The organism is Gilvimarinus agarilyticus (genome assembly GCF_000832015.1).
GTDB classification, from domain to species: domain Bacteria; phylum Pseudomonadota; class Gammaproteobacteria; order Pseudomonadales; family Cellvibrionaceae; genus Gilvimarinus; species Gilvimarinus agarilyticus.
Map to the genome: position 1 here is coordinate 2,311,045 of NZ_JXCJ01000001.1, position 832,990 is coordinate 3,144,034.

The window sequence follows — 832,990 nt, forward strand, 5'->3', positions numbered from 1 at the left end:
GGCATTCGTGGGTTCTGCACATCACTCGAAGAGCGTTCGACCATTTGCCGGGAGCAATTGGGGCGTCACAAGGTGAATTGTGACGCAATAGAGGGCGGCCTGGGCCGGGGACGCAAAGATCTACCTTGGCCAGCCTCTCTCTTTGCCATACACGCCGGACGCCGCTAGCCCAATAAGTTAGATGCCTTTTATAGTGGTAGGGCTATGCCGTTATCCGATGGCTGTCGCGGGCTGTCTCGCATTTGGCTATTCGCAAATTATAGTGTCGATAACCTCTGAGGGGCTGTCGCTGTTCGATTTACGGTGATGCTTTCCAGTATTGGTCGTCAAACTGGTAATTTTTTGCTTCATTGTTTACGCGAATGCGCTGGATTCTTCGTCGTATGATTATCTTCGCGCCACCTTCCAAATTTAATCTCCTTTTCTAGTAATGCATCACAAATATCGGTATACATATCGGTATACATATTGGTGTTCATTGAGCTATCGTTTGTGCGCAGTGTGGCAGGTACCCCTACGTTATAGGTGGGCCTGTGCAGGCGCCTAAGTGTCGGGAGTGGTTGAGCAGGCATGGGCGCATTATTTAGCTGACTTGAAAAAACCAATAAATCAAGCTCACGCCGTTCAAAAAGCCCAGATTTTGCCGTTTTGATGTTTCTTGCAGTGATTTCTTAACGTTGTGCACCCTCAAGTTGCCTATGGGTAACTCGCAGTGGCCGCAGCGATACTTATAAAAATCCTAGGAGATATGTCCATGAACAAAAGAACCCCGATGCCCGGAAAGCTTACCCTATTAGCGGCTGTGTTGGCCGTCTCGCATTCTGCGGGCAGCTATGCCGCTGACCCAGTAGCCGTGAGTGCCTCGGCAGACGACGGAAATGTCCCACAGAATACACTTGATAACGATCTGTCGAGCCGCTGGTCCGCGAACGGTGATGGTCAGTGGATTCAGTTTGATTTGGCGGAAGCGGTCGTGGTTGAGTCGGTCGATATTGCTTTTTACAAAGGTGATCAGCGTACCTCGACGGTTGATATCCAAACGTCTACTGATGGCAACAGCTGGGTTAGCGTTTTCTATGGTGATCAACCGGCGAGTACGGCGGCGCAGCAGACGATTGATGTTGAAGACTCTGAAGCAAGCTTCGTTAGAGTGGTGGGTTATGGCAACACCGCAAATACGTGGAATAGTATTACCGAAGTCGATATCAATAGCTCCGCCATCACTAGCAGCTCTTCGAGCTCTTCATCTGTGGCGTCGTCCAGCTCTTCCGCTAGTGCTAATGAAATAGTGATTCAGGCTGAGGATTACGAAACAGAGAGCGGTACCGGGGGTGACTACACCGTCGATGTTGGCGGTGGAGAGTATGTGGGCTATATCCAAAACGGTGATTACACCGAGTACCTGGTGGATGTGCCAGAGTCGGGTGTGTATAACTTTCATGCGCGTGTTTCTAGCGCCAGAAATGGCGGCACGATTAACGTTACGCAAAACGGGGCGGCTGTGGGCTCGCTAGAGGCTCCTGCCACCGGGAGTTGGACGTCTTGGACAACGGTAAGCTCTACCGTTAATTTACAAGCTGGAGAGCAGCCACTACGCCTTACCTATAACGGCGGTAGCGGATACTTGTTCAACATAAATTGGTTTAGCTTAGGTGGTAACGGCGAGGGGCAAGGATCCTCTTCCAGCGATGCCTCGAGTTCATCCAGCGTAGCCAGCAGTTCATCGAGTGAGGCCAGCGGTTCGTTAAGTGCCTCGGCCAGTACGGATGACGGGAATGTCGCCAGTAACGTAGTAGATAATGACTTAAGCACTCGCTGGTCTGCGCTCGGCAGTGGTGAGTGGTTGCAGTTAGATTTAGGCAGTGTGCAGCAAGTCGGTAGCGTTAATATTGCGTTTTACAATGGCGCTCAACGTAGCTCAACGTTTGATATTCAAACCAGTACCGATGGTAACAACTGGGATACCGTGCTTTATAGCGGTAATAGTTCTGGTTCGAGTGTATCTCTGGAAAGCTTTGGTGTTGTTGAGACAGATGCTCGCTATGTTCGTTACGTCGGTTATGGCAATAGCTCGAATGATTGGAACTCTATCACCGAAATGAGTGTTAGTTCGCAGGGCGGCGAGCAAAGCAGTTCCTCCTCGTCAAGCTCCAGTACCGGCAACTCCTCAAGTAGTAGCTCGTCTGAAGACAACGGCTCTTCTTCAAGTTCCTCGACCCCTTGGGAGGGCGGCGGCAATACTTATACGGCCTCGCCTGACGATGTAGCCGATGTGTTGGCGGGGGCCTCCGGGGGTGATGAAATCATCGTTACTGGCTCTGGTGAAATATCTCTTAAAAACCTGACTTTCAATTCTCCGGTGTTGATACGCGCGGCCTCGGTTGGCGGCACAACCTTAACCAATGCCACCATCGACAACAGCAATAATATTATCTTACAAGGCTTTGTATTTGGTCCTAATGACGAAAGCACTTATCTAAAAATTGTTAACTCCACCAACATTCAGGTTTTGCGTAATGTGTTTGATCACACTGATGTGATGAACAGTCAGACGTCGATTGTTACAACTCAGGCAAGTCAATACATTTCGATTGGCTACAACGAGTTCCGCGGTAAAAATCAAATGTTCACCTCCGAGGGCTACAAGCTGACCGGAAGTTACATTAAAACTCAGTTTGATGATCCGCTAATGACGAAAAATCTACACGTATTTCGCAATCACTTTAAAGATATATACCCTTATGTACCGGATGGCACGACGCCCACTGGCGACTCAGATCGTGAAGTAATGGCGATGGGCATTGCGGATTCGCAAGATGTGGTGACCAACAACGTCGTGGAATATAACTTGTTTGAGAACTGCGATGGCGAAAACGAAATCATCACCGTTAAAACATCAAACAATAAGTTTCGGTATAACACCTTTAAAAACTCTATGGGGTCGTTATCGTTCCGTTTAGGCTCTAATAACGAAGCTTATGGCAATTACTTTTACGGCGAGGGCGCTAGTGCCAACTGGGATGACGATAACTATCAAACTGGTGGTATTCGCGTGTATGGTTCGGGCCATTTAATTTATGACAACTATATGGAAGGCCTCACCGGTATTAGCTGGCGTCGTCCAATCCTGATTGACTCTGGAGACACATCAGACAGTACCGGCGCCGATAGTCACGAAACCCCGAGCAATCTGGCGGTGTACGATAATACGATCGTGGACAGTGTAGGCGGTGGTATTCATATTGGCAGTGATAACTACGGCAACATGCCTTACAACATTAGCGTGGACAATAATGTGGTGGTGGGGAGTGAAGGCATTTTATTTAACAATTATGCCAATGACTCATCCAATACCTGGTCTGGCAACCAGGCCTACGCTACCGGTTCTGCATCGGCCGTGGGTGGTGGCGCGCTTGGCTCTTCTGAAGTCGCGGTACTGTCTGGCTCGCCAGCCATTAATGAGCCGACTCGTTTAAGCGCGAGTGATGTGGGGCCTGACGCACCTTAAGTTAGCTTGTTCCTCGCCGCTTTAGCCGCCCAATCGGGCGGCTTTTTTGATTGGATGATCAAGTAAACTCTTAACGGCGAGGCGATTTAAACCCATAAAAAAAGCCCCGGTTTTCGGGGCTTTTTTTATGGGTGTTTTAAACTCAACGCTTAGCTGTTTAACTGTTTAAATTCCCGAATGGTTTTGTTGAACTGTTCGGCAAAGTCTTTTAGCTCGTTCTCGGCGCTGCGCAGCTGGTTAGAGCTAAGCTTGGCGCAGCTTAAGTAATCTTCTGTGGCGCGAACATACGCTTTTACTTCGTTGTTGCTTTTAACCATCTGTGCGGTTACGGCCGTGGTTGGATCTGGGATTGCAGGGCGGTTCTGTGGTTTCTCGCAGGCCTGTGCGCCTACACTTGCAAATGCGGTAAACAAAGCAGCGGCAATAAGAGTCTTTTTCATAACAGTATCCATCATAGTAAGGTCGATAACGCGGCGTGCGGGCCGCCTTTTACATGGGTGGGCTGTTGTTCTAACTGCAACAGTGTGACCCGGTTCACATTTTCTTCGGCTATTTTGCCACCGCTTGCTGCCTTGGGGAATAACTTCTACTAATCAATTTGGAATGAAGTTGGCGCAAAACTTACCATTTCGTTATTTCCGGAAGGAATTAGCGTGCATCTTTGTTATTCCGTAACAGTATTGTGGCGCTTGACAAAAAACGGGTCGCCAGCAGAGGTGAGAAGCCAAGTTTTTGACGCCCATGAAGCGGGGTATGAAGGGGGGCTAGGTGCCAGACCCCAGTAAGGTCTGGCACTATAGAGTGGTTTACAGCTGCGCCAGGGTCTCCAGTTGTTCGCGCAACGTGGTGAGAGAGGTACTAATGCCGTCGAGCTTTTGCTGCTCTTTGGCAACCACCTCAGCCGGTGCTTTATCGACAAAGTTAGGGTTTTGCAGTTTGCCTGCGGTGCGTTCTTGATCTTTTACCAGCCGGTCGATTTCTTTGTTAAGGCGTGCTCGCTCGGCGTCTACATCGATTAAGCCTGCCATGGGTACTAAGATCTCCAGCTTACCTACCAGCGCCGTCGCCGACGCTGGTGCTTGGGCGTCGGCATCGAGCCATTCGATGGACTCGAGGTTGGCTAGTTTTTGCAGGTACTGTCGGTTTTGCTCAAGCAGGCGCTGGTCATCGCCGCCGCCTTGTTGCATAAACAGGGGTATGTGTTTGCCGGGTGCGATGTTCATTTCACCGCGGATATTGCGCACGCCCACAATCACGCCCTTTAACCATTCGATGTCGGCGCTGGCTTGTGCGTCGATTTTGCTGGTATCGGCTTTGGGGTAGGGGGCCAGCATAATAGTCTCACCCGTAGCGCCCGCCAGGGTTTTAATGCGCTGCCAAATCTCTTCGGTAATAAAAGGAATCAATGGGTGGGCCAAGCGCAGGGTCGCCTCGAGCACGCGAATGAGCGTGCGACGTGTACCTTTCTTTTGCGCGGCGCTGGCATTGTCATCCCACAATACGGGTTTGGATAGCTCCAGGTACCAGTCGCAGTACTCGTTCCAAAAGAACTCATAAAATGCCTGGGTTGCTAAGTCCAGGCGGTAGGTCTCGAGCGCGTCGGTAACCGCTTGCTCGGCTTGCTGTAGGCGGCTGATGATCCAGCGATCGGCCAGAGACAGCTCGACGTCACCAGTGTTGTCTTGATCGCAATCCTCACCCTCGGTGTTCATTAATACGTAGCGGGTGGCGTTCCACATTTTATTGCAAAAGTTGCGGTAACCTTCGACGCGTCCCATATCAAACTTGATGTCGCGGCCGGTCGAGGCGAGCGAGCAAAACGTCATGCGCAGCGCATCTGTGCCGAACGATTCAATACCGTCGGGAAACTCTTTGCGGGTTTGTTTTTCAATTTTAGCGGCGTCTTTGGGGCGCATTAACCCGGTGGTACGCTTTTGTACCAGCGTTTCTAGGTCAATKCCGTCGATAATGTCCAGGGGGTCTAGCACGTTGCCCTTAGACTTACTCATTTTTTGACCTTGGGAGTCGCGCACCAAGCCGTGCACGTAAACGGTTTTAAACGGAATCTGGCCTTGGCCGTCTTCGTCTTTAACCAGGTGCAGAGTCATCATAATCATCCGGGCAACCCAGAAGAAAATAATGTCGAAGCCCGTCACTAACAAATCGGTGGGGTGGAATTTTTTTAAAAATTCCGTTTGCTCAGGCCAACCAAGGGTTGAAAATGTCCAAAGCCCGGAGCTAAACCAAGTGTCTAGTACGTCGTTGTCTTGCTTTAGTACAACTGATTCATTCAGCTGATGCTTGGCACGTACTTCGGCTTCATCGCGGCCGACGTAGACTTTACCGGTCTCGTCGTACCAGGCGGGAATGCGGTGCCCCCACCACAGCTGACGCGAGATACACCAGTCCTGAATGTCGCGCATCCAGGAGAAGTACATGTTTTCATACTGCTTCGGCACAAACTGGATGTCGCCGTCTTCGACAGCTTTAATGGCCGGTTCGGCGAGCGGCTTAGTGCTTACGTACCACTGGTCGGTCAGCCAGGGCTCAATAACAACCCCGGAGCGATCTCCGCGAGGTACTTTAAGAGCGTGATCGTCGATTTTATCCAGTAGCCCGGCGGCTTCTAAGTCGGCGACGATTTGCTTGCGCGCCACATAGCGGTCCATGCCCGCGTAGGCCTGGGGTAGGGTGGTGTCGACCTTGTCATTGCTACTACCGTCCATGTTAAAAACTTGGGCGGCGCCAAGCACAGCAGCGCTTTCATCCAAAATATTGATCAGCGCCATGCCGTGACGTTTGCCCACTTCGTAATCGTTAAAATCGTGGGCGGGGGTGATTTTTACGCAACCGGTGCCAAACTCACGCTCGACATAATCATCGGCGACAATGGGGATACGGCGGCCGACCAGAGGCAGCTCGATCTTTTTACCGATCAGTGATGCGTAGCGCTCGTCTTCTGGGTGTACGGCAACGGCGGTATCGCCCAGCATGGTTTCCGGGCGGGTAGTGGCAACCACCAGATAGCCTTTGCCTTCTGCCGTTGTGGCACCATCGGCCAGCGGGTAGCGCAAGTGCCATAGGTGGCCCTTTTCGTCGTGGTTCTCGACTTCTACGTCAGAGATGGCGGTGTGCAGTTTTGGGTCCCAGTTGACTAGGCGCTTGCCGCGGTATATAAGGCCGTCATCGTAGAGCCGGACAAAGGCTTCTTTAACGGCATCGGATAAGCCGTCGTCCATGGTGAAGCGCTCGCGTGACCAGTCCAGCGACGAGCCCAGGCGGCGCAATTGACGGGTGATGTTGCCGCCGGATTGCTCTTTCCACTGCCAAACTTTATCCAAGAACTTTTCACGGCCCAGATCGTGGCGGCTTATGCCGTCAGCGGCCAGTTGGCGCTCGACCACCATTTGCGTGGCGATACCGGCGTGGTCGGTACCCATTTGCCACAGCGTGTCGTCACCGCTCATGCGGTGGTAGCGAATCATGGCGTCCATCACCGCATTGTTGAAGCCGTGACCCATGTGCAGGTTACCAGTGACGTTAGGCGGCGGGATCATAATACTGTAGGCGTTTTCGCCGCCCTGAGGTTTAAAGTAGCCGCGCTCTTCCCACGTTTTGTACCAACTTTGTTCGATGGCCTGGGGCTGATAGGTTTTATCCATGAATGTCACTGCCTTTGATCATTGCTGGGCGCCGTTGTCGGTGGGCGCGCTTTCAGTCGAAAGGGCGCAATTATAACGGGTTTGGCGACACAAGTAGAGCACCGGGGTGATGGGGATTTTGCCCTAGCCGCAGCCGTTGACTGTGGCGCTTGATTTCACGCAATCGATAGAGGAAAGTAAGCATAAATCAAAGCAGTAGAGAGGATCTCATGATAAAGCTGGTGTTTGCGGGGGATTTAATTACCGGGTTTGACCGTCCACAGGTCATACGCCAATTGGCAAAATTGCTCAAGCGCGATGAAGCGCAAATTCAGCGCATGCTGTTTAGTGGTAAGCCTGTGGTGGTCAAAAAGGTTGCCACTGACGAAGAGGCCTACAAGTGGCGTAAAGCGTTTGCTAATGCCGGCGCGGTTTTGATGATCTCGGCCAACGCCGAAGAGCCTGCTGATGGTGGTGTCTCACCCGCGACCAGTGCCGATGATGAGGCCGGTCGAGATAGCGAGCAGGCTGAGGCCGAAGCGGATATCGCGGTGGCAGAATCACTGGAAGAAAATACCGCCGATAATAACGACAGTGCGGTAACCGGGGCCTACGCCGAAGAGCCGACGCTTGCCTCGGAGGCAAGCCGGAGCCCGGGCATTCGCCGGCGCAATAAGGTGTATGTGCTTTTAGGGGCGTTGGTCTTGGTCGCCATCGCCTTGTTGGTGTTTGTGTTGTGGATAACGCGTCCTCTGTGGCAGGGCGCTCAGCTGGATGCGCAGCAAGAGCGCTGGGCTGTGGCTTTGGCGTCTCCGGATACCTACGCCTTGGCGCATATTGATGTTGCGCGGGCCGTTAGTCTGGAGGCATTGGCCGGAGACGAGGCCGATCTACCCGCTGTGGGCGAGCGGAACGATGGCGTGTGGCAGTCTCTGGAGCGGGCGGGTATTGACCTGCGTGAGCAGGTATCCCATGTCTGGCTAGCGGGTACTCGCAGTGCAAAGCACAGTGGAGGCGCTTTGGTGTTAACCGGCGCTTTTACTCCAGCCAGCATAAAAAACTGGATGGCCGAGCGTTATCAGGTGGTTCGCGAACAAGATGATGGGTTGCTATTTCAGCGTGTGAGCGAAAACACCTGTGAGCCGGGGCAGACTTTGCGTGCGGTGATTGCGGATGATCGCGTGCTGGTTGGTGACCCGGCGAGTATCGAACAGCTGCTAATGCGCTTTGAGAAAAAGTCACCCGCGAGCCAAAAGCTCGATCGCTGGCGTCAGGTAAGCGCCAACCAACTGGCCTCACTGGCGGTATTTGCTCCGGAGAATATTGGCGAGGCGGCCAGCGGAATGACGGGAATGATGTTAAGGGGCGTTGGCGCGGCGGCGCAGCCGGCCGAAGGGGTGTTTATCGATCTCGAGCCTGTAGCGGTGCCGCCGGGTGTTGAATTGCGCACTCAGGTGTTTAGCCAGGATAAAGAGTTTATTAACACGAGTTACAAGGCGTTTGATGAGAGAGTAAAAGAGTGGCGCGAAGACGCCGAGAAAAACTGGCCTGAAGTGGTTAGTTTGTACGATCGATTGGAGGTGACCCAGTCGGGCGACAGTGTCGGTGCTACCATGTTTTTTGATCGCCACCTGCAGCGCGACATGAGCAATTGGGTGAGCTCGGTTTTTTCAGGGATGTTTTCCACCTCCGGTGAGCCGCCAGCAGAAGAGCGCTTAGACGATAACCCGCCGGTGTTTGCCACTATTGCCAGCGCCGGTCAGCTTAAGCCGTATGGCGATTACTCCGAGTTTAATAGCAGTTTCACCCCAGCCACCGAGGTGGGGCCTTTTGGTGTCGGGGTCGAGTCGTTGTCGCTTACCGATGAACAGCAGCTGGCATTGGCGTTAAAGGTGCAGAGTTATAACTTGCCTAATGTGCCGACGCGGGGCTCGGCCGCAAGCATTCACCTATCACGTGTTAGTGACGCTGAGGGCGGCTCTTTGTTGCCCGCTGTCGAATGTGGTACCGATAAAAATCTTGAACCCGCTGACATTGGCAACACCATATCGGGCACCACGTATATTGATGGCGAGCCGGTGCCTTATACTTCGTCAAGTGGCAGTAAAGAGGTGGTGTTAAAAGCTGGCAGTAAAGTCTCTGATATCAGCTCGTTAGAGGGCTACATTGATTATCGTCAGGCAACCGCGGTGGAGACGGCGATATTGCAACAACCGCTGGGCGGTAAAGTGCTGGAGCGCGATGGTGTGCGAATTCGTTTTATGGATGCCGGTAAGCACTCGCTGCAATATCGCGTCAGTGGTGACGTCGATAAACTCTTGCATGTTTATGCCCTCAATAAGGACAACAAACCTTTATCCTCTGGCAGCGCAATGTGGGGCGGGAGCTTTTTTGGGGAGGGCCAAAGTGCTTCGGTGGATTACCATGGTGAAATCGCCAGTATCAAAGTGGTGCTGGCTACGGCCAGCGAGCAAAAACGTTATCCGTTTCGTGTAAGTTCGGTGTGGCCGGTGAGTAACGGGACTTTGTTTGGCGCTAAGACATTTCCCGAGACGAGCGTGGCTGAGGTTAAAGAGGCATTAAGCGCGGCCGAGGCCCCGAGTGTTAGTTACGTTTGGAGCAAACCACAACTAGAGACAACCGCTGGGCCGGCTACCTTAGCATTTCAGCGGCTCGATTTTGATGGCAGTTTTGGTCTGGGTGTCGACGTAAGTGTTTATTTGTCTAACCAGGTGCCGTTGGTCGGGCCGTTGGGCGCGGGTGGTGTACGCTTGATAGATGTACAGGGCGCCGATAGTACACCACAGCGGTTGGATAAAACGACGTTCTTTTCCTTTGCTCACGATGGCGGCTACTGGATGAACGGCGAGTATCAACCAGACGAAGAAAAGCCCTGGATCAAAGGCGATGTCACGATTCGCGACCGCGAACTAAAGCTTAATGCTGTCAGTGCGCTGCGCGGTGAGCTGCTGCTGAATGTTGCCGAGACAATCCAGATCGAGTCGTTGGACTTTGATGTGGGTGCAGTGTGGGAGGATGAAACCCTGCAGATTCAGGTAACCAAAATGACGGCAGGKGAGCTTGTGTTGAGTTATCAGGGTGACGTAAATCGTTTGGTGGCAGTACGGGCGTTACGGGGCGGTGAGTTGGTGAGTGATCCGGCAAAAATGCGCAACTGGTTTGGCGACGAGGCGATTGCGTTATCCATTAAAGGGCAGCCGGATACACTGGAGCTGCAGGTGGCGGATTCGGTTGTCAGTGAACGATACCCTTTTGCGCTTGACCTTACTGAGCTTGCTCAGCGTTAATGTTTGTTGCCGTTATTTGGCGTAATTAAAAAAGCCGGGCTCAGGGCCCGGCTTTTTTACGCTTAACGCAATCGATTGGTTAGGCGTTAACGTGCAGCTCTTCGTTCAATTGTACGCTCGACTTATTGGTCAGGCATTCTATGCGCCCAGTCAAAGAGTTGCGGCGAAACAGCAGGTCGGATTTTCCGGCTAAATCCCGGGCTTTGGCGGTATTTACTTCGTTGCCGTTGTCATCCAATACGGCCACTTTAGTACCTGCGGTGATGTACAGACCAGACTCTACTGTACAACGATCGCCCAGCGGAATACCGGTGCCGGCATTGGCGCCCAGCAAACACTCTTTACCCAGACTAATGACGATATTGCCGCCGCCCGATAGGGTGCCCATGGTAGAGCTGCCGCCGCCGAGGTCTGAGCCAGAACCTACAAAAACGCCTGCAGAAATACGTCCTTCAATCATACCGGGGCCGTCTGTGCCGGCATTAAAGTTCACAAAGCCTTCGTGCATGATGGTGGTGCCTTCGCCCAGGTAGGCGCCTAAGCGCACCCGCGCCGTATGGGCAATCCGCACACCTGCCGGTACCACGTAATTGGTCATTTTGGGGAATTTATCCACACAGGCTACATCCAATAACTCGCCTTTTAGGCGCGCCTCTAACTGCTTGGCTGGTAACTCCGCTAAATCAATGGCGCCCGCGTTTGTCCAGGCAACGTTGGGCAGCACACCAAATAAACCGGTCAGGTTGGTGCCGTGGGGCTTCACTAATCGGTGAGATAACAGGTGCAGCTTTAAATAGCCTTCGGGCACGCTGGTTGGGGCTTCGTCTGCCGCGAGCAGGGTAGCTACCAAGGGGCGCTCACTGTTCGCTAACGTCTCGGCGATAGCGGCCTGCTCGGCGTCGCCGGCGTCTGCCAGTGCTCTGCTGAGCTCGCGAGCTTGCGCGGCCGTGAAGGGCAATGCCTGATTGCCGCCTTCGTAACCCAGGGTGTCAGCAATAGCTGTTGCGGTGGTGTCGCTCGGGGCAAGCAATGGCGAGGGGTAAAATACCTCCAGCCATTCGCCTTTTTGGTTGTGGGTGCCGACGCCAAGGCCGAGGCTGTAGAGTTTGCTCATGAGTAATCCTGTTTGCGCGTTGTTAAAAAATAAAAAATGATTTAGCTAAAGATGGCCGAGTACTGCTCTGCGTTAAAGCCAACGTGGGTTGTTCCGCTGGCTTCCAGMACCGGACGCTTAATAATCGTGGGGTTTGCGATAATCAGCGCCGGTGCGCTAGATACATCAAAAAGGTTGAGTTTGTCTTGCTCACTTAAGGTTTTCCAGGTGGCAGAGCGTTTATTGATAATGGCTTCAAGCCCGGGTTCGGCGATCCATTCGTTAACTTTGGCTGCGGATAAACCGTCACCGCGAAAGTCGTGAAACTGGTAGCTGATGCCGTTGTTGTCCAGCCACTTTCGCGCTTTTTTAACCGTATCGCAGTTTTTGATGCCGTATAAGGTGGGCTGTGTCATGACTCGCTCCGCGCAAAAGGCGCCATAATAACAAATCTGCGGCGCCCGTGCTGTTAGGGTTTGTGCACTTGCTTGGGGTGTTTACGGGCCGGATAACAACTGCGGCAAATACCGCAAACCAGCCCATTGCAACCGCGGGCGCTGCAGTGCTCGCGGCCGTAGTAAATAATTTGTAAGTGCAGTTTATTCCAGCTCTCTTTGGGGAATAGGCGCTTTAAATCTTTCTCGGTTTGCACAACATTTTTGCCGCTGGTTAAGCCCCAGCGCTGAGCTAGGCGATGAATGTGGGTGTCGACCGGAAACGCCGGCACGCCAAAAGCCTGGCTCATCACCACGCTGGCGGTTTTATGGCCTACGCCGGGCAGTGTTTCTAAGGCTGCCATGTCAGCGGGTACCTGGCCGTCAAATTCATCCACCAATCGCTGCGACAGTACCGAGATGGCTTTGGACTTTTGCGGCGATAACCCGCACGGGCGAATGACGGCTTTAATGTCCTCGACCGGAACCTTGGCCATGTCGAAGGGGTTATCCGCAAGTTGCCATAGCGCCGGGGTGATCTGGTTGACCCGGGCGTCGGTGCACTGCGCCGAGAGGAGCACTGCAACCAACAAGCTGTAGGCGTCAAAGTGATCCAGCGGGATGGGCGTCTCGGGGTAGAGCTCATCCAGTGTTTGCTGAATCAGAGCTACCCGCTCGGCTTTTTTTAAATTGCGAGGTGCTACCAGTTCGCCCATGGCTTATAAACTCGCAACGAACTGACGGATCCGGTGCGCGGCCTCGATGCACTCGGCTTCAGTGGCGACTAGCGCCATGCGCACATAATTATTTGCCGGGTTGCCAGTGGCCGTTTCACGGGCCAGATAAGCGCCAGGAAGGACGGTAATGTTTTGCTCGGCGAACAGTCGCTGGGCAAATTCTTCGCCGGATATGGGCAGTTTAGGCCACAAATAAAAGCCGGCCTCAGGTCGTGTTACTTCCAGGCAGCCATCGAGGATATCGAGTACCGCGGTGAACTTCTTGCGGTAAGCGTCGCGATTGGCGAGTACATGATCTTCATCTTGCCAGGCGGCGGTGCTGGCAATTTGATTGGGTACCGCCATAGCGCAACCATGGTAGGTGCGATACTTAAGAAACGCCCCCAGAATACCGGCGTCCCCGGCGACAAATCCAGAGCGCAGCCCCGGCAGGTTAGAGCGCTTAGATAAGCTGTGAAATACAACGCAGCGGCGGTAATCGTTCCGGCCCATATCGCTACATGCCTGAAGTAAGCCCGCCGGCGCTTGGTGCTCGTGTTGATACAGCTCGCTGTAGCATTCATCGGAGGCAATTACAAAGTCGTAACGGTCTGCGAGCTCAATCAGTTGCTGAAACTGTGCTGAGCTCATTACCGCCCCGGTCGGGTTGCCGGGGGAGCAAAGGTACAAAAGTTGGCAGCGCTCCCATATGTCGGCCGGTACACAGGCGTAGTCCGGGATAAAATTGTTCTCGGCGGTGCAGTTTAAAAATTGCGGCTCAGCACCGGCGAGCAACGCCGCGCCTTCGTAAATTTGGTAAAAAGGGTTAGGGCATACCACTAAAGGTTTATCAGCCGTGCGGTTAATCACCGCCTGGGCAAATGCAAACAGGGCTTCGCGCGTACCATTCACCGGCAGTACTTGCGTTTCCGGGTCGAGCTTCTGGCATAGATCAAAGCGCTGGTCGGCCCAGTGAGCGATGGCGGAGCGTAGTTCTAATAAACCTTTAGTGGCCGGGTAGTTGGCTAGGCGGTCGAGGTTATTGCTCAATTCGCGCAATACAAACGCTGGCGGTAGGTGCTTTGGCTCGCCAATGGATAATGCGATATGGGCCAGCTCGGCGGGTGGTGTAATGCCTGCCTTCAGGGCGGCGAGCTTTTCAAAGGGGTAAGGGTGTAGCTGCTGTAAGTCGTTATTCATCAGAAGTCGTCAGTGCGGTTACTCGGCAGCGCCCCACGGGGCGCTGGCAAAATTGTATAAGTGCGTAGGTTAAAACCCTGCAGCCTGATCTACGCGGTCGTCCAGCTGGCGGCATATTTCATCTTGTAGGCGTTGACACAGCGCCGGGTCGGATAACGGTTGGCCCTCGTTATCGGTGATGTAAAAAATATCCTCTACCCGTTCGCCCAAAGTGGCAATTTTGGCGTTTTGTAGGTGTAGCTCAAAATCAATAAAGATGCGCCCGATACAGGCCAGTAACCCGGGGCGGTCTGGGCTTATCACTTCTAGCAAAGTGTACCCGCTGAGCATGTCGTTGCGAATGCTGGTGCGGGTTGGTCGCGAGAAGTGTTTCAAGCGTCGCGGCGTGCGGCGCGTGCTCAAGCTTCGGCTATTATCGGTAGCGGTTAACTCTTCGTGTAGCGAGTCGTAGATGCGTTGCAGTACTTTGCTGTCGGTGCCCAGTGGTTCGCCGTCTTGGTTGAGCACAAAAAAAGTATCAAGGGTGTAGCCGGACTTTGAGTTGTAAATTCGTGCGTCTTGCACACTTAAGTTGATAGCATCTAACACGGTGACCACACCGGCAAACACATTGTCGCGGCCTTTGCTGCGTACAAAAATTTGCGTTGCTCCCTCGAGCTCCCGGCTTGAGGTTTCCTGAATTAAAATCAGAGGGCCGTCGCTATCATCGTGCTGTAAAATTGCCTCGGTGTGCCAAGCGATATCCTGGTGCGATTCACGTAAAAAATACTCATCGTCAACGTCTTCCCACACTTGCAGGCATTGCTCGGTACTAATGTGGTGACGATTAAGGCGGCTGATGGCTGCCTGCTGGGTTTCTTCAATCCAGTCTTGCTTGTCGACGTTGTTCTCTAGGCCGCGACGCAGGGCGCGCTTAGTTTCAAGGTAAAGGGTGCGCATCAAGCTCGCGCGCCAGGTGTTCCATAGGTCTGGGTTGGTGGCATTAATATCGGCGACCGTTAAGGCGTAAAGGTGATCCAGGTGAATCTGATCGCCCACAATCAAGGCAAAGCTATGAATGACCTCTGGATCAGAAATGTCTTGCTTTTGCGATACCGACGACATAAGCAGATGTTTTTCTACCAGCCAGCTCATCAACCGGGTTTCCCGCGGGGATAAGTTATGGCTTAGAGCGAAGGCTTCGGCATCGACTGCACCTAAGGTGGAGTGGTCGCCGCCCCGGCCTTTGGCGATGTCGTGGTAGAGGCCGGCGAGCAAAATAATCTCCACTTTAGGCAGGCGGCGCATGACGTGCCAGGCAACGGGGAAGTCCTCTTTCGCCTGGGGCTGCAAAAAGTTGCAGAGGTTTTGAATGAGCAACAGGGTGTGGGCATCCACGGTATAGATGTGGAATAGGTCGTGCTGCATTTGCCCGGTGACGCGGCCAAATTCGGGTAAATACAGCCCGAGAATACCGTAGCGCGACATGCGTTTTAATTCGTCTACCAGTTGTGCCGGGTAGGTAAACAGCTGCAAAAAGAGCTGGTTGTTAACCGGGTCTTGGCGAAAGCTGTCGTCAATTAAGTGTCGGCTTTCGCGCATCAGTCGAATCGTGGAGGCGCGCACACCCTTGATGTCCGGGTTTTGCGCCATAAGCACAAAGATTTCGAGTAGCGCTGAGGGAGATTCCTCAAACACATAAATGTGCGCGACTTCGATGTAGTCGTCACGCCGCTGAAACCGCTCGTTGATAGGGGTAACGGTTTTTTTAACCCCGCGCTGTAAAATCGCCTCGTACAAAAACTGCAGCAGCACGTCATTAAGTTCGCGTAGCGACATTACCAGGCGGTAATATTTGTGCATGAATTGCTCGACACCGAGACGTTCGTCGGTGTCTTTGTAGCCAAATAATTTGGCGAGCTCACGCTGGTGATCAAACAATAGGCGCTCTTCCGGGCGCTTGGCGACCATATGCAGGCCGTAGCGTACCCGCCATAAAAACTCTTCGCCGTTTTGCAACAAAGAGAACTCTTCTTCCGTAAAAAAGCCCTTGCCTTCGAGTTGTTTCAGTGTGCGCACTTCAAAGAAGCGTTTGGCGACCCAAGAGATCATTTGAATATCTCGCAGGCCACCGGGTGCATTTTTAAGGTTGGGCTCGAGGTTGTATTCGCTGTTTTTGTATTTTTCGTGACGAAGGTTTTGCTCTTCGTACTTGGCTTTAAAAAAGTCATCGGCCGGCCACATTTTATCCGGCGCCGTTAGCTCCAATAAGTGTGCACGAAGGGTAGGGTCGCCTACCAATGTGCGTGACTCCATCAAGTTGGTGGCCACGGTAATGTCGTCGCCGGCGATGGCCACACATTGTTTTACGGTGCGCACACTGTGGCCGATCTCCAGGCCAATATCCCAGAGCAGGGTTAAAAACCGTTCGAGGTTATCCTGGCAGTTATCGATAAGCCCTTCTTCGAGCAGAATCAGCAAATCGATGTCAGAGTGTGGGTGCAGCTCGCAGCGCCCGTAGCCGCCAACAGCTTCAAGGCTGATGCCTTCGGGCCAGTCAAATTGATACCACGCGTAATGCAGTAAACAGTCGACAAACAGCGCTCGCTCATGGACCAGTGCACGAATGTCTTCACCCTCGCAAAAGCGCACGTCAAACTGTGCATTAGCCGCGGTAATGGCGTCTTTAAACACCGTAATGGGCGGCTGCTCGCTCAGCGCTTTGCGAAACCGGCTCTGATCGAAAAAGAACAGCGGGCGGGTAAAGTAGGGCGTTTGTGCACTGATCATGGCTTAAAAAGGTTCCTCGGTGCGCTTGGTCAGGACTTCTACACCGTCGGCGGTCACTGCCAGGGTGTGTTCCCATTGTGCGGATAAACGGCCGTCTTTGGTCTCTACCGTCCAGCCATCGCGTTTTAGTTTGGTTTGAGCTTTGCCGGCGTTGATCATGGGCTCGATGGTAAAGGTCATGCCTTCTTTTAACTCCATGCCGGTGCCGGGGCGGCCGTAATGCAGCACTTGCGGCTCTTCATGAAACACTGTGCCGATACCGTGGCCACAGTATTCGCGCACTACAGAATAGTAGTTGGACTCGGCGTGTTTTTGGATAACCGCGCCAATGTCGCCCAGTCTGCAGCCGGGTTTTACCAACTCGATGCCTTTATAGAGGCACTCTTGAGTGATCTCCACCAGACGCTTGGCGTGAGGGGCAACCTCACCCACAAAATACATTTTGCTGGTGTCGCCATGATAGCCATCGTAGATCACGGTAACGTCGATATTGATGATGTCGCCGTTTTTCAGCACCTTTTTCTCGGAGGGGATGCCGTGGCAAATAACGTGGTTTACCGAGGTGCACACTGATTTGGGGAAGCCGCGATAGTCAAGGCAGGCCGGAATGGCTTTTTGTACGTCGACGATGTGGTCGTGGCAGAGCTTGTCTAGCTCGGCGGTTGTGACGCCGGGAACGACATATTGCTCAATCATTTCGAGTACTTCAGCTGCCATGCGGCCGGCGACGCGCATTTTCTCGATGTCTTCGGGAGTTTTAATAGATACGCTCATGATTTCTCACTTAGGACTGCTCGCGCTTTGTAGAGCGCGCTTTTACGGTAGTGGCTAGTTTACCCGATCAGCGCCACAGACTACAGTGCACGGGCTGTGCTGTTGTCAGGGTGCGTGGCATAGCCGGCCCCACCGGGTTCTGGCGAGACGGTGTCGGAGGTTAGGTTTGTCGGTTAAAAGGGGCAAAAACTTCCCTTTGGTTTGCTCTTATGGTATAAAGCGCGCCGTTCGTGAGAACTCTGGCAGTGCGTCAGGCGGTTACGAGCGAATAAACCTTAACGTCACACATATACCGACACGTGCAGCCTGGGTGCCCTATGGGTTGGCTGGCGGGGTATATGGAGGCCTAACCCGATACAACAGGAATACGATTATGCCTACAGTTAGCATGCGAGAAATGCTGCAAGCGGGTGTCCATTTCGGTCACCAAACCCGTTACTGGAACCCCAAAATGGGCCGCTACATCTTCGGCGCCCGCAACAAAATTCATATCATTAACCTGGAGCACACTGTTCCTGCGTTTAATGAGACGCTTGACCTGGTTAAGCAATTAACCTCGCAAAAGAAGCAAATCATGTTTGTTGGCACCAAGCGCGCCGCTCAAAAGATCGTTAAAGAGCAGGCTGAGCGTGTTGGTATGCCTTTTGTTAGCCACCGCTGGTTGGGCGGTATGCTGACTAACTACAAAACGATTCGCGCCTCTATCCGCCGTTACCGCGAGCTTGAAGCTCAGTCTCAGGACGGTACCTTCGAGAAGTTGACCAAAAAAGAAGCGCTGATGCGCACCCGCGATATGGAGAAGCTTGAGCGCTCTATCGGCGGTATTAAAGATATGGGCGGCTTGCCTGATGCGCTGTTTGTGGTTGATGTTGATCACGAGCGTATCGCTGTTGCCGAAGCCAACAAGCTGGGCATTCCGGTTATTGGCGTGGTAGATACTAACTCAAACCCAGATGGCATCGATTACGTCATTCCGGGTAACGACGACGCCATTCGCGCCGTTCGTCTGTACGTGACTGCTATTGCGGATGCCTGCGCCGAGGGCGCTGCCTCTGCGCAAGAAGTACCGAACAAAGACGAGTATGTTGCTGCTGAGGGCGAGGCCGCTGCGGAGTAATTCTGCCGCCTAGTTGTCATCTGTAACAGATACAGTAAGACGTAAAAGGGGTGGGCCGCTAAGGCTGCGCCCCTTTTTTCCAACGGATTTAAAGAGAGGATAGATACATGGCAGCTGTCTCTGCTTCAATGGTTAAAGAACTGCGTGATCGTACCGGTCTTGGCATGATGGAGTGTAAGCGCGCTCTGGCCGAGGTTGATGGTGATATCGATCTGGCAATTGAGAATCTGCGTAAGGCCAGTGGCCTTAAGGCATCGAAAAAAGCCGGCCGTACCGCCGCTGATGGTGTTGTGCTGGCCAAAGTGGCCGACGACAACAGCTACGCGGTAGTGGTTGAAGTGAACAGTGAAACTGACTTTGCGGCGCGCGATGACGGCTTCCTGGGCTTTGCCCGCACTGTGCTGGACAAGGCTTTTGCCGATAAGCAGGGCGATGTTGCTGCGTTGATGGCAGGCGATCTGGAAGAGGCTCGTGAAGCGCTGGTTCAGAAAATCGGTGAAAACATCGGCGTGCGTCGTGTGACTGTTGTTGAAGGTGGTTTGGTGGACATCTACATTCACTCTAACAACCGTATTGCGACTATCGTTAAGCTCGACGGCGGCAATGCCGAGTTGGCACGTGATGTAGCCATGCACGTGGCTGCAGTTAACCCACAAGTGGTTAAGCCAGAAGATATGCCAGCTGATATTGTCGAGAAAGAAAAGGATATCATCAAGGCGCAGCCCGATATGGAAGGCAAGCCTGCTGAGATCGTTGAGAAAATGACCATGGGTCGTATCAACAAGTTCTTGAAAGAAGGCAGCCTGAACGAGCAGCCTTTTGTTAAGAACCCTGAGCTGACGGTTGGTAAGCTGGCAAAAGAAGCCGGTGCCACCATTGATAGCTTTGTTCGCTTTGAAGTGGGTGAGGGTATCGAGAAAGAAGAAGCGGACTTTGCCGCTGAAGTTGCCGCTCAGGTTGCTGCATCTAAGTCGTAAGTCCCCCATCTTGCGCATAAAAAAGGAGGTCGGATGTCCATCCGGCCTCCTTTTGTTGTAAACTGCCCCCCGTTTTTGACCTTCTTCAGCCTTGCGGAGACCCACCCATGCCAAATCCTCGGGATAAAAAGTACAAGCGTATATTGCTTAAGTTGAGCGGTGAAGAGCTAATGGGCGAGGTCGGCTTTGGTATCGACCCTAAAGTGCTTGATAAAATGGCCCTGGAGATCGGCCAGCTTGTGGGTATTGGTGTGCAGGTAGGCTTGGTGATAGGCGGCGGTAACCTGTTTCGCGGCGCAGCGCTCAGTGCGGCGGGCCTTGACCGGGTGACGGGCGATCACATGGGGATGCTGGCTACCGTGATGAACGCGCTGGCGATGCGCGATGCCTTAGAGCGCTCCAATATTTCCTCGCGGGTGATGTCTGCCATCCCCATGAGCGGTATTGTCGAGCATTACGACCGCCGTCATGCTATTCGCTGCCTAAATGCAGGTGAGGTGGTAATCTTCTCGGCCGGTACCGGCAACCCTTTCTTTACCACCGATTCGGCGGCTTGTTTGCGCGGTATCGAGGTGGAAGCGGATATTGTACTTAAGGCCACTAAGGTGGACGGTGTTTATACGGCCGACCCGATGAAAGACGCCAACGCCACTAAATACGACCGTCTTACCTACGATTTAGTATTAGAAAACAAGCTTGGTGTGATGGATTTAACCGCGATTTGCCTGTGTCGGGATCACGACATGCCGGTACGGGTGTTTCGCATGAATAAAAGCGGTGCGTTGCTGAACATTGTGGTGGGCAGCAATGAAGGCACCCTGATCGAAGAGGATACCTCGGATGTTGGATGAGCTAAAAAAAGACGCTGACACGCGTATGCAAAAGGCGCTGGTCGCCATGGGTAATAACTTCAACAAAATTCGTACAGGCCGGGCACACCCGAGCTTGCTCGACGGCATTATGGTGTCTTATTACGGCGTAGAAACACCTTTGGCTCAGGTAGCCAATGTGAACGTGGAAGACGCGCGCACGCTGTCGATCAAGCCTTGGGAGAAGCCCATGGTACCCGAGATCGAGAAAGCCATCATGAAGTCGAACCTGGGGCTTAACCCCTCGACCTCCGGGGACAATATCCGCATCCCGTTGCCGGCGCTGACGGAAGAGACCCGCAAGGGCTACATCAAGCAGGCACGCGCCGAGGCTGAGAATGGCCGGGTATCGATTCGCAACGTTCGTCGCGATGTATTGTCTGACGTAAAAGCGCTGTTAAAAGACAAAGAAATCAGTGAAGACGAAGATCGTCGCACACAGGACGACGTGCAAAAAATCACTGATAAATATATCGCTGAAGTCGATAAAGTTCTGGCTCAGAAAGAAGAAGAATTGATGACCGTATAAGGTCATCGACCGTGCCCGCCCGGCGCAGGCGGGCATTTGAAACAGTAATGTCGGGCTATGCCCATTGGCCCAGGAGAGTTGTGTGACCGGCAGTTGTTTACGTCATATCGCCATTATCATGGATGGCAATAATCGCTGGGCCAAACAGCGAAACCTCGCTGGAATCTCAGGACACAAAGAAGGTGTAGAGCGCATCCGCGATGTAATGTCGGCTTGCCAGTCGCTTGGCGTAGAGGTGCTCACGCTGTTTGCCTTTAGCAGCGAAAACTGGAAACGTCCGGCCCGCGAGGTCGAGGCGTTGATGTCCCTGTTTCAGCTGTACCTAAAAAAAGAGGCTCGCGCACTAAAGAAAAAAGGGGTGCGCTTAAAGGTTGTAGGTAATCGCAACAACTTTAGTGCTTCACTCAATCGCGCTATCGATAGCGCCGAATCCCTTACCGCCGATGCTGGGGCCAAAACCACACTGGTGATTGCCGCCGATTATGGTGGCCAGTGGGATATTGCTGATACCGCAGCGCGCTTGGCTGGCAAAGTGGCATCTGGTGAAATGTCGGTTGCCGATATCGACGAAGATAGCTTTGGCTACGCCACCTCGCTGGGCGATTTACCTCCGCTGGACTTGCTGATCCGAACCGGGGGGGAGCACCGCATCAGTAACTTTATTCTCTGGCAGGCCGCCTACGCCGAACTGTATTTTACCCCCGTCCTCTGGCCCGACTTTAACGCCGATGCGCTTACCGGGGCCGCCAATGACTTTTTTTCGCGCCAGCGCCGGTTTGGTAAAACGGCCGAGCAGTGTGAATCGCCATCGAGCCTAACGACAGGGAGTGGTTCTCATGCTTAAGCAGCGTATTCTTACCGCCTGTGTGCTGGCCGCGACGTTTCTCGCGGTTTTGTTTTTCTTACCGGCCAAGCTGTTTCCGGCTTTTGTCGCTTTGATTGTCCTATTGGGCGCCTGGGAGTGGTCCAACTTAAGTGGTATTACCGGTGTCGCTGGCCGTATTGGCTATTTACTGGCGCAGGCGGCGGCTTTGCTGCTGGCGGCTATGTATGTGGGTATTGCCCCGCTCGGCACGGCGCTGGAGCCGGCCTTGGCCGCTTCGGTAGACGATCGCTTTTCACATTTACTGCTAGCGGGTTGTACCTGGTGGGCCGTAGCCCTGTTGTGGGTGCAGGGTTACCCCAGCAGTAGCCTGCTATGGGGGCGGCGATCTCTGCGCGCCCTGATGGGCTTTTTCGTCTTAGTGCCTGCGTGGATCGGGTTTAGCTATGTGCGCTTGCAAGATAATGGCGCCTGGCTGGTACTGATGATAGTCGCGGTAGTGGCGGCGGCCGATATCGGGGGCTATTTTGTCGGCAAGCGTTTTGGAAAGCGCAAACTGGCCCCCGCTGTTAGCCCGGGCAAAACCTGGGAAGGTTTTTTGGGGGGCATTGGCGCCAATATATTGTTTGCTCTGGTGCTGTGGTTGACCACTGAGAATGCGCTACTGGCGGTATTAGCACTGGTGGTGCCAACCTCGTTGGTATCCGTTTTGGGCGATTTGCTCGAGAGCATGGTTAAGCGCGAGCGCGGTATTAAAGACAGTGGCACCTTGTTGCCCGGCCACGGTGGTGTGTTGGACCGCGTTGATAGCTTGACTGCCGCGGCACCCGTATTTGCGCTAGTGCTGGCGGTGTCGCAAAGTTCTTTTGGGTAGGGTTATGGAGCAAATTACAGTACTGGGCGCGACCGGCTCTATCGGTGTCAGTACATTGGATGTGCTTGCCCGCCATCGTGATCGCTATCAGGTGTATGCGTTAACCGCCAGTAGTCGTTGGCAGTTGCTCGCTGAGCAAGTGTTGGAGCACCGGCCTCGTTACGCAGTGATGAGTGATGCCGCCGCCGCTGAGGCGCTGCGCGAGTCGCTGAGCACAACAGATTGCACAACCGAGGTGCTTGCCGGGGAACAGGCTTTGGTTGAGGTGGCCAGTGCCTCCTGTGTCGATACCGTTATGGCGGCTATAGTCGGTGCCGCAGGGTTGTTGCCGAGCTTTGCGGCCGTGGAGTCCGGGAAAAAGGTTTTGCTGGCCAATAAAGAGGTGCTGGTGATGGCCGGTGGCTTATTTATGGCCGAAGCGCGTCGCTCTGGTGCGGAAATTTTACCCATCGACAGCGAACACAATGCGATTTTTCAGTGCCTACCACTGCAAAAAGCGCTGGCCGCTGGTTGCGAGCTCGACAGCCTCGGGGTGCGTAAAATTTTACTGACCGCCTCCGGTGGTCCGTTTCGCGACACACCGCTGGTCGACCTGGCTCAGGTCACACCAGAGCAGGCCTGTGCCCACCCCAACTGGGATATGGGGCAAAAGATTTCAGTGGATTCGGCCACCATGATGAATAAGGGTCTGGAGTTGATTGAGGCCTGCTGGTTATTTAATTGCTCGGCGGACGATATTGAGGTACTGATTCACCCACAGAGTGTCATTCACTCGATGGTAGAGTATGTGGATGGCTCGGTGTTGGCGCAGCTTGGCAATCCGGATATGCGTACGCCTATTGCGCACGCTTTGGGGTGGCCTGAGCGGGTGGCCTCTGGGGTGGCGTCGCTGGATATGGTCGCCGCAGCTCGGTTAGACTTTGGCGCCCCGGATTACGAGCGGTTTCCGTGTTTACAGCTGGCGCAGCAAGCCGCCAGTATGGGGCGGACCGCGCCGGCCGTGCTCAATGCGGCTAATGAGGTGGCGGTTGCGGCCTTTTTACGGGGCGAACTCGCCTTTACCGATATAGCAGAAGTTAATAAGCGAGTCTTGTTGGCCGCGCATTTAACTGAACCGGTCGATTTGGACGTTGTCCAACTCGCCGATACAGAAGCTCGCCAGCACGCTCAGCGTTTAATCGTTGCAGGGCTTTCGTGAGTCATAAGAGGTAGTAGTGGGAATATTACAGATCGTATTCTGGTTTTTTGTCGCCATTATCGTGCTGGTGACGATCCATGAGTTTGGCCACTTTTATGTGGCCAGGCGCTGTGGTGTTAAGGTGCTGCGTTTTTCGGTGGGCTTTGGCAAGGTGTTGCTGCGCCGTTACGATAAATCCGGCACCGAGTATGCGCTCTCGGCAATCCCGCTGGGCGGCTACGTTAAAATGCTCGACGAGCGCGAGGGCAAAGTCGACCCCGCTGAGCTCGATCGGGCGTTTAACCGTCAAAGCGTTGCTAAGCGTATCGCCATCGTGGTGGCGGGGCCGGCCGCTAACTTTATTCTCGCTATTTTAATTTTTTCGGCGCTGCTGGTCTCCAGTGGCGAGCGCGGTATTGCGCCGGTAATAGGGTCGGTGGCCCCAGACTCAGTGGCCGCGGCGGCTAACCTGGAGCCGGGGCAAGAGATTCTGGCGGTTGATGGCGTGCCTACGGCCTCTTGGCAGCAGGTACAGCAACAGTTGTTACGTCGCCTGGGCGAGAGTGGCCCGCTAACTTTCACCACACGTTATTTAGATTCCAGCCTGCGCTATCAATCCGAGGTTGAGCTCGACGGTTGGCTGCGTGGTGTGGCCGAGCCTGAGCCTTTGTCCGGGTTAGGGGTCAAGCCCTTTTTGCCGAGTATCGATGCCGTAGCGGCCGATATAACCCCAGGCAGCCCGGCGGAGCAGGCGGGCTTAATGTCGGGCGACAAGATTGTCGCGGCTAATGATCAGGCAATTGCGGGTGCTCGTGAGTGGATCGAGTTCGTTAAGGCGCGCCCCGGCCAGAGCATTGAGGTGTTGGTGGAGCGTGGCGGTGAGTCTGTGGCATTAACCATGACGCCTGCTACCGTCACTGAGGCTGGCGAGAGTTTTGGTCGCGTCGGTATGGCGATCGCGCCGGGGGAGTGGCCCAAAGATATGATCCGTACCCGGGATTACTCTCTGGTCAGTGGTTTTGTCGCCGGAGTGGACAAAACTTGGGAAACTTCTGCCTTTGTCTTGTTGTCCGTTAAGAAGCTGATTTTTGGGGAAATTTCCACAAAAAACTTGAGTGGAGCAATCACCATTGCTAAGGTTGCGGGTTCTGAGGCTGAAAATGGCTGGCGTAGCTTTCTCGGGTTTTTGGCGCTGCTTAGCGTGTCCCTCGGGGTCTTCAATTTATTGCCGATACCGGTGCTCGATGGCGGTCATTTAATGTACTACATGGTGGAGCTCGTTAAGGGCAGCCCGGTGTCAGAAAAAGTGCAGGCAGTGGGCTATCAGCTGGGGCTCGTCATGGTCATAGGCCTGACAATACTCGCGCTCTATAATGACATCATGAGGCTCTAATCCAGTAAGGATAACGGTGGCCCTCGGGTTTAACCTGAAGGCTGACAGGCGTTGTGTTTGTACAAACTCATAATCCAAAAATAGAACGAATTATATGATGCAAGTTTCCATTCGATTATTCGGCCTGCTGTTGGCGGTGTGCTTATCAGTTGCGGTACACGCCCAGACCTTCCGGGTCAATGATATACGTGTCGAGGGCTTGCAGCGGGTCTCCGCCGGTACTGTCTTTAGTGCTTTACCGATTCGGGTTGGCGACACTCTCACCTCGGTCGATTTGCAAAACGCTACCCGCGAGTTGTTTAAAGTGGGCTTGTTTACCGATGTGTCGATAGGTCGTGATGGCGATGTGCTGGTATTGATGGTAAGTGAGCGGCCCGCCATTAATGAAATCACCTTGGAAGGTAACAAGGTTATTAAAACCGAGCAGTTGATGGAGAGCTTGACCGACAACGGTTTGTCGGAAGGGCAAATTTATCAAAGTGCCACGCTTAACGGCATTAGCCAGGCGTTGGAGCGCGAGTACATTGGGCAGGGCCGTTACGGTGCCTCTGTGGACATCGAAGTCGAAGACTTGCCGCGCAACCAGGTTAAGGTGCTTATCACCATTGATGAAGGTGAGACCGCCCGCATTAAGAAAATCAATGTGGTTGGCAACGAAGCGTTTGATAACGACACCTTGCTCGATTTGTTTGAATTGCAAACGACTGGCTGGTTCTCGTGGATTACCGGTGACGATAAATACAACCGCGAAAAACTCACCGGCGATATCGAGCGGGTTGAATCTTATTACCTTGATCGTGGTTATTTGGGTTTTAACCTCGACTCCACACAAGTTTCTTTGAGCCCGGATAAATCTCAGGTGTTTATCACCCTGAATGTTATTGAGGGTGATGTGTACAAGGTGAGCGAAATTGATTTGGCGGGTGATCCAGCCATTGCCGAGCAGTATATTCGCCGCTTAATCTTGCTGCGTGAGGGCCAGACCTTCTCGCAAACGTTAATGACCACCACCTCCGAGTATATTACTAACCGCTTGGGCAACGAGGGGTACACCTTTGCCGAAGTTGAAGGCATCCCAGAGCGCAATGAAGAAGATAAAACCGTAAAAGTTACCTTTTTTATTGACCCTAAAAAGCGCGCCTATGTACGACGCATTAACTTCCGCGGTAACACCAGTACTAAAGACAATGTGCTGCGCCGTGAGATGCGCCAAATGGAAGGCGGCTCGGCCTCAACCGCCCAGATTGAACACTCCAAGGTACGTCTGGAGCGCCTTGGGTATTTTAAAGAAGTCAATGTCGATACCGTTGAGGTGCCAGGCGTTGCCGACCAGGTGGACGTCGACTTTGCGGTAGAAGAGCAGCCCTCTGGCAGCATGGGCCTGCAGGTGGGTTATGCCCAATACTCTGGCCTGTTGCTCTCGGGTAATATTCAGCAAAACAACTGGTTTGGTACGGGTAAGCAGGTCGGTATTTCTGCCAGCCACTCGCAATATCAAACTGCTTATAGCTTTAACTACAACGATCCTTACTTCACTCCGGATGGCGTTAGCCGCGGTTTTGATGTGTTTTATCAAAGCAGTGATTATGGCCAAATCAACGTGGCGGGCTATAGCACCGACGTGTTTGGCGGCAATGTCAGCTTTGGTTATCCCATCTCGGATGTCGAGCGCTTAAACTTTAGTGTTGGTTTTCGTAATCTAACGGTTAAGCCCAGCCAGTACTCGGTGCGCGAGATTTTGCGGACACCGCTGTACGGTGAAAACGCCGAATACATCACCCAAACAGACTACCTGGAGCTGCGCGAGCAAATGGCGCTGGGTGCTTTAGGCTTGGGTAATGACTTCCCCGTCAGCGACTACGAAACCTATCCGGTGCCCTCCGACGAAGACGACGTTAACCGGATTAAAGGTGAACCAGGGTTTTTGGATGTACACGGCACTGAGTTTCACGACTTTGTGACGAATATTGCCTGGGCTAAATCAACACTTAACCGTGGTATCTTGGCCACTCGGGGCGCGTCTCAGCGCCTTGGGGTCGAGATGGCGCTGCCGGGTGGTGATTTGGAATACTACAAAATCACTTACGATGCGCAGATGTTCCAGCCTCTTACGCGCAGCCTAACTCTGCGTTTGCGCACCAGCTTGGGCTATGCGGATTCGTACGGCAAAACAGAAGAGCTACCCTTCTTTGAGCATTATTATGCCGGCGGGTTTGGCTCCGTACGTGGTTTTGAGCGAAACAGCTTGGGGCCGCGGGCTACACCGCCCGAAGCACAGTTCACGCAGGCCACTATCTGGGATGATATCAATGGTGACGGGATTATTGGCGACGGCGAGACTGGCCAGCGGGTGAATGTTCTGTGTGAAGACCCGAGTCTCGGAGGCTTCTCGTCTGCCACGACGTGCCGTCAAGGTGAGCTTATGACAGGGCTGCAGAGTGTGGTGACAGACCAATCCAACTCGTTCGGTGGCAACTTTTTGGTGGAAACCAGTATTGAATTGTTGTTTCCGCTGCCATTTATCGAAGATCAGCGCTCGTTCCAGACGGCCTTTTTTATCGATGCCGGTAATGTTTTCGATACAAACTGTAGTTCTACCCAATATAACTGTTATGATTTCGCACTTGATCGCATTAGTTCAGCCGCCGGTGTTGGCTTAACCTGGATCTCGAGTTTTGGGCCTTTGACATTCAGCTTGTCTAAGCCATTGCATAAAAACGAGTTTGATCGCGAAGAGAGCTTCCAGTTCTCTATGGGGCGCACCTTTTAAACGGTATGCCTTGTGCGGGTAGTGCGCGGCTTGCAGCCGGCTCACTATGGGATGAACGGATCATTTAAGAGATAAATACGACTACAACTATAGAGGAAAGCGTTGTGAACATTGTGAAGAATTTGCTACTTGCTATTACCTTAACAGCCACAGCCGCGACGGCCACTACGGCACTGGCTGCTGATAAAGTGGTTGTGCTGGATATGCAGGCAGCTATCTTGGGTACTGACCTTGCCAAAAAGAGCATGGAAACCCTGCAAAAAAACGCAGAGTTCACCGCCATGCGCGCTAAATTAGAGAGTCTGGTGGCCGACATTCAAGCGCTGCAAGAGAGCGCTGAAAAAGATGGCATGACGTGGTCAGAAGATAAATTAGCCGAGCACCGCAAGAAAATTGAATATCTGCGTGCCGATTACGAGCTGGCGCAAAAGAAGTTGCAAGCCGAGCAGCAGCAAGTGCTCCAGCGCGTGCAGCAAGAGATAGCGCCTAAGGTTCGCCCGGTACTTGAGAAGCTTATCGAAGACGAGAAAATCGGCATGATCGTTAATGCTCAGTCGGTATTTCATGCCGATGCCGATCACGATATCACGGCCCAGTTGGTAGAGCGCCTGAATAAATCTCAGTAATTTGTGTGGAAAGAGTGAGTGATTAACTACACCCTCCGTCAGCTGGCGGATTACCTCAGTGCTGAGATCGACGATAGCAATGCCGGTTTAGTTATAACCGGCATTGCTGGTTTGGCTTCGGCGAAAAGCGATCAAATCAGTTTTTTAGCCGGGGCGGCTTATGTAAAGTATTTGCCCCAGTGCCAAGCGGCTGCGGTTATACTGCGCCCGGGCGATACTCAGCATTATGACGGCGTATCCTTAATCGTCGATAACCCCTACCTAGCTTACGCGCGCCTCAGCAAGCTGTTCGACCTCAGTGCCGACTCTATCGTGCGCGCGATACACAGCTCTGCCGTGGTGGCTGACAATGTAACGCTCGGCGAAGGTGTCAGTATCGGGGCCAACGCGGTCATCGAAAGCGGCGCTGTGCTGGGCGACGAGGCGGTAATTGGCCCTGGTTGTTATATCGGAGCCGATGTTCAGGTTGGTGCGCGCACCCGCATTGCGGCAAATGCCTCAATTTACCATGGCGTGGTGATTGGCACGGATTCGCTGCTGCACAGTAATTGTGTGATTGGTGCCGACGGCTTTGGTTTTGCCCCCGACGGTGACGGCGGTTGGTGTAAAATCCACCAGCTAGGCAGTGTTGTGATTGGCGACCGCGTCGAGATCGGCGCCTCTACCACCATTGATCGCGGCGCTCTGGACGACACCGTCATTTGCGACGGTGTAAAGATCGATGATCAGGTACATATCGCGCACAATTGCCGTATTGGTGAAAATACCGCCATTGCCGCCAATTGCGGCTTGGCGGGTAGCACCATTATTGGCCGTAATTGTACCTTGGCGGGTGCCGTGGGTATCGTCGGTCACTTGGAGGTGACGGACAATGTCCATATCACTGGCATGACTATGGTGACTAAATCGATCACGACACCGGGCAGTTACAGCTCGGGCAGTAGTGCTATTGATACCCGCGAGTGGCGTAAAAACGCTGTGCGGTTCAATCAGCTCAATGATATCGCCTCCAGGTTAAAGGCCCTGGAAAACGACCGTAATAAGTAAACTTACCCGAGTGGGCGCAAATAATTTTGTTGCCGTTAGGTGAGTTCAACCTGCGTATTAGTGCTAATAAGGCCACATAAAAATGATGGACGTAAATGAAATTCGACAATACCTTCCGCACCGTTACCCGATGCTTTTGGTGGATCGGGTCGTGGAGTTGGTAGAGGGTGAATCTATTGTCGCCTACAAAAATATCTCCATCAATGAAGATGTTTTTAACGGACATTTCCCAGAGTTTCCGGTTTTTCCGGGGGTGTTGATTCTGGAAGCTTTGGCTCAGGCGTCCGGTGTGCTTGGTTTTAAAACCATGGACAAGAAGCCAGAAGATGGCTCTATCTACTTGTTTGCCGGTGTGGATGACGTGCGCTTTAAGCGTCAGGTCATCCCGGGTGACCGGCTGCAGCTTGAGTCGCAAATTATTTCATCCAAGCGTGGCGTTTGGAAGTTTGCCTGTAAGGCAACCGTTGATGGAGAGCTGGCCGCCTCCGCAACGATCCTTTGCGCTGATCGCAAAGTCTAACTAAGAGGCTTGAATCAGTTGACCTTGATAGCTCCTCAGGCAATTATTCACCCGGATGCGAAACTTGCGGATGACGTGAGAGTAGGCCCGTGGACCATAATCGGCCCAGATGTTGAAATTGGTGCAGGCAGCGTCATTGCCTCTCATGTAGTGATCAAAGGGCCCACCCGGATCGGCCAGAACAATCAGATCTTTCAGTTTTCAACCGTCGGTGAAGACACGCCAGACCTTAAGTACAAGGGTGAGCCCACACGACTGGTGATTGGCGATCACAACATCATTCGTGAAGGTGTGACCATTCACCGCGGCACTGTGCAGGATCGCTCCGAAACGACTATTGGCAGCCATAATTTAATTATGGCGTATGTGCATATCGGCCACGATAGTGTGTTGGGAGATCACTGTATCCTCGTTAATAATACGTCACTGGCCGGGCATGTGGTGGTGGGTGATTGGGCCATTCTCAGCGGTTTCACCCTCGTGCATCAGTTTTGCAATATTGGCGCTCATAGTTTTAGTGGCATGGGCAGCGCCATCGGTAAGGATGTTCCGGCCTATGTGTTGGTGAATGGCGCCCCGGCAGCGGCTAAAAGTATCAATGCCGAGGGGTTGCGCCGCCGCGGTTTTAGTAAAGATGAAGTCGCTGCTGTGAATCGTGCCTTTAAGGTGATTTACCGTCGCGGTCTGACCGTAGATGAAGCCCTGCAGCAGTTAGAACCGATTGCTTTGGAATACCCGGCTGTGCGCCCTATGATTGACTCGTTGAACACTTCTAAGCGCGGCATTGTCCGCTGAGCGGAGTTATGACTCAGACGTTAAAAGTCGGTATTGTGGCCGGAGAGGCCTCCGGCGATATTCTGGGTGCGGGTTTGATTCGTGCGTTAAAGAAACACTACCCGCATATTGAGTTTGCCGGCATCGGCGGGCCACGAATGTTGGCCGAAGGGTTTCATTCGTTTTTCCCGCAAGACCGGCTCGCGGTCATGGGGCTCTCGGAACCTCTTAAGCGCTTGCCAGAACTATTGCGTATTCGGCGCTTTTTAATCGATCATTTTAGCGAGCAACAGCCCGCGGTTTTTATCGGTATTGACTCGCCCGACTTTAATCTCACTCTAGAGCAAAAACTCCATGATAGCGGTGTAAAAACCGTTCATTACGTTAGCCCTTCTGTGTGGGCATGGCGCCAGGGTCGTATAAAAAAGATTCGTCGTGCGGTTGATCTGATGCTGACACTTTTACCCTTTGAAGCTCAGTTTTACCGCGACCATAATGTCCCGGTGCAATTTGTCGGTCATACGTTGGCCGATGATATTCCGCTGCAAACCGATACCGCCTTAGCGCGCAGTAAATTGAAGCTAGATCTACCTGCCGAAACGCCTGTTGTGGCCCTTTTGCCTGGTAGCCGACAGGGAGAGGTCGAGCGTTTGGGGCCGGTGTTTTATCAGGCGGCTCGCTTATGCTTAGAACAGCGCCCCGGGCTTAGGTTTGTTTTGCCGGCCTCCAGCGGCCATCGCTATCGACAAATTCATCAGCAGCTTAGCGAATACAGTGATTTACCGGTTACCTTGGTGCAGGGTAAGTCGCACGAAGTGATGGCGGCCGCCGACGTGGTTGTGTTGGCATCTGGCACCACCGCACTCGAAGCAATGCTGCTGAAAAAGCCCATGGTGGTGAGTTACAAGATGGGTTGGCTGTCCTATAAAATTATTTCCGCGATGTTGCGGGTACCCTATGTTTCGCTACCTAATTTACTCGCATCCGAGGCGCTGGTGCCTGAGCTAATTCAACACGACGCCACCGCCCAGGGCATTGCAACTCAGGTACTCGCGTTTTTTGATAACCCGGATCAGGTTGAAACTTTGAAAGAGCGTTTTCTACAGCTGCATGAATCCTTGCGCTGCAACGCGAGTGCGACTGCCGCGAATGCCGTGGTGAACCTGATAGACGGTGTGGCGCCAAATACCGTCGCGCAAGATTAAAGTACATATTTAAAGAACTCCATTCTTGAGGGTTGCACATGGATCCATTTGTCTCTTGCTATAGCGGCTCTTTAGGTGCCGGAGTAGATGAGGTAGGGCGTGGCCCGTTAGCCGGTGATGTGGTTGCGGCCGCGGTTATTCTCGACCCGACGAGTCCCATCGAAGGCTTAAATGATTCAAAAAAACTAACCGAAAAACATCGGCTTTTTCTCTTTGATCGCATCAAGGAGCAAGCGTTAAGCTATTGCATCGCCCGGGCCAGCGTGGCCGAAATCGACTCTATTAATATCTTACAGGCCAGTTTGCTGGCCATGCGGCGTGCCGTTGATGGTTTATCGGTCTCGCCTGAGCATGTGTGGGTGGATGGCAATAAAATCCCTCAGTGGCGCTACAGTGCCGAGGCGGTGGTAAAAGGCGATAGTCGGGTAGCCGCCATTAGTGCCGCGTCCATCCTGGCAAAAGTCACTCGCGATGCTGAGATGGTTGCGTTTGATAAGATTTACCCCGGTTACGGCTTTGCAGGCCATAAAGGGTATCCCACCAAAGTGCATATGGCCGCGCTGGCCAAGCTTGGGGTCAGTGATATTCACCGTCGCTCGTTTGCCCCGGTGAAACAACAACTTGAACAATTAACGATTTTTTAACGGTATCTATGACAGCCCAATTTGTACATCTACGCCTGCATACCGAGTACTCGCTATCGGATAGCTTGATTCGTATTAAGCCCTTAGCCGCGCGACTGCAAGAACTTGAGATGCCTGCCTGTGGCGTGTCCGATCAAACCAACTTTTATGGTTTGATTAAGTTTTACAAAACCATGCAGGGGCAGGGTATTAAGCCTATTGTTGGCTGCGACTTTTTAATTAATGGTGCCGACTCGGAAGCCAAGGCCACCTTAATTACTCTGTTGGCCATGAACGATACTGGCTATAAAAATATTATTGCGTTGATCTCGCGCGCCTACCAAAAAGGTCAGCAGCAGGGCGTTGCTTATGTGGAGCGCGCTTGGGTCAGTGAATTCAGCGGCGGCGTTATTGCGCTCTCCGGTGGGCGTTTAGGGGATGTAGGTTTATCTCTGTTGTCCGGCCGCAACGCTCAGGCACGCACTGAGTTAGCACACTGGATGCAAGAGTTTCCCGGGCGGTTTTATTTAGAGTTGCAGCGCACCGGGCGTGAGTACGAAGAGTCTTATTTACACGCTGCCGTGGCACTTGCCGATGAAGTGCAGTGCCCGGTTGTGGCCACAAACGATGTGCGCTTTTTACGTGAAGATGACTTCGAGGTGCATGAGGCGCGCGTGTGTATCGCCGAAGGCCGAACCCTGGACGACCCGCGCCGCGAGCGGCGCTATTCCGAGCAACAGTATTTGCGCTCTGCCGATGAGATGGCCGAACTGTTTAGCGATATTCCTGAGGCCTTGGCAAACTCAGTAGAAATCGCTAAGCGCTGTACGGTTAATATTCAGCTGGGCGATTACTTTTTGCCGCAGTACCCAATCCCCGATGGCATGACCGAAAACGAGTTTTTTGAAAAGGTCTGCCTCGATGGTATGGATCAGCGGCTGGAAAAAATTCTGGATAAAGCGGCGCCGGACTATCAAGAGCGTTATCAGGTCTACCGGGACCGAATGCAGTTTGAGCTGGATATTATTCTGCAGATGGGGTTCCCCGGTTACTTTCTGATCGTAATGGACTTTATCCGCTGGGCCAAAGAAAACGGTATTCCGGTGGGGCCAGGCCGGGGTTCGGGCGCGGGCTCGCTGGTGGCCTACTCGCTGGAAATTACCGACCTCGACCCACTGCAGTACGACTTGCTGTTTGAGCGTTTCTTGAATCCAGAGCGGGTATCGATGCCCGACTTTGACGTCGATTTCTGTATGGAAAACCGCGACCGGGTGATCAGCTATGTGGCTGAGGCGTACGGCCGCGAAGCGGTAAGCCAAATCATCACCTTTGGTACCATGGCCGCTAAGGCCGTGGTGCGCGATGTAGCTCGGGTGCTGGGTAAATCCTACGGTTTGGCCGACAAGCTCTCTAAAATGATCCCGCCCACGCCGGGCATGACACTCAAACAAGCACTCGAAGAAGTTGAGATGCTGCGCGAGCTACTGGAGACAGACGGCGACGCACAAGAAATTTGGGATATGGCGGTTAAGCTTGAAGGCTTAACCCGTAACGTGGGTAAGCACGCCGGTGGTGTGGTGATTGCCCCCAACCAGCTAATCGACTTTTCGCCGCTGTACTGCGATGAATCCGGTAAAGGGTTGGTTACTCAATACGATAAAAACGATGTCGAAGATGCCGGCCTGGTAAAGTTTGACTTCCTTGGGTTACGCACACTGACCATCATCGATTGGGCCATGGAGATGATCAACGCCCAGCGCGCTAAAACCGATCAACCGGCGCTGGATATCACCACCATCGATCTGGAAGATAAGCCCACCTTTGATCTGCTTAAGCGCGCCGAAACGACCGCGGTGTTCCAGCTAGAGTCGCGCGGGATGAAAGATCTGATTAAGCGACTTAAGCCCGACAACTTAGAAGATATGATCGCGCTGGTGGCGCTGTTTCGTCCGGGGCCGCTGGACTCAGGGATGGTGACCGACTTTGTTAACCGTAAGCACGGTAAAGCGCAGGTTGCCTACCCCGATGCAAAGTATCAGCACGAGTGCCTCGAGCCTATTCTAAAGCCCACTTACGGGGTTATTGTTTACCAGGAACAGGTAATGCAGATTGCCCAGGAGCTGGCAGGCTACAGCCTGGGTGGCGCCGATTTGTTGCGGCGGGCGATGGGTAAGAAAAAACCCGAAGAAATGGCCAAACAGCGGGAGATTTTTGCCGAAGGCGCGAAGGGCAAAGGCATTGACCCGACGCTGGCCATGAAAATCTTTGACCTGGTAGAGAAGTTTGCCGGCTACGGTTTTAACAAATCCCACTCGGCAGCGTATGCTCTCGTGTCTTACCAGACGGCCTGGTTAAAAGCGCACTATCCGGCGCACTTTATGGCGGCGACCATGAGCTCGGATATGGACAAAACCGATAAAGTGGTTACCTTTATCGAAGAGTGCCGCACCATGGGGCTGACGCTGCTGCCCCCGGACGTTAATCGCGGTGAGCTTAAATTTACCGTCGATGACGACAATAATGTGATTTACGGCCTGGGTGCGATTAAAGGCTTGGGCGAAGGCCCAGTGGACAGTATTATTCAGGCTCGTGAAGCCGGTGGCCCCTTTAAAGATCTGTTTGATTTTTGTGCCCGGATTGACCCGCGTAAAGTGAACAAGAGGGCGCTGGAAGCCTTGATTCGCTCTGGCGCTGCAGACAATCTTGGACCGAGCCGCAGCCTCGATCACGACCGGGCGGTTATGTTTGCGGCTATTACCGAGGCGGTGAAAGCCGCCGAGCAGAGCGCCGCTAATGCCAGTGCGGGTATGGTTGATTTGTTTGGCGATGTGGTGCCAGCCGCCGCCAGCGCTGAAGATGCTTACCGGGAGTTCTCCCGCGTGCGCCCCTGGTCTATGAAAGAGCGTTTAACCGCCGAAAACGAAACCCTGGGCTTGTATCTAACCGGCCATCCCATTGATGAGTATGATCAGGAAATTAACTTCCTGGTGTCTTCGCGCATTGCCAATATCACGCCTGACAAAAATACTCAGCGTATCGGCGGCTTGGTGGTGGCGACTCGTACTATGAAGACCAAGCGCGGCGATACCATGGCGTTTATCACGCTGGACGATCGCACCGGGCGAATTGAGATTGCGGTTTTCTCTGACACTTTCAATGAATGTCGCGAGCTGTTAGTTAAAGACGCGCTGCTACTGGTAGAGGGGCAGGTGAGCCACGATGAATACAGCAACAGCCTTAAAATGCGCGCCGACGCCGTGCGAAATTTGGCTGAAGTACGGCAAGAAAAGGCTAGGGCGCTGTGTATATCGCTGAACGCCGGTGAGCTGGGGGCCAATACCTCGGCGCGTCTGCGCGATTGCCTGGAGCCATATCGCGATGGTAAGTGCCCGATTGTCATCGCCTATCAACGGTCGGATGCCCGCTGTCAGTTACGCCTGGGGGCGCAGTGGAGTGTGCGCCCGGAGGATGACTTGCTGCAGCAGTTGCGCGATGATTTTGGTGCCGGGAGTGTTCGGCTCGATTATCGCTAATGACATGTAAGCTACTGGTATCGCCGGGCGATGTGCCCGGTTGCCCTCAACGAGTATTGCGTCCCTCAACGTATGGGGTAACTGTTTAGGGGGCTAACTAAATCCCTGCGATAGTTATTCCGTGCGCTATATAAGCGTTAAGCCTACCAGTGCTTCGAGGTCTAAGTAGTTGTTTTATGGTCTCTACGGCTTATTGCCGTATCGACGAACTTAGCTGCGCTCGATCTCACCACGATCCAAGGCCCCTACATCCAAAAACGGCGAGGCATCCAATGTCTCGGCGTTCATCATTTCGGCCACACGCTGCAGCGAGGCGATGATCATGCCTTGCTCCCAGTCATTCAGGTTTTTAAAGCGCCGGACGAAGTCGTCTTGCAGCGCCGTAGGGGCGCTTTCCAGAATCTTGCTGCCTTTATGCGTAAGCTGCGGGTACACCTTACGCTTGTCCTGCTGCGAGCGGACCCGGGTAATAAGTTCGCGCTTTTCAAGGCGGTCGAGCACAGTGGTTACAGTGGCTTGCGACAAGCTCATGTCACGGGCGAGCTCGCTGATGGTCATATCGCCTTTGTTTTGCAGTATCTGCATTAACAGCAGTTGCGGCCCGGTAACAGAGGCGGTTTTAACCAGTTTTTTAGAGTGTAGGTCAGTGGCGCGGATTACCCGGCGCAGTGATACCAGCACTTCTTCTATTTTATCCATTGCCGTTCTCTGATTGGAAAGCGCGAAATTATAAGCAGCTTTTGCTTCGAGTCCTAATATTTCGGCGTCTATTTGATAGTTCGATGCATTTGCCATAGTGGTGCCTCGACTGATTCGTGTGTCTCTGGACTTACCAAAGTACTTAGTGTACTATACATTAAAACTTAGACCACTAAATAAATATTTTTGGCGCAATTGATAGAAATATCGATAAATAAGTCAAAAAGCCGAGGCGGGGCACTGCGGTGCGACGTTTCGTCATATTTAGGGGGTTATTGTTTACTTTTAATCCTTAGGGAAAAAGCATTAGTTATGAATGATTCAGATACGGTTGTTTTGCGTCACCCCACGGCATCTGACGGCTATGCCGTTAATCAGCTGGTGGAAGCCAACCCACCGCTGGACCCTAACTCAATCTACTGCAACCTGTTGCAGTGCTCGCACTTTGCCGATACCGCTATCGCCGCCTTCAAAGGCGATCAGATGGTGGGCTTTGCCTCGGGCTACGTGCTGCCAAACGAGCCCGATGTGCTGTTTGTGTGGCAAATCGTGGTCGATAAGGCCGCACGCGGCTTGGGTCTGGCTAAAAAGCTGGTAAAAGCGCAGCTTGCCAGCGATGCCTGCAAGCAGGTCACACACCTACATACGACCATTACGCCGGACAACGACGCCTCTTGGGGGGTGTTTAAGTCCTTGGCGCGAGATCTGGGCGCCGAGCTAAACAGTGGCGTGTACTTTGAAAAGCAAGAGCATTTTGGCGGGGTTCACGACGATGAGCACCGCTTAGTGATTGGCCCATTTAAGCGCTAATAATCGCGCCGGCGCCCACAGGTGGCGCCCCGTAGCCAAATCCTAATTAATCGCATACTTATTTGAGGAAACAGCATGAATATTTTTAACGAAATGGAATCAGAAGTTCAGTCGTACGCTCGGTCTTTTCCGGTGGTATTCAACAAAGCAAAAGATTGCTATTTGTATACCGACTCGGGTGAGCGTTATATCGATTTTCTGTCCGGCGCTGGTTCGTTAAATTATGGTCATAACAATGACAATATTAAGCAGGCGCTGCTGGACTATATTGCGGCCGACGGCATCACTCACGGCTTAGATATGCACAGCGATGCCAAACGCAACTTCCTGGAAGTGTTCCGCGATAAGATCCTGGTGCCTCGCGATATGGAATATGTTGTGCAGTTTACTGGTCCAACCGGTACTAACGCGGTAGAGGCGGCGTTAAAAATCGCCCGTAAAATTACCGGGCGCAGCAATATTATTTCGTTTACCAATGGCTTTCATGGTTGTTCACTGGGGGCGGTAGCGGTTACCGGTAATCAGCATCACCGTGGTGGCGCTAACGTTTCTTTATGTGATGTTGATCGCATGCCATTCTGCGGCTACTACGGTCGCGATGTCGATACCGTTAAAATGATGGACAAGCTCTTGTCTGACCCGTCGAGCGGTATCGATAAGCCGGCCGCTATGATCCTGGAGGCTGTACAAGGTGAGGGCGGTCTTAACGTTGCAAGCTACGAGTGGTTGCAAGCGGTCGATAAGCTTTGTAAAAAACACGGCATTTTGTTGATTTTGGATGATATCCAGGCAGGCTGTGGTCGTACAGGTACCTTCTTTAGTTTTGAGAAGGCTGGCATTAAGCCTGATGTAATTACCCTGTCCAAATCACTCAGCGCTTACGGTTTACCGTTTGCGGTTGTTTTGATTAAGCCTGAGCTGGATCAGTGGGAGCCAGGCGAGCACAACGGTACCTTCCGTGGTAACAACCACGCGTTTGTCACTGCCGCGGCGGCTATTGAGCACTACTGGAGCGATAACAAACTAGAGTTGGCCGTACAGGAGAAGGCCGGGCTGGTAACTAAGCGTTTCAAAAAGATTATTGATACGCACGGTGAAATGACCCTTAGCCTTAAGGGCCGTGGTTTAATGCAGGGCATCGATTGTCGCACTGGCGAGCTGGCCAGCAAAGTGTGTGCTCAAGCGTTTAAAAATGGTGTGGTAATCGAAACCTCTGGCAACCACAGTCAAATTGTTAAGTGTTTTTGTCCGTTGACCATCTCCACAGACGCTCTTAACGAAGGGCTCGACAAACTTGAGCAAAGCTTTGCTGAAGTGTTTGAAGATGAGAAATTAAAAAAAGCCTCTTAAGCGTTAAGCTGTAAGAGCAATTGGCGGCTTTTTAGCCGCCATTTTTAATAGTATTTAACCTTGGAGGTAACGATGATTGTACGAAACCTAAAAGACGCCGAAAAAACCGACCGTAAAATTGTTTCAGAAGGGTGGGACAGCACTCGCCTACTGCTTAAGAACGACGGTATGGGCTACTCTTTTCATATCACCACAATTTATCGTAATGCAGAGCTGCATCTGCACTATCAAAACCATTTAGAAACTGTTTATTGTATTAGCGGCTACGGCTCGGTAGAGACGGTTGATGATGGCAAGGTATATCCCATCGAGCCGGGCACGGTTTATAACCTGAACCTTAACGATAAGCATATTTTACGTGCCGACGAAGAAATGAAAATGGCCTGTGTGTTTAACCCGCCGCTGCACGGTAAAGAGGTACACAACGCCGACGGTGCTTATGAGCTGGATGCTGAAGAGGTGAAAGACTAAAACCTAGACAGGGCTAAGTTAGCCTTAATCGTTCCAAGTTTAGTCTTTCTCAGTAACAGGCATAGCAAAGGTAAAGGTATGAATCACACAGTAGAGAAAATCGGTGGCACCTCCATGAGCGAGTACGCGGCGGTGCGCGATAACGTCATTCTTAAAGGGAACAACAGTAACGACATATACAATCGGGTGTTCGTTGTCTCTGCCTACGGCGGCATGACCGACTTACTGTTAGAAAACAAAAGCAACGGAAAGCCAGGTGTGTATGGCTTGTTTGCCAACACCAGCAACGATGACGAGTGGCATGAGGCCTTTGAAACTCTGCGCGAAAAAATGTTTGCTATTAACCTCTCGCTGTTTGGTGAGACTGAGCTTGGGCGTCAGGCGGATGAGTTTATCTCTCAGCGTTTGAGCGATGCCGAACGGGTGCTTACGGATCTACAGCGCTTGTGTCAGCATGGGCACTTTGAGCTGCAGGCGCACCTGTTTACAGTACGCGAGATGTTGGCCAGTATTGGTGAGGCGCACAGCGCCTGGAATATGGCGCACTTGTTGAAACGCGATGGTATTAACGCCCGCTTTGTCGATTTGTCCGGCTGGCAAGCCGAGGGCGCTGAGACACTCGATAACATGATCAGCCAGGCATTCGCCGGGGTCGATTATGCCACCGAGCTGCCTATCGCAACGGGTTATACCCACTGTGATAACGGCCTTATGGCGAGCTTTGATCGCGGCTACAGTGAAATGACCTTTAGCCGTATCGCCGTGATCACCGGCGCCCGTGAAGCTATTATCCACAAAGAGTATCACCTGAGCAGTGCGGACCCTCGTTTAGTGGGTGCCGACAAGGTGGTGCCTATTGGCCGAACCAATTACGATGTGGCTGATCAGTTGGCCAATTTGGGGATGGAGGCTATTCACCCTCGTGCGGCGAAAGGGCTGCGGCAGGCAGACATTCCGCTGCGGGTGATGAACACCTTTGAGCCGGAGCACTCGGGCACCCTGATTACTGGCGATTATGTCAGCGATACCCCCCGAGTAGAGATTATCGCCGGTCGTCGTCGGGTATACTCTATCGAGCTGTTCGATCAAGACATGATGGGTAATATCGATACCTATGATTCGGCTATACTAAAAACCATTGCGCGCTATAAGGCGCATGTGGTGAGCAAAGATATTAACGCCAACACCATTACTCACTACGTTGGCGCGAACCTTAAAACCGTTAACCGTATCCGTCGGGTGCTGGAAGAGACCTACCCGGATGCCGAAATCAACACGCGCAAGGTCGCGGTGGTATCGGCTATCGGTAGTGATATGAAGGTTCCGGGTATGCTTGCAAAAACCGTTTCAGCGCTGAGCGAGGTGAATATCAGTATTCTCGCCATGCACCAATCGATCCGGCAGGTGGATATGCAGTTTATTCTGGATGAAGACGACTATGATTTGGCTGTACAAAGCCTGCATCGTTGCTTGATTGAAGTACACAATCACGGGGACGCTATATGCGCAGCCTAGCAAGCGGTGTTTTAGCACTGCTGTTGATGACCGCTATTGGAGTTTGGGCTGATGAGCCTGCCAATAGCGCTAGCGATGGGGCCCAAGTGGCCCCATCGTCGGTTACAGACCCCGAGGTAGAGCGACAGTTGCGCGATACCGTCGAGAACCTTGATGAGGCTTTGTATAGCCCGTTTATTGAGCGCTATATGCTCGATGAGCTCAAAGCGTTACGTACCGAAATGGCTGCCCAGCGCATTGAGCTTACCGAAAAATTAGTGGATCGCCACGTCGAGTCTATCGATCGCGGCGTTAGCTACGCGACCAACACCATTACCTACTTCTTTTATCTGATTGCCGGGGTCAGCTCAATTCTGGTGTTGGTAGGGTGGACCTCTGTGCGCGATATTAAAGAGCGTATGAACAAAATTGCGGACGAGGAAGTCGGCAAGCTGGTGACAACCTACGAAAAGCGCTTGCGGGTAATTGAGCATCAGTTAACGCAAAAAACCCAGCACATTGACGCTAACCGCGAAGAAATTGAGCGCACCCAAGAGCTTCATTCTCTTTGGCTTAAAGCCGCGCAAGAGACGCTATCCGCCAATAAGATCGCCATTTACGATCAAATTCTGGAGATGCGGCCGGATGATTGCGAGGCCCTGACGTACAAAGCCGACGAGGTGCTCGAGTTGGGTGAGGTGCAGTGGGCTATTAACTTGTGTCAACACGCTCTTACCATCGATCCCGACAATGCCCACGCGTTTTATCAGCTTGCCTGTGCCAAGACCATGCTGGGTAACTACGATCAGGCGATTCACTACCTGCGGGAAACCTTAGAACGTGCGGACAGCTATCGACAAACGGTCATGGAAGACCCGGCGTTAGAGCCGCTGTATCAGCTGGACGATTTTAAAGCGCTCATATCCAGTTAAGTTTGCCACTCCGTCGGCCAATAATAATTATTAAGTCCGGCGGCGTGATGTCACCCGCCTCAGAGCGCGCTGGTTTGCTAACGTTTGGATTTAACGTGTTGCCTCTTATATAACGCCTATGCACGGTCCGGTTGGTTGAGGGCGTCGGTTGTGCTGCCGCGATCTTCTCAACATTGCCATTTATTGTACGAGTTATCTCTACCGTGTAAGACCTACAATGGTGAATGGGTGCGGTAAATTACTATTCACTTAAACCTTGGTCTTTTTAGCGGGTTTTGCTGCATTTTATGGCAGATATTTCAGTGTTGCCCAAAATTGACGCGTAAGTTCGTACTGGCAAGCAAATTGCTCTTGTCAGGTTTCTGGTTGTTATTCGATTTACCTTTTACCCAGGAATGAACTATGAGTGAAGCGTCGCATTCTATTGGCGAGCACCGAGCGCTGCCTAATTTGCCGTTGGTAAAACGGATTTTTTACGGTACCTTGTTTTTTACTTGTTTGGCGCTTACGGGGGTGTCGCTACCAAGCGATGCACAACCTGCTCCAGCACCCGCCAGCACCGCCGATGTTGTGTTTGCCACTGTTAAAGAGCGCGCCAGGTCGCTCGCGGCGAAAGCGTATCAAGCCCCGGATCATGACGTGCCCGAGGCTCTGGCAAACATGAACTACGAGCAGTACCGCTCGATTCATTTTCGTCGCGAGGCGGGCCTTTGGCAGCACGACTCGTTATTCGAAGTGCAATTCTTTCACCCGGGCTTTTTCTACAACGAGCCGGTTACCATCACAACTGTTGATAAATCCGGTAGCAACGCCAGAGTACCGTTTAAATCCGACTATTTTCGCTACGGCGACCAAGCTAAGCCCGTTGCCGAGCACGTAACGGAGGATCTGGGCTTTGCAGGCTTTCGCGTACACTACCCACTGAACGAGGCTGACCGTAAAAGTGAGTTTGTGGTGTTTCAGGGCGCGACCTATTTTAGGCTGGTCGGGCCGGGTCAGGTGTATGGTTTATCCGCTCGAGGTTTGGCGGTTGATACCGCTGAAGGCAGTGGTGAAGAGTTTCCCGTGTTCCGCGACTTTTGGTTATTACAGCCCGATCAGGAGCAAACCCACATGACGGTTATCGCGTTGATGGACAGCCCCTCTATCAGTGGTGCGTATCGGTTTACACTAGCCCCAGGTGCGCCTACTGTGGTTGATGTCGATGCCGCGCTTTACCCGCGCACAGACATTAATAAAGTCGGTGTGGCGCCACTGACCAGTATGTTTCACCACGGCGAAAACAGCCCGAACTACGTGGATGATATACGCCCAGAAATTCACGACTCGGACGGTTTGTTGTTGCATAGCTCGCAGGATCAGTGGATTTGGCGGCCGCTTAACAACCCTAAATCACTGCGGGTTTCCTCGCTGCAAGACAATAACCCTAAAGGCTTTGGGTTGTTGCAGCGCGACCGAGAATTTACCAGTTATCTTGATGCCGAGGCGCACTACTCAGAGCGCCCTAGTTTGTGGGTAGCGCCGAAAGGCGAGTGGGGCGAGGGTAGAGTGGAGTTAGTCGAGATACCGACTAACTCGGAGACCAATGACAACATCGTTGCCTATTGGGTGCCTAAAACACCTTTACAGCCGAAACAGGAACATTTGTTCTCGTATCGCTTGCGCACCTTTGAAGCGCGTCTACCGAGTCAAAGCCTGGCGCAAGTCGAGCGAACCCGCACTGGCTGGGCCGCGATACCAGGCCAAGACGATGGCCCGCCACGTTCGCATCGCAAATTTGCCATCGATTTTAGCGGCGGCGAGCTTACCAATATTTCCACTGAAGCCGAGCTGCAAGCCAAAGTGAATGCTACCGGCGGCGAGATTACCCATGTGGTCGTAGAGCCATTGCCCGAAGCCGGGACATGGCGCATTGCATTTACGTTAATACCCGAGGGCGAAGGACCTGCCGATATGCAGGTGTCGCTCACCATGCGTGATCAACAATTGAGTGAGGTGTGGAGCTATGTCTGGTACCCCGACACTATGCAGTAAAGCGATCAACAACTCAGAGGAGGCCTTTGTGCCAGATAACCGGGCAGAGATTAAACTATCGGGTATTTTAGCGCGCCGGGTACTATTTTTTACGTTGGTATTTCTATTAGGTGCGTTGGGCATCGGCATGATGTTTGAAATCCTGCGCTCTAACGGGGTGACCGTCCTGGAAATTAGCTTGCTGTTGTTATTTGGCATTACCTTTTTATGGATTGTGTTTGCTTTTACCAGTGGGGCCATAGGTTTTGTGTTGCAGCTGCTGCGCCTCGACCCTCTGACTTTGCAGCGCCAAACATCGGTGCCCAGCCCGGAGCCTGCGGTAAGCACACGCACGGCAGTAATTATGCCGGTGTACAACGAAGATACCGCCAGGGTTATCGCCGGTTTTGAAGTCAGCTTGCGATCTCTTGAGGCGACAGGGCAATTAGAGGCGTTCGACTTTTATTTGTTAAGTGACACTCAGGACCCCGAAATAGCCCGAGCCGAAGCTGGCGCCTGGCAGCAACTGTGCCAGCGGTTAGGGCCATTGGCTAGCCATGTTCACTACCGCCGACGGACGGATAATAGTGGCCGTAAAGTGGGTAATGTAAGTGACTTTTGCTGCCGCTGGGGTGACGCTTACGAGTCGATGATTGTGCTAGATGCCGATAGTGTAATGACCGGCGAGTGTATGCTCTCGTTGGTGCATGCCATAGAGCAAAACCCCACGGCGGCTCTGGTACAAACAGTGCCAATTCCTGTTCGCCAGGAAACCATGTTTGGCCGTTTTTTGCAGTTTGCGGCCGATTTGTACAGCCCCATGCTGGCAACCGGGTTGGCCTTTTGGCAAACCGATACCGCCAACTACTGGGGGCATAACGCCATTATCCGTATCGAACCATTCTTACAGCACTGTGGCTTGCCCGAGCTTAAAGGGCCTGGCCCCTTTGGTGGTGAAATACTCAGCCACGACTTTGTCGAGGCGGCCATGTTGCGTCGCGCGGGATGGAACGTCATTTTACTGGCCGATGCCCGAGGCAGTTTTGAAGAGGTGCCAAGCAACTTGCTGGACTATGCCACGCGAGATCGTCGATGGGTACAGGGTAATATGCAGCATTTAGCCTTGTTAACAGGCTCGCGTCTGCACGGAGTGAATCGCCTGCACTTTTTGCTCGGTGCGGTCGCTTACGCATCTTCTTTGCTCTGGTTGCTAATGCTTGCTCTGAGTACCATAGATGCCGTCGTACGTGCGCTGTCGAGCAATGTGTTTTTTACCTCTGGGTTTCAAATGTTCCCCAACTGGCCTATTGCTAAAACGGGTTTAATTTTTTCGCTGCTCAGTTTTACCGTCGCGCTCCTGATTTTGCCTAAAGTGTTTGGTGTGGTTATTGCGTTGTTGCAGCGGCGCGCTCAGTTTGGCGGCGCCTGGCGGCTAACCGTTGGGGCCATTATCGAGACGCTGTTTGCGATATTGATTGCGCCTTTAATGATGGTATTCCACGCCTATTTTGTGGTGTCAGTGCTGATCGGACATAAAGTAAGTTGGAATGCTCAGGGCCGGGAGGGGCGAATGGTGCCCTGGGGCGAGGCGTTCTCGCATACGTTTCCTGCCACGTTTGTGGCAATTTTGTGGGGCGCGCTGACCTACGTTCTTACACCGGTGTTTTTCTGGTGGATGACACCGGTGCTGGCAGGCCTTGTGCTGGCGGCCCCGATAGTCCGCTACAGCAGTAGTTTAGCTTTGGGTTTATGGTTGCGTGACCTGGGTATTTTTATTGCCCCCTCAGAGGCAGAAGAGCCACCCGTTTTGGCCGCGCTGTCCGTGAGTCTACAAGCTAACGGTACGGACTACCCCAGCGTACCAGAACCTGCTACTCCACCTTCACGCTGGCGCGATATGCCGATCCAAAGCTTTGCAAAATAGCGTTGTAAGGGACACGAAAAAAAGAGGCCACCGTTAGGTGGCCTCTTTTTAATTGCCTGCACTAAACCGTTAGCTGGGGTATAAGGGCGCGAGGTTTGTGCCCTGTGCATCGCGCTTTCTAACCCTTTGTTTTTGAATAAGTGGCAATAGCTTGCCTGGGTCAAACTCAGGGCCGTCCGGGCGGTAAATGGCCTGATCTAACTGCCGCAATTGTTGCAAAAGCTCGGCACGCTCTTCGTTATTGGCTAACTGGGCAATTTGTTCCAGTCGCGCGATAGGCCGCTGATAGTGGTGTTCCGCCCAGTGTAACAGTGCCAATCTTAGTGCGGGTAAATTGTGCTTAGCGGCTTCTTTTTTTACTGAGCGCCAGTCTCCATGGTCCGCTTTGTTGGTGGGTTTTGGTTGGGCGGTGTGACGCCTTTTACGGGCGCCTAAGTACAGAGCGGTCATCAGTATAAGTAATACCAGGGTGATGCCTTGAGTAACCAGTAGCCAGCGTGGAGCGCCGCCGAGGGTATTGCCACTAGAGGAGGCCGCTAAACCGTTTGTAGTGGGCAACTCAGGGGCTGTAGCGGGCGCTGGAGAACTCCCGCCCACGGGCATGGTGGTGTTCGTCTGCACAGCGGGCAGGCGCGCTGTTTCAAACTCTCCGGTTGTGGTGTTAAACCATTTTAATTCCACAGGCGGCAGCGTTTTTCGGCCCGCAGTGCTTGGCACCATGGCAATGGTGTCGGTGCGTTCGCTGGTGATCCCCGAGTTAGTGCGACGCTCTTGTGTTTGCGGTTTGTCGGCGTACGTACTAAAGCCTTCGACGTCAGCGGGCGTAACAGGTGGCAGTTGGCTTGGGTGAAGCCCTTCGGCCGTCAAGGTGATACTGCGGGTAATCGGCTCACCGGCCGTAAGAGACTCTGAGTCGTGGCTAAAGTGTTGAGCCAATTTAATGTCACTGGCCGGTAGCCAGGGTCCGCTGCCATTGGCTGCCGGTATTGGCTTTACCTCTAGCGTTACGGGAGAGCTGCGCCCACGTCGGACGTCACCACCGCCAAAACTGAGCATTGAGCGGCGATTAGCACGTAAGCGCACGGCGTAATCGACTGCCGGGATACTAAGCGTACCGCTTTTTTGCGGGTAGAGTGCAAATGTTAGCTCGTAAACCGCATAGGGTGTGCCGGACACCTCGGTAACATATTTGTCTTCGGTGATGGCTTCCACTAAGGCGTCATCGAGAGTGAAATCGGATATTTCCTGGGCGTCAAAATTATTGCGCGAATAGATTCTGGCCTTGAGTAGCACTTGCTCCTGGACATAGACGCTGGACTTATCTGGTTCGATTGTCATAAACAATTCAGAGCCGGCAGCGGCGGGGTTGTCGGGCGCTTCATTCACTGAGATGGAAATGGACTCGGATTGTGCTCCCGCCACCCGGATGCTGGGCACCACGAGTTGCCCCAGCCGCTTTGGTGCTAGCGTTAGGGTCCACTCGTAAAAGGCGTCGTGCTTGCCATTAATATTAGTGGATTTCTGGGTGCGGTAACTGGATAGGATTTCAAAATCATTTTGCACCGGTGAGAAGTCTGGTTCGGAGTTGTGGTTACCGCCGCGCAAGCGAAACGTGACACTCAGCTGGTCATTGATACTGATTTCGGTGCGATTGGATTGTGCGCTGAAAGTTGCACTTAATGCCTGGCTCGATACGCCGAGGCAGCTCAGAGATACCGCCAATACGGCCAGCCATCGCCAAATTCTAGCGCTTGAGATAAATACCAGTGGGTGTGTGTGGGTACTTCTAATCATTGCGTATCACCAGCGTTGTTCTGAATTGCCAAAAGTGTTGAGTTTTTTCTCTTGTCGCTCTTGGCGCTGTTGGTTGTACTCGTAGCGAAACTTATTGCGCAGTAAGCCCGACGGGTCGTCGGGTATTTGCCGCAGCCATTGCTCCGTCGCCTGTCTGGCCTCTTGCTCTTCTGGCGTTAAGGGTTCGGGTTGCGCCTCTAGCGCCTGCATTTCAGATTCCTGATCGTTTTCTCCCTTACCGGACGAGCTGGACGAGGCTTGGCCTTCCTCTGTTTGCTCTTGGGCGGCCGCACTGGAGGATGACTGACCTTGCGCTTGGTCGTCTTGCTCCGGCGAACCGCTGTCGCTAGAGGCCACCGCTGAGTTCTGTTGCTCTGACTGCCCATTTTGATTTTGTGGGTTCTGCGACTCGTTGCCCGCCGAAGAACTCGCGCTTGAGGTTTGCTCCGACTGATTGCTGTCGCCTTCCGAGTTTTCCTGATTTTCTGGGTTTTCTTGCTGGTCTTGTTGGCTTTGATCTCCCTCAGAGGAGTTCTCACCCGACTGATTTTGCTCCTGCTGGTTTTGTTGCTCTTGCTGCTGTTCTTTTAGCGCCTCAACGAGTGCTTTATTGTCTTTGGCATCCTGCAGGGTCGGGTCAACACCAAGAGCGCTATCATAGGCTTTTATGGCGTCATCCAAATTCCCCGCACGGGCTAAGGCATTGCCACGGTTATAGTGGGCGAGGGCACTGTCGCTTTGGGCAAAGCTGTTTGCGGCGGCCTCAAAGTTACCCGCTTTATACTGCGCAGTACCTTTCCAAAGCGGGTTGTCGAATTCTGACGCGGCACTCTCGGCGTCACCGGCCTCAAGAGCTTTGGCGCCGCGCTGATCGGGCGTTAAAAACGCCTTATCGAGCGCGGATGCTTGTAATTCGTTCGAGTGCAAGCTAAGTATTGGCAGCAACAACACAGCCACGATTAAGCCTCTCCTAAAACACAATAGCAAAACCGGTAGCAGTAAAAGCACCAGTAGGGGGCCACGGTCGAGCCATTGGTCCATTGTTTGATTAACGTTGTCTCTTTCTTTAATACCGTCAAATCGCGTGTTATCAGGGTTAAGGTATTCGATATCTTGTTGGTCCAGGGTGTTAGTGATGTAGCGACCATCGTTTTGCTGCGCTAATTTTTGTAGCCGAGCACTGCCCAAACGCGCAATCACCACATCATTGTTGGCGTCGCGCACAAAACCACCGCGGCCAGACGGGATTGGCGCTCCGGCATCAGTGCCCACACCCAATATCAATAACTGAATACCGCTATTGTGTAATGTTTGATTGATGTTGTCGGCTGCCAACTCGGTGACTTCATCGGTTACCAGTAAAATGTTCCCGCTTGCATAACCGGCGTCGTTAAACATTTGTAGTGCGCGTTCAACAGCAGCTTCAGGCCGGCTGCCAGGCACAGGCATAATGGCAGGTGTCAGGGTTGGAAGTAGGCTGGTAATGGTGCGGGTGTCATCGGTTAACGGCGTTACCAAGTGTGCGTCATCACCATACACAATTAGCGCTGTTTCTCCTTCGTCACGCACCTTGAGCAGTTCGGCGACTTTAAGCCGCGCGCGCACCAAACGGCTGGGTTTAACATCCTCGGCCACCATTGATGGCGATAAATCGAGCGCGATGATTAGCGCGTTGGCTTGACGATGTACCGGCGAACTCTGACGCTCCCAAGCGGGCCCGGCAAGGGCCAGGCACGCAATCGACATGGCCACCGAAATGGCAACAAGCCCCATGCGCGAGCGGCGCTTACTGGCACCGTCTATCAAATGTACCAGTAGCTCGGGAGCAATGAGTTGTTGCCAGCGCGAATGATTGGCACGGGTGTACCACAGGGCAACCACGAAGATGACCACCGGAATTAACAGTAGCAGCGCCCATGGGCGTAGAAAGTGAAAGTCGGCTAACCAGCTCATCCGTTTACCCCCTGTGCTTGTGTTTGAACACGCTCAGTGCGGCGGGTTATCGGTATAAATGTTAAGGCAAGTAAAAGAGCCAGAGCCAACGCAAAGCCTAGAGGCCAATAAAACAGTCGTTTGCTGGGGCGTACTTTTAGTTCATCCAGCTCGATTGGTTCGAGGGTGTCTAAACGCTTGTGAATCAATTCTAACTCTTCGGTGGTGCGGGCACGAAAGTATTGCCCACCACTGAGCTCGGCGATTTCCTGGAGTGCTTTTTCGTCTAGGTCCCGGGAAGGGTTGTAACGCCTCGGGCCGAAAGCGGTTTGTACAATTTGCTCGTCGGCACCAAAGCCGATTGTGTAAATCTTAACGCCCATGTCTCGGGCCTTTTGTGCGGCCTCTAGTGGTTCGGTTTGGCCAGCGGTATTGGCGCCATCGCTCAGCAAGATAATACGACGGCTGCCTTCAGGGCGATCTTTTAAGCGTTTTATCGCCAGTCCAAGCGCGTCACCAATCGCCGTTGCCGAGCCGGCGAAACCAATTTGTGATTCTTGCAACAGCTGGTTTACGGTGGCTGTATCATAGGTTAGAGGCGCTTGTAGGTAAGCTTGGTCGGCAAACAAAATTAAGCCTAAGCGATCCCCCTGACGTTGCTCCGCAAAGTCACCAATGACCGCTTTAACCGCGTCCAGCCGGTTATAGCTGCGGTTTTGAAACTGCATGCTGGTAACGCCGGGCGGCAACATGTCTTTTTCATCCATACTTTTGGATATATCTACCGCCAGCATTAAATCCCGCCCGGTGTAGGGCAGGGATTTTGCTTCACCCAACCATTTGGGGTCGGCAGCGGCAATGACACAGAGTGTCCAAATTAACCACAGCAGTAAAAAATGAAAGCGGTTGCTGCCGCGTGCCTGATGGGCAAGGTTGAGCTCGCTTACCTGATCAAAAAACGGCACTTGCAGGGCGGCCTCTTGTTGCTGGCGCGCCGGCAACAACCGTATCAATAACGGGGCGGGTAGTAGGGCTAATAACCAGAGCCAGCCAAACTCAAACATTGCCGCGCTCCTGTGGTGTTGAATCCTTAACGCTGTTGCGGCTTGAGTTGGCCGCCGACTTTTGCTGTTTAACCCAGCGCAGCGCAAGGCTTAACAGTGCTGGTTGTTCAAGCTCTGGGTTAGCTTGATAGGCTGCTTCTCCCAGCGCCTGGCCTGCTCCCTCGCGAAATTCATCAGCGTTTTTGCTAAACGTTTGATCGAGGTATTCGAGCCACGCACGCCCGGTTAAGTGGCCGGGGTTACGCCTTTTATCACTCTGAATGGCTACGCGTTTGAGAATCGCGTTTATTTGCTCAACAAACTGGCTGTTGTTTAGCTGAGCGCTACTTAATGTTTTTAACTCGGTGGCGGCTTGTACTCGATAGCGACGTGCGTTTTGGCGTTTTCTTAGCCAGTAGGCCAATAGCCCTAACAGAATAATGCTCACGGCGATAACTGCCCACCAGCCAGGGGCAAGCGGCCACCACGAGACCGGCGCCGGTACGTGTATATCTTTTAACTGTGTTAGTGGATCGTTCGGATTCATAGTTATTGCTTGCGCTGGCGGGTTGTTTGTCGCCGCTGGCGGCCAAAGCGTTGGCGAAGTTGTTCGACGGGATCATCCTGTGTGCTTATGTCTAGCACTTCCAGGCCAAGGCGTTGTGTGATTTGATCGAGTCGCTGTTGGCGCCGTTCACTAAGGGCGCGATACTGCCGTTGAAATTGTCGGTCGCCCACAGGCAGCTGTTGGCGCTCGTGGCCGTTGGTGACGGTTAAGCGGCCCGCACCACTAATGGCGCTCTCGAGTGGGTCGGTGGTGCGGATTAAGGTGATATCCAGGTGCCGGTGTAAATGAAACAGCTGTTTCTCGGCTTCAGCATCCAAATCGTGTAAGTCACTTACAATAAACAGGGCCGATCCAGGTTTCGCAATGCGCCGTGTGTCTTTTAGCATTTGCGCCAAGCTCAGAGGGCCGTCTCCGATAGGGCTGTTGAGTTTATGGTTAAAACTTTGCAACAGTTGTAGCGCGGCCAGCACGTTGTGCTTGCTACGCTTGGGGCGCAAATCGCGAAACTCATTGCGGTTAAAGACCAAGGCGCCTAAACGGTCGCCGCCTTCGAGAGCAGCCCAACTTAACAGTGCGCTGATATGGCAGGCGAGCACCGATTTAAAACAGTTAACGCTGCCAAAGAACATGCCCGGGCGCTGATCGCACAGGATGTAAACAGGCCGTTCACGCTCTTCACTGTAAAGTTTGGTGTGCGGCACCTGCGTGCGCGCGGTTACGCGCCAGTCGATTGCGCGGATATCGTCACCGGCCTGATATAGGCGCACTTCCTCAAAGTCGACACCACGGCCGCGAAACCGGGTGCGCAAGCGGCCGCTTTGCATGCTTTTGGCCGTTCGGCGGGCAAATAGGTTTAGCTCGCGGGCGCTAAAGCGATCGCGCAGTAAGCTCGCCATATCGCAATAGGCACCGCCGGTGTGTTGCTCTTTTGGCGCAGTCATTATCACACCTTATGCCACCGGCACGCAGGCAAGTAATTGGTCGATGACATCGTTGGCGGTAGTGCCGGCGGCCTCAGCTTCAAAGCTTAAAATTAAGCGGTGGCGCAAACAGTCGTGAATCACGGCGGCGACGTCGTCGGGGCTGACATAATCTTTGCCGGCGAGCCAAGCATGGGCACGGGCGCAGCGCTCCAGCGCGATGGTGCCGCGGGGGCTGGCGCCATACTCGAGTTGATCGGCCAGCGCCTCGCTGTAATCGGCGGGGCGGCGGGTGGCATTAATAAGCTGGACGATGTATTCCTCTACCGAATCGGCCATATGCAGACCTAAAATGTCCCGGCGCGCCTGTAGCAATGTTTCTTGCGTAATGGGCGTTGGCGGTGTGGCGGCACTGGCGGTTGCTTCGGCGCGGATAATCGCCAAAATTTTTCGCTCGGCAGCGATATCCGGGTAATCGACATTCACATGGAGTAAAAAGCGGTCGAGCTGGGCCTCTGGTAGCGGGTAGGTGCCTTCTTGCTCGATGGGGTTTTGCGTCGCCATTACCATAAACAGCGGGGGTAGCGGGTAGGTTTTGTTGCCTACACTGACCTGGCGCTCGGCCATAGCCTCCAGCAGTGCCGACTGCACTTTGGCCGGCGCGCGGTTGATTTCATCGGCCAGTACCAGATTATGAAAAATAGGTCCCGCCTGAAACTCAAAGCTGCCGTGCTCGGGGCGGTAGATGTCGGTACCCGTGACATCGGCAGGCAGCAGGTCGGGGGTAAACTGGATGCGATTAAAGTCGCCTTCTATGGCATCGGCCAAGGTTTTAATCGCCTTGGTTTTTGCCAGACCAGGTGCGCCCTCTACCAGCAGATGCCCATCGGCAAGCAGCGCGATTAGAAGGCGTTGTACCAGGTGGGGCTGACCCACAATTTGATCGTTAAGCCAGTGCGTTAGCGCTTCGATGTGTTCTTGTGGCTGCATGAGACGAAACCTTCATTTAAAAATACCACTGTGCGTAACCCTTTAGCTCGTTATCGCTCGCTGGTATTGGTTATTGCGTTTATTGAACGTTTGGGCCGGCGCCTAGCATAGCGGCATCCGCTCGTTACACAAAGCCTTGCTTGCCGCTCTGGCAAGAGCTGCCGTTAATTGTAACGCTGGGGGCGGTTGCTATGGCGCTCAAATCAAATATCAGGCCGTAGACTGACAAATGTGGCGTCAGTTCCTTAAAAATCAAGGTGTTCGACGGTTTATTGTTGCCGGTGTTGCACCTTGAAAGGCATTAGTCATAATTCTTATCGGTTCGTTAGCTATTTTATACATCTTAGCCTCGGCTTTGCTAAGGTAAGAGCACGAGTAGCCCAAACACAGGAGTATCAGCGCGATGAGTAACGTGGACGTTTTTTCCAGTGCCGATGAGAGAGCCGCGCAAGAGGTTGTTAAGCAGGTCGCCGCTAAGGCTGAAGCGGGGCAAAAGCAGGCGTGTGAAAACTGGTGTTGGTTGTTTTTTAGGCACTTTGCCAGCGCAGACTTTGATGGTCGTGCTTTGGAGGATGTGGTTGCGTTACTGATTTGCATGTGGGATCAAATTAAAGAGGTTCACAGCTTCCCTGGCATACACTTGTTTAACCCCGAGCGTGCCAGTCACGGCTTTACCAGCACTCATACGATACTATTGGTGCATCAGCGCGACATGCCATTTTTAGTCGACTCGGTGCGCTTAGAGCTAACGGCCCGCAACATCCCCATTTACAGCGTTAAGAGTACGCCTTTTGCTGCCTTAAGAGACCGCGAGACGCTGCAAAATGCAGAGCCGTTAAGCAATCAGGACGCGCCCGCCGAGGCCTTGTTGTATTTTGAGATTGGCACGATTACCGATACCGCGTTGTTGCGCGAATTAGAGGGCGCGCTGACGGAGGTGCTGGGCCAAGTGGTACAGGTTGTTGGAGACTTCCAGAAGTTAAAAGCCTGCGCACAGCAAGTAGCGGATGAGCTCGAGCCGGTGCGCGACACTAAACAATTACACGGCGTGGACGGCGCGCAAGAGTTTTTACGCTGGTTGATGGCTGATCATTTTACGTTTTTGGGATATGCCGAGTTCGACAAAGTAGAGCGCAATGGTGTTGAGGTGCTGCAGGAAAACACCGCACGGCGATTGGGCCTGTTTGATGATGGCCGCCCGCGTAAGATCAAAACGTTTGATGGCTCAAGCCCCGGCATTGAGCGATTTTATCTTTCACCGGCGGTTATGGCGTTTAGTAAGTCGCCCGAGCTTAGCCGGGTGCACCGTCATGTATACCCAGATTACGTTGTGGTTAAACGGTTTTCTGCCGATGGCCAGGTGTGTGGTGAAGCTAGGTTTTTAGGTTTGTACACCTCCTCGGTGTACTACGATTCGCCGGAAAAAATCCCCTTGGTGAGAGACAAAATTGCCGAGTTACGTGAGCGCATCGGCTTGAACCCCTGGACCCACGAAGGCAAAGCTCTGGCGCAGGTTATTGCTACCTATCCGCGGGATGAGCTGTTTCAAGCCAGCACCGCGGAGCTGTACGATACCATTACCGGTATACTTGCCATCGGCGAGCGCTATCAGGTGCGTGTATTTGCAAGAGCCGACCGGTTTGGCAAATTTCTAAGTTGTTTGATCTACATACCCCGGGATTTATTTTCCAGTGGCGTGCGCGAGCGCATTCAAAACTATATCGCGCAAAAAATAAACGCCTGTGACCAGCAGTTTAATACCTATTTTTCTGAGTCGGTGCTGGCGCGGGTACATCTGGTGTTCCGCTTACCTAACGACAGCGACGTAAGTTTTAATTTGTCCGAGTTGGAGCAAGGCGTGGCCGCCGAAGTCAGATCCTGGGAGGACGACCTGTACCTCGCGCTTAACGAAGCTTACGGCGAGGAGCGCGGTTGGCAGTTACATCAAAAGTATCAGCACAGTTTTGGCCGTGGTTATCAGGAATACTACCGTGGGCGTGACGCGGTTAGCGATATTGCGGTTATCGAACAGCTCGTAAGCAAAGAGGAAGATTTAGCGGTACAGCTGTTTTCTGATGGCGATGCTGGCAGGCTGCGTTTTAAACTAATGCATCGCGGCAGCGCCGTGGCGCTCTCGGATATTATCCCGCTGATTGAAAACATGGGGCTGCGGGTTATCGCCGAGCACCCCTTTATGATTGAGCACACCTCGGGCACCCAGGTGTGGCTACATGACTTTACTATGCAAAGCCAAACTCAGGAAATCAGCTTTAGCCCCGCATTGGCGCAACGCTTTGAAGCGACAATTACCGCACTCTGGCACGGGCGTGCCGAAAATGACAGCTTTAACCGGTTGGTGGTGGATGCCGGCCTCGATTGGCAGCATGCTGACATGCTGCGCGCGTATGCAGCCTATTTACGCCAAACGTTGGTGAGCTATACCTTAGACTACACCGTCGATGCACTCGCGACGCACACCGATATTACCGCGCTGTTGTGCGAGTATTTTGCCATCAAGTTTAACCCAGACTGGAGCGCCGGTGAGGATTCTGCTCGCACTGGCCGCGAGGAGGCGTTGGCAGACATTGAAGCGTCTATCCTGACGGCGCTGGACGCGGTTGATAATCTCAACCAAGATCGGATTGTTCGTCACTATTTAAGTTTGCTGAAGGCGAGTGTTCGCTGCAATTTTTATCAATCAAGCCAGCGTGACTTTTTTGCCGTAAAAATTGCCTCGCGCGAGCTGGCCGATATCCCCGAGCCGAAACCGTTATTCGAGATATTTGTGTATGCCAAACGTTTTGAGGGGGTGCATTTACGCGGCGGTAAAATATCGCGCGGCGGTTTGCGTTGGTCCGATCGGCAACAGGATTACCGTACCGAGGTGCTGGGGCTGGTAAAAGCGCAACAGGTTAAAAATGCAGTTATTGTCCCCAGTGGAGCCAAAGGCGGCTTTGTTTGTAAACAGGCGAGCAAGCTTAACCGTGAAGAGTTTTTGGCAGAGGGTGTGGCCTGTTATCAGCAGTTTATTAACGCGTTGCTCGATTTGACCGACAACCTTAAAGACGACGCCGTTGTTACACCAGAGCAACTTGTTAAATACGATGAAGACGACCCTTATCTGGTGGTTGCTGCCGATAAAGGCACGGCCAGCTTCTCAGATAAAGCCAACGCCATTGCCGCCGAGCATAACTTTTGGTTGGGCGATGCCTTCGCCTCGGGCGGTAGTCACGGCTACGATCACAAAGCAATGGGCATTACCGCCAAGGGCGCCTGGGTTGCAGTGCAGCGGCATTTTAAAGAGCTGGGTATCGATGTGCAGACTACGCCTTTTAGTGCCATCGGCATTGGTGATATGGGTGGCGATGTATTTGGCAACGGCATGCTGTGCTCTAACCAAACAAAGTTATTGGCGGCGTTTAATCACCTGCATATTTTTATCGACCCCAATCCAGACCCACAAAAAAGCTTTGCCGAACGTGAACGGTTGTTTAATTTGCCGCGCAGCAGCTGGCAAGATTACCGCGAAGACTTAATCAGTAATGGTGGCGGTGTCTTTTCCCGTAGCGCTAAATCCATTGCGATTAGCGATGAAATGAAAGCCTGCTTTTCACTCAGCGCCGATAGCCTCACGCCCGATGAATTGATTCATCAATTACTGCAGGCGCCGGTTGATTTAATTTGGAACGGGGGTATTGGTACCTACGTCAAGGCTCAGCAGGAGTCTCACGCCGAAGTCGGTGACAAATCTTCTGATAACTTACGGGTGAACGGTAAACAGTTGCGTTGTAAGGTCTTTGCAGAAGGGGGCAATCTGGGGATGACGCAGCGTGGCCGGATTGAGTTTTGTGCCAACGGCGGCGCCTGTAATACCGACTTTATTGATAATTCGGCCGGGGTGGATTGCTCCGATCACGAAGTTAACATCAAAATATTGTTAGCCGATGTACTAAAGCGCGGCGAGCTTGAGCAAGAGCGCCGAGACCAGCTGTTGGAGTCCATGACCGATGCGGTGGCCGATAGTGTACTCACTCACAACTACCATCAAACACAGGCCATTAGCTTGGCCGAAGATGATGTGTTGTCGCGCGGCGCCGAATACCGGCGATTCATTAGTTTTTTAGAAAGCGAAGGCAAGCTCGATCGCAGCCTTGAATTTTTGCCCAGCGACGAAGAACTTATAGAGCGTCAGGGTAAAGAGCAGGGGTTAACCCGCCCAGAGCTTTCAGTGCTTATTTCTTACGCCAAAGTCGATCTGAAAGAGCAGCTCGCGAGCTCGGTGATTGTTGACGAGCCGGCGGTAAAGGTTTTGTGCGCTGAGGCTTTCCCCCAACAGTTACGCAGCTCGTACCCCGAGGCGATTGAGCGGCACCAATTGCGCCGCGAAATTATCGCCACCCAGCTGGCCAATGAGTTGGTCAATCGGCAGGGCTTTACCTTTGTTCAGCGTTTACGCGATGCTACCGGTGCTGACTCGGCACTGGTGGCCAGCGCTTACCGGGTGGCTCGGGAAATCGAGCAGGCCCCCGAGCGCTGGGCTGCACTTGAGGCGCTCGACTTTACCGTATCGGCGGATATTCAAACCGCGTTAATGCAGGAGCTAATGCGCCGGGTAAGACGCACTACTCGATGGTTTTTACGTAACCGCTCGGGCGAGCTGGAAATAAGCGCCGAGATAGACCGCTTTGCCAAGTCGGTCAGCACAGTTAGGGTGTCCGTGCTCAGCCTTTTACCTGAGGCGGCCGAAACCGCTTGGCGCGAGCGTATCGAACACTTTGCCGCTCAAGGGGTAGAGCTGTCGTTAGCTGAAGACGTCGTATCGCCTGGCTATCTGTATTCAGGGCTAGCGGTGGTGGAGGTGGCGCACCACTGCGAACGACCATTGGATGTAGTTACCGAGGTCTATATGGGATTGATCAGTGCGTTGCAGCTGGATGGCTTTGCCCGCCAACTCATCGGTATCCGCGTCGAAAATTATTGGCAGGCTTTGGCTCGCGAGGCCTATATGGATGATTTGGAGTCCGAATTGCGTCGTATTAGTGCCAGTGTCGTTTGTCATGTAGAGCAAGGGCAAGACGCGGCGAGTGAGGCGGTTAGTCGGTGGTGCGATTCTCATCGCACTGACATTGACCGATGGTTACAAATAGCCGGTCACGTGCGTGCTTCACAAGCGGCCGATTACGCCATGTTTGCGGTTGCGCTGCGCGAGCTAACGGGGTTAGCTCGATAGAAGGTTGGGCGGACGTTTGTTGTAAATCAGTGCTGGGCAAAGCCGGAAAGGATTTTGCTTAGTACTGTATAAGCCGAAGCACGTTTGCGCGTACGGCCCAACGGTAGGCTAGAGCCCAGCAAACAGCTAGCAGGTTTTTGTAGGTTTGGCTTCGCTGTTTGCAATTGTTGCGCTAGCGCCACTGATTTAACCGTTTAGCCGCAAGTGTTTAACCGTCTAACAGAGTAACGTGAGGTCAGCCATGAATACGTCAGCACAAACCCCCGCCATTGAGTTTAAAACGCCCGCTCTATGGCGCGAACAATGTTTTTACGCCGGGCAATGGCAAGCGGGAGACTCAGGTGAGCGTATAGAGGTGGTTAACCCTGCCACCGATAAAGTCATTGCACGGGTGCCATCGTTAGCTAAACACGAGCTTGAAAAAGCTCTGACTGAGGCGCAGCAAGGTTTTGAATATTGGCGGGCATTAACCGCGCTGGAGCGCTCCGCCAGACTGCGGCGCTGGTTTGAATTAATGCAAGCGCACAAAGAAGATTTAGCGCGCATTATGACGGCAGAGCAAGGCAAGCCGATTAATGAGTCTCGCGGCGAGATCGATTACGCCGCCTCTTACATTGAGTGGTTCGCCGAAGAGGCGAAACGCGGCTACGGCGAGATGATTCCTGCATCCAAGGCCGGTCAGCATTTGTTGGTTCGCCCCGAGCCCATTGGGGTGAGCGTGGCCATTACCCCGTGGAATTTTCCCGCCGCCATGATTACCCGCAAAGCGGCCGCTGCTTTAGCGGCCGGCTGCTCGATGGTGGTTAAGCCGGCCTCTATGACCCCACTTAGTGCTTTGGCGCTTGCCTATCTGGCCGATAAGGCCGGAATCGATAACGGCGCATTTAGCGTCGTGACCGGTGATTCCGCAACCGTCGGCCAAGTGTTTACTGAGTCGCGGTTGGTTAAAAAGCTCAGCTTTACCGGCTCGACTCAAGTGGGCCGCAAGCTCATGGAGCAATGCGCGCCAAACCTGCAAAAGCTTTCGCTGGAGCTGGGCGGCAACGCCCCCTTTATCGTGTTTGACGACGCCGATGTAGAAATGGCGGTAAAAGGCGCGATTGGCTCTAAATTTCGCAATACGGGGCAAACCTGTGTCTGCCCCAATCGATTTTTGGTGCAGGCAGGCATTCACGACAAGTTCGTAACCGCCCTTAAAAAAGCCATGAGTGAACTTAAGCTGGGCGATGGCTTTGACGAAGAGGTAAAACAAACCTCGCTTATTAACGCCGGAGCGGTAGACAAGGTTAAGCGCCACTACCTGGACGCCTTAGAAAAGGGCGCTGAATGTGTACTGGGCGATGAGCCTGGCACCCTGGAACACAACCGGGTGGCGCCGATTCTGCTAACGGGCGTTACCCCAAAAATGCAGTTGTGGCAGGAGGAAACCTTTGGCCCGGTGGCGCCGGTGTTACAATTTACCACCGAGGCCGAGGGTATAGAATTAGCTAATGCCACCCCCTTTGGTTTGGCTGCGTACTTTTACACCCAAAATCTGGATCGATCCTGGCGTGTTGGCCAGGCGCTAGAGTCTGGTATGGTGGGCGTGAACGAGGGCGGTATCTCCAATGCCATGGCGCCTTTTGGCGGTATCGATCAATCCGGGTTTGGCCGTGAGGGTGGACGCCAGGGCATGCAAGAGTATCAACAGTTAAAATACCTGTGCTACGGGCCTGCCGGTAGTGATAGTGACTAAGCGATGAGATTATGACCCAAGGGCCACTTAGCCAGCTTGAATTTAACCTCAATATAAGTGCTGAGCAGCTAGAGCTATACTATCGCGGCAGTGTCCGTGAGGTGCTGGCCCATACCAACGATGGCCGCCGCTTGCGGTTTCCTTTGTCGTTATTGCGGCCGTATGTCACCTACGGTGGTGTGCAAGGGCGGTTTCGAATTCTTTTTGATCAATCCCGGCGCTGCGAGCGGTTGGAAAAAATCGACGCAGGGCGCTAAATTCAGTATCCTTGCGCCGTTTTTGACGAATTAAGCGAGTAATTGCCATGTACCACGCCGTACGCAACCTGTTGTTCCGTCTTAACCCCGAAACCTCTCATGAGCTAAGCCTGGAGTGCCTAGGGGCGGGGGAGCGCTTAGGGGTAACCCGCTTGATGGGCAGCGTGCCCGACGACCCGGTAGAGGTGATGGGGCTGCGCTTTCCCAACCCGGTCGGCTTGGCGGCGGGGCTGGATAAAAATGGCGACTACTTTAATGCGCTGGGCGCCTTGGGTTTTGGCTTTGTCGAGATCGGCACCATAACGCCTTTGCCTCAGCCGGGTAACCCCAAGCCGCGTCTGTTTCGGTTAACCGGTCATCACGCCATCATTAACCGTATGGGGTTTAACAACAAAGGCGTCGAGCACTTGGTGGCACAGGTTAAAAATCGCCGATACGACGGTATTCTGGGGATTAACATCGGCAAAAATGCCAAAACGCCGGTAGAGAACGCCCTAAGTGATTATCGTGCCTGCCTGCGTAAGGTGTACGCTCTGGCCGATTACGTCACGGTTAACGTCTCGTCGCCCAATACCCCCGGCTTACGCAATTTGCAGTTTGGCGAGAGCCTCACCGAGCTATTGGCCGGTATTAAACGAGAACAGCGCAAGCTAACCGAAGAGCAAGAGCGCTACGTACCCATTGCCGTAAAAATAGCGCCGGATATGGACGAAGCCGAAATAGCCTCGGTAGCTGAGACCTTGCTTAAGCTCGACATAGACGCCGTTATCGCCACCAACACCACCATTGGCCGCGAGGGCGTAGAGACCGACCCGCAACACACAGAGGCGGGCGGTTTGAGCGGCGCTCCGGTACGGGATAAAAGCACGGCGGTGATCGCAGCACTGGCCAAAATGCTCAACGGCCGGATTCCCATTATCGGTGTCGGTGGTATCGACAGCGCGGCGGCGGCAGTAGAAAAAATGGCTGCCGGGGCGAGCTTGGTGCAAGTTTATTCGGGCTTTATATATCAGGGGCCTGGGCTGGTTAAAGAGTGCGCCGAGGCGGTGGCAAAATACCGCCGCGAACAAGCGCGGTCTTAAGTACTTGGGGCCTAAGCCCTTGTGAGCTCGGGATGGCCGTGGTTGCGTGGTGAAAAGGCGGCGGGCCAAAACGTAAAAGGCCCGCACTGGGCGGGCCTGATCTGCGGGTGGCAGATCCTGAGTCTTTTACAATGAGTCTTTCTGTAATGCCATTTTTACTAAAGCAGTGTTACGTAAAGTCGTCGTTGTCTTATGGCCTCAGTTGTTAGTGGAGGTTGCTCAGCTTTTGCACCTGTGCCGCGCGATTAAACCCGTCCCATTGATCGGTGCGCGATTCGCGCCAGCCGCTCATCCATTGCTGCCGTGTAAGGCCGGTTTCATGAGGGCAGATGCTTCTGGATCGCCCGTCAATTCCGGCCTGATAGCCTTTACCGAATGCTCGTTCAAGTTGATCACGTTTTTGGCGTTTCATGCTTTGCAATACCTCTTCGGTTGTCATATGAGCGCGCCGTTTGAGCGTTAGCTTAATGGATGCTCATCTGTGTCAGAACCTGGTGTCAGACTCCAGAGCTGGCGCCGCTCCCGTAGTGTGGTTGAGAAAATTGCGAAAACTACCATCTCCTGTGTCTGCGACTAGCCGTAAGGTTAGTCTTGGTGAACGTGAGCCACTGCCAGGCGGCGATTGCCGGCCTGATGATTCAGCCCGGGGGCTGGTGCCGTGGCGGCCGGTAGAGCAGCTGTGAGCCAGACGCCAAGTTGTTGGCGTTGCGGCGGGCAAAGCCCATGTACCGGACGTTTGCTGTTACCGTGAGCCGAGCCGGGTACTGCTCGATCGTGGTAAGCCGCTAACTTGGGCGGCGCGACCTGTGGGCCGGTGTGGCTCCGATCCCCCGTGGGGAGTGTTAGTAGCAGGGCGCAAATCCCCATGACGCTCACTCACTGAGTCGGGCGTCAAGCTTGGTTTTAGGCGTACATAGCTGATCTGGTTGTCCGCCGTTGCCGGTAGGAATTTACCGACATGCGCTGTATGATTTTCAGCGGCGGACAGCCAGTACACCAAAATCTAGCGGCGCTGTGAACGAATTAATTTTTATAGCGGTAGACGTTAATAGATCGCAAGGGTCTTAACAAAACCGTCATTTTACGGAACCGCCCAAGGCATTTACGGTCTCGGCGGCGAAGATAACCAGGTATTTGCCTGATTTTACCAGTGTTGAGAAAGCCTAACCCATGATTGCCGATCATCAATTTTTTGCCACTTGCCCCAAAGGGCTCGAATCACTCCTGCTGGATGAGCTTAAGGCGCTCGGCGCCGAAGACGTCCGCGAGACCATTGCGGGTGTGTACTTCTCCGGCGACATTAAAAAAGCGTACGAGGTGTGCCTGTGGTCGCGTCTGGCAAACAAAATCTTGATGCCGCTGGTGCAAGAGCGTGTCGATACCGCCGACGATTTATACCGTGTCGCGCGCGCCATCGACTGGACACAATACCTTAAGCCAAACGGCTCGCTGTTGGTCGATTTTAGCGGCGAGAGCCGCTCGATTCGCAACACGCAGTTTGGCGCGGTAAAAGTGAAAGACGCCATCGTCGATTGTTTTCGCGACGAAACCGGCGAGCGGCCCGACGTGGCAAAGCGCGATCCGGATTTGCGTGTCAATGCGCGCCTGGCCCGGGGCAAAGTGACCATCGGCCTGGATTTATGTGGCGAGAGTTTGCACCGCCGCGGGTATCGTAAATCACAGGGTGAGGCCCCGCTCAAAGAAAACCTCGCCGCCGCCATTTTAATGCGCGCCGGCTGGGGCACCAATGGTGCCCAAGAGGCGCTGCTGGACCCCATGTGTGGCTCGGGTACGTTTTTGATTGAGGCGGCTATGATCAGCGCCGATATCGCGCCGGGTTTAATGCGCACGGGCTTTGCCTTTGAGCGCTTGCTGAATCACGATGCCAACCTCTGGGCCGAGCTGCGCGAGCAAGCCCAGTCGCGCAAGCGCAAAGGGCTGGAGCGCGAGCTGCCGGAAATTCGCGGTTACGATGCCAACTTAGCCGTAATACGCGCCGCCGAAGAAAACATCACCCGCGCCGGTTTTGACGATTGGCTGCGGGTTACCCGCAAAGAGCTGCGCGAATTTGTTAAGCCCACCCACAAAACATTAGAGCACGGCATTATCGTTACCAACCCACCTTACGGTGAGCGCCTGGGTGAGATCGAAGCCATGAAGAGTTTGTATCGCCATTTGGGCGAGCGACTGCGCGAAGAGTTTACCGGCTGGCGCGCGGCAATTTTTACCGGCAACCCAGAGCTTGGCAAGCAAATGGGTGTGAGGGCGCAAAAAAAATACAAATTGTTTAATGGCACCATCGCCAGCGAGCTACTGTTGTTTTCCATCGAGCCGCAATACACCGTGCAAAACCGGGCGGCCGATGTGGATGCGCCCGATGCCGACTCTTCGGCGCCGGTCGCGTTAAGCAACGGCGCGCAGATGCTGGTTAACCGCTTGCAAAAAAACAGCAAAAAACTTAAATCCTGGCGCAAGCGCAGCGGCGCTAGCTGTTACCGCTTGTACGACGCTGATATGCCCGAGTACGCCTGCGCCATCGATGTGTACGAAGGTGTCGTAGACGGTACCAACACCATTCGCCGCCAGGTGCATGTGCAAGAGTATCAACCGCCGCGCTCGATTGACGAAAAAGCCGCTGCTGAGCGCTTCCAGGAAATTCAGGCCGCTGTACCGATCGCGCTAGACGTTTCGCCGGAGTCGGTCAGCTTTAAACAGCGCCGACGCAATCGCGGTGTTATGCAGTATGAAAAGCTCCACGAAAAACCCATGGGTGAATTGCTGCAAGTGCAAGAGGGCAATGCCAAACTGCTGATTAATTTATGGCAGTATCTGGACTCTGGTTTGTTTTTGGATCATAGGCCACTGCGCCTGCGCATTGCGAGCGAGACCAAAGGCAAACGCTTTTTAAACCTGTTTTGCTATACCGCCGCCGCCAGCGTGCAGGCCGCCCTTGGCGGGGCGCGCTTTACCCTAAGCGTGGATATGTCGCAAACTTACCTCAACTGGGCGAGCCGCAATTTGGCCATGAACGGTTTAAGTGAGTCGCGCAACCGGCTGGAAAAAGCCGACTGCGTCAAATGGTTAAAAGAAGCCGACCAGAAATTTGATTTGATTATGCTCGATCCGCCGAGCTTTTCTAACTCTAAAAAAATGATCGATGTATTAGACGTGCAGCGCGATCATGTAAGCTTAATCGATCAATCCATGGTGCTGCTAGACGAGGGCGGGGTGCTGTATTTTTCCAACAACCTGCGCAGCTTTAAACTCGACAGCGATGCCCTCAGCCGGTATCAGGTAGAGGATATCTCGGCCGCGACTATCGATGATGATTTTTCCCGCAATCAAAAAATCCATCAGTGCTGGCGCATCACCCGCGGCTAGTGGTTGGCGGCCCGAGGCAACATGAGCTTTAAGCGAGCAGCCAATTACCTGTGGCAACGTAACCCCATCACCCGCGTGCTGTACGCGCGGGCCGACCGGGGGTTAAAAATCATCGCTTTAAGCTTAATCGTGGTGCTGCTCACGGCGTTACCCTACGGCATAACCAGCAGTTTTGGTTGGGCCGTTTCAGCCCGTACCGAGTTGGCCTGGTTGTTTGCGGTAGGGGCGGCGGTGGCCCATGTGGGGTTTGTGGTGGGGTTGTCGTTGCTGATTTATGATCGGTTGTGGCGGAGGTAGGGTGCCGCTAACGCGGTTTTTTATGTGCCCGAGTCGCCGGGCGTGGCGAAGTACTTTTCGTTTCGCGACCAAAAGTACTCAAAAGGCGCGCCCCCACATATCCAGCCCTTCGGGTCCCCTCACTCCGGCTGATTTTAACGGCACGGATTGACAGTGCGTCCATGCCCTGACAATCCTCTCGCACACGTCCTGTGTGCTCAACCGATAAAATAAGCCTCCATTCGGCTGTATCTACGGGGGAGTTCAAAACATCACTTCGTAGCTGGCAGGATCGATAAAAATACCAACTTTATCGCCTCACACGTCATGCCGGCCTTGAGCCGGTATCCAGTGGCTTTTTTTGCTACGAAGTGCATTGATGCCACATATTCACATTGGTGAACGCTTCCTCGAATGCCCTAAATCGTTGAGCTGAGGTCCGACTTGACGGCCAGTATGGCTAATAGCGCAGCTCAAATATCAACCGCTGGTACAGTGCAGGGCTGCACTGCTTATGGCGGCATTCCCGGCTTGGCATAAAAATCATTATCGGTTAGTATCATTGAATAATAAGCGCTTGCGAAGTATCGGCACGTATTTAGATGGAGAGTATGGTTTAAACGGATGTTTAGTTTTAAGTCCCCTTTATCCTTTTCCTCTTGGCCCCTTTACGACCAAAGCGCGTAACCGCGAGTTTATTGTGAGCCGGCTTACTTTTAAATGGCAAAAATAGCTCGATTCGGCTTTAAAATTATTTAAAAACAATGGTTTACGTGGCGAATGTTGTGCTCCTGTTAAATGAAATAGGTTGCCAGCGTTAAATCACGCAGGCGTACTTCGACTTTTTAAGATAATCGGCTTGTCGGGCTTTTTTCATCTTAAAATCAATGGGGTGGATCGTGTTGCTAAAGTGCATTCTACAAAAGATAGGTTGCCAGGCGCATTTTTCTACTCGCACACTAATAAGCTGTTAGCGCCAGGGAACTATCGATGAGCTTTGCCAGTGAGTTTAAGACTGTCGATTTGATTATTGCGTCTGAAGCGGAAACGCGCGGCGTCGACGCATTTGCACTATCGCTTATCAAAGCTGAGCGGCAACTGCGCAAGTGCTTTACTCACTTGGTATACCAGTTCATTTGCTTTGGGCCGGCGGACGTAGGAGCATTACGTAATACCCTAGCGAGCAACAAGCGCGTGTATTTCGAAGGCATTGAGAAAGGCTTCAACGCACTGTACCCAGTAACAATAGAGGCGCTCGTCGGTGCGAATTACGATAGGTTACGTGAAAGGCTTAATCAAGCAATTTCGCACAGGAACAAGATATTTCATGGACAGCTTACAGATCATTTCCTCAGTCGCGAAGAGTTGGTCGAGTTTGTGTCGGATATTCGAGCTTGGTGCGAGACCTTAGCGAGCCAAGCCAACGAGAGCTTTGGATATGATGGTTTGTCCAGAAACTCATTCCAAAAGTCAGCCCTTCCAAGGCTCGCACAAAGCCTAAAAGTGAATATGCACTCGGTAGCAGACTATGAAACTTTTATTCGAGACAACATGCAGCGCTAACAAGTCGTGTCAGTCGGACAGTTTGTTCCGTGGCTTCTTTGGTGCTGGGCGCTACGCTGGCACAAAAAGCCAATCCACAAACTGCCGCTGCACTCGGCGTTAGTTTTTTATCAAGGATAGAATCATGGCCGAAGATTGGGCTTTAAGACAAAGAAGATCAAATAGGTTGGCTAGGAAGCTGGCTGGCTATCTATTTGAACTAGATGATGTTACTCCTATCCAAATATACGGATTGTCGAAGCTTTCATGGATTACCACTAGTTTTGAGGGTGAAAATGCTAGCTATATAAGCAGTACAAAAATTCCAGCCTTAGAGAATATATTCAATTGTAGTTTTCAGAATCTATCTCATGGCGAAGTCTATAAAAAAATAGGTACGATTATTGACGATGATACTGTTGCGGAATTAGCTGAGGGACATACTGGCTTCACAAATTTCTATAAAGCTTATAGAAATAGTGTGCTTGATTGGGTGGGCGGTAATTTCAATGACCTACTTCCACTTTACAAGGCCGCTTACAGGGCAGAAAACTCCGCAGATAGAAAAGATATTGTTAAATCCATTTCAGCTTTACCTGGTGTTCCTAAGGCAAACCATCCGGAATCTTTGATGAGACCAGAATTCTTTCTGACTCCTGCCTTCTTCATGCTAGATGCCGATATCAAGTTTCCCCTTATTAACGGAAATGACGGCGTAAAATCTTTACTAAAAAGGCTTGAGGTCGAAAATAGCGACCTGATCACGCAATATACGTCGATGACGAGCCTCTATGGTGTTGGAGGGATAGTTGATGCTGCAGATCTTGATCAAGTGGGTCATGATCTCCCTGATTTTATCGATACAGATAAAAGAAAGGCAAAAAAGTCATTGCTTCTAGAAAAGGAAACAAATGGCGAAAGCGAATTACCGTTGAAAGATGAAGGTGACGTTGAAGCTATTAGAAGGTCAGCTAAAATAAAACAAAGAAGAATTCACAATCACCTAACCAATAAGTTGAAAAGTTTTTTGTCGAGCTACACATTACTGGAGGGTTGCGATCAATCCTGTATGTTTGATGCGTTAGTTCGTAACTATAGTGAAGATGAAGACCTTCTAATTGAGGTTAAGAGCTCTACTGAAACTCCGCATGTTCGTATGGCTGTTGGTCAGCTTTTCAATTACTGGTATGAATTGAAAGGAAATGCTGAACCAAATATTGCTATACTCCTTCCTGAGAAGCCAGATCAGAGTAATATTTCATTTTTAGGTTGGATGGAGGTGGGGTTGATGTGGTTTGAAAATGATCAGCTTTGTACCGTTAATGATTGGCTCAAGCATCTAACAAATAAAAACTAACAACGGCTGCTGTCGGACTGGAAAAAGTTCCGGCTTCGCCTCCACTTTCGCCAGCCGAAGAACCGGGCGTTAGCGCGGTCTGGGAGAAAACGAAAATTGATAAGCGAGTTGCTCAACAAGACTAGGAATACGCACGATGCGTGTAGTGACATCAAGTCAGGGGTCGCTTTAGGGCTTATTAGTGTTGCTTGGTTTGGTTTGGTCGCGGTTACGATAGAGCGCATTGAAAGCTACGACCCGGAACTCGTTGTGAAGGTTCTTACTCTCGTTGGCGCCACTCTTGGTGTCTACGTCGCGGTCTGGAAGCTCGTTTCTGACCTTCAATGGAAGAGATCTGAAGTTTATCTTGAGCAAGCTAAAGAATTCTTTGAAAAATCTTATGCCATCCTCGAAGTCGATGAAAGCACCGGGTATCCCAAAAATTCGAGGCAACTATGGCTTTCTTCCTCGAGATTACTTCTCGCAGCGTTAGGCTTAGGGAAGAAAATTACAGACTCGAGCCATCGGGAAACTTTCGTTGAGTATACTGAATATTGGCGCATTAAATTTAGAGAGCTATTGGATTTCGACGGTGATTCAACACCGGACGAATCTTATTACTATGAAGACGGAGCGCTCAACACCTGGTCAAGAGGTCTACGGGCACCCTTGGCTGAAAGATCTATCGCTGTGCTTTACCGTTTTACAGACTGGCCAGACGGGCGTGAAGATTGGTTATCCTTCGAATCAGATTTCACGGATGCTGAAATTAAACGGATCGATAAATTTGGCAATAGTGGTCTGGCTGGATATTGTCGAAAACGGAGAGGCGGGCGCTAACAAGGCAGGCCGACGCCATAAAGTGGCGCGGCTGCTTGCGGCGTTAGAATCCCACGTTACCCATAAAAAGTAGACATCTTCTATAGTTATCTGGGAGCACGTGTAGTAGAAGAACCCTCTTCTCATAAAAATATTGAGCTTAGCTGACAGGCACAGTAAAGTCGGTATTTATTACGTGTTTCTTTTCAGTTCGATCATTTATTTTCTGCATTACCCACGAATAGAGGTACATGATTTTGATCAAATTCTACAGCGAAGAGTCGGCGGGTTTCGTTATGCTTGATAATGTCGCCGGGCAAGTGCTTACTATGATGGGCCATGGTGGCAGCAAGGAAGGGGCGGTCGATGGTGATGCGCTGTCTTCAGCGCTAGATAAGCTGACTTCGGCCGTTGCGCGTGAGCAGAAGGCAGACAGTGGTAACCTTGAAGAACAGGGCGGCGGCGATGATTGGGATGAGGCTGACGATGGCGATGAGCCGAAGTCGGTGAGCCTTTCGGCCCGGGCCGCGCCGCTTATTGAGATGCTGCGCCGCGCTAAGGATGCTGACGGCTACGTGATGTGGCGTCCGGAGTGACGTGACGGGGCGAGCCTTACCGTTGCCCCTTTAAAACATAACCGTTGGCGTGTGGTATAGGCGCGCGCTAGCGTCAGGTGCGCTATTTTATGCCGACACCCGATCCAGGAAAAATCGTATCCTTCAGTAAGCCGGAAGACCTTGGTCACTGGCTTGAGCTAAATCACGCCACCGAAACTGAGTTGTGGGTGAAAATGTATAAGAAAAGCTCTGGCATCCCGAGTGTAGCGTGGGACGATGTCGTGGTTGAGGCACTGCGCTGGGGCTGGATTGATGGTCTTAGAAAGTCACTTGATGAACAGGCCTTTATCCAACGTATCTCACCCAGAAACGCGCGAAGCAGCTGGTCGAAAAGAAACCGCGAGCATGTGGAGCGTTTGATAAGCGAGGGCCGGATAACGGCGGCGGGGCTCGCGCACGTAACGGCCGCTAAGGCAGACGGCCGGTGGGATAACGCTTATGCGGTAAGTGAAATGACAGTACCGGAAGATTTTTTGGCGGTACTCGAAGGCAAGCCGGAGGCAAAGCAGTTTTTTGAAACACTCACCAAGTCGAGCCGTTATATCATAGCCCATGGATTGATAAGTGCTAAGAAGCCCGAAACCAGAGCGAAACGATTTATCAAATACATGGACATGCTAGGCCGTAAAGAAAAGCCCACCTAGCCCTTAAGGAAGCGCCCGAGCGGACTTTACTTTGATTTGGCCAAACAGAAAAGCCACTCGCCTGCCCGGCGACAGAGGTCAACCTGCTAAACAACGCATTATTGTAAGTCGCATGGCGCTATCCTGATCGAGGCGGATTAAACGTCGCGCGTTAGCGATCAATCCTCCCCCAAAAAGCCTCCAGACTGATGCGCCCACAGCTGCGCATAAACTCCTTGTTGCGCAATTAACTCCTGATGGGTGCCTTGCTCGACGATGCGGCCCTGGTCTAACACAATCAGCCGGTCTAGCGCGGCAATGGTGGATAACCGGTGGGCGATGGCGATAACGGTTTTATCGCCCATTAGGTGGGTGAGGTTGCTTTGGATAACCGACTCTACCTCGGAGTCGAGCGCGGAGGTGGCTTCATCCAAAATTAGAATGGGTGCGTCTTTTAACAGTACCCGGGCGATGGCAATGCGCTGCCTTTGGCCGCCCGAGAGTTTTACGCCGCGCTCACCCACGTGAGCGTCGTAGCCGGTGCGTCCCTTTGAGTCTTTTAGGTTAACAATAAACTCGTGGGCCTGGGCTTGTTTGGCGGCGGCAATCATTTGCGCCTCGGTGGCGTTGGGGCGGCCGTACAGCAGGTTGTCACGAATGGAGCGGTGCAGCAGTGAGGTATCTTGGGTCACCATACCAATATGCTGGCGCAAGCTCTCTTGGGTTACCTGATCGATGTCTTGCCCATCGATGGTAAGGCGGCCGCTGGAGATATCGTAAAAGCGCAACAATAAGTTTACCAAGGTGGACTTGCCGGCGCCGGAGCGGCCGACTAAACCAATTTTTTCGCCGCTGTTGATGGCGAGGTTAAATTTCTGAATAACGTTTTTGTCTTCGCCATAATCAAAGTCGACATCATTAAAGTGAATTTCGCCGCGGTTAACCTGTAGCTCGCGCGCGCCGGGTTTATCGGTAATGGTGAACGGACGGGTTAGAGTGTTAGCGCCATCTTGCACGGTGCCGATATTTTCAAACAGCGAGGAGATCTCCCACATTATCCACTGGGACATACCGTTGATGCGCAGCACCATTGCCAGGGCGGTGGCGATGGCTCCGGTAGTAATGGCGGCGTCCGCCCACAGGCTGATGGCCAGCGCAGCCAATGAGAATATCAATAGGGCATTTAAGCTCCAGACACATACGTTTAGCACGGTAACCAAGCGCATTTGCGGGTGCACAGTTTGTAAAAACTGGTTCATGCCGTCGCGGGCGTAACTTGCCTCACGGCCGGCGTGAGAGAAAAGTTTTACCGTATGAATGTTGGTGTAAGTATCGACAATACGACCAGTCATTTCAGCGCGTGCATCGGCCTGAGTGGTCGAGATTTTGCGTAGCTTGGGTAAAAAATACGCGAGGGTACCAATATAGCCGACCACCCACACTAACATGGGTATCGCCATGCGCCAGTCGAGCGCGCCCATTAGCAGTATCATGCTGCCAAAATACACACCGATGTAAACGGCAACGTCCAGTAGCTTCATGACCGTTTCTCGCACCGCCAGTGCGGTTTGCATTACGCGAGTCGCCAGACGGCCGGAAAATTCGTCCTGAAAAAAGCCAACACTTTGCCCCAGCAGGTATTGGTGCGCCTTCCAGCGAATGGCCATGGGAAAATTACCCAGCATCGTTTGGTGAATAAACAATGCGTGTAGGGCAATAACCAGAGGAATACCAAGCAATAAGGTGAAGGCAATAACGCTTAGCCGGCCGCCGTAATCTTGCCAAAGAGTGTCGGGCGAGGTGTTATTGAGCCAATCTACCAAACTGCCCAGCGCACCAAACAGCGATACCTCGATAATAGCGATTGTGGCGGACAGCAGCGCCATCATTAACAGGTAGCGCTTTGCCCCTTGGGTAAAAAACAAACAAAAGGCTAATAGGCCTTTGGGCGGGCGTAGCTCACCACCTTGAGGAAAGGGTTTGAGCAGCTGTTCGAAAAATGCAAACATGGCTTCAATTCGCGTTATGGGCCCGTTAAGCTTAGGCGTTTGAAAGGGGAGTGGTGTCTCGTGGCAAGCGCTGATTGTAGCAAAAAATCAGGGGGCACCGTCAGTTATTACTGTTGTCACAAGAGTGTTATTGCAGCATGAGAAAGTGGATGTTGGTATTTGCGGCCGGCGCGCTGGGCGCGTTGGTGAGTTCGTTGGCCATGTGGTTGGCTGGGCGTTATGGATTAACCCAGGCGATGGGCGTTAGGCTGGCGCCGGCACTGTCGGCGCATTGGCTGTACCCGCGTATCGTATGGGGCGGGTTGTGGGGCTTTTTGTTTTTGTTGCCGTTGTTTGGCGGGCGCTGGATACTTAAGTCGGCGGTATTGGCGTTAATTGTGACGTTAGTTCAGCTATTTGTGATTTACCCCTATACCACCCGCTACGGTGTGGCCGGTTTAGAGCTGGGTATGCTGATGCCGCTGGCGGTGTATATTTTTGCGTTTATCTGGGCACTTACGGCAGCCATTAGCCTGCGCTTGGCATAGTGTGGCCTGCTGCCTACTCAAAGTGCTAGCCGGCGCACGCATTATGCGCCGCTGTTGTCGTACCCTGTTGGTCTGAGTAATGGTTAACCGATTTTTATTGTAGCTCCGGTCAATGCCGGTTATGGAGAGGTAAGTTATGAAGGTAGTAAATAAAATGCAACTGCTAAAGCAGGCCGTTCTGAGTGTGTGCCTGGTATTGCTAACGGTGCAGGTGCACGCCAAAGAAACACTCGACTCTGAAGTAGTGGACCAATGGCTGGCGACAACAAAAGCTGTGATTCCGATGCGGGATGTGTTTGAGCGGATAGCAGAGGAATCTGAAATTGCGCAAAAATATTCGCAGGATGAATTTAAAGCGATGGATCAGGATGAGCAAGATAAGCTGCTCGATCAGTTACTAAAAGACGAGGGTGTGTACGACGAGGTATACAAGGTGCTGGATGCAAATGACTGGGATAACGCCGGCAGCTATGTACGCGTGAGTGAGCGTATGGCCCAGGGCATCCAAGTGCATATGCAAAACATGATGCTTAAAAACCTACCGGCCGAGCAGGCGCAAATGGTAAAAGAAATGATGGGTGGCGATGTTGAGGCGGACCCAAAAGATGTGGAAGTAATCAGTAAAAACTGGGGTAAAATTTCGCGCTTTATTGGCGAGAATATTGACACCTCTGAGTTGCCCTCTATGGGGCAATAAACACTAGCAAACTGGTAAAAAGCGCACAGTGTGCGCTTTTTTTGTGCCTAACTTTATATTGCTACGCGGTTAACCTACCCGCGCGGTAATCGTTTATGGCTTGTTCTATCTCTTCGTGCGTGTTCATCACAAATGGGCCGTACTGGGCGATGGGCTCGCCAATGGGTTTGCCGCCAATCAGCAGTAGCCGCAGTGGCTCTGTGCCCGCAGCGGTAATGGCAATGCTGTCGCCATCACTGAGTAAGCCTGCCGTGCTGGTATTAACCAGGCGTTTATCTTCACCCACCAGCGCTTGGCCTTCGTACGGGTACAAAAACAAATGGTGCCCCTCGGGCACGTTAAATTGCTCAGTAATGCCGGCCGGTAGCGCGATATCCCAGTACACAGGCTCGGTGCTTAGGCCCGAGATTGTACCCGTGGTTGTCTTGCCGCTGTGGCTTAACGCCCCCGCGATAATTTTTACCGAGGCGCCGGAGTTAAGTGCCACAACGGGTATCGTGTCGGCGGCAATATCGCGATACGCCGCCGGCTTCATTTTCTCCTTGGCGGGTAGGTTTAGCCAAAGCTGAAACCCACGCATTTTGCCCTCGAGTTGTTGCGGCATTTCTGAGTGAATAATACCCCGGGCGGCGGTCATCCACTGCACGTCACCGGCTTTTAAGTCACCGCGATTGCCCATGTGGTCTTTGTGCAGCATATGGCCGTCGAGCATGTAGGTGACGGTTTCAAAGCCGCGGTGCGGATGCGACGGAAAACCCGCCATATAGTCGGCGGCGTTTTCGGAGTTAAACTCATCCAGCATCAACACCGGGTCGTGACGCACTCTGGGGCCTTGGCCCAGGCTGCGTTTAATTTTTACCCCCGCGCCCTCGCTGGCGGCTAATGCGGGGATCAACTGCTGTATTTCGCGGCTCATGTTAGTACCCCTCCAATGCATTGCGTTAAAAGTGCTAAGGCCTATCAAGCGGCCAAGGTGCGGTTAATTTCTTGCTCGGCGCCGGCAAGCGCTTTGTCTTTGCCCTCCGGGCCCATGGCGATACCTTCGGCGTAGATAAAGTGGGTATCGGTGAGGCCCAAAAACCCAAGAAACGCCCGCATATAGCCGGTTTGTGAGTCGGCCTGAGTGCCGGCGTACAAACCGCCGCGTGCGGCCAACACGTAAACCGGAATGGCCGGTAACAAGCCTTCAGGGCCGTTGCTGGTGTACTGGAAGGTCACTCCAGAGCGGGCAATGTGGTCAAAATAGGCTTTCAGGGTAGATGGTATGCCGAAGTTGTACATGGGCAGCCCAATGGTTACCACATCGGCCGATTTTAGCTCGGCGATCAACTCGTCCGAGTAGTCGACAATACTTTGTTCGGTGGGTGTGCGTTTTTCGGCGGGCGTTAAAAAGGCGTTAAAACGCTCACCGTCTAAGTGGGGCACCGGGCTTGCGGCAACATCGCGCACTAGCACCCGGCCATCGGGGTTTTGCTGCTGCCAGCGCTGCACAAACTGGTTGCTTAAGTAGCTTGATTGACCGTCATCACCGTTAAGGCTGCTTTTGATCTGTAACAGAGTTTTCATGGTTAGGCTTCCTGGTTAATGTCTATGGGTCTATTAAAGTATTTGCTGTCCCGATGATAAATAGCTAAATTCACCCTAATATGATCGAAAATATCGAAGTGTTGCTGTTGCGCAATTTAACCACCAGGATGAGACATGCCAAAAGACATTAAAGTAACGCTGGATCAGTGGCGGGCCCTGATTGCGGTGATCGAGTGCGGCGGTTACGCCCATGCCGCCGAGAAACTGGGTAAAAGCCAATCGACGGTGTCATACGCTATCAACCAGCTAGAGCAAGCGCTGCAAGTCGCGGTGTTTAAAATTGAAGGTCGTCGCGCCATTGCCACGCCCGCAGGCGAAAGCCTGTACCGGCGGGCGCGGCACTTGTTGGATGAGGCCGGGTCGCTGGAGGATGCCGCGGCGCGGATGGGGCAAAAGATCGAGCCCGAGGTACGACTGGCGGCCGACTTGCTGGCCCCGGCGAGCGAGATACTGCATTGCTTGCAGGAGTTTACCCAGCAGTATCCGACCACACGGGCCGATGTTTTAGAGTCCGTGTTAAGTGGTACAGAGGATGCGCTGGTCCAGCGGCAAGTCGATTTAGCCATTATCGGCCGTGTGCCCGCCGGGTTTATTGGCGATTACCTGCGCACTATATCCTTGATTGGCGTGGCCGCACCGTCGCATCCGCTACATCAGCTCGGGCGCGAGGTCACTCAGGAGGATCTGCGTCATCACCGCCAGCTCATTGTCCGTGACTCGGGTATCCACCGACGCTACAGCGCCGGCTGGCAAGAGGCCGAGCAGCGCTGGACCTTTACCCATATCAGCACCTCTCTTGCCGCTGTGCGTAGCGGCCTGGGCTACGCCTGGCTGCCTGAGGGCTACCTTGAGCAAGACCTTGCCTCCGGCGCCATTAAGCGCCTGCCCCTGGAGCAAGGCGGGGAACGGGTGGTGACCTTGTATTTGGTGTTGGCCGATCGCGATATCGCCGGCCCGGCCACGCGGGCACTGGCGCAAATCATTAAAGCGCGCTTTAGCKCTGTGTCAGCTCGTTAAGTCAATATATTGGCATCGTAAGCGTTAAGAGGTGTGACTACCTACCCAAACCATAACTCGGTCATCCCCGCGAAGGCGGGGATCCAGTGGCGTTGAGTACGCAGGCATTTGCGCTCCCACCTTCGCGAGGGCGACAAACCCAGTCTCAGAGCTAAGTAAGGGCCGCCCGGTGCTAGGGGTGCGTTAATCGCTGGGGGTCGAGCAATTCGCTCAACTTTTCGCGGGATAACTCGGTTTCTTCCTCGGCCACATCAAGAATATCTCGCTGCTCGCGATAGGCTTTTTTGGCGATTTCGGCGGCTTTGCTGTAGCCGATGGTGGCGTTAAGGGCGGTGACAAGAATGGGGTTTTTGGCCAGCGGGCGCTGGATTTTGTCGTGATTGACGCTAAACCCCGCGATGGCCTGATCCGCTAGGCTGGTGGCGCTGTTGGCCATGAGCTGGATGGACTGCAACAAGTTGCTGCCAATAAGCGGTAGCATTACGTTAAGCTCAAAGTTACCCGCACCGCAGGCACTGGTGGTCGCGGCGTCTAGCCCCATCACTTGGGTGGCGGCCATGGCCGTAGCTTCGGGAATCACCGGGTTCACTTTACCGGGCATTATCGACGAGCCAGGTTGCAGCGCGGGCAAGCTGATTTCTCCGATGCCGGCCAGCGGGCCGGAATTCATCCAGCGTAAATCATTACTGATTTTTAACACGGTGACGGCTAAGGTTTTGAGGGCGCCAGACAGGGCTGCTAAATCGTCCTGTGCGCCAATTTTGCTAAAAGCTGAGTCGCAAGGCGTAAAGGCAATACCGGTATCCTCGCTCAGGCAGCGAGCAAAGCTTTGGCTAAACCCTTCAGGGGTGTTAATGCCTGTGCCTACGGCCGTGCCGCCTTGGGGCAGGGCGCTGATCTCGTTAAGGGCCAGCTCCAGCCGTTGGCTGTTAGCGTGTATTTGCATGCTCCAGCCCGACAGCACTTGGCCAAACGTCACTGGCATGGCATCCATTAAATGGGTGCGGCCGGTTTTTACCACCTGATCCAGCTCTTGAGCACGCTGGGTGATGATGCTTTGCAAGTATTCAAGCGCCGGTAGCAGCTGCTGGGTAATTTGCGTGGCGCAGGCGATGCGAATACTGCTGGGGAAAACATCGTTACTGCTTTGGCTGCAATTAACGTGATCGTTGGGGTGAACTTCAATGTTGGCCTCAGCGCACAGGTGGCTGATCACCTCGTTGACGTTCATATTGCTGCTGGTTCCTGAGCCGGTTTGATAGATGTCCACCGGGAACTGCGCCCGATGCTGGCCTTCTAACAAGGTTTTGCAGGCTGTTTGAATGGCGCCGGCACGGGCAAAATCTAACGCCTCGCATTCAATATTGGCCCTGGCGGCGGCGTGCTTTACCTGCACAATGGCGTCAATCAGCGGCGCCGGCAGGGGGCCGCCACCTAACGTAAAGTTATCCACTGCCCGTTGCGTTTGCGCGCCGTACAGGGCATCTTGGGGCACCTTGACGTCGCCCAGGCTGTCACTTTCAATACGAACCGCGTTGTTGCCGTTGTCACTTGCGTCAAAAGAATCCATAGGGGCCTCGTATCTGCAGTAAAATGAGTGATTGAGTTACTGTAGCATAGCCGCCAATGGGTGTTGTGAGAGCGCGTTAAAGAGTCTGTAGTTTATGAGCACAAAGTTTAAAGTTCACAGTAGTTACCAGCCAGCGGGCGATCAGCCCACCGCGATTGCCGGCTTAGTTGACGGTATTGAATCGGGCCTGGCCCACCAGACACTGTTGGGGGTTACGGGCTCGGGTAAAACCTTCTCGATTGCCCATGTGATTGGTCAGGTACAGCGGCCCACCTTGGTAATGGCCCACAATAAAACACTGGCGGCGCAGTTATACGGTGAGTTTAAAGAGTTCTTCCCGGATAACGCGGTGGAATATTTTGTCTCTTACTACGATTACTACCAGCCCGAAGCCTACGTTCCATCCTCTGATACCTTTATCGAAAAAGACGCCTCGGTGAACGATCATATCGAGCAGATGCGCCTGTCGGCGACCAAGGCCTTGATGGAGCGCAAAGACGCCATTGTGGTGGCTACGGTATCGGCCATTTATGGCCTGGGTGACCCGGAATCGTATTTAAAAATGGTGTTGCACCTGGTGCGCGGTGACCGTATCGATCAGCGTAAAATATTGCGCCGTTTGGCCGAGCTGCAGTACACCCGCAACGATATGGACTTTCAGCGCGCCACGTACCGAGTGCGCGGAGACGTAATTGATATTTTCCCGGCCGACTCGGATATGGAGGCGGTGCGGGTTGAGTTGTTTGACGATGAAATAGAGCGCATCTCGATTTTTGACCCGTTAACCGGCGAGGTGCTGCACAAAGTGCCGCGCATGACGATTTACCCAAAGTCGCACTATGTTACGCCGCGCGAGAAAATACTAGCCGCGGTTGAAGATATTAAAGAAGAGTTGGCCGAGCGGTTAAAGCAGTTGCGCGAGAACGATAAACTCGTCGAGGCGCAGCGCTTAGAACAACGCACTCGCTATGATTTAGAAATGATGCAAGAGCTGGGTTACTGCAACGGCATCGAAAACTATTCCCGTTATTTATCGGGGCGCGATCCGGGCGAGGCGCCGCCCACCTTATTTGATTATTTACCCCGCGAAGCATTACTGGTAATTGATGAATCGCACGTGACGATTCCGCAAATTGGCGCTATGTACAAAGGCGATCGATCGCGTAAAGAAACCTTGGTTGAATACGGCTTTCGCTTGCCCTCGGCGCTGGATAATCGCCCCATGCGTTTTGACGAGTGGGAATCGCGCGCGCCGCAAATGATTTTTGTCTCGGCAACGCCCGCCGCCTACGAGGCGGAGCATGCAGGCCAAATTGTCGAGCAAGTGGTGCGGCCCACGGGGCTGGTTGACCCGCAAATTGAAGTGCGCCCGGCAACTACTCAGGTTGATGATGTGTTGTCTGAGCTGCGTGCGCGGGTCGAGCTTGAAGAGCGAATCCTGATTACCGTATTAACCAAGCGCATGGCCGAAGACTTAACCGAGTATTTATCTGAGCACGGCGTGCGGGTGCGTTACTTACACTCGGATATCGACACGGTCGAGCGGGTCGAAATTATTCGCGATTTACGCTTGGGCGAGTTTGATGTTTTAGTCGGTATTAACTTGCTGCGTGAAGGCCTAGATATGCCAGAGGTTTCACTAGTGGCGATCTTAGATGCCGATAAAGAGGGTTTTTTGCGCTCAGATCGCGCTCTGATTCAAACCATTGGGCGGGCGGCACGTAATTTAAACGGTAAGGCGATTTTGTACGCCGACCGTATTACCGGCTCGATGCAGCGCGCTATGGATGAAACCGAGCGCCGCCGCGAAAAGCAAATTGCCCATAACCTCGAGCATAATATTACGCCGCAAGGTATTAAAAAGAATATTGCCGATATTATGGAGGGCACTCAAGTGCCTGGCGCTAAAGGTAAGCGCAAGGGCGCGGGTAGGGGCAAATCAACCGAGACCGTCGAGTTGCCGGCCGATGGCGATATTTGGAAGCAGGTCGAAAAACTTGAGGCGCAAATGTTGGCCGCGGCAAAAGACTTAGAGTTTGAGCGCGCGGCGCAGCTACGCGATCAGATAAACCAACTGAAAGAGGCGGGCTTATAAGCCCGCTAGTTGTTTAGCTCGACCACCAGGCGAAAGCCGACATCCTCGTGGTACGTATGCTGTGGTTGAAATTGGCGGCTGTAGGTATTGGTGTCGCCAGCGTCGGATTTTAACGATCCGCCGCGTACCACCCGAGCCGGGCAGTTTGCTTGCTGATAGGCTTCAGCGCTCGGCGAGTTGCCTTGATAACCCTCGCGGTAGCAATCAGCCACCCATTCGGCGACATTGCCTGCCATATCAAACACGCCAAAATCGTTGGCTTTATAGCTGCCCACAGGGGCGGTTTTACCGCTAAAGAATCCGGTAAACTCGCTGTCGCAATAGCGCCGGCAGTTGGCGTAACCCGCCGCATCTTTAGCGTTGTTGCCCCACACATACTCTTGTGCTTTACCGCCTTTGGCCAGGTATTCCCACTCCGCTTCGGTAGGCAGACGGTAACGCATACCGGTTTGCTCGCTGAGCCATTTTGCGTACATATCGGCTTCCTCCCAGCTGACGTTTATCACCGGGCGGTCGCCGCGTCCCCAGCGGTTGTCTCCCGGTAGCGGCATGCCTTTGCGTTTGGCAAATAGCTCGTACTGGTCAAACGTGATCTCGTGCTGACTAACGGCAAAACGGTTATTGATGTTTACTTTGTGCACCGGTTGGCTGTTGTTGTCCGGCCCACCCATCGGGAATTGCCCCGCGGGTACGACAATCATAGAGGGGCCCCGGGTATTGCCCGAAAGCGTGCTGGAAAACACACTGCCCACCTCGCGTTGCTCGCGCAGGCTAACAGTTTTGGTTAACGGTTGTTGGTCGAGCGTTACCCACTGCAGGTATTTACGGTAGCCAGGCGCGGTTACCTCGACCTGATAGCGGCCGGGCTTTAGCTCGATGCCGGGGGTGTATTTGGCGCGTATGTTCATAATGCGGATGCGCGCATTGCTGGGCTCCGGGTTGACGGTAAAACTAAATTTGGCCGCCGACGCTGAGTTAGATTCAGTCTCGGGGTCAGAGCTGTCGGCCAATGCAAGCGTCAAATCGTCGGCTTCATTTAGCTCGTTGCCTTGCTCGGCTTCGGTCGAGCGCGCGGCATTACTGGATTCCAGTGTTAATTCTGAGCTTACAGCCAAGGTATCGCTCGTTTCCTCAGGCAGGTTGGGAGCGTCGGCATCGGCGCTCTGGCGTATTCTCCCCCCGTTATCGGTTATCGCATCAGTACTTGCTTGGCTAGAAAACTGGGTTGCTGTGTCGGTGATGCTGGCTGCGTTTTCGCCAGCGGTATCAGCCGAGGCTTCACTGGCCGCAGCGTGTAACTCTTGGTTGCCGGTTAATTCGTCGTTGTTAGTTTGATCGGCTTGCCAGGCAATGGTGGCGGAGCCTTGCGGTTTGGCATCTTCGGCCAGTGTAGGCGCTTCGGGTGGGGGGCTCGAGGGGTTAAACAACCAAATGATAACAAACAGCCCCAGCAGTAACACTACGCCTGTGGCCAGCCAGCGCTGTTGTTTGGGGCGGTTGAGTAGCCAGCTAAAGCGTAGAGTAGCTTGTGCTGATTTTTGAAACTGAGTGGCGACCAATGTGTTTTGCCGGGTAGGGTAATCGCCTAAGGCAACCTGTTCGGGCTCGACCTGATGAAAACCCTGTTCGCGAGAAAAGCGCAGGCCACGGAGGTTGCTCCACAGTTGGTGGCTGATGGATTTGGTACTATTGGCCAAGCGCCAACCGATGGTGTGTGTTAAAGCTTGAAACTGGTGGCTAAGGTTCTGACCGTCGCCATCGCCGTCACCCAGTTCTCGCATTTTTAACTGCAGTAGCTCGATATCAACCACCAATTCCCGGCCAGTTTGGTAGCGTTTGTCGGGCTCTTTATCGAGCAGCTTGTTGAGGATGTCCTGATAGCGACGATACTGTGCTGGCAGCTTGGGCAGGGGTGAGGCGAGGTGTTTTAAGGCAATGGCCACTGCCTCGTCACCCTGATAGGGCACGGCGCCCGTGAGCATCTCATAAAACACGATGCCCAAGCTGTATAAGTCTGAACGGCCGTCGGCATTTTTACCGCGGGTTTGCTCGGGGCTCATGTAGTGGGGGGTGCCCACCACGGTGCCGGCATGGGTGGCCCGCGGCCCACTGTTGCGCGCGAGCGCCACACCAAAGTCGGTGAGTACTGCCGAGCCGCCATCGCGAAATAAAATGTTTTCGGGTTTGATGTCGCGGTGGATGTAGCCTTTCTCGTGGGCATGACCGAGTGCCGAGGCCATTTCGCGCAAAATCTCGAGCGCGGCGTCGGGCTCGATACCAGTGAGCATTTTGTCGTGTATCGAGCCGCCCGGCAGGTAATCCATGGCGATGTAATTTAAGCTTTCGTGCCGGCCAATATCGTAAATCGACACAATATTGGGATGCGACAGTTGGCCCACGATATTGGCTTCGCGCTGAAACCGCTCACTGAAGCTCGGGTCGCCATTTAGCGCCGGCGACATAACTTTTAACGCGACGACCCGGCCGACGCTCTCCTGAATAGCCAAGTACACAGTGGACATGCCACCGTGGTTAATTTTGCGAATGATTCGATAGCCGGGAATATACATGGGTGTATCAGTACAAAGTCCAGTAGAGCAGGGCCACCAACACGCTAATGGCGGCCAGATAAATAAAAGTATCGAGGCGGCGGCTGTGACTAAATACCGGCACCCAATGGGATAGCTTTTCCAGTAGCGATGGCGTGTGTTTGGGGGCCGCGATGATTTGCAATGTGATGTTATCCCGCCCACCGGCATTGAGCGCGGCTTGCATCAGAGCACGGGTGGCATCGCGCGGCGTTTTACAGCGCTGTAGGATTTGCGCAATGTCGGCGTCACTCAGCTCGTCGGTTAACCCGTCGCTGCACAGCAACACCCACTGCTGCTCTTGCCACTGGCGTTCGATATGGTCAACGGTCACAGTGTCCAGCTCTTGTGAGCCCAAACACTGGGTAATGATGTTGCGATCCGGGTGCGTGTGCGCCTCGTTAGCGGCAATGGCGCCGGACTCCAATAGCATTTGCACGTAGGAGTGATCACGCGTTAATAGCTCTAATTCACCCGTGTTGCGGCTGAACAGGTACGAGCGGCTGTCGCCAACCCAGGCAACTTGAAATTGCTCGGGGTTGCTACGCAGCGCCACGACTGTAGAGCCCATACCCTCGGCGCCCACGCCACTGGCTACCGCATTCAGTACAGCGCGGTGCGCCGCTTGAATAGTATCAGGCAGTGGCTGATTGGGTTTTTGCTCGAGGGTTTTACGAACTATTTCACTGGCGACTTCGCCCGCTTCATGACCACCCATGCCGTCGGCCACCATCCACAAAGAGTGCGCAGGAAGACTTAAAAAGCAATCTTCATTGTTGCTGCGCTTACGTCCCGGGTTGGTGACGGAGCTTGATTCCAAATCCTGTATGGGTGAGTGCTTCATCCTGATTTCGGGCCTTAGACCTCGTTCGGGCGGTACGTGGTTGTTATTGCGCGATCAATCCAGAGTAATACCGCCATCCTTTATTCATGGAATAGTACCCTAAAACCCTAAGCAGTTGCTTATATTTCCACGTAAGCGCCAATGTTTATGGCGTACGAGTATGACACGGACAACCACGGCACTGAATAGGACGCAGCTCGCAACAAGCTGAACAACTGCGCCGCAAACGCCAATAGTAGAACAGCTGGTCGCTAAAAACCACGACCAGTGCTCACTGACAATTACAGGGTTTTGATACTGAAGCCGGCATCGGCCAATGCCTCTTTATTGCCAGCGCTGGAGATAACGGCGGTGCTGGCTTTGTCCGGCTGCAAATAGGCTTGGGCAACACGCTTAATGTCGTCACCGGTTACCTGCAAAATGCGTTGACGAAACTGCTCGCGCAGCTCGCGGGTGCGACCAAACAACTCGGCCTGAAACGTTTGTTTAGCTTCGCCGGCCGGTGAGGCGGGTTTATCGATGCTGCTTACCACCCCCAAAATAGACTGTTCGATCTCGCTTGGGTCGATAGGCTGCTCTTCCAGCCAGCTGAGGGCGCTGTCAAAGTCGTCGAGTGTCTCGCTCAGGCGTGGATCGCGGTAGGAGTAAAAGCGAAATACGCCGTTGTTGTTGTCCTGACTGGCACCGCCGCCGTAGGCGCCGCCGCGCTCGCGAATCGCGCGGTGTAAATAGGCATTACGCAGTACGCCGGCCAATACGGTTAGGGCCGGGGCATCCGCGTGATCGGCGCCTACGGTGGGGTAGGCTTTGGCACAAAAGTTAACCTGCGTATTGGTTAGCCATGCCTCTTTTACTTGCTGTGGCTTATGCGGCACCTGCAGTGGGGCAAAGCTGGTTTGGCTGGCCAGCGGCCAGTAGTTTTCCAGCAGTTGGCGGTAGTGGGGCAGCTGCTCGTCTTCGCCCACTAGCAAAAATTGGCGCGGAGCGGGTTTAATTTTTTCGTGCATGGCTTGTAGCGCGCTGGACAATGCCTCGCGGCCAGCCGAGTCGGCCAGTGAGTCATCCAGTACTTTTAATTCTGTGAGCCCGCCAAGGCCGCCAAGGTCATGGCTGATTTTAGCGCCTGGCGTCATGCCCGCTGAGGCAGCGGTCATTGCCAGCACGTGGCCACTTCCGGGCACGCCTTGCTCGCGACGCGCGCGCGATTGCGCCACCAGCTCGCGTAACCGGTCAAGCTCGTCAAAGCGTGCTTGGTGCAAGGTGCGGTGAATAAGCTCGGTGGTAAGCTCGGCATTTTTTGCCAGCGCCTTAGCCGATAACACCAAGTAACCGTCAAGCTCGTGGGGGTTGTTGCCAGTGCTGCGAATTGCCGCTTTGGCGGTTAATGAGCCAACTCGCTGCGCCTGCAGGGTTTGCACTGCCAGGTAGTCTAAATCGCCCAGCCCAACCTCAGTGAGCGCCAAGGCGTAAATCGGCAGTAACTGCAGCTCTTGCTCGCTAAGCTGCGGCAATTTGATCACGACTTGCTGATACAGCAAACCGTTGGTGCCGGCGCCGTAGCTACGCAGTGGGTAGCCGGCGATGTTTTCGTGGCTGCCTGGGGTGTAGTGCATCTCGGCTGGAATATCGGCGAGCGTTACCTGTGGCAAGATGCTGTCGTCTTCCTGCAGGGTTTGGCGCGCTTCCAGGGCGCTGGCCTGCTTGACGATGGCTTCGCTTTCGGCGTCGCTTAGCGTTGCCTTCATCGCGGCCAGTTTGGCTTGCTCGGCCGCTTTAGCGCGGGCCGACATCTGGGCGTCGGGGCGCAGCGTTAAGGTGACCCGGTGGGTGTTATCCAGCAGCCACTCGCGCACCCGGCGCTGAATAAAATCTGGCTCGGCTACGGTTTTACGAACCCTCGCCAGGGCGGACTCTAAATCCAGTTGGGCAACGGTGTCGCCACGATGGGTGGCGGCGGTTAAGGCCGTCATAATCAGTTGCAGGCCGTAGGGGAAGCCGTCGCCGCCAACTTCGCGCTGGGCCAGCTCTAACTGATGCAGCGACGATTCGATTTGCTCGGTGGGCACGCCATCGTTGGCCACTGCCGTCAGGGTGTCTAAAATCATTTGTTCTACGGCTTGCGTGCTATCACTGGCGCAACCTTCCAGGCCGCAGACAAAGCTCATCTCAAATTGACTGTCGTCCAGGCCGCATAAAGGCGACGGCGCCTGGCCCAAATCGGTTTGCTCCAGCGCCATGGTTAGCGGGGAGGCGCTGTTATCAAATAGCACGCTGGCCAGTAAGTGGGCTTCTAGTGCGGCCTCCAGATCGGTTACCTGGCCCAACAGCCAGCCCATTACTACGTGTGTTTTGTTGTCTTTAGAGGCGCTGTCGGATTCATCGAGATCCAGTGGGTAGGCGTCTTCGACCCGAATGGGCGCGTGCAGGCGTTTTTCGGGTTTGACGGCAATGGTGTTGTCGAGTGCTTCAAACTGGGCCAGCGCCTGCTCGTGAAACTTGGCCTGATGTTCAGCCGCGGAGATATCGCCGTAGGTCATAAATACGGCGTTGCTGGGGTGATAGTGATGCTTATAAAACGCCTGCAGGTCGGCATAGCTCAGATCGGGGATATGCTCGGGCTCGCCGCCGCTGTTGTAATGGTAAGTACTGGAGGGGAATAAGTGGCTCGCGAGCTTTTGCCACAGCTGCGATGGCACCGAGCTCATGGCGCCTTTCATTTCGTTAAATACCACGCCTTTATAGGTCAGCTCTGAGTCGGGGTTGTTCGCCTCGGCAAACTCCAGGCGGTGGCCTTCCTGAGCAAAATCAAGAGGGTCTAAGTTGGCAAAAAAGACCGCGTCCAGATACACGTCTAACAGATTGTTAAAGTCTTTGCGGTTTTGGCTGGCAAAAGGGTAAGCGGTCCAGTCCGAGCTGGTAAAAGCATTCATAAAGGTGTTGAGCGAGCGCCGGGTCATCATAAAAAACGGGTCTCGCACCGGGTAGCGCTTACTGCCGCACAGTGCTGTGTGCTCTAAAATATGCGCGACCCCGGTAGAGTCGGTAGGCACCGTGCGTAACGCCACTAAAAATACATTCTCGTTATTGCTTGAAGCGAGGTGAATATGCTGTGCGCCGGTTTTGCGGTGGCGGTACTCTTCGACCGTCAGGTTTAACGACTCTAATGATTTACTGCGTAAATGCTCAAATTCGGGGTGCTGATGTGTACTCATAGATTACTCATGGTTGGTGGCCCGCTTGCGCTTAGCTCCGGTTGGGGTCAAAGCTTGCCAAGTGGTTCATATAATCGGTAAAGGCGGCTAACGCCGGTTGGCACAGGGTGGCGTTGCCCTCTAATTGTTGCAGAGCGTAACAACTTGCTTCGAATGTGGAAAGCTGATTGAGCTTGGCGGCGCTGCGGATACTGTACAGGCTATCGGGTGTTTCAGTAAGGCTGACCCGTGGCAAAGCGGCCAGCGCCGGATTGAGAAACAACATTTTACGGCTCTTGCGCCAGGTCGCATCAAGCACGACTAACCGCTCTACGCGCTCAGGCACCGCCTGTTTGGTCTCCGCAGTGGCTGTATCGGGCAGGCTTGGGTAAAGCAGCGCGGTATTGGGCGTTAACAGGGTTTGTGCGGTTGCCGGGTCGAGCGTTTCGGCTATATGCAAGCGGCACAAGCGTAAATTGCGCGCCAGTAGCTCGCCGGTATTTTTAGGGTGTTGATGTTCATCCGGGTGCTGCACCAGTAAAACCTCTATCTGGTTAGCAATAGGGCAAATGTAGTCACACAAGCAGCGCGTCTGGGGCCGCTGGCAGCTTGGGCACAGGCGGCGGCTCATTCGGCGGGCACTAATACAGGTAGTGGCACGGGAGAGCTAGTCGCAATCAGGGCCTCTTTGGCCGGGCGGGCAAGCTTTTTAATGGCCGCCTCGCGGGCGCTGGCATCGGCCCGATTGGCAAACGACTCTAAGCGGCACAGCTTTACCGGCTTACAGGTACGAAAGAATCGCGCGCCTCGCACACCGCTGGCGTGTTCTTGCCAGCGGCGGTTTATGTCCGTGGTAATGCCGGTATACAACTTGTTGTTGTCGCTAAGGATAATGTAGGTGTACCACATGGATTAAGGGCGGCTTGCATAAGGTATAATCCTGCCATTATGCCCGATCGGGGCGCCTTTCGGTACCGCACTATTATGCCCATTGAGTCCAGCCACCAGGATCGTAACTTTGATGATTTAGCCGGTCGTTTTAGCCGCAATATTTACGGTGGTTTAAAAGGTCAAATTCGTCTGGCCGTATTGGCGCGAGATTTTGCTGAGTTTTTACCCATCGCCCCTTATGTACCGCTAACACCCGATAAAACCCTTAATATTCTCGATGCCGGTGGTGGCCAGGGGCAGTTCTCACTGCCGTTGGCGGCGGCTGGGCATTCGCTCACCTTGTGCGATATCTCGGCCAACATGCTCAAAATAGCTGAGCAACAGGCCGCGGTATTAGGGGCTAGCGAGCACGTGCAGTTGCTGCAGTGCCCCGCGCAAGCCGTGGCAGAGTACTTGCCAGACGCTACCGCGCCGTTCGATTTGGTTATATGTCATGCCGTGATTGAGTGGGTGGTAGAGCCTTTTGCTTTGCTCGATCACCTGTTGACACTGCTGCGCCCCGGTGGGCACTTATCGCTGATTTTTTACAACAAGCACGGGTTGATTTATAAAAACCTGCTGCGTACCAATTACAAAAAAATCAAAAGCGACGATTACCGTCCCCACCGTGGCAGCTTGACGCCGATCAACCCCGCAACCCCAGAGGCATTGCTGCAATACGCGGCGAGCCGTGAGCTGGAAGTATTGTGTCACAGCGGTATAAGGGTGTTCTACGATTATATTCTGGACCCGGAGCAGCGCCGGCGGGAGGAGGTTACCGTGCTGGAGCTAGAGCAGAAGCTCTCTCGCCAGCAGCCTTATCGCGATCTAGGGCGCTACGTACATTTATTGTTACAAAAGCCGTTTAGCTCAGCGCCTTAAGCACACAGGTTTTGGCCGCGTTGATCCGGGCCGCTAAGTAATCGTTGCCGCCGCGATCCGGGTGCAGCTTTTGAATCAGCCGCTTGTGAGCGAGCTCCACATCATTTTGAGTAAGCGTGCCTGCTTGATAACCGTCTTTTAGGCCAAGTGTGAGCAGCGCCTCTTCTAAACTGATATTGCTGTTTTGGCTATCGGGCGGCGGACTTTGCGCCGCTTTGTGACGCTGTAAAAAAGGTAAAAACTGTGCGGCTAATCCCAGTAACGTCTTGCCAAGTGGTATTAAAGCCCCAAGTACCGCGCCCAGCCAGTGAATCCGCCCGGTAATGGCTAAAAATACCAAAGTAACGACCAGTGCGCCGATCAATAACCGCGTGACGGCCTGGCGCTTTTTACCCGGCGGTAGCTTGCGCAGCCAGGAAACGCCAAAAAACAGCAGTGCCAATAGTGCGATAATGGGGATCAGACGAAACACCGTGGACTCCGTTGGGATTTTTGGCTAAAAGGTTGGGTAACTTTACCACTGTTTATCGGGTATCGCTAAGGCCCGGTTACGGTAAACAATCTCTGCTCAGTTACGGCTAGTACATAGCGGCGAGCTGTGTGGTCGCACATGTAGTAAAACTTCGTTAAGCTTGGAGCTTAACTTTTGATCCCTCGCAGGCTTTTATTAAAGCACTGGGAGCCTCGGTAATGCCTGGTGCTAACATGATTTTTACAAACCTTGCCGTTAAACCTGAGGGGGCGTATTGGCTACCTTGTTGGCTGTCGCTCGTAAAAACCTGGTTGTTTGTTATCAGTGCGCTGCTGCTGAGTGCCTGCGGTGGTGGAGGGGGCGGCGATTCCGGCGGCGCTATTATCTCGTCGTCTTCTGTAGCCACTTCCGTATCGTCCAGCAGCACATCAAGCTTTTCGAGCTCGTCATCCAATTCGGTTTACATCAGTGGTTCGGTAAGTTACGACTTTGTTCCGGTTCGTAAAGCTCAGGGGCTCGACTATAACGCCACGGCGCATAAGCCCGTGCGCGCGGCGAAGGTCAATTTGATCGATGAGGCGGGCGCAGTGGTGGCTACTGCGCAAACCGATCAGCAAGGGCACTACACGTTGACGTCACCGCGTGACCGTCAGGTTAAAGTTCAAGTCGAGGCTTATAGCTATGCCGATGCCGCCCAGCGCTGGGAAATTCGTGTTGAAGATAATACAGCGAATAATGCGCTTTATGTGCTTGAGGGAGAGTTGCTAAATAGCGGCCAGTCAGACTCAATGCGTGATTTACACGCAGGCTCGGGTTGGGACGGTAACCAGTACAGTCAACCGCGCGCGGCAGCGCCTTTTGCGATACTCGATACGGCGTACCGCTCGATGCAATCACTGCTTGAGGTCGATCCGAACCTGACGTTACCTACCAGTATTTTTCGGTGGTCTGAAAATAATACCGTAGCCATTGGCGATTATGGCGACGGTGATATTGGTACCAGCTTTTACAATGGTGCTGCAGTTTATGTGTTGGGGCAGGCTGGGGTGGATAGCGATGAATACGACGCCCATGTTATTGCCCACGAGTGGGGGCACTTTGTCGAGGTGCAGTTGGGTGGCCGCTCAGATTCTATCGGTGGCGACCACTCTATTACCGATAGGCTCGATATGCGGGTGGCCTATTCTGAGGGCTTTGCCAATGGCTTTTCAGCTTACGTATTGGCTGACCCCGAGTACCGCGATACATTTGGCTTGAGGCAGGCACGTTCATCAGGTTTTGATGTGAGTTTAAAAAATCCGGCCGTACGGGGGTGGTACAGTGAGTCATCGATTCAATCAATATTTTATCACCTTGCGGAGTTTGGTGCCTTCGATGCTATTTACTCGGTGTTTAGTGACCTCCGCTATGAAACTATCCCCGCGTTTACCAGTATCTTTAGTTTTGCTGAGCTCCTGGCGGAGCTAGACCCGCAAGCGTTTGCTGAACTAGACAGGCTGATGAATCAGCAACTTATTGTGAGTCGCGACGCTTATGGTGAGGCAGAGACCAATAACGGAAGCACACAAGGCGCTTTACCTGTGTACGTTAACTTGGTGGCAGGTGGCCGCGCTGTAGTGTGTAGCTCGCAGCAAAATGGTCAGCAAAATAAATTAGGTGTGCACGCGTTTTTAGCAACCACGATATTCGCATCTGGCCAGTATCGATTACTGGTGGAAAATAACGGCGAGCGCGCTGCCGAGACCGACCCTGACATCGTGGTAAACGGAGCAGGAGAGCGCTGGGTAGGTTTGAGTGCGCAAGTGGATGCCGAATCGCTGGATTTGAATATGCAAGCGGGCGAGCGCTATGCCATCGCGGTTACCGATTACCAGAATCACGCTGATGCACTAACGCCAAATTACCAGCCGGCGTGTTTTAATGTCTCGCTTACGTCAATTTAGAGGTTGTTGTCATGATTAAGCTTGTGCCGTTATTGTGCTTTGCCTGGCTGTTGGCCGCTTGTAATGGTTCTGTGGATAGCGCCGGTGCTGACAGCTCGGTCGTCTCGGCAGAGGTGCTCAATACGGCGCAAGTGGGTTCAGTCATTGGTAAGCCGGCGCTACCGGTAAGGTTATTGCACCCTCGGCAACGAGTGGATGTAGGGGTTGTGACAGAGGTTGATTTATCGCTGGTCACGGATTTGCCGGAGACAAGCTTTCGGGTAAGTATTTCGCCAGACTCGGGTTTGTCAGTGGTTACAGGCTCTTTAGAGCAAACTTTAAACAGCGCCGACACTCTTGATGCGATGCTCATGAGTCTTGAGGTGCGGGCCGATTACCCCGGCAAGTACTATATTAACCTCGAGGTCGTTAACAGTGGCGGCGCCACCGGCCTGGACCGGCGGGCGTTAGCGCTTGTGGTGCTGGCGGGCCCTACGGAGGCCAAAGCGTTATCGGCAGAGCCTAAAACCATACCTGAAAAGCGCGTATTACCGGCCCAGGAGCGCGTTTATTAGGGTACCTTTACGTGCCGTCGGCGTAGGCTTTAGCGGTTGCCCGAGGGGGTAATTACTTTTACTATTCGCAGCTGTATTGCCAGCCCCGCTCCGAGCGGCTGGCGCCTACCCGTCATCGCGCCCAGGCGCATCACGTAAGAGAGCAGAATGAGTCAATATCGTCTAATGGCCGAATGGGAGCCCCAAGCGGCGGTCATGCTGAGTTGGCCCCACGAGGCAACCGACTGGCAGCCTCTGCTGCATTCTGTTTATCAGGTTTATGCCGAGCTTGCCTGGCACATCTGCCGCTATAGCCGCTTATTGATAGCGGCTCCGGCCTCCAGTCATAACACGATTGCCGAACTGCTTGCTAAACGCGGTGTCCCGCACGATGTTGTGCGTTTATACGATGTCGATAGCGATGACACCTGGGCCCGGGATCACGGCCCTATCACCGTTGCGAGCGATGCCGGTTTTAAGTTGCTGGATTTTCAGTTTAACGGCTGGGGTGGGAAATTCGATGCCTCTCTCGATAACGCCATCTCTGGTGCCTTAGCTCGCGCCGGTGCTTTTATGGCACCTCTTGAGACGATAGATTTTGTTTTAGAGGGCGGGGCGATTGAGTCTGACGGCGAGGGTACTTTAATGGCTACTCGCGAGTGTTTGCTGAACTCAAATCGCAATGGCGCTGTCAACCAGACAGACGTTGAGCAAGTACTGCAACGATATTTTGGTGTAAGCACCATTAACTGGCTGAGCTCGGGCTTTTTACAGGGCGATGATACCGATAGCCATATAGACACATTGGCGCGGTTATGTCCCAGCAACCGTATTCTTTATGTAGGCTGCCCCGACCCTGAGGATGTTCATCATCAGGCATTGGCTAAAATGAAAGCCGAGCTGCATGAATTTCGCAGTGCGAGTGGTGCAGCCTACGAGCTTTATGAGTTGCCGTGGCCCGAGCCGGTTTACTCGGCAGACGGTGAACGTTTACCGGCTACCTACGCCAATTTTTTAATTTTAAACGGTGCGGTTTTAGTCCCAACCTACCAGGATCCGTCAGACGCGCTTGCATTGCGCACTGTAGCTGAGGCGTTTCCGGGCTATGACGTGGTAGGTATTGATTGCCGGGTGCTGATTGAGCAACACGGCAGCTTGCACTGTATTACCATGCAGTTACCTGAGGGGGTTGTAGTATGACAGTACTTAACGTCGGCGTGGCGCAGCACGCCTGTAGTGACGATCTTGCGGCAAACCTTGCAACGAGTATCTCAGCGATTCGTGAGGCCGCTGCACAAGGTGCGCAACTGGTGGTGTTGCAGGAGCTGCACCGCGGTTTGTATTTTTGTCAGCGTGAAGACGTCGACGAGTTTGAGTTAGCGGAAACGATTCCCGGGCCGAGTACCGACTCATTAGGAGCCCTGGCTAAAGAGTTGGGCATTGTTATCGTAGCGTCTTTGTTTGAAAAGCGTGCGACAGGTTTATATCACAACACCGCTGTGGTACTCGAAACCGACGGTACAATTGCCGGGGTTTATCGCAAGATGCACATTCCTGACGATCCGGGTTTTTACGAGAAGTTTTATTTTACCCCGGGTGATTTAGGTTTTACGCCTATTAACACCTCGGTTGGGCGATTGGGGGTATTGGTTTGCTGGGATCAGTGGTTTCCCGAGGCCGCGCGTCTCATGGCCATGGCTGGTGCCGAGCTCCTTATTTACCCTACCGCCATCGGTTGGGATCCTACCGATGACAAAGCCGAGCAGCTTCGCCAGCGCGATGCCTGGGTAACCGTGCAGAGGGCCCATGCGGTTGCCAATGGCGTACCGGTTATTAGCGTAAACCGCGTTGGACACGAGGCCGACCCGGAAGGTGGTGCCGGCATTCAGTTTTGGGGCAATACCTTTGTCGCTGGCCCCCAGGGCGAGCTGCTGCTTGAACTTGGCGCAGAGGCAAAAACCAGAGTGGTAGCAGTCGATATGCAGCGCTCTGAACACGTGCGCCGTATCTGGCCATTTTTACGGGATCGACGTATTGATGCCTATACCGATCTTACGAAACTCTACCGTGACTAACGGGCAGCGGGAGTTGTTTTTTGTCTGATGTAAATCGGCCTGTTGAGCAATGTGTTGCCAGTGAGTCTAGGTGCGCTTACCGCGATGAGTTGGTGCAGTTGCGCGAGGATGTTGCGCGATTAAAGCGCGATTCGTTAACTGATGCCTTGACCGGCTTGTTTAATTACCGCCATTTTGAGGCGGTGTTAAATCAAGAGGCAGAGCGAGTTCACCGTAGCGGCTTACCGATGGCACTGATGTTGTGTGACCTCGATCATTTTAAATCCATGAATGACCGCTATGGCCACGAAGCGGGTAATCGTATCTTACAAAAAGTCGCCGGTATTATAGATTCACAATTGCGCAAGCTTGATATCGCTTGTCGCTATGGTGGCGAGGAGTTTGCCGTAGTGTTACCCGGCACGAGCCTGGCTCAGGCCGTTGCTGTTGCTGAGCGCGTGCGGGCAGCTATCGCCGAGTCCGTGTTTGAGTTGCCCTCGGGTGAACAAGTTGGCGCTACGTTAAGCTTGGGCGTTGCAAGTCTCAACGATAAGCAAAATATACTCCCCGCTGAGCTGGTTGCTCGTGCCGACGAGCAGTTGTATTTGGCCAAAGCGCGAGGGAGAAATTGTGTGGTGGCTCCCGCAGTTGCGGATGTGCCGGATCAGTATGCACCGCTGGTAACCACCGATGAGAAGGCGGCTTTATTTTCTACGAATACGACATGCGATGTGACAGTCGATACCTCGGCTAAAGCCGATGACGATATGTCATCTTCTTCGTAGCTATTCACACTAAAGGAGTGTTTTATGAGCTTCCCAAAACTGGGTAATCTTGCCCCCGCATTTACCTTGCAGGATCAAAATGGCAATAAGGTTAGCCTAAAAGATTTTCGTGGTAGTAAGAATGTGGTGCTGTACTTTTACCCTAAGGCGATGACCCCTGGTTGTACCACTCAAGCTTGTGGGTTGCGTGACGCGCAGGCTGACTTAGACAAGCTTGATGCCGTGGTTTTGGCGGTTAGCCCCGACCCGGTGGCACGCCTGGCAAAGTTTGTCGATAAGCACGAGCTTAACTTTACGCTGTTGTCCGATGAGGACCACGCCATTGCCGATAAATACGGCGCATGGGGTTTAAAGAAGTTTATGGGGCGCGAGTATATGGGCATTTTGCGCACGACGTTTTTTATTAACAAAGAGGGGCGGCTGACTCATATCTTTGACAAGGTCAAAACCAAGACACACGATCAGGATGTGCTGGCTTATTTGGCAGAGCTCGAGAGCGCCTGATTTTTGGTGAGATCGACTAGCAATGTGTGACTCGGCGCAAGAATTCACTCGTTAGTCGCAATTGTGTTAATAAAAATACGCCAGATAGCCTATAATCTTGGCTCGTAGGCAGACGCCAGCGTTAGAGCGTGTCCCCTTATAGCAGATCTTTCTATTGGCGCCTGTTTCAGCGCCATAGGGGTCTTAAAGTAACGGGTAAACACATTGCCAGCATTGCTGCCACCCTTTATATTAATGTCTGCCAATTAACAGTGTCGTTAAAGGCAGGCGCTAACCAAGGCCCGGCACAAGGAGAGCCCAATGATTCAGCTACAGCGACTTAACCCACAGGTTACCGATGAGGACGGATTTGCCCGATCCGGAATCCGCTCGTACCATGAATATGTCGTACTGGCCAAGCTGCCAGAGGTTGAAGGTGTGTCAGATCGAGTGCTGGAAGCACTGCAAAAGCGGGTAGGCCACGCACCTATGGCCATCGAGCATATTGCAGACGATTTAAATCTCTCCAAACGCACCCTGCAACGGCGCCTGCAGCAGCAGGGCGCCAGCTTTGCTCAGCTGCGCGATAGCTTGCGTTTTCATTACGCGATTAAATATTTGATTGATGACCACATGAGTGTCGATTCGGTTTCATCGTCACTGGACTTCTCTGATCGCACCAGCTTTACCAACGCCTTTAAGCGCTGGACTAATTTGTCGCCCAGCGTGTTTCGTAAGCTGTTTCGCGATTACGCTTAATCCTTTCTGTCAGGGGTCGCCCAGCCGGTGGCCCTTACCCTTTGATTTAACCCCCTAGGCGCGTCATCGGCGTTGGCAAAATCCGCCAAACACGGTAGAGTTACGCCTCTTTTAAGCTAATGAGGTTTTACCTATGGGTTTCTTTGTACAGTCCGCTTGGGCACAAGGTCAGGCAGCTCCACAGGGCGCGCCAATGTACGTCAACTTGTTGATGTTTGGCGGTCTGTTTTTGTTCATGTATCTGCTTATTATTCGTCCACAGCGCAAGCGTCAAAAAGAACACCAAAACTTGGTTTCAAGCTTAAAAAAGGGCGATGAGGTTCTACTAACCAGTGGCATGCTGGGTAAAATTCTTAAAGTAGACGAGAATTACGTTGTTTTAGAGACCGGCGCTAACATTGAGCTGAAGTTTCAAAAATCCGCGGTTCACGCAGTACTGCCAAAAGGCACTGTTAAGTCCATTTAAAGGATTACCGCTTTGTAGTACAGTGGCCAGTAGTGTCGTTTAGCAACGGAGAGCACCATGCCTAAAGGCTTAGCGTACCCCGATCGACTCTCACTGGCCCAGCTTCCCACCCCGTTACAACCTCTCTCTCTTCCTGGCATTGGCGAGCACCGCTTGTGGTGCAAACGCGATGACCTTACTGGCTGTTTGTTAAGCGGTAATAAAATACGCAAATTAGAATTTGTGATTGCCGAGGCACAGGCGCAAGGTGCCGATACCCTGATTACCTGTGGCGGTTTGCAGTCTAACCACTGCCGCGCAACGGCCCTGTTAGCGGCTCAGTTGGGTTTTGGTTGCGAATTAGTACTGCGCGGTGACGAGCCGCAAGTGGCTGACGGCAACCTGCTTTTGAGCCAGCTGGCGGGCGCAGCCATCAGCTATCACCCGGTACGGCGGTTTCAGCATCATTTACCACAGTTGCTGCAAGAGGCCGCCGATCGCCAGCGTGCGGCGGGGCGTACGCCTTATGTGATACCCACCGGAGCGAGCGATGGTGTGGGCGTTTGGGGGTATATTGCGGCGGCGGAAGAGCTTGCCGGGCAATTCGCCGAGCGTGGTATTACCGAGCCATTGGTCGTTTGTGCGACGGGCTCCGGGGGCACTTTGGCGGGCTTAGCGGCTGGTCTGAACTTGTTTTGTCCGGGTGCTCAGGTGTTGGGTGTCGCGGTGTGTGACGATGCCGATTACTTCTACCGCCGTGTGCGCGAGGATCTAAATGCGTGTCGCAAACGGTACTCTCAGGTGAATATCCCCGAGCCGGAAAACTATCGGGTGGTTGAAGATTATATCGGCCCAGGCTATGCGCAAGGTTACCCAGAGGTGTTTGAGACGATCGCGACTGTAGCGTGCGGCTCTGGTGTTGTACTGGACCCGGTCTATACCGCTAAAGCTTTTTATGGAATGCTTAAAGAGCTACGGTTAGGCCATGTCACGGCACGTGATTTGGTGTTTGTGCATACCGGCGGTATCTTTGGCGTATACCCAGAACGAGCCGCGCTAGCGAGTGCAGCGCAATAAGCGTGCGCCCTGAATCATAAACGGTTTCTCTAAGAGGCAAGTACCATGGAAGAGTTACACAGCGTATTAAATGGCATTAGCGGTGTGGTATGGGGCCCGCTGATGCTGCTGTTGCTTGTGGGTACCGGGGTGTTTTTAATGCTGCGGCTAAGAGGCTTCCCGCTGCGGCGCCTCGGTACGGGCTTTGCGTTGTTGTGGCAAGGACGGCGTAAACAGGGGGCGGGCGACGTCAGCCCCTTTAACGCGTTGATGACAGCGCTGGCTGCAACCATCGGTACCGGCAATATTGTCGGGGTAGCCACAGCCATAGGGCTGGGCGGCCCAGGAGCGTTATTTTGGATGTGGTGCAGTGCTTTAGTGGGCATGGCAACAAAATACGCTGAGGCTGTGTGCGCGGTGCACTATCGCGAAAAAGATACGGATGGCCACAGCGTTGGCGGCCCAATGTATTACATCAAAAATGGCCTGGGTTCACGCTGGGCATGGCTTGGAACTTTGTTTGCCATATTTGGTTGCGCGGCGGGGTTTGGTATTGGTAACACCGTGCAAGCTCACTCGGTAGCTGACGCGCTGCATGGTGATTTAGCCGTGCCCAAAATGGTGACTGGATTGGTGCTAATGGGGCTGGTTGCCGTGGTACTGTTGGGAGGTGTAAAGCGCATTGCCCAGGTAGCGGGGCGGTTGGTTCCTTTTATGGGTATCGCCTATATCGTTTGCGGGGTGGTGGTGATCGTGATGCACGCCGATGCAGTTCCACAAGCTCTCGGGTTAATCTTTGACAGTGCATTCAATGGCCAGGCGGCGGCCGGTGGGTTTGCCGGCGCCGGTGTCGCTATGGCAATTCAGTTTGGTGTGGCCCGTGGCGTTTTCTCCAACGAGGCAGGGCTTGGCAGCGCGCCTATCGCTCATGCGGCGGCCGCAACCAATAACCCAGTGCGTCAGGGAATGATTGCCATGCTGGGCACCTTTATCGATACGCTAGTCGTTTGCTCTATTACCGGTATTGCTATTGTGGCTAGCGGTGCGTGGCAGGGGGAGGCCAAAGGGGCTCTAATGTCGCAAGCCGCGTTTGCCAGTGCACTGCCGTTTGGTGAGTTGTTTATTAGCTTGGCGATCGCGTTGTTTGCGTTTACAACCATGCTGGGCTGGAGTTATTACGGAGAGCGATGCGCGCAATATTTATGGGGCATAAAAGCCATTACGCCTTTTCGTGTGGTCTGGGTGCTGGCAATAGGCGTGGGCGCCATGGCAAATTTATCGCTGGTTTGGATTGTGGCTGATATTTTAAATGCGCTGATGGCGATCCCTAACTTAATCGCGCTGTTTATGTTGTCGGGTGTCGTGGTCACTTTGACACGCCAGTACGCTAAGGCAAAACCTGCGTCCGATAACGAGCCGTAACGTTACGTTAAAAACAGTTGGCTGGGCGTGGCAGCCCGGCAATTTTATTAATCATTAGCGCGGGGTGCGGCGGGAATAAGCCCATCAAGTAAATGCTGCGGCCTTTCTCTTTGCCTAGCCGTTGTTGGGTGTAGCGCACTAACGCGCGGCTTGCCGGTGATAGCTCAAACTCACGATAAAACGCCTGTACTAACTCGATAATCTCCCAGTGCGCATCGCCTAGGTTGATGTGCTCTGCGGCGGCTAGTGCTTGCGCGACCTCAGGAGTCCAGTCCTCCCGATTAATCAGGTAGCCGTCTTTATCGAGTGCAGGCAGGTTGGGGGTTACAGTGGTACTCATTCTTAATACCAGCTTTGAACCGTCGTGTGTTGGCAGCTTAACTCTACAAAGGCAGGGTAATTGGCTATTGCGATGCCTTGTGCTATTTGCGATTGCAGCCCTCGCGCCATTAGATCGCTCTCTAGTGCGTATACTTTAATATCGCGCTCGATAGCCCTTTGCAGTAACTTGAACGTAGGGGCAGAACCTAACGCGCCGTAGGTGCCATCTTCAATAAGCAACACGGAATCGCCACTCGAGCAAATATTGAGGCATGAGTGCAAAGACTGGTCGCTAAAAGGCGACTTATTGACGGTGTGTAATGTACTCATTAAAAACTTAGCAGGTGATCCTGCTGCGCGATTAATTGCTGGACTTGTTCGTCATTTAACCACTGAACCGTATCGATGCAAAGTGCCTCGGTGTTTAATCCTCGTTCAACAGCCGACCTATGATGAGCGTAAACCCTCTCAACTCCAAACATTTCCAGCGCACTCAGGTTGCGAGCCAGACTTTTTTGTTTGTTGGCTTCGGGCTGTTGCGCCGGGGTGAGCTGCCAAATACCTTCATCCATTAAGAGTAAATTTACCGGCTGATCGAACGCCGCGGCGGCTAAAACCGTTTCGAGCGCTTCACGGGCTAATGCACTGCTATAGGGGGGGTGGCGACTAATACACAAAATAGATTTCATAGCGCTAGGCACCAAACGTCAGCACTCGATCGGAGGCCGCGCTAGCCTCAATCAGCTGTCCCAGGCCGCTCAACTCAAAACCTTGGGCAATGTTGTCGCCGCTTTTTTGGTAGCGTTCTGCCTCTGTGGTGTCTAGTAGGCCCCGACGCAACGCGGCGGCAATGCATACCACCGCATCGAGTTGGTGTTCTGTTATAAATTGTTGCCAGCTGGCGGGTAAGTCGTGCTCGTCCTGCGGTGGGGCGGCTAAACGTGTGGCATTGTGTACGCCATCGGCGTAGAAAAAAAGCCGGTAGATGGTGTGGCCGTTGGCGAGTGCGGCATGTGCAAAGGCCAGAGCAGTTTGGCTGGCGCTGTCGCTGTAGGGGGCGCCGAGAATAACGAGGGTGAATTTCATGGTTAAAAAGAAAGCCCCTTGCGGGGCTTTGCTAGTGTTTGTGATTTGGGCTTAGTCGTCTGCCGCGCCCAACAAGTGCAGTAGGCTGGTGAAGATATTAATGATCGCCAGATAAAGCGACGTGGTAGCCAGCAGGTAATTGCGCTCACCGCCGTGAATAATGGCGCTGGTTTGATACAAAATAATCGCCGACATTAACAGTACGATACCTGCTGAGAACACCAAGCTAAATATCGGCATGTGGTAACCAAACAGTGATGCACCCAACAGCAGTAGCATGCAGCCGATCATGATCATCATGCCCATGGCGATAAAGCCGCCCATAAAGCTGAAGTCCTTGCGGGTTACCAAGGCGTAAGCAGACAAGCCTAAAAAGGTAAAGGCGGTGCCGCCCAGTGCCTGCATAACGATTGTAGAGCCGTTGCTGGCGGCTAGGTAGTGGTTAATGATTGGCCCTAAGCCGGCGCCAATTAAACCGGTAAAGGCAAACACCACACCGAGGCCGGCGGCGGAGTTGGCTGTGCGCGGCAACGCAAACCAAATAAGCCCCATGGCAACCAGAGACATTATTAGGCCGGCACCGTGGCTTAAGTTAACGGCCATAGCAATACCGGCAGTAACTGCCGAGAAAGCGAGGGTAATGCTCAGCAGCAAATAGGTGTTGCGCAAAACACGGCTTACTTCTGTGGCATCAGCCTGTGTGGCCGAGCCCATGTGCGTATTAGCGGCAGTGCGTACGTGTTGCATTTAATCTCTCCAAGCTAAAGTGATAGTACCCAATGATACAAGCTTACTTGTTTAAAACAAAGGCCCAATGCAGCGTAATGGAATCGCTTTGAGGCGATCGTTAGACGCCTCGAGCGAAACATTGGTTCCTTCGATAATATGGGGGCTAATTGCGTTTTTTAAAGTATAAGGTGTAGGCGGGTGTCGCTAAAAAAGGGGCATAAAAAAAGCGCCAACAAGGCGCTTTTTTTACAGCTGCAAGCAGCTCGATATGGCGGAAGGGCAGGGATTTGAACCCTGGGTAGGCTATTAACCTACGCCGGTTTTCAAGACCGGTGCATTCAACCACTCTGCCACCCTTCCGAAGTGGGGCAGATTATACATAGGTTTTTAGCTTGAGCAAGAGCTCAGAGAGAAAAAGTTGAGGTTTTTCGGTTACTTGGGTGAATGCTGTGCAATCTGAGGGAAAATTACCCGAACCAGCAGGACGCTGGTTCGGGTAGTCAGAGTTTAAGACTCTGTAGAGGCGCCTTTGGCGACCCGGGGGTCGTTACTTGGGCGTTCGAGCTTGCGCGGGTTGTGACCCACTCGCGAGGGCTGGCTGGTGTCCAGCGCCCGGGGTAGTGGGCGAGTGCGGGTTTCGGTAAGAATCCGCACAGCCGCTACCGGCTTGGGTGAGATTCGTGGATCGTTGCCCGCTCGGCTAAAAGTGCGAGCCGCTGGCTGCTCGCCGTTTTTTCGGCTAATGGCAACCTTTGATCTGGCGGCGTCCGGTGCAGCTGACGCTTTCGGAGCGTCTGCAGTGGCGCCCTTATTGCTTTCTGGTGCATCGGGCGCTTGCGCGACACTTTTGACGCTTTGTGCGTCAGTAGTGGCTGTCGCGGTATTTACCTCAACCTGACTGGCTTCCGGCTCGCGGGTTTTCTCGCTAGTGCTTTCTTCGCTAACGGTGGTATCGCCTGCGTTGGTCTCACTGCCAGCTTCTGGCTCGGTTTGCTCGGCAGTAGGTGTCACAACTGCTGCGGGCTCAGTAGATTCCGCTTTGCTCTGCTCTGCGGTCTTTTCTGAGTCAGCTTTGGCCGCGGCTGCCGGCTGCTCTGCCTTTTGCGGCTCGGCCGCTTGGCTTGGGCTTGGGACGGCTTCAGGCTCCGCTGGTTTAACGGTGGTGGGCTCAACGAGGCGGCTTACTTGCTCCGCGCTGTCTTCTGCCTGCTCCGTTTTGCGCGTTGCCGGCTTTTTGTCAGTGACTTCTTGCTGCGGCTTACGCGGCTCTTGCGCGGCTTTAGGCTGCTCCGCTTGAGTGCTGGCATCCGCTTCTGGTGCAGCAGGGCGTTGCTCCGCTGCCGGGCTTTTGGTTTTAGCCTGACGAGTGTTTTGCTCACCGTTTGGCGCTTTGTCTTCGCGCTGCTGGCGCTCGGCTGCCGGCTTTTTGTCCGCCTCAGTCAAATTGCTCGCTGCAGTGTTGGCCTCATTCGTGGGCTCCGGTGTTGAGCCGGCATTAGCTTGCACATCGCTCGCTTGCGGGTTGCTTTGCTCGCCATCTTCACGGCGACGGCGACGTTGATTGCCACGACGACGACCCGAAGGGCGCTTGGGTGGACGCTGCTCGCTCGACTGATCGGCGTTTTCCGGGCCGTTATCGCTATTTTCCGCCGCAACGTTTTGCTTGGTGGCGGCGTCATCCTGTTGCTGATTGCGCGGCGCATCATCGTTGTTGCGGTTGCGATTACGGTTGCGATTACGGCCGCGGCGACCGCGACCACTGCGTGATTCACCGCGCTCGTTGCCGCCGTTGTTGTCAGCGTTACCGTTGGCATCTTTGGTGCGTGCATCGGCACCGCGAGGCTCAGAGTTTTCGTCTTTTGTCTCGCTGCTTTTACGCTTGTTGTCGGCGCCTTTTTGCGGCTTTTTACCTTGTGGGTCGCGTTCGTCATCGCGCGGGCCGTTACGGCGTTTGCCGCCGCGGCGTTTGCGGTTTTGTGACGAGCGGTTGCGATCGTTGCGTTGTTCGCCGCCTTTGCCTTTTTGGTTTTTGCCCTTACCTTGATTTTTGCTCTTGTCGTCTTGCTCGTCGGACTCGAACAACTCCTGCAGCCAGCTAATCAGGCGGCTGACTAAGCCCGGCTCTGGTTTGGCGACAGGGGTCGGGGCTTGCTGCAAGGGTGCGGTTGGTTTTACCAACGGCTGGGGCAGTTTAACCGGCGCTTCTTCGGTGATGGTCTCGTGCTCAATGTGCTCTTCTGAGGCGACGATCTTGTAGCTGGTTTCCAGTGTGCCTTCGTCGTCATCGCGCAAGCGTTGCACTTCGAAGTGTGGGGTGGTCATTTCGGCGTTGGGTACCACAACCACGCGAGTGCTGTTGCGCTGCTCAATGTTGAAAATCGTTTTACGTTTTTCGTTGAGCAGGTAAGTCGCGACTGAGGTGGGCGCAATAGCGCGAATCTCGGCGCTGCGCTCTTTTTGCGCTTCGTCTTCTACTAAACGCAAAATAGACAGGGCCAGAGAGCGAGTGCCACGAATGGTGCCTTGGCCATTACAGCGAGGGCACACTTTTGAGTGAACTTCACCGAGCGATGGCCGCAGGCGCTGACGAGACATTTCCAGTAGCCCAAAGCGCGAGATGCGGCCAATCTGTACTCGTGCGCGATCCATTGCCAGCGCATCGCGAATGCGGTTTTCGACTTCGCGTTGGTTGCGGCTCGACTGCATATCGATAAAATCGATAACCACCAAACCGCCCATGTCACGTAGGCGCAATTGGCGTGCAATTTCGTCGGCCGCTTCAAGGTTGGTTTGGGTGGCGGTTTCTTCGATGTCGCCGCCCTTAGTGGCGCGTGACGAGTTGATGTCGATAGACACCAGTGCTTCGGTGACGTCGATGACAATAGAACCGCCCGACGGAAGTTTTACTTCGCGCTGGAAAGCCGTTTCGATTTGGCTTTCGATCTGATAGCGGTTAAACAGCGGGATGTCGTCTTCGTAAAGTTTTACCCGGCTGCCAAAGTTGGGCATAACCTGCTGAATAAATCCAGAGGCAAGCTCAAAAGACTCTTTGTTGTCGACAATAACTTCGCCCACGTCCTGACGCAGGTAATCGCGAATGGCGCGGATAATAACGTTACTTTCCTGAAACAAAAACGCCGGGGCTTTGGCTTCCTTGGCGCCCTTGTCGATCGACTCCCACAGTTGCAGTAGATAGTTTAAATCCCACTGCAGTTCTTCGGCGCTGCGGCCAACACCGGCGGTGCGAATAATAATGCCCATGCCGTTGGGGATTTCGACCTGGCTCAGAGCGTCGCGCAACTCGGCGCGATCTTCACCTTCAATACGGCGCGAAATGCCACCGGCACGCGGGTTGTTGGGCATAAGCACCAAGTAACGTCCGGCAAGGCTGATAAAGGTGGTGAGGGCGGCGCCTTTATTGCCACGCTCTTCTTTATCTACCTGAATAATAACTTCAGTGCCTTCTTTGACGACGTCTTTAATTTTGACGCGGCCTTCACTGTCGTTAGGGGATTTGCTGAAGTACTCGCGGGAGATTTCTTTGAGGGGCAAAAAGCCATGACGCTCAGCGCCATAGTCGACGAATGCAGCCTCCAGGCTGGGTTCCACTCGGGTGATGCGGCCTTTGTAGATGTTGGCCTTTTTTTGCTCGCGATTACGGTTTTCGATGTCCAGGTCGTACAGCCATTGGCCGTCAACCAGCGCAACACGCAACTCTTCAGGTTGGGTTGCATTAATAAGCATTCTTTTCATGCGTTTCCTAGTCTTTTCGTTGGGCGCAGCGTGCCCACGCGACTGTCAACGCTCCTGTGTTTTGCACAACCATATAGACTGCCGTGCTACATCCTGCTCACGTCAGCGGTTGTTGGATCCTTATTGAACTTCGTCGTCGACCCGAGCCAAAGGGCTGTTTTGGGGCCGAAATGTCAATATTAATCGTTAACCGTATGTACCAGTTTTTGCCCGGGTTTACCCGGTAACGCCTAATTTAGGCTGTTAAGCACAGCCTGCCTGTTGCAGTTAGTTGTTGCAGTTAGGGCAGATACTGCCGTTGTTACCATCAACACTCAGAATCGGTCTTTGAGTCTTTCGTCGGGGCCTCGAGCTAGTGCTCGTAGGGCCGGTTCATGGTTTAACTTCTGCCAGCAATAGTTTGGTATTCAAGTTACAAAACACATTCAGCGGATCAGTCGCATTGCGCTTGCTGCGCAATGGTTCCGGTGCTCGCGCGGGACCGAGACATTGTGTCGTCGATAGCAGCGTGCGTCACACCCTTCATCATTTCGCCGGATCTGTACACAATTTGTGTTTAAAAACAGAGCCTTAGCTGGCAGCGGTATTTCCTCGCGACACGCCTAAAACGCTATGTCCGGAAACCTGCCTGTCCCAGCTGGCTCGAATATAACAGCTAAAGCAATACCCAGCAAATCAATTCGTGGCCTGTAAGTAACTGTTTTGTATCGATTGCTGCTATTATGCCGGGCATGAGTAATCAGCCAACTGTAGCGTTCGACATCGACGAGCGCTTTTCGCAAGTTCAGTATTTAGATGTCGACGCTGACCAAGCCGGCCAGCGTATCGACAATTATTTGGTGGCGCGCCTGAAGGGCGTGCCGCGCACCCACGTCTATAAATTGCTGCGCAAAGGCGAGGTGCGGGTTAATAAAGGGCGTATTCGTGCCGATTATCGGCTAAAGGCCGGAGATCTTGTTCGCTTGCCCCCGCTCAAAGTCGCGCGTAAAGCGCCACCCAAGCAGCTGAGCCAGGGGCTGGGGCGTGTACTTGAAAAGGCCATCCTGTTTGAGAATGACGGGGTGCTGGTGGTTAATAAGCCGCCGGGCCTGGCTGTGCATGGTGGCAGCGGGGTGGACTTGGGGTTGATCGAGGCTTTGCGTCAGCTGCGTCCGGAGGCGCGTTACCTGGAGCTGGTTCACCGGCTAGATCGCGATACATCCGGTTGCATTATGGTGGCCAAAAAGCGCAGCTTCTTACGCCATTTACAGCAGTCATTGCGGGATAAGTCGGCCGGCCGGGGTGGGATCGTTAAGGTGTATCAGGCGTTGGCGCTGGGTAGTTGGCCCAAGCGTTTGGCAAGGGTTAACGCACCATTATTAAAGCTTGAGCAAAATGGCGGCTTAGAGCGCATTGTTAAGGTGCACCCAGAGGGCAAGGCGAGCGTTACGGAGTTTGCGGTGTTGCAGCGCTACCGTGACTACACCTTGATAGAGGCCCGGCCAATTACGGGGCGAACTCATCAGATTCGTGTTCATGCCCAGTTTAAGCAATGCCCCTTGGCTGGAGATGATAAGTACGGGGATGACAGTGCTAATCGTGCACTGCAAAAACTTGGCCTAAAACGGCATTTTTTGCACGCCAGCGCGCTGGAGTTTGTATTGCCGGGGGATTCATCCGCGACTCGGGTTGACGCCCCCCTGTCGGACGATCTTGCGGCGTTGTTGCAGTTGATCGAGGCGCAAAAGCTTCCTGGTTAGGGAGGCTGACTGGAGGTTGAATTTGCTTTATATCTTTGACTGGGACGGCACCTTAAGTGATTCCACGGGCACTATCGTAACTGCCATGCAGCGCGCAGCGGAGGACTTAGGGTGGCAGCGGCCCGAGCGAGATGCGGTGCGCAATATTATAGGCCTGGGTTTACCCGAGGCTCTACAGGTGCTTTATCCCGGAATCGAAGCGCCGACGGCAGAGCGGTTGCGAGCCCTTTACAGTGAGCATTTTCTGGCTATTGATCAGGCTGAGCCTGCCCAGTTTTACCCACAGGTTATGGAGTCGCTGGAATCGCTGCGCGGTGATGGCCATCAGCTGGCGGTGGCGACGGGTAAAAGCCGCCGGGGGCTTGATCGGGTGTTTCAGCGATTGGGGCTCGAGGGTTATTTCCACGCCAGTCGCTGCGCAGATGAAACCGCCTCAAAGCCCGACCCACGAATGTTGCACGAGCTGCTGGAGCACTTTTCTGTGCCCGCCAATCAGGCCGTCATGGTTGGGGATACAGAGTATGATATGGAGATGGCGCGCCGGGCCAATATGCCGCGTATCGCGGTAAGTTATGGCGCCCATGAGGCAGTGAGGCTGCACCCATACGAGCCGGCCCTCTGCATGGATTGTTTCTCGGAGATTTTGCAGTGGCAGCTTACGCCGCAAAGCGTTTAGCGCGTTTGCGGCCAGTTGCTAACGGTTGGCGCTAAGCGGGTCTAGCCCTGCCAGGCTCAGCATTTCGGTCAACTTTATAAGCGGTAGCCCGATAAGGGTATTCGGGTCGTCGCCCGCGAGCGATTCAAACAAGGTGATTCCCAGTCCCTCGCTTTTAAAGCTGCCAGCACAGTCGAAGGGCTGTTCTCGCTCCAGATAGTTGCGCAGCTGGTCGTCGCTTAGCTCGCGAAAACTGGCCTGATAGGTCTCGACGCTTAGCTGCTCGCTATCGTCACGGCTATTATAAAGGCATAGGCCGGTATAAAAAGTGACGGTTTTGCCTCTTGAGCGCTGGAGCTGCCCGAGGGCATTGGCAAAGTTTCCCGGTTTGGTAAGTTGTGACCCCTCAAGCCAGGCCACTTGGTCTGAGCCGATAATAAGAGCGTTGGGATGCTGTTGTTTTAATGCGCGGGCCTTGCTGCGCGCCAGTCGCTTGGCTAGTGCAACCGGTGCTTCGTCGGCTGTAGCGGATTCATCGATGTCAGGCGAGTGTGCGGTGAACTCGAGCCCGAGCTTGCCCAGTAGCGCTTGGCGATAAGGTGAGCCGGAGGCGAGAATAAGAGGTTGCATGGCTGGGTGGCTTCCTTTTATGCGGGTGTGTTTAACCGATGCTGACTTGCGTGTGTTTGTGGGTCTATTTTAACGCAAGGTGGGTGCGTATTTTAGTGCAGAGTAGGCGGTGTGGTGAGGCCGGCCAGCCGCAAGGCCAAAAAAATGAGCCAAAAGCCCGAAATAGTGGGCCTGGGAGCTATTTTTCTTTGACAGATGCGCTTTCGATCCCTATTATTGCGCGCTTATGTCTCAGCCATCCTTTAGTCAGCCTCTGCCACGGCAGGGAGATCCGCGAAAATATGCCCAGCAGGGCATTGAAATTACGGGTTTTGTTGATTTAAAGCAGCTGCCCAGAGTGGCAACGGCAGTGGCTGATGAGAATGCAAGGTTTGCGGTTGTTCTGTCGTTTAGGATTGATGAAGAGCGCAAGCGAGTGGTGCAGGGCAGTATTGAAGGCGAGGTGGGGCTAACCTGTCAGCGCTGTTTGGATACGGTCAGAGTGCCCTTGGTGTGTGCGGTTAATCTCGGCATTGTCTGGGATGAAGAGCAGGCAAAAACCTTACCGCGAGATCGCGATCCGTGGATTGCAGCAGAGGGCCCGGCGGACTTCTACGATATGGTCGAAGAAGAGCTGCTGTTAAGTCTGCCGCCGGTCGCTTATCACGATCACGCATGTGTACCCTCCGAGCACTTTGAAAGTAAAGCGCCCGAGATAGGGGCTCAAGAGCAACCGAAACAAAACCCGTTTCAAGTTCTGGAGCAACTTAAAGGAACGCCGAAAAAATAGAGGGTGTTATGCACTTTCTTTGAGGCGCCCCAGCTTCAGTTTTTTGTTATATAGGAGTTAAATCATGGCCGTACAGAAAAGTAAAAAGACTCGTTCCAAGCGCGGTATGCGTCGTTCACACGATGCGTTGACTGGGCCGACCTTGTCTGTTGATCCAACCAGTGGTGAAAAGCACCTGCGTCATCACGTGAGTGCCGACGGTTTTTACCGTGGCCGTAAAGTGATCGACATCGCATCTGACGAGTAAGTATTGCACAACAAGACGATTTTCCATTGTCTGAGCCAATACGACTAGCTGTAGATGCTATGAGCGGGGACTTCGGTCCCCGCATTGCTATCCCCGCGGCAATTCAATTTGCCCGCACCTTCCCCGATGTTCAGTTGCTGCTGTTTGGTCAGCGCTCTGCGATGGCGCACGAGTGTTCAGCCCCTATTCCTGTCAATATTAAGTTTGTCGAAACTCCCGATGTGGTTGCGATGGATGCCGATCCTCGTCAGGCTTTGCGGCAGGGGGATGGTTCGTCCATGTGGCAAGCGCTACAGGCGGTTGCCCAAGGTGACGCCCATGCGTGCGTGAGTGCCGGCAATACGGGTGCGCTGATGTTAGTGAGTCGTAGAGTGGTGGGGATGATTGGTGGCGTCGAGGTGCCTGCTATTTGCAAGGCGATGCCGGTACGCTCGGGATTAACCCTGATGCTTGACTTGGGTGCCAATATTCACTGCAGCAGCTCGCAGCTTTTACAGTTTGCCACCATGGGCAGTGTGCTGGCGCGAGCGAGCGGTGTTGCCGAGCCGCAGGTGGCGCTGTTAAATATTGGCACTGAGGCAGGTAAAGGGACTACCACGATCCGTGATGCCGCCACCTTGCTGGCTCAATCCGATGATTTTACCTACGCCGGTTTTGTGGAGGCTGATGCCATCTACAGTGGTGCGGTGCAGGTGATTGTCTGTGATGGCTTTAGTGGCAATATCGCGCTTAAGGCGAGCGAAGGGGTGGCGCGGTTAATTGCTGGGCGGATTGAGGAAAGTTTTAAGTCAGGCTTTGGTCGTTTAATCGCGCCGCTTGCCTGGCCGCTTATTCGGCGCTGGCGCGCAGAGTTAAACCCTGACGCCTACAATGGTGCAATCTTGGCGGGTTTGGCGGGTACAGTTATCAAAAGTCATGGTGGCGCCTCGGTGGCGGCTACGGTGAATGCTTTACGCCTTGCGTACGAGCAGGCAGAGTTTGATTCAATTGCAAAAGTGGCGCATGTACTTGGTGGCGCCAAATAAATATTTATCAGTTTGGAAGAGTTAATGATTATGGCCGCAGATAATTTGGCATTTGTGTTTCCGGGGCAGGGGTCTCAGCAAGTTGGTATGTTGGCGCCTTTGGCGGAGCAATACCCCGTAGTGCAGCAAACGTTCTCCGAGGCGTCGGATGTGCTGGGATACGACCTTTGGGATCGGGTGCAAAATGGCACGCAGGACGAAATTAATTTAACCGAGTGTACACAGCCTTTGCTGTTGACCGCCAGTGTCGCACTTTGGCGTGTGTGGAGTGAGCGAGGCGGTGCCCAGCCGGCTATGCTTGCCGGGCACAGTTTGGGTGAGTGGTCGGCATTGGTGTGCGCTGAGGTGGTGTCTTTTGCCGATGCAGTCGCTTTGGTGCGTGAGCGCGGCAAGTTAATGCAGGCTGCGGTGCCGGCAGGCCAAGGCGCGATGGCCGCCATCATTGGCTTGGCTGACGATGCCGTACTTGATGCCTGCGCCAGTGCGGCCGAGGGCGAGGTGGTGAGCGCCGTTAATTTTAACTCTCCGGGGCAAGTCGTGATTGCCGGCCACAGTGCGGCCGTCGAACGCGCTATGGTCGCTTGTAAAGAGGCCGGCGCCAAGCGAGCGTTGCCTTTGCCTGTAAGCGCACCATTTCATACTGAGTTGATGCGCCCGGCGGCTGACGGTTTGGCAACCTGGGTCGAAGAAGTTGAGTTTAGGGCGCCTAAGATTGCCGTTGTCCACAATGTGCACGGCCAAACCGAGGCAGACCCGGCAAAGATTAAAGCCTTAATGATTGAGCAAATCTACAGCCCGGTACTGTGGGTAGATTGTGTTAACGCTTTGGCGCAATCTGGTGTTGATAATCTGGTAGAGTGCGGCCCGGGCAAAGTGTTGGCCGGTTTGGCAAAGCGTATTAATAAAGCTTTGAGCGCAACATCGATTGAGCAGCCCGCGGATTTGGATGCGGCTTTGGCGCAACATCAATAAACCTTTAATAAGTGAGAAGGATATGACGACAGATAACAAGGTTGCACTGGTTACCGGTGCGAGTCGCGGTATTGGTGCTGCCATCGCTGAGCAGTTGGCACAGGCGGGCTGCACCGTTATTGGTACTGCAACCAGCGAGAAAGGCGCAGCGGCAATTACCGAGCGCTTTGCGGCTAACGGATTAACCGGCGTGGGTAAGGTTTTGAATGTAACAGACGCCGATTCGGTAGCAGGGCTTTTGAAGGAGGTGCAACAAGAGTATGGTGTACCCCTGATCTTGGTGAATAACGCCGGCATCACCAAAGACAACCTGCTTATGCGGATGTCTGATGAGGAGTGGTTTGATGTTATTAATACCAACCTCAGTGCTGTTTATCGCCTGAGTAAGGCGGTGCTGCGCGGTATGATGAAAAGCCGCTGGGGCCGTATTATTAACGTGGGTTCAGTGGTGGGTGCGATGGGTAATGCCGGGCAGTCTAACTACGCGGCAACCAAGGCGGGCGCAGCAGGTTTTGCCCGTTCACTGGCGGCCGAGGTCGGCTCGCGCGGTATCACGGTTAATACCGTGGCGCCTGGTTTTATCGATACGGATATGACCCGGGTGTTGCCCGACGAGCAGAAAGCTCAGTTGCTGAATAAGATACCGCTGGGGCGTTTGGGTAAGCCTGAAGAAATTGCTGCAGTAGTTGGATTTTTGGCCTCTGACGCCGGAGGTTATGTTTCTGGTGAAACAATACACGTCAATGGCGGTATGTACATGAATTAAAGTGGGTTGTAACTACCTGTTTTAATTGGAAAAAGGGCAAAAATTTAAAGATTTTTTGTCTTATGCGTTACAACGCGGTAAAAATAGATGTAAAATGCGCATCGATTTCGCCGTAGAAAATCTGGAACCGTCAAATGGTTCTAAACATGACGGTTTCGTCGATACTACCTATTAGGAGTTGAATTAGATCATGAGCAGCATTGAAGAACGCGTAAAAAAAATCGTTGCTGAGCAACTGGGCGTTAAAGAAGACGAAGTGAAGAACGAAGCTTCTTTCGTTGAAGATTTAGGCGCGGATTCTCTGGACACCGTAGAACTGGTAATGGCTCTGGAAGAAGAGTTTGAAACCGAAATTCCAGATGAAGAAGCCGAGAAAATCACCACAGTTCAGTTGGCCATCGATTACATCAATGCCAATTTGGCCTAATCTGCGACATATTTGGTAGCAGGTTTCGCGAAAGCCGTATTATTGAGAAATAGTACGGCTTTTTCTTTGGGGTTTTGGGTACGCTGAGACGTTTTGTCGATGGCGTATAGGTCCGTTGTGGGGGAGAACAAATCACGTGTCGCGTAAGAGAGTAGTAGTAACAGGCTTGGGTATGGTCAGTCCGCTGGGCAACACCGTGGCGGATACCTGGGATGGAATCCTTGCCGGGCGCAGTGGTGTTGCGCCTATCACCCAGTTTGACGCCTCTGCTTTCAGTACGCGCTTTTCGGCGTCCGTCAAAGACTTTTCGGTCGAAGGTTACTTTCCCGCTAAAGATGCTCGCAAAATGGACCCTTTCATCCAGTTTGGGATGGTGGCGGGGATTCAGGCGATGCGTGATTCTGGTCTCGAGGTTACCGAGGCTAACGGTGCGCGTATCGGTGTGTCCATCGGCTCTGGTATCGGCGGCATCGGTACAATCGAAGATGGCACTTTGATTGTGGAGCACAAGGGGCCGCGTCGTATGTCGCCGTTTTTCGTGCCCGGTGCGATTATCAATATGATTGCCGGTAATTTGTCTATCCACTACGGGCTGCGTGGCCCTAATTTGGCGGTGACCACTGCTTGTACTACGGGCACTCACTGTATTGGCCTGGCGGCTCGCTCGATCATGTATGGCGATGCCGACGTTATGTTGGCCGGTGGCGCCGAAATGGCCACCACCCCGGTAGGCTTAGGTGGTTTTGCGGCGGCTCGTGCGCTGTCGACCCGCAATGATGATCCATTGGCGGCAAGCCGCCCGTGGGATAAAGACCGCGACGGGTTTGTGCTGGGCGACGGCGCCGGCGTTATGGTGCTCGAAGAGTATGAGCATGCACGTGCCCGTGGCGCCAATATTTATGCCGAGCTGATTGGCTTTGGTATGAGTGGTGATGCCTATCATATGACGTCGCCGCCCGAGGATGGTGCTGGTGCGGCACTGTCGATGCAAAACGCCATCAATGATGCTGGCATTGCGCTGGAATCTATCAATTACATCAACGCCCATGGCACCTCTACCTTGGCTGGTGATAAAGCCGAGTGCCGCGCGGTTAAATCCGTAATGAAATCGGCGGTTGATCAGGTGGCAGTAAGCTCAACTAAGTCAATGGTAGGGCACTTGCTGGGAGCGGCTGGTGCGGTCGAAGCCATTTTCAGTACTTTGGCTATCCGGGATCAAGTGGCTCCGCCAACCATTAACCTCGACAACCCAGATGATGAATGTGATATCAATTTGGTGCCCCACACAGCGCAAGAGCGGCCTATTGAGGCCGTCCTGAGCAACTCTTTCGGCTTTGGTGGTACCAACGGGTCGTTATTGTTTTCTAAGTTGCGAGACTAGTTTAGCCCTGTGCCTGCCTTGCCCAACCCTGAGCTCCGCTAGCCGTGTCGACACCTGAGCGGCCATTAACCTGGGTTGACGGAGAACCTGGTGATCAGCTTTGTGTACTTGACCGAGGCTTGGCTTATGGTGACGGATTATTTGAAACCTGTCGCATTGTCGATGGGCGAGTGCCTTTATGGCCCTGGCACATAAAGCGTTTGCAAGCCAGTGCTCAGGCTTTGTCTATTGCGCTTGATGTCACGCAACTACACGTTTGGCTGCGTGACGTTTTTAGCGAGTTGACGGGGCGCAACATAGGGCAGGGAACGCTAAAAATTTTGCTGACTCGCGGCGTGGGTGGTCGCGGTTATCAATACTCCAGGCACTTGGTGCCAACCGTGGTATTGCAGGTGTACCCTGATAGCCTCTCGCCATTCTCGGATCCGTTAACCCCGTTGCGGGTTAGGGTTTGTGAGATGCGTTTGGCCGCAAATAAAGTTCTTGCTGGGCACAAGCACCTCAACCGGTTAGAAAATGTGCTGGCGCGCTCCGAATGGCAAAATTCCAATATCCACGAAGGGTTAATGCTGGATAATCACGGCTGCGTTATCGAAGCAACTGCTCATAACGTGTTTATTTGGCAATCTGGCCAGTGGTATACACCAGCGTTGAGTGAGTGCGGTGTGGCCGGTGTTATGCGGCAGTTGTTGATGAATGAGCTGCTTCCAGGCATTGGCTACAAGGTTAAGGTTGTACCCATTACACTCGCTGAGATGTATCAGGCAGATGAAGTGATTTTGTGTAACAGCAATCGGGGGATTCGACCCGTCGGTGAAATCATCGATACATCGGGTGAGCCCCGTAGGTTTTTGAAGCATGATAATGCACAGGCTTTACGTGCATTGCTTGGCGAATTTGTGCAAGGCAAGGGTAGTGTTAAATGATTCAGTTGGCAGTCGGGTTGGTAAAACGTTTAATGCTGCTGGCGCTTTTGGCCCTTCTGGTCTCTTTGCTGGGTGCGCTGCAATATTTTAAAAAGTGGTATGCCGAGCCTATGGCACTACCCGATGACGGCTTGCATTACGAGCTTAAACCCGGGAGTACATTGAGTGGCGCTGCCACGGATATGGCTAACCGCGGCATACTTGAACACCCGCGCATTTTAACGCTTTATGCGCGCTTTAGTGGTCAGAGTGAAGTGCGTGCCGGTGACTACATGCTCGAGCCGGGCATGACTCCCAGGCAATTTATGAAAATGCTCAACACCGGTAACGTTGTGAGCTACACCGTTACGTTAATTGAGGGTTGGACCTTTGCGCAGGCAGTGCAGGCGCTAGCGGATGCCGAGCGAGTCGAGGCACAACTGGCAGGGCAGTCGCTAAAAGCCCAGTTGGCACTGCTCGACTTGCCCATTGAGCATCCCGAGGGTTGGTTTTTCCCTGATACTTACCACTATACGGGCGGTACTACCGATGTTGCGATTTTGCAGCGGGCGTACCGTAAGATGCGCCAAACACTGGATGAATTGTGGCCTGGGCGCGACCCGAACTTGCCTTATCAGACACCCTATGAAGCGTTGACTATGGCGTCTATTGTCGAGCGCGAGACCGGGGCGTCGTGGGAGCGCCGGAAGATAGCCGGCGTATTTGTCCGCCGCCTGGAAAACAATATGCGTCTGCAGACGGATCCGACCGTAATTTACGGTATGGGTGATCGTTACCAGGGAAAAATCGGCCGCGCCGATCTGCAGCGCCCAACTCCTTACAACACCTACACGATTCACGGGTTACCGCCTACCCCTATCGCACTGCCTGGGGGCGAGGCTGTTTATGCTAGCCTACACCCGGACCCGGGTAGTGAATTGTATTTCGTTGCCAAGGGGGATGGCACTCATGTGTTTTCCGACACGCTGGAGGCCCATAATGAGGCTGTGCGTCAATATCAAATCCAGCGCCGCGCAGGCTATCGCTCAACAGTCTCGCCGGGCGTGGCGCAGTAGTAGGAAATCACGCGACCAAGCATTACAATACCCTATCTGACTCGCCGGTGCGTCCGGCACTCTCGCTTGCTAACTGGATTGTTAATCAGCATGACTGAAATCACCGAAAACGGCTCTACCAAAGTCGAAAAACCCTCGCACTTTATTCAAAACATTCTCCGTAAAGATTTGGATGAAGGTAAAGTCGAGACTATCGTGACGCGCTTTCCACCCGAACCAAATGGGTATTTACACATTGGTCACGCGAAGTCCATTTGTCTTAATTTTGGCGTGGCGAAGCAGTTTGGCGGAGTCTGTAACCTTCGTTTTGACGACACCAACCCGGAAAAGGAAAGTGACGAATACGTCGAGTCCATTAAGCGTGACGTTTCGTGGTTAGGGTTCGAGTGGCACGAAGAGATTCGTTTTACCTCTGATTATTTTGATCAATTACACGACTGGGCGCTCGAGCTTATCAAAGCGGGTAAAGCCTATGTGTGCGATCTGAGCCCAGATCAAGCTCGCGAATATCGCGGTACGCTTACCGAGCCTGGTAAAAATAGCCCCAACCGAGACCGCAGTGTCGCCGAGAACACGGAGTTGTTTGCCAAAATGCGCGCCGGCGAATTGGCAGAGGGTAGCTGTTCGTTACGCGCTAAAATTGATATGGCGGCCCCCAATATTAACCTGCGTGACCCGGTTATCTACCGAATTAAAAAAGTGCGTCATCATCACACAGGCGATAAATGGTGTATTTATCCCTCGTACGATTTCGCCCATGGTCAGAGTGATGCCATCGAGGGGGTTACCCACTCGATTTGCACGCTAGAGTTTGAAGATCATCGCCCGCTGTACGAATGGTTTATTGCAAACCTATCGGTGCCGGCGACGCCAAAGCAATATGAGTTTGCCCGATTAAATCTGAACTACACCGTCACCAGTAAGCGAAAATTGCGTCAATTGGTTGATGAGCAGCATGTAGATGGTTGGGACGATCCGCGTATGCCGACTATCTCGGGTATGCGACGTCGTGGTTATACCGCCCAATCGCTGCGCAATTTTTGCGATCGCATCGGCGTTACTCGCTCGGACAGTGTCGTTGATGTCGGCATGCTGGAATATTGTGTGCGCGATGATCTCGACAAAAACGCGCCGCGGGCAATGTGTGTGCTGCGCCCATTGAAGGTGACACTAACCAATTATCCCGAGGATAAAATTGAGCGCTTGCGTGCCCCGGGCCACCCGAATCGTGATGATTTGGCCGAGCGTGAGCTGCCGTTTAGTCAGACATTGTTTATCGATGTGGAAGATTTTCGTGAAGAGGCCAACAAAAAGTACAAACGTTTAGTGCTGGGTAAACGGGTACGTTTGCGCAACGCTTACGTTATCGAGGCCGATGAAGCCGTTAAAAACGACGCCGGTGAAGTGGTGGAAGTGAAAGCTCGTATCATTGAAAACACCATTGGTGAAGATCCGGAAGATGGCGTAAAACCCAAGGGGGTTATCCACTGGGTGTCGGCGGCAGAAAACATCGAGTGCGATGTGAGACTGTATGATCGTCTCTTTAATGAAGAATCCCCTGGTGCGGGTGGCTCGGATTTCTTGCAGGCGATTAACCCGGATAGCCTGCAGGTGTTAAGCGGTGCCAAGGCCGAGGTGTCACTTGGTGAGGCTAAGCCCGAGTCGGCGTACCAGTTTGAGCGCGAGGGCTACTTTTGTCTCGATAGTCACTACAGCCGCGATGGCGCATTAGTGTTTAACCGTACTATTGGTTTGCGTGACAGCTGGGCGAAGATTTCTCAGCAAAACTAATTGAATTTACGGTTGTTGTTGGGCAGCGTGCAGGTTGCGCTACATAAGCACTGCAAGATAGACGTTTAGAGAAACTGAGTTATGAGTTTAACGATATACAGTACATTGTCAGGCAAGAAGGAAGTTTTTTCGCCACGAGAGCCGGGTAAAATCGGTCTCTACGTCTGTGGTATTACCGTCTACGATTATTGTCATATCGGTCATGCACGAGTGTTGGTGGCTTTCGATGTCATAAGCCGTTTTTTACGCTCGCAGCAATGGCAAGTTCATTACGTGCGCAATATTACCGATATCGATGACAAAATCATCAATCGGGCACAGGAAAACAGCGAGCCCTACACTGATTTAACCTCGCGCTATATCGAGTATATGCATGAGGATGAAAAGGCTTTGGGTATACTGCCTCCGGATGCTGAGCCGCGTGCAACCGCGCACATTGCGGATATCATAGCGATGATAGAAACCTTAATTGCCAAAGATTTTGCCTACCAGGCAAGTAATGGCGATGTGTACTATCGCGTAAGCCGTTTTGCCGAATACGGTAAGCTCACCAATAAAGACCCCGAGCAATTGTTAGCCGGCGCCCGGGTAGAGGTCGACTCGGCGAAAGAAGACCCGCGTGACTTTGCCCTTTGGAAGTTTGCCAGTGAGCAAGATGTTGGTTGGGATGCGCCTTTTGGGCGCGGGCGCCCGGGCTGGCATATCGAGTGCTCGGCCATGAGTAAGGCGTGTTTGGGAGCGCACTTTGATATTCATGGCGGCGGGCCGGATTTACCGTTTCCTCACCATGAGAACGAAATCGCGCAAAGTGAAGCGGCCAATGGTTGTCAATACGCCAACTACTGGATGCACGCGGGTGCGGTACGCTTGGATGGCGAAAAGATGTCGAAATCCTTGGGCAACTTTTTCACCATTCGTGACGTGTTAAAGCAATACCATCCTGAGGTGGTGCGCTACCTGCTAATCAGTAGTCACTATCGTAGTCCCATCAATTACTCGGAAGAAAACCTTGTTGAGGCTAAAGCTGGCTTGGATCGTTTGTACAGTGCTCTGCGCGGCTACGAAGCAGTGCCGGCTGCACCGTTAAGCGAATTATCTGATAACGAATTTTATCAGAAATTCGTGGCGGCCATGAACGATGACTTTAATACTCGCGTGGCGCTTGCGGTGATGTTTGATTTGGTGCGGGCATTAAACTCCGCAAAGGGTGGGGCTGATGCCGAACCGCTGGTGAGTGCGCTTAAAGCTATGGGTGAATTGTTTGGTTTGTTTGGCTGTGCGCCCGATAGCTTTTTGCAGTCGGCGAGTGCTGATGATATCGCGGCGGATGACGTTGAGGCATTAATCGCCGAGCGCACCCAGGCGAAGCGTGATAAAAACTTTGCCCGTGCCGACGAAGTGCGCGATCAACTCTTGGCTGCCGGTATCGTTTTGGAGGATTCTCCCGAAGGTACAAAGTGGCGGCGCGAGGGATAGACGAGTGCGAGGAGAGCTATATGAGTACTGTGCCAATACCCAGGGCAGCTCGGCTGTTGATGTTGCTGCTGTTACTGGGGTTGCACATTAACGTGAGTGCCGCCGATACCTTGTGGATTGATGTGCGCACCAGCGAAGAGTTTGCCGCCTCCCGTTTAGCAGCGGCGGTGAATATTCCCTACGGCGAGATCGCTGATCGAATCGCGCAGCACGCCACCGATAAAGACTCAGAGATCGTGCTTTATTGTCGCAGTGGCCGGCGCGCCGATATAGCAAAGCAAACGCTGGAGCAGCTTGGCTATAAAAATGTTGTCAACGCCGAAGATCTTGCCGGTGCTGAAGCGCTTTACCAGCGGCAAGGTAATACGGCGTATTAATATATCGCTAGCGTGTCGCACCCGGGGGAAATAGGTATTTTATGTTCAGACGTCTTGGTCGTTACCGCCGTTTAGGAGCTGCCAGCTTCTTATCTTGTGCGTGTTTTATTGGTTTGGCTGTTTATGGGTGGGGAGTAAGCTGGGAGCAACTGCTTGGCTATGTGACAGTAGTAGTGGTTTTGCTGTCGTTGTTGCTGGCGATGGCGGCGTTGGTTGGTTGGCTGTTGCACAAATTAAACCGGCGCGACGATTGACGTTGCGCCGTTAGCGTGAGCTCGCTTCTCGGGCAGCTTACTGAATCTTTTCATCCATCTTTACTTTAAACCACGCCACCATCTTGTCGGTTATCTCCACGGTTTCAATTAGATAATGATCTAGGGTAAAGCTAATGTTGCCATCAGGGATGCCTTCGAGGTGTTCCATGGCAAGGCCGTTCAATGTTTTCGGGCCGTCAATTGGCAGTGACCACTCTAGGGTGCGATTGATGTCGCGAATAAACGTACCGCCATCGATTTTGTACCAGCCGTTTTCTGCAGGAATAATATCCTGATCTTCATCTTCGGCAACATTGGTGGTGAAGTCGCCGACAATCTCTTCCAGCAAGTCTTCCAGGGTGACGATGCCTTGTACTTCACCGTACTCGTTAACGACCAGCGCGATACGACACTTTTGTTGCTGAAAATTCATCAGCTGTGTGTGCAGCGGTGTGGACTCGGGGACAAAGTAGGGCTCATCGGCGTGGGTCTGAAAATCGGCCTTGGTAATCTCGCTGTCATTACCGTTTAAAAATCGAGCTGAGTTACGTAAGTGTAAAATTCCCGCGACTTCGTTTAAGTCGCCACGGTAAATAGGCAGTCGGGTGTATTCAGAGGTGCGAATTTTTGTCAGCAGGGTGCTCACGTCGTCTTCCAGGTCGAGGCCCTCGACCTCATTACGTGGAATCATGATGTCCTCGACCGTGGACTTTTCCAGGTCGAGAATATTAAGCAGCATACCCTGGTGCTGATCTGGGATTAACGCCCCCGCTTCGTCGACCACGGTGCGCAGCTCTTCGGGCGCCAGGTGCTCAATATGGGTGTGGGCCTTATCAATGCCAAACAGTTTGGTGACGCCGTTGGCGATACCATTTACCAGCATTACCGCTGGCGCTAACACCACCGCGAGCGGGCGCAAGATAAGGCTGGAAAAAAAGGATATGCGCTCCGGGTAGAGGGTAGCGAGGGTTTTGGGGGTTACTTCGGCAAACACCAGCATAACCAGAGTCAGCAGTAGACCGCCGATGGCGGGGCCGGAAGAGTCTCCCAGTAAGCGAATACCGATAAAGCCGGCGACAATTGCCGCGAAATTATTGACCAGGTTGTTGCCAATCAGAATCAAGCCAATCAATCGGTCGGGGCGGCGCAGCAACAGCTCAACCCGCTGGGCACGGCGGTCGCCTTTTTTACTAAGGTGCTTGAGGCGGTAACGGTTGATCGCCATCATGGCGGTTTCTGAACTGGAGAAAAAGCCTGAGAGCACGAGTAGCCCTAGGAGAATCCCAAACAGTAGTTCTAAGGGTATGTCGTTCAAGGAAATGTCTTGCCTATATTGCTGCTCGGCAGGCTATCTTGCAGCAGTTTGCGCGAATGCGCAACCGGCCTTGCCAAGATCGCCTGTCGGCTAAATGTTCAGAATAAACTCGAGTACAATTTTACTGCCAAAGTACGCCAACATTAGCATGGCAAACCCCACCAGGGTCCAGCGTATTGCGGTGTATCCGCGCCAGCCTAAGCTGTGGCGTCCCCACAGCAGGATGCTGTAAATCAGCCAGGCAAATAGGGTAAATACTGTTTTATGCACCACGTGCTGCGCGAAAATGTCATCGAGAAAGATGATCCCAGAGATAATGGCGCCGGTTAGTAATAGCTGTCCCGCCCAGAGGAGCTCAAACAGCAGTGACTCCATCGTTTGCAATGGCGGCAGCAGGCCACTTGGGCCGAGCGAGCGCTTGTGCTTTAGCCGATGGTTTTGATAGGCCAAAAAAAGCGCCTGTAAGGTCGCGATAGTCAGTAGGCTATAGGCCAGAATCGACAGTAATACATGAGAAGCCAGGCCCAGTGTTAACGGCAAAAGCACGTTGCTACTGATGGGTAATAGGCTGGCTATGATGGCAAGTATCGTCAGGGGGAATAGTAAAATAAATAAGTTGTGCAGCGGTTTACGTGCGGCACTTAACAGCACAACGGTGTTGACAGTACAAAATATCAGCGACAGCATTGGAAACAGGTTTAACGCCAGCCCTTGGGGCTGAATAATCAATTTGGCGCAGCCCGTGCCATGGGCGATCAGTGCCACGGCCGTCAGGAGGTACAGGCGCTGGCGGTGAATCGGCTGTCGACGCCAGAGCGACAGAAAAAGATAGCCTGCGGCCAGCAGATACAAAGCTGCGGCGATTAAGTTGATGTCGAGTGCAGACATGCGTGGGCAGAGTCCTTTATGGGTAGTGTTGCTGGTGCGCTGGTCGTGGCATCTCACCGGATACGCGTCGCTGGGCACTTTGGGGAGAAAGTGTGTCACATGCGACGCGATATGAGAAGCCTATAAATGAGAATCAATCTCCCTCGTGGTTATTCTCCTTCAGGGCGCGAGACGGGGCCCGATAATACGCGTTATAATGCGGCCCTTTCGCAGGTGTAGCTTTGGCCGCCGGCAACAGTGATTAAGTATGCGCAGAGGGCCAACAGGGCCTCTCGCGATAAAGTCTTATGCGGCGCAGTATAAGTGGGCCGCCAGATAATGGGCACTAGTGTCATTATGTTTGAAAATCTGCAGGATCGACTTTCAGGTACATTTAAGAAAATAACAGGTAAGGCGCGCCTTACTGATGACAACATCCAGGCCACCTTACGCGAAGTGCGTAAGGCTTTACTGGAGGCCGATGTTGCCTTGCCTGTGGTGAAAGATTTTGTTGGGCGGGTGCGCTCGCGCGCTTTGGGGACTCAGGTAGGTAAGGCTCTTAATCCGGGCCAACAGTTCCTCAAGATCGTCGAGTCTGAGCTGGTCGATATGATGGGCGAGGCTAACGAGTCGCTTAACCTCGCGGTTCAGCCGCCCGCCGTCATCTTGATGGCGGGCCTGCAAGGGGCGGGTAAAACCACCTCGGTCGCAAAATTGGCCAAATTCCTCACCGAACGCGAGAAAAAGAAAGTGCTGGTGGTGAGTGCGGACGTCTATCGTCCAGCCGCTATAGCTCAGCTGCAAACACTGGCGGGCGAAGTTGGGGTGGAGTGCTTTCCGTCTACCGGCGAGCAAAAGCCGGCCGACATTGCCCGTGGCGCCATTGATCACGCTAAGCGCCAGTTCTACGACGTACTGCTTATCGATACCGCTGGACGGCTGCATATCGATGAAGCCTTGATGGCCGAGATTCAAGAGTTACACGAGGTCGCCAACCCCGTCGAGACCCTGTTTGTTATTGACGCCATGATTGGTCAGGATGCGGTGAACACCGCCAAGGCATTTAATGAGGCGTTGCCCCTGACCGGTGTTATTTTGACCAAGGCGGATGGCGATGCCCGCGGTGGTGCCGCTCTGTCGGTACGTCAAGTGACGGGTAAGCCCATCAAGTTCTTGGGGATGGGTGAAAAAGTGGACGCGCTGGAGCCATTTCATCCGGATCGTATTGCCTCACGGATTTTGGGTATGGGCGACATTATGTCGCTTATCGAAGATGCCGAGCGCAAGATCGACCGGGATAAAGCCGAGCGCCTGGTACAAAAGGTCAGTAAAGGTAAGCGCTTTGATCTGAACGACCTGCGTGACCAGCTGCAACAAATGCAGGATATGGGCGGTTTAACCGGGCTGATGGATAAATTGCCCGGCATGGGCAATATGGCGCAAATGGCCCAACAAGCCGATATGGGTAAGCAGTTTAAAGTGATGGAGGCCCTGATTAACTCCATGACGCCTTGGGAACGACGTCATCCCGACGACCTGTCCAGCTCTCGCAAGCGACGCATCACTCAGGGCTCGGGTACGCAGATACAAGACCTAAACCGCTTGCTCAAACAGCATAAGCAAATGGCCAAAATGATGAAGAAGATGAAAGGCGGCGGGATGAGCAAGATGATGCGCGGCCTGGGCGGCATGATGCCGGGCGGTGGTGGCGGTTTGCCACCGGGCATGGGCCGCTAGCTATTAAAAAAACGCCAGGCAATGCCTGGCGTTTTTTTATCCGGGCAGTAATCTTTGGCTATGAAAGCACGCGATTTACCTCAGCTCTGGGGAATTGTTGCGCCAGTTGTGGGTCTAGATCGAATAATGAGGATGAGTCGCGGGATACGGTTGGCTCATTGCTAATGCCTTTAAAAAGAGCGACATGCCATGTTAATTCGACTATCTTTACTCATTCTGATTGTGGCGACTACCTTGGGGGCTGGCTGTACCTTGTCTTCTACACCTACATCTACATCTACAGAGACAGCTAACATCAATGGTCTGAATCTTCTTGGCGAGTGGCGGGTTGAGTACATCGCGGGGCGTGGCGTTATCGATTATAGCCCGGCGCGTGTGCGCTTTAATGAAGACGGCAAACTAAATGGCAATGCCAGCTGTAATCGTTTTTTTGGTGATTATCAGCAGGACGGACAGCGCCTGATCATCAAGGAGCCGCTCGGGGCTACCCGCATGCTTTGTGTGCCAGCGCTCAATGAGCAGGAGGAGCGCTTGTTGGCGGCGCTGCCCGGAACTCACAATATTGCCATTCGTCATGGTATTCTGACGCTTACAGACGACGGCGGTAACGAGGTGTTACGAGCGGCTAAGCTTGATCCCACCGATACCTAGCGCTGTTGCGATTCATTCAGGGCCACAGGCCCCGGCATAAAACGGACAAACGGCGGGTAACTCTGTGAATACCAGACCAATCTATATCCCCTTTGCGGGGCCGGCGTTACTAGAAGCGCCATTGTTAAATAAAGGCAGTGCTTTTAGTCGGCAAGAGCGCGAACAGTTTAATCTTGAAGGGCTGCTACCTTTTCGCATCGAAACCATCGAAGAGCAAAAAGCTCGCGCATACGAACAACTTAGCTCATTTAAATCCGATATTGATAAGCACATTTATTTGCGCAATATTCAGGATACCAACGAAACATTGTACTACCGTCTGGTAACCGAACACCTCGAAGAGGTGATGCCTCTGATTTATACGCCTACGGTAGGGCAGGCGTGCGAGCAATTCTCTAAGATATACCGGCGTAAGCGAGGCTTGTTTGTCTCGTACGCGGATCGCGACCGGTTGGACGATATTTTACAAAATGCTACTAAGCATAATGTAAAAGTTATTGTTGTCACCGATGGCGAGCGTATTCTGGGCTTAGGCGATCAGGGTATTGGCGGCATGGGCATCCCCATCGGTAAGCTTGCGCTTTATACCGCTTGTGGCGGCATTAGCCCAGCCTATACATTACCCGTAGTGTTGGATGTGGGTTGCAATAATAAGCAGCTGATGAACGATCCTATGTATATGGGGTGGCGGCATGAGCGAATTGCCGACGAGGAGTATTATGAATTTGTCGATCAATTTATTCAGGCGGTGAAAGTACGTTGGCCTAATGCATTGTTGCAGTTTGAAGATTTTGCTCAGACCCACGCTACACCGCTGTTGCATAAGTATCGCGACGAATTATGTTGTTTTAACGATGACGTTCAGGGCACCGCATCGGTTACGGTCGGCACGCTGTTAGCCGCTTGTAATACCAAACAAGAGAAACTCTCGGAGCAAACCATTGTATTTGCTGGGGCCGGCTCCGCCGGCTGTGGTATTGCCGATCAAATTGCGGTGCAGATGCAGGCGGAGGGACTAACCCGTGAGCAGGCATTGGCGCGGATATTTTTAGTTAATCGCGATGGCCTGCTTACCGACACTTCCCGTGGCTTGCTTCCCTTTCAGGAAGAGTTTTGCAAGCAAGGCAGTGACTTAGGTGAATGGCTAAACGACAAAACCGGGCAAGTCTCACTTTTGGACGTCGTGCGTAATTCTCAGCCAACGGTTCTGGTGGGTGTGTCCGGCCAGCCGGGGCTGTTTAACAAATTGCTTATCGATACGATGCAAGCGCATTGCGATCGCCCAATTGTTTTGCCTTTGTCTAATCCGACCTCAAAAGTCGAGGGGCAACCGGTTGATATTTTGCGTTGGACAGGGGGGAGAGCTATTGTTGCAACTGGCAGCCCGTTTGCGCCAGTGGATATTGCCGGGGTGCGCTACGACATCGCTCAGTGTAACAATAGCTATATTTTCCCGGGTGTGGGCTTGGGCGTGATTGCGGCTAAAGCGTCACGCATTACCGACACCATGATGTTAGCAGCTTCCAGGGCGCTGGCCGATTTGTCACCGCTTGCCCGCGACGGTGTGGGCTCGCTGTTGCCGGCACTGGCTGATATTCGCCAGGTGAGTGTGACAATTGCGCAGGCCGTGTTCCGCCAAGCGATTGAAGACGGGGTGGCGGTGCCGGTGCCTGAGGCGTTAATTGCCGAGAAGGTAGAGGCAAATTTTTGGTACCCGCGTTATCGCACTTATCGGCGCACCTCCTTCTAGGTCGGGTAAACACACAGTGCAGGAGGCGCTATGAGTCAGACATCGCAGACGTATACGCTGGGGAAACGGCTAAAAGAAATCCGTGAGGCTAACGGACTGTCGCAGCGCGAGCTGGCTAAGCGTGCGGGGGTTACCAACAGTAGTATTTCAATGATTGAGCAGGGGCAGGTAAGTCCCAGCGTGCAATCGTTAGAGAAAGTTCTCGCGGGCATCCCCATGTCGCTGTCACACTTTTTTTCATCAATGAACGGTGGCTCTGGAGACGTTTTTTTTGATCAGCACAATATGGTAAAGCACGATAAGCTGTATGGTTTTATGCAGATGATTGGCGAAGACATTACCAATCGCAACGTTACCTTAAAGCACTTTTATTTTGACCCGCAAACCGATACCGGCGAGACGCCTATGATGAGTCATTTTGATCAGGCTGGTTGGGTTTGCCAGGGGGATATTCAGATGACCATAGGTGCAAAAATAAAAGAGCTCTCACCCGGTGAAGGGTTTTACTTAGCCGCCTATACCCCTTGCAGGGTGAGAAACTTATCAGAGCTCAACTCGGCTCAAATTGTCGTTGCCACCGAGGTGTTAGCGGCTCCGTAATCGTAGCGCAAAGTCTTAGGAAACGTTAGTCAACCTGGGCTGATAAACAATAGGGCAGATTATGTATCACGGTGAAATTCTTACGTTAACCCGCGAGGCCGGCTTGGCCCGGCTTGAGTTTAATACCCCTGACGCATCCGTTAATGTGTTTAGCCGAAAAGCCATCGCTGAGCTCACTGGTGCACTTGATGTGCTGGAGACGTCGGATGTGACGGGCTTGATGATTGTCAGTGCAAAAGACTCATTTTTGGCCGGTGCTGACATCAATGAGTTTAGTGATGTCTTTACCGCTGGCGCCGAAGCCATTGCCGAGCACTTGTTGCCTAATATCGATAATTTTCGCCGCCTTGAGGCGCTGCCGTTTGCCACGGTGGCGGTGATTAATAAGTTGGCATTGGGCGGTGGGCTGGAGATGGCTCTCGCCTGTGATTACCGCATCGCCGACAGTAGCGCGAAAGTTGGTTTGCCTGAGACTCGTTTAGGGATTATTCCCGGTTGGGGTGGAACCGTTCGGCTACCGCGCGTGGCGGGGCTGGATACGGCGCTTGAATGGATCGCGACCGGGCAGGAGGTTGCCGCTAATGTGGCGTTAAAAGCGCAGGTATTAGATGCCGTGGTGGATGTCGCTCAGCTGCAAGATTGTGCGATTGATTTACTGCAGCGCTGCGCCCGTGGCGAGTTGCCCTATCTCACTCGACGAAACCAAAAAACACAGCCACTGGCGCTTAATAAAATAGAGGCAGGCCTCGCGTTTGAGTCCGCTAAAGCAATGATCACGCAACGCGCTGGGCGACATTATCCGGCTCCACTGGCCGCCTTAGCCGCCATCCGTGAAGGGGCCGCAAGCTCGGCCGCTGAGGCGGCACAGTTCGAGCTTGCCCACTTTGTGACGGTGGCGCAAACCGATACCGCTAAGGCCCTTAGTGGTTTGTTTATTGCCGATCAGTTTATTGCGAAAACGGCGCGCCAGTGGAAGGCGAAATCGTCAACGCCTACGCACCAGCTCGCGGTCGTGGGGGCGGGAATTATGGGCGGCGGAATTGCTTGTCAGGCTGCCTTAAGGGGCTTGCCGGTTATTCTCAAAGACATAGATCAAAAAGGTATTGACCTCGGTCTCAAAGAGGCGGCAAAAGTATTGGGCCGCCGTGTTGATAAGGGCAAAATGTCAGTGCCGGAGTTGGCTCAGGCACTTACCCGCATTCAGCCAACGCTTCACTATCAACCACTCGCCAGTGCCGATATGGCCGTCGAGGCGGTGGTAGAAAATGTCTCGGTAAAAAAATCCGTTTTGGCGGAGGTTGAAGCAGAGCTTGCGGCGGGAGCCGTGCTTGCCAGTAATACCTCAACTATTTCAATAACGGAGCTCGCCACAGCGCTGCAGCGCCCAGAGCAATTTTGCGGTTTGCATTTTTTTAACCCGGTGCATGCCATGCCTTTGGTCGAGGTGATCCGCGGCGCCAAGACATCAGACGACACCGTCGCCAGGGCGGTCGCGTGCGCGACTGCCTTAGGCAAAAAAGCCATTGTTGTTAACGATTGCGCGGGCTTTTTGGTGAATAGGGTGTTATTTGCCTACTTTGCCGGGTTTGCCGGCCTGGTCGATGATGGGGTGGATTATACGCATATCGACCAGGTAATGACTCATTGGGGATGGCCTATGGGGCCGGGGCACTTGTTGGATGTGGTAGGCCTGGATACGGCGGAGCACGCCGAGCAAACCATGGCGCAGGCGTTTGTGCAGCGAATGGGGCGGACAACCCCATCGCCAACGGCAAAGCTTTATCAAGCCGGCTTGCTGGGGCAAAAAGGAGGCAAAGGTTTTTACTGTTACGAGCAAGACAAGCGCGGACGCCCACAAAAAACACCCAATCCAGAGGTTCTGGCACTACTGGGTACAGATGCAAAGGCAAAAATAGACGATGACACAATTGTTTTGCGCATGATGGCCCCTTTGGTCAATGAGTTATGCCGTACCCTGCACGAAGGCGTCGTTGGCTCGGTAGCCGAGGCTGATATGGCCATGGTATATGGCTTGGGCTTCCCGCCACACCGTGGCGGGGTACTGCGTTGGGTCGATAGCATTGGAGCTAGAGCGTTTTGCACGCAGCTCGAGATGTTAAAGACCGAAGGGCCTTTGTACCAAGCAGAGCCTGTGTTGCAAGCACTGGCCGCGAAAGGCGATAGTTTTTATGGCTGCTCAGCATTGCCTAACGTATCAAGCACACAATAAACAGGAGGCTCACGGTGTCGTCACAATCACAGTTTGCAACTCACTTACAGCCGCGAGACCCGGTTATCGTCGACTTTGCCCGTACCGCTATGGGGCGTTCGAAGGGGGGATGTTTTCGGCACTCCCGCGCCGATGATATCTCGGCGGCGCTGGTGCGTGGATTACTCGATCGCAACCCTGGCTTGGACGCAAGGCAAATCGATGACTTGATTTGGGGCTGTGTTCTACAGCGCGAAGAGCAGGCGTTTAATATTGCGCGATATATCGTATTGTTGGCCGGGCTTGATCATTCAATACCCGCGCAGACAGTCAATCGCTTGTGCGGCTCATCAATGGCCGCGCTGCACAGTGCCAGTGCCAATATTCGTGCCGGGCTGGGCGATGTTTACCTCGTCGGAGGGGTAGAGCACCTAGGGCACTTACCCATGTACGACGCGATGGACCCCAACCCGTTGCTTGGTTTAAGTGTTGCTAAGGCAGCGGGTAATATGGGGCTAACGGCTGAATATCTGGCCAGTTTACACGGTATCAGTCGCGAGGCGATGGACGAGTTTTCACTGCGCTCACATCAATTGGCGGGTCAGGCGCGTGCTAATGGCGCTTTTAGTCGGGAAATTATTCCGGTTGCTGGGCACACACCTGAGGGAGGGCCGGCGATGATCGCCGAAGACGAAACCATACGCGCTGAGACAACGCTCGAAGGCCTCGCCTCTCTCAGGCCCGTGTTTGATCCGGTTAACGGCAAAGTCACAGCTGGCAGCTCCTCGCAGCTGTCCGATGGCGCCTCGGCAATGTTAGTCATGTCTGCCGAGCGTGCCGCCAGGCTTGGCCTTAAGCCTCGCGCGCGTATCCTGGCTCAGTCGCTGGCCGGCGTTGACCCCTCGATAATGGGCTATGGGCCGGTGCCCGCCAGTCAAAAGGCCCTAAAAGCGGCGGGCTTAAGTATGGCCGATGTCGATTATGTGGAGCTAAACGAAGCTTTTGCTGCCCAGGCTTTGCCAGTGCTTAAAGATTTGGATTTACTGTCCCGCATGGGTGAGTGCGTGAATGTGCACGGCGGGGCAATCGCCCTGGGTCATCCCTTTGGCTGCTCTGGTACTCGTATTACCGGCTCATTGCTTAGTGTGCTTGAGGCGCGCGATGCCCGTATTGGTTTGGCCACCATGTGCATTGGCTTAGGGCAGGGTATTGCCACCATTATCGAGCGTGTGTGATTTTGCCTGCCTGGTGTCGGGTTCTGTCTGTTAGAATGCGCCGCTTGCACGAATACGCCGCCCGGGAGAGTGTCGCGCCTTGAATATCTACTCCGCTGTAAACCTCGATACGTTTTTGACCGGCAGCTCCACGCGGCCTGCCGCCGATGAGCTGTGGGCGCTGCAGTTTGATCATCACGCTTACTATTTGCCCGAGCCAACAACGCTGCCGCTGCTGGCTGTGATGCGCGGCGCGGTGAATGATCTTCAGTGTATTATTTGCGAGGCCACTCAAGAGTCTTTACGGGTTGTTAAGGGGTGCGCAGAGAGCGCTAACCTTGCGCACCTTGCCCAAACATTTAGTGCGCCTGTGCTGAACTTGTCTCGCGGAGTCTCTCTGCTGCCTGTTGCCATTCCCAAGCCCTGGGGGCGGGAGCTTTGGTATACCGGTATTGAGGTGCGTGGCCAGGCAGGGGTGGGGAATGCCGAGCTAAGCACGCCGCTGCCGTGGTTGTTGTCATTACTGCCACAGCGCTTTAGTGCGGGGCAGCCCGAGACGCTTACGTTGCTCAAAATTCTCGACCCGCTACCGGATGAAGTGTTTGGCGATTTGTATTTTGAAATGCACGAGCGCAAACAAGAGGTGTATGTGGTAACCCATGTGGATGCCACGGCCTGGCCAGACGGGGTCGGAGGCATTAGGTTTGGTTTTTGCCCGGCAAAGCGCGCCAAATACGCCGACGACGATAGCTTTAAACGGGCGTACCGTGAGGCGGTAACTCAGTACGAGCAGGTTCGGCGCCAAATCGACGAGCGACTCGATGTTATCAAGCAGGCCGAGGGCTTGGATGTCAGTGCGCCGGCGAGTCCGTCTCAGGTACGTTACTGGTTGCGGCACGTTGATGCTGACTTGCAATGTCAGGAGCAGGAGCGCCGGCAGTACATGGACAGTTTTGCCCAGGTGTTGCCGTTGCGGGTGGGCGACGTGGTCAAGGTGCCATGCTATACCCCCCATTCACTGTTGCACGGCGTTCGTACGGTAGAATTCCAGACGCCAGTTTATGAGCGCAAAATTTTAGCATTTGCTCAAAAAGTGCTCACTCAGGCCCAGTGGGACACGGATGCCGCCCTGGCAAAAATCGAGCTGGATTGCCCGCCTCAGCCAGACATTGTCGTGCACAACGAAGCCGGTGGTGCCATTGTGCGCGAGCAGATTGTCGATTTTGATGACTTCGAAGTCTGGCGTTTGCGGGCGCTGCGCCCGGGCGACTATCCGCTGTCTGGCTGCGACAGTTATCAGTTGCTTATGGCGGTTACCGGCGAGCAAGCGATCGATCAGCGTTTGTTGGGGGCCGAGCAGGCCATTTTAATCCCGGCAAATGCGGCTAAAGACGCCGTTATTCGCCTCGAATCCGGGGCGGTAACGCTGCTGGCAAAGCCAAAACCTTGTAATTGATTGAATTCGCTTGTTGAACCTCGCTGAGGACTGTGGCAAAATCAGCACCCTTCTCGCAACTGACCGATTACTTATTTAGTTTTTTGGTGAGAAATCAAAGGCTTACGATAGCTTTTGAGAAAATGCGATATGCGCCATTGGGCGACGCGGTCGTGGTGAAATTGGTAGACACGCCAGATTTAGGTTCTGGTGCCGCAAGGTGTGAGAGTTCGAGTCTCTCCGACCGCACCAAACAATGAAAGAGAATTGCATCGGCCACTAACGGCGGTGTTATTTAACCGATGTGAGAGACATCGACGTTATTTCACGAGGAAAATATGCAGGTTTCAATCGAAACGACTTCTGGCTTAGAGCGTCGCCTGACGATCGGCGTACCCGCTGACACCGTAGAGGGCGAAATTGAAAAGCGTCTGAAAGACGCCGCTAAAAACATTCGCATCAACGGTTTCCGCAAGGGCAAAGTCCCTATGAAGATCGTTAAGCAGCGCTACGGTGCCGGTGTTCGCCAAGAAGTTGTAGGCGAGGTCATCAGCCGCTCTTTCTATGAGGCAGCGCAAAAAGAAGACGTGAAACCTGCCGGTCAGCCTAGCATTCAGCCTAAAGAAATGGGCGAAGGCAAAGACTTGGAGTTTGTTGCTACCTTCGAAGTATACCCAGAGGTAGCTTTGGGTGACATTTCTGGCTTTAAAGTGACGCGTGAGTCGGCCGAGATTACCGACGAAGACATCGATAATATGATCGAAACCCTGCGCAAGCATCAGGCAACGTACGAAGTTGTCGAGCGTGCCAGTGCCGATGGTGACCAGGTAAACATCGATTTTACCGGCACCAAAGACGGTGAAGAGTTTGAAGGCGGCAAAGCTGAAGGCCACAACTTAGTGCTGGGTTCTAACTCGATGATTCCAGGCTTTGAAGATGGCATCGTGGGCATGAAAGCTGGCGACGAAAAAACCATCAAGGTCACCTTCCCGGAAGATTACCAGTCTGAAGAGCTAAAAGGTGCTGACGTAGAGTTTGCCATTAAGGTAAATAGCGTTTCTGAGCAAACTTTGCCAGAGCTGAAAAAAGCGTTCTTCCAAAACTTCGGTTTAGAGAAGGGCGGTATTAAGGCTTTCCAGAAAGAAGTAAAAGCCAATATGCAGCGCGAGCTGAAAAACGCGCTAAAAGCCAAAGTGAAGTCTCAGGTGATGGATCAGTTGATCGAGAGCCATGAAGTTGAGCTGCCGAAGGCACTGGTGGGCAGCGAGATTGATGTGCTGCGCAATCAAATGATGCAGCGTTTTGGCCAGCAGCCTAAAGGTTTTGACGCTAAATCCATGTTGCCGGACAGCATGTTTGAAGAAGAGGCTAAGCGCCGCGTAGCTCTGGGCCTGATTGTTGGTGAAGTTGTTAAATCAGCCGACATTAAGCCTGACGCTAAAGCTGTTCGCACTATGGTGGAAGAGATTGCCAGTACTTACGAAGATCCACAGGAAGTGATCGACTACTACTACAGTCAGCGTCAAATGCTGGCTGGTGTTGAGTCAGCCGTGCTTGAGGACCAGGTTGTTGAGCACATTCTTGAGCAGGCGGAAGTGACAGAAACCACTTCGACCTACGACGAGATCATGCAGCCAAAAGCTGAAAAATAACGCTTTTTGGACAAAAATGCCGCGAAACGTTCGTTTCGCGGCCACACTCCCTTCCTTTTCTCTTACGGCGCTGGCAAACAGCTCCGTCACAGGTTAAGCTCCCACTATCTCGGTTTAATGGCGGCTTAGCGCCGCGTTTGTGACATTTTCAGAAGAAGGTATGAAGCGCAATGTCCTACCCGCAATCAGATCGTAATTCGCAAGAGATCACCGCCAGCGGCTTGGTGCCAATGGTTGTCGAGCAAACCGCCCGGGGAGAGCGTTCTTACGATATTTATTCGCGCCTATTGAAAGAGCGCGTCATCTTTCTTACCGGTCAGGTAGAAGATTACATGGCCAATCTGGTCTGTGCTCAGCTGCTGTTTCTTGAGGCTGAAAACCCCGATAAAGATATTCACCTTTACATTAACTCGCCCGGTGGCTCTGTTACGGCGGGTATGTCCATCTACGATACCATGCAGTTTATTAAACCCGATGTCAGCACCATGTGCATGGGGCAAGCCTGCTCGATGGGGGCCTTCTTATTGGCTTCTGGTGCCGAGGGTAAACGTCACTGTCTGCCCAACTCGCGGGTTATGATTCACCAGCCAAGTGGCGGGGCCCAGGGTCAGGCGTCCGATATCCATATTCACGCCCAGGAGATCCTCAAGATCCGCAAGCGCCTGAATGAGATTTTGGCCAATCACACCGGCCAAACATTGGATCAAATTGAGCTGGATACCGAGCGCGACAAGTTTATGTCGGCCGATGAGGCTAAAGAGTACGGCATTGTTGACTCAGTGGTGTCGTCGCGGGTTGAGGCGTAGTTCGCCCCGTTAGAATACTGGAGCTCCCAGGGTCGATTTGACCCCGAGGGCTTGAAAATTTAGGGTAAAGACTGCATCTTTACTCCATAGGTTAAGAATGGGAGTGGTTTAATGACCGATCACACCGGTGATAGCGGCGACAAAAACGGCAAACTTTTGTATTGCTCGTTTTGCGGTAAAAGCCAGCACGAGGTTCGCAAGTTGATTGCGGGCCCGTCTGTGTTTATATGTGACGAGTGTGTCGATCTTTGTAATGACATCATTCGCGAAGAAATCCAAGAAACCGCGACTGAAGGGCAATCAGAGAAGCTGCCCAAGCCTGCTGAGATATCCGGCATTTTGGATCAGTATGTTATTGGTCAGCAGCGCGCTAAAAAAGTACTGGCAGTCGCTGTATACAACCACTACAAGCGCTTGCGCGTAGGTGGGGCTAAAGGGAAGGACAAAGATTCTGTCGAACTGGGCAAAAGTAACATTTTGCTGGTTGGCCCAACCGGTAGCGGTAAAACCCTGCTCGCCGAGACGCTGGCTCGCCTGCTGAATGTACCCTTTACCATCGCGGATGCAACAACGCTCACCGAGGCGGGCTATGTTGGTGAAGATGTTGAAAATATCATTCAGAAGCTGCTGCAAAAGTGCGATTACGACGTAGAAAAGGCCCAACAAGGCATCGTCTATATCGATGAAATCGACAAAATCTCGCGCAAATCGGACAACCCGTCTATTACTCGTGATGTTTCCGGTGAGGGCGTGCAGCAAGCACTTCTTAAGCTCATCGAAGGCACGGTGGCGTCTGTACCTCCTCAGGGGGGGCGTAAGCACCCGCAGCAGGAGTTTCTGCAAGTTGATACCGGCAATATCCTGTTTATTTGTGGCGGTGCGTTTGCCGGGCTCGATAAGGTTATTCGGGATCGCTCGGAGCGTGGCGGTATCGGTTTTGGCGCTGAAGTCAAAAGTAAGAACGATGACAAGAGCTTTGGCGACACTCTGCACGAGTTAGAGCCAGAAGATTTGGTTCGTTACGGGCTTATCCCCGAGTTTGTCGGCCGCTTGCCGGTTATTGCAACTCTCGATGAGCTGGACAGTGAAGCGCTGGTTGAGATTTTGGCGGCCCCTAAAAACGCCTTAACCAAACAGTATCAACGTCTGTTTGAGATGGAAGATGTCGAGCTGGACTTCCGTCGCGATGCGCTTGAGGCAGTAGCCCAAAAGGCGATGGATCGTAAAACCGGTGCCCGTGGTCTGCGCTCTATTATGGAGTCGGTGCTGCTGGATACTATGTATCGCATTCCATCAGAGGAAAACGTTAAGAAAGTGGTTGTTGACGAAAGCGTCATTAAAGGAGAGTCAGAGCCTTTATTGGTGTATGAGAATCAGGAACCAGCGCCCAGCAAGGTCGCAAAAGAAGACTAAATATTGGCAAAACTGCTGTAAAACTACGCAAACAGGGTACTTTTAGTACCCTGTTTGCGTTTTTATCCCTCTTCATCTTGCAATTCGACCATCCCGACCCCAATCTTAAGGTGTAAGGCTTATTAAGCCAGTTGTATTCAGACCATTAGGGGGTCTTTATGGACCAGAATGAGCAAGTATCCAAGCACTCCGATTTACCCTTGTTGCCACTGCGCGATGTCGTGGTTTATCCGCATATGGTGATCCCTTTATTTGTAGGGAGGCAAAAGTCAATCGAAGCACTCGAGAGTGCCATGCGAGCTGACAAGCAAATCGTGTTGGTTGCGCAAAAAAGCCCTGATAATGATGACCCTACGCCCTCTGACTTATATGAAGTGGGTACCCTTGCCACGATCCTGCAATTGCTAAAATTGCCTGACGGCACCGTCAAGGTGCTGGTAGAAGGTGGCGAGCGCGTATCTATCGATAACGCTGAAGAAGAGGATGGTCACTACCGGGTGGCGGTTAGTCTTTTTGATGAGCAGCCGCTTAGTACTGAAGATTCTGAGGCGCTTATAAAGGCAGCGCGAGATCATTTTGAGCAGTATGTGAGTTTGTCGCGAAAGGTGTCCTCTGAGGTGATGAGCTCTCTCAGCGGAATCGATAATCCGAGTCGTTTTGCCGATACGGTGGCGGCCCATATGGCACTAGAGCTTGAGCAAAAACAGGCGGTGCTTGAGTTGGCGGGTGTGCGCGAGCGGATCGAACGCTTAATACAGCTGATGGATGGCCAGATAGATTTGTTGCAGGTCGAGAAGAAAATTCGCGGCCGTGTCAAAAAACAAATGGAAAAAAGCCAGCGTGAGTATTACCTGAACGAGCAGATGAAAGCGATTCAGAAAGAGCTGGGTGATATGGGCGAGGAGGTCAACGAAGTTGACGAGCTCGAACAAAAAATTGCCGATAGCGGTATGTCAGAGGAGGCACAAGAGAAAACCCGTGCTGAGCTTGGCAAGCTTAAAATGATGTCGCCTATGTCTGCCGAAGCCTCGGTATTGCGCGCTTACATCGACTGGATGATTAAAGTGCCCTGGAAAAAGCGCAGCAAAGTGCGTCACGACCTGGCACGCGCCGAGGCCGTGCTCGAAAAAGATCATCACGGTCTGGAAGAAGTTAAAGAGCGTATTCTGGAATACCTCGCGGTGCAAAAGCGGGTCAAAAAAATCAAAGGGCCAATTTTATGTTTGGTAGGCCCACCGGGCGTGGGTAAAACCTCGTTGGGTGAGTCCATCGCCCGGGCGACCAACCGAAAATTTGTCCGCATGGCGCTAGGCGGCGTGCGTGATGAGGCTGAAATTCGCGGCCACCGCCGTACTTATATAGGCTCGTTGCCCGGCAAGTTGGTGCAAAAAATGGCGAAAGCTGGCGTAAAAAACCCGCTGTTTTTACTCGATGAAATCGACAAAATGGGTATGGATAATCGTGGCGATCCTGCTTCGGCGCTACTAGAGGTGCTGGATCCGGAACAAAACAACCATTTTAACGACCATTATCTCGAGGTCGATTACGACCTGTCGGATGTTATGTTTGTTTGTACTTCCAACTCGATGAACATACCGGGGCCGCTGCTGGACCGGATGGAGGTCATTCGTATACCGGGTTATACCGAAGACGAAAAGCTGAATATCGCTAAAAAATACCTGATTCCAAAGCAAATTAAAGCTAACGGCTTAAAAGATGGGGAAATGTCCGTCGACGATGACGTGATTCGTGACATTATCCGCTACTACACTCGTGAGGCGGGGGTACGTGGGTTGGATCGGGAGATCGCTAAGTTGGCCCGTAAGGTAGTCACCCGTCATGTGCGTGCCGCCAGCAAGCAAGCCGATACGATCTCGGTGGATGGCCTGGAGGATTTACTGGGTGTGCGTAAGTTCGACTTTGGCCGCGCCGAAAATGACGACCAAATAGGTCAGGTGACTGGCTTAGCCTGGACGCAGGTCGGGGGCGAGCTGTTGACCATCGAATCCACGGCGGTCAAAGGTAAAGGTCGGGTGGTTAAAACAGGCTCTTTGGGTGATGTGATGCAGGAGTCGATCCAGGCGGCGTTAACCGTAGTTCGGTCTCGGGCGCAAGTGCTTGGTGTGGCGCCTGATTACCATGAGAAAATGGATATTCATATTCATGTCCCCGAAGGTGCAACGCCCAAAGACGGTCCGAGTGCTGGGGTCGGGATGTGTACAGCGCTTGTTTCCGTGTTGACCTCGATCCCGGTTAAGGCTGACGTGGCCATGACCGGTGAGATTACGTTGCGCGGTGAAGTACTGCGCATCGGCGGGCTTAAAGAAAAGCTGCTGGCGGCTCACCGCGGAGGTATTAAAACGGTGGTTATTCCGGCCGATAACGAACGCGACCTGAAAGAGATACCGGATAATATTAAGGCTGACCTAACTATTTTGCCTGTCAAATGGATCGACGAAGTGTTGGAGGTTGCCTTGCAGCATACACCGACTCCTCTGACTGACGAAGAATATAGGGCGTTGGAGCAAAAGGCTGAACAGTCTGAAAATGGCAGTCGGATTAACACCCACTAAGCCGTTCGGGGCCGTGATCTGTCTGTTACTTTGAGTAACCTGCAGTGTTCCGTCTGGGCGTCAGCATACGGTTGTGGTGGCGCTTTTGTTCAAATAGCAGGCAAATCTGCGATAGTTACAACGATTGTCGCAGACCAGCCTTGACCCAACCGAAGCCACTTGGTATAAATCGCAATTCAACGCAGATGGTGGTGCAAGACTGAGTGCCGAGAGTCATTGGTGCCATTATCAAAAAGCACCGCACAACTATAAACGCTAGTTCTGGAAATTTATTAAAGGGGTTTAACGTGAATAAAACTGAGCTGATCGAATCCATTGCCGCATCTGCGGATATCTCTAAAGCTGCAGCAGGACGTGCATTGGATGCCGTCGTTGATGGCGTTACCGATTCACTGAAAAAAGGTGACCAAGTTGTGCTGGTAGGATTCGGTACTTTTTCTGTAAAAGATCGTGCCGCTCGTACTGGTCGTAACCCACAGACTGGTGCTGAAATTCAGATTGCCGCTGCTAAAGTGCCTAGCTTTAAAGCCGGTAAAGCTCTGAAAGACGCTGTTAATTAAGCTCAGTTGTTGGTTTAATCGAAGCCAAGTTAGTGTTTTAAAATAAGCATTAATGCTTAAAAGGCGCATCCCAGATGCGCCTTTTTTGTGTATAGATATTTAAACTGCCCCCTGTTCAGGAGCTGGACATGTTACAAACAATGCGTGATAACTCGAAGGGAGTTGTCGCCGGAATTTTAGTTGGCCTGCTGGTCATTATCTTTGCCCTGTCTGGGGCCGAGGCGCTATTTTCGTCTAATAATACGGCGCAAACGGTGTTGACCATTAACGGTCAGGATATTACTGAGACTGAAGTTTCCCGCGCTATCGAACAGCAAAAGCAGCAGCTCCGCAGTCGCTTTGGCGACTCGGTGCCAGAGGACTTTCTCAGCAATGAAAACCTGCGGGAGCCGGCGATTGAAAACCTGATTCGCCGTACCTTGCTTACCCAAGCAGCTGCAGATGCAGGCATGACGGTTTCTGACGCCCGCCTTAACGGTGTCATTACGTCAATTCCTGCCTTTCAGAATCTTGAAGGTCAGTTTGATCCGGCGCGTTATCAGCAATCGCTGCGTATGCTGGCTTACACCCCGGCGTCTTACAAGCGCGAATTAACTCGCGACCTTACCGTTAATCAGTTGGCGAGTGGCGTGTCGGACAGCAACTTTGTCACCGACGCCGAGCTAGAGCACCTTGTTAATCTCAATTTTCAGACGCGAGACTTTAGTTTTGCTACGTTAAGCGCTGAAAAACTGATGGAGGCTGTCGAGGTTAGCGATGAGGAAATCGAACAGTTTTATCAACAAAACAGCGAGCGCTTTACCGTGCCAGAAATGGTTACGGTCGAGTATATCGATCTCAGTGTTGATCAGCTGGCTGACGAGCAGCAAATTGATGAGGCGCGGTTGCGTCAGCAGTACGAGGAGAACATCGAAGATTTTGCTCCTTCAGTTGAGCGACACGCCGCTCACATCCTGCTAGAGGAGCCAAGCGACGAGCTGATTGCACAAGTGCAAGGCAAAATTGACAGTGGTGTTGATTTTTCTGAGTTAGCTGCCGAGTACTCTGACGACTTGGGTTCAAAAGACAGTGGTGGTGATTTGGGCATCTCGTCGGGCGATGCGTTTCCCGAAGAGTTTGAAGATGCTCTGGCCAGCTTGAGTGTTGGGGAGGTCTCGGCGCCGGTTGAAACCGACTCGGGCACGCACTTCATCAAATTGCTGGATGAGACCGGCGGCGAGCCTACCAGTTTTGCCGAGCAGCGCGATCAGTTAGCTCAGCAGGCTAGGCGTGCAGGGGCCGAGGCACGCTTTATTGAGCTGCTGAGTGAGCTTGAAGACTTATCTTACAATGCGGAGAGCCTCGCCAACGTTGCCCAGCAGCTGAACCTTGCGGTGGCTCAGAGCGAGCCTTTTGCACGCAGTGGTGGAAGCGGTATCAGCGCGTTTCCCGCAGTGGCAAAAGCGTCATTTGGCGAAGAGGTATTAACCCATGGTAATGCCAGTGAGGTTATTGAACTCGCCCCCGATCGTGTAGTGGTTGTTAAAAAGATTGCCCACGAGCCAAGCTTTGTTCGCCCAATGGCTGACGTAAGCGATGAAATTGCCATGACTTTGCGCGAACAGAAAGCCGCAGCACAGCTCGCTGAAAAAGGCGAAGCTCTGCAGCAGCGCCTAGAGGCCGGAGCTAGCTTTACCGAGTTAGCGGAGTCCGAAGGTCTGGAGGTTACCTCGTTAGAGGCCGTCGAGCGCAGCAATATGGAGCAGCCGCGTGCCGTTGTTGAGTTTGCCTTTGGTATGGCTCGACCATCAAGTGGTAGCACTACCGTTGATGGATTTGGCGCCAGCGGTGAGTACACCGTGCTTGAGCTCAGTGCCGTAAACTTGCCGGAGCAAAGCCTTCCTGAGGTAGAGAAGCCGGCGTTGGTCGAAAGTCTGGCTAATTTGTTGGGTAGCGCAGATTTTGCCTCCTATCAGCAATACCTGGAAGATACAGCTGATATTGAGCGCTAGGGCGCTCGCCAAGGCAATAAAAAAGCCGACCTCAGGGTCGGCTTTTTTGTGGGAGGCTCTTTATTAATGGAGGGGGCGAGAGCGCTTAAATTGGATATAGGGGGTTAGTGGTTGATGTGAGAGCGATTTCGGCCGTGCTCTTTACAGTAATATAAAGCTTTGTCAGCCCCCTCTATCCAGTGCTGTGTCGAACTGATGGCCTCGTTAAGCTGCTGAATACCAAGGCTTATGGTGATTTTAACGTCAGTGGTGGAAGTTGTGATCACTTGATTGGCCACTGATTGTCGCAATCGCTCGGCAAACTCCAGTGCACCCTCATCGTCGGTATTGGTTAAAATCACGCCAAACTCCTCGCCGCCATAGCGCCCGGCGATATCGGTTTCACGTAGCTGCTCCCGTAAGCACTCGCTGACACGCCGAATGACCTCGTCGCCCACGGTGTGGCCGTAGGTGTCGTTAACCACCTTAAAGTGGTCAATATCAAACAGCACTAAGCTGCAGGGGATGTGGTAGCGATCGTAGCGTTTGTATTCTTGAGTCAGGCAGTGCTCCCAGTGACCGCGGTTGTACAGCGACGTTAAGTGATCGATGCGGCTTAGCCCCTGCAGGCGGCGGTTGGCGTCGATTTGTGCCAGCTTATTCATGGCCGTGTCGGTAACGTCGTAAACGATCAGACAGATATGCTCTACCTCGCCGTGAGTGTCCAGCAAGGGGATGATGGTTGTATTTTGGTACATATAGCCGGCGCTACCGGTAATAGGGCGGTAGTGAGGAAAGCGAAACAGGTGCGGGCGTTGCTCCCAGGTGGTAAACGTAGCGCTTTGCAGCACAAATACGGGCTCTGCTTTGCGACGAAACCAGTCTTCGGATAACTCAGGGAATATCGAGAACAGGCTAGAGCCTAAAACATGCTCTGGAGCTTTGCCGCTGTGGTTTTGCATAAACTGGTTCCAGAGCGCAACGTGAAATTTGGCGTCGAGCACCACCAGCCCCACATCAATATTCTGCAATATATCGAGAAGCCAATGAACATCCTTGAGAAAATGACTCAAATCGTCAGTTGTGTCCGCCATAATTTGCCTGTTTTGGGTCTAGTCAATCAGGTAGTTGAGCTTTTCCAGTAATCCGTCGATGCAGTTCTCGCTGATGACCAGTAATAAATCGCAGTTTACCTTGTGATCTTCAATGGTGTAGTTGATTTCGATAACCAGAGCATTTTGCCAATTGATCTCGCGATTTTGCAGGGTCTCTGTGATATCAAAGTGCTCGCCCAGCAAGGTTGGTGGTCCCAGGCTAAAGTGCGTATCCAGTTGCCGTGCGATGCCGTGAAGGCAAGCGCCCCCTAGGACGTTAGTGGTGTCCATTAGGAGCTCGCTGCGGGCGTTGGCCCCAGCGCTAGCGTCATAACGCAGTAATGTGGCAAGGTCTCGGTAGTCGGTGCCGTTAAAGATTAGTAATGCCTCGCCGGCAATGCCGCCGCCAATAAAGCCTTGGCAGACACCAGTCAGATCCTGGTCGTCGCCATCGTCATGCTGCAACGATTGCAGTGTCATGGCAATGTCGTTGGGAGTTAGCAAGCTGACGGTTGGAATTGAAAGGACGACAAACACACCCAGTAAGCGCGCCAGGTGGTCAGCTGATTGCCCCATAGCGACATTGGCTATTTCCTGTAGGCAGTCACGTTGGTCTTCGGTTAGGAGGTTGGCCGTCATGTCTTGTCTTTTTATGGTGCGCTGCGTAGGGCTTTCACGTTAAATGGCGCGATAGCCTAGGTTTTACAGCTGGTCTCAGGGATACCATTGAGTTAATAGTAGCATTTACCTTGCTTACTGTCTGTGTTTTACGGTTGATTTAACGCCGTCTGCAAAGCGTGCTTACTATTGTCAGCCAGCCACCACATCGCTACACTCAACCGTTATATGCCCTCGGTTAGCCGCCAATGCGGTCTCTAACAAAGTACACAATCTGTTGTCTGAGCTTGCGCCAGTTACCTATAAAATATCGACATCGCTGTTTATCAGGTGGTGATATTGTGGTCAGGTTGAATTTTAATCAAAGCGGAGATGCGAGAATGAAATCCCCTGTCAGCGTGCTTGTCTCGCTTACTTTTAGTTTATTGGCGAGCACTGTATTTGCCGCCGAATCGCCGGACGCTGTAAAAGTGATTACGTCCCACGCGTTTGCCGAGCATGGTGAGCCTAAATACAGCGCTGATTTTACGCACTTCGAGTATGTAAACCCCGATGCACCCAAAGGGGGAGAGCTGGTGTTGTCGACCATCGGCACATACGATAGCTTTAACCGCTATGCGCCCCGGGGCGATGCCGATGTTAACAGTGAAGCTTTTTACGACACCTTGATGGTTGCCAGCGATGATGAGCTGGGTGTTGTATACCCACTGATAGCCGAGTCGATTGAGTACCCGGAAGATTATACTTGGGTGTCTTTTAATGTGAATCCAGATGCGCGTTTTCAAGACGGGAGTGCAATCACGGCTGAAGATGTCGTGTTTAGCTTTAACAAGTTTAAAGAGCAGGGAGTTTCTCAGTTTAAAAGCTATTACAAAGATGTTGAAAGTGTAACAGCGGTATCCCCGTTAAAAGTAACCTTTACCTTTAATCAAAGTAACCGAGACTACGTATCGAGCTTAGCCAGTTTGACTATATTGCCACAGCAGTACTGGGCTGAGCGAGATCTTTCGGAACCTCTGGCAGAGCCCCCTCTTGGCAGTGGTGCCTATAAAGTCGTCGATTATAAGATGGGGCAGTTTACAGCTTATGAAGTCATTGAAGACTATTGGGCTCGTAATTTGCCTTCGCGAAAGGGCTTGTTAAATTTCAAGCGCATACGATATGACTATTATCGAGATGATACCGTCGCGCTGGAAGCGTTGAAGGCGGGTGAATATGACTTTAGACGAGAAAATATTGCCAAACAATGGGCTGAAAGCTACGACGTGCCAGCGGTTAAAAGTGGCGATCTTGTAAAGGAGGAGTTGCAGCACGAAATACCACAGCCCATGCAAGCATTTGTCTTCAATACAAATAAAGAGTTGTTTAAAGATCGCCGGGTGCGTCAGGCATTAAACTACTTGCTGGATTTTGAATGGCTGAACAAAAACTTGTTTTACTCGTCCTATTCCCGCAATACTAGCTACTTTGAAAACACTCCATACAAAGCCCAAGGCAAGCCCGAAGGGTTAGAACTCGAAATTTTATCGCCTTTTAAAGATCAATTACCGGCTGAGGTGTTCGGCGAGGTATGGCGCCCTAATACAACCAATGGCGATGGCAATATCCGCAGTGAGATGCGCCAAGCCTTACGGCTATTAAAGGAAGCTGGTTGGAAGCTTAAAAATAAAAAATTAGTTAATAGCCGCTCTGGCGAACCTTTTACCTTTGAAATGCTGCTGTACTCACCAACGATGGAACGAGTGGTTTTACCGTTTAAACGCAATCTAGAGCGCGTGGGCATTGACGTAACTATCCGCATGGTGGACTCTACGCAGTACCTTAATCGGTTGCGCTCACGGGATTTTGATATGACCCCTCAGGGCTATCGTGCAGTACCATATCCGTCGGCCAATATGAAGTTTGCCTGGCACTCAGACTTTATTGATTCAACCTACAATCAGGCGGGTGTTAGCAACCCCGTGATCGATGAATTACTTGAGCAAATTGTTCAGGCTCAGGGTGATGACGAACGTCTATTGGCGTTAGGGCACGCCTTCGACCGAGTGGCTTTGTGGAATTTTTACGTCATTCCGCAGTGGCACTCCAAAAGCTTCCGAATTGCCTACTGGAATAAGTTTTCGCGGCCGGATGTTAGGCCTAAGTACGCCGTTGGCCTGGATAGCTGGTGGTACGACGCCGATAAGGCAAAGTCGTTAGGCAAGAAGCCTAATTAACGCGTTCACTAGAGGTCGTTAGATTTGGGTGCCTATGTTGTACGCCGGTTGTTTTTGGTTATACCAACACTGCTGGCGATTATCACGCTTAATTTTTTCATAATTCAAGCCGCCCCCGGTGGCCCCGTAGATCAGGCTATCGCTAACATGCTGGGCATGGGCGGAGCGAGCCTTGAGCGTATTACGGGCAGTCAGGGCGATTCGGACTCCGGCGGGTTGGCTCAGCAGAGTGAAGGGTCGCGCAGTTCTCGCGGGCTTGACCCCGAAGTTGTGGCTGAAATTGAAAAGCAGTTTGGCTTTGATAAACCATTGCTCGAGCGTTATTTTACCATGCTGGGTGATTACCTCACTTTCGACTTCGGGGATAGTTTATTTAAAGCCAATACTGTATTGGGTTTGATCGTCGAGCGGCTGCCCGTGTCCATCTCTTTGGGGCTGTGGAGTACGTTAATTATCTACTTTGTGTCGATACCATTGGGTATCCGCAAGGCGATTAAGCATCATCAGCCCTTTGATGTGTGGACCAGCTGGGTGGTGGTTATTGGTAACGCTATTCCTGGCTTTTTGTTTGCCATTTTGTTGATCATTATTTTTGCCGGCGGCTCCTATCTGGATTGGTTTCCGTTGCGCGGATTAGTATCAAGTGATTTCTCAGAGTTGTCGTGGTACGAAAAGATAGCCGATTATTTTTGGCATTTAACCTTGCCAATATTGGCGCTGGTGGTGGGTGGCTTTGCCACCCTAACGATGTTGACTAAAAACTCCTTTCTGGATGAAATCAATAAGCAGTATGTGATTACCGCTCGGGCCAAAGGCGCTGGTGAGCAGCGCATCTTGTACAAGCACGTGTTTCGTAATGCCATGCTGATTATTATTGCCGGGTTCCCGGCGACCTTTATCAGTATGTTTTTTACCGGCTCACTTTTGATTGAAGTGATTTTTTCACTTGAGGGGCTTGGTTTGCTCGGGTTTGAATCGACCCTGCAACGCGATTATCCCGTGATGTTTGGCACTTTGTATATTTTTAGTTTGTTGGGGTTGCTCATTGGTATTGTCAGTGATTTGGCGTATACCTGGGTAGACCCGCGCATCGATTTCGAGTCGCGTTAGGTGAGTCTTGTATGAGCTTAAGCCCCATTAACCAAGAACGCTGGCAGCGATTTAAAAATAACCGACGCGGTTTTTACAGCTTGTGGATCTTTTTGGCGCTGTTTGGATTGAGCTTGTTTGCCGAGCTCGTGGCAAACAGTGTCCCGATTGTTGTGGTAAAAAATGGCGAGTGGTATTTTCCCATTGTTAAAGAGTACTCTGAGCTCGATTTTGGTGGTGATTTTGATGTGGCCGCCGATTATCGCGATGAGTATATTGCCGATTTGATTAACGCGGACGGTTGGATGTTGTGGCCGCCCATTCGTTTTGATTATCGCGCGATCAATTACAATTTACCCACGCCAGCACCCAGTCCGCCAAGTTCCGAAAACTGGTTGGGTACGGATGATCTTGGGCGTGACATATTGGCCCGCTTGATTTATGGCTTTCGAATCTCTGTTCTGTTTGGTTTGGTTTTAACGTTGGCGACCTCTGTGGTCGGTATCGCTGTGGGGGCTGCCCAAGGCTTTTATGGCGGTAAAGTGGATTTAATTGGACAGCGTTTTCTCGAGGTTTGGTCGAGTGTTCCGACGCTGTTTGTGCTAATCATTATTGCCAGTATGGTGCCGCCAAGTTTTTGGATATTGCTCGGTATTCTATTGATTTTTGGCTGGATGTCGTTAGTGGGCGTGGTGCGCGCCGAGTTTTTGCGAGCGCGAAACTTTGAGTATGTATTGGCCGCACGCTCCATGGGCGTATCCAATGCTGCGATTATGTGGCGCCACCTTTTACCGAACGCAATGGTTGCCACCATTACCTTTATCCCCTTTTTGCTGGTGGGCGGCGTTACCAGCTTAACCGCATTAGACTTTTTAGGGTTCGGCCTGCCGCCGGGCTCTGCATCTTTGGGGGAGATGGTCAGTCAGGGTAAGAACAATTTACATGCGCCCTGGATTGGGTTGTCGGTCTTTATCGTGCTGTCATTGTTATTAACCCTGCTGGTGTTTGTCGGAGAGGCGGTGCGAGATGCCGTCGACCCCAATCGAACGCGCTAGAGAATCTATGAGCCAAACATTGCCTACTAATTTGATACGGGTCGAGAACCTTACGTTAACGTTTCGCTCGGCCGCTGAGCCTGCGGTGCGAAACGTAAGTTTTGAGCTGCGCGATGGTGAAATATTAGCGCTGGTCGGTGAGAGCGGCTCGGGAAAGTCTGTGACCGCACAGTCAATTCTACGCTTGTTGAACCCCAGCGCTGTCGACTACAACTCGGGCAGCATATCGTTTGCGGGTGAAGATCTGCTTCGCGCCGACGAGCGGCATTTATCGCGAGTGCGTGGTGGGGCTATTGGGATGATCTTCCAGGAGCCGATGACGAGCCTCAACCCGTTACAAAGTATAGAGAAGCAGCTGGCCGAATCCCTGTATCTACACAAAGGCATGAGCCGCGATGCCGCCCGGCCGATAGTGCTGGAGTGGTTGCAGCGCGTTGAAATTCGCAACGCCGAGAGCCGTATGAATGCGTTGCCCCACGAGCTCAGTGGTGGCGAGCGACAGCGTGTCATGATTGCGATGGCGCTTATTAACGAGCCTGCCGTACTTATTGCCGATGAGCCAACCACCGCGTTGGATGTGACTGTTCAGTCGCAAATCTTAAAGCTGTTAAAACGTTTGCAGCGTGAGCTGGGCATGTCGGTGCTGTTTATCACTCACGACCTCGGCATTGTACGCAAACTTGCCGATCGGGTGATGATTATGCGCCGTGGCGAGATTTTAGAGCAGGGGGGTACTGCGGATGTATTTGACCACCCCAAAACCGATTATGCCCGAGCGCTTTTGGCGGCCGAGCCGGGTGAACCGCCACCACCTTTGCTACAAGCTAAACCCTTGCTCAGTGTTAATAATTTGCGCACGTGGTTTGGCATAAGCTCTGGTTTTTTTCGGCGAGTTAAAACTCATGTGAAAGCCGTCGATGATATAAGCTTTAGTCTAGCCGAAGGAGAAACGTTAGGGATTGTCGGCGAGAGTGGCTCGGGTAAAACCACATTGGGGCGCTCTATACTTCAGTTGATTCCGAGCAGTGGAGAGGTTCGATTTACTCTCGCCAATGAGTTTACACCGCACAACTTGCTGCAGCTAAGCGCGAAACAGATGAAGCCGCTGCGCCGTCATGTACAGATGATTTTTCAGGATCCGTTTGCCAGTTTGAGCCCCCGAATGTCGGTGATGCAAATTATTTCCGAGGGGCTGCTGGTTCATGAAAACCTGGATAAGCAGACGGTGGAGCGGCGGGTAATTGAAGCAATGAATGAAGTGCAGCTCGACCCGGCATTGCGCCACCGTTACCCAAATGAGTTCTCGGGCGGTCAGCGCCAGAGGATTGCGATAGCCCGGGCACTTATTCTTAAGCCGCGTTTGTTGGTGCTTGATGAGCCCACCTCGGCGCTTGATCGTTCAGTGCAAAAAGACATTGTCGATTTGCTGCAAAGATTGCAGCGCGATTACGGCTTATCTTACTTGTTTATCAGTCATGACTTAAGCGTGGTGCGGTCTATGAGCCACCGCATTATGATCATGAAAGATGGCGAAGTGGTGGAGCAGGGGCATGCTGAAGCACTATTCCAGCGGCCTCAACATGCCTACTCCAAGGCGTTGTTAGCGGCGGCTAACGAGCCTTTGTGACATCCACAAACAACGTGAGTTGTTGGCCTGGGTGAATGTAGCTGCGGCTGGATACTTTGTTCCAGCGGGCGATATCACTGATGCTGACGTTAAAGCGGCTGGCGATTCTGGCCAGCGAGTCACCTGACCTAACCTTGTAGGACAGTTTGCGTACAACGGCATCGCTATCGCCGGTGTTGTCTTGTACGTTTTTACTCCACACCACGAGTTTTTGCCCGGGTTTAATAGTGTCCCGAGGTGACATGCCATTCCAGCGCGCCAGCGAGCTGACACTCACCTGGTGATTGTTGGCGATACGCCAAAAGCTGTCCCCTTTGCGCACCGTGTAGCTGATCTTGCTATCTTCACTGCGCCCTCTAGAGCGGCCCTGTGTGCTCAAGCGCCGTTGGTTGGCGCTCAGCTTATAGTGTTCGGCACCAGCACTGGCGCTAGGGATTAGGAGTACATCGCCGGCACGAATACGCGAAGACGTTAATTGGTTGGCACTTTTTAGTGCGTCGACACTGGTGTTATGGTTTTTGGCGATACGGCTCAAGCTGTCACCCGAGCGAATTTTATAGCGATCCCAGCTGATGCGCTGGGAGGGATCGATGCCTGACAGTGTTGTACTGAATGTCTCGGCGTGCCCGGCTGGTATCAGCAAGCGGTGAGGTCCGTCGGGGTCTGTCGCCCAGCGATTAAAACCGGGGTTAAGCAGATAGAGCTCTTCCATGGTGATGTCGGCCAGCTCGGCGGCCTGAGCCAGATCGATTTGTGATCCTATATCGATGGCGACAAAGTAGGGGGCGTTGGGGATTTCCGGCAGCGTCACTTTATATTTGTCCGGTTCGGCGACTACATGAGAAAGCGCCAGCAGCTGCGGCACATAGGCCTGAGTCTCGCGGGGTAGTTTAAGTGACCAAAAGTCGGTGGGCTTGCCGGCCCTCTCATTGGCTTTGATAGAGCGCATTAAGCGGCCCTGGCCCGTGTTGTAGGCCGCAAGTGCAAGCAGCCAGTCGCCGTCGAACAGCGTGTGTAGCCGTTTTAGATAGTTAATAGCGCCATTGGTCGAGGCGATGACATCGCGCCGGCCGTCGTACCACCAGTTTTCTTTAATACCGTAATCACCTGCGGTGCCAGACATAAACTGCCACATGCCGGCGGCGGTCGCGTGGGAGTAGGCAAAAGGATCAAAAGCGCTCTCGACAACGGGCATAAGGGCGATCTCCAGCGGCAGACCCTCTTCTTCCAGGCGCTGGACGATGTAAAACAAATAGCGCTGGCCGCGCTCGAACACCCGGTCGATGTACTCAGGGTGTTTGGCGTACCACTGTTCGTACTGCTCAACCCTTTTGTGATCCAGATCGGATATAGCGAAGCCCGCGCGCATTCGCTCGATTAACGTCACCTCAGCTGGGGCGGGCTTGGGCGAGGCGATGGGGGGCGCACTCACCGCAACAGGCTGGGTATCGGTGGGGGTATTTTCAGCGGCGCCAATAGGTTCCTGAAAATCTTCTTTTTCGGCGAAAATGCCACTACATCCGTTTAATATGACTGAAAATATACAAATTAAGGTCGTACGAGATACTGCGGTCATTGCGTCACTTTGGTGGTTGCGCACTACACCTAAGGTGGTTGCGCGTTAACGGGTCACGCTTGGCTTTAGCCTATTATTCACGCGAAATTCAGCCGATTCTAGGGGTTTGCGCTGCACCGGTCAATTACTGGGAAAGTCATTTTTCCACTGCCTTAAAACGGCAAATACGTCTTCGGCTGAGCTTAACGAGCGTCCGCTATAGGCTGCGGCACTCGATATTACCTGCGGTTCCGAGCAACGTAAAAATGGGTTGGTGCTAAGCTCTAGCGCCATATTGCTAGGTATTGTGGGCAGTTGTTGTTCGCGTTTTGTGCGTTCAGTCGCTATTCGCTCGATTAGTGCCTGGTTGTCGGGCTCTACCGCAAGGGCAAAGTTTAGATTGGCAAGCGTGTACTCGTGAGAGCAGTATACGGTCGTCTGCGCTGGTAGCCGTGCGAGCGCGGTAAGTGAGTTAATGAACACATCTGGCGTGCCTTCAAACATCCGGCCACAGCCCCCGGCAAACAGTGTGTCGCCGGCGATTAACACACCGTGGGGCTCGGCGTCTGCCCGGTAATAAACCACGTGGTCCAGGGTGTGGCCCGGTGTCGCCAGTACCTGCCAACGGGTCTCTCCCAGTTGCACTTCGTCTCCATCGGCTAACGGGTGGGTTACCTGAGGGATTCGGTCGCTGCGAGGGCCGTAAACGGGAACCTGGCTGTGTTCGAGTAGCGCATCGATACCGTCGGTATGATCCCAATGGTGATGCGTTAGCACGATGCCCTTGAGGCTAAGCCTGTGTTGTTTCAGGGCCCGTCGCACGGGCTGGGCGTCACCTGGGTCAAAAATATAGGCATCTGGCTGGCTTGAGTCTGGTTGCAACAGCCAAAAATAATTCGTCTCGAGTGCTGGTAAGCCGTAAATCTGCATGGTCTAACTCCGGTTGGCTTCTTTGCGCTGGCGAATACTGGTATTTTATCAGGATAGGCGGGCAGAGTTATACCGTGGAGGTGTGTGTGCTCGAGCAACTAAAAGCCAAGATTAAGCGCCGCCGCGACGTGCGCCCGGCGGCGGAAGCCGTGCCAGCACTGACCGACTGGTTTAACACGCCGGCCGGGCAAGGGCTGCTGGCCTGTGAAAAAGCCGATATCGATCAAGCACTTGCTTGCTTGTTCGGGTATCATTTGTGCCAGTTGAGTGTCGCCCGCGGGCTTAAGTTGACTGACAATAGCCGCATTGCTCATGCGTTTGCACTCAACCCTTGCGCGACCTCCGGCGGGCTAGAGGCGGGTTGCTGTGATTTTGGTCGGTTGCCCTTGGCCCCCGAGTCCGTCGATGTATTTGTGTTACACCATGCGCTGGACTTTAGCCAGACCCCCCACCAATTGTTGGCGGAGGTCGCTAAGGCCACTATCGCCCGCGGCTATATTGTTATTGTGGGATTTAACCCCTGGAGCCTTGGCGGCTTGCTGCGCCTTTTGCGCGGCTGGTTTGGCCACGCTCCCGAGGGCGGGCACCAGGCGTTACGCTGGGGCCGGTTGCAGGACTGGTGTAAATTGCTCGATTTAGTGCCTGTGAATATTACTCGCGGCCAGTTTTGGCCCCGATCGCGAGACAATCAGCGGCCCCTGGAGTCCTGGCTGCGGCGCGTTGGTGCGCCTTGGGGCAACTATTATGCTGTCACGGTACGCAAAGACGTACCCGCCGTGTTGCCGTTGAAACCCCGTTGGAACAATGTCGAGCTAAGAGGCTTTAGCGCGGCCTCGGTTCCGAGTAAAGTTGGGCGCGGGTCCAGTCGTACAAAAAACATTAACAAGTAGTGGTATATTTTTGAAAAATATAGAGATTTTTACCGATGGAGCCTGTCGTGGTAATCCCGGCCCGGGTGGCTGGGGCGCATTATTACGGTTTCAGGGGCAAGAGAAAGAGCTGTTCGGTGGCGAGCGTGATACCACTAATAACCGCATGGAGCTGACCGCTGCCATCGAGGGTTTAAAAGCGTTAACGGAGCCCTGTGAGGTGGTTTTAACCACGGACTCGCAATACGTCAGAAAAGGTATTACCGAGTGGATGGCCGGTTGGAAACGCAAGGGCTGGCGCACGGCATCTAAACAGCCCGTTAAAAATGTCGATTTATGGCAGGCGTTAGACGCCGAAAATAACCGCCACAAAATCGATTGGCGCTGGGTTAAAGGCCACAGTGGCCACGCCGAGAACGAGCGCGCTGATCAGTTAGCGAATCGCGGCATTGATGAGTTGAGCTAAGCTCGTTTAACCAAATATTTTACAGAGTAACTATGACCACACCGGACAATACAGTAACACGCCAGATTGTGCTTGATACCGAGACCACCGGTCTTGAAACCAGCCAGGGCCACCGGATTATCGAGATCGGTTGCGTTGAGGTGATCAACCGCAAGCTCACCGGCAAGCACTACCATCAATACATCAACCCCGAGCGTGAAGTCGATGCCGGGGCGATGGAGGTGCACGGCATAACCAATGAGATGCTCGCCGATAAGCCGGTTTTTGCTCAAATTCGCGATGATTTTATGAGCTTTATCGCCGGCGCGGAGCTTGTCATTCACAACGCTCCGTTTGATGTGGGCTTTATCGATGCCGAGCTGCGCCGCATGGATTCGCGCCACAATACGGTTGCCCTGACGAACAGTATTGTCGATACCCTTATTTTGGCTCGCGGCAAACACCCAGGGCAGAAAAATAACCTGGATGCACTGTGTAAGCGCTACGGCGTCGATAACTCCCAGCGCGAACTGCACGGCGCTTTGCTCGATGCCGAGATTCTTGCGGATGTCTACCTGTTAATGACGGGTGGGCAAACCGCGCTGATGCTTGGCGGTGGTGATGGCGGTGACGGTGGCGATGAGGCCTCGGGGGCCGAAATTAAACGTCTTGACGCCAGTCGTCGCCCTTTGCCAGTGGTCTCGGCACAGGGCGATGAACTGGTGCGGCACCAAGAAAAGCTTGAAGCTATTAATAGCGCCAGTGGTGGCCAGTGCCTCTGGTTGGCTGAGAACAGTGGCAGCTAGCCAACTCGCGCGGATTATTAATGCGACACCTTTGGCATCTGAGGGCAAATCTTAGCGGCTTAATTGGATTGCCTTAGAGTTTTATAATAAGTTAATGTAGATTCTACATATCGACATTAATGCATTGGTTGCACACAAAAAGAGCTTGCTACACTGGAGTGTGTAGTTTGGCCCGATACCGGCAGGAAAATAACAGTGACTACAGACACCGCGGAACGTTTTAACCCATCCTCTTTAAAACTGGTACAGAATGAACTGGTGAGTACCATAGAGTCGGCCGCCAACCGATTGGAGCGCTTCGCGGCGGATCCTAACGACGGTGAATTGCTGCAAAATTGTATCGACGATATAAAGCAAATCCGTGGCACTTTAAGTTTGTTGCAGCTGCGCGGCGTCGATACTCTCGCCAGTGAGTTGGTTGAACACATCACCGATATCCCCCTGGGGGACGGTGCAGCCACCCGTGAGAAGCTCGAGCGCATTACCTCGGTGTTTTTCATCTTGCCGCGTTATTTAGAGTATTGCACCCAAACCGGTCGCAGCATGGCGGTATTGCTGATCCCGCATATCAACGATTTACGCGCCGCCCGCAAAGAGCCTCTGCTACCTATGAGCTACTACTTTGCGTTAGATCTGGAGCAGTGCCAGCGTCCCGAGCAGCAAACCGCCGTTATCCCCGAGGATTTTCGTCAGTTTGTGCGCCGTATCCGACACATGTATCAAGTCGCTATGCTCAGCGTATTGCAGGGCAAACAGGTTAAGCCATCATTGGGTATGATGGTCCGCTCGCTAGAGCGGCTCGACAGTGTCACCGCTGATAGGCCGATGGCGCAGCTGTGGTGGGTGGGGGCAGAGATGATTGGTGCCATCGCCGAAGGCAATTTACAGCTTACTAAATCGCGCAAAATGCTACTGGGAGCGATCGATCGAGAATTTAAACGGGTTCAGTTTGAGGGCGATGTGTCGCTGGATCGCTCGGCGTCTCCTGCGTTATTAAAAGAGTTGGTGTATTTGGTGGCGCTGGCCCATCGTGACAGCTCCCGTGCCGAGGCAATTTTGGCAGCCTTTAACGTAGCCCGGCTACCTTACAATGAAGTCGAGTTATTGCGTGAGCAGGAGTACCTCAAGGGCCCCAGCGCAACTACGGTAACCTCCATGACGGCGGTACTGCAAGAGGAGCTGCGCTCGAGCAAAAACATCTTAGAGCGCGCCGCTCAGGGCGGTATTGAGATGCTCAAAGAAACGCCGGAGTTACCCGAAACCCTGAAAAAGATTGCCGAAATTCTCTCGGTCGTTGGCTTGGTCGCGCCGAGCAGCTCGCTGCGCGCCGAGATTCAGAAAATTGCCGGTTGGCAGGACGGCTCTATTGAGGCGAGCCCGGATGACTTGTTGAGTGTGGCCGACACCCTGTTGTACATCGAGAGTACCGTTAGTGGTTTGGCCCGCATGAATTTATCGGAAGAAAAGCTGGCCGCGCTTAACGCGCTGTCGCGGGAGGAGGTGCTCTCTAACAGCCAGATCTTTGAAGCAGAGACACTGGTGATCGAAGAGGCCGAGTCGGGGCTCGCTATGATCAAGCGGGCGTTAAATAGCTACTCTGAATCCAATTACGATATTGGCCATATTAAAAACGTTGCCTCAACCCTCTCTACTGTACGCGGCGGGATGCAAGTTTTGTCGCTAGGGCGCGCGGCTAAAGTTGTAGCCGCCTGTGAGCAATTTGTTAATGAGGCACTACTGGGTAATGAGCAGCTGCCAGCGGTGCAGCACTTACTGGAAACGTTTGCCGATGCTGTGATTAGCCTCGAGTACTACCTGGACGCAATTAAATCGGAAAAAAGCGCCGACACCAGCGTTCTGCAAATAGCCGAAGAAAGTTTACAGGCGCTTGGGTACCCTGTTGCCTCGTAATGGGGTGAGGGTGTCTTGTGAGAAACGCTGATAAAACGAATTATTATTGGCCCGTGGTCGATGGGCAGCTATGGTTGCCAGACGGGCAGCCTGCAACTGAGGCCCCTCAAGGCAGCCATGCGTGCTTTCGAATGGACCTACCCGAAACCGATAATGATTACCGCCACTGGATTTGCCTCTCGGAAAAGCCTTTACCTTTAGCGCCCGAGCACTGGCTCAATTTACGTGATCTTATGGGCAGCAGCACCCCGGATGTGTGGTATTGGGCGGGTAGGGCGCTGCAAATAGAGCACTGGTGGCGGCGTCATCGGTTTTGTTCCGCCTGTGGCAGCACACTGCCCGAGCCTGCGCCAGAACGCTTAACCCATGGTGAGATGGTGCGGGTTTGTTCCAGTTGCCAAATCCACTATTATCCGGTGCAAACCCCCTGCATTATCGTTCTGGTGACCCGGGGTGATTATTGCTTGCTGGCATTGCACCAGAGATCACGTACCGGCACTTATACGACGTTGGCCGGGTTTGTGGAGGCCGGCGAGCGCATCGAGCAAACCGTTGTCCGTGAAGTGGACGAAGAAGTCGGCGTTAAGATTAAAAACCTTAGATATGCTGACAGTCAGAGCTGGCCGTTTCCGTCGCAATTAATGTTGGGGTTTTATGCCGAATATGAGGCGGGCAGTATTGAGCCGCAGCTTGAAGAGATTACTGAGGCGCACTGGTACCATTACCGTCAGCTGCCTAAAATACCGCCTCGCGGCACCATCGCGCGACAATTGATAGACGGTTTTATCAGTGAGCGAGAGGCCGCCTCCCACAAGTCAGGTGAGCGTGAATAATAGGCTAGCCATAGAGCAGGGGATTTAACGTTATGGTTTATAGTGCAATTGCGGTGGTGGCCGGCTTGTGTTGCTTGCTGGTTGCTTACTCGGCTGCCAAATTACTGTTTAAAGACTCTTGGGTGTTGGGGTGGTTACGGGGCATGTTTGGCCTGGCATTGCTCGGTTTGGCTGTGGTGTTTGCGTTTGTTGCCTGGGATATTTTTAGTTATCGCCAAATACAGCAAGAACAGCGAGTCGCAACCCTGGGGTTCGAGAAAGTAAAAGAGGCGCTTTACAACGTGGTAGTGGCTGACGAACATGGCCGTGAACAACGTTATCAAATTGCCGGAGATCAATGGCAGCTCGACGCGCGAATTATTAAGTGGAAAGGCATTGTTGCTAACTGGGGCGTTAAGCCAGGCTATCGGCTCGATCGTCTTAGTGGGCGCTATTACTCGCTGGAGCAAGAGCGCTCCGCCGAGCGCACCGTCTATTCGTTTCACGAAAGTGAGTATGGTATCGATGTGTGGCGCTGGTTGCGCGAAGCTCGGGAATCTTTGCCGTTGGTGGACGCGGTGTACGGTAGTGCGACTTATTTGCCAATGGCCGATGGTGCACTTTTTGAGGTGAGTTTATCGGGCACGGGCTTAGTAACCCGGCCTCTCAATGATTCTGCGCGAGACGCCGTGGGCGCCTGGCGCTAACAAAGAAAAGCAAACGCGGTTGGTAACGACCGGGAATAGTCACTGGGGAGTAAATTTTTGGAATTTTTAGCCGATTACGGAATGTTTCTCGCGAAAGCCGCCACCATTGTGGTGGCTTTTGCCATTATTTTAGCGCTCATTGTGAGCAGCAAGCAGCAGCGAGGCTCTGACAAAGGGCATATCGAGGTTACTAAGCTGAACGATACCTATGATGAATACAGCGATATCATCAAAGCCGAGGTGCTCGATTCAGCCGCGATTAAGCTCGAGCAAAAACTCAAAAAGAAAAAAGAAAAGCTATTAAAAAAGCAAAAGAAACAAGAGAGCAAAAGCGCCACAGATAAATCTGCAACGGAACAAGACGTACCTAGCGTACGCAAACGCTTGTTTGTTTTGGATTTTGATGGCGATATAAAAGCCTCAGCGAACGGAAGCTTGCGCGAAGAGATTACCGCCATATTGGGTGTGGCGACTGAGCAAGACGAGGTGGTGGTGAAGCTAGAAAGTGGTGGCGGAATGGTCCACAGCTACGGCTTAGCGGCGAGCCAGTTAACTCGTATCACCGAGCGCAACATTCCGCTGACCGTGTGTGTCGATAAAGTCGCCGCCAGTGGCGGTTATATGATGGCCTGCGTGGCGGATAAGATCGTCGCGGCTCCCTTTGCGGTATTAGGCTCTATCGGGGTTGTAGCGCAGCTGCCAAACTTTCATCGGCTGCTTAAAAAGAACGATATAGACTACGAGATGTTTACCGCCGGCGAGTATAAGCGCACGGTTACCATGTTTGGCGAAAACACCGAAAAAGGCCGTGAGAAGTTTACCGATGACCTGGAGCAAACTCACGTTCTGTTTAAAGCGTTTGTCAGTGAACATCGCCCCGGTGTTGATGTCGATAAAGTGGCCACCGGTGAAATCTGGTACGGCACCAAAGCGGTCGAGATGCAGCTTATCGATCATATTCAAACCAGTGACGGCTATTTGTGGGATCAACATGAGAGCAGTGATATTTTTGCCGTTGAGTTCACCCACAAAAAATCCTTGGCCGAACGCCTTGGCTTTGCGGCTGAGGCCTCAGTAGACCGATTATTTAATCGGGTGCTTGCTCGCGTGCAACCCAAGCGATGGTTTTAGCCTAAGCGCTTCAGTTGCCCTGGCACGGTACGAGGTGCTAGCTTGAATGTTTTAGATGGCTACATGCAATGGGTTAGGGGACTGAGTTATGCAAGAATATCGCGCACTTCGTATTCATCGTGACGGCGATGATCAATTTCGTGTGGCCGTCGAGAGTGTGTCGGCCGCTACTCTGCCGCAAGGCGATATTCTGGTTCGTATCCGCTACAGCGACCTAAATTATAAAGATGCCTTGGCTGCAGTGGGAAACCCCGGCGTTAGCCGAAACTTTCCCCATACTCCGGGCATTGATGCCGCCGGCGAGGTTGTCTCTGACTCGACAGGGCAGTATCGGCCGTGTGATCGTGTGCTGATTAGTGGCTACGATTTTGGTATGAACACGCACGGTGGCCTCGCTCAATATTGCCGAGTGCCGCTACAGTGGGTGTGCCCGTGCCCACCTCAGTTAGAGCTTGACGAGGCTATGATTTTTGGTACGGCGGGGCTCACAGCGGCTATGTGCCTCGATAAACTTGCCCGTGTTCAACACCGCGCTATTAGTGACACTCGCTTGCTCGTCAGTGGCGCCTCTGGTGGCGTCGGCTCTCTGGCGGTGGCGATGGCGGCCAAGCTTGGTTATCAGGTTGTGGCCATGAGCGGTAAAACAGAGGCTGCGGATGGATTACGCGAGCTAGGCGCACAAGAAATCATTAGCTCTGCCGAGTGGCTTGAGGCGAATAAAAAAGCGCTTCTTACGCCTCAGTGGCATTGCGCTATCGACACCCTGGGTGGGGATGCGCTGTTTAACATTATCAAAGCGACCGAGCGCGAAGGTGCTGTGGCTGCGTGCGGTTTAGCCGCAGGGCCCAGCTTTGCCGCTACGGTGTACCCGTTTATTTTACGTGGCGTGGCGTTACTGGGGGTAGATTCAGCTGAGCAGGCCAACGACTATAAACGCAAGCTCTGGTTGCATCTGGCCACTGATCTTAAACCTAACTCACTGTGTAACTTAAGCCAAAAGATATCTCTTGAGCAAGTCCCTGAAGTGCTCACACAAATGCGTGAGGGAAAATCGAGAGGCCGCTATCTGGTGTGTGTCGAGTAGATGATCGTCGCCTGCCCATGGGTTAAATATTCTACCGGAGGCTTTCATGCTTTTTAGTCAAAGAAAATCTCAAATGCCACTGCCTGAGCAGGCTTTGCCGGGGCGCGATGCGCCTATGCAAGTGGCCCCTGATCACGCTGTTAATGGTCATCCAATCGTACCGCCTTTTCCTGAGGGTTGTGAATGGTTTTTGGCGGGTCTCGGTTGTTTTTGGGGGGCGGAACGCCTGTTTTGGCAAATTCCTGAGGTGTATACAACAGCCGTTGGCTACGCCGGGGGTTATACGCCCAACCCAACTTATGACGAAGTTTGCAGTGGGCTTACCGGCCACAATGAGGTGGTGTTGGTGGTTTTTGATCCGGCTCAGATAGAGCTGGATGAGCTACTAAAAATATTTTGGGAGGCGCACGACCCCACCCAGGGGATGCGCCAGGGCAATGATGTGGGCACGCAATATCGCTCAGGTTTATACCTTAGCAGCGACAGCCAGTTAGCAATAGCCGAGGCCAGTAAGCAGCGTTACCAAGCCGCCATGATTGATGCCGGGAAAGGCGAGATAACCACCGAGATTCGCCAAGGGGTTGAGTTCTATTACGCCGAAACCTATCACCAGCAGTATTTGGCAAAAAATCCTGGCGGCTACTGTGGTTTGGCAGGTACCGGAGTCGTGTGTCCAGGCTAGTGCCTAGGGCTCCATCTCCTCTCGTACAAATTGATAGTAAACCGTATAAACCCGGCTGGGTTGCCCGGCCTCTTGTACGATAAAAAATGGCGCGCGATCAACGTTGTGCTCGCGCGCTAATTTCATCCCCGGGCTATCTGGATCTTTCTCATCGGCGCTGACGATCTCATCGATACGCTCAATGTAGCCACTTTGCTCGAGCTTACCCATCACATCGATACACTTTCGGCATGACGAGCCGTCGGCTAAGACTTTTTTAACCAAGGTGATCTTCACGACTTAATTGCCTTGCGGTAAAGGGCTGACGTTCTCATCGTTAGCGTCTGAGAGGTTGCCAGCGTGCAGGCCGCATTCTTTTTTGGTGGCTTCTTCCCACCACCAACGGCCCTCGCGTTCATGTTGGCCGGGGCCGACCGGGCGAGTGCAGGGCTCGCAACCAATGGAGATATAGCCTCGGTCATGCAGGGGGTTGTAGGGCGCTTCATACATGCGAATGTAATTCCATACCTCCTCCGAGCTCCAGTTGGCCAGCGGGTTAAATTTGGTGAGCGTTTCGCCGGGGCGCGCAAAAGCGAGGTCGTCTTGTATGACCGGGATGTCGGCACGGGTGCCGGGGCTTTGATCTTTGCGCTGGCCGGTAATCCAGGCGTCAACTTCCAGTAGTTTTTTACGCAGCGGGGCAATTTTACGAATGCCACAACACTCTTTGTGGGTGTCTTCGTAAAAGCTAAACAGGCCTTTCTCTTTAACCAAGGCGCGCACGGCTTCGCCGTCGGGTGAGACGACGTCGATATCAATACCGTAATGCTTGCGTACCGTTTCGATAAACTGGTAGGTCTCGGCGTGCAGGCGCCCGGTGTCCAGGCAAAATACCTGTACGTCGGGGCGAATACGGCTGGCCATATCGATAAGGGCCACGTCTTCCGCTCCGCTAAAAGAGATGGCGATATTGTCAAATTGCTCTAATGCGTAGCGCATGATGCGGTAGGGGCTTTGCCCCTGCAGTTCATTTTCGATATCGACGGTATTAATCTTCTCACTCATGGTTGCGCCTATATAACATCTCGGTTGCCACAGGCCTGTTAGGGGCTGCGACTGGTTGTAAGTTTTTAATTTGCGCGAAGCATACCAGAGCCTTAAACAGCTGCCCAATATCGCGCCGGCATTTGCTTATAACCTACTGCTATCAGGCTGTGGAACATTGACTGAAAGGTGTCCAGTATGTATGTCTTTTAGCCACATGTAGGGCATCGATATCTGCCTTGCTACTAGATGTAGGCGTTTTGGCTACAGAACGGCTGCTCTAAGTTGATTTCACTTAATGATGACCCGTAATGCGATGTTATATCAAATCCTGTTTTTGGGGTATATGGTTATATGTTCCACGTGAAAACCTGCGCAGTTAAATTGCTTTTATCACGCCGACGGGGTAGATTCGCGTTTTTTCTTTGACTGTATGCTGGAGGCGGCTAGTGGAAATCGCGTGCTTGGATTTAGAGGGCGTTTTAGTCCCTGAGATTTGGATTAAATTTGCAGAAAAAACCGGAATCGAGGAGCTTAAAGCGACGACTCGCGATATCCCGGATTACGACGTGCTTATGCGTCAGCGTCTGCGTATTCTGGAGGAGAATAATCTCGGCCTCAATGAGATTCAGGAGGTCATCGCCACACTCGAGCCTTTAGAGGGGGCGGTAGAGTTTGTGGATTGGCTGCGTGAGCGTTTTCAGGTGATTATTTTGTCGGACACTTTTTACGAGTTCTCACAGCCTTTAATGCGCCAGCTAGGATTCCCAACACTGCTGTGTCACCGTTTAGAAACTGACGATAATGGCCGGGTAATTAATTATCATTTGCGCCAGAAGGACCCTAAGCGTCAATCGGTGCTGGCGTTAAAAACCTTGTACTATCGTATCATCGCTGCCGGCGATTCTTACAATGACACCACAATGCTGGGCGAAGCTGATGCAGGTATTTTGTTTCATGCACCACAAAATGTCATCGATGAGTTTCCGCAGTTTCCCGCTGCGCACACTTATGAGGCGCTAAAACAAGAGTTTCTTAAAGCGAGCAATCGTGATTTAACTTTGTAATTTATTTCCTCTGTTCGCGACACAAAAAAAACCGGCGTTTACGCCGGTTTTTTTGTGTCTGTTTTTTTGCTGTGCAGTTTGTAATTCCTTGCTGTTCTCGGCTAAAGAACTCCTGGCACTGTCAGTAGCCGATGTTTGCTGCTATGGTAAAAAAGCAAAAGTGAGAGATCGCTTCTACAAATTGCCCAGTTTATGGGTTTTTTAATGACGTACTTCTTAAACTATCTTGCTAATAAAAAATAAAAAGAGGGACCAGGGGGGGAGGCGTTGACACGCAAAGAAGAGGGAGTAATTGTATGAAAGCTACCAAGAGGTTAAATAAAAACAGTCGCAGCCGACAGCGCCATTTATCAAAAAATATATTGTTGTCTTCACTAATTGTTGGCGCAGGTGTTACTGCGTCGCCCTTATACGCCGCGCAATCAGTTATTGAAGAGGTGCTGGTTACGGCGCAAAAACGCGAGCAGGATTTACAAGATGTGTCTGTGGCGGTTAGTGCGTTTTCCGGTGACGCTATCGAAAAAATGGGTTTTGAAGAAGGGTTAGACATCACCCAGCAAGTGCCTAATATGAATTTCTTTGCCATTTTTGGCGAAGCCTCCAGTCCCTCCGTAAGCCTTCGTGGTATCAGCTTGGTTAACTTCTCCGATTCCTGGGAGTCGCCGGTCTCCATATATGTGGACGATGTGTATCGCGGCAACCCCGCGGGTTCCGCAATACAGCTTTTTGATTTGCAGCGGGTAGAAGTTCTGCGTGGCCCTCAAGGCACCCTATACGGCCGTAATACTACAGGCGGTTTGGTTCACTATGTTTCGCGCAAGCCCACTGAAGAACTCGATGCGGCGGCAAGTGTCAGCTATGGCAGTTACGATGAAACGGTGGTCGAGGGTATGATCAGTGGCCCGTTAACCGATGGTATTCGCGGCCGGGTGGCACTAAAAAAGACTGATAACGAAGGCTGGCAAACCAATACCGTTACCGGCGAGAAACTAAACGACACTGACAGTTTTGGCTATCGGGCACAGTTGGATTTTGATCTCACGGATGACGCTGGGTTGTTGCTGAATGTACACGGCAGCGAAGCCGATCAACAGTCCGTAGGTTTTGCCCATATGGGCTATCTCGAGAGTGTTGGTGATAACGCGGCGACATGCTCTGTTAGCCGGATACACGATGGTTTGTGTACCAGTAACACATTCCAGATGACCGGGGCTGAGGCGGTAAACGGCCAGTTTGACCCTGAACATGTAGCCAGCGGTGCTGCCGATGGCTTGCAAACGAAGATCGATACCTTTGGCGTGTCTGCGACACTCGATTGGGTTTTGGAGCCTTTTACCGTTACCTCTATTACCGCCTATGAAGAGTTGGATAAGTTTCTTCAGGACGATGGCGACGGCACCGAAGTGGTATTTTTTGATGAGCAGTATAGTGTAGATGCTGAGCAGTACACCCAAGAGCTCCGCTTAAACGGCAGTACAAACGCGAGTAGGTGGGTCGGCGGTGTTTATTACTACAAAGATGACCGGGGGTTGATTACGCAGGCACCGACAACCGCCGATGGTTTATGGCACCAAGAGGTTGTTTCGTTGGACTCTGAATCTTGGGCCCTATTTGGTCAGTACGAATACGACATCTTTGATGAATGGACATTAATATTAGGGGCGCGATACACCGAAGAGGAGCGCGATTTTGTGCAAGATGCCGGCCCCTCGTTTTACCCCGAGATTGATGCCACCCGTGACTTTAGCGATGACGCCTTAACTGGTCGTATCGGATTGGATTGGCGCCCCACAGATTATTCGCTAGCGTATGTGAGTCTATCGACCGGCTTTAAAAGCGGTGGCTTTTCGGGCAGTTACAATGCATCGGAAGAGGCTACTTTGCCGGTTAACTCTGAAGACGTTGTCAACCTTGAGGTGGGCTATAAAACCAGCTTCGCTGATGGCCGAATCAAATTAAATACAGCGGCGTTTACTTATGAAGTGGAAGGCTATCAGGCGCAGGTATTTTTAACGGTGGCGGACGGCAGCGTTATTACTAACGCCGGCGACGTCACTGGTACTGGCGCCGAGGTGGAGTTGACTGCCCAGGTGACCGATAACTTTGAGTTGATCGGGGGCCTGGGGCTGCTAAAAACCGAGTTTGATTCGGATCAGGTGTTTTTAGTGGCGGGCGATGAATATACCTTAGACGGCAATGAGTTACCCTCGGCGCCGGCGCTGACCTACAATCTGGTCGGGCGTTACTACATTCCCTTGGGGAGTGCTGGTGAGCTTGCTTTGCAGGCTGATTACGCCTGGCAAGATGATCATTACTTGCAGATCGAGAACGACCCCTACTCAAAACACGACGCCTATGGCATCGCCAATGCCAAAGTGAGCTGGTTATCAGCGTCAGAGCGGCTCACCGTCGAGGCGTTTGTTAAAAATGCCACCGATGAGGAGTATTTCACCTACCAGAACACCTTGGGCTCTGACTGGGGCTATGGTGTGTGGGGCTTGCCGCGCACGGCAGGGGTAAAAGTCAGCTGGAAGATGTAGCGATATTAAGCACGGAGCTTACCTCAGGGTAAGCTCCGTGTCGTGAGTGCCGATCCCTCTGTGGCGCTTCGCGGTTTACAGCGCAGTCGCCTAATATAAAAAACTTGGCTCGCTGGTTCCCCGCTGACGTTAAAAGCCGCTATTATTAGACAAAATGCTGCACGGCCAATAAGGAACGCTGCCGTCATGAAGGTTAATGAATCACCTCGGTTTACCCTATCTATCAGGCTAATTGTCGTGGCGTTAGTCGCTTTGGCAATTTTTGTAACCGCCGCTGTCGCCATATCCTTGCAGTATTATTTTAGTCGGCAGATGGCGATGGAGCAGGGTATCGAGCGTTACCGGCAAACCGCTGTGACCACGGGCGACTTTATTGAGTCGATTGAGCGCAGCGCGGAAGAGGTAAGTACGCTGCTGGCACGTTACCCGTCGTTGCAGCATGTTGAGACCCCTGAACAAATCCAACATGTACGCGATTTATTTGCCGAGGTGCTGGGCAATCACGACTTTTTTTACAGTATTTATCTAGGTTTCCCCAGTGGCGATTTTTTTGAATTGGTGAACCTTCATGCCAATGAGTCAATGCTCGATGCCGTCAAGGCCCAGGCGGGAGACCGCTGGGTTATCAATCGGGTGCAAGACTCGAGTGAGGGGCGCGTCCGTGAGCTTTTTTACTTTGATAACGAATTTAATCTTCGGGCCCAGCGCACAGAGCCAGCTCAGTACGATGTGCGTCAACGGCGCTGGTTTAACGAGTCGAAGCGCGCGCAGGTGCGAAAGTCTGACCCTTATATGTTTCAGTATATTCAGGCGCCGGGTCAAACATACTCTATCAAGTTGCCCGAGAGTGAAGTGGTGCTTGGAATCGATATCACCTTGCAGTCATTCTCGAGCTATCTGCAAAGTAAAAAAATGGGAGCACAGGCGGAGCTCTATGTGTACAAAGGCGACGGAGCGATGTTGGGCTCTAATTTGTTGCGCGATAATGACGCTGTTCGAACGAGTGTAAAGCCGTTGTCACTGAGTAAACGTGAGCGTGCGTATCTCGATTCGCTTGGCGCTATTCGTGTTTCCAATGAGTTAAATTGGGCGCCTATTGATTTTGCTGAAGCGGGTCGCCCTAAAGGCTTTAGTATAGATTTGTTGCGGCTTTTGGGGGATAAGCTGCAGTTGAACGTGCAGTTTATCAACGGCTATAGCTGGAATGAGCTAAAAGAGAAGTTCTCGGCCGGTGAGCTGGACGTTTTACAGCCGCTGCTTTTATCGGATGCTAACAGAAGCCTGGGGCTTTTTAGTGAGCCTATGGCACAGCTGCCATTCGCCATTGCCAATCGCACCGGGCAACCCGTTATTAGCAATATTGCAGGGCTTGAGGGACTTAAAGTTGCCGCACCCACGGGTTGGACGATTACTGATGTCGTGAGTGATGTGATTGGTGCGAATAACATCCTTGCCGTTGAGGACACCAAACAAGCCCTACAGGCCATGCAAGCCGGACGAGCGGATGCGGCCATTGATAATGACGTGGTGCTGCGACATATCTCTGGTGCACTTTTTATCGAGAATATACAGTTTGGCCCGCCCTTGCTGAACGAGGGCTTGTCGGACTCAATTTACTTTGTTGTACATCCGGACAATGAGCAGCTTTTGGGGCTGCTAAATTTAGCGCTATTTTCAGTAACCGATGAAGAGTGGTTACAGCTTGAAGATAAATGGCTAAACCCACAGGGCGATACAGAGGACGATCTGGCCCGGGTACCCTATCCATTTTTATTGTCTATGGGGCAAGATGCAAACTCGCTTGATACCTTAACGCAGCTAGAGATTGATGGTGTCGAACACTTTGTGCTGGTTAGCGAGGTGGCGCCAGGGCAGGGGGCGCCCAGCTATTTTGCCGTCGTGACACCAGTTGCCCAAGTGCTGGCTAAGCCGTTGGATCGCGTGCGCAAATCTATTTGGGTTACCGCTGTCTGTTTATTGCTGGTGCTGCCGTTGGTTTGGTTGTTGTCGCGCCCGATAGTCCGGCCGATTTTGACTCTGGCGCAAAAGAGTGATTTGGTAAAAAAACGCCAATTTGAGCAAGTTAAGTATACCCCTACACGCGTTAGAGAGCTAAATGACCTGGCTATTTCAATGACGGAGATGGMTGACTCGATTTGTGCTCATCACGAGAGTCAGCGCTTGTTGATGGACTCGTTTATCCAGCTTATTGCCGAGGCGATCGACGCAAAGTCGCCTTACACCGGCGGGCATTGTGCTCGTGTACCGGAACTGGGGCTTATGCTTGCCAATGTTGCCCATGAGTCATCGGAGCCCGCTTTTGCACACTTTAAGTTTGAGAATGAAGATCAGTGGCGTGAGTTTAAAATTGCCGCCTGGCTACACGATTGCGGCAAAATTACCGTGCCCGAGCATGTCGTTGATAAATCCGTTAAGTTGGAGACGATTTACAACCGAATCCACGAAATAAGGACCCGCTTTGAGGTGTTACTGCGTGATGCCCAGCTAAGCTACTGGCGCGGAATCGCGCAAGGAGATAAAAACGAAGCGGAGCTTGCCGCTCAGCTACAAGCTCGGACTGTCCAGTTACACGACGACTTTGCTTTTATTGCCAAAGCCAATATCGGTGGTGAATACATGGATGACGAAGACGGGGCTCGAATTGGGCGTATAGGGGAGCAAACTTGGCAGCGCCATTTTGATCGGCGCCTGGGGCTGAGCGCCGATGAGTTGACTCGTACCAACAACATGTCGGAGTCGTTGCCGGCCACAGAGCGGTTGCTGGACGACCGACCGGAGCATGTACAAAAACGTACCTGCGATATCAGTTTTGAGCCTCACCTAGAGATTGACATGGATGTGCCTGAGTACATCTTTAATCAGGGCGAGCTGTATAATCTGTCGATTGCTCGCGGCACTTTGACGCCGGAAGAGCGGTATCGAATCAACGAGCACATGGTGAGCACCATTAAAATGCTCGATAGGCTTCCGTTTCCGTCCGAGTTAGCACAGGTGCCGCGTTATGCCTCTACTCACCATGAAAAGGTCGATGGAACGGGCTACCCGCGCAAGCTTACCGGTGATCAACTTTCTGTGCCCGAAAAAGTGTTGGTGGTGGCGGATATTTTTGAGGCGTTAACCGCCGCTGATCGGCCTTATAAGGAGGCCAAATCCATTGGCGCCGCTATCGAAATTATGGCCGGCATGGTGGAGCGTGAGCATATCGACCGGGACGTCTTTGAGCTGTTTTTAACCAGCGGTGTTTACTTGCAATACGCACGGGAGTATTTAAGGCCGGAGCAAATTGACGAGGTCGATATCGAGCGCTATCTGTCGGTTTAATGGTTGCTGGGCTTCGGCTACGATGCTTCTGCAGTGTTAATACCTATTGGTTTTTACGCTGCGTGCTGTAATCTTACCAATTTAAGCTGTGGTCGCTCTTATGTCCCCCTCTGTTATGCGTATTACTTTGCTGGCAATGTTGGCGTTTGCCGGCAATTCGGTGCTTTGCCGTCTGGCTTTATCGCCGTCCAGCTCGTCAATTATTGACCCCGCGAGTTTTAGCGCGATTCGTTTGCTAAGTGGCGCCTTAACGCTTCTGTTTATTGTGCTCTGGCGTGAACGTCGGCTACCCCTTAAAGCTGGCTCCTGGTTGGAGGCAGGCGCGCTGTTCGTGTATTTGGTCGGCTTTTCGTACGCTTACATCAGTTTAGATACCGGTGTAGGCGCGCTTATATTGTTTGGCGTCGTGCAGCTCATTATGTTGGTAGCCGCGTTGCGCTCGGGGCAGGGGGTTAGCCTGGGGGAAGCCTGTGGCCTGTCGTTGGCGCTATTGGGGCTGTTAATATTGCTGTTACCGGGTGCCACTAGCCCGAGTATCGCAGGGGCCTTGTTGATGGGGATGGCCGGTGTTGGCTGGGCGCTATACACCTTAGCGGGGCGGCGCGCGGTTGCGCCCTTACTAACGACGTGCGGTAACTTCTTGCGTGCTCTGGCGTTTTTGCCATTGTTACTGCTGGTGCCTTGGGTTGTGCCCGTCCAGTCCTTTACAGTCGATGGCTTGGGCGCGTTGCTGGCCGTTGCTTCCGGTAGTGTTGCCTCGGCCTTGGGGTATGCCATTTGGTATCGCGCCCTTGCGGGGTTGGGCGTTACACAGGCGGGTGTGGTGCAATTGTCGGTGCCAGTGTTGGCCGCGCTCGGGGGTGTTTGGTTTGTGTCTGAGCCACTCTCGCTGCGCTTGGTACTCAGCAGCGCCTTGGTGCTTGGCGGAATTTACCTCGTATTAAAGGCCCGCACGTTAACAAAAGCGTAACCCTTTTGTGAGTTAAACCCGTTATTTATCAATAGCTAGCCTCGGCTTGCATCTGTGTTGGAATAGGTTGGTATTTATAGTTGACAAGGCTATGCAGGGGTATATACTCGATATTGCTTGAAAGTAAGTCCTATATTTATGCCACACCAAAGTATCGGTACGCCTTTAGTTTCGGTCCGTTTAGTCATAAGTAATAGCAACACTTTTAGCGCACAACCGCCTCACAAGAGGCTTACTCTTTGATTGAACAGGATTGACACTATGTCTACTACAACAGGTACCGTTAAGTGGTTTAACGAAGCAAAAGGTTTTGGCTTTATCGAGCAAGAATCTGGTCCAGACGTTTTTGCCCACTTTAGCGCTATTGTTGGTTCAGGCTTCAAAACCCTGACCGAAGGCCAAAAAGTTGAGTTCACCGTAACTCAAGGCCAAAAAGGTCCACAGGCTGAGAACATCGTAGGTCTGTAATGTAAAGTCTTTAACAAGACTTGCTGCTGCGGCAGCGGCTTGCCTTTAAGGTAAGCTAAAAAAAGGGTAGGGCATTTGTCCTGCCCTTTTTTATTGGCGGTCTGTTTTACCGGGCCGCGTTCGACTTAGTGGGTACAAGCATTGCAAGATTTAAAATTTTCTACCTTAGCGCTCCGTCCGGAGCTTCTAAAGACTGTGGCATCCCTTGGCTATACCAGTATGACCGCCATTCAGGCCGAGAGCTTACCGGCGGTACTGGCCGGTAAGGATGTGATCGCTCAGGGCAAAACCGGCTCAGGTAAAACCGTGGCCTTTGCGCTGGGGCTTTTGGCGCGATTAGACGTAAAGCAGTTTGCGGTGCAATCACTGGTATTGTGCCCCACCCGGGAGCTGGCCGACCAGGTGGCCAAAGAGATTCGTAAACTGGCCCGCGGTATTCACAACATTAAAGTGCTGACGCTGTGCGGCGGCATGCCGTTTGGCCCCCAGGTTGGATCTTTGGCCCACGGCGCCCATATTGTTGTGGGTACCCCGGGGCGTGTGTCTGACCACGTGCGCAAAGGTAACTTGGTGTTATCTAGCGTCCACTCTCTGGTGTTAGATGAGGCCGACCGGATGTTGGATATGGGGTTTGCCGAAACACTCGACGAAATCGTGGCCGAAATCCCTGCCAAGCGTCAAACATTACTGTTTAGCGCTACTTACCCCGATAGTATTGCCAAAGTGGCGTCGCGAGTGTTGTGCGACCCGGTTAGCATTAAAGTCGAGAGTACTCACGATACTCAGAGTATTGTGCAGCACTTTTACACGATCGCCGATGGCGAGCGCGACCTCGCCGTAACCCAGTTGCTTCGCGACTATCGGCCTGATTCGGCGGTGGTATTTTGCAATACCAAACGCGAAACGGCGGCGCTGGCTGAGTATCTACGCGACGAGGGCTTTAGTGCGGCGGCGCTGCACGGCGACCTTGAGCAGCGCGACCGTGACCGCACGCTGGTGATGTTTGCCAACAAGAGCTTAACGGTGCTGGTGGCGACGGATGTTGCCGCCCGAGGGCTGGACATCGAAGCGCTGGATGCGGTGATCAACTACCAGCCAGCGCGCGATAGCGAGGTGCATGTACACCGAATCGGCCGCACCGGTCGCGCTGGCAACAGTGGCTTAGCAGTGACTTTAGTGGGCGATAAAGAACGCTTTAAAGTGGAGCGGATCGCTCAGTATGCCGGGCAAACTTACCACTGCGAGCCGCTGCCGAAGCCCGGCGGTGATAGTTCAAGCTACCTGCCACCGATGATCACTTTGCAGATCGATGGCGGCAAGAAGCAAAAAGTGCGGCCGGGCGATATTCTCGGCGCGCTGACTGGCGATGATGGTGTTGCCGGCCATGAGGTGGGCAAAATTCAAATCTTTGATCAGAGTGCTTTCGTCGCGGTTAAGCGTAAAGCCTGTGAGCAGGCGTTACGCAAACTGAGCAGTGGCAAGCTGAAAGGGCGCAGCTTTAGGGCGCGACGCGTGACTAAGTAGCTTTTGCTGCCGCCCCGGGCGCCGCTGTCGTTAGGCGCCCCTGCATTTTGGTGTCGCAGCCTCGAGTAACACCCCGGATCGCTTGTTAGCGGTTGCCGCTGGGGCGACGGGGACGGTTATTGGCTGGTTTTTTCTTGGCAAACGGCCCGCTTTTCGCCTCTACACCTTTGCCGCCGCCACCCGATTTACCACCGCCGCTATTGCGGCGCTGGCGCCCGCCACCTGGGCGTTTAGGTGCTGCGCCTGTGGGCTTGTTTTTAGGCTTGGGGGCGCGGCGCGTTAAGCTCGACTCGGGAACGTCGTGGATTGGCTCAAAGCCATCGATGATTTCGCGGGTGAGCAACGTCTTAATCAGGTGCTCAATATCACTCAGCTGCTTAAACTCGTCGGCACTGACCAGTGAAATCGCCTGGCCGGTGGCCCCGGCGCGCCCGGTACGGCCGATACGGTGTACGTAATCCTCTGGTACATTGGGTAAATCAAAGTTCACCACTTGAGGCAGTTGGTCAATGTCCAGCCCCCTGGCGGCAATATCGGTAGCAACAAGCACTCGTACAGCGCCGCTTTTAAAGTCGGCAAGGGCTTTGGTGCGCGCGCCCTGACTTTTGTTGCCGTGAATGGCCGCAGCACGGATATGAGCGGCCTCTAGCTGTTTGGTAAGCTTATTGGCGCCGTGCTTGGTGCGGCTAAACACCAATACCTGCTGCCATTGGTTATCCATAATCAGACGGATTAACAGCTCCGGCTTTTGTTTTTTGTCCACCGGGCATATCCACTGCTTTACGGTGGTGGCGGTGCTGTTGCGAGGGGTGACCGAAATCTCCACCGGCTCGTGTACCAGGCCTTTTGCCAACGCCCGGATATCTTCAGAGAACGTCGCTGAGAACAGTAAATTTTGACGCTTTTTAGGCAGTACTGCGAGAATTTTTTTAATGTCGTGGATAAAGCCCATGTCGAGCATGCGGTCGGCTTCGTCCAGCACCAGCACTTCCAGATGGTCAAATTTAACCGCGCGCTGATTGTACAAATCGAGTAAGCGCCCCGGTGTTGCTACCAGTACATCTACGCCGCCACGTAATTTCATCATTTGCGGGTTGATTTTTACGCCGCCAAATACCACCGCAGAGCGCAGTTGTAAGTGTTTGCCGTAGGTGGCCACGCTTTCGCCTACTTGGGCGGCGAGCTCCCGGGTAGGGGTGAGTACCAGTACCCGAGCCTGATTGGCTCCGGCGCGTGTACCTTTGCTGAGCTGCTCTAAAATTGGCAGGGTAAAGCCTGCGGTTTTACCGGTACCTGTCTGTGCGGCGGCCATCACATCGCGGCCCGATAAAACGGCGGGAATCGCTTGCGCCTGAATCGGTGAGGGCTCGGTGTAGCCTTTTTCATCAATAGCTTTAAGGATTGGGGCAGACAGGCCCAATTGGGTAAAACTCATAGGGGTAAATCCTGTGGTGTGACCGGTACGCAGGCGCAAATTAACTTACACGCAGAAGCGTTATGGAGTGGCCGCGCATATTACAGTATCTGCGGGCGCTGCGCTATGATTAACGCGCGGGCTGTCACTGGCCCTGCCGCCTAATTTATGCCGGGAGTGCACATGAAAATCGATCGTCTAAAAGCCAGTATTACAACGGTTTCGGGTTATCCGAAGCCCGGCATAGAGTTTCGCGATATCACCAGCTTGTTGCTAGAGGCCGAGGCGCTGCGGGAATGTGTATTACGCATGGCGGCGCCTTTGCGCGGGCAACCGATTGATAAAATCGTCGCTATTGAGGCGCGAGGCTTTATTTTTGGCGCCGCGTTAGCGATGGAGCTTGGGTGTGGGCTGGTGTTGGCCCGCAAGCCCGGTAAGTTGCCTCGGGCCACCCGCAAGGCCAGCTACGTGCTTGAGTATGGTGAGGACAGCCTGCATATCCATACCGATGCCATCCGTGAAGGTGAGAGGGTATTGTTGGTGGATGATCTGATTGCCACAGGGGGAACGGCAGATGCTGTTGTATCCTTGGTGGATGCTTTTGCAGCTACCCTGTGCGGCGCCGTGTTTGCGGTAGCGCTAGAGGATCTACCCGGGATGGCAAGGCTGCGCGAGCGGGGTATCGCCGTCCACTATGTAATGAGTTTTAAAGGAGGCTAGCCATGCGATCGATGATGATAGTGGTGCTGCTAATGTTAGTGGCGTGTAGCAAGCAGTCGGTTTACGACAGTATGCGCAATGACGCCCGCTGGGATTGCGATACCGTACCGTTAAGCCAGCAAAAAGAATGTCGCGAGCAAAGCTCGGTTTCCTATGACGACTACGAGCGAGAGCGGCAAGAATTGCTTAATAGCGACGCTTCATCGGACGTGGAAGATTAGCCCGATGTTGGTTGCGGCGGCGGTTTTGAGTATTATACGCACCCCCAGCCGCTGATGGTGTGTCGCTGGCGGTCAACTAAGAGGTCAGTATGGCGGTAATCATTGGGTTAGTCATTGTCTATATTTTGTGCATTGCGTTTGTGCGCACACGTAACCGCGAGACTTTTCCGCTTAGCCGGCAGTTGTCCGACTTCTCGACATTTATGGTGCCTTTTAATTTGCCTGCTTACGGGTTATCCAAGGTGCCCACCACACCGCGGGTGAGTATTGAGCATTTTCCTGAGCTGGCGATTATTCAGGATAACTGGGAGGTTATCCGCGACGAGGCGCTAGCTCTGTATGAGGGCGGCAACATTACCGCTAAAGACGATTTACCGGCCAGCAGCTTCTACAAAGATAACCGCTGGACCAGTTTTTATCTGAAGATGTACGATCACCGAATTCCCTCTGCCCACGAGCTGGCGCCTAAAACCATGGCGTTATTGGAGCAGGTGCCCTATCTAAATTTAGCCCTGTTTGCGGTATTAAACCCCGGTAAAAAGCTCAATAAGCATCACGATCCGTTTGCCTACACTCTGCGGTACTCGCTGGGTTTGAGCACCCCCAATAGCGAAAAATGCGGGTTAAAGGTGGACGATGCCCACTATGTTTGGCGCGATGGCGACAGCATTATTTTTGATGAAACCTACCTGCACTCGGCCTATAACGACACAGACACGCCGCGTATTATTTTGATGACTGATATTGATCGCCCGCTTAAGCTCGGCTTTGTGCAAAAAGCCTACTGGCACTTTGGGCGCTTTTTTAATCGCTTATTTATGATCGATAACGTCGATGCCAGCAATACGGGTATCGGCAACAAGTTGGGGCAAGGCTTGCTGAGCTATCAAAAGCTGTTGAAGTCGATCAAGCGTAAAAATAAATCACTTTATTACGCGGGTAAGTGGCTGGTGATCGGCGCGTTGCTGCTGTTAATCGCCAGTGCCATTTGGTAGATTGGCCGCCTTCGCGTTAAACGATTCCTCCAGGGTGCGCAGTAACAGGGCCACCTTGGTAATACTCTCTTGATACTCACTTTCAGCCTCAGAATCCGCCACAATTCCGCCTCCGCCGTAGCAGTGCAGTTGCCCGGCATTGCCTATCACTGTACGAATCGCGATGTTTGTGTCGCTACTGCCGCAGGCGCTGATGTAACCTAAGCTGCCGCAATAGGGGCCTCGCCGATAGGGCTCCAGCTCGTCAATAATGCTCATCGCCCGCACCTTGGGGGCGCCCGTAATTGAACCGCCCGGAAACGCTGCGCGCAATACATCCAGCGCATTTTTGTCTGGTCGTATACGGCCGGTAATGGTGCTGACTAAGTGGTGAACATTGGCAAAGCTTTGCAGTTCAAACAAGCGAGGGGTTTTGACCTCACGGCAGGTTTTACTTAAATCGTTGCGCAATAGGTCGGCGATCATCAAATTCTCGGCGCGGTCTTTGGTGCTCGCCGATAGAGTGGCCTGGTTTTGCTGATCTTGCTCAGGGGTAGCGCCTCGGGCGATGGTGCCCTTGATAGGGCTGGTTGTGGCTTTGCCATCACGGCAGGCGATAAACCGCTCGGGCGACAGGCACAGAATGGCCCCCTCGTCCAATGGCATAAAGCCGGCGAACGGGGAGGGCAATTTGGCGCGCAAGGCCAAATAACCTGCCAGCGGATCGCCTTCGTACTGACTGCTAAAGCGCTGTGCGAAGTTGATTTGGTAGCAATCACCCTCGAGTATGTGCTTTTGGATCGTATCGAATTTTTCAAAGTAATGCTTTTTATTAGAAGATTCTCTGAACCTTTTGATAATAAAGCTTTTATTTGTTTTTTCTAGGAATGACTTTAAGTTTGTGGGCGAGGTTAACAGCGCCAAAATGGGCCCGATATCGATCTTGGGCTGCGCTACTAATACCGTTTTTTGGTGCAGGTGATCAGTAATAATCGCCCAGGCGTAAATGCCAAAATGCATATCCGGTAGAGAAATATCGGCTTTGGCGTGAGCGGGTATCGACTCCAGCCGGCGGCCTAAATCATAGCCAAAATACCCCAGCGCCCCGCCGCAAAACGGCAATGCTTCACCGTCGAATTCCGCCGGGGGGCAGTGGCTCGGGAGTAGCTCTTGCAATAGCACAAATGGATCGGCGTGGCTGTGCCGGCGAGTGTCGCCGCTTACAATATGGCTGGTGTCGCCCACGGTAGTGATTCGGCTGAGCGGGTCGGCGGCTAAAATATCGTAGCGTCCATGCTGGCTCATGGGCTGACAGCTATCAAGCCAAACCGGATAAGGCAACGTTGTGAGCATGGCGAAATACGCCACGCTGTCTTGTTGGTAAGGAAGTTCTACTACCTGTGGGCGGTGGGGCATGTCAGCGAGCGTTACCTGAAGCGAGCATTAGCCGGGCATTGTAGCGGCGTGCTCGCGTCGAGCCAACCTGTCATCGGTGTTATTCAGGGGTAACCGGTTCACGCGCAGCTGCACGGGAATTGCTGTCGGCCTCGTTAGCCAAGGCTTTCATCATGTAATCCTGGAGTACCCGGGGTGATTGCTGCAGCAGCAAATCGATATTGCGGTTATTGCCGCATAAACCCTCCGTGGCTTCGGACCAGAGTCTTGCGGCCTCTTCAAGTAAGCGGCTAAAAACCACCGGGTGCTCGAAATAGGCGTTGGGGTTGTTTTGGCAAAACAGCGTAAAGCAGTGCAGGGCTTCGACGACCGCGCTTTTATAATAACTGGGATGGAGCGACTGCGTTAAGTGGTCAATTAGCTGGGCAAAGCTCTCTTCGCCGGAGGTCATGGAACTGCGGATAAGCTCACAGTCGAGCGAGTACTCGTCGCTGTCGCTGTCGCCAAATACCAACGTGTTAGCGCTGGCTAAGCTTTGCCAAATAGCTTGCAGAAACTCATCGTCAAAACGGGTGATAAAACCGCGGGCCAGGCGCCACTCAAACCAGTCGGCGCCCACGGCGTTGGCGGTAATGGCATCACTGCCCTGTAGTAATGACGATTGCTCGTGGCCCAAATGAAAGCTGTGGTTGACGCCCTGGGAGAATACCTTGCGCTGCGAGTCGAGCACTTTGCGCAGCTTGTTGTACAAATAAGAGGGTGATTGCGTAGCGAGCCACTCTATAGGTGAAAGGGCTTCGTTGTCGTAATGCGAGCAGAGCAAAATAAAGTTGTGCAGCGCGATCGAGCGCAGGCCTTCAAACAAATAGGGACGGGTGCGAAGCAGGCCGCCAATGGCGATGATGGCCTCTTGCGCCAAAGCGCGCTCTAACGGATGCGATAAAACTTTGTGTAATCCGTCGATAATTTCATGGTTGGTGAGCTGGGAGTTTATGGTCAGCTCGCTGTCGTTCTCTTCCCCGATGGTGATTTTTAAGTGACGCGCTGCCAGTAGAGTCAGGCTGTTGGCTAAATCGTTGTGGCCATGCTGTAGGTGCGCAAAACAAATGCGAGCCAGTGCCCAGCGATTGGTTTGTTGCGCGTAATGTGACAGTGATGTAAGTAGCGCGCGTAACGTTAATGTACCATCGTCGGTGGCACTGTCGCTAAGGTTACGTCCCATCATGGCGCGCTCAAATGCCTGGGTGAGCACACTGGGATTATCGCTGTTAACGCTGTCGAGCAATTGGCGGGCGCTTGTGGTTAGCGGCGTATCGCTAAAGGGAAGCTGCGTTAAAACCTGGGTGCGTTGCGTTCTTACGGGCGTTAAGCAAAGATCAGGCAGTAGCAGCTTGGTCGCCCGCGATGCGCGCAACGCAAGGCTCGCCGATGCGTTGCCAACATGCTCGTGTGTGGTGCGCAGCTGTAGGTCTTTAAGTGCCTTAAACAAGGTCTCGGCATTGGGCACCGCACAGAAGTCGGCACTGATTTTTAGGGTAAAAACCGCCACCTCGGGGTCGATCCAGTGTTTGCGTATGTGGTTGATTTCTGAAATCAGACAGTCGGCAAAAAATTCGGCATCAAACAGCCGGTAATCGTTTTCTTCACTTTGTAACCACGACAGGCACAAGCAGGATTTGTTGTTGATTCTAAAGGTGTGTGAGGTTGCTAAGCTTTGCAAGCGCCGGCGCGGCCGGCCGCTCAAGCCAAGCGATTCGTTTGCCCCGACGCGGGTGTATACCTCTACCAAATGCGGTGCGGTAAGCACGGTTATTGGTTTTATGTCTTCCAGCGACTCGGCAATTACCCCATTTTTGGCAAGAGTGGTCTTCACCTCATCGCTCTCGGCTAAAACGACCAGTGCAATTTGCGCCTGTGAAAAACGCGTCGAACGGCGCCGAATGTAAAGTGGGTCGAGGTCCTCAGGCTTGAGGTAGTTTTCGTCTAGAAGCAGCCCGGTGTAATACAGGCTTTGTGCCCACACCAATGGAATATTCTCATTGGGTTGACGCGGCTGAGTGCGAGGTTGTTTTTTCTCGGCGGCAATGTGCTCTTTGTCCAGATAATACAACTCGGGAATTAGACCAATCCCGTCTTTGGTTACCATGAGTGATTCGATTTTTTTGCGGTAGTGCGCCGCGGTTGTGTGCAAATCGTCAAACAGCGCATTGATGTATAGATAGGTGTAAAACAAAGGCCATTCGGACTCGATATGCTCAAACTCAGCCAGCTCGGAGTGCTCGTAATAAAGCCGCGAGTTCTCTTCGATAGCGGTTTGATGGCCATCCCATAAAAAGCGCTTGCAGCCGTAATTGCCACCGAGCTTAGACAAAATGGTATCGCGGGTTTTGGTCAGTAGCTCCACCCGACCCACGGCAAAGGCGGGAAACCCAATAATCGATAACAGCGCGCTGTCTACCTCTTTAGATAACGACTCGCGCGGTAGCAGGGCGCCTAGGGTATTACGTGCTAACGATACCGCGTCGGGCACGACATGAATGACCGCCCGCTGGGTGGCGTATGGGCCAAATAAATTCAGTCCGTCCAGCGCTTGCAGGGCCGCCTTGGCCATACCTACGGAGCTGGCATTGATCTCTGTGAGGCCGTTGTTGATTTTGTTGCCGCGCTCCCAGATACCAAAATCGGGGGTGCGGTAGGCGCTGGAAATGTAGTACACCAAGTTTTGGACAAAATCGACTTCGCTGCCGGTGCAAACAATGCGTAAGCCTGAGGCTGACATTTGCGCCAGCATTAACAAAAATATGGAGGTGGCATCTATTTGTAAGTGACCCCAAGCGTCGTCCGCTACCACGGGAAGGCCGGTAGCGGTATCGTATTTGGCGTGCAGGGCGTCATAAGGGTCTAAGGTGTGCTTAAACTTTTCGACCTTGTCAGCCTGACGCATCATCGATTGCAGCAGGCCGCGCATCAGCTTGATGGTTGATTGCTGCAGCAAATCACAGCGATTTTTTTGCCCGGCGCGCTCCATAGCGATGCTCAGCGCCCATACGCTCATAATAGAGTAAACGTTATCGCGCACCCAGGCATCGGTGTAATCACCGTGATGAGTGGAGGCGGTGCTGGCGGGCAGCAACCCGGTTACCGGGTGTTGGCGCGAGAGAATGACAGTTTTCACTTCGCGGTAAATGCGCTCTAAGGTATCGTTTTGCCGTTTCATTGCGTCTTTCCGTGTTGGTGCTTCTTAGGCGATGCGGGTCGTCGATAGCTTGGTGCGCTTTGGGGCGCTGTGCTTTTCAAGCAATCCGTAAGCCAACCAAGACATCTGCTTGCAGTGTAGTCTTTGTATCTGTCGCGAATATGACGAAGTGCTCTGAATTTGCAATGTCTTTCGTATTTACGGTAGTGAGGCAGGCGGGTAAGAGGGTGTGACAGGGGGCGTGAGAGCGGCCGCTCCGGCGGCTTGTTACGCCTTCTCTTGGGGCGCCGGGGCGCATTTCGGCGCACGCCGCACGCGAGTAGAGCTCCAAGCACTAGCACCAAGACGCCGCTAGGCTGGAGCTTGTTGTAGCGCTTTAAGGCGGTTTTTGAGTGCGGTGTTTTCCTGGCGCAGACGTTTTAGCTCGCGCTGTAATTCATCCATTGCTGCAACGCTTTGGGCCATAAATTCCCGCCGCCAACGGTAAATGTTAGATTCGCGAACGCCCGTTTGTTTGGCTACTTGGGCGGGGGTTAGGCCGTCTTCGAGTAACGCGAGCGTGTGTTGCTTAAGCTCACAGGTATAGTGATTGCGTTTTTTTGGTTTTGTCGGTAATCCCACAGGTATGGCGTCCATGTTGTAACTATCTTTTAGGCTCCCGAGCCTATGGTAACGATTAATAGAACTGATAACCACTCTCATTGTTCCTTTCGTGTCACATTTTAAGGCCGCACTCTTGCCTGATAAGGCAGCAAGGTCGCTTATACTGATAACTCGATAGGCTGCGAGGTAAAACGAATGACACCGCGATTACTGCGCTTGTTGCTTGGGATTGTCGTTTTGTACTCTTTTACGGCACACGCCATGCACCCCAGCTGGGACGCCGACCATGACGGCATCAATGACTGTGAGAACGACGGTAGCTGTGACCACACTGTCAACTACAATGAGCCGCGCCCATTTTTAGTCGAGGGTGCCGTAACGAGCCCCACTTTTGATTGTGGTACCGCCAATTTGAGTGGCGCCGAACAGGTTATCTGCGAGCAACCTAAACTCTCGTGGCTCGATCAGGCGCTTGCCCAAACTTACGGCGCGGCCCTGGAAAAAACACAGGATGAGGAAAAACGGGCGCAACTTAAGGCGGAGCAGCGCGGCTGGATTAAAGGTCGTGATGAATGTTGGAAATCGCCGCCGCTCGCCGCTTGTATCGAGCAGAGCTACACTCGTCGTATTGCCGAGTTAACAGCCCGCTTTGCACTGATAGACCCGGCTGTCATCTTAACCCTTACTTGCCACGACGCGAGCCAAAAGCCACTGTTGGCCCGGTACTATTCGACTCAGCCTGCAACGCTGGTACTGCAGCGCGACGATCAGGCGAAGCTTTTGTACCGCCAGGAGGGCGGCGGGGATGCCACTTATGCGGGGCAAAATGTGGGCTTTACGCAAGTCGATAAGTACTACCAGCTACGCTGGGGCGTTGCTGGTGCCGCTGTTAAGTGCCGAGCGCTCGACTGACTGGCACTGTGTTATCGGCTTTGAATGATCAGCTTGCGTAGGTGTTGGGTAAGCGTTGGCAATGAATCTCGCTCGCACACGTGCACGTCAAATAGTACAGCCCGCTCACAGTGTTTCGCTGAAATGGCGTGAAAGCTGACAATAATGCCCGTGGTGTCGGGGCCGCCCAGATGCTTGATCATGGCGCCGAGCTTGTATACTGGCCGCTTTGCATCGGCGCTGCTAAAGCGACTTGTTTTACATTCGATCACGATCAGGCGGTTATCGTACAGCACTACCGCGTCAAGCTCGTTACGTACAGGCCGCTGTTGGTAGCTTTCCTGCCAATCGATGACAACGCTGTGGGCGATGTCCTGCAGTTTTGGCATTTCGCGCTTTAGGTGTAACAACTCACTGTATACCAACTGCTCCATCCAGCCGCCGCAGGCAAAAAATCGGGTGGCCTCTGATGTGAATACCAGTTGATTGCCCGAGAGGGAGGCAAGGTTGCGGGACTTGATGCCATCCAGCAGCGCGGTAAAGGCCGTGTCACCTTTCAGGTGAGACTCGTTTATCGTTGCCGTTAAATCATCTTCGGCTTCGGCCGCGTAATAGTTCAGTATCCCCATGGCTTTGCTGTAAGTCTCGGCATGCGTTAGCCAGTGCTCGGCCAGTGTTTTCAGTTCGGGCGCCATACCGTGGCGTTCACAGCTTTTTACCGACAGGCCGTGAGCCTTTAAAAAGGCCGGAATTTTGACGTTATCCTCTAAATTAAAGCTTGGCTCGCCGGTGGGGTTGCTCAGCCAGCGGGCCTGGTCGTGCTGGACATAAAAGGCTGGCAGGTTGCGGTAAAAAAATACTTCATGGCTAATAATGCTGATGGGTTTGTAGCTCGAGGTGTTGTTTAGAACCAGAGTGTCGCCTCGCGTTAAGCGCTCGTCCACATACGCTTCTAGCTCCGCTCTTACCCGATCCAAATCCCAGATGTCAGAGAGTGTTAGTTCGCTACAGTGGATGCCCATCGGTTGACAGGCTTGTTTTAACCATAGCGCAAAGTGTTGGTAGTGCGTCTCCGGTGGAGTGATCAGCACGATCTCGCGTGGCCTTAATCGCGCGTCAAGAATGGGGCATAAAGTAGTGGCTGGCTGATCGGTGACAATGACCAATTGAGCGTCGTGGGTAGGCTGCATAGCGAACATCCGTTTAGTAGCACGTTTGTGCCCAGTGCGGGGGCAGGTTGGTTAATTTAGCATGGCGCGCCCGGCTGGTGTCAGTTTCTGCTGGCTGTTGAGCTTATCGCGTGATCTACGCTAAAGGGGTGGGTACAAAGCCCTTCTTATGGCCAACATATTGGCTGTCCTATTTGCAGGAATTAACGAATATTAACGTAAGTGGCCCTAAAACGAGCAGTTTCGATCAAATATGCGCCACAATTCAAACTTAGTGTCGATTTTTGGCTTCAGTTCACAATAATTGGTTATAACTTCGGTGTACATATTGGTGTTCAATGGGCTATTGTTTCTACCCGATTTGGTCAGTGCGATCGTCAGCGATTGCAAGCCAATGATGACGCTATATGGCCTGGTGCGGTAAACAGGTTTTTGGCGGTTAAATTTGCACTGAAGAATAAACGAATAAACTGGGCTCTTTAGGGGCCGCACGTCGGTTTTGGTCGTTTTGATGTTTCTGTCAGTACTTCTTACGTCGCGCCTTAAGCGAATCTTGTGGATTCAATGAGTAATCTCGCGGCGATACCTATAAAAATGTAGGAGATTATGCCCATGAACAAACCGATACAGTTCCCATCCAAGTTAAAACTACTGACGGCGGTGTTGGCGCTCTCGCACACGGCAACAGGTTATTCTGCTGAGCCGGTTTCAGTGACCGCGTCCGGACACGACGGCAACGTCCCCGAAAACACGCTGGACAACAACCTCTCTACTCGCTGGTCCGCGCAAGGCGCCGGCGAGTGGATCGAGTACGATTTGGGCTCACTGTTCTCAGTCGAGTCGCTGGATATCGCTTTATACAAAGGCGACCAAAGAACCACTAGTCTCGATATCTTAACGTCGGCGACAGGCAGCAATTGGCAGACGGTATTTTCCGGTGATCAGCCGGTAAGTACTGCCGCTTTACAGTCGTTCGACGTAACCGATAGCAATGCCCGCTATGTGCGAATCGAAGGCTACGGTAACACCTCAAATGATTGGAACAGCATTAGTGAGGTTGACATTAATACCTCCGGGGCTAGCTCGTCGGCATCTTCCTCGTCGTCGTCCAACTCATCGTCTGAATGCAGCGCTTGTGAGATCAACCTAAGCGCCAGCGCAAGTACTGACGACGGCAATGTTGCCGACAATGTATTGGATGGTGACTTTGACACTCGGTGGTCAGGTAATGGCAGCGGCGCCTGGCTGCAGTTGGATTTAGGCGAAGTGCAGCAGGTTGGCAGTGTCGATATTGCGTTCTATCAGGGCGCACAACGCACGTCTATGTTTGATATACAAACCAGTATCGATGGCGCCAATTGGGACACGGTACTTTATGGCGCTGTAAGCAGTGGTGATACCACTTCATTAGAAACCTTCTCTTTGTATGAGAGCGACGCGCGCTATGTTCGCTATGTGGGTTACGGCAATAGCGAGAGCTCCTGGAACTCTCTTACCGAGATGGGTGTTAGCGCAAGCGGCGGTAATTCATCTGAGCCGAGCTCTTCATCGTCCTCTAGCAGCTCTTCGAGTGAGCCTTCGTCTGATTGCGATGCACCTGACAGCTCCAGCAGTGTGGTAGTGGGCTGTCTGGAGTATGGCACAGGTGGCACCGTGCCCATGGCTAATCTCGACCCGTCGGCGGCCCCCGGTGAAAACTTCGATATGAGCATCTGGAAAATTACGTACCCAGACTCCAGTGAAGAGTTTCCGCCTCAAGTGAGCGAAGACGAATTTTATACCGACAGCAGTACGGGCGCCATGGTGTTTCAGTGCCCCAACAACGGTGGCTCAACCTCGAACTCGTCTTACTCGCGCAGCGAGTTGCGCCAAATGCTGAATGAAAGCGCTGGCACAACCAKCCTTGGTAACAACTGGGTTATCGATACAGCGTCGAGCTCCGATCAGGCCGCCGCAGCTGCTGTAAACGGCAACATGAAGGCCACCGTCTCGGTTGACCGTGTGTCTAATACCCACGATGACGGCTCGGCCTGGCGGGTAGGGCGCGTCATTGTCGGTCAGATTCACGCCTCAGACGACGAGCCGTTAAAAATCTACTATCGCAAACTACCCGGCCACACCAAAGGCTGGATTTACATGGCCTATGAGGATTCCGACACCGAAATTTTCATTCCGCTGTTTGGCGATTCGGAAACTGATGAGTACGGCTTAACCTCAACGGTGGAGCCCGTCGAAGACGGCGTCGAATTGGGCGAGAAGTTTAGCTACGAAATTAACGTAGTCGGCCGGGAAATGACCGTGACGGTAACCAAAGCCGACGGTACCTTTGCACGACAAACGATTCATTGGGCCGAGGAGTACAGCAGTGACTGGTTCTACTTCAAAGCCGGCGCCTACAACCAAAACAATGGTGGTGACAGCAACGACTACGCCCAGGTTTCCTTTTATAACCTCGAAGTAAGCCATGGCGATGATGTTGGATCGGGCGGTACCGGTGACTCTGACGATGATGGGTCTTCCGATGGTGGCACGGGCTCGGGCGATGACACGGGCTCCGGTGATGATTCGGATTCAGGCGATTCGGGTAACACCGGTGGTTCAGTAAGCGTGAAGGCAACGGCTAGTTCAGATGATGGCAACGTTGCCGCTAATGCCACGGATGGTGATCCGAATACCCGGTGGTCCGCCAATGGTGACGGTCAATGGTTAGAGCTTGATCTCGGCAGTGTCCAAACCGTCGGCAGTGTTAATGTGGCTTTCTATCAAGGTGATCAACGTCGCTCTTGGTTTGATATCGACACCAGCACCGACGGATCCGATTGGAGCAATGTTTTATCAATGGCGGCCAGCTCTGGTGAGAGCACCTCGCCCGAGAGCTTTTCGGTGACCGAAACCGAGGCACGCTATGTGCGCTACATCGGTTATGGTAACAGCGCTAACAGCTGGAACTCAGTGACTGAAATTAATGTAAGCTCCGAAGGCGGCTCCACGGGCGGCGACAACTCAGGTGGTTCAGGTGACGGCGGTGATACCGGTGGCGGTACGCCAGGCAATGCCGAGATTCCATCGGATTTAATGAGTAACTGTAACCAATGGAAAATTACCTACCCTGACGGCGTCGAAGACAAAACACTGTGTGGTGAGCCGAACAACGAGTATTTCTACGTTAATGATGCCGGTAATGGTTTGGTGTTTTACGCACCGGTACGTGACGGTAACGGTACGACACCTAACTCGAGCTACATTCGCTCAGAGCTGCGTGAGCGTGAAGCTGATGGCAGTAAAGACATTTACTGGACTACATCTGGCCAGCACACGGTATATGTGAAGCAGGCGATTACTCACTTGCCGATCGTAAAAAGCCATCTGGTGGCGACCCAAATCCACGGCAACAAAGATGACGGTATTGACGATGCGTTGGTGCTGCGCTTAGAGGACAACCACCTGTTCCTTAGCTTTAACGGTGGCAAGCTTCGCAGTGACGTAACCGTGTCAAACAATTACAGCCTTGGTACCACACACGAGGTGATGTTTGAGGTCATCGACGGTAAGCATTACGTTTACTACAGTGAAGATGGCAATTTGGCTGATGCATATGCGTCGGGCAACGCGAGCCAATACTTAGTGCGCGATGGCTCTAACGACTATGTCATGGATCGCAGTTATGGTGAGGCCTACTTCAAAATCGGCAACTATACGCAAAGTAACGCCGACCGAGAAGAAGACCAAACTGGCGACCCTGACAACTATGGTGAGGTCGTTGTATACGATTACTGGGTCGATCATCAGTAACGCGTATTGACACTTAGGTACGCCTCATCGTCTTCGGCGATGGGGCGTATTTTTTATCCGGCGACAGCACTTGGCCGCCGCTCACGATTTAGACCTCAGAAATACCGATGTAACGTTCTTTTCTCTTTTCTCTTTTCTCTTTTCTCTTTTCTTTCTTTTCCTGTTAATACGACTGAGCGCCGGATGGCCATCTAGCCTTTAGCCCGGTGGTACATGAGTAATAAATGACGACAATTGCCGCGAGGTTTTAAAGGGGAGGGGGGGGCAGGATCCGCTGAGGGGACCCCGCCCGGGAGCTTGAGCTAGTCGGTGCCGTAAACCTTTTGTTTTAGCGGCTGTAATCTGGCCAATGCCGACGCCGCACTGTCGTCCGTTAACACCAAGTGACCTAATTTTCGGCCTGGACGCACAGACTTGTTGTACCAGTCGAGCGCTACGTTGTCCTCTAGTTGGCGAGTTTGATCCAGCTCGACACCCAGCAAATTTAACATGGCGGCGGCGCCTTGTAAGTGAGTCGAGCCCAAAGGCCAGCCGGCAATCGCGCGCATATGGTTTTCAAACTGGCTGGCAACGCCGCAGTGCATCGTCCAGTGGCCACTGTTGTGCACGCGAGGTGCTAGTTCGTTAACCCACAGTTGGTCTGGGGTGACAAAACATTCCATTGCCATAACGCCCACGTAATCCAGGTGCTCTAAAATGGCTTTAAGGCCAGCTTGACCTGCGGCAATCAACTCACTTGATAATTGTGGGGCAGGGGCCACCGAGTGCAGTAGCACGCCGCTTTTATGAACGTTTTCGGTGGCAGGATAAAAACGCACTTCACCGCTTGCCGAGCGCACACCAATAAAAGACACCTCGCGCTCAAAATCCATAAAAGGTTCAGCCACATAGGGTGCGGCCTGGTCGGATTGCAGTTCAAAATTCGCCTTGGCGACGAAGCTTTCAACGTCTTCATCGTTGTATAAACGCCACTGTGCTTTACCGTCGTAGCCTTGCTCGGTGTGCTTAACAACTAATGGAAACCCGAGCTCAACAACAGCCTTGTGTAGGTCGGCCGCTGAAGCAACGCGAACAAAAGGCGTGTGCGGAACCTCGCAAGCAATCAGCAACTGCTTTTCTCGCTCACGGTTTTGGCAACGGTAAATAGCGTGCGGGTTAGGGTGCACGGCACAGTGCTCGGCCAAACGTGTTAAGGGTACTAAGGAGCATTGTTCGCGCTCCACGGTCACCACATCTGGTTTTCCCAGCGTGTCATACAACTCGCGGCTCGATAAGCTGTCGTCCATCGCCGTTATCGGCCCCAGGCCAGTAACTGGAGCCGTGTCTTCGTTGTTTTCGGACAAAAAGCTGAAGGTCATGCCCATTGGCAAACCCGCGAGCGCCATCATCCGGGCCAGCTGGCCGCAGCCGAGAACCGCTACATGCATTATTCGACCTCCACGGGCACCGAGTCAGTTTGACGCTGGCGCCACGCAATAAAGCGCTGGCTCAGCTCTGGATCGCTTAACGCCAAGATTTGCGCGGCCATCACGCCAGCGTTAGCGGCGCCCGCTTCTCCGATCGCCTGGGTGGCAACAGCAACGCCTTTAGGCATTTGCACAATAGACAACAAGCTGTCGAGGCCTTTTAGTTGGCGGCTGGAGACAGGCACCGCGACTACAGGAATATGGGTCATGGCAGCGGCCATGCCTGGCAGGTGGGCGGCTCCACCGGCGCCCGCAATGATCACCCGAATGCCGCGCCCAGGGGCCTGCTCGGCAAACTCACACAGACGTTGAGGCGTGCGGTGTGCAGACACCACTTGAGTCTCGTAAGCCACGCCCAACTCGTCCAGTATATCGGCCGCTAAGCGCATGGTGGGCCAGTCGGACCGGGAACCCATAATGATGCTGACAACGGGATCTTGCATAAAAACCTCGAAAGAGAGATAAGTCTAAATTTGTGAGCGCGGCATTTTACCGGATAATGACGTGTTAAGCCTAATTATTGGCCGATATTGTACAACGTGGTGGCGAGTGAAGGTGTCAGGGTGGCATCGATGCTTGGGTATCTTAATATTCTATTTAACATAATATACATTATGCGCATTTAAAGGTTTGTGGAGGTGATACGCCGCACTTAGGTATTTGCGCCTCTCGCAGGCTCCGTGCTGGCGTTTTCAGTTGGTCTGATTCTTTGGGTTAAATAGTCTAAAGCAAATTGCGCTCTGGCAGACAATGGCCACTCGGCGCGGTGAATCAGCCACAGCACGTCCATAACCTTGTGTTCCAGCGGTACGACTTTAATCGCGCGCGAATTGGCAAAGGCTTTGCGGGCGTATCTGGGAATCACGGTGAAACCCAGTCCGCGTGCCACGGGCTCTAAAATTAAACCTACCTGGTTTATAAAACCGCGTACAGGTAGTTCGTTTATTGTTCCCGCGCCGGGATAAGCCCGGCTTAATAAGCGTGTTGCCATATTCAGGCCGTCAGGATGATCGATAAACCCCAGTGTTCGTAGATCCTTCACGCCAGAGATGTCGGCACTGGCTGGTATGACCAGCTCCAGCGGCTCTTCGGTAAACTGAGTGGCTGTTAGCCGTGAATCATCGGGTTTGATGCTGACTAAGCCCATTTCAAAGCGATTATCCAGTACTTGCTGAATGATGTCGGGGTTGGGCGCGAAACGGTGTTTTATGGCGAGTTCAGGGTGTTTTTGTTGTAAATCGAGTAATAAAGGATATAGAAACAGGCCGCTGCTACCGGGGGTGATCAGGCTAATGTCGCCTTTGTGTCGCTCACCTCGGGAGAGCCGCTGTTGTAGCCGGTGATCGGCTTGCTCAAACTCCGCGCAGTACACCAATAATGCGTGCCCTGCTGGTGTCAGCTCCATATTTCTGGGTCTGCGAATCAAAACCGGCCCAAGTTGTTGCTCTAACTGGGCGACATGTTGGCTTACCGCGGCCTGAGTTAACCCTAAGCGCTCGGCGCTGCGGGTAAAGTTGCCGGTATCGGCCACTACTGCGAAGGTTCGGAGCCATTGGGGGTTTAGCATAAGAATCTCTTATCAAAGCCATAAGCGTTGCATGGTTTTTATTATAGCGGCTTAGGGCTAATCTAGGGAAACATTAACCAACGGAGCGTTTGCTATGACCTACCCCCGCAGCTTTTCTCATATCGGTTTATCGGTCACTGACCTGGAAGCCGCCGTAAAATTTTATACCGACGTATTAGGTTGGTACCTGATTATGCCCCCAACCACTATTGGAGAAGACGATAGCGCCGTAGGGGTTATGTGTACCGATGTGTTTGGTGCGGGCTGGGGCTCGCTTAAAATTGCACACTTGTCTACCGGGGATCGTATCGGCGTTGAGATATTTCAGTTTAACAACGCCGAAAAGCCGGACAATAATTTTGAATATTGGAAAACAGGGGTGTTTCACTTTTGTGTGCAAGACCCAGACGTAGAAGGTTTAGCCGAGAAAATTGTCGCCGCCGGCGGTAAGCAAAGAATGCCAGTGCGTGAATACTTCCCCGGCGAGAAGCCCTACCGCATGGTTTATATGGAAGACCCTTTTGGCAATATTTTAGAAATTTACAGCCATAGCTATGAGCTAACCTACTCGGCCGGTGCTTACGGTTAAAGGCGCCGCCCAAAATCAGGTTTTAAGGCGGCGCTTTCGGTGTCACTATGTGTTATTGCGTGATCGCATTAAAGCATTGCCTAGTTGCGCGGGGGTATCTATGTCATGGCATACACCCGCGTCATTAACTGCGATTTCGTGATAACAATGTAAGTGCTGCCGGATAAGCTCGGCAGCTCCTCCTGTAACGCTTAGCTCGGCAAGTTTAGGCCAAAAGGTTCGACCAAAAATAACGGGGTGACCCACCTGCCCTGACCACGTTGGCCGAACGATGTTGTTGGCGTTCGCTCGGCAAGCCAGTTGAGCGAGCGTTGCGGCGGCAATATAGGGTATATCACCTAGCCAAATGGCAGCCGCATTAACGTCGTTAAGTGAGGAGTCGTGCAGTATTGCGGTAAAACCATCTGCGATAGTGCTCCCCTGCCCTTGGGGCGCGTGAGGTGCTCGGTAAATGGGCGTGTCTACCGGTAAACCCAGCGTGTTTAGATCATCGTGTTCGCGGATAATCACACGGCAGAATTTAAAAAACGCTGAAGCGTTGGTGTAGCTGGTGGCTAATAGGGATTGATTTGACGTGACGTGAGCGGCGCGTTTATCTCGTTTACCAAAGCGCCTGGAATAGCCCGCCGCAAGGATGAGAGCAACCAAGGGTGATTGTATCGGCTGGCCCGTGCAGGCTGTGGTTTGATCAGAGTTCATGTCGGCTTTTACCACGCTGCACCCGAAGTATGTCGCTCATAATAGCCAGCGCGATTTCAGCGGGAGTTTTGCTGCCAAGGGCTAATCCTATTGGCATATGGATTCGGGCTATTTGTTCAGAGCTAAGGCCGCCTGTACGTTGTAATCGGTTTGCACGCGCCTTTGATGTTTTGTGAGATCCCATCACGCCGATGTAAAACGATGGTGTCTCGATCGCTTCCATAATTGCTAAGTCGTCGATACGGGGATCGTGAGTCAAGCCGACAACGGCACTTGCGCGATGACACATTCCGGGAGTTGCAATAAAAAGTGCGGGGTGTACACGCTCAGAGCGAATCCCGGGAACATTAAAATCGTTCCAGGCTTTGTCACGCGGGTCGCAAACGATCACCTCGTAACCCATTGCCAACGCAAACTCCGCGCAGTAAGTGGCTACCGGCGATATCCCTGCGATAATCAATCGCGTAACCGGGCCTACTCTTATATCAACAAAACGATTGTCCGGGTCGAATTGAATGCGAGCACCAAGCGCTTGAGCGTCAAGCAAATGTGCAGCGCCCGTCTCTTTTATAGCCTTGAGTGCAACGCGTCGCAGCTTGACGGTGTGACCCTCAAGGGTTTTCTGTAACTTTTGTAAATGTTCAATGTTGTAGTCTGAGGGCGTTAACTGCTCTACTAGTATTTCTAAGCTTCCGCCGCAGGGCAAGCTGACCCGACTGGCGTCCACATCGCCGCCGGATCCGTAACGGATCCGCTCAACAGTTTTTGCAAAGCGGCCTTCACTTAGTCGCAGCAAAAAGTCCTCTTCTACGCAGCCGCCCGATAGTGAGCCCACGCTCCTTCCATCTTGCTTGGCCGCCATTAATGAGCCTGGCTCGCGAGGAGAAGATCCAAACGTTCCGAGTACGGTACACAGCCAGACTGTTTCTCCGGCATTTAGCCATCGCAAAGTCTGGGTGACGACATGTTTGTCTAGGTTTTGCATAATGTATCTTGGTGCGTCCCGATTGTATTGACTGATTTGTCGTCAGTAGTGGTGGGAGGGAACCCAACCTCCGCCGTTCGTTTGCAGGATTAACCCATCACCATTTCTGGCGTCATGGGTAGTTGTCGCAAACGTTTGCCGGTGGCGTTGTAGATTGCGTTGCTTACTGCGGCGGCCACCCCGGTGATGCCTATTTCGCCGACACCTTTGGCACCGATGGGCGATGCGTTAAAATCCGGGGTGTCGATCCACATTACATCGATATCGGGCACATCGGCGTTCACGGGTATGTGGTATTCGGCTAAGTTATCGTTGGTGATTCGGCCATAGCGATGATCCCAATGGGTGGCCTCTTGCAGTGCGTGGCCAAGCCCCATAACCATCCCGCCAATAAACTGGCTGCGCCCGGTGCGGGCATTAAGAATAGTACCGCAGGCGTAACAACCCAGCATACGGCGTACTCTGACTAACCCCAGTGCCTCATCCACCGCAACTTCAACAAACGTTGCACCGTATGAGTGAGCTGAATACTTTTGTTCCTCTGGGCCTTTAAAGCTGCCGCGAGCCGTAAGGTTCGGTTTGCCGGCTTGCTCTAGTAAATCTTCCATGGGCAAACGTGTTTGGCCGTCCGTCGCGGCTCCTTGGACAAAATGGATATCATCGAGGGATGCGTTTTTAAATTCACCTTGCCGCTGTGCAAGGGTCAATAGCTGTTCTTTTAGTTTTTCGACGGCATTGCGAATCGCGCCGCCGACACTTGCCGTCGTCGCGCTGCCGCCAGAGATTCCGCCCGGCGGTAATGCGGTATCGCCTAAGCGCATGTTCACTTTTTTAATCGGTAAGCCAAGCATGTCGGCCGCCAGTTGGCTTTGTGCGGTGCGAGTGCCAGTACCTAACTCTTGCGTGCAACAGGCGATGTCTGCCGTACCATTTTCATTTAGGGTTACGTCTACCTGGGTGGGAAACACATTGTGCGGATACGTGGCTGACGCGACGCCCATGCCAATTAACCAGTGGCCATCTTTTTGGCTGCGCGGCTTGGCGGAGCGATTGCGCCAACCAAAGCGCTCTGCCCCTTGACGCAGGCAGTCGACTAATAAGCGGCTGCTAAACGGTTTGCCGGTGTGCTGGTCTACCTCTGGCTCGTTTTTAATGCGTAGCTCGATTGGGTCCATTGCCAATTCTGTTGCCAGCTCATCCACTGTGGCTTCCAGCGCGTACAAGCCGGGTGTTTCTGGCGGCGCGCGCATAAAGGTGGGCAACTGAGTGTCTAGCCTGCAGCGGCTCTGCTCTAAGTGCAGTGACTCTGTGCGATACATCATCCGGGTCGCCATGGTAAAGGCTTCGTTGTAAACGTCTTTGCGCGATGTACTGGCGATACCGCTGTGGATGATGGACTGAATGTTTCCGTCTTTATCGGCGCCAAGGGCCACACGCTGACGAAAAGGAGAGCGGTGCCCTGTCCCGCCATACATTTGTTGCCGGGTTGCCACTAGTTTGACCGGCGCATCAACCAGCTTTGCACATAAACAGGCTAATACCGACTGTGGCCACATGGCGCCTTTGGAGCCAAACGCTCCGCCCACATAGGGGCATATGACTTGTACCTGCTCGGGGGCAAGATCAAATAGTGCTGCATAAGTAGCCTGCCCCGGGGCTAAGCTTTGCGTGGTATCGTAAACGGTTAAAAAAGGTTTACCGTTCTTTTTGCCAAAGTGCGCAATGGTGGCATGTGGTTCAATAGGGTTGTGATGGTTGCCATACAGCCGATAATCCGCGTCGACTTTCACGGCACTTGCTTGCCATGCCTGTTGCGCGTCCTCGCCTTTGGTAATAACGGCCGGTGCACCCATGAGGCTTTCCGGGCGCTCGTTTGCCGGTGCGTTATCGATGTTGGTGACATGTGATTGGGTGTCATACGTAACCTTCACCAGCAGTGCGGCATCACGCGCAGTCTCAAAGGTATCGGCGATCACGGCAGCCACGTATTGGCCGGCGTAAAATATGTCTGTCTCGGCCGCCGGGAAAACGTTACTGGCCAATGAATGCTTCATGCCAGAGTCATTAAAGGTTTTAATACGGTTAAAGGGCGGGACGTTGTCGGGCAGCAATATTGCCTGAACTCCCGGCAGGTTTTTTGCCGCGCGGGTGTCGATAGACTTGATTTTACCGCGTGCGATATTGCTGGTAACGGCTACCGCGTGCAGCATCTTGTCTGGTTGGTGCTCGGCGGTAAAAGTTGCAGCGCCGGTGACTTTCTCCCGGCCGCTTTTACGTACCAGCGATTTGCCGACAGGGCCGCTGTAGTCGATGGATTTAAACGTCATGTCTATGCTCCCCGTTGCGTTGGTTGCGTGTCTGAGCGGCCGTGTTGCATGGCCCAGAGTGCGTCATCATCCAATGGCCCGTCATCACGTAGGGTTTGCAACGCGCGTTCTAGCGTGCGCTGGGCGAGTGTCACCTTGTACTCTAGCCCTGCAGGCGGTTGCGCACTGGCAAGAGCCGCTTGCGCTGCCGCGCGAAACACATCATCAGTGGGGGCTTGGCCCGCTAAGGCTTGCTCTGCCGCGGCGCTGTGCCAGGGGATGGAGCCCAGCCCGCCGATACCGACGTTGGCGCGGCGGATTATTCCGTTTTGTATGTCCAACCCGACCGCCGCGCTGGCGAGTGCAAAGGCGTAGCTGCTTCGCTCTCGAATTTTAAAGTAGTAACTGTTTTTTAAGCTGGCCGATACTGGAAAAATAACGCCGGTTATCACTTCATTGGGTTTTAGTTTGGTTGAGTACTGAAACTCTTTTTTCTGCGGCACTTGATAAAACTCACGCGCATTGACGCGGCGATTTGTCTCGCCGTTGCTTAGCTCCAGCTGCGCATCAAAAGCGACGGCACTGATGGCAAAGTCGCCGGGATACATTCCTACCAGCCGGCCACTATTCCCAAGCACGGCGAGCATTGCGGTGTCGACGCCCTCGCCATGGTTTGTTATGGCATGACCGTCAATGGGCATATCGGGGTGACGGTAGTAAGGCGACCGTGTGCGCTGAAGGAGGTTGCCGCCAATGGTGGCCATGTTGCGTATTTGCGGCGACGCGGCCAGGATAAGTGATTGGCGGATAACGGGAAACGCTCTTCCACCTTTATCGGCGTCGGCAAGCTCAGCCATCGTCGTTGCGGCGCCAATGTGTAACACTTGATCGTCAGATGACACACCCGAGGGTAGCGCGTCGCGTACATGCACTAAGGAGGCCGGTGTTAATACATTGAGCTTCATGAGATCGATCAGGGTGGTGCCCCCGGCGATGGCTTGCACTGAGCGGTGATCGATAAGTGCGGCCGCCTCTTTTACGGTTTGCGCATTGTGATAATCAAAGGGAATCATGAGGGTTGCTCCGCAGGGTCGCTGGCAGGCTCGGCGCCGGAGGTTTGTCTAACGGCGGCTAAAATATTCGGGTAGGCGCTGCAGCGGCACAAGTTGCCGCTCATCCATTCGCGAGTTTCTTCGGCCGATCCGTTCGCGTGCCCTTCCTCAATACAGGCTATGCCCGACATAATTTGCCCAGGGGTACAGTAACCGCACTGATAGCCATCGCAGCGTAAAAAAGCCTCTTGCATTGGGTGCAGCTCGTCACCGTCGGCGAGCCCCTCAATGGTAGTAACGTCAGCGCCATCGATGGTGGCCGCCAGTGTTAAACAAGACAACACCCGTTGACCATTGACATGCACGGTACAAGCCCCACAAGTGCCGTGGTCACAGCCTTTTTTGGTGCCGGTCATGGCCAGGTGCTCGCGTAACAGATCGACCAGTGTGGTGCGGTTATCGATAGCCTGAGTTATTTTTTGTTTGTTAATGGTGAGCGTGATTTCACGCTGAGTGGGTGTGGCTGATGAGTGCTCGGTCTGTTGAGATACTGTGGCCGCCGAGGCCGACGTGGTAGCTGCAGCGCCCGCGGCAAGGCCGACACCTTTGAGAAAATCGCGTCTCGGCCAGACGCCAACGGCGCCTGAAGAGTCACTGGCCTTTTTGTCGTCGCGGTTCATAAGTACTCCCAAAAATGATTGGTAATTGATACGCCTTAATGATTAACCATCGCGTCGCATTTGGTTTGTATAATTTTCAAACGCTCTATGCTGGTTTGTAATCTGCGCAACGTTTTATGCAGAGAAAAACGCTTGCGGTACAACGCGACAAACCATCCTTAACGGGTTCGATCGCTCAGGCGCCATTACAACGGCGCCAATTGGGGCGTTTCAGGCTGTGGTGGCGGTGTCGGTATAGGCTAGCGTGATGATCGCGCGCGCCAGCTCACCCTTAACAAACGTCACAGTGATTGGAGGAGAGCAAAGAGCGTTCCAGCACCGGTAATGGGTGTTCATGCTGTGCAGATCGATGGTAATTAGATTAGAGCGCGCCTTTTCCTTTCTTTTCTATCGCGCTCGGTAATGGCCTGTATAATTCCGCTTCTTATTTAGCGTGTTGCTTACATCGATACGCTGACACTCTCTCTCGGAAGCTCGCGTATGACATCCCCCGCCGCCACGCCTGCCAGGCACATTTTTTTAACATTGCTCGGCTTAATGCTGGTTGCGTTAAATTTGCGCCCAGCACTGACGAGTGTGTCGCCGGTGTTGCGCACAATCGGCAATGATTTGTCGTTAACGCCTTCAGGGTTGGGGGGTTTGACCACCCTACCGGTGTTGTTTTTAGGCCTGGCGGCACCCTTGGCGCCGATCGTGGCTCGCCGGCTGGGTATGGAGCGCACGGTGCTGTTGGCGGTAGCGTTGCTGGCGCTAGCCTTGTTGGCCCGCCCCTATCTGGGTGTGGCGGGGTTGTTTATTGGTTCGTCCGCGGCGGGGGCTTGTATTGGTGTTATGGGGGTATTGCTGCCAGGGATCGTCAAGCGCGACTTCCCCAACTCCGTTAGCTTACTAACGGGGCTGTATACCGCGCTGTTATGTTTTGGCGCCTCCATCGCCGCGGGCGCGACTGAGCCATTGCGGTTACTGTTTAACAGTGATTGGCGACCCGCGCTTGGGATTTGGATGCTGCCGGCGGCTATTGCTGCGGTTGTGTGGTGGCTGCAGTTAGGGGCTAAGCACTTTCCTAAAAACGTTCGCGCCCCCAAAAAGTCTTTGTATCGCGATTCGCTTGCATGGCAGGTAACCCTATATATGGGGTTGCAGTCGGCATTGGCGTATACGGTGTTTGGCTGGTTACCCTCGATTTTACAAGATCGCGGCGTCGATGCCGTGGCAGCCGGGCTGGCGTTGTCAGTGTCGATTATGATGCAGGTGATTACCGCTGTTGCTGCTCCGTGGATATCGAGCTATATGCGCGATCAGCGCTTTATGATCGTGTTGGTGGTCGTGTTCACTCTACTCGGGCTGGCCGGTTGCATCTACGCGCCGCTTAGTTTGATGTGGGTTTCGGCGGTGGTGTTGGGCCTGGGGCAAGGCGGGACCTTTAGTATGGCGTTAACGCTACTGGCGGTGCGGGCCCGCGATGCCGATACGGCGGCTCGGCTATCGGGTATGGCTCAGGGCGTTGGCTATACGCTCGCCTCATCAGGCCCGCTATTAACCGGTTTGCTGCACGATGTATTTCACGGCTGGGAGCTGACCGGCTTGTTTCTTGGTTTAATCGGCTGTATTGCGATTGCGGCGGGCTTAGGTGCCGGCCGTAAGCGGTATGTGCTTGATCATTAGTCTTTTTTAACCCAGGGCCTGCCGTCCCGACAGGCCCTGCCAAACAATCCTTCTGGCTGATCCTCCGCGTATAATAACAATCCTCGCCTGATAACGAGAATTGTTATTGTAAGTGCTTGCGGTTATTATTGAGCGCCCGTTTTTTTAAGAGGATCGTCCCATGGCCCGCTCCAGCGCTCTTTTTAGCGCCCCCAAAACACGCCTGCTGGCGTGTATCTTGGGCGTGCTTATCACGGCCACGCTTGTCACTGCGGGTAGTGCCACCTACCTCCCGTTTAACGAGATTGACCGAATCGGTGTGCCTATTTTGTTGTTTCCGGTCACCTGGAGTGTGCTGTTTTTATACGCCGTTATTGCCAACAGCATGTGGCGTATTTGGGCGGTGTTGGCTGTTCTCTCATTGGTCCATGTGGGCCTGATCTATCAGCATCTGGCCGGGTAAGTTTATGCAACGCGATACCACCAAAAAGTATTACATCACCCACAGCTGGCTGGGCGCTATTACCGGCATACTATTGTTTATTGTTGCTTACACCGGGGCGTTTTCGGTGTTTGGTCACAACGAGCTTAAAATTTGGTCCAATGAAGGCATTCGTGGTGAAGTAAGTCAGGATTATCCGGCCATCGAATCGTTAGTGCGCCAGCACGCCAAGGAAGTTGGCCCCGATTATCACGATCACATCAGAATTATGTTGCCCGGCCAAAGCAGCTTTACCCGCTTACTGATTGCGTTTGAGAAAGAAACAGTACTCGAGGACGGCTCTCACGAGCATCAGCTGATTGTCTATAACCATCACCCTAAAACACTAGCATTAGAGGACACTTTTAAAGGCTCGCTTAACGAGTGGTTTGCCAGTGGCAAGGGCGATATGGCTGATTTTATGGTGACCTTTCATGCCGACTTACATTTGGGTAATCCGTGGGGGCTGGTGCTCACCGGCTTACTCGGTTTAACTCTGTTTGCCTCGGTAATTACGGGCGTTGTTATTCACCGTAAAATTTTACGCGAGCTGTTTAGCTTTAGGCCGCTGCGCAGCTTGCGTTTACTGTTTACCGATACACACAAGGTATTGGGTGTGTGGGGGTTGTTGTTTCATGGCACGATCGGTTTCACCGGTGCCTTTTTAGGCTTGGTGTTGGTGTTGCTGGTGCCGGCGGCGGCCTTCGTAAGTTTTTCCGGCGATCAGGAAAAACTGGTAGAAACCTTTTTACCCGAGATCGAGCCGGCTATTACCGGCGTGGCGGCAGAGCCAAACCCGGGTAATATTCTCAGTGAGTTTCGTCGCAACAACCCTGATGTTTTGTTAATTGACGCCAATATTCATGGCTGGGGCGATGAATCGGCGATTATGGCGATTACTACGTTGGGCGGCGATACGTTAGCGGCAAGCGAAACCTTTGAGGTCAGTGCGGTGACCGGCGAGCCGCTGCAAAGTTACAGTACGTTTGGTAAACACGACAGCGTCACGGGTGTGATTTTGGATGCGATGTACCCGCTCCACTTTGGTAATTTTGGTGGAGTGTTTGTCAAGGTTATTTGGAGTTTGCTTGGCGTTGGCACTGCCCTACTGGCGGTAACCGGGATGATGATCTGGATCGAGCGGCGCGCCTATGGCCCCGAGGGCAATCTATCCAAGGCGACTTATCTACGTATCAGCCGTTTTACGGTGGGCAGTTGTATGGGGCTTGTCGTGGCCAGTTTAAGTTTGTTTTATGCCCAGCTATTGCTGCGGGTCGAGGCAGCAGAATTTTCTTACTGGCTCGGGGTGGTGTTTTTCTCGAGTTGGGTGGTAGTGCTTGCCTATGGGTTAGCAGCAAACAACAGTTACCTGACAATCAAACGCCTGTTTTTACTGTGTGGGCTATTGGCTGTGGGTGTGCCCGTGGTTAATGCGCTGGTAACGGGTGATGCGTTACCGGTTACCCTTTTTAACGGCAAAAGTATAACCGCGGCCGTGGATCTGACGTTGCTGCTGTGTGGCGTGTTTTGTGTATGGGCCTCGCTCAAACTCCCGGGTGCCCGTCCCGCCGGAGACTCGTTGGCCGGCGAGTCGGTTAAACCAAACGCGGAGACAATATGATGGACACACTTTTGGTTGTTGTGGCGCTTGTCAGTAACGTAGCGACTATTTTGTTATGGCGCTTACAGCGCGAGTCGCAAGGCATAATACGCACCCTTATTGTTGTTGCTGCATTGCTGTCATTTATCGTTAGTTGTGTTGCACTCTCGGTGCCGTACGCCTGGACACGCGCGCCTTTTATCGCCCTTGGATTGCTCGGTCTTAGCGGTTGGCTGGTGGTGTTTGCTTATCCCTTAATTGTAAAACCCACCGAATCCCGTTAATTCTTTTACTATTTAATGTTAATAAAAAAAGGGCAGCCATTTTGGCTGCCCCTTTTTTTATAGCGCGTTGGGTGAGTTAAAAGTGATAGTCCAGGCTGACGCCTAACTGGCGTGGTGCGCCTAGTGTTACCGACGGTGGCGTGCCCGTGTTTGCCAGCTCAACGTACTCTTCGTCCAGTAAGTTAGTCGCGGTGACGTACAGCGCCAGCTGGCTCCACTCATAGCCCACTTTTAAATTCACCAAGGTGCGGGCGTCATTTTGTGGGTCGAAGCCTTCATCACCTTCCGACAGGCCGCCGCTGTAAGGGTTGACGGCAACGCTTGAGCTGTCGGCGTAGTTGGCATTGAGGTTGGCAAATAATCCGGTGTGGCTACGATAGGTTGCACCGACGCTGGCGGTTAACTCAGGCGCGCGGGGAAAGGCACGGCCTGACAAATCAAACGTCTGGGTGGGCTGTACTATCAAAAACTCATCGAATTCAGTTTTTGAATAACCGACACCACCGTATACCTCCAAAGCTTCACTGGCGGCGTAATTTAATTCTACTTCAAACCCTTGTACCGTCGAGCTGCCAGCATTTTGAGTTTCGGTATCGTAGGAGCTACCCGATAATTGCACCGCAATTTGTTGATCTTGCCAGTCGATAAAAAATAGGTTGGCATTGGCAGTTAAGGCGCCCTCTAGCCAGCTGGTACGCAGTGCAAGCTCGTAGTTATCCGTAAACTCCGGCTCGTAGGTATAAATGGTGCCCTTGGCCACATTGGTACCTACCCCACCCGAGCGATAACCCTGCTGATAGGTAAAGCTTAGATTAATATCATCACTAAAGTGGTAAGTGGTACCCAGTTTGGGTAACACTTCATCAAAGCTGGCATCGGCGGCCGGCTCGGTGCCCGAGGCATCATCGACCAACTGATAGAGTTGGGCGTTAATTCCGGTGATTAACCCGGCCAGTTGTGGGTTGGCGCTGTAATCGGCGGGGTTGGGTAACAATTGCGCGTTATCAATTGTGTATAAGGTATCACTGGCGTTGGTTTGCTCTTCTTCGTCCCAGCGTAAGCCCCCAAAAATGTCCCATTGGTCGGTTAACTTAAACGTCAGGTCGGCAAAAATCGCCTGTGTTGTTACCGCCTGAGTGACTTTAGAGTATGTACCCAGCTGCACTGGGTCGATGGGAGCATAAAGCCCGAGCACCATGTCAGCGCTCGCCTGATCGAGCCCTATGCCACCGTATTCCGGTGGCGTGACCAACAAGGTAGGCAAGCCGGTCTCGGCCAGAGTAAGGCCGCGCTGGCCACTGGCTTCGTCAACTACATCTAGGTCTGAATAGTAAGCTCCGATAACCCCGCTTAAGCGATCGTACTCGAGAACGAACCGAAACTCCTGACTAACGGTTTCATCGACACGGTCATCCACTAAAATGGACAATGGCTCGGCGGTAGCGTCGCCGTCCCACTCGTAGGCGTAATTGGAATCCGAGTAACTGCTGATCGAGCTAAACTGCCAATTCTCGTTAATGGTGTAATCGAGCTTCAAGGTGGTGATGTCCGCTGTATTACTTTCAAACGTCGGATCGTTAAAGCGGGTAATGCGGTGATCAAAATCGTTGCCGTCGGGCGAAGGCTCGGTCCAGCGCACGCCAATTTCAGTGTCGGTATGGGTATAGCTTAGCAGTGCCGAAAAGTTGTCGGTGGGCTCGAACAACAGCTTACCGCGGTAGGTTTCGTTGTTGTCAAAATCCGAATGATCACCGCGGGTAATATTGTCATTAAATCCATCAAAGTCATTTTTTTCGGCGCTTACGCGAAATGCCAGAGTGTCATCAATAAGACCGCCACCACCGGCAAACGCGAGCTGCTGCTTGCCGTACTCGCCGGCCCCAACGCGAACTTTAACGCCCCAGTCATAGGTTGGGTCCTGGGTGTTGACGATAACGGCACCGGCGAGTGCGTTACGCCCCTGCAAGGTTGATTGTGGGCCACGTAAGATCTCCACCTGAGAGACATCCCAGGTAAAAAAGCCACCTTTTTGGATGGCGCGATACGGCATGGGCGCCCCGTCGACGTAAACACTGGCCAGATAACTGTTGCCACCACCCGATACGTTAAAAGCATCGATACCGCGAATACTAAACCCCGTGTTTAAGGTGCCGTGAACGTTGGGTACTTGTGCGACTAAGTCGTAAAAGCTCTCGATTTGCTGATCGGTCATGGCCTTTTCAGTGAGTACGGCCACACTGGCGGCGGTGTCCTGTAATGATCGGTCAATTTTTTGCCCGGTGACGACCAGCTCTTCGACTTTACCCTGATCGGTTTGAGCCACGGCTGTACTGGCCAGTATTGCTGCGCCAAGTAAAGCGCTGGCTTGAATCATAAATGTCTGCGTTTTCACTCTATCCCCCAAGGATTCTACTTTGCTAATGATAAGTATTATCACTACAGTTCTTGTAAAGCGCAAGACCTACGGTGGCTTTACAGCGGGTGAAATATATAGATACGCTATTGCTAATAACAACCATTATCATTACTATTGCCGGCCTATTACTATCACGACTTGGGGGTCGCTATGTCTTTTACCTGTTCTTTGCGTCGCAACGCTGTATCCGGTTACGCCCTACTGGCGCTAAGCGCTGCCATCAGTGCTGTATCGCACGCCGAAACAAATGATGCACGCGCATCCGATAAAGATATTGAAGAAGTCCTGATCACCAGCCGCTTCACTACTAACGATCAGCTCGACACGGCCACCGGCCTTGGCTTAACCCTCTACGAGACGCCGCAATCGGTCAGCGTGATGACCTCGGAGCGTATCTCGGATCAAAACTTGCGTTCACTGACGGATATCGTGAATAACGCGGCGGGTATCTCGTCGGTGTCCTCTGATAGTTCACGAGACCGCTTCTCGGCCCGCGGTTTTGCCATTGATAACTACCAGATTGACGGTATCCCCATGACCTGGAGCTCGGGTGGCGATGCAGGCGAAACTCAGTCGAATACCGCCCTGTACGAACGTGTTGAAGTCGTGCGCGGTGCAACCGGTTTGTTAACTGGTGCCGGTAACCCTTCGGCCTCGATTAACCTGGTGCGCAAGCACGCCGACAGTAAAACCTTAACCGGTTATGTCAATGCCTCGGCGGGCCGCTGGAACACCTATACTGCCACGGCCGATGTGGCCACCGGTTTAAATCGCAGTGGTTCGGTGCGTGGTCGCGCGGTGGTGAGTTATGAAGATGGCGATTCGTTTCGCGATTTGGCCGGTGACGAAACCACTGTATTTTATGGCGTGGTCGATGCCGACGTAACCGACAATCTATTAGTGCGCGTGGGGGCGAGTTACCAAGACAACCAGCCTACCGCCTCGACCTGGGGTGGCCTACCCACCTGGTATAGCGATGGCAGCCGCACGGATTGGGAGCGCTCTAAAACCATTGGCGCGGATTGGACCGCCTGGGCCTCGACTGTACAAAACCAGTTTGCCGATGTCATTTACAACTTTGGCAGTGATTGGCAGTTAAAGTTAAACGTCAACCGGAATGTCAACGAAGCGGACTTGATGCTTATTTACCTGTCGGGCACGGTGGATCGCGACACGGGCGAAGGTCTTAACCCCTCGCCTTACAACGCCGAGACAGAGCGCGATCAAATGAGCTATAGCGCCCAGTTAAGTGGTAGCTACTCATTGTTTGGCAATCAGCACGACCTAACCCTAGGTGCTATTAGTAGCGAGCAGGATTTTATCTCGCAAACCCGCGCCCGCACCGACGTGGCTCCGGTAGGCAACTTTTTTGAGTGGGATGGCAGCTATCCGCAGCCGACCTGGGGGGAGCAATCCGTTGCGGCCGATCAGAACATTAAGCAAGAAGGCGTGTACGCCGCTACGCGCTTAGCGGTGACGGATGCGTTTAAAGTCATCCTGGGTGGGCGTATTTCAAATTGGCAGCAAACCGGTGTTAGTTACGGCTCGCCAGTGGATTATGGCAATGATGATATTGTTACGCCTTACGCTGGTTTGGTGTACGAGCTTAACGACCACCACTCGCTCTATACCAGCTACACCGAGATCTTTTCGCCGCAAAACAGACAGGATCGCAATGGTGATTTTCTGGATCCCATTACCGGGACTAATTACGAGATCGGTTTAAAAAGCCGCTTCTTTGACGATGCGTTGCACACTACGGTAACACTATTTAACGTGGTGCAGGATAACCTAGCGCAAGCCGATGGCGACGAAGTGGTGCCCGGCTCTGTGCCGCCAGCACAGGCCTACCGCCCGGCCGAAGGCGCTGAATCGACCGGCGTAGAATTGGAAGTGGTGGGTGAAATTACCGACGGCTGGGATGTGAGCTTTAGTTACACCAAGTTTGATGTCGAAGACGCCGATGGCACAGCGGTAAACACCAATCAACCGGACGAGTTATTAAAACTCTATACCACGTACCGTTTTGATGGCGCGCTCGATAAGCTGACCGTGGCCGGTGGTGTTAACTGGCAAGGCAGTAACTATACCAACGCCACCAACCCGGTAAGCGGCAACGCCGAACGTTTGCAGCAAGATGCTTACTCGCTGGTAAGCTTAATGGCGCGCTACGATATTTCATCTCAGTTATCAGTACAGTTAAACGTGGACAACGTGTTGGATGAAACCTACTACAGTCAAATCGGGTTTTACAGCCAGCTAGAGTATGGCGAGCCGCGCAATATTACCGCATCGGTAAACTATCAGTTCTAACGCTCAGTTAAGTGTTGCGTGTTAGCGTGACGGCTTGACTCTATAGCCCTGCAGGTAGGCGCGATTGGCACCTGCCGGCGGGCTTTTTACGTTTTATTGTTCGTATTGGAATCCGTTATGGGCTTAACCGGTTGGCGCCTTGTTTCATTGATTGCCGCAGCATTACTGGGTGGTTACGCTCTGGCCAACTCCGTGGGTATTTTTCTTGCCGCTTTTTTACCTGCCAGTAAAAGCGATGCCGTTTTGGCGGGTAACCTGGTCAGTTTTGCGGTGTACGTCGCTGCCATTATTTGGGTTGGCGCGGTACGTAAGCCGCTGCGCGCCTGGTGTGTATTGTTGATTCCGGCGTTCATTCTGACAGGCCTTTGCCTGGCCAAGGGAGTGGATGTGTTAGCGAGTGTGGGCTTATGAGTCAATCGCCATTAAGCAATAAAAAAGCCTCCGCCTCACCCGATGGCGGCTTTCGCCAAGCCATGACTTGGTTGCACACCTGGGTCGGGTTAACTCTGGGTTGGGTGTTATTTTTAATTTTTGTTACAGGTACGGCTGGCTATTTCGATACTGAAATTGATCGCTGGATGCAGCCCGAGCTCCCGTTCGTAGAGGCCCCGTTAAGCGCGCTGGAGACGGCTAATGTGGTGCGTGCCCGCTTAGAGCAAGAGGCACCCCAAGCAGAGCGTTGGTACATTAATTTGCCAGCTGGGCGAAACCAACTTTACCCCAGTGTGTTTTGGCAAGGCGCTTCTGAAGAGGCTGGTGCAAGCTCGGCCCGCGGGCGTTTAACGCTGGATTCTAAAACCGGTGAGACGCTTACTCCGCGCGATACTGGCGGCGGGCAAACCCTGTACCAGATGCACTGGCGCCTGCACTACCTTGGGCGCGGATACTCCGATTGGATTATTGGCCTTGCCACGTTGTTTATGATGGTGGGGCTCGTTACCGGTATCATCATTCACAAAAAAATATTTGTCGACTTTTTTACCTTCAGGCCCGGTAAAGGCCAGCGATCCTGGTTGGATGCGCATAACTTTTTTAGTGTTTTTGCGCTGCCCTTTCATCTAATGATTACCTACTCGGGTTTATTGTTTATGGGGTTTTCACTAATGCCCCTAATAGTCGCATCGCACTATGGCGATGAAGGCCGGCGGCAGTTTTTTGCCGAAGTATTTGATCCACCTGGTATCGTTGACGCCGCTAACACCCCTGCTCCGTTGGTGCCTTTTACCAGTGTTATACATCAGGCCGAGCAGCGCTGGGGCCAAGGCCGGGTTCAGGTGGTTGATGTTCACCACCCACAAGATGCCAGCGCTCGGGTGGTATTGTACGAGAGCATCGATCAAACGGTTAGCACCAGTGGCGAGCGCTTAGTGTTTGATGGTGTAACGGGTGATCTTTTGCACACCGAACCGACAGACGCCTCGATGGTAAAGCATGTGCGCGATGTGTTTCTTGGTTTGCACGAGGGCTTGTTTGCCGGCACCGCCCTGCGCTGGCTGTATTTTTTGTCCGGCGTATTGGGCACCGGCATGGTGGCAACCGGGTTAATTTTGTGGACGACTAAACGCCGTAAAACAGCCGAGCGTAAGCCGGGCCGAACTCACCGTGGGTTGGTGCTGGTCGAGAAATTAAACATCGGCACTATCGCCGGCCTGCCCGCTGGAATGGCCACCTATTTTTGGGCAAACCGCTTACTGCCTGTGAATATGGCCGGGCGCGGTGAGTGGGAAATTCACATTTTGTTTTTAACCTGGCTGGCTATGTTGTTGTATGCCGCGCTGCGGCCAAGGCTTAAGGCGTGGCAAGAGCTGCTGGCAGCAACCGGTGTGCTGTTTGCCACCCTGCCGGTATTAAATGCGCTGACCACCGAACGTCATTTACTGCACAGTTTAAAGTCGGGCGATTGGGTGTTTGCCGGTTTTGATATTACCGTGTTTGTAATTGGCGTTGGCTTTGTGTTTGCGGCGTATCGGGTTCGAAGCTCGCGTTTGAGTGACTTGCAAAAACCACACAAACCCAAAAGCACGGCTGTAAAAGTGAGTAAGTTGCAAGATACGACCGGAGGCGCAGTGTAATGACTGTCAGTGGGTTAGTGTTAACGCTGTGCCTTGTGGGCGTGAGCGCTATGACATGTTTGTGTTTGGCGATGAAGCGTCATGCTTTTGAGTTGGCTAACACCGGGGGCGCTCTACCGCTTAGCGGCAAACGGTTACGCTGCCTGGGCTGGCTGTTAATTGTGTCGATGTTTGTATTTGCCGTTATATTTCAGGGTTGGAGCTTTGGGCTGGTCTCAGCACTAGCCTGCCTTACACTAGCGGCGATGGTGGTAATCATGACAGTGACGTATTATTTGCCGTGGTTAGCAAGGTTAGGTGTCGTTAGCGCAATACTGGCGGCAATTCTGTTAATGGTTGGGTAGCGCTGCTGAACTAGTGCCTCTCTAAAAAACTCCTGTAACGATCATCCCTGTAAAATTTGTTTGGCTAAAAAGCGCCGACAAACAATCGCAATATTGTTTGTATAACATCTGAGTTAGCGGATGAGCCAGTGGTAGTTGCCCTCTTTGTAGGTAATGCCTTTCAAAAACGACAGGAGGCCAGTATGAACGAGTCAGCAGCGCCGCGGCGCCGCGCATTAGAGGTGTTAAGCGCGTTTTTATGGTTAGGGCTAACCTCGTTCGGTGGGCCCATAGCGCACTTGGGGTATTTTCGTGAGGAGTTTGTGGCGCGTAGGCGCTGGCTTACAGAGCATGAGTACGCCGATTTAGTTGCACTCAGCCAGTTTTTGCCCGGCCCTGCCAGTAGCCAGGTTGGCTTTGCCTTGGGGTTATTTAGGGCGGGCCCATTAGGGGGGCTATTGGCGTGGCTGGCTTTTACTCTGCCCTCCGCGCTATTGATGATCATTTTTGCATTAACCGCCCACTGGTTTGACTCGCCTTTGAGTTTGGGGGTTATTCACGGGTTAAAAGTTGTCGCCGTGGCTATTGTTGCCCACGCGGTCTGGGCAATGGCGCGAACCTTGTGCCCCGATAAAACCCGCACCATTATCGCTATTGTCGCGATTTATCTCGTTGTATTGGTTTCAGGGACGTTAGGTCAATTGGCGGCGATAACCCTTGGAGCTATCGGTGGACTTATGTGTTATCGGCGCTCGGACCTCGTTGACGACAACAATGAACTCGTATCAACTCATTCGCGGAGCACGTTTGCGCTGTCGGCTCGTGTAGGCAAGTTGGCCGGTGCGTTATTTTTTGTGCTGTTGCTTGTGCTGCCTGTTTTGGCGTTAGGCAGTGGCAATTTACTGCTACAGCTTGCCGATGTGTTTTACCGCGTTGGAGCATTGGTGTTTGGTGGTGGCCATGTTGCGCTGCCTTTACTAGAGGCCGAGCTTGTTCAGCCCGGCTGGATCGACCAAGCCGACTTTTTGGCGGGTTACGGTGCCGCACAGGCAATTCCCGGCCCACTCTTCGCTTTTTCGGCTTACCTTGGAGTGCTGCTAGACCCAGCGTCTCACAATTTTTTAGCGGCCATTGTTGCTCTGGTTGCGATATTTTTACCGGGTATATTATTGTTGCTTGCCGTGCTGCCAGTCTGGAGCCGAATTCGTAAAATACGTAGTGTGCGGGCAATGATGCTCGGCGCCAATGCCGCCGTTGTTGGCATACTGGGTGCAGCACTTTACGATCCGGTATGGACGAGCGCTATTGTATTACCGCAGGATTTTGTACTGGCGTTAACAGGTTTTTTGCTGTTGGCTGTTTGGCGTACGCCGTCATGGCTGGTCGTTATCGTGCTGGCCTGTGCAAGCGGGTTGCTCGCCTTGTAGCCGATTATCTTGCACCGGCAGTATGCACCTATCCACACCGTTAATATGGGTCTGAATAGATGCAAACTGTTGATGTTGCTATCGCTTATTGCGCGCTACAGGTAGCTTGCGAGATACAGCTTTGATTGTTCTCCCAGCCCCAGCCCGATGCCGTAATTTGACACATTGGGTAAATACTCCCGTACCAGTCGCAGCTGCTGCCATTGCTGCCGTTACCATTGTCGGTGCCGGTAGCAACGCAGGATTGTTCATTCTCCCAACCCCAGCCATCGCCGTCCGGGTCTGCATCTGAATTGCAACAAATGGGATGACCGTCTTGCGTTCCGCAGGCGCCGTTGTTTTCATTGCCGCTGTCACTTACCACGCAGCTTTGGTTATTTTCCCAGCCCCAGCCGTCGCCATCAGGATCGGAGACGGCATCACAACAAACGGGGTTGCCGTCCTCTGTGCCACAACTTGTACTGCCACCGTTATTGCCGCCACCATTATTGTTGCCGAATATGCTCGCGGTAACGGAGGTTGCGGCGATGCCATTCGCGCCGTTAATCAGTGTTTGCCCCCAACTGGTTAGATTTGCCGCGTTAAAGTTTTGCACAATATCCAGTGATGATAGGTCGCTGCTGTTGCCGGACCACGACCATCCCAGGTACCCCACCCCACTTGCCTGCGCCGTTTGCAAAATGGCCCCTTCTGCAACGTTTTTTTCGAAGTGATCGGCGGCAAACTCTCCGACGACTAACGGTAAGTTATCTGAAACAAAGCCGTTAATGTAGCTTTGTACCTTATTGGCGGTATCGTACACCTCGTACATATGCACACTAAACACGACATTATTATCAACATCGGCGTTTAACACGGCCGGCGCGTTAGTGCGCATAAGGTTTTGCCAATCTTGCCCCCAGTTAGGCGCATCAACCATTAGCGTATGCTCAAACCCCGCATTCCTAAGACGGTTAATGGCATTGGTGTGGGCGCTTACCCAATCTGATGCCGAGGCGCCATTGCCAAAAGGCTCGTTGCCGATATTGATGATGACGTAATCTTCTTCGCCCAGAAGCACACTGGCGATATCCAGCCAGTAATCCGTTGCGCCTGAGAGGCTCTGAGCGCCAGACTGCTCGCCATAGCCTGTGGTGTCATGGATTTCTAACACGGCGATAAGGTTATTGGCTTTGCAGGTATCGATAATAGACTGCACTTCACTGGTGCTGGTGCGGCTCCAACGGGCACCGCTAGAGAGTACCACCCGTACGGTATTGGCGCCGGTATTGGCTATATCCGCTAACGATTGGTTCGTCTGCCCGCTAAACCAGGCATGAGGGACATTGACGCCACGCATCACAAAGGGGTTGCCGTTGCCATCTTTTAGGGTGGCTCCGTCGGTATAGAAACCTGCATGGGCATTACTGCAAAAAGCACACGTTACAGTGCAGACGAGCAGATATTGAATAAATCTTGAGAATTTAGACATGGTATGACTCCGATATTGTCGTTATTTGAAATGGTTGCAACCGGTTACATTGTGGAGTCTAAAGTAATTTTATGTAAATAAGTAGATCTACGTCATAATTCAGGCATTTGGCGCAATGCAGGTGCTCAGCAGGCTGCAAACTGGTTGTATCCAATTACATTTTGACGTGTTTTACCAAATTCCAGGAGAGGTATTGAGAGGCGCCGAGTGAGTCAGAAATGCCGCCCATGTACAATTCCAGAGTTATTACTTGCTCACACTCGGCCCCTGAGCCGCTGGAGGCCATTTGTCAGAGCCCATTAACGCCCCGTTGTTCCCAGGCCTGGATCGCCCCCTTGCTATTGTGGATATCGAAACCACCGGCGGTAGTGTGACGCGCGATCGCGTCACCGAGGTGGGCATCGTTGAGGTGGATGAGCACGGTGTACGGGAATGGAGCACTTTAATTAATCCGCTGGTGCCTATCCCCAAAATGGTTCAGCGTTTAACGGGTATCACCGATGACATGGTGGCCAATGCACCGCGTTTTGAGCAGGTGGCTAAAGATATCGTCACGCGCTTGCAGGGTAAGATTTTTGTTGCCCACAACGTAAGGTTTGATTACGGCTTTTTGCGCAATGCCTTTGCCGAGCTTGGCTACCCTCTTTCACTTGAGTTGTTGTGTACCGTAAAGTTATCTCGTGCGCTCTACCCCGAGCATAAGCGGCACAGTCTGGAGATGATCATTCAGCGCTTTGGCATTGCGGTTGATGAGCGTCACCGCGCGCTAGCTGATGCTCGCGCTACGCATCAATTTTTAGGTGCTGCAGCGGCCGATAAACCGGCCGACGTTTTTATGGCCGCAGTACAGGTACAAACGCGCCGCCCTAGCCTGCCGCCTGGGCTCGACCCCGCCATTATTGAGCAGCTACCTACCGGCCCTGGTGTCTATTATTTTTACGGCGACAACAACGCGCTGCTGTACGTCGGTAAAAGTGTCAATATTAAAACGCGGGTGTTATCGCATTTTAGGGGCGACAGCAGCAGTGCTAAAGCCATGGCGATGTGTCAGCAAATTCGCGATATTAGCGCACACCCCACCACAGGTGAGCTCAGTGCTTTGTTGCACGAGGCGCAAGAGATTAAAAAGCATCAGCCGCTATACAATCGGCGGCTGCGCAGGCTTAGCACGCTATACACAATTCAGCTAAAAGAAGATGATACAGGCTTGCTTCGCCCCGAGGTGATCGACGCACGGAAGGCGGACAGACACACACCTATGTACGGCCTTTACGCGGCGCAAAAAAAAGCTCGCGAGGCTTTGATAAAAGCCGGCAAAGAATATGGCCTGTGTGACCATGTTGTGGTCGCACCCAAGTCGCTAAATGGCGTCTGCATGAGCCGTCAACTGCAGCGTTGCAAAGGTCTCTGCACGGATGAGTGGTCAGCGCTTCAGCACAATAGTTCGCTAATGGATGCCCTGGGTAATGAAGCTTTAAAAGCATGGCCCTACTCCGGCCCTGTAGCTTTAATAGAGCAGCAAAACCCGAACGACACGGCGTCGCCACATACGGTTTTTATATTGGATAACTGGTGTGTCTTGGCCACTCTCAGTGGCTCGGGAGAGCCCGATTGGGAGCAACTAAACGCGCTAGAATCGGGCAACGCTTTGTTAGATCGAGATATCTACCGATATCTGGTTAAGGTGGTGTTAAAGCCCGGCAAAGGGTTAACATTAGTTCCTTTAGCGTAATCAACAGGAAGAGGCTCTATGGCCGTAATACAAACCCTTTGCTCTCATTGCCTAACGGCTAACCGTGTCGATGAAGATCGCCTAACCGAGGGCCCAAAATGCGGTAAATGCCGCGAGTCCATCTACAGCGCTCAACCAATATCGGCAAACGATAGCCAGTTTACGCGTTGGCTAGAGCGCGAGCAGCTGCCTCTAGTGGTCGATTTCTGGGCCGAATGGTGTGGCCCCTGCCAGAGTTTTGCTCCGGGTTTTGCACGTGCGGCCAATGGCTTAGAGCCCATTGCCCGTTTTATTAAAGTGAATACCGAGCAAGCACCGCAAACCGCGGCGCAATTTGGGATTCGCAGTATCCCCACGTTAATGGTTATCCGTGGCGGCGAGGTATTAGCGCAGCAGGCCGGTGCTTTGCCCTACCCACAATTTTTGCAATGGTTAAACGGCGTGTTAAACCCCTCGGTGTAACTGCACGCCTTAACGTTTACATTGGTTTACCTGGGGTTTACGGCCGACAACGAAAGCGCCTTTACACTATTGGTTAATTCTTATTAATGGATATTGTTAAGCCTATGCGCTATTTACCAATACTGGCTGTATTGACCCTGGCGGCTTGCAGCAGCGGCCCCAAGCAAAAACCAGCCTTAATTGAACACTTTTCAACCGAGATTCTCGATAATGGCTCTAAACTGTTTGTTTATGAAGCCGTTGCCCAGGCGACTGATAACACTCGCGGTAAAGGCCGAGGTGGCGGCGGCCGTGGCGAGCCTCCTTCAGGTGGCGGACGCGGCGGGCAAGGTCGTAACGGTCCCCAAGACGCTGGCGCGGATAAAGTCGATGATCGCATTAAAGAGATGATTGATAACAAGCTTGCAGAAACGGGATATTGCCGTGAAGGTTATATGTCGTTGGAAGAGTCCGTTAAGCGTGGTCAAATCCTTGTGCGTGGTGAGTGTACCGAGACAGCGACTGAAGAAGACAGAGCTACATTCACGGTTCCTGTGACAGGCTTTAAGCAGCGTATAAACTAACTTAGTAATGTTGAGTTGACTGTTTATTGGTTGGACATAAAAAAGCCCGCCCATGTTTACATGGGCGGGCTTTTTGATACTTATTTTATTTCAAGATAGTTTAGTTTTCGATTCGCTCGTAAACGACATTCGTCATGGTAACGGTTGACTCAGTAATGCCCAGCTCTTCAAAACACTGTGCAAACGAGTCCGAGTCGCCCGACTCTCCACAGTCTTCGCTGTTAGAGGTGTCCTGCGACTGCAGGTAGTTACCGAACTTAAAGTAAGAGGCCGAATCATCTCCTACCGGAATACCAAACGAGTTGCCCATGGCATAAACATGCACATCGCCGTAATCATTGATAACCCGTAAATCGAAGGTGTCGCCGCTTTCGATAGTACCCAGAGCGTACTTTTCTTCGTTACCGCTGGTGTTGCGCAACCGGACATAAACATCAAAGATACCGTTGCCGGCAACGCTGTCGTCAAAACCTGACTCCGATGAATCCGATACGTACAGCTTCATGATGGTGCCGGTGTCGCTCGCGTGATGCTGCGCTACAATGGTTTTGCCACCGTCTGACATCTCGACCTTAATGTCGGCCTCAAACAGCTCGTAGGTGTCGGTCATGGCGATACGCAAGCCCGATTTGATTTTGTACTCGTGACGCCAACCGTTGCCATTAGGCGTGGTGACTTTGGCCTCTAGGGGAACAAAACGCAAGGTGCTGCTGTTCACCAGTGGGTGTGGGTCTTCCCCCTCCAGGTCGAACAAAATCCCGTCGGTGATAGAGTCCGGGATGTCGTTACCTGAGCCACCGCTGCTTGAGCTACTTGAGCTGCTACTAGAGTTACCTGAGCTGCTAGAACTTCCGGAATCGGCATCACCGCAGCCGTAAACATCGGCTTCAAGCAAGCTGTTCCAGTCGTTGGCCGTATTGCCATAACCGGTAATTTTTACGTATCGTGCGGCGACGTCATCGATTTCAAATGATTCGAGATTGGCGCTGCCTTGCGAGTCTACGTTATATAACACTGTGTTCCAGTTGTTACCATTTTCTGACACAGCCACGTCAAACGTTTGAGTGCGCTGGTCGCCTTTAAGCCACGCCGTTTGCAATTGTGTCACGGTACTTAGACCGCCAAGGTCTAGCGTAATAGATTTGCCATCACCCTGAGAGGACCAACGGCTAGACAAACTACCATCGATGGCATTGTCGGGGCCATTGCCATCGTGCGAGCCATCGTCACTGGCGTCAGTAATGTTTAAATTAATTGGGTTGTTGCAGTTTCCGGCGCCCGCAGAGGAAGACGAAGAAGAGGACGACGAAGAGCTTGTCCCCCCTACTTCCACTAATGAAAAGTCGTCAAAGCGGCCAGTGCCATTATGGTATTTGGCAAATATTTCGGCAGAGGTGTTTGAGCCGGAGTTAAATTCAATTTCTATTTTCTCCCAATCGTCGCTGTCAGAGTCAAGGTCAAATACGGCACCATTTAAGTTGACGCCCACCGTGCCACTATCCAACACGTAGGCAGTAAGACGATAGTTGGTGTTGGCGTTAAGAGACACCTGTTGATCGACCCGTCCGGCACTGCCGGTGATCTTAGCGGAGTTGCTGCCGGAGTAGGCATCCCCTGAAAGTGCCGACGGATCGTCATCAACCCAGCCGTCAAAGCCACTTTCAAAGCCAGGGTTATTAATATTAACGGCTTGGGCCGATGCGGCCAGCATGGATAATACAAAAACAGAGCTACTTGTGATTGTCTTCATCATTTTTCTCCAGTGTAGGTCTAACCCGAAATAAACGCCGTATTTACTTATGGGGTGAATGGCGTCGCGATTGAGTACGGAGTTAGAGCTGTGTGTCATGCTGATATGACATGTAATTTTTCAGCGTTATTATCTTGAAACAAGGCGAGCGACATCAGTCTGAACCTAAGTGTGACGTAAGTCCGGACACTGCAGCGCCACTGGTCTGGAACGCGTTTGTCGCAATACGCGATCAAACTGTGAGCTGACATTACCGTAATGGCGTCCAATATGTAAACCAATAGTTCTGCCGCCAGTGTGACACTGTGCTTAAAATCGAACGATTCTCACGATTTTGGCGCATACAATACTTTTCTGGGTGATATGAGAAGACGTAACCCCGCATTTTTCAGACGACTAATTCGGCGTCTCAAACTTTTTTCGAGTCTTCAGGAGTAGGAATTGCGTTGAACGCTGCAGCCTCTGAGCTTGACTGGCGAGTGATTGAGTCCCTAATCAACGAGAGTCACAAGTCGCTCCCACTGGGTTTGGCTTAATCTTGCGCGACAAAAATTTACAAAACCTGAAGTAATCTCTGGCTATCAAACATGGCGCCTCACCTTGTCCGGTATGGCCTGCCTCCGGTTTTGCTTAAAAATAACTCACAGTCGCAAACCCGGGTATTTTGCGCTATTGTTACCACCGCTAATGGTCACATTGAATATAAGGCGGGGTTTGTAGCAAACCAAGCCACACCATAACAATAGGAGATACCCATGTACGTTCCATTTAGCTGGCGGCCACTGGCCGCTGCAGTAGCCGGGGCAACCCTGCTGGCCGCCTGCGCCCATAACCCCAGCAACACTACGCAAAACTCTTTAACGCTGAACGAAAAAGAGTACTTCGACTCGGCCGCTGTGGATGTGTTTGCGTTTTCCAGTAAGCCCGGTGGGCTGTTTTTTGACTCCAAAACCGCGGGCATAGAGATTGTCCAGCACGGTGAGCGAACCGCCACCAACGGCGATGTGCGGTTATTGCACACGCCCGAGCAGTGGGATGGCATGGGCCAGTTTGTCTCGCGCGAAGTCGACGAACACAGCGGTACCATTACCACCCAGCTCGCTTACCCTGAGCTGGATTTCAGCTACAGCGTTACGGCCACTGCCCGCGATAACGGCGTGGTGATTAGCGTGTACCTGGACAGCCCGCTGCCCCAGGAGCTTGAGGGAAAAGCCGGTTTTAATATGGAGTTTGTACCCGCCGAATACTGGGACAAAGCCTACCTGGCCGATGGTAAACCGGGGCAGTTTCCCCGCTCGGCCTCCACCACAGACGGTATGATCATGAACGATCAGGGCCTGACCGAGCCCACCGCCTTTGCACAGGGTAAAACACTGGTGCTGGCGCCGGCCGACCCGGAGCGCCGCGTTACCATCCGTAAAACCTTAGGCAGCGAAACCCTGGGTGATGGCGAATTGATGCTGTTTGATGGCCGCACCAAGGCGCAAAACGGCTGGTACGTGGTACGCGATATGATCCCGGCCGGCCGCAGCGGTAAGGTGGTTGAGTGGACCTTGGACATCAGCGCCATCCCCGACTGGGTACGCGACCCTGTGGTGGGTTATTCGCAGGTGGGTTACCACCCGGCGCAACCTAAACGTGCCGTAATAGAGCTAGACCCGAACGACACGCCTGAGGCAACCGTCGAGCTACTTAAAGTGCAAGCCGATGGCAGCACACGCGTCGCTCACAGTGGCAAACCAGAACTCTGGGGCGACTACCTGCGCTACGAGTATGTCACCTTCGATTTCTCAAGTGTGACGGAGCCCGGCTTGTACCAGCTGCGCTACGGTAACCAAACCACCGACACCTTCCCTATCGATTCCGACGTGCTGGCCAAGGTATGGCAGCCTACTCTGGACTTTTTCTTCCCGGTACAAATGGATCACATGCAAGTGCGTGAGGCCTACCGGGTTTGGCATGGCCGCTCACATATGGACGATGCGCTACAAGCACCGCCTAACTACGAGCACTTTGACCTCTATGCCCACGACGGCAACCTGGATACCGACTTTAAACCGTTTGAGCATATCGACGGTTTAAACTACGGCGGCTGGTACGATGCCGGCGACTACGACATCCGCACCCAATCGCAATACCACACCGTGCAGGGCTTAGTGCACGCGGTCGAAGAGTTTGGCATCGAGCGGGATAACACCACCGTTAGCCAAGAGAAAAAGTTTACGCAAATCAACCGCCCCGACGGCAAGCAAGATATGCTGCAGCAAATTGAGCACGGCACTTTGGCGCTCATTGCCCAACACCGCGCTATTGGTCACGCCATTCCCGGTATTGTTGCTGGCCGTTTGTATCAATACCCGCACCTGGGTGACGGCTCGACCAAAACCGATAACATGATCTACGACGCGGCTATGGACCCGCATGCCGATGAGCGTGCCGTAGGCGCCATGTACGACCCCACCACCGTCGACCCGACGGCCGCTGAAGATCCAATGCCCGAAAACGGCACCCACAGTGGCCGCTTTGACGATCGCTGGGCCTTTACCAGCAACACCAGCGCGCTAAATTACGGCTCTGCCGCCGCCCTGGCCGCTGCCAGCCGGGTAATTGGCCCTGTAAATGCGGAGCTGGCCGATGAGAGTTTGGCAACAGCCAAAAAGGTGTGGGAGTACGAGGCAAACCGCGAGCCCAACACCTACCGCTTTGGCAACACCACAGGTGGCAAGCTTGAGGAAGAAAAACTCAAAGCCGCGGTCGAGCTGTTAATCGCCACTAACGACAAACGCTACGCCACGGCGGTTCGTGATTTACTCGACGAGGTGAAAAATAACTTCCGCGGTGAAAACGTCGCGATGCTGGTGTCAGCCATGCCCTATATGGACGACGCCTACGCCGCGACGCTTGAGCAGCTAACCCGTGATTATCGTTCGGGGATTGGTGCTATCGAGGAGGAAAACCCCTACGGCGTACCTATTACGCGCGGCGGTTGGGCCGGCAATGGTTCAGTGATGGGTTTTGGTATCACTAACTACTGGTTGCACAAAGCCTTCCCGAACATCGTCGAGAAAGAGCTGGTGTACCGTAGCTTAAACTACATTTTTGGTACCCACCCCGACTCTAACTACTCGTTTGCCTCGGGCATTGGCTCGCAGTCGCAAACGGCCGCTTACGGCAGTAATCGGGCCGACTTTTCGTATATTCCGGGCGGCGTAGTACCGGGTGTATTGGTGCTAGCGCCCGATCTGCCTGAAAACAAAAGCAACTGGCCATTCTTTTGGGGGCAAAACGAATACGTCATCCCCATGGGTAGCCGTTACCTGTTTTTAACCCATGCGGCGCAAGCATTGTTAGAGCCGTAGTGACCGGCAGCAACAGTAAACGGTCCTGACTCTCGTTGAGTGAGAGCGCTTGCCGACACCCTAACAGGTGTCGGCTTTTTTATGTCGGCACTTTTTGTTTGGTGAAATGAATTGGTCACGCCGCAATACTACTTACAGCTTTTTAATTCAACGCCGGTATCGCTATACTGATTTGATTCTCTCTAGGTAGGATTGACCCATGCGGCGCTCTCTCACGGATGTGTTTTTTGTACTCTTGATTTTAGCGGCGACCGCGACGCCGCAAGCACAAGAGTTGGCCCCACGCGCCTATTGGCCCGCACCAACGGGCACCAATGTGGCCGTTATGAGTTACCAGCACTCGCAAGGCGATGTGTTGGTAGATGCCTCGACGCCTATAGAGGGGGCTGAGGCAACGCTGGACTTTCTTTCTCTGACCTACCTGCGCACCTTTGGGGTGTTTGATCGTACCGCTAGCCTGCAAGTAAATTACCCTTTCGTGCAAGGTGATGCCGAGGCAATGGTTAACGGTGAGTTTAGAGAGCGCTCTATCAGCGCATCGGCCGATGCCCGCGCGCGCTTTGCGATTAACCTGATAGGTGCCCCCAGCATGGACGGCAAAGCGTTTCGGGCGCTGGTGGCCAACCCCGAGCCAATTGTCGGCGCCAGTGTGTTGGTCAGCATCCCCACTGGCGACTATGACGGCGATAAACTGTTTAACGCCGGGAGTAACCGTTGGGCGGTAAAGCCCGCTGTGGGCTTTATTTTACCTATCAGCCACGGTTGGTTGTTTGAGGGCGAAGTGGGCACCTGGTTTTATGAAGACAACGATGATTATCAAGGTAAAACCCGTAGCCAAAAACCTGTGCTGTCGTCTGAGTTTCATCTGGTGCATGTGGTAAAAAACGGCACTTGGTTCTCGCTAGACGCCAACTGGTATCAAGGGGGCGCCGCTACCGTAGGTGATGGGGCTGAGCAAGCTGAACTCAGGAACTCTCGTGCCGGAATCACGCTACTTCACCCGCTAAACCGCCATCACGCCATTCGTTTTGCGGCCAGTACGGCGATAGAGTCAAAAATCGCCGGTGATTTTGACAGCGTTAGTCTGAGTTATATGTATATTTGGTGAACCTTTCCCCGGCTGTATATCAAGCTCGGCCGAGTCGCTCGCTTGTAGCCTGTTGCAATAAACGCATCTCAAAAGTGACAACGGGTGCGATTGAAACTGTCATCGCCATCCGGTAGATTCGCAGGTGGATTATTTACCTAAATGAGGAAAATACTATGCGTATTCTGGCAAGCATCGCTCTGACATTGGCGGCACCACTCGCACTGGCTGGCCCGCAATGCACCGACACAGACCCGTCCGAGTGGCAGGATCAAGAGGCCTTTCAGCAAAACCTGAAAGATCAAGGCTACAAAATCAACGTTTTCAAGGTCACCGACGGCAACTGTTACGAAATCTACGGTTGGAACAAAGCGGGTCAAAAAGTTGAGATCTACTTCCACCCTGTTACCGGTGAGGCCGTTAAAACCGAGATCGACGATTAATGGGTGCCACGGTCAAACTATGGGACCCGCTGGTGCGGCTGTTTCACTGGTCGTTTGCGGGTATCTTCGTCGCCAACTATTGGCTTAACGAAGAAGGTGACGATTGGCACCAATGGTTAGGCTATACCGCTGCCGCTCTGGTAGCGGTGCGCTTTGCGTGGGGCTTTATCGGCCCCCGCGCCGCGCGCTGGTCCGACTTCTTCCCTACCCCGTCACGGCTTAAAGCTCACCTGTGCACACTATTAAACAAGCGTAAGTACCATCGCCTTGGTCACTCCCCACTGGGTGCGGTCGTGATGATCTTAATGATGTTAGGTTTTGTGGGCCTTGCGGTAACGGGCTACATGATGGCCGAGATCGACCGCTACTGGGGCGTACAATGGGTCGAAGACATTCACGGCTATATCGCCAATAGCTTGCTGGCTCTGGTTGTGCTTCATATCCTGGCGGCGATCTACGAGAGCATTCAGCTTAAAGAGAATCTACCGCTGTCCATGGTGACAGGTAACAGAAAGGATCGAGGAGAGTAACCGCGGATTCGGCACCCGGTGTAGCCGTACCCAGTGGCGCTAATCGCCCTCGTTATTGGGTAAACCTGCCTCACCGACTATCACCCTAGGTACGCGTGCGCTTGCCTTCAAAATCCTTCCAGACCAACGCCCCGTGCGTGGCTTGGGGAGCTTACAGCATCTGCATAAGTGCCTCACTCTCACTGTACGCGCCGAAAATACCGCCTTCGTGACTGAGGCTGCTGAGCGTGTGTTGATGCAGTGTTTCATTGGCTGCGCCACAGCAGTCGCTTAGCAGTAAACAGTCAAAACCACGGTCGTTTGCCTCACGCATGGTCGATGACACACAGACGTCTGTGGTCACGCCCAGCAGTATGAGGTTACGAATATTTCCGACACGTAAAATGTGCTCAAAGTCGGTCGCATAAAAGGCACTGTTGCCGGGCTTATCTACGACGATTTCGCCCTTTTGCGGCGCAAAGCCTGGGTAGAAGTCACAACCTTCTTCCCCTCGAACCAGCAATCGGCCCAGTGGCCCCAGTTTACCGACTGGCGAGTTCTGCCGCAGGGCCTTACGGCGTTTGTTATCTTGTAAATCCAGTAATTCGGGACGATGACTTTCTCGCGTATGAATAATCATAAACGGTTGTTGTCGGGCCGCTTGCAAAAACCGCTGAGCCGGCTCTATTGCCTGGCGAAGGTGATCGATGTTCTCGCCTAAGCTGGCAAAATAACCTTCCTGGGCGAGAAAATCCCGCTGCATATCGATTACCACGATGGCGGTGTTTTGCGCGCTCCACTCGCCCGCCAGTGGCCAGGGGTAAGGGGTAGCTTGGGCTACAGTGTCAAAGCCACTCATTCTGCCGCCTCTTGCATCCATTGGGTGGCAAAGCGCAACTTGACGTTATTGTTGCTGCCAATCACCTCACCCGTGCCGGTTTCGATACCGATAAAGCTGGCGTTTGGTGCGCCCTCACCTAACAATCCATGCTCAAATGCAAAGCTTGTAATGTTTTGCATTGTGTTGCCAAACTCCGCCGAGGTCACGTAATCCACACCCTCTTGTGCACTAAAAAACTCAATTGTACTCAGCTGCGAGCGTAAATCCTGGGCGTTTGTATTGAGCTGACCGGCCATGTAGGCGACAAAGCCGTCGTGCTCCGGGTGCTTGGGGTCGAGCATGGCCGTTGTTTCGTACCAGGCGCCGGCAATGGCTTTGCCGAGGTTAGGCTCGCGTTTAAGGGTGTCGGAGTGCACGATTAAGCCATCTACGATCTCACCGCGAATGTCGGCCGAGTCAAATACCACCGTGGTATCATCAAATTGATTAAGAATCTGACTCAGCTGCGGCTTCCAGGTGGCGACAACCTCCGTGCTGTCGTCGGTAAAGATCGAGGCGATGTCCGCATCCGAGGTGTTGACCACCGTCACGTCCTGCTCGCTTAGCCCTACGCTGCCGAGTGCGCGTGCCAGCATATAATGCGAGCCTGACAGCTCCACCAGGTTGACGCGCTTGCCCTTGATATCTTGCAGCGTGGCGTTCTGACCGCGCATCACAATGGCATCGCTACCTACAGAGGTGCTCATGGGAAGCAACACCGTGGTATCCACCCCAGAGGCGGCGGGAATTGTCAGTGCATCGAGCGTGATGGCTACCGAACCGTCAAAGGTTCCGGCGGCAAACTGCGTTTGTGCCTCAATATAATCATTGAGCTGTACGGCTTGTAGGTCAAATCCGTATTTATCTCCCCACTTGGCTAAAATACCGTGATCCTGCGCGTAGCCTAATGGCATGGTGCCCGCGTAAATAGTCCAGGCGATCTTATATTGCTCCTCGGCTTGGGCCAGCGAAGAAGCGGCAAGCACGCTTAATGCGGTATAACGCAGGGGCCGGCAAAACGTCTTAAACATAGTGGATTCCGTCATTCAGTGAGTGTGGAAAACACAGTACGCCCAGCGAAAGGGGTAATAAATGACAAACCTTGCCAGATTACTTGCTATTTTCTGCAAGTTTTGGGTCCAGCAGTAATTCCAGAGCCTCTTTTATAATGCCGCGATTTTTATCCTCCGCCCTGCGGTGAGCGAGGGTCATGGTGGATACCCGCTTAATTTTTGCGGGGAGTATGGGTGTTAAGCGCCCGCTGGCGACAAAGGGGGCCGCATACTGGGCGGGCATAAAGCCGACATAGCGCCCAGAGAGAATCAAAAACGCGATGGCTTCCAGGTTGGCCGTGTAGCTAACATCCGCTAACAAGTCGTACCCGAGACAAGCAATATCCGCCTCGTGCAAAAAGTTTCGCGCGGCAAAGTTCTGTTGCTTTAGGCTCTCCAGCAATTGAGTGTCTGCAACCCCCTGCGCCTGACGTTTGGCCGCGGGGTTGTTGGGCGCGGCGTACAGGTAGTCGACCTCTTCATACAGGGCCCGGTATTCCAGTGCATCCTGATACCGCTCGAAGATTCCCAACGCGATATCGATACGCTTATCGAGCAGATATTTCTCCAGCTCGTAGGGGTTTTTCACATACAGGTCAATGTGCAGGTTTCCCGCAAAGCGGTCACTCAGTTTGGCGATGGCCTGATCCAGACAAAAGCAGCTTTCACCGATAATATTATCGATGACACCAATGGCGAGGCGCCCCGACCCCTGCCCTCCCAAACTTTCCATGCGGTTCTCAAACGAGCGAAACGAGGAAAACAGCTTAAGTGCTTCGTCAGCCACTTGTTGACCTTCACGGGTAAGACTAAACCCCTGCCGCCCGCGTTCACACAGCGTTAACTTTAGCCGAGCCTCCAGTGAGCTCAAGCTGCGGCTGATAACCGAGGCATCTTTGTTGAGCAAAGTCTGAGCATTGGTCACCCCGTTGGCCTCAATAACAGCCAAAAATACCTCTAGCCCCTTGATCATACTGCTATCGATTTTGATCATACGGCGGTCTCTTTAGTCGGGTCGTTTGAGCGGCTTGAATCCAGGGGGCCGAAGGGCCAGTAGCCACAGGCATAGCATTGCGTATACACCCGACACCAATACCCGGTGGCACACCCCAAACGAAAAGCTTATCGTATTTGAAATGGTTGGTAAAAGGGAGCACGTTAAACACGAGTGCCGATCAATTTCTGATCCTCGGTACGCTCTGCCACCAATCAGGGGCTACGCCTGAAATCTATCCGTAAACCCTAAAGCTCTGAGCCCATTGGCCGATACTTGAGATAACAGCTAAGTGAGAGGCGCCACGCACCACGCATCCCCTATGCGCAGGCAGCGCGCTTGTCAGCCGCCACCTTATAACGAGTTATTGCCATGTTTTTTAACAAAAAAGGTCATACGGATAAGATTCAGGAGCTCGAGGAGCAATTAAAGATATTTTCGGATATTCAGAGTGACCTGCAGCAAGAGATGATCAGCTTTTGGCTTGATACTCATGGCACGATTCAAGGTGCAAACCAAAACTTTTATACCGCCACCGGTTATAGCGAGGGCGATATCAAGGGCCGAGCATTAAAAGAGTTGTTGGCGCCCTCTTCTCTTGATAAAGATTACTGTCGACGCATGTTTGATTGTATCTCTGAAGGGCGACATTGGCACGGGGCGGTCCAGGTTGTCAAAAAAAACGGGGATGACGCTTGGCTTAGAAGTATATTTCAACCTAAAACGAAAACGCCTGGGGCGGTATCCGATCTGGTAACTTATTCGACGGAGCTGACCAACACAATTTCTGAGTCGCGTGAACACAAAGATATGCTGCAAGCGCTCAACCGCTCGTCGGCTGTGATTGAGTTTACACTCGATGGGATTATTCTCGATGCCAATGACAACTTTCTACGCTGTGTCGGCTACAGCAAAAGTGACGTTGTAGGTAAGCATCATCGAATGTTTTGCACCAAAGACACAGCGGACTCTGTTGAATATGCCGAGTTTTGGAAACGCTTAGCACGAGGAGAGTTTGTCTCTGACCGATTTCAGCGGGTGGGACGCAATGGCGACACAATTTGGCTCGAAGCCAGTTACAACCCTATTCGGGACGATACAAACAAGTATTATAAAGTGGTTAAATTTGCTACCGATATTACCGAGCAGATGAACCGCGAGGCCGCCATTGCCGAAACCTCGAATATCGCCTACGAGGTTTCGCAAAAAACCGATAGAGATACCGCCGAGGGAATCCGGGTAATCAACTCTACCATTGAGACTATGCAAGGGCTTTCAAACTTAATGCAGGATGCCAGTACCAGCATTAACGATTTGGACACCCAATCCGAGCGGGTTTCGTCGCTGGTTGATAGCATTAAAGGTATTGCCGATCAAACTAACCTATTGGCCCTTAATGCCGCCATCGAGGCGGCTCGCGCCGGCGAGCAAGGCCGGGGCTTCTCGGTAGTGGCAGACGAAGTTCGTCACTTAGCGTTACGCACCAGCGAAGCCACCGAACAGATCATTCAGGTGGTTGCCGAAAACAAACAGCTCACTAAAAAATCGGTGGCACTAATCGAGACCAGCTTGGCGGATGCGCACCGAGCGCTAGAGTCGTCCAGCGAGTCGGGAAGCGTGATGAACGAGATTCAGTCCAGCGCCCGACAAGTTGTGGACGCTGTGAGCGAATTTAAGAAAACCCTCTAGGGTGCCATTCCCATTGAAAGCCAAAGCCGTTTAGCTCTAACCGCGACGCTACTCGGCTGTCCTGGCGGCACGCTTGCGTTAATCAATCAACCCGCTCAACCAGCAATCAATAAAGTCGGTACATAAGTGCCATAAGCAGCCAATGGCCACGGCGCGCCATTTCCAGGAGGGAACGGCCAGCAGGCATCCGTATGCAATGGCAGCCCAAACGGTATGCAGCGGATGAAACCCGATACTGCAACGGTTAGGGTCAAAAATCGGATCGGCCAAAAGGTGATCAACATCGATAACCATCGTCGCCAGCATAATCAGCGCCGCCTTGCCCCAGTTCTCTTTCCAAAATAGCTTAGCGAAAACCACAGGCATCAGCAGATGAAATGAGTAATGGATTATATGTCTGAGCAGGTCGGTGTTGACGTCCATAGGCTGGCTCTTGGGTTACAGTAAAGGTCAGGGAGTGATTTTATTAATGCAAAATCAAAAACTGGGCTCTCGTCAAGATTTCACAACGATTAATGCCATCAGTGGTGTAAACCAATGTTTCCTCTACATTCCATTTTATGGCTCTTTAACAACATGCATGGGGGCAGTTAAACTGCCCCCATATTCTCCGGGCCAAAGCCGACAGGCCCGAAAAAAACTACTGCCCCATTGCCGCGATGTCTTTGGCTAACAGCGTGGCAACTTTCTGAACATCCTTTAACTCGTCCTCTGCCTTCCACTGAAACGCGGCAATTTTCATGTTGGACGCAATACCGTGGGTAACCATGTAAGTACCCATGGAGAAGTTGGCGACTTCTTGATCACCTTTAAAGGCTTTTACCGTATGGCTCACTTTGGGTACATTGAGCGCATTCCCGCCGACGTTATAAACCCGCAGATAGTCAATGTTGATATCCAGCGCGGCGTCCGCTTCGCCTTGGGAGGCGAGCAGTGACCTTTTGTTCAGTTCTTCTCGCAGGGCCTTCTCAAACTGATCACGCATCTGAGCCTCACTGGCAAATTGCGTCTCACCGTCTTCGGCACCGTGACCCAGCGTCAGATTGACATTTACCGACTGCAACTCATATTGGCTTTCACCCTGCGTAAGCGGCGTAGGCTCTACCACATAGTTATACTTTTGCGGGTTGCTAGCGCAACCCACACAGACCGCCAAACAAACGCTCAGCGCAAGTAAAGAACTCTTCATACTATTCCCTTAATGTTATTGTGTATTGTACGTTATCCAGCCGGCGCACCATAAAAAATGAAGTTGCACCGGCAACGCAATTGTAGCAATACTTACCTTGGAAGGAAAAAGTCGTGATAATAAAAATTCAGTGCAGTCAGCGCGTTAAAGTTTCACGGATCAAGACCCGACCCTGAGGCTCTCCAGCGAGTGACGGGTCGATTGCTGCGGCTTGTTATACGCTTCCATTAACGTTGAATCCACCAACATAAAACAGCCACTAGAGAACCTAGAACTAGCCAGTTTAAATAGCGATAGAAGTTACACCACATCAGAGTATTTGAGTCCAGATCATATTCTTTGTATAGACCTAGACCTATAAATCCGAAACTGAAAGATTGCTGTGAAAAGCCGTTCCATAGCAATGGCGGGCTACCCGCATCTTTATATGCTTTGGGGCAACGCTCTTTTAGCTTCAGAATAACGATAGTGTTAAGACTCCAAGACACTATCACAAGCACAAAGACAATCAACCACATTCTCGAATTCCGTTTACGTATAACACCTCAATAACCGGCGCAGATTTTCTGCGTCTAGTCCGCAGGGCGATTTTGCCTTTCCTTGTTAAGTGAATTCGCTAGCTTTCCATTTCAAAGTCTTTGATGTGTCCTTCTTCATCGAAAGACACACGTACTACATAGCCTGAAACGTTATCGGGTAGCGTAAAGTCATAGACTTCTTCGTCTTTCCATTTCGAGTGTAGAACCAATAGACCTATGACTTGCTCACTCGACGGGCTCTCAGTATTCAAGTGCTTTTCCCAGTATGTTCTAGGAAGCTCATCTATATGATGCGAAACAAATTCGTCAATACTGTACTCACCCTGCTCGGTACCTGAAGCTTTTCTGATACCTTCGAGAGCTTTAGCTTCATTGCTCATTCAGCCACCTAACGCTGCTGTATGGGGCATTTTTTGTGTAGTGGAGTTTTGGGGTAAAGTGGCGAAGCCACTCCAAAACGGAGCGTAGCAAAAAATGTCCCTATGACAACCTTGTTATGTTTTACTTTTTGCATTCATTGCGCATCTCAGTGATAGCTTTTGAAGAGCCATTAAGAGAAAACTCAAAATATGTTGGCTGCTCACCATGCCACTGAAGTTCTAGCAATGCTTTACTTGAAGCTGATATTTTTGACAGCGCGGATCTATCTTCGCGAAAGTGAATAAACTTCGCCCCCCAATCTTGAGTTAATTTTACATTTTCTAAAGAGTCGTCCCATTTTATTCTGGTAGATATTAAGTTATATCCATCTTCTGTTTCATCATTTGCCAAATTAGGTGCGCTATTAAAACCAATATAAACCCATTCACTTTTTCCATCACATCCGACTCCGAGCCATGCTTCCACACTATTATAAGGAAACTCCATACGTCGAGTTGGAGATGCTTGTGGGGAGTGTGCAAATGCTTGCAGTTTGCCTGTCATTTCATCCTTCGATGTAAATGACCTCCAAGCCGGTTTTGGCTTTGGTGTCGGCTTTACTTCCGCAGGAACTTTTGCGTTTTGTTCGGCGGATACGTCTTTGTTGTTTGCCGAACTATTTGGAGAGCTTGGTGATTGGCTTACACCGTATACCCCAGTAATAATTAGAATAAGAACCAACCAAGTTACAACAGATGTCTTTTTTGGAGCTTTAGCGCCGCATTTCGGACAAGTTTTGGCTTTCGTACTTACCTTTTCTCCGCACTCTTTACATTTTACTAGTGCCATTTTTACTCCCTAACTTGATTAAACATAACAGCTTTAATGTGCGAGTTGAAAAATGCGTCATGGCAACCTATCTACCCTAGAAAGATTTTACAAAGAGCTTTCAACATCTTCTTTGTTCTCGCAATAATTGGAACTTGGTGCAATTTTCTAAGTTTGTAAAGACGCCGTCTTACTTTTTGGCTGGCAACCTATCACACTTGGTAATATCCCTTAGCTTCGCCTGCCAACGCACTGAATGCTCGAGGTTTTACGCCAATTCCGGCCCTGCTACTTGAAAAACAAAGTGAGCCGGCTCTCTTTATAATCTTTTTGCCTGACCTTTATCACAAGCGCCCCACAATGACAGGGCTTTTTAGTTAGCAGATTTTAATCGGCAGATAGGTACAGCGGAGAGGGGGCGTGTTCGCACATCACTCCTGATGCATTTTTACTCTACCTTTCCGCTGGCCAACCTGCTAATCAAATGAGCTTATGATAAACCCACTGAATCCACGGGACACGTGAGGAAAAGAGTGCCACGGATTACATGGTTTGGCAACCGGGGGTTTTCTGCTAAGGCGGGAACGAAGACTGGGGTTACGGGAAAGGTTGGGTGATGCTGTACAGCCGCACTTATTATCTGGATTATGGTCTTGAGTGACGCGTATCTGTATAGCCTAGGCGCACCAAACCACCAGAATGGCACACTAGGGGCCCCTGCGACTGAGCCGAACGGAGGCCTATTTTTGTGGGTAAGCACGCATGGACGCGTGCGCAAGTATCGTCAGGGCATGGAAGCCCTGTCGATACGGCCCTCAAAAATCGGTCGGAGTGAGGGGACCCGTTAGGGCCAGGCGCCGGGGTGCGTTTCTTGATTACTTCTTGTCGCACAACAAGAAGTAATTCGCCCGCCCGGCGACTGAGGGCACACAAGGCAGTAACCAACCATTGCTACCGTATGAGACCAAAGCACTACGTAGGAGCCAAAGCCACTGGGGCCGGTGTGACGAAAAAAACGGCCGGTGACACTAGCTATGGCCTACGTAGCAACCAAAGCCACTAGATACCGGCTCCAAGCCGGTATGACGGCGGTATTGTGGTGTCTGAGGGCGAGGTACTTCGTAGGCACCTCGTAGCCTACGGCCGGCATAACAAACAACCCAAGGGCTAAGCCCCCTTCAACACCTCCGCCAAATACTTCCCCGTCTCCGAGCGCTTGCGTTTGATCACCGTCGCCGGTGTGCCCTGCGCCACTACTTTACCGCCACCAGAGCCCCCTTCCGGCCCCATATCGATAATCCAATCCGCCTCGGCGACTACATCCAAGTTGTGCTCAATCACCAACACCGAGTTACCGGCATCCACTAAGCGGTGCAATACGTGCAACAGCTTATCGACATCGGCCATGTGCAGGCCGACGGTGGGTTCGTCCAGCACGTACAAATTGTGCTGATTGACGCGGCCTTTGGCGTCCTCGGGGGTCATTTTAGCTTTGGCGAGTTCGGCCACGAGCTTAATGCGCTGGGCTTCGCCGCCGCTGAGTGTGGGGCTTTGCTGGCCCAAGGTTAGGTAGCCCAAGCCCACGTCTTGCAGTAGGCATAACGCGTGATGCACCTTGCTGACGGGTTTAAAAAACTCGGCCGCTTCGTCGATGTTCATGGCGAGTACGTCGCCAATGTGTTTGCCCTTGTAGCGTACGCTTAGGGTTTCATCGTTAAAGCGCCAGCCGTGACAAACGTCGCAGGGTACGCGCACATCGGGTAAAAAATTCATCTCGATTTTTTGCATGCCCTGCCCGCCGCAGCCGTCGCAGCGGCCATCGCCGGCATTAAACGAAAAGCGCGCGGGGGTGTAACCGCGCAAGCGGGCATCGACGGTGCCGGCAAACAGCTTGCGGATTGCATCCCAAATGCCAATGTAAGTGGCGGGACACGAGCGCGGGGTTTTGCCAATGGGGGTTTGATCGACTTCTAAAATACGGTCGATACCCTGCCAGCCGGTAATGGCATCGACGCCCTGCCAGTTATGCGTTTTTTTGCGTTTGTTGTTAATTGCCTGCTTCAGGTTGGGGTACAACACACTGCGTACCAAGGTACTTTTACCGCTGCCGCTGACGCCGGTAATGGCCACCAGCTGGCGCAGCGGCACGGATACCGAGACGTTTTGCAGATTGTTTTGGCAGGCGCCCTCAATACTCAGCGATTCGTTCTCCCACAGCGCGCGCATCTCGGTGTTACGCAGATCCTTCATAGGGTGGCGCAGTGGGTTGGCCAGCATTTGCCCGGTGAGCGACTGCTTGTTCTTCATGAGTTTTGTGACTGTACCCTCACCCACCACAGTACCGCCATTAACACCGGCACGCGGGCCAATATCAATGATATGGTCGGCTTCGCGCATGGTGTCTTCGTCGTGCTCGACTACCAGTACGGTGTTTCCCTGCTGCTGTAATTCACGCAACGTTTGCAGCAGCTTGCGGTTGTCGCGGGTGTGCAAACCAATGGTGGGCTCGTCTAAAACGTAGCAAACCCCTTGCAGGCTGGAGCCTAACTGAGCCGCCAGGCGAATGCGCTGTGCCTCGCCGCCGCTCAGTGTGGGCGCGGCGCGATCAAGCGTTAAATAATTAAGCCCGACTTTTTGCAAAAAGTGCAGCCGGTTTTGCATCTCGCTTAATAAATCGCGGGCGATGGCTTGCTCGTGACTTTTTAGTTTAAGTTTGCTAAACCACTGCTCGGCGTTGTCTACCGGCAAGGCGGCAAGTTCAGCGATGCTTTGATCGCGAAACCGCACCGACAAAGCCGTGGGATTCAAGCGCTGACCATCGCATGCGGGGCAGACTGTATCGGCGCCCTCCTCTTCTGGCTGCCAGGCGCTCTCTTCTCCGGTTTGCTCTTCGTCAAAACCTTTAAGCTTTACACCGGTACCAAAACAGCCGTTGCACCAGCCGTGCTTGGAGTTGTAAGAAAACAACCGGGGATCTAACTCGGGAAACCCGCAGCCACAACTGGGGCATGCGCGCTGGGTAGAAAATAGCCGCTCTCTTGCTTTGCCTTGGGGCGCGGCAATGACGACGCCATTACCCAAACTAAGCGCTTGTTGTAGTGCGTCGGTTAAGGCCGCTTGATTTTTCGGTTCGGTGGTTATGGTGGCTAACGGCAGCTCGATGTCGTGCTCTTTGTAGCGGTCGAGCTTGGGCCAATCATCTGTGGGTTGGTACTCGCCATCGACCCGCAATTGCGGGTAACCCTTCTCAAAGGCCCACTGTGCCAGCTCGCGGTAAATACCTTTGCGGGCTACCACCATGGGCGCCAGCAAAGTAAGCGATTTACCGCGATAGTCTTTTTGTAAGCGTGCCAAGATGGCATCAAGGGTTTGTGGCTCGATGGCGACATCGCAACTGGGGCAGTGCTGTACACCGAGCTTGACGAACATCAGCCGCAGGTAATGATAAATTTCTGTGAGTGTGGCGACGGTACTTTTTCGCCCACCGCGGCTGGTGCGCTGCTCGATGGCCACCGCCGGTGGAATGCCGTAAATGGCATCGACATCCGGCCGTGCGGCTGGTTGCACAAATTGTCTGGCGTACGCATTAAGCGACTCTAAATAGCGGCGCTGGCCCTCGCCAAAAATCAAATCAAACGCCAGAGTGCTTTTACCGCTGCCGCTCACGCCGGAAATAACCGTGAGCTTATCGCGCGGAACAGTTACGTCGATATTTTTTAAGTTGTGCTCGCGCGCGTGGTGCACACTAATCACATTAGCGGCTTTCTTTTTAGGCTTGTGATGGCCGGCTACCGAGAGCGCTGCACCCGAGTTGAGTGTTTTAACATAGTCGCTAAGGGCTTGGGCGGTATAACCTTTGCCGTTTTGCATTACCTGCTGTGGTGTACCTTTGGCGATAAGCTCGCCGCCGGCATCGCCGCCCTCGGGGCCGATGTCGATCATCCAGTCGGCGGCGCGAATGACATCCAGATTGTGCTCGATCACCAGCAGAGAGTGCCCGGCCGATTGCAGTTGCCTAAACGCCTGCATTAGCGTGGCGATATCGGCAAAGTGTAGCCCGGTGGTGGGCTCGTCAAACAAAAATAAAATATGATCGCGCTCTTTAGCCTTGGTGTTGGCCAAATGCCCGGCCAGCTTTAACCGTTGTGCCTCGCCACCACTTAAGGTGGGCACGGCCTGTCCAAGCTGAACATACTCTAGCCCCACATCAGCCAGTGGTTGCAGGCTACGTATTACTTCGGGTTTATCATCAAAAAAGCTTAACGCATCGCTGACAGTCAGTTCCAGCGCATCGGCAATAGAGATGGCGCGGCCGTCTTTGAGCAACTTAACCTCGAGTATCTCATCGCGAAAGCGTTTGCCATTACACTCGGGGCAGCTGAGGTACACGTCGCTTAAAAACTGCATCTCGACATGCTCAAAGCCATTGCCCTGGCAGCTCGGGCAGCGGCCGTTGCCCGAGTTAAAACTAAAAGTGCCGGGCTTGTAGCCCCGCTCTTTGGCCTGCGGCGTGGCGACAAAACACTTACGGATGGCATCATAAGCCCCAACATAAGTCGCCGGGGTCGAGCGCGTGGTTTTACCGATCGGGCTTTGATCGACCATAACCACTTTGTCGATGTGCCCGAGCCCGTTTATGGCTTTGTGAGCACCCGGTGCTTCGGTTTGCTCGCCAAAGTGCTTCAGTAGAGCCGGGTATAAGATTTGTCGCATTAAAGTGGACTTGCCCGAGCCGCTTACGCCGGTTAAGCAGACGAGCTGTCCCAGTGGAATCGAAACATCAATATTTTTTAAATTGTGCTCGCAGGCACCCTGGATATCGAGCGTTTTAGAGTGCAACTGGTTAATAGCTGGCAAATACTGCGGCGCTACTTCTTTAACGCCCTCGGTGTTCTCGGTAACCTCTTTGGCTGTACTACCGGTGACCGCCACCTCTATTTGTTCGCTGCCGTTTAAATAGCGTGCAGTGGTGTTAGTTTTACGCTTAAGCAGTGCGCTAGGCGTGCCAAAAAATTCGATGTTGCCGCCATCGCGACCGGGCTTGGGGCCTATATCTAAAATACGATCGGCGGCCAAAATAACCTGTGGGTCGTGCTCTACCACTAACAGCGAGTTACCGGCATCGCGTAAGCGGTGCAGCACGCTTACGAGCCGGTCGATATCCCGCGGGTGCAAGCCGGTGCTGGGCTCATCTAAAACAAACAAGGTGTTAACCAGCGATGTGCCCAGCGCCGTGGTAAGGTTAATACGCTGCACCTCGCCACCGCTTAAGGTGCGCGATTGGCGATCGAGGGTTAAGTACTCCAGCCCAACCTCGCACAAAAAGCTCAGGCGTGAACGAACCTCCCCCAGCAATAACTCGGTAGCGTCATCGATGGCCGAGCCGCTATCGGCGGTTAATTGATTAAAAAACTCAAGAGCATTGGCCAGCGGCAGCTGCATGGCGTCGGTGATATTAAGGCCCGGCAGAGTGTTAAAGATTTTGTCGGGTAAGCTGGCGCCCACTGGCTTGAAACGGCGGCGGCCGGCCAGCGCTTTTTGCGCCTCGCTAAACGAGCCGATACGCCACCACAGTGACTCGGGTTTGAGACGTGCGCCGTCACACGACTTACAGGGAGTGTAGGCACGATATTTAGAGAGCAGCACGCGAATGTGCATTTTGTAAGCTTTGGATTCTAGCCAGTCAAAAAATTCCCGTACTCCGTACCAAACGCCTTTGCTCCATTCGCCCTCGCCGTCTATTACCCATTGGCGGTCTTGTTCGCTAAGCTCTGCCCATGGGGTTGTGATCGAAATCCCGCGCTTTTTGGCAAATTTGAGTAAGTCGCGCTGTACCTCGGCGTAGCTTGGGGTTTGAATCGGTTTAATGGCGCCGTCTTTTAGGCTTTTGTTTTCATCGGGGATTACCAGGCCCCAATCCACCCCGATAACGCGGCCAAAACCCCGACAAGTGTCGCAGGCGCCGAGGGGGGAGTTAAACGAAAAATGACTGGGCGTTGGTTTGCTGTAGCTGATATCGCAACTGGGGCAGTGGTGATGACTGGAAAAGTGTTTTGGAGTGCCCGCATCGCGGTTCTCGTCCAATGGGTACACCATCACATGGCCTTTGCCGTAGTGCAGCGCGGCCTCAAGGGCCTCGGTTAAGCGGCTACGATTTTCTTCGGTTAAGCGCAGGCGATCTTGCACGACCTCAACCCGGCTGCCCTCGCGGCTGTGAATACGTGCATAGCCCTGCTGGTTAAGTAGCTGCAGCACTTCGTCATCGCTGAGCGCTTCCGGCACAGTTATGGGCAGGCACACCATCAAGCGCTGTTCGTTTGTCCAATTTTTATACAGTGCGCTCAGAATGCTTTGGGGCGTGTCGGTAATAACGGGCTGGCCGCAGCCGGCGCAATAAAGTTGCGCGACCCGGGCAAACAATAGCTTAAGGTAGTCGTTAAGCTCGGTCATGGTGCCCACAGTCGAGCGCGATGTGCGCACTGTGTTGCTCTGCTCGATGGCGATAGCGGGTGGGATACCGTCAATGCTATCGACGGCCGGTTTGTCCATGCGATCTAAAAACTGCCGTGCGTAGGCCGAGAAGGTCTCGACGTAACGCCGTTGGCCCTCGGCGTAGATGGTGTCAAAGGCCAGAGTCGACTTGCCGGAGCCACTGACGCCGGTAACCACCACCATCTCTCCGAGAGGTATATCCAGGTCAAGATTTTTGAGGTTGTTTTGCCGTGCACCGCGGATTTTGATGGCATCGAAGGACATATAGACAGCACCTGAGCGAGAAAAAGACTGAGTAAATATACAGTGTTTTGAGTGGTTATCAAGGATAATACGAATGGCTTTGTGCGCCAGATCACCGAGTGAATTTACTTGATAATCGTTATCAGGCTATTTACCCTAGACCATTAGATTTTTGCTTTATCACTGGAGATATTATGCGCCGCCCTCACCTATTTGCTGGAATTTGTATGGCACCACTTTTGTGGTCTAGCGCCGCTTTTGCACAGTGGACGCTGGAGCCTGCCAGCTCGTCTCTTGCGTTTACCTCGGTAAAAAACCAAACCATCGCCGAACACCACAGCGCCAAGCAGTTTACCGCTAGCGTGAGTGACGCCGGCGCTCTGACAGGCTCGGTCGATTTGACGCAGCTGGATACCAATATTGAAGTACGGGACGAGCGCTTGCGCACCATGTTGTTTGAAACCGAGCAATTTAGCTCGGCCACCATAACCGGCAACATTGACCCGGCATTGCTAACGGCCAAAACTGGCTCTGTAACAACAATCGAGACAACTCTTAACCTGACTTTACACGGCAAAACTCAATCGTTGCCGGCTAAGCTGAGCGTGGCGCGATTGGATGAGTCGCAGCTGCTGGTATCAACGCTTACTCCCATTATGGTGAACGCCGCCGATTTTGCATTGGCAGAGGGCGTTGAGAAGCTGCGTGAAGTTGCCGGCTTAAGCAGCATTGCGGTGAGCGTACCGGTTACCGGTGTGTGGTTGTTTCAAAAAGATTAATTACAACCTAACGGTTACGGCCACAAACGGATTGTGACACACCGTTTTGGCCATCGGGCGGCAACGGCAGTAATGCGGTTGCCGTTTTTGATTGTGCGTAGCGCGGCCGCTGCTTACATTCTCAAGGGTATTCGTTAACCCAATCGGCGCTGCGGCTGAGCGGGCTGCTGGGCTTGTTTTAGTATCTCGATAAAGTTAAGCGCGCCCGGGGTGGGCAGTTGGTGAGCCTCAAGCTCTAACGCAATAAAGTGTTGCCCTTTGCGTACCACTCGCCCTTCAAACACAAATGTGTAGGCGTTGCCGTCAATATCGCATAGGGCTATATCAACGGCAATTAACTGGTGCAGCGCGTAGCCGTGATCGTTGGCCTCAATATAAAACCCCAGTGTACTGCAATTGCGTAAGCGGCCTTTGCATTGTTGCTTGTTACGACCCAGGTGAACCTTTAGGTCAGTACTGATACGTGGGCTACAGCGGTGTTCCATTAATATATCCTCTCGGTGTTAAAGGCCGTTGGTTAGGGATGCATAAACTCCAATGTGGGTAGCGGGTCGCCGGTGCGATCGAAGCGGTTAATCTCGCGGGCGATTTCGGATGCGAGCTGCTCGCTCAGGGCTGTGCTATCGAGCTGCCAAGACCAGTTGTTTTCGCAGGTGCCGGGCGTATTTATTCGGGCTTCGGCGCCAAGCGCCAGCCAATCTTGCATAGGCACAATTGCCATCCGCGCCACCGAGCGCAGCGCGGCTTTAATTAGCGTCCAGTGGTTTAATTGTGCCGCGCTAACAGAAAAGTACTCGGCAATGTGTCGCTGTTGTTCGGCGTTTAAGGAGCCTAACCAACCGCAGGTGGTGTCGTTGTCGTGGGTGCCCGTGTAAACAATATTAATAGGCTCGCAATGATGCGGTGCATTAATATTTTTGGGCTCGCCATCTAACCCAAACTGCAACACCAGCATACCCGGCAGCGCAAAGCCTGTGCGTAACTGCTCTACTTCGGCAGTGATTAACCCCAGGTTTTCGGCCACGATGGGCAGCTCGTCAAACTCTTTAAACAGTGCTGTTAATAGTGCTTCCCCCGGCGCCTCCACCCACTGTCCGGCTCTGGCATCGATACTGCCGGCGGGAATCTCCCAGTAAGCACAGAGGCCACGAAAATGATCGATACGAATTAAATCGAATTGATCGAGCTGGCGGCGCACGCGGTTCTTCCACCAACTAAAGCCGTCTGCCTGCATGGTTTGCCAATGATAATGGGGGTTGCCCCAGTGTTGACCGGTAGCCGAAAAATAATCGGGTGGTACGCCGGCAACACTTGTGGGGTTGCCCTCCGGGTCGAGTAAAAATTGGTCGGGGTTGGCCCACACATCGACGCTGTCGTTGGCGACAAAAATGGGAATATCGCCAAACAATGCAATACCCAGCTGTTGCGCATGGCGACGCACTTGGCACCACTGCGAGTAAAACGCAAACTGCTCGAACTGTGCTTGAAAAATATCATCGGCACACTGCTGGCGAATATCGGCCAAAGCTTTTTGAGAGCGTAAGCGCAGCGGCTTGGGCCACTGGTGCCAACTCGCGCCTTGGTGCAATGTACGGATGGCGTAAAACAACGCAAAGTCGTCGAGCCAATAGTGTTGCTCTGCTATAAAGGTTGCAAAATCTTTGCTCACGTTGTGCCCGGCGCTTGAGGCAATAAAACTTTTAAAACCTTGGCAGGCGACTCGGCGTAACTGGGCAAGCTCGGTTTTATTTATGGCGCTGCTTTCGGAATCAAGCGTTAACCTGGCCGAGTTAACCCAGCCCCATTGGCATAAACGGTTAAGGCAAATTAAATCGGGGTTGCCTGCCAGTGCCGACCAGGAATGATAAGGCGAGCCGTCATCATGAGTGGGGCCTGTCGGTAACATTTGCCACACATTAAGATTGGCGCGACTCAAAAAATTGAGGTACTGCTCGGCACTGGAACCCAAGTTGCCCGAGCACGGCGTGCGACCGTTTATCGCCGGTGCCGGCAGTGAACTTGGGTGCAATAAGACGCCGGCGGTACGCCGGTTAAAGATTGCCGCCGGTTGATAACGTGGCTTGGCCGCCATTTATTGGTGCCCCTGCCGCATAACGCCGCCATTGGCTGGCGCCCCGCTGCCGATACTAATGGGCGTATTCAGCGACTCTGGCGGCACAAGGCCTAAACTGGTGTAGAGGTTGCTAATGTGCTGACGAAACAAGCGATCAAAGTCGCGCACACTGTCCGATGGGTTGTAGTCACCAAACCACCAAAACCAATCGGAGCCTTCACAAAGCGCCAACTGCAAACTGGCTTCGTTTACTTGCTCGTCGTTTAGCTTTCCACTCGACACAACGTGATCGTAGGCGCGCTTGGCTTCACACAGGATATCCCAGGCGTGGTTTTTTTCGCTGTCGCCAATCCAGGTCGAGAAGGTGCCATATACCCAGCTGCCAGCGCACAAATGCTCAAGGCTTATGGGGTTTGTGGTGGCGGCATCGCTCTCGGGGTGCAATACTTCCGAGTAGGTTCTGGTCACCAGAAACGGATGCTCTTCTATCTTTTTATAGAGTGCATCGATAAAGTACCACGCGTTTTCGGGGTAGTATTCCCAGGCGTTCTCCCCGTCCATCACAATCGAAATCACAGTGTGGTTGTCTTTAGGTGCGGCTTTGGCAATATTCTCCAGGTGGTGAACAAAATCACCCACGGCATCGTCGGCGTGCCAGTTGGCGTATTCAAAACCAATCTTGTCTGAAAGGCCATCGTCCCTGAAAAACACCTTTACCCCATCCTGCCCAACCTGAAATGCTGTGTGGCGACTATTAGGGTCATGTTTAATGCGCTCGCTGGCCTCGTGGTTACCATCGCCCCGCAAACTGTTGAACAGCACCGAATCACCGGTAGCGCTCCACTCGATACCATGCTCCCCCAGCAAACGCAGCGTCGCATCACTCAATGCGCCCTCAGAGGCCCAGCAGCCTTTTGGCGCGGTACCAAAGTGCTTTTTAAACACCGCTAACCCGTGACGCATTTGCCAGTGCGCGCGCTCCTCACCGCCGGGGTACTCGGGCGATTCGGGCAGCGGGGCGGCGGGCATGGCATCGCGGGTACTGTTTAAGTCCAGCAGTAAGGGCAATATAGGGTGGGCATAGGGGCTGGTAATAAGCTCGGCCTGGCCCGACTCGGCAAGTTTTTTGTGGCGCGGAATAATACCACTAATGGCGCTGTAAATTATCTGCAGTAAATCGCGACAGTGCTCGGCCGTGTAATTAAACGCCTGTTGTTGCAACGCCTCGACTGTAGGGTTGTCACGCCTAATAGTTTCGCCCAGCCAGCCTAAGTGGTACCAAACGCACATGTCTGTCAGATACTGCTGGTTAAAATAGCGATCGCCGCCCGCAATGGTTATCGAGTTGTCGTACAAGCTCATTAACTGCTGGTAAGGTTCAAACCGCTCGATGATACGCTCGCGGTTGGCCCGGGTGCATTTTTGCAATAACTCGGCAAACCGCTCGCTGCCCGGTTCGGGCCGCTCGGCGGTGGTGAGCAGGCCTAGTAATGGGTCCGTGACCGGATCACCTTTGCTGAGGTAGGCGTTTAGCTGTTGGTCGTAATCCGCCAGTTGCTCGATCAAAATGGGCACGTAGTTAAACACCGCTTTGGTGCCGGGGTTATTCTCCAAGTGCCCGGCCATGTCGGTGTAATCTTTAATGGCGTGTAAGTAAGTCCAGGGAAAGTAGTACTCCCCGGTGAGGCAATCGCGGTAATCCGGCTGGTGCATGTGCCATAAAAATACGACGGATGTTTCGGGTACAGCGGTCATGACTATTCTCCAGACAACATATCGGGGGTAACCAATACAACTCCTGCGGGAGAGACATAAAAACGTTCGCGATCAGCGGCTTCATCGTAGCCAATAACCGTCCCCTCTGGGATGACGCAGTCGCGATCAATCAGGGCTTTTTTGATTTTGCAGTTGCGGCCTATCTCGACGCTGGGGAACAGCACCGAGTCGATCACCTCTGAGTAAGAGTTGACCCTGACCCGGGGGAACAGCAATGAGTGACGCACCACCGCACCCGAGACGATACAGCCGCCCGCCACCATCGAGTCGACCGCCATACCCCGGCGGCCAGAGTCATCAAACACAAACTTGGCCGGTGGTACGTGTTCTTGATAGGTCCAGATGGGCCACTCAGAGTCGTACAGATCGAGCTCGGGGGTAATGCCGGTTAGCTCAAGGTTTGATTGCCAAAGTGCATCAACGGTACCCACATCGCGCCAGTACGCCTCGCCGCCACTCACCGGATCTTTAAACGGGAAGGCAACTACTTTGTGAGATTTGAGCAGTGAGGGGATAATGTCTTTGCCAAAGTCGTGGGATGAGCCCTCGGATAATTGGTCGCGCTCTAGCTCTTCCATTAACACATCGGTAGAGAAAACATAAATACCCATTGAGGCTAATGCAATGCCGGGTTTGCCCGGTATGTGCTCGGGCTCGGGGGGTTTTTCGGTAAACTTTACAATGTTGTAGTCAGTATCGACATCCATTACGCCAAAGGCGCTGGCCGTTTCACAGGCCACCTCGATACACCCCACGGTAATGTCAGCGCCGCTTTCTACGTGGGCTCCAATCATGGTGCCGTAATCCATTTTATAAACGTGGTCACCGGCCAGAATAAGCACATAGCTTGGGTCGTGACGCTTGATGATGTCGAGGTTTTGGCGCACGGCATCGGCGGTGCCTGCGTACCAGGATTCTCCCAGGCGCTGTTGTGCGGGCAGCAGCTCGACAAACTCTCCCATTTGCCCGCCTAAAAAGCCCCAGCCCCGTTGAATATGGCGGTTTAGCGAGTGCGACTTGTACTGAGTAAGCACGCTGACCCGGCGAATGCCCGAGTTAACGCAATTGGATAAAGGAAAGTCAATAATGCGAAACTTGCCACCAAAATGTACCGCCGGTTTGGCGCGCCATTGGGTTAAGTTTTTGAGCCGGGTTCCCTGGCCTCCAGCCAGCACTAAGGCGAGGGTTTCTCGGGTTAGGCGGCTGACAAAACGTCCTGATGCGGGGTTGGTCATACGGTATTGCTCCTTGCTGCTAGTTTCACCATAGGGGGCTATGACTAACGATTAGCTCTTCACTGGCTATCACTACCTGGCGATAGCGTAAGGGGTATTGCCTGTTGAAAACAAATCGATAACTACCTGGCAAACGCTCCTTGTTGCCTATCGGGATATGACAGAAATATTTAATAGCAAGTTGAGTGCCATAGAGTAATGCGGGGTAAACGTCTGGGTCATAGCGAACTCACGATTCTGTCACAAGGGGGCGATATACTGACGCCAAATGCGTTGATATAACATTGTAGTGATGAGCACTTAATATAGAGGCCAATGACGGTAACGTATAGCGTAACGTTAACTCTATGGCATCAAACGTGCTACAAATGTGCGGTGAATCATAAACATTACAGTCTCATTTTGGGCCGTGCTAAATGAGTGGGCACGAATGGCCTAAACTATAACTAAACTGTGTTACGGTTTTGTGTTCAGCCACTGGCAAAAGGAATAAGCAGCTTATGCCGCGCCCCAAAGGATCACCCCTTAGCAACGAAATGCTACGTATTAGTGCAGCAAGCAGTCACGATCCATTTTCGGTGTTGGGGTTGCATCCCACTGAAAGCCAATCCAACAACGCTAAAACCTCTATTACCGGCGATGCGGCTCACTGGCAGCTAATCACCTTTCTACCCCACGCCCGTGGCTCGGTTTACGCAGAGTTTGACGACGAGTCCGTCGAGCTAGCTCAGCTACCCGATAGCGATTTCTATATGGTCGATCAGATCGCCGAGCGCCCCGCCCGCGTTTATCGGTTGCGCTGGCAAGACGAATACAACAACCATCACCACCACCACGACCCCTATGCCTTTGAGCCGCAAATTAGCGAATACGATTTACACCTGTTTGCTGAGGGACGTAACTGGAACATTCACCACATATTGGGTGCCCACCCTAAAGTGATTGATGGTGTTGCCGGCGTGCTGTTTGCCACCTGGGCGCCGGGCGCCGAGCGAGTCAGCGTGGTGGCCGACTTTAACCGCTGGGATGGCCGTTGCCACGCGATGCGCTCGCGCGGTAGCAGTGGCGTGTGGGAGCTGTTTATCCCCGAGGTTGCTGCAGACACCAAATACAAGTTTGAGATACGCGCGCGGGATACGGGCGCGATAACCGTTAAAACCGACCCCTATGGCCGCTACTTTGAGACTCGGCCCAATACGGCCGCGCTGGTTTATAGCGCCGACCCAGAGCAAGTGTGGACGGACAACGAATGGATGAACCGCCGCCGACTCTGGAGCTGGCAGCAGAGCCCACTGAGTGTGTATGAAGTCCACTTAGGCAGTTGGCAACGGGGAGCGGATAACCAGTTTTTAAACTACCGAGAATTGGCCCACCGACTTGTGGATTACGTGGTGCCATTAGGTTTTACGCATATTGAAGTTCTACCGGTGGCGGAGCACCCGTTAGATGACTCGTGGGGGTACCAAAGCACCGGCTACTTTGCCCCTACCAGCCGTTTTGGCACCCCCGATGACTTTCGTTATTTTGTGAACCACCTGCACAACCACAATATTGGTGTCATTCTCGATTGGGTGCCGGCGCACTTCCCTAAAGATGCGTTTGCGCTAGCCCGCTTTGACGGCAGCGCCCTGTATGAGCATGAGGACATTCGCCTCGGTGAGCACAAAGATTGGGGCACTTTAATTTTTAATTACGGGCGCAACGAAGTGCGCAATTTTTTAATCGCCAGCGCCCTTTATTGGTTGGACGAATTCCATTTGGATGGCCTTCGGGTAGATGCGGTCGCCTCAATGCTGCACCTCGACTACTCGCGCGATGAAGGTGAGTGGATTCCCAACCGCTACGGCGGCAACGAAAACCTTGAGGCGGTCGAGTTTGTCCGCGAGCTCAACATCCAGTGCCACGGCCAGCACCCAGGCGTGTTAGTGATTGCCGAAGAAAGTACCTCCTGGCCGCAAGTGTCGGGGCCGGTTTATTTGGGCGGCCTGGGGTTTTCACTAAAGTGGAATATGGGTTGGATGCACGACTCGTTGCAATATATGAGTAAAGATCCTATCTACCGCCAGTATCATCACGACAACCTGACCTTTGGCATGATGTACGCTTTTAGCGAGAACTTTCAGCTGCCTTTTAGCCACGATGAAGTGGTACACGGTAAAGGCAGCATGATTAACAAAATGCCCGGTGATGACTGGCAAAAGTTTGCCAATTTACGGCTGCTGTATACCTTTCAGTTTACCTACCCCGGCAGTAAGTTATTATTTATGGGCTCGGAGTTTGGCCAGTGGTCGGAGTGGAGCGATAAAGGTGAGCTGGATTGGCCGTTAATGCAGTACGAGCGCCATCAGCAACTGCAGCAATCTGTTGCTGACCTCAATGGCTTGTACCGCAATCAGCCCGCCCTTCACCAACGTAATTACAGCGGCGACGGATTTGACTGGATAGACTGCCACGATAACCGCCAATCGGTTATTAGCTATATACGCCAGGGCGAGCACGAGCGTGTGATCGTCATCCTAAATTTTACCCCGGCTCCCCGCTACGACTACCGGGTTGGGGTACCGGATGCTGGCGAGTATTACGAGATCTTTAACTCAGATTCCACCTATTATGGTGGCAGTAATGTAGGCAACGGCGACAGCCTACAGGCCCAGCAGGAGCCCTGGATGAATCAGCCCTACTCGCTGTCGCTAACACTACCGCCACTGGCGGGTATCGTGCTCAAGTGTCGTGGTTAAACGTTTAACGCGCACACGTAGTAGTCTACAAAATTTCGAAAGGAGCTTGGTGTGAAGGTTTTGTTTGCGTGCTCAGAGGCGTATCCGTTAGCTAAAACCGGTGGCTTAGGTGACGTTGGAGGGGCCCTGCCCCGCGCTCTTGCACGCCTTGGGGTTCAGGTGCGCTTGTTACTGCCTGCCTATAAAACAACTCTGGAGCACGCCAGGCCCCAAGGGCTAAAGTTACTGCGCGAATTTACGATCAGTGGAGCACCGGTAAAGTTGTGGCAATCACGCCTGACTGGCAGCCGGGTGCCGGTCTGGCTGGTGGATATTCCAGAGTTTTCCGATCGCGACGGCGGCTTGTACGGGGATTCGACCGGTGCCGACTGGCCGGACAACCCCTACCGCTTTTATATGTTTTGCAAAGTGGCCGAGGCTATTGCGCTAAATAATATCGGCCTTCAATGGCAGCCCGATGTGGTACACGCTAACGATTGGCAAACCGGCTTGTTGCCCGCGTTACTCGCGCAACACACTGCAGCCCCCGCCTCGGTATTTACCATTCACAATTTGGCCTATCGCGGCATTTTTGATTATCAGGCGTTTAGCAGCCTTAATTTACCGGAGCACTGGTGGCACCACGAGCGTTTAGAGTTTTGGGGTAACTTCTCCTATTTAAAAGCCGGCTTAGTGTACGCCGATGCTATTACCACCGTTAGCCCAAGCTACGCTGAGGAGATAAAAACCGAGGCCTTTGGCTGTGGCCTTGAGGGGCTGTTAACCTATCGCGCCCATTGTTTAAGTGGGATTGTCAATGGTATTGATACCGATACCTGGAACCCGGGTAGCGATCGACACCTGGAGGTTAACTACAACCGACGCACGCTAAAACGCAAGGCGTTTAATAAAGCAGCGTTACAGCGTGAGCTGGGTTTACCAGAGCATGATTCATTGGCATTAGTTGGGTTTATTGGCCGATTAGTCGAGCAAAAAGGTATTGCCTTATTACTTGAAGCGTTGCCATCGCTATTACAGCAACAACGCTGTCAATTGGTGGTTATTGGCTCGGGACAGGCCGAGTTTGAAACAGCGTTAATAGCCTTGCAGGCTCGCTTTCCGCAGCAGGTGTCGGTAACCATTGGCTACGATGAAGGTTTGTCCCACCGCATTGAGGCCGGCAGCGATATCTTTTTAATGCCCTCGCTGTTTGAGCCTTGCGGGCTAAACCAAATGTACAGCCAACGTTACGGCACAATTCCGGTAGCACACTTTGTGGGTGGCTTGCGCGACACGATTGTTAATTTCTCGGACTCATCGGGCGCGATAGACGCCACCCATACCAGTGCGCTGGATAATGTCGATGAAACGGGGTTTTTATTTTCTGAGGCATCGGGCACGGCCTTGGCATCGGCGTTAAATCATGCGCTCACGTGCTTTGACAACCCATTGCTGTGGCGCAAGCTACAAGACAACGCCATGAGCCAGGACTTTGCCTGGGGCAAAAGCGCCAGAACCTATTTAGAGCTTTACCGCCAGACGCTTAGTGCCACCACTCGATCCAGTGATGTAACGGATCAAGCAGCAGTGTTATAGCCACTAGCGCACTCGCACCCAACCACAACAGCCGGTGCCAACCGGCTTTTTCCGGGTACTGATAATCAAGCAGTGCTTTTACGCGCTCAGGTATGTGGCTGCGACAAAAATAACTCGCGGCCTCAGGCATTTGTGATTCAAAAAAGCGCTTATGTAAGCGGGCCACTGTGACAATACTGGTGGCCACATCCGCAGGAGCCACAAAACGAGTCGCGTAGCAATCGCAGGCCTGCTCGTTAGCAAGCTCTAGCCGATTAAGCAGCCGCTGCAGGAACCACCCGCCTGGTAACACCGCTAGTTTTGCGATAAACAAGCGAAGGTTGTCGTGCCGTAACTGATGCGCCCTTTCGTGCTCGACCACAGCGTGTATGGTGTGCTCGCTGCAGCGTTCAATTAGCCCGCGGGAGATAAAAATTCGCGAGCGCCAGTAACCCAGGGTAAAAGCCACCGGTTCATCGCTGGGCAGCACATACACATTGGTCAGTGAATGAGGGTCGGCCAATGCGATAAAAGATTGCACGGTTTGCTGGCTGCGCCACAACCGATACATAAGCGCGCCGCTAAACAGCGCAGCCGCTAACATGGCGAGGCTCTTGAGCCAGGGGATATGAGGCACTAAAGGAGCGTGTTGGCCGCACAGTAGCAGTTGTTCGAGCCCGCCCCCCGGAGCCTGAGACGATATCAGGTTGTGGCAGTGCTCGGACACAAACCAATGAGACCACCCGGGGCTCGTAAGCTCTAATGCAATGATTAGTGCGCTACAAAACGGCAACAGGAGCACTACCCATAATAATAAACTGGCCTCCGCCGGATGCAGCGGCAAGAGCCAGCGCTCGATTAACGGTGTAGCCAGCCGCAGAGCCAGTAGTAGCAACAACCAAACAGTGATACCCGCCAGCAGATAACTCACTGTTTTTCTCCGTCGCTGTTTTTACGGTCTTCCGTTTTGTCCCGTCGCTTGCTGATTAGCCTTTCCAGCTCATCGAGCGATTGGTGGTCAATCTCGTGAGCAAAATCGACAAACCCACTTAATATCGGCGTCATGCTGCCGCTGTGAACCTGAGTTATAACCTTGCCGATAAGTTTACCCAAAAACTCTCCCCGGCTTAGCTCGGCTTGGTATACATAGGCACGCCCACGCTTTGCGCGTTTGATTAACCCCTTGCGATGTAATCTTTCGAGGGCGGACTGCACGGTATTTAAGCTGCTCTTTAACGCGTCGGCTAAATCACGCTGTAAGCTCTTGGCGTCACATTCAGGCACATCCCACAGCGCGCGCAGTAAAGCCAGCTCCAGTTCACCCAGGTGTGGCAAGGTGTTGCTTTGTGATCGTGCCTTCATAGCTATTACGCCTTATTCGTTTTCGCGGCTCGCCCTTTTGTTTTTACTAAACACCGATTGGCAATCGGTGTTGTCAGGGCTTAAAACCACCTACGGAAAATTATATAACATATTGATTATTATGGAATAATTAATATTCAGCAGCTTTAATGTTTACGCCTATGATCCGTAAATAGATCAGTCTCGAATATGATAAACACTCGCAGATAATGACAAAGGATGCATCATGCCACGGCAAACGACTCCCCAGGGCGCTACACGCTCACCTATTTGGCTCGCTTTAACGGCTATAGCGGCGTCACAGCCCTTGCTCGCCCATGAGATAGAAGAAATCGAAGTGTCGGGTCATCGGGTTAATTTAATTGGAGAAAGCGTCTCGGCGTCTGAGGGCGTTGTCTCGCAGCGTGATATCGAGACTCGCGCACTGCTGCGCTCGGGTGAGGTATTAGAGTTAATACCGGGAATGGTCGTTACCCAGCACAGCAGCGCCGGTAAAGCCAACCAGTACTTTTTACGGGGCTTTAACCTGGATCACGGCACCGACTTTGCCACCTTCTACGACGATATGCCCATTAATATGCGCAGCCATGGCCATGGGCAAGGTTATACCGATCTCAACTTTATGATTCCTGAGTCCGTGGCAACTCTGCGTTACAAAAAAGGCCCCTACTACGCCGATGTGGGCGATTTTAGTGGCGCCGGCGCCGGGTTTATGACCAGTAAAAGCGGCTTTAACGAGGGCCAGCTTAAGTTAACCGCCGGCAGTGATGAGTACTACCGTTTATTTGCCGCTGATTCGTTTCACGCCGGCGAAACGGAATTAATGTGGGGCTTTGAGGCCAATGGTTACCAAGGCCCCTGGACGGACATTGACGAAGACCTTGAGAAGTACAACGGCCAAATAAAAGCGACAAGAGCTTTGGCCGACGGCACTCTAACCTGGTCCCTAATGGGCTATAGCAATAAATGGAACAGTGCCGATCAAATACCAACTCGCGCTGTGCAAACTGGCGTAATTGACGAGCTTGGCTCCATCGATACCACCACCGGCGGCAAGTCTTCACGCTACAGCGCGAGTATTAAGTGGCAAAACGACCACTGGCTGGCCAGCGCCTACGCCATTGATTACGACTTATCCTTGTGGTCGAATTTTACTTACTTTCTCGACGACCCCATCAATGGCGATCAATTTGAGCAAGTGGACGAGCGCCAGGTGTACGGCGGTAAACTGCAATACCAACACGACCTTACCCTGGGCTCGCTAGCGGTACACAACCGCTACGGAGTGGAAACGCGCATCGATGATATTGCCGAGGTGGGCCTTTTTCATACCCAGGCACGACAACGCTTGGGTACGGTACGCCGCGATCAAATCACCGAATCGAGTATCGCCACCTATATGGATACCGAAATCAACTGGAGCGAACGATTTAAAACGGTGCTCGGCTGGCGCTACGATTTTTACGACTTTGATGTCAATGACCTCGCCGGCAGAAACAATGCCGGAGTCGATTTAACCCGCAACAGCGGCCAGGCCGACGATGGTATCGCCTCCGTTAAGGCCAGCGCCGTGTATCGGCTAACAGACAACTGGGAGGGCTACCTGTCCGCCGGCACCGGTTTTCACTCCAACGACGCACGCGGCACCACCATTCGTATCGACCCCGCGGATGGCAGCGCGGTAGATACCGTCGACCCACTGGTGCGCTCGTTTGGCTCAGAGCTTGGCCTGCGCGCTAACTTTAACGAGCGCATTAATGTCTCCGCCGCCCTTTGGTATTTAGAGCTCGATAGCGAACTGCTGTTTGTAGGCGACGCCGGCAACACCGAGGCGAGCGACAAAACCGAGCGCACGGGGCTGGAGCTTACCGGTTACTACCGGCTAAACGATAATTGGACGCTGGACCTGGAGTACGCCTACACCCACGCCCGCTTTGTCAACGAGCAACCGGGGCGCCACGTGCCGGGCGCGGTAGAGGATGTACTGCAACTGGGCGTCAGTGCTGATTACGCCAGCGGCGTGTTTGGCAGCTTGCGGCTGCGCTACTTCGGCCCACGACCGTTAGTAGAAACAGGCGATGTAAGCTCCGACGCAAGCACCTTACTAAACGCTAAGTTGGGCTACCGGTTTAAGCCGCTCACAGTGAGTTTAGATATTCTTAATTTACTCGACAGCAACGATCACGACATTGATTACTTCTACGCCTCGCAGTTAGCGGGTGAAGCGTCGGCGGTAGAGGATGTACATTATCATCCGTTAGAGCCGCGTAGTTTTCGGGTGACGCTTGAGATGGCGTTTTAGTTGTTAAAAAGCCCAGACATTGTCTGGGCTTTTTTTGTTAGCGAGTCTCTTGTTGATTTAGGAAAAGTAAATTAACTGCAAAAGGCAGATCCGCGTGTTCTAAGCCCACTACAACGTCATCCCCGGCATAAGCGGAGCGTTGACCGGGGATCTAGTGGCTGGTTTTTTTGTATGAGAATGCCGCTAACGCGGGCTTTAGCCTATAAGCCCGCGTCGCCGGGCGTGGCGACGTACTTTTCGTTTCGCGACGAAAAGTACTCAGCCGTTCCTGCGCATCCATGCGCTCACGGCATTAGTGAATCCATTCACGTCAAAGGCGCGCCCCCACATATCCAGCCCTGCGGGTCCCCTCATTCCAGCTGATTTTAACGGCACGGATTGACAGGGCGCGGCCCAGGCCGGCCTCTCTGCCTTCGGCATTCACCTTCTCCATGCCCTGACAATCCTCTCGCACACGTCCTGTGTGCTCAACCGATAAAATAAGCCTCCATTCGGCTGTATCTACGGGGGAAGTCAAAAGCGGTACTTCGTAGTTGAGTTTAAAATTAACTGTGGAAAGAGAAAACTGACAACAAAGGTCAGCACATCACTTGCTACAACGTCATCCCCGGCATAAGCGGAGCGTTGACCGGGGATCCAGAGACTGGGAACTTTGTACACGTATGCCGCTTTCGCACGGCCAATACTGTCTGGTTTCAGCTCCACAACGACACAACTAACATCCATAATTAATTCCTGCATGACGCCGTGATTTGGGGCCGTATGTAGCCTTAGTGGAACGAAGGTCCCAGCCGATGGCTACAACACCACCTTATTAAGTAATGAAATTTTCATTAACCGCCAGAACCCTTTAGATATATAAGCCCAGCCATAAATAAATTCATCACTCCGATGATCCGTATGAAGATTGGCCTGGCCTTCGTGTCGGAGTCAGAGAAGCTAGTAAGTTGAAATCTCGCTGTAGCCCTCATTAATAAAGCAATAACCTTCCTCGCATTGGACGGAAACACCAAACAGTAGAATCCGAAAGGAACTGTTACAAGTAAGAATATCGATTCATTTGTCATGTCCTTTACTCACTTAACAGCTTATAAGTGTGCGAATTGAAAAGTGCGCCCGACAACCTATCTCCAGTAGAGATTGGTTTAAGAGAACACAGAAAGGATTTGATTGAAAAGGAAAAAGACGACATTTCTGACAGTTCCATGTCCGAGGAAAGCACGATTTGCGCTTATTTTACCGTAGAATATTATGCCACAGCAGGAAACGCAACTACCAACCCAAACCAGCTACGAAGCGCCACTTTTGGGGCCCCTGCAGCCAGCCGAGCGGAGGCCTATTTTAGTGGGTAAACGCATGGACGCGTGCGCAAGCATCGCCACGCCATGGACGGCGTGTCGATGCGGCCCTCTAAAATCGGCCGAAGCGAGGGGACCCGCAGGGCTGAGGTGCCGGGGTGGCCTTTGACGTGAATGGATTCACTAATGCCGTGGGCGCAGGGATGCGCAGGAGCGGCCTTTTGGTTACTTTGCTTTGGCCAAACAAAGAAAAGTCACTCGCCACGCCCGGCGACGCGGGCATATAAACTAGAGCCCGCGTTAGCGGCATCATCATGTACTACGTAGTGAACAAAGCCGCTGGATACCGGCTCCAGGCCGGTATGACGATGTAGTTGGATACGGGATCCAGGGCGCGGTATGACAATGTAGCCAGCTGGCGACTTGAGGCAAACAAAGCCGCTATAACGCCCTACCCTATAAACCCAACGCCCCAATCGTATCGCGGGCAAACTGCCAGGCCACCCGCCCGCTGCGCGATCCACGCGTCATGGTCCAGCGCAACGCCGCTGCACGCATCTCATCATCCCAGGTGCCACCCATATCCTCGATCCAAAAGCGTGCAGCGGCTAAGTACTCCTCTTGCCTAAAGGGGTAAAAGCTTAGCCACAAACCAAAGCGCTCGGCCAGCGAGGTTTTTTCTTCGATGCTGTCGCCGGGGCGAATTTCACCATTTTCTTGAGTGGTTTCGAGGTTCTCACTCATTCTGTGCGGCAGTATATGGCGCCGGTTGCTGGTGGCGTAAAACAGTACGTTATCGCCGGGTGCGCATATCGAGCCATCTAACGCGGATTTAAGGGCTTTGTAGTGATGCTCGCCCTCTTCAAACGATAGATCATCGCAGTACACAATAAAGCGCTCGGGCCGGTCAGTAATCTGTTGTAACAGCTCGCCCAGGCTGGTGAGGTCGGGCTTGTCGATTTCAATAAGTTTGACGGTATCTTTGTGAGCGTACCAGCAGGCTTTGATCAGGGTCGATTTACCGGTGCCGCGCGAGCCGGTTAGCAGCACGTTATTGGCAGGCTTACCGGCGGCAAATTGCGCAGTGTTACGCAGTACGGCGGCTTTTTGTTGCTCGACGTTTTGCAACGCCTCGAGAGGAATATGGTGCGGCTTGTTAATCGCCTGTAAATGCCCGCCGGTAGCGCCGGGGCGCCAGTAAAAAGCCGGGGCACTCCAATCTGTCGCCGGTGGCGCGGCTGGTACAAAGCGCTCCAGTCGATCGAGCAGTGCGTCGACCCGATTAATCAGGTGGTCTAGATCCGCCATAGGTTACTCCGGTAACATCAGGTTAGTGGTTGGCGTCGGGTTTATCAGCCGCTTTGTTTTGTTGTTGCAAAAGTAAATCCATAGAGCGCTGCAACTGCACCAGCTGGGCCTCAAGGTCTGAGCGGGCGGGTTGCTCGCCCTCTTCTTCTATTTGGCGCGCCTGGTTTTCTTTTTCAATCACATTAACCACAATACCGATAATCATGTTTAAAAAGGCAAAGGCGGTTAAGAAAATAAAGCTTACATAAAAGAGCCAGCTTAAGGGGTACACCGCCATGGTTTCGTACATGACATCGGTCCAGTCCTCGAAGGTCATTACGCGAAACAAGGTGAGCATACTGATGGCAATATCACCCCAGAGTACATCGTTGATGTCGGCAAAAAACAAACTGCCGATGGCGCCGTAGATATAAAAAATAATAAACATCAGCAGGGCCACATAACCCAACTGCGGCAGTGCTTTTAGCAAAGAGCTAAGCAGAATGCGCAGTTCTGGGATGATCGAAACCATCCGCAGTACCCGAAACACCCGAATAAGTCGCCCCACCAGGGCCATATCGCTGTTTTCGATAGGGATTAAGCTGACCACCACGATGATGGTGTCGAAGATGTTCCAGGCGGATTTAAAAAAGTCCCGTTTGCGCGGCTCGCCCCAAAACCGAATACTGACCTCGAGTAAGAAGAACAGGGTAATAGCCCAGTCGAGCCCCACCACAATTTTACTGGCCAGAGGCGGAATGTCGTACGTTTTGGCGCCGATCACCAGCGCCGAAAATACGATAATCCCTACCACGAACAGCTCAAACGCTTTGTTGCTGCGCAAGCGGTTAAAGCGAGCCTGCCAGCTATTGCCTTCGGTGGGCAGGTTAACCGGAATCATTTCACTCATAATGTGTATTCACTGTGGTTTGCGTTGATGACCAGGGTGGGCCACTAGCTCACAAACTCCTCCATAAAATCCAGCGCGGCCTGATGACTTACCTCGGCGCGATGCTCGGCCCATAATTTACCGACTTTATCGACATTAAGCTTTTGGCTGTCGACTAACACCCGGCTTTTAAGCTCACCAATATAATCGGTGGTGGCGCATTTGGTAAAGACCGTTTGATGGGTAATAATATCCATAAAGGGCCCGGATTTGCTGGTGGGCATAATAAACAATAACTGTAGCCCAAGCGCTTCGGTTAGATAGCGAATGACCTCGCGCGAGCGGTGCTCGTCCATTTTCGAGAAGGCCTCATCCACCAATACCATGCGCAGGTGGGTATCGCCTTCACTAAAGCGAAACGCCGAGGTAATGGCGGCGGCGCGGATGATGTAAGCTGGGGTTTCAAGCTGCCCCCCGGAGCCGGTGCCGTAGCGTGACAGTGCGATAGGCTCTTTGCCCTCGGGCTGCTTGTAAATTTCATAGCGGCGGTAGTGACGGTAATCGGTAATCCGCGCCAGCTCGCGCTCGGCTCGCTCCCGGTCGTCGTCCAGCAGCATGGCCATTAAGTGATCGCGCACCTGCCTGTGTTTGGGGCTCAGCTCGTCGGAAAATAGCCCGTCACTCTCTTCCAACCCCGGGTTGTGCATCACGGCTTTAAAAAACTGCCAGTAGTCGCGGTATTCGGCCACCCACTCCCAACCAAAGTAAAACCGCTCGCGGTCGGCCCCAAAGCGGTGTTGCTCAAGCTCGGTGTTAAGGCTGTCTAAACTACGCGCGCCCTCTTCTACCGCTTGATAAATAGAGTGGCACAAGTGGCTGACAAAGGTGTGATTAAAGCTGGTGCGCAGGCGCGCAAGCTCTTCACTCTTATTGGCCAGAATATTGTTGTTGAGCTTGTTGTGCAGGCTATCGAGCTGGCCGCGGGTGCTACACACCAAATTAAAATTGGCTACGTCCTGATTAAAGTCGGGCTCAAAGGCCAGAGCATCACCCCCGGCGTCTCGGTTGTACTCGACAATTTGCTTCTGCAGCCGGTTAAGCAGCGAAATTAGCTCACCGTCTAACGCCTCGTGTTCGTTGCGATAGCGTGCCGCCGCCTCTACCGATAACTCCTGATCGATGCGCTCGAGCGTTGCCTCGACATCAAAGCTGGGCCACTTGCCGGCGTGCAGGCGCAGGTTGTGTTCGCACTGATCGGCGGCCTCCTGTAGCTCTTCCTGTCGTTCGGAGCGGTTTCTGATATCGTTTGTTAATTGCTTTAGGCGCTGCTCGATACCGCCCTGGGTGCGATCCAGCTCGGCCATATCATCCACAACGTTTTGTTCATCGCTACGCAGTTGCTGTAGTTTTTCCTCCAGGTCAGAAAACTCGCTTAAATCCAAATCGGCAAGCGCCTGTTCAAGCTCGACAATACGGCGCTGCTGTGCGGCAAGCTCGGTGAGAGCATGGCCGTAAGGTGTGGGCGCCAATTGCTTAGCTGCGTCGGCCAGTTGCTTTAACTCGGCCAGTTGATCGGAAGCACCACGCCACTCGGCGTTTAGCCGGGTTAACGTTTCACGCTTGGCCAGTAGCGCGCGCTCGCGGGCACTTTGGCCAAACACCAGGTCGGCGTCGGCCATATCACAACGGAACATCGCGTAGTTGCCCGAGGCCATACCATCGGCGGTTAACCCTCGGCGGGTATTGCGCAGTTGTTCGGCATCCGCCACACAGCGCACGTTATCGTAGCTGGCGCGAAGGTAGGCTTCGGCGGTGGCGTGACTAAAGCCCATTAACGCAACGATCGAATCGCTATCTGGCTCGGTTTTACCCGCATCGGCGCGGGCTTTGCTGCCTTGAATAACCCGGGCGCGGCCTTCACTTTTTGGCAGTTGCCGCACCAGCTGGATAGCGCGGGCCTCAAACTCCGCATCGACCAAGATGCCAAACCGCGCGCCGCCAATGTAGCCCTCGATAGCGCTCTGCCACTCGGGATCGAGAATTTCTACGTGATCACACAGCACCCGGGCATCGGCCTCGGGGTACTGCTGGTTAATCGCTTTTAGAGCGGTAGCGACATAGCGTGGATAGCGCACTTGCGCACCTTGCAGTGCGTCGACCTCGGCCTGTAACTGTTCAAGTTTTTGCTTGTTACGTTGCGCCTCTCGGGTGCGCGAGTACAGTAGCTCGTTTATTTGCTCGGCCAGTGCGCCGTCGCGCTCTAGTGGCGCCAGTACTTTATCGCTTAATGTTTGCAGCGCTTGCGATTTTTCTACCTGTTGCTCCAGCGGTGCGCTGTCAATCCAGTCGTGATTCAGCAGCCTGGGCAGCTCGATTAAATCATCGGTCAGTTCGATGATTTTACGCATATCATTAAGGCGCTCTTTCTCGCCCAATTGCGGCAGCTCTAACACCAATGAGCTACGCTGCGTAAGCCGCACTAAGGTATCCAGGGCGCGGGCATTGCGCTTAAGTTGCTGATCGGCCTCGCCGAGGCCGGTGGCGAGCTCGGCTAACTGACGTTGGCTGGCGCTAATGTCACGCTCTAAGGTGTCTTTATCGCGTAGCGCAGCAACGCCCTGCCGCCGCCCTTCGAGTTCAATGCTGTGTTGCCGAAGCTGTTCACGGCGGGTTTGCAAGTCACCACGCTTGGTTTCGCACTGGGTAAGCTCGGCGCGCTGTTGCTGCTGTTCGTCTTTGGCTTTAACGTAGTCACGTTGGGCGTGCAAAAACGTTGCGCGAGCGGCTTGGTAAGCCAATTGCTGCTGTTGCAACCAGGCATCGACAAACTGGTCTGCGCTTTGACGCGCCGAGGCGATCAGCCCGATTTGCTCGCGCAAGGACTTGGCATCGGCGTCCATGGCGTGAATGCGCTTAAGCATACTCGACACATCGCCGATAGCACGGCCTAAATCTTTTGCTTCGAGAATTTCACTGGAGACGAATTGGTCGATACTGGATACCGGCTTGTAGGCCATAAAGCGCGAGAATGCTTGGGCCGCGCGACGTGCTTCGCGATCGGATACCGCATCGGGCTTTCCCCGTAAGGCGCCGTACAGTCTTGCCAGGTATTGACCCTTACGCTCATAGCGCTCGACTTTGTCGACGCCAAAACTCTGCCGTAAGCGGGTGTAGGCTACATCCAGCGGCAATACCCGGCGCTCGTTGCCATCGTCTTTTTCTAGCTCAGAAAGTGAGAAGCTGGCAGTGTTGATAATAAAAAACTCAATATCTTTTTGCCGGGCAACTGTTTGTGTGCCGGCGCGATCGAGCATGGCGCGCACACCAATAACGGCGACAAACGGGGTACCGCTTTCACCGGGGGTTGGGTGAAATAAGCCCGCAAGATAACCATCGGCGCCGTCGGGGCGTGCGTAGCTGCCGTCATCACAACCTAAGATATATGAGGCAAGCGTGCGCACGGTTTTACCACCGCGGCCGCGCTGGGTGCTTTCGTCCTGCCCCGGATTAAAATGAAACAGCCCATCGTGTGCCGCCGTCATTAAGGTTTGGATGGCGTCGGCAGCGGTGGTTTTACCCGAGCCGTTACCGCCCGAGAACAAATTGATTTTGTCAAAGCTCAGACAGCGGTTGGGAATATTGCCCCAGTTAACGTAAAAGAATTCTCGTAAAAACACGGTTAACCCTCGGCCTCGTTGATGCCTGTGGTGGTATCTTGTGCAGGCTCCGGCAATACATCGGGTGCAGCATCACTGTTAGTCGCTTGCAACAATTCGTCAATCACACTATCGGAGACGTAATTAATAATTAGCGGCCGAACTCGCAGCCATGGCTCGGCTTGTTCGTCATCGCTGTTGTAGTCGATGAGTCGCAACTGCTTTAAGCCCCGCAATAGGCGTCGCCGTTCGGACACGGGCTCGGGTAACTCGCGGCCCAGTAGGTTTTTTAAACTCAGTACCACCGACTCCATGGGCACCAATACCGCGCCGCCGTCTTCGACTTGCCCTTCGCGCAAGGCTTTGTCGTATTCAATGCGCAGCACCAGAGCCAGTGCAATTTCGTGCTGGCTAAGCTTGCTGCGCATGCCTGTATAGGGAATGTCGTCGCTCTCAATACCGGGGAAGTCGGCCCCCGGCGGTAGCACCCTGACAAACTCATGGCGACTATCGTGTTGCAAGCGAATGCCCGTGAGGGCTAAATAGTCGTGCAGCGCGGGCTCGATACGCACAAACCGGTCGTACAGTTCTTGCTCCACCTGGCTCTCGCCGCGGCAGAGTACGCCGTAATCCAGTAGCCGTATCACCAATTCGCGCCAGTGATCAAAGCTTAGGTTGGCGTCAATGAGTGCGCTATTAAGCTCGTTGAGAAACAGGTTATCGCTCACGCGGACTCCGCTTTTTGGTGCAGTCTGATTTCAAAAATATCTCGCTCGATTAAATAATCGTCGTCTTGTTGCTCAAGGCGGCCAAGCTCCGAAACGCTAAAGTGATACTCGTGATTTAAATTATCGGCCGAAGCCACTTCAATAACATGACACAGTTTGAGTAGATCCTGGGCGTTGGCTACCGGCAAAAAACGCGAATTCACCACGCCGGATTCGGCGAGGGCGCGATGTACGTAATCGCGCAACTGCCCCCCCTGAAAGGCAAACGCCTGATCCAGCACCTGCTGAATATACAGCTCCTTGCGCGCTTGCTGGTCGACATTGGGGGCCGCCGCTACGCGGCTTAACACCACCTGGTTTGGGCGCCGTTGGCGCAGCTGGTTTTGCCCAGGATCTACATAGCGCAAGGTGCAGTTTTGCAACGCGGGTGCCAGTTTGCTGAGAGCCTGGCGCTGTAACTGAGGTTGGCCGCGCAACAGTTTACAGGTTTGTATGAGTTGATCTGACTGCCCGTTATTTAAATAACTAAGCTGGCGCATAATGGTTTCGGCGCGCCGGGTAAAGTTATTGAGCGCACCACGCAGTTGCGGCAACATGGTGTCGCATGCATCGCGCAAACGGCGCTCGATAACCTCTAGTAAGTAATAGAGTACCGAGCGCTTGGGGTTTTCGGCCACTAACTGCGGCAGTATTTGTCGCAGCTCGCGCTCGGCATCGGCTTTAAAGTCTTTGTTTTTACGTTTAATAGACACCATCAAACTGGCGATTGCATCGCGGTGTTTTTCGACGCTATCGGCCGACAGGCGAATGGCCAGGTCGGGCATAAAGCGTTTTTCCATAAAATCAAAAAACTGGTCGGAGGCGCGATTAATCAATTGCTGGCTTTCCATCTCTCGCACCAACTCACGCCGCTGATCGGCAAGCTCGGCGATAATGTCCGAGAAGTCGCTAATGATACGCTCGGAGTAATCGTACGCGTCCAGCAAATCGCTGTACTCACCACGATCGGCAAATGCCTGCAAACTATTACGAGTGTTACGGGTATTGCGATGGCGAGTATGCAGGCGCTGCTTGCCGATATCCAACAACGGCTGAGTAAATAGTCGGCCGGTGCGGGTAAAGGCGTAATGGCTGGTTAAGGTGGCGCTATCGACCTGGCACTCTAACCAGCCAAACTCCAGCAGCCGGTTTAAAATAAATCCGGCTAGCTCACGCTGGTTTTTAAAGCGCCCTTCCCCTTCGCGCTCGTCATCGTCGAATACCACCGGGTTGCGGGCGATGGCCTCCATAAACACCGCGACGATGCCGTTGCGATCCAGCAGGCTTTGGTAGTCATGCAAGTCGGTGTACAGCTTTTGATACAGCAGCCGCAAACACTCGACGACGACTTCACGATATTTACCCGTTAGTGGGTTAAAAAAGTGAGCCTGAGACTCATGAAAAAACATAGCGCTTATTCGTACACGCAGCGTTGCGCAAATAAGCGCGAGTCCGCGTCATTCCACTGATCGTCCGGCTTTACCATCATTTGCTCACACCAAGGCTCCGAGCCCGGCTCGGCTGGTGTGCCGGGAACATCGCTTGCCGTCGGTACCTGATCTTTCGGCGCGACTTGGGGCACCACCACAAACGGATCGGCGGGCTCGGCTACACCGGCTTCAGGCGCGGGCGCCGGGGTAATGCTTAGCACGTATAACCCGACGGCAATGGTGATAACCCCGATTACGATCGAAACCAAAGAAATAATAAGGGATTTAGACATTGGGTTCACTTAGCCATGTGGCCAATTGTTCGGCGTAGTAGGTAATAATTAAGTCGGCCCCGGCCCGCTTAAACGAGAGCATGGTTTCCATGACGATGGCTTTTTCATCGATCACCCCGGCACTGGCGCCGGCTTTAATCATGGCGTACTCACCACTGACGTGGTACACCGCCACGGGTCGCTCGCTGTGAGTGGCAATTTGATTAACCACATCGAGATACGCCAGGGCGGGTTTAACCATTAATATATCGGCGCCTTCGGCTTCATCCTGCAGTGATTCAGCTAGGGCCTCACGGGCATTGGCCGGATCCATCTGGTAAGTATTACGAGTGCCTTTAAAGGTACTGTCCACCGCGTCGCGAAACGGCCCGTAAAAGGCCGAGGCAAACTTGGTCGAGTAGGACATTATCGGGATATGGGTAAACCCCGCACCATCGAGTGCTTCACGTAGCGCGGCAATCATACCGTCTTGCATGCCAGACGGTGCAATCATATCGACCCCGGCGTGTGCACACACCAGCGCTTGGCGTTGTAAATTAACCAGTGTTGTGTCGTTCTCCACGTCGTCTTCGGCCACGACACCGCAGTGACCGTGATCGGTGTATTCGCAAAAACAGTTGTCACTGATAACGGTAATCTCGGGCGCGGCGGCTTTGGCCGTTTTTATCATACGCGCCAATAGGCCGTCGTCGGCAAAGGTGTCACTGCCCACGGCATCTTTGTGCTGCGATACGCCAAACAGTAACACGGCAGGGATATCGGCTGCAGCGGCGCGCTGAACCACGCCTGCCAGCTGCGCCTCGGGGTAACGCACAACACCCGGCATGCTGTCGATGGCGACGGGTTCGGTAATACCCTCTTCGACAAAGACGGGCAAAATTAGGTCGGCGCAGCTTAGTTGCGTCTCGCGCACCATACGGCGCAGAGCGTTGGTGCGACGCATGCGACGAAAACGAAATTGTGGTGTTTGCATAAAGTCTCTGCCAGTGCTGATGGTTAAATCCCCAGGGAGCTTTCGTGGCTCCACTGGCATTGTATGTACATATCACCCGAGCCGGGCGTGTGATAGTTGCGGCTGCTCTCCCAGGTAAACGTGTGAGTACCGCACAGCTCGGTTTCTAAATGTACTGTGGCTGACACCCAGTACATTTTGCCCAGTAGCGTCTCAAACTGTTCGATCCACTGGTTCCACTCGTACTCCACCGCCTGGTAGGAGGCGCCAAAGTGCATCACCTCGGTTTGGTAGTTGCGGGTTAACGCATCCAACGCCGGAATCGCAAACATCTCCTGGCACAAAAATGGCCAGTTGTCGGCGCGCGGCAAGCTTAGCATCGCCTCGCGGTTAGTGCGTATGCGCTCGCTATAGCCAACACCCTGAATGCTATCTTTGATGCAGCCGTAGACGATCGATTCTTGATCCATAACCCTACCCACGGTTGTACTCTCGGTGGCCGATAAGCATGACCTTTAACGCTTACTCGTTGCTGTGTTGGGCGAGCAAGGCTACTAGCGCTGCCTCGTCCAGCACCTCTACGCCTAAAGCTTCGGCTTTAGTTAACTTAGAACCGGCCCCAGGCCCTGCGACGATAAAGCTCGTTTTTTTAGAAACACTGCCAGCCACCTTTGCGCCCAGCGCTCGCAGCTGCTCACCGGCTTCGTCACGGCTCATGCTCTCGAGAGTGCCTGTGATCACAACGGTTTGATCCGCCAACGGTTGCGGTATATCAACTTCTGCTGATTTGTCGGTTTCTGGCCAGTTGACCCCCAGTGCACGCAGCCGGGTGATGATCTCGATATTTTCTGGCTCGACAAAAAAGTCGCGAATAAAATGCGCAACGACCGGCCCTACATCGTCGACACCTTGAAGTGTTTCTTCATCGGCCGCGGCTAAAGCATCCAGCTGACCAAAGTGAGCACTTAAGTTACGGGCGGTGGCCTCCCCCACTTCGCGAATCCCGAGCGCGTAAATAAAGCGCGCCAAGCTGGTGGTTTTACTGGTTTCAAGAGCTAGCAATAAGTTGTCGGCCGACTTTTCGCCCATGCGCTCTAACCCTGCGAGCTGCTCGCGAGTCAGGCTAAATAAATCAGCGACGGTAGTGATAAGCGATTTATCGACTAATTGCTCTACCAGCTTGTCGCCCAAGCCGTCGATATCCATGGCCTTGCGCGAAGCAAAATGGCGGATAGCCTCTTTGCGCTGTGCGGGACAAATTAAGCCACCTTCACAACGAATGGCGGCTTCACCTGGCACTTCGGTGGCAGGCGAGCCGCAAATAGGACATTCTGACGGAAATACAATTTCGCTCGCATCATCGGGGCGACGCTCTTTAACCACAGCTACGACTTGCGGAATCACATCGCCTGCCCGGCGGACAATAACGGTATCACCAACACGCACATCCAGGCGCGCTATTTCATCACGGTTGTGCAAGGTTGCGTTTGAGACAGTCACCCCGCCGACGAACACCGGCGCTAATCGCGCCACCGGCGTAATAGAGCCGGTACGGCCCACCTGAAACTCAACCGCATCCAGCGTGGTCATTTCTTCCTGCGCCGGAAACTTATAAGCAATAGCCCAGCGCGGCGCCCGCGATACAAAGCCGAGTGTTTCTTGCTGAGTAATAGCGTTAACCTTAAACACCACGCCGTCGATATCGTAGGCTAAAGAGTCGCGCTTTTCGCCCAGTGCCTGATGATAAGCGATACACTCATCGATGGACTGCGCGGTTTTTAATTGGTCGTTAGGCGCAAAACCCCAGCGCTTTAAGTGATGAAGTATGTCCGTATGCTTAGCGGGCAGCGCCTGACCTTCATGGATACCCACACTGTAAGCGCACAGCTGCAGGGGGCGCCTGGCGGTAATGCGAGAGTCCAGCTGCCGCAAACTACCGGCCGCAGCGTTACGCGGATTAACAAAAACTTTTTCGTCAGCGGCGCGAGCGGCTTCGTTTAATGCGGCAAAGCCCGCCTTAGGCATAAAGATTTCACCGCGCACTTCAAGCCGCGAGGGGTAATCATCGCCGTATAATTTTAACGGTACCGATTTAATGGTGCGCACATTAGCGGTAATGTCTTCACCGTTTAGGCCATCGCCACGGGTTAGCGCACGCACTAAAAGCCCGTCTTCGTACAACAAACTAATGGCAATGCCGTCGAGTTTTGGCTCGCAGGCGTATTCGATCGAGCCGTCAAAACCTAAGCGATCTTTTAAGCGTTTATCAAACGCGATTAGGTCGTCATCGGCAAACGCATTATCCAGCGATAGCATGGGCTTTTCATGCGCTACTGTGGTAAATGACGCTAACGGCTGCGCCCCCACGCGCTGACTGGGCGAATCGGGCGTAATCCACTCGGGGTGTTGTTGCTCAATGGCTTTTAGTTGCTGAAATAAACGGTCGTACTCGGCGTCCGGCACGGTGGGCTCGTCGAGTACGTAATATTGGTAGTTGTATCGGTTAATCTCATCGCGTAACCGATTGAGTTCGGCGCTTGCCGACCCGGATGTTTGCTGGACCAAAGTTTACTCTACCTAATAAAACGGTTGCCGAAGGTGGCTCTCGGATTTAGCTTGTCGCGCGTGACAGACGTTTACGCTCGTATTCAGCGATACGCTGACGACAGTGCTCCATGGTTTGGCGGGTCATTACGCTGCGGTTTTCATCTTTGAGCTCGCCGCCTAAGTTGTCGGCCAGTGCCTGCGCAACGTCACGCATAATATCAAACGATTTTAAGCTGTCCGGACGCATGGGTAACGTCATAAATAAGCTCACACCGGGGGTGTGAAAGCTGGCCATATTCTCAAGGTCAAATACACCGGGTTTTACCATATTGGCCAAACTAAAGAGGACCGGGCCCTCGCCGGTTTCGTGAGCGTGGCGATGAAAAATATTCATGTCGCCAAAGCGCATGCCGCATTGCAGTAACACATCCAGTAGCGCATTACCCGAGAACTGATGCCCTTCGGGCGCCATCACATTAATAATGACGACTTCATCGGGCTGCTCGGGGGCAGCTTCAGGCTCGTCACGGCCGCTAAAGCTTGGCTCTTGATAGCCACTTTGTTGGGCGGGATCTTCGGGCTCATCAATGGCGCTAAAGCTTGGCTCAACACGGTCCTCGATACCGCTGTCAAAATCATCGTCGCCTGTGTGCGGCTCAGCGGCTTGAGCTTGTGCGGCCGTTTCGGGTGCGGCGTTTTGTTCGACGGATTCCATCAACATAGGGACAGATTCATCGAGGTTTAGAGTAACCTGTTGCGGGATGCGACTTTTATTGGTCGCGGCCGGCGTGTGCTCGTCTGCGCCCGGCTCGTCACCGCGGGTACCAACGACTCTTGCTCCACCATTGGGCAGTTCGCTGGTAAAGGGCTCATCAAAGGGCTCGCCGCTACTTTCAAAGCGCTTAGCACGCTTTGAAACACGAATGGCATCTCGACGTGAGGCACGCATGCGGCGCCAGCCATCAAGCAAGATACCAACGATCAATAACACAACAATTATCGTTAACCAAGTTTCCATATTGCTATATCCACTTTAATTCTTGACGCAGAGCAAGTGCTCCGACGTTTAAATGGCGGCGAGCTCGGCCGCTTCATCCACATCGACGGTAACCAGGCGTGATACGCCGGGCTCGTGCATCGTGACACCAAGCAACTGATGGGCCATTTCCATGGCGATCTTGTTGTGGGTGATGTAGATAAATTGGACCTGCTCTGACATTTCTTCAACCATACGCGCATAACGGCCAACATTGGCATCATCCAGCGGCGCATCAACCTCATCCAACATACAAAACGGGGCCGGATTCAGACGGAAAATCGAAAACACCAAGGCAATCGCCGTAAGCGCTTTTTCACCACCACTGAGCAGGTGAATGGTGCTGTTACGCTTGCCCGGTGGGCGGGCCATAATCGCAATACCGGTATCGAGCATGTCCTCACCGGTTAGTTCAAGGTAAGCGTGACCACCGCCAAACACTTTGGGGAATAGCTCCTGCAACCCACCGTTAACCTGGTCGAAGGTTTCTTTAAAGCGGGTGCGCGTTTCGCGATCGATTTTTTTGATGGCGTTTTCGAGCGTTTCGAGTGCTTCCATCAAATCTTCGTTTTGCGCGTCCAGGTAATTCTTTCGCTCTGATTCGGTTTTGTATTCATCAATAGCGGCCAGGTTAATGGCGCCCAAACGGCTGATACGATTGGCCAGTTGCTCCAGCTCCGCCTCAAGCGGTGCCCGCTCAGCGTCGTCTTCGAGGTTGTCCAGCAACGTCTGTAAATCAAAACTGTCTTCTGCCAGTTGTTCAGCTAAGCCTTTACGCTGTACCTCAAAGGTTTGTGCCGCCAAACGCTCTTGTTCGAGGTGGCCGCGTACGGCTTGAACTTCCTGGTCGGCTTTATTGCGCGATTGCTCGGCTTCGCGCAAGTCATGCTCTACCGCCTCCAGTGTGCGACGCGACTCGGTGAGCTCTTGTTCAACATTAACGCGCTTGGCCAGTGCCGACTCGAGCTCCATTTTGTTTTCTTCCGCTGGATCGCGGTTTTCGCTCATGGATTCGGCCAGTTGCTCGCGGCGCTCGTTAAGCGTCTCGGCCTGTTCGTGCAAGCGTGCAATACTGAGTTTAATGCTGTCGATTTGCGTGTTTAGCGACGCGGCGCGCATTTGCAATTCGTGCGCTTTGTCTTTGTCGTGCCGGGCTTTTTGCCGGGCGCCGTCAAGTGTGGCACGGATTTGATCTCGACGAGCTAACAGCCCTTCGCGCTCGTCGGTGTCCTGCTCCATGGCACCAATGGCATCGCTTAAAATAACCCGGGCTTCGGCCAGTTGCTCGGCCTCTTGCTCCATTTGCTCGCGGGCTTCACGCACTTCAGCCTCAAGCCGGCTTTTGCGCATACCAAGCTGCTCGAGCTGAACCTGTTTGGCACTTATGCTAGAGCGCAGTTCACTGTGGCGCGCGTTGTGGCTATCGAGCTCACGGCGTACATTTTCGCGCTCGCTCTCGATACTTTTTAATTGTTCGCGGTTTTCACTGGAGTCGGCGGCCAGTTTCTCGACCGCCGCTTCGGCGTCGAGTATCGCGGCGTCGAGCTCTTCAATTTCTTGACGACGGGCAATAACACCGGCGCTGGCGTCTGTGTCGCGGGCGACTTTAATCCAATGAGCGCTGAGCCATACGCCATCGCGGGTAACCACAGACTCGCCGGCACTGAGGTTGTCACGCATGGCGAGTGCAGCCGATAAATCTTCGGCGACAAAAATACCGCTTAGCAGCCCGGCCACATCCCAGCTGGCCGAGACATGGCTGGCCAGCGTGCTCTGGTTGCCGGAAGCGGCGTTGGTACTGGCTTTGCGATCGAGCAATACCAGCTCGCCTTGGGCCAGCTCGGCAATAAACTCAGCGGTTGCGTCCATGCCATCAACACACACAGCTTGCAGGGTGTTGCCCAGCACAGTTTCCAGAGCTTTATCCCAACCGTCTGAAACGTTAACGTCTTCAGCCAGACGCGGCGCATCCGCGAGCCCACGAGCTTCTAGCCAACCGGTAACAGCCTTATTTTTTTCGCCCAGTGCGGCCTGCTGTAAAGCATCGAGTGAGGCGTGACGCCCGCGCATACTCTGGAGTTGGCTGCGTTTGCTGTCGAGCTCTTCACTGTAGCGCTGGCCATCGCTGCGCAATTGCTCTAGCTGGTCGGCGTAACTCTCAACCCGCTCGCGCTGCTCATCCATTAACATTTCAAGCTCGGCCAATTGCTCTCGCAGTTGCTCGATCTCGGTGTCATCGATGCTGTTGTCGCCCAGGCCGCGTTTTTCTTCGTTGAGCTTTTCTACCCGGCTAAGCAGGCGCTGTTGCACTTGTTCCAGGTGTTGAATACGGGATTGCTGCACCTCGGCGCGCTGGCGTGGCTCGGCGGCGCGCAGGTTAAAATCGTCCCACTCACCCTGCCAGGTTTGCATGTGCTCTTCAGCTTCGGCCAGCAAGTCGCCGGACGACTCTTCGGCGGCCTGTACCAGTTCGAGCTCGGGCTCGATCTCCAGCAGCTCTTCTTGCCATTGCTCGGCTTTTTCGGTGTCGACCTGCAGGCGATCTTGCGCTTCGCGATTTTCGCGGTCGGTGCGCTCGATATCGGCCTGTAATTGCCGGTTGCGCTCTTCGGCGTGCTTAATGCTTTGCTCAATGCGAGCGATATCGGCGCCAATGGCGTAAAAACGGCCCTGAACTTCGTTAAATTTATCGCTGAGCTCGGCGTGCTGGGTACGGCATTTTTCAATGGTGGTGTCTTTGTTAACCTGTTCGGTCACAAACGACTCCATGCGCAACTCAAGCTCGCGAATCGCCTGTTGCTTACCACTGGCTTGCTGATCGAGCTCACGATACTTAATTGCTTGTACCTGAGCCTTAAGCTGGCGCTCTTGCTTTTTAAACTCGGTGTATTTTTCCGCCGCTTGCGCTTGCCGCTCTAAGCGAGAGAGCTGGCGCTCGAGCTCATCGCGGATATCGGTTAAGCGCTCAAGGTTCTCATGGGTGCGGCGCATGCGGTTTTCGGTGTCGCGGCGGCGCTCTTTGTATTTAGAGATACCCGCGGCTTCTTCGATATAGACACGCAGCTCTTCTGGCTTGGCCTCAATCAGGCGGGAGATCATGCCCTGCTCGATAATAGCGTAACTGCGGGGCCCAAGGCCGGTACCCAGGAAGATATCGGTAATATCCCGGCGGCGACATTTTGCGCCATTTAGATAGTAGTTGTTTTGCCCGTCACGGCTGACTTTACGCTTGATTGAGATTTCGGTGAACGCGGCGTACTCCCCCATTAGGGTGCCATCGCTGTTATCAAACACTAACTCGATAGAAGCCTGGCCCACTGGCTTGCGCCCACCAGAACCGTTAAAAATAACATCCGTCATGGACTCGCCACGCAGATTTTTGGCGGACGACTCCCCCATTACCCAGCGTACAGCATCGATAATGTTAGATTTACCGCAACCATTAGGGCCGACTACGGCCCCGAGGTTACTGGGGAAGTTGACGGTTGTCGGGTCGACGAAGGACTTAAATCCCGCCAATTTAATACATTTTAACCGCATAGGTCCTTGTCACTCGTTATCTTCGCCCAGGGCGAGTATTGGAAGCTTTGCGACATTCAGTGCGAGAGCAGACCCGTCCACTGGCGCTCAAACCCCGCAGCGAGCCAAATTTTAACGGAGAATTCTACACATTTGCCCAAACCTTTACACCTTTCACGCCAGCAAAACAGCAATCTTTTTGGCCCGTTAGGCAGCATTTAATCTATTGCATTAGCAGGCTGTACAATCTTTGCGCATGTGGCGCAAATTTCACCCTTACCCCTCCCGCCTACAGCTGGGTATCGATAACCACCTCAACAGGGTTCGGCAGGTCATCGATCGCCAGCGGCCCGCGCAACCCCTGGAGGTCGCCAGCGGCAGGGGTTACCTGACCGCTTGCCGAGACCCGCGCCACGATCTCGACCTGCCCTTTGGCAAACAGGCGGTCGGCACTTGTCATGGCCATAGTTTCATCCAATACAATTGTCGCTGGAAACTGAGCGGCCGGGAGCCGAGTGACAACAAGGGGCATAGGGCTACCCTGATACTCGCGAGCGTATAAAAACAGCGTGGAACCCTCGGGCACTTGTAAGTCTGGGGCAAGGGTTATGGCTACCGGAATCGTCCAGCTTGCCTCGCCACTTGTACTTGTCTCAGAGGTTTGCGTCGCATCGCTGTCTGTACTCTGGCCGCGCTGTTGCGCCTCTTCACGGGCGCGAACGACGCCGGCCATGAGCGCTTGCCGGCCGGGCGCGCCTTCTGGGGTCAGGTTAACCGCGGTGCCCCACAGCTTTGCCGCCTCGGCAAACTGTTGCTGCTCAAACGCACTGATACCCGCCAGGCCCAGCGCGGTGGTATCTTCGCCGTCCAGCTCAAGCGCTCGCTCCACCAAAAATGTTATTTCGCCGTTTATTTGATTGCCATTGCCCAGAAAGATCGCTTGAGCGAGCGCCGACGCGTTACCAGGGTCTGCCGGTGCGCGCTGATATACCTCACGAAAGCCTCGTTCAGCGGCGTCAAAGTCGCCGATCTGACTGCCATAGCGACCCAGCAAATACCAGTACTGGGCGTTATCCGGCTGATTTTTTAGGCGCGCTTCGATAGCGGCGACTAGCTCGCGGGTAGGTTCTGCCCCGGGCACTTCGCCGGCGCGCATAAGTGCCATGTTGTCGCGCTCGAGCTGTTGCTGCATTTGGGCAAACAGAACGTCACCACTGGAGCCCTGATTTAAGTACATCCAGCCGCTAGCCAACACCAGTAGCGCCAGAGCTGCCAACAAGATAGCGCCGCCGCGCTGGTGCAACGGGCGCTCCCCCTCGCCTTTTTGGTCGGCGAGAAAGTTACGTTGCAATTCGGTGGCTAGGCGGTCGTATTGCGCCTGGTCGATTCGCCCGAGACGAAGTTCATTATCGAGCTCGGCGGTGTGCTCACGGTACAGTGCCAAATTCTCACTGCTGCGCTGATCGTTACCCGATTGCGGAGCAAACACTAAGCCGCTTAGGCGCTTGGCCCGCCATACAGGCCAGATAAAAATAAGCGCCACCAAGAATAATGCCGCCCCGGCGGCCAGCAAAAATTCACTCATCGGACGACCCCTGACGCTTATTGGTTGAACTATTTGTGTTTAACAGGCGGTTTAGCGCCTCTTGCTCATCCGGGTTGAGCGGTTGTTCAAGCTGCTCAGCACGGCGGCGACGAATCATTAAAATAATGACAATGATGGCGATCACCAGCAAAACGGCGGGCATTAACCAAAGCGCCAAGGTGGCGGGCGTAAGTGGTGGCCGGTAGAGGATGTAATCGCCGTAACGTGCCACCATATGATCGGTGATCTCTTTGTCGCTGCGCCCCTCTTTAATTTGCTCGTAAATATCGCGACGTAAATCTTGCGAAATCATCGCATCAGAGCCCGCCAGGTTTTGGCTCTGACAGGTTGGGCAGCGCATTTCATTAATAAAGGCTTTAAAGCGAGCTTCATCAACCTCATTATCGAATTGGTAGATGGCCTCGGCGGAGCACACTGAGGCAAAAAATATCAGTAAGGGAATCAATAGTTTGAGCATCTTCAACAACCTTATACATGTTTTAGCGAGTATACCCACCTGCCGCTTTCTATGCGAGTAAGCCCGCCGCAATCGGCGGCGCTTTTGCGTTACAAAAAAAATTACAGTATTTGAAAAAAAGAGGTTGACGTCTGCGTCCGAATCATTAGAATACGCACCTTCTGAACGCGGGTGGTTAGCTCAGCTGGGAGAGCATCGCCCTTACAAGGCGAGGGTCACAGGTTCGATCCCTGTACCACCCACCACTTAACAAGTTTTTACCGGGTTAAGTTTTGCGGACCGGTAGTTCAGTTGGTTAGAATGCCGGCCTGTCACGCCGGAGGTCGCGGGTTCGAGTCCCGTCCGGTCCGCCACTATTTAAAAAAGCCCCTCAATGAGGGGCTTTTTTTATGCCCGCGTTTTAGCCACTCGCACAGGGTAGATAAACGAGACAGCGGAGTTTAATGCCCCACTGTCCACATAAGTTAAAAAATTACGACTCGCTAAGCGAGCGATACAATGGCTCAAGCGTTTCGCGCCAAACTCGGTCGTCGATGACCCCTATATGCCGATAGCGAACAATCCCCTCGCGATCAATAATAAAGGTTTCTGGCGCACCGGTAACGCCTAAGTCGATTCCCAACCGCCCCTCGCCATCAAAAATGCTGTACTCGTAGGGATTGTGTAAATCTTTAAGCCACTTACGTGCAGGCTCACGCTCATCTCTGTAGTCGACACCGATAATATGCACGCCTTCATTGGCGAGCTTAACTAGGTATGGGTGCTCAGCTTTACAGGCAAAGCACCAGGTTGCCCAGACATTTAACAAAGTCACCCGCCCTTTTAAGTCATCGGCGGTGACGATTCGGTTTTCATCCTCAACCGTTGTTAGCTCAAATTCGGGCACTTGATTACCCACCAGCGCTGAGGGCATTGCGTTCGGGTCGAGCGTGAGCCCCACATAAAACAACGGCAATAAAATTAATAAAATAATAAGTGGCGCAAATAGTTTTAATCGACTCACTAAGCCCCCTCGCCTACAGCGCCTGCTGCTTCAATGTTTTGTTTTACTTTGGCCCGCTTACGATAGCGCTTGTCGATAACCGCGAGGAACCCACCGGCAGCCATCATTAACGCCGCCAACCAAATCCAGCGAACAAAGGCTTTGTAGTGCACTCGCATCGCCCAGCTGTCTGTATCGATATTGTCACCCATCGCAATATAAACATCGCGGGTAATACCGGGGTCGATCGCCACTTCTGTCATGATTTGGCCACCGGCCAGATAGCGACGCTTTTGCGGTTTTAATACCCGCAAGGTGCGCCCGTCTTTTTTCATACTGACAGTGGCCTGATCGGCTAAGTAATTAGGCCCACGAATTTTGTCGAGTTGCTCTAGGGTAAACTGATATCCAGCTACTTCTACCGGTTTACCAACATCCATGCGCAGTTTTTGCTCGTCGCTGTAGTGGCTGGTAAAGCACACGCCCAATACCGCCAAAGCGATACCCAAATGAGCCACCACCATGCCGTAGTAACTTAGGCTAAGCTGCTTTAAGCCTTTTGCGCGGCCGTTTTTATTGGCGCTTTTAAGCCATAAGTCTTTTAAGGTGGTAAGCGTAACCCATGCCCCGAGGAAGGTTGCCAACACCATGCTTAAGGCAAAATCACCCAGCAACCATGGCACAAGTAAGGCGATTACTAGGCTGGCGATAAAGGGAGAGGTTAACGTTTTGCGTATCACGCCTAGCTCGCTGCGCTTCCAGCGGCTGGCTGGCGCAATACCCATTAGTAAACAGATAAGCACCATAAAAGGTAAAAAGGTGAGGTTAAAATACGGCGCACCGACGGAGTACTTGCCAAGTTTAAGAGCGTCTGCAACCAGCGGAAACAGTGTGCCAAACAACACCGTTAGCATGCTTATAACCAACAGAGCATTGTTGGCTAGCAATAATGTCTCGCGCGACAACCAGGTAAAGCCAGGCGAGCTTTTAACCACCGGCGCACGCAACGCAAACAGCAACAGCGAGCCGCCGACCACAACACCCAAAAAGATCAGGATAAATAACCCACGCTCTGGGTCGTTGGCAAAGGCGTGTACCGATGTAAGTACGCCAGAGCGGACTAAGAAGGTGCCCAACAGGCTTAAAGAAAATGCAAAAATCGCCAGCAAGATCGTCCAACTTTTAAACAGGCCACGCTTTTCGGTTACGGCTAACGAATGAATCAACGCCGTACCAACCAACCAGGGCATAAAGGAGGCGTTCTCGACCGGATCCCAAAACCACCAGCCGCCCCAGCCGAGTTCGTAGTAGGCCCACCAACTCCCCAAGGCAATACCAATGGTTAAAAAAGCCCAGGCTGTGGTGGCCCAAGGCCGCGACCAACGGGCCCAGGCGCTGTCGAGTTTGCCAGTGAGTAGCGCGGCAATGGCAAAGGCAAATACTGTACTAAAGCCGACATAGCCCATATAAAGTAATGGTGGGTGAAAGATGAGCCCGGGATCTTGCAGCAACGGATTAAGATCGGAGCCATCCAGCGCGGCCAGAGGCAAAATTCGGTCGAATGGGTTAGAGGTAAACAGAATAAACATTAAAAAACCGGTAGCCACAAACCCCATGACCGCCAGCACCCGCGCCTGCAAATCCAGCGGCAGCGCTTTACTAAAAACAGTAATCGCGAAGGTCCAGCCAGACAGCATTAAAATCCACAGCAGTAACGAGCCCTCGTGCCCACCCCAGACAGCGCTTACCTTGTAGTACACGGGCATTAAACTGTTGGAGTGGTTGGCGACGTAGGCAACCGAGAAGTCATCGTGAACAAATGCCCACAGCAAACAACCAAAGGCCGCGGCAATTAATACAAATTGGCCAGTGGCCAGTGAGCGCGCCGAAAGCATCAACGGCAGCGAACGAGTGTGCGCGCCCACTAATGGCAATACAAACAAGGCGGCACTAATTAACAGAGCCAGTATAAGTACAAAGTGCCCAAACTCAGGAACCATAAGTCATTTCTCCGCACGTGGCCTCGTGCTTCTCGCCGTTGTTCATGGCCTCGGCCACTTCTGGGGGCATATAGTTTTCATCGTGTTTCGCCAGCACCTGATCGGCGTAGAAGATATCATCCTCCTGCCACAGGCCATTCACTACGGCGGCCTCTCCCTCGGCGAACAAGTCCGGCAAAATTCCATCGTAGTTGACTTTTAATGAGCCCTCCGGGTCCACTAGGGTAAAGGTCACCTGCAACGACTCCTCGCTGCGTACCACGCTACCCGGGCTGACACAGCCACCTGCTCTGAGGCGTACGCCTCTGGGTACCTCATCGGCACTAAAAGCTTTAGGGGGGTAAAACAAATTTATGTTTTGCCGCAGCGCGTAAACCAGTAGGCCTGCAGCAATGCTGGAGAACACCACGATGGCAATAACAATGAGTAAGCGTTGTTTTCTGGCTGGATGCATAAAATCTTCCGGTTAGGGGGCGCTGGCGTTTGCCTGTTGATGCCGCTCTTGCTGCATCTTTTGCATAATCTGTTGCCGGTGAATGCGAGTTAACTGGGTGCGCGCATTGATCACGGGATAAACCAACAGTGCGGTAAGTATTACGAGCGCTATGGCAACGCAGGCCCACACGTAGATACCATGGCCTGACATCTGTAAAAAGTCTGATAATGAGTCAAAACGAAATTCGATCATGGTGCACCACCTGATGCGTTTTGCGATTGGCTAAACTTAGCCTGCGCGAGCTCTGCAACCCATTTGGTGCGTGATTCTCGCACAAGAATTTCACGGCGGGTGTAAAGAATGAGCGCTAGTGTGTAAAAGCAATAATAGGCAAGAATACACAACAGTAATGGGTACAGCATGCTGGGGTGAATACTGGAACCGCCGGTAAGCTTGATACTGGCGGGCTGATGCAAGCTGTACCACCAATCGACGGATTTATAGATGATCGGAACATTGATGGTGCCTACCAAAGCAAGAATGGCGCAGGCTTTATCCGCCGCATCGCGGCTAGGGTAGACCTCAGCTAGCACCACAATACCGGCATACAGAAACAACAGCACCAGCATAAAAATATTACGCGCATCCCACTCCCAGAAGGTCCCCCAGGTTGGATGCCCCCACAGGGAGCCCGTGGCTAAGGTTAGCACTGTGAGTGCGGCACCTATGGGAGCGGCGGATTTCATGACCATAAATGGCAGCTTCATCTTCCAGATTAAACCCACCGCACCGGCAATGGCCATAATGTAATAGCCCGCCAATGCCAGTGCTGCCGCCGGCATATGAATAAAAATAATGCGGTAACTATTACCCTGCTTACTATCGATGGGGGCAAAGCCAAGCCCCCAGCTAATGCCTACCACCATTAATACTAGCGTTAGAGGCGCAAACCATACGAGCCAGCGACTGGACTTTTCGTAAAACCAGCGGGGCGAACCGAGTCGATGAAACCATTGCCAAGCCAAGTGTCTACCTCGTTATTTATTATCAGTGATTGGAGGAAATCCGCAGCGCACCGGCCGCAGCCAGGGGCATAATTAAAACCGCCATAGCCAGTGCCGCCCCTAATAATGCCAAACCCTGAGCGGCGCCAACGCCGGCTATCGCAGAGCTAACGGTATTGGCGCCTATTATTAACACCGGTAGGTACAGCGGCATAATAATGAGGGTTAATACCAATGCACTGCTGCGCAAGCATACCGTAAGCGCCGCGCCTAAAGCACCAATCAAACTCATAATGGCGGTGCCAATTGTTAACGATATCACAAGGGGCCAATATCCCCCAGACGGCAGAGATAACATAACGCCTAACAACGGCGCGATGATCGCCAGTGGCAGCCCAGTGGTGAGCCAATGGACAATGACCTTGGCCAGCACGGTAAGGTATAACGGCTGAGGGGACAAGATAAATTGGGTTAAGCTTCCGTCGTCGTAATCCTGCCGAAACAAGCTATCCAAAGACAACAAGGTTGCCAGCAGTGCCATGATCCAGATCATCCCAGGCGCGATAGTGGCCAGTAGCTTGTCGGAGGGATCGACTCCCAAGGGCAGCAAGGTGATGCTGATCAAGAAAAACACCAGTGGGCTCGCAATATCACTACGATTGCGCCACACAGACGTTAAATCCCGACGGATTATCGCCCTAAAGCCCGCCCCCAAGGGATAGCCGTGTTGCGCGTCAGACATAAGCTTCACCCGGCGCGGGTTGAAACTGAGACAAATCCAACACCGCAAATTCAGCCATTGCCAATGGCTGATGCGAGGTGAATAGTACAATCCCACCCTGCTCGGCATGGCGCGCCATGGTGGCCTCTAGCTTGAGGACGCCGGCTTTGTCTATCGCGGTGAAAGGTTCATCAAGCACCCATAACGTGGCGCGACTGAGGTACAGTTGCGCCAGCAGTACCCGGCGCTTTTGTCCGGCCGAAAGGGCAAAGCTGGGCGAGTGTTCGAAGCCTGCCAAATCAACCTGAACCAAGGCCTCGGCAATGGCGTCTTTAGTAACGGGAGGGTTTAACGCGCCAAGCCACAAGAGGTTTTCACGTACCGTCAATTGCGGCTTAACCGGCACCTGGTGCCCAAGGTAGAGCAGCTCTTGATGGAACACCTGCCGCTGGCTCCTGATTGAGTCACCGCGCCAGCGTATGTCGCCCTTGGCGGCGGGTAACAAACCGGTCAAGGTATTCAGTAAGGTCGTTTTACCTGCGCCATTAAAACCTACCACTTGCAGTAATGTGCCGGCTGGACACTCACAGTCAACACCACTGAATAACAGGCGACCATCGCGCTCGCAGCTAAGATTATCCAGTGTCAGTAGCGGTTCACTCACGTTTTTATCCAATGTCGGGTACGACGGCCAGTGGCGACTGGCGCTCAAACTTTTGCATCGGCGGCCGACACAGTCTGTATATAGTGGCGCCGATTATATAGGCGTTGACCGCAAATGTTTACCCAGCGACACTGATTAGTCGATGAGTCGCCCCAAAATTGCTATGGAATTGCTTTATGCCTGTTGATATACCCAGCTTATACACGCAAGCAGGTAGCTTAAAGCGCCCCGCAACAGGCACTGCGCCCACCGGCGGCACCCTCCCGCTGACACCGGGAGAGCAAGCGCGGGCGCAGGTTCTAAAAAGCACCCCACTAAGCGCGGCCTTAGGCGCCAAACTGCTAAGTGCCGGTACCGAAAGCGGCCAAAGCCCTTCAGCCAACGGCGATACGGCCGAAAGTGCGCGTAGCGCTCTACTGACCACTTATCGTAGCGCTATGGCTCGTAATGAAATGCATCTGGCAGCCCTGCTAATAAGAGGCAAAAGCGTGACCACGGTGGTTGATCAACCACTGCAAAAAGGCCAGTTTCTCAATGTCCAGATGACTCAACAGGGGAAATTGATGGCGTTAAACGCCAAGTTCGACGCGCCTCCACTCGCCCAGCCAGCATCGCCCCAGTCCACCGCCCTGATTGCGGCCCTAAAGCCCGTGCTACGCGAGCTATTACCACGCCAGGGGCAGCAGGATTTGTTGTCCCAGCTGCAACGGCTGCCCAACGTGTCGCCCAGCGTAACTCAGGTTGGCGGCGATAAAAGTCTGGGTAAACTTCTGGGCCAGATTGATCAAATTGCCCTCAACCTGAACGCCCCTGCCTCGGGCAAGGCCGTTCGTACCGCCCTGGAACAAAGCGGTACGTTGCTAGAGCCCCGGCTCATGCGCGCCATTCGCAGCCCAGCCCCCGACACCGCGGTTAAAGATGTGCTGGCGAAAGATTTAAAAGCGGCATTGTTGCAGTACTTGGCGCCGTTACGCCCTGCCGGCGCAAACCCAGCCCCCGTCGGTGCTCCAACACCCGCGCCTTCGACGCCCGCGGCATCGCAGCCGGTGACCGGTGAGCTCGCTCTGCCCTCACTAATGCAAATGCTCAGCAGTCATAGCCAAAGCAGCGGCGGAGAATCTTTGCGTATGCTGCAAACCCAGCTGGTGCTGTTGATGCACCAGCTGAGCTTAAACACACTGGCGCGGGTGCGGCTGAACCAGTTGCAGCCAGAAGCCAGATCTGCCCGGGGCGCAGAGCCGGCACAAGCGCCTTTAAACTTTGACATCCCCGTACGGTTAGACGGCCACCTATACCCGGCCCACATCGAAATCGAAGAGCGCGCCGATAAAGACCATGAGGCAGAGGCAAGCGCTGAAACCGTGCGTGTGTGGCAGGTTAACTTAACTCTGGAGCCCCCTGGGATCGGCGAATTTTTTGTGCGCTTACGCCTTAGAGCCGATCAATTAAGCGTTGCCTTTTGGTCAGAGCAACCGCGAGCGCTCGCAAAAGCTGAAAGCGCTTTTACCGACATTCGCAATACTCTGGCCAAGCATGATATTGATGTGCGTGACGTTCAGTTTCATCAGGGGGTACCCCCGCATAAAGGTAATCAGCTGAGTTACCACTTAGTGGATATTAAAACGTAAGTGGGCATTAAAAGGCCGAAGCGGCCCTATGTGGATATAAACAATGAGCGATGAATTTACCGACGTTGAGCTGCAAAAAGCCGTAGCGCTTTATTACGATGGCACGAGTGCGCCGGTTATTAGTGCTACTGGCACCGGCGAGGTTGCGCAGCAAATTATTGACCTCGCTGAGGCAAACGACGTACCACTGTGCGACAACGCCACGTTGGTGGATTTTTTGATTACCCTCGAATTAGGCGATGCAATACCGGAAAAACTATACCTCGCGATAGCTCATATTATCGCTTTTGCTTACGATTTACGGGGCATTACCCCAGAGGACTCGGCGTCGGCACAAAGCACCCACACCGCGCGCCCTACTTCAGAGCCTTAAACATTTCGATTGTTTCTGCGCGCGAAGCTTTTAGATCGACCATAGGTTGTGGATACTCGCTTGCGTTATCGGCCGGCTTATGGATTTTTTTTCCCTCTAAGTGCTCTAACTCGGGAACAAACCGGCGAATAAAATGGCCTGTCGGATCAAAGCGTTCAGATTGGGTTTGTGGGTTCATAATTCTAAAGTAAGGTGCGGCGTCGGTGCCGGTAGAGGCACTCCACTGCCAACCGCCGTTGTTGGAGCAAAAATCGGCGTCGATTAATTGCTCCATAAAGTAGCGCTCGCCCCAGCGCCAGTCGATGCGCAGGTTTTTAGTCAAAAACATTGCGCTCACCATACGCAAGCGGTTGTGCATCCAGCCGGTTTGGTTGAGCTGGCGCATTGCCGCATCGATAATGGGAATACCGGTTTGACCTTTGCACCAACGCGTAAAGTCGTTTTGATCCGTACGCCAGGCAAAACCCTCGGTATAGTGTTGCATCGGCTTATGGCGGCTGAGTGCGGGAAACGCGGCTATGATGTGCATATAAAAGTCGCGCCAAATCAGCTCGCCAATCCAGCATGCGGCGCCTTCGTCGTCCTGCCAGTTAACACCCGACGCATCCCGCGCGGCAATAAAACACTGCTTGGGTGAGAGCACACCGATGGCAAGGTATGGCGAGAGTGCGGACGTGCCAGCCGCTGCCGGAAAATCTCGCTGCTGCTGATACGCCCCCATGTTCTTTTGGCAAAAGCTGGTAAGACGGGCGTCTGCCGCCAACTCACCCACAGGCCATAGAGGCGCCATGCTTTCTTTCTCGCGAGAGCCCCAACACCCTTTAAAAACCTTGTTTATCTGTGCTTGCTGGCTTTTTTCTAATTGCACCGGCGGCGGAACAGGCTGTATATCCGTTTGGTAACACGTTAAAGCCACGTTATTAATCTGGTTGCGCCAGGCGCGAGCAAACGGTGTGTACACCTTGTAAGGAGTGCCTTGAGCGGTCGTAACCATACCGGGTGGCACCAGAGGTCTGTCGTGATAACGCTTGCAGCTAATACCCTCACTTTCCAGTAAGGCAACCGTCGCCCTGTCGCGGCGCAACTCATTGAGTGGGTACTCGGCGTTAAACACTAACTTGCCTATGCTCTCTTGCTTGGAAAGTTTACGCAGAGCAGCGGGAATATCGCTTGCGCGCTTTACTCTTATAACCGTGAAGGTTCGGCCAGAATTACGAAACGCTTGCTGTAACAGCTGCAGGTGTTGTTGTATAAACCATAACTGACGGGCGTTGATTGGATGCTCGGCAATATATTGCTCGCACAAAATATAGCAACCTATTAAATCGCCAGTGCAGCTTTTTAAACCGTGGTAGAGGGCGGGATTATCGGTAACGCGAAGATCGTTACGAAACCACATTAACGTGTTCATAGTAGTAGATCAGTGTTGACTATAGGGGTTAGTGATACAGATGCTTACTCTTCATTGGTGTTGCGCAAACCTAGTGTTTCCGGGTGAGGCGACCAAAAAGTTTGCTGTTGCAGGTAGGGGTCGTCCACTTTGCGCAAATGATGTTTGAGTAGAGTAAGCGGTACTACTAAGGGCACCATGCCGCTACGGTAATGCTCAATCAGCTCGCCGATTTCGGCTTTTTCATCGGCGCTGGTGGTGTTTTTTAAGTAACCGCGCAAGTGCATCAGCGCATTGGTGTTGCCCTTACGGGTGACCTTTTGCGACAAGGCTGTCATAAACAGTGCAAAAAACTTATCGCAAATTTCGCCAATGGGTGCCGCTTTTAAATTGGCGAGTACCGGGCCGATGTTGCGGTAGGCTTGTAAATCGTGAGCCATCACTTGATATTTGTAACGGGAGTAAAAATCCAGCAACCGTTTCGCGCTTGGTGCGCTTGCCACATTAACTTGCCAATCGTGGTAAGCATACACTCGCGCAATAAAATTTTCCCGCAGCCGTGCATCGTTTAATCGCCCGGCCTCTTCGACGGGTAAAAGCGGAAATGCCCTTGTGATCACTTCAGCAAAGGCGCCACGGCCGTCGTTGTCTGCGAGTTCGCCGCTGTTGTGATAACGCTTAACCGAAAATACGCCGCAACTGGGTGATTTCTGCATAAAGATGTAACCACACAGCGAGGCTATTTGTGGCAGCACCTCCTCGGCATAGCTGGCCAGAGGCTCGGTGACGTCGAGTGAGGTATCGCGGGTACCGCGCACTTGGGTGCCCTGCTCGCTCGCTACCAGTCTAATGGGCTGGCGCGGCGTACCCAAGCCAATGGCCATTTCCGGGCACAGCGAAAGAAACTCAAAGTACTGACTTAGCTGGTCGGTGACATAGCGTGAGCGTTTGTGCCCGCCATCAAACCGGACCCTCTCACCCATCAAACACTGACTGACACCCACTGGAATTTTTTTGTTCATAAACTCTTTACGAGCCAGCGTGGCGAGCGGATCACCGCGCCGACCGGTAAAGTTTACTAATAGGAAGGCAGGTGCATACTGCTAAACAGTTCATCCAGCTCGGCACGCGAGTGGCAGCTGTAGGCTTGATCGACCACTTCGCGGGTTAGATGCGGGGCAAACTGTTGGATAAAATCGTACATAAAGCCGCGAATAAACGTACCGCGACGGAAGCCGATTTTGGTGATGCTGGAGTCAAACAAATGATCGGCATCAAGCGCAACCAGATCACTGTCGGCGGACTCCTCGAAAGCCATTTTGGCAATAATACCGATACCCAACCCGAGTCTGACGTAGGTTTTGATCACATCCGCATCAGCTGCGGTAAACACCACTTTAGGAGCCAAGCCCTTACTGATAAAGGCTTCGTCCAGCTTAGAGCGGCCGGTAAAGCCAAATACGTAGGTGACAATGGGGTGTTTAGCTACTTCTTCCAGTGTTAACTCAGACAGCTGCGCCAAGGGATGGTTACGGGGGACGACAATGCAGCGGTTCCAGCGATAACAAGGCATCATCACCAAATCACTGAACAGCTCGAGCGCTTCTGTGGCAATGGCAAAATCGACGGTGCCATCGGCCGCCATTTCGGAGATTTGCATTGGGGTCCCTTGATGCATGTGTAGCGACACATCCGGGTACTGCCCGATAAACTCCTCGATCACGCGGGGTAACGCATAACGTGCCTGCGTATGCGTGGTGGCGATGGACAGGCTACCTTTGCGCTCGTTGCTAAACTCTTGCGCGACCTGCTTGATGCTTTCTACCTTGCGCAGAATCTCTCCGGCGGTCTTTAAAATCGCCTCGCCCGCCGGTGTAATACGCGTCAGATGCTTGCCGCTGCGGGAGAAGATTTCGACCCCAAGCTCATCCTCTAATAAGCGTATTTGCTTACTGATTCCCGGTTGTGAGGTATACAGGCTCTGCGCAGTCGCGGACACATTGAGGTCATGGTGTGCCACCTCCCAAATGTACCGCAGTTGTTGCAGCTTCATAAGCCCTCCAAATGGCCAATCTATCTAGTGTTATAAAAATATAGTTGATTATTCACGCCAAGAATAGCTGATTTTCAAATGAGAACCAAAAAACACGTAAACAGGTGCCATAACTGTGAACGCTTAGATCGATTATACCTTGCCCGAGCGACTGAATTCGGGGCTGTTGGCAATGCCGTGTGGCACATGGCCTGTGGCGACATGCTCGCTGGCCGAATCGATGTGAGCCAGTTGATCATCAAAAAACACATCGGCGCCGTAGGCTTTTAAGAATTCACCTTTGGGTAGCCCGCCGAGAAACAGTGATTCATCGATTCGAATTTTCCAGGCACGCAAGGTGCGAATTACCCGCTCGTGGGCGGGTGCAGACCGAGCAGTCACTAACGCGGTACGAATCGGGCAGTCTTCAGATTCGGCGAACTCCACCTGCAATTTGTGCAGTGCATCGAGGAAAGATTTAAATGGTCCGCCGGTGAGTGGGGTTTTGGCGGCGGCTTTTTCGCTTTCCGTAAAGGCACTTAAACCCTGTCGTTTAAAGATTTGCTCGGCCTCATCAGAAAACAGCACAGCGTCGCCGTCAAAGGCAAAACGCAGCTCATTGACGTTGTCCGAGCGGTGCTTGGGAGCCATCAAGGTGGCGGCAGCAATGCCGTGCGCTAGCGCACTGCGCACGTCCTCGGCCTCGGTGGACAAAAACAGGTGGCAGCCAAAAGCAGCCGCATAACGGTAAGGGCTTAAGCCACTGCAAAAAGCTGCCCGGGTTATATTCAGCTTGTAGTGCTCGATGGAGTTAAACACCCGCAACCCAGTATCGCCACTGTTGCGCGAGAGCAAAATCACCTCAACTTTCGGATCACCGGGCAAGTTCTCGTTGAGGCGCAATAGCTTTTGCACCATAGGAAAGGCGTCCCCCGGCTCCAGCAGCTCATCTTCGTGCTCAATTTGGTACTGAGCATAGGCCTCAAGCCCTTCGTTGACGAACACTTGATGGCTGGCATCGAGGTTAAACAGCGCCCGGGATGAAATTGCAATTACCAGTTTGTTACCGAATCCGCTTGCCATAGGTGTCTCTCAGTTGCTGTGGTGCCAGTTGCCAGACTAGGAGTGTGGCGCCGCATCTTGGTAAAAGCAAGATGCGGCGCCCGCGCCTGTTACAGGCTCTTTGTGACAATCTCGTAACTGTCGCCGGATAGCCCCGGTGCGGCCTGGATTCGTGCGAGCTGGCTACGCATGGCCTGACCACGAACCTCGCTGTAGCGACGCCAGCGAGTCAAAGGTGTAATGAGGCGCGCGGCTATTTGCGGGTTTTTGGCATCCAAAGCAATCACCTGATCGGCTAAGAAACGATATCCGGCCGAGGGGTCATCGAGTAACCCGGTGTGAAAGTTAATAGGATTGGCCATGCAAAAAGCACCGATAACGGCGCGGATTTTATTGGGGTTAGTACCATCGTAGGCGGGATGCTCAAGCAGCGCCTTAACCCGTAATAGCGCATTGGGGCGAGGATCACGTGCTTGCAACGACAGCCACTGGTTCACCACCAGCGCTTCGTCTTGCCATTTTGTATAAAACTCAGCCAGCGCTCGTTCGGCGTGCTCCGCCACTTGGGGCGACTCAGAGTACAGCAGCGCGCTTAGGGCGCTCACTTCATCGGTCATGTTGTTGGCGTTGCTAAACTGTGCGAGTGCGTAATCGGTATCGCTTTGCGATGGTTCGAGCAGTAAATATCCCAGCGCTGTATTTTTTAAGCTGCGCGCGGCGATAGAATCGGCATCTGCGCGATAGGCTTGGGTATTATCATAACTCTCTAATACGGCCCTCAAGGAATCGGCCAATTCGCAGGCAATGGTTTTAGCCAGCAATCGGCGGGCGGTGTAAATCGCCTCGACATCCACCACTTCGTATTGCTCGGCAATATAATCCTGCGAGGGCAAGGTTAACATCAAGGCGACCATCGCTTGATCCAGCTCGGCATCTGCCAGCAACTGGCGGTAACTCTCAATCAGCATGGGGTCTACCGTAAAACTATCCAGCTTGCCCTGCTGATAGGCAACGATGGCATCATCCAGCACCGCCAAGGCTAAGTTTTGTGAGGCCTCCCAGCGGTTAAAACCATCGCTGTCGCGCTGCATAAGCTCGGCCAAATCCTGCCGACTGTAGGCAAAACTCAATTTAACCGGCGCCGAGAATCCACGCAGTAGCGATGGCACCGGGTGCTCTGGAACGTCAGTGAAAACAAACGTCTGCTCTGCCTCGGTTAACTCCAGCACTTTGTGGGTGTTGTCCTCCGGTAAATCCGTTAGCTCTTCTCCCTCCAGTTTTAATGCCAGTTCTCCAGCGCCGCCGAGTAGCCCCACTGCAATAGGAATATGGAATGGTTGTTTGTCAGAGCACTCGGGGGTGGCCGGCGTGCTTTGACTAAAGGTGAGGCTGTATTGGCGGCTATCCTCATGGTAGTGATCGGTAACCTTAACCCGAGGGGTGCCGGCCTGATCGTACCAACGCTTAAACTGGGTCAAATCCCAACCGGAGACATCGGCCATCGCCTGAACGAAATCTTCAGTGGTTACTGCCTGACCATCGTGGCGCTCAAAATACAGGTCGGTGGCCTTACGAAATTCGACCGGCCCCAATAGATTGGCCAACATGCGCACAACCTCGGCGCCCTTTTCGTAAATAGTAACGGTATAAAAGTTAGAGATTTCGATAAAACTTGCCGGGCGAATAGGATGCGCCATCGGGCCGGCATCCTCGGCAAATTGATAGGCGCGCAACAGGCTAACGTCCTCTACCCGCTTAACCGTACTCGAGCCCATATCCGCCGAAAAACACGCATCGCGGTAAACCGTAAAGCCCTCTTTTAAACTCAGCTGAAACCAATCTCGGCACGTGACCCGATTACCCGACCAGTTGTGAAAATATTCGTGGGCAACAACACCTTCTACGCGTTGAAAACCCGCGTCGGTGGTTGTTTCAGGCTTAGCTAACACGCAGGACGTATTAAATATATTGAGGCCTTTGTTTTCCATCGCACCCATATTAAAGTCGTCGACCGCAACAATCATAAAAATATCTAAGTCGTATTCGCGACCGTAGACCTTTTCGTCCCACGCCATCGAGTGCTTTAGAGAGCTCATGGCGTGATCGCATTTATCGAGGTCTTTCGGCTCGACAAATATCTCCAGCGCCACCCGACGCCCGGATTGAGTAATAAACTCATCCTGAATTGACGCTAAATCACCCGCTACCAGTGCAAACAGATACGCAGGCTTTTTAAACGGATCGTGCCAGGTCGCAAAATGACGCCCGCCCTCGAGGGTTCCGCTATCGATACGATTGCCGTTAGAGAGCAGTACGGGGCACGTTGCACGGTCGGCGATAATGGTCGTGGTAAAATCGCTCATGACATCGGGGCGATCGAGAAAGTAGGTGATCTTACGGAACCCCTCGGCCTCGCACTGAGTACAGTAACTGCTGCGCGACTTATATAAACCCTCGAGTGAAGTGTTTTGTTTGGGGTAAATATTGACTTCAGTTTGTAAGGTAAAGGACTCTGGTGGGTTCAGCAGCGTCAGCCCCTTTTCATCAACGTGATACTGCTCAGAGCTTAGGGTGCGGTCATTAATGGCGACACTGACAAGCTCCAACGCCTCGCCATGTAAAAATAAACGGTCACAGGCTTCACCCTGGCGCTCCAGCGACAGGCTACTGCTAACCCGGGTGGATTGTTCGCCGATATCCACGCGCAGCTGAGTTTTTTCGATACGATAGGACGGCGGCTGGTAATCTTTTAAATATACAGTGTTTGGCGCGTCGCTGGCCTGTGGGCTGACGGGTGCATTCATAATAAACCTCGATGTCTGGTGCGCTATTAATGTAAGCGGCGCGTTGCTATTCGCTGATATCAAGCTGTACTTGATAACCGGAGAACTTTCTGACGTTAAATACCTGATCGCCAAACATAAGGTACTGCCCTTTAATGCCGGTTAATCGACCAGATACGATCGGTTGTTTATCCAAATTAAGCGATTTTACTTTGCTTGGGTACTCGGCCACCGGGTAGCTGATAATTTTTACCGGCTCGGCGTCGCCCTCTTGGCTTATCAGGCTTACCGCATCCGCGCCGTACTGCGCGGTTAGTGAATCGACGTAGGGCGCGGCGAGAGCCGTAAGCTCGTTGGCCAGTTGCGATAAATCGATAGCTTCGGGCACCCCCTTCAGCATCGCCTGCCAGCGTGTTTTATCACTAATGTGCGGCTTTAGGTGCGATTCAATTAAGCCCGCCAGCTGCCGGGTCGAGACCCGGTAAACGGGTAACGCCCAACTCGCCCCCTGGTCAATCCACCGGGTGGGGATTTGGCTGGCGCGTGTGATTCCGACTTTAGGGTCGGATGAGTTGGCCAAATAGACCACATGGTCATTAAAACAAAACGTTTGAGCCCACTCGGGTTCGCGGCAGGTGCCCTGCTCATAGTGGCATTTCTCAGGGCTTACCATGCAGATGTCGCAGGAGGCAGAGCGTGTAAAACACGGATAACAGTGTCCTTGCGAAAAACTTTTTTTGGTTTTCCGATCACAAAGCACACAATATATATCGCCACTGGCGGTCAGGGTTATGTCGTGATTCAGTAAATCGCTTAAGGGGACTCGGGTGTCCCCCAGCTCTAATTCGTAGTGAGCCTTTCCCTCGCTATCGAGGCGAGTGTGCATTTTTTTTAAGGCCCCGCTCACGGATAAGTCAGCCATGTCACCACCTATTGCCATTTGAGCGGTGTTTCGGCATCTGGCTCGGCCGTGCTGTCATCATCGCTCCCGCAATGCTGGTGAGGCTTAGGGGGGATATACCCGGTGTGAGCCTCGGCCGGTAAATGTTTGTGTTCATACGAAATTACCGCCTGCATGCAGAGTTCACGCTGCTCTGACGTTAAGCGATTGCCATCGGGCCATTTACCAATTTCCACGGCAAGCTTTAAGCGCTCGTAGATATCCGGGGTGATACTCTCTAACAGTTGCTGCAAATTATTCATAGTTGTGCCTAATCAATGTAATACTCGCCCGGCCCGGGCCAGAAACTCTAGTGGCGGACGAACCCTACTCGCTTGGCGGCGATAAACGCCCCCGCGATTAACATACCCGCCAGTAGACCGCCCAGATGCGCACCATTGGCAATGCCGCCCGCCATAAAAAAATCGATAACACCGCTCATACACAGCAGTAACCAAACCAGCATAAAAATAATAATGCCCTTAGGTACCGCCAGTACCGGATGCGGGTTGAGCCATTGCCGAATCCAAATATAGCCCACCAGTGCGTAAACAACGCCCGACATGCCGCCGAAGAGGCTGACTTGATCGGCCCAAAAATATTGCGCCAAATTACTTACAGCGGCGGTGATTGCGAAAAACAGCGCAAAGTTTAAGGCACCAACCACATACTCTAGCCTGCGCCCCAGATCCCACATCCAGAGGCTGTTAAAAACAATATGAAATACTCCAAAGTGTAAAAACGCCGGGGTTACCAAGCGCCAGTATTCGTGCCGGGCGAGCGCCTCGGAAAATGGCTGCCAACGGTAGCCGCCCGGGACACTCTCAATGGGAAAAAAGGTCAAGTGTCCCAGCCACGGCTGCAGCAATTGGGTACTGACTACCGCGTAGCCCAGTGCGCTGAGCGCAATTAACAGTAACGTAACCGGGGTGCGCAGGGCCGGCAGGTTTTTTGGACGCGCGGGCGTTGAGGCGGTTAAGTCGGCATCACTTACGGGTGCCAGCTCGCCACCACGCCACTGTGCGACTAGCTGAGCAACTGGCTCGATGAGGCGCTCGTCGGGCACCTGTAGGGATTGTTGGCCGCGTATCTCGACAATGCGGTGTGGCACATCTCGGGCACGCAGGGCGCGCACCAACTGAGATAAATCGTCGTCGAGGGGAAAAGCACTTACTATATTCCAGGGCACAGACTTCATCCGGTTTAGCCAATCGGGGATTAGCGTATATGTGGGGTCGACCTCGTCTTAGATCAACCTTGGTTTGAGTTAGTAGATTAACGTTGCTCTTTTAAGGGTCGACGTACACCCAGGCAAAGTTTTGCGGTTTGATCAGGCCGGATCCGTCGGTGCGGTAGGCGACTAAGCGACCAAACCGCACAGCGCTATAATCAAGACAAGCCACATTATTGGCCACAGCAGAAGGTTTGCCGGATAACCAATAGTGCCCGACAAACAGTGGTGGCTGGTGACTATCATACACCACCAGTTGTGACCTTAGGGCGGTGTCTACCGGAAGCTGGGCTACCTCGGGCGGCAGCGCATCGGGCTGAAACTCCAAGTCGGCAAGTGTCGCCGGGTTATCGACCCAAAATTTTGCTCTAAAGCTGCGTCGTCGGTAGCCCTCTGCGCTAAACATGGGGCAGTGCTCGGGCAGCGCCACCTCAAAGCCCGAGGTTAACCGCTTGATCGCGCGGGCATCCGGGCAGGCCGGATCTGCCATGGCGTTAAGCTCCTCTGCACTTAGCTGAGTGCTACGACGGGCAGATATTACCGCATCGTCCCAACAGGCGTGTACCACCCGGTAGGCGCCAAAATCTAGATACAGAGGCAGCGTCCGTAACCAGCGCAAGTGATCTTGCCACTCGTCGGGGTAAGCGGCAAATTGCGCCAAGGTGTCGGCGATTACTTGTGTGTTCCGGGGCGTATGCGGGCGCAGGTAATTACCCGCTGCGCTGGGGTGCGGTGTGCAATAACACAGAGCATGAATTTCGTGATTACCTAAAATCATTCGCGCGCTGCCAGCTTCCACCATCGCGCGCACTAACTGCAGCGCCTCGCGAATGCGTGGGCCACGGTCAATAATGTCGCCGACAAAAACCGCTATACGCTCTGGATGGCGAAAAGCGCCCTGTTCTTTTTGGTAGCCAAGCTGTGTCAGTAAGCGCGATAGCGTCTGCTCACAACCGTGAACGTCACCAATAATATCCAGTCGGTCGAACCAGTGTGCATCTTCTAACTGGCTGTTTAGGCTCATGATTTGTCCAACAGGTGCCCTCCCCAGCCCAGCTTAGAGCGGCACCGCTCGTAGAAGTTGTGGTTGAGCGGGTGCAGCAACTGCAGAGTCTGAGGTTTCTTGCTGATAATAATTTCATCCCCGCCGGCGACTGCATCGTGTGTTTGGCCGTCGCAGGTTACGTGGGGCACGGCGGTGTTGCCCTCACCCACCCGTATTTTAATAATGCTGTCGCCCGCTACAACCATGGGTCGGCTGCTGAGCGTGTGTGGGTTCATGGGCACCAGCACGATGGCGTCAAGCTTGGGGTGCATAATGGGGCCACCACCACTTAACGCATACGCCGTTGAACCCGTGGGTGTGGATACAATCATGCCGTCGGAGCGTTGACTGGTGACAAAGTAATCATCGACGTAGAGCTCGAACTCGATCATCCGAATAAACTCACCAGGGTGGAGCACGACATCGTTTAGCGCATCGCCCGTGGTGACGGGATGGCCGTTGCGCATCACATGCATGTCGAGCAAAAATCGCTTTTCCATGGCGTACTGACCGTCGAGCACTTCGCCCATTTTTTGTTCGATGGCGTCGGGCACGATGTCGGTTAAAAAGCCCAGGCGGCCGCGGTTAACCCCAAGTAACGGCACGTCGTACTGCACCAAATCTCTTGCACCACTTAAGAGGCTGCCGTCGCCCCCCACAACAATGGCCAAATCGCAGCTGCTGCCCAAATCGTCCATATCGGCCACTCTGATATCGGGCCCGTTATAACCACCGCCCAACAGCGCGGCCGTTTGCGCTTCAATGATTACCTGCACGTCGCGCGTGGCAAGGTAGCGTATTAAGCGCTCTACACTGTAGCGGGCACGGTCGTTGTCGAGCTTACCGATAAGGCCAATGGTCGAAAACTGTGTCATCATTTGCTCCTGTCCAAGTTGCCTTGGGCAACCTGTGCGGCCCTGCGCCAATAAAGGGCCCAGAACACTGTTTGTTTTTTTGCCGACGCCATTATGCCCAAGCGCCATCTAAAGGCCAATCATCCAGTCAGCCAAGGGGAGTATCACATCGAGCCGTTGCGACAATTTTGCTGGCAGTTACGCCATCGCTGTGTGCGTGATTTAGCCTTTAGTGTGTACAGTGAAACACTCTTACATACTATTCAAGGCAGTTCGGCCAGGCCCTACGCTCTTCCCTTTGACGATAACGCCAAAGCTTGGTTGATCGAGCTGGACACACAACCCCGCGCACTAATTGCGCATTTAGCCACGCGCACCAGCACCCGTCTCGGGCTCTATTTTGAATCGTTGTGGGCGTTTTATTGGCTACATATGGGGGGCGGCCGGTTACTGGCCCATAATCTTCAGCTTAACCGTCGCGGTAAAACCCTGGGTGCGCTGGATTTTGTCATTGAAGACGCCGAGGGTACATTGCAGCACATAGAGGCGGCGGCAAAGTTTTATTTAGCCAATCCTAAGCCGCCCGCTCAACACGGCGCCGAATCACCGTGGCAATCTAGCCACTATGATTGGATCGGGCCCAACGCCAACGATCGGCTCGCCTGGAAGCTCGAGCATATGTGTAACCATCAGCTGCCGCTGAGCGCTTCGCCCGAGGCCTTAGCTGCGCTGTCGGAGCGACTCGGCGGTTCACCGGTTGTTTGTTCCAGTTTTTTAATTCGCGGCTGCCTATTTTGGCCTGCCATGTCGCACGAGCTCGCTAAACCTTTAGGTGTTGAGCCTACCGAAGATATAAATCGCCAGGCCAATGCCGGGATCTGGTGGCATTTGGCCGACTTTTTAGCGCAGGAGTCGGTAGCCGGTTGCGAGGCATTTAGCGTATTGCCTCGCAACCATTGGCTGGCACCGGCCTGTTACCCCAGCGCGTTAGTGCCACTGACGCTGCCAGAGCTTAAGCAAGCGCTATTACAGCAGATCACCTTGCGCGGTCAGGGGCTTATGGTGGTGGGTCTGGTGCGCGGGAGTGCTCAATGGCGGGAAAGTCAACGCCTATTTGTGGTGCCCGATCACTGGCCTGGTACCGCAAGACCATCACGCAGAACGTAGTTGTTGTCGTTCTCCAGAGCGAGGGGTGAGCTTGGGTTAAACAGCTGATCGCTGTCGCTTAAACACTTTACGCTAATGCCTTCGCCCTGAAGCAGGTGTGTCGCTGCCTCCGCCCGCCGGCCGCTGTTGCAATACAGCACATAATCAACGCCTGGCACTAACAGTCGAGCTTTTATGGCCAATAAATGTAATGGCAAATTCACCGCCCCCGGAAAGTGGCCCGTGCTGTACTCTTGCTCGCTGCGGACATCGATAACCACGGGAGCCTTACCTAGCCCTGCCAGAGCCTCCAGCGAAACCGTCGGAACTTCAGGTGCACGCAATAGGCGGTAAAAGTCTTGCTTTGGCAGACACATCAGTACGCCCTTACTGGTCATAGTGACCGATGCATTGCGCGGTGCATCATTGACTAAGGCGTCTTCACCAAAACAGCGCCCCGCGTGAATGTGGGCAAGGTGTTGGACGCTGCCATTTTGCTCACGGGTAACCTCGGCGCTCCCCTCTTTAATAAAGTAGCATTGATCGCCCACCTCGCCCTGGCGAATAACCCGCTCACCAGGTTCAACCAGGCGCACCTGCATGTGCTCAAAAATGACTTTAACGTTGATGGGCGGAACCTTAAAAAACAAGTTGGAGTGCAGTACTTGCATCATCCAGTCAACGTCTTCATCCATGTCCCGGTCACGGGCGATTTTAGTGTGTAAATAATCCGCCACCTGGCTCCAGCAGAGCAATTTATCCATTTGTTCGGTGTCCAGCGATAACAGCGCGCAGTCACTCACCGCCGTAACCTCGTGCTCGCGGGGCTCATTTGGCGTAATCGCGACGGTCGTATCGCGCCCTTTTAGGGTTGTGCATGCACCGCTGGCATCCTCTAGGGTTACATCGCCAAACAGTAAAAAATAACTGCGTCCATCCATGGCGCCGCGGCGCCAGACATTTTGCCCCGCGTACAAGTATTGCTTTTGAGCGTCGGCCAGCAACACCTGTAAGTGTGCCTCGCTCATGTATTTAAGCGGCGTTAAAGACCGGGTATCGGCCAGATCGATTTCACTCTGATTGGAAGTCATTAGATTTGCGCTAGACATACATAAGTCCGATCGTTATACCGCACAAAGTGCCGCCGTATTATTTATTGTTGTCTCAGGCTGTTGTTTAAAACCTCTTCGCCCCTGCAGCCCTCCAGTGTGCACTGCCACAATACGTGCCCCTTGGCGCCAGTAGCCGAGCCTCGCTAATTGGTTAAGCGCCCACAGCATTTTAAGGGTATACACTGGGTCAATCAAAACCCCATTGTTGTACTCGAACTCACGCCAAAATGCCAGCATTGGTGCCGCTAGCGGCCGCCCATACCCCTTACCGCAAAAGCCCCAAAGCATTTTCCAGCCGGGTTGATGACCGCACCCGTTGCGATATAAGCTACTACCCGCCGCGCCTTTTAATACACTGACGCCAAGCGCCCCGGCACAACCGTTTAACCCTTGGGTGACACCCTTTAGGGTGCTGCCCGTGCCAGCCGCCATGACTACATCGCTCACACCGGTGCCAAAATGTTGCTCGATAGCCCAGCCAATATAGCGGGCTCCCTCTTCACCGTGTGCATTAGCACCACCTTCCGGCAGAAAGTACTCATTGGGGTTGAGCCTGATGTAACCCGCCTGACACAGCTCGCGATACTCACTGTGACCCACGAACTCGATAATGGCGCCGGCGGCTTTAAGGTCAGCTAATGTAGGCGTTATGGCCATATGTGCGTAGCCGCGCACCAACACCCGGAGTTTAAACCCCTGCTCTTGTGCCGCAATTCCTAGGGCGTGCAGGTGATTTGAATGCGCGCCGCCCATACTTACCAGTGTGTCGCACCCTGACTCGCGGGCTGCCAACAGATTAAAGTGGAGCTTATAAAACTTGTTTCCACCGGGCAGGATATCGTCACGGCGCAGCAATACCTCGACGCCCGCAGCGGAACAATTAGGGAGGTGGATTGGCTGATGCTTCACCTCAAGAGCGCGCTGCGCCAGCTCGGGGGCGATATGCTGGGGTGATAGCACGCTAACCCCGCTGGAGCGACAGGGTTGACTTGATTGACCGGTGTTCGGCGCAGCGGTTGGATTCGCCATCGTGAAAGTCGCTCGGTTGCGGTACGCGAGTTACACCTACCCCGCACTCTTCGCCGTCGCTATTATTCGCCGTGCAATACGGGGATTTCGAGTGATCGAGCCACAATCGGTAATGGTGTTCGGTTAACCCGCACAACTTAGCAATATAGGCTTCGGGGTTGGCGACATACTCGGCAACGCTTGCTGCCGGTAATGTTGTTTGACCAACGCCCGGGGCAAACACCACAAAGCTTATGCCGGCTTTTTGCAGCGGTGTCATAATTTGTGTGGCGCCTTGCTCGAGCAAGTTTTCATGCTCGGTGCGCAACAGTTCTAGCTCTTCACGCACAGCAGCCTCTTGCTGTTGCCGGTAGTAGAGCTCGATCTCGCGCATATCCAGACGCTCTTGTAGCTCTTCGCGTGCCTCATTTAAGGCAGTTTCGAGCCGTTTATCAAATTCAGCTTCGAGCTCGCGCACCTGACTCGCCTCATCGAGCTGAGCGCTATTAAGCTTGTGCTGATAATATTCTCGAAGACCATTAAGTCGACTCTCTTGCATGGCCAGTTGTTGCTGTAACTGAGTATTGTCATTCTCCAGGCGGCTAATATTCTGACTTTGCGTCTCCAGCGCCTGTTGATACTCGGCAATACGCTCTTGATGGTCGCGCTTTAACTCATCAATCTTTAGATTCATCCGGCTGCGCACGGTATTAATGTGCAAGCGCTGCTCTTTGAGAGTGTGGGCGAGCCTGGTGCGCATCGCTTGAGCGTATTCGCGCTCGAGCGCGGCCTTGAGCTCAGAGGCCGCAAGCTCTGTGGCCATACCCCCTGTGTTTAAGCCCTCGGGTTCCGGGTCTGGCTCGGGGAATATCAGCCCCAATGTGTTATTGGCAACGGCCTTTTTCATTAACACAAAGCTATTGCGGCCCGGCTCCATAATCGGGTCCCACAAATTGTTTTTTTGCCAGGCGATGGGGCATTGGCTGTAGCAAGCGAGCGCAATGGGCCCTGCACCCAAATCGGGACCGCGGCTGGCGGCGTTTGCCAGTTGCTGAAAAGGGACGTTCCAGCGTTTGACGATCAAGCCCTTAGGGTCGAAATCGACATAAAAGAACACACAGGTGGTAATACGAAGGTGGGCATTAATACGGACATACACTGCTTGCGCGCGACAGCCGGCAAACTCTTGCATGGGGACGAAACCGTCCATCACCGCTTCAAATTCAGGGTACTGCAACTGACGATCGATACGCCCATCAGCAAAGACTATCACTGCCTCAAGCTCTGTACCGCTGTTGCTATCCATATGATCCCCTGTGGATGGCGCCTTATGTGCCCATTAGGCTACCTGGCCATAACCATTACGTTTTTAGCGTCTAATGCCAAAAGTATAGGGGGAGCGCAAATAGAAGTCAGCAGAAACGGAAGGAATATACAAATGAGAGGGAAATGTGAGAGTTAGTTCAGGTTTTTAACGCTACCGGCCGGGCGGACAATACCCGAGCCTACGCTCGGATTGTCCGCTGTTAGACCTCGAAGTAGTCCTCACCGAACTCTTCGTCACAATCGTCGATTGGCTGCTCCAGCAGCTCCTCTAGATAGTCTTGCATAATAATTACCTCTTCTTCATAACACTTTATTGTGTCGCATTAGGACATTCAGCCGAGCTTTTTGTTCGGCTAAGATCAGAATCCCACAGCTATATGACAAATATATGATGATTGAAGAGAGAATTAAGACGGCAAAACGTGGCAGGCGTAGGGGCCGCTCATGGCCTATCCGCTTCTATTGCAGACATAAAAAAAGCCCCTCAATGAGGAGCTTTTTTAAATAGTGGCGGACCGGACGGGACTCGAACCCGCGACCTCCGGCGTGACAGGCCGGCATTCTAACCAACTGAACTACCGGTCCGCAATTCTAACCCGGTGTGAACGCTTAAATGGTGGGTGGTACAGGGATCGAACCTGTGACCCTCGCCTTGTAAGGGCGATGCTCTCCCAGCTGAGCTAACCACCCGCGTCGTTCAGAAGTTGCGCATTCTACTGGATCCGCCATCGGTGTCAAACTATTTTTAAAATTTCTTTTCTAAGTGCTTATTTTGCATACATTTTTTTCGATCTTTGTGCAGTTTGAGCAAGCCTTGCACAAAGCGGAAGAGCTGTATAGCACCAGTAGTGGCTAATCCTAGCGGGCGCCGCCCCGAATCATTCTATTTTACCGAGCTCTGGCAGGGCCATTTACTTTGGCGCGGCTGTTGGTGCCAAGCGGTTGGTGCTAGACTTTTGACCACACTTTGTTGCTTTGGGTTTATGCCAGTATGACGCCAGTACCTATAAAACAACGCGCAGCCCTACGCCACCTGCAGGCAGGGTTGGCCTTAATATTAGGTCTTGGCTGGCAAAGTCAGGCACTGGCCGCCGTGCCGGTATCGGAAAAAAACTGGCTGCTAATCATCATTATTGTTTTATTGGGGCTGCAATCTGCACTGATAATAGGCTTACAACGCAGCCGACTCAACAATAAGCACGCCCGTCTCGCACTGTATCGCTCACAAAAAGAGCTGGAGGCTAAAGTACACGACCGCACCGAGTCACTGCACCTGACCAACGATCAGCTGTATCAAGAAATTGGCCGACACGAAGCCACCGAATTGTTGTTGCGTGAAACTCAGGAGTATTTACACAGCATTATTAACTCTATGCCTTCGGTGATTATTGGGGTCACCCACAAAGGCTTTGTCACCCACTGGAACGCCGCGGCGGAAGAGAAAACCGGTATCGGCTCGGCATCGGCGCTGGGCGAGCACCTGCGCGATGTCTACCCGACGCTACCCGTGGATGGCGATATCATCACTGAAACAATCGAGGCAGGAGACCCTTACTTAAGCCAAAACATCCAGGAAACCTACGGGGGCGAGCTGCACTACAGTGATTTGACCATTTACCCGCTGATTGCAGCTCAGGCGATTGGCGCCGTCATTCGGATCGACGATGTAACCCTTAGAGTCCGGGTTGAAAATATGATGATTCAGAATGAAAAGATGCTCTCGCTTGGCGAGCTGGCCGCCGGAATGGCGCACGAAATCAACAATCCTTTAAGCACGATTTTACATGGCGTACAAAATATTTATCGCCGTATCTCCCCTACTCTCGAGGCTAACCGGACAGCGGCAGAGCGCCACGACCTGAGCCTGGAGCAAGTGATGGCCTATTTAGATGACCGGCACATACGACAGTTTTTAGAAGATATTCGGGAGGCCGGTGAGCGCTCAGCCGATATCGTAACCAATATGCTGGACTTTTCCCGCACCAGTAGCCAGACTCAGCGACCGTTCGATTTAGGTCATGTAGTACGCCACGGTATTGAGCTGCTGGCGGCCGAGCGCGCAAACTTACCGGCCATTGAGTTGGATATCGACCCATCACTTGCGCAAATTTATGGCAGTGCCGCCGAAATACAACAGGTACTGTTAAATTTAATCCGCAATGCCGCACAGGCACTCGGTGAGCACAGTAACGGCCCGCCACTCATTTGCATCAAGGTCAAGCAGACCGACAAATTCGCCATAGTCAGCGTCGAGGACAACGGTGCGGGCATGGCCGACGAGGTTTCCCGGCATATTTTTGAGCCATTTTTCACAACTAAAGAAATCGGCCAGGGTACAGGGCTGGGACTTTCGGTATCCTACTTTATTGTCACAGAGCACCACGGTGGTAGTATCGAGGTAGATTCAACCCCAGGTGAAGGAACTCGCTTTACCATTAAATTGCCCAAAGTGGCCGCCGATAAAAGCTCACCAAGCCCGCCGAGCTTACACTAAGCTGTTGCACCACAGAGCCTTGGCAGCGACGGCCGCCGCAAACAAAAAGAGAAATTTTGCCTATGAACACGCCACGTGCAATCGCGCTGCTGGAGAAACGGGTTATGAAAACAACTTTTTTACCCGCTGTGCTCCTCGCCTTGGGATTAACGGCCTGTCAAACCACCGAGGTGATACCACCCAGCGATGCCGAAGTCGAACAATTAGCTCACGATATTGAAGCCGCTGCGGTAACCGATATGACCGTCATTAACCGCTGTAGTGCGCTGGGCGGGCCCACAGGCTCCTACGCCAGCGCGGCCCGAGAGACCTGGCAGTTTAACAATGAGAACCTGGTGATCGATGCCGAACGACTACTAAACAGCCAACGGAAGGATCAGGTCGTTATCGATGCGATGCCCTATTCGCTTATCGCCATTGCCCGGGTGCATGACCTCTCCGTTAGTGCCCATGAGCGCCTGAACCTTGCTGGCCGCAGCCCTAACGGGCAAAAAACTGTTTGCGAGCGCGAGCTGAGCCGGTTAGAGACGCAAAGCTACGCAACCGAATTTGACTTGGCAACACTTCAGGCTTTAGGTGAGAAAGCCGAGTCAGCCCCCGCCAGTGAAACCAGCGCGGCCGATATTTTGACCCGCTGGGCACACTGGCCCAAGCCCGGTCGCAGTTATATATCCTTGTCAGAATCGGCTAAGACACAATGCCCGCAACAATCACGTATAATCACGCTGGAAAACAACTGGCCCACCGAGCGCTACGCCGTGTATTGCGATGACACCCCACAAGATTTAATTCAGTGCGAGTGGGGTAGCTGCGAGGCCACACCTAACGAATTCCCCGAGCGCGAATAGCGCTCGGGCCGCTTGAGACGACGAATGACCGACCAACGCTTTAGCCCTGAAAACTACCAGCAGCAGCTGCTCGAAAAAACTCAGCATATTAACAACCTGTTTGCCGACTGCGACGTTCCTACCCCGGAGGTTTTTAGCTCGCCCGCCACCGGTTTTCGCATGCGCGCTGAGTTTAAAATTTGGCACGAAGGCGAGGAATCTTATTACGCCATGTACCGCCAGGGCGAGTATAAAACACCCTATCGCATCGATACATTTCCTCAGGCGCACGAGAACATTAGCCGGCTAATGCCACTGCTGCTAGAGGAGATTAATGCGAGCGAGCTGTTGCGGCGTAAACTGTTTCAGGTAGAGTTTTTAACAACCCTCAGCGGTGAGACGTTAATCACCCTGATTTACCACAAAAAGCTCGATGACATATGGCAGGCCGAAGCCGAAACACTGCGCGCAAAGCTTGGCGTTTATATGATTGGCCGCAGCCGTAAGCAAAAATTAGTCTTGGGGCAAGATTTTGTCACAGAGACTCTTAAGGTGGGCGAGCGCACGTATCACTACCAGCAAATCGAAAGTAGCTTTACGCAGCCCAATGCGCGAGTGTGCGAAAAAATGCTGAGCTGGGCGGTTCAGCACACTAAAGCGTGCAGCGGCGACTTAGTCGAGCTGTATTGTGGCAACGGCAACTTCACCCTGCCCCTGGCGGCTAATTTTGAACGGGTGATGGCCACCGAGCTGGCCAAGTCGTCAGTACACTCAGCGCGCTACAATATGGCCTTAAACGAGGTCAATAATATTGATATTGCCCGAATGTCCAGCGAGGAGTTCTCGGCCGCGCTCGACAAGGTTCGTAGTTTTCGCCGCTTAAAAGACATTGACCTAGACAGCTTTAACTTCACCACTATCTTTGTCGACCCACCGCGTGCCGGGCTTGACCCACACACGACCGCGATTGCCCAAGCCTACGAAACCATCGTGTATATTTCTTGCAACCCAGAGACATTGCACCGGGATTTACAGGAAATCACAAAAACTCACTCTGTGGCAGAGTTTGCAGTGTTTGACCAGTTTCCGTTTACACACCACATCGAGTGTGGCGCTATTCTTAAGCGTCGCCCTTGAGAGTTAAAACGTCTGCCCACGGATGCGCTCGGCGGCGGCTAGTATAAAAGCACTGTAGGTTTGCTCGTGTTTTAGCCGCTCTTTCTCAAACTTGCGGCGCTCTGCCAAAGGCAGTTTATTCCACTGCTCTAATATGGGAATGTGCGCGGTGGCATCGCGCAGCTGATAAAACGCCGAATACTCTTCGCGCACTTCGTCGGTGACGCCCAGTGAGTCCAACAAAACCGAAATTCGAATGCTGGCTTCGGTTAAGGTTAAGTCTTCACGTCCGACAGATGCGGCGATCACCTGAATGCTGGTATTGACCCGCTCGCGCTGGGCTTTAGATTCCGCCGCCAGCTTATCGAGCTGCGCGCGTTGCGCTTGACGCAAACGGAGTAACTGCCATAAATAGTAGCCAGCCACGACACACAGCGCGGCAATAATAGCCACACCTAATACGGACAGTAGCGTTATTGCTGAGTTACTCATCATCATCCCCTGTTGCTAAATCATCATCAGCCAGCTCAAGCAGTGGCGAGTCGATGGATTTTTTGGTTTTGGCACCCAACCTTCGGATGTTGTCGACCCGTTTGACCAGATTGCCACGTCCCGTTGCTAATCGCTTGTGGGCGGTTTGGTAGGCATCCTGAGTTTTATTCAGCTGCGCCCCTATCGCCTCCATAGCTTCTAACAACAATACAAATTGATCGTGCAGAGAGCCCGCCTCGGTGGCAATACGCTCGGCGTTTTTATTTTGCTTCTCGTAACGCCATACATTATCGACGGTACGCAGTATTGCCAGCAGTGTCGATGGGCTGGCAAGAATAATATGACGATCGTAGGCCTCTTTATAAAGGTTGCTATCGTACTGCATGGCCAGCATAAAGGCCGCTTCTATGGGGATAAAGATAAAAACAAAATCGAGCGCTTTAATGCCGGGCAACTGCTCGTAATCTTTTGCACTTAAACTTTTAATGTGACTACGGAGCGATTGAATGTGTTTGTGCAGATATTGTTGCCGCTCGGCTTCATCCTCGCAACTACAGTAGCGTTCGTAATCGGTTAACGAGACTTTCGCGTCGATAATAATATCTTTCCCTTCGGGCAGGTGCACCACAACATCGGGTATACGGCGGCGACCATCGTCCGCCGCAAAGTTTACCTGAGTGTCGTACTCTCGGCCTTTTTGCAGTCCGGACTGCTCCAACAGGCGCTCCAGTACAATCTCGCCCCACCCGCCCTGGGCCTTATTGCTACCTTTTAATGCCTGGGCTAAGTTCACGGCATCTTCGCCAATCTTGTGCGCTTGTTTTTGTAGCTCAAAAATTTGCCCAGAGAGCCGACTGCGCTCGGCGTTTTCTTTTTCGTAAACGTCTTCTACCTTTTTGCGAAACTCTTGTAATTGCGTTTTAAAAGGACTTAGGGTGCCCTCCAGCATCCCCTGACTGGCCGCGCTAAACTGTTCGCTTTTTCGCTCAAATAGTTTGTTGGCCGTCAGTTCAAACTCTTGCTTGAGTTCGGCTTTGCTACGCTCCAAAAACTGCGCCTGTTGTGCCAGAGATTCACGCTCTGAGGCGAGCTGGGTTTGTAGCTGGGTACGCTCTTGGCTCAGCTCGACAATACGGGTTTCTTGCTCACTAACGCGCTGACTAAGCTGCTCAAAATGACTGAGGCGCTCTTGCAACCGGGCCGCCTGATCATGCGCTTGGTGACGCGCTTGCTCTAGCTGCTGTTGGCGCTGGCGCAGTTGCGTGAGTTCCTGTTCTTTTACGGCCAATTCGCGCTCACGCGTTACGACTTTATGCCCCCATTCACTCTCTGCCAACGCGTGTGCGTGCTGTAACTCGGCGCTGTGAACCTCAAGTGCACGGCACTGCCGCTCAAGTGGCTTTTTGATCATCAAATAAGCGATCAATAGTGTGCTGCAAACACTAACAAACGCGACAAGCGCGGGAACCAGTAGCTCGGGCCTTGCCAGGAATTCAGACATCATTGAGTTTAATTCTCGCCTAGAAATTATAATCCGGTCGCAACATCGCGTTTTAGATGGCTATCGGCGGCACTCGCCCTCTTCACCCCGAAGGGAGAATATCGCTATACTATCAATAACCTATAAATTGTCTAAGTCTCGGGTACGCGCTGACAGAGATGACGGATACGTGGCAATTTATCATATTCAGATCGCCAGGACGCAGGTAAGCATTAGCACATGAGCCGTTCCCAAGACGACAATCCCAGTACCGACGATACCGGGCACTCGCCAGAGACTAACAGCTTAAGCCGTCAGGTACGTCGTCTCTGCGCCGATGGCTACCGGCTGTACGATAGTGGCGAGTACCGTCTCGCGCTGCGCTCATTCTACCAAGCCTGGCTGATTATCCCCAAACCGCAAACTCAATATACAGAGGCTGGCTGGGTGTTAACGGCCATTGGCGATGGTTATTTTCGCCTTGGGCAATACGAGCCCGGTGCCGAGTCGTTACAATCGGCGCTGTGCTGTCCGGCTGCCGAGCAAAGCCCGTTTGTACAGTTGCGTTTGGGACAGTGCTTGTGGGAGTTAGGCCGCCACGCCGAGGCGCGAAAGTGTCTTTTTCACGCCTATCAATGCCAGGGCGGCACCCTGTTTGACAACGAATCCCCCCGTTACCGTCAGGCCATCGCAGACCTCCTACCCCATGATTAACACCCAGCCCACGGTTGCGCCACATATAGCCATTTTTGACTCGGGGGTTGGTGGGCTTAGTATTTTGCAGGCGGCGCGACAACAACTGCCCAAGGCTCGTTTTAGCTATGTGTCGGACAACGCTGGCTTCCCCTACGGCAATAAACCCGCCCATTTGGTAATTGACCGCGCCTGTCAGGTGCTAGAGGCGTTTGCTGCTGAAGTGGATGATGTCGATGTTTTTGTGATCGCCTGTAACACGGCCAGCACCTTAGCGCTGCCGCGTTTGCGACGTCACTTTACCCGCCCAGTCGTGGGGGTTGTTCCCGCCATCAAACCGGCTGCCGAAATAAGTCGTAATAAGTATATTGGCCTTTTAGCCACACCCGGTACTGTCAAGCGTAGCTATACCAGGCGCCTTATTGAAGAGTTTGCCAGTGACTGCCGTGTTGTGAGTGTCGGCTCATCGGCGCTGGTTGAACTTGCCGAGCGCAAGCTACGCCACGAGCCTGTTTGCGATAAGCAGCTACACAACATTCTGACTCCCCTCCTTGTTGCTAGTGATCACAATCCGGCACCAGAGCAACTGGATACCCTCGTGCTGGCTTGCACTCACTTTCCGTTACTGGCTGAAGAGATCGCCGCCGTGATGGGGCCGCGCGTTAGATTGGTTGACTCCGGAACCGCCATCGCCCGCCGAATTGCCTATTGGACCGAGCGGATTGACACTGCGGCCAACTCACCGGGGCGGCCCACCTACGCGTGGTTTACGAAAGCGGACAGTAGCGTCCAAACCCTGTCTGCCACATTGCCGCTATTTGGCTTTAACGATACCCGGCTACTGCGCAACCTAATATAACCCACGTTTACGCGCTGGCATCATCAAACAAAAGCGCCATTAGGTGGTCGGCAGGCACGGGCCGGCTGTATAAAAAGCCCTGCCCAAAATGACAACCGCACTCGGTTAAAAAGCGATGCTGTTGATCCGTTTCGACCCCCTCCACCACCACTTTGTAGCGTAGGGAATTGGCCATGGCCACAATCAATGACGTTATCGCCCTATCTTCTTCGTCGTCTGGCAAATCTTTAACAAAGCTGCGATCAACTTTAAGGCTGTTAATAGGCAGCCTCTTGAGATAACTCAAAGAGGAGTAGCCAGTGCCAAAATCATCAATGGCCAGCGAGCAGCCTTTGAGCCGGAGCTTTTCCAGACGGGGAATCACGTTTTCTGAATCCTCCATCAAAGTGCTCTCGGTTACCTCTAGTACCAAGCTCTCAGGGGGCAGCGAGGTGACCTCCAGTACCCGATCCAAATTCGCCAAAAATCCGGGGTCGTTGAGCTGTCTGGCCGATAAATTTACCGACATACTAAACTTGCGCTGCATGGATTTTTGTATCAGCCGCGCCTGATAACACGCAGTTTTAAGCACCCATTTACCGAGAGGTACAATCAAGCCCGACTCTTCAGCGGCGGGAATAAACTCCCCGGGCAATACCAGTCCTCGGGTGGGGTGATTCCAACGCACTAATGCCTCGGCCGCCACCATTTTACCGGTCGTCAAGTCGATTACAGGCTGATAGTAAAGCTCAAATTGGCCACTTTTTAAGCCAGCCCGAAGCTCGCGCTCTACCGTTAAACGCTGCTCCACCGCAAGGTTCATATCAGAGGTATAAAACTGAAACGCGTTGCGGCCCTTGTCTTTCGCCTGGTACATAGCAAGGTCAGCGTTTTTCATTAGGGTGTCGATATGGTTACTGTCGTCGGGCGCCAAGGTAATACCGATACTAACGCCCGCAACCACTTCTTTGCCTTGCAGCTCGATCGGCCGATTTAACGTATTGATGATTTTGTTGGCGACCACATAGGCGTACTGAGGGCTTTCGACTTGATCGAGCAATACGGCAAACTCATCCCCACCCAGTCTGGCGACTACGTCATCGTCACGCAATTCACAGGTTAAACGGCGGGCCACCTCGGTTAACAACTGATCGCCCGCCTCGTGACCAAAGGTGTCGTTGATGCGCTTAAAATGATCCAGGTCAAGATAGAACAATGCCACTTTACTGTTAGCGCGCTGGCTGCGCTGCAAAGCGCTACCAAGCAGACGCTTAAACTCGGTGCGGTTTGCCAGCCCCGTCAGGTGATCGTAGTAAGCCAGCTTTTCAACTTCCTGTTGCTTCTCTTTTAGATCAGTAATGTCTTGCCCGACACAGACATAGAACTCCGGTTGTAAATCTTGCCCCATAATGGCGGTGATGGTTTGCATAATCCAAAAACGCTCACCCCGTCCGGTCACCGCTAAATACTCCGCTTGCCACTGGCCGGTGTCTTCGCCCTCCAGGCGTGGCTTGCCCGATAAAATCTCGGCTTTAATAGCCTCGATAGAAATTTGTTGCGAGTTATGTTCAGGCAAAAGCAACGCTTTATAACCTTCGCAGTGGTCATCCAAGCTAAAGCCGGTTACCTGCCAATACTGCGTATTCGCATAATCCAACTGCCAGTCCCGGTTTAATATCGCCACTAAGCTTACGCTGTTTTCGATCGCACTCATGAGTTTTCGTGACTCTGAGCCGGCTTTATCTAACAGCACAATTTTATCGTCTAAACCGCGCACCAGATGACGTATCTGATCGAGCATGTTATTGATGCTTTTACCTAACCGGCCAATTTCATCCTGCCCCACTTCAGGCACACTCAAATACCACCGGTCGCGGTCGATTTGCTCGGTAGCATCAGCCAGGGCCCGTATGCGATAGACAACAAAACGGCGAATCGTAAAAAACAGGACCACAAACAAAAACACCGCTAACATTAAAATGTTGGCGTAAACGGCCATCATCGACTCGCGAAAAGTATTACTGATCATCGTCTGGGGGTAGTAAAAACTAATGATCCAGTCCATCCGGGTAAGACGGTTGGCGACGATGTTTAGGGTTCCGCCGACAGACTCTTGCCTGTATATATTACCGAGCTCCAGCTCGCCACTGACAACCTGATGCATATACTCGGACAACGCATCATCAGATTGGGGGGAGGTTTCAAGCAAAGGATACGCGGACACATCGTCCTCGGAGTGAGGCGATGACTGGCTATGGACGACTAACTCCCCTTCTCTGTTAAAAATAAAAGCCTGAATCTGGTTGTCGTCGGCATCCAGATCATCGAGTTTATCAAGTAGGTAGGTTACGTTGATATCGCCACCCACAACACCCACAAACTCGTCTTTAACGTAAACAGGTAGGACCAGTGAGGTCATCCATACTTTGCTGTAGGAGTCGTAGTAGATCGGTGTCCAGCGAGCCTCCCGGGCAGGGTTATTGGAAGGCGCTGCGGAGGTAAAAAACACCTCTGTTGTGACGTCGTGAGAGGGCTTATGAGAGCGGGCGATGGTGACAGGCCAAACCCGCGAGACTCGCTGCGAGCTAATAAAATACAAACCGCTAAACATATGGGACAGTACCGGTGTGATGTAATCCCAGGTTTTTCCGCTGGCGGTGATTTGTTGGTTAATTGCGTTTTCGATTTGGGTATCGCGGTGCACAAATACAGCCGAGTGCTCCGAGTACAGGCGGTACCCGCCATCAGCGTCGCGGTACTGGGCAATATTAATATCACTGCCCTCACTCTGCTCAAGATCACGGATCAGCAATTGACGCACCGACTGCAATGCTTGCTGGCGATTACCCAGTTCGTTCTCAATGTAGCTGTTGTAGCGGGTCGATAACGCCTGCAGGCGATTGTCATAAAGCGCCTGAATGCGCTGTGTTTCTCCGAAGCCTACGCGAATAGCCCCTATCACACCGCTGAGCACCACAAAGCAGATTACGGTAAGCAGTAGCTTTGCGTTTAATGAGCGGATAACAGGCTTCAATCGACCCCCTAAAAACATTGTTTAAGCTCGTGTGACAACCACGTAACACTTATACCGTGTGGTAGGTGGCGCCAGATGAGTCATTCTACACGAATCATCAATAATGCGAATGCCCGACAAGCGCGCTTGCCGTGGCCACAGGCGACAACGTAAACTGCGGCTGCCCTCCCGTCTGCCCGAGCCCAAGGAGATCTTATGGCGGCCGTGCTATTTGACATAGAACCGCTTCGCGACGCACTGGAGCACAACACTCTACTGCTCACGGCCAATAACCGTCAGCGCAATCAAATTTTGCGCGCTTATCACGAGTTTCAGCAGGCACATAATAGCAATTGGCGCCAACCGCGAATTCTTAGCTTACGGCAGTGGACCGCGCAACAGTGGCAAGCGCTTTTACTGAGTGGGAGCACGGAAATAACCGGCACGATAGCCAACAGCTGGCAAAGTCTTACCCTGTGGGAGCAGGTTATCGAGCGCAGCAATGCCGGGAGGTTATTGCGCCAGCGTGAACTGGCAAACACCGCCGAGTCCGCTCGCAAGAACCTAGAGGCCTGGTGCTGCCCAGATACCGAGCTAGCCGCGGCCTGCACTCACCACCCTAACGGCGACACCTATAGAGACTGGCTTAACGATTACCGTGCAGCACTGCAGCGCAACCAACTGGTCAGTGAGGAGCACGCCCAAGAGTTATTGCGTATCGCGTTCAGCCGCGAGGAGCTACCCACTGAAACAAACGCCCTACTCTACGGTTTTGATGATATCTCGCCCCTGGCAGAGTCGCTGCTGGCAGCCGCTTTACCCGACGGCACGCGGGCGCCAACCCAAAAGCAGGCCAACAGCAACCCCGTGCGGGTGACGCTTGGCGATCACGATAGCGAGATTCGCGCGGCCGCCAACTGGGCGGACAATGTTTTGGCCCATGACCCCACCGCAGTAATTGGCATCGTTGTGCCCGAGCTAGGGCAGGAACGCCAGCGGGTCGAGCGCATCCTTAAAGAAGTATTTGAGCCTTTGGCTTGCCAACCCGGTAAAGAGCGTACGGTAGCACCCTTTAACTTCTCTAGCGGCACCCCATTGGGCTCGGCGGTGGTAATCCGCACCGCGCTCGACTGGCTGGCTTTTACCCTACAGGCCCAGCCCGTTGAGCGCGTGTGTCGCTTGCTCAGTAATATCTTTTGGGGCGATGCCGCACCGGAGCGTTTAATGCGCGCCGCCGTTATTAAAAGAATCCGCCGTACGGGCCGGCAAAAACTCAGCCTGGCTAACCTACGCTACTTACTCGAGGGGCTTACTCAGAAATACCCAGAGCTGGATTCCGAGCTGTCTCGCAGGCTACAAATAGCCAGCGAGCTAGAGCGTGAGCGCCATCATAAGCACAGCTTAGACCATTGGCTGGAGCGGATTATGAGTTACCTGGAGCAGCTCGGGTGGCCCGGCACGCGGGAGTTGGACAGCATAGAGTACCAACAGATTAAACAGTGGTACGACTTGCAGTTGGAAATCGCGAGCATCACCCAGGTACAGCCGACGTTTACCTTGTACGAGGTAACGGACTTACTGCGCCGCAGTGCGGACAAAACCCACTTTCAGGCCCAGACGCCCGATTCACCCATTCAAATATTGGGAGCCCTAGAGGCGTCGGGCTTAAACTTTAGTCATTGCTGGGTATTGGGAATGAGCCACCGTGCCTGGCCACCAGCGCCCTCCCCTAACCCGTTATTACCAATCACTCTGCAACGCGAGTGGAACATGCCAAACGCCAGTGCCGAGCGTGAACTCGCCTATGCCGAGCGATTAACCGAAAACTTTAAAGGTTGTGCACAACAGGTGGTGTTTAGCTACCCATCACACCAGGATGATCAATCGCTTAACCCCAGTAGCCTAATTGCCTCTTTGCCGCTCAGCTCACCTCAGGCGCTAGGTATTGCCGAGCAATCGTCCAGCATCCATTACTATCGGGAGCTGGCCGGTTCCGCCCAGCTAGAACCGGTCGATTGTCGCTACGGCCCCAGCTTAACCTCCCCAGAGGTGCGCGGTGGCGCCGGCCTGTTCAAAGCTCAGGCCGCCTGCCCATTTATAGCGTTTGCCCGCTACCGCTTAGGTGCCAGTAGCGCTAACGACCCAACCCTGGGTTTTTCTGCCATTGAACGCGGCAATGTGGTGCACGAAGCCCTGGCCTTTGTTTGGCAAAAACTGGAAAGCGCCGAGGCTTTACAGTTGCTAGCGCCTGAAGCACTCGACGCCTTGATATTAGAGGCCTGCAACGAGGCCGTAAGCGCTACCGGCCGGGCCCGCGGCGCCGAGATCGGCGCCACATTCCGCCAGCTTGAAACCGAGCGTTTGCAACAGCTGCTCAGTCATTGGTTGGCACTCGAGCGGGCGCGTGAGCCTTTTACCGTGCAGTCGATTGAATCTGAGTACCAACTAACCTTTGAGGGCTTAGAGCTAACGGTAAGAGTCGATAGAATCGATCAGCTCGCGACCGGGAAGCCGTTAATCATCGACTACAAAACCGGCCAGGTTAACCCCTCAAGCTGGCGGCCCGAAAATTTCACCGAGCCTCAACTGCCCTTGTACGCCTGTACTCTCGCACAGGACGGAGCGCAGGCCATCGCGTTTGCGCAAATCAACGCTAGCGAGCAGTGTTTTACCGGGCTTGGCACCGCAACCGGAATCGCGGGCATCAAAGACATCCCCGAAGAGCAGTGGCAACAGCAACTGGACGATTGGCAGCAGCGACTCGCGCAGCTCGCGCGCGAGTTTCGCGAGGCTTGGGCCGCGGTCGAATATCAAAACAGCCAAGCGCGCTTATTTGACGCCGAATTTGAGGGCTTAACCCGTGCCGATGAGCAAACCGAGCTAAGCCAGTGGTTGCAACAACACGAGGGTCAATTATGAGCGTAGGCAAACCCCAGCCACCGCGCGATGCCGACGTTCGGGCGCTGGCGCTCGACCCGACGCAATCGTTTGCCGTGGCCGCCCCTGCCGGCTCTGGCAAAACGGGCCTGCTGACCCACCGCATTCTTAAACTGCTGCTCACGGTAGATGCTCCCGAAGAAGTCCTTGCCATTACCTTTACCAATAAGGCCGCAAGTGAAATGCAAGAGCGCTTACTGGCCGCACTTGAGCAGTCGACTCACGACGACCCGCCTGACAGCGAGCATGAGTTGGCTTTGTGGCGCAGTGCCCGGGCCGTTATCGAGCGCGACCAACAACTTAACTGGCGCCTGCTGCACAATCCCAACCGCTTGCGGGTACAAACTATCGACGGGCTGTGCCGCTCCATTGCCTCTCAGTTACCCTTCGACAGTGAACTGGGGGCTATTCCCCCAACGCTGGACGACGCGGAAAGCGCCTACCGCGATGCGGCACAAACCTTTATTCAGTCGATGGAGCGCGAGGGCGAGCAGCGCGACGACTTAATACATCTGTGCCGTCACCTCGACAACAATTTAGCAGGCCTACAAGCGCTATTTGTCGCCTTGCTGCAAAAACGCGAACAGTGGTTAGGCCCCATATTTTTAGCCTCTAGCGCCGAGGCGCGGCGCTTTCTCGAGGCGACACTGGCGCAAGTGACCAGCGAGCACCTGGAGCGCTTAACAGAAACACTGCAGCCGATTGCCAGCGAGCTTTGCCTGTTATTGGACGCCAGCGCCCAGTACCTATCCGAGCACAAACCAGAGAACCCGCTGGTGCAACTGCAGGGTATAACCAACTTGCCCGAGGCGGACCCGGCGGCACTGAGCGAGTGGTTGTTAATCGCCGAATTCTTACTCACCGGCAAGGGCGAGTGGCGTAAAAGCGTAACAGTGGCACAGGGTTTTGCCGCAGGTAAAACCGGCAAGCCGCTTAAAGACCGCTACCAGGAGTTAATCGAACAGCTCGCCCTTCTCCCCGATGCGCTAAAGCTAATAAATGAAGTGCGAACGCTGCCGCCGGCGCACTACAGCGATGCCGAATGGCAGATGCTGGCGTGCCTGACACGCCTGCTACCACAGCTGGCGGCGCAACTGTGGCTGAGCTTTGCCGAGCTTGGCGCCACTGACTTTACCCAGGTCACCCTGGCGGCCCTTCAGGCGCTGGGTGAAAGTGACGACCCGTCGGAGTTAGCGCTTAAACTCGACTATCAAATCAAACATATTTTGGTGGACGAGTTTCAGGACACCTCACTGCCGCAACTGCAATTACTGGAAAAGCTCACCGCCGGTTGGCAGCACGGCGACGGTCGCTCGCTGTTTATCGTTGGCGACGGCATGCAGTCCTGTTATGGCTTTCGCAATGCCAACGTCGGCTTATTTTTACAGGCAAGGCAGCAAGGTATCGGCCAGGTGGCGCTCAATGCGGTTGACCTGGAGGTTAATTTTCGCTCCTACGGCGGGGTTGTAGACTGGGTAAACCAAGTGTTTCAGGAGGCTTTTCCCGCAGCCGATGACATCTCGCGAGGCGCGGTAAGTTACACCCCCTCTTGCGCTTTTAAACCCCGGCAAGAGGCTCCGGCCGTGGAGGTTTATCTAAGCACAGCCTCGCCCAAAGCAGAGCTGGAAACCCCGGGCGGACGCGATTTGGAGGCAGCCCGTGCGCACGAAGCCCGCGCGGCGGTCGAGCTGGTGCGTCAGGCACAGCGGCGCAAGCCTCAAGGCAGCATTGCGATATTGGGGCGTGGCCGTAGCCACTTACAGCAAATTATCAGCGAGTTAAGCCGCGCCGACATCCCCTTTCAGGCAAACGCTATCGACTCGCTGGCCAGCCGCATGGTAATTCGCGATTTAACCACACTCACCCGCGCCCTGTTGCGCCCAGACGATCGAATTGCCTGGCTTGCGCTATTGCGCACCCCGTGGTGCGGGCTGGATATGCACGATCTACATGCCCTCACCCACGCTCCCCTCCCGGACTCCGGCCCGCGAGACACCTGGGATTTACCGTTTATTTGGCAGCAGTTACATAACTCCGAGGCTATAGAAGCGCTCAGTGACAATGGCCGACAGCTACTTACGCGATTAGCGCAGATCCTTGACCGGGCACGGCTCAGTGCCGGCCGACTAAGTTTGCGTGAGTGGCTTTGGGGAACCTGGCTGGAGCTTGGCGGCCCCACGGCACTGTTAAACGATTCTGACCACGAGGACGCCCAAGCCTATTTTAATTTACTCGATAGATTTGACTGCGGGGGTAGCATCGAAGACTGGAGCGGGCTTGAGCGCGGTTTAAAACAACTGTTTGCCGCGCCCATGGCAAGCGAGCCTGCGCAAGACTCGCTGCCGCCGGTGCAAATTATGACCCTACACAAATCTAAAGGGTTAGAGTTTGATACGGTGATCATCCCTGGGCTCGATCGCCCCACCCAATCCGACGGCAAATCGTTATTACTGTGGCGAGAGCGCCTGTCGGCCGCTGGCGAGCCACAGTTGTTGCTCGGCCCTTTGGCTCCGGCGGGCGAGGATCACGGTGCCCTTTATCAGCACCTTAAATACGAGCAGAAGCAACAGGACTCATACGAGGCGACACGCTTGCTCTACGTCGGCTGCACCCGCGCCATTGAACGGCTCTATCTACTTGGCTGCACCACACAAAAACAAGAACAAAGCCTCGCCGAAACAGCTCCCGGGGGCATGCTGCGGGAGATCTGGCCTCAGGTAGCCGATACAGCCCAAAGCGTTACTGACCTGGTAAGTGGTGAGGCTCAGGTGAGCCTGCAAAATAATCCGGCGGGCGGATATATTCGTCGTTTGTCGGCCAGCTGGCAGGCACCACCGGCACAGGATAATCCGCGTCTGGCCCATTTGCGCGGCAGGATACGTACCGAAGAGAACAACATCCCTCCCCGGGAAGCCCGCGATCAAGCGGTGGCACGGCATACCGGCACCGTGATTCATATGGTACTTGACGCTCTGGCGCAACAACCGCTACCCACAAACACCGAGCACTATTGCCAAACTCAGGCGCCTCGCTGGAGGTTGCTGTTACTGCAACAGGGCGTGGGGTACGATTGGATCGGTAATGCACTTGGGCACCTACAGCGCGCCATTCAAGCGACGCTCGACAGCGCTAAAGGTCGCTGGGTGCTGGCACAACACCCTCAGGCAGCCAGCGAAGCCAGCTACGTCAGCGGCCGGGCAGGCGCTTTTAGGCAGCACATTATCGACCGCACCTTTATCGCCGATGGGCAGCGCTGGATTATTGATTATAAAAGCTCTGAACCGGCAGGCGAGCAGCCCCGCGAGAGTTTTGCCGAACAGCTGATTGCCGAGCACCGTGAGCAACTTGAGCGCTATCAGAGCCTGTTTGCCCATGAGTCACTGCCAGTCACAATGGCCCTTTATTGCCCGTTTTTACCCGAAGATCACCAATTAATAAAGATTCCTATCGGCTAAAAACAACGGATTTAGCCTCGCTATGGGGGCAATAACAAAAAACATCGGCTACAGCCCCAAAAAGGTGAGAAGTTTCAGTACAATAGCCACTCATAAACAGAAACGGGTGTAAAGAGCCCGGTTAACGACCACATATTTAATGACTGGAACGCTGATGTCTAATGCAACGCAAGATGCTGCCGTTGACGATTTAAACGTCGTCTCGCAAGAGCTGCTGATCTCGCCGGCCGAACTCAAACGTGAGTTGCCGTTGAGCGACAATGCTCGGCAGGTGATTACCGAAGGCCGCGAAACCATTCGCAATATTCTCGATCGCAAAGATCCCCGCATCTTTGTGGTTATCGGCCCCTGCTCTATCCATGACGTAGAAGCTGCCAAAGATTATGCGGCGCGTCTTAAAAAGCTCGCCGATGAGGTTAGCGATAGCATCTATGTGGTTATGCGTGTCTATTTTGAGAAACCGCGTACCACCGTTGGCTGGAAAGGACTGATAAACGACCCTTACCTTAATGACTCATTCAAGATTCAAGAGGGGCTACACATCGGTCGCAAGCTGCTGCTCGACATCTCCGAGCTGGGCCTGCCCACCGCCACCGAAGCGCTGGACCCAATTTCGCCGCAGTACCTGCACGATCTAATCAGCTGGTCGGCCATTGGCGCTCGTACCACCGAGTCGCAAACCCACCGTGAAATGGCCAGTGGCCTGTCCTCGGCGGTCGGCTTTAAAAACGGTACCGATGGCGGCCTGACCGTGGCCATCAACGCATTGCAGTCGGTTTCTAAGCCGCACCGTTTTCTCGGTATCAATACCGAGGGGCAAGTGTCCATCGTACGCACTCGTGGCAACAGCTACGGCCATGTAGTGTTGCGCGGCGGCAATGGCAAACCCAACTATGACTCTGTCAGCGTCGCCATGTGTGAAGAGGAACTGGAAAAAGCCAAGGTTACTCCGAACATTATGGTGGACTGCAGCCACGCCAACTCCAACAAAGATCACAACCTTCAACCGCTGGTTATGGAGAATGTCGCCAACCAAATCGTTGAAGGTAATAAGTCGATTATTGGCTTAATGGTGGAGAGCAACATCGGCGCGGGGAACCAGAAAATACCCGATGATTTAAGCATGTTAGAGTACGGTGTATCGGTAACCGACGCCTGTATCGACTGGGCCAGCACCGAAAAAGCCCTGCGAGATATGCGCGATAAAATCAAGCCCGTACTGGCAAGCCGTAATAGCTAACCGCGGCTGTCAGCCTACATAAAAAAGCCCCGCACTTGCGGGGCTTTTTTGTGGTTAACGATTATAAGCTCTAGTAATCCCATGCCAGCCCTAAGTTTAGCGCGTAGTCATCTGCTTCAGGAATCACGCCGTCTTCATCCGCCTGCGGGTTAGAAGTGCGGTTCCATTCGTAAGTTAGTGTCACCTCCAGACGGTCAGTCAAATCAATATCTACGCCGGTCTCGATGTAATGCTTGTAGTTACCGGCTGCATCATTGGTGAACTGCGCCTGATAGCTTAACGAGTAAGTGATGTCACTGGTAATGTCGTACTCGAGTTTGGTATCACCCAGCAGCGCGGGTGTTTCCACGGTTCGGTCTGAGCCCGCTGGAGCCGTTGTGTACTCCTGATACTGATAACCTGGCCCACCACTGATCGTCCAGGTTACCCGCTCATTGTCGGCGATATAATAACCAAAAAAGACACCCAGGGTTCCCCGGTGCTCGATGTTTTGAAAGCGGTCCCGATAATATTCCAGATAGCCCGGCGTCCAGTACGTTCGGGCGGTAATAAATATGTCGTAACGGCCATCGGCGCGGTGGCTCTCTTCGGTGCGCACGCCCTGCACTTCTGTCGTTCCGGCGTCGTAGGTAAAATTAAAACGCGAGCGAGCTGAGCGTCTGGTAAGGTCAATATCGGTATCAAACGAGCGCTCATCGACATTACCGCTTTTCAGGTTACCGGACAAACCAACGTGAAATTGCCACAAATCCAGCTCGTGCTCGCCACTGGCCGACATAGAGACAATATCGCTTCTCTTGTATTGGCTTTTAACGGGCCCCGCAAAGGCTAAGGTGTCTTGGTCGATTCTTACCGGGCCTATTACCGTGTCATTGGATTCCAAACGAATACTCATGCTCTGGGACGACAGCACACGGGCAATATCCTCCCAATCGATACTAAGTTCATCGAGCTGATCGGAATCAAAATCAAATACTTGATCGTACAGGCCGATAATCTCGCCCTTTAACCATTCTCCGGAGGTAAACTGAATCCAGTCCCAGCCGTCCAGGTACTCGGGTTCGGCAGGCCATTTACTGGGCTCTTTTTTCTTGTTGCTGGGCGCTAAGGTTTGGGCGGCAGAAGCATCCGTAGCCTTGATAGGCTTACTCGCGGGCACGGCTTGCTGCGCGAAGCTGCCGCTTGAAAAAAAGATAAAGGTTAGCAGGGTTGCTATCAGCGATGCTGAATAAAGCGGCGAGGTGTTAAGCGCGAGCCGGGCCGGCGTTATGGGCCGTTGTCTTGGGCAGTTTTCCATTGCCAGTCCTTAACACGTATAAAGAGTGCGAGCCTACGCGGTTACCCCGAAGGCTCGCAGCCACATCAATAATAGGCCTGTGTGCGATCAGTATGGTCGGTGATGTCCCGAATACCTTTAAGCTCAGGCAGCTTATCCATTAAAGCTACCTCAACCCCATTTTTCAAGGTCATATCCACAGCACTACACCCCTGGCAGCCACCACCAAAACGCAATATGGCAAAGCCATCGTCGGTAATCTCGACCAGACTCACCTCACCGCCGTGGGCGGCCAGCCCTGGGTTTACTTCGTTATAAAGGACGTAGTTAATCCGGTCCTCTAAGGGGCTGTCGTCAGTTACCTGAGGCATTTTAGAATTTGGCGCACGGATCGTTAGCTGCCCCCCCATGCGATCAGCGGCATAGTCGACTTTAGCGTCTTTTAAGTAGGGCAAGCTGCGCTCTTCGAAGTACGCTTTAAACGCATCGAGTTCGAGGGTTACATCACCCTCCTTGACTTCACCTGGCCGACAGTAAGCAATACACGTTTCAGCTTGTGGTGTACCCGGATTTGCGACAAACATACGAATGCCAATATCGGCGTTATCGTCTTGTTTTTCGAGCAATTCACTGAGGTAGGTTTGGGCGGACGGGGTAATTTCTACATTGGCCATATCGGTATGTGCTACACCTTTGTATACCTGATTAATTTACTCAGGTATTTTACCCCAAATGCTCTTTAAATAAAAATACCCCTCTCGCAGGGTCACTTAAAGCCAAACCCAAATCCTAGAATTAACTTTACACTAATGGCCTAGTTATCTATTTTTCGTACTTTTTTGTCGCAAGATCTTCCGGCTCATCGTCCAGTTCGTGCCGGCCGCGCTGCATCGCATCGCTAAAAGCCGCCGCCATAATACCCGTAGGCATCGCAATGAGCGCGACACTAGCCAGTGCCGACAGTGCGCCAAAAAGGCGCCCCAGCTGAGTTACTGGGTAAACATCGCCGTAGCCCACAGTGGTAAAGGTAATAACCGCCCACCACATGGCCCGGGGAATACTGCCAAAGGCCTCAGGCTGTACGTCTCTTTCCGCCAGATAAAGTGCGATAGATGCGAACATGATTACAGTTGCAGCGAGCACTGCGCTAATTGACAGCTCGTAGCGGCGAGAAACTAAAGCCGCAGCCAAATAACGCACTGACCTCGACAGCCTGCCAAATTGTGCCAGCCGGGCAATACGCAGCAAGCGTATAAAACGCAGCATAAGTGATTGCGAGCCTAACAATCCAAACAGTAACGGCAACACAGCGACCAAATCAATCAAGGCTGCGGGGGTGATCAGATACCGTAACCGGCCCACTATAGGGCGGCGATAGCGCCGGTCTTCCACGCACACCCACGCTCGCACAAAGTACTCGATGATGAAGATCACGCTAAAAATCACTTCGAGCCCACGAACCACACGCTCTTCGCCCTGGGTTATGTTGGGCTCTGTCTCTAATATCGCGCCGATAAAAGACAGCAGTATTAGAATGCAGATGACCCAATTAGTCGGTGAAAGGCCGTACCCCCACGCGGCGGGCTCTAACTGTAAATGCAGGCGATGTCGCAGTGCTTGTTTACTCATGCACAATATCCTTGTGGCGCGCTATTATTAATACATTTTAAAAGGGGCACTCAGCCCGGCCAACCACGCGAGCCCCGTCATCCGGCCCGACAAACTCTAGCTCTGCGGCGTGCAGTAACAGCCGTGGTGCAGCAGCTTGTATAGGCTCCGGAGCGTAAAAGTGGCAGCCAAGAATCGGGTGGCCAATAGCGCTTAGGTGAACCCGTAGCTGATGCGAGCGCCCGGTTAATGGCGTTAACTCTAGCCGGCTGGTATCCGTGGCTGCATCGTAACTGAGCACGCGATAGCGCGTTATTGAGGGTTTGCCGCCGGTTTCGCAGATTTTATAGCGCGGGCGATGGTCTTTGTCGGGGGCGATGGGCATATCGATCTCACCCGCCGGATCCGATAACTTACCCGCCACAATCGCGATATACACTTTACGGGTGGTACGCTGCTCAAATTGCCGGGCAATGGCTGCATGAGCACGCTTGTGCCGAGCAACCACCATAATACCTGAGGTATCAAAGTCCAGCCGGTGAATCATAGAGGCATGAGGGTACTCCATCTGCAGCCGCCCGAGTACACAGTCGTAATTTGCCCGGTTGCGCCCAGGCACACTCAATAACCCGGCGGGTTTTACCACTAGCACAAAGCCCTCATCTTCGCGCACAATATCCACGGGCTCATGACACTTTGGCAACACGGCCAAGTCATCGCTTGAGTTACTCATATAGTATTGACCAATATGGGACAAAAGCGGGTAGTATAAGGCCACAGGCGTTGCAAGGTAACCGGCTACAACTTAGAGGTGCCACTAGCCACCACCTAATTCAATGCCCCACAATCTCCAGCATCAGGCTCGGAGATCAACAGGAGTTAGCTTGTGAGCGAGCAACATAATAAGACCGCAAAGGCCATACGCAAGACAAATATTCTGCACGTTATCCTTAGCACTTTGGCTGCAGCCGTCGGGGTGCAAAGCAATCGCAATCGCGAGCGGGACTTTAGTGGCAATAACTTACTGCCCTATATAATCGCAGGCCTTATATTTACGGGGCTATTTGTGGTGGGGCTCATTTTGTGGGTACAGCACCTGCTGGCCAGCACCTAAAACGGCTAAAGCCGCCGAGGTTACTCTAGGTTGCGCCATAAAGCGGTGGTCTCTACCCCGCCCGCCCGCAGCAACTTTTGTAAATTCCCTTTAAAAGCCCGCACTTCAGTGGCCGGTAGATGGCTTAAAAAGGCGTTTTGGTGCTCGCGCGCCGCGTCGTCGATAGCGGACATTTTTGCGCTGCCGGCCTCGGTGAGTGACACCCGGACGCTGCGGCGATCACCATCATCGTGATCTCTTACCACCAATTGTTTATCGGCAAGGCGATCCAGTAAACGAGTGATCGCAGAGCGGTCGACCCCCAGGCATTCCGCCAGGGCGGCTGGCGTCTGGGCTCGTTGATGGTGCAGGCAATTCAGCGTCATCCACTGAGGCCAGCTGATCTCAGCCTCTTTCAGTGACGCGTTAAAGCTCTCGCGCATCACACTTGCCAGGCGGCTGATCCAATAGGTATAGCTGCCGTGTAGCTCAAAGTCTTGCGGCATAGCCTCGCCCCGCGCGTTGAATTTCGGCCGAGTGCGCCCGCGTGGTCACCACCACTAAGGTCCGACCCGAGAGCGCATAACCAACAGCGCCAGGACAAACTCACGGCAAACACATATCGCCGGGAGTCAGCAGATATAGCCTGACTGAGCGATGAGGCCGAGTATTGTAATGCGAACGAGTGAGTTCGGTTATTGACCGCTAATCCAGAAGATGCAGGTGGCAACAAAAATTGCTACCAATGAAACGGCTGCAATCGCATCCGCTACGCTATCACCTTGGTCTTGCATTTCGATTTGATCGTTCATTATTTTTATTCTCCCGCAAAGGTTGCTGTTAGCACCTTAACTCTTTTTGGTCATGGTTTATGGTGTGCACGCTAGCCAATAAAACATCAGCCTGCTGTCGTGCCGGCGGCTCTGTAAAGTGCTAAGCCTTACAAAAGCAAGCAGCGATCCTTGCGTTACCGTTACCAACTGGGTATGTTTCTTATACCGGAAATAGCCGCCAGCCGCAACCCCCTACCCCTTTTTATAACTAAATGGTTTTTCGTTAGACATAACTATTCGTTTGCAAGCGGGGCTTGAATTGTTAATGTGCCGCCCTTGGCCCGCGCATCTCGCGATATTCAGGGATTTGGTGTATCCTTGCGCGCCTGCCAGATCTGAGGATTGACCTCACATTCTCTCTACGTAGACGGTAAACGATTTATGTATATTTACGACGAGTATGATCACGCAATATTAAAGCAGCGTGTCGCCCAGTTTCGGGATCAGACCGAACGTTATTTAGAGGGCTCGTTATCAGAACAGCAATTTCTGCCGCTGCGGCTGCAAAACGGTCTGTACGTTCAGCGCCTGGCGCCGATGCTTCGCATCAACGTCCCTTACGGCATGCTTAACACCACGCAATTGCGGCGCTTGGCCCGTATTGCCCGCGATTATGACAAGGGCTATTGCCACGTCAGCACGCGCCAAAACATCCAGTACAACTGGCCCGCTCTCGAGCAGGTGCCGGATATCCTGCATGAGCTGGCCGAAGTAGAAATGCACGGTACCCAGTCGAGCGGCAACTGTATACGCAACATCACCTCCGATCAGTTTGCCGGCATTGCCCCCGACGAAATAGTCGACCCACGCCCCTACTGCGAAATCATTCGCCAGTGGTCGAGCTTTCATCCCGAATTTGCCTTTTTACCGCGCAAGTTCAAAATTGCCATCTCGGGCTCCGAGAGCGATCGTGCCGCCATCGCGGTACACGACATCGGCTTGCAGTTGGTTAAAAATGACGCAGGCGAGATTGGCTTTAAAGTTCTGGTGGGTGGCGGCCTGGGCCGAACCCCCGTGATCGGCAGCGTAATTCGCGAATTCTTACCCGAAGCGCATATTTTGACCTACCTCGAAGCTATTTTGCGGGTGTACAACCTGCACGGTCGCCGGGACAACAAATACAAAGCTCGTATTAAGATTTTAGTGCGCGCCATGAAGCCGGAAGTATTTGCCGAGGAGGTAGAAAAGGAGTGGGCCCACTTAAAAGACGCCCCGAGCACCTTGCGCGCCGAAGACATTACCCGCGCCAAAGGCTTTTTTACCGAACCGGCGTACGAAGCTCTGGACGACAGTGCCGCGCAAACCCAGCTCGACAACGAAAAAGCGGACAACATCGCCTTTAGCAAATGGCTGGAGCGCAATGTACGCGCCCACCGCGTGCCTGGCTACGCCGCCGTAACGCTATCGCTGAAGCCCACAGGTATTGCTCCGGGCGACATCACTGATACCCAGCTTGAAACTATTGCCGAGCTGGCCGATCAGTACAGCTTTAGCGAAGTTCGCACAACCCACGAGCAAAATATCGTACTGGCAGATGTTAAAAAGTCCGAGCTTTTCGCCCTGTGGCAAGCCGCCAAATCGGCCGGTTTTGCCACACCCAACATCGGCACCTTAACTGACATTATCTGCTGCCCCGGGGGCGATTTTTGCTCGCTGGCGAACGCCAAATCGATCCCTATCGCCGAGGCCATTCAGCGTCAGTTTAGCGACTTGGACTATGTCTACGATTTGGGCGAGCTGGACCTCAATATCTCGGGCTGCATGAATGCCTGTGGCCATCACCACGTGGGTCATATTGGCGTGCTTGGTGTGGACAAAAAAGGCGAAGAGTTTTACCAGGTAATGCTGGGCGGTAACGCCGGCAACAACGCCTCGTTGGCCAAAGTTCTTGGGCCCGCCTTCGATGCCGAGCAGATGCCCGCCGTCGTGCAAAATGTCGTTAACGTTTATCTCGAAAACCGCACCGAAGAAGAGCTGTTTATCGACACCTATAATCGTATTGGTATCTCGCCATTTAAGGAGCGCGTCTATGCAAAAGCTAGTTAAAGATGGCGTCATTATCGAAAACCAGTGGCATATAATGCCCAAACCAGAGGCGGACCAGAGCGCCGAGGTACCGGCCGGCCCCACTATCGTTCCGCTTGGCGTATGGCTTGAACAGCAAGATGCCCTGCAACAGCGCGACGACATTGGTGTGTGGCTCGATAGCGATGAACTCGCCGAGCAGATTGGTGCTCAAGCCAATAAGCTCCCCTTAATTGCCGTGAACTTTCCGGGCTTTATGGACGGCCGTGCGTTCTCGATTGCTCGCTTATTGCGCGAGCGTTTTGGCTTCACCGGCGAGCTGCGGGCCATTGGCGACTTTATGCGCGATCAGCTGTGTTACCTGAGCCGCTGCGGCGTCAATGCGTTTCAGTTTGCAAGCGATGACGTCGACCTGGAGCAAGCTAAAAAGTCACTGGATGACTTTACCGAGTTTTATCAGGCCGGCGTCGACCAGCCGCTACCGCTTTTTAGGCGCCGCACCGCATAGCACACCCAATAAAAAAGCCCCACAAATGGGGCTTTTTTATGATCAAAACATTGCACTACCAGCGTTACTTAAGCAGTTTCGGCGGGCCCACTGTGAAACCGAAACTCGCTATCCACCTCTTGCACCAAGCGCTTTTCCCGCTCCAAAAACAGCGTCACCCGATCGTCAATTGACTCATTCCCGGCGGACTTTTGCGCGAGCTTTAAGTAGTCTTTAAAGTGGCGCGCCTCAGATTTTAGCAGTGATAGATAAAATTTTTGCAGCTCATCATCTAAATGTGGTGCCAGCTTCGCAAAACGCTCGCAAGATCGCGCCTCGATAATCGCTCCCACGATAAGGGTATCCACCAGCCGGGCCGGCTCATGAGTGCGCACCGGCTTACGCAGCTCAGCGGCATAACGGGCCGCATTAATTTGCTCGTAGGCAATACCGCGATTTTGCATAATGGCTATCACCTGCTCAAAGTGGCGCAGCTCCTCACGCGCCAAGCGCGACATTTTATTAAGCAGCTCAAAGTCGTCTACATACCGATACATTAAATTTAAAGCCGTAGAGGCTGCTTTTTTTTCGCAGTTGGCGTGGTCGAGCAATAACAGCTCAGGATTGGCCAGAGCGCCGGCGATCCAGGTGTCCGGTGTTTCGCACAGCAAAAAATCATTGATTGCCTGTAAATCATTCATAAAATGCCTGCCTACTCCGCCAAGCCCGGCGCTATATAGCGCTCGTAATACGCACACGAAAGTGCGTAAAAGTCTTTATCAATATCATCGCGGATAACGGTAAGCGCACAATCGCGCCATTCGCGTCGCAATGCAATGCCGTAATCGGCCAATGAGGTAATTTGGCTGGCGCCGGCCCGAAGTAAATCAAACACCCAGCACTGGGGAGGTTGCTCGGGCTTAAATTGGATTTGCTGATGCTCAATTTGCGCTAACAGCAGAGCCTGATCCACCACTTCAATACGGTTATCAACCACCTGAGTAAGGTAACTTTCTAGCCGCTGAGCAATAATGCGGCGCTGACTTTCGTTATAGCCATTCCAGTGAATTACTTCATGGGTAAAACGTTTGCAACCACGGCACACGCTATCGCCGATACCGGTTGAGCAAATGCCAACGCAGGGTGTTTTTACGGGTTTAAAAGCAACCATCAGAGTCCAGCCGATAAAATCAGGGTGCCATTTTACACGGTAAAACAGGTTTAGGTAGGCACGCGACCAACTAATGGCCGCGTTATTAAAAGCAATATTGGTTAATAAGGTAGTCCGGCCACATCCAGTTGAACCGACCAAAGCGCGCCAGCGCCCGTAAGGTACAAGGTTTTACCATCATCCCCGCCAAATGCCCCGTTGGTCACATTAGCATCGACATTGATAATCGCAATTTCATCCCCCTCAGGCGATACCACCCGAACCCGACGGTTGGTATGCTCGGTTACGTAGATGTTGCCCAAACAATCAACGGCCATACCGTCGGGTACCGAAACATCAGTCAGCAGTGTTTTGCCAGGCCCTGGGGCACCTTCCTGAAGTGGATAGGCCCGAACAAAGCCCTCTGCTCCACCGCCTGCAACATAGAGTGTTTTTTCATCCGGCGACAGTGAAATACCGTTGGGGTTAGCAATGGTTTCATCGACGACGCTCACCTGCCCTTGTGGATCAACTCGATAAACACGTGTCACATCCTGCCCCCCGGGGGCTGCCGCACGCTGAAAGTCCGGGTCGGTAAAGTAAATGTCGCCGCGCGCACTCATGGTTAAGTCGTTAGGGGAGTTAAAAACGTGTTCACGATACTTGTCAGCCACGACGTCGTGCTCACCTGTGCTCAGCGAATAACGAGCTACGGCTTTGAACTTATGGGTCCCGGCCAGCAGCTGCCCTTGATTATCAAGTGCCAACCCATTCGTACCGGCATCGTTCAGTAACACAGAAACATCCTGGCCGTCATAGCTCATAATGTTGGACGGGAAGCCCTGACCAAAACCAAACCGAGAAAAAAGCAACCGTCCGTCGCGCCATACCGGCCCCTCGTACAGGCCGGGCTCGTTGAAGTTCGCCGCGACAATTCGCTCGGCGCTTAGCTCACCAGTGGGTGAGCGGTAGTGCTCACTTGAGCAATAGCGATCCGCCCTGACCGCCGAAGACGACACCGTGTCACTAGCGCTTGGCTGAGTGCAAGCAGACACCGCCAAAACAAGGGTTAATGTACCGGTTATTTTTTTCATGAAGGCCCCGTGACTGGCTACTGATGTGGCTCAGAACTGATTGTGAATAAACCATAGTAATGGGTGTTTTTTACCATCTTAGCAGAAATGGTTGCGTTACCACAGCAATCAAATGCCACCCTGCACCCGCCTCAGCAGTTAACAGTTGGGCCGCTATGATGTATAATTCGCGCCCGATTCGCCCCGTTGGGCACCTCATCCATGTGGGTCATGGATAGCCTCCAAAGCAGCGATCCTGCTAGCGGAGTACATCAATTAAAACCAGAGGATCACAATCGTGCTTGAAGCCTACCGCAAACATGTTGCAGAACGCGCAGCAGAAGGAGTTCCACCTAAACCGTTAAACGCTGAACAAGTTGCAGGACTTGTTGAGCTACTAAAAAGCCCGCCCGCGGGTGAAGAGGATTTTCTGCTAGAGCTGATCACTGACCGTGTTCCTCCGGGCGTGGACGAAGCTGCCTACGTTAAAGCGGCGTTTTTAAGCGCACTGGTAGACGGCGAAGCTCAGTCGCCACTGATTGACAGGTCTCACGCCGTGAAACTGCTGGGTATGATGCACGGTGGCTACAACATCGAAACGTTGGTTAAGTTGCTTGATGACAGCGAGCTAGCACCTCTGGCGGCCGGCGAATTAAAGCACACCCTGCTGATGTTTGACGCCTTCCACGACGTGGAAGAAAAAGCCAAAGCCGGCAACGAGATCGCCAAAGAAGTAGTTCAGTCGTGGGCCGACGCCGAGTGGTTCACTGGCCGCAAAAAAGTACCCGAAAGCATTAAACTGACCGTTTTTAAAGTCACCGGTGAAACCAATACCGATGATTTATCCCCTGCTCAGGATGCCTGGTCACGCCCCGACATCCCGCTGCATGCCCGCGCTATGTACAAAAACAGCCGCGAAGGTATTACCCCTGAAGAGGAAGGCAATGTTGGCCCCATCAAGCAAATTGATGAGCTGCTGGCAAAAGGTAACCCGCTCGCGTTTGTCGGCGATGTTGTCGGGACCGGTTCTTCACGTAAATCAGCGACCAACTCCGTTTTGTGGTACATCGGCGAAGATATCCCCGGCGTACCGAATAAGCGCACCGGTGGCGTGTGCATTGGCGGCAAAGTAGCCCCAATTTTTTACAACACCATGGAAGACGCCGGCGCGCTGGTTTTTGAGGCGCCAGTCGACGATTTGAACATGGGTGATGTAATTGAAGTACGCCCTTACGAAGGCAAGATTCTGAACGCCGACAGCGGCGATATTATCTGCGAGTTTGGCCTTAAATCCGACGTTTTGCTGGATGAAGTGCAAGCAGGCGGACGTATTCCGCTGATCGTTGGTCGTGGCTTAACCACTAAAGCGCGCACCTCACTGGGGCTCGATGCCGGTGACATCTTCCGCCTGCCCGAGCAACCCACCGACTCAGGCAAAGGCTACACACTGGCGCAAAAAATGGTCGGTAAGGCCTGTGGTACCACCGGCGTTCGCCCCGGCACTTACTGCGAGCCACAAATGACCACTGTGGGCTCGCAAGATACCACTGGCCCTATGACGCGCGACGAGCTGAAAGATCTGGCTTGCCTCGGCTTCTCGGCCGATTTAACCATGCAGTCTTTCTGTCACACCGCGGCTTACCCCAAGCCCGTCGACATTGAAACTCAGCATACCCTGCCCGACTTTATTATGAACCGTGGTGGCGTATCGTTGCGTCCTGCCGACGGCATCATCCACAGCTGGCTTAACCGCATGCTGCTGCCTGACACCGTAGGTACCGGTGGCGACTCACACACCCGCTTCCCGCTGGGCATCTCGTTCCCGGCCGGTTCCGGTCTGGTGGCATTTGCCGCGGCCACCGGCGTTATGCCACTGGATATGCCAGAGTCAGTATTGGTGCGCTTTAAAGGCGAAATGCAGCCGGGCATCACCTTGCGTGACCTGGTTAACGCGATTCCGCTGTACGCCATTAAAGATGGCCTGCTCACCGTCGACAAAAAAGGCAAAAAGAACATCTTTTCGGGTCGCATCCTGGAGGTCGAAGGCCTGCCCAACCTTAAAGTTGAGCAAGCGTTTGAGATTTCTGATGCGTCCGCCGAGCGTTCGGCCGCAGGCTGTACCATTAAGCTTGGCGAAGAGCCCATCATTGAATACCTGAAGTCAAACATCGTTATGTTGCGCTGGATGATCGAGCAGGGTTACGGCGATGTGCGCACCCTGGAGCGCCGCGCTCAGAAGATGGAAGACTGGCTCGCCAATCCAGAGCTGATGGAAGCGGATGCGGACGCCGAATACGCCGCCGTTATCGAGATTGATCTGGCCGACATCAAAGAACCTATTTTGGCCTGCCCGAACGACCCGGACGATGTTAAAACTCTGGCCGAGGTTCAGGACACCAAAATTGACGAAGTGTTTATTGGCTCGTGCATGACCAACATTGGTCACTTCCGCGCTGCGGGTAAATTGCTGGACGCCTCTAAAGATGAGCTGGCAACCCGTCTGTGGATTGCCCCCCCCACCAAAATGGACGAGCACCAACTGATGGAAGAAGGCTACTTCAACATCTTTGGTCGCAAAGGTGCGCGCACCGAGATGCCTGGCTGCTCCTTGTGTATGGGCAACCAGGCACGGGTAGCACCTGGCTCCACCGTGGTTTCCACCTCGACCCGCAACTTCCCCAACCGTTTGGGTCAAGGTGCCAACGTATATCTTGCCTCGGCTGAACTGGCGGCGGTAGCGGCGATTATCGGTAAGATTCCAAACAAAGAAGAGTACTTAAGCTACACCAACGATCTGAACAGCATGAGCGCGGATATTTACCGCTACCTCAACTTCAACGAGATCGAGCAATACCAAAAAGCCGCCGACGAAGGCAAGCGCATTGCCGCGGTAGAAATTCAAAACGTCGCTGTTTAACCCAGCTAAGTTTTGAGCAAAAAGCCCGCCTTTTGGTGGGCTTTTTTGTATCTATAACCTTAAGGACGCCGTCTCATGAGTCAACAACCCAGCATTCTTATCACCGGTTGCTCTACCGGTATTGGTTATTACTGCGCTAAATCTTTGCAGCGCGATGGCTGGCAGGTAATTGCCAGTTGCCGCCAACCGGAGGATGTATCCCGACTACAAAACGAAGGCTTAACGTGTGTTCTGCTTGATGTAGCCAGCTCGCAAAGCATCAAAGAAGCTCTGGCAAAAACACTCGAATTTACCGGGGGCACTCTGGATGCGCTATTTAATAATGGCGCCTATGGCCAACCGGGAGCGGTTGAAGATTTAACCCGCGACACGCTACAAAAGCAGTTTGATACGAACTTTTTTGGCTGGTGCGAGCTAACTAATGCCGTCATTAAGGTGATGCACCAACAAGACGCCGGCCGCATCGTGCACAATAGCTCAGTGCTCGGCTTTGCAGCCATGCCCTTTCGCGGCGCCTACAACGCCAGTAAGTTTGCTCTGGAAGGGATTACAGACACACTGCGCCTGGAGCTTGCCGACACCAACATAACGGTCTCACTAATTGAGCCCGGGCCTATTCGCAGTGAGTTTCGAGCCAATGCGCTGCGCGCCCTAGACAGCAATATCGATATCAACAGCAGTCGTTTTGGCTTTCAGTATGCCTCAGCTATTGCCCGCTTGAGCAAGCCCGGCCCGGCATCGCGCTTTACCCTGGAGCCAGAGGCCGTCTATAAAAAGCTCACACACGCGCTAACGGCCAAAAAGCCCAAACCGCGCTATTATGTAACCTTTCCGACCCACCTTATGGGCGCTTTAAAGCGAATTTTAAGCACCCGAGCAATGGATAACATACTGGGCCGAATAAAAAGTTAGGAGCAATAAAACATGCAATACAAAAAAATCAGCCTTCCGGCCAATAAATCGATTGCACTGGTGGCACACGACAATAAAAAACCCGACATCGTCCGCTGGTGTGAAAAGCACCGGGACGATTTAGCCAACCACAAGCTGTATGCGACCGGCACAACCGGCACTGTGATTAACAAGGCTACGGGGCTCGAGATTGAGCGTCTTATTAGCGGCCCACTAGGGGGAGATCAACAAGTTGGTTCGCTTATTACCGAAGGAAAAGTGGATTTTCTGATCTTTTTTTGGGATCCGTTTGAGCCAATGCCGCACGATCCGGATGTGAAGGCACTATTGCGTATTGCGGCGGTCTGGAATATCCCCGTTGCCTGCAACCCTATCAGCGCCGACTTTATGGTTGCCTCGCCACTCTTTAATGGGGAGTTTGAGCGCTACGTTCCCGACTATGAAGGTTATATGAAAGCGCGCGCTAATCTGGATTAATCAACATCCACACCTGTGCCATTAAAAAAGCCCGCATTGCACAGCAATGCGGGCTTTTTATAGCTCACCTCACAGTGTTTAGTGGCTCAGCTCAAGCAACAACTTATTGAGGCGCTGAACATAGGCCGCCGGGTCGTTCAGGTGGCTACCCTCGGCCAGGTTGGCCTGATCAAACAGCACCTTGCTCAGGTCGGCAAAGCGATCTTCGTCTTGCTCCTGATCCAACTTTTGCACCAGTGGGTGGTCGGGGTTCACCTCAAAAATGGGCTTAGACTCTGGTACAGCTTGACCGGCCGATTCAAGTAAGCGACGCATCTGCGCGCCCATCTCGTGCTCGGGCACGACGACACAGGCTGGCGAGTCGGTGAGACGGTGGGTTAAGCGAACCTCGGCCACCTCATCACCCAGAGCAGTTTTCACCCGCTCGAGCAAAGGTTTTAGGGCTTCGGCGACTTTTTCTTGCGCTTCTTTCTCTTCCTCGGTGTCTAGCTCACCTAAGTCTAGCTCGCCTTTACCCACATCCTGCAAGCTCTTACCATCGAACTCAGCCAGGTGGCTCATTAGCCACTCGTCGACACGATCAGACAACAACAGCACCTCAATGCCCTTTTTACGGAACACCTCAAGGTGAGGGCTGTTTTTCGCCGTGTTGTGATTCTCAGCGGCAATGTAGTAAATCTTGTCTTGTCCGTCCTGCATACGAGATACGTACGCTTCTAAAGACTGGTCTTGAGTCGGGGTATTATTTAACGTGGTCGCAAACCGCAGCAACTTAGCGATTTTTTCGCGGTTAGCGAAATCTTCAGCCGGCCCCTCTTTCAATACCTCGCCAAATTCATTCCAGAAATTTGCATACTCTTCTGGCTTATTTTTGGCAAGCTTACCCAGCATATCCAACACGCGCTTAGTTAACGCTGAGCGCATGCTGTCGATATTGGGGTCTTTTTGCAAAATCTCACGTGAAACGTTCAAAGAGAGATCGTTTGAATCAACCACGCCCTTAATAAAACGCAAGTACAAAGGCAGAAACTGCTCGGCATCATCCATAATAAAGGTGCGCTGCACGTACAGTTTTAAACCACGGGCGCCTTCGCGGTTGTACAAGTCAAACGGTGCTTTTGCTGGCACATACAACAAGCTTGTGTAATCGAGGTTACCCTCTACCCGGTTATGGCTCCAGGTCAAAGGGTCGGCAAAGTCATGGCTCACATGCTTATAAAACTCTTTGTACTCATCCTCACTCACCTCTGAGCGCGAGCGGGTCCACAGCGCTTTAGCCGTGTTCACCACTTCGTCTTCCGGGGCTGGAGGCTCTTGGCCTTCTTCGGCTGGCGCTTCCTGCTTTTGCATCACTACCGGAATGGCAATGTGATCTGAGTATTTTTTTATGATGGAGCGCAGACGATAGTCGTCAGCAAATTCTGTGGCGTCGTCTTTCAGGTGCAGCTCAATGCTGGTACCGCGCTCTGCCCGCTCGATGGTTTCAATATCGAACTCTGCCTCGCCATCACACTCCCAGCGAACGCCTTGATCTACCGGCGCACCCGCTTTACGTGTGGTCACCACCACTTTATCGGCAACAATAAATGAAGAGTAAAAGCCAACCCCAAACTGACCAATTAACTGGGCGTCTTTCTTCTCGTCGCCGGTTAAGTTTTGCATGAAAGCGGCTGTACCAGACTTGGCGATTGTCCCTAAGTTCTCGATGACGTCCTCGCGACTCATGCCAACGCCATTGTCGCTAATGGTGATGATTTTGGCGTCTTTATCGACACTAACACGCACTTTAAGGTCGCTGTCGCCCTCATACAGGCTGTCGTCTTTTACAGCGGCAAAACGCAGCTTATCGGCGGCGTCGGATGCGTTTGACACCAGCTCGCGAAGAAATATTTCACGATTGGAGTAAAGCGAGTGAATCATCAGGTGCAAAAGCTGCTTAGCTTCGGTCTGAAAGCCCCGGGTTTCTTTTTGCGCTTCTACGGTCATGGGTTACGACTCCTGTATACAAAATAACCAACCGCACCTTTGGCGGCGATGTTCAGTTCAGGTTCAGTAACTTGGGGCTACTTTGGGGTTTTCAAGCCGAAGAGGTGAAATTCTCACACACCTGAAGACCAACGGCCATTACCGTAGGATGTGAGCTAGGTGCCTGATAAACCGAGGAAAATTGGTACGACCGAGTGGACTCGAACCACCGACCCCTACCATGTCAAGGTAGTGCTCTAACCAACTGAGCTACGGTCGTACAAATAGACAGGGGCTGCCAGCGGTACTCGCTGGGCAACTGGGCGCGAACTTTATCAGCCCCCCTATTATCGCGCAAGTATTTTTTGTTTTTAAAGGTAACAATTTTATACAGCATTAGAAGCTAAGCCATTGAATAATACGGCTTATTGCTCGGTAGATCTCACTTTTTTCAATAAAAAGACGTATACTGTTTCGTTAAGGAATCATTGCAGCGTGATGCTCACTCGAAGGCTTCCCAACATGCTTAAAGCGCTATTCGAATCCTCCAGGACTACTAAGCGGATCATATCGCTGGTGTACGACACCCTAGCGATCAGCTTTTCGCTCTATATCGCCATTTGTCTGCGTTTGGGCAGCTTTGAAATCCCCATTACTGAGCGCGAACTTGCCACCCTTGCCATTACCATCCTGTTTACGCTTGGCGCATTTATACGCATGGGCATGTATCGCGCCATTCTCCGCTATATGACGCCTCAAGCACTCAACACTGTGTTTTTAGGCAGCTGTTTCTCTGCGTTGATTTTGGCGGTCGGGAGCTTTTTTACCCACTCCTTTATACCCCGCTCGGTGCCTTTCATCTACCTGACCATCGCTTTGATACTGCTGGGTGGGCCCCGGCTACTCGTGCACCATCTGGTCATGTTACTCAATGGCAGCCACCACGGTAAACGTGAGCCTGTCATTGTTTATGGCGCCGGCTACACCGGCCATCAGCTACGCCTGGCCCTTAAAGCGACCAATTATAAAGTGGTTGCGTTTGTCGATGACGATACCGCCCGACAAGGCTCAGTATTTGCCAATATAAAAGTGCAAAGTCCACAACAGCTGCCCGTAATTATCCGCAAATTTGGCGCTACGCGAGTACTCCTGGCGCTTGGCAATACGCCGCACTCTCGTCGGGCACAAATTATCAAAAGGCTTGAGCCGATGGGCGTCTCGGTACAGACAGCCCCCGCGATTCCCGATCTGATTAGCGGTCGCGCGCGCATAGAGCACATTCGCGATGTGGATATTGAAGATTTACTTGGCCGCGACCCAGTTAAGGCCAATAGCGATCTACTCAGCGCTTGCATCACTGACAAGGTGGTTATGGTAACCGGCGCTGGCGGCTCGATAGGTGGTGAGCTGTGCCGGCAAATTATGCTGCAATCGCCCAAGCGAATCGTATTGTTTGAGTTGAACGAGTTTAGCCTGTACCGGCTAGAGTCTGAGCTAAGACACATAGCCGAAAACAATAAACTGGATACTGAGATCACTCCCCTACTGGGCTCGGTACAGCGCGAACACCGGGTGGAGACCGTCATGCGTACGTTTGGCGTACAAACGGTGTATCACGCAGCCGCGTACAAACACGTGCCCTTGGTGGAGCATAATATTGTCGAGGGCGTGCGCAACAATGTTTACGGCACGTGGTACACGGCTGAGGCTGCCATTCGCGCCGGCGTCGAGTCTTTTGTTTTAATCTCTACCGACAAGGCGGTTCGACCAACAAATGTTATGGGCGCCTCAAAGCGTATGGCCGAGTTGGTGCTGCAAGGGTTGTCGCACCGCCAGAGCAACACTCGCTTCACCATGGTTCGGTTTGGTAATGTGCTGGGCTCCTCGGGCTCTGTGGTGCCTTTATTCCGCCAGCAAATTAAAGTCGGCGGCCCGGTTACCGTCACCCACCCCGAAATTATTCGTTATTTTATGACCATACCCGAGGCCGCTGAACTCGTTATTCAGGCTGGCGCCATGGGAACAGGTGGCGACGTGTTGGTGCTCGACATGGGTGAACCGGTCAGAATTGTCGATCTCGCCAGGCGAATGATTCACCTTTCTGGGTTAACCATAAAAACCCCGGACTCTCCAGAAGGTGATATCGAGATCACCTACTCCGGATTACGCCCTGGAGAAAAGCTCTATGAAGAACTGCTGGTTGGCGACAACGTTACCGGCACCGCTCACGACAGAATTATGCGCGCTGAGGAGTTTTGTCTAAGCTGGAATGACACCGAGCTACTGCTTAACGAGCTCGACCGTGCTTGCCACGATTACGCTTGCGATAGAGTAAGAGAGTTACTTATGCGGGCTCCTACTGGCTACGCCACGGAAGAGGCGCTCGGTGACGCGGTATGGCTTCATAAAACCAACACCGCCCAGCTGCGCGTAATTAAGTAGCAAGTTCTGAGAGGTTATTGATATGACTCTGGCTTACCGGCATTAAACAGTAACGCCAACCCCATTAGCGGCCCATAGCTCAGCAACAACATAAGCCAACCAGGCAGCCAGCCAAGCGCTGTTACCCAGGCCATTGGCATCAGCCAACACACATTCAGACCCAGCACACCCACCGTAACCACGACATGAGAATTAAAGTGTCGCGCCGCATATTGATAGGCGTGAGTTCGGTGCGCTTGATATACGGGCACCCCCCGGGCCAACCGGTGTAGCAACGTCACGCTGGCATCGACGATAAATACGCCCGATAAAATAAGACCTGCCCAAAACAAATTATCGCCAGCCCGGCTCAAAACAAATAGAAAGCCCATTATCAATACGCCGAGAAAACAGCTGCCGGCATCGCCCATAAAAATGCGCGCACGGGGAAAGTTCCAGACAATAAAACCGGCAGCGCTTGCCAACACACACACGGCTGGCAGCACTAAATCCGGAGCGCCACAATAGTACGCCAGCAGCCCGTAGCCGGCAAAAATAAAGATTGCCTCTAACCCTGCAATGCCGTCTATGCCATCCATAAAGTTAAACAGGTTGATGTACCAGGCGACCAGCAGTGATAACAAACAAACGCCAAGCACACCAGAGGCGACATTAATGTTCAAAAAAACGATCTCAAACGACGGGAGAGCGAGCGTGAGCGTTAAGCCGGCTAACAGATGAATCAGCAACCTAACCCCGGAGCGAACATGGCCGTGATCATCCCAAAAACCTACCGCCGCCACGCCAAAGGCTACCAACGCCGCAATGGCCAATGACTGGGTAATTAAGGTGTCTGTACCCTCCAGAGGCCAACGGCTGACAAGAAAAAAACTAACAACTAAGGTTATCGCCAGCCCTCCACCACGAGGTGTAGGCAGTGTGTGTGAGGAGCGGCCGCCCGGCTGATCAAGCATTCCCTGCTTGAGCGCATAAAGGCGAATCCATTTGGTCAATAATGCGGTCAAGGTAAAACAAATGAGCGTAAGAATCGCGTACTCAAGTACAGAGCTCATGATTGTTGTCTCACGATATTTCGCTCGCTATTACTCCAACGAAAAGCCTGTGCCGTACGCATCAGCGCGTCATGAGGAGATGCAGGGGGAATCCAGCCCAGTAGGTTTTGGGCTTTACTGGTATCTATTTGCAGCGAACCACACAGCTTAGTGGCAAGCGAGCCCTTGCCCATAACTTTTGCGGCCAATACCAGCAACTTTTGCGGGCAGTGAAACAGCATCGAAGGCCGGCCCAACCCTTCTGCCAGCACCTGCAATAGCTGAGGCGTGCTTAGGTCTTCTCCGTCCGCCAGTAAAAACAACTGATTAGCCGCCGCTGGATGACGAATAACGACTTCAATAAAATCAACGAGATTCTCAACCCCCAGCAATGATCGTTTATTCTCAACTGAGCGCAATGGCAATGGAATACGTGAATCGACCCATTGCAGCATTGAATGAAAATTCGCTTTAACGCCCGGCCCATAAACCAATGGTGGGCGTAGAATAACGACCTCCATGGCCGTGCTAGCGGTAATTTCCCACAGGGTTTGTTCCGCTCGATACTTTGACCAGGCATAAGCCCCTTTCGGCCCCGGGCAGTCAAGCTCCGTGAAAGGCGTCGAGTTTTTTACACCATTCACACCAATGGAGCTGATAAAAATAAACCGTCTTACGCCGCTTAGCGAAGCCGCCAGCGCCAAATTTCGTGTCATCTCAATATTAATTTTATCGTAAAGATGATAGGGATCCGCCTCATTCTCTTGCAACACATGGGCTCGAGCCGCCGCATGAATAACGGTGTCCACCCCCTGCAGGCTCTCGCACCATTGCTCGATGGTTAGGTCCTCCGCGACTTTAACCTCTTGATCGGTTATTGGCTGGCGAACACCGGCGATAACCTGATAGCCGCCTTCGCGCAATAGGCCCGCACGTAAGTGCCCACCTACAAAGCCATTGGCACCGGTAATCAGTACTTTTCGTTCAAAGCTCACCCGGGCCTCCCGGCTCACCATGGTAATGATCGGAAAACCGTATTACGTCGTTTTCATCAATGCGATCTCCGGTTTGCACTTCAATCAAATCAAGTATGGTGTCGCCGGGGTTATGCAGCGTGTGAACATCTCCCACATTGATATGAATCGATTCGTTCGCCTGTAAAATCTGTTCGTGCTCACCAATTCTAACGTTGGCCGTACCCTCCAATATCACCCAGTGCTCTGCGCGGTGTCGATGCACTTGTAAGGCCAGCTTCGCACCGGGTTTTACCTTTACGTGCTTGACTTGATAGTGCTCGCCCAGATTCACGGTTTCATAACTACCCCAGGGGCGATGGACTTTTTGATGATGGCGAATTTCAGAGCGGCTATCGGCTTTTAATTGATTCACCACCGTCTTAACCGCTTGTGAACTCTCGCGCGACATGACCAGTAGTGCGTCATGGGTATCGATAATGGCAAGATCACGTACACCCACCGCTGTGACCAGTCTGGAGCCTGAGCGAATAAGCGAATTCTGTACGTCCTCCACGACGATATCGCCCATCAATGCGTTGCCACTTTTGTCTTTATGGGCGTGCTCGTAAACCGATTGCCAGCTGCCGATATCGCTCCAATCTCCGCCATAGGGAACCACCGATCCCTTGGTCGTAGACTCCATAATGCCGTTATCGATTGAGATAGATGGAGCGCGAGAAAACGCCTCCGCCCCAACCCGAATAAAATCAAGGTCGGTATAACGCTCTGCCATAGCTTTAGCAACCGCATCATAAACCGCCGGCTGAAATTGTTTAAGTTCGCCAAGGTAGGCCTTAGGGGTAAACATAAACATACCGCTGTTCCAGTAATAGTTACCGGCATTGACATAGTTGGTAGCGGTATCTAGATCGGGCTTCTCGTGGAAAGCTGTAATAGGTGAAACTTTCCCATACTGAGCCGCTTCAATATAGCCATAACCGGTCTCAGGGTAACTGGGCAGAATACCAAAGGTCATCAATGCTCCGCTCTGTGCAGAGACATTCGCTTCAGAGACCGCGTCAGAAAAGCGCTCAGAATCTTCAATCAGGTGATCGGCTGGTAAGACTAATAAACTAGCGCCCGGCGCATATTGTTGCACTTCGAACGCCGCTAGCGCGATGGCGGCGGCGGTATTACGCGCGGCCGGTTCGAGCATAATGGTTCCCACTATGCCCATCTCGAGCATCTGTTGCGCGATCAGAAATCGGTGATCGTTATTGCACACCACGACCGGAGCAGATTCGATCCCACAACGCCTAACTCGCGAGAGCGTTTGCTGGATCAAGGTTTGATTCGGGTCCGTTAAATTTATGCACTGCTTCGGGTATAGCTCGCGCGACAACGGCCATAAACGATTACCTGAACCGCCTGCAAGCAAAACCGGTATGATCATAACGTTTCTCTAATAGCAAAAATGGCCCCTCAGCAGGAGCACCTAGGCCTATTTTGTCATAATAGGCCGCTATTAGAAAACGCAGGGGGGCTATATTGCAGCTCTGTGATCCGAGGCGACAAGACCCAGTGCAGGCACTGGGGATGGACTCACGTGCGGACGACCAACACTGTAGTAATAAAAGCCTCGCTGAGCGAGCATTTCTGGGTTATAGACATTTCGGCCATCAAAAATAACAGGCTCAGCCAAGGCGCTCAGCAGCGTGTCAAAATCGGGAGCCCGAAACGCCTGCCACTCTGTGACGACTACCAGTGCATCAGCCCCTTCAAGGGCCGACTCTTTGGTACCACACAAGCGTAAGTCACTGCGCACACCATAAATACGTTGCGCTTCGTCCATGGCCTCAGGGTCATACGCCTGTACCTTGGCCCCTGATTGCCATAAAGCCTCCATTAACACCCGGGAAGGGGCTTCGCGCATATCATCCGTATTGGGTTTAAACGACAGCCCCCACAAAGCAAAAGTTTTACCTTTTAAGTCTCCGCCATAATGGGCCGAAATTTTAGTAAAAAGCGTATTTTTTTGGCAATTATTGCGATGCTCCACTGCCTTTAATACATCAGACTCAAAGCCGGCCGTGCGGGCAGTACTGATGAGCGCTCGAACATCTTTCGGAAAACAGGAGCCGCCGTAACCAACACCGGGGTAAATAAAGTGATAGCCGATACGTGGATCACTGCCAATCCCAAGCCTCACGGCTTCAACATCAGCGCCGAGCTTTTCGGCCATGTTGGCAATTTCGTTCATAAAACTGATCTTGGTGGCGAGCATACAGTTAGCCGCATACTTAGTAAGTTCGGCGCTACGCACATCCATAACGATAATTTTTTCGTGATTGCGATTAAAGGGAGCATAAAGCTCACGCATAGTGGCCTCGGCACCGGCATCGTTGGTGCCAATGATTATGCGATCGGGCTTCATACAATCGGCCAGTGCCGACCCCTCTTTTAAAAATTCCGGGTTTGATATAACAGGTACATTAAAACGCTTACCGCGCGTCTGAAGTTTTGCCCCAATGCAGCGAGTAACCTGATCGGCCGTGCCAACGGGAACCGTCGATTTATTTACCACCAATACTGGCCGATCGAGTAACTCGCCCAGTGTGCCAGCAACGCTTAGCACATAGCGAACGTCAGCCGCACCCGATTCATCCGGAGGTGTACCCACGGCAATAAATTGCACGTCACCGTGCTGAACCCCCACCTCAGGGTCATGACTAAAAAGCAGTCGCCCACTGCGGTGATTTTCACGAACTACAGCTTCTAAACCTGGCTCATAAATCGGTATATGCCCTTGGTTGAGTCGGTTAATTTTTGCTTTATCAACATCGATACAAACTACCTGATGCCCGACCTCGGCAAGTGCAGCCGCCTGCACCAACCCAACATAACCCACACCAAAGACTGTAACCTTCATCACCTGCCTCACTGTTATTTACGAGAGTATCGCCAAGCACACCGCCTAGTTTGGCGGCACTGTTTAGCGAGTTACGCTCAGTAAATCAGTGGACTTTTACAGATGTATGAAATTTATACGACAGAAATGTTACCGCCCTATTCGCCCGCTACCCCCCGTATGGGGCGAATACTACCCCACGATTTACAACCGGGACAAAGCCAGTGCAGGCTATTACCGGTGAAACCGCATTTGTTACAGCAGTAGCTCGGCTTTTCGGCGATAACCTGATCGACCAGCTGCTTAAGTAGCTCAAGGTTCTCCTTAGCTTTGCCTTCTGAATGTGGCAAATGCAGCTCAACCAAGCGATTAAGCGTGCGTATGCTTGGGTTCAGCTTTAGCTGTTCGGCAATAAAGTCGGCGGCGACGTAATCGTCCTGGCTCCAGCGCAACCGGTCGGCGATTTTTATGATTAACGTGTTACTCGGGTGCTCTTTTAGTAGTTTCTGTAAGTAGTCGTCCAGAGCGCGCGACTCACCAAGGCGCTCATAGCTTTCAATTAAGGTGTCCAGTACCTCTATCAGGTACTCAGGGTCCTGGGCCGGAATTCGGTGTATATGTTTAAGGGCCTCCCGGTAGCGCCCCTGAGAAAACTCCAGCCGGGCAAAAAGAATACTCGCCCGCGCCGACGACGGGTCGAACCGCAGCGCCTCTTGCAGGTGTACCCGAGCTTTAGTGATATGGCGGGCCTCAAGGTCTTGCAGCGCTTGCTCGCACGCAAAATGTGCCTGCATTTGCTCGAGCCCCTGGCCTTGATCATGTTGCTTAGCTCGGCGCTCGAGCTGACTTGCCATGGCAATGGCGTCATCCCACTCGTTCTCGTCTTGATAAATCTCGATGAGGTGCTCAAGTGCTTGCAGCTTGTACATGGAGGAAAGCTTCACCAGCTCCAACAACAAGGCCTCTGCCCTGTCTAATAAGCCGGCTTTTATGTAGTCACGTGCCAACTCTATTTGGGATTCATGCTGTTGCCGGACGTTAAGCCCTGGGCGAGCCAGTAAGTTTTGGTGAATCTTAATCGCCTTGGTGACTTCGCCGCGCCGGCGCAGCATGTTGCCCAGAGCCAGGTGTGTTTCAAGGGTGTCACTATTAACCGCCAAGGAGCCAATAAAGGCATCTATAGCACTGTCGGGCTGCTCGTTAAATAGATAACTCAAGCCTTTATAATAATTTAGGGCATAGTCTTTAGGGTAATGCGCAGATTTTCGGCGAGGGTGCCAGCGGCCCAAGGCAAAGCCAATTGCCAAAGCCAACAGCAGCAGCCCGTACATCAAAATGTCAGCCATTAGATTAAGTCCGCAAACTTTGGCTTCTCAGTGTTTGTACTTCCTGCTCTAGTTTTTCGTTGCGCCGGCGCGCCGAGGCGAGGCTGCGACGCATGGCCATGGAGGGAATAAGGTTTAAAGCAAAGCCAAGTAGCAACCCAAACAAGGTGAAGATAAGCAACCAAATGCCGAGCCGTAATTCGGGTAAAACATTTCCCAGCAAGGTTACTGTCACTTCAGACGCGTTTTCAGAGTTAAAGACAAACCCCAAAATAAGTGCCGCGAGTAATACCAGAGCATAGATCCATCTGCCAATGCGCCTCATAGAAACCTCTCTAGGCGTGGGAATAGTTTAATGATACAACGATCAGGAGTGAATACTTTCATTAACCCGGTCACGCATCTCTTTGCCGGGCTTAAAATGCGGAACAAACTTACCCTCGAGCTCAACCGCGTCACCTGTTTTGGGGTTACGCCCCATACGTGGTGCGCGGTAATGCAAAGAAAAGCTGCCGAACCCGCGAATTTCAATACGCTCACCTTCGGCCAGCATCTCAGACATATAGTCTAATAGCAGTTTCACCGCCAATTCGACATCTCTGACAGGTAAATGATCTTGCTTTTCGGCGATATATTCAATTAATTCAGATTTAGTCATGGCCTGCTCTCGAGTTCGTTGTTGTTCAGGCGTGGTCGCATTAAGCGATCAGACTTAGCTTATAACGACATTAGAGAGGACGCAATACTTAATGGACAGTTTATGAACAGAAGGTAAGTTATTGATCTTAATCTATAATCACACCAATAGTGGCGCTTAACACTACCCAAACGACAGGCATAAAAAAGGCCGGCACGGGGCCGACCTTTTTTAAGAAGGGGCGAAATTAGTCTTTCGCTTCCATCTGAGCCTTGATCAGATCACCCAGGGTAGTGGCAGGTGCTGCTTGCTCAGCCTGCTTGCTTGAGTGTTCTTTGATAGAGGCTTTCTCTTCAGCAACGTCTTTAGACTTCACAGATAAGCTGATAGAGCGGTTTTTACGGTCAACGCTAATGATCTTAGCTTCGACTTCTTCACCTTCTTTCAGCACGTTGCGCGCGTCTTCAACCTTCTCGCGTGACAACTCAGAGGCCTTCAGTACAGCTTCTACGTCGTCAGCCAGAGTAATAACCGCTGCCTTAGCTTCAACTTCTTTTACGATACCTTTAACAACAGCGCCTTTGTCGTTCTCGGCTACGTACTCAGAGAACGGATCGGCTTCAAGTTGCTTGATGCCCAGCGAAATACGCTCACGCTCTGGATCGATTGCCAGCACAACGGTTTCAATCTCGTCGCCTTTCTTGTACTTACGCACGGCTTCTTCGCCGGCTTCGTGCCAAGAGATGTCAGACAAGTGAACCAGACCGTCGATGCCTCCGTCCAAGCCGATGAAGATACCAAAGTCAGTGATTGACTTGATCTTACCGGTGATTTTCTCGCCTTTGGCGCAAGTGCGGGCAAATGCGTCCCAAGGGTTCTCTTGACACTGCTTAACGCCCAGAGAAATACGACGACGTTCTTCGTCAATATCAAGGATCATCACTTCGATTTCATCACCAACATTCACAACTTTAGATGGGTGAATGTTCTTGTTGGTCCAATCCATTTCAGATACGTGAACCAGACCTTCAACACCCTCTTCCAGCTCTGCGAAGCAACCGTAGTCAGTCAGGTTGGTCACAACCGCTTTAACGCGGGCGCCTTCAGGGTAACGGCCAGTAATTTGCAACCATGGATCTTCACCCAGTTGCTTCAGACCCAGTGATACGCGGTTGCGCTCACGGTCAAACTTCAGCACTTTAACGTCAATTTCGTCGCCAACGTTAACGATTTCGCTTGGGTGCTTAATGCGCTTCCAAGCCATATCAGTGATGTGCAGCAGGCCGTCAACACCACCCAGATCTACGAACGCGCCGTAGTCGGTCAGGTTTTTAACGATGCCTTTAACAACCATGCCTTCTTGCAGGGTTGCCAGCAGCTCTTCACGCTCAGCTGAGTTAGCTTGCTCCAATACCGCGCGGCGCGAAACCACAACGTTATTGCGCTTTTGGTCGAGCTTAATAACTTTAAAATCCAGCTCTTTGTTTTCGAGGTGAGCGGTTTCGCGTACCGGACGTACGTCAACCAGCGAACCTGGCAAGAAAGCACGGATACCAGCAACGTCAACGGTGAAACCACCTTTAACCTTACCGTTAATAACACCTTTAACCACTTCGTCTGCAGAGTGTGCCGCTTCCAGCACTTTCCAAGCTTCAGCGCGCTTGGCTTTCTCACGAGACAGGCGGGTCTCACCGAAACCGTCTTCTACGGTTTCCAGTGCAACTTGTACTTCATCGCCTACTTCCAGCTTAACTTCACCGTTTTCATCGATGAACTGGTTAGCAGGGATAACACCTTCCGACTTGAGTCCGGCGTGTACAGTTACCCAATCTTTATCGATATCAATTACCACACCGGTAACGATGGTGCCGGGCACCATATCGACTGTTTTTAAGCTCTCTTCAAATAACTCAGCAAAACTTTCGCTCATGGTCACAAAATTACCTATAAAAGTAGCTGTGGGCGACCTGAAAATTGACGCCGCAACAGCAATCCGTAAGGCCAGACATACGGGTTGATGAATGATGAACACAAGCCGCCCTTAACACTGGCGAGTAACGGCTTGCTACTGTCGACCCCACGTTAACGGACGATGGGTATCAGCAGGTCGGGCAGGCTAGCAGAGAGGTGGTTATTTAGCAAGCAATATTTAGCAAAACACCGGCGCACAGGGGCAACCGGTGTTTTTAGGGTGACTTAGCAAGATAAACCGTTGCTTAGCTGCAGTAAGTGGCGCGTATGTACTCTTTGACGCCCTCTCCTACCTCACTGTTACGGGTGGCATAGGCAATATTGGCAATCGCATAACCGGTCTTGCTGCCACAATCGTGGCTTTTACCTACCAGCTCGTAGGCCTCGACAGTTTCCCGCTCCAGCAACATATCAAGAGCATCGGTTAACTGTATTTCACCGCCCGCGCCTGGCTGGGTGCGCTCCAGCAACTCCCAGGTAGCCGCCGACAGAATATAACGGCCCACAATAGCGAGGTTAGAGGGCGCCTCATCGGCTGGCGGCTTTTCCACCATTGCATTGATTTTTTGGCTGTTTCCCGCACCGATTTCGGCACCGCCGCAGTCCACCACCCCGTATTTGTGCACCCACTCCCAGGGCACGCCCTCCACCAGAATTTGGCTGGCGCTGGTTTCATCAAAGCGACGCACCATACCGGCAAGGTTCTCTTTTTTAAGGTTACACTCGTAGCTGTCAACCAGGACGTCGGGCAACAGCACCGCGAAAGGTTCGTCACCAATAACAGGCTTGGCGCACAAAATAGCATGCCCTAAGCCTTTGGCTTCAGACTGACGTACTGAAATAACCGTTAATCCCGGAGGTGTAATGGACTTAACCTGCTCCAATAGCGAACGCTTTAAGCGCGCCTCTAGCTGAGCCTCTAGCTCAAAACTGGTATCAAAATGGTTCTCGATCGAGTTTTTAGAAGCATGGGTTACCAAGACAATCTCTTTAATGCCTGCCGCTGCCGCTTCATCTACCACATATTGAATCAGGGGCTTATCAACCACTGGCAGCATCTCTTTAGGAATTGCTTTAGTCGCTGGAAGCATACGCGTACCCAGCCCAGCTACCGGAATGACCGCTTTTTTAACCTGCATCCTCTACTCCTTGTTTGAACTGAATTTGGGGTTAGCTATCAAGTAACGCTAAAATCTCGTCGGTTTTTGCCTGCATCAGGGCCTTATCGGCACGGCTTTCGACGTTTAGGCGTACCACAGGCTCAGTGTTGGACATGCGCAAGTTAAAGCGCCAATTCTCAAAGATCATGCTCACGCCGTCAGTTTCATCGACCTCCAGCGCATCGGCTTTAAAGTGGTCGCGCACCTTACTAATGGCCAGCTTGGCATCGGCGACTTCGCGGTTGATTTCACCCGGCGATGGAAAGCGCGCAATACACTCCTCCATCATCGACGATAGTGTCGCATTCTTACGGCACATCAGCTCGGTCACCAACAGCCACGGAATCATGCCGCTATCGCAGTAGAAGAAATCGCGAAAATAGTGATGCGCACTCATTTCACCGCCGTAAATAGCGTCTTCTTTACGCATACGCTCTTTAATAAAAGCATGGCCAGTTTTTGATTGCACCGCTGTGCCGCCACACTGCTCGGCGATATCGATGGTGTTCCATGTTAAGCGCGGGTCATGCACAACCTTTCCGCCCTGCTCTTTGATCAAAAAGGCTTCGGCGAGCAACCCCACGAGATAATAACCCTCGATAAAATCCCCCTTCTCATCAAAAAAGAAGCAGCGATCGAAGTCTCCGTCCCAGGCAATACCCAAGTCTGCGCCGTGCTCTAGCACGGCATCACGGGTTGGCCCACGATTCTCTACCAACAGCGGGTTAGGGATACCGTTAGGGAAAGTCGGATCTGGCTCATGGTGAACTTTAATAAACTCAAAGGGAAGGTGAGATTCCAGCGCGTCGATGACGTGCCCTGCCGCGCCATTGCCGGCATTGACAACAATTTTAAAAGGCTTGAGCTGATCGACGTCAACGTAGCCTAATAAATGTTCAACATAGGCTTCTAACGTACTTTGCTTAATCAGTTTGCCCCGGTTCGCTGGGTCGACCGGGGCAAAGTCGCCCTCTTCCGCCAAGCGTTTAATATCCAGCAGACCGGTATCACCGCTAATGGGTTTGGAGTTTTCGCGAATCGGCTTCATGCCGTTATAGTCGATGGGGTTATGGCTCGCCGTCACCTCAATGCCACCACTGGCCTCCAGATGACTCGTCGCAAAATACACCTCTTCTGTGCCGACCATACCGATATCGACAACATCGACCCCTTCATCCCGCAAGCCATTACCGACAGCGGTCTTCAGCGATTCACTGGTTTCCCGCACATCACCGCCCACAACAACGGTTTTAGGTTTAAGAAACTGGCCGTAGGCACGACCAATTCGGTAAGCGATATCTTCATTTAACTCTTCACCGAGCTTGCCACGGATATCATAGGCTTTAAAGCATGTCAGATTTTTTGAACTCACTGCCGACTCCATCGTTGAGTGATCTATCGTTTCCACTGCCAGCGCGAAGGCATAATGCTTGCGCGCTAAGTTAAGGCATAAATGTAAAAATTTCGATTTTGCGCACCATTTTTACCAACATCTACCGCGAGCCCTCTCGCCGCAGACGCGATACGCGCAAGTTAACCCCACGTTAATTAACTCGTAGCAGGTTTCGCACCAACATGGGGAGTGTCAACTGAAAAAGTTACTCTAGCTTAGGCGCCAATTGTGACCATCATATGAGCCAATACCTGCTCAATACTCAGATTGGTGCTATCAATAACCTTAGCATCGTCCGCTGGACGCAACGGTGAGCTTGCGCGGGACTGATCGCGCTGATCCCGCGCTTCGATATCGGCAATCAATGCCGGCAGGTCAACTTGCTCACCGCGTTCAAGTAATTGTTGGTAACGGCGCTGCGCACGCGCTTCGGCGCTCGCCGTTAAATAAAACTTATGCTGGGCATGGGTAAAGACGGTTGTCCCCATATCGCGGCCGTCAGCCACCAAACCGGGAGCGGTGGCAAAGTCACGCTGGCGCTGTAGCAACGCGCTGCGCACAGCATCAATGGCCGCCACCTCTGAGGCTCGCATACTCACCTGCTCCTGGCGAATCGCCGTGGTGACATCCTGCCCCTCAAGCAACACTTGAACGCCGCCCTCGGCTGGGCTGAACACAACATCTAAACCAGCCGCGCAATGCACTAAGCTCGCCTCATCACTCATCGGGATGGCTTTATTCAACGAAGATAACGCGACTAGGCGGTATAAGGCCCCACTATCGAGTAAGCGATAACCGAGTCGCTGAGCGAGTAACTGACTTAGCGTACCCTTACCGGCGCCAGAGGGGCCGTCGATCGTAACGATAATGCAATCTGGGTTAAGAGCCATCGGTCGCTATCCCTTCAATATCTGCCACTATCTCACGACAGGCCAACATGGGGTCGGGAGCTTGAGTGATAGGCCGTCCGATCACTAAAAAATCACTGCCTGCCTTGATCGCGTCAACAGGGGTCATAATGCGCCGTTGATCGCCCTGGGCCGCAGAGGCCGGCCGAATGCCCGGTGTCACTAACGCAAAATCAGGCCCACAGGCGCCCTTTAACGAGGTTGCCTCCTGTGCCGAGCAAACAACACCGCTCAAGCCAGACTCTTTTGCCAAATTCGCTAGATGCAACACTTGCTCCTCAGGGGAGCGTTGGATCCCTATCTCACTTAGGTCGTTCGCATCCATACTCGTTAGTACCGTGACCCCGATCAACAGAGGCGGGGATGCAAACCGCTCCAGCTCGCTTCGGGCGGCCTCCATCATGCGACGCCCCCCGCTAACGTGCACATTAACCATCCAAACACCTAGCTCTGAGGCTGCTCGGACAGCCTTAGCCGTAGTATTGGGGATGTCGTGAAATTTCAAATCGAGGAAGACCTCAAAGCCTAAGGTCATTAACTGCTCGACCAAGTGTGGGCCACATGAGGTAAACAGCTCTTTACCCACTTTAAGCCGGCATAACTGAGGAGATAACTGATGAGCAACTCTCAGACACTCGTCTGCGCTACTGTAGTCCATCGCGACAATGATTCGAGGACCTAGGTGTGTACTCTGGCTGGCAACTGACCCGACGTGTGACATATCTCCCCCATAGTGTGCGGCATCCGACAAGGTGCCGCCTGAGCGATATTAAAACAAACTTCGGGGGATTTCGCAGCAACCGTGAGAAGGATATTCTGACTAAAGAGCAAAACCGGCTATTCCCTGCACAATGGCAAGCGCCGCTAGCGGGGTTACCGTTTTACGCAGAAGGCACTCTAGCCCTGCAAACCTTCTGCTTGCCGGGCCAGGCGTGATTTAAGAGGCTATTCGCTATAAGGCAACCTTGGCTCGAATGTCATCCAGGGTTGCCTCACCAATACCCTTAACTTGCAGCAATTCATCGACGCTATCAAACGGGCCATTTTGTTCTCGCCAGGCAATGATCGCTTGCGCCTTAGCTTCGCCAATACCTTTTAACTGCGACAAGGTTTGTACATCGGCCGTATTGATATTGATGGGAGCACTCACACTGGCTTCCGTATCCGGCCCGGCAGCAAAAGCATGAAGAGGTGAAAATACTGTAACGGCAAGAGCAATAACAAAACTACTGATTAGACGCTTCATAGGAAATCTCCTTATTTGAATGTATACGCGTTACCTGCGCATTTTCAGATTAGGCACTGGGAGATTAATCTGCAATGAAGACATCACTGAATTATTCGTAAGCGATCTCGCACAATTTTTAGCGACAAAAAAAGAGGAGCAAGCTCCTCTTTTAGATTGGCCTTATGGCGTTAACTACGCAAATAAAAATTACTTAAGTAGCGAACCAATATCACGGGCATTCCAGTGCGGGAAGTGCTTGCGAATCAGTGCATTCAGCTCCACCTCAAACTCACTGTAATTAGCCGAGCCGGAATGGGCACCAGAGCCACCATCGGAATCGAGCCCTTCAATGACCATGCCGGCGCCTACTGTTATATTCGTCAATCGATCGATAACGATAAAGGCACCCGTCGCCCGATTAACCTGATAGTTATCGACGATAACATCTTGGCTCAGCGATAAATTAGCCACGGCAATATCATTGAGCTCAAGCGCTTGTGTGGGGTGATGCTCTTGCGTGTTGACATCGATTTGATAATCAAGCCCATCAAAATGGCCACTAACAACACGGCTGGCAAATTTAAACAAATACTCATTGCCAATATTACCGGCATTAGCATTCATCCAAACCACATGAGCTTTCAGCTTATTAGTCTGTTTAACAGAATCGTTATCAAGCACCAGCATATCGCCACGACTTACATCAATCTCATCGTTAAGCGTTAAGGTAACGGCTTGCCCGGCAAAGGCTTCATCTAGATTTTCATCATAAGTGACAATGGCTTTAATGGTACTGCTGTTGCCACCGGGCAATACTTTCACAGCATCCCCTACTTTCACAACGCCCGAGGCAACGGTGCCACAAAAGCCACGAAAGTCGAGATTGGGACGATTGACGTACTGCACCGGAAAACGAAAATCATCAAAGTTTTTATCAGCCGTTACAGGAACAGACTCAAGAATATCCATTAGTGTCGGGCCGGTGTACCACGCCGAACGATCCGACGGGTTAACAACGTTATCACCATCAAGCGCCGAAATAGGCACAAACTGAACGTCCTGCATTCCAAGTTTTTGCGCAAACGCGAGGTAGTCAGACTTAATCTTGATAAACGCCTGCTCATCAAAACCCAGCAAGTCCATCTTATTAACCGCGACAACAATGTTTTTAACACCCAGCAGTGAGGCAATATAGCTGTGGCGACGCGTTTGTGTCACAACGCCGTAGCGTGCATCAATAAGAATAACGGCTAAATCACAAGTCGACGCGCCCGTGGCCATATTGCGCGTGTACTGCTCGTGCCCAGGGGTGTCGGCAATAATAAATTTACGCTTGGCGGTCGAGAAATAGCGGTACGCCACATCGATGGTAATACCCTGCTCACGCTCGGCTTGCAGGCCGTCTACCAGCAAAGCCAAATCGATGGTGTTACCAGTGGTGCCGTGCTTGGTGCTGTCGGAGCGAACCGCATCCAACTGATCTTCATAGATCATTTTTGAATCGTGCAGCAAGCGACCGATCAAGGTACTTTTGCCGTCGTCAACGCTGCCGCAAGTAAGCAGACGGAGTAATTCTTTACGCTCGTGCTGAGCGAGATACTCATCAATATCGTTAGCGATAAGTTCTGATTGATGGGACATAAACTTTTAGCCTTTGGCGTTTTCGGTGCCTAACAAATTGGCGGCGCCTGGCGCCACCGATTCAATGCAATTGCGTAGAGTGATTGTTTAGAAGTAGCCTTCTTGCTTTTTCTTTTCCATCGAGCCGGAGCTGTCATGGTCAATCACTCGTCCTTGGCGTTCGGAGGTTGTGGTCAACAACATTTCCTGAATAATATCGGTCAAGGTCGTCGCCTCTGACTCTACCGCGCCAGTCAGCGGATAGCAGCCCAAGGTGCGGAAACGTACCATTTTTTCCTGTATCTCTTCACCTGGCTCCAGCGGCATACGGTCGTCATCAACCATAATCAAGGTGCCATCGCGCTCAACCACCGGGCGTTTGGCGGCAAAGTACAAAGGTACGATTGGAATACCTTCGAGGTGGATGTACTGCCAAATATCCAGCTCCGTCCAGTTAGACAAAGGGAACACACGAATGCTCTCACCTTTATCAACCCGGCCGTTATAAATATTCCACAGCTCGGGGCGCTGGTTTTTTGGGTCCCAGCGGTGGTTGCGGTCACGAAAGGAATACACACGCTCTTTCGCGCGGGATTTTTCTTCGTCCCGACGTGCACCACCAAAGGCGGCATCAAACTTATACTTGTTTAAGGCCTGCTTCAGCGACTGGGTCTTCATGATATCGGTGTGTTTGGCGCTACCGTGAGTAAAGGGCCCAACGCCCATATCCACGCCTTCCTGGTTGATGTGCACCAGAAGATCCCAGCCAAGGTCTTTAATACGCTGATCGCGAAACTCGATCATCTCGCGAAACTTCCAGGTGGTATCTACGTGCATCAAAGGAAATGGCGGTTTACCCGGTGCGAAGGCCTTCATGGCCAAGTGCATCATTACCGCGGAATCCTTGCCTACCGAGTAGAGCATAACAGGGTTATCAAACTCAGCCGCGACTTCACGGATGATATGAATACTTTCAGCTTCTAGCTGTTTTAGGTGCGTCTGTGTGTATTGCTCGGACATGCCACTCACAATTTGTTGGTCAATTTGGAGCCGACCCAGTGTCGGCGGCGCGTATTATAGGTGATCTGGAGAAAATTCACTAATTCCCCCAGCAGCCACCGTGCGAGAGCAACGGTAGCGGTTTTGCTACTCTTTGTTAACTATCAATTACTTCTATGGATATGCCCAATTGTTTGGCGTGCGCGACAAACCCCGGAAAGGAGGATGCAATACACTCGGCGCCATTCACCACCACAGTGCCTGAGGCACGTAAACCCGCTAATGCCAAGGCCATGGCCACCCGGTGATCACCGGCCGAATCAACCTCGCCTCCGCTCAAGGCTGCCCCGCAGATGCTCAAGCCATCCGCACGTGTAGTGACAGGAACTCCGAGCGCGATTAAACCCTGCGCCATATTGGCGAGCCGATCACTCTCTTTCACCCTTAGCTCGGCAGCCCCCGAGAGCTCAGTGGTGCCCGATGCGCAGGCCGCCGCAACAAACAAAGCAGGAAACTCATCGATGGCGCGCGAAACCAACTCGGTGGGAATCACAACCCCTGTTAACGGGGCATAGCGAACCCGGATATCAGCAACCGGCTCACCACCCGCGGTTGCAGGGTTTAACAGCTCGATATCAGCACCCATCTGACGCAAAATATCCAGCGCCCCGGTACGCGAGGGATTAACCCCTACATGTTCAAGCAAAATATCTGAACCAGGGGTAATACTGGCGGCCACCATAAAAAACGCCGCCGACGAGAAATCGCCGGGTACATCTACCTGACAAGCCGTCAACTCACTACCGCCGTGCACCGTAAGCCAGCCATCCGCGGTTTTCTCTAAGGCACAACCAAATCCTCCGAGCATGCGCTCGGTATGGTCGCGGGTTATCTGACTCTCTTTTACCCGGGTAACCCCCTTAGCGTAGAGCCCCGCAAGTAGCAAGCAAGACTTGACCTGCGCGCTAGCCATTGGCACCTGGTAATCGATAGCGTGAAACCCTTGCGCCGGACTATACGCCAGAGGCAGCTGGCCAAACTCTGACTCAATAACCGCGCCCATCGCTGTTAACGGCTCGATAACACGTCCCATGGGCCGTGCCGAGAGCGATGCATCGCCAGTGATGGTTGAGGCAAAATTCTGGGCCGCGAGTATGCCGGATAATAACCGGGCGCTGGTACCAGCATTACCCAAATACAAAGGCTTATGAGGCGCTTTTAAACCACGCAACCCCACACCGTATACCGTTACTCGCCCTTCGGTTGGCCCCTCGATCACCACGCCCATATCGCGAAACGCCTGCAGAGTTGCGAGCGAGTCTTCGCTCTCGAGCAGGCCGGTAATTTCGGTGGTGCCATTGGCGAGCGAGCCGAGCATAATGGCGCGGTGAGAGATCGACTTGTCGCCCGGCACGCGCAAGCGCCCGGTCAGTCCGGATGAGTGTTTAACCTGCAGTTTTGCCGGCGCCACGGCGGCCGAGTCCTGTAATGCACGTCCGGCCAGCATACGCGTAAAATGATCGCGAGCGGCTTTGGCGCGGGTGAACACCCCGAGTAAATACTCACCGTCTTCACGCTCTATGCCGTCGCGCAAGCGCAGCAAGTTATCGACGAATTTATCCAGTGAATGCAGCACAGCGCTGCGATTGGCCCGCATAATATCGTGCCACATCACCGGGTCGCTGGAAGCGATTCGGGTAAAATCGCGAAAGCCGCCAGCGGCATAACGAAAAATATTAGGGTTGCCTATATCGTGCGCCAGCGTATCAACCAGCGAATAGGCAATGGCGTGAGGCAAATGGCTGGTAGCTCCCAATACCTCATCGTGCTCGGCCACCGTCATGGTTAACACTTCGGCACCAAGGGTTTGCCACAATGTAGTTACCCTCGCCAGATGTTGCTCACCGGTCGAGGTTTCAGGGGTTAATATCACGCGGTGCTTTTGGTACAACGAGGGGTTGGCTGCCGCCACACCGCTTTGTTCGGAGCCGGCAATCGGATGCCCAAGCACCAGATTAACCGGCACCTCGCCAAACACATTCATAGCGGCCTCGCGCACACTGCCCTTCACGCTAGCGCCATCGGTAATGGTGACTTCAGCGCTGACATGCGCTTCAATATCCCGCAACACAGACTCGATAGCCAAGGTGGGCACTGCCACAAATATAACATCGCCCGCCCCTAACTCGGGGGCAACATCACCGAGGTTGAGGTAAGCTCGATCAACGACGCCGCGCTCAAGCGCTACATCGATGGTTTCCTGGTTACGGACAATGCCAATTGTCTCGCGACAACCCTTTTGCTGACGCAGGCCCGCACTAACACTGCCACCAATAAGCCCCAACCCAATGACGACTAACTTACCAACAGCTGGCTGATTAAACTCAGGCTCCGACACAGCCGACATCCTTACAATACGGCTTTAGGGTAAGAACCCAGTATTTTTAAATCACTCACGCGAGACGACACCTCATCTAATGTGGTGCGAATCACAGGGTCATCGACGTGTCCGGTAAAATCGACAAAGAAGACGTATGTCCATACCCCCGAGCGCGAGGGCCGGGTTTCGACTCGCGTCAGATCAATATTATGGGCATGGAAAGGGGCCAATAAGTTGTGCAGCGCACCTGGCTGGTTACGCATAGCAATGAGTAGCGAAGTCTTATCAATACCACTGGCGGGTACATCCTGCGTACCGATAATCAAAAAGCGGGTACTGTTATCGGGTTGGTCTTCAATTTTTTCGGCGACGATCTTTAAGTCATATAACTCCGCCGCTCTTTCCGGGGCGATAGCCGCCGCATTCCACTCACCCTTTAAGCGGCGCGCCGCTTCAGCATTGCTGGATACCGCAATGCGCTCGGCTTTAGGGTAATGAGCGTCCAGCCATTTACGGCACTGAGCAAGCGACTGACCATGCGAGTAAATACGCGAAATATTGTTGACATCGGTAACGGACGAAACCATCAAGTTATGATGAACCCGCAACTCCACCTCGCCACAAATTTTGAGATTAGACCCCATAAAATTATCGAGGGTGTGACTCACCACCCCCTCAGTGGAATTTTCGACCGGGACCACGCCATAGTTAACGGCGCCGGCCTCCACTTCGCGGAATACTTCATCGATCGCCGAGAACGGCATAGCCACCGCCGACGCACCAAAATGCTTCAGCGCGGCCTGCTGGGTAAAGGTTCCCTCGGGCCCAAGGTACGCCACTTTGATTGGGCGCTCCAAAGCCAAACACGCCGACATGACTTCGCGAAACAAACGCGCCATTTCTTCATCGCTAAGCGGGCCTTGGTTGCGCTCCATGGCCTTGCGCAACACCTGCGCCTCACGCTCAGGACGATAAAACAAAACATCGTCCGAGCCGCTGGCCGATTTAACCTCAGCCACTTTTTGCGCACAGCGAGCGCGCTCAGATATCAGCTCGCCAATCGACGCATCGATTTCATCAATGCGATCGCGCAGCGCCAGCAATTGCTCGCGCTCGGTATTGGTATCGCTCATAGCGCCCTATTCCTCAGTAGCCGATTCGCCCGATGCATCACCCAGCGCTTCAATATCGTCGTCTTCTGTTTCTTCAATGCGCGCAAGGCCACTCATATGCTCGCCGTCACGCAGTTTAATCAGGCGCACACCCTGAGTATTACGGCTCAACACTGACACTTCATCAACCCGGGTCCGCACTAACGTGCCCTGATCGGAGATCAGCATCAGCTCTTCGCCGTCGAGTACCTGCACCGCCCCCACTAGGGCACCGTTGCGATCACTGGCCGTCATGGCGATAACACCTTGGCCGCCGCGGCCTTTAGCCGGAAACTCTTCAACATCCGTACGTTTACCATAACCATTTTCACTTACGGTAAGCACTTTGCCATCCTCGACCGGCACTACCATGCCGATTACAGAGTTTTCTTCGGCCATTCGAATACCGCGCACACCGCGACTGATGCGCCCCATACTGCGCACGGCAGATTCATTAAAGCGTGCCGCTTTACCGTTAGAGGCAAACAAAATAATGTCGCGCTCGCCATTAGTAATCGCGGTGTACACCAGGCTATCGCCTTCATCCAACGCGATTGCACGCAAGCCTACACTGCGCGGACGTGAGAACTGATCCAGCGGCGTCTTTTTAACTGTGCCGTTTTGAGTTGCCATAAACACAAAGTGATCGGCATCAAATTCTTTGACGGGCAAAATAGAGGTAACGCGTTCGCCCTCTTCCAGCGGCATAAGGTTCACCACCGGACGCCCCCGTGACTGACGACCGGCTACCGGAATTTGGTATACCTTCAGCCAATAGACTTTACCCGCGCTGGTAAAACACAAAATCGTGTCGTGGGTACTGGCAATCAACAGGTGCTCAACAAAGTCTTCGTCTTTAACGGCCGTCGCCGATTTACCCATACCACCGCGCTTTTGCGCCTGGTAATCCGCAAGCGGCTGGCTCTTGGCGTACCCACCGTGAGAGAGCGTAACGACGCGCTGCTCTTCATTAATTAAATCTTCTTCGGTCAGATCCAGCGTCGAGGCCATAATTTCGGTACGACGCTCATCGCCGTAGTCTTTGACAATAAGCTCCAGCTCTTCGCGGATGACTTCCATCAAACGCGTGAAGTTACCTAAAATTTCCAAATACTCGGCAATTTGCAAAAGCTTTTCGTTGTACTCTGCCAGCAGTTTGTCGTGCTCCATGCCGGTCAAGCGGTGCAGGCGCAGCTCCAAAATGGCCTGAGCTTGAGCGGGCGACAGGTAGTATTTTCCGTCGCGCAAACCAAAGGTCTCGGGCAAATCTTCCGGGCGGCAGGCATCTTCGCCGGCGCGCTCTAAGAACGGAGCCATCTCGGCGGCATCCCAGCCGCGGGCGATTAAGCCCTCTTTGGCCTCAGCCGGTGATGGCGAGCTTTTAATCAGCTCAATTACCTCATCGATATTGGCAATCGCTACTGCCAAACCTTCCAGCGTGTGGCCGCGCTCACGCGCTTTGCGCAACAAGTACACGGTACGGCGCGTTACCACCTCACGGCGATGACGTACAAACGCCTCGAGCAGCTCTTTAAGATTAAGCACTTTGGGCTGGCCATCAACCAGCGCCACAATGTTGATACCAAATACATTTTGCAGCTGAGTTTGGCTGTAGAGGTTATTGAGCAATACCTCGCCCGACTCATTGCGCTTAACCTCAATAACAATGCGCAAACCGTCTTTATCCGACTCGTCACGCAACTCACTAATGCCTTCGATTTTTTTCTCTTTAACCAGCTCGGCAATACGCTCGATTAAACGCGCTTTATTAAGCTGATAAGGAATTTCGTGAATGATGATGGTTTCGCGGCCAGTTTTGTTATTGACCTCGACCTCGGCTTTAGCCCGGATATAAATACGCCCGCGCCCGGTGCGATAGGCCTGCAAAATACCCGCGCGGCCATTGATGATCGCTCCCGTGGGGAAGTCTGGCCCGGGGATGATTTCCATTAGCTCATCAACGCTAATGTCTTCATTATCAATTAACGCCAGGCACCCTTTCACAACTTCGGTTAAGTTATGTGGCGGAATATTGGTCGCCATACCTACGGCGATGCCAGAGGAGCCGTTCACCAACAGGTTGGGCACACGGGTAGGTAATACATCGGGGATTTGCTCGGTGCCGTCGTAGTTGGGAATAAAATCGACGGTTTCTTTATCGAGGTCGGCGAGCAGCTCGTGGGAAATTTTAGCCATGCGGATTTCGGTATAACGCATCGCCGCGGCGTTATCGCCGTCGACCGAACCGAAGTTACCCTGACCGTCGACCAGCATGTAGCGTAGCGAAAATGGCTGCGCCATACGAACGATTGTGTCGTACACCGCCGAGTCACCATGGGGGTGATATTTACCAATCACATCACCGACCACACGGGCCGATTTTTTATAGGCTTTGTTCCAATCGTTATTCAGCTCGTTCATGGCGAACAATACGCGCCGGTGAACAGGTTTTAGGCCATCTCGCGCATCGGGGAGCGCTCGCCCCACGATCACACTCATGGCGTAGTCTAGATAAGATTGCTTCAGCTCATCTTCAATACTGACGGGTAATACTTCTTTCGCTAAATCGCCCATGGATTAACGCTTTCCTTATTGTGTTGACTGCTGTCAGAGCCGGGGTGGCGCCCGCGACACACATATCCCCCGCGAGAGTGCTTCACGCGGACGTAAAAGGCGCAATATTACCATAAAATCAGCCGTATAGGTGCCTACGGCTGCCACATAATCGCCTCCAGGCCTCACGCCAAAACCCGCGTTTGCGTTATACTCGCGCCGACCGCCCCCACAGGCCGGTCAGGAAGTTGCCGTCGTTCAGGAGCCACTATGCCCAACCAGCAAGTTATTCGGTTAATGATCAAAGCCCGCTGGATCGTGCCGATCGTTCCCGCGGGGCGCGTATACGAAGACTGCGCCCTTGTCATCAATGGCCAACAGATCGAGGCAATACTGCCTATCGCCGAAGCCGAAAAACGCTATCGCGCCGAGCAAACCGTCAGCCTAGAGCGCCATGTGCTGATGCCAGGGCTGATCAATACCCACGGCCACGCGGCTATGTCTCTGCTGCGCGGTTTCGCCGATGACCACCCTCTCGACACCTGGCTAAATGATCACATCTGGCCCGCCGAAGCGCGTCTGGTGGACGGGGAGTTTGTGCGCGACGGCACAGAGCTCGCGCTTGCCGAAATGATTAAATCGGGCACCAGTTGCTTTGCCGACATGTACTTTTACCCTGAACAGGCGGCTCAGGTGACGCGCCGCGCTCATATGCGGGCGCAAATTGCTTTCCCGGTATTGGATTTTGCCACCAATTGGGGCGAAGGGCCGGATGACTACATCAATAAAGGCTTGGCATTACACGACGAATACCGAGCCGACGACCTGATTCGTATCGCCTTTGGCCCCCATGCGCCCTACACAGTGTCAGATGAGCCACTGAAACGAATCGCCGTACTGGCCCAAGAGCTAGAAGCGCCCATTCATATTCATCTGCACGAGAGCGCAAAAGAAGTCGCCGATTCGCTCGAGCAGCATGGCAAACGACCGATAGAGCGACTACACGAGTTGGGGATTCTGTCGCCACTGGCGCAATGCGTACACATGACACAGGTTGACGACAGTGACATCGAGGCTTTAGCCGGCAGCGGTAGCCACGTGATTCACTGCCCCGAATCTAACCTCAAACTCGCCAGTGGTTTTAGTCCGGTTGCCAAGCTCACGGCAGCCGGCGTTAACGTAGCCCTTGGCACCGATGGTGCGGCCAGCAACAACGACTTGTCGATGCTGGGCGAGCTCCACACCGCCGCCCTGCTGGCGAAAGCCGTTGCCGGTGATGCCAGCGCACTCAGCGCCCATCAAGCCTTACAAATGGCCACGCTCAATGGTGCCCGGGCACTGGGCATTGATGACATTGCCGGCTCTCTCGAGCCCGGCAAAGCCGCCGACATTGTCGCCTTTGAGCTGGATGAGCTGTGCGCCGAACCCAATTACGACATTGTTGCCACATTGGTATACAACAACCGTGCGGTTAAAGCGTCGCATTTGTGGGTCGCTGGTAAGGCGCTATTATTATCCGGACACTTACAAACACTCAACGAGCGGGACATTGCCGCCAAAGCCCGCCACTGGGCGAAGAAAGTCCGCCAACCCGCTAAGCCAAGCTGACTATTGGAGCCACTATGACGCAATACACAACCGAGGCCAGCCAAGGGCAAAGCCCGCTTAACGCGGATGAGGCCGAGATCGCCAAGTTTGAGCAACTGGCCGATAAATGGTGGGACCTAGACGGCGAGTTTGAGCCGCTGCACGGCATGAACCCACTGCGCGCCAACTACATTGACCAACATTCGCCGGTGGCCGAGCGCGAAGTGTTAGACGTCGGTTGCGGTGGCGGAATTTTAGCCGAGGCGCTGGCCCAGCGCGGCGCCAAGGTCACAGGCATTGATATGGGCGAGGCGCCACTGAGCGTAGCCCGAGCCCACGCCGCTGAAGGTGCCCTGCAAATTCACTATCAACAATGCACTGCTGAGCAATTAGCCGCCGAGCAGCCCGGCCGCTACGATATCGTCACGTGTCTTGAGATGCTGGAGCACGTACCCGACCCGGCCTCGGTAATAGCCGCGTGTGCCACCTTGGTAAAACCCGGCGGCAGCGTATACTTCTCCACCATCAACCGTACGCCTAAAGCGTGGGGGCTTGCCGTGGTCGGTGCCGAATACCTGTTGGGGTTGTTACCCAAGGGGACGCACGATTACCAAAAATTTATTCGGCCCTCGGAGCTGGCCAGCTATGCGCGCCGCGCGAATTTAGACCTGGAAGATATCTCCGGAATCCGTTACAACCCACTGAGCAAGCGCTTTTCGCTCGCCCCCCGGGATGTCGACGTCAACTATATTGTGCGTACCACTAAGGTTTAATAATACGCGCGTGCCTGTACACTGCCCTGGAGATACCGTGAGCCCTACCCCGCTACCGATCCGCGCCGTCGTATTTGATTTGGACGGCACACTACTTGATACCGCTGGCGACTTTATTGTGGTACTGAACAAGCTGCGCCGAGAACATAAACTCGACTCACTGCCCGATGAGGTCATTCGTCGTACCGTATCCAATGGCGCACGCGCCCTGGTGGAGCTTGGCTTTAACTGCCAGGAAGGTGAACCCGGCTTCGAGGAGTTGCGCGAGCGCTTACTCGAGCTTTATATGCAACATATTGCCGTTTACACCCAGCCCTTTAGCGGCATTATTGAACTATTGCACGACCTAAAACGCAGCGGCATAGATTGGGGTATTGCCACCAATAAACCAGAGCTATACACACAGGCACTACTTGAACGAATGGCGCTTAAGCCCGAGCCTGACATCGTCATCTGCCCCGACAATGTCACCCACCGCAAACCAGACCCGGAGTCACTATTACTGGCTGCGCGCCACTTTGAGTGCGAGCCGAGCCAAATCATTTATTTGGGCGACCACATTCGTGATATCGAGTGCGGCCGGCGCGCCGGCGCCATCACCGTCGGCTGTGGCTACGGTTATGTGGCCGACGGCGATGACCCATACCAATGGCTGGCGGACCATACCGTCAGCCACAGCCTCGAGTTGGCGCCGTTAATTGCCCAGATTATTCAAGAACGACAAACAGCAGGTTAACCCCATGCAGCAACCGCCCGTTAGTACCTTACCCAGCGGCTACCAGCCCAACAGCGGCTTACTGGCCGACAAAATTATTTTAGTCACCGGCGCGGGTGACGGTATTGGCCGCACCGCCGCCGAGACATACGCCGCCCACGGGGCCACTGTGGTGTTGCTTGGCCGTACTATGAGCAAGCTCGAGCAGGTATACGATGCCATTGAGGCCGCCGGACACAAGCAGCCCGCCATATACCCAATGAATCTTGAAGGTGCGGTAGAGAAGGACTACCGCGATATGTGTGACACGCTCAATGACGAGTTTGGCCGGCTCGACGGCATACTGCATAACGCCTCAGAGTTAGGGGATCGTACCGCTATCCGTGACTACGCCGCCGACACCTGGCAGCGCCTGATGCAAGTCAATGTCAACGCTCCGTTTATGATGACTCAGGCTCTGTTGCCGCTGCTCGAAAAGCCCGAGCACGCCTCAATCATTTTTACCGGATCGAGTGTTGGCCGCCAAGGACGCGCTTACTGGGGAGCCTACGCCGCCAGCAAAGCGGCGCAAGAAAATATCATGCAGACACTGGCCGATGAGCTCGAGGGAGTAACGGGAATTCGCGCCAACAGCATTAACCCCGGTGCCACTCGCACAGCCATGCGCGCGGCCGCTTACCCTGCCGAGAACCCCAGCGAGCTTAAAACCCCAGAGGCGTTAATGCCGCTGTATTTGTATTTGATGGGGCGCGACAGCATTGACACTACTGGGCAGCTATTCAACGCCCAATAAAAACGCAAAAGGCCCCACCTAAGGGGCCCTAACTGCTAAACCCCGATGGCCTGGCCAACTAGGGTTGCTTTTTATGGCGTAAAGCATCCAGTAGTGAGGCCTCGGCGCGGGATAAACCGCATCGATTAGCCACCTCATCGCGATCGACCCCAAGGGACAATAAATGGCTCGCCTCAGAGTAAGGCTTTAGTCGACTGTCGCCGCCTGAGGTATCAACCGTGGTATTTTTACGCGATTCCATCGCCAGTATACGCTGCCCCATACCGACCGCGCCGCTTTGCAGCAGCGCCAGCTCACGCTCTAGCTTTTCAAGTGCCTGACGATTTTGTTGGTGAGCTCGCTTCCCTTGGCGGATAGCCATGATAGCCACCGCTAAGGCGATTAATGCCACAGCAACTGCCAGCGCAGCCAGTAAGGCCATAGAGTCGTCAGGCCATGCACTCATAATCAGCCCTGCAACCGATTAAATATCATCGAGCTCGGCCCACTCTTCATTGGTGAGCAGCTTGTTCAGCTCGATCAAAATCAGCAATTCGTCGTTTTTATGGCAAACGCCCTGAATAAATTTGGCACTCTCTTCGTTGCCGACGTTGGGGGCCATTTCAATTTCAGATTGGCGCAGGTAAACGACCTCTGCAACGCTATCGACCAGAATGCCGATAACGTGACTGTCGGTTTCGATAATCACAATTCGGGTGTTATCCGTCAGTTCCCCGGCCGGTAACGCAAAGCGGTGGCGCGTGTCGATAACCGTCACCACATTACCGCGCAAGTTGATAATCCCAAGCACATAAGCGGGCGCACCCGGCACCGGGGCGATCTCCGAGTAGCGCAGCACCTCTTGCACCTGCATAACATTAATGCCGTAGGTTTCCCCGTCGAGGCGAAAGGTTACCCACTGCAGTATGGCATCGTCAGCGTTTTGGTGTTGGTTGGCATTATTTGCCATGCTTTATCCTCGCACAATATTGTTAGGCACTAATATAAGGTCCTGCCTCATTCGCACCAATTTACCCGTTATCAGAGGCTGCGTCAGCCACTGTGTGTATTGGGTTATCGGCCGCGAATGTATTTTCTTCAGTGTAAGCCAAAACCTAGCCAAAGTTTGAGTTATTAAACTGGACACCCCCAGCAAGAGCTTTTATTTTCGGCTATTGCGGTCAGCGTCGGTCAAAAGTTTCCCCATCATAGGGATGTCCAGCAACGCGCACATATGATCTTTAACGGTACCGGCCAGCCATGGTCTTTTTGATCGTGAGCTGCGCCATTTAACATCCTCGGGCTCAAGGCGCATAGGCTGCTCAACGTTATCAACCGCGAGCCCCCAGGGCACACCACTGATAGACACCACATATTGGGCTGACTCGACAAACGCCGGATCATAGCGCTCCGGCATAACGAATTTGGCGGTATTCACCGTACGCACCTTGCCGGAAGGTGTCGGCTGTAACCCCATAAACCAGTCCGCTTGACCAAACAGCGGCGTCAACTCATCGGTTAATGGCTGAATTTGCCCCAGGGCAATTAAGGGCACCGCCAAGGTTAGACCACTGACCGTAAACAGTAGCACTTCGAAGGACTCTTGCGCCCAGACAGGACGGCCATTAGCGTGCCACTGTAGCGCTTGGTCGAGCACTGACTGAGACTCTGGCTCGGGTGCCGAGACCTCGGTTGCGGTTTGTTCAGTAACGGCGGTTTTTGACACAACCTCATCAGGTACTGGTGCAACCGGTGCCGTGGGCGGCACGAGCACCTCAGGCTCAGACATATGCTGTGTTAAAGATGCCCGCGCACTGTAAAGCAATTGCTGCAACTGATCGCGACGGGCCTTACCCTCTAGAGCTTCGGCCACTACCGTAGCAGGGGGTATGTTGTCTCGAGCCGTTTCAGGCGTGGTTAATTCAGGCTTGCTCTTCTGCGATTCTCGCTCGAGCGGCTCGCTTGAGGCCGGACCTTCGCTTAACAACTCATCAAAGTAACCTTGTAAAAGCTCATTAACATTAGCGCTACTCACAGGCCACCCCCGGCTAAGGTAGTTTGCGCGCTTTCGGTAGCGGTGCCCGTTTGCTCACGCTTGCACAGCCATTTGTAAAGCGACCGATAAGCCTCTACCCCACGGCTTTCAGGCTCGTACAAACTTGGCGGCACACCGGCCTTACTGGCATCGCGCAGCTTGGTGTCCACTGGGATCTTACCCGCCCAGGTATGCTCGGGATGATCAAACCGAATGGTGCGCATGCTACCCACCGACGCCTGAGTACGGCGATCAAACAAGGCGGGTATAATCGTATAATCAAGGCCCTGGCGCCGGGATTTTGCCATCATATTTAAGGTATTCACCATTCGCTCAAGGCCCTTTAGGGCGAGAAACTCGGTTTGTACGGGTATCAATAATTCATCACAGGCGGCCAGTGCATTGACCATTAACACGCCAAGTAAGGGAGGCGTATCAATAATGACCAAGTCGTAGTCGTCCACTAACAGAGCCAGAGCGCGCTTTATCACTAAACCTAAGCCATCGGGGCCTAACGCCCGTCGCTCGAGTGTCGCCAGTGACGTTGCCGCTGGTAGAATATCCAAGTTGCGATAGTCGGTGGAAACAATCAGAGATTTTACAAAGCCTGCACCTTCGACGAGGCGTTCGCGCTCGGAAAACAGCGTGTAGGCGCTGCGAGTGAGCGTGTCGGGATCTTGACGGAAGTAACTCGTCAAGGAGCCATGCGGATCAAGGTCGAGCAGCAGCACGCGCTTACGCTCAGCGGCCAAGCCCCCGAGCGTAACGCTGGTGGTGGTTTTACCCACACCACCTTTTTGATTGGCCACTGTCCAGACTTTCACAACACGTTTCTCATTTAACGTTAAAACAAATGCTAAGCGTCAAAGTAACGTTAGCGGGTTTGGTTCATTAAAGCTTCAGCAAAGTTCATGCCTTAGCGCGCGGTACGGCGCCGCCATGATTAGTTAGCGCTATTGGGGCGCGGTAAATCCGGATCGCTACTATAGAGCAACTCACCGTCATCCAACCGAACCGGTTTAACCGTGGTGGCCGCAGCATCCGCCGACGTGCGTGCCGATGCCGCGGGTTTCACCGATTGAGGCCGCACCCGCTGATCGCGCGCGATCATAATCGCTACCCGGCGATTTTGAGTACGCCCCTCTTCTGTATCATTTGACGCTACGGGCTGGTACTCGCCATAGCCCACAGCCGCCAACCTAACGGGTGCGATGCCATCTTCAACAAGCCACTTTACGAGTGCCGAGGCCCGAGCTGATGACAGCTCCCAGTTGCTGGGGTAACGCCCGGTTTGGATCGGCACATTATCGGTAAAGCCCTCGATTTGCACCGGGTTATTAACCTTGGCAATAATCTTCGCCACCCGGGAGAATATCTCGCCGGCCGTTTCGCTAACCTCGGCGCTGCCCGATGAAAACAAAATGCTGTCTCGCAGCTCGACTTGCAGCCACATCTCGTTACTCGAGACCTGCATAAATTGCTCATCGATCAGTCCCGAGAACTCGTTTTTAAACGCTTGCTCAAGCTCCGGCAAATTCCCTTTGTCGGGGGACGCCACCGGTGGCGGTATCGGCAAGGGCGGCACCTGCCCTTTGCCTGTGCCCTGCGCTCGCGGCCGGGAGTCAAAAGCATCGGTCAGCGTCGATGAGAGTACACGATACTTGCTTTCATTCACCTGAGAGATGGAATACATAACGACAAAAAAAGCAAACAGCAACGTAATAAAATCGGCGTAACTCACCAACCAACGCTCGTGATTAACGCTTAACTCGCGGTTCCGACGTCTAGGCATAAGCTGGCCTACTTATCGAGATAACCACTTAGCCGAACCTCGATCGCCCGGGGGTTTTCACCGTTGGCGATACCCAACACCCCTTCGATAAACATTTCGCCATAACGTATTTCACGGTCAACACACATCCGTAATTTGTTGGCGATTGGTAAAAAAAACAAATTAGCCAATGCCACACCATAAATGGTCGCGACAAAAGCTACGGCAATACCGGGACCTAGCTGCTCGGGGTCGGCCAAATTACGCATCACATGAATCAACCCCATAACCGCCCCAAGAATTCCTACTGTGGGCGCATACCCCCCCATACTCTCGTAAAATTTAACGGCGTCGAGATGGTTTTGTTCGGCGAGAATCAAATCACCCTCCATAACCCGGCGAATGGTGTCGGGCTCATTGCCATCGACCAGTAACGCCAGCGCTTTTTGCGCAATTGGGTCAGTTTCGCTGTCGATCAAGCGCTCCAAACCCAGCAAGCCTTCTTTACGCGCCGTCAGTGACCAGGCGGTAATTTTATTTACGCCTTCGCGGTAATCAAACTCTGGCGGGCGAAACACCCAACGAATCATACGCAAAGAGCGCATTAAACATTCTTTAGGCGTTTGCAGCATGGCGGCGCCTGCGGTACCGCCCAGCACAATAAAAGCCGCCGGAAAGTTCGCCAGCGATGACAAGGTGCCACCTTCGATAAAGTTGCCGCCGATAATGACCGCAAAACCCATCAAGACGCCGACAATACTTAAAATATCCACTAGCGCACCTCGGCCGCCAAGGCAGGGCCGATCTCTTTTAGGCTTAACACCCGATCGGTTAAATTTTCGCGCGCAACCGCCATCGGCATGCCATAAATAACGCAGCTGTCTTTATCTTGCGACCATATTTGCGCGCCGCGCTGCTTTAATAGCCCGGCKCCTTTACAACCATCCGAGCCCATGCCGGTCAAAACCACTCCCAAGACCCGATCGGAATAGGCGTTAGCCGCCGCGCCAAACGTAATATCCAGGCTCGGCTTATAATTAACCCGCTCGTCATCGGGTAAAATTTTAACCACGCCGCGACGGTCAACCATCATCTGCTTGCCACCGGGTGCCAATAAGGCGAGCCCAGGCTTAATTAAATCGCCATCTACGGCTTCACGTACGGCAATGGCGCACTGTTTATTAAGGCGCTCGGCAAATGCCCGGGTGAAATTTTCGGGCATGTGCTGTACCAACAAAATTGGCACCGGGTAGTTGGCCGGTAAACTCGCCAACACCTCCATTAGGGCTACCGGCCCCCCGGTTGACGCCCCTACCACAATCAGGCTGGGCTTCGCGCCACTGGGGCGCGAGCGCGGTTTAAGCTGAGCGGGAGTTGGCTGACGAGTAAAATCAATATCCTGCGGGCGCTTGGGTTCGGGCGCTTTTACAACAGGCTGTGGACTACTGGGGGCGCCTGCCGCCAAAGTAAGCAACCGTTCATGCAACTTTTGCGTTAGCACGATAGAGTTGCGCGAAACCTCAGCAAAATCTTTTGGTAGAAAGTCCACCGCGCCGGCCGCCAGCGCATCGAGGGTGATTCGCGCCCCTTCATAGGTGAGCGACGAAAACATCAGGATGGGTACCGGCCGCTCAGCCATAATCGCGCGCACGGCAGTGACACCGTCCATCACCGGCATTTCAAAATCCATGGTAATCACATCGGGCTTAAGCGAGCGGGCTAAGCTGACGCCTTGTTGGCCGTTGCTCGCCACACCAACCACTTCAAGCCCTGGGTGCTGACCGATAATTTGTTTAAGACGACTCTGAAAAAAATTGGAATCGTCTACGATTAACACCCGTACGGGCATGGGAGTACTCCACTAAATTAGCTGTGCAACTTGTGAGCCTGAATAACGCCTGCGGCGTTACGAGTTAGAATAATGTGCCAGCAGGCTTGGCACGTCGAGTATCAAGGCAATCGTGCCATCACCGGTGATGGTCGCACCGGCCATGCCCGGTGTGCCCTGTAGCATTTTACCCAGGGGTTTAATGACCACTTCTTCCTGACCGATAAGCTGATCGACCACAAATCCGATGCGACGGGTACCGACGGTGACAATGACCACATGCCCTTCTTCCATAGAGCGGGCGTCTACCCTTTGCCCATTAATAAGCCAATTTTTTAAATAAAATATCGGAATCGCCTGATCACGAACAGCCACACACTCCTGCCCGTCAACCACATGAGATTTGCGCAAATTCATATGGAATATTTCGTTGACACTCACCAGTGGCAGAGCAAAGGTTTGATTAGCCAGCATTATCATCAACGTAGGCATAATGGCCAACGTCAATGGCACTTTGATATTAATCCGAGTGCCTTTGCCCATGGTTGAATCAATTTCAATCGAACCATTTAGCTGGTTAATCTTGGTTTTCACCACGTCCATGCCGACACCGCGGCCAGATACGTCTGAGATTTCCACTTTCGTCGAAAAGCCGGGAGCAAAAATCAAATCAAACGCTTCGGCATCGGTCAAGCGTTGCACCGCATCCTCATCAAACAGGCCTTTGTCTACTGCAATTTTTCGCAGTTTATTCGGGTCCATACCCGCGCCGTCATCGGTAATCGATAACAGGATGTGGTCGCCCTCCTGCTCGGCGGCCAGAATAACGCTGCCCTGACGCGGCTTTCCATTCGCTTCGCGCACATCAGGCAACTCAATGCCGTGATCCACGGAGTTTCGCACCAAGTGAACCAAGGGGTCGGCCAACGCTTCTACCAGATTTTTATCAAGATCAGTCTCTTCACCGACGAGCTCGAGGTTAATGTCTTTTTTAAGGTTGCGCGCCAAGTCTCGCACCACACGTGGAAACCGCCCAAACACCTTTTTGATAGGTTGCATTCGGGTTTTCATTACCGACGTTTGTAAGTCGGCGGTGACGACATCGAGGTTGGCGACGGCTTTGCTTAAGGCTTCATCCTGAGCGCTATCACCCAACCGAACCAGGCGGTTGCGTACCAAAACTAGCTCGCCCACCATATTCATAATTTCGTCGAGCCGTTGAGTATCAACCCGCACCGTCGTTTCACCTTGCACAGCACCTTTAGCCCCAGACTCTTGTGCCTGAGGTTTTGGCGCGGCGCTTAAGGTTGGCTGTGCCGCAGGCGTGGCCGATGTGGCGGGAATTGCATTGCCAACAGGCTCGGATGCTTTTGTTGCGTTAGGCTCAACGTCAGCCGACGGCTCTTCTGTGGGGGCCGCAACCGGAGCATTAGCTCCGACCGCTGGTGGCCTTCCCTTGCCGTGCAACTCATCGAGCAACGCCTCAAATTCGTCGTCGGAGATTTCATCGCCATTTGCGGCAGGCGTAGCTGGCCCTGAGGATTGCGCGACGTTAGGGGTAGATACTGCCGGCGCCTTACCTTTGCCGTGCAACTCATCGAGTAACGCCTCAAACTCATCGTCACTGATTTGATCAGCGCTAGCCGGGCTGGTCGTGGCCGAACTGGTAGCGCCAGCGCTTGGCGCGGCAACACCTGGCCCCTGCCCTTTACCGTGTAGCTGATCCAACAATGCATCAAACTCATCTTCCGACATTTCGTCGCCATTTGAACTTGAGGACGTATCGCCGGAGGATTGCGAGCGCACAACCGGCGCCCCTTGGCCGGGCTCGGCCTGTAAGGCATCCAGAAGGTTTTCAAATTCGTCGTCGGTAATATCGTTGCCAGCGCGAATCGTCGCACTTGCAGTAGCTTCTGCGGCAGCGGCAGGTGTTTCCCTAGAGGCTTCAACCGCAGTACTCGAAGGGTTCAGATCTTCGCAGGCGACCAGGCGCTCGAGCGTTGCAATAAGCTCCGGGGCCGGCGCATTGAGTGGCTGCCCTTGTGAGACGCTATCGAATTGCTGATTGATAACATCGAGCGCTTGCAGCACAACATCCATTAGCTCCGGGGTAACCGAGCGTTTTCCGTTGCGTAAGATATCAAACAGGTTTTCCGTTACGTGACAGCACTCGACCATTTCATTGAGCTGCAAAAAACCGGCACCGCCTTTAACCGTATGAAAGCCCCGGAAGATGGCATTCAGTAGATCGGCGTCATCCGGCTGGCGCTCAAGCTGCACCAATTGCTCAGAGAGATTTTCAAGTATTTCGCCGGCCTCAACCAAAAAGTCCTGGAGAATTTCCTCGTCGTCACCAAACCCCATTTACGAAACCCTCAAAAGCCGAGACTGGAAAGCAAGTCGTCCACATCATCTTGACTGGAAACCACATCATTTTTACTGGTATCTATTTGTGGGCCCTCGCCGCTCGAGCGATCGACCACACGTGTTCTACCTTCGTTATCGGCTTCAACTTGCAAACCTGTAATTTCTTCAACTTGCCCGGCAATACGCACCAGGCTTACCAGGTCTTGCTCAACCTCGGCAATGAGCCCCATCACCCGTTTTAGTACCTGGCCGGTTAAATCCTGGAATCCCTGTTCAAGGATAATCTCTTGCAGGTTGCGCCCTAAAAGCTCGGTACCAGAGTCCATCTGCACTAAAAAATCGTCCATTCGTGAGTACAGAGCACGGAACTCATCGGCGCTCATTTCACCGCCCTTTAAGCGCACCCACTCGCTGCGCAAGGACTTTGCTTCCTGCCCCAAATTCATGGCAATAGGCGCGGCCTCCTCTACCATATCCATGGTTTTGTCGGCGGCTTTTTGCGTTAGCTCTATAACGTACTTTAATCGATCGGATGCATCGCGAATTTCGGACGACTCGATGGAGGGAGGCTCGCCATCCAAGTCACCTTCTACATTGAAGTTGACGATGGCACTGTGTAAACCACGGGTCAAACGACCAACCGACTGGTACAGATGCTGATTGCGTGATTCGGTGATTGACTCGATGAGGCGGGAGGCTTCATCAAAGTCGTTGCCTTGTAGTTTTTCTACCAGCAGACCGGCACTTTCTTTGATCTCTTTGACAAAAAATTGATTGTCCTTTTCCTGGATATCAGAAGTCATCGCTGTGCCTTATTGTTGACAACGACGTGGCAGTAAATTAACCGACACGTTCGAAGATTTTTTCAATCTTTTCTTTCAAGGCCGCGGCCGTAAAAGGTTTCACCACATAACCGTTAACACCCGCCTGAGCCGCTTCGACAATCTGATCGCGTTTGGCTTCGGCGGTAACCATTAACACCGGCAAAGAGCCGAGTTTTTCATCACCGCGTACGGCGCGCAGCAACTCGATACCGCTCATGCCCGGCATATTCCAGTCGGTGATTAAAAAGTCAAACCCACCACTTTTTAGCATCGGCAAGGCTGTAACACCGTCGTCCGCCTCGTGAGTGTTGGCGAAACCTAAATCGCGCAACAAGTTTTTAATGATCCGTCGCATTGTCGAAAAGTCATCGACAATGAGAATCTTCATGTTTTTATCCAATGCGTCCTCCGTCTACCCGCGCGGGAGTGTGTGTAACCCTAATTCGATAGTACATACAGTTCGATGGTACGCCGAGTGAGCGATGCTTACCTACTGCAAGCGTTTATGCCCAGCCTCTGCGAGCCGAGAAATTACTGGGATTTTACCCATTGGTCAATCTAATCGTCCCCAATCGGATAGCCTGGCACGCAACCGCGCAGCCGCCTGAGAGTGAATTTGGCTAACTCGCGATTCGCTAACGCCTAATATTTGACCAATCTCTTTAAGGTTTAACTCCTGGTCATAATAGAGCGCCAACACCATCTTTTCTCGCTCTGGTAATAGGGTTATCGCCTGCGCGAGCGATTGCTTTAGGCTTGAAGCCGTAAAAGTTTCCTGGGGGTTGGCAAATTCGCTGGTTGAGGCGAGATCTACCGCGCTGGCGTCATCATCAAAGGTCTCTTCGTAGCTAAACAACCGGCTAGCGTTAGTATCATTTAAAATGCTGTAGTACTCGTCCAGCTCAACGCCAAGCTCATCCGCCACCTCGGCGTCTTCGGCGTCGCGTCCTTCGCGCGCCTCTACCCGGCTCATCGCCTCGGCCACCCGCCGGCTGTTACGGTGTACTGAGCGCGGGGCCCAATCGCCGCGGCGCATCTCATCGACCATTGCCCCACGGATACGAATCCCGGCGTAAGTCTCGAAGCTAGCGCCCTTAGTGCCATCATACTTTTGGGAGGCCTCAAGCAAGCCGATCATGCCGGCCTGAATCAAGTCGTCCAACTGTACGCTGGCTGGCATTCGGACCATCATATGATGGGCAATACGCTTGACAAGGTCCGCATATTCTTCCACACGTATTTGCTTACCCTGCTCTTTCGTCTGTGTGTACATAGCTAACCCACTTGCCGCGTTCATGGTTTAATACTCCGGGGCTGTTACCTGCAACAGCCGCTCGACAAAAAACTCTAGTCGCCCGCTAGGCCCTGCTGGCAAAGGCCAGTTGTCGACTTTGTCGGCCAATAAGCGAATAGCCTGCGCCGCTTTAGAGTGTGGCGCGTACTCAATTAGCGGTTGCTGGCGCTGCACCGCTTTGCGCACGGACTCGTCAAACGGCACGGATCCAACGTACTGTAAGGCGACATCCAAAAAGCGCTCACACACCCCCGCGAGCTTGTTAAACAGGAGTTGCCCTTCCGTACTGGTGCGGGTCATATTCGCCACCACCCGAAATCGCTGTATGTCGTACTCTTTGTTTAACAGCTTAATCAGCGCGTAGGCATCGGTGATGGAGGATGGCTCATCGCAGACAACGACCAGTACCTCGTTGGCGGCGCGTGCAAAGCTCACCACCGCATCAGAAATACCCGCTGCGGTATCGATAATTAATACATCCAATTGATGGCTTAACTCGCTAAAGGCGGTGATAAGCCCAGCGTGCTCAGCCTCGCTCAGGTGTGCCATACGTTGCAAGCCCGAGGCGGCCGGTACAATTTTTATCCCACCCGGGCCAGACACTAGCACCTCGGATAATGTGTGGGTTCCCGCCAACACGTCAGCCAAGGTGTGAGTGGGCGTTAGCCCCAGCAGAACGTCGACGTTGGCCAACCCGAGGTCGGCATCCATCAACACGACCCGACGGCGCAACTGCGCCAATGCCAGGCTGAGATTGACCGATATATTGCTTTTTCCGACACCGCCTTTACCACCACTTACCGCGATGACCTGCACTGGGCGAGCTTGGCTCATGTTATTAATCTCTTTATAAATCTAGACCATACCGGTTAAACCAGCGGTCTTTTTGTGACAAATACTTATGCACAATCGCTAACCGCGCGCTTGCACACTCTGTTGGTTTTGCTGCGCTAACTGCAGCGCTTTAGCCACCATTTGGTGCCCACGTGCTGGCGCGATATCGGCCGGTATATCTTGCCCATCGGTTGTATAGGCAATGGGCAAGTCTGAGCCGATGGCGCAACTGAGAGCCTCACCGAGGCTCGAGGTTTCATCCAGCTTGGTCAAAATACAACCCGTCAGTCCAGCGGCGCTGTAGGCGTGTCGCGATGCCTGCAGCATTTGCATTTGGCTGTTAGCGGGCAGCACCAGCAAACTGTTAACTTTGCCAATCGCGGCCAGTTGCGCCATTTGATGTTTTAGCTCTGGCGCGCCGTGGCGCATTCCGGGGGTATCAATTAGCACCAAATCGCAACGACGAAGCGAACGCAACACACTGGACAGTGAATTATTGTCGTCGACCACCCGTACGGGCACCTGCAAAATAGCGGCAAGTGAGCGCAGCTGATCGTGTCCGGCCAAACGATGGGTGTCGGTGGTCACTAGCGCAACCTTATCGGCGCCATGCTCAAGAACATAGCGCGCAGCGAGCTTGGCGATGGTGGTAGTTTTGCCCGCGCCCGTCGGGCCCACTAGGGCAAATACACCGCCGTTAGCCGTTAAATCCTGCTCGACAACCGGCACCGCCTTGGCTAAGCGCGCCATGGCTTCGGGCCAGGCTTTGCCCATAACCCGGCTCTTAAAAGGCGCTTGCATCAATGGCTGGCAAATATCCGCGCTAAATCCCATACGCTCAAAACGGCGTGTTAGGCCGCTCACTTGGGCGCTGTTTGGCCCGGAGGGGGTTGCACCAAGGCGGCTGAGTTGCTCCTCAAGCAGCTCGCGCATCTGGGCGATCTCTTCGTGGAGTTGACCAATTTCATCGCGATCATTGGCAGCATTAACGCTCACGGCGGGTGACTGCTCGAGTAAACCGTAACGCTCAGCGGCCGATTGCGGGCGAGCGCTGGCAGGAGTTTCTTCGCGAGAGGTGTCTCGGCGGGCGATACCCGCATTGATCACTTGATTACTGCCAAGAAACTCATCGGCCGACTCTACCGCTTGTTGCCTGGCAGTACGCTGACGACTGGCCAGCGCAATTTCATCGTGAATTTGACGCGCACTGAGGGCCGCTTTGTCGCCCCCAACACCGGCAAACACCCCCGCCGTAGAAGCCTCAGTTGCTTCACCGGCTGGCTCTAATGGCACCTCAGGCGGTGCAGCGGGAACATTGGTTTGCGCCGCACTGGTGAGAATCTCTACGCCCTCCCGGACTCGGCGGCTGGACAAAATAATGGCGTCTGAGCCCAACTCTTGGCGCACCAGTTCTAGCGCGCGGCGCATATCTGTCGCAACAAAACGTTTTACTTGCATGTTTGACCCTCTTCCCGCACTCAGCGATCGGCGTTCACCGATGCCTCAATCGAAATCTGTTTGTTATCCGGTATTTCTGTGTACGCCAGCACCGGCATATCCGGTAAGCTGTGGCGGCAAAAGCGCGCGAGCATCGGGCGCAGTGGCGCGGCCACTAATAATACTGCCGATTTTCCTGCCATTTCTTGCTTTTGCGCTGCCTCTTGCAGCGAGCGTTGAAGTTTCTCGGCCAGTGCCGGCTCGACATACGCGCCATCTTCAACGCCAGCTTTTTGTGCTTGTACGACGGTACCCAGCAATAACTGTTCCAGCTCGGGACTTAAGGTGACAACCGGGACGCTGGGCGCCGTGCCTACTATGTTCTGGACGATTTGCCGCCCCAAGGCGGCGCGGGCCGCCGCGGTCAAAGCGGCGGGATCTTGACTCTTACCGGGATTAGCCGCCAAAGCTTCGGCGATAGAGCGCATATCGCGAATGGCGACTTTCTCGCGCAACAGATTTTGCAGCACCTTGAGCAGGGTATTAAGGCTAAGCGTATTTGGCACCAGCTCTTCGACTAATTTAGGCGAAGACTTAGCCAGCATATCCAGCAACTGCTGCACATCCTCATGGCCCAGCAGTTCGTGCACGTGCTGCTGCAAAATTTGATTGAGGTGCGTTGCCACGACGGTGCTGGCGTCCACCACGGTGTAGCCTAGCGTTTGCGCCTGCTCTTTCTGTGAGGTTGCAATCCAGATGGCGTCGAGGCCAAAGGCTGGGTCCTGGGTTTTAATACCGTCCAAATCGCCAAACACCTGCCCTGGGTTGATCGCCAACTCACGGTCGGGGTGAATTTCAGCCTCGGCGGCGGTAACCCCCATAAGCGTGATTCGGTAGCCGTTGGGCACCAACTCTAAATTGTCGCGAATGTGCACAGTAGGCACCAAAAAGCCCATATCCTGAGACAGCTTTTTACGCACCCCTTTAATTCGCCCAAGCAGCGCCCCGCCCTGGCTTTTATCGACCAGCGGAATTAAGCGGTAACCTACCTCCAGGCCAATAATGTCCACTGGCTGAACGTCATCCCAGTTTAGCTCTACTGCCGGCTCACCGGCTGGCAAGGCCGTGGGTGGCTGGGCGATCTGCGCTTGCCCGGCGGAATTTTGCGGTGTATTGGGCCCGCGGTGCTGTTGATTTTTAGGGATGTAATCTTCATCCATGGCCTCGGGCTGGCCTTTGCGCCAATGGATATAGTAAGCCAGGGCACCACAAATGATGGCTAAGCCCAAAAAAGCCACATGAGGCATACCTGGAATTGCGCCCATAATGAACAAAATCGCCGCGGCAATCAGCAACGCTTTAGGCGAGTCGAACATCTGGGTCATAACCTGTGCACGCATATCTTGCGAGCTATTGACCCGGGTTACCAAAATCGCAGTGGCCGTCGACAATAACAGCGAGGGTATTTGTGCCACCAGACCGTCACCAATGGTCAGCAGAACGTACTTCTCCAGAGCATCGGAAAACTCCAGGCTGTGCTGCACCATGCCAATGCCGATACCGCCAATGATATTAATCGCGAGAATCAAAATGCCGGCAATCGCATCGCCGCGCACAAACTTGCTGGCACCATCCATCGCGCCGTAAAAGTCGGCCTCGCTGGCCACATCTTCGCGCCGTTTACGCGCTTCTTCCTGATCGATTAAACCGGCGTTTAAGTCCGCGTCGATAGCCATCTGCTTACCCGGCATCGCATCCAGAGTAAAACGGGCACTCACCTCAGAGATCCGACCGGCACCTTTGGTCACCACGACGAAGTTAATGATCATTAAAATCAAAAACACCACCAAACCCACAGCGTAGTTACCACCGATAACCACTTCACCAAACGCCTGAATAACCTTACCGGCGGCATCGCCCCCCTCATGGCCGTTTAGCAGCACTACCCTGGTTGAGGCTACGTTAAGTGCCAGCCGCATGAGAGTGGCCACCAGCAAGATCGTCGGGAAAGCCGCAAAATCCAAGGGCCGCATCGCGTAGATGCCTACCAGCAAAACAACAATGGACAAGGCAATATTGAACGAGAAAAAGGCGTCCAACATAAAAGCTGGCACGGGGAGAATCATCATGCCGAGCAGCATGATTAACAGTACGGGAATGCCTATATTGCCCTGCCCCATACCGCGCAGCTGCAACAAGGCATTTTTGCCGTTTTCTTTATTAAATTGTGCGAGTGAAATGGCCATGTGTACGGTTTTTTGACGCCCCCAGTAAGTTACCTAGAGGTATCGCAAGAACTGTACCTGTTTTAAGTTTTTAGCAATTTTTTATGCAATACAGCGCGGAGGCTTAGTCGTAACGTAAATCGCGAGGCACATCGACACGTGGGTATGGCGGCCGCTCGCCACTGCCGCGCCGATAATTTCGCAGACCAAACACATAGGCCAACACTTGCGCAACGGCCACATACAAGCCCGTGGGGATGGGCTCGTCAATTTCAGTGGTATGAAAAATAGAGCGAGCGAGCACCGGGGATTCGATGATTTCGATCTTATGAGCTTTGGCGACTTCACGAATTTTTAACGCGATTTGATCCCCACCCTTGGCCAACATTACCGGGGTCGCCATAGTCTCCGGATCGTATTTAAGCGCTACCGCATAATGTGTTGGGTTGGTAATCACCACATCGGCGTCCGGCACCTGGGCCATCATCCGCCGCTGAGCCATCTCGCGCTGCAACTGGCGGATACGGCCCTTTACCTCGGGCTTACCTTCACTGTCTTTGTGCTCATCCTTTACTTCCTGGCGCGACATTTTGAGCTTTTTACTGTGATCCATTATCTGAAACGGCACATCAATCAAGGCAATTAAAATGGTCACCGCCGCCATTAAAATCGTGGTAATACCGCTAATTTCGAGCGATTCGATGACGCCGGTACGAGTCTCTTGCCCGGCAAGCTGTAGAATATCCTGCTGCCATACTTTTAATGCAAACAGCGCCGCAATCATCACCACGGCCACTTTGCCTAACGATTTGGCCAGCTCGACCAACGCTTTAAACGAGAACATTCGCTTAAGCCCGGCCCCCGGGTTCATGCGGCTAAACTTGGGCGCCATTGCTTTGGCGCTTAACAGCCAACCACCTAAAGCTATCGGCCCCACGACCGAGGCGATCAACAACAAGATAAACAGCGGAATCAGGGAGAACAACCCCTCGGCAAACGAGCTGACCAGGTGGGCAAACATCGCCTCGGTGTCGAACACCTCGACCCGGGTCAAACTAAAATTATTTTTAGTCAGATCCATCATGCTGCCGGCGATGGCTTGACCAAAGGTATATAGGCCAATAGTACCGGCGAGTAATATAAAGGTTGTGGTTAGATCGCGCGATCGGAGTATCTGGCCATCTTCCCGAGCTTTTTCAAGTTTTCGCGGGGTGGCCTCTTCGGTTTTTTCCTGACTGCTATCACCGCCTTCAGCCATTAGGGTAACCTCAGCAACTGCTCGGCAAACACGGCCGCCGCATCAAATACATAAGTAAAGTATGGCAAAAAGGCTACCAAACTAACCCACATAAAAATCAAACCAAAAATAAGAGCAATGGGAAATCCGACGGTAAAAACATTAATTTGCGGCGCCGACCGATTCATAATGCCAAACGCCATATTGATCACCAGTAAACCTGTGAACAATGGCAGCACAAAAACCAACGCCGCACTAAACATCCACGAACCCATACCCGCGATCATGGCAAACTCTTGATAGCCAATGCCGGTGCCAATGGGAATACTGGAAAAACTACGGACGATTAAATCGATTACCAACAAGTGGCCATTAAATATGGTAAACAACACAGTCGAAAGCAGTAGATAAAACTGCGATAACACGGTGACCGAGATACCATTGCTCGGGTCGTTCATCGAAGCAAATCCCAAACCCATCTTCATGGCGACCAACTGACCTGAGAGCACAAATATGTGCAGCACCACCTGAAAACTAAAACCGAGCGCGAGCCCCACTAACACCTCTTGCAACACCCGCAACATGGCGGGTACACCTAATAACTCGATGGCGGGCGCCGGTGCTAACATAGGGCTTACTAACGCCGTAACCACTAAAGCCAATACCAAACGAATTCTGGCAGGCACAGTGCGCGCACCAATCACTGGCACTGCCATAAACATGGCACCAATGCGAATAAACGGCCACAAATACTGGCCAATAAACTGATAAAGCATCGTCTCGCTGAGTACGATAGGCTCCATCGCGCTACCCAATTAATTGCGGTATGGCGTTAAACAAACGATTAAACAAATCGCTCAGGCGTATCACCATCCAATGACCCGCAATCATAATGGTAATTAGCATCACGATCAGCCGCGGCAAAAAACTTAAGGTCTGCTCGTTAATTTGGGTCGCCGCCTGAAACATACTCACCACCAAGCCGACAATCAAGCTCGGACCAACGATAACCAGCACCATGAGGATGGTCAGGTACAGGCCATCGGCAAATAAACTAAGCGCTATCTCTGGTGTCATGTCTCCTCCTACACGCCAAAGCTAGCGGCTAAGGTGCCGATGATCATGGCCCAACCGTCGACCAACACAAACAGCATAATTTTAAAGGGCAACGACACAATCAGTGGCGAGAGCATCATCATACCCATGGCCATAAGCACACTGGCCACAACAATATCGATGACCAAAAACGGGATGAAAATAATAAAGCCGATTTGAAACGCTGTTTTTAATTCACTGGTGACAAACGCCGGCACCAAAATGGAAAATGGTGTGTCTTGTGGGGTGGCAATTGGCTCGTTGCCGGCGATGCCAACAAACAGAGCAATATCACTCTCACGGGTTTGCGCCAACATAAAACTGTGAAACGGCTGTGCGGCCGAGGCAAGGGCCTGCTGCGCGTTAATTTGGCCGTTAATATAGGGTTGTAATGCGTCGGCGTTGGCCTGCTCGAACACCGGCTTCATAATAAACAAGGTTAAAAAAAGCGAGAGGCCAATCAGAATTTGGTTAGATGGCGACTGCTGTAACCCTAAGGCTTGGCGCAAAATAGCAAACACAATAATAATGCGGGTGAAGGAGGTTACCATCATCAGCAGCGCTGGCAAGAAAGTCAGCATCGTCATGATGCCAAGAATTTGCAGCGTTACGGAGTATTCTTCCGAGCCATCGGGCTGAGTCGTTACCGTAAAAGCCGGCAACCCAGGGATTGCCGGAAGCGCACTGCCAGCGATGTCATTGGGTTGCGCTGAGCTCGATTGAGGCGAAACAGGGTCTAAGGCCTCAGCTGGTTGAGCTTGCGCCGCTGCGCTGCTAAACAGCACTACACAAATCAGCGCCAGCCATAGCGTGGACCACGACATAAGTAACGGTGGCAATACCCTGACATTAGCGGCCATCTTGAGTCTCGCGATTGGCATGGGCATCACCCGAGTCTGTACCCGGCGGAGAAAAAGCTGTCGGCTTAGCTTTCATAATGCTCATTAATTTTTGGCTGAACTCTGAGCTTTGAGTGCCGTCGGCCGCAATCACAGGCTGCTCAAAGACATGCAGCTGATTGATCGCCTGAGCGGTAACCCCCAGTAGAATTTGCGTACCGGCCACATCCACCACCAGCAACCGCTCACGGGTACCCAGCGCTAAGGTTGCCACCACTTTCATATCGTTAGAGCGGGCCCAACCGGTGGCACCGGCGCGCCGTGCAAACCACGCCAACCCCAGAATCAAGGCGATAATACCGAGCAAACCCAGTAACACCGACAAAAGTGTATCGGCCCCCACCGGGGTGACCGCCGCCTGAGCTTCAGTGGCATCGGTTGCCGCCTGAGCCAGAGTTGCCAAACCCAGGGTCGCCCACAGCACGATAATGAATGACAGTAAGCGGCTCATACTTAACGTAACTTTTTAATACGTTCAGACGGGCTAATAACATCGGTCATACGAATACCAAACTTCTCGTTAACCACCACCACTTCACCATGAGCAATCAGAGTGCCATTGACTTTTACATCCAGCGGCTCGCCGGCCAAGCGATCGAGCTCTATGACGGAGCCTTGGTTGAGCTGCAGTAGGTTTCTGATGGTGATTGCGGTGCTACCCACCTCCATAGAGATGCTTACCGGAATATCCAAAATCAAATCGAGCTCGGGCCCCAGCTCCCGTGGCGAGCCTTCACTCTCGAGCTCATCCAGTGCAAGTGCATCGCTCTCTTGCGCGGCACCGGCGTCGTCTACGATATCGTCAACGGCTTGTTGCTCTTGCATTGCGGCCGCCCATTCATCGGCCATTGCCTGCTGATCCAGGTCCTCGCCGCCTACGTTTTCGTCATCATTTGCCATTAGGGCCTCCTTCGGCAGCGCTGATATTGTGCGCACTACTGTGATCAATAAATTCTTTTATTTTTAAGGCAAGGTTGCCCTTGTGTTGCCCAAGCTGGGTTCGAAACACCGGCACGCCATTGGCGGTTAGTACCTGGTGGGGCGGAAATTCGATGGGAATAATATCGCCCACGTCGAGATCGACAATATCCCGTAGCGTGATTTCGCGATTTACCACCTCACACTCCAGATCTACTTTAGCCGACAAAACATCTTCCCGTAACGCTTTAACCCAGCGATCGTCTTGCTCGTCGGAATCGCTTTGCAGACCGGCATCCAACACTTCGCGAATGGGCTCGATCATCGAATAGGGAATGGTCAGGTGCAAATCGCCCCCGCCACCGTCTAATTCAATGTGAAAAGTGCTTACCACCACTACTTCACTGGGGCTAACGATATTTGCCAGCGAGGGGTTAACCTCGGAGTTGATGTACTCAAACTCGATAGGCATAACCGCCTTCCAGGCCTCACCCAAATCGACAAACACTTGATTGAGCACCATTTGCACGACGCGCAGCTCGGTTGGAGTGAACTCGCGCCCCTCAATTTTGGCGTGGCGGCCATCGCCACCAAAAAAATTATCAACCAGCTTAAAAACTAAACGCGCGTCTAAAATCACCAGCGCGGTACCACGCAGCGGACGAAACTTGACCATGTTTAAACTGGTAGGCACATACAAGGTATGGACATACTCGCCGAACTTTTGAATCTGGATGCCGCCAATAGAGACATCCGCCGTACGCCGCAACATATTAAACATGCTTATACGGGTGTAGCGGGCAAAGCGCTCGTTGATCATCTCCAAAGTCGGCATGCGACCGCGGACAATACGGTCCTGGCTGGTAAGGTCGTAAGATCGAACGGCGCCCGGCTCTAAATCGTTTTCGGTATCAATGTCGCCTTCGTCGACACCGTGCAACAGCGCATCAATTTCATCTTGTGTCAGTAAGTCTTGCACGTTGGCTCGCCTCTATTGCAGCACTAAATTGGTAAACAACACTTGCTCGATGACCGGCTCTCCGGTTTCAGCTACCAGCACTTCTTGCACAGTGTTTAATGCCTGTTGACGCAGTAGCTCTTTTCCTTCCGGAGTTTGCAACTCGGCGTAAATTTGCCCGCGCAACAAAATCACCAACGCGTTGCGAATGGCGGGCATATGCAGTTCGATATCACTCACAGCGGTGTTATCGCGAAGCATTAGGTTCATCTCCACTTGCATAAAACGCTGGCGCCCGCGCACCTCAAAGCTGGTGATAAACTCGGGTTTAAGCGGAAAATAAATAGCCGCTTCGCGCTCCGGTTGCTCTACAGCCTCGCTCGCCTCTGGATCGGCCTCCTCGTCAGAGGAGCCTGATAACACCCATAAAGTGGCGGCAACCGAGCCCGCGATGAGCAGCAGTAAAATTACCACCAAAATAATGAGCTTTTTTTTGTTACCGGGTTTGCTGCCGGCATCTTCTTGTCCGGCCTCTTCCTCGGTGTTTTCTAGCTCGTCTTCCGCCATGTCAAATATCCGTCGTCTGCGTTGTTCTGGAGGGGTATGAGCAATAGCCGTGCCATGCGGTCAGACTATGTAAGGGGCCGGACATTAAGGGAAGATCCAGCAGAGACTGGACTGGAACAAAAGTGGTGACGGGGGTTGTAAAGCAGGCGCGCTACCGCGCCTGCTCAGACTAGCTTAAGGAGGTTAAGCGTAGTGATCGACCAAGGATATGGTGCCCTGACGAAGGCCCGCACTGGTCTCGTTAAGATTTTCATCCTCTGCGCTGGCTGTGCGTGTAGCATCGCCACCACCGCTGCCTCGCTCTCCTGTGCCACGGGGGTCCGACTCAGCAAACGATTGTTCATCCGACACATCGACGTTAACGTCGCTCATGCCCTGCTCGGTCAACATCTCACGCAAACGCGCCGAGTGCTGATCCAGCGCCTCGCGGACAACAGGCTGCGCGCTACTGAAGCTAACGTGGGCTTGGTCATTTTGAATGGTGACCCGCACGTGAATACTGCCAAGATCGGGTGGATCTAAACGTATGTCAGCGCTGGTGATATTTTGTCGCGCCATCCAAGTGACTTTTTGCCCCACGGCGTCGCCCCAACCACTTTGGTTAAAGCTCGGCAACACTGGCGGGGCCGCGCGCTGAGCGGCTTGTGCTGCCGGAGTGCGGTTGGCCAAGCCTAGCGACTCGGTGAGCGCCGTAATGCTACCCGCCGTGGGTTTATCCACGGCTTCGCCCCGCCCGGCCAACAAATTGTGCAGCTTTGCAGTCTCGAGCAAGGCGCCGCGTTCACGCTGCCCATCAAGGCTTAAGGGGCCCTGCTGCGTCATTTGCAGTTGCCCGCCGGGCTGCTGGGCTTGACCGGGCTCGGCGCTTCCCAGGGCAGCGCTACCCTCTTTTGCAATACTCGCACCCGGAGTTTGCGCGACGGCGGGGTTGATGCCGCTCAACATCTGTTTGACGTTACTCTGAACACTCTCTAATCGCGCCACCAAAGAAGCGGCATCGGCGCCTTTACCCTCGCCTTTTATTTGACTGCTGAGCCAGGCCGCCAACTCTGGCGGTACCTGACCCGCCTCCTGCGCTTGCTCAATCTGTGCCACCAGTGATTCTATCTCTTTCCCGGCGGCTGCTTGATCCGTAAGCGACTGCATCAGCGCCAACAGCTGCTCCCGCTGCTGTGGATCCAGCTTATCGAGTATGGCGCTTAAGGTTTCATCGGTAATACCGGCCTCGTTCTGCGCCGCAATCTCATCTAACACCTGAGCTTGTTGGGCAGGTTCCAAGGCCTCAATTGCTTCGCGCTGGGCGGGCTCGAGGCGCTCCAGGGTCTCCCGCTGGCGACTGCTCAAGTGCTCTTGAGCGGCCCCCTTGGCGGCTTGAGACTGTTCGAGCTGCTCCGCGCGCGACCTTGAAGCAAGGTCTGCCGTGTGGCGGTTATCGTTTGCCGCCATACGCTCTGGCGGATCTCGGCGGCTATTGTCTGAGCGTGTGTCGGGGCGCTCGGCCGCTTCGGGCCGGCTAGTGCGCTGATCACGATACGCGGTATTTAACGAGTCGCTGAACAACTGCGCGTCTCGCGTCGCATCGGTACGCGTCTGAGTGGACTGAACTCCACCAGCTTGCGGCCGGAACAGCATACCCAGTAATGAGGGTTCATTCGTTGCCATGTGTGCTCCTGTAGACCATGGGCGGCAAGCACTTGCCGCTTGCGAACAAAATCTTTAATACAGGAGGGTTATAGCAAGCACAGTGCCAAGGTGGGATGTAAGATTTGAAGTAAACGGGGCGCCGCAGCTACACAGCGCTATTGATACACCACAAGCTGATGACGAACCTGACCAAACTCGCCTTGTAAGGTCACCAATGTGGTCTCCAGGCCAACCAGCTGGTTGTTGGCAGCGGCCTGCTCGATATGCTGGCAGTGTGCCACCAAAGTCTGCGCGCCGATATTACTGCAGCTGCCTTTAAAACTATGGGCCGCACGCCGTAGCGCCTCACCGTCACCACTGGCTAGGGCCTTTTGCATAGCGGTTAAGCGGTCTTCAGAGTCGTTAAGGTAGGTATCGATCAGGTGGCCAAAATCATCCTCCATCACCTCCTGCAATGTGAGTAATGTCTCGTGATCGATTAATTGCCTATCGCTCATGGCCTCTCCCTACTCGTCGGCTAAATCCTTAGCACCACTTTTAAACCTTTTCCTTTGACGTATCAAGTAGTTAACCGTCTGTAAAATGCGATCTAGTCGTCATTGCGCCAGCAATAGGTAGCGGCCACCACATTGCCGGCTCCTCGCACCTCGAGTGAATCACATAGAGATTCAATCATTTTCAGTCCGCGGCCACTGTACTCATTACCGGTAAGCTCTGGGCGCGCCGCCGGATCAAAGCCGTTGCCACTGTCCGCCACCACGATCGCCAGAGAGCCTCCGTCCATATCGGTGCTGTGGGCCAAATCGATTTTGACATACCCCTCGGTAATGGCTTTGGTGCGCTCGCGACGCAGCTGGTAATAGCGATCAAACCCTTCCGGGTCATCTTTTATCGAAGAGTCTAGCCCCAATACGCCGTGCTCCAGCGCGTTGGTGTATAACTCAGAAATAATGGTGTACAGAGTACCGCTATGGTTGCGCAGCCCAGGCACCTCTAGCAATACGCTTAACAGCAGCGGCAACGGGTCAAAAATTGCAAAGCTTGAGGGTTTAACCTCAAAGCTTAGGCTCCACTCGGCCAACTGAGATTGCGAGTTGGCCTGTTCGGTGCCTGGGGTTACGTAGGCTGAACTAAGCGGCGCCATCAGCAACTCAATTAATGATAAATCATCACTGCGCTGGCCCTGCCCTACAAAATCTTTCACCCGCTCTAATAATTCATCAAAAAGTACCGGAGCCTGCGTGTTTTGGGCAAAGGCCGCTAGTAGTCGCTCCTCACCAAACATCTCGCCCTCGGTATCGCGTGCCTCGTGGATACCGTCAGACCAGAGGTACAGCCGCTCCCCTTGCTCCATGCTGATAAGCGCCGGATCGGCTTTAAACTTTTTGTTGGTTAATACGCCCAGCGGTAAGTGGGTTGATTTAATTTGCTCGACACTGCCATCGCGGCGATACAGGTAAGCCGCAGGCAAGCCGCCATTCCAGATACGCACGGTGTTTTTGCGAAAATTCATCTCCACCATGGCGGCACAACAAAACAGTCCTACGGGTAAAATACTTTTTAGCTTACCGTTAATTTCCGCAAGGATATCGGACATGGCAAAGCCTTTGTCCACCATGCCATAAAACGTCGTGGCCAGCGGCATAGCGCCAATAGCGGCTGGCAGTCCGTGGCCTGTAAAATCTCCCAGTAATACCATTAAATTACCGGCCGGCGTGGTCGAGGCCACCATCACATCGCCATTAAACACTGCCAAAGGAGACAAGTAATAACGCAAGTGTTCGGTATCAACGTGGCCGCTACTGGTTATATTGTCGAACACTTGCTTCGCAACCGTCTGCTCTTGCAAGAAGTGCTCATTGTGCTGCGCGATCTGGTCTCGCTGTTCCAGCATCGTTCGTTGCATCGAGCGCATCCGAAAAAACGACTTTACTTTGGCTTGCAGAATAACGGGGTTGTAGGGCTTTGATAAAAAGTCGTCGCCACCGGCCTCAAGGCACTTTACCAGTGACTCAGTATCGGTAAGGGAGGTGAGAAAGATAATGGGTACAAGCTCTTCCCCGGCCAGGGATTTAATTTGCCGTGCGGCGGCGAACCCATCAAGTCTCGGCATCAGAGCATCAAGCAACACGATGTCAGGCCGATGCTCTCGAAAACAGATCACCGCTTGCTCGCCATCTTCGGCACTTAACACACGATGGCCCTGCTTGCGCAATATGGTTTCTAAAATTATTCGATCCGTCGCGGTGTCATCGGCAACCAGCACGGTAATTAAGCGCTCGTCCTTTTTAGCAAGATCCATGTGCTACTGAATGGTAAAGAGTTGTTCGAAGTTCGAGATGCTCAATATTCGCCTAACATCAGTACTGGCATTTTTAATGACAATATCCGAGGCGTCACCTCCAGCGTAATCGCGCAATAGCAATAACATGCCCAGCGCCGAGCTATCGAGGTAAGCGGTATCGGTCATATCGATAATAAAATGATCGGGTCTGACGGGAAGCGTCTCGTAACTGCCGCGAAAATCCTGATGAGCGCTGAAATCAAAACGCCCTTTGATCACGATGGTCAGTTCGCTGCCGTCACTGGTTACCGTCGACGTGACTGTCATAACTCGCCTCACTTATCTACCTGTTGTTCACCTCTTAGCGAGGTGATATTCCTTGGTGGCTTACGCTACGGGCGCGCCCGCAAGCCCAGTGCCTAGAGAATAGACTATTTTTGCGCCCAACAATAGCGGCATTAACCGTAGGGCGGCGATTGCCGATTGAGGTTTGCCAACTCATCGAGTTCTTTTTGTAGTTTTCGCTCCAGCTCGGCATTTTCACCTTGGCGCAAGCGCTCGATTAACGACTCGAGCGACTTGCGCTTATGGCGCTTAACTTGCCAGTGTTGCATAACCTTTTCACACTGCTCGGCGGCATTGGCGACCTTAAGTTGCTGCTCATCGATGGCACCGGCCAGTCGGCCAATAAAATCACTGTAGCGCATCATATCCTGCACCGAGTGCCCCACGGACGTATCGCCATACTCGTTTAAATAACTATGGTGGTACTGCTCCAGCTGATCAAGCTGAGAGCGCTCTCCAGCCAACTGCTGTTGATACTGCGCAAGATAACCGGCGGCTTCCTGCTCTTGGTGCTCTGCTACGCGCAGAACCACCTTAAGCCTTTCTGAGCGAGGTTTAGCCATTTACCGAGCCATCCGTCCGCCCGTGCTCGGCGGCCAACGGGCTTTTACGCGTAGCCTGAGCGTTAGGCTGAACTAAATCGGCCAAGCCTTTGTGCGCCTCGCCCAAGGAAACCGCCTGCGTTAAGGATTGCTGCACAAACTGGCGCAACTTAGGAAACTTCTCGATCGCTTCGTCGGTTTGCGGGTCGGAGCCCGCGGTATAGGCGCCGATCGCCACCAAATCGCGATTTTGTTCGTACTTAGCCAGCAGTTGTTTAAACTTTTGCATTTGGGTCAGGTGATTGGCCGAGACAATTTGCGGCATCGCCCGACTGATGGAAGCCTCCACGTCAATGGCCGGGTAAACCCCCTCTTCAGCCAGCTGACGTGACAACACAATATGGCCGTCGAGGATCGCCCGCGCCGCGTCGGCGATTGGATCCTGTAGATCATCGCCTTCGGTTAACACGGTGTAAAACGCCGTTATCGAGCCCTCTCCCTCGGCAGCATTACCCGCGCGCTCAACCAGCTCGGGGATACGGGCAAACACAGAGGGTGGATAACCTTTGGTAGCCGGCGGCTCACCGATGGCCAGCGAGATTTCGCGCTGAGCTTGAGCAAACCGGGTGAGAGAATCCATGAGCAGCAGAACGTTTAAGCCCTGGTCGCGATAGTATTCGGCAATGCGGCTGCACAGCTGGGCCGCGCGCAACCGCATTAGCGGGGCGTCGTCTGCCGGTGAGGCCACCACCACGGCCCGCGCCATACCCTCGGGGCCCAAAATGTGATCGATGAACTCTTTTACCTCGCGGCCGCGCTCGCCCACCAGCCCCACCACCACCACATCGGCGGTGGTGTATTTGGTCATCATTCCCATCAACACACTTTTACCGACACCACTGCCGGCAAACAGCCCCATGCGCTGTCCACGGCCTACGGTTACCAGCCCATTAATGGCACGTATGCCAACGTCCAAAGGCTCGTGGATAGGGTGACGCTTTAACGGGTTGATATCACTGGGGGCAAAATCGAGAAAATCGCCGCCCTGCAGTGCACCTTTGCCATCGAGCGGCTGGCCCAAACCATTAATCACGCGGCCTAAGGTTTGCAAGCCAATGCGCATAGCCTGGCTGTGCGCCAAAGGAATAACCCGGGCGCCGGGTTCTAGCCCCTCGACCCGCTTAACCGGCATTAAAAAAACACTTTGCCCTGAGAAGCCCACCACCTCGGCTTCGATTCGCCGGCCATCCCGTGACAGCAACACGCACTGCCGCCCCACCGATAAGTTGAGCCCTACTGCCTCGAGCGTCAGCCCCACCGAGCGAACTAGGCGGCCCTCCGCCTCGGGCACCACCGCGACCGGATCGGGTAGATAAGGCCGCAACCGGTACCACAAATCACGGCGCTCAGACACTGGGGTCGGCTCCGCCGTCAGAGTCTTGCGGCGCGGGTACGGTGTCGGCGCCAAGCTCAGGTGTTTCGGTATTGAGAGCGTCTTGTTCCGAGCTTACCCCCGGGAGCTCTCGCGCCAGCAACTGCTCGTCGCTGGTGGTTTCATCCAGATCTTGGCGCAGTTTAAAGCGCTCTAGAGTTTCGTCTAAACGCCGCTCCACGGTAAAGTCTACTAAGCTGTCGTTGGTACTCACACGTACACCGCCGGCGCTGATTTCAGGAGCAACCCGCAGTGTCCAGTCGTGGCCGTGCTCTTCGGCGTAGCGCTTAACGCAATCGTGATCGGCAAGGTTTAGATGCAGCGTCACATTGTTACCTGGGCTGGGTAAGGCGGCGATGGATTGCCGTACCAGCGGGAGAATATCGACGGGCTGAGTCACTAAATCACGCCCCACCACCGCACGGCTAATGCGCTCGATCATGGTCAACATCAGTGCTTCGAGTTTTTCATCCTGCTCATCGATTGGCTCTTTTAACGCCTGAACTAAGCTGGCGAAGGTTTGTTGCTCCATGGTCAACAACTGGCGTATATCCTCGCCGCCTCGCTCCTGCCCCTGACGGTAGCCGTCTTCGTAACCTTGTTGCTGGCCTTTCTCCAGGCCGTGGGCAAAGCCTTCTTGCTCGGCTGCCTGAACGATTTCAGACATTTGCTCGGCGGTTAAACCACTGGCCGTTAACCCTTCAATTTCCACATCTTCGATGGTTTCACCCGCCTGCGCACCCAAGCGAGCTTCTTCGGCCTTAGTTTTCGTGTCGCCTTTAGCGCCGCCGTCAACAGTGGGCACGGCCCAAGACTGCCACTCGGCCGTCTCATTGGCGGGAATTCGATTGGGGTTGGATCTGGGTTTATCGACCATGAAGGGGCTCCGTTAGAGGGCTATAGCAACGACTATAGCAGCTGCTCGCCGCTGCCCCCGAGCACGATTTCACCGGCATCGGCCATACGCCGGGCAATAGTAAGGATTTCTTTTTGTGCCGACTCCACCTCAGAGATACGAACCGGGCCTTTGACTTCTAAGTCGTCACGCAGTAATTCGGCGGCGCGTTTAGACATATTTTTAAATATTTTATCTTGCAGCGCGCCATCGGCCCCTTTCAGCGCCACGATTAACACCTCAGACGACACTTCACGCAACAACATTTGAATACCACGGTCGTCGACGTCTTTGAGGTTTTCGAAGACAAACATCAGATCCTGGATCTGGTTACCCATGTCTTCATCCACCTCTTTGATCGAATCCATTAGATCCGTCTCAATGCTACCGTCGAGGTGATTCATAATCTCGGCCGCTACTTTGTAACCACCCATGGCTTTGTTTTGCGAGCCGGTTTTACCAGAGAACTGCTTCTCGAGGATATCGTTAAGCTCTTGCAAAGCACTAGGCTGTACCATATCGAGCGAAGCCACACGCATCATAATGTCTGTACGTACTTTTTCCGTAAAATACCCTAAAATCTCGGCCGATTGATCGGCGTCGAGATAAGCAATCACAATAGCCTGAATCTGCGGGTGTTCATTGCGAATGATATCCGCCACCGAGCGTGGGTCCATCCATTTTAGGGTATCAAGCCCGGTTGTATTGCCGCCTAGCAAGATTCGATCGACCAGTGAGCTGGCTTTGTCTTCGCCCAGTGCGGTGATCAGCATATTGCGAATATAGCTGTCAGAACCCATGCCAAGCCCCGTTAACGTGCGGGCCTCTTCAAGGAAATTCTGCATGACCATCTGCACGTCACTTTGCTGAACATTGGTCAGGGTCGCCATGGCAGCGCCAATGCGCTGAACCTCTTTGGGGCCCATGTGCTTTAGCACCTCGGCGGCGTCTTGCTCACCCAACGACATCAACAAAACCGCCGCCTGATCGACAGGGCTCATTTGTGTAGTCGGTACCGTTTTTTGTTCAGCCACAATTGTTTACTCGTCTTTGTTAATCCAAGATTTAACCACTTGCGCCACCCGGCCTGGGTCTTCCGCAACCAAACCTTTAATCGCGCTCAACTGCTGCTCATAGCCCTCTTCTGGGCCGGGCAAGGCCACGGCGCCGCCGGTCAGGGTAACCGAATCGGCTGACATGTCACCACCTAAGCCCGCCGCTTCCAGTGCCGCCAGTTGGCGCGCCTCTTCTTCTTCAGCCGAGCGAGATCCGGAACGGGCGATGGTTTTTAACACTGGGCGCAGCAAGCCAAAAATCAATGCCATCACCAGTAAAAAACCCACCAGCGGCTTAATGTAAGGCGTAAGCCAGCTCTCTTGCCACCAAGGTACTTCCAGGGCACCCGTATCGATAGGTTCGCGCTCGATAAAGGGCGAATTGACGACATTGACACTGTCCCCACGAGCGGCCGAAAACCCAACCGCATCACGTACGAGCGTGGTAAAGCGCTCCAGCTCGGCATCGCTCCAGGGCTCGCTCACCGCTTCGCCCTCGGCGTTTACCGAGCGTTTGTTGTCAAGTACGACGGCAACACTTAAGCGCTCAATATTACCTTGCTGGCGGCGCGTATAACTGATGAGGCGATCGACTTCAAAATTGCGGGTAACCTGCTCGCGGCTGTGGTGTGGTTGTGCAACATCGTCCTGCACAAGGTTTGGGTCCACTTGCTGCGGCACCTGAGCGTCCACCGGGGGCTGATTCGTCAAAGCGCCAGGAATACCACCAATTGTGGTATCGCCTCGACGGACTTCACTGTGGCTTTGTTCACTGCGCAGAACCGGCTCGGCATCATTAAACACCTCCTCGGCCTGCTCAATTGCCGTAAAGTCCACATCGGCACTCACCTCGGCGTGAAAATTACCCGGTCCGACTACCGGCGCCAGAATGCTGTCTACCCGGCTGGCTAACTTATCTTCTAAATTAACAGTGTATTGGCGTTGCTTGTCGGCCAGAATTAACGCGGGTGTCTCTTCACCCAGCGACAATAGATTACCGTACTGATCCACAACGGTAACGTCTTGATTGTTTAATTCGCTGATGCTCGAAGCCACCATATTAGCGATTGCTTTTACTTGCTTCGGCTCGATATCGCGCCCAGGGAATAGCTCTAAAAATACGGACGCACTGGGCTTTCTGGCGTCGCGAACAAACACCGACCGTTTAGGAATGGCCAGATGGACTCGCGCCGAACGCACCGAGTTAATGCTGGTGATGGTGCGGGCAAGCTCCCCCTCCAGGCTGCGCTGGTAACGCGCGCTCTCGATAAACTGGCTGGTACCCAATGCCTGTTCTTTTTCGAGCAACTCAAAACCCACCGATTGATTTTGCCCAATTCCGACTTCGGCCAACTTTAATCGCGCAGTATGAATATTTTCGCTGGTCACCAACAACGCGCCGGTGGAAGGTTCAATTTTATAGGGGATTTGATTTTGCTCTAGAATCGACACCACCTCGCCCGAATCCAGGCGATCAAGGCTGCCATACAGCGGGCGGTACTCTTCACCCTGACTCCAAAGCACAATATAAAACCCGATGGCTACCGAGGCGGCCAAGCCCAGCATCAAGCCGATTTGGCGCAATAGCGATAATCCACCAAAACCCTCAATTAAGTCGTTGCCGCGGGCGGTTTTACCCGTACCTTCATCGGCCATTGTCGCGGTATCTGTCTGTGCCATAAGCTTGTAACCCAGTCCCTATTTTTAAATAGGCATGTTCATAATATCGCGGTAGGCTTCTACCAATTTATTGCGTACTTGCACGGCGGCCTCAAACGACACGCTGGCTTTTTGCGAAGCGATCATTACATCGGTGATGTCGACATTGGCTTCGCCGCGCTGATAGGCCTCGGCTTTGGCACCGGCCTGACTTTGCAAGTCGTTAACCTTGTTAACCGCATCGCTCATCACCTCAGAAAAACCCGGTACCTTAGTGCCCGCCTGTACTTCGCCTGGGCGAGCTGGGCGGTTAACATCCGCCAGTGCTTCTGGCTTTTGAAAGGCGTTGGTTTGCGCTTTTAGCGCGCGCATCTCGGTCAGCAAATTACTGATATCGACCCGGTTGCTCATGCCTGTACTCGCTATTGGGGTTGATGGACGGGCGACAGGTTTTTGGCGTTTTTGCCATTTTGTCGCGTTTATACCCAATAGTGCACAAACTGGGCCAAAATCTTATTTTTACGTTAGCCAACACCCATAATCACAAACGGCCGCGCGAGTTTCCCCGGCGGCCGCCCTCAAGCAAAGTGCGGTATTAAATGTCGAGCGCAAAGCCCTCGTCTTTAAATCGGGCTAATTTATAACGCAACGTCCGGGCACTAATGCCTAAGCGCTCTGCGGTATTTTTTCGACTGCCGCGCTCGGCACGCAACGCCTCGGCGATAATCTCAAACTCGTGACGGCGCAAATCGCTGCTCAGTTCGGCCGCCTCTGGTGTGTGGACTGCAGGTGTCGTTGTCGCGAGTGAGGCCACGTGAACCTGACGCTCACTCACCTCGGGCGCCGCCGCAACATCATCCATTAAGCTGGGTTTGTCGCTGTATTGTGATGTGCTGTGCAAACCTAAATCCGCCGCGCCAATAAAGCCGCCCGACTGCAAAATCAATGCGCGCTGCATAATATTATCCAGCTCGCGCACATTGCCGGGCCAGCGATAGGCCAGCAGCGCCTGTTTGGCGGAGGCATCGAGCACCACACGACCACGCTTTTGCTTGCGGGCATGGCGCTCAAGCAATTTCGTGGCAAGCGGCACAATATCTTCAGTACGGTCGCGCAGCGGTGCCCACTCGAGCGGTAAAACACTTAAGCGAAAGTACAAATCTTCGCGAAACCGGCCAGCGACAACCTCGGCGCGCATATTGCGGTTTGAGGTGGCAATCACGCGCACATCAAGCGCGATGGTTTTGCGCCCGCCGACCCTTTCCACTTCACGTTCTTGCAGTACGCGTAACAGTTTAGCTTGTAGGCCTACATCCATTTCAGAGAGCTCATCGAGCAGCAAGGTACCGCCATTGGCTTGCTCAAATTTACCCGGGGCGCTGGTGTGCGCGCCGGTATAGGCGCCCTTCTCATGGCCAAACAGTGTGGCCTCTAGCATGTTTTCGGGGATTGCCGCACAGTTAATGGCAACAAACGGTTTGTCGCGACGGGGCGAATGATCATGAACGTAACGCGCCAATACCTCTTTACCGGTGCCAGACTCGCCGATAATCAGCACAGTAGACTCCGATTGCGCCACTCGCTGCGCCAGCTGCAGTAACTGTTTACTACCGGGTGCTTCGGCCACCGGCTGATCACTTTTGGTTACCACGCCGCCCACGTGACGCGCCACCGACTCGAGTAAGGCCTCGGGCTCGAAGGGTTTAACCAGATAATCCACAGCACCTTCTTTAATGGCCGAAACCGAATCGGCAATACTCGCGTAGGCGGTCACCAGCAGCACGGGAATATGTGGATACTCTGCTTTTACCTGTTTTAACAGGTCATAGCCACTCATCACACCCATGTTTACATCCGAGACAATCATCGCCACCTCGGTGCCGCCTTTAAGCTGACCAATAGCAGACTCGGCACTGTCTGCCTCGGCCACCGAGTAATCAGCCAGCATCAGGGTATCGACTAATGCTTCGCGCAGGTTGGGGTCATCTTCTACCACCATAACAACGGGCGCGCAGCGTTGAGTGAGCGACGTGGCTGGGTTTGACATAACAAATTCTCCGCAGAGCTTAATCGGTAGTATTAACAGTGGGTGCTATCGCCGGCAGCAACATAAGCGCCTCGGCACCGTCACCTTTGTTGGAGCGCAAATTAAAGCGCCCGCCGTGGGCACGGGCGACGGCTTGCACCACCGCCAACCCTAACCCGGTACCTTGAGCCTTAGTGGTCACAAACAGCTCACCCAAACTGGGCAGTAACTCGGCATCGATACCGGGGCCGTAATCGCGTACCTCAACGGCCAGCCAGGGTTCGCCGGCTACGCACTGAACACTCATCGTGATATCGATACGGGCCTCTCGCCCCGATGCCTGAATGGCGTTGTTGACTAGATTCAGCAGCGCGCTGACTAACGCATCGCGGTTGCACGACAGGCCATAGTCAGCCCCGCTAACCGACCAATTAATCGTGCTGCTGGAGGTCATTACCGGCACCTCCATAGCCTCGGCCAACTCTGCCTGTAAATCGCGAACCTGTAGCTGATTGCTGATGGGCAGTTCGCCTTTTACAAACAGCAGCATGTCCTGCACTTGACGCTCCATATGATTGAGGCGGTTGGAGACTTTCTCGGCAAACTTTTGGCGCTGCTCTAATGGCAGCTGCTCTTTGCGCAAATGGCCGCAGTAGAGCATGGCAGCGGATAACGGCGTGCGAATTTGATGGGCCAGAGCTGACACCATTTGCCCCAGCGCTGACAGCCGCTCGTGCTTACTTAACTCGCTTTGCAAACGGCGCGTCTCGGTTTGATCGGTTAATAGAATAATTTGCCCGTCGCTGCCCTGGTTACGAGTGGCAAGGCTAATGCGCCGACCGTCATGCAGCGAAATCTCGTGGCCGTCGTCCTGTCGCGGAGCAAACGAGCGCTCGATCACATCGCGCCAAAGCTCTCCCTCCAGTGGCTCACCCAATAATTCAATGGCCGCGGGGTTGCACTCGCGCACCCGGCCTTTATTGTCCAGCACTACCACGCCGCCAGGTAAAACATTCAGGAGGCTTTCCAGCCGGTTGGCGATACGCTCTTTTTCGGCCAGCTCTTCGAGCCGCTGTTGGGTAACCTCTGTCAGTTCCTCATTCAGGTCTGCTACCCGCTGCTCCAGCGCCCGGTAAGAGCTGGTCAGTTGATCGGACATTTGTGAGAACAGCTCAAACGCATCCGCCAACGCCGCTGCTTTGTCCGGCGTGCCAGAGGCGGATTGATTCAGCTGGTCAATATTAAGGATGTCGGCTTTGGCCGTCATAGCAGTACCCTTTTGGCTCGGTGCTTGCCCCGCAGCGGGGAACCGAGCAACGGAAATCCATCGTTAGTGCTTCGTTATAACGACTAACTGCAAACGCAATGCCAATAAATATTTTATATAATTATCAGTGGCTTAGGGGCACCAGAACAAGAAGGGAGTCAAATGTTTGGCACAAAAACTAAGACTTAGCCTGGGGCGAGTAAAACGACAAAGTCACGCTGAAGTACAGATATTGAGCCTCAGGGCCGGCGAGCACCGGCCCATGTGAGCTTAACGTTGCAGGTCGTACTTACGCATTTTTTCAACCAGCGTAGTGCGCCGGATAGCAAGCTTGTCGGCGGCGCGGGCCACCACCCCGCCGCAATCGTTCAGCGCTTGCTGGATCAGGTCACACTCAAGATTGGTCAGGTATTCACGCAAGTCAATGCCCTGCGCAGGCAGCAGTGCGGTATCGTTTAAGCTGACCACCGCGGCACCATGCCCGGACTCATCATCGACGATGAAGGATTCATCTTCCACATCGATGTGCCGGTACTTGGGGGGTAAATCTTGCACCCCAACCACACCGTAGGGGTGCATAATGGCCATACGCTCGACGAGGTTAGCCAACTCGCGAATATTGCCAGACCAAGCGTGCTGGCAAAGTGACAATATAGCGGCTGAATTAAACCGAATAGAGCCGCGTTTTTCGCTCTCCATGCGCGAGACCAGCTCGTTGATCAGCAGCGGGATATCCTCGGCACGCTCTTTTAGCGAGGGCAACTCGATGGGGAACACGTTGAGGCGATAATACAAATCCTCACGAAAGCTGCCCTCTTCAATCATTGATTCGAGGTTGCGGTGGGTCGCAGCAATAATACGGACGTTGGTTGGAACGGTGCGATTGCTGCCCACCCTTTCGTAACACTTCTCTTGCAATACCCGCAGAATCTTTACCTGCATATTCAGGGGCATATCGCCAATTTCATCCAAAAACAGCGTGCCGCCTTCGGCCAGCTCAAAACGCCCGGCCCGAGCCGAGATGGCACCGGTAAAGGCGCCCTTTTCGTGGCCAAACAACTCGCTCTCGAGTAGCTCGGCGGGTATCGCACCGCAATTCACGGGGACAAACGGGCTTTCACGGCGGGCCGAATGATAGTGCAGATTACGGGCAACCACCTCTTTACCCGTGCCAGACTCGCCAGTGATTAAAACCGACACCTCTTTATCGGCCACTTGGGTCATCATGTCCCGGACAGTTTGCACCTCGCGGCTGGTACCCACCAAAGAGCGGAATAAGTGCACGGGCCGACGCTGAGCACGCTGACGGTTTTGCTCCTGGGCATCGGAATATAACCGGGCCCGGTGCAATATATCGATGAGGGAGGTGTAGTTCAGCGGGCTGGCTAAGGCACCCACTACTTTCACGCGCAGCTTGGGCGAGAATCGTTCGACTCCGACGAGCTGGGCGCTGTTCGTCACTGCCACGGCCACTTTATCGTTCCAGCAATCGAGTTTCTCTACCAGCGGCGCGCCCCATATGCTGCACTGCTCACTTATCATTACCAGCAGCCACTCGTTGGGCTGCTCGTCATCCGCCAATATGGCATCCAGCTCGCCTGAGGATATAAGAACAGCCTCCTCTTCTAAAAAAGCAAAGATGGTGGCTAATTGGTTGCGGTTATTTTCATTATCATCAATAACTAAAATCTTATGGCTTCGACACATACCGGACCTTAACGCTGCCGATCTATGACCCATACGGAAGAACCCGCGAGGCCCACAGAACGTAAAATACCTAATAGTAGTATTGATAGCGGTTTTGACGGTAACAGTCAAACATTTGACGCATAGATTTACAAAACCCGATAAATCAAGGGTTTATGAGGTGCATAAATGCGTATGATTAGCAATTAAAAAGCCCTTACCACAATGATTAATGCGCTAAGGGCTGAATGGAGTAGACACTAACGGGGTTAACAAACTTGCGCGGGACGAGCGCTACACTCAGTGAGTAAGTCGGCGTACATTTGCTTCAAATCCAACATGGTTTGCAGCAAGGTACCAGGTTGCTCACGGTGGAGCTCAATGAGCTTATCGAGCATCACGGTACAGGTATCGTCTAACTGGCGAACGCGGGTGTAATTTCCCGCTCTCAGGGCTTCACGCATATCGCCCTGTAGCTGGTGCAGCTGGGCGATACCATCGGAACCCGCTAAGCTCGGGGCGTCAAGCAGTCTCACGAGTAAGCTCCAGCGGCGGCCGCCTGAGTATCGAGCATTTGATCCCAGCCCGATTTCACATCCCCCAACAGCTTTGCGCACTCATCCAGCTTTGCCACATCGTTACTTTGGTTAGCTTGAATTAAGGTACGTATTACGTAATCGTACAGCGCGTCCAGGTTGGCAGTAAGCTCGCCCCCTTCAGTATCGCTTAAGCTACCTTGCAGGCCCTGAACGATAGCAACCGCCTTGGTAATACGCTCGGATTTTTGTACAAAGCTACCGCGGGCCAAAGAGCCTTTGGCCTGAGCAATACGCTCCAGAGCGCCTTCAAAGAGCATTTGGATTAAACGATGAGGTGAGGCGTCCACCACACTCGACTGAACATTCACTTGCTGGTAGTTCTGAATGGCGCTGTAAGAATTCATAAATAGGTCTCGACCGCTTACTCAGATTATCATTAAGGCGTTAACGCCTGCGTTAATTAGCTTTCGGCATCCAGACAAAAAACTTAACCCGTAATGGTAACTTTTTTGTCCGGCAGGCCATAAAAAAAGCCCGTGCGGCTATTGGCGTCACGGGCTTGCGTTGTCAGCTTAAAGAGCTCGCTGTGCGCTTATTTCGGTGCCGTAAACGGCAAGCGATCGTTGAGACCGTCTAAAAACGTTTGTGTGTTGTTTAGGTTGTTAACGATCAACTCCATCGCCAAAAACTGGCTCTCGAGCCGGGCGCGATAAGCATCTGAGCGCCGCTCAACATCAGTGCGATCGTCTGCAATTTCCGTACGCTCGGTTTCAAACTTGGCCTCTCGCTCGGCGATCAGGCCTTTGCTGTCTAAAAAGCTATTAATCAAGCTCGACATGCCACCGGCAAAGCCGCGGGAGAAATTAACATTGGCACTGGTGGCGCCGTCTTTAACGATAAATTGCAGCCCCTCGGCTGCGCTATTAATCGCCGGCAGCAAAACATTCCCATAGCCAAAGGCGGTTTCGCCGTTCACAGTACCGGCCACATCTACCCCCGCGGTGCCCGTTGCCACTTGCAAGCCTAAATCACCGGCGTCGGCCCCCACCGTTTTAATGGCGACGCTGCTGTCGTGGCCGTAGCTATCGGAGCCAAATTGCAGTGCCCCGCCCACTACACCAACCTCGACCGAGACACCGGCTTGCTGTATCGAGCTGTCGAGATTAATCAGCGACTGAATGTCTACCGCCACGTCCTCGAGTGAGTTGTAAATTACCCCAGCGGGCAGCGTGATGTCGGCGACTACGCCATCGACCGCGATGCTAAAGGTGTAATCGTTACCGGTGGTATCGAGCGGGAAGCCAGCGGCAGGAGCATTTGCCGTAAGCGCACCCTTGGTGGCCTGCTGGGTAATAACCACCTCGTAATCCCCGGGGCTGGTGGCACCGCTAAAGCTTGCCACCTCGATCTTGTTGTTATCCGAGCTTACCTGAGGGGTAAACAGTGCTTTTACCAGATCGTAGTTTTCACCCATGGCCGCCTGAAAGTTGGTGTTGGGGCGATCCGGGTCTTCGTTGATCTCAAGGGTGCCATCCAGGCGGGTTTGGATACCCAGGTTGGCAAGGTTGGTAAAGCCCGCGCCAATACCCGGTACCGCAGCGCCTAAAAAGCTGCGCACCGAGTCGACCATATTATTGGCCAGTGAGTCAGTGCGCAGGGCGCCGTATTCTTCGGTTTCTTCGTTGTAGCCCACCAGCTTTTCAGTCTCGCCCAAAAAGGTGTTGTAGGCGGCAACGAAATCGCGAATGGCGGTTTCCGCCAGAGTGCGATCGGCGCTAATCGAGATGCTTACCGTCTCGGTGGTTGAGGCGCTAAAAATATCAAACTCAAGCCCCTGAATCACATCGGTAATATTATTGCTATCGCGCTCTACCTGCAGGCCGTTTACGCGCAGCTGGGCGTTAAGCCCCTCTTGTTGTTGCGTTAGCGATTGGCCCGATTCGGCAAAGGCAAAATCATTCAGCCCTGCCACAACACCGTCTTCCGCTACGGTAATTTCCAGCTCATTGTTGGCACCACTGGGGCTGGTTAACAACAAGCGGTACTGACCACCATCGCTGACAACCGCAGCCTGAACACCTATGTCGGCATCATTGATGGCATCGCGCAGCCCTTCGAGGGTGTTGTTGGTCTCATCGATGGTAATGCTGGCGCCGGTTTGCTCGGCATCCACGCTAAAGGCATCCAATGCGCCGTTCCAGGCGCCAAACCGCAGGGTTAGCTCGCCGGTGCCAATTTCGGCGTCGGCGCTGGCGTAGCCGCCGCTGCTGAGTGATTGTGATTGCGCGACCTGCTCTACTTTGATCTGGTAGTTGCCTGCGGCCGCGCTCGAATCGAGTTTGGTGAGTGCCAGCAGCGAGGTATCGGGGACCGATACCGCTTTGGCATCAAAAGTGTCGGCGCTGCTTAGCTGAGCGATAGAAGCTTCTAGCTCTGACATAGCGCTGCGCAGCAGGCCGTAATCGGATATTTGCGCGTCCAGCAGGGTCTCTCGGCTGTCCAGCCGCTGCTGCTGAGGTAAATCGTTGATCTCCACCAAATCGTTGATCAGCTGCGAGCTGTTAATGCCCGAGCCCGAACCAATCGTGTTGATGATGTCATTACCAATCGTCGCCATAACCGCCCGCCAAAGTAAGTACTTTAAAAGCCAAATATCTGTACTGGTCTCACGCTATCGGCCACCAAAGGCTAAACTTTAGCCACTCAGTTCACAAAACCCGAACACAAAAAAGGGGGCCCTAAATAGGTACCCCCTCATCGGTCTGTTCAGGCCAGTAAATTAAGCTTGGGCAGACAATAGCTGTACCGGTTCATCGGCATTCAATTGGCGGGCCAACTTTACGAAAATCTCGTCGGGAATCTGGCGTATCACCTCTTGCGTGGCGCTATCCACGACTCTCACTATGGTGTCCCCCGTGTCACTGTCGTAGCTGAACTGTAAATCGCGCTGGGTAGACTGAATAAACTCATTCATATGAGCCACAGCCTCTTGGACACTATTTTGAAAGTCGGCTTCCTTTTGAGTCTCCTGCGAAACCGTTTTTGACGTCTCGGTGATTGCCGGCGGCAACTCTTTGCCGTCTTTAGTGGCTTCGCGGTTGGCGGGTGCTGATGAAGCCGTTACCGAAGAAACGGGCGCTAAATGCCCCGTAGCGGTTGCGTTCACTTCATTCATAGCGTAACCCTCAAGCAAAAAATCCCGCCGGTTACCCGGCGGGATGATTCAGACTTACTGCAGCAGCGACAGTACCTGCTGCGGACGAGAGTTGGCCTGAGCCAGCATCGCCGTAGCGGCCTGTTGCAGCACCTGAGAGCGGCTGAGGTTTGCAGTCTCGGCCGCGAAGTCCGCATCGGTAATCCGCGAACGGGCCGCTGCTGTCTTCTCGCTCACGTTAGACAAGTTAGACACAGTGAAGTCTAAGCGGTTGTTAACCGCACCCAAGTCAGCGCGGGTTTCACCTACCTGGTCGATCGCACGGTCGAGAATGCCAATGGCTTTCTGCGCGCCTTCCTGAGTGGTGATATCGATGTTAGCAACGCTATCGCCTACGGTGGTGGCGTTGTTAACTTCTTGCAGGCCGGTGTTGGCTGTTGTCGCTGCACCGCCAAGCTCGATGGACATCTCGTCACCAGACACAGAGTTAAGTGTCAGTACACCAGCAGCGTTAGAGGCAACAACACCAGTTTGATCAGACAACTCGTTAATAGCGGCAGCCAAATTGTCGCCGTGGAGAGTTGCACTACCACCCGCCGCAACCGCGCCGATAGATACTCCATTGATCTTAATATCGCCTTCGGCCAGTGCGGCCTGAGCCGTATTAACGACACCTGTGATGTCACCTGCATCCGAGCGCGCATCGATACCTAATACTGCGGCATCAGTCGCATCAGCGTAGGCTACGGTAATTCCGCTATCATCGGTTGAAGCTAACGAGAGGCTTGCACCGAAAGTACCATCGGTAATGCCTGTAGCATCAGTGGTATCCGTGACGGTGATAGAAGATCCACCCTCGTTCGCTAATACCAAACGTCCATCATCGTTGATACTGGCATCAATTTTACCGCCGGTTTCCGAATTGATTTTAGCGGCCAGCTCTTCCAGGCTGCCGGTATCGGTAATTTCAAAGCTCGAGGTAGAGCCGTCCCCGTTTACCACATCTAGAGTTACACTATCAGTGCCTCGCAATACACCTTCACCATCCGCCGTAGCGGTAACTTCGGTCACTGCCGATGCCTCAACATTCGCAACCGCATCGTTAATTTCCGCGAGGAAGTCATTCATGGTGAGCGCGCCATTCAGGTCGGCTGCAGCCACAACTTGATCGTTAATGGTGACATCATCCGTCAGCGTGCCCGCGCCCAGAACAGCCGTGGCGCCGTTACCCGTGGTGGCGGTTGCGGTACCAATTGCGCCACCCACGATGTCACCGCCAGCACCGCCGCCAAGCTCGCTTACCGCGAAAGAACCAACAGTGATTTCGATGGTTTGATTTTGCTCAGAGCCCACTTGCAAAGAAGTGTTTTGCAGGCTGCCGTCCAGAAGGTTTTTACCGTTAAAGGTCGTCTCTTCGGCGATACGGCTAAGTTCAGATTTCAGCTGCTGGGCTTCCGCGTCCAGACGGCTACGGTCAGAGTCAGAGTAGATTCCGTTAGCAGACTGTACCGACAGCTCGCGCATACGCTGCAGCATGTTGGTGGCTTCTTGCAAAGCGCCTTCAGCGGTTTGAATCATGGATACGCCGTCGTTAGCGTTACGTACCGCTTGGTCCAGGCCGCGAATTTGCGAGGTCATACGGTTGGCAATGGCGAGGCCGGCGGCATCGTCTTTGGCCGAGTTAATGCGGTTACCGGACGACAGACGTTCGGTGGCTTGATCGAGCGAATTGCCTGATTGTAACAGCTGGCGCTGTGTATTCAGGGAGGCAACGTTGGTATTAATTACTAGAGCCATGAGTAATCTCCTAAGTTTTATTCCTGTTCACAGTCTTGCCAGCTGTGATCAGCCGATGATGAAGTTGCGTGTTTGCAGCACTTCTGTGTAGGTTATCGTCCGTAGGTTTGATTGCTTTAGATTTTTTTTAACTCAGGTGCCAATAAATATAGAAAGTCCATATTTTACAGAGACTTAGAGGTTAAACATTAACGAGGTCAATGGCTAATCAGCGGCGTCTGAAACCCATAAGCACACCCTATTCAACCTTTTTAGTGGACGATGCTGGGCTGCTTTACCGAGGGTAACACCGGGAGGGATAAGTTCGGGGGATACTAGAAGTACTAGGGCTTATTGTAAGCGGCTAAGGCTTTACGGGCACTGCGATCTTTGGCGAGCTCACCCAAGGCGGCGCTTTTGCTTCGCTCAGCCACGGTTAATATTTGATCGTTTAATTCACGCAGTTGCTTCAACTTCTCACTGATTATTACAGAATCTTGCTCAGATAATGGCAGCAAACCTGTCACCTCTGCGTCGATACGTTGTAGCAGTGCATCGCGCTGACGAAACTGTCGCTCAAAATCCTGCCAACGTTCACTACTGGCCAGCTGCAACAGCTCATCCGAGGCCTTAATGGCCAGCGAGAACTGCCGAGCCAAAGCGCTGTTATCGGCCGTACCAGAGGTTGAGTCGTCAGTCATAAAAATCTCGAAGTCGATTGGGATACGCAGCAGGCCGCTACCGTTTGCTATAAGCCCGTGTTACAAATAATTAAACAACGTCAGCTTACTGACCTTGGCAAAGCTTTGTTGTGCCGCGCTTAGCACCAGCTCTTGCATTTGCAGCCGCGTGGTTGCCTCAGCGTAATCCAAATCTTGTAGTGAACCCAGTACTTCCTGAGTGTAGAGCGCGCTATCGGCATTAAGGTTCTTAGTCGACTCCAGGGTATTTAATCGCGCCCCTACTTCAGCCTGAACCTCGCCAATGCGGGTGACAGCATTGTTTAAGGTGCCAAGTGTTTTATCGATAACTCCGGAGAGCTCGGCATCGGTCACATTAGCGGCGTTTAGCATCGCATCACGAAAGTTGGTCAGTGTCTGCATGATGTTCGACTGTTCAGGCTTAATATTAAGCGCCAGAGTATCGCCGCCGGCTAAACTCATACTGATACCCGCAATCTCGATAATATCCCCCGGTGTATAGGGCTGTGAAGCTGGAATAGGCGGCACCGGATTGCCGTTATTATCGGTAACTGATAGATTTCCGCCCGTCACGGTTAAATTAAGCGTCGTAGCCACGACCTGATCCAGCGCGTCCTGATCGGCCACCGTAAAACCAGTAACCTCACTGGCAGCCGCCAAATCGTAGGCACTAAAGGTATTGTGTGAGGTGCTAATACCTTCGAAGATTTTTCGGCCCGGATCGGTCGCCTGAATCGTGACACTCTCAGACACTTGCAGTGAAACCGAGCCGTCATCGCCCTGGTAGGCAACCGCCCCAGCCTGTTCAGCATAGGCAGGTTGAGCGCTCTGGTAACCCGCAAAAATATACTGTCCGGACGAATCTTTGGTATTTTGTAAATTGAGCAGCTCCTTAATACGGCTGTCTACCTCGGCCGCCATCATTTTATATTCCGAGGGCGTTAAGGTTGCGGTGTTGCCCGCGCTTACCGCGAGCTCTTGCATGCCCTGCACCAGCGAGGTAATGCTATCGAGAGCGACCTCCTCAAGCGAAAGCTTGTTTTCGGCCACATCGATGTTTTTGTTAAATTGCTCCAGCCGCGCCAACTGCTGCGTTAACTGCATAATTTGCGTGGCCGCTACCGGGTCGTCGGCAGGCGTTAAAACACGCTGTCCCGACGCCATTTGCGAGTTGGTTTTGTTAATGGCCGCTTGAGCATCGCGCATGCCGATATTGGCGATGGAATATATCTGTGATGTGGATACTCGCATAATCCGTACCTAATGCTCTTGGGTTACTCAGCCAATGTCATGGCAACGGCCTTAAAAGGCATTTAACAAAGTGTCAAAAATGTCCCGCGCGATGGAGATTACCTGAGAGTTCGCGTTGTAGGCCTGCTCAAACTTAATCAATTTCGCCGCTTCTTCATCGAGGTTTACCCCAGAGATACTGTCACGCAGCGACTGGGTTTGCTCAAGCACGCCGCGCGCCGCATCGGTGTTCATCCGCGCCAAATTAGCCTTGGCACCCACCTGCTCCACCATCTGGCCGTAAGCATCGGATAGACTTAAACCACCCGCCATAGTAATGGCCGTCTCGAGCCCCGCCATTTTAAGGGCTGTACGGTTATCGTTAGCGGCATTGTCGTTAAAGCTAATGGTAAAGCTATCGCCCGGAGCTGGGTTTCCTTGAATATTAATTTCATAGCTTTCGGCGCCGGGTATGGCCGCAAACTCTGGGTAAATCGTCGTCCCGGGGGTATAGCTATGGGTTACACCGGGCTGGAGTTCGTTGCCCGCACTATCGATAAAACGGTATTCATCGGCCGCGACAAACTCAATCGTAACGGGCGCCCCCGCCAACGGACCAACGTTAGGGGTGTCTGGCCCTAAACCACGAATGACATTGCCGGCACTGATCACACCAGAACCTGCGTTGCCCGCCGAGGCCTCTGTTCGCACCGGCGAGGCTAACGCTAAATCACGCGGCGTTAACTCATTTACCGAAATACTACTGGCATTAACCGCCAGATTAGTGTCTAACCTAAAGCTGTCGCCCGCCGCACCAGTTATATCAAAAGTGATGCCGTCCAGGGTCAAAGACTGGGGTGGCGCTCCGGCAAAGCTCGTCACCTCACCATCATCAAGGCGGGTGATATTGACCTGGCCGGCGACAATATCTACCTGATAATCGCTGGCCATTAATTCACCGGCATCGGTAACCGCCACGGCTAGGCTGCCACCACCGGCCACACTGCTCACATCACCGGCACTAACCGGCGAAAACAGGTTTTCTCCAAACTCACTGTTTAGATCTACGCCCTGAGCTTGCAGGCTATTCATTTCAAAAGACACAACCGCCGCGAGTTTGCCCAATTGCTCTTGCGCAGGTGCAAGTACGCTGGAATTAAATTGCAGTAAACCATCCAGCTTGCCGCCAGAGATTTGCTCGCTAATATTGGCGGCGCCAGCGGTGGTGCCCAAAAACACATCCCCTGAGCCGTTACTGGTTACCGACGCGGTATTGCTGCCCACCACGAGCGGCTGGCCATTGCCGATATACACATTCATATCGCCGCCGTCTTGTTGCACGATATTAACCGCCACAAGCTCCGATAACTGACGCAGCGCTTCGTCACGCTTGTCTAACAGATCGTTTGGCTCGGCGCCGTTAGCGCCACGCAGTTGCACAATAGTTTTGTTCAGCTCGGCAATATTTTCCGCCAGACCATTAATTTGCCCGGCAACCACATTAATTTCGCTGTTAATGCCACTCTCGATCACGGCAAATCGGTCGTACAAATTATTAAAGCGCGACGCGAGCCCCTTAGCCTGGTCAATCACCAATTGCCTGGCTGGCGTTGAAGACGGGTCATCGGCGGCACTTTGCAAGGCGGCAAAGAAGCTTTCAAAGCCCCCTGACAAACCGGTGTTTGAGTTAGCCAACAAGCTATCAATTTTACCGATATTCAGGTTGAAGGTATCAAGCTGGTTAAAGGTCGCGGTATCAAGACGCAATTGGGTCAGAATAAATTGATCTACGGTACGCGATACTGACTCTGTGCTTACGCCGTTACCTAAGTATCCCGCGCTGCCTACGTTTTGCGGTGGCCGGGTGCCAAAGGAGACATCCTGCCGGCTATAGCCCTGGGTATTGGCATTGGCAATATTATTACCGGCCGTGCGCAGCGCATTTTGGCTCGCCTGCAGTCCCGATATGGCGTTAGACAGTAATCCGGCCATTATTGATTACCCACATGTTGTTGATAAGCGGCAACGGCGTTGCTGCCGGCAAAGTCTTCTCGTTGCATAATGGATTTTAATTTATTGGCGTACTGTGGGTCAGTGGCGTAGCCTGCGTGCTGCAATTGCTCGACATAGGCCTCGGCATCTTTTCCCTGGGCCAACGCATTTTGGTACCGCGGTTTTTGCATCAACTCGATATAATCAGAGAAACTCTCTTGCAAGGAGCCATAGCGCCGAAACGCTGCTTCAACGCTTTGCGCCTCGCCATCGGCGTACTCGGTCGTTTTGACCGTCACGGTATCACCGCTCCAGCTTTTACCGGCTTTAATGTTAAACAAGTTAAAACTACTGCCGGCGTCATCGCGCACCAGGTGCTTGCCCCAACCGGTTTCTAATGCCGCTTGAGCCATTAACGCTTGGGGCGCTACACCTAAGGTTTGTGCCGCCCAGTTCGCATAGGGCCTTATCGCATCGATAAAACCTGCCGTACCGGTAGCCACCGCGGGTGCTTCCGCTACCGTTTGGGGTGCATTAGGCTGACCGGTCAAAGTCTTTACGGGTTCAGAAATACTGGCAACCCGTTGGCTAACGCGGCGCGAATCAAACTGCAGCGCTTGTGGTTGCGCGAACGGGTCCAGTGAGGAAACATCGTTAGTTTTATCGTTGGGCAAATACTGACCATAACTTTTTAGCAATTGTTGGTATAGCGTGTCCGCCAACCCCATACCGCGCCCTTTACTCAACTCCAGCGACCACTGCTGATCGAGCATATCGCTGTAAAACTGGGTTTCAGAGCTGTTCATGTAGTTGCCCTCACCAAAAGACTCAGAGGCCGCCCGCATACTCTTTAGCATTTGTTGCACAAACAAAGACTCAAACTGACGCGCCATTTGACGCAGTGCCTCTGGGTCTTTGTCGCGCCCCATTTTTTTAACCGCCTCAAGCCCCTGACCGTTCAGAAAGGTGTCTTGGGCAATGCTGGCACTTGCTTTCGTGTCAAAACCGTTCATCAAATCACCAGTAGCTCGGCTTTAAGCGCGCCGGATTGTTTTAGAGCCTCAAGGATCGCCATTAAATCGGAGGGCGATGCACCGACGTTATTCACCGAGCGAACGATATCCTCAAGGGTTGAGCCTGGAGCAAACTTAAACATCGGATTAGTTTCTTCTTCGATGTCGATGGTGCTATTAGGTGTAATGGCGGTTTGCCCACGGGAGAATGCGCCCGGCTGACTTACGTCGTAATCCTCAGAAATGGACACCGTTAAATTGCCGTGGGTGATCGCCACTGGAGACACCCTTACGTGCTGACCAACCACAATGGTTCCAGTGCGTGAGTTGATGACCACACGCGCAGCTTCTTCACCGGGCTTAACTTCGATATTCTCTAGTAACGCCATAAAGTCGACGCGGTGTGCGGGATCTTGTGGCGCCTTAACCGCTACCGATACCGCATCGATGGCGGCCGCCACCTCGGGGCCGAGCATATCGTTAATGGCAGTTGCTAAACGGTTGGCGGTGGTGAAATCTGCACGGTTTAAGTTAAAAACAATGGGCTGATTGCTATTAAAGTTATTGGGGACGCTGCGCTCGACTGTGGCGCCATTGGGTATACGTCCTACACTCGGCACATTAACAGTAATATTGGATCCGTCGTTAGCGTCCACGCCAAAACCACCTACCACCAAACTGCCCTGGGCGACGGCGTAGGTATTTCCGTCAATACCTTTAAGTTTGGACATCAGCAAGGTGCCACCGCGTAAGCTTTTGGCGTTACTCACCGACGACACTGTAATGTCTATTGCCTGACCTGGCTTGGCAAAGGCTGGCAGTTCAGCGTGAATCATCACCGCGGCAACGTTTTTCATTTGCATGCGGGTACCCTCGGGCACATTAATGCCAAACTGTTTTAGCATATTGCCAAACGATTGCGTGGTGAACGGGCTTTGGGTCGTCTGATCGCCCGTGCCATCAAGCCCCACCACCAAACCATAACCAATAAGTTGGTTAGAGCGCACCCCCGCCACCGAGGCAAGATCTTTAACCCGGGCGGCGTTCGCCCAGGCACCCAGCAAGGATGTGGCCAGTAAAATGGTTAACAGCAAACCTGTAAGTTTTTTCATACCGCCCCCTTAGAACGGCCAATAGGCGCTGTTAAAAAAGCGCGACATCCAACCCATCGATTGCGAGTTGGCGAGCTCCCCGGTACCACTGTAGGAGATTTGAGCATTGGCAAGCTTGGTGGAAGACACGGTGTTTTGTCTGGAAATATCATCGGGACGTAAAATGCCGCTGATACGAATAAACTCGTCACCACGGTTGAGCGTCATCCACTTTTCGCCGCGCACGATTAAATTGCCGTTGGGCAAAACATCGGCGACGGTGACGGCAATTGAACCGCTCAGGCTGTTGCTTTGATCGGCCCCGGCATCGCCATTAAACTCCCGCTCTTGGGTTACGCTGGTATCAAAAGGCACGCCATTTAAGGTGGGCGTCATACCAAGAATAGTGCCGGCCGGTAAACTGGTAGAACTGTCTTTGCTGACGTTAACACCCGAGCTTTTACTGGATACCGTGCGTTCGGTGAGCATAATGGTAATAATATCCCCCACGTTGCGCGCTTTAGAGTCGGTAAACAAACTCATGCTGCGCTCGTGGTACAAAGAGCCGCTGGTTTGCACCGGCTCTTGATGAGCGGCCGACACCACAGGTGCGTAGTGCGGGTCGCCCGGTTGTGGCGGTGCGTAGGAGGCGCAACCGCTTAACCACAGTGCCGCCAACCCCCACAAACTCACAACGTTTTTATTAGCCATCATGGTATTCACCTATTGCCCAGCCTTTACAGAGTTTGCGTGATGTATTGCAGCATTTGGTCGGCAGTGGAGACGACTTTTGAGTTCAGCTCGTAGGCCCGCTGAGTGCTGATCATGTCAACCATCTCTTGTACGATCTCAACGTTTGAGCTCTCAAGCATGCCCTGCTGCAAGCTGCCCATACCGTTTTCAGACGGGGCGCCAATCAGCGGGTTACCGCTGGCTACCGACTCGACAAATAAATTGCCACCAATCGCCTGCAAGCCGGCGGGATTGATAAAGTCCGCCAGTAAAATATCACCCAATTGCTGTGGGTCGACTTCGCCGTCGACGTAGGCGTTCACAACACCGTCTTGGCTAATGGTAATGTTACTGGCGTTCTCTGGGACGTTAATCGCCGGCTCCAGTAAGTGGCCATCGGCGTTGACCAACTGACCCTCGCCATTGATTTGCAGCTGACCGTTGCGGGTATAGGCAACCGAGCCATCGGGCCGCAATATTTGCAAAAAGCCGCGGCCATTAATGGCAACGTCAAGAGCCTGATCGGTAACCTCAAGGTTACCTTCGGTAAATTGTTTTTGCGTCCCCACTACCCGCACACCGGTTCCCAATTGCAAGCCCGACGGAAGCTCAGTGTCTTGCGTGGATTGCGCACCCGGTTGGCGTTGCGTTTGGTACAGCAAATCTTCGAAGGTCACCCGGTCGCGTTTAAAGCCCACGGTGCCGACGTTAGCCAGGTTGTTGGATATGGTGGTCAGTTGCTTGTCCTGCGCCGTAAGGCCGGTTTTACTGACATAAAGTGCCGCGTGCATGGCGTTATCCTCTAGTCGTTAGCGAACGGATCAAGACATCTGTAACAGACGTGCTGAACTTTCGGAGTTTTGTTCAAAGGTTTTCATCAGCTTGACTTGCATCTCATACTGGCGAGACAAACTTAAGATATCGGTAAAGGCATCGACCGCACTAACATTGCTACCCTCCAGCGCACCCGAGGTCACTCGCACCGCCGCATCGGCCTCTAAGTCACCGCCGTTAGGGTTGCGAAACAAACCGTCAGCAGACTTCTCCAGTGAGGCGTATTCAGGTTTAACCAGTTTTAACCGGTCTACCTCTACCAAAGTTTCCGGGCCTTCGCCCTGCCCTTGAATAGAAATGGTGCCATCTTCACCGATGCTAATTTGCGTGGTGGGCGGCAGTGCAATCGGGCCGTTGTTGCCCATCACCGGCAACCCACCGGCGCCGCGTAAAATGCCATTGGCATCGAGCGTTAAATTACCCGCGCGGGTGTAAGCCTCACCCCCGGTGGGAGACTGAACCGCCAAAAAGCCATCACCTTCAATCGCCACATCAAGCTCGCGCCCGGTTTGCTGAATGGGACCCGGCGTAAAATCTGAAGCCGGAGATTCCGTCATGGCATAGGCGCGGGTTGGTTGGCCATCGCCGTAATACACACCCATACTACGGGCTACGGCGAAGTCCGCTCGAAAACCCGTGGTATTAATATTGGCCATGTTATTCGCGTGGCTCGCCTGCGCGATCATGTTGTGCTTGGCACCGGTCATTGCGATATAGAGAGCTTTATCCACAACAGACTCCGTTGGTTTATTGGCAGTTATGCGTCGTTACTGTGGTTATTGCAACCGCTGTGCCAACACCAACACCCGCGTCATACGGGGGCTAGAGCGCGACTATCCGAGAAATTAAAAATCAGACACAAAAAAGCGGCAAACCGCTTCCGCCGTTTGCCGCCGCTTCACCCTCCGGTTTGCGCCAGTTGGCGCTAACCGTTAACGCAGATTAATAATGGTTTGCGTGGTCTGGTTAGCCGTCTCAATCGTCTTAGAATTCGCCTGGAAGTTTCGCTGGGCAATAATCAAGTTCACTAGCTGCTCAGACAAATCAACGTTAGACTCCTCCAGCGCACCGGCCTGAATATCACCAAAAGAAGCCGATCCCGGCGCCCCGACAATCAACTCACCACTGTCAGCGGTTTGCGCCCACAAGGTGGAGCCAACAGGCTTTAGAGCCTCCAGGTTATTAAAGCTGGCCAAGGCTACCTGACCGATGGTCTGGGCCTCACCGTTGGTAAAGCGGGCGAAGATTAAGCCCTGCTCATCGATGTCGATACCGGCTAAGCGGCCGGTGGTGTAACCATCCTGCGTAAGCCCCTCTACCGAGAAGCCACTGCCAAACTGGGTAGAGTTGGCAAAATCAACCGCCAGGCCCGCCACTGGAGTTGCACCATTGCCCGGGTCGTAGTCCAACGCAAACTCAGTCGCATTGGATACCCCATCGACACTGGTTAGCGCACCCTCGGTATCAAAAACCAAGGCAACGGGCCCGGCTGGCGCCGTTGGGTTCGCGCCATCAATTTGCACATGGACGTTCCAGCTGTTGGTAACGTCGTCTGTCTTCACAAAGTACTGGCTCATAGTGTGCGGATTACCGAGACTATCGTAAACCGTAGCCGACGTTGCATGGTTGTAGGTGGCCGGATCAGCGGGATCAAAATAGGCCGCGGGGTCTGCCGGTACATTGGGGTCCAGTACCGTTTCTCGCGCGTCTAGATTAAACGAGATATTCAATTCGGTTGAGGCGTTAGGGGCTTGGTTTTCTACGTTTACGCGTAAATCTTCGAGAATGCCGCCCACATTACCTTCGTCATCGGCAATAAAGCCCTGTAAATTAGAGCCGGTATTGTTGACGATATAACCGTCTTTATCCAAACCAAAGGTTCCGTCACGGCCGTAAAGCTTATCGCCGGCGTTGTCGAGGATAAACATCCCCGCGCCATTGATGGCTAAATCCAGCTGGTTTTCGGTAAAGTTGAGGTTACCCTGGCTAAACTGTTGCCGAATTTTTTGCAGGTTTACCCCCGCACCCGGCGTGTTCGAGCCGCTACCCAGTAGCGAGCTGGCGTATACGTCGCCAAACTCGGCACGAGAATTTTTAAAGCCGGTAGTGCTGGCATTGGCAATGTTGTTGCCGGTCACCTTTAGATCAGTATTGGCGGCCCGAATGCCGCTCAGAGCAGTGTTAAAAGGCATCGTACGCTTCTCCTGTTAATGCAGACCGGCCATCGGCATGCAATTTTTAATTAGTTAAATTGTTTAATATCGGAAATATTAACCGCGCCGACACCGGCCAGGTTAAGGATGATGCCGCCGTCTTCGGCGAGCGTCACACTGTTTACATTGGCACTCAGAGAGGTCGCCAGAGACTCTGTCTTACCATCGACATTGGCGTTGACTTCAAACCGATAGTCACCGGGAGCGAATGGCTCCTCCCCCGCCGTCCAATTGCTTAGCTCACCGTTTACTTCCATGTACTGGCCATCAAAGCGGAATACCAACTCGCCAGCCTCTTGACTCCCCATCGGGATTTGCCCGACCAGAGCACCGCTGCTGTCGTAAATACTCACCTGAGTATTAGCGCTCGCCTGCGGCAGATTTACCGAACCCGAGATAATGCCACCCTCCGCCAAATAGGTAGAATCGGTAGGCACTGTCACCGAGCGCCCGACCAGCGAGGAAGCCTGCAATGCCTGGTTCGACATAAAGTTGCCGCTAAAATCTTCAAAGCTGGTGTTTAACCGCTCTAACCCCTCGACCGAACTAAACTGAGCCAGCTGGGCAATAAACTCGGTATTGTCCTGCGGACTCAGCGGGTCCTGATTGTTCATTTGTGTAATCATCAACTCCAAAAAAGCCGATTGCCCTAACTCGTTGGTTTTGGTTTCGGGCTCTTTGTTGCCAATGCTTAAATTGCTCAGGATGCTTCCGGCCGCGTTTGTTTCATTCACCGTTGTCATGGCTTAATCCTTACTGTCCGAGCGTGATGACGCGTTGCGCCATCTGTTTGGCCGCGTTCATCACCTCGACGTTTACCTGAAACGAGCGCGAAGCCGAAATCATATTGGTCATTTCTTCAACCACATTAACGTTGGGGTAGTACACATAACCGTCTTCGTCGGCGAGCGGGTGAGTGGGCTCATGGCGTTGTTCATAGGGAGCATCGCTTTCAACCACGCCTAACACCTGCACCCCAGCGCTGGCAGCTTGCTCATTACCACTGATGGGCTGAGCACCAAAGGCCATCGCCTCGCGGGCCAGAGCGGCAAACACTGGCTGGCGCGAGCGGTACACATCACCGGCACTGGATGAGGCCGACTGAGCGTTAGCCAAGTTACTGGCCGTGGTGTTCAGGCGTAGGCTTTGGGCGTTCATGCCAGAGCCTGCTACATCAAAAATATTTCCAATCGCCATGGGTTAACTCCGCTACTTATCCAATTATTGCCGCTATTACTGTCCGCTAATCGCGCTAGACAAGCCTTTAAATTTTTTGTTGAGCATCATAAAGCTGGCCTGAAAATCCAATGCGTTTTTCATAAACGCGGCGTGCTCGACCTGCGCCTCTACCGTGTTTCCGTCCACCGAGCTTTGGTGTGGCACACGAAACCCTAAAGAAACATCGCCCGAGGCTGAGGCGCCACCCCCTATGTGGCCTACATGGGTTTTATTAACCGCAACATCAAAGTGGCGTTCGGCCGCCGCGTACTGGCGATTAAGCTCTGCTTTAAAATCCATATCCCGCGCTTTAAACCCCGGGGTGTCAGCGTTGGCCAGGTTGTTAGCCAGCACCTCAGCGCGACGGGCCCGAAGCTGTAACGCCGGTTCGTGGATTCCAAGTGCTTCTGAAAAAGAAATTGCCATTTTCGTTTGCTCGCAGTGCGTGATAAAGAATGTCACAGACGATAAAGCACAGCTCGTGCCAACAACAGAAAATAACGATAAGCCATTGTTATTATTGATTTATTTTAAAAAAGAAGCAGGGCCATCAGGCGATTGAACGAGGATAAGCGGGCTAAAGCGGCAAAGCATTACCGCCCAAACGTTGCCGCTTAAAAACGCTAGCGTCATTAAAAAGAGGGGCAACGACAGAAAGAAAGCCGTAGGAGGGTTTACGACAAACCGGCCAAGTCGGGTATAGACTGGCCGCTAGAGGGCGCGGTACAAAATGCCGGGTTCACAGCGCACCATTTCAAATAGATGAGAGGCGCCCGCCACCCCTTCTGAGGAGCCCAAAAACACAACACCGCCGGGCTTTAAGCAGCCGTGGATTTTCTCCAAAATGCGTTTTTTAAGCTCGGCATCAAAATAGATCAATACATTGCGGCAAAACACCACATCAAAGCGCCCCAGGGCCGCGTATGAGTCCAACAGATTTAAAGCGCGAAACTCTATGCACTCGCGCAGCTTAGGCTTTACCTGCCATCGGTTGTCGTCGAGCGCGTCAAAATACATATCGCGCCGCTCTTGAGATAAACCGCGCATCACCGACAATCGGTCATAAATGCCCTGGCGCGCCTGTTCGAGCACGATAGAGGATAAATCGGTTGCCACGATTTGTACCGGGCGAGCCAACGCGCCCATGGCGCGGCGGCGGTACTCCTCCAGCACCATACTTAGCGAATAAGGCTCCTGCCCCGACGAGCAAGCGGCAGACCAGATCCGCACCGGCCCAAACATCCGGTTGGCCGGTAACATAAGCTCGGGTAATAACGTCGATTTAAGATACTCAAACGGATAGCTGTCGCGAAACCAAAAGGTCTCGTTGGTCGTCATTACATCGATCACTTGATCTCGCAAACGACGATTACTGTTGTTTTTCAGCACGCCAACCAACTCGGTAAACGAGTGCAGCCCGTGCTCCTCTAATAGGCGGCGCACGCGGTTGGTCACTAAATACTGTTTGTTTTCACCCAGTGAAATACCACAGGCGTCCTGTAAAAACTGACGAAAGTGATCAAACTCAGCCTGAGCCAGCGCTCCGCCTGGCGCGGTACGTTCGATGGTCATATTCGCCCTTGTGTTATCTGCCAGAACATCAAATAAACTATAGATTTAACATTAACAGTTTTAGCTAATGTATTGATTTTATTCAGTATCACCAAGCAAATCTTCACCCGAAATAGCCAGTACACGATCGTTGACACGCTTGGCAAGCTCGTCTGGGTGGAACTTAGCCAAAAAGTCATCGGCCCCCACCTTTTTAACCATCGCGGCGTTAAATACCCCACTGAGTGACGTGTGCAGTACCACGTGCATTTGGCTTAACGTGTTGTTGGCACGCAGCTCGGCCGTAAAGGTATAGCCGTCCATTTCGGGCATCTCGATGTCTGAAATAATCATAATCAGCTCTTCGAGTGGGTTTAACCCCTGCTCTTGCATACCCAGCAGGTAATCCATTGCCTCCCGGCCATCTTTTTTAAGCGTAGTACGAATTCCCATAGATTCGACCACCCGCTGGATTTGCTTGCGCGCAATGTTCGAGTCATCCACGATTAATACATGCTTTTTGACTACACGCTCACTGATGCCATCGGCAACCACGCCGGCGCTGATTTGCTCGTTAACCGGCGCCACCTCGGCGAGGATCTTCTCAACATCCACGATTTCGACCAGTTTTTCCTCAACTTCGGTTACGGCGGTTAAATAATGATCTTTGCCGGCACCGGTTGGTGGTGGGTGAATATCGCTCCAGTTCATATTAACGATACGCTCTACCCCGCTCACCAAAAAGCCCTGCTGGGTGCGGTTGTACTCGGTAATAATCACAAAGCACTCGGCCAGGTTGTCGAGCGGTTTACGACCAATCGCGAGGTTCATATCCAGTATGGGGATGGTGCCGCCGCGGATATGTGCGACGCCACGGACCACCGAGCTGCGCCCCGGAATCTCATTTAATGGCGGGCACTGCAGCACCTCTTTCACTTTAAATACGTTAATCCCGTACAGCTGTTGGCCCCTAAGCCGAAACAGTAACAGCTCTAATCGGTTCTGCCCTACTAACTGGGTTCTTTGATTAACACTATCCAATACCCCGGCCATAGCCACCTCTCCAGACAAGCGCACAACAAGCTGCCGCCTTTATTATCAATGGGTTACATAGAATACTTAAAATTTACCTTAAAATTAAGCAACCACTATTTAACCCGATCACGCTCGGTTTACCGCCGGCACGGTCTTTGCTCTAACAACTCTATATCATTGTTAACGGCTGATTTTTGACGCACTTTAGTATCTCAGCACAAATCCAGCTCAAATAGAGCTACTTAAACTTGTGGTGCGGCAGCTACTGCCCCCACGACGACCGGACCTTAGACCATGAGCCAACGGCGCAAATACTTACGCCCTTTAGTCTGTGCAGCACTCGCTATGCTGCTAGCGGCTAGTGCCGTGGCAACCGAGCCCCATAGTCTGGATGAGCTAACGACCGCCACCCACCAATTTTTGCAAGAGCATTACACGCTGGAAGACGACTCGGCCGCCACGGAGGTGAGCGTCACCCCGCTCGATCCACGCTTGCGTCTGGCTCAATGCCCTACGCCCCTGACGTTCTCCGTGCGAGACCTCGGCGACAAGGGCGGTGCCGTAAGCGTTAAAGCCCAATGCGAAGGGCAACAGCCCTGGTCAATCTATGTTAGCGCACAAGTGGATATCCACCGGGACGTTCTCGTCGCCGCGGTCACACTTGGCCGGGGCGCCCTGATTGATGAATCGGTTATCCGCTACCAGAGATTCAATACCAGCGACTTACGCCAGGGGTACATGGTCGCCACACGACAGGTTCTCGGGCAGCAGTTAAAAAGGCCACTGCAAGCCGGCGAGCCCTTGCGCTCAGGCGTTTTAGAGCAGCCCCTGGCCGTCGAGAGAGGCGATATTGTAACGCTAGAATCGAGCAACGGCTCGATTACCGTGGCGACCCAGGCCGAGGCGCTCTCCAGCGGGCGGATTGGCGAGCAAATACGAGTGCGCAACACCAGTTCAGAACGTGTCATTAGCGCCAATGTGTTAGCCAAAGGCCGCGTGGGCGCCAATTTTTAGACACTTAGTGGGTCAATGTGAAGCAACTCACAAAAAAGTGACAAAAAACATTAAAGTTGTACGCTAGCTTGCCGAAAGCGGATATAGACAAGTTGCATGTATCGCATTAGCGATCGTGCGAGACGTGTTTTGGCAAACACCGGTGCGACACCGGAATCAGGCAACGTAGGAACATATTATGGTTATTGATACTTCAAACACAGTAAAGACCAACACCCCAAACAGTGGCCGTGCTGCCGCAGCAGCGGGGAACACCCGCGCCGATAAAACGCAAGCGCAAGCGGGTAACCAGCCCAGCAACAGCGACGATAGCGTAGCCCTAAGCCCTGAGGCGCAAAACATTGGCCGGCTGCGCGAAGCTATCGATAACGCCTCTGGTGTTGATAGCGAGCGAGTGAGCGCCATCAAACAGGCCATTGCCGAGGGTCGATTTGAAATTAACCCCGAGCGCTTAGCCGAGGCTATGCTCGCACAAGACGAGCTACTGAGTTAATAAAGGCGGCCGCGAGTCCATTTGCCTGAGCTCGTAGGCCGCACATCCCTCATCGATTAGCGCTGAGGCGCCGGGGTTACGCCCGGCACTTGTTAAAACGTTTGCCACTACATTGTCTATCGAGGTTTACCCATGTCGGCCAATCCGCAACTGGTACGTGAAATGCTCAACCGAGACCTGCACGCTGCCCAGCGCCTGCAGGCCCTGCTGACTCAAGAGCGCGAGCTGCTGCAGCAGCGTAATCACGAGGCACTGAGCGCGCTCATCAATGAGAAAAACGACCACCTTGCCCTGCTTGAGGGGCACGCCAAAGAGCGTACCGCACTACTGCAGGCGCTGAAAATTGAGGACAACGGCTCGAGCTGGGAAAAGTTTCTCGCCAGCGACGACGGTTTAAGCCCACTGATACCGCTGTGGCACCAACTACAACAAGAAGTACGCCAATGCCACGAGCTAAACAATCACAACGGCAAGCTGGTGGCCCGCTCGCAACAAACCCTTAAGCGGCTAATTGATTTAGTGCGCGGCAAAAATCAAAACGCTGGCCTTTACGATGCCAGCGGTAGCGCCGCCAATAGCGCGTCCAGCAATACCCTGACGCGGGCGTAACGTTAAATCGCGCTAAAACCTCTCACTCCCTTGGCTTATCGCGGCAAAGTTCTTACAATGGCGCCTCGCTCTATTGGGGGCGAACATCGCCCCGGTAGCTCAGTTGGATAGAGCAGCCGCCTCCTAAGCGGCAGGTCGGACGTTCAAATCGTCTCCGGGGCGCCACTTATTGCCGCGTGGCGACACACCATGAATCTCATTTTACTGTTCAGCGACGACTTTGACCCAGAGGGCCGTGCCGTACTCAAAGACGCTCGCCGCCTGGAACATATCATTAAGGTTCACCGGGCCGAGCTCGGCGATACGTTACGTGTGGGGCAGGTAGACGGCCTGATGGGCACGGGTAAAATCATCGATCTCAGCGCTACCGGTATTACCCTGGAGGTAAGCCTAACGCAGCCTCCGCCCGCCCCCTCTAATATCCACATGATACTGGGCTTACCCCGCCCCCCCATGCTTAAGCGCACACTGCAAACCATTGCCGCTCTGGGCGTAAAACAATTAACACTACTGCAAAGTGCCCGGGTCGAAAAAAGCTACTGGCAATCTCCACAGTTACAGCCCAAAAAAATTCACGCCGAGTTGTTGCTGGGTTTAGAGCAAGGCTGTGACACACGGTTTCCGGTAATTCACTGGGCGAAACGCTTTAGACCTTTTGTCGAAGATGATCTGCCCGAACTTATGCGCGGCCACGATGCACTGCTGGCTCATCCCTACGTGACGACGCCCTGCCCAACCGAAACCACTAAACCCACACTATTGGCCATTGGCCCCGAAGGTGGGTTTATCGACAATGAAATTGCGATGCTGACAGAGGCGGGGTTTCAAGGGGTGACATTAGGCGAGCGTATTATGCGGGTAGAAACCGTCGTGCCCTACTTGCTCGGTCGGCTCGGAGGATAACGCGTTAAAAACGCGCTGAAGGCCTCTTCGGCGACCGCAGGGCTAAAGTAATAACCTTGATAACTATGACACTGGTAATCCCGCAAAATATCAAGCTGCTCCGGGGTTTCAACACCTTCCGCCACCACGGTTAAGTCAAGTAAGCGCGCCATGGTAATAATGGTTTCGACCAACACCCGGTCACTGCGATCACAGCTTAAATCGCGGATAAAGCTTTTATCGATTTTTAAAGTAGACACCGGTAAACGCTTTAAGTAACTAATGGAAGAGTAGCCCGTTCCAAAATCATCCAGCGAGAAGCTTACCCCATGAGCGTCGAGCGCCGACATAGTGGCAATCGCCTCATCCACTCGCTGAATAATAATACCCTCTGTCACCTCGATATCAAGTGCACCGGGGGGCACCTTGTACCTTTGTAACGCATCAACCACGTCCGGAACAAAGTGTGTGTCGCGAAACTGGCGCGGGCTGATGTTCACACTTAGCGTCATCCCCGGATGCCACAACCCCTGCTGACTCCACGTTGCCAAGCTCTGACAGGCTTGTTCGATGACCCACTGCCCCACCTCGATAATTAAACCGGATGTTTCCAGCACCGGGATAAACTCCATAGGCGATATGGCGCCTTTTAGCGGATGCTGCCAGCGTAATAATGCCTCGGCCCCAACCACCCGGCCCGAGGCGATGTCCAGTTTAGGTTGGTAATGCAAAGCAAACTGTTGTTGCTCTAAAGCCCGGTGCAAGTCGCCTTCCATTACCAGCTGGGCACTCACTTTGTCGGCCATGTCTTCGTTAAAAAATTCAATGGCATCACGCCCGCGCTCTTTCACGTGATACATGGCGGTATCCGCGTAGCGCAACAACTCATGCACCACATTGTGTTTATCAGGGTACACCACAACCCCGACACTGCAGGTAACCCGCAACTCCATTTGCTCGTGCATAATAGGCTGGGAAACAATCGCACGAATCTTTTCACTGATCTCACCTGCTTTTAGCCCGGCCACTTGCAGGTCTTGATCGAGCACGGTAAGCACCACGATAAACTCATCACCACTTAAGCGCGCCACTAAATCCTCTTCACGTACCGCGCCTTTTAGTCGACAGGCGATCTCTTGCAACACGAGATCACCCACCGGGTGCCCCAGCGAATCATTAATATTTTTAAACTTATCTAAATCGATAAACAAAACCGCGCCATAATAACCGTGACGCACCGCCCGGCGCACCTCATGCTCTAAGCGCTCGACTAACTGCAAGCGGTTGGGCAAGCTCGTCAGAGCGTCGTGGTGCGCCATGTATTGCATTTCTTCCTGGGCGTTTTTGCGCTCGGTCACATCCACCGACAACACAAGTGACACCACCTCATCATAATAATCGAGTGGGATCATATGGGTTTGCAAAAACAGCTGATTACCGTCGGCGCCGATAAAGCTCTCCTCGACCACATCAAGCTCTTCGCGGTTGTCGATAACCCGAGAGTCATTCGCAAGCACCTGATCAATATCATTCACCGAGTGCTTTAGTAAACTACGTACATGAATACGGCACATCTGATCGGGGGTATAGCCTAAGGCATCGGCCAGCGCCCGGTTGGCAAAACGATAGTACCCCTGTTTATTGCGCGCGCCGATCAGTACCGGCAAGCTATCGACGATTTGGCGTAAATGCTCTTCACTTTTGCGCAACGCCAGCTCGACCGCGCGACGCTTGGCCAGAGATAACTCCACCACATCGAGCAACTGGTTAGTGTTGCTAATAACACTGGCCAACTCATCCTTGCGCTCTTGGGGTAACGGCGTCAGGCGCCGCACGCCTGGCTGATCGGGATTGATTTCATTAATTTCGTGGGACAAACGCGCCAACGGCTTAGTTAGCTTGACGTAAAACGCAATAAACAACAGCACCACTAAGGTCAAGTTGCGCAACACGCCCACTAACAGGTTAATCTCGGATCGGCTGTAAAAACCGGCAAGCGCCTGACGCTTATCGACCCGGAAGGTAATCTCACCAGTGGACTGCTGGCTGTAACCCGGCACCGCCAACTGAGAGGTATAAGCAAGCAAATCGTCGTCGACAATTTTAACCAGCCAGCCGGTCCGCTCGGTCACCGGCGGCTGGTTGGCTTCGGCCAGCACATTGCCACGCTCGTCGCGAATCGACACTTCACGGATAAAATCGTAATTGAGTAGGCCGTTCACCACCTCAATGGCGAGGTCGTCATCCAGTGTATGCACGGCGCGGGCCGCAGGCGGGCTGGCAACTTCAATCACCCGCCCCACAAGGCTTTCAAACTCCTGCGACTGATTTTGATAATCGAGATAAACCTGAACGAGGTTCATCGAAAAGCTCAACACAAACACCAATATGATGCCGATTTTAGCCAGCTGAAATGAAATACCTTCGGAAAAAGTTGGCCCTTTATTGCGCATTTGTTGTTGATTCCCCAGCAGGGTCGATAACGACCAACCTTACGACAATAACCTACAGACTTATGATTATTATGGCTCTTGTGAATCTTTACCAACGGGACTCATGGAAAGACTTACCAAGCGCCTCAGCCACGGCTTTATGGGTAACATTACCCCGATGCACATTAACACCACGAGCGAGCCATGGATTGTGCTTAAGCCCGGCCAAACCCTCCGACGCCAGTGCCTGCACGTACGGCAGTGTCGCATGAGACAATGCCAATGTCGACGTTCGCGCCACCGCACTGGGGATATTGGCCACACAATAATGCAGCGTATCGCCGACATGATAGGTGGGATGCTCATGGGTCGTCGGCCGCGACGTGGCAAAACAGCCACCTTGGTCGATGGCCACGTCCACCACCACACTACCCGGCGGCATCGCTAAAATATCGTCGCGCTCAAGCAGGCGCGGCGCACTTGCCCCCGGAATCAACACCGCCCCAATCAGTAAATCGGCGCTACGGGCGAGCCGTGTAATCGTATCGTGGGTGGCAAACAGGCCGGTAATAGCACCGCGAAACAAATCATCGAGTTGACGCAAGCGCGGCAAGGACGCATCCACAACCGTAACCTGCGCCCCCAGGCCCACAGCCATACGCGCAGCATTGTAGCCAACCACACCGCCACCCAAAATAACAACATTGGCCGGGGCGACGCCGGGGACTCCGCCCAGCAAAACCCCGCGGCCGCCATGGGTTGACTCCAGATGGTAACACCCTGCCTGTACTGCGAGCCTGCCCGCGACCTCCGACATAGGTGCCAGCAGGGGCAGCTGCCCCTGCCCTGCGCCAACGGTTTCGTAACCAATCGCTGTGGCCCCGGATTCCAGTAGATGATTGGCTAAATCGGGCACCGCCGCCAAGTGCAAAAAGGTAAATAAGATTTGTCCGGGCCTAAGCTGGTCGCACTCTGAAGCTTGCGGCTCTTTGACTTTAACCACCAGCTCGGCCTGTTTAAATACCGCCTGTGGCGACTCGACCACGGTGGCCCCGGCTTCCTTGTAGTCGTCATCGGCAAAGCCGCTGCCAACACCGCAGCCGGCCTGCACAATAACCTCGTGACCGGCGCGGGTTAACTCTAACACCGCACCAGGGGTAAGGCCTACGCGTAACTCATCGTGCTTTATTTCGGTTGGGACACCCACTCTCATGGCGGCCTCCTTACTCCTGCGTGTCGTCGATAACTGGGTTCAGTATCAGTATAGAACAGGGCAAGCGCCTGTTTATCGTGGCAAGGTCACAAACAGGCCGTACTATTAATGGGTTAAAGCTCGACAGCCTTAATGGTGTTGCAGGTGCTAGAGGCCTTGGCGTCACCAGCGTTAGGGGTAAGCGCGAGAAAATCAAACAGGTTGCGATCGGCCAGTTGCGAGGGGGCAACATTACAAATAGCCGAGAATATCGTCTCTAACCGGCCCGGATGCGACTGCTCCCAGGTATTCAGCATCTCTTTGATCACCTGACGCTGAAGGTTCTCTTGCGAGCCGCACAAATTACACGGGATAATCGGAAAGCCACGTAGCTCGGCAAACGCCGCCAGATCTTTCTCTTTACAGTAGGCCATGGGGCGAATCAACACATTGCGGCCGTTATCGGCCAGCAACTTAGGCGGCATCGCCTTTAACTTGCCACCGTAAAACATATTGAGAAACAAGGTTTCGATGATGTCGTCGCGGTGATGACCAAGCGCGATTTTAGTGGCCCCTATTTCATCGGCAAAACTGTATAAGGTGCCGCGCCGTAAACGCGAACAAAGACCACAGGTGGTTTTCCCCTCCGGCACTAACTCTTTCACAATACTATAGGTGTCTTTTTCGACGATGTGATATTCAACACCCAATGCCTCGAGGTAAGCCGGCAGTACATGCTCAGGAAACCCCGGCTGCTTTTGATCCATATTAACCGCCACCAAATCAAACTTAATAGGCGCGGTCTTTTGTAACCCCAGCAATACATCCAGCATACCGTACGAGTCTTTGCCCCCCGACAAACACACCATCACCTTATCGCCTTCATTGATCATATCGAAGTCGGCAATGGCGGTGCCTACCTGTCGGCGCAAGCGTTTTTGCAGCTTATTAAACTCAAGCTTTTGCTTGCGCTCAGGCGTCACCTTGGGCGCTGACTCAGCCTTGGGCTTACCGGGATACATGGACACCAAATCACTCATACTTAAAACCTACACTATTCACTAAGGCGCTGCTCACCTAACAGCACTAACGCCGACCAAACGCTCGCCTGCGATCTCGGGGCCGCCATTGTACGGATTTTAAACATAAGTGCGAAGCCTTTTGCCGCGAAGCGGCAGCGCTTTGCCGATTTTTCTGTGTCTGCCGCCCGGACGGTTGCCATACCAGCACCCGTACGGCACATGTGGCGGGGGCTAGGAGCATAACAGCGCGATGGCACACGGATTGCTCTAGGGATACAACAAGTACAACACCCGCGTTTTGAGCGCACTGGCACAGGAAAACACCGTGAAGAAGACTTTTTGGCGTGAGCTGTTACAACCGCTTAAAAACCTGAGCCGAAATACGGACAAAACCTACGACGCCGAGCAGAAGCTGACCGCCTGTTTGCCGCAAAACCACCACTGTCTGGAAACTCTCAACCAATGGCTGGCAAACCGTCGGGTGCTCAGTGTTGGCAATCAGCACTGGCAAGGCCAAAGTTTGCTTATGGCGATCGATAGTAGGCGCGACATTTTGTGGCTTGACGATATCTTCCCCCAGCAGGAGCAACTTGGCGAAGGTGTCACCTTGCAAATTAGTCTGCGTCAGGGCTTTGAGCACTGCTATTTTAGCGCGACTGTGATCGCCATCGTCGATAAGCCGGCGGGACGCATGATTGCACTGCATCTACCCCGCGAAATACACCGCGCCCCCAGGCGTCGACAGCGGCGCTTTAATTTACCGGGGCCGGCACTCAATGTCAGGGTTCGGGCATCTGGCAACGAGGCCGAAACCGCTCAAGTGATCAATATTAGTGCCGGCGGCTTGCGCATTACCCTTAATGGTAATCGCCTGACGACCTACCGCCCCGGCACACTGCTGCCGTTTTGCCGCTTTACCCTCGGGCCCGACATTGTTATTAACTGCCGCGCCACGGTAAAAGCGGCTGTGCTCGACAAAACTTCCGGGCGTCGCACTCAAGTTAGCCTGGCTTTCGCCGATATACCTGTAGGGCAGCGACATCAAGTGGATGCCTACCTACACAAGCTAGAGGCGCTGCAGGGGCAAACCCACGTACCCGCCAGCGCTTAACGCATCACCATCGAGTGTTATACGCGCTTTGCAACGCGTTTCGGAGTTAAAGAATGCGCAACAATGGGCATGTTACCGGGCGAGAAGTCCCGGTTCAGGCCGAGCAAGAAATTGTCTCGTCCACGGACACACAGGGAAAAATTGAGTTTTGTAACGACACCTTTTGTGAGATATCGGGCTATCAGCGAGACGAGCTCATCGCTCAGCATCACAATATTCTGCGTCATCCGGACATGCCACCCGAGACTTTTGCCATGCTTTGGCAGGCGCTTAAACAGCGTAAAGCCTGGATGGGCATTATAAAAAACCGCTGTAAAAACGGCGACCATTACTGGGTAAGTGCCTACGTCACCCCGGTTGGTAAACGCGGTAACGTCAGTGGTTATGAATCGGTACGGGTGCAAGCCGACCGCACCGTGATTGGCCGCGCCGAGAGCGCTTACCGACGCTTGCAGGCTGGCAAATCAGCCTGCCCCCCTGTAAAAGCCTTTTACCAACGCAGCCAAACCGGACTATGGGTCGCCCTCGCCCTATTAATGCTCAGCGTAGCCTACTGCGCTGGCAGCCAGCTTGGCTGGTTAAGCTATAGCATCGCCGCCGCGCTCTCAGTGGCCATTGGGCTTGGCGCACAGTGGTGTCATAAACTCACCCTACAGAGTGCATTGGAGCGCGCCCGCGCGAGCCATCACGATCCGGTGGCCGCTTACATTTACACCGGGCGGGCCGATGCAGCAGGTGAGGTCGAGCTCGCCAATCTCGCGTTAACGGCGCGCTTGCGTACCGCCCTGGGGCGCTTTCAGGAGTCCGCCGCGGCACTCAAAGGTCAGGCCGATACCGCTCAAACACAGGCGCACATCACATTTGAACGCATGGCCGAGCAGCAAAACCAAACCGCCAGCGTCGCCCACGCCATGAGCCAAATGTCGCAAGCGGTACAAGAAGTCGCACAAGGGGCCAGCGAAACCTCAAACACCACGGGAGAGGCCATCAAAGAAGTCGAGCGTGGCAATCAAGTGATCAGTCAGGCCAATAGCGCTATTGATGAGCTGTCTTCTACCGTTAAAGCACTTAACCATGTGCTGGCAAGACTCACAGAAGGTAGCGGCAAAATTGCCAGCGTGGCGGATGTCATCCGCGCCGTGGCCGAGCAAACCAACTTACTCGCACTCAATGCCGCCATCGAAGCCGCCCGAGCCGGCGAACAGGGCCGCGGCTTTGCCGTCGTCGCCGATGAAGTACGCACGCTGGCCCAACGTACCCAGCGCTCCACCGAGGATATTCAGGCCATTATTGGCGAGCTTTCCGAAAGCACCCAATTGGCCGGCGATAATATGGCCCAGTGTCAGTCGTTAGTCGATCTCAGTGTCAGCGAGATGGTTAACGTCAGCGATGCGCTCGCAGCCATCACCAGCGCCGTCAGCGCCATCGACTCCCTGTCACACCAAATTGCGGCCGCCGCCGAAGAGCAATCGGCAACCGCCAACGACATCGACAGCAATACCCGCGCGATCACGCAGATTGCCGACGACACCAAAACCGATATCGATGCAGCGAGCCGCGCTAACCGCGAGATGGCCGAGCTTGCCGCCGATCAATTTGATCTGGTGCACCGCTTTGGCTAGTCGCCCCAAAAGCGCGGCCTTTGGCACGGCAAAACTTGCCAAAGGCCGCCAAACCCCGTAGTTTTGGCCGCTTTTATTGGCAGACTCGAGGGGCTTACTGATGGCGCTTAGTAACGATGAAATTTTAGCCGGTGACCGCGCGCACGTTTGGCATCCCTACTCCTCTTTTTTAACGCCCTCACCCACCTATGCGGTACGTAAAGCGCAGGGGGTTACCATCACCCTGGCCGATGGCCGCGAGCTGATCGACGGTATGTCATCCTGGTGGAGTGTGCTGCACGGTTATAATCACCCGATCATGAATGCCGCACTTGTGGCTCAATCAGAGCAAGTGAGCCATGTTATGTTTGGCGGCCTCACCCACGAGCCGGCCGTTACCCTGTGCCAAAAACTGGTCGAGTTAACCCCTCAAGGACTCAATAAAGTTTTTTTATCCGACTCAGGCTCGGTCAGTGTTGAAGTTGCCATGAAGATGGCCCTGCAATATTGGCACTCACAGGGGCGGCCAGAAAAACACCAATTTTTAGCCTTAAAAAAGGGTTATCACGGCGACACCTTTGGCGCCATGAGTGTCTGCGATCCTGTTACGGGCATGCACCATTTGTTTAGCGACAACTTGATGCGCCAGCGCTTTGCCGAACCCCCAAGCAGTGATTTTTACGGGGAATTTAACCCGGCCGATCTCGATAGCGTTAAAGAGCAGCTTGCCGCTCACGATCAGATTGCCGCACTAATACTCGAGCCCATTGTGCAAGGCACTGGCGGTATGCGGTTTTACTCCCCGGAATATTTGCGTCAGGTACGCACGCTATGTGATCAGCATGAGGTGCTGTTAATTGCCGATGAAATCGCCACAGGCTTTGGCCGTACCGGAAAATTATTTGCCTGCGAACACGCTGGCATCAGCCCAGACATTATGTGTTTGGGTAAAACCCTAACCGGCGGTTACATGACATTGGCCGCCACCTTGTGCAACGACAAAATCAGTGACGGTATCTGCCGCGGTGAAGCCGGCGTGTTTATGCATGGCCCGACGTTTATGGGTAACCCGCTGGCCTGTGCAATGGCCAACACCAGTATAGAGTTGCTGCTGCAAAACAACTGGCAACAACAAGTGGCTAATTTAGAATCTGGCTTACGTCAGGGCCTGGCGCCTTGCCGGGAGTTACCTGCGGTGGCCGATGTACGTGTGCTCGGCGGCATTGGTGTGGTGCAATTACACCAGGCGCAAACGCTTGATACGCTGCAACCGCTGTTTGTCGACGAGGGGATTTGGGTGCGCCCGTTTGGCAAATTAGTGTATGTCATGCCGCCTTATGTGATGAGCGCTGATGAGTTAAGCCGCCTCACCCAAGGCATTTACAAAGTGGTGGCTCAGCTCTCTTGATAAACCTAGAGCGCCGGTTCTTTACACAAAAGCACCGACGCTCGCCGCTTTATATCATCGCCTTTAGGCCGACGGCAGAGCGCAGCTTTTCAATTAAAGGCTTGCTGTAACTGCGTGCTTTTGCGGCACCCTGCTGCAGTATCTCTTCAACATCTGCGGGGCGCGCCATAAGGTCTTCGTAGGCTTCACGCGCATCACCGAGCTGATCATTCACCAACTCAAACAACTGCCGCTTAGCTTCGCCCCAGGCGATACCTTCGGCAAACTGAGTGCGCATCTGCTCGGTTTGCTCGGCGCTGGCAAAAGCCTCCCAAATTTGAAACACCGTTGAGGTCTCCGGGTCTTTCGGCTCACCCGGCTCCAACAAGTTAGTTTTGATTTTATTGATGTGCTTTTTCAATTGTTTTTCGGGCAAAAACAAAGGGATGGTGTTGTTGTAGCTTTTGCTCATTTTGCGACCATCCAACCCCTGTAAGACGGCTACTTTATCGTCCACCTGTACCTGCGGCAGTACAAAGTGCTCGCCGTAGTGATGGTTAAACCGCCCGGCAATGTCGCGCGCCATTTCGACGTGCTGGATTTGATCTTTACCTACGGGTACCACATTGGCGTTAAACATAAGAATATCGGCTGCCATCAACACCGGGTAACCATACAGCCCCATGGTGACGCCATAATCCGGATCTTCACCGGCCTCTTCATTGGCCGCCACCGCCGCTTTATACGCGTGCGCCCGATTCATCAGGCCTTTGGCCGCCATGCAGCTTAGCAACCAACACAACTCGGGAATCTCGGGAACGTCCGATTGACGGTAAAACACCGCTTTGTCGGTATCCAGGCCTAAAGCCAGCCAGGTTGCAGCGATCTCGCGACGGGATTGCTCGATGCGGGCAGCGTCGTCGCACTTAATCAGCGCATGATAATCGGCCAAAAAATAAAACGACTGCAGCTCGGGATCACGGCTGGCCGCAATAGCTGGCCGAATGGCACCGACATAATTACCTAAATGAGGCGTTCCGGTGGTGGTAATACCCGTTAAAACACGTTGTTTGCTCATGGAGTTCTCTTTGATTTCGGATCACTTAGCAGCTTTAAAGGGCGCCTATGATACAGGTTCGCTTAACGCCTGTGTAGCGCGGCTAAATCCAGTAATAGCTGCCGATACTGACCACCACCGCGAGACCACTGTAGGCGGGATAGGTCGATACCCGGCGGGCGGGAGGCGAACGGTAACTGAGCAATAATCGCCTCGGCAAATGCCTGGCCATCTGCTTCAAGCTCTCCTTTGACCGGGTAGCAGACCTCAGCACCAAACCACTCAGGGTAAGCCTGCCGGGCCGGTACAATCGGTGTAGCGCCGGCGGCAACCGCCTCGAGTACCGACAGGCCCTGAAAGTCGTGATCAGCACTGGATAACACCACATCACTGTCAGCCAGCAATTGACGGTACTGCCCCGCCGGGAGGAACCCCCACTGCCCCAATGCCTTGGCGTTAGTTAACAAATTGTGGATCGCGGCAAACTCTTGTGGCACGTTACGAAACGACTGGCCGGCCACGTGCAACACAAACGGTAGCTCACCGCCAAAGTGTACAAGCAGACACTCCAAAGCGCGTAACAATAAGGCGGGGTTTTTGTCGTATTCCCAGCGGTGATTCCAAATCAGTTGCGCCCGCTGCTCGATGTTTGCCGAGCGGGCTGGTCGATTAAAACAATCATCTTCAAGCAAAACCGGTATTACTCGTGCGCGCTCACGCATCACGTCAACAAGCCCGCTCGGTACTAAGTCGGGTAAGCGGCGCAGTAACTGCTCGGTTCCGCTAAAAAAAGAGTCGCAGTTAAACGCGGTATTAAACACCAACTGATCGGCGCATAAAGCGCTGTAGAGCGTCACAATTTGTGGCTCTACCGATGCGTGGGCGCGATCACTTTTAGGGTAAGCAAACTGGTTTTCATGAAAATAAAGCGCTGTTGGCAATTGCGCAAGCTCCGGCACCATACCCCGGAGGCTCGATAAATCCACCATACTGGTGGCAATAAGCGCTTGATAGGAATCGCACAGGGTGTCGCGGTGTAAGCCGGCAAAACTTAAGCTGTTGCCGCGAATACGCCAACTAAAGTGCCGCGGCGGCAACGCCAACTGAGTAAATTCAACATCGTTTAGGTAGCGTGCAAGACCTTGCCGCCAGCGTTGGTGACTGGCGGCATCGTAACCCGATAACAGTAAAACCCGGTCACTCAAACGCTCTGGCCTAAACGTAGTGGGCGCCGATAAAACAACTCGAGCACTTGTTTTAAGGCAAAGGCGTCGTCGCTGCCGGCCAATTCGCGAATCGAGTGCATGGCAAAAGTGGGCACGCCGATATCAATGGTACGAACCCCCACCTCGGCGGAGGTAATCGGTCCAATGGTGCTGCCACACTCCATATCCGTGCGCGAGACAAAACTCTGCACCGGAACACCTGCCTCTTGGCACAGTAAGCGAAACATACCGCTGGTTTCACTGTTCGTCGCATAGCGCTGATTGGCATTTACTTTAATAACCGGGCCGGCGTTTAATCGCGGGCCGTGTTGCGCATCGTGCTTGGCCGTGAAGTTGGGGTGTATACCATGTGCATTATCGGCCGATATCATTATCGACCGATCCAGCGTTCGCATACGCTCGCTAACATCCGGAATCATCCGCTGCAAAAACTGATCGAGCATCGGACCTTTTGCGCCACAGGCTGAGGCACTGCCTACTTCTTCGTGATCGTTACACACCAACAGGCGGTGTTGCTTGCCGTCGGATGCCAGCAACGCTTGCAAGCCCACGTAGCAACTGAGCAAATTATCCAGCCGTGCGCTGGCGATAAACTCGCGCTTTAAACCAATAAGCGCTGGAGCCTGCGTGTCGTAAAGGCACAACTCGAAATCGAGTATGTCGCCGGCCGCGAGTGAGGCCGCACCACTTTCTTGTTGGTTCGACAGCTCGGCGGCCAAAAGCCGGGCAAAGTCCGGGGCATCCTCGCTGGCATCGGCCAGCATCAACACCGGCAGAATATCTTGCTGCGGATTAATCGAGCGGTTGCGATTTGCCTCGCGGTCTAAATGAATCGCGAGGCTCGGCACCACGGCGACGGGTGCCTTAAAATCCACCAAACAACTCAGGGGCTCGGAGCTTGCATCTTTATAAGTAACCCGGCCCGCAATAGACAAGTCCCGATCAAACCACGTGTTAAGTAATGCGCCGCCGTACACTTCTACACCAACCTGATGGTAACCGGCACTTTTCACGTCCGCCTGAGGCTTTATCTTTAAACAGGGGCTATCGGTGTGGGCGCCGACCATACGGATGCCGGACTCAGAAAACGGCTCTGATGCGTGTACAAACGCCACAATCGACGAATCGTTACGCGTAACAAAATAGCGCCCCCCTACTTCCAGCTGCCAGTGGTCCGCCTCATACAATCGCTGAAAACCGGCGGCTGTTAATCGCTGGGCCATCTCGGCCGCCGCGTGAAACGGCGTTGGGCTGGCGGCGATAAACTGCAGTAAATCCTGATTAAAATCGTTTTTTACAGTAGCGTTTGTCATTATGAATCCGAGAGTTAGTGTCGAAGTACGTGTGTTAAAAAGCTGGGCCTAGCGACCGCCATTTATTGCGGCTGAGCAGAACGAACCCGCTGGCGCTTTTTCCAGGAAACTTCGTTGCGTAAGTACACGGGCTGCACCTGATCGACGGCCATGGTGCCGCCGGCGGCAAACTGCATAGCGCCAATACGCACTATATCTTGCGCATGTGGGTATACATCCACGTCAAAATCAGCACCTAGTGCGGCTAATGGCTCGTACTGCCAGCCACTGCCGACCCCCGTAAAAGCGGACTCTTGGGATAATAGGCTAACGGCCGCTAGCGGCGCGGTAACGCGATCCGGGTGTATCGCCGTCGGGATTTGCGCGGGGTTTGGGCAATCGTATAGCCCCCAATAAATCTCACCCATCCGGGCGTCGAGGGCACTTAACACCCGTTGAGACGGCGGCAAGGTATCGCTAAAAGCGCGACCATAGGCCATTGCCATCAAGGTAGACACCGGTAATAGCGGTAAGTCGGCACCAAACGCTAACCCCTGTACAACCCCCATGCCAATGCGCAAGCCCGTAAAAGAGCCGGGCCCCGCACCAAAGGCAATAGCGTCAAGGTTGTTAACACTCTCGCCTACCTCTGAAAGGAGTTCAGCCACCATCGGCAATGCTCGCTGAGTATGGCTTTTCGCGGCGAGCTCGAACCTTTCTAGGAGCAGCTCCCCATCACTATAGGCCACAGAGCAGGCATCACTTGAGGTGTCTAGCGCGAGTATTTTAGCCATAAGGGTCATCACAGGAGTACGAATTAGCCACTATTTTGACAGATTGCCCCCTTGAGCCTCAACAACTTAGTATTTTATCGCGGTAAAATAACTTAACGCTGCTTAGCCAGACAAAAAAAGCCCTCACTGTCGCCAGTGAGGGCTTTTTAATCGGCCCTTTTGGGCAGGCTTAGGCCTTTTTAGGCGGGCGGCCGCGACGAGTGGCGGCTTTTTTACGTTTTACCGGTGCTTTGCGAGTACGGGCTTTCGCTTTTACCGGTGTTGCAGAAGCGGCTTTAGGCTTAGCCTTGGTTTTACGCTTGGCTTTTGTCTTAGCTTTTGCTTTGGCGGCTTCTTTCTTTTCTAATGCTTTAATTTTAGCTTTGGCTTTTTTCTCAGCGGCCTTGGCCTTAGCCTGCATTTTCTTGGCCGCCGCCTTCACCTTTTTCGAGTCAGCACTGGCACGAGCCTTTAACCACTTAGCTTCAAACGCCGCTTTGGCTTTGGCCAGATCACTGGATGCAGAGGCGGTCAAGCGCGCTTCGACCTCGGCAATTTTCGCTTTGCTGGTTTCCTGTAAAGATCTTACCGCGGCGAGGGATTTCTCTTTCGCTAACCGGGTCTTTTGTTCGGCTAATTTTACTCTCAGTGTACGGGCTTTATCGGCCGCGCGTGTGGCGGCACTTGAAGCCGCTTTTGCAGAACGCTTATCGCCCGCTTTTGCGCTTTTGCTCGCTTTAGCCCGGGCCGTTTTTGCTTTGGCGCGAGCCGCAGCGAGTTTTTTATTTTGCTCGTCTAATTGCGCCTGGGCCTTATCAACCGCTAGCTGAACTTTAGCCACAGCCGGATCAACCGTTGACTTTACCGCACGCGCAGGGGATTTACGGGTGGTTGTTTTACGTTTAGCCGGCGCTTTTCGAACCGCTTTTTTCGCAACTCTAGCCATGAGATATCTCCCAAATAGTTATTACTCGTACACGTCAAAAACCAATTTTACCTGTGCGCGCAGTAGGCGCATGACAAATACTATTTAAAAAACGCACACTTTGCACGTTTAAGGCTCACTTTTAGCAAAAAACACTCAACAATATAGTCGAAAAGTAATAAAGCGGCAAAAAAGTAACAACCACGGCGTATTTTTTAGTTTTTACGCTAAGCGTTTTTTTAATTTGCTTTACCCTATAAACGCCTGACTCGTTTTAATGTTTTGAAGCGGCGCTCTTAATCCAGCTACTTCACAAACGATATTGGCAAGGCCATCTAGGGTTGGCAAGAATCCAATAATGGCGGTAGATATTATTACGGAGCCTGGTAGCCGCGCGGCAATGTTTTGAAAAAGATAGTTGTAGCAAAGCCACGCACTGGCTTTTCGGTAAAGGGACAGGCAACAACAAAGATAGATACTGCAAAGTATTAAAGGTTAACGATAAGAAAGAGTACGACTAAAAACCTCAGGCAACAAAAAAAGGCCCCGAAGGACCTTTTTAATCTGCTACCCAGTAACGCAGCGAGCGTTAATCAGCCAAAACGGAAAACAGCTGACTGCGAATATTATCGACACTGCCTACGCCCGATACGCGGGTAAAGCTTGGCGCGTCGCCACCCTTGGCCTCGAGCGCTTTATAAAACTCAACCAGCGGCTTGGTTTGCTCGTGATAAACCGACAAACGCTTACGCACGGTCTCCTCTTTATCGTCTTCACGCTGAACCAGAGTTTCCGAGGTTTCATCGTCCAAACCTGGATTTTTAGGTGGGTTGTGCTCGACATGATAAACCCGGCCAGAAGCTTCGTGTACCCGGCGACCGCTAAGACGGCTGACAATCTCTTCGTCGGCCACATCAATCTCAATGACGTGATCGATGTTAATACCGGCTTCAAGCAACGCTTCGGCTTGAGGAATAGTGCGAGGAAACCCATCAAACAAAAAGCCTTTCTCGCAGTCATCTGCGGTTATACGCTCTTTCACCAAAGCGATAATAAGATCATCCGGCACCAAACCGCCGGCGGCCATAATATCTTTGGCCTGCAAGCCCAGTGGCGTACCCGCCTTAACCGCCGCACGCAGCATATCGCCGGTGGAGATTTGCGGAATCCCGAACTTGTCCATGATCATTTTTGCCTGAGTGCCTTTACCTGCACCCGGTGCCCCCAATAATATGACCTTCATTTACAATCACTCCTCAGTATAAATTAGTCGACCTATCTGGCCTGAGCGGGCAGCTGGCGCTTTAAATCACCTTGGTACGACATCGAAGCCGTCCTGTACCGCTATCAAAGTTGCCTAGCCGAGCCACCAAACGATTCTTACCGCTTGTGACCGGTCTGTATCGGAAACCAATTTTGAATAAATATTGTGCAGAAAAAAGGCGTTACGATACACCGCTGCCAACACAATCACAAGACAAGCCCCTTTCCTGCAACATAAGCCATTGTTTCATATAGCCATTGTGGCTATATTAGTAACAGGCCATGGGCGTTAGTCGACCCTTCGGGGAGACAGCACCAGGCTAAAGATATACAGACCAGCGCTTTTATAGTGCCCTGCTATTCACCGATCAAGGCAACGGACGAGGTAACCGATATGAAGCCCAGCGAATTACTAGGCCATTGGGAAAAGACTGCCAGCGGTGAAATGACCCGCTCTGCCTATCATGTAGCTTTACCTCTGGAGGATGCCGCTAAGCTCGAGGCGCTGCAACAAATGTACCCCAAGCGTAGCGTTGAGCAACTGATAGGCGATTTATTAAGCGCCGCACTCTACGAGCTGGAAGAATCTATGCCCTATGTAAAAGGCCAGACTGTAGTCGCCCACGATGAAATGGGGGACGAAATCTATGAAGACACCGGCCCCACCAGCCGCTTTTTAGAGCTTACTCAAAGTAAACTGAAAGAGCTAAAAAAGGCCCAATAAAAGTGCTCAGGCGTCCTTATCGGCGTATTGACCACCCTCTTCATAAATAACTTCACTGACAATCTGTGCCGGCGTCTTGCCACGGCAGTCGATCGTTATATCAGCGTGGCGCTGATACAGCGGCAAACGCTCGGCGTAGATATCAGCCAGCCCATGAGCACTAGGGCTAGCGATTCCACGGGTGGAAAAGTTATCGACCCGAGCCTCGACACCAGCCAGGTCCAGATCGAGAAAAATGACTTGCCCAAGTGACTTAAGCAGCCCCATTGCCGCCTCGCTATACACCACACTACCGCCCGTAGCCACCACATGCCGGTCGCACTGAAGCGAGAGTACCGTGGCTTCTTCAAGCTCTCGTAAATGACCGTAATCGACCTCGTAAACGATGTCTTGCAAGGTTTTTCCGGCGTGGGTCTGAATCAACAAATCAGTGTCAACAAACTCACGTGCTAACTCTTTGGCCAACAAAACACCAACGGTGCTTTTGCCCACTCCAGGCATACCAATCAAAATAATACTTTCACCGTGAACCGTCACATTAACTCCTGTGCTTGGGGTTGAGGCTAGCAGGCTGGAAGCCTGAGTACGTAAGGGGTTTTTCAACAGCCTGCTAGACCTTAAAGTTTCCGACCAATTGGCGCAAGTTATGGGAGAGTGAACTTAGCTCGGCACTGGCCTCTGCCGTTCTGCTGGCGCCGCCTGAAGTATTCATCGCCAGCTCATTAATTTCCACTAAATTCTTATCAATTTCCGCGGTTACGGAGCTTTGCTCTTCGGCGGCTGTAGCAATTTGAATCGCCATATTGGTAATAGCCCCAACCGCCTCACTGATACTGGCTAGGGACTGGCCGCCATCATTAGCCGACTCGACGGCCTCACCGGTCATCTCATTTGCGTGGTCCATCGCCTGCACCGCGCCCTGCACCCCCGTTTGCAGCTTGGCTAACATCTGCTGAATATCTTCCGTGGACTCTTGGGTACGGCTTGCCAAGGTACGCACTTCATCCGCCACCACGGCAAAACCGCGGCCCTGGTCGCCCGCACGGGCGGCCTCAATGGCCGCGTTAAGGGCCAATAAATTAGTTTGCTCGGCCACACCGCGAATAACATCAATCACCGAGGTCACATTTTTTGCCTCTTCTTCAAGCTTACCCATGACGCTGGCGGTGTCGTTGATGCGGGCCGATAACTCTTCAACTCGGGTCACTGCCGTGCGAATTCGCCCCTGACCAATCTCGGTGACATTGCTGGCATTTTTGGCGCTTTCTGCGGTTTCGTTAGTATTTTGCGCCACCTCTTGAATGGCCATAGTGAGTTCATTAACCGCCGTCACCACCATGGTAATAGCGTGACACTGTTCATCGGCGGCCTTTTGGCTACTGCCGGATACCTCCAGCAACAAGTTGGCCGATACGGCCACCTCCTCGGTGTTGCTGCGTATCTGGCTGATCAGTGCTTGCAGCTTATCCATAAAACGGTTCACGTGGCCGACCAGTTCACCCAACTCGTCGTGGCTACTGGCATCGAGCCGAATCGTTAAATCGCCATCACCGTCGGCAATATTATGAATTCTCGCCCCGATGGCTTTTAGCGGCCGTATGACCAGCATCGGTAAAAACAACGCGGCAGCGACAGTAACAATCAGGCAAATAATGGCAATAGCAATCAGCTGCCCCGATATGAGTGTTGCATCGGATTCGATTTGCCGGGTAAATGCATCCACATGGGTTAAACGTCGCTCACCCACGTCGTCCATATAAGTGCGTACGGCCTCAAAGCGACGATAACTTTCTTCAAAGCCTGTCTGCTCGGCCGGATCGATGGCCATGGGGTCTCCCAACCGCGCCTGTTGCAACAGGGCACGACTGTACTGATACCAGCTGTCGTACAGCTGTAAAAACTCGTCTCGCTCAGTCTGGTTACTGGTATTGGAGATATCCAGAGATTCTAAAAAGCGAGACTTCGCTTGAGCCGCGTTTTCTTCAAACTCCGCCTCTAGCGCTGCGGTGGTAACGCCACTCACACCGTTGACAAACATCGTGCGCTCGGCCGTCAGCGCCTGATACAGATCGCGGTCAGCTTGCAACAACAATTGCAGCTCTTGCAGGTTAGTTTTGGCGATGGTGTTAGCATGGGAGGACAGCTGATTCGCCGAGCGCACTGAGTACAGGCTCGAGTACATAAACAGCGCAACCAATAACAGCAGGGGTATGGTGAGCTTCCAGCGAAAACTCATGTTATTGAACCAAGCAAGCATAATGTGTCCCTCTCAACGCCGTGGGCGGCGCACAGCTGCGCCACCTGATTATTATCATATCGGCTGAGGGGGACGGAACTTAAGACTACCCTAAGTTTAATACTCGCTAACGGTGCAGCTTTAGGCTGACCTTAATGACTTTAGCATCCTGCATTTCCAGCACAATAAACTCGACATTGCCCAAGCGCACCCGGTCACCCACCACGGGTTGTTTGTATTTCTTATAAATGTAACGGCCAATGCTCCAGTTAACCATATCCTCAGGCACATCAAAGTTATACAGCATACCCAAGTCGGCCAACTTAGCTCTCGCGGTAAATACAAACTCGCCGAAAAATGCCTGAGCATTAAGCCGGTCGGGCTCATGCTCACCCACCAACACTTTATCCAAAGCTTTTAGGGCGTCGGGGCGAGCCAGTAAATATACATGATCCCCCGCCAGTAACGTTGGAGTCTTTTTTAAGGGCACCGGCTCTTCATCGCGCATAATACAAAGCAGCTGGGTTTGGTCCGGCAGCGGCAAGTTATTGGAGTCCATTTTTAACGAGGGGGAATCTTGCGACAGTTTATAGCCCACAAACTCATACCCGGCCTGCCCCGGCACACCTAACTCAACCCGCTGCACGCGGGCTGAGCTGGTCGGTACATCCAACTTTAACCAACGGGCCAAAGGCGCCACCGTCCAGCCTTGCAGCACCAAGGAGATTAAGACAATAAAAAAGGCAATATTAAAAAAGAAAGGCCAGTGCTCAAGCCCCGCCAGCCACGGGAACATCGCCAACACAATGGGCACGGCGCCCCGCAAGCCCACCCAGGATATAAACAAAGTCTCGCGCCAGGAGAACTGGAACGGCAAGAGCGAGAGCGAGACGGCTAACGGCCGCGCCACAAAAATTAAAAACAGCCCCACCAACAGCGCACTCGAGGCATAAGTGACCAGCTCACTGGGCGTAACCAGCAGCCCCAGCATCAGAAACAGGCTAATTTGCGCAAGCCAGGCGATACCATCGTGAAAGCGTTGAATGTTATACAAGCCTTTGGATACACGGTTGCCAACCATCAGGCCGCCAAGGTATACCGCCAGAAAGCCACTTGAATGCAGTACCGCCGCGACGCCAAAAATCGAGATACCGCCAAACAAGGCCAACAGCGGATAAAGCCCGGGGCTCAGGGCCAGCTTGGTGACACCCCACGCCAACACCCGGCCGCCCGCAAGCCCAACGGCCGCACCAACGCCCATTTGCCAAAGAAAGGCTAAGAGCATAGAGGCGTGGAAACCGGTTTCCCCTAAGCGAATAAACTCCACCACGGTTATGGTGAGGAAGATAGCCATAGGGTCGTTGAGGCCAGACTCTATCTCGAGGGTTGCGCCCACCCGGGACTTGAGCGCCAAGCCTTGCATATTAAGCACCGAGAACACGGCGGCGGCATCGGTAGAGCCGACAATGGCGCCAATTAGCATCCCCTCGACCCACGGTAAATCCAGCATCCAGGCGGCAAATGCGCCGCAAATGGCAGCCGTGACAACGACGCCAAATGACGCCAGCACCAGAGCCGGCCGCAGCCCCACCCTAAAGTTGGTGATATCGGTGCGTAAGCCGCCATCAAACAGAATCACGGCAAGAGCGATCGTCCCTAAAAAGAGCGCGGACTGCACGTCGTCGTAGGCAATTTGCCCAATACCGTCTTCGCCTCCGAGCATGCCCACCAGCAAAAACACCAACAATAGCGGCATCCCCACTCGCGGAGAGAGAGCGCTGGCCAATATGCTGATCAAAAACAGAACAGCACCTAGTAATATCAACTGATTAAGTACATCCATAAACGTAATAATACACCAGCTTGACAAGCTTAAAGCGCGCGCGCCGAAAATATTTAACTGGTGAGCGCAGCCAGCGCAACCCGATAATTCCTGTTATCATGCATGCTATTCTAACGCCCAGAACAAGTTGTTATACATGCTCAGTAAAGACGCTATTTCTCAGCTTTCGCAGTTAAAGTCATCCATCGTCGCCGACAAGATCTACGCAGAGGGCCTGGTACGGCCTACCGCCAAACGATTTGGCTTTGTCCGGCTGGATGATGGCCGTGACGCTTTTTTAAATCCCGATCAGATGTTGCGCGTACTGCCGGGTGATCGCGTTAAAATCAGCCTGACTGAAAACAGCAAAAAACAGCTCGAAGCAACTTTAGAGAGTTTGCTTGAAACACCCCTTAAGCGATTTGTCGGTCGCTATGTACGCAAGGGCCCTGCGCATTTTGTCGAGCCCGATTTACCGCCCTTTAACCGCTGGTTATTTATTCCGCCGCAAGAGCGCACCAACTGCGCCGAAGGTGACTTAGTCGCCTGCGAGCTGGTAAGGCACCCGTTTAAGCACGACGGTAAAGCGCAGATTCGCGTCATCAACCGTATTGGCCGCCCCGACGAAATTGGCATTGAGGGTCGCTATATTGCCGCCAAGTTCGACTTGCCCAGCGAGTGGAGCGAGGCGACCCAAGAGCAAACCCAAAGCATCAACATCGAGAGCCTCACCGATAGTGAGCGCACCGATTTAACCGCACTGCCACTGGTCACCATCGATTCGGAATTTACCCGGGATATGGACGATGCGGTATACGCCGAACGCGACGGTGACGGCTGGCAACTCACCACCGCCATTGCCGATCCAAGTGCGTTTATTCAATACGATTCAGCACTCGACCAAACCGCGCGCACTCGAGGCAGCACCCTCTACTTGTTGGGCTACCCAATTACTATGCTGCCTACCGAGCTGTCGCACGACACCTTTTCGCTTATTCCCGATGAGGTAAGGCCGGCACTCGCGTGTACGCTAAGCATTAATGCACAGGGCGAGATTACGGAGTACCACTTTCAGCAAGCGTTAATTAAGTCGCACCATAAGCTTAACTACCAAGCGGTAAGCGATTTACTCGAGGGCAAAGCTGAGGGAGACGACAGCTACGCCACCCTGCCCGAAGCTGTGCGTCACAGCTTGGCGGCCCTACAAGAGTGCGCTAACGCCCGTTTAGAATACCGCCGCGAGCACGCATTGGTGATGGAAGACCGGGCCGATTACCAATATTGGCTCAACGAGCAAAAGAAAATTGACCGCATTGAAAAACGCCACAGAAACAGTGCGCAAAAAATTGTCGAGGAAGCAATGTTGGCCACCAACATCTGTGCCGGGCGCCTGTTCAAACAAAACCCCAACACCGGGCTTTACTCCGGGCACATTGGCTTTCGCCCCGAGCGCCTTGACGATGCGAAACAGCTTGCCGCCGAACATTTGCCCGAGTTAGCCGAATCAGACCTATCTCAGCTCGATAATTTTCAGGCGCTGTTTAAGCACCTGCGCAACAATGCAGCGCAAAACCCCGATCTGAATGTGCTGCTCTCTTTATTGCAGCGTTTGCAACAAGCCGGCAGCTTAAGCGCCGAGCACCAAAGTCATTTTGGCTTAGGATTTGACGCCTATGCTACGGTCACCTCGCCCATTCGCCGCTATCAAGATTTATTTAATCATTACGCGCTCAAGGCGATTCTTAATGGCAGTAAGCCACCTGTCGAACCTGCTGAGCTTGCCGAGCAGCAGCAACAGATTTTGGTGCGTGGTCGTCAAGCTAGCAGACAACTAGAGCATTGGCTTTTGTGCCAGTATTTATCAGAACAGCAAGTAGGCACGGTGCATTTTGGCACGGTTACCGGGGTAAGCCCCAATGGTATTAATGTCCGGCTGAACGACATCGGCTGTGATGGCTTTGTACAGCTATCAGAAAAGGGCAAGCCCCGCCCGAAATTTGACAGCCGGCGCTTACAGTTAACCACTGAAGCTAAAACTTATACGTTAGACGAGACCGTCGCCGTTAAAATATCCGCGGTCGATGTCGCGGCCCGACGCATCAGTTTAGAGCTGGTTGATCAAGCCGTTGCCGAGCGCTTACAGGCGTTTGAGGCCGACCAGTAACTCTGTTGGCGCGCCTGCGCAAGAGACGAATCAATGACCCAGTATTGGCTGTTTAAATCGGAGCCAGATTGTTTTAGCATCGATGATCTGGCGCAGCAGAGCGCGCAAACAGCCCGCTGGGATGGCGTCCGTAACTTTCAGGCGCGTAATTTTTTGCGCGATAACGTCACGCTTGGCAACTGGGTGTTTTTCTATCATAGTCGCTGCAAAGCCATTGGCGTTGTTGGTATTGCAGAAGTAACGCGCGCGGCCTACCCGGATCCACAACAGTTTGATCCACAAAGCCCCTACTTTGATCCCAAATCCGATTCAGACAATCCGCGCTGGTTTTGCGTCGACATAACCCTTAAGCGAAAATTCTCACACATGGTCTCCCTCGAGCAAATAAAACAGATTCAGGCACTCGACGACATGATGCTGCGCAAGCAAGGCCGGCTATCGATACAGCCAGTCAGTGTTCACGAATGGCAGATTATTAATCAGCTGGCTACATAACCCGCCATACAGAGCAAAAAAATGCCAGCAACCGCCGGCATTTTTACAGTCGTAGCGGTTAGGGCTCAGGGTTCCAGCCCACACCATTGTTGTAATCGGCAAAGACTGACGCCCGATCCAGATACGCCGCTGCCTCACCGTCCGATAACAGATAACCTGACTCACGGTTGGACAAATCCAGTGGGTTACCGCTTAGATCGGTACTACCAAATTCCTTCCAACCCGATTGAGCATCCGCCACCGTTGGGTTAGGTGCCGGTTGGCTGTTTACGCCCTCACCCGCCCAACCAATATCGGCAATATGAGTATCCATCTGACAGTTAATAAACGTCACGTTGTCGTAGTTTTCGGCTTTACCGCCGCTGCGGGCCAAGTAGCTAGTGCCATCGGCAATTACATTACCAGTGGGGCCGGCGCGGCGGGTTAAACGTGAGTTTAAAAACACAAAGCCTGGGTCTGTGATGTTTTCAGTGCGAGCCTGCAAAATATAACCATCACTAGAGCCTTTGGAATCACCCAACGAACGAATTTCACTCTCTTCGAACAGCGACGCCACACTGTAACCCCAGATAAAGTCGACGTTACCGGCCACCAATGTGTTGTAAAACCAGGTGTAGCCTTTCAGCAGAAGCGTATCTTGCTCACTGATAAACGAGGAGTTTTTAGCAATTAAGCGATAGCTGCTGTTAAAATAAATCGTCTCAGCTTGGTTCGAGGCGTTATCCACACGAATATGATCATTTTTAAGAGTAATGCCATCTAGCACCAGATTATCGACCCCCTCAACCAAAAATACGCTGCGCCCGCCGGCGGGCGTACCCGGCCCCGGTGCCGCGCTTGAACCCGAACCGCCATTAAGAGACTCGTAGTTATCGTAATGAATAACTACTTTATCAGCCCCCTCGCCGCGCAAGGTTACATTGTTTTTATCACGTAAAAACAACATCTCATGATAGTCACCGGCGTTAATAGTAATCATCGCCTCATCATCCTTCGCCACACTAGACATCATATAGTTTAATGCCCCCTGTACCGTGCGAAAGTCCGCCGCGCCATCGTCATCAACGCTAACCTCGTTACCGGTAGGTGCCGCCGCTTGAGTGCTAAAACTCCAGTTGGCGTTATCACCCAGACCAGCAAAGGCAACGCCGTTTAGCTCGGCCCCGGTCACCACACCATCGCCGATGGCGACGTAATAATCAGTGCCGTACTCCAGCAAGCCATTGTGAGGTTTTATGTGTAAAGTGTTGCCGTCGACGGTAAACGGGGCGTAGTACACGCTGCGTACACGCTCTTGCCCGGCATAACCAATCGTATCGACTTCGATACCCAGCTTAATAACGTCGACCAGGGTATTATCGCTAGCGCGAAAAATACGTACTGAGCCAATATCCCCCAGGGTTGGGGTATCATCAAAGGTAATAGCCAACGCGTCGTCGATGTGAACGTCCGTGGCGCCACTGGCCGGGTACAATGTACCGTCCAAATTACCGTAGTCGGTGCTTGGCATGGTAAAGCCTTCAGCAACGGCGACATCGATACTGCGCACAATGCTCGGGTCCGCCCCACTGGTGAAGCTTACGGTTGCATCACCTTTTGTCAGTGGCGTAAGGGACACTTGAGCGCCCTCTATATCCACGGCTACGACTGCCGGGTCTGAGGATTCAACGGTGAAAGTGTCCGCCGTTACCCCGTCATCCTGCAGCGCCGCTACGGTTACCACTAAAGGTGCGCTACCCGCCTCGACCTCCCAGCTAGGATCGGCATAATCCAGGGTTAGCTGCACAGGCTTAACAGCCGGGTCGCCCACTTTAATATCGTCAATCTCAAACGAGCGGTTGTATGTATAAAGCCCTATCAGCCCCTTGTCGGCGTAGTCGGCATCCTGTGTTGTACCAAGCTGCTCACCATTTAGGTAAACCGATAAGCTCTCGCCAATCATCTCAAAGCGCACCGTGTACCACACACCATCGGTCTCGCCTGCCTCGCCGAGCAAAATAGGTTTGCCCGCTTGCACTGGACGTGAGATAGCACCGTCGACACTTTTGGCGACCTCTACCTTGGTACTGCTCGACGAATTTTGCACATTTAAGCCACCGGCGTGCCAGTCACCCGGGCTTTGATAGCGCGCCATCATGTACAAAAACTTGCTGGCGGTATTGCTGTTTTGCCTCGGCCGAATGCGCGCCTCGACAAAGTAATCAGCGCTTGGCACATCGGCAAACGCCTCGGGGGTGACCAACAATAGCTCACCATCGACTTTATTAGGGCCGGCAGTGGCGGCCGTGTAGCGCAGAACGTTATTGCCGTTATCGTCCAAAATATCAAACGTACCGGTCGCACCACTGGTGTTATCCGGGCTGGCCAATACATCCCAATTAGTCAGCTCACCACTGGCAAAATCATCACAAAAATACAAACCGGTTTCCGGGCACACAAAAGGCCCACCTACCGGTACTTCCGGTTCGGGTTCGGGTTCGGGAGTTTGCCCAGAGCCATTCTCACCTGGAATATTAATAACGATAGGATCGTCATCGTCACTGTCGCTGCCACAACCGGCAAGTACACTCATTAGCACTGCTGCCGACAAGAGATAGCCTGTTTTCATCACACCTTCCTTATTATTAATTATCTTTAGCGCTACGCACCTAATGCTTCTCAGGGCTTTACAACCCCAACCAACCTTACCAATAATATTATTGGCCCGACCAACCTTAACACCATCACATTACCAAACTCAATAGTATGATATTTAAAAAACCGAGACCCTAGCACCACGGAGCCTGTCCTACAATTAACAAAGTTTCTTGTAAAACCTACATAATCAGTAAGTTACAGCGATTAATTATTAAACAATCACAGGTGATTTCAGCACTTTTTGTGAACTACTCGGCGTAACAGCCAAGAATTTTACTGACTGGCCGACCTTTTGCTCCTACCCCTCCACTTAACCTTCATTTACCGTGAGAAACTTTCTATAGGAGCATCACAAAATGGCCTTACCACTTAAAGTCACCCACCTCACAATCGCTGTATGCGCTTTTTCTCTTGCCAGTGCGGCATACGCCGATCGCGGTGCAGCGCTAAAAGACACCTACATTAGCTACAACCACTCCGGGCTCCAGTACCTGGAGCAGGACCTGGATGACTACGACTGCAACCAAGACGGCCTGCGTGCTTACGGCAATGTGGATATTGACGGCAACTGGTATGGGCTAGGCTCAGTGACCGACGTCAGCGGTAACAAGGGTTGTGGCTCAACGACTTTGTCGGCAGGTGCTGGTTACCGCACCGCATTTAGCCCAAGCTTTGATTTATACGGCACCCTGAGCGTCGAGCACACCTCACCCGATCACGGTGACAGTGATACCGGATTAATTGCCTCCGCGGGCTTACGTGGGATTGTGTACAACAATATCGAAGGTAAGGCCGAAGTCGCCCACCACACCGCTTTTAATGACACCACGGCTCTAAACTTAGGCGCTAATTATTGGTTCACCCAAACGATCGCCGCCACCCTGGATACCTCGTTAACCGATGAGGGCAACTCCATTGCCGCCGGTGCGCGAATGAACTTCTAACGCCCTTAAAGGCAGAGCCAGCACGCTCTGCCTGCTTTATTTTGATAGACACGTTACAATCGCCTTTTTTGCTTAAAGGCGATTTGTTATGGCGCATATTGGCCGCTACGCGACCCTCCCCATCGTTAAGCTGGTAGATTTTGGGGCTTATCTCGATGCTGGAGAGCTGGATACTGTCTTACTCCCCAAGCGATACCTCACCGACAAAATGACCATTGGCAGTGAGATCGATGTATTTTTATATCTCGATTCCAACGACATCCCCGTCGCCACCACCATTCGGCCTTTTACACAGGTCGGTGAGACCACGCTACTTAAAGTGGTCGACGTTAATGATGCCGGTGCATTTTTAGACTGGGGCCTGCCTAAGCATTTACTGGTACCGTTTAAAGAGCAGCACAAACGCTTTGAAGTCGGACAATCTTACGTGGTCACCCTATACCTCGACCCTTACTCGCAACGCATTGTTGGCTCCTCTCGACTTAGCCGACATCTTGACGAAGATGGCCGCCAGCTAAGAGTGGGAGGCAAAGTCGATTTGTTGATATGCGGCAAAAGCGATATGGGATTTAAAGCGGTTATTAACCAACGCTACTTAGGCTTGGTGTTTCGCGACGATGCCTTTAAACCATTGCGCTACGGCCAACAAACCGATGGTTACATCAAAGGTATTCGCCCCGACGGAAAAATTGATCTGTCATTACAGCCGCTGGGTGATAAAGGCCGTGACCGCTTACAACAAAAAATTCTAGATCATCTGTCTCAGGTGGGCGGTCGCTCACCATTAAATGACAGGGCCGACCCTGCGGACATCGTAAAACAGTTTGGCGTCAGTAAGGGAGCCTATAAAAAAGCCTTGGGCGCACTCTATAAGCAACGTGTTATTACCATTGGACCAGATGACATTAGTTTAAATAAAAACTAATCAATGACCTTGCGCCGAGCGATTACGCTAGGCGCTGTTATCATTGCAACTCCCCTTTACAATAAAAACTTATAACGCCAGGCGCTCTTGTGCACAACTTGGCGCTCTGCTGCCACCCACCAACTAAGAAGTAAAAACGATTACCGTGTGTAATGGCTTGCAATGGTTTTTTTAATGCTGTACTCCTTACTCTTGTGGCGCAGAGCACTACGAAAACCCACCATATTATCTATCGTGGGTCGATCTAACTTCTGCAACAATTAACTGCCATGTTTGGACAAATGGGCGGCTTCCATTAACTTCAAAAAATGCTGAGCCTGGATGCAAGAGCATGTCGTTATCGAAGAGACCGGAGCTGCGTTAACAAAACGAGACCTAAAGCCACAAGCTACCGAGCGTCAAAAAACATCGTTTAGCCCTCTATGCGCTCGGGGCAGCACCAGCACTAACGACCATCCTAGCTACAGGATCGCAAACAAACATAGCGCTAGCGCGCACCTAGTAAAGTACTAATACGGACGTTGGCCATGGAGTTAAGCAATTTAACTCTAGCCCCTAGCGCTTGATAAACTCGGCGTAGACCTCAATCGTTACCTGGTCGCCCACGGCGGGAACATAGTTCCCCATATTAAAGTCGGAACGGTAAAAGGTCAGCGCGGCCTCAAACCCAATGATGTAATCGCCGGTTAAGCGATTAGTTGTAGCGCCATTGAGGGTAACCTGAAGCTCGGCGGGCCGCGTTACACCCCGAAACAACAAGTCACCTTGAAAAATAAGGTGGTTGCCGCTTTGCCGGGCACGTCCCTCTGACTCGAAACGAGCCTCGGGGTAGCGCTCGGCGCAAAGCCAGTCACAGTTTTTTAGCGTATCAGCAAAATCCGGCCGGTTCACATCGAGCGAGCGCATATCGACACTGGCGCGAATAGAGCTCGTCGCCGGGTCTTCGGGTTGGTAGTCGAGCTCTGCGCTAGCGCGGTTAAAGCGCCCCACAAACTGCGAGACACCGAGGTGAGAAACTTTGAATAGAACGGTGATGTGATGAGGGTCGAGGCTGTAGTTACCCTGCTTTAACGTCTTTAGGTCGGTTTCAACACTGCCCGACAGAAGCGCCCCGCAGCCACTGACAAGCAGCGAGGCAAACAGAAGAATAACGCGCAGGGGCGCGTTATTCCCACTCTAACATTAATAACGAATAAAAATCCTTTTAAATCAACAGTATAAAAAGCGCCACGAGACAAATACCATTGAATATACCATGTTTAAAAATTTTTAGGATTAAACCCTAAGGCTGAATTAGAGCGCCTTTCACAACCGCTAGACGACGTGGGCTTATCCGGCGGCAGGGCGTTGCGAGGGGGCTGTGCCCCCCTTCCCTAGACGCTACCTTTGCCCTGCCCCCGGCGCCCATCGTCAGAGAGTTTGGAAATGGGCTCTTAGTCACCTGCAAGGGTTCTCTCACACTCCAGAACAACATACTCTGGTACATTATCAAATTTATGTGGATTCAATTGCATGACATATTCGTTCTCAATATGGAAGGTTTCATTAACAAATTTTTGTAGTACGCCGTCTTCCTTACCTTTAGGAATATGCATCTCTTTATAAACTCTGAAGAGTTGAAGCTTGTCATACCCTATAGTTGAATCAAAGAACCTTCTCTCCATTTCTTCTTTATCATTAAGGATGCTAAGCAGTTCATCGTAATCAAATCCTGGAATAAATTCTTCTATTCTGGCCTTAGCTTTCTCAACTTCTTCAGGCAGCATATCTACATCGCCCGCATCTGTCTTTCTAATTGGGGTAGCCCGACCGTGCAGGAGATTTGCAAGGTAATTATACTCCTCACCAAGGTCATTAAGGATCTCAAAATGTCGCCTAAGATATATGCATTTAATGACCTCATCCGACAAATCACGAACGTTCGTTTCGCATATTTGTGCAAATGTCTGTATATCACACTCGTTGATCTCAGCCTCAGAAACAACCCCCGACCTGGAAGACAAAAAACAAGCAGTTGGTTTGGAATGTTGGAACAACCTTTTTACGCTTCGGATAACATCAATAGCAGGCTCAATGTCGTGTGTCAGCATCAAAACTGTAGAATCGCGCAAACTTGCCTTCCCTCGAAAAAGCTCATTCAAAATTGCAAACTTTTTCGTCTTATCAAAGCTAGAGACAGGATCATCTAAAATTGCAAGATCAGGCTTTTCACTAAGAACCTGATGCATAAAAAGAACGAGAGCGAACGCATTCTTTTCACCGTAACTTAGGTGCTGGGAAGCAGCTTCTATGTGTTCATCGAAATCCTGATGAACCAACTTCATCTTATAAGAATCAGCTTCAGCCTGGATTGTCACACTATATTTATAGCCAGCAGAACTCAGAAAATCATTAATACTTTTTTGGTTATCTACGATAGATTTCTCTATCTGCCGCTTATGCTTATTTATCTTTCCCTTCAGTTCACCTACTCTATCTATTAGCTCCTGAAGTTTGCCATTAATTGGGTCTACAACTGATGTTGTTTCAGGAGAGTTAAGCTTTTCCAACAACCCCAGATCAACCTTCAGCTTTTCAATCTCATCCTCTATTTTTTCCACATCTCTTAACGAGAAAAAAGAAATCGAGCGTAAGCCTTCTAGCTTTGATAGCAGCGTTTCAACGTCCCCACGGAGAGAAGCCAAGAAATTGATTTCCTCAGGGGACAGTTCAATTTTGGACTTAGTAACGGATTCTAGCTTTTCTCGACATGCCTGACCGAAGTATTTACCAAGCCTATCAATGATTACTTTGAGATTGTTTAGATGCTCTACAGCTTTAGAGTCATATTCTTTGGACACCTGCTTTGCAGTGTCTTTTTTCCCAGGCTCTTGAATGCTTGAAGCACAGTAAGGGCAATTATCTGACAAGTCCAAAAAGGCATTTCCTTTTGCCTGCCATGATATCCAACTCGCAGGTTGCTCACATTTTAGGAAGTCCTCGAATGGCTTTAATTCATCTGGAATGTTTTCAATTTTATTACCAGATCCAAAAGCTTTATATCCTTTACTCGATTTTGAGAGAGTGCCCGTCTTAGTTACCCCAAAAGCATCACGTAGTTCTTTCAGGTCGGAGATAGCACTTTCGAGTTCTTCGTTATTATCAAATGCGGACTTTATTCCAGAGAAAAGTTCTTCAATTTCCTGCATTGCGCCCAGAAAAGCATCGTTTTTAATAAAAATGTCAAAACTATTCTTGAGAACCTCGTCTCTTTGAAAAACAAACTGGGAGACATAAGTGTCATCAAAAACTAATACAGAACCTATATCTTCAACGCCTTGCACGGATGGCTCATGTTCGCCAGGAACACCTCGATACTTAAAAGGCTTTAGACCTTGTAACGACCCATCATTAGCTACCGAGGAGATAATTGAACGTGCAATCGTGCTTTTTCCTAACCCATTTGGACCATACTTAATATTTAACACACCTTCAGCTATTTTTATTTCTGCGCTCTCGATGCTATTGCAGTTTTCTATTTTTATAGTTCGCACAATAAAACCCCCTTCCCTGATTCAACCCAAATAACAAATTCCCGATTAGGTAGTTATACTATATTATTGAATTTTTCCTCGGCAGATGTTGCATTCCAGCGTAGCCTAAGAGTAAATTCATGTATAGAGATGAAAGGGCGAAGGTCGATGAAAATCATTAAAAACAGCAACTTAAACAAGCCCAGCAGCTCAGAACCATCCGTTTCAATAGACAAAGATGCCTTTCCTAGGCCTCTGTCGAGCGAGGAACTTACTGAGCTCCGGCGGGATATGACGGAGTCTTCAGCTTGGGCAAAGGCAGAACTGGCCCGCCGACGTAAAAATAAGGGAGAGCGATCATAGCCTTGTCATGGCTCAGACCTCGGCATAACAATCTTGGTCATGACCTTCCCCATTTCCTCCTGTGTCGCCTCAATCCTTCCGAGAACTGCAAGGATTGTTGACTGACCGAACTGGGCCGTGCGCACGTCATCAGTAAGCCATAGCTTCAATAGGCCCCCCAAGCGGCCAAGGTCGCCGTTGATCCGGGCCAGCTCCCGAACCTGCTCATAATCCACCACACCTGAGATGTGATATCCCTGCCCGACCTCCCGCAGGTAACGTGCTGCACTCATACCGGCCCGCTTCGCTTGCGCTTCGATCTGTTCCTTTTCCTCGGGTAAGCAGTACACTTTAATAGGTGTGCTGCTCTTCCTCGTTATTCGCTCTTTCTTATCGTTCATCATCTTTTGCCTTGGTTCCTTGTCACCTGACGGATAGTGTCCAACGCCTGTTCGAAATCCTCCGGCGTCGCTCGGCCAGTTTCAGCCTGGTAGTAAAGGATCGTGAACATATTGGATACCGCCTCCGCGACGGGCGAAATCTGCCGGGCGGTTTCCTGGTCGATAAACTCCAGAGCAGCCAGCTCGGTCGCTGCCTGATGAATTGCTTGCTGAGCTTCGATATTATGTGTGGTTGTCATGTGTCACCTCTCTGACAGGTGGTATGTGGAAATGCGGGCGGTGCACCATCACCGGCCCGTGTGCTTTCTATAGGCCGGTATTGGAAAACCCGGCCACCTCTGAAAACGGGGTTTTCCCGGTTCCAGCCCCTGCGTCATTGCTGATGCGTATGCTGCTCGATGCCTCCACCCGGCCAGTAGGGTCCGGGCGATACACAAAGGCCGCAATCTCCGCTTCGGTGTCTTTCTCTTCCTCGGTCGATGGTTCGACAACCGGCACAAATTCGGCTTCTGTGCGGGGTTCCTGGTCTTTGTCGAGCATATCCAGGGCAGCCATGAAATTACGTTTTTTCATCGTCTTATTTCCTTACGTATCTTGCCGATCGCGGTTCACAAAGCTGGCAACCTCTTCATTACGTTCCTGCTGTCGTTCCTGGGCATACGAAACGTAGTCCCCGACGTCGAAGGTGTGCTTTTCCGGGTCGCGTGCTTGCCACTCAGCGTGTGATTGGCGGGCCTTGTCCTGGTCCTCGCTGGACAGAGCATCAAAGCCGCCCGTTTGGTTTACCCAGCCGCCGCCGTTGCCACCGCTCAAGCTATCGCTGTCGAACGATGCGGTATCACTCACCTGATCAGCGCTACCAGCATCGTTATCACTCTTTGGCTCCATGCTTTCACGAATCGAGGATGCCAGGCGTCCGCCGGCGGTCTGATTAGCCTTGTCTTGAAAACTTCCGGCCATCTTTGCCCCGACCCCTTTAGCAAGCTCGCCAGCCGTTCCGGCTGCTAGAGAAGCTACCCGACCAAACCCACCATTAGAGCTGGAACTACCCGCTCCGGAAAAACCTGCTGCCTGGGCAAATGGCGTATCACCCGTGCTCGCGTTATCGCTGCCAGTGGTGCTACCACCCCAGCTTTCACCGGTATCACTAGAGCTACCGCCGAAGCTCGGAATGTCTCCACCGGCCATACTGGATTGCGCCTTTTGAAAGGCTGCTTTTACAGCACTAGCTCCACCGGCCATATTAGTCGCCCCGGACATTGCAGCGCTTCCAAGCGCAGCACCACCCGATGCGACGGCTGCACCGGCACCGACAGCACCACCAATCAAGGCCCCTGCACTGAATGAACTACCAGCGCTCGCGGCACCACCACCGCCAGGGATCAAACCTGCAACCACGTTTGGTACGGAGTTAACGAGAATAACCATGACAAGGGACACAACGAAAATGACCAACAATTCGTCCATTGGCGCACCTTCTGAAAGGCCGGAGTGATAACCATCGATGATAGAAACAGCGATCCCAACCAGCAGTGTCATTGTCATGATTTTGAGTGCTATACCGGCCACACTCCTGAAATAGTTGACGGCAATGTCAGAGGTCCAGCGCGAGCCACCGAAGCCCAAGACAAAGATTCCCGCGTAAGCAATAATCCATGCCGTAACTAGGGCAAGAAGAACGTTGGCCGCGACAATGGCCATGCATGCCAATATGGCAAGCGTGGTCAGGAAGATGGACAAGTTGTCCATAGGGCTAGTGATGCTATAGCTGCTCGCTGCCTTAGCGATAATATCAAACGCAATATCTATCGGCGTGGACGGATTCAACCCCCTTGGCAGGCCGGATGCTTCAGCCGCGATATTTCTCAACGAGTTGATAATATCCATTGCAAAGCCAGGCCCATTGATCAACAGCCACCAAAAGAACCCGGTAGTAATGGTGAAGCGGGTAAACTCGGCGAAGAACTCGCCAATGTCGGCTTTGCGCAATGCCATCATGCCGAACGTCCAGACCATTGAGATAACAACCAGTGTCCAGAATAACCAGGACGCATGATCAGTAATTGTTGTCGCCCAATTTGAGCTTTCGGTTAAAAAACGGTCCGAAACTTCATTCAACACGCCGCCTTTATCTATTTCGGCAAAGGCGGCTGGTGAAATGGAAGCAAAGGGCAGTACTGCCCCAAAGCGAAGAAGTACTGTTTTCATATCAGAACTCCTTGCTCTTAGAGCGATCCACCGGTTCTTTCAGGCTATCGTAGATAGTCCCGTTCTGTTTTTCGCACTGCTCTTGCTGTTGGTTTGTTTTTTCGCAGTTTTCTTCCTTCTCACTACATCCCGCCATGAGGAACAAAGAAAGCAGGAGCGTCAGCATTTGAATCATGTATTTCATGCTTAGTACTCCTTGCTGTGAGAACGGTTGACTGGCTCTGACAGCCCCTCATAGAGCTTATCGCGTGAAGCCTGATACTGAGCTTCGCGGTCGGCTTCGGCCTGCATTTGCGTGCCGACGGCATTCTGCTGAGCAATCAGCAAGCTGCGGATTTGCAGGAGCTGGTTGGCCTGGTTGCTGGCGAGCTGGTTAGCGTACCCGATGGCGGCCAGTTGGCCATCCGCGCCCTGGGCGGCAGATTGCAAACGCTGGAGTTGTCGAGCGTCAGCCTGCAAGTTGTCTTGCTGCTGCTCAAGACCCTTAAACAGCGCGTCGTTGGCCTTCTTCTGCGATTCAGACGCCAGGCGGCGGTTCTCGGCCATCGCGACCCGTTCGGCATCGCTGCACCCCGCCGATGAGAAGCACGGCGAGCTGCGGTAATAGGCCACGTCCTGGAACTTGCCCAGGTAGGCATCGAGGCTGCCAAGCTGATTTTGGTAATAGGCGAGTGTGTTGGTTGCCTGGTTCAGATCATTGATGGTGCGCTGCGCCTGGTCCCAAATATGGGCCGCCGGTGCCATCGTGTTTTGCAGTTGGTTTTCGTACTGCTGGAGTTGAGTTTGGTATTCCTGAATCTGCTTGAGCGTCTGCGCAACCGCTTCCATCGCGGTCATGATGTTCTGCGATAGGTTTGTGCCATCAACTACAGGAATACCGGCGTGGACAGGCTGCAAAGTGCAGGTCGTCATGGCGACGACCAGAGTAATTTTAGCGGCTAAATTTTTTCTTCTAACTTTTTGCATTCGTTGATCTCCATTACCAATGAATGCTTTATCGTGCCTTTCAATGCATAACGTATAAGCTCAATAATTGGACATAAAAGTTGACATGGAGAAATTTAATCCAACAAATCCTACGGCGGCAGCCAATGGCCTCGCAGAGCAGGATTACCGTTGAGCGCCCCGGCGCGAATAAGGTAAGTGAAGAAGGAACCACCGACTTGTCGGTGGGCCTACTTCACCTATCCTGCCCGCCTTTCGGCGTTGTTTACGCCAAGGAAAGTGTTGCCGCGAAAATCTGTTTTTTAGTGCATACCATATAAAATCGCTTGAACACCTTCTTGCACGAACAGAAACAGAAGAAAACGCTAAATATCAGGCAATTACTACGCTAGAACGGGGGTATACACAGCCAAAAAACACAGCAATACACAGCTTTACCAATTCAGGAGGAGTTGCGCCCCTCAAGTGTCAATGAAACGTGCGAGTGCTAGGAATGCATCCGATGTAGCACTCTGTATTCCAAGGACTTTTAAACATCCCAGACACTCTTGACGGCCTTTTCTTTGACAGTTTCAGATTGGTATCGGTTGGGTCATACGGTCAGGAAGGACCGCTATCAACACCCTGTGCGTGTCGAGCCGCTAGCGCCCAACTTCGGACAGCTTTTCGGGCACAGCGTCAGTGCGGATAGGAAATGTAGTGTTGTAGTATGTTGTACGGTGCTACTACATACTACAAACCTCACACATTTGTAGCCTACTACCGCCTGAAGTGGCTATTTATCTTGATGTATGGAAAACGGCTTTCTGAGCCGCCCAGAGAGGCGCTTCAGGCATCACCCTTCGCCAACCCCTAGTCAGCCTCTGAACGACGCTCCTGGAGCTTATAAGGCGGCTTTGGTCGTCCTTCGGACGGATTGAACGCCATGGAGAAGGGATTGCTCCTGGCGAGCACACAAAATCGGCCTCCCTCTTGGCGTTAAAACATCGGCCGGAGGCCGATAGATACTCAACCTCCAGCACCCAGCTGGAGGTTGCTGGATATCCTGAGATATCCTGAATATCCTGCCAAAACAGCAAAAAATCGGGCGGGTGTGAGTCACTACCGGGCGGGTGTGAGTCGCCATCGGGCGGGCGTGGGACGCTATCGGGCGGGTGTGAGGCGCTTTATCCTATTCTCAGCATCTATCGTTATTCCAACTTCATGCAATTTTTCCGCATCTTCCCTAAGCCTGGAACGCCCATTTCGCATCTTCTTACTATTGATGTTTTCACCACAGACTGCGCGAATGAGAGTATCAACATGCCACCCTCCGGCTGGGTCATTCTTGTGGGTCAATATGTGTCGAGCGACCGCCTGACTAATCCCGTGCCGCAAGCGAGCAATGGGTGCGGGATCGTAGTACAGGCTAAGGTCATGCTCCAATAGCATGACCAAGGCGATACCAAGCCGAACTCTCCACAGATTTCGCTCTCCTCCCGTCAAGGGATCAGGGCGTGTCATAGGTGAAGGAATAACATGATCGATCAAGCCGCCGATTATCGGAAAATCGAACTGTGGTGTTTCAATGGTTACAGTTGCTGCTCGCAGCTCTGCCAGCAGCTTCTCAAGCTGGGAGGAACTATACCGGCTATCTGACAACGTTTTCCGCACTTTGGCAGGGTCTACCAAAAGCTCTACACCACCATCTGACACATCGCGTCGACGTTCGGCACAGTGCAAAATAGCCTCAACAACATCTGCGTGCCGCTGGCCAAGCCTTCCCTTTATGCGACAGCGGCCAAAGGATGTTTCCATCCAGTTGGCCTCCAGCAGGCTCGGGCGCTGGCTGGCCTGGTAAAGCATCACTCGTGCCTGTGCGCTGGTACTAGTTGGAGTGACCTTGTTACCAGTTGTCATCAGCGCCTTCCATAACAGCTTTCGATTTCTTGAACGGCAATACTCCTTTGGCCTTACGCTGCTTCTCCAGCACGGCAGGTTTCAGCACACCGCCTTCGTGACGTCTGAACCAACGCTCTGCGAAAGGAGAGCCATAATTCGCCTTGCTCACGCCATAGCGGACGAAGTACCCACGCTGACTATCATCAACACCCCATTCCTCAGCCTCGGTTTGCGTCATGCCAGACAGATACGATTGCCAGCGAATGTTATCGACCAGAACAGACGACCCACGGCTGGCCTGTTGCTGGTCACCCGCACCAATCATGGCGGCGCTCTTACTGGCATGGTGCAAAAACACGATAGAGCACCCCGTATCGGCGGCAATGGCCTCCATACGTCCGATCACTTGCGCCATTGGGCCGCTGGCGTTTTCATCTTCAATATGGAAACGGCGTAAGGTGTCCAGGATCATCAGGCGACGGCCTTCAGCCGCTCGCTTAAGGCCATCGAACCAATCGAGACACATGATGTTGGGGCACCTTCCTATCAGCGGCTCAATCAGCAAGCCTTCAGCAACGGCTTGCCGCTTCTCGGCAGTGAGATGCGCCCCAAGCGCATGTAATCGGTGATGGATAGCAACAGGAGGATCTTCTGCGGGAAGATAGATAACTGGACCAACAGGAAATTCTCCGACTTCCAGCAAGTCCGGGCCTCCAGCGATCTGAGTGGCAAACTGTAAGGCCAGCATGGATTTTCCGGCACCACCTGGTGAAACCAAGGCCCCTACCGTACCGGAAACCATGTTAGGTAAAACATAATCAAGAGGCGGCGGCGTTTGCGAAAAGGCCGCCATAAGATCAAGGGCCATACTGTTAGGCCCCTATGGTGTTGCCAGGTCGAGTAGCCTGGATTCCAGACGCTTTACGCGTCTCTATCCATTCTTCGACTTCCGATAAATCCCAAGCAACATTTCTGCTTGTAAGCGCTATGCGCTTCGGAAATTCCCCACGCTGCTCTAGGTTATAAATTGTGCGCGTTGAAAGTGGAATCATCTCCAGGAGTTGTTTCCTGTTGATGAGAACTTTATTTGCCATTGTTTGCATGCTTGAACCTCCATTTACCTGTTGAGGCTTCGTCGTGCCAAGCAATGCAACTTGATTAAGCTTTATTTTTGGACTATAAGGTTGTTATGGATACGGAATACCAAGCTAGGCTAGACCTAGGACGAGACTACATAGCCATCCTACCAGGCTGCGCCCAGCCTGTTTCTCTTGCTATCGCCAAATTTAGAACGCGCTGGGGACCTTACTCTGCCTTCTCTCGGCGCTACCCCATTCTTCGCCTGATAAAAGAACTGATCGATCCTGCCATAGCTGAGTACATGGATTCCCTCCCAAACAGCTATAAAAACCATGTTGCGGGTATTGGCTCAGGGGTTGGATTTAGCGAAATCATCCGGCTAATAGGGCTGGAAGCAATGGTGCGCATGCAGCGCCAACTGCTACGCCAGTTCATAAGGACAAGTGATGAGCAAACCCAAAGAGATCAGTGCTTCGTCGCAACCATTGAATCGTTAATCGAATTAACTTGGGATTGCGCCTGTAAGCGTCCGAAGAAATCAACAGCGACCAAAGGCGTCAACCTGAACGTACAACGAAAACATAATTTTTGTGAATTCTGTGGAAACCTTACGGAGTACTCAAAATTCATGCTCGCAGTCGAGCAGAAACAAACAAATGAGGTTGAACTAATAGACCACAAAAAACTAGAACTTAGCCACAATTACTGCAAAGAGCATCGCCCCAAACTTGCCAATGACGAGTGGAATCCAAGTTACAAACAAGCAAAGCGCTCCCTCGCACAATTCAACATCGAACTTTCCAGGTTAACTCATCAATCTGCACATCGCTCTAAGCCTCATGCTATGTCAGGAGACAAACTGATCGATGACTATTTCTTCTTATTCATGTTGAATTTAACATTACAGCCAGCAGACGTAGCGGAGCTTCGCAATCTGGCTCGAAAGATGGTCGACTCTAAGCTCTCAGACAATAAGAAGAAAATGCTGGTTCTTCAGCATTATGGCTACACTCAATCTCAAATTGGTAAAAAGCTACTAAGCAGAAAACAACAACCAATGACACCTCAAGCAGTATCCAAAGCATTAGCAGCCATTCGCAAAGATTTTTTGCTTCCTGCTAACAGGCCAGAAAAATCCCAATAGAAATTTTAGCCGCTAAAATTCACTGACTAGAATTTTAGCCAATTTGATCTGCGCGAGAAGGGAGGAAGTAATCAGTGCATTTCATAGTCCGCCAGTTTCGCGAGGGTTATGCACTCTTGACTTGTAACGAACCCTGTTTCTTCCGCCTCCGCAGGCAACATATATAGAACGTCGAGCGGCAGCTCTTTCCCCGCAATTCTCAATTCCGCCTTAAGTCTTAACAAAGCATCACCAGGCGGACCAACAATCAAAATATCGAAATCGCTGCCTACACCGAGCAATGAAGAGCCGAACATGTAGGATTCGAACTCACGCAGGGACTCGCAAGATTTTAGTAAGTGTCTTGCCACCCCACATGCCTTCATCAACGGTTCCGTAACAGTTTCTTTAACTCTTCCCATTTCATCACCTCACAGCCAAGATCCTTTCCTGCTTCAAGGGCATTCTGAGTGGGATTGCCGTTCGGGTTGATATTCCAAGCAATATCGATGGGGCCAAACCGATCCCAGAAGGTGCGAATAGCGTCAGCTGTCGGCTCATACTCCATGATCATGCCCACTCGAAATGTACGCCCGTTGGCAAGCGTCATCGTGAAAACTCGGTCAAACTCTCTATCAAGATTTGTAATAGATCTCATTTGACTAATGAGCCGGTAGGAGAAAAAGAAATCCTTATGGGAAGCACTCCTTACATTGCCGCTGGAAAGGGCGGAACCAAGTGTACCGGCACTTCCCCAGCCTATTGCGTTTCTTTCTAAATATTCGATCGCTCCACCTTCCCAAACGCATTCCTTTCGATATCCGCAAAGGAATTCCATATCGGGGAAATCCTCATGGTATTGTTCCGCTAAGTCAGCGTTGATCGTGTAAGCAGCCGAGATAACTGCCACAATGTCTGGCTGGTGAGGCAGCGTAATTTTGATAGCATCACCGTGAATATGCTGTGCTGACGCACTCTTCTGAGCTTCCAATATATATTGAAGCGCATAGTTTACCTGCCAATTCATGAGAAGATTCCATCCATTTCTTCTGGGTAGCGGATAGCACTGCCTGCTACGCCACAAACATGTCGCTCTGAGAGACCTCGAACATGCTCTTGGTATTGTGCGAATGTCTGTAGCTCAGCGTCCGTCATGTGCTGTTGGTTTGCCATGATAATGGCCTGGATACGGAAATGGTTAGGCAGAATGACACCTCGCATCCTCTGCATCCACGTTCTAGCTGCTTCAGATTCTGGATCATATTCAAAGCCTGATCCATCAGAGGGCGCGAACTCCCTCCATACTGCTTTATTTTCGGCCATGGCGGCGACCACGGCGCACCTAACTTGGCTACGCTCATCGTATGTACGAATTCCTTGTCTGTGTGCCAAAGCAGCAAGATGATTGTTTTTCCAATCTAGCAACGTTCCTCGGCTATATCCGCCGGGATCTTTGTCGACTATCGTATGGCATGTGGGACACAATAGAATAAGATTTTCAAAAGAGTCGACCTCAAGTCCTCCAGTGGGCCTTTCTTCATGGCGCGGCCCCGTTTCTCCATGTGGAATCACATGAGCCATTTCAGCTATATGCTTGTCCCCGCCCATTTCAGCAGGAAAAAGAGGCTGAAGGCAGTCGGGGCGTTGACAGTGACCTGCCGCCTCCGAAAACAGCCGAAGTTTCGTTTTTGTAGGTATTTGTTTACGCTCTGCCATGGTTACAAGCCTATAATCTGATGCGGATACAATTAATCCATAGATAAAATACAAGTAAAGTTATCGGGTCTTTCCAGCAGTCCATTCATCAATCATATCAGCCCAGTCCTGCAACATAGCTGTACGCTGATCACGATACTCGGCTTTGTTATATATCGCCCTTACACCTTTTTGCTCATGTGCCAGGCATTTCTCTATCCAGTCGGTGTTGTAACCGGCTTCATGAAGCAAGGTACTGGCTGTTCGTCTCAGGTCGTGCGGGCCGAATTTAGCAAGCGATTGCCCCTCTTTCTGAGCCAGTTTGTATGTCATCGTCATCACCCGGTTCAGCGTAGCACTGCTCATGGGGACGTCAGAATCGTAGCGTGACGGCAGAACATACTCCGATCCTCCGGAGAACGTCTTCAAAGCAATGAAGATGTCCATGGCCTGCCTGGATAGAAACACCAGGTGAGGGTTTCGCCGTTTCATCCGTTCCTTGGGAATCGTCCAGAGCGCTTCGCTGAAGTTGATCTCACTCCAGGTGGCATTCGTCAGCTCGCTTTTTCGCACCATCGTCAACAACAGCAGCTTGACCGCTGCCCGGATCGATGGCGATGTACCAATACGGCCCATGTACTGGTACATGATCCTGATTTCTTCGGGTGTCAGGGTTCGATCTCTCGGCTCAAATCTGGCTATGCTCGCTGGCCTCACCAGGTCTGCCGGGTTTTCGACCTTCTGACCCCGCTCAGTCGCCCAGCGGTATACCTGGAGTACAATCTCACGCGCATGAACCGCCGTAGCAGGCGCACCGCGCTCTACGATGGCGTCGGTTAGTGCTCGCAAGTCCTCGTGGGTGATTTCGGTCAGCTTCTGATTGCCAAATTTCGTTTCTAGCTCTCTCGTATAAACCGAGCGGCGCATATCACGGGTAGAGTCGGCCATCTGGTAGCCACGTAGCCACTTTTCCGCCCAGGCACCAAAGGTTTCAGCCCCTTTAACACGCGCCTTGTCTCGAGCCTTCTCCTTCGCTGGCGACTTTCCATCGGCGACCATCCGCTTGGCTTCACCAAGTCGCTCACGGGCTTCTGCCAGCGTGATCCCCCCAACGCCATAGCGGCCAAAGGTGATTGTCTCTTGCCTGCCATTGATCGAGTAGTTGTAACGGAATGAGATAGAACCGGCAGGAGTGACAGCCACATAGAGGCCATCACGGTCATTCACCTTGTAGAGTTTATCCCTCGGCTTGAGGTTGCGCAGCTTGGTATCGGTCAGCAAGAGTCTTATCCTTCTTCGATTCCAATACCATGCTGGAAGATCACCCGAAAATCAGGCAATAAAATCAATAAAAACAGATAGTTAAATAATTTCGATACCATGAACACACAGGATCAAGCAGCATGGTATCGGCTATCACTCATGGCATCATGTCTCGATAATACCACCTTGGATACCACGCTCAAGCGGTGCTTCCCGCTGCCATCAGTTGCCAAATACTGCCAGACATAAAAACAAAAAAGCCCATGAAAACATGGGCTTAAGTGTCATTTAATGCCAGTTAGTACCAGCTAATGCCTAACGTGTGATCATTCCCACTCAATAGTCGCCGGCGGCTTGCTCGATACATCGTAGGTTACCCGAGACACACCCGAGATCTCGTTGATGATGCGATTGGACACTTTCTCCAACAACTCGTAAGGCAAGTGCGCCCAACGGGCAGTCATAAAGTCGATGGTTTCTACGGCGCGCAGGGCAATTACCCACTCGTAGCGGCGGCCGTCGCCAACCACACCCACCGATTTAACCGGCAGAAATACCGCAAACGCCTGGCTGGTTTTGTGGTACCAATCGGCATTGTGCAGCTCCTGAATAAAAATCGCATCGGCTTCACGCAAAATATCGGCGTACTCTTTTTTCACTTCACCCAGAATACGCACCCCAAGGCCCGGCCCCGGGAATGGGTGGCGATACACCATATCGTACGGCAAGCCCAGCTCTAAGCCGATGGCTCGCACTTCATCTTTAAACAGCTCACGTAAAGGCTCTACCAGCTCCAGCGCCATGTCATCGGGCAAACCGCCCACATTGTGGTGCGATTTAATAACGTGGGCTTTACCGGTTTTGGCCGCCGCCGATTCAATTACATCGGGGTAGATAGTACCTTGGGCCAACCACTTAACATCGCGGATTTTGGTGGCCTCTTCATCAAACACTTCGATAAAGGTGTTGCCGATAATTTTGCGTTTTTTCTCAGGGTCATTTTCACCGCCTAAGCGCGTTAAAAATAACTCTTCACGGTCAGCGCGAATCACTTTAACGCCCATGTTTTTCGCAAACATGTCCATTACCTGATCGCCTTCGGCTTTGCGCAGCAAACCGTTATCGACAAACACACAGGTTAATTGATCGCCGATCGCCTTGTGCAACAAAGCCGCCACAACCGAAGAGTCCACGCCACCAGACAAACCCAGCAGCACTTTATCGGTACCCACTTGTTCGCGAATTTTAACCAGAGCATCGTCGACGATATTAGAAGGTGTCCAAAGTGCGTCGCAGCCGCACAGCTTTAACACAAAGTGCTCAAAAATGCGTTTGCCCTGCAGGGTATGAGTAACCTCTGGGTGAAACTGCAACCCGTAAAAATCTTTTTCGTCACAGTACATGCCAGCAATGGGGCACGACGGCGTCGAGGCCATCACTTTAAAGCCCTCGGGCAGCGATATAACTTTGTCACCGTGACTCATCCACACATCGAGCAAAGCGTTACCGTCGGCATCCACATGATCTTTAATGTCGTCAATCAAGGGGCCGTTGTTGTCAATTTTTACCTGAGCGTACCCAAACTCCTGAATCGCCGACCCCTGTACCGAGCCACCTAACTGCTCCGCCATGGTTTGCATGCCGTAGCAAATACCCAGCACCGGCACGCCCAACGTAAAGACCACCTCCGGTGCCCGCGGCGAGTTAGCCACAGTAACCGACTCCGGACCACCGGCCAAAATAATACCGCTGGGGTCAAACTCGCGAATTTCTTCTTCGCTCATGTCGTAGGCGCGGATAATGGAGTAAACCCCCACCTCACGCACACGGCGAGCAATCAACTGGGTATATTGAGAGCCAAAATCGAGAATAAGAATACGCTGAGCGTGAATATCCTGAGTCATAGGGTTTCCGCAAACAGTTAAAGGTTGGTAAAAATGAAAAACCCCCGCACGCCATGGCAGGGGTTTTAGGCTGTTGTTAGATCAGGTTAGCGTCCACTAATAGGATAGTTGGGCGCCTCTTTGGTGATCTGCACATCGTGTACATGGCTCTCGCCCATACCCGCCGACGTGACTCGCACAAATTTGGGTTTAGTGCGCATCTCATCGATGTTCTGGCTACCGGTGTAACCCATCGCCGAGCGTAGACCGCCCATCATTTGATGGACAATAACGTGCAAGGGGCCTTTGTAAGGCACGCGACCTTCAATGCCCTCTGGCACCAGCTTTTCAGCACCGGCACTGGCGTCCTGAAAGTAGCGATCAGACGAGCCCTGCGTTTGCGCCATAGCACCCAATGAGCCCATGCCGCGATACGCTTTATAGGTGCGCCCCTGAAACAGCTCCACTTCGCCAGGTGCCTCTTCGGTACCGGCAAACATCGAGCCCATCATGACACAGTCAGCGCCGGCAACAATGGCCTTGGCCAAATCACCGCTAAAGCGCACGCCACCATCGGCAATAACCGGCACATCGGTGCCTTTTAATGCCTCAACCACGTTGGCAATTGCCGATACCTGAGGTACGCCCACGCCACTAACAATACGTGTTGTACAAATCGAGCCTGGACCAATACCGACTTTTACCGCGTCGGCGCCCGCCTCGGCCAAGGCTTTGGCCGCCTCAGCGGTGGCAATATTACCACCGATCACTTGTACTTCGGGGTACTGCTGTTTAATTGCGCGCACGCCATCGAGAACATTTTTGGAGTGTCCGTGGGCCGTATCCACCACCAGAACATCAACCCCGGCGTCCACCAACGCCTTGATTCGTATCGCAGTATCCGCACTGGTGCCGACACTCGCACCGACGCGCAAGCGGCCTTCCGGGTCTTTACTGGCACTGGGGTACTGCTCGGCTTTATTAATATCTTTAACGGTAATCATCCCGCGCAGTTCGAACTTATCGTTGACGATAAGCACTTTTTCAATGCGATGCTTGTGCAGTAACACACGGATATCTGCCGCCGAGGTCCCCTCAAGGGCCGTCACCAGCTTGGCTTTTGGCGTCATGATGCTGGCTACCGTAGCATCGAGGTTCGCCTCAAACCGAACATCACGGCGGGTTACAATGCCCACCAAATCACCGTTTTCCAGTACCGGCACACCCGAAATATTGTGTGACTGGGTCAGTTGCAACAGCTCGTTAATGGTGGAGTTTGCCTCAATAGTGATAGGATCTTTCACCACACCGGCTTCGTATTTTTTAACCGCACGCACTTGCTGCGCCTGCTTTTCAATCGACATGCTTTTGTGAATGATGCCGATACCGCCTTCCTGAGCGATGGCAATAGCCAGGCGCGCCTCGGTAACGGTATCCATTGCAGCAGAAATCAGCGGGATATTCAGCGAAATGCTGCGGGTCAGGCGTGTTTTTAAGGACACATCCTTAGGGGTAACCTCGGAGTAACCGGGCACCAGCAAAACATCGTCAAACGTAAGTGCCTCTTCAGCGATTCGCAACATAGCTATCCAACCTTTGCGCCAATAGAAAATAAGCGCGGCATTATACACTTTTTATTCGCCTTCAGTAAACCGGCGAAAACCCACGCTTGGCGCCCTAACCGGTTGATATTCTTTTATTTTTGCCGCTTACAACCAGACAGTCTAAAAAGCGCCAAACCGGCCTTTCTAAACGCCAAACTAACCCAGCTTTGTTACAATCGCTCCATGAATATTACCGCACAGCAAAACGCCGCCGAAAACGGCCGCACGGTTTACAGTGTTTCGACACTCAACCGCCTCAGCCGCCAACTTCTGGAAACACACCTTCCCTTGGTTTGGATCGAGGGAGAGATCTCCAACTTTGCCCGGCCAAGCTCTGGGCACTGGTACTTCACACTCAAAGACGATGCCGCTCAGGTACGCTGCGCTATGTTTAAAAACCGTAGCGCCCATTTGCGCTTTACCCCCAAACAGGGTGAGCAAGTGTTGTTACGGGCAAAGGTAAGCCTGTACGAGGGCCGTGGCGACTACCAGCTGATCGCCGAGCACATGGAGCCGGCGGGCCACGGGGCACTCCAGCGCGCCTACGAGCAACTTAAAACAAAGCTCGCCGCCGAGGGTTTATTTGAGTCAAGCCGCAAGCAAGCGCTGCCCGAGCTGCCACACCACATTGGGGTGATTACCTCGCCCACAGGTGCGGCCATTCGCGACGTGTTAACGGTATTACGGCGACGCTATCCCGCGGTGCCGGTCACCGTCATACCGGTACCGGTACAGGGTACCGAAGCCGCCCCGGCGATTGTAAAAGCGCTCGCCCTCGCCGCGCGGAGCCAGCTCTTTGATGTTTTGCTGCTTACCCGTGGCGGCGGCTCACTGGAAGATTTATGGCCCTTTAACGACGAACGCGTCGCCCGTGCCATTGCCCATTGCCCTACCCCTATTATCAGCGCCGTCGGCCACGAGGTAGATGTCACGATTGCCGACTTTGTCGCCGACATGCGCGCCGCCACACCTTCGGCGGCCGCCGAGCTGGTAGTGCCCGATATGGCGGAGCAGCTGGAGCGCTTACAAGTGCGTGAGCGTTATCTGGGGCAAACCATTCAGCGCCGGCTGCAACGCCTGAGCGAGCAATTAGCACACCTGAAAAAACGCCTACGTCATCCCGGCGACAACCTGCGCCAGCAAGCGCAGCGGCTCGATCAATTAGAGCTGCGTCTGAAGCGCACCATGAAGCAACAACTAAACGATAAACGCCTTCAGCTAAACAATTTAAAGGCGCGACAAACAGACCCGCGCCGCGCGCTGCTGCAATTAAAAGAGCGGCTCCTACGCGGTCGCGCCGGGCTTATTCAGCAGTGGAGCCTGTATCAGCAGCGAACTCGACAGCGCCTGGGTGAAAACGCCCGGATGCTTCACAGCGTTAGCCCCCTTAACACCCTAGAGCGCGGCTACGCCATGATAACGACCGCCAATGGCGATATTGTGCGCGACAGCAATCAGGTAAAAGCGGGTGATAAAGTCACCGCTAAACTCGCCCAGGGCGAGCTGCAGTGTGAAGTCCTTGAGCCCTAGTGAACCGCGAGTGTGATTGCAGCTAAAGGTCAAACCCATTATATTAGGCGCTCTTGTCGGGGTGCCTCGGCCTGTTGTAAAGCAGGTACGGAGGCTGAGATCGGTACGTCCGAACCCGTGGAACCTGAACAGGCTGATACCTGCGGAGGGAACAAGTAACGCACCTGGTGCGCCCTCCCCAGCCTCAACGATAAACGAGGCACCGTGAATCCAACTTCCACAGCTCACGTCGCCATTGCCGGCGCGGGTTTACTCGGCCGCTTAACCGCGTGGCGCTTAACCCGCGCCGGTTATAAAATCGACTTATACGAGGCCGGCTCGCTGACTGATTCCAGCTCGGCCGCCATATCAGCGGCAGGCATGTTATCGCCCTTAAGCGAGGCCGTGGTCTCTGACTATCAGGTGTATCGCATGGGGCTACACAGCCTCGTACTCTGGCCTCAGTGGCTTGAAGCGTTAGGGCGCCAAGCGCCCAGGCATTTTCATCGCCACGGTAGCCTCGTGGTGGCGCACCCACAAGATGAGGGCGAGTTGCTGCAGTTTGAAGCCGATTTAACCCGCGTGGTCGGCGCCCGTAACGAGCTAGTCCGTCATTTAAGTGCCCAGCAAATACAAACTCTCGAACCCGACCTAAACCCGCACTTTAAGCGAGCGCTTTTGTTAGAAAACGAGGCTCATCTCGATAACCGTGAATTAATGCAGAGTTTGCTGGATTATTGTCGTAACAGCGCTGAGATTAGGTTGTTCGAGCACACCAAAGTAGACGTTGGCCCCCATACCGTTACCGAGCTAAACCCTCTAAAAAAACGTAACTACGATTGGGTTATCGATTGCCGTGGTGTGGGTGCTAAAACGCAACAACCGGCCCTACGGGGGGTGCGCGGTGAAACCCTGCACGTTCAAACCAGCGAGGTAAAACTGCAGCGGCCGGTGCGCCTTATGCATCCGCGCTACCAGCTTTATATAGTGCCTAAACCCAACCAGCGTTACATCATCGGCGCCACACAAATTGAAAGCGAAGACACCTCGCCCATTAGCTTGCAATCGTCACTTGAACTTTCAAGCGCGCTTTACACCTTGGCCCCGGCCTTTGCCGAATCCAGAATCGTCGAAACCGACAGTAATTTGCGCCCAGCGTATATGGACAACTTACCTAAGGTTGAGTTTGACCACGGCATTATTCGCGCCAACGGGCTCTACCGTCACGGCTACCTACTGGCGCCGACGATTACCGAATTAGTACTGACAGCCTTTGGCCAACCAGCGACAAGCGACGAGTTTTTTCCCTTCGTATACGATCATCGCATCCCGCACAATAAGGTGAATGTATGAGCTCTGCCAGCATAGAAGTTTTTTTAAACGGCAACCGCTGTGAACTGCAACCAGCGACACCACTGAGCGAGGCCATAACCCAATGGCAGCAACAAAACAGTGTGAGTGAAAAGTTTGCCGCCGCCATCAACGGCGAGTTTGTACCCCGCTCACAGCACAGCAGCACACTGCTCGCCAGCGGTGACCTGATAGACATCGTGCAACCGGTTGGAGGTGGTTAAGTATGAGCCAGACAAACAAGATTGCAGACCCGTTAACCCTGTACGGTGAGCAGTTCGCCAGTCGTTTTTTATTGGGTACCGCCCTGTACGATTCGCCACAGTTAATGCGCGACTCCATTGTCAGCTCGCGCTGCGATATTGTCACGCTGGGGTTGCGCCGGCAAAATCCCGCGCAAGGGGATGGCGACAGCATCTGGCAATACATTCGCGACAGCGGCTGCAAATTATTGCCCAACACCGCTGGCTGTAAAACCGCCAAAGAAGCCATTAACCTGGCGTTAATGTCCCGTGAGATGTTTGATACCGCGTGGGTAAAATTAGAAGTGGTCGGTGACGATTACAACCTGCAGCCCGACTCTTTTGCACTCATCGAGGCCGCAGGCGAACTCATCAGCCAAGGATTCAAAGTACTGCCCTATTGCACCGAAGATCTCATTGTGTGCCAGCGACTACTGGATGTTGGCTGCCAAGTTCTGATGCCATGGGGCTCGCCCATCGGCACCGGTCAGGGCCTGTTAAATCGCTACCACCTAAACGCTTTGCGGCAACGGTTTGATGTGCCGTTAATTGTCGATGCGGGCCTGGGCGCGCCATCCCAGGCTGCCGAGGCGATGGAGATGGGGTTTGATGGAATTTTACTAAATACCGCGGTTGCCAAAGCCGGTAACCCACCACTGATGGCACAGGCTTTTGCCAACGCGATTGAGGCCGGTCGTGAAGCCTTTACCGCCGGTTTGATGCAAAAACGTCAAACGGCCAGCCCTAGCACTCCCACCATCGGCCAACCGTTTTGGCATCAGCAAAAATAACCTACAACGCCAATAGCGCGCGCCACAAAAACAAGCTGGCAATACCCACCGGCAAACTATAACCCACCAAAGACGCCGCTAAGCGCGGCGCCAGATTATAGCGCATGGCTAACGCACCGGCCGAAATCATGGCCGGCATGCCCGCCTCCAGCACCACCACGGTCAGAGCCACACCTTCACCACCGAGCAATGTGGCGACACCCCAGGCCAACAGAGGCTTTAGCAACAGCAATACCGCCAAGCCAAAACCGAAAACAGCAATATGGTGGCGCTCCAGCTGTAAATGCCAAGAGATACCCACGGCCACCATTACCACCGGCACCAATGATTGCGCCCCGAGCTGTAACACACCGGATAGCGCCGCCGGATAAGGCAGGTTGAACGCAAGCACCACAATAGCAAGCAACAAACTGATAAACGGCGGGAAGGTAATAATCTTGCGTGCGATCATCGCGGCCGAGCTTGCGCCTCCGCCAAAGCTTGTGGCAACAATAATGCCGAAGGTATTCAACACAAGGAAGGTACCAAACTGATCGTATAAAATTGCGTACCCCACACCATCAGCACCCACCAAGGCATTGATAAGCGGAATACCGACAAAGCCGGTATTACCCAAAGGCAGCAGCAACAGCAAACAACCGGTAACCGACTTAGACCACTTGGCAACCCGCGCCACCTGCCAAACGATAAGTGCCGTTAACGTCATTACCACCCACGCGGTAGCCACCGGCAACAGTGCCCGGGCGTCGAGAGTCAGACGGGGCATTTCGTAGAGAATCAAACAAGGTAATGCTACGTTGATCACGTAGGCATTTAAACGAGCGGCCGCTTTATCGCCGGCCAGACGGGTAAACTGTAAAACCAGCCCCAACGCCAGCGTCAGGGCAATCAGTACAAAAGCGTTCACAGCCGCACCGGGTAAAACTAACTGCCTTTTCGGGGCGAGCGTCTAACCCGCGAGCTACGCGGAGCTGAAGGGTTGGGCTTTTTACGGTCGGAAAAGGGGTTATCACCGGATTTAAGCTCTACTCGCACCGGTGTACCACGCAGTTTTAACGCATTGCGAAAGGTTTTTTCCAGGTAGCGCACATAATGTGCCGGTACCTTAGCGGTTTGATTGCCGTGGATAACAATAACCGGCGGGTTACTGCCTCCGGCGTGAGCGTAACGCAATTTGATCCGGCGCCCGTTCACCAATGGCGGCTGGTGCTCGCTGACGGCATCCTGCAACACCTGTGTTAAGAAGCTCGTAGAGAGTTTATCAGTGGCCGAATGGTACGCCTGCTCGATGGATTTATATAAGTTGCCAACCCCGGTGCCGTGCAACGCCGAAATAAAATGAATATTGGCAAAATCAATAAACCGTAAGCGACGCTCAAGCTCGTTTTTAACATACTGCTTATGGCTGTCTTCCAGGCCATCCCATTTATTTAACGCCACTACCAGAGCGCGCCCGGCATCGATAATCGAGCCCAGCAAATGCAAATCCTGATCGACCACCCCTTCGCTGGCGTCCATCACCAAGATGGCAACGTTCGAGTCGTCGATCGCCTGCAGGGTTTTAACAATAGAAAACTTCTCGATCGTTTCCGATACGTTTTTACGACGCCGCACCCCGGCGGTATCGATGATGGTATAGGGTTTATCAAAGCGCTCGTACTGAATATACACGCTGTCGCGAGTGGTACCGGGCATGTCGTACACGACTACCCTATCCTCGCCCAACATGCGGTTCACCAGGGTCGACTTGCCCACATTGGGCCGGCCCACTATCGCAATTTTAATGCCCGTAGAGGTGGCGATAGAGTCCGGCTCCTCCTCTTCTGGCAGCTCGTCAAACACCGACTCCATCAGGCTTTTGACACCGCGCCCATGGGTGGCGGTAGTGGCAAATACCTCGCCAATGCCCAGCTCGTAAAACTGCGAGGCGACCATGTCCGGGTCCATCCCATCGATTTTATTGGCCACTAAATAGGTTTTTTTGCCGTGTGCGCGTAAGTGCTTGGCAATGGCAAAATCGCCACTGGTCACACCGTCCCGGCTGGACACCATAAACAGCACTACATCAGCCTCTTCGATCGCCTGCAGAGACTGCTGCGCCATCGCCGAGTCGATACCCGCCTCTTCGCCGGTGATCCCACCGGTATCAATTACCATAAAGCGGCGGTCATCAAATTTGCCCTCGCCGTATTTACGGTCGCGCGTTAGCCCCTCGTAGTTAGCCACGATGGCATCACGCGAGCGCGTAAGGCGGTTAAACATGGTGGACTTGCCCACATTGGGTCGTCCGACAAGGGCAATGACTGGAATCATAGTTTTGGATCTTGTGTCTGGGGTGCGGCCCCGTAAGGCCGCAGAGGTATGGGTGCGATCAGTCTTGTTCGATCGCGTAGGCCGCCAGTGTACCATCATTGGCCAAAATATAGAGCAGTTCGCCGTCGCTCCACAAAGGTACGCGCACACCAGAGCTATCAACCCGCTCACGGGCGGCAAAGGTGCCGTCGGCACGATTCAAAAAGTGTACATAGCCCTCTTCATCAGCCACTACCGCGTAATCACCCAGCACGGCCGGGCCGGTTACCTGGCGGCGCAGCATTAACTCATTAGTCCACAGCTCAGAGCCGCCGCCAGCGCTGTAGGCCGCCACGGCGCTATTATCTTTGGTGATATAAAGCGCGTCACTGCCTAAACCAATTTCTTGGTGGCTCGACGAGTCAATAGCCCACAAAGGGCGACCGTTAGATCGTGTTACCGCCATCAAGCGACCCTGATAGCCACTAACGTATAAAATACCATCGCGTAACAGCGGCGAGGCCTGAATATCGACCATTTTTTCCAAATCTGAGCGGCCCTTAGGCATCGCAACACGCTGCTCCCAAAGAATCAGGCCATTTTGCGGGTTAAACGCCATTAAGCGGCCATTGGCAAAACCGGCGTATACTGCAGCGGCGGTAATAACCGGTGCCGGGCGCCCGCGCAGCGTTAGCTTGGGCGGCGGATTGTCGTAAAACCACATCACTTCGCCGTTACTGGCATCGAGCACCGTTAAGCGGCCATCCAGAGTCTGCGCCGCTACAATGCCTTCGCTGCCAGAGGGAACTGACATCACTTCGCCGCTTAGTTGCGTGCGCCACAGCTCGGTGCCATCGGCGATGTTCAACGCCAGCACCTCACCTTCGTCGGTACCCAGCAACAATTGGTCGTTACCCAAACCGACACCACCAGCCAACATGGTATCCAGATCTTTGCGCCACAACACCTTACCGTTGTGGCGGTTTAAAGCGTAGATCTCGCCTTCGTAGTCGGCGGCATATAAGGTATCGCCATCAATCGCCGGGGTGATGCGGGTATAACCCTCACCCTGGCCATCACCAATACCGCGATGCCAGACACGATCAATCTCTACGGTCGGCTCAAAATCAACCAACTCCATAGGTTCGGTGCCGTCTTCTTTGCTGAACAGCGAGCAGCCAGACAGGCCGACAAGCAAGCACAGCAGCGCTAGGTATCTCATGCAGAAGGCTCCTCGGCGTTATTGGCCGATTTGAGGTCATCAATTTTCATTTGCAGCACAACCCGGCGCTGTTGCTGCTCGGTGCCCACTTTCTCGATGGCGCTTTGATAGGCGGTTAAGGCCGCCGCACGATCGCCATTTTGGCGCAATACATCACCGCGCACTTCCGCTTGCTCGGCGGCAAAACCGTTAGCAGGCTGATTGGCAAGCAGCGTTAACGCCTCATCAAAGTTACCTTCGGCGGCCAACACACGGGCCAAGCGCAGGCGAGCAACTTCTTGCAGGGCAGGATTGTCATGGTTATCCAGCACCCAATTAAGCTGCGCCTTAGCGGTGTCGAGATCGCCACTTCGCACCCCAGCTTGTGCCGCATAAAGCGCTGCTTGGGCGGCGTAAGCACTGCCTTTGTCGGTCTCTTTGATTTGCTCGGCCAGATGATTAATGGTGGCGGTTTGCGCGTCGCCAGCGTTACCCGCTTCACTGGCCGCGGTTACCAGCTCATCGTAGTAAGCCGATGCGGTCTCAGCTTTTGTTTGTTGCTGGCCCTGCCAGAAGTTCCAGCCAAAATAACCGCCAGTCGCCACCAACACACTGATGATCACAGTAGAGCCGTACTCTTTCCAGAGACGTTTTAAATTTTCTATTTGTTCTTCTTCGGTCAGATGATCGCTCACGAATTACTCCTAACGGGTCAGTCTTATGTTCTGTCTAGGGTCAATGTTCGCCTGCCAGTTACGGCGACGGACAGTAGTCTTTTAGTACCGCGGCGAGCTCGCCACGAGCCAGGCTTTGCTGCGGTTTATCTTCCCGGAGGTACTTTACCACGACACAATCATTGGCCGCTTCATCTTCCCCCAAAATCAGCGCCACCGAAGCACCGCTTTTATCCGCTTTTTTTAGCTGGCTTTTAAAGCTGCCACCGCCACAGTGCATCTGTAAGCGTAACCCGGGCAACTGCTCACGCAACGATTTTGCCAATGTTAAGGCGCTGGCCTGTACCTCCCCTACTGCGGCCAAGTAAACATCCAGGGTGTTTTCGGCTTCGGCGGGTACAACCTCCTGCTGCTGTAGCAGCAACACCAAACGCTCCAGCCCCATGGCAAAACCCACGGCTGGCGTTGGTTTGCCGCCTAATTGTTCAACCAGGTTATCGTAACGGCCGCCGGCGCACACGGCGCTTTGGGCACCGAGTTTGTCGGTCACCCACTCAAAGGCGGTGCGGCCATAGTAATCCAGCCCGCGTACCAAACGGGGGTTAACCCGATATGGGACACCAGCGGCATCCAACAGTTGCTTTAACGTCTCAAAATGCATTTTTGAGTCTTCGTCTAAATAATCCAGCAGCGAGGGGCCGCCGTCCAACAGTGTCTGTGTAGCGGCCACTTTACTGTCTAAAATGCGCAGCGGGTTGCTATCCAAACGGCGCTGACTGTCTTCATCTAACGCCTCCTTGTGGTTACTAAGGTACGCCACCAGAGCCTCGCGAAATTCACGGCGCGCGGCATCACTTCCCAGCGAGTTAATCTCAAGCGTGACGCAATCGTCGAGCTTTAATGCCTGAAACAGGCTGTGGCTTAACAGTAACAGCTCGGCGTCGATATCCGGGCCCTGCAGGCCGTAAGTTTCGATACCAATTTGATGAAACTGCCGGTAGCGACCTTTTTGCGGGCGCTCGTAACGAAACATAGGGCCCATGTACCACAGGCGCTGGGTTTGGTTATAGAGCAAACCGTGTTGCTCGCAGGCGCGTACACAACTGGCCGTGCCCTCAGGGCGTAAGGTTACGCTCTCACCACTGCGATCCTCAAAGGTATACATCTCTTTTTCGACAATATCGGTCACTTCACCGATCGAGCGTTTGAAGAGGTGAGTTTGCTCCATAACGGGAAAACGTATTTCGCGATAGCCAAAGCTGGCTAGCGTTTGAGTTACGGTTTTTTCCAAGTGTTGCCAGGTGGCGATGTCGTCGGGGAGCAGATCGTTCATACCCCGGATTGCCTGAATCTTTTTCAATGTTCTGCCTTACATCCGTCTAGGAGTGAAACCCGGTAGCGCATAAGCGCTGCCCGTTAAATTTTGGCGATAATATTTTTTTCGGCCTTCAACTTTTCGTCGGCCTTGGCACGAATCAAGCGCTCGAGGCTATCCACCAAGTTTTCGTTGGTAAACTTAGTGCTAGGCTGACCATCAACGTACACTAAATTACTGGGCGAGCCGCCCGCCAATCCGAGGTCTGCCTCTTTAGCCTCACCGGGGCCGTTTACCACGCAGCCGATAACTGCCACATCGAGCGGTACTGTAATATCTTCAACCCGCAATTCTAACTCATTCATGGTTTTAATCACGTCAAAGTTCTGCCGCGAGCAGCTTGGGCAAGCGATAAAATTTACCCCTTTGCTGCGCAATTTTAAACTGCGCAGCAAATCCCAGCCGACTTTTACCTCTTCGACGGGGTCGGCAGCGAGCGAGATACGAATGGTGTCGCCGATGCCATCGAGCAATAATGCCCCCAAACCCACAGCGGATTTAACCGTACCCGAGCGTAAACCACCGGCCTCAGTAATGCCCAGGTGCAGCGGCTGATCAATTTTACTGGCCAGCTGGCGATACGCACCCACCGCCATAAAAACATCTGAGGCTTTTACACTGACCTTGAAGTCGGGAAAGTTTAATTTATCGAGAATATCCACATGACGCATAGCCGACTCGACCAGCGCCTCGGGCGTCGGCTCGCCGTACTTCTTCTGGATTTCTTTTTCGAGTGAGCCGGCATTAACGCCGATCCGAATCGGGATACCTAAGTCACGAGCCTTATCAACTACCGCGCGAATACGCTTGTCGCGACCGATATTACCGGGATTGATGCGTAAACAGTCGACCCCTAAATCGGCCACTTTTAACGCGATACGATAATCAAAATGAATATCGGCAACCAGAGGTACGCTCACCTGTTTGCGAATTTCACCAAAGGCGTCAGCGGCCTCGAGCGTAGGTACCGACACTCGTACAATATCAGCGCCGGCGCTATGAATGCGATTCACCTGCTCAACCGTCGCCGCCACATCGTGGGTGTCGGTGTTCGTCATGCTTTGCACCGCAATCGGGGCATCGCCACCCACCGCCACATTCCCCACCATAATTTGACGGGACTTACGGCGCTTAATGGGGGATTCGCTATGCATAATAGCCTCTAGAGTTTGCTATCAACGTCAAACCGGACGACCTTATCGGCGCCGTCGGCATCGGGCACGGCAACCACATCGCCGTTTAGTGCAATTTCAACACCGGTGGGGTTGCCGAGCTTAACATTAAATGGCGCAACGCCGTGCAGCGTAAGGCTGGTGTTTTCACGTTGTAAGTCAGCAACCAGAGAGTCACCGTTGGAGTCCAGCACTTCCAACCAGCACTCGTTGTCAAAGCGCAACACCAATTCATCTAAGATTGTGCCGTCGGCCGAGCTGGTCGTGCCGATCGACATATCACGCACTACGTTCGCCGCCTGCTCTTGTGGCGCCTCAGCCTCGCTCGTATCCTGAGCAGTTTCATCTACCGCGGGCTCATCGAGGGCGACGGAGGGGTTTTCTGATGCTGCTAATCCGCTCTCCCCGTCACCCGAGGCGACAAGCTCGATCGCCGGCGTGTAATCCGGTGTCGTATCGTCGAGGGTTGCAGCAGCGTCAGTATCAGCCTGACTGCCACTGAAGCGACTCGGCTCAGGGGCAGATTCTGGCAATGCGGCAGGCTCAGCCTGGCTCACCACTTCGGGCGACGCTAAGTTCATGTACCAGTACACCCCACCCAACAAAGCCAACAGCACCACGATTAACGCAACTCGCCCCGGCCACACCGAGCGGCTGGCTGACATTTTCACATTAAGCGACTCACTGGGAGCCGCCGGCGCTTCGGCTTTTGCAAAGTCAGCTTCAAATTCGCGCACCAACGCTTCGCCATCCAAACCAAGGTATTTACCGTAGCTGCGCAAATAACCACGCGTGAACACCACCGAAAATAACTTTTCGTACTGGTCGCTTTCCAGGGCAACAATTTTATCGAGCTGAATATTTAACGCGCTGGCAATTTGCTCGCGGGATTTACCTTGGCGTTCGCGCTCAAGCGCCAACTTGCCGCCGGGCCCAGGGGTTACTTGTGTTTGCGGCTCTAACTCTTCAGACATAAACAACTCGTCAGCTATTGCTCTTGCAGTAATTGCTTGTATTCAAGGTACTCACTGGAGTACGGATACTTGTTTTTCAGCACCATGGCGTAACTGGCTTCGCGATCTTTATTGCCAAAGATTCGCTCAAGCTTAATACCCAACAATAAAGTTTGTGGCGCGGGCCGTGCTATTTGGCCGTACGCATCAAGATATCGTTTGGCCGCTGCGTAATCGCCCTCGGCGAAGTGCAACGAGGCCAGCTCGTACTTAACCACCGGTAAGCCGGCGTTAATGCGATTGGCGCGCTCGAATGCCGCCTGAGCTTTTTCGGGCTCGTCCAGTTTTAGCGCGGTACGCCCGAGGTTGACCATCACCTCAGCGCGATTGTCGTAGTCCAGCTCTTTCGAGGCTTTTTCAAACTGCTCATAGGCTTCGTCATAGCGCTCGTACGAATACAAAAACGCTCCATAGTTGTTGCGCGCACGCGTGTAATGGCTGTCGATTCGCAACGCTTTTTTAAAGTACTCTTCGGCCAGCTTTGGCTCACCCTCTAACTGGTAGAGCATGGCCATGGCAAATGTGGCATCCACCGAATTGCTGTCAATCTCAAAAGCTCGGCGCAAATGGTGACGCGCTGACTCGCGGTTTTTACTTTCTATGTACTTAAGCGCCAGCTCTACGTGACTGCTGAGTGCTTTATCTTCATCCACCGAATACTTTGAATCCGGCACCGTACTCACACAAGCCGACAGCACCAGTGTGCAGAGCAAAGCACTTAGCATCGCCAATCCGCGTTGCCATAAAGCCCGGGGGCTAGCCTGCCTGTGCGCAAACCGCACCTTGGTTTTTGCCGCCAACTTACTCTGTACCTGTGTTCTCAGCATAAACGCCCCTTTTTGTTATTTACGATTATTCACCGGATTTCTTGTGCCTGTTACTGGCTAATAATTGTGACCGGCTCGTCTTTGACAAAATTCGCCCGGTACCGCTCTGAGCGTTTGGTGAGATCATTAACCGTACCCGCCAGCTGACCACAGGCGGCGTCGATATCATCGCCACGAGTGGTACGCACGGTGGTGATAAAACCTTCTTGCATCAAAATATCCTGAAACCGTCGCAGGGCATTGTTACTAACACGCTTGTAGTTAGACAAATTAAACGGGTTAAACGGAATCAAATTAATTTTTACCGGCACATCGCGCAACAGCTCGGCCAGCTCACGAGCATGCTCGGGGCGATCGTTGACATGATCGATAAGGGTATATTCGATGGTGATTTTGCGATGGGTGTCCGGCAAGCCATCGATATAGCGCTTTGCCGAATCCAGCAGCATGGCTATGGGGTATTTACGGTTGATGGGCACCAGCTCATTGCGCAGCGCATCGTTGGGTGCGTGCAGCGAGATTGCGAGGCACGCGTCGGTAAACTCACCCAAACGATCCAGTTGTGGCACCACACCCGAGGTACTCAACGTCACCCGACGCTTCGAAATACCGTAGGCATTATCGTGCATCATCAAGTTCATCGAGTCGACGACATTATCGAAGTTCATTAAGGGCTCGCCCATGCCCATCATCACCACATTGGTCACTTTGCGCGGGCCGCCGGCGGTAAGCTGACCAAAGGATTTGGCCGCGATCCAGACCTGCCCGATAATTTCAGCCGCCGTAAGATCGCGATTAAAACCCTGTTTGCCGGTAGCGCAAAAACTGCAGTCGAGCGAGCACCCCACTTGCGATGAAACACACAAAGTGCCGCGCTCACCCTCGGGAATAAACACCGTTTCAACGACACTGCCGCCGGTGACCCGAATCAAAAATTTGCGCGTGCCGTCGACCGAGTCGAGCTGTTGCAGCACTTCTGGGGCCACAATCTCACACTGTTGCTTCAGCTTGTCACGTAGCGCTTTGCTGATATTGGTCATCTCATCAAAGTCGTCAACACCCAGCTGGTGAATCCACTTAAGCACCTGAGCGGCGCGAAAGCGTTTTTCGCCCATCGACTCAAAAAAGGCCACTAGCTTAGCCTCGGGCAAACCTAATAGGTTGACCTTTGCTGGCGTTGGGGTGTTGGTTTCTACGTCTGCTACTGCCATAACCTTACCTGCGCTTAATCAGCGCGAATGAATTTCCTCAGCGGAAAAAAAGTACGCCACTTCGCGCTTGGCAGACTCGGGCGAGTCAGAGCCATGCACCGCGTTGGCGCTAACCGCCGTGGCAAAATCGGCACGAATCGTACCGGGAGCGGCGTCATCCGGGTTGGTCGCCCCCATCAGCTCACGGTTCAGAGCAATGGCATTCTCGCCTTCCAGCACCTGTACACAGACCGGGCCAGACACCATAAATTCCACCAAAGACGGGAAGAATGGGCGCGTCTGATGCTCGGCGTAGAAACCCTCAGCTTGCTTTTGTGTCAGCTGAATCATCTTTAGCGCGGCGACCTGTAGGCCCGCCTCTTCAAAGCGCTGAATAATCGCGCCAATGTGGTTACCAGCGACCGCATCGGGCTTAATAATGGACAATGTCCGCTCTACCGCCATGTGTTACTCCGTTAGATTCGCTTTACGGGGCAAACCCGCCCCTCTAATACCCAAAACCCGCGGATTATACGCGGGTTTTGGGTCATTTTATATCAATAACTAACCCGTTTTCAGGGCATGGGTCGCCATTTACCCGGCTGACAGCTTGCTTGCCCGAGCGGCCGCTTAGTGCGCCGCCGCGGCAATTTGCTGAATTCGCTGAACCATCGACTTCAGCCCATTACCACGGGTCGCGCTCAGGTGGTTGAGCAAGTTCAGCTCGGCGAAATAGCCATCAATATCAAACGCCTGGATGTCGGCCGGTGTTTTGCCGTTATAAGCGGCCAACACCACAGCTAGCAGCCCTTTTACGATAAAAGCGTCGCTATCGGCGGCAAAAAACAGCCGATCATCGCGCTGCTCGCTCACCAACCACACCTGGCTCTGACAACCACGCACCAAAAATGACTCTGTTTTGTAAGCCTCATCTAACTCGGGCAGCTCTTTACCCAAATCTATAATGTACTTGTAGCGCTCTTCCCAGCCATCAAAAAAGCTCAGGGTATCAATAATATCGGCGCTGGTTATTTCCGTACCAAATTCACTCATTGTTATACCTAGCTCGCGCACCGCCACGGCAGTGACGCCAAAATCAAAAAAACATGCCCGTTTCGAGCTGCGCCTCTTCGCTCATCATGTCGCGGCTCCAGGGCGGGTCAAACACCAGGTCAACCTCAACTTCTTGCACATTGGGCACCTTCCCTACGCGATACTCTACATCGCCCACCAACACCGGCCCCATGCCACAGGCCGGAGCCGTTAAGGTCATGGTGATACCCACATGGCCGCGAGCCTGGTCGATATCCAGCGCGTAAATCAACCCTAAGTTAACCAAGTCTACCGGGATTTCCGGGTCGAATACCGATTTTAGCGCCTCCCACACCTGGGTATCACTAATCTGGCCATCGCCGGTGTCAACAAAGTCCAGCGTCTCCGGCTCTTTACCCAAAGCCGCTGCATCAGTGCCATCTACACGTACCATTTGCCCGTGATAGCTGAGGGTATAGTTACCACCCAGCGCCTGAGTGATCGTTACAAACGTATCTTTCGGAATGGTCACCGGAGTACCATCGGGTACTCGTCGGGCAGGACAATCGGCCTGCATCACCACCATTTCACGCTCTGTTGCCATATTAAACGCTCGGATCTACGGGCTTAGCCCACGTTAAAGCTTTCACCACAGCCGCAGTAATCTTTGGCATTGGGGTTTAAAAATGACAACTGACGGTTGACACCCTCGGTCACATAATCAATTTTAGTACCGCGTATTACTGACTCGCTGGCCTCAGCAATGTATAGAGTGACGCCTTCTGGCAAGCTGATCTCGCGATCGCCCGCGCTTGATTCGGCCACCAAATCCAGCACATACATAAAGCCGGTGCAGCCGCTTTCTTTGACCGACAGGCGCACCGCCTGTGCGTTGGCATCAGCAGCCAATTGCTGACTAAAATGTTTAGCGGCGGCCGGGGTGACCTCGACCAACGCTGCCTGCTCGGGATTAAACTGTTCAACACTCATGCAAACCTCCTGGGTTAGCGTGACCTACGCCAGAAACATTTTGGCTTTGGCTAGCGCGGCCATTAACTTGGCAACATCGTCTTCGTTGTTGTACAAGCTAAAACTGGCCCGGACAGTGCCGGGAATTCCAAATTGATCCATGATCGGCTGCGCGCAATGATTACCCGTGCGCACCGCCACACCCTGCTGATCGAGGATCATGCCCACATCTTGAGGGTGGGCAAAATCACAGGTAAAACTCATCACCGCCGTCTTTTCGCGGGAGGTCCCCACCAGCGGAAAACCACCTAAGGCCTGCAACTGCTGCTCGGCGCTGCGCAGTAGCGCCTGTTCATGACGGTCGGCCGCCTCCCGGTCAAACGACTGCAAAAAACTCACCGCCGCCGCCAAACCGATAGCGCCCGCGATATTGGGTGTACCCGCTTCAAATTTGTAGGGCAGCTGGTTGTAAATAGTACCGGCAAAACTGACCGACTCGATCATCTCGCCACCGCCCTGATAGGGGGGCATCGCCTCTAGCAGTTCGCGCTTACCATACAGCGCACCAATCCCCGTAGGGCCAAACATTTTATGGCCCGAGAACACCAAAAAGTCGCAATCAAGCGCTTGCACATCAAGCGGCCAGTGAGCGATCGACTGAGCGGCGTCAATTAGCACTTTAGCGCCAGCGGCATGCGCCAACGGAATAATATCGGCAACCGGGTTAATACTGCCCAAGGCATTTGACACATGCCCTAAAGCTACCATTTTCACGCGCTCGTCCAATTGTTCACGTAAGGCGCTCAAATCAATGACGCCTTCGGCCGTTACCGCAATCGGCTCAACGATCGCCCCGGTGGCTTCGGCCACCATTTGCCAGGGCACAATATTAGAGTGGTGCTCCATGGCTGACACGAGTACGCGGTCGCCGGCGCTGAGATTTGCCCTGCCCCAACTGGCGGCCACCACATTAATGCCTTCGGTGGTGCCGCGTGTCCAAAGCAGCTGCTCTTTAGCCGGGGCATTAATAAACTGCGCCAGCTGAACCCGTGCGCCCTCAAACTTCTCGGTCGCCCTGTCGCTCAGCGCGTGCGCACCGCGATGCACGTTACTGTTGTCATAGCGGTAGTAATTGGCAATCGCGTCGATGACCGACTCGGGCTTTTGCGTAGTTGCCGCATTATCGAGATACACCAACGGGTGGCCATTCACCTCTTGCTGTAAAATCGGAAACTGCTTCCGGATAGCCGCAACATCAAAATCACTCAAAGCTATCACCATCTAATAACAGCAAATCGGTATCGCGGCCAAACTGCTGCGCCAGCTCTGGCATCAAGTAATCCAGCACAGCCGGGTTCGCCACTTGCTGAATAAGCTCGTTGACAAAACCAAAGCTCAGCATGACCCGCGCCTGAGATTTACTCACGCCACGGGTTTGCAAATAGTACAGTGCCGCGTCGTTAATCTGGCTGACGGTTGCCCCGTGTGCACAACGCACATCATCGGCGTAGATTTCAAGCTCGGGCTTGGTATCCACCTCGGCTTTATTAGAGGTTAGCAAGTTTTTGTTACTCAACTCGGCCAGTGTTTTTTGCGCATCTTTATGAATGTGAATACGGCCATTAAACACCGCTTTAGCGCGATCACCAATAATGCCGCGAAACACCTCATTGGTGGTGCAGTGAGGCACACAGTGCTGCACGTTGGTGTGGTAATCCACCAGCTGCTTATTGCGCGGTAAATACACACCATTAAGCTCCACATGAGCACCCGGACCACGATGCAACAAGCCATAGTCGATGCGCATTAACTCGGCGCCTTTGGCGATCGCAAAACCATCGAAGTTAGCGTCGCGCTGCAACTCGGCAAACACCCCGCCCACATGATGAATCGCCTCACCCTCAAGGTTAAGGCGGTAGTGTTTAAAGCGAGCGTTATCACCTATAACCACTTCGGTTTGCGCATTAACAAACCCGGCGGACGCGTCGCTTGCGGTTAGGTAATGTTCAATCACCTCGGCCTCGGCGCCTGTTTCGAGCACAACTAAAAGCCGGGTATTGGCCAGGCAATCTGACTCATCGGAAACTTGATTGACAATGTATAAAGGCTTATCGAGCACTGAGTTGGCGGGCACGTGCAACAACACGCCCTCAGCCAGCAGAGCCTCACTCATAGCGGCAAACAAATGCTGCTCACTGTCGGCCAGGCGCCCCAGATGCTTTTCGATAATCGCGGTTTGCTCGGCATTCGCCTCACCGAACAAAGTTACCTCAGGCGGCAACTGAGTGCTGGCCGCGCGATCGAGGACACCGTTGTTAATAACAATACGATAGGCATCTAGCTCAAGCTGAGCAGGCGCATCCAGTGCCGGCTCCGGTTGCGCCACACTAAAACTTTTTTTACCCAGTGAGCCCAGCGGTGTGTACTTCCAATTTTCGGTTCGACGCGTCGGCCAGCCTGTGTCAGCAAAGCGCCGAGCGCCCTGCTCACGCAACTCACTTAACCAAACCGGCGCCGCTTGCGCGCCGTTATCGAGCAGCGCTTGGGCGTGGGACAAGGTCTGCTGCTGAAAATCATTCATTAAGCCACCCCACCTTCGAGCCAACCGTAACCCTTGGCCTCAAGCTCTTTCGCCAGAGATTTATCACCGGATTTAACGATTTTGCCATCGGCCAGAACATGGACATAATCGGGCACGATGTAATCCAGCAAACGCTGATAGTGCGTCACCACAATAAAGCTGCGATCTTCATTACGCATGGCGTTAACGCCATCGGCAACCGTTTGCAGTGCATCGATATCAAGGCCCGAGTCGGTTTCGTCGAGAATACAAAGGCTCGGCTCGAGCAGCATCATTTGCAAAATCTCGTTGCGTTTTTTCTCGCCACCAGAAAACCCTTCGTTAACACCGCGCTTTAAAAACGCCTGATCCAACTTAACTTTTTGGCTGGTAGCGCGGGCCAATTTCATAAACTCGACCGACGACAACTCTGGCAAACCTTTGTGCTTACGCACCGCATCTACCGACACTTTGAGAAATTCCATATTGCTTACGCCGGGAATTTCTACCGGGTACTGAAACGCCAGAAACAGTCCTTCGCGCGCACGCTCTTCAACCTCAAGTTCCAAAAGGTTTTTGCCGTTAAATTCTACAACGCCCTCACCAACCTCGTAGCCGTCGCGCCCGGATAGCACATTACCCAGCGTACTTTTACCGGCACCGTTGGGCCCCATAATGGCATGCACCTCACCTGGCTTAACCTCAAGGCTTAAGCCCTTGAGAATTTGTTTGTCTTCGACACTAGCGTGGAGGTTGTCTATGCGTAACATATGTTCTTTACTCTCAAACGTTAAATTTTTGACCGTCGTAACTTTTGCGCACAAGGCGGCAAGGTTATCCGACAGAGCCCTCTAGGCTAACTTCCAGCAGCTTGCCGGCTTCTACCGCAAACTCCATGGGCAACTCTTTAAATACGTCGCGACAAAAACCGTTCACAATCATGGACACGGCCTTTTCCGGATCTAAACCACGCTGTGCACACAAAAACATTTGATCATCGCTCACTTTAGACGTGGTGGCCTCGTGCTCGATCACGGCGCTGGGGTTTTTACTCTCGATGTACGGAAACGTATGGGCGCCACATTGATCACCAATGAGCAGCGAGTCACATTGAGTAAAGTTGCGCGCGCCATCGGCGCCCGGATTCATGCGCACCAAACCGCGATAACTGCTATCACTGCGACCGGCCGAAATGCCTTTGGCAATAATGGTCGAGCGGGTGTTTTTACCAATATGAATCATCTTGGTACCGGTATCGGCCTGCTGCATATTGTTGGTCAGTGCCACCGAATAAAACTCACCCACACTGTTATCGCCGCGCAGTACACAGCTTGGGTATTTCCAGGTAACGGCCGAGCCGGTTTCTACCTGGGTCCAGCTGATTTTAGCGCTCTCGTGGCAGACACCGCGCTTTGTGACAAAGTTATAAATGCCGCCTTTGCCTTCTGCGTCGCCCGGGTACCAGTTTTGCACCGTTGAATATTTAATTTCGGCGCGATCACAAGCCACTAATTCAACCACCGCGGCATGCAATTGGTTTTCGTCGCGCATCGGTGCGGTACAGCCCTCGAGGTAACTCACATGAGAGCCCTCTTCGGCGACAATAAGGGTACGCTCAAACTGCCCGGTGTTTTGCTCGTTAATCCGAAAGTACGTCGATAATTCCATGGGGCAGCGCACGCCTTTGGGGATATACACAAAGGAGCCGTCGGAGAACACCGCCGAGTTGAGCGCGGCAAAATAATTGTCTTTTTGCGGCACGACTGAACCCAAATACTTTTTTACCAGCTCTGGGTATTTCTCGATCGCTTCACTGATGCTGCAAAAAATCACACCCGCCTCTGACAGCTTCTCGCGGAATGTAGTCACCACGCTGACCGAGTCAAACACCACGTCCATCGCCACTCCGGCAAGCATCTCTTGCTCGTGCAACGGAATCCCTAACTTTTCGTAAGTCGCCAAAAGCTCCGGGTCAACTTCGTCCAGGCTTTTGGGCCGGTCGTCCATACTTTTGGGGGCGCTGTAGTATGAGATCGACTGATAATCTACCGGCGGATAGTTCACATGGGCCCAGTCGGGCTCTTCCATTTCTTGCCAGGCGCGAAACGCCTGCAAGCGCCACTCGAGCATCCATTCCGGCTCGTCTTTTTTGGCCGAGATAAAGCGCACCACGTCTTCATTAAGACCTGGCGGCAAGGTTTCCGATTCAATCGCGGTATGAAAACCCGCGGCGTACTCTTTCCTGATTAGGTGTTCTACCTGTTCAGACATTTCTCACCTCTTTCTCCGCTGTGGCGGAGTGCTCGGGCAGCAACCCGAATGACTAATCACATACCGCGCTATGCGGTATTCGATGCGGCCTGCGGCCATCTTGTTGTTGCTTAACTGGCTTTTGCGGTGAGTTTCCCCACCACAGTATTGATATGCTTGATGGCGCGCTCGACTTCCTCTGCACTGGTATAGCGGCCCAAAGAAATTCTCAATGAGGCCAGTGCTTGGGCAGAACTTAAACCAATAGCACTGAGGACGTAGCTGGGCGACACCGTGGCCGATGTGCAGGCCGAACCGGTTGAGATCGCCAACTCACGCAGCGATAACAGCAGCATTTCGCCATCCACCTCACCAAACGTAATATTGAGATGACTGCAGGAACGCTCCGTTGGGTGTCCGTTAAGGCGGACACCGGGCAAACCCGAAACCCCCTGCCACAGCCGGTCGCGCAAACGAGCCAATTGCTCAGGACGACTGTCCAGCTCATCGGCGGCCATAGCGGCTGCCACACCAAAACCAACACATTGATGCGTAGCCAGCGTACCCGAGCGCATACCGCGCTCGTGGCCACCGCCATGAATTTGGGCGGCTACGTTGACCGCACCGCTGCGTCGAACGTAGAGCGCGCCAACCCCTTTGGGGCCGTAAACTTTATGCGCTGACATCGACAGCAAATCGACCCCCAGCGCCGCCACATCAACGGGCATTTTTCCGAGAGCCTGAGCGGCATCGACATGCAACAGGCAGCCGTGCTCACGGCACACTTGGGCAATGTCAGCGATGGGGTTAACCGTACCCAGCTCATTGTTTATCAGCATGACACTCACTAAGCGAGTGTTGTCACGCAGTGCCGCGCGTACAGCCTCTGGGGTAATTTGCCCGGTACTGTCCGGGTCAATCAGGGTTAGCTCGTTACCCTGCGCGGCCAACCACTCAGCGGGGTCCAGCACCGATTTATGCTCGATTGCGCTGACGGCCAAATGACCTTTACCAGCCGCTTCAAGCACCCCTTTCAACGCCAGATTGTTGGACTCTGTGGCACCGCTGGTCCAGACAATCTCACGGGCATCGGCGCCGATCAGTGCCGCCACCTGGCCACGGGCTGTCTCGACGGCCTGCTCGGCTTGCCAGCCGTAACGGTGCGAACGTGACGCCGGATTGGCGAAATTGCCGTCCAGCGTAAGGCACTCTGCCATGGCAGCCGCCACTTCCGGGGCAACCGGTGTCGTCGCGGCATAATCGAGATAAATAGGATTCATACGTCTCACCTCGCCCCCAGACAGCTACTAATGACGATCACTGCAGACGATCTGACCGGCGCGCTGCTCGGTGCTGTGGCGCTGATCCTGGCGCTCGCAAACCGATTGAATATCCCGCCGGGCTACCAAGTCCGCCAGCGTAATACCGCCTAAAAACTGATGGATTTGACCGCTAAGGTCCTGCCACAAATGGTGAGTAATACAGATCTCGCCGCCCTGACAGTCACCTTTGCCCTGACAGCGCGTGGCATCCAACGACTCGCTGACCGCATCCACCACCTGCACAACCGACACCTCGCTGGCACTGGTCGCCAAACTGTAGCCGCCGCCGGGGCCTCGCACACTGGTCACCAGCGCTTCGCGGCGCAATTTGGCAAACAGCTGCTCAAGATACGACAGTGAAATACCCTGGCGCTCTGAAATATCGGCGAGACTCACCGGCCCACACTCACTGTGGAGTGCAAGATCCAGCATGGCAGTTACCGCGTAGCGGCCCTTGGTGGTCAGTCTCATGGTGTTTACAGCTATTGGCTAAGTGGTCGACAACGTGTGGGCAACGCCTTTAAAAGTGCACGCCCTTAAAACCCGACTATTTTACTCAACTACTCAGCATATTCCAAGTCAGTGCCGCCCTGGGCGGCACTATAGAGGTAATTATACTTAGCTATCGGTATCGGATTTAGCTGCCAGCTCGCGTTTAGACCGCTCGATGTAGTTTTGCGTGCTAGTCAGAACGCCCCGCATAATGCTTAGCTCCATCTCGTCCATACGAATACGGCTGTACAAGCGGCGTAAACGAGTCATGGTCTGGCGGGGGTTATCTGGCTCCAAAAAGCCCAACTCTTCCAGTGTTTGCTGCAAGTGATCGTAGTAACGCTCTAGCGCCTCGACCTTAGCGGGCGCCACATCCCAATCGTCAAAGGTGGGCGCTTTGCCCTCCTGCCACGTCAGATGCGCCATGCGCAGCTCATAGGCGATAACCTGAACCGCACAGGCCAGGTTTAACGAGCTGTATTCATTGTTGGCAGGGATATGCACATGATAGTGACACTTGTGCAGCTCTTCGTTGGTCAGGCCGCGATCTTCGCGGCCAAACAGCACCGCCACTTCGTGCTCCCCCGCCTCGGCGATGGCCTTGGTGCCGCATTCGCGCGGATTTACCAAGGGCCATGGAATCCGCCGCTCGCGCGCGCTGGTACCCACCACCAAGCCACAACCGGCAATGGCTTCGTCGAGGGTCTCAACCACAATCGCGTTGTCGAGAATATCCAGCGCCCCCGCGGCTCGCCAAACGGCTTTTTCTGCCGGAAAGTCTTTAGGCGCCACCAGATAGAGCCGCGACAAGCCCATATTTTTCATGGCTCTCGCAGCGCCGCCGATATTACCGGGATGGGAGGTATTCACCAGCACAATACGCAGGTTATCTAATCGATTTTCACTCATGAGCACACCCTTGGATAAGTTTGCCCACGAACTGGGCTAAAAGCGCGGCATTCTAACAAAATCGATCGCAAAGGAGTACATTTGCCACGGAATGTGCTGGTTTAGCCGTAAGTCGGTTGCTATAATCGGCGCCTCTGGCCGCTGCCCTCGCAGTGACGCCCACGTTCTTTACTAACCCTGACTTGTTGATGGTGCCCCATGGAACCCATGCTGAATATTGCCCTGCGCGCGGCGCGCAAGGCCGGCGAACTAATTGAGCGCGCAGCCGAGCGTGTTGACCTTGTCTCGATTGAAGAGAAAGGCCGCAATGACTTCGTTACCGAGGTGGATAAAGCCGCGGAAAAAGAAATCATTTACCACCTAAAAAAAGCGTACCCGGATCACAGCATCATCGGCGAAGAAGGCGGCTCACAGCCAGGTGCCAATACCGATGTCGAGTGGATCATTGACCCACTGGATGGCACCACCAACTTTATTCACGGCATTCCTCAGTACTCTGTCTCTATTGCTTGCCGCATTAAGGGTCAGCTGGAACACGCCGTAGTGTACGACCCCATCAAGCGCGAAGAATTTACTGCCAGCCGTGGTCGCGGCGCAGCCCTCAACGGTCGTCGTATTCGCGTTAGCAGCCGCCGCGGCCTGCCCGGTGCACTCATCGGCACCGGCATTCCCTTCAGTGGCTACGCACTGGAAAACATCTCGCCCTATCTGGCCGCCCTACAAGAGATTGCCGGCCAAACCTCGGGGATTCGACGCCCGGGCTCGGCAGCGCTGGATTTAGCCTATGTGGCCGCGGGCCGCTTTGACGCCTTTTGGGAGATGAACTTAAACAGCTGGGATATGGCAGCCGGGATTTTGCTGGTAAAAGAAGCGGGCGGCCTGGTCAGTGATTTTCACGGCGGACACAACTACATGGACAGCGGCAACATTGTGTGTGGCGGCCCCAAGGTGTTTAAACCCATCTTGCAGATCGTTAAAAAACACATGGAGCATATTCGCTAGTGTTTGCCCCTGGCAGACGAGACCCCTCGTCTGCCACCTTAACCACTAAAGATCGGTGACCAGCTCGGCATCGGCCGCCAAGCGATTTAACACCCGCACTAGCTGATTGATCTGTAGTGGCTTTGTTAGATACTCATAAAACCCGGCATCTCGCCCTTTTTGCACATCAATCGACATGACATTGGCCGACAACCCAATCACCGGTATCGACGCCGTCGCCGGGTCTTTCTGCAAAACACTCAACACCTCGTAACCGTCAAGCCCCGGCAGGTTAATGTCCAGCACGATAATATCGGGCACACTGCTTCGCGCCCGAAAAATCCCAAGATAAGGCTCCTCGGCAACCTCGAGTGTGCAATGCTCGTAACGATTAAAAAACTGCTGCATCAGGCGGATATTGGTGGGGTTATCCTCAATATAAAGCACCCGGCACTCGGTGTCGTACAGTAGCTCTTCTGCGGGCTCGAGTGTTACCTCGGGCGTATCCTGCGGCCTATCATCGACGGCTTCACCGCAGCGCTTCAAATCCACCCAGAAACAAGTACCTTCATCCTGCTCGCTGGTAAAATCGATATGGCCATTCATCATTTCGACCAATTGCTTGGTGATGACCAGCCCCACACCAGAACCCTCCACCCTACTCATCTCTGCGTGCAGGCGATTAAACGGCTGAAAAACTTCATTGTGTCGATGCGCAGCAATACCAGTGCCGGTATCGCGAACGCTGATGCGCAACACATTATTGCGCAGTGCCGCGAGCGTCACTTCAACCTCACCACCCACCCGGTTGTACTTAATCGCGTTGCTTAATAGGTTCAACATAGCCTGCTTTAAACGCACTGGGTCGGCTGTGACACAGGCGTGATCCAGGTTCTGATAATTGGCCTGCAGATTGATACCGCGGGCATCGGCCTGTGGCTTCACCAAGGTAAAGCAATCGTTCAACAAACGCGCCACCAGAACAGGCTGCAATTGAGCCTGCATTTTTCCGGATTCAATTTTGGCCAAATCAAGCACGTCGTTAATAAGCCGTAATAAATGCTCACCGGCCGAGCGGATTTCGCGCAGGTTATCTTTTTGTACCGTTTGCAGGTTGTCGTCGTACTCGAACAACTGAGCGTACCCTAAAATGGCATTTAAGGGCGTGCGCAGTTCATGACTCATGCTGGATAAGAATTCACTTTTAGCACGGTTGGCTTTTTCGGCGGCCTCTTTTGCCTGCATTACCCGCTCTTCAGCGCGTTTAATATCGGTAATATCCATGTTGGTGCCGGACATCCGCGTAGGCTGGCCATTATCGTCAAAAGTTGCCCGGCCACGGGCGCGAATCCAACGGGTACCACCTTGCTTGGTATGCACCCGATACTCGATATCAAACGCGCCCAACCCAGACATGTGTTTACGCAGCGTGCGGTCAAACTTAGCCAAATCGTCTTTATGAATGTGATTACGCCACTCGCGCAGGCGATCCTGGCCATTGGTGACCATATCGTCGTTTTCGTTATAACCTAGGTGCTCCCAACAACGGCTGGAAAAGTGAAAGCCGTTACGCTCGGCATACCACTCCCAAATACCGTCTTTAGAGGCTTGAATAATACGCACTTGGCGCGCTTCGCTCTCGCGCAGAGCCTCCTCGACGTTTTTAAGTTCGGTAACGTCGAAATTAATGCCCGAAATATAACGCGCCCGACCCTGCTCATCGCGAATGGAGTCGGCCCGAACCTGAGTCCACAGATAATCTCCCGCTTTAGTGAGAATCCGGTAACAGGCGTGCAAAGGCTCGGAGGTGCGCAAATGATGCCGCACCGCCTCAAACATCACGTCCCGGTCATCTGGATGAATGTAGTTGGGTAGTTGATTTGCGTCGTCAAACTCTTCACGATCCAGGTCGGTGTAGCCGAGTTGCTCCCAGAATGCGCCGGACCAATCGATAAAGCTTGTTTCCAGATCCCACTCCCAAAATCCGTACCCGCTACCACAAAAGATCCGACGGTAACGATGGACAATCTCGCGCAGCTGCTCAGGGGACAAATTATCCAGACGCTGGGTAATGCTGATACTGGGGCGCTTTATGCTCATAGCGATCTCATGTTAGGTGGGCGCAGGCTCGAAACGCCCGAAAGCACAAGCATACCTCGCTTTTAAGACGAAAAAAAAGCCCGTCGGAATCCGGCGGGCTTTTTAGTAACGGGCGATTTACCCGCTATGGCATTTCATCAATCTCTGAACCCTCTTTTTCAGGGGGCATTAGATCTTCTTTAACGATGTGCATCCACATCAGGGTGTTGCAAGACACATAAATCGACGAGTAGGTACCCACAACCACACCCACGATCAATGCCAGAGCGAAGCCGCTGATCAACTCTCCACCGAACACAAACAGCATAACCAGCACGAGCAACGTGGTTAACGAGGTAATAAAAGTACGCTCCAGTGTTTGAGTGAGCGAGGCATTGATCACATCGGCCGAGCTACCTTTGCGCATTTTACGGAAGTTTTCCCGAATTCGGTCAAACACCACAATGGTATCGTTAAGTGAGTAACCGATAACCGCCAGCACCGCTGCAAGTACGGTCAAATCAAAATCGATTTGAAACAGGGCAAAAAAGCCCAGCACAATGATGACGTCGTGAGCTAGCGCCAGAACCGCACCCACCGAAAACTTAAACTGAAAGCGTGCCGCTACATAGAGCATCACCACCGCCAGCGCTACCAACATACCCAAACCACCCTCATCGCGAAGCTCGGCACCGATTTGTGGGCCTACATACTCGCTGCGGCGCAACTCCACCTGACTACCGGTTTTAGCCTCGAGCACATCCAGTAATTCGCTGGTATAGGCGGTGTCTAAAGAGTTTTCGGTAAGTACCACGACCTGAGCAGCCTCAGACCGCGCCTCATGGCTCCCAAAATAGACACCCGGCAGCAACTCATCGGTCACATCCGACTCACTCAAACCACTAAAGGTTAACGACTGCGAGTAATTACCGCGATCGCGAGGAGCGTGATCGACAGACACAAGCTCTGCGGCTGGGTATAGCTGAGCCAGACGGCGACTTAAGGCTTGCTCGCCACCGTCAGACATTGCTCCCTGTGTGCGGATTAACACCTCAGTGTCAGAGCCAAATAAGACCGCGACCGGATTTACCAGCCCTTCCTCATTTAAAATACCGCGAATCTGCGGAATGTCAGCCGGCTCAGAAAACCTGACCTCAACCTGCGCCCCACCGGTAAAGTCCAAGCCAAATTTTAGCCCGTTAACGGCCAGCGCCGCGATCGCCACCACCAGCAAGATCACGGACAAAGCCGTGGCTGGGATGCGAGCGCCCATGAAATTAAATATTTTTTTACCTGATTGTTCGCTAGACATCGCTGACCCCATTAGATCCAAAGCTTCTTGAGATTTTTACGACGGCCGTAAACCAGATTGACCAGCGCACGTGTACCCATGATGGCTGTAAACATGGACGTTAAAATACCGATAGACAGGGTCACGGCAAAACCTTTAACCGGGCCCGAACCGATGGCGTAGAGAATCACCGCCACGATCAGGGTGGTAATGTTGGCGTCTAAAATTGTGGTAAAGGCGCGATCGTAACCGGCCGAAATAGCCGTATGGGGACTGGCCCCGGCCTTTAACTCCTCCCTTATTCGGGCAAAGATCAGCACATTGGCGTCCACCGCCATACCCACGGTTAACACGATACCGGCGATACCCGGCAAGGTAAGGGTCGCCCCCAAAATTGACATAACGGCGACCAGCACCAATACGTTAACCGCCAACGCGATATTGGCGAAAATACCAAACACGCGGTAGTAAACGATCATAAACAGCAGCACCAGCGCCATGCCCCACTGCACCGACTGCACACCTAGTTCGATGTTTTCGGCGCCGAGCGACGGCCCAATAGTGCGCTCTTCCACAAAGTACATAGGCGCGGCCAACGCGCCCGAGCGCAGCATCAACGCCAGCTCTGAGGCTTCGCCCGGAGCGTTCAAGCCGGTAATCCGGAACTGCACGCCCAGCGCACTTTGGATGGTGGCCAAGCTGATAACCTTGCTCTCGGTGTACTGCTCCGGCACTTCAATCTGCTCACCCACTGCGTTGGTCTCGGTATTCATGCGGGTTTTATATTCGATAAACAACACCGCCATACGACGCCCAACATTGGATCGAGTGGCGTGGTTCATTTTATTACCGCCCAGACTATCGAGGGTAATATTCACCTGCGGCATATTGGTGTCGGGGTCGAGCGTGGTGGTGGCGTTAGCCACATGGTCACCGGTTAGAATCACTTTGCGCTCAAGCCAGGCGGGATACCCTTGATAATCAAACTGCTCTTTAGCGGCAACCAGCGCATCGGGTGCCGCCTCCAGGCGAAACTCCAGATTGGCGGTTTTACCGATTACACGTTTGGCCTCGGCGGTGTCCTGCACGCCCGGTAATTGCACAATAATGCGGTTGCGCCCCTGACTTTGCACAATCGGCTCGGACACACCCAGCTCATTCACCCGCTTGCGCAAGGTGGTTAAGTTTTGGTTAAGAGCGTACTGCTCGATCTCGCGCACCGCCGCCTCGCTGAGCGTTGCATGAAACAACAGCTCGTCAGAGTCGCCGGGAACATCGCTGTTAAACAGCATTTGCGGAAATTCACTGCGCAGCTCGCTAATGGCTTGATCACGCAATTCTGTCTCGCGAAACTTGGCGACAATGGTAGTGCCTTCGAGATCAACCGAGTTGTAACGCACCCGCGCGTCACGCAGTTGATCTTTCATCTCGTCGGCACTGGTCTCCTGGCGCTTTTCAATGGCTGAGTCGGTGTCGACCTCCAGCAAAAAGTGCACCCCACCGCGCAAATCCAGGCCCAGCTTCATGGGAGCGCCGCCCATCGAGACCAACCAATCCGGGGTGGTAGGCGCCTGATTAAGGGCCACCACGTAATCATTGCCCAGCGCATCGGCGATCACGCTTTTGCCGTGCAGTTGGGCCTCGCCATCATTAAAGCGCAGCTGCGCGGATGAACCGTCTTGCTCGGCATCAAAATACTCGATACCGGCATTCTCCAGGGCTTTTTCCGCCTTGTTCAACACAGCGCTGTCGACGCTCATGCCACTGGAGGAGCCCGAGATTTGCACGGCATCGTCAGGCGGGTAAAGGTTCGGCGCGGCGTAGATAAAACCTAAAACGGCCACTGAGATAATCAGCAGGTACTTCCAGAGGGGGTAGCGGTTTAACATACGATCATCCGAAACAGGGCGCTGATTCGCCCCAGAGGCGGGTATCAGGCGTGTTATACATTTATGTCCCGTGCCTATATGGGACCGAATCCAGACATCTCAAGTGTCCACGCCGATATAAGGCGGCAAAAGGCTAATATGGGGGCGGATTATACCGAAACTGAAGGTAACAACAATGCGCACCGCCGCCCCTAAGGTGCGGGCGGCACTTCCAGGCCCTGACGGCCGTAGAAATCAGCCAAAAATGCATCGAGGTTGTCATCGTCTAACGCTTGACGCATGCGACTCATCACATTCTGGTAGTAGCGCAGGTTGTGGATGGTATTGAGCTGGGCACCCAAAATCTCGCCGCATTTATCCAAATGGTGCAAATAACTGCGGCTAAAGTTTTGGCAGGTGTAACAATCACAGCGCGCATCCAGCGGCGAAGTGTCGTGACGGTGACGGGCATTGCGGATTTTAATAACGCCCTCGTCGACAAACAAATGGCCGTTGCGCGCATTGCGGGTGGGCATGACGCAATCAAACATATCAATGCCCCGGCGCACACCCTCGACGATATCGGCCGGCTTGCCGACGCCCATCAGGTAACGGGGTTTATCCTGGGGCATATGTGGCGTCAGGCCCTCTAGCACCCGCAGCATATCCTCTTTTGGCTCGCCGACCGATAAGCCACCAATGGCGTAACCGTCAAAACCAATAGACTCCAGCCCCGTCATCGACTCGCGGCGTAAATCCTCGTACATGCCGCCCTGGACAATGCCAAACAGCGCCGAAGGGTTGTCACCATGAGCAGCTTTTGAACGAGCGGCCCAGCGCAACGACAGCTCCATAGAGCTGCGCGCCTCGGCTGGCGTGGCCGGGTAAGGGGTGCACTCATCAAAAATCATCACCACGTCAGAGCCCAAATCCCGCTGCACCTGCATGGAGATTTCCGGGTCCATAAACACTTTGCTGCCGTCAATCGGCGAGCGGAAAGAGACCCCCTCTTCGGTAATTTTGCGCAACTTACCCAAGCTAAACACCTGAAAACCACCTGAGTCGGTCAAAATCGGACCATCCCAGCGCATAAAATCGTGCAAATCGCCGTGCGCTTTAACCACCTCTGTGCCAGGGCGCAACATCAAATGAAACGTGTTGCCTAAGATAATCTCGGCGCCGATTTCTTTAATCTCGCGCGGCGCCATGCCCTTTACCGTACCGTAGGTGCCTACCGGCATAAATGCCGGGGTTTGCACTTTGCCGCGCGGAAAGCTCAACTCACCGCGCCGGGCCGAGCCCGTCTCTGACTTAAGGGCAAAGCTCATAAAGCATTCGCGCGTACTGCTGGAGGAACTGGAGGTCGTATCGCTGGACATAAATAGCTCGGCTTGGGCTCTAGGCATTAGCGCCGGGCACATCTTCGCCGGCACGAGGGTTTTGAGTGATAAACATAGCATCACCGTAACTAAAGAAACGGTATTTTTCGGCAACGGCCGCGCGATAGGCGGCCATGGTATGTTGATAACCGGCAAACGCCGACACCAACATTAGCAGTGTCGACTCGGGCAAATGAAAGTTGGTCACCAAAGCATCAATAACCTTGAACTGGTAGCCGGGGTATATAAAGATGTCGGTATCACCTTGCATCGGCGCAATAAGCTCATCGGCAGGCGCGTTTTGGGCGGCACTCTCAAGGCTTCGCACGCTGGTTGTGCCCACGGCAATGACTCGCGAGCCTCTTGCTTTAGCCGCCCGCACCGCCTCACAAACAGACTCATCCACGGCAATCACTTCACTGTGCATCTGGTGCTCAGTAATGTTATCGACCCGCACCGGCTGAAACGTACCCGCCCCTACGTGCAACGTAACAAAGGCCAGCTCTACGCCCCGCTCGCGCAACTGTTCCATTAAGGCGTCATCAAAGTGCAGCCCCGCCGTTGGCGCCGCTACCGCACCGGATTTTTCACTGTACACGGTTTGGTAGCGCTCGCGATCCACCGCGTCATCTTCGCGGTCTATATAAGGCGGCAACGGCATATGGCCATGGACGTCCAATACCTGTAACACCGGCGCCGGAAAGGTGATTTCAAACAATGGCCCCTGACGCCCCGTTACCGCGAGTCGTGTACCGTCGGCAAGCAGTAGCTCAGAACCGGGCTTAGGCGATTTACTGGCACGGGTGTGAGCCAACACGTGATGTTCATCCAGCACCCGCTCGATGAGAACCTCTACCTGCCCACCGGTGGTTTTTTGCGCGAACATCCGCGCCGGTATCACTCGGGTGTTGTTAAACACCATTAAGTCACCGGGCTGTAGCTTGTCGAGCAAATCGGGAAACTGGCGGTGCTCAAGTGAGCCGCTGGGGCCATCTAAACACAGTAAGCGACTGCCGCGACGCTCGGTGGCCGGCGTGCGTGCGATCAACTCATCGGGTAAGACGTAATCAAAGTCCTGGCGCTGCATAAACTGGAGAAATCAGAGTGTTAGAAGGCCGGCAAGGTTAGCCCAAAATGACATAACTTGCCAGTCGCGCCCAAAGCCGATGCTGATAAATATTTACGACAGTGGTTGACGAGATCAAACTCGCTGCTATAATCACGCCCACTTTGCCAGAGTGGTGAAATTGGTAGACACAGGGGATTCAAAATCCCCCGCCCTTAAAAGCGTGCCGGTTCGAGTCCGGCCTCTGGTACCATCTTGCAAGACCACACCGATTGAAACCTTCGGTGCGACAAAAGCGCAGCTCACCACTGCGCTTTTTTTATGCCTGCTGCTTGCCGATTAGGGCCGCCCGACTCTGCCGCTAAAACCCAACCCCGCACCTCATTCAGCCAGCCCGTGCCACCCTTGCTACCGTGTGAGCGGCTTCTATTTATACACAACGATTTCTTTAAATCGTCGTAAACCTACCCTATGCTGATAATTCAGCAAAGGAGTAAACTATGTTGAGTGAACCACTTGCCGCGACCGACCCGGAGCTTCAACACTGCTATAGCAATGTTCGTCAGCGAACCCTAGAACTCATCAAGGGGTTTAGTGTCGAGGACATGATGCTCCAATCAATGCCCGACGCTAGCCCCACGAAATGGCATTTAGCCCACACTAGCTGGTTCTTTGAAACCTTTATTTTAAAGCCCCACGCCGTTAATTATCGGGTATTTAACGATAGCTACGAGTACTTATTTAACAGCTATTACGATAGCGTTGGCGAGCGTCACCCTAGGCCTAACCGCGGCCTGTTGTCGCGCCCAAGCCTAGACGACATACTGGCCTACCGCCACCATGTCGACACCGCCATGCAAGCGTTATTGTCGCGTCCGTCAGCAGGGGCTGTCGCCGACATCGCGGTTATTGGCCTGCACCACGAGATGCAACATCAGGAGCTTATGCTCACCGACATTAAGCACGCCTTGGCGCAAAACCCTGTGGCCATGAGCTGCCCGGCGCTTAACCCTCGCGACACGTTACTGCAAGAAACTCACAACCCTCCAGCGCAGAACGCGCCCCACTACCTCCCTCCTTTCACAACCTTTGCCGAGGGCATTTATAAAATAGGCGCGCAGAGTGCGGGGTTTAGTTACGATTGTGAGCGTCCTTCGCACCGTGTTTTTTGCGAAGCCTTTGCTTTGGCTAACCGCCCTGTTAACAACGCCGAATGGCTTGGGTTTGTGCGCGATGGTGGCTATCGGGATCCGAGCTTATGGCTGTCAGACGGCTGGAGCCGCTGTCAGGCCGAACGCTGGCACGCTCCGCTTTACTGGCAGGAACACAATGGCTCATGGTATGAGCTACGACTGGATGGCTATCACCCTCTTGAGTTGAATGCGCCTGTCTGTCACATCAGCTATTACGAAGCGGATGCCTTCGCCCGTTGGTCCGGTTGCCGCCTCCCTACCGAGTTTGAACTGGAGGTGGCCAGCAGTGATAGCACGATAGAAGGCAACTTTGCGGACTCTGGCCACTGGCACCCACGGCCTAGTGACGACTCAAAAACATTGCAGCAATTATATGGCGACGTTTGGGAATGGAGCAGTAGCAGCTATAGCCCCTACCCCGGCTTTAACCCCGAGCAAGGCGCACTTGGCGAGTACAACGGCAAATTCATGGCAAACCAGTATGTACTGCGCGGCGGCTCTTGCGCCACCGCCCTGGCACAAATGCGCCCCAGCTATCGCAACTTTTTTTACCCTCATCAACGCTGGCAGTTTAGTGGCCTGCGTTTAGCGCAATAATTCGTCAAAAAACACGGAGCTCGTTATGACCATCGCACTCGCGCCGCAAGACACTCCCAGCCAAGACGCTCAGCACGCCACTGCTGAAGGGTCCTTTTTACACGATGTAATAGCGGGGCTGGCACTACAACCTAAAGAGCTGGCACCCAAGTATTTTTACGACGAGCGCGGCTCACAGCTATTCGACAACATTTGCGCACTCGATGAGTATTACCCCTACCACGTCGAACTTGAGCTGCTGCCAAGCGTTGCCGCCGATCTAAGCCGCTTTTTTCACACCGAACTCAGCGCTAAGGAGTCAGAGCTCGGAATCATTGAATTTGGCGCGGGCTCACTGCGAAAAATCACCCCTCTGCTAGACAACATTGATTGTGTCAGCCACTTAACCGCTATCGATATCAGCAAAGAACATTTACTGAATTCCTGCAACGAGCTACGTCGACAATATTCGGGCTTAAAGGTCACCGCTCAAGCACAAGACTTTACTCAACCACTTAACCTGGAAGATCCTGGCAGCACCCGCCTGGGCTTTTTTCCTGGCTCTACTATTGGCAATTTACATCGCAAGCAGGCACTGGATTTTTTACGCAATGCCGGGCAAACATTAGGCGCGGGCGGCTATTTGCTCATCGGTGTCGACACGAAAAAACCCGAGTATCTTTTGCATCAGGCGTACAACGACGACCGCGGTGTGACTGCGCAGTTTAATAAAAACATTCTCACTCGTATCAATCGCGAATTAGGGGGTGATTTCGATTTAATGCATTTTGCCCATCACGCCTTCTACAACCACGACTATGGCCGCATTGAAATGCATTTGCGTAGCCTGCGCGCCCAGCGGGTGCATATCGCCGACCGGGAGTTTTACTTTGCCAAAGGCGAAAGCATCCATACCGAGAATTCTTATAAGTATCACCCGTCAGAGTTTGCCGATCTCGCGCGCCAAGCCCATTGGCAGACACGCCGGTTGTGGTTAGCGCCCGATGACTTGTTTGCCATAAGCCTTTTGCAATTTAATCCCGCTGTCGACGCTAGATGATCATTGATAGTTTTTGTGGTGTCGGCGCCCGAGGCAACCGGCACCACATTATTCACCTTAAAAGTACGCCTGACAGCAACGGCTCGACAGCCCGCAATGCCGTTATCAGCAAAGCGCGCACGACATCATTAATTTCGGCTACAGAAAACACCGTGCTGCTCTGGCAAGAACAGCAAAAATGGTGTGTACGTTTTTTTGATGGCGGCCAGCCGGTGCAGCGCTGTGGCTCTGGCTCCATTGCGGTGGCCGCTTATCTCTATAAAGCGGTTTACCAGCGCGCCTTTAAGCTACCAATTGAAACGGCTTTGGGCACCATTACCGTGGGCCATGACCGTTACGGGGCCTATTACGTCGATCGCCCCTGCACCGTCACGGGCTTTGACGGTCGAGCCCGTTGGGTGCGACTGTGCCAAACCCCGGTTTTAAAAGCGGTACGCATGGGCGGGCGACAGGATTACACCCTTTTATTGTTGCCAGACAGACAAGCGCTGGAAACTCTTAAACCTCCCGGTCAAGCATTGGCGCTATACAGCGGCCGCTCAGTAATTGCGCTTTGCCCCACGCAAAAGCACTGGCTGCTGCGTTACTTTGCCCCGCAGTACGGCGTGGCCGAGGATGCCGCTACCGGTTCGGCGTGTGTTCAGGCCAGCGCTTACCTCGCCCAAACCACAGCAATTCGGCGTTTTGATTTTATTCAATGCTCGCAAGGCAAAGGCGTCATCCACACCAATGCCATCTCCCGCCATGTTATCGTTCGCGGCGATTATCACAGCACTGGCAACTTAACCACCGGGTAGGCCCGCTCGCCATTCACTACCGGGTAGGCCCGCTCGCCATTCACTACCGCCCTGACAGTCTCGAGGTGTTATAATCGCCCAAATTTCAACACGAGAGTGTCGCAATGTCAGCCCAGCGCGAAGTTCAGGCCGTGATGTTTGCCGACGTATCCGGCAGCTCAAGGCTCTACAAGGAGCACGGCAATACCCAGGCGAAAAGCTTTATCGATGAGACCCTGGTCGTCACTCGACGTATTATCGAGCGCCACAGCGGCGTGGTGGTAAAAAATATAGGCGATGAGGTCATGGCCCGGTTCCCGGATGCCAGTAACGCCTGCGAGGCGGCACTGGCGCTGCAACGGGAATCATTTAAGCTAGAGCTTCAGGCCCTGCGCATCGGTATTGCTTACGGAGAAACGCTGCGTGATCCACACGGTGATATTTTTGGTGATGTGGTCAACGAGGCCGCCGAAGTGTCCCACATTGCCCGCGCCCGCCAGATTGTTATTACTCATGCCGTTATAAAGCAGTTAAGCGACGCCATGGCGGATCTGTGCGATGCGTTTGACCGCGTGGTACTGAAAGGCGCCCAACATATATGTACTGTTTACCGCCTGCACTGGGAGACCCCCGCCGCGCCACTAAACGCCACCGCGGTTATGGATGTGCGGGAACTGCACCGCGAACTCGACCGCCACCGGCTACATTTGCGCGGACCCGAGCAGCAAATTAGCTATACCCCTGACCAACTGCCCCTATCCTTTGGCCGTGAGAGCAGCCGCGTAAACTGGCCTATTCGCTCTACCAGAGCTTCTCGCGAGCATGGCAACATTATGTTTCGGCGCGGTAAGTATGTACTGGTCGATCACAGCACGAACGGCACCTACATGCAAAGCGATGATCACGCTAAAGTGATTTACCTTCGCCGGGAAGAAATTCCCCTAACCGGCTGTGGCCGGATAAGCTTTGGTTTACCACTCGATGCCCCCGAGAGCTATAGTATCGAATTTTTTATTGGCGGCCACTGCAACGAGCCGAGCGAATAAGTTAACGACATGGCAGTGCCACCTAGAAGCACCTTCGGAGCCCTTAATGCCGCAACCAACCACCCCACCTAAGCAAACCACCCCGACGCCGATTGTCGCCAGTAGCGCCGGGCTTGTTAAACGCTTTGCCGCCGCGATTTACGATAGCTTATTAATCATGGCAATCAGCCTTGCCTACAGCGCTATCGCACTGGCTGTTAAAACTTTGTTGCTGGGTGAATCACTTGCACCCGGCGAGAAAGCCGAGATGGGCATCGTCGGCTTTATTGGCTGGATCGCCATTTGGGTCGGGTTTTATGTGTTGTTTTGGCAACGCTTTGGCCAAACGTTAGGCATGAAAGCCTGGCGACTGAAACTCACCAATGCCGATGGTAAAAAGCCCAGCGTAGCCCAGTGTTTGCTACGTTGCTTTTTGGGAGGGATATCACTGGCGTGTTTTGGCCTGGGTTACTTTTGGCTATGGCTCGATCCGGAGCGACTCACGCTTCACGATCGCCTTTCCGGTACTCGCGTATTGCAACTACCCAAAGGACATTAACCCACCGCTGTCTTCGTTAGTGGCGCCGCAAAAGACTAAACCGCTGTTACGCCGCGCGGCGTAACAGCACAACACCAAAGAGTAAGCACAAACCAATAGGCACTAAAACCGCCACCAGGGGCGGAAAGCCAAACACGATACTCGAGGGGCCAAGCAGGCTCTGCACCAAGCGAAACACAATACCGAACACCACACCGGTAAAAATTCGTTGCCCCATGGTCACTTCACGCAGCGGGCCAAAGACAAACGAAATCGCAATCAGTACCAGGCTCGCGGTAGCCAGCGGCTGCAGTAACTTTTGCCAAAATGCCAAGGTGTACTCACTACTTTGCAGGTTCTGCTCCTGCAGATAACCAACATAGTTGTGTAGGTTGCCTATCGACTGAGCCTCGGGCGGCACCGCTACAATATCCAGCAACTCTGGGGTAAGCTCAGTGCGCCACTCCCGCTCGGGCAACCGGTTGGTCACGATCTGCTCTTGGGTAAAGTCTGTAATCAACACGGTGTTCTCATGCCACACACCGTCGCGGTACTCGACATTTTGCGTAAAACTTGCCTCTTCTAACTTGCCATCGACAAAGCGATAACGACTTACACCACGCAAATTACCACCGGGCTGAATCACATTAAACTGAATAAATTCATTCGCCTCACGGTGCCATACACCGCGCCGGGTTTGGCCTTCGTCGCTGTAGCCTAGCGCAATCGCACGGCGGCTTTCAGCCACCTGATCGGCATAGGGAATCACATACTCACCGAGAGCAATGCCCATCAAAATAAACAGTAAAACAGGTTTTAGCACCATCCAGACGATACGACCGACGGATACCCCCGCAGCGCGCATAACCACTAGCTCGCTGGAGCCGGCTAAATTACCCAGGCCAATCAGGCAGCCTACCAACACCGCGTAGGGTAAGTAATCGTAGGCACTGCGGGGCAGCCCCCAGAGGATATAAATTAACGCCTCAGTAAACGTATAATTTTTGTGCAAGCTGTCGAGCTGCTCTACCAATTTACCGATAAAATCCAGGCCCAACACCAACAACAGCACCATGGCCACGGCAGTGACCACCGATCGGGCTACATAACGATTAAGCTTGGGCACGCTTGCCTCCCCGCCGAGCAAAAATATTTCCAGGGCCTACAAACATCACCCAGGCGATTACCATAAAAATGCCATGTACAGCCCAAAGCCCTGGCAATACCGGAAATTTACCGGCTTCGATTTCGGAGCGCACCGACGTGAGCGCAGCGAGATAAAACAAATACAACACAATGGCCGGCAACATTTTTAAATAGCGCCCCTGACGGGGGTTGGTACGACTAAGTGGCACAGACATAAAAGCCACCACCAGCACCAGTAAAGGCATGGATAACCGCCACTGCAAGGTCGCCCGTGCGGCGGCACTGTTGTCTTGTAAGAGCTGTGCGGTAGGCCGGGCATCCGCCTCTATGTTGTAAGCCGATGACACCTCGGGCTCAGGTATGTGCTGGGCCAGTTGCTCAAACTCTGTAATTTGGTAATCAGCCGAGCCGGGGCGCCCCTGATACCGAATACCGTTGTGCAGCTCCAGGTATCGCTGATCGTACTCATTGTTGTGGCGTTGCTTGCCTACTTCGGCAATAGCAACAGAAGTTGGTGTACCCACCTGAGTTAAGAACAACTTGTTTAGTTGGGTGCGATTCTCACTGACCGACTCGACGTAGGTCACTACTTTACCGCCATTAAAGGGCTGAAAATGGCCGGAGCGCAAGGTGGTAAACTCACTTCGCGCGCGCTGCTCGGCAAATAATTTTTCAGTTTGAGCCGCGCCCCACGGGCTAACCCACAAGCTCATGGCACCCACAATCAGTGCCACAATAACCGCAGGTATCGAGGTAATCAGTAACAATTTTTTCTGGCTCATCCCGCAAGCGCTTAACACCACCATTTCGCTGTCCATATACAAACGGCCATAGGCCAGCAAAATAGCGATAAAAAAGCCCAGAGGAACAATCAACTCTAAGAAGCCCGGCAGACGATACGCCATAATGGTAAACAGAACATCCACCGCAATCTTGCCGGAAGCCGCATCGGCGAGATACTTTACAAAGCGGCCGCTCATAATAATCAGCAGCAAGGTTGTGCTAACAGCCAACATTGTCACCAGCACCTCGCGTGACAAATAGCGATATACGATCAAAATACAACCACCCTTACTCTATGTGGGCCACTAAAAGGCCTATACCCAGTTAATCATCATCCAACCGGTCACCCAGAGGCTTGTAACGCCAAAGATTTTGGCCCCTTACCCCTTGATGACGTAAACTAGGTGAAACTTGGTGGCATTATCCCGTAACCGAGAGCATTTGTCTCGACATACGGGTAAGCCAATCGCCTAGGCCGCCGCTGATTGCTAACCGCTTAGGCTTAGCTCGCGCCCATGGTGAGTGTAACTGAATATCTGCGATCGCTTAACCGCTCGCAACTTAAAATCAACTAGGGGTCACACATGCAGTTTCAAGCAAAGTCATTTGGTGCCGACAGCCACCGCAGCCCACTTCTTGTGGTCGGCGTATTCTCCGACACTACCTTAACACCCGCCGCCCACCTAATTGACCAAGCCGGCAAAGGCCAGCTAAAAAGCCTGCTCACCCGAGAGAAGTTTACCGGCGCCAAGGGCAGCAGCCTAATGCTACACCACAATGTTGGCCAAACCGCCGAACGCTTGTTACTGGTAGGGCTTGGTAAAGCCGACAAATCGGGGGTGCCCCCAGAGGTAATAAGTGCCGCACTTAACGCCATCCAAAACGTTGCCAAAAGCGCCAGCTATAAAAGCCTGAGTATCGACGTTACCGGCGTCGCCGTCAGCGGCAAACCAAGCAGCTGGCTCGCCAGCCATATTGCGCAAACACTGACCACCGAGCTGTGGCAATTTGACCAACTGAAAAGCCAAAAAGCTCCCAAGCTGAACATCAATAAAATTGTCGTTAATGCCGATGGTACCAGCGCCGCCATAAAAGCAGCACTGGTTCAGGGTCAGGCAACCGGCGACGGCATGAACTATGCTCGTGAACTGGGCAACCTGCCCGGCAACGTTTGCACGCCAAGCTATCTGGCCAGTCAGGCGCGCGCATTGGGGCGCGGTCAACCTAAATTAAGCGTCAGTGTGCTGAATGAAAAACAGATGCAAGCCGAGGGAATGGGCTCTTTACTTTCCGTATCTGCCGGTAGCGACGAGCCCGCTAAGCTTATCGTTATGGAGTACCGCGGCGCGGCTAAAACCAAAGCACCAGAAGTATTGGTGGGTAAAGGTATTACCTTTGATACCGGCGGTATCAGCCTAAAGCCCGGCGCAGGCATGGATGAGATGAAATTTGATATGTGTGGTGCCGCCAGTGTGTTTGGCACCATGAAAACCCTGCTCGCGCTGCAGCCCAAAATTAATGTGGTGGCCATTGTCGCCGCGGCAGAGAACATGCCCTCCGGCGGCGCCACTAAACCTGGTGACATTGTGACCTCTATGTCGGGGCAAACCATTGAAGTACTCAATACCGATGCCGAAGGCCGTTTGGTCTTGTGCGACGCCCTCACCTACGCACAGCGGTTTAAACCCAATAGCATTGTCGATATTGCCACCCTCACGGGCGCCTGCGTAATCGCACTTGGCAGCCATGCGCACGGCCTTTACAGTAACGACCAACAGTTTGCCGATCAGTTGCTGGCGGCGGGCATAGAAGCCGGCGACCGCGCTTGGCAAATGCCTCTGTGGGATGAGTATCAAAAACAGCTCGATAGCAACTTCGCCGATATCGCCAACATCGGTGGCCGCGAGGCCGGCAGTGTAACGGCCGCCTGCTTTTTATCGCGCTTCACCAAAGGCATGCGTTGGGCCCACCTGGACATCGCCGGCACCGCGTGGAAATCAGGCGGCGCCAAGGGTGCCACCGGACGACCAGTGCCACTGTTGGTACAACACATTTTGAACAGTAAATAACCACCATGACCGAAGTGGATTTTTACATCCTCAGTAGCGACGATCACGATAAGCGGCTGGCCTTTGCCAGCCGCTTATGTGAAAAGGCCATCAACAGCGGCCGCAAGGTCGTTATAGCCGCCGAAGACGACGCGCAGCAAGTGTCTATCGCACAGCGGCTTAACAGCGAGCGTCCAGAAAGTTACCTGCCCTGGCGCCTGAGCGATGCCATCGATAATGGCGAGCCCATTGTGCTTGACTGTCAGGGCGAGTGCGGCAACCATCACGATGTACTGATTAACTTGTGCCCACAATTGCCCGGGTATTTCAGCCGTTTTACCCGAATGGCCGAGGTCGTCATTCAAACTGAGGCGGTACTCAGCCACACCCGGCAACACTGGAGTTTTTTAGGGGAGCGCGGCTACCTGATTCGTCATCACAAACTTGGGCGAGCGCACAACCTATAAGAGTCGACACAATGAGCGATGAGCGCGAGAAAACCCGCAGTGAACTATTAAATGAGCTGGAGTCTATTCAGGGCCTGCTCGATCACGACGAGATCCCCCTGTTACAGGAAGTCATCGAGCAGATAGAGCACCGGGACGAGCAGACAAGCGCTGTCGGCCAACGCGAAGAAAATTACGAGCTCGATCTGGGTGATGCGCCGGCTCACACAAGTACGACCGCCAAACCCGGCCCAGCAGCAGCGCGCGGCGAAAACCCATTTTTACCACAGCATATACGCTCGCGCCTGCGCGGCAACCGCGCGGGCGACTTTGCGACAGAGGCCAACAATCTAAAGTACACCGAGCGCCAGCAACTCATCGATGAAGTTATTATTGATTTGCTGCCACAACTCAAGGCGACTTTGCGCACCAAGTTGTCTGCATTAACAGACAGCGAGTTGCACGCCCTGAAGAGCCCGGAGGACTAACCGCAAAGGTTACTCAAATTCGCTAACGCCCTTACCTGGACGCACCAGCATAAACAGCCCGCCCGCCAATACCACAAGCACCATGTTGGCCAAAAACACACTGAGATAGCCATAGGCCTCCGCCACCCCACTGATTAACACACTACTGAGTAACGTACCGACATGGGTGGTATTGGTGTAAAGCGCCGATGCGCTACCGGCGCGACCAGGCAACATCTGCTGTACCACGGATACCCCGAGACCTGCCAAAATACCCACAAAGACCGCATTGGCCAATTGCAGCGCAAACAGCTGCCACAGCTGTGTCGCCCAGAATACCCCGGCGTACAACAGCAAGCCGAACAAGGCACTGGCCCGCACAAGGGTAAGCGGATTCATACGTGCCGCCATGAGACCTGCTAGCAACATTACCGGCACCTCTAAGCCCGCGGCCGCCCCCATAATCCAACCGACCCAACTCGCCGAAATATCCAGATTGCGGGTTAAATGCAAAGGCAAGCTAATCAGGTAAGCATTATTAACGCACCACATCACTGAGAAGGCCAAGACACACAAACCAAGAGACCAGCGTGCGGCGCTATCCAGCTCCTGCCATAAACCAGTCTTTTGTGGTTGTGATTTCTCATGATGATCCGGCACTTTAAGTGCGGGCAATAACCTGGGGCTAATAAGGCCAACCGCCAAAAATAGCACCCCCGCAACTGTGTAAAGGCTGGTAAACCCCCAATGACTGGCAATTAAAAAACCCGCTGGCGGACCCGCCACCCAGGCAAACGCAATCTGCGCCCGGACCACGGCGTTGAATAACGCAATGCGCTCTAATGGCAAACAGGTTTCGGCGTACTCTAAGCTGTAGGCTAGGATTTGTGAGAAAGCCACCATTGCCAAGCTCAGTAAAAATACCGCCGACAAGCACGTCAGCCAATAGTGCCGTGAGAATGCAAACACGGCGCAAGCCACAACGCCAACGATGCACAAAGCCACCACCAGCAGTCTGCGATCTTTAAGAGAGTCAGACCAGGCACCAATCACCTGATTGTAAACGATACTTCCTGTAGCGATACCGGCATAGGGAATGCCCACCCAGAAGGGGCTAACCCCCACCTCATCGGCAAAGAAAATGCTCATCGTAGGCAGCAATAACGCGCCCACCACTCCCAGCGCAAAGGTTAAAAAGTAGATACCCAGTGCCACCGGCTTAAACAGCACTGAGTTGTTCAAAGTAATGCTCACTCACACCTCTGATCGTTATCAGGCGATAGGGTTTAAACCAGCAGAGTATGCCCCAACTATGCTACCCAACGAAAAACCCCAGCGCGAGCAAGCTCAGGCTGGGGCATCAATAGTCTTTGGCTAAGTTTACATCAGAACGACGCAACGGTTGAGTAAGAAGCGTAAAGTACACGAGGTAAGCGACCTATAACACAGCCCGCAGCCCTGAATTTGAGCCCAGCGTGCTTGCCTCACATCTATTCAATAAACATTCAAAGGACTTGAAAATGAGCAAGATTCTACTGAGCAAAGCTGCGGCTCGGCTGGCCTGCAGGCACCAGCCGTCTTAGCGAGCTCTGCTCAACTCAGCTAAAACTTATTCTGCAGTATTATTGTAATAGACATTGATGTCTTCATCATACCCACCAATAACATCGGGCTTGCCATCACCGTCAAAATCCCCCACATCACTGGTCTGAATGTCAGTCCCGAGAATCATAGAGGTTTTGTTGGTAATTTTTCGATCGCTCGTATCAGCCCAATTCCAGCCTACCATCACTAATGAGCTTTTACCGTTTGTAAAAACCATATCGGCTGAGCCATCAAAATTAAAGTCCGTAAAAGGGCCAACCGGTCCTCGTGGAGTATTTTCCATTTTGGTTTCCGATTTAAGATTCCACTGACCATCGTAAACCTGAGCGTAAGAATCACTGTTATCAACAAAGATAAAAGTCGCTTGCTTGGTGGAAGTTATTACATTTTCAAACGGGCCATTAGGTAAAACAGCAGTCACATCCTGGCAGCCTCTGTGTCCTGAGCTAACTGCAGCATTAAAATCGAGAGAACCGTCCCCAACCCCTGGGAAAATATACGAATATGGAACAGAAAAACTACTGTTGGTATGATAGCAAAACGCCGCATCCATTTTACTGTCACCGTTAAAATCGCCAGCCGTAACTCTACCTGAGAAAAACGCCGTAAAAATAAAGGCATTTGTTCCCTGAGACAAAGAGCCGGTTTGCTTCATACCTGGAGCACTAAAACCGCCCGCCCCATTATTTAACGCAATACTATAATAGCCTTGATTATAATACGTGACATTAGCCGGCCCCTCCCCTCCCGAACCTCCCACGCTCGACGAGGAAACCGTGGCGAGCACAGCGATATCGACACTGCCATCACCATTAAAATCCCCAAAATCCATATCATTAATCACAGTCGACGACGAAGATCCTTTGGCACCTTCGCTCAGACCAAACGTATAAACGGCCGGACCGTTAAAGAACCATTGGTTTTTTGAAGCCATCAACACATAAACTTGATTGCCGTTATTCACCGACACCAAGTCGTCGAACCCATCATTATTTACATCAACAACCCAAACCTTTTTATAACTATATTGATCACTAATTTGATATGACGACTGCCAGGACCTGGCGCTTCCGGTACTCTGGCGCATCTGCAGGCGTTCGTCTTCATCAATATAAATAAGATCATCTACATTACCCTGACGGAAGCGCCCGGCACCAACTGAGTTTACATCCGTATTTTCACCATTTTTATCAACATCGCTAAAGCTAACACTGCTAGATTGGGCGTGCGATTGCGAAACATACGCAAAGGGCACAAGGCATAAAATCGCCATCACGCAAGTGTGCTTAATATTAAATATCGTCTTCATAATTAATAGCCCCACATCGAGTCAAAAGTCACGCATCCAAACATGACTCACCATAAGGAGAGAGCCTCGCGGTCCAACCTCCCTGTTTAGGTTGCACCAAACTTTACGCCAAGCCTGTTGTGAAAAGTCTGCAACGAACTAAACCTTAGCTGACGCAAGCGAATATCGACATTACACGTTATTACATTGTAATCCTTAGCACATCAGATCCCCACAAGGCCTCCAAGCTCGTTGAGCTTTCGATCAAACCCTTTGATTCCATTCTTACGCGCATGCCCAATATCAAACGGTAAAACATCATCGAAGCCATGAGCTTCAAACTATAAGAGTGTCCAAGAACATAAGAAGGCGACCTCTAAAAGTAAAAAACCCCAGCGTGATCACTCACGCTGGGGTTTTCTTGAGCTGACTTAAACCCTGTTAAAGCAACAAACGACGTACGTCGGCGATTACCGCGGTTAAATAAGTAAAGAAGCGCCCGGCATCGGCACCGTTAATAGCGCGGTGATCGTAAGACAGAGCCAGCGGCAACATGTTGCGTGGGATAAACTCACTACCGTTCCAAACAGGTTTCATTTGCGCCTTAGAGACCCCCAAAATGGCCACCTCAGGGGCGTTGACGATGGGTGTAAAGCCATTGCCACCCATGGCGCCCAAGCTTGAAATGGTAAAACAACCGCCCTGCATATCGGCCGCGGTTAGCTTGCCATCGCGCGCTTTTTTAACAATTGCGCTAAAGTCGTCGGCCAGTTCCCACAGGCCTTTTTTGTCGACATCGCGAATCACCGGCACCATCAAACCGTTTGGCGTATCAACAGCAACACCAATGTGCACGTATTTCTTCTGCACGATATGCTCGCCGTCGTGATGCATCGAGACGTTAAAGCTTGGCTCAGCCACCAGGGCGGCCGCACAGGCTTTCAGCAAAAATGGCAGTGGCGTTAACTTACTGCCACGCTTTTCGGCCTCTGCTTTAAGCCCTTTGCGGAAGGCTTCAAGCTCGGTGATGTCGGCGTCATCCCACTGAGTAACGTGCGGAATGTTAAGCCAGTTACGCACCATGTTGTCAGCGGTAAGCTTCTTCACCTTGCTCATCTTCACGGTTTCGATCTCACCAAACTTGGCAAAATCAACCGCAGGGATAGCCGGAATACCCGAGCCGCCACCGGCCGGGGCTTTACCCGACTGGCTCGCAGTAACAATGTTTTTCACATAATCACGGGTATCGTCTTTTGTCACACGGCCACGCGGCCCGCTGCCTTTTACTTTTTTCAGATCAACGCCTAGCTGACGGGCTAACTTGCGCACCGCAGGGCCGGCGTATACCTCAGATGAGTTCACCACCTCGACGTTGTCGGCGGTTACCGGTGAACCGGCAGAGGTTTTAGCCGCGCTTGGTGCTGCAGCGCTGGTTTGCGGTGCGGCAGACTCGGCTTTAGGAGCAGCCGGTGCGGCCGACTCAACTTCCATCTCGCAAATGGCATCGCCCTGAGACAGTTTATCGCCATCTTTAACCAGTACCTTGGTCACTTTACCGGCGCTTGGCGCTGGAATTTCCATAGACGCTTTATCGGTTTCCAGTACGATCAGCGTATCGCCTTCACCGATTTCGTCCCCGGCACTTATAGAAATCTCGATAACCGCCGCGCCTTCGGAGCCGCCGATATCTGGTACAGGCACGGTTTCGACGGAAGTACCACCCGCGGCAGGCGCAGGTTCTGACGCCGAATCAGACTCAGCCGGCGCTGGCGCCGACTCCTCTGCAGCGCCACCGGTCATGACGCCTAGCTTGTCACCCTGGGATACTTTATCGCCCTCTTTTAAATCGATGCTAACGATTTTGCCACTGGCCGGGGCCGGCACTTCCAAAGAGGCTTTGTCGGTTTCCAGCACAACCAGCGAGTCACCTTCGCTAACCTCATCACCAGCGGCCACACAGATCTCAATAACATCGACGTTATCAGAGCCACCGAGGTCGGGGATGGTAATGGTTTGCTCAGCCGAACCCGTCGCGGCCTTAGGTGCAGGCTCCGCTGCCGGCTCGCTTTTGGCGGGCGCCTCAGTTTCTTTTGCAGGGGTGTCTTCACCTTCTGCCTCAACTTCAACAATAACGTCTCCTTCCGAGACCTTATCGCCCTCTTTCACTTTTATTGCCGTTACTTTACCGGCAACGGTGCTCGGTATCTCCATCGAGGCCTTATCGGTCTCCAACACCAACAGCGAATCATCGACTGCAACGGTATCGCCAACGGCGACCGAAATTTCAATGACATCTACATTTTCCGAGCCGCCAATATCGGGGACTTTAATCGATTCAATTGCCACGGTAACTCCTCGCTACTTTTTTAATCCGTCCCAGCTTGTGGCTGTGACTTTCGTTATCCATTGATCTTGCAGGGCGCACCAGCGCCCCACTTGTCGCGGGTAGGCGACTATACGGTCAATGGATCGGCTTTATCTGGATCAATACCAAACTGTTTAATCGCCTTGGCTACGACGTCGGCTTTGATTTTGCCTTGATCGGCCAAAGACTTCAGTGCAGCGACCACAATAAACTGGCTGTCTACCTCGAAGAAGTGACGCAGTTTTTGGCGTGAGTCACTGCGACCGAAACCGTCGGTACCCAGCACTTGATAATCGCCCGGGATAAACGCACGCAATTGTTCTGCGTAGTTTTTCATGTAATCGGTGGCGATGATAAACGGCCCTTCCTGAGACTCTAACACCTCAGTGACGTAGGCTTTACGCGGTGTTTCGGTCGGGTGCAACAGGTTCCAGCGAGCGGTCGCCTGACCTTCACGGGTCAGCTCGTTGACACTGGTCACACTCCAGATATCAGCCTCGACACTAAAGTCGTTGCGCAGCATTTCGGCGGCGGCAATCACTTCGTTCAAGATTGTGCCCGAGCCCATTAACTGAACACGGTTTTTCTTCTTGCTGGTGCCTTTTTCAAGCTGATAAATACCTTTGATGATGCCCTCTTCTACGCCTTCTGGCATGTCGGGGTGAACGTAGTTCTCGTTCATCAAGGTAATGTAGTAGTAGCAGTTTTCTTTGTCCTGATACATGCGCTTCAGGCCATCCTGCACAACTACCGCTACTTCGTAGGAGAAGGTTGGGTCGTAGCTGCGACAGTTAGGAATAGTGTTAGCCAAAATGTGGCTGTGACCATCTTGGTGCTGCAAGCCTTCACCGTTAAGGGTCGTGCGCCCTGCTGTACCACCCAGCAAAAAGCCGCGCGCCTGCGCATCGCCCGCCAACCAGGCTAAATCGCCAATGCGCTGGAAGCCGAACATTGAGTAGTAAATATAGAACGGCAGCAACGGTTGCGCGTGGTTGCTGTACGAGGTCGCGGCCGCAACCCAGGCCGCCATGGCGCCCGCTTCGTTGATACCCTCTTCGAGGATCTGGCCTTTCTCGTCCTCTTTGTAGTACATGATCTGGCCGGCGTCTTGCGGGGTGTACTTCTGGCCAAAGGCCGAGTAGATACCCACCTGACGGAACATGCCCTCCATACCAAAAGTACGGGCTTCGTCCGGTACAATCGGCACCACTTGCTTACCAATCTGCTTGTCTTTGAGCAGCGTATTCAACACGCGCACAAACGCCATGGTGGTCGAGATCTCACGCTCGCCGGTGCCTTTAAGCTGGGCTTTAAAGGCATCCAGGGCCGGAATCGGCAAGGCTTCAAAGTCAGACTTACGCGACGGTAAATAACCATCCAATGTGCGACGGCGCTCTTGCAGGTATTGCATCTCGGCGCTGTCATCGGCTGGACGATAGTAAGGAATCGACTCCAGATCTTTGTCGTCGATTGGAATATTAAAACGATCGCGGAAGGTTTTGAGTGCATCGATGTCGAGCTTTTTAACCTGGTGCGCGTTATTAACCGCTTCACCGGTTGGGCCCATGCCATAACCTTTAACCGTTTGCGCCAGAACCACGGTGGGCTGACCTTTGGTGTTAACGGCGTTGTGGTAGGCGTTGTACACTTTGTGAGCGTCGTGACCGCCGCGCGCCAGGCGCAGGATCTGATCGTCGGTCATATCTTTAACCAACTCTAACAGCTCAGGGTACTTACCAAAGAAGTGCTCACGGGTGTAAGCGCCGCCGTTGGCTTTGTAGTTTTGCATCTCGCCATCAACCACTTCGTCCATGCGCTTTTGCAGCAAGCCGGTGGTGTCTTTCTCTAGCAGCTCGTCCCAGCCGCCGCCCCACAAGACTTTAACCACGTTCCAGCCGGCACCGCGGAATACGCCTTCGAGCTCTTGTACGATTTTGCCGTTACCACGTACCGGGCCATCCAAACGCTGCAAGTTACAGTTGATCACGAAAATCAGGTTGTCGAGCTGCTCACGGCCGGCCAAAGCAATGGCCCCTAAGCTTTCTGGCTCGTCACACTCCCCGTCACCCAAGAAGGCCCAAATTTTACGGTCGCCTTTCTCGATTAGCTCGCGCTGATCCATATAGCGCATAACTTGCGCTTGATAGATAGCACCGATTGGGCCAAGACCCATAGAAACAGTGGGAAACTGCCAGTAGTCGGGCATTAACCAAGGGTGTGGGTAAGATGACAAGCCTTTGCCGTCAACTTCACGGCGGAAGTTATCCAGCTGATCTTCTGTCAGGCGCCCTTCAACAAACGAGCGCGCGTACATGCCCGGCGAGCTGTGGCCCTGAAAGTAAACCAAATCGCCCGGCTTATCGCCGTCGTTACCACGGAAGAAGTGGTTAAAACCTACCTCGTATAGGGTTGCGGCCGAGGAGAATGAAGCGATATGACCGCCCAACTCATCATCATTTTTATTGGCGCGCACCACCATCGCAATAGCGTTCCAGCGAATAATCGAGCGGATTTTTTGCTCGATGTAGTGATCGCCGGGGCTTTGAATTTCTTTAGAGGTAGGAATGGTGTTGCGGTAAGGGGTGGTGATAGCGGAAGGCTGATCAATGCCGTGGTCTGCTGCAGACTCGGACAAGCTCTTCAGAAGAAATGCGGCACGCTCTTTCCCCACGTGACGAACTACAGAATCGAGGGCTTCACGCCACTCCCGGGTTTCCAGAGCATCAATATCTTCTATCATCTAATTCTCCTCAGTCATGCGCCTTTTGAGCACATTTGGACACAGCGTTAACACCAACGCAGACCGTACCTGGCAGGATAGCTACCAGTGGCCTCGCCCCATTACGTTGTCGCTATATTAGGGTTAAACGTGGCGATTACCCCAATACTGGGGCCCAAAAAATGCGCGAATTTTTACATATTTACGGGATTTTTGCTAGTCCCGCGACATGACAGCCACGACACTACCAACATCGGTATGCATTTTGCTCAGACAGGACAAATTTCAAACAGGTCCAGCAAAAAAACGCCCTAATATGCAGCATTTAGGGCAGTACGGGGCCTTTTAGCGGAGTTGACCGCAGGTGTCCCCAGTACTCAGAGCGTGCCTGTTGATCCTCGCTGCTAGTATTTGACCCGTCCCCACGTTGCATTAGAACCAAGGCACCCGGCACTTGTCTGGCTAACGCTACACGGTACATGTGCGACTCAGCGGCCGTCGCTTTGTTGAGCGCCGCCGTAACGGCCTCGTTAGTAACACGACTATCCAGTAGTTCCCGCCAAAGCGCTAAACTTTGCTCTCGCCGGCCCGCGTTGTGATCACTCGCCAGGCGCTGCTTAACAACGGTTTTGGCGACCTCCAGGTTGGTATTCGCTCTGCTATGGGCAAGCTCAGCCGCTACAAATGCTCGTAGCGCGTGCGGGGTGACCTCGGCCCCCGGGGCGTAGACTACTAGAGCAGGCCTTCCGGCTAGCACCCAATCAAACACCGTGATTTGGCCTTGATCGAGCTCTGCCTCTGCTCCGGCAGCTAATGGTTCTGACTCCGGGGCAGCCTCAGTGCCCGCAATAGGCTCAGCCAGGGGTACCACCGGCACATCAAACGCGGGCTCTGCGGCTTCCGCAAAAGCTGACTCTCGCGCCCTCGCCGCTGAATCACGCATTAACTGGGCTGCCAGCATCACTTCGGCATAATCCGCGGCCGTTGCGCCCTGCCCCTGTAGGTACAAAGCGCTGCCGTCAAGCTTGTCACTGCTAAAATTAGCGCCGGCATCGGCCTTTAAGCGGCCATATAACGAAGCGGGGGGCGCCTTGGCTTTATCGTGTAACAAATAATGCTCACTCAGCGCCGCAAGACGCTGGGCCTCCTGACGATACAGATTGCCATAAAACAACACATTGAGCGCCGCCACACGATAGTGGGAATGATTAAAGTCTTTAAGCTGTTCTAGGGTAATACCTGAGAGCGCCGCTAATCGCTCAGACCGAGTGCGGCCCGGGCGATAGTGAAGCGCGGCAACCTGCTCGCCCAGCACCCCCTCTACGGTGCTCGGACCACGACTTAACCGTTCACTTAAGATCCGTTTGGCCCGTTTGAAGCGGCGTTCGTCAAGCTCTACGTCATCAACCAGCTGACCGATACGGGTGAGCATCAAGCCCAGCTGAGTATTGTATCCATGGACGATGATATCCACCCCCAATGCGTGGGAATCAACACTAAAATCTACCCCCGCCAAGTGGGCGGCAAACGCTTTCTCGCTCAGCTCTTGGCGAATTAACTCGGTCATCAGCTCGGTGGCCGCCGCATGCGTCGCCGGCCCACCGGCAGCGGGAATCTCTAAGCGCAGCAATACCGAGGCGACTGGGCTGGTCACTTGGCCACGGCTAAACCAAGCGCGAAACCGGGGCCTACTAAACAACTCTACCAACTCGTTGATGTCGGCCTTTTGCGAGCTGGGCAACATCGGCGGCTCTTTGCTGCTCAAGCGTGTCGGTAAAAAGTTGTTGGGCTCAGGAAAGTCCAATTGGCGGCGCACTGTGACTTTAATTTCCGGCTGCATCTCACTGGCGGCGGCCACCGAGTAAGGCGTCAGCAACTCGGGGCTAAGCTGTTCTCCCGTCACCTGCGCGGCCGACGTTAGACTAATTAGTACATTATCGCTGCGTAAAAAGTCCAAATAACGCCGTACTAAACGCTCATTAAAATCATTAAAGCGGTAGGGGCCAAAGAGCACATCGCGGGGGCGGTAATAATGCAGGGCGTGCGCCAATTGTGCCGAATCGCGTATCGCCGTCGCATCGCGGTAGCGAAAATCCAGTGCTGCGGCCCGCGCCAACTCCTGATGTCGCCAAGAGCGCAGCCCTCTAACACGGATTTGCTCGATCATATAAAACACCAACGCCACCACCTGATCCCTGGCCCGCACACCAAGCTCAGTTAGGTCTACCCGCACCTCATACAGCCCATCATAACGCGACTGCATACCCATACCGGTGTCGATAGCATCGGCCCACCCTAACGACTGCAACAACGCCAACAAACTGCCTGGGCCCCCATCAGCAAGCAATCGCGACACCTCGGCCAATGGCTTGTCCGCATAAAGTGCCAAGGGGTTTGGCACCGGAAATAACAGCTGTAACTGAGGCTTTGAGGTATCGGCTTGAATCTGTACCTGTAGGGGAAGATCTTCAGGCTTAAACAGCGGGGGGTACTCGGTGGCCTGAGCATGATCAGCCGCGCTCGCCCCTAAGGACTCGAGTGCTTTGCTCACCAGTGCCTGTTGCTGCGCCAGCGGCATATTGGCAACCAACGCTAGACGGATTCGCTCTGGGGTATAAAAACGCTGGTAATTCTTTTTAAGCGCAGGGGCAACCGCTGGCAAAGGTGCAATACTGGCTGAGCCGCCCTGACGCCGGGCCATAGGGTGCTCGGCGTTAAACAGCGCGCTGTACACATCATCACGACGGTCAGTAAGGGTGGCCCCAAGGCCGGTGCGCATTTTGTTCGCCAATACATGCTGTGCTTGCTCGATGGCCTCTACCGAGAACTCTGCCCGGCCCACCACCTGACGCACAAACCCTGACAAGGCGCTAGACCATTCAGTCCCGGCTGTGCGCATATGGTATTCAGCGTGCTCCGGATAGATTGTGGCTACAATGGGCGAGTCGCCAGACAAGACCAAAGTCAGTAAGCGGTTGAGACCGGGTAATGCTGCAGGGTCCTGATTGCCCCCAGCTAAAACACTTAGCGTCCATTCGGCTTCAATGGCAGCAGGGTCACTCACCAACAACACCTGCACACCGTTATCGTACGCCAGCGCGCGATACTCGCGCACATCTTCGGGGCTTTTGATGACCTCGTCGACCCGAAAGCCCTGATTCGAGGTCTCTGCCCACAAAGGCGCTGCCAGAAACGTTAGCAACAACGCGAGCGAGGTCAACGCCCCCTTGAATCGGTTGCACACCCCGGGCATTACTGCGGCTCCGAGGTATCGGCGGCGGGTTTGACCTCTGACTCGACGGCGATGCCCATCGGCCAGGCGTACAAAATGGCTTTCACGAGCGTCGCCAATGGAATCGCGAAAAACACCCCCCAAAAGCCCCACATGCCGCCAAATACCAGTACCGCCATAATAATGGCCACCGGGTGTAGATTTACCGCTTCAGAAAACAGCAAAGGCACAAGAATATTGCCGTCCACGCCCTGAATAATGGTGTAGATCAACATCAAATAGAAAAACTCAGAACCCCAACCCCATTGAAAATAACCAATCATTGCCACCGGGATCGTCACCACCGCCGCGCCAATGTAGGGAATAACCACCGATAGACCTACGGCAATCCCCATGAGGGCGGCGTAATTCAAACCGAGCAGAGCAAAGGCGATGTACGAAACGGTGCCAACAATTAAAATTTCTATGGTTTTGCCGCGCACATAATTGGCAATTTGCTGGTTCATCTCCCCCCAGATCTTGGTCATTACCGGGCGTTTTCTGGGCAAAAAGCTGGCAATCCAATCGGCAATGAGCGAACTGTCTTTGAGAAAAAAGAACACCAGAATGGGCACCAGTACAAAGTACACCAGCACCGTCATCAAAATCGGCAAGCTACTCACCGAAAACGTCAGTACATTCTGCCCCATGCGACCAAACTCGGCGGTAATCGAGGCAATCAAATCTTCTACCTGAGCCGGCGAAACCAGATTGGGATAATTTTCCGGCAGTAACAGCAATACACTTTGCCACTCCCCAAGCATCCTGGGCACCTCGCCGAACAGCCGTGCCGACTGCTGCCAAAGCACCGGCAATAAAACCAGCAGCACCGAGGCGAGCATCAATAACAACAAGACGAAGGTAATGCTGACCGCGAGCCAGTGTGGCGCGCCCCACTCGCGCAAGCGGACGACCAACCCCTGCATTAAAAACGCAATAATTATACTGGCGATCATGGGGGCTAACACGGCCCCCATAGTCAGGATCACCACCAGGCTGACGGCAATAATCACCACCAGCAAAACCGCCTCTTCGTCTGAGAAATAGCGGTCGATCCAACTGCGTACTATTTTCAGCATGGTTGTTTAACTCTCCGAATGAGCATTACACCGCACCTCCTTTTTCAATCACGTAGAGGTATTCGTTATCGCGATCACTAAACTCAAGCATGCGATGGTTGGCAAGCGTTACATAGGCATGAAAATCTCTGACGGAGCCGGCATCGGTAGCACGCACCTCAATACACGCCCCTACGGCCAAATCTCGCATGGCTTGCTTGGCCCGCAAAAGAGGCATGGGACAGCGCAACTCGCGGGCATCTACCAATACTCTAGTGGAGGGGGAACTGCTCGAATCAATCTTTGTCATACCAGCTATCAAGCTCACATCTGCCCCGCCAGCGGCATCGCCGGAGGTGACCCGACATGCTAGTTAACATTGCCCGTGCGCACAAGTAGCACATTAAGGATTACGCTTGCAGGCGCGGCCCGCCATTAATGATACTATGCCCCAGATAAATCGACTAAACGCCGCGCAAGGCTGCGGCTTTGTGTGCCCGAAGAGACTGAGTCACTGTGAATAAAGCATTATCACTCGTGCTATCGCTGCTACTGGCCCTGCCCTATACCGGGCGTACCGACGAGCTGAACCTACCGGATTTTGGTGACACCTCCTCGGGGATTGTTTCCTACCAAGAGGAAAAGCGGCTCGGCCAGCTCTTTATGCGCAGCTATCGCGCCCAGGTGCCCACCTCCGACGACCCGCTATTGATTAGCTACCTGCGCGATCTTATTGGGCAGCTGGCGCAATACAGCCAGCTCAACAACCGCAATTTTGAGCTAATTGTGGTCGAAAACTCGACCATGAACGCCTTTGCCGCACCCGGTAACGTCATTGGCGTGCATACCGGCCTATTTACCTACTCGCAAAACGAGGCGCAGTTGGCCTCTGTGCTCACTCACGAGCTAGCCCACTTAAGCCAGCGCCACTACGCCCGCCGACTAGAGCAGCAGCGCAACATGACCATCCCGTTTTATACCGCCCTGTTGGCAAGTCTGGTGCTGGCCGCCAGTGGCAGTGACGGGGGCATGGCGGCTATGGCAGCGACTCAGGCAGCGGCCGCCGATGCCCAACTGCGCTTTAGCCGGCAAAATGAACAAGAGGCCGATCGACTGGGTATCGATACCTTGATTGATGCAGGCTACGACCCGCACGCGGCCCCCGAAATGTTCGAGCAAATGTTGCGCGCGTCGCGCTACTCCCGCCGGCCACCCGACTTCTTACTGACTCACCCGGTTACCGAAAGCCGGGTGGCCGATGCCCGCTCACGGGCCATGCGCTACCCGCGTGACCGCATGAAGCAGGACTCTCTGGATTTTCAGCTAATGCGTGCCCGGATAAGAGTACTGCAGGCTGAAACGGCTCAGCAGGCCATTGGTATATTTCAGTCGCAGCTGGACGGCAACAACACGACTCCCGATGCCAGCCGCTACGGCTTGGCGCTAGCCTACAGCCGAACCGGTAACGCCACAGAAGCGGCCAAAGCGCTGGCACCGCTACTTAAAAAAGACCCAAACAGGCTGGTGTATCAAGTGATGGACATTGACGTCGACTTGGCCGCTAAAGATTACGACGCGGCACTGGATAAATTGCGCAATGGCCTGCGCCGACTACCCAACTATTACCCCTTTAACGTGCGTTACGCCGAGGCACTAATGAACTCGGGCCGCTACCAAAGTGGCGCAGATTTTTTATCGCAGTATGTGCGTAAAGAATCCGAAGACCCTTATATGTGGTACCTGCTGGCCGAGGTGAATGGCTTGGCCGGCGACGTGCTGGGCGTGCACGAAGCGCGGGCCGAGTATTTTATTCAGGTAGGTATTTACGATCGCGCGATGGTGCAGCTGCGAAACGCGCTAAAGCTTGCGAAAAACGACCGTCATCGATCCGCCATTTTGCAGGAGCGACTGCGCTACGTAGAGCGCTTGTTATCGGAGCTGGATTTTTAACTCGGACAACACACGACTTAAGCCGACCTGGACAAAAACTAGTAATGCGGCGGGCGCTCGTCCGCCGCTCCCCCGCCCTGCTCGCGGGCATACATGCTGTCATCAAACTTTTTGACCACGGCAGCCAGCTGTGCGGCCAGTGCCTGCAACTGACGGTCTTGCCGCGCGACGATAAGGTTTAACTCATTGATCGTATCTTCCTGAAAGCTTATGCGGCTTTGCAGCTCGATTAGCTCATCCTGAGACACACCACCACTTGCAACATTACTGTGGGACATCGATAACCTCTATTCCGGTAAAACCAGCAGCCACTAAGGCGCCAGCGCTGCCAACTCGGCAATTAAACGTTGCGCGCGAGCATCAATTAATAAACTCTGCCCCAAACGCGCCGTAACATAGGCAAAGCCCAAACCCGACTTCGGGTCGGCAAAGCCAACACTGCCACCGGCGCCGGGATGCCCGTACCCTTCAAGGCTACCAAACAGGCAATCATCAACCGGCTGCGAGCCCATAAATCCCAAGCCAAAGCGCAGCGGCACACCCAGGACTTTATCGGGCTCGGCCTGGCGCGCACCGGTAAAGGCTGCCAGGGTTTCGGGGCTTATAGCAGCGCTTTTGCCCCCGGCTGCCAGTGCACCGTAAAACCGCGCCAAATCAAGCGCGCTGGCATGGCAATTAGCAGCAGGTATACAGGCACTGCGCCACTCGGGGGTATTGGTCGAGCTCATTAATGTCATGGGGTTGGTAAAAGCCCGATTAACCACCCCGCGTGGGTCGGCCTTCATCAACTGCCCCAACGCGGCACTGTTAGCACCGGGGCTCGCACTTCCCGCATCGCCCAAAGGCTTTTTAAGAGGGCCCACATCGGCAAGCTCTTCCTGCTGCGGTTCAGGTACCCCAAAGCAAGCGTTTAATGAGAGCGGCTGCGCCCAGTAGCGATCAAACAAATCACTGAAGGCGCTGCCGGTCGCCTGCCGGGCCAACTCGGCTAAAATCCAGCCGTACAAAAATGGCGAGTAGCCTTGGGCACTATCGGGTGTCCACCAGGGCTCGTCGTACTCAAGCAATGACTTTACCGAGGCAGAGTCAAAAATAACCGGGTCTTTTAATTTGGGATGAAACGCGCTCATGCCACTGCGGTGGGCCAACACCTGACGTACAGTTACCCACTCTTTACCTTTACCGCTGAACTCAGGCCAATAGGCACTGACCGGCCGATCGAGGTCAATAATGTCGCGCTCGACCAAACTCATAATAACCGCGGCGGCAAGTGGTTTACCGGCCGAGAAAATATTCACCCGGGTGTCTTCACACCAGGCTTTTTTACGCGCTTTATCGCGGGTACCGGCCCAGGCACTGACCAACACTTGATCACCGCGCACCACTGCCAGTGCGGCCCCCTCCTCGGCAAAACGTGAAAAGTTATCGGCAAACGTGGCAATTAATGGCTCCGCTTCGGGTACCCACTCGCCCTGCACTTGACTCATAAGCTCTACCTTTTAGCCCTGGATGCTTAAACGCTACTGGCCCTGCGCGGCAAAATAGGCCGCCAGGTGCTGCATATCGGTATCAGACAAACTCGCCACCATGGCATTCATCATAGGGTTTTCCCGACTGCCGGACTTGAACGCCCGCAGCTGCGTCACTATATAATCGTATTGCAACCCCGCCAGTGATGGGTAACTGGCCACACGGGACACGCCACCCGGCCCATGACAACTCATACAGACACGCGCCTTGCGTTCACCCAGTGCCACCGGGTCCCCAGCTTGCTCCTCGTGCGCCTCTTCAGGCGGCTTACCACAAGCGGTTAACATCAGGCTAAAGGCCACAACTAATAAGGCATGGATAATCGGTTTTGACATAAACCACTCATTGGTTGGCTAACACAGAGGCGCATTCTAGCGTCTGTGCCCAGCTAGCGCACGTCGGTTATACTGAGCCGCCGATCAACCTGCTACAAAGGAGACTCCTGTGAGTAAAAACAGTCGACTCGTCTACTCAACCGATGGCGGCCGGGTACGCGATGAACCCAAAGCCCCGGAAGCACCTAGCGGTGACGGCATTGTCCGCATCCAGCGCTCGAGTAAAGGCCGAGGAGGTAAAACCGTCAGCGTCATCACAGGCGTCCCACTGGTCGGTGCCGAGTTAAAAGCTCTGGCGAAAAAGCTAAAGCAAGTGTGCGGTACCGGCGGCGCCATAAAGGACGGCAACATTGAAATTCAGGGTGATCACCGCGAGCTTCTCAAGGCAAGCCTCGAGAAGCTCGGCTACTCGGTAAAACTATCCGGCGGCTGAGGTATAGCCGTCACCGCTGGCGTAGTTATTGCTTCAGGCCTGTTAACGCTTATCAGCTGACAATTTCCTGACGGTGAGGCAAACCCGTGGACAGTACCATCACATACCAAATTATCGACACCTCCTTCAAAGTGGCCATAGGAGGCGTTATCGCTCTGGCCAGCGCCTGGTGGTGGGGGCGACGACAAACCGTTATTGGCCCGCGTAGCCTGCGTGAGCAAAAGCGACTTGACGTATTTGAGGATATCTCGGCCTTTGTGGGCGAGGTGACTCACATGTTCAGCAAGTACGCCTCACTGGCGGCCGAATCAGTCGAGTTTGGCGAGCGTTGGCCCGCTGAACGCAAGCAAGAGCTCACCCGCATCACCGAAGAGTTAGTAGAATCGTTCAGTAAGATGTCGGCCGCCGAGGCCAAACTGCTGATTTTGGGCGAAAAAAACCTGGAACGCAGCCTTAAAATTTACGCGGGGCAAATCGTCGCGTTTCGGCGTCAGGTATACGGCGGGCGTAAAGACATCACCACTGACCAAATCAATGCGCTAAAACAAGGGGTGCTGCAGGCGCGCGAGAGCTTTTACGATATGTTGAGCCGCAAATACGACCAAACGTTAGCGGGTAATTAACGCTGCAAGCAGACATAAAAAAACCGCCGAAAGGCGGTTTTTTTATGTCTTAAGGCGAGAGGCGAGCCGTTTAGTTGCCGTAACTCATTAATCGCTCGTAACGCTTTTCTAACAACTCTTCGGTTGGGATCGCGTTAAGTTGATCCAGCTGCTCGCTTAAACGCTGACGCAGAGTATCGGCCATTGCATCGATATTGCGGTGCGCACCACCCAGCGGCTCCGGGATGGTTTCATCGACGATACCCAGCTCTTCCAATACCGATGAGGTAACACCCATCGCTTCGGCCGCTAACGGGGCTTTATCGACGGTTTTCCAGATAATATTGGCACAGCCTTCGGGCGAAATCACAAAATAGGTCGCGTATTGCAGCATATTCAGGTGATCGCCCACGCCGATAGCCAATGCACCACCGGACGACCCTTCACCGATAACGGTACAGATAATGGGGGTTTTTAAACGCGACATCACCGCCAGATTTTGCGCAATAGCTTCACTAATGCCCCGCTCTTCTGAGTCGATGCCCGGGTAGGCCCCGGGAGTGTCAATAAGGGTTAAAATAGGCAATTTGAAGCGCTCGGCCATTTCCATTAAGCGCAGCGCTTTGCGATAACCCTCAGGCTTAGGCATACCAAAGTTACGCTGCACTTTCTCGCTAACACCGCGGCCTTTTTCTTCACCGATCACCATTACCGGCTGGCCGTTTAAGCGGGCAACACCACCAATAATGGCGCCGTCGTCACCAAAGTGACGGTCACCGTGCAACTCATCCCAATCGGTAAAAATACGCTTGATATAATCTGAGGTATAGGGGCGCTGAGGGTGGCGCGCGACCTGCACCACCTGCCAGGAGGACAAGTTGGAGTAAATGCTCTCGGTCAGCTTGGTGCTCTTCTCTTTGAGCTTACTGATCTCTTCGTTGATGTTGAGGTCGTTGTCATTGCCGACGAGCTGCAGCTCCTCGATCTTTCCTTCGAGGACGGCAATAGGCTGCTCAAAATCCAAATAGTTCAGGTTCATAATCACTGTAAACATAGAGCGAGGCCCCGGCCGAACCCGAGCACCCGCGAAATTAATTGGGGTTACCAGACTGTCAAAAACGCCTTAAGCCAGACGCATCAAGCTACAAGTCAATATTAGTGGCGCCAATACAGCTAAACGCCCGACTATTATTTATTGTAGCGCTTAATTCGCCGCACAAGTCGTTTTAACACCCTGCTAGGTGCTGCATAAGATACGCGAAACTGCCCCGCTCGTCGACCTTTACCCTGCTTTACCCGCGCTAAGGCCCGTAAGCCACCGCTCCCTCTTTGCTACAGGCTGAACGAAGGCGCTTGCATCAATACTTGGCACGCAAGGCCGCCGAATACGCCCAGCGTGCCCATTGCACGGCCTCTTCCGGGTCATCAAATATCGCCTCAGGCGCCCGTCGATAAGACAAACGAACTGCGCGACGCCCCTTTTGATAGATAAAGGGCTCACAGTCCAGCTCATCAAACCAGCGCGCCGTTTGCTCATCCGCCTTTAAATAAAGCGTATCGTCCGCCACCAGCGCAAACATTAACCCCTCGTGATAAACGCCAAAGCCGCCGAACATTCGTTGAGTGGTAATCACCCCAAAAGGGGCAAACACCTCGTGCAAAAACTCTACAAATTCGCTCATTTTAATTATTGCACTTGCTCTAGTTGCTTACGGCGTGCCTCATCGGCCTTGTTCAACTCATCTTCTACGCCCTTTGCGCGTTGTAACGCCTCCACCTGGCTATCTGTATAGGCTTCAAATGCTCCTTTCTCACCCTTAGCATTCAGGTTATCCTGTTGCCCGCAGGCACTTAACACGAATAAGCAACTTACTATCATCCACACCTTCATGGCACGGCTCCTTTTTTGGGCATTAAACACCCCAACAGTACACAAATCTTAAACGATCAACAGCCCCTATACACCAAAGCCGGTAATTTACTTCACGGCTTAAGTACGCCACGCCAGGGGCCTGGCCTTCTATCGCGGTAGATGCTTTATCCGTAACACCGAACCCTGTAATCTTACTCCTGAATATCGCCTTAATAGGTTTTCTGCCAGCACTGGCCGCTAATTTTAGCGTATAGGCACCCAATAAAAACATCACCCTCCACTACTCAGGTTGCAAAATTTATGAGCTATATGGCCCTCAAGCACAGCCACTTAATGTTTGTCGTACTCTCGATTGGATTATTCTCACTGCGCTTTTTTGCCCGAGAGGCTGGCGCCCGCTTTGCGCAAGCTAAATTTTTTAAAATTGCTCCCCACATCATCGACACCTGCCTTCTGCTAAGTGGTTTTACCCTGATGTTTACCGTGGGTTACGCGCTCTGGCCCATCAACTGGCTCAGCGTTAAATTGCTCCTCGTCATCGCTTATATCATCACCGGGGTGATTGCCATGAAATCCCTTAGCAAAGCAAAGCGACGGGCCGCAGGTGCGTTGGCCTTTGTGTGGATTTTGGGAATTTTGCATTTGGCGATGAGCAAGAGTTTTTAATCGCTCCGGCATGAGATTAAAACGATAAAAGGGCTGGTGACCGGTCTGACAAGTGTTCAGAAAGCACATTTGGCAGACTTGCTGGCCCGCAGGGCTGAGCACAGGGAATGTGCGAACCCATTGAAACGGGAACCGGTTCAATTCTGACCTATCTACGAAGGACTAAAGTTGCAGAGAAAGGAATAGCGAATCGAAGGAATAAATGGTGCCCGGAGCCGGAATTGAACCGGCACGATCAATTAAGATCGGCAGATTTTAAGTCTGCTGTGTCTACCAATTCCACCACCCGGGCATATCGGGAGATAATTTTTATAGTAGAGACTGGCGCCCTACTCGATGCTCTTTGAGCATCTTTCTCTTCTCCACTCCCTACAGAAAGAGAATGGAGGCGCGACCCGGAGTCGAACCGGGCTAGCTGGATTTGCAATCCAGAGCATAACCGCTTTGCTATCGCGCCGTTTTGAGGCCGGCATTCTAGCGTAAAAAATCAGAAAAACCTACCTCTATTTACCCTTTTAATCGGGTTTTAATTCTGTAAACGTTTGATATCTATACAGTTAGCGCGGTTTTTACTCGTCGTTGGTACTTGTACCAGCCATCAGGAATGGCCAGGCCGCCTTTAGATACAGAATCATCGACCACAAAGTTAGCGCCGCTGCCGCCACTACAGTAACGTAACCAACCCACAACAACTGGGGGATATTGGCCAGTAAAACGATGATCGCCACCATTTGCAGGGTGGTTTTTACCTTGCCAATGTAAGACACGGCGACGCTGGCACGCTGCCCCAGCTCGGCCATCCACTCACGCAGGGCTGAAATGACAATCTCACGCCCTACAATGACACAGGCGCACACGGCAAACCAGGCTACCGGATGTAAAGTAAGCAGCAGCACCAGAGCAATGACAACCATTAATTTATCGGCTACCGGGTCTAAAAAGGCGCCCAATTTTGTGCTTTGGTTGTACTTGCGCGCCACGTAGCCGTCGGCCCAATCGGTAATGGCCGCCAAACTAAAGATAATCGCCGCCGAGATGTGGGCCCATTGAAACGGCAGAAAAAAGACCAAAACGAATAAGGGGATAAGCCCGATGCGGATAAGCGTGAGTTGGTTGGCTAATGTCATAAGCGACTTCTTTTACAGCGTTGGCATCTGGGATGGAGCGGCCGACTGGCGCCCCGCGTCATGCCATGATAATACACTACCTGCGCCAACGCTGTAAGCGACTCACGTACTTTTTAACGAGTGCACCCGCCATCAGCTACAACGGTCTAATCAGGGTGAAAATATCCGTAAATATCTTCAGCCAACTTGCGGCTGACGCCATTTACCCGGGCTAAATCGTCGACACTGGCCCGTTGGATATCCTGTAACCCACCAAAGTGGCGCAGTAACTCTCTACGGCGCGAAGGGCCAACGCCTGGCACGTCTTCCAGCGTAGAGGTTTTGCGCTTTTTATCGCGACGATTTTTATGGCCGGTAATCGCAAAGCGATGCGCCTCATCGCGAATTTGCTGAATGATGTGGAGCGCCGGCGAGTCGCTGCCCAACACAATCTCTTGCCCTGTACCACTGTGGTATAAGGTTTCAAAGCCGGGTTTACGGGTTGTGCCTTTGGCCACACCAATGAGCAAAACATTATTGACACCCAGCTCGGCCATCACTTTTTCAGCGATCCCCAACTGGCCTTTACCCCCGTCGATAAATAAAATATCCGGCAACTTGCCTTCGCCTTTCTGCAAGCGGGTATAGCGCCGTGTCAGCGCCTGTGCCATCGCCGCATAATCATCACCGCCGGTAATGCCATCAATATTAAAGCGGCGGTAATCGGATTTAGCGGGGCCCTCTTTATCAAACACCACACACGAAGCCACTGTTAGCTCCCCACTGGAATGACTAATATCAAAGCACTCCATTCGCGCGGGCATTTCATCCAATCCCAATACATCCTGTAGCGCCAACAGACGGTCGGTAACCGACTTGCGCGAGTTGACACGGGCGACAATGTTCTGCTCGGCGGCCTGATGAGCCATATCGACCCAACGGGCGCGATGAGTCCGCACCTTATGGGTAATTTGTACCCGAGCACCGCGCGATTCGGCCAGAGCATCAATCAGCAACTCCGTGTCCGGCAACTCGCACTGAGTGACGATGGCCGCCGGGATATCGCGAGTCCCGCCAAGGTAAAACTGTGGCAAAAACTCACTGAGGATCTCCGCTTCGCCTTCAGCGAGACCGAGTTTTGGATAGTAACTACGGCTTCCTAAAATACGTCCCTGGCGAATAAACAGCACATGCACACAGGCGGTGGCGCTTTGCAGCGCAACGGCGATGATATCCATGTCAGCGCTGCCCTCCTCGACCGATTGCTGCGACTGCACGGTACGCAAAGCGCTTATCTGATCGCGCAACTCAGCGGCGCGCTCGTACTCCTGAGCTTGAGCCGCGTGCTCCATATCGTCGGCCAGCTCGCTCATTAACTGGTCATTTTTACCGAGCAAAAACATACGCGTATGGTGCACGTCGCGGGCGTAGTCTTCCGGACTGATTAAATCGACACAGGGGCCGGTACAGCGATCAATTTGATATTGCAGGCAAGGCCGAGAGCGATTTTTAAAGACACTGTCTTCGCATTGGCGTACTTTAAAAGTCTTTTGCAAAAAACTCAGACTGTCTTTCACCGCCCCCACATTGGGGTAAGGCCCGTAATAGTCGCCGCGCTTCTTCTTGGCTCCGCGATGTACGCTTATACGGGGGTAAGGTTCACCCGATGACATAAACACATAGGGGTAGGACTTATCATCACGCAACAAAATATTATAGGGAGGGCGATTAGCCTTGATCAGATTTTGCTCAAGAATCAAAGCTTCCGTTTCGCTGCCGGTCACCGTCACCTCGACCCGGGCAATACGCGACACCAAAGCGGCGGTTTTGAGCGATAGCCCACTGGCGCGAAAATAACTTGAAAGCCTGGCCTTAAGGTTTTTAGCTTTGCCAACGTACAAAATATCGCCGGCGCTGTTAAACATCTGATATACGCCGGGCGCGCGGGTTTGATTCGCCAAAAAACGTTTGGCGTCAAAGGATTCGGGGGATTCTTGGGGAGTCTCAACCATGCGCGCTAGTATAGCGTTGCGTGCACCCGCCGCAAATAGGTTTGGCTAACGCTATACCACCGCTTCCGGGTCTAACAAATTGTACTTTACCGCCATTAAAGCCAGTTCGACATCCGAGTGGATACACAGCTTATCAAAAATGCGATAGCGGTAAGTATTCACCGTTTTAGGGCTAACCGAGAAAGTCGTGGCAATATCTTGTGCTCGCTGGCCACCGGCAATCATCATGGCCGTTTCCAGCTCGCGCTGGCTCAGCCGCTCAAACGGTGAGCCGTCCTGGTCGCCAGTAGCGTTGCGCAGCGCCAACTGCTGGGCAATACCGCTACTCATATACTGCCTACCGCGCACAACGGTATCCACGGCGGTGGTAATGTCGGTAAAGCCTGCACCCTTGGTTACGTAGCCCACCGCGCCGGCCTGTAGCAGTCGCGCTGGATAGAGCGTGTCGTCACAGGCGGTGACCGCAATAATTTTAACTAAGGGATTGGCCGCGAGCATTTTACGTGTTGCTTCTAGCCCGCCCATACCAGGCATTTTTACATCCATCAGGACAACGTCAGGCTTGAATTTGCGCGCCATACTGATGGCTTCTTCACCACTTTTAGCGTCGCCCACCACTTTATAGCCTGGCACATCATCCAACATGCGGACGATACCCATGCGTACTAGGTCGTGGTCGTCTACCACTAAAATACTGGTCACTTTACCCCCCTTGATGTGTCATCAAGTTCCAGCCACAAGGCCGTTTTTTTGTTTTAATGTCGGGCGAAATGATCTTTTCTATCCGTATAAAGAATCTTTCGGCTTATCGCCATAGTAGCAGAATTATTCTTATTTGCGATAGCAACACTTGTGGCTTAGGCCAAAACCCGACGGTAGGTCAGATTGATACGTGCCTCGCCAAGCCCAGCCACCTTGGGTAGCTGGTGCTGCCAGTAGCGCTGAAGCTGCCCTGCCATCACCAGTAGGTCCCCATCTTGTAACGTCATACGTACTTGTCGTCGGCTTTTTATATGACGAAAAACAAATACCCGATCGGCGCCCAAGCTAAGGGAGGCAATCGTAGGCTCAGGCCCCAGCTCTGGTTCGTTATCACTGTGCCACGCGACGCTGTCGCGGCCGGTGCGGTACAAATTGGCCAGCACACTGTTAAATGCAGTGCCAACCACCGTCGATAAATCATCGCGTAAGCCTTGCAGGGCCGGCGTCCAGGGCCGCGGAGTGAAATAGGCGCCAGAGTAACTGTAACGGCTACTGGGGTCGCCATACCAGGCATTAAGCCTGGGGATGGGCACACGCTTACCGTACATTTGCAGGTGGGTTTGTTCCCATTTTAGCGAGGATTGTAAGTCCGCGAAAAGACTGGCTCGACGAGCAACTGACAGCCACTGCGGGTATAAAACGGCAGTGCCGTCTTCGTCGATGAGAGTTTGCGGCTCTTTACTGGCAAATAAATCCGGTTGCTGCGACATAAGAAGCGGCCATAGATTGATTTACGCTGGGTACACCCGAGGCTCTAACTCAAGTGTGACGCCATATTGACTAAAAACTGACCGGGTAATCTCATCCGCCAGCGCTAGCACACTGGCACCACTACCCCGCCCCGGATTGGTAATAACCAGCGCTTGCTCTGAGTGGACCGCCACATCCCCGGCGCGATAACCACGCCAGCCGGCGCGATCAATCAGCCACCCTGCCGCCAGCTTAACCCGCCCATCTGCTTGCGGGTAGCTGACTATATCGGGGTAGCGCTGCTGCAGCGCGGCAAAGGTCGCGGCATCGACCAAAGGGTTTTTAAAAAAACTGCCCGCATTGGGCGTAGTGGCCGGGTCTGGCAGTTTTTCTTGTCGCACCGCAATTACGGCGTCGGCTATTTGTTGCGCGCTAAAGTGAGCCTCGGCCGGTGCGCCACCATCGGGTTCTAGTTGCAACTGCTGGCGTAAACTGGGGTAATCCAGCACAGGGCGCACCGCGCGATCGAGCTTAAACGTGACCGAGGTAATAATATAGCGGTCGCGCGCGCTGTGCTTGAACACGCTGTCGCGGTAAGCAAAGTTACAGCTCTCGGCAGTAAAGGTGACGGGTAAACCCGAGCGAATATCCACGGCGCTCAGCTCGCTTAAACGCTGCTGCAACTCCACGCCATAGGCACCAATATTTTGTATCGGTGCGGCACCCACCGAGCCGGGAATTAACGATAAATTCTCTAACCCATAGCAACCAATCATTAAACAGTGCTGTACAAACTCGTGCCAGTTTTCTCCGGCGGCGGCGCGCACCCACACCGATTGCGCATCTTCAGCGACGGGCTCAATACCCCGCAACTTAATATGCATAACCAATCCAGGGTAATTATCGGCCAAGACAATATTGCTGCCACCGCCCAGCGGTAATACCGGCAATTGACGCTCGCGGGCAAAGGCCAGCGCCTCAAGAACCTCATCGTGGGTAGTAACGGCCACATAAAACTGCGCCCGTGCAGCGATGGCCAACGTATTAAATCGCTGCAAATCAAATTCAGGTAAAAATAACGCCACGTTACCCTCGAGCCAAGTGGCGCTGATTAATGTCGGCGAGCAAACCCGTAGCGGCTTGCTCTACCAGATCCAGTACGTAGGCAAACCCTTCCGCTCCGCCATAATAGGGATCAGGCACTTCGCTTTCCGGTGCACCCTCAGCAAAGTCCAAGTATAGGCAGCAACGGCCCGGGTAATCTTTAGGGCAAAGGCTCAGCAAGTCATTGAGATTAGCGCTGTCCATCGCCAGCACGTAATCAAACTCAAAAAAATCTTTTTTCGTCACCTGGCGTGCCCGCAAAGCATTAATATCGATACCGCGTTCGGCGGCCGCCGCTATGGCGCGGGCATCGGGCGCTTTACCCACGTGCCACCCGGCGGTACCGGCCGAATCTGTTTGCACGCGGCCCTCAAGCCCAGCATTTTTTAAATGCGCTTTAAATAAACCCTCGGCGGTCGGGGAGCGGCAAATATTGCCCAAACAGACGAACAGCACCTTTACCGTCATTGGTTTTGCTCCAGTAAAAGCTGTCGCACTCTGGCGAGATCTGCCTCGGTATCGACACCGCCGGGCACCTGACAGCAGGCTTCGTCGACGTGAATTTGTTCGCCGTAGGCCATAACGCGCAACTGCTCGAGAGACTCGGTTTGCTCAAGTTGCGCGGGGGGCCAGGTTACAAACCGTTCCAGCAAAGACACCCGATAGGCGTAAATACCAATATGACGCCGGGCAGGAAAACCTTCTGGCACCGGCTGCTCGGACAACACTTCGGTGTTGTCTCGCGGCCACGGAATGGGCGCGCGCGAGAAGTACAAAGCGAGATTGTTTTGATCGTACACCACCTTCACCGCATTGGGGTCGCGAAACTCGCGATAGCTGCTTAGCGGCTCGCACAAAGTAGCCACACTGGCCGCGCGGTTTTGCGCTAAGTTAGCAGCGACCTGGTTAATCACCTGCGGTGGAATCAGCGGCTCGTCGCCTTGCACATTGACGATAATATCGTCGCCCTTCATTTGCTCGAGCAACGCGACTTCTTGCAGCCGATCTGTACCCGAGACGTGATCCGTACGGGTTAAGCAGGCCTCACCGTTAAAGCCATGCACCAGATCCAGGATACGCGGGTCATCAGTAGCCACGATCACCCGGCTGGCGTCACTCTCACAGGCGCGGCGATAAACGTGCTCGATCATCGGCCGACCATTGATATCGGCTAAGGGTTTACCCGGCAAGCGGGTCGATGCGTAGCGGGCGGGAATAACTACCGTGAAGCTCATGAACTTACTCGCAAAGAATTTTAATGTTTAACTTACACGCCTAAAACACGACCGCCAACGTAAAAGCCTGTGCGGGTTATTCGTAGGGAAACAGCGTATCCAACTCGTGCTCAAACTTAGGCCAAAAACGCTTTTCCAATACCGCATCAACCTCCAGCGCAAGCCACTCGGGCTCGGCAAAGCTCTGACATTTAACCGCATCTTTACTGGTCATGACCACGGGTAAGCTCTGACGAAACTGAAAGTTATCGCGCGTAAACGTATGATGATCGCGATAAATATGACATTCAGACACTAAGCCTAGCTTGCTCAATGTAGCAAAAAAACGATCGGGATTACCTATGCCGGCCACGGCGTGAACGTGACTCCCTTGCGATAGGTGCTCCAGGGGCAACCGGCTTAAATCTTTTACCCGAAACCAATGCTTGGGTTCTAGGCGCATATTATAGTAGTGGCGCGGAAAGGTGGTGTCGCCCTCTAGCGAGGTTTGATTGACCACCACAAAATCAACACTGAGCAAGCGTGCCCGAGGCTCGCGCAACGGCCCTACCGGCAGGCAATGACCGTTGCCAAAGCCACGTTCCGCATCGATTACCGCGATTTCTAACGTGCGCCCTAAACGATAGTGCTGCAGCCCATCATCGCTTAACAATACATCGCATCCAGCACTTTTTAAGATACGTGCGGCAGCAACGCGGTCGGCATCGATACAGACGGCACAGCCGGTAGCTCGCCAGATGCTGAGTGGTTCATCCCCCGCTTCGCGAGCGCTGGATGACTCAGAGACGACATAGGGATACTGAGGCGCGGCAGAACCATAACCACGACTAATCACCCCGACTTTTAAACCCCGTGCCTGTAAGCGATTTACCAGCGCAATGATCAACGGCGTTTTACCCGTACCGCCGACACTGATGTTACCCACCACTATAACAGGCACGCCTACATTTACCTGACGCCAAAGCACAATAAAGGCGCGACGCAGGTAAGCCACTACGCGAAATAAACCTTCAAGCGGCAATAAAGCATATACCCAGCGTTTGTTGCCATACCAGGCCGAGGTCCATTTAGCATCGCGATCAGCGCTTTGCCCCATGGTTAACTACTCAGCCTCCGGGTGGCGCGTGGTGATACTCATGTTAGCAAAACCCAGCTGCCCGGCACTGTCCATTGCCCGCACCACATACTGATGAGGCGCATTAGCATCGGCGGTAATAATCAGCGCACGCGACGTATCACCCGCGCCAACCTCATTCAGCGCCGAGCGCAGTGTCGCGGCTTTATTATTGACGAGGCTCTGTCCGTTGACCGCGTATTCTCCGGCGGCGTTAATAATGATTTCCAACGGGTCATCGGCATTGCTGGCCGCTTCTCCAACGGCCTCAGGTAAATCAATTTCTAAATGCGTTTCTTTGGTAAAAGTAGTAGAAACCATAAAAAAGATCAGCAGCAAAAACACCACGTCAATCAGTGGCGTTAAGTTAATGCTGTCTTCTTCGCGGGCTTGACGACGAAATTGCACAGGCAGCCTCCGCTTACTTCTTTACTTTCACATCGACCCGACGATCGCTGTGCAAGGCATCGACCAACTTAATGGCCTCTTCTTCCATGGTAACCACGAGCGAATCGATACGACGTTGAAAGAAGCGGTGAAAAATCATTGCCGGAATAGCGACACACAAACCGGCCGCCGTGGTGATCAGTGCCTGCGAAATACCACCGGCCAACACTCCGGCATTGCCGGTGCCTTTAATCATAATGGCGTTAAACACTTCAATCATGCCAAAGACCGTGCCCAACAACCCCAGTAGCGGTGTGATGGCAGCAATGGTACCCAACACGCCAATAAAGCGCTCCATCTCGTGAATGACCTTGTTCGCGGCCTCCTGAATACTGTCTTTCATGACTTCGCGGCCATGCTTTGAGTTACTCAAACCCGCTGACAAAATCTCGCCCAGTGGTGAGGATTGTTTTAGTTCTTTTAATTTGGCCGCGTCCAGCTGGTTATTTTTAATCCAACCCCAAACCTGAGCCAACAAATGCCGCGGCGCAATTTTAGCCGGATTGAGACTCCAATAACGCTCAGCACTGATGGCCAATACAGCAATAGAACAAAGTACAAGCGGCAACATTAACCAGCCACCGGCAGCAATCACTTCAAACACAGGAGGTTTCCTCTTTATATGAACCCTTGGCGGGGCTACTTTTTGGGTGCCTACGCTGATTATGCCTAGGTTGTGGCACAATTTTAGTGGCTATTAAAAACGCTGTACACTACCACAGTTGCGCGCGTTAGGGTTAGCCGGCTTAGCGCTTATGTGACCTGTTGCCAAGGCTTATGGGTCACGCCAGGGTCGCCTCTGCTCGCGCCGCAAACGCTGCGCTTGCAAATTACCCGACGCGTCGCTCGTAAAGCTAACCGCGCCGTCGTAGGCGGTGTTAAATATGTCCGAACCCACCTCGCGGTAGCGCTGCAACACTTTTTCATGAGGGTGTCCATGACGATTATTAAAGCCGGCACTGAACACGACCGCACGTGGCGTAAGCGCGGCCACAAACTCGGCACTCGATGAGCTTTTACTGCCGTGGTGCGGCGCTATCAATACATCTAAGTGCGTTACTCCTATCGCCGCTAAATTCTCGATAAGCGCAGGCTCCATCGGCTGCTCTAGGTCACCCGGTAATAGCAACGTTTGATTGCGGTACCTTAAGAGCACAACACACGAGGCACTATTACCTTCTGAGCCTCTCTGGCCCGGCAGGCTTATCTGATTTACCTCTAGCTCACCCCAACGCCAGGATTGCGCGCGTGCACCAGTGTCATCGGGCGTGTGGCAGGAGCGCTGCTGAGGCCAACCATCACGAGCAATCGTTGATACAGGCTCGCCCAAATAGACCCGCGAGCTTGGCAGTAGCGATAACAGCCCAGCGGCACCGCCGGCATGATCCGCATGGGCGTGGGATACCACTAAAGCATCTATGCGCTTCACACTCTGCGACTGTAGCCATGGCGCGATGATATCGGCTCCGGCATCAAAACTGTCGCTGTAGTGGGGGCCGGTGTCGTACACCAACGTCTGCTCGGCGGCCCTCACCACCACAGCCAGGCCCTGCCCCACATCCATCACCGTTACCGCTAATTCGGGTGGCTGGGGCCTGGGGAGCAGCAATGCCATCAGCAAACAGGCGACACTAACACTACGCAAACCGAGCGCTTGGGGCAGCAACAAACCAAGGGCACTGAGAGCGACCAACCCGAGCGTCAGTGGCTGCGGCGACCAGGCGACACTGACTGGCCAGCCGTAATCTGCCTGCGCGCGAGCGAACCACTGCAGCCACCACCAGAGCCCGTCTAACGCTCGATCTGCCAGCCATAGTAAACCGCCCGCCAGCGAGGTATTAACCCAGCTGACAAGCGCAGCGGCAAAAATCAACGGTACAGCCAATAAACTTATCAGTGGGATCGCCACCACATTAGCCAGGGGAGACACCAGAGAAACCTGCCCAAAAAACACCCCTAAAGGCAACAATAGGGCAATAAAGACAACCAGCTGCGGTAGCCATACCCCCTGCCATCGGCTGACCGGTGCCAGAGCGCCGTCGTACACCAAGATCAAGGCCGCTACCGCTAAAAAGGAGAGCCAAAAGCCCGCATCGCGCAGGCTTAGCGGGTCGAGTGTGCAAACCACCAGGGCCGCCACCATTAATATCACACCGCCACCGCAATGCCTGGCGCTCAAGCGGCTCACGTACAGCATCAACAACATCGCCAGCGCCCGCTGGGTAGGCAGGCTGAACCCGGCCAGAGCACTGTAGCTCCAGGCGCAAAAAGCGGCGCAGGCAAAACCCAATAGATGTGCTCGCAAAGGAATCACAGCCGCCAATAATTTACCCAGCCCAAGCCCTAGCAAGTAACCCAGCGCCGCTGCCAGGCCGATATGCAGCCCGGAGATCGCAATTAAGTGGCTAGTACCGGTCACTTGCAATAACCGGCGCTGAGCTTCGGATAAACTGCTCCGTTCGCCCAACAGTAGTGCCGAGATCAAGGCATGGTTAACGGGGTTTTCGTGCTCCAACCACGCGACAAGCGCGGCGCCGGCACCGCGAGACTGCCCTTGGGCGACGAGCCTATTGTTTTTGTCCTGCCGAACATACCCCACGGCCCCGACGCCGCGGCGCAACTGCCACAATTTGTAATCAAAACCGCTGGGGTTAACAAAGCTGCGCGGGCGCTTTAGCCGCACGGTAAAGGCCACTGTATCGCCCGCGCCGAGGCTATAGGCCCAACCCGGCGGCCGGTACCAACTAATTTGTATTTTTTGAGGTAACGGCGAGCGCGCCTCAACCACAGGGGCTGGCTCCAGCAGCAGTCGCACCCGCCCGTCAAAGTGCTGAGGTGGCGTAGTGATTACCCCTTGCAGCGCAATATCTTCTCCCTCAAGAGAGGCGGGCAGCTGATTGTCGACCAAGACATGTAGCGTGTAGCTGCCCCAAGTGATCCCCACTGCAAACAGCGCAAACAACGCCCATACTGCGAGCCACTTGCGCCTACTGCGCCGATGCAACACCAGCCACCCAACCCATAAGCTCACAGCAACACCCATCACGGCGCCCATAGGAAGTAAGGCAGGTAAAAAACCTGGCAGCGTTATACCGGTAATTAACGCAAGAAGTGAGCGGTACATATCGTCCCTGTGTGGCAGTTCATCCTTGATTTATCTTATGCTTATCTGCCAGTGTAGCAGCCTGTAAAACTCAAAGAGCGACTTAAGCCCCCTTAGACGTGGTTAAGTCGGGCTTTTGTGGGCATAATATGCCCTCTTTCTTAGCAGTCGTAGTGTGACTATCCAGATGGCGCGTAAGATAATCAGACGTTTTTTACCCGACGCCACCACGGTAAAGGACAAGCCAGCTCTACAGTTTTTGGGTGATCTACTGCACGACCCCAACCTGTTTCATTTAAATCGGCACTCGGTGTCGCTGGCGTTTTTCTTTGGCATTTTTCTCGCGTTTTTGCCTCTGCCCGGGCAAATGGCGCTTGCCGCCCTATGCGCACTTTGGGTTCGCTGTAATCTGCCTATTACGATGACGCTGGTGTGGATTACTAACCCCTTAACCATCTCGCCGATATTTTTCGCGACTTACCAATTGGGCCGCTGGATACTGGAATCACCAAAAGTTACCGCGCCCACTGAGCTATCCTGGGCGTGGCTGGCGGAGGAGTTTGCGCTGGTCTGGAAACCATTACTGTTGGGCTCGGTACTAACAGGGTTTGTTTTTGGCGGGCTGGGTTACATCACCATGCAAATATTCTGGCGCTGGCACGTCACCCGCAGCTGGAACAAACGTCGCAAAGAACGTTTGAAACGCGCCGAATAAACAAGAATCTCTTTTCGCTACCCGGACGTCAACTCACATACCTTACTCGTGCCTTAGCGCCTCAGCGGGTGGTACACGGGCCGCGCGCCAGGCAGGATAAATACTAGCGACAAAACTCAATACCAACGCTGCACTGGCAATGTACACCAAATCACTGAATAACAATTGGGCGGGCAAATAGCTCACCGGATATACGTCCGAATGTAAGAACTGAAAACCTATTAACCGCTCGAGCCCGGCCACAGCAGCCGTAACCGAATAAGAAAAAACAACCCCGAGCAATACCCCGATAAACGTACCGGTGATCCCGATATAGCCGCCCTGAATCAAGAAAATACCTATAATCTCGGCACTGGTCGCGCCCTGAGTGCGCAAAATAGCAATATCCCCTTCTTTATCCACTACCACCATTATCAGGGTGGTTACCAGGTTAAAGGCTGCAATGCCAATCAGCAGTAACAAAAGTAGCGCCACCAGCTTTTTCGACATATGTATCGCTTGATACAAATTACCGTGGCTACGCGTCCAATCCCGACCATAAATGCCCGAGGGCAATGAGGCTGTAATTTCGTACATGGTGGTGGGCGCTCGAAACAAATCTTGCAACTTCAACCGCACACCACTCACTCGCCCGGGGTACGCGGTTAAGTTAGAGGCGGCCGTTAAGTTCATAAGTGCCAAATTGTTATCAATCTCGGTGCCGGTAACCAGTATATCAATCACCTCTAGAGCCCAGATACTGGGGCTACTTCGGCCATCGCCGGCGCGGGGAATAATCAGCGAGAGTTTATCGCCTACCCCGGCCCCAAGGCTTTCGGCTAAGGTACTGCCCACAATAACCCCGTGGGTATTATCGCTAAGCTCAGCCAGGCGGCCTTCACTAAGGTATTGATCAACCCCCGATGCTTTGACCTCAAGCTCGGGCACCACACCAAACACACCGGCCGGCGCCACGCGTTTACCTTTTGCTAATAAGCCCTGCACGCTCACAAACGGCGCCGCAGCCAGAACTTCGGGGTGTTGCATCGCCTGCTGCATCAGTTGGCTAGGTTCGGCAATTCCCTCACGACTGTAAAGTGTGCCCTGGGGCATCACCTGCAAAATGCGCTCGCGCAACTCGCGATCAAAGCCGTTCATGATCGCCATCACTAAAATAAGCAGCGCCACCGAGATAACCAGCCCAATCACCGACATCCGGGAGATAAAGCTCACCAGATGACTGCCCTGACGCGACGTCGCGTAGCGCCGCCCCAAAGTTAACGTAAAACGATTAAACACCCGTCGGCCCCTGAGCGTTGTATTCGCTAAGCTGGCCGTCAGCCAGCGTTAAGGTGCGATCCATTTTACTGGCCAGTGTCAAATCGTGCGTCACCACCACAAAACTGGTTCCGATGCGCTGATTTAAATCCAGCATAAGCGCCTGAATGTCCGCGGCTGAATGCGCATCCAAATTACCGGTAGGCTCATCCATCAGCACACAGGCGGGCTCGGTAACCAGCGCCCGGGCAATAGCCACTCGCTGACGCTCGCCGCCTGAAAGCTCCGACGGCTTGTGACTGGTGCGCGATGCGAGACCGACTTGCGCCAGCATCTCCCGGGCCCGAGCATTTGCTGTGGCGCTATCGAGCTTGCCAATTAACAGTGGCATAGCGACATTTTCTAAGGCGGTAAACTCGGCCAACAAGTGATGAAACTGATAGACGAACCCCAGTGAGCGGTTGCGTAATTTACCCCGGCCATCGGCACTTAAACGCGACAGCGCTTGCCCGGCAACCGTCACCTCCCCCGAGTCCGCCAAATCTAAACCGCCCAATATATTAAGCAGTGTGGACTTACCTGAGCCAGACGCACCGATAATAGCCACCCGCTCGCCCGGCATCACTTGTAACTCAATATCGCGCAGCACGCTGATCGCTTGGGGCCCCTGAGTGTAAGCCTTAGTAACAGCCTGGCATTGCAACACAGCCGCCGGGGGAGATGGGTTATTCATAGCGCAGGGCCTCTGCAGGTTGGATTCGAGCGGCCCGCCAAGCGGGATAAAGCGTTGCCAGTAAACTTAACAACAGCGCCAGCGAGCAGATCATGCCGACATCGGACCATTGCAAATGTGAAGGCAGATGACTAATAAAGTAAATGTTGGCATCAAACACCTGCCGCCCGGTGAGTGACTCAAAAAAGGCGACAATGGGGCTAATGTAAAGGGCTAAGAGAATACCGCTAATAGCCCCCACCGCGGTGCCAATAACGCCAACGCCACAACCCTGCACAATAAAAATACCCATAATTTGACGGGCATTTAAGCCTAGCGTGCGCAGCACGGCGATATCAGAGCGTTTATCAGCCACCATAAGCACTAAGCTCGAAACAATATTAAAAGCGGCGACGGCAATGATGATGCTAAGTAACACCCCAATGACGACCTTTTCCATCTTAACCGCCTGAAACAAGCTGCCTTGAGTTTGGCTCCAGTCCCGCCACTGGTAATCGTCCCCCAATGTTTGACGCAGCCGGCTGGTAATGGCGCCCGCCTCATAGATATCGCTAAATTTTAATTGCAGCCCCATAGGTGCCTGAATGCGGTATAGCTTTTCAGCATCGCGTATATGAATGAGTGCCAGCTCCTGATCCACCGGCGCGTTCACCTCAAACACACCCACCACGGTAAAGCGTTTTACTCTAGGGTAGACACCTGCCGGGGTAATGGAAATTTCAGGCAGCGTTAAAGTCAGTTTATCGCCAGTGATCACCCGTAACTGCCGAGCCAAAACCGCCCCCAAAACAATGCCAAACTGGCCGGCCTGCAAATCTGCCAACTCGCCAACCAGCATATTATCAACCACCGCCGATACGCCGCCTTGTAGCTCGGGATCTACACCGGAAACCTGAACCCCCTGAACCTGTGACTGAAAGCCCGCCAGCGCAAAACCTTCCACAAATGGTGCAGCGGCCAAAATATCGGTATTGCTTAAGAGCTGCTCCCGAAGCACTGGCCAGTTTTTCATGGAGGGCTCTTGGGTAACAAAACCGTGGGGGATGACTCGTAACAAACGCTGCTTCATTTCGCGGTCAAAGCCGTTCATCACCGACATTACGACAATAAGCGCCATCACACCCAACGCCATTCCCAGCAGCGAAAAGCCACTGACAAACGAGATAAACTGATTGCGGCGTTTAGCACGGATATACCGTAAACCAATGGCCAGAGGGATGATTTTTAACATCTGCGCATTTAACCCCAATGCCCTGTGGACTACAAGAGCGGCGACGAAGCATCGCCCTTAGGCAATACACGTGAGCCACGAAAACCATGCCTAGTGCTGTCAAAAGGCGGGTGTGGTATTGTTGGCTAATAACAGCTAAACCTTCTTTTGAGGTTCGGGAGTACTATGGACGAACGACGAGGTTACTTTCGCCTAACGGTAAGCTCCAACGTAGAGCTCAATGTACTAGCACGGCGGCCAGAGGCAAACGCCGACGCCTCATCGCACTTTACCGCCAGCCCTATATTACACACGATGGCCGAACTCAAACGGCTGGATTTAGATGGCAGTCAACTGCAACAACAAATCAAAGATTCCGACCGGGCTTTGGGCGACTACTTAAGCATCCTCACCCGTAAAATCGATACACTGGCACAGTTTTGCTTAAACAGCCAAATTGCGGAGCGAAACACCAGCCAGAGCATCGAGCTTAGTGAGGGCGGAATCCAGTTTACTCACCCCACACCCTTGGCCGAACAACAGTGGCTCGCATTAATGCTGAGCTTTGACACGCCGTTAATGGCCATCGCCCTGCACGCGCAGGTTATTCGATGTGAACCGGATCGCGGTAATGGCTGCCAGATTACGGCAGAATTTACCTATATGAATGCGGCCGAGCGACAACAAATAAGCCAGCACATTATGCGGGCACAAATGGCCTCGGCACGGCAAAAACCACAACAACCGACACCTTAAACCGACGCGGCACCCTATTTAGGACCTTCCATGAAATTTGCTATCGCCACATTGCTAGTGCTCTTCGCTTTTCAGTCACATGCCGAAACGGTACGCATCCCAGTTGGGCAGCAGGAAAAATCGGGAGAGTTCATTTCTACACCCACTACAGGCACCACCAAAGCCCACGTAAAAACCAAGTACGGCGAACCCATGACACAGCAAGGGCCGGTTGGCGAGCCACCCATTTACACCTGGACCTACAGCGACTTTGTTGTTTACTTTGAGAGTGACCGCGTAGTGCATTCAGTGATCAAGTTTACCCCCAAGGTAACGGGCGCCGGCTCCACACCATAAAGTCGGCAGCACCTTAAAAAGGTGCCTGTGCAGCCTACCATCAAAAAAAGGCCACCTAACGAGGTGGCCTTTTTTATGACAGAGATACGTGTCGTTACTGACGATTGATCCGATTAGTACCGTCAAGCGCTGCCAATCGATACGCCTCAGCCATAGTGGGATAGTTGAACGTGGTGTTTAAAAAGAAACTGATATTGTTGTTCTCGCCCGGCTGACTCATGATCGCTTGCCCGATGTGAATAATCTCGGCGGCTTCGGCACCAAAACAATGTACACCCAGCAACGCACCCGTATCGACGTGAAACAGCAACTTCAGCATCCCCACATCTTCGCCACTAATTTGCCCACGTGCGGTATTTTTAAACAGGCAGCGGCCAACCTCGTACGGAATGCGTGCCTCAGTTAGCTCGCGCTCTGTTTTACCCACCGAGCTAATCTCGGGCAAGGTATAAATGCCGGTAGGGACTTCACTCACATCATTCGCCGGCTCGCCCAAGATCACCGCTGCCAGAGCCCGCCCCTGATCGTAAGAGGCACTGGCAAGACTCGGCCAGCCAACCACATCACCTACCGCGTAAACATTCTCAACATCGGTTTGGTACTGTTCATTAACAGTAAGATTACCGCGGTGATCAGGCGCCAGATCAATGGCGTCAAGATTAAGCTGATCGGTATTACCACTGCGGCCATTACACCAGAGTAAGGCATCAGCTTTAATGCGTTTACCCGACTGCAAATAAAGTGTCACCCCGCGATCAGTCGCTTCGATCTTCTCGTAGGTCTCGCTGTGGCGAACCCGCACACCATTATCTCGCAAGTGATAACTCAACGCGTCGGAGATCTCATCATCCAAAAACGATAACAACCTGTCGCGACTATTAATCAAATCAACCTTTACGCCCAGGCCCGAAAAGATCGATGCGTATTCACAACCGATAACGCCGGCGCCATAAATTAAGATATGGCGCGGGGTGTGTTTCATCTCCAGTATCGAGTCAGAGTCGTAAATACGCGGGTGAGTAAAGTCTACATCAGCCGGTTGATAGGGGCGTGAGCCGGTGGCAATAATAAAATGTTCGGCTCGGATGGTTTCAGTAGAGCCTTCGCTAAACTTCACTTCGACAGTATTGGCGTCCAAGAAGGAGGCGAAGCCCGAAAACACCGCCACCCGATTGCGCACGTAAAAATCGGTGTGTAACTCCACCTGCTTTGGGATAACTTGGTTTGCCGCCGCCAGCACCCGCGGGTAGGTGATACGCCAACTCTCGCCGTTTTCACGAAATAGGTTACTGGTTTTGAACTGAATGATCTGCTTAACCGCATGCCGCAAAGACTTAGAAGGAATAGTCCCTTTATGAGCACAGTTTCCTCCAACCAAGCCCCGGCCCTCGATAACCGCTACCCTTTTGCCCGCTTTAGCCGATGCCATAGCAGCACTTTCGCCCGCCGGCCCAGAACCAATAATTACTACGTCGTATGTATATGTCGCCACAATAAGCCCCCACTTCCCTACTTCGCATGATGTACTCGGCAACAGTTGCCAAGTACATCCTACAGGTTAATCACGCGGCTTTTTGGCCGTCGCATCTACAGCTAAATCTGTCGCAGTCGTAGAGCTTACGCCGTTTTTAAGGCTTTCGCACTTTTGTTCGTCGCCACCGCACAGCTCACAACTGTAATCTTTTTCCCCCAGCGCTTTACCCACACCACCACAAGAGCCGGTCAAGGGCTTACGCCCGCAAATCACACCCACAGACATGCCAACCACTACGGTAAGCATTACCAATAAAACCACTAAAAATACTGCCATCGTTGTACCCTCCTGTGCTGCAGCTGCTAAGCGCTACTGCAACAACTGTGAAAACGTAACCGATTGAGTGTCGGTAAAGCCGTCGCCTTCTTTGACAATCATGTACACGGCGAGTTGCTCGGCGTTGGCCAGCGCCATACCCTTTTCCGGGCCCAGTACATTCAACGCCGTTGCCCAGGCATCGGCGCGGGCTGCGGTCTCAGCCACTACCGTCACCGACGCTAGGTTATGCCTAATTGGCCGACCGGTCGTGGGATCAATAGTATGCGAGTAACGCACACCGTCGACTTCAAAATAGTTGCGGTAATCTCCCGAGGTCGCCACCGCATGATTATCGATATTGAGGGCGAGCCTGGCGCCTCCGGCCAGCACCGACGGTTGCTCGATGGCAATGCGCCAGGGCGTACTGCGCGGGCTATCACCAATCACTCGCACTTCACCCCCTATCTCGACCATAAAGTTGTGAAAGCCACGATTGACTAAAAAATCAACTAACTGGTCGACACCATATCCCTTCGCAACGGCCGACAAATCGACACTTATATTGTTGGTGCGCCGAGCCCGGTTAACATCAAGCTGCAAAAATGTGTGGCCAGTACGCGCCAAAGCGGCCGCCAAAGCCTCATCATCCGGGACTTGCTCGGGCTGCATTTCGGGCCCAAATCCCCAAAGATTAACCAGCGGGCCTACCGTAATATCAAACGCCCCGCGAGAGCGCTGACTGATGTCTTCACTGATGGTCAAGACTTCCATAACGGGCTCTGAGAGCTCTACCCACTCATTCACTGGGGCGCGATTGAATTGCATCAGCTCGGAGTCATCAATGTAAGTCGACATCATCTGGTTAATCTCTACCAGTTGCTCTTCGACAGCCTCCTGCAAAGCCTCCACGTTAATATCAAAGTCACCGGACTCCGGCCCCACCACGGTAATATGATAATGCGTGCCCATGGTGCCGCCCGAAAACTTTACGTTCGGACGCTCTGTACCACTGGGCGAGCAACCACTTATTAGCAGACACAAAAACAAAAAAGAGGCTGACAGAAATGTCAGCCTCTTTTTTATTATCATTATGTCAGGCATTGGTATGTTGCGTTTACCCACCAAAGTCATCCAGCATAATGTTTTCATCTTCAACGCCCAAATCATGTAGCAACTTAATAACCGCTGCGTTCATCATTGGCGGCCCACACATGTAGAACTCACAATCCTCTGGAGCGGGGTGGTCTTTTAGGTACTCTTCATACAATACGTTATGAATAAACCCAGTCAAACCTTCCCAGTTATCTTCTGGCTGCGGGTCCGACATGGCAACGTGCCAAGTGAAGTTGTCGTTCTCCTCGGCAAGCATGTCGTATTCATCCTGGTAAAACAGCTCTTTTAGAGAACGCGCCCCGTACCAGAAAGAGATCTTACGCTTAGAGTTAAGACGCTTAAGCTGGTCAAAAATGTGCGAGCGCATTGGCGCCATACCGGCACCACCACCCACAAACACCATCTCAGCCTCGGTATCTTTAGCAAAGAACTCACCAAAGGGGCCAAACACTGTGATTTTGTCACCCGGCTTTAAATTAAAGACATACGAGGACATGATGCCTGGCTGAATGTCTTTAGAGCCCGGAGGCGGTGTCGCAATACGGATATTAAACTTAACCAGACCACGCTCTTCCGGATAGTTCGCCATCGAGTAAGCGCGCTGCACAGGCTCGGCATTTTTGGTTTCTAAGTTAAAGAATCCAAAGCGCTCCCAGTCAGCACGGAACTGCTCTTCGATATCAAAATCAGAGAACTTAATATGATACGCGGGACACTCAAGCTGTACATAGCCGCCAGCGCGGAAATCTACGTTCTCCCCCTCGGGCAGCTTTAAGGTTAGCTCTTTAATAAAGGTTGCCACATTGGGGTTCGACTCAACGGTACACTCCCACTGCTTAACACCAAATACGTCTTCCGGTACCTCTACGACCATATCCTGTTTAACCGGAGTTTGACAGGATAAACGCCAGCCTTCTGCCGCTTGACGCTTGGTAAAATGGCTCTCTTCGGTCGGCAGCATAGAGCCACCGCCATCCGATACAACACAGGCACACTGCGCACAAGTGCCGCCACCGCCACAGGCCGACGGCAAGAACAAGCCCGCTCCAGACAGCGTCTGCAACAGTTTGCCACCCGCAGGAACAGTGAGTTTTTTCTCGCCGTTGATATCGATGGTGACATCACCGCTCGATACCAACTTTGCACGCGCGCTCAAAATCACAACCACCAACACAAGCACGATGATCGTGAACATGGCTACGCCAAGTATAATTTCGTTCATGTGAATCCTCGCTGATTACAGATCAATGCCGCCGAATGACATAAAGCCAAGCGACATTAAGCCCACGGTAATAAAAGTAATACCCAGGCCGCGAAGCCCTTCGGGCACATCACTGTACTTCATCTTTTCACGGATACCGGCCAGCGCGGTAATGGCTAACGCCCAACCCACACCAGAGCCAACACCAAATACAACACTCTCGCCAAAGTTGTAATCGCGCTCCACCATAAACAGCGAGCCACCTAAAATGGCACAGTTTACGGTAATAAGAGGCAAGAACACGCCCAGCGCGTTGTAAAGAGCGGGCACATATTTATCCAGCACCATTTCAAGGATCTGCACCAGAGCGGCGATAACACCGATGTAAGAAATAAGCCCCAAGAAGCTTAAGTTAACATCGGGCAAGCCGGCCCAGGCCAGTGCACCATCAGCCAGTACGTAGGTGTACAACAAGTTGTTCACCGGTACAGTGATGGTTTGCACCACAATTACCGCAATACCCAAACCAAACGCCGCACCAATTTTTTTCGATACAGCCAGCAAGGTACACATACCCAGGAAGAACGCCAGGGCCATGTTGTCGATAAAAATCGACCGAACAAATAAGCTCAAATACGCTTCCATGATCAGGCCTCCTTCGCTAGCGGCTTGGTGTTAGGCGCAATTTTATAATCGGGCTGCTCTATTTGGTCTTTCTTCCACACACGGATCGCCCAGATAAACAAGCCAATCAGGAAGAACGCACTAGGCGGCAACAGCAACAAGCCGTTTGGAATGTACCAACCGCCTTCGGTGGCAAGTGGCAACACCTGTGTACCAAACAAGCTACCGGTACCAAACAGCTCGCGAATAAACGCCAAGCCCAACAACATAGCGCTGTAGCCCAAGCCATTACCCACACCATCCAAAAAGCTTGGCAGCGGAGGGTTTTTCATGGCGAATGCTTCGGCACGGCCCATCACGATACAGTTGGTGATAATCAAACCAACAAACACAGAGAGCTGCTTACTGATTTCAAACGCGTACGCTTTTAGCACCTGGTCAACCACAATTACCAGCGAGGCAATAATAGTCATCTGAATAATGATACGAATACTGCCCGGGGCATGATTACGTACCAAGGAAACAAACAGGTTTGAAAAGGCCACAACCGAGGTCAGTGCAATACACATAACCACGGTAACAGCCAAGCTGCTCGTAACCGCCAGTGCCGAACAAATACCCAAAATCTGCAATGCAATCGGGTTATTGGAGAAAATCGGCGCAAATAAGAGTTCTTTGACTTTCATGATCTTAGGCCTCCCCGTTCTTTAGGTTGGTCAGAAAAGGCTTATAGCCATCTTCGCCCAGCCAAAAATGAACCAGATTCGCCACGCCACGGCTGGTCAGGGTTGCACCTGACAAACCATCAACCTGGTGATCTGCATTTTGAGACTGCGGGTCAACTTTGCCTTTTACAACCGTCAGCTCAACTTCGCCGTCATTGTCGTAAACTTCTTTGCCTTCCCACTGAGCTTTCCACGATGGGTTATCCACTTCACCGCCAAGCCCCGGCGTTTCACCGTGCTCATAAAAGCCAAAGCCTTTAACGGTGTTTAAATCAGACTCCAGCGCCAAAAAGCCGTACAAGGTTGACCAAAGGCCATAGCCACGCACGGGTAACACCAACGTTTCCAGACCTGAATCACCTTCAATTAAGTACACCACGGCGTACTCTTCACGGCGAGAGATTTTCGCGATGTCTTCATCGGGGCTCAAATCGATAGAACGAGCCGGATCTTTACTGGCTTTACGCTGATCATAATTAGCCGGGTCAACGGCATCGGTGAACTTGCCAGACGCCAAATCAACCACTTGTGTGGTCACGCGCTCTTCAAACAAGCTCTCGATGCTCGCTTTATCCGATTTCTCGAGCAGGCCGGCAGCAGCCAAAATATTACGCTTAAAGTCCAGCGATTTATTGACTTCCTGCACCGGGCGCAAAAGTACGGCTGCTGTGGACACTACCACCGAGCAGACAATACACAGCAACAGCGTTACCGTGATTGTTTTCTTAATGGAATCATTACTAGCCACGTGCCAACCTCCGCTTGATATTTGCACGAACTACGAGGTAATCAATCAGCGGGGCAAACAAGTTAGCAAACAAAATCGCCAACATCATACCTTCCGGGAAGGCTGGGTTTACCACACGAATAATAATCACCATAAAGCCAATCAAAGCACCAAACCAGTACTTACCGGTATCGGTCATAGAGGCAGAAACCGGGTCGGTCGCCATAAAGATCATGCCGAACGCAAAACCACCCACAACCATATGCCAGTACCAGGGCATTGCCATGGAGGGGTTTGAACTTGCATCCCCGGTTAAGTTAAACAATAAACTGGTTGCAATCATACCGAGCATAACGCCGGCCACAATACGCCACGAGGCAATCCCCATTACCAGCAGCACAGCACCACCGATAAAAATAGCCAGGGTTGAGGTTTCACCGATACTGCCCTGCATAAAGCCTAAGAAGGCGTCCATCCAGCTCAATTGTGCCTCAAGCGCTTCGACGCCATTTTGCGCAACTACAGACAGCGCGGTTGCACCGGTGTAGCCATCAACAGCGGTCCAGACGGTATCACCAGACATGCTGGCCGGGTAGGCGAAGAACAAAAATGCACGGCCTGTCAGAGCCGGATTTAAGAAGTTTTTACCTGTGCCCCCAAACACCTCTTTGCCCAGCACCACACCAAAGCTGATACCGAGTGCAGCATACAGCAGCGGCAAATCGGGCGGACAAATCAAGGCAAACAGTACCGAGGTAACAAAGAAGCCTTCGTTAACTTCGTGACCCCGCACCATGGCAAACAGTACTTCCCAAAAGCCACCCACAATAAAGACAACAGCGTAGATAGGCAGAAAGTAAGCGGCGCCGTGAACCAGGCAGTCCCAAATGCTATTGGGGTCAAAGCCGGCAATCGATGAGATCAGCGCGATGCGCCAACCCTCGGCACCTGCCATGCCCATATCGGCCAGAATAACATTGGCGTTATGGCCGACGTTATACATACCAAAGAACATTGCGGGGAAGGTACACATCCACACAGTGATCATAATACGCTTCAGGTCGATACCGTCACGCACGTGAGATGTGGTTTTAGCCACGTCCGCCGGACGGTAAAAAATAGTATCGACGGCTTCATACAGCGCGTACCATTTTTCGTGCTTACCACCTTTATGAAAGTTGGGCTCGATTTTATCGAGGAAATTACGCAGTGCTTTCATGTCTTAACCCTCCCGCTCGATCAAGGTGAGATTGTCGCGCAAGATTGGGCCGTACTCGTACTTACCCGGGCAGACAAACGTACACAGAGCCAAATCTTCTTCATCAAGCTCAAGACAGCCAAGCTGTTGCGCCGACTCGCTATCACCCACAACCAATGCACGAAGCAACTGGGTAGGCAAGATATCAAGCGGCATTACCTTTTCATAAGCACCAACGGGAACCATCGCACGCTCACTACCGTTGGTGCTGGTGGTAAACGCAAAACGCTTAGAGGGAGTCAGCTTAGACAGATAGATATTCAACACCGAGAAGAGGTTAGTACCGGCGCGCAAGTAGTGCAGCATTGGGCGATCGTCACCCTCCGGCAAAACACTAACTTGGGTGTGGTAACGGCCGAGGAACGCGTAAGGACCACGAGCGGTGCGCCCGCCGAATACCGAACCCGAAACAATGCGGTTGCCCTCGCCTTTCAACTGACCGGCGGTTAACTCTTCAAGGCTGGCGCCCACACGGGTGCGTAACAGGCGTGGTTCATTTACGCCAGGGCCTGCCAGCGCAACAACACGGCGGGTATCGATACGGCCGGTAGCGGCAAAAGCACCGAAAGCGGCAACATCCTGATAATTGATGGTCCACACGGTTTTGGTGGCACTGACGGCATCCAAATGATGAATATGGGTGCCGACATTACCGGCTGGGTGCACACCGGCGAACTCGTTGACAGAGAATTGATCGCCGCTCGCTACCGGGATATCGGCACCCGGCGCTTTAGAGACATAGACTTTACCCTCGGTCAGGCGAGCTAACACCTTCAAACCGTTAATAAAATCATCCGCGCGCTCTTGCAGAACAACCTGCGGATCAGCTGCCAATGGATTGGTATCCATCGCCGCGACAAAAATCGCATGAGGCGCCGAGTCGATAGCCGGAACCTTGCTGTATGGGCGGGTGCGCAACGCGGTCCACAAACCGGCTTCGTTCAGTAGCTGTCGCACGGTTTCAGCGCTGGCGCTGCTAAGCTCTGCCTCGCTTAACGCGGAGAATGTCTCGGACTCATCGCCCTCAACATCAATCACAACCGACTGCAGCATCCGGCGCTCGCCGCGATGAATCGCCGCGACTGTACCAGCAGCTGGCGCGGTATAGCGCACACCTTCGGTTTTTTTATCGGTAAATAACAGCTGTCCGAGCTTAACCTTATCGCCTACGGCCACGGCCATAGTCGGCTTCATGCCGTGATAATCTGGGCCGATGACTGCCACAGAGCGGGCCTCGGGCCCATCGGCGATCGTCTGCTCGGGTGCACCGGATATAGGTAAATCCAATCCCCGACGAATCTTTATCATACGTCTCTGCCTAATCACTCGTTGGATTAATAAGTAGCACGACTCAATCGCTGAGTCGCAATGTCGCTGTGTTGACTGTGCGCCAACCACTTCTATTAGTTGAAGTTTATTGATTGTTTCAGTCCGATTTGACGCACCCGACCAGGCAGAAGCCAACGCCGGCGCCGCATTTGAGGCAATATCGCCCAAATATGGCTTAAGCTTTAAAGCTGAAAGCGGATTTGGGCGCAAAATAACAAACCAGAACCTACTAAAAAATCGCGGCAATTATAAAGATCAGGGCTGCCAATGACCAGTGTCGTGGCACAATTTTAGCGCATCTTTGCCTAAATCAACGGATTCTCGGCGCGCAGGCCGTGAGCGCCGCCTACAAGAGGGGTAAAAGCGGGTACAATGCCCGCCTTATATTTGCGGCCTGCACGGAGCAACCGCACCCCGACAACACTAATACGCACTATCGACTGCTATGACCTTATTTGACCCTCGCCACCCCGAAGTGACCGACCGCCCGGGCGAACGCCGCCACTGGGGGCAACTCTACGGCTCGGCGCAGGCGTTAGCGCTGGCCAGTGCTGCCAACCGCCACTCGGGGCTAACGCTCGCCATCACCAGCGATACCGCTAGCGCTCAAAGGCTGGAAGTGGAGCTGCGTTTTTTTGCCGGCGAGAAGCTCAATATTTTACATTTGGCCGACTGGGAAACACTCCCCTACGATAGCATCTCGCCCCACCAGGATATTATCTCGGAGCGGCTGCGCACCCTTTACCACCTGCCAAACACCCACCACGGCATACTGGTAGTTCCGGTCACAAGCCTCTTGCAGCGCCTGATGCCAAAAGATTACCTGGTGCAAAACAGCCTGCTATTAAAGATAGGCGAGACTCTGGATCTTGCCACCCTGCGTGACAATCTGGTTCAGGCCGGATACCGGGTGGTAGACACCGTTTACGAGCACGGCGAATTTGCCGTGCGCGGCGCACTGATCGACATCTTCCCCATGGGCAGCGACCGCCCACTGCGGATCGATTTATTTGATGACGAAATCGACACGCTCCGCACGTTTGACCCGGATACTCAGCTCACCCTAGACAAAATCGACAAATTAGAACTGCTGCCGGCGCGCGAATACCCCCTGGACAAAAGCGGTATCAGCCATTTTAAAAACCAGTGGCACCAGCGCTTTGATGTAGACCCGAGCGCTTGCTCCATATACCGCGATGTCAGCGACGGCATTGCCCCGCCGGGCATTGAATACTACTTACCGTTGTTTTTTAGCCACAGCAGTACGCTATTCGACTTTTTACCAGGCAACACCATTGCCTACACTCTGGGCGATATACAAGGCGCTGCCAGCCACTTTTTACAAGAGCTGTGGGCCCGCTACGAATCCCGAGGTGTCGACCCAACCCGGCCACTGCTGGCACCACCGGAAATCTACCTGCGCGAGGAAGAGCTGTTTGCCGGCCTCAAAGGTATGAGTCGCACCCAAATTAGCGCCGAACAACTTGAAAACAAAGCCGGCCAGCTTAACTTTAACACCCGTACACCGCCGTCGCTGCCTATCCACGCCCACGCCGAAAACCCGCTCACGAGCATCGAAGCATTTTTGCTAGAGTTTAACGGCCGGGTGCTGTTTTGCGCCGAGTCCGCTGGGCGCCGGGAGACCTTACTTGAGCTGCTCGGGCGGATTCGGGTAAAGCCGGCCACGGTCGACAGCTGGCAGACATTTGCCGACTCTGACGAACGAATCGGCATTACCGTGGGCGGAATTGATCAGGGGCTGGTTATCGCCGATGGTGCCCTCGCCCTGATTGCCGAGTCACAGCTCTTTGGCGAACGCATTCAGCAAACCCGTCGACGACGCCAGGGGCAAGATAACGCCGAAAATGTCGTTAAGAACCTGACCGAACTTAAAATCGGGGCGCCAGTTGTGCATATCGATCACGGCGTCGGGCGCTACCGAGGGCTAGAAACCATCAGCATTGAGGGTGACACCAGCGAATTTTTAATGCTGGAATACGCCGAAGAGGCCAAGCTGTACGTACCGGTTACCAGCTTGCACCTGATTAGCCGCTACAGTGGCGCCGATGAAGAGATGGCACCACTACACCGGCTGGGCTCTGAGGCCTGGCAAAAAGCCAAACGCAAAGCCGCTGAACAAGTACGCGACACCGCCGCCGAACTGCTCGACATCTACGCCCGGCGCGCCGCGCGTAAGGGCTTGGCGTTTGCTGACCCCAAAGCCGACTATCTCTCGTTTGCGGCCGGCTTCCCCTTTGAAGAAACCCCCGACCAGCAGCTGGCCATCGAAGCGGTCGTCAAAGACATGCTGTCGCCCCAGCCCATGGATCGCCTGGTGTGCGGCGACGTTGGCTTTGGCAAAACCGAGGTGGCCATGCGCGCAGCGTTTGTCGCCGCCCACGCTGGCAAGCAAGTGGCCATATTGGCCCCCACCACCCTGCTCGCCCAACAGCACTATGAGTCACTCAAAGACCGCTTTGCCAGCTGGCCGTTTGTTATTGAAGTGATGAGCCGGTTTCGCACTAACAAAGAGGTCGAGAGCGTAAAAGAACGCCTCGCCGAGGGTAAAGTCGACATCGTTGTGGGCACCCACAAATTAATTCAGCCCGACATTAAATACAAAGATATCGGGCTGTTGATCATCGACGAAGAACACCGCTTTGGTGTGCGCCAAAAAGAGCAACTGAAAAAGCTCCGCGCTGAAATTGACATCCTGACCCTAACCGCCACTCCGATACCGCGCACCTTAAATATGTCCATGGCCGGCATTCGCGATTTATCGATTATCGCCACACCACCCGCCCGGCGCTTATCGGTGAAAACGTTTGTTCGGCAGCACGACAATGCCACTATCAAAGAAGCTGTATTGCGCGAGATTTTGCGCGGTGGCCAGGTCTATTACCTGCACAATGAAGTAAAAAGCATCGAGCGCACCGCTCGCGCCCTGCAAGAGCTAGTCCCCGAGGCGCGCATAGGCATTGGTCACGGGCAGATGCGGGAGCGGGAGCTGGAAAAAGTCATGTCCGACTTTTACCACAAGCGCTTTAACGTCATGGTGTGTTCAACCATTATCGAAACCGGTATCGACATCCCCAGCGCAAACACCATTATTATTCATCGGGCCGACAAATTTGGCCTGGCGCAACTGCACCAGTTGCGCGGCCGTGTAGGTCGCTCGCACCATCAGGCGTACGCCTATTTGCTGACTCCCGAGCGACGCGCCATGACGGCCGATTCGATCAAGCGTCTGGAGGCAATCTCGGCGGCGGAAGACCTGGGGGCCGGCTTTACACTGGCCACCCATGACATGGAAATTCGCGGTGCAGGTGAACTATTGGGCGATGAGCAAAGCGGTCAGATCCACACGGTTGGCTTCTCGCTTTACATGGACATGCTTGATCGCGCGGTAAAAGCCATGCGTGCCGGCAAAGAGCCCAACATCAATCAGCCGCTAGAAGACAACACCGATGTCAACCTGCGTATCCCGGCGCTGATTCCCGACGATTACTTACCCGACGTGCACTCGCGGCTGGTAATGTATAAACGCCTCGCCGGAGCCACCAGTACCGAGTCCCTGCGTGAGCTACAAGTGGAAATGATTGACCGCTTTGGCTTGCTGCCAGAGCCCGTTAAGAATTTAGTGCAAGTAACACAGATCAAACTGACAGCCGCTGAGCTTGGCATTAAAAAACTCGAGGCGTCGGCCACCGGGGGCAAACTCGAGTTTAGCGCCGAAACCACCGTTGACCCCTACAACATTGTGCAGCTGGTACAGACACAGCCACACGTATTTCGCTTAGAGGGCGCCAACCTCATCAAGTTTACGCTACCCATGCCCGATGCCGAGTCGCGCCTGGAGCATGTCAACGATTTATTGAGATTGTTAAAGCCGGCTAACACCGAAGCGTAAAAAACGCTAGACTCAGGCCAGAAATCCCCAAGGCTGCCACCAACAGGCAGCCTGACCAACCGGAACCCTAAAACGTTATGAAAGTACGCGCCGCTCTTTTTATCGCCCTGCTGCTATCTGGCAACCTCTGCGTGGCCCAAGGGACCTTTGAGGGCTGGTACCAAATAGAGATGATTGTTTACAGTCGCCCGCCGCAAAACAGCGTCGAGCAATGGCCTAAAAACATCGAGCTTAACTATCCGCTTAACTGGCAGCAGCTTTACGACCCAGATGCACCGGCCACACAGATCGGCAACGCAGCCGCGCCCGAAGACGCGGCCGTAGACTTAGATCGTACGCCATTCTATAAACTCCCAAGAGACGCCCGCAATTTAAATTCTGTGAGCGATCGCCTGAATGCGCAACCAGGGTTTAACGTGCTGTTTCACGAGGCGTGGCGGCAAATCGTGGTGGGCGAAGATCGCGCGCCCTCCGTTTTAGTTTACGGGGGCGAGAGCTATGGGGAGCATAACGAGCTAGAGGGCAGCGTTAATATCAATGTTTCTCGCTACCTGCACATCAAAACCAACTTGTGGGTAAGCCAATTCCAAACTAACGCTGGGCAGAGCCGCAACCAGTGGCCACTATTGCCGCAACAACCGCAAAAACGCATCGCACAACAGGCCCAATCAGAGCAAGACGATAATTTCTTTGGCAGAAGTAGTGGATCATTCTCGGAGTCGGGCACAGGGACAAACTCACTGGTATTTAATGACACAAACTTAAATAGCGCTCTCGGCGACTTTTTTGCCGCACCTTATGTGACCCGTGAGATTATTACGATGGCGCAAACGCGGCGAATGCGCAGTGACGAGCTGCACTTTTTAGATCACCCAAGAATGGGAGTACTGATTAAAGTGCTGCCCTATACGCCGCCCCAAGCACTGTGAGCGGGTCAGGTAGTTAAGCTGCCAAAATGCGCAGATATGCGGTATCTGCCTGTCAGATACCGCACCCGGTATTAACACACTTCGACGTCGTCAGCCTGCAAGCCTTTTTCGCCTTGCTGTACTGCAAATAACACGCTCTGTCCCTCAGCCAGTGAGCGGTAACCCTCACCCCGAATGCTACGATAGTGAACAAACACATCCTCACTACCCTCACCCCGAGTGATAAAGCCATAACCACGAGCATTGTTAAACCACTTGACCGTTCCTGACAATCGTTCTGACATACCTAACCTCTTTTATTTTTATGTACTTGTTCCAATACAAATGGGCCATTAGCACGATCACACCGGCAACCCCCAACAGCTGCCACAGGCAATAAAACGTAGCTAAAAGCCCAAACCTTTTTTACGCGATTGAGTGGTTTTTGTCCACACGCAGTCCTAAATGTTGTGAATCAGAACATCGCCGTCCTTACGGCAGCGCAAATACCCCGGGGGCGTTACGCAACCGCCCGCGATAATCCATACCCCAGCCATAAACGTATCGATCATTAATATCAAAGGCCACATAGTCGGCGGCAATCACCGCTGGCGCAGCGGTGTGTTTGTGCAATAACACCGCCGAGCGAACCCCTGCCGCCCCCAAAGCAAGGCAGCGCTCAGTAACAGCGGCAAGCGTGGCGCCGGCGTCTAAGATATCATCCACCAACAGCACCTCCCGGCCACGCAACCACTCTGGCGGGTGGCGCTGCCACACGAGCCCGTCAGTTGCCTGATCATCGCGGTAACGGCTGGCATGGACATAATCCAACTCCACATCAATCGCCAGCGCCGGCAGCAAATCACCGCCAAACACTACCGCACCATTCATAATCAGCAGTACCACCAACGGCTGCGACAAACCGCTGTAATCGGCACTGATTCGGGCACCGAGCTCGGCCGTCGCGGCGCGTATCGTACGGGCGTCTAGTAGGCACTCAGCACCATCAACCTGCCAGCGCTGAGCGTCTGTGCCTAACGGGCTCACCGCTCCTCCCCCGCGGCTGGCGAGACTTCTGCAGCAGCCTCGGCAGATACCATTTGCAGTTGATCGGGGATATGCAACGTACGTGTCGGAAAGGCACATTCCGCACCGTGCTGCTCGACGATCGCCATTATTTTAAGCAAGACATCTTGCTTAACTGAGTGAAAATGCACCCAGTTAACCGTCTTGGTGAAGGTGTAAACAAAGAAGTTAAGTGATGAATTGGCAAACTCGTTAAAATTCACAATCAGGGTTTGACTGGCGTCTATCTCGTCATGAGACTCCAGCATCGCCTTCACATCGGCAACAATCGCTGCCACCTTGTCGCCGTCTTCATATCGCACACCAATTGTTTCGTAGATCCGGCGGTTAAACATGCGCGAGGGGTTTTCCACCGAGATTTGCGTAAATGTTTGATTGGGCACATAAAGTGGGCGCTTATCGAAAGTGCGAATGCGAGTTAAGCGCAGGCCGATCTCCTCAACCGTGCCTTCGATGTTTTGATCGGGTGAGCGTACCCAGTCGCCCACCTTAAAGGGCCGGTCCATGTAGATCATCAGCCCGCCAAAAAAGTTAGCCAACAAATCTTTTGCCGCAAAACCGACCGCTATACCGCCGATACCACCGAACGCCAATACACCTGAAATGCTGTAACCCAATGACTGCAACAGCACTAACGCCGAAGTAATAACAATCGCAATCCGCATAAGCTTGCCCACCGCCATTACGGTGGTTGGGTCGGCCGGCTTACCATCGGGCGGCTCGAGAAAGTTGCGCTCTCCGTATTTCACCAGGCGCACCAGAAACCAGGTTAACAACACCACCACCCCCACCTGCAGCACGGTATCGGCAAAATCCAGGACCGACTCCTGGGTAGCGCTTTGCGCCATTTGCGCAGCCAGACACAAACCCACCAACCAAATTAAACAGCGCAACGGCGGGATTCCGGCCTCCACTAAGGTATCGTCCCAGCGATTACGGGTTTTATGAGCGTGACGCATCAGATAATTTAAAATAACCCGCGCTAACGATGCCAAAATTAACGTCACCAATACGACGACAAAGACCTCAAGCACCCACAGACGCTCGTGATCTACCAACTCGTTGTACCACCCTTGCAATTGCTCCATCCAAAACACTCCTGATTACACCTGCGCTGTAAGACTATTACTGGCCCGCAAGTATAACCAACCGATGAAATAAATGTTATTGCCAACAACTGGATGCTTGCACAGTAATTATAACTGTATATAATCACAGATACTGTACAGCCAAACAGTGCATGAGACGATAGAACTCATTCGCGATGGTCACGGCTATAAATGATGACGGCTTTAGCGTACACAGCCATCCAACACAAAGGTAAGGGACATGCAAAACCTAACGGCACGCCAGCAGCAGGTTCTTGAGCTTATAAAAAGCTACTCCGATGAAACCGGGTATCCTCCCACCCGCGCCGAAATTGCGCGCATGCTCGGCTACAAGTCGGCTAATGCAGCAGAAGAGCACATTAAAGCACTGGCACGCAAAGGCGCTATCGAGCTTATCCCCGGTGCCTCGCGCGGCATTAAGCTTCCCGAAGGACAAGAGGGCCTTCCCATTGTCGGCCGCGTAGCGGCGGGTAGCCCGATATTGGCGCAGGAGCACATCGAGAACTACTGCGATATCCCCCCCAGCTTTTTTAGTCCTCAAGCCCACTATTTACTGAGCGTACAGGGTATGAGCATGAAAGACGCCGGCATCCTTGACGGCGACCTGCTGGCGGTCCACCGCACAGATCAAGTGCACAACGGCCAGATTGTCGTGGCTCGTATCGAGGATGAAGTCACCGTTAAGCGCTTTAAGCGCGAAGGTAACCGGGCTCAGGTAGAGCTCTGGCCAGAAAACCCCGACTTTGACGTTATCCACGTCGATCTGCGGGACCAAAGCTTTAGCATCGAAGGTTTAAGTGTAGGAGTCATACGCCGTGAATAATTTTCAGAGTTTGCCCCACGTACACAACACCCCAGCAAACAATAGCAATGTTGGCCTAACCGAGCTGGTACTGGCGCAGGGAGCCTCCAGCAGCTGGAGTATGATACTGCCTATGGTGGCGCACCTATGCCGGCAAGACAGCCAGCGGTGGCTTACCTGGATTACCTCCGAGCCGCTCCCGGCGCCCCTGCTGATAAGCTTTGGTATCGACCCACTCCGACTGCGTCAGATCCATTGCCGCGATGCAGACCAACAACTGTGGGTGACCTGGGACGCCCTGGAGATGGGTAACAGCCACACCGTGATTGCAAGCCCTGGCCTGCTAAGTCAAGGCCAGGAGCGCTACCTAGAGCAAGCCGCTTACGCCGGAAACTGCCAAGCCTTAATTTTGCGCTATCGATAAACGACACACATTTACTGGCAACGCCAAGCGTAAATTCATGAGCAGCAAGCTAATGGCCAGAAAGACCGTAACTGATTGAGTTAACGAGCAAAGTGAAAGGTATCGTACCTGAGGCGGATACAGGCATAAGGTCTGATCAAACTGAGTCAGGCGGCACCCAGGAGTATGGTGTTAATTAGCAGCGGCTGGGCTAGTGCAAGGTAGGCTTATCGTAAAGCTCTGAATCGCTCTCTTCAGACCAGTCTTCCGGGGGCATGTCGGCGAGGTCTCCGGCTACTTCCATACCCGCTTCAATCATCGCTTTGGCGACGTCAAATTTACCGTCGCGCATAAATGACAAAGACTCTGCAGAGAACCGAATACTAACCAGAGGCTCACCGTTCTCATCGGCGCGCTGCAGTACAACATCGCCATTGGATAGCTCGACAATTTCATACAAAGAGGCTGACATGGAGTCTCCACCTGAGCGACAGCGCAGGTACTTAATTGATCAAAATAGACATCTAAACCCGGTAACAAGCCACTATATTACCACTTTTAGCCTGAGCATTAAATGCGCAAGCGGGCATTGGCCAGGTAAGGGCACGTTAATGGGCGCCGTTTAGTCGCGCCAAACCACGGCTCAAGGGGCTTTAGGGTAAGGTTAGAAGGATTAATACTCCGTAGTGGACTGCCGGTGTCGCTCCACAAGCTCTTGCATCTGGCCCAGCCACTGCTTCAGTAGCGTCTCGCTGAGCGATTCAAGTGCCCGCTCGTCCAACTGATGAACCTGAATCAAATTATCTGCAGCCACCTCAGCGCCAGACTCCGAGGCCCAACATGCCTCATAATTGGCCGCCAACTGGCTCAGCCACGAGTCTGGCTGGCCAGCCAACTCGTTAATCTCGCTGATTTCGGCGGGCTGTTTATCCTGCCGCGTAAGCGCTTCCAGCGCGTCTGCAGCCGAGCTGATAGTGGCCACGGACTTTACACCATAGTAAGCGCACAGTTCGCGCAGATAATGGGTGTACCCGCAGTAGAGGTGAAACACCCCGGATTCCAGCAGCGCCTGCTGTGCAAACGGGGTTCGCTCTGTACCCGACAGCTCAGCCAAAATAACGCGCACGCTGGCGATTCGGCGATTTACCTGCGCCGCTAACGATGCCATTGCCCTTCTCCTAGTGCTGCAGCTTACTTATTTGGCACCCATTTGCCACCCTGATAAAACGCCTTCCAGCCGCTTGCTTTACCGTCAACTTCAGACTGCACGTACTGCTCCTTAGTTTTACGAGAGAATCGAATCACCGTCGGCACCCCATCCGGATCTGCCACAGGCGCCGAGAACAAAAACGTATATTTTGGGTCGATCTCCTTTTTGTGCGGCAGAATCTCTGCCACCAAAGGAGCGCGTGTCTCGCGGTTTTTAGGAAAGCCGCTCGCCGCCAAAAAGAGACCGGACGCACCGTCGCGCAACACATAAGTGTCATCGACTTTTTCACAGGCGAGTTCCGGCATCGGCACTGGGTCCATCTTCGGTGGTGCCGCCTCGCCACTTTTAAGCAGCTTGCGGGTGTTTTTGCAGTCGTCGTTGGTACAGCCAAAGTACTTGCCAAAGCGACCTGTTTTTAGCTGCATCTCACTGCCGCACTTGTCGCACTCCAAGGTTGGACCTTCATAACCTTTGAGCTTGAAGGTGCCCAGCTCCACCTCGTAACCCGGACAGTCTGGGTTATTACCGCAGATATGCAATTTGCGTTTTTCGTCCAGCAGATAATTATCCATAGCGGTGTTACAAATTTTGCAGCGCCGCTTAGAGCGTAACTGTCGCGACTCGGCCTCTTCATCGGCCTCGACATCGACCGCCTCGTCCCCCGAAACCAGGTTCATGGTGTGCTTGCAACGCTCTTTGGGAGGCAAGCCGTAACCCGAGCAACCCAAAAATACACCGGTCGAGCCGGTGCGGATCTGCATATCGCGACCACACTTCTCACATTCTATGTCGGTGTTAGTCGGATCATTGTGGCGCATACCACCCGACTCTTCACTCTGAGCTTTTTGCAATTGGCCGATAAAATCAGCGTAGAACTCATCGAGTAACACACGCCAATTTTTACCGCCTTCGGCCACCACATCCAGCGACTGCTCCATATTGGCGGTGAAGCTGTAACTCATTAAATCCGAGAAGCTCTCGCTCAAACGTTCGGTAACAATATCGCCCATTTTTTCGGCGTAAAAACGGCGGTTTTCGAGGCGCACATAGCCGCGATCCTGGATAGTTGAGATAATCGAGGCGTAGGTCGAAGGTCGGCCAATACCCTGCTTTTCAAGCTCTTTTACTAAGCTCGCCTCAGAGAAGCGCGCCGGTGGCTTGGTAAAGTGCTGTGACGGATCGAGTTTTTCTAACGGCAGCTGATCGCCCACACTGACTTCCGGCAAGACCACGTCTTCGTCTTTTTTGCTGATTTGTGGCATTACCCGGGTAAAACCATCAAAACGAATCACCCGGCCGCGGGTGCGCAACTCAAAATCACCGGCCTCAACCGTAATCGATGTACTGGTGTACTCGGCGTTGCTCATTTGGCAGGCCACAAACTGCGACCAAATTAACGTGTACAAGCGCTCGGCATCACGCTCCATACCTTTTAAGTGGGCAGTAAGCACTGTGACACTGGAGGGACGTATCGCCTCGTGCGCTTCTTGCGCGCCCTCTTTGCTCGAGTAGCTATTGGGGCTCGATGGCAAATAGCGCTCACCGTAGGTTTCTTGCACATAGTCGCGACAGGACTCTACTGCCTCTTTGCTCAGGTTGGTCGAGTCGGTACGCATGTAGGTGATGTAGCCCGCCTCGTACAAACGCTGCGCCAGCATCATGGTCTTTTTAACGCCAAAACCCAATCGGGTACTGGCCGCTTGCTGCAGCGTCGAGGTAATAAACGGCGCCGAAGGCTTCGATTGGGTCGGCTTGTCTTCGCGCTGGGCGACAGCAAAGCTGGCATCTTTAAGCTTGGCGACGGCAGCCATCGCATCCGCTTCGTTGTTGGGCTTAAACGCTTTACCGGCCTGTTTTTTAACTTCAAAGCGAATCTGGTCTCCGCCTTTTGCCACTAAATCGGCAAATAGATTCCAGTACTCCTCGGGTACAAAGGCGCGAATTTCACGCTCGCGCTCGACCACCAGCTTTACCGCTACCGATTGCACTCGCCCGGCGGACAAACCGCGGGCTATTTTCGCCCACAACAACGGCGACACCATATAGCCCACCACCCGATCAAGAAACCGACGAGCCTGCTGAGCATTCACGCGATCAATATCAATCGGGCCGGGCTTTTCAAAGGCATTTTGAATCGCCGATTTGGTAATCTCGTTAAACACCACGCGGCGGTAGCGCTCGTCGTCGCCGCCAATCGCCTCGCGTAAATGCCAGGCAATGGCCTCTCCTTCGCGATCCAAATCCGTTGCGAGATAGATAGTGTCGGCGTCGGCAGCCAGCTGTTTTAGCTCCGCCACAACCTTCTCTTTACCGGGCAATATTTCGTAATGAGCCGCCCAATCGTGGGTCGGGTCTATCCCCATCCGGCTGATCAATTGCTGCTGGCTTTTCTCGGCTTTATGACGCGCTTTTTGCTCGGGCGACATCTTTCGGGTGATGGCTGCTTGTTTAGCGCGCTCCTTGGGGTCGACTTTTTTGCCGCTGCCACTGGTAGGCAAATCACGGATATGACCAACACTGGACTTCACAATATAGTCGCGGCCCAGATATTTATTAATGGTCTTCGCTTTTGCAGGTGACTCTACAATAACCAACGATTTACCCATAAGCGCTCTTCTTTCCTTTTGTTACATCGGCAACTGTGTACCCAGCCCAGTGGCAACTTGTGTACGGGGCGCGGTCGCACTTTATCGGTGCAGGATAAGTGCGAACGACGCCATCAAGGTGGGCATATATAAGTCCTGTGCGCACGCCGGTCAAGCATGGATCCATCGCGCAACCGACTATTCGCGCTACTAATTACAGTCCCCAGGAGTTAATTTCAAGTTCGACAACGCACTGCTGAGCAGCGTCAACGATTACTATAGGTGATTGTTTTTACTATACATTTTCAAAATTCTTGGTATACACCAAAAGCCCCGGCTAAGCGCCGCATAAAACCTTCGTAAAATAAATCGAAAAAAACGAAATTTAATTTGGTAGCGCACTGGGCACTCGCGGTTTTCAGCCCTTGCAATGCGGCCTTGAGCCAACCCATGGTGCTGTGACATCGCCGCTCACCTTCAGACGGAGAGTTTTTTTAAACAGCTGAGCAACTGATCGATAGCCTGCTCTTCACCATTTTCCCGCCAAAAGATATCCACCTGCCTCGCGCCCGAGCGCAAGCCGACAACCCCGTCTGGCAACTCCTCCAGCACGGCTTCGATGTTTGTGCGATGCAGATCAGTCGGTTTGGAGCCGAGAAACTGCCACCACCCCTGAACATGACTCTCATGTTCATAGGATGTTCGCATTAGCGACCACGACGGTTGTGTCGTGCCTGTAACCAATGAATACACCGGCATGGCAGATGGCGCAGCGGAGTCTGTCGCTTGTTGTGGCGGAGGTAACAGCCGCACTGTCAGGCCTGACTCACGGGCATACTGACGCAGGTGCTCGCGCCGGCGCTGACCGCTGTTTGGCTGCATCATGGCCACCGGCCCGACCACCATAGCAACCACAAGTACGATCAATATGATCACAGTAGCGCTCATAAAATTACTCACTGGCGAAATTTGGGGAAATCATCCATGCTTAGGGGGTCAGACGCAAGCGCAGCCGCAAGGAGCCTATATGACTTCATATCAACATATACTGGTGGGCCTGGATCTAACCCCGGAGTGCCCGGACATCCTGCACAAAGCCGCGATTTTGGCCCAGGCCTGCGGCGCCAGGCTGTCCGTTGCCCACGTCATCGAACCGTTAACGTTTGCTTACGGCGGCGATATGCCGATTGATTTATCCGAGGTTCAGGACCAGCTGCAAATCAAAGCCGAGCAAGAGCTGCTTCGCTTAATTAAAAATGCCGACTGCCCGATTGAGCAAGAGCACGTGCTGGTCGGGCAGCCCGCCACCGAACTGCATCATCTGGCAAAGCAAATAAACGCCGATTTAATCGCTGTAGGCAGTCATGGCCGCAAAGGCTTTGCGCTCTTGTTGGGCTCTACCTGTAATAGCGTTCTGCACGGTGCCAGCTGCGATGTGCTGGCCATTCGGGTAGAGCGCCAAGAAGAGTAGTAAGCCCCTCCCGCGCTCAAACACACCAATGGGCGCGGGGTTTAGGCCCCCATATCTTCAAGCTCAGCCCAGCGCTCAAAACAATCGTCTAGCTGCTGCTGTACCTCAGCCACTTGCTTTAAGTGCTCATCAACCTGCTCGGCGGGCAAGCTATAAAAATCAGGCTCGGCCATTTGCAATTGCAACCGCTCGATCTCGGCTTCGAGTTTTTCTATCTTTTGCGGCAGTGCATCAAACTCTCGCTGCAACTTATAGGATAGCTTTTTGGCCTTAACTGCAGGAGCGGCAGGCTCGGGGGCTGACCCGGCCGGCCTTGCCTCTGCCGGTTCTGGCGATGGTGCACCGCCAGCAGCCGCGCCGGGCTCCACCCATCGGCCGCCCTGACGGAGCCAGTCATCATAACCACCAATGTACTCACGCACCTGGCCGTGCCCCTCAAAGGCAAACACACTGCTCACCAGGTTATTCAAAAATGCCCGGTCGTGGCTGACCAACAGCACTGTGCCGTTAAACTGCCCCAGCACCTCTTCCAGCAGCTCCAAAGTCTCTACGTCGAGGTCGTTGGTCGGCTCATCGAGCACCAAAATATTGGCGCTTTTACTAAATAACTTTGCCAGTAGTACCCGATTGCGTTCGCCACCGGACAACGCTCGTACCGGCGTTCGGGCGCGCTCCCCCGAAAACAGAAAGTCGCTTAAATAAGATATAACATGCTTAGATTTACCATTGATCTCAATACTGTCCCGGCCCTCAGAGACGTTATCGACGGCACTTTTGTCTAAGTCGAGCTGATCGCGCAACTGATCAAAGTACGCCACACTTAAATTGGTGCCGAGCTTAACCTTGCCGCTGTCGGGGCTTAGCTCACCCAGAACCAACTTGAGCAACGTACTTTTGCCCGCCCCATTAGGCCCCACCAATCCGATCCGATCACCGCGAATAATCCGCGTAGAGAAGGCGTCAATAATTGTGCGCTCACCATAGCGGAAGCTAACATTATCGAGCTCTGCCACCAGCTTGCCCGACAGCCCCGCCTTACCTAAATCGAAGGTGGCATTACCTTGCTGTTCACGGCGCGCGCGGCGCTCCTCACGCATATCTTTTAGGGCGCGCACGCGGCCCTCGTTGCGGGTGCGGCGCGCTTTGATTCCCTGGCGAATCCACACCTCTTCTTGCGCCAGTTTCTTATCAAACAGCTCGTTGTGCCGCGCCTCTTCGGCCAGCGCTCGCTCGCGGTACTCAAGGTAGCTCTGGTAGTTGCCCGACCAGGTGCGCAGATGCCCCCGATCGAGTTCGGCGATATGAGTGGCAACACTGCGCAACAAGGCGCGATCGTGGGTAATAAAAATCAGCGCGCCGGTAAAAGCCTTAAGTTCCTTCTCCAGCCACTCGATCGCGGCAATATCCAAATGGTTGGTCGGCTCGTCCATCAGTAGGATATCGGGCTCTACCACTAACGCCTGCGCCAGAGCGACGCGACGACGCCAACCGCCCGATAAAGAGGCCATCGGGGCGCTGCCCGTTAGCTCAAGACGGGTTAAAATGGCATCGACCTTTTGCTGCAGCGCCCAACCATCCAGTGCCTCTAATTTGCCCTGAATACGTGTTAGCTCTTCGACCCAGGCCTCTGAAGCGGCGCTATCGGCCCCTTCGGCAAGCTGTCCGGTCCCCTCGGTTAACTGGTAGTAACGCGCCAACAACTGACCAACTCCGGGTAAACCTTCGGCCACCACATCGAATACGCTGCGGCCATCGGCTTCGGGAAGGTCTTGCGCCAAACGCGCAACACGCACACCGCGGTCCACCTTAACACTTCCCCCGTCTAGGGTGACCTCGCCTGCCAGCACCTTAAGAAAGCTCGATTTACCCGCGCCGTTGCGTCCAATAAGGCACCAGCGCTGTCCTCGCTCGACGACAAAGTCCACCTTATCGAGCAGAATTTGTAGGCCGTAATTCAACTGGGCGCCATCTACTGTAAGCAGTGCCATATAGGTTCCATTACCTGTGTATTGAGTGGGTGTCGCTCATTGCAACTTATAGCTAAAAAACAAACTCTTACGAAAAGTCGTTAACGTTGGGAATAAGAACAGAAATAGTTGCAATCGAGATCAAAAAAGTGGCAGCATGATACCTGTAAAAGGCACCGACAGACAGGCTTCTGTCGGTGAAAACAACATAATAATAAACGATCGAACATCAATCGTAAGCCTTGTTGGGGGATCGTAGGCGACGGAGCGGACTTACAGCGTCATCGCCGCCCGGCAACGGATGTTGCCACAAACCCAGCCACAGGATGGTCTCAATCGCAGCGATTTAATTTAAGAGGTACCGTAATGCGGTTATTGCGATCTGCTATGACTACCTACACCGGCACGCGCAGAGCCGGTCGCTTAGCCGGAGCCGCTGCTCTGGGGCTTTTGCTCGGCCTGACACAGGCTCAGGCCGCCCCAACCAGTATTGCGCCGCCGCCCTCCATTGCCGATAAGACCGAGCAGCGTAAACTCTACAACGAGGCGCAGCAGGCCATTCGCAGTGGCCGCTATACCGAGTATCGCGAGTTGCTTGCCGAGCTTGAGCACTACCCGCTTAAGCCGTACCTAGAGTACAACTACATCAACCGCCGCTTTTCCACCTTGCCCGCCGAGGAGATCGCCGACTTCGAGCGCGATTATCCGCGCTCGTATCTGGCCGATAAACTCAATCGCCGCTGGGTCGAAAAGTTAGCTCAGCAAGGTAAATGGGCCGATGTGGTAACACAGTACCGAGCTGACAACGCCACCACCGAACTCACCTGTTATTACCTTCGCGGCCGGATCATAGAAGGTGATCAAAGCGCCTATAAAGAGGTTCCAGAGCTATGGTCCGTGGGCCATTCTCAACCCAAAGCCTGCGACCCACTGTTTGCCAACTGGATGGACCTTGGCGGCATGACCGACGCCATCGCCTGGCAGCGATTTGTAAAGGCCATGGACGCCCGCCAGAGTTCGCTCGCGCGTTACGCTGCTAAAAAGATGTCGCCGCAAAAAAGAAGGCTTGCCGAGCTCTACGAGGAAGTAGACGGCAACCCGCGTGTATTGCGCGACATGTCACGTTTTGGCAAACAAAGTACCGATATGCAGCAGATTATTCTGCATGGCCTGCAGCGCCTTTCACTACGCGACGCCGAGCTCGCCCATTCACTGTGGCAACGCTACGACGCGCAACAACTGTTTGACGACAATGCCCGCCTGGAAACTCAACGCTACATTGCCGTGCGCCTATTGCGCCAAGGGCACACCAGTGAAACCGAAGCTCTGATTAAAGCGACTCCGGCGTTAAGCTCAGAAGACCTCGCTGAATGGTTGGTTCGCGACGCCTTGCGCAACCTGGACTGGCATCGTGTTAATAAATGGATCGCTATGCTGCCCAGCGAGGCCCGCGCCTCCGAGCGCTGGCGTTACTGGCAAGCACGGGCGCTGGAAAACACCGGCGGCAGTGCCGAGCAAATTAAGGCGCTCTATCAGCAGGTGGCCCAAACCCGCAGCTTTTATGGCTTTTTGTCCGCCGACCACTTAAACATTCCTTACGAGCTGGTGGATAAGCCCGTTTCGGTAGACACCGTAACCCGTGATCAGGTGTCCGCTATTGGTGGCGTGCAGCGCGCCCGCGAGCTGTTTATTTTAGGCAAGGCTCTGGATGCCCGCCGCGAGTGGTATCACACCACCAAACAGCTGGATGAGAGACAAATCATCGCTGCCGGTAAGTTAGCCGAGAGCTGGGGCTGGCACCGCAACGGAATCCAGGCCATGATTCAGGTGCGCTACTGGGATGATCTGGAGCTGCGCTTCCCGCTGGCCTATCAAGAACACGTGAATACCACGGCCAAAGATCTGTCGGTCGCGCCACATCTCCTGTTTGCCATCGCCCGACAGGAAAGCGCGTTTACCGCCGATGCCCGCTCTTCGGCAGGCGCACTGGGCTTGATGCAGCTGCTGCCCTCTACCGCCAAACAAACAGCGCATCGCTCGGGCATGAGTTTCTCGACCTACGATCTACTGGAGCCGGCCACCAATATCGCTTTGGGCGGGCGCTACCTGAACCAACTGCTGAACCAATTTGATGGTAACCGCATTCTCGCCGCGGCCGCCTATAACGCAGGCCCCAACCGCGTTAAACAATGGCTGAGTAAAAGCAAAAGCACCAGCCTGCCCTATGATGTGTGGATCGAAACCATCCCCTACCGAGAAACCCGCGGCTACGTGCAAAACGTATTGTCGTATTCGGTTATTTACGGTTATCGTCTTGGCGAAGAAAAACCCTTTATCACGCCTAGCGAAGCGCGCAGTTCACTATAGGGCTGCGCGCCCCGGTGCTCTAGCACCGGGCACCTCAGTGGTAAATACAATTTTATATGCCAAAGACCGTCAATTTGCCTTACAATAGAATTTGTAGAGAATTGGCTGGCCGGGCACTCTGCAATGGCGAGTGAAAAACAATAACGAGCTTGAAGAGTCGCTGCGCAGCAAAGCCACAATGGAGTGGCACAGCTAAACGCTAAAACAAGGCACCACTGACTATACGGTCGTATTAATGCCCCAAGAACTTCCGCTGCTGGCACGGCAACCTATTTTCAATCGCACTATGGACGTTGTGGCCTACGAGCTACTGTATCGCGCCGACCATGAAAATCGCGCCCAGTTTACCGATGGTAACTCTGCCAGCACTCAGGTTTTGCTCAACACATTTGCCGAGCTCTCCATCGAAAAAGTCGTGGGTCACCACCGCGCCTTTATCAATTTTACCGCCGCACTGATGGAAACCCGCTTTCCGTTTGATACGTCTCAGCTTGTTATTGAAGTGCTGGAAAGCGAAGTCATCAATGCAAACTTATTGCACCATTTAAAAAGATTGCGCGAAGACGGATTTTCGATCGCCCTTGATGACTTTGTCTTAACCAAAGAAAGCGCCGCTCTCATCCCCTATGCCGACATCATTAAGCTCGATGTATTAGCCCTTAACGATCGCCAATTGATCGAACACGTCAATTACTTAAAACCCTTAGGCGTGCAAATAATTGCCGAAAAAATCGAAACTTTCGCAATGCTTGAGCACTGTCGTGAATTGGGTTGCGACTTGTTTCAGGGGTATTTTTTAGAAAAGCCTCAGGTATTAAAAGGCCAGCGGCTCAACGAGAGCAAGCAAGCCGTGCTGCAATTACTGGCCCGGCTCAACGACCCTAATGCCGCGTTCGAAGACATCGAAACCATTATTGCCCGCGACCCAGTCCTAAGCTACAAACTGCTTAGGCTTGTCAACTCAGCCGCTTTTGCGTTGCCGCGCACTATCGAATCACTGCGTCAGGCCCTAACCTTGCTCGGGTTGAAAATCATACGCAACTGGATTGGTTTACTGGCGATGGCAAAACTCGGTGACAAGCCGGCCGAGCTGTCGGTAAAAGCGCTTACACGAGCCAAACTGTGTGAGTTAGTTGCCAGCCAGACCCGGCCTCACACTCAGTGCGACACCTTTTTTACGGCGGGCTTACTGTCAACCTTGGGGGCCTTTATGGATGCCCCCTTACCCAAAGTGCTTGAAGATATCCAATTAAGTCCGGCACTGCGTAACGCCCTGCTCGATCAAACCGGTACCGAAGGACAAGTGCTTAAAGCGGTGATTCATTATGAGCATGGTCAGTGGCAAGACATTGACTGGGCGTTTTTGGCCGAACAGCAACTAGACCCACATACATTAACGGCTCTGTATTTACAGACGCTTGCCTGGGTCGATGAAACCATGCTGACGCTGCACGCCGAGGCCAATTAAAAGGCTCATTCCACGTCACCTTGCAGCCAATGCCGAAGCTGCCGGGCATCAAACGGCCACCGCAACTCTCGCCCGTCGGCGGCGCGCAAAACCGGAATATGCACCCCATAACGCTCAATCAGTGCATCGTCTATCGCAATATCCACTTTATTCACCCGCACAGAAGCACACTCAGACAACAGTGCGCTTGCTTCATCGCACAAGTGGCAACCAGCGGTCGTGAATAAAATAATGGATTGAGTCATAAACCTAATGGGTAGTGTGGACAAGCCCGAATGAGTCGCGCTTAGCCCCGGGTTACATATAACGCTACGACAACGATTGCCGTAAGTCCCGCTAGTACTAACAGCCCTGCCGCCCCATAGCGAGGCTTGGTTTCTTTTACCGAGGCCTCGCTAGATGCTTTTAGCGATGCTGTTGCCGGGGCAGTGCGCACTGGGCGTGGCCTGCTTTTGCCAGGGTTAAGTGGCGGCTTACCTGGCTGGCGCACAGTCGTCTGTGACATATCGTCGGCCGGGCCGATCACTCCAAAGCTTAACGTATCAAAACGCAGCTCATCACCACGTTTAACGCGCGCTTCGGTTACCTGGCGGCCGTTAACAAAAGTGCCGTTGGCAGACCCTAAATCTTTTACGTACAGCACGCCGTCAACAATATTGAGTTCGGCGTGCCGGCGAGACAAATGCGCGGCCGCCAGCGAGATATCACACTCACTGGAGCGACCAACTGTGTTGGCCTGTCGCAAGGGGAACACCCTATTTTTAAGGGCTGAATGGTTGGATTTAAGCGCCCAACCGGTGGATTTTGGCACGCGAGGATTTGTGGTGCCGGTTTTAACGACCACCTCCTCGGAAGCCTCAATCGGGTCGGCTTTAGGGTCGATGACCTCAAGCTCAATACCCGCTAACACGATAGTATCGCGTGGTTTCAGCGGGCGTGGCCCTTTGACCGCCGTGCCATTCAGTAGCACCTCGCTGTCAGGCACCAGATTCACCAACTCTAATTGCTCGTGATTTACATTGATTTTTAAGTGATGGCCCGCGACATTCGGGGCACTGACAACCAGCTGGCTCGACTTATCACGACCGATCAATACACTGGGCTCTACAAGCCATACCGCACTGTATTTTTTATTTTTAAAGCGGATTTTCAGCATTCATAGATCCTTTTGCCTGCTTATCAAGGGGTTTCGATAATGCTACACAGGCAAAAAGTTTTCAAGCCGTGTCACTGCCCAGCACCGTCGCCGGCACCCGTCGACGCGAAACAAATAACTGTGATCCACCCAGCTCTTTGGCCCGGTGCTTGGCATCGGCTAACATCACAGCAACATGGTGGTGGGTCATATTTCGGCTCGGGTCGGGGTGCACACAGCCAATAGCCAACGTCAGCGGGCCGTAGCGCCGCCGCCGGCCCTCGCGGTCAGGCGTCCAATAATCACGCTGCGCGGCACTCAAGCGCTGCTCAACCTCTAATGCAAAGCTCTCGAGTAAGCGCTGACAGCGCTCTCGCCAATCGGAGCTTTGCAGCACCACGACAAAGTCATCGCCACCCACGTGGCCAACAAAGTCACAGGCCGGATCTACTGCATCGCACAGCAATTGCCCGAGCATTATGATGACATCATCGCCACAGCTGTAACCAAAGGCATCGTTAAAGGGCTTAAAGTGATTAATATCACAGTAGGCAACGACAAAGTCAGCGCGCTGCCCCAGTAACCGGTCAATCCATTCGTAAAGAGGGACATTACCCGGCAATCCAGACAAGGGGTTGGAGTGACGCGCGGCGCGCAGCTTTTCATCGGCAATGCTACGCAATAGGCGGCGGACCTTAACAACGCCCACATAGCGGCCCTGCTCTTGCACCAGAATATCCACACTTAAGTTTTGTGCCGGATCTTCAGTCACGAGCCGTCCGGCCGCGTGCAGCTCAGCATCAATATCCATCGTTAGCGTGCGCGGACTAATAAACTCGGCGATAGGCTTATTGGCATGAAGCTCGTAGGAGTAGCGCCAGGAAAACGTATTTAGCAACTCGGCACGACTGATCATACCCACGGGGGCCGCATTGTCATCAACCACCGGTAAACTGCTTATGCGCACGTCGGCACGCAGCATGTTCACCACATCGGCCGCAGGTAAACCAGGGCTAATAGCCGCCTCATAAACAGTCACCTCCCGCAGAGTTTGGCGGAAAGGGTCGTGCGAGCGCGGCGCTGTGGGTGCAATTGCGATATGAGATGGCACATCGAGCGGCGGCTGGCTTGCGGGCCGGGCCAGATAAAAGCCCTGCATATATTCCACGCCGAGTGCCGCCAAGGTGGTAAATTCTTGCTCGGTTTCAATCCCCTCGGCGATCACCTTGTTGCCAATTCGCTGGGCAATATCCAGCATAAACCGCACAAATTCACGCTTTACCGCACTGCACTCCACCCCGCTAATAAAGTGCCGATCGATTTTGACGTAGTCGGGGTTGATCTCGCTCCAGATCCGCAGCCCGGCGTAACCCGCGCCTAAGTCATCAATGGCCACTGCAAAACCCTGACGCTGAAAGTGCTCGCAGGCATCGCGCAGTAAGTCGCAATCTTCCATGGGTTGTTTTTCGGTGAGTTCAAACACGACGCGCTCGGGACTTAAATTGAGCCGCCGTAGAATCGCCAAAGTCACACCATCGCGGTAGTGACTGTCGGTAAACGACAAAGGCGACATGTTTAAAAATAATTTGCCCGGTAGCTGCTGTTTTACAAAGTTTTGGCAAGCCACCTCACGACAGGCATACTCTAAACGCGCCAGCGCACCCAGCTCGGCGGCCACGCTAAACAGCTGATCGGGGCGCTCCAGCGCGCTGCCCTGCGGACCTCGCGCCAGCGCCTCATAGCCGATAATACTGTGACTATTTATATTGATGATCGGCTGGAACACGACTCTGAGCTGTTTGCCCGCAATAATAGAGTGCAACAGCGCTTCAGCCCGAGACAAGCTGCCGGATAAAGTACTCAGTGGCGATGATGACGTTGGCGGATTTTGCATTGCGGCATTATCGGCACGGCAGATGACAAATATGTGACAACTCACCCGCCGACAATTGAGCCAAACCGCCGAGCAGGCTAGAATGCCTGCGCCCCGTGTGGGCAACCGCTATTTCGTTTTCGCCCGAGACACAGCACCGATGACCGAGCCCAGAGATACCCTATACGCCAATCCGCTAGCGCAGGTGGACAGTTTCAGCTTTGACCAGCAAGTGGTCGATGTCTTCCCCGATATGATCAAGCGCTCGGTGCCTGGGTACCCCACCATTGTGAACATGATCGGCTCCCTTGCCGAGCGCTATGTGACCGCGGGCAGCCACTGCTACGATTTGGGCTGCTCACTGGGGGCCGCGACGCTGGCCATGCGCCACCGTATCCAAAATGCCAACTGTAAAATTATCGCGGTGGATAACTCTCCCGCAATGATCCAGCGGGCCCGGCAAGTCATTGCCGCCGATGGTCAGGATGAGGTCCCGGTAGAGTTTATTGAAGGGCGGATTCAGGATGTCACCATCGAGCACGGCTCGTTAGCCGTGCTCAACTTCACCTTACAGTTTATTGACGTGGCCGAGCGCCCCGCACTCTTAAACACGATTTGTAACGGCCTAAACCCTGGCGGCGTATTAATCCTGTCCGAGAAGGTTGCCTTTGAAGACAAACCCCATGAGGAGCTGATGACCGAATTGCACCACAACTTTAAGCGCGCCAATGGTTACAGCGACCTGGAGATTGCCCAAAAACGTGCCGCCATCGAGAACGTTTTGCTGCCCGAATCGCTCGCGGCGCACCGCGAGCGTCTGCGTGCCGCAGGCTTTTCCAGCGTCGACGTCTGGTTTCAGTGCCTTAACTTTGCCTCTATCATCGCAATCAAATGATTACGTTTAACGAGCTTTTGGATTTTATACAAAACCACGAGACGCTCCACCCGTGGGCCGACACGCTAACGCGGGATATCGAGCGTGGACTCGACCCCAATCGTTTTGGCGATTTACCCGGCTGGCTTACCACGCTCGACAGCCTACCTAACATCGAACCTGGCTCGATTGAACTGCGCGATAGCGTGACGGTAAGCGGAGAAACCGATGCGCAGGTTATTAGCGAGGCACGTGAAGGCTTGCGCGCGCTCATCCCTTGGCGCAAAGGCCCCTACGGCGTGCACGGTATTGAGATCGACACAGAGTGGCGCTCCGACTGGAAGTGGCAGCGTATTCGCGACAAAATCGCCCCACTTAAGCATCGGCTGGTTTTGGACGTAGGTTGCGGTAACGGATACCACGGTTGGCGCATGCTCGGCGATGGTGCCAAGCGCGTGATCGGCATCGACCCGTCACCGCGATTTGTGGTGCAGTTTCAGGCCATTAAACATTTCTTTGGCCAACACTACCCCATTGATGTGCTTCCGCTGGGTATCGAGCACTTACCCACAGAGCTTGGCACCTTTGATACGACCTTTTCGATGGGCGTGTTCTACCACCGCCGCTCGCCCATGGATCACCTGCGCGAGCTCAAAGCGACGTTGCGCCCGGGCGGACAACTCGTCTTAGAAACCCTGATTATTGAGGGGGACGAGGGCGAGGTACTGGTACCCGAAAATCGCTACGCCATGATGCGCAATGTATGGTTTTTACCCAGCGCCCCCACCATGCTTAGCTGGATGCGCAAATGCGGGTTACGTAACCCGCGAGTAGTGGATATCTGCACCACAACTCTGGAAGAGCAGCGCAGCACCGACTGGATGCACTTTCACTCGCTGGATAAGTTTCTTGACCCCGACAACCCCGCCTTAACAGTCGAGGGGCACCCGGCCCCGGTACGGGCCGTATTTTTAGCAGAAGCGCCTTAGTCGATCGGCAGGCGCTAGTCGCCCAGAGATAGCGGTGTATCCAAACCGAACTCACGATGGATTTGCTCGCACCAGCGGTCGAGGCGCTCACTGGTTAAATCTTCTTGCTGGTCTTCATCGATCGCCAAGCCGACAAACTGCCCATCGCACTCGGCTTTAGAGGCGTCATACTCGTAGCCATCGGTGGGCCAGTAGCCAATGCGTACCGGGTTATGCTGCGCGATTACCTCGTGCATCATACCCATCGCATCGAGAAAATAATCGCCATAGCCAAACTGATCACCCAAACCGAACAGTGCAATGGTTTTATCGCTAAAATCGATATCGCCCAGATCGTCCCAAAACTCCTCCCAATCCGACTGAATCTGCCCGAAATCCCACGTGGGTATACCGAGAATAATTCGCTCGTATTGCGTAAATTCCAGCTGGGTTACATCAGCGATATCGTGCACATCCACAACGTCAGCGCCCATGCGCTTTTGAATACGCATCGCAACGGCCTCGGTATTGCCTTCATCACTGCCGAAAAAAAGCCCTATAATGGCCACAGAAGTACCTATATAACTAACGAGTAAGTAAAACAGCGCGCGAATTTTCCCAGCTATTTCAAGGTCGTGCAAGCAGCATGTAAACTTGCAACTGAGGTTAAGAAAGGTTAATAAGTGAGAGCGGCCCATGACAGCAACCGCGCACTGTTGCACACTTGCGGCGGCCAGCGCGCCAGAATAACCAGTAAGAGGTCCCAATGACAGATATTCTACTGATTGACGACGATAAAGAACTCTCAGAACTGCTTCAGGAGTACCTCAGCTCGGAAGGCTTTACCGTCACGGCCGCCTACGACGGTGACCAGGCGCTAGAAATGGCGGGCGAGAACCAGTACTCCGCGATGATTCTCGATGTCATGCTGCCTCGCCACAGCGGTTTTGATGTACTCAAAAAATTACGTCAACAGGCCGACCTCGGGCAACAAAACACACCGGTTATTATGCTGACCGCCAAAGGCGACACCATCGACCGGGTTATTGGCCTGGAAATCGGCGCCGACGACTACTTACCCAAACCCTGTGACCCACGCGAGCTGGTTGCCCGCTTGCGCGCGGTGCTGCGCCGCACCGCAAACAGCGCGCAAACACTACCCGAAACCAGTGATCTGGAAGTCGATAAACTACTGTTACAAATCGGTAGCCGCGCCGCCTACTGGCAAGACACCTTATTACCACTAACCGGCACAGAGTTCAGCGTGCTGGAACTGTTGGTTCGTCAGGCAGGCCAGGTTATCAGTAAAGACGAGCTCACCGAGCAGGCGCTGGGGCGCAAACTCACCCCCTACGATCGCAGCATCGATGTGCACGTTAGCAACATCCGTAAAAAGCTCGCCAGCGCCGGGGCCGGCAAAGATCAAATCATCAACGTACGTGGCGCCGGCTATATGCTAACCCGCACGAGCGAAACCCAGCAGCGCGGATGACTCGGCTTTACCTTCGGGTCTTCCTCACCTTTTGGTGCATCACGGCCGTGATTATTGTCACTACCAACGTGATTGTTCACTGGCGTGGCGACAACCCCGATAATACCCTGCAACAACTGCGCGGCGGTCAGGAATACGAGCCAGCGCAACGTTTTTTGTTTCAGATGGCCGGCTCCATCGTCAACCGTAATTCGGCTCAGGTGCTGGCAGACATGCGCGCCATGCCCGAGTGGAGCCGTCGGTATTTCTATATCGTTGATTCTCATAACGAAGATTTACTCGGTCGCCCGCTGCCCGAAGGCGTGCAGTATTTAATCCCCAAAATCTCACCCAGCCACCCGTTTAATAAAGTCGTCGGCGACAGCCATAAAACCTGGGGCCGCCACGTAACCCTTAACGATGGCAAAAGCCTCAAAGTGTTTACCATTTCATCCGGGCAAGGCGCTAAAACTTCCGGCGACATTGTCTGGCAGCTGTTTATAAACAATATTTGGCCCCTACTACTGGCTTCAATTTTGGTCAGCGGCACCGCCTGTTTTTTTCTTGCGCGGCACTTTGCCCACGGGCTTTCTACTCTGCAAAAAGCTACCCGCAGTATCGCCAAGGGCGACCTGAGTGTGCGCATTAGCCAGCGTTTTAACAATCGTCGCGATGAAATCGCCTCCCTCGCCCACGACTTTGATCATATGACCGAGCGCTTACAGCGCGCTATGGCCGAGCAAAAGCGACTAATAAAAGATGTCTCCCACGAGCTGCGCACTCCCCTGGCCCGCCTTCAGGTAGCACTTGCCTTAGCCCAGCAACGCAGTACCGGAGAAGTGGATCGTGAGCTGGCCCGCATTAAGCAAGCGGCTGACTACCTGAATGACGTCATTACCGATATTTTGGCCCTGCCGGTATTGGACGACGGCGGTTGGACGCTCGATGACACCACGGACGTGGTGGCTTTATTGCGAGCACTGGACGAGAGCCTGCAGCCCGAAGCCGCGCGCAGTCATATTACGCTGCGACTACAGCTACCCGTCGAGGAGGCCCTGCTGCCCACCCACGGCAATATGCTGTACGGCGTTTTTGATAACGTGACCCGTAATGCGATGCGCTACACGCCCGCCGGCGGCACCATTACCACCGAGCTCTCCCTAACAGACTCGGCATATCAAATACAGATTAAAGATACGGGCCCGGGCGTCGCAGCGGACCAGCTCAGCGACATATTCCAGCCTTTTTACCGAACCGACCAAGCGCGCGACCGAGAGAGCGGTGGCTACGGCTTAGGGCTGGCCATCGCCCAGCGCACCACCGCCTTACACGGTGGCCATATAGTGGCTGAAAATCGCTCCGAGGGCGGTCTGTGTGTGACTATCAGCTTACCCTATCAGGCCGACGGCAAAGCCATCGACGCTTAGCCAGCGCCCGTGACAACACTTTGACTACCGGCAAACATCTTCCGCCAGCGCCCCCCGAAACCGACAAAAACATGACACCAGGAATTTAACAGCTGACCTAAAATACCGCCAAGCTACTGTAATATAACAACAAAATAGAACTCGCCCGAGCTTGGCACAAAAATCGCAATAGTCACTCCCAAGATTATAACTTGGCAAGCCGGGCCTATCGCCCGAGCGGGAATTGAGCGCACTGTTATGCGAGATTTGTCTTCCTCTGGTGGTATTCAAGCACTGTCCAACGGACCAGCGGTAAACGCTGCTGCCGCTGAGCTGTTGCAGTCGCGCACAAAGCTCGCTCACGCGCTGCAAACCTCACTCGACACCCACACCATCATTCGCCTGTTTTTTGAGCACGCGCAAGGAATGGTTAATTTTAGCGGCCTGCGCTACTGCGCGAACTCCGGCAGCCAGGAAGAGGCCCTACAGATAGGCCGGCAATCGACTCATCAGTGCCATTACACCATGCGCCTGGCTGACCAGCGCCTTGGGGAGCTCACTTTCTACCGCCGCCAGCGTTTCAGCGAGCCGGAGCAGCAAACCCTTGAAACTCTGTTGGCATCACTCGCGTTCCCACTGCGCAACGCCCAGCAATATCAAGACGCGCTACAGCTCGCGCTGATCGATCCGCTCACTCGCGTGGGTAACCGCACCGCACTTGATAACGCGCTAGAGCGCGAACGGCAACTACTTATACGTAACGGCGAGCCTTTTGCTTTAATTTTAATCGACATCGACCACTTTAAACACATTAATGACCAGCACGGACACCGACGTGGTGACAAAGTCATTTGCACCGTGGCCGAAACCATCGATCAGGTTAGCCGTGGCACGGATATGACGTTTCGTTACGGAGGAGAAGAGTTTGCCCTGCTACTTAGCGGCACAGGAGCTTCGGGGGCGTTGATTTCTGCCGAGCGCGTACGGCGTGCTATAGAAGCACTGCACATCACCCATGATGAAGCCATCATTCGCCCCACCATCAGCTTAGGCGTTAGCGCCTGTATAAACGCCGAGGAAACAGCCGGCTTGTTGGTCGATCGCGCCGACCTTGCGCTTTACCGCGCCAAAGCCTCCGGACGCAACCGCAGCTGCTGTGAGCCACCGGTACCGGACCTTGCTAGCGTGGTAAACGCCGGCAAGAGCCAGCGCTAAAGTACCTACAGAGGCGTGCTAACGGCGTGGGCCTTTTTTCAGACGTGGTGGCTTGCGCCCCTTACCGGCGCGTAATTTGCGCTCGTGACGCTCACGCTGCATGGTGGCCTCGCGGCTCGATTTAGGCTTGGCACCCCGCTCCACCTCGAGCCCTGCTGTCTGACACAAGTCGGCGATCTCACGGTAATCAAGCTCCAGCCATTGGCCTACCCGCACGTGTGAGGGAATAAAAATATTGCCGTAACGTACCCGCTTGAGGCGGCTTACACGTACCCCCTGACTTTCCCAAAGGCGCCTAACCTCGCGGTTGCGCCCCTCCATTACCACGCAATAAAACCAGCGGTTGCGGGACTCTCCGGCGCCGTCAACGATATCGGTAAAGCGGGCAACACCGTCGTCCAGCATGACGCCTTCAAGTAGGCGCTTGCGCATATCGTCGTCGACGTCACCCTGGATACGCACCAGATACTCACGGTCGATAACCGATGAAGGGTGCATCAGCTTATTCGCCAGGTCACCGTCGTTAGTAAAGAGCAGTAAACCGCTGGTGTTAAAATCCAACCGGCCCACCGAAATCCAACGCTCGCCCGATATTTTGGGCAGGGCCTGATACACCGTGCGACGCCCTTCGGGGTCGTGTCGCGAACAAATTTCACCTTCGGGCTTGTTATACAAGATAACGCGCCGTTTAGAGGCATCTTTTTGCGCCGATACCGGCTTGCCCCGCAAGGTAATTTTATCGCTTTCGGTAACGCGATCACCCAATGTGGCCACGCGATCATTGACACTGACCTCGCCTGCCGAGATGGCGCGCTCCATCTCGCGCCGCGAGCCACATCCGGCACGCGCGAGGACTTTTTGCAGCTTTTCATCCGTCGCGGGCGCAATTGCGTCGGCCGGCTTGGCCGCCTCGTCCGGATTGTGATCTGGTGTTCGTTTTGCCATAAATAGTTCGCTGGGGTGGGCGCCGCAGGATTAGTCCTCGCGGTCGCGCTCTTGAGTGTCAATAAATTCCGCTGTGGCGTCACTGTCATCATCCGTAGTGGCAGCCTCTGACTCTACCGCTGGATCAGACGGAGCCTCGTCGATCAAAAGTTCATCAGCCTCAGACTCATCGAAGTCAGTTTCGTCACTGCCCTCCGACGCGTCGCCCGCTTCCGCAGTAACCTGTATGGCGGTTGCGTCTTGCTCGTACACATCCGATTCGAATGTCGCTGCAGCCACAAGGGCATCATCGTCTGAGGCGAGCGCCGCCTCCGGGTCGTCATCACCGGCGGGGTCGAGCTCATTATCGCCCTGCTCCATCGCCTGATCAGTGGCAACAGCTTGCTCGGGGTTATCACCGCCGGACGTGGCCGTTAAAGCAGCCCCCAAATCGAGCTCGGCGTTTAACTCATCCAAGTCGCGTATCTCACTTAACGTGGGCAGCTCATCTAAACTTTTTAAATTAAAGTAATCGAGAAAATCCCGGGTCGTGGCATACAATGAAGGCCGTCCGGGCACATCCCGCTGCCCCACGACTTTCACCCAGTCGCGCTCAACCAGCGTTTTAATAATGTGCGAGCTGACCGCAACACCGCGAATTTCTTCGATATCACCGCGGGTGATCGGCTGGCGATAGGCAATCAGCGCTAGTGTCTCGAGCAGTGCGCGGGAGTATTTTTGCGGTTTTTCTTCCCAAAGGCGATTAATCCAGGGGGCCAGCTCTTCGCGCACCTGTATCCGCCAGCCACTGGCGACTTGCTTAAGCTCAAAGCCGCGTCCTTCGCACGCTTCAGCGATTGCGCTTAACGCCGCCTCAAATGCCGCGCTATCAGGCGTATCGTCTTCTTCAAACAGGCTCATCAAACGTTTTACGGAGAGCGGCTCGCTGGAGGCCATCAAGGCACCTTCAACGATCGCCTGTAGTTGTTCGGTCGCTATCATTATTGTGTTCTTGCCTTAACGTGTATCGGGCCAAAGCTATCGCTTTGGACGATCTCTACCAAAGATTCTTTGATCAGCTCCATAATGGCCAAAAAGGTAACCACCACTCCCAGCCGTCCTTCCTCGACGGTAAACAGGCTCACAAAGGGCATAAAGTTGCGCCCGGCGAGCTTATCCAGCACTTGAGCCATACGCTCGCGGGTAGAGAGCCGCTCTTTTTCGACGTGATGGCTTTCAAACATATCGGCGCGGCGCAGCACCTCAGATAGGGCCAACAGCAATTCTTGAAGCTCGACATCCGGGTCCGGGCGAGTCAGATTACGGTCCGGTGGTTCGGCGCTTGCCGCAAACACGTCGCGCCCCACACGGGGCAGCTCATCGATGTCCTCGGCCGCCATTTTAAAGCGTTCGTACTCTTGCAGACGGCGAATCAGTGAGGCGCGAGGATCTTCCCCCTCCTCTTCTTCCTCGACGCTGCGCGGTAGCAACATGCGCGATTTAATCTCGGCCAACATAGCAGCCATTACCAGATACTCGGCCGCCAGCTCAAAGTGAGCGGCATCCATCAACTCGACATAGGCCATGTACTGAGCGGTGATCTCAGACACGTCGATATCGAGAATGTCGAGGTTTTGCTTGCGAATAAGGTACAACAGCAAGTCGAGTGGCCCCTCGAAGGCCTCAAGAAATACCTCAAGCGCGTCTGGCGGAATGTACAGATCTTTTGGCAGCTCGGTATAGGCTTTGCCTTGCACCATCGCAAACGGCATTTCAGCCTGACTGGGTGCGGCGTTCGCCGTACCAGCGCCAGCCTCTGCCGAGGTGGCGGGTAGCTCGAGCTCGGCTACGTCAGCGGGGTTGTCGGCGGTTACCTCAGGGTCTAGGTTTTGGTTATTCACACAAGCCTCCCCTGTGTTCGGTAATCGATGGCGCCAACGGCAAACGGCCATACAGCAATGAATGCCGCATTATAAAGAGGAACCAGCCTCGGGAACAGCGCCATAAAGCTGATCAATCGGCCAACAGGACAGAAAAATCGCCCTTACCCTGCCGAATGAGCTCTGGCACACCGTCGGTTAAATCGACCACGGTAGTGGGCTCCAGGCCGCAGTAACCACCGTCGATAATTAACTCGACCTGATGTTCAAGCAAATCGCGAATGTCGTAGGGGTCGGTTAGCGGATACTCATCGCCGGGTAACAACAAGGTGCTGCTCATCAGAGGCTCGTTAAGCTCCTCCAGCAGCGCCAGCGCAATGGGGTTGTCGGGTACGCGCAAGCCAATGGTTTTACGCTTGGGGTGGCGCAAGCGGCGCGGCACCTCCGAGGTACCCTCCAGAATAAAGGTGTAGGGGCCCGGGGTATGCGCCTTGAGCAAGCGGAACACCTGGTTATCCACACGAGCGTAGGTCGCAATCTCGGACAGATCGCGGCACATTAGTGTGAAGTTGTGATGCTTGTCGAGCTTGCGCATCAGGCGGATGCGATCGAGCGCCATTTTATCGCCGATGTGACACCCGAGGGCATAGGCGGAATCAGTGGGATACGCGACAATACCGCCGCGCCGAATAATATCAACGGCTTGCGAGATTAAACGCGTCTGGGGTGTTTCGGGATGTATCTGAAAAAACTGTGCCACTGAGCCTTCCTTTGTTGCCAGCTATGGGGCCTCGCGGCCCGATGAATCGCCATTATAATTTTCACGTACGCGAGATACAAACACCATCGACGATGTTCGGTTATTTATGACCACCCAGTGCGGCCAGTTCGGGCCATAAAGACCATACCGGGCGCGCATTAGTGGGCATAGCCTCAAACCGCCCCAACTCTTGCCAGACACCGCCGGGGCGATGAAAATCGCTGCCACAGGAGCTGGCAAGACCGGCCTCGTTAGCCATTGCTGCCAAATCGCGCGCAAGCCCACTGGGCTGATAGCCGCTAATAACCTCCAGTGCACCGCCGCCAGCTTCGGTAAAATCGTTGATTAACGCTCTTAATTTGGTGCGCGTTAAGCGGTATTTGGCCGGGTGCGCGAGCACCGCCACACCACCGGCGGCGCGAATAACACCGATAATCTCGATTAACGGCGGCCACTGCTGGCGTATATCGCCAACTTTACCCGCGCCCAAGTACTTTTTAAACGCGCTGGCTACCGATTTAACAAGCCCGTCTTCTACCAATAACTGGGCAAAATGCGGCCGACCAATTTGCGTCCCTCCGGCGAGATCCACGGCACGCTGATAAATGTTGTGAGCGCCGAGCTTTTCCAACCGGCTAGCAATGGTTAAATTGCGCTCAACACGCGCCGCTTGCTGCGCTGCAACAGCCTCTTGCAGAGCCTCGCTGGTCGCATCCAAGCCCAATCCAACCACATGCACACCTATTTTACCCCAGCGACTTGAGAACTCGATGCCGTTTATGAGGGTCAAACCCTCACTCTCGGCGGCCAAGCGGGCCCGAGCCAACCCCTCAACCGTGTCGTGGTCGGTTAGGGCAATAACATCCAGGCCCGCCTCTTTGGCCCTGGCCACCAGAGCCTCGGGGGTTAGCTCACCGTCAGAGCAGCTACTGTGCATATGTAAATCAATTTTCAAGCGTGGCCTCTAACAACATTAAGAGAGATGAATACCGTATAATCGCATTTTAAAGCACACCATTGCTTAGCAAAGTGAACCTCGCGACAAGCAGCATAGCGGTTGTAATAAGCGATACTACAGCGCTCACACAGCACGACAACAATGGCCCAGCACACTAACCGGCAAGGCGGACACCTTTAGTATGAATAATTCAGCTCCATCCAGTAGTGAGCAAAGCCACTCTCAGACCAGCCCGGTAGATCCGAGTAGTACCGAACAGCCCCCGGTCGCGCCCAAAAAGCGCGAAAGTTTACTGGGCAACATCTTACTCAACATCGTCATTCCCACGCTGATTTTAACCAAACTCAGTGGCGACGAGTATTTAGGCACCCGCTGGGCGTTGGTGGTAGCGCTAGCCTTTCCGCTGGCTTACGGTTTACGGGATTTTCTGGTAAGGCGCGAGTTTAACGTGTTTTCGGCGCTGGGGGCGATCAGTATCTTGCTCACGGGCGGAATCAGCTTGTTAGAGCTTGATCCGCAATACATCGCCATTAAAGAAGCCGCCATCCCCGGAATGATTGGTCTTGCCACGCTGCTTTCTATGAAAACCCGCTTTCCCCTGGTAAAAACCTTTCTGTACAACGATAAAGTGCTTAAGGTAGATCTTATTGCCGAGCGTCTGGAGCAACAGCAAAATACAGTCGCCTTTAATCAAGCGCTGCGCAACGCCTCTTATTTAGTGGCCATGTCTTTCTTTTTATCGTCTTTTCTCAATTATGTGCTGGCCAAATGGCTGCTTGTTAGCGAGCCTGGCACCGTCGCCTTTAACGAAGAGCTGGGCAAAATGACGGCCCTGAGCTTCCCGGTTATTGCCCTGCCCGCCACCATCGTCATGGCCGGCGCTTTAATGTATTTATTTAAGCGCATCAAACAATTAACCAAGCTCGACTTTGAAGAAGTTGTAAACAGCTAAACTGCGACAAATAATTCAGGACCTTACCTTATGCTTTACGCCATCATCAGCGAAGACGTTGCCGACAGCCTGGCCAAACGCAAGCCCGCCCGAGCCGACCACATTGCCCGCCTTAATGCACTTTACGACTCGGGGCGCTTGATTATCGCCGGCCCTCACCCCGCCGTGGACAGCAACGATCCGGGTGATGCCGGCTTTACCGGCTCGCTTGTGGTGGCAGAATTTAGTTCGCTGAGCGAAGCACAACAATGGGCCGATGCCGATCCGTACATTGCCGCCGGGGTTTACGCTAAAGTCACTGTCAAACCCTTTAAGAGAGTGCTGCCCTAACCCGTGATCCGGTTGACAGGTAGGGCATCCATCTTAAGGTACAATAATCAGCTTTTGTAAATCAGATCCAATAGGTACTCCAGTGATAAAACCAACGACTTACTTCAAGCCTCTGGTGAGCGCCGCCGTACTCAGCGTCAGCATCGTTAGCATTCAAGCTCACGCCGAAACGCAATACGTGGCCGACACACTGCAAGTGCCCCTGCGCAGCGGAATGGGCAACCAATACCGCATCGTGCACCGAGGCTTACCCAGCGGCACAAAACTTGAGCTGATTAAAACCGCCTCTGACGACTCTGATGTCGAATGGGCTCAAGTGCGCACCAGCGGAGGTCTTGAGGGCTGGATCCGGTCTCAGTATTTATTAAACGAGCCCACCGCTGCAATCAAGCTTGCCAATCTCGAACAAAAAATGAGCCAGCTAGACGGCAACCAAACCGAGCTGCTGGATACTAACGAGGCGCTCGAAAGTAAAAACAACCAGCTCGAGCAACAGCTCGCGCAACTGCAGGACGACTACCAGCAAACCAACAGTGAGTTTGCCGAGTTGCGCAAACTTTCGGCCAGTACTGTGGCCCTTAACGAGCAGTACAAAAAGCTCAATGAAAACTACCAGCTACTGCAAACTCGCGCCGAAGTCTTAAAAACCGACAACGAACGATTAAAAAACAGMCAACGCTATCAAGAATGGATCGTTGGCGCGGGAATTTTGTTGGGCGGGGTTATTTTATCGCTCATTTTACAATCATTTGGCCGTCGCAAGCGCCGTTCCGAGTGGGGTTAAGCCCCCTCTTAAATCACCCCTACACAAATAATACGAGTCCATAACATGCTAAAACTTTCATCAAAAATGCTGGCACTCTGGGCAAGCCTAACGCTTTGCGTTCTATACAGTGGTGCCAGCGTGGCGGCCGACAAAACCGACGACAAGTACGTTACCTTCGAGACCGACTTAGGCACATTGATTATCGAGCTGTACCCTGAAAAGGCCCCGGTGACCGTCGCCAATTTTTTAGCCTATGTGGATAGCGGCTTTTACAATGGTACGATTTTTCATCGGGTCATCCCGGGGTTTGTGGTGCAAGGCGGGGGCTTTACCTTTGACTTCAAACAAAAAGAAACCCAACCGCCGATTGTAAACGAATCAGACAACGGCCTGGAAAACCAATACCTGACCCTCTCGATGGCGCGTACCAGCCGGGTTGACAGTGCCACCAGCCAGTTCTTTATAAACCTTAAGCACAACCCGTCGCTCGACGCCACGGATAGCAAAGCCGGTTATGCGGTATTTGGCAAAGTGATTGACGGCGAGTCCGTGGTGGAAAAAATCGTCGCCGAGCCCCGCGGTGTATTTCGCTCCTACCCCGACGCACCGAACGCGGCTGTGCGCATCTTAAAATCCAGTCGCGGTAAAGTTAAAACTCCAGCCAACTCAAGCTCTAAGCTAAAGGAGATGATTGCGCAGTGAGTACAGCCCTGAGTGTCAATCTCAATAAAATTGCGTTACTGCGCAACTCTCGCGAAGGAGATTTCCCGAGCGTGCTCGCGCACGGAAAAATATGCCTCGAGGCCGGCGCTGACGGACTCACTGTGCACCCGAGGCCCGATCAGCGCCATATCCGCCCCTCTGATGTTTACCAGCTCGCCCACTTAGTCTCGCAGCATGACGGGATCGAATTTAATATTGAGGGCAACCCTTTTGCTGTCGCCCAAGGCAGCTACCCGGGCTTGCTGCAACTGGTTGAGGAAACCCGCCCCCACCAGTGCACACTGGTACCCGACTCTAACGACCAACTCACTTCAGACCACGGCTTCGACTTAACAAACAGCACCAAAGAGCTCGAACCCATTATCGCCAAGCTGCATCAGCTAGGGGTGCGTATTAGTCTTTTTATGGACCCGGATCCTGAGCAAATCCGTTTAGCGAGCGCGCTCGGGGTTGAGCGCATTGAGCTTTATACCGGGCCTTATGCCGAGCGTTTCAATCTCAACAGTAAACAAACCGATGCGGACCTTAAACGCTACCGTAGCGCCGTCGAAGTCGCCACTCAATGTGGCCTTGAAGTAAACGCCGGGCACGATTTAAACCTCGATAACCTGCCCGCTTTTCTCGCCATCCCTAACATTGCCGAGGTTTCTATCGGCCACGCCCTAACCGTAGACGCACTCAACATGGGACTCAGCCAAGCCGTGCGCGCCTACCGAACCATCTGCCAGCAATAGCACCCAACCTGAACTACACTTAGAGTAAGCGCCGGGCACAACTCACCCGGCGCCGTGTTGCAGTGGTTGTGTCGCGCTGACGGCACAACATCAACAGTGAACATTAGGCGGTAGACCCACAGCTGGAGATCACTATGCACTCGATTCTCGTGCAAGATTATATGCAAGTTTCACCCTTGGCGTTTGAGCAAAACACCAACTTGTTGCAAGTCGTCCATAAACTGCTTGCCGGAAAAGTCACAGGAGCACCTGTGATCGATGCCGAGCGACGGGTAATTGGCTTTGTGTCGGAGCGCGACTGCATTAAAGAGATCTTGCATGGCGCCTTTTACTGCGAGGAGCCCGCCAGTGTCGCCACCGTAATGCAAACTCAGGTAGTCAGTTTTGCCCCCACCGACAGCATCGTCAAAATTGCCGAGGTTATGCTACAGCACACCCCAAAAAACTACCCTGTTGTAGCCGAGGGGAAACTGGTGGGCCTAATTACCCGCAGCGATGTGTTGGCGGCCCTGCTGGATAACGACGAAGACTGCTACCTGCGCCAAAGCTAGCGATTGATTTGTGGTATCCTTGCGGCGCTGCTTTGTACAGCGCCGCATTCAGTTGCGGCTACCACTCAATAGCGGATAACCACCATGCAACGCGACAGCGACGCCTACCTCGCCAAAAAACAATTCTTTAATACCCTGTTAACCGTGTACGGCCGCAAACCGGTACTCGAGGCATTACAGCAGTCCGGCGTCGAGGTATATCGCCTGCACTTAGCGCAAAGTAACAAGCGCGGCGGCATTATCGATGACATTATGGCCGAGGCGCAAAAGCGCCAAGCCGAGGTGCTATACCACGACCGCAGCGCGCTATCGCGCATCTCTAAAAACGCCAAGCAAGACCAGGGCGTGGCGGTGGATTTGATTTGCCAAAAGTTCAGCACCACGGACGACTTTTTAGCCGCAAAAAAAACAAAAAGCAGCAATCTGTTGGCACTGGACGGCATCACCAACCCGCAAAATTTAGGCATGATTATCCGCAGCGCCTGTGCCGGTAATATAGACGGCATTATTTTGCCCGAAAAAGGCTGTGCGCAAATTGACCCACTGGTCATTAAAGCCAGCGCCGGCACGGTATTCCGCGCGCCCATTTTACGCAGCAACGAACCTTTAGCCGCTACACTCAATAAGTTTTCTCAGGCGGGTTATCAGGTAACGGGGCTTTCATCCCACGCCAAACAAACGCTGCAGCACTATAGCGGCGAGCAAAACGTGTTTGTTTTAGGTAACGAGACCGAGGGAGTGTCTGCCAAGGTGCAAAACGAGTGCAGCCACTGGGTAAAAATCCCCATGAACAACCAAGTCGAGTCCCTTAATGTGGCGGTGACGGCCGCACTGATCGCCTTTCGTTAATATCGCCAAGTAATCAATGCCAGACACAAAAAAAGCGCCGCCTCTCGGCAGCGCTTTTTTTGATCTAATGATTGAGTGAGGTTTACAGCTTATAACCCTCTTCTTCGTGCATGGTAATATCCAGCCCCTGTAGCTCATCCTCACGCGATACTCTAAGACCAGAGGTCAACACCCCGGTCAACTTTAAGATAACGTAAGTCGCCACGGCGGTGTAACCGAAGGTAATAATCACGCCCAAAAACTGTACCCACACCTGACCTGACATACCCTCGACAGCATCCGAGAAGCCGTGGCCACTAAATACGCCCAGATTGGGCGAGGCAAACACCCCGGCTAATAAGGTACCTAAAATACCGCCGATGCCGTGCACCGGAAACACATCCAGTGAATCGTCAATTTTCCAGACACGCTTCATCAGCTGCGTCATTACAAAGCACACGCCGCCGGCCAACAATCCAATAACCAACGCACCACCCGGGCCCACATAACCTGAGGCTGGAGTAATGGTACCAAGGCCTGCCACCATGCCCGTCACGATCCCCAGCACACTGGGCTTGCGGAACTTGATCCACTCGATCGTCATCCAGGACAACGAGCCAGCAGCGGCGGAAATATGAGTCACCAGCATGGCCATAGAGGCATCGCCATTGGCCGCCAAAGCGCTGCCACCGTTAAAACCAAACCAGCCTACCCAAAGCATACCGGCCCCGGTGACGGTCATGGTCATGTTGTGCGGGGGCATGGCAACGGTTTCAAAACCATCGCGATTACCCAGCACTAACGCGGCTACCAGCGCGGCAACACCGGCCGTGATATGCACCACCGTACCGCCGGCAAAATCCAACAACCCCCAGCTACCCAAGAAGCCGCCGCCCCACACCCAGTGACAAACCGGCACATATACCACCAACAGCCACGCGGCCGAAAAAATCAGCATAGAAGAAAACTTCATGCGCTCGGCAAAGGCACCCACAATCAACGCTGGGGTAATAATGGCGAACGTCATCTGAAACAGCGCAAAGAGTGACTCTGGGATATCACCCGCTAGTGTATCTTTGCCTATACCGCTGAACATGACGTGACTGAAATCCCCGATCCACGCATTACCTTCACCGAAGCTCAGGCTATAGCCCACCATCAACCACAGCAGTGACGCAACACAGGCAATGGCAAAGCACTGCATCAACACCGACAAAATGTTCTTACTTCGAACCAGGCCGCCATAAAACAACGACAGCCCCGGCAGCGTCATAAACAACACCAAAGCCGTTGCCGTTAAAATCCACGCCGTATTGGCGCCGTTGGCTTCCTGAGCCAGAGCAGCAGGCGCCAGCAATAGCAAAGAGGCAAGCGACGCTCCCCACGCCAGCTTACGAGAAAAACACATCATGGTAACTCCTATTATCATTTTGTACGGCAGCGGCCGCGCAACACCTTAAGGCTATTAACAATGCACAATGTTGGGTCGCAACGAGGAGGCTGTGATACAACAAATGACAGGCCGCCTCACTCAAGTGCATAATAGAAACTAATGCACTTATTATGCCCATTTATATATCGCTTTATTATCAATGAGTTACAAGGGTAGCGCACAATTATCGACCGCTAATGCGCACCAAAGAAAAGCAGCGTTAGGCCTTCAGCATCATTACAGTGCAATATTGGCGGGGGCGCACCCGAGACGGGCGAGAGTGGAATAAACTACAAGCGGCTTGGCTTAAAGCGACGGGCAGCGCTTTGCAGTCGAGCTAATGCGGTCTTAGAGTCGCCATAACTGGCGCGTTCAAACAGCGCCGTAATTGCATTTAGGTCATCGGCCAGGTCGGGGCGTTCGCGACTGATGCGGGCGGCGTATTGACGGGGCGGCTCACCCACATACCGCGGCTGCCCACAGCGTGTCATGGCCTTTTCAACTCGCGCGTAGGCCCGCTCGGCGGGCGCCAACCGCCGGCCACTGCTGCGCAGTAGCGGTAACAACACGACAAGGCTCACCAATGCCACAACAGCAGTCACCACCAGCGCCAGCATCCAGGGGCTGACGCGCCCAAACCACTTTTGCAGTAACGCCTGTTGCGCGGCATTGTCATACCCCATAACCCACAATTGCCAGCGGTAATTAAGCGCATCCCAGCGCAGCTGCAAATCGCCGAGCATTTGAAACCGTCGACTAAACACGTTTCCCAGCAACTGATTGTCATCATCACTGAGAGAGTACTCGACCCCTTGCTCTATTCGCTCGGGAGCAACAGCGGCGGTTGGGTCAACCCGCACCCACCCTTCGCCAGCAAGCCATACTTCCGCCCAGGCGTGAGCATCGTATTGGCGGACCACCAGGTAACCGTCATTACTGTTAATTTGACCGCCCTGGTACCCCACGACAACCCGTGCGGGTATTCCGGCAGCACGCATAAAAAAGACAAAACTGCCGGCAAAATGCTCACAGAACCCCGCTTGCGACTGCCACAAAAAATCATCTACCGTGTGCTCTCCCAGCGTCGATGGTTGCAAGGTGTAACGAAAGCGCTGATTAAAATAGCCCAACACACGCTGCATAAGCTGTCGCTCATCTGTAGCCTCGGTGCGCCACTGTTGCGCACGGCGCCGGGTCTGTGGGTTGTACCCCTCCGGCAAGGCCAGAGCTTGCATCGTTTGCGGCTGATCCAGGCCTTGTGGCTGCAAACGGTAATCGAGCACAGAGCTAACGCGGTACTGCTTGCGTTGATTAACTCGCTCGGTTTCGTACAAGGTTAACCCTGGGCTAACCCGTACGCTTTCAGGTAGCTCCGAAAACGTCGGGAGCGCATACAACCACTGCTTGGCGGTCGGCTCCAGCAACACTTGGTAACTTATGGGCTCACCGCTTAGCTCTACCGCATTTTGCCAATTGCGCCATTGCGCACTCGCGCGCCCGCGCTGAACATCCTGCGCGTGACTCTGACGCCAGGTGCGCCCATCGAAGTCATCAAACACCAAAGCCCGCCAATAAAGCTGTTGCGGTGCCGGTATCGGGCCGTCAAAACTCACCCGAAACGCCAACTCACCAGAGCGCATTAAATTGCTAAAGTCACCCGGAGCCATAGAGTCACTCACCCCGGTTTGCCCCGCCGACTTGTTTAGTGGAATCGTCCATAAAGAGCCAATACGAGGCACCACAAAAAAAAGTACGAGCATGATAGGCAGCGCCTGAAGCGCGAAAACGCCCAGGCGTTGGCACTGCTTTACGACACCCAGACGCGCCACCGAGCCATTATTAACCAGCAGCACCCCAGTAACTGCCAACAACGATACCAAGCCGTAGACCGAACTTGGCAATGAAGCCGCAAACAGCAACTGTGCGCCAGTGACAAAGTACGCCAAGTAGCACAGCAGATAAAAATCGCCAGGCCGCTTAAGCTCAATCAGCTTTAATACAAAGCCCGCGATCAATAAACTGAGCATACTTTGCATACCAAAGCTGCCGCTAAAGCTAAACAGCAGCCCCGCGCAAACCAACAACACCAAGATTAACCGAGCAAGTTTACCCGGAAACCGCCATCCAGCCGTGGCGATTTTCCAGCGCCAAACACCGGTAGCAATAGCCAACAAGGTCAACCAAACCGGCACTTCAAATACCAAGGGCAGCAACACAATGGCCTGTGCCAGGAGCATCCAGATCAATCCCTGACGAGATAGTTTTTCTGTACTGGCACTCATCAGCTCGCTCGCTCCAGCTCAAATAATGCCAGTGCCCGCAATACCTGATGCAGGTGCTCCTGACCACTGGAGGGCTCAATGTGCTGCTCCAACAGCCGCAACCCAAAAGTTCGCCCAGCCTGATGCCACTGCAATGCCAAATAACAAAGACCGGACAGGCGAGCCTCCCGGTCGCCCGATACCGCACGAAAATCCAGCCACAGGTTATCGAGCTCGGAACTAACATACTGCTTGAGTTGAAGCCCCGCTCCGCGCGCATAAAGCTTCCAGGCGATATGCGCCAGAGGCGCGCCGGGTTGATAACGTTTAAAACCGTCAAAGTCATCGCCGCGCGCTAAAGCCGGCGCGTGCTCACCGTCATTGCGGCCGAGCAACGGCGGCTGAACAATTGTCAGAGGCCTTGGGTAGACCAACAGGCGTACATCAAAACGCACCCACGACCAGGTACGCAGCAACCCAAGGGGATAATAACTTTGCACTAAGACTCTCTCTGGTGTGTGCCAGCCGCGGTTTTGACTAGCTAAACGCAGCACGACCTGGGTCTCGGCGTTTTTATCAATATCGGTCAATATTGACTGTCCCACCTCGGCGGCGAGCGATACACGCCCCACAGAGCTCCCCGCTCTGGCCTTAATAAGCACCGGCAACTCCAGTGTCTCACCGGCAAAAACCGGACGCGAAGCCAGAGCGGTAAGCTGCAAGCCGGCTAGGTTACGAAACCCGTGAATAATGGCCACGATAAACAAACTAACCAGAAAAAAGCTCGCCGCCAGCACAAGGTTGTTTTCGTAATTGGTGCCCAGCAGCCACAGTAAAATAACCGCCGCAAAAAAGCCCAAACCTGCCTTGCTGGGCAAGACATAAATGGCACGGTGTTGCAGTGTGACTGTTTTTTGGGGAGTGGTGCGCCGCTTGGCCCAGCGCCAAAACAATGCATCAAAGCGTTTACTGAAATCAGGCCTCATAGTGCTTCACCGGCATAAATGAACCACCGAACAATGAGCCTAAGAGGTCGCAGGAATGGACTACACAGGAGAGGCAAAAACGTCAAACAACTCACCTTCAACGCTGTAGCAACAACGCAAACAATCAAGGCCGAGACTCTTGCTCACAGCCTCGACGCCGTCGATTTGTCGGATTGCCTGGCCACCCGAGTCGGCGAGCAATAAATGCAGCAAGCTGGCAAAAAACTGCATCGGTGTCATGGCTGAAGGGATATCACCTAAGCCCTCAACCTCCGGGCCAGCGAGTGACGGAAGATCCAGAGCGCCAATAAGCTCAGCCCGGTTAAGCAGCCGCGCAATGCCTTCACCGGCATCGGGCACCATAATGTTTAAACGGTGATCTTGTGTCTGAATTTGCCAGGCCCAAACCGGTGCCTGAGGGACTGCTGAATGATCGGCACAATCTGGCTTTACGTGAAGGCCGTAGACCTTGAGCATATGCTGCGTTAGCGCAAAGCTAAAGGTATCGACTTCGCGGGCGAACTGGCTATGAGAAACCTCGGCGCCAAACAATTGTAAGTTACGCAGGTTCCAATAGTGGTAATCAGCCAATAAATTCGGCAAATTATTATCGCTTAAGTACTCCTTTTTAACCAACGCCTCGCCCAACGTTAGTTGTTGAGTGCGTTGCTCGGCGTGTAGCGCTTCTAACGCTGACCGGCTTATCCAGCCAAGGTTAACCACGATTTGCATAAACAGAGCATCACTTTCACACCCCGACAGCGGTAATTTTTCTAGCTGTTGCTGGCTGAGCGCACCGGTCAGTAAGGTCCGTTGCGCCAGTGTTTGATTAAGCTCGCGCTGCAGAGCTAATGCCTCTCGCAATTGAGAGCCAGTCACAATGCCTTTTAGCAGTAAATATTGGCCAAAAAAGCTGGTGGTCATGATGGCTCTCCGATCAACATCTGTTCTCCTAGCAGTTCAGCACTACTAATGGTATAGGTGCTCTTAGGGTATTTGTCGACTGTGAATCTTATCAGTTTAGCGACCATAAACGGCCGTCAGGTGGCAACGCTACCGGCAATAACATCAACGCTTTCGAGTAGATCGGCAATCAAGCGCTGTGCGCTGCCGGTCACCTCCGCACCGCTAACACGGTGGGCAATAACCGCCGGCGCTACGGCCTGTAGATCTTCCGGGATGACATAATCGCGCCCCGCCACATAAGCCCAAGCTTTAGCAGCGTGCAGCAAAGCCAGTGCCCCCCGGGGCGACAAGCCGTGAGTAAAACCCTGCTCGTAGCGAGTGGCGTGTACCAGCCTTTGTAAGTAAGCAATGAGTGAGTCGGACGCCTTTAAGGTACGCACCTGTTGTTTGATCTCGGCTAACTCGGCGAGGGTAATACACTGCTCAAGCGAGGGAATCGCCCGGCGCGGATCACCACCGCGAAAAATAATGCGCTCGGCCTCGGGGGATGGGTAGCCAAGGCTAATACGCATCAAAAAACGGTCGAGCTGCGACTCTGGCAGCGAGAACGTACCCATTTGTGACTCGGGGTTTTGCGTTGCGATGACGAAAAAAGGCTGAGGCAAGGGGCGGGTTTCGCCATCGATGCTCACTTGCTGCTCTTCCATCGCCTCCAGTAACGCGCTTTGCGTTTTAGGTGTTGTGCGATTAATTTCATCGGCCAACAACACCTGGGTAAAAACCGGCCCGGGATGAAATGTAAACCGGCTGGCATTGGCATCAAAGGTAGACACCCCGATAATATCAGCCGGCAGCATATCGCTGGTAAACTGTACCCGCTGATACTCAAGCCCCAACACTTTTGCCAGAGCATGGGCGAGTGTGGTTTTACCCATGCCCGGCAGATCTTCAATCAGCAGGTGCCCACCGGCCAGCAGGCAGGTTAGCGCCAGCTTTACTTCGTGCTCTTTCCCGAGCAGCACTTTACCTATTTCGCGGCAAGCGGCATTAACACTCTCTTGCATAATCGGGCTCTCAGGGCTAGGCGATAACCGCAAAACCGCGGGTCAGGTCGGCTTTTAAATCATTAACATCTTCAAGCCCCACGGCAACGCGAATCAGGTTATCGGAAATACCGGCGGCGAGTTTTTGCTCGTCGCTTAGGCGACCATGAGTGGTTGTTGCCGGGTGAACGATGGTCGTTTTTGCATCGCCGAGATTAGCCGTAAGCGACATAACCCGCGTCGCGTTGATCACTTGCCACGCTTGCTCGCGCCCACCTTTGACACAAAAAGACAATACACCACCAAAGCCCCGCTGCTGCCGCGCCGCCAGTGCATGACCCGGATGATCCGGTAAGCCCGCGTAGTAAACCTTCTCGACTTGAGGCTGCGCTAAAAGCCACTCGGCCAGCGCTTGGGCGTTAGCTGAGTGAGCATCCATACGCAGGCGCAAGGTCTCCAGGCCCTTTAAAAAGACCCAGGCATTAAATGCGCTCATGGTAGGGCCAGCACTGCGGATAAAACCCAACACCTCATCGACTAAATTCTTTGGCCCGGCCACTAACCCGCCCAAACAGCGGCCCTGGCCATCGATATACTTGGTGGCCGAGTGCACAATCAGGTCGGCGCCAAATTTAATCGGCTGCTGCAACGCTGGGGTGCAAAAACAGTTATCCACCACAAACAGCGCATCGTGCTCGTGAGTTAAGTCCGCCAAGCGTTGCAAGTCGACGATATCGCACAGCGGGTTAGAGGGCGTCTCGACAAACACTAAACGCGTATCCGGCGTAAACGCCTTTTGCCACGCGGTAAAGTCGATGGGGTCGACGAATGTGGTCGTAACGCCAAAACGCGCCAGGTATTTGGTAAACAACACCGTTGTGGTGCCAAAAACGCTGCGCGAGCAAACAATATGATCGCCAGATTTTAGCAGGGCAACGCAAGTAGACAGGATAGCCGCCATACCGGATGCGGTGGCCACGGCACTCTCGGTGCCCTCCATGGCGGCGATGCGCTCTTCAAGCGTGCGCACAGTTGGGTTGGTGTAACGTGAATAGACATTGCCCGGCTCGTCGCCACCAAAGCGGGCAGCGGCTTGCTCGGCGCTGTCAAACACGTAGCTTGAGGTCAGGTACAAGGCCTCAGAGTGTTCGCCTTCCGCACTGCGGCTCTGCCCTGCCCGCACGGCCAGCGTATCGATGCCGGCCCCGGCCAGTGCCTGTTTACGTAATTCGTGTAAATCGCTCATAACCGCTCCGCCGCTTACTGCCTACTCAGGGTTAGTGAATATGTAAATCTTCACTGTCATTATGCAACCCTATGGGGCTTTCTTCCTCTTTTTCCCGCAGTTCTTTTTTCTTCTTGTTTTTGCCTTCCTGACGTGCGGCCTCAATTTTATCTAAATACTCTTTATCGACGTCGCCGGTAATATAACGACCATCGAACACCGCGCAATCAAATTCGTTGACGCCGTCCGCGCCCTCAGCCGAGGCGGCCACTAAATCATCCAGATCTTGGTAGATCAACCAATCGGCGCCGATCTCTTCGCACACTTCATCGTGGCTGCGGCCGTGAGCAATCAACTCTTTACTGGTAGGCATATCAATGCCGTACACGTTGGGGTAGATAACTGCAGGGGCGGCAGAGGCAAAATAGACTTTTGCCGCGCCGGCTTCACGGGCCATTTGAATAATCTGCTGGCAGGTGGTGCCACGCACAATCGAGTCATCCACGAGCAGTACGTTTTTACCGCGAAACTCCAACTCGATGGGATTGAGTTTTTGCCGCACGGATTTTTTCCGCATCTGCTGACCGGGCATAATAAAAGTACGGCCGATATAGCGGTTTTTGATCAAACCTTCACGGAACTTAACCCCGATTTTATAGGCCAGCGCCTGACCGGCGACACGCGAGCTATCGGGAATCGGCACCACGACATCAATGTCGTGATCGGGCCGCTCGGCCATAATTTGTTCGGCGAGTTTTTCACCCTGGCGCAAACGCGCTTTATAAACAGACACGCCATCCATAATGGAGTCGGGGCGGGCAAAATATACGTGCTCAAAAATACAGGGGCTTAGGCGAGTATTCTTGGCGCACTGTTTACGGTGAAGCTCGCCATCAAAGGTAATATAGATCGCTTCGCCGGGGGCGACATCGCCTATTAAATCAAAACCAAGAACGTCGAGCGCGACACTCTCGGAGGCAACCATATATTCGTCGCCTTTGTCGGTTTCACGCTTGCCGTACACCAGCGGGCGAATACCGTTGGGATCGCGAAAGGCAACAATGCCATAGCGGGCAATCAAGGCGACCACCGCGTAGCCACCACTGACACGTTTGTGCACGCCCTCGACGGCAGCAAAAATATCGTCCTGATCCGGCACTAACTTACCCTGCAGTTGCAGCTCGTGAGCAAACACATTCAGCAGAACTTCAGAGTCAGAGTCTGTGTTAACGTGGCGCAAATCTGTTTTAAACAACTCTTCGCTGAGGCTGTCGGCATTCACCAGGTTACCGTTATGAGCCAACGCAATGCCGTAGGGGGAGTTTACGTAAAAGGGCTGCGCCAACGCGGGGCCCGAGCTACCCGCTGTGGGATAACGCACATGACCAATGCCCACATTACCCACCAAGCGCTGCATATGGCGAGTGCGAAATACATCGCGCACCAAACCATTGGCCTTTTGCTGGGTCATTTTGCCACCTTGGCAAGTCATAATACCGGCTGCGTCCTGGCCGCGATGTTGGAGGATAGTCAGCGCATCATAAAGCTGCGTATTGACGTCGCGTTTACCCACTATACCAACAATACCGCACATATTTGCCTCACCTTCGTGTAATGCGAACCATTAAAAAAATGATGTAATCCATTCGAGCGCCTGATCGGTTGTGTCCCGAGCCCAGGCTTCAAATACTAAAAATCGGGGAATCAATACAGACTCTTGCCACCAGAGATCATGATTTACAGGAACCAATGAGGGCAGCAATATTACCGCGGCCAGCACTACCAGTGCACCGCGAACCAAGCCAAATACCATTCCAAACAGACGGTCGGTGCCGGACAGCCCGGTCATGCGAACCAACTCGCCAATCAAATAATTCACCATGGCCCCTACGATTAACGTAGCGGCAAATAAAATCCCAAAAGCGGCCATAGCCCGCAGCGAAGGAGTAGGAATTAGATCGGTCATGAGAACCGCCAGACGATCATCAAAGATCGAGGCAATAATAAAAGCCGCCACCCAGACTACCAGCGACAAAGCTTCTTTGACGAAGCCTCGTTTTATGCTGATCAAGCAGGACACAGCCATAACGCCGACGATGGTCCAGTCTGCCCAGTTCATGGGTTCAGTGACTCCGGTTTTCAGAAGGCGCTGATTCTAACAGAGCAGCCCCTGCGGGCATACCCCAGCTCACGGTTTGAATGGCAACACCATAGAATTGACTTTAAACACAGGGTCCACCTCTTGCTTAACCTCCAGCGCCAGTGCTTTATCCAATTTGGGACCGATAAACACACGGCTCACCTCGCCTTGTGAGGTTTTAGCCGAACGCACATAAGCCTTATAGCCACGCTCCTGTAATCGCTTGCGCAGTGACTGAGCGGACTCTGAAGATCGCAAACTGGCAACCTGCACCATCCAGGCGTCGGCCAGTAACGAGGCGCTGGCATCATCCTCCGGCGCAGCTTCGACTTCAGCTTCAGACTCTGGCTCTACAGCGGCGCCCTCCGTCTCAACATCAGCCGCCAGAGATGTGGTCACTGCCGCGGTGCTGGTTGCCGATGACGCGCTCATCTCTTCTGACTCAGGCTCGAGAACCGGCTGCTCGTTATCGGGTAAGAACATAGTACTGGGCTCGGGGGCGGGCGCCGTAACAGTGCTCGGCTGAGGTTTGTCGATAACAACAGGGGTAATATTAGGGCGTGGAGGAATTTGACTGCGGGTATCGACCTGATAGGGTGCGTGCTGCTTAAAAAAGCCCGGCAAAAAGATAACGGCGATGCCTGACAGCACCAAAGCTCCTATCAAACGCTGTTTTAACCCGTTATTCACTTAGTCTCCCCAGCCAACTGAGCCGTCATATCTGGCGCTAATATAGCCATTGCCGCCGCTACGGTAAAGAAAGAACCAAAAACCAACAACAGATCATCTTTGTCCAGGTCGGCAAAAAGCGGAGAAGATAACTGCGCAAAACCCTCGGCAACACCGGAGCAAACCGTCACCTGGCCGCCGCCCTGTGCGATAATCGCCGCCAGAGTATCGGCGCTAGCCGCCCGTGGTACATCCTCCAGCCCGAGTGCCAACCAGTGATCGACGAGGGAAAACAATGGCTGCAGGGCGCCGGCGATATCTTTATCCGCCATCATCGCGACCAAGGCAACCACCCTACCCTTGGTTTTTTGCCGTTTTACCACCTCAGCCAAATAAGCGGTCGCCGCCGGGTTGTGCGCAACATCCAGCAGCACAGGTGTCGCCCCGTAGTTCAGCCGCTGCATTCGACCGGGCAAGCGCAGATTTTGCAACACATTAAGCAACCCGTGGGCGGCCACGTCGACACCAAGGGCACGCACCGCCTCTATTGCCGCCACTACACTGGGGACGATCAAGGATACAGCGGGCACCTCTAGCGCCGTACCGGTTGTGACGTCTAACAATCGCCAAGGGCCGGCACTGGCATTAAAGCCAGTAGCTGGCTGATCTTCACCCGCCATATTTTGCACAATAAAATCGCGCCCGATTAGCCGCAGCGGCGCGCCAATATCCGCCGCGTACTGCAGTAGCGAGGCCGGTGGGTCACTATCGACACAAATAGCCGGCTTCTGCGCACGCATAATGCCCGCTTTCTCACGGCCAATACTCTCACGGTTATTGCCGAGCCAGGCCTCGTGATCAATCGCAATACCGGTAATCACCGCCACATCCGGGGCAATAACGTTCACCGCATCCAATCGCCCGCCTAAACCGACCTCAAGCACCATTACATCAACGTTTTGCTGGCAAAAAAGTACCAGCGCCGCGAGCGTACCAAACTCAAAATAGGTTAACGATGTATCACCACGGGCTGTATTTACCCGCTCAAAGGCGCGGCACATGTCAGCCTCGCTAACTGCTTTACCGGCGATTCGCACACGCTCGCAATAGTGCACAATATGAGGAGAGGTATAACAGCCAACTCGCCAACCGGCGGCCTCGAGTAAGGCGCTAGTGGCCGCGACACACGAGCCCTTGCCGTTGGTTCCGGCCACGGTAATAACGGGCGGCAAATCCCCCAGAGGGAGTTGTTCAAGCACCTGCCGCACGCGATCGAGCCCTAGGTCAATCTCGCTAGGGTGCGCTTGCTCTAGCCAGGCGAGCCAGTCATCGAGGTGAGTAAAACCCATAGTAGGTACCCTCAACGGGCCGTCAAAGCGAGGGGAGTAGCAAAAAAGCGCCCGGCTTGGGGCGCTTTGGGTGTGGCCGCGGTTAAACAGCAAAGCCACACGTGATTAGCCATACAACAGAGGCAAAAGCCGCCGGCGCCTTGCGCCACTAGCTCACTTCCTCTTGCGGCTGAGCGGGGGCTGTGCCTTGGCGAGTAAACTTAGCCAACAAGCCGGCAAGCTTATCTCGCATCTGGCCTCGGTGAATAATCATGTCAATCGCACCATGCTCAAGCAAAAACTCGGCGCGCTGAAAGCCCGGTGGCAACTTTTGACGAATGGTTTGCTCGATGATGGCGGGACCTGCAAAACCGGCCCGTGAACCTGGCTCGGCCGCGTTAATATCGCCCAGCAACGCCAGCGATGCAGACACGCCACCATAAACGGGATCGGTCATGATCGAGAAGTAAGGCGTCCCCTGCTGCTTTAAGCGCTCGATCACGGCGGAGGTTTTAGCCATCTGCATCAGCGAGATCAACGCCTCTTGCATACGGGCACCGCCGGTGGCCGAAAAACACACCAGTGGAATATTTTCTTCAAGGGCTATCTTGGCCGCCCGCGCAAAGCGCTCGCCCACAACGTACCCCATCGAGCCGCCGTGAAAGGCAAACTCAAAGGCAACCGCCACAATAGGCATGCCTTTTAACTCACCTTTCATGGCCACTAGCGCATCTTTCTCGCCGGTGGTCTTTTGCGCCGTGCTCAAACGGTCTTTGTATTTCTTAACGTCCTTGAACTTAAGCCGGTCAATGGGCTCAACTTCAGTGCCTATCTCCTGGCGGCGATCTTCATCGAGAAAGATATCCAGCCGGCGCCGGGCACCAATACGCATGTGGTGGTCGCACTTCGGGCAAACGTCGAGGTTTTTTTCCAGCTCTGGTCGATACAGAACCGCAGAACATTTAACGCACTTTTTCCAAAGGCCTTCAGGGACCTTACTTGAGCCCTTCTTGCCATCAGCACGTACAACGCTGGGAACCAGTTTCTCTAGCCAACTCATGGTGGTATCTCTTAATTGCTTTGCTTTATCCAGTAGACAGGGGCGGCGACCTATTACAGGCTGTCTAACCCCCGGCGAATATCACTAATAATAGCACCGACCGCGTCGGCGATCTCGTCCGGTGATTGACCCGCATGTTTGCCCATGGCGTCCACCAGAACACTACCGATCACAACACCGTCGGCCAATCGGGCCACTTTTGTGGCAGTGTCGGCATCTTTAATACCAAAGCCAACACACATAGGCAGCGAGGTTAACGCACCAAACTCATCGAGCTTGGTCTTAACGGCATCCACATCCAAGTGCCCGGCACCGGTCACCCCTTTAAGCGAAACATAGTACAAAAAGCCGCTGGCATTGCTCGCCAAATGACGGGCGCGCTCTGGAGCCGTGGTGGGTGCCAACAAAAAGATGTTATCAATATTGCGCTCGGCCAGCTCGGTTTTAAGCTCGCCCAACTCTTCTGGCGGTAAATCAACGGTAAGCAAGCCATCTACCCCAACCTGCGCCGCACGCTCGGCAAACCGGCTGTAACCCATGCGCTCTACCGGGTTGGCATAGCCCATTAAAATAACCGGGGTTGTGGTGTCGGTTTTGCGAAAGTCGGCTACCAGATCGAGGGTGCCCGTTAGGCTTGTGCCCGACTCCAGCGCCCGCTCATGGCCGAGCTGAATAACCGGCCCCTCTGCCATCGGATCGGAAAAAGGCACTCCTAGCTCGATAATATCGGCCCCCGCCTCTACCATTTTGTGCATGGTGGGCAAGCTCGCCTCCGGGCACGGGTCACCGTTAACAATATAGGCGACGAGCGCCTTTCGGCCACGGGCTTGCAAAGCTTCAAATTGTTGACTGATTCGACTCATGAAAGTTTATCCAATTGCGTTTAGGTCACACCGTAATGCCGTCGATATCGGCTACCGTGAGAATATCTTTGTCGCCGCGACCGGACAGATTGACAATAATAATCTGATCTTTGGCCATGGTAGGTGCAAGCTTTGCCGCGTAAGCCAAGGCGTGCGAGCTTTCGAGCGCGGGCATAATCCCCTCGACCTTAGTAGTACTGCGAAAGGCGTCCAAGGCTTCATTGTCATTGATGGCGACGTAGTTAACGCGGCCCAAATCTTTTAACCAAGCGTGCTCTGGACCCACTCCCGGATAATCGAGCCCTGCCGACACTGAGTGAGTTTCGATAATCTGACCGTTTTCGTCTTCCATCAAATAGGTGCGGTTACCGTGTAACACCCCCGGTACGCCGTCATTGAGTGGAGCTGCGTGGCGCCCGGTAGCAACGCCATCGCCGCCGGCTTCAACACCGTACATAGCCACTGACGTATCATCCAAAAACGGATGGAATAAGCCAATAGCGTTAGAGCCGCCGCCCACACAAGCCACCAAGGCATCCGGTAAACGACCGGTGCGCTCCAGACACTGAGCGCGAGCCTCGCGGCCAATAACAGCCTGAAAGTCACGCACCAGCTGCGGGTATGGGTGAGGACCGGCAACGGTGCCGATAATATAAAATGTGTCGTCGACGTTGGTGGCCCAATCACGCATTGCTTCGTTCATGGCATCTTTCAGGGTTTTAGAGCCAGAGGTCACCGGAATCACTTCGGCCCCCAACAGCTTCATGCGGTAGACGTTCAGCGCCTGGCGCCGTACATCCTCGGCTCCCATGTATACCTGACATTTAAGCCCTAATCGCGCCGCCACGGTTGCGGTCGCAACACCGTGCTGACCGGCACCGGTTTCGGCAATAACCCGGGTCTTACCGGTTTTTTTTGCCAACAGAGCCTGCCCGATCGTGTTATTTACTTTGTGCGCACCGGTATGGTTTAAATCTTCGCGCTTAAAATAAATTTGCGCCCCACCCAACTCACGACTCATGCGCTCGGCATGATACAACGGTGATGGTCGGCCGACGTAGTGGGCCAAATCGCGATCAAACTCTGCCTGAAACTCAGCGTCGTCTTTTAAGCTGCTGTAAATTTCTTGCAGCTCATCCAGGGCATAGATCAAGGTCTCGGAAACAAAGCGTCCACCGAACTGGCCAAAGTGACCCTTTGCATCGGGAAACTCACTGTAATTAACCGTAGTTTTCTGCTCTTTCTCACTCACAGTTCAACTCACCTTTCAAAGGGCGCCGTGCTTGGCGCTAGGATATTTGGCATTGGCAATAAATTGGGCAACTTTGGCTGAATCTTTGATGCCGGGGGAAGCCTCAACCCCTCCGCTGACGTCAACCCCATAACAGCCAGTTGTCGCCATTGCCTCGGCAACATTGTCCGGTGTTAAACCACCGGCTAAAACGATTGGGCGCGGAGCATTAACGGGCACTCGCTGCCAGTCAAATGTCGCTCCGGTACCGCCGGGTACGCCTGGCTGATAAGCATCCAGTAAAAAACCCGCGGCTCGATCGAAAGGCTGCATAGCCGCCTCGACGTCCAGGTCCGGTCGCATTCTAATCGCCTTTAGATAGGGACGTTCAAATTGCTCGCAAAAAGCCGCAGATTCATCGCCGTGAAACTGCAAAAGCTGCAACGGCACTTCGCGCAACACCTCTCGCACTCTATCGGCCGAGGCATTCACAAACAGCCCGGTGACTGTCACCAATGGGCCGGCAGCAAAGGCTATCTCGCGGGCACTGTTGATATCAACAGCACGACTGCTAGGTTCGTAAAACACCAAACCAATGGCGTCTGCACCGCTATTTACAGCCTGTTGTGCATCGACCACTCGGGTGATACCGCATATTTTTACGCGCGAAGAGTTCAAGCGGATTACCTATCATGCATTCAAAATCGACACACTGCTGGCGAGCGGCCGCAAAGGGCTGAATACTAACAGATTTTATCCACTATTGCTGCAGCCCACTCGCTCAGTCAACTGCCCAATCGGGTCGTCGATAAACAAGGGGCCGGGGCTTACGCTCGGCAAATCGGGGGACTCAGGGTAATCCACCGACGCCAGATACAGGCCATTAGGCCTGGCGGTTGCCGCCGCCACCGACCGCTCGCGTGCCGCCAGCACCTCGACCGGCCAATTAACCGACTTGGCACCGCGGCCGACCTCCAGCAACACTCCTACGATGTTGCGCACCATATGGTGCAAAAATGCATTCGCCTTGATCTCCAGCACAATGAGATCACCCCGGCGTGACAGGTGGATGTGCTCTACCAGCCGCACCGGGCTATGGGCCTGACACTGAGCCGCACGATAAGAAGTAAAATCATGCTCGCCAACCAGCCCTTGCGCCGCGATAGCCATGGCTTCGGCATCGAGCTTATAGCGCACCCAGGTAACCTGGTCGTGCAACAGCGCCGGGCGCGATTCACCATCGCTTATTAAATAGCGGTAAGCGCGGGATCGGGCGCTAAACCGAGCGTGAAAGCTATTGCTTACAGCGCGAGCCCACCGCACCCCTACCCCTACGGGCAAATGCGGCCTAGCCCCCAACACCCAGGCTTTGTCGGGGCGTACTGCTAAAGTATCGAAATGCACCACCTGAGCCGTCGCATGAACACCCGCATCGGTACGCCCGGCACAAATCAAAGTAATCGGCTCGCAAGCTACCTTAGACAATGCTTTTTGCAAATAGCCTTGTACCGTCGGCACGCCACCAGGCTGCACCTGAAACCCGTGAAAATCGCGACCATTGTATTCAACGCCCAGAGCAATGCGCTGCATACCCTCAGGCCAGGGCGTCGTGGGCGTAATTTCACAGTTGCGGGTGTAGTATCTTTCTTGCATATCCAGGCTCTAAACGTAAGCACGAGGTGGGCTGTATAACACAATGGAGAGAAAACCTCGCCCCTGAAATAAAAAAGGCCCTGCACACCTACGTGGGCAAGGCCTTTAGAGACGCTAACGAGTTAGCTTTGAGCTTTCTCCAGCAGGCTATTTGCCTCGGCTTTTTGCTCATCGTTACCCTCTTCGGCCACTTCGGCGAGAATATCGCGAGCGCCGTCGAGATCTCCCATATCGATATAGGCACGGGCCAAATCGAGCTTGGTGGTCACTTCGTCACTATCCGTCAAGAAGTCGAGATCTTCGTCGTCAAGGTCGCCGTCGTCATCCAACTCAGACAGATCATCAGTATTCTGAACGTCCTCTGGGGCTGACTCGTCATCGCCTAAGCCGCCCAGCGCCTGCGCAAAAGCCTCATCTTCATCAGCATCAAAAGCTTCTGGCGCCTGCTCAGCACCGCCAACATCGAAAGACTCTCCATCCTCAGCGTCGTCGGCATCATCCAGATCAGCCATATCGGCATCCATAGACTCGAGGTCGAAGTCGTCCATGGCTTTATCCAGGTCAAAGTCATCCGCGTCGTCCTCAGCTAAATCAAGCGTTGGAACGTCGGCCTCAAGATCTGGCGAAGCTTCACCATCCAGCGCTACCGAAACACGCGGCTCACCGTCGGCTGATGGGCTATAAGGCTCAGGCTCACCGTAGACAGGGGCTTCATCTTCTTCGGGCTCCAAATCAAGCGGTGTATCAAAGCTAAAATCTTCGTCCAGCAGCGGTTTCTCATCGGTCAGCGATACGCCACCTTCCGAGTCGGCCTGACCGGAATCATCACTGATGGCATCTAGATCAAACTCCAAATCCGCCAGCTCGTCAGAGTCCAGCTGCTGTGGTGGCGCAACGTCTTCCGGCGCCATCGGCTCTAGATCATCAAGACTTAACTCAAGATCGTCTGCTGCATCGGGCTTATCGGTCTCATGGTCGAGATCCAGAGACAAACTATCGTCCGCCTCACCTGCGTCATTGTCGTCATCAAGGTCGAGGTCGAGGTCAAACTCCAGTGCATCTTCTTCTGTGTCCGAGTCAAAGGAAAGGTCGTAGCTGCTAGAAGATTCATCCAACTCAAGCTCGTCGCTAGCGGTGGGCGCCTCGTAGTCGGTAGAACCTAATGACTCGTCCGATGCCCCTTCGCTTAGCTCGTCAGACAGGTCAAAATCAAAATTGTCGTCCAGATCAAGCTCTTGGTTGTCAGCGATTTCAGACTCGTCATTCAGGTCGAAGGTCTGGGCAAAATCGTCTTCACCCAAGTCATCAGTGGAGGTAGCCACCGCAGCGCCAGCAACAACAGCTGGGGTAACAAACTCAGCTGCTCCTGCAAAGTGCTGCTCGCGTAAACTTTTAGCCCGGGCAATCGAATCCTCGTCGCCCTGCTCGAACACATTTGCTAAACGCGCATCAAACGCTTCGAGATTATTACTTTCGCCATAAAGCTCGAGCAGCTTGAGGTTAATAGCCATAGAGCCCGGCTCGCGCTCCAGTCCGGCCAGCAGCATTTCTTCGGCTTGATCGTATTTACCCAGCGCGATGTAAATATCCGCCTCACCGACCACGTCACCGGTTTCCGCTTCAATGGAAGTCTCGGCATCATCACTTTCACTAAGCAGTTGCTCATCCGCCAACTCTTGCTCTAGTTCGGCGTCTGTTTGCTCAAACTCGGCTTCACTTTCGGCGTCTTCATAGGCGATTGGTTCATCATAATCAGAGGTAAAGTCTTCATCCTCACCCGCTTTAGAGCCTCGCTTGCGCAACGCAACGACAACCAGCAACACAATCACAACCAACGCCAAAACAATCCATAACAGATTGTTCATGAGCTTATCCATCAGCGTAGGCTCAGGAGCGCGACGTACAACTTTGCTGGTATTACGAACGGGCTTTTCTACCTCGGGTTTAGCCGCAGTAGCGTCAGGCTTAGTCGCTGGTGTTTCTGCGTCGGGTTTAGCTGCTGTCTCAGGCTTAACGTCCTGCTCGACTGACCCGGGCTCAACACCTGCCATTGGGTTCTTAGCAGGCTCTGCATTATCAGTACCGGCAGGTTTGGCGTCAGCAACTGAAGCGGCGCTATCGTCAGCGCCCTCTTCTTGCTGGGCGGCCAGCTCCAGGGCGCGCATTTGCTCGTTGCTAACGGCAAGCAGACGCTCCATGGTTTCAATTTGCTCTTCGAGATCGCCCACGCGCGAGCGCAGCTCGGAGTTTTCACCGCGAGTGCGGGCCAGCTCATCTTTTGCATCTGTCAGCTCACGTGAGAGCTCTTCAGTCCCAGCCGAGCCGGCACCGGCGTTACTGGTGTCCGCCGCCTCATTGCTGCCAGATGCCAAGCGCACCCGACCACTTACTTCACTGGGAGCAGAACGGTCGGCATTGGTGCGGCCCGAACCATCCAGTTGTGCACCCATAGCGTCACCAGACCACTCGCGGTTTTGTTCGGCAACACGATTTACAGCCTGACGGTTATTTAGATTGCGAATCTCAGTCTCTGAAGGAATACGCAATACCTGCCCTTTGCGTAGCAGATTTATATTATTGCGAATAAAGGCATCTGGATTGGCCTGCTGGATAGCCAGCATGGTTTGATGAATTGAGGCACTACCCGGGCGATAATCGCGGGCAATTTCCCACAAGGTATCACTGGCTTTTACAGGACCGTAGACATCGCCTCCGGCATTGTCAGCCGATACGGCGCCGGAATCAGTGCGCTGCCGTACCGGCTCGCTCTTTGCGGGCTGACTGGAGGATGCAATCGGGGTCACACTGCCCTGCACCGGCGCGGCCGTCTCACCCGAAAAAGTAGGCAAATCCAGCAACAACGTGTACTCGCGCATCACGCGGCCGCTGGTCCAGCGCATATCAACCACAAAACTCAGGTACGGCTCGCGTACGGGATCACGACTGGTGACGGCCACGAACGGTCCATTGGGGCCATCGGTCACAACGTTAAAGCGCAATTGTGTGTAAAAAAACGAGCGCTCTAATCCGACTTTTTCAAAGTCCTCTTCTGAGCCGAGCTTAATGACTATCTGCTCGGCGCTAAGATCACCTAGATCCCGCAAACCGATATGAGCGTCCAGCGGCTGATTGAGAGACGAATTTAGCGATATGTCACCGAGCCCCAGCGCCAATACAGAGCGCGAAACCAACAGTGATAAAACCCCAAGCAGTATTACCAGCTTACGAAGATGCATAGCATTTTCCTTTTATTGTCTCCCCCGGCCTCCTGACGACCACCCGCCATTGGACTTCCTGTCAACCACAAAACTGTGGCGCGGCATACCCGAAAATTGTTGTAATAAGGTTTTTCAACCTCGAATATTTCTTCACTAATAGCCGTAAGTATTCATTATAAATAGCTTTTTATCAATACTTAACCCGGCGACGGCCCGCGCTTATAGATCGCTTTTTAGGCAAATACGCCCGACGACCTAAAAAATGCATAAAAATGCGACGCCGTTCAACATAAAAAAGCCTCGACTCTGGTGCGAGACGAGGCTTTTAGGACCGCGAATGCGGCATGCGCAGACGGACTATGCGTTACGCAGCACTTGCAACATACGACGCAGTGGCTCGGCCGCACCCCACAACAGCTGATCACCCACAGTGAACGCATTGAGGTACTCACCGCCCATACTGAGCTTACGCAAACGACCAACCGGAATATTTAGAGTGCCGGTAACCGCCGTAGGCGTTAGATCACGCAAAGTAGACTCTTTGTCGTTCGGAACCACTTTAACCCACTCATTGTGTGAGGCGATGATCTGTTCAATTTCATCCAGAGGAACATCTTTTTTCAGCTTAATGGTCAACGCCTGAGCATGACAGCGCATGGCGCCGATCCGCACACAAGTGCCATCCAGCGGAATGGGGTTGCCTTCAACACCCAAAATCTTGTTGGTTTCGGCCTGTGCCTTCCATTCTTCCCGGCTCTGGCCGCTTTCCAGCTGACTGTCGATAAACGGCAATACACTACCGGCCAACGGCGCACCGAAATTTTCAGTGGGGAAATCACCCGAACGCATAGTGGCGGCCACTTTACGGTCAATCTCCAAAATAGCGGAAGCGGGATCGGCCAATTCGCTGGCAACGCCGTCGCGAATAGTGCCCATTTGTTCAATTAGCTCGCGCATATTGCGCGCACCGGCACCAGAGGCCGCCTGATAAGTCATCGAGGTCGCCCACTCAACCAAATCATTGGCAAATAAGCCGCCGAGGCCCATCAGCATCAGGCTAACGGTACAGTTACCACCGATGTAATTTTTAACGCCGCGAGCCAGGCCGTCTTTAATAACATCCAGGTTAACCGGATCCAGCACAATCAGTGAGTCTTTATCCATGCGCAAGCTCGAGGCCGCATCGATCCAGTAACCATCCCAGCCGGTTGCACGTAGGTCAGAGAAAACTGCTTTTGTGTAATCGCCGCCCTGACAAGAGATAATGGCATCAAGTTCTTTAAGGTCGTCAATAGCGTAGGCATCTTTTAATGGCGGCAGCCCTTCGGCCACGTTGGGCGCGTCGCCACCCACGTTGGAGGTGGTGAAAAATACCGGCTCAATGCCGTCAAAATCGTTCTCAGCCTGCATACGCTCCATGAGGACAGAGCCGACCATACCGCGCCAACCTACAAAACCTACTTTCATCTTATAACTCTCTTTTGAATGAATTAACGCTCTCCCCGAGCCTTGTGAGCACCGCTTCGAGCGCTATATATCTTGCCGCAAACAGCCGCTGGCTGCAAATTGACCACACTTTTACAGGGCGGCCAGCACCGCATCACCCATGGCCGAAGTGCTCACTTTGGTACTGCCTTCGGTGACGATATCCGCCGTACGCAAGCCCTGATCCAGCACTTTACCAACCGCTGACTCAATGGCGTCGGCCGCCTCTACCATGCCCAGTGAGTAACGCAGCATCATCGACGCCGACAAAATTGTCGCCAGTGGGTTAGCAATGCCCTGGCCGGCGATATCTGGCGCGCTACCGTGGCACGGCTCGTACATTCCCTGCCCGCTTTGATTGAGTGAAGCCGATGGCAACATGCCGATAGAGCCGGTAAGCATGGCAGCGGCATCAGACAGAATATCACCAAACATATTGCCGGTTACCAGCACATCAAATTGTTTAGGGGCGCGTACCAACTGCATGGCGGCGTTATCCACGTACATATGCGACAGCTCGACATCCGGGTACTCGGGCGCCAAACGATCCATGACCTCGCGCCACAAAATGGTTGCCTCAAGCACGTTTGCCTTATCTACTGAGCAAACTTTCTTACCGCGCTTTCGTGCCATCTCAAAGGCGGTGCGACCGATACGCTCGATCTCACTCTCGCTGTACTTATAAGTGTTGTAGCCCTCACGCTCACCATTTTCCAGCGTGCGAATACCGCGCGGCTCACCAAAATAGATGCCGCCGGTTAACTCACGCACGATCAAGATATCCAGCCCTGAGACTACCTCGGGTTTAAGACTAGAGGCATCCACCAATTGCGGATACAGTAATGCCGGGCGCAAGTTGGCGTACAAACCTAACTGCGAGCGAATTTTTAGCAAGCCGCGCTCGGGGCGAATGGCGCGATCGATGCCATCCCATTTGGGGCCACCCACGGCGCCCAACAAAATAGCGTCACAGCCGCGAGCGTTTTCCACCGCCGCATCGGTTAAAGGCTCACCGTGTTTATCGATAGAGGCCCCACCAATCAGCTCTTCGACAAACGACAAGCCCAATGAGAACTTGTCGTTTACCGCGCTCAATACGCGCTGAGCTTCTGTAACAATCTCCGGGCCAATACCATCGCCCGGCAAAATCATAATTTTTTTAGACACGTTTGCTCCTAAAGTTTCAAAGGTCTCGGGCGGTGCTCGCTACACCACCGACGCCCCATAAATTTCAAAAATTTTATCGTTTTGCGCCACTGGTGAAAACGACTCCCACTCGATACCGTTGGTGTCCACATCGCTGGTAAAGCCCAACGCTGCGTCATCTTCAAACCCAAGGTGACGCAGCTGGCCCGCCTGAGCCGGCATTTCATTAATAGAAAAATTTAACGAATCAGTGCGCCACATAGCGTATTTACCAGGCACCACAGCATTGGGCTTACACCCCAAACGCCGGGAGTAATCAGTGATCGACTCCGTTAAATTTTTTACCGCCAAAGCAATATGAAATCGCTTCATACAACACTCCATGTGTATACCGAATGACTCGGGTGTTAATTTTTTACCGCATCAAACAACCACGGCGCATTTTCACGGCGCTTCGCCTCATAGGCTTTAATGGCATCGGCCTGTTCCAGAGTTAAACCAATATCATCCAACCCGTTTAACAGGCAGTGCCTGCGAAACTCATCTACCTCAAAGTCAAAAACCTCGCCCGCCGGGGTAATCACCTGCTGGTTTTGCAAGTCTACCGTCAGCTGGTAACCATCAGTTTGATACATTTGTTGAAACAACTGCTCCACCACCGCCTCACTTAACACCAGTGGCAACAAGCCATTTTTAAAGCAGTTATTGTAAAAAATATCCGCAAAGCTCGGTGCGATAACGCAGCGAAAACCGTAGTCGTCTAGCGCCCAAGGGGCGTGCTCGCGCGATGAACCACAACCAAAATTTTTACGTGTAAGCAAAATCTCAGCGCCCTGAAAGCGCGCTTGATTAAGCGGAAAATCTTGGTTCAGTGGGCGACCCGTGCACTCCTGATCCGGCTGCCCTACATCCAAATAACGCAACTCGTCAAACAGGTTTTTACCAAAGCCGGTGCGCTTAATGGATTTTAAAAACTGCTTAGGAATAATCATGTCGGTATCGACATTGGCGCGATCCATAGGCGCCACAATGCCGGTAACTTTAGTAAAAGGTTTCATAACAGCTCCCGCTTAAGTGCGCACAAATTCACGAACATCAACAAAGTGGCCCGCCACACCAGCGGCCGCCGCCATGGCGGGGCTCACCAGGTGAGTACGCCCACCATAGCCCTGACGCCCCTCAAAGTTGCGGTTTGAGGTTGAAGCACAGTGCTCGCCCGCGCCTAACTTATCGGCGTTCATGGCAAGGCACATAGAGCAGCCCGGCTCGCGCCACTCAAAGCCCGCGGCGACAAAAATCTTATCCAAGCCTTCGGCCTCGGCCTGAGCTTTGACCAAGCCAGAGCCAGGCACCACCATCGCCTGCTTAACACTGTCGGCTTTCTTACGCCCTTTAACTACCTCTGCCGCGGCGCGGATATCTTCGATACGCGAATTAGTACAAGAACCGATAAACACACGGTCGAGTTTGATATCAGCAATAGGCTGACCGGCGTTCAAACCCATATACTCCAGCGCACGCAACATACCATCACGCTTCACCGCATCGGGCTCTTGCGCCGGGTCGGGTACATTGTCGTGCACGCCCACCACCATCTCGGGCGAGGTGCCCCAGCTAACCTGAGGCATGATGTCTGCGCCATTTAACACCACCACCTCGTCAAACTGGGCGCCATCGTCAGATTTCAAATCGCGCCAGGCCTCTACCGCGCGCTCCCAGACCTCGCCGGTGGGCGCGTAGGCACGACCTTTAACGTAATCGATGGTGATATCATCCACGGCGACCATACCAGCGCGAGCCCCCGCCTCAATAGCCATGTTGCATACGGTCATGCGCCCTTCCATACTCATAGCACGGAACACATCACCGCCAAACTCAACCGCATAACCGGTGCCGCCGGCGGTGCCAATTTTGGCAATAATCGCCAACACCACATCTTTAGGGGTAACGCCCTCGACCAGCTCGCCGTCAACCCGAATCAGCATATTGTTCATTTTTTTGGCCACCAGAGTTTGGGTCGCCAATACGTGCTCGACTTCACTGGTACCAATACCGTGCGCCAGGGCGCCCAAGGCGCCATTGGTCGCTGTATGAGAATCACCACAGACGATGGTCATGCCCGGCAAACAGGCACCGGACTCTGGCCCAATCACATGCACAATCCCCTGCCGCCGATCGTTGATTTTGTATTCAACAATGCCAAATTCATCGCAGTTATCGTCCAGAGTTTGTACCTGAATCAAAGACACCGGGTCTTCAATGCCGCTAATACCTGAGGCGCGCTCGGTAACAGTGGTAGGCACATTGTGATCCGGCGTCGCCAACACCGAGTCTACCCGCCAGGGTTTACGGCCGGCCAAGCGCAGCCCTTCAAACGCCTGAGGCGATGTCACTTCATGGACGATGTGGCGATCGATATAAATCAACGCCGAGCCATCGTCACGCTGCTGTACAAGGTGGGCATCCCAGAGCTTGTCGTAAAGAGTTTTTGCGGCCATGTTGTCCTCGTTTTTGCTAAATCACGGTAATGCTGGCGTCACTTGAGCGCGGCAATACATCATCAACTCTCTGGTGTTGGCCCGCTCTGCGGCAGGGCTTTAATACCAACAATTTGAGTAGGGTTAATAGTATAGACCCACCACAAATAAAACAAATTCATATTTTTTATATTTTCTATTCCAAATAGGAATGTTAATCTAAGCCCATGGATACGCAACACTTAAGCACGTTTGTCGCCATTGCCGAGAGCGGTTCGTTCTCTGTGGCTGCCGCGCGGCTACACCTAACGCAACCGGCGATCAGCAAGCGCATCGCGCTACTTGAGCAACAGCTGGATAAAAAGCTGTTTGACCGCTACGGCAAACAAACCCAGCTTACCCCGGCCGGCCGGGCACTACTGCCCCACGCCCGGGAGATACTGCAAGCGGTGACCGATGCTGGCCGAGCCCTGGCCGATCTCGACGGTGAAGTTAGCGGCCCGCTGAGCATCGCCACCAGCCACCATATTGGCCTACACCGCTTACCCTCTGTACTCAGCGAGTTTTCCCGCGCGTTTCCCAAGGTACACCTTGATTTGCACTTCTTAGACTCAGAGAAAGCCTTAACGGCGGTAGCGCAGGGCGAGTTTGAGTTGGGGGTTATTACCCTTGGCGGGCAGACCAGCGGGCAAATAACCCAGCGGCCCATTTGGCGCGACACACTCGAATTTGTCTGCGCCAAAACCCACCCGTTAACACAGCAAGAGCCTTTACAGTTAAGCGACTTATGTGATTATCAAGCTATCGCCCCAGACAGCAATACACACACCACGCGCTTGATCCAGCGGCTGTTCGAGGGCAACGAATTAACCCTTAACATCTCGATGGTCACCAACCACCTGGACACCATTAAAATGATGGTGTCTATCGGCTTGGGCTGGGGCGTTCTACCCCGCTCGATGATCGATGCCCAGCTGACCACGCTCAATTTACAGCTACCGCCTTTAACTCGTGAACTGGGAGTCGTTTTTGACAACCGACGCAGTCAAAGTAATGCAGCACAAAAATTTTTAGCCGTTTTACAAAGCTCAACACAAGCGGGCTAGTCACGACTGTTTTCGTTAAATCCACAATGCTATGATCGCCACCAAGATGTAACGTTTGCATCCAGAGCACAAATCTTGTGCTGCACTTTTTATATCGTACTTTTATGCCGTCTCTTGCAAGGAATTTACCATGAGAGTTTTGTTCTCCGCACTGTGCCTAAGCGCCGTTAGCAGCATTGCCCAGGCCGATGTCATTGGCATTAAAGGTGACATCGGGTTATGGCGCTCCGATTATGCCGGTGAAATTGGCTCTGCAGGCACGCCCGTTGCTGAGCTCGGTTATACCGACGAAACCAATCGCTTTTTACACGTTGCTTTTGAGCACCCCATTCCGCTTATACCCAACGCGCGACTGGCTTATACCGACATCAACGCAGGACGCTCGGTAAACTGGAGCGAGGGCAGCGCCAACTCCAGCATTGACCTAACTCATATAGATGGCACCGCCTATTACGAAATACTGGATAACTGGGTGAGTCTGGATCTTGGTTTATCACTGAGGGTTTACGATGGTCGTATTAGCTTGACGGACCCGGACACAGACGAGAGCATGAAAGTCGATGAAGTGTTACCCATGGCTTATGCACTTGTTGAAGCCGAACTGCCTTTCACCGGGTGGAGCGCAGGCGCCGAGGGTAACTTTACCGACTTTAGTGACTATCAAGTAGTCGATTACACCCTTAAACTGCGTTACTTGTTTGATTCGTTAATCGACTTTGGTGTTGAGTTTGGCTATCGCAATCAAGCCATCGACATTAGTAAGGGAATGGGCGCCGACTTAACACTGGACGGCCCCTACGCCGCACTCGCTCTGCAGTTTTAACAGCCCCCTCTAAAAAACGCGAGCGCTTTACGCCTCGCGTTTTAAAGCCGGCCCACTCCAGCCCCTAGGGCTGCCGTCCATTAACCCGCCACCTCTGCAGGGGCTGGCCAGCGCACCGTAAAGCAGGCGCCGCCGAGCGACTCGCTTTTGCTTAACGCCACAGAACCCGAGTGCCAGTCTAAAATTCGTTTAACAATCGCCAACCCTAAACCAAACCCCTCGCGATCGAGCGAAGGCTCTTGATGCAACCGCACAAATGAATCAAACACCCGCCCTGCATCGGCTTTCGGTATACCGGGCCCGTCATCCTCCACCCGGATGCGATAACAGCCCTGATCAAAATCCAATGTCACCAACACCTGACCACTGGCATACTTGGCGGCATTGCCCAGTAAATTCTGCAGCACCCGCTCGAGCAGGTTCCACTCGCAATACACGGGTCGCTGGGCCAAATAATCACGCACCATATAATCCGGTACTGAAGTGGTTGTCACAGCGCCGCGCGAGGTGATGCTTTCTATCAGCCCCTCGACCAAAGCGCATAAAGCACCCGGGGCTCCTTGCTGCAAAGTAAGAGCCTGAGTTTGCGTTTCAAAGCCAGCGTAATGCAGCAACTGGTTTATCAGCGCATCCATCTGCGTCACATCGGTGCGCAAATTGTCCAGCTGGTTTTGCCGCTGCGCCGCCGGCACATCGCCCTGAGCTAACTCTAAGGCGAATTTCATTCGCGCCAGTGGCGTACGCAATTCATGGGACACGGCATAAGTCATTTCGCGGTAAGAGGCAAGCAACTCATCAATACGCTGCTGCATGCGATTAAACTCTTGCGACAAACTGTACACCGCCGAGCGCTGGCTTAAGCGCACCCGCACACCAGCATCGGCGCGACCAATTAAACGTGCTTGTTTTTGCAGCGATCGTAAGTCGCGTACCAGCGGCCAAATCCAAAGATAAATCACCAACGCCAGCAGTAGATAAAACACCAGTAGCAGCACCCGATACCAGCCATCCTGCTCTGGTTCCGCCGGCAGTATTAGCTGCACAACCCACGGTGAGCCACTCAGCCGGTAGTACACTTGGCGTTGTTGCTCGGCGCTTAGCATAACCGGCTCGCCGGCCATAACATCTTGCTTAAGGCTCGAGTCTGCTAAATCTGACAACTGATAGACACGGGCCGATAATTGCAACTCGCTTAGATAGCGCTGCAGCCTTTCCTGTGGCGACTCGGCGCCCGACTCATCGGGGGTACTGAAGCGCGATTCAAGCAGGGTAAAAAAAGCGCGATTGAGAGGATCGGGTTGCTCGGGACCCGAGAGTGACAGGTATAGGCGATCGAGCCCCCACCCAGCCCCCAATATGACCAGAACAACAAATAAATAAAGTGTAAAAAAGGCGCGCCCGAGCAAGTAAGTTACTCCCAGGCGTCGGCCACCAACATATAGCCGCGCCCCCACACCGTTTTAATACGAGTGGGATTGTCGCTGTTATCGCCGAGCTTTTTACGTAAGTGAGAAATTCGCACATCGACAGTGCGATCGAGGCCGTCGTAGGGCCGCTGACAAATGGTGGTAAACAAATACTCGCGGCTCAGCACCTTACCCGCTTGGCGCGCCAAGGTTAGCAACAAATCGTATTCGTGGCTTGATAAGGGCACCACCTCGTCGGCAAGGCACACCTCTCGGGCACGGGTACGCACGGCTAACCGCCCGACGCTAATATCGCCGGTCTCCACTGGTTCGCGATTTGCCCGACGCAACAAGGCATTGATTCGGGCCAACAACACTCGCGGCTCAGCAGGCTTTATGACGTAGTCATCGGCGCCCACCTCAAACCCCAACACCTGATCGGCGTCGGTATCGCGCGCCGTCAACATCAACACCGGCCCTTCGTACTGAGGACGGATTTCCTTGCAGATACTGATCCCGTCTTTACCGGGCAACATCAAATCCAAAATCACGATATCCGGTTGCAGGTTTAGCACCTGGCGCGGGACGTTGAGCCCCATAGACTCCACCACAACGGTAAATCCGTTAGCCTGCAAAAAGTCTTTTACCAGTCCGGCCAAGCGTTGGTCATCTTCTGCTAACAGCACCACACTCATTAAAAAAAGCTCCATGGATTGCGCCGGCGGCGGCGGTAGCGCTTGGCATCGGCGATTACTTCAAAAGCCCGAGACGCCACAATAGAGTCACGGCCACTGGCATCCACCAGCTGAAACTGTATATCACTCGCGGTTTCTAACACAGACGTGTGACTCCCCGAGCGACTTTCCTGCCAACAGTCTAGCGGATCAGACTCGCCGGACTCGTACAAACACAGCGAGCGGCTTTGTTTTGCTTGCCAACTCACTCGCACGCGATCACGGCAGAGGTCTTCGCCTTCTGTCAGGACACATAAACTGGGTTCAAGGGTCAACTCTACCGCTCCGGCCTCTGTTACAGAGCCGTCCTGGGCGGCCGCACTGACAGGAAGCAACACTAACAACCCTAGGGCTGAAACCACCCAAATTCCCTGTAATGGCGGACTAAAAATGGTAAATCCCCCCAAGGAATACCGTAGTAGAGCCGCTGTGATCGACCAAAGGGCTATCGGTTATTGCGTTATCAAACCACTTTTGATGCAGGGTTGCCTGCAGCGTCCAGCGCTCGGCCAAGGGCCTGCGCCAATCGAGGCGAACATAAGGGGTTAGACTGTCTCCCGCCTGATACTCAAGCTCCGGAGCTTGAGCCACCTCACCGGCGTCTATGCCATAGTAGTAATCTACTAAGTCATCATTTTGCCAGACAAAGCCACCAGCCAGCGTAAACTCATTACGCCCCTGATAAAGTCGCTGATCCAGCCCCAGGCGTAACTCTTGCCCGCCATGGATATCAATCAGATCGTGTAACGCCTGCACGCTGAACCCGGTATGCTTATAAAACGCACTGTACTCAAGGCCACCGAGTACCGCCAAACGCCGCGGGCCTAAATCGTCAAGGGTTACCAGTGCTTCGCTATGGCGAGTATCGGTAAAACTTTTGTGAAAAAACTCACTCGGGCCATCTTTATCGGTGGTATTGGGGGTATTGGTATTGTCTTCCGGCGCCGCCGTGAGATTACTTGCGCCCTGCCCCTGGGGCGCAGCACTTAGCGCATAATTGCCGCCGGCCCCTTCAATCACAAAATTACCCAACGATAAATCATTAAAGTACATATGATCGAGGCCGAGTGTCGACACCAGCGCCACTGACTGACGCTCAGTCTCGAGCAACGAAAAGCCCAGGGTGGTTGTATCGAGAAAGAAGCGCTCACCGTAATAGCTTACTTGGGGCAGTAAGAGCACTGGGATAGTGTCACCGCCCACCAGCGGATTGCTGCGCCCGCCGAGCCCCACACCTAAGGAAAACTGCCACTCGCCTACGGCGATGCAGTCGTCCGGATACGCCTCACAGTGGCTATCGGCGGCGAGCGCTCCCGGCGCCAGCAACCAGAAAAACCCAACCGCAGCATAGAGCCCACGCGTTAACACTACACCCACAAAATCACCTCAATCACGGCCGCAGCCAAGCACGGCGGACACTTGCCGCCAAAATCCCCTTACTATAGAAAAAACCAGCGGAGCATGGCTACTAAATGAGCGACCTCTTTTGTAACAGATTGTAATATTCCGGCCTTAGCGCTTAAGGTGCTTGGGGTCGGGGGTGCGCAGTTGCTTTGCCAGCGGGTGATCCTGCCGTTTTAGCTCGGTCAGCACCAGCTGTGCCACTTCGCGCGCACCCAGATGGTTCAAATGGGTATTATCATTGACGCCAATTGGGTAATTCGGGTGTAAATCGGGGGCAATATGCATAAAGCGCAGTGCCGATAGATCATCGCCCATGGCCTGAAAATACTCGCGGGTTATCGCCTCCATATCCAACAGCGTCACCTTTTGCTCACTCGCCACATCGCGAACTAAATCGGCGTACACGCCGTGGGTTGGTTCAATAACGCCCTGCTCGTTAAAATAGCGGCGGGTAATGGGTGTAAGCAGAATGGGCTCGGCTTTTTTACCGCGCACATCGGCAATAAAACCTTCTAGGTTTTTGCCAAAATCCGCCGGCGGTGTATAACGATCTTTCTTGTGCTCCGATTGATCGTTGTGACCAAACTGAATAAACACGTAATCCCCCGCTTGCAGCTCATCCATAATACCTTGCCAACGGCCTTCACTTTTAAAAGTGCGGGTACTGCGACCATTACGGGCGCGATTGTCGACCACAATGTCCTCCGCAAAAAAGTAACTAAAGGGCACACCCCAGCCCGTCTCCGGGTAGTCTTTTACCTCTTTAATGGACATGGTCGAGTCACCCGCCATAAAAACCTGAGTCATGTCGGCGGCATAGCTCAAACCGCTAAACAGCATAAGTGTAAAAACAGATAGCGTGCGGAACATTAAAAACCTCTCTTGGTACAATTATTATTAAAAGTATCGGGCGGTTAATCTATCACAAGGGTAAATCCGTCGGCGTCTAGATGAGCCGGAAAACGCTCACGGTAGGCATTAAGCGCTTGCGCACTAAGCGGAGTTGTTACCACACCGGGTATGTCAGCAGCGTCAATCAGCACCGCGCCCTCTGGAGAAAATACCACACTGCCACCGGCATAACTCTGATCGTAAGCGTCTTGACCAACCCGGTTCACACCAATGACATACGCTTGGTTTTCGATGGCGCGGGCTTTTAGCAGAGTGCGCCAGTGATCGTGACGGCCGGCCGGCCAATTGGCGACATACAGCGCTATGTCGTAATCATCACGATTGCGACTAAAGACCGGAAAACGCAGGTCGTAGCAGACTTGCACCAGCACTCGCCAACCACTCACATTAATGATCGTGCGCTCAAGGCCCGCCTGATAGCGCTCGTGCTCGCCAGCCATACGAAACAAGTGGCGCTTGTCGTAGTGTTTTAGTGGTTGATTGGGCGAGGCCCACAGCAAGCGATTAGTGTGGCGTGCACCGTGCGCCTTAGCGTCCGATGCGCTGGGCGTGTAAACGACCGAGCCGGTGATAGCCGCTTGATATCGCTCAGCCTGGCGCATAAGCCAGCGGCTAACCGGGCCATCGGCGGTCTCAGCATGCTGGCGCGCGCGGGGGTGAAAACCGGTGGTAAAAACTTCGGGGAGAACAATCAAATCAGGTGACAGTTCATTGGCGCAGGCGCCAAACTGCGCGTCTAACAGTTGCTCTAATGCCGCGAGATTAGCGGCAGGATTATCGGGGATGATATCGCTTTGTAGTAGCGCTACGCGTAACGTTTCCATCGAGCCCCCTTAAGAATATAGTCCAACTATAACACGGGGACTAAAACTAGGGATGGCTGGGCGGGCATTAATGCCCGCCACGGAGGTCAGTCTGCCTGGGCCGGAATATGCGGGATATTGTGCTCAACACCACCGTTTTGTCCGCGCTGGCGCAGAGCGTGATCCATCACCACGAGTGCCAACATCGCCTCGGCAATAGGCGTCGCGCGAATACCCACGCACGGATCGTGACGACCGGTGGTTACCACCTCCACCGGAGCGCCATGGACATCAACGCTGCGACCAGGGATGCGCAAGCTAGAGGTAGGCTTTAACGCCATATGGGCAATAATATCCTGCCCGGTCGAAATCCCGCCCAAAATGCCACCGGCATTATTAGAGGCAAAACCCTCGGGCAATATTTCGTCTCGGTGCTCGGTACCCTTTTGTGCCACGCTGGCAAAGCCGGCGCCGATCTCGACGCCTTTTACCGCATTAATACTCATTAAACCGTGGGCGATGTCAGCGTCTAATCGATCAAAAATGGGCTCACCCAAGCCCGGTGCCACACCACTGGCCACTACGGTAATTTTTGCCCCTACCGAGTTGCCCTCTTTACCCAGAGCTTTCATATACTCTTCCATCTCTGGCACTTTGCTGGCATCGGGGCAAAAGAATGGGTTATTGGCGATTTCATCCCAGTCCACCGATTCGATCTCGATCGGGCCCAACTGCGACAAATAGCCACGAATCTCAATGCCATAAGTTTCTTTTAGGTATTTCTTGGCGATAGCGCCGGCAGCCACACGCATCGCGGTCTCGCGCGCAGAGCTGCGGCCACCACCGCGGTAATCGCGCACGCCGTATTTGTGCATATAACTATAATCGGCGTGAGCCGGGCGAAACTGATCTTTGATATTGGAGTAATCTTTTGAGCGCTGATCGGTATTTTCGATGATCAGGCCAATGGGCGTACCCGTGGTCTTACCCTCAAACACACCCGATAAAATCTTTACCTGGTCCGCCTCGCGTCGCTGGGTGGTGTAGCGCGACTGACCGGGCTTGCGCCGATCCAGATCCAGCTGAATATCTTCTTCACTTAGCGTTAACCCCGGCGGACAGCCATCAACGATACAGCCCAACGCTAAGCCGTGGCTCTCGCCAAAAGTTGTCACTGTAAAAAGTTTGCCAAAACTGTTGCCGGACATAACGATTCCATTACTCTAAACGAATTAAAGGCGGCATATTATACGCACATTAGCGGTTAATGTATCGCCATCCCCAAAGTGAAAAAACGGTAAAGTTCCAGCCCTTAGCCAGCCAAGCCGGCCACCAGAGCCTCGCGGGTGATGGCAAACACGCCGTGGCCCCCGCGCTCAAATTCTACCCATTGAAAATCCAGCCCCGGATACGCCTGCTCCAGAGCGGGCGCACTATTGCCTACCTCAACCACCAACAAGCCGCCATCATTGAGGTAATCCGGCGCCTCGGTCAGCAAGCGGCGGGTAAAGTCGAGCCCATCAAAGCCAGAGCCCAAACCAATTTCGGGCTCGGCGTGAAACTCGGCCGGCATAGCGGCGAGGTCTTCGGCATCAACATAGGGAGGGTTACTGACAATCAAATCGAAGCAGCGCCTCGCCACCGAGGCAAATAAATCCCCTTCGGCACACGCTACCCGGTGGCTCACACCATGGGCCTCGATATTGCTCTCGGCCACGGCTAGCGCAGCGGCACTGATATCGCTTAAAGTCACCTCAGCATCGGGAAACTGGTAGGCACAGGCAATACCGATACAACCACTTCCCGTGCATAAATCCAGCACATACTCGGGAGCCTGCTCCAGCCAAGGGGCAAAGCCCGCCTCAATTAACTCGGCAATGGGCGAGCGAGGCACCAGCACCCGCTCATCAACGTTAAACTCCAACCCGCAAAAATGCGCTTTCCCGGTCAGGTAGGCGGCCGGTACACGGCGTTCGATACGTTCGCGAAACAGGGCGATAACGGCGACCTTTTCGTCGTCGGTGAGCCGGGAATCCAGCAGGTGCGGACTGTTAAAGCCTGGCAAATGGATGGCAGCCAGCACCAACTGCACCGCTTCATCCCAAGGGTTGTCGGTGCCGTGACCATAAAACAGTCCGGCTTCATTAAACCGGCTGGCGCCAAAGCGAATAAAATCCCGCACGCTGAACAGTTCAGCGCGGGCCTGTGCCTCGTTCAATTGCTGCACGGCAAAAATCACCTGTATTGGAGAGAAAGCGGCCATAATACCAGAGCAAGCCTTTACCGACCGCACAGTTTGGCGTAATGTTGCCGCCCTTTCATAAAACGTTAATACTGTTGTGGCCAATCCACTCAGATTCATCCGGCTAGCGCCGAGCGCTCGTCCTAGACAGGGTAACAAGCAATGCAGCAACATTTTGCCAAAATCATCGAAGGCATCGGCGAAGACCTGGAGCGCCCGGGGCTGGTAGACACGCCAGCGCGTGCGGCCAAAGCGTTTCAGTTTTTAACCAAGGGCTATCATCAATCACTGGAAGAGGTGGTAAACGGCGCGCTGTTTCCGTCAGATTCCAACGAGATGATTATGGTAAAAGACATTGAGCTGTACTCGATGTGTGAGCACCATATGCTGCCTTTTATCGGCAAAGCGCACGTTGCCTACATCCCGACCGGCCGAGTGGTAGGCTTATCTAAAATTGCACGCATCGTCGACATGTACGCGCGTCGCTTACAAATCCAAGAGCAGTTAACGGTACAAATTGCCGAATCAATCGCCGAAATCACCGGGGCATCCGGAGTAGGCGTTATTATCGAAGCCAAGCATATGTGCATGATGATGCGCGGGGTCGAGAAACAAAACTCCAGCATGAAGACCTCGGCCATGCTCGGCAGTTTTCGCAGTAATCAGGCGACCCGCACAGAGTTCTTGTCCCTCCTGCGCTAATGCTTTAACGGACGGCTCTCACTCCTGAGAGCCGTCGGCAATGCCCGCCCCACTCCCATCGCTCGCCAATACCTCTAGCTGTACATACACGCGTTTATTACCACGCAGTACCGCGTAGAGGGTGACGTAAACGGTCTCGCCACCGGGCGGTGATAACTCGTAAGCACCATAGTACTGGTACTGATCTAAGCCATACAGTTGGTATACCCCGAAGTGGTTGTTGGCCCAACTATTGGATTCGCCACAATCGCGCGACTGGCACACGTACAGCTCCCGCAATGGGTATTGCTCGATTTGGCGCGCGAAAAAGTCAAACCCCTCGTGTGCCGAGTGGTTACTGGGTAAGCGATAGGTGGTTCGGGTAAGCTCGCCGCTGGTACGCAGCTCCTCTACGCGCCACAAGCCCCGCACTTTTCGGTAGTTACCCAGCGCCACCACATAGTCGCGCTCGTCGGTCTGCGAGCGCGACTCAATACTCGCGCCCGGAAAATCGTTTAATTGCAACGGCCCGCCGGGGCCTTCTTGCGCCTGCGTAGCCACCCAGGACAGACTCAACAACAGCCATAAACTAAACCTAATTAACCCCAAACCAAGTACCGCCCGTGTCTTAAAAAAAGTTATTAATATGTTTCGCCACCGTATCGGCTTGCTCTTCCATATGCAGATGGTGCCCACCCGGCATAGTGACAACCTCTAATTGTGGATACTGCTGCGCGGCCTCGGTAAAGCCCGGATAAAGCTTAGGCATTCCATCATCAGCCAGCAAAACCTTTGCCGGGGAGGCTATCGCCGAGATAAAGGCGTGAATTTGACCACGGGTTAACTTGAAGGATGAAGGCGCCAACAAACGCTGATCGGTACTCCAGGTAAAGCCACCGGCCACCGGTGTAACGCCCCGCTCGGTAAGCAACCTGGCAGCCGATTCACTGAGCGGAAACATACCTTGGGTACGCGCTTTTACCGCGGCATTCATATCGGCAAATACCCGCAGCGGCTTATCGGCTAACTCGCGATTTTTACGGATAGACTCAGCCAACTGTTTAGGGGCATTTTCCGAGCTGACGGGTTCGGGAAACAACCCCTCGATTAACGCCATGCGATCGATACGCTCGGGAAACGAGCCGGCCAACAACGCCGAGATAATGGCTCCGCGCGAGTGGCCAAGCAAACTAAAGTGCTGCCAGTTCAAAGCATCGGCAATCGCCAGTACGTCGGCTACGTCATCCCAAATATTGTAGGGGGCACTGCCTGGGCGGTGTTCACTTTGGCCGTGCCCGGCCATATCCAGAGCCACCAAATTTAGCGACCCGAGCTTGGGCGCCAAACGAGTAAAGCTTGCGCTATTATCCAGCCAACCGTGCAGTGCCAATACCGGGCTCCCTGCCTCACTGCCCCATTGCTGAGCGTTATAGCGCAGCCCCGCAATATTAAACTGACGCTGTTTGGGGGTCATAGATGCTCCTGGGTCATTAAGCGTGCATGAGCGGCTCGACGTGCCAATCAACTCGGATGCTCAATCCAAAGCAGGCGGCCCATATCAGCGGCCACAACTTCCAGCTCGACAGCCGCTAACGAGGCCGTTTTCATATGGTGCGCCTCTGAGACGCCGCACAGTGTATCCAATAACGTCGACACTAAAGGCTGATGACTAACCAACAACACAGACTCAAGGTCGCTGCGATAAAGCTCAGCGATCAGTTTATCAACGCGCGCCTCGGGCACGATGAGGTCGGTAATATACTCGCAGGATTCCGGCAGCTCTAGCACGGCTCTGGCGATTTCAGCGCTCTGGCGTGCGCGAACGTAGGGGCTAACCCACACATCCCTAAGCGCCGGCATGTTATCCCGCTGGCGCCCAACAACCTGACGGACATCTTCCTGCCCGGTCGCCACTAGCGCGCGGCTGGCATCCATCGCCTGATAGGGCTCAGCGCGGCCATGGCGCAAAATATATAGACGCATAGTTCCGCCTTAATAAAATCAGAGTAAAAACCGCGATACTATACAGGCTTAGATGAGTTTTCATCTTGCGCATCACCGGCTCCTGACACCTCAACGGTTGGGGAGGCGGTATCTGCCGTACTGGTGGTCACTACCTCCTCAGGCTCGACGACTTCGGCCACCGGTGCGGGCTCTGGCCAGTCGGCAAAAGGAAACGGCTTTTCGCTGCTGTTATAGGTTAAAAATCTCAGGGTTTGGGCGATGTACTGCGTCAGTGAATCCCCCAGCTGGCGCAAGTTAGTGTTGTCACTGCCGGTGATTAACGCAAACAAAAATTGCACCAACACCAACACCCCGACTACGATTCCGGCGACGTACAAAACCAACGCAAACAAAATCATAAACACGAGTCGAATCCAGTGGTCTGACGAAGTGATATTCGACTTAATTTTTTCGTTATCCATACTATTCCCCTAAAATTGGCCGAACGAACCCTGCCGGCAATCTGCTCAGTGTAGCATCGGAGGGCCTGGCGCCCACAACTCGTCAGCTTCCTCCTGCGCCTGCATTTCACGCACCTGACTCATAAACTGCTGATAATCAGCCCGACGCATATCGGTAACGGACTTACGATTGTACAACTCACGCTGCTCGATGAGATAAAACTCGTTGCCATATGAGGCAAAACCTACCGGGTCTGGGCGTTTTGCGAAGATAGAATAGCCCGAAAACACGCCCTCGGCGACCGGGATATCCAACAATGAGGAAACCGTTTTAGCCAAACCCAGTGACGTGTTGTTTTCAGCGTTAAACCGCGGCGGCAAAAAACCTTTTTGGGGGTGGTAAACCAGTAGCGGTATACGGTCAATAAACAGCGGGCGGTAGTCGTTATCGCCATGCTCGGCAAGCACCTCAACATAACTCTCCTCCATATAGTGCGCATGGTCAGAGGTTAAAATCAGCAGGGTATTATCGGCCCAAGGCGAGTCTTTAAAATATTGCCAAAAGCGCCCAAACGCATCGTCAAAGTTGTGGATTGTGTTTAAGGCGTTCACGCCGCCGTCACCGTAGGTAAGCTCGCCCGCCGGCACATCAATCCAGGCGTGGGTGCCAAGGTTATACCCGGCCATAAACAAGCGCTCATCCGTTCCCTCATGCTCGCGCAAATAACCGGTTAAGCCATCAAAATACTGCTGATCCGAGAGTGAGCCGGAGGTTTTTGGGGCGCCCACCCCGGGGTAGTGTTTGACCGTTTCCGCGGTGAGTACTGAGTCAAACCCAATCATCGCCATAAGCTCATCGACATAGGCCCCCTTAGCCACATGCGCATCAAAAAATGCACTGCGATAACCCAACTCACCAAACAACTGAGTTAAGCACGGATACGAACGCTGGCCCCCAGTTGCAAACAGCTCGCGCCAGCTGGCGGCACCACCAAAACCACTGTAAACCCCGCACAACTGCCCCAGCAAGCCGCGATAGGTGGCCGCTGTGTGATTGTAATAGCCACTCACAACCATGGCGCGGCGGGCAAACTGATCAATATTGGGAGTCAAATCAGGCACGACGCCACCATAGGCCCCAATGGTACGAGCGGACACCCCCTCAGCAAAAATCAACAGTACATTTAATCGTTTGCCCTCGCCCCGTTGTGAGGGCGGCACAATATTGGAGGGAGGCTGCCCATCGCGTAGCATTAGGCCCGATAAACCGCCCGAATGAGCCGGACCAAGAGGCTCTTGCGTTTGTGGCACCAGCGCGCGATACGCCCTCATGGGTGCTGCGGTGTTAAGATTATTGAGGCGCTGCCAGGAATACACATGAAACTCGTACTTCTGCTCTACCAAAGTCGCTCCGGCAAAGCTTGCCACAGCTAAAACAATTGCTGTTACGGCCGGCGCCACAGTACGTGGCGCCGTTAATGCGCCCGCGACCCCCGCCCCGGCAAACACCAGCAGTACAATACCCACCTTGGCAATATTGCCCCAGGTAAACAACAGTGACACATGATCGACACTACCCAGCGCTAACGGCGTAAGATACTGACCTCCAATCCACAGGACGAGGTACTGCAAGCCCAGCGGCACCAATAGCGCTAACGCCAGCAACAGCGACCAAACGCGCTGCCGATGAAAGCCGTAGTGCACCAGCGACACCAAACCGAGCAGTAAAAGTGTATCGGCCAGGGCGTCGAGCACGGCCCAACTCCCTCCCCAGCGGGACCCTAGCAGCCACTGCAACCGATCGCCAAAAATATAAACCACCAGTAACAACAGCGCGATATGAGGCAACTGATAACGGGTCGCAACGGTTACCCACGCAGGCGGGGTAAAAGGTTGAGTAGACATACTAGAAAACGTCCTTGTCGATAAAATTAGTGGGGCTCATAAACGTGCTTTACCTCCCGGCTCTCTATCAGCGCGGGAGGCATTGGTAGGTTATCCAGAATAATTCGGGCGTATTTTTCCAAGGGTTACAGCGTGCCGCGGTACTCCACATCATTACTGTATTCAACATCGTTGCTCTGCTCGCCCAACATCAGCTCGCGCACGACGTCTGCCACAGCGCGGCGCTCGAATAAAATGCTGTAAAGTCCGCTTACCAAGGGCATATAAACGCCAAGCTCATCGGCTTTTTGCTTTACCTGATGCAGAGTATTAACGCCCTCGGCCACCTGACCGAGCCCCGAGACCACAGTATCCAGCGGCTCGCCCTTGCCCAGCTGATAGCCCACCCGGTAGTTGCGGCTAAGATCCGAGGTGCAGGTTAAAATTAAATCGCCAACGCCGGCCAACCCCAAAAAAGTCATTGGGTTTGCGCCCATTTCTCCGGCAAAGCGCCCCATCTCGGCCAAGCTTCGGGTCAGCAACATCGCCTGGGTGTTTTTGCCCGCACCCATAGCGGCGGCCATGCCGCAAATGATGGCGTAGATATTTTTTAACGCTCCACCTAACTCGACACCGCCACGGTCTTTATTGGCATAAACCCGAAAGGTTTCTGAGCGCAGAATCTCTTGCACCGCGTGACACACCCGCTCGCTCTCGCTGGCGATAACACTACCGGTGTGCTGCTTGGCGACTATTTCTTTGGCGAAGTTGGGGCCACTTAACACTCCGATATCATGATCAGGGAGCTCTTCGAGCAAAATATCGCTCATTAACGTAAAGCCTTCGGGCTCAATACCCTTGGCCGTACTGACGACAATGGCATCGCTTTTAAGAAACGGGCGCAATTGACGGGCGACGGCGCGAAAAGAGTGGCTCGGAATCGATACAAACACCAAATCGGTGTCTGTCACAGCTCGTTCAAGGTCGGCGGTGACATCCAACCCTTCGGTTAAGGCAACCCCCGGAAGGTAACGCTCGTTCTCGCGCGCCAGCTGGCAGCGCTCGGCATTATCCCGATCGCGCATCCACAAGAATGTATGATGGCCATTGGCCGCGACAATATTGGCGATTGCGGTACCGAAGCTTCCGCCCCCCAGTACCGCCACCTGCTGTTTGTTTCCCATGGGTTGTGTGCTCCTCTCGCCTGACTGTTAATGATTCTGCACAGGGGCGCATATTTAATTTAATTATTTAACAAGTACCGCTATATAACCATCAAAGCGATCAAAATTTGTCACTGTCGATTGTTACTTAGTCAGTCAAACTGTAACCATTCTGCACAATTTCTCAGCGTTTAATTTTTTCCACACTTTCTGTGGATAACTTGGTGGATTGTTTTTGGGAAAAGCACCCTAATGCCCGTAATTACTGGCTGGAGTACAGATTGAACAATATTTAACCTTTATATTTAAGCCCTTTAAATTCAACAACTTACAGTAGTTTGCCAGTGTTTTGTGACGTTTTGGAGTCATTTTTACGGTATTCTCCTAAGGCGCAGCGTCAGATGTGCATAAAAAGTTAGTGTCCCTTAACCGTAAACTTGCCGTAGACACAAAACATTCATAATTCCAACACACCAACGAAGCACAACTGTCATATTTCCTGCATCTGCGAGAAGAAAATTTCTACCCGCTTAAGGTGCTTATATAACATCCAACGTAAGCCACGTGTTTAGCCCTTATCAGCGTGCTCCAGCATTCCGTTTAACCGTTGATACCCGCCACTGTGGTAAAGCAGCGGATCGGACTCTTGCTCGCTAACCAACACATCATCAACACGGGCGATAACGATGTGGTGCGTACCATAACTCACCACTTTATCGGTTTGGCAAAAAAACACCGCCTCCGAGTCAGTCAGGTAGGGAACCGAATCCGGCCCTTCAAGCCAACTCCCAACACTAAAGCGATCGTGCACCGGCTCGAACCCGGCACAAACATTAGAGACCCGCTCTTGGTGATGCGCCAGGACGTTCACTGCAAAGTGGCAACCCAGATTTTCTAAATGCCCCTGCAACGAAATCTGCTTATTGATGCAAACCAATAGCGAGGGCGGCTCGTCAGACACAGAGGTCACTGACGAAACCGTCATAGCAAAGCGCTGGTCGTGATCAATTCTCGTTGATAGTACACTGACCCCAGAGGCCAAACGCCTCATCCCCTGCTTCATTGCCAAAGCTACATCAGTATTATGCATAACACCTCCACATTAATCAGGACGCTATTTTGACCATCGCGCCCGATAGACACAAGCCTGCCTTGCTTTTACGGTAAAACCAGCAAATGCCGTAGAGATTTCAGGCAATTTGCCTACGCACCGGACAAATTGCTCACGCACTAATCGACGCCATTCCCCGAGCACGATTTTTTTACAATTTCCTTGGTTTTATCGTTGACGACACGCCGAGCCATGGGTATTATGCGCACCTCTTGAAACGCGGGGTCAACACCACGCAACGAGACATCGGAGTGTAGCGCAGCCTGGTAGCGCGTCTGCTTTGGGAGCAGAATGTCGGGGGTTCGAATCCCTCCACTCCGACCATTTTACGCGAGCCGTCCGGTTCAATGCTCCAGCCATGCGCCCGTAGCTCAGCTGGATAGAGCATCCGCCTTCTAAGCGGATGGTCGCAGGTTCGAGTCCTGCCGGGCGCGCCAAACACTTAGCTAGACAAATCGCCCGACGATTTTCACTAAGCAAGTTAAGCGCTGACCGCTTTGCGTATCTAGTTAGCGTCAGTAACAAGCAAGACCTGATCAATGGTGGCTGTAGCTCAGTTGGTAGAGCCCTGGATTGTGATTCCAGTGGTCGCGGGTTCGATCCCCGTCAGCCACCCCACCTCTCTGGCAACATCCCCCAAAAAAACGCACTCACGCTTTGGCGTCCTGCACCAGCAAGCTCCCTTTTTTATTTGAAGTTTTTTAGACGCAGTGACTATATTGGTAACTGGTGTTATAGCAAACCGTCGCCGCACACCAAAAAAGCGTAAATTTCAGCTGCTCCGCCTTGGCCTCTTGGCTAAGCTATGTGAGAATATCGGCCCTTTTCACTTTGCACTGCAGCGCGTTTTCATAAATCTCGCGCCGCCAACTAAGGTAACTGCACTCCATGTCTGCACTGCTTCTCGATGGCAAGGCCCTAGCGGCAAAAACCGAACAAGCATTATCCGCCCGCGTTAGCGAGTTAAAATCTAACGGCAACGGCCAAACCCCTATTTTGGCCACGATCCTCGTGGGCGACGACCCTGCATCTGCCACTTACGTGCGCATGAAGGGCAACGCCTGTGAGCGCATCGGCATGGAATCAGTCAAAGTAGAAATGCCCAGCGAGACGACTACCGAGCAATTGCTGGCTAAAATCGATGAGCTAAACAATAACCCCAACGTACACGGTATTTTGCTGCAGCATCCGGTGCCGGAACAAATTGACGAACGCGCCTGCTTTGATGCGATTGCGCTGCAAAAAGATGTCGATGGCGTTACCTGTTTAGGCTTTGGCCGTATGAGCATGGGAGAGCAAGCCTACGGCTGCGCCACACCAAAGGGCATTATGCGCTTGCTCGAAGCCTACGACATCGAGTTATCCGGTAAACACGCCGTCGTGGTAGGTCGCAGCCCTATTTTGGGCAAGCCAATGGCCATGATGATGCTCGGTGCCAACGCCACGGTCACCATCTGCCACTCTCGCACTCAGAACCTGGCCGATCATATCCGCCAGGCCGATATTGTGGTCGGTGCCGTTGGCCGCCCCGAGTTTATTAAAGCCGAGTGGATTAAAGACGGCGCGGTGGTAGTTGATGCCGGTTACCACCCAGGCGGGGTTGGCGACATCGAGCTGGCGCCATTGGTGGATCGCGTCGCCGCCTACACACCGGTGCCAGGTGGTGTCGGCCCCATGACCATTAATACGTTGATTTACCAAACTGTAGACTCCGGCGAAAAGGCCATCGCCGGCAAATAACCTGTTGTGCCCGATACCGAGCACATGGAGAAGTTTTATGGGTCGTTCTGCATGGATAGTTGCCTTAACACTGGCCGCGACAAGCGCCGCCAGTGTCGGCCAACCCGTCAACAACTACACGTACGTCTGTGAGCTGGATAACAGCCGGCGACTGATTGAGGTGGTGTACCTGCTGCCGGATCAAAAAGTCCCCTGCGAGGTACGCTACCAAAAAGATGAAGAAACCGCCGAAGTGCTCTGGCGCGCGGACAATCAAGAAGGCTTTTGCGAGAGTAACGCCCAAAGCCTGATCAAACAGCAGCGCGACTGGGGTTTTACCTGCGACAGCAATGATCCAATACCGCGCTCCACAGCTTTTAACCTGTACTGATACCCTTATAAGTGAATGCCCCTATCCACACACCTGAAGGTGAGCGCGAGCTCACCATCCTCTACCGGGACGAGTGGCTGGTGGCGATCAACAAACCCAGTGGTTTACTGGTGCATCGCAGCCCCATCGACCGGCACGAAACCCGCTTCGCCATTCAATTGTTGCGCGATCAAATAGGCCAGCGAGTTTACCCTGTACACCGGCTCGACAAACCAACCTCGGGCGTACTGTTGTTTGCGCTCGATAGCGACACCGCCCGCCGACTCAATCAAGCTTGGCAAATGGGTCAGGTATCAAAACACTATGTGGCGCTGGTTCGTGGTTATCTGGAGCCGGTAGATGTCGATTATCCGCTGCGCTATCAAGCCGACAAACACGGCGACGCTGCCGGCTGCGATCAACCTCTGCAAAGCGCGCAAACTTCATTTACTCCGCTCGCGCAAACCGAGCTGCCCGAAGCTGTTGACCGCTACCCTACCAGCCGCTACTCGCTGGTACATTGTCGCCCCGCCACTGGGCGTAAACACCAAATAAGGCGCCACCTAAAACACTTGCGACACCCGATTATTGGCGACCCTAAGTACGGCAAGAGCGTGCACAACCACTTTTTTGCCCGCCGCTTTGGTGCCGACCGATTACTACTGGCCGCCACGCAACTGCAGCTGGAGCACCCACTAACAGGCGAGCCCCTGGTCATAAATGCCCCCATTGGGGGTCGATTCGGCCAGACCATCGACACACTTGGGTGGCGCACCAGTTTGCCCGCTCCCTGGCGGAATACTACCCATGCGACTGGATAAATTTATCGCTCACTGTACAGGCGCCAGTCGCTCGGAAGTTAAACGTTGGATTCGGGCCAAGTGCGTCACAGTGGCCGGCATTACCACCACCGACCCGCGCCACTATATTGCTCCCCCGGATGAAGTGACCTTGAACGGCTCGCCACTGGCCTACCCGCACGCACGCTACTATATGCTGCATAAACCCGAAGGCGTTGTGTGCAGCAATGAAGATGGCGAACACCCCACAGCGCTCGACTGCTTAACCGGTATCCACCGCGAAGGACTACAAATCGCGGGCCGGCTCGATAAAGACACCACGGGACTGGTCTTGATTACCGACGACGGCCAATGGAATCACACCATTACCGCCCCGCGAGCGGCAAAAAATAAAGTATATTGTGTCTCGCTGGCCAAGCCGATTAGCGCGCAGTGCATGGCGCAGTTTGCCGAGGGGATATTACTAAAAGGCGAGAGCAAACCCACCAGACCTGCAAACGTCGCGCCCATAACAGACACAAAAGTGCGAGTGACCTTACACGAGGGGCGCTACCATCAGGTAAAGCGTATGTTCGCTGCCTGTGGCAATCATGTAACCGCCCTACACCGCGAGTCCGTAGCAGGCATTGTGCTTGATGCTGCCCTTGCGCCCGGCCAGTTTCGGCCTCTCACCCAGGCAGAGATTAACCTTTCAAAAAGTACGAGTACCGATGAATGACTGACCCCGCACTGGAATGGCTCTACCGGCAATACCAAAACGCCAGTACCGGGCACCGTAGCCTTTGGCTGTGCGATGAAGCCGCACGCGAGTTTACCGAGCAATTACCTCAACGCGCGGGCACACTGTTTGTCAGCAACCGCTGGGATGTCGCCACCCGTCTGGAGCAAGCCCAGCACGAGGTAACGTTTAATGACTTTAACCTCGATAAAATAGCAAGTGATTCACTCGATACCTTTTACTACCGGCTCTCCAAAGAAAAGCCCGTCGTACACCATATTATTAACGCCGCCGCCCGCACCCTAAAGCCGGGAGGCGAGCTGATTATTGCCGGCTTAAAAAACGAGGGGGCTAAAACCATACTCGATAAAGCCGCCAAGCGGCTCGGCTGCGCCAAAGCCACGCAAAAAAATGGCCTGGCCTACGGTGCGCGCTTAAGTAAAGGCCAGCTTAGCGCTCCACTCGACGATAGCGACTATCAACGCTTGCGCCCTATTGCCACACTCAACGAAGGTACTGGCAACGAGCTCCCGTTATGGAGCAAACCCGGTCAGTTTGGCTGGCAAAAAACCGATGCCGGCAGCGCGTTTTTAATCGACACTGTAACGTCGCAGGCAATGCCAACCGGGCAGCCGCTAACCGTTTTAGACCTGGGGTGTGGGTACGGTTACCTAAGCGTGTGTGCCGCCCATAGTTTTTTGCACGGGCACACCGCACACTACACACTCACCGACAATAACGCGGCGGCACTTTACAGCGCGCGCTACAATTGTGAGCAACTGGGCCTAAGTGCCGATGTTGTTGCCTCGGACGCGGGGCAAGAAATCAACGATCGTTTTGATTTGATTTTGTGTAACCCACCCTTTCATCAAGGCTTTAGTGTCAGCGACGATTTAACCGAGCGATTTATCGCCAGTGCCGGAGCCCACCTAAACAACAATGGGCAGGCTTTTTTTGTAGTGAATGCTTTTATCGGTATCGAACAAAAAGCCAAAGCGTATTTTTCTGAGTGTCAGGAGCTGGCCAATAACCGCCAATTTAAAGTGCTTAAGTTTACCGGCCCAAAACGCTAAAGGCCGCAAAGCTCCGCGATACAATAATCCCGGCGCCGGGAGGCCGGCAACACGGCCTCGGCAAGAGGCTTCCAGCCTGGTGTTAGCGGTTGACGATAAAAGGCGCCGATGCAGTTCTCATAGCGTCGGTGACGCCATTCCAACGCCTGGGCAAAACCAACCGCACCTTCACCTAGCGAGCGCCAGGCGGTTTTTAACTCGGCATTTGCGGCAAAGTTAACCACTAACAATCCCCGCCGCGTTAATGCCCGGCACAAAGCCCGGGCCCATTGCGACGACATATCCACCACCCGGGTAGGCTCGCCCTCGGAGGCAGCAAATAAATCATCCACAATGACATCAAAACCGGGGCCGCGATAAACCTTCATAAAGGCAATGGCATCGGCCTCCAGCAGTAAAGTATTGGGGCCGCCAGCGGCAAAAAACTGCCGCGCAATTTGTAAGTGCACGGGGTTAATATCCACACCAATAATCAGAGCGCGCGGGTAACGTTGGCGCAGTTTACGCACCACCGCCCCGCCACCAACCCCCAGCACCAATATGCGCCGCACCTGCTGATCGGCAAGCAAGGTGGTGGGCAACCACAACAAATCCCACACGCTTCCGTCGAATTCTCGGTTAGGGTGATACTGGGTGTGAAATACGCCGTCACTATACAGGCGCACGGTTTGCCCGGCGCGCACCACGCGATAGTGCTGGCCGTGACGGTCGCGATAATTAAACAAATCCATCGCTGGCCACACCCCGGCGCAACACCGCCATTGCCCAATTGATTTCTTGCAGCTGCTCGGTATCGCCTCCGCGATCCGGGTGCTGCGCCATCGCTAAGCGCCGATAACGCTGTTTGACCTCGGCTATAGTGACCGGCGCTGTCAGCGATAAAACCCGCAGCGCCTGCTCACGCTCACCAGAGTTCACGGGTTTAGCGGCAACTTGCTGCCAGAAGTCATTCAGCAAATCTTCCACGCTCTGCTCGGTGGCCACATGAAAGTGCGACCAATTAAGGTAGTACTCACGCAATTTAGACTCGCGTGTACCCGCCACCGCTTGGCCAGTGGCTTGCTCAAGCGCGCGCACTTTTACATCCAACAACCCAATATCCAGATCTAGCCCCTGCCCGTGCAACTCGTCGCGCCACAAATACAACGCATTAAACAAGGCAAAATGCGTTTGAAACAACAACAGTGAATTACTGCCGTAATTACCGGGCAGCAGCTCTTGCGCCACCAAATGTTTTATCAAGCTCTGCTCGCTGTACTCTTGGCCCGGCTCGTTGAGTAAAAGACTCAACGGCTCAAGCAATGGATTGGTCTCCATAAAATTCCAAACTAGCTGAATGATTGGGTGCCTAACGGCTCTCTACAGTATAGCGATTGGGCTCTCGAGTGACGACCAATGCCACCGGCTATCCCATTGAATTGTATAGAGTTAATACAAACTGAAGGGTTTTTACACGAACACCCTATTTTCTTACATTTTTTTCACATCAGGGGTTGACCAAGTTGGGATCGCTCTATAATATGCGCACCACTTCCACAGCGGAAGTCACTGATCCGCCTTAGCTCAGTTGGTAGAGCAAATGACTGTTAATCATTGGGTCGCTGGTTCGAGCCCAGCAGGCGGAGCCAAATATTGAAAAAGGCCGCATCACTTAGATGCGGCCTTTTTTTTGGCTGCTATAAGCCAACTACTCAGTTTTTATTGTTAAGGATACGGCTATGTTCGATGTCAATAATTATTTCGAGGGCAAGGTTGCCTCTATTGCCTTTCAGGGTGAAAAGCTTCCCGCCACCGTCGGCGTAATGGCCCCGGGCGATTACGAGTTTGGCACCAGCCAAAAAGAGTATATGTCAGTCATCAGTGGCGCCCTCACCGTTAAACTGCCCGGCAGCGATGATTGGGTTACCTACGGTGCTGGCGAAACATTTGAAATCGATGCCAATCAGAAGTTCGGCGTTAAAGTAGCCGCTGATACCGCCTACCTGTGCCTGTACGAGTAATCTGCATCAGCCTTCCTGCGAATTTAGTCGTCGGCGCACGCCTCCCATTGCTCGCGCCGGCCGGCCAAAAACGCCTCTAGCTGCGCCAACGCGCAGCTTTTACTGCCAAGTACGTGATGTCCAATCCCTTCGAACTCCGTGAGTTTGCTCAGAGGCCACTGGCGCTGTAACTCGCGCGCCCAACTCGCCGGAGTAATGGGGTCAAACTCCCCTGCCAATAACGCCACTCGCTGCGGTGGTGGTGGCAACTCCAGCGGGTGCCCTGTTGGCCACTGCAGGCAAATCTGATCCTGCCACATTCCCTCTAAGTAAGGCCTAAGCGGTCCATGGCGCGCCAGCTCAGCGCTAAACTCCCGCTGCGTTCCCAAGCGGTTATCACGGCAATCTACCGCCATAAAGGTAAGGCTTGTAATCGAATCGGACAGCGCCTGAGAGACAAACAACTGCATTAGTTGCTGCAGGGGTGCTCTGTCCCGCTCTCTCACAGCCGACAACGCGCTCACCACATCGGCCCAGCGGTGGCGGTGGTAGCTGGCAGCAAACACCGCCGCCAAAAAACGATGATCATTAACCACCATGCGCTTGGGCAAGCCATCCACCCGAACATCCACCTGCATTGGCATAGTGCGCAAAGTCGCCAACCCGTTAAATAGCGCCGCCTCCAACGCCTGGGCACTAACGGGCTCGCCTGGGTTATGGCGCCGCCAGGCGCTCTGGCAATCGACATCTTCACTGCAGGCGTTATAAAAACCCGCCAAAGCCCGCGCTAAGGTGCCTGGCCACTCGATAAAGCCGCCGCGTTCCGGGGGGTAAACAGAATCTAATACCATAGAGGCGAGCTCAGGCCCTTCGCTGTTGGCCAGCGACTCGGCCTGTAGCGCCAGCGCCAGGCGCGAACCGTAGGAAACACCCAGCACGTGCCAGCGCTTAACCCCCAGGGCGTGACCCAGCGAGTAAATATCCTTCGCGCTGACGCGTGTGCCGTAATCGAGCGGATGAAACTCAGGCATGCTCGTTAAACACTGCTGGAGCACCTGCCTTGCTTCGAGCCACTCTTGCTGCAGCGAAAGATTACGCCGCAACACATCGGCACTAAAACGCTCGTACGCGTGACACACAGGTAGAGGCGTACTGGCACCCGTACCACGCCGATCGATTAACACCAAATCGCGGCGCAAACCGGCAAAGTCTCTCCAGTCGCGCCAGCGCTCTAGTGCCCGTCCATCATTGATGTCGGCGCCGGCGCCGGGGCCTCCTTGTAAATATAAAATGGGCTCGGCCTGCTTATCCGCGCCACGATAATGCACCACCACCACCGGTAACTTAAATTGCCCACCGGGGGTATGCCAGCGCCCGCAAGTCACCTCTACGTCGGTGGCAGGTGGGCATGGAGCCTCTTGCCACCGACCGGGTGCATTAAGATTTATGGCTGCCGAAACCTGCTTCGGGGTATCAACAGCCGTAAACAATAGCCATACAAACGCGGCGACAAGCCCAATCGCCGCTACGAGCCCTAGCCGCCACCTCAACACGCGGGCCATTTAAGGCTCCAGGGCTCGCCAAAGTCGGTCATTGCCGAGGTAAAAGCGGCGTCGCAAAAGTGCTGCCCCATTGTGGGCATATAGGTAAATCGCTGAAACTCGCCATCGAGGGTAAAGCCTAACGAATAGGCGTGCAGGTACACCCGGTCAGCGGGAGCCGCCCCGTAAAGGGCATCTCCTAAAATTGGCGCCCCCACGCTTTTTAAGGCGACGCGTATTTGGTGGGTGCGCCCTGTGGCGGGTTTGACCAAAAACAAGCGCAACCCCGGGGATACACTGGTACTGATAAACGCCGTCCGGGCGGGATTGCTGCGCTTGCGGGTTAGCATCCAGGCGCCGCGGCGGGCGGCAGCCATATCGCCAATGACCGCACCCTGCTTTTTGCCGGGTTTTTTATCGCTCAGGGCCAGATAATACTTCTCGACCTGACGCGCGCTAAATTGCGCGCAAAGCTGCTGATTAGCGGCCGCGGATTTGGCCATTACCATCAAGCCGGAGGTGGGCTTATCCAGTCGGTGCACCGGGTACAGAGAGCCGTATGACTCAGCGACGCTCGCAAACAGCCCAGCCTCGCCCTGCTCGGAATGAAAGCTGACCCCGGCGTGCTTATTGATTACCACCACCTGATCGGACTGCCAAATTACATCAAACATACCAACCTATTAAGTCAGGGGGCCGAAAACGGCCATCATGGGGGTCTATATTACCGTAAAAAGTATAACCAGACGGCGCTAAGAGCCAGATCAACTAACCAGCCCATAGCCATAAAAACTGACAGTGCTACACTTATTACAGGTGTCCGTCCGCCAGCATAACGGGATACGCTCGACGACAGTGTTAGCATAGAGGGATTCTGGCAGCGCTGATGAGCCTACGTTACCTGTGAGTGTCCACTCGATACTCCACCACGATCCGACAATGCACGCCCTAGCTCCGCGTGTTTCGGTGCACAAAAGATACCTAGCGGCATTGACCAGCTGCAATGACGGCGGCGGACACCTTTTCCTTTCACAGACATTCCTTTTAAAGCGCTTTTGGTGCCCCTTACCCCACCCACCCTATCACCTACGATTATTGCCCTCATATCAGCGCCTGCTACCACTGCGCTACAATACGCGCTTTAACACTCAGACCGCCTTTGTATATCTATGCCAGACTCCGCCGACTATCAAGCTCAGCATAAGCATCGTTTAAGCTACATGCCATGGCTGTATTACCGCCTAAAACCCCGGCACCTGGCGTGGGCCACCCCATGGCAACATGAGATTCAAGCTCAGCTACGCGCCCTGGAGACTGTCGAAATCGGTAAAAACGTCTTTATCGCGCCTGAAGCCCGGCTATTTGCCGAACCCGGCCGCCCCATCGTGATCGGCGACAACAGCTACATCGCCGCCGATACCGTGCTGCATGGGCCCGTTACGCTGGGGCAGCATGTATCGATTAATCATCACGCCAGCTTAGATGGCGGCCGGGCGGGCATCGTCATTGGCGATCACTGCCGGATTGCCGCTTATTGCTCGCTGTATGCGTTTAACCATGGGCTGGCGCCCGATCGACTGATTCGTGATCAGGCGGTCAGCTCCAGAGGTATTTGCATACAAAGCGATGTGTGGCTCGGCAGCCACACCGGCGTCGTGGACGGCGTCACCATGGCCGAGGGCGCCGTAGCGGGAATGCACTCAGTGGTAACCCGAGATGTAGACGCTTATCAGATCGTCGCTGGCAACCCGGCGCGGGCTATTGGCCAGCGCCAAAACAACAAATAACGCCAAAGCAATGAGCTACGCAATTGCTAGGCGCTACATATTTACCCAACTCGACATGGCCGTAAGCTTAAACAGATGATCGCCGCTGCGCATAATCACCCCGTCTTCGGCAATGACTTCTAGCTCCAGCCCCTGCAAGGTTTGCCCTTCGCGCAAGCTTTGATTGTTGATCATTACCTCACTCACACCACCTTCGCGATACTCGTGAGCTGAGTACATAAGGGTGGGTATTTCATTTTGTACCGCCAGCGGTAAATCGCGAATTGTGCCCACGTTGGGGTGAGCCGCCAATAAACTGTTGCGCAACTCAGGCTCCGGCGGCGCGCTGTTTCGCGCCGCTGGCTCAGGTGTCACTGAACGCGTATTAACAGCGGTCACCTCCGGCCGTGGGGCGACCGTTACGGGTGGTTCATCCGGCGGCGGCGCACTATACAAACGGGCCACCTCGTCATCCAATACCCGCGCTTCACTCGAGGCAGACGATTCAGTTTGACTTGCACTAGCAGACGTTGCTAAGGGTTTTTGCTGATCTTCGGCCACACCCCCGACAACCTGAGACGGCATTTGCGGGCCTTGTGTTTGATTTGACGCTTCTGGCTCCGGTGCCGAAACACCCTGGGCAGGCTGAGACACATTTTTTGTGGCCGAAGGCTTGCCGGGCGGTGCCATTTGAGCGGGCGATGGCACTGGGTCTTGCGCAGGCATAGCCACAGGCACACTATTTGAGGAGCGCTCTAGTAGCAACCAGATCACCACAATAAGCAGCACACTCACCAACAACGCCAGCGCCACCAACCAGGGCCAAAGTTTACGAGGACGCTCGGGTCCCGATGGGTGAGTCGCATCGATGCCAGGCACACCATTGTGTTGCTGTTGTCGCTCGCGATCTGCTTTGCGCAGGGCATCTAAAATCAACGACATAGTTACGGCTCCTGCACTGGCTCTAGTGTGGTATCAATACCCAGCTGCTCATTTAATTTAAGCAGGGTGCGCTGCCCTAAAATACCATCGGCGGTAAGCCCGGCCTGACGCTGAAAAATCTTCAACCGCTCACTCAGCGCCTGGTTAAAGCGATTATTAGCCAAACGACGAGACTGCCCATCGAGGCGGGCAAATTGCTCGGCCAACCAGTTGACCAGCGGCCCCTGATCGCCCTGACTAATCGCCCCGTTATACCCTTGCGGGCGGTGCCAGACATAAAATACAGCGCCATTCCAGCGACGCCCGAGCTCCGTCAGGGGCATATCCATGCGCTCGCCGGCGCTATCGATAAGCACGGCCCGGTTTTCACCCAAACCCACCACAACGGCAAACACCGTAAATTTGTCCGGGGTATTTAAGGTAAGCACCACCGGCCGGTTCAACTCGCGCAGCTCGGCCCAGGTGGTAAACTTCGCGGTTTCGCACTGGATGTTATCCGCGTTCGCCTGCCAGCAAGGGTTGCCCTCCCCGGTCGCTAATCCCACATGATCAAACAGCGCCTGCTGCGCATCGCGCAATCGGGCAAAATGAGCCGTTACCTCCGGCACCGGAGCCGCAGGCTGCTCCACAGTAATCTCGCTGGCCGCCGCCGTACTCGCGGCCGGCGTCGCTCTTTGCTGAGGCGGAACTTTCGGTTCTGAGCCTGACGGCCACAGCACCCACAGCAATATCGCAATGACCACCACCAAGGCCGCCCCCAGGCCTACCACTAACCAGCCGCGTAGATCTTTACCGGGATCGTGCAACCCGCCAATCACTTCTCGCTTAGCCAATCGATATGTGGCGCTGTCGACCCGTTGCTTGTTGTGGCCATAAAGCCCCACCAACGCCCGTTCGCACAAAATATTAATACGCCGGGGTATACCGCCACTAAAACGATGAATTTTTTTGACGATGGCTCGTGGAAACGGGTTGCGCTCCTCGCTTAACCCCGCCACCTGTAAACGGTGGGCAATGTACGCTTCGGTTTCAGAAAGGGTTAACGGCAACAAATGAAAGCGCGCTGTAATACGCTGGGCCAACTGTCGCAATCGTGGTTGTGACAGCAAAGTATTTAGCTCGGGCTGGCCGACCAGGATAATCTGCAGTAATTTTTTTGTATCCGTCTCGAGATTGGTGAGCAAGCGGATTTGCTCCAGTGCGTCGGCCGACAACAGCTGAGCTTCGTCAATCAGCAACACCGTGTTACGGCCGCGGCGATGGTTCTCTAACAGGTATAAATGCAGAGCATCCGTTAACGACTTAACGGTGTGTTCATCCGCGACGTATTTAACGCCCAGCTCATCGCAAATCATACCCAACATTTCGGGCACATTCGCCATCGGGTTAAACACCATGGCGACATCGGTGTTCTCCGGCAGCTGCTCTAGCAGCGAGCGAATGATCGTGGTTTTACCGGTACCGACCTCACCGGTCAGTAACACAAAGCCTCCGCCGCGCACACCGTAGAGTAGGTGCGCCAGCGCCTCTTTGTGCTGATCGCTCATGTATAGGTAGCGCGGGTTTACCGCAATGGAAAACGCAGGCTCTACCAACCCAAAGTATTGATGGTACATAGTAAACCGTCAGTGTTGGACCAATTCGTGGGCCTGATCATACCCTGTCGTATCCTTTGTGCCTATTGCCAGTCATGGCGACAAGAGCAGAACGACAACCGCTGCACATACTATTATCTAACAACCCTTACTCAGCAGCGCCATAGTTTCGAGGTGAGAGGTTTGCGGAAACATCTCCATGACGCCAAAGCGTTGCAAGCGATAACCCTGATCAACCAGGATGCGCGCATCGCGGGCAAACGTCGCCGGGTTACAAGATACATAAACGATTCGCGCCCGCTTTAATGTCCCCAACTGCTCGCAAACCTCACGCGCGCCATCGCGGGGCGGGTCGAGTAAAATCGCGTCGGGGCGTCCGACCTTTTGCACCAGTCGATCGATCGATGATTGGGTTAAATCGGCCGCAACAAACTCGATATTATCAAGCTGGTTGGCGCGGGCGTTTTCCCGGCAGCGCACCACCATCGCCTCGATGGCCTCGACCCCCACCACACTCGCTGCGTACTGCGCGGCAGGCAAAGTAAAGTTGCCCACGCCACAAAATAAATCCCACAACCGCTCATTGGCCCTAAGCGCCAGCCAATCCATCACTTGGGCCACCATCTTAGCGTTTAGCGACGGGTTTACCTGGGTAAAGTCCGTGGGATGATAGCCCACACGCAGCGGCGAACTCTGCGTACGGGCGGACGCTAACTGATAGTACAACCGCGGGTCCACCGACGTACCAGAAATTTGCGTCAGGGCTTTATTGTCTCGCTCGGGCTGCAAAAATACCTGCCAATGGTTTTGATCGGCGAGATTCTGCAAAGCCTCCAGCGCTGGTGCCGCAAGTGGCCGAATCAGGCGTAACACCAAGGTGCACGGCGTGCTGGCCACCAGCTCTACGTGGGACACTGCCCGCGCATTAAACTGCTCAAGCCACTGGGCTAAAGGCGCCAATACCGCCTGCAAAGAAGGCTGTAACACAGGGCATTGCACCAACGCTACCAGCTGCTTATCACCAGCGCGACGAAACCCCAGCGTCACTTCACCCAGCTTATTAAAGCTCACGCCCAGCCGGGCGCGGGCGCGATAGCCAAACGCCTCGGCGGTTATAGGGTCGGCAAGCTGCTCGGGCACTAACGAAGCAAAGCGGCGCAACTGATCCAGCACCACTTGCTGTTTGGCCTGCAGTTGATCAGGTGCAGCCAAATGCTGTAACTGACAACCACCACATTGGCCGAAGTGGCTACAGGCCGGGCTTATGCGCTGCTCACTGGGCGTAATAACCTCAACCAGCTGCGCCTCACTAAAACGGCTAGACTCCTGAACCACCCGGGCCTCTACCTGCTCCCCGGGCAAGGCGCCCGCAACAAAAACAACTTTGCCCTCATGCTTGCTAATACCACGGCCGTCGTGACCCAGGGCAGTAATATCGAGCGTTAGCGGCGGGCCTATTGGCGTGGAGCGATGGGGCTTATTGCGCCTGGAACGATTGCGCTGGGATTGCGCTTGCGAGCGCCCACGCGGCGGAGGCCGGCGGCTCATAGTGCCGCCGTATCAAACAACCCAGAGGATAAATATCGATCCCCCCGATCACAAATAATGGCCACAATCACCGCGTTCTCGACGCTCTGCGACAACTCTAAGGCCGCTGCCACTGCACCACCGGAGGAAACCCCACAGAAAATGCCCTCTTCTCTCGCCAGCGCACGCATCACTTGCTCGGCCCGGTTTTGGCTCATACTGACGATGCGGTCGACTCGATTAGCATCGTAAATAGCCGGCAAATAGGCCTCGGGCCAGCGGCGGATGCCGGGTATGCTCGCACCATCCTCCGGCTGCAACCCAATAATTTCCACCTCGGGGTTTTGTTCTTTTAAATAGCGCGAGCAGCCCATTATAGTGCCAGTGGTGCCCATAGAGCTGACAAAATGACTAATGCGGCCATGGCTTTGCTGCCAAATCTCGGGGCCCGTAGTGCGGTAATGGGCCTCGGGGTTATCCAAGTTGCCAAACTGGTCGAGCACTTTACCCTCGCCATTAGCCTGCATTTTTAAGGCGAGATCGCGCGCCCCTTCCATGCCCTGCTCTTTGCTCACCAAAATAAGCTTGGCACCGTAAGCGGCCATCGAGGCTTTGCGCTCAGCGGTACTGTTATCGGGCATAATCAAGGTCAGCGAATAACCTTTAATAGCCGCCACCATCGCCAGAGCGATTCCGGTATTGCCACTGGTCGCCTCAATAAGCCGGTCACCGGGGGCAATATCACCGCGGGCCTCCGCACTTTCAATCATCGCCAGTGCCGGGCGGTCTTTAACCGAGCCCGCCGGGTTGTTGCCCTCGAGTTTTAACAGCAAGGTATTGCTGCTCTCACCCAACAAACGCTGCACCCTTACCATAGGGGTGTTGCCGACGTACGCGTCAATCGTTGGGAAATCCATGCTTACCTCACAGCCAGACAAAACACATAGGCGCCACGCTTGCAGCACCGCACAAAAGCCGTCTATTCTACTCGGCAAATGAAACGCGGGAAACAGGCGCACAAGGCTAAATAACAACAAAGCCTCAGCCTTGGCCACTCGCCCACACCAAACGACATACTCGCCCATGAAACCAAGCAGCGTAAAATCAGAAGTCTGGCGACTTATCCTTCTCCCCGCCATCAGTATCACCGTGCTGCTAGCGGCCACGCTGACGCTGCTGTATATCTCTAAGCTTAATAACTTTGTCGAGCAGCGCGGCATGCTGCTAACCGAGAAAACGGCCCACCTGGTGCACGTGGCGCTAAGCAATAACGAACCACAACTTCTGCAAAGCCTGGTGCAGGCGACTATCGAAGAGCCCATGGTGCGCGCGGTACATATCTATGACTCACGCCGTAATCATCACACTCACAGCGGACCCCGCTTTGATAACAGCCGGGAAATTGCCAGCGCCCTTACCCGCGACAACGCCATCACACGCACCGAAAACGGCTACCGCTTTCGAGCCCCTATTGTCGACCTTCGTAAACAACAAAATCTTGGCTGGCTAGATATCGAGCTGGTGCTATCGACCTACTGGATAACGGTATACCAAATGCTGCTTATCGTGGTGCTGGCAACTACCGCCTGCCTCTTGTTAGCCGCCTATATGGCGATAAAGCTGCACGGCAACATTATCCAGCCGCTGTCGCAAATTGGGCAGGTTATTGACCAGTTGAGCAAGGGGCAGTTAGACGCGCGGGTTAAAGGCAGCTTTGCCAATGAGTTTCAACGCCTGGCAACCGCTGTAAATGCCATGGCCGATACCCAAGAGCACGCGCAACAAGATATGCAGCTGCACATCGACCAGTCGATGGAGGATTTACGCGAAACGCTTGAAACCATTGAGGTGCAAAACATCGAGCTGGACATGGCTCGCAAAGACGCCCTGGCAGCCAGCCAAATTAAATCGGAGTTTCTCGCCAACACCAGCCATGAAATCCGTACGCCACTCAATGGCATCATTGGGTTTACCAATCTCGTGCTAAAAACCGAGCTTGACAGCCGTCAGCGCAACTATGTGCAAACGATTCACGACTCGTCGCACAACCTGATGGCCATCATCAACGATATTCTCGATTTTTCTAAAATCGAATCGGGAAAACTGATGCTCGATTACGCGCCGATGTTACTGCGCAACCTCACCGAAAGCACCGTCGATACCCTCGCGTTTGAAGCCCAGGAAAAAAGTCTGCAAATCGTCACCATCATCGACAACAATATCCCACCACAATTGATGGGTGACCCGCTACGTTTTGGTCAGGTACTGTCTAACTTACTGAGCAATGCTATTAAATTTAGTCAACGCGGCACCATCAGTATCGAATGCAGCTTACTGCACTTTGTCGAAAACCAAGTCACGATTAAAGTCGCCGTAAAAGATGAAGGGATTGGTCTTAGCAAAGAACAACAGTCCCAGTTGTTTTCAGCGTTTGCGCAAGCCGACACCTCAAGTAGCCGCGAGCACGGCGGTACCGGCTTGGGCCTGGCCATTTGTAAAGGCTTGGTGGATCGCATGCAGGGTGAAGTTGGCGTGGACAGCAGCCCCAACGAAGGCGCTACCTTTTGGTTTACCGCCAAGCTCGGGGTGGACCCAAATTATGCCGCTCCCGAGCAAAATAGACTTAAAAACAAACGCCTATTGATTTGCTGCGAAAACCAGCTCGCTTATCGCCAGCTGGAAAGTCTGGTTGAGTGTTGGCAGGCGCAAACCCTGTGGATTGAATCTATTTTTGATATTTTCCCGAGATTGCGCAAAGAGGTATTAGCAGGACGCCCCTGTGACCTAATGATCGTGGACATTCCGCCCGATGAACGCAAAATCCCACCCACGCTACTCGGCAACATCGCCGAACAGCTGAATTTGGAGTTCTCATGTAAAGTGATCGTTTGCTGCACCAGTAGCCATATGGAGGTGTTCCGTCAGCACAGCAACGGCCATGCTATTGAGTTTGTCATTAAGCCTATCACTTACGATCACACCCTCACGGCCATCAGCCACTGCCTTGGGCTTGAGCTCGGCCACAGTGACACAGAGCTGGCGACAGGGCCACAGCAACATGTGCTGCTGGTCGATGACAACGACGCCAACTTGCAACTGACCACAGAGTTATTAAAAGACTTAAACGTTGCTATCACTCAAGCAAGCTGTGGCGAGCAAGCCATTTCGCTTTTTACCCCAGGCGAATTTGATTTAATTTTTATGGATATTCAAATGCCGGGTATGGATGGTATGGAAACCACGCAAAAAATACGTCAGCTCGAGGCGTCTCACCACAAACGTACACCCGTTGTCGCCCTCACCGCCCACTCGCTTACCGAGCACAAAACGGATCTTTTAATCGCCGGGCTTGACGACTGCATTCGCAAGCCCGTCACCGAGGCGCAACTGGCGCAAATGTTAAACCGCTGGACGGGACTTACCATCAACCAGCAACGCCAAATCCCGTTACCGCCAACCGACACCAGCGAGCCTGAGGACTCGGGAAGCCCGGTCAACATATCTCAGTGCCTGGCATTGTCCAACCACAAAGCCGACCTGGCCCGGGATATGTTGGTGATGCTTATCGACAGCCTGGAAACCGAGCAAAACGCCTTTAATGCCGCCTACGAAGCTGAGGATTACGCCCTGCTACAGGAGCAAATCCACAAACTTTACGGTAGCTGTTGCTATACCGGCGTGCCACACTTACGCAGCATTACCGGGCTTCTCGATAAAGCGTTGAGCGCTGGGCAGGCCAACGATTTAGCGCCCACAATGGTCTGCCTGAACAACGCCATCGAGCACTTACTGGCGTGGGGCAAAAGCCACAATATCGATGAGCTTTTTGGTTTTACGGCACCCAAGACTTAAAAAAGCGAGCGAGCGGTTAAAGAAAAAGCTGGCGGGATTTGAGTGGCTGATCGCCCAACAATGGCTGCAACAGCGTACGGCTAATATGTTTGGCGGCTCGTTTTGTCTCGGCCAACTCGTAAGAGTCTTCAGCAATAGCAATCAAGTTAGCACCCAGATAATAGCGGCCTCGCTCATCCGGGGCCGATTCAATAAACCCCTCTTGTGGTTCTAAGCGGTACCAGGCGTCCGCCATCAATGGGCTTCCGGTGTGCGCCTCACAGTGCCAATCGATTGCGTAGCCCAACTCTTGCAACAGCTGTCTTTCAAAGCGCCGCAGCACCACCTCTACATCCTGATCGCCCGCGAGCGCCCTTAGCGCCTCGGTGTAGTATTCAAACAAATGAGGACAGCTATCCCACTCTGACAGTACCCGGCGCAGCAACTCGTTAAGGTATAAGCCCGAAAACAGCCGATTGCCCGTAAGCGGCAAGCCATGGCCGGTACTTTCCAACGACAACAACAGCTGCAGTGAGTCTTTACCCTGAAAGGAGATAAGTAGAGGAATAAACGGATTCAGCAGCGGGCGCTGGCTGTTTTTGCCCCGCCTGGCTCCCCGGGCTACGGCGCACAGCCGGCCGTAGTCGGGGGTAAAAAAGTCCACCAAAAAACTGGTGTCCCGGTAAGGTCTGGCGTGGACCACAAACGCCGGTTGTAGCTCGACGCGCTGCATGGGGTTATAGGTCGTCGTACCCTAAGCTGCGCAGTGCACGCGAGTCATCGGACCAACCAGATTTAACCTTAACCCATAAGTTAAGCATCACTTTTGTATCCAGCAGTTTTTCCATATCGAGCCGCGCCTGCTGCCCAATCTGCTTAATTCGATCGCCTTTATTGCCAATTAATATACGCTTTTGTCCTTCGCGCTCGACCAGGATGACCGCGCCAATATGCAAAACCGCTCCGCGCTGTTTGTACTCTTCAATCTCCACGGCCATCTGGTGTGGCAACTCATCGCCGAGCTGGCGGGTAATTTTCTCACGGACAATCTCGGACACCATAAAGCGCGCCGAGCGATCGGTAAACTGATCATCGTCAAACATATGCATCCCTTCGGGGATGTAGTTGAGGATGATACTTTCTAAACGATCCAGGTTCGCGCCACGCAGCGCCGATAGCGGGATAATTTCGGCCACCCCTAAGCGGCTGGATAACTCTTGCAAGTGAGGTAGCAGCTGATTTTTGTCTTCCAACAAATCGACTTTGTTGACCACCAAAATAATGGGCGAGCGAGAGTTTTCAAGCTGCTGTGCCACCATTTCGTCTTCTTCATTCCACACCAACCTATCCACCACAAACAAAACTAGATCAACGTCTTTCATGGCCGCACCGGCGGCGCGGTTCATGTAGCGGTTAATGGCGCGCGGCTCGTGCTTGTGTAACCCTGGGGTATCGACAAAAATTACCTGGTCGGCGCCCTCGGTTTTAATACCGGTGACGTTGTTGCGCGTCGTTTGTGGTTTGCGCGAGGTAATACTGACCTTTTGACCCAGCATATGGTTCAACAGAGTTGATTTGCCCACATTGGGCCGCCCGACAATGGCCACATAGCCACAGCGCGTTACGGGTTGATCACTCATGGTTAAACTCCAAGACGCTTTAATGCCTGTGCGGCAGATTTTTTTTCCGCAACCCGGCGGCTACTGGCCCGCGCGCGCTCCGGCGTATCCAGCAGCGAGACATGACACTCGACAGTAAAAACCTGCGCGTGCGCTTCGCCCTCGACTTCTGCCACCCGGTAATCCGGCAGTGGCTGCTGGCGACTTTGCATATACTCTTGCAGGCGTGTTTTGGCGTCTTTAGCCGGGGTGTCTAAGCCTAAAGCCTCAATCCTTGTCTGGTACCACGCCTGCACTCGCTCGCGACAGGTTTCCATGCCGGCCTCAATGTAAATAGCACCGATAATGGCCTCAACGGCGTCGGCCAAAATCGAGTCGCGGCGGTGGCCGCCGCTTTTCATCTCGCCCTCGCCCAGCAGCAGGCAGGGGCCAATGTCAAATTCACGGGCGATCTCGGCCAGGGTTTCACCTTTCACCATCTGCGCGCGCAAGCGGCTTAGCTGTCCTTCACGCGCATCAGTGAATTTAGTAAACAGTGCTTCACCGACGATAAAATTTAAAATAGAGTCGCCCAAAAACTCGAGCCGCTCGTTGTTTTGCGCGCCAACACTGCGGTGGCTTAGGGCCAAACGCAAGCGCTCAGCTTGCTCAAACCGATAACCTATCCGGCTTTGCAGGCGCTCAAATATAATATCCTTCACACTAATATTCCGCCGCCTTACAGCATTCGTCCGGGCGATCACTATCGAGCACGTTCTTAAAGCTCAACACTAAATCAATGTTGTGAATAAGCGGCACCCGAGACTCATACTCGTTAACCACCAGCACATTACGCGCGTTGCGGATAACATCAATTTGTTTAGCGCCTTCACTGCGCACATTGTTAATCGAGTAATAGCGGTTCATCGCACTTTTGATTTGGCTGGTACTCATTTTAGCCAAATCGGGGTTGTCTTCTGCCAAGGTTTTTAAGCCTGTGGTGATGTAGTAGTTCTCGGCATAAACCGGCACCACCTTAAAGGCGAACAGCATTAAAAAGGCGCCAATTACAAGAACCAGCAACAGTGATATAGCCGATAAACCCGATTGCTTTTGCTTTGCTCGCATAACATTCCCCTGCGCAATGCGCTTTGCTATTACAACACCACTATCAACGTCTTCACGTTAACCCCATACGGGTTAATCGATCTTACCTACCCGGTCAAAACTCGGCAGGCTAAGCAAACTCTCCCAGTGCATCCACACAACCACAGCCTTACCGACGATATTCTCTTCAGGTACAAATGGGTCATCCCAGCCGCGACTATCAAAGCTATTGTCGCGATTATCGCCAACCATAAAATAATGCCCCTTCGGCACTGTCCAGGCGCCGCGCACACTGTAGCGCCCAGGGCGTAAATATTTGCGTGCGGTAAACTCGTGCTCGCCAATGGTTTCTTGTGTCAGGCGAAATTGCGGCTGGCCCGCAGGCAATACGGCCTGTAGCTCTTCAGATACCGCCTCACCGTTAATGGTAAGCTTGTGGTTCACATACTCGACTTTATCGCCAGGCAAGCCAATCACCCGTTTAATATAGTAAGTATCCGGCAGGTGTGGCGGAAAAAACACCATCACATCACCACGCTCAGGCTTGTTAACCGGGATCACCTCTTTATTAATAACCGGCAGCCGTATGCCGTAGGTGTATTTATTCACCAGAATAAAGTCACCCACATCCAGGGTTGGCTCCATGGAGCTTGACGGTATTTGAAACGGCTCGACCAAAAACGAACGCACCACAAACACCAACAGCAATACCGGAAAAAACGACTTACTGTACTCCACCAGCACCGGCTCGCGGCTCGCCTGGCCTATAGCCTGCTGGTAGGCGGTGTCTTCCGGCGCCGCCTCGCTGCTGTCAGCGCGTTTAAACTGAGCGTTAACCGCGGCGACCTTTTCGCGTCGGGCGCGGGCCAAAAAGAAAATATCGTACAGCCAGATAACGCCGGTAAAGAACACACCCAGCGTTAAAATCAAAGGAAGGTTTATATTACCCATAAGACGGTATGGCCCTGCTTAGCTATCAACTTTTAACACGGCCAAAAACGCCGACTGTGGTATTTCAACATTGCCCACTTGCTTCATGCGCTTTTTACCTTCTTTTTGCTTTTGCAGCAGCTTTTTCTTACGTGAGGCATCGCCCCCGTAACACTTAGCCGTTACATTTTTACGCAGCGCTTTCACAGTGGTACGGGCAATAACATGGCCGCCAATCGCCGCCTGAATGGCAACATCAAACATCTGGCGAGGAATCAACTCTTTCATTTTCTCGGTCAGGTTGCGCCCCATGCTTTGCGCGTGATCGCGGTGAACAATCAAGGCCAGCGCATCCACGCGGTCGCCATTAATCAAAACATCTAAGCGCACCAGGTTGGCTTGCTGAAAATGCGTAAAACTGTAATCGAGCGAGGCAAAACCACGACTCACTGATTTAAGGCGATCAAAAAAGTCCAGTACAACTTCGTTCATGGGCAGGTCGTACTTTACCGACACCTGCTTGCCCATGTAGTGCATGTCGCGCTGTATGCCGCGTTTTTCAGAGCACAGCGTAATCACCGAGCCCAGGTGTTCTTGCGGCACTAAGATGTTTGCCTCGACGATGGGCTCGCGCATCTCCTCGATCACACCGATATCGGGCAGCGATGAGGGGTTATCTACGTAGATAATATCGCCATTGCTCTTTACCACCTCGTACACTACCGTCGGCGCACTGGTAATCAAGTCGAGGTCGTATTCGCGCTCTAGCCGCTCCTGGATAATCTCCATGTGCAGCATGCCGAGAAAACCACAGCGAAACCCAAAGCCAAGCGCATCAGAGCTTTCAGGCTCAAAGAATAACGAGGCATCGTTCAGGGTTAACTTTTGCAGGGCATCGCGGAAGTTTTCAAAGTCATCGGAGCTAACCGGGAACATACCCGCGTACACCTGCGGCTTAATTTTTTGGAACCCCGGTAACGCCGGCGTATCCGGGTGGGCGCTACTGATAATGGTATCACCCACCGGCGCGCCCTGAATCTCTTTGATACCGGCGACAATAAACCCTACTTCACCGGCTTTGAGCTCTTTTAGCTTGTGCAGCTTGGGGTTAAACACACCCACGCTATCAACCACATGAGCCTTACCAATCGACTTAGTGACGATTTTGTCCTTAACCTTTAACGTGCCTTGAGTCACTCGCACCAGCGAGACGACCCCCATGTAATTGTCAAACCAGGAGTCGATGATCAGCGCTTGCAACGGGGCGTCTACATCGCCCACTGGCGGCGGTACCAAGCGCACCAACTCTTCCAGGACGTCTTCCATGCCAAGACCTGATTTGGCGCTGCAGCGCACCGCCTCGGTGGCATCGATGCCAATCACATCTTCAATTTCTTGCGCAACACGGTCGGGCTCGGCCTGGGGCAAGTCCATCTTGTTAAGTACCGGAATCACCTCCAGCCCTTGCTCGATGGCGGTGTAACAGTTGGCCACCGATTGCGCCTCAACGCCCTGGGCGGCGTCGACGACCAGTAGCGCGCCCTCACAGGCCGACAGCGAGCGAGACACCTCGTACGAGAAGTCCACGTGGCCGGGGGTGTCGATAAAGTTAAGCTGGTAGGTCTTACCGTCGCGGGCCGAGGTAAAGCTCAGCGTCACGCTCTGCGCTTTAATAGTAATGCCCCGCTCACGCTCAATATCCATCGAGTCCAGCACTTGCTGGTCCATCTCACGCTCGGTGAGGCCCCCGCACATCTGAATAAAACGGTCGGCGATGGTGGATTTGCCGTGGTCGATATGGGCAATGATCGAAAAATTGCGAATATGGCTTAGGTCAGTCACGAATTTGAGGCACACCTTGAGTTGAACATGTCCGGGCTCGCGCCCGTAAAGCCGGCAAGTGTAGCTTATTTACCTTTGCCGTGCTACGCGCCGCAGCGCGCTTTCGCACGCCAATTTTGCTAGAATCGCCGCTTTGCCAATTAACCGAGACACCCCATGAGCCAGACACCCCATTCTGCCACTGTGCAACTCGCCTGCGATTTAATCGCCCGCCGCTCTGTCACCCCCGAAGACGCCGGCTGCCAAGCACTGATGATCGAGCGCCTGGAGCGCATTGGGTTTCAGGTAGAGCATTTACGCTTTGGTGAAGTGGACAACTTTTGGGCCGTTCGCGGCGACAGCGGCCCCATTGTGGTGTTCGCCGGTCATACCGACGTGGTACCCACTGGCCCAGAGCAAAACTGGCAACACCCGCCGTTTGAGCCCGTCGTGCGCGACGGCATGATCCTCGGGCGCGGTGCCGCCGACATGAAAGGCTCGCTGGCGGCCATGGTGGTTGCCTGCGAGCGCTTCGTTAGCGAGCACCCAGATCACACCGGCCGTATCGGCTTTTTGATCACCAGCGATGAAGAGGGGCCCGCCGCCAACGGCACCGTTAAAGTGATCGAGTGGCTGCAAGAGCGCAAGCAAGACATCGACTGGTGTATTGTCGGCGAGCCCTCCAGCACTACTTTAGTAGGCGATGTTATCAAAAATGGCCGTCGCGGCTCGCTGGGCGCCGAGCTAACGGTAAAAGGTACTCAGGGGCACGTGGCCTACCCGCACCTGGCCGAAAACCCTATACATAGCTTTGCTCCCGCGCTGGCTGAACTCGCCAGCACTCACTGGGATAATGGCAACGAATTTTTCCCCGCCAGCAGTTTTCAGGTTTCTAATCTGAATGCCGGCACCGGTGCCACCAATGTGATTCCGGGCGAGGCGCACGTCGTATTTAACTTTCGCTTCTCGACTGAGCTAACCGACGCCGAGCTGCGCAGCCGCACCGAGGCGATTTTGGATCGTCACGGCCTGCAATACGAATTGACCTGGAAACTAAGTGGCCAGCCGTTTTTAACCCCTCGGGGCAGCCTGGTCGATGCCGTGGTAGACGCAGTAGCCGATACCACCGGCCGCACGCCGGAGCTCTCTACCAGCGGTGGCACCTCTGACGGTCGGTTTATTGCGCCCACCGGCGCTCAAGTGATTGAGCTGGGCCCCATAAATTCCACCATCCATAAAGTCGACGAGTGTATCAGTGCCGACGACCTGGATACCCTTACCGTCATCTACTGCAAAAGCTTGGTGAACCTATTAGGTTAAGGCGCGGCTTCTGCCCAGTCGCGCTCAAGCTCGATCACTTTGCGATGCTCACTATTCAGCTGTTGCTCGGCCCACTGAAAGCGCGGAATCGACTGATACAGCGCGGCAAACTGGCCCGTTTGCTGCGCTCGCCTCAGGCCCAACGCCAGTCTCTCAGCCAGCGGCTGATCACCACGGCGCACAAAAAAGTAAGTGTAGCTTGGGTACTTGAGCAGTATATGTGGCTCAATGGCCAGATCCAACTCGGGATAAAAATACAACTCTGAAGTAATCTGGTGTATTCCGCGCGAGAAGTAATCAAACCGCCCCGCCGCCAGCATCCGAAACAACTTGCCGTAACCGGTGACCGCCACATAAGGCAGCCCATTGTCGGCCATAATGCTAGCGTCTACCCACTGGGCGTTCATGCCGCCGGTTAATCCCTGCAAATCTTCCAGGGTTTGCACAGCCGCAAATTTACTGTCGTCGCCGCGACGAATAAGCAACATCCGGTAATGATTAAGCTCCCCCAACAAAGGCACATGAATCGCACGCATTTGCCGCTCGCTAGTCTGGTCGGTTACCAGCCAAATAACGTCGACCTGGCCTTGCTGTAAGCTGGCTTTTAACCGATCATCCGCAAAATACACCGCGGGCGGCTCTAAACAGTAATCGCCATACTCATCCGTTGTTGCGTCGAGCGCCAGTTTGAGTAACCGGGTAAAATAGTAAGCATCGTCGGTGGGCTCTGCGGCGTGATAAATAGGTGCGGTAATCACCACACACTCGGCCGAGTCGCCCTGCCCGCATGTGCTGTCACAACCGGCGGCAGCCGCACCGCACAGAGTTAACAGCCACGCCACAAAGCCGCTCATCCACGGCCAAGCAAGGCGCAACCTGCCCAGCATAGTCTTGCTGTCGCTGTTATTTTTTACACACTTAAACACATTCATTAACCGGCTAACGAAGTGGCTTTTACTGAGTATAAGCCGATTCCCTTCATATTGCCGAAGCAAACCGTCATGGCCGTGAAGCCACAGGCCAAACGCGCTACAATCATCAGCTTAACCACGCTGTTTTAACCCGCTTCGTTTACAAGGCTTTCCTTTGACGGTTTATCTCGATTTTATCCGCCGCAGCTGGCCGCTGTTATGTTTTGGTTTTGTCAGTATTTTTTGGGGCAATTTTGGCCAGTCGTTTTTTGTCAGCTGGTACGGCGCCCACATTCAGGAGTCCCTCGGCCTCAGCGCGGCGGTTTACGGCAGCTTATACTCGGCGGGCACCCTTGCCAGCGCTGTCACCATCATGACTGTGGGCGGCTATATTGATCGCTGGCCACTGCAACGCTTTGCCGCCGCCGTGGGGGCCGGCTTAATGCTGGCCTGCCTTATTATGGTTGCCAGCTACCACGCTTTAACCCTGCTGCTGGGGTTTTACTTGCTGCGCTTGTGCGGCCAGGGGTTACTGCCCCACACCGCGCAAACCACCATGGCACGCTATTTTGATGCCGATCGCGGTAAGGCCTTAAGCCTGTCCGCCAGCGGTGTGCCAGTCGGCGAGGTTATTTTGCCACTGCTAGCCGTTGCCCTCATTGCCGTCGTGGGCTGGCGCGGTAGCTGGCTGGTGTTTGCCGCGTCAGTACCACTGCTTTACCTGCCGCTTATTCTGTTCTTTTTACGCCGCGCGCCGCAAGACACCAACACGCCACCGCTACAGCAAGCCAATGCGGCGCACACAAGCAGCAAAGGCCGGCGCCATATGCTGGGGGATTACCGATTTTGGTTAGCCCTGCCGGCGGTGCTGGCCGCGCCCTTTATTGTGACCGGTGTCTTTATTCAACAAAGCTTTATCTTAAGCGCCAAGGGTTGGGACCCTCTGTGGCTGGCAAGCTGCTTTATTATGTATGGCGTGGCCCACTGGCTGGCCTCGCTGCTGGCGGGTGTGTTGGTCGATTTATTCAGTGCCCGGCGCCTGTTGCCCGTGATGCACCTGCCATTAATTGCCGCCCTAGCGGTGCTCGCATTGTGCGAGGGTCAGTGGGTAGCACCGATATTTATGATTCTTTTAGGCACCAGCATTGGTGTCGTGGGCCCTATTACCGGATCGCTTTGGGCCGAGGTGTACGGCACGGGCAAACTAGGCTCACTGCGTTCGTTAATGACGGCGTTTATGGTACTCTCGACCGCCATCTCGCCCGTTTTGTTTGGCGCTTTGATCGATGCAGGTATTTCGGTGCGCGGCCTGTTTGGCAGCTGCGCCATTGGCGCCATCGCCGCCAGCATTATGGTGGCATTCTCTTACCCGCGCGCAACCCTAGAGCAGCTCGACTGAGCGCCATGGCGCACTACTACCGGTTAGAGACTGCTGCTATCATGCGGGCAAACGTTTAATCAGGGACTTATCTCGTGAGGACGCTATCGCGCATACTCTGGCCGGTGTTTTTACTAGGCCACTGGCTTAGTTGTGGCTTTATCGCTTGGATACTTCTGGCACAAGTGGATTTTGCTTATCCTGTCGCCTATCAGGCGCTGAATATAGATCAACATATTGCCCAGTACGGCCCCGAGAATCGCTACCGCGATAACTTTGCCGATACCACCAAACAGCAGCACCGTGAGCTTTTTGGGCAGATTAACACTGCCATTCATCACGCCCCCGACAAGCTGGCCACAATAACCTTCACCCCCTCCAATGGTGCCACCCAAACACTGCTGCGCCGCGATGAAGTACTGCATTTAACCGACGTTGCCCATCTTATCGATGGCGTATACACACTGGGCTATGTTGCCTTAGCGGCGATGTTGCTAGGAGGATTTATTTTAGGCCGCCAGCGCTCTCGCTTGCCGCGCCCTAAAAAAGTCGTTGTCAGTGTCTGCGGCAGTATCGCGGCCACTATCGCAGTGGTGTTTATCGCGGGCCCCAAAAAAGTTTTTTATTATTTGCACACTTGGGTATTCCCGCCCGAGCACCCCTGGTTTTTTTACTACCAAGATTCCTTAATGACCACCCTAATGAAGGCCCCCGACTTGTTTGGGTTTATCGCCGCCTTACTGCTGGCCCTGTGGCTGCTGTTGTGGGGCGCCTCATTATTTGTAATCACGCGGCTCTGGCCTCGCCCGCACCTTAACGCCACCCACAAGGATCTAACATGATCATTCAGCAAGAAACCGTCGATATCGCAACCCCCACCGGCGTGATGCGCACCTACGTGCACCGCCCTCAGGCCGACGGAAAGTTTCCCGCTATTATTTTTTACTCCGAGATATTTCAACAAACCGCACCCATCGCCCGCTCGGCGGCGATTATGGCCGGCCACGGTTTTGTCGTGTTAGTACCGGAAGTTTTTCACGAGCTAAACCCCATCGGCACCGTGCTCGGCTACGACGACGCTGGCAAAGACAAAGGCAACGCCGATAAATGCGCCAAGCCTCTGCCCGATCACGACACTGACACCCAGGCCATGATCGATTTTATTAATAACGCCCCCTACACCACCGGTGATGTTGGCGCAATGGGCGTCTGCATCGGCGGTCACTTAGCGTTCCGGGCCGCGCTTAACCCAAACATTAAATCCGCCTGTTGCCTCTACGCTACCGACTTACACTCGAATACATTGCCGACTCGTGATACCGACCAAACCCTAACCCGCGCGGCCGATGTCACGGGCGAACTTATGATGATCTGGGGCCGCCAAGATCCGCACGTGCCCGATCAGGGCCGCGCCGACATTAACCAGGCACTGCGCAGCGCCGGCTGCAACTTCACCTGGCACGAGGTAAACGGCCAACACGCGTTTATGCGCGATGAAGGCGAGCGGTTTGACCCGGAGCTGGCGCTTAGCTGTTACCAAATGGCAGTGGGATTGTTTCGGCGGACGTTGCGGTAAAGGTTTTGTGCGGTCATATTTAGCTGCCGCGATACGGGCTTTAAGCTTGCCCGTATCGCCGGGTGGGATGAGTGACCTTCCATTATTTGGCAAAGACCAGTTATTTGGCAAAGAGCCGTCACACAAAGTCCGCTGCCTGTACAGCGGCGCACCCTTCCATGCTCGACATTAGTTAATCTATTAACATCAAAGATCAAGCCAACTAAACCAAAGCCGCTGGATTCCCGCTGACGCGGGAATAGCTCTCGATTATTCTCTAACCCGATAAAACAGCGCAAACAAGACCGGCACCACAATCAGCGTTAGAATAGTGGCAAACCCCAAACCCGCCATTATGGTTACCGCCATGGGTTTAAAAAATACATCTCCTAGCAGCGGAATCATACCTAAAATGGTGGTTAACGCCGCCATACTTACCGGCCGCAAACGACTTACGGCGGCGAGTGAAATCGCCTCGGCCCAAGGCACCTGTTCTTCGTCATTAAGGCGCTTTATTTCTTCGACCAGCACAATACCATTTTTAATTTGCATGCCCACCAAACTGAGCACAGCCAGCAGCGCGGTAAAACTAAAGGCCGCCCCCGCAACTAACAAGCCCCAAGCGACGCCAACAATAGCCAGCGGCACAGTCAACCAAATGACCAGAGTTTGCCGAATGGAGTTGAACATAATGATGTTGACGACGATCATCACGAGCACCCCCAGAGGGACGAAAGCAAACACCGCTTTGTTGGCTTTTTCTTGCGCTTCAAATTCACCGCCCCACTCCAGCTCGTAACCCAAGGGCAACTCCATGGCTTCAGCGGGGCCGCGCAATTGCGCGTGCAACTCAAACGGGTTGCTGCTCGCGACAGGGTCGGCCAAGACTGCCAATGTGCGCTTTTTGTCGCGGCGCATAATCAGCGGGTTCTCCCAGTCGAGCTCAACCGAGCGGACAAACTGACCGACATTCACATAACCCTGACTCACGGGGCTGTACACCTGCACGCGGTCGAGTTGATCCACCCCATGGCGCTCGGTGGCGGGCGGGCGAATAATAATAGGCAGCAGGTCTGCGCCCTGTCGAAACACGCCTATACTCACGCCCTCGACGTTCATTTTAATGGCCTGGTCTAAATTGGCCTGCGTAATACCCAAGCGTTGTGCGGCGGCGGCGTCAAACACGGGCCGCAACACTTTGGTGCGCTCGCGCCAGTTTTGTCGAATATTGGTGGCGTTGGGGTTGTCGCTAAAGAGCTTAATCATCTGATCGCCCAACTGGCGTAATACCGCCGGGTCGGGACCACTCAAGCGTGCCTCGATTTTGGCGGCGGTGGACGGACCAACCGATGAGCGCTTAATACGGGTAAACGCCTGCGGGTACTGCTCGCTTAACAGGGTTTCAACCTTGCTAACAATGCCCTCAACCTGAGCAAAATTATTGGTTTCTATCAGTAATTGGGCGTAGCTGGGGTAATTTTTTTCCGGTGCGTAGGTCAGCATAAACCGCTCGGCGCCCCGGCCAATGGTGGCGGTCATTTGCTTGACGCCATCGATGGCCAACACATCCGCCTCGAGTTTTTTAACGTCCGCTTCGGTGGCGCGAATGGAGCTGCCCTCTGGCAGCCAGTAATCCACCATAAACATGGGCAACGAGCTGTCGGGGAAAAACGCCCGGTTAACTTGAGAAAATGCCATTACAGCCGAGACCAACAGCGCCATCATCAGCACCATGGTGAGCACACGAAAATGCAAACAAAAATGCAGTAACTTACGATACCAACGGTACACCGCGCCTTTGTAAGGGTCGTCCGCCACCTGGTTGTTCTTGTCGTCGGTTACGGTCGTTTCGCTGCCGCGTTTACCTAATAGCAAAAAACAAAAGAACGGCGTCAGTGTAACTGCCAGCACCCAACTAAAAAACAGTGAAATCAACAGCACCCAAAATAGGCTGCCAGTAAATTCGCCACTGGCATCGGGGGACAGCCCAATGGGTGCAAAGGCGGTGATGGCAATCACCGTCGCACCGAGTAGCGGCCAGCGCGTGTGCGAGACAATACGAATAGCGGCCTCGGCTTTACGCATTCCCTGGCGGACATTAATCATAATGCCCTCGGTAACCACAATGGCGTTATCCACTAACATACCCAGAGCGATAATGAGTGCACCCAGAGAGATACGGTGCAACTCAATACCAAAAATATTCATCACGATAAACGTGCCGGCAATGGTCAGCAGCAAGGTGGCACTCATAATAATGCCGGGCTTGAGCCCCATAGTGAACATCAGCACCAACACCACAATAACGACAGCCTGCAACAGCCCCCATAAAAAGCTATTGACCGAGTCGTCCACCTGCCCAGGCTGATCGTAAATAGAGCTGATCTCCATGCCCAGCGGTTGCGCGTATTCTAACTCTTGTAAACGCGCCTTAATGGCCGAACCCACCTCGACCACATTTACCCCCGAGCCAAACGACACCCCGAGCGTGAGTGCCTGACGGCCATTAAAACGGTATAGGTGCGACGGCGGCTCTTGATAACCTTTGCTGATCGTCGCCACATCGGTGAGGTACACCAGCTGGCCATTGGCATTACCCAGCAACAAAGATTTAAGGGCCTGAAGCCCATCCCCCCCATGGAGTACTGAGCTAATGCGTAAATATTCGCGTCCGACTTTAATGTGGCCCGCGTCAGAGACTAGGTTTTGCCCTTGCAGAACTTGACTGATGGTGTCGACCGAAAAGCCCGATGCGGCGAGCTTAGCGCGATCAACTTCAATGTATACTTGCTCTGTGCGGCGTCCACCCACCACCACTTTGCCGACACCATCGACCAGCACCAGCTCGCGGCGTAAGTAATCGGTGTAATCGGCCAGCTCGTCAAAGCTGTATCCCTCACCGGTGACGGCGAAGAACATGCCGTACACATCGGCAAAATCATCGTTAATAATAGGGGCGCTGGCGCCGGGCGGAAGCATGCCCGACATATCGTTAACTTTGCGCCTCATCTCATCCCAGATTTGCGCTAAATCGTCTTTGCGGTAGATGCTTTTCATCTCTACCTCTACCTGCGACATACCCGCCGTCGTAGTCGAGACGATGTGATCCACATAAGGCAATTGCTGCAAAGCGTTTTCTATGGGGAGGGTAACCTCCTCTTCGACCTCTTGCGAACTGGCACCTGGATACTGGGTAACGATAATGGCCTGTTTAATAGTGAATTGTGGGTCCTCTAACCGGCCCAAGCCGTTAAAGGCAAACACCCCACCCAAAGCGAGCAGCACCACGACCATCCAGGCCACGGTGCGATTGGCCAGCGTATATTCAGTTAGTTGCATAGCGCCCCCTAAATCCCACGCTCTTTCACCAGCGCGCGCACTTTATCGCCCTCGTGCAAATAGCTAACCCCGGCCGCAACCACATTGTCGCCTGCGCTAAGCCCGTCCAGTAAGTACAAATAATCGCCCTGCACCTGCCCAACGTTCACCGGCACTTTATGCACATTCCGCTCGCTGTCTACACGCCATACATAAGCCTGACCGTCCTGCTCAAACACCGCCTCAATCGGTACCAGCACACCCGTAATGTTCTCGCCGGCAAGAAACGCGGTTAAATCTAAATCGACGGTGACCGCCATCCCCGGCAGGACCGGAAAATCCTGATTCTTTGCCATGGTATGCACCACGCTATAGGAGCGGGTCACGGGGTCTGGCTTGGTCTCGTACTCTTTAAAGCAGGCCTCATAGCGGCGGCTGGGGTAGGCATTAAAGCGCACCTGGGCACAGATATCGCGCGGGTCGACAGTGGGTTTTATTTGCCCAAGTAAACTCTCGGGCACACTGTAGCGCACATCCAGAGTATCGACGCTTTGCAGCTCTAAAATCACCTGATTGGCAGCGACGGTCTGGTGGTTCTCCACCCCCACATGCGCGATAACCCCCGTAAAAGGCGCTTTGAGGGTGGTGTATTTTAAATTATCGCGCGCGTCATCCAGTGCGGCTTTGGTGGCACGTACGTTGGCCTCGGCCTCTTCTACCGCCGAGTCGCTGGTATAGTTTTGCGCGAGCAGCGAGCTGATTTTATCAAACTGGGATTTCGCCAAATCGTACTTAGCCTGCCGGTCGGCCAGGTTATTGCGATACACGGCCTGATCAAGCTGCGCTAATACGTCGCCCTGCTCAAACCTCATGCCTGGCTTCGCAGGCAGCGACTCCAACTGCCCGCCCACTCTAAAGGCCAGATCGGAGTGTCGAGTCGCCTCGGTCACACCGGGGAAGCTGCGCATGGCATTCAGACGGGCCGAATGGGCTTGGACGATCTTAGCCGGGCGCGCGGACTTGGACACCGGCTGCTCAGCAGGTGCTTTTTCACAAGCGCTAAGTACCAACACGGCACCTAGCAGCAATACAGACATCGCTTTCATTGAGACTTTCCAGGGGTTGAGGGTATCGGCCAGCGGTCTCGTCGTAGGGGCGCTACCACCCGCCCCACTTATACGAGTCATATGACCACACGGTTTATCGTGTAGGTTAATTTCCGCAAACACCACTTACATACATTCATGTATGTTTGTATTATACAAAAAGCCAATGACAACACAATGTATAGCACGTTAATTTACGCTAAAGTCCCTGCGGCACGAGCAGCCGTACACAAACTCGATCAAAAGGCATAACCGACTGTGGCCAGAAAAACCAAAGCCGATGCACAAAAAACCTTAAATGAGCTGCTGGATTCGGCGGCTTGGCTGTTTCAGTCCAAGGGGGTAAACCACACCACCCTGAACCATATTGCCAGCCACGCCGGGGTGACACGTGGCGCCCTTTACTGGCATTTTGCCAATAAAGACGCGGTGATCATGGCCCTGTGGGAACGTGACGCGGCCGGGCCACACACCCAGATCATCGATACGCTGTGCAACGTTACGGGCGATCCCGCAGAGTTTAAGCAACTGATTAAAACCGAGCTAGGAGCGACGTTAAACAACACCGCCCTCATGCAAGCACTGCGTATGATTTTGCTCGGGGTGGAGCGGCTGGAAAACGACTCTGAACTACAAAGTTTTTTGGCCGAGCGGCATCAGCAAATGCGCGATGCGTTTAAACAGGCATTTGTCGCGCTGCAAGCGGCGGGAAAGGTTCCGAACAGAAACCGGCCAGAGGCGTTGGCAACCAGCTTTTGGGCATATTTAAAGGGCTTAATGCAACTACACCTGGAGCCTTACAATCAGGATGTCGACCTGCTCAAAGACGGCGATGAGTTACTCAATATTTGGCTCGACGCGGTTATCAGTGACTAGCGCGCAGGTTTACTCGGCGGCCTGTTGGCGCAGTTTGTCGCGGATATTCATCAACACTCGCCCATAGTGATTTTCACCGCGACGGTCCCGACCAATCCCCCAGTAATAATCAAACTGACTGTTTTCCAGCAATGTCTGTTCACCGGTCGCCAGCAACGCTTGCGCCATATCTGAATAGGTTAAGCACTGAGTATAAAGCGCTCGTGTCATGAGTACCGGCTGCTCGGCCTTCCAGTTAGCGCGCTTTTTCTTAAACCACCCACCGGCAAGCTTGCGCGCCCGCCCCAACGTTGGCGCCTGACGAATAGCCTCGCGATCAACCTCAGCCACAAACCGCATCGCCAGCACATAGTGCTCAGCAGTAGGCCAGCTTACCCCCTCAAGCTCAAAGGAACGTAAAGATACCCGCCCCAACGGCTCGTCGGGGTCCTTCATGTTAATGCAGTGAGCCTCTTCGGCGCTTTGGGTAAAAAACACGGTATCTCCGTTTGGTTGCTAATAAGTCTATATAACAGTGACGAATAATTTGAGTGCCGTCGTTAAAATAACAGCCTACTCCCAGCTCACATAAAACTTACGAGCTACAAGACAGCGTCGAACACCCGGGCTTCGCCCTCGCCCACTCTGGTCGCTTTTGCGCATACCGCTCCCACTGGGGCTGCTCATCATAAGGGCGACGCAACACCCCAAGCAGTTCGTCCACCGCGCCGGTATCACCCTCTTCTACCCGCTCGACCACCTGCTGTGCCAAGTAATTACGCAACACATATTTGGGGTTAACGGCGTTCATACGCCGTTGGCGGTCGGCGTTAGTCTCGCCACTGCCGGCAAGGCTCTGTTGGCTGCGCAGGCGGTAATCGGCCAGCCACTGGCAGGTGGCGCTAATGACTTTGTGTGAGGGGGCTTGATAATAGGCCGCCATTAATGGCGCGAGCTGCTCGGCGTCGCTTAACTGAGCGGTCTGTGGGCTTATATCCACCTGCGCCAGCTGGCGAAAAAAGAGTGTCATGTCGGTTTCGGTTTGGGTTAGCAGCTCTAATAGTGACTCGATTAGCTCGCCGTCGTCTTGCTGATAGTGAGCAAACCCCAGCTTAGCCGCCATATCCGCCGCGCGACACTGGGCAAAGATCTCACCGTATACCTCCAAAGCCTCTTCCAGTGGTTTGGCCTCGCCCACTAAGGGGTAAATAGCATTAGCCAAACGAATGAGATTCCACAGGCCAATATTGGGCTGCGCGCCGTAGCCGTAACGCTTATGCTGAGCATCGGTGGTGTTGGGCGTCCACTCGGGGTCATAGCCCTCTAGCCAGCCATAGGGGCCGTAATCGATGGTGTCGCCAATTATCGATAGGTTGTCAGTGTTCATCACCCCGTGAACAAATCCCACCCGCATCCAATGAGCAATGGTACGCGCGGTGCGGGCGGCTACTTCGGCCAGCCACTCAGCATAGACCTCGGGGCCCGGCTCGCGGCCGGACAACAACTCGGGAAAGTCGTGTCGCAGGGTAAAGTCGGCCAGCTGCTTAAGCAGCTGGTGCTCGCCGCGGCTAGCAAAAATTTCAAACGAACCAAAGCGCACAAACGAGCGTGCCACACGGCAGACAACAGCCCCTGGCTCGTACTCGGGGTTGCCATCGTAAAACATATCCCGCAGCACGGTATCGCCGGTGAGAGACAAGCTCAAAGCCCGGGTGGTGGGTACCCCCAGGTGATGCATTGCCTCGCTGCACAGATACTCGCGCACCGATGAGCGCAATACCGCTAAACCATCGGCGTGACGTGAGTAAGGGGTTAACCCCGCGCCCTTGAGCTGGAGAGTCCAATGCCGGCTTTGATGAGTAACCTCGCCAAGGTTAATGGCCCTGCCGTCACCCAATTGTCCTGCCCAGTTGCCAAATTGGTGGCCGCCGTAGCACATCGCGTATGGCTCCATGCCCGGCAGCTGGCGGTTGCCGGTCAGTACCTGAGCTAAGTGATCGCGCTCGAACGCTGCCAAATCCAGCCCCAGTAGCTCGGCCACTTCGGGCGCCACCGATAACAATTGCGGCTTACTACAGACTCTGGGAGTTACCCTTGAATAGCAGGCGCCGTGCACCTGTCGGGGCGTATTATCGGCACTTTCGTCTCCGGGCAGCTCGTGCACAAAGCGGTTATCGAACTCGAGCTGATCTAGCCCCACCATAGTTCTGCCTCACAAAAACGGCCATTGTAGCACCCTGCCGGAGACGCCCCCAAAGGGGCATTTAGAAACATGCGCCAGCACACAGCATAGAAATGGCGGCGAATCAGCCTTGACGCTACCGGGAACTCAACTTAATCTAGGCGCCTCAAAAGTCCTCACGGTTGCCCGATTTATGACCTACTGCGTTGCCATTACCACCGATGCCGGCCTTGTATTCTGCTCCGACTCGCGCACCAATGCCGGGGTCGATCAGGTCAGCACCTATGGCAAGATGTACCATTTTGAGGTGCCGGGCGAGCGGCAGTTTGTAATTTTATCGGCGGGTAATTTAGCTACCACCCAAGCCGTGGTATCGCAGATAAAGCGCGACTTACGCGATAATGCAGCCACCAGCCTAAAAACCATGCCGGATATTAGCGAGGCGGCCAGTTATTTAGGTGAAATTAGCCGCCAAGAGCAGGATCGCCACAGCACACCCGACGGCCCCAACAGCGGCGCTAGCTTTGAGGCCTCGTTTATTATTGGTGGGCAAATATTGGGCGACAAGCCCCGTTTAGCGATGGTCTACCCGCAGGGCAACCACATCACCACCTCCAAAGACACGCCCTACCTGCAAATAGGCGAGAGCAAGTACGGCAAACCCATTTTGGACCGTATTTTAACGGCCGGCACCTCGCTCGAGATCGCCGGACGCTGCGCGCTGGTGTCCATGGATTCGACCATGCGCAGTAATCTAACCGTGGGCCCGCCCATCGACCTTGGCGTTTACCCCGTGGACAGCTTTAGCCTGCAGCGCATGCGCTTTGAGGAAGACGACGACTATTTGCGCTCGTTAACCCGCAGCTGGAACCAAAACCTAATTGAGGCGTTTGACCGCCTGCCACCGCTGGCCGCGGACACCCCGCTTGAGCTGGATTAACCCGTACCCGAGCTACCCACCACCCGGTGAATAAAATCTAACTTGGCGTACACCGGGTCGGTAATAACAAACGGATAGGCATCGCGCATACCCATACTGCGATTCAGCGCGTTAAGCTTAACGGACAACTCCAGCCAAGTATCCACCAGCTCGGCAAACGGCTTATTGAGTACGCTTCGCCCCTCGGCCGCCTCACCCTTTAGCTGCATAACCTCAAACTGCCCAGCCGTTTCTAGCGTATCGATCATATGCAGATAGTGCGCCCAGGTTTCGGCCCAATCTTCTAAGGGGTGCGATTGCGCATAAGCGCTGATGTAATCGGGCACCCAGTTGCTCTGCACAGAGCCGTAGTGTTGCGTTAACGCGCTGCTGTAGTCTTCATCGGGGTTACCAAACAGTGTCTCAAAGGGCTCGCGCCACGCAGTTGAGGCCACCAACAGCTCGTAATAGTAGTGGCCTATCTCATGCCTAAAGTGCCCCAGCAGCGTACGGTAACTCTCCCCCAGTTGCTCACGTACCCGCTCGCGGTAAGCTGCGTCCGCCTCGGCCAGGTTAATGGTAATTAAGCCGCTGCGGTGCCCGGTAGAGACGAACGTATCGGCAAATTCAGCGTTGGTGCGGCCATCCTCCAAAAACGCAAACTCCAGCTTTACGTTGCGGTTATTGGCCGGGGTCAGTGCCAAACCCAATCGCAGAATTGAGTAAAGTGTATGGCGCTTGGCTGACTCGAGACTGATCCAGCGCTGTACATTAATACTGTGACTCAAATCGGGAACGGTTTTATTTAGACGACAAGAAACACAAAAGCGCTCCCGGCTAGTCACCGGCAACAGCCAATTACAGGCGTTGTAGTCGTGGTAGTTGCCGCAGTAGCGAAACTCTTTGCCGGTGACGTCATCGCGCAGCGTTTTATTAGCTTCCGACACTGGGCGCAATGAGACCATGGTAAAACCGACCGAATCAAAACCAAGCAACCGCTGACACGTTAAACACTGGGTATTTCGAAAGAATACACGGGTACCGCACTGACAATGAAAATCTATCACGAGGCACTCTGGACAACGGGCAAATACCAGGTAGCGGCAATGACTTTGTGGGTTTCGGCAACATCGGTTTGCACCGCATCGATATACTCGTGCAAATTACCCTGGTCAATTAACTCGGCAAACTGCGCCAATTTAATACGGCGACGTACACCCGCCAGTAAACTGATCGCCTCATCGCTGTTGGGTAAACGCTCAAAGCAGTCCGCCACCTCGCCCAAACAGTGCTCGACCGAACGCGGAAAACACTTATCTTGAAACAAAAATGTCACGACATCTTCGGCGTTAATGCGATCTTGCACATGCTGGCGATACATCTGAAAACCACTAAGTGAGCGCAGCACACTCATCCACAAAATATTTTCAAACGGCTCTGAAGTCTCGTCATCTTTTGCCGCCGGCTCTAGAATACGGCGGGCGCCGACATCGACAATGCGCGAGGTCATGTCGGCCCGTTCTAAATTGCGCCCCAGCTGAATAAAGTGATAGGCATCACTTTGGCTCATACAGCCGGCTAACATCCCGGTAAATTGCTGCACTTTTTCGATAACGGTTTCCAGCAGTATATGCCGCTCGCGTCGCGCGCCACCTTTACTGAGATTTTCATCCAGATACCAATAGAGGTTATTGATTAACTCGTACACCTCCGAGGGCATAATCTCACGGGTAATGCGGGCGTTCTCGCGCGCAAAACCGATGGAGTTTTTAATCGAGCTGGGGTTGGCCGTATCGGATAACATAAAGCGCATAACCGCTCGCTCATCGGCCAGGTCAGCGTCTTTCTGAAAATACTCTGTACCGCCGCTGATATCGACCAGGGTACCCCAACCCACTCTTACACCGCGGGGTAGATCCAACAGTAATTTTGTATTGACGTTCACCAGTCGCGCGGTGTTCTCACAGCGCTCCATGTAACGGCCCAGCCAATAAATTCGTTCTGCCACACGAGATAACATTATTTGCCCTCCTCGACGACAACCCAGGTATCCTGGCTGCCACCGCCCTGAGACGAATTGACGACGTACGAGCCCTTGCGCATCGCCACGCGGGTTAAACCACCGGCGGTCACGCTGCTGGTACGCCCTTGCAACACAAACGGGCGCAAATCGATGTGGCGCGGCTCGGCGTTTTTACTGCCGATAATCGGCGTGGTCGAGAGCGCGATAAGCGGTTGTGCCATATAGTTGCGCGGTTCGGCTTTAATACGCCGGGCAAACTCTTCGCGCTCTTTTTTGCTCGCCTGGGGGCCAATTAACATGCCGTAACCGCCGGATTCATTCGCTGGTTTTACCACCAGCTTATCCAGGTTTTGCAACACGTGCTCGCGCTGGGCTTTATCACAACACAGGTAGCTGGGCACGTTGGGCAATATAGGGTCTTCGCCCAGGTAATACTTAATCATTTGCGGCACAAAAGTATAAATAATTTTGTCATCGGCTACCCCGGCTCCGGGGGCATTGGCAATCGCCACGTTGCCTTTAAGCCAGGCCCGCATCAACCCCGGCACACCGAGCACCGAATCGGGGTTAAAGGCTTCAGGGTCGAGAAATAAATCATCGATGCGACGATAGATTACATCCACCCGCGACAAGCCGTTGATGGTGCGCATAAACACGTGGTCGTCCTCCACCACCAGATCGCTGCCTTCAACCAGCTCAACCCCCATTTGCTGAGCCAAATAGGAGTGCTCAAAGTAGGCCGAGTTATAAATACCTGGGGTTAGCACCACTATTTCTGGAAACTCCAGTGGCCGTGGCGAGATCGCCGCAAGCGTATCAAACAGCTGCGCCGGATACTCTGTCACCGGCAAAATATTGTGGTTTTCGAACAACTCGGGGAACACACGCTTGGTGACTTTTCGATTTTCCAGCATGTAGGACACGCCAGAGGGCACGCGCAAATTATCTTCTAATACGTAAAACGCGCCGTCATTATCGCGAATCAAATCACTGCCGCAAATATGAGCCCAGACACCAAAAGCCGGCTTCATACCCACACATTCGGGGCGAAAGTTAGCCGAGCCTGCGAGGATATCCGCGGGCAGAACTTTGTCTTTGATTATTTTTTGTTCGTTGTAGATATCATCGATAAAGCAATTAAGTGCCTGCAGCCGCTGCGTTAAGCCGCGCTCTGTTACTTGCCATTCGCGCTGGGGAATAATGCGCGGGATGATATCGAAGGGCCAGGCGCGGTCGATATTGCCGGCTTCGGAATAGACGGTAAACGATATCCCCATGGTTTTGATGGCAAGCTCTGCCGAGAGTTTGCGCTCGGCGATATCCTCACCGGACAAACTTGCCAGATGCTTTGCCAGCATACGTGCCGCCCGGCGAGGGTTGCCGGGGGTACTGATTAATTCATCGTAAAACTCACCGCTGTGGTAATCACGCCAATCGATTTGCATTATGACTCCGTAAACGGCCTTGCCGTCACCTTGATGGTTTACTAAACCCAGTCTAGAGCTAATGCACAGCTTATACCACCTCCCCCTACTCTTAAGCCGGCGGATCGACCCTATCGGTGGTATTGCTATTAACGCGGTACCAACCGGCAACACTGTAGCGTTCACGCCGGGCGGGCAGCACCTCGTGGGGGAATCGCTCGCTTAAAAACACCACAAGGCGACCCGCCACAGGGCACAACTTCTCTACCTCAAGGGCTCCTGCCTCATCGTAGAGCACCAGCTCACCGCCGTCTCCTTCGGCCCAGCTAGGGTTGAGGTACACCACCGTCGAGAGCACGCGATTAGAGCGCCCCACAAAGGCATCTACATGCTTTTTATAAAAGGTACCAACCGGGTAGTACGCGAGGTGACTCTCGTAATCAAACAACCCCATAAACAAACGGCGGTTTAACGCCAATCGCAGGGTTTCCATCACGGCCAAAAATTCAGCGGCGGCCGCCGAGCCGCCCTCTATCCAGCAAATACGATCACCGCGAACATCCAACGCAATGGCGTGATCCTCCGCGCGGCCGATCCCCGCGGTTTTAAACTGACAGTCTGGATGATTGAATTCTGTCCGCAACGCCGCTATTAAACGCGGGTTAAAAAAATCATCGAGCACCGCGTAGCCGCGCTCCACCAACGCATCCGCTAAGACGTCAAAAATCAGCTCTGGATTTACGCTGATGGCTGGTGTGGGGCTGGCGGGTTCTAGCATGAGTACGTCTCATTAAACCGTCTGTATACTTCAGCTCAACACCACGTGCAAGCTTTTTTACCACATCGGCGATATGCTAGCCTGACACGTCTGCAACCGAGCTGAGGAGAGTGACCCCGTGCCACTAAGGCAGCGATTATTCCATCATATTAACGTGCCACTGGTGCAGAGCTTTCGTCAGTTTCGACTGGGTTGTATGATATTTTTTGCCGGGCTGGTGGTTATTTTTGGCGCCTCGCAGTTACTCTCACCCAGCTTAACCCAAGAGCTGGTCACGCTGGCAGGCTTACTCGTAACGGCTTTTGGCTTTGTCATCGCCATACTGGCACAAGTGCGTATGCTGTTCGGCCGGCTCTACGCGTTCTGGCAAAAACCTAAGGGTTAAGCTCATCGGGCAACTTCTGACGAGTATAAACGTCAAACCGGCTAGACTTACCCTCCAGTCGATAGTTAGGCTCTGCATCGGCCAAATCCGGCGCCTTGCGCGGCCTTTTTACCACGACCCGATAATTCGCCAGCGCCCGTGCCGCCTCCAGCAAATCGGTGGCATCGGTATCAGCCCCCACCACTTGATGAAAGGCCTGCATCTCTTTTTTAACATCGGCCGACTTACCCCGGGAGGGAAACATCGGATCGAGGTAAATCACATCCGGCGTCATCACATCGGCAGGCGGTGCTTGCAGGTAATCGCGTGCGTCAGTACTGGACAGGCTCAAGCGGGTGATAATCTCCGCAAGCTCTGCATCCGCATCCATCTGGGCTCGCTGCAAGCCGTCGTTAAGCAGTGCCCACACCAAGGGCGATCGCTCCAACATCGACACATGGCAACCCAGCGTTGCCAATACGAAAGCATCACGCCCAAGCCCCGCGGTGGCGTCTAACACACGAGGTTTTACACGCGCCTTAACCCCGACGGCTTTGGCAATCATCTGGCCCTTGCCACCGCCAAACAAGCGGCGATGGTTTACGGCCCCGGATAAAAAATCGACCTTAACCGGCCCCGGTGCCTTGCGCCCGGTTTGCTGTAAGCTGACGCCATCGGTCGCAAACAGCAACACAAACTCGGGCTCGCGCAGCTCGCGCGGGTCCGCTTCAATGAGCAGCTCGCAACCAAGCGCTCGCGCGGCGGCGGCGGCCTCCGCACGACGAGTGGAGTCATTGACAATAACAAGCGTGTTTACCATGACCTGGCCTTTACAAATAACCGCAAGCGCCACTGGGCAACCCGTAGCAAGATTAGGGGTGAGCGGGTAATAAAAAGCCGCCTATTAAAGGCGGCTATAGTATCAAATCAAAAGCCGTACGAACGACTACAGGGGCGACAACTGAATTTCAACCCGGCGATTTTGCTCGCGGCCGGCAGCACTCGAGTTATTAGCCACGGGGTAACGAGGGCCGTAGCCTGTGGCGTTCATACGGTTGTAAGCCACTTTACGCTGTCCCAAATAATCGCGCACGCTTTGTGCCCGACGCTCACTCAACAATTGGTTAAAATCATCAGAGCCGGTCGAGTCCGTGTGGCCGCCAATGTTGACAGCGGTTTTATTAAACTCCACCAAGACAGTGGCTACCGAATCCAACACATCGTGAAACTGCGGGCGAATATCATACTTGCCGGTTTCAAAGGTAATATTACCGGGCATAATCAGGTTGATCTGATCGCCATTGCGCTGCACCTGCACACCACTACCCTGCAGCTGTTGACGCAGCTCAGTTTCTTGCTTATCCATGTAGTAGCCCACACCACCGCCAATGGCACCACCGGCTACGGCGCCTGTCAGCGCCCCCTTGCCACGGTCTTTTTTACTGGACGAGGCAACACCTACCGCAGCACCCGCCACCGCACCAATAATAGCGCCAGTTGTGGAGTTAGATGTTTTGTTTTCACCGGTATAGGGGTCTGTTGTGGTACAGGCCGCCAGTGAACACACCAATGTTGCTGCTAGTAACTTTTTCATAGAGGTTTCCTTATCATCTGAGAACCAATCAGGGGTATGCTATACCATATGACGCCAAAATGACGCGCAAGTTTTCACATTTATACGGATCTGAGCATGTTTTGTTCTTTACCTAACGCAAGCCGCTATCGTGGCTACGTAGTTATAGCCACAATTGGTTTACTCTGCCTACTTAACGGCTGCAGCCATTACGATGTATCGATTAACGACAACGTGGTTTATACCCCCAAGCCTCTGCTGCGCGGCTACCAAGTCAGCGACCCAAACCTGGCCCGCTGTATCGAGCAAACCGTCAGCGACGAGCGCATCACCCGTGCGGTGGACTTAACCCGTCTACGCTGCACCCACGCCGGCATTGAGTCGCTAGAAGGTATAGCAACCTTTTACGCGCTGATACAACTGGACTTAGGTGACAATGCTATTGAGGACATAAAACCATTAGAAAAGCTGGGGCGGCTAGAGGTGGCTCTGCTAGGCAACAACCATATTATCAGTGCCGAGCCGTTATTGCGTTTAATTAAATTGGTTGAGCTAGATTTAGAAGATAACCCCATCGCCGATTGCCGGGATGTAACGCAGCTTAAAGCGGCCTTGAAAGACAATCAGGGTATGTTGCTCGCCCCGCAAAACTGTATCGCGCAAGACGGCTCGCGCCAACGCAATTAAGCGACAAACACCAACCCGACTGTGTTACGAAACTGACGCACGACGCGCATAGTGACGGGCTCTGAGTTAATCGGACCCACCACTTTGCGAAACAACACCGCCACCTCAGTGCCCACCGGTGGCAGAGGTTGATTCTCAACCTGAACCTGCGCCCCACCGTCCGATATATCCATGGTAAACCCTATAAGGGTGCCAAAGGCGGGGTGTCGCATTTCAACCCGAATACTGCGGCTGGTGCGCTCGTGCTGGCGACGCTCTATCACCGATAAACTCCTTAGATACCATTGCCCGTCATGGACAGGGGTTTGGCTGGTGGGGATTTAATACGCCGCAGCGATCAACAAACACCAGCGCCATGGTTATATTAGCTAATTTTGGCGCCGACTCAAGCACTCAGCTCCGCCGGGTTAGACTCAGGTGCCAGAGACAGCCAGCCAAACCCTTCATCTTGGCAGGCATAAATCACCTCTGGAATATCGGCTGTGACAGGTAACAGCGTCTCGCGGGCGCGCTCGAGCGAGTTATTTTTTTGGCTGATATGGGCAATCACCAAATATTGTAACCGGCTGCGATCGATGCGAGCCAGGAAACCCGCGGCTTGTTGGTTGCTCAGGTGGCCCCAAGGGCCACCCACACGGCTTTTTAACGACGGCGGATAAGGACCACCCGCCAGCATCATCGGATCGTGGTTGGCCTCAAGCACCAAGGCATCACAATTTTGGTAGCGATCTTCAACGTGGGGCGAGACAGTGCCTAGGTCGGTAAGTACACCAAGACGTAAACCCGCACAACTAAAAATAAACTGCGCGGGCTCGCGGGCATCGTGTGGCACCGCAACGGGCTCCACCGTCAGCCCTCCCAATGTAAAGCTCTGATAAGCCTCAATGAGGTGAAGCGCGGGTAGCTTACCAAGATCACGACTGTGAAAAGTGCCGGGGGTCATGTACACCGGCAAGTCAAAACGTCTGGCCAGCGCCGCCACGCCTTTAATGTGGTCGGCATGTTCGTGAGTAACGAGGATGGCGGTAAGATCAGAGCCCGACTTACCCAACCGCTGCAGACGAGCACTGGTCTCTTTAACACTAAAGCCGCAGTCGATCAGCAGCGCCCCGTCAGACCACTCCACCAAGGTAGCATTACCACGACTGCCACTACCGAGGGATGCCACCCGCATAAAGGTTCCTTCGTTGACGTTGGCGCCGTTGGCGGCGCCGAGCATTAAATTAGATTTTTACGTAACAGCGTTAGCAAATCGCGGGATTTACGCGGGTCCAAACGTTTACCGTAAGGGTCGCGCAGGCGCACGGTATAGTTGTTGGACTCACCTTCAACAAACAGCAGGTAGCCGGGTGCATCGGGGAAGGTCTGCTCTGCGCCGCGGTTCGACAAGGGCGCCTTGGCAAAACTCTCACCTTGCGGCACCACGGTTAGCAGCTGCGCCACGCTGTAAGGACTTTCGGCCACGAGCTCTTTATCGCTTGAAAACCAACCGCTGAACCAGCCGTCATCTTCCGGCTCAACCGGTTGATAGTGAAGATAATAAACCCCGTCATCCGGCTGGCTATCGTACATAGCAAAACCGTCCTGGCGCATTGCGTGATAAAGCGTTGCCTTAGCGCGAGCCTCGCTCAAACGGATCTTCATGACCGGCTCATTTTGCTCCACCACCAACGCCGACTTAGCATCGCCACCAATCGCCTGAGCCAACAATGAAGTACCGCCAATGGTTTCATCGCGCGCCAGCGCCGCAGCCAGCTCGTCTAGCAGCCAGGCTTCACGCTCTGTCGAGCTCGAGGCCTTGGGCCACTGTAAATCGTTACTCGGACTATCGCCTTTTACGCTTTGGTGCAGCACATGAATTTCACTGGTCTCGGGCTGTACACCCTGATCAATTTGCACGCGATAGCGATCGGACGTACTCAAGTCCGATTTAAATTGCAGCCAATAGCTGTCAATCAGGCCGCGCTCAATATCGGCACTGGCAACATCGACGTTGTTTTCGTTCAGAAACGCGCGCACCCGTGGCCAGACTTCGCCGGGGGAGACATTCATCAAAATCCAGCGCTCATCGGCCAGGCGCTGAATCTTAACGTTTTCTTGCATCAGGTTTGTGGCAAGAGGCTGAGGACGTGGCACCTCGGCGCCGCCCTCTTGGGCAATATCGTCAAACTCACTCTCGGTAATCGGCGGGATGGGGTAACGCTCACCCAGCCTTTCGCCCTGCATGCCCTGAGGCACCTTCAACGGCTCAATATTATCGGCTTTTTGATAGTCGCCTTCGCGGTTGCGAAAGTAAGCTTCATCGCCCCACAAAACTCCACAGCCCGATAGCATCGCCACCAAGCCCAATACACTTACGCCCCGCAGGGAAGTTGTTTTTATCATCTTGACGTCTTCAATCTTTTAAATCAGTCCAGTTTCACGTAATGCGGTGCGAACCTGCTCGTGGTAAACCTCAGACAGCTCTGTCATCGGCAAGCGAATACCGGGGTTTATAATCCCCATTTCGGCCAGCGCCCATTTAACCGGAATCGGGTTGGCCTCAAGAAACATCGCACGGTGCAGCGACATTAAAGAGTCGTTAATCGTGCGGGCTTCGTCGGCTTTACCGGCGATAGCCAGCTCGCACATTTGTGCCAGCTTGCCGGGTATGACATTAGCTGTCACAGAAATATCCCCATGACCGCCCAACAACATCAATTCAACAGCGGTTTCATCGTCACCGGAGATTATTTTAAAACCATCCGGGGCCGCATCAATAATGGCTTTAGCGCGCACCATATCGCCTGTTGCTTCTTTGATACCAATAATATTGGGCAACTTCGCCAGCTCCAGCACCACATCGGGCTGCATATCCACCGCCGTGCGGCCAGGTACGTTGTACAGCAACTGGGGGATATCTACCGCCTTAGAGATAGCCTCGTAATGCAAGTACAAGCCCCGCTGGGTAGGCTTGTTGTAATAAGGCGTCACCAATAGGCAGGCGTCGGCACCAGCGTGCTTTGCGCCTTCGGTGAGCTCAATTGCCTCGGAGGTTGAGTTGGCACCAGTACCGGCAATAACAGGTATTTTACCGGCTACTTGTTTAACCACATGCTTAATTACCGCCAAATGCTCATCGACATTTAACGTAGCGGATTCGCCAGTGGTACCCACAGCGACAATCGCGTGAGTGCCCTGCTCCAGATGCCAGTCCAACAGGCGGGATAGCGCGGGCCAGTCAACACTGTTATCGGGGTTCATGGGGGTTACCAAAGCAACCATACTGCCTTGAATCATAGGTTCTCCAACTCAGGGGTACACACAGGTGCGCTAGTGGCGCTCTACGTTTGGGGCGGACAGATCGCCACACAAACACACTGCGATAAGCTCTGGCGACATGTTACGCACCGCCAGAGGCACACACAAGCGTCATTTTTTAAAGTCGAGCATTCGCTGCAACGGCTGCATGGCACGCTCTGCCAGAGCAGGATCGACAAAAATCTCGTTGTCGTCGCGCTCGAACACAGAGGCCAGATTATCCAGCGCATTAAGCGCCATCCACGGGCAATTGGCGCAGCTGCGGCAGGTGGCGCCACTGCCGGCAGTGGGCGCAACATGAAACACTTTTTCAGGGCAGCGCTGCTGCATCTTATAAAAGATACCCTGATCGGTCGCCACGATAAACTCGCGATTCGGCAGGGTTTCGGCGGCGTTAATCAGCTGCGAGGTCGAGCCAACCACATCGGCCAAATCAACCACCGATTGCGGCGACTCAGGGTGTACCAGTACTGCCGCGTCAGGGTAGAGCGTCTTTAAGTCTTCTATGCCCTTGGCTTTAAACTCCTCGTGCACAATACAAGCGCCATCCCACAGCAGCACGTCGGCACCGGTTTGCTTTTGCACATAAGCCCCTAAATGCTTATCGGGGGCCCAGAGGATTTTCTCGCCCTGCTTATCGAGGTGATCGACAACATCCAGCGCAATACTGGAGGTTACTACCCAATCAGCCCTGGCCTTAACCGCCGCCGAGGTATTGGCGTACACCACCACGGTGCGATCAGCGTGGGCATCACAAAACTCCGCAAACTCATCGGCGGGGCAGCCAATATCGAGCGAGCAAGTTGCTTCTAGCGTGGGCATCAGCACTCGCTTGTGAGGGGTAAGAATCTTTGCCGTTTCGCCCATAAACTTGACGCCCGCCACCACCAACGTAGAGGCGCTGTGCTCTTTACCAAAGCGCGCCATCTCCAGCGAGTCTGAGACGCAACCGCCGGTTTCTTCCGCCAGCTCCTGAATAACCGGGTCGGTGTAATAGTGGGCAACCAGCACCGCGTTGTGCTCGACGAGCAAACGTTTGATGCGAGTTTTGAGCTCTGCCTGCTGCTCTGGGGTCAATTCCGGCTCGGAGCTAATACCGGCTAAGTGGTCTTGCACCACTTTGCGGTCAGATGCCAGTGGCGGCACAGCGGAGATTGTATCTTGGGACATATTGAATACCACGGTCACACCCGTCGGTTGCGGGTTATAGCAAGGGCCTATGGCCTATAAAGCGCGCTATTCTACCATATCTGAGAAAAGGGAATACCGACGCGACAAGCCGAAAACACTGCCAATAAAAAAGGGCCAGAGGAAATCCTCTGGCCCTTTTAATATGGTGGGTCGTACTGGATTATTCGGCTTCGCCTCACCCTGCGGGCCGTCGCCTCCGGCGACGTTGTCTCGCTATCGCTCGACTCGAACCGGTTCTCATCCAGTAGGCAACCGTTTTGCCCTTCGGGCGGTGTATGGTGGGTCGTACTGGATTCGAACCAGTGACCAATTGGTTAAAAGCCAACTGCTCTACCAACTGAGCTAACGACCCAAAACTGTTACTTGCAGCGCTACAGCGCTTTTTTATTGTCGCACTGGCTTAAAAACACCCAGCAGACACGCCCTTGTGGGCTTGAATATGGTGGGTCGTACTGGATTCGAACCAGTGACCAATTGGTTAAAAGCCAACTGCTCTACCAACTGAGCTAACGACCCATTTTACGGCGCGTAAGTGTTTTGGCAGACGGCCAAAACGTTGCTGCTATCGCCCTAAAAGAGGCGCACATAATAATGATTTGATCAGAAAAAACAAGCGGTTTTTTGCAATAGTTTAGTAATAAATGGTAATTGATCAATAACTTACCAGCCTAGCCGAAAAAAACACCGCCTCTACTGATACCTGGTGGGGTCTGCCACATTTGCCGCCGCAAAGCCCGCCCGACGCAACCGGCAGCTATCGCAGCCGCCGCAGGCGCGCCCGTCGTCATCCGCCTGATAACAAGACACCGTCAAGCCGTAATCCACACCCAAGGCCACCCCCTGCTGGACAATTTCGGCCTTACTGAGGTCGATCAAAGGAGTGCGAATACGCAGTGTATGCCCTTCCGTACCAGCTCGGGTTGCCAGGTTTGCCATGGTTTCGTAGGCGGCAATGTAGTCGGGGCGGCAATCCGGGTAGCCCGAGTAATCCACCGCGTTTACGCCAATAAAAATATCGTCGGCCTCCAGCACCTCGGCCCAGCCCAATGCAATCGACAAAAACACCGTATTACGTGCCGGCACGTAAGTGACGGGCACCCCCTGAGTTTGCTCTTGCGGTACATCAATCGTGGTGTCAGTTAATGCCGAGCCGCCAATGGCCCCTAAATCCAGCTTGATGACTTTGTGCTCCACACTTCCAAGCGCCCGAGCCACCCGCTCGGCGGCCACTAACTCGGCGCGCATACGCTGGCCGTAATCAAAACTAATGCTGTAACACGCAAACCCCTCGTCCCGGGCGATAGCCAGCGCGGTGGTCGAATCCAAACCACCGGACGCTAACACAACGGCTTTTTTCTGGCTCATGTCATACTTTCTCAATCTGTTGGCAAAAATTTAATGGCCTGGACTGTCATCCCACAGCAGCTTATGCAGCTGTAGCTGATAACGCACGGGCAAATTATCGGCCACAATCCACTCGGCCAACTCACGCTCATCCACCTGGCCGAAGCTTGGCGACATCAAAACATCATCAACCCGCTCGGCCAATTGCCGCTCATCAATTTTGAGTCGCGCCCAGTCGTAATCGTCACGGGAGCAAATCACAAATTTAATTTGATCGCTCGACTTTAACGTCGCGAGATTCTCCCACAGGTTGCGGTGCGACTCACCCGAGCCCGGCGTTTTTAAGTCCATTACTTTAACGACACGCTCATCCACAGGCTCCAGAGACATCGCCCCGCTGGTTTCCAGCGAAACCCGGTAACCGGCATCACAAAGCGCGGTTAACAGCTCTGGGCAGGTACGCTGCGCCATAGGCTCTCCACCGGTCACACAGACGTAGCGCGGCTTGTAACTGGCAACCTGTTCAAGCACAGCGGCGATACTCATCCGCTCGCCGCCATAGAAGGCGTACTCGCTGTCACAGTACTGACATCGAAGCGGGCAACCCGTTAAACGCACAAATACAGTGGGCCGCCCAGAGGTATTCGACTCCCCCTGCAGCGAGTAAAAGATTTCAGTAATTTTAACGGTTGCTGCATTCATAAAGTGATCTGCTTGGCGCCGGGCGCCGGGAACTGATATTCTAAGCGGCTATGCGACAACTGCCGCAGGACCATTGATGAAGCCGGCCAAATCCAAAAAGGAACAACGCCAAGAACTGGACGCGCAGATGCGCGAATATCTTGAGCACGGCGGCGCCATTAACGAAGTGCCGCGTGGTATCTCGGGGCGTACCGATAACCGCCAACCCCTACCCCATGTATTTGATAAAAAGGCCGAATCCGACACTCGCACACCGGTATCTGAGGAGATCGCGGCGATTGAAGAGCGGCGCAAGCCTAAGCCCCCAGAGCGGCTGGCACAACCTAAAAAGCACACCCGCGCACGTAAAAAAATCATTTACGACGAGTTTGGCGAGCCACTGCGCTGGGAGTGGGAAAGCTAACCACCCCAGCCCGAGGTAAAAACTTAGTCGATTAACCCGTAGTCATTACGCAACACATCGATGATCTCCTGCTTAGGATTATCACTTAACACAATGGCCTCACCGGTAATTTTTTCAGCGATGTTGCGATAGGTTTCCGACACCTGCATCAATACCGACTCGGGCAGCGCATTGTCTTTAGCCAGCACCTGACGCTCTGGCATACGATCTTTGTTCAGCAGAATATCCGGGTCGGGAAAGTAATTTAACAGTAACTGGCGGAACGCTTCTTTCGATTTCTCAACCACATTGCCTTCACGGTAGCAAGGGCCATCCCATATACGCGATGAGTCGGGTGTGCCCACCTCATCCATATAAATCAATTTCTCGTTACCGGCGGCGTCGGTCACATAGCCAAACTCAAATTTGGTATCGACAAAGATTTGATCCAGCTCGGCCAGTGCCGCACTGATCACACCAAAGCCCTCTTTTAACAAGCGCTCGTAGCACTCCACATCACCTAGGCTTGTAAAATTAAAGGCCGCGTAATTCGCCTCGATATCCGCGCGGGTAATGTTTACATCGTCCGCCTCAGGCACACCGGGGATACCCTTAAGAATACCTTTAGTCGAGGGGGTAATTAACAGCTCGGGCAGCTTTTGGTCTTTTTCGAGGCCATCGGGAAGTTCGATACCACAAAACTCACGCCCCCCTTTGGCGTAATCACGCCACATAGAGCCGGTAATGTACTGTCGGCAAATGGCCTCGATCATCACCGGGCGAGCCTTCTGCACAATCCACACAAAGGGGTGAGGAATATCCAGGATGTGGCTATCGGCTAACCCCTGCTCCCGAAACAACCGAAACCAGTGGTTAGAAATAGCGTTAAGCGCCGCGCCTTTTCCCGGCACGCCTTGCATGCCGCCCTCACCGTGCCAAATGCAGTCAAACGCCGAGATCCGATCACTGATCACCATAATCGCCAGCGGCGCATCGGCGGCAACATCGTAGCCTTTCTCGGCGATTAAGCGCCGGCTATCGGCCTCGGTGAGCCAATACACACTACGCACCTTACCACTGTGAACCGGCTGTTCGGTACGGATTGGTAAATCGTTATTTACGGCAATTACCCTGTCTGCCAGACTCATAAGCCAAGCCCTTTCGTTGAGCATAGTTAGGGAGGAGAAAAACCGGCGATATTAGCAGATTAGCGTACAAGAGGCACGCTTTTGCCGTAAACGACACGTTAACAGCGCCGGTGGCCGCCCCGAGAGGCAGCCACTATATAAACAGCCCAATTGGCGTTAGAGCCAATCCTTCCACTTGAAGTACCATAGCGGCGCAATCGCCGACACCAACATGATCGCGGTACCCGTGATATACCCCCACTCCCAGTGTAAACCTGGAATAAACTCAAAGTTCATCCCATAAAAACTGGCTACCACTGTGGGCGGTAGAAAAATCACCGCGGCAATCGAGAAGGTTTTGATAATCTGGTTTTGTTCGATATTGATAAAGCCCTGGGTGGAGTCCATCAAAAAGTTAATTTTGTCAAACAAAAACGCCGTATGAGACATGAGCGTATCCACATCGCGCTTAATCTCGCGGGCCGTTTCTTGCAGCTCAAAATGCTCCCGCAGATGGCGCTGCAAAAAAGAAATCGAACGCTGCGTGTCCATTAGGCACAAACGAATTTTACCGTTGCTGTCCTCAAGCTTTGCCAGACGATCAATCGCATCTTCCAGGTCAGCGTCGTCATCCTCCAGCACCGTGTGACTGACGTCTTCGAGCTTCCGGTGAATATCCTCAAGCACATCGGCGAGATTTTCGACTTTTTGCTCAAACATGGTAATCAGCAAATCTTGCGGCGAATGTGCCTGCACCTGGCCACGTCTGGCGCGCATGCGCAACAACCGAAAGTCAGCCAGCTCGCCATCACGCAACGTGATCAGTCGCTTATCCTGTAAAATAAAAGCGACCGTGGTGGTGGAGTGCCTCCCCTCGGTGGGCGACAAAAACAATGAGTGAACGTGGATGCCAGCGTTATCCTGAAAGTAACGCGCCGAAAACTCAATTTCCTCAACGTCGTCCGACTCAGGCAACTCGGCCCGCAAAAAAGTGTTTAGCTCTTCACGCTCTTCATCCGTGGGCTCTGCCGCATCAATCCAAACGGCCTCGGCCATTGCCGCCCGAACGTTTTCTGGGTCGACGTTTTGATCCCGTAACTTTGCGCCCTGAATATCGAACATTCTTAGCATGCTTCACACTCCATCCGTCTGACCCAATCAGTGTACCCTGTTACCAGGCTTATTGCTTACTACGAGACTTCTTTCGACGGGGCGCATAAGGCGCGGCCTCCCCCTCCGGCCGGGTTTTAAAGCGGCGGTGCACCCACAGGTACTGCTCGGGGTGACGGCGCACAACCGACTCCACCACCGCATTCACGGCGCTGGCATCGGCCACGTCATCACCACTGGGAAAGTTCTCCAGCGGCTCTTTTAACTCGACGTGATACACGCCTTGTTCGTCCCGATAATGCTCGAAGGGCACTACGGCCGCCCGCCCCATTTGCGCCATCCGCGCGGTCGCCGTGACAGTGGCCGCCTGGATACCAAAAAACGGTGCAAACACCGTGTTTTGTACACCATAATCCTGGTCTGGCGCATACCAGATACGGTGCCCCTTGCGTAAATTTTTAACGAGCTGGCGCACCTCATCGCGCGGGATGGTAACCCCCGAGTAAGTCTCGCGGGCACGGGCCATAGCCGCCGCCAACAAAGGGTTACGATCCACCCGGTAAATCATGTCACACTCGATATTCAGGCCCATAATCCGGCCCGCCACATCCAGCGTGGAGTAATGCCCCCCCAACAATAAAACGCCTCGCCCTTCGTTTTGCAGGCGATGCAAAATATCCAGCCCCTTGAGGGTATAGCGGTTTTCAAATTTTCGGTCGGGCCCCCACAAAGCGATGGCGGTCTCGACAAAACTTAGCCCAACGTTGCGTAAAATTTCGCGTACCAGCCGATCCTGCCGGGCCTCAGACAGCTCGGGAAAACACAGTTTTACATTGACTCGGGCGATTTCACGGCGTGAGCCGGCCAGATGAAACAGCAAAGCACCCAACCACTCACCCAGCTTGCGCGATACCGCCCAAGGCAAGTGCGCCACTAACACAAATAAACCCAGCGCCAACCAGGTAACCCAGTACCGAGGGTGGCCGTATCCTTTTAAACTTGTGCGCGCATCGTACGCTTTTTGCGTCATCGCTTAATCACCCTATCGCGGCTTATCCGCAACCGTTAATATAAAGCCATAATATTGTGGCGCGATTATAACAAGAGCCATCACATCTTGTGATTAATCTATTGCAATCTGTTAGGGTATTTCACCACACAGTTGCACCACCCCAAACGACCTCAACAATTCACAACAACAGCAACGAGACCTCACCTTGGACCCCAAAGCCGACAAACGACTGACCGAGCTTAGCGCCCGACTCGACAAAACTCACGCCGAAATGACGCGCAAGCTTGATGAGCTATACCGCCTGAGGGAGGCCTCCGAGGGCGAGCAGTGGCGAGAATACGAAGCACAAATTCGCGCGCTAAAAGAACAAGAGATTCGCTTACTCAAATCCAAAAACACCGCCTGGATGGCACACTGGCTCCGTACAGATGGCGAAGTGGAAGTGGTAGAAGCACCGCATCGGACATTGGGTATAATACTGATCGGGCTCAGCGTGGTGGGGGCAATCGGGCTCGGCTTGCTGTGGTGGTACCTGCAAAGCACAGGAAAGTTGTAACAACGCGAAAAGAGCGAGAGTTAGGTAGAGACTATAAAACGTGGGCGCCGGAAGCGAGACCTAATAAGGCGCTGGAAGCGAGGGGTATAAAAAGAAATGGGCAGCCCCCGCAAGCGAGAACTGCCCCAACAGGAGCATGAATCAATCTGAAGAATCGGCGGGTACTGCGGCGTCAATTAACGCTTGAAGTTCACCATTCTCATACATCTCGGCTACGATATCGCAACCGCCTACCAACTCGCCCTTTACCCACAACTGCGGGTAAGTTGGCCAATTGGCGTACTGCTTCAGAGCCTCGCGAAGTTCTTGGTTTGCCAAGATATCCACGTATGCAAAGCGTTTACCGCACCCCATTACCGCTTGCGAGGTGCGCTGTGAAAACCCACACTGAGGGGCGTTTGGCGAGCCCTTCATATACAAAATAACCGGGTTTTCAGAAAGCTGCTGTTTGATGGTATCCAGTACATCCATAATGCTAATCATTGCCTCATTTAGATCTGTCCGCGGTACACATAACCCGCCGGACTGGGTGGATAGTGAAGGTGTCCCGAGCGCCTAAGGTGGTAATGCTCACCACGCTACACCCAGAGCCTTCAAAATCGAGATAAACCGAAATTTAGTACAGCCAGATAATGGTTCGAGCCGGCCATTCTACCGCAGTGCGGTATTCGATCCAAATACACCTGACGCTAACGCCTCAGATCTAAGCAGCCTAGCATGAACAAAACCAAGGCTGGCGGCAGCAACACATCGACTAACAGGGAGGGAAACTGACAAAGCTCAATACAGCAAACCCACCAAACAGAGGCCTATCATAACTCAAGTCGCAGGTAAATGGGATCCCAAAGAGGTAACAATTTGCCACTTTATGGTTAATTTACCGCTTTTTACTGATTAAAAATGCCACTTTATCGGGCGCCGAACAAAAACCAATTCAGTGACAGCGCTACCAGCGGTAACTCACCTCCACCCCCACATCCAGCTGACGGCCGGGCGCCGGCTCGATCGTTCTGCCCCGACTTTGGTTAACAATCACCGAGCCTACGTACTTTTTATCGGTCACGTTATTGAGCTTTGCCCACAGGGACACAAGCGTTGCCCCCCACGCCCGCTGCGAACGAGCCGCCAAATCCCACGTCAGTGCACCAGGTACAATTTCGCTGTTGTCATCAGAGCTGGCCACATCGCCACGGTACTGAGTCGCCAGACTCAGCTGTAGCGGGATACTGCGCGCCTGCCAATCCACCTGACTGTAGAGGTTCTCGCGCGCCACCCCGGGCAGGCGCAAGCCAGCGTAGGGGCCGGCGCTGTACTCGGCACGCATAAGCGTGCCGCCCAGGCGCCAGTGCCACTGGCTTGCCAGCTGCCAACTCAACTGCCCCTCCAAACCTTCGCGCTCGGTGTCAGCGCCGTTGCGATAAGTCGTGCGGCCACCACTGGACTGATCGACCACCAACTCATCTTGGCTGTGCACGACGAAGCTGACGATGCTGGCGTTTAACGTCTGAGCCTCAATGCGCCAACCAAACTCGGCCTGACGGTTGCGAGACGGCTGTAAGTCAGTATTGAGGCCAGTGCCCTCATTGCGATAGGCCATCTCCGTTAAGGTGGGTGTCTCAAACCCCGAGCCTAGACTGGCAAACAGCCGCCACGGCCCCTCGCCGTAACTACCGCCCAACGACAGGCTTGGCTCAGAGAACCTCAGTGAGCCAGAATCGTCAGGATTAGTGCCCTGAATATAATTATCAGCCACATCAAAGCGCACACTGTTGTATCGCGCCCCCGCTTGCCAGCTCCAGCGCGCACTCGGCTGCCACTGCAATGAGGTGTAGACATCGCGGCTTTGCACCTCGCCCACCTCGTCACGCTTTAACTCGCCCAACTCCCCCTGGGCGTTGACAAACCCCTGGCGCTGATCGCGCATTTGTGCAAGCTCTACCCCTGCGGCCAGTTCGAGTGTGGCGAGTTGGCGCGCTAAACGCAGATTGGCACCGCTAAACTCGCGATGTAAATCGATCACCGCGCCACTGCCGTTTTCGTCATCGCCGGGAAAGCTTAAATACTGTTCGATCTCACGCTCACCCACCCAACCCGAGGCCTGCCAGCCGCCCCAAGCGGTTTGCTGGCGTGCGCCCAGAGAGGTTTGAGCGTGCTCGATCGACTTGCGCGGATCAAAGATTGTCGCGACCGGATGGACCTGGGTTTCGTCCTCCTGCCACTGATCGTAGGTTAAACCCTGTGGGTCTAAGGTTTCCGGGTCGCGGCTTATGTCTACCCGCGCAAGCAAGTCCACCTCGCTTTCGGTTTGGTAGTACCACTGCCCCGCCAGCTGATTGCGCTCGGCACTGGAGTGCTCGCGAAAACCATCGGTACTAAACTGGCTGAGCAATACCCGGGCACCGGCGCGCTCGCCGGCCCACTGCCCTTGCAACTGGTAACGCCGCTGCTCAGCATCGCCGCCGGCCAAGGTGGCCGTTAGCTCACTCTCTTCTGGGCGAGCGCTGTAAAACGCGATCGTGCCGCCGGCGGCGTTGCCATACAAGCTTGCCATGGGGCCGCGCAGCACCTCGACCCGGTCAATCGCCCCAAGAGCGATACTTGAGGTCTGACTCTGACCGTCTGGCATCGTTAAGGGCACTCCATCAATGCGCAAGTTAATGCCTCGCACCCCAAACGCCGAGCGCGCTCCAAAGCCACGCAAGGTAATGCGAGTATCCTGAGCAAAGTTGGCGCGGCTATCGGCTTGCACTCCGGGCAGGCCGGCCAACAGTTCCGCACTGTCAAAACGAAACCCCGGTATTTGCTCACTCACAGCCACCACATCAACAGCGGCCGCAGCATCGTACCAGCGCCCGGGTTCGCGATTGGCCGTTACCACCACCGTTTCTTGCAGCCTACTCGCGGGTTCGGCACCAGCATCAACGGCAAATACCGAGGGGCAAATACCAGCCAGCAACAACACAAAAGAAGAACCGGCTTTACAGGGGGCATTGCAAATCATTAAATCGTCCAAGCTTTTCGCGTTAGATAAACAGAAGTTACAAGCGGCGCTTAACCAGCGCCGTTGCCTGATGAGTTAGCGGATCTTCAGGCCAGGGATGCTTGGCGTAGCGGCCGCGCACTTCACGCCTAACCTCGGGGTAAACATCGCGCCAAAAATAGGCAAGGTCTCGGGTGATAGCAAGCGGCCTGCCCGCTGGCGAAAGTAACTCGATTACTAGGGTGACACCGGGGGCCGGCAGGGTAAACGTTTGCGCGCCAAAAAATTCCTGCAGCTTGGCGGCGATACGCGGCTCGCATACTACCTCTTCGCGCAACCACTCGGCGACTGAGTGACCTCCCAGGTAATCCACCGGCAAGCGCCGGCCACTGGGCAACTCAAGCGTCTCTGGCAGCCAACGGCTGAGCTCTCGTGCGCCATCAAACCCCACGTAAAACTGCAAGGCTTGGAGCAGCGGTAACTCGTGCAAACTGGAGTCAGCATTCAAAAAGCTGCCCAACCACAAATCGAGATTATCTAATAAAGCCGCCTCCGACATCTCCGGCAACGCTATAACGCCCAGAGCCTTTAACAAGCGAGCGCGCAGCAACAAACTGAGAGCGGCCGGCGGCCAGTTAACCTCGGCTAAGCCCTGGCTGCGTATAAACTGTAAAATTGCTGGGGGCACCTCGTCGTCGGATAGCGCCCGTTCGGTTTCATCCACCAACTGTCCGCCCACGCGGTAGCGGGTTCGCTCCACCCAGCGCCGGCGTTTACCGGTACCGAGCTGTTCCAAACTCGACTCGGCGCTGGCCAACTGCCGTACCTGAGCCGGGCTTAAGTTAACCGTCAGCCCAACGCCCAGCTGTTCGCGTCCTCGGGCCATTACTTGTAACACCAGCGCCCATTCGCCCACATCCCCGAGCTGCACACTAATACCCGAGTTGATGCGATAGCGCCCCGACTCTCGTCGGTGGGCGATGCGATCGACAAATATCTGCGCCAATTTGCCGGCAAGCTCCGGCGACAGCTGCTTTACCTCCGAGGCCGGTGTCACCGCCACTCCCAACGCTTGCTGCCAGCGCTTAGCGAGTTTGCGCCACTGGGCGTTGTGACGATACTCTCGCTCGGCGTTACCGAGCCACTGATCGAGGCTCGCCTCGGCAGGCAAATCAAAGTGCAGCGCAAGCGCCAACAATAAGAGCCACGGATAATCGTTTAAAGATTCCGCCCCGGCGCCATCGAGCTGCAACAACAGCGCCGCAATACGCGGATGCGTGCCGAGTGCGGTCACCCGCTCTCCCAGCCGCGTTATTTCGCCATCGATTCCCAGCAATTGCCAGCGCCTTAAATGCTGGTTGGCGTGATCCAACGCCAGCGCCCCAGGCGGTTCAAGCCACGGCAACTGCGCCACCGGAGTGCCCCAGTGCGCCAGCCGTAACGCCAGAGGTAAATAGTCGGTACGGCGAATCTCCGGTAGCGCCTGAGGCGCCAACGCCTCTGATTCAGCCCACAGACGAATACAATCACCGGCCTGAACCCGGCCCGCCCGGCCGCGTCGCTGCTCGGCGCTGGCGCGCGAAATACGCCGGGTCTCAAGCCGGGTAACACCGGTGCGCTGCTCATACACCGGCTCCCGGGCCAGGCCCGAATCCACCACCAGCGTCACGTCGGCAATCGTGAGCGAGGTCTCGGCGATGTTGGTCGCGAGAATGACCCGGGGCCCGCCTGTTATATCGAGCGCATTCAGCTGCTCTTTGTGTGCGACCCGGCTGTGTAAACAAAATACGGGGTGATTGGGGTGAGCGGCATTTAAAGCAGTACGACAGGCCTCGATCGCCCGCCAACCGGGTAAAAACACAAGCACGGTACGCGCCTGCCAGTCATGCTGTAAACTCAGCGCGCGCAATAGATGCTCCGCCAATGATTCGCCGCGCGGGCCACCCTCACGAGGCGAGCAATAGCTGACTGCAACCGGGAAACAACGCCCCGCCGAATACAAGGACGTATCCACCTGCTCGCGCAATGCCGCATCGGGGGTGGCGGACATTAACACCAGCTGCAACTGGTCACGTAAAATGGCCGCCTCTTGCAGCAGTGCCCAGGCGGTATCCTGCTCGACCGAGCGCTCGTGAATTTCATCGAGCATTACCACGGCCACACCCTTTAGCTCGGGGTCAGCCAGCAACCGCTGTAATAAAATACCTGGCGTCATCAACAGCAGGCGCGTGGCGCTCGAGCGCTGACGTTCAAAAGCCACCTGGTACCCAACGGTGTGACCGACCTCTTCACCCAGCAGGGCCGCCAACCGTCGCGCCAAGGTAATGGCAGGCAGCACCCGGGGCTGAATTAACCACACCTGAGCATCCGTTTTCTCTAGTGCCCACAGGGGGGCCAAGGTCGATTTACCGGCACCGGGCTCAGCCTCGAGCAACAAGGTGCCGTGAGTATTAAGCGCGTCATCAAAAGCATCGCGCAACTCACTCAGTGGTAACTCTGGGTATTGAATACGCATCACTCAGGCAAGCTACCCCAGCCGCCGCCACCGGCGCTGGCCAAACTCAGGCGATCGCCGGGCTGAACCTGCAGCTCGACTTTGGCCGGCAATAGCTGATTGTTTAAACGGTTTTCCCCGCAGGCGCCGGCCTGCCCCCCGGCCAAGCCCCAAGGCGCATGCTTGCGCCGCTCGGTGAGTAAGGTTACCTGCGCCGGCGCTAAAAATTCGTACTCTCGAATCAGGCCCTCGCCCCCAGTGCGTTGCCCCGCACCACCCGAGCCGGTGCGTAACTGATAGCGGGTTACCCGCAGTGGATAGTGCTTCTCCAGGCTCTCGATGGGGGTGTTGAGCGTGTTTGTCATATGAGTTTGCACCCCAGACCAGCCGCCACCGTGCGCGCCGGCGCCCATGCCACCGCCATTGGTTTCGTAGTAATCCCAGCGCTCTCGCTCATTGGTGGCATTGGCCCCCATTGCGATATTATTCATCGAGCCCGTACTGGCCGCCGGGATGCGCTCGGGCAATGCCTGAGCCAAGGCGCCGAGCATGACGTCGACCATCCGCGTCGATGTTTCTACATTACCGGCGGCCACGGCCGCGGGCCGGCGAGCATTAACCAGGCTGCCAGCAGGAGCGCTAATGCCAATAGGCCTAAAGGTGCCGGCGCAGGCGGGCGTTTGCTCGGGCATTAAGCAGCGCAGTGCATAAAAGGCCGCTGCAGCGGCCACCGATAGCGGACAGTTGATGTTGCCCGGCACCTGGGCCGCGGTGCCCGTAAAGTCGACGGCGACAGCACCAGCCTTAACCGTCACAGCCACGGCAATGGCAATGTCTTGCTGCCCTAATCCGTCGTCGTCCATATAATCGCTAAAGCGGTAGCAGCCATCGGGGATATCCCCAAGCGCGGCCCGGGCCAGGCGCTCGGCATAATCGTTTAATTCGGCCAACGCCGCCCGATACACGCTAACCCCTAGCGGCATGACATGCGCTTGCAGCCGCTCGACACCCACGCGGCAGGCACTGATTTGCGCGGCAAAATCACCGCGCGCCTGAATGGTGTGAGTCGCGCCCTGCTCGGTGCCGCACAGCCGCGCCAACACCGCCTCCACCGGCACACCGTTTTCCACCAGCAGCGTGGGCGCAATGACTTCGCCCTCTTCCTCTAAACAGCGTGATATCGGCATCGAGCCCGGGCTCGCGGCACCGATATTGGCGTGGTGCGCCCGGTTAGCCACAAAACCGATTAGCGTGCCGGCGCAAAATACCGGTGCAATTACCGTAACATCAGGTAAATGAGTGCCCCCTAGGTAGGGGTCATTTACCACCAGCATATCGCCCTCGCGCCACTCGGCCGCGCCGACGATATCGGCCATGGCATAGGCCATACTGCCCAGATGCACGGGGATATGAGCCGCCTGGGCGCTGAGCAGACCCTCGGCATCAAACAGCGCACAAGAGAAATCCAGGCGATCTTTGATATTAGGGGAAAACGCCGCGCACTTAAGCACCGCGCCCATCTCATCGCAAATGGAGGCCATTCGACTGGCAAAAACACTCAGTTCTATCGCATTCATTAAGGCGTTAAACTCTGATTCGCTAAGCTGACAACAAAGCCGGAGTTTACCATTACCGTCGCGCGGCGTCGGCCCAAAGGTTGCTATTTGCCAAGGCGTTCGTTTCGCTATAGTATCGGCTGTTTGGTTTTTGCCACGTTCCCGCGCCACCCGGCGCAAACTGCGCGCAAACCGCATGACACACTCTTGGATGAATCCCTGATTTGCCTCCTCCAGAGCCTTAAAACCGGGCTCGGGCGGCACTGTTTTTGGAGAAAGACAAATGTCTACATTGATGAACACCTACGGCGAGCGGACCTTAACCCTGGTAAAGGGCGAAGGTAGCCGAGTGTGGGACGATGCAGGCAACAGCTACATCGATGGCATCAGTGGCATCGCCGTTTGTGGCCTTGGGCACTCACACCCCGCCGTTACCCGCGCCATTACCGAGCAGGCGGGCACGCTGCTGCACGTGTCGAATTTGTACAACATTCCGCCCCAGCGCGAGCTGGCCGACAAGCTGTGTCAGGCGTCGGGCATGGAAAAAGTGTTTTTCTCCAACTCCGGCGCTGAGGCCAACGAGGCGGCCATTAAAATTGCCCGTAAATACGGCAACGATAAAGGAATCGACAACCCCACGGTCGTGGTAATGAGTGCCGCCTTTCACGGGCGCACCATGGCTACCTTAACCGCCACTGGCAACAGCAAAGTGCAAGAGGGTTTTGCGCCATTGTTGCCGGGCTTTGTGCGCGCGCCGTTTAACGACGTTGCCGCCATCGAGGTATTAGCCGCCGAGCACAAAAACATCGTGGCCATATTAGTCGAGCCCGTACAGGGCGAAGGCGGTGTTCGGGTGCCGGCCAGCGATTACTTAAACAAATTGCGCGAGCTGTGCGACCGGCACGAGTGGCTGTTAATGCTGGATGAAATTCAAACCGGCAACGGCCGCACCGGCCAGTACTTTGCGTTTCAGCATAACGGCATTAAGCCCGACGTTGTCACTACAGCCAAAGGCCTGGGCAATGGCGTACCCATCGGCGCCTGTTTAACCTACGGCAAAGCGTCCGAGGTATTTGGCCCCGGCAATCACGGCTCCACCTTTGGTGGCAATCCACTGGCTTGCCACGCCGCGTGCGCAGTGGTCGATACGCTCGATCGCGCCATGCTCGACCAAGTTGCCGAGCGCGGCGAACAAATTCGCGTAACGTTAGCGCAAAGCATCGGCGAGCTTGAGCAAGTGGTCGAGATTCGTGGCCACGGTTTAATGATTGGCATCGAGCTGAGCGAACCCTGCCCTGGGCTTGTGGCAAAAGCGCGGGAGCTGGGCTTACTGATTAACGTTACCGCTGGCAATACCATACGCTTATTGCCCACGTTTGTAATGACAGATGAAGAAACCGATGAGCTGGTAAACGGTATTATCGCTCTGGTCGAAGCACTTTAATTAAGGTTGTTAAGGCATAACTATGGTTGCAGTTAGCGCACCACCCAAGGGTAAAAAAATCCGGCACTTTTTAACGCTAAACGATATTAGCGCCGAAGAGTTAAGCAGCATTATCGCACGGGCTATCGAGCTTAAAGACGAGGTGTACAACGGCACCTCTAAGCCGTTACTCGAGCGTAAAGTCATGGGGATGATTTTTGAAAAATCTTCCACCCGTACGCGCGTGTCATTTGAAACTGGCATGGCGCAACTGGGAGGCCACGCGCTGTTTTTGTCCTCGCGTGATACTCAGCTCGGCCGCGGTGAGCCCATTGAGGATTCCGCCCGTGTGCTGTCACGCATGGTCGATATCGTCATGATCCGCACCTTTGGCCACGATGTCATCGAGCGCTTTGCCGAGTTCTCGCGGGTGCCGGTTATCAACGCGTTAACCGACGACTACCACCCTTGCCAATTGCTGGCGGACATCCAAACCTTTGTCGAGCTACGCGGCTCCATGCAAGGTAAAAGTGTGGCCTGGGTAGGCGATGGCAACAATATGTGCAACTCATACATCAACGCTGCGCGCCTGTGCGACTTTGAGCTGCGCATTGCCACACCGGAAGGCTTTGGCCCTACGGCCGAGCGCATCAAAGATGCCAACGCCCGTATTAAAGTTTGCACCACCCCGACCGAAGCGGTTAAAGGTGCCGACCTTGTGGTAACCGACACCTGGGCTTCGATGGGACAAGAAGAGGAAAAGCAATTGCGCGAGCGCGCCTTTGCCGACTACCAGGTTAATGGCGAATTAATGAGTCACGCGGCCTCCAATGCGTTATTTATGCACTGCCTACCGGCGTACCGCGGCAAAGAAGTCAGCGCCGACTTGCTCGACGCGCCCGACTCCGCCGTATGGCAAGAGGCTGAGAACCGCTTGCACGCGCAAAAAGCACTCATCGAGTTTCTGCTAACGCAATAAGTCCGTTACATACCCAGCCGCCCACGCACTCTGCATGGGCGACCCCTTCCTTTAGCCTTGGCGCAGCTCTATGATAGGCGACCGTTAACCGGGCGCCCAAAGCACCCCCCGATCAGCGACAACAGCGAGAGATTTATGAGCAACTGGCAAGACTTTCTCGACACTCAAGGAGCCACCCGCAGTGACAGCGGTGCCATCTGTTTTACCGCCAACCAGGCAGCGCCCAGCACTGCAGATCAGACGACCTACTTAACCGAGCTTGGGCACCTTGGCCTACTCGCTTTTGACGGGCCAGACGCCGCCAAGTTTTTGCAGGGCCAGGTAACCACCGATGTTCGCGAGTTGGCCGACGGACACTGGAAGCTCGGCGCGCAATGCAATTTAAAAGGCCGCATGCAGGCAAGCTTTGTGCTGGCGCAACCGCAACCCGAACAAATATTATTACGCTGCCACGCAAGCCTGACGGAGGCGTTAGCGCAAAGCCTGCAAAAGTACGCCGTGTTTTCTAAAGTCAGCATCAGCAATGTCAGCAGCAGCTGGCGCCGACTGGGCCTCTTTGGCCCAAGCGCTTGCGAGCTAATCAGTGCTCAGGCGGGTCTACCCGCCATGGAGGTGGGGCAAATTAAAACCCGCGACAACATCCTTGCCCTGCGCTTAGAGCCGCAACGTTATGAGCTATGGGTGCACGATGAACACGCACAATCACTCTGGCAACAGCTTGCCAGTCACTGCCAGCTTGCCGATGGTAACCTGTGGCAACTAACTGATATACGCGCCGGCTGGGCCGAAATCACCGCCGCCAACGCCGGCGAGTTTAGCCCCCATGAGCTGCATTACCCATTAATTGGCGCGGTTAGTTTTAAAAAAGGCTGCTACACCGGCCAAGAGGTGGTGGCGCGGTTGCACTACAAGGGCAAGCTCAAAAAACACATGGCACGGGTCAGCCTCAGCGGCGGTGAGCCAAGCCTTGCCAATGCCGTGGTAGACGCCGAGGGTACCCGGCGCGGCGCATTAGTAAGTATAGCGCCCTCGGGCCCCACCACTTGGGAGGCGCTGGCGGTAATCCCCGATGACCTCAGCACCGGACTGCAACTTGCCGGTAACGCTGAAGGACAGCCGGCAAGCAAAGTAGAGCGAATGAGCTTGCCCTACCCCCTACCAACATCAGACAATGACCAATAAGCGCTGAGCGAGCCGGCGCGCTTCGGCAAAACAACGCCAATAACAACGCGCAGAAACACCAACAGGACTATTCATGAGCCAAGTTGTAGACACCGTCCGCCAGGACATCATTACCGCCATAAAAACCGACAAACTGGTACTGCCAACGCTGCCTGAGGCCGCGTTGCGAGTGCGTGAAGTGGCCGAAGACCCCGAGGCCGACTTAAACCAGCTGGCCGATGTGATCGGCTCTGACGCGGCACTGTCGGCGCGCATCGTGCGCGTTGCCAACAGCCCGCTGCTACGGGGTAACCGCGCTATTGACGATTTAAAAATGGCACTGTCGCGCCTTGGTATGGAATACACCTGTAACATCGCCACCGGCCTGGCCATGCAACAGATGTTTCAGGCAACGTCGGATATGGTCGACAAGCGCATGCGCGATAGCTGGACCCGCTCCAGCGAGATTGCTGGTATCAGTCATGTGCTATGCCGCCACTACACCAACCTGCGCCCCGATCAAGCCACGCTCGCCGGCCTGATTCACAAAATCGGTGTATTGCCAATTTTGACGTACGCCGAAGAGCACGAGTATTTGCTCAAAGACAGCTTCACCCTCGACACAGTGATCAACCAACTGCAGGGGCCCATCGGCGATTTGATTTTAAAGTCCTGGGACTTTCCCGCCGAGCTGATCAAAGTGCCGACACAACACATGAAATTCGACCGCGAAGTCCCTAAAGCCGACTATACCGACATTGTCACGGTCGCTATGCTGCAAAGCCATTTAGGCAGCGACACCGCTCTGGGCAAGGTCGATTACCATAAAGTCACGGCTTTTAGCCGTCTGGGCATGGACCCGGATATGCAAATGGCCGAGGCCGAAGATTTGTCCGCCGAGATGGAAGCGGCCATGGAGTTCTTACAGTAGCGCCGTCAATAAGCGTCCACAAAAAAGCCAGAGCCGTTAAGCTCTGGCTTTTTTGTGAACCAACTCTTTAAGCCAGAACACCCATTAGGCGCGCTCGATCATGCCTAACACCGCCTGGTTATAAGCCACGCGGTTTTCCACGGTTTCATCTTTGGGGCGAATACCGATCTTAACCCCAACCACCGGCAAGTCTTTACCGCCAGCAGCCGCAATACACTCGTGGATTTGCGCTTCGGTCATTAACGAGCCCTCGGCACCGATACTGGCGGCGGCGGATTTAGCCGCTGGCATGTGGGTATCGGCCCAAGTGCCGTACGGCGTGTCCTGGTCGGTTACCCCAGAGAACATCACACCGGCTAAAACCCCGGCCTCTCTGGCCTGTTTAATATGCTCAATCGCGCCCGCCTCAGAACGAGTTTCAATAACCGAACGGCCCCAGTTAACCACAATGCCGACATTTGCACCCAGCTTGCTATTGATCGCGTGCACGGCCTCAATCTCTTCATTTATGGTTAAAAAGCCTTTGGCCGGAGTCTGGTCTTCGACATACGTGTCGCAGTGCTCGATCACGATACGGGCGCCCTGCCAATCCCAGCTAAGCATGGTCTCTAACGAGGCTTGCAGTGATGCCACCGACGACTTAGCTTTGCTGCGGTTGGGCGCGGTTTGCACCTCAATGGCCTGCACCACCTGACGACCTGCGTGGGCATTTAATTTGGCAATAGCGGCACGGGCTTTGTCAAAAAACGCCAGCGCCTGGGCGCGGCCGGCCTCATCATCCGAGGCGATACCAAATTCGGGGGTTTTACCAATCGCGCCCATAGTGCCGGGCACACATGTAAATACAAAATTCCAGTTTGGATCTATGTTGTTTAAAAACCACTCATCGTCGTGGTTGTGCAACGTCTCACCAAAAAATGGATGCTCCAGCCCTTTAATGTTCTCAGCCGCTTTTAACTGGTTGTAAAACGACGCTTCCAGCTCTGGATCCCAACCCGCTGTGCAAGGGGATGAGGCATAAGCACCTACATAGTAAGACATAGACATTCTCCTGATAAGTCAATTAACGACAGGCGCTCCGGCGCGGCCCAAAGCCCGACACCTTACCTTTAAACCAATTTGAAGACAATATTAAAACCGTTGAGTAACAGGCACTTGCAAGGCCGTATTACGATGGCAAGAAAGTAAAAGACAAGTGATTAAAACAGCTGGCGCACTTCGGCCACGGGGAGCGTCGCGTTAAAAAATGGTGAGGGGCGATGCCTACCGCGTAGCTTTCCTTTGAGCATAAAACCTAAGATTTTCGGCATATACACCAGCGGAAACCTCGGGTGAACATCGTCTGGCATGGCGCCTATCGCGTATTTACCAAAGGCTTTTATCGTCACCGGCCCCAAAGCGGCAAGCTTGTCCTGCTCAGTGGCAAACTTCATCCACTTAACCGACACGCCAACAAAGGGCACCGCGGAGGACTTTACCGTATTGGCGACGGGCATGTGACAACAGGTCGTGTGCCAGCGGTATATCCCCTTGGGGGTTAACTGCACAGCCTGAACCTTATCGATACCCTCACGGATGCTCAAATAAGCCGGATACGTTTGCAGCAGCTCGGTGCCGCCAAACTCATCCAATATAACCGCCTCGTTATTTAGGTACTGCGCATAACGCTGACAGTCGCAACACAGGCAGTGCACATGAAACAAATCGCTTGGTACGACTGTAAGCTCGCCTTTTACGCTGCCACAGGTGCACTCTAACGCAACGGTTGTCGTCATAAGATCCTTTTTAACCTAGCTTGTCGTTAAAAAATGCCAGAGTACGCTGCCAGGCAAGCTCGGCGCTGGCTTTGTCAAAGCGGCTGGTCGAGTCATTGTGAAAACCGTGATGGGCGCCCGGATACATAAACATTTGGTACTCGACATCATGCGCTTTTAGGTCTTGCTCATACTCGGGCCAGGTTTTATTCACGCGCTCATCCAGCTCACCCAGTTGAATCAAAAGCGGGGCTTTAATATTACCACGCAGCTCTTTGGCGGCGGGCGTCCCGTAAAACGGCACACCGGCATCCAACAAACCACTATCCACAGCGGCCAGGTAATTCACCATATAACCGCCAAAGCAAAACCCCACGGCCCCCAGCTTACCGTTACCAAGCGAGTGCGACTTTAGGTACCTGGCCGCCGCGACAAAATCATTCTGCAGCTTTGCCTTATTTAGCTCGCTCTGCAGCGCCCGCCCCTCATCATCGTTGCCTGGGTAACCGCCTACCGGGTAAAGCGCATCGGGGGCAAACGCCAGAAATCCGGCCTTTGCCAAGCGCCTGGCCACATCTTTCACGTAGGGGTTTAAACCGCGATTTTCATGGATGACTAACACCGCCGGATACCGCGACTTGTCACCCATGGGCTTAACCAGATACCCCTGCCCGGTACCGTAACCCGCAGGTGAGTCAAAAGTTTGATAGCTTGCCACAATATCCGGATCGTTAAAGGAGACTTGCTCGGCCAACGCATAGTTGGGCAAGAGCCCCGATGTCAGCACCGACATGGAATAACCAAGCGCTACTAAGCCGCTTAACTTGCGCATAAAAGTGCGCCGATCCATACCGCCGTGGGCGTACTCGTCGTACCAGTCAAACGCTTCTTGGGGGATTTGCGCTGCAAGATGATCAGGCTTGTGGTTCATTCTCACTCCTCAGAATTTTGCCAATACACGAACGGCCCTATAGCGGTAACCACACAAGGCTTGGTGGCCTTTGATTATTGTGTAGGTTAGGAGGATTTACAAGAAAAGCACTAGAGTGCCCAATCGATCGGTTGCTGCGCGTGTGATTGTAAGTAGTGATTGGCTTGACTAAAGTGGCCACAGCCTAGAAAGCCGCGATGGGCCGAAAGCGGAGACGGATGCACTGCTTTAAGCACTAAGTGTTTGCTGGTGTCGATCAGGCGGCCTTTCTTTTGTGCGTAGCTGCCCCACAGCATAAAGACGAGCCCCTCGCGGTCGCGGTTAAGCGCTGCAATCGCCCGGTCGGTAAATAACTCCCAGCCGCGTTTTTGATGGGAGCCTGCGCTTGCTTGCTCGACGCTTAAGGTGGCGTTTAGCAGTAATACACCCTGCTCGGCCCACTTTGTTAAGTTGCCGTGGTTAGGCCGCGCGATGCCAAGATCGCGTTCGATCTCTTTGAAGATGTTTTGCAAGGACGGAGGGATACGCACCCCCTCTGGCACCGAAAAACTCAAGCCGTGCGCCTGGCCCGGACCATGATAAGGGTCTTGCCCTAAGATAACGACTTTGACTTTATCAAACGGTGTAGTGTTAAACGCATTAAACATCTGCGCTGCAGGCGGGTAAATGACTTTTCCCGCCTGCTTTTGCGCTTTTAAAAAGGCCTTGAGCTCGCCCATGTAAGGCTCGTCGAACTCAGCGCTCAACTCGCTCAGCCAGCCTGGCTCTAATTGAACATTACTTTTTTGCGCCACTGCACACTCCTGGTTTCCATTGTGCGCAGCAATGTAGCAAATAACGCGCAGGCGCGACAGTAACGCCGCGCCCGGCAAGCACCTATTTGCCTAGCGCGGTCAGCGCCTCTTGCCCGATACAATACTCCGCCAGCGGCGGAAACCCATTAAACTCCACTGCGCTATAACTGGTGGTATAAGCGCCAGTCGATAACCAGTAAAGCCGATCACCTTCGGTCAGCGACAAAGGCAGCGGGTATTTAAAGTGCTCGTACATAATGTCGGCACTGTCGCAGGTAGGGCCTGCCAACACGCAACCTTCTTGCTCGCCCGTTTTTTCGGTATACACCGGGTACTTAATCGACTCATCCAGCGTCTCAATCAGGCCCGAGAACTTACCCACATCCACAAACACCCAACGGCTAAGCGCGGTGCGGGATTTGCGGGAAATCAACACCACTTCACTGACCATCACACCGGCGTTGGCGATGAGCGAGCGGCCCGGTTCGATAATAATACGCGGAAAGTCGCTGCCAAAATCCTCTTGTAAAAAGCGGGTAATCTCTTCGGCGTATGTGGCCAAATCGTTGGTACGGCTGATGTAATTGGCCGGAAAGCCACCGCCCATGTTGATCATCTGCAACACAATATCCTGCTCGTCGCGCAGCCGATCAAAAATCACTTTTACTTTGGCTAGCGCGGCATCCCAGGCGCCGATCTCGCGCTGCTGTGAGCCCACATGAAACGACACACCGTAGGGCTCAAGGCCCAGCTCACGAGCCTGAATAAGCAGCTCCATGGCCATTTCGGTTTCGCAGCCAAACTTACGTGACAGCGGCCAATCGGCCGTGAGCGTACCTTCGGTTAGCACCCGCACATACACTTTCGAGCCAGGCGCCTCGCGGGCAATGGATTCGAGATCAGTCTCTGAGTCGGTGGCAAACAAACGCACACCGCGCTCGTAAAAATAGCGTACGTCTTTGGCTTTTTTAATGGTATTACCATAACTGATGCGCTCGGCTGTCACACCCAGCGCCATCACTTTGTCAAGCTCGTAGCGCGAGGCAATGTCAAAGTTAGCCCCACGGTCGCGCAGCAGCGTTAAAATATCCACCGCCGGGTTAGCCTTAACAGCGTAGTACACGTCGGCGTAATCAAACTCACGTATCAGTTCGTCATAAGCATGGGCAATGGTCGGCAAATCAATCGCGACAAAGGGCGTCTCACGTTTATCGGCAAACGCCTTAATACGTGCAAACGTCTCGGCACTGTAGTAATCCTCGATGTGGGTAACGCCATCAAAATCGTTCATAACTTGCCTCCAGGGCTTTTTTGTAGCGGCAAAAAAGAAGGGGCGACCCACCGCAGCAGACCACCCCAAAACCGTCAGAGCTGCACTTGCGGGCAGCGCCAAATTCGCGCGCATTAAACGGCTAAACTTAATAATACGCTAGTGTTTTTTTAGTTTATTTTCTTCTAGTTAAGCCCCAGTTTTCACGTAAAAGGACACTGACGGTTATAACTGGCTCAGAACCCCCAACGTCACTTTATTACCGACATAAAAAAACCCGGCCAAAGCCGGGTTTTTGGTGGAGAACCGGTAGCCGCTATTACAGCTTGCCAGAGTTCTCAGACAGGTAAGAAGCAACGCCAGAAGCCGATGCATCCATACCTTTGTCACCTTCCTGCCAACCGGCAGGACAAACTTCGCCGTGCTCCTGGTGGAACGCCAATGCGTCAACCATGCGCAGCATCTCGTCAACGTTGCGGCCCAGTGGCAGGTTGTTAACCACCTGGTGCTGCACTACGCCTTCTTCGTCGATCAGGAACGAGCCGCGGTACGCAACGCCGGCGTCGGCCTCAACGTCAAACGCCTGACAGATTTCGTGCTTGGTGTCGGCAACCATAGTGTATTTAACCTGGCCGATACCGCCTTCGTTTACAGGGGTGTTACGCCATGCGCTGTGAGTAAACTGCGAGTCGATTGATACCGCAATTACTTCAACGCCACGCTTTTGGAACGCTTCAAAACGGTTGTCAAAAGCAATCAGCTCAGACGGGCACACAAAGGTGAAGTCCAGCGGGTAAAAGAAGATAACCGCTTTTTTGCCTTTGATGGCTTCAGCCAGCTTGTACTCATCAACGATCTCGCCGTTGCCCAATACGGCCGCTGCGGTGAAATCTGGAACCTGTTTTCCTACTAATACGCCCATGTCGTAACCTCCATAAGTTTGACGGACTAAATAAAGCTCCACCGAAAGATGGGGGCCGCACCGTTAATTGCAACCCGCCTTTCCGTGAAGATTTGATAAAGTTTTAACAATTAGCAGCATAAGCTCTAATAGTGCTGCACTATATTACACATTCTATTTAGTGAGTCACATTGATTTTAGTTATCGCATCGATTGTTTTTAACTGGCACTAAGCCACACCGCCCCTGGCTTAGAACCAAATCTGCCAATTCTTAATGCCAATTATTCTCACAAACTATTGACACAGATTCTCATTAACAATACTATCTCATTATTACTTCACTATTACGCAGGTATTGTTACGAATGTACGTGTGTCTCTGCAAAGGCATTACCGACCGCCAAATTGAGGCGGCAGTACACGATGGCGCTCACAGCTTAGGCAAGCTGCGCAAGGCGTTGGGCGTTGCCAGCCAGTGCGGCAAGTGCTCGTCGCTCACTCGCGAAATCCTGGACGAGACCCTGCAGGAAGTCCCCATGATTGCCGGTATGCCACAGTTTTACGCGGTGGCCTAAATTCAGGCCCCGCCCTACTCCACTGACATCGCTAAACAGACGCAAAACGCAATAAGAACAAATCTCTTAATCATTAAAATCTCCTTACACATCAAACACTTACACTTGACAGACTAGCCCTACAGGGCCAGACTTACGCCGATTAGTTCACTAAGCGCAGCCCGCGCCGGCGAGGAGACAGTCATGAAAGGTGATCCGAAGGTAATTGAGTTTTTAAATAAAGTGCTCGGCAACGAGCTGGTTGCCATTAACCAGTACTTTCTACACGCCCGCATGTACAAAGACTGGGGCTTAAAAGAGCTGGCAGACCACGAGTATCACGAGTCCATCGATGAAATGAAGCATGCCGACCAACTGGTCGAGCGGATTTTGTTTTTAGAGGGCCTGCCCAACCTGCAAGACCTGGGCAAACTGCACATTGGTGAAAATACCAAAGAGATGCTGGAATCTGACCTAAAGGTTGAATTAAAAGCCATACCGGATTTACGCGAAGGCATCGCCTACTGCGACAAAGTGCATGACTATGTCAGCCGCGATGTTCTAAACAGTATTTTAGAGTCCGAAGAAGAGCACGTGGATTGGTTGGAGACTCAGCTCAGCCTGATCGACAAGGTGGGTATACAAAACTACCTGCAATCGAAAATGGCGGGAGATGAATAGTTACGGTTGATGGCTATTCAAATCAAAAGGGCTGGATTGCAAAATTCAGCCCTTTTTCGCTATCCGTACCCCTTTCCCCATACTCCAACAATCAATTCAACAACCCATACACGCCCACCGAGTAAGCGCGTTTATCTTGCTCGCCCCGCAAGCTGCGAACATTAACCAGCTCGCCCAGCGCCACTGAATCGTCGGTATAGCGCGTGTCTCCGGTGCCCGTATCAAAGCTGACCACGCCCGCCTCGTTAAACTGATAGGCAATGACGTCGTCCCGCTCGACACCCACACTGACAGGAAAGTTAACCCGCTGCACACCCGAGCTTACCGCCTTTAATCGGGCGCTTTGCCAAATCACGATTAGCTGATCATCCACCGGCCGCATCACCTGCACGTTAAAGGTGCCGGGCTTAACAAAATGCGCGCTTACCCCGGTAATCGTGCCGCTACCGGGCATCGGATTGGCCATATCCACTAGCAGTAAGGGCTTAGCATCGACGTTGCTGCGCTGCACCAGCTCACCTCCCACATAGTCGAGCAAATCACTTTGCACCATAAACTCTTTCAGCATATCGATTTGCCGTTGTACAAACCGCCGCACCTGCCCGCGCAACTCGCTCGACTCTTGCACCCGCACGGTTTTCTCTGTGTCGAGTACGGTTTTTACCCGGTTTAGCTCGTCGATCTCGCGCTGCAGGCGCGCTTGCTCGGAGGCGAGCGCGTCAATTTTATTTTGCGCCTGGGCAAGCTCGGTTTGCAGTTGCAGGTTTTGCGCTTCAACCTGCTTAACATCGGGCGGTGTTTGGCACGCGCTCAACGTTAGCGCCAGCAATAGATAGCTCGCAATAGAGTAGTATTTCATGGTGATCCTCGTGGGGTTATCAGCGCGGCATTCGCGTGATAACCCTAAATCGTAGGCCAGTAGCGGTTTGTTATTGTCCTGCCCGCCGTACATCCGGCAATGTACCGCCGGGCTTAAGTTTTCGCAACGGCTTATTTCAGGCCACCGGTTTAGGGTCTTTGCCCCACAACCTGAAACGCCACCGAGGCTAAACGCTGATCCCCGAGGGTAAGGTCGACGTGATACCCGCCCTCGTTAAAACCCTCCACCGGCCGCTCGATACGAAAAAACTTAACCCCCTCAGCACCACTGACAATCACCGGTACCTGAGCGATTTGCAGGCTGCGCGAGCCATCGTACAAACTGGCCTGAATCACTCCCGTAGCGCCATTAAAGCGGCTGTACTCAAAGCCAAGGTAAATAACCCGGTCGGCCACCAACACTAAATTGCGCTGGCGGCTCAAGTTAGCAAGCGGCTGCGCTGCCACGGTAAGATTCGACACCGACGGCAAGCTCGCCTCGGTTAGCTGCTCTAACTGCAACCGTCGAGTCAATAGCGACTGACTTTGCGGAAACCGATCCCGGGCGCTAGCCAGCTGCAGCGAAGCCTCTTCGAGCGCACCGCCGCGGATCATGCTATCAATTCGCCGAATCAACGCCTGCTCCAGCTCTTTGAGCATTTGCAACGCAGGCTCGTAATTGGCATCAATCGCCAACACCGCCTGCAATGAGGCAAATGCATTGGCGTCTTTCGGGGCGATCAATTGATCGGCATCCTGGTGTGCACTCGCCTGCGTCATAAGAGGAGCGATCTGGGCATCCACACTCTGTAGGCGATCACGCATTTGGTTAAGCGCTTCATCGCCGGCATCGAGCTGTAAACCCCGCTCTACCAACGTTAACGCGCGCGGAGCCTCGCCGGCGGCCTCGGCGGCCTGAGCCAACACGTGATAGCGCCGCACTACCGCTTGCAGCCCCGCCCGCGCCTCGGTGTTGGCAGGGTACGCCTGCAAAACATCGCGATAGCTCTCTACCGCATTGGCCCCGTCGGGTGAGCTCAATGCATCTTGCTCTAAATAGCGCGCGCCATCGGTGAGCTTAGCTTGCAGCCAGACTTTAGCTTCAAGCGGTGCCAAGGCCTCTTGGTAGCGCGCTTCGCGGCCCGGATCGTCTAGCGCCTGCCTGGCAATAGCCAACAGCTCGCGGGCCGCTTGTACATCCTCAGCGTCGATGGCGGCCGCAAAGCGGGCATCAAACCACCGTGCCAGTTCAGCCCGGCCCGCTTCGCCGGCCTCGCGGTCGGCGAGGTTATCGGAGTTTAATAGCTGTCGGTAAGACTGCGCCAGCAACACCGCTTGCGCCTGGTCGCGCTCCAGTTGCTGGCGCAGCATCCGCGCGGTTAACGCCAAATCTGAGGGCTCATCGTTTGCGGTATTTATCTCCGCCTCCCGGCCCTCTGGCGCAGTGGGTGTTTCTGTATTGGCAGCCTCCGGGCTGTTTGCCTCAGAACGCGTTGATTCGGCATCGTTAGCCGCTGAGCTAGTTTGCGGAGCAGAACCCGCCCCGCCCCTTGATGTTTGCGCAGGTGTGGCGTCCGTTACACTGGCGGAAGGTACCGAACCGCTGATTAGACGCTGGTAATGAGGCTCAAGCTCGGGCCAAAAGTACCAGCTGGCGCCCCCCCCACCGAGTAATATCAGTAAGACAATGCCCCAGCCCAGCCCAGTGCGGCGCGGCGGCCGGTTGCCGGGCGCTACAGGGGTATGGCCATAATCGCCAATGCCATCCATATCGCTCACCCGAAAATCGGTGGTGCTGCCCTCGCCTGCCTCCACAAGTGTGCGCGCTGCCACCACGGGCGTGGTATAGGGGGTTGCCTCGGTTTCCGATACAGGGTTAACCGCCGGGGCTTTTGCCAGCTGCTCTTGCGCGAGCAGTACGGCCTCCGGATCCAGCGTCTCTAAATCGGCAATCAACTCATTACCGCTTTGGTAGCGGGCATCGGGGGTTTTTGCCAGCGCTTTATTAATAATCGGCTGAAACAGCGCCACATAATCGGGGAGCGTAGGCACCGGTTCGGATACATGCATAATGCCCACGGCCACGGCCGAATCGGCATCAAAGGGCACCCGGCCGGCCAACAGCTGAAATAACACAACCCCCAGGCTGTAGATGTCGGCGCGCGGGTCCACCACCACGCCTTTGGCTTGCTCGGGGCTCATATAATGAGGCGTGCCCATGGTGGTGCCGGTTTGAGTCATCCCCGAGCCAATATCGGTGGCGCGGGCAATACCAAAATCCATCAGTACTGCGCGGCCGTCTTCGGCGTGCAGCATAATATTCTCGGGCTTAACGTCGCGGTGAATATATCCCTTGCTGCCGGCGTAGTTCAGCGCCCGGGCCACATCTTTGGTCAAGGTCAGTATTTGCGTCAGACTTAACCGGGTGCGCCGCTGCTTTAAATCTTCGCCCGGTACATACTCCATCGATAAATAGTGGTTGCCCTTGTGCACGCCCACGTCGTACACCGTAACAATATTAGGGTGCACCAAACGCGAGACGATACGGGCCTCGCGCACAAAGCGCTCACCAAAGCTCGGGTCTTTTGACAGCTGCGACGACATAACTTTAAGCGCCACTTCACGCTCAAAGCTCTGTTGGATGGCGAGATAAACCGTCGCCATGCCCCCTTCTCCGAGGGTATCAATTATCTTATATCCGGGTATTTCCATGCACTGCGCCAGTAAAGTAAACCAACACACCCACTCCGGGGCGCGCCAAACAGCTCGCGGCGTTTATTGCCGCTTGCCATATTATCGCAAAACAGCGGCCACCATACACTCCGCTGATGTTATTTAGCCGGCGCCAATTGCTCAAAACCCCGCCAATTGCTACTATTGCGCCCCTTCAAACAGGTGTTTGTCCGATTGTCGCACGCCCCATATGGCGCCGACGACCAACCCCTGTACTCCCGTTCCAGCGACCCGTTTCCAGTAATTAAAGAGACTCCCTATGACTCAGGATTTTCGCCGCGCACCTCTGGCCGAGCTTGCCCACCACAATGCCTTTATCGGCCGCCATATTGGCCCCGATGCGGCGGAGACCAGCGCGATGCTACAAGCGCTGGGGCTTGGGTCAATTAACGAGCTGATCGAGAAAACCGTGCCCGGCAAAATCCGCCTGCAAGAGCCTCTGGCTCTTGAGCAAGCTAAATCTGAGGTCGAAGCACTGGCCGAGCTAAAAACCATCGCTGGCAAAAACAAGCTGTACAAAAGCTTTATCGGCATGGGCTACTACGACACCCACGTGCCCCACGTTATTTTGCGCAACGTGCTGGAAAACCCCGGCTGGTACACCGCCTATACCCCCTACCAGCCCGAGATCGCCCAGGGTCGCTTAGAGGGGCTGTTAAACTTTCAGCAAATGATCATCGATTTAACCGGCATGGACTTAGCCAACGCCTCAATGCTGGATGAAGGCACCGCCGCCGCCGAAGCAATGGCCATGTGCAAGCGACAAAACAAAAAGAACCGCTCCGACGCGTTCTTTGTGGCCGCCGATACTCACCCGCAAACCATCGCGGTGGTTAAAACCCGCGCCGAACACTTTGGCTTTGAAGTGATTGTCGACGAGGCCGAAAAGCTCGCCGACACAGAATGCTTTGGCGCCCTGCTGCAATACCCTGGCACCACCGGTCAGGTACGCGACTTAACCGATATTATCGCCACGGCCCACGAGCAGAAAAAACTGGTTACCGTCGCCTCCGATTTACTCGCCCTAATGCTGCTTAAATCACCCGGCGAGATGGGCGCCGATGTGGTGATCGGCACCAACCAACGCTTTGGTGTACCCATGGGCTTTGGCGGCCCGCACGCGGCGTTTTTTGGTTTTAAAGATGCCTTTAAGCGCAGCGCACCTGGCCGTATTATTGGCGTCTCGGTCGATAGCCGCGGTAAAACCGCGTTGCGCATGGCCATGCAAACCCGCGAGCAACACATCCGCCGCGAGAAAGCCAACTCCAACATCTGTACTTCACAGGTACTGCTGGCGGTCATGAGCGTGTTTTACGCCATCTATCACGGCCCCGATGGCTTAACCCGTATTGCCGAGCGCGTTGCGCGCTTAACCGATACCGTCGCCACCGCCCTTAAAAAGCACGGCTTTGATTTACGCCACGAGCAATACTTTGACACTCTGTGCGTTAAAGTTGGGCGCGATGCCCAGCGCGGTTTTTATCAAAGCGCTTTAGGTAACGAAATCAACCTGCGTTTAGTGGGCAACGATTGCCTGGGTATCAGCCTGGACGAGACCACCACGTTTAAACACATCAGCCAACTCCTTAATGTGTTCTGCGCCGGCGACCACGGTTTAGATTTACATGAGCTGGACGCTGAGCTCGCCAGCGGCAACCTGCCCCACGGCTTGCCCGATGTGCAGCGACGCACTGATGCGGTACTCACTCACCCAGTGTTTAACAGCTACCACAGCGAGACCGACATGCTGCGTTACCTAAAGCGGCTAGAGGCAAAAGACATTGCCCTGAATCATTCGATGATCCCACTCGGCTCTTGCACCATGAAGCTCAACGCCACCGCCGAGATGATTCCGGTAACCTGGCCCGAATTTGGCAAACTGCACCCGTTTGCGCCCATCGACCAGGCGCAAGGTTACAGCCAATTATTTACCGAGCTGCAACAAATGCTTGAGGCCTGTACCGGTTACGACGCCGTCAGCCTGCAACCTAACGCCGGCAGTCAAGGCGAATACGCGGGCCTTGTTGCCATTAAAAAATACTTTGAGCACAACGGCGAGGCTGATCGCGATATTTGTTTAATCCCCGCCTCTGCCCACGGTACCAATCCTGCGTCCGCCCAGATGGTGGGCATGAAAGTCGTGGTGGTGAACTGCGATGCTAAAGGCAACGTCGACCTCGCCGACTTAAACACAAAAATTACCGAGTACGGCCGCCGCATCGCCTGCATTATGGTCACCTACCCGTCTACCCACGGTGTGTTCGAAGAGGGCATTACCGAACTGTGCGCCGCCGTGCACAACATTGGCGGGCAAGTGTATATCGACGGCGCCAACATGAACGCACTGGTCGGCGTAGCAGCGCCGGGTAAATTCGGCGGCGATGTGTCGCACTTAAACCTGCACAAAACCTTTTGTATTCCCCACGGTGGTGGCGGCCCCGGCATGGGCCCCATTGGCGTGGCCGAACACTTAAAACCCTTTTTGCCCGCCCACCCGGTGCAACCCGTGCCCAACACCGACATCGCCAACGGCACCATCTCGGCCGCCCCCTGGGGCTCGGCCAGCATCCTGCCCATTAGCTGGATGTACATTAAAATGATGGGCCAAACCGGCATGCTTGAAGCCACCCAAAAAGCCATTCTTAATGCCAACTACGTGGCCAAAAAATTGGGCGATCACTACCCGATTTTATACAAGGGCTCCGAGGGTTTTGTCGCACACGAATGCCTGCTCGATTTACGCCCGTTAAAAGACGCCAGCGGCATCACCGAAGAAGACATCGCCAAGCGTTTAATGGATTTTGGTTTTCACGCACCGACCATGTCATTCCCGGTGGCCGGCACGTTAATGATTGAGCCAACTGAATCCGAGTCGCAACCCGAGCTGGACCGCTTTTGCGAGGCCATGCTCACCATCCGCAAAGAAATCGCCCAAATCGAAAGCGGCGATGTCAGCTACGACACCAGCGCGCTACACAACGCGCCCCACACCCAGGACGATGTCATGCAAGCGGACTGGGATCGCCCCTACACCCGCGAGCAAGCAAGCCGCCCGGCGACGTGGTTAAAAGAGCATAAAGTGTGGCCGAGCGTGAACCGGATTGATAATGTGTATGGGGATCGGAATTTGGTTTGTTCTTGCCCTACGGTGGAGGAATACCGGAGTTAAAGGGGCGAAACTAAGTTTCGGGCTTTTTATATGCCCTCTGTCGCCGGGCGCGCGAGTTACTTTTCTTTGTTTGGGCAAAGCAAACTAACGAAAAGAAAGCCCACCCCGGCACCTCAGCCCTTCGGGTTCCCTCGCTCCGGCCTATTTTAGAGGGCCGTCTCGACAGGGCGTCCCTGCCCTGACGAGACTTGCGCAAATGTCCTATTTGCTTACCCTCTAAAATAGGCCTGCGCTCGGCTGGCTGCAGGGGATTGAAAGGCGGTGCTTCGTAGCTGGGCTACAGCGGTTCGAATTATGTGACACATGCGTATCGCCATAACAGCGGAGCCAAATCGGTACTAGCGTCACGCCAAAAAAAATCCTCATCAATGTCGAACGTGCCAAGCCTGAGCGTTGACTTGGAATGATTAGAGATTTCAGTTTACCTAAGGACCTGAATCCCAGTGACATTAAACTCGAAGCGAACAGTAAACTTTTTAAACAGCTGAAATACTTACACAACGATCATGTTGACAGATACAGATGAGTGTCCAGTTTTATTCTACGATCACCTATAACGTTCTTAACTTAAAGCACGGAACCTTTTAGCCCAGATAACACTCAGGCGATATTCTATGTTTATTTACTTAGATCAGAATGTACTTGGAGATCTTTATGACAAGGAGTACCACCTTGTAAAAAATGATGGTAATGAATGGGTTTACTCGCCTGAGCACTTAAATGAAATTCACAGAGGGGGTAGGACTGAAATTTTAGACGTGCTTCGGGGGCTTAATGCAAGGCTGATATTTTGCCCTACATCAGATGCAGGTCTGATAAATGACAACCTTAAAGTCAGTGTCTATGAAGAGCCTCACGCGGTATACACTCGCTATTTAGAGCATCGAAATTTTTCATTAATAGACACTTCTATTTTTAATCCTATCCTCGCGGCTTTTTTGGCAACCAAGAAGATGACAACCTTTCATCTTACGCTGATGACCTTTCCAGGCTGGCCACAGATTTAATACATCGCTATCCACAGCTTAAATCGCTAAGTTCTATCGATTATGAAAAGGGGTTTTACGATGCAGGCAAGAAAACACAGGCAGACTTATCAAATGTTATACCGCTAGATCAAAGAAGAAAGATTTTTCACCTTAATAAAGGTCGAGGATCTTCTTACATACGATCAGAAAACCCTATTCTTGACTTATGGAAACACATGAATGAAGCCGTCGAACCTACGATATCGATCGATCAATTCTTTGGATTTGATCCTATAGATAAGAAGCTTTTCGGTTACGACGAATGGCCCCTATTTCTGGGAATTTGTACATGTTACTTTGCGCTAAATATGATTGGGTACCGACCTGACGAAGGTCTTCCTAAAGTTTCCAGAGTTCCGGCCAATTCCAGCGATGCAATGCATGTTGCCTACGGCGCATTTTGCAGTGGTTTTGTTACAAGAGACAAGAAAATGTGTGACAAGGCAAAAGCCATCTATACGTACAAAAACATAACATGTGAGGCTGTTCATGTTCGCGATTATTTAAATTCTTTTGGGCTTTGAAAAAACGCTATAAGTCTCATCTGGCCCCGCTTATCACAGCTACGGCCTAGCCTTGGCCCCCGCCTTGATTTCTGAAAGATGCCTTCGGTAGCCCGCAACCAGTTTCTTAGGAATAAAGACGTATTTGAGCAACTCATCCAGCATTTCAGGATAGAGGTACAAAAGCGAATTTTCCGCATTTGAGTGATTCTTTGCCTTCACCGTGGCTCGCCTTCGGACGCCGAAACAAGGATTATGCCAGAGCAATGCGGCACGACTGGGGTGTTTTCTGTCGCTAACGATGCTCTCTAGTAGGCCGCCGTGCAGTCGAAACTTGTATGGTGGATTTTCCTCACTGCTGGCTAAGTCTGACCATGCAGCATCAAGTAGCTTCAGCTCCTCAAACGGGAGCTGTTTCCCAGCGACATCTAGAACCTGGCAGTATCTACGGATTTCCCAAACAGCCAAATCGAGGTCGATCAGTATGTTGCCGTACACATGAAAGGGAACGTCGATATACCTGAACTCACCAATCTCTGCCAAGTAATCTATGAATTTACGACTCCTCTTCGAGAGTCTGATTTCGAACGATAAGGACTGAGTAAGTGACAAGGCTTGAGCTAGATCGAGGCCTACTTTATTCGCTTTGATACGGTTGTAAAGGAGGATGGCTTTTAGGTACTTCTCTATCGCTTGATGTGAAGACCAAAGGAACTGAGGAAACAGCTCATGTCGACAGGTCAACCGGGCCGCGATGTAGTCTCGGTCTGCTTGGTCTCGGAATGACTGCGTACCAAACGCGTTGACGAATCGTTCCAGCTTGTCTTGCTCACTCGCATAAGGAGCGAAGGGCATATTATCGACCTCAATTGCTGTGACTTTGTGCTGACCAATGTGCGCCATAAACGGCGCGCGAGCCATCGGGGTAAAGCCTTACATTGAATTTTTTTGTGCAAAAGCTTAGACGATGTTCTCTGAGAATCTAAAGCAAGAACTCATGCGACATCGTTTAACATTTACCAATCTTACATTTCCCAGCGAAACCCGCCTCCGATAGAGATTGATTTAAGGAAAGGCAGAATGTTTTATCTTGACGAGAAAATACGGCACGTTCTGACAGATCATTGTCCAGTGGTGCTACGCTGGGCGCTTATACTTCACGCAGAATATTACGCCAAAGCAATAAACGCAACCACCCGCATCAATCCGCTACGAAGTGCCGCTTTTGGGCCCCCTGCAGCCAGCCGAGCGGAGGCCTATTTTAGGGGGTAAGTACGCACGGATGCGTACGCAAGCATTGTCAGGCCAGGGACGGCCTGTCAATGCGGCCCGCTAAAATTGGCTGGAGCGAGGGAACCCGAAGGGCTGAGATGCCGGGGTGGGCTTTCTTTTCGTTAGTTTGCTTTGCCCAAACAAAGAAAAGTAACTCGCGCGCCCGGCGACAGAGGGCATATTAAAAGCCCGCCTTTGGCGGCACAAAACAACCTTAAACAAGACCGCACACCATTTTTATACGCAAAAGACCAGACTAAGCATCAAGCTCAACCAAAACATCCGCCATTCGCCGCACCACATCAAGGCTGGTCTGCCGCCGCCCCTCACCGGCGCAAAACCCAAGTTTTACCGCCGCCTCCGGCGCTTGCGGTATACACTCCGAGCAAGAGGCATGTACGGAGGTTAATGGCATTAGCGTTGCCAACTCGTGGATATTGCCTGCACTAATGCCACTGCCGGGCATGATTTCGATGCGGCCACAGGCTTTATCGAACAGGCTAGCCAGTAACGCCTTACCTTGCAGCGCTGTAACTTGTTGGCCGCTGGTTAAAATACGATTAAAGCCTAAGGCAATCGCCTGCTCTAGTGTTTCGAATGGATCCGGTGTTACATCAAACGCACGATGCAGGGTAATATCCATCCCTTGAGCGGCGGCCACCAACGTGGCCAGTGTTTCCAAATCGAGCGAGCCGTCTTTATGCGTTGCGCCAAGCACAACGCCTTTCATGTTTTCGTCTCGCGCAAGGGCAATATCATCGAGCATGAGCTGCACTTCGGCGGCAGTAAAACAAAAATCGCCGCCCCGTGGGCGAATCATCACATGGGCAGGCATTGCCTCAGCGGCGGCAAAGCGCATAAGCGCAGCTGTTGGTGTAAGTCCGCCCGCGATCAGCGCAGCGCAAAGCTCTACCCTATCGGCCCCGCCTTGCTTGGCGTTAATGATTGCTTGCGGTGTATCGACACAAACTTCAAACGTGATCTTTGCCATTTACCTAGTCCCGGCCGTGCTACGCGGGCGCAAGAACGCCGCACCAACAAGCCCTGCATTGCTAACGTGCTGCGCCTGCACAACGAGTGGGCGATTGTAGTGGGACAACACCATGGTGCGAACTTTTGTATCGATCTTGGCAATATAATCTTGCGCGTTGGCAAGGCCACCGCCCACCGGCACAGAGCCCGGGCCAAGCGTGTTAATAAAAACACTGAGCGTGCGCGCCACCATTTCGCTGCACGCCTCGACAGTTTTCGCAGCCATGGAATCGCCGCTACGCCAGTCACGCAAAATGTTCTCGGCCTCAAGCGTTGTACCGCTTAAGGCTCTATGGACGTTCTCCATACCGCGCGCCGCGCCTACGGTGTCCAGACAACCTTGTTGACCACAGCCACAGTGGAAATACCCCATGTGATCGACTAAGCCTCCGGCGGTGGGATCGACAATAGGACCGTGCCCCCACTCGCCAGAAATACCGCCAAAGCCCGTCACCAAATTACCGTTAAGCACCAAGCCACCGCCTACGCCCGTGCCTAAAATGATGGCGAATACATTGCTTTCACCTTTTGCGACACCAGCATGCGCCTCGGCGAGAGCCAAACAATCCGCGTCATTGGCAACAACAACCGGCACCTTCACGCGGGCCTCTAATAGCTCGGTAAGGTTCGTGTTTTTTAAGTAGGGAATATTCGCAATTGTGAGCTCACCGGTTTTAGGATTCACAAACCCAGTAATCGAAATTGCCACAAAATCTTGCTGTGCGATCGGGGCCCCCTGCACCATTGCTTCCAAGGTGACTAGAAAGGCTTCTAAGGAGTCGCCCGGCGTTGCGCGCTGATCGGCGATTTGCACGATTCCGTCTTGATCGGGCCAACCCGACCGGATATTTGTGCCACCAATATCAAAACATACAGGCATTCATGCTCCCTCCACTTAACCATTTACGATGCCCGCCGGTATAGGCCCGCCGAACGCCTGTACTACCTCAGACAAAAAATCATTTAGAAACATTAAGAGTATCATCGTTAGCCACGCGACGTAGCCCCTCCGGCAAGCGGCCATGCTACACCCTAAACAATTATTCACACACCAGTATATACATATCATATATACTTCGTATATTCGTAGATCAAGGGCCTATCAATCATGGGAATCGTAAAAGTATCCGATGCGCTACACGACGAGCTGCGCCATGCCAGCGGCGTGATGCAGCGCTCGATTAACGCACAGGCAGAATTTTGGTTAAAAATTGGGCGCCTGGCCGAGCTCAACCAAGATAAAACCTTTGCCGAGCTGATTAGGGCGGAGTTGAGCCGGCCCGCTATAGAGGCAGGCAACCACAATGAATGACGTTATTTTAAAGTCGCCCGAGGCATTAGCCAAAATGCGCCGCGCCGGCAAGTTGCTGGCACGGGTGTTTGCCGAGCTCGATAAGCGCATGGTCGAAGGCGTCACCACCATGGCCATTAACACGTGGGTAGAGCAGTATATTCGCGAAGAGTTAAAGGCTCGCCCTGCGAGCCTTGGGCAATACGATTACCCGTACACCTTAAATGCCTCGCCCAATTTTGTGGTGTGCCACGGGTTTCCGACCGACAGGCCGCTTAAAAGCGGCGACATTGTCAACATAGACATCACACTGGAAAAAGACGGCTACATTGCCGACTCCAGTAAAATGTATTGCATCGGCGAGGTCACCCCCTTAGCGCGGACATTAGTCGATGCGACTTACCAGGCACTGTGGCGGGGTATTAACGCGGTAAAGCCGGGTAATACTCTGGGCGATGTGGGTTACGCCATTGCCAGTTACGTCCACCAAAACGGCTTTAGCGTGGTAAAAGATTACTGCGGCCACGGCATTGGCCAGCAAATGCATGAAGGCCCCAGCGTACTGCACTATGGTAGGCCGGGCGACGGTTTAGTACTGCAAGAAGGCATGACCTTTACCATCGAGCCGATGATTAACCAAGGCTCGGCTAAAACCAAAACCTTAAAAGATGGCTGGACGGTGATTACCCGGGACAAAAAATTATCGGCTCAGTGGGAGCACACACTTGCCGTAACCGCCGACGGTGTTGAGGTGCTCACTATCAGGGACGAAGAAGCTCTCATCCAGTAATTCTCACCCAGAGGCCTTCACCCAGCAACTCTCTCCTAATCGTTGAGAAAATAGACACTACTCTCGGCGTATACATTATCGCAGGGGCAGCGAATACAACCACGAAACTATCCCTACGGCCTTTTGTCCTAACTACGCTGCCCCAAAATCGAGTGCATAATAATGGCCGTCGACATGGATAATCGACAAACCTATCTGCCAGAACAGCTCCTTGACGACTCACTCGAGCTGTTGGCCGATTTACCCGCAAAACCGACTCGTCCCATGGTTAATCGCACCTTGTTAACCGCAGCCGCCATTGTCTCGGCGCTGCTCCACCTGGTGGCGCTTTACCATTGGCCGGCACCGCGCACTACGACACTCAGCATCACAGAGCCTCATAGCACGTTGCACCTAACCCTGCGTAGGCCCGCACCGACAGCTAAAACCGCCACCGCAGCCAACCACATAACACCGGTAAAAACTCCCGAGCCAGACATCACCCCATCTGGCAAGAGCCAAGCCCCGGCTAAGCCATCGCAACCCAAAACCACGTTAAATACAGTGATCAAGAAAACCCCTGTCAACACGACCACTCCAGCGCCACCGGCTTCTGGCGCGATGGTAAAAAAAGTAGACAACCCGGCAATATTTAACCCGCGGCTGCAACAAAAGGTGAACGCCGCCAAGGCAAAACGCTTGCAGCGACACAGCACCCGCAAAAATAACGACAGCTGGCAAAGCGCTCACAACACCACGGTGATCGAGTTAGACTATGGTGGCTGCCTAAAAGCACAACAACGAAAAAGCCGGGGAGTAACGCAAGACTGGTATATGTCGGGCTGTAACGGCAAACAAGATGCCGGAGAGAAAATACTAAACAATATGCAGCAAGCGCTGGATAAGCGCTAACTGTGCAGCAAGACTGCGCAAACGCTTTGGCTCCGCACCCTACCCTTTAAATGAAAGAATAAAAAAGCACAGTGCCATTATGACTCTGCGCTTTTTACGTGTTTATTTTACGTACGTTTAAACATCGACCATTCATCCGGCAGGTTAAACCTAGCCTCGTTATTCACCGGCTGCGACCTGAAATGTCGCCGCTTTGCGATCGGCAGCCGAGTCAGGCTTGGCCAACACGAGTGCTCCGTCTTTTACCATAAGGTATTGCGCGCTGTCGCTGCGCGAGCGGAACGAGCTTAAGTCGCCGTTGCTAAGGCCGTTTACCTCTTCAAAGGTTGCCGCCTGCGCAAAACTGTTACTACCATCGTGACGCTCGATGCTCAGTTTGCCCTCGTCGGCGATTAAGTAGTACCCCGTGCGGGTTTCTGGCTGAAACGACACTGTATTATCACCGGCCAACAAAGGCTTGATGTGCCACACGTTTTGCCAGTGCTCATCGTTATTCCGCACCGCCAGGCTCACTTCACTACCATCGCCGTAACGCAGGTATTGCTCGGCACCAGCAAGGCTTTGCAACGTTTGGGCGGTATCACTAATACCAGAAGCCGTTGGCGTAATTTTAGCGATGGTACCATCGGCATTGTAGTTCAAGTGCTCTATCGATACCGAGCGGCGAAAGTTACCCCCCGTGGGCAGCGCCGCCGTGTGGTAAATAAAGTAGTCTTTATCGTCCACCTCTAAAATTGCCTGATGGCTGGTACCGCTGTCTTCCAGGGTATCCATCAGCAGGCCTTTATACTTCCAGGGGCCGGCGGGGCTGTCGCTCATGGCGTAGGCCAGCTCTTCGGGGTAGTTCATGGCAAAGGTTAAATAGTATTGGCCGTTTTTCTCGTGCAACCACGGCGCCTCGGTAAAGGGGCCGGGAATCCCTGCAATCTCTAACTGATGAATTTCTCCGTCAAACTCAATCATATTGTCTTTAAGTTTGGCGTAATACAGGTGCGAGTTGCCCCAATACAAGTAGGCTTGGCCGTCGTGATCGACAAATACCGACGGGTCGATATCGTCCCAGCTGTGGCTGTGCTCGATCATATGAGGCGCCGGGTCGGTCTCAGCTGGGTCCAGCAGCGGTTTGCCCAAGGCATCTTTCCAACCGGTAACCGGATTATCGGATACCGCTACCCCCAGGGTATAACCGCCCAACGAATCCTCCGGGTCAACCCCGCGCACAGTGGTGTACCAATAAAACTTACCGTTATGCTCAATCGCCTGAGACGCCCAGGCAGAGTCTGCCTCAGCCCACTCAAAAATAGTGCGCGGCACATCGCCCTCAAGGGTCCAGTTATCAAGGTCATCGGTATCAGATGAGTAAATATTCCACTCGCGCAGTACAAAAAAATCCCCCTCGGGGGTGGCTTCGTCGTGGCCGACGTACAGGTACACCTTGCCGTCGTGTACCAGAGCCGCCGGGTCCGCACTAAAGCGCTCTTTAATGACGGGGTTGTCGGCTAAAGTGCCCGCCGCACAACTCAAGCCTACCAAGGTTGCGCCTAACGAGCGCGTAAAAGATGTCCACATGGGGTTCTCCTAGTCACTATTCTTATACAATATAACCATATTAGAATTATAATAATACAATTATACCAGTAGAATCCAGTCAATGAAGGTAAAGGGCCCCTCCGACAACCGAGCCAGTATTGCGCGATAAATATCAGGATAGCTCCGCTCTGTCTCCGCGGATGATTTAGGTCGCAAGAGAAACTCTTGCGTGAGGGGGATGGATTGAAGATTGCAATAGAGAGGATTCACTCGTCCCGGAGTGAGGTAAACCTTTGGATATAAGCATCAATATCCGCTTCGGAGTAGCCCAGCAAACGACCAATGTCGCGCTCTAGCTGGGCGGGGTTAGCAGGCTTATTAAGCGTTGCTAACACCAAAGACGCCAAGTGAGCCGCCTGTTCTTGATAACCGTCGCGGTAATAAATATACCCGGTTAATTCAATCTCGCTGTCAGGGAAAAGCTTGCCGGCGTTAAATGCCCATTCAAGCGCGCCCACCGATTGCGCCAAAGGCAAAACATTGTCTGGCAAGCCATCGTTAAAAAACAACATTAGATGCTTCTCACCCTGGGCAAATAACGCAAACTCTCGGCCTTCGTGCGGCCCTATTTTTCCCAACGCTAGCGACTCTGAGAATAAGCAACCGCGTGCGAGATTGCCTCGCACTTGCTGATGTTAGAGTGGTTACCCACTTTTGCTTTAGCTCGTTTAAACAGCGCCTCTTTGTGGATATATAGAATAAGTAAAGCGCCCACCAAAGGGATGAGCCAGATTAAGGTTAACTGAGCGTAACGCCTGGCTTTGACTTCAAAATAAGCACGCAACAGCACGGTGGTTGCGGCAGTATTGAGCAGCAACGATAACCCTAAAAGCCCCCAGAGAAATATTTTTACCAGTACCATTGCTTTGTACCCTTTAGCATATGCACCAAAAACTCCTTTGCTGTTTGATCACTCTGCAGCAGTAAACGCGCAGAGTGTTACGCTTGCGCGTAACGCTCTGCCAGCGCTTGATACAGCGCTTTGGCAAAGTCATCAGCACCGGCGTCTAAGGTTTGCACCGTCTCTACTAAGTGCTCGTTATCTTCGCGGCCATCGGCCCAAATTTTACGGTAGCTGCCGTCTTTGTAGCCGTGATCCTGACGGAAAAAGTTAAGCACGTTTTTGCCCACGTAACGGCGGTAAAGCTCGGCGTAGCTCATGTTAACGCCGGCCATCAAACGGCCAAACAACTCCAGATGAAAACCCTGGTCGTTAAGGGTGGCGGCGGTAAAGGCCTCTACATCTACACGAAAATCGGGCTGATCGGTCGTAATATCCAGCTCGTGAGCAACTTTTTCGGCAATGTCATCAACGCTGGCGCCGCTCTCTAACAGAATGCTTAAGCCAAAGTGCCAGATGTCGATAAGCTCCAGCGCCACTTGCTCGGTGTCGGGCGTTTGGTGCTTCCACCACTTCCAGCCAAAATGGTCCATCAGCTCGCCGCACTCGATCCATATGGCCCGGTACCAGGCATTGCCCTGCTCGCGCCACGCGGGGTGCACTTTGCTGTTCATATCGTCTTGTAGCTGCAGCATAGCGCGGGTTTGTTGCTTGATGGTTTCCAGTGACACGGACAAATCCTCAGTATTTTTTAATGAGCGTGTTATTTAATAAGGCGTTACTGCGGGCGATGGGCCTGCGCGCGATTAAACAAACGGTAAAAGTTTTCGGTGGTGATTTCGGCCAGCTGCTGGTAGCTGATGCCTTTTAAGTCGGCGACAAATTCGGCGACCTCGCGCACGTATTGCGGCTCGTTGGGCTTACCGCGATACGGCACCGGTGCCAAATAGGGCGAATCGGTCTCGACCAGCAATCGATCGAGCGGCATATTACGCGCCACCTCTTGCAGCTCTTTGGCGTTTTTAAAGGTAACGATGCCCGACAGAGAGATGTAGTAATTCATCTCCATGGCCGCCTGTGCCATCTCCCAGGATTCGGTAAAGCAGTGCAGCACACCGGCGTGCTCGGGGTTGCTGTGGGCTTTGATTAAATCGAGGGTATCCTGACGCGCGTTGCGAGTATGCACCACCACAGGAAGCCCCACCTGCCCGGCTACTTCAAGGTGCAGCGCAAAGCTGGCTTTTTGCTCTTCAGCACTGTCGGTTTCGTGGTAGTAATCAAGGCCGGTCTCGCCAATGGCGACCACTTTATCGCGCCCGGCCCATTCAGTTAGCTGCTCGCGAGTCGCGGTGCCGGCCGAAACATCGCACGGGTGCACCCCCACTGAGGCCAAAACGGATGGGTTTTGTTGGGCAATTTGAATGACTTGCTCGACATTATCCAGGCTAATACTAATGCACAGCATTTGCTTTATGTCGCGCGCGTGAGCGGCGGCAAGGGCTTGCTCAAGCTGGCCGTCGTAGGGGTCGAGGTTAATTCTGTCCAGGTGGCAATGGGAGTCCACTAGCATATTGTCACCATCTTTAGCGTGAATTTAGGTTGAAGGCAGCGCCGGGAGCACTGTGTTACATCGTGTGGGTGGGCCTGTCGGACTCGAGCGAGCCGGCCAGGTAGTTCTCAATTTTAGTGACAGCGGTGTTGTCTTCGTCGGTAAATTGTACGCCGATACCAGCCGCACGATTACCCTGAGCGCCTTTAGGCGTTACCCACACCACTTTGCCGGCCACAGGGATTTTTTCCGGCTCATCCATAAGATTGAGCAACATAAACACTTCATCGCCCAGCTTGTAAGGCTTATTGGTGGGGATAAACAGCCCACCGTTCAGCACATAGGGCATATACGCAGCATAGAGTACGGCTTTGTCTTTAATCGTCAGAGAGAGAATGCCGTTGCGGGCGCCGCCAAGTGCTTGCATAGAATCGATCCGATCAAGAAGTGCTGCTGAGACAGCTTAATTGTTTATACGGTTACGTTTGACCATCAAAGGTAATGGATAAGCCGCACCGTGTCCAGCGCCCGCCCCGTCGCTGACACCTTTAGCACCAGCTGGCGCTGTCTGGTGGGCGATGCAGTAACTCTTCGACGTTGGCGCGGATAACCCGATAACCAACGTTGCCAAACAGCACTTGCCTACCACCGTCTAACACATAGGACGGGCTGCCTTTAATACCCGCCGCACGAGCGCGCTGATAATCTCCCATCAGGGCGGCCATCGCGGCGCCATTATCGATAGGTTGTTGCAGTGTTGACCAGCTGAAACCTGCCTCGTCGGCAAGTTGCGCCAACACGCTTAGCTGCGCGACATCCTGGCCGTTGCTAAAAAACGCCTGGCGCAAAGCCCGCGCCATAATTGCACCGGCCTCGGGGCTGTAAACCGACTCAACGGCTTTGATTAGCAAGTGGGCATTGGCAGAGCTCACAGGGCGTACCCGCGTCCAAACATCCGGGTGCAACGTAAAGTCAGAATACTCAGCCAACGCGTGGGCGACATGCTCGGCAAAACCTTGATAGCCGCCGCGTTCAGCCCAGTTACTGGCTATTTTACCCGGCACATCACCAAACACATCCACACAGTGATAGCGCAGAGCTACCGAGCCTTCCATTTGCGTTAGCAACTCATCTACCCGCTGCTGTGCCACCCAGGCCCAAACACATAATACGTCGCTGTAGTAATCGACGGTGAGAGGCGAGCCGGATGCCATTACTGCAGCTCGTCCGACAGTAAACCAATAGAGAGCGCGTATTTAAACGCCGGATTAAAGCTCATGATGGTGCAAAAGTTACGGTAGACGATATAGCCTCGATTGTCGCCCTTATCGGCGAGCACCAGCGCGGCCGGAATCGATACATCCGGCAAGTCTGAGCCGTCGGCTCGACGTACGCCGAGCTTTTGCCACTCACGCAGATCACGCCAAACACCTAAGCTTTTGAAGCGTTTGCAGTCTGAGTCCGGCGTTAAACCGGCGGCCTGATCGGCGGGCAAGCTTTGCTCTCCTCCAGGGGGTAAGGTAACGGGCCGCCCCCAGGTTTGATCATCACGCCAACCGCGCACACTAAAGTAGTTGGCAATAGAGGCAAACACGTCGGCCTTGGTGTCCCAGATATCGCGCTTACCGTCGCCGTCAAAATCCACAGCGTACTGCTGGTAGCTTTCGGGCATAAACTGCGACTGTCCCATGGCGCCAGCCCACGAGCTTTTTAACTGATCGTAGGTGGGAAACCCACTATCGAGCATATCCAGCGCGGCTAAAAACTGCTTGCGAAAATACGGCCCGCGGCGCTTGTCGTAGGCCAGCGTGGCTAACACGTTAAAAATAGGCTCTTTAATAGGGTACGTACCATAGTTGGTCTCCATACCCCAAATAGCCACTAAAAAGCGCGGTTGTACACCGTACTTTGCTGCGACTTGATTAAGCATCTCGGTATTTTCCGCCATAAGTTTACGGCCGGTGGTAAATTTCCAGTCACTTAAACGGGCACTCAAGTAGCTGTCGTAGGTTTGCACCACTTCAGCCTGATTGCGGTCGGTTTTGATAATACGCTTTACCGGTGGAGTAATCTCTGAAAACGCTTGCTGCAACGTTTGCTCGCTAATGCCGCGGGTTTCCGCCTCTTGGTAGAGCTCATCCAGCCATGCCTGAAACTGCGGGTCGGATGCGGAGCTGTCGTCCGATTCATTGGCACTCGCCACGGCCGAGATAAGCCCAAGCGAAAGCCCCAAGGCCGGCGCGAGCAGCCAAATTCTGAATAGACCTGAGAGATTTTTTATCATAGCAACGGACTCATTAACCAAAGGGCTGAAAGCAAGTATCTAATTTACATTATCATAGCGCGCTGCATTTTTGTGGGCGGCAGTTCAGTAATTTGCCAACAAATGTAAAGCTCACCAGAGCGGCTTACGCGATGATTAAAAAACACACTAGCCTGCCCTTGCGCGCAGTAAAACGCCCCAATCCATCAGCAGCTCTTCTAATAAAAGCTGCACATTGGGGTTAGCCCCACTGTTAAGCAGCTTTTTACTGTGCAGTAGTTTTTCCTGGAAGCGGTGCAACAAGCTCGGTGAGATGCCCTTAAGTACACTCGTTAAACCGGGGTCGATATCGGCAAAGCGCGCTCGCTCGGCGCCCACCTGCCAGCAGGCTAAATCGTGTAGCCAACCGCTAAACCACTCTAAAACGGCACGGCCATCACCTTTTTGCCAACCAGCTGCAACGCTTAGCGTATCTGTTTGTCCCAGCGTTAGCTGAATTAAATCGGAGCTCCAGCGCGCGCGCAAATCAAGGGCATCGCCTTCCAGTAAATCACGCGCCGCCAGAGGCGCCCCACGGGTTAAAGCCAGTAGCTCGGCCGCGCTGTGACCTGAACCCGACACTAAGGGCGTAAGCCAATGCAGGCTTTGTTCGTTGGGCGGTATTGCCATGGTGCGCAACTGGCAACGGCTGCGAATAGTCGGCAGTACGCCGCTTGGGGCGTCGGTTACTAAAATCAGTAAGGTATCGGCGGCCGGCTCTTCCAGGGTTTTCAGCAGCGCGTTAGCGGCATTGCTGTTCATAGCCTCAGCGGGCATTAGGGTCACTACCTTGTACCCCGACTGCTGGGCAGTTTTGCCCTGAGCCTCGGTAAGTGCCCGCACATCATCCACCCGAATCGCTTTGCCCGGCTCGGCCGGCGCTAGCTGTATTAAATCCGGGTGAGTACCGGCTCGGTTAAGCTCACACGATTTGCACTTACCGCAGGCGGATTCAGACACGGGCCGCTGACACAAAACATACTGCGCCATGGCCCGCGCCAGGTGGCGCTTACCCAACCCGGGCGAACCGGCCAACATCAGTGCGTGGGGCAAGCGGTTATCGCTAAACTGCTGTATAAAGCCCTGCCACACCTCTTGTTGCCAAGGGTACGGCAGCGCCGGAAAATCACTCATGGGTAATATCATCCAAACTTGCGAAAGCGCAGCTTACCAAGTGGCGGCACATTTGGCGATAATCGCCCTTGTGTGAATCAGCATGTCTGGGATAATGGCGCCACACCCGCTTGCCGAGCTTTGCTATGACCCAAGTTCCCCCCCCGCTCACTGTTCCGTTGGCGTATCAGGATGATGCCTTTATCGTCGCCAATAAACCGCCGGGATTACTCACAGTGCCGGGCCGCGGGCCCGACAAACAAGACTGCCTGATCAACCGACTGCTGGTAAGTCACCCCAACAGTCGTGTGGTTCACCGGTTGGATCAGCCCACCTCCGGGTTGGTGATTGTGCCGCAAAGCTACGAAGCGCTGCGCCACATTGGCCGCCAGTTTGAAACCCGAACCGTCAGCAAGCGTTATATCGCCGTGGTGGCTGGGCTGGTCGAGCAAGATGAGGGGTCGGTCGAGCTGCCATTGATATGTGATTGGCCCAACCGCCCGCGGCAAATGGTGGACTGGGACAACGGCAAAGCGGCTTTAACCCATTACCGTGTGCTGCGCCGCGATGAAACAAACCAGCAAAGCCGCGTCGCGCTAACCCCGGTAACCGGTCGCTCGCATCAATTGCGGGTGCATATGCGTGAGCTGGGCCACCCTATACTTGGCGATACCTTGTACGCGCCCGAGCCCGTTATTGCTGCCAGCGAGCGGCTGTTGCTGCACGCGGAATACATAGAGTTTACGCACCCCCACAGCGACGAGCCTGTGGTTATTGAGTCACCGGCGGGTTTTTAGCGCGCGAAACGCAAATCGGCCGTGGGCTGTGCCTTTAACCCTAAAACGGCTTACTTAAGAGACGCTTTAAGCAAGCCTCGATATCGCTTTGCACATCGCTCAACGGTTGGCCGGCATCGACCTGGGCATAGTGCGCCGGATTAGCCTCGGCCCGCTCGCGATACGCCTGACGCACACGATTAAAAAACGCAATATCCTCGCGCTCAAATCGGTCTAACTCCGCTCGCGCGGCAGCGCGCTGCAAGCCGAGCTCGGGCTCAATGTCCAACACCAAGGTTAGATCCGGTCGCAGTGCGCCCTGCACGAGCTGCTCAAGCTCACTGATGACGGTTTTATCCAAACCACGGCCGCCGCCCTGATATGCGTACGTGGCATCGGTAAAGCGATCACACAACACCCATCGGCCCTGTGCCAAAGCGGGTTTAACAACCTGCTCTAGGTGTTGGGCACGGGCGGCAAACACCATAAGCAGCTCGGCGTTATGGGCCACCGGCTCTTCCCGTGTGGCGAGTAATAATTCACGCAGCTGCTCGGCCAGGGGCGTGCCGCCGGGCTCTCGGGTAACCAGAACATCAATACCGCGGGCTGTTAGCCAATCGTGCACAAAAGCTAAATTCGTACTTTTACCGACACCTTCTGTGCCTTCAATGGTTATAAATTTTCCTGCTGCCAAGGGTTTATCCGCCTTTCTTGTCAGTATGTGCCGAGCACTTACCTGCGCTTACCCAGCGGGCAAGGCGCAAAGTATCGCAGCTGTGCAGTCTACACATTGCATTCTCCACAGGCGAGGCGCGGCGACACTAATGTGACGTCACGACCCATTATTTTGCCCCCAAATCGCTCATACGCAGGCGCCTGCTAAGCACTACAATGAGCGATCTGGTAAACTTGCATTTTGGCATATGAGCCTTGTGGCCCGGTGAATACAGTGCCGGTTTGCTCCCCTCCCGAGCGCCAACGCCTGCCCCAACTCTTGTAACGAGCCTTGATGCGGGTTCCGTAACCGGCCCCGGCATCGTATCATTAGCGCCTTTTCAGGTAGACCCTAAGGAACCACTATGATTACCCTGCACACCAACTACGGCGATATCACTTTAGAGCTGGATTTTGACAACGCGCCCAAAAGCGCCGCCAACTTTAAGCAATACGCCGAAGACGGCTTTTACAATGGCACCATTTTTCACCGCGTTATCGACGGTTTTATGGTCCAGGGTGGCGGCATGGATGAAAACATGGAGCAAAAAGAAACCCGTGCTCCTATTGAGAACGAAGCCGACAATGGCCTGAAAAACCTGGCCGGCACCGTGGCCATGGCGCGCACCAACGATCCACACAGCGCCAGCTCACAGTTTTTTATCAATGTGCAAGACAACGACTTTTTGAACCACTCGGGCAAAAATGCTCAGGGTTGGGGCTACTGCGTATTCGCAAAAGTCACCGACGGCATGGACGTGGTCAATAAAATCCGCACCGTTAAAACCGGTAGCAAAGGCTTCCATCAAGACGTACCGGTTGACACCATCGTGATCGAAAACGTCACCGTAAACGGCTAGATATGACCACACTGTTCATATCAGACCTGCACCTGCACGCGGCCGAACCGGCGGCTGTGCAGGCGTTTTATGCCTTCTTAGCGGGCCGGGCACGCAGCGCCCAAGCGCTGTATATACTCGGTGATTTTTTTGATGCCTGGATTGGTGATGACGATGATGCACCCTTGGGGCACGAGGTGGCAGCCAAATTGCGCGAGCTGGCCGATACCGGGGTAGACATTTATTTAATGCCGGGCAACCGTGACTTTGTATTGGGTCACGACTTTGCAAACCGAGCCGGCGGCACCATGCTACCCGACCCGACCGTCATCGAGCTGTACGGTAAAACCACGGTGTTACTCCATGGCGATAGCCTGTGTACCCGTGATGAGCCCTACATGGCGCTGCGAGCGCAGCTGCGCTCGCCCGAGTGGCAGGCACAAGCGCTGGCTCAGCCACTGCAAGTGCGCCGGGCCATGGCCGAGCAACTGCGCGCTAAAAGCAAAACCATGAACAGCTCCAAACCCGAAGACATCATGGACGTGACCCCCGAGGCAGTCGTGGAAGTACTGCGCGAGCACAGTGCCAGCTTAATGATTCACGGCCACACTCATCGCCCCGAGCGTCACCCGTTAACCGTTGATGGCGTAGCCGCCGAGCGAATAGTACTGGGAGACTGGCACGACAATGCCTGGTGCCTGGTGGCGGATGAGACATCGCTGACGCTTGAACATTGGCCAATTAACGCTTAGCGCCGTTAGCCGCACACGATAAATCCCCAAACGTAGATTACGCTTGGGGATTTTTTTGTTGGTTAAAAAAAGCCTGTACGTTGCCTGACTCCCACATCGTGTCCTGATACCCCAGCTCCATAAGCTCGGAGATAAAAGGGTTGGCAAACAACAGGTAGCTGGCCGCCGTCGCCCCACCACTTTTGGTAGTGGCACCAATGGCACGTAAAAAGAAACGCACACTGCGCGGCAGGTAACGCACCTTGCGCCCGGCAATGGCATCGACGCCTTTGCTGGGCGAGATAATCATATTGCTCACCGGCTTTAAGCCAAGGTTTTCGGCCGCGCGCACATCGGGCGGAATCAACTCCAGCAAGCGGTTTAAACGCTCCATGTGCTCTATATCATTCTCCAGCGCATCAATAAACGCGCTGTTCAACAAGTGCCCCACAATTTGTCCCATAGAGGGCGAATGGCGCACAGGCATCACCGCTTTGTTGGCACCACGGCTGGGATGGCGGTTGCCACTAACACCGATCACAAACAGCGCCTCGGCGCCCAAGTGCAACGCCGGACTGATAGGCGCCAACTGCCGCAAGGCTCCATCGCCATAATACTCCTGGGCAATACGCACGGTGGGAAAGATGGTAGGAATCGCCGACGAGGCGAGCAAGTGCTCCAGGTGAATATCGGTAGGTACGCCGGCGCGACGAAAGCGCTTCCAGCCCTCTAGTTGGTCGTGGCCCTGGAAAAAGCTAACCGAGCGCCCCGAGCTATAGCCCATCGCGGTAATCGATACGGCGTGCAGTTTTTTTGATTCGATGTTACGGGCGATATTGGCAAACTCTATCTTACGGGCCAATAAATCCCACAAGGGGGAATTATCCAGCAAGCTCAATGGCCGTTTGCGCCCAATACCCTCGTTAAACAGCGATAAAAATATCCGGCCAAACCCTCGCCCAAAATCCGACCAACCGTGGCGGTACACATCGCCAATCGACAAACCGCGCCAAATATCGGCAAGCTCCGTCACCGATTCGCGAAAATTGCCCGGGTGGGCGGCCAGCGCAATGGCATTAATGGCGCCGGCCGACGTGCCACAAATAACCGGAAAAGGATTTTCAATATCGGCCGGCAAGATTTCGGCCAACGCCTGTAAAACGCCTACCTGATACGCCGCCCGCGCACCGCCACCCGATAAAATAAGCGCGGTGCGACTCATAGCAAAGAAACCTTATCAACCCAAACCTTCAAGCCATTACAGCCACATAAATAATATTGGTTTACTTCCATCGTTGTTACGTTAAGGTCCGTATAGGGTTGGGTAGGTAAGGGTTATTTCAGCTCGCGACGCAGCACTTTACCCACATTGGTTTTAGGCAGCTCATCGCGAAACTCCACCGAGCTGGGCACTTTATAAGCCGTTAACGATTGCCGCGCAAACTCACGCACTTCTTTTTCGCTGAGCGAGGGGTTGGTGCTAACCACAAAGGCTTTCACCAGCTCGCCGCTCTCTTCATCGGCAACACCCACAACGGCCGCCTCGACAATATCCGGGTGCTCGGCCAGCGCGTCCTCTACCTCGTTGGGGAAGACTTTAAAACCCGAGACGTTAATCATATCTTTTTTACGATCAACTATTTTTACGTAGCCGTCAGCGTCGATGGTGGCAATATCACCGGTTTTCAACCAACCGTCCGAGTCGATCGACTCACGGGTTGCGTCGTCACGGTTCCAATAGCCTTTCATTACTTGCGGGCCTTTGACGCATAGCTCACCGGCCTCACCCAGCGCTAAATCGGCGCCGGTTTCGTCGATGACCTTAACCGCAGTTTCAGGTACTGGCAGGCCCACGGTGCCCAAACGAATACCATAGCGCGGGTTGATACAGACTACCGGCGAGGTTTCGGTTAAGCCGTAACCTTCGCACACCGGCGTACCGGTCACCTCCTCCCATTGTTTCGCCGCGTGATGCGTTAACGCCATACCGCCCGACGAAGATAAGCGCATATGACTAAAATCCAGCGCGCGAAAATCGTCGTTGCGGCACAGCGCATTAAACAGGGTGTTAAGCCCCACAAAACAGGTAAAAGGCACACCCTTTAATGCTTTGGCAAAGCCCGGAATATCTCGCGGATTGGGAATCAACAGGTTCTCATTACCAAGCGAGAAAGCGCACATGCAGTGAATGGTATAAGCGTAAATATGGTACAGCGGTAACGGCGCAACAAAGATGTCTTGATTTTGCCGAAACACATCGCCCATTTGCTGGTTTACCTGCAGCATATTGGCCACAAGATTACGGTGAGTCAGCATCGCACCCTTGGCGACCCCAGTGGTGCCACCTGTGTACTGTAAAACCGCCACATCGTCGGGGCTCGCCTGGTGAGGCGTTAGCTCCGCCGAGCCGGCTTTAATAACTGACTTAAACGAGCAGCTGTTCGTAAAATTAAATGGCGGTACCATTTTTTTGATGTATTTCACCACCGAGTTGATCAGTAGCGATTTTAGCGGCGGGTGCAAATCGGCAAGCTCTGTCACAATCACTTGCTCAACGCCAGTTTCGGGCACCACTTCGGTGGCGGCACCGGCGACATTAGCCAACACCACCAATGCTTTAGCGCCCGAGTCATTCAACTGGTGTTTAAGCTCTGAGGCGGTGTACAGCGGGTTGGTATTGACCACTATCATGCCCGCGCGCAACGCACCAAACACCGCGACGGGGTATTGCAGCACATTGGGCAGTTGTACGGCGATTCGATCGCCGGGCTTTAAATTGGTGTTGTGTTGTAAATAAGCTGCAAACCGCCCCGATAAATTATCAATATCGCGAAAGGTTAAGGTATGGCCCAAGCAGGTAAATGCCGGGCTGTCGGCAAACTGACTGCAGGTTTCGGTAAATACCTCCACCACTGTGCGATTACACTCTAATGTCATACCGCCTCACTCCCAGTTATTGTTATCGGGTTTGATCATACCCGATGAATCATCCTGATTATAGACCACGTCGCTTTACCGGCGCGCCCCTAAAAACACACTTGCCACTTCAGTTGCCAACAGTGCGGTCAACCCCCAAATATCGTAGCCGTCATAACGATAGGCGGGTATTTGATAGCGTACTCCCTGACGCTCGATGGTATCAAATCTATCGGCCCCGGCCGGCTGAAAAAGCGTAATTGGCGCGGTAAAAATCGCACTTAGCTCTGCAGGGTCCGGAATTAATGCCGCCCCTGGCGCAATTTGCGCCACCACAGCACTTACCCGAACCCCCGCCCGGGTATAGCGCGCAGGCAGCGCGCCTAGCAAGGCGGCCCTGTCGGGGCTTAAATGGGTTTCTTCTTGGGCTTCACGCAAGGCAGTGGCAATGAGATCTGTGTCGCCGGGCTCAAATTTGCCACCGGGAAAAGCCACCTCAGAGGGGTGTTGCAGCATATGTGCAGCACGCTTGGTTAAAATCACCTCCACCGTGCCGGCCCGCTCGATTAAGCCGATAAGCACTGCCGCCTCACCCGCTCGCGGTTGCTGCTGGCGCAACGTGTCGATGGGGTGTAATTGCCGCGTTAGCCGACCCCAGCCGGCATTAAACATCGGCCAGTGGCCAGATATCGTAGGCAGGTTCTTCAAAGGGATGAGCGTCGATTAACGCTTGCTTGGCCGCGCGAATGTGCTCTGCAGTACACACCAGTTCGACGCGCCACTCAGGGTCACGGCTAAGTTGATTCTGCTGGCCACTAAAAGGCTGGCTGCCGGCGAGAGGGCGAAACTGCCCCTCCCCCAGCACTTGCCAGCAACATTGGTCATAATCGCCAATCTTGCCGGCACCGGCGGCGAACACTGCCTGCTTTACCGGCTCCAGGTGAGAGTCAGGTACAAAAAACACAAGCTTGTACATGGGCATCTCCGGGGTACGGGTACGGGTACGGGTACGGGTACGGGTACGGGTACGAAAATAATACCGGATTTAATCCGTCAAACGCTATCTTTCTCCGTTAACCGTCCCCCGTGCTCCGTTCAGATTACGCGCACCGAGATAACATGCTCCACGGCTTTAATCGCCGCCACCACGTCATCGGCCGGAGCTTGCTCGACATCGATAATGTTGTAGGCAATATCACCACGGCTTTTGTTTACCATATCCACCACGTTGACGTTATTGTCCGCCAAGGCAGACAACACATGCCCCAGCACACCGGATACATTATCGTTACAAAAGGTAATACGCGCCCCTTGGCCGGTGCGATCCATTTGCACGGTGGGAAAGTTTACCGAGTTTTTAATGTTGCCATTTTCAAGGTAATCCATCAGCTGATCGGCGCCCATAATGGCGCAGTTTTCTTCCGCTTCTGCGGTACTGGCGCCGATGTGCGGCATGGCGTATACGTCATCGCGCCCCAGTAGGATCGGCTCGGGAAAGTCACAGATGTACATACGCAAACGCTTGGCGTCTAAGCTCTGCACCACGGCGGCGGCATCGACGATGGCCTCGCGGGCAAAGTTAAGCAGCACTGCGCCCTCTTTAACCGACTTAATCGACTCTTCGTTGATCAGGTGGTGAGTGGCCTCAATCGCCGGCACATGCAGGGTAATGTAATCCGAGCGGGCCAGCAGCGACTGCAAATTTTCAGCACGCGCCACTTGGCTAGGCAGGCGCCAGGCAGCCTCAACCGACAGGGCCGGATCGTAACCAATGACGTTCATACCCAGTGCCAACGCGGTATCGGCTATCAACGAGCCGATCGCCCCTAAACCCACGATACCCAGCGTTTTACCGGTAAGCTCGCTGCCGGCAAAGGTGGACTTTTGTTTTTCCATTAACGCGCTCATCTCGGCCGCGTCGGTCATGTCAGTGAGTGACTGAGCCCAGTTCATGCCGGGGATAATGCCCCGCGAACCCAGTAGCATACCGGCGATCACCAGCTCTTTTACGGCGTTGGCGTTGGCGCCGGGTGCGTTAAATACCACCACACCTTTTTTTGTGTAATCGGCCACTGGCACATTATTGGTACCGGCTCCGGCACGGGCGACAGCTTTAACAGATTCAGGCAGCGCTTCGTCGTGGAGCTTATGGCTGCGCAAAATATAGCCATCGGGGGCGTTAATGTCGCTGGCCACTTCGTACTTACTGCGGTCAAAGCGATCCAGGCCTTTTACAGAGATTTTGTTATAGGTTTTGATCTTGTACATGAGCGTATCCAATGTCTAAAGGTGAGACATTCAAGGCGCGGTATCGTACCGCGCCTGCGAGGTTTTAATCGATCTAAGCGGCGGATTAAGCGCTGGTGACTTGCTTATAGCCCCACTCGAGCCAAGGCATTAATGCCTCAAGGTCGGCCGCCTCGACGGTGGCACCACACCAGATACGAAGCCCCGGAGGAGCATCGCGGTAAGCCCCGATATCATAGGCAACGCCTTCGCTATCGAGCAGCTTAACCAGTGCCTTCACCTGCTCTTCACTGGCATCTAGGGTAAAGCACACACTGGTGTTGGAGCGTGTGGCTTTATCTTTGGCTAAAAATTCGATCCATTCGTTCTCGGCGACAAACTTTTCCAGCACCGCCAAGTTAGCTTCACTGCGGGCAATGGCCGCTGTGGTGCCGCCAATCGACTCAACCCAATCCAAGGCATCCAGGTAGTCAGCCACACACAGCATAGAAGGCGTATTAATCGTCGCGCCTTCGAATATCCCCTCGATCAACTTGCCGCCTTTGGTCATACGGAACAACTTAGGCAGCGGCCAAGGTGGGGTGTAAGTCTCCAGGCGCTCAACGGCGCGGGGGCCTAAAATCAGCACCCCGTGGGCACCTTCGCCGCCCAGCACTTTCTGCCAGCTGAACGTAATGACATCGAGCTTTTCCCAGGGCAGCTCCATCGCAAATACCGCTGAAGTCGCGTCGCAAATCGTTAAGCCCTGGCGGTCATCGGCAATCCAATCACCATTGGGAACTTTCACGCCCGAGGTCGTACCGTTCCAGGTGAAAATTACATCGTGATCAAAGTTAGGTTTATTCAGGTCTGGCAGCTCGCCGTAATCGGCTTCAAGCGCGGTGACATTTTCAAGCTTAAGCTGCTTGGTAACGTCCGTTAGCCAACCTTTACCAAAAGACTCCCACTGCATCACATCCACCGGGCGTTGGCCCAGCATCGACCACATGGCCATTTCAACCGCGCCGGTATCGGAGCCGGCAACAATGCCTACCCGATAACCTTCTGGTAGGCCGAGCAACTTCGCGGTTTGCTCGCAGGCGCGACCCAGCGCCGCCTTACCCAGGCCTGAGCGATGTGAGCGGCCAAGCGTGGCGAGATCCAGCTGATTAACGTCGTAGCCCGGGCGCTTGCTGCAGGGGCCAGATGAGAAGTTAGGGTTTTGCGGTTTCACCGATGGTTGCATAGCAATCCTCTGAATCAGTCGGGATTAAAGGTGCACACCCACCTACGCGGACTCCTACTTGCAGGGCTCCCTTCATTCGCGGGCTCCCGTGGGGCAAAGTCACCTGGGCATGTGTATGAAAATTGGGCGCTGATTATGCCAGTTAGCGCCGATCTGGTCTACGGGTAGCGCTAGGGCAAATTGGATGACACAATCCCCAATAACGAGCTCACCCAAAACGACTTTCAGACACGTTAACAACCCCTCGTACGGCACGGGACTACCAGGTTATCGCACCGGTGAAGCACGGCGGCAATTACGCTATAGTAGCCGCATGTCACCGAGACTCCGCACCATCATTATTTTTATGCTTATTAGCGCCTTGACACTGGCGGGGCTTGCCGCTGCTGGTCAGACGCTCAACCCGCTATTGCAATACCAGCGCAGCGCCATCGACCAATGGCAAGTATGGCGACTGTTTAGCGCCCACTTAGTACATCTAAACTTAATTCACGGGCTGCTCAATTTAGCCGGACTGTGGCTGATTATATTTTGGGTGGGGACCGAGCGCAGCCGTACCTCTTGGATGTTGGCTGGAGCGTTAATCGGCCTGAGTATTTCTTTATCACTTTACATATGGCAGCCCAATATAAGCTATTACGTCGGCCTGTCGGGGGTATTGCACGGATTACTGGTATTTGGACTGGCGCCTCTGTGCGCGCAAAACCTACCCGCCGGCTGGGCGGGTATTATCGCGATTACCATTAAGCTGTGCTACGAACAGATTATCCCCGGCGGCAACAGTACCACCGAAGTGCTTATTGCCGGGCCGGTAGTATCCATCGCGCATATATACGGCGCCGTGAGCGGCGCCCTACTCGCGTTTATTTGGGCGTTGTTTAGCACACTGCGCTATCGCGCTAGCGACACTTAAGCCGCGCCTTCAATCTCGCAACGGCTGTACCGCGCGCTCCCTAAACCAAAAGTTACAGGCCAATTTCTCGCCCCTGAGCACCGGCAAGCCGCCGTGCAAACTTTTTGGTTGGCGCACATTGGTACCCGGGTAACAATTGTAAAACACCAGCATCCGGCCACGCTTGGCGGGCACTTCTAGCCCTAACTCCGGAAACCCGGTAGCACCGCCCGCGCCAACATCATTTAAATACAGCAAACAGGTTACTAACCGCTGCCCCCCTTTAGCCATACAGCGCTCACCCCTCTCGGTCGCCGGATCCCAGGCATCAAAGTGAGCGGCATACTCTTGTGCTGGCCCATAGTGGATCATTTGTAACGACTCAGCGTTTGTTGATGCCGCGCGCGATAAATGGGCGAATACTGCGCGATAAATTGCCATCTTCATATGTAACGCACAGCGAAACGGAATTTCGCTGTGTGTTTTTGTCATTTAGTATACTGCTTAACTAGCCTTTGGTATTCGCCATCAACTATTCCCTTTAGGGTACTTCCCTTAGACGCGGCATCTCGTTTAATTTTATTGAATTTTGCAACTTTTTCTGGGCTGTTTGCTTCACCCTTTCTCTCGCGCTCCTCAGTTTCGTTTAATATCTCCATCTGGGCACGCCATAATGCGATAACCGTGTTGATATTTCGCGTTTGCTCCGCTATCTCAACCTGCTTAACCAAAGACTCTTCCGTAGCCTTTTGGGTGGCCGTAGCTTGCTCGATAGCTATCCGTGCCTGCTCTAATTCAGCTCTAGACTGAGCCAGTGCAACCTGGTTCTGCCTAAGGCTGGTAACAAGGAGAATTACCGTGATTAGTCCCACTACAGGGTTCACCAGCCCCCCAAGGTAATCGCCCAGCTGCCCCCACTGCTCTGGACTATCACTGATATCGTAGCTCCAGAACTTAGCTATATAGAACAACGTCGCCAAGGTTAATATCGCTAGAGACAGAGGAACTGCCCACTTTAAAACGTTGAATTTGGGTATGTTGGGTAGCTCTAAGTCAGCCATACGGCACTCCATGCTCGTGAATTTGGGTGTTATCTTAAAACAATCCAGCCGGTTCCGCAGCCACATCCCAACTGAATATCAGCACTTCCTTCGCCTGGCTACCTTTACCACCGTTCACGGTGTACTTGATATCGGTCGTCTCGATGTGGAAGTCTGCAAAGCACCGGCGGATGTCAGGGTGGTCATTCAGGCTGATAATTGCCTTACCCTGTAAGCTGGCCAGTACCTTGGCCATCTGCTCATACTGCTCAAAGCCAAACACCACGCCGTAACCAGCGGTTTCCCAGTACGGCGGATCCATGTAGAACAGCGTGTGCGGCCGGTCGTAGCGCTTAATGCAATCAGCCCAGCTCAGGTGCTCGATGAACGTGCTGGATAGCCGTAGATGCGCGGCCGAGAGCTGCTCCTCTAAGCGCAGCAAGTTAAGGCCCGGCGGGGTTGTAGTGGCGGTACCGTAAGTTTGGCCCTCAACTAGCCCCCCAAAGGCTGACTGCTGTAAGTAGTAAAACCGAGCTGCTCGCTGAATATCGGTCAATGTCTCCACCCGCGTGTCCTGCAGCCACTTAAACACCTGGCGTGAACTCAGGGCCCACTTAAACTGCCGTACAAACTCCTCTAGGTGGTGCTGCACAACACGATATAGGTTAACGAGGTCACCGTTGATATCGTTTAACACCTCCACGTCTGCTGGGTTCGGCCGCAAGAAGAACAAAGCCGCTCCTCCAGCGAACGGCTCAACGTAGCACTTGTGACTAGGGAACAGCGGGAATATACGGTCTGCAAGCCTACGCTTTCCGCCGATCCATGGAATGATTGGGTTTGCCATTATTGCCTCCGGGGCTTCCGTCCAGAGGCTCGGTGGCCTTCACATGATGATTAAGCGCTTTACAGCGCGGGCATTTGATCTGTATCTCTTTAAAATCTGCTACGGCCAGCTTACGGCCGCAGTCATAACATCTAACATCTTCCATTGTGCGCAAACCTTTTTCATTCTGGTAACATGCGCCTACTCTCGCGAGAGTGGGCGGTCTTGGTCGGTTTGCAGCCTGGTTCTGCTAATCGACGTCGGCAGCGGTGTTACAGCACCGGTGCCGTCGCCGCTTTTATTACTAGGGTGTTGTCGTCCGGTTATCCGATGCGTCGCTGTAGCGGCTGTTGTCCACTGGCCCTGGCGAGTAGTTGGCGCAGCTGTCACCCAGGCAGCTATCCGCGTATCGGTCACCGTGCCACTGGTCGCCACCTACGCTATCCCCGCCGATATTGGTACTCGAGTCATTGACCTGTCGCCCGCTAATCAAATCTCGGCCAGCATAAGTGCTATGGTCGTTAACACGGTCGCCACCAATCTGATCGCCCCCAACAGATAACGAGTTGTCGATATAACTGCGCTCCATTGACGTTACCGCACCCGTTACGCCTACCAATGCGTCTGACCACTGCTCGCCAACCAGGTACGAGCCATAAATAGGCAGCGCCACCGAGAGGGTTTTATCCAGCAGCCCCCAGGCCGGGTGATAGTCGTTCCGTGGTTGCGGGGTTGTCACCTTGTTGCCCTCCTGAGCGACCATCACCCGGCACAGGTCGGTCTCGCAGCTAGCCGCCTGCATCGATAACCTGTCTTGCCGGGCCCGCTCAGCGGCCGCCCACTGCAGCCAGCGGTCATCGGGCTGGTTGCTCGCGCACGCACAAAGCGTCAACGCTAAGGTTAAAACCAATAATATGCGCATACGCGCCTCCTGCTTAATAGTGAAACCGGCCGAAAACTCGGACGGCGTAATAGATCGGGTAACGGTAGCGCGCTCTCACGCCCTCCCATGTCATTGCCTGCAGAAACAGTAAATCGCACTTGGCTCGCGGAATCTTTTTGCGGTAGCAAAAATCGTGAATGATGGCGCCCAGGACTGAGCGGCCTTTAAACCATGCATACAACGGCCCCAGTAACCGGGGCACGCTGTCTGTATCGCAAATAAAGCCGGCGGGGACGATATCGCCGTTGGGGAGGTGGATATCTTCGAGAAGCTGTACCAGCTTGCCTCCGGGGAGGTGACAAACCTTTACGCCCTGGTACGGCCCCTCAAAGAGCGTGATCATTCAGGTTCTGGCGCTGCCCACGTCTGGGCCATAATCGCGGCCACTTTCTCAGCATCCGTTAAAGCTGCGTCAGCGGCGATCGTATCCACTTGATCTTTTAATACCCAGCTCAGCAGCCAAATTGGCTCACAGCGGGCTTCCTCTTTCGCGCTAATCTCGGCAAACAGCGCTGTCGTGCGGGGGTGATTGACGTTATCAGCGTCGCGCCAAATCGCACCAGGAGCAAATCCGCCATTTAAGTCAGCGTTCGATTTAGCCCTGTTCATCAGGGTTACCGAGCGCGGGTCGGTTTGAAAAATACGGCCGTCGCTCAGGGTAACAGTCGCGCTTTCGTCATTAATGAGTATATCGCGCTCGTACTCTATTGCCGCTTTACGCTTTGCTACTGCTTCGGCAACCGAAGGGCCGGTAACCACCCATGTTTGCGCCCACAAGTTGGGGTCAGTTTTATCCAGGGCTCCAGCAACATGAGATTGCCAGGCCTCTAAGACCGGTGGTGCAACCTCCAACACACGCACTACGCCTACCGACTCTAAATCTTCATTCGATACCGCATTTAAGCGGTTAATAATACGAGTTTTAGTGCGCACGCGGGGCACGGGTTCTACCGGGGGCTCAGGTTCTACCTCCGGAGTTTCACCTTCTATACCCTCGACAACATCAACGGACGGCGCTGGTGGTGTCACGATATCTTCAACGGTTTCTGGGGCGGCCATTAAACGAGCTTTTACGTCTCGCTCTTCCAGCGTATCTTCGGTTTCTCGGTCTAAAAAAAATATAGCCATCAGTTTTACCCTTGGTCAATTAGTAGTAGTTGCACGCAACCGCGCACTGCTGCGCTTGTGTAGTAGTTGGGGGGTGTATAGTTCTGGCCGCCCATACGCCCATAATTGCCGCCCGCTGGGTTTGTGATAATTAACGTTTGCCAGTCGTCATAGTCTTGCGTGTATTGCCCATTCCACCCATCTAAAGTGGCTCCGTTACCAAGGTCCCCGCCGGAACGACTTGCGCCAAAGTTGTTGCTAGTGATCGAACAAGAGGCACCGGACGTGCCGTCATTTGCACCAATCACTGACGAATCACCAGGGTGGGTCTTGCTCGCGGCAGAAGAGCCTGCAGGCCCCAAGGAAACCGTCACTTCTCCGGTAACAGTAACGCTCGTCCATGTATTGCCGCTTCCATGCTTACCGCGCTGACCCGTCACGGTCTCAGAGGGAGATTTAACATTACCGCCATGGCCGCCGCCCGAGCCTCGTACAAAGACGTCGGCTACGCAGCATGTAACAAAAAACGCACTCGCACTGATAACAACCCACTCGCCGCGTCGTACAAACTTGCCGTTAATCGCGCGTCCTGGCTTCCTAAGACCTAACTGCGTCATGGTTACGGTCTCTCATCTGACTGATAGAAACTAAGTTGACCAGGCTTTAACGGGTTCCAGTAGAACTCGATAATATCCAATGCTGTGCGGGTGGTGCCGTACTCAGGTACCGAGGGCCAATGTGCTGTAAGCGCTGAGTTCAATAACGTATTAACGCCAGTTTTAACGCCTGCACCAGTCATCATTATCGTGCAGCTAAATAGATCATCTTCGTCTGTCGGCACCCCAATGATATTTAGGTTGAAGGCGCCAGAGGTCGAGATACTCACGTCGCTAAAATCAAAGAGGAAAACGTTGTACTCGCTACAATCAAGATCGACTTCAATGTCATTGCTGACCTCGTCCACGCTGGTTAAAACTTGGACGGGCGCGGTTTTACGGCCTGAACCACTACCCACCGGCTTCCAGCCAGACCAAACACCAGCACTTTTTACATTTTGATAGGATTCACCGGTAAAGCGAGAAGTAACCTTTATAAGCTCATATGTAGAAGCAATGTAATCGCGGCTCACGTAACCAGCAGCATTAGCTTTGGCCGGCATATTAATAGGCACGCCATTTGGCCCCCAGTAATACTTCGCGTTACCGCCGTTACCCGCAATCGGCGGTAAGTTTAGGATATCATCAGCAGAAGTAATCCGAATTGAGTCTCCGTACCCCATATGGCCGACAGTAGAAACTCGACCAGCTGTTGTATCAATCTGAGATACGGTTTTCTGCAAATTTCCGCTTGTCCAGAATTGCTGGTCCACGCCCCAGCCAGATGCGTTTATAGTTCGCCCCCAGAATTGACCGTTATTCGCTCCGACAATCTGCCAGCCGTACCTGTTGCCAGATTCAGCCAAACCTATAACGCATAAACCTGTACCGTTACTGCTACCAAGCCTGTGAGCATCGCCACCGCCCTGGTAATAAAATCGCGTCTTATCAATTAAGTACGAGTCAGTGTTTTCAATCAAAGATTGATCTGCACCCAAACCCCACTGCTGGATCAAGCCCAAGGCGCCGTTCTCACTCACAAACCGGCTAGACTCCGGCGCCCAATCGTTATTGGCATCGCTCGGCTCACTTGTAGTTACGTTTGCAAGGTTGTTCTGCAAACGCCATATTTTTCCATCGTGGTACGCGGTTGCAGGCTTAGATAAACCCCCGCTCAAATCACTCCAATAGCCCTTGTAGTCGTCAATATTCAGCAGCAAGTAATCCTTCAGCACGTCATCGTGGCTTTTTGCATCGTTCGCAACCGTTACGGCCGCGTCTACGGCCTGGGCTAAGTCCTGCAGCTTTGCCAAGTACTGGCCGCCTACATCACTTTGGTTGAACTCTATACCGGGTACGGGTATCGCCATTGTTATGCCTCTCTCACCTCAATGGGTGCCGTAAAGTTATTAAAAAAATTGCCGCTGAGCGCAGGGTTACCGACAAACTTGGCGCTCATAGCGTATTCAATTTCGTTTCGGCCGCCAGTTTCTGGGAACATACTGATAAAGAAATCTTTCGTGATACCTACCGAGCGGATTGCCTCGCTCATGTGTGGTCGCTCTTGCTCGCTCAGGTAATCTAGGGAAAATGCCACACGCCGGTGACGCGGACGTGCTGTGCTAAAAACTGATTGCGCAGCCGTTACGCGCTGTGCCTCCGCGCTTAGCCATTGGTGCTGGTGGCCATAACTAAAATTAAAGGTCGGTTGAAAACTACGGCCCAAAAAAACGCGGTCAAACTCATGCAACCCGTCACGGGCATCAGTATCAGATATCGTAATGCGCCCGCTGCGTGCAAACGTCGGTGGCATCCAGCACTGGCTAAACTTAAACGGCCAATTGCCAAAAACGCTCACTACCAGGGTATCCACTAGCCAATTCAGCTCGCCCAGTGTTTTTGTTGCTACAGCAGGCACAGTGTCAGAGTCATACACCCGCGTGCCCGTTAACTCGGTGCCATCAAACAACTCCACGCGCCAAGTCGCTAGGTCACTTAGCCAGTGCCGGTACAACACAAGCCCGTCAATTAGCTGGAGTGAACCCAACTCAAACGTAAACTGCGAGTTACCGGCGCCATCGGGCGTAATCGCGGCGGTTTTGCTGCGGCCATAAATTTGCGAGTTAGCCACAGGTAAGCTGCTCACCTCGGTGCCGGCGGCCACGCTTAAAGTGGCGGTATCCCACAAATTATCAATCAACATCCGCATGTTATTGCTCACTGCCACACCTCCAGTCTTACGCTGTTTTGTTCGGGCAAGTCGGTTAATCGGGTAATCAGTGCATCACCACCGGCGGCAAAATACTGTGGATATTGGATGCTAATGCTTTGGCCCAGCTGCATGGCGAATGGGCTGGCAAAGGCGGCCAGCTCAAAAATAGTGTGTGGAGTTGCGGCTATACCGGCGCGGCGGGCGGCTTCGGTACCGGCGTCGGTTTCTGCGGCTATGAGCGTGCTCACCGTAATGTCAGCCGCGTCTGGGTAATTCGTGGTAATGCCAGCGTTTGTGGCCACAACAACGCTCTCGGTTTGCTCGTACTGCGTTGCCAGCTCGGGCTCGTTCTCGCGTATCGTGCCGGCCAGGCCATCAGCCTGGGGCGTCCAGTTGCGCTGGTAGCCAAGGGTAATGGTTTTGGCCGGCGCAATACGGCGTACCGGTAATAGGCTTTCGTCTTCAATATCATCCGGGGTCAGCGCGTCGGTAGCTGCTTGTACGCCGTCAAAGTGCACCAAGGCCACTTGGTTTAAGCGGTTAAAAAACCAGGCTGCGCCAACGCTGGCGGCAATCTTGTCCAGGGCATCGGCTACCGTGGTTTCATCCACTATGTACAGGCCCAAGGTGTAAGCCGGCAGCGTATCGCCAATGGGCGCACTTAGGCCCATTACATCGGTAACCAGGTGAGCAATTAAATCGTCGGCCGTTGCTAAATAAGTGCCGCCTACAACAGCACCCTCCACGTCAGCCGTAACCCGGCCGGTGGCGTTGTTGGTTAGGGTAAAGGTACCGGTGACCACATCGGCGGTAAACGGTATGCTCATGCCGTTCTCGCGCACGTCGGTAATCGCTTGCACGGCCCCGTCGTGCACCTGGTACTTTTTAATCGTGTGGTCTATCAGCACAGGGCTTACGTTAAAGCACTTGCCGTAGCAAAGTGGTATGGGCTTGCCGGCACTGGGCCCGGTGGCCAATGTGTTTTGCTGCACGGGCCGGTCAAACAACGCGGCGCGGTCTTTAAACGTTAGCGTGGCGTGGTCATAGCTGGCGGCCTCTAGCTGCTCAATACGGCCAACCACAATCTGCCCAAAACTTGCCAGTGGCCAACTGGCATCACCCACAAACATTCTAAATTCACGGCCACCAAAAACCGCCGCGCCTACCAGCGCCTGCAGCTCGTCATCCAGGAACAGCTCAAGCTCACCGATCGCAACGCGGCTTACGCCAATAAAGGCTTCGCTCATTTCCCTGTCAAACTCGGGCAGGCTTAATATCGTGTCCGGGTACGGCGTTAGCGCCGGCGTATCACTCGCGGCGGTGCGGTACGGGTGCGTGCTGCGGCGCAGGGTGTACTCGGTACCGGCCAGCAGGTAATCCATCTCAATTAAATAACACCGGTCAAGCGCTGGCGTTTTTAGCCATTCACTAAACAGCATTAGCCAGTCCTCCGGGTGTTATACACAGCGTTTTGCGTGCGGGTTAATTCAGTGCGCACACGGCCCAGCTCTTTAACCACACGTGTATTTTGCTCGCGGGCTTCATCTCGCTGGGTGCGCATCTCCATAATCATGCGGTTGGTCTCGCGCGTCTGAGTGGTTTGTATCGCGTTCACGATATCGGCTGTAGATTGGTTCACCGCGTCTATCTGCGCTTGCTGTGTTGCGAGCATCTCGGCTTGCTGTGCTTCTAGCGCCGTTTGTTCTTCGGCCCGCAGTTCATCCAGCAGCGTTTGCAGCTCGGTCAGCTCGTTAATCGCGCTGGCCTGCAGCTGTGCATCGCGCGCCTGGTAGTTGCGGATAACCGACGGCACCGGTGGCTCTGCAGGCGCGCTGGCGCCCACGTTGCGGTACGCGTTTTGGATCTGCTCAAAAATCGCTTTGTACTCATCAGAGCCCTGCGCGTAGTACGACTTGGCAATATCCAAATAGCTATTGCCCACGCCCTGCAGTTGGCCGGCCGCGTCGGCATCGCCGCCTTGTGCCTGGCTAAATAAGTTGCTGAACTGGCTTTGCGCCTCGGTAAGCTGGCTACCCAATAGCGCAGGGCTGGCCGCGCTTAGCAGCATGGCATCGGCGGCCTGCAGCAGTTGGTCAGCCGCTTGGCGCATGGCATCGGCGGCCGCTTTTTCTACCTGGTAACGTTGCTGCGCGGCTTGCTGCAGCTCTTGGTTGCGCGCCATCTCAGCTTCGTAACGGGCGTTAATGGCGGCTTGTAGCCCCTCAATAGTGCCTATCTGATCGCTGGTGCTGCCTACACCGATATCGCCGCGTAGGTCACCGATAACGCCATTCTGGTACCCAACCTCATTCCAGCCTGCGCCGGCGCGCTGGATGCTTAAAATATCCGCGCCAATGCTATTGGCTAAGCTGTCGATGCGGCCAAACACCTGCTCGTATTCGCTTATTAGTTTTTCAGCGGCCGTGGTATGTTGCTCATTAATCGCGTCCAGCTCGTCCGCAATAATGTCAGCGCGTTTGCGGCCGTATAAACGCTCGAGCATGGTTGTATCGGCGCCCAGCTCCTCAGCGGCGGCAATTTGTTCGTCGTACCAGGCGTTTAAGTCGGTAAGCGACTGCTGCAGCGCGGTCGCATCCAGCGCGGCAAACTCACTGGCCATGCCGGCCTCAAATTCGGCGCGGTCATTCAGTACGCTGTAAAATTCATCCATAGATGGAGCAAGCTGCATTAGCGTGGCAAACAGCTGTTGGCCGCTTGTGGTGGTACGGTCAATGCCATCAACAAGCGCTCTAAACCCATCGCGGGTCGCGGGCAATGGCTGGCCCAAATCAGTAAACGTTTTTTGCAGGGTGCCGCTGAGGTAATCAAACTGCTCGGCGCCGCTGTAAAACGCGTTTAAGTAATCTGCGGTGGCATCTCTAAATTCTTCAATACCGCCCATCAGCGTAATAATGCTTTGCGATATCTCCAGCTGTGCCTCGGCGGTAATGCCAGCGGCGGCGCCCATGGTTAAACCGAGCGCATCCATTTGCGCGTTGTACACGGCTTGCTCTTGCGCTACGCGTAACAGTGTTTCGTATAGGCCTTCGCCCATTTGCTGGTATTGCTCAACGCCTGGCACCAGGTACTGAGTCATAAGGTCAGCTTGTTGGCTAAACATCGCCTGCAGCTCGGCCTCAACTTCATCGCCGCTTAAGTCTTTAAAGCTAACGTTAGGCAAGTCGATCGCAAAGGTGTCGATCATGTTTTGCGGGTTTAACCCGAGTATGTCGATCGCATTGGTAACCGAGCCGCCCACAAAACCAAACAGCTTGCCCATGCTGGCACGCACCGCAGCATTAATACCGCTGTACTCGGTGTTTTGGCTGCTGTCTTCACTCAGGCCCCACCAGCTGCTCTCGGTCTCTTTAATAACGTTGTAGTAACTGGCTTCAATCGTGCCGCTGGCGAGCACTTGGCCCATCGTCTGAGCATCAAAGCTAATGCCGCTATCAATTAGCTCGCGGGTGGTTTCGCTAAAGCCACCAAACACGTCATCAATCAAGCCGCCCAGTGGGTCGCCAATCCAATCAGTTAGGGCAGTACCCATTACCGGATCAAACAACTGTGTGGCAAAGCTGCCGGCATCCTGAAAAAAGCCGCCGGTGCTGGTGTTGCTTTTGGTACCCAACGGCCCGGAATACGATGCATCGTTAAAGCGGCCGGCATCCTGCACCAGGCTAATCGCAAGCTGCGATATCCCGCCGCTTAACGCTTTAATGTTCTCGTTTATTTGGCGCAGCTCGTGGTACTGGTCTAGCTCCAGATCTTCAATGCGGTCAAACGTGTTTTGTATCGAGCTGCTCTTAGCCGTGCTGTCGCCTAACACGGTGCCGGTGCCCTGGGCGTCTTGCCGATCGGCAGCCAGGTTGACGTTACCGCCCGATCCACCACCGTTAAACACACCAAGGCCAGCCATAATGCCAATCATCGCGGCGCCGGCGGCAAAGTTAACCGGGAACGGTGCGGCAAAGCTGCTGGTAATAGCGGTTAGCGCATTAGCCGATGCTTTTTGCAGAGCCATGGCCAGCTCTACCGCGCCAAACGCCATCTCGATTTTGTGGAGGTTTTCACGCTCGCGTGATTGCACTCCAAACATCTCAGATGCAGCGCCGGCTAGGGCACCGTATTGGCTTATTTGGTCGGTATAGTTTTGGCGATTCAGTGCGGACTCGCGCTGCTGGAGTTCGTTTAATTTTGCTTGTTTGTCCGCGCTATCGGCCCAAAGGGTATTAACCTCTGCGCGCTCTTTTGCGATTTTTTCCAATCCTTTCGCGTAATCCGCTTGGGACTCGGTCATTGCATCCAGAAGCGCAGCGGCATCACCAAACGCGTTGACAAAGTTGCCGCCTAAGTCATCAAGCGCATCCGATATCTCGCCCAGCTCATCGCGCATACCGCCAAAGCCACCACCGGCCAGCTCCTCGGTAATGCGTATTTGCTCGTTAAGTTCTTGCTGTGCACGCAGCTCATCTTCGATCGCTGCGAGGGTATCGGGGTTGCCGCCTTTGAGTTGGAATAGTGCTTTCTGAATGGCATATTCGTCTTCGCCTTGCTCTAAACGAATGCGTAGTAGGTCGTTCTCTTCCCGCATCGATTCTAAATAAGCATCCGATTGCAACGCGGTTTGCGCGTTTAGCGCGGCGGTGGCGTAAGCGCGTATTGCGTCAGCGGCGTCTGCGGGCAGCGCGGCGGCCTCGGTAAATGTGGCTTTAAACAGTTCTAAATCAATGCCCTCAAGGGCTCGGCCCTGGGCGTCTACCGCTTGTGCGTTAAGCATTTGAGTGTTGTACAAAGCCAGCAGCTCTTTATTCAGCTCGCCTACACCACCATCATCACCATCACCATCACCATCACCACCGGTAGTACTGCCGTCACCCGCAGCGCCACCGGCCATATCGGCAAGCTTTTTCTTGGTGTTATCGGCGCCTTTGCCCACCTGGGCAAACATATCGGCGTAGGTGTTATTAACCTGCGTTAATTTGGCTTTGGTTTGGGCTCGGATTTCTTCCATCGCGGCTTTATGCTCAACACCAGCCTTGCTTCTAAAGCCTTCCAGCTTTCCATCAAGGTCATCAAAGGCGCTTTCCCAGCCCAACAGATCCAGTACGCCATCGTTTAAGCCGTTATACCACTGCAAAAAATCGATGATCTTATTGCGACCAAAATCCATCGAATCTTCTATTGCGTATTTCATGTCAGCGGCCCATAAGTCAAAGCCGCCCGATAAGCTAATCAAGCCGGTATGTACCGTGCTCATCCAAGCAATACTAAAGCGCTCGACCGCTGCAAACTCGTCGCGCAAGTAGTTACCAATTTGCCACCCCACAAAAAAAGCAGCCACACTGGCACCGGCCGCACGCGCGCCCCACAGTGATTTAGTCGTAAGCGCATTTTGTGCCGCAAAAGCACCACTGGCGGCTTTTGCACCAGCCATACCACGCGACCAAACAGCCGCCGCCGCGGGGCCCGCGTACATGGCTGCCAGCAAAGAGCCGGTAATACTCACCGCCGCTTCGGCTATTCTTACATACTCCTCCAGCTCTTCAGTGCTGAGTTCGTCCATCGCGCCGGCTGCATCGCTCAGTAACTCGGCCCAAACGCGGGTGATGCCTGCGGCCTCATCCATCCGGCTGAGTATTGATGCGGTTGCATTGTCATACTCCACGCGTGATCGCGCCAATGTGGGTGCTAGCTGCTCAAACTCAGCGGCAATCTCGGGTGCCTGTGAAAGTATCGCCGCAAACACATCCTCGCTCAGAACCTTACCTTCAAGCACCATCGCGCGTAGTTCGCCTACGCCGATATCGCCCATACCTTTACCGATGCGCACGGCCAGTTCGGGCACGTTTTCTAAAATGGAGTTAAATTCCTCGGCGCGCAGTACTCCACCACCTAAGCCTTGGGCAAGCTGGGTTAAACCGGCCGTCATGGCCTGCGTGCTAGAGCCGCCAATTACACCCAGCTGTTGTACGGTATTGGTAAACTCCAACATCTGGGTGTTGGTGGCTTTCAGCTCTTTGCGCGAACTGCTTAACCGTTGGAATAGCTCCACAGTGCCTTGCATTACGGCACCGTTATCTTGAGCATTTTGGTATAGCTCGGCCCACACCCGGTTAAAGTCGCCGGTGTCTTTGGTGGCGGTTTTTACCCGCTGTTCTAGAATATTAAAATCGTCTGCCAAGGTCGCGGCGGCTCGCAAACCGCCAATGGCTTGCATACCGGTGTAAAACAGCGCAGCAAAGCTAATGGCGTTTTTAAGGCGTTTATTAAGCTGATCAATCTCGCTGTCGGTTTTTTTGGCACCTTTGCCCGCCGCGTCTAACCCACTCTTGGCCTTGCGGCCAGCTTTATCGGTTTTACCCAGCGCATCAGCAGCGCCCTCGGCGGCTTGCTCAACACCATCAATCTCTTTAACGACAACTTTGCCGCCTTCGGTGGTGAGTTTTATGGATAGGTTCAAGTCGCTCATTGAGTGCTGCTCTCTTGGCTGTTACGTAAGGTGCTATTTGGCTTCGCTTTGCCACTGTTTTAGCGCGGCTACTTCCATCCGCTGTAGGCCATCCCATACCAGCTCCTGGTGCTCTAGCGCCAAGCCGGCGTAGTCGGGGTTTTTACTGGCCCTGGTCTCTACCGCTGGGTAATTAAGCCCAGTGCGAGTACCGCTCATGCCGGCGTAGCTCCACTGGGTACTTGCGGCATAAAAAAGCCGGACAATGAGTTCGTTGGCCGGCTGCACTTCGGGGGCAGCGTTTTGCTGCCGCTTTAAGTCATTAATGATGTGTTGCGGTGCGCCGGCGGCTTCCAGCGCCTCAGCAACACGGCTGTTATTGGTAGCGCGGCCACCGGCCCAAAAGCGCGCTACCGCTTCGAGTTTTTTCCTACTACATCCTCGCTACGGGCTTTGGTGTAAGTCATTTGAATGGCATCGCGCACATAGCTGCTGTTTAGCAACAGTGCGATGTTTTCGGGGGTGCTCTGCAGGGCGTTATCGTCGTCATCCACAAACGGCAGTTCTGTGCTTGGGGCCGCTTCAAAGCCAATAAAGAACCGCGCCACTTGCTCGGCACTAAGGTCAACCGCCGCCAGGGCGTTACCGGCCTCACGCAGTGCCTCCAGTTCTGTTAAGTGTTCGCGGCCTTCGGCCACACTTAAACAACGGAACTTACCGATAAATTTGGCCTTGCCGTAAACCGTATTACCCTCTTTGTCGATATCTTCTGTGGGGATGCTCACGGTAACCATGGCTTTAAAGTGCTGCTGGGCTAAGGCGTTAATGTTCAGTTTCATTGTGCGTAAACCTCTATCGGATTTTGGAAAGTCGTTGTGTGGTTGGCTAAAAAAGGCATCCGTGCCAAGCAGCCCGTGTTATTAATCCTTAACGGAACACCATCGTAAAATCGTTATCGCGGGCGGTAGGCACTACATCCAGCACACACTGAAGGTGGCTGATGCCGTCGATAATGGTTGGGGTAATGCTATTGAGCTGCAGGTTGGGAATGTTCAGCTCAAAAATGTTGCCCTCATCAACCGTGTCTTCGCCCAGCTGGTAAGCCAAGGCGCCGTAATCGCTGAGTTTTTCCCACCAGTTGTAATCTGAAAGTTGCGGCTCTTCGAAGGTGATTTCGATTTGCGGGCGGCGCTCGACAATCTGTACGCTTTCGTCATTCACCACCGCGCGGTACACCACGTTATTGCCCAACTTGAACATCATGCTGCTCATATTTACGGCCTGGCCAAACAACGTCATAACGGTAATGGATACCGGGTCGGTCACCGACGGAGTGGTAAACGCGGTAAAGTCCGCGTCCTGGAATGCGGCCACTTGGGTGGGCGGTACATACAGGCCCATCAGGTTGTTAAAGGTCATTTTGGGCAACGCGTCGGGGCCCAGGCTCATTTCAAGGTTGCAGCGTGCGCCTAAAATGCCGTGCTTAATTTTGCCGCGAAACACGTGCAGCGTGGCGCTGTCGTGCCCGGTGGATGCCGGTGCATAGGTCACATCGGTATCGGCGGTTACGGTGGGTACCAACCCTGCAATTTGCATCAGCGGGCCAATGGCGGGTGGCTCACCTGCGGCGCTTACGCCTGCCAGGTAACCGGTCAAAGATCCGCTAATGCGCTTGTTGCGCTGAATGCTGCCCTTGCTGCCACCACGGCCAGCGTCATACTCCAGCGCTTCTTGGTCACCGTCTAGCAGGGTTAAATCCGTGGCCACGCGCATGGCGTTAGCCGCTGCAGTAGGTGCGGCATCGGTTGCGTAATTCGCCTCTACGGCAGCCAGACACAATGTGTCTTGTTCAAAAATTCGTTCGCCCATGTCAGTTCTCCTGCGCGGTTATGTTTAGGGGTTGTGTGCTTACTTTCTGGCCCGGCGGCGCTGGTTACGGCGCGCCTCCACGTACCCGTTTTTGCTGTTGTCGGTACGGGTAATTTTTTCCGTTTTCTTGGGGGCCGGTTGCTTTGTGGCTGGTTTAGCGTCAGCGGCTTTGGTGTCTTTTTTTGCGTCGGTCATCAGTGTGCTCCTGTCATAAAAAAGCTGGTTTGAAAAGCATCGGCCCATAGCAACACGCTGTCGTCGTACTCCAGCACATCACCTTCAAGCCAAAAGCATTCTCTAAAAGCGCGGTCGGCTGGCATCCACCCAACCAGGGCATCGCGCACGGCACCTATTAGGCTTCTCGCTTCATTGCGCGCTTTAGCACCGGTGGCGTCGCCGTAGTGGCGCACCGCAATTACTACCCCAAAACCGGCCATTACCTGGCAGGTGTGGGTGGCGCGATCGTTATTGCCTTTTTCTTTTGTCGGTACCACGTAAGCGGCCGGGCAACGAAGGCTGGCAAGCTCCTTAATCGCCGCAAAATCGGCCGCGCCGCCCACGCTTACAAGCTCGGTCACCTGGTCTTTTAACCGGGCCTCAATTACCGTGGTGTCCAGGGGCATATTGCTCATCGGAAACTGTTTAACTCGCGTCGGCTAAAGGTTTTGCGGTCGTAATCAAACCGCACGTCTAGCTTGTTGGGCGCGGTTTCGACTGGGTCGGTACCGCCCAGGCTGAACTTGCCGTCAACAATTAACCCCAGCATTTTGTTGGCGTCTTTATAGCCACGGGTAATCGAGCCGGTATCGTCAGCGCTTAAATCTTTGTGCAGGTAGTAGCGGGCAATATCCCGCGCCCAGCCAGTTACCAACTTGGGCACAGGGTTTAGCGGCACCGCGTAGCCTCGTTTAACCAGGTGGCCATCAATTAAGCCTTCTGCCTGTTCTACGGCTTCGGCAATACGGGCCAGCGCATCATCGGCCAGGGCAATATCGGCGGCGTCAAACCCGCTGCGGTCGGTCTCGCGCAGCGTGGCCTCCATTAGCTCAACCGCCACCACTGGCTGGTGCGCGGCCGTGGCCACTTGGGCCAGCTCTTGTGCGCCGGGCAGTTCGGCCAGCTCGGTGGTGGTGATGTATTGCATGGTCTGCACCTACGTTAAAGGTCTGAACTAAGCGCTAGCGGGAATCGTGCATTCATCAACAATCAGGTTGGCGTCGGCTTTTAGCGTTGCCACCTGGTCATCGGTCAATGCATCCAACACGATGCCGTGCCCCTCTGGCGTAAAGCGCATACCGCAACGTCTAAAGCCGGTAGCCGAACGCGATTTAATAAACAGCGCCTTGGCTTCACTTTCTGGCTCGTCGCTCAACTTGGCTGCCTGTGTCGCGGCCTCGGTTTCTGAGTTACCGGCGGTCGTGGTTGCGTCTTTTTCTTTACCTTCAGCGTCGGTATCAGCCGCCGGCGCTTTTTCTGCCGAGTCATTCGCACCAGCTGTTGAGCTTGCATCATCTGCCGATTGGTTCTGGTCAACGTCTGTGCTTTTAGCGTCGGTAGCTGTATTGGTAGTAGCGTTTTTTTTTGCCCCATCCGCGTCAGCAGTAGGCGCTTCAGGTTGCTTTGGTTCAGCCGCTGCATTGGCCTCTGCGGCTTTGGTTGTTGTGGCAGCGGTACTGGCTTTGGTCGCAGAGCGTTTACGTGTGGCCATGGGAGTACTCCTAAATCAAAAAGTGGGGTTTGCTAACGCCGCCTGTCTTACAGCGGCGTTAGCATTACGCTTTGCTGCTTATTGCAACCAAGGGGTGCTCAATACATCCACCACGTCGCGGTTGATGTTGGTAGCGCCGTTGGCGGCACGCTCGGCTTTAACCACTTCAAGCGCTTTTGCTCGCAGCGATGGCGGCACCACTAGCAACTTGGGTCGAATACCCAGCGGGCGGCCGTTGTCACCTTTTAAGCCCTGCATGGCGGCGTAAGCGGTGTTAAAGTTTTCACTGGTTAGTTCTTGTTTGCTGGCGTAGGCCAACTGCCACAGGCCGTAACCCACGTTTAATCGCGCATCTACACCGTACAAATACTCTTTGCGCATAAAGACGTTCTCGTCTTTCTCCTGGTCCATCATCACAAAGTTGTAAGGCTTACGGTTTTGCAGAATCAGCGGCTTAATATGGCGAGTATCGTCTATCAAGTACCACGCGGTACCCGAGCCGCCAGCAAAGTTACTTACGCTTACCTCTTGGCCAGCCGCATTAAGCACCGGGTGGTCGGTATCAAAAAACGGTTGCCCGTCGTAGCACTTGCCCGTAAAGCCGCCAGCTAACAATGCGTACACCAACTGTGCCGGATGCTCTTTAGCGTCTTGGCCCAGCTGGGCCATTAGCGGGGTGTACACACCGTACTGGTCGTCTTCGATGTTCTCGCGCGGTACGCCCACGGTGTTCTCAAACGATTTATTTTTAATGCTATAGCCGTGTTGCTTTAATGCCTGGATAACGCGATCGCCCACCCACTCGCGGAATTGGGTGGTGCTACCAAGCCATGCGTACTCTTCTACGCCAGTGGTGGATTTAACGGTTAGCACAAGGCGGTCGTGGTCAATAGCGGCACCTTCAAACGCTTTGGCAAAAGCGGATTTAAAGGCGGTAAATAACGTTGTTAAGTTTTGGCGGTTAACAATCATGATGTTGCTCCTGGTAAAAAAGGTTTTCGCGCTGGGCGCGGGTTAAGCGGTTTGTGGTTTTCGGCTTAGGCGCCGATACGCACCCACACACCCGCGTCGTCTACATCTTCAATTACACCGGCGGCCGATCGGCTACTAGAGCCATCGGTAGCGGCAACGGTTTCGTCATCAACGATGTAAGCGGTGCCTTTAATGTGCGTGCGGTCGATTTCATCGACGCCGGCGCTGTTGGCAAAAAGAAACACACCGGCTTCAGTCTCCACGCTAATATCGCCAGCGGCGCCGTTACTGTTATCGGCGCGCTCAGTACAAAGCCCTCGAGCTTTTAAGCCGGTAGCGGGGCTACCAGGCGCGGCGTTGCCGCTGGCATCCAGCACTACCAACGCGCCGGTATAAATGGTTGTAGCTTCGGCTACCGGATCGTTAAAGCGATCACCGGCCCGGCGCTTGGTCATACGGTCTTGTGCTAGTGCCATGACGGCATCTCCTCTGTAGTGCTAAAAGTAACGAGAAAAATCGAGCCGGTTTGTTCAGGGTGATCCGGAAACACCTCACGCCCTTGGGGGTTCGTTACACCTTTTTGGCGGCGGCGTAGTCTTCTTGGGTAATGCCCATGTTGCTGCACACGGCAATTTCATCGGCGGTTAAGCCGTGCTCGTTGTCGGCAACGGGGGCGGCACCGTTGGTTTGGCTGGCCAGTACATCTTTTAAAGGCTTAGCAGCGCCCAAGTAACTGTTAAGGGCGGCCACATCTTTTTTGCCTAAGTCGCGGGCCCAGGTTTCTAGCCCCTTGGTTAAGCGGCCGTCTTCTAACGCGGTGTCTACCAGGGCATCTACGTCGGCGGCATCGCGGGCAGCTAAGTTTGCGTTTAATGCGGTCACTTGCTCCTGCAGTGATGTCAGCGCCGCCACGGGTGCGTACTTGGTTGGGTCGGGGTTGTCGGTCGTGCCCGCATCGGCTTTGGATTTAAGCGCCGTACAGGCGGCTACCAATGTTTGCTCGTCGGTGGCTTCATCTACACCCAGCGCGCTGCACACGGCTTTAAGTGGGTTGTGGTTGTCGGCTTGGCCAAAGTGGGCGTTAAGTGCCGCCACAGCATCGTCGTCGGTCTCGGCTTGCAGGCCGTATTTGGCTAACAGTTTCTTTAAATGTTCGTTCACGCTGTCGTCCTCCAGGGTCGCCCCAAAGCAAGCGGCGGCACGCAGGCTCATTGCCTCCATGCCATCAATTGCCGGGGTGTTCGTAATTGCGCCCATTTCAATCGCTAAAACCTCGCCGGTTTTAGGGTGGAAACGGAACACGGGTGAAAAAAATAAGTACTCACGGTTGGCAATCGCTTGCCGTGCGCTTTCGGTTAGCTCTACTTGGGCAAACAGGCCGGCGCCTTCACGCCACTCCAACGCACGAAACCATGCCGCCGCCGGTGCGGGTTGGCCGTTATCTTCTTTGCGTAGGGTTTGATGCTCGTAATCAATCACTAAAGGGGTGGCGCGTTGGTTAAAACGCTCGATAACGCGCTGTGCGCTGGCTTGGTCAATGCGCCATGCGGGCACGGTCATGGGCCGGCCGTCCTGAGGGCGAAACTCGCCAGCGGGAAACACCTGGATGGTGGTCAGCGTGTCGGCATTGGCAGGCAGCATAAAACTGCACGCCGATAGCGCTATGCCTACTCCCACTGAAAGTGCTTTTTTCTTCATACGGCCTGACTCACTGATCGCCCCGGTGTGGGCTTGTTAATCGATTCAGTGCTCAGGTTATGCGCGAGTGCGCTTTAGGTCTTTTTGCGAGGGCAAAAACTTTTTAGGCGGGTTGTCGGGCTCAATGTGCAATCTGAGTTTGAGCCAAGGGGTTTGCAGCGGCGAGAACCCCTCCATAAACGTTTATAAACGTGGGTGGGCGTAAAACTCGGGTAAATAGATGGCTAAGGGCTACAAGGGGCTTAAAACGCCGTTATTTTTCCGAGGCCTTTTTTAAGAACCGGGTGGCAATTTTTACCAGGTGTTGGTTTTGTTGGTCGTTGGTACCCAGGAATTCGCGAGCGGGAATTTTAATGGTGTGCTCGCCCACATTTACGCTTTGGGCAAAGTTGCTTCGGTTCTTTTTCACAAAGCGATTGCCCACGCTGCCATCGGCACGCTGGCGAAAATACACTTCACTGCGGCGGGTCTTTTTCTTAATGACGCCACCCAGCTGGTGAATAGCCGCATAAACCCGGTTGGTACCAAACTCGAGGCCCTGGTCATCTTCAACACCGCGCAAGGTGCCGCCCAGGTAATTGTTCAGCGTTAGAATCCGGTTTTTATTTTTCTTTTTACGGGCTTTGTATTTTGCCGATAGCTCTTGCCAGGGTGTGCCATCGGGCGCGGTTTGGGTTTTGAACCGGGCGCGGGTAATTTTGCCCAGGTATTCGTTCATTAACGCGAACATGGGCTTGGGGTGTTCTATGCCCGCAACCAGGCCTTGCAGCCGGGCCTCTACATCGCTGGTTACGCTTACCTTTACGCCTGCCATAGTTCTGCCTATAATTTACTTACGTCTTGTCGCATGTGCTGCCCCCGGCTTTAGGGCCCCCAGGTGCGCAAGGTGCCTACAGTAGCCGGGCTGTGGGGTTCACTCTTCTCTTTGGTACAGCCTTATACCCACCCGTAAACCTTCCACCTCGCTTACCTCAGGGTCAAACACGGTAACGCCGCTCCAGCCGTCTGGCCCGCGCTCAAACACGGCCAGCACGGGCACGGGCTCGCCGGGCAATTCAAACTGGGCAATATAACGGCGGCGCACCACGGACTTTTGTAACGCCTGGTGGTACTCCAGCCGCACCCAAATTTCATCGGGGTCTATCACGCCTGCGGCCAACACACGCATAAAGCGGCCGCGATTATTCTTGTTGGCTTTGAGCAAGCCGGTGCGCTTGTTGCGGAACAACTCGGCGCCCATGGCCAAACGCTCGCCCAATACATCGGTAAATACTGCAGGCTCTGTTAGCGTTGCGCCAAAGGCGTCCAGGTATTGCTGTGCGTAAAACTCTTCGCTTTGGCCATCGGGCAAGCGCATACCGTCTGGCAAGGTTCGTGGCGCGGGTAACGGGTCGCTTGGGCGCGTGTTGGGTACACCGGGCCCACCGGTGGAACCAGGTATAACCGGGTCGGGCCGCTCGGGCGGTATCTGACTACTAAGGCGCGATTTACCCGGTGCGTGTTCAAAGCCTGGGTCTATGCCCTCGGGTACCGTTACGGTGTGTGGGCCATTGGGGCTATTTTTGCCAATGGTGTGTTGCACATAATTAAATTCGGGCGCTGTGTCGGGGCCGGTTTTGCCTTCATCCGCTAATTCATCTTCGCTAACACCTTCTACATAACACTGGCAGCCCCAGGCATTAATGGGAAAGTGCGTGTCCCAAAAAGGGTCGTCGTGGCGTAGGGTTAAACCATCCCACGCCAGGTGATGCTCACGTGGGTTTTCTACCGCGTCGGAATGCCGGTAACGCCAGTACGGCATGTCGGCACTAAATTCTTTTAGCTGAGCGTAGCGCCCGGCGCTGTAGCTGCTGAACAGGTTGGTATCGTAAATCACACGCGATCGCCAATTGCGGCCGCCGTTATAGTCCCACCCGTGGCGTGCGACGATATCGTCAAAGTCTGCGCGGAACTGCTCGAGCGTTGTGCCATCGCTAATGGCTCGCTCAACGGCCGTGCGAAAGTCCGCCACCAGCGTGTCGCGGTTAGCCCCGGCCACCATAAAGCCCCAGTCGTGCTCAAAGCTGTAAAGGTCTGTCCAGGCTGTGGTGGGTATGTTCAGCTTGCGGCGGAAAAATTCAATCTGCTGCGGGAACGGAACAGACCCGTAACTGGCGGTAGCCATTAACCGCGCTCCTCGGCCACTTCATTGCGGCCCGCCAAGTTCGCGACCAGGTTAGCCTCGGTTACCGCGCGGGCGTAATCGTCCAGGCTCATGTTGGGGTAAAGCTCCAGCAGGCGATCGCGCAGCTCGTCCATGGTGCTTACGTCATCCATCAATGTGCGCACCTGGTTTATCCAGTTGGCCAGCGACGGCTCGGCCCGCTCGCGCGCCTGGGCCATCATATGCTCCGGCGGTGTATTGGGCGCAGGCAACTGGGCGTTGGTGGCGGCTGTGGGCGCATCTAGATTTTGCTCGCGCTGCTGTTGTACAGCGCGCTTGGCAATGGGTTCTAGCAGCTCGGCGCCTTCCTCCGGCTCAGGAATGCCAACGCGCTCTTGGGCCCACTGGCGGTCAATGCGCATACCGATGTTTAGCAGCTTTGGTGCTGCGTTCGCAAAGGCGACCATGTCTTCCGGTTCGTTGGTGTCAAACACCAGGCGTGGGCAGCGGCGCCAGTTATCCACCAAGCCGTTCAGCACGGCTATGGGGTAAATCAAATCGCGGCTCAGGGTTTTGGCTATTTGTTTGGCGTCGCCATCGCGTAGCTCTTTGCGCACATCGTCGTGAACATTGCCCAGGGCGTTGGTGCTGGTTTTGCCGTCCGCCTGGCTGGTAAGGGTGCCGCCCAAAATGGCTTTGCTCTGGGCTTTGTCGCACCAGCTCATCATTAGCTCGAACGCTTTGGGGTCGCCTTGGGCAGCGTTGTGAAATTCTATTTCCATGCCCTGGGGAATAATGCCCGCTGCGTTGTGGCCTATTTGTGCCAGCGCGCGCATCAGGGTTAGCTTTTCGGATTCGTTGGCTCCGCTGGGGTACTTACCCAGGCGCAGGGGAATGCCGTAAATTTCCAGGAACTCGGCTAAATCCCCCACGCTGTAATTTTTAAACAGATAGGGCCACACCAGCACGCGGAATAACGCGGTGCGCTCCAGCCAGCCGCTTTTAGCTTTGTGGGTGTGTACAATCCAGCCAAAGGGTTTTAGCGGGTCGCCATTGCCGGGCCCGCGCAGGTGAATGGCTTGTTCAAAACCGCGCACCAACTGAAACCAGGTTTGCGGGCGGTGCTGCACATTAATAGGTAACCAATCGCCATCCACCCGGTGCCAGCCGCCGTACTCCTGGCAGGCAAAGCCTTTGCCGATGGCATCGGTGGTATCAAAAATAATGTCTTCTATATCTTCCAGCCCGTCTAAAATCTCGCGCACGGCCATGGCGGCATCGCGCTCTTTTGCGGTGGCGTTGCGCGGCGGGTCAATGCGCCAATCTAACCCGGACACGGCGCGGCGGCGCTTGCCCATCTCACTCATAATGTGGGCGTCTTTCTCTTCCATGTCCTCAAACAATTCGTACTGAGCGGTAATATCGCCTTGCTCGGCGGCAATTAAAATTTGGCCCAGCTTGCTCGGGGTAAGCCCACGCGAGGGGTGATCCTGAAACTCGCGATGCAGCGCCACCGCGTGCGCGGTTTGCGCGGTTTTAATGTCGTTAAGCGGTATGGGGTTACCGTCTACGTCTACTATGCGGCTGTCTACCATGCGCCTTGCTCCGGTATTAAAAGGTCGTTGTCGTTATCTTCTACGTTGTCGAATCCGCGGGTGTGTTTGGGCATTGGCGTCCAATCAATCTCGCCGCCTTGCATCCAGCTGGCGCGTATGGCCATTGCCAGCGCCACGGCAAAGTCGCCATGGCGTTTGCCTTTACCTTTGCCGGTTTCGGTATCTTTAGTGCGGCCCTTATCAATCAGCGGTATGCCGTTAACTACCTTGATGTGCAGCAAGTCATCCAGGATGCTCTGGTGGCGAGGCACCTCTACGTTAAAGTCTTCAAACTCGCCTTTAAGCTTAGGCATCCACTCGGCGTACCACGCCTGGCTAAGCTGTACCTGGTCAACCAACCCGGAACCAAACTCCAGGGCGGCTTGCTCAGCTAAGTAGCCGCCGTTGGCGGTGGCATCAAAAGCGGCGCCGCCAAAGCGTGGCAGCCGTTTGATGATGAACTTCATCACCTGCTCTTGTTGCTGGTAGGTAAGGTTGCGCAGCTCCACCACAAACGGCGTGCGCTTGCGTAAGTTGGGCTTAATGGCGAGTGGCGCGAACACGGTTAAATCACCGCTCCGGGCAAAGTCTTCACCAAACACATGGCGGTCGTTTTTGTTCAGCGCGTTTAGCTCGGGCAACAGGTTATCCAGGCACCACTTACTGATTTCGTCTTCGCGCTGCTGGCGGGGCCAGCTTTCAAAATCTTCCGGCGCCTCGTAGCGGTATATGGGCAGGCTGTGGTCGGCCACCATGGCGGCCTCAACCAGCACGCGCGAGAGGTAATTGCCGCCGCTCTTTTTCGGCACGCAGCCGTACTCTTCATCGGCGCTTTCTGTGTTGGGGGCGTTTTTGTACAGGTCGGCCCGCCACTTGGCCTCGGCCTTGGGTGACCACGTTTGGCCGGTTACATAGCAGATGCGCTTGTACAGCCCCTGTGCGATCGCATCGTCCAAAGTGATGCGGTGGATGCTGTAATCTTTACGGCCCTCGCGGGAGTCTTGTATGTAGGTGTTAAAGGCGTTGTCTACGCCGTTATGGGTACTAATAAGCCGTACTTTGTTGCCCCACATGGTTAGTGCGAGCGCGGCTTTAAGCAGCTCCTCTAGGCTTTCATGGAATGCCGCCTCATCGATCACGACATCACCTTGCAAACCGCGCAGGTTGCTGGGGCGTGAGCTTAGCGCCTGAATCTTAAACCCGCTTTTCGGAAAGCGGATCATGTAGGCGAGAATCTCCTCTTTCTTGCCGGTATCCCAAAAGGTTTGCTCGTACACATCCGCTTCAGCCAGCTCATTAAACGCCTTAGCAAACAAGGCACAAGCGGCAATGTACTCCAGCGCCATCTCTTGTTTGCTGCCCACGTAAAAGGTATTGCAGCCGCCGCGCTTACGGGGTTTGGCGCCGTTAATCACGTTGCGGCCGGCCTCGGCCCAGGTTAAACCGGTACGGCGGGATTTCTCGGCCAGCATGATATGGCTTTCATCCTCAAACCACTTTTGCTGGTACGGCAAGAACACCGCGTCACCGCCCGGTACCGCCTCGGCGATATCCTCGGGCACGACCACGCCGTACAGCTCCATCTCCTCGGCCAAGTTGATTTTGCGCGGGGTATTGGTGGGCGTCAATTTGCCTTGCGTATCGCTCATTACGCTTTACCCAGCAGCACGTTACGAATGCGGTTTTCGAGCTGCTCGCTCATGCCATCGGTGCCGCGTAGTTCTTCCAGCCGCTCCTCTTGCTCAGTAAGCTGCTGCAGCCGCGCCTCTTCAGCAATGGCTTTGCGTTGCTCGATGCTGAATTTCTTTTGCGTCACGCTGGCACGGCCTAGCTCGGCTACGGCCTTGGCAATTTTGGGTAAGTCGAACTTACCTTCATCGCTCATTAGCAGCTTAAACAAGTGCTCTTGTACCAGGCGCATTAGGGCCTCGTTAACGGCGCCTTCCTCATCGGGGGCGGCATCCACTACGGCGCGGGCTTGCTCGCTGGCCATTTTGAGTGCCGACAAACGCACCTCAAAATCTTGGCCATAGCGGTTAAGCGCKCTTTTGCTAATATCAAAGCCACGGGCCGAAAGCTCATCGGATAACGCCTCGTAGCCGCTAAAGTTGTTTTCGGCCAGGGCGCTGTCGAGCCAGCTTTTTACCTCGGGTGGCAGTTGGGCCACTTTGCTGCGCGGAGGCATAGCTCACCCCGCCCAGTATTTGGTGGGGCGGGCAATGCCGGGGTGGCACTCCACGGTGTACTCGGCCACGTCTACGCCCAGGCTGGTGAGGTCGGCATACCAGATGCCGCTGGGCTCTTTTTTAAGCACCAACAACAACCGATCGTTTAGGTAATCCAGCTCGCGGCGCACCTCGTGCGCGGTGGCATCGGGATACACGCCTTGGATGGTGGTTAACACCAAACTCTCGTGAGTAGACACGGGCCGCGCGTTGTTAAGCGTGAGCATAATCGTCCAGCGCATGGATTCGCGGCGGGCCTTAGCGTGGTCTAGGTTCATTGTTTTGAGGCCTCTCTTAATTGAAAGTTTTCTTGCCTAACGGCGATCGCATCGAGCTTGGACTCGATAACAGTTTGGTTGCGCACGTAATCCTCTCGGCGTACATAGTGAAGTGGCAGTTCCGCCTTTAACTCGAGCAGCTCGCGCTCCATCTGCTGCCACTGTTTGGCCTCGGCCTCCAGCGCCCCAAAGCGTTTATCAAACGCACCAAACTTTTCGTCCAACGCCTTTCTGAATTGCAAAAATAGAAATTGCAGGCCGGCGAGAAACCCGCCCATACACGTCAGTAAAATACTGATTACCTGCCATGCCTCTAGCTGCAGCACGCTGCCCCCTCGTTTTGCAGTACGGCATCATCACGCCGCACAAAATTTATGTATCCCGCCGGCTCGCGGCTTACGTACTCGCCAAGCTCTTCACGCACAAAAGGCACTTGCTGGCCGACCAAATCGGCGTACCAGTACTGCGGGTCGCTGCACTTTTTAATCAGCAGTGTTTCGCCCGTTGTGGTCATTAATCAGCTCCCAGTAGCGGCCAGCGCACAGTGCGTATAGGTCGTACATTTGCTTAAGCGCGATCGCGGCCGCGTCTTGCGAGTTATCACTTGGTCTCGCCACCGGCGGGCAAATCACCGTTAAGGCCGCCGGTAGCGGCTTGGTCGGCGGCGTTGGCGGCTTGCTCAATAATCCGCATGACGCCATCGTCAAACACGCAAGTAACGCGCTTAGGGGCAGTGGCTTGCAGCGCACGGCGTATCTCCTGTGTGGTTTTTGCATCAGCTGTTTTACGGGCGTTGATGCTTTTGCCCAGGGCCAAACTGGCGGCGCCGGCTTGTTGGGTAAGCTCGGCGGTGCCGGTAATTAAGTTGTTCAGTTGGTCTATTTGCGCGGCCTGACACGCGGTTTGTTCGGCGTGGGCCCCGCGTTCGTAGCCCCAAAAGTAGGCAAAGGTATGACTGGCTATTAAGGCCACCACTGCCAGAGCAATTAAAAACAGACGCAGCTTGGTCATAGGGTTACCCCGGTACAAACACCACGGCCCCAGTGGGCGTATTGCGGCTCAAAGCGGGTGAGTACAACGCGAACGTAATGGCGGTTCTCTTTAAAGTTGGCGGCACTACGGCCCGCGTTGTGGTGCTCTATGTCGCGCCAGGCAAGTGGCTCACGGGCACCCAAAGCCCGCGCCGCATCGCTGTCGCGATATACCCAGCCCAGGCCGCCGTTGTAGGCGGCGAGCACCATGGCCCATTGGCTACACTCGCAAGGCGCGCTTACCCGCGCCAGCAACCACTTGTCGTACTGCACCATAGCCCGCAGTGCCCAGCCTGGATTAAACGGCTGCGCAGGGCCAAGGCTGTTGGGGTAAATCTCGGCCATCCAATCGGCGGTGGCGGGCATAAACTGGGCAATGCCCTGGGCCCCAACGGGTGACTGGGCGTTAGGTTGCCAGCGGCTCTCCTGGTGTACCTGAGCCGCTAACGTAGCAATAGGGGCATCCATGCCAAAGCCGAAGCGCGCCGCGCGCACTAAGGTGTTCCGGTGGCGCTCGGCGGCGCTCGTAACGTCTGCCCACGCGTTAACTGGGCAATAAGCCAGTAAGGCAAGCGAGGTAATTAAAACAATAAGCCGCATGTTTACAGCCCCAGTGCCATGGCCAAAATAACGGCGCTCATAATCAGCGCGCGGCGCAGCATCGCGGCGGCAAACACCCAGCGGTATTCGGTTATTACGGGGTAATCGGCAACGTTAACGTTGCCGGTGGGTGGCGCCCTCCACACGCGCCAGTCTTCACGCAGGTAGCTGTCCGGGCGGGCGTACGGCGATAGGCTGCGGTCGATCCAGTAGCCAGTAATGGCGGCTAAGCTCACCAGCGCGAGCTTGTACACAACAACGGTAAGCTGGTGCGGCGCCGTAAATAGCACAACCGCAAGCAGTGCAGCGGTAAGTAACAGCCAGGTGGTTAGGCGCGGTACTAGCAGCCTAATGCGGGTAAACAGTGCGGTGAGTTGTTCCATGAGCAGCCTCGTAAAAGCGTTAACGGATAAGAGTTAACGCTAGGTTACGGGGCTTATGGGCGGGGGTAATTTTGCGTCGGCAAAAATACTTACTGTCGCGCGGGCGCGAGTATGGCCATTCTGATAAACGAGGAGTGAGCTATGAAAGTAGGTATTTTATTTCGGCCCGGAAGCCTGTGGATCGGCGGACATTATTCACGCTATAACCGCCGGTGGTGTATTAATCTGGTGCCGTGTGGGTGGTGCTGGAGGGTGGAAACTTGCCTTCTCTCATTAAACACGAAAGGAGGCAAGCTACGAAATGACTAAAAGATTAGCCGTGCAAACGACCCGGAAAGTCATTAGCGGGTAAAAGATAAATCTTTGGGTAAGTGGTTTCTTTGTAGCAATACGCAATCGCTAAGACCTCGTAACAAGTGCCATCCACATCAAAAAAGTCACCTTTCCTCGGCAAAAATTCCATAGTGTACTCAACCGGATAATCATCCAAAATCTCGTGTTCTTTTCCATCGTGTAAAAGGACAAACTTGGGCCTAATTAAGTATTCAGCAGTGCTTGAGTTTTCCATATAGGGCATTCCTAGTTAGTTGCGTGAATTTCTACGACTTTAGCTTCGTATGACTTTTTTGATGCGACATACCTACTAATTACAACAATGTCAGCATCTACCTTTGTACGGCCATGCAGCCTTTTAGGGTCGACACCCTGAAGGGTAAATTTAACTCTTTTATCTACAACACCTGGGACGATACCCGCCCAGCTCGATTCGGCTTTATCACGATCGCTTGCGTATATTACAACCCTTACGTTTTGGTATTTTTCTTCTTTTTCAGAAGGAATGGGAGGCGTGTACTCTTTAGGAACTTCTCTAATATAATCTTTTGATATCGTCAGCTCATCAAAGCCTGACATCTCAATCTCTGCGTCAGGGTCAGCCTTGGCTGGTGCAATCACTTTCACCGCTTCTTTTGCTAGTGACTTTTTGTCCTTCACACTTTCAAGGATTGCCTTAATTCCCTTAGCGTCTAATTTGACCTGCCCGCCGATATTAATAATGTTGTTATCGTAAGCAGTAATTTGGGTCGGAGGCGCAGATGGCCCTCCCAGGGCTTTGTATGCACCATAGGAGAGTAAGGCCCCAACGCCCATTGCAACTACCGTTTTAATAGGCCCATTGTCAGTCATAATTTCGTCAAAGACCTCTTTAGCCTTATCGTAATTGGCTTTATTTCTGAAAACATACTTAACAATAAAATTTTCCGTAAGACTCCCAGAGTATAGCTGGTCTACGTAAACTTCTACGTTTGTTACATTAATACCCTGAAACGCTGCTTCAATAAACTTAGGTGTTCGCTTAAGAAGCCGTTCTACGTTTTGAAGCGACTCAATGATTTCCGGAATGGGAACCGGCTTCTTATTCGAGTAGTGGATTGTATACGTAGTCTCAATAGTAAAGGTAGCACCTTGACTGTCCATATTATTTTTCCATATTGTTTTAGGTAATCTGTACGAAATCTCTCACAACACCCACAGTCAATGTCGCCTAGTGGGGGCGCCCAATCGACTAGAGTTACTGTACTTTGCCCGATTTTAGCTCCCCACAGGAGAACTGCGCATATATTTAACTTTACTGGGATCAGCCTTTTTGGGTACGCCCTTAAACTTGTTCGATCTGGCTAAGCGTTCAATTTCTTTGGTTACATCGTCCCAAAGTTCCTCATCATCTCCGGCGCACCTGTACACCATGCCGTGTCCGGTATTTTTGATACATGATGGGCACTCCACGTCCACACAGTCGTACCCTAGGTCATCAGTAACGTTATGGGGCGTCAGCTCGCAATCGCAATGCGGGCAGAATCCTTTGAGGCCTATGGGCGTACCTTTTTCAGATTGATCGATATGCCACTCCCACCTCCAATTGATATCCTGATATGCCATTTCGGTAAATCTTGCAAATGTCGGCTTGTGGGCTAAATCCAAAGCTATTTTCCATTCTCCCGTTCTGACTTTTCGCCTGATCTCTCGGGCCACTTGCTCAATCAAATCTAATTGACTATGAGTGAAAGTTACATGCTTTAAGCGTTGAGTCTCACAGCTAGTGCACACAAGCTTTGTTTGTATAATTGGATCTCCCTTGTTGCAAGGAACCTCCTCTTCTATAAAGACAATCTCACAACTGCATTCAGGGCAAATCGGATGTAAACCCTCAATTTGAGGCTCAGTTTCAGTGTTATTCCATCTCCACTCCCAATTAACCTCAAACCGAGTGTCTACTTGGTACTGAAAATAATCGGGCTTGGGCTGACTCCTAGGGGCACGATTTTGATAATTCTCATAAAACAACCGGACAATAGAAATACCTAAATACGCCAAAGCGGCGAACAAAATAAGCAGCTCCCAAGTGGGCACACGATGTGTATCAAACAGCCAGCCATACGTGAGTGAGTAATAACTCGCTATGTTTTCCCAAGGGTTTAACTCTACCCCAACATCCTTGGTTAACCATTCGATGAAGCCCCACAAGGCTGGGAGGAACGTTAGCACGGCGCCTATGAAGGTAAGCCAAGCAGTTATTCTTTGTAATTTGGTCATGCTACGTAAGCTATCTCTTACAAAAACTGGTGATATTTGCCACAGGCAACCCGAATAGCGGTGGCTACACTGTGGGTAGCCGTTGCCCAACCGACGCCCCTATGGAGCGGGAAGCCAGGGATCTGCATTGGATTGCCTGGGCAGCGGCTTTTATTCTGCAAACTCCAAACTCGTCGCATTGCAGGTGGCATTGCTCACGGAGGCGGTTACGCCGCCCACGGTCATGCCGCCGAAGCCATTTTTTGCCCGGTATTTCATAGCCAGCAAGTGGTTGCCGTTTTCGTCCTTAGGGCCTAGGCGGGTTTCGATATGCTCAAAGCTATCGGGATCTTTTAAGCCGGCTTTGGTGGCTTGAACTACTGAGCGCAGCGAGCCGTCCCAGCCGCTTAGGCAATGCCAGCCGCGCTCTTTGGCTAGGGCTTCGTCTTTGGCCTCCTGCACTGCCGCGGCGACGGCTTCTTGCTTATCCTCTTCGCTTTCGTAAAAGCCAAAATACCAAAAAGCCAATGCCACTAACGCTAACACTGCGGCGCCACCCACTGGGGTCTCACCTGGCTTAGGTGTTGGCGCGGGGGCGTCTACGCCGCAGCTGGGGCAGGTTCTGGCGGCTTTAGCCACATGATGACCGCATTCTTTGCAGGACACTAGATTGGGATTGGTGGGTCGCTCGGCTGCACTAGCATCGGTCAAATCAACTGGATCAAGATCAAAATCGGCGTTGGGGTCAAGTTTTGACGTGGCAACTTTACCGGACACTAACTCCTTATTATTCTGCTCTTGCTTTAAGCGTTGTTTCTTTTTGTTTTTCTCTATTCTCACTACCATTAAGATAAATATCACTAATGCGGCCCAGCACACCACCGTAAGCGCTATATCATCCGTAGACTGAATAACTGCCAGTAAAACTAATGTGACAATTGCCGCGTAAACCCACCCACGCATCCTCACTCTCCTTATTGTGTTTTGTACTTAATATACCCTTAAAAAATAAACATGATAAAAGTGCTAACGAACCGCTTATTTATCATTTGCCGCGTCCTGTTTGTTTAGCACCGTCCTTGTGCGCCAACGCACTCGCCGTGCTCTCTACGGCGCGGCGCCCTTCCTCGCTGCTGCCCCGGTAATTGGCCAACAAATGGCGCTCGCGCTGTGATAGCGGCTCTGGCACCGGTGAGGCCCGCGAGCCGGTTAGGATATACATCACATCTATTCCCGCCGTGCCTATCGCGGATAAATAAGATGCTCCAGGCTGGCGCTCACCCTTCTCATAGTTAAATTGCGCGAGCTTCTTAACCCCGCCTATCTCTCCAAGTTCAGCCTGACTTAGTCCAAGCCGCTCCCGCTCTTCTCGTAACCGAGACCCGAAATTATCCATACAAATAACCATAATTGAGTTGACAGTTATTCAAATGAATAACTATAATCAACCCAACAAAACACAAAGATCATTCAGCAACCAAAGGAGCCACTGCCATGGCCACTAAGGTACTGACCCCTAACCAGGTCAAAGAACGCTTTCGCGCCCGAGGCATCACTGTCACCCAGTGGGCCGAAGAGCAGGGTTATCGCCGCGATGCGGTTTACCGCGTACTCAACGGCTTCGATAAAGCCAACTACGGCCGCGCGCACGAAATCGCTGTAGCGCTTGGCTTAAAAGCCGGCGTCGAACATGCCGCCGCGTAAGGGGCCAATTATGACACCTTTCACCCATTTTTTTGGCAAGCTTGTTGAGCAGCTTGGCCCCGTTAAAGCCGCCGCGCTGGTTAACGAGTTTGCCGGCCAGACCCTTACCTTTCCGGGTTATGACGAATACGGCTTCCCCCAGGTCACTTTGACTCTCGATCAAGCCTTGTCTGCCGAGCGTCCTCAAGGCGCCGACACAGAAAGTCAACCGAATTACGGGCCTCAGCGTTCAGCGGCCCCGGCCAGCGAGTGCCGCGAGCCGTTTTTGCAAAAGATTCTGAGTCCACTAAAGCGTGCATTTCTAAGGCGGCAACCGCCTGCAGCGTTATCTGGCTCACAGCGTTCAGCTGAGCCTTTAACGAGCGAACCTCGTTGGCCAATTCATCGTGATTCATGTTCCTGCTCCTGTCGTCAAAGTTAACACGAAACATTATGCAGGGTGAAACGAGTTTTCACAGATGCAAAAACCATTTTTGTTTGGAAAGCCGAATTTTTGGGGGTTCCAGTGAGACGCCGTAATTGGAAAAGGGTTAGCCCGCGCAGCTTGCGCCACGCGATGGAGCTGTGCAAAGACCACGCCCGCGAGGTGCACAACCGCAGCGTAGAGCGCATTGCCGAGGTGATGGGCATGAGCGACCACTTCACGCTCTACAAATATTTTCAGACCAGCCGCATGCCAGCGGTATTGATACCAGCCTTTGAGGCGGCCTGCGGCATTGATTTTGTGTCGCGCTGGCTGGCCACCCGTGGCGGCCGCCTGGTGATTGAAGTACCCACCGGCCGCGCCCTTAAAGAGACCGACATACCCGACCTGCAGCAAACCTTGCTAGACACGGTTAGCAGCCTGATGCGCTTTTACCGTGGCGATACCGAAGCCGACGAAACCATTGCCGACGTAAGCCGGGGCATTCAGGACTTAGCCTGGCACCGAGGCAACGTACAACAGCACCAACAACCACAACTCGAACTGGGAGAACACTCAGATGATTAATTCCGCTACACGCCCCGAGCACCGCGCCGACGAGCGCGCCGAGATTGAGCGCCAACTGGCCGAATGGTTTGCCAAAGGCAACCAGGTTACCCAGCTGCCGGCTGGTGTATCCAGCGAAAATGGCCACCGCTTTAAAGCCACGGTTAACACCAAGGCGGTGCAGCAATGAGCGCCGCCGCCCGCAGTAAAACCAGCCAAAGCGGCACCCGCGTGTTGCGCGTACTGGACGCCCTAAAGGGCCATAGCCTAACCGGCGTAAGCAATGGCGAGCTGGCCAAGGCACTGGGCGAAAGCCCGGCCACGGTTAATCGAGTGCTTAACACACTGATTGAAGCGGGGTTTGCCATTCGGCTAGACAACGGCCGCTTTGCGCACAGTGTAAAGCTGCTGCAAATCGCGCAAGCACACGCCAACGAGATGGCCCGCTCACAAAGCCGCATTAACGAACTGAGCCAGCGGGTAGCCGCTGGCGCACATTAACTTAGGGGAAAAACATGGCTAGAAAAGCAAATACAGCAACCGTTATTGAGCATACGGAAACCAACGAAGATTGGGTGGGGGAGCTGGCCGAAACTGCTAACCAAGCCGGCGAGCACAGCCAAGAGATTATGAATGCTTACGGCGAAGGTTTGCCGTACGAGCGTAGCCGCATCGTGCGTGAGGCTCAGTTCTATATGGCGCAAAGTGCCGAGGCGATGCTGGAAACTGGCCGTAGGCTGGTGATTCTTAAAGAGCATGAGCCACACGGTGAATTCCTCTCAATTCTGGATGAGAAGCTTGGTATTGCCCCCAGAACCGCTCAGCAAATCATGCAGGCTGCCATTAAGTACGCATCACCGGCGCTGCAATCAAAAGCGCAGACGTTCGCGCATTTGGGCAAGTCCAAACTGTTCGAGCTCATGGTTGAAGATGATGAAAATCTCAGCGAGTTAGCAGACGGCGGTACGGTAGCCGGCATGACACTTGAGGACGTGGATCGCATGAGCTGCCGCGAACTGAAAGCAAAGCTGCGCGAAGCCCGTGAGGCGCTCACCAGTAAAGACGATGTGGCCAGCGCCAAACAAAAAACCATTGATGAGTTAATGGAAAAAACATCGCGCATTAAACGAATGCCCCGCGATGAGGTTGCCGCCGATTTACGTAAAACCGCCAGCATTGATGCCGACGAATGCGAAGCGCTGATTCGCGGCCAGCTCCGTCACGCGTTTACCGAGGTGTTTCACCACGGGGCCAAAGATGACGACAACCCGTTCCTGGATAACGATCAAATACCGTACCTGACGCAACGGTTAGACCTGCTGGATGACGCCCTGTTAACGCTACGCGCTGAGCTGGGCATTGAGCGCACGGTTGATTCACCACTGGAGTTTGACCCCTCGAAATGAACCCGGCACTGATAGAAAAGCTGCAAGCCGTTGCCCGCGCTGCCGAGGCAGCGGGCCACGGCAAAAAGATGGCTGTCTATCAAGGGGCAGCCGGCGAGCTGGGCATTAGCGTGCCCACGTTACAACGCAAACTCAAAGAGGTGGCTATGCAAAAGCCCCGTAAACGCCGCAGCGATGCTGGCAGCTGCAACATTCCGGTAGAAGAGCTGCGGGTTATAAGTGGTTATTTAATGAGCAGTATGCGTGGCCAGGGCAAGCGGCTGGCAAGCTTTGAGCGCGCCCTGGAAATACTGCGCGCCGACGGCCGTGTAAAGGCTGAGCGTTTGGATGAAGCCACCGGCGAAGTTGTCCCACTAAGTGTTAGCGCGGTAAGCCGAGCGCTTACCAAAAACGGCTTGCACCCAGACCAGCTGGCACGGCCGACGCCCAAAACACAATTGGCAAGCAAGCACCCCAACCATGTTTGGCAAATCGACCCATCGTTGTGTGTGCTGTATTACCTGCCAACTAAGGCGGGCCAAGCGCTGCAAGTGATGGGCGAAAAAGAGTTTTATAAAAACAAGCCGGCCAATATTAGAAAAATTGAGAAAGAGCGCGTGTGGCGCTATGTGATTACCGACCACACCAGCGGTTGGATTTACGTGCATTACGTACTGGGCGCCGAAAGCGGCCAGAACCTTGCCGAGGCCTTTATTAATGCAATGCAAAAGCGCCACGCGCAAGACCCGGTGCACGGCGTGCCGCTGATGGTAATGGTTGACCCCGGCAGTGCTAACACCGGTGCCGTGTTTAAAAACTTATGCGCCGCACTGGGTGTGCATATGCAGGTGAATCAGCCCGGCCAGCCGTGGGCTAAGGGACAAGTGGAAAACGCGAACAACATCGTGGAGCGCGACTTTGAGCACCGCATGCGCTTTTTTGAGAACCCGCCTACCAGCCTGGAAGAAATTAACGAGTACGGCTGGGCATGGATGCGTTGGTACAACGCCACACAAAAACACAGCCGCACTAAAAACACGCGCTTTAACGTGTGGCTAAAAATTACCGCCGAGCAATTGCGTGTAGCGCCCGAGGCAAGCGTGCTGCGTGAGCTGGCGGTAAGTGCACCTGAAAGCCGCAAGGTAAGTACGCATCTAACCGTATCGTTTAAGGGTAATACCTACGATGTAAGCGACGTGCCAGATGTAGCCATAGGCGAGAAAGTAATGATTACCCGCAACCCCTGGCGCGACGATGACAGCGCCCAGGTGGTGTACACCGACGGCGACGGCCGCAATGTTATCCAGGTGGTCGAGGCGCAAAAAGTTGACGAGTTTGGCTTTAAAGAGGACGCCGCGATGATCGGTGAAAGCTATAAGGCTAAGCCCGATACACGCATTGATACCGAGCGTAAAAACGTTGAACGCATTGTTATGAACGTGGCCACGGACGATGAAGCGGCCGCCGCACGCAAGCAAAAGGCGGTGCCCTTTAGCGGCAGCATTGATGCCATGAAGCCGATTACCGACACGCCATTGCCTGAGTACATTCGCAAGCGCGGTACCGAGCTAGACATTGCCGCCCCTAAAGTTGAGCTGCGCAACCTGACCCATGTGGAAATGGCAAAGCAGCTGCGCGAGCGCTTAGGCGATGAATGGCAAGGCGCGGTGCATTTTCAATGGATTAAACAGCGGTTTCCGAACGGCGCGCCGGAGACAGAGCTGGACGAAATTGTGGCTCAGCTAACCAGGCCGCAATCGACCGCAGCGCCGCTGCGGGTGATCAACTAGGAGCACTTATATGCTGAATATAAAACTTCAGTTTCTAAAAGCAGGTGTGACGCAGCGCTATGTGGCTGATACGTGTGGCCTAAGCCGTGGGGCGATGGCGCAGCTATTGAACCATGACCTTTGGCCCACCAAGCCAGAGCAGCAGGCCCGCGTTAAAACTCGCTTATTAGAGCTGTGTAAGAAACACGAGATTCCGCAATCGGATGACTTGTGGGAGGTTGCGACCGAGGAAACAGAGCCACTGTGCGGCAACACAGCGGCTCTTAAGGCAGGCCCTCGCAGCACCATCTTTAGAGACCATAAAAGCAACGAAAAACTACCTACATCCCAGGAGGGAGACCTTATGTTACTACGGCGTCAAACGCTAACACCAGCCGCAAGACAACAATTTGAGCTTGTTGCCACTCCCTTTGGTGACCTGCGTAGCTCGGACGAGGTATGGCAGAGCCGCGATGTTCGGCTAATTCGCGAGCATTTAATGCACACGGCAAAGCACGGTGGGTTTCACGCCTTGGTAGGCGAAAGCGGCTCGGGTAAGTCTACGTTGCGCATGGATTTGGAAGATCGGATCGATAAAGAAGGCGAGTCGATTGTGCTTGTTCAGCCCTATGTGATTGCTGCGGAAGAAAAGTCGCACGGCGGGAAAACCACGCTCCGGTCTACCCATATAGCCGAGGCATTATTAAGCGCTGTAGCGCCCCATAAAACGCTGCCCAGCTCGCCACAGGCGCGCTTTAAGGCATTGCATGAGTCGCTGATTGAAAGCCATCGCAGCGGCTACAAGCACTGCCTGATCATCGAGGAGGCACACGATTTACCCATCAATACGCTAAAGCACCTTAAGCGAATACTGGAGCTAAAAAGCGGATTTGCAAACTTGGTGGGCATTATTTTGATTGGGCAGCCTGAGCTGATGACCAAGCTGAACCAGCGCAGCGCCGGCATACGTGAAGTTGTACAGCGCTGCGAGGTTACGCGTTTAAAGCCGATCGCGGTCAGCGACCTTGATAAATTTATTGCGCATCGTATTGGCTGTGTGACCAAGCGGGATATCGACCAAATTATTAACCAGGAGGGCATAGCCGCACTGGTCGATCGCTTGACCGACCGAGACGGCAACACCCACCTGTTCCCTCTGGCGGTGGGCAACTTTTTAATTGCGGCAATGAACCTGGCGGCTGATATCGGCTGCCTGGTTATTACTAACGAAGTGATTCAGGGGGTGGGTGGTAATGGCTAATGTTACTGAGTTTACGGTACCACTGGCTAAGCGCTTAAGCGCGCTTAACCAGGTAGTGACTGAGATGCGCAAAGAGCGCCACCCGGTGGCCAATGTGTATACGACCAATACGGAGGTGTTTGTTTTTCTACGGCCACATGACGATAACCAGCGCATTGGTGGTGAGACCTGCGGATTTGAAAACTCTGCCCAAGGTTTGGTGCGCTGGTATGAGCGCGTTAGCAAGATTGGTGGTGTGCGGGTGCACGTGCGTTGGGCCGTAAAAGCCAGCGACGTGATGGTGTCGCCTGACCTGTTACGGAGGGTTCACTAATGGTTGCGTATTGTAATGGCGCGGATTTGGGCTCGGCGGTCGATATGATGCAGCTGCATCTGGCAAAGCTTCAGGCCGCTTGTGCCGCCGGCGAGTGGCACAACTGTGAGAGCGCTTTTAGAGCGATTAAAGAAGATGCCGAGCATGGGCGTAATCTGGCGACAGTAATGGTAATCCGGGAGCGAGAGGGAGGTCTCCGTGAGCGAGTTGCACGCCTATAGCACCTGCTCGGGCCTGATTCGACTTGGTACCGATTTGCCTAAAGATGCACTGCCATTGGCACGGGGCCACGCGCCCCACGTGCGGCTTTTAATAGAGCGTAACGCCGAGCCGATGCATGGCTCGGCGGCTACGTTTAGCGTGCCAGGCATGGTGGGTGCGCAGTCCATTCAAGACAAGCTGCGGGCGCTTGAGGCGTTCCGTAGGCTGTTAAGCGAGAAACGATCAGCGGCGATATCGCAGGGTTTTAATACCGATGTGGTCGTTACCAACTTATCTATTTAGGAGCAGGTTATGAATATTCAACAAGTTCCAGCTGGTTACCGCGAAAACGCTCGGGGCGATTTAGTACGCGAGGACACGATCAAAGAGATTGATGTGCTACGCGACCAAATTGTTATGGAGACCGTTGAGAAGGCTCTGGAAACCCGCGAAACACTGAAAAAAGTAAAGGCCGAAGTCTTTGGCGATATTGAGGCGTTTGTGGATATTTCAGCGGAAAAATATGGTGTTAAGGCTGGTGGCGCGAAGGGCAACGTGACATTGACGAGCTTTGACGGCCGCTACAGAGTGGTGCGGGCAAACGCTGATGATGTTGTGTTCGATGAGCGGCTGCAAGCGGCTAAAGCGTTGATTGATGAGTGCTTGCAGGAGTGGAGCGCTGGCGCGCACCCTGGCTTGGTTGCCCTGGTAAACGATGCGTTCAGAACTGACCGCCATGGCGAGCTACGAACCAACCGGGTATTAGCATTGCGTCGCCATGACATCAACGACCCGCGCTGGATACAGGCCATGGAGGCTATCAGCGATGCACTGCAGGTGGTGGGCAGCAAGAGCTATATACGGATATATGAGCGGGTGGGTAAAACCGATAGCTACAAGCAAATCCCGCTTGATATCGCGGGTGTTTGAGCGTGAAAAAAAGCAACGAGCGCACAACACTCATCCGCTTAATTCACGTTGGCCGACGCGAGATCGGGATGGACGACGAAAGCTACCGCATGATGCTGGCGAATATGCCAGCCCTGGGCGGCCGCACTAGCAGTGCTGACCTGTCCATTCGCGGCTTGAGCCTGGTGTTAGACGCGCTCAAGGCCAAAGGCTTCGAAATCTGCCCTAAAGCCAAGCCACAAAGCCGCCGGCTCGCTGACGATGAGCAATCGCGGCTTATTCGCCATCTGTGGCTGCAGCTAGCCGATGCGGGCATTGTGCGCGATCGCTCAGAGGCCGCACTAGCTAAGTTTGTGTGTTCCATGGTCAAAATTGAGGCATTACAGTGGCTGACTGGCAGTCAGGCAAGCAAGGTCATTGAGAATTTAAAGCAATGGCAAAAGCGCGAAGTTAATAAACAGCAGAATAACGGGGGTACCTGAGATGAGTTCCGCACAGATGGAAGCATTTAGACACGAGCTGCTCGCCGATATGGCCGATCAGATCGCCGTTGTGCTCCAGGACTACAAGATAGCCCCAGAGGTAGCTGAGCAATGCGGATCAGCGGTGGCCGACCACATGGCTAAGCACTGGGGCGGCCAGCACGTTACAATCCCTAAAGATTACGCTTTTAAGCTGACTCAGCGCGACCTCGAAATATGGGAGCGCTTCAACGGTACAAACCACGGTGAGCTAGCGCGCGAATACGATCTAACCACCAGCGCCATCTATCGCATTATCAAACGTACCAAAAAGAAGGCTACAGACCGCGCCCAAGCCTCGCTTTTCTAGCGCCAGCCAACGTTTCACCCTGCGCAACTCCCTTCCATTCTTGTCCCACTAAATACCGTATAATCCCAGCTCTTCCCACTAAATATCGCGCTTAGCCATGAGAAATACCTCACTTACATACAGTTTGTTAAAGGCACACCCAACAACTGGCTCACCCGCTCCGACAACCCAGACACCACAGGGTTGATACGATGCTTAACCCAGCAATTACTACCACTGCGCCGCGCACTAGTGACTCCGCCTTCGGCACCGCTGACTAAGGCTCGCTTAAATTGTTCACTCGCCAATGACTTGAGCGTATTAATTTCCACATCCGAAATATAGTTGTCGAACACCGCAACATACGGCTCTTGGCTCAGTATTTCGGTTGCGGGTAAATTTTCAGGCAGTGTCAGAATCATAGCGTTGCTGTGTTTATACAACTTATATAATTTAAATAAGAGGCACAGGTGACTCGCTTAAAGTTACACTAGCTCGTATATCTGGGACATTGTAAAGCCGCGATACTGCAAATAACGCATTTGCTTCGCTTTATCTTTGAACTCTTGGGCAGGCACTGGAAACTTGCGCCGCAGCACCTCCTCTGCCAGCGTTAGCCAGTTCACATCACACTCCGTAAGCGCATCTTCAATAATGTGTGCAGCAACGCCTTTTTGTTGCAGCTCCCGCGTTATACGCTCAGGGCCACGCCCTTTTGACACAGAGCTGCGCACAAACATACCCGCAAAACGCGCGTCATCTAAATAACCAAGTTCACTCACCCACTCAAGCGCTTCATCGACGTACTTAGGGTCGTTAAACTTATGCAACAATTTCTCGCGTAACTCGCAATACGAGTGCTCGCGCCGGGCCAGTGACCCAACGGCACTGTTACGCACTTTAGCAGCCAACTGCTCCGTATCCATTTCAGTGTTCACGTGATTAACCTCGGGCGCGTCTACTCTCTTTTACAGGGTATCGGGTGCGAAAGCACTTTTACCAAGATGCAGTTTGCCTATATGCAATACACAAAAAAGCCGCAATAAATGCGGCTTTTTAACCCGATTACAACACTCGATCAGGCCTCTTGCTCGGCTTCGCTTTCAGCTTTAGCGTCAGGCGCTTTTGCGGTGCCTAACAGCTCACCTCGTACGCGCCCTTCAAGCTCTTGGGCAATCTCAGGGTTGTCTTGCAAAAACTTAACAACGTTGTTTTTACCCTGACCGATTTTATCGCCATTGTAGCTATACCAAGAACCCGCTTTATCAATCATTCCGAGCTTAACACCACAGTCGATAACCTCACCTAAACGGTTAATGCCCTGACCGTATAGGATCTGAAACTCTGCTTGCTTAAACGGTGGCGCCACCTTGTTTTTAACCACTTTAACCCGTGTTTCTGAACCCGTAACTTCCTCACCATCTTTTACCGAGCCAATACGGCGAATATCCAGGCGTACCGACGAGTAAAATTTAAGGGCATTACCACCGGTCGTGGTTTCGGGGCTACCAAACATCACACCAATTTTCATACGAATTTGGTTAATAAAAATCACCAGGCAGTTGGCGTTTTTAATATTACCGGTAATTTTGCGTAGCGCCTGAGACATTAAGCGAGCTTGTAAGCCCACGTGATGGTCGCCCATCTCACCTTCAATTTCGGCTTTAGGGGTAAGCGCGGCAACTGAGTCGACCACCAGTACATCCACCGCACCCGAGCGCACCAACATGTCGGAAACTTCCAGCGCCTGCTCCCCGGTATCCGGCTGGGAGATAATCAGGTCGTCGACATTAACACCAAGCTTTTCGGCGTAAATAGGGTCGAGGGCGTGCTCGGCATCAATAAAAGCACAGTTGCCGCCAGCGCGTTGCGCCTCGGCAATCACTTGCAAGGTTAAGGTGGTTTTACCAGAGGATTCCGGGCCGTAAATCTCGACGATACGGCCTTTGGGCAAACCGCCAATACCCAGTGCCACATCCAACCCAAGCGAGCCGGTAGAGATGGCGGGAATAGCCACATGCTCACGGTCGCCCATGCGCATAACGGTACCTTTACCAAACTGGCGTTCAATTTGGCTCAGGGCCGCCTGTAACGCTTTTTCTTTATTCGCATCCATATGACACACCTCAACGTTAAATTCAAAATTCGCATTGGCCTGTTATCTTTGTGACCCAGAGCATACCGCTGGGGCCCTTTGTCAGGCTATGGGTAGAGCATACAGCAAAAACCTGTATATGAAAACAGTACTATTAATTTATACAGTAGTTTTTACACGCTCGCCAGCCGCACCAGCTCGCGCAAGGCGGTAACGCAGGCCTGATAGCGCACTTGGGCCCGATCCCCCTGGTAAACATAGCACTCTGAAACCACCGCGCCCGAGGCATCAGCCCAAGCAAACCACACAGTTCCCACGGGTTTCTCGGCCGTGCCACCATCGGGGCCGGCGATGCCGCTCACCGCCACGGCTAAGTCAGCGCCACTTGCCGCTTTTGCGCCTAACGCCATTTGCTCGACCACTGTGCGACTAACCGCTCCCTCTTGCGTCAGGCTCGTTTCAGTCACACCCAACAAACGAGTTTTGGCACGGTTGGCGTAAGTGACAAAGCCCGTCTCAAACCATTGCGAGCTACCGGCAATAGCAGTAATGGCGCTGGCCACACCTCCGCCGGTACAGGACTCGGCCGTGCTTACCTGCCAGCCTTTCTCACGTAAATAACCACCCAGCTCAGCTGCTAAGTGCTGCAAGGTGGCGCCAGTGTTCTTCTCCGACATACGGCCCTCTCTGAAGTGTTAAATAGCACAAAGACCTAACGGACATTGATAACAGGCCTTACGGTATTCTCCGTACCCGTTCAGTGCAAGTGGATTGTGATTCCCGTAAAATACCGGGCTAAGATTCGTTAACCGCACATACCCTCTGGAAAACTATGCCGTCCAAAACAACTTCTACCGCCGACACTAGCGCTCACACACCCATGATGCAGCAGTACCTTAAAATTAAGGCGGAGCACCCTAACGAGCTGGTGTTTTATCGCATGGGCGACTTTTACGAGTTGTTTTTTGACGACGCCAAGAAAGCCGCCCATTTGCTGGATGTGACCTTAACCGCTCGGGGAAAATCCGGCGGCGAGCCAATCCCGATGGCGGGGGTGCCCTATCACGCGGCCGAAGGCTATTTAGCGCGATTGGTGCGCGCCGGCGTGTCGGTGGCAATTTGCGAGCAAATTGGCGACCCAGCCACCAGCAAAGGCCCGGTAGAGCGCAAAGTGATGCGTGTGGTGACTCCCGGCACGGTGAGCGATGAAGCATTAATGGATGAGCGCCGGGACAACTTGTTGGTGGCCCTGCACCGCCATGACGACACGTACGGCATCGCCTCGCTGGATATGGCCAGCGGCCGGTTTTTGGTGTTACAGGTCGACGGGCTTGATGCCGCCACCGGCGAATTGCAGCGTCTTAACCCGGCCGAGCTGCTCGTCAGCGATGATCTGGAGCTGCCTGAGCTAACCGAAAACCGCAAAGGCGTGCGCCGCCGTGGTCCGTGGGAGTTTGAGTTGGAAACTGCCCAGCGCTTGCTAACCCGCCAATTTGGCACCCAAGATTTATCGGGCTTTGGCTGCGACCACTTAGACAGCGCCATCGCTGCCGCCGGCTGCCTGTTAAGTTACGCGCGCGAAACCCAACGTACCGACCTACCTCATGTGCGCGGTTTGGCCTATGAAAACCGCGATGAGGCGGTTGCTCTGGATGCCGCCACCCGACGTAATCTGGAGATTGACCTGAACCTGACCGGCGGTGACGACAATACATTATTTTCCGTGCTGAATCGCACCGCTACCGCCATGGGGGCACGCCTGCTGCGACGTTGGTTAAACCGTCCGCTACGCGACATGCACACGCTGGTCGAGCGCCAAGAGGCCCTGAGCGTACTGACCGACAATTACAAATTTGAGCCGATCCGCGAACTACTAAAACGTATTGGCGATATGGAACGTATTCTAGGCCGGCTTGCCCTGCGATCTTCACGCCCGCGTGACCTATCCCGTTTAGGAGCATCCCTGACTTGCTACCCCGAGCTGCAAGCCGCGCTAAAAACCTGTCAGTCACCGCGCCTGACAGAACTCTCACAAGCCATCAGTTCTTTCCCGGAATTGGTGGATTTGCTGCAACGGGCGATTGTCGAGAACCCACCAGTAGTCATTCGCGATGGCGGCGTTATCGCCGAGGGCTACGACACCGAGCTGGACGAATTGCGCAACATCAGCAACAACGCCGGTCAATATCTGGTGGATTTAGAAACCCGCGAGCGCGAACGCACCGGCATTAGCACCCTAAAAGTGGGCTACAACCGGGTCCACGGTTATTTTATCGAGCTAAGTCGCGCGCAATCGGGCGGTGCACCGGCCGATTATATTCGCCGCCAGACTCTCAAAAATGCCGAGCGCTTTATTACCCCAGAGCTAAAAGAGTTTGAAGATAAAGCTCTCTCAGCCAAAAGCCGTGCCCTCAGCCGCGAGAAAGCGCTCTACGACGAGCTGATCGAAAAGCTCAATGAACATTTGGTAGCGCTACAGGATTCAGCCGCCGGGGTTGCCGAGCTGGATGTGCTCACCAACTTTGCCGAGCGGGCCATCAACCTGGATTTGTGCCGACCCGAGCTGGTCCACACGCCAGGGCTCGATATTAAAGACGGCCGCCACTTAGTGGTCGAGCAGGTGCTGGACGGCCCGTTCGTGCCTAACGATCTAGACTTTAATGACAATCGCCGCATGCTGATTGTGACCGGCCCCAACATGGGTGGTAAATCGACCTATATGCGACAAGCCGCGTTAATTACCCTGCTGGCTCACGTGGGCAGCTTTGTACCCGCGGCCAGTGCGCAAATTGGCCTGGTCGATCGTATATTTACCCGCATTGGCTCGTCCGATGATTTGGCCGGAGGCCGCTCGACGTTTATGGTAGAGATGACCGAGACCGCCAACATTTTGCACAACGCCACCGACCGCAGCCTGGTATTAATGGATGAAATTGGCCGCGGCACCAGCACCTTTGATGGTTTGGCCCTGGCTTGGGCTTGCGCCCGCCATTTGGCCGAAAACGTCCGCGCTTTTACACTATTTGCCACCCACTATTTCGAGTTAACCGAGCTACCCGAGAGCTTGCCGCATATTGCCAACGTGCATCTCAACGCTACCGAGCATAAAGACAACATCGTGTTTTTGCACAAGGTACAGGAGGGCCCGGCGAGCAAGAGTTACGGTATTCAGGTGGCCAAATTGGCAGGGATTCCCACGCCGGTACTGCAGCGCGCCGCCGAGCAACTCGCGCTGCTGGAAAACCACGAGCGCCCAACCCCGGTAACCAACAGCGCACCCAAGCCCTCGCCTTTGCAAGCAAGCTTGTTTGACGCGCCGGTCAGCCCGGCCGTAGAGGCATTGAGCGAAATTGACCCGGATGATTTGACCCCCAGGCAGGCATTAGAGGCGTTGTACCGCCTGAAACAGCTGAATTCATGACAATTGATCTACCAAAACTTGAGAATGCTGGTAAAATGCCCCCCTTTACGCACCAAGCACCTGTAATCGTGGAGTCTGCACAATGACATTCGTAGTTGGGGATAACTGCATTAAATGTAAACACACCGACTGTGTCGAGGTTTGTCCGGTCGACTGTTTTTACGAGGGGCCCAACTTTCTCGTCATTCACCCAGATGAATGTATTGATTGCGCCCTGTGTGAGCCCGAATGCCCGGTAGATGCTATTTTCTCGGAAGACGAGCTACCAGAAGATCAGGAAGTGTACCTGGAGCTTAACGCCGAGCTATCCGAGGTATGGCCTAACATTACCGAGAAAAAAGACGCTCCGGCCGACGCCGAAGAGTGGGATGGCGTGGAAGGCAAACTGCAGTATCTAGAACGATAATCGCACTTGCCATCCGCATAAAAAAACCGCGCCAAGTGCGCGGTTTTTTTATGCGGGATGAAACGTTTTAAAAGCCAGGCTAAATACCAAACAGGTTTTCGCTGCTCAGGCCCTGCTTCTCCATAATGTCGCGCAAGCGACGCAGCGACTCGACCTGAATTTGCCGCACTCGCTCGCGAGTTAAACCAATGGCACGGCCGACTTCCTCCAGCGTGCTCACCTCATGACCGCGTAAACCAAAGCGGCGTGCCAGTACCTCGCGCTGTTTCTCGCTCAGCTCGTCGAGCCACTCATCCAGGCTATCGTTTATATCGCTATCTTGCGTCAGCACGGCGGGGTTCGACTCCCGTTGATCACTGATGGTGTCTACCACCGTGCGATCTGAAGAGTTACCAATCGGAGTATCCACCGAGGTGACCCGCTCATTTAAGCCCAGCATACGCTCAACATCCGCGACCGGGCGCTCAAGCATATTGGCAATTTCATCGGCCGAAGGCTCGTGATCGAGTTTCTGAGTAAGTTCCCGCGCCGCTCTAAGGTAAACGTTAAGCTCTTTTACCACATGAATCGGCAACCGAATGGTGCGGGTTTGATTCATAATGGCCCGCTCGATGGTCTGGCGAATCCACCAGGTGGCGTAAGTCGAGAAGCGAAATCCACGCTCTGGATCAAATTTCTCGACGGCGCGAATCAATCCGAGGTTACCCTCTTCAATCAGGTCCAACAGCGCCAGTCCACGGTTAACATAGCGGCGCGATATTTTAACCACCAGGCGCAAGTTACTTTCGATCATACGCTTGCGTGAGGCCTCGCAGCCGCGCAAGGCTTTGCGCGAAAAGTAGACTTCCTCTTCTGCGCTCAGCAGCGGCGAAAAACCAATTTCGTTAAGGTAAATTTGTGTTGCGTCAAGTGAGGAGGTATCGCTGGCAAAGCGATCGGGTGTGGGCTTTCGTTTGGTGGCAGTTGAGCGCTTCGGCTCGTCATCGAGTACTATTTCAGCAACGTCACCATCATCTGCTTGAGCAAGAATGTGATCATTGCGGTTGGCGCTGTCTATTTCCCTATTTTGTACTGGCATGCTAGGCCCCCTTCAGGATCCATACCGGAGTTTGTCGCCACACTTCCGGCTGACAATATTTCCAACAGTACCTCGTTGCCACAACCATGTGGCTGTTACGCTTTAAGCTCAGGTGCGATTACGCCTTTACTGCATCTTTTAATGTTACGCCAAACCCAGTAGCCCTAACGTTTAGGCAGATACGTTAACGGGTTAACCGGTTTGCCATCGCGCCTAATCTCAAAGTGCAATTTCTGTTTATCGGTACCGCTGGAACCTAATTTAGCAATTTGCTGACCGACTTTTACGCTATCTCCCTCGCGTACTAACAGTGCATCGTTGTGCGCGTAAGCACTGAGGAAGGTTTCGTTATGTTTGACGATCACCAACTTGCCGTACCCGCGCAGCCCGGTACCGGCGTATACCACCCGCCCAGCACCAGCTGCAAGTACAGAGTCACCTACTTTGCCACCAATATCAATACCTTTGTTTAATCCGTCGCCACTGCTGTACCTGCCGATTACCGGCCCGTTAGCGGGCCAGCGCCACTGCACAGCCCCACTCGGTAGCGGTGCCAAAGGCGGCGTGGTAGCAGCCGGTGTTTTATTTTCAGAACGTGGCGCCTGATTCACCTTGGGGGGAGGCGTGGTGTTAACGGTACTGCGAGGCCCCTGAGCCACAGCGGTAGAATTGCTGCCACTACTGACCGGGCGCCGGGCGCTGGCCGCAATAGCCGGTGGCGGTTTACGCCGGGAGGCATCGTCAATATCCAAGCGCAGCTGCTGTGATTGATAAATTGTATAGGGTGGGCCGATGCCGTTATGGCGCGCCAGAGCTTTAAAGTCCAGTCCGTAGCGCCAGGCGATAGAGTAAAGCGTCTCGCCCGGCGAGACGTTGTGAACTAAAATTTTACGGGTAGGAGGCTGGCGCCGGTCGGCAACATCGGCCGGTGGCGCCGAGCTGCAGGCGGTGAGCCACAGGGTGATCAATATAATGAACAGGCGATTTATGCGACAACCGCATAATGTGATCTGCGTCCACATTTTGGCCTGCTTCATCGAGCCTTTCACCCCTGCCGCCTTATTTACTTTTGCGATTAGCAACGTCCCATTATTTAAAAATTATCTTAAATAATGGGTAGCAACATCAAATTTTACCGCTACCCACCATGACTTGTATGCTTTTTCGCCAGCTTTCTGGCGCCATACTCTAGGGCAAACACCAGTACCACCGCCACAATAAATAGCACCAACACGCTGGGCCAGGCACTGTTGCCACCCACCTCGGCCTCAAACTGCCAGGGCATCAGGTTGCGCTGCACCAAAGGCACTAGCTCGCCGTGACGATCCACCATGGTGGTTACTGTCTGCTTCCAGGGCCACACGATACTCAATGATCCCGCCAGTACACCACACAACACCGCCAGCGTCGGCTGTCGGTAGCGATTTAGCAGCCAATGTAGCAGGTGAGAAAACAGTAGCAACCCCAGCACGCAACCGGCCATAAAAGTTGCCAGCAACCTAAGGTTAAAGTCGGTAACAGCACCAATAATAACGGGGTATACCCCCATAATGAGCAGCAAAAAACTGCCCGAGATACCCGGTAAAATCATCGCACAAATGGCGATAGCGCCCGCGGCAAAAATGGTAGCGGTGTTAATGGGCATATTGACGGGCTTAACCGAGCCAAGCCAAATGGCCGCGAGCGCCCCCACCGTAAAAGCCAGTAACACCGCTGCCCGGCGCCACTGTAAGTGCCGCCCAATATAAACGGTAGAGGCCAAAATAAGCCCGCTAAAAAAGCCCCACACCTGCAGCGGGTAATTGTGTAGCGCAAACTCAATACCGTGAGCCAGAGTGGCGATGCTGAGTAAAATGCCGCCAAACAACGCACACAAAAAAGTACCATCCACATGGCGCCAAAACGCCGCCCAGCCTTCTCGTTTAAGTATTAGTAGTGCAGCGGGGGTAAAGGATTTAAGTGCACCCAACAGGCGCTCGTATATTCCGGTAATAAAGGCGATAGTCCCGCCAGAAACGCCGGGCACCACATCGGCGGCACCCATGGCCATGCCTTTTAGGACGGTTGCAAGAATGGGGGTTGACGCCATTAGCGGGCGGTTCCCGATAGCAGCGGGACAAAACGTACGGGCTCTAAAACTTGAGTAACAAAGTCATCGCTGTCGCCCTGGCGCATAATCAGGTGCAGGCTCTGCTCACGATCGCCCACCGGAATCACCAGCACACCGTTGGGGGCTAATTGTTGCTTAAGATCTTCGGGCACAAAGCGCGGCGCGGCGGTACTTAAAATACCGTCAAACGGGCCTTTGTCGGCCCAGCCAAAACCACCGTCGGCATGGCTTAAAACCACATTATGCAGCCCCAGTTGGCGCAGCCGCTGGCGGGCTTTATCCTGCAGCGGCTTAATACGCTCGACGCTATACACCTGCTCGACCAACTGCGCCAGCACGGTGGTTTGATAGCCTGAACCGGTGCCAACCTCAAGTACGCGCTTTAGGTTACCGCCGGCGGCACCCAGCAGGATTTCGGTCATACGGGCGACAATATAGGGTTGTGACAGAGTTTGGCCAAAGCCGATGGGTAGGGCCGAGTCCTCGTAGGCGCGGTGCGACAAAGCCTCATCCAAAAACAGATGGCGCGGGGTATTGCGGATCACATCCAGTACTTTTAAGTCACTAACGCCCTGCTCCATAAGCCGCTGCACCAGCCGCTCACGGGTGCGCAGCGACGTCATACCCACACCTTCCAGAATCAGATTGCTCACCCTTTACCCCTGTTAAACCGGCCTCGGCTAGTGCCCAGTGCCTTTTTTGATCTCGCCATTTTCAGTTTGGCCACTATAGCATAAAAGCCGTTCAAATCAGGCCTCTGACAGCCGCTCCGGGAGCTTGGTCAGCAGCAGCTCGGCGATCACCGAGGTGGCGTAACAGCCCACGCCCAAGGCAAAGTCGAGGCGCAAATCCTCGCCCTGCCACTGCCAGCTTAAGTTCTGTGCTTTAGAGACGAGCGCCCGGCGATCTTGATTAACACCGGTAAACTCCAGCGGCTCGCACCAATGCTGCCAGGGTGCCAGCACTTGCTCCTCCAGCGCCAGTGCAGCACCTGCAACCTGAGGCCTACCCCGGCCCCACAGTGGGCCACTGGGCAGCGCGTCACCGCTTATCTCGATGGGTGACTCGTCAGGCATGAGCTCGCGCCAGCAATCGCGCTTGACGCGCTCCGCCAACACTTGGTTAAACAGGTACGAGCGCGCCGCCGACAGTGCCATAGAACGCTTGGGCCGGTTTTTAATACGCACCTGATCGACCAGTAAACGCTGCGCCAGTACCAAATTACCGCCGTCGATACCAAAGCGCTGCGGGCCAAAATAATTAGGTACGCCGTGCGTGGCAATGTCGGTTAAGCGCTGCTCGAGCGCTGCCACATCAGCGCTTACCGCGCGCAATAAAATACTAAAGCGATTACACAGATGCTGGCCCCGGCGCAATTTTTGCCGGTGGCGCGAAACCTCTAGCACCCGGATGGTGTCGGTTTGCAGGGCCCGCCAATCGGGCTCTGGCGCTTTGGGCAGATACACGCTAAACCACTGGCGGGTAATGGCGTGGCGGTCTTTAAGCCCGCAGTAGCCAATATCGCGGGTTTCAATACCCGCCAACGCTGCTATTTGGCGGGCGATCCAAGCGGTGTTATCGCCGTCTTTCTCGATGTACAAATAAACATGCTCACCCTCGCCCGAAGGGCTAAAGCCAAGCTCTTCGGTCACTAGAAAATCGGCATTCTCGGTCCGAAAGCCCGCCTCACCCAACAAATCGCCGTAGGCGCGGGGAAAGTTAATCTCAAACTCTTCAGGCACAGGGCTCTCCGACCAAAGGTTTTAATAAGACGCTCGCCTGCGCGGCGATGCCCTCTTCGCGGCCGGTAAAGCCTAGCTTCTCGGTGGTGGTAGCCTTTACGTTGACCTGATTAAGTGCGCAATCTAAATCGGCGGCGATGGCCTCGCACATGGCGGATATATGCCTCGCCATGCGCGGTGCCTGAGCAATAATGGTCATATCGGCGTTGCCCAGTTGCCAACCGCAAGCACGCATTTTTTGATTTACCAGACGCAGCAGCTCACGGCTATTGGCCCCTTTATACTGCGGGTCGGTATCCGGAAAGTGGTGGCCAATATCCCCCAGTGCACAGGCGCCCAGCAACGCGTCGCACAAAGCGTGCAGCAACACGTCGCCATCGGAGTGGGCCACTAAGCCATGGGTATGCGGGATCACCACCCCACCGATCACAATTTTATCGCCCGGCCCAAATTTATGAACATCGTAGCCCTGCCCTATGCGCATGTTTACTCCTCCCTCTGGTGACGCAGGATTGCCTGCGCCAGTAGTAAATCTTCTTGGCGGGTCACCTTAATATTGTCGGCCCGTCCCTCAACCACAATAGCGCTGGCGCCCCCGTGCTCCATGGCACTGGTTTCATCGGTTACCGCAATACCGCTGGCTTTTGCCTCTTGCAGTGCGCGCTGCAATGCCTGACGCCGAAAACACTGAGGGGTTTGCGCCGCCCACAATGCACTGCGATCCACCGTGGTCTTTACCCGATCATCGCGCACCTGCTTAAGAGTGTCATTCACCGGTATTGCCAACAGGCCACCGTCTGCATCGCCGGCGCGTACCCTGTGCAGTAACCGCTCGATATCGGCGACCTGCACACAGGGGCGCGCCGCATCGTGCACCAGCACCCAATCATCCGCTCCGGCAAACAGTTGCAGCGCGTTCAATGCTTGCAACACGGAGTCAGCTCGCTCGGCGCCACCGGTTACCGTGTGCACTTTGGGGTGGCCGGCCAAAGCCAGAGTGCGCCAGTGGGCATCATCCGGGCCCAAGGCCACCACAACGCCTTTTATATCGGGCACCGCTAAGAGTTTCTCTAGGGTGTAAGCCAGGATGGGCTTGCCATCAATGGGTAGGTATTGTTTTGGGGTATCGCTGCCCATGCGGGTACCACTGCCCGCCGCAGGTACAATAGCCCAGCATCTGCGCGCTAGATCTTCTGGCATAGAGGTGTCTTATTCGTCGGGGGTGTGGGTCATAAAGAAGGTTTCGCCGTCTTTGATCATGCCAATATCGTGACGGGCCCGCGCCTCGACCACTTGATGGCCGGTTTTTAGATCCTCGACCTCAACAGCCAGCACGCGGTTGCGCTCCAGTAGTTGCTCATTTTTAGCACTTTGGCGGGCGATCTCTTGCTCCAGTCGGGCACGGTGAGCATAGCTGCCATCCCCGACCCAAAGCCGGTATTGCAGCCCCACAAATATCACTATCAAAATCGCGAGCAACCATTTCATAGGCGGCAGTTTATCGCAGCTTGGGGGTAAGGGCTATCACAGTCGACCATTCTGGGGGTACCGCTCACAGTTAACAGCCGGTGCGCGCCGGTGTATAGTAGCGCCCGCTCTATTAACCCTTTATTGCATCACACTCTCATGGCCAAAAAGAAATACCACGTTAAGCTTAAAAGCTGGGGCATTTACACCCCCTGGGACAGTGAGTCTAAGGCGCTGCCTAAGCTACTTAAAGTCACCCGGGAAATCCCCTGCCAGCTGGATATTGAATTCGGCTATATCGCTAACATAAAAAAAGCCAAAAACAAAAAGCTGCAGTATTGTATTTACCACCCGGACATCCCAGGTGACGACGGCGAGCCACTGGCGCCTTTTAGTGGTGAAGAGTTTATCCGGCAGAACGACTGGAACTTTTTTATCGGCGACACCATTTGGGCCCCTGTAGAAAACAAGCAGGGCCCCTGGCGTATTACCCTCGCGATTGAGGGCGAGCTTATCGCCGACGAGACATTCACTATCGTAATGCCCGGCGCTTAATCGGCGGCACGGTTGCGAGCCCCGCCCGCTGGCAGGTTATTTGTCGTCGCTAAACATTGATTTTAAGCCGTCTAACACCTTCTTATCTGACTCAGACACCTTATCTTCAATTGCTTTGGTCGCCTCTTCTATAGCGCGATCGCGCAGCTCGTCTTCCAGGCGGTCCTGCGCTTTATCCATCAGTGGCTTCACTATCGCCAGCGCCAATTCTTTCGGAGTTAACCCCTGTTCACGGCTGCCAATATTGCTCTGATTAATGCCTTCAAGGGTTACCGTGCGATTTTTAAAACTGGGCGAGATCACCGACATTTGCGTGTTAGTAAACGAGAGCTTCTCTACCATAAAGCGCAACTCTTTGGTCTGGCCCTGGGGCTCCGCCTCGGGCTTGGGTTCGCCACCGGCAAACTGTGAGCGCACGTTATCGAGTATCTCTTGCACATTGGTGCCGGTTGCACCGTCGTGCTCGGCGTTTAAGGTTACCCCATCAATCAGGATCTCATTCAGCACAATCACATCCGATCTCACGCTGGCAGGTTCAATCTGCAACGCTACCTCGCTAAACTGAAACAGGTTATCCGAGGTGTAGCCTGGCGGATTGGCGATACTCAAGCCATAAATTTCGCCCCTGCCCTTGAGCAGCTCGATATGCACCCGGTCAACATCCACCTGCGTTTTAGTCACATCGGTGCCGACCTTCTCGATACCCGACTCCACCAATGAGTCCAGATTGCTAAACAGGTAGTACAGGCCACCTGCTACCGCCACTACGATCAACAGCAGTACGATTAAAATAATTTTTGAGGCTTTCATGGTTTGATCCTTTTCTGTCGTGATCTCGTAAGTTCATTCAACCGGGCCGCGCATCACATACGCTTAATTACTGGGTACGTTTTGCGCCCCGGAGGCTGGATCGCCGGCGGCTTGCTCCTCATCCAGCTCGGTTAGCGCTTTGCGGGCGCGCACCATCTCTGACTCGACCGAGTCGACAATGGCATCCCACCCCTCCACAATCACTTTATTGGCTTTAGCGACCATAGCACTCACCGACTGCTGTTCGATTTGTACCAGCTTTTTACGTTGTTGCGCCACATTCTGGCGCAAGCTCGTCATCTCTGAGCGCAGCGAGGCCACCTCAGCGCTGAGTGCCTGTTCTCGCTGGTAGCCCATATACAGCACCGCAGCTTGCGCCAGCACCACAACCCACAATAAAACCATCATTAATCCACGCATGATTTTTTACTCCGCCGATGTACCATACAAAACCTTAAGCCACTGCAGCAAACATGCAGCCGGGCGCAAAAAAGCCTATCATAGCGCGATAGCAACCGGTTAACGCTTTAAGCGCCACCAGCCGGCTAGATAAGCCAACAAAAGACTCTCAACCGAAGCCAGATTTCATGACCAACGACAATTTCGCCCTGTCCGCACTAAACGCTTTCGCGCTGCTGTTTATTGGTTTGCTCGTGGTGCTTATTATCACCGTGATCGTCCTTTACATCATAGACGTGAATCAAAACACCCACACCATTAGACGCAACTACCCGGTTATTGGCCGCTTTCGTTACCTTTTTGAACATATGGGTGAGTTTTTTCGCCAGTACTTCTTTGCCATGGACCGCGAAGAGATGCCCTTTAACCGCGCCGAGCGCTCGTGGGCCTACCGCGCGGCCAAAAATGTCGATGCCAATATCGCCTTTGGCTCGACCCGCGACCTATCGCCCACCGGCAGTGTGATGTTTTTAAACTCGGCCTTCCCCACCCTCGAGCAAGACGCTGCGCTGCCCTCAGAGGTTACCATCGGGCCATACTGCCGCACGCCTTACACCACCAGTTCGATCTTTAACATCTCGGGCATGAGCTACGGCGCCCTGTCACGCCCCGCCGTACGGGCGCTATCGGCCGGTGCCGCCAAAGCCGGCTGCTGGCTAAACACCGGTGAAGGCGGCCTATCGCCCTACCATATGGAAGGTGGCGGCGATATTGTGTTTCAGGTAGGCACCGCCAAATACGGCGTGCGCGACGCCGAGGGCCACCTAAGCGATGAGCGCTTAAAAGTTATCGCCGGGCACGACAACGTGCGCATGATCGAGGTCAAGCTCAGCCAGGGCGCCAAACCCGGCAAGGGCGGTATTTTACCCGGCGAGAAAGTCACCGCCGAGATCGCCGAGATTCGCGGCATTGCCGAAGGGCACCCGTCCATCAGCCCCAACGGCCACCCGGATATCCGCTCGGTCGACGACCTACTGGATATGCTGGAACATATTCGCGAAGTCACGGGCAAGCCGGTGGGCTTTAAAGCCGTGATTGGCGATAAAGGCTGGCTGCGCGACTTGGTGCAAGCCGTTAAACAGCGGGGCATCGACCGCGCACCGGATTTTATTACCATCGACAGCTGCGACGGCGGCACCGGCGCCGCGCCACAACCACTGATGGACTTTGTCGGCCTGCCGCTAAAAGAGAGCTTGCCCTGGGTATCGGATTTGTTAAACCAAGCCGGCCTTAAAGAGCGCATTAAAATCATCGCCTCAGGTAAGTTAATTACCCCGGCGAAAGTCGCCTGGGCGCTGGCCTGCGGCGCCGACTTTACCGTTAGCGCACGGGGCTTTATGTTTGCTTTAGGCTGCATTCAGGCCATGCAGTGCCATAAAAACACCTGCCCCACCGGGGTCACCACGCACGATCCAAAGCTGCAAAAAGGCCTCGACCCCACCGACAAAGCCACCCGCGTAGCACACTACCAGCGCAATATGACCTACGGCGTCGGCCTGATTGCCCACGCCTGCGGCGTCACAGAGCCGCGCCAGCTGCGCCGCAGCCACGTACACGTTGTCGCCGCTTCTGGCCTCTCTGCGCCATTAAGTGAAACTCATCCCGAACCTATCACTCTGATAGATGATCAAACCCGCCCTGAGGTGCCACAGCGCCAACTCAGCGGTAACCCAAAGGAGCTAATCGATGAGTAAATGGTTGCGTAACGCCCTACTGCTGCTGGCATTTATCAGCCCCTTTAGCAGTGCCCAATTTGAGCCGCAATACCCCATTATTGAGGAGCTAAGCTGGACCGACAGCAGCTATCTGGCCAAACAGCGGGCGCGGGTTGACCGATTAACCCGCGAAAACACCGGCACCCCGATTCGCGGCGACAAAACCGATTTAAACACCTTGCAGCGTGTCGTCGATCGCGAGTTAGTCGCCAACGATGACAAGCTCACCCTGCAAGCATTGGGCGTAGTGCTCGCCGACGTCATGCTCACCGCCGAGCCCGCGCTCGAGTGGAAAATCTACGAAGACAAGCGCGGCCGCTCGCGCGCGCTTTGCATCAAAGACACGCAGGATTGTCTGTTTCCGGTTACCATGCTGTCGCGGCGTATGAAGGTAGGCTTAAAGCCCGACGTTAAAAAAGTGTACGTGGAGGCGATGGAGCTAGTGGGCGCACAGCTGCCGCCGTTGCCCTATGGAGAAAAGCGGGAGTACCTCCCTTACTAATGTAAATTTCGATGACGCCGGTGGCGGAGGTTGGCGGTATATGTGCAAACGTGGCCAACCTCTCTGCCTTCAGCGTTCACCTTCTCCGTTTGCTTACCCGTAAAATAAGTCGGCACCCAGATCGGCGGCGGAATTTAAAAAAACGCGCTTCGTCGCAATTAACCAAAAGCTCTAGCAATCAACCTCACAGACCAATTTAGATAAAAGTATGGAAGCATTAATAGGTTCAACCCTCGCCGTGGCTATTGCGGAGATGGGCGATAAAACTCAACTGCTCGCCCTTTTGCTGGTGGGCCGCTATGGCCGACCGGCGCTTATTTGTTTGGGCATTTTAGTGGCTACGCTAATCAACCACGGCTTATCGGCCTGGCTGGGCGACTGGATCGGGGGGTTAATTCCACCCCAGTGGCTACCTTGGATTGTCGGCGTCAGTTTTCTTGCCGTCGCCCTGTGGATGCTAATACCCGACAAAGCCGATGACACCGACGGCCGATTTGCCGCACTCGGCCCCTTTGGCGCAACTTGTGTACTGTTTTTTCTCGCCGAGATTGGCGATAAAACCCAAATCGCCACGGTGGTGCTCGCCGCTAAATACAGCGCGACCTGGATGGTGATTATCGGTACAACACTCGGCATGCTGCTTGCCAACGTACCGGTGGTTATTTTTGGCCGCTGGATACTGCAACGCATTAATTTAAAGTGGGTACATATCGGGGCATTTGTATTGTTTTTGGGATTTGCGTTGGCGAGTTTTTGGCAGGGATTTTGAGAGGACTAGAACGGTGAACGATAAATGCTAACGAGGCGTTAGCTGCTCAATATCAGTGAGGACCAACACCCCTCAACACTATACGTCATTCCGTGCAGAGCGAAGCGGCGACACGGAACCCAGTGTCGTTACCTATGCTTAATTCACATAGGTAAAACGTATCGAACCTCCGCCACATTTCCGTGTGACTCTTCTGTTTTTTCTTTTCCCTCCAGGGAAAATCCGTGAGACTCGTAGAATTGAATGGCACGAACATTTTGTTTTGCTACCCACAAGTAAAGTGTCTGGTAGCTAGCCGAAGTCTCCTTCACCACGTCTCGCAACAAAGCGGTACCGACACCTGAGCGCCACGCCGTAGGTTTTACATTTATACCCACCAACTCCGCCGAGCGTTCACCATCTAAATCTGCATCTCTCGCTGGGCCGAATACGCTAAACCCTAGCAAAACGTCGTCATTTACCGCCACTAAATACCGCCCAGGCCCAGAGTGCTTTAACGCCCTCTGCCAGTTTGAGCGGTATATTTCCACATCCATTGAATCAATAAACTCTTCGGGCATAATTCCTGAGTAGGCAGACTTCCACGCTTGAAGCTGCACCTGAGCAATCTCTTCAGCATCTGCAACGCTCGCTTCCCGAATATGCATAGCAACTTCCTTTTTCTTGCTGTCGCCTCCAAGCTTGGCGGCAGTAACCTACCATTGTAATCGTATAGCACCCAAGGCACTCCGAAGCTAAAAGGCCACTGGATACCGGCTCAAGGCCGGCAGGACGAGTAGACTACAATCACTCGCCCCGCCCGGCGATGCGGGGACATCAAAAGCTTCGGTCGCCATCAAAGGCGAGCAACCAACCACCCAACTACGGCTCTACCGTCACAATCACCCGCTTATAACGCGTCAAAGGCGGCAAGCCGCGATCAGTAACCTTCACAATAAAATGCAATTGTTGCGGCTGCTGTACCTCGGGTGCACGCACATGCACTCGCACCATATTCTCGGCGCTGTTAATGGCCACCGCGTCTTTCATGCTGCCGACTTCTGGGTAGTTAAACCACCAATACGTCAGGCTGTCGCCGTCTGGGTCGTGGGTACCGCGAGCATCCAAGTGAAAGTAACTTCCTGATTTAATCGACATCTGCTCGGAGTGATTTAACACCACCACCGGGGGATGGTTCGCATCGTCGTAAGACTTTACGCCCCAATCGATCCGAGCGGCAAAATCGTTTTGTAGCTCATCACGCCAGCGCCATAAGGTCGCGCGGTAATCGGTAAAAAATTGTTCGCCCGCTTTGATTGAGCGCCCAAAGCTGGATGCGCGCGACGGCGTGTAGGTGTCAACCGCATTGGTCCAGATTGGACGGGTCTCGGCCTCAACCGGTACACCGCCGGTAAAACCCTCTGGATCTAGGTCTTGTAGCTCTGGGGTGTATAGCTCGTAGCGGCCTCCCCAACCACCCCAGTCAGGACGCTCGGGCACACTCAAGCCATTGGGTATTAAATTAAGCCAAGCGGGTGTGTCGCCTTCCATACCATAGGCAACATCCGGGTATTGCGCACCCAGCGGCCCGTGCGATTGCTGAATATTGCTGGCCAACCACTCGTTGCTGATGGTGGCATTGTCGATGCCATCAATCACCGCGCTAATACCCGTCCACGTGGCCGCGCCGTAACCGCCGGGGCTTACTACATAAAAAAGCTCGGGGAAGTTTTGCCGTATCCAGGCGGCCGAGTCGTCTTGGTCGGAGATGGTGTATACCCGTAACTTGGCGATTAATTCTTTAAGTTCAGCCTCGGACTTTGTTTCCCGCAGTCGATACAGTGCCTGTGCCAAAACATTTGGTCCGCCCCACACCGAAACCCAAAGAGGCCGGTCATCGTCACGCTCAAGTACCTTTATAATCCAGTCTGAACCCTCGGAGTCTTTATCTGGGCCTACACCGTCCATTCCGTAAACGGCCAGACCTGACTTTACGAGGCTTTGTAACTGACTCGCTTTAGGGTAACCTTTTTCGTGCTTTAACAGGTTGTCACGCACGGCGTTATAGGCATCAATAATTTTCTCTAGGGTTTCGGGTGCCACCATGGTTTTTTGATGAACCGAAGTAGTAGGCACCACACCTTCTATGTCTATCTGATTCGCGTAATGCAGCAGCCGTACAAACGTCTGTGCATCGTCCGGGTCGGCTTCAATATCAGTGAGCACCAACAACCTTTGGCGCGATTCGGGTTGCGGCGCAGCATCCGATTTACTGACGGCCTGAACGGGCCATATGGCTACCAGCACAAGCGGCAAAAAGATTCGAAGGGACCGCACTAAGCGGGATGAGCAGTTCATACCAAAAAGCCTCTAGCTACTATTTTTATTCGGCGAGCAGCTTATATACACTCGCAACAGGTAATAGTCATTATGACTTATAGATCGACTTGCGTCACCCCAATATTGCCGTAACAACGCTACGTTAGCCGTTATTATTTAACCTTCGTGATAAAGCCCAAGTGCGAAAAAATATGCGTCGGGGCGGCCTTTGACGCGCAAGGATGCACTCATCCCGCGAGCGCATGTGCCCCACATGGATGTGGGAAGTAGAACAACGCAGGAATTGCCTTTTGGTTACTTTTCTGGCCAAACAGAAAAGTAACTCGCCCGCCCGGCGACTGAGGGCACACAAGGCAGTAACCTACTAATGTAATCGTATAGCACCCAATGCACTCCGTAGCTAAAAGGCCACTAGATACCGGCTCAAGGCCGTTATGACGACGTAGCGAAAATCGCGACGAGCATAAACAAAACTGTGCCCAACCAACACAATCGTATAGCACCCAATGCACTCCGAAGCTAAAAGGCCACTAGATACCGGCTCAAGGCCGGTATGACGCTGAAACCCCGCTTTAGCCGCACCCTCCCCCGTAACACCTTTACCGTTGATGTATCCCCCCACTTCTGGGACAATCGCGCGCCTCTGGCGATAACCCAGATCAGCTCAACATCTGCGCCCCGCAACCACCCTCACTACCTGACAGGATTACCCGTGCTCACGACCGCCAATATCACTATGCAGTTCGGCGCCAAGCCGTTATTTGAAGACGTTTCGGTTAAATTCGGCAACGGCAACCGTTACGGCTTAATCGGCGCTAATGGCTGTGGCAAATCCACCTTTATGAAGATTCTGGGGGGCGATTTGGTCCCCAGCGCCGGTAACGTGTCGCTCGACCCTGGTGAGCGTATCGGTAAGCTGCGCCAGGATCAGTTTGCCTTTGAGCAATACTCGGTCGTGGATACCGTCATTATGGGCCACGCCGAGCTGTGGACGGTAAAAGAAGAGCGCGACCGTATTTACAGCTTACCCGAGATGAGTGAGGCCGACGGTATTCGGGTGGGCGACTTAGAAGCTGAGTTTGCCGAGATGGACGGTTACACCGCCGAGTCGCGGGCCGGCGAGTTGCTGATCGGGCTGGGCATTGGCGTCGAGCAACATTTTGGCCCCATGAGTGAAATCGCCCCCGGCTGGAAGCTGCGGGTGCTGTTGGCGCAGGCGCTGTTCTCGGACCCGGATGTACTGTTGCTGGATGAGCCTACCAACAACCTGGACATCCACACCATTCACTGGCTAAGCGAGACCCTTAACCAGCGCAACAGCACCATGGTAATCATCTCGCACGACCGACACTTTTTAAACAGCGTGTGCACCCATATGGCCGATGTCGATTACGGCGAGATTCGCCTCTACCCTGGCAACTACGACGATTACATGACGGCGGCCACCGCTGTACGCGAGCGCCAGTACGCGGATAACGCCAAAAAGAAAAACCAAATCGCCGAGCTGCAACAGTTTGTCAGCCGTTTTTCGGCCAATGCCTCTAAGGCCAAGCAGGCCACCTCGCGCGCTAAGCAAATCGATAAAATTCAGCTGGAAGACATTAAACCCTCTAGCCGGGTGAATCCGTTTATCCGTTTTGAGCAAGATAAGAAACTGCACCGTTTAGCCCTTGAGGTACACAACCTCACCAAAGGCTTTGACGAGGGCCCGCTGTTTAAGCCTTTTGATTTAATGGTTGAAGTGGGCGAGCGCATTGCGGTTATTGGCGAGAACGGCGCGGGTAAAACCACCCTACTGCGTACCTTGCTGGGCGAGCTTACGCCGGATAGTGGTACGGTTAAGTGGTCCGAGAACGTTAAAATCGGCCACTACGCCCAAGACCACACCAGCGACTTTGCCAATAACGAGACACTGTTTGAGTGGATGAGCCAGTTTAAGCCGGTCAACGGCGATGAGCAGTTAATTCGCGGCACACTGGGGCGCTTACTGTTTAGCAACGACGATATCAACAAGCGCGTGAAGGTTATCTCGGGCGGTGAGCAAGGCCGCATGATTTTTGGCCGGCTGATTCTGCAAAAGCCCAACGTGATGTTGCTGGATGAGCCCACCAACCACCTGGACATGGAGTCGATCGAATCGCTGAATGTGGCGCTGGAGAACTACCCAGGCACCTTGATTTTTGTCAGCCATGACCGCGAGTTTGTCTCGTCCGTAGCCACCCGTATTTTAGAAATCAGCGATAATAAAATTATCGACTTTTCGGGTAGCTACGATGAATATTTAGCGAGTAAAGGGTTGCAGGGCTAGCATCGCCGCAATTGACAGTTTGGCTGCGTGACATTAATCTCACCAGCCCTATAGTGCTAAGCGGCAGCATAAAACAAGCGCGCGCCGCTTAGCGAATAATAAAAACCATTGGATTACATCAAAAAGGACGTTTGCCTTATGTTTCAAAAACAGTTGAATATTAAATGGATTGCCTCCGGCATTTTCGCGTTAGCGGTACTCATCGTCGCTATGAGTTCGGTTTATACCGTCGAGGAGGGCCACGTCGGGATTGTAAAACGCTTTGGCGAGGCCAAGTATCAAGAGAACCCCGGCCTGCACTTTAAAGTCCCCTTTATGGACTCGGTGGAATCGATTGAAGTGCGCACCCGTAAAAACGGCGAGAAAATGGCCAGCAGCACCGCCGAGCAAATGCCGGTAACCGTCGAGGTTTCAGTAAACTGGACCGTTAACAAAGAGGCGGCACTGGAGCTGTTTCGCCGCTATGGTGGCCTGCTGCAATTTGAACAGCGCATTCTCGACCCGCGTTTTCGCTCCGCCACCAAAGACACCATCCCCAAGTTTGAAGCCGAACAGTTGATTCAGGATCGCGCCCTGGCCATTACCGGCATTGAAACCCGGTTAATCGAAGAGATGTCAGAGTTTCCCGTGATCGTGGATAACATTCAGATTGAAAATATCGTACTGCCCAGCAAGTACATTCAATCGATTGAAACCAAACAAACCGAGAAAAACCTGGCCGCCGCCGAAGAGCATAAGCTCGAGCGGCAACGCTTAGAAGCCCTGCGCGAAGTAAACACCGCCGACGCCCAAGCCCAAGGGATTATCAAAGTAGCCGAAGCCGAAGCGCAATCGATACTGCTTAAAGGTGAGGCCGAGGCAAAAGCCATTGAGGCAAAAGCGCGCGCACTGCGTGACAACCCCTTGATTGTGAAACTAACCGAGGCGCAAGCCTGGGACGGCAAGCTACCCGCCACTATTTTAGGCAGCGGCACCATGCCGATTATGGACATGCGCGAAGCGGCTAGTAAGTAACGTAACACCGGGGGCTTATCGGCCCCCTTCAATTCTGTTTTACCTTGTTTAACCCGTTAACACCAACCGACACACAGCGTGCTGCAAGACGCCTGGTGCAGAGAGTACTGTAGAAAGTTAACCGTAAAATAATAGAGGCCAAACGGAAGGAAGATTCCCGGGGCGAACATAATACCCCGGGAGCTGTGTGCTTTTAGTTAAAGCGGTAGTTTAAGCTCAAGGTGTAGTTGCGCGGCGTACCATAACGGTACGAGCTAAACTGCCCCACCTGCGAGTAGTACTTCTCGTCGGTGATGTTGGCGGCATTAAACTGCACGCTCAGGTCGTCGGTAAAGTGGTAACGCGCCATTAAGTTGGCCAGCACATACGAATCCTGCTCAAACCGGTCGGGGTTACCGGCGGGGTTAGTACCCTCAGAGTAAGTCTCGTTTTGCCAGTTAACGCCACCACCCAACATTAACCCTTGCAGTGCACCATCAAATTCGTAGGAGGTAAACAGCTTAAAGATCTTGGTGGGGATATCGGTGTTTAGATCATTACCGTTGGCGTCCTCGACCGTGTACTGCGAGTAACCGGCATTGATGTTCCAACCATCGATGGGCTGGCCCACAACCTCCAGCTCAACCCCGCGGCTTTGCGCGCCCTCGGCTGGGTAGTAAGCCGACTGTTGCTCGGGCGTGCCGATAAAATCGGTGTCCAGCTGCGCCAGGTTATCTTGCTGAATATCAAACAGGGCCACGGTGGTGTTTAAACGATCATTCAGGAAGCGGCTTTTTAAACCTATCTCGGCGCTCTTGCCTATTAACGGATCTAAAAACTGGCCGTTAACGTCGCGGCTGCTTTGCGGTTTAAAAATTTCGGTGTAGCTGGCGTACACGCGGTGAGCTTCAGTAACATCGTACAGCGCGCCGGCGTAAGGAATAAATTCATCCTCGTTGCCGTAATCCACGTTGCCGCTCCAGTCAAAGCCAGTGCGCAACCAGGTGGCAACACGGCCACCGATAATAAACTTGAGTTTATCGGTGGCCGAGAGGCGGGTTGCGGCGTAGTAACCGCGCTGTTCGGTCTCGATATCTTGCGACTGGGTGCGCTCGTCCAACCACTCGGGCTCGTACAAATCGCCCCACTCGTAAAAGTTATCAACGTCTACCCGATCATAGCCCCCACTCATATCACCGCCCAGTGGTTGCTGAGTAAAGGTTTCGGCAGCTTGCTCGCTGTAAAGTGCGCCCAACACAAAATCGTGGGTTTGGTTAAACAGGCCAAAGTCGCCTTTTAATTGCACGTCAAAGCTGTCTTGCTTCGATTCACCGTCACTGCGATAGCGCTGCGCGTTTAAGCCGGCACCGGTAACTTTATCCAGCGAGCCGTACACATAAAGCAGCTTGGTGTCTTTTTCGTAGGTTAGGTGATTGTAGTTGGCGAGCAGCTCCCAGCCGTTATTAAACATATGATTGACGCTGGCAAAGTAATTGGTGTTGGTTGTTTCCCAGCGGTTCCAGTCCATGGCGGTGGTTTTGGAAACATCCCAGTCGGCTTTGCTGCCATCAGAGAAGAAGGTAGGCAACGCGCCCCACACGGTACTTTTAGGGTCGCTGTGCTGATAGCTGCTACCCACGCTCAGCACCGTGTTGTCGGTTAAATCGGCCTCTAGCACGCCGTAAAAAACGCTTTTGTCGTCTTCATAGTAATCCACATGGGATTCACCCTCCAGATAACGCCCCACCACGCGGCCACGAAGCGAGCCGCTGTCGTTTAACCCTGTGGCTACATCGGCGGTCAGGCGTTTTTTATCCCAGCTGCCGGTGGCGACCTCGACAAAACCGTTTAAATCGCGGCTGTCGGCGTGTTTGCGCACCAGGTTAATAGAGGCTGAAGGGTCGCCCACCCCGGTTAACAAACCGGTGGCCCCCCGGACAAACTCCACCCGCTCGTAAATGGCGGTATCGGCGACGGTCTCACCCGAGTCGCCCCCTAAGCTCCACGAGGTGGGTACGCCGTCAATCTGGTAACTGTCGATGCGAAAGCCGCGCGAGTAAAAGTTATTGCGTACGTTATCCACCTCCTCCGAGCTAACGCCTACGGCGTTATTCACCGCGTCTAAGATAGTGGTAATGTTCTGATCTTGCATCCGCTCAAAAGTCAGGATTGATACCGATTGAGGCGTCTCTTGCAGCGTTAAACCGAGACCCGTGGCGGTATCCAATGTTTGCTCAACGGCGTACTTACCAGTGACGGTGATTTCTTCGATAGAGCCTTCCTTGGGGCTGATCTGCGCTGAGTTGTCACTGGCTGCATCCTGAGCCAGGCCGAGTTGCGCGTGGGTACACAGCAATATGGCCGCAGAAAGAGGGAGAAGTTTATAGTTCACGAAGGCGCTCCAAACAGTTATGGGTAAAAACTGGGGCGCACAATAACACAAACAACAATCATTATCATTACCAAAAGAGAACTAACAGCAAATGAAATGGTTTAATAAGTGTCAACCGCCCTATCGCCACCCACCTTTTGCGCGCTCACCGTTCAGCCAAAAAAAAGCCCCAGGGTTTCTGGGGCTTTTAACGCAGGGTTTAACTACTCTACACTCATACCAAATCCTGCTTAATATTCTCCGCCGCCTGCAGCGCCAGTGCGGCAATGGTAAGCGTCGGGTTACCGGTAGCAATGGTCGGGAAGACCCCACTGCCCACCATATACAGGTTGTGATGATCCCAGGATTGCTGACGTGAGTTTAATACCGAGTTCTCGGGTTTAGTGCCCATGCGGTAAGTGCCCACAATGTGGCCGGCACCATAAAACTTAAAGTTATGGGTAGTGCCGTCATCATCGGTGTACTGAAAACTGGTGGAGGTAACGTCGGGCCCACCCTCGGTTTTATAAAACACCGGATCAGCCGGTGCCTTGGTGTACTCGGTAGCGCCAAGTTTGTTAAATAACTCGGTGGTGAGTTTTTTAGCCGAGACAAAACTCTTGCGCTCGTAATCCGAGCCCAACCGGTAGGTAACCAATGGCCTCGGCAGGCCTAAATTGTCTTTTAACTCAGAAGATAATTGCACGCGATTATCCGGGTCGGGCAGCTGCTCAATCAAATAGCCCAAGCGCATCTGCCGGGTGTATACCTGATTAAGGGTTTGCACCAGCTCGGCGCCAAACAATTTGGAAAACGCCGGGGCGTTGGTATCCCAGCGCAATGGCTCGCCCTGCTCATTCACCGAGTTACCGTTTAACTGCGAGTTATTTTGCCCAAACACAAAATCAGCCAAAGTGGTGGCCGGGTCGTTAGCGGCCCACTGCCACCCCTCGTTGCCAATTTCTACCCGGTAGGCCGAGCGCTCGCGGCGAAACTCGCCATCGCGCAGCGACTCGATGCCCGAGGTGGAAAGCGGCCCACGGTAAGGGTACATCGGGTCTTTGGCCAACCCCCAACCCAAATACATAATGTGATCCATTAAGTGGCGGCCCACTTGATCGTGCTTATTCGCAACACCGCATTCAAAACCTGGGTTTTTATTGGACATTAACAACAGCTTAGGCGTTTCGATGGCGTGCGCAGCCAGCACATACGCTTTGGCTTGCACAGTGCCCGAGCCGGTGGCAATACCATTGGGTTGGTCGTACACCAAATAGTCAATACCGCAAACGCTAGCGTCATCCGCCAGCTGAATATTGCTGGCCACGTGCTGGTAGCGAATTTCTACGTTGCCGGTTTGCACGGCATCGGCGAGGGTTACCGTCGCATCGTATTTGGCCTGAATGGGGCAAATAGGAATACAGTTGGTATTACCCGCGCACTGACGACGATTTTGATGGGGCACCGAGTTGCGCCCCTGGGGTGTTGGCGTTACGTACACGGGGTTGCCGTCATAGCTCATAGCTCCCAGCGACTTGCTGTACAAGTCATCCTGCAGGCTCGGTACAATGCCCGGCATGGCAAAATCATATTCGGCGCCATACTCGCCGCTCGGCTCGACGTTGTATTGTTGGTACACCCGCTCGAGCGACGGCTTATCGCCCGAGACGCCAATCACACGGTTGGCTTTTTCGTAGAATGGCACCAAGTCGTAGTAAAAATCAGCCCCACCCGGCCAATCAACACCCTGGTCATACAGGGTTTTTAACTGAAAATCCTCGGGAAACAAGCGCAGGCAGGTACCCAGCCAATGCCACGTAGTACCGCCCCCCACCCGCTCGTACGAGCTGGCAAACGCAAACTTGGCGTTTAAGCTGGTGCCCGTTAATCCCGCCTCTTGCTCGGTGTAGTCAAAATAGCTTTGGGTTTTCTTGCGCCAGGCATCCACTTGTAACACGGTATAGCGCGGCGTGTTCTCGCCCGCCGGGTCTGGCAGCCCTAACGGGTTATCGGCCGTTGCCGGCACGGCCGCCTGGGTAGCCGGCGGGTATGGAGACTCGGGGGTTTTGGCATTGGCTTTGTAAAACGTTTCCATATAACCCGAACGATCGGGCGGCACTTTGGGGCCGCCTTCTAATATCAGTACTTTTTTACCTGCTTTGCCCAGCTCGTGGGCGACAATCGCGCCGGCGATACCGGCCCCGACAATCACCACATCAAAAACATCACTGTCACTCATGATCTGCTCCTTAATCGTTATTGTTGGCCGGTGTACTTATCGAGCGCTACGGGGGGCTCGCCCCAATACCCGTAACTATAATTTGAATCGCCCATGGGGTGCGCCTGCATTACCCGCCACACCAAACCCGAGGTATAACTTTTTGACGACAGTGTGCAAAAATCGGTACGCCCCCCGGTACTGGTACCGGGCGCTTCTTGCACGGTGGGCCAGGCGCCCATGTACCACAAAAAAATAAGCTGACGGCACGCCAACACAAATGCGGCACTTTGCGAGTCGCTGAGCATTTGCTCGCCGATTTGCTGATCGGTTAACGCCGGTTCTTGCTCACTCAATGCTTGGTAGTTACTGAGGATTTTTTCGGGCAATTGGTTGTCGCCCGATTCGCTGGCCACGCGCTCAGTCCAAACCGGCAAGTACTCAGCTTTAATGTTGACCTCATCTAAGGTGGGGTTTATGACACTTTTAGCAAAGCCTGTTAGCACAACGCTCAGCCCGACAAAATTATCCATACTAGACATAGTAATCTCCTGGTAGTTACTGAGCGCGCTCAAGCAAGTAGGTAAAATCCGACTTTTTACCGTTAGTCATTGCGGCATTGTTATGACATTGAATGCAACTTGACGAGGTTTGTTTTACCCGCCCCTGAATATAAGTCTCGAGTGTGGTGTTGGCTAAAAACGTCGGTGCAGGTACGCCGGTTTCGTCGGTTACATCGCCCGCGGCGGTTGGCCACTGGGTGCTAATTAATTCGTAGTTTGCCCACACAGTACCGGGCACGGCGGCTTGCAGTTTTTGTTGGTATTGCCGATTAAGTGCGGCGGTATCGTCGGCGATGGGGATAACCCGCTCAATTTGGCTGGGCGGGGTATTGGTATTGGCCGGGTTCCAGGGGCGCGGTGGCGGCTCATTAACGGCTGTGCAATCAACGCCGCCATCGGCGCAGTGGTGGTTATAATAGTTGTAATGTTCTTTATCGGCCGCTTGCCCTTGGGTCGGGGCGTTGTTTACATGCTCAAAGGTAGACCAAATCCACTGCGGATTACCCTCGACTTTTGTACCGATATGAAACCCCACCAAGCCCACGCGCTGCAGCTGGCAAGCTTCGCTCACGCCGGCATTTTCATGGGGGTTATTGTAGACATAGGCCTCGGTGGTATAAAACTGGCCGGGGTCATCCCCTTCGCCCATCACCTTCCAGGCGGCTTTTAGCATAATCGAGCCTACCTCGGTGTCGGTACCAAAGGGAAACTCCGCCTTCGCGTTAAACTTAGCTTGCCCAGCCTTGCTGTATAAATCGTTGTCGAGAATATAATCAAACATCACCTGATTGGTTAAAATCTCGTAGCGCGTGTATTGCCCATTTTGGTCGATTAACGGGCCAGTTTGAAATGGCTCGGCACTTTCATCCAGTACATTGGGGGTTTTACCTACCTGACGCAACAGTGGCTTAGTGGCATCGCTGCCACAGGTGGCCGGCGGCGGAAACGGCTGATCCCAACCCGGCGGTGTTGTACCCTCGGGTAAAAATATATCGCGGCTTTCTTTGTAGTGCTGCCACACCCGCATGGTATTTGGCTGCTCTCCAATGGTTACCCCCGCATTGGGGTTGCCGTCGGTATCGGCAGGCCAGTTAAGCGCAATAAACGACTGCCAGGAAAAAATATCAAAGTCGCGCTGCAACGACTCTAAGCTAACATTGCCGCCAAAGGGCTCTTTAGCGGGGATCTCGGGGCTTAGGGGCTCCTCCACCGGTGAGACAGATGATGAGGAGGCAGCGACCGCGCTAATGGCGCTAACGGTTTCATCCTTGCCGCCATCGCAGGCCGCTAGCAGCAAGCTAGCGCCGGCGATTAAAAGTACACGGTTTTCTTTCATACCAAATCCCTCTAGTGGTGTTGTCGAAATCCGTGTGCAGGCACAACTACCAGCCATAACGTTTACGGCTTCTGTACGGGTACAGCTCGCGTTTAAACAAGCCGCATCGGCAATTAAAATAATTTGTCAGCCGCAAGCTAACGAGGTGTAGCAACACACGGTTCAACGCTTTTTTGATTGTTAGCGCATCATGCCAGAGAGCCACCGAGGCGAAAATTACAGAGAATTACACGATAATGGCGACAGGGCTTTTTTGAAAAACAAACCCGAGACTAAGTCCGTTACAATAGCGGCCTGTCAATCGAGTATTACGACGCTACACCCGCCAGAATATAGAGCTACTGTTAGCGTTAAGCCAAGGAGTGTTATCCCGTTATGTGTGGACGACTATTTGTAGCACCATCAACAGAGGCCGAGAGATTTTTGGCAAGCTTTGGGGTGCACAACGTTACGCTACCCACGGTAGACAACATCGCTCCCACCCAGGCCGTGCCGGTGTTGTTCCGGGACGACGAAGGCACTCACATGGGCCCCATGCGCTGGTGGCTACACCCACATTGGTCGCCCGACCCGCCCAACCAGCGCTTTGCCATGTTTAATGCCAGAATAGAAACCCTGCTCAGCAGCAAGGCTTATCGCGACCCGGTACGATACCGCCGGGCAATTGTGCCCGCGGCCGCGTTTATGGAGTGGAAAGCTGAGCCTGAGGGTAAGCAGCCCTACTATGTGGACACCGACGGCGTGCTTAAGCTCGCCGCCATTTGGGATTGCTGGAAGGAAGAGCTGTGGAGCTGCTCGATTTTAACGCAGCCGGCTTCGGCAAGCTTTAGCCAAATCCATAACCGTATGCCGGTGAGCTTAAGTGACGAGCTGGCACGTGAGTGGATGAACCCGCGCGCTGAGATAAAACCACTGCTGGCAAAAGTAAAAGGTCAGTCGCAACCGTTATTTGCCCGGCCGTATGCCTAGCGGCAATACCACATCGGGGTTAGCGCGGCTTATCGACTAAGCAGCCTGCGGCATCAATCATTAGCTCGCCGTCTTCTTTGTAAAAAGGCCCTTCAGGCCAACGCTCCAATAAATCTAATACCCGCTCGCTTGGCCGGCATAAGTTTACCCCTTTGGGGCTGCATACAATGGGTCGGTTTACCAGCACCGGATGCTCGAGCATAGCGTCGAGTAGCTGATCGTCCGTAATATTGTCATCCAACAAGCCGAGCGCCTCGGCCGGTGATTTTGTGGTACGCAGCGCCTGGCGTGGGGTGATATCAGCTGCAGCAAATAGCGCTAACAACTGTGGCCGCGTCCAACCCAGGTCTAAGTACTCGATTACCGTGGGCTCGTAGCCGGCCGCTTTAATCAGCGCAAGTACATTGCGCGAGGTGCCGCAGTCAGGGTTGTGGTGAATAACAATCATGTGAGGTTTCCGTCACTAAAAAATGTCGTGTAGCCGTAGCAACTATCGCTTAACCGCCGCGTAAAGACCACCCTTTAAAAAGGGTTATGTTAGCGCGTGACAGTGACACCGCGATGAACATCTATTGGCCGGTCACCAATGGCAACCACCACCGCTCCCCGGCTTGCGGGCCATCCAGAGCCAAGCGCTGGCCGATTTTGGGCGTGGTTAACGCCACGCCCGCGTCGGCAGCAAGCGTGTTTATACGATCGAGCGGGTCGTGCCAGCTGTGCATGGCTAAGTCAAAGGTGCTGTTGTGAATTGGCAACAACCACTTGCCCTGTAAATCTTTATGAGCCTGCAAGGTTTGCTCGGGTTGCATATGCACATAGGCCCAGCGTTCGTCGTAAGCGCCCGTCTCCATCAAGGTAAGATCAAACGGGCCATACCGTTCACCAATGGCTTTAAAACCGTCAAAGTAGCCTGTGTCGCCGCTAAAAAATACGTTTATCTCTGGTGTTTTAATAACCCAAGATGCCCACAGCGTGCTGTTGCCATCAAACAAACCCCGTCCCGAAAAATGTTGCGCGGGCGTTGCGGTAAATTGCACACCAGCCACCGTTTGCGATTGCCACCAATCTAATTGACGCACCTTGCTGGCATCGATGCCCCATTCGATCAGGGTATCGCCCACGCCCAGTGGCGTGAGAAACACACCGACGTTATCGGCCAGGGCTTTAACGGCGTTTTCATCTAAGTGGTCGTAATGGTTGTGCGACAGTATCACCGCCTCAATAGGGGGTAAATCTTGTAACGTGATGGGCGATGCGTGAAAGCGCTTGGGCCCAAGCCAGCTAAAAGGAGATGCCCGCTCGGCAAACACTGGATCGGTAAGCCAGAATTTACCTTGCAGCTTTAACAAAATGGTGGAGTGCCCCAAACGGTACAGGCTGTTGTCGGGCGCCGTCTCAAGCTCGGCACGGCTTATTGGCACAACCGGTATCGATACCGTAGGGACGGTATCGTCGGGCTTATTAAAAAAGAAATCCCAGAATATTTTGACCGTTTTACCAAAGCCGCTCGCTGGCCGCTTGGCCGGATTAACAAAGCGGCCCTGCTCTAGCTGCGGCGAGCTGCTGTAATCGGCCGGTTTGGTTTTAGCGCATGAGCTTAGCAACATGGTAAACACACCTATAAAAAGTAACGGCAACATGAACGAGCGCAGGCTAATAACAGACAATGACTGACACCTATGGCAAATAATAAGGGCGTTTGGCAAACGGGCTTGGCTACTCACTAGCGCCCCTGCCGAACAAACGCACACCAAAAGTACACTACACAGTGTAGTTTATGCAAGAAAAAAGTAAACTAAATGGTTTACAATGCACGCTAACTGCCATTTGCCCACAGCCGGAGCTACTATGCCAAACCAGCCCGCCCCCCAAAGCCCAACGAAACTCACCGATCGCAAGCGTCTGGCGATTGTAGAGGCGGCGATTAGCGAGTTTCGCCGCCGGGGTTTTGAGCTTACCAGCATGGATGGCATTGCCCGTGAGGCCAACGTCTCTAAGCGCACGGTGTACAACCATTTTCCCAGTAAAGAGCAACTGTTTGCCGAGATCCTCACTCAACTGTGGCAAAGCAGTGCCGAGCAAGTCACGCTGGCCTATTGCCCCGACACCCCCGTCCGAGCGCAGCTAGAGGCACTGCTGTGGCAAAAAATGCAGATGCTAAGCCAGCAGGACTTTATCGACTTAGCCCGGGTCGCCATTGCCGAAACCATCCACTCACCCGAGCGGGCTCAGGATATGGTAAATCGCTTAAGCGAGCGCGAAGAAGGCATTACCCTCTGGCTACGAGAGGCCGCCGCCGACGGCAAACTGCGTATCGACGACCCGGTATTTGCCGCGACTCAGCTGCAAGGGATGATCAAAACCTTTGCCTTTTGGCCGCAAATTGCCATGGGCCAGCCACTGCTTATCCGCGAGCAACAAAACCAAGTCGTTACATCTGTGGCGGATATGTTTTTGCGCTATTACGCTTAAACTTAACTCACCGGCTACGTCAGACACGCCTCTACACCCACCTTACCCAACAGAGGAAACACCATGAAAGCTGTCGGTTATTTAGAGCCTCAAGCCATCGACAAAGACACCGCCTTAATGGACATCGAGCTGGATAAGCCCACCGCCACCGGGCGCGATCTGCTGGTAAAAGTGCAGGCGGTCTCGGTAAACCCAGTAGACACCAAAGTACGTCGCTCGGCAAAGCCCGATGACGGCCAGGTAAAAGTACTCGGCTGGGATGCGGTGGGTGAAGTTGTCGCGACAGGCGATCAGGCACAATGGTTTAACGTGGGCGATAAAGTCTGGTACGCCGGCGATATCACGCGCGCCGGCTCTAATGCCGAATACCAGTTGGTGGATGAGCGCATCGTTGGCGCTAAGCCACAGTCTCTGTCTGATGCCGATGCCGCCGCCCTGCCGCTCACGGGCATCACTGCCTGGGAGCTGCTGTTTGACCGACTGGATTTTACCCCACGCGGATCAAGCGAAAGCGAAGCCGGCAAACCACAAGCGCGTATTTTAATTGTTGGTGCGGCGGGCGGGGTTGGCTCCATTTTAACGCAGCTGGCCGCCAAGCTGACGAACGCCGTTGTTATCGGTACCGCATCGCGCGAGCAAACCCAGCAGTGGGTAGAAGCGCTAGGCGCTGATCACGTGATCAACCACCATCAGCCCATGCAGCCGCAGCTAGCCGAGCTCGGCATCGAGAATGTTAGCCACGTGATTAGCTTAACCCACACCGACCAACACTTTGAGCAACTGGTGGAGGTCCTGGCCCCACAGGGCAAGCTGGCGCTGATTGATGACCCGGCGCTGCCACTGGACGTTATGAAGCTAAAACGCAAATCGCTATCACTACACTGGGAGCTGATGTTTACCCGCGCAATGTTTACTACCTGGGATATCGCAAAGCAGCACGAGCTGCTAACCCAACTCGCGCAAATGATTGACGATGGCACCTTAAAAACCACCGTTGGCGAGCACTTCGGCACCATTAACGCGACTAACCTTAAGCGCGCCCACGCGCATATAGAATCTAATCAGGCGGTGGGTAAAATCGTACTCGAAGGTTTTTAATTAAAGCGGCTATTACAGCGACATTGACGTAATGGTTAGGGCGAGTAACGCCCTAACCACCTGAATCAGATAAACCAATGACACTCCAGCATTACCATCACCAGCAGTACCGGCACAAACACCACCGCTAATAACCCGTAGGGCAAATCAAACCGATTACTTAACTCAGCGTAGCTGCGGTATACCGCCAACAACATAACGCATAGATACAACTGCCGCACTGCCCACATTTGCACCGAACCTTAAGCCACGTATGCCTGTCCGTCAAAACCAATCATCGAGGGTTTGGCCCAGTTGAGATAGATCCAGACTAAAAACAACAAGGTTTACAGCGGCCACAGCAGGCATTTAATAAAACGGACGAGTATTTTGTGAGTGGTATTATTCCGCATTGCCCGGTCTTATCGTCATCGTTTTGTCATATTTCAAAATTAGACTCGCCCGTTTAACCGCTAAGTTGGCAACATGGCGCAACATCTGTATTTAACAGCCTCTAAAGTTATTCTGCTGCTGATCATAGCCTGTGCCTGTATTTGGTTGCTGGGCACCCACAAAGTCGCGGCATTGAGCTTGCCCGAGCTTTATACCCACCAATGTCAGGTTGAAGACAGCACTGGTAATAAAGCCTTTAATGTTTATGTGCCCACCAACTGGCAAGCGGCCGAGTTTGGCCAAGCCTTGTGCCGCCGTGCACTAAAGGGAACGCCGTATCAAAGCGTTACGGTATCCTGGCAACCGCGTGAGTCAATCACCAGCCAGGCCATTTTAACGCAGCACTTTGATGCTATATGGATACGTGAACACGCCTTAAGCGGGCTTACCCCCGACTGGAATCACAGTTATCGTACGCTGATACCGCTACCCAGTTACCCCGTCTACCTGTTTAGTCACTCGCCGGGGTTAACCTTAGATTATTCATCACTTGCCGGGTTGCGTTTTGGATTATTGGCCGATAGCAAAAGTTTTTCGGGCTATTTAGCGCTAATGGATAAACTCAATCAACTTGGGGTTAGCCTTCCGGCCGAACAAACACAATTTTATCCCAGCCGACAAGCGATGATTGACGCCTTTATTGCCGGCGAGCTAGATGCGATATCTGGCGCAGACTTTACCCCAGAGTTGGCCCAGTGGCCTGAGACACAAAAACGGGTATTAACGCACCACGCGCCCATGGGTAACTAGTACGCACGCACCAATCTGGCCAAGGCCATCCAGTGCCCATTAATTAAAGCCATTGGCCTCTACGCCGACTCCATCGCCAACGCCACTCATCAGCCGATTACCATGCCGCCCTGCACACCATGAGACAAATATTTCGATTGAGCGTCCTCTTTGCTTTGGTTACCGCCGCCCTGGCGCTGCACGCGCGGCATAGCGCGCAACAATCACTAAAGCATCAACTGCTCAACCAGATACCGGAGGCAGTCAATGCCTCGTTGGTTAACGCTTACGATACCCCGTTACAGCTTGCACACAACAGCCAACAGCTTATGTCGCACATCAATGCCACCGCCTTTAACGCTTATCTGCCGCTGGATTTTATCCAGCAAATAACGCTGCGCGATTTAACTTTGTTTGTGCAACAGCCCCCGCAAGCGGCGGATGTATTGTGGCATTATGGCGAGCAATTGCTGGGCGCCAATTACACAATCGCCGTCCAATTTGCGTGGTTTAACCTGCTTGGGGTAAGCGTGTTGTTATCCATGTTGTTGCTAACATTGTACCGCTACTTACCTACTATCCGTACTCAGCGCACGCACCAGTGGCAAAGTGATTTAGTACAAACGGGCCTCAACAAAAAACAAGCGCACAAACTGGCGCGGCAGCTAAGTGCCGATCCAAACGAGTCAGAACTTTTTGCGTTTTTACGCGATCGCACCCAGCGGGAGCCAGACGTCATTCACGGCTTAAGCCAGCAAGAGGCAGTAAAAGCACTTACCTCTGAGCAACGCGAGTGGTTAGCTGCCGCTCTTAATCTTGACTTGGCAGAAGAAGACGCGCTAACCGTTGCCCGGCATCCACCGCAGTTGACGTTCGATCTCGCCAATCAATGCGTACTTGTACACGGGCTGCGTATCACATTGGCTAAAACACCGCTGTTTTATTATTACTGGTACGCCCAGCGACGCTCGGCCGGTGAGCCGGCGTACACCAACCCGACACAGGCAAAACCTGACCGCGATCAAGGCCAGCAACTCGCCAACATTATGGCTAATTGGGGCGGCCACCAAAAAGCCATTAAAGACTTATGTGAAGAGGGCCTGAAAAGTAAAACCCTTGATCAAAACCGCAACAAAATCAAAACCGAATTGCGCCGGGCGCTGGGCGAACTTGCCACGCCTTATTTGTTTAGCGGCGAGCGCGATGCCAAAACGGCGCGCTATCGCTACTGTTTGGCGCTCACGCCCAACGCTATATCACTCAACCCAAAGCAACCCTAAATAGTTGTTTTTAATAGTTTATTTGTTTTATAGAGATCTCTAAAAGCCCAGAGATAACTATTTCATGTCACTGTCATCAGGCTTTTTTCTAATGTGCCCACCGCAACATTCCACTCACATTAGGAATTGACTATGAAACTACACACTCTTATCACCAGCGCCATTACTGCAGCCAGTTTATCGCTGCCCGCCAGCGCCTTAAACATTGTATTAACCAACGACGATAGCTGGGCCACCGATAATATCCAGGTGCTTTTTACCGAACTTAAAGCCGCCGGACACGATGTGGTTATGGCCGCGCCTTGCACCGGCCAAAGTGGTAAAGGTGGTGCGATTCACTTTATGGAAGCGGTGAATGTAGATCGCAGTCAAGTGGATCAAGGTCAGGTTTGTGTGGGCGACACTGACGAATCGGTACCCTTTGATGAATTTGTCGAAGGCACGCCCGTGATGGCCGCGTTATACGGCATTGACGTGCTCGCCAACGAAACTTGGGGTCACGCGCCCGATGTACTAATCTCGGGCCCCAACGAGGGTAACAACCTCGGCTACCTCACCAACAATTCAGGCACCTTGGGCGCTGCAAATATTGCTATTGCTCGCGGTATACCGGCTATCGCCGTTAGCGCTGCCGATGGTGACGCCGACAAGGCCGTCTTGGTTGCGGCAGCGGTTAATCAGTTACTCGCAGAGTTGGAAGCCAATCGCGCCGAAGGCGAGCCTTTACTGCCAAAATTTACCGGTCTAAACGTCAATACCCCCGCTAACATGGTGAATCATCAGGGCTTTAAATTTGCCAACGTAGGCTGGAACTCAGGCGGCATCGAGGTGCAATTTACCGACGATCTATCGCAAAACACCACCGCCATGGGCTATGTTGCCCAAGGTGTAATAGCCGCCGGCTACGCCAGTACCATGGAAGAAGCCATGGCCATCGCCCAGGCGCAATACAGCGGCAAAGCTGGTGTGGGCATCGCCCTGGATGCAGGCTTAGTTGACGACAACCATGAAACCAGCGAAGGCGTATTACTGGGCCAAGACTACATCACTATCAGCACCATTGAGGCGAATGTTCAGGCCAGCCGCGCAAAAACCGCTCTGACCGAAATTAAACTCAACGGATTAACCCAATAGAGGTCAACGACATGCGCACAACACTATTAGCCGCGATCAGCGTGGCCCTGCTGGCCGGTTGTGGCTCGGATAACGACTCCAACACAGAGTCTCCCACCGAGCCTGTAAGTAACACCTATTTACAAGATCACGCGGGCGTGTACCAAAGCGCCTACGTCATCGATAACCAAGCGATACTGGCACAGCTGGTGGTCAATGAGGCCGGCGCCGTGCTGGTCACCACCAATGCCCTGGAGCAATCAAGCAGCGCAAATGCGGCCTTACCCGATGACATTAGCCAGCTTGATTTTGCAAGCACCGCACAGTGCTCGGACAATAGCGGCGCGTTTGACTGCACCATTGCAGGCCAAACTGTAACGCTGAGAAAAGCGACAGACACCGTCGCGAGTATCAGCTCGCTAGCCGGTGAGTACCAGCTACAGAGCAATAACGAGCTAACGAGTATTCAAGTTGCCGATAGCGGCGAGTTCTTGGCGAGCATAAACGGCTGTGAGCTAAATGGGCAATTAAGTATCGAGGCAGACGCTATTGTACTTAAGCAACTGGAGGACAGCTGCGGTGAGCCTGTTGAGCTTGGCGTTGCGTTTAATGGTAGAGAGAATTCAGCACCCGAGTCGTTAGAGGTGTACATAAGTAGTAGCGCTTTAACGGGCGATTGGATCAAACGCTAAGCACATTAACATACTGGGCTACTCGATTGGACGCTAGCCCAGTATGTTCTAAATGTACCGCTATGTTATTAATGTGCCTGTCTAATTTTAATGGGCCAATGTAGCTTTACGAGTCAGTGAGAACTCTTTCACCTGCGTTACCCCATCCACCATATAAGTGATTTGGTAGCGGCCATAAAACCCGTCTAGCGTCACCTTACCCGCCGCATCAGTTTGGCCTTCTAAGCGTGTATGCCACCTGCTTTTAACAAGCTTCTGCTGCGCCAGCGCATTGGGCTTAGCGTGGCCATCGGCACCCATTAACGCCCCCAAAGGTTGCCACATTGTGGGCTCATAAAACCCCCAACGAGTAATACCAACCGTTGCCGGGTGGGCAAACACGGCGGTGTAAAAATCGCGATCGTACTGCGCCTGACCGGCCTGATCGCGGGTGCTTAGGTCGTACTCGGTAATACGCAGCGGCAAGCCAAACTCGGCAAACCGGTCAAGTATTGGCCAGAGCTTGTCGGGCGGTGTTACCAGCGAGCTAAAATGCCCTTGCAACCCAATACCGTGTATGGGGGCACCCAAAGCCCGCAGTGTTTTAATGGTTTGGTAGTAGTGATCTTGCTGAAACTGGTTGTCGCCGCCGTCGGTTAGAATCGAGTTCTCGTTAATATACAACACGGCTTCGGGGTATTGCGCGTGAACCCGTTTATACCAATCGGCTACCGTATCCAAGCCGACAATATCGGTCCAATCTTTTTCGTGGCGAAGCTCGTTGATTACGTCCAGCTCTTTAATACCGTAGCGTTTTAAAAACGGTATCACCTCATCGATGTGTTTATTCACCCGAGCAATAAACGCCGCCCGGTCATCTTTTAACGCTACCAACTCTTGCGGACTAAAACCAAAACCCGGATACAATAAAACATGGCCACGGGTAGGTATATTATTATGCTGTAAATAGCTCGCCATCGCCTCGTAATCGGCGCGGCGCTCGGGGTTTGCCCAACCCCAATCGGCCCAATAGATAGGTGTTGTGGCCACATTAAAATACTCTGTTAACCAGTGTCTATAACGCTCGGCCTCGGAGGTTTTTTGCAACAATAACGGGTTAATGAAGGTGCCAAACTGGTAGTCGTGGTCAAGCTGCTCGATAACGACGTCTTGCTGGCTAAGTGGCGCCCCATCGGCGTTTGATAACTGCAACGTGATACTGCCGGTGCGGTTTTGAGTAATCATTTTCTCGGCGGTTGCACGCCAAGGCGCGTTTTGATCCATTCCGTTATAGCGAAGTGCCGTTACCGGCAGCTGCTCGGTCGCTGTGTCCGGCGCTAATCGCAGTATCGCCACGCCGGCCACGTCCAGAGTTTGCGCGCCTAACGCTAGATGTAAACTCAAACCCAAACTCCCCTTTGGGTAGTCAGTTTCAGCCCGACCCAGTGCAACCACCTGAGTCCACTGTTCGGTAACGTTGGTGCTCACGTCAGCGATGGAATGCCACTCGGGCTCGTTGCGCTCTACATAACCCAAAACCTTCGCCTCACCCGTGCCGGGAGCTGCGCGCAGGTACAAACTGGCTAACACCCATTCGCCCTTTTGCACCGGTTGACTATTGTTATCTGAATGTAAAGTAACCGCCCACGGATTGGCCGAGCCTTGCTTTGTATGCACCCGTAAAAACTGAGTAAACAGCGGGTGCTCAACCGGTAGCCACTCATGGCTTTGTGAGGTGCCCGCACCCGACACACGAATGTCCGGCCTCTCGTTATCGGCGGGTAAAATCAGCTGCGGCGCCGCCTGATGGGGCAGCTGTTTTAGCAACCGGTCAAGATATCCGGGTACGTCAGTCGCCGCAGTGGGCAGTGCCACCCACAGAGAAAAGACGACCAAGCAGTATGGGATCCGCTTGCGTGTGTGTTTTAGCATTATCAACGACACTCTCATCACATATGTCTGAATATTTAACCCGCCACCACCACAAAGCAATATTTAGTCAGCGCCGCGTGGAATAAAACGATTAATCGGGGTATTTTTCTTCAAGCTCTGATGAGTGCCAAAAGCCACTTTGTTGCCTTGTTGCCGCACGAACCCTGGCCACCTGCTTGGCACTGATCGCCGGAGCACTATTGCCAAAAGCATTGCGGACATAAGTCAACACGGCCGCCATGTCGTTGTCATCAAGCAAGTTTTTAAACTGCGTCATGGGCACGTGACCGGCGTAATCCTGCCCCTTTACGGTAATAGGCCCAATTAAACCGTGAAGGGCAATATCGATAAGCCGCTCCGCATTGCCGGTAACCCACTCTGTACCAGCCAGTGGCGGAAACTGCGCCGCAGGTAATCCTTTACCATCGAGCTGATGGCAAGTAGCACAGTAACCTTCTCGACGATAAATCTCTTTGCCCTCTTGCCACCTAGCTTGCAGCTCGGGAGAAATTTTAAGGGTGTCCTCCTGTGAGGCTTGCTCGGGCAATGTAACGCTACCGCCGAGGTACTTCGCCACCTGCACGTACGCTTGTCGCGCCCACTGATCGACCGGCAACCTAGCGGCGGCCACGACAATATCAAGTGCTTTATCGCCTTTGAGCCACGAGGCGGCGATAACCGCCTCGAGCCTCACTCGTGGATGTTTGTCTGAGGCCGCCGCCAGTAAGAGTGCTTGCGCATCGTCAAATTCAGGTAGGTTATAACGAACGGCCCGCACCGCCGCTGCGCGTACCTGATACGATTTTGCCTGCAATAACTGCCGAGCAAGTTGCAAATCTTGCGGGTGCTCAGAGAGGCTGACCCACAAAGCCTCTAACTGCAAAGACTCGGTGTCGTCTCCGTTGCTGCTTAGGCTTTGCAGCCACCGGGCTTTACTGGCCTGTAGTTCGGCAGCAGGCAATTTACGCAGCTCACGTCTGACGCGCGAGCGCAAGTGCAGGTCGTCGCTGTTAAGGCGTTGCCATAATGCATCGGTATCCAGCTGGGTAAGATCTTTTGCCTCAACCAAAGCACGCCCGGGGTAGCTCACACGGTAGATACGGCCGTGGGCGTGATCGCGCAACGGGTCGCGGGCGTTGTGCTGCATATGGCCAATCAACTGGTTATGCCAGTCGACCACGTAAAGTGAACCGTCGGGGGCAAAATCCATATCCACCGGACGAAAGTTCGGATCGCTCGATTGGTACAAATCCACTCGAAACTGACTGCTGTAACCTGCCCCGGAATCGCTAATGCTGTGCTGCTTAGCGCCCAAAAAACCGATACTGTTATTCAGTAAATAATCACCCTGCACCTCACTTGGGAAGTGCTCACTGGAGATAAACACTAAACCGGAGGTAGGCCGTACTCGCTGGCTCTCTTGCACGAGCGACTCTGTGCCCACGGTTAGCTCGCCATAATGGGTGTTGATCTCTACCGGTAACATCCAGTGCATATCGGGATTAGAGGTCGACAAAAAGAAGTCCTGCCCCCAGCGATCAAAAGCGATACCCCACGGGTTGGGTATATGAGTTTGCACCAGCCGCTCAAGTTTTTGTGTTTTTGGCTCAAACCGATAAAAACCGCCATTGACCGCCCGCACCGGCCCGTACGCGGTTTCAATATTAGAGTGTAGAAAAACGCCCTCGGCCAAAATTAAGCTACCAAATGGATCGCGGGTAAACGCACTAATGGCATGGTGGGTATCGTGGGTATCGAAGCCGCTTAAAATAATATCCCGAGTATCCGCACGGTCATCACCATCGGTATCGCGCAATAAAACTAAGTTAGGTGCCTGCGATACATACACGCCTTCAGGGGTTAGCTCAAAGCCTACAGGTAAATGCAATTGATCGGCAAAGATGGTTTCCTTATCGGCTTTGCCATCGTTGTCGGTATCTTCGTAAATCAATATTTTGTCGTTAGGCCGCGGATCACCCACTTTGTAATGGGGGTAACTCGGCATCACCGCCACCCATAGGCGACCTTTACCATCAAAGGTTACCTGCACCGGGTTGGCCAAGTTGGCAAACTCCCGCTCCGAGGCAAACAGCTCAATCTTATAGCCATCGGCCATGGTAAACCGGTCCAGCGCTTCCTGGCCGTACAAATACGGGCTTTCCGCGCTTTGTGGCGAGTTTGTGATCACCGCCCGCAACGCAACCGTTGCCGCATCGGCGCTTGCGCGATCAAACGGCTTGTTATTCAGTCTTGCCCAAATTTCGGCCTCGCGGTTGTCGGTTAACTGGCGCGACTTTAGTAGCTCATCTGGGTAGTTATCTGGCCCGTACGGTTCAAAACGACGCCCGTGGACATGCACGCCGTTGGGCATTTGGTAGTGGTTAAGCCAGTAAAAGTTTTTCTCATTCACCACATCGACTAAGTTGCGACTTGACGCTGACTCCTGGCTCGATTCGCCAAACAACAAATTATTTAACAGGCGGCCAAAACGGCGATAACCCTGCTGGTTTAACTGAGCACCATTGACGGTAAGTTGCTCAGTCCCCGTGGTAAACCAACGCAACGTGTCGGTAAACACATCGACAAATTCAACGCCTTTTTGCTCCGCTACTGTCTTCATCGCTTGCATATAGAGAGCTAAATTAGCATTGGTACTCGTGCCGTCAGGAAGGTTATGATCGTAAGACAGGTCCTGAAAAGCGATAGGTGACACCAAAACCAAACGCGGTGCGCTTTTGCCGTTATAGCGCTGCGTTAATGTATGGTCGACAAATGCCGCCAGCTCTTTTTTATAAGCCTCAACCCCCGCCTTGCCGGCAAACGACTCGTTAAAGCCAAAAAATGCCAGCACGACATCTGACTCAAGCTCGCTCAGCCATTGATCGGGGGTGGCGTAGTGACCTGCGCCACTGTGATGAGAGAATTCAGGCCTCAGGGTTTCACCGCCGCTAAACGCCCACTGCGAATCTCGCGATGCGTGCGGGCGAAATACCGGCGTCATCCCTGGGCGCGCCAAATTGCGCACCCGAATGTTCTGCTTTGGATGGCGCGCGTACAACTCGCTTTCAAAATACCCGTAATGCAACATCCGCTCAGCCAAGCCATTGCCAATTAAGGTGACCGAGTCGTTACTTTTTAAGCGTAAGTTTATTGGCGTTAACGGCGCCTGCGCAGCACTAGCCAACGCCTCTTTGGTTAGGATTGAGCGGCCCGAGCGCCCGAGGGAAAAGTCGTCAACCTTCATACCTCGCGTAACAAAGTAATCGGGCTTTTGAAAGCCATAAAACGAGGGTTCGTAACGGTCAACAGGGGTAACGTCAGCGCGCTCCGGAACCTTTTTACCCAGTAAATAATAACTGGCATTAACCACTAAACGGCGCAATGCGGGCTCGGCAAAGTCGACGGCAGCCCCCGCAGTCGTGGCAAACACTGTGCCCATTGCGGCACCATCGGGGGTCGGATACGACTTTAACCACGCCAGTGGCATCATGGGATTGTTCTTCTCGTCGTGCAGGGCTTTCGAGTCTCGCGCCAACGACTCGGTCACCGCGCCCCGCAGCAGCACCGTTGCCTGTTGCTGATCAAGATGCTCAATACCGTAGATATCGGACTGGGTAAAGATATCCGCCGCGGCGTTTAATATCGGATGCTGACGATGGATTTGCTCAACCACGGCCCGGCCACCCTGCACTTTATGTTCGCCATGGTGATTAAGCCAATTTTCGCCGATAACATTCAGGCCAAAGTTTTGCCAATCGTAGCCACCGTAATGGTCATCATTATTAAACGCGTGGGTCGCGGTGCGGATCGCTACGACCGGCTTGGCGGCGTTTAAATAATCCAAAATCGGCTGCAACTGCTCGCCGGAAAGCGTGCGCCAGCGTGTTCCCAGCACCAACAAGTCGGCGGTATCAAGCGCCGCCAAGCCCGGGATATTACTCGTTTCGTTAGGGTTTATAATGTCCCGTGTTTTATCCATCGCGAACAATACGGAGGTTTTAAAACCGTGCGACTGACTTAAAATTTTAGCCAGCATCGGTGCCCACTCTTCCGAGCGGTATTCTTCATCACCCGAGACGAAAACAATGTGTTTATCTTGTTTCAGTGCTTGCGGTGGTTCAAATACTAAATACTCAGTATCGTTAGCCAAACTTAAACGACTAAAACACAATAAAGCAATGCCAAAACTAATCGTCAGGGACTTCATATTATTTTCCTGTGGCTCTTTTATAGATCTTATTAGGTATAGCCTAGTGCGCAGTTAGCGGTGCACTAGGTAGCGCCATGTATAGCAAGGCCGGCAAGGGTAAATCACGGAACAGCTTTTTATCATTATCAATGCTTTCAAGACTGCCCAATGTCTCAAATAAAAACAAGCCACAGGTGCCCGAGACATGCAGAAGTTTACAATAATTATCAAAATATAAGATTGTGCCCCTGTAGCCCAACCGGTAGCCAACGCTAATAAATGATCAACTTCTCGGGTAAAATGTCACCCAGAAAACTCGAATAACAACTAAACCGCCGCGATACCCCAAGATGGCGCAGCGAGCCTCTGCGTCCGTACCGGCTGATCATCTTTACATTTGGCTTTTAAAAACACTAGGAGAAAATAACAATCATGTCTGCTAGCTACTTACTTACGCTTACTGTCGTCAGCATTGCCCTACTGCTGTTTTTAATTATTGTTCTGCGCTTGCAGGCCTTTGTTGCCCTGTTGTTGATTAGCATGCTGGTGGCCATTGCCGGTGGTGTACCACTGCCAGAGGTAGCCGGCGTCATTCAAGCGGGCATGGGCAGCACCCTCGGCTACATTGCCATTGTGATTGGCCTGGGCACCATGATCGGCGAGATCTTGCAGGTATCCGGTGGTGCGCAGCAAATTGCCAACACCCTCACACGTAAAGCCGGTACCCAGCGCGCTCCCTGGGCACTGATGACGCTGGGGCTGATTGTCGCGATTCCGGTATTCTTCGAAGTTGCTCTGATTCTGTTTATTCCGCTGGTTTACAACCTGGCCCGGCGCACCGGGAAATCTCTGTTGTATTACGGCATACCACTGGTAGCCGGTATTGCCGTGGCCCACTCGTTTATTCCCCCTACCCCCGGCCCCGTCGCCGTCGCCTCGTTGCTCGGGGCCGATCTCGGTTGGGTAATTCTGATTGGGTTACTCGCGGGCATTCCTGCGGCGATTATTGGCGGCATTGTGTTTGGGCGCTTCATCGGCGGGCGCATTCATGCGCCGTTACCAGAGTTCGCGCAAGCTCACCTAGCGTCACAAGAACAAACCACGCGGCCGCAACCGGGCTTTGCACTGGTGCTAAGCATTATTTTAGTACCGCTCGTGATGATTTTACTCAACACCGCCTCCAAAGCGTGGCTGGAGCCAGAGCATCCTGTGGTCAATATCATGGCCTTTATCGGGCACCCCTTTACGGCTTTGCTCACAGCCACGCTGCTCGCTTTTTATTTTTTGGGTACCCGGCTGGGCTTCAGCCGCGATGAAATTCAGCGCGTCGCCACTCGCTCTATGGAGCCGGTGGGCATGATTATTTTGCTCACGGGCGCCGGCGGCGTGTTTGGTAAGGTGCTCATCTCCGCAGGGGTGGGCGACGCGCTGGTCGAGACAATGACCCGCTCCAACTTACCCGTGGTACTTTTCGCTTTTTTGATTGCCACTGTGGTTCGGGTGTCGCAAGGCTCGGCAACTGTCTCCATGGTAACCACCGCAGGTCTGGTTGCGCCGCTGATTCAGACAGGCGGTTACTCTGAGCCCGTAGTGGCCTGTGTGGTTATCGCCATTGCGTGTGGCGCCACGGTGCTCTCACACGTGAACGACTCTGGATTTTGGCTGGTAAAACAGTATATGGGGCTCACCGAGAAACAAACCCTGGCCTCCTGGACAGTACTGGAAACTATTCTGGGGCTCGTGGGTTTATCGGTGGTGCTGGTACTTAGCTTTTTGCTGTAAGTGCCTCGGCGAGGTACAGCGGCCCGCTTTTACGGACAAGCAAACAAAAACCTTCGCGTAACTATCCTCAGCGCATAGCACGGGTTACCTCCTGCGGCATCGTAAGAAGTAACCCTCCGGGCAACGCAGCACAAACAAAGTCGTAATCAACCAATGCCATCGTTTAGCCACACACTAGGTAGCTGATTTAAACCACCGGATACCAGATCAAGTTTGGCCTCGATCGCGCCAGGGGCGGCTATCCCCCAGCCTTTTACTGGGCCCACTTGGCTAAAAAAGCTAAATACTTTCTAAAAACGAACTTGGCTCCCTCTGGCGCCGACTTATTTAAACTGTGGTCGCCACCTTTAACCTCATAGTACTCCACATCATGGCCTTGCTTATCCAGCTCGCGGACAAACTCACGCGTCATATCAACCGGCACGAGTGGATCACTGTCGCCATGAGATAAAAAGAATGGAGGATCGCTTGAGTCTAAATAGGTAACCGGCGACATCGCCACCCGAACAGCGCTTAAACCCGCCGTATCGCCACCGGCTAAGCGCGTAAGCATCGGGCTATCGTTGTATTTCTCTAAGCTAAAATCACCAACAGGCGCAGACTGCGCTGCCACAGCGTGTACGCTAGAGTCGACGCCTGAGTACAAGCCATAATCCGAAAACGCATCTGAGTTGCCAGTTACGCCCACCATAACCGCCAAATAACCACCCGCCGACGCCCCGGTGACAATGATTCGCTCAGGGTCGATATGGTATTTCTCTGCATTGGCCTTTAAATAGCGTATTGCCACCTTAATATCATCAACGGCGGCGGGAAACTTATACTCGGGTGACAACCGGTACATTGCGCTGGCCGCCACAAATCCGAGTTTTGATAGTTTAACAATCTGCGTGTTCTTCGAGCTTTTATCACCCGAGACAAACCCACCACCATGGATCATTACCAACACTGGGCGAGGCTTTACTGGGTTTTTGTCCGGAAAGGCAATATTAATCGACAGCGGCACCCCGTCCACTTCACCAATAGGCAAATCTTCATACAGACCTTTTAAAGATTGCGGTTTATCGATCGCGCCACAAGACAATAAGCTCAATAAAAACGCCGACAAAACCATATACTGAATAGACAGTACAGCCATACTCTTGCTCATAGCGCTTACCACTTAGGTTAAATAAATCGGTAACTGGGATGCCGGTGAGGCGGCTCGATGGAGTACGCTCATTTAAACAAAGCCTGCCATGCTTTAGGGGAGCTGGCAATATACTAACGGCTTTGAGTACTAGCCACTAGTGAGGCGCCCCTCCACCTCGTCGACTAAGCTCCTCCCCAAAAAACGCCGCATTCAGCCAATATAGTCGTTCGACGCCTATTCACAAGGCAACCACCCGAGATACTAAATACCGGTCAAAGCCGGAATTACGCACCCTTTACCCCCGGCTGCCGCCACAGTAAATACACTGCCGGCAATACCAACAGCGTCAGCACCAAGGTGGTAAGAGTGCCCCCCACCATAGGCGCGGCGATACGCTGCATAATTTGCGAGCCGGCCCCCGAGCCGAACATAATGGGCAGCAAGCCGGCAAACAGCGTACACGCTGTCATAACGATAGGCCGCAACCTTAAGCCCGCGCCTTGCAGCACGGCCGACTGTACATCGGCGCGGGTTAGCTCGCGGCCCTCTTGCACGCATTGTTCACATACCTCCCGGTACGCGATATTCAGGTACACCAACATCAACACGCCGATCTCAACCGCCACGCCCGCCAGTGCAATAAAGCCCATCGCGACCGCTACCGATAAGTTGTAGCCCAGAGCCATCAACAACCAAACGCCGCCGAGCAAGCCAAAAGGCAACGTCGCCAAGATGATAATTACCTCAGTAAGGCGTCTAAAGTTGAGGTACAGTAGCAATACAATAATGCCTAAGGTCATGGGCAGCACCAGCATTAATCGCTCGCGGGCGCGCTCCATATATTCGTACTGGCCGGCCCAGGTCAGTGAGTAACCGGCCGGTAAGTCCAGCTCGCGCTCAACCCGTTGTTGCGCCTGCACCACATAGTGGCCGAGGTCGGTGTCTTGGGTATCCACCAACACCCATCCGTTAAGCTGAGCGTTTTCACTTTTAATGGCGGCGGGGCCGTCTTCGACCACCACTTGGGCCACATCGCCAAGCGCCAGCTCGAGGCCACCGTCGGTGATAATGGGTAACGACTCAAGCGCCGTGGGTGACTCGCGATACGCCTGCGGGTAGCGCAAATTTACCGGGTACCGCGCCGAACCCTCAACCGTTTGCGTCACCATCGCGCCCCCCACGGCGGCGTTAACCACAGCTTGCACATCGGCAATATTTAACCCAAATTGCGCGGCTTTAACGCGGTCGATATCAATGCTCACATAACGGCCGCCAGCGACACGCTCGGCGTAAACCGACGCCGTGCCAGCCACATCACCTAATATACTTTCAAGCTGCTCACCAATCTCGCTAATGATGATTAAGTCCGGCCCGGCGATTTTAATGCCCACCGGGGTTTTAATGCCGGTGGCCAACATATCGATGCGGGTTTTAATGGGCATCACCCAGGCATTGGTCAAGCCCGGAAAGTCGATAAGCGCGTTAAGCTCTTGGCGCAATGACTCGGGCGTAACCCCTGCGCGCCACTGATCGCGCGGATGAAATTGAATGACGGTTTCGATCATCGTTAGGGGCGCGGGGTCGGTGGCGGTTTCGGCACGGCCAATTTTGCCGAACACTGTGTCCACCTCGGGCAGGGTTTTAATTAATTTATCGGTTTGCTGCAAAATTTGCCGCGCCTCACCAATGGACAACCCCGTGTAGGTGGTGGGCATGTACATTAAATCGCCTTCATCCAGCGGCGGCATAAATTCAGAACCCATTTTTTGCGCAGGCCACAAGCCTACCAGCATTAACATCAGCGCTAACAGCACCACTGTTTTTGGGGCGCGCAGCACCGCCGCCAGTACGGGCCGGTACGCGGCCACCAACAAGCGGTTAAGCGGATTTTTTTGCTCACCCAAAATGCGCCCACGAATAAAATAACCCATTAACACCGGTACCAGCGTTACAGCTAAACCGGCAGCGGCAGCCATGGCGTAGGTTTTGGTAAACGCCAGCGGACTGAACATTTTGCCCTCTTGTGCCTCTAGCGCAAACACCGGTAAAAAGCTGGCAGTAATAATTAACAGCGAAAAAAACAGCGCCGGCCCAACCTCGGCGGCGGCGGTTGCCACCAGTTGCCAGCGCCGCTCGCCGGTGATTGGCCCGCCGTTTTTTTCCTCGGCGCGCTCCAGATGCTTATGCAGGTTTTCAATCATTACCACCGCGCCATCGACCATAGCGCCAATGGCAATAGCCACACCGCCCAGCGACATAATATTGGCGTTAATGCCCTGTAGGCTCATTACGATAAAGGCGCAGAGAACACCCAGTGGTAGGCTAATCGCCACCACCAGTGCCGAGCGAAAATGAAACAAAAACAAAGCGCAGATTAGCGCCACCACTAAAAACTCTTCGGCCAGTTTGTGATACAAGTTGTTAACGGCGGATACGATCAGGCGGGAGCGATCATAGGTGGTAATCACCTCAACGCCGTTAGGCAAACTTTTTTGCAATTCGTTTAATCGACTTTTTACATCGGCAATTACGCGAGCGGCATTCTCTCCGCTGCGCATGACCACAATACCGCCGGCTACTTCGCCCTCGCCATTGAGCTCGGCAATGCCGCGACGCATTTGCGGCCCCGAGCGAACCTCGGCAACGTCGCCCAACAACAGCGGCGTGCCACTGTCGCTTAAACCCAGTGGCACGTGACGCAAATCATCGAGGCTTTGTACATACCCGGATACGCGCACCATATATTCGGCTTCGGCCATTTCTATAACCGATGCGCCGGTTTCTTGGTTGGCGCGAGCAATGGCGCTGCGCACATGATCCAGCGGCATTTGGTAGGCGCGCAGTTTGTTGGGGTCGACTACCACCTGATTCTGCCGCACCATACCGCCCACGCTGGCCACCTCGGCAACGCCCGATACAGCTTGCAGCTCAAACTTTAAAAACCAATCTTGCAGGCTGCGCAATTGCGCCAGGTCATGCTGGCCGGTGCGATCCACCAGTGCGTAGTTAAACACCCAGCCTACGCCGGTGGCATCGGGGCCAAGCTCAGGCTTAGCGCCATCAGGCAGCTGGCTACTCACCTGGCTTAAATACTCCAACACCCGCGAGCGGGCCCAATATAAATCAGTGCCCTCATCGAAAATAACGTAGATATAAGAGTCGCCAAAAAAAGAGAAGCCACGTACCGTGCGCGCGTTGGGCACTGAGAGCATCGCTGTGGTTAACGGGTAGGTCACCTGATCTTGCACCACTTGTGGCGCTTGCCCCGGGTAACTGGTTTTAACAATCACCTGCACATCGGACAAATCGGGAATGGCATCCACCGGGGTTTGGTAAAGTGCCCGCACCCCCACTGCCAGTAATACCAGGCTTGCCAAAATAACGGCGCCGCGATGTTTAACCGATGCGAAAATTAACGCGCGAATCATGGTGCCACCTGCTGATCTTTAGAGGCATCGTGATTCATCTCGTCATGGCTCATGCCAGAGTGATCCATCTTATGATCGCCCGCTGCGCTATGATCCATCCCCTCCGCGTGCCCAGTTGGCGAGTCTTCTGCACGAGCTTGCTCTTTCTCCCCTATACGCGCCAGCTCGGCGTCAACATTCGATTCGGAATCAATTAAAAACTGGGCATTTACCACCACCCGATCCCCTTCGCGTAAACCATCAAGCACCTCGGTGTTACCGCCAGCGCTGCGCCCTACCCGCACCGCCGTTGAGCGATACACGTCATCGCGCACCTGGCGCACCACCCGGGTCGATTGCCCGGTACGAATAACCGCACTGGTAGGGATAACTAACGTGTTTTCGGCAGGCGCCGCCGCGATGGCTAAATCCACCAGCATATTGGGCTTTAAGCGGCCATCGCTGTTGGGAAACACAATGCGCGCTTTAACCGTGCGGTTGGCGGCGTTAAGCACCGGGTACACGTAATCGATTTCGCCTAGCCACTGCTCGCCGGGATAACTACGGCTGGTAAGGGTTACCGCCTGGCCTTGATGCAACAAGCCTGCACTGCGCTCAAACACCTCGGCCAGTACCCACACATCATCCAACGTGCCGATGGAGAGCGTGCTCTGGTCAAGCTCGACGTAACTGCCGTTAGAAATACTAATGGCCGCCACATAGCCATCTCGATCGGCGTAATAAGACAACTGCGGGCGCAGCTTACGCTCGCGGGCAATGGCGGTAATCTCCCGTTCGCTAACACCCTGAGCCTTTAGTTTTAACGCGGCCGATTGCGCCAGCGCCGTGTGGTTACCGTTAAGCGCCGATAAGTACTCTTGCTGAGTGTTTAGAATCTCTGGCGAGTAAAACTCAAACAGCTTTTGTCCCATGCGCACCGGATCGCCCTCGGCCACCACAGACAACTCGGATACCCAGCCGGTCGCGCGCAAATGAAAGTGCCGCAACGCCTGTTGATCAAAACCCACAAACCCAACCGCGGTTAGCGGCGTCACCATGGTGGTGCGTTCAGCCCGCGCGGTGCGCAGCCCCAGGTGTTGCTGCACCTGGGGGGCGATACTGACCTCGCCCGTTGCAGGGCTTTTATCGCTGGCGTACACCGGCACTAAGTCCATCCCCATAGGCGACTTACCCGGCCCGTCACGCCTAAAGCTGGCATCCATGGGCGCCACCCAATACAAAGGCTCGGGCTCAGCGGGTGCAGCCGGGGCGCGATCTTGCGCCGATGGAATTACAACAGCAGGAAAATAAATGCCGGCGCCATAGCCCAGCAGTGCAACAACGGCAATCGTCGCCGCCATCAAAAACTTGTTCATACGGAGTATTCACCCAATCGTTAACGGTTAACCGCGCAAAACGCGGACGTAACTGTGCTGTATCAGGCGAAAATGGGTGGGCGTAAACGGTTGGCAGCGCGCAGATCGGCCGCAATAGAAGGGGTCAAAACAAATTTGGAGCCAGAGCAGGCACTCAGCACTAAAGCCGGTGCCGGTAAAATGGCCACCGCGCTGGAGCAAACCGCAGGGCAACAACAGCCGTTATCGCAGCTGTGATCGGGATTTGTATCGACCATGGGCTGCGAATCAACACTAGCGACGTGATGCATAGCGTGGCCACCGTGCTCCGCACTTGCCATAGCACTCATAGTCTCTGAGTCGCAATGCGCCATATCGGCCGGCCCCATCACAGAAGCCGCAGACGCCGCACTACCGGCCAACGCCTGAAAGGCGATAACCAGTACGAGTAGAAATTGGCGTAACTGCAATTTTTTCATGGGCTAAGTATATCACCACTTTTTAGGTATGACGTGCTGTTTTAGATTTTGTAGGCTGAGTCAGAGCAGTTGATTTCGTATTATCAACAACTCCGATCCGATTGACCCAGACAATTAACGCCGCTATAAAGTGCAGCTTTGGAGAGGAGTATCTTGTGCTAACCTTTTCAGCACAAAGTGCGCAACGGAATATATGTCAACTTGGTAGCTTTAATAACTTTAGCGCGACAAGACTTGGAACTCAAAGGTGTATACATAGTTATCCAGCCTTCCCGAAACCGAGAATCTAGCGCTCATAATTTCTTTTAAAATCTTTTCTTTATCAAGAGATGCCGGCTTTACAGAAACCAACTATGAAGCGCCGGTTGTGGGGCCCCTGCGACTGAGCCGAACGGAGACCTATTTTTGTGGGTAAGCAAACAGGACGTTTGCGCAAGTATCGTCAGGGCATGGACGCCCTGTCGATACGGCCCTCAAAAATCGGTTGGAGTGAATGAACCCGAAGGGCCAGACGCCGGGGTGGGCTTTTCTTTTCGTTAGGTTTCTTTTGCCCAAAACAAAAGAAAAGTAACTCGCCACGCCCGGCGACGCGGGCATACTAAGAGATTCCGCCTCCTGCGGAGCTTTATTAATTCTGAATACCGATTCAAGGTCGGCATGACGAGATCGGTAGACCGAGAGCCAAACTACAACTCGCTCAACACACCCCGCAACGCGGCATCCACCGTATGATCGTCACGGCTATAACGCAAACCCTGTTGCGCAAATTGCTCTGCCTGATTGCGATTCCCCAAACGCTGATAGTTCTCGGCCAGCAGCAAATAAACCGCTGGGTTGCGACGATCGATACGCAGCGCTCGCTCGGCACTGGCAATGGCGCGACTGTAATCACCGTTGCGATATTCCGAGCGGCCCTGTGCCAGCAAAGCGTCTACGGCCGAGTTGCTGCGAGCTGGCACGGGTGCCTCGGGCTCGGGCTCGACCACGCGCCAGCCGCTATTATCACGCTCATCTTGCGGGGCATCAGTATTCGGCCGCTCATCGGGACGGGGCCGTTCGGGGGCCTGAGGCTCCATACCCGGCACACGTACACTGGTATCACTGTCCTCGACCGGAGCGCCGCTACCGGGGCCCATTTGGCTAGCACAGCCGCTGAGTAACACAATGGCTACCAACGAGCCTACATTTTTAACAAAACACGTCATAGTTATTTGCCTAGCGTATGTGGCCCCAGCCTGGCGGCGCCAAGACCGAAGCCAATTAAATTAATTCCAAAAACGGTGCCACCAGCTGCTGTCGCGCTTGGTTTTCTCTAGCCGACAGTCCACGGCGCGGCTCGGGGCAAAATCCGTCTCTAGCGGCAGCCAAATGGCGCCCTCACAGCCCTCGGCACTCAGCGCGCCGCTGGCGTGATCGATCCAGTCAAAGCTCACACCATCGGGCGGCGTTAAGTTAACGCCCCGGGTGGGTAACTCTGTCATTAAATCGGCCCACACTTGCAGCGCCCCGCCACTACCGGTCAGGGGCGTGGCCGAATTGTCATCGCGACCGACCCAGACTACCGCTAAATGCTCACCGCTAAAACCGGCAAACCAGCTATCGCGCTGATCGTTGGTGGTGCCGGTTTTACCCGCCAGCGGTAAATCGGCGGGAAACAAATTGTATACCCGACGCCCGGTGCCCTCGCGCAATACTGCCTGCAAGGCATATTGCAGCTCAAACGCACTCTCGGGCCTAAAGCGCTGCTCGATACGCAGCGGGTAGCGTTTTAGCGGCTCGCCGGTGGCGGTGAGCACGTCGCGAATGGCACGCAGCGGCGTGTAACTGCCCTCGGCGGCCAGCGTGTGGTAGACGCCGGCCACCTCGTAGGGAGACATCTCGACCGAGCCCAGCGTCATGGCCGGCACCGGCGGGATATAACCGTCAAAGCCGGCGCGCTCTAAGGTATCGGCCACTTGCCCCAACCCCAGCTGCATGCCGAGCCGCGCTGAAGCCTGGTTGTACGAGTGCACCAGTGCCTCGATTAAAGGCACCTCGCCATGGCTGCGCCGGCTGGCATTTTGCGGCTGCCACAACTGGCCATCTTCACTGGTAACGGTGACGGGCTCATCCGAAATGGTGGTACCCAAATTATATTGGGTGGGCTGCTCCAGTGCGGTTAAATACACAAATGGCTTCATCAACGAGCCAATCGGGCGATGGGCATCCAGCGCGCGGTTAAACCCGGCATAACGGGGGTTTTTATCGCCCACCAGCGCCAACACCTCGCCGGCGCCCACAGAGGTCACCAGCATGCCGGCCTGCAGATCCTGGGTTTTATGCTGCGTCTCCAGCCCTTTTAAACGCTGTGCTACGGCCTTCTCGGCCTGGCGCTGAACCATGGGCGAGAGCGTGGTAAAGATACGCAGGCCTTCGCTTTTCAAATCTTCCTCTTGGTACTCTTCTGCCAGCTGACGCTTGACCAGCTGCACAAACGCAGGGTACGTGGTTTGAGCGTTACTGCCGGGCTCGACCACCCCCAGTGAGGCGGCTTGGGCACTTTTAAGCTCGGTGTCGTCGATCAGGCCCTCGCGGTGCATCACCGTTAACACCAGGTCGCGGCGCTTTTTGGCCCGCTCGGGGTTGCGCCACGGGTTGTAGTACGAGGCGCCTTTGACCATACCTACCAGCAACGCCACCTTAGGTGTATCCAGCTCGGACACGGGTTGGCGAAAGTAATACTGGGAAGCCAGGGCAAAACCGTGAATGGCCCGCGCCCCGCTCTGACCTAAAAACACCTCGTTAACGTAGGTCTCGAGAATCTCCGATTTGCTGTAGTGCAGCTCCAGCAATATCGACATAACCGCCTCTTGGGCCTTGCGGGTTAACGAGCGCTCGTGGGTTAGGTAAAAGTTTTTAACCAGCTGCTGAGTTAAGGTGCTGCCGCCCTGCACCACATTGCCCGAGCGCAGGTTCACCCACGCGGCGCGGGCGATGGCCACCGGCGATACGCCGTGATGGTCGAGGAAGTTTTTATCCTCCACCGCCAGCAGGGTTTCGCCCAACAATGGCGGGAGATCCGATAATTGCACCAGTAGGCGGTCTTCTTGCGCGGTGGGGTAAATGCCACCGATTTGCTCGGGCTCGAGGCGCATAAGAGCCAAGGGTTCGTCATTACCCATCAGGCGCGATACCTGCCCGCGACTTACCGTTAAACCAAAGCGGCGGGCTTTATCGCGGCCGTCCCAAAACTCAAAGCCACGGCTGTAAATGTCGTAACCCACTTGGCCGCCACTGGCATGCTTGCTCACCTGCCCCGGCGCCGATACGCGACTCACAAAGCGATACCCCAGGGCATTCAACTCGCTCTCAAGCAGTGTGGGCGTAAGAGCCATGCCCTCGTACAACTCTAACGGGCGGGCGTAAACCCGCGCCGGCAGCGACCACTTTTTACCGTCAAACTTGGCCCTTACCACAAAGTCCAAATACACGACCCACAAGCCTGCGGCAATCACGGCAAAGCCCACGGCATACCAAAACCACAGTTTTAGCAGCGCCCAGCCATGGCGCTGTTTAGCACTCGCTTTTTTGCGGGATTTACGGCGGGGGGCGGGGGTACGGCGTTTGGTCATAGATATGTCTTTCTTGGTGGCGAGCGGATTACTCGCACTTTGATTAGAGCGCGCTTATTTTGCATAATGTGCGGCCAAATACAACGTCGGCGCGTGATCTGTTCGACGACTGCGGACATTTCGTACCCTCAACCCCAATATTTAACCCTGATTAAAAGGCTCTTCATGACTGATCAATACCATATTTATGGCATCGGCGCCGCGCTGGTAGACACCGAAATTACCGTCAGCGACGACGATTTAACCCGTATGGGCGTCGACAAAGGCGTAATGACCCTGGTGGACGAAGCCCGCCAGGCCGAGCTGATCGGTTACCTGCAAGACAACGCCATCGCCTCGCAGCGCGCCAGCGGTGGCTCGGGCGCCAACACGATTATTGCCGCTGGGTATTTTGGCTGCCGCAACTTTTACTCGTGCAAAGTCGCAGGCGACGAGAACGGCGAATTTTACCTTAACGATATCCGCGACGCCGACGTTGCCTACCCCGCCACGTTGGGTGGCCACGAGGGTATCACCGGCAAGTGCCTGGTGATGATTACTCCCGATGCCGAGCGCACCATGAACACCTTTTTGGGCATTAGCGCCACAGTATCGGTAGCCGAGCTGGACGAAGCGGCCATTGCCGCCTCCCAGTGGGCTTACATCGAGGGCTACTTGGTCAGCTCTGACACCGGCCGCGCCGCCGCCATTAAATTGCGCGAGCTGGCTGAGGCCAACAACACCCGCACCGCCCTGAGTCTGTCAGACCCGGCCATGGTAAAGTTTTTTGGTGAAGGCTTGGCCGAAATGATCGGCGACGGGGTAGATTTACTGTTTTGTAACCGCGACGAGGCACTTGGCTATACCGGCACAGACACCATCGAGGCAGCCATCGCGGCGCTTAAACCCATCGCCAAAACTTTTGCCATTACCATGGGCGCCGAGGGCTCGCTGGTGTTTGATGGTAAAAACCTACTGAACATCCCCACCGAGCAGGCCAAAGCCATCGACACCAACGGCGCCGGCGATATGTACGCGGGGGCGTTTTTGTATGCGTTGACCCAGGGGGAGCCTATGCAGCGCGCGGGCGAGTTTGCCAACTTAGCAGCCACCAAAGTGGTTACCCAGTACGGCCCGCGCTTGCGCGCCGAGCAGCATAAAGCGTTAATCGAAGCCTACTTTAGCGCCGCCACGGCCTAACTAAAGCGGTTGAATCAAGCGCCTGCGTTATCGCGGGCGCTTAGCGCACACCGGGCAATCCGGGTCGCGCGGTAAGCGCATCTCTCGCCACACGCTTTTGCGTGCATCGTACAATTGCAACCGGCCAGTTAAACCATCGCCAATTCCCGCCAGTAGCTTTATGGCTTCTAGCGCTTGCACAGAGCCAATAACCCCCACCAATGGGGCCAATACGCCACTTTCGGAGCAGGTTAAGTTCTCGTCGCTTTGCTCATCGTACAGGCAGCGGTAGCACGGGCTGTGTGGGTCGCGTGCATCAAACACCGCCACTTGCCCCTCGAGCCGGATCGCCGCACCCGATATCAGCGGTATTTGCCGGGCAACGGCAGCGGCATTTAAGGCGAAACGCGTCGTAAAATTATCGCTGCAATCGAGTACGGCATCCGCTCTCTCTAGCAGTGCAACAAGGTTTTGCTGGGTTAAGCGCGCGTTGTGAGTCTCGACATTAACGCCGGGGTTTAACCCTTTAATACTCGCCGCCGCGCTGGCCACTTTACTTAGGCCAATATCATCGGTGGCGTGAATAATTTGCCGCTGTAAGTTAGATAGCTCAACAATGTCATCATCAACCAACACCAAACTACCCACGCCGGCCGCCGCTAAGTACATAGCCACAGGCGCCCCTAAACCGCCTAGGCCGATGATCACCACGCGGGAATCCAACAATCGACTTTGGCCCTCGACGTCTACCTCGGGCAACATAATTTGGCGCGAGTAGCGCAGCAGCTGATCGTCGGTCATGTCGCTCATGGCATTTGCCCCAGGGTCACCCGGTCGCGGCCGGCCAGGTCTTGGTGGGTGGCCACCGCGCTAAACCCGGTGGCGGACAAACATTCACGCACCGCGGCGCCCTGCTGCCAGCCGTGCTCAAACAACAAAAACCCGCCCGGGGTTAAGTGTTCGCTCGCGGTTTTGGTAATGCGTTCGATATCCGCCAGGCCCGCATTATCGGCGACCAGCGCCGAGCGCGGTTCAAAGCGCACATCGCCCTCGCTTAAATGGCCGTCGGCCGCATCGATATAGGGTGGGTTACTCACGATCAAATCAAACACCTCGTCGCCCAGCGCCGCAAACCAGTCACTTTGCAAAAAGTGCGTATTACCCATATTTAGCGCCTCGGCATTGCGTATCGCCAAAGCCACCGCCTCGGCCACGCGGTCCACCCCGGTAACCTGCCACGCGGGGCGCTCGTGCGCCAAGGCCAAGGCAATGGCGCCGGTGCCCGTCCCTAAATCCAACACGCGCTGAGTGTTTGCCGTAGCGTGCTCAAGCGCCTGCTCTACGAGCAACTCGGTATCGGCGCGGGGAATTAACGTGTGGCAGTTGGTCATTAACGGCAGCGACCAAAACTCTTGGGTGCCCGTTAAATAGGCGATGGGCTCGCCGTTTGCGCGAGCCTGAATAAGCCCTTCAAATTGCGTTTGTGCCCCGGCGCGCAGTTCGGCCTCGGGCCAGGTGTACAAATACACCCGCGTTTTTTGCAGGCTAAAGGCCAGCAGTACCTCGGCATCGAGCCGGGCACTGTCGCTGGCAACAAGTTGCGCCTGCGCCCAGCGCAGGGCCTCTTGTACAGTCATTGGTTTACTCCGATAGCGCGGCTAACTGATCGGCCTGATACTCGTGCACCAATGGCTGAATCACTTCATCCAGCGCGCCTTGCATTACCTCGTCCAATTTGTACAAGGTGAGGTTGATGCGGTGATCCGTGACGCGCCCCTGAGGGTAGTTATACGTGCGAATGCGCTCGGAGCGATCGCCGCTACCCACCAGAGATTTACGCTCTTCGGCGATAGACGCCGCCGCGCTTTCTTCTTGCGAATTTTTAAGCCTTGCGGCCAACAGCGACATAGCGCGGGCGCGGTTTTTATGTTGCGAGCGCTCGTCCTGACATTCCACCACGACACCGCTGGGGATATGGGTAATACGTATCGCCGAATCGGTTTTGTTAACGTGCTGCCCCCCGGCACCAGAAGCGCGAAAGGTGTCCACTTTAATATCGCTTTTGTTGATTGCGACTTCGTCCAGCTCGTCGGCTTCAGGCATAACGGCAACGGTGCAGGCCGAGGTGTGAATGCGCCCCTGGGATTCTGTCTCGGGCACGCGCTGTACGCGGTGGGCGCCCGACTCAAACTTCAAGCTGGCGTACACATTGGTGCCGCTGACCCGAGTAATTAATTCTTTGTAACCGCCGTGCTCGCCAAGATTTTCGCTCAGCACCTCAATACGCCAGCCGCGCTGTTCGCAATAGCGCGAGTACATACGAAATAAATCGCCCGAAAAAATTGCCGCTTCATCGCCACCAGTACCGGCGCGAATCTCGAGAAATACGTTTTTATCGTCGTTCGGATCTTTCGGCAGCAGCAACATCTGCAGCTCGGCTTCAAGCTCGGCTTTTGTCTCACCCGCGGAGTCTATTTCTTCACGCGCCATCTCGCGCATCTCCGGATCACCTTCATCCAACATAGACTGCGCTTCGGCCAAGTCCTCCAGCACGGTGCGATACCGACCGTAGGAGGCAATCAGCGGCTCGAGCTCGGCGTACTCCTTAGACAAGTCACGAAATTTATTCTGATCGGAGATAACATCGGCATCGGAAAGCAATGCGCTAACCTCTTCGTTGCGTTCACTTAATCGATCCAGCTTTTCTAAAATAGAGGCTTTCATTATGTCTCGCTTTCATTCGCGTTGTGGGGGTTGCTTGCCGTATTTTCAGACGGATTCACCAACCCCGATTGTTGCTCAATATCATCTTCGGTGATGGCGAATAACCTGTGCGAGATGCGCACGGTTTCGTATTCGCCATTGGCACTTGCCTCGCGCAGTGCGGTAGTCGGCGCGTGCAATAGTTTGTTGGTCAGGTTGCGCGCCAGTTGCGCCAAGGCTTTATCGGGTGCGGTGCCGCCTTGTAATAATTTAAGAGCTTTTTCTAACTCTTGTTCACGCAACTCATCAGCTTTAGAACGGTACGCTTTGATGGTATCCACCGCGTCCATCGCACGCAGCTCGCGGGCAAACGCGGTAACGCCTTGCTCGATAATATCCAGCGCGTGGTCGGCGGCCTCGGCACGTGTTTTCTTGTTCTCTTCAATAACAACGTGCAGGTCATCTACCGTGTACAAATACACATCGTCCAGCTCACCCACCTGCTCTTCGATATCGCGGGGCACCGCAATATCGAGCATAAACATAGGCTTGTGTTTGCGCTTTTTTAACGCCGCCTCCACCGCGCCTTTACCCAACAACGGTAACTGGCTGGCCGTCGATGAAATAACAATGTCGGCACGGGGCAAACAATCGGGGATATCGGACAGTAATACCGCTTCGCCACCAAAACGCTCGGCTAGCTTTTGCGCCCGCCCCAATGTGCGGTTGGCCACAATAATGCGCTTAATGCCCTGCTCGTTTAAATGCTGCGCCACCAAATCAATGGTTTCACCGGCGCCTATCAGCAACGCGGTATCTTGTTTTAAATCCGAGAAAATCCGCTGCGCTAAGCTAACCGCGGTATAGGCCACCGACACTGGATTTTGGCCAATAGCGGTTTGCGTGCGCACTTGTTTGGCTACCGCAAACGCCTGCTGAAATGCACGGCGCAAATGCGCCCCCAGGGCGCCGGCCTCTTCTGAGGTGGCGTAGGCCGATTTCATTTGCCCTAAAATTTGCGGCTCGCCCAGTACCAGGGAGTCCAGCCCACCGGCGACTTTCATCATATGCCGCAACGCCTGATCGCCCGAGTATAAATAGTGGCACTCGGCCAGATCTTCTTTCGCCACACTGGAGTGCGCCACCAACCAATCCAGCAGCAAATCGGGAGCGCGCTGGCTGTGTAAATACAACTCAGTGCGGTTGCAGGTAGACAAAATCACCGCTTCATCGGCACCGGCCTCAGTTTGCAATGCCATTAAGGCCGCTACAGCCGCATCCGGCGCAAACGCGACTCGCTCGCGAATATGCACGGGGGCGGTTGTATGATTGATGCCAAAAGCCAATAATGTCATGCAGTCTGGGTCATTACCGATACAGGATTCAAAGGGCGTCATTGTCCAGCTAGCAAAGGCCGCTGACAAGTGGCATTTTATCACGGACTGCCAGCGCCCCGTCATTTACGCGCTACAGCGCCCCGCGCCAGTGCCAACGGGKCCGTAAAAGCACCGGTTTGACCCTGTTTTACGTTTTAGGAAGCCAACATGAAAGCCGTACAATTAACGATCTACGCCACCTTGCTGAGCGGCCTGATTGGCTGCGCCCAGCAACCGCAGCAGATCGACACCCCAGAGCCCGAGCCGGTTGCCGCTAAAGAGCCCGAGCCTCTGCCTGCGCGGCCATTTACCAGCGATACCCTGTACGCCTTGCTCAGCGCCGAGCTGGCCGGAAGCCGTGGCCGGCTGGATGTGGCGCTGGCCAACTATTTACAGCAGGCCGAGCAAACCGGCGACCCGCAGGTGGCCGAGCGCGCTTACATGATTGCCCGCTATATGGACGCGGACGACGCTATTGTCACCTCGGCCACGCTGTGGGCAGAAGCCTCGCCCGACTCGCAGGACGCGCAAGCCGCCGCCATTTTGGCGCAAATTGACGCCGGCCACCTGCTCGAGGCTCTGGAGCGAACCCGCAACACCAAAACCCGCGATAATGACGCGCTGCTGCAAAGCATCGCCGCCAATGCCAGTAACGCCACCGACACCCAACGCGAGCGACTACTGGAAAACTACGAACAAATGCTGGCCGAGCAGCCCGACAATGTAGCGCTGCTGATTAGTACTGGCCTATTACACCAGCAACAGGGCGACTTAGACGGCGCCTTAGTGCTGGCCGAGCGCGCCCGCGAGATCGAGCCCAGCAACACGCCGGGGCTTATCCTTACCAGCGGCTTGCTGCACCAGCGCGGCGATAACGCCGCCGCCCTCAAGCTAATTAAAGAACAGTTGGATATGGCTCCAGGCAACCGCCGCCTGCGCCTGCAGTACGCCCGTTTGCTAACGTTTGAGCGCTTAGATGAGGCGCAAGAGCAGTTTCAAATCCTAGCTAATGGCAGCCCCCGCGACGCCGAGCTGCTGATGGCACTGGCGCTCGTCGCCGAAGAGCGCGGCGACCTTGAGACGGCCAAGGAGAGCTATCAGAGCCTACTGGATATTAATGAGCACACCGATGACGCACATTTTTATCTGGGTAAAATTGCCGAACAAAACGAGCAGCCCGAACAAGCCATCGAACATTACCTAAGCGTGCAACAAGGCGATGAATTTGCCCACGCCATTGCTCGCGCTTTAGCGATTCAACTACAACAGGGCAACCTGCAAGATACCGACGAGCTTTACCAGCAGCTGCGCGAACAGCTACCCGAACAGCACGAGCGACTGGCACTGATGTACAGCCAAAGCTTGCTGGAGGCCGGTGAAGACGACGCGGCCCTAAGGGCGCTAAATGAAGCCTTGCTAGAGACCCCCAACAACAGCAACTTACTTTACGCCCGCAGCATGCTGCACGAGCGCGCGGACGACATCGCCCAAGCCGAGGCGGACTTGCGCGCTATTTTGCAATACGACCCCAACAACCCGGCCGCACTTAACGCCTTAGGCTATATTCTGGCAGATCGCACCGAGCGCTATAGCGAAGCTTACGAGTTTATTAAGCGCGCTTTGGAGCAACAACCCAACGACCCAGCCACCATCGACAGTATGGGCTGGGTGCAATATCGCCTGGGGAACCTAGCGCAAGCGCAAAAGTATTTGGAGCAAGCCATGGAGCTTTATCCAGATGATGAGATTGCCGCGCATCTTGGAGAGGTGTTGTGGGTGTCGGGCCAGCGTGAGGCGGCGCTAAACGTGTGGCGCAGCGGGCTTGAGATAGAACCGCAAAGTGGCTACATACTGCGCACCCTACAGCGCTTAAAAATCAGCGCCGACACACCGATTTAACCGTTTATGCGAAAAACTCAAACGCTGATCGCCCTGCTGGCAGTACTGCTGCTAACCCGTTGTGCCAATGTGCCCAGCAATACCGGCGCGCCACCCGAGGGGCCAGTCGACACTCAAGCCCACGAGGAGCGCCTGCGCGCTATCTCGCAGTGGCACTTACAGGCCAAAGCGGGGCTGCGCTCGCCCGAACAAAACGGCTCGGCGCGGCTCGACTGGCGCCACTCGCCCAGCAGTTTTGACATTAGTTTATCGGGCCCCTTGGGCCAAGGGCGGGTAGAGCTTAAAGGCACGCCTGAGGGAGTGGTGCTTACCCAACCCGACAGCGAGCCGCTACGTGCCGAGAGCGCTGAGGCACTGTTATATCAGCAAACCGGATGGGACTTGCCGGTTGGCTTACTGGCCGACTGGCTACTGGGCTTACCCGCCACCAAGCAGCCCGTCGACGATCTAAAACGCAACGACAACGGCTTGCTGAAAACCCTATCTCAGGCGGGCTGGCAATTAAGCTACCTCAATTATCAGTCGGTAGCCGACGTATTTTTACCCGGCAAAGTCATCGCCACCCGCGAGCTGGACAACGAGCAGCGCATCCGCTTAGTGATCGCGGTGTACGACTGGCACGTTACCCGCAACACTCCCTAATAAACACTAACGCTCATGACGCAAGCCACTGCTTTAACTCTTACCTCGCCGGCTAAGCTAAATTTATTTTTGCACATTACCGGGCGCCGCAGCGACGGCTACCACCAGCTGCAAACCCTGTTTCAACTTTTAGATACCGGCGACACGTTAAGCTTTAGCCCGCGTACGGACGGCGACATCACCATCAGCCCTGCGCTTGAAGGCGTGGCGCACGTCGACAATTTAGTTTATCGCGCCGCCCGTGCGCTGCAGGCCAACATGCAGGCTCAAGGCCGCACACTTCGCGGCGCAGATATAACGCTGACCAAACACCTACCCATGGGAGGCGGCATCGGCGGCGGCAGCTCTAACGCGGCCACGGCCCTGATTGGCCTAAACCATTTATGGCAAGCCGGGTGCTCGCGCGAGCGCTTAATGGCCATTGGCCGCAATCTCGGCGCCGACGTCCCCGTGTTTGTCAACGGTGTTAGCGCTTGGGCCGAAGGCATCGGTGAGCAGCTTACCCCGCTCGAACTGCCCGAAAAATGGTATTTAGTGATCAGCCCTGGTTGCCACGTGAGCACCCGAGAAATTTTTTGTCACAAAGATTTGACAAGAGACACACGCCCCATTAAAGTAGCGGCCTTCTCGCAGAGGGGCACTCGAAACGACTGCCAACCTCTGGTTAGAAAGCTTTATAAAGAAGTAGATAAAGCACTGATTTGGTTGAAGAATTTTTCAAACCATGCGAGAATGACCGGAACAGGAGCGTGCGTATTTGCCGCCTTTGATTCAGCCGCTGAGGCCGAGCAAGTATTTGCTCAACGGCCAGCGAACATGACCGGATTTATCGGTCGCGGAATCAACAAGGCGCCATACTACAACCTGATTCCTGATTAAGTTGCTACTGGGGCGTAGCCAAGCGGTAAGGCAGCGGGTTTTGATCCCGTCATGCGAAGGTTCGAATCCTTCCGCCCCAGCCATTTTCCAAAGCGACGCGGTACCCTTGGCACGTCACTCTGCCGCTTGAGCTTTTAGGCACGTCTTATTACCTACCTCGCTCTGGCAGACCGCCGGGTTATCATCGCCACACTGCGCCTAGCGCGGTGTTTTTGTATTGCCCTTTTGCAAAAAGAGCAAACAACCCGAACAGCTGACAACAAAGGTACCTGACGTGACAGACTTGATGGTCTTTACCGGCAATGCCAACCCCGATCTGGCACAGAAAATAGTCGATCATTTAGGCATGGGCCTTGGTGACGTATCAGTCTCCCAGTTCAGCGATGGCGAAGTCGCCGTCGAGCTAAACGTCAATGTTCGCGGCCGGGATGTGTTTGTGGTGCAGCCAACGTGTGCGCCCACCAACGACAACCTGATTGAGCTGATTGTAATGGTCGACGCCCTGCGTCGCGCCTCGGCTGGCCGCATCACAGCCGTGGTGCCCTACTTTGGTTACGCCCGTCAGGATCGCCGTGTGCGCTCGGCCCGGGTGCCCATTACCGCCAAAGTTGTGGCCGACATGATGGTTGGCGCCGGCATTGATCGACTGCTTACCGTCGATCTGCACGCCGAGCAGATACAGGGCTTTTTTGATGTTCCGGTCGATAACGTATACGGCTCGCCGGTACTGCTCGAGGACATCGAAAAACAACAGTTTAAAGATCTGGTGGTGGTATCGCCGGATATTGGCGGTGTGGTTCGCGCTCGCGCGGTAGCCAAACAACTGGGTGTAGATCTGGCGATCATCGATAAACGCCGCCCCAGCGCCAATGTGGCCGAAGTCATGAACATTATCGGTGATATTGAAGGCCGAACCTGCCTGCTGGTAGACGACATGGTCGATACTGCAGGCACTTTGTGCAACGCCGCCAAAGCGCTTAAAAAGCAAGGCGCCACCCGGGTTATCGCTTACGCGACCCACCCGGTGCTGTCCGGCAAAGCCGCCGAAAACTTAGACAACTCAGAGCTGGATGAGCTGGTAGTTACCGACTCTATCCCGCTTAGCGAAGCGATTCAGAAGTGCGGCAAAGTACGCACTCTAACCTTATCGCGTATGCTGGCCGAGGCGGTGCGCCGCCTTAGCAACGAAGAATCTCTGAGTGCTATGTTCCGCTAGGAACACAGCGCCCAGACAACGGCCGCACCAGCGGCATACATTAACCCACGAAACGTTCTGGTCGCGGACCTTCGTGGTTTTACCTTAAAGGAAACTCTCATGAGTGAAGATTTTATTTTGAATGCAGAAAGTCGTAACGACTTAGGGAAAGGTGCGAGCCGCCGCCTGCGTCGTTTGGCTGGTCTGGTTCCCGGTATTGTTTACGGCAGCAACAAAAAGCCCGTTAACATCACCGTTAGCCACAAAGAGCTGACCAAACACCTGGAAAGCGAAGCGTTTTACTCGCACATCATCAGCCTGGTTGTCGACGGCAAAGCCGAAGACGTCATCCTGAAAGATTTGCAACGCCACCCAGCTAAAGCCCAGCTGATTCACGCTGACTTTATGCGCGTTTCTAAAACCAAGAAACTGAACACCAGCGTACCGCTGCACTTCTTGAACGAAGACACCAGCAAAGGCGTTAAAATGCAGGGTGGCAACATCGTGCACAACATGGTTCAGTTGGAAATCAGCTGTCTGCCTGCCAACCTGCCCGAGTTTATCGAAGTTGACCTGGCTGACGTTGAGCTGGGCCAAGTGGTACACATCTCCGACATTAAATTGCCAAAAGGTGTTACCTCGGTTGCTCTGTCACACGGCGAAGATCACGACCTGCCGGTTGTTGCTATCAACAAGCCTAAAGGTGCCTCTGCCGACGACGCAGAAGATGCCGCTGAAGAAGGCGAAGCTGACAGCGAGTAAGTTGACGCTTGCAGCATAAGGCACTGAGTTATGGATACACCGGTTGAACTGATTGTAGGCTTGGGTAACCCCGGCCCCGATTATCACCGGACCCGCCATAACGCTGGTGCCGACCTGGTGTCTGAACTGGCTCGCCAGTCAGGCACCAGCCTCTCCCCGGAAAAAAAGTTCTATGGTGACACCGCCCGCATTACTCTTGGCGGCCGCAATCTTCACCTGTTAATCCCCAACACCTTTATGAACCGCAGTGGCAAAGCAATTGCCGCGCTAGCGCAGTTTTATAAAATCGCCCCACAAGCTATTTTAGTCGCGCACGATGAGCTCGACCTCGCCCCTGGCGTTGCCCGCTTAAAAATTGGCGGCGGTCACGGCGGCCATAACGGTCTGCGTGACACCGTTAGCGCACTCGGCAACTGCAAAGACTTTGCCCGCATCCGCATTGGCATTGGCCATCCGGGTTCGGCGGCTCAGGTTACCGGCCACGTGCTCAAACGCGCCCCGCAAAACGAGCAACAACTCATCGATGAGTCTATCGACCGCGCCATTAGCGCCCTACCCGACGCGGTAGCCGGCCAGTGGAACAAGGCGATGCATGAGCTGCACACCAAATAAAGTCGATTTACAGAAGTGTAACCATACAAGGCAAGATTGGCTGCCACTGCCGGGAAGCAATTGACGTCCCCCAACTACCGCTTGCCATACAGCGCCCCCTTCCCCCAGCTACCACCACTCTTTATACTTCGGGGATTGTTTAAACTGGCATACAACGGAGAAGCCAATGGCTAACGCCCTCAAGGACTACCTCAACCCCTCCACATTGGAGGCCACCGCTGAACTCTCAAAATCTTTTGAATCGGCCGAGCCTTTCTCCCATTTAGTTATTGACCACTTTTTCGAACCTGACTTTTGTCAGTCTTTGCTGGATGAGTTTCCCATATTTGATGATGACAAAGCTCGCAATGAAAATGGCACTATTGGCCGCAAGGCGGTGCATACGGAGCTGTGCAATATTGGCAATCAGTATCAGAAACTGGATGAAATGATTCGCTCTGACGCTTTTTTGGATTGGATCAGTCAGGCCACAGGCATACCCGATTTAATCTACGACCCCGATTACTACGGTGGCGGCACACACGAAAACTGCCACGGGCAAGATTTGGACCCGCACGTCGACTTTAATCGCCACCCGGTCACCAATTACCATCGCCGCCTGAATTTAATTGTCTACCTCAACAAAGAGTGGCAGGACGAATGGGGCGGCCTGATCGAATTTCATCAAGACCCGCGTAAATCACCTGAAATAAACGAAATTACCAAAGTGGCGCCACTGTTTAATCGCTGCGTTATTTTTGCCACCCATGACCACTCGTGGCATGGCTTTGAACGCATCAACTTGCCCGAGGGTGACAGCGATGAACACTCGCGTAAATCCATTGCCCTGTACTTTTACAGCAAAACCCGCCCTGCCCACGAGTACAAAGGCAACCACTCTACCATCTACGTAGAGCGCCCCCTGCCTAGGCATATCCAACCTGGTCAGGCGCTCAGTGATGAAGACTATCAACACATTCAAGTACTGTTAGCGCGGCGCGACCAACACCTGCAGCGCCTGTACCGCGACAACCACCGCCTACAGGACATGCTCGATAACCTATCCAACCACAAGCTGTTCCGGCTAGCCCGTGAGACGCAGAATTTCGCCTCGAGAGTGAAGCGCACGCTGTTGTGGCAAAGGCGATGACCGGGGTCTAGACGAGCGGGTATCGATAATTTTCACCTCTCGTCAGCCGTTTTCCGCTCCCCGTAAACCATTGTCCCGCCCTAATCATGTATAATCCAGCGCATTGCTAAACCCTCAAATCAAGAGACAGTTTCATGGGCTTTAATTGCGGTATTGTCGGTCTTCCCAATGTGGGTAAATCCACTCTGTTTAACGCGCTGACCAAATCGGGTATTGGTGCCGAAAACTTCCCGTTTTGCACCATCGAGCCCAATGCTGGTGTGGTTGCCGTGCCCGACCCACGTCAGGATAAAATCGCGGCTATCGTCAAGCCAGAAAAAGTCATCGCTACCACCATGGAGTTTGTGGACATTGCAGGTCTGGTCGCCGGTGCCTCCAAGGGCGAGGGCCTGGGCAACAAATTCCTCGCTAACATTCGCGAAACCGACGCCATCGCCCACGTTGTGCGCTGCTTTGAAGACGAAAACGTGATTCACGTAGACGGCAAGATCAACCCAGCTTCGGATATTGACGTTATCAATACCGAGCTGGCACTGGCCGACTTAGAGACCGTCGAAAAAGCCATTCAGCGCTTTGCCAAAGCCGCCAAAGGCCAGGACAAACACGCGATCGCTATGAAGGCGCTACTGGAAAAGGTACAGCCGCACCTGGATGAAGCCAAGCCGCTGCGCTCGTTTGACTTAAGCGACGACGAACGCGCACAACTGCGCGAACTGAGCTTAATGACCTTAAAGCCTACCATGTACATTGCTAACGTGGCCGAAGACGGTTTTGAAGACAACCCACACTTAGACACCGTTAAAAAGATCGCCGCCGAAGAGAACGCGGTCGTGGTGCCTATTTGCAATAAAATTGAAGCCGAAATCAGCGAACTGGACGACGAAGAAAAGGCCGAATTTCTGGAAGCGCTGGGCATGGACGAGCCGGGCCTTAACCGCGTTATTCGCGGCGGCTATGATTTGCTGGGGCTGCACACCTACTTTACTGCGGGCGTTAAAGAAGTACGCGCCTGGACCATACCCGTGGGCGCCACCGCCCCACAAGCAGCCGGTAAAATTCACACCGACTTCGAGAAAGGGTTTATCCGCGCCGAGGTCGTCGGCTACGACGACTTTATCGAATTAGGCGGCGAACAAGGCGCCAAAGACGCGGGCAAATGGCGTTTGGAAGGCAAAGAGTACATCGTTAAAGATGGCGATGTGGTTCACTTTAGGTTCAATGTTTAGTCAGTGGTAGAGCGTCTGATGGCGGATGCCTGAAGTCGGACGCGTTATAAAACACGTAAGGTGTAGAAGTTTAGACCTGATCTGACATTTCTTCTTGAAAAAGAGAGAGTTACCCGTTTTGATAAAGGTGTCGAATCTTAAATCAAAACAAAAGGTAACTCTCATGATCCATACTAACAATCCTATCATCAAACACAAGGCAGGCTTGCTCAATCTGGCGGAAGA

The 832,990-nt window shown here is 53.5% G+C and carries 748 protein-coding genes, 18 tRNA genes, 1 other RNA gene and 1 riboswitch; of the genes, 284 read left to right on the plus strand and 483 right to left on the minus strand.

Annotated elements, in window-relative coordinates; genetic code table 11:
• Positions 1–754 precede the first annotated feature (754 nt).
• Positions 755–3,508 carry a discoidin domain-containing protein gene (locus tag SD69_RS09950; RefSeq protein ID WP_198144085.1) on the plus strand — a complete coding sequence of 918 codons (2,754 nt, stop codon included), beginning with the start codon at positions 755–757 and terminating at the stop codon, positions 3,506–3,508.
• Positions 3,509–3,657: 149 nt separating this feature from the next.
• On the opposite strand, the gene SD69_RS09955 is transcribed toward SD69_RS09950, so the two are convergent.
• Together SD69_RS09955 and SD69_RS09960 are read right to left on the minus strand one after the other, a co-directional pair.
• Positions 3,658–3,948 (minus strand): hypothetical protein, encoded by a 291-nt coding sequence (locus SD69_RS09955; protein WP_041523101.1) that lies wholly within the window; start codon positions 3,946–3,948, stop codon positions 3,658–3,660.
• Between the two features lie 366 nt (positions 3,949–4,314).
• The gene (locus SD69_RS09960) at positions 4,315–7,170 is read right to left on the minus strand and encodes a valine--tRNA ligase (protein WP_041523102.1); all 2,856 of its coding nucleotides are present in this window, start codon (positions 7,168–7,170) and stop codon (positions 4,315–4,317) included.
• A 209-nt stretch (positions 7,171–7,379) separates the two neighbouring features.
• Between SD69_RS09960 and SD69_RS09965 the strand changes: the two genes are divergently transcribed.
• Positions 7,380–10,457: a hypothetical protein gene (locus SD69_RS09965; RefSeq protein ID WP_041523103.1), complete on the plus strand. Its 3,078-nt coding sequence runs from the start codon at positions 7,380–7,382 to the stop codon at positions 10,455–10,457.
• A gap of 79 nt (positions 10,458–10,536) precedes the next feature.
• On the opposite strand, the gene dapD is transcribed toward SD69_RS09965, so the two are convergent.
• From dapD to map (SD69_RS09995), 6 genes are all read right to left on the minus strand, one after another.
• Positions 10,537–11,571, minus strand: coding sequence for a 2,3,4,5-tetrahydropyridine-2,6-dicarboxylate N-succinyltransferase (gene dapD, locus SD69_RS09970; protein ID WP_041523104.1), 1,035 nt, complete (start codon positions 11,569–11,571; stop codon positions 10,537–10,539).
• A gap of 41 nt (positions 11,572–11,612) precedes the next feature.
• Positions 11,613–11,966 (minus strand): ArsC family reductase, encoded by a 354-nt coding sequence (locus SD69_RS09975; protein WP_041523105.1) that lies wholly within the window; start codon positions 11,964–11,966, stop codon positions 11,613–11,615.
• A 53-nt stretch (positions 11,967–12,019) separates the two neighbouring features.
• Entirely contained in the window at positions 12,020–12,700 is a 681-nt protein-coding gene (gene nth / locus SD69_RS09980) for an endonuclease III (protein WP_041523106.1), read from the minus strand.
• 3 nt (positions 12,701–12,703) lie between these two features.
• Positions 12,704–13,900, minus strand: a complete 1,197-nt coding sequence (gene dapC / locus SD69_RS09985) for a succinyldiaminopimelate transaminase (protein WP_041523107.1) — start codon at positions 13,898–13,900, stop codon at positions 12,704–12,706.
• 69 nt (positions 13,901–13,969) lie between these two features.
• Positions 13,970–16,669: a [protein-PII] uridylyltransferase gene (locus SD69_RS09990; RefSeq protein WP_041523108.1), complete on the minus strand. Its 2,700-nt coding sequence runs from the start codon at positions 16,667–16,669 to the stop codon at positions 13,970–13,972.
• A 3-nt stretch (positions 16,670–16,672) separates the two neighbouring features.
• Entirely contained in the window at positions 16,673–17,443 is a 771-nt protein-coding gene (gene map, locus SD69_RS09995; protein WP_041523109.1) for a type I methionyl aminopeptidase, read from the minus strand.
• Between the two features lie 373 nt (positions 17,444–17,816).
• On the opposite strand from map (SD69_RS09995), the gene rpsB reads away from it, so the two are divergent.
• From rpsB to dnaE, 16 genes are all read left to right on the plus strand, one after another.
• Positions 17,817–18,560, plus strand: a complete 744-nt coding sequence (rpsB, locus tag SD69_RS10000) for a 30S ribosomal protein S2 (RefSeq protein WP_041523110.1) — start codon at positions 17,817–17,819, stop codon at positions 18,558–18,560.
• A gap of 107 nt (positions 18,561–18,667) precedes the next feature.
• Positions 18,668–19,537 (plus strand): translation elongation factor Ts, encoded by an 870-nt coding sequence (gene tsf, locus SD69_RS10005; protein WP_041523111.1) that lies wholly within the window; start codon positions 18,668–18,670, stop codon positions 19,535–19,537.
• 107 nt (positions 19,538–19,644) lie between these two features.
• Entirely contained in the window at positions 19,645–20,388 is a 744-nt protein-coding gene (gene pyrH / locus SD69_RS10010) for a UMP kinase (RefSeq protein ID WP_041523112.1), read from the plus strand.
• Positions 20,378–20,935 (plus strand): ribosome recycling factor, encoded by a 558-nt coding sequence (gene frr, locus SD69_RS10015; protein ID WP_041523113.1) that lies wholly within the window; start codon positions 20,378–20,380, stop codon positions 20,933–20,935. Before pyrH ends, frr begins: the two co-directional genes overlap by 11 nt.
• An 82-nt stretch (positions 20,936–21,017) precedes the next feature.
• Positions 21,018–21,779: a polyprenyl diphosphate synthase gene (gene uppS / locus SD69_RS10020; protein WP_041523114.1), complete on the plus strand. Its 762-nt coding sequence runs from the start codon at positions 21,018–21,020 to the stop codon at positions 21,777–21,779.
• Complete coding sequence (locus tag SD69_RS10025; RefSeq protein WP_041523115.1) at positions 21,772–22,632, plus strand: phosphatidate cytidylyltransferase; 861 nt, start codon at positions 21,772–21,774, stop codon at positions 22,630–22,632. Before uppS ends, SD69_RS10025 begins: the two co-directional genes overlap by 8 nt.
• A 4-nt stretch (positions 22,633–22,636) precedes the next feature.
• Positions 22,637–23,830, plus strand: coding sequence for a 1-deoxy-D-xylulose-5-phosphate reductoisomerase (ispC, locus tag SD69_RS10030; protein WP_041523116.1), 1,194 nt, complete (start codon positions 22,637–22,639; stop codon positions 23,828–23,830).
• 16 nt (positions 23,831–23,846) lie between these two features.
• A complete protein-coding gene (rseP, locus tag SD69_RS10035; protein WP_041523117.1) occupies positions 23,847–25,202 on the plus strand; it encodes an RIP metalloprotease RseP in 1,356 nt (451 codons plus the stop codon).
• A 94-nt stretch (positions 25,203–25,296) separates the two neighbouring features.
• The gene (gene bamA / locus SD69_RS10040; RefSeq protein WP_052481048.1) at positions 25,297–27,972 is read left to right on the plus strand and encodes an outer membrane protein assembly factor BamA; all 2,676 of its coding nucleotides are present in this window, start codon (positions 25,297–25,299) and stop codon (positions 27,970–27,972) included.
• A gap of 104 nt (positions 27,973–28,076) precedes the next feature.
• On the plus strand, positions 28,077–28,598 hold the full coding sequence (locus tag SD69_RS10045) for an OmpH family outer membrane protein (RefSeq protein WP_232301175.1): 522 nt from the start codon (positions 28,077–28,079) through the stop codon (positions 28,596–28,598).
• Positions 28,599–28,616: 18 nt separating this feature from the next.
• Positions 28,617–29,645 (plus strand): UDP-3-O-(3-hydroxymyristoyl)glucosamine N-acyltransferase, encoded by a 1,029-nt coding sequence (gene lpxD, locus SD69_RS10050; protein ID WP_041523118.1) that lies wholly within the window; start codon positions 28,617–28,619, stop codon positions 29,643–29,645.
• Between the two features lie 82 nt (positions 29,646–29,727).
• A complete protein-coding gene (fabZ, locus tag SD69_RS10055) occupies positions 29,728–30,165 on the plus strand; it encodes a 3-hydroxyacyl-ACP dehydratase FabZ (RefSeq protein ID WP_041523119.1) in 438 nt (145 codons plus the stop codon).
• 24 nt (positions 30,166–30,189) lie between these two features.
• Entirely contained in the window at positions 30,190–30,960 is a 771-nt protein-coding gene (gene lpxA / locus SD69_RS10060; protein WP_157471786.1) for an acyl-ACP--UDP-N-acetylglucosamine O-acyltransferase, read from the plus strand.
• Between the two features lie 8 nt (positions 30,961–30,968).
• Complete coding sequence (gene lpxB / locus SD69_RS10065) at positions 30,969–32,144, plus strand: lipid-A-disaccharide synthase (RefSeq protein ID WP_041523121.1); 1,176 nt, start codon at positions 30,969–30,971, stop codon at positions 32,142–32,144.
• 38 nt (positions 32,145–32,182) lie between these two features.
• Entirely contained in the window at positions 32,183–32,788 is a 606-nt protein-coding gene (gene rnhB / locus SD69_RS10070) for a ribonuclease HII (protein WP_041523122.1), read from the plus strand.
• 8 nt (positions 32,789–32,796) lie between these two features.
• Positions 32,797–36,300 carry a DNA polymerase III subunit alpha gene (gene dnaE, locus SD69_RS10075; RefSeq protein ID WP_041523123.1) on the plus strand — a complete coding sequence of 1,168 codons (3,504 nt, stop codon included), beginning with the start codon at positions 32,797–32,799 and terminating at the stop codon, positions 36,298–36,300.
• Between the two features lie 210 nt (positions 36,301–36,510).
• Here the strand turns inward: dnaE and SD69_RS10080 are convergent, their stop codons facing one another.
• Complete coding sequence (locus tag SD69_RS10080; protein ID WP_041523124.1) at positions 36,511–36,999, minus strand: MarR family winged helix-turn-helix transcriptional regulator; 489 nt, start codon at positions 36,997–36,999, stop codon at positions 36,511–36,513.
• Between the two features lie 312 nt (positions 37,000–37,311).
• Here SD69_RS10080 and ectA point away from each other — a divergent pair, with 312 nt between their 5' ends.
• From ectA to mdoH, 7 genes are all read left to right on the plus strand, one after another.
• A complete protein-coding gene (gene ectA, locus SD69_RS10085) occupies positions 37,312–37,809 on the plus strand; it encodes a diaminobutyrate acetyltransferase (RefSeq protein WP_041523125.1) in 498 nt (165 codons plus the stop codon).
• A 75-nt stretch (positions 37,810–37,884) separates the two neighbouring features.
• Complete coding sequence (gene ectB / locus SD69_RS10090; RefSeq protein WP_041523126.1) at positions 37,885–39,159, plus strand: diaminobutyrate--2-oxoglutarate transaminase; 1,275 nt, start codon at positions 37,885–37,887, stop codon at positions 39,157–39,159.
• Between the two features lie 72 nt (positions 39,160–39,231).
• The gene (locus SD69_RS10095) at positions 39,232–39,630 is read left to right on the plus strand and encodes an ectoine synthase (protein ID WP_041523127.1); all 399 of its coding nucleotides are present in this window, start codon (positions 39,232–39,234) and stop codon (positions 39,628–39,630) included.
• Between the two features lie 78 nt (positions 39,631–39,708).
• A complete protein-coding gene (locus tag SD69_RS10100; protein WP_041523128.1) occupies positions 39,709–41,145 on the plus strand; it encodes an aspartate kinase in 1,437 nt (478 codons plus the stop codon).
• Complete coding sequence (locus tag SD69_RS10105) at positions 41,133–42,056, plus strand: TPR end-of-group domain-containing protein (protein WP_041523129.1); 924 nt, start codon at positions 41,133–41,135, stop codon at positions 42,054–42,056. Before SD69_RS10100 ends, SD69_RS10105 begins: the two co-directional genes overlap by 13 nt.
• Positions 42,057–42,458: 402 nt before the next feature.
• Positions 42,459–44,090 carry a glucan biosynthesis protein gene (locus tag SD69_RS10110; RefSeq protein ID WP_041523130.1) on the plus strand — a complete coding sequence of 544 codons (1,632 nt, stop codon included), beginning with the start codon at positions 42,459–42,461 and terminating at the stop codon, positions 44,088–44,090.
• Complete coding sequence (gene mdoH / locus SD69_RS10115; protein WP_084591542.1) at positions 44,062–45,993, plus strand: glucans biosynthesis glucosyltransferase MdoH; 1,932 nt, start codon at positions 44,062–44,064, stop codon at positions 45,991–45,993. The genes SD69_RS10110 and mdoH overlap by 29 nt, the downstream gene beginning before the upstream one ends.
• A gap of 69 nt (positions 45,994–46,062) precedes the next feature.
• On the opposite strand, the gene SD69_RS10120 is transcribed toward mdoH, so the two are convergent.
• The 6 genes from SD69_RS10120 to SD69_RS10145 are packed head-to-tail and all read right to left on the minus strand — an operon-like array spanning position 46,063 to position 53,240.
• Positions 46,063–47,787 (minus strand): BatD family protein, encoded by a 1,725-nt coding sequence (locus tag SD69_RS10120; protein ID WP_041523131.1) that lies wholly within the window; start codon positions 47,785–47,787, stop codon positions 46,063–46,065.
• A gap of 6 nt (positions 47,788–47,793) precedes the next feature.
• Positions 47,794–49,740: a VWA domain-containing protein gene (locus SD69_RS10125; protein ID WP_052481049.1), complete on the minus strand. Its 1,947-nt coding sequence runs from the start codon at positions 49,738–49,740 to the stop codon at positions 47,794–47,796.
• Positions 49,737–50,783 (minus strand): vWA domain-containing protein, encoded by a 1,047-nt coding sequence (locus SD69_RS10130; RefSeq protein ID WP_041523132.1) that lies wholly within the window; start codon positions 50,781–50,783, stop codon positions 49,737–49,739. The genes SD69_RS10125 and SD69_RS10130 overlap by 4 nt, the downstream gene beginning before the upstream one ends.
• A complete protein-coding gene (locus tag SD69_RS10135; protein ID WP_052481050.1) occupies positions 50,776–51,309 on the minus strand; it encodes a DUF4381 domain-containing protein in 534 nt (177 codons plus the stop codon). Before SD69_RS10135 ends, SD69_RS10130 begins: the two co-directional genes overlap by 8 nt.
• Positions 51,310–51,311: 2 nt before the next feature.
• Entirely contained in the window at positions 51,312–52,271 is a 960-nt protein-coding gene (locus SD69_RS10140; protein WP_041523133.1) for a DUF58 domain-containing protein, read from the minus strand.
• Positions 52,272–52,280: 9 nt separating this feature from the next.
• Positions 52,281–53,240 (minus strand): AAA family ATPase, encoded by a 960-nt coding sequence (locus SD69_RS10145; protein WP_041523134.1) that lies wholly within the window; start codon positions 53,238–53,240, stop codon positions 52,281–52,283.
• Between the two features lie 403 nt (positions 53,241–53,643).
• Between SD69_RS10145 and SD69_RS10150 the strand changes: the two genes are divergently transcribed.
• From SD69_RS10150 to SD69_RS10165, 4 genes are all read left to right on the plus strand, one after another.
• Positions 53,644–58,470 carry an NAD-glutamate dehydrogenase gene (locus SD69_RS10150; protein WP_052481051.1) on the plus strand — a complete coding sequence of 1,609 codons (4,827 nt, stop codon included), beginning with the start codon at positions 53,644–53,646 and terminating at the stop codon, positions 58,468–58,470.
• Between the two features lie 241 nt (positions 58,471–58,711).
• Entirely contained in the window at positions 58,712–60,205 is a 1,494-nt protein-coding gene (locus SD69_RS10155) for an NAD-dependent succinate-semialdehyde dehydrogenase (protein WP_052481052.1), read from the plus strand.
• Positions 60,206–60,216: 11 nt separating this feature from the next.
• Positions 60,217–60,462, plus strand: coding sequence for a DUF2835 family protein (locus tag SD69_RS10160; protein WP_041523135.1), 246 nt, complete (start codon positions 60,217–60,219; stop codon positions 60,460–60,462).
• A gap of 47 nt (positions 60,463–60,509) precedes the next feature.
• Positions 60,510–61,544 carry a quinone-dependent dihydroorotate dehydrogenase gene (locus tag SD69_RS10165; RefSeq protein ID WP_041523136.1) on the plus strand — a complete coding sequence of 345 codons (1,035 nt, stop codon included), beginning with the start codon at positions 60,510–60,512 and terminating at the stop codon, positions 61,542–61,544.
• A gap of 205 nt (positions 61,545–61,749) precedes the next feature.
• Here the strand turns inward: SD69_RS10165 and rmf are convergent, their stop codons facing one another.
• Positions 61,750–61,956: a ribosome modulation factor gene (gene rmf, locus SD69_RS10170; RefSeq protein ID WP_041524671.1), complete on the minus strand. Its 207-nt coding sequence runs from the start codon at positions 61,954–61,956 to the stop codon at positions 61,750–61,752.
• A gap of 758 nt (positions 61,957–62,714) precedes the next feature.
• On the opposite strand from rmf, the gene rlmKL reads away from it, so the two are divergent.
• The 7 genes from rlmKL to SD69_RS10205 all read left to right on the plus strand — a co-directional run bounded on the left by rlmKL (position 62,715) and on the right by SD69_RS10205 (position 70,159).
• Positions 62,715–64,925, plus strand: a complete 2,211-nt coding sequence (rlmKL, locus tag SD69_RS10175; RefSeq protein WP_041523137.1) for a bifunctional 23S rRNA (guanine(2069)-N(7))-methyltransferase RlmK/23S rRNA (guanine(2445)-N(2))-methyltransferase RlmL — start codon at positions 62,715–62,717, stop codon at positions 64,923–64,925.
• Between the two features lie 21 nt (positions 64,926–64,946).
• The gene (locus SD69_RS10180; RefSeq protein ID WP_052481053.1) at positions 64,947–65,222 is read left to right on the plus strand and encodes a hypothetical protein; all 276 of its coding nucleotides are present in this window, start codon (positions 64,947–64,949) and stop codon (positions 65,220–65,222) included.
• 969 nt (positions 65,223–66,191) lie between these two features.
• Positions 66,192–66,764, plus strand: a complete 573-nt coding sequence (locus SD69_RS10185) for a hypothetical protein (RefSeq protein ID WP_041523138.1) — start codon at positions 66,192–66,194, stop codon at positions 66,762–66,764.
• Positions 66,765–66,888: 124 nt separating this feature from the next.
• The gene (locus tag SD69_RS10190; RefSeq protein ID WP_041523139.1) at positions 66,889–68,100 is read left to right on the plus strand and encodes a hypothetical protein; all 1,212 of its coding nucleotides are present in this window, start codon (positions 66,889–66,891) and stop codon (positions 68,098–68,100) included.
• Positions 68,101–68,196: 96 nt separating this feature from the next.
• A complete protein-coding gene (locus tag SD69_RS10195; protein ID WP_041523140.1) occupies positions 68,197–68,919 on the plus strand; it encodes a hypothetical protein in 723 nt (240 codons plus the stop codon).
• Between the two features lie 230 nt (positions 68,920–69,149).
• Entirely contained in the window at positions 69,150–69,494 is a 345-nt protein-coding gene (locus SD69_RS10200) for a DUF1840 domain-containing protein (protein WP_041523141.1), read from the plus strand.
• Positions 69,495–69,583: 89 nt separating this feature from the next.
• On the plus strand, positions 69,584–70,159 hold the full coding sequence (locus SD69_RS10205) for a YdeI/OmpD-associated family protein (RefSeq protein WP_041523142.1): 576 nt from the start codon (positions 69,584–69,586) through the stop codon (positions 70,157–70,159).
• A gap of 158 nt (positions 70,160–70,317) precedes the next feature.
• Here the strand turns inward: SD69_RS10205 and SD69_RS10210 are convergent, their stop codons facing one another.
• Positions 70,318–72,147, minus strand: coding sequence for an ABC transporter ATP-binding protein (locus tag SD69_RS10210; protein ID WP_041523143.1), 1,830 nt, complete (start codon positions 72,145–72,147; stop codon positions 70,318–70,320).
• Positions 72,148–72,284: 137 nt separating this feature from the next.
• On the opposite strand from SD69_RS10210, the gene SD69_RS10215 reads away from it, so the two are divergent.
• Positions 72,285–72,674 (plus strand): hypothetical protein, encoded by a 390-nt coding sequence (locus SD69_RS10215; protein ID WP_041523144.1) that lies wholly within the window; start codon positions 72,285–72,287, stop codon positions 72,672–72,674.
• A 136-nt stretch (positions 72,675–72,810) separates the two neighbouring features.
• A complete protein-coding gene (locus tag SD69_RS10220; RefSeq protein ID WP_041523145.1) occupies positions 72,811–73,371 on the plus strand; it encodes a hypothetical protein in 561 nt (186 codons plus the stop codon).
• A 61-nt stretch (positions 73,372–73,432) separates the two neighbouring features.
• Here SD69_RS10220 and SD69_RS10225 read toward each other — a convergent pair whose 3' ends face one another.
• Positions 73,433–74,287 (minus strand): pirin family protein, encoded by an 855-nt coding sequence (locus SD69_RS10225; protein WP_041523146.1) that lies wholly within the window; start codon positions 74,285–74,287, stop codon positions 73,433–73,435.
• 44 nt (positions 74,288–74,331) lie between these two features.
• Positions 74,332–74,937: an FMN-dependent NADH-azoreductase gene (locus SD69_RS10230; RefSeq protein ID WP_041523147.1), complete on the minus strand. Its 606-nt coding sequence runs from the start codon at positions 74,935–74,937 to the stop codon at positions 74,332–74,334.
• 135 nt (positions 74,938–75,072) lie between these two features.
• Here SD69_RS10230 and SD69_RS10235 point away from each other — a divergent pair, with 135 nt between their 5' ends.
• Positions 75,073–75,975: a LysR family transcriptional regulator gene (locus SD69_RS10235; RefSeq protein ID WP_041523148.1), complete on the plus strand. Its 903-nt coding sequence runs from the start codon at positions 75,073–75,075 to the stop codon at positions 75,973–75,975.
• Positions 75,976–76,147: 172 nt separating this feature from the next.
• On the opposite strand, the gene SD69_RS10240 is transcribed toward SD69_RS10235, so the two are convergent.
• Positions 76,148–77,545 (minus strand): class II fumarate hydratase, encoded by a 1,398-nt coding sequence (locus tag SD69_RS10240; protein WP_052481054.1) that lies wholly within the window; start codon positions 77,543–77,545, stop codon positions 76,148–76,150.
• A gap of 94 nt (positions 77,546–77,639) precedes the next feature.
• Here SD69_RS10240 and uvrB point away from each other — a divergent pair, with 94 nt between their 5' ends.
• Entirely contained in the window at positions 77,640–79,640 is a 2,001-nt protein-coding gene (gene uvrB / locus SD69_RS10245) for an excinuclease ABC subunit UvrB (RefSeq protein WP_041523149.1), read from the plus strand.
• A 5-nt stretch (positions 79,641–79,645) separates the two neighbouring features.
• On the opposite strand, the gene SD69_RS10250 is transcribed toward uvrB, so the two are convergent.
• The 5 genes from SD69_RS10250 to SD69_RS10270 form a co-directional block, all read right to left on the minus strand.
• A complete protein-coding gene (locus SD69_RS10250) occupies positions 79,646–82,210 on the minus strand; it encodes a bifunctional serine/threonine-protein kinase/formylglycine-generating enzyme family protein (protein ID WP_041523150.1) in 2,565 nt (854 codons plus the stop codon).
• Between the two features lie 7 nt (positions 82,211–82,217).
• On the minus strand, positions 82,218–83,072 hold the full coding sequence (locus tag SD69_RS10255; RefSeq protein ID WP_052481055.1) for a PP2C family protein-serine/threonine phosphatase: 855 nt from the start codon (positions 83,070–83,072) through the stop codon (positions 82,218–82,220).
• Positions 83,073–83,353: 281 nt separating this feature from the next.
• Complete coding sequence (locus SD69_RS10260; protein WP_041523151.1) at positions 83,354–86,284, minus strand: insulinase family protein; 2,931 nt, start codon at positions 86,282–86,284, stop codon at positions 83,354–83,356.
• A gap of 31 nt (positions 86,285–86,315) precedes the next feature.
• Positions 86,316–86,894 carry a tRNA-uridine aminocarboxypropyltransferase gene (locus SD69_RS10265; protein ID WP_041523152.1) on the minus strand — a complete coding sequence of 193 codons (579 nt, stop codon included), beginning with the start codon at positions 86,892–86,894 and terminating at the stop codon, positions 86,316–86,318.
• Positions 86,891–87,172, minus strand: a complete 282-nt coding sequence (locus SD69_RS10270) for a GIY-YIG nuclease family protein (RefSeq protein ID WP_041523153.1) — start codon at positions 87,170–87,172, stop codon at positions 86,891–86,893. Before SD69_RS10270 ends, SD69_RS10265 begins: the two co-directional genes overlap by 4 nt.
• A 39-nt stretch (positions 87,173–87,211) precedes the next feature.
• Between SD69_RS10270 and SD69_RS10275 the strand changes: the two genes are divergently transcribed.
• Positions 87,212–88,075: a methyltransferase domain-containing protein gene (locus SD69_RS10275; RefSeq protein ID WP_232301176.1), complete on the plus strand. Its 864-nt coding sequence runs from the start codon at positions 87,212–87,214 to the stop codon at positions 88,073–88,075.
• Here the strand turns inward: SD69_RS10275 and SD69_RS19060 are convergent.
• Positions 88,059–88,547 carry a J domain-containing protein gene (locus SD69_RS19060; protein WP_041523154.1) on the minus strand — a complete coding sequence of 163 codons (489 nt, stop codon included), beginning with the start codon at positions 88,545–88,547 and terminating at the stop codon, positions 88,059–88,061. The genes SD69_RS10275 and SD69_RS19060 overlap by 17 nt on opposite strands.
• A gap of 233 nt (positions 88,548–88,780) precedes the next feature.
• On the opposite strand from SD69_RS19060, the gene SD69_RS10285 reads away from it, so the two are divergent.
• From SD69_RS10285 to SD69_RS10330, 10 genes are all read left to right on the plus strand, one after another.
• A complete protein-coding gene (locus tag SD69_RS10285; RefSeq protein WP_157471655.1) occupies positions 88,781–90,490 on the plus strand; it encodes a hypothetical protein in 1,710 nt (569 codons plus the stop codon).
• Between the two features lie 11 nt (positions 90,491–90,501).
• A complete protein-coding gene (locus SD69_RS10290) occupies positions 90,502–91,044 on the plus strand; it encodes a hypothetical protein (protein WP_041523155.1) in 543 nt (180 codons plus the stop codon).
• Positions 91,045–91,191: 147 nt separating this feature from the next.
• A complete protein-coding gene (locus tag SD69_RS10295) occupies positions 91,192–92,223 on the plus strand; it encodes an agmatine deiminase family protein (protein ID WP_041523156.1) in 1,032 nt (343 codons plus the stop codon).
• Positions 92,220–93,098, plus strand: a complete 879-nt coding sequence (locus tag SD69_RS10300; RefSeq protein ID WP_041523157.1) for a carbon-nitrogen hydrolase — start codon at positions 92,220–92,222, stop codon at positions 93,096–93,098. Before SD69_RS10295 ends, SD69_RS10300 begins: the two co-directional genes overlap by 4 nt.
• A gap of 20 nt (positions 93,099–93,118) precedes the next feature.
• Entirely contained in the window at positions 93,119–93,862 is a 744-nt protein-coding gene (locus SD69_RS10305) for a GGDEF domain-containing protein (protein WP_052481058.1), read from the plus strand.
• Positions 93,863–93,886: 24 nt separating this feature from the next.
• On the plus strand, positions 93,887–94,366 hold the full coding sequence (gene bcp, locus SD69_RS10310; protein WP_041523158.1) for a thioredoxin-dependent thiol peroxidase: 480 nt from the start codon (positions 93,887–93,889) through the stop codon (positions 94,364–94,366).
• A 300-nt stretch (positions 94,367–94,666) separates the two neighbouring features.
• Positions 94,667–95,104 carry a helix-turn-helix domain-containing protein gene (locus SD69_RS10315; RefSeq protein WP_041523159.1) on the plus strand — a complete coding sequence of 146 codons (438 nt, stop codon included), beginning with the start codon at positions 94,667–94,669 and terminating at the stop codon, positions 95,102–95,104.
• Between the two features lie 133 nt (positions 95,105–95,237).
• Positions 95,238–95,570: a preprotein translocase subunit YajC gene (gene yajC, locus SD69_RS10320; protein WP_041523160.1), complete on the plus strand. Its 333-nt coding sequence runs from the start codon at positions 95,238–95,240 to the stop codon at positions 95,568–95,570.
• Positions 95,571–95,627: 57 nt separating this feature from the next.
• Positions 95,628–96,626 (plus strand): 1-aminocyclopropane-1-carboxylate deaminase/D-cysteine desulfhydrase, encoded by a 999-nt coding sequence (locus SD69_RS10325; protein WP_041523161.1) that lies wholly within the window; start codon positions 95,628–95,630, stop codon positions 96,624–96,626.
• A 45-nt stretch (positions 96,627–96,671) separates the two neighbouring features.
• Positions 96,672–98,027 carry an alanine/glycine:cation symporter family protein gene (locus SD69_RS10330; RefSeq protein WP_041523162.1) on the plus strand — a complete coding sequence of 452 codons (1,356 nt, stop codon included), beginning with the start codon at positions 96,672–96,674 and terminating at the stop codon, positions 98,025–98,027.
• Between the two features lie 7 nt (positions 98,028–98,034).
• Here SD69_RS10330 and SD69_RS10335 read toward each other — a convergent pair whose 3' ends face one another.
• The 7 genes from SD69_RS10335 to SD69_RS10365 all read right to left on the minus strand — a co-directional run bounded on the left by SD69_RS10335 (position 98,035) and on the right by SD69_RS10365 (position 103,916).
• Positions 98,035–98,367, minus strand: a complete 333-nt coding sequence (locus tag SD69_RS10335) for a TusE/DsrC/DsvC family sulfur relay protein (protein ID WP_041523163.1) — start codon at positions 98,365–98,367, stop codon at positions 98,035–98,037.
• A gap of 2 nt (positions 98,368–98,369) precedes the next feature.
• Positions 98,370–98,678 carry a sulfurtransferase complex subunit TusB gene (gene tusB, locus SD69_RS10340; RefSeq protein WP_041523164.1) on the minus strand — a complete coding sequence of 103 codons (309 nt, stop codon included), beginning with the start codon at positions 98,676–98,678 and terminating at the stop codon, positions 98,370–98,372.
• Positions 98,678–99,037 (minus strand): sulfurtransferase complex subunit TusC, encoded by a 360-nt coding sequence (gene tusC, locus SD69_RS10345; protein WP_041523165.1) that lies wholly within the window; start codon positions 99,035–99,037, stop codon positions 98,678–98,680. The genes tusB and tusC overlap by 1 nt, the downstream gene beginning before the upstream one ends.
• 4 nt (positions 99,038–99,041) lie before the next feature.
• The gene (tusD, locus tag SD69_RS10350) at positions 99,042–99,434 is read right to left on the minus strand and encodes a sulfurtransferase complex subunit TusD (protein ID WP_041523166.1); all 393 of its coding nucleotides are present in this window, start codon (positions 99,432–99,434) and stop codon (positions 99,042–99,044) included.
• 51 nt (positions 99,435–99,485) lie between these two features.
• Positions 99,486–100,181 carry a Bax inhibitor-1/YccA family protein gene (locus SD69_RS10355; protein WP_041523167.1) on the minus strand — a complete coding sequence of 232 codons (696 nt, stop codon included), beginning with the start codon at positions 100,179–100,181 and terminating at the stop codon, positions 99,486–99,488.
• 251 nt (positions 100,182–100,432) lie between these two features.
• A tRNA-Ser gene (locus SD69_RS10360) sits at positions 100,433–100,523 on the minus strand.
• A gap of 147 nt (positions 100,524–100,670) precedes the next feature.
• Positions 100,671–103,916, minus strand: a complete 3,246-nt coding sequence (locus SD69_RS10365) for an Rne/Rng family ribonuclease (protein ID WP_041523168.1) — start codon at positions 103,914–103,916, stop codon at positions 100,671–100,673.
• 731 nt (positions 103,917–104,647) lie between these two features.
• Between SD69_RS10365 and SD69_RS10370 the strand changes: the two genes are divergently transcribed.
• Positions 104,648–105,655 (plus strand): RluA family pseudouridine synthase, encoded by a 1,008-nt coding sequence (locus SD69_RS10370; protein WP_052481377.1) that lies wholly within the window; start codon positions 104,648–104,650, stop codon positions 105,653–105,655.
• A gap of 22 nt (positions 105,656–105,677) precedes the next feature.
• The gene (locus SD69_RS10375) at positions 105,678–106,331 is read left to right on the plus strand and encodes an HAD-IA family hydrolase (RefSeq protein ID WP_041523169.1); all 654 of its coding nucleotides are present in this window, start codon (positions 105,678–105,680) and stop codon (positions 106,329–106,331) included.
• A gap of 18 nt (positions 106,332–106,349) precedes the next feature.
• On the opposite strand, the gene SD69_RS10380 is transcribed toward SD69_RS10375, so the two are convergent.
• Positions 106,350–106,940 carry a Maf family protein gene (locus tag SD69_RS10380; RefSeq protein WP_041523170.1) on the minus strand — a complete coding sequence of 197 codons (591 nt, stop codon included), beginning with the start codon at positions 106,938–106,940 and terminating at the stop codon, positions 106,350–106,352.
• 226 nt (positions 106,941–107,166) lie between these two features.
• Here SD69_RS10380 and SD69_RS10385 point away from each other — a divergent pair, with 226 nt between their 5' ends.
• The 13 genes from SD69_RS10385 (at position 107,167) to SD69_RS18770 (ending at position 118,406) form a co-directional block, all read left to right on the plus strand.
• A complete protein-coding gene (locus tag SD69_RS10385) occupies positions 107,167–107,709 on the plus strand; it encodes a YceD family protein (protein ID WP_041523171.1) in 543 nt (180 codons plus the stop codon).
• A 64-nt stretch (positions 107,710–107,773) separates the two neighbouring features.
• Positions 107,774–107,956, plus strand: a complete 183-nt coding sequence (gene rpmF / locus SD69_RS10390) for a 50S ribosomal protein L32 (RefSeq protein WP_041523172.1) — start codon at positions 107,774–107,776, stop codon at positions 107,954–107,956.
• Positions 107,957–107,982: 26 nt separating this feature from the next.
• Positions 107,983–108,981 carry a phosphate acyltransferase PlsX gene (plsX, locus tag SD69_RS10395; protein WP_052481059.1) on the plus strand — a complete coding sequence of 333 codons (999 nt, stop codon included), beginning with the start codon at positions 107,983–107,985 and terminating at the stop codon, positions 108,979–108,981.
• A gap of 30 nt (positions 108,982–109,011) precedes the next feature.
• On the plus strand, positions 109,012–109,953 hold the full coding sequence (fabD, locus tag SD69_RS10400) for an ACP S-malonyltransferase (RefSeq protein WP_041524679.1): 942 nt from the start codon (positions 109,012–109,014) through the stop codon (positions 109,951–109,953).
• Between the two features lie 22 nt (positions 109,954–109,975).
• On the plus strand, positions 109,976–110,719 hold the full coding sequence (gene fabG / locus SD69_RS10405) for a 3-oxoacyl-ACP reductase FabG (RefSeq protein ID WP_041523174.1): 744 nt from the start codon (positions 109,976–109,978) through the stop codon (positions 110,717–110,719).
• 190 nt (positions 110,720–110,909) lie between these two features.
• Positions 110,910–111,146 carry an acyl carrier protein gene (gene acpP / locus SD69_RS10410; RefSeq protein ID WP_007640684.1) on the plus strand — a complete coding sequence of 79 codons (237 nt, stop codon included), beginning with the start codon at positions 110,910–110,912 and terminating at the stop codon, positions 111,144–111,146.
• Between the two features lie 136 nt (positions 111,147–111,282).
• Positions 111,283–112,527, plus strand: a complete 1,245-nt coding sequence (gene fabF / locus SD69_RS10415; RefSeq protein ID WP_041523175.1) for a beta-ketoacyl-ACP synthase II — start codon at positions 111,283–111,285, stop codon at positions 112,525–112,527.
• Between the two features lie 44 nt (positions 112,528–112,571).
• Positions 112,572–113,453: an aminodeoxychorismate lyase gene (gene pabC / locus SD69_RS10420; RefSeq protein WP_084591543.1), complete on the plus strand. Its 882-nt coding sequence runs from the start codon at positions 112,572–112,574 to the stop codon at positions 113,451–113,453.
• Positions 113,450–114,508 carry an endolytic transglycosylase MltG gene (gene mltG, locus SD69_RS10425; protein ID WP_041523176.1) on the plus strand — a complete coding sequence of 353 codons (1,059 nt, stop codon included), beginning with the start codon at positions 113,450–113,452 and terminating at the stop codon, positions 114,506–114,508. The genes pabC and mltG overlap by 4 nt, the downstream gene beginning before the upstream one ends.
• 90 nt (positions 114,509–114,598) lie before the next feature.
• A complete protein-coding gene (locus SD69_RS10430) occupies positions 114,599–116,299 on the plus strand; it encodes a glutamine--tRNA ligase/YqeY domain fusion protein (RefSeq protein ID WP_052481061.1) in 1,701 nt (566 codons plus the stop codon).
• An 81-nt stretch (positions 116,300–116,380) separates the two neighbouring features.
• Complete coding sequence (gene cysS / locus SD69_RS10435) at positions 116,381–117,775, plus strand: cysteine--tRNA ligase (RefSeq protein ID WP_041523177.1); 1,395 nt, start codon at positions 116,381–116,383, stop codon at positions 117,773–117,775.
• 20 nt (positions 117,776–117,795) lie between these two features.
• Complete coding sequence (locus SD69_RS10440; protein ID WP_084591544.1) at positions 117,796–118,152, plus strand: rhodanese-like domain-containing protein; 357 nt, start codon at positions 117,796–117,798, stop codon at positions 118,150–118,152.
• 41 nt (positions 118,153–118,193) lie between these two features.
• A complete protein-coding gene (locus SD69_RS18770) occupies positions 118,194–118,406 on the plus strand; it encodes a hypothetical protein (protein WP_157471657.1) in 213 nt (70 codons plus the stop codon).
• A gap of 37 nt (positions 118,407–118,443) precedes the next feature.
• Here the strand turns inward: SD69_RS18770 and SD69_RS10445 are convergent, their stop codons facing one another.
• Positions 118,444–119,721 carry an HlyC/CorC family transporter gene (locus SD69_RS10445; protein ID WP_041523178.1) on the minus strand — a complete coding sequence of 426 codons (1,278 nt, stop codon included), beginning with the start codon at positions 119,719–119,721 and terminating at the stop codon, positions 118,444–118,446.
• A gap of 90 nt (positions 119,722–119,811) precedes the next feature.
• Positions 119,812–120,609 carry a cytochrome C assembly family protein gene (locus SD69_RS10450; RefSeq protein ID WP_041523179.1) on the minus strand — a complete coding sequence of 266 codons (798 nt, stop codon included), beginning with the start codon at positions 120,607–120,609 and terminating at the stop codon, positions 119,812–119,814.
• Between the two features lie 336 nt (positions 120,610–120,945).
• Between SD69_RS10450 and ffh the strand changes: the two genes are divergently transcribed.
• The 14 genes from ffh (at position 120,946) to SD69_RS10520 (ending at position 139,179) form a co-directional block, all read left to right on the plus strand.
• On the plus strand, positions 120,946–122,325 hold the full coding sequence (gene ffh / locus SD69_RS10455; protein ID WP_041524683.1) for a signal recognition particle protein: 1,380 nt from the start codon (positions 120,946–120,948) through the stop codon (positions 122,323–122,325).
• Positions 122,326–122,514: 189 nt separating this feature from the next.
• Positions 122,515–122,976 carry an META domain-containing protein gene (locus SD69_RS18115; RefSeq protein WP_052481062.1) on the plus strand — a complete coding sequence of 154 codons (462 nt, stop codon included), beginning with the start codon at positions 122,515–122,517 and terminating at the stop codon, positions 122,974–122,976.
• A gap of 64 nt (positions 122,977–123,040) precedes the next feature.
• Positions 123,041–124,726: an NAD-dependent malic enzyme gene (locus tag SD69_RS10465; RefSeq protein WP_041523180.1), complete on the plus strand. Its 1,686-nt coding sequence runs from the start codon at positions 123,041–123,043 to the stop codon at positions 124,724–124,726.
• Positions 124,727–124,756: 30 nt separating this feature from the next.
• On the plus strand, positions 124,757–125,326 hold the full coding sequence (locus SD69_RS10470) for a helix-turn-helix domain-containing protein (RefSeq protein ID WP_041523181.1): 570 nt from the start codon (positions 124,757–124,759) through the stop codon (positions 125,324–125,326).
• Positions 125,327–125,387: 61 nt separating this feature from the next.
• Entirely contained in the window at positions 125,388–127,556 is a 2,169-nt protein-coding gene (gene fadB / locus SD69_RS10475; protein ID WP_157471659.1) for a fatty acid oxidation complex subunit alpha FadB, read from the plus strand.
• Between the two features lie 14 nt (positions 127,557–127,570).
• Complete coding sequence (fadA, locus tag SD69_RS10480) at positions 127,571–128,770, plus strand: acetyl-CoA C-acyltransferase FadA (RefSeq protein WP_041523183.1); 1,200 nt, start codon at positions 127,571–127,573, stop codon at positions 128,768–128,770.
• A gap of 79 nt (positions 128,771–128,849) precedes the next feature.
• Positions 128,850–130,205 (plus strand): hypothetical protein, encoded by a 1,356-nt coding sequence (locus tag SD69_RS10485; protein WP_041523184.1) that lies wholly within the window; start codon positions 128,850–128,852, stop codon positions 130,203–130,205.
• 146 nt (positions 130,206–130,351) lie between these two features.
• Positions 130,352–130,436 (plus strand) — tRNA-Leu (locus tag SD69_RS10490).
• Positions 130,437–130,522: 86 nt separating this feature from the next.
• A complete protein-coding gene (gene tig, locus SD69_RS10495; RefSeq protein ID WP_041523185.1) occupies positions 130,523–131,836 on the plus strand; it encodes a trigger factor in 1,314 nt (437 codons plus the stop codon).
• Between the two features lie 170 nt (positions 131,837–132,006).
• On the plus strand, positions 132,007–132,642 hold the full coding sequence (clpP, locus tag SD69_RS10500; protein WP_041523186.1) for an ATP-dependent Clp endopeptidase proteolytic subunit ClpP: 636 nt from the start codon (positions 132,007–132,009) through the stop codon (positions 132,640–132,642).
• 111 nt (positions 132,643–132,753) lie between these two features.
• A complete protein-coding gene (clpX, locus tag SD69_RS10505; RefSeq protein ID WP_041523187.1) occupies positions 132,754–134,055 on the plus strand; it encodes an ATP-dependent Clp protease ATP-binding subunit ClpX in 1,302 nt (433 codons plus the stop codon).
• A 158-nt stretch (positions 134,056–134,213) separates the two neighbouring features.
• A complete protein-coding gene (gene lon / locus SD69_RS10510) occupies positions 134,214–136,628 on the plus strand; it encodes an endopeptidase La (protein ID WP_041523188.1) in 2,415 nt (804 codons plus the stop codon).
• Positions 136,629–136,915: 287 nt separating this feature from the next.
• Positions 136,916–137,188 (plus strand): nucleoid-associated protein HU-beta, encoded by a 273-nt coding sequence (hupB, locus tag SD69_RS10515; protein WP_041523189.1) that lies wholly within the window; start codon positions 136,916–136,918, stop codon positions 137,186–137,188.
• Positions 137,189–137,316: 128 nt separating this feature from the next.
• Positions 137,317–139,179: a SurA N-terminal domain-containing protein gene (locus SD69_RS10520; protein ID WP_041523190.1), complete on the plus strand. Its 1,863-nt coding sequence runs from the start codon at positions 137,317–137,319 to the stop codon at positions 139,177–139,179.
• Between the two features lie 104 nt (positions 139,180–139,283).
• Here SD69_RS10520 and SD69_RS10525 read toward each other — a convergent pair whose 3' ends face one another.
• The gene (locus SD69_RS10525; RefSeq protein ID WP_041523191.1) at positions 139,284–140,252 is read right to left on the minus strand and encodes a sensor domain-containing diguanylate cyclase; all 969 of its coding nucleotides are present in this window, start codon (positions 140,250–140,252) and stop codon (positions 139,284–139,286) included.
• Positions 140,253–140,270: 18 nt separating this feature from the next.
• A complete protein-coding gene (locus SD69_RS10530) occupies positions 140,271–140,891 on the minus strand; it encodes a hypothetical protein (protein WP_052481063.1) in 621 nt (206 codons plus the stop codon).
• Positions 140,892–141,250: 359 nt separating this feature from the next.
• On the opposite strand from SD69_RS10530, the gene SD69_RS10535 reads away from it, so the two are divergent.
• The 4 genes from SD69_RS10535 to SD69_RS10550 are packed head-to-tail and all read left to right on the plus strand — an operon-like array spanning position 141,251 to position 146,857.
• Positions 141,251–143,086 (plus strand): extracellular solute-binding protein, encoded by a 1,836-nt coding sequence (locus SD69_RS10535; protein WP_041523192.1) that lies wholly within the window; start codon positions 141,251–141,253, stop codon positions 143,084–143,086.
• Positions 143,087–143,110: 24 nt separating this feature from the next.
• A complete protein-coding gene (locus SD69_RS10540; RefSeq protein ID WP_041523193.1) occupies positions 143,111–144,196 on the plus strand; it encodes a microcin C ABC transporter permease YejB in 1,086 nt (361 codons plus the stop codon).
• A gap of 11 nt (positions 144,197–144,207) precedes the next feature.
• On the plus strand, positions 144,208–145,230 hold the full coding sequence (locus tag SD69_RS10545) for an ABC transporter permease (RefSeq protein WP_041523194.1): 1,023 nt from the start codon (positions 144,208–144,210) through the stop codon (positions 145,228–145,230).
• Between the two features lie 7 nt (positions 145,231–145,237).
• Positions 145,238–146,857, plus strand: a complete 1,620-nt coding sequence (locus SD69_RS10550) for an ABC transporter ATP-binding protein (RefSeq protein WP_041523195.1) — start codon at positions 145,238–145,240, stop codon at positions 146,855–146,857.
• Here the strand turns inward: SD69_RS10550 and SD69_RS10555 are convergent.
• A complete protein-coding gene (locus SD69_RS10555; protein ID WP_052481065.1) occupies positions 146,841–148,433 on the minus strand; it encodes a lytic transglycosylase in 1,593 nt (530 codons plus the stop codon). The genes SD69_RS10550 and SD69_RS10555 overlap by 17 nt on opposite strands.
• A gap of 120 nt (positions 148,434–148,553) precedes the next feature.
• The gene (gene gloB, locus SD69_RS10560) at positions 148,554–149,342 is read right to left on the minus strand and encodes a hydroxyacylglutathione hydrolase (protein WP_041523196.1); all 789 of its coding nucleotides are present in this window, start codon (positions 149,340–149,342) and stop codon (positions 148,554–148,556) included.
• 86 nt (positions 149,343–149,428) lie between these two features.
• On the opposite strand from gloB, the gene SD69_RS10565 reads away from it, so the two are divergent.
• From SD69_RS10565 to msrA, 9 genes are all read left to right on the plus strand, one after another.
• Complete coding sequence (locus tag SD69_RS10565; RefSeq protein ID WP_052481066.1) at positions 149,429–150,232, plus strand: methyltransferase domain-containing protein; 804 nt, start codon at positions 149,429–149,431, stop codon at positions 150,230–150,232.
• 10 nt (positions 150,233–150,242) lie between these two features.
• Entirely contained in the window at positions 150,243–150,677 is a 435-nt protein-coding gene (rnhA, locus tag SD69_RS10570) for a ribonuclease HI (protein WP_041523197.1), read from the plus strand.
• A 32-nt stretch (positions 150,678–150,709) separates the two neighbouring features.
• Complete coding sequence (gene dnaQ, locus SD69_RS10575) at positions 150,710–151,462, plus strand: DNA polymerase III subunit epsilon (RefSeq protein WP_041523198.1); 753 nt, start codon at positions 150,710–150,712, stop codon at positions 151,460–151,462.
• A 195-nt stretch (positions 151,463–151,657) separates the two neighbouring features.
• Positions 151,658–153,373: a hypothetical protein gene (locus SD69_RS10580; protein ID WP_041523199.1), complete on the plus strand. Its 1,716-nt coding sequence runs from the start codon at positions 151,658–151,660 to the stop codon at positions 153,371–153,373.
• A gap of 53 nt (positions 153,374–153,426) precedes the next feature.
• Positions 153,427–154,206, plus strand: a complete 780-nt coding sequence (gene nudC / locus SD69_RS10585; protein ID WP_232301249.1) for an NAD(+) diphosphatase — start codon at positions 153,427–153,429, stop codon at positions 154,204–154,206.
• Positions 154,207–154,238: 32 nt separating this feature from the next.
• Entirely contained in the window at positions 154,239–154,892 is a 654-nt protein-coding gene (locus tag SD69_RS10590) for a hypothetical protein (RefSeq protein ID WP_041523200.1), read from the plus strand.
• Positions 154,893–154,949: 57 nt separating this feature from the next.
• Positions 154,950–156,023 carry a protease SohB gene (gene sohB, locus SD69_RS10595; protein WP_041523201.1) on the plus strand — a complete coding sequence of 358 codons (1,074 nt, stop codon included), beginning with the start codon at positions 154,950–154,952 and terminating at the stop codon, positions 156,021–156,023.
• 88 nt (positions 156,024–156,111) lie between these two features.
• A complete protein-coding gene (locus tag SD69_RS10600) occupies positions 156,112–157,107 on the plus strand; it encodes a YhdH/YhfP family quinone oxidoreductase (RefSeq protein ID WP_041523202.1) in 996 nt (331 codons plus the stop codon).
• Between the two features lie 46 nt (positions 157,108–157,153).
• Positions 157,154–157,789 carry a peptide-methionine (S)-S-oxide reductase MsrA gene (msrA, locus tag SD69_RS10605; RefSeq protein WP_041523203.1) on the plus strand — a complete coding sequence of 212 codons (636 nt, stop codon included), beginning with the start codon at positions 157,154–157,156 and terminating at the stop codon, positions 157,787–157,789.
• Positions 157,790–157,792: 3 nt separating this feature from the next.
• On the opposite strand, the gene SD69_RS10610 is transcribed toward msrA, so the two are convergent.
• Both SD69_RS10610 and SD69_RS10615 read right to left on the minus strand, forming a co-directional pair.
• The gene (locus SD69_RS10610) at positions 157,793–158,065 is read right to left on the minus strand and encodes a hypothetical protein (protein WP_041523204.1); all 273 of its coding nucleotides are present in this window, start codon (positions 158,063–158,065) and stop codon (positions 157,793–157,795) included.
• Between the two features lie 3 nt (positions 158,066–158,068).
• Positions 158,069–158,833, minus strand: a complete 765-nt coding sequence (locus SD69_RS10615) for a phosphoadenylyl-sulfate reductase (RefSeq protein ID WP_052481068.1) — start codon at positions 158,831–158,833, stop codon at positions 158,069–158,071.
• Positions 158,834–159,261: 428 nt separating this feature from the next.
• On the opposite strand from SD69_RS10615, the gene thrH reads away from it, so the two are divergent.
• The 6 genes from thrH (at position 159,262) to dbpA (ending at position 168,723) form a co-directional block, all read left to right on the plus strand.
• Entirely contained in the window at positions 159,262–159,879 is a 618-nt protein-coding gene (gene thrH / locus SD69_RS10620; protein WP_041523205.1) for a bifunctional phosphoserine phosphatase/homoserine phosphotransferase ThrH, read from the plus strand.
• Positions 159,880–160,175: 296 nt separating this feature from the next.
• Positions 160,176–162,419, plus strand: a complete 2,244-nt coding sequence (locus SD69_RS10625; protein ID WP_041523206.1) for a TonB-dependent receptor — start codon at positions 160,176–160,178, stop codon at positions 162,417–162,419.
• A 186-nt stretch (positions 162,420–162,605) separates the two neighbouring features.
• Positions 162,606–165,761, plus strand: coding sequence for an HD domain-containing phosphohydrolase (locus tag SD69_RS10630; protein WP_041523207.1), 3,156 nt, complete (start codon positions 162,606–162,608; stop codon positions 165,759–165,761).
• Between the two features lie 100 nt (positions 165,762–165,861).
• Positions 165,862–166,731 (plus strand): DMT family transporter, encoded by an 870-nt coding sequence (locus tag SD69_RS10635; RefSeq protein WP_041523208.1) that lies wholly within the window; start codon positions 165,862–165,864, stop codon positions 166,729–166,731.
• Between the two features lie 261 nt (positions 166,732–166,992).
• Positions 166,993–167,199, plus strand: a complete 207-nt coding sequence (locus SD69_RS10640) for a cold-shock protein (RefSeq protein WP_041523209.1) — start codon at positions 166,993–166,995, stop codon at positions 167,197–167,199.
• Positions 167,200–167,340: 141 nt separating this feature from the next.
• Entirely contained in the window at positions 167,341–168,723 is a 1,383-nt protein-coding gene (dbpA, locus tag SD69_RS10645; protein WP_041523210.1) for an ATP-dependent RNA helicase DbpA, read from the plus strand.
• An 85-nt stretch (positions 168,724–168,808) separates the two neighbouring features.
• Here the strand turns inward: dbpA and SD69_RS10650 are convergent, their stop codons facing one another.
• Complete coding sequence (locus SD69_RS10650; protein ID WP_041523211.1) at positions 168,809–170,158, minus strand: DEAD/DEAH box helicase; 1,350 nt, start codon at positions 170,156–170,158, stop codon at positions 168,809–168,811.
• A gap of 162 nt (positions 170,159–170,320) precedes the next feature.
• Here SD69_RS10650 and SD69_RS10655 point away from each other — a divergent pair, with 162 nt between their 5' ends.
• From SD69_RS10655 to SD69_RS10665, 3 genes are all read left to right on the plus strand, one after another.
• Positions 170,321–170,857, plus strand: a complete 537-nt coding sequence (locus SD69_RS10655; protein ID WP_041523212.1) for an adenine phosphoribosyltransferase — start codon at positions 170,321–170,323, stop codon at positions 170,855–170,857.
• 2 nt (positions 170,858–170,859) lie between these two features.
• Entirely contained in the window at positions 170,860–171,078 is a 219-nt protein-coding gene (locus SD69_RS10660; RefSeq protein ID WP_041523213.1) for a hypothetical protein, read from the plus strand.
• A gap of 89 nt (positions 171,079–171,167) precedes the next feature.
• Positions 171,168–172,073: an aspartyl/asparaginyl beta-hydroxylase domain-containing protein gene (locus tag SD69_RS10665; RefSeq protein ID WP_041523214.1), complete on the plus strand. Its 906-nt coding sequence runs from the start codon at positions 171,168–171,170 to the stop codon at positions 172,071–172,073.
• Here the strand turns inward: SD69_RS10665 and pabB are convergent.
• From pabB to SD69_RS10680, 3 genes are all read right to left on the minus strand, one after another.
• The gene (gene pabB, locus SD69_RS10670; protein WP_041523215.1) at positions 172,050–173,468 is read right to left on the minus strand and encodes an aminodeoxychorismate synthase component I; all 1,419 of its coding nucleotides are present in this window, start codon (positions 173,466–173,468) and stop codon (positions 172,050–172,052) included. The genes SD69_RS10665 and pabB overlap by 24 nt on opposite strands.
• Before the next feature lie 79 nt (positions 173,469–173,547).
• Complete coding sequence (locus SD69_RS10675) at positions 173,548–176,664, minus strand: glycoside hydrolase family 15 protein (protein ID WP_052481069.1); 3,117 nt, start codon at positions 176,662–176,664, stop codon at positions 173,548–173,550.
• 330 nt (positions 176,665–176,994) lie between these two features.
• A complete protein-coding gene (locus SD69_RS10680; protein WP_041523216.1) occupies positions 176,995–177,279 on the minus strand; it encodes a transposase in 285 nt (94 codons plus the stop codon).
• Positions 177,280–177,441: 162 nt separating this feature from the next.
• On the opposite strand from SD69_RS10680, the gene SD69_RS18120 reads away from it, so the two are divergent.
• The gene (locus tag SD69_RS18120) at positions 177,442–178,158 is read left to right on the plus strand and encodes a lysozyme inhibitor LprI family protein (RefSeq protein WP_052481070.1); all 717 of its coding nucleotides are present in this window, start codon (positions 177,442–177,444) and stop codon (positions 178,156–178,158) included.
• An 11-nt stretch (positions 178,159–178,169) separates the two neighbouring features.
• Here the strand turns inward: SD69_RS18120 and SD69_RS10690 are convergent, their stop codons facing one another.
• Complete coding sequence (locus SD69_RS10690) at positions 178,170–179,327, minus strand: Card1-like endonuclease domain-containing protein (protein WP_041523217.1); 1,158 nt, start codon at positions 179,325–179,327, stop codon at positions 178,170–178,172.
• Between the two features lie 591 nt (positions 179,328–179,918).
• Here SD69_RS10690 and SD69_RS19145 point away from each other — a divergent pair.
• The gene (locus SD69_RS19145) at positions 179,919–183,098 is read left to right on the plus strand and encodes a polysaccharide lyase family 7 protein (protein WP_052481071.1); all 3,180 of its coding nucleotides are present in this window, start codon (positions 179,919–179,921) and stop codon (positions 183,096–183,098) included.
• A 302-nt stretch (positions 183,099–183,400) separates the two neighbouring features.
• On the opposite strand, the gene SD69_RS10700 is transcribed toward SD69_RS19145, so the two are convergent.
• From SD69_RS10700 to SD69_RS10710, 3 genes are all read right to left on the minus strand, one after another.
• Entirely contained in the window at positions 183,401–184,525 is a 1,125-nt protein-coding gene (locus tag SD69_RS10700; RefSeq protein WP_041523218.1) for a 5-(carboxyamino)imidazole ribonucleotide synthase, read from the minus strand.
• Complete coding sequence (gene purE, locus SD69_RS10705; protein ID WP_041523219.1) at positions 184,525–185,007, minus strand: 5-(carboxyamino)imidazole ribonucleotide mutase; 483 nt, start codon at positions 185,005–185,007, stop codon at positions 184,525–184,527. Before purE ends, SD69_RS10700 begins: the two co-directional genes overlap by 1 nt.
• A 209-nt stretch (positions 185,008–185,216) precedes the next feature.
• The gene (locus SD69_RS10710; RefSeq protein ID WP_052481072.1) at positions 185,217–186,131 is read right to left on the minus strand and encodes a LysR family transcriptional regulator; all 915 of its coding nucleotides are present in this window, start codon (positions 186,129–186,131) and stop codon (positions 185,217–185,219) included.
• A gap of 94 nt (positions 186,132–186,225) precedes the next feature.
• Here SD69_RS10710 and SD69_RS10715 point away from each other — a divergent pair, with 94 nt between their 5' ends.
• Positions 186,226–186,720 carry a lactoylglutathione lyase family protein gene (locus SD69_RS10715; RefSeq protein ID WP_041523220.1) on the plus strand — a complete coding sequence of 165 codons (495 nt, stop codon included), beginning with the start codon at positions 186,226–186,228 and terminating at the stop codon, positions 186,718–186,720.
• A gap of 45 nt (positions 186,721–186,765) precedes the next feature.
• On the opposite strand, the gene SD69_RS10720 is transcribed toward SD69_RS10715, so the two are convergent.
• The 5 genes from SD69_RS10720 to SD69_RS10740 form a co-directional block, all read right to left on the minus strand.
• Positions 186,766–187,419, minus strand: coding sequence for a nucleotidyltransferase family protein (locus tag SD69_RS10720; RefSeq protein ID WP_052481073.1), 654 nt, complete (start codon positions 187,417–187,419; stop codon positions 186,766–186,768).
• A complete protein-coding gene (locus SD69_RS10725; protein ID WP_041523221.1) occupies positions 187,409–188,404 on the minus strand; it encodes an XdhC family protein in 996 nt (331 codons plus the stop codon). Before SD69_RS10725 ends, SD69_RS10720 begins: the two co-directional genes overlap by 11 nt.
• 89 nt (positions 188,405–188,493) lie before the next feature.
• The gene (locus SD69_RS10730) at positions 188,494–190,731 is read right to left on the minus strand and encodes a xanthine dehydrogenase family protein molybdopterin-binding subunit (protein WP_052481074.1); all 2,238 of its coding nucleotides are present in this window, start codon (positions 190,729–190,731) and stop codon (positions 188,494–188,496) included.
• A gap of 2 nt (positions 190,732–190,733) precedes the next feature.
• On the minus strand, positions 190,734–191,783 hold the full coding sequence (locus tag SD69_RS10735; RefSeq protein WP_052481075.1) for an FAD binding domain-containing protein: 1,050 nt from the start codon (positions 191,781–191,783) through the stop codon (positions 190,734–190,736).
• A complete protein-coding gene (locus tag SD69_RS10740) occupies positions 191,780–192,442 on the minus strand; it encodes a (2Fe-2S)-binding protein (protein ID WP_052481076.1) in 663 nt (220 codons plus the stop codon). The genes SD69_RS10735 and SD69_RS10740 overlap by 4 nt, the downstream gene beginning before the upstream one ends.
• A 480-nt stretch (positions 192,443–192,922) precedes the next feature.
• Here SD69_RS10740 and SD69_RS10745 point away from each other — a divergent pair, with 480 nt between their 5' ends.
• From SD69_RS10745 to SD69_RS10760, 4 genes are all read left to right on the plus strand, one after another.
• Positions 192,923–194,107 carry a CynX/NimT family MFS transporter gene (locus tag SD69_RS10745; protein ID WP_052481077.1) on the plus strand — a complete coding sequence of 395 codons (1,185 nt, stop codon included), beginning with the start codon at positions 192,923–192,925 and terminating at the stop codon, positions 194,105–194,107.
• A 160-nt stretch (positions 194,108–194,267) separates the two neighbouring features.
• Positions 194,268–194,549 carry a hypothetical protein gene (locus SD69_RS10750; protein ID WP_041523222.1) on the plus strand — a complete coding sequence of 94 codons (282 nt, stop codon included), beginning with the start codon at positions 194,268–194,270 and terminating at the stop codon, positions 194,547–194,549.
• A 4-nt stretch (positions 194,550–194,553) separates the two neighbouring features.
• The gene (locus SD69_RS10755) at positions 194,554–196,188 is read left to right on the plus strand and encodes a PepSY-associated TM helix domain-containing protein (protein WP_052481078.1); all 1,635 of its coding nucleotides are present in this window, start codon (positions 194,554–194,556) and stop codon (positions 196,186–196,188) included.
• Entirely contained in the window at positions 196,185–196,451 is a 267-nt protein-coding gene (locus SD69_RS10760) for a hypothetical protein (RefSeq protein WP_157471661.1), read from the plus strand. Before SD69_RS10755 ends, SD69_RS10760 begins: the two co-directional genes overlap by 4 nt.
• Before the next feature lie 76 nt (positions 196,452–196,527).
• Here SD69_RS10760 and SD69_RS10765 read toward each other — a convergent pair whose 3' ends face one another.
• Positions 196,528–198,843 (minus strand): TonB-dependent receptor, encoded by a 2,316-nt coding sequence (locus SD69_RS10765; RefSeq protein WP_198144086.1) that lies wholly within the window; start codon positions 198,841–198,843, stop codon positions 196,528–196,530.
• Positions 198,844–199,017: 174 nt separating this feature from the next.
• Between SD69_RS10765 and SD69_RS10770 the strand changes: the two genes are divergently transcribed.
• The 5 genes from SD69_RS10770 (at position 199,018) to chrA (ending at position 205,002) form a co-directional block, all read left to right on the plus strand.
• Positions 199,018–201,180, plus strand: coding sequence for a TonB-dependent siderophore receptor (locus tag SD69_RS10770; RefSeq protein ID WP_052481079.1), 2,163 nt, complete (start codon positions 199,018–199,020; stop codon positions 201,178–201,180).
• Positions 201,181–201,297: 117 nt separating this feature from the next.
• On the plus strand, positions 201,298–201,591 hold the full coding sequence (locus SD69_RS10775; protein WP_041523224.1) for a DUF3649 domain-containing protein: 294 nt from the start codon (positions 201,298–201,300) through the stop codon (positions 201,589–201,591).
• Positions 201,588–203,252, plus strand: coding sequence for a PepSY-associated TM helix domain-containing protein (locus tag SD69_RS10780; protein WP_052481080.1), 1,665 nt, complete (start codon positions 201,588–201,590; stop codon positions 203,250–203,252). The genes SD69_RS10775 and SD69_RS10780 overlap by 4 nt, the downstream gene beginning before the upstream one ends.
• Positions 203,252–203,596: a DUF3325 domain-containing protein gene (locus SD69_RS19200; RefSeq protein WP_052481081.1), complete on the plus strand. Its 345-nt coding sequence runs from the start codon at positions 203,252–203,254 to the stop codon at positions 203,594–203,596. Before SD69_RS10780 ends, SD69_RS19200 begins: the two co-directional genes overlap by 1 nt.
• A gap of 182 nt (positions 203,597–203,778) precedes the next feature.
• A complete protein-coding gene (gene chrA / locus SD69_RS10790; protein WP_041523225.1) occupies positions 203,779–205,002 on the plus strand; it encodes a chromate efflux transporter in 1,224 nt (407 codons plus the stop codon).
• An 85-nt stretch (positions 205,003–205,087) separates the two neighbouring features.
• Here chrA and SD69_RS10795 read toward each other — a convergent pair whose 3' ends face one another.
• Positions 205,088–206,473: a cellulase family glycosylhydrolase gene (locus SD69_RS10795; protein WP_157471663.1), complete on the minus strand. Its 1,386-nt coding sequence runs from the start codon at positions 206,471–206,473 to the stop codon at positions 205,088–205,090.
• Between the two features lie 286 nt (positions 206,474–206,759).
• On the opposite strand from SD69_RS10795, the gene SD69_RS10800 reads away from it, so the two are divergent.
• The 3 genes from SD69_RS10800 (at position 206,760) to SD69_RS10810 (ending at position 209,230) form a co-directional block, all read left to right on the plus strand.
• Positions 206,760–208,205, plus strand: coding sequence for an exonuclease domain-containing protein (locus SD69_RS10800; protein WP_052481082.1), 1,446 nt, complete (start codon positions 206,760–206,762; stop codon positions 208,203–208,205).
• An 18-nt stretch (positions 208,206–208,223) separates the two neighbouring features.
• Complete coding sequence (gene trxC, locus SD69_RS10805; RefSeq protein WP_041523226.1) at positions 208,224–208,667, plus strand: thioredoxin TrxC; 444 nt, start codon at positions 208,224–208,226, stop codon at positions 208,665–208,667.
• An 86-nt stretch (positions 208,668–208,753) separates the two neighbouring features.
• Entirely contained in the window at positions 208,754–209,230 is a 477-nt protein-coding gene (locus tag SD69_RS10810) for a hypothetical protein (protein ID WP_041523227.1), read from the plus strand.
• Positions 209,231–209,330: 100 nt separating this feature from the next.
• On the opposite strand, the gene SD69_RS18455 is transcribed toward SD69_RS10810, so the two are convergent.
• Positions 209,331–210,980, minus strand: a complete 1,650-nt coding sequence (locus SD69_RS18455; RefSeq protein ID WP_041523228.1) for a polysaccharide lyase family 7 protein — start codon at positions 210,978–210,980, stop codon at positions 209,331–209,333.
• A gap of 755 nt (positions 210,981–211,735) precedes the next feature.
• Here SD69_RS18455 and SD69_RS10820 point away from each other — a divergent pair.
• The 4 genes from SD69_RS10820 (at position 211,736) to SD69_RS10835 (ending at position 216,399) form a co-directional block, all read left to right on the plus strand.
• Positions 211,736–214,339, plus strand: a complete 2,604-nt coding sequence (locus SD69_RS10820; RefSeq protein WP_041523229.1) for a glycoside hydrolase family 9 protein — start codon at positions 211,736–211,738, stop codon at positions 214,337–214,339.
• 199 nt (positions 214,340–214,538) lie between these two features.
• A complete protein-coding gene (locus SD69_RS10825) occupies positions 214,539–215,447 on the plus strand; it encodes a transporter (RefSeq protein ID WP_052481083.1) in 909 nt (302 codons plus the stop codon).
• 155 nt (positions 215,448–215,602) lie between these two features.
• Positions 215,603–215,869 carry a PepSY domain-containing protein gene (locus SD69_RS10830; protein WP_041523230.1) on the plus strand — a complete coding sequence of 89 codons (267 nt, stop codon included), beginning with the start codon at positions 215,603–215,605 and terminating at the stop codon, positions 215,867–215,869.
• Complete coding sequence (locus SD69_RS10835) at positions 215,869–216,399, plus strand: cytochrome b/b6 domain-containing protein (RefSeq protein ID WP_041523231.1); 531 nt, start codon at positions 215,869–215,871, stop codon at positions 216,397–216,399. The genes SD69_RS10830 and SD69_RS10835 overlap by 1 nt, the downstream gene beginning before the upstream one ends.
• Positions 216,400–216,550: 151 nt before the next feature.
• Here the strand turns inward: SD69_RS10835 and SD69_RS10840 are convergent, their stop codons facing one another.
• The 3 genes from SD69_RS10840 to SD69_RS10850 form a co-directional block, all read right to left on the minus strand.
• Positions 216,551–217,237 carry a cysteine hydrolase family protein gene (locus tag SD69_RS10840; RefSeq protein ID WP_041523232.1) on the minus strand — a complete coding sequence of 229 codons (687 nt, stop codon included), beginning with the start codon at positions 217,235–217,237 and terminating at the stop codon, positions 216,551–216,553.
• Positions 217,234–218,289, minus strand: a complete 1,056-nt coding sequence (locus SD69_RS10845; protein WP_041523233.1) for a putative urea ABC transporter substrate-binding protein — start codon at positions 218,287–218,289, stop codon at positions 217,234–217,236. Before SD69_RS10845 ends, SD69_RS10840 begins: the two co-directional genes overlap by 4 nt.
• A 79-nt stretch (positions 218,290–218,368) precedes the next feature.
• Entirely contained in the window at positions 218,369–219,304 is a 936-nt protein-coding gene (locus SD69_RS10850; protein ID WP_041523234.1) for a LysR family transcriptional regulator, read from the minus strand.
• 372 nt (positions 219,305–219,676) lie between these two features.
• Between SD69_RS10850 and SD69_RS10855 the strand changes: the two genes are divergently transcribed.
• Entirely contained in the window at positions 219,677–220,993 is a 1,317-nt protein-coding gene (locus tag SD69_RS10855) for a methyl-accepting chemotaxis protein (protein WP_041523235.1), read from the plus strand.
• 78 nt (positions 220,994–221,071) lie between these two features.
• On the opposite strand, the gene SD69_RS10860 is transcribed toward SD69_RS10855, so the two are convergent.
• From SD69_RS10860 to uvrA, 5 genes are all read right to left on the minus strand, one after another.
• On the minus strand, positions 221,072–221,416 hold the full coding sequence (locus SD69_RS10860; protein WP_041523236.1) for a DUF6122 family protein: 345 nt from the start codon (positions 221,414–221,416) through the stop codon (positions 221,072–221,074).
• A 217-nt stretch (positions 221,417–221,633) separates the two neighbouring features.
• Positions 221,634–222,182 carry a hypothetical protein gene (locus SD69_RS10865; protein WP_041523237.1) on the minus strand — a complete coding sequence of 183 codons (549 nt, stop codon included), beginning with the start codon at positions 222,180–222,182 and terminating at the stop codon, positions 221,634–221,636.
• 616 nt (positions 222,183–222,798) lie between these two features.
• Entirely contained in the window at positions 222,799–223,101 is a 303-nt protein-coding gene (locus SD69_RS10870) for a DUF2004 domain-containing protein (RefSeq protein ID WP_041523238.1), read from the minus strand.
• Positions 223,102–223,222: 121 nt separating this feature from the next.
• Positions 223,223–223,930: a zinc ribbon domain-containing protein gene (locus SD69_RS18785; RefSeq protein ID WP_157471667.1), complete on the minus strand. Its 708-nt coding sequence runs from the start codon at positions 223,928–223,930 to the stop codon at positions 223,223–223,225.
• A gap of 1,146 nt (positions 223,931–225,076) precedes the next feature.
• The gene (gene uvrA, locus SD69_RS10875) at positions 225,077–230,665 is read right to left on the minus strand and encodes an excinuclease ABC subunit UvrA (RefSeq protein ID WP_041523239.1); all 5,589 of its coding nucleotides are present in this window, start codon (positions 230,663–230,665) and stop codon (positions 225,077–225,079) included.
• 206 nt (positions 230,666–230,871) lie between these two features.
• Here uvrA and SD69_RS10880 point away from each other — a divergent pair, with 206 nt between their 5' ends.
• Positions 230,872–231,423 (plus strand): YceI family protein, encoded by a 552-nt coding sequence (locus tag SD69_RS10880; protein WP_041524707.1) that lies wholly within the window; start codon positions 230,872–230,874, stop codon positions 231,421–231,423.
• A gap of 134 nt (positions 231,424–231,557) precedes the next feature.
• Here SD69_RS10880 and SD69_RS10885 read toward each other — a convergent pair whose 3' ends face one another.
• Genes SD69_RS10885 through glgC form a run of 4 tightly spaced genes read right to left on the minus strand, consistent with a single transcriptional unit; the run spans position 231,558 to position 236,508 of the window.
• Positions 231,558–231,908 (minus strand): PilZ domain-containing protein, encoded by a 351-nt coding sequence (locus SD69_RS10885; RefSeq protein ID WP_041523240.1) that lies wholly within the window; start codon positions 231,906–231,908, stop codon positions 231,558–231,560.
• Positions 231,909–231,940: 32 nt separating this feature from the next.
• Positions 231,941–233,515, minus strand: a complete 1,575-nt coding sequence (gene malQ, locus SD69_RS10890) for a 4-alpha-glucanotransferase (RefSeq protein ID WP_041523241.1) — start codon at positions 233,513–233,515, stop codon at positions 231,941–231,943.
• Complete coding sequence (locus SD69_RS10895) at positions 233,516–235,252, minus strand: glycoside hydrolase family 57 protein (protein ID WP_041523242.1); 1,737 nt, start codon at positions 235,250–235,252, stop codon at positions 233,516–233,518.
• Positions 235,253–235,254: 2 nt separating this feature from the next.
• Positions 235,255–236,508, minus strand: coding sequence for a glucose-1-phosphate adenylyltransferase (glgC, locus tag SD69_RS10900; protein WP_041523243.1), 1,254 nt, complete (start codon positions 236,506–236,508; stop codon positions 235,255–235,257).
• Between the two features lie 500 nt (positions 236,509–237,008).
• Between glgC and glgB the strand changes: the two genes are divergently transcribed.
• Both glgB and glgA read left to right on the plus strand, forming a co-directional pair.
• A complete protein-coding gene (gene glgB, locus SD69_RS10905) occupies positions 237,009–239,246 on the plus strand; it encodes a 1,4-alpha-glucan branching protein GlgB (protein ID WP_041523244.1) in 2,238 nt (745 codons plus the stop codon).
• Between the two features lie 51 nt (positions 239,247–239,297).
• Complete coding sequence (gene glgA / locus SD69_RS10910; protein ID WP_052481085.1) at positions 239,298–240,821, plus strand: glycogen synthase GlgA; 1,524 nt, start codon at positions 239,298–239,300, stop codon at positions 240,819–240,821.
• Here the strand turns inward: glgA and SD69_RS10915 are convergent.
• A complete protein-coding gene (locus SD69_RS10915) occupies positions 240,769–241,731 on the minus strand; it encodes a M56 family metallopeptidase (RefSeq protein ID WP_041523245.1) in 963 nt (320 codons plus the stop codon). The genes glgA and SD69_RS10915 overlap by 53 nt on opposite strands.
• Positions 241,728–242,162 (minus strand): BlaI/MecI/CopY family transcriptional regulator, encoded by a 435-nt coding sequence (locus tag SD69_RS10920; protein WP_041523246.1) that lies wholly within the window; start codon positions 242,160–242,162, stop codon positions 241,728–241,730. The genes SD69_RS10915 and SD69_RS10920 overlap by 4 nt, the downstream gene beginning before the upstream one ends.
• A 226-nt stretch (positions 242,163–242,388) precedes the next feature.
• On the opposite strand from SD69_RS10920, the gene SD69_RS10925 reads away from it, so the two are divergent.
• Complete coding sequence (locus tag SD69_RS10925) at positions 242,389–244,464, plus strand: TonB-dependent receptor (RefSeq protein ID WP_041523247.1); 2,076 nt, start codon at positions 242,389–242,391, stop codon at positions 244,462–244,464.
• Between the two features lie 1,754 nt (positions 244,465–246,218).
• Here the strand turns inward: SD69_RS10925 and SD69_RS10940 are convergent.
• The 13 genes from SD69_RS10940 to SD69_RS11000 form a co-directional block, all read right to left on the minus strand.
• Complete coding sequence (locus tag SD69_RS10940; RefSeq protein ID WP_041523250.1) at positions 246,219–247,070, minus strand: ATP-binding protein; 852 nt, start codon at positions 247,068–247,070, stop codon at positions 246,219–246,221.
• A gap of 22 nt (positions 247,071–247,092) precedes the next feature.
• Positions 247,093–247,959, minus strand: a complete 867-nt coding sequence (locus SD69_RS10945; RefSeq protein WP_052481086.1) for an ion transporter — start codon at positions 247,957–247,959, stop codon at positions 247,093–247,095.
• Between the two features lie 44 nt (positions 247,960–248,003).
• Positions 248,004–251,615 (minus strand): ATP-binding protein, encoded by a 3,612-nt coding sequence (locus tag SD69_RS10950; protein ID WP_041523251.1) that lies wholly within the window; start codon positions 251,613–251,615, stop codon positions 248,004–248,006.
• A gap of 2 nt (positions 251,616–251,617) precedes the next feature.
• Complete coding sequence (locus tag SD69_RS10955) at positions 251,618–252,322, minus strand: DUF4194 domain-containing protein (RefSeq protein WP_198144087.1); 705 nt, start codon at positions 252,320–252,322, stop codon at positions 251,618–251,620.
• Positions 252,319–253,770 (minus strand): Wadjet anti-phage system protein JetA family protein, encoded by a 1,452-nt coding sequence (locus tag SD69_RS10960; RefSeq protein ID WP_041523252.1) that lies wholly within the window; start codon positions 253,768–253,770, stop codon positions 252,319–252,321. The genes SD69_RS10955 and SD69_RS10960 overlap by 4 nt, the downstream gene beginning before the upstream one ends.
• A gap of 5 nt (positions 253,771–253,775) precedes the next feature.
• Positions 253,776–254,084: a DUF3012 domain-containing protein gene (locus SD69_RS10965; RefSeq protein ID WP_041523253.1), complete on the minus strand. Its 309-nt coding sequence runs from the start codon at positions 254,082–254,084 to the stop codon at positions 253,776–253,778.
• Positions 254,077–255,057: a porphobilinogen synthase gene (hemB, locus tag SD69_RS10970; RefSeq protein WP_041523254.1), complete on the minus strand. Its 981-nt coding sequence runs from the start codon at positions 255,055–255,057 to the stop codon at positions 254,077–254,079. Before hemB ends, SD69_RS10965 begins: the two co-directional genes overlap by 8 nt.
• Before the next feature lie 23 nt (positions 255,058–255,080).
• Positions 255,081–255,506, minus strand: a complete 426-nt coding sequence (locus SD69_RS10975; protein WP_041523255.1) for a hypothetical protein — start codon at positions 255,504–255,506, stop codon at positions 255,081–255,083.
• 52 nt (positions 255,507–255,558) lie between these two features.
• Positions 255,559–257,601 carry an NAD-dependent DNA ligase LigA gene (gene ligA / locus SD69_RS10980; RefSeq protein ID WP_041523256.1) on the minus strand — a complete coding sequence of 681 codons (2,043 nt, stop codon included), beginning with the start codon at positions 257,599–257,601 and terminating at the stop codon, positions 255,559–255,561.
• A gap of 46 nt (positions 257,602–257,647) precedes the next feature.
• The gene (gene zipA, locus SD69_RS10985) at positions 257,648–258,601 is read right to left on the minus strand and encodes a cell division protein ZipA (RefSeq protein ID WP_041523257.1); all 954 of its coding nucleotides are present in this window, start codon (positions 258,599–258,601) and stop codon (positions 257,648–257,650) included.
• 48 nt (positions 258,602–258,649) lie between these two features.
• Positions 258,650–262,159 (minus strand): chromosome segregation protein SMC, encoded by a 3,510-nt coding sequence (smc, locus tag SD69_RS10990; protein ID WP_041523258.1) that lies wholly within the window; start codon positions 262,157–262,159, stop codon positions 258,650–258,652.
• A gap of 268 nt (positions 262,160–262,427) precedes the next feature.
• Positions 262,428–263,723, minus strand: a complete 1,296-nt coding sequence (gene ccmI, locus SD69_RS10995) for a c-type cytochrome biogenesis protein CcmI (protein ID WP_041523259.1) — start codon at positions 263,721–263,723, stop codon at positions 262,428–262,430.
• Entirely contained in the window at positions 263,716–264,201 is a 486-nt protein-coding gene (locus tag SD69_RS11000; RefSeq protein ID WP_041523260.1) for a cytochrome c-type biogenesis protein, read from the minus strand. Before SD69_RS11000 ends, ccmI begins: the two co-directional genes overlap by 8 nt.
• Positions 264,202–264,370: 169 nt before the next feature.
• Between SD69_RS11000 and SD69_RS11005 the strand changes: the two genes are divergently transcribed.
• Together SD69_RS11005 and SD69_RS11010 are read left to right on the plus strand one after the other, a co-directional pair.
• Positions 264,371–264,446: transfer RNA gene (locus SD69_RS11005), tRNA-Val, on the plus strand.
• A gap of 31 nt (positions 264,447–264,477) precedes the next feature.
• Positions 264,478–264,554 (plus strand) — tRNA-Asp (locus SD69_RS11010).
• 119 nt (positions 264,555–264,673) lie between these two features.
• On the opposite strand, the gene SD69_RS11015 is transcribed toward SD69_RS11010, so the two are convergent.
• Genes SD69_RS11015 through ccmA form a run of 7 tightly spaced genes read right to left on the minus strand, consistent with a single transcriptional unit; the run spans position 264,674 to position 270,008 of the window.
• Complete coding sequence (locus tag SD69_RS11015) at positions 264,674–265,204, minus strand: DsbE family thiol:disulfide interchange protein (protein ID WP_041523261.1); 531 nt, start codon at positions 265,202–265,204, stop codon at positions 264,674–264,676.
• Positions 265,204–267,183 (minus strand): heme lyase CcmF/NrfE family subunit, encoded by a 1,980-nt coding sequence (locus tag SD69_RS11020; RefSeq protein WP_041523262.1) that lies wholly within the window; start codon positions 267,181–267,183, stop codon positions 265,204–265,206. The genes SD69_RS11015 and SD69_RS11020 overlap by 1 nt, the downstream gene beginning before the upstream one ends.
• Positions 267,173–267,637 carry a cytochrome c maturation protein CcmE gene (ccmE, locus tag SD69_RS11025; RefSeq protein ID WP_041523263.1) on the minus strand — a complete coding sequence of 155 codons (465 nt, stop codon included), beginning with the start codon at positions 267,635–267,637 and terminating at the stop codon, positions 267,173–267,175. The genes SD69_RS11020 and ccmE overlap by 11 nt, the downstream gene beginning before the upstream one ends.
• Before the next feature lie 12 nt (positions 267,638–267,649).
• Positions 267,650–267,871, minus strand: coding sequence for a heme exporter protein CcmD (ccmD, locus tag SD69_RS11030; protein WP_052481087.1), 222 nt, complete (start codon positions 267,869–267,871; stop codon positions 267,650–267,652).
• The gene (ccmC, locus tag SD69_RS11035) at positions 267,868–268,644 is read right to left on the minus strand and encodes a heme ABC transporter permease CcmC (RefSeq protein WP_041523264.1); all 777 of its coding nucleotides are present in this window, start codon (positions 268,642–268,644) and stop codon (positions 267,868–267,870) included. The genes ccmD and ccmC overlap by 4 nt, the downstream gene beginning before the upstream one ends.
• Positions 268,645–268,666: 22 nt before the next feature.
• Entirely contained in the window at positions 268,667–269,365 is a 699-nt protein-coding gene (ccmB, locus tag SD69_RS11040; protein WP_041523265.1) for a heme exporter protein CcmB, read from the minus strand.
• Complete coding sequence (ccmA, locus tag SD69_RS11045) at positions 269,358–270,008, minus strand: cytochrome c biogenesis heme-transporting ATPase CcmA (RefSeq protein WP_041523266.1); 651 nt, start codon at positions 270,006–270,008, stop codon at positions 269,358–269,360. The genes ccmB and ccmA overlap by 8 nt, the downstream gene beginning before the upstream one ends.
• Positions 270,009–270,184: 176 nt before the next feature.
• Here ccmA and fliK point away from each other — a divergent pair, with 176 nt between their 5' ends.
• Together fliK and SD69_RS11055 are read left to right on the plus strand one after the other, a co-directional pair.
• Entirely contained in the window at positions 270,185–271,636 is a 1,452-nt protein-coding gene (gene fliK / locus SD69_RS11050; RefSeq protein ID WP_041523267.1) for a flagellar hook-length control protein FliK, read from the plus strand.
• Between the two features lie 43 nt (positions 271,637–271,679).
• On the plus strand, positions 271,680–272,009 hold the full coding sequence (locus SD69_RS11055; protein WP_052481088.1) for an EscU/YscU/HrcU family type III secretion system export apparatus switch protein: 330 nt from the start codon (positions 271,680–271,682) through the stop codon (positions 272,007–272,009).
• Here SD69_RS11055 and SD69_RS11060 read toward each other — a convergent pair.
• The 10 genes from SD69_RS11060 to SD69_RS11105 all read right to left on the minus strand — a co-directional run bounded on the left by SD69_RS11060 (position 271,993) and on the right by SD69_RS11105 (position 283,367).
• On the minus strand, positions 271,993–273,408 hold the full coding sequence (locus SD69_RS11060; protein WP_232301178.1) for a cryptochrome/photolyase family protein: 1,416 nt from the start codon (positions 273,406–273,408) through the stop codon (positions 271,993–271,995). The genes SD69_RS11055 and SD69_RS11060 overlap by 17 nt on opposite strands.
• Before the next feature lie 56 nt (positions 273,409–273,464).
• Complete coding sequence (locus tag SD69_RS11065; RefSeq protein WP_041523269.1) at positions 273,465–274,421, minus strand: YbgA family protein; 957 nt, start codon at positions 274,419–274,421, stop codon at positions 273,465–273,467.
• Positions 274,422–274,477: 56 nt separating this feature from the next.
• Positions 274,478–275,452, minus strand: coding sequence for an HTH-type transcriptional regulator CysB (gene cysB / locus SD69_RS11070; RefSeq protein ID WP_041523270.1), 975 nt, complete (start codon positions 275,450–275,452; stop codon positions 274,478–274,480).
• A gap of 132 nt (positions 275,453–275,584) precedes the next feature.
• On the minus strand, positions 275,585–276,514 hold the full coding sequence (locus SD69_RS11075) for a 5'-nucleotidase (protein WP_041523271.1): 930 nt from the start codon (positions 276,512–276,514) through the stop codon (positions 275,585–275,587).
• Between the two features lie 89 nt (positions 276,515–276,603).
• On the minus strand, positions 276,604–279,297 hold the full coding sequence (gene pepN, locus SD69_RS11080; RefSeq protein ID WP_041523272.1) for an aminopeptidase N: 2,694 nt from the start codon (positions 279,295–279,297) through the stop codon (positions 276,604–276,606).
• Positions 279,298–279,343: 46 nt separating this feature from the next.
• Complete coding sequence (locus tag SD69_RS11085) at positions 279,344–280,198, minus strand: DUF2797 domain-containing protein (protein ID WP_041523273.1); 855 nt, start codon at positions 280,196–280,198, stop codon at positions 279,344–279,346.
• An 8-nt stretch (positions 280,199–280,206) separates the two neighbouring features.
• Entirely contained in the window at positions 280,207–280,479 is a 273-nt protein-coding gene (locus SD69_RS11090; protein ID WP_041523274.1) for a YeaC family protein, read from the minus strand.
• A gap of 47 nt (positions 280,480–280,526) precedes the next feature.
• The gene (locus tag SD69_RS11095; protein WP_232301179.1) at positions 280,527–281,405 is read right to left on the minus strand and encodes a rhomboid family intramembrane serine protease; all 879 of its coding nucleotides are present in this window, start codon (positions 281,403–281,405) and stop codon (positions 280,527–280,529) included.
• Positions 281,406–281,505: 100 nt separating this feature from the next.
• Positions 281,506–282,471, minus strand: coding sequence for a metallophosphoesterase (locus tag SD69_RS11100; protein ID WP_052481089.1), 966 nt, complete (start codon positions 282,469–282,471; stop codon positions 281,506–281,508).
• Positions 282,468–283,367 carry an NAD(+) kinase gene (locus tag SD69_RS11105; protein WP_041523276.1) on the minus strand — a complete coding sequence of 300 codons (900 nt, stop codon included), beginning with the start codon at positions 283,365–283,367 and terminating at the stop codon, positions 282,468–282,470. Before SD69_RS11105 ends, SD69_RS11100 begins: the two co-directional genes overlap by 4 nt.
• Positions 283,368–283,460: 93 nt before the next feature.
• Here SD69_RS11105 and SD69_RS11110 point away from each other — a divergent pair, with 93 nt between their 5' ends.
• A complete protein-coding gene (locus tag SD69_RS11110; RefSeq protein ID WP_041523277.1) occupies positions 283,461–284,513 on the plus strand; it encodes a DUF1853 family protein in 1,053 nt (350 codons plus the stop codon).
• On the opposite strand, the gene SD69_RS11115 is transcribed toward SD69_RS11110, so the two are convergent.
• From SD69_RS11115 to SD69_RS11135, 5 genes are all read right to left on the minus strand, one after another.
• Entirely contained in the window at positions 284,474–285,601 is a 1,128-nt protein-coding gene (locus SD69_RS11115; RefSeq protein ID WP_052481090.1) for a cyclic nucleotide-binding domain-containing protein, read from the minus strand. The genes SD69_RS11110 and SD69_RS11115 overlap by 40 nt on opposite strands.
• 15 nt (positions 285,602–285,616) lie before the next feature.
• Positions 285,617–286,564 carry a 1-aminocyclopropane-1-carboxylate deaminase/D-cysteine desulfhydrase gene (locus SD69_RS11120; RefSeq protein ID WP_041523279.1) on the minus strand — a complete coding sequence of 316 codons (948 nt, stop codon included), beginning with the start codon at positions 286,562–286,564 and terminating at the stop codon, positions 285,617–285,619.
• Position 286,565: 1 nt separating this feature from the next.
• Positions 286,566–287,918, minus strand: a complete 1,353-nt coding sequence (locus SD69_RS11125; RefSeq protein WP_041523280.1) for a hypothetical protein — start codon at positions 287,916–287,918, stop codon at positions 286,566–286,568.
• Positions 287,919–288,446: 528 nt separating this feature from the next.
• Positions 288,447–288,523: transfer RNA gene (locus tag SD69_RS11130), tRNA-Asp, on the minus strand.
• A gap of 29 nt (positions 288,524–288,552) precedes the next feature.
• Positions 288,553–288,628, minus strand: a tRNA-Val gene (locus tag SD69_RS11135).
• Positions 288,629–288,929: 301 nt separating this feature from the next.
• Between SD69_RS11135 and SD69_RS11140 the strand changes: the two genes are divergently transcribed.
• The 3 genes from SD69_RS11140 (at position 288,930) to trmA (ending at position 292,396) form a co-directional block, all read left to right on the plus strand.
• The gene (locus SD69_RS11140; RefSeq protein ID WP_084591551.1) at positions 288,930–290,432 is read left to right on the plus strand and encodes a two-component system sensor histidine kinase NtrB; all 1,503 of its coding nucleotides are present in this window, start codon (positions 288,930–288,932) and stop codon (positions 290,430–290,432) included.
• Between the two features lie 104 nt (positions 290,433–290,536).
• The gene (locus SD69_RS11145; protein WP_157471669.1) at positions 290,537–291,280 is read left to right on the plus strand and encodes a hypothetical protein; all 744 of its coding nucleotides are present in this window, start codon (positions 290,537–290,539) and stop codon (positions 291,278–291,280) included.
• A 24-nt stretch (positions 291,281–291,304) separates the two neighbouring features.
• Positions 291,305–292,396 (plus strand): tRNA (uridine(54)-C5)-methyltransferase TrmA, encoded by a 1,092-nt coding sequence (trmA, locus tag SD69_RS11150; protein ID WP_041523282.1) that lies wholly within the window; start codon positions 291,305–291,307, stop codon positions 292,394–292,396.
• 3 nt (positions 292,397–292,399) lie between these two features.
• On the opposite strand, the gene SD69_RS11155 is transcribed toward trmA, so the two are convergent.
• Together SD69_RS11155 and rmuC are read right to left on the minus strand one after the other, a co-directional pair.
• Entirely contained in the window at positions 292,400–292,867 is a 468-nt protein-coding gene (locus SD69_RS11155) for a DUF2489 domain-containing protein (RefSeq protein WP_052481091.1), read from the minus strand.
• Entirely contained in the window at positions 292,860–294,371 is a 1,512-nt protein-coding gene (rmuC, locus tag SD69_RS11160; protein WP_232301180.1) for a DNA recombination protein RmuC, read from the minus strand. Before rmuC ends, SD69_RS11155 begins: the two co-directional genes overlap by 8 nt.
• Before the next feature lie 216 nt (positions 294,372–294,587).
• Between rmuC and SD69_RS18135 the strand changes: the two genes are divergently transcribed.
• Positions 294,588–295,061, plus strand: a complete 474-nt coding sequence (locus SD69_RS18135) for a tetratricopeptide repeat protein (RefSeq protein ID WP_052481092.1) — start codon at positions 294,588–294,590, stop codon at positions 295,059–295,061.
• A complete protein-coding gene (gene murI, locus SD69_RS11170; RefSeq protein WP_052481093.1) occupies positions 295,054–295,899 on the plus strand; it encodes a glutamate racemase in 846 nt (281 codons plus the stop codon). Before SD69_RS18135 ends, murI begins: the two co-directional genes overlap by 8 nt.
• 7 nt (positions 295,900–295,906) lie before the next feature.
• Here murI and SD69_RS11175 read toward each other — a convergent pair whose 3' ends face one another.
• Positions 295,907–298,912 (minus strand): bifunctional diguanylate cyclase/phosphodiesterase, encoded by a 3,006-nt coding sequence (locus tag SD69_RS11175; protein WP_198144088.1) that lies wholly within the window; start codon positions 298,910–298,912, stop codon positions 295,907–295,909.
• 195 nt (positions 298,913–299,107) lie between these two features.
• On the opposite strand from SD69_RS11175, the gene SD69_RS11180 reads away from it, so the two are divergent.
• The 3 genes from SD69_RS11180 (at position 299,108) to SD69_RS11190 (ending at position 306,523) form a co-directional block, all read left to right on the plus strand.
• Positions 299,108–301,810: a PD-(D/E)XK nuclease family protein gene (locus tag SD69_RS11180; RefSeq protein ID WP_041523283.1), complete on the plus strand. Its 2,703-nt coding sequence runs from the start codon at positions 299,108–299,110 to the stop codon at positions 301,808–301,810.
• A complete protein-coding gene (locus SD69_RS11185; RefSeq protein ID WP_052481095.1) occupies positions 301,807–305,283 on the plus strand; it encodes a UvrD-helicase domain-containing protein in 3,477 nt (1,158 codons plus the stop codon). Before SD69_RS11180 ends, SD69_RS11185 begins: the two co-directional genes overlap by 4 nt.
• A gap of 154 nt (positions 305,284–305,437) precedes the next feature.
• Complete coding sequence (locus SD69_RS11190) at positions 305,438–306,523, plus strand: 3-deoxy-7-phosphoheptulonate synthase (protein ID WP_041523284.1); 1,086 nt, start codon at positions 305,438–305,440, stop codon at positions 306,521–306,523.
• Between the two features lie 70 nt (positions 306,524–306,593).
• Here the strand turns inward: SD69_RS11190 and SD69_RS11195 are convergent, their stop codons facing one another.
• From SD69_RS11195 to SD69_RS11210, 4 genes are all read right to left on the minus strand, one after another.
• Positions 306,594–307,820, minus strand: a complete 1,227-nt coding sequence (locus SD69_RS11195; protein ID WP_041523285.1) for a DUF481 domain-containing protein — start codon at positions 307,818–307,820, stop codon at positions 306,594–306,596.
• Between the two features lie 65 nt (positions 307,821–307,885).
• Positions 307,886–308,473, minus strand: a complete 588-nt coding sequence (nfuA, locus tag SD69_RS11200) for a Fe-S biogenesis protein NfuA (protein WP_041523286.1) — start codon at positions 308,471–308,473, stop codon at positions 307,886–307,888.
• A gap of 148 nt (positions 308,474–308,621) precedes the next feature.
• Positions 308,622–309,428, minus strand: coding sequence for an ion transporter (locus SD69_RS11205; RefSeq protein ID WP_041523287.1), 807 nt, complete (start codon positions 309,426–309,428; stop codon positions 308,622–308,624).
• A 37-nt stretch (positions 309,429–309,465) separates the two neighbouring features.
• Positions 309,466–310,140: an RluA family pseudouridine synthase gene (locus SD69_RS11210; RefSeq protein ID WP_041523288.1), complete on the minus strand. Its 675-nt coding sequence runs from the start codon at positions 310,138–310,140 to the stop codon at positions 309,466–309,468.
• 153 nt (positions 310,141–310,293) lie between these two features.
• Here SD69_RS11210 and SD69_RS11215 point away from each other — a divergent pair, with 153 nt between their 5' ends.
• The gene (locus SD69_RS11215; RefSeq protein ID WP_052481096.1) at positions 310,294–310,521 is read left to right on the plus strand and encodes a DUF2970 domain-containing protein; all 228 of its coding nucleotides are present in this window, start codon (positions 310,294–310,296) and stop codon (positions 310,519–310,521) included.
• Between the two features lie 20 nt (positions 310,522–310,541).
• Here the strand turns inward: SD69_RS11215 and SD69_RS18140 are convergent, their stop codons facing one another.
• Positions 310,542–311,006: a MarR family winged helix-turn-helix transcriptional regulator gene (locus SD69_RS18140; protein ID WP_052481097.1), complete on the minus strand. Its 465-nt coding sequence runs from the start codon at positions 311,004–311,006 to the stop codon at positions 310,542–310,544.
• A gap of 708 nt (positions 311,007–311,714) precedes the next feature.
• Here SD69_RS18140 and SD69_RS11225 point away from each other — a divergent pair.
• Positions 311,715–313,379, plus strand: a complete 1,665-nt coding sequence (locus SD69_RS11225; protein ID WP_041523289.1) for a nitrite/sulfite reductase — start codon at positions 311,715–311,717, stop codon at positions 313,377–313,379.
• On the plus strand, positions 313,363–313,866 hold the full coding sequence (locus tag SD69_RS11230; RefSeq protein WP_041523290.1) for a DUF934 domain-containing protein: 504 nt from the start codon (positions 313,363–313,365) through the stop codon (positions 313,864–313,866). Before SD69_RS11225 ends, SD69_RS11230 begins: the two co-directional genes overlap by 17 nt.
• Positions 313,867–313,934: 68 nt before the next feature.
• On the opposite strand, the gene miaE is transcribed toward SD69_RS11230, so the two are convergent.
• From miaE to SD69_RS11245, 3 genes are all read right to left on the minus strand, one after another.
• Complete coding sequence (gene miaE, locus SD69_RS11235) at positions 313,935–314,546, minus strand: tRNA-(ms[2]io[6]A)-hydroxylase (RefSeq protein ID WP_041523291.1); 612 nt, start codon at positions 314,544–314,546, stop codon at positions 313,935–313,937.
• An 11-nt stretch (positions 314,547–314,557) separates the two neighbouring features.
• Positions 314,558–315,016 (minus strand): DUF1289 domain-containing protein, encoded by a 459-nt coding sequence (locus SD69_RS11240; RefSeq protein WP_041524723.1) that lies wholly within the window; start codon positions 315,014–315,016, stop codon positions 314,558–314,560.
• A 101-nt stretch (positions 315,017–315,117) separates the two neighbouring features.
• Positions 315,118–316,089 carry an SMP-30/gluconolactonase/LRE family protein gene (locus tag SD69_RS11245; RefSeq protein WP_041523292.1) on the minus strand — a complete coding sequence of 324 codons (972 nt, stop codon included), beginning with the start codon at positions 316,087–316,089 and terminating at the stop codon, positions 315,118–315,120.
• Between the two features lie 277 nt (positions 316,090–316,366).
• Between SD69_RS11245 and acnB the strand changes: the two genes are divergently transcribed.
• From acnB to SD69_RS11260, 3 genes are all read left to right on the plus strand, one after another.
• Entirely contained in the window at positions 316,367–318,985 is a 2,619-nt protein-coding gene (gene acnB, locus SD69_RS11250) for a bifunctional aconitate hydratase 2/2-methylisocitrate dehydratase (protein ID WP_198144089.1), read from the plus strand.
• A 75-nt stretch (positions 318,986–319,060) separates the two neighbouring features.
• Entirely contained in the window at positions 319,061–319,897 is an 837-nt protein-coding gene (locus SD69_RS11255) for an SDR family oxidoreductase (protein ID WP_041523294.1), read from the plus strand.
• Positions 319,898–319,909: 12 nt separating this feature from the next.
• Positions 319,910–320,374: a methylglyoxal synthase gene (locus SD69_RS11260; RefSeq protein ID WP_041523295.1), complete on the plus strand. Its 465-nt coding sequence runs from the start codon at positions 319,910–319,912 to the stop codon at positions 320,372–320,374.
• Between the two features lie 78 nt (positions 320,375–320,452).
• Here SD69_RS11260 and htpG read toward each other — a convergent pair whose 3' ends face one another.
• Both htpG and SD69_RS11270 read right to left on the minus strand, forming a co-directional pair.
• On the minus strand, positions 320,453–322,360 hold the full coding sequence (gene htpG / locus SD69_RS11265) for a molecular chaperone HtpG (RefSeq protein WP_041523296.1): 1,908 nt from the start codon (positions 322,358–322,360) through the stop codon (positions 320,453–320,455).
• Between the two features lie 182 nt (positions 322,361–322,542).
• Positions 322,543–322,619, minus strand: a tRNA-Val gene (locus tag SD69_RS11270).
• 242 nt (positions 322,620–322,861) lie between these two features.
• Between SD69_RS11270 and SD69_RS11275 the strand changes: the two genes are divergently transcribed.
• Entirely contained in the window at positions 322,862–324,781 is a 1,920-nt protein-coding gene (locus SD69_RS11275; RefSeq protein WP_041523297.1) for a polysaccharide biosynthesis protein, read from the plus strand.
• A gap of 14 nt (positions 324,782–324,795) precedes the next feature.
• Here the strand turns inward: SD69_RS11275 and SD69_RS11280 are convergent, their stop codons facing one another.
• The 18 genes from SD69_RS11280 to gyrA all read right to left on the minus strand — a co-directional run bounded on the left by SD69_RS11280 (position 324,796) and on the right by gyrA (position 347,022).
• Positions 324,796–325,833, minus strand: coding sequence for an MraY family glycosyltransferase (locus SD69_RS11280; RefSeq protein WP_041523298.1), 1,038 nt, complete (start codon positions 325,831–325,833; stop codon positions 324,796–324,798).
• Complete coding sequence (locus SD69_RS11285) at positions 325,830–326,807, minus strand: NAD-dependent epimerase/dehydratase family protein (protein ID WP_052481098.1); 978 nt, start codon at positions 326,805–326,807, stop codon at positions 325,830–325,832. Before SD69_RS11285 ends, SD69_RS11280 begins: the two co-directional genes overlap by 4 nt.
• Entirely contained in the window at positions 326,797–328,221 is a 1,425-nt protein-coding gene (locus tag SD69_RS11290; protein ID WP_052481099.1) for a mannose-1-phosphate guanylyltransferase/mannose-6-phosphate isomerase, read from the minus strand. The genes SD69_RS11285 and SD69_RS11290 overlap by 11 nt, the downstream gene beginning before the upstream one ends.
• 90 nt (positions 328,222–328,311) lie before the next feature.
• Positions 328,312–329,697 carry a UDP-glucose dehydrogenase family protein gene (locus tag SD69_RS11295; protein WP_052481100.1) on the minus strand — a complete coding sequence of 462 codons (1,386 nt, stop codon included), beginning with the start codon at positions 329,695–329,697 and terminating at the stop codon, positions 328,312–328,314.
• A 137-nt stretch (positions 329,698–329,834) separates the two neighbouring features.
• Positions 329,835–331,022 (minus strand): lipopolysaccharide assembly protein LapB, encoded by a 1,188-nt coding sequence (gene lapB, locus SD69_RS11300; protein ID WP_041523299.1) that lies wholly within the window; start codon positions 331,020–331,022, stop codon positions 329,835–329,837.
• Between the two features lie 4 nt (positions 331,023–331,026).
• The gene (locus tag SD69_RS11305; RefSeq protein ID WP_041523300.1) at positions 331,027–331,326 is read right to left on the minus strand and encodes a lipopolysaccharide assembly protein LapA domain-containing protein; all 300 of its coding nucleotides are present in this window, start codon (positions 331,324–331,326) and stop codon (positions 331,027–331,029) included.
• A gap of 42 nt (positions 331,327–331,368) precedes the next feature.
• The gene (ihfB, locus tag SD69_RS11310) at positions 331,369–331,659 is read right to left on the minus strand and encodes an integration host factor subunit beta (protein WP_041523301.1); all 291 of its coding nucleotides are present in this window, start codon (positions 331,657–331,659) and stop codon (positions 331,369–331,371) included.
• Positions 331,660–331,885: 226 nt separating this feature from the next.
• A complete protein-coding gene (gene rpsA / locus SD69_RS11315; RefSeq protein ID WP_041523302.1) occupies positions 331,886–333,568 on the minus strand; it encodes a 30S ribosomal protein S1 in 1,683 nt (560 codons plus the stop codon).
• Positions 333,569–333,854: 286 nt separating this feature from the next.
• Entirely contained in the window at positions 333,855–334,748 is an 894-nt protein-coding gene (gene galU, locus SD69_RS11320; RefSeq protein WP_041523303.1) for a UTP--glucose-1-phosphate uridylyltransferase GalU, read from the minus strand.
• Between the two features lie 31 nt (positions 334,749–334,779).
• Positions 334,780–336,141: a phosphohexomutase domain-containing protein gene (locus SD69_RS11325; protein WP_232301181.1), complete on the minus strand. Its 1,362-nt coding sequence runs from the start codon at positions 336,139–336,141 to the stop codon at positions 334,780–334,782.
• A gap of 236 nt (positions 336,142–336,377) precedes the next feature.
• Entirely contained in the window at positions 336,378–337,052 is a 675-nt protein-coding gene (cmk, locus tag SD69_RS11330) for a (d)CMP kinase (protein ID WP_041523305.1), read from the minus strand.
• Positions 337,042–337,791, minus strand: a complete 750-nt coding sequence (pyrF, locus tag SD69_RS11335; protein ID WP_052481101.1) for an orotidine-5'-phosphate decarboxylase — start codon at positions 337,789–337,791, stop codon at positions 337,042–337,044. Before pyrF ends, cmk begins: the two co-directional genes overlap by 11 nt.
• Before the next feature lie 231 nt (positions 337,792–338,022).
• Entirely contained in the window at positions 338,023–338,316 is a 294-nt protein-coding gene (locus SD69_RS11340) for a ComEA family DNA-binding protein (protein ID WP_041523306.1), read from the minus strand.
• 189 nt (positions 338,317–338,505) lie between these two features.
• Positions 338,506–339,939, minus strand: a complete 1,434-nt coding sequence (cysN, locus tag SD69_RS11345; RefSeq protein ID WP_041523307.1) for a sulfate adenylyltransferase subunit CysN — start codon at positions 339,937–339,939, stop codon at positions 338,506–338,508.
• Positions 339,940–340,026: 87 nt separating this feature from the next.
• Positions 340,027–340,938 carry a sulfate adenylyltransferase subunit CysD gene (gene cysD / locus SD69_RS11350; RefSeq protein ID WP_041523308.1) on the minus strand — a complete coding sequence of 304 codons (912 nt, stop codon included), beginning with the start codon at positions 340,936–340,938 and terminating at the stop codon, positions 340,027–340,029.
• A gap of 136 nt (positions 340,939–341,074) precedes the next feature.
• On the minus strand, positions 341,075–343,315 hold the full coding sequence (locus SD69_RS11355) for a bifunctional prephenate dehydrogenase/3-phosphoshikimate 1-carboxyvinyltransferase (RefSeq protein WP_408606035.1): 2,241 nt from the start codon (positions 343,313–343,315) through the stop codon (positions 341,075–341,077).
• An 11-nt stretch (positions 343,316–343,326) separates the two neighbouring features.
• Positions 343,327–344,430 carry a prephenate dehydratase gene (gene pheA, locus SD69_RS11360; RefSeq protein WP_041523309.1) on the minus strand — a complete coding sequence of 368 codons (1,104 nt, stop codon included), beginning with the start codon at positions 344,428–344,430 and terminating at the stop codon, positions 343,327–343,329.
• Between the two features lie 6 nt (positions 344,431–344,436).
• Positions 344,437–347,022 carry a DNA gyrase subunit A gene (gene gyrA / locus SD69_RS11365; protein WP_041523310.1) on the minus strand — a complete coding sequence of 862 codons (2,586 nt, stop codon included), beginning with the start codon at positions 347,020–347,022 and terminating at the stop codon, positions 344,437–344,439.
• Between the two features lie 249 nt (positions 347,023–347,271).
• On the opposite strand from gyrA, the gene SD69_RS11370 reads away from it, so the two are divergent.
• Genes SD69_RS11370 through SD69_RS11385 form a run of 4 tightly spaced genes read left to right on the plus strand, consistent with a single transcriptional unit; the run spans position 347,272 to position 350,869 of the window.
• Positions 347,272–348,609, plus strand: a complete 1,338-nt coding sequence (locus SD69_RS11370; protein WP_041523311.1) for a TRZ/ATZ family hydrolase — start codon at positions 347,272–347,274, stop codon at positions 348,607–348,609.
• Positions 348,610–348,623: 14 nt separating this feature from the next.
• Positions 348,624–349,361, plus strand: coding sequence for a bifunctional 2-polyprenyl-6-hydroxyphenol methylase/3-demethylubiquinol 3-O-methyltransferase UbiG (gene ubiG, locus SD69_RS11375; RefSeq protein ID WP_052481103.1), 738 nt, complete (start codon positions 348,624–348,626; stop codon positions 349,359–349,361).
• A gap of 37 nt (positions 349,362–349,398) precedes the next feature.
• Positions 349,399–350,097 carry an HAD family hydrolase gene (locus SD69_RS11380; RefSeq protein ID WP_232301182.1) on the plus strand — a complete coding sequence of 233 codons (699 nt, stop codon included), beginning with the start codon at positions 349,399–349,401 and terminating at the stop codon, positions 350,095–350,097.
• Between the two features lie 4 nt (positions 350,098–350,101).
• Positions 350,102–350,869 (plus strand): YciK family oxidoreductase, encoded by a 768-nt coding sequence (locus SD69_RS11385; protein WP_041523312.1) that lies wholly within the window; start codon positions 350,102–350,104, stop codon positions 350,867–350,869.
• Between the two features lie 58 nt (positions 350,870–350,927).
• Here SD69_RS11385 and SD69_RS11390 read toward each other — a convergent pair whose 3' ends face one another.
• The 54 genes from SD69_RS11390 to SD69_RS11655 form a co-directional block, all read right to left on the minus strand.
• Complete coding sequence (locus SD69_RS11390; protein ID WP_052481104.1) at positions 350,928–351,314, minus strand: DUF2802 domain-containing protein; 387 nt, start codon at positions 351,312–351,314, stop codon at positions 350,928–350,930.
• 18 nt (positions 351,315–351,332) lie between these two features.
• A complete protein-coding gene (locus tag SD69_RS11395) occupies positions 351,333–351,818 on the minus strand; it encodes a chemotaxis protein CheW (protein ID WP_041523313.1) in 486 nt (161 codons plus the stop codon).
• 192 nt (positions 351,819–352,010) lie between these two features.
• Complete coding sequence (locus SD69_RS11400) at positions 352,011–352,883, minus strand: chemotaxis protein CheW (RefSeq protein WP_041523314.1); 873 nt, start codon at positions 352,881–352,883, stop codon at positions 352,011–352,013.
• Positions 352,880–353,707 carry a ParA family protein gene (locus SD69_RS11405; RefSeq protein WP_041523315.1) on the minus strand — a complete coding sequence of 276 codons (828 nt, stop codon included), beginning with the start codon at positions 353,705–353,707 and terminating at the stop codon, positions 352,880–352,882. Before SD69_RS11405 ends, SD69_RS11400 begins: the two co-directional genes overlap by 4 nt.
• A gap of 119 nt (positions 353,708–353,826) precedes the next feature.
• The gene (gene motD, locus SD69_RS11410; RefSeq protein WP_041523316.1) at positions 353,827–354,675 is read right to left on the minus strand and encodes a flagellar motor protein MotD; all 849 of its coding nucleotides are present in this window, start codon (positions 354,673–354,675) and stop codon (positions 353,827–353,829) included.
• An 8-nt stretch (positions 354,676–354,683) separates the two neighbouring features.
• On the minus strand, positions 354,684–355,427 hold the full coding sequence (locus tag SD69_RS11415) for a flagellar motor protein (RefSeq protein WP_041523317.1): 744 nt from the start codon (positions 355,425–355,427) through the stop codon (positions 354,684–354,686).
• Positions 355,427–356,503: a protein-glutamate methylesterase/protein-glutamine glutaminase gene (locus SD69_RS11420; RefSeq protein WP_041523318.1), complete on the minus strand. Its 1,077-nt coding sequence runs from the start codon at positions 356,501–356,503 to the stop codon at positions 355,427–355,429. Before SD69_RS11420 ends, SD69_RS11415 begins: the two co-directional genes overlap by 1 nt.
• 57 nt (positions 356,504–356,560) lie before the next feature.
• Positions 356,561–358,846, minus strand: coding sequence for a chemotaxis protein CheA (locus SD69_RS11425; protein ID WP_041523319.1), 2,286 nt, complete (start codon positions 358,844–358,846; stop codon positions 356,561–356,563).
• Positions 358,847–358,857: 11 nt separating this feature from the next.
• Positions 358,858–359,652: a protein phosphatase CheZ gene (locus SD69_RS11430; protein WP_041523320.1), complete on the minus strand. Its 795-nt coding sequence runs from the start codon at positions 359,650–359,652 to the stop codon at positions 358,858–358,860.
• A 37-nt stretch (positions 359,653–359,689) separates the two neighbouring features.
• Positions 359,690–360,073, minus strand: a complete 384-nt coding sequence (gene cheY / locus SD69_RS11435) for a chemotaxis response regulator CheY (protein WP_041523321.1) — start codon at positions 360,071–360,073, stop codon at positions 359,690–359,692.
• Positions 360,074–360,226: 153 nt separating this feature from the next.
• Entirely contained in the window at positions 360,227–360,970 is a 744-nt protein-coding gene (locus tag SD69_RS11440) for an RNA polymerase sigma factor FliA (RefSeq protein WP_041523322.1), read from the minus strand.
• Between the two features lie 3 nt (positions 360,971–360,973).
• Positions 360,974–361,801 (minus strand): MinD/ParA family protein, encoded by an 828-nt coding sequence (locus SD69_RS11445; RefSeq protein ID WP_041523323.1) that lies wholly within the window; start codon positions 361,799–361,801, stop codon positions 360,974–360,976.
• Positions 361,802–361,879: 78 nt separating this feature from the next.
• Positions 361,880–363,259 (minus strand): flagellar biosynthesis protein FlhF, encoded by a 1,380-nt coding sequence (flhF, locus tag SD69_RS11450; RefSeq protein WP_041523324.1) that lies wholly within the window; start codon positions 363,257–363,259, stop codon positions 361,880–361,882.
• A gap of 20 nt (positions 363,260–363,279) precedes the next feature.
• Positions 363,280–365,418, minus strand: coding sequence for a flagellar biosynthesis protein FlhA (gene flhA, locus SD69_RS11455; protein WP_232301250.1), 2,139 nt, complete (start codon positions 365,416–365,418; stop codon positions 363,280–363,282).
• Between the two features lie 169 nt (positions 365,419–365,587).
• Positions 365,588–366,721 (minus strand): flagellar biosynthesis protein FlhB, encoded by a 1,134-nt coding sequence (gene flhB / locus SD69_RS11460; RefSeq protein WP_041523326.1) that lies wholly within the window; start codon positions 366,719–366,721, stop codon positions 365,588–365,590.
• Positions 366,721–367,503, minus strand: a complete 783-nt coding sequence (gene fliR / locus SD69_RS11465) for a flagellar biosynthetic protein FliR (RefSeq protein WP_041523327.1) — start codon at positions 367,501–367,503, stop codon at positions 366,721–366,723. Before fliR ends, flhB begins: the two co-directional genes overlap by 1 nt.
• Before the next feature lie 4 nt (positions 367,504–367,507).
• Complete coding sequence (gene fliQ, locus SD69_RS11470) at positions 367,508–367,777, minus strand: flagellar biosynthesis protein FliQ (RefSeq protein WP_041523328.1); 270 nt, start codon at positions 367,775–367,777, stop codon at positions 367,508–367,510.
• Positions 367,778–367,785: 8 nt separating this feature from the next.
• Entirely contained in the window at positions 367,786–368,676 is an 891-nt protein-coding gene (fliP, locus tag SD69_RS11475; RefSeq protein ID WP_232301183.1) for a flagellar type III secretion system pore protein FliP, read from the minus strand.
• A complete protein-coding gene (fliO, locus tag SD69_RS11480; RefSeq protein WP_052481105.1) occupies positions 368,645–369,145 on the minus strand; it encodes a flagellar biosynthetic protein FliO in 501 nt (166 codons plus the stop codon). Before fliO ends, fliP begins: the two co-directional genes overlap by 32 nt.
• A 2-nt stretch (positions 369,146–369,147) precedes the next feature.
• Positions 369,148–369,594: a flagellar motor switch protein FliN gene (gene fliN / locus SD69_RS11485; RefSeq protein WP_041523329.1), complete on the minus strand. Its 447-nt coding sequence runs from the start codon at positions 369,592–369,594 to the stop codon at positions 369,148–369,150.
• Positions 369,584–370,591, minus strand: a complete 1,008-nt coding sequence (gene fliM / locus SD69_RS11490) for a flagellar motor switch protein FliM (RefSeq protein WP_041523330.1) — start codon at positions 370,589–370,591, stop codon at positions 369,584–369,586. Before fliM ends, fliN begins: the two co-directional genes overlap by 11 nt.
• Positions 370,592–370,603: 12 nt before the next feature.
• Positions 370,604–371,137 (minus strand): flagellar basal body-associated FliL family protein, encoded by a 534-nt coding sequence (locus SD69_RS11495; protein WP_041523331.1) that lies wholly within the window; start codon positions 371,135–371,137, stop codon positions 370,604–370,606.
• A gap of 183 nt (positions 371,138–371,320) precedes the next feature.
• Positions 371,321–372,799 carry a flagellar hook-length control protein FliK gene (locus tag SD69_RS18145; protein ID WP_052481106.1) on the minus strand — a complete coding sequence of 493 codons (1,479 nt, stop codon included), beginning with the start codon at positions 372,797–372,799 and terminating at the stop codon, positions 371,321–371,323.
• A 137-nt stretch (positions 372,800–372,936) separates the two neighbouring features.
• Positions 372,937–373,278: an Hpt domain-containing protein gene (locus SD69_RS11505; protein ID WP_041523332.1), complete on the minus strand. Its 342-nt coding sequence runs from the start codon at positions 373,276–373,278 to the stop codon at positions 372,937–372,939.
• A gap of 92 nt (positions 373,279–373,370) precedes the next feature.
• On the minus strand, positions 373,371–375,083 hold the full coding sequence (locus SD69_RS11510; protein ID WP_041523333.1) for a fused response regulator/phosphatase: 1,713 nt from the start codon (positions 375,081–375,083) through the stop codon (positions 373,371–373,373).
• Between the two features lie 3 nt (positions 375,084–375,086).
• On the minus strand, positions 375,087–375,392 hold the full coding sequence (locus SD69_RS11515) for an STAS domain-containing protein (RefSeq protein ID WP_041523334.1): 306 nt from the start codon (positions 375,390–375,392) through the stop codon (positions 375,087–375,089).
• Positions 375,393–375,523: 131 nt separating this feature from the next.
• Entirely contained in the window at positions 375,524–375,973 is a 450-nt protein-coding gene (gene fliJ / locus SD69_RS11520; RefSeq protein ID WP_041523335.1) for a flagellar export protein FliJ, read from the minus strand.
• The gene (fliI, locus tag SD69_RS11525; RefSeq protein ID WP_232301251.1) at positions 375,966–377,348 is read right to left on the minus strand and encodes a flagellar protein export ATPase FliI; all 1,383 of its coding nucleotides are present in this window, start codon (positions 377,346–377,348) and stop codon (positions 375,966–375,968) included. The genes fliJ and fliI overlap by 8 nt, the downstream gene beginning before the upstream one ends.
• Before the next feature lie 10 nt (positions 377,349–377,358).
• Complete coding sequence (locus SD69_RS11530; protein ID WP_041523336.1) at positions 377,359–378,261, minus strand: flagellar assembly protein FliH; 903 nt, start codon at positions 378,259–378,261, stop codon at positions 377,359–377,361.
• A 32-nt stretch (positions 378,262–378,293) separates the two neighbouring features.
• Complete coding sequence (gene fliG, locus SD69_RS11535; RefSeq protein WP_052481382.1) at positions 378,294–379,280, minus strand: flagellar motor switch protein FliG; 987 nt, start codon at positions 379,278–379,280, stop codon at positions 378,294–378,296.
• A 39-nt stretch (positions 379,281–379,319) separates the two neighbouring features.
• The gene (gene fliF / locus SD69_RS11540) at positions 379,320–380,990 is read right to left on the minus strand and encodes a flagellar basal-body MS-ring/collar protein FliF (protein WP_041523338.1); all 1,671 of its coding nucleotides are present in this window, start codon (positions 380,988–380,990) and stop codon (positions 379,320–379,322) included.
• Between the two features lie 48 nt (positions 380,991–381,038).
• On the minus strand, positions 381,039–381,404 hold the full coding sequence (gene fliE, locus SD69_RS11545) for a flagellar hook-basal body complex protein FliE (RefSeq protein ID WP_041523339.1): 366 nt from the start codon (positions 381,402–381,404) through the stop codon (positions 381,039–381,041).
• 184 nt (positions 381,405–381,588) lie between these two features.
• Positions 381,589–383,040, minus strand: coding sequence for a sigma-54-dependent transcriptional regulator (locus tag SD69_RS11550; RefSeq protein WP_041523340.1), 1,452 nt, complete (start codon positions 383,038–383,040; stop codon positions 381,589–381,591).
• Positions 383,041–383,059: 19 nt separating this feature from the next.
• Positions 383,060–384,286, minus strand: a complete 1,227-nt coding sequence (locus tag SD69_RS11555; RefSeq protein ID WP_041523341.1) for a sensor histidine kinase — start codon at positions 384,284–384,286, stop codon at positions 383,060–383,062.
• 270 nt (positions 384,287–384,556) lie between these two features.
• A complete protein-coding gene (locus SD69_RS11560; RefSeq protein ID WP_041523342.1) occupies positions 384,557–385,993 on the minus strand; it encodes a sigma-54 dependent transcriptional regulator in 1,437 nt (478 codons plus the stop codon).
• A 248-nt stretch (positions 385,994–386,241) separates the two neighbouring features.
• On the minus strand, positions 386,242–386,508 hold the full coding sequence (locus SD69_RS11565) for a hypothetical protein (protein WP_041523343.1): 267 nt from the start codon (positions 386,506–386,508) through the stop codon (positions 386,242–386,244).
• A complete protein-coding gene (gene fliS / locus SD69_RS11570; protein WP_041523344.1) occupies positions 386,505–386,915 on the minus strand; it encodes a flagellar export chaperone FliS in 411 nt (136 codons plus the stop codon). The genes SD69_RS11565 and fliS overlap by 4 nt, the downstream gene beginning before the upstream one ends.
• A 188-nt stretch (positions 386,916–387,103) precedes the next feature.
• Positions 387,104–389,128 (minus strand): flagellar filament capping protein FliD, encoded by a 2,025-nt coding sequence (gene fliD, locus SD69_RS11575; RefSeq protein WP_041523345.1) that lies wholly within the window; start codon positions 389,126–389,128, stop codon positions 387,104–387,106.
• Positions 389,129–389,290: 162 nt separating this feature from the next.
• A complete protein-coding gene (locus tag SD69_RS11580) occupies positions 389,291–389,686 on the minus strand; it encodes a flagellar protein FlaG (RefSeq protein WP_041523346.1) in 396 nt (131 codons plus the stop codon).
• 54 nt (positions 389,687–389,740) lie between these two features.
• On the minus strand, positions 389,741–391,462 hold the full coding sequence (locus SD69_RS11585) for a flagellin N-terminal helical domain-containing protein (protein WP_041523347.1): 1,722 nt from the start codon (positions 391,460–391,462) through the stop codon (positions 389,741–389,743).
• A 323-nt stretch (positions 391,463–391,785) separates the two neighbouring features.
• A complete protein-coding gene (locus tag SD69_RS11590) occupies positions 391,786–392,142 on the minus strand; it encodes a flagellar protein FliT (RefSeq protein WP_041523348.1) in 357 nt (118 codons plus the stop codon).
• A 60-nt stretch (positions 392,143–392,202) separates the two neighbouring features.
• Positions 392,203–393,393 (minus strand): flagellar hook-associated protein FlgL, encoded by a 1,191-nt coding sequence (flgL, locus tag SD69_RS11595; RefSeq protein WP_041523349.1) that lies wholly within the window; start codon positions 393,391–393,393, stop codon positions 392,203–392,205.
• A 51-nt stretch (positions 393,394–393,444) separates the two neighbouring features.
• Positions 393,445–395,364, minus strand: coding sequence for a flagellar hook-associated protein FlgK (gene flgK, locus SD69_RS11600; RefSeq protein WP_041523350.1), 1,920 nt, complete (start codon positions 395,362–395,364; stop codon positions 393,445–393,447).
• On the minus strand, positions 395,364–396,377 hold the full coding sequence (flgJ, locus tag SD69_RS11605) for a flagellar assembly peptidoglycan hydrolase FlgJ (protein WP_052481107.1): 1,014 nt from the start codon (positions 396,375–396,377) through the stop codon (positions 395,364–395,366). The genes flgK and flgJ overlap by 1 nt, the downstream gene beginning before the upstream one ends.
• Positions 396,377–397,489 (minus strand): flagellar basal body P-ring protein FlgI, encoded by a 1,113-nt coding sequence (locus tag SD69_RS18790; RefSeq protein WP_041523351.1) that lies wholly within the window; start codon positions 397,487–397,489, stop codon positions 396,377–396,379. Before SD69_RS18790 ends, flgJ begins: the two co-directional genes overlap by 1 nt.
• 9 nt (positions 397,490–397,498) lie before the next feature.
• Entirely contained in the window at positions 397,499–398,182 is a 684-nt protein-coding gene (flgH, locus tag SD69_RS18795) for a flagellar basal body L-ring protein FlgH (protein ID WP_157471671.1), read from the minus strand.
• Between the two features lie 23 nt (positions 398,183–398,205).
• On the minus strand, positions 398,206–398,991 hold the full coding sequence (gene flgG / locus SD69_RS11620) for a flagellar basal-body rod protein FlgG (protein ID WP_041523352.1): 786 nt from the start codon (positions 398,989–398,991) through the stop codon (positions 398,206–398,208).
• A gap of 30 nt (positions 398,992–399,021) precedes the next feature.
• Positions 399,022–399,765, minus strand: coding sequence for a flagellar basal-body rod protein FlgF (gene flgF / locus SD69_RS11625; RefSeq protein WP_041523353.1), 744 nt, complete (start codon positions 399,763–399,765; stop codon positions 399,022–399,024).
• A gap of 201 nt (positions 399,766–399,966) precedes the next feature.
• Positions 399,967–401,226 carry a flagellar hook protein FlgE gene (flgE, locus tag SD69_RS11630; RefSeq protein ID WP_041523354.1) on the minus strand — a complete coding sequence of 420 codons (1,260 nt, stop codon included), beginning with the start codon at positions 401,224–401,226 and terminating at the stop codon, positions 399,967–399,969.
• 50 nt (positions 401,227–401,276) lie between these two features.
• Entirely contained in the window at positions 401,277–401,990 is a 714-nt protein-coding gene (locus SD69_RS11635; protein WP_198144090.1) for a flagellar hook assembly protein FlgD, read from the minus strand.
• A 10-nt stretch (positions 401,991–402,000) separates the two neighbouring features.
• On the minus strand, positions 402,001–402,444 hold the full coding sequence (flgC, locus tag SD69_RS11640) for a flagellar basal body rod protein FlgC (RefSeq protein WP_041523355.1): 444 nt from the start codon (positions 402,442–402,444) through the stop codon (positions 402,001–402,003).
• A gap of 36 nt (positions 402,445–402,480) precedes the next feature.
• Positions 402,481–402,891, minus strand: a complete 411-nt coding sequence (gene flgB, locus SD69_RS11645; protein ID WP_041523356.1) for a flagellar basal body rod protein FlgB — start codon at positions 402,889–402,891, stop codon at positions 402,481–402,483.
• Positions 402,892–403,176: 285 nt separating this feature from the next.
• Positions 403,177–404,037: a CheR family methyltransferase gene (locus SD69_RS11650; protein WP_052481108.1), complete on the minus strand. Its 861-nt coding sequence runs from the start codon at positions 404,035–404,037 to the stop codon at positions 403,177–403,179.
• Positions 404,038–404,115: 78 nt separating this feature from the next.
• Complete coding sequence (locus SD69_RS11655) at positions 404,116–405,069, minus strand: chemotaxis protein CheV (RefSeq protein WP_041523357.1); 954 nt, start codon at positions 405,067–405,069, stop codon at positions 404,116–404,118.
• A gap of 276 nt (positions 405,070–405,345) precedes the next feature.
• Between SD69_RS11655 and flgA the strand changes: the two genes are divergently transcribed.
• The 5 genes from flgA (at position 405,346) to SD69_RS11680 (ending at position 408,070) form a co-directional block, all read left to right on the plus strand.
• Positions 405,346–406,065: a flagellar basal body P-ring formation chaperone FlgA gene (gene flgA, locus SD69_RS11660; protein WP_084591555.1), complete on the plus strand. Its 720-nt coding sequence runs from the start codon at positions 405,346–405,348 to the stop codon at positions 406,063–406,065.
• Positions 406,066–406,243: 178 nt separating this feature from the next.
• The gene (gene flgM / locus SD69_RS11665) at positions 406,244–406,558 is read left to right on the plus strand and encodes a flagellar biosynthesis anti-sigma factor FlgM (protein ID WP_041523358.1); all 315 of its coding nucleotides are present in this window, start codon (positions 406,244–406,246) and stop codon (positions 406,556–406,558) included.
• A 132-nt stretch (positions 406,559–406,690) separates the two neighbouring features.
• Positions 406,691–407,167: a flagella synthesis protein FlgN gene (locus SD69_RS11670; protein WP_041523359.1), complete on the plus strand. Its 477-nt coding sequence runs from the start codon at positions 406,691–406,693 to the stop codon at positions 407,165–407,167.
• An 88-nt stretch (positions 407,168–407,255) separates the two neighbouring features.
• Positions 407,256–407,332: transfer RNA gene (locus tag SD69_RS11675), tRNA-Arg, on the plus strand.
• A gap of 24 nt (positions 407,333–407,356) precedes the next feature.
• Positions 407,357–408,070, plus strand: a complete 714-nt coding sequence (locus SD69_RS11680) for a 16S rRNA (uracil(1498)-N(3))-methyltransferase (RefSeq protein WP_041523360.1) — start codon at positions 407,357–407,359, stop codon at positions 408,068–408,070.
• On the opposite strand, the gene SD69_RS11685 is transcribed toward SD69_RS11680, so the two are convergent.
• From SD69_RS11685 to ttcA, 3 genes are all read right to left on the minus strand, one after another.
• On the minus strand, positions 408,043–410,502 hold the full coding sequence (locus SD69_RS11685; RefSeq protein ID WP_041523361.1) for a putative bifunctional diguanylate cyclase/phosphodiesterase: 2,460 nt from the start codon (positions 410,500–410,502) through the stop codon (positions 408,043–408,045). The two genes, SD69_RS11680 and SD69_RS11685, sit on opposite strands and share 28 nt — an antisense overlap.
• 88 nt (positions 410,503–410,590) lie before the next feature.
• On the minus strand, positions 410,591–411,694 hold the full coding sequence (ald, locus tag SD69_RS11690) for an alanine dehydrogenase (RefSeq protein ID WP_041523362.1): 1,104 nt from the start codon (positions 411,692–411,694) through the stop codon (positions 410,591–410,593).
• Between the two features lie 113 nt (positions 411,695–411,807).
• Positions 411,808–412,695, minus strand: a complete 888-nt coding sequence (gene ttcA / locus SD69_RS11695; RefSeq protein WP_052481383.1) for a tRNA 2-thiocytidine(32) synthetase TtcA — start codon at positions 412,693–412,695, stop codon at positions 411,808–411,810.
• A 325-nt stretch (positions 412,696–413,020) separates the two neighbouring features.
• On the opposite strand from ttcA, the gene SD69_RS11700 reads away from it, so the two are divergent.
• From SD69_RS11700 to bioA, 3 genes are all read left to right on the plus strand, one after another.
• A complete protein-coding gene (locus SD69_RS11700; protein ID WP_041523363.1) occupies positions 413,021–413,806 on the plus strand; it encodes a PilZ domain-containing protein in 786 nt (261 codons plus the stop codon).
• A gap of 53 nt (positions 413,807–413,859) precedes the next feature.
• Positions 413,860–415,428: a methyl-accepting chemotaxis protein gene (locus tag SD69_RS11705; protein WP_041523364.1), complete on the plus strand. Its 1,569-nt coding sequence runs from the start codon at positions 413,860–413,862 to the stop codon at positions 415,426–415,428.
• Between the two features lie 100 nt (positions 415,429–415,528).
• The gene (gene bioA / locus SD69_RS11710; protein WP_041523365.1) at positions 415,529–416,815 is read left to right on the plus strand and encodes an adenosylmethionine--8-amino-7-oxononanoate transaminase; all 1,287 of its coding nucleotides are present in this window, start codon (positions 415,529–415,531) and stop codon (positions 416,813–416,815) included.
• Positions 416,816–416,864: 49 nt separating this feature from the next.
• Here the strand turns inward: bioA and SD69_RS11715 are convergent, their stop codons facing one another.
• The 6 genes from SD69_RS11715 to adk all read right to left on the minus strand — a co-directional run bounded on the left by SD69_RS11715 (position 416,865) and on the right by adk (position 423,310).
• Positions 416,865–417,872: a tryptophan--tRNA ligase gene (locus SD69_RS11715; RefSeq protein ID WP_041523366.1), complete on the minus strand. Its 1,008-nt coding sequence runs from the start codon at positions 417,870–417,872 to the stop codon at positions 416,865–416,867.
• A 62-nt stretch (positions 417,873–417,934) separates the two neighbouring features.
• Positions 417,935–419,056 (minus strand): tRNA-queuosine alpha-mannosyltransferase domain-containing protein, encoded by a 1,122-nt coding sequence (locus SD69_RS11720; RefSeq protein ID WP_041523367.1) that lies wholly within the window; start codon positions 419,054–419,056, stop codon positions 417,935–417,937.
• The gene (locus tag SD69_RS11725) at positions 419,053–420,390 is read right to left on the minus strand and encodes a M18 family aminopeptidase (RefSeq protein ID WP_041523368.1); all 1,338 of its coding nucleotides are present in this window, start codon (positions 420,388–420,390) and stop codon (positions 419,053–419,055) included. The genes SD69_RS11720 and SD69_RS11725 overlap by 4 nt, the downstream gene beginning before the upstream one ends.
• Before the next feature lie 62 nt (positions 420,391–420,452).
• Complete coding sequence (gene tsaB / locus SD69_RS11730; protein WP_052481384.1) at positions 420,453–421,163, minus strand: tRNA (adenosine(37)-N6)-threonylcarbamoyltransferase complex dimerization subunit type 1 TsaB; 711 nt, start codon at positions 421,161–421,163, stop codon at positions 420,453–420,455.
• Positions 421,164–421,332: 169 nt separating this feature from the next.
• On the minus strand, positions 421,333–422,088 hold the full coding sequence (locus tag SD69_RS11735) for a hypothetical protein (protein WP_084591557.1): 756 nt from the start codon (positions 422,086–422,088) through the stop codon (positions 421,333–421,335).
• 568 nt (positions 422,089–422,656) lie between these two features.
• Positions 422,657–423,310 carry an adenylate kinase gene (gene adk, locus SD69_RS11740; protein WP_041523370.1) on the minus strand — a complete coding sequence of 218 codons (654 nt, stop codon included), beginning with the start codon at positions 423,308–423,310 and terminating at the stop codon, positions 422,657–422,659.
• A gap of 414 nt (positions 423,311–423,724) precedes the next feature.
• On the opposite strand from adk, the gene SD69_RS11745 reads away from it, so the two are divergent.
• Complete coding sequence (locus SD69_RS11745) at positions 423,725–424,054, plus strand: hypothetical protein (protein ID WP_041523371.1); 330 nt, start codon at positions 423,725–423,727, stop codon at positions 424,052–424,054.
• A gap of 6 nt (positions 424,055–424,060) precedes the next feature.
• Here SD69_RS11745 and SD69_RS11750 read toward each other — a convergent pair whose 3' ends face one another.
• From SD69_RS11750 to SD69_RS11760, 3 genes are all read right to left on the minus strand, one after another.
• The gene (locus SD69_RS11750; protein WP_232301184.1) at positions 424,061–424,591 is read right to left on the minus strand and encodes a shikimate kinase; all 531 of its coding nucleotides are present in this window, start codon (positions 424,589–424,591) and stop codon (positions 424,061–424,063) included.
• Positions 424,592–424,664: 73 nt separating this feature from the next.
• Positions 424,665–426,290 (minus strand): methyl-accepting chemotaxis protein, encoded by a 1,626-nt coding sequence (locus SD69_RS11755; protein ID WP_232301185.1) that lies wholly within the window; start codon positions 426,288–426,290, stop codon positions 424,665–424,667.
• 127 nt (positions 426,291–426,417) lie between these two features.
• Positions 426,418–428,133, minus strand: coding sequence for a potassium/proton antiporter (locus SD69_RS11760; RefSeq protein ID WP_041523373.1), 1,716 nt, complete (start codon positions 428,131–428,133; stop codon positions 426,418–426,420).
• Positions 428,134–428,269: 136 nt separating this feature from the next.
• Here SD69_RS11760 and SD69_RS11765 point away from each other — a divergent pair, with 136 nt between their 5' ends.
• Both SD69_RS11765 and SD69_RS11770 read left to right on the plus strand, forming a co-directional pair.
• On the plus strand, positions 428,270–430,276 hold the full coding sequence (locus SD69_RS11765) for a VacB/RNase II family 3'-5' exoribonuclease (RefSeq protein ID WP_041523374.1): 2,007 nt from the start codon (positions 428,270–428,272) through the stop codon (positions 430,274–430,276).
• 33 nt (positions 430,277–430,309) lie between these two features.
• Positions 430,310–430,771 (plus strand): EVE domain-containing protein, encoded by a 462-nt coding sequence (locus SD69_RS11770; protein WP_041523375.1) that lies wholly within the window; start codon positions 430,310–430,312, stop codon positions 430,769–430,771.
• A 58-nt stretch (positions 430,772–430,829) separates the two neighbouring features.
• Here SD69_RS11770 and SD69_RS11775 read toward each other — a convergent pair whose 3' ends face one another.
• A complete protein-coding gene (locus tag SD69_RS11775) occupies positions 430,830–433,379 on the minus strand; it encodes a pectinesterase family protein (protein ID WP_052481110.1) in 2,550 nt (849 codons plus the stop codon).
• Between the two features lie 385 nt (positions 433,380–433,764).
• On the opposite strand from SD69_RS11775, the gene SD69_RS11780 reads away from it, so the two are divergent.
• Together SD69_RS11780 and SD69_RS11785 are read left to right on the plus strand one after the other, a co-directional pair.
• Positions 433,765–434,352 (plus strand): hypothetical protein, encoded by a 588-nt coding sequence (locus SD69_RS11780; protein WP_052481111.1) that lies wholly within the window; start codon positions 433,765–433,767, stop codon positions 434,350–434,352.
• Positions 434,353–434,440: 88 nt separating this feature from the next.
• On the plus strand, positions 434,441–435,277 hold the full coding sequence (locus SD69_RS11785) for a CvfB family protein (RefSeq protein WP_041523376.1): 837 nt from the start codon (positions 434,441–434,443) through the stop codon (positions 435,275–435,277).
• Positions 435,278–435,832: 555 nt separating this feature from the next.
• Here SD69_RS11785 and SD69_RS11790 read toward each other — a convergent pair.
• The 11 genes from SD69_RS11790 to SD69_RS11840 form a co-directional block, all read right to left on the minus strand.
• Complete coding sequence (locus SD69_RS11790) at positions 435,833–436,435, minus strand: YceI family protein (protein ID WP_041523377.1); 603 nt, start codon at positions 436,433–436,435, stop codon at positions 435,833–435,835.
• A gap of 275 nt (positions 436,436–436,710) precedes the next feature.
• Positions 436,711–438,810 carry an AAA family ATPase gene (locus tag SD69_RS11795; protein ID WP_198144091.1) on the minus strand — a complete coding sequence of 700 codons (2,100 nt, stop codon included), beginning with the start codon at positions 438,808–438,810 and terminating at the stop codon, positions 436,711–436,713.
• A 347-nt stretch (positions 438,811–439,157) separates the two neighbouring features.
• Positions 439,158–439,532, minus strand: coding sequence for a conjugal transfer transcriptional regulator TraJ (gene traJ / locus SD69_RS11800; RefSeq protein WP_041523379.1), 375 nt, complete (start codon positions 439,530–439,532; stop codon positions 439,158–439,160).
• Positions 439,532–439,771 (minus strand): type I toxin-antitoxin system ptaRNA1 family toxin, encoded by a 240-nt coding sequence (locus tag SD69_RS11805; protein ID WP_041523380.1) that lies wholly within the window; start codon positions 439,769–439,771, stop codon positions 439,532–439,534. The genes traJ and SD69_RS11805 overlap by 1 nt, the downstream gene beginning before the upstream one ends.
• A 67-nt stretch (positions 439,772–439,838) precedes the next feature.
• The gene (locus tag SD69_RS11810; protein WP_041523381.1) at positions 439,839–440,105 is read right to left on the minus strand and encodes a hypothetical protein; all 267 of its coding nucleotides are present in this window, start codon (positions 440,103–440,105) and stop codon (positions 439,839–439,841) included.
• Positions 440,106–440,117: 12 nt separating this feature from the next.
• The gene (gene trbL, locus SD69_RS19290; RefSeq protein ID WP_041523382.1) at positions 440,118–441,740 is read right to left on the minus strand and encodes a P-type conjugative transfer protein TrbL; all 1,623 of its coding nucleotides are present in this window, start codon (positions 441,738–441,740) and stop codon (positions 440,118–440,120) included.
• A gap of 1 nt (position 441,741) precedes the next feature.
• Positions 441,742–441,924, minus strand: coding sequence for a hypothetical protein (locus SD69_RS11820; RefSeq protein WP_041523383.1), 183 nt, complete (start codon positions 441,922–441,924; stop codon positions 441,742–441,744).
• Positions 441,925–441,926: 2 nt separating this feature from the next.
• Entirely contained in the window at positions 441,927–442,706 is a 780-nt protein-coding gene (gene trbJ, locus SD69_RS11825) for a P-type conjugative transfer protein TrbJ (protein ID WP_041523384.1), read from the minus strand.
• Positions 442,707–443,828: 1,122 nt separating this feature from the next.
• Positions 443,829–444,584, minus strand: a complete 756-nt coding sequence (locus tag SD69_RS11830) for a hypothetical protein (protein WP_041523385.1) — start codon at positions 444,582–444,584, stop codon at positions 443,829–443,831.
• Complete coding sequence (locus SD69_RS11835; RefSeq protein ID WP_041523386.1) at positions 444,571–445,434, minus strand: helicase RepA family protein; 864 nt, start codon at positions 445,432–445,434, stop codon at positions 444,571–444,573. Before SD69_RS11835 ends, SD69_RS11830 begins: the two co-directional genes overlap by 14 nt.
• Positions 445,435–445,438: 4 nt before the next feature.
• Positions 445,439–445,669 (minus strand): helix-turn-helix transcriptional regulator, encoded by a 231-nt coding sequence (locus SD69_RS11840; RefSeq protein WP_408606037.1) that lies wholly within the window; start codon positions 445,667–445,669, stop codon positions 445,439–445,441.
• 86 nt (positions 445,670–445,755) lie between these two features.
• Between SD69_RS11840 and SD69_RS11845 the strand changes: the two genes are divergently transcribed.
• On the plus strand, positions 445,756–446,790 hold the full coding sequence (locus tag SD69_RS11845; protein ID WP_052481113.1) for a hypothetical protein: 1,035 nt from the start codon (positions 445,756–445,758) through the stop codon (positions 446,788–446,790).
• Between the two features lie 71 nt (positions 446,791–446,861).
• Here the strand turns inward: SD69_RS11845 and SD69_RS11850 are convergent, their stop codons facing one another.
• The 6 genes from SD69_RS11850 to guaB all read right to left on the minus strand — a co-directional run bounded on the left by SD69_RS11850 (position 446,862) and on the right by guaB (position 453,193).
• Positions 446,862–447,191 (minus strand): nucleotidyltransferase domain-containing protein, encoded by a 330-nt coding sequence (locus tag SD69_RS11850; RefSeq protein ID WP_198144093.1) that lies wholly within the window; start codon positions 447,189–447,191, stop codon positions 446,862–446,864.
• Positions 447,155–447,796, minus strand: a complete 642-nt coding sequence (locus SD69_RS18960) for a hypothetical protein (protein ID WP_041523389.1) — start codon at positions 447,794–447,796, stop codon at positions 447,155–447,157. Before SD69_RS18960 ends, SD69_RS11850 begins: the two co-directional genes overlap by 37 nt.
• The gene (locus SD69_RS11860; RefSeq protein WP_041523390.1) at positions 447,793–448,485 is read right to left on the minus strand and encodes an HNH endonuclease; all 693 of its coding nucleotides are present in this window, start codon (positions 448,483–448,485) and stop codon (positions 447,793–447,795) included. The genes SD69_RS18960 and SD69_RS11860 overlap by 4 nt, the downstream gene beginning before the upstream one ends.
• 60 nt (positions 448,486–448,545) lie before the next feature.
• Positions 448,546–449,745, minus strand: a complete 1,200-nt coding sequence (locus tag SD69_RS11865; RefSeq protein WP_041523391.1) for a tyrosine-type recombinase/integrase — start codon at positions 449,743–449,745, stop codon at positions 448,546–448,548.
• 308 nt (positions 449,746–450,053) lie between these two features.
• Positions 450,054–451,631: a glutamine-hydrolyzing GMP synthase gene (gene guaA, locus SD69_RS11870; RefSeq protein WP_041523392.1), complete on the minus strand. Its 1,578-nt coding sequence runs from the start codon at positions 451,629–451,631 to the stop codon at positions 450,054–450,056.
• An 86-nt stretch (positions 451,632–451,717) separates the two neighbouring features.
• Entirely contained in the window at positions 451,718–453,193 is a 1,476-nt protein-coding gene (gene guaB, locus SD69_RS11875; protein WP_041524746.1) for an IMP dehydrogenase, read from the minus strand.
• A 204-nt stretch (positions 453,194–453,397) separates the two neighbouring features.
• Here guaB and xseA point away from each other — a divergent pair, with 204 nt between their 5' ends.
• The 4 genes from xseA to SD69_RS11895 all read left to right on the plus strand — a co-directional run bounded on the left by xseA (position 453,398) and on the right by SD69_RS11895 (position 457,106).
• Complete coding sequence (gene xseA, locus SD69_RS11880; protein ID WP_041524747.1) at positions 453,398–454,744, plus strand: exodeoxyribonuclease VII large subunit; 1,347 nt, start codon at positions 453,398–453,400, stop codon at positions 454,742–454,744.
• A 47-nt stretch (positions 454,745–454,791) separates the two neighbouring features.
• A riboswitch (TPP riboswitch) is annotated at positions 454,792–454,912 on the plus strand.
• Positions 454,913–454,948: 36 nt separating this feature from the next.
• The gene (gene thiO / locus SD69_RS11885; protein WP_084591559.1) at positions 454,949–456,076 is read left to right on the plus strand and encodes a glycine oxidase ThiO; all 1,128 of its coding nucleotides are present in this window, start codon (positions 454,949–454,951) and stop codon (positions 456,074–456,076) included.
• Entirely contained in the window at positions 456,073–456,297 is a 225-nt protein-coding gene (gene thiS / locus SD69_RS11890) for a sulfur carrier protein ThiS (protein WP_052481114.1), read from the plus strand. Before thiO ends, thiS begins: the two co-directional genes overlap by 4 nt.
• A gap of 2 nt (positions 456,298–456,299) precedes the next feature.
• A complete protein-coding gene (locus SD69_RS11895) occupies positions 456,300–457,106 on the plus strand; it encodes a thiazole synthase (RefSeq protein WP_041523393.1) in 807 nt (268 codons plus the stop codon).
• 1 nt (position 457,107) lies between these two features.
• Here the strand turns inward: SD69_RS11895 and SD69_RS11900 are convergent, their stop codons facing one another.
• From SD69_RS11900 to trmJ, 20 genes are all read right to left on the minus strand, one after another.
• Positions 457,108–458,013, minus strand: a complete 906-nt coding sequence (locus SD69_RS11900) for an AEC family transporter (protein WP_041523394.1) — start codon at positions 458,011–458,013, stop codon at positions 457,108–457,110.
• Positions 458,014–458,030: 17 nt separating this feature from the next.
• Entirely contained in the window at positions 458,031–459,419 is a 1,389-nt protein-coding gene (gene der, locus SD69_RS11905; protein WP_041523395.1) for a ribosome biogenesis GTPase Der, read from the minus strand.
• Between the two features lie 58 nt (positions 459,420–459,477).
• Positions 459,478–460,620 carry an outer membrane protein assembly factor BamB gene (gene bamB / locus SD69_RS11910; protein WP_041523396.1) on the minus strand — a complete coding sequence of 381 codons (1,143 nt, stop codon included), beginning with the start codon at positions 460,618–460,620 and terminating at the stop codon, positions 459,478–459,480.
• Positions 460,617–461,294: a YfgM family protein gene (locus SD69_RS11915; protein WP_041523397.1), complete on the minus strand. Its 678-nt coding sequence runs from the start codon at positions 461,292–461,294 to the stop codon at positions 460,617–460,619. The genes bamB and SD69_RS11915 overlap by 4 nt, the downstream gene beginning before the upstream one ends.
• Before the next feature lie 58 nt (positions 461,295–461,352).
• On the minus strand, positions 461,353–462,633 hold the full coding sequence (gene hisS / locus SD69_RS11920; RefSeq protein WP_041523398.1) for a histidine--tRNA ligase: 1,281 nt from the start codon (positions 462,631–462,633) through the stop codon (positions 461,353–461,355).
• A 56-nt stretch (positions 462,634–462,689) separates the two neighbouring features.
• On the minus strand, positions 462,690–463,802 hold the full coding sequence (gene ispG, locus SD69_RS11925) for a flavodoxin-dependent (E)-4-hydroxy-3-methylbut-2-enyl-diphosphate synthase (protein ID WP_041523399.1): 1,113 nt from the start codon (positions 463,800–463,802) through the stop codon (positions 462,690–462,692).
• Between the two features lie 8 nt (positions 463,803–463,810).
• Positions 463,811–464,794: a RodZ domain-containing protein gene (locus SD69_RS11930; RefSeq protein ID WP_041523400.1), complete on the minus strand. Its 984-nt coding sequence runs from the start codon at positions 464,792–464,794 to the stop codon at positions 463,811–463,813.
• 14 nt (positions 464,795–464,808) lie between these two features.
• On the minus strand, positions 464,809–465,660 hold the full coding sequence (pilW, locus tag SD69_RS11935; RefSeq protein ID WP_232301186.1) for a type IV pilus biogenesis/stability protein PilW: 852 nt from the start codon (positions 465,658–465,660) through the stop codon (positions 464,809–464,811).
• A gap of 50 nt (positions 465,661–465,710) precedes the next feature.
• Positions 465,711–466,871 carry a 23S rRNA (adenine(2503)-C(2))-methyltransferase RlmN gene (rlmN, locus tag SD69_RS11940; protein WP_041523401.1) on the minus strand — a complete coding sequence of 387 codons (1,161 nt, stop codon included), beginning with the start codon at positions 466,869–466,871 and terminating at the stop codon, positions 465,711–465,713.
• An 18-nt stretch (positions 466,872–466,889) separates the two neighbouring features.
• Positions 466,890–467,315 carry a nucleoside-diphosphate kinase gene (gene ndk, locus SD69_RS11945; RefSeq protein WP_041523402.1) on the minus strand — a complete coding sequence of 142 codons (426 nt, stop codon included), beginning with the start codon at positions 467,313–467,315 and terminating at the stop codon, positions 466,890–466,892.
• Positions 467,316–467,480: 165 nt separating this feature from the next.
• Positions 467,481–467,903 (minus strand): SufE family protein, encoded by a 423-nt coding sequence (locus SD69_RS11950; protein ID WP_041524751.1) that lies wholly within the window; start codon positions 467,901–467,903, stop codon positions 467,481–467,483.
• Between the two features lie 43 nt (positions 467,904–467,946).
• Positions 467,947–468,486, minus strand: coding sequence for a putative Fe-S cluster assembly protein SufT (gene sufT, locus SD69_RS11955; protein WP_232301187.1), 540 nt, complete (start codon positions 468,484–468,486; stop codon positions 467,947–467,949).
• A gap of 23 nt (positions 468,487–468,509) precedes the next feature.
• Positions 468,510–468,872, minus strand: coding sequence for a HesB/IscA family protein (locus tag SD69_RS11960; RefSeq protein WP_041523403.1), 363 nt, complete (start codon positions 468,870–468,872; stop codon positions 468,510–468,512).
• A gap of 24 nt (positions 468,873–468,896) precedes the next feature.
• Positions 468,897–470,132: an aminotransferase class V-fold PLP-dependent enzyme gene (locus SD69_RS11965; RefSeq protein WP_041523404.1), complete on the minus strand. Its 1,236-nt coding sequence runs from the start codon at positions 470,130–470,132 to the stop codon at positions 468,897–468,899.
• Positions 470,113–471,432 (minus strand): Fe-S cluster assembly protein SufD, encoded by a 1,320-nt coding sequence (gene sufD, locus SD69_RS11970; RefSeq protein ID WP_084591560.1) that lies wholly within the window; start codon positions 471,430–471,432, stop codon positions 470,113–470,115. Before sufD ends, SD69_RS11965 begins: the two co-directional genes overlap by 20 nt.
• Positions 471,432–472,181: a Fe-S cluster assembly ATPase SufC gene (gene sufC / locus SD69_RS11975; RefSeq protein WP_041523405.1), complete on the minus strand. Its 750-nt coding sequence runs from the start codon at positions 472,179–472,181 to the stop codon at positions 471,432–471,434. Before sufC ends, sufD begins: the two co-directional genes overlap by 1 nt.
• 64 nt (positions 472,182–472,245) lie before the next feature.
• A complete protein-coding gene (gene sufB, locus SD69_RS11980; protein WP_041523406.1) occupies positions 472,246–473,682 on the minus strand; it encodes a Fe-S cluster assembly protein SufB in 1,437 nt (478 codons plus the stop codon).
• Between the two features lie 110 nt (positions 473,683–473,792).
• The gene (locus tag SD69_RS11985) at positions 473,793–474,941 is read right to left on the minus strand and encodes a cysteine desulfurase family protein (RefSeq protein WP_041523407.1); all 1,149 of its coding nucleotides are present in this window, start codon (positions 474,939–474,941) and stop codon (positions 473,793–473,795) included.
• 27 nt (positions 474,942–474,968) lie between these two features.
• Positions 474,969–475,454, minus strand: a complete 486-nt coding sequence (gene iscR / locus SD69_RS11990; protein WP_041523408.1) for a Fe-S cluster assembly transcriptional regulator IscR — start codon at positions 475,452–475,454, stop codon at positions 474,969–474,971.
• Positions 475,455–475,601: 147 nt separating this feature from the next.
• Positions 475,602–476,384 (minus strand): tRNA (cytosine(32)/uridine(32)-2'-O)-methyltransferase TrmJ, encoded by a 783-nt coding sequence (gene trmJ / locus SD69_RS11995; RefSeq protein WP_041523409.1) that lies wholly within the window; start codon positions 476,382–476,384, stop codon positions 475,602–475,604.
• Between the two features lie 198 nt (positions 476,385–476,582).
• On the opposite strand from trmJ, the gene SD69_RS12000 reads away from it, so the two are divergent.
• Positions 476,583–477,386 (plus strand): inositol monophosphatase family protein, encoded by an 804-nt coding sequence (locus SD69_RS12000; protein WP_041523410.1) that lies wholly within the window; start codon positions 476,583–476,585, stop codon positions 477,384–477,386.
• Positions 477,387–477,431: 45 nt separating this feature from the next.
• Here the strand turns inward: SD69_RS12000 and SD69_RS12005 are convergent, their stop codons facing one another.
• The 5 genes from SD69_RS12005 to queA form a co-directional block, all read right to left on the minus strand.
• Positions 477,432–479,465 (minus strand): hybrid sensor histidine kinase/response regulator, encoded by a 2,034-nt coding sequence (locus SD69_RS12005; protein WP_041523411.1) that lies wholly within the window; start codon positions 479,463–479,465, stop codon positions 477,432–477,434.
• Positions 479,466–479,589: 124 nt separating this feature from the next.
• Positions 479,590–480,756 (minus strand): protein translocase subunit SecF, encoded by a 1,167-nt coding sequence (secF, locus tag SD69_RS12010; RefSeq protein ID WP_041523412.1) that lies wholly within the window; start codon positions 480,754–480,756, stop codon positions 479,590–479,592.
• An 11-nt stretch (positions 480,757–480,767) separates the two neighbouring features.
• A complete protein-coding gene (gene secD, locus SD69_RS12015; RefSeq protein WP_041523413.1) occupies positions 480,768–482,624 on the minus strand; it encodes a protein translocase subunit SecD in 1,857 nt (618 codons plus the stop codon).
• Between the two features lie 191 nt (positions 482,625–482,815).
• A complete protein-coding gene (gene tgt / locus SD69_RS12020; RefSeq protein ID WP_041524754.1) occupies positions 482,816–483,931 on the minus strand; it encodes a tRNA guanosine(34) transglycosylase Tgt in 1,116 nt (371 codons plus the stop codon).
• Positions 483,932–484,001: 70 nt separating this feature from the next.
• Positions 484,002–485,069 (minus strand): tRNA preQ1(34) S-adenosylmethionine ribosyltransferase-isomerase QueA, encoded by a 1,068-nt coding sequence (gene queA, locus SD69_RS12025; protein WP_041523414.1) that lies wholly within the window; start codon positions 485,067–485,069, stop codon positions 484,002–484,004.
• A 145-nt stretch (positions 485,070–485,214) separates the two neighbouring features.
• Here queA and SD69_RS12030 point away from each other — a divergent pair.
• From SD69_RS12030 to SD69_RS12055, 6 genes are all read left to right on the plus strand, one after another.
• A tRNA-Leu gene (locus SD69_RS12030) sits at positions 485,215–485,301 on the plus strand.
• A 247-nt stretch (positions 485,302–485,548) separates the two neighbouring features.
• Positions 485,549–486,838 carry an ergothioneine biosynthesis protein EgtB gene (gene egtB, locus SD69_RS12035; protein WP_041523415.1) on the plus strand — a complete coding sequence of 430 codons (1,290 nt, stop codon included), beginning with the start codon at positions 485,549–485,551 and terminating at the stop codon, positions 486,836–486,838.
• Between the two features lie 25 nt (positions 486,839–486,863).
• Positions 486,864–487,877 carry an L-histidine N(alpha)-methyltransferase gene (gene egtD, locus SD69_RS12040; protein ID WP_052481115.1) on the plus strand — a complete coding sequence of 338 codons (1,014 nt, stop codon included), beginning with the start codon at positions 486,864–486,866 and terminating at the stop codon, positions 487,875–487,877.
• On the plus strand, positions 487,874–488,674 hold the full coding sequence (locus SD69_RS12045) for a PhzF family phenazine biosynthesis protein (protein WP_041523416.1): 801 nt from the start codon (positions 487,874–487,876) through the stop codon (positions 488,672–488,674). Before egtD ends, SD69_RS12045 begins: the two co-directional genes overlap by 4 nt.
• A 104-nt stretch (positions 488,675–488,778) precedes the next feature.
• Positions 488,779–489,699 (plus strand): adenylate/guanylate cyclase domain-containing protein, encoded by a 921-nt coding sequence (locus SD69_RS12050; protein WP_041523417.1) that lies wholly within the window; start codon positions 488,779–488,781, stop codon positions 489,697–489,699.
• A 46-nt stretch (positions 489,700–489,745) separates the two neighbouring features.
• Positions 489,746–490,237 carry an RDD family protein gene (locus tag SD69_RS12055; RefSeq protein ID WP_041523418.1) on the plus strand — a complete coding sequence of 164 codons (492 nt, stop codon included), beginning with the start codon at positions 489,746–489,748 and terminating at the stop codon, positions 490,235–490,237.
• A 46-nt stretch (positions 490,238–490,283) separates the two neighbouring features.
• Here SD69_RS12055 and lptG read toward each other — a convergent pair whose 3' ends face one another.
• Together lptG and lptF are read right to left on the minus strand one after the other, a co-directional pair.
• Complete coding sequence (gene lptG, locus SD69_RS12060) at positions 490,284–491,342, minus strand: LPS export ABC transporter permease LptG (RefSeq protein WP_041523419.1); 1,059 nt, start codon at positions 491,340–491,342, stop codon at positions 490,284–490,286.
• Positions 491,329–492,420: an LPS export ABC transporter permease LptF gene (gene lptF, locus SD69_RS12065; protein ID WP_041523420.1), complete on the minus strand. Its 1,092-nt coding sequence runs from the start codon at positions 492,418–492,420 to the stop codon at positions 491,329–491,331. Before lptF ends, lptG begins: the two co-directional genes overlap by 14 nt.
• A gap of 309 nt (positions 492,421–492,729) precedes the next feature.
• Between lptF and SD69_RS12070 the strand changes: the two genes are divergently transcribed.
• From SD69_RS12070 to SD69_RS12080, 3 genes are read left to right on the plus strand one after another with little or no spacing between them, the layout of a single operon-like run.
• A complete protein-coding gene (locus SD69_RS12070; protein WP_041523421.1) occupies positions 492,730–494,214 on the plus strand; it encodes a leucyl aminopeptidase in 1,485 nt (494 codons plus the stop codon).
• 5 nt (positions 494,215–494,219) lie between these two features.
• Positions 494,220–494,660, plus strand: a complete 441-nt coding sequence (locus tag SD69_RS12075; RefSeq protein ID WP_041523422.1) for a DNA polymerase III subunit chi — start codon at positions 494,220–494,222, stop codon at positions 494,658–494,660.
• An 11-nt stretch (positions 494,661–494,671) separates the two neighbouring features.
• Complete coding sequence (locus SD69_RS12080) at positions 494,672–495,127, plus strand: hypothetical protein (RefSeq protein WP_041523423.1); 456 nt, start codon at positions 494,672–494,674, stop codon at positions 495,125–495,127.
• A gap of 9 nt (positions 495,128–495,136) precedes the next feature.
• Here SD69_RS12080 and SD69_RS12085 read toward each other — a convergent pair whose 3' ends face one another.
• The 7 genes from SD69_RS12085 to SD69_RS12115 all read right to left on the minus strand — a co-directional run bounded on the left by SD69_RS12085 (position 495,137) and on the right by SD69_RS12115 (position 507,722).
• Complete coding sequence (locus SD69_RS12085; protein WP_232301188.1) at positions 495,137–496,360, minus strand: sugar efflux transporter; 1,224 nt, start codon at positions 496,358–496,360, stop codon at positions 495,137–495,139.
• A gap of 355 nt (positions 496,361–496,715) precedes the next feature.
• Entirely contained in the window at positions 496,716–498,020 is a 1,305-nt protein-coding gene (locus tag SD69_RS12090; RefSeq protein ID WP_041523424.1) for an FG-GAP repeat domain-containing protein, read from the minus strand.
• Between the two features lie 420 nt (positions 498,021–498,440).
• Positions 498,441–500,345: a pyruvate dehydrogenase complex dihydrolipoyllysine-residue acetyltransferase gene (aceF, locus tag SD69_RS12095; protein ID WP_041523425.1), complete on the minus strand. Its 1,905-nt coding sequence runs from the start codon at positions 500,343–500,345 to the stop codon at positions 498,441–498,443.
• Positions 500,346–500,452: 107 nt separating this feature from the next.
• Positions 500,453–503,104 carry a pyruvate dehydrogenase (acetyl-transferring), homodimeric type gene (gene aceE, locus SD69_RS12100; RefSeq protein ID WP_041523426.1) on the minus strand — a complete coding sequence of 884 codons (2,652 nt, stop codon included), beginning with the start codon at positions 503,102–503,104 and terminating at the stop codon, positions 500,453–500,455.
• Between the two features lie 304 nt (positions 503,105–503,408).
• On the minus strand, positions 503,409–506,336 hold the full coding sequence (locus tag SD69_RS12105) for an insulinase family protein (protein WP_041523427.1): 2,928 nt from the start codon (positions 506,334–506,336) through the stop codon (positions 503,409–503,411).
• Positions 506,336–507,433: an AI-2E family transporter gene (locus SD69_RS12110; RefSeq protein ID WP_052481116.1), complete on the minus strand. Its 1,098-nt coding sequence runs from the start codon at positions 507,431–507,433 to the stop codon at positions 506,336–506,338. Before SD69_RS12110 ends, SD69_RS12105 begins: the two co-directional genes overlap by 1 nt.
• Positions 507,434–507,458: 25 nt before the next feature.
• Positions 507,459–507,722 (minus strand): sulfurtransferase TusA family protein, encoded by a 264-nt coding sequence (locus SD69_RS12115; RefSeq protein WP_052481117.1) that lies wholly within the window; start codon positions 507,720–507,722, stop codon positions 507,459–507,461.
• A 206-nt stretch (positions 507,723–507,928) separates the two neighbouring features.
• Here SD69_RS12115 and SD69_RS12120 point away from each other — a divergent pair, with 206 nt between their 5' ends.
• A complete protein-coding gene (locus tag SD69_RS12120; RefSeq protein WP_041523429.1) occupies positions 507,929–509,362 on the plus strand; it encodes a M48 family metalloprotease in 1,434 nt (477 codons plus the stop codon).
• 38 nt (positions 509,363–509,400) lie between these two features.
• Here the strand turns inward: SD69_RS12120 and SD69_RS12125 are convergent, their stop codons facing one another.
• The 3 genes from SD69_RS12125 to SD69_RS12135 are packed head-to-tail and all read right to left on the minus strand — an operon-like array spanning position 509,401 to position 511,227.
• Positions 509,401–509,640 (minus strand): SlyX family protein, encoded by a 240-nt coding sequence (locus tag SD69_RS12125; RefSeq protein WP_052481118.1) that lies wholly within the window; start codon positions 509,638–509,640, stop codon positions 509,401–509,403.
• Between the two features lie 33 nt (positions 509,641–509,673).
• Positions 509,674–510,849 carry a serine hydrolase domain-containing protein gene (locus SD69_RS12130; protein ID WP_041523430.1) on the minus strand — a complete coding sequence of 392 codons (1,176 nt, stop codon included), beginning with the start codon at positions 510,847–510,849 and terminating at the stop codon, positions 509,674–509,676.
• Positions 510,850–510,882: 33 nt separating this feature from the next.
• Positions 510,883–511,227 carry a c-type cytochrome gene (locus tag SD69_RS12135; RefSeq protein WP_052481119.1) on the minus strand — a complete coding sequence of 115 codons (345 nt, stop codon included), beginning with the start codon at positions 511,225–511,227 and terminating at the stop codon, positions 510,883–510,885.
• 109 nt (positions 511,228–511,336) lie between these two features.
• On the opposite strand from SD69_RS12135, the gene yciH reads away from it, so the two are divergent.
• The gene (gene yciH / locus SD69_RS12140; protein ID WP_041523431.1) at positions 511,337–511,660 is read left to right on the plus strand and encodes a stress response translation initiation inhibitor YciH; all 324 of its coding nucleotides are present in this window, start codon (positions 511,337–511,339) and stop codon (positions 511,658–511,660) included.
• Between the two features lie 86 nt (positions 511,661–511,746).
• Complete coding sequence (locus SD69_RS12145; protein ID WP_041523432.1) at positions 511,747–512,283, plus strand: hypothetical protein; 537 nt, start codon at positions 511,747–511,749, stop codon at positions 512,281–512,283.
• A gap of 70 nt (positions 512,284–512,353) precedes the next feature.
• On the opposite strand, the gene SD69_RS12150 is transcribed toward SD69_RS12145, so the two are convergent.
• From SD69_RS12150 to SD69_RS12160, 3 genes are all read right to left on the minus strand, one after another.
• Positions 512,354–513,301: an acetyl-CoA carboxylase carboxyltransferase subunit alpha gene (locus SD69_RS12150; protein WP_041524760.1), complete on the minus strand. Its 948-nt coding sequence runs from the start codon at positions 513,299–513,301 to the stop codon at positions 512,354–512,356.
• Positions 513,302–513,620: 319 nt separating this feature from the next.
• On the minus strand, positions 513,621–513,944 hold the full coding sequence (locus tag SD69_RS12155) for a TfoX/Sxy family protein (RefSeq protein WP_041523433.1): 324 nt from the start codon (positions 513,942–513,944) through the stop codon (positions 513,621–513,623).
• 5 nt (positions 513,945–513,949) lie between these two features.
• Positions 513,950–514,153, minus strand: a complete 204-nt coding sequence (locus tag SD69_RS12160) for a hypothetical protein (protein WP_041523434.1) — start codon at positions 514,151–514,153, stop codon at positions 513,950–513,952.
• Positions 514,154–514,435: 282 nt separating this feature from the next.
• On the opposite strand from SD69_RS12160, the gene SD69_RS12165 reads away from it, so the two are divergent.
• A complete protein-coding gene (locus SD69_RS12165; RefSeq protein WP_041523435.1) occupies positions 514,436–514,801 on the plus strand; it encodes a SirB2 family protein in 366 nt (121 codons plus the stop codon).
• Between the two features lie 203 nt (positions 514,802–515,004).
• Here the strand turns inward: SD69_RS12165 and SD69_RS12170 are convergent.
• The 13 genes from SD69_RS12170 to SD69_RS12230 form a co-directional block, all read right to left on the minus strand.
• Positions 515,005–515,093 (minus strand) — tRNA-Leu (locus tag SD69_RS12170).
• 91 nt (positions 515,094–515,184) lie between these two features.
• Positions 515,185–515,258 (minus strand) — tRNA-Cys (locus tag SD69_RS12175).
• Positions 515,259–515,370: 112 nt separating this feature from the next.
• Positions 515,371–515,928, minus strand: coding sequence for a CDP-diacylglycerol--glycerol-3-phosphate 3-phosphatidyltransferase (gene pgsA / locus SD69_RS12180; RefSeq protein WP_041523436.1), 558 nt, complete (start codon positions 515,926–515,928; stop codon positions 515,371–515,373).
• A gap of 146 nt (positions 515,929–516,074) precedes the next feature.
• Complete coding sequence (uvrC, locus tag SD69_RS12185; RefSeq protein WP_041523437.1) at positions 516,075–517,919, minus strand: excinuclease ABC subunit UvrC; 1,845 nt, start codon at positions 517,917–517,919, stop codon at positions 516,075–516,077.
• Between the two features lie 51 nt (positions 517,920–517,970).
• On the minus strand, positions 517,971–518,621 hold the full coding sequence (locus tag SD69_RS12190) for a response regulator (protein WP_041523438.1): 651 nt from the start codon (positions 518,619–518,621) through the stop codon (positions 517,971–517,973).
• 155 nt (positions 518,622–518,776) lie between these two features.
• The gene (locus tag SD69_RS12195; protein WP_041523439.1) at positions 518,777–519,391 is read right to left on the minus strand and encodes an alpha-ketoglutarate-dependent dioxygenase AlkB family protein; all 615 of its coding nucleotides are present in this window, start codon (positions 519,389–519,391) and stop codon (positions 518,777–518,779) included.
• A 21-nt stretch (positions 519,392–519,412) separates the two neighbouring features.
• Positions 519,413–520,456 carry a UDP-N-acetylmuramate dehydrogenase gene (gene murB / locus SD69_RS12200; RefSeq protein WP_041523440.1) on the minus strand — a complete coding sequence of 348 codons (1,044 nt, stop codon included), beginning with the start codon at positions 520,454–520,456 and terminating at the stop codon, positions 519,413–519,415.
• 1 nt (position 520,457) lies between these two features.
• Positions 520,458–520,943, minus strand: a complete 486-nt coding sequence (locus SD69_RS12205) for a low molecular weight protein-tyrosine-phosphatase (RefSeq protein ID WP_041523441.1) — start codon at positions 520,941–520,943, stop codon at positions 520,458–520,460.
• A complete protein-coding gene (kdsB, locus tag SD69_RS12210; protein WP_041523442.1) occupies positions 520,940–521,710 on the minus strand; it encodes a 3-deoxy-manno-octulosonate cytidylyltransferase in 771 nt (256 codons plus the stop codon). The genes SD69_RS12205 and kdsB overlap by 4 nt, the downstream gene beginning before the upstream one ends.
• Before the next feature lie 76 nt (positions 521,711–521,786).
• Positions 521,787–522,806, minus strand: coding sequence for a tetraacyldisaccharide 4'-kinase (gene lpxK / locus SD69_RS12215; protein ID WP_041523443.1), 1,020 nt, complete (start codon positions 522,804–522,806; stop codon positions 521,787–521,789).
• A gap of 6 nt (positions 522,807–522,812) precedes the next feature.
• Positions 522,813–523,232, minus strand: a complete 420-nt coding sequence (locus tag SD69_RS12220; protein WP_041523444.1) for an ExbD/TolR family protein — start codon at positions 523,230–523,232, stop codon at positions 522,813–522,815.
• Between the two features lie 13 nt (positions 523,233–523,245).
• Positions 523,246–523,875 (minus strand): MotA/TolQ/ExbB proton channel family protein, encoded by a 630-nt coding sequence (locus tag SD69_RS12225; protein ID WP_041523445.1) that lies wholly within the window; start codon positions 523,873–523,875, stop codon positions 523,246–523,248.
• Positions 523,876–524,046: 171 nt separating this feature from the next.
• Positions 524,047–526,395, minus strand: coding sequence for a DNA internalization-related competence protein ComEC/Rec2 (locus tag SD69_RS12230; RefSeq protein ID WP_041523446.1), 2,349 nt, complete (start codon positions 526,393–526,395; stop codon positions 524,047–524,049).
• Positions 526,396–526,561: 166 nt separating this feature from the next.
• On the opposite strand from SD69_RS12230, the gene SD69_RS12235 reads away from it, so the two are divergent.
• Entirely contained in the window at positions 526,562–527,089 is a 528-nt protein-coding gene (locus tag SD69_RS12235) for a DUF2062 domain-containing protein (protein ID WP_041523447.1), read from the plus strand.
• Between the two features lie 42 nt (positions 527,090–527,131).
• On the opposite strand, the gene SD69_RS12240 is transcribed toward SD69_RS12235, so the two are convergent.
• Genes SD69_RS12240 through SD69_RS12250 form a run of 3 tightly spaced genes read right to left on the minus strand, consistent with a single transcriptional unit; the run spans position 527,132 to position 530,310 of the window.
• Complete coding sequence (locus SD69_RS12240; protein ID WP_041523448.1) at positions 527,132–528,367, minus strand: lipoprotein-releasing ABC transporter permease subunit; 1,236 nt, start codon at positions 528,365–528,367, stop codon at positions 527,132–527,134.
• Complete coding sequence (gene lolD, locus SD69_RS12245; RefSeq protein WP_041523449.1) at positions 528,360–529,079, minus strand: lipoprotein-releasing ABC transporter ATP-binding protein LolD; 720 nt, start codon at positions 529,077–529,079, stop codon at positions 528,360–528,362. Before lolD ends, SD69_RS12240 begins: the two co-directional genes overlap by 8 nt.
• Positions 529,072–530,310 carry a lipoprotein-releasing ABC transporter permease subunit gene (locus tag SD69_RS12250; RefSeq protein WP_041523450.1) on the minus strand — a complete coding sequence of 413 codons (1,239 nt, stop codon included), beginning with the start codon at positions 530,308–530,310 and terminating at the stop codon, positions 529,072–529,074. The genes lolD and SD69_RS12250 overlap by 8 nt, the downstream gene beginning before the upstream one ends.
• A gap of 165 nt (positions 530,311–530,475) precedes the next feature.
• Here SD69_RS12250 and SD69_RS18150 point away from each other — a divergent pair, with 165 nt between their 5' ends.
• Positions 530,476–531,045, plus strand: a complete 570-nt coding sequence (locus tag SD69_RS18150) for a PilZ domain-containing protein (RefSeq protein ID WP_052481120.1) — start codon at positions 530,476–530,478, stop codon at positions 531,043–531,045.
• A 30-nt stretch (positions 531,046–531,075) separates the two neighbouring features.
• Entirely contained in the window at positions 531,076–531,381 is a 306-nt protein-coding gene (locus SD69_RS12260; protein WP_041523451.1) for a hypothetical protein, read from the plus strand.
• Positions 531,382–531,475: 94 nt separating this feature from the next.
• Here SD69_RS12260 and sthA read toward each other — a convergent pair whose 3' ends face one another.
• The 9 genes from sthA to SD69_RS12305 form a co-directional block, all read right to left on the minus strand.
• Complete coding sequence (sthA, locus tag SD69_RS12265) at positions 531,476–532,873, minus strand: Si-specific NAD(P)(+) transhydrogenase (RefSeq protein ID WP_041523452.1); 1,398 nt, start codon at positions 532,871–532,873, stop codon at positions 531,476–531,478.
• Positions 532,874–532,939: 66 nt separating this feature from the next.
• Positions 532,940–533,191, minus strand: coding sequence for a (Na+)-NQR maturation NqrM (gene nqrM / locus SD69_RS12270; RefSeq protein ID WP_041523453.1), 252 nt, complete (start codon positions 533,189–533,191; stop codon positions 532,940–532,942).
• Between the two features lie 33 nt (positions 533,192–533,224).
• Positions 533,225–534,142, minus strand: a complete 918-nt coding sequence (locus tag SD69_RS12275) for an FAD:protein FMN transferase (protein ID WP_232301189.1) — start codon at positions 534,140–534,142, stop codon at positions 533,225–533,227.
• A gap of 145 nt (positions 534,143–534,287) precedes the next feature.
• Entirely contained in the window at positions 534,288–535,508 is a 1,221-nt protein-coding gene (gene nqrF / locus SD69_RS12280) for an NADH:ubiquinone reductase (Na(+)-transporting) subunit F (RefSeq protein ID WP_041523455.1), read from the minus strand.
• Between the two features lie 15 nt (positions 535,509–535,523).
• Positions 535,524–536,132, minus strand: a complete 609-nt coding sequence (gene nqrE / locus SD69_RS12285; protein WP_041523456.1) for an NADH:ubiquinone reductase (Na(+)-transporting) subunit E — start codon at positions 536,130–536,132, stop codon at positions 535,524–535,526.
• Positions 536,133–536,134: 2 nt separating this feature from the next.
• A complete protein-coding gene (locus SD69_RS12290; RefSeq protein WP_041523457.1) occupies positions 536,135–536,797 on the minus strand; it encodes an NADH:ubiquinone reductase (Na(+)-transporting) subunit D in 663 nt (220 codons plus the stop codon).
• A gap of 4 nt (positions 536,798–536,801) precedes the next feature.
• The gene (locus tag SD69_RS12295) at positions 536,802–537,584 is read right to left on the minus strand and encodes a Na(+)-translocating NADH-quinone reductase subunit C (protein ID WP_041523458.1); all 783 of its coding nucleotides are present in this window, start codon (positions 537,582–537,584) and stop codon (positions 536,802–536,804) included.
• Entirely contained in the window at positions 537,577–538,782 is a 1,206-nt protein-coding gene (locus tag SD69_RS12300) for an NADH:ubiquinone reductase (Na(+)-transporting) subunit B (RefSeq protein ID WP_041523459.1), read from the minus strand. Before SD69_RS12300 ends, SD69_RS12295 begins: the two co-directional genes overlap by 8 nt.
• A gap of 3 nt (positions 538,783–538,785) precedes the next feature.
• The gene (locus SD69_RS12305; RefSeq protein WP_041523460.1) at positions 538,786–540,129 is read right to left on the minus strand and encodes a Na(+)-translocating NADH-quinone reductase subunit A; all 1,344 of its coding nucleotides are present in this window, start codon (positions 540,127–540,129) and stop codon (positions 538,786–538,788) included.
• A gap of 466 nt (positions 540,130–540,595) precedes the next feature.
• Here SD69_RS12305 and mfd point away from each other — a divergent pair, with 466 nt between their 5' ends.
• The gene (mfd, locus tag SD69_RS12315) at positions 540,596–544,060 is read left to right on the plus strand and encodes a transcription-repair coupling factor (RefSeq protein WP_041523462.1); all 3,465 of its coding nucleotides are present in this window, start codon (positions 540,596–540,598) and stop codon (positions 544,058–544,060) included.
• Between the two features lie 77 nt (positions 544,061–544,137).
• Positions 544,138–544,989: a CsiV family protein gene (locus tag SD69_RS12320; RefSeq protein ID WP_041523463.1), complete on the plus strand. Its 852-nt coding sequence runs from the start codon at positions 544,138–544,140 to the stop codon at positions 544,987–544,989.
• Between the two features lie 71 nt (positions 544,990–545,060).
• Here SD69_RS12320 and SD69_RS12325 read toward each other — a convergent pair whose 3' ends face one another.
• The 3 genes from SD69_RS12325 to SD69_RS12335 all read right to left on the minus strand — a co-directional run bounded on the left by SD69_RS12325 (position 545,061) and on the right by SD69_RS12335 (position 547,142).
• Positions 545,061–545,273, minus strand: a complete 213-nt coding sequence (locus tag SD69_RS12325) for a cold-shock protein (RefSeq protein ID WP_041523464.1) — start codon at positions 545,271–545,273, stop codon at positions 545,061–545,063.
• A 187-nt stretch (positions 545,274–545,460) separates the two neighbouring features.
• Entirely contained in the window at positions 545,461–546,015 is a 555-nt protein-coding gene (locus SD69_RS12330) for a hypoxanthine-guanine phosphoribosyltransferase (RefSeq protein ID WP_052481121.1), read from the minus strand.
• Entirely contained in the window at positions 546,012–547,142 is a 1,131-nt protein-coding gene (locus tag SD69_RS12335) for a mechanosensitive ion channel family protein (RefSeq protein ID WP_052481122.1), read from the minus strand. The genes SD69_RS12330 and SD69_RS12335 overlap by 4 nt, the downstream gene beginning before the upstream one ends.
• 241 nt (positions 547,143–547,383) lie before the next feature.
• Between SD69_RS12335 and lexA the strand changes: the two genes are divergently transcribed.
• Together lexA and SD69_RS12345 are read left to right on the plus strand one after the other, a co-directional pair.
• The gene (lexA, locus tag SD69_RS12340) at positions 547,384–547,986 is read left to right on the plus strand and encodes a transcriptional repressor LexA (protein ID WP_041523465.1); all 603 of its coding nucleotides are present in this window, start codon (positions 547,384–547,386) and stop codon (positions 547,984–547,986) included.
• The gene (locus tag SD69_RS12345) at positions 547,979–548,389 is read left to right on the plus strand and encodes a hypothetical protein (RefSeq protein ID WP_232301190.1); all 411 of its coding nucleotides are present in this window, start codon (positions 547,979–547,981) and stop codon (positions 548,387–548,389) included. The genes lexA and SD69_RS12345 overlap by 8 nt, the downstream gene beginning before the upstream one ends.
• Positions 548,390–548,579: 190 nt before the next feature.
• Here SD69_RS12345 and SD69_RS12350 read toward each other — a convergent pair whose 3' ends face one another.
• From SD69_RS12350 to SD69_RS18160, 4 genes are all read right to left on the minus strand, one after another.
• Positions 548,580–548,840: a hypothetical protein gene (locus SD69_RS12350; protein ID WP_041523466.1), complete on the minus strand. Its 261-nt coding sequence runs from the start codon at positions 548,838–548,840 to the stop codon at positions 548,580–548,582.
• A 201-nt stretch (positions 548,841–549,041) separates the two neighbouring features.
• A complete protein-coding gene (locus SD69_RS18155) occupies positions 549,042–549,536 on the minus strand; it encodes a DUF6586 family protein (protein ID WP_052481123.1) in 495 nt (164 codons plus the stop codon).
• 23 nt (positions 549,537–549,559) lie between these two features.
• A complete protein-coding gene (gene topA, locus SD69_RS12360) occupies positions 549,560–552,184 on the minus strand; it encodes a type I DNA topoisomerase (RefSeq protein WP_041523467.1) in 2,625 nt (874 codons plus the stop codon).
• 456 nt (positions 552,185–552,640) lie between these two features.
• On the minus strand, positions 552,641–553,099 hold the full coding sequence (locus SD69_RS18160; protein WP_157471673.1) for a hypothetical protein: 459 nt from the start codon (positions 553,097–553,099) through the stop codon (positions 552,641–552,643).
• 91 nt (positions 553,100–553,190) lie between these two features.
• Between SD69_RS18160 and SD69_RS12370 the strand changes: the two genes are divergently transcribed.
• Positions 553,191–553,634 (plus strand): universal stress protein, encoded by a 444-nt coding sequence (locus tag SD69_RS12370; RefSeq protein WP_041523468.1) that lies wholly within the window; start codon positions 553,191–553,193, stop codon positions 553,632–553,634.
• Between the two features lie 41 nt (positions 553,635–553,675).
• Here the strand turns inward: SD69_RS12370 and SD69_RS12375 are convergent, their stop codons facing one another.
• A complete protein-coding gene (locus tag SD69_RS12375; RefSeq protein WP_041523469.1) occupies positions 553,676–555,622 on the minus strand; it encodes an ATP-binding cassette domain-containing protein in 1,947 nt (648 codons plus the stop codon).
• A 345-nt stretch (positions 555,623–555,967) separates the two neighbouring features.
• Between SD69_RS12375 and SD69_RS12380 the strand changes: the two genes are divergently transcribed.
• Positions 555,968–557,968: a transglycosylase SLT domain-containing protein gene (locus SD69_RS12380; protein ID WP_232301191.1), complete on the plus strand. Its 2,001-nt coding sequence runs from the start codon at positions 555,968–555,970 to the stop codon at positions 557,966–557,968.
• Between the two features lie 235 nt (positions 557,969–558,203).
• The gene (locus SD69_RS12385; protein ID WP_041523470.1) at positions 558,204–559,436 is read left to right on the plus strand and encodes an EAL and HDOD domain-containing protein; all 1,233 of its coding nucleotides are present in this window, start codon (positions 558,204–558,206) and stop codon (positions 559,434–559,436) included.
• Between the two features lie 5 nt (positions 559,437–559,441).
• On the opposite strand, the gene SD69_RS12390 is transcribed toward SD69_RS12385, so the two are convergent.
• The 3 genes from SD69_RS12390 to SD69_RS12400 form a co-directional block, all read right to left on the minus strand.
• Positions 559,442–559,681 (minus strand): glutaredoxin family protein, encoded by a 240-nt coding sequence (locus tag SD69_RS12390; protein WP_041523471.1) that lies wholly within the window; start codon positions 559,679–559,681, stop codon positions 559,442–559,444.
• 41 nt (positions 559,682–559,722) lie between these two features.
• Complete coding sequence (locus tag SD69_RS12395) at positions 559,723–560,592, minus strand: FHA domain-containing protein (RefSeq protein WP_041523472.1); 870 nt, start codon at positions 560,590–560,592, stop codon at positions 559,723–559,725.
• A gap of 61 nt (positions 560,593–560,653) precedes the next feature.
• Complete coding sequence (locus SD69_RS12400; protein ID WP_084591564.1) at positions 560,654–562,465, minus strand: bifunctional diguanylate cyclase/phosphodiesterase; 1,812 nt, start codon at positions 562,463–562,465, stop codon at positions 560,654–560,656.
• A 139-nt stretch (positions 562,466–562,604) separates the two neighbouring features.
• Here SD69_RS12400 and cmoA point away from each other — a divergent pair, with 139 nt between their 5' ends.
• On the plus strand, positions 562,605–563,339 hold the full coding sequence (cmoA, locus tag SD69_RS12405; RefSeq protein ID WP_041523473.1) for a carboxy-S-adenosyl-L-methionine synthase CmoA: 735 nt from the start codon (positions 562,605–562,607) through the stop codon (positions 563,337–563,339).
• Positions 563,336–564,307 carry a tRNA 5-methoxyuridine(34)/uridine 5-oxyacetic acid(34) synthase CmoB gene (gene cmoB / locus SD69_RS12410; RefSeq protein WP_041523474.1) on the plus strand — a complete coding sequence of 324 codons (972 nt, stop codon included), beginning with the start codon at positions 563,336–563,338 and terminating at the stop codon, positions 564,305–564,307. The genes cmoA and cmoB overlap by 4 nt, the downstream gene beginning before the upstream one ends.
• Positions 564,308–564,321: 14 nt before the next feature.
• Here the strand turns inward: cmoB and SD69_RS12415 are convergent, their stop codons facing one another.
• Entirely contained in the window at positions 564,322–564,855 is a 534-nt protein-coding gene (locus SD69_RS12415; RefSeq protein ID WP_041524769.1) for a flavodoxin, read from the minus strand.
• Positions 564,856–565,052: 197 nt separating this feature from the next.
• Between SD69_RS12415 and SD69_RS12420 the strand changes: the two genes are divergently transcribed.
• From SD69_RS12420 to SD69_RS12430, 3 genes are all read left to right on the plus strand, one after another.
• The gene (locus SD69_RS12420; protein WP_041523475.1) at positions 565,053–565,778 is read left to right on the plus strand and encodes a response regulator transcription factor; all 726 of its coding nucleotides are present in this window, start codon (positions 565,053–565,055) and stop codon (positions 565,776–565,778) included.
• 47 nt (positions 565,779–565,825) lie between these two features.
• Positions 565,826–567,184 (plus strand): ATP-binding protein, encoded by a 1,359-nt coding sequence (locus SD69_RS12425; RefSeq protein WP_232301192.1) that lies wholly within the window; start codon positions 565,826–565,828, stop codon positions 567,182–567,184.
• A gap of 237 nt (positions 567,185–567,421) precedes the next feature.
• Positions 567,422–568,378, plus strand: a complete 957-nt coding sequence (locus SD69_RS12430) for a GGDEF domain-containing protein (protein WP_052481126.1) — start codon at positions 567,422–567,424, stop codon at positions 568,376–568,378.
• Between the two features lie 18 nt (positions 568,379–568,396).
• On the opposite strand, the gene rluB is transcribed toward SD69_RS12430, so the two are convergent.
• From rluB to SD69_RS12455, 5 genes are all read right to left on the minus strand, one after another.
• Positions 568,397–569,323, minus strand: coding sequence for a 23S rRNA pseudouridine(2605) synthase RluB (gene rluB / locus SD69_RS12435; protein WP_084591565.1), 927 nt, complete (start codon positions 569,321–569,323; stop codon positions 568,397–568,399).
• A 30-nt stretch (positions 569,324–569,353) separates the two neighbouring features.
• Entirely contained in the window at positions 569,354–570,304 is a 951-nt protein-coding gene (scpB, locus tag SD69_RS18475) for an SMC-Scp complex subunit ScpB (protein ID WP_084591566.1), read from the minus strand.
• On the minus strand, positions 570,304–571,203 hold the full coding sequence (locus SD69_RS12445) for a segregation and condensation protein A (protein ID WP_232301193.1): 900 nt from the start codon (positions 571,201–571,203) through the stop codon (positions 570,304–570,306). Before SD69_RS12445 ends, scpB begins: the two co-directional genes overlap by 1 nt.
• A gap of 112 nt (positions 571,204–571,315) precedes the next feature.
• Positions 571,316–571,942, minus strand: coding sequence for an L-threonylcarbamoyladenylate synthase (locus SD69_RS12450; RefSeq protein WP_041523477.1), 627 nt, complete (start codon positions 571,940–571,942; stop codon positions 571,316–571,318).
• A gap of 100 nt (positions 571,943–572,042) precedes the next feature.
• Positions 572,043–572,897, minus strand: coding sequence for a PHP domain-containing protein (locus SD69_RS12455; protein ID WP_041523478.1), 855 nt, complete (start codon positions 572,895–572,897; stop codon positions 572,043–572,045).
• Between the two features lie 184 nt (positions 572,898–573,081).
• Here SD69_RS12455 and SD69_RS12460 point away from each other — a divergent pair, with 184 nt between their 5' ends.
• The 7 genes from SD69_RS12460 (at position 573,082) to SD69_RS12490 (ending at position 577,805) form a co-directional block, all read left to right on the plus strand.
• Positions 573,082–573,852 (plus strand): VC0807 family protein, encoded by a 771-nt coding sequence (locus tag SD69_RS12460; protein WP_041523479.1) that lies wholly within the window; start codon positions 573,082–573,084, stop codon positions 573,850–573,852.
• A 30-nt stretch (positions 573,853–573,882) separates the two neighbouring features.
• Entirely contained in the window at positions 573,883–574,182 is a 300-nt protein-coding gene (locus tag SD69_RS12465; protein ID WP_041523480.1) for a YciI family protein, read from the plus strand.
• Between the two features lie 82 nt (positions 574,183–574,264).
• The gene (locus SD69_RS12470; protein ID WP_052481127.1) at positions 574,265–574,966 is read left to right on the plus strand and encodes a TIGR04211 family SH3 domain-containing protein; all 702 of its coding nucleotides are present in this window, start codon (positions 574,265–574,267) and stop codon (positions 574,964–574,966) included.
• Positions 574,967–575,011: 45 nt separating this feature from the next.
• The gene (locus SD69_RS12475; RefSeq protein ID WP_052481128.1) at positions 575,012–575,650 is read left to right on the plus strand and encodes a peptidylprolyl isomerase; all 639 of its coding nucleotides are present in this window, start codon (positions 575,012–575,014) and stop codon (positions 575,648–575,650) included.
• Positions 575,647–576,405 (plus strand): pyridoxine 5'-phosphate synthase, encoded by a 759-nt coding sequence (locus SD69_RS12480; protein ID WP_041523481.1) that lies wholly within the window; start codon positions 575,647–575,649, stop codon positions 576,403–576,405. The genes SD69_RS12475 and SD69_RS12480 overlap by 4 nt, the downstream gene beginning before the upstream one ends.
• Before the next feature lie 134 nt (positions 576,406–576,539).
• The gene (locus SD69_RS12485) at positions 576,540–576,956 is read left to right on the plus strand and encodes a CBS domain-containing protein (RefSeq protein ID WP_041523482.1); all 417 of its coding nucleotides are present in this window, start codon (positions 576,540–576,542) and stop codon (positions 576,954–576,956) included.
• 84 nt (positions 576,957–577,040) lie between these two features.
• Entirely contained in the window at positions 577,041–577,805 is a 765-nt protein-coding gene (locus tag SD69_RS12490; RefSeq protein WP_041523483.1) for a TrmH family RNA methyltransferase, read from the plus strand.
• A gap of 82 nt (positions 577,806–577,887) precedes the next feature.
• Here SD69_RS12490 and SD69_RS12495 read toward each other — a convergent pair whose 3' ends face one another.
• The 21 genes from SD69_RS12495 to leuC form a co-directional block, all read right to left on the minus strand.
• A complete protein-coding gene (locus SD69_RS12495; RefSeq protein ID WP_052481129.1) occupies positions 577,888–579,195 on the minus strand; it encodes an ammonium transporter in 1,308 nt (435 codons plus the stop codon).
• Positions 579,196–579,506: 311 nt separating this feature from the next.
• Positions 579,507–581,498: a transglutaminase TgpA family protein gene (locus SD69_RS12500; protein ID WP_041523484.1), complete on the minus strand. Its 1,992-nt coding sequence runs from the start codon at positions 581,496–581,498 to the stop codon at positions 579,507–579,509.
• Positions 581,498–582,463, minus strand: a complete 966-nt coding sequence (locus tag SD69_RS12505) for a DUF58 domain-containing protein (protein ID WP_041523485.1) — start codon at positions 582,461–582,463, stop codon at positions 581,498–581,500. Before SD69_RS12505 ends, SD69_RS12500 begins: the two co-directional genes overlap by 1 nt.
• A 60-nt stretch (positions 582,464–582,523) precedes the next feature.
• Entirely contained in the window at positions 582,524–583,387 is an 864-nt protein-coding gene (locus tag SD69_RS12510; RefSeq protein WP_041523486.1) for a hypothetical protein, read from the minus strand.
• Positions 583,388–583,503: 116 nt separating this feature from the next.
• A complete protein-coding gene (locus SD69_RS12515; RefSeq protein ID WP_041523487.1) occupies positions 583,504–584,433 on the minus strand; it encodes an AAA family ATPase in 930 nt (309 codons plus the stop codon).
• Between the two features lie 16 nt (positions 584,434–584,449).
• Positions 584,450–585,658, minus strand: a complete 1,209-nt coding sequence (locus tag SD69_RS12520; protein WP_041523488.1) for an O-succinylhomoserine sulfhydrylase — start codon at positions 585,656–585,658, stop codon at positions 584,450–584,452.
• A 31-nt stretch (positions 585,659–585,689) separates the two neighbouring features.
• On the minus strand, positions 585,690–587,231 hold the full coding sequence (gene purF, locus SD69_RS12525) for an amidophosphoribosyltransferase (protein WP_041523489.1): 1,542 nt from the start codon (positions 587,229–587,231) through the stop codon (positions 585,690–585,692).
• Positions 587,232–587,261: 30 nt separating this feature from the next.
• The gene (locus SD69_RS12530) at positions 587,262–587,756 is read right to left on the minus strand and encodes a CvpA family protein (protein WP_041523490.1); all 495 of its coding nucleotides are present in this window, start codon (positions 587,754–587,756) and stop codon (positions 587,262–587,264) included.
• 69 nt (positions 587,757–587,825) lie between these two features.
• Entirely contained in the window at positions 587,826–588,467 is a 642-nt protein-coding gene (locus SD69_RS12535; RefSeq protein ID WP_041523491.1) for an SPOR domain-containing protein, read from the minus strand.
• Positions 588,464–589,795, minus strand: coding sequence for a bifunctional tetrahydrofolate synthase/dihydrofolate synthase (gene folC / locus SD69_RS12540; RefSeq protein ID WP_084591683.1), 1,332 nt, complete (start codon positions 589,793–589,795; stop codon positions 588,464–588,466). The genes SD69_RS12535 and folC overlap by 4 nt, the downstream gene beginning before the upstream one ends.
• Positions 589,796–589,943: 148 nt before the next feature.
• Complete coding sequence (accD, locus tag SD69_RS12545; protein ID WP_041523492.1) at positions 589,944–590,834, minus strand: acetyl-CoA carboxylase, carboxyltransferase subunit beta; 891 nt, start codon at positions 590,832–590,834, stop codon at positions 589,944–589,946.
• Positions 590,835–590,887: 53 nt separating this feature from the next.
• The gene (trpA, locus tag SD69_RS12550) at positions 590,888–591,697 is read right to left on the minus strand and encodes a tryptophan synthase subunit alpha (protein WP_041523493.1); all 810 of its coding nucleotides are present in this window, start codon (positions 591,695–591,697) and stop codon (positions 590,888–590,890) included.
• A gap of 25 nt (positions 591,698–591,722) precedes the next feature.
• The gene (trpB, locus tag SD69_RS12555; protein WP_041523494.1) at positions 591,723–592,949 is read right to left on the minus strand and encodes a tryptophan synthase subunit beta; all 1,227 of its coding nucleotides are present in this window, start codon (positions 592,947–592,949) and stop codon (positions 591,723–591,725) included.
• A gap of 15 nt (positions 592,950–592,964) precedes the next feature.
• Positions 592,965–593,606, minus strand: a complete 642-nt coding sequence (locus SD69_RS12560; RefSeq protein WP_041523495.1) for a phosphoribosylanthranilate isomerase — start codon at positions 593,604–593,606, stop codon at positions 592,965–592,967.
• Between the two features lie 75 nt (positions 593,607–593,681).
• Positions 593,682–594,581 (minus strand): tRNA pseudouridine(38-40) synthase TruA, encoded by a 900-nt coding sequence (truA, locus tag SD69_RS12565; protein WP_041523496.1) that lies wholly within the window; start codon positions 594,579–594,581, stop codon positions 593,682–593,684.
• Between the two features lie 122 nt (positions 594,582–594,703).
• A complete protein-coding gene (locus tag SD69_RS12570) occupies positions 594,704–597,817 on the minus strand; it encodes a FimV/HubP family polar landmark protein (protein WP_041523497.1) in 3,114 nt (1,037 codons plus the stop codon).
• Between the two features lie 339 nt (positions 597,818–598,156).
• Entirely contained in the window at positions 598,157–599,266 is a 1,110-nt protein-coding gene (gene asd / locus SD69_RS12575) for an aspartate-semialdehyde dehydrogenase (RefSeq protein WP_041523498.1), read from the minus strand.
• Between the two features lie 111 nt (positions 599,267–599,377).
• On the minus strand, positions 599,378–600,451 hold the full coding sequence (gene leuB / locus SD69_RS12580) for a 3-isopropylmalate dehydrogenase (protein WP_041523499.1): 1,074 nt from the start codon (positions 600,449–600,451) through the stop codon (positions 599,378–599,380).
• A 39-nt stretch (positions 600,452–600,490) separates the two neighbouring features.
• The gene (locus SD69_RS12585) at positions 600,491–600,802 is read right to left on the minus strand and encodes a VOC family protein (protein WP_041523500.1); all 312 of its coding nucleotides are present in this window, start codon (positions 600,800–600,802) and stop codon (positions 600,491–600,493) included.
• Positions 600,803–600,837: 35 nt separating this feature from the next.
• Positions 600,838–601,488: a 3-isopropylmalate dehydratase small subunit gene (gene leuD, locus SD69_RS12590; RefSeq protein WP_041523501.1), complete on the minus strand. Its 651-nt coding sequence runs from the start codon at positions 601,486–601,488 to the stop codon at positions 600,838–600,840.
• A 12-nt stretch (positions 601,489–601,500) separates the two neighbouring features.
• A complete protein-coding gene (gene leuC / locus SD69_RS12595; protein ID WP_041523502.1) occupies positions 601,501–602,928 on the minus strand; it encodes a 3-isopropylmalate dehydratase large subunit in 1,428 nt (475 codons plus the stop codon).
• A gap of 206 nt (positions 602,929–603,134) precedes the next feature.
• Between leuC and SD69_RS12600 the strand changes: the two genes are divergently transcribed.
• Positions 603,135–604,013, plus strand: coding sequence for a LysR family transcriptional regulator (locus SD69_RS12600; RefSeq protein ID WP_041523503.1), 879 nt, complete (start codon positions 603,135–603,137; stop codon positions 604,011–604,013).
• A 130-nt stretch (positions 604,014–604,143) separates the two neighbouring features.
• Positions 604,144–604,836, plus strand: coding sequence for a TIGR04219 family outer membrane beta-barrel protein (locus tag SD69_RS12605; protein ID WP_041523504.1), 693 nt, complete (start codon positions 604,144–604,146; stop codon positions 604,834–604,836).
• A gap of 80 nt (positions 604,837–604,916) precedes the next feature.
• Here the strand turns inward: SD69_RS12605 and SD69_RS12610 are convergent, their stop codons facing one another.
• From SD69_RS12610 to prmB, 8 genes are all read right to left on the minus strand, one after another.
• A complete protein-coding gene (locus SD69_RS12610) occupies positions 604,917–606,242 on the minus strand; it encodes an ATP-binding protein (protein WP_052481131.1) in 1,326 nt (441 codons plus the stop codon).
• Between the two features lie 5 nt (positions 606,243–606,247).
• Positions 606,248–606,952 (minus strand): winged helix-turn-helix domain-containing protein, encoded by a 705-nt coding sequence (locus SD69_RS12615; protein ID WP_232301194.1) that lies wholly within the window; start codon positions 606,950–606,952, stop codon positions 606,248–606,250.
• Positions 606,937–607,338 carry a DUF3019 domain-containing protein gene (locus SD69_RS12620; RefSeq protein WP_198144094.1) on the minus strand — a complete coding sequence of 134 codons (402 nt, stop codon included), beginning with the start codon at positions 607,336–607,338 and terminating at the stop codon, positions 606,937–606,939. The genes SD69_RS12615 and SD69_RS12620 overlap by 16 nt, the downstream gene beginning before the upstream one ends.
• Positions 607,339–607,360: 22 nt before the next feature.
• Positions 607,361–608,353, minus strand: coding sequence for a MipA/OmpV family protein (locus tag SD69_RS12625; RefSeq protein WP_041523505.1), 993 nt, complete (start codon positions 608,351–608,353; stop codon positions 607,361–607,363).
• 135 nt (positions 608,354–608,488) lie between these two features.
• The gene (locus SD69_RS12630; RefSeq protein ID WP_041523506.1) at positions 608,489–609,250 is read right to left on the minus strand and encodes a rhamnogalacturonan acetylesterase; all 762 of its coding nucleotides are present in this window, start codon (positions 609,248–609,250) and stop codon (positions 608,489–608,491) included.
• 44 nt (positions 609,251–609,294) lie between these two features.
• Positions 609,295–610,116, minus strand: coding sequence for an amidohydrolase (locus SD69_RS12635; protein WP_041523507.1), 822 nt, complete (start codon positions 610,114–610,116; stop codon positions 609,295–609,297).
• Positions 610,117–610,202: 86 nt separating this feature from the next.
• Positions 610,203–611,303: a chorismate synthase gene (aroC, locus tag SD69_RS12640; protein WP_041523508.1), complete on the minus strand. Its 1,101-nt coding sequence runs from the start codon at positions 611,301–611,303 to the stop codon at positions 610,203–610,205.
• Between the two features lie 104 nt (positions 611,304–611,407).
• Positions 611,408–612,322 carry a 50S ribosomal protein L3 N(5)-glutamine methyltransferase gene (gene prmB, locus SD69_RS12645; RefSeq protein WP_232301195.1) on the minus strand — a complete coding sequence of 305 codons (915 nt, stop codon included), beginning with the start codon at positions 612,320–612,322 and terminating at the stop codon, positions 611,408–611,410.
• Between the two features lie 177 nt (positions 612,323–612,499).
• On the opposite strand from prmB, the gene folE reads away from it, so the two are divergent.
• Positions 612,500–613,039 carry a GTP cyclohydrolase I FolE gene (gene folE / locus SD69_RS12650; protein WP_041523509.1) on the plus strand — a complete coding sequence of 180 codons (540 nt, stop codon included), beginning with the start codon at positions 612,500–612,502 and terminating at the stop codon, positions 613,037–613,039.
• A gap of 18 nt (positions 613,040–613,057) precedes the next feature.
• On the opposite strand, the gene SD69_RS12655 is transcribed toward folE, so the two are convergent.
• The 7 genes from SD69_RS12655 to SD69_RS12685 all read right to left on the minus strand — a co-directional run bounded on the left by SD69_RS12655 (position 613,058) and on the right by SD69_RS12685 (position 619,560).
• Positions 613,058–613,627: a DUF4892 domain-containing protein gene (locus SD69_RS12655; protein ID WP_198144095.1), complete on the minus strand. Its 570-nt coding sequence runs from the start codon at positions 613,625–613,627 to the stop codon at positions 613,058–613,060.
• 19 nt (positions 613,628–613,646) lie between these two features.
• Positions 613,647–614,492, minus strand: coding sequence for an alpha/beta fold hydrolase (locus SD69_RS12660; protein ID WP_041523510.1), 846 nt, complete (start codon positions 614,490–614,492; stop codon positions 613,647–613,649).
• A 47-nt stretch (positions 614,493–614,539) separates the two neighbouring features.
• Positions 614,540–615,001, minus strand: coding sequence for a phosphohistidine phosphatase SixA (gene sixA / locus SD69_RS12665; protein ID WP_041523511.1), 462 nt, complete (start codon positions 614,999–615,001; stop codon positions 614,540–614,542).
• Between the two features lie 38 nt (positions 615,002–615,039).
• Positions 615,040–615,444, minus strand: a complete 405-nt coding sequence (locus tag SD69_RS12670; RefSeq protein WP_052481135.1) for a DUF4389 domain-containing protein — start codon at positions 615,442–615,444, stop codon at positions 615,040–615,042.
• Positions 615,445–615,489: 45 nt separating this feature from the next.
• A complete protein-coding gene (locus SD69_RS12675; protein WP_041523512.1) occupies positions 615,490–617,328 on the minus strand; it encodes an LTA synthase family protein in 1,839 nt (612 codons plus the stop codon).
• Between the two features lie 125 nt (positions 617,329–617,453).
• Positions 617,454–618,491 (minus strand): NAD(P)H-dependent glycerol-3-phosphate dehydrogenase, encoded by a 1,038-nt coding sequence (locus SD69_RS12680; protein ID WP_041523513.1) that lies wholly within the window; start codon positions 618,489–618,491, stop codon positions 617,454–617,456.
• A 547-nt stretch (positions 618,492–619,038) separates the two neighbouring features.
• Complete coding sequence (locus SD69_RS12685) at positions 619,039–619,560, minus strand: flavin reductase family protein (RefSeq protein ID WP_041523514.1); 522 nt, start codon at positions 619,558–619,560, stop codon at positions 619,039–619,041.
• Positions 619,561–619,828: 268 nt separating this feature from the next.
• Between SD69_RS12685 and SD69_RS12690 the strand changes: the two genes are divergently transcribed.
• The 8 genes from SD69_RS12690 (at position 619,829) to SD69_RS12725 (ending at position 624,261) form a co-directional block, all read left to right on the plus strand.
• Positions 619,829–619,905: transfer RNA gene (locus SD69_RS12690), tRNA-Pro, on the plus strand.
• Between the two features lie 36 nt (positions 619,906–619,941).
• Positions 619,942–620,018: transfer RNA gene (locus SD69_RS12695), tRNA-Arg, on the plus strand.
• A 105-nt stretch (positions 620,019–620,123) separates the two neighbouring features.
• A tRNA-His gene (locus tag SD69_RS12700) sits at positions 620,124–620,199 on the plus strand.
• Between the two features lie 270 nt (positions 620,200–620,469).
• A complete protein-coding gene (folD, locus tag SD69_RS12705; protein ID WP_041523515.1) occupies positions 620,470–621,321 on the plus strand; it encodes a bifunctional methylenetetrahydrofolate dehydrogenase/methenyltetrahydrofolate cyclohydrolase FolD in 852 nt (283 codons plus the stop codon).
• A gap of 37 nt (positions 621,322–621,358) precedes the next feature.
• Positions 621,359–621,691 (plus strand): hypothetical protein, encoded by a 333-nt coding sequence (locus tag SD69_RS18165; protein WP_052481136.1) that lies wholly within the window; start codon positions 621,359–621,361, stop codon positions 621,689–621,691.
• Positions 621,692–621,702: 11 nt separating this feature from the next.
• Positions 621,703–622,491 (plus strand): pseudouridine synthase, encoded by a 789-nt coding sequence (locus tag SD69_RS12715; protein WP_232301196.1) that lies wholly within the window; start codon positions 621,703–621,705, stop codon positions 622,489–622,491.
• Complete coding sequence (locus tag SD69_RS12720; protein ID WP_041523516.1) at positions 622,478–623,188, plus strand: pseudouridine synthase; 711 nt, start codon at positions 622,478–622,480, stop codon at positions 623,186–623,188. The genes SD69_RS12715 and SD69_RS12720 overlap by 14 nt, the downstream gene beginning before the upstream one ends.
• Positions 623,185–624,261 (plus strand): methyltransferase, encoded by a 1,077-nt coding sequence (locus tag SD69_RS12725; RefSeq protein ID WP_041523517.1) that lies wholly within the window; start codon positions 623,185–623,187, stop codon positions 624,259–624,261. Before SD69_RS12720 ends, SD69_RS12725 begins: the two co-directional genes overlap by 4 nt.
• Here the strand turns inward: SD69_RS12725 and SD69_RS12730 are convergent.
• A complete protein-coding gene (locus tag SD69_RS12730) occupies positions 624,258–624,992 on the minus strand; it encodes a methyltransferase domain-containing protein (RefSeq protein ID WP_052481137.1) in 735 nt (244 codons plus the stop codon). The genes SD69_RS12725 and SD69_RS12730 overlap by 4 nt on opposite strands.
• Positions 624,979–625,578, minus strand: a complete 600-nt coding sequence (locus SD69_RS12735) for a DNA-J related domain-containing protein (protein WP_052481138.1) — start codon at positions 625,576–625,578, stop codon at positions 624,979–624,981. Before SD69_RS12735 ends, SD69_RS12730 begins: the two co-directional genes overlap by 14 nt.
• A 235-nt stretch (positions 625,579–625,813) precedes the next feature.
• On the opposite strand from SD69_RS12735, the gene SD69_RS12740 reads away from it, so the two are divergent.
• Positions 625,814–625,889, plus strand: a tRNA-Asn gene (locus SD69_RS12740).
• 90 nt (positions 625,890–625,979) lie between these two features.
• Positions 625,980–626,261, plus strand: a complete 282-nt coding sequence (gene ppnP / locus SD69_RS12745) for a pyrimidine/purine nucleoside phosphorylase (RefSeq protein WP_041523518.1) — start codon at positions 625,980–625,982, stop codon at positions 626,259–626,261.
• A 23-nt stretch (positions 626,262–626,284) separates the two neighbouring features.
• On the opposite strand, the gene SD69_RS12750 is transcribed toward ppnP, so the two are convergent.
• Positions 626,285–627,802, minus strand: a complete 1,518-nt coding sequence (locus SD69_RS12750; RefSeq protein ID WP_041523519.1) for an alpha/beta hydrolase — start codon at positions 627,800–627,802, stop codon at positions 626,285–626,287.
• Positions 627,787–628,455, minus strand: coding sequence for a TIGR01621 family pseudouridine synthase (locus tag SD69_RS12755; RefSeq protein WP_041523520.1), 669 nt, complete (start codon positions 628,453–628,455; stop codon positions 627,787–627,789). The genes SD69_RS12750 and SD69_RS12755 overlap by 16 nt, the downstream gene beginning before the upstream one ends.
• Positions 628,456–628,950: 495 nt before the next feature.
• Between SD69_RS12755 and SD69_RS12760 the strand changes: the two genes are divergently transcribed.
• Positions 628,951–629,568, plus strand: coding sequence for an acyltransferase (locus tag SD69_RS12760; protein ID WP_041523521.1), 618 nt, complete (start codon positions 628,951–628,953; stop codon positions 629,566–629,568).
• A gap of 33 nt (positions 629,569–629,601) precedes the next feature.
• Here SD69_RS12760 and SD69_RS12765 read toward each other — a convergent pair whose 3' ends face one another.
• The 4 genes from SD69_RS12765 to cysM all read right to left on the minus strand — a co-directional run bounded on the left by SD69_RS12765 (position 629,602) and on the right by cysM (position 634,528).
• Positions 629,602–630,489 (minus strand): general secretion pathway protein GspB, encoded by an 888-nt coding sequence (locus SD69_RS12765; protein WP_041523522.1) that lies wholly within the window; start codon positions 630,487–630,489, stop codon positions 629,602–629,604.
• Positions 630,490–630,491: 2 nt separating this feature from the next.
• A complete protein-coding gene (locus SD69_RS12770) occupies positions 630,492–632,105 on the minus strand; it encodes an ExeA family protein (protein WP_041523523.1) in 1,614 nt (537 codons plus the stop codon).
• 117 nt (positions 632,106–632,222) lie between these two features.
• Positions 632,223–633,632 (minus strand): 23S rRNA (uracil(1939)-C(5))-methyltransferase RlmD, encoded by a 1,410-nt coding sequence (gene rlmD, locus SD69_RS12775; RefSeq protein WP_052481139.1) that lies wholly within the window; start codon positions 633,630–633,632, stop codon positions 632,223–632,225.
• Positions 633,629–634,528 carry a cysteine synthase CysM gene (gene cysM / locus SD69_RS12780; protein ID WP_041524789.1) on the minus strand — a complete coding sequence of 300 codons (900 nt, stop codon included), beginning with the start codon at positions 634,526–634,528 and terminating at the stop codon, positions 633,629–633,631. The genes rlmD and cysM overlap by 4 nt, the downstream gene beginning before the upstream one ends.
• Positions 634,529–634,694: 166 nt before the next feature.
• Here cysM and SD69_RS12785 point away from each other — a divergent pair, with 166 nt between their 5' ends.
• Positions 634,695–637,463, plus strand: coding sequence for a response regulator (locus SD69_RS12785; RefSeq protein WP_084591570.1), 2,769 nt, complete (start codon positions 634,695–634,697; stop codon positions 637,461–637,463).
• Positions 637,464–637,479: 16 nt separating this feature from the next.
• Here the strand turns inward: SD69_RS12785 and recO are convergent, their stop codons facing one another.
• From recO to lepA, 6 genes are all read right to left on the minus strand, one after another.
• The gene (gene recO / locus SD69_RS12790; RefSeq protein WP_041523525.1) at positions 637,480–638,175 is read right to left on the minus strand and encodes a DNA repair protein RecO; all 696 of its coding nucleotides are present in this window, start codon (positions 638,173–638,175) and stop codon (positions 637,480–637,482) included.
• A gap of 4 nt (positions 638,176–638,179) precedes the next feature.
• Positions 638,180–639,082 (minus strand): GTPase Era, encoded by a 903-nt coding sequence (era, locus tag SD69_RS12795; RefSeq protein WP_041523526.1) that lies wholly within the window; start codon positions 639,080–639,082, stop codon positions 638,180–638,182.
• A gap of 2 nt (positions 639,083–639,084) precedes the next feature.
• A complete protein-coding gene (rnc, locus tag SD69_RS12800) occupies positions 639,085–639,762 on the minus strand; it encodes a ribonuclease III (protein ID WP_041523527.1) in 678 nt (225 codons plus the stop codon).
• 1 nt (position 639,763) lies between these two features.
• Positions 639,764–640,168 (minus strand): DUF4845 domain-containing protein, encoded by a 405-nt coding sequence (locus SD69_RS12805; protein WP_041523528.1) that lies wholly within the window; start codon positions 640,166–640,168, stop codon positions 639,764–639,766.
• Positions 640,169–640,240: 72 nt separating this feature from the next.
• A complete protein-coding gene (gene lepB / locus SD69_RS12810; RefSeq protein WP_041523529.1) occupies positions 640,241–641,098 on the minus strand; it encodes a signal peptidase I in 858 nt (285 codons plus the stop codon).
• 18 nt (positions 641,099–641,116) lie between these two features.
• Positions 641,117–642,919, minus strand: coding sequence for a translation elongation factor 4 (gene lepA / locus SD69_RS12815; protein WP_041523530.1), 1,803 nt, complete (start codon positions 642,917–642,919; stop codon positions 641,117–641,119).
• 156 nt (positions 642,920–643,075) lie between these two features.
• Here lepA and dapE point away from each other — a divergent pair, with 156 nt between their 5' ends.
• Positions 643,076–644,218: a succinyl-diaminopimelate desuccinylase gene (gene dapE, locus SD69_RS12820; RefSeq protein WP_041523531.1), complete on the plus strand. Its 1,143-nt coding sequence runs from the start codon at positions 643,076–643,078 to the stop codon at positions 644,216–644,218.
• Here dapE and SD69_RS18170 read toward each other — a convergent pair.
• A complete protein-coding gene (locus SD69_RS18170) occupies positions 644,215–645,060 on the minus strand; it encodes a substrate-binding periplasmic protein (RefSeq protein ID WP_198144096.1) in 846 nt (281 codons plus the stop codon). The genes dapE and SD69_RS18170 overlap by 4 nt on opposite strands.
• Positions 645,061–645,304: 244 nt before the next feature.
• On the opposite strand from SD69_RS18170, the gene SD69_RS12830 reads away from it, so the two are divergent.
• From SD69_RS12830 to SD69_RS12840, 3 genes are all read left to right on the plus strand, one after another.
• On the plus strand, positions 645,305–646,528 hold the full coding sequence (locus SD69_RS12830; protein WP_052481141.1) for an MFS transporter: 1,224 nt from the start codon (positions 645,305–645,307) through the stop codon (positions 646,526–646,528).
• Positions 646,529–646,602: 74 nt separating this feature from the next.
• Positions 646,603–647,349 carry a lipoprotein intramolecular transacylase Lit gene (locus SD69_RS12835; protein WP_084591571.1) on the plus strand — a complete coding sequence of 249 codons (747 nt, stop codon included), beginning with the start codon at positions 646,603–646,605 and terminating at the stop codon, positions 647,347–647,349.
• Positions 647,346–648,083, plus strand: coding sequence for a dienelactone hydrolase family protein (locus SD69_RS12840; protein WP_041523532.1), 738 nt, complete (start codon positions 647,346–647,348; stop codon positions 648,081–648,083). The genes SD69_RS12835 and SD69_RS12840 overlap by 4 nt, the downstream gene beginning before the upstream one ends.
• Before the next feature lie 249 nt (positions 648,084–648,332).
• Here the strand turns inward: SD69_RS12840 and SD69_RS12845 are convergent, their stop codons facing one another.
• Together SD69_RS12845 and SD69_RS12850 are read right to left on the minus strand one after the other, a co-directional pair.
• Positions 648,333–651,401 carry an efflux RND transporter permease subunit gene (locus SD69_RS12845; protein WP_041523533.1) on the minus strand — a complete coding sequence of 1,023 codons (3,069 nt, stop codon included), beginning with the start codon at positions 651,399–651,401 and terminating at the stop codon, positions 648,333–648,335.
• Between the two features lie 8 nt (positions 651,402–651,409).
• Positions 651,410–652,567, minus strand: coding sequence for an efflux RND transporter periplasmic adaptor subunit (locus SD69_RS12850; RefSeq protein ID WP_084591572.1), 1,158 nt, complete (start codon positions 652,565–652,567; stop codon positions 651,410–651,412).
• 177 nt (positions 652,568–652,744) lie between these two features.
• Here SD69_RS12850 and SD69_RS18175 point away from each other — a divergent pair, with 177 nt between their 5' ends.
• The gene (locus SD69_RS18175; protein WP_052481143.1) at positions 652,745–653,362 is read left to right on the plus strand and encodes a TetR/AcrR family transcriptional regulator; all 618 of its coding nucleotides are present in this window, start codon (positions 652,745–652,747) and stop codon (positions 653,360–653,362) included.
• A gap of 9 nt (positions 653,363–653,371) precedes the next feature.
• Here the strand turns inward: SD69_RS18175 and SD69_RS12860 are convergent, their stop codons facing one another.
• Together SD69_RS12860 and SD69_RS12865 are read right to left on the minus strand one after the other, a co-directional pair.
• Positions 653,372–653,839: an NADAR family protein gene (locus SD69_RS12860; protein ID WP_041523535.1), complete on the minus strand. Its 468-nt coding sequence runs from the start codon at positions 653,837–653,839 to the stop codon at positions 653,372–653,374.
• Between the two features lie 97 nt (positions 653,840–653,936).
• On the minus strand, positions 653,937–655,544 hold the full coding sequence (locus SD69_RS12865) for a protein adenylyltransferase SelO (RefSeq protein WP_041523536.1): 1,608 nt from the start codon (positions 655,542–655,544) through the stop codon (positions 653,937–653,939).
• A 172-nt stretch (positions 655,545–655,716) separates the two neighbouring features.
• On the opposite strand from SD69_RS12865, the gene SD69_RS12870 reads away from it, so the two are divergent.
• On the plus strand, positions 655,717–656,463 hold the full coding sequence (locus SD69_RS12870) for a proteasome-type protease (RefSeq protein WP_041523537.1): 747 nt from the start codon (positions 655,717–655,719) through the stop codon (positions 656,461–656,463).
• On the opposite strand, the gene SD69_RS12875 is transcribed toward SD69_RS12870, so the two are convergent.
• The 4 genes from SD69_RS12875 to SD69_RS12890 all read right to left on the minus strand — a co-directional run bounded on the left by SD69_RS12875 (position 656,460) and on the right by SD69_RS12890 (position 660,667).
• Entirely contained in the window at positions 656,460–657,509 is a 1,050-nt protein-coding gene (locus tag SD69_RS12875) for a zinc-binding metallopeptidase family protein (RefSeq protein WP_041523538.1), read from the minus strand. The genes SD69_RS12870 and SD69_RS12875 overlap by 4 nt on opposite strands.
• Positions 657,506–658,462, minus strand: coding sequence for an alpha-E domain-containing protein (locus SD69_RS12880; protein WP_041523539.1), 957 nt, complete (start codon positions 658,460–658,462; stop codon positions 657,506–657,508). Before SD69_RS12880 ends, SD69_RS12875 begins: the two co-directional genes overlap by 4 nt.
• Positions 658,462–659,910, minus strand: a complete 1,449-nt coding sequence (locus SD69_RS12885) for a circularly permuted type 2 ATP-grasp protein (RefSeq protein WP_041523540.1) — start codon at positions 659,908–659,910, stop codon at positions 658,462–658,464. Before SD69_RS12885 ends, SD69_RS12880 begins: the two co-directional genes overlap by 1 nt.
• Positions 659,911–660,001: 91 nt before the next feature.
• Complete coding sequence (locus tag SD69_RS12890) at positions 660,002–660,667, minus strand: 2OG-Fe(II) oxygenase (RefSeq protein WP_041523541.1); 666 nt, start codon at positions 660,665–660,667, stop codon at positions 660,002–660,004.
• A 118-nt stretch (positions 660,668–660,785) separates the two neighbouring features.
• Here SD69_RS12890 and SD69_RS12895 point away from each other — a divergent pair, with 118 nt between their 5' ends.
• On the plus strand, positions 660,786–661,052 hold the full coding sequence (locus SD69_RS12895; protein ID WP_232301197.1) for a hypothetical protein: 267 nt from the start codon (positions 660,786–660,788) through the stop codon (positions 661,050–661,052).
• Here the strand turns inward: SD69_RS12895 and SD69_RS12900 are convergent.
• Together SD69_RS12900 and SD69_RS12905 are read right to left on the minus strand one after the other, a co-directional pair.
• Positions 661,042–661,851, minus strand: coding sequence for a class I SAM-dependent methyltransferase (locus tag SD69_RS12900; RefSeq protein WP_041524795.1), 810 nt, complete (start codon positions 661,849–661,851; stop codon positions 661,042–661,044). The two genes, SD69_RS12895 and SD69_RS12900, sit on opposite strands and share 11 nt — an antisense overlap.
• Before the next feature lie 126 nt (positions 661,852–661,977).
• On the minus strand, positions 661,978–662,625 hold the full coding sequence (locus SD69_RS12905; RefSeq protein WP_041523542.1) for an OmpA family protein: 648 nt from the start codon (positions 662,623–662,625) through the stop codon (positions 661,978–661,980).
• 96 nt (positions 662,626–662,721) lie between these two features.
• On the opposite strand from SD69_RS12905, the gene SD69_RS12910 reads away from it, so the two are divergent.
• The gene (locus SD69_RS12910; protein ID WP_052481145.1) at positions 662,722–663,291 is read left to right on the plus strand and encodes a hypothetical protein; all 570 of its coding nucleotides are present in this window, start codon (positions 662,722–662,724) and stop codon (positions 663,289–663,291) included.
• Here the strand turns inward: SD69_RS12910 and SD69_RS12915 are convergent.
• From SD69_RS12915 to queE, 10 genes are all read right to left on the minus strand, one after another.
• A complete protein-coding gene (locus SD69_RS12915; protein ID WP_041523543.1) occupies positions 663,288–663,554 on the minus strand; it encodes a PilZ domain-containing protein in 267 nt (88 codons plus the stop codon). The genes SD69_RS12910 and SD69_RS12915 overlap by 4 nt on opposite strands.
• Before the next feature lie 122 nt (positions 663,555–663,676).
• On the minus strand, positions 663,677–664,510 hold the full coding sequence (locus SD69_RS12920; RefSeq protein WP_232301198.1) for an MBL fold metallo-hydrolase: 834 nt from the start codon (positions 664,508–664,510) through the stop codon (positions 663,677–663,679).
• Complete coding sequence (gene bamC, locus SD69_RS12925; protein ID WP_041523544.1) at positions 664,510–665,676, minus strand: outer membrane protein assembly factor BamC; 1,167 nt, start codon at positions 665,674–665,676, stop codon at positions 664,510–664,512. Before bamC ends, SD69_RS12920 begins: the two co-directional genes overlap by 1 nt.
• 18 nt (positions 665,677–665,694) lie before the next feature.
• Complete coding sequence (gene dapA, locus SD69_RS12930) at positions 665,695–666,570, minus strand: 4-hydroxy-tetrahydrodipicolinate synthase (RefSeq protein ID WP_041523545.1); 876 nt, start codon at positions 666,568–666,570, stop codon at positions 665,695–665,697.
• A gap of 132 nt (positions 666,571–666,702) precedes the next feature.
• Positions 666,703–667,761: a quinolinate synthase NadA gene (gene nadA / locus SD69_RS12935; RefSeq protein WP_052481146.1), complete on the minus strand. Its 1,059-nt coding sequence runs from the start codon at positions 667,759–667,761 to the stop codon at positions 666,703–666,705.
• Between the two features lie 164 nt (positions 667,762–667,925).
• Positions 667,926–668,044: non-coding RNA, RtT sRNA (locus tag SD69_RS18480), on the minus strand.
• A 14-nt stretch (positions 668,045–668,058) separates the two neighbouring features.
• Positions 668,059–668,134: transfer RNA gene (locus tag SD69_RS12940), tRNA-Lys, on the minus strand.
• 88 nt (positions 668,135–668,222) lie between these two features.
• A tRNA-Lys gene (locus tag SD69_RS12945) sits at positions 668,223–668,298 on the minus strand.
• Between the two features lie 174 nt (positions 668,299–668,472).
• Positions 668,473–669,147, minus strand: coding sequence for a 7-cyano-7-deazaguanine synthase QueC (gene queC, locus SD69_RS12950; RefSeq protein ID WP_041523546.1), 675 nt, complete (start codon positions 669,145–669,147; stop codon positions 668,473–668,475).
• A gap of 30 nt (positions 669,148–669,177) precedes the next feature.
• Positions 669,178–669,828 (minus strand): 7-carboxy-7-deazaguanine synthase QueE, encoded by a 651-nt coding sequence (gene queE, locus SD69_RS12955; RefSeq protein ID WP_041523547.1) that lies wholly within the window; start codon positions 669,826–669,828, stop codon positions 669,178–669,180.
• A gap of 76 nt (positions 669,829–669,904) precedes the next feature.
• On the opposite strand from queE, the gene SD69_RS12960 reads away from it, so the two are divergent.
• Positions 669,905–670,231 carry a hypothetical protein gene (locus tag SD69_RS12960; RefSeq protein WP_041523548.1) on the plus strand — a complete coding sequence of 109 codons (327 nt, stop codon included), beginning with the start codon at positions 669,905–669,907 and terminating at the stop codon, positions 670,229–670,231.
• Positions 670,232–670,254: 23 nt separating this feature from the next.
• On the opposite strand, the gene SD69_RS12965 is transcribed toward SD69_RS12960, so the two are convergent.
• The 3 genes from SD69_RS12965 to lpxL form a co-directional block, all read right to left on the minus strand.
• Positions 670,255–671,358, minus strand: coding sequence for a phosphoribosylaminoimidazolesuccinocarboxamide synthase (locus SD69_RS12965; RefSeq protein WP_041523549.1), 1,104 nt, complete (start codon positions 671,356–671,358; stop codon positions 670,255–670,257).
• 156 nt (positions 671,359–671,514) lie between these two features.
• A complete protein-coding gene (corA, locus tag SD69_RS12970) occupies positions 671,515–672,468 on the minus strand; it encodes a magnesium/cobalt transporter CorA (protein WP_041523550.1) in 954 nt (317 codons plus the stop codon).
• Between the two features lie 49 nt (positions 672,469–672,517).
• Positions 672,518–673,477 carry an LpxL/LpxP family Kdo(2)-lipid IV(A) lauroyl/palmitoleoyl acyltransferase gene (gene lpxL, locus SD69_RS12975; RefSeq protein WP_041523551.1) on the minus strand — a complete coding sequence of 320 codons (960 nt, stop codon included), beginning with the start codon at positions 673,475–673,477 and terminating at the stop codon, positions 672,518–672,520.
• Positions 673,478–673,664: 187 nt separating this feature from the next.
• Between lpxL and SD69_RS12980 the strand changes: the two genes are divergently transcribed.
• Entirely contained in the window at positions 673,665–674,015 is a 351-nt protein-coding gene (locus SD69_RS12980) for a hypothetical protein (RefSeq protein WP_041523552.1), read from the plus strand.
• 141 nt (positions 674,016–674,156) lie between these two features.
• Here SD69_RS12980 and grxD read toward each other — a convergent pair whose 3' ends face one another.
• The 4 genes from grxD to SD69_RS13000 all read right to left on the minus strand — a co-directional run bounded on the left by grxD (position 674,157) and on the right by SD69_RS13000 (position 681,243).
• Positions 674,157–674,486, minus strand: a complete 330-nt coding sequence (gene grxD / locus SD69_RS12985) for a Grx4 family monothiol glutaredoxin (protein ID WP_041524799.1) — start codon at positions 674,484–674,486, stop codon at positions 674,157–674,159.
• A gap of 475 nt (positions 674,487–674,961) precedes the next feature.
• On the minus strand, positions 674,962–677,016 hold the full coding sequence (locus SD69_RS12990) for a TonB-dependent receptor family protein (protein ID WP_157471675.1): 2,055 nt from the start codon (positions 677,014–677,016) through the stop codon (positions 674,962–674,964).
• 37 nt (positions 677,017–677,053) lie between these two features.
• Entirely contained in the window at positions 677,054–679,510 is a 2,457-nt protein-coding gene (gene hrpB, locus SD69_RS12995; RefSeq protein ID WP_041523553.1) for an ATP-dependent helicase HrpB, read from the minus strand.
• Positions 679,510–681,243: a hydantoinase B/oxoprolinase family protein gene (locus SD69_RS13000; RefSeq protein ID WP_232301199.1), complete on the minus strand. Its 1,734-nt coding sequence runs from the start codon at positions 681,241–681,243 to the stop codon at positions 679,510–679,512. The genes hrpB and SD69_RS13000 overlap by 1 nt, the downstream gene beginning before the upstream one ends.
• 85 nt (positions 681,244–681,328) lie before the next feature.
• Between SD69_RS13000 and SD69_RS13005 the strand changes: the two genes are divergently transcribed.
• The 4 genes from SD69_RS13005 to SD69_RS13020 all read left to right on the plus strand — a co-directional run bounded on the left by SD69_RS13005 (position 681,329) and on the right by SD69_RS13020 (position 685,539).
• Positions 681,329–682,489: an aspartate aminotransferase family protein gene (locus SD69_RS13005; RefSeq protein ID WP_041523554.1), complete on the plus strand. Its 1,161-nt coding sequence runs from the start codon at positions 681,329–681,331 to the stop codon at positions 682,487–682,489.
• Between the two features lie 22 nt (positions 682,490–682,511).
• Entirely contained in the window at positions 682,512–683,447 is a 936-nt protein-coding gene (gene argF, locus SD69_RS13010; protein WP_041523555.1) for an ornithine carbamoyltransferase, read from the plus strand.
• Between the two features lie 135 nt (positions 683,448–683,582).
• Positions 683,583–684,629, plus strand: a complete 1,047-nt coding sequence (gene ygfZ, locus SD69_RS13015) for a CAF17-like 4Fe-4S cluster assembly/insertion protein YgfZ (protein WP_052481148.1) — start codon at positions 683,583–683,585, stop codon at positions 684,627–684,629.
• Between the two features lie 73 nt (positions 684,630–684,702).
• The gene (locus SD69_RS13020) at positions 684,703–685,539 is read left to right on the plus strand and encodes an HDOD domain-containing protein (protein ID WP_041523556.1); all 837 of its coding nucleotides are present in this window, start codon (positions 684,703–684,705) and stop codon (positions 685,537–685,539) included.
• A gap of 84 nt (positions 685,540–685,623) precedes the next feature.
• Here SD69_RS13020 and SD69_RS13025 read toward each other — a convergent pair whose 3' ends face one another.
• The 6 genes from SD69_RS13025 to SD69_RS13050 form a co-directional block, all read right to left on the minus strand.
• Positions 685,624–686,580, minus strand: a complete 957-nt coding sequence (locus tag SD69_RS13025) for a DUF4862 family protein (RefSeq protein WP_041523557.1) — start codon at positions 686,578–686,580, stop codon at positions 685,624–685,626.
• 158 nt (positions 686,581–686,738) lie between these two features.
• Positions 686,739–687,314, minus strand: coding sequence for a DUF6151 family protein (locus tag SD69_RS13030; RefSeq protein WP_041523558.1), 576 nt, complete (start codon positions 687,312–687,314; stop codon positions 686,739–686,741).
• Between the two features lie 10 nt (positions 687,315–687,324).
• On the minus strand, positions 687,325–688,224 hold the full coding sequence (locus SD69_RS13035; protein ID WP_041523559.1) for a dienelactone hydrolase family protein: 900 nt from the start codon (positions 688,222–688,224) through the stop codon (positions 687,325–687,327).
• 110 nt (positions 688,225–688,334) lie between these two features.
• The gene (gene ung, locus SD69_RS13040; protein WP_041524803.1) at positions 688,335–689,018 is read right to left on the minus strand and encodes a uracil-DNA glycosylase; all 684 of its coding nucleotides are present in this window, start codon (positions 689,016–689,018) and stop codon (positions 688,335–688,337) included.
• Between the two features lie 82 nt (positions 689,019–689,100).
• Positions 689,101–690,309, minus strand: coding sequence for a type III PLP-dependent enzyme (locus tag SD69_RS13045; RefSeq protein ID WP_041523560.1), 1,209 nt, complete (start codon positions 690,307–690,309; stop codon positions 689,101–689,103).
• A gap of 298 nt (positions 690,310–690,607) precedes the next feature.
• Entirely contained in the window at positions 690,608–691,210 is a 603-nt protein-coding gene (locus tag SD69_RS13050; RefSeq protein WP_041523561.1) for a peroxiredoxin, read from the minus strand.
• A 344-nt stretch (positions 691,211–691,554) separates the two neighbouring features.
• Between SD69_RS13050 and SD69_RS13055 the strand changes: the two genes are divergently transcribed.
• Both SD69_RS13055 and bfr read left to right on the plus strand, forming a co-directional pair.
• Positions 691,555–691,764, plus strand: a complete 210-nt coding sequence (locus tag SD69_RS13055) for a bacterioferritin-associated ferredoxin (protein WP_041523562.1) — start codon at positions 691,555–691,557, stop codon at positions 691,762–691,764.
• A gap of 183 nt (positions 691,765–691,947) precedes the next feature.
• Positions 691,948–692,424 carry a bacterioferritin gene (gene bfr / locus SD69_RS13060; protein ID WP_041523563.1) on the plus strand — a complete coding sequence of 159 codons (477 nt, stop codon included), beginning with the start codon at positions 691,948–691,950 and terminating at the stop codon, positions 692,422–692,424.
• Positions 692,425–692,515: 91 nt separating this feature from the next.
• On the opposite strand, the gene SD69_RS13065 is transcribed toward bfr, so the two are convergent.
• A complete protein-coding gene (locus SD69_RS13065) occupies positions 692,516–693,283 on the minus strand; it encodes a hypothetical protein (protein ID WP_041524804.1) in 768 nt (255 codons plus the stop codon).
• A gap of 149 nt (positions 693,284–693,432) precedes the next feature.
• Entirely contained in the window at positions 693,433–695,994 is a 2,562-nt protein-coding gene (locus SD69_RS13070) for a protein kinase domain-containing protein (protein ID WP_084591574.1), read from the minus strand.
• Positions 695,995–696,274: 280 nt separating this feature from the next.
• On the opposite strand from SD69_RS13070, the gene gcvP reads away from it, so the two are divergent.
• The 3 genes from gcvP to SD69_RS13085 all read left to right on the plus strand — a co-directional run bounded on the left by gcvP (position 696,275) and on the right by SD69_RS13085 (position 700,736).
• Positions 696,275–699,184, plus strand: coding sequence for an aminomethyl-transferring glycine dehydrogenase (gcvP, locus tag SD69_RS13075; protein WP_052481150.1), 2,910 nt, complete (start codon positions 696,275–696,277; stop codon positions 699,182–699,184).
• 614 nt (positions 699,185–699,798) lie between these two features.
• Positions 699,799–700,191, plus strand: coding sequence for a hypothetical protein (locus SD69_RS13080; protein ID WP_041523564.1), 393 nt, complete (start codon positions 699,799–699,801; stop codon positions 700,189–700,191).
• A gap of 197 nt (positions 700,192–700,388) precedes the next feature.
• A complete protein-coding gene (locus SD69_RS13085; protein ID WP_041523565.1) occupies positions 700,389–700,736 on the plus strand; it encodes a hypothetical protein in 348 nt (115 codons plus the stop codon).
• 39 nt (positions 700,737–700,775) lie between these two features.
• Here SD69_RS13085 and SD69_RS13090 read toward each other — a convergent pair whose 3' ends face one another.
• The 3 genes from SD69_RS13090 to SD69_RS13100 form a co-directional block, all read right to left on the minus strand.
• Positions 700,776–701,636, minus strand: a complete 861-nt coding sequence (locus SD69_RS13090) for a HEPN domain-containing protein (protein WP_052481151.1) — start codon at positions 701,634–701,636, stop codon at positions 700,776–700,778.
• Between the two features lie 607 nt (positions 701,637–702,243).
• Positions 702,244–702,978, minus strand: a complete 735-nt coding sequence (locus SD69_RS13095; protein ID WP_041523566.1) for a copper homeostasis protein CutC — start codon at positions 702,976–702,978, stop codon at positions 702,244–702,246.
• The gene (locus SD69_RS13100) at positions 702,979–703,899 is read right to left on the minus strand and encodes an ROK family protein (RefSeq protein ID WP_041523567.1); all 921 of its coding nucleotides are present in this window, start codon (positions 703,897–703,899) and stop codon (positions 702,979–702,981) included.
• Positions 703,900–704,127: 228 nt separating this feature from the next.
• On the opposite strand from SD69_RS13100, the gene SD69_RS13105 reads away from it, so the two are divergent.
• From SD69_RS13105 to SD69_RS13115, 3 genes are all read left to right on the plus strand, one after another.
• Positions 704,128–704,331 carry a TA system antitoxin ParD family protein gene (locus tag SD69_RS13105; RefSeq protein WP_041523568.1) on the plus strand — a complete coding sequence of 68 codons (204 nt, stop codon included), beginning with the start codon at positions 704,128–704,130 and terminating at the stop codon, positions 704,329–704,331.
• A complete protein-coding gene (gene map / locus SD69_RS13110; RefSeq protein ID WP_041523569.1) occupies positions 704,324–705,100 on the plus strand; it encodes a type I methionyl aminopeptidase in 777 nt (258 codons plus the stop codon). The genes SD69_RS13105 and map (SD69_RS13110) overlap by 8 nt, the downstream gene beginning before the upstream one ends.
• A gap of 174 nt (positions 705,101–705,274) precedes the next feature.
• The gene (locus SD69_RS13115; protein WP_157471677.1) at positions 705,275–705,991 is read left to right on the plus strand and encodes a hypothetical protein; all 717 of its coding nucleotides are present in this window, start codon (positions 705,275–705,277) and stop codon (positions 705,989–705,991) included.
• 159 nt (positions 705,992–706,150) lie between these two features.
• On the opposite strand, the gene SD69_RS13120 is transcribed toward SD69_RS13115, so the two are convergent.
• From SD69_RS13120 to SD69_RS13160, 9 genes are all read right to left on the minus strand, one after another.
• Positions 706,151–707,560 (minus strand): family 43 glycosylhydrolase, encoded by a 1,410-nt coding sequence (locus SD69_RS13120; protein ID WP_084591575.1) that lies wholly within the window; start codon positions 707,558–707,560, stop codon positions 706,151–706,153.
• 227 nt (positions 707,561–707,787) lie between these two features.
• Entirely contained in the window at positions 707,788–708,093 is a 306-nt protein-coding gene (locus tag SD69_RS13125; RefSeq protein WP_157471679.1) for a hypothetical protein, read from the minus strand.
• A 68-nt stretch (positions 708,094–708,161) separates the two neighbouring features.
• Positions 708,162–708,443: a hypothetical protein gene (locus SD69_RS13130; RefSeq protein ID WP_041523572.1), complete on the minus strand. Its 282-nt coding sequence runs from the start codon at positions 708,441–708,443 to the stop codon at positions 708,162–708,164.
• Positions 708,444–708,520: 77 nt separating this feature from the next.
• A complete protein-coding gene (locus SD69_RS13135; RefSeq protein ID WP_084591684.1) occupies positions 708,521–709,138 on the minus strand; it encodes a dUTP diphosphatase in 618 nt (205 codons plus the stop codon).
• A 62-nt stretch (positions 709,139–709,200) separates the two neighbouring features.
• Positions 709,201–709,992: a TatD family hydrolase gene (locus tag SD69_RS13140; RefSeq protein WP_041523573.1), complete on the minus strand. Its 792-nt coding sequence runs from the start codon at positions 709,990–709,992 to the stop codon at positions 709,201–709,203.
• Between the two features lie 55 nt (positions 709,993–710,047).
• The gene (locus tag SD69_RS13145; protein WP_041523574.1) at positions 710,048–710,398 is read right to left on the minus strand and encodes a PilZ domain-containing protein; all 351 of its coding nucleotides are present in this window, start codon (positions 710,396–710,398) and stop codon (positions 710,048–710,050) included.
• A gap of 121 nt (positions 710,399–710,519) precedes the next feature.
• Positions 710,520–711,185 (minus strand): DsbA family oxidoreductase, encoded by a 666-nt coding sequence (locus SD69_RS13150; protein ID WP_041523575.1) that lies wholly within the window; start codon positions 711,183–711,185, stop codon positions 710,520–710,522.
• Positions 711,185–712,255 (minus strand): lytic murein transglycosylase, encoded by a 1,071-nt coding sequence (locus SD69_RS13155; RefSeq protein WP_052481152.1) that lies wholly within the window; start codon positions 712,253–712,255, stop codon positions 711,185–711,187. The genes SD69_RS13150 and SD69_RS13155 overlap by 1 nt, the downstream gene beginning before the upstream one ends.
• A 147-nt stretch (positions 712,256–712,402) precedes the next feature.
• Complete coding sequence (locus SD69_RS13160; protein WP_041523576.1) at positions 712,403–713,407, minus strand: DNA polymerase III subunit delta'; 1,005 nt, start codon at positions 713,405–713,407, stop codon at positions 712,403–712,405.
• Positions 713,408–713,532: 125 nt separating this feature from the next.
• On the opposite strand from SD69_RS13160, the gene SD69_RS13165 reads away from it, so the two are divergent.
• Positions 713,533–714,183, plus strand: a complete 651-nt coding sequence (locus tag SD69_RS13165) for an RluA family pseudouridine synthase (protein ID WP_041523577.1) — start codon at positions 713,533–713,535, stop codon at positions 714,181–714,183.
• 40 nt (positions 714,184–714,223) lie between these two features.
• On the opposite strand, the gene tmk is transcribed toward SD69_RS13165, so the two are convergent.
• A complete protein-coding gene (gene tmk, locus SD69_RS13170) occupies positions 714,224–714,856 on the minus strand; it encodes a dTMP kinase (RefSeq protein WP_041523578.1) in 633 nt (210 codons plus the stop codon).
• Positions 714,857–715,241: 385 nt separating this feature from the next.
• Between tmk and SD69_RS13175 the strand changes: the two genes are divergently transcribed.
• Together SD69_RS13175 and SD69_RS13180 are read left to right on the plus strand one after the other, a co-directional pair.
• Positions 715,242–715,736 carry a peptidylprolyl isomerase gene (locus SD69_RS13175; protein WP_041523579.1) on the plus strand — a complete coding sequence of 165 codons (495 nt, stop codon included), beginning with the start codon at positions 715,242–715,244 and terminating at the stop codon, positions 715,734–715,736.
• Between the two features lie 2 nt (positions 715,737–715,738).
• The gene (locus tag SD69_RS13180; protein ID WP_041523580.1) at positions 715,739–716,467 is read left to right on the plus strand and encodes a UDP-2,3-diacylglucosamine diphosphatase; all 729 of its coding nucleotides are present in this window, start codon (positions 715,739–715,741) and stop codon (positions 716,465–716,467) included.
• A gap of 37 nt (positions 716,468–716,504) precedes the next feature.
• On the opposite strand, the gene SD69_RS13185 is transcribed toward SD69_RS13180, so the two are convergent.
• The 6 genes from SD69_RS13185 to SD69_RS13210 all read right to left on the minus strand — a co-directional run bounded on the left by SD69_RS13185 (position 716,505) and on the right by SD69_RS13210 (position 722,834).
• Positions 716,505–717,668 (minus strand): patatin-like phospholipase family protein, encoded by a 1,164-nt coding sequence (locus SD69_RS13185; protein WP_041523581.1) that lies wholly within the window; start codon positions 717,666–717,668, stop codon positions 716,505–716,507.
• Positions 717,669–717,781: 113 nt separating this feature from the next.
• A complete protein-coding gene (locus tag SD69_RS13190) occupies positions 717,782–719,383 on the minus strand; it encodes an AMP-binding protein (RefSeq protein WP_041523582.1) in 1,602 nt (533 codons plus the stop codon).
• Positions 719,384–719,458: 75 nt separating this feature from the next.
• Complete coding sequence (locus tag SD69_RS13195; protein WP_084591576.1) at positions 719,459–720,034, minus strand: NUDIX hydrolase; 576 nt, start codon at positions 720,032–720,034, stop codon at positions 719,459–719,461.
• Positions 720,027–720,338 (minus strand): Nif3-like dinuclear metal center hexameric protein, encoded by a 312-nt coding sequence (locus SD69_RS13200; RefSeq protein WP_041523583.1) that lies wholly within the window; start codon positions 720,336–720,338, stop codon positions 720,027–720,029. Before SD69_RS13200 ends, SD69_RS13195 begins: the two co-directional genes overlap by 8 nt.
• A gap of 119 nt (positions 720,339–720,457) precedes the next feature.
• On the minus strand, positions 720,458–721,630 hold the full coding sequence (locus SD69_RS13205; RefSeq protein ID WP_041523584.1) for a 3-phosphoglycerate dehydrogenase family protein: 1,173 nt from the start codon (positions 721,628–721,630) through the stop codon (positions 720,458–720,460).
• An 85-nt stretch (positions 721,631–721,715) separates the two neighbouring features.
• A complete protein-coding gene (locus tag SD69_RS13210) occupies positions 721,716–722,834 on the minus strand; it encodes a phosphoserine transaminase (protein WP_041523585.1) in 1,119 nt (372 codons plus the stop codon).
• Between the two features lie 313 nt (positions 722,835–723,147).
• Between SD69_RS13210 and rrtA the strand changes: the two genes are divergently transcribed.
• Positions 723,148–723,747 carry a rhombosortase gene (rrtA, locus tag SD69_RS18180; RefSeq protein WP_052481153.1) on the plus strand — a complete coding sequence of 200 codons (600 nt, stop codon included), beginning with the start codon at positions 723,148–723,150 and terminating at the stop codon, positions 723,745–723,747.
• Positions 723,748–723,756: 9 nt separating this feature from the next.
• On the opposite strand, the gene SD69_RS13220 is transcribed toward rrtA, so the two are convergent.
• The 38 genes from SD69_RS13220 to SD69_RS13395 all read right to left on the minus strand — a co-directional run bounded on the left by SD69_RS13220 (position 723,757) and on the right by SD69_RS13395 (position 755,370).
• Positions 723,757–724,218, minus strand: coding sequence for a prolyl hydroxylase family protein (locus SD69_RS13220; RefSeq protein ID WP_052481154.1), 462 nt, complete (start codon positions 724,216–724,218; stop codon positions 723,757–723,759).
• Entirely contained in the window at positions 724,215–724,787 is a 573-nt protein-coding gene (locus SD69_RS13225; protein WP_041523586.1) for a hypothetical protein, read from the minus strand. Before SD69_RS13225 ends, SD69_RS13220 begins: the two co-directional genes overlap by 4 nt.
• A 34-nt stretch (positions 724,788–724,821) precedes the next feature.
• Positions 724,822–725,613, minus strand: coding sequence for a DNA adenine methylase (locus tag SD69_RS13230; protein ID WP_041523587.1), 792 nt, complete (start codon positions 725,611–725,613; stop codon positions 724,822–724,824).
• Positions 725,573–725,758 carry a Com family DNA-binding transcriptional regulator gene (locus SD69_RS19205; protein WP_084591578.1) on the minus strand — a complete coding sequence of 62 codons (186 nt, stop codon included), beginning with the start codon at positions 725,756–725,758 and terminating at the stop codon, positions 725,573–725,575. Before SD69_RS19205 ends, SD69_RS13230 begins: the two co-directional genes overlap by 41 nt.
• Before the next feature lie 138 nt (positions 725,759–725,896).
• A complete protein-coding gene (locus SD69_RS13235) occupies positions 725,897–726,514 on the minus strand; it encodes a hypothetical protein (RefSeq protein ID WP_041523588.1) in 618 nt (205 codons plus the stop codon).
• Between the two features lie 13 nt (positions 726,515–726,527).
• Positions 726,528–726,878 (minus strand): DUF1353 domain-containing protein, encoded by a 351-nt coding sequence (locus tag SD69_RS13240; RefSeq protein WP_052481155.1) that lies wholly within the window; start codon positions 726,876–726,878, stop codon positions 726,528–726,530.
• Entirely contained in the window at positions 726,875–727,663 is a 789-nt protein-coding gene (locus SD69_RS13245; RefSeq protein ID WP_041523589.1) for a DUF4376 domain-containing protein, read from the minus strand. Before SD69_RS13245 ends, SD69_RS13240 begins: the two co-directional genes overlap by 4 nt.
• Positions 727,664–727,668: 5 nt before the next feature.
• Positions 727,669–728,259 (minus strand): hypothetical protein, encoded by a 591-nt coding sequence (locus tag SD69_RS13250; protein ID WP_041523590.1) that lies wholly within the window; start codon positions 728,257–728,259, stop codon positions 727,669–727,671.
• Positions 728,260–728,261: 2 nt separating this feature from the next.
• Positions 728,262–729,608: a hypothetical protein gene (locus SD69_RS18965; RefSeq protein ID WP_041523591.1), complete on the minus strand. Its 1,347-nt coding sequence runs from the start codon at positions 729,606–729,608 to the stop codon at positions 728,262–728,264.
• 2 nt (positions 729,609–729,610) lie between these two features.
• Positions 729,611–730,459 carry a hypothetical protein gene (locus tag SD69_RS13260; RefSeq protein WP_041523592.1) on the minus strand — a complete coding sequence of 283 codons (849 nt, stop codon included), beginning with the start codon at positions 730,457–730,459 and terminating at the stop codon, positions 729,611–729,613.
• Positions 730,456–731,889 (minus strand): hypothetical protein, encoded by a 1,434-nt coding sequence (locus SD69_RS13265; RefSeq protein WP_041523593.1) that lies wholly within the window; start codon positions 731,887–731,889, stop codon positions 730,456–730,458. Before SD69_RS13265 ends, SD69_RS13260 begins: the two co-directional genes overlap by 4 nt.
• Positions 731,889–736,922, minus strand: a complete 5,034-nt coding sequence (locus SD69_RS13270; protein WP_041523594.1) for a tape measure protein — start codon at positions 736,920–736,922, stop codon at positions 731,889–731,891. The genes SD69_RS13265 and SD69_RS13270 overlap by 1 nt, the downstream gene beginning before the upstream one ends.
• Positions 736,923–736,955: 33 nt before the next feature.
• Positions 736,956–737,189: a DUF1799 domain-containing protein gene (locus SD69_RS13275; protein ID WP_041523595.1), complete on the minus strand. Its 234-nt coding sequence runs from the start codon at positions 737,187–737,189 to the stop codon at positions 736,956–736,958.
• A gap of 122 nt (positions 737,190–737,311) precedes the next feature.
• On the minus strand, positions 737,312–737,740 hold the full coding sequence (locus SD69_RS13280; protein WP_041523596.1) for a hypothetical protein: 429 nt from the start codon (positions 737,738–737,740) through the stop codon (positions 737,312–737,314).
• 88 nt (positions 737,741–737,828) lie between these two features.
• On the minus strand, positions 737,829–738,770 hold the full coding sequence (locus SD69_RS13285; protein ID WP_041523597.1) for a phage tail tube protein: 942 nt from the start codon (positions 738,768–738,770) through the stop codon (positions 737,829–737,831).
• A 39-nt stretch (positions 738,771–738,809) separates the two neighbouring features.
• On the minus strand, positions 738,810–738,965 hold the full coding sequence (locus SD69_RS18805; protein WP_157471681.1) for a hypothetical protein: 156 nt from the start codon (positions 738,963–738,965) through the stop codon (positions 738,810–738,812).
• A complete protein-coding gene (locus SD69_RS13290) occupies positions 738,965–739,402 on the minus strand; it encodes a phage tail terminator protein (RefSeq protein WP_041523598.1) in 438 nt (145 codons plus the stop codon). Before SD69_RS13290 ends, SD69_RS18805 begins: the two co-directional genes overlap by 1 nt.
• Positions 739,399–739,914, minus strand: coding sequence for a gp436 family protein (locus SD69_RS13295; protein WP_041523599.1), 516 nt, complete (start codon positions 739,912–739,914; stop codon positions 739,399–739,401). The genes SD69_RS13290 and SD69_RS13295 overlap by 4 nt, the downstream gene beginning before the upstream one ends.
• Before the next feature lie 27 nt (positions 739,915–739,941).
• Positions 739,942–740,478: an HI1506-related protein gene (locus SD69_RS18970; protein ID WP_198144097.1), complete on the minus strand. Its 537-nt coding sequence runs from the start codon at positions 740,476–740,478 to the stop codon at positions 739,942–739,944.
• Positions 740,479–740,556: 78 nt separating this feature from the next.
• The gene (locus tag SD69_RS13305; protein WP_041523600.1) at positions 740,557–741,450 is read right to left on the minus strand and encodes a Mu-like prophage major head subunit gpT family protein; all 894 of its coding nucleotides are present in this window, start codon (positions 741,448–741,450) and stop codon (positions 740,557–740,559) included.
• 65 nt (positions 741,451–741,515) lie between these two features.
• Positions 741,516–741,926: a hypothetical protein gene (locus SD69_RS13310; protein WP_041523601.1), complete on the minus strand. Its 411-nt coding sequence runs from the start codon at positions 741,924–741,926 to the stop codon at positions 741,516–741,518.
• 94 nt (positions 741,927–742,020) lie between these two features.
• Positions 742,021–743,148 carry a phage protease gene (locus tag SD69_RS13315; RefSeq protein WP_041523602.1) on the minus strand — a complete coding sequence of 376 codons (1,128 nt, stop codon included), beginning with the start codon at positions 743,146–743,148 and terminating at the stop codon, positions 742,021–742,023.
• A gap of 253 nt (positions 743,149–743,401) precedes the next feature.
• Entirely contained in the window at positions 743,402–743,962 is a 561-nt protein-coding gene (locus tag SD69_RS13320; protein ID WP_041523603.1) for a phage virion morphogenesis protein, read from the minus strand.
• Positions 743,963–744,061: 99 nt separating this feature from the next.
• Entirely contained in the window at positions 744,062–745,312 is a 1,251-nt protein-coding gene (locus SD69_RS13325; protein WP_041523604.1) for a PBECR2 nuclease fold domain-containing protein, read from the minus strand.
• The gene (locus tag SD69_RS13330) at positions 745,312–746,886 is read right to left on the minus strand and encodes a DUF935 domain-containing protein (protein WP_041523605.1); all 1,575 of its coding nucleotides are present in this window, start codon (positions 746,884–746,886) and stop codon (positions 745,312–745,314) included. Before SD69_RS13330 ends, SD69_RS13325 begins: the two co-directional genes overlap by 1 nt.
• Positions 746,880–748,535, minus strand: coding sequence for a hypothetical protein (locus SD69_RS13335; RefSeq protein ID WP_041523606.1), 1,656 nt, complete (start codon positions 748,533–748,535; stop codon positions 746,880–746,882). Before SD69_RS13335 ends, SD69_RS13330 begins: the two co-directional genes overlap by 7 nt.
• Positions 748,535–749,071 carry a DUF3486 family protein gene (locus SD69_RS13340; RefSeq protein WP_041523607.1) on the minus strand — a complete coding sequence of 179 codons (537 nt, stop codon included), beginning with the start codon at positions 749,069–749,071 and terminating at the stop codon, positions 748,535–748,537. The genes SD69_RS13335 and SD69_RS13340 overlap by 1 nt, the downstream gene beginning before the upstream one ends.
• A 3-nt stretch (positions 749,072–749,074) precedes the next feature.
• Positions 749,075–749,389, minus strand: coding sequence for a hypothetical protein (locus SD69_RS13345; RefSeq protein WP_041523608.1), 315 nt, complete (start codon positions 749,387–749,389; stop codon positions 749,075–749,077).
• Positions 749,386–749,715, minus strand: a complete 330-nt coding sequence (locus SD69_RS13350) for a hypothetical protein (protein WP_041523609.1) — start codon at positions 749,713–749,715, stop codon at positions 749,386–749,388. Before SD69_RS13350 ends, SD69_RS13345 begins: the two co-directional genes overlap by 4 nt.
• The gene (locus tag SD69_RS13355) at positions 749,703–749,903 is read right to left on the minus strand and encodes a hypothetical protein (RefSeq protein WP_041523610.1); all 201 of its coding nucleotides are present in this window, start codon (positions 749,901–749,903) and stop codon (positions 749,703–749,705) included. The genes SD69_RS13350 and SD69_RS13355 overlap by 13 nt, the downstream gene beginning before the upstream one ends.
• 86 nt (positions 749,904–749,989) lie before the next feature.
• A complete protein-coding gene (locus SD69_RS18185; RefSeq protein ID WP_052481156.1) occupies positions 749,990–750,400 on the minus strand; it encodes a hypothetical protein in 411 nt (136 codons plus the stop codon).
• Positions 750,397–751,020: a transglycosylase SLT domain-containing protein gene (locus SD69_RS13365; protein WP_041523611.1), complete on the minus strand. Its 624-nt coding sequence runs from the start codon at positions 751,018–751,020 to the stop codon at positions 750,397–750,399. Before SD69_RS13365 ends, SD69_RS18185 begins: the two co-directional genes overlap by 4 nt.
• A gap of 2 nt (positions 751,021–751,022) precedes the next feature.
• Positions 751,023–751,403 carry a putative holin gene (locus SD69_RS13370; RefSeq protein WP_052481157.1) on the minus strand — a complete coding sequence of 127 codons (381 nt, stop codon included), beginning with the start codon at positions 751,401–751,403 and terminating at the stop codon, positions 751,023–751,025.
• A 313-nt stretch (positions 751,404–751,716) separates the two neighbouring features.
• Positions 751,717–751,971 (minus strand): hypothetical protein, encoded by a 255-nt coding sequence (locus SD69_RS13375; protein WP_041523612.1) that lies wholly within the window; start codon positions 751,969–751,971, stop codon positions 751,717–751,719.
• An 11-nt stretch (positions 751,972–751,982) separates the two neighbouring features.
• Entirely contained in the window at positions 751,983–752,879 is an 897-nt protein-coding gene (locus SD69_RS13380; protein ID WP_041523613.1) for a hypothetical protein, read from the minus strand.
• Positions 752,880–752,993: 114 nt separating this feature from the next.
• The gene (locus SD69_RS13385; RefSeq protein ID WP_041523614.1) at positions 752,994–753,995 is read right to left on the minus strand and encodes a hypothetical protein; all 1,002 of its coding nucleotides are present in this window, start codon (positions 753,993–753,995) and stop codon (positions 752,994–752,996) included.
• A 150-nt stretch (positions 753,996–754,145) separates the two neighbouring features.
• Positions 754,146–754,937 carry a zinc ribbon domain-containing protein gene (locus SD69_RS13390; protein ID WP_041523615.1) on the minus strand — a complete coding sequence of 264 codons (792 nt, stop codon included), beginning with the start codon at positions 754,935–754,937 and terminating at the stop codon, positions 754,146–754,148.
• An 82-nt stretch (positions 754,938–755,019) separates the two neighbouring features.
• Positions 755,020–755,370 carry a helix-turn-helix domain-containing protein gene (locus SD69_RS13395; RefSeq protein ID WP_041523616.1) on the minus strand — a complete coding sequence of 117 codons (351 nt, stop codon included), beginning with the start codon at positions 755,368–755,370 and terminating at the stop codon, positions 755,020–755,022.
• Positions 755,371–755,468: 98 nt separating this feature from the next.
• On the opposite strand from SD69_RS13395, the gene SD69_RS13400 reads away from it, so the two are divergent.
• Complete coding sequence (locus tag SD69_RS13400) at positions 755,469–755,678, plus strand: DNA-binding protein (protein ID WP_232301200.1); 210 nt, start codon at positions 755,469–755,471, stop codon at positions 755,676–755,678.
• A gap of 143 nt (positions 755,679–755,821) precedes the next feature.
• Here the strand turns inward: SD69_RS13400 and SD69_RS13405 are convergent, their stop codons facing one another.
• Complete coding sequence (locus SD69_RS13405; protein WP_041523617.1) at positions 755,822–756,073, minus strand: hypothetical protein; 252 nt, start codon at positions 756,071–756,073, stop codon at positions 755,822–755,824.
• 110 nt (positions 756,074–756,183) lie between these two features.
• On the opposite strand from SD69_RS13405, the gene SD69_RS13410 reads away from it, so the two are divergent.
• From SD69_RS13410 to SD69_RS13460, 12 genes are read left to right on the plus strand one after another with little or no spacing between them, the layout of a single operon-like run.
• Positions 756,184–756,669: a hypothetical protein gene (locus tag SD69_RS13410; RefSeq protein ID WP_041524819.1), complete on the plus strand. Its 486-nt coding sequence runs from the start codon at positions 756,184–756,186 to the stop codon at positions 756,667–756,669.
• Positions 756,662–756,838 carry a hypothetical protein gene (locus tag SD69_RS18810; RefSeq protein WP_157471683.1) on the plus strand — a complete coding sequence of 59 codons (177 nt, stop codon included), beginning with the start codon at positions 756,662–756,664 and terminating at the stop codon, positions 756,836–756,838. Before SD69_RS13410 ends, SD69_RS18810 begins: the two co-directional genes overlap by 8 nt.
• Positions 756,835–757,149, plus strand: a complete 315-nt coding sequence (locus SD69_RS13415; RefSeq protein ID WP_041523618.1) for a helix-turn-helix domain-containing protein — start codon at positions 756,835–756,837, stop codon at positions 757,147–757,149. The genes SD69_RS18810 and SD69_RS13415 overlap by 4 nt, the downstream gene beginning before the upstream one ends.
• Before the next feature lie 14 nt (positions 757,150–757,163).
• A complete protein-coding gene (locus tag SD69_RS13420; RefSeq protein ID WP_052481158.1) occupies positions 757,164–758,054 on the plus strand; it encodes a DUF3102 domain-containing protein in 891 nt (296 codons plus the stop codon).
• The gene (locus tag SD69_RS13425) at positions 758,051–759,823 is read left to right on the plus strand and encodes a DDE-type integrase/transposase/recombinase (RefSeq protein ID WP_041523619.1); all 1,773 of its coding nucleotides are present in this window, start codon (positions 758,051–758,053) and stop codon (positions 759,821–759,823) included. Before SD69_RS13420 ends, SD69_RS13425 begins: the two co-directional genes overlap by 4 nt.
• A gap of 10 nt (positions 759,824–759,833) precedes the next feature.
• Positions 759,834–761,063, plus strand: a complete 1,230-nt coding sequence (locus tag SD69_RS13430) for an ExeA family protein (protein ID WP_041523620.1) — start codon at positions 759,834–759,836, stop codon at positions 761,061–761,063.
• Positions 761,056–761,376, plus strand: coding sequence for a hypothetical protein (locus SD69_RS13435; RefSeq protein ID WP_041523621.1), 321 nt, complete (start codon positions 761,056–761,058; stop codon positions 761,374–761,376). The genes SD69_RS13430 and SD69_RS13435 overlap by 8 nt, the downstream gene beginning before the upstream one ends.
• Entirely contained in the window at positions 761,376–761,597 is a 222-nt protein-coding gene (locus SD69_RS13440) for a hypothetical protein (RefSeq protein WP_041523622.1), read from the plus strand. The genes SD69_RS13435 and SD69_RS13440 overlap by 1 nt, the downstream gene beginning before the upstream one ends.
• Positions 761,575–761,880 carry a hypothetical protein gene (locus tag SD69_RS13445; RefSeq protein ID WP_041523623.1) on the plus strand — a complete coding sequence of 102 codons (306 nt, stop codon included), beginning with the start codon at positions 761,575–761,577 and terminating at the stop codon, positions 761,878–761,880. Before SD69_RS13440 ends, SD69_RS13445 begins: the two co-directional genes overlap by 23 nt.
• Positions 761,881–761,889: 9 nt before the next feature.
• Positions 761,890–762,507, plus strand: coding sequence for a DUF3164 family protein (locus SD69_RS13450; RefSeq protein ID WP_041523624.1), 618 nt, complete (start codon positions 761,890–761,892; stop codon positions 762,505–762,507).
• Positions 762,508–762,509: 2 nt separating this feature from the next.
• Positions 762,510–762,968 carry a gp16 family protein gene (locus SD69_RS13455; protein ID WP_041523625.1) on the plus strand — a complete coding sequence of 153 codons (459 nt, stop codon included), beginning with the start codon at positions 762,510–762,512 and terminating at the stop codon, positions 762,966–762,968.
• A 16-nt stretch (positions 762,969–762,984) separates the two neighbouring features.
• Positions 762,985–763,317, plus strand: a complete 333-nt coding sequence (locus tag SD69_RS13460; protein ID WP_198144098.1) for a Mor transcription activator family protein — start codon at positions 762,985–762,987, stop codon at positions 763,315–763,317.
• Between the two features lie 113 nt (positions 763,318–763,430).
• Here the strand turns inward: SD69_RS13460 and SD69_RS13465 are convergent, their stop codons facing one another.
• The 4 genes from SD69_RS13465 to SD69_RS13480 all read right to left on the minus strand — a co-directional run bounded on the left by SD69_RS13465 (position 763,431) and on the right by SD69_RS13480 (position 766,068).
• Positions 763,431–763,718, minus strand: coding sequence for a prolyl 4-hydroxylase family protein (locus SD69_RS13465; protein ID WP_041523627.1), 288 nt, complete (start codon positions 763,716–763,718; stop codon positions 763,431–763,433).
• 63 nt (positions 763,719–763,781) lie between these two features.
• Positions 763,782–764,234, minus strand: a complete 453-nt coding sequence (locus tag SD69_RS13470; protein ID WP_198144099.1) for a regulatory protein RecX — start codon at positions 764,232–764,234, stop codon at positions 763,782–763,784.
• 140 nt (positions 764,235–764,374) lie between these two features.
• Positions 764,375–765,412: a recombinase RecA gene (gene recA, locus SD69_RS13475; RefSeq protein WP_041523628.1), complete on the minus strand. Its 1,038-nt coding sequence runs from the start codon at positions 765,410–765,412 to the stop codon at positions 764,375–764,377.
• A gap of 152 nt (positions 765,413–765,564) precedes the next feature.
• Positions 765,565–766,068, minus strand: coding sequence for a CinA family protein (locus tag SD69_RS13480; protein ID WP_041523629.1), 504 nt, complete (start codon positions 766,066–766,068; stop codon positions 765,565–765,567).
• A 155-nt stretch (positions 766,069–766,223) separates the two neighbouring features.
• Here SD69_RS13480 and mutS point away from each other — a divergent pair, with 155 nt between their 5' ends.
• Both mutS and fdxA read left to right on the plus strand, forming a co-directional pair.
• Positions 766,224–768,812: a DNA mismatch repair protein MutS gene (gene mutS / locus SD69_RS13485; protein ID WP_041523630.1), complete on the plus strand. Its 2,589-nt coding sequence runs from the start codon at positions 766,224–766,226 to the stop codon at positions 768,810–768,812.
• An 82-nt stretch (positions 768,813–768,894) separates the two neighbouring features.
• Positions 768,895–769,218, plus strand: a complete 324-nt coding sequence (gene fdxA, locus SD69_RS13490; protein ID WP_041523631.1) for a ferredoxin FdxA — start codon at positions 768,895–768,897, stop codon at positions 769,216–769,218.
• 79 nt (positions 769,219–769,297) lie between these two features.
• On the opposite strand, the gene rpoS is transcribed toward fdxA, so the two are convergent.
• The 8 genes from rpoS to SD69_RS13530 form a co-directional block, all read right to left on the minus strand.
• A complete protein-coding gene (gene rpoS, locus SD69_RS13495; protein WP_041523632.1) occupies positions 769,298–770,296 on the minus strand; it encodes an RNA polymerase sigma factor RpoS in 999 nt (332 codons plus the stop codon).
• A gap of 164 nt (positions 770,297–770,460) precedes the next feature.
• Entirely contained in the window at positions 770,461–771,333 is an 873-nt protein-coding gene (locus SD69_RS13500) for a peptidoglycan DD-metalloendopeptidase family protein (RefSeq protein WP_232301201.1), read from the minus strand.
• Between the two features lie 101 nt (positions 771,334–771,434).
• The gene (locus SD69_RS13505) at positions 771,435–772,385 is read right to left on the minus strand and encodes a DUF368 domain-containing protein (RefSeq protein WP_041523633.1); all 951 of its coding nucleotides are present in this window, start codon (positions 772,383–772,385) and stop codon (positions 771,435–771,437) included.
• Positions 772,385–773,029, minus strand: coding sequence for a protein-L-isoaspartate(D-aspartate) O-methyltransferase (locus SD69_RS13510; RefSeq protein ID WP_041523634.1), 645 nt, complete (start codon positions 773,027–773,029; stop codon positions 772,385–772,387). The genes SD69_RS13505 and SD69_RS13510 overlap by 1 nt, the downstream gene beginning before the upstream one ends.
• Before the next feature lie 126 nt (positions 773,030–773,155).
• Positions 773,156–774,148, minus strand: coding sequence for a tRNA pseudouridine(13) synthase TruD (gene truD / locus SD69_RS13515; protein WP_041523635.1), 993 nt, complete (start codon positions 774,146–774,148; stop codon positions 773,156–773,158).
• The gene (gene ispF, locus SD69_RS13520; RefSeq protein WP_041523636.1) at positions 774,141–774,632 is read right to left on the minus strand and encodes a 2-C-methyl-D-erythritol 2,4-cyclodiphosphate synthase; all 492 of its coding nucleotides are present in this window, start codon (positions 774,630–774,632) and stop codon (positions 774,141–774,143) included. Before ispF ends, truD begins: the two co-directional genes overlap by 8 nt.
• A gap of 2 nt (positions 774,633–774,634) precedes the next feature.
• Positions 774,635–775,348 carry a 2-C-methyl-D-erythritol 4-phosphate cytidylyltransferase gene (ispD, locus tag SD69_RS13525; RefSeq protein ID WP_041523637.1) on the minus strand — a complete coding sequence of 238 codons (714 nt, stop codon included), beginning with the start codon at positions 775,346–775,348 and terminating at the stop codon, positions 774,635–774,637.
• 9 nt (positions 775,349–775,357) lie between these two features.
• Positions 775,358–775,636: a septum formation initiator family protein gene (locus SD69_RS13530; RefSeq protein ID WP_041523638.1), complete on the minus strand. Its 279-nt coding sequence runs from the start codon at positions 775,634–775,636 to the stop codon at positions 775,358–775,360.
• A gap of 138 nt (positions 775,637–775,774) precedes the next feature.
• On the opposite strand from SD69_RS13530, the gene SD69_RS13535 reads away from it, so the two are divergent.
• Positions 775,775–776,170 (plus strand): DUF3859 domain-containing protein, encoded by a 396-nt coding sequence (locus tag SD69_RS13535; protein ID WP_041524823.1) that lies wholly within the window; start codon positions 775,775–775,777, stop codon positions 776,168–776,170.
• A 36-nt stretch (positions 776,171–776,206) separates the two neighbouring features.
• Here SD69_RS13535 and SD69_RS13540 read toward each other — a convergent pair whose 3' ends face one another.
• Together SD69_RS13540 and SD69_RS13545 are read right to left on the minus strand one after the other, a co-directional pair.
• Positions 776,207–776,980, minus strand: a complete 774-nt coding sequence (locus SD69_RS13540; RefSeq protein ID WP_041523639.1) for a DUF748 domain-containing protein — start codon at positions 776,978–776,980, stop codon at positions 776,207–776,209.
• 63 nt (positions 776,981–777,043) lie between these two features.
• Complete coding sequence (locus SD69_RS13545; RefSeq protein WP_041523640.1) at positions 777,044–777,400, minus strand: hypothetical protein; 357 nt, start codon at positions 777,398–777,400, stop codon at positions 777,044–777,046.
• A gap of 167 nt (positions 777,401–777,567) precedes the next feature.
• Here SD69_RS13545 and SD69_RS13550 point away from each other — a divergent pair, with 167 nt between their 5' ends.
• The 3 genes from SD69_RS13550 to SD69_RS13560 all read left to right on the plus strand — a co-directional run bounded on the left by SD69_RS13550 (position 777,568) and on the right by SD69_RS13560 (position 780,425).
• Positions 777,568–779,133 (plus strand): FMN-binding glutamate synthase family protein, encoded by a 1,566-nt coding sequence (locus SD69_RS13550; RefSeq protein ID WP_052481159.1) that lies wholly within the window; start codon positions 777,568–777,570, stop codon positions 779,131–779,133.
• Positions 779,126–779,656 (plus strand): DUF3806 domain-containing protein, encoded by a 531-nt coding sequence (locus SD69_RS13555; RefSeq protein ID WP_041523641.1) that lies wholly within the window; start codon positions 779,126–779,128, stop codon positions 779,654–779,656. The genes SD69_RS13550 and SD69_RS13555 overlap by 8 nt, the downstream gene beginning before the upstream one ends.
• A 208-nt stretch (positions 779,657–779,864) precedes the next feature.
• Positions 779,865–780,425 carry a TMEM165/GDT1 family protein gene (locus SD69_RS13560; RefSeq protein ID WP_041523642.1) on the plus strand — a complete coding sequence of 187 codons (561 nt, stop codon included), beginning with the start codon at positions 779,865–779,867 and terminating at the stop codon, positions 780,423–780,425.
• 143 nt (positions 780,426–780,568) lie between these two features.
• On the opposite strand, the gene SD69_RS13565 is transcribed toward SD69_RS13560, so the two are convergent.
• Positions 780,569–781,072 carry a GNAT family N-acetyltransferase gene (locus tag SD69_RS13565; RefSeq protein WP_041523643.1) on the minus strand — a complete coding sequence of 168 codons (504 nt, stop codon included), beginning with the start codon at positions 781,070–781,072 and terminating at the stop codon, positions 780,569–780,571.
• 214 nt (positions 781,073–781,286) lie between these two features.
• Positions 781,287–782,762 carry a DUF1593 domain-containing protein gene (locus SD69_RS13570; RefSeq protein ID WP_157471685.1) on the minus strand — a complete coding sequence of 492 codons (1,476 nt, stop codon included), beginning with the start codon at positions 782,760–782,762 and terminating at the stop codon, positions 781,287–781,289.
• A gap of 694 nt (positions 782,763–783,456) precedes the next feature.
• On the opposite strand from SD69_RS13570, the gene SD69_RS13575 reads away from it, so the two are divergent.
• Positions 783,457–785,052 carry an ABC-F family ATPase gene (locus tag SD69_RS13575; protein ID WP_041523644.1) on the plus strand — a complete coding sequence of 532 codons (1,596 nt, stop codon included), beginning with the start codon at positions 783,457–783,459 and terminating at the stop codon, positions 785,050–785,052.
• A gap of 138 nt (positions 785,053–785,190) precedes the next feature.
• On the plus strand, positions 785,191–786,066 hold the full coding sequence (locus SD69_RS13580) for a prohibitin family protein (RefSeq protein ID WP_041523645.1): 876 nt from the start codon (positions 785,191–785,193) through the stop codon (positions 786,064–786,066).
• Between the two features lie 193 nt (positions 786,067–786,259).
• Here the strand turns inward: SD69_RS13580 and SD69_RS13585 are convergent, their stop codons facing one another.
• The 4 genes from SD69_RS13585 to SD69_RS13600 form a co-directional block, all read right to left on the minus strand.
• Positions 786,260–788,437, minus strand: coding sequence for a TonB-dependent siderophore receptor (locus SD69_RS13585; protein ID WP_041523646.1), 2,178 nt, complete (start codon positions 788,435–788,437; stop codon positions 786,260–786,262).
• 214 nt (positions 788,438–788,651) lie between these two features.
• Positions 788,652–790,655 (minus strand): GMC family oxidoreductase, encoded by a 2,004-nt coding sequence (locus SD69_RS13590; RefSeq protein ID WP_041523647.1) that lies wholly within the window; start codon positions 790,653–790,655, stop codon positions 788,652–788,654.
• 17 nt (positions 790,656–790,672) lie between these two features.
• Positions 790,673–791,176 (minus strand): hypothetical protein, encoded by a 504-nt coding sequence (locus tag SD69_RS13595; protein ID WP_041523648.1) that lies wholly within the window; start codon positions 791,174–791,176, stop codon positions 790,673–790,675.
• A 16-nt stretch (positions 791,177–791,192) separates the two neighbouring features.
• Entirely contained in the window at positions 791,193–792,533 is a 1,341-nt protein-coding gene (locus SD69_RS13600) for a hypothetical protein (protein WP_041523649.1), read from the minus strand.
• Positions 792,534–792,908: 375 nt separating this feature from the next.
• On the opposite strand from SD69_RS13600, the gene SD69_RS13605 reads away from it, so the two are divergent.
• Entirely contained in the window at positions 792,909–793,502 is a 594-nt protein-coding gene (locus SD69_RS13605) for an SOS response-associated peptidase (RefSeq protein WP_084591580.1), read from the plus strand.
• 19 nt (positions 793,503–793,521) lie between these two features.
• Here the strand turns inward: SD69_RS13605 and arsC are convergent, their stop codons facing one another.
• Together arsC and SD69_RS13615 are read right to left on the minus strand one after the other, a co-directional pair.
• Positions 793,522–793,950, minus strand: coding sequence for an arsenate reductase (glutaredoxin) (gene arsC, locus SD69_RS13610; protein WP_041523650.1), 429 nt, complete (start codon positions 793,948–793,950; stop codon positions 793,522–793,524).
• A 121-nt stretch (positions 793,951–794,071) separates the two neighbouring features.
• Positions 794,072–795,109 carry an MBL fold metallo-hydrolase gene (locus SD69_RS13615; RefSeq protein ID WP_041524827.1) on the minus strand — a complete coding sequence of 346 codons (1,038 nt, stop codon included), beginning with the start codon at positions 795,107–795,109 and terminating at the stop codon, positions 794,072–794,074.
• Between the two features lie 241 nt (positions 795,110–795,350).
• Here SD69_RS13615 and SD69_RS13620 point away from each other — a divergent pair, with 241 nt between their 5' ends.
• The gene (locus SD69_RS13620; RefSeq protein ID WP_041523651.1) at positions 795,351–795,974 is read left to right on the plus strand and encodes a TetR/AcrR family transcriptional regulator; all 624 of its coding nucleotides are present in this window, start codon (positions 795,351–795,353) and stop codon (positions 795,972–795,974) included.
• 63 nt (positions 795,975–796,037) lie between these two features.
• Positions 796,038–797,072: a zinc-binding alcohol dehydrogenase family protein gene (locus tag SD69_RS13625; RefSeq protein ID WP_041523652.1), complete on the plus strand. Its 1,035-nt coding sequence runs from the start codon at positions 796,038–796,040 to the stop codon at positions 797,070–797,072.
• Positions 797,073–797,137: 65 nt separating this feature from the next.
• On the opposite strand, the gene SD69_RS18815 is transcribed toward SD69_RS13625, so the two are convergent.
• Positions 797,138–797,302 (minus strand): hypothetical protein, encoded by a 165-nt coding sequence (locus tag SD69_RS18815; protein ID WP_157471687.1) that lies wholly within the window; start codon positions 797,300–797,302, stop codon positions 797,138–797,140.
• A gap of 235 nt (positions 797,303–797,537) precedes the next feature.
• Between SD69_RS18815 and SD69_RS18190 the strand changes: the two genes are divergently transcribed.
• From SD69_RS18190 to SD69_RS13645, 4 genes are all read left to right on the plus strand, one after another.
• Positions 797,538–798,254, plus strand: a complete 717-nt coding sequence (locus SD69_RS18190; RefSeq protein ID WP_052481160.1) for a type 2 periplasmic-binding domain-containing protein — start codon at positions 797,538–797,540, stop codon at positions 798,252–798,254.
• A 137-nt stretch (positions 798,255–798,391) separates the two neighbouring features.
• Positions 798,392–799,513: a hypothetical protein gene (locus SD69_RS18195; RefSeq protein WP_157471689.1), complete on the plus strand. Its 1,122-nt coding sequence runs from the start codon at positions 798,392–798,394 to the stop codon at positions 799,511–799,513.
• Between the two features lie 132 nt (positions 799,514–799,645).
• Positions 799,646–800,647, plus strand: a complete 1,002-nt coding sequence (locus tag SD69_RS13640) for a 5'/3'-nucleotidase SurE (RefSeq protein ID WP_041523653.1) — start codon at positions 799,646–799,648, stop codon at positions 800,645–800,647.
• Positions 800,648–800,658: 11 nt separating this feature from the next.
• On the plus strand, positions 800,659–801,318 hold the full coding sequence (locus tag SD69_RS13645; protein WP_041523654.1) for a hypothetical protein: 660 nt from the start codon (positions 800,659–800,661) through the stop codon (positions 801,316–801,318).
• 87 nt (positions 801,319–801,405) lie between these two features.
• Here SD69_RS13645 and SD69_RS13650 read toward each other — a convergent pair whose 3' ends face one another.
• Both SD69_RS13650 and SD69_RS13655 read right to left on the minus strand, forming a co-directional pair.
• Positions 801,406–803,229, minus strand: coding sequence for an endo-1,4-beta-xylanase (locus tag SD69_RS13650; RefSeq protein ID WP_198144101.1), 1,824 nt, complete (start codon positions 803,227–803,229; stop codon positions 801,406–801,408).
• A gap of 91 nt (positions 803,230–803,320) precedes the next feature.
• Positions 803,321–807,436 (minus strand): PVC-type heme-binding CxxCH protein, encoded by a 4,116-nt coding sequence (locus SD69_RS13655; protein ID WP_041523656.1) that lies wholly within the window; start codon positions 807,434–807,436, stop codon positions 803,321–803,323.
• A gap of 414 nt (positions 807,437–807,850) precedes the next feature.
• Between SD69_RS13655 and SD69_RS13665 the strand changes: the two genes are divergently transcribed.
• On the plus strand, positions 807,851–809,200 hold the full coding sequence (locus SD69_RS13665) for a GntP family permease (protein ID WP_041523658.1): 1,350 nt from the start codon (positions 807,851–807,853) through the stop codon (positions 809,198–809,200).
• A gap of 253 nt (positions 809,201–809,453) precedes the next feature.
• On the opposite strand, the gene SD69_RS18200 is transcribed toward SD69_RS13665, so the two are convergent.
• The 6 genes from SD69_RS18200 to mrcB all read right to left on the minus strand — a co-directional run bounded on the left by SD69_RS18200 (position 809,454) and on the right by mrcB (position 819,184).
• Positions 809,454–810,350 (minus strand): alpha/beta hydrolase, encoded by an 897-nt coding sequence (locus tag SD69_RS18200; protein ID WP_052481162.1) that lies wholly within the window; start codon positions 810,348–810,350, stop codon positions 809,454–809,456.
• A 266-nt stretch (positions 810,351–810,616) separates the two neighbouring features.
• Positions 810,617–813,760, minus strand: a complete 3,144-nt coding sequence (locus tag SD69_RS13675; RefSeq protein WP_041523659.1) for an efflux RND transporter permease subunit — start codon at positions 813,758–813,760, stop codon at positions 810,617–810,619.
• Complete coding sequence (locus SD69_RS13680) at positions 813,757–815,115, minus strand: efflux RND transporter periplasmic adaptor subunit (RefSeq protein ID WP_052481163.1); 1,359 nt, start codon at positions 815,113–815,115, stop codon at positions 813,757–813,759. The genes SD69_RS13675 and SD69_RS13680 overlap by 4 nt, the downstream gene beginning before the upstream one ends.
• Before the next feature lie 62 nt (positions 815,116–815,177).
• Positions 815,178–815,573 carry a hypothetical protein gene (locus SD69_RS13685; protein WP_041523660.1) on the minus strand — a complete coding sequence of 132 codons (396 nt, stop codon included), beginning with the start codon at positions 815,571–815,573 and terminating at the stop codon, positions 815,178–815,180.
• Between the two features lie 686 nt (positions 815,574–816,259).
• The gene (locus tag SD69_RS18205) at positions 816,260–816,778 is read right to left on the minus strand and encodes a tetratricopeptide repeat protein (protein ID WP_052481164.1); all 519 of its coding nucleotides are present in this window, start codon (positions 816,776–816,778) and stop codon (positions 816,260–816,262) included.
• 60 nt (positions 816,779–816,838) lie between these two features.
• A complete protein-coding gene (gene mrcB / locus SD69_RS13695) occupies positions 816,839–819,184 on the minus strand; it encodes a penicillin-binding protein 1B (RefSeq protein WP_041523661.1) in 2,346 nt (781 codons plus the stop codon).
• A gap of 165 nt (positions 819,185–819,349) precedes the next feature.
• Here mrcB and SD69_RS13700 point away from each other — a divergent pair, with 165 nt between their 5' ends.
• Positions 819,350–820,363, plus strand: a complete 1,014-nt coding sequence (locus SD69_RS13700; RefSeq protein ID WP_041523662.1) for an adenosine kinase — start codon at positions 819,350–819,352, stop codon at positions 820,361–820,363.
• Between the two features lie 27 nt (positions 820,364–820,390).
• Here the strand turns inward: SD69_RS13700 and SD69_RS13705 are convergent, their stop codons facing one another.
• From SD69_RS13705 to hemA, 4 genes are read right to left on the minus strand one after another with little or no spacing between them, the layout of a single operon-like run.
• A complete protein-coding gene (locus SD69_RS13705; RefSeq protein ID WP_041524833.1) occupies positions 820,391–821,143 on the minus strand; it encodes a HesA/MoeB/ThiF family protein in 753 nt (250 codons plus the stop codon).
• 5 nt (positions 821,144–821,148) lie between these two features.
• Positions 821,149–821,979, minus strand: a complete 831-nt coding sequence (gene prmC, locus SD69_RS13710; RefSeq protein WP_041523663.1) for a peptide chain release factor N(5)-glutamine methyltransferase — start codon at positions 821,977–821,979, stop codon at positions 821,149–821,151.
• 4 nt (positions 821,980–821,983) lie between these two features.
• Positions 821,984–823,066 (minus strand): peptide chain release factor 1, encoded by a 1,083-nt coding sequence (gene prfA / locus SD69_RS13715; protein WP_041523664.1) that lies wholly within the window; start codon positions 823,064–823,066, stop codon positions 821,984–821,986.
• A complete protein-coding gene (gene hemA, locus SD69_RS13720; protein WP_041524834.1) occupies positions 823,066–824,400 on the minus strand; it encodes a glutamyl-tRNA reductase in 1,335 nt (444 codons plus the stop codon). Before hemA ends, prfA begins: the two co-directional genes overlap by 1 nt.
• Before the next feature lie 189 nt (positions 824,401–824,589).
• On the opposite strand from hemA, the gene SD69_RS13725 reads away from it, so the two are divergent.
• The 9 genes from SD69_RS13725 to ychF all read left to right on the plus strand — a co-directional run bounded on the left by SD69_RS13725 (position 824,590) and on the right by ychF (position 832,765).
• On the plus strand, positions 824,590–826,320 hold the full coding sequence (locus tag SD69_RS13725; protein ID WP_041523665.1) for a tetratricopeptide repeat protein: 1,731 nt from the start codon (positions 824,590–824,592) through the stop codon (positions 826,318–826,320).
• A gap of 6 nt (positions 826,321–826,326) precedes the next feature.
• The gene (lolB, locus tag SD69_RS13730) at positions 826,327–826,962 is read left to right on the plus strand and encodes a lipoprotein insertase outer membrane protein LolB (RefSeq protein WP_052481165.1); all 636 of its coding nucleotides are present in this window, start codon (positions 826,327–826,329) and stop codon (positions 826,960–826,962) included.
• A 15-nt stretch (positions 826,963–826,977) separates the two neighbouring features.
• A complete protein-coding gene (gene ispE, locus SD69_RS13735; protein WP_041523666.1) occupies positions 826,978–827,841 on the plus strand; it encodes a 4-(cytidine 5'-diphospho)-2-C-methyl-D-erythritol kinase in 864 nt (287 codons plus the stop codon).
• 8 nt (positions 827,842–827,849) lie between these two features.
• Positions 827,850–827,924, plus strand: a tRNA-Gln gene (locus SD69_RS13740).
• Between the two features lie 203 nt (positions 827,925–828,127).
• Positions 828,128–829,057, plus strand: coding sequence for a ribose-phosphate pyrophosphokinase (locus SD69_RS13745; protein WP_041523667.1), 930 nt, complete (start codon positions 828,128–828,130; stop codon positions 829,055–829,057).
• Positions 829,058–829,156: 99 nt separating this feature from the next.
• Entirely contained in the window at positions 829,157–829,798 is a 642-nt protein-coding gene (locus SD69_RS13750; protein WP_041523668.1) for a 50S ribosomal protein L25/general stress protein Ctc, read from the plus strand.
• Positions 829,799–829,828: 30 nt separating this feature from the next.
• On the plus strand, positions 829,829–830,410 hold the full coding sequence (gene pth, locus SD69_RS13755; protein WP_041523669.1) for an aminoacyl-tRNA hydrolase: 582 nt from the start codon (positions 829,829–829,831) through the stop codon (positions 830,408–830,410).
• A gap of 166 nt (positions 830,411–830,576) precedes the next feature.
• Positions 830,577–831,539 carry a 2OG-Fe(II) oxygenase gene (locus tag SD69_RS13760; protein ID WP_052481166.1) on the plus strand — a complete coding sequence of 321 codons (963 nt, stop codon included), beginning with the start codon at positions 830,577–830,579 and terminating at the stop codon, positions 831,537–831,539.
• A 134-nt stretch (positions 831,540–831,673) separates the two neighbouring features.
• Positions 831,674–832,765, plus strand: a complete 1,092-nt coding sequence (gene ychF, locus SD69_RS13765; RefSeq protein WP_041523670.1) for a redox-regulated ATPase YchF — start codon at positions 831,674–831,676, stop codon at positions 832,763–832,765.
• Positions 832,766–832,990 lie beyond the last annotated feature (225 nt).

What these genes read in the sequence shown, in the direction of transcription:
- SD69_RS10290 (WP_041523155.1), top strand. Translation starts at nt 90,502, where the DNA reads ATGATTAAGCTTGTGCCGTTATTGTGCTTTGCCTGGCTGTTGGCCGCT.
- SD69_RS10520 (WP_041523190.1), top strand. Translation starts at nt 137,317, where the DNA reads ATGTTACAAACAATGCGTGATAACTCGAAGGGAGTTGTCGCCGGAATT.
- fliG (WP_052481382.1), bottom strand. Translation starts at nt 379,280, where the DNA reads ATGAGCCCTGTCGATCAGGCGGCGGTTTTGTTGATGTCGTTGGGTGAG.
- SD69_RS11835 (WP_041523386.1), bottom strand. Translation starts at nt 445,434, where the DNA reads ATGGCCCTTGATCTTATGGCGGCCTTTTCGCAAACGCCGCCGCCTCTT.
- dnaQ (WP_041523198.1), top strand. Translation starts at nt 150,710, where the DNA reads ATGACCACACCGGACAATACAGTAACACGCCAGATTGTGCTTGATACC.
- SD69_RS10635 (WP_041523208.1), top strand. Translation starts at nt 165,862, where the DNA reads ATGTCCCCCTCTGTTATGCGTATTACTTTGCTGGCAATGTTGGCGTTT.
- SD69_RS10315 (WP_041523159.1), top strand. Translation starts at nt 94,667, where the DNA reads ATGATTCAGCTACAGCGACTTAACCCACAGGTTACCGATGAGGACGGA.
- SD69_RS10925 (WP_041523247.1), top strand. Translation starts at nt 242,389, where the DNA reads ATGCCACGGCAAACGACTCCCCAGGGCGCTACACGCTCACCTATTTGG.
- SD69_RS12530 (WP_041523490.1), bottom strand. Translation starts at nt 587,756, where the DNA reads ATGAACTGGGCAGACTGGACCATCGTCGGCGTTATGGCTGTGTCCTGC.
- SD69_RS18790 (WP_041523351.1), bottom strand. Translation starts at nt 397,489, where the DNA reads ATGAAAAAACTTACAGGTTTGCTGTTAACCATTTTACTGGCCACATCC.
- SD69_RS13750 (WP_041523668.1), top strand. Translation starts at nt 829,157, where the DNA reads ATGAGTGAAGATTTTATTTTGAATGCAGAAAGTCGTAACGACTTAGGG.
- bfr (WP_041523563.1), top strand. Translation starts at nt 691,948, where the DNA reads ATGAAAGGTGATCCGAAGGTAATTGAGTTTTTAAATAAAGTGCTCGGC.
- SD69_RS13020 (WP_041523556.1), top strand. Translation starts at nt 684,703, where the DNA reads ATGAGCCAAGTTGTAGACACCGTCCGCCAGGACATCATTACCGCCATA.
- SD69_RS12680 (WP_041523513.1), bottom strand. Translation starts at nt 618,491, where the DNA reads ATGGGAAACAAACAGCAGGTGGCGGTACTGGGGGGCGGAAGCTTCGGT.
- SD69_RS10095 (WP_041523127.1), top strand. Translation starts at nt 39,232, where the DNA reads ATGATTGTACGAAACCTAAAAGACGCCGAAAAAACCGACCGTAAAATT.
- SD69_RS13150 (WP_041523575.1), bottom strand. Translation starts at nt 711,185, where the DNA reads ATGGCATCCGGCTCGCCTCTCACCGTCGATTACTACAGCGACGTATTA.
- SD69_RS11820 (WP_041523383.1), bottom strand. Translation starts at nt 441,924, where the DNA reads ATGAAATACATGATTCAAATGCTGACGCTCCTGCTTTCTTTGTTCCTC.
- clpX (WP_041523187.1), top strand. Translation starts at nt 132,754, where the DNA reads ATGACCGATCACACCGGTGATAGCGGCGACAAAAACGGCAAACTTTTG.
- SD69_RS11075 (WP_041523271.1), bottom strand. Translation starts at nt 276,514, where the DNA reads ATGGCAAGCGGATTCGGTAACAAACTGGTAATTGCAATTTCATCCCGG.
- SD69_RS12430 (WP_052481126.1), top strand. Translation starts at nt 567,422, where the DNA reads ATGCGAGATTTGTCTTCCTCTGGTGGTATTCAAGCACTGTCCAACGGA.
- tusB (WP_041523164.1), bottom strand. Translation starts at nt 98,678, where the DNA reads ATGAGTACATTACACACCGTCAATAAGTCGCCTTTTAGCGACCAGTCT.
- SD69_RS13030 (WP_041523558.1), bottom strand. Translation starts at nt 687,314, where the DNA reads ATGACGACAACCGTTGCGTTAGAGTGCACCTGTGGCAGCGTAAAAGGC.
- SD69_RS12335 (WP_052481122.1), bottom strand. Translation starts at nt 547,142, where the DNA reads ATGGAGCAATTGCAAGGGTGGTACAACGAGTTGGTAGATCACGAGCGT.
- SD69_RS12515 (WP_041523487.1), bottom strand. Translation starts at nt 584,433, where the DNA reads ATGCAAGAGAGTGTTAATGCCGCTTGCCGCGAAATAGGTAAAGTGCTG.
- SD69_RS12375 (WP_041523469.1), bottom strand. Translation starts at nt 555,622, where the DNA reads ATGGCACTGCTTACAGTAGATGGCGCCCAGTTGAATTACGGCCTACAA.
- fliK (WP_041523267.1), top strand. Translation starts at nt 270,185, where the DNA reads ATGCCTGTTGATATACCCAGCTTATACACGCAAGCAGGTAGCTTAAAG.
- SD69_RS12495 (WP_052481129.1), bottom strand. Translation starts at nt 579,195, where the DNA reads ATGATGTGTTTTTCTCGTAAGCTGGCGTGGGGAGCGTCGCTTGCCTCT.
- SD69_RS11840 (WP_408606037.1), bottom strand. Translation starts at nt 445,669, where the DNA reads ATGCAAACAATGGCAAATAAAGTTCTCATCAACAGGAAACAACTCCTG.
- aceE (WP_041523426.1), bottom strand. Translation starts at nt 503,104, where the DNA reads ATGATAGAAGATATTGATGCTCTGGAAACCCGGGAGTGGCGTGAAGCC.
- SD69_RS11060 (WP_232301178.1), bottom strand. Translation starts at nt 273,408, where the DNA reads ATGTGGTTTCGTAACGATCTTCGCGTTACCGATAATCCCGCCCTCTAC.
- SD69_RS10855 (WP_041523235.1), top strand. Translation starts at nt 219,677, where the DNA reads ATGTTTTTTAACAAAAAAGGTCATACGGATAAGATTCAGGAGCTCGAG.
- ispD (WP_041523637.1), bottom strand. Translation starts at nt 775,348, where the DNA reads ATGCCAGAAGATCTAGCGCGCAGATGCTGGGCTATTGTACCTGCGGCG.
- acpP (WP_007640684.1), top strand. Translation starts at nt 110,910, where the DNA reads ATGAGCAGCATTGAAGAACGCGTAAAAAAAATCGTTGCTGAGCAACTG.
- SD69_RS13090 (WP_052481151.1), bottom strand. Translation starts at nt 701,636, where the DNA reads ATGGCTCGCGCGCCGTTTATGGCGCACATTGGTCAGCACAAAGTCACA.
- glgC (WP_041523243.1), bottom strand. Translation starts at nt 236,508, where the DNA reads ATGACCAACCCCGCATCAGGACGTTTTGTCAGCCGCCTAACCCGAGAA.
- SD69_RS10025 (WP_041523115.1), top strand. Translation starts at nt 21,772, where the DNA reads ATGCTTAAGCAGCGTATTCTTACCGCCTGTGTGCTGGCCGCGACGTTT.
- SD69_RS10265 (WP_041523152.1), bottom strand. Translation starts at nt 86,894, where the DNA reads ATGAGCCGCCGCCTGTGCCCAAGCTGCCAGCGGCCCCAGACGCGCTGC.
- SD69_RS13450 (WP_041523624.1), top strand. Translation starts at nt 761,890, where the DNA reads ATGAATATTCAACAAGTTCCAGCTGGTTACCGCGAAAACGCTCGGGGC.
- trxC (WP_041523226.1), top strand. Translation starts at nt 208,224, where the DNA reads ATGGCCGTAATACAAACCCTTTGCTCTCATTGCCTAACGGCTAACCGT.
- flgK (WP_041523350.1), bottom strand. Translation starts at nt 395,364, where the DNA reads ATGGCCGGATTACTGTCTAACGCCATATCGGGACTGCAGGCGAGCCAA.
- trbL (WP_041523382.1), bottom strand. Translation starts at nt 441,740, where the DNA reads ATGAAAACAGTACTTCTTCGCTTTGGGGCAGTACTGCCCTTTGCTTCC.
- SD69_RS12005 (WP_041523411.1), bottom strand. Translation starts at nt 479,465, where the DNA reads ATGAGCATAAAGCGCCCCAGTATCAGCATTACCCAGCGTCTGGATAAT.
- SD69_RS12960 (WP_041523548.1), top strand. Translation starts at nt 669,905, where the DNA reads ATGAAGCCGGCCAAATCCAAAAAGGAACAACGCCAAGAACTGGACGCG.
- SD69_RS13745 (WP_041523667.1), top strand. Translation starts at nt 828,128, where the DNA reads ATGGTCTTTACCGGCAATGCCAACCCCGATCTGGCACAGAAAATAGTC.
- lpxB (WP_041523121.1), top strand. Translation starts at nt 30,969, where the DNA reads ATGACTCAGACGTTAAAAGTCGGTATTGTGGCCGGAGAGGCCTCCGGC.
- SD69_RS11655 (WP_041523357.1), bottom strand. Translation starts at nt 405,069, where the DNA reads ATGGCCGGGGTATTGGATAGTGTTAATCAAAGAACCCAGTTAGTAGGG.
- flhF (WP_041523324.1), bottom strand. Translation starts at nt 363,259, where the DNA reads ATGCAAGTAAAACGTTTTGTTGCGACAGATATGCGCCGCGCGCTAGAA.
- sufT (WP_232301187.1), bottom strand. Translation starts at nt 468,486, where the DNA reads ATGGCAACAGAGCGTGAAATGGTGGTGATGCAGGCCGATTGTCCTGCC.
- SD69_RS18805 (WP_157471681.1), bottom strand. Translation starts at nt 738,965, where the DNA reads ATGACCGACGCAAAAAAAGACACCAAAGCCGCTGACGCTAAACCAGCC.
- SD69_RS12300 (WP_041523459.1), bottom strand. Translation starts at nt 538,782, where the DNA reads ATGAAAGCACTGCGTAATTTCCTCGATAAAATCGAGCCCAACTTTCAT.
- SD69_RS10750 (WP_041523222.1), top strand. Translation starts at nt 194,268, where the DNA reads ATGGCCCGCTCCAGCGCTCTTTTTAGCGCCCCCAAAACACGCCTGCTG.
- SD69_RS11670 (WP_041523359.1), top strand. Translation starts at nt 406,691, where the DNA reads ATGTCGGCCAATCCGCAACTGGTACGTGAAATGCTCAACCGAGACCTG.
- ppnP (WP_041523518.1), top strand. Translation starts at nt 625,980, where the DNA reads ATGTTCGATGTCAATAATTATTTCGAGGGCAAGGTTGCCTCTATTGCC.
- SD69_RS12490 (WP_041523483.1), top strand. Translation starts at nt 577,041, where the DNA reads ATGCAACGCGACAGCGACGCCTACCTCGCCAAAAAACAATTCTTTAAT.
- SD69_RS10535 (WP_041523192.1), top strand. Translation starts at nt 141,251, where the DNA reads ATGAAATCCCCTGTCAGCGTGCTTGTCTCGCTTACTTTTAGTTTATTG.
- SD69_RS12685 (WP_041523514.1), bottom strand. Translation starts at nt 619,560, where the DNA reads ATGCATAATACTGATGTAGCTTTGGCAATGAAGCAGGGGATGAGGCGT.
- SD69_RS10690 (WP_041523217.1), bottom strand. Translation starts at nt 179,327, where the DNA reads ATGCAGCCTACCCACGACGCTCAATTGGTCATTGTCACCGATCAGCCA.
- SD69_RS09955 (WP_041523101.1), bottom strand. Translation starts at nt 3,948, where the DNA reads ATGAAAAAGACTCTTATTGCCGCTGCTTTGTTTACCGCATTTGCAAGT.
- SD69_RS10300 (WP_041523157.1), top strand. Translation starts at nt 92,220, where the DNA reads ATGACAGTACTTAACGTCGGCGTGGCGCAGCACGCCTGTAGTGACGAT.
- queA (WP_041523414.1), bottom strand. Translation starts at nt 485,069, where the DNA reads ATGCAGCGCCAGGACTTTGATTACGTCTTACCCGATGAGTTGATCGCA.
- SD69_RS10860 (WP_041523236.1), bottom strand. Translation starts at nt 221,416, where the DNA reads ATGGACGTCAACACCGACCTGCTCAGACATATAATCCATTACTCATTT.
- SD69_RS13370 (WP_052481157.1), bottom strand. Translation starts at nt 751,403, where the DNA reads ATGGAACAACTCACCGCACTGTTTACCCGCATTAGGCTGCTAGTACCG.
- SD69_RS10680 (WP_041523216.1), bottom strand. Translation starts at nt 177,279, where the DNA reads ATGGACGCCATACCTGTGGGATTACCGACAAAACCAAAAAAACGCAAT.
- nqrF (WP_041523455.1), bottom strand. Translation starts at nt 535,508, where the DNA reads ATGAACGAAATTATACTTGGCGTAGCCATGTTCACGATCATCGTGCTT.
- lolD (WP_041523449.1), bottom strand. Translation starts at nt 529,079, where the DNA reads ATGAATAACCCATCTCCCCCGGCGGCTGTGTTGCAATGCCAGGCTGTT.
- SD69_RS10255 (WP_052481055.1), bottom strand. Translation starts at nt 83,072, where the DNA reads ATGAAGCACTCACCCATACAGGATTTGGAATCAAGCTCCGTCACCAAC.
- SD69_RS13555 (WP_041523641.1), top strand. Translation starts at nt 779,126, where the DNA reads ATGAGTAAATGGTTGCGTAACGCCCTACTGCTGCTGGCATTTATCAGC.
- SD69_RS10250 (WP_041523150.1), bottom strand. Translation starts at nt 82,210, where the DNA reads ATGTATATTCCCGGCTATCGAATCATTCGCAAAATTAACCACGGTGGC.
- rpmF (WP_041523172.1), top strand. Translation starts at nt 107,774, where the DNA reads ATGGCCGTACAGAAAAGTAAAAAGACTCGTTCCAAGCGCGGTATGCGT.
- pheA (WP_041523309.1), bottom strand. Translation starts at nt 344,430, where the DNA reads ATGAGCGATACCAATACCGAGCGCGAGCAATTGCTGGCGCTGCGCGAT.
- adk (WP_041523370.1), bottom strand. Translation starts at nt 423,310, where the DNA reads ATGAAGGTCATATTATTGGGGGCACCGGGTGCAGGTAAAGGCACTCAG.
- SD69_RS18145 (WP_052481106.1), bottom strand. Translation starts at nt 372,799, where the DNA reads ATGGCAACGAATGAACCCTCATTACTGGGTATGCTGTTCCGGCCGCAA.
- SD69_RS11100 (WP_052481089.1), bottom strand. Translation starts at nt 282,471, where the DNA reads ATGAGCCTAAACAGCCAGTTAGAAGATGCACACTGGTTCGACCGACTG.
- SD69_RS12630 (WP_041523506.1), bottom strand. Translation starts at nt 609,250, where the DNA reads ATGTTCCGCACGCTATCTGTTTTTACACTTATGCTGTTTAGCGGTTTG.
- SD69_RS12165 (WP_041523435.1), top strand. Translation starts at nt 514,436, where the DNA reads ATGAGCTATATGGCCCTCAAGCACAGCCACTTAATGTTTGTCGTACTC.
- SD69_RS11105 (WP_041523276.1), bottom strand. Translation starts at nt 283,367, where the DNA reads ATGACACAGTTTTCGACCATTGGCCTTATCGGTAAGCTCGACAACGAC.
- SD69_RS13620 (WP_041523651.1), top strand. Translation starts at nt 795,351, where the DNA reads ATGCCAAACCAGCCCGCCCCCCAAAGCCCAACGAAACTCACCGATCGC.
- SD69_RS10710 (WP_052481072.1), bottom strand. Translation starts at nt 186,131, where the DNA reads ATGCTAAACCCCCAATGGCTCCGAACCTTCGCAGTAGTGGCCGATACC.
- tgt (WP_041524754.1), bottom strand. Translation starts at nt 483,931, where the DNA reads ATGAGCTTTGCCCTTAAGTCAGAGACGGGCTCGGCCCGGCGCGGTGAG.
- SD69_RS13540 (WP_041523639.1), bottom strand. Translation starts at nt 776,980, where the DNA reads ATGAAAGCCTCAAAAATTATTTTAATCGTACTGCTGTTGATCGTAGTG.
- SD69_RS11240 (WP_041524723.1), bottom strand. Translation starts at nt 315,016, where the DNA reads ATGGTTGCTTTTAAACCCGTAAAAACACCCTGCGTTGGCATTTGCTCA.
- fliS (WP_041523344.1), bottom strand. Translation starts at nt 386,915, where the DNA reads ATGAATTCTTACAGCGCCATTCAGAACTACCAGCAAGTGAATGTTCAG.
- SD69_RS11775 (WP_052481110.1), bottom strand. Translation starts at nt 433,379, where the DNA reads ATGAAAACAGGCTATCTCTTGTCGGCAGCAGTGCTAATGAGTGTACTT.
- argF (WP_041523555.1), top strand. Translation starts at nt 682,512, where the DNA reads ATGGTTGCAGTTAGCGCACCACCCAAGGGTAAAAAAATCCGGCACTTT.
- SD69_RS11830 (WP_041523385.1), bottom strand. Translation starts at nt 444,584, where the DNA reads ATGACAACTGGTAACAAGGTCACTCCAACTAGTACCAGCGCACAGGCA.
- flgJ (WP_052481107.1), bottom strand. Translation starts at nt 396,377, where the DNA reads ATGAACGGTTTTGACACGAAAGCAAGTGCCAGCATTGCCCAAGACACC.
- SD69_RS13230 (WP_041523587.1), bottom strand. Translation starts at nt 725,613, where the DNA reads ATGGCAAACCCAATCATTCCATGGATCGGCGGAAAGCGTAGGCTTGCA.
- SD69_RS13100 (WP_041523567.1), bottom strand. Translation starts at nt 703,899, where the DNA reads ATGCCTGTATGTTTTGATATTGGTGGCACAAATATCCGGTCGGGTTGG.
- map (WP_041523569.1), top strand. Translation starts at nt 704,324, where the DNA reads ATGAATGACGTTATTTTAAAGTCGCCCGAGGCATTAGCCAAAATGCGC.
- SD69_RS11425 (WP_041523319.1), bottom strand. Translation starts at nt 358,846, where the DNA reads ATGGGGTTTGGTGACGACGAGGAAATTCTCCAGGACTTTTTGGTTGAG.
- SD69_RS11275 (WP_041523297.1), top strand. Translation starts at nt 322,862, where the DNA reads ATGCTTAAAGCGCTATTCGAATCCTCCAGGACTACTAAGCGGATCATA.
- flgH (WP_157471671.1), bottom strand. Translation starts at nt 398,182, where the DNA reads ATGATGGCTAATAAAAACGTTGTGAGTTTGTGGGGGTTGGCGGCACTG.
- dnaE (WP_041523123.1), top strand. Translation starts at nt 32,797, where the DNA reads ATGACAGCCCAATTTGTACATCTACGCCTGCATACCGAGTACTCGCTA.
- SD69_RS12305 (WP_041523460.1), bottom strand. Translation starts at nt 540,129, where the DNA reads ATGATAAAGATTCGTCGGGGATTGGATTTACCTATATCCGGTGCACCC.
- uvrA (WP_041523239.1), bottom strand. Translation starts at nt 230,665, where the DNA reads ATGTCCTTCGATGCCATCAAAATCCGCGGTGCACGGCAAAACAACCTC.
- SD69_RS13315 (WP_041523602.1), bottom strand. Translation starts at nt 743,148, where the DNA reads ATGAAGAAAAAAGCACTTTCAGTGGGAGTAGGCATAGCGCTATCGGCG.
- SD69_RS10870 (WP_041523238.1), bottom strand. Translation starts at nt 223,101, where the DNA reads ATGAGCAATGAAGCTAAAGCTCTCGAAGGTATCAGAAAAGCTTCAGGT.
- chrA (WP_041523225.1), top strand. Translation starts at nt 203,779, where the DNA reads ATGAACGAGTCAGCAGCGCCGCGGCGCCGCGCATTAGAGGTGTTAAGC.
- mdoH (WP_084591542.1), top strand. Translation starts at nt 44,062, where the DNA reads ATGTCTGGTACCCCGACACTATGCAGTAAAGCGATCAACAACTCAGAG.
- pabB (WP_041523215.1), bottom strand. Translation starts at nt 173,468, where the DNA reads ATGCCCCACCGCCCACAGGTAGTAGAACTTCCTTACCAACAAGACAGC.
- lpxK (WP_041523443.1), bottom strand. Translation starts at nt 522,806, where the DNA reads ATGGGGCAAAGCGCTGATCGCGATGCTAAATGGACCTCGGCCTGGTAT.
- cmoA (WP_041523473.1), top strand. Translation starts at nt 562,605, where the DNA reads ATGACCGAGCCCAGAGATACCCTATACGCCAATCCGCTAGCGCAGGTG.
- SD69_RS12885 (WP_041523540.1), bottom strand. Translation starts at nt 659,910, where the DNA reads ATGCAAATCGATTGGCGTGATTACCACAGCGGTGAGTTTTACGATGAA.
- SD69_RS11895 (WP_041523393.1), top strand. Translation starts at nt 456,300, where the DNA reads ATGAGCCAGACAAACAAGATTGCAGACCCGTTAACCCTGTACGGTGAG.
- rlmKL (WP_041523137.1), top strand. Translation starts at nt 62,715, where the DNA reads ATGATTGCCGATCATCAATTTTTTGCCACTTGCCCCAAAGGGCTCGAA.
- SD69_RS12045 (WP_041523416.1), top strand. Translation starts at nt 487,874, where the DNA reads ATGATCATTGATAGTTTTTGTGGTGTCGGCGCCCGAGGCAACCGGCAC.
- SD69_RS13290 (WP_041523598.1), bottom strand. Translation starts at nt 739,402, where the DNA reads ATGAGCAATATGCCCCTGGACACCACGGTAATTGAGGCCCGGTTAAAA.
- SD69_RS13510 (WP_041523634.1), bottom strand. Translation starts at nt 773,029, where the DNA reads ATGACGTCGCTGCGCACCCGTGAGCGGCTGGTGCAGCGGCTTATGGAG.
- SD69_RS11185 (WP_052481095.1), top strand. Translation starts at nt 301,807, where the DNA reads ATGAGCGTAGGCAAACCCCAGCCACCGCGCGATGCCGACGTTCGGGCG.
- SD69_RS13000 (WP_232301199.1), bottom strand. Translation starts at nt 681,243, where the DNA reads ATGCGGTTTGCGCGCAGTTTGCGCCGGGTGGCGCGGGAACGTGGCAAA.
- fliP (WP_232301183.1), bottom strand. Translation starts at nt 368,676, where the DNA reads ATGCCAATCGCGAGACTCAAGATGGCCGCTAATGTCAGGGTATTGCCA.
- zipA (WP_041523257.1), bottom strand. Translation starts at nt 258,601, where the DNA reads ATGGAAACTTGGTTAACGATAATTGTTGTGTTATTGATCGTTGGTATC.
- SD69_RS10120 (WP_041523131.1), bottom strand. Translation starts at nt 47,787, where the DNA reads ATGATTAGAAGTACCCACACACACCCACTGGTATTTATCTCAAGCGCT.
- SD69_RS10660 (WP_041523213.1), top strand. Translation starts at nt 170,860, where the DNA reads ATGCGATCGATGATGATAGTGGTGCTGCTAATGTTAGTGGCGTGTAGC.
- SD69_RS12230 (WP_041523446.1), bottom strand. Translation starts at nt 526,395, where the DNA reads ATGTACCGCTCACTTCTTGCGTTAATTACCGGTATAACGCTGCCAGGT.
- SD69_RS13065 (WP_041524804.1), bottom strand. Translation starts at nt 693,283, where the DNA reads ATGAAATACTACTCTATTGCGAGCTATCTATTGCTGGCGCTAACGTTG.
- SD69_RS11340 (WP_041523306.1), bottom strand. Translation starts at nt 338,316, where the DNA reads ATGAAGCGTCTAATCAGTAGTTTTGTTATTGCTCTTGCCGTTACAGTA.
- SD69_RS12720 (WP_041523516.1), top strand. Translation starts at nt 622,478, where the DNA reads ATGCGACTGGATAAATTTATCGCTCACTGTACAGGCGCCAGTCGCTCG.
- SD69_RS10960 (WP_041523252.1), bottom strand. Translation starts at nt 253,770, where the DNA reads ATGTTTTTTCATGAGTCTCAGGCTCACTTTTTTAACCCACTAACGGGT.
- SD69_RS18165 (WP_052481136.1), top strand. Translation starts at nt 621,359, where the DNA reads ATGGGTCGTTCTGCATGGATAGTTGCCTTAACACTGGCCGCGACAAGC.
- SD69_RS18455 (WP_041523228.1), bottom strand. Translation starts at nt 210,980, where the DNA reads ATGAAGACAATCACAAGTAGCTCTGTTTTTGTATTATCCATGCTGGCC.
- SD69_RS10590 (WP_041523200.1), top strand. Translation starts at nt 154,239, where the DNA reads ATGGTTTATAGTGCAATTGCGGTGGTGGCCGGCTTGTGTTGCTTGCTG.
- SD69_RS13085 (WP_041523565.1), top strand. Translation starts at nt 700,389, where the DNA reads ATGAATGAAGCCGTCGAACCTACGATATCGATCGATCAATTCTTTGGA.
- cysN (WP_041523307.1), bottom strand. Translation starts at nt 339,939, where the DNA reads ATGTCCCATCAATCAGAACTTATCGCTAACGATATTGATGAGTATCTC.
- nth (WP_041523106.1), bottom strand. Translation starts at nt 12,700, where the DNA reads ATGGGCGAACTGGTAGCACCTCGCAATTTAAAAAAAGCCGAGCGGGTA.
- ccmI (WP_041523259.1), bottom strand. Translation starts at nt 263,723, where the DNA reads ATGAGTGAATTTTTGCTGGCCGCCGGGGCGGCATTATTCTTGGTGGCG.
- SD69_RS12385 (WP_041523470.1), top strand. Translation starts at nt 558,204, where the DNA reads ATGCCCCAAGAACTTCCGCTGCTGGCACGGCAACCTATTTTCAATCGC.
- SD69_RS10755 (WP_052481078.1), top strand. Translation starts at nt 194,554, where the DNA reads ATGCAACGCGATACCACCAAAAAGTATTACATCACCCACAGCTGGCTG.
- SD69_RS18200 (WP_052481162.1), bottom strand. Translation starts at nt 810,350, where the DNA reads ATGAGCAAGAGTATGGCTGTACTGTCTATTCAGTATATGGTTTTGTCG.
- SD69_RS13115 (WP_157471677.1), top strand. Translation starts at nt 705,275, where the DNA reads ATGGATAATCGACAAACCTATCTGCCAGAACAGCTCCTTGACGACTCA.
- tig (WP_041523185.1), top strand. Translation starts at nt 130,523, where the DNA reads ATGCAGGTTTCAATCGAAACGACTTCTGGCTTAGAGCGTCGCCTGACG.
- SD69_RS13500 (WP_232301201.1), bottom strand. Translation starts at nt 771,333, where the DNA reads ATGAAGCAGGCCAAAATGTGGACGCAGATCACATTATGCGGTTGTCGC.
- folC (WP_084591683.1), bottom strand. Translation starts at nt 589,795, where the DNA reads ATGGGTTTTACTCACCTCGATGACTGGCTCGCCTGGCTAGAGCAAGCG.
- traJ (WP_041523379.1), bottom strand. Translation starts at nt 439,532, where the DNA reads ATGAACGATAAGAAAGAGCGAATAACGAGGAAGAGCAGCACACCTATT.
- SD69_RS11205 (WP_041523287.1), bottom strand. Translation starts at nt 309,428, where the DNA reads ATGAGTAAACAAGCACTGCGACATCGCCTGCATTTACAGTTAGAGCCC.
- sufB (WP_041523406.1), bottom strand. Translation starts at nt 473,682, where the DNA reads ATGTCTGAACAGGTAGAACACCTAATCAGGAAAGAGTACGCCGCGGGT.
- fliJ (WP_041523335.1), bottom strand. Translation starts at nt 375,973, where the DNA reads ATGGCTAAACCTCGCTCAGAAAGGCTTAAGGTGGTTCTGCGCGTAGCA.
- ffh (WP_041524683.1), top strand. Translation starts at nt 120,946, where the DNA reads ATGTTTGAAAATCTGCAGGATCGACTTTCAGGTACATTTAAGAAAATA.
- SD69_RS11590 (WP_041523348.1), bottom strand. Translation starts at nt 392,142, where the DNA reads ATGACTGACGACTCAACCTCTGGTACGGCCGATAACAGCGCTTTGGCT.
- tusD (WP_041523166.1), bottom strand. Translation starts at nt 99,434, where the DNA reads ATGAAATTCACCCTCGTTATTCTCGGCGCCCCCTACAGCGACAGCGCC.
- SD69_RS13180 (WP_041523580.1), top strand. Translation starts at nt 715,739, where the DNA reads ATGACCACACTGTTCATATCAGACCTGCACCTGCACGCGGCCGAACCG.
- SD69_RS11370 (WP_041523311.1), top strand. Translation starts at nt 347,272, where the DNA reads ATGCCCAACCAGCAAGTTATTCGGTTAATGATCAAAGCCCGCTGGATC.
- SD69_RS11225 (WP_041523289.1), top strand. Translation starts at nt 311,715, where the DNA reads ATGTATATTTACGACGAGTATGATCACGCAATATTAAAGCAGCGTGTC.
- era (WP_041523526.1), bottom strand. Translation starts at nt 639,082, where the DNA reads ATGAGTGATCAACCCGTAACGCGCTGTGGCTATGTGGCCATTGTCGGG.
- SD69_RS12155 (WP_041523433.1), bottom strand. Translation starts at nt 513,944, where the DNA reads ATGAGCGAATTTGTAGAGTTTTTGCACGAGGTGTTTGCCCCTTTTGGG.
- SD69_RS11255 (WP_041523294.1), top strand. Translation starts at nt 319,061, where the DNA reads ATGAGTCAACAACCCAGCATTCTTATCACCGGTTGCTCTACCGGTATT.
- SD69_RS11195 (WP_041523285.1), bottom strand. Translation starts at nt 307,820, where the DNA reads ATGGAAAACTGCCCAAGACAACGGCCCATAACGCCGGCCCGGCTCGCG.
- fadB (WP_157471659.1), top strand. Translation starts at nt 125,388, where the DNA reads ATGTATCACGGTGAAATTCTTACGTTAACCCGCGAGGCCGGCTTGGCC.
- SD69_RS13615 (WP_041524827.1), bottom strand. Translation starts at nt 795,109, where the DNA reads ATGTTGCTAAGCTCATGCGCTAAAACCAAACCGGCCGATTACAGCAGC.
- ccmE (WP_041523263.1), bottom strand. Translation starts at nt 267,637, where the DNA reads ATGCATCCAGCCAGAAAACAACGCTTACTCATTGTTATTGCCATCGTG.
- SD69_RS10795 (WP_157471663.1), bottom strand. Translation starts at nt 206,473, where the DNA reads ATGTCTAAATTCTCAAGATTTATTCAATATCTGCTCGTCTGCACTGTA.
- SD69_RS18140 (WP_052481097.1), bottom strand. Translation starts at nt 311,006, where the DNA reads ATGCCGCAAGACTTTGAGCTACACGGCAGCTATACCTATTGGATCAGC.
- rmuC (WP_232301180.1), bottom strand. Translation starts at nt 294,371, where the DNA reads ATGATGTCTGAATTCCTGGCAAGGCCCGAGCTACTGGTTCCCGCGCTT.
- SD69_RS10820 (WP_041523229.1), top strand. Translation starts at nt 211,736, where the DNA reads ATGTACGTTCCATTTAGCTGGCGGCCACTGGCCGCTGCAGTAGCCGGG.
- SD69_RS18120 (WP_052481070.1), top strand. Translation starts at nt 177,442, where the DNA reads ATGACACCGCGATTACTGCGCTTGTTGCTTGGGATTGTCGTTTTGTAC.
- SD69_RS10700 (WP_041523218.1), bottom strand. Translation starts at nt 184,525, where the DNA reads ATGCATGTAGCGGTTCTCGGCTGCGGCCAGCTGGCCCGGATGATGGCG.
- rmf (WP_041524671.1), bottom strand. Translation starts at nt 61,956, where the DNA reads ATGAAACGCCAAAAACGTGATCAACTTGAACGAGCATTCGGTAAAGGC.
- fliE (WP_041523339.1), bottom strand. Translation starts at nt 381,404, where the DNA reads ATGAGCAACCGGGTCGATATCAGTAATTTGCTGACCGAGATGCGCGCG.
- trbJ (WP_041523384.1), bottom strand. Translation starts at nt 442,706, where the DNA reads ATGCAAAAAGTTAGAAGAAAAAATTTAGCCGCTAAAATTACTCTGGTC.
- SD69_RS13625 (WP_041523652.1), top strand. Translation starts at nt 796,038, where the DNA reads ATGAAAGCTGTCGGTTATTTAGAGCCTCAAGCCATCGACAAAGACACC.
- rpsB (WP_041523110.1), top strand. Translation starts at nt 17,817, where the DNA reads ATGCCTACAGTTAGCATGCGAGAAATGCTGCAAGCGGGTGTCCATTTC.
- SD69_RS12390 (WP_041523471.1), bottom strand. Translation starts at nt 559,681, where the DNA reads ATGACTCAATCCATTATTTTATTCACGACCGCTGGTTGCCACTTGTGC.
- scpB (WP_084591566.1), bottom strand. Translation starts at nt 570,304, where the DNA reads ATGATAGCGACCGAACAACTACAGGCGATCGTTGAAGGTGCCTTGATG.
- SD69_RS10530 (WP_052481063.1), bottom strand. Translation starts at nt 140,891, where the DNA reads ATGACGGCCAACCTCCTAACCGAAGACCAACGTGACTGCCTACAGGAA.
- SD69_RS12135 (WP_052481119.1), bottom strand. Translation starts at nt 511,227, where the DNA reads ATGTCAAAACCGATTATCCATGCCTTATTAGTTGTGGCCTTTAGCCTG.
- bamB (WP_041523396.1), bottom strand. Translation starts at nt 460,620, where the DNA reads ATGAGATACCTAGCGCTGCTGTGCTTGCTTGTCGGCCTGTCTGGCTGC.
- SD69_RS18115 (WP_052481062.1), top strand. Translation starts at nt 122,515, where the DNA reads ATGTTAATTCGACTATCTTTACTCATTCTGATTGTGGCGACTACCTTG.
- SD69_RS13535 (WP_041524823.1), top strand. Translation starts at nt 775,775, where the DNA reads ATGGCCAAAAAGAAATACCACGTTAAGCTTAAAAGCTGGGGCATTTAC.
- SD69_RS13415 (WP_041523618.1), top strand. Translation starts at nt 756,835, where the DNA reads ATGAGCGCCGCCGCCCGCAGTAAAACCAGCCAAAGCGGCACCCGCGTG.
- SD69_RS12900 (WP_041524795.1), bottom strand. Translation starts at nt 661,851, where the DNA reads ATGGTAAACACGCTTGTTATTGTCAATGACTCCACTCGTCGTGCGGAG.
- SD69_RS13325 (WP_041523604.1), bottom strand. Translation starts at nt 745,312, where the DNA reads ATGGCTACCGCCAGTTACGGGTCTGTTCCGTTCCCGCAGCAGATTGAA.
- SD69_RS10555 (WP_052481065.1), bottom strand. Translation starts at nt 148,433, where the DNA reads ATGACCGCAGTATCTCGTACGACCTTAATTTGTATATTTTCAGTCATA.
- SD69_RS13175 (WP_041523579.1), top strand. Translation starts at nt 715,242, where the DNA reads ATGATTACCCTGCACACCAACTACGGCGATATCACTTTAGAGCTGGAT.
- der (WP_041523395.1), bottom strand. Translation starts at nt 459,419, where the DNA reads ATGATTCCAGTCATTGCCCTTGTCGGACGACCCAATGTGGGCAAGTCC.
- pepN (WP_041523272.1), bottom strand. Translation starts at nt 279,297, where the DNA reads ATGAATGCACCCGTCAGCCCACAGGCCAGCGACGCGCCAAACACTGTA.
- mutS (WP_041523630.1), top strand. Translation starts at nt 766,224, where the DNA reads ATGCCGTCCAAAACAACTTCTACCGCCGACACTAGCGCTCACACACCC.
- SD69_RS11140 (WP_084591551.1), top strand. Translation starts at nt 288,930, where the DNA reads ATGACGCCAGTACCTATAAAACAACGCGCAGCCCTACGCCACCTGCAG.
- SD69_RS12395 (WP_041523472.1), bottom strand. Translation starts at nt 560,592, where the DNA reads ATGCTGAAAATCCGCTTTAAAAATAAAAAATACAGTGCGGTATGGCTT.
- thiS (WP_052481114.1), top strand. Translation starts at nt 456,073, where the DNA reads ATGAGCTCTGCCAGCATAGAAGTTTTTTTAAACGGCAACCGCTGTGAA.
- SD69_RS11765 (WP_041523374.1), top strand. Translation starts at nt 428,270, where the DNA reads ATGCTCAGTAAAGACGCTATTTCTCAGCTTTCGCAGTTAAAGTCATCC.
- SD69_RS10080 (WP_041523124.1), bottom strand. Translation starts at nt 36,999, where the DNA reads ATGGATAAAATAGAAGAAGTGCTGGTATCACTGCGCCGGGTAATCCGC.
- SD69_RS13505 (WP_041523633.1), bottom strand. Translation starts at nt 772,385, where the DNA reads ATGGCGTCAACCCCCATTCTTGCAACCGTCCTAAAAGGCATGGCCATG.
- SD69_RS13055 (WP_041523562.1), top strand. Translation starts at nt 691,555, where the DNA reads ATGTACGTGTGTCTCTGCAAAGGCATTACCGACCGCCAAATTGAGGCG.
- ispF (WP_041523636.1), bottom strand. Translation starts at nt 774,632, where the DNA reads ATGCGCATAGGGCAGGGCTACGATGTTCATAAATTTGGGCCGGGCGAT.
- SD69_RS18155 (WP_052481123.1), bottom strand. Translation starts at nt 549,536, where the DNA reads ATGGCATCGTTAGCGGCGCAGGTAAATCGCCGAATCGCCAGCGTGCGC.
- SD69_RS18205 (WP_052481164.1), bottom strand. Translation starts at nt 816,778, where the DNA reads ATGACGTGTTTTGTTAAAAATGTAGGCTCGTTGGTAGCCATTGTGTTA.
- SD69_RS11295 (WP_052481100.1), bottom strand. Translation starts at nt 329,697, where the DNA reads ATGAAGGTTACAGTCTTTGGTGTGGGTTATGTTGGGTTGGTGCAGGCG.
- guaB (WP_041524746.1), bottom strand. Translation starts at nt 453,193, where the DNA reads ATGTTGCGAATCGCTGAAGAGGCACTTACGTTTGACGATGTTTTGCTG.
- fliR (WP_041523327.1), bottom strand. Translation starts at nt 367,503, where the DNA reads ATGGAGCCTATCGTACTCAGCGAGACGATGCTTTATCAGTTTATTGGC.
- SD69_RS13005 (WP_041523554.1), top strand. Translation starts at nt 681,329, where the DNA reads ATGTCTACATTGATGAACACCTACGGCGAGCGGACCTTAACCCTGGTA.
- bioA (WP_041523365.1), top strand. Translation starts at nt 415,529, where the DNA reads ATGGCGCTTAGTAACGATGAAATTTTAGCCGGTGACCGCGCGCACGTT.
- SD69_RS10715 (WP_041523220.1), top strand. Translation starts at nt 186,226, where the DNA reads ATGACCTACCCCCGCAGCTTTTCTCATATCGGTTTATCGGTCACTGAC.
- SD69_RS11055 (WP_052481088.1), top strand. Translation starts at nt 271,680, where the DNA reads ATGAGCGATGAATTTACCGACGTTGAGCTGCAAAAAGCCGTAGCGCTT.
- SD69_RS13345 (WP_041523608.1), bottom strand. Translation starts at nt 749,389, where the DNA reads ATGAACCTAGACCACGCTAAGGCCCGCCGCGAATCCATGCGCTGGACG.
- fabZ (WP_041523119.1), top strand. Translation starts at nt 29,728, where the DNA reads ATGATGGACGTAAATGAAATTCGACAATACCTTCCGCACCGTTACCCG.
- SD69_RS10825 (WP_052481083.1), top strand. Translation starts at nt 214,539, where the DNA reads ATGCGGCGCTCTCTCACGGATGTGTTTTTTGTACTCTTGATTTTAGCG.
- SD69_RS10335 (WP_041523163.1), bottom strand. Translation starts at nt 98,367, where the DNA reads ATGAGTACCACTGTAACCCCCAACCTGCCTGCACTCGATAAAGACGGC.
- purE (WP_041523219.1), bottom strand. Translation starts at nt 185,007, where the DNA reads ATGCAAGATCCCGTTGTCAGCATCATTATGGGTTCCCGGTCCGACTGG.
- SD69_RS11110 (WP_041523277.1), top strand. Translation starts at nt 283,461, where the DNA reads ATGCCCAAGCGCCATCTAAAGGCCAATCATCCAGTCAGCCAAGGGGAG.
- SD69_RS18185 (WP_052481156.1), bottom strand. Translation starts at nt 750,400, where the DNA reads ATGACCAAGCTGCGTCTGTTTTTAATTGCTCTGGCAGTGGTGGCCTTA.
- SD69_RS10920 (WP_041523246.1), bottom strand. Translation starts at nt 242,162, where the DNA reads ATGAAGGCACGATCACAAAGCAACACCTTGCCACACCTGGGTGAACTG.
- SD69_RS11385 (WP_041523312.1), top strand. Translation starts at nt 350,102, where the DNA reads ATGCAGCAACCGCCCGTTAGTACCTTACCCAGCGGCTACCAGCCCAAC.
- SD69_RS12675 (WP_041523512.1), bottom strand. Translation starts at nt 617,328, where the DNA reads ATGTCTACTCAACCTTTTACCCCGCCTGCGTGGGTAACCGTTGCGACC.
- SD69_RS12205 (WP_041523441.1), bottom strand. Translation starts at nt 520,943, where the DNA reads ATGACGGTAAAGGTGCTGTTCGTCTGTTTGGGCAATATTTGCCGCTCC.
- SD69_RS10470 (WP_041523181.1), top strand. Translation starts at nt 124,757, where the DNA reads ATGAGTCAGACATCGCAGACGTATACGCTGGGGAAACGGCTAAAAGAA.
- SD69_RS11685 (WP_041523361.1), bottom strand. Translation starts at nt 410,502, where the DNA reads ATGCGCAATAAAGGGCCAACTTTTTCCGAAGGTATTTCATTTCAGCTG.
- SD69_RS10830 (WP_041523230.1), top strand. Translation starts at nt 215,603, where the DNA reads ATGCGTATTCTGGCAAGCATCGCTCTGACATTGGCGGCACCACTCGCA.
- SD69_RS11650 (WP_052481108.1), bottom strand. Translation starts at nt 404,037, where the DNA reads ATGACCATCGAACGTACCGCGCCAGGCGGAGCGCTGGCTCAGGCTGAG.
- SD69_RS11505 (WP_041523332.1), bottom strand. Translation starts at nt 373,278, where the DNA reads ATGAGCGATAGGCAATTAATCGATCACGAGACATTACTCACATTGCAG.
- SD69_RS18770 (WP_157471657.1), top strand. Translation starts at nt 118,194, where the DNA reads ATGTTCAGACGTCTTGGTCGTTACCGCCGTTTAGGAGCTGCCAGCTTC.
- motD (WP_041523316.1), bottom strand. Translation starts at nt 354,675, where the DNA reads ATGCCTAGACGTCGGAACCGCGAGTTAAGCGTTAATCACGAGCGTTGG.
- SD69_RS12485 (WP_041523482.1), top strand. Translation starts at nt 576,540, where the DNA reads ATGCACTCGATTCTCGTGCAAGATTATATGCAAGTTTCACCCTTGGCG.
- SD69_RS13185 (WP_041523581.1), bottom strand. Translation starts at nt 717,668, where the DNA reads ATGAGTCGCACCGCGCTTATTTTATCGGGTGGCGGTGCGCGGGCGGCG.
- SD69_RS10440 (WP_084591544.1), top strand. Translation starts at nt 117,796, where the DNA reads ATGAGTACTGTGCCAATACCCAGGGCAGCTCGGCTGTTGATGTTGCTG.
- SD69_RS10260 (WP_041523151.1), bottom strand. Translation starts at nt 86,284, where the DNA reads ATGAGTACACATCAGCACCCCGAATTTGAGCATTTACGCAGTAAATCA.
- SD69_RS13265 (WP_041523593.1), bottom strand. Translation starts at nt 731,889, where the DNA reads ATGCTGTTTAGTGAATGGCTAAAAACGCCAGCGCTTGACCGGTGTTAT.
- SD69_RS12615 (WP_232301194.1), bottom strand. Translation starts at nt 606,952, where the DNA reads ATGGAGCTTTTTTTAATGAGTGTGGTGCTGTTAGCAGAAGATGACCAA.
- SD69_RS11555 (WP_041523341.1), bottom strand. Translation starts at nt 384,286, where the DNA reads ATGACGGCCAAAGCCGACATCCTTAATATTGACCAGCTGAATCAATCC.
- SD69_RS13700 (WP_041523662.1), top strand. Translation starts at nt 819,350, where the DNA reads ATGACTGATCAATACCATATTTATGGCATCGGCGCCGCGCTGGTAGAC.
- hrpB (WP_041523553.1), bottom strand. Translation starts at nt 679,510, where the DNA reads ATGCGTATTCAATACCCAGAGTTACCACTGAGTGAGTTGCGCGATGCT.
- fabD (WP_041524679.1), top strand. Translation starts at nt 109,012, where the DNA reads ATGGCCGCAGATAATTTGGCATTTGTGTTTCCGGGGCAGGGGTCTCAG.
- SD69_RS10640 (WP_041523209.1), top strand. Translation starts at nt 166,993, where the DNA reads ATGTCTACTACAACAGGTACCGTTAAGTGGTTTAACGAAGCAAAAGGT.
- recA (WP_041523628.1), bottom strand. Translation starts at nt 765,412, where the DNA reads ATGGATGCGAATAAAGAAAAAGCGTTACAGGCGGCCCTGAGCCAAATT.
- SD69_RS13095 (WP_041523566.1), bottom strand. Translation starts at nt 702,978, where the DNA reads ATGGCAAAGATCACGTTTGAAGTTTGTGTCGATACACCGCAAGCAATC.
- SD69_RS13385 (WP_041523614.1), bottom strand. Translation starts at nt 753,995, where the DNA reads ATGACCAAATTACAAAGAATAACTGCTTGGCTTACCTTCATAGGCGCC.
- mfd (WP_041523462.1), top strand. Translation starts at nt 540,596, where the DNA reads ATGACCTTATTTGACCCTCGCCACCCCGAAGTGACCGACCGCCCGGGC.
- secF (WP_041523412.1), bottom strand. Translation starts at nt 480,756, where the DNA reads ATGTCTAGCGAACAATCAGGTAAAAAAATATTTAATTTCATGGGCGCT.
- SD69_RS13665 (WP_041523658.1), top strand. Translation starts at nt 807,851, where the DNA reads ATGTCTGCTAGCTACTTACTTACGCTTACTGTCGTCAGCATTGCCCTA.
- SD69_RS11290 (WP_052481099.1), bottom strand. Translation starts at nt 328,221, where the DNA reads ATGATCATACCGGTTTTGCTTGCAGGCGGTTCAGGTAATCGTTTATGG.
- SD69_RS12510 (WP_041523486.1), bottom strand. Translation starts at nt 583,387, where the DNA reads ATGACCACCAGCTTTTTTGGCCAATATTTACTGCTAAAAGGCATTGTG.
- SD69_RS11210 (WP_041523288.1), bottom strand. Translation starts at nt 310,140, where the DNA reads ATGAGTAACTCAAGCGATGACTTGGCCGTGTTGCCAAAGTGTCATGAG.
- SD69_RS18960 (WP_041523389.1), bottom strand. Translation starts at nt 447,796, where the DNA reads ATGAATTGGCAGGTAAACTATGCGCTTCAATATATATTGGAAGCTCAG.
- SD69_RS10180 (WP_052481053.1), top strand. Translation starts at nt 64,947, where the DNA reads ATGAGCTTTAAGCGAGCAGCCAATTACCTGTGGCAACGTAACCCCATC.
- accD (WP_041523492.1), bottom strand. Translation starts at nt 590,834, where the DNA reads ATGAGTTGGCTAGAGAAACTGGTTCCCAGCGTTGTACGTGCTGATGGC.
- SD69_RS11705 (WP_041523364.1), top strand. Translation starts at nt 413,860, where the DNA reads ATGCGCAACAATGGGCATGTTACCGGGCGAGAAGTCCCGGTTCAGGCC.
- tsaB (WP_052481384.1), bottom strand. Translation starts at nt 421,163, where the DNA reads ATGGCTAAAATACTCGCGCTAGACACCTCAAGTGATGCCTGCTCTGTG.
- SD69_RS12500 (WP_041523484.1), bottom strand. Translation starts at nt 581,498, where the DNA reads ATGAGTGCCAGTACAGAAAAACTATCTCGTCAGGGATTGATCTGGATG.
- aroC (WP_041523508.1), bottom strand. Translation starts at nt 611,303, where the DNA reads ATGTCCGGCAACAGTTTTGGCAAACTTTTTACAGTGACAACTTTTGGC.
- SD69_RS13680 (WP_052481163.1), bottom strand. Translation starts at nt 815,115, where the DNA reads ATGAACAAGTTTTTGATGGCGGCGACGATTGCCGTTGTTGCACTGCTG.
- purF (WP_041523489.1), bottom strand. Translation starts at nt 587,231, where the DNA reads ATGTGCGGTATTGTTGGTATAGTGGGTAAACGCGACGTCAATACGCAG.
- SD69_RS12460 (WP_041523479.1), top strand. Translation starts at nt 573,082, where the DNA reads ATGAATAATTCAGCTCCATCCAGTAGTGAGCAAAGCCACTCTCAGACC.
- pilW (WP_232301186.1), bottom strand. Translation starts at nt 465,660, where the DNA reads ATGCTGAGAACACAGGTACAGAGTAAGTTGGCGGCAAAAACCAAGGTG.
- SD69_RS18190 (WP_052481160.1), top strand. Translation starts at nt 797,538, where the DNA reads ATGGCGCAACATCTGTATTTAACAGCCTCTAAAGTTATTCTGCTGCTG.
- SD69_RS12115 (WP_052481117.1), bottom strand. Translation starts at nt 507,722, where the DNA reads ATGACAAAGATTGATTCGAGCAGTTCCCCCTCCACTAGAGTATTGGTA.
- SD69_RS10895 (WP_041523242.1), bottom strand. Translation starts at nt 235,252, where the DNA reads ATGACCGCTGTACCCGAAACATCCGTCGTATTTTTATGGCACATGCAC.
- SD69_RS11305 (WP_041523300.1), bottom strand. Translation starts at nt 331,326, where the DNA reads ATGAGGCGCATTGGCAGATGGATCTATGCTCTGGTATTACTCGCGGCA.
- flgM (WP_041523358.1), top strand. Translation starts at nt 406,244, where the DNA reads ATGGTTATTGATACTTCAAACACAGTAAAGACCAACACCCCAAACAGT.
- cysB (WP_041523270.1), bottom strand. Translation starts at nt 275,452, where the DNA reads ATGAAGCTGCAACAACTGCGGTACATTTGGGAGGTGGCACACCATGAC.
- uvrC (WP_041523437.1), bottom strand. Translation starts at nt 517,919, where the DNA reads ATGGTTGAGACTCCCCAAGAATCCCCCGAATCCTTTGACGCCAAACGT.
- SD69_RS12505 (WP_041523485.1), bottom strand. Translation starts at nt 582,463, where the DNA reads ATGAGGCCTGATTTCAGTAAACGCTTTGATGCATTGTTTTGGCGCTGG.
- SD69_RS11245 (WP_041523292.1), bottom strand. Translation starts at nt 316,089, where the DNA reads ATGAAAAAAATAACCGGTACATTAACCCTTGTTTTGGCGGTGTCTGCT.
- ychF (WP_041523670.1), top strand. Translation starts at nt 831,674, where the DNA reads ATGGGCTTTAATTGCGGTATTGTCGGTCTTCCCAATGTGGGTAAATCC.
- glgB (WP_041523244.1), top strand. Translation starts at nt 237,009, where the DNA reads ATGCCGCGCCCCAAAGGATCACCCCTTAGCAACGAAATGCTACGTATT.
- SD69_RS10105 (WP_041523129.1), top strand. Translation starts at nt 41,133, where the DNA reads ATGCGCAGCCTAGCAAGCGGTGTTTTAGCACTGCTGTTGATGACCGCT.
- SD69_RS13465 (WP_041523627.1), bottom strand. Translation starts at nt 763,718, where the DNA reads ATGATTCTGACACTGCCTGAAAATTTACCCGCAACCGAAATACTGAGC.
- SD69_RS12920 (WP_232301198.1), bottom strand. Translation starts at nt 664,510, where the DNA reads ATGCTCGGCGCCGCCAACGGCGCCAACGTCAACGAAGGAACCTTTATG.
- SD69_RS10675 (WP_052481069.1), bottom strand. Translation starts at nt 176,664, where the DNA reads ATGAAACGGCAAAACGATACCTTAGAGCGCATTTACCGCGAAGTGAAA.
- SD69_RS13035 (WP_041523559.1), bottom strand. Translation starts at nt 688,224, where the DNA reads ATGAACCACAAGCCTGATCATCTTGCAGCGCAAATCCCCCAAGAAGCG.
- bamA (WP_052481048.1), top strand. Translation starts at nt 25,297, where the DNA reads ATGATGCAAGTTTCCATTCGATTATTCGGCCTGCTGTTGGCGGTGTGC.
- SD69_RS18135 (WP_052481092.1), top strand. Translation starts at nt 294,588, where the DNA reads ATGAGCCGTTCCCAAGACGACAATCCCAGTACCGACGATACCGGGCAC.
- SD69_RS12000 (WP_041523410.1), top strand. Translation starts at nt 476,583, where the DNA reads ATGGAACCCATGCTGAATATTGCCCTGCGCGCGGCGCGCAAGGCCGGC.
- SD69_RS13645 (WP_041523654.1), top strand. Translation starts at nt 800,659, where the DNA reads ATGCGCACAACACTATTAGCCGCGATCAGCGTGGCCCTGCTGGCCGGT.
- SD69_RS13395 (WP_041523616.1), bottom strand. Translation starts at nt 755,370, where the DNA reads ATGGATAATTTCGGGTCTCGGTTACGAGAAGAGCGGGAGCGGCTTGGA.
- SD69_RS19205 (WP_084591578.1), bottom strand. Translation starts at nt 725,758, where the DNA reads ATGGAAGATGTTAGATGTTATGACTGCGGCCGTAAGCTGGCCGTAGCA.
- SD69_RS11445 (WP_041523323.1), bottom strand. Translation starts at nt 361,801, where the DNA reads ATGAGCCAAGCTCGCCCAGTGCAGGTCATCGCGGTAAGTGGTGGTAAA.
- secD (WP_041523413.1), bottom strand. Translation starts at nt 482,624, where the DNA reads ATGTTAAACCGCTACCCCCTCTGGAAGTACCTGCTGATTATCTCAGTG.
- arsC (WP_041523650.1), bottom strand. Translation starts at nt 793,950, where the DNA reads ATGATTGTTATTCACCACAACCCTGACTGCGGCACCTCGCGCAATGTA.
- nadA (WP_052481146.1), bottom strand. Translation starts at nt 667,761, where the DNA reads ATGTCCCAAGATACAATCTCCGCTGTGCCGCCACTGGCATCTGACCGC.
- SD69_RS11090 (WP_041523274.1), bottom strand. Translation starts at nt 280,479, where the DNA reads ATGAATAATTTGCAGCAACTGTTAGAGAGTATCACCCCGGATATCTAC.
- ectB (WP_041523126.1), top strand. Translation starts at nt 37,885, where the DNA reads ATGAATATTTTTAACGAAATGGAATCAGAAGTTCAGTCGTACGCTCGG.
- SD69_RS11065 (WP_041523269.1), bottom strand. Translation starts at nt 274,421, where the DNA reads ATGAACAAAAAAATTCCAGTGGGTGTCAGTCAGTGTTTGATGGGTGAG.
- SD69_RS12600 (WP_041523503.1), top strand. Translation starts at nt 603,135, where the DNA reads ATGGATACGCAACACTTAAGCACGTTTGTCGCCATTGCCGAGAGCGGT.
- SD69_RS10370 (WP_052481377.1), top strand. Translation starts at nt 104,648, where the DNA reads ATGAGTAATCAGCCAACTGTAGCGTTCGACATCGACGAGCGCTTTTCG.
- SD69_RS10385 (WP_041523171.1), top strand. Translation starts at nt 107,167, where the DNA reads ATGTCTCAGCCATCCTTTAGTCAGCCTCTGCCACGGCAGGGAGATCCG.
- SD69_RS13245 (WP_041523589.1), bottom strand. Translation starts at nt 727,663, where the DNA reads ATGGCTATATTTTTTTTAGACCGAGAAACCGAAGATACGCTGGAAGAG.
- smc (WP_041523258.1), bottom strand. Translation starts at nt 262,159, where the DNA reads ATGCGGTTAAAATGTATTAAATTGGCGGGATTTAAGTCCTTCGTCGAC.
- SD69_RS12160 (WP_041523434.1), bottom strand. Translation starts at nt 514,153, where the DNA reads ATGAAGGTGTGGATGATAGTAAGTTGCTTATTCGTGTTAAGTGCCTGC.
- SD69_RS18970 (WP_198144097.1), bottom strand. Translation starts at nt 740,478, where the DNA reads ATGGCCACACGTAAACGCTCTGCGACCAAAGCCAGTACCGCTGCCACA.
- galU (WP_041523303.1), bottom strand. Translation starts at nt 334,748, where the DNA reads ATGCAGGTTAAAAAAGCGGTCATTCCGGTAGCTGGGCTGGGTACGCGT.
- SD69_RS10185 (WP_041523138.1), top strand. Translation starts at nt 66,192, where the DNA reads ATGAGCTTTGCCAGTGAGTTTAAGACTGTCGATTTGATTATTGCGTCT.
- dapA (WP_041523545.1), bottom strand. Translation starts at nt 666,570, where the DNA reads ATGATTCAAGGCAGTATGGTTGCTTTGGTAACCCCCATGAACCCCGAT.
- SD69_RS12235 (WP_041523447.1), top strand. Translation starts at nt 526,562, where the DNA reads ATGGCGCGTAAGATAATCAGACGTTTTTTACCCGACGCCACCACGGTA.
- SD69_RS11735 (WP_084591557.1), bottom strand. Translation starts at nt 422,088, where the DNA reads ATGGCTAGAGTTGCGAAAAAAGCGGTTCGAAAAGCGCCGGCTAAACGT.
- hemA (WP_041524834.1), bottom strand. Translation starts at nt 824,400, where the DNA reads ATGACATTATTGGCTTTTGGCATCAATCATACAACCGCCCCCGTGCAT.
- SD69_RS13320 (WP_041523603.1), bottom strand. Translation starts at nt 743,962, where the DNA reads ATGGCAGGCGTAAAGGTAAGCGTAACCAGCGATGTAGAGGCCCGGCTG.
- SD69_RS13530 (WP_041523638.1), bottom strand. Translation starts at nt 775,636, where the DNA reads ATGAAATGGTTGCTCGCGATTTTGATAGTGATATTTGTGGGGCTGCAA.
- SD69_RS13605 (WP_084591580.1), top strand. Translation starts at nt 792,909, where the DNA reads ATGTGTGGACGACTATTTGTAGCACCATCAACAGAGGCCGAGAGATTT.
- SD69_RS13650 (WP_198144101.1), bottom strand. Translation starts at nt 803,229, where the DNA reads ATGCTAAAACACACACGCAAGCGGATCCCATACTGCTTGGTCGTCTTT.
- SD69_RS10735 (WP_052481075.1), bottom strand. Translation starts at nt 191,783, where the DNA reads ATGATTCCCTTTGATTATCACAATGCGCAAACCGTAAAAGAGGCGGCC.
- SD69_RS13250 (WP_041523590.1), bottom strand. Translation starts at nt 728,259, where the DNA reads ATGACGCAGTTAGGTCTTAGGAAGCCAGGACGCGCGATTAACGGCAAG.
- SD69_RS10450 (WP_041523179.1), bottom strand. Translation starts at nt 120,609, where the DNA reads ATGTCTGCACTCGACATCAACTTAATCGCCGCAGCTTTGTATCTGCTG.
- SD69_RS12765 (WP_041523522.1), bottom strand. Translation starts at nt 630,489, where the DNA reads ATGTCGTTGATTTTAGATGCCCTGCGCAAAGCAGATCGCGAGCGACAA.
- topA (WP_041523467.1), bottom strand. Translation starts at nt 552,184, where the DNA reads ATGGGTAAATCGTTGGTTATTGTAGAGTCACCTGCAAAAGCGAAGACC.
- SD69_RS13330 (WP_041523605.1), bottom strand. Translation starts at nt 746,886, where the DNA reads ATGGTAGACAGCCGCATAGTAGACGTAGACGGTAACCCCATACCGCTT.
- SD69_RS10200 (WP_041523141.1), top strand. Translation starts at nt 69,150, where the DNA reads ATGATTTTGATCAAATTCTACAGCGAAGAGTCGGCGGGTTTCGTTATG.
- nqrM (WP_041523453.1), bottom strand. Translation starts at nt 533,191, where the DNA reads ATGGCAGTATTTTTAGTGGTTTTATTGGTAATGCTTACCGTAGTGGTT.
- SD69_RS13140 (WP_041523573.1), bottom strand. Translation starts at nt 709,992, where the DNA reads ATGCTAGTGGACTCCCATTGCCACCTGGACAGAATTAACCTCGACCCC.
- SD69_RS11725 (WP_041523368.1), bottom strand. Translation starts at nt 420,390, where the DNA reads ATGACAAACGCTACTGTAAAAAACGATTTTAATCAGGATTTACTGCAG.
- SD69_RS10760 (WP_157471661.1), top strand. Translation starts at nt 196,185, where the DNA reads ATGATGGACACACTTTTGGTTGTTGTGGCGCTTGTCAGTAACGTAGCG.
- SD69_RS13025 (WP_041523557.1), bottom strand. Translation starts at nt 686,580, where the DNA reads ATGTCTTACTATGTAGGTGCTTATGCCTCATCCCCTTGCACAGCGGGT.
- SD69_RS10325 (WP_041523161.1), top strand. Translation starts at nt 95,628, where the DNA reads ATGCCTAAAGGCTTAGCGTACCCCGATCGACTCTCACTGGCCCAGCTT.
- prmC (WP_041523663.1), bottom strand. Translation starts at nt 821,979, where the DNA reads ATGACTGTACAAGAGGCCCTGCGCTGGGCGCAGGCGCAACTTGTTGCC.
- SD69_RS13205 (WP_041523584.1), bottom strand. Translation starts at nt 721,630, where the DNA reads ATGTACAAGATCAAAACCTATAACAAAATCTCTGTAAAAGGCCTGGAT.
- flgE (WP_041523354.1), bottom strand. Translation starts at nt 401,226, where the DNA reads ATGCCTTTTAACACTGCTCTGAGCGGCATTCGGGCCGCCAATACTGAT.
- SD69_RS13435 (WP_041523621.1), top strand. Translation starts at nt 761,056, where the DNA reads ATGGCTAATGTTACTGAGTTTACGGTACCACTGGCTAAGCGCTTAAGC.
- bcp (WP_041523158.1), top strand. Translation starts at nt 93,887, where the DNA reads ATGAGCTTCCCAAAACTGGGTAATCTTGCCCCCGCATTTACCTTGCAG.
- htpG (WP_041523296.1), bottom strand. Translation starts at nt 322,360, where the DNA reads ATGACCGTAGAAGCGCAAAAAGAAACCCGGGGCTTTCAGACCGAAGCT.
- SD69_RS10725 (WP_041523221.1), bottom strand. Translation starts at nt 188,404, where the DNA reads ATGCAAAACCTAGACAAACATGTCGTCACCCAGACTTTGCGATGGCTA.
- fliQ (WP_041523328.1), bottom strand. Translation starts at nt 367,777, where the DNA reads ATGACACCAGAGATAGCGCTTAGTTTATTTGCCGATGGCCTGTACCTG.
- SD69_RS13760 (WP_052481166.1), top strand. Translation starts at nt 830,577, where the DNA reads ATGGCTAACGCCCTCAAGGACTACCTCAACCCCTCCACATTGGAGGCC.
- dapD (WP_041523104.1), bottom strand. Translation starts at nt 11,571, where the DNA reads ATGAGCAAACTCTACAGCCTCGGCCTTGGCGTCGGCACCCACAACCAA.
- SD69_RS12840 (WP_041523532.1), top strand. Translation starts at nt 647,346, where the DNA reads ATGATCATTCAGCAAGAAACCGTCGATATCGCAACCCCCACCGGCGTG.
- uvrB (WP_041523149.1), top strand. Translation starts at nt 77,640, where the DNA reads ATGAGCACAAAGTTTAAAGTTCACAGTAGTTACCAGCCAGCGGGCGAT.
- SD69_RS12105 (WP_041523427.1), bottom strand. Translation starts at nt 506,336, where the DNA reads ATGCCCGGGGTGTGCAACCGATTCAAGGGGGCGTTGACCTCGCTCGCG.
- lepB (WP_041523529.1), bottom strand. Translation starts at nt 641,098, where the DNA reads ATGGGTAATATAAACCTTCCTTTGATTTTAACGCTGGGTGTGTTCTTT.
- rlmD (WP_052481139.1), bottom strand. Translation starts at nt 633,632, where the DNA reads ATGAGCCGCCGGCCTCCGCCGCGTGGGCGCTCGCAAGCGCAATCCCAG.
- SD69_RS10110 (WP_041523130.1), top strand. Translation starts at nt 42,459, where the DNA reads ATGAGTGAAGCGTCGCATTCTATTGGCGAGCACCGAGCGCTGCCTAAT.
- ccmB (WP_041523265.1), bottom strand. Translation starts at nt 269,365, where the DNA reads ATGTCTGACGCGCAACACGGCTATCCCTTGGGGGCGGGCTTTAGGGCG.
- SD69_RS10150 (WP_052481051.1), top strand. Translation starts at nt 53,644, where the DNA reads ATGAGTAACGTGGACGTTTTTTCCAGTGCCGATGAGAGAGCCGCGCAA.
- SD69_RS12670 (WP_052481135.1), bottom strand. Translation starts at nt 615,444, where the DNA reads ATGGATAACGAAAAAATTAAGTCGAATATCACTTCGTCAGACCACTGG.
- trpA (WP_041523493.1), bottom strand. Translation starts at nt 591,697, where the DNA reads ATGAGTCGAATCAGTCAACAATTTGAAGCTTTGCAAGCCCGTGGCCGA.
- SD69_RS12520 (WP_041523488.1), bottom strand. Translation starts at nt 585,658, where the DNA reads ATGAGCGATTTACACGAATTACGTAAACAGGCACTGGCCGGGGCCGGC.
- SD69_RS13165 (WP_041523577.1), top strand. Translation starts at nt 713,533, where the DNA reads ATGACCCAAGTTCCCCCCCCGCTCACTGTTCCGTTGGCGTATCAGGAT.
- SD69_RS11145 (WP_157471669.1), top strand. Translation starts at nt 290,537, where the DNA reads ATGAAAACAACTTTTTTACCCGCTGTGCTCCTCGCCTTGGGATTAACG.
- SD69_RS10835 (WP_041523231.1), top strand. Translation starts at nt 215,869, where the DNA reads ATGGGTGCCACGGTCAAACTATGGGACCCGCTGGTGCGGCTGTTTCAC.
- SD69_RS11845 (WP_052481113.1), top strand. Translation starts at nt 445,756, where the DNA reads ATGGATACGGAATACCAAGCTAGGCTAGACCTAGGACGAGACTACATA.
- SD69_RS10355 (WP_041523167.1), bottom strand. Translation starts at nt 100,181, where the DNA reads ATGCAACACGTACGCACTGCCGCTAATACGCACATGGGCTCGGCCACA.
- SD69_RS12585 (WP_041523500.1), bottom strand. Translation starts at nt 600,802, where the DNA reads ATGAAGCGATTTCATATTGCTTTGGCGGTAAAAAATTTAACGGAGTCG.
- SD69_RS12770 (WP_041523523.1), bottom strand. Translation starts at nt 632,105, where the DNA reads ATGTACCATCAATACTTTGGGTTGGTAGAGCCTGCGTTTTCCATTGCG.
- kdsB (WP_041523442.1), bottom strand. Translation starts at nt 521,710, where the DNA reads ATGAGCTTCACGGTAGTTATTCCCGCCCGCTACGCATCGACCCGCTTG.
- SD69_RS10285 (WP_157471655.1), top strand. Translation starts at nt 88,781, where the DNA reads ATGATTTTTACAAACCTTGCCGTTAAACCTGAGGGGGCGTATTGGCTA.
- SD69_RS12805 (WP_041523528.1), bottom strand. Translation starts at nt 640,168, where the DNA reads ATGCGAGCAAAGCAAAAGCAATCGGGTTTATCGGCTATATCACTGTTG.
- SD69_RS10810 (WP_041523227.1), top strand. Translation starts at nt 208,754, where the DNA reads ATGGATATTGTTAAGCCTATGCGCTATTTACCAATACTGGCTGTATTG.
- SD69_RS11440 (WP_041523322.1), bottom strand. Translation starts at nt 360,970, where the DNA reads ATGAACGCGGCAAGTGGGTTAGCTATGTACACACAGACGAAAGAGCAG.
- fliO (WP_052481105.1), bottom strand. Translation starts at nt 369,145, where the DNA reads ATGAGCCGCTTACTGTCATTCATTATCGTGCTGTGGGCGACCCTGGGT.
- SD69_RS13335 (WP_041523606.1), bottom strand. Translation starts at nt 748,535, where the DNA reads ATGAGCGATACGCAAGGCAAATTGACGCCCACCAATACCCCGCGCAAA.
- SD69_RS13070 (WP_084591574.1), bottom strand. Translation starts at nt 695,994, where the DNA reads ATGGAAATACCCGGATATAAGATAATTGATACCCTCGGAGAAGGGGGC.
- SD69_RS10965 (WP_041523253.1), bottom strand. Translation starts at nt 254,084, where the DNA reads ATGTCTAAATCCCTTATTATTTCTTTGGTTTCGATCGTAATCGGGGTT.
- SD69_RS11530 (WP_041523336.1), bottom strand. Translation starts at nt 378,261, where the DNA reads ATGGTCGATAAACCCAGATCCAACCCCAATCGAATTCCCGCCAATGAG.
- flgG (WP_041523352.1), bottom strand. Translation starts at nt 398,991, where the DNA reads ATGCACGCGGCACTTTATGTCAGTAAAACCGGCCTTACGGCGCAGGAC.
- SD69_RS10885 (WP_041523240.1), bottom strand. Translation starts at nt 231,908, where the DNA reads ATGGAACACCGCTGTAGCCCACGTATCAGTACTGACCTAAAGGTTCAC.
- SD69_RS11395 (WP_041523313.1), bottom strand. Translation starts at nt 351,818, where the DNA reads ATGGCAAATAATGCCAACCAACACCAAAACGCTGACGATGCCATACTG.
- SD69_RS12865 (WP_041523536.1), bottom strand. Translation starts at nt 655,544, where the DNA reads ATGGTGGGGCTAGATCAGCTCGAGTTCGATAACCGCTTTGTGCACGAG.
- SD69_RS11785 (WP_041523376.1), top strand. Translation starts at nt 434,441, where the DNA reads ATGGCGCATATTGGCCGCTACGCGACCCTCCCCATCGTTAAGCTGGTA.
- flgB (WP_041523356.1), bottom strand. Translation starts at nt 402,891, where the DNA reads ATGGCAATTTCTTTTTCAGAAGCACTTGGAATCCACGAACCGGCGTTA.
- cysD (WP_041523308.1), bottom strand. Translation starts at nt 340,938, where the DNA reads ATGTCCGAGCAATACACACAGACGCACCTAAAACAGCTAGAAGCTGAA.
- SD69_RS11280 (WP_041523298.1), bottom strand. Translation starts at nt 325,833, where the DNA reads ATGAGCTCTGTACTTGAGTACGCGATTCTTACGCTCATTTGTTTTACC.
- SD69_RS12735 (WP_052481138.1), bottom strand. Translation starts at nt 625,578, where the DNA reads ATGGAGACCAATCCATTGCTTGAGCCGTTGAGTCTTTTACTCAACGAG.
- SD69_RS10775 (WP_041523224.1), top strand. Translation starts at nt 201,298, where the DNA reads ATGGGCTTAACCGGTTGGCGCCTTGTTTCATTGATTGCCGCAGCATTA.
- SD69_RS10720 (WP_052481073.1), bottom strand. Translation starts at nt 187,419, where the DNA reads ATGAACTCTGATCAAACCACAGCCTGCACGGGCCAGCCGATACAATCA.
- ispG (WP_041523399.1), bottom strand. Translation starts at nt 463,802, where the DNA reads ATGCATAGCGAATCCCCCATTAAGCGCCGTAAGTCCCGTCAAATTATG.
- SD69_RS11860 (WP_041523390.1), bottom strand. Translation starts at nt 448,485, where the DNA reads ATGGCAGAGCGTAAACAAATACCTACAAAAACGAAACTTCGGCTGTTT.
- bamC (WP_041523544.1), bottom strand. Translation starts at nt 665,676, where the DNA reads ATGATAAAAACAACTTCCCTGCGGGGCGTAAGTGTATTGGGCTTGGTG.
- SD69_RS12910 (WP_052481145.1), top strand. Translation starts at nt 662,722, where the DNA reads ATGTTTTGTTCTTTACCTAACGCAAGCCGCTATCGTGGCTACGTAGTT.
- SD69_RS12755 (WP_041523520.1), bottom strand. Translation starts at nt 628,455, where the DNA reads ATGTTTGATGTAATTTGGCAGTCCGATCAGGTGGTGGTAATCAATAAG.
- SD69_RS10330 (WP_041523162.1), top strand. Translation starts at nt 96,672, where the DNA reads ATGGAAGAGTTACACAGCGTATTAAATGGCATTAGCGGTGTGGTATGG.
- SD69_RS10295 (WP_041523156.1), top strand. Translation starts at nt 91,192, where the DNA reads ATGAGTCAATATCGTCTAATGGCCGAATGGGAGCCCCAAGCGGCGGTC.
- fabG (WP_041523174.1), top strand. Translation starts at nt 109,976, where the DNA reads ATGACGACAGATAACAAGGTTGCACTGGTTACCGGTGCGAGTCGCGGT.
- SD69_RS12370 (WP_041523468.1), top strand. Translation starts at nt 553,191, where the DNA reads ATGACTTCATATCAACATATACTGGTGGGCCTGGATCTAACCCCGGAG.
- SD69_RS13200 (WP_041523583.1), bottom strand. Translation starts at nt 720,338, where the DNA reads ATGTACAAGCTTGTGTTTTTTGTACCTGACTCTCACCTGGAGCCGGTA.
- SD69_RS10220 (WP_041523145.1), top strand. Translation starts at nt 72,811, where the DNA reads ATGAAGGTAGTAAATAAAATGCAACTGCTAAAGCAGGCCGTTCTGAGT.
- queC (WP_041523546.1), bottom strand. Translation starts at nt 669,147, where the DNA reads ATGAGCCAGAAAAAAGCCGTTGTGTTAGCGTCCGGTGGTTTGGATTCG.
- SD69_RS10975 (WP_041523255.1), bottom strand. Translation starts at nt 255,506, where the DNA reads ATGGATCAAGAATCGATCGTCTACGGCTGCATCAAAGATAGCATTCAG.
- SD69_RS13145 (WP_041523574.1), bottom strand. Translation starts at nt 710,398, where the DNA reads ATGCAAGCACTTGGCGGCGCCCGCAACGGCATTCTCTCTCTGACGATT.
- SD69_RS13550 (WP_052481159.1), top strand. Translation starts at nt 777,568, where the DNA reads ATGACCAACGACAATTTCGCCCTGTCCGCACTAAACGCTTTCGCGCTG.
- SD69_RS11960 (WP_041523403.1), bottom strand. Translation starts at nt 468,872, where the DNA reads ATGAGTGTTGAACAGTTTAATCCCGAGCAGGCAGCGTTGGTCGAGGTC.
- mrcB (WP_041523661.1), bottom strand. Translation starts at nt 819,184, where the DNA reads ATGACCAAACGCCGTACCCCCGCCCCCCGCCGTAAATCCCGCAAAAAA.
- SD69_RS12125 (WP_052481118.1), bottom strand. Translation starts at nt 509,640, where the DNA reads ATGTCCCACAGTAATGTTGCAAGTGGTGGTGTGTCTCAGGATGAGCTA.
- SD69_RS18150 (WP_052481120.1), top strand. Translation starts at nt 530,476, where the DNA reads ATGGACGAACGACGAGGTTACTTTCGCCTAACGGTAAGCTCCAACGTA.
- SD69_RS10130 (WP_041523132.1), bottom strand. Translation starts at nt 50,783, where the DNA reads ATGTTTGAGTTTGGCTGGCTCTGGTTATTAGCCCTACTACCCGCCCCG.
- SD69_RS13425 (WP_041523619.1), top strand. Translation starts at nt 758,051, where the DNA reads ATGAACCCGGCACTGATAGAAAAGCTGCAAGCCGTTGCCCGCGCTGCC.
- SD69_RS11085 (WP_041523273.1), bottom strand. Translation starts at nt 280,198, where the DNA reads ATGGCTGACTTATCCGTGAGCGGGGCCTTAAAAAAAATGCACACTCGC.
- SD69_RS10225 (WP_041523146.1), bottom strand. Translation starts at nt 74,287, where the DNA reads ATGAGCCGCGAAATACAGCAGTTGATCCCCGCATTAGCCGCCAGCGAG.
- fliD (WP_041523345.1), bottom strand. Translation starts at nt 389,128, where the DNA reads ATGGCGACGATTGGTAATGACATCATCAACACGATTGGTTCGGGCTCG.
- SD69_RS12660 (WP_041523510.1), bottom strand. Translation starts at nt 614,492, where the DNA reads ATGACCCCCAAACAGCGTCAGTTTAATATTGCGGGGCTGCGCTATAAC.
- SD69_RS12420 (WP_041523475.1), top strand. Translation starts at nt 565,053, where the DNA reads ATGACAGATATTCTACTGATTGACGACGATAAAGAACTCTCAGAACTG.
- SD69_RS10155 (WP_052481052.1), top strand. Translation starts at nt 58,712, where the DNA reads ATGAATACGTCAGCACAAACCCCCGCCATTGAGTTTAAAACGCCCGCT.
- SD69_RS13235 (WP_041523588.1), bottom strand. Translation starts at nt 726,514, where the DNA reads ATGCGCATATTATTGGTTTTAACCTTAGCGTTGACGCTTTGTGCGTGC.
- tusC (WP_041523165.1), bottom strand. Translation starts at nt 99,037, where the DNA reads ATGAAATCTATTTTGTGTATTAGTCGCCACCCCCCCTATAGCAGTGCA.
- SD69_RS12110 (WP_052481116.1), bottom strand. Translation starts at nt 507,433, where the DNA reads ATGCTGAAAATAGTACGCAGTTGGATCGACCGCTATTTCTCAGACGAA.
- SD69_RS10100 (WP_041523128.1), top strand. Translation starts at nt 39,709, where the DNA reads ATGAATCACACAGTAGAGAAAATCGGTGGCACCTCCATGAGCGAGTAC.
- lon (WP_041523188.1), top strand. Translation starts at nt 134,214, where the DNA reads ATGGACCAGAATGAGCAAGTATCCAAGCACTCCGATTTACCCTTGTTG.
- pyrH (WP_041523112.1), top strand. Translation starts at nt 19,645, where the DNA reads ATGCCAAATCCTCGGGATAAAAAGTACAAGCGTATATTGCTTAAGTTG.
- ihfB (WP_041523301.1), bottom strand. Translation starts at nt 331,659, where the DNA reads ATGACTAAATCTGAATTAATTGAATATATCGCCGAAAAGCAAGATCAT.
- cmoB (WP_041523474.1), top strand. Translation starts at nt 563,336, where the DNA reads ATGATTACGTTTAACGAGCTTTTGGATTTTATACAAAACCACGAGACG.
- SD69_RS10190 (WP_041523139.1), top strand. Translation starts at nt 66,889, where the DNA reads ATGGCCGAAGATTGGGCTTTAAGACAAAGAAGATCAAATAGGTTGGCT.
- SD69_RS18965 (WP_041523591.1), bottom strand. Translation starts at nt 729,608, where the DNA reads ATGGCGATACCCGTACCCGGTATAGAGTTCAACCAAAGTGATGTAGGC.
- rrtA (WP_052481153.1), top strand. Translation starts at nt 723,148, where the DNA reads ATGTCACCGAGACTCCGCACCATCATTATTTTTATGCTTATTAGCGCC.
- SD69_RS10145 (WP_041523134.1), bottom strand. Translation starts at nt 53,240, where the DNA reads ATGCAGCCACAAGAACACATCGAAGCGCTAACGCACTGGCTTAACGAT.
- SD69_RS19200 (WP_052481081.1), top strand. Translation starts at nt 203,252, where the DNA reads ATGACTGTCAGTGGGTTAGTGTTAACGCTGTGCCTTGTGGGCGTGAGC.
- SD69_RS11125 (WP_041523280.1), bottom strand. Translation starts at nt 287,918, where the DNA reads ATGGATAGCAACAGCGGTACAGAGCTTGAGGCAGTGATAGTCTTTGCT.
- SD69_RS11550 (WP_041523340.1), bottom strand. Translation starts at nt 383,040, where the DNA reads ATGTCAAACCCAGCCACGTCGCTCACTCAACGCTGCGCGCCCGTTGTT.
- ald (WP_041523362.1), bottom strand. Translation starts at nt 411,694, where the DNA reads ATGAGAGTGGGTGTCCCAACCGAAATAAAGCACGATGAGTTACGCGTA.
- SD69_RS10430 (WP_052481061.1), top strand. Translation starts at nt 114,599, where the DNA reads ATGACTGAAATCACCGAAAACGGCTCTACCAAAGTCGAAAAACCCTCG.
- SD69_RS11715 (WP_041523366.1), bottom strand. Translation starts at nt 417,872, where the DNA reads ATGAGCAAACAACGTGTTTTAACGGGTATTACCACCACCGGAACGCCT.
- sufD (WP_084591560.1), bottom strand. Translation starts at nt 471,432, where the DNA reads ATGAATGATTTTCAGCAGCAGACCTTGTCCCACGCCCAAGCGCTGCTC.
- SD69_RS10365 (WP_041523168.1), bottom strand. Translation starts at nt 103,916, where the DNA reads ATGAAAAGAATGCTTATTAATGCAACCCAACCTGAAGAGTTGCGTGTT.
- SD69_RS10230 (WP_041523147.1), bottom strand. Translation starts at nt 74,937, where the DNA reads ATGAAAACTCTGTTACAGATCAAAAGCAGCCTTAACGGTGATGACGGT.
- frr (WP_041523113.1), top strand. Translation starts at nt 20,378, where the DNA reads ATGTTGGATGAGCTAAAAAAAGACGCTGACACGCGTATGCAAAAGGCG.
- SD69_RS12605 (WP_041523504.1), top strand. Translation starts at nt 604,144, where the DNA reads ATGAGAGTTTTGTTCTCCGCACTGTGCCTAAGCGCCGTTAGCAGCATT.
- SD69_RS13295 (WP_041523599.1), bottom strand. Translation starts at nt 739,914, where the DNA reads ATGCAATACATCACCACCACCGAGCTGGCCGAACTGCCCGGCGCACAA.
- pth (WP_041523669.1), top strand. Translation starts at nt 829,829, where the DNA reads ATGGATACACCGGTTGAACTGATTGTAGGCTTGGGTAACCCCGGCCCC.
- SD69_RS13420 (WP_052481158.1), top strand. Translation starts at nt 757,164, where the DNA reads ATGGCTAGAAAAGCAAATACAGCAACCGTTATTGAGCATACGGAAACC.
- hemB (WP_041523254.1), bottom strand. Translation starts at nt 255,057, where the DNA reads ATGCAAACACCACAATTTCGTTTTCGTCGCATGCGTCGCACCAACGCT.
- SD69_RS12050 (WP_041523417.1), top strand. Translation starts at nt 488,779, where the DNA reads ATGTCAGCCCAGCGCGAAGTTCAGGCCGTGATGTTTGCCGACGTATCC.
- SD69_RS13220 (WP_052481154.1), bottom strand. Translation starts at nt 724,218, where the DNA reads ATGACAAAAACACACAGCGAAATTCCGTTTCGCTGTGCGTTACATATG.
- SD69_RS11115 (WP_052481090.1), bottom strand. Translation starts at nt 285,601, where the DNA reads ATGTCTAGCGCAAATCTAATGACTTCCAATCAGAGTGAAATCGATCTG.
- SD69_RS10880 (WP_041524707.1), top strand. Translation starts at nt 230,872, where the DNA reads ATGGCACCACTTTTGTGGTCTAGCGCCGCTTTTGCACAGTGGACGCTG.
- SD69_RS13480 (WP_041523629.1), bottom strand. Translation starts at nt 766,068, where the DNA reads ATGTCGGAGAAGAACACTGGCGCCACCTTGCAGCACTTAGCAGCTGAG.
- SD69_RS13050 (WP_041523561.1), bottom strand. Translation starts at nt 691,210, where the DNA reads ATGGGCGTATTAGTAGGAAAACAGGTTCCAGATTTCACCGCAGCGGCC.
- SD69_RS10165 (WP_041523136.1), top strand. Translation starts at nt 60,510, where the DNA reads ATGTACCACGCCGTACGCAACCTGTTGTTCCGTCTTAACCCCGAAACC.
- SD69_RS10270 (WP_041523153.1), bottom strand. Translation starts at nt 87,172, where the DNA reads ATGTGGTACACCTACATTATCCTTAGCGACAACAACAAGTTGTATACC.
- SD69_RS10740 (WP_052481076.1), bottom strand. Translation starts at nt 192,442, where the DNA reads ATGAACCGCGACGACAAAAAGGCCAGTGACTCTTCAGGCGCCGTTGGC.
- SD69_RS13570 (WP_157471685.1), bottom strand. Translation starts at nt 782,762, where the DNA reads ATGAACTGCTCATCCCGCTTAGTGCGGTCCCTTCGAATCTTTTTGCCG.
- SD69_RS11510 (WP_041523333.1), bottom strand. Translation starts at nt 375,083, where the DNA reads ATGGATCTTGCTAAAAAGGACGAGCGCTTAATTACCGTGCTGGTTGCC.
- SD69_RS11230 (WP_041523290.1), top strand. Translation starts at nt 313,363, where the DNA reads ATGCAAAAGCTAGTTAAAGATGGCGTCATTATCGAAAACCAGTGGCAT.
- SD69_RS10850 (WP_041523234.1), bottom strand. Translation starts at nt 219,304, where the DNA reads ATGATCAAAATCGATAGCAGTATGATCAAGGGGCTAGAGGTATTTTTG.
- SD69_RS12290 (WP_041523457.1), bottom strand. Translation starts at nt 536,797, where the DNA reads ATGAAAGTCAAAGAACTCTTATTTGCGCCGATTTTCTCCAATAACCCG.
- SD69_RS10650 (WP_041523211.1), bottom strand. Translation starts at nt 170,158, where the DNA reads ATGAGTTTTACCCAATTGGGCCTGTCTGCCCCAATCCTTAAAGCTATT.
- SD69_RS12080 (WP_041523423.1), top strand. Translation starts at nt 494,672, where the DNA reads ATGAGCGATGAGCGCGAGAAAACCCGCAGTGAACTATTAAATGAGCTG.
- SD69_RS13725 (WP_041523665.1), top strand. Translation starts at nt 824,590, where the DNA reads ATGAAAGCCGTACAATTAACGATCTACGCCACCTTGCTGAGCGGCCTG.
- SD69_RS12890 (WP_041523541.1), bottom strand. Translation starts at nt 660,667, where the DNA reads ATGCTAGAACCCGCCAGCCCCACACCAGCCATCAGCGTAAATCCAGAG.
- SD69_RS18815 (WP_157471687.1), bottom strand. Translation starts at nt 797,302, where the DNA reads ATGTGGGCAGTGCGGCAGTTGTATCTATGCGTTATGTTGTTGGCGGTA.
- guaA (WP_041523392.1), bottom strand. Translation starts at nt 451,631, where the DNA reads ATGACTCAGGATATTCACGCTCAGCGTATTCTTATTCTCGATTTTGGC.
- SD69_RS13285 (WP_041523597.1), bottom strand. Translation starts at nt 738,770, where the DNA reads ATGGGCGAACGAATTTTTGAACAAGACACATTGTGTCTGGCTGCCGTA.
- SD69_RS12055 (WP_041523418.1), top strand. Translation starts at nt 489,746, where the DNA reads ATGCCGCAACCAACCACCCCACCTAAGCAAACCACCCCGACGCCGATT.
- SD69_RS13600 (WP_041523649.1), bottom strand. Translation starts at nt 792,533, where the DNA reads ATGAAAGAAAACCGTGTACTTTTAATCGCCGGCGCTAGCTTGCTGCTA.
- SD69_RS13405 (WP_041523617.1), bottom strand. Translation starts at nt 756,073, where the DNA reads ATGAATCACGATGAATTGGCCAACGAGGTTCGCTCGTTAAAGGCTCAG.
- SD69_RS12075 (WP_041523422.1), top strand. Translation starts at nt 494,220, where the DNA reads ATGACCGAAGTGGATTTTTACATCCTCAGTAGCGACGATCACGATAAG.
- tsf (WP_041523111.1), top strand. Translation starts at nt 18,668, where the DNA reads ATGGCAGCTGTCTCTGCTTCAATGGTTAAAGAACTGCGTGATCGTACC.
- asd (WP_041523498.1), bottom strand. Translation starts at nt 599,266, where the DNA reads ATGAAAGTAGGTTTTGTAGGTTGGCGCGGTATGGTCGGCTCTGTCCTC.
- SD69_RS12635 (WP_041523507.1), bottom strand. Translation starts at nt 610,116, where the DNA reads ATGGAAACGTTACGCGTAGCGCTACTACAAAGCGATATCATCCCCGAT.
- cysM (WP_041524789.1), bottom strand. Translation starts at nt 634,528, where the DNA reads ATGGATTTCCCAACGATTGACGCGTACGTCGGCAACACCCCTATGGTA.
- SD69_RS13120 (WP_084591575.1), bottom strand. Translation starts at nt 707,560, where the DNA reads ATGTGGACATCTTTTACGCGCTCGTTAGGCGCAACCTTGGTAGGCTTG.
- SD69_RS13080 (WP_041523564.1), top strand. Translation starts at nt 699,799, where the DNA reads ATGTTTATTTACTTAGATCAGAATGTACTTGGAGATCTTTATGACAAG.
- leuD (WP_041523501.1), bottom strand. Translation starts at nt 601,488, where the DNA reads ATGAAACCTTTTACTAAAGTTACCGGCATTGTGGCGCCTATGGATCGC.
- SD69_RS13125 (WP_157471679.1), bottom strand. Translation starts at nt 708,093, where the DNA reads ATGTTGTTTTTTAACGATGGCTTGCCAGACAATGTTTTGCCTTTGGCG.
- truA (WP_041523496.1), bottom strand. Translation starts at nt 594,581, where the DNA reads ATGCAAGAAAGATACTACACCCGCAACTGTGAAATTACGCCCACGACG.
- SD69_RS12730 (WP_052481137.1), bottom strand. Translation starts at nt 624,992, where the DNA reads ATGGATTTGTTTAATTATCGCGACCGTCACGGCCAGCACTATCGCGTG.
- dapE (WP_041523531.1), top strand. Translation starts at nt 643,076, where the DNA reads ATGAGCCAGACACCCCATTCTGCCACTGTGCAACTCGCCTGCGATTTA.
- SD69_RS10275 (WP_232301176.1), top strand. Translation starts at nt 87,212, where the DNA reads ATGCCCGATCGGGGCGCCTTTCGGTACCGCACTATTATGCCCATTGAG.
- nfuA (WP_041523286.1), bottom strand. Translation starts at nt 308,473, where the DNA reads ATGGCCAATGTAGAAATTACCCCGTCCGCCCAAACCTACCTCAGTGAA.
- cysS (WP_041523177.1), top strand. Translation starts at nt 116,381, where the DNA reads ATGAGTTTAACGATATACAGTACATTGTCAGGCAAGAAGGAAGTTTTT.
- folE (WP_041523509.1), top strand. Translation starts at nt 612,500, where the DNA reads ATGCAGCAACATTTTGCCAAAATCATCGAAGGCATCGGCGAAGACCTG.
- SD69_RS12880 (WP_041523539.1), bottom strand. Translation starts at nt 658,462, where the DNA reads ATGTTATCTCGTGTGGCAGAACGAATTTATTGGCTGGGCCGTTACATG.
- SD69_RS13045 (WP_041523560.1), bottom strand. Translation starts at nt 690,309, where the DNA reads ATGAACGATTTTGATGGCGTTACCCACATCGAGGATTACTACAGTGCC.
- SD69_RS10545 (WP_041523194.1), top strand. Translation starts at nt 144,208, where the DNA reads ATGAGCTTAAGCCCCATTAACCAAGAACGCTGGCAGCGATTTAAAAAT.
- flgC (WP_041523355.1), bottom strand. Translation starts at nt 402,444, where the DNA reads ATGGCGATTGGAAATATTTTTGATGTAGCAGGCTCTGGCATGAACGCC.
- lpxL (WP_041523551.1), bottom strand. Translation starts at nt 673,477, where the DNA reads ATGACGCAAAAAGCGTACGATGCGCGCACAAGTTTAAAAGGATACGGC.
- gyrA (WP_041523310.1), bottom strand. Translation starts at nt 347,022, where the DNA reads ATGGGCGATTTAGCGAAAGAAGTATTACCCGTCAGTATTGAAGATGAG.
- SD69_RS18810 (WP_157471683.1), top strand. Translation starts at nt 756,662, where the DNA reads ATGATTAATTCCGCTACACGCCCCGAGCACCGCGCCGACGAGCGCGCC.
- flhB (WP_041523326.1), bottom strand. Translation starts at nt 366,721, where the DNA reads ATGGCTGAAGGCGGTGATAGCAGTCAGGAAAAAACCGAAGAGGCCACC.
- iscR (WP_041523408.1), bottom strand. Translation starts at nt 475,454, where the DNA reads ATGAGACTGACCACCAAGGGCCGCTACGCGGTAACTGCCATGCTGGAT.
- SD69_RS10125 (WP_052481049.1), bottom strand. Translation starts at nt 49,740, where the DNA reads ATGAGCTGGTTAGCCGACTTTCACTTTCTACGCCCATGGGCGCTGCTA.
- SD69_RS11260 (WP_041523295.1), top strand. Translation starts at nt 319,910, where the DNA reads ATGCAATACAAAAAAATCAGCCTTCCGGCCAATAAATCGATTGCACTG.
- SD69_RS10550 (WP_041523195.1), top strand. Translation starts at nt 145,238, where the DNA reads ATGAGCCAAACATTGCCTACTAATTTGATACGGGTCGAGAACCTTACG.
- SD69_RS11810 (WP_041523381.1), bottom strand. Translation starts at nt 440,105, where the DNA reads ATGAAAAAACGTAATTTCATGGCTGCCCTGGATATGCTCGACAAAGAC.
- SD69_RS10780 (WP_052481080.1), top strand. Translation starts at nt 201,588, where the DNA reads ATGAGTCAATCGCCATTAAGCAATAAAAAAGCCTCCGCCTCACCCGAT.
- SD69_RS13675 (WP_041523659.1), bottom strand. Translation starts at nt 813,760, where the DNA reads ATGATTCGCGCGTTAATTTTCGCATCGGTTAAACATCGCGGCGCCGTT.
- SD69_RS10845 (WP_041523233.1), bottom strand. Translation starts at nt 218,289, where the DNA reads ATGTTTAAGACGTTTTGCCGGCCCCTGCGTTATACCGCATTAAGCGTG.
- SD69_RS13270 (WP_041523594.1), bottom strand. Translation starts at nt 736,922, where the DNA reads ATGAGCGACTTGAACCTATCCATAAAACTCACCACCGAAGGCGGCAAA.
- SD69_RS11780 (WP_052481111.1), top strand. Translation starts at nt 433,765, where the DNA reads ATGGCCTTACCACTTAAAGTCACCCACCTCACAATCGCTGTATGCGCT.
- pgsA (WP_041523436.1), bottom strand. Translation starts at nt 515,928, where the DNA reads ATGACATTAGCCAACCAACTCACGCTTATCCGCATCGGGCTTATCCCC.
- SD69_RS13310 (WP_041523601.1), bottom strand. Translation starts at nt 741,926, where the DNA reads ATGGCACTAGCACAAGACCGTATGACCAAGCGCCGGGCCGGTGATCGC.
- SD69_RS10840 (WP_041523232.1), bottom strand. Translation starts at nt 217,237, where the DNA reads ATGAGTGGCTTTGACACTGTAGCCCAAGCTACCCCTTACCCCTGGCCA.
- grxD (WP_041524799.1), bottom strand. Translation starts at nt 674,486, where the DNA reads ATGGATGTACTGGATACCATCAAACAGCAGCTTTCTGAAAACCCGGTT.
- SD69_RS10525 (WP_041523191.1), bottom strand. Translation starts at nt 140,252, where the DNA reads ATGGCGGACACAACTGACGATTTGAGTCATTTTCTCAAGGATGTTCAT.
- SD69_RS12320 (WP_041523463.1), top strand. Translation starts at nt 544,138, where the DNA reads ATGAAAGTACGCGCCGCTCTTTTTATCGCCCTGCTGCTATCTGGCAAC.
- SD69_RS10940 (WP_041523250.1), bottom strand. Translation starts at nt 247,070, where the DNA reads ATGGCGGATCTAGACCACCTGATTAATCGGGTCGACGCACTGCTCGAT.
- SD69_RS10135 (WP_052481050.1), bottom strand. Translation starts at nt 51,309, where the DNA reads ATGAATCCGAACGATCCACTAACACAGTTAAAAGATATACACGTACCG.
- SD69_RS10600 (WP_041523202.1), top strand. Translation starts at nt 156,112, where the DNA reads ATGCAAGAATATCGCGCACTTCGTATTCATCGTGACGGCGATGATCAA.
- pyrF (WP_052481101.1), bottom strand. Translation starts at nt 337,791, where the DNA reads ATGTCACACGTCGGGTCAGTTGCCAGCCAGAGTACACACCTAGGTCCT.
- lolB (WP_052481165.1), top strand. Translation starts at nt 826,327, where the DNA reads ATGCGAAAAACTCAAACGCTGATCGCCCTGCTGGCAGTACTGCTGCTA.
- SD69_RS11850 (WP_198144093.1), bottom strand. Translation starts at nt 447,191, where the DNA reads ATGGGAAGAGTTAAAGAAACTGTTACGGAACCGTTGATGAAGGCATGT.
- SD69_RS12870 (WP_041523537.1), top strand. Translation starts at nt 655,717, where the DNA reads ATGACCTACTGCGTTGCCATTACCACCGATGCCGGCCTTGTATTCTGC.
- prfA (WP_041523664.1), bottom strand. Translation starts at nt 823,066, where the DNA reads ATGAAAGCCTCTATTTTAGAAAAGCTGGATCGATTAAGTGAACGCAAC.
- SD69_RS10745 (WP_052481077.1), top strand. Translation starts at nt 192,923, where the DNA reads ATGACATCCCCCGCCGCCACGCCTGCCAGGCACATTTTTTTAACATTG.
- SD69_RS12260 (WP_041523451.1), top strand. Translation starts at nt 531,076, where the DNA reads ATGAAATTTGCTATCGCCACATTGCTAGTGCTCTTCGCTTTTCAGTCA.
- malQ (WP_041523241.1), bottom strand. Translation starts at nt 233,515, where the DNA reads ATGGCGGCCAAGCCACGTTATCAACCGGCGGCAATCTTTAACCGGCGT.
- SD69_RS13240 (WP_052481155.1), bottom strand. Translation starts at nt 726,878, where the DNA reads ATGATCACGCTCTTTGAGGGGCCGTACCAGGGCGTAAAGGTTTGTCAC.
- fliN (WP_041523329.1), bottom strand. Translation starts at nt 369,594, where the DNA reads ATGGCAAATGATGACGAAAACGTAGGCGGCGAGGACCTGGATCAGCAG.
- SD69_RS13545 (WP_041523640.1), bottom strand. Translation starts at nt 777,400, where the DNA reads ATGCGTGGATTAATGATGGTTTTATTGTGGGTTGTGGTGCTGGCGCAA.
- SD69_RS12965 (WP_041523549.1), bottom strand. Translation starts at nt 671,358, where the DNA reads ATGAGTCTGGCAGACAGGGTAATTGCCGTAAATAACGATTTACCAATC.
- gloB (WP_041523196.1), bottom strand. Translation starts at nt 149,342, where the DNA reads ATGCAGATTTACGGCTTACCAGCACTCGAGACGAATTATTTTTGGCTG.
- SD69_RS11190 (WP_041523284.1), top strand. Translation starts at nt 305,438, where the DNA reads ATGTCTAATGCAACGCAAGATGCTGCCGTTGACGATTTAAACGTCGTC.
- SD69_RS12760 (WP_041523521.1), top strand. Translation starts at nt 628,951, where the DNA reads ATGCCAGACTCCGCCGACTATCAAGCTCAGCATAAGCATCGTTTAAGC.
- SD69_RS13210 (WP_041523585.1), bottom strand. Translation starts at nt 722,834, where the DNA reads ATGCAACCATCGGTGAAACCGCAAAACCCTAACTTCTCATCTGGCCCC.
- SD69_RS12570 (WP_041523497.1), bottom strand. Translation starts at nt 597,817, where the DNA reads ATGCATCTTCGTAAGCTGGTAATACTGCTTGGGGTTTTATCACTGTTG.
- mltG (WP_041523176.1), top strand. Translation starts at nt 113,450, where the DNA reads ATGATTCAGTTGGCAGTCGGGTTGGTAAAACGTTTAATGCTGCTGGCG.
- SD69_RS10380 (WP_041523170.1), bottom strand. Translation starts at nt 106,940, where the DNA reads ATGCAACCTCTTATTCTCGCCTCCGGCTCACCTTATCGCCAAGCGCTA.
- SD69_RS13460 (WP_198144098.1), top strand. Translation starts at nt 762,985, where the DNA reads ATGGAAGCATTTAGACACGAGCTGCTCGCCGATATGGCCGATCAGATC.
- SD69_RS10615 (WP_052481068.1), bottom strand. Translation starts at nt 158,833, where the DNA reads ATGAGTGAGAAGATTAATACCGTCGATATCGAAAATGAACTGCAGGGG.
- SD69_RS13105 (WP_041523568.1), top strand. Translation starts at nt 704,128, where the DNA reads ATGGGAATCGTAAAAGTATCCGATGCGCTACACGACGAGCTGCGCCAT.
- SD69_RS13160 (WP_041523576.1), bottom strand. Translation starts at nt 713,407, where the DNA reads ATGAGTGATTTTCCGGCGCTGCCGTACCCTTGGCAACAAGAGGTGTGG.
- SD69_RS12750 (WP_041523519.1), bottom strand. Translation starts at nt 627,802, where the DNA reads ATGGCCCGCGTGTTGAGGTGGCGGCTAGGGCTCGTAGCGGCGATTGGG.
- fdxA (WP_041523631.1), top strand. Translation starts at nt 768,895, where the DNA reads ATGACATTCGTAGTTGGGGATAACTGCATTAAATGTAAACACACCGAC.
- SD69_RS13400 (WP_232301200.1), top strand. Translation starts at nt 755,469, where the DNA reads ATGGCCACTAAGGTACTGACCCCTAACCAGGTCAAAGAACGCTTTCGC.
- SD69_RS10205 (WP_041523142.1), top strand. Translation starts at nt 69,584, where the DNA reads ATGCCGACACCCGATCCAGGAAAAATCGTATCCTTCAGTAAGCCGGAA.
- SD69_RS13685 (WP_041523660.1), bottom strand. Translation starts at nt 815,573, where the DNA reads ATGAAAAAATTGCAGTTACGCCAATTTCTACTCGTACTGGTTATCGCC.
- SD69_RS12905 (WP_041523542.1), bottom strand. Translation starts at nt 662,625, where the DNA reads ATGAAAAAGTTACTAGCAGCAACATTGGTGTGTTCACTGGCGGCCTGT.
- ispE (WP_041523666.1), top strand. Translation starts at nt 826,978, where the DNA reads ATGACGCAAGCCACTGCTTTAACTCTTACCTCGCCGGCTAAGCTAAAT.
- SD69_RS11560 (WP_041523342.1), bottom strand. Translation starts at nt 385,993, where the DNA reads ATGTGTCGAAGCCATAAGATTTTAGTTATTGATGATAATGAAAATAAC.
- SD69_RS13560 (WP_041523642.1), top strand. Translation starts at nt 779,865, where the DNA reads ATGGAAGCATTAATAGGTTCAACCCTCGCCGTGGCTATTGCGGAGATG.
- SD69_RS11180 (WP_041523283.1), top strand. Translation starts at nt 299,108, where the DNA reads ATGGCGGCCGTGCTATTTGACATAGAACCGCTTCGCGACGCACTGGAG.
- SD69_RS11155 (WP_052481091.1), bottom strand. Translation starts at nt 292,867, where the DNA reads ATGAGTAACTCAGCAATAACGCTACTGTCCGTATTAGGTGTGGCTATT.
- SD69_RS12130 (WP_041523430.1), bottom strand. Translation starts at nt 510,849, where the DNA reads ATGAGTCAAGTGCAGGGCGAGTGGGTACCCGAAGCGGAGCCATTAATT.
- SD69_RS10770 (WP_052481079.1), top strand. Translation starts at nt 199,018, where the DNA reads ATGTCTTTTACCTGTTCTTTGCGTCGCAACGCTGTATCCGGTTACGCC.
- SD69_RS12725 (WP_041523517.1), top strand. Translation starts at nt 623,185, where the DNA reads ATGACTGACCCCGCACTGGAATGGCTCTACCGGCAATACCAAAACGCC.
- SD69_RS13430 (WP_041523620.1), top strand. Translation starts at nt 759,834, where the DNA reads ATGCTGAATATAAAACTTCAGTTTCTAAAAGCAGGTGTGACGCAGCGC.
- SD69_RS11585 (WP_041523347.1), bottom strand. Translation starts at nt 391,462, where the DNA reads ATGGCTCTAGTAATTAATACCAACGTTGCCTCCCTGAATACACAGCGC.
- SD69_RS13355 (WP_041523610.1), bottom strand. Translation starts at nt 749,903, where the DNA reads ATGACCACAACGGGCGAAACACTGCTGATTAAAAAGTGCAGCGACCCG.
- gcvP (WP_052481150.1), top strand. Translation starts at nt 696,275, where the DNA reads ATGACTCAGGATTTTCGCCGCGCACCTCTGGCCGAGCTTGCCCACCAC.
- SD69_RS11495 (WP_041523331.1), bottom strand. Translation starts at nt 371,137, where the DNA reads ATGGCGGAAGACGAGCTAGAAAACACCGAGGAAGAGGCCGGACAAGAA.
- SD69_RS11515 (WP_041523334.1), bottom strand. Translation starts at nt 375,392, where the DNA reads ATGACAGTCACGTCGACGGTAACCAGTGACGGCAGCGAACTGACCATC.
- SD69_RS12850 (WP_084591572.1), bottom strand. Translation starts at nt 652,567, where the DNA reads ATGACTCGTATAAGTGGGGCGGGTGGTAGCGCCCCTACGACGAGACCG.
- rpsA (WP_041523302.1), bottom strand. Translation starts at nt 333,568, where the DNA reads ATGAGCGAAAGTTTTGCTGAGTTATTTGAAGAGAGCTTAAAAACAGTC.
- SD69_RS13590 (WP_041523647.1), bottom strand. Translation starts at nt 790,655, where the DNA reads ATGAGTGACAGTGATGTTTTTGATGTGGTGATTGTCGGGGCCGGTATC.
- SD69_RS13390 (WP_041523615.1), bottom strand. Translation starts at nt 754,937, where the DNA reads ATGCGTGGGTGGGTTTACGCGGCAATTGTCACATTAGTTTTACTGGCA.
- SD69_RS10665 (WP_041523214.1), top strand. Translation starts at nt 171,168, where the DNA reads ATGGCGGTAATCATTGGGTTAGTCATTGTCTATATTTTGTGCATTGCG.
- SD69_RS10625 (WP_041523206.1), top strand. Translation starts at nt 160,176, where the DNA reads ATGAAAGCTACCAAGAGGTTAAATAAAAACAGTCGCAGCCGACAGCGC.
- SD69_RS10865 (WP_041523237.1), bottom strand. Translation starts at nt 222,182, where the DNA reads ATGAAGAGTTCTTTACTTGCGCTGAGCGTTTGTTTGGCGGTCTGTGTG.
- SD69_RS13595 (WP_041523648.1), bottom strand. Translation starts at nt 791,176, where the DNA reads ATGTCTAGTATGGATAATTTTGTCGGGCTGAGCGTTGTGCTAACAGGC.
- SD69_RS12070 (WP_041523421.1), top strand. Translation starts at nt 492,730, where the DNA reads ATGCAGTTTCAAGCAAAGTCATTTGGTGCCGACAGCCACCGCAGCCCA.
- SD69_RS18785 (WP_157471667.1), bottom strand. Translation starts at nt 223,930, where the DNA reads ATGGCACTAGTAAAATGTAAAGAGTGCGGAGAAAAGGTAAGTACGAAA.
- SD69_RS11805 (WP_041523380.1), bottom strand. Translation starts at nt 439,771, where the DNA reads ATGACAACCACACATAATATCGAAGCTCAGCAAGCAATTCATCAGGCA.
- SD69_RS11770 (WP_041523375.1), top strand. Translation starts at nt 430,310, where the DNA reads ATGACCCAGTATTGGCTGTTTAAATCGGAGCCAGATTGTTTTAGCATC.
- SD69_RS12275 (WP_232301189.1), bottom strand. Translation starts at nt 534,142, where the DNA reads ATGGGCACGCATTATCATATTACCGTGGTGGGGCCGGAGTCCGGTGAC.
- SD69_RS13380 (WP_041523613.1), bottom strand. Translation starts at nt 752,879, where the DNA reads ATGGACAGTCAAGGTGCTACCTTTACTATTGAGACTACGTATACAATC.
- queE (WP_041523547.1), bottom strand. Translation starts at nt 669,828, where the DNA reads ATGAATGCAGCAACCGTTAAAATTACTGAAATCTTTTACTCGCTGCAG.
- SD69_RS13225 (WP_041523586.1), bottom strand. Translation starts at nt 724,787, where the DNA reads ATGGCTGACTTAGAGCTACCCAACATACCCAAATTCAACGTTTTAAAG.
- murI (WP_052481093.1), top strand. Translation starts at nt 295,054, where the DNA reads ATGATTAACACCCAGCCCACGGTTGCGCCACATATAGCCATTTTTGAC.
- SD69_RS10730 (WP_052481074.1), bottom strand. Translation starts at nt 190,731, where the DNA reads ATGACGTTTAAATCCATCGACTACAGCGGCCCTGTCGGCAAATCGCTG.
- SD69_RS12400 (WP_084591564.1), bottom strand. Translation starts at nt 562,465, where the DNA reads ATGCAAAATCCGCCAACGTCATCATCGCCACTGAGTACTTTATCCGGC.
- SD69_RS11985 (WP_041523407.1), bottom strand. Translation starts at nt 474,941, where the DNA reads ATGAATCCTATTTATCTCGATTATGCCGCGACGACACCGGTTGCCCCG.
- egtD (WP_052481115.1), top strand. Translation starts at nt 486,864, where the DNA reads ATGACCATCGCACTCGCGCCGCAAGACACTCCCAGCCAAGACGCTCAG.
- SD69_RS13705 (WP_041524833.1), bottom strand. Translation starts at nt 821,143, where the DNA reads ATGACCGACGATCAGCTGCTGCGCTACTCGCGCCAAATTATGTTGCCC.
- recO (WP_041523525.1), bottom strand. Translation starts at nt 638,175, where the DNA reads ATGCAGCGCGTCGAGCTACAACCGGCGTTTGTGGTCCACGCCAGACCT.
- SD69_RS12990 (WP_157471675.1), bottom strand. Translation starts at nt 677,016, where the DNA reads ATGATTTGCAATGCCCCCTGTAAAGCCGGTTCTTCTTTTGTGTTGTTG.
- SD69_RS11390 (WP_052481104.1), bottom strand. Translation starts at nt 351,314, where the DNA reads ATGAGTGCATGGCCTGACGACTCTATGGCCTTACTGGCTGCGCTGGCA.
- SD69_RS11755 (WP_232301185.1), bottom strand. Translation starts at nt 426,290, where the DNA reads ATGAGTTTTCGCTGGAAGCTCACCATACCCCTGCTGTTATTGGTTGCG.
- SD69_RS10215 (WP_041523144.1), top strand. Translation starts at nt 72,285, where the DNA reads ATGAGAAAGTGGATGTTGGTATTTGCGGCCGGCGCGCTGGGCGCGTTG.
- SD69_RS11745 (WP_041523371.1), top strand. Translation starts at nt 423,725, where the DNA reads ATGAAGCCCAGCGAATTACTAGGCCATTGGGAAAAGACTGCCAGCGGT.
- SD69_RS11950 (WP_041524751.1), bottom strand. Translation starts at nt 467,903, where the DNA reads ATGAGTGAATTTGGTACGGAAATAACCAGCGCCGATATTATTGATACC.
- SD69_RS10655 (WP_041523212.1), top strand. Translation starts at nt 170,321, where the DNA reads ATGAAAATCGATCGTCTAAAAGCCAGTATTACAACGGTTTCGGGTTAT.
- SD69_RS13655 (WP_041523656.1), bottom strand. Translation starts at nt 807,436, where the DNA reads ATGAAGTCCCTGACGATTAGTTTTGGCATTGCTTTATTGTGTTTTAGT.
- corA (WP_041523550.1), bottom strand. Translation starts at nt 672,468, where the DNA reads ATGCTAAGAATGTTCGATATTCAGGGCGCAAAGTTACGGGATCAAAAC.
- SD69_RS11020 (WP_041523262.1), bottom strand. Translation starts at nt 267,183, where the DNA reads ATGGTTCCTGAGTTTGGGCACTTTGTACTTATACTGGCTCTGTTAATT.
- SD69_RS09990 (WP_041523108.1), bottom strand. Translation starts at nt 16,669, where the DNA reads ATGATCAGTGCACAAACGCCCTACTTTACCCGCCCGCTGTTCTTTTTC.
- SD69_RS11680 (WP_041523360.1), top strand. Translation starts at nt 407,357, where the DNA reads ATGAATCTCATTTTACTGTTCAGCGACGACTTTGACCCAGAGGGCCGT.
- fliF (WP_041523338.1), bottom strand. Translation starts at nt 380,990, where the DNA reads ATGGCCGATGAAGGTACGGGTAAAACCGCCCGCGGCAACGACTTAATT.
- ectA (WP_041523125.1), top strand. Translation starts at nt 37,312, where the DNA reads ATGAATGATTCAGATACGGTTGTTTTGCGTCACCCCACGGCATCTGAC.
- SD69_RS09950 (WP_198144085.1), top strand. Translation starts at nt 755, where the DNA reads ATGAACAAAAGAACCCCGATGCCCGGAAAGCTTACCCTATTAGCGGCT.
- trmJ (WP_041523409.1), bottom strand. Translation starts at nt 476,384, where the DNA reads ATGAGTGAAAATCGATTAGATAACCTGCGTATTGTGCTGGTGAATACC.
- SD69_RS13130 (WP_041523572.1), bottom strand. Translation starts at nt 708,443, where the DNA reads ATGGTACTGGTAAAAATATTTCTCTGGGGGCTTTTAGGGTTATCGTTG.
- flgA (WP_084591555.1), top strand. Translation starts at nt 405,346, where the DNA reads ATGAGCCAACGGCGCAAATACTTACGCCCTTTAGTCTGTGCAGCACTC.
- sixA (WP_041523511.1), bottom strand. Translation starts at nt 615,001, where the DNA reads ATGCGTCTATATATTTTGCGCCATGGCCGCGCTGAGCCCTATCAGGCG.
- egtB (WP_041523415.1), top strand. Translation starts at nt 485,549, where the DNA reads ATGTTGAGTGAACCACTTGCCGCGACCGACCCGGAGCTTCAACACTGC.
- ndk (WP_041523402.1), bottom strand. Translation starts at nt 467,315, where the DNA reads ATGGCGGTAGAGCGGACATTGTCCATTATTAAGCCCGATGCGGTCGCT.
- trmA (WP_041523282.1), top strand. Translation starts at nt 291,305, where the DNA reads ATGACCGACCAACGCTTTAGCCCTGAAAACTACCAGCAGCAGCTGCTC.
- SD69_RS12380 (WP_232301191.1), top strand. Translation starts at nt 555,968, where the DNA reads ATGCGGTTATTGCGATCTGCTATGACTACCTACACCGGCACGCGCAGA.
- SD69_RS13440 (WP_041523622.1), top strand. Translation starts at nt 761,376, where the DNA reads ATGGTTGCGTATTGTAATGGCGCGGATTTGGGCTCGGCGGTCGATATG.
- SD69_RS11635 (WP_198144090.1), bottom strand. Translation starts at nt 401,990, where the DNA reads ATGACAACGGTGAATGAAACAAACGCGGCCGGAAGCATCCTGAGCAAT.
- SD69_RS11000 (WP_041523260.1), bottom strand. Translation starts at nt 264,201, where the DNA reads ATGCTCAAACTATTGATTCCCTTACTGATATTTTTTGCCTCAGTGTGC.
- ubiG (WP_052481103.1), top strand. Translation starts at nt 348,624, where the DNA reads ATGACGCAATACACAACCGAGGCCAGCCAAGGGCAAAGCCCGCTTAAC.
- cmk (WP_041523305.1), bottom strand. Translation starts at nt 337,052, where the DNA reads ATGGCTCTTAACCCAGATTGCATTATCGTTACGATCGACGGCCCCTCT.
- SD69_RS13280 (WP_041523596.1), bottom strand. Translation starts at nt 737,740, where the DNA reads ATGAAACTGAACATTAACGCCTTAGCCCAGCAGCACTTTAAAGCCATG.
- clpP (WP_041523186.1), top strand. Translation starts at nt 132,007, where the DNA reads ATGTCCTACCCGCAATCAGATCGTAATTCGCAAGAGATCACCGCCAGC.
- rnhB (WP_041523122.1), top strand. Translation starts at nt 32,183, where the DNA reads ATGGATCCATTTGTCTCTTGCTATAGCGGCTCTTTAGGTGCCGGAGTA.
- ygfZ (WP_052481148.1), top strand. Translation starts at nt 683,583, where the DNA reads ATGAGCAACTGGCAAGACTTTCTCGACACTCAAGGAGCCACCCGCAGT.
- leuC (WP_041523502.1), bottom strand. Translation starts at nt 602,928, where the DNA reads ATGGCCGCAAAAACTCTTTACGACAAGCTCTGGGATGCCCACCTTGTA.
- SD69_RS10140 (WP_041523133.1), bottom strand. Translation starts at nt 52,271, where the DNA reads ATGACTGCGCCAAAAGAGCAACACACCGGCGGTGCCTATTGCGATATG.
- SD69_RS13155 (WP_052481152.1), bottom strand. Translation starts at nt 712,255, where the DNA reads ATGATAAAAAATCTCTCAGGTCTATTCAGAATTTGGCTGCTCGCGCCG.
- yajC (WP_041523160.1), top strand. Translation starts at nt 95,238, where the DNA reads ATGGGTTTCTTTGTACAGTCCGCTTGGGCACAAGGTCAGGCAGCTCCA.
- rluB (WP_084591565.1), bottom strand. Translation starts at nt 569,323, where the DNA reads ATGGCAAAACGAACACCAGATCACAATCCGGACGAGGCGGCCAAGCCG.
- SD69_RS13365 (WP_041523611.1), bottom strand. Translation starts at nt 751,020, where the DNA reads ATGCGGCTTATTGTTTTAATTACCTCGCTTGCCTTACTGGCTTATTGC.
- lapB (WP_041523299.1), bottom strand. Translation starts at nt 331,022, where the DNA reads ATGGCTGACATTTTGATGTACGGGCTGCTGCTGTTGGCTTTGGCAATT.
- xseA (WP_041524747.1), top strand. Translation starts at nt 453,398, where the DNA reads ATGAATATTACCGCACAGCAAAACGCCGCCGAAAACGGCCGCACGGTT.
- SD69_RS12465 (WP_041523480.1), top strand. Translation starts at nt 573,883, where the DNA reads ATGCTTTACGCCATCATCAGCGAAGACGTTGCCGACAGCCTGGCCAAA.
- SD69_RS12785 (WP_084591570.1), top strand. Translation starts at nt 634,695, where the DNA reads ATGAAACCAAGCAGCGTAAAATCAGAAGTCTGGCGACTTATCCTTCTC.
- SD69_RS10945 (WP_052481086.1), bottom strand. Translation starts at nt 247,959, where the DNA reads ATGAGTGAAATGATTCCGGTTAACCTGCCCACCGAAGGCAATAGCTGG.
- SD69_RS10240 (WP_052481054.1), bottom strand. Translation starts at nt 77,545, where the DNA reads ATGGATTCTTTTGACGCAAGTGACAACGGCAACAACGCGGTTCGTATT.
- msrA (WP_041523203.1), top strand. Translation starts at nt 157,154, where the DNA reads ATGCTTTTTAGTCAAAGAAAATCTCAAATGCCACTGCCTGAGCAGGCT.
- SD69_RS12350 (WP_041523466.1), bottom strand. Translation starts at nt 548,840, where the DNA reads ATGTCAGCCTCTTTGTATGAAATTGTCGAGCTATCCAATGGCGATGTT.
- nqrE (WP_041523456.1), bottom strand. Translation starts at nt 536,132, where the DNA reads ATGGAAGCGTATTTGAGCTTATTTGTTCGGTCGATTTTTATCGACAAC.
- SD69_RS13305 (WP_041523600.1), bottom strand. Translation starts at nt 741,450, where the DNA reads ATGATTGTTAACCGCCAAAACTTAACAACGTTATTTACCGCCTTTAAA.
- SD69_RS11760 (WP_041523373.1), bottom strand. Translation starts at nt 428,133, where the DNA reads ATGGATGTACTTAATCAGTTGATATTACTAGGTGCTGTTCTGTTTTTG.
- SD69_RS12250 (WP_041523450.1), bottom strand. Translation starts at nt 530,310, where the DNA reads ATGTTAAAAATCATCCCTCTGGCCATTGGTTTACGGTATATCCGTGCT.
- SD69_RS12090 (WP_041523424.1), bottom strand. Translation starts at nt 498,020, where the DNA reads ATGAAGACGATATTTAATATTAAGCACACTTGCGTGATGGCGATTTTA.
- ttcA (WP_052481383.1), bottom strand. Translation starts at nt 412,695, where the DNA reads ATGTATCCCGGTAAGCCCAAGGCTGAGTCAGCGCCCAAGGTGACGCCT.
- ispC (WP_041523116.1), top strand. Translation starts at nt 22,637, where the DNA reads ATGGAGCAAATTACAGTACTGGGCGCGACCGGCTCTATCGGTGTCAGT.
- SD69_RS11930 (WP_041523400.1), bottom strand. Translation starts at nt 464,794, where the DNA reads ATGTCTGAAGAGTTAGAGCCGCAAACACAAGTAACCCCTGGGCCCGGC.
- SD69_RS12325 (WP_041523464.1), bottom strand. Translation starts at nt 545,273, where the DNA reads ATGTCAGAACGATTGTCAGGAACGGTCAAGTGGTTTAACAATGCTCGT.
- folD (WP_041523515.1), top strand. Translation starts at nt 620,470, where the DNA reads ATGTCTGCACTGCTTCTCGATGGCAAGGCCCTAGCGGCAAAAACCGAA.
- dapC (WP_041523107.1), bottom strand. Translation starts at nt 13,900, where the DNA reads ATGAATAACGACTTACAGCAGCTACACCCTTACCCCTTTGAAAAGCTC.
- SD69_RS13565 (WP_041523643.1), bottom strand. Translation starts at nt 781,072, where the DNA reads ATGCATATTCGGGAAGCGAGCGTTGCAGATGCTGAAGAGATTGCTCAG.
- flhA (WP_232301250.1), bottom strand. Translation starts at nt 365,418, where the DNA reads ATGGGGCAGGGCAATATAGGCATTCCCGTACTGTTAATCATGCTGCTC.
- SD69_RS12150 (WP_041524760.1), bottom strand. Translation starts at nt 513,301, where the DNA reads ATGAACCTGAACTATTTGGATTTTGAGCAGCCTATTGCCGTCCTCGAA.
- SD69_RS11580 (WP_041523346.1), bottom strand. Translation starts at nt 389,686, where the DNA reads ATGAATGAAGTGAACGCAACCGCTACGGGGCATTTAGCGCCCGTTTCT.
- SD69_RS10210 (WP_041523143.1), bottom strand. Translation starts at nt 72,147, where the DNA reads ATGTTTGCATTTTTCGAACAGCTGCTCAAACCCTTTCCTCAAGGTGGT.
- SD69_RS10160 (WP_041523135.1), top strand. Translation starts at nt 60,217, where the DNA reads ATGACCCAAGGGCCACTTAGCCAGCTTGAATTTAACCTCAATATAAGT.
- SD69_RS13195 (WP_084591576.1), bottom strand. Translation starts at nt 720,034, where the DNA reads ATGTTTAATGCCGGCTGGGGTCGGCTAACGCGGCAATTACACCCCATC.
- rpoS (WP_041523632.1), bottom strand. Translation starts at nt 770,296, where the DNA reads ATGCCAGTACAAAATAGGGAAATAGACAGCGCCAACCGCAATGATCAC.
- lexA (WP_041523465.1), top strand. Translation starts at nt 547,384, where the DNA reads ATGCAAAACCTAACGGCACGCCAGCAGCAGGTTCTTGAGCTTATAAAA.
- SD69_RS12195 (WP_041523439.1), bottom strand. Translation starts at nt 519,391, where the DNA reads ATGTCGCAGCAACCGGATTTATTTGCCAGTAAAGAGCCGCAAACTCTC.
- sufC (WP_041523405.1), bottom strand. Translation starts at nt 472,181, where the DNA reads ATGTTACGCATAGACAACCTCCACGCTAGTGTCGAAGACAAACAAATT.
- ccmD (WP_052481087.1), bottom strand. Translation starts at nt 267,871, where the DNA reads ATGATCGAATTTCGTTTTGACTCATTATCAGACTTTTTACAGATGTCA.
- SD69_RS12475 (WP_052481128.1), top strand. Translation starts at nt 575,012, where the DNA reads ATGCTAAAACTTTCATCAAAAATGCTGGCACTCTGGGCAAGCCTAACG.
- flgL (WP_041523349.1), bottom strand. Translation starts at nt 393,393, where the DNA reads ATGCGAGTATCCACATCACAGATATATTCCATCGCCAATATCGGCATG.
- SD69_RS11965 (WP_041523404.1), bottom strand. Translation starts at nt 470,132, where the DNA reads ATGGTGATAGCTTTGAGTGATTTTGATGTTGCGGCTATCCGGAAGCAG.
- map (WP_041523109.1), bottom strand. Translation starts at nt 17,443, where the DNA reads ATGAGCGTATCTATTAAAACTCCCGAAGACATCGAGAAAATGCGCGTC.
- SD69_RS13640 (WP_041523653.1), top strand. Translation starts at nt 799,646, where the DNA reads ATGAAACTACACACTCTTATCACCAGCGCCATTACTGCAGCCAGTTTA.
- miaE (WP_041523291.1), bottom strand. Translation starts at nt 314,546, where the DNA reads ATGAATGATTTACAGGCAATCAATGATTTTTTGCTGTGCGAAACACCG.
- SD69_RS12845 (WP_041523533.1), bottom strand. Translation starts at nt 651,401, where the DNA reads ATGCAACTAACTGAATATACGCTGGCCAATCGCACCGTGGCCTGGATG.
- rlmN (WP_041523401.1), bottom strand. Translation starts at nt 466,871, where the DNA reads ATGGCAGTAGCAGACGTAGAAACCAACACCCCAACGCCAGCAAAGGTC.
- SD69_RS13375 (WP_041523612.1), bottom strand. Translation starts at nt 751,971, where the DNA reads ATGGAAAACTCAAGCACTGCTGAATACTTAATTAGGCCCAAGTTTGTC.
- SD69_RS11430 (WP_041523320.1), bottom strand. Translation starts at nt 359,652, where the DNA reads ATGACTTCTGATATCCAGGAAAAGGACAATCAATTTTTTGTCAAAGAG.
- SD69_RS13580 (WP_041523645.1), top strand. Translation starts at nt 785,191, where the DNA reads ATGTTTCAAAAACAGTTGAATATTAAATGGATTGCCTCCGGCATTTTC.
- SD69_RS13190 (WP_041523582.1), bottom strand. Translation starts at nt 719,383, where the DNA reads ATGACATTAGAGTGTAATCGCACAGTGGTGGAGGTATTTACCGAAACC.